Genomic DNA, 922746 nt, shown 5'->3' on the forward strand with positions numbered 1-922746 from the left:
ATGAATTTCGATATCAAAATCTTCGGCTTCTGGCATAACCGCAACCGTTGAAGTTGACGTATGAATACGTCCGCCCGATTCAGTTGTAGGGATACGCTGCACACGGTGTGCGCCGCTTTCGTATTTCATTTTGCTGTAAGCACCACGTCCGTTGATCAGGAAAACAACCTCTTTGAATCCACCGAGATCATTCGTGTTAACGTCCATCAGCTCTACACGCCAGCCTTGTGCATCTGCATAACGTGTGTACATCCGATATAGATCTGCTGCAAACAACGCTGCTTCATCTCCACCAGCTGCCCCGCGAATCTCAACAATAACGTTCTTGTCGTCATTCGGATCTTTTGGCAGCATGAGTACACGAATCAATTCGTCCAGTTCCTTCTGGCGAGTACTCAGTTCTTCAATTTCCATTTTGACCATTTCACGCATCTCATCATCCAGTTTCTCACCCTGCATTTCCTTTGCAGCTTCGAGATCCTGACTTACCTGTTTGTATTCCGTGTACGCTTCATAAGTCGGTTGCAGATCGGATTGTTCTTTCGAGTATTCCCGCAGCTTTTTGTTGTCACTTGCCACATCCGGGTCACACAAAAGCTCGCTCAATTTGTCATAACGGTCTGCTAACGCCTGTAATTTATCCAACATGTATAGTCACCTCACGCATTATTTTGTCCAAGCACATTACATTTTCAATAATGATTTCAATTCAACATTAATTACATTTATAATCTATATTCCACAACGCACAGGATTCTCAATGAATCCCCTGACCGCAGCATGTATTCATATTCATGTATGATCGACGTATAACATCGCTACAACGTCATCAAATCCTTTACTTTTAAAGTGATATCAAGAAATCGTGTACCCTGTATGAAACTCGCTTCGACTCATCGGTTACAGTGCGAATTTTAACGTGGTATACGACTCTTAATTATAGCATATTCTTATGGTTCTGAATAGTAACTGTTCCGCAAGCGGATGAACTATTTTTTGGTGCTGCAAGATACAAAATGAAATTGTTGTTCGATGTGGTTCCGAAATGATCCTACTGTGGTATAATACAAGTATAGCAAGTGTAAAATAAACAAAAGCCACGATGCGCTAACATCGTGACTTCTCCAACAAAGGCCGGTGGGCGACCACGGCGAATTTCAATCAAACGAATGAAAAACCACCGGATTGCAAGGCGACCAACCTAATCCCGGTGGTTTTTCTTGTTCCGCGCTGCTTTCCACGCACTGCATACGGCTATTAACCCCACTGCAATACTAATTAGCTTGTCGCTAATTTCTAGGAAATGCTGCACTACTGCAAGAAATGACACGGCGTCACCCCCTTTCGGGTAAGCATCACCGTATCGATTATCCACCGGTTACTTTGTCTCCTCTATTATACCATAATATGCCTATTTACATCTCTATCTCAGCAGTTGATTTTGATTATGAAAACAAAGAACCCGTTTCTCTTGGAAGACTATTCTCCGTTGCATCCTCATCTTCAGAGCTCTAAGTTAAAGACCCCACGAACTTCACGAAGAAGGTCGTAGGGTCATAATTTTAAGTCTACATATAAATGTGTAACAACTTAAACGTTGAAACGGAAGTGCATAACGTCGCCGTCATTTACAACGTACTCTTTACCTTCAAGACGAAGTTGTCCACGCTCTTTGGCACCGTTCATGGAACCTGCTGCCACCAGATCGTCATAAGAAACAACCTCGGCACGGATGAATCCGCGTTCGAAGTCCGTGTGGATAACACCCGCTGCGCCTGGCGCTTTGGTACCTTTACGGATTGTCCATGCACGAACTTCCTGTACACCTGCTGTGAAGTATGTGTACAGACCGAGCAATTTGTAAGCCGCTTTGATCAACAGGTTCAGACCGGAATCCTCGATACCGAGTTCTTCCAGGAACATTTGTTTATCTTCGCCTTCCAGCTCGGAGATCTCTTCTTCAACCTTCGCACTGATTGGCACCACTTCTGCGTTTTCAGCAGCTGCGAATTCTCTTACTTTTTGCACGTAAGCATTGTTCGCCACGTCGCCAATTTCATCCTCAGCTACATTGGCTGCGTACAAAACAGGCTTTAGAGTGAGCAAGTGCAGATCACGGATGATCAGAAGCTCGTCATCTGTAAGTTCCATGCTGCGTGCCGGCTTGTCATCGTACAGAACAGCCTTCACTCTCTCCAACACTTCTACTTCTTGAGAGGCAGTCTTGTTGCCGCCCTTCATGTTTTTCTTGGAGCGGTCGATTTTCTTCTCAACACTCTCGATATCAGCCAGGATCAGCTCCAGATTGATGGTCTGGATGTCGCTTACCGGGTCGATTTTACCATCGACGTGTGTGATGTTCTCATCTACAAAGCAACGTACCACGTGTACAATTGCGTCTACTTCACGAATGTGGGCAAGGAACTTGTTACCCAGACCTTCGCCTTTGCTCGCACCGCGAACCAGACCCGCGATATCTACAAACTCAAACGCCGTTGGTACTGTTTTCTTAGGTACAACGAGTTCTGTCAGTTTGTCCAAACGCTCATCGGGTACTTCAACGATCCCCACGTTAGGGTCAATTGTACAGAACGGATAGTTTGCCGATTCGGCACCTGCTTGTGTAATTGCATTAAACAATGTAGATTTACCAACGTTAGGCAAACCCACGATTCCAGCTTTCAAAGCCATGTATATGACAACTCCTCATTGATTACTTGTTCGGTATGGATAATCCTATACATTATATATGACAAACCTCAAGGCATCAAGGAACTTCGCCAATTCGACCAGCGTCCCATCCGCTATCGGTTTACCCTTTGATTTCCTTGTACATCGTTAGATCCGTTACTTCATATCCCATCTTGCGATAAAGGCTACTCGCTCGCACATTATGTCCAAACACATGCAATCCGATGCGATCCACGCCAAGACTCAAGGCCGTCTGTTCAAGCGCCTCCATCGTCTCTGTTCCATACCCTTTACCGCGGTGTGCTTCTTCAACCACAATGTCCAGTAAAAATGCATCTTTACCACGACGATTATCCGTGATATTAAACCAGATATACCCCACATTTCCGTCCACAGGATGCACTAGATTGTAGAGATATGCTCCGGGTGTATTCAAACCTTCTGGCAGATAACGTTCATAAGATTCCTCGGCCAGTTGCTGCGCCTCTTCCTCCGCCCAAGTGCCTGCTTCTACTTTTTCCTGTGCAAAATCCTTAATCGATCGAATGCAAAAACTCGCATAATCTTCCTGATTCATTGGAGAAAGTTCCATTTATTCCCTCCTTATTTTGAGTGATCTTCATTATGTAGGATCCCTGTGCAGTCCTTATTACACTGCTAGTATCTTATTGTATCCTGTTCTCCCGCTTGGCGCATGAAGTAATTCTGACGATTTGAACTCCAATTTCATATGTATCCATTTTATCTATAACTTTTGATCTCCTCCCATCGTTTATACCTCATAGGAAAGGAGTGCATTATCTTGTACACACATCGCCGATTCTCCAAAAAGAAAATCATTATCTTGTCCGCCATCGTACTCGTCATAGGTATCGTCGCCTTTAAGAGCTTGCTGAATGCAGTCGATCCCTTTCGCCACTTGAGAATCACAATCCACAATCAGTCTGACTATAACCTCACCAATATTCAGACTAACTTAGCCCAAGGCGACTCGTATAATACCAACGAGAGTGGCTCCACCTACGTATTCAAAAAGGATATTCCCAGCGGAGCAAAAGTGAAATTCGCCCCACAGCTGAAACTTTCCGGAGAGGGTACTGTCTCTTTAGAGTTTACAGACAGCCGCGGTAAAACCTATAACAAAATGGTTTGCGGTTATACGGAATACTTGTCCGGCAATTCATACGTTACTGTAACCAATGAGAATGTCACTGTGAAAGAGGAATGTATGTAAAGGGTATATCAGTCATTCATCAAAAAAACATGCAATCTCCCTCTTGAGAAGATTGCATGTTAGGGTATTATTTTATTTCAACATCGTTTACCACAGTTATAAGTTTGTAAAAAAAACTTTAACGGGCATTTACTTCTTGCTATGCAATAGGTTATAGATTATCATTGCAGCCTCCTGTCGGGTTAGCTGCTTTTTAGGCATAAACTTCCGATCGGGATATCCTTTCATAACAGATTCTTGAGATACAAGACCGATACTATTTCTAGCCCAATTGGAGATCATGTGATTATCATCGTAAAGTGTGAATGATGATAATACATAACCTTGTTTCTTCATTACGTTCTCAATCATACTTGATGCTTCTTCTCTTGTAACATGCACATTCGGTCTAAGCGTACCATCATTGAATCCTTTAAGTATACCTTGTTGTAATGCGGGAGTTATCTCCGAATAGTACCACGAGTTAGATTGAACATCGTTAAATTCGTTAATATAAGAAACTACAGAATTATATCCAAGGGTACGTTGTAAGAAGATTGCAAATTCCGCTCTCGTCACTTTTTGATGTCCACCAAACGAACCATCGGAATAGCCTTTGACAATTCCTTTCTGCGCCAAGTATATAATAGCTTCCTTCGCATAACTCTTTTCTATATCTTTAAAAGTAACATTGGTTGGATTTTTCACTTCTCCCTTGGAACCCACAACTTGAGTATCAATCGTAATGCTGCCATTCCCGACCCCCGTATTTATACCAGAATCCGGGATATTATTTACATTTTGATAGCCAGGATTAGGATAATTATATCCATATACCGTCGCACCACTTCCATCTGCGGGAGTTGTTACAGCAACCGTTTGCCTGCCAATGACTTCTTCTGATCCATCAGGTCTGACACGAACAGCGATGATATTATACTCATAATATTTACTCCGTTCAACGCCCGTTTCGCTAAATTGTAACTTACCATTCACAGCAGTCACGATACCCTCATCACGCATTTCTCCAGTAGCCGTATTAACATACGTCTTACGGTAAACACCGTTTCCTAGAGGTTCGTACTTCGTTTGTGGATTACGTTCAACGTAATGAACCGCTCCTTCAATAGGTTGATATTCAAAGGCAATCGTTGCGTTCGAGGCATTCATTGGAGCGACATTCATCGATTGAGGTATGCCCGCCGTCTGCACTTCGATTGTACTAGATTCAACCTTCCCGTATTTGTTACTCGCTACAACCCGGTAGGTATATGTTCTTCCCGGCTGGAGGGTGTACGCAATCATCGTATTCGAACGACCTGACCAGACTTTATTAACTTGATCCTGGTAGATCTCATACTGGGTTGCGCCCTCCACCAGATTCCATTGCAGGTCCACTCTATTATCGTACACTCGATTGACTCTTATGTTAATTTGGCCTTTCGGTGCCTCGTTCTCAGTCACGTTAGGAATTTTCACACTTTTAACTGCAGCTGAACCTTCGTTGTCTCCATCCCTGCCAAACACTTTATAGATGTATGTGGTGTCAGGTGTTACATTTACATCCTCGTATAAAGTTGACTTGGTAACCGCCAAAGGCTGATCATTACGGGTGATCACATACTCTACTGCATAGTCTACCTTACTCCACGTAAGTCTAACCTTGGTGGAATCCAGTGCTTCAGCTCGGAAATCTGGTGGATATGATATAAAATTTCTAATTCCGATTGTAAATTTCGCTTCTTCACTGTAAACATCGCCTTTGCGAGCTACTAATGTATACTTAGTGATCGAATTAAAATTCACACCTTCATGCACATATTCTAAAAGCGGACCCTCATATAGAACTTCAGAACCACGCTTGAGAATATATTGTTCTGCACCTTCCACTGCATGCCACTGCAACCGAATCGCATTATTACCCACAGCACTCGACTGCGAGTATCTAGGACTATCTAGTTTCGTGATCACAGGTTCCCCATCAGCTAGAGTCGGAATAACGTAAGGATCTTCAGGGGTTCCCTGTCCTTTAAATTCACCATTATATTTTAAGAAGGCTTTGTATTTGAAATTCTGTACCGAGCTGCCTGCTGGAACAAAGTTTATATGATTATTTGGGAATGCATCAGATCCAGTAGCTATCTCCGTAAATACAGGCCCCTTATTTCCAGATTTCGCATTTTCATAAGTATAAGGGTTAGCCAAAGCCAGACTGGATATCATCTGGTTCGGACGTTTAAGATCACTTAGAACAATCCCTCTATATTTCTCTAGATCCTCCTTGGTAACGATCCCTACAGGAGATGAATAACCATTAACGTACTCCCCAGTATCAAACGTATTGACATACCACCATTGCGATTGGAAAGGAGATTGCTTGTCTTCTTTTATTTTGTTTAATTCATAGCCCACACTATCTGCGAACTTGGAGGACATGTCTACTCTCCATCTAGCACTATCACCTTGTGTATCAATATATTTCGAAACGGTATTTTGAGAGATTATGGTTTGATTGTCCACAAGATACCACTTACCGTATTGCTTAAGATCAACGACGGCGCCAAATCCTGCCTTGGAATCTCCTAAAGTATAAGCATCCTGTACAGGAGGCGTGATTATAAACTCTAATGAACGTTGAGTGGAGTCTGTCGGATTCGTCCAAGCTAACCTAATTACATTTTTCTCACCTTGTGTCAAACCATTAATAAGAGCACTTGAACTGGATTGGCTCTTCAGATCAGTATTTTTCACATCATTGACGTACACCTCTGCCTGTATGACTGCATCTAGCTTGTAAAACAGACTGATCGCATTGCCATTCACAAGCCCCCAGTTCACATAAGCGAAGCCACCATTAACAATCTCTAATTCACCTGAAATTTTCCCCGTAAAATCAATTCTACCCGCATCATCGTAGATTGGCGCAGGTCCCTTCAATCTAACGAAGAGTAACTCTTGTTCTCCATATTTTTCCCCGTCATATGCGAGAACTCCGATCCTGTATGTTTCATCTGGTGAAACTCTTGTTATTGTGTACGTTCTTATATTTTTATCCATAGCAACTTCTCGATTGACAGTAACAGCATATTTAGTTGCTCCGGGAACTTCATCCCAAGACACCGTTATGGAGTTTTCCGTTGTGGTTACCGTTACGTTAGGTTTCGGCAAATATGACGTAGTATTGGTATCACTTATTGTTTCAATTGATGCAGACATACTAGTAGTCTTGGAATTATACGAGTCTATGAAGTTATCATTCGACTTGGAAGACTCCTTAGTTATTCTATCTATACGAGGCTCATAATTCGCATGAGCTACGTCTGTCCCTCCTCCTGAAATTAGTATATTAACTAACAATAAGTTAATAACTAGCATGAAAATTAATATCCTTTTGAACTTCATGTTATGTATCACCTCTTAGAATTTGTCGTGAATCAATCCATCCTTCCCTTAATTATAAGTGAGTCTTTTTACCTAAAAAAGTCATTAAAAACCATTCCTTAAGACTCATCAATCATAATGTGTAATGTATTAACAAACAATAAAAAATTTTACTCTGAATTAAATCTTCATCTTGTTATGCATGACAAAAAAGCATGTCGTTAATTATCGTCGACATGCTCAAAGTAATACACCAATATTAATTAATTGACTTACCGCAGTTAAAAGCTGAAGGGCCCAATCCGATCCATAAACCGTTCCACGTTTCCCTCACAGTCTAACGAACATGAGAGACACTATTCAGCCCTTTTCATACGTTTTGAAAATCTAACGAACCCTAGACTCGTTATTTACTCTTTCTTTGGCATCATCCGCTGTAAATCACTGTTTTCTGGCCTCTTAGCGTGTGTGAGATTCGTTAGATTCCCAACTAACGCCTGAATCGCCAAATAAGGTGTTACAGGTTCGTTAGCGAACGTTGCTCCATCAGACCCAGTGAATACGCCGCTTACAAGTCAGACTGTTCAGCAAGACGCCATGTCTAGTTTTATTCTAACGACGTTCCACCAGCCGCTCCGTCTGTTTCAAATCCTCAATCCGCCCTGCGCCAATGCCAAACATCACGGTACGCAGCTCGAATTCAACCTGTTCCAACCGCTCATTCAGCGCATCATCGGAAGCGACCGCGGATTCGAGCAGAGATCGCCCAAAACCTGCCAGGTCTGCACCGAGCGCGAGGGCTTTGGCCGCATCTACCCCCGTGTAAAGTCCGCCACTGCCAATCAGAGCACCCGCCGGATTCAGCGCTCGCACTTCCTGAATACACTCCGCTGTCGGAATGCCCCAGTCGGCAAAAGCTTCCGCAGCCGCCCGGCGTACCGGGTTGTTGTTACGGTATTTCTCTACCTGCACCCAGCTTGTACCACCAGCACCAGCTACATCGATAAACGCCACACCTGCTTCATATAAGCGTTGAGCCGTCACGCCATCGATGCCAAAACCGACTTCTTTTACGCCAACAGGCACGTCTAACTCACGACACAAGTTCTCAATCCGGTGAAATAATCCGCTGAAGTTCGTATTACCTTCCGGCTGGAAAACTTCCTGCAACGTGTTCAGATGAAGCACGAGCATGTCCGCACCCGCAATATCTACAGCACGCTGGAAGTCAGCCGTGGTGAAGCCATAGTTCAGCTGCACCGCGCCCAGGTTGGCAATGACCGGGATGTCCGGTGCCCAGCGACGCACATCGAAGGTACTTGCCAGTTCTGGCTGTTCCACGGCAGCCCGGATCGAACCTACGCCGAGCGCCCAGCCTCTGGCGTTCGCTACTCGGGCGAGGCGCTCATTGATGGCGCCCGTTGTTTTGCTTCCACCCGTCATCGAACTGATGAGCAAGGGTGTACGTACTTTTTTGCCAATAAACGAAGTCTCCAGATGCACCTCTTCAAAATCCAGCTCCGGCAGTGGGTGATGACGAAACGCATACCGCTCCATACCGCTGGTTACCCCTTCTCCTGCCACATTCTCCTCAAGACAGAGGCGCACGTGTTCCAGCTTCCGTTCTCCCGTAGCCACTTCGGGAAGCAGCCGTTCGCCGGCTCGCTCTTGTTCATTCATGATGAGACCTCCTATGTGAGAATCGTGCGGATCGACAGGATAACCTGCCCGTTCCTTGCTTCTATGTATAGATGTCCTATGCAAAAGACAAAAACATTCATCTAAATAAACATTGCAGCATAACTCTATCCAGTATAACGTTCCAATCCAGCTATGGAAAGGATGCTCCGAAACCAAATGTCTCACATAAATCTCGGAGCACCACTATCTTTTATGCCTTCTTATCTCAAGATTTCCGATGCCAACTGCTCACCAACAAGCTGCCCGGATAAGGTCACAATCGGGGTTCCGCCGCCTGGATGTGTTGTACCGCCGACGTACCAGAGTCCTTGGACATCTTTGCTTCGGTTACCTGGTCGCATGAAGGTCTGCTTCACCGAGTTGGACGAAATGCCATAGATCGAGCCTTGATGCGCCAACGTATCCCGTTCGATATCTCGCGGCGTGTATCGGATCAACACATCGGATTGGTTCAACCCGGTAATTCCCCGCGCTGCCAATTGTTCCAGTACAAACGCTCCGTAACGTTCCGTCTGCTGCTCCCAATTCCATGAATCTGACAAGTAGGGGGCATTAACCAGAATGAACAGATTACTGGCTCCCGCTGGGGCCATGCCCGCTTCGGAATAACCGGAATAACAGATGTAGATCGTGGGATCTTCGGGCATTTTACGGTCACGGAAAATATGGTTGAACTCCGGTTCATACCGTTCCGGGAAAAAGACGGTATGGTGCAGCAGTGCATCATATTGCTTTTGCACACCTGCCAGCGTCACAAATCCCGAGATGGATGGCTCATACTTCCGTATGCGGGCATCACTCATCTCTTTTCGGTGTTCCGGTGCGAGCAGTAGTCGATTCACGCTAAGCACATCTCCATTGGCAACAACCTGATCGGCTTCACGGAAGCCTTGATTCGTATCCACACCTGCCACTGCGCCATTCCGAACAACAATCTGCCGGACCTCTATGCCCGTAATGATCTGCACGCCTTTTTCCTGTGCCAGCCGAGTCATGCCCTCGATCAGTTGATAGGTTCCTCCTTTGACCCCGTAGATGCCCACCTCTGCTTCCACATGACCCATCATGGCAAAGATCGAAGGAGACTGATACGGCGATGATCCCACATAGGTTGCGTACCGCCCGAACATAGCGAGTGTATGTGGATGCCGGAAATACGAACGCAGCAGCTTATCCAGCTTCACCGTTGGCCTCACGCGGAGCAGGCTGCGCAGCATCTGAAGATTGTATTTGTCAGAAGGAGACAGCAACAACTTACCCAGAAAATGACGATTGGCTTCCGCATACAGCGCGGCAGACTCATCCATAAACGCATCATAACGAGCCGCATCCTCCGGACTGTACGCTGCGATCTGCTCTTTCATCCACCCGCGATTGCCTGACAAATCTACTACCGTGCCATCTGCAAATACATTACGCGTACGCGGCTCCAACTCATATAGCTGTACGTAATCTTCCATTGTTACACCTGCATGATCGAAGACGGAACGAAAGGTGGATGGCATCGTGATCGTGCTCGGTCCCCGATCAAAATGATAACCGTCTCGCTCAATCTGCTGCAGCTTACCACCTACATGATCCTGCCGTTCCAGAATGGTCACCTGCACACCTTGTGAAGCAAGTCGGATCGCACACGATAGACCTCCGAATCCTGCACCGATAATGATGACGTTACCTCTCATGTGACCCTTCAATTGTACCGCCTACCTTTCCATACATACCCCTTGCCGGAGCGACCCGCCTGCCAGGAAGCAAATCCAATGGCAATGACACATGCCATGCTAACTGGTTGCAAAAGTGCAAGCCACCAAGGTTGTCCGCCAGCACGATCCGCTACTCTTTTCACAGCCATCCCCAGTAATGTTCCTAACAATCCATACAGAATGGACATCGAACTACCTGTCATGAGTCCAAAAATCAATCCTAGCGGAGGCACAATATACATCAGCGTATACATCAACATCGTGCCAAGCAGCAGTACGTCTTTACGGCCCATACCTTCGTACATGTTTTTCTTGTATCCGTTCCATACTTCTGCACCATTCTGATACATGCGGGTATTCGTTACGTCATGCACGTCTGTCAGCATCACCGGATGACCTGCACGCTTGACCGCTTTGGCTAGACTCATGTCATCTACCAGATGGGCCTGAATGGCAGCATGACCACCGGATGCTTCGTAACTGGAGCGATGAATCAGCAAAAAAGCCCCCGTAGCGGCCACAAACATCGGACTGGATGATCTGCGGATCATGAAAATGGGCAGATGACTGATGATGGTGAAGACCATCATCGGTACAACAAGCTTTTCCATCCAAGTCTTCGTTACCTGATAAGGAAAACCGGTTACCAGACCACCGCTCTGCTCACACCCTGCCGCAAGAGTCTGCCGAATGGCACTTGGCTCCAGACGCACATCCGCATCCACGAACATATACCACTCTCCCTCGGCCTCCTGAACCAACCTGTGACACGCATGGGATTTCCCCATCCAGCCCTCGGGTAAATCGACACCATGCAGCAGACGCACACGCGCATCACGATCCGCAATCGCCTGAACCATGGCCGCTGTCTCATCTTCGGAGCGATCATCCAGCACCAGCACTTCCATTCGGAATCCCGACGTATCACTCGCGAGCACACTTTCCAGACATCCTTCGATATGTAGTCTTTCATTTCTGGCCGGAATCAGCACCGAGACCAGCAGGTCCGGTGGTTGTATCTTGTCTGACCGGAATGAACGTACTTTGGGCAGACAGGAGACGTTCCATAGAGCGAACAACAGTTGTATTCCCATTATGCTTGTCAGCACAATCCAGAAGGTTTCAGATGCACTCATTCTAACGGTTCACCCGCTTTCGCGCAGCGTCGTATTTTTCACTGGTCGAACGTACATGACGAATCAGCGGAAGCGCATCTGGCAAGCTCCCCTGTCCCATTCGTACAAGCGCTGATCTGTGATCGTCTAACTGCTGTTCCAACACAAGACCGAGTCTGGAGGCAATCTCTTCACTCTTGAGCGTCTTCCAGTCTTCCATCACAGGAGGGCCCGCCTGCATCGATATCTCCGGTAAATCGTGCTGGACCATCCCGTGGCACAAGGTTACCGGTACTGCGATGGCATTCGGAGAGCGGCGAAGCAGCAATCCGATGCCTGGACGAAACAGAATCGGTCTGGCCTCCTGATGCAGAATTTCTCCTTGGGGGAAAATCCATACCCTTTTGCCCGAATCCAATAGTTCACTGGTGTACTGTAGAGAGGTCCGAATACCGGACGCACTCTCTTTATTGATTGAATATGCACCCAGTTTACGAAAAAAGGCATATTGCTGAAGTTGCTGTTCCTCCATCATCACATAATGATCTCCCCGTGATGTCTGCCTGGCCGCATGATAGAGCAGCAGACCATCCCACCAGGAGCTGTGGTTCATGAAGTAGATCACCGGGCGATTGGAATCAATCCGGGAGTCGTCCCTGGTATCCACCTGCGGGTCCAGTGACCCCGATAGCGTAAATGAACGGAAGCGCCGACGCAGCAGATAATAGTGATTGTATAAGGCAAAAATATGGTTAAACGGTTTTGATTTTACGGCGCGAATCATAGAGCCAGCTCCCTTCGGCAAGAAGCACTCCTGCAATAGCGATGATAAAACTGCCTGTAATTCCTTCCTTGAGGGCGAGTAAGCCGAATAAAAGAATAAAGAGCTGATACAACCATTTTGCACGCAGCAATGAGCTACGGTCACCAGGCATGGCCGGAAGGAACAGGGACAGGAATGCGCCCATGATAAACCAGCTTATGTAATTGGTCCACGGGACCCCGTAGAATCCACCTGGAGCCTGCCACTCCCAGAATCCTCTTGCATGCGCGACAGGATCGAGTACCAGATCAAGAACCACCGCCCAGAACCCGGTCTTCACGGCTCGAAGCAGCTTGCCAGCCCAGGTTGAACCCCCGCCACTTAACAGCGCCGAGTTACCCACCACTGCGATCCAGGCGAAACCCAGCGTAACAGGCACACTGAACAGATGAATCCCGAAAAAGTCAGAGTAAGCATACTCACCAAAGGGCCAATGCGTATGCACCCCTACCCACTCCACGCCCATACCACCCAACCAGATGATCACGGAAGCGATCCACAGCCCGGGTTTCAACCAGATGACTGACTGGTCGGACAGACCTGTCCGATTGCGCCCCTGGTAGATCAGATCCAGCACATACAACGCATAGAAGATTAAGAATAAACCATTGGAAAAGGACAACACGTCCGGTACGCCGATCGTCAACATCAAGGTTGCTCCAATGACATACCAAGCCCAGTAAAGCCACTGAATCATCAGGATACCGCCGTTCGGGAGGCTTGATAGGCCAGCATCGGGTAACGTTTCACAATCGCACCCAGCATCTCCAGTTTCAATTCATCACTAACATATGCCCGTTTGGTATATACGTCATAGTCGTTACGCTCAACCGCGTGTAGAATGGTGGAGTAAAAGGCTGCTGCCAGCTCAATCGAAAACGCACTTTCCGTCGGATAAGTATCCAATCGATCCATGCCAATACGGAACCAGTTCAATGCTGCTGCTTTTAACTCATGAATAATGGCAATAAAGCGTTCGTCCACGATCCCGTCTTCAAAGTCCTGCTCCGAGTAACCATGCTTCTCCATGATCTCCAGCGGAACATACCGGCGCACTCTGGCCCGATCTTCACCTACATCACGAATAATGTTAACGATCTGCATTCCTTTACCCAAAGCAATCCCGTTTACGGCTACTTCCGCGCCATTATCATCCCGCAATACAGGCAACAACATCTCGCCTACGGTTCCAGCCACCAGATAACAATAATGCTCCAGTTCCTGCATCGTTGCATAATGCGTTACTTTAAGATCGGTGAGTTGCCCTTCCATCTGGCGGAAGAATGGCCCCTTATCCAGATGAGGGAAACTGCTAAACAACCATCTCAGTGCTGGCCAGATAAAGTGTCCTTCCGCTTCGTCCAGTCGATCAAACAAATCATGGATCTCATGAATCGTATAGGCCGATTGTTCCGGTTCATCCACACTGTCATCGATCATGCGGCAGAAGGCATAAATGACATATACCGCTTCCCGACGCGGACTTGGCAGCCCTCTAAAGGCCTGATAAAAAGAGGAAGAACCCTTTTGCATCAACTCTTCACACCTGCTCAAAATCGCTTCATTCATGTTCCCATCTCCTTCGTGAGTTGATTGACGGCCATACGTGCACTCTGCATCACAATCGGCACTCCGCCTCCAGGATGTACAGATGCCCCTGCGGCATATAATCCTTTGATATTCGGGAATGGTTTGGGTTGCGGTCGGTATACACCGGACTGGAACAACACTGGCGCAATACCGAAGCTTCCGCCCCCATAGAGCCCGTCTCGCTCTGCGTCAGCGGGTGTGCGCACCTTTTTCCACTTGATTGATGCACGAAGTCCCGTGAATCCACGTTGCTCCGCTTCTTCCAGTACACGTTCTGCCAACGCCTCGCTCTCCTGCTCCCAGTCGACACCTTCGGCATCGGGTACGGGAATGAGGAAATACAATACACTCTGTCCTGAAGGCGCTGCCGTCTCATCCAATGCGACCGGATTAAATACGTAAAATGAGGACTTTGCCGGAATGCGTCGCTGATTGAACACTTCCTGTAAACTGCCTTCAAGACTTGGTGGCAGGAAGAACTGGTGCGTCGTTGTATCTTCCCAGGTTTTGTCCACGCCCACATAGAGCAATACACATCCGGAAGAGGGACGATACGGCTTTCTTTTACGCGCTACCTCTGATGATTGACCAAGCAAACCCGAAAGATGGGGGAAATCGCCATTGTAGATAACTGCATCCACATTTTCTGCGCCTGCTGCCGTTTCTATACCTTCACATACACCATTTTTAATCGTGAGCCCTGTAACTTCCGCATTCAGTACAACACGTCCACCACGTGAGATCAGTTCCTGTTCCAGAATAGCCGGTAATGCTGCATACCCGCCCTTCACCATCCAGATTCCATATTCATGCTCTGCATAGGGAAGCAGGGAGTAGATGCCTGGCGTCCCGAACGGCGATCCACCGATGTATAGACTTTGTAGCGAGTAAGCATCTAGCAATTCCTCATGCTGAAAATAATCACCCACCGCTTTCCGGACACTTTTGTGTGCACGTAATCTGCCCATAAGTGACATGAGAGATGGTGTAAAGAAATCCCTTTTACGCGGAAAAGCCCGTTCCAGAAACGCTGCCCGGCCTGCCGGAAACAACGTGTCCATGTCTTTCATAAACCGTGTGAACCCTCGGCTCTCTCCCGGGAACAAACGCTCAATCTCCGCCGTCTGCTCCTCACGTGACGTCATCTTGGTCATGACACGACCACTGTGATAATGCACTCTATATAGCGGATCACAGCGAAGCAGCTCAATCTTCGAACGATCTACGCCGGCTTCCTCCAGTATGCCAAGTAACATCTCCGGCAGAAGCACGATGGTCGGCCCCTGATCAATCCGGTACTCTCCTTCCTGCTCATAACCAATGCGTCCGCCAACGCGCGATCCCCGTTCATACACGGTGACATCCCATCCCTGACGGTTCAACAACAACGCAGAAGTAAGTCCGCCAATCCCTGCCCCTACAATGGCGGCCCGCTTCATGAATGCCCTCCGGCTTCTGCCGTCTTCACATAAGAGGATGGCTTGGAGCGCGTGCGCGCGTCCTCTTCCTGGATCAGCCTCACACTGATTCGAGCCGATTCAAAGATCGTTGGCAAACCGCTGCCAGGATGTGTTCCTCCGCCTACCAACCATACACTTTTCAACTCTTCAAACTGGTTATGGGGACGCAGGTACATCATCTGACCCAGATTATGCGCCATGTTGAACGTTGCTCCGCGGTACACATCCAGTTCATTCTCCCAATCGAGTGGCGTGAACAGCATACATTCTTCAATCCTGCTGCGAATGTCTGCCAGCTCAGGAATGCCTTCCATGCGCTTCATCATGGCCTCCTGCACATTCTCACGTTCTGCTTCCCAATCGATGTCTGCGGTAAGGTTAGGCGTAGGCATCAGAACATATAAAGCAGATTTTCCTTCCGGTGCCAGTGTCGAATCGAGTCCGGAAGGGTTATGAATATATAGAGATGGATCGGCTGACAACATTTTGTGCTTCGTAATCTCATCAACGTTCAACCGGTAGTCCTCTGGAAAATAGATCGAGTGATGCGGCAGGTCCACTTCACCATCCACACCCAGATACAGCATCGCTGTAGAGCAGGAGTACTTTTTGCGTTTCATTTTCTCCGGGGTATATTTCTTAAGTACGCCCGGTTCGAACAAATGGTTCACCGCATGTGCAAAGTCGGCGTTCACGACCACATGGTCCGCTTCGATGCGTTCACCGTTCTCAAGCAACACACCTTCGGCACGACCCTTGCGAACGATGACCTGTTTCACCGGGGTGGAAGTATGTATCCGTCCTCCGTATTCTTCCACGACATCAGCCATGGCCTGGAAGATCCGATTCACACCGCCAATCGGGTGGAACAATCCGTAGTGATGCTCGATGAACGATAGTATGGTAAAGGTACCCGGACAATCCCAGGCAGACATGCCAAGGTATTTGGATTGGAATGTGAATGCCCAGCGTAGACGCTCGTCTGTAAAATAGCGGGACAAGATTCCATAGACTGTATTGTGGACATCAAGCTTGGGTAGAGCTGACACCGCATCTTTACGCAAATAGTCCGTCAGTTTGCCAAAAGGCCGGCGGAGCAAAGGCATGACTTTGCCAAACTTCACTTCTTCTTCTTGCATGAACCGAAGGTAATGGTCTTCATTGCCCGGGAACAATTCCTTAATCTGCGCAGCTGTATCTTCCCGATTACGAGAAGGTGTGAACACCTTGTCACCAAAGTTCAGTGCGTACAGTGGGGTTAACTCTTTCATATGCACATAATCGGATAACTTGCGACCCACCACGTCGAACATCTCTTCAATCAGCTGAGGCATCATCAAAAATGTAGCGCCCCGGTCGAATCGATATTCACCCAGTTCCAATCTGGCAGAACGCCCCCCGATGACTGGCTGTTTCTCATATACATCTACTTCGTACCCCTGACCGGACAATAGCATCGCTGCTGCGAGTCCACCCGGACCCGCGCCAATCACAGCTGCACGTTTGCGTTGTTGATTCAGTATCATGCCACTCACCTCTCTATGTAGGGAATTCCTATAGTTCTCTAGCCCCTAGCCTATTATTAAACCGCCCAAGAACACTTTAAGCGGTAACCAGCAAAAACATTATACAAATATAATACAAATATTATACGACCTTGTAAACCAAAAAATGACCCATCGGTCAAATTACGAGAATACTCCAATCAAAAAAGCAAAAAACACCCCTTGATCACTTTCGTCAAAGGATGTCCTGTATACACTAGCTTATTCATTGTCATTTAAGATCATACTTAATTATTTGCCTGTCCAAACCTCGCACCAGGTGGTTGCTCTGTGAGATACTCACGTTCTATCCATGACTGCCAATCTGCTGAATCCTCTGGCATGATCCATTGCGGGTAACGAGCATGTTCTGCACGCTCATAGCCTTTCCCACCAAGTACGAAGCGAATATGTGGAAATTCATTTTTAATCCGCTCTATAAGTTGATCGCACCGTTCAAGCAGCCCCGGACTTGTGATCGAAAGGCAGACCAACTTGATCTTTTGCTCCCGGATAATCGGGAAAATGCCTTCTTCCGGCGTGTTCGCACCGAGATACAGTACTTCTGCTCCATTTTTACGCATAAAGAGAGAGAACAGCAGCAACCCAACCTGATGATGCTCCCCTTCCGGACACAACGCCAGAACTTTGGGCAGATGCGGATAGATCGGGAACAGATGGAAAAACTGATAAAACCGCTGTGAAATCAGCTGAGTCATGAAGTGTTCCTGAGCGACCGAAGCCCTGCCTTGCTCCCATGCATCTCCAACCCGAACCAGTATGGGAACCAGCACATGATAGAACATCGAATCGTACCCGTACATGGTGAAACCAAAATCAATCAAACCATTGGCACGTTCACCCTGAAAGTTGTAGAGCGAGTCATAGATCTGATCTGCCATCCGTTCGTATGCTTCTTCCATTGAAGGCACCGGAGCCATGATCGGAATAGGCGCAGCTGCCTCGGGTGGGTTTAATTTGTTTACTTTCAACATCCGTACCGCTTCCGAGATATTAGTCTGATGCAGCTCTACCTGTTCTTTCAACCAGCGCAGATCCTCAACATTCTCTTCGGTATACATTCGATAACCCGATTCCGTCCGCTCAGGGGTGACCGCATTATACCGATTCTCCCAAGCCCGGATTGTTACCGCCCTGATATCGAGCATGGCTGCGACTTGTTTGATGGAATACACCTTATTACCCACTTTCTTTCCTAATTGTCCAGATTTCACAGGTTATATCCTTGGTTCCCCGTCCTTGTCAGGCATATGAAAACCCTAACATTCTACAAAAATAATACACTCATTATACACAACGCTCAGACACCTGTCGATTGCATCCTGCCAATTTGCTATATGTACTATACGCCTACATTCGTTATTCTACCGGGTTATCCTGCGTCAACGTTATCATCCGTGTGGTAATAGAACTCAGCACGTACAGAAAGGGGAGTCCACCGTTGGTCTCATTGCGCCGCCATACATCAGACCGCAAGTCTTCACGCGGCAAATTTCCATACATACGAACAGGGATCGCCCTATTGGTCCTATGGCTCATCGCCGTCATGCTCTATCAGACCTATAAACCATTGCCACCGGGCATTTCCTACGAAAGTCCGGAGTATCGTGTGGATCAAGTCGAATTCCTGCATGACCTGACCTATCCTTCCTCCGACGGACAGATGCAGCATGAACAGCAGATCTTTCAGCGCATGATGCAGATTGTGGAGGAAGCAGAGCAGTTTGTCCTGGTCGATATGTTCCTGTTCAATAATTATCAACACAAGGGACAGAACTTTCCTCCCGTAAGTACTGAATTTACCGAAGCTCTGGTCGCCAAAAAAAATCAGCATCCTGATATGGACATTTGGTTTATTACAGATGAAGTAAATACCAACTATAACTCAGCACCGAATCCGTTGCTGGAACAAATGAAACAAGCAGGCATTCATGTAGTCATTACGGATGTGGACCCTTTGCGTGATTCAACTCCGGTATACTCTGCGGTCTGGCGAACCTTCTTCCAGTGGTTTGGCCAATCCGGGGATGGCTGGATCAAGAACCTGATGGCCACAGATGGTCCGGATGTCACTGTGCGTTCCTATCTCAAGCTGCTCAATGTGAAGGCGAATCACCGCAAAGTTGTTGTTAGTGAAAAGACGGCGATTGTCTCTTCCGGCAATATCCATGATGCGAGTGCTTACCACTCGAACATTGCATTTGAAGTAACAGGTCCAGTCATAGGGGATATTCTGCAATCAGAGCAAGCTGTACTTGATATCTCGGGCGGAGGCCAGGTTCCTGCCTACACAGCTCCTTCGAAGGATTCAAACACGGGAGATTTACGAATACGCTATTTAACTGAGGGCAAAGTGAATGACGCTGTTCTCCATGAAATCAATCAGGCTGGCAAAGGTGATACTATATGGATGGGCATGTTCTATGTGGCCTCTCCGAAAGTATTGGAAGCCCTGCTCGAAGCCGAAAAACGAGGAACCGACATCCGGCTTGTACTTGATCCTAATGAGAATGCGTTTGGTCAGGAAAAAATCGGCATTCCTAATCGCCCTGTTGCCGCCGAATTGCATGATAAATCCAACGGTAAAATACAGATCCGCTGGTATAACACCACTAAGGAACAGTACCACACCAAGATGATCTATATTGCCAAGGCAAGCGGAGATCATATCGTGCTCGGCGGTTCAACCAACTTCACACCCCGAAACATGAATGACTACAATCTGGAGAATGATCTATGGGTTGCTGCACCTCCAGACAATAAGTTCACGCGCGATATCGCGAATTATTTTGAGCGTATTTGGAATAATGATGATGCCGAGTTCACGTTGGACCTGGATGAGTTTCAGGAGAAGACCACGTTCTTGAAAGGTATCCTTTATAAGTTACAGCTGATTTTGGGTCTTACGACCTTTTAGACAAGCACCATATTCATACCTGTATCCGCCTGTACTCTCGTGTGCAGGCGGATATTTTCATCTTGACAGGTGATGTGAAGTGTGAAAATATAATTACCTAACGACCGTTAGGAAGGTGATCTAATGACTGCACAATCCATTCGGGATGCAGCCCTGTTCCATTTTGCCAGAGATGGCTATGAGGGGGCTTCACTACGAGCTATAGCTGATGAAGTCGGGATTAAAAAACCGTCCATATATGCACATTTCAGCTGCAAGGATGACTTGTTTTTGCACACCCTGGCGTTTGCTTTTCACGAAGTAACACGGCACACACTCGAATATTTCCGTGATCATGAGGATCTGCCATTGGAGCAGAGGCTGAAGGGTTTGCTGATCTGGTTCGAACAAGAATACAATGCACACGCCTCTGCTCGCTTGATGCTGCGCAATTGTTTCTACCCACCACTTTCCCTTTATAGCGAAGTGATGGATCTGGTGTATCCGTTTATCGATGGTATGGAACGTGCGCTAACTCGTTTGCTTCAACGGGCAATACGTCATGGGGATATTTCACCCATTCCCGCGGAGCAGGCCGCCATTGCATTCATGACGTTTCTCGACGGGATTACCGTTGAGATCATCTATGGAAGTTCCCGTCGGTACAAGAGGCGGTTGGAAGCATCCTGGCCTGTCTTCTGGCATGGCATTCATCATCTGAACGAAGAGGCACGAAGTGTTGTGCCGGAAGGAGATTCAACATCATGAACCGCAACTGGTTATATGTATTTGTCGGTGGCATTATTGAGATTGTCTGGGTAAGCGGGCTGAAACATGCCTCGAATGCCTGGGAGTGGACTTTGACGGGGATTGCCATCGTGATCAGCTTTGGACTGATTATTGCTGCTTCCAAAAGACTGCCTGTCGGTACGGTGTATGCCGTCTTTACGGGAATTGGTACGGCAGGTACCGTCCTTACGGAAATGGTCTTATTCGGCGAACCGTTCCGCTTGGCCAAAGTATTGCTCATTGGATTGTTGCTCTGCGGCGTAATCGGACTGAAACTGGTTACGGATCAGCAAGAAGCCAAAGGAGGTGCAGTATAATGGCTTGGATGGCAATTGTGGGTGCAGGGATATGTGAAATTTTCGGCGTGATCGGTATTAATGGTGCTTCTACTCGCAAAGGCTGGCCTTATATCGTACTGATGCTGGTATCGTTTGTGTTTAGCTTCTCGCTGTTATCTTACGCCATGACGTCCATTCCCATGGGCACAGCGTATGCGGTGTGGACCGGGATCGGAACGGTAGGCAGCACGTTAACAGGCATGTTCCTGTTCGGTGAACGGAAAGAAGCGAAGCGTATCCTGTTTATCGCGATGATTTTGGTTGCAGCGGTTGGTTTGAAACTGATCACGTAACGGAACAACTGAATTACACTTTATAACTCCGATTGCAATACCACTTTCCGACCGCTGTTATCCCCAGATTTCTTTGATTTCCGTTGAAGAGTGATAAATCCGGTGATAGCATATGCTTCCGAAGAAGCTTTCTTACAGAAAGCTTTAAGGCGAACATTCCGTTTCTTCAAGTTGGTTCTGCAATCTCCGTTATCGTGTACTTCTTAGCTTCCATTAGGATATCTATTAAATTCTGTAAAATAAAAAAGACGACTTCGATCAGGAAGTCGTCTTTTTTCGGATATGATAGAAATAGGGAACCTCCTTATACACTGCTACGTAAGAAAGGAGGGTGTAATGTTGAAAAAATTATTGGCACCCTTTGGCTCTTATACTGGGTATGCCCTGCTGATCGGCATGGCTATCTTCTATCTCATCTTGCTAGTCGCCATTATTATACTCGCCTTGTACGCCTTCACTGGAGGAGCCTAACTTAAACGTTCTTGATAGCAACACCCATCGTACATACAGGTTACACCTTGTTACATGTTGTTCTTTTTCCCTTTGATCATCCTCTTTCCTCCATATTAATTTTCCAATTTACTCCCATTTGAATTCCTTTAACCAGATCGTTTATACTTGGTTTGACCTTAAAGTCAATTCAAGAACTCACAAGTTCCCTGATGAGGTGAATGTATCGTTAATGAACCCTATACATGAGATGAATGAGAAGAAAAAACTCATCATTACTACAGCACTCAAGCTATTCTCATCCAAAGGCAGTGCTGCAACATCCATGCAAGAGATTGCTGAACTATGCGGGATGTCCAAAGGCAGCCTTTATATCATGTTCAAATCCAAAGAGGAACTGGAAGCCAGTACGCTGGAGTACTGCATGTACACGCTGATGGACGAGATGACGCAGATTGAGCATGAAACCAGCCTCTCCCCGCGAGAACGCCTGCACAAGCAGATTGAAACTCTGCTCATTCATGTAGCCGAATTCAAGGAATTTTTGCGGGTACAATTGCGAAGCATGATGATGGATGATGAACAGCAACGCAAGGAACAGTGCCCTCCACAGCAAAGAGATCTGGAGATCCGTACCTTACATTGGTTCAAGGATAAGCTGGAAGAGCAGTATGGACCGGAGATTGAACCATATACGATTGATCTTATTTTGTTGACACACGGACTGTTCCTCTCCTACGTCAAAATCTGGTTTACAGAGATGCCTTCTCTCACCGTTACCAAAATGGCAACAAACTTGCTGCAAATGATGGATTATGCCGCACATGGATTCCTTAACCAGCGACCTGAGCCTTTGATTCCGTTGGAGGAATGGCCTGCCTGGATTACCGAGGCCCATCCAGATTCAACGGTGATGCGACATCCTATCCATATCATCAAACAAATGCAGGATGTCGCCGCCTCCGATTTGCCCGCAGGGCAACCGAAGAATGATGTACTTGAAACCATTTCCATTCTCAGACAGGAGATGATGGAATTCACGCCGCGACGCGCCATTATTCTGGGCATGATGCACAATCTGGAGAACGTAACTGCCATTCAACCCTTGCATTCCGAGCTTCAGCATATTTTGGATGCCATGTATAGCCGGTTCATCCCTGCTGACTCGTCACACACATAAACAGGAGAAACAGAGAGGAGAAGAAACCATCGTATGAAAGGTATTATTAATTTTTCACTGAACAACAAGTTTGCGATCTGGATTCTGACAATCATCATCTCATTCGCAGGTTTGTACAGCGGATTGACGATGAAGCAAGAGACCATTCCGAACATCAACGTACCGTTTCTGAATGTCACTGCCATTGATCCGGGGGCTGCACCGGAGGGAATTGTTGAAGATGTCACGAAGCCGCTGGAAGTAAAGCTGCGGAATGTTGATGGCGTTAAGACGGTTACCTCCACGTCCATGGAGAATGCAGCATCCATCACACTCGAATTCGATTATGGAACAGATCTGACCAATGCAACGGCAACCGTTCGTGAGGCACTGAATGAAGTACAACTGCCTGACAGCGTACAGAAGCCGACCATTTCCAAGTTCAGCATTAACTCGTTCCCAGTTGTATCTCTAAGCCTGTCCGACAAGGACGGTGGTGACCTGGAACAATTGACACGACTGGTTGAATCGGATATTCAGCCTGCACTCGAAGACATTGAAGGTGTAGCTCAGGTTCAGGTGTCAGGTCAATATGTAAAAGAAGTTCAATTGAAGTTCGATCAAGCCAAAATGGCCGAGCTGGGCCTAACGGAAGACACGGTAAACGGCATCGTTCAAGGTTCATCCATTCGTGTGCCCCTGGGACTGTTCGAACTGGATAAATCCCAGAAAGCCGTTGTCGTAGATGGCAACATCGTCGACATCGATGATCTGAAAAACCTTGCCATTCCAGTCGTACCCGGCGGTGCCGGCGCTTCTGCAGGCAACGGCTCAAACGCAGCTCCACAAGGCTCTGGAGCACCAACAGGTGAAGGCTCCGCGGCTGGTGATGCAGCCCAAGGTACAGCTCCTGGCTCTGCACAAGGAACAGACCCTGCCGCAGGCCAAGCTGCTGGCGGTAACGCCAGTGTAGGTAGTCCTTCTGGTGCTGCCAATGCGCCTGGCATTCCAACTGTAAAACTAAGTGAAATTGCCAAGATCGAAGTCATCGGTCAAGCGGAATCCATTTCCCGGACAGACGGCAAGGAATCCATCGGTATTTCTGTTGTAAAATCCAACGATGCCAACACGGTTGATGTCGTGAATGCAGTCAAAGACAAAGCGGAAGAATTGCAGAAGCAGTTCAAAAACGCAGACCTGACTGTACTTCTCGACCAAGGTAAACCGATCCAGGACTCGGTGAACACGATGCTGGGCAAAGCTGTTTTCGGTGCTTTGTTTGCCATCCTGATCATCTTGCTGTTCCTGCGTAATATTCGTTCAACCATTATCTCCATTATCTCGATCCCGCTCTCCTTGCTCATGGCATTGACTGCGCTCAATATCATGGATATTACCTTGAACATGATGACACTGGGTGCCATGACGGTTGCCATCGGACGGGTTGTCGATGACTCCATCGTTGTTATCGAGAACATCTACCGCAGATTAACACTCAAAGGAGAGAGACTGAAAGGCCGTGAACTGGTCCGCGAAGCAACGCGCGAGATGTTCATTCCCATTCTTTCTTCCACGATCGTAACGATTGCGGTATTCCTGCCACTGGCATTGGTAAGTGGTATGGTTGGTGAGCTATTCCTGCCATTTGCATTGACCATGGTATTCGCCTTGCTGGCATCCCTGATCGTTGCCATTACCATCGTGCCGATGCTTGCGCATTCCCTGTTCCGTAAAGGGCTGAAGAACAAGCAGAATCACGAAGAAAAACCAGGCAAAATGGCGGAAGGTTACAAACGCCTGCTGAACTGGACCCTGTCACACAAACTCATTACGGTCAGTATTGCAGTGATCCTGCTGGTCGGCAGTTTGTTCCTGTACCCATTCATCGGTGCAAGCTTCTTGCCGGAACAACAGGATAAATATGTGACAATTACGTACAACCCGCAAACCGGAGCTTTGCGTGAAGATGTAGAAAAAGAAGCACTTGTTGCCGAGAAGTGGTTGCTGAAACAACCGGGTCTGGAGAAAATGCAATATTCCATCGGTGGAAGCAATCCACTGAGCAGTATGGGTGGCGGTGGCGGAAACTCAGCGCTATTCTATATTGAATATAACGAAGATACGAAGAACTTTACTCAAGTGAAGGAACAGCTTGTCGAAGGTTTGAAAAAAGAAGTTACCGTAGGAACCTGGAGTGAGCTCGACATGTCCGGCGGTCTGGGTGGCAGTGGTCTGAGCCTATCCATCTATGGCGATAATGTAGAGCAACTCAAACCTGTATCGGACGAAATTCTGAAACTGGTTGAAGCGGATACGGATAATTTTGAAAAAGCAGACACAACACTAGCTGACACCTACGGGCAGTATACGCTCGTGGCAGATCAGGAGAAATTAAGTTCCCTGGGCTTGACTGCAGGCCAACTGGCTATGGCATTGAGCCCGGCACGCGAACGTCCTGTGCTCACGGAAGTTGATATTGATAACAAAACGTATAAAGTATATGTAGAAACCGACGATAAAACATTCAGCAGCATTAATGAGATTGAGGATGAAACCGTCACTTCACCGCTTGGCATCGAAGTACCGATCAAAGATGTTGCCAAAGTGGAAGAAGGTACATCCCCGAACTCCATCATGCAAATTGACGGTAAGGTTGTTGTACAAGTGACAGCCAACATCCTGGCTTCGGATGTAACGAAGGCTTCAAATAACTTACAGGCTGAGATCGACAAGTTGGATCTTCCTGACGGCGTTGAAGTGAAGTTCGGCGGTACAACCGAACAGATTAATGATACCTTTACTCAGCTTGGTCTCGCCATGCTGGCAGCTATCGCCATTGTATACTTCGTGCTTGTTGTAACATTCGGCGGCGGTTTGGCACCATTCGCCATCCTGTTCTCCCTGCCATTTACGGTGATTGGTATTATGGTAGGTCTGTTCATCGCTGGGGGTACGCTTGATGTCTCCGCCATGATGGGTGGATTGATGCTCATCGGGATCGTGGTCACCAACGCCATCGTGTTGATCGACCGAGTTATTCACAAGGAAAAAGAGGGTATGCCTACCCGTGAAGCTTTGCTGGAAGCCGGTGCAACTCGTCTGCGTCCAATTCTGATGACCGCTCTCGCAACGATTGGTGCCCTGTTGCCATTGGTTACGGGCCTCGAAGAAAGTGCAGGGATCATCTCGAAAGGACTCGGAATTACCGTAATCGGCGGTCTGATCAGCTCCACGCTGCTTACGCTGGTTATCGTACCGATTGTGTATGAGTTCCTGATGAAATTCAAAAAGAAAAGAATTGAAGATTAATAAGTAGAGAGTTGTTCTCATATAACGGTTCGAGTACAACTTCGATACAGACTATACGTTCTAACCTCTTGCCCCTTAGCGCATATTGGAATGATTGAATTCCGATGTAATGCTAAGGGGCTTTTTTATGTAAATTCAAACGAGATATTGACCTTCAGAAACATAGACCTCGCTCTCATTGGAGTAGAGAACGCGTCACATTGAATGACATAGAAACATATCTTTTTAATCAAAATTACAAAAAGAAGAGACCTATTTGTCATTTAAAACAAATGAACGTGAGATTTCAGCCCATCTCCTGTAAATCGACTTATAATATGGATTAATTATGCAAGTTAACGGATTCCAGCTCCAGATAGATCACATGTATTGGGGAAGGACGGTGGTTGTGTGGGGGAGACAACGCTTCATATTCAAGTCAGAGACATGTTAAAACGTCCCGTGTTTCGCAAGGCAGAGGTTCTGGCCAGTGATCGTGCGCTGGAGCGGTATGTTCGTTGGGTTCATATTATGGAAGTACCTGAGGTAGGGGACTTGCTCAATGGCGGGGAATTGGTGCTGACGACAGGCATTGGCTGGCAGGAAGGTGAGCAGCAAGGTCTGTCTTTCCTGCGTCAGTTAATTGCACGCGGGGCTGCCGGACTCTGCATGGAACTGGGGGATCACACCAAGTCGCAGCTCGGTGCCATGAAGGAAATTGCAGTGGCAGCGGATTTCCCGTTGATCTGGTTCCACGAACAAGTCCGTTATATTGATATTACACAAGACCTGCATTTCACCCTGATTCGCAGTCATCAGCGGATGATCGCCGAACTCGATAATCTCACCACCTCGTTTAACCAACTTCTTCTGAATGGAGATGGCGTACAACCCTTACTTCGATTGCTATCACGAACAACCGGATGTGCCGTGGCGTTATACCCACTTGAAGGGGAAGCAAGTAGCGTTCCCTATTGCTCGCCAGAGCAGCTGGAGACTCGGCGGCAGGATTGGTTTTTGCAGCGAGGACGATCGAATCAAGTAGATATTTCGAAGGAAGCCCCACTAACCAGGAACGCTTGCCATCTATTCTATCTGCCTGTTCAGGCGTTGGACTACACCTTTGCCGACCTTGTGCTGATGCACCAAAAACTGCCGGAGCACGATTCAAATATACCTGTCAATCCCTCGGATGAATTCGTCATCCAGGCACTGGAACGTTGTGCAGCAGCGATTGCCCAAGACTGGATGCGAACCAAATACATGGAAGAGAAACGTCGCTACAAAGAAGATATGTGGGTCATTGACTGGCTTAACGGACATCACTCCACGAAGGAAATCCATGAATATGTCTCCACGGTCAATCCCCTTCTTGCAACGAGCAAAGCGAACATCATCCTATTCGACAGTAACCCCTCATACACAGACAGTCTCAGACTCCAGAAGATATTAATCCAACGCAACATCGTCGCCCGTTCCGTGTTCGCCCGGGAGAACTTCACCCTCTACAGCACCGTTCTGAACCACCAGATCATTCTTATCATTCTCGACCCACTACCTGGATCTCAGCGCAAAAGCAGTCTCTGGCGCTGCATTGAACAATTGCAGCAGCACGAGCAGGAACAGACCCATCGTCTCTTCTCAGGTCTGTTCGCTATCGGTCATAGCTGCGCGAATCTCTCCCGTCTAAAGGAAAGCCTGGAATCCGCAAAAGAGACACTGCGGATTCAGAAGGATATCGGCGAGATGCAGCAGCCCTTTTACAGTAATCTTCATTGTTATCGCATCATTGCCAACATGAAGCAGAGCGGTAATCTGGAAGATTTTATTGAAGAATATCTGGGTCCTCTTATCCGTTACGATATGGAGAAAGGAGGCCAATTACTGCGCACACTCAAGCAATATTTCGTATTATGCTGTTCCAAGCAAGAGACGGCTACCGCTCTTTATATTGTCAGACAGACACTCTATCACCGTTTGGACAAAATCGAAGCGCTTCTGGGAGAAGATTATATCCTCCCCGAGAAACGAGTTGCGATTGAGCTCGCGATCTATGCTTATGAGTATGTTCATGGCCCCTTAGGTTGATCTGTTCTAAGCAATTCCAGCTCCCCGCTGCTCCTGAAGCTGGCGAATCAGGATATGACTGAACCACTTTCGTCCAGATGCTGTACCCACGTATTGCTCTTGTTTCTCCTCGGGAAGATCCGGGTGCCCCCATATCACGTGAGCACCCTCCAGATGTTCCCGTACCGCATAGATCCGATACCCCTGCGCAACCATTCGCTCGATGGCGATCCTCTCGGCCTCAAACACATCATGATCCGACATCAGCTTATCCCTCCATTCACTGCCGCCACAGGCTGTTTCAATGGTATGGATACACCTGCATCATATTTGTTGCGCTTCACATATTGCCCTGCTCCCGCTGTCCCGGCATACTGCCGATCTCGAATGACATACTCCCCACGGCACAACACCGTCACCGGACACCCCTGTACCTGCATGCCTTCAAATGCACTGTAATCAACATTCATATGATGCGTATCTGCCGAGATCACCCTGTTTACAGAGGGGTCAAAAATAACGATATCCGCATCTGTCCCTACAGCCAGAGTCCCTTTCTGCGGAAACAATCCAAATAACTTACTTGCTCTTGTCGAACATAGATCAACCCATTGATTGAGCGTAATCCGCCCTTTGACTACACCTTCCGAATACAGAATGCTGAGTCGATCTTCAATGACAGGCCCCCCGTTCGGAATTTTGCTGAAATCATCCTTGCCCAGGTCCTTCTGCCCTTTGAAATTAAACGAGCAATGATCAGAGCCAATCGTCTGCAACTGACCGCTTTTCAATGCGTTCCATAGTACTTCCTGATGCGCTGCTTCCCGCAGCGGCGGTGACCAGACATACTTTGCACCCTCGAAGTCTGGCTGATCCATGATCGACTGATCCAACGTCAAATACTGAGGACAGGTCTCCCCCCAGATTCGGTAACCCATTTCACGCATACGCGCGATCTGCTCCACAGCCTCCGCACAGGTCACATGCACCACATACAACTGTGAATCCGCAAGTGCAGCCAGTCGTGCTGCTCGGCCTGTCGCTTCTCCCTCCAGCATGGATGGACGAGTCAGTGCATGATGAATTGGTTCCGTGCGCCCTTCGGCGAGTGCTTGTCGAACCAGCAGGTCGATAACATCCCCGTTCTCGGCATGCACCATGACGAGTGCGCCATACTCTTTTGCCTTTTGCAACGTCTGGAAGAGAATCCCGTCATCGGCTTGAAACTGGTTTTTATACGCCATGAACACCTTAAAGGATGACACACCCTCTTCTTCAATGATCTGCGGCAACTCCTCCAGCACCTGATCATTCATCTCCCCAATCATCAGATGGAAACCATAGTCGATGGCGGCTTTACCCTCGGCTTTGGCATGCCATTCCTGGAGGGATTCGATTAATGGACGGCCTTTTTGTGTCAGGCAGAAATCAATAATCGTCGTTGTACCGCCAAAGGCTGCCGCTGTTGTTCCCGTTGCAAAATCATCCGCCGTTACTGTTCCACCGAATGGCATATCCAGATGTGTATGCGGGTCGATACCGCCCGGAATAACGTAACAGCCGGCTGCATCCACCATTTCCGTTCGTTCGTCAGGCACCAGTCCGATGCCAATCTGTGTGATTTTACCCTTATCAATCAAAATATCTGCTTCAAAGGTATCTGACGCTGTCACCAACACACCGTTACGAATCAATTTGCGGGTACTCATGATATCGCCTCCTTGGTTGATTGATCTCTGACCGATTGCAGCATGGCAATCGCAGACTGACGTTCATTCCAGGTTACAGGTTCCTGCTCTGGCACAAGTTCAATCATCTCAATCGCCCCATCCACCGGGCACACGATCGAACACAGATTACAGCCTACACAATCCTCCTCCACCACTTCCAGATAGGAACCGGACGGGTCGGTCAACATGTCAATACACTGGTGCGAGGTGTCCTCACATGCAATATGGCATTTGTTGCAATTAATGCAGACATCGCGGTTAATACGAGCGACCACTTTGTAGTTCAGATCGAGATTGCCCCAATCCGAATATCGCGGAACCGTCTGGCCTACCAACTCTGCTACGCTGCTCAGACCCTTCTCATCCAAATAATCGTTCAGGCCATCAATCATGTCCTCCACTATGCGGAATCCATGATGCATCGCTGCGGTACATACCTGCACCCCTGTAGCGCCCATGAGCAAAAACTCTGCCGTATCCCGCCAGTCGGATATGCCACCAATACCCGAGATTGGCACACCCACCTCCGGATTACGTGCGCACTCGGCAACCATGTTCAGTGCAATGGGCTTCACGGCTGGGCCACAGTATCCACCATGAGCTCCTTTGCCGCCCACATGTGGTACGGTATTCCACGAATCCAGATCCACACCTGCCAGGGAGTTAATCGTATTGATCAGGGAGATCGCATCTGCGCCGCCGCGGACAGCTGCCCGGGCGGTTGCCGTAATATCCGTGATATTCGGCGTGAGCTTCACAATCACCGGTGTGGTCGCCACTTCCTTCACCCACATCGTCTGTAGTTCGACCAAGTCAGGTTGCTGACCAGAGGCGGCTCCCATACCACGTTCAGCCATGCCATGCGGGCAGCCAAAGTTCAGTTCCAGACCGTCGACGCCGACGGCTTCCACCTTTTTCACAATCTCATGCCACTTCTCCCGCGTAGGCTCCACCATCAGCGAAGCGACAACCGCGCGATCTGGGAAGCGTTTCTTGGTCTCGGCAATCTCCCGCAGATTCACTTCCAGCGGACGATCGGATATCAATTCAATATTGTTAAACCCCGCCACCCGCTGTCCGCCGAAATGAACCGCCGCAAAACGCGAGGATGTATTGATAATGGGCTCACCCAGTGTCTTCCACACCGCGCCACCCCAGCCCGCTTCGAACGCACGCTGAACCTGATACCCCGTATTGGTCGGTGGTGCAGAAGCCAACCAGAATGGATTGGGTGATCGAATACCTGCCAGATTAATGGATAAGTCAGCCATAACGATCCCTCCTTGGTGTTTGACCTTATTAGTTACACTGAACAATCCGATGACAGAACAACCTACCGATCGCTGTTATTCCCAGATTTTTTTGATTCCTTTTCTAAAGGGAAAATCCGGGAATAAAGGCGAGCACTTCGTTTCTTCAGGTCCTTTCTGTCCTCTCCGTTTCGTGTAAATGTTTAGTACAATGTATACCGTTGTATTGGATATTTGGTCGTGCTCAGGATCTCTGCGTAGTAACGGTGTTGCTGGATAGCACTTGTAATCTAACGAACCGTACACCTCTTATTCGACTCATTTGCGGCACTTTCAAAATCTAACGAATCGTAGAAAGCTTATATTGCTGTAACAGCTCATTTCGGCTTTATTTCGACGGTTTTTTGTCAACATAAGACGTGTGAGATTCGTTAGATTTTTCAAGCCTCCATAATTGCCACTATAAGGTGTGCAGGGTTCGTTAGCGCGTCAGGGATGCGAGAATGCGAGGGTTCGATGCATACCAGACATCTTGCTCAGATCTACACCTCATCTCTCTAGCCATCCCTAGCGTCCTCCCACCCGTACTCTTTCCTCTCACCCTTTCATTGACACTTTCCGTGCTCTTTATTTCCCTTTTCTTCCTCACCACTTACGCCGTCTCTTCCACCTGCCCAGGCAATGCCTTCATGACTGCGGCGGCGGCCAACTTACCCTGCTGGGCAGCCGAGACAACCATCGCCTCACCCTGGCCCTGACCAAAAATAACATCTCCTGCCGCATAGATCTGAGGATTCGAGGTACGATACGTATGCGGCTCAATCTCGACAACGCCCCAGTGATGACGCAGTCCAAACGCTTCGATTAATGGTAATAAACGATGCTGTCCAATCGCCCGAATGACCGTATCACATTCAATCATGAACTCCGATCCCTCCACGGGCACAGGCAATGCACGCCCACCTCCAGGCGGAGTAATCAGTTCCATTTTCACACATTCTACAGCCTGAACCCGACCGTTCTCGTCTCCGATAATACGCTGCGGCATTGTAAACCAGCGGAACTCCACACCTTCCTGCTTGGCAAACGTATATTCAAACGCATACGCCGTCATCTGGCTTTCCCCGCGCCGATATAACATCTGCACCCGCTCGGCACCCAGACGCACCGAACAGGTCGCTGCATCTACCGCCGTATTGCCCGCGCCAATCACGGCGACCTTCAGACCATTCAGTGCCGGCGGAACACCCTGCTTCGTAGACTCCACCAGTTCAATCGCATCATAGACACCTTCCAGTGTCTCTCCTTCAATGCCCAGCATGGGCACCGATCCCATGCCGCAAGCCAGAATGACCGCTTCATGCTGCTCCAGCAACTGCGTAGCAGGAATATCTACACCAATGCACACCCCGTAACGGATCTGCACACCCAGTGCTTCCACCTGCTCCACTTCCCATAACGCAACCGATTCGGGCAGACGGAAGGATACGATGCCGTACGTGTTTAGCCCACCGCCTTTGGGTTTGGCTTCATAGATCGTCACCTCATACCCTGCGCGCCCCAGTTCACTTGCCGCCGACAGTCCAGCTGGCCCCGCTCCCACAACAGCGACGGTTCTCCCATTGGCAGGTGCCGCCTGGAATAACGGCTCATTCTTCGCCCGCGCCCAGTCGGTGGCGTAACGCTGCAAATCACCAATGCGAATCGGCTTCGACGATTCATGTAGCACACATGCGCCTTCACACAGTTCCTCTGTGGGACAGACACGTGCGCAACTGGCTCCAACCGGATTCGCATCCATGATGGTGCGGGCCGATCCTTTCAGGTGCCCTGTTGATATTTTGCTAATAAAAGACGGGATATTAATGTCGGTTGGACAAGCCTTGATACAAGGTGCATCGTAACAGTACAGACAGCGGTTCGATTCCTCCATCGCTTCCTTACCTGTCATGGCGGGTTTCATCTCGGCAAAACGACTCTCCCACCCATAATCGGATAACGTTGTTCCTGAGCTGTTCATCAATGTCGTGCACCTCCTGGAGAATGATCTACGCTATCTCAAACTCAAACAAACTTGCGTGCATTATACGTTCCACCCCGCTGACAGAATCACTTACCGATCACGTGTTGCCGCTTCCTACAGACTAACCAGATGTTCGTACGTTTCCGGCCTGCGATCACGGTAGAACTGCCATACATTACGTACCTCACGAATCATCTCCGTATCCATCTCGCCAATGACGACCTCATCCTGATCCCTGCTGCCGATGGCAACCATCCTGCCTCGTGGATCGACCAAGTACGACTGCCCATAAAATTCACCCATATTCCACGGCGCTTCCACGCCGACCCGGTTGATGGCTGCCACATAATAACCGTTAGCTACTGCGTGAGCGGGTTGTTCCAGTTTCCACAGATATTCCGATGTACCTGCAACCGTAGCAGATGGATTGAACACAATCTCCGCCCCTGCCAGCCCGAGCAATCGTGCCCCTTCCGGAAAATGACGATCATAACAGATGTACACGCCAACTCTGGCGTAAGCTGTATCAAATACCGGAAACCCGAGGTTGCCTGGTTTAAAGTAATACTTTTCCCAGAACCCATTCGTACCCTCACCTGCTTCCACATGCGGGATATGATGTTTGCGGTATTTGCCCAGATACGTACCATCTGCATCAATAACGGCTGCCGTATTGTAATACGATGCAATGCCCTCCACCTCGTACACCGGCAAAATAATCACCACCGCAAGCTCCTTCGCCAGCTCCTGAAAAAGCTTGGTCGTAGGTCCTTCCGGCACGGGTTCAGCGGATGCATACCATTTGGGATTTTGCTCTGTACAAAAGTACGGCCCATAAAATACTTCCTGCAATCCAATGATCTTGGCCCCTCTTGCAGCCGCTTCACGGACCAACCTAATGTGCTTCTGGATTGCAGCCTCTTTGTGAACTTCAACGGGAGCCGAACCTTCAATCTCATGTGATGCCTGGATTAATCCGATGCTGATTTTTCCCATATCGTCACAACGCCTCCTCAGGTAAAATGGTTGGTTGGTTCACTCCACCACACATCCTTCGAATGGTTCGATACAGCACTTCCGTGCCGAGTCCAATATCCTCCGGAGAGGAATATTCGTTGGGATGATGACTGATGCCGTCCTTGCTGCGGACAAAGATCATGCCATAATCACACACACGTGAAAGGGCCAACGCATCATGGAACGGACCACTCATCAGTTCTGGCAAATTAACCCCGACCTCTTCCGCAGATGAACGAATCACCGATTGGATTGACTCTGCACAATACCTAGGCTCACTGTTCGTATCCTCGGTCAGCGAATACGTTAGACCATATCGGGAACTCACGTCATCCAAAATGTTCATCAATCGGGCTTCCAGCCGGTTCCTGCGTTCCATCTCCATGTCTCGTAAATCAACCGTGAAGCTGACTTCCTCCGGGATGATATTACGCGAATCCGGAAACACCCTCAGACTTCCTACCGTACCTACTGTTGGAGCTTCCGGGTCTTCTCTCACCATATCGTCAAAAGCGGAAATAACTCTGGCGCTGCCTGCCAGAGCATCATGCCGCATGCCCATCGGAACAGAGCCGGCATGACCCGCCATACCTTTCATCGTAACCGTAAGCCACAGCGGACCCGAGATGCCGGTCACCAGACCTATCGGAGCATTCAGCGATTCCAGCACTGGCCCCTGCTCAATGTGCAGCTCCAGATAACTGCCTATGGAATCTGGCGGATAGATCGCTTCTTCAAAATCCGAAGGAGAACAGCCGAAGGCTTCCAGCGCCTCCCGGCGAGTCACACCGTTTTTATCCTGCCGCTCCAGTTCGCCTTCTTCCAACTGACCGGTTATACCACGTGAACCGAACAGGCCTTTGTTAAAACGGGAACCCTCTTCATCGCAAAAAGCAATCACCTCAATCGGCATACGGGGCTGAATGCCATTTTCGATCAGGCATTGCACTGCTTCGAGTGCGCCGAGCACACCAATCGCTCCATCATATCGACCGCCATACGGCTGAGAGTCGATATGGGAACCAATCATGAGGATCGGCAATGCCTCATCCGCACCTTCCAGACGACCAATCAGATTGCCGAAGGGGTCAAGTCGCGTCGTCAGACCGGCCTTTTCCATCCACAGGCGAGCCTGTATGATGCCGTCCATATCTTCTGGGGTCAGGGCAAGTCGACAGACGCCCGTCTCTGCGATTCGCCCAATCTGTGATAACTGCTCAATTCGCTCATTCAACCGAAGCTGATTGATGAGTTTGCCTGTTGTGGTCTGCATCGTCCCTCACCTCCTTGTGCATTGTTATCACATCATGTGTTGAAACACTTTATTTTGCTTAATTTTGCTTGCCAACACTTCTGTCGTACTTGTCGTACATGTGTGTTCTCATCCATATCCAGTTACTAACTCGCATCCAGACTTCGCAACGCAACGAACAAACTTCCAGCGATCAGATCCAGTTCTTCCTCCGTGGTGACAAACGGCGGGGAGATCGTCAAAATATTCGCAAACCCTGGCACGGTATCTCCGTTCTTGCCGATCAGAATGCCATCACGCTTACAACTGGCGAGCACCTTCATTACTTTATCCGCTTCCGCAGGAGACCCGTCTGCTTCAATCAATTCCACCCCACAGGCGAATCCGAATGAACGGATATCCCCCACAATGGACAGCTCCAGCAATGGTTCCAGCTTCTCACGAAGCAGGTATCCCAGTTCCTCCGCCCGGCTGACCAGATTCTCTCGTTCCAGAATTTCCAGATTCGCCAGCGCTACCCGACAGGACACCGGATTCCCACCAAATGTATTCACATGACGAAAATGCGCATCTGTTCCGGGTTCCCGGAACGTGTCATACAGATCGGCTCGCACCGCCGTTGCGGATAGCGGTGAATACGCACTGGTCATGCCTTTTGCCATCGTCACCATATCTGGCTGTATACCATAGTTCTGATGACCAAACTTCTGCCCCGAGCGGCCAAAACCACAGATGACCTCATCGACAATGAGTAGCACGCCATAGCGCTGACAGATCTCTTGCACGGTGCGCATATAATCCGGCGGAGGAACAATCATGCCACCTCCAGTGATCACCGGCTCCATAATCACTGCGGCAACCGTCTCAGGACCTTCCCAACGAATCACCTCTTCATAGATGGTTGCACACTCGAGTCCGCATCCATCCTTGTTTCGCCCAAACGGGCAGCGGTAACAATACGGTGGTGGAACATGAGAGAAACCTACGCCGAGCGGTTCATATTTGATCTTGCGGGCGGCTTGCCCGGTGGCGCCCAGTGCCCCCATGGAGTTACCGTGATAGGCACGGTGACGGGAGATGAATTTGTGCCGAGTAGGCTCACCATTCTGATGGTGATACTGACGGGCTATTTTGAAAGCCACCTCATTCGCATCTGAACCCGAGTTGGAGAAGAAGATTCGATACTCCCCCTCCAACCAGTCATTCAGCTTCTCTGCCAGCAAAATCGCCGGTTCGTGACTCTGCGTCATCGGTACATAAGCGAGGGATTTCATCTGTTCGTAGGCACTTCTCGCAATTTCCTCACGGCCATGCCCTACATTCACACACCATAGTCCAGACATCGCATCCAGATAACGTGTACCATCCTGATCGGTGATCCAGCTGCCCTCCCCACTTACCGCAATCATCGGATGATCGTTATGAGGTGAGATGTGATGCCATACGTATTTACGATCCTTCTCCAGCCATTCTTCCTTCGTACCGCCAAGCGGCTGAGGCTGCTGATTCACAGAACTCATTCGTCATCCTCCTCCACACGTTTATTTCACCGCTTCTTCATAGATGCTTTTCTCCAGCGCTTCATCCAGGTTGGCGGCTTTTTTGATCAGGCCATAATTCAGCGCAATATCCGCAGTTCGGGTAAATGATTCGTCTACAAAACTGCCGACTTGCTGCTCCGTAAATCCTTCCGGCCGAATCAGCTTTGCAATCTCTTCCAGCATCGTGACCTGATGCTCACGAGTGGTACTGCCCTCCGTCACATTACTCATCACAATATCCACTGTCTCATTCTGATTGTCGATGGCATAATTCCAGCCTTTCAGAATGGCACGGGTCACTTTGACCGCAAGCTCACGATTGCTGTCTACCCAATCTTTCTTGGCAATCAGCGTATCCTCCAGCATGCCAACACCGGCATCTTCAATGTTAAACACATCCAGATCGGATTCTTTTGTTCCACTTTCCAACACCACGTGGTATTCGTTATAGATCGTTGCTGTCGCCACATCTACCTGGTCATTAAAAAACTGATCCATCGTGAAGCCCTGCTTCACCAGTTCAATGTCTTTCTTCGGGTCCAGGCCATTCTTCTCCATGAATGCGAGCACCTGAAACTGCTGACTGCCGAACCAGGTACTGACCTTCTTGCCTTTCATCTGAGCGGGATCGGTAATACCTAGCGACTTCTTGGCGATCAAGCGATAACTGCTCTTCTGTGAGATCTGGGCGAGTGAGACGAGTGGCAGACCGTTATCCCGGCTGACCAGCAGACTGTCCACTCCGGTGATCCCTACATCGGCGGCGCCATTGACCACCTGCTGCTCAATCACGATATCCGGCCCACCCGGAATAATCTCGGCATCAATGCCTTCATCTGCAAAAAAACCTTTTTCCTTCGCTGCATAGATTCCGGCAAACTGCGCCTGAGGCACCCATTTCAGTTGAATTTTCACTTTGGTTAAGGGTTGATCTGCTTCGCCCGCCCCTCCTGAACTTGCAGCAACAGGCTCAGCGGCCGGCTCGGACTGCGTAGAACATGCACTCAGCATCGTAACAACCAACAGGACCAATACCAGCAAACCCGGCTTCAACGTTTTGTACATGGACAGAACAACCCCCTGTGTATATACGATTTATCAATCATCAGTCCGTGTTCAAAAAAGTCTGGTTTTCAGTACCGTGGACTTATTGAACAACCTCAATCACGTATTACGATCTATGGTTGATACCCTGATGTATGTTAGTGATCTTTGCGTGCACGATTCCACGGAATGAGCCGCTTTTCTGCCAGGACAACCGCTTCATACAACACAATACCGAGCGCGGCGGCGATGACAATGCAGGACCAGGCCAAGGGCATGTTCGCCAATCGAATCTGATCCGAGAGCAAGTACCCCAGCCCCTGGGAGGCGATGAAAAACTCACCCACAATGGCCCCGATAATACTGGTCGACATGTTGATCTTCAGACCCGCAAAGAGGGAAGGTATGGCATGAGGCAGTCTCAGCTTCCAAAAAAACTGCATCCTGCTTGCGGCGAGGCCACTCAGCAGATCACTATACTGCGGCTGAATGGAGGTCAGTCCCTTAAACAGGCTGACCGCCATAGCCGCCATCGTAATGACGGTGATGACTGCAATACGCGACCAGATCCCGTCACCGAACCAATTGTTCATAATCGGGGCAAGAGCCACGATCGGAACAGCGTTCAGTGCCGACAGAACCGTAACCGCCGCCCTGCCGCTTGTGGGAAAGAACGATGCACCCGCCGCTGCCAGAGCGCCCAACAGGGAACCGAGCAGGAATCCCCCCAGCATTTCGGTTCCGCTGTACATCGCATATCGAAAGAGCATATTGGCATTCTCCTGTATCGATGCCGCAATCGCAGAAGGCACAGGCAGTTGGTAACTTTCCAGCGAGAATATCCAATGAAACAACCTGAGCTGCCAGAGGGAGAGAAACAATACACCCGCACCCCAAGGAAGCATGCTCAGTGCAATCGATCGCCTGCGAACGCCGATGCCCAATCTTGCCTTTTCGGCTTGTCCCGGTTGTCCATGGATTTCCGATCCGGGAGCAGATGTCATCTGTGAACCAGGGAGGGGCGTAGCAGTTCCCGTTACAGCAGCAATTGCCACACCTTCATCACGTTTCCGCTGCATTACCCTACCTTCACTCATGTGGCATCGCCTCCTTTGGCCCTGAATTCAGGCTGCCAGGGGGTTAGCCAACGTTCGGCCAGACTGATGACCAGATACGAGATCAGGCCAATGCCAATGCTAAGCATGATGGTTGCCCAGAACATGCCCACTTGGGCATGGCCGTAATATAACGAACTAACCATCAGGACACCGAGTCCGTCAGGGGCACCCATCAATTCCACAACGATAGAGGAGGTCACCGCCAGCGGAGCAGCTATTTTCATACCTGAAAATAATCCCGGCAGTGCTGAGGGCAACAGACATTTGATATATCGTGCAGTCAATGAAGCTCCACAGGAACGCATCAGTTCCAGATGCTCTGGCGCTGCACTTTTTAATCCTTTCAACGTATGGATGATGATCGGGAAGAAAGTTACGTACGCCGCCATAACCATTCGGGCCCATTCCGCGTTGTGAATGATGCCGTACACAATTGGTGCGAGACCAATCACCGGAACCATCTGTGAGGAGACTATATATGGCGATAACGTGCGCTCCAGCCATACAGCTCCGCTCATGAGCAGAGCCAGACCCAGGCCCAGCAGCGTTCCCCCTGCAAAACCAATGGCCGCATTGCCAAACGTGACCGCCCCCTGCTCTGCCAGCGTACCCGAGTAACGAAACAAGGCTGCAAGCACATCATGCAGATAAGGAAGGCGAGACGCCGCCTGCTGGGGTGACAGGAATAGTTGGAGCATCCAGGCGATTCCCTCCCACAGCACCAATACGGCCATAATCCAGATGACGACCCAGGATCGATATCCCGGTTTAAAGAACCGCAGGGACATGAGATTCATCACGCTCCTCGTAGAAGCAATTGCGAATGGTTGTGATCATGTGGTAGAAAGCATCCGTTTCTCTCAGTTCACTATGGCGTTCAGAAGGCAGGTCGACGGAATGAATGGAATGTACTTGCCCCGGATGCGCCGAGAGTACGATGATCCGGTCGGACAGAAATACCGCTTCGGGGATACTGTGTGTGACAAAGAGGAAGGTCTTGCCTGTTGAGCGCTTGATCTCAAGCAGCTCCAATTGAAGCTTTTCTTTGGTGAATTCGTCCAGTGCCGAGAAGGGTTCATCCATGAGCAGCAATGGTGGATCAAGCGCAAGGGCACGCGCAATGGATACTCGTTGCTGCATGCCTCCACTGAGCTGCCATGGATAATGGTCGGCGAAGCGGGTTAGTCCTACCATTTCAAGCAGCTCACTGCTAATGCGGCGGCACTCCTTCCGGCGGGTACCGAGCAGCTCCAGTGGCAATTCCACATTGTGACGAACGGTGCGCCAATCGAACAAGGCGGGTGTCTGGAAGACAATACCGAACTGTCGCTGTAGTCGAGCCCGCTCTGGCTCCTGACCGGCAATGCGAACGGTGCCTGAGGTGGGCTGAAGCAGATCACCCACTAACCGGAGCAAGGTCGACTTGCCACAGCCGGAAGGGCCCAGCAGAGAGACAAACTCATTGGACTCGATCTGGAATGTAACATCCGACAAAGCAGTGACTTGTTGTGTACCTGTGCCAAAGACAACGGACACATGATCTACATCAATATGGCAGGCTCCAGGGACTGTAGCTGAGGGTGCGGAGGACATGGGCATTCTCCTTTGTGGAAGTTATTTTCATGGCACACAAGGCTGAATGGGAGGTTTATATACACGAACGTAACAGGTTTGCTTGTTAGATAATACTATATCGCTTTGGGCGGGGATTACATTATACAGTGTGTTTTGAGTATGGGCCTGTTCATGTTACACAATGTAAAATGAGATGTATTCTCAGATATATCCATGTGAGTTTTCCTCGTATTTAGCTAACATACATTTCACTTAACAACAAACGCACAATCATTTGTATTTATTGAATAAATATTCGGAAAATATGACATATGCCCTCGTATTCTTGTCCATTTTCTTGTATAAAGATTGAATAGACGTACAAGGGCTCCACCTCCACGTGTCAAGACTCCTGAATGATGAAGGCGGTATCACTATTCCGGATCAATCACCACGCAGGCTGGCTTCCTTTGTCATATATCACTTTGAAAACCACATATGTAGGTCTATCCAAAGATCAGTAGAACGAAGCTTTCAAATCCAGAAATCGGGGTGGTCATGATGTTTGATTGGCTGGGATGGAGAAAAGGATTGCCGCTGTGGCGATCGTATCGGTTGAACGCACATATGAAGGAAGATGTGGAACAGATTTTTGAGGGAATTGCCGAAACGAGACGGCAGATTATGATGGACTGGGCAGATGAACAGTGGAACCACCTGGACCGTTTGCTTCAACAGATACAGTCGCTTCAATTACAGGATGTATTACAAGGTACACCGCAAGGAAGCAAACTAGAAGCATGGTTTCAAGCCAGTTATATTCGAGCTGTTGATAGTACGGAGCTATTCATGCTGAACGAACAGAATCAGGTGGTATTCTCTACATATAAGAAACATATTGGACAGATCTATGAGGATCACGAAGCTTTGATAGGACCAGGATTGAAGTACTCCAGAGCAGGTCAGCAGGAAAAAAAATGCTTGTTTGGTCCTTACTCTGATCCCCTGACGCTGGATATTGGTCCACGCTCGTCCGCTTTTCACGATGATGTCACCTTGCTGTTTATCTCCCCAATTCTGCAGGAAGGTCGCTATGTCGGTTCGTTATGCAGCCGTGTCCCCGGGGATGTACTGGGTGACCTGATTCAACGAGAGTCCGGTCATATCTATCCTGATTCCGGTGACAATTACCTCTTTATGGCCGAGTCGATATTACGGCCTCATCTGCAACCCGGCACTGCCTTATCCCGAAGCCGCTTCGAAGACCGTACCTTTACGCATGGGGAAAACCTTAAAGATGGCGTCACCACCGAATGGGGCATCGTTTCCGTTAAAGAGCATACCGAGCTGGAACTGATGTTCACCGATCCATCGACCGGAGAACTGCACCCCGGAGTAGCAAACACCATTCAGAATGGTTCCAATCTGTTCGTAGCCTTTCCCGGCTACTCGGATTACCGGCATATTTCTGTAATCGGCAAAGGCATCACCTTCCAGCTGCCACACTGTCCTGATCGCTGGGGCATGATGTGTGAAGGTGATTTAGAGGAAGTGTATCGGATACGAAACATCGGCTGGCGCCAGTTCAAGCAGCATAGTCTCTTCACGCTTTTGTCAGGCGTTGCAGGAGCCGCCCTTGTCTATGCCTTCACCGGAAGTGGATGGAGCGCAGCAGCAATAGCAGCATTTAACGTGTTATTCGGATTCTTCACTGCATTGCAGCTGCATCGTAGCCAATATCGGCGGGTTCATGAAGACTTGCGGCGCATCAGCCGTTTTATTCGAATTAATGCGGAAGGCAGGGGGGATCTGACCCAGCGCCTGGACACGTCTTCTTTTGCCCAAGACGAATCGGGTGAACTGGCGAAATGGATCAACAACATGATTGACTCTCTGGAGGGCATTATGCTGAAGGTACAACTTGCCACCGTAGACGTTATGGACAACCAGGTTCAGATGCGAACTTCAACAGAGACAACCCAGGGCACGACTGAGCGTGTGAACCACAAGCTTGGTTCGATGATTCAGGCCATTCGCACCCAACTGGAAGATCTGGATCAGGCCAGAATTGCTGCCGATCACATGCGCATAACGCTGCAACAACTGGAGACTTCTGCAACCGAACAGATCGGCGTGGCCCAGCAGGAAGTGGAACGAATCGGCGATAAAATGACCCAAATCTCGGGAGCGGTATCCGATACCAATCGTACCATCCTGTCCTTTATGGATACGATGAAAGAGATTTACCGCGCACTGGCTGTCATTGACGAAATTTCAGCTCAGACCAATCTGCTGGCTCTGAATGCTACCATTGAAGCTGCACGCGTGGGCGAACATGGCCAGGGCTTCTCGGTCGTGGCAGGGGAAATTCGTAAGCTGGCTGATTTATCCCGTTCTTCTACTGAAAATATTCATCAGATTCTGGACCGAATCTCAACAGCAGCAGGAGCTGCTTCCCAATTAATCACAGAGGGTGATCAGGTACTTGCTGAAGGAACGACACTGGTTCAGGCCGCTTCGCAACTTCTGAAAAATGCTACCGCTGAAGAACCTGAGCGCACACAAGTCGTAGATCAAGTGGTCATGCTGATGGAAAATATCGCTGCAATCAGCCATCAAAATCGGGCGACTTCCGCTGAGGTAGAAGCCGAGATGATGGAGCTGATTCGTGATATGTTACAGGTTCAGTATTCTTCGCATAATGTGGAAGCCATTACAGTCTTTCTGCAACAACTCGTGGGACAATTCCACCTGAACCACCCCGCCAAAAATGCTGTCATCTGACGTTATCGTTGACGCGGATTGGAGAAATAGCTAAAATTTGATGCAACTGTTCCTTTTGAAATTGTCGTATCATTTATAATAGAAGATTTCCAATCTGAACCGATGAAAGGGTGGTCTGCATGGAATTGCTTCAGGATTCATTTGGCCGAATACATGACTACATTCGTATTTCTGTTACGGACCGCTGTAATTTACGCTGTGTGTATTGCATGCCTGCAGAGGGCATGGAGTTTGCTCCACATGATGAGATTATGAGCTACGAAGAGATCGCACAGGTACTGAAGGTGCTCGCTCCGATGGGCATGCGTAAAGTTCGGCTCACCGGGGGCGAACCACTGGTGCGCAAGGATCTGCATAAGCTCGTCGGCATGATCTCAGCGATTGAAGGTATTGACGATATTGCACTAACGACCAACGCTCTTCTACTGGATAAGCAAGCTCAAGCATTGAAGGACGCTGGATTGAACCGGATTAACATCAGTCTGGATTCCCTGCGCGCTGATCGCTTCTCCATGATTACCCGGGGCGGAGATGTGAACAAGGTACTGAAAGGCATTGAAGCTGCAACAGCCGCTGGCCTTGCTCCGATTAAGCTGAATGTCGTGCTAATGAAGGGTATCAACGATGATGAGATCAAGGATTTCATTGCCATGACGATGGATCAACCTCTTCATGTGCGTTTTATTGAATATATGCCGATTGGACACGCTTCGGATTCATGGCGCAAATCTTATTTGCCGCTGGAAGCCGTGACAGATGTATGCGCTGAAGCAGGCTGGACGGTAGAAAATACAACAGGCCCTGCGGGCAATGGCCCATCACGCAATATGAAAATTGTGGGCTCCGAAGGCACATTCGGATTGATTCATCCCGTGAGCGATCACTTCTGTGATAATTGCAACCGACTTCGGTTGACCGCTGACGGACATATCAAAGCCTGTCTGTACTGGTCGGATGAGTATAATGTTCGCCGTTTCGTGGATGATCCGGATGCCATGGCGGCACTCTTCCTCAAAGCGCTGGGTACGAAACCGAAGAATCATGAGATGGCCCTCGCCCTGGAACAAAAAATGCAATCTCATACGCCGACTGTACGGCGCATGTCCCAGATTGGCGGATAATAAAGCAGACGAGAACTTGATTGTTCTCGCCTGCTTTTTTGTCATGTTTTCATAAATTTCTGAAAATAATCCATTCTCCTGTTTCATTTATTAAAATTTTAATTAATATATGTTATTGCCCTTGTTGGGTCTTCAAGATTCCGCTAATTCTGACGATGTATATACAATACATCTAGATGATATGCACACATACACTATAGGAGCTGAACCTTATTGAACATTGTTGAAGCACTCGTTGCAGCGAGTCCGTATTTTAAAATTATGCTCAAAGAACACGATATCATGATTGCAGTAACCGATACGGAGAAGTTCTGGTATTATGTTCCCAGCAACGAGCTCGATCTGGGGATCAAGGCCGGAGATCCCGTTTCCCTCGATGACCCTACACTCCGCCGGGCACTTATACACGGAGAGACTTCAGCAAACCGAATTGATGCAAAATTCTATGGCACATCAATCAATTCGGCGGCCACCCCACTTCGGGATGAGCAAGGAAATATTGTGGGCACACTTGCCATTGGTTTCTCTCTTCAGAATGAGGAGAAACTGGAGTATTTCACTGAATTAATCGGCGGGATCAGCGGCAGATTGACGGATATGGTACAAACGGTAGCCGCTCAATCCGAACAATTGACAGCCTCATCTACACAGATTTTGGACAATACGCGTATGGCAGTGCAGAACTCAGGCGAGGTTAACAAAGTCGCCGCATTCATCCGTGAAATCTCAGAACAGACCAATCTACTCGGTCTGAACGCGGCTATCGAAGCAGCCCGGGCTGGCGAAGCCGGTGCCGGATTCAGCGTCGTTGCATCTGAAGTGCGCAAACTTTCTACAGGTACCAAAGAAGCCACGGTAAATATCGAACGTTCCTTGAAGGATGTCCAGCATTCCATCCAGCAGATGGAGCAGGAGATCACTTCCATCTCACAGTCTAGCAACCAACAGGCTGTGATGGTAACCGAGTTCAGCGAGGTCATTGATCAGTTGAATAGCGTAAGCCGTGACCTGAAAGTGTTTATTGAATCCATGCTGCTGAAGGCAGAATAAATTCGAAACGATGACCCTTACTTAAATGATTAACCATATATAAAAGACGCAACACCGAAGCGTTATCAAGCACTACATGTTTCATATCAATAACCAGGTCAGCAGGCATCTATTGATAACCAAATTCAGCACCTACATAAAACTCCCCATGTGATTAACGTCACGGGGAGTTTTCTAATTCTAAACAAAATAAGCCACATCACGTCCTTCTATGCATAGATGAGTTTCCACAGCATCATAACGGCCAGCCCGACCATGACCACAGCGGACAATCGATTAAACACCAGACTGATGCGTCCAGTTCGATCCGTTCTCCCAATCACCCTACCCGCACCTGCAAGTCCCAGAAACCATATCCAAGATACAACTGCGGCTGTCAGGGCAAAATACATACGCTCCACGCCCACATACTGAAGTGAACTGGTGCCAATCACGGCAACCGTATCCAGCAGCACATGGGGATTGAGTAGAGATACGGATGTAGCGAACGCAATCTGTCGTCCCGCTGACATTACCGTCTGCGAACCTTGCACAGATTCGGACGACCTCCAGATACTCCATGCCATATACAGCAAAAACAAACTTCCTGCTGCATATAACACATTCGCCAGCACTGGCCATTGCAGCAGAATAAGCGACACTCCTCCAACGGCTGCCCCGATCAACAACGTATCACTGACCCCTGCGGTTATTACAGCAGGCAGCGCATGTATATAACGTCTCTGGCTCATGCCCTGGTTAAAAATAAATACATTCTGCACACCCAGTGGAAAAATCAGCCCAAACGCCAGAATCACTGCGTGAATAACAACCTCCATCGTTCTACCCCCTTATCTCTGATTCCATCGTAGGGCAGATAATGGCTGACGTAACCAACCACTTGGATGGCATCAGACCCAACCAAATGTTATAGTTAAAAATAAAAATTTACACGTTAACGGAGAAGGCAGAAATAACCTGAAGAAGCGAAGCTAAAAGCTTTCTGAAAGAAAGCTGCATCGGAAGCATACGCCTCGCCTTTATCCCCAGATTTTCACCTTTATAAGAGCAATTTTAAAATCTGGGGATAACAGCGATCGGAAGGTTGTTCCGCCATCGAAGTACCAAGTGTAAATTTAAACAGAGGTGATTCTGCCTGTCATGGAACGTTCTGATTCCCGACTACACATGAGCTGGAAGCCGAATCCTTCTCTCGACTTGCCCTTATATCGCCAGATTGAAGCCTATATCCGCCAGAAGATCACAACAGGTGAATGGTCCGCAGGATACCGTCTCCCCTCACAGCGAATATGGGCTGAGTCCATGGGGGTAAACCGCAGTACATTGGTTACTGCCCTTGATAATCTGGCCGCCGCGGGTCTGCTTGAAGGCAGACATGGTGGGGGAACTTATATTTCCGGCTCCGGTTGGCACGGCATGGCTCACGGAGCAATGCCCAACTGGAATGAAGCCATTGAAGAGGGTTGGTACTATCCCAACCTGCCTGAGATCCAGCAGATTAATCAGGCAGAATTCCGACCTGGCATCATACGTCTTGGTACAGGGGAGCTTGCCCCGGAACTGATGCCTCAGGATGCTTTTAACGACATCCTGTATGACCTGTCCCAACGTTCTCGCACACTGAACTACCTGGAACCTCAGGGAAGTCTGGAGCTTCGTGAGGCTTTATCCATTCATTTGCAGACAACTGGCATTCAAGCCTCTCCAGATTCCATACTGATTGTATCCGGCTCTCTTCAGGCACTGCACTTGATATCAGTCGGACTGCTCCCTCGCGGATCAGCAGTTCTGCTGGAGAAACCATCGTACCTGTATTCCATTCACGCCTTTCAATCGGCAGGGTTGAAAATGAGCGGGATCCCGATGGACGATGATGGACTGCACATTGCACGCCTGGAAGATGCCTCGCAGCATGTCAAAGCTCAAGACCACATCTCGCTGCTCTATACGATACCGAGCTTTCACAACCCCACGGGCTCTGTGATGAGTGATCCCCGCCGGGATGAACTGATGGCCACCGCTCGAACATTAGGCATCTCCATTCTGGAGGATTCGGCCTACAGCGATCTGTGGCTGGACACCCCACCTCCGCCATCGCTGAAGGCGCGTGACCAGGAAGGACGGGTGCTGCATATGGGCACCTTGTCGAAGGCAGTCAGTCCCGGCTTACGCCTCGGATGGCTGGTAGGGCCAGAACCGGTCATACGCCGGCTCGCAGATATCAAGATGCAGACCGACTATGGTACCAGTTCACTCGCGCAGGAAGCCGCTGCCTTGTGGTTTGCCGAAGGGCATCATGCAGAGCATATGGAACGCCTTCGCCCTGAGCTACGCAGACGCAGAGACTTCATGCTGGATCTATTGCAACGTCATTTTGACGGCATGGCGAAATGGAACATACCCGCTGGCGGCTTTTACATCTGGCTGCAATTCACTGTGTCCCCTCTCTCTATCCGCCAATTGTTCCATACCTGTCTGGAACAAGATGTGCTTATCCATCCGGGCTACCTATATGACCGGCTGGATGCGAGTCATATTCGGTTGTCTTACGCCTATGCTTCCCCTGATGAGATGGAGCACGGGTTACAATGCCTTGCAGAAGCTATACACAGGCTCATGAATTCTGGCTCATGACTTCAAATGCTCGGTCCTGATTTCACAACCAAAAAAAGCCCTGATCAGAAAGGACAATGTCCTTCAGATCAAGGCTTTTTGCGTTAGTTTTGTAAGTTTGATCGAATACCAAAAGCGGGTCGATACCAGTAGCGCTCCGGGATTCCATCGTATCATTCTGCTATTCGCTTACCCTTTGACCGCACCCTCTGCAATGCCCTCCATGATGAACTTCTGGAAGAAAGCATAGATCAGAATAACCGGGATCGCAGTCAGTACCAAGGATGACAGAATCAAAGGCCATTCCTTGTTATATTCCCCAAATAACATGTTTGTGGACAGAATCAGTGTATACCGATTCACATCGGTAAGCATGAGCAGTGGCAACAAGAAGTCATTCCAGATCCACAGAAAGTCCAGAATCGCGATGGTGACTGTGATTGGAAGCAAGAGCGGGAAGATAATCTGGAAAAAAGTCTGAAACTCATTGCACCCGTCAATCTGAGCCGATTCCTCCAATTCCCGCGGGATAGACTTCACAAACCCGTGATAGAGGAAGATGGCCATATTTACACCAAGCCCGATATAGATCAGGGCCAATCCGTACGTGCTTCCTTGAACGCCCATGCCTTTGGCTACCCGAGTCAACGGAATCATGATGGAGTGGAAAGGCACCAGCATGGATGCAACAAACAGGAAGAAGATCAGGTTACTCAAGCGGCCAGAGGTACGTGAGAGTTTGTATCCCGCAAGTGAGGCACAGAAGACGATTCCTCCGATCCCCAGAAAGGATACAATGGCCGAGTTCATCGAACTGCCCAGCAGATTGATTTTGTTAAATGCGTCCGAATAATTCTCCCAGTGAAGCGTCGTCGGCAGCGCGATAAAGGATTGGAACATCTCACCTTGTGTTTTAAAAGAGTTCACTACCGCCATGTAGATCGGCAGCATGGCCACAAGAGAACCCAAGATCAGCAGCAGGCGAATCAGATAGCTGTTCAGTCGTTGCATCCTCATGCTTCCACCTCTTTCTTCTTCATGACGGTGATCTGGATGAGTGTGAAGATGAGTACGATGATGAACAGCACAACCGATTTGGCACTCGCATAGCCGTACCTGAAATTGTTGGAGAATGCTTCTTCATAGATATTCATTGTGATAACCTGTGTGGCCCGGCCCGGTCCACCACCCGTCAGTCCATAGACCACTTCGAACACCTTGAAGGCTCCGTTCAGTGTCAGGAAGAAACAGATGGTCACGGCATGAGTAATCATCGGCAATACCACATTGCGCAGCACCTGGAATGCGTTGGCCCCATCAATAACAGCCGCTTCCTTGAGACTTTTCGGTACACCCTGGAGAGCGGCCAAATAGATGATCATCATATACCCCACACCGTTCCAGAGCGACACGATCAGAATGGAGTAAAATGAAAACTTCGGATCTCCCAGCCATTGCTGGTCCAAGAATGAAATGGCCAGTTTCTGTGCGAGCTGTGGCAGCACCTGAGAGAAGATGAATGTCCACATGAAGGCACTAATGATTGTACTGATCATGTTAGGCATGAAGAACAAGGTCCGGAATAGCCCTTTGCTGCGCGTCCGTGATTCGATCAACACGGCGAGCAGCAAGGCAATTCCATTTTGCAGAATGAGCATAAATATTACATATTTCATCGTGAACCACAGGGCGTTCAGAAAGTCCGGATCTTCTTTGAACAATTCCACGAAGTTGCCCAGACCGATAAAGCTGTAATCCCGATTAAGTCCGTTCCAATCCGTCAGACTATAGAACATGCCACTAAACGTAGGGTACAGCAGGAAAATCGCATAGATGACAAAGGCAGGCGCAGTGAACGCGAGCAATGACAGATACTTCTTGAACACATTCGTAGCCATAGGTTCTCCCCCTTTTCACTCGAAGCGGATAATCGATTGTAAACGGGGGAACGAAGAACGTTCTGCCAGCCGTTTCATCTGCTTGGGCCTCGCAGCTCCTTACTTGTTGACTTTGTTGTAGGATTTCCACGCTTTGTCGAGCGCATCGATAACCTGCTGTTGATTTAATTGCCCGGAGTAGTAGCCTTGTAACGCTTTGCCTGATTCATCTTTAACTGCTTGAGGGATAGAAGGGTCCTGATAGGCTTTGCCTTCGTTCACATATTTCAGGGCATCGTCTACCCATGGGAAGCTCTTGAAGTCATGGATCTTGGCAACCGGATTGAATTTGAGTGCTTCATAGAAGGCACTTGAATCCTTGTCATCGAGAATGTAGTTCACGAAATCGAGTGCCACTTCTTTATTCTTGCTGGATGACGACACTGCCAGTGAAGTGGACGTACTCAGATTGATTTTAGTATCATCCGGGTTATCATTGATCGGCATCGGTGCCACACCAAAGTTCAGGTCCGGGTTGGATTTCAGAATCGTCTCGGCAAACCATGGTCCCTGAATCCACATCGCTGCGCTTCCTGAAGCGAAGGCTGCTGAACCATCATCTCCGCCGACTTCCAGCGCTTTCTCTGTACCATTCGCATTGACCAGATCGAAGACATCGAACAACGCTTTCATATCCGAGAAGGAGCCTTGATCCTGATTCATCTTGTCGATGAAGTCTTTGTGCTCCGACTGTGTTAAAGCCCCCACAGTGAGCGGCAGGAATAATTGCGGAATCCAGGATTCTTTGTAGGACAGTTCAAACGGTGTGATGTTGGCTGCTTTCAGTTTCTCCACGACCGCCTTCATTTCTGTTAACGTTGTTGGTACTTCCAGCCCTTGCTCTTCGAAGATATCCTTGTTGTACAGATAGCCCCATGATAACGTTTCCAATGGAACAGCTACGACTTTGCCCTCCGCATTGGTTACGGAAGGTTTCACCGAATCCAGTAATTTGTCGACAAAAGGTTGATCCGACAGATCTTCCAGATAACCCGCTTTGCTGAACGGTGGAATCTCATTGACTGCATGCAGGGCGAACACATCCGGTGCATCATTGGAGGCGAGACGTGTCTTCAGAATCTGAGGTGCATTGTCTGCTGGCGGCATCTCCAGTTGCACGTTCACCTCAATGTTTTTCTCTGCTTTCTCCTTGGCTTTGAACTGTTCTATATATTTATCGTAGTGTTCTTTCAGCCGAGGTTGTGCAACGAATACTTTGAGGGACACCGTGCTGCCTGATGCCGATTCTTCCTGCCCATTGTCCGTTCCTGCATTGGAACCGCAACCTGCGAGCAGAACACTGACCAGTACCGCACTTGCTACGCTTTTCCATACTTTCATCTCTTATGACCTCCCGGTGTGTGACTGGTTTGTCTTTCATAGGCTCATTATATATCAGAAAATGAAAGCGCTTCATTGGACAAAATTAGACTTGTGTATTGGATTATTTTAAACCTTAATCCAGCCCAAAGGGCTTTCTTGAACGGCTCATTGCGTGCCACTGCTTGAATTGCCTGGCATACGCGATAGTCCCTTGCGCATCTCCCCCGGTGAAACTCCGAAATGTTTCTTGAATACCCGATAGAAGTAGGACACATCCTCATACCCCGCCAGCTCGGCAATATGTTTGAATGGAATCTGATCATCCATCACCCATTCCTTCGCTCGTGTCATGCGTAACTGGACGACATAATCGGTCACATTCACCTCATACTCTTTCTTGAATACCTTGCTGAGATATTCCTTGCTGACAAAAAAGATCTGGGCGAGCTGCTCCAGCGTAATCATCTCCATACAGTGCTGCTCCATGTATTGCTTCACTTCCTCCAGGTTCAGCTTGTTCTTGAATTTGCGCTGCGCAATGAGTTGCTCGAGAGCCTGGTAATATGGGGCGGATATCCAGGCAATTGTGGATTCTATGGAAGCCAGCGCTGTTGAAGGGGGTAACACCGTTGCTTCGCCCCGCTCGTACAATCCATTGGAGACACAGAGTTCATCCAGCAAAGCCTGTAGTTCATAGGCCACTCGTCCAAGCTGCCGGGGTCTGTTAATCTCGCTGCGTTCCAGCTTCTGCTGCAGTTGCTGGAACCATTCCCGCAGACTTTGAATGTTCAGGTCATTAAACCGCAAACGAGCCTGCTGTTGAAACAAAGAAAAATCACCAGCAAAGGAAGGCGGATACGCTTCCCATGATTCCGGCGCAGATTGAACCTTTTCCAATTCTTTGGCACATTTGGCTAGTACACCATTCAGTTCATCCGGATTCACCGGTTTGAGCAGATAATCCGCAGCCCGATGGCGGATCGCATGTTTGGCATAATTGAAGTCATCATACCCGCTCACCACGATCACCTTGATCTGTGGGTACTGTCCGCTCAGCGTCTGTAGCAGCTCCACACCGTCTGTGCCGGGCATGCGCATGTCCGTAATGATAATGTGAGGCTGATGCTGCTTGACCAGTTGTATGGCCTGCTCACCATCCTCTGCTTCACCTGCAACCGTCATTCCGAGTTCACTCCAATTCCCCAGGTTGCGCAAAATATCCCGGTTCCACGGTTCATCATCCACCAGCAGTACTCTGTACAGTTCCTTGTTCACAAGGCTTCGCCTCCTGTATTGCAGGGAATTCGTACTGTAACACTCGTCCCCTGTCCGTATTCACTTTCCATGCTCATCCCGTATTCAGGTCCAAAATGCATTACCATTCGTGAGGCTGCATTAACCAGTCCAATACTCGTCCCTGAACTCCATACCCGATCAGCCTCCCAGGTAAGTCGCTCCAGCCTGGACTGCATCTCCGCTAGTTTCTCAGCATCCATACCCACACCGTTATCACGAATTCGAATCGTTACCTCTTTAGGTTCACAGACGACCTCAATGCCCAGCTTCCACTCCCCCGGTTTCTTCTCCAGACCATGCAAAAATGCATTCTCCACAATGGGTTGCAAAGACAACTTGGGAATATAACACGCTCGAAGTTCTCCGGTAATCTCCAGTGTGTATTCAAGCTTGCCGCCAAAACGCTGCTTCTGAATGAGCATATAATGTTCCAACTGATCGAGTTCAGACTGTAAAGGGACAAGTCCATCCGGCGCTCGCACAATATAACGAAACATTTCGCTCAAGGCTCGAATGACTTTATAACTGTCTGCCGGTTTTTGCGAGTAGACCATGCCGCCAATCATCTGCAACGTATTTTGCAGGAAATGCGGATGGATCTGGGATTGCAGAGCTTTGAGCTCCGCCGTCTGCTTCTCCAGATTCATCAGGTAGTTGTCCCGAATGTGTTCCCGTATACGGCTTGACATGCCATGCAGATTTTTCTCCAACAGACCAATTTCATCCACCCGGCCGCTTCGTACCACTTCTCTGTCCTTAATCAACTGAATACCCTTCATGGAATTGGCCAGTCTGACAATGGGCTTCGAGGTACTCCAGGCCACGAGCGCAGCTATTCCCACAGAAATGACGGTTGCCAGGCCACCTACAACCAGTCCGTATTTCATCGTTTCCAAGGCACTCTCGTTAATCACATGGGCAGGTACAATCTTGATCACACGCAGTCCTGACGGGTCAATGGAATGATAGAATACGTATTCCTTGGCTGTACGGATGAAACCGGATCTTTCTTTGGCGCCTGCCAATTGTGCCAATGCTTCAGCGGACGGCTGGATGTTTTGATTCGGCTGATAGACCGGGTTGCCCGCACTGTCGGCGATGTATACTGCATAAGCCCCCCTGCTATCCAGCAGCTCGAGGGTCTGATTGAACTCAGCCCACTTGACCTCCAGACTGATGGCGCCGATCTGTGCCTGATCCTCGAAGCGATTCATGCTGCGAGTCATGTGAAACTTTTGCGGATCGTCCGGATCATTGATAATTGTAAAATCTTTATGTTGTGCAAAAAGCTCATGATACCCTTCTGGGATTTCCGATACCGTTTTGATGCGAGAATCCATGGAGTTGAAGGTGAACAAGGTGTCCAGTTCCTTCAGATACAGTTCAACGCCAAACACATAATTGCCAGCGGAATAATATACACTGTTCAGCATATTGAACATGGCCTTCTGTTCGTCAAATCGGCTGGCTGCTGGCGCTTCCTGATTCAACGCCAGATACTGATGCAATTCGTCACTGATCTGAATCGAATAGATAATATTGTTCATGCGAGCGAACTGTTCGCCCAGATAGATGGAGGCCCAGTTCATATTGGCACGGTTGGTCTCCATAATCTCCTCTTCCATGGAAGAGCGGGTATTCTCAGCTGCCATAGCGGTCATGGCAATGACGGGTAGAACAGCCAGCAGCGTCATGGTAAGAATCAATTTATTACGAATGCTGCGTTTGAAAGGATCTGTCAGCTTCCGATAACATTCAGTAAACACAGCGCATCCACTCCTGAGCTAAAATAGACAAACGCCCCAGCATGGAAGCCGAGGGCGCTTTGGTCTTGATATTCATTTTGGTAATTATTATTTCCTATTATTGTTCGATAATCCGTACGCCCCATGGTTCCAGTTCGATCTTCTCTCCCGCAGCAATCGGAATTCCTTCCAGAAGTTCGGTCCCTTCCCCATAGGCATTCACGAAGGATGTTGCCTCATCCGCATAATTGAAATAGTAGCGAATCGTACTTCCCTGATCGTTCACACCTGTCTTCACAATGATTGGAAAAGCCAGTTCCGGCTCAGCTCCCCATACACCCGCTTCCTTCATGACACGCTCCAGTACCTTACGGATCACCGCAGAACTGGTGTAACAGCCGACATAGGTTGCTTTGCCTTTTCCATAGGCATTCTGGGTAATTGCCGCATATTCACCCCAATGTGGATGATCATACCAAGCAAGTACTTCAGCCGTTGTCGGTGTAATTAATTCCATCCAGGTGTGGATCTGATTCTGCTCTTCACCAACCCCAAATGGATCATCCCGCAGCGAAACATGTTTTGGCTCTACAAAAAGGTTATAGCTGATTCCGCATGCCTCACTGATTAGGCCAGGCTGGCGGCTAGAGCGTACCTTGATATGCTCATTTGCAAAGCCGCTCTTGAACGAGTAGACGATATGTCCGCCATCCTGTACGAATTGATTCAATTTTTCCAGCAACGCATCCGATGCAGCATACAGAGCAGGTACAACGAGCACGTCATACGCCGCATAATTCTCAACAGACGGGTCGATCAGGTCACAGCCAATATTCATTTTATATAATTCATCGTACATCCAGCGAACCACATCATTATAATTCTTGTCACTGGTGAAGTTAAACCCAAACCACTTGATTGATGTCAGCGCCTCATTGCTGAACAGCACAGCCACCCGATTCTTTTTCTTCAAATTCACGAGCTTTGGACTCAGACGGGCAAAATCCCTGCCAATGGTCTTCGCTTCGTTGTACACCGGATTCGGTTCAAAGTCATGACTGAGCAATCCTTTCCAATACGTCTCGAACGAATTATGCAACGAATGCCAGTGCCAGTAGGCGACCATGTTCGCTCCGGATGCCAGATGACTGAATGCCTGCAACCGAAGTTGTCCCGGATAGGGAACCCAATGCCAGAATGCCTGCGCTTCGGTCTCCAGTACCAGATAATTGGATTGTTTGGTGGAACGAGCCACATCCCCGCCGAATGAAATCTCAATGCCTGTCAGATCATCCTGGGAAGGATGGTAGATATCCACACTGGTGATGTCAAAAGGTTTCGATGCGGCAAAATGATCCACATCCCCTTGAATGCCGTAGGAATATCCACGCCAGTCAAAGTCAAAGTTCTGGGTAACAAACTGTCCTTCCTGTTTGTATTCATTCACGATCCCCACTTGCCAAGCCAAAAAGTTGGTTACCAGCTGACGCTGGAACTTGGCAAACTCAGCACCCAGACTGCCGTTAATCGTTCCTACAACAGACGGGAAGTCTTCCCAGCTATTGATCCGATTGCTCCAGTAATCGAGACCAAATTCCTTGTTAAGCTCATCCAGAGAGCTGAACTTGTTCCGCATATATTTGACGAATTGCAATTGTACATTATCTCCGGCCGTATTGTAATGTTTCGTCTCGTTATCCGTCTGATAACCGATGACCGCTGGATGTGTGCTTACCCGAGAGATCAGCTTGCGGATGATCCGCTCGGCATAGAATAGATAGGTTGGATGTGTAATATCCATGATCTGTCTTGCACCATATTTACCAGGTCCCTGTGAGGTAGTAGCCAGCACGTCCGGATGTTCCTTAACCATCCACGTTGGAACAGCATACGTTGGTGTTCCTACGATGACCTGAATCCCCGCTTCATGCATGGCGTCCAGCACACGGTCTACCGAAGAGAAGTCAAATACGCCATTCTGCGGTTCATGAGTACTCCAGGTTGATTCTGCAATGCGGACCACGTTGATCCCGGCATCCTTCATCATCTGAATGTCCTTGTCCAATCTTTCATAAGGCATATATTCATCATAGTAGGCCACACCATATAATAATTTGTCCATGATTTAATCTCCTTTTTAAGTGGAAAATATAATGATCTTGACGTGTGCAAGAGTTGACATATTCCAAGCCTTAATGGTAGCGTTTACACTATTATCGGTTGAAGAACTTGGATTGTTCAGTAACCTCTTCAAACGCTGATATGTTCCACGGATTATCCATGCTCGCGTTAAACTGATTATAATGAAGTATACTAAGGGTGCCGATTGTATAAGGCGAGTTGTTTTTACCCTTTTCCGAGGTGAATGTTATGGATATCCGATCACAGCTCCGAGAAATGCCTCACCATACGCTGGCCCACTGGCTGCCTATTATCGACTCCAACATCAAATTCTATGGTGCGCACAGCCAACAAGTACCCCATGGATGGGCGATGCCGGAGGAATCACATCCGGGTTTTGAGATTATGTTGATTATCCAAGGTACTCAGGAGAGTGTGATTCACGGTTATACCTATACCGTGGAGGAAGGTTCCATTCTTCTCATTCCTCCCGGGTTCAAACATACGAATCAATGTGTATCGACGGAAGGCATGACTTATTTTAGCGCTCACTTTAATGTGGATGATCCGGTCTTTACCCTGAAGCTAATGTCACAGCATAGCCAAATCTACGCAGCAGGTACGGCCGTTAATCGGAAGATGCGCGTTGTGCTGGAGAGTTGGATGAGCATGATTAATGTATCCGAAGCCTACACATCCACGGACAAAATGATCATGCAGGCACGCATGTTTGAACTGTTCGCCCTGTTGTCCCAGGCCGCTGACAATGAACCGGAATCCACAACTTCCGTTGCTGCTTCACATGCACCAGCTCCAACAGCCATGCATTATGCGGGAGCTATAGCGGAGGCAATCAAGCAGGCATTCCATGCCCAGCTTCGAACCAAGGAAAGCAGTGTATCCACGGTCAAAGTAGAGCAGATTATATCCTCGTTTGGCATCAGCCCGGGATATGGTCTACAGGTCTTTCGCAAGGTGTACGGGCGATCACCCAGGGCTTACCTGTCCAGCTTGAAATTGCAGGAGGCCAAGGTACTGATCGAACAGCCTGAGCTGTCGCTCGGGGAAATTGCGTGGAAGCTCGGCTACACCCATCTGTCCCATTTCAGCAGACAATTCAAACGTTGGACAGGCCAGAGCCCGCTGCAATACCGCAACCATCATGCAGATGAATCAGGTGATCCTGTATCCTATAGATCTGAAGCAAGTCCGGAATCTTGATTGCGTATACGCTCATACTCTTCCGGCGTGTTCATATTACTCATTTGCATCGCTACTTGATGGACACCTGCGCTCTCAAGCTCTTCCACTTCCACATAGCGGCAACCGATCTCTTCAAGCCATCGCATGACTCGAAGATGATCCTGGTTCAGACGCTGCTCCAGATCAGGGAGCACTCGCTTGTGGTAGGCCCCTGCAAGAGGGTGGACATGTCCATCCACGCGTGGAACGATAGCAGAATATGAGTTATGCGATTCGACCAGCTTTTTTATTCCATCGAAAAAAGACGTTTGCAGGAGCGGCATGTCGCAAGCGCATACCAGATTCCAGTCTGTATCGGAAGCTTCCAGCGCCGCGTGAAGACCGGCGAGTGGCCCCTTCCCCGGATAGTGATCCTGAACGCAGTCGTAGTCCATTGCACTGTAGGCTGTCACATGGGGTCCGGCAGCCACGATGATACGCGATACTGCGGGTCTCATGGCCTTTGTGACATGTTGCAGTACAGCAGAACCGTTCAGTTGCAGCATGGCCTTGTTGGTTCCCATGCGGCTGGATAAACCTCCTGCCAATATGATGCCTGTCCATTCCCTTGAGTTCATGATGGCTTGTTTCCTCCTGGTAACGATATGAGCTTGTTATATCAATGGATCAACATTTTCTATAGATTGAATCCCCTTTCAACAAATGATACATTGAACAATATGCATTTGAAAGGAATGGCTTAATTGGACAGACCTATACCTTCAAAAGGTAATCCCTCATTGGGATCTCTGAAACTATATAACTTTTTCATATATGGCGCCATCTCCATCTTTGCCGGATTCCTGCAGTTATATCTGCAAGAGATTGGCATGACCAAACTGGAGATTGGCAGTCTGATGGCGATTGGACCTTTTGTCTCCTTGTTCGCCAACCCGTTCTGGGGTTTCTGGAGCGATAAATCCCGCAATATTCGCATCATTCTGATGATTATGATGGGAGGCACATTTGTGCTCGCCCAGGGTGTATTCTATGCGCCCAGTTATACATGGATCTATGTAGCCATGATCTTTTTTTATTTTTTTCAAAGCCCATTATTCGCTCAAACCAATAGCCTGATTCTCGGATATATCGATGGCACAACCCAGAAGTTTGGATCATTCCGGCTCTGGGGTTCACTCGGTTGGGCACTGACTGCCGTTGCAGCTGGCCCGCTCATTGACCGTTTTGGTATCGGCAGTGTATCGATTATCTTTGCGTGCATGATTACTGTCGCCTTCGTGTTATCCGTGTTCCTGCCCAGACAGCCTATTGCTTCCGATACACCCGTGGTGACTTTTCGGCGGTTTGGCAAAGTCATGTTCAATCCGTATTTTATGACATTTATCGGTCTTGGTGTACTGGTCTCGGTACCCAATGCCATGAACAGTACATTTATGTCCTTATATATTGTAGAGATGGGTGGCGACAAACAGATGGTCGGCTGGGCCATCTTCACCTCATCCATTCTCGAAGTCGGTGTATTCCTGCTGCTCGACCGCTTGCTCAAACGCAAAATGAGCATGCTTCTGGCCTCTCTCATCCTGATCAGTCTGCTGTTTGCACTGCGCTGGCAGCTTATGGCACTGGCCAGCAACCCGATGGAGATTGTATTCATTCAGCTGATGCATTCCATCACGTTCGGCGGGTACTTCTATGTAGGCACACAACTGACCATGCTGTTCATTCCAAGACCCTATCGTTCCTCCGGTCAAGCGGTCTATACGATGGCCTGGGGCGGTCTCTCAGGGGTTATTGCGGGTCTGTTCGGCGGCTGGCTGTTCCAGAACTTCGGGGCGGAAGTCATGTATAGTATTGGCGTATTCTTCTCGCTCATCGGTGCTGTTGGATTCAGCATCATGTGGTTGTCGAACCGCCGTAACGGCTATCAGCCGGTTGTGTTGACGGAGATGGGCAATATGGATGAGGAGAGATAATCTTTTGTTAGAAAAATTGAAAGATTGATTTACACAAGAGCACTACGATGACAGAAGAATCTTTCGATCGCCGTTATCCCCGGATTTTTTTGATTCCCTTTTTTCAAGGTTAAAATCCAGGGATAAATGCGACCGCTCCGCTTCTTCAGGTTATTTCTGTCCTCTCCGTTATCGTGTAAATTAACGTTCAAACATTCAAACAAAAGATTATGGATAGTAGTATTAAAGAGAAAGGAGTCTAAGGTTTGTGCTCCTAACGAACCTTAGACTCCTTATCTGCAGCAATTTCACGATATGCTAAAGCTAAGGAATCTCAGCCACCTTATTTCGCATAAAAGTCACAAAAAACTTCGAAAAGACAGGATAAATGAGGAAATAAGGTGTCTACGATTCGTTACGTTGCTGGAATGCCGAAATACACTTAAATAGCATGTCCTCGGTTCGTTAGATTCTTGCCTCACACGCACATCCACCACTTCAGCACATGTTCATGTTCATGCCATATTATATACTCGGTCTAAAACTAACCTAACTATATGTTGAAAAACAAAAGGGCATCCTTCGCCATGACCATGACGAAGGATGCCCTTGCTTTAACATATCATTTGTCTGCTTGCCAGCACTCCGATGAACAGAGCTTAAGCTGATTCATCGAGCTTATGCCTTCGGCAGTTGGAATGAGCTTTTCAGAGATACGACCCGGTTAAATACCGGACGTCCTGGCTCGGAATGTTTCGGATCTACGCTGAAATAACCGTGACGGAAGAATTGGAACTTGTCCTGAGCGTTCGCTTCCTTCATCTCTTGTTCCACATACCCGTGAACAACCTCAAGAGAGTTCGGGTTCAATTGATCCAGGAACGTTTTCTCCGGTTGCTCTTCCACAACCTCCGTTTCAGCCCCAGCTACAGCCACTTCAACCTCAGCTTCTGGTGCTTCATCCAGGATCAAAGGCTCATACAGACGGAATTCAGCAGGTACCGCTTGAGTCGCTTCTACCCAGTGAATCGTACCTTTAACTTTACGGCCAGTGAAGCCACTGCCGCTCTTCGTCTCCACATCATAGGTACAATGAATCTCGATCACATTGCCTTCTGCATCCTTGATTACATCGTTACATTTGATAAAGTATGCATGTTTCAGACGAACTTCGTTGCCAGGGAACAAACGGAAGTATTTATTCGGCGGATTTTCCATGAAATCGTCTTGTTCGATATAAATCTCACGAGAGAACGGAATTTGGCGATTCCCCATCTCCGGGTTCTCCACATTGTTCTCTGCTTCGAGCCATTCCACTTGCCCTTCCGGGTAGTTGGTAATAACCACTTTAAGCGGGTGCAGGACAGCCATCGTGCGTGGAGCTTTCAGTTTCAGGTCTTCACGTACAAAGTGCTCCAGCGTTTGCAGGTCGATGACCCCTTGGCTCTTGGAAATGCCTGTTTCGAATACAAAATCACGAATAGCTTCCGGCGTATATCCCCGGCGGCGCAGACCCGAAATGGTCGGCATACGCGGATCATCCCAACCATCCACATGGCCTTCGTCCACGAGCAGCTTCAGCTTCCGCTTGCTGGTCACCATCTGGGACAGGTTCAGGCGGCCAAATTCGTATTGACGAGGTTGGCTCTCCATCTCACATTCTGCAATAACCCAATCATAGAACGGGCGTTGATCCTCAAACTCAAGGGAGCAGAGGGAGTGTGTTACACCTTCAATGGCATCTTCGAGCGGATGAGCGAAAGCGTACATCGGATAGATGCACCATTTGTCGCCCGTGTTATGATGATGTGCATGTGAAATCCGGTAAATCACCGGATCGCGCAGGTTGATATTCGGTGCAGACATATCGATCTTGGCACGCAGCACTTTCTCCCCGTTCTGGAATTCGCCTGCACGCATACGAGTGAACAGGTCGAGATTCTCTTCCACCGAACGATCACGGTACGGGCTGTTCTTGCCCGGCTCCGTCAGCGTTCCGCGCATTTGACGAATTTCGTCGGCGCTTTGGTCGTCGATATAGGCTTTACCTTTTTTAATTAACAAGACCGCACGGTTGTACATCTCATCAAAATAATCCGAGGCAAAACGTTTCTCGTTCCACTCGTATCCGAGCCATTTCACATCTTCCTGAATCGATTGAACGTACTCTACATCTTCCTTGACCGGGTTCGTGTCATCAAAGCGCAAGTTCGTTTTGCCGCCAAATTCGCCGCCCAGCGTAAAGTTAATCCAGATCGCCTTGGCATGGCCGATATGCAGATAACCGTTCGGTTCCGGAGGAAAACGGGTAATAACTTCCTGGACTTTCCCTGACCGGAGATCTTCGGTAATAATATTTTTGATAAAGTTAGGTGGGGTTGTACGATTGTCCACAGGTATCAAACCTTTCATGAATTGATTGGAACTTTCAGTAATTGCAACGCGTTTCATTTAAATATACCTTTAACGGGGGAGGAGTTCAATAAAGAAGGCACCAAAGTCAGGTACAGCCGTGCATAAATAGGCCCAAAACCATTTTGACGGGTTCGCTCGAATCATGTAGCATGATAGTAAAATAAAATTAAAGGGAGGGTTTCCCATCACATCAAATTCGCTTAAACTGACCAAAGAACAGCAGGATGAAGCCATTCGTACCATCCAGTCGTATTTCGAAGAGGAACGTGGCGAAGAACTGGGTGATCTGGCCGCTTGGGGTGTCCTCGACCTGTTCATGATACAGCTCGCTCCCTACATATATAATCAGGCACTCCGTGACGCGCGCACAACGGTCAATCAACGCATGGCATCGATGGAAGAAGACCTGTTTGCACTGGAACAAAAGTTACCCAAGACTTCCCGTTAATTCACTAATTTATAAAGAAAGAAGGTTGCATTCATGTTTACCTATTCATTGGATGAATATACCGAACTCCGGCCGCTGGCCATGGAACATACCAAACCGCTGTTCGAACTCACGGATCGTTCACGGGATCAACTGAGACATTGGTTACCGTGGGTTGATCATGTGACAGAAGTGGAACACACCTCAAACTTCATTACTAATGCATTAAAACAAGGTGCTGAAAATGGCGGCTTCACCGCCGGTGTGTGGTTAAAAGGTGATCTTGCCGGCATCATCGGATTCCACGAGATTAACTGGACCAACCGCTCGGTGAGCATCGGATATTGGCTTGGGAAAGGTTTTGAGGGTCAGGGCTTGATGACAAGTGCTTGTCGCGTTCTGGTTGATTATGCACTGGTCACACTGGATCTGAATCGCGTTGAGATTCGCTCGGCAACGAACAACAAACGCAGTCGCGCTATCCCGGAAAGACTCGGATTCGTTCTAGAGGGTGTCATTCGTCAGGCAGAGAAGCTGCCTAAAGGTTACGTGAACCATGCAGTATACGGCATGCTGCAGCATGAATGGGAACTTTTACGCTAATTTGTTTACATAATTGAGTTAAAATCTAACTAAGACCAACCGTATGCCCCTTTCCTGTGTACATTTTAAACACGGGTGAGGGGCATTCTTGGTTATTGATCCATTTTTTACTAACAATTAAGGTTCCTCTCAGCCTCCCTTCATTCTTGCTCTCTAATATAACGTTGTGGGTGAACACCCATACACCCATACCAACCTACAGAAGAAAGAAGGATGATCCAAGATGAAGAGAGCCAAAACATCAAGAACAGTAGTGGTTACCAGCGCAATGGCTATGACGATTGCACTCGGTGGAGGCATGTTTGCACATTCAGTAGCTAATGCAGATCCGGCAGCAAACCCTTCAGGCCAGACGGACAACGCTCCTACAATAAATTCACATAAAATAAAACCAGAAGACCGGGTTAGAGGTTTGGGGCCCGGGCTGGAGCGCTATTCGGACGAACTTACCTCCGTGCTTGGCGTGTCTGCCGATGAGCTGAAAGAAGCGCGCAGGTCAGGCAGCACCATTGCCCAGATTGCAGCAACCCAAAATGTAGATGTACAGACCGTCATTGATCAACTGGTCGCAGCGGAGAAAACAGAACTCCAGCAGCAGTTGACCGATGGCAAAATCACACAAACCCAATACGATGAGCGTGCAGCTACAATTACACAACGTGTGACTGACCTGGTAAATGGTAATAAGAAGGACGTTGGAGCAGGTGGGCGTGGTCGGGGTGGATTTGGTGGACCAGGAGCAGAACGTTATACCAAGGAACTGACCTCCATCCTCGGGGTTACAACGGAAGAACTGAAGGAAGCCCGTGAAGCAGGCAGCACTATTGCCGAGATTGCCGCCACCAAGAACGTGGACGTGCAGACGGTTATTGATACACTCGTTACTGCCCAGAAAGCAGAACTGCAACAACAGTTAACCGACGGCAAGATCACACAAAGCCAATTCGATGAGCGCGAGGCAGACATTACTCAACGAGTTACTGACCTCGTCAATGGTAAACAGCCAGAAGGTCCAGCAGGTCACATCCATGATCATGGAGCAAGACCAGACGGCGAGGCCAAGACAGTGCCGAATCCGAATTCCAGCAAAGTCGACAAGTCACCTAATGACAGCATCAAAGACTTATCTTAACAAAGGATTAGGCCCAGAACGTTAGACAAGCACAGGCTTCTTTATACACCCGGTTTAATGCATGAATCAAGATAAAGCCCCTCCTTCTCCACAACAAGTGGACATTAAGGAGGGGCTCTGTCTTGATATCGCAATCCGTTTCCATATCACTTTAAATCTGTCGATCAAACTTCTTCCTTAGAGGGCTCGGACCATACCACCATCCACGATCAATGAGGTTCCGGTGATGTACGTATTGGCCCCGGATAACAGGAACACCACCGCTTTGGCAAACTCCTCTGGTTGACCATAACGGCCGAGTGGAATCTCCTTGCGGAACTGTTCCGAGACTTCATCCTCACTGACTCCGTTCTGCTCTGCCCGTGCAGCGTCCAGCTCACGAATGCGGTCTGTGGCAATACGTCCTGGCGCCACCGTGTTGATTAAAATTCCGTATGGAGCCAGCTCTTGGGATAACGTCTTCGCCAATCCAAAAACGCCGGTACGGAACGTGTTGGACAGCACCAGACCCGGAATGGGTTGCTTCACGGAAGTTGAAGCGATATTCACAATGTGTCCTCCGCTTTCTTTCATATAAGGAAGAGCACCGCGAATCAGCCTTACATAACTGAGTACATTTAAATCAAATGCACGCTCCCAATCTTCATCCGTCAGTGACTCAAATGAACCCGAGGGTGGCCCACCCGAATTGTTCACCAGAATATCAATCTGCCCGAACAGCTCTGCTGTCTTGTGAATCAGCGCCTCAATATCTTCCTTACGTGTCACATCGGTTGCATGATATTCCACACGTCCACCACCAAGCGCCAGAAGCTCCTGCTTCACGGCTGCGAGCTTTTCTTCGCTCCGGCTGGCGAGCATGACGTCAGCACCTTCTGCTGCCAATTGAGCGGCTACCGCTTTGCCCAGCCCGCGGCTGGAAGCCAGCACCAGTGCTTTTTTACCTTGAAGTCCCATGTCCATCGTTGTTCCTCCTCCTCAGCTACGTTTCTATTTGGTTTGGATAAAATAACCCATAAGAATGTCGTCCACATCCTTGCCGCCGATATAAAACTCGGACACCAACCTGCCTTCCGTCACAAATCCACACTGGGTATAAAACGTAATCGCTCCCGGATTGCTAGAGAGCACGCGCAGCCTGAGCTTACGAACGCCTTGTTGGGCCGCATGCTGCTTGATAGCATCCATCAAAGCAGTAGCGATACCACAACGCCGATCATGAGGATGAACTGCAATATGAATCTCGTAAACGTGACGGTTGACGGGCATACCTGTCGCTGGCTGAAAGCCCACATAACCACATACCCGCTCTCCCTGCACCGCAATCAATTGGCTGCCTGGCGGACAATACTGCAGGTATTGCTGTCTGGAGCGCCATTGCATCGGTGCAGGAGAGGTGTATTTGTCCCATACCAGGGTGTCCAACTCCATGAGCTGTGCTGCATCTTTAATCTCGGATGGACGAATCGTAAATGTATGGCTGGTAAGCATAATGATTCAACCTTTCGTGCTATAGTCGACAACGCTGTACGTTACAACGCCGGAAGTTAAGCGAGTGATGAGTTAGAAGTTAGGAAACCATGATTCGTTAGCGACACTGTCTAACTGGCTTTGTTCTATATATTGTAGCATAGCCTCAACGTTGACTAAAATTCCAACCGGATTTGAACCTTTTCGCATAATGAAATGAAATAAACGTTTAACCTTGCCGTAACGTCATGGTTTATACTGGTTCGATAAGGAGGGGACGCATGATGAATATCAAAGAGGCAGCAAGCAGGCTCGGGATATCGGCGAGAGCCATTCGTTTTTATGAGGAAAAAGGATTAATTCTACCCGCCAAACAGACCACTAACGGGTATCGCACCTACACAGAAAATGATATTTGGCGGCTTCAAACCATTGCTGCGCTACGTGAGATTGGCATGTCCCTGCAGGATATTACACACGCGCTCGGAGAGATCGATCAGGGGAATCAGCAGCGGCTAGAAGAATATCTGGAGCTGCAACAGGCCGTCATGTATGCCCAATGGATTGAACTGAAACGTATGATGGATACAACCCAGCGTATGATTGATCTGAATCGCCAGGACGGACCGCTGGATGTCAGCCATCTGCACGATCTTGCGGACAGTGCGCGGCGTCTGCGTGAAGCACGGCAGAACTGGCATGATCGGTGGAATTATGACACACAAGCAGCCGTCCATGATCAGCGAGTGCAGGGTGGACACAGGGACAGTGCGAGGCAATCCTTTTCAGAGGACAGTCATCGTTCAGACAACGTCTCGCCTATAAACGATCAGCATGAGATTTCACATCCATATCATAATACAGATGAGTCCACATCGAGTGATTCAAATGATACGGTGCAGTCTTCCTTTTACCTGTATCACAACTATGATGAGGGACTGGAACAGACAGCTCAATGGATCTCGCCCGCCCCAGGCGAGAAAGGACTCGATATCGGTACAGGCACGGGTAATCTCGCAGGAAAACTACTACGTTGCGGCGCAGACATGACTGCAATCGACCAGTCCCGGGAGATGCTGCGCAGATGCCGTACCAAATATCCTGACATGCATGTGAAGCTAGGTAATTTCCTGGCGCTGCCTTTTACCGATCATTCCTTCGACTTTGTCGTATCCAGCTTCGCCTTCCATCATCTGAGTCCAGATCAGCAACTACTGGCCTTACAGGAGATGCAGCGAGTTCTAACCTCGCGCGGACGTATCGGTCTAACCGATCTGATGTTTGTTGATGCCACTCACCGCGAGGCGTATGTCCGTGAAGCTGAATTATCCGGACACGAAGAACAGTTGCGCGCCTTGCGTGACCGTCACTTCCCTCTGCTGGGTGAGCTATGCGGATGGCTGGAGCAACAGGGGTACGTCACCAAGCATGTGCAGCATAATGAGCTGTTGCACACGTTGCTGGCAGTGCCTTTGCGGTGAACATCGAAACACCAAGAGCGTACAAATGAAATAAATAGATTTACATTAGGACAATGTGTTCTCTCTCACAAAACGCTTCAAAGTACGTCTCCTTCTTATGTATAAAAAAAGACTCCACCATGATGAAAATAGTGGAGTTTTTTTGAGTTTTCCCGCGGTGTCTTCCGTGATTTTTATGCTGAAATAAATATCGTGGAAACCTTTCTATGAATACATAGTGTGTTTCTAAAGCATTGTTATCCTGTAATCACGTAATACTTACCTTTTAATAGATATTCATTGGTTTAAGCAGAATTTGAATGTAAAACCCGAGTAAAAGATCCATGTATTAACATCAAATAATCATAATACCATTTTTAAAAATCGTAAGATATATACAATCACATAGAAGTTTTTCTGAACGCGACTGTATAATAATGGAAATAATAGCGAATTTGTAAAACCTACGTTAATTCGTAAATATTTATTCCTAAATTTATAAGCAAAGGTGGTGCGCTCCTTTAATGACCGAAAATCATCGGAGAATTAAGTTTGAGAAACAGCTGTTATTGAATTTTATAAGAGATGTTAAAAAACAATTTCCTAAAAAAGCATATGGCTACTTTTTATCAACAGAGCCAGATGGTGGACCTTCTGAGTACATAATTATGCAAGAAGATGTACGAGGTTCTTTCTTAGACTATTTCTCATCCTATGGAAATTACTACAAAGACCATGATGATGCCGGATTTTTAACTTCTCCAGAAGAAACTATTAAGATTGAAAAGTATATTCGACAGAATAAGTTGTTCAAAGTGGGGGTATTCCACAGTCATCAACGACACCCCGCTATATTAGCAAGGGTAGATGTCGATCTACATCCCTCATCGAGTGTTTGGCATCTTCTAATCTCTTTACGGACATTAGAATATCCCCAAATTAGAGTTTTTGAAGTAAGCCCTGATAAACAAGTAAAAGAAATTAAAATTGAGTTGGCAGAACTGGAGGATCAAAATGAAGCAAGCTATACATTTTACTGAGATGAGTAAATCTTATAATGAAGATGAGCTTGTCCAATTCCTTAAAACAATCTTCTCTGTTAATCGATTTGGAAAACCAGTAGTAACAAATAATCATGTTCTTTATGAAGCTTTCCAATTGCTTAGTGACATACCTTTACACATTAAAGAAGAAATTCTATATACAAGATTTTATAAGGATAATGAAAAACGCTATAAAGAGTTGATAGCTAGATGGATGATTGAATTACCTGGGGGCACATTTAATATGGGGAATCACAAAGAGGCTAAATACTTATATTGTGGAGAAGAGCCTTTACATGAGGTATACCTCTCACCCTATAAAATAATGTCAATTCCAGTTTCAACTAGTTTGTATAAAGAGTTTGATCCTGATTATCAAAGCGCCCCACAAAATTATCCTGCAACTAGTATAACTTGGTACGACAGTTTTATGTTTGCAATTTGGTGTAATACTGATCTACCAACCGAAGCAGAGTGGGAGTATGCAGCAAAAGGAGGGAAAAATCATCACTATCCAATTGACGAACATTCTCTAATTGATTACGCATGGTTTAGTGATAATTCTGGAGGTAAATTGCACGTAATCGGACAAAAGAAGCAGAACAATTATGGCTTATATGATATTAACGGTAATGTATGGGAATGGTGTTTGGACACTTATAACTCTAATTATTATTCAAAAACTGCCTCTCATAACCCCGTAAATATAAATGATGGAGAAAACAGAGTCTGCCGAGGAGGAAGTTTTCATTCGTTCATAGATATGTGCAGAAATAATTTCAGGCATCATGAACCTGCATCATTTCATGCTTATGATCTTGGTTTTAGGTTAGTTAAACATGAAGGAGGACAAATTCAATGATTACAGTAATCTTGCCCCAATTCTTAACATCTTTAGCTAGAAATCAACAAGAAATACAAGTAGAAGTAACTGATTTGGCAGAACTCAAAAATTATTTGGCATCTAGCTTTCCAGCATTAAAGGAAAAGTTATGGGAATCAAATGGCACTACTAAAAGAAATGTATTGTTTGTTTTAAACGATAATTTAATTAAATTTGAAGATTACAAAGTAATTCAGTTTAAGCAAGATGATGAATTAAATATCATTTTACAGTTTGCTGGTGGTTAATATGAGCAATTCAAAAATATTAAATTCGAGAGTTCTTCCTCAAGAATATGTTGAAGAAGCTCTAGGCTATGTATGTTATGAGCGAACGTATCACTATCTATTTACACAAGTATATCAATTAGAGAGCTACCCACTTCTTTATTTGGATAGGTTTGTAGGGTGGACTTTTAATACTTCAGGCGAGCCGTTTTTGCCTTTGGTTAATGGGCTAGAGGAGTTTCTAAACAAGTATATTAGACAAGTACATTTAGTAGAAGTAACGGAAGTAATAGAACTTCTCTATAAACTATTCGCTCAGAATAACTTTGTATCATTGACTATGGAAATGAAACATCTGGATAATTCCACTTACTATACCACCGTATTCATCGAAGATATTCATGATGAACAAATTGTTTATACTCATATCAACGAAGCTAATCAAACTGCTAGGAAATGTATGAATTTAGAAACTTTCAAAACAAAGCTTTATATTGATAACAACCTAGTAGAACTATCAGCATATGAGTATTCTGAAGTACTGAATAGATTGAAAAATAATAATTTAATTGAGAATATAAAGTTTATCTTTCTCAATCTTTATGGGTTGAAGATTAATGAGGAGGGTATAGAAAAAAACTCAATAAGGATTCCATGCTCGCAATCTGGACTACATGATCTAAAAAAATTCATTGAAGAACACACTTCTCGGTTTCTAACTGCATCTATCACAAAAATTGACCAACAAATTTTGAGTAAGCAGATAAAAAGTAAAATTCATCCTCTTTTACAACTAGTCAAGTATATAATACACTCAAAAATTCATATAACAACAGAAATAAGTAGTGTTTTTGAATTTCAAGTTTACAATATCAATGATTGTCTTAATAAACTTCAATTTTTTTCAAGTGTAGTTGTACAAAAGCCCGGCCAAAAATCGCTTGATTTGTACCTTAAGTCCCTAGATAAATTAATTTTGAATATTAGTCATTTACAAGAATCGTTATTAGTGGTCTTAAGAGCATTGATAGAGGGAGATAATTATGAAAAATAATGTGATGAACCTTCTTCACGGGCTTATTCCAGAGGATGTACTGAAAGAAGTTGAGAATAATTTCGAACAGTATATATGTACTCCTCTAAATCAGTTGGGGTTTGATTCTATGTCCACAATATCACTTGTAATGAAACTTGAGGAGCAACTACAAATTGAGTTTGATTACGAGCAATTCGACCCTGCTTCAATTAGTAGTATAGAAGGTCTTTTAAAATTACTAAGAGAGAATGAAAGTAATTTTGTTGGATTTTATGAAATATAATAAACGCCGAAGGGGCCTAGATTTAAATGACAACAATTAACTCACTAACAGAAAAAGAGAAACTGCGTTATAGAAGACAATTAATTTTGCCGGAAATTGGAGAAGAAGGCCAAAAAATTCTTAAACAATCAAAAGTATTAGTCATTGGAGCAGGAGGTATTGGTTCTCCCTTACTCCTGTACTTGGCAGCCGCAGGTATTGGTCACATTAAAGTTTATGATAATGACAATGTTGAACTAACTAATTTGAATAGACAAGTCCTTCATGGGTACACAAATATCAATCAAAACAAGGCGGAATCAGCTAAACAAACGTTGAGCGAACTTAACCCAAATATTTCAATCGATATCTCAAGAGATAGACTTGTAAGAGAAAATGCTCTCCATATTGTCTCAGAATTCGATATTGTCGTTAACGCTGTAGATAATTTAGAAACTAGATATATGTTAAATGATATATGCGTAGAGCTTGGGACACCATTAATTGAAGGAAGTATCTTTCATTTCGAAGGACAGATCATGCTCATTGAACCTGGAAAAGGACCTTGTTATCGATGCCTATATCCTGAATTACCCGTTGACGTAAAAAAACAAGAGTTTGGTGTTATTGGCATGACTCCAGGTTTGGTCGGAGTTCTTCAAGCCACAGAAACAATTAAGTATCTACTGAAAATTGGTGAACCTCTTACTAACAAATTGATCTATTTCGATCTATTGTCTACAACAATAAGAAAAATTGATATTAAAAAGAATCCCGATTGTCCTATATGTTCTCATAAATAATACATCAAAGAGAGGAAACTATATGTGAAAGAAATTCATACCCTAGCTGCTTCCAATGTTAATCTTTTGTTTCAGGAAATATCAAAAAATAATTCAAGTAAATTGGCAATTAAAGATGAAAATAATTTCTTAACTTATAATGATCTTGATAGAACTGTGAATAACCTGGCACATTGGCTAAAAACAAAACATCATTTTGAAAAGAATGAAGTGATCGCCATTATTCATGAGCGCTCTATAGAAACTGTTACTGCAATGCTGGCTATTCTCAGAATTGGTGGGGTCTTTTTACCGATCGACCCTTCTCTTCCAATTGCAAGAATCGAATATATGCTTAAAGACAGTGAAGCAGTGCATATTTTAACATCCCGAAAATTAGAGGTTAATTATAAGAATAGAACAAATAGTTTGATTGTTATTGATGATATATTAAAACTCCCCCAATATAGTGATTTATCTTTAGTGGATATCAAAAAATCTGATCCCGCTTATATTATCTATACTTCTGGTTCAACAGGAAAACCTAAGGGGGTAGTAACAAAACATGAAGGTTTAAGTAATTTAACATCTGTATTTACAAATGATTTAGATATAAAGCAGCATGATAGAGTACTGCAATTTGCGAGTATATCTTTTGATGCTTCAATCTGGGAGATATTTATGGCTTTTTTTACAGGAGCTAGTCTGCACATTGTCCCACAAAATATTATTATGAATCCTAGACATTTTGAAAATTATCTGAATATCAACAAAATATCCATATTAACCCTTGGACCAGCTTATCTCGCATACCTTAATCCTTCTAACATAGAACATATAAAAACGGTAATTACGGCTGGTTCGCAAATTTCTTCAGACCTAGTAAAAAAATGGTCTAAATTTGAGTACGTGAATGCTTATGGACCTACAGAAACCACGATATGTGCTACTTTATGGAAGAGAACTAATATGGAAGAAATCGAATCCATACCTATCGGCAAGGCTATACAAAACTGTGAAGCTTATGTCATGGATGCAAACCTGAACGAGTTACCAGCTGGGCAGACTGGTGAATTATGTATTGCTGGAATTAACTTAGCAATCGGATACTTAAATAACGACGAAATGACCAATAAAAAGTTTATATTCTGCGAAGCTTTAGGTAAACGTTTGTATAGAACAGGCGATCAGGCCAAGCTAACTAACAACAATGATTTAATCTATTTAGGTAGAATTGATGATCAGATAAAAATTAGAGGTTATCGTATTGAAATAGGTGAAATTGAGTATTATCTAAAAACATATCCTGAAATATTAGATGCGTGTGTAAAAGTAGTTAAGGACTCTCAAAATCAAGATCATCTATGCGCTTATTACTTGTCTGATGAAGCCATTAATAATATTCATGTAAAGGAATTTCTAAGCTCATACCTGCCCGGTTATATGGTTCCCAATCATCTAATCAGACTTTATAAATTCCCATTAAATTTCAGTGGGAAAGTTGATAAATCCAAATTACACTCACCCTTTTAAAAGGAATCCTTCTGCCTAAACAACCACACTATAGTTCCCTACAAATGCGAACACATTAACATAAAAAGTTTACTAAAAAGGTGGAACGACTTGATGAATTCTATTAAGAAAAGCTTGCTTGATTTAAGAGGATTCCACCCTATGATCTATATACTCTTGATTGGTACAGCACTTGCTAGAGCAGCTAATGCTATGAGTATCCCATTTTTAGCTATTTATCTAAGTAAAGAAACCGATTTAAACCCAATTTTGATTGGTCTCATTGTTGGTGCAGGAGCATTATCAAGTGCTTTTGGTGGCTTTTTTGGTGGTGTATTGTCTGATCAGTTTGGACGTAAAAGGATCATGTTACTGGCTCTTTATATATGGGGACTTGTCTTTATTGGTTTTTTCTACACGCATGCTACTTTAATTTTCTTAATCCTAAATATTCTTAATGGACTATGTCGCACTTTTTTTGAGCCGGTGGCTCAAGCGTTGATGTCTGATCTTGCGCCCAGTGAAAAAAGAATTCGTATTTTTTCTATGAGGTATCTCGCTATAAATGTAGGGGTAACAATTGGACCATTATTGGGAGCTTACATCGCTCTTGAGGAAAGTTCAGTAGCGTTCTTATTTACTGGATTGTTTTATATTCTGTATGCCGTTTCATTATCTCTCCTATTACGCTTATTTAATATAAGTGAGATCAATAAGACGAAGAAAGAAATTGTTACGATTGTATCAGCTGCGAAAGTTATAATGAGAGATTCGTATTTTCGCAGATTGTTGATCGGTGGTATTATTGTGACTATTGCTTACTCTCAATTAGATTCAACTCTTCCACAATACTTAAATCAAAGTTTCGTGAATGGTATTGAGTTTTATGCAATCATGCTGAGCCTTAATGCACTATTAGTAGTAATTTTCCAAATACCTTTAACTTCATGGATTGAAAGTAAAGGTTCTCTGTTTGCGATTATTTTAGGTAATATATTCATATCAATCGGATATATTGGCTTTTGCTTTTCCCCTAATTTGGTATTTCTTCTTATATCTATATTTGTATTCACAGTAGGAGAAATTCTATATTTCCCTGCTGCCAGTGCTATGGTAGACAGAATAGCACCAGATCATCTAAGAGGTACATACTACGGTGCTCAATCATTCTTGTATTTCGGAAAATTCATAGGACCAATTCTAGGTGGTTTTTTATTGAATCAGCTTGGTGGATCGGGGCTTTTCGTTACCATGGTTTTTTTAACTTTGATCGGTACTGTATTTTATCGTATTAAATTCGAAAGAAATACAACCAAAATCGAGCACAATAATTCTTTTTGATTACTTTAAAAGGATGGCACTGTATTATAATGCCATCCTTTTAGCTATTATTTTTCATGTGATAGCCACATCTTAAATTATTTCTTGAGAGTACTAATATATCTTAAGCTAATCCACGTGCTACTCTGATGTGTATAAAAAAGTTGCTCTTTGAGATGGCCAGTCTCCAAAATGGTAAAGTGTTTGAAGTGCTCCATTAAATCATCCTCCGTAAAAAAATGAGCATACTTCCCTTTTTTATATTCATATGTACAGGGTTCAATCTGATTTCCTTTTCCATTGTTGCTATCCTCGTCTGAAAATACAGAAAAAAAGCTTACTCCATTGTCATTAAGAAGTTCAATACATTTGTTTATGATTAAATCTCGTTCGTTCTGCTTGAATAAATGAAGAAGATTGTAACAGAATATAGCGTCATATCTCTCTTCTAATTCAATATCAAATATGGAAGCATGAATAAAGTTAGATTTAGTATCAAATTCCCGTGCAAGTTTGATGGCAGTTGACGAAATTTCAATTCCATCTACATCAAAAAAGTTAGATAGTTCCTTGGTATTCCGCCCATATCCCGCTCCTAAAACGAGTACTTTTTTTATATTAAACTGCTTATAAAGTGATATTGCCTTAAATGCCATTTCACTAGGTAAATCTCCCCAAATTCTTCCTTCCATTTCAAATCTATCTTCCCAATAAGACCCCATTAACGATCCCCCCTTGTGATGGAATTTTACAACCATGAACTAAACTGCAATAGATTAATACTAAAATATAATTCTACAAAAAAGAATTGTTTACCTTTGTTATCTAATACAAAAAATATAAAAAGCACCCCCAGTATCTCATTGGATAAAGAAGAATCCAATGAGCATTCTAAAGGATGCATTTTAAGATAGATCGTATAGGGATAGATCACCTTTACAACTTACATAGTATTACATATAAATATCAACGATTGTGCGCTCAGTCGCACTGCGTGCCTGTCTGAACTCATCAAGCGAGATGCAAACCCCGCCCTGACGGTAACGGTTCGCTGTACGCTCGGTACGAATGTCCTTGCCATTCACCGCTACACGACTCACAGCACCTTCGTTCAAGTGATAGATAAACGTCACTGGCTCACCTGCATACTCGAATTCGAATTGCATGCCGTTCAGCTCAGCTGGCAATACCGGGTCAATGACCAGATCGCCGCCCTCTTGACGAATGCCAAGCGCGTTGGAGATCAGCTGGTTCATGTAGATTCCAGGGCCGCTGGAGTAGATTCTCCATCCGCCTTTCACTTGTACAGTCCCTTTACGAAGCTGGTCAAAATGCTCCTGTGCCTCGTAACGCGTATTGAACTTGCCGTCGGAACTACTGAAGTACGAGTTCGCTTGACGAATCTCCGCGTTAGGCACAACCTCTCCGATGCCAACCGGGTTGATCATCGCAAGACCATTCCACACCTGATCTGTCTTGCCGAGCTTCGCCATCGCTTCCACGTAACGGATATGGGCGTGTACATATTGCAAACCAATCTCACGTCCGAAGTTGGATGCTTGCTCTGCACGTTTGAAGTGTGTGCTTACACCGCCAGCATATTGAGCTGGACGATTCATCAGACGCACGCCATCCGGGCACAGGAACTGTTCACGGATCAATGCGTAATGTGATTCTGCTTGCTCCGCATTCAGCAATTCACCGATCATGCTGCGCGTCATTGGCAACAGGCGATATTGAATGCCTGTCTCTGTGTCCGTTGGATGAAGCATCAGCTTCGCTTGGTCGGCTTCTTCCATGTATACAAAGCCTGGAATCACATCTGTGCCCAGCATGTAACGGTTAAAGTCCTCACGAATGCCTTGAGCCAGCACGTCAAGCTCCTGTGCAAAGTCTGCATCCTTGAATTTCAGCGCTTGCGAGAGTACATTCACGGACTGATACGTCAATGCCACAGTCCAACTGCTCACCATGTATTGCTTCAGCTGTGCATTGGCTGGTTGGAGCGTATCATCCCAGTCGCCATCTCCGTAGGAAGACAGGAACGTATCGTGCAGGAAGTGCGAACGGATATATTCGATCTCTTTTTTCGCGTGATCCAGTACCGTTGCCGTCTCTTCCGTGAAGCCGAAGCTATGTTTAACGGTATATGGTACTTTCTCATCCAGGATTGCATAATCGCGAGTTGCTGTCAGATAATCCGCCAGCACTTTCAGCGGCCATACGATGATATCGCCATGACTTTCTTCCTGTTGAATCGCAAAGTATTTATCAAACATGAACCATTGCGGCCAGTTGCCATCATCTTCGTATTGGTGAGTATAGACCATTTTGATGATATCGCGAACTTGCTCATATTTTTGCGTTGCCATAAAGTACTCCACCGGACCTTGGCACACATCCCGTGTACCCCAAGCCGCACCGCCGTATTGCTCCAAACCGTGAGGTACGGAGTAGTGAACCAGCATGTTGTGAGTGTACCACCAAGCCAGCGCATTCACTTTGAACAGATCCTCTGCACTCTGACCTTCTCCACGGGACAAACGGAACCCGTTCATCACACCTGCGAAGAACTCGCGATATGCCTGCACTTCCTCTTCAAAAGTCAGACTTGAGCTTGCTGCCACTCCGCTGTTCGGTTGGCCTTCCAGTACCCCTTGTACCTTCAGCGTCCATTCAGTACTCGATTCCAGACTAAGTGTAACCAGCGATGCGGAACCAGTGCGGATACCACTTGCCAGCAACGTCTCGTCACCTACATTGACAGCTGCGCCATCCACCGACATACGGTATTGCAGATCCGGATACGTTTCGGCACTAATCGCTTGTGGGTCAGCTTTGAAGATCAACGTATCGCCATCCTGCGTCATATGCAGCGGATACTCGTATTCATTCACATTCATCGTAATCTGGTTCGTTACCAGGTAACGGTATGCCGTACCACTTGTGGAGCGTACGTTCATGCTTACTTCCGTCGAATGTGCACCTGTGTAATTGGTCACGATGATCGTGTCGGATTCGGTTTTGTAGATCCAGCGTGCATAGTTGAAGCCAATCTCGAACAGGGATGGCATTGTCAGCAGGCGATATTGTCCGTCCATTTCCACATAGATGCGTTGTCCTGCCGTCTTCGGCACGTTCAAGGCATTACGGGCATTACTGATCATTTTATTAAAATTGGTGTTCCCAATAACGAGCTGTGAGTTGAAAATACCGTACATATACGATGTCGTTGTAATAACCTGTGCCCCAAGTTGCACGTTGCCACCACTCATCAGAATGTGACCGTGCGGACGCTCCACAAGTAATTCTTTTGCTTTCAGTACGATATGCTCATAGCTGCCTGTGAAGAAGGATAACAATTCCTCACCGTTGTGCTCTTCCTGATGACGATCAGGGAACAGATCATGAATCTCATCTTGCGTCAGATCAAGCGTTACCAGAGGTTCACCCAGGAAGGAGGACAGTTTCACCTGTTCCAACACGTCGCCATTTTCCACAGTGAGAGCCTGTACTTCATTCCAAGCTGCTGTAACTTCATCCCCGAATTCCAGTGCAGAGATTCCTTCGGCATGATTAGGCTTCGCCAGTCCATAGAAGACCACCTGAGCCTCTCCGTTCAGATTCATTAGTTCCGATTGCAATGCGGTATAGGCAAATTCATACTGATATGTCTCATTCGCCAGCGTTGGGCGATTCAAGCTCTCTGGTTGATTCGTTTCCTTGTACGACAGACCAAAGAATTGGAATCCATCTGTGGAATAACCGATTGCTTTCGTCAGGGAACCTTGTTGCATATACGGAAATGCACCGCCCTGAGGCTGGTTTTGACGGGAACATACCACATACCCTTTCGCTTCATCTTGGAACACCGTATGGTCAATGTATTGTGACAGATAAGCTTCATTGCTGCGTACCGCCCCTGGATCAGCAAGACCCACATCCTGTCCATATACCACATCTACGTTCTGTTGTTGTCCTGTGAGCTTCACATCCCAGAACCAAACACCTTGTGGTGTAGCCGTAAATACGACCTGATAGCCGATACCCTGTTCACTGCCTTTCGGCTGGACTGTGCCCTTCCAGATCAACTGGTTGTTGGACTGTGCTTTGCTTGTAATTACTTTGCTATTCGAACGTACACCGAGCAACGGGAACGAGCTGATGTTCTCTCCCTCGTGTACACGCAGGTACAGGTTGTTCAGCGATCCATCAATCTGGTTGCTGAGCAACTGGTTCAACATCGTTGTACCAGATGTCGCCTGGTATAGGTCGCCACTGTTCAAAAAGGTAAAGGATAACTCCCCGGCATTCAACCGGATCGGTTCATTAATCATCGTTGTCATAGGGTTCACTCCTTGAATTAGTATAAAATCGAAACGTTTCGATAAATCTGAAAAAGAATAGGGGCCTCTTCAAACCGGCCTTTTACAGCCCGTCCGGACGATAACCCCATCATTGAACTTTCACTTCAGCATGCAGGCATTTCCTTGGTTGTCAGACTCGGCCTAAACCGAACGTACAGAGCTGCGCTCGATCAGATTAATCGTTAACGTATATGAAGGGTCAACCGCTTCGCCATTGAGCATCTGGAATAACAGATGTCCGGCGAGCGACCCGGCTTCATGCTTCGGCTGGCGTATCGTTGTCAGCGGTGGACGAACATATTCCGACAACTGAATATCATCAAAACCGATCACGGAAATGTCATCCGGCACTGATATGCCACGCTCTTCCAATGCTTTCAGGCCGCCAATGGCCATCTCATCGTTACCGTAAAATACCGCTGAGGGAAGATCGCCCTGCATCATCATCATTTTGGTAGCACTGTATCCACCCTCACGCACAAAGTTGCCATTCAGACGCCATTTGGACTTTTCTTCAAGTCCCGCTTCCCGCATCGCTCGCAGATACCCTTGGTAACGGAGTGCGTTGTCATACGAGTTGGATGGGCCACTGATATAAGCAATCTTCTGATGTCCAGACTGGATCAGATGGTGCGTGGCAAGATAACCGCCTTGCTCTCCATCCACCAGCACGTTGACCAAATGGTCACTCGACAGTTGACGATCCATCACAATGATCGGAAAGCGCTGTCCGGCAGATTCCACCAGAATATCATCATGGATGTTATGCGCCAGGATGATGGCTCCGTCTACTCTTTTTTCACGCAAAAATCTCACTGCCGTTGAATCCCGTCCACCCATGGAGCTGCACGCAATCAGGTCATACCCATTCGTGAGGGCTACATCCTGTACACTACGGATCAACTCCGAGTAATACGGGCCCGACAGATCGGTCAGGATCAAAGCGATCGTGTTCGTCCGGCTCCGCTTCAGGTCCATGGCAAAGCCGTTCTTGCGGTAATTCAGTTCTCGTGCTGCCTCAAGCACCTTAGCCTTGGTCTTGGCACTAACCTTGCTATCCCCGCTCAGCGCATAGGAAGCAGTCGAGAGTGCTACACCTGCCAGCTTTGCCACATCCTTAATCGTTGCCATTCCACGTTCGCTCCTTCTAAACTAGAACAAATTCTAAGGTTATCTACATTTTATACGATACATGGTTGGAACAACCACTTCATCCTGTATTATCGTTTATTAATCTTTATACATATCATAGCTATGGATGTCAATCGAAACGTTTCGAGGTGTTCTCAAAAAAAATCCTTGTCTCCATCCTTACGGCACCATGGTTGAATGTGTCCCGTTCCAGTCCGTACCATTGTCCACACCATTCGTGATGGTTATGACACGTCTTTCAATCTGACGCGCTCTGGACAGTTTATGCCTAACGCAATGAAACTGGCAGTAAACGCCAGATTGAAACGTTTCGACATTTTCATTATAGTCGGTGTTGATAGCGATTTCAACCACTTTGTCCATTTTTCACAGAAAAAGTTGAATTGTCCAATCTGTCCATCCACGTCACTTCATTTATAGTATATACTGCATAATAGTCGAGATCCGAGAATTACGCCAGTATACAAAGGGCATGAATCGAATTATGCCCCTGCTGACATATGTAAGGAGACAGTTATCTAATGAATATTTCCAAGCCCACGTATCATCAAAAATCGCTGTCCCGCTCCATTTCCTTGCAGAAGATTCAGTCTGTACCGGTTGCCCTGTTCAAGCTGTGTCATCTGGTGCAGCTTCACGACCGCGAGGCATTCTCCCGCATAGATGAAATGTGGAACACACTTCATGTACTATACGTTGTTACCGCTGGTCAGGCCAGGATAATTAGTGCAGAGGGAAAACTCACATTAAATGCAGGATCCGCAGTCGTTCGGCAAGCCGGAAACCTGCTTCAGCACGAGAACAAGCGCGGCTCTCTGTCGCCCATACAGGGCATTGCGATTGCATTTGATTCCACTGAAAATGATCATCTGTCCTGGCCTTTCGGGTTACCAGCCCCCATTGTGAGCCGCAATCTCGCTGACAAGGCAGTAGAACTGGTCCAAGCCTGTTCGAAAGGCCAGGATTCCAGTCCTTTCAGGCCACACATGTTGTTCTATGAGTTACTGGACATCTTGCAAGATCATGTGACCCACTCTGCTCCTGAAGATCACTCCTGGCTCGATAACGTGCTCAGACATATCCATCAGATGTATACACATTCGCTGACCCGCGAACAATTGGCACGAGATGCCAATGTGAGTCCCGAGCATTTCTCGAGGGAGTTCAAGAAACATACTGGTCTTACTTTTGTTGAATATGTGACTCGTCTCAGAATCAGGATGGCCCAAGAGCATCTGTTGATCGCGAATCCTACGCTACAGGAAATTGCACAATTGACAGGCTACAGGGACACGTTCTATCTAAGCCGAAAATTCAAACAGATGGTTGGCTCAGCACCAACTCACTATCGGAAAATGCCCAAGAAGATTGTATCGTTGACTTACAACTATACAGCCTCACTTCTGGCACTGGGCCACACTCCTCACATGGGAGCGGTAGCAAGCTGGATGGAAGATAAATGTGGTGAACCTGGTCATGAGGGTCATGAAACATTTGAGCAGCATTCCGAATATGAGCTGGTTAAACATCCAGAGCTGATTGTAAATGCTCATCCTGATGTCATTATCGGATATGCACCACATCCCGGTTCAGATGAACTACGTGTAATCGCCCCAACCATTCTGATGCCCTTTGAGGAACTCGATTGGCAGGAGCAGCTTCTTCATCTGGGACGAGTTACCGGGCTTGAATCCAATGCACGGGGGTTATTAGATCGTTATCATCAACTTGAGCAAGAAGCCAATCATACGTTGGATCAATGGATGGAAGGAACACGCGGGTCCGCCGTTTGCATATTTATGATCGGAGAGGACGGCGCTTATATCTATGGTCATGGCTGGGGCAGAGCTTCCCATGTGCTGTATCAATCCCTTGGTTTCACCCCACCCTCACAGATGGTGCAGGATGGGCAGTTACTGACAGGGTACGTTCATGTTCCGTTATCCGAGATTCACTTGTATGCAGCAGATCACATGTTTGTTGCCTACCCTGAGGAACCCTCCGAGCGAGAAAAGCTGGATAACCTGCTGAGTCAGGAATTCTGGGGTACCCTCTCCGCCGTTCGGGAAGGACGTGTATACGAGATCGATGCCGACACGTTCTACGGATTTGATCCTTTGTCCGTTATGAAGCAATTGCAGCATATCATGCATCACCTAACATCATAATTGTCCATGCGATAGTGATCATAGTTGTCCATGTACAAAACTCACGTCTTCCTCTATGTTATTAATGAGAATAATAATCATTATTGATTATACATAGGGGGAACAAGGTTATGTTTGCTGCAAAAAAACGATTTTCCGGCTTGCTGCTTATGCTCGCCATCATTATGATTCTGGCTGCTTGTAGCAGCGGAACAGGTTCGACTGCCACTGAACAGACATCGGCAGCAGGAACCGAAACGCCAACCGCCTCTTCCGAGACGAACACAGAGACGTCGTCCGGTGCGGATAATTCAAATGCTACGCGAATCTACAAGTCATTAAGTGGGGATGTTGAAATTCCGGCTGAACCGAAACGAATCGTGACCGATATGTACGTAAGTGATTTGCTTGCACTGGGTGTGAAACCTGTTGGTGCTGTTCAATATTATTTGGAAAACCCGTTCTATGCAGATCAGGTAGAGGGCATTGAAAGCATCGGTGATCGGGCAGCGGTATCGATGGAGAAGGTCATTGCCATGAACCCGGATCTGATCATTACCTACTCTGACCAAGCCAGTGAGATTGAGAGCTATCAAAAGATCGCACCTACCATAGTAATTCCTTATGGTACATTCACCAATGTACATGACGAAATTCGGGGATTCGGAGAGCTGATGAACAAATCCGAAGCAGCCGAAGCTTGGCTGAAAACGTACGATGAACGGATTGAAGCCGCTCGTGCCAAGGTGAAAACTGTCATCAAACCGGAGGAAACCTTCTCCATCCTTGAAGTATCCGACAAGAGTTATTATGGATATGGAGACAATTTTGGTCGAGGAGGACAAGCGGTCTACAGTGCTTTGCAACTTGCCCCACTCGAGATCACCAAAAAAGAACTGATGGGTGATACCCAGTGGAAAGAGATTTCGCGTGAAGTTGTTGGTGATTATGCAGGGGATCATATCTTCTTGACCGTTGGGGAGAACAATAAAAATTATCAAGGTGACTCCATCTGGCAATCCCTGCCGGCTGTGAAAAACAATCAGGTGTACGAATTGCTGGAAGACCGTTATTGGTACTTCGACCCGATTGCAATTCAAGGTCAGGCTGAAGAATTCGCCGATATGATCGTAGAACGTGCCGAGCAAAATCGTAAATAACATAAGCATGAATACAGGTGTCCGGACAGGCTGATCAGCCTGCTCGGGCATTTGTGTCATATCAAGGAGGACTTACATATGCTTCGCCGTTTCATGTCTTATTATCGTCCTTACAAAAGGCTCTTTATATTAGACTTCTCCTGTGCCATCGCCGCCGCGCTGCTCGAGCTGGCCTTTCCACTTGCCGTTAACCGGGTAGTCGATCAACTGCTTCCGGCTGGCAATTGGTCCATGATCTTGTCGGCATGTGCCTTTTTGCTCGGCATCTACCTGCTCAGTTCCTTTTTCCATTATGCCGTCACCTATTGGGGCCATAAGCTCGGTATTAACATCGAATCCGATATGCGTAGAGAACTGTTCACACGTGTACAGAAGCAGTCCTTCCGCTTCTTCGACAACAATAAGACCGGGCATCTGGTCTCCCGTATGACCAACGATCTGATGGATATTGGTGAGATCGCGCATCACGGACCTGAGGACTTATTCATTGCCTTCATGACACTCGCCGGGGCTTTCGGTATTATGCTGGGGATCAACTGGCAGCTCGCTGTGATGACGTTTATCATTGTGCCGCTGATGATCTACCTGTCACTGTATTTCAGTCGCAAAATGTCCAAAGCATTCAAACGCATGTTTGCAGATATCGCCGATTATAATGCACGGGTAGAGAACAATGTGAGCGGCATCCGTGTGGTTCAGGCTTTTGCCAATGAAAAGCATGAAGTAGGCCGTTTCGTTGAGAACAACGAACGTTTCAGACTGACAAAACTAATCACCTACCGCATTATGGCCTGGAACTCTTCACTTAGCTTCATTCTGATGAAATTTGTATCCCTGTTTGTACTGGTATGTGGAACCTGGTTTGTCATCCAAGGAAGTATGACTTACGGGGAGTTCATCGCTTTTGTAATGTTATCCAATGTATTCCTTGGACCAATCGAGAAGATTAACTCCGTCATTGAGACGTATCCCAAAGGCATCGCCGGTTTCAGACGTTATCTGGAGCTGCTTGAAGCTGTACCGGATGTAGAAGATACACCTCAGGTACAACCGATTTCGGATGTGAAAGGCGATATTGCCTTCTATAACGTCACCTTTTCTTATGGAGAACATAAACCCACGTTGTCTGAGGTCAACCTTAATGTTCAGGCAGGCCAGACGGTTGCTCTGGTTGGACCCTCAGGAGGAGGCAAAACGACGCTATGCAGTCTGATCCCACGTTTCTACGATGTGGATGCTGGACATATCTCCATTGATGGCATTCCCGTGAAGGACATGACGCTGGAATCACTGCGCTCCCATATCGGGATTGTGCAGCAGGATATTTTCCTGTTTGACGGAACGATTCGTGAAAATATTGCATACGGCAAGCTGAATGCTTCCGATGACGAAATCTGGCAAGCCATTCGTCGGGCCCAACTGGAAGAACTGGTACAATCCCAGCCAGACGGACTAGACACCATGATTGGTGAACGTGGCGTAAAACTCTCCGGCGGACAGAAGCAACGTCTATCCATCGCAAGAATGATCCTGAAGAACCCGCCTATCCTCATTCTGGATGAAGCCACCTCCGCACTCGACACCGAGACGGAAGCCGCCATTCAACTGGCCTTGTCCGAGCTGGCTCAGGGACGTACAACTTTGGTGATTGCCCATCGACTAGCGACTATTAGACACGCGGATCGCATCGTGGTAGTGGAGAACGGCAGCGTTGCTGAACAAGGAAGTCATGAAGAGCTGCTCGCACGTAAAGGCTCGTACAGCCGACTGCATCAAGCCCAGTTTGGTTAAGTAGCATGCCCTAACAATAGCAACCATCGAAAAAACCAAATAAAGAGTAAAACAACCTTCCCTCTGCAAACGAGGTGAAGGTTGTTTTATTCATTTCAGATATCCTTTTGATTTCCAGAATCGCTTCGCAAATGATTCAGCAGCGTACGGTGGCTCCCCATTCAGTAGATCCTCATTCGCTTGAATGAGCACTTTGCGTCCACGTTCCAGCAATTGAACGGCATGCAGTAACTGAGAGCCGCCAATATAATGAATTTCAAGCAACAACGGTTCTTCTTCCTCATCCTCGTTATTCTGAGCCGAGTATTCGATCAACACACTTTCCGAGCCGTCCGCATGTTGGTGCAGGGTATAATAGTATTTCTCCACCTGCGTCTCCCCTTGAGCATCCACATACTCTCTTCCAATACGTAGCAAGGCTGGCTGGGGAACACCATTAGACATCTGACCTGCTTGTCGAAATGCAAAATATAACTCTCCAATCCACAGTCCGTGCCGATCATCATCATAATAATCGTCATATGGCTCCACGACAGGCAGTGCTAATAAATCATGGATCAGTTGGTGCGAAATTAAGGAACGGGCATACTGAACATTCGATACAGACTGCAACAAGGTATTCCATCCTTGCTCGTTTAACTGCTGAATATCAGCAGGTGAGTTCTCCGAGAATACATTCCATTCCGAATTCTCATTGTGCAGATAACGATATGCCCCTGAGATCATCCAGACAGGTTTACCCTGCTGTACGATATGTTTATCAGGAGAGTTGGAACCTTGATCTGATGGCTCCATCTTAAGCAACAATGCACAATTGTGGTCATCCTGAAAATACAGACTGCGGAAATACCCCTCCGTATGCTCATCTCCATAGACCGATACTCGGCAAAATTGCTCGTCCAACCAAAATTCATAGCTGTTCAGTAACTCATCCTCCTCTCTTACAGGCAACAAAGATGGATGAGTAAGACGCTCTATGTTCTCAGCGGTAACCCGATGATCTTCGAACCAATCCGGCACATCTGGCTCTGATTGTTCAGCATGAATGTACTTTCGGTTGATTACAGGTTGTCCTTGCTGCAGCCTCCTTAACATTTCTTCTCGCCAAGGAAACGGCTCTGTATCTTCATCAATCACACATTCAGGAACCAATAACGTCAACATGTCAGAGCCCCGCCATGGTCCGAGATCCTCCCATTCTTCTAGCTGACGCTTCACATTACGCTGTCCTTGAACCTGAATCTTATATTGCTCGGTACTTACCAGCAATCCACCTTCTACATTCCCTCTCACTGTCAATTCTCCATGATTATAATCCCCCCAGAACATATCCTCCACATAGAGATTACCTGTAATATATATTTCCTGCCCACCCACGATCATATAGGGTGTTATGAGATTCCCAAGTACAACCAGATTGGAACTGGCCGCTTCGGAACTTGTATTTCCAATATAACGATCCACTGTCAGATTTCCGTCAACCAAGATCAAGAAAGGTCCTTCATCCAACAACAGTTCACTGATATGAAGATCACCAGAATGTAACCATACTTCCTCGGCTTCAAATTCACCGTTGTGCGCTTCATTATGAGTGTACATCCAACTTCCCTGAGGCAACTTCGTTTGTATATCTGCAAAAGACACCTTGTGACCTATCTGATGTATGGACATGTCCTGACACTCCTCATCCATTAATATATGGATAGAATCTATCTAATCTACAGATAGGACCACTACCCATTTTTATTATACTAGAGGAAATATACACCATTCCATAACAAAAACCCTCACCCGAGTAGAATGAAGGTTGAGCTTGTGAACAACAACAGCTCCAAGCCTATTAAATACATATATAATCTAGTCCATTCTTATCACTTTCCACCCAGAATTGCGTTTGCCCGCTCACGGAAAATTTTCGCCGCCTGCTCAGGTGTAATTTTGCCAAACAACAGCAGATCATACAACTCCCGCAGCACCGCAGTGACCTCGGGTGCACCTACAGGATCAGGCGGGTCCATCTGACTGCTGTGATCGGCAACCCAATCAATATAATCAAACACCTGCGCCAGCTCTGGTTCAACCACCAGCTTCATCCGCTCTTTAACACGGGATGAGACAGGCACACCCCGCTCTCCTTTCAGCAACAGATTGGCATCCAAATCATTTACGAAGAAGCTGATGAACTTGGCCGCCTCCTCCTTATGTCTGGAATTGCCCGCGATGGAGAAAAACATGCCTGGCTTCAAAAACAACCCATCCTGGCTGTTTGGCCCAGGCATCGGGGATATCGTTAAGGGTTTGCCATAACGCTGAGTGGTGCTGATAAATTGGTTGGAATACCCCCAGCTAAACAAAGCCTCTCCCAGATAAAACGGGTCGTTGTCGGGTTGGCCAATGTCGGATGTCCAGATATCCGGTGCAAAAATAAGTTTCTTCTCCGCGAGCTGCTGCATCCTGCCAAAGTAATCAATAAACAATCCATCATCCTCATAACCCAACCTCTTGCCATCCTCGGCGTATAGCTTGGAACCATACTGTCTCAAGTAATACGCAAAAAACTGTTCCGGCGTGAAATAAGTTCCCAGATAAATGCCTTTCCCCAGCAATTGCTCGCCCATACGGTCAAAATCCGCCCATGTCCACGTATCCGTCGGCAATTCAATATCATTGGCCTTCAACACTTCCGGATCATAGATACTGAGCATGGCGTTAACCCCCAAACTGAGACCATAGGTTTTGCCATTCAGGCTACCACTCTCCAGCTGTTCCTTCTCAATATCTGTCGTGTCAATCAGTCCGTTCTGCATGTACGGCGTTATATCCTCCAACAGTTGCAACGAGCTGTACTGGGACAGATAGGAGATGTCCATCTGGATAATGTCGGGCAACGCATTGCCTGCTGCATGTGGGGCAAGTTTTCTCCAGTACTCGTTGAAGCTGCTATATTCGTATTCAATGTTTACATGTGGGTTCAACTTCTCATACAGATCGATAACGGCGATTGTTGCATTGTTGCGAAACTCCCCACCCCACCAAGCGATTCGCAGCGTTATCGGCTCTTCGTCAACGATCATGCCTGGCCTTTGATCCAGTTGGCTCACGCAGCCAGGAAGAGTCAGCAGAAGACAGATCATGCCTATGGATCGCAATAATCTTCTCATGGCCTATCCTCCTTACCTGGTGATGGGGGTGGCAGCAGCACCGTTACTCTCGTTCCAAGCCCTGGCCTGCTCTCCAGCAGAACATCATATTCTTCGCCAAAAGCCAGACGTACCCGCTCCCTGATATTCAGCAAACCAATACCTGTTCCTCTGGTCTTCACTTCACCACGCAGCACTTGTTCCACATATTCGGGTTCCATACCGGGACCGTGATCCTCCACGATCAGGGCCAGCTTGCCACCTGAAATCTCGGCACACACTCGAATCAGACATGATCCAACCTGTGGTTCCAATCCGTATTGAATGGCATTCTCCAGTAATGGCTGTAGGGTTAACTTGGGAATGGCACATTCCAGATAAGGAGCGGGCACATCCAAGCGAAAATCCAGCCGCTGCCGGAAACGGTAGGTCTGAATGGTGATATAATGGCTGACGATCTCCAGCTCTTCGGCAAGGGTGATGATATTTTGCCTGAAGCTGATGGAGGAGCGTAGTAAATACCCGAGTGACAGCACCATACTGGAGATTTGCTCCTGCCTGTTCTTTTTGGCGAGCCAATGGATTGAATCCAGCGCATTATACAGAAAGTGTGGATTGATCTGCGCCTGAAGCGCCTTAAACTCCGTTTCTTTAATGACCAGCTGGCTTGCATAATTTTCTTTGATCAATGTATTGATATGTGTAATCATCATTCGATACGTACGCTGTAATAACCCCAATTCATCCATGTGCTGGTGTGTTGGAATGGACAGATTGGCATCCATATTCTCCAGATCCCCATACTGAACCTCCTTCATCTGACTGATGAGCTGCCTAATCGGCCTTGTCAGACTGCGTGCGAACACCATACCAAGCGCGAGGACAACCAGAATGGCGATAAGATATACGACAATCAGACTATTTTTCAACCATATGATACGTTCAAAAATCTCATCATAAGAGGCCATATTATAATAAACCCAGCCGGTATAGGCGGATTTTTTCTGGGAAAGGAATATCTCCCTCCCATCCAGATTTTTGACCTCATATCCTCCACTGCCTGGAAGAGGATTCAGTCCTGCGGAAACCGCATCTGGAAGCTGGCGATAAGGATAGACCACCTCAGTGCCTGCTTTTAAAATAATGTCACTGTCCCGGCTGTCCATGCCCGCATACTCTTCAACGAGTCGCTCAATATTAATACGCAGAAACAGTATGCCTACCGGTTCCAGGGTCATCGGTTCGTAGGCTCGCACCTGACGCACCATAACCAGCATCGGGTCATCGTCATCCGGGTACAGCCAGCGTACTGCACCATTAGCCTGCTCCGCCGCCTCAATCATCCGATCATATTTTTCAGGGGATACGGTTAGTGTTTCGCCATATTTATTCACTCTTCCTCTGGAATCAATCAGATGAACGGACTGCACATATCGTGCAGCCCCACTAATATGCTCCCATAGCCGATCTGTGATCTTCTTCCGTTCAATAAAGCTTGAATATGCGCTATCATCATCCAGCAAAGACTTCAAGGCCCTTTGAATCTGTGTATCAGAGATCATGTTCAGTGATAACGCTTCCAACTTTTGAAGTTCAACATCCACTGTAGACGAGGAAAGGTTCAGAAGACGAGACGACTTATCAAACAGCTGTTTGTCATACACCGAATACGTATAGTACAAGGAACCAAACGCCAGGATGATGATAAACGCCATCATGACCATGATCATCAGAAACATTTTCATTTTGATGCTGAGTTTGCGGTAGGCTGTCATGACCAAAGCGCTCCTTTGAACCACGTGATACTACTAGGTATATCACATACAGGAAGGTTTTCCCAAAGTTTTAGCGCTCGATGTCTCACGGTTTATTTGGACTGATATCGGTCATAAGCCGCCTGATGAACCTCAATCGCCCGCTCAATGTCCATGCTCTTGATGGTGTCGGTCATCTTGTCAAATTCAGTGATTGGTTTCTGTCCGCTAATGATGGCTGTCATCGTCTCATTCAAATACGTATTCACCTGGCTCATGATGGACGTACTTGTGGTTACCTCTTCTGTGGACAAGCGAATTGGTGGGAGTGTTAAGGCCGAGCTTGCTTTCATCCATTCCGCATTCGCTGCACGCTGTCCGTCGTCAAATAATAAGGCATCCAGGTAACGGCTATCCTGATTGATTGGACCGTCCATAATGGACAAAGCATAGGAAGCCAATGCCTGATCATACGTCAGACCGTTTGCATTATCAATGATGGTATCTGTGAATTTCACACCGTCTCCGTCCCGAACATAACTGTCATTCTCGATACCAAAGTTGAATAGATCACTACCCTCTTCGCTATAGTTGTAGTCCATCCACTGCACAATATATTTCAATTTATCTTCGTCTGCAGAAGCCGTAATAGCCTCACCATAACTTAGGACCTTATTCTCCAGATTAAAGGTAGCATACGAAGTTCCATCCGCAGATACGGGCCACGGTACACCGGTTAGGTTAAAGTTCGGATCGGTATCTCTCATCAGATTAAAGTATTTCCCCATACCACTGAATACACCGCCCTGATATGCGCCTGCCAGATTGCTGGTGACCTTATAGTCGAACGCTTTGCCGTCATTGGTCATGATCTCGGGATCAATCAGCCCTTCCTTGTACCACTTGGCCATGGTCTCCAGGAAATCACGGTAGCCCGGCTGAATTGGTCCGAACTCCACCTTGTCTCCATTCAACTGGAAGCCACCAATGACACCAAAAGCCGCCGCAAAATCATGGAGCTTGGTCAGGTTGCCCGGTCCCCAGTTTCCGGTGAATGGCAGTTCATCTGGCTTGCCATTGCCGTTAGGGTCCTGTTCCTTGAATGCCTTGAGTACCGTATACCACTCATCGATGTTGGTAGGTACCTTGAGATTCAGTTTATCGAGCCAGTCCTGGCGCATAATCAAACCGGAAGTGGCATTCAGTTTCAACGCATCCAGCTTCAGCAGTGGGAACATATAGATCGTTCCATCGTCGAGTGCAATCTGCTTCTTCACATCCGGATCGGATTCAATGATCCGCTTCAAGTTCGGTGCATAACTGTCGATCAATTCATTCAATCGGATGATCCGGCCGTCCTTGATCATTTTTTCCGGTCCGCCAACCGCATCGGCCCAGTTATAATATATAACGTCCGGCAGCTCTTTTGTGGAGATCAACAGATTGAATTGGTCACGCTGTTGTCCAAGCGGAGGATGTGTGAACTTCACTTGGATGCCCGTCAACTTCTCTTTTTCCTTGTAAGCGGCCATATCGCCAAAGTTGTTCAAGGAAGCCGTTAGTTTGGCGTCATTGGCGCGCCAGTAGTCAATGGTAAATGGCTCACTTGTAATCGGCAGCGGTATCTCGGTCAACGCCTGAACCGCAGGTTCTGTTCCTTCTGCTGGCTCTGCGTTACCTGGTTCATTATCCCCCGTACAGCCCGCCAGCAAAGACATGGTAAGTAATGATGACAACAGGATGGACCCCATTCTTTTTTTCACGTAATTCGCCTCCATAGGATACATTTTTTATTGTTTCACAGCACCGATTAAAGCGCCCTGAACAAAATAACGTTGGATGAACGGATATACCAGCATAATCGGCAGTGTGGAGATAATAATGGTCGCATATTTGATGTTCTCCCCAATGGCGAAGCCGGTATCGGCGCCAGCACCCATGGCCTCCGTACTGCTGCTGATCAGAATATCACGCATAATAATCTGAATCGGATATAACTCCTGACTGCGTAGATAGAGCATTGGCCCGACGTAATCATTCCAATGGTCAACTGCATAATACAGCATCATGACCGCCAGGATTGGCTTTGACAGAGGCAGTACGATTCGGAACAAAATCAGAAAGTCATTGGCACCATCAAGCTTCGCCGATTCGATCAGACTGATCGGAATGCCCTCAAAGTTTGTTTTCATAATAAGGAAATAGAATGTGCTGATGGCACCCGGAATAATAAGCGCAAAACGGGTATCCACCATGCCCAGATTCTGAATCAGCAGAAAAGTTGGAATCATACCCCCGCCAAAAAACATCGTGAACGTAATTAATTTCATCAACGTTTTTCTGCCCATCAGATCACTGCGTGATAACCCGTAGGCTGCCAGCGAAGTCATGAGCAGATTGATGGCTGTACCCACCACAACATAGAACAAGGTGTTCATATATCCCGTATAGATGCGAGTATCCTGAAATACCGACTTGTACGCTCCCAGCTGGAAACCTTCAGGAATGAGCATCAATGACCGGGAACGCAGCATCTGATCCGGATCACTGATGGAAGAATTGAACACGTACAGCATCGGGTAAAAGCATAAAATCATGATGACCAAGAGCAGCAGTGTATTGAATACATCAAAAACTCGTTCCCCTATAGACTGTTTCATCGCTTCACCTTCCAATTACCAGAGACTGGTTGAGTTAAGCTTTCTGCTGATCGCATTTGCGATGATGAGCAGCGCGAAATTAATGACACCGTTGAATAGCCCGATGGCGGTTGAATACGTATAGTTCCCCTCCAAAATTCCGGATCGATAAACAAAGGTGGAGATGACATCGGATGTCTCATAGGTCGGTGCCGTTTGCATCAGCAATATTTTCTGAAAATCAGCATTCATGACCGCCCCCATGCGCAGAATTAACATGATCACAATCGTTGGCATGATGCCCGGCAGTGTAATATGTAACAGCTGTCTCCAGCGGCCTGCACCGTCAATTTTGGAAGCCTCATACAACTGTGGATCAATGCCACTAAGTGCTGCCAAAAAGATAATTGAGGCCCATCCTGCCCCCTGCCATATGTTGGACAGAATGTACATCGGACGGAACATATCCTTCTCCGCCAAGAACATGATTGGCTGCAGATCGAAAAAGTCACGAATGACATTGAACAGTCCGCCATCCAGAGATGAGAACGTTTTCAACATTCCAACCACAACGACAACCGAGATGAAGTGCGGCATGTAACTGATCGTCTGCACCGTGCTTCTGAACCACTTTTTACGAACTTCGTTCAGTAACAGGGCCAGGATAATCGGAGCTGGAAAACCAAACACAATGCTGTAAAAACTCAAAATCAGCGTGTTCTTAATCAGTCGCCAGAAATAATAACTTTCGAAAAACATCGTGAAATTGTCAAATCCGACCCATTCGCCTGCCAAGATTCCTTTGATCGGGCTGTAGGATTCCTGAAATGCCATCAGCAGCCCGTACATCGGTCCATAGCTGAAAATCAGATAATAGGCTACAACAGGAACGAGCATCAGATATACGTATCTGTTGCGTACAAGCTCCTTTTTCACCGAACTCCATTTGCCTGCTGGCTTCAAACGCCCAGGTTCAATCCCCCGGCTTCGATTCAGCTCCATCCACTCAACCTCCACTCTCGATGTTCATTCATTCACTTGACACTTCTAATGATAGAATCGAGCGGCTTTTCTTCCCATGCTCATTTCCGTTAAATGCATGTTCAAAACCGAGTTCCGTCCGACAAAAAAAGACCCTGCTGCCGTTGACTGGCACACAGGGCGTGATCATAAATCAGATGTGAGTCGTATGTGGGTTCGGATATACAGGACGCTATGTAGAAGCGACAACAGCGCTGTCTAGGGTACTTTTTTATACTCGGAAGGGGAGAATCCCGTGTATTTCTTGAACATTTTGCTAAAATAAGGCCAGTTGGCACCAAAGCCCGTCTGTTCGGCAAGCGAGGATACCGTGCAGGTCCCGTCCTGCTCCAGAAGCTCCAACGCTTTGCGAATGCGGTAGCCTAACACATAGTTCGTAAATTTCTCACCGGTTTCTTTTTTGAACATTTTGCCAATGTAGTCTGGATTCATGAATATTTCTCCGGCGATGGATTGGAGCGTCAGAGTTTCGTCCCTGTAACGCTTCTCCACTATCTGCTTCACACTGCCCACCATCTGTGATTGTCTGGAGCGGTGTTGTTCGTAGCGGCGCAGCGTGATCTCCTTGGCAACGGCAAGCAGAAACTGTTGAAAAGAGTGCAGGGTGCTGGATTCAATCATGCCCGGCAGCTGATCCATATACCTTTTCATCTCGGCAGAGCCGCTGAGTCGAATCATTTCCATAAATATTTGAATAAGATAGGACTTCGTTTGAGAAATATCGTATCGCAAGCTGGCAAGCATCTGAAACATCCGGTTCAGCTCTGTTCCGACTTCCTGCCAGTGTCCAGCCTTCATCGCAGTAGCCATCCGCTCTGGATCATATTCGAATTCGGGAAGAGTACGCTCCCCGGGGGAGTAGACATCCCGCTCCATAATAAGACTGCCCTCACCAAGGTAGAAACGGTAATTGAGGTAAACCAGCGTCTGCATGTACAATTGCCGCGCCTGTGGAAGATCTCCTGGTTCGCTCAGGGCAATCGTAAGATCATCATGATAATATCGGGTAAATGTGGTGCGAATCTCATCGATATTACGGAACAACTGTGTTTCAGACAACTTGTCCTCCATCATCAATAACACATGACCTCCAACCGTGGTACTTAAGATCGGATTGTGAAAAATATCCTCGGCAATGTTCTTGACCGCGAACAAGTGCAAGTACTCATGATCCCCCTCAATCTCTACCAGCAGCAACCGCACACGCTGATCCTGAAACTGTACATCGAATAATTCCTCGAAATACTTCCATTCCTTGACCCCATAGGTTCTGTTGGTCACCAGTTCTTTCAGGAAATATTCCTTGGCATGCGGCAGTACACGCTCCAGATTATATTGGATCGATTGTACAAAACGCTCCTGATCAGTTAACTCCCGCTTCTCACTGACCAATTCACTGATAGCCTCGACGAGGTGTTCTTCACTACAGGGCTTGAGCAAATAATGCTTCACCCCATACTGCATGGCGGTCTTCGCATATTCAAACTCCGTAAAACCCGTGAGCATGATAAATGAAATATGCTGATACTTCTCTGCCACAGCTTCAACCAGCTGTAACCCATCCATTCCCGGCATGCGAATGTCCGAGATGATGATATCCGGGCGCTGTCGATCGATTATAGCAAGCGCTTCCAATCCATCTTGAGCAATGCCGATCAGCTCTGTTCCTAATCGCGACCAGTTCACAACACTAGCGATCCCGTCCGAGATCATAAATTCATCATCGACCAACAAAACCTTGTACATCGTATGCAGCCTCCTGCCTTTAACCAGATCCATTCTATTATATGAGCATTATGCACAAATAGAGGGGAGCACATGGAATGACATGGAATTGAACGATAACAAGTCTGATTTCTGAACAGTCCTTTCTCATCTCATCGTGAAAATCATTCACTAGCCGGCAATTGAAGCTGGTCTCTCTAAAGACAAAACAACCCTCACCCCGCTATAGGGTGAAGGTTAGCATCTACTATGCAAATACGGGCTATATTGGTGACCATACTTGCCGGATCGATTTATTTTTTTACTGCGTGAATGAAATGTATCGTTTCAAATGCACTTAGATGATCAATTCGATCTTGGAAAAACTGTTCCTGAATCGCCTCCGGAGTGAGATGCTCATAAATAAGCAGCCCTGCTTCTTCAAGCATGGCCTCCATCTCCACATATGCGTAGCCGGATTGCATGGGCTCACCGCCCATTGCAGCCAATTTAACCATATTTTCAACCCGATTAAATCTCCCTTTTTCCTCAAAAAGGTGTTCATCTGCATAATCCAGAACTATAGAGCTTCCAGATGGCAGGTTCGCAAACACATGACGAATCACGTTAAATAGATCATTTTTGGGCAAATAATACGAAACCCCCAAGAGACTGGCCAACGTCTTACGTTTCTCCAAACCTTCAAGAGTCAAGCTGTCATTTGAAAGCTCTCGCGTAAAATCCATGGGTACAAAGTGAAGATTATCCGGAACAGTCAGCCTCGCCTGCTTCAGCCGCTCCTTCTTGAATTGCTGTGTAGCCGGATAGTCCACTTCAATGATATCCAGCGTGTCCTCCAATTCCGGATGCCTCCAAGCAAACGTATCCATTCCGGCGCCAAGAATGACTACCTGCTTCAATCCCAACGTCACTTCATGCAAAAGTACATGCTCACAGTAAGCGGCTCGAGCCAGAGTTATTGGAGATAATTGTATCTGGGTTATCCATTTTAGAACCTTTTCCGGGTCGTCCTTGAGCTGGTGGGCCATATCCGGGTTGAAAAAATGAATGCCTTTAACCATGTTATTGCTGATATCTGAAAACTCTTGAGGAGTGATAAGGGCACTAGCGATAAAATCATTGAAAATAAGAGGTGTATCATGTTGGCAATGATAGGCTCGGCCAAAGGTCGAAATCAATGATGTGATACTGGATTCATTTTGCTTCATACTTATTCCTCCCGTACAAACAAAAATAAGATTCTCCCTGGCCAGGAGAATCTTATTATATACGGAATAATTTTATATGTAAATTATAGCATAAAAACATTTTTTTGTCAACCATAGTTTACGGATGAGGAGACAGATTAAAGTGGATTTACCGTCCACTTCAACCCGTTCTTCCACATCCTGTTCAACCCGATTGGATCTGTTACGTATCCATCCCATACTCCTTCACTTCACGATTACGGTTCAACACCGCATGCAGCACAAAACCCATTACCGCAATTGCCGCTGTGCCCGTTGCCAGCCACGCGACAGGTATAAGTCCTTGCTTGTCATACATGACCCCCATCGCATATGGGCCGATAACCCGTCCAACCGCACCGATTCCACCCGATATCCCGATGTAAAAAGGGGCCGCCCTGCCCGCGTGCTCCGAGATAAATGCAGGGGTTGCAGGGGAAATCAGCATCTCTCCAAATGTGGCAAGTACCATGGCGAGCACCATGCCCGGATAGCTGTACATGGTAATCATGACAATGTAGGCCATGCCATAGAACACCGCACTTGCGGTCATCTGGGCCGTTGAGGTACGGGCCATGGTCCGTTTCACCCAACTGGTGAAAGGTTGGCCTACAAAGATCAGCACCCCGTTCAGGGTCCAGAGCAGACCGTACATTCTTTTTTCCATACCCTCAGAGATGATGTACGGTGACACACCTGTGTTCCAGATGGAATTGCCGAATAACAGGAACAGCACGCCCAAGCTCATAAACAGATATAACCGGGTATTGCCCAGCAATGCCCAGACGCCCGGCCCATCGGGGACGGTTTTGCGTTTCGTCAGATGTACTTCCCCCTGATCCGGTTCAACCCGCGACAGATAATACCAGAAGAACAGCGCAAATCCGGCTGAAGTCACTCCGTTCAGTACAAAGCTGAGGTGATAGGAAAAGTCAGCGAGAAAACCACTCAGTGCCGTACCAATCGCCACTCCGATATTGTTCGCTACATAGATAATATTGAATAATTCACCGCGTCGCTCCGCAAACCGGAAGCCGATAAAAGCCTGAATCGCTGGTAGCGACAATGAACTGAACAGACCGATCCAGCCCATGGCACATATAAATATAACCCAGTACGCGCTAATCCAGGGCAACGCAAACAAACCTAACGCATTCAGCGCCAGTGATCCAATAATCAGCTTCTTCACGCCCACCCGATGGTACAGTGACCCTCCAAGCAATTGTCCGAAGATGCCACCTAGGGATTGAATAAGGATTACAAAACCCGCGTTAGCCATCGTTCGTCCTAGCTCATCAAACACATACATGGTGGTCAGCGGCCACATCAAGGCACTACCGGTTGCGTTAACCAGACTTGCCAGCAAAAAAACTCTCACTTCTTTTGGATAGGTATCCAGCCATCTCATCATCTCTAGTTCATTCTCCTTAATACGCTACAAAACGTGTTCCCATACCAAAAAAACCTTTGCCCTGACGGCATAACCAGCCAGAGCGAAGGCCTTTGGAAGTGTTACATGTATTGCTCTTTATATCCTGCTACATTCTGTTCTTTGTTCATCTTACCTCAAAAAAATCACGCTGCAAGCACACTCATTGACGCTTCACTTCGACAGTGGCCGAGAAGAATGTAGCCCCGTTACCCATGTCCGACAATCGATTGGACGTCAGCGAATTCGCCCGTTGCTTCTTGCCTTCACCATCCCACCATAAGCCTTGGCTGATGACGGTTCCTGGCAGCATGGCTTCACTTACTTTGGCGGTAAGTTCGATACGCCCACGATCATTCCATACGATCACTGCATCTCCATCCTCCACGTTTCTGCGGTTAGCATCCTCAGGGTGCATTTGCAATAGAGGCATCTTTTCCAAACGCTGGTGTTTGGCTGAATTGCCAAAGGTGGAGTTCAGGAAATTATGGTTCGGCGGCGAGAGGAACATCAGCGGATACGTATCGGCAGGTCCAGCCGGATTCTCCCCATCATATCCTTCAATCAGAGCGCTATAGGTAGGGAGCGGCGGAAACCCTCGCTGTTCCATCGTCTCTGAGTACAATTCAATTTTGCCTGAAGGCGTGGGCAGCTGATCCAGAAATGCAGCATGTGGCGTCATATCCAGCTTCATGAATCGATGTTCCTTCAGTCCCTCCAACGTGACTCCATTCATGTAGGGGTTGCCTGTGCCCTGAAGTGCGTCCTCAATCATCTGTTCCGGCGTTTCTCCGAAGATTGCGGGATCGTACCCCATGGCCTGCCCAAGCAGAGAAAACAGTTCCACATTGCTCTTGCTCTCTCCAATCGGTGCAATCACCGGCTCTTGCAGATGAACATACTGATGCCAATAGGAGGCATACAGATCCGTCGCTTCAAATGAAGAGGTGGCCGGCAACAAGATATCTGCATATTTTGCCGTATCCGTCATGAACAGATCATGCACAACCGTGAACAGATCTTCCCTTGCAAAACCTCGTTCCACTCGTTCCGTATCCGGTGCCACCACCAGTGGGTTGCTGCAGTAGACCATCATGGCCCGGATCGGCTGCTCCGCTTCCAGCAGCGCTTCACCAATCCGGTTCATGTTCACCACTCGCGGCTCCGGATTCTGCCGCAGTTCCGGACGTTCCAGCGCGTCGCTATTCGTGCTCGCGTAGCTGTTGGTACGCACGGCACCGCCGCCTTGCTTCAGCCATTGCCCTGTAATGGCAGGCAGACAAGCTACGCTACGCACATTCATACCCCCATTATCATGGTGCTGGAGGCCATTGCCGATGTGAATATGGGCTGCCTGTGCGTTACCATACATTTCGGCCAGCTTCACAATGGTCTCCTCCGGCACACCAGTAATGCGCGCAACGCGTTCAGGTGTGTAGCTGCGGACATGAGCACGCAGTGCCTCATGTCCCACTGTATACTTTTGCATAAATGCTTCATCCGTCAGTCCTCGTTCGAACAACACATGCATCAGGCCCAGCGCCAGTGCACTGTCCGTGCCCGGGTACAGCGGAATAAACCAGTCGCCCCATTGAGCGGTACGATTGCGATGAACGTCGATTACGACGATCTGGGCGCCCTTCTTGCGGGCTTTCTCCGCCAAAACGACCTGGTGCATATTTGTACTGACGATATTGCCGCCCCACACCAGAATAAGATCCGCATGCTCCGTATCTTCCGGGACCGTTCCATGGTTAGCGCCCATCGTATATTTCCAGCCCGTATTTCCGGCCGCATTACAGATCGTCTGCTCTAGCACACTTGCACCTAGTGCATTGAAGAACCGTCGATCCATGCCGTCTACGCCGAGAATGCCCATGTTACCGTAGAAGCTGTAGGGCAGGATGCTTTCCGATCCGTAGGTCTCGGACAATGCAGTGAACTTGGTCGTAATCTCCCTGATTGCTTCATCCCAACTGATTCGTTCGAACTTGCCTTCACCCTTGGCTCCAACACGTCTCATCGGATATTGCAGACGCTCGGGGTGATATACCCGCTCCGTCATATTTCTAACTTTATTACAAATGGCACCCTTGGTTATCGGATGGTCCGGATTGCCTGCCACCTTCACAATTTTACCGTTCTCTTTATGTAGTAACAGACCACAAGTGTCTGGACAATCGAGCGGGCATACCGCTGCAAATACCCCATTCTCCTGATCGATCATCGTATGGCTCCCCCTCTTCAAAAGCTATCCCTATATCATATCTTCTTCGAGGTTATCACGTAAAGAGAGCAGTATTTTTTTGCTTCATATTCACCGCTATAGCGGCTTCAAAATATTTTAAAAAAAATGTTATGCCAATTGATTCAACTTCAGAATTCAGGGGTAAATTAAAAACAAGGCATTAGGCTAGTGTTTCCCCACTTTCTCCTCATGCCATATCATGGACCACTCCCGAAATTCGCCATGAACAGGTTTCGTTCCCCCGAACCTTTTCATGGCGAATTTATTTTGCGTTAAAATCGAACAAAAACACCACAAAAAAGACTCCGACCTGCTCCTTCACAGCATCTTCGCCATGAAACGGAGCAAGATCAGAATCCTCTTCACTTCTAAGTGATATGAAGCACAAGTTTCGGGTCGTGCATTGTAATGTTATTCCGCTACGCCTGCTTGCTCAACATCACTCTAGCCTCCGTCTCCACAGGTTCAATTGACGTCGCTACCTCTGGTTTCACTTTAGGCTCAGCTTGGCGCAGGTACACCACCCAATAGGCTGCAGCTACAAACAGAGCACCTCCAGTCAGATTCCCAAGCCATACCGGAATGAAATTCATTACATATTGGCCCCACGAATAATGCCCTTCAAAGATTGCCGCAGGGATAAGGAACATATTAGCCACAACGTGCTGGAATCCAATGGCCACAAACGCCATCGTTGGAAACCAAATGCCCAGTACCTTGCCACTCATCGTATCCGATGCATAAGATAGCCACACAGCCAACGCGACCAGCCAGTTACAGCCAATGCCGGAGATAAAAGCCTGCAGGAATCCGTCATGCAACTTGTGACCAGCCATATCCACCACTTTAGCCAGATATACACCCTCTCCAGTCAGACCAAGCACATGTCCAAACGCGTACGCGACAAACAAAGCTCCAACAAAGTTACCAATCGTCACTAATGTTAGATTTTTCAACATGCTACCTACGGATAACTTTCGAGCAATCGTCGCGAGCGGAACAGCCATCATGTTACCTGTCAGCAGCTCTCCACCACCTATGAGTACTAGCATCAATCCAACCGGGAACACCGCCGCACCGATCAGATTAACCAAGCTTCCCCACTCTGCCGGCGCAGATGCAATCACCCGAATATCCAGTAGAAAACCCAGCGCAATAAAAGCACCTGCCAGAAAACTAAGCACCAGTACAGAAGACACCGGATTTTGAGCCTTCTTCATGCCTGTTTGCGCCGTATATTGTGCAACCTCAAGAGGTGTTTTTGCTGCCATATCATTCATCCTCTCCTTCATTGTTCTTCGTGGAATAAAACACCTGAACTTCTTTGTTGATACGTTGAATGCCATATCTCAATTGTATATGGGTCTAGCACGAAACTTTGTGCAAATTATCACAATGTAATTTAAAAATATGCTTTTAAGATCGTCTTCGAAGTTATGACAGCAAGAGTATATTAAGGTCTATTTTTTAAAAAAATCACAAAAAAGACTGACGATATACTCGCCAGTCTTCCTTTTCCTTTATGATCGTCTGCCTTGCTTCGTAAGCTCGGCAGTTATTGTACATGTCGCATTTTCGGACAACCCTGACTTATCCTCGTATGTCGTCTGTCATGCTCACTGCTTAGCATGGATTCTGCTTCCTTACACCATTGCTGGTGCTTTTACTTCTACCGGTGGCAGTGCTTGCAGACCCGCCGTGTTCAGGAAGTTCCACGGTTTGTTGTAGTGTGGCTGGAAGAAGAAGTCGATGAAGGCCAGCTCATCTACGGTCATATTGTTTTGGATGCAGACCGAGATCGTATTAATCGATTGGGTCAGATCAACCTGGGACATCACCTGTGCTCCAACGATCCGACGAGTAGCCTGCTCATATACCACTTTGAGCAACAGTTTCTCCGCCGTTGGCATGAACTCCGGACGATAGCTGTCTTCCAGTACTACCGACTCCACAATCAGACCTTCGTCAGCAGCAGACGTTTCCGTCATCCCCGTACCAGCAATATTTTGCTCATATATTTTGATACCCGATGTTCCTTGTGTACCCATATACGGTGTCGTAGGACGAACCAGGTTACGAGCTACAAGTGTACCCATCCGCACGGCGTTGGTTGCCAGTGGAATGTAAGATGCTTTGCCTGTCGGGTTGTAATGAATAGCACAGCTGTCACCCGCAGCGAAGACGTCTTTTTGACTCGTTTGCATATATTTATCCACGATGATTGCGCCGTTTGGCAGCATATCCACTTGGCCTTTGAGCAGCTCGGTATTTGGACGGAAACCAATGCAGAGAATAACCAGATCGGTTTCGAACTCTCCTTTGGACGTAATCACCTTGGTCACTTTGCCATTCTCTCCAGTAAACTTCTGTACCGTTTGACCAAGAGCGAGCTTGATGCCACGCCCAGTCAGCGTATCTTCAATTGCATCTGTGAACTCAGGATCCAGGTATTTGTTCAAAATCCGGTCCACACTGTCGATCAGGGTAACTTCCTTGCCATTCATCTGGAAAGCTTCCACCAATTCAACGCCGATATATCCGGCACCTACAACGGTAACACGTTTGGCATCTTTGGCTTTTTCAATAATTGTGTTGGAATGATTGTAGTTTTTGCAAAGTAAAATGTTGTCCATCTCAATGCCTTCAAGCTTCGGAACGACAGGCCATGAACCAGTGGTCACGATCAGTTTGTCAAACGTATCTTCAAATTCTTCCCCGGTTTGCAGGTTTTTAGCCTGAAGGGTATGGCCTTTGGCATCAACTGCTGTAACTTCATGAAGCATCTTGGTTTCAACACCAAGCTCTGCCAACTGATTAGGCGAAGAATAAAACAAGCCGTCAGGATCTTTCACAACCCCACCTACGTAGAGCGCAATGCCACAAGATAGGAAGGAGATGTTGTCATTGCGCTCATACACGGTGATGGTAGCATCCGGGTACAATTTGGCGGTATTTACGATGGCTGCGGTCCCTGCATGTGTACATCCGATAACTGCGATTTTCATTAAAAGTTCCTCCTCGAAATATATAAATGAGTTTGAATATAACGTTATTATGGTTGTGAAATATTTCACTTCCTGTTCGAGACTGTGTATGTGATTTATTTCACTTTATACACTTATTATAATGTGATCTTTTTCACATTGCAATAGGTTAAACAAAAAAATTGTCGAAGGAGGTCACTCGCTGTATTTTAAGCCTTTCTTCCCTTCATTGTATTGATTTCATTGTCCCCGAATTTAGGTCGGTTTATGCTATGCAAATGGCTACCGCAACTCCTTGTCGTTCAATGTTTGTCGTACTCTGCCTGGTTCCTGTCTCGCTTGAAGTCCCCCTGATGAGAGCTGCAGGAAATATCCCCTATGCTGCTCTGCTGCTCCTGCCCATTCTCCACACCCGATATGATTAAAACAGATGTTTCTCCTCTCTAACAAGCCACGTATATAAAATAATCAAAGAAGCCTGTCCTTGCACATGCAAGGACAGGCTTCTCAAACAATCATGGTTTAACCGAGCAATTTCTCAATATCTGCGATCATTGTCTCCGGAGATTCTTTCGGTTCAACACGACCGACCACTTCACCTTCACGGTTAACAAGGAACTTGGTAAAGTTCCATTGGATGTCGCTCGTTTCACCTGCGCCAGGTTGTTGCTCCTTGAGGTATTGGAACAGGGGATGTGTATCCTCACCATTCACATCTACCTTGGCAAACACCGGGAAATTCACACCATAGTTAATCTGGCAAAATGACTCGGCTTCCTCACTTGTACCTGGCTCCTGCCCTCCAAACTGGTTACAAGGGAAACCCAGTACAACGAGACCCTGATCGCGATAACGATCATAGAGTTTTTGCAATTCACCGTATTGCGGAGTAAGTCCGCACTTGCTAGCTGTATTGGCAATGACCAATACCTTACCTTGATACAGATCCAGTGAGACTTCCTGGTTCGCGGTGGTTACCGCCTGATATGAATATACGGACATGACTGATTCCTCCCATGACAAGTGTTGGTTTGGGCTGCTCCGAGCACGTTAATATAACCAATGAACATACAGCCTGTCTTATTATTATAAACCTGATCCGATGTGATTACCAAATTCCGGGTCTGCACGTTCCCCTTCGCTCCCATGCGTTGCAAATTCCCCATGAACTCAAAAGAGCCGCCTGCGATAGCGCATAGCGGCTTCATTCTATAATGTAAGGACCACATATGGCCCATTTGTTAACTTCCTAACGCTTGAACGCGCTGTTCTGTCCGTCCTCCAGCATGAACCATTGCACTGTTCATAACCATCTGCTCCGGCTGTTTCGGTTGCTGGCGTTCGCCTGCAAGTGCGTAGGGCAAGCAGAGTGGTACACCGGAACGCGGATCAATCACGATATCTGCTTCAATGTTGAACACTTCACGAAGCACATCCGAGTTCATGACTTCCACAGGTGAACCCTGAGCAATGGCTTTACCTTTTTTGATACCAATCATGTGATGTGCATAACGGGAAGCATGATTCAAGTCATGTACAACCATAACAATGGTACGGTTAGCTGTGGCATTCAGCTGCTCAAGCAGTTGCAGTACTTCAAGCTGGTGAGCCATATCCAGGAACGTTGTTGGCTCGTCCAGGAACAGGATATCCGTCTCTTGAGCAAGTGCCATGGCAATCCAGGCACGCTGGCGCTGTCCACCGGACAGTTGATCAATCGGACGATCGTGGAATTCTGTCATACCTGTCACTTCAATCGCCCATTCAATCATGCGTTTGTCTTCCGCCCGCATGGAGCCAAATCCTTTTTGATAAGGAAATCGACCATACGATACCAGTTCAGTAACGGTAAGTCCTTCAGGAGCGGTTGGATTCTGTGGCAAAATCGCAAGTTGCTTGGCAACTTCACGCGTGGATTGTTTATGGATGGACTTCCCGTCGAGTAATACATTACCTGCTTTTGGTGACATAATACGTGCCATCGTTTTCAGGATGGTTGACTTCCCTGATCCATTGGCTCCAACAAGTGCTGTAATTTTTCCTTGGGGAATCTGAATATTCAGATCCTCTACAATTAGTCTTTCCTCATAAGCGATATCCAGCTTGGTCGTCTCCAGACGAAACATGCGATCATCCCTCTCTCATTTATCCCGATTATGTAATCCGGCTATGACAACGAAAACGAAATTATAATTCTGTGTATTTCCGACGCAAATATCTTCTACACTAAAGATACTGATAATCATTATCATTTGTCAACATGAAATTGCAAATCTTCTGCTTGTTCCAAGCTTAATTTGGACCTTTTTTAGCAAATTGGAGTGGTACGTTACGTTTACATGTGAGAGCTTTTCTCATTCATCACGCGCATTTCATCACTTCTGCTTATCTCCCAGGCACTTGAATCATTAATTTTGTGTCCGAATTGTGAATGTATCAATTTTTTGTCGTGCGATTGCTACATCTGGGGTGTGGATCAAAAAAAGATGACCTTGAAATCTAAAGTTCAAGGTCATCCCATATACACGTTTAATGAGATATGAAGTCAGCATATTTCAATATTTGATCAAAAGGTACTCAATGAATCTATGCAACAGGGCCAAATAAAATAACTTACAGCTTCGGCTGCGGCATCAATTGGATGACGGTCATCCCGCCCAGCGTACTCTGCACACTGGCAATACTCTCAGCATCAAGATCTGCTGGAAGATCAATCTGCAATCCATACGGATAGAGACGATCTGCATCTCCAATAGACATCTGTGCAGGATTGGTCGCATTCTCTTCATTGGATACGGATGTGTCAGGCGATGTCAAACCTGTATTAACTTGATCTACATCGGTGCCTTGATCCGTGCCTCCACTCGCAGCATTAGACGATGCATTCGTCCCTGTATCCGTTGTTGTATCATTAGCAGGATCTGAAGTGTTATCACCCGATGTTGATGGGTCCGCCTGCTGATCGCCATCCTCCGCCTGCTCGTTGTTCCCCGCGGTTCCCGCTAACGACCCATCCGTGCTTCCTTCGGAAGTACTTCCTGAACTACCATCAGAAGGCTCTTGGTTATCCGGCTCTTCATTCCGATTAAAGCTCTCCCACTTGCCTGTGGTATCCAGCTCCTGGGTACTGCCATCTTTCATTGTCAATTGGAGTTTGCCTTGCTCAAACTCAGTGCTTTCCGTATCGTTTCTGAAACGGATCACCAGTTGAGCAGGTGATTGGGTACCCTCCTGTTCACTGGGAGGAATTATATAAGCAATCTGCTCCGCGAGCTGTACCTCGGGTTCAGGTGGTATGGCAGGCTCCTGGGTAGATGGAGGAGATGCCGCTGGCGGCTCTACAGAATCTTTCATCCATGCATATGTACCGCCAGCAATACCCAGAACCAGGATCAAGAGGAGCAATCCAAACAGATTCTTCCTTTTGCCTGTTAGCATCCTCATCAATGTGGATGACAATTCTGTCTTGGCACGGTCATAGACCGGCTTCATTGCCTTGTTCGCTCTCGCATAATACGGTTTGAAAGCCGACTTCGACTTGAAAGCTTCACGGTCATGGGCCTTGAAATAGGCCACAAGGGCATCCGCATATCCTTTATGCGTATTGGAACCCCGAACAAACATACGTTGATCTCCTGACCATTCGAAAAATGGATACAGCCCTTCAACCCGACTTGCATTGGTGCGGACGAACTCAATCAGGCCAGGATAATCCAGTCGGTTGCTACCGCTTCCGCCCCGATAAAAAGCCATCGGCAACGCTTCATAGGCCGCGATCCCCGGATGCGCCTGGAGCTCCACAGCAAGCCAGCGACGTGTCCAACGTTGAAGATCATTGCGTTCCGGGAGGGAAAGTGCCTCCAATGCCTCATCTTCATTTCCCTTGCCACTAAGCCACGCTCTCGCAGCCAGCATCATGTTCGTTCGAGCAGATACATCAGCGCCCTGACGTGCTGCCCAAGCCCGAACCTCATTGCCATGTTGCAATATATCGATGCTGAGTAGCTGCTCACGGTTAACCCGTTCCAGATCCAGATCCTGAATCATAAACAGGTTAATGACATAAGCAAGCTTGTCTGCCAGGCGGGTTAACTCCTCCTGATATGCCGGATCTTGACTGACAGACAGAGGTGCTCCTTTTCGATTAGGGCGGGCTGTAGATTCAGACTGACCAATCCGTGCCGTAATACCTTTATCATACATACCTTCAGCTGGTACCTGATCCAGTATGCTAACGCGCTGGAGTGCTTCATTCGCGGATTGCACCGGACTCGGTGCAGAACATAACCGTTCACGCAGCTCACTGGTTGTCCGCTCCAGCAAGTAGCTGTAATGAATCGCAGATGGATGAGCTGTAACCCATCTTCGGATCACTTCCACGACATTCCCTGCCGATTCGGTACGTTTCAGCTGATTGTCCAGATAAGGATCGAACAATAACTTGGTGAGCGATTCATTGGCCAGCACTTTATCAAAGAAAGCCCGATTCAGCTGGGTATCCCGATCCAACACAGCATACAATTCCTGCACCGCACGCATACGCTTCTGGGCCCGGGCATTATTGACACCGTATATGAAATAGTCCACTATCCAGGATTGCACCACAGGCGCGGCAACACGGAAGTATTCTCCAATGCGAGCAGCAACCGCTTCTTCGGGTACGTTCTCACGCTTCACGCTGTCTAGTTCCCGGCTGAGCAAGGTCAGGAACAGCTCGTTCAGACGGGAACGCTGCCGTGTTCCACCTTCCGGCTTCAGATAGGTCAACAAACCACTCAGAACATGACTTTTGTTATCCAAGTACAGATCTTCCCTGCCTTGTTCAAGACCATAGAACACCGCGAGTTCGCCATAGGCTTCGATGGAAAGCTCCCGTCCAGGTTCCATGCCAGACAACATCTCGTCTGCAAATGTATAGAACGCATCCGCAGCACCCGGTTCCTGCAATAAGGCCCAGGCGAATTCCGCATAAGGTAACTTCGCCACAGATGCATCCGCATGCGTCACTCTGCCGGATACCATATCAAAGGTGAAGTCCTTCTCCGTATTTCGGTCTTTCGGACGTAACGTCCCCCGCTCTACAAATTGGATATGGATGCCCTTCTTGGCCTGCGGCTCCTTGGCAAACGTCATGAATCCCAACTGCCGCCGGAATGCGTATGGTAACGCTGTGTACAGCAAACGCAGCAATCCTTTGGCCCCTGCGGTGACTTCTTCTGCGGGAAGGTCCAGTGCAATGTATACTTTTCTGCGTGTCGCTACAGACTGCATTACCGCGTAAAGCAGTCGCTTGAACAGCACTTCGTTCATCTTCAAGGCGTTCAGCATCTGGTTTGGCGATGAATCTGCACTCAGACTGGCACCAGGCTGAGCCCATCCTTCTTGTCCAGCAGCTGCATCTCTTGCCGCGCCCTGTCCACTTCCAAGTGATGTAGGCAATTCAGCAAGCGTAGGCAGTACTGTACCTTGTTCGATGTCATAGGACGTGGCGAACATGGCATCCAGCCAGCCGCCTTGCTTCATCTGCTCTTCCGAGCGCTCGGGAGATAAGACGTAGTTATGAGCAAAAAAGGCACTGCGCAGCCCCGTGAAATCCGCAGACTGGTATACATTTTGTCCAAGGATCGTCTCTCCACTCTCCAGATGAAGCAGGTGAATGGAAGCCGGAAACTTTGTCTCGTCCTTCTCGCTACGGCCAGTTAGCTCCGCCGGAGCGTCATAGACACAGTAGGGGTGAAGCACTTTTTTGATAAAAGAAGGGTCCAGTCCCGGCGATGCCGCAACCGTATCAAACCCCTCTGTTGTGCGGAACACCCCGCGCCGCTCTCGGGTATACAACTGTTGTTCAATGGGCGGGGTTACGGAAGAACGCATCATCCCACTCTCCCCTCAATGTACTTCAGCTTGTACAACAGCCACAGGAAGGGTTCATCCACGCGGATCGGGCTAACCACACCCTGCAATTTCATATCCACCGGATTGCTGCCCAGCGCAGATACGGCGAAATAGGCTGTATCCTTGAAGTACACATCCATCGTGCCCTTGAACGGACGATCCACCTTCTCGATAAAACGGCGGATCTCTCCGTCGATATTCTCGAACTCAGTTAAGTCGAAATAATCGCGGTGCACCATGTTGCGAAAGACGTTACTGTTAGATTTGATATAATCCCCCTCTTCATCCTTGAGGGAATGCAGCATGTCGCTTTTCGTGAGCACCACGGCTGTTGGAATATTCGTCTTGGCTTTGTCCTGATACGCGATAAAATCTCCAAACATCGTGAGCACCACGTCGCGCGGCTCATCGTATCGCGGTGTCCACTCGCCCGGCTCGTTGCCGAGGTTAATACGGATTTTGTCCCGAATCGAACGAATCTGAAGCGGGTCCACCATGAACAGGATACCTGCCGAGTTCTTGATGTGCTGCCCGTGAAGTCCGAGATAATCCTGCTCCACCATACCTTCACCCGCAACGTCAAAGAACACCAGTGTTAGCGGCGCTTTATCTTCGTCCTTGAACACAAACTGGAAGATAAACGGCTCCTGCAGCTTTTCCTTCTGTGTGGAATCCAGCAAATCGCCCCGTTCGAACAACGGTTCTTCATAATCCGCACGGAACCGGCGGCTGATCTCCGCATTCAGAGGCATGCAAGCCGCGTCAAAATGATCCGCTGTATAATGCTGCAATGTATGAATTAATGAAGTCATGTAGACGGATTTGCCCACTTGGGATGCACCGATAATGGAAATGATATTGCTGGGTGCTTTACCTGCCGTAACAGGTAGCTCGTTATGACATTGCGGGCACAAACGGCGACGTGTAACGACCCCGTACCGATCGTTCAGACCCATCACGATATTATCGGAATAAATCCGATGTTCCTCCGGTACATCATGCGGTGCCAATACCGCCTCCATATCAAATACCGTATCGAGTCCGAATCGTTCGCGATACCGATTCAACTTTGCATCTTCCCCGAGTGCGTAGTCCTCATCATCATCGCGGTGATGGGCGGCGCGGAACACTACCTCTTCCGGTGAAAACTTGCTGAAACAATAAGGACAGACAATATCGTAAAACAGCGGGCGTTCCTCCGGCTGTTGTCTCTTCAAAAACCGACTAAAAAAGCCCATAGCCACTCCCCTCCCTAATCAGTCAGACTAAGATGATTTACACTCCCACTACGATGACAGATTAACCTTCCAATCGCTAGTCCAACGATCTAGTCTGATATAAGCCGATAGGCGGCTCCATATTTCGGTCCGTCCGTGAAGAATAATCGCACATAATCATCCTTGGCGACTTCAACGGGCGGCATCTCATTTCTTCCGGGAGCAAAATCACTCACAAAAGGATACACCGTACCATCTTCCTTATTCAGCGGCACCCCGCCCTGCTTGCGAACATAACAGAGGGCTTCCTTCGGAACAGGCACCTCCGCTGTGACGGTGATCAATACACTTTTTCGCTTCTGAAAAAAACCGCTCTTGTAGCGAATGGAGAAGCGGATGTCCGCCTTCCCAGCGCTTGCAATCACCATATTGTCTTCATCTCGTTGACGGATCAGCACAGGCCCGTCTTCCTGCATCTGACACACATACACCGTGTACTTAATGGCACCAAAACCCGTGATCCGATCCGTGTAACCGTTGCTCGCCTTATATTCCTCTCTTGTGTACAGCTTCAGCTTGCCCTGTGCAGACTCTTCCCCGGTACGATCATCGCTCATCATATCCAGCTCCAGCCGTTCCACATACACAGCTTCAACCCGTTCCGGCCAGAGCCAGCGAAGTGTACAACGCCCTTCGTCCACCGCAAGTGTCAGTTTTCGAATCAAGGGTGTCGAAAGGTCAGCATCCGTAAATCGCATTTCCATTGACCTCCCGACGTTAGAATCCTTTGCTACGTGAATCTCTTGCTCTCTGACCGAATCCTTCAGCTGAAGAAGTTCCTCCGCCAGCTTCACGGCGTCCCCTACTCTTCCGCGGCGTGTTCTCCTTGATCGGAACAATCCAGGAGAAGAGGGTCAATACGCCAGATAAGATGAGCATCGCACCAAGTCGTACGAAGGTATCCCCCACGTTCGAACCGTCGAGGCCCCATTCCAGCAGAAGCCCTGCCAGTAGACCCGACACCGCACCACCAATACCAAAGCTGAGCGCGAGATGACGGTTATCGAATACGAGTCCAAGGGATACACCCAATGCTACTCCAATCAGTAACACTGCTGCTACACGGAAAATCGCCAGATAAACGCTATGCTCCATCATACCAGTGCGCTCCGTCACCAGCGTCCGTTCATCAATCGTATCGTAGATCTGCTGGAATGCCAGATTCAGACCGCCGGAATCCGGTACATCATAGTACATGCCACCCGTTTGCTGGGCAATATTACGCAGCAGATCCGTACCCGATGGGTCCACCAGGCTTAGGCCGACTGTATTAATAGAAATCTGTTCATTGGTATACTGGGACAAAATATCGGCCGTATCCGCTTCACTGAAGCCATCGGATAACAAGATGACAACCGTACCGCGTTTCGGGTCCTGTTTGCCCTGAATCTGTTCCATGCCTTCCCGCAGCACGGCATCAAAATTGGTGCCGCCTGAAGTCGTGACAATGCCATCAATTTTGCCATAAACCTCGTTCTTGGCCGCTTCACTATCCAGCGCAATAAACGGCTGTAACAACTGTGGCTGGTCATCAAACGTAATGACAGCTACCTGTTTGTCACTCTCCATTTGACTGATCAGTGTCTTGGCTGCTTCAAAGCGTCCGTTATCCGGATCTGTCTCGCTCATGCTGCCCGAGTTATCGATCATCAGTACGATGTCCTTCACTTGCTTCACACCGCCCGGATTGATCTGGTACAGCAATTGCAGCGCGAGTCCAACAACAAACAAGAGAGCGAGTGTTGCCGGAACAAGCAATTTCCACGACAGTCCCAGATATCGGAGCTTCCATGAAGCACCATTCAGCTTGGGTGAGATCATCTCTGCGATCAAACAGAACAATCCAACGCTCAGCGCCAGTACGCCAAAGTATAAGCCCATCAGCAACAGACGTGGCATCTCCCCAAGCCATTGACGCAGCATGATTTCTCCTGCCGCAAAGCCCACTGCTCCGCCAATCAGGCTGAACAGGACCAGGAGCAGATTGATTTTTCGCTGCATGTCCACATGCATCCTTTCCATACCAGCCTTAAGCAGGCTGAGTTAATACAAGATTGTAGCAGGGTGTCATGACACAGCCAGACGCCTTAACGAATGGGTGACAACTTTTCCAACAGACCTGCGGGGTGAAGTTCATAGCCATTCTCCGTGTACGAGTCATAATATACCTTGCCGTTCCGATACACCATGAGATCCTCCAGATGGAAACCTCCCATCAGATTCAGCTTCTCCACACCACTGCTGCGTTCTTCGTACACCACACCCAGCTTGTAGATGCGTGACGTCTCTTCGGCATGTGCCGCGTAGTCCATAAAAGCACTATGATGGTCACCAAAGAAATACTTCTCTTCATACCGATGTTCCTGCGTATAATCGAATACCCGTACCCGAACAACCGCCTGATCCTCCAGCGTGTGGTACAACCTGCGGAACAGATCATCCCGGGTTAATACGTCTTTATCTCCGTAAGCAATCGTAACATTGGCCCGCTGCAACAGCTCTTCTTCAAATGGTAACCGCAACGGCTCGGCTGTAAGCAGCAACGAGTGACATACCTCCATCAGACGTTTGAGCAGACGGTCATCGCCTTCTGTCGCAAGCCGGTTCATATCTCCCATGTAACGATCCTCGAACCATACATCCCGTCCGCGCTTGGCTTCCAGGTCGATGATTAGCTCTTCCGTCACTTTGCCGTAGTACTCCATTACGTTCTGACCGATGTATTCATCCGCAGCGGCGATACTTTGGGCAGCTGTCTCTCGCAGTGTGCGTTCCAGCGCTTCAAGTGCCGCTGTAACGTGGCGACTGAATTGGTGAAGCTCTTCCATCTCCGTATCGTAGATGCGGAGCAGTTGTAATTCATTTTCCAGTCGCAGCAATTCTACCTTCGGTACGTACACTCGTTCCAGCATACAGTCAATCAGATTGCGTACATTCTGTTTATCACGGAACAACGCTCGTTTGAACGACTGATCTTCCACCCGCTCTTGCTGACGTTGCTCTAACAGTGCACGTGCCGATTCAAGCTGCATCGATTTATCCCGAATCAGTCCGAGCAGCGCTTCACGTACACTGCCAGGCTCATTATCACTCCAGGCTGCCCACTGGAAGTACCCAACCTCTGGATGCTCCGCGCGGCATTGTTCGGCCTGACGGCGAAGAAAGCCGCCAGAACTGCGCTCGCGCACACGCTCTTCAACAAGTCGGACGACGTTATCACGGAAGTACGCTTCAGCGCCTTGTCCGAACAGCGCTCTCTCCGCTTCACGAAGCGAGAGCGGCTTCAGATCGGAGAAACTGACGTTATGCGTCATGATGCCACTCATGCCACTAACCAGATCTTCACCCGGCAACAGACCTTCAACTTTGCGTTCCACCGAGGCCGCGTCCAGTCCGAAGAAAGCAAGCTTGTCCTTGATGCTCCAATCCGGCTCCTGCCGCATGCGTGCGAGCAGGTACCGATACATGTGATATAAAACCGCCAGTGCTATCGGCTTGTTTGGCCGCCTGATCTCGGCAAAACCCGCACTTGCATAACCATGCTGATCAGAGGTGGTGCGAATATTGTTTTTGAAGGATGTATTGTTGTACGTGTTCGCTCCCGTGCTCGAAACGGTACCCGAGTGATTCGCATCCTGCTTCCTGTTCTTCAACAGGCAGATCCGGCAGATGATCTCGGCATTTTCAATCCAGCCACCGGGAACGCCGGTTCCACGCTCATTTTTGTCGGACAACAGATATACGAGATCATACAACGGTGACGCGTGATGTGTAACCGGAATGGAGATTCCATCCTCCGTCACCAGCAGATTACCGCTGAACGTGTAGTCCAAAGACTGCATATAATCCAGTTCACGCAGAAAAGCAAGACCTGCTGCGCTGGCATACCCGAAGGAATCCACCTGTTCCATCTCGCTGACCAATACATGCAGATCTGTCTGCACCGACTTGAAGGCTTGGGACAAAATGATCTCCGTCAGCTTGGTGAGCTCTGGCAACAATACATTCAATGGATCATCGGTTCTGGTTACCACCGTAACGTAAATCCGATCAAATGACGAGTACAGCCGTCCATATTCGGCAATGCGGTTACTGACCCGCCGAAGCGTACGATTCAGGTCATAGAGCGCCTGATCCGATTCGTGGAAACTGCGATGTACATCCTTACGCCGCGTTTTAGACGGCCGCTCCGTCTGCCCAGCGGACAGAGGCAAACGGTGACGAGTCACCTGGCCATCATCGGACGAGCCACCATTCCTCGTTTCACCCGAACCCGTTTCCTGATCGTCTGTCCCGATCTGAATGTAGACCACACCGTCTCCGTTATCCCATTTCAGCCGATTGATCTCCTGCACAGCAGATACGGCAGGTGCAACCAGATCACCCACGAAAAGGAACAAAGCCGGGTAATGGATACTGCTGCGTCCATCACCCAGGCTGCCTTGACGCTCCTGCTCCATTGCATACTGCGCTGCATACTTCTCCAGATCACGCTTCAGGGTATTGTTCGAATTGAACTCCATCCCGGCCGCCACCCTTACTTCAGCCTTCTGCGAATGTCGTTCAGCTTGGACGACATCGTTCTGTAGAACTGATAGATGTCTTCTCCGTTAGCCAGTTCTACCCGCTCATATTCGAGACGATCACGTGATTCCATGAACAGCGCAGCCAGATCATCCAGCTTTGTCAGCAATGGAGTGATATCTTCTGAAGCCGTCAGATCATTATCGCGGCGGGAGGCTTTGCGCAGCAATGTACTGCGATCCTTCTCCGCCAGACCGCGGAAGTTGCCAAACACTTCATACTCGGCAAAGTTACGGCTCTTCATCAGGTTCGCGAATGGTTCCCATGCGTCTTCTTCCGGGTCACGGTCATAGACGTAGAGCGCACCTTTTTTGACGATGGTGTCTGTATAGAGTGCTTCGATAAAGCGGTCGTACCACTGCTCTTCGTCCTGGTACTGGACAAGAATGCCTTCGAGTTCGGCAACTTTGGCAGAGATGGCATTCATCTTCGCCAGTTCCTCACGAACGCGTGCGATCAGCTGCGGAGAGCGTACCAGGTTTTCTTTGGCCATATCTTCGTTAATACTGCCGAAAATATCCTTAACTCCTACACGTGGCAACCCTTCGGATTGCAGACGTTTCAGCTCCATCACGGCCCGCTTCACTTCGCCGAGGTTCGGCGTGGTGGATGTCAGACGCATGTCGTAGGCTGCCAGTTTGGCGGACAAGTCAAATGCTTCTGATGTCACAATCGCATATCGGTTGCTTGTATTCTCATCAATGGATTTGGCTGTCACGATGTTGTATCCGAGCGCCTGCTCGAATTCGTTACGCACACGGGCATTATACTGTTTCACGCGGGCGTTCTCGTACACATCTCCCCATGATTTCTCCGGAATCGGAGACGGCAGATAGGTCCAGTTGTTTTTCTCCGTTTGCACCAAGTGACGACCGATGCCTTCTTTGTCCAAAATGGTACGTTCATAACTTTCCTCATATACCTTAAGCGGTGTATACACAAAGAGTGGTACCCCGTTGCGGGTGTTCAGCCAGAATATCCGGTTACGCACTTCACTTTCCTTAACGGTAAAATGAGATTTGCCTACCGCATTGTTCTGATAATTGCGAATCCCTTTCAGAATACCTGGCGCCTGTGCCGGTACGGATACAAATCCCCATGAAGGGAAATGCAGACTGCCTGTACTGTTGCTCAGATTGAACACCGGAACGGCCTCATCATCCAGCTTGCCGGCAATGAAACGTTCCACGAATTTCTCAACCGACTCATCCTGACCGTATTTGATCACCAGGAAATCTTCCATGGAACGGGTAATCAGATCACCGAATTTTTCACTCAGGAAGTCGGAGATGGAGCTGACGATATCAATCTCGTTCTCTTTCACCCACTGGCTGGAGTTTTCCAGCAATTCACGGGAGAAGTCGCGGATCAGATCATCTGTATCACGCTTATCCAACAGCCCGTCCACCACACTGACGATATCCGGTACACTTACGACGTTCCAGTAGTATGTCTTGTTGCCTTTGTGATCAGATTGTTCCTCGCCGCGTGTCAGCAGATCGCCGTTCTTCGCGAATATCGAGCTAAGGGCGTTCAGCGTCTCGGTAAATACGTTATAAATGCGGCTGTTTTCCTGGTTCAGCAACTCATACAGATCTTCATAGAACTCGATCATCTGATCGTTGCGTTCCACGTCGGCGTGCAGCCAGTACTCATGAATTTTTGCTTCAATATAAGCATTCTTTTTCTTCTCTTTGGAGACAAACGCACTCTTCGCATCGCCCAGCTTCTCTTCAGACTGCTCCTGAGCCGCTTCAATATCACGCGGAATGCGGAAGGCATTCTCACGCAGGGTTTCGATATACGACTGAATCATCTTCAGTACACAGAACCCTTTTTCCGTATAAATGAGACGAGATACATAGAACGGACCTTGTTCAGGATGCAAAAACATACGCCGGATCTGTTCGGTAAACTGACCAGCAATCTCACCCGGCAGTTGTTTCTTCGCCTTGATATATTCTTCACGGGCACGTGCCAGAAAGTTCTGTTCCAGTTCGGTGTCCATATTCACAACCTGTGATTTCACCACGTTGCCATAGGATAAGCGCTCGCTGTTTTGGTAACCAGGCAGCGGCTCTGGCACGCGGGCTTCAAAGGACTTGACCACACTTTCGAGATCAATGCCCAGCTTGCGGGCAAACTTCTCGGTATCCTCCTGGTTCGGTGCTTTGGAGAACATGGTGTTCATTTTGTCGAACATGCGATACGCCAGATACGTGGTCATCTCCTCAATCGGCAGTACAGCCGAAGAGGCACCAATGATGTTGTAATCATAGTTGGCCGGGTACACCTTGTTCATCTGTGCAATGTTGGTTCGAATGTTGCTGATATAGTCATGGATCGCGAACTCCTCACCCGACTGCTTCTCCTCACTTGCCATGAAGTTGGTAATGTTCTCGGCCGTGACGTTCATGCAGTAATCGTAGGCGTTCTCCAGCAGTTTGCCTTCGGTATTCGTCGCAGAGATCAGATGACACAGGTTAAATGGAGGCAGTGGTGAGTTGACGGTTAAAATATTGCCGTACTTCTGTGTAAACCGCTCACCGCGGCTGTCCACGTTCATCCAATAATCCAGCTCTTTGAGTGCCGCATATCCGTTCTTGCGAATGTATTCGCGTGTGTGTTCGCTCAAGCTTTTGTTGGACAGGTTCACGTCTGGCGTGAACAGGTAGCCCAGCGTATTCACGCGGTCAATCCCCGCAGAGCCGTGATCCCGTTCGATAATGCCTCGCACGATATAGGAAATATCGAGGAAACAGCCGCTGCCTGTACCGCCAGACAGACCTGTCAGGAGGAACACCATCAGTTTTTTGTTGGTGCCTACAGATAAGGTTTTGATCTTTTTGTCGATGGCCTGCACGACCTGATTAATCTTGGTGAACAAGAGCAAACGTCCAGCCTGACGCACACCTGCGGCGCCGTTCATGCCGTCCGTGATGCTCAGTTCGGGAGACAGCCAGTCCGTAATGTACGGTTCCAGCACGCTGCGGTTCTGAAGAAGCCCGCCAATCTCGGCATTGGACAGCAAGACGAATTCATTGATCGGATCAAGTCCGATTCCTTTATACTTTTTGGCGCGATCCTGTTCGTTTGTTTCAAAAGCCAGAAATTCCACATTGTCCGGCTTGTCCATTTTTTTCTTGGATACCGGGTCCTGCGGCAGCTTGAAACGACGGTTGATCTGATATTTCAGTCGCAACAGTGCGTCAATTCCCGTTCCCCCCAGACCAATAATCAGAATGGGGTTATCAATCGTATCGACCCGGATTTTCTCACTGACAATCCCTCCGCCAAGTGATACATCCAGTTGCTGAATATGTTCTCTAACAATCGGTTTCATTCCATGTCCTCCCTTTAGTTAGAACAGTTGGGCACAAACTCATTACACTTGCCACTCCGATGACAGAGTAACCTTCCGATCGCTGTTATCCTCAGATTTTTTTGGTTCCCTTTTCTAAGGGGAAAAATCTGAGGATAAGCGTATGCTTCCGATGCAGCTTTCTTTCAGAAAGCTTTTAGGCGAACGCTTCGCTTCTTCAGGTTTTCTCTGTCCTCTCCGTTCTCGTGTAAACAATTATATCCAACTTAAATTTGCATTCCTTTTAAACCAAACAATTAACTTACACCAGATACTCAATTAAAATGGTCTTGTCCGCCTGTTGCAGCGGGATGCTCAGTCGGTCACCGTTCTTCAGTTCAACGCCTGAGCTTGCATCGACTGCACGACCGGATTTCTCCAACGTACCGCCTGCGGTGTTACGAATGATAATTCGATCGCCATTGCTGGGCGTAAATACATATTTTTCGGTTTCCTTCAGCTCAGGGTCCAGTTGCAACAATTGATGCAGATGGAATCGGCCCCGGAAGGATACCAGCTTTTTATATTGTGGATATGACTTGTCGCCCGTGTTCTCATCACGAATCTCAACGATCATCTGACCGACAAAGCCCCGGTTTTTGCGTTTCAGCCAACCCATCAGGAACCAAACCCCCACACCGACCACAATCAGGGCTACAACACCCAGGATGACAGGTAACCAAGGGAACGGCTTGTCCTGTTCACCGCCTGGCGTGGTCGGTTGAGCAACGCTTCCGGTTGCTCCGCCTGCGTTAATCGTGATTGGCGTACTTTCACGGTAGAAGCTGTCTTCTTCCGCACGGATGACCAATTCATAGTTATGATTGTCCGGAACTTCAAATGTTCCGGCAAAACCAGATCCTGTGTTTTCCAGCGGTTGTTCTTCACTTTTGCCAGTATCGACATCTTTCACAACCAGCGTGGCCTTCATATCTGCATACAGATCATTATCCTGAAGTGGCTGACCGCCATTCTCCAGTTTGGCAGCAAGATCAACCTTGTCCCCTTTGGTATAGGACTTGGTCTTAATCGGGTCCACAACGAGCTGAAGATCATAGTTGAACAGCAGATTGATATCGATGCTGTCTTTCGGAGCCCCTTTTACCCGAAGTTTCCAGTCTCCCTCTTGGGGTTTCAACAGCTTCACGAGCGAATAACTCTTCGATGTCGAGAGCTTGGCTGCATCCGAGTTCAGGTCCACGGCTTGTCCGGAAGGGTCCATCAATTGCACTTCCACCGGCTTCGAGGACATAATCGAGATGTTTGCTTCCAGCACACTGTCATTTGGCACGTTCACGGTAACTTCCTGATAACTGCCGTTTCCTGTCACAGAGGGCAGCTTCACCACATTGAGTTTGGCATGATCGGCGAAGATCTCACTCAGAATCTGTGGCAGATCATCCGGCGTATCGGTAATGAATGACTTGCCTCCGGTCTGCTTCGCGAGGTCTGCGAGTGCATCCTTGTTCAACTTGCCATCCGCGTTCAGTCCTATTGTATACACCGGGATACCTTGATCCTGTGCTTCCTTCACGGATTTCGCCAGATCAGCGTCGGATTGTGCCTGTGTACGGCCTTTGGTTTTGTTAAAGTCATTGTTGCCATCCGCCAGCAGCACGATCATTGGCGAGTGAGATGGGTCTGCACCATGATTCAGTATGTTCATGGCTTCGGCGACACCAACTGAGACATCGGTGTATGGCCCCCGGCCGAGCTGATCAATAAAGTCCTTCAGGCTGCTCTTGTCCGCATCGGACTGAATCGTAAGCATTGCCTTTTCCCGCTCCACCTGATCGGTATAAGCGACAATCCCTACCTTGTCCCCTTGGACGGGCAGCATATCAATAAACATTTTCATGGCTTCATTACTGATCTTGTCACGGTCACTTGTATTCATTGAATTACTTACATCGGCTACAAGTACCGCATCGATTCCGCTCGTCTGTGCCTGAGCCGCTGCAGCGTGTGGCAGCAACGCCTGAGGTAGCAGTAGCGTTAGAATGGCCAGCAGAACCATCGTTCCGCTCAGCCAGCGTATTTTGCGTGTCCGCAGCATTGGGTGTACTCCTTCACGTTTGAGATTAAAATGGGAATAGTTTATTATAGGCGTCAAGCCTTAAGGAAATCTTAACAGTCTACTAATAAATTCTGAAAAGCACCCCTATCTTGAGTTACAGTTTTGTAATGACTGACAAAAATCGACGATTTCATGCCTTGAACTGGCACAAAAGTACCAACTATGGAAATATGATATAGTTATTGCCAGCAAACTGCAATATAACAGCGCTTGTTTACCAAGCCATAGAAGGGAACGGATTATGGTTACATACGGATGCCTCGCCATATTGTTTCTTTTTGTCATTATAAAGGTAATTGCACTCCAGCTTCATCGGCGGAAACCGGTCTCCCGCGAAGACACGGATCGTACCCTCTACACTATTCTGAATGGTGAGCGTGATTGAGCATGAGTACTAAACTAGTCGTATCCATAAGACCATTTCATCGAACGACCTATGCCTATGAAAAGTTGCAAGTCTGCACACGTTGCGGACAGTATACCTGCCTATGGGAAGATGAGTGCACAGCCTGTGGCAGGGGTACCCTGATTTCCGTTCAGGCGAAAGCGACTTCCCGTGTGAAACGTCGAATTGCACGCGACCTGTTCATTACCCTATTGTTCGGTGCAGCGGCCACCTATTTTGGTGAAACCATAGATCAGACCATGGCGGCAGCCAGCGTTTCCCTGTTGCTTCTGGCATTGCTGATCTTCATGCAGAATCGTTCGTTCGAGGTAGAGCAGCAGCGCGAGTTGAAGCGCATGTTGCAACAGGATGAGGAACTCATCCGTCAGGGCATCAACCGCAACTGGGCACTGGTCGCCGAAGCCCGCAAGCAGGATGAAGCACTGGCCTATGAGATGCTTCGCGAGATCGGCTCACTCGTCTACAATGACCGGATTCGACTGCAACAGGTTGCGCTATTACAATCCTTTGTCCTGCGCAGTGATATGGACTTGCAGCTCAAACCCTTGCTGCTACGCAGCTTCGAGCGGCTGCTGGCTGAATATATCGGTGAGATTGCACGGCTTAAGCCGGAATTGATCCGGGAAGACGCGATTCGTTATATCGCAACCTATGAAGTGAACATTTTACAGCTCCACAATGGAATTCAGATTCTTACAGCCGTAGCTGCTGCTGCCGTGCGCAAGAGTAAATATATTGAGTTATTCCCTAGTCTTATTACCCGCTACGCTCGCTTTATGCCCAAAGATCGATTCATGAGACTTTATCACACGATTGAACGCTATCCGAGCAAAGCACGCGGAGGACTGGCGGAGTCGGTGGGCCGAGTGTATAACGAGAAATATCGGGATCAGTACGCAGATATTCACATGTAGGGATGACATACTGGAACTGAAAAAACGTAGTTTAGTGCAAACTCACTCCGTGTATATAGACGATTGCAATTTCATCCATCCCTGCATGCCCATCAACACCACGAATCAAAGGTTATGCTTCTAATGATATAAGAATTCAGCCAAAAACACCCCATCCTTAGGTCTAGGATGAGGTGTTTTGAATTTTATGGAAGTTTGCCGAGTGTTGTCCGCAGTACACGGTCAAAAGAAAAACTAGATGGCCAATATCTAAATGGCATCTTCCATGGATCAAGCAGGCGTGCCAACAGGCACTCGCAGATGACAAAAAGAATAAGCGGAAAGAATCATCTGTCCTGTTGAAAAAGGGCCGCGACGTGGTTCCGCCCGCGACCCTTGATCTGAGGGGTTCGGTACATCTGTACCCGAACCCTCTCATATGTGCCATGACAAACGCTGCGGCATGGCATAGTGCCTGCGCAGGTGCGGCTATATCGCCGCTTGCGCCAAGGCTTTACCGTCCGCGACGAGAATCGCGACGGTCGCCCTTCGCCGGTCCGCGTCCTGCGGATTCCGGACGGCGAGAGCCTTCGCTGCTGCGCCCGGAGGTGCGCTTGTCAGCACTACGGCCAGCCCAGCCGCTGCTGCGCTCATCGCCACTGCGACCTGCACTGCGTCCGCCTTGGCTCGCACCGCGGCTACTGCTGCGGCCACCTTGGCTTGCTGCGCCTCGACTGCTGTCGCTGCTACGCGCAGAGCCACGGCCTGCACTGCGCTCGTCGCCACTGCGGCCACCGCTACGACCACCACTGCGTCCACCTTCGCCACCGCGGGAACCACGACCCCCACGTCCGCCATCTCTGCGATCGTTACGGCCTGCACCGCGACGTGCGCTGCCTGTTCCGGAAGAGCGTCCGCCTCGTTCGTCATCCCCCTGACTGTTGATGGAACGTCTAGCTGCTCCTGTTGATGCAATTGGACCTTCGCTCGTCCACTGAATACGGGACAGCTTCTGGTCGATCCCTTGTTCAATACGTGCAAGTTCAGGTCTGTCGTGCTCTGTTGCAAACGTTACAGCAAGACCTGTACCGCCTGCACGGCCCGTACGACCAATCCGGTGGATATAACTTTCCGCATCATGCGGCATATCGTAGTTAAAGACATGCGTTACACCTTCAACATCAAGTCCACGTGCAGCTACGTCTGTAGCAACCAGCACTTGCAGTTTGGCATCGCGGAACGCTTTCATGACGTTCTCACGCTTGGATTGGGACAGATCTCCATGAAGTTCATCACTTGCATAACCTGCTTCACGCAGATCTTGGTTCAGCTTGGATGCACGACGCTTGGTCCGGCAGAAAATAATCGCCAAGTATGGGCGATACGTATCAATCATGCCGCGAAGTGCTTCAAGCTTGCCGCGATCCGTACATTCCAGCACCTGCTGGCGAATTTGTTTGATCGGGATTACCGATTGCGAGGATACTTTTACATCTTCCGGATCTTTCATATAGGTCTTCGCAAGGTGGCGAATCCCCTTCGGCATCGTTGCGGAGAACAGCATCGTTTGGCGTTTGTGTGGCAGCTCGCTAAGAATCGTCTCCACATCGTCCAGGAAGCCCATGTGTAGCATTTGGTCGGCTTCATCCAGGACCAGTTTTTTGACATTATTCAGCTTCAACGTGCCCCGGCGCAGGTGATCCAGGAGACGACCCGGTGTACCGATAACGATCTGGGTGCCGTTCTGCAATTTACGCAGTTGCTTGTCCACATCCTGCCCGCCGTATACGGCAAGCACGTGCAGTTTATCGTCGTTTGCCGTGAGCTTCTTCGCTTCTTCCGTAATTTGCAGCGCAAGCTCACGCGTAGGCGCGATAATCAACGCTTGCGGCGAACGGTCAGATACATTAATTTTCTGAATAATCGGCAGCAAAAAAGCCAGCGTTTTCCCTGTACCTGTCTGTGCCTCGGCGATAATATCGCGTCCACCCAGCAGTACAGGAATCGAACGCTCCTGTACCGGAGTCGGCACGGCGATGCCCTGATGTTTCAGGATCTCGCACCATTCCGGGCGAATGCCCAGTTGTTCAAAGTTTGCCAATCGTTACACCTCTGTATATTCATTTAGATAAGTCCATTTCATAATGACTTCAGTATCAGTATCTGCCATTAAGACTAGTTTTCCTTCGTTCAATCATGATTATGAAATGAATTTTTTAAAAAGCAATCCACTCGTTGCTCTTCTTCTCCATACCCTGTAGTTTACACGTTAGTCAAGCAAAACAAAAGGGGATACAGCGTTACACCCCCAAGTTGTAGCACAAAACCCCAAGATCAGCTTAACTTGTATCGACCAAGTGAGTTTGAGTCGGGTAGTAAGAGACTCTAAGTCTGCCTTCAGGTTGCTGATCTGTGGATATAACCGACCTATCATGCCTCAGGCTCAAAAAAAACAGCGATGCCCTCTCCCCGATTTCCGGAAAAAGTGCGCCGCTGATTATAAATCATCTTTTTGTGTTATCTATTCGCTGTTTACTTCGTTCCAACCAAGTTATGAACCATGCCCGCCAGCTGTGGCAAATCCACTCCGTTCAAGAATTCGAGTGCTCTCTTCATTCAACCCACGCAGGTGCACGGTTTTGCCCAGCTTCGCGTATTTAAACTTCACTTTGCCAATGGCCACAACCGCGGTATTATCCCAGATATGTGACCCTCCGAAATCAATCGTGATCTCCTTCGGATCAGCTTCTGCATCGAATTCATCCACGAAGCGGGACGAAGATCCAAAGAAGAACGGTCCGTGAACCCGGTACACCATCTGCCCTTGTTCCTGGCTCGCCTGTACGCGAATTTTGGTCTGTTTCCAGCCAAAATGCAGCACACTTAGCACAACGCCGACCATGACCCCAATCGACAGATCGTGGGTATAGACCACAATCGCCACGGTCACGATCATGACAAAGGCTTCCGCGCGTGGCACGCGAGCAATATTTTTGATGGAACTCCAGTCGAATGTTCCGATACACACCATAAACATTACACCGACGAGCGCACCCATCGGTACCTGCTTCACCACACCGCTGAACAGCAGCAACAGGATCGCGAGAAACGCACCCGCAGTAAACGTGGATAATCTTCCACGTCCACCAGACTTCACATTAATGACCGACTGCCCAATCATCGCACAGCCGCCCATGCCGCCGAACAAACCGTTCACAAAGTTCGCAATACCCTGACCACGCACCTCACGGTTCTTGCTGCTCTTGGTCTCGGTCATCTCATCCACGATGGTTGCGGTCAGCAGGGATTCCAGCAGCCCAACCAGTGCCATGGTAAATGAATAAGGCAGCAGAATCATCAGCGTATCCCAAGTCCATGCAATATTCGGCAAGTGGAACATCGGCAGGGTACTTGTGAGATTTCCCATGTCCCCTACTTTACTTACATCCAGATGAAATACCACCGTAATAATCGTCATCACGATGATTGCAATCAATGGAGATGGAGCAGCTTTGAAAAAACGTGGCAAAATATAAATGATCGCCAGCGTGCCCGCCACCATCGCATACATAATCCAGTTCGCTCCCGTGAAGTGAGTTAACTGCGCCATAAAGATCAGGATCGCCAGTGCGTTCACGAATCCGGTCAGTACCGAATGAGGGACAAACGTAATAAATCGCCCAACCTTAAATATGCCTAGTAGAAACTGGATAACACCCGTCAGTATCGTAGCTGCAAAAAGATATTCCACACCATAATCCTTGACGAGTCCAACCATCAGTACCGCCATTGCACCCGTTGCAGCCGAGATCATACCGGGTCTTCCACCTGCAATCGAGATCACAATCGCAATGGTAATCGAAGCGTACAGCCCGACCATGGGATCGACTCCTGCAATGATGGAGAAAGCAATGGCTTCCGGAATGAGCGCCAGCGCTACCGTAATGCCTGCCAGCACATCTCCGCGAATGTTGCCAAACCATTGTTGTTTTAAAGTATTCATATGTTCTCTACCGTTCCTCCTACATGTCATTACTCAAATTGGAAGATGACCCTGAAGCGTAACGGAAGCATTCATCACTGATCAATACACTCAGCAATTAATAACAGTGTGTGAGACAGCACAAAATAGCGGAATCTTCTCCGCACAATTGCCTATGCATCTAAGTTACATGCTCATTCACCACCCCTATCGTATGGATAGTTGGGTGAATCATCATGTCTGTTTTCCGTTCCAGTGTTTTGCTTCTGTTCCGTTACAACGATCAGTTATCTTCTTTGTGTGACATCCTGGTCTGCTCCAGATGCCCATGGGTTTCCCTCTCTCAGAAAAACCGGGTCCGTTATTCTACTGACCTATTATTATAGTCACTGGGATGAATATGTACTAATACAGTTAAGCCCTAAAAATAAAACCTTATCTCCTATTATCTTAATATTTCTGTGATATACTCATCCATCCTCTATTCACGAAAAATAACCCGCAAAGATCCTTTGAAGAAGGTCTCTTTACGGGTATTCTCGCGATACTATGTTAGAATCTTCCTGATTTGAATATCGAATAGAGCAGGAAAGCCACCATCAGAATCGCCACCAGGAAACCAATCTCAATGACCGGAATATCCCATAGCATCGTGGACTGATGACTGATCGACGAACCGATAATCAAGCCGACCATAATGATACAGAAGGCAAGTAACACGATACTAAAGGACAGCCGATTACTAATCTGGTCCATTCTGCGCATGAGTGCATCCAGTTCAGGGACACTTATCTCCAGCCTCAGCTTGCCTTTGCTAATAATGGATGATAACTGTCTTAACTGCCCTGGCAGACCAATGACGCTCTCAGCCATATCAGCCGCACTGCGGAACAACCGATTCTTGATTCTTCCGGCGCTAAAACGTTCCTTGATCAGCTTCCGCCCAAAGGGCTCGGCCATATCCACAATGCTCAGGGAAGGATCGAGATGTTCGATCACACCTTCCATCGTCAGCAACGATTTACCAAGCAGGAGAATATCGGCAGGCATGACCACCCGGTGCCTCTGGGCTACGCCGAACAGATCATTCAACGCCTGACCCACACTAATCTTGGAAAAGGGAATATCGTAATATTTGGTACGCAACTTGTCCAAATCCACATGAAGCCCACGCAGATCCATGTCATCCGGCATCATGCCGAGCTTCTCAATGGCCCGGATCATGCTGTCCGTATCTTTGCGCATTAACCCAATAATAAGGGAAGCAAGCTGCTGTTTCATCTCATCGCTAAGGCTTCCAACCATACCGAAGTCTATAAAGGCAAGACGTCCATCCTTCAATACCATCAGGTTGCCCGGATGTGGGTCAGCGTGGAAGAATCCATGAATAAAGATCTGATTCAATAATGAGTCCACCAACCGCTCAGCAATATTGTTCAGATCATGGCCGCGTCTGACCAATTCATCACGATCATTGAGCTTGATTCCTTCAATATACTCCATAGTCAGCACACGTGAAGACGTCTGATCCCAGTAAATTGTCGGGATTTTCACCTTGTTGTCCTGTTGGTATTGCTGTGCAATCTTTTCCGTATTTCGGCCTTCAACCGTATAATCCAGCTCGGCCATCAATGCCTGAGCGTATTCTTCTACCATCTGCGGAATCTGATATTGCTTCACCCAATCCCAGCGCTTCTCGGCCATGGCTGTCAGCTCACGCAAAATATCCAAGTCACGCTGCACAATACGCGATATACCCGGCCGCTGAATCTTGATGGCTACCGATTCACCGCTTCGAAGTTTGCCCAGATGCACCTGTCCTATGCTGGCCGCAGCTACAGGGGTATCCTCGAACCGGGAAAAGATCTCCTCCAGCGGTGTATCCAATTCCTGTTCCAAAATACCCCGTGCCGTCTCGGAAGAGAACGGCGGGACCTGATCCTGCAACTTCACCAGCTCACGAATGACAGACTCAGGCAATAGATCTGCCCTTGTGCTTGCGAGTTGCCCCAGCTTGACGAAAGCCGGCCCCAGCTCCTGCAGCACAAGCCTGATGCGTTCACTTAGCGTTTTGGTGGTATGTGCTTCACGCGACATCCACCGTCTGGGCAGAGCCAGCAACTGGAACAACCCCAGCTCCTCGACCATATAACCGAAGCCATGACGCACCAGCGCCATGGCAATTTCACGGTATCTGCCGACATGTTTGATTCGCACGGCCATCTACTCGATCTCGTTTCCTTTGAGAGGAGGAGGAACTTCAAGTGGAGCCGGGGATTCATCAGGTTGAAGCTGTGGTGAGTGGCCCAGTTCGGCAAGTTTTTTCTCAAGAACGGCAACACGCTGTTCCAGACTGGTTACATCGCTTTCGGATGCCACACCCGCTTCCTGAAGCACGCGCTTGACCTGTTCCTGAATCACTCTCTTGAACTGGCCTTGTTCTTCATCGCCCCGTTCCATCAGGCGTTCAACCAAAGCTTTGGATTCACCGGGCGCGAGTTCCCCGCGCTTGACCAAATCATCCACGGTTTTCTCAATTTTTTCTTTGCTTACGACAGTAAGTCCAAGCCCTAACGAGATCGCCTTTTTGAACAAATCGCTCATTTTTGTCATCCTCCTCTTCGTTGATCTCTATATTATACTCCTTCTACTCCGCATGCAAAAATGTCCATCCGATCAGACGTAACGCGCAGCCCATTTGCCTGCTTGCAGAAGTAATTTACGGTACGTTTCGTGTGCAAAAGACGGTACATGGTGACCTGGCATAAGATAAACAATACGTCCAACACCATATCGATGAGCCCAAACCGCAGGCTTCGGTCCATCTTCGGATTGATATTCCAGCAATATTTTCGTTTCGGCAAAAGAACCAAACTCGAACTGATACGGCTCTTCTTCCATTGTGAAATTAGAGATACCCTCCGTCACGGGATGGCTTTCTCCCGTTACAGTGAATTCAAGTGGTGCATAAGCCGGATGATGCAGGAACTTGGCACCGATCATCTGTTTGAGTTCATAACGATTTTGGAGCGAAATGCCGTTATGTATAATGACCAGTCCACCCCCATTACTCACATAGGACAACAAACCTGCTGTCTGCTGTGGAGAGACTTTACCCTTCCAATCGTCCATGTAGGAGATACACACATCAAATCCGGTTATATTTTCTTGCAACAACATATTTCGATTCTCACTGCATTGTACAGTCATCGTATCATGGAAAATCCGGCTGATCTCCGCATCCACACCCTGAAGCGGGTGCCAGTCCGGATGTGTATAATCGCCTAGTAGCAATGCTTTTTTACGTTGATCCATTCAATCAATCTCCTTTCTTGTTCACCTCACTGTATAAAAACCAACTACCAGGGGAGTTTCTCTCCCTTGTAGTCCACATATGCGGGCTGATCTCCTTTAAATTGTTCATGGCGGTCGATAAGTACAGCGATATGCTGTGCAGATTGCTCGGGCGTGAGATCCGCAGAAGCATCCAGTTCACCCCGCATATAACTCTGTACCCAACCAGGATGTACAAGCATCACTTGTCCGCCTTCATCCTTCAGACCATTGTGCACAAGACGGGCCTGCATGTTCAAAGCAGCTTTGGACATGCAATAGGCAAACCACCCATCCCGACTGCATTGCTCTATGCTTCCAGCCTCGGAAGAGATATCAACAATCAGTTTGACCTGTCCTTGAAGAAGGAGGGGTAACAGGGAATGAGTCACGCGCAGTGTACCTAAGGTATTCACATTAAATACTTCAGCCATCTCCGCCATATTCATCGGCCCGCGGATATGATCCGTAATACTTCCTAGTATAGCCGCATTGTTGATCAGCATATCCAAATGATTCGTATCCAGCTTCAATGTCTCCGTGAACAGAGCCACCGACAGGTCGTCCGCAATATCTAATTCGATGGCGCGCAGATGGTCAGGATATCCTTCTGCAAGCATGCGAATTCCCTCGGAATCTTCCACGTCCAGACCGGCCGCATACACGAGATATCCTCTCTTCAGCATCTGTGCCGTCAAAGCGAGCCCCAATCCCCGAGCAGCTCCGGTTACACATACAGTTCTCATCCTGATGTCCCTCCCTCGCATAATGATTCTGTCTTTAACTCATTCCACATATTCATCTGAAAACCTTTAATTCGGAAATGGGATCGCCAACTTCACGACCAAAGACTCATGAGATAAAAATCAGATTAGAGCCATTTTGCTTATTGAACTCAGCCATCGTTTTGAACTGTCTAACCGTTGCTTTCACTCCTGAATATATCGCTCCTTCCGATAAGCCTGACAATGCTCCACCCATCTTCGTGCGGCTGCCGGGTAAGAGCCCAGATGAACGTGCGTATACCCCGCCACGATGTTGCCTGCCGCATATCCTTCTTGCTTCAAGCCACGTAACCCTTTGGTCTCATACGCATAAGGGATCGTCTCTTCGTCACGATAGCTCATCGTGGAATAATGAAATTCATGACCCCGAAGTACCTCACCCTTTTTCAGCAAAAAGGAATCCTGAACGCTGCTCACTTCACGGTATCCAAGCGCAGCTCGCTTCTTCTGCATCTGCACCTGTGCGGGGATAATGCCCGCCATGTGGAAGGTGGCACCCTCACGGTTGGTCAACGTTTCCCCAAGCACCATGTAGCCCCCACACTCGGCAAATAAAGGCATGTTGGACTGTGCCGCCTGTCGGAGTCCATCCAGGAACCCTTGGTTACCAGCAATCTCTGCTGCAAATTCCTCAGGAAATCCACCACCCAAATAGATACCGTCCACATCCGTTGGAATACCTTCACCAGCGAGTGGACTGAAGTATTGCAATCGAACCCCGGCTGCTTCGAGCAATTCCAGATTGTCGGGATAATAGAAATTAAATGCCGCATCACGCGCAACGGCAATAACAGGCTGTAGTGCATATGATACTTGTCGATTATTAACGTTGGTCATTGAATCGGAATGTGAATCGTAATTTGAGATTGATTCAGCATGATCTGAATCCGTGTGGACAGCGGTTGAAGGGCTCATGTCTTCTGCATTGAGCGGTGGAGCACTTGCCGCCAGTTCAAGCAGAAGATCCAGATCAGTGCCATCCATCAGCACATCGGCAGCCCTCTGGAATAATGGCTCCAGTTCACCGCGTTCAATGGCAGGCACCAGTCCCAGATGTCTCTCCGGGATGGACATGCCCGCGTCCCGCTTCAGCCAGCCAACCACCGGAATGCCGCACATCTGCTCAATGGCTTTTTTCACAATCGTATAATGCCCCGCACTTCCACACCGGTTGACGATCACGCCGGCAATATTTAATGCAGGTTCCAACTGTTGAAAACCCAGTACAATCGCGGCCGCACTGCGAGCCATGCTGCGTACGTCCACAACCAGGATTACAGGGGTCTGCGTGACCATAGCAATCTCTGCCGTCGAGCCTGTATTGCTGAGCGGATCTTTGCCATCATAGAGGCCCATAACGCCTTCTATAATGGAGATATCATGTCCTGCCGATGCCTTCTCAAACGTATCTCTCACATACGTTGGCGATGTCATCCATGCATCCAGATTACGTGACGGTCTGCCCGTAACGGCGGTATGATATGTCGGATCAATATAATCTGGGCCGCATTTGAACCCCTGTACACTCAAACCACGCTGGGCGAGTGCTCTCATCAGCCCCAAAGTTACTGTCGTTTTCCCTGCACCACTTCCGGTGCCTGCGATGATCAGTCGGGGCCTGGCGTTACGATCTGCAATGGTCATTTTCAATTCCACCTTTTCTTGCGATATCGAATATCGAATCCTTCAGCTCCGCTGAGAACGTATAAATTCTATAATCCAAACAAAACCGCATCACATAGCGATGCGGTCAAGATTATTGCACTCTCTTTATTCATGAAATGAATGTTACACAATAATGGAGAGGACAGAAATAACCTGAAGAAGCGACGTTAGAAGTTTTCTGAAAGAAAGCTGCTTCGTAACATACAACTCACCTGTATCACCGGATTTTATCCTTTGAAAAAGGAATCAAAACATCCGTAGATAACAGCGATTGAAATGGTATTCTGTCATCGCAGTGCTATTGTGTAAAGTAGATTCATTTCATGCATATCTCTACTAAAATAAAACGCGTGCAACGGAGATCGTCAGATTGCCACTCTTTTTCTTCTCCAACAGCCAATGATCCGCTCCGGAGGAAAGCAACGCCGCAGGTTCACTTACGCCATATGCTCCCGTATATTTGAATACCGTCTCGGATGGATTCGCAAGCTTCACTGTATTCAGTTCCTCAGGGGTGTAGGTTACGAGTTCCCAGCCATATTTGGCGCAGAGGGCCAACAGGCCTTCTTCATCTTTTTTCAGATCAATTGTGGCAATGTTGCGCACACTCTTCACGGAAAGGGATAACTCTTCCAAGGTAGCAAGGACTTCCTGCTCCAATTCCTCGACAGATGTGCCGCGATTACAGCCCATGCCGAGCACGAGGCTTTTCGGACGATACAATACACCATTGGTAAGAAAACGTTGCTCTTCTTCTGCCGAAAGCAGACGGTCACTAACGACCAGGGCAGCATTGAACGGGAAGGATTCCGTTTCCTCCAGACTGCTGAAGACACGGATATGATCCGGCACGGGTTTGTTATATCTCCACCAGTTCCGCTCCCCCGTCTCCTGAATGAGAGCGACAGGTTCTTCATTCACAACAGCCGCACTGACAGGGGTTGCCTTGTCGAAGCTGTCTACGATCCAGCCCAACTCCCGCCCAAACATGTCCACCGGAATGGTGCCTTGCACGTCTGAAGCTGTCGTGATAACAGCACGTGCGCCGAGCACCTCCGCAACCTGACGAGTTAACTCATTTGCACCGCCAAGGTGACCAGACAGCACGCTGATGACATTTTCGCCGCGGTCATCAATGACCAGGACGGCAGGATCAACTTTTTTGTCCACCAGAATTGGAGCGATCATCCGCACAACTGCCCCCAGGGAGATAAACAGAATGATGCCATTATATCGCTTGAACAAATCAGGCAAAATCAGCTTCACCGAGCCTTCGAACAACTCATAACCCAACTGTTCTTCATCTCCACGAGCAAACTTGCTCATATAATACACGTCTGTACCCTGGAACTGTCCTGCCAGATTACGCACCATCTCCACACCATGCTTCGTGATGGCAACAGCTGCAAACGGATTACTCACCGGACTTCACTCCCTTACGGTAGCCATGGGTGAAGGATTTATCATACAGCTTGGAACGGTGGGCATCGCGGTTCACGAGATCCGGGTCAAGCGCCCAGCCTGCCAAGATCATCGCATGCATTGTAATGCCCGCGGCACGCAGGTCCGCTGCCAGATTGGCAAGCGTGGTCCGTACAATCTTCTGATCAGGCCATGTTGCCCGCTGCACGACTGCCACAGGAGTATCTTCACTCCAGCCTGCGGCGAGGAATTCAACCACGACTTTTTTCGCCAAAGTTGCACTCAGGAAGAGCGCCACCGTACAGTGATGGGATGCCAGATCACGCAGCTTCTCCCGTTCAGGCACAGGGGTACGGCCTTCTGCACGTGTCAGAATAACGGTCTGCGTCAGTTCTGGTACGGTCAATTCCGCCCCTAGCGCAGCTGCCGAAGCAAAGACCGAACTCACACCCGGAATGATCTCATATTCCACGCCCTGTTGTTTCAGCAGTACCATTTGTTCCAGAATTGCGCCGTACATCGCCGGATCACCCGTATGCACACGGGCCACACTTCTGCCCGCGCGAGTGGCTTCACACATCAGTTCGACCTGACGTTCCAGATCCATGCCAGAGCTTTGCAGCACTTCTGCTTCGGGCTTCGCCGTTGCAATCAGTTCATCGTTCACGAGGGAATCCGTATACAGCACCAGATCTGCACTTCTCAAAATGTTGGAACCTTTCACCGTGATCAGTTCCGGATCACCCGGGCCTGCGCCTACGATATAGACTTTCGCTTCCAATGTCTTCATTTGCTCACCACCATCAGGCTTAGATATTCCAGCTCCTGCCCCTTCAGTTCACGGGCATCGCGCCAGACGAGTTCATATGGAGAAGTGACTTTGGTAACGACCGAAGCTTTGCCGCCGAGTCCCATCTCGTCCAGCAATTCAAGCATCGGGTCAAGCACCTTCGCCACTTTGATAAATACAATCGTATCGTGATGCTCAATTGCCTGCCGCATCGCTTCTTTATCTGCCGTAGCCGGAATAATGCCCACCTGTTCGTCTCCGTCTGCCAGATGAATATCCAGCGCTGCCGCTGCACCCAACACGGATGAGATACCCGGGATCGAACTAATCGGTACTTCAGGATGCAACTCTCGCATCAGCCGGGCCAGATGAATAAATGTGCTGTAGAGGTTCGGGTCACCCTCGGTTACAAAAGCAACATCCTTGCCTTCCTTGAGCGCCCCCCAGCATGCTTCAACCGTCTTGCCCCACTCGCGTTCAAGCACAACCGGGTCCTTGGTCATCGGAAAGATCAGGCCAAGCATCTCTTTTTCTTCCGGGTTCACATACAGCTCCACAATCTCGTGGGCGTAGGATTTACCGCCTTTACGTTTCTTGGGATATGCAACCACCGGACATTCGCGAATCATCCGGTATGCTTTTACGGTGATCAGTTCCGGGTCTCCCGGCCCGACACCGACGCCATACAGTGTACCGATGGCTTTGTGATCCGACGATTTATGTTCCACTGGTTCTGCGGAAGTGCTTCCCCACGCTGTATTTCCTGTTGTGCTTGCAGTTGTTGTGCTAATGCTGCTCTCCCCCTTGTTCATTCATTGAAAAATCACTCTGCTCCGTCTGCGGATTCCGTTTCTTCGGTTACTGTGTGTTGTCCTGTGATCACGTAAATCGGATTCAATCCGTCAAAACGGGTCATGTTCAGGATCGGCTTGCTGCGCGCCGTCTGCAACAAGGTCACGGAGGCGTCCATGCCTGCTTCGCGCATCGCCTTCATGCTGTCATGCAGCGTCTCGATGGTCGCTGCATTCACTACGAGGCGTCCCTCCGGGCGCAGCCGGGACGCACACAGGGCGATCAGCTGGCCGAGTTCGCCGCCGCTGCCGCCAATGAACACCGCATCCGGATTCGGTAGTTCGTCCAGCCCTGCTGGTGCTTTGGCATGAAGGACGGTGAAATCGGTCCGGAATTTGATCCGGTTGGCCTCGATGTTCACAAGGTCACCTTCGTTCTTTTCGATGGCGAAGACCTGACCCCGCGGCGCCAGCCGCGTGCACTCCACCGCCACCGAGCCTGAACCTGCGCCGATATCCCACACGATGCTGTCCTCGCCCAGTTTCAGCTCAGACAAGCTGAACGCGCGGACTTCACGCTTGGTGATGAGGCCTTTCTCCGGTTTGCGCTGATGGAATTCCTCATCTGCAAACCCGAAGCCTTTGCGCGGCGCTGGTGCATCCTTGCGGCGCAGCAAAATCACGACGTTCAGCGGGCTGCATTCTGCTGCCGCCAGCTCGTCGAGGGTGTAATGGCGGGCACGTTCATCTGCCCCGCCCAGGTTCTCTGCAACGTAGGCATCATACTCGGTCATGCCGAACTGTTGCAGATACGCCCCGATCGCAGCGGGGCTGTTGTGCTCATCCGTGAGCAGCGCAATTTTGGCTTTGCCATCGATGCGCTGGGCGAGGCCTTTGAGCGGGCGACCGTGCACGCTTTCGAGCACGGCATCATGCCAGCTCTCGCCAAGCTGGGCAAATGCCAGCTGCAGCGAACTGAGATTAGGCCGGATCTCCAGTTGATCCGGGCCGATTTGGCGCGCTAAATACCCGGCGATGCCGTAGAACAGCGGGTCACCCGAGGCAAGCACAACGACGTTGTGTGTGGCCTGCAACGCTTTTATTTTCACAACGAGATCGCTTAAACCGCTCTTAATCGCTAACCGCTCACCTGCAAATGCAGGGAAATACTCCAGCTGGCGCTCTCCGCCAACGAGTACATCTGCCTCCTGAATGAGATTCAGGCTATCCGTTGTTAATGTTGCCGCGCCTTCTTCACCCACACCGATAATGCGGATTTTACGATTCTTTGCTCCAGTTGCTGTCTTCGAGTTCACTAATTTCCGCCCTCCCCAGTTCCATTCCTTTCATTGTTACCAATACCACTTCCACCGTTACGCCGCCCCCGGCATGTTCCAGACAGTGCCGACAGGCGTATGTACATAACTTTTCAAAATAGGGCAAGTGCCCGGCTTCGGTCATCATATCTGCCACCTGAGTCGCCGTGTTGGCTTCCTCGATCGCTTGCGCCAGTTCATCCCCCGCTCCGGTCTCGCGGGCCACGGACGCAAGAAATCCAAAATCCACCGGCGCACTCTTGGAGTGCACCATCATGACACCTTGGGCCACTTTGGCAAATTTGCCTGGCATCCCGACCAGCGTGATGCGTTTCATGCCCAAACGTTTACCGTGTTTGATCGCAAAGCCAACAAAGTCGCCCATCTGGATAAAAGCTTCCTCCGGCAGTTCGGGCATCATCTTCATGGCATATTTCTCACTGCTGCCACCCGTTGTCAGCACAATATGTTCACAGCCGGATGCCTGAGCAACTGAGATGGCCTGCACCACACTGGCTCTGTAAGCAGAGGTGGAGAACGGAACGACCACGCCGCGTGTACCTAGAATCGAGATGCCGCCCAAAATGCCCAGACGGGAATTCAGTGTCTTCTTCGCCATCTCTTCGCCGTCCGGCACGCTGATCACAACCCGCACGCCTCTGGCTGTGCCGTGTTCGGCGAGCACCTGAGTGACGGCTTCGGTAATCATGCGGCGCGGAACGGGATTGATTGCCGCTTCGCCTACAGGCACGGGCAGTCCAGGCTTCGTGACCCGGCCTACGCCGATGCCCCCATCCAGCTCCATGCCTGGCTCGTCCCGCCAGGACACATGTGCGATGATCTTCGCCCGATGCGTGGCGTCCGGGTCATCTCCGGCATCTTTGATCGTGGCACAGGTCGCTACGCCATCGGACAGTTCCTGCTCGATCAGTTCGAACGAGTGGTCAAAGCCCGCGGGCAATGAAACCACGGCCTGCGCAGGGACATGGCCCGTTAACAGGAGCTGCGTCGCTCCTTTGGCAACGGCTGTGGCACACGCACCTGTGGTGAAGCCGGAACGCATGGGTTTGTCGGGATCTGGTGTATTGCCGCCTATCATGGGTTTTGAACCTCCCGTCCTTTAATTAGCTAGGTGGCATTACACTCTGTGCTTGCGTGGTGGATTTTGGCGCTTGGTGACCGCTACGGGTACGGATCGTTCTTATGATCGCTGTTGTCTCCAGATTTCCTTGATTCCCTTTTGTAAAGGGAGAAATCCAGAGACAAAGGCGACCGCTCCGCTTCTTCAGAATCGATTCCGTCCCCTTCGCTGCTATCTGCTTCTGCATCCACCTGGCACAGTGCATAATACCACCTCTTGGGCTAAACAATGCCCTGAGGTTTTTTTGGGTAACTAATCATCCCATGCCCGTAGGACTTGGCATGGAATGTAGTTACTTGGTTTGTGTTTGAGCGTGTGCTGTTCTTTTTGCTAGTTGGTGATACTTGAGGATTGATCACCTTATGACGGTGAACAACATACCCGTGCAATCCCTTTCAGTCATGCGAGTATGAGTGGATAACTTTTTATGACATCTACATTTCTAACGAATCGAGGAGACGTTATTTGGGCCAAATTCCACAAACAAAAATTGTAACGAATCGTAGTGACGTTATTTCATTAAACAGACGTTGTTTTCACCACTTTTTGGCGTGTTTCACCGGAATAGCGTTACTCAGATTCGTTAGAATATGAAACGGATGATAATCCGCAATATAAGGCCTGTGAGGTTCGTTAGAGCTTATTAAGTTTGCGAGAATTCCTTAAAGTCCTTTAAGGTTCGTGGTACGTTAAAGCTCGCTAAGGATCATTAAAGCTCATTACGTTCGCTAGAATTCGTTGAAGTTTGTAACGCTCGTTTGTTTGGATCGCGATTGCCTCTATTCACCTGTGGTCGTTACTTAAAATTACTTAAAATGACTACGCCTTCACGGCCATCAGAGAGATGGCATTCAGGGCGGCTACGACGATGGTACTTCCGCCTTTGCGACCGATGTTGGTGATAAACGGGATGTCGAGCTTGCGCAGCTCGTCTTTGGATTCTGCTGCGGATACAAAGCCAACCGGCATACCGATGATCAGGCCAGGTTTGGCTTCGCCTTCTTTGACCAGACGGATCAGTTCCAGCAATGCTGTTGGGGCGTTACCAATGGCGTAGATTCCGCCTTCGTATAATTGATTCGCTTTACGTGTCGAGATGATGGCCCGAGTGGTGTTCAAGCGTTTGGCTTCCTCCATCACATCGGGATCGGAAATATGTACATGCACATCTCCGCCAAAACCGCGAATGCGATCCTTGCTTACGCCAGCCTGAATCATCTGTACGTCAGCGATGACGGATTGGCCGGCACGAAGCGCTGCAATCCCTGCTTGAATGGCATCCGGGTGGAACACCATGCTGCGGCCCAGTTCGAAGTCAGCCGAGGCGTGAATGACACGCTGTACCACTGGATATTGCTCAGCCGTGAAAGGATGCTCACCCAGTTCCTCCGTGATCATCTCAAAGCTTTTCCCCTCAATCTCCTGTGGCTGTACGGTCAACGGTTTAAATTCCGTTTTGAAATCCATGTGCATTCCACTCCTTCTACTCGTTGTGTCATTCAAAAATTCATTATTCAAATTAAAACTATTGGGGTGCTCTACTGCACCAATACACGCTCCAACTCATCCAGTACACCTTCAAAATGATCAAACACCGTTCCAAATTCAGCTTCAGGGCGTGAAATCAACACGACATGAATGCCCAGCTCCAGTGCAGATTGAATTTTCTCATCCACCGCTCCGGTCTTGCCGCTCTCCTTGGTAACCATTACCGTCGTCGCATAGTGCTTGTACAAAGCTTCATTCATTTCACGGGAAAAAGGTCCCTGCATCGCAATAATATTGCGCTGTTCAACGCCAAGCTCACCGCATTTCTCCATATTATCGAGACGTGGAAGCATGCGGGCAACGAGACGAATGTCCGGATCACCGAGCAGGTGCTTGGTGAAAATCTGTAACGTTTTGCTACCTGTCGTCAGCATGACCGAGCCCTTCAATTCTTTGGCCTTGAGTGCCGCTTCATCGTAGGAAGACACGACATGCAGCAACGCATGATCATCGTACGCGAGACCCGTGCGCTCGTAACGAATGTATGGAATGCCCGCCTGTTTGGCCGCTTCCATCGCATTGGCATGTGCTTCTTCGGCAAATGGATGACTTGCATCCACGATGGCACGGCTACCTTTTTCACGCACAAGTTCCACCATCGCTTCCACGGTCAAACGGCCTGTCCGAACAGGTAATCCGGCCTCTGTCAGGCTATGGGCAGCACTGTCGGTTACGACAGAAGTCAGCACTTCTGTACCTTGCTGCTGGATCTGTAGAGCGAGTTCCCTGGCATCACTCGTACCACACAACATGAAGATCATGGACGATTCACCTGCTCCGAAGTTGCTGCAACCTGTGACTGATCGGGAGAAGCCGCTTCTTGTACGATTCCTTCTGCGTCACCCTGGTTGTTCCGATTATCTTCGTGCTCGTGATGCGTATGATGCAACTCTTCATCGTGATCATGATGATAATCGAGTGACGTTTGACGATCGCCGGCAGTATTCGCGTGATCATGACTGTGGTCATGTTTATGTGTATGGTCATCGTGTGCATGTACATGCTGGTGGTCATGCTCATCATGAAGATGAGAGTGATCATGGTCCGAATGATCGTGGTTGTGCGCATGATTGTGCTCATGATGGTGGTCGTGACTGTGCTCATGTCCATGATCGTGATGATGGTCGTGGTCGTGATCATGGTGGTGATCGTGGTCATGCCCATGGTCGTGATCATGATGATGGTGGTGGTGTTTGGCTGCTTCAAGTCTGAATTGACAGTTATCACAGTTAGCTGTTACACGTCCGTATAACCCCTCATGGGCCCGCTCCAGTACCAGTTCAACCAGCTTCGGGTGGAAGCCAAAATATCCGCCAACCTCAACCTGAATGTCTGGATGGGCCGCTGCAAATTCTGCGGTCATTTCATCAATACGCTTGATCAGTACACCTGTGAACAGGAAATAAGGCATGATGATGATTTTCTTCGCGCCCAGCAAGAGACAGCGTTCTAATCCATCCGGGAAAGAGGGTTGAGTCACGCCGATGAAGCTGCTTTCCGTCCACTTGTAGGGCAGTTTCTCCCATAACATCCGGGTCATTTTGAAAAAGTCACTGTTGGCATCCGGGTCACTGCTTCCCCGTCCAAGCACCAGTACGGCAGTCTCTTCATCCGTCACCGGAGCAGGTGGAGCCGCTACCGCTGTACCGCCTTGGGATGCGACAAGTACAGGTTGTGCTTCTTGCAGACGGGTCTGCATGATTTGGACAACTTTCTCGTGAACACCGATTGGACGACCGTATACGAACTGCACCTGCGGATAACGTGCCTTGGCGCGGTCAATGGCGTTAGGAATATCAATCTTGGCATGCCCGGCAGCAAACAGAATGATCGGCACCAACACAACACGTGTTGCACCTCGGTCCACACAAGCGGTAACACCATCAGCAATACTTGGTCTCGTTAATTCCAGAAAACAGGTCTCCACCAACGTATTCTCAGGTGCCTTCGCTGCTACCTCATGTGCAAACTCCTTCAGTTCCCGGTTCCCCTCGGGATCACGGCTCCCGTGTCCCACCAACAATATTGCATCCATCTTTGTTATTCCTCCCCCGTCTGACCCGCAGATCAGACTTTTCATATTCATTCAGCACTCCAGTTCATCCGGCTAAAACTGCGCCAAACCAGTCATTCCATCCATTCACTGCATTACTTGTAAAAATCAATCCATCTATGTCAGCTGAAATCCAGCGAATATTGCAAAATATTAGATAGGTCCTGACAAGCTGCACCCTCATGTCTCCATGAAAGAAGTCGTGCAGGCAGGGGCTTAATTAATGATTACTTAAGACTTATTTATAAAAAATTTAGTAAGGAATTAAGTATGGAATTAGTCACCACATATCGGGTTTACTTCCACAGTGACCGGTGCATCGACATGGCGGAAGCCCTGAATTACACCAACTCGTTTGAAGAACTTGTGGAATCGCTCATTCGGATGGCCCTTTTCCTTGTAATCCGCCACAATACGTTCCACAATGCCACCGATCTGATCACCCGGAATTCCCTCCGCTACGGGCTGGGCAGGGTGAGCATTGCGGCCGAATTTCTTGCCGCCGAGGAACAGGTCATATGCACCTTTGCGATACACGATGCCGATATCCTCCAATACTGCCCCGTAACATGCCATACCGCAGCCATTCAGCGCCACACTCGTTTCTTTGGGTGCACCCAGTCCGCCAATCACGGCCTGCAAATGGTTAGCCATCGGGACAGCATCGTCCTTCTCCATATTGCAGAAGTCACAGGCCTTCACCTTGATGACATCACCAATCGGTACAACGATAAAATTCGCTGCACGCAGCTCTTCAACCAGCGAGTCCGGTTCAAATGTCGGCACTCTCAGAATAATCTGGTGCTCCGGCGTGTACTCCAGTTCGCCATCTTCACTTGCACACTGCGCCAGCAGCGCCATCTGGGCTGCGGTGAATTTTTTGTTGCCCACGCCGGGCGACACGCCGACTTCGAACAGCGGCGCCTTACGCCCAGGCTCGGGCGCGGTGCGTACCGCCGTTGCGGTCGCGGCCTGCGATGCACTTGCTTCTCGGCTCGGCGCTGCTGTATTCAGCCAGCGGCTCGCCGATTCGCCCGCGAGCGCGCCGCCTGCCGCGAGCCGTGTCAGCGCCTCCGCGGCCAGCGCAGCTGCGCTGGCGCGTGGCGCTTCTGCGACTCGGCCCGGAGCGGCCTCTGCCGCAACGGGCGCAGGTCGCTCGCCGGCAAGCACGGCGGTGCCAGCGCCGCTCGCCGAGCTTGCCGCAGGCGTAGTGGCAGCTGCCACCGCGCCAGCGGGCGGCTGCCCTTGCGGAGCCGTGCCCGCTCCGGCGCTCGCGCCGCGCAGGGCTGGCTTCGCCTGTGGCTGCGCGGCCGATGCAGCGCTGGCCGCGCTCTCGCCCGCTGCCTCGCCGGAGGCGGCAGCGCGGGCTTCCCTTGCGCCGAGCGACCATGGCTCGGCTTCCGTGCGTAGTCGCTCATGAGGTCTGAGCGACTGTTCCGCGGTATTCAGCGTATATTTCCGCTGATACCCGCGGGGGGTGACCATGAGTCCTTCGTACATCATGGTCGAGGAGTTGCCGATAATCACGGTCGTCAGCATGCCGATATCATGATTCAGCATATCCTCCAGTGTGGTCATGACAACGTCCTGACGCTCACGGTATGCACTTTTCACCAGACCTACGGGGGTCTGTGGGTCACGATAACGCAGGATCATTTCCTGTGTCTCCACGATCTGGCGTGTGCGCCGTCCACTGCGCGGATTGTACAGGGCAATGACAAAATCAGCAGAAGCTGCGGCTTCAACCCGGCGAATAATGGTCTCCCACGGCGTAAGGTGATCACTAAGGCTGATTGTACATGCATCATGCATGACAGGGGCACCCAGCAGTGATGCACAGGACTGAATGGCCGATACGCCCGGAATAACCTCGACGGCAACACCCGTATCCGGCTTCCAACCTTGCTCCATCAGCACCTCGTACACCAGTCCAGCCATACCATACACACCTGCGTCACCGCTGGAAATTACGGCAACAATTTTGCCCATCTCCGCCTGTCGAACCGCTTCTTGTGCACGGCTTACTTCCTCCGTCATGCCTGTACGTACAATCGCTTGCCCGTTCAACAGAGGGCGAATAAGATCCACATACGTGTTGTATCCGATAATTACCTCACTCTCCTGAAGTGCTTCGAGTGCCCGCTTGGTGATATGTTCCATTGCTCCCGGGCCGAACCCGATAATCAGCAGCTTGCCTTGATCTTGCATGATTTCTCCTCCTTCATCACACTTGTCGTACTGATCTAAACAGTGAAGAAGGGCGGCTATGCCGACCTTCTCCCCCGCTGTACTGCATGTTCAACTCGTCAGCTCTGTTTACTCAGACTATCGAACAAGGCTCTTACATCAACCGTTATGATCCAACTAATCTATTCCTCTACCTGCAATTTCCCGACACAGGGTAGGTATCGCAAGGATGTGCATTTATCTAAAAAAACAAAAAAATCCCATCCTTGTAACGGATGGGATACGCATGTACGTACACTCAAGAACACAGCCCCAGACTCCCGAAGGGTAGTCCTGTGACTATGTGGCCTGGAGGGGCCAGCCGGGCGAACCGATTGTTCGCCCAATTCCTGATTCTTCGTACACCACTCCTTTCCGCGAAGGGTTTGGTGACACATGCAAGGTAGGTCTCCTGGCTTTGGATCATCAGCTTCCTTTTCTGTCTTCCCCGGCTTTCCGAGTGACTTGGATCAAAAAGGGCTTCACCATTACAGTGGCGGGACCGCTCGGGACTTTCACCCGATTCCCTGTTACCTCTTGCTGCACGCAAGAGCACCTTGCTTGTTTTCATTCAATATTGTTTTCATAATAACACCGTGCAGGAAATAATGTCCATGCTTATGATACTTATCCATTCTTCTATTTTCAGACAAAACAGAAAAAAGTCCTGATCCAAAAATCGGATCAGAACCCGGAATAACCTATGCATATCCCATTCGTTATAACCATCCAACAACAACCCTTGCATTGAGTTCGTTTCTGTTAACGACTCAACCTTTATTGCTGACCGCCAACCTTGTCTGCACGCCCTGCGGAAAAGTAACGTCCAAGTTCAACGATGAGTGCACCCATCTTCTCTTCCTCCGGAATGACCAGCGCCTCAATGCCTTCTTCACGCATGGAGTTTGCTGTAACTTTACCTACGGATGCAGGAATTACGCCTTGTCTGAAAGCGGCAAGCAACGGCTCAAGCTTGTCCTTGGAGGCCGCATATTGCGTTAGAAATCTGACCTGGGGTCCACTTGTGAACGCAACAGCATCTATCTCGAACTTTAGAATTTCATTCAACAGCTGTTCAAGCTCTGCATCTTCCGGCGGTACATGGCGGTAAGGGAGCACTTGTCTGACGATTGCACCTTGTTCTTCCAACCATGCAACGAGTTTGGGAGCTGTCTCCCCATGAAGCTGTAATATGACCTTTTTCCCTGCGAGATCATGGGGGGCGAATTCTCGAATGAGCCCGTCCGTGCTACCGTCATCATCCCGTACCAGGGGCGTTAATCTGCGCTTCTTGAGCGCATTCACCGTCTTGTATCCCCTCGCTGCAATGGAGGAATCCGATAATACATCCAAAAATTGTCCCGCGATTTCCATATCCTCAGCCATTTCAAACAATGCATCCAATCCCATACCCGTCGTTAACACCGCCCAGTCTGGCGGGTCTGAGATCCAGGATACCAGCCCATCTCTGATACTCCGATCATCCAGGAATACCGTCCCCTGTGCCGGTCGCACAAGCGGGATTCCCCCCATTTTTTCAACCAGTATGGACATCTCTTTCGATTTTCGTGGTCCTGTCAATGCTACACGCACACCTGCCAAATGTTGAGCCATTCATGTTCCCCCCGTTAGTCCAGCCGAATGTTCATCAGTCTGACTACAGTATACAGGGTACTTCTGTGAAGCGAAACTGTGCTTACCCTATTTTTGCCCGTTCATCTATAAGGATTTTTGATGGAATGTATCAGGAAGGTTGGAGTTCTCCCCCATGACGATCCTGCCTTCTTTTCTCCCCGTTCTTCTCCGAATCAGTGGATTCTTGTCCCTGTTCATGCTTCTCTTTCTTGGACTGCTCTCCCGATTTCTGGTGGGCAGATTCTTTTTTATCCTTTTTGCGAGGACGAAGGAAAAGAAACAGCACAATCGGGAACAGTACTTCAAAAACAATGGCAATCCATGTCCATTCCCGAGTAAACCGATACAGCTGAATTGCGTTCTTGAAGAACCAAAAGGCACATACGAATCCTAACAGCGCCACAGGGCCAGTCATGACCTTTCCCGATACGTTCGGAATCATTCGCTTCAGTCCCCAACAGACAAAGTACAGATCAAATGCAATTTTGGTAATCATGGTAGGCAGGGTCGCCGCTGCCAGCGCCAGATCAAACCGATCCAGGAAATCACTTATTTGCAACTGTCTTGCCAGCTCATAAGAAGGGTATACCAGCCTGGACGCAATAGGCACACCTATCGATGTAATGGTTTCCACAAGAATCAGTATCATCAGCAATCCCGAGATGATAATGCCCCATAACACAGACTTGAAGCGAAAGTCACTGCCCTTAACGACAAAAGGCAGTGCGATCATCTCTCCGTAAAAAGAAAATATGTACCAACTCCCCTTACCTACTCCTGCAACATCCACATGAAAATAAGGCATCAGATTCTCCATATTGATCTGCTGGATAAGCATGAAAGGCACAATGAGAGAGTTCAACAGGAACAGGGTAACATAGAGTTCCGACATTCCAATCAACGAACCAAGCCCACCTCGGACGATAAATACCGCCATAATCATAAGTGACAATACAACGATGGAAATCGGTGTCGTCTCTAATAAAGTTATACTTACATAATCACCAATCAATCGGATATCTCTTGCGAATATGAAGAAAAAAAACAAAACGTACATTACACCTGCGAGCCTTCCCATAAAGGGGAATCGGTCAGCAAGGGCCTCAAATAGATCCTGATTCGGAAACCTCCGCTGGACTCGGCTTACCATCCACATGGATATAATCATCACGAGAACAACTGGTACATACGAGAGATAAGCATGCTGTTCCGCATAAAAAATGGCCTGTGCATGGGGTTGAATCAACGTGCCTGTAATACTGAGCAACAGCACGAGTAGTACAATCTGTCGAGAAGTCACACTTTGATTCATATAATACCTCCTTTCCATCATTCATTCTGTACTTCGCACCACCCCCAGTCCCCATCTACGGTAACGGTAAAAAGCGCTGGATGACATGGCTAATCCATACCGCCACAAAAAAGGTTTTGCTTAAATGGGTTACATAGAGCCAAAGGCCAGTTCCTATTCCAATCAGACCGTAGGATAACCATCGATTAACAGCTGCGGCCTGCTTCAGGTGTCTGAAGTCCATGACAATGACAATAATGACCATCCCCAGATAGGTGAACAATAGTGGTTTAATCATGTACAATATCCTCCTCCATGACACCAATCGGCTTGTTAACTATCCCCACATTTTCAATGATGACATGAGGGATAACGTTTACCTCAACATCAGGATAGATATCATTCCATCGATCCTTCATTTTGTCCCACTCTTTAGGCATGTGTTGATGGATCGACCGACCAATCCCGAGAATATCGGCATGGTATTTTTCCTGTATTAACCGAACTCCTTCAACGATATCCTCTTTTATTTTTTGGTGGATCGCGTCATTTAATTTCAAAATCTCTTTTTCACTCAGATCACCGTAATTTGATTCGTTATCTACTACCACGCCTTTGGCGTACAATTGAACGGTTACACTAACCTTGCCATTCTTGACACTGGGGTGCAGTGAAGAGTTGTTCTCGTTCAGCTTGATGAATATATCTCCTTCTCCGCGTGGAGCCTTGACCATAACTTCTGGTTCATTGGCTTCTCCCATAGCGAGAATCAAAGCATCTGCGGGAGCTTTGTCAATCATGCCTACCAACTTGTCTTTTTTAAAAATGGCCAGTCCATCCAGCTTGATATTTGTTTTGGCATCCTTCCAATTCTTCGGAACATTGTCCACTTTCGAAGCAACCGGCAGGAATGGGTCTACTCCTTCACTCAGGATCGCATCAGTGAACGTTTTAAGGGAACGTGGATTACGCATATTTAGAAAGCACAACTCTCTCACCATCTCAGATGGAAACTTCTCTATGGGTGCATCCGTATCCATGACTTTATATGCCGCGCCTTTCGTCACCACTGGTAATGCAGAGAATCGGTTGAGCGGGTAGCGCGTAAACAAATCAAGCATCGGAGCCACGCCATCCCGGGCAAGATCCTCTCCAATAAGCATGGTACGGCGGTGTGCATAATAAATCTTTCGTGAGAGTGATTTTTGGCCTTCAAGTGTAGTCCCTCTCAGTGTCTTCGCGGTATTGGACAACATGAACCACGATTTATCCCCGCTTGTCCCCCCGCCACCTCCAGAGCTTCCGGTAGAACCGGATTGTCCAGGCAGAGCAATCTGGAGACTGGATCTGTAATTGTCCTGCTCCTTATCAACGGCTATGCCAATCACAAAGGCAATATCATTAATTTCCTTACGATCCCAACAGCCTGCTATGAAAATGGTACATAGCAGTAACATCAACACAGTGCGGAATTTACGAATAAGAAACATGTGTTCACCATCCTTCCTCAGCTTCAGGCGAACCATTGATCTTCTCTTTCATCCGTTTCTGATCCCGATGAACCGTAGAAGGACGATTGATCATTTTCCACCATGGCACACGAATAAGAATATCTTTGGTATCTGTTTTACTATACGGGCTAAGACCTGACAGATAAGGTACACCAAACGAAGTCATCTGTGTCAGATGCACCGAGATCAGAACCAAGCCAATGACAATGCCATACAATCCGAGCATACCCGCCAGTAACATGATCGGAAATCGCAATAGGCGTACGGTGATCGCGAAGTTAAACCGCGGAATTGTAAAGGAGGCTATACCTGTCATGGATACGATAATAACCATCGGTGCGGACACTATCCCGGCCTGGACTGCCGCCTGCCCGATCACAAGTGCGCCGAGAATACTGACGGCTTGCCCCACTGTTTTGGGTAACCTGACCCCGGCTTCCCGAAGAGCTTCAAATGACAGCTCCATGATGAGGGCTTCCACCAAAGCCGGAAAAGGGATGGCTTCCCGTGCACCAGCAATACTCAGAATTAGCGTGGTTGGCAGCATATCCTGATGAAATGTCGTGATTGAGATATACAACGCTGGTAGAAACAGAGCAATGGCCACGAATAAAAAGCGAATCCAGCGTACCAGATTACTAATGAAGAATCGTTCATAGTAATCCTCACTAGCCTGAAGCATCTGCCACATCGTGACTGGCGCAATTAATGCGAAGGGGGTGCCGTCCACCAGAATGGCAAAACGCCCTTCCAACAGGTTGCCTGCTACCGTATCCGGGCGCTCGGAATAGTGCATCTGCGGGAAAGGAGAATACGGGTGGTCTTCGATCAGTTCCTCAATATAACCCGTCTCCAGAATGCCATCGATCTTTATTTTTTCCAGACGTTTCTTCACGTCGCGGATCAACTTCGGATCAGCAACATTGTCCAGATAGGTCAGAACGATATCGGTCTTGGTCTCGGTGCCCAGTGTCATACTCACCATCTTGAGCGAGGGAGTTTTCAGCTTAAACCGCAGCAAAGCCGTATTCACGCGCAGTGTTTCGGTAAACCCCTCCCGCGGTCCCCGAATCACGGATTCTGTCTGCGGTTCCTCCACACCACGTCTGACGCCACCTTTGACATTGAACATCCAGGCTTCGCGACTTCCACCGACCACCAGAAGGGCAGAGGATGCCAGCACACCTTCTGCCGCAGCAGCCCAAGTTTCGACCCGTTTCACCTGCGTCAGCTCAACGGTTGTATCATCCAGTGGAACATCGGGCTCATCTGTGCACTGCTGCACCAGCCCTCGAATAATTGGACGCAGCATATGCTCCTGGATATCAGCCGAGTTAACAATGCCTTCAATATAGACCAGAAGCCCTTTCACTTCCGGTGTAATCATGACATTGCGAAAAACCACATCCGAGCAATCGGAGAAGATCTCCTTTACCGCTTGAATCTGAGTTTCATGTACTGCACTAATCGGCTGCCGTAGAAAAGGCGGGGATGGCAGTCCCAAAGGGATATGTTTTTTCTCTTCTGAAGCTCGTCCCGGTTGTCGGGACTTGTCTTTCCCAGATGTTTTGTCCGCCATATGCCGCCCCTCCGTTCTTGTTTTTTTATACAAGGTAGCTTGTGCCAGACAGTCGTGAATTATGTGGTCTTTTTTGCAAAATTACGAAGAATTTTCTCTATCCGGACAGCAAAAAGGCCTCTGTATTTAACAGAGACCTTCTTATCTATTCCAGATCCTAATCAAGCTATTTTAAAGTTAATCCGCAAAATAATCTTCAGGCACATAACGAATCTCCGATTTCGCATAGATGCTTAGTGTGTGGCTCTCCCTGTCGTACACAACTCGCTCACCTTCTACGTAGTACCAGTGCTTCAAAAGGGGTTGCTCCTTGCGCTGCACGAAACGAAATACGTTCAGTTCCTGTCTAAGCTCCATAATCTGTTCCACAATCTGCTCGTCCAGACCCGTCACGGTAAATAAGAAGCCTGTACCCTCCTGTTGGAATCGATAGGACAGTGAATCTGTTTTGCTATTCGCCAGTCCTCGCCCGGTTACCGCATGTTTGACCATAAACCATTCCTGTTGCGCCATACGTATATATCCTCCTTCATCTTGGAGTTCATTTCATCAGCCATCTACGGCAAATCAATAATCATATAGAACGTATCTTCGTTTCCTTGCAATTCTATTGAATTTCGCTGTTCCACACGAGCTGTATCGCCTTCGTTCAACAGGTACTCTCCATCCAATCCCAGCTTGCCTTCGATGGAGAAAAGGTACATCCGACGGCCCGAATCCTGGTTGAAGGTTAACGTCTCGTCTTTGGCCAATCGGCCAAGATAGATCGTCATATCCTGATGAATAGTCGCGACTCTTGGTCCTCCATCCGGGGATACAATCGGCATGAGTGCTCCTGCCAGTGCCGCTGGATCAAAAGATGTGGTCTCATATGAAGGCTGCAACCCTTTCGTATGCGGCATGAACCAGAGCTGAAGCAGACGTACTTCTTCGGTATCGGATGCATTATGCTCGGTATGAATCATGCCACTGCCTGCTGACATTCGCTGAATACCGCCAAAACCTGTAACGGCGACATTGCCCAGATTATCTTCATGTCGTAGCTTGCCTCTGAGTACAATGGACACAATCTCCATATCACTATGTGGGTGAGCTCCAAAGCCGCGACCAGGTGCAATTACATCATCGTTCGCTACCCGCATCGGTCCAAATGCCATATTTTCCGGGTCTTGGTATTCTCCGAAAGAAAAGCTGTGACTGCCACGGAGCCAGCCTCGATCAAAGCTGGAGCGGGCATCGGATGGAATGACGTTAATCATAAAATGCATCCTCCTTATTTTTTCTTAGTAGCATACTTATTCTCATTGTAACAAACCACAGGCATGTCGTCCAAACTAAAAAAGTTCTCTACCGATCAGCCCGGTTCGCAAATACAATTTCCGAACCGGCCTGGCCAATAAAGAACCTCGTTACAGGACTAATCCTGCACTTCATTATTTATTTAACAATCGTTAGCCGCGTCAAGCACTCACATTCTGACGAGCGTTACCCTGTCTGGAGAAAAGATAATCCACAGCCAGAAAGCGGCTTCCTGTGAAGAGCAGTGTCAGGGAACCCGCCAACAACAGGTAATCGAACTCGGTACCACTCATGAATGGCTGACCCACTTTGGCTGTAAGCAGAACGCCACCCATAACGATAACAAATAGGGCAGCAAACACACGTGTTCCAAGACCCAGAATCATCGCTGCACCACCTACCAACTCAATGATTGCTACAACGGAGGCAAGAAATCCGGGAATACCAATACTTTCGAAAAATCCTACCGTACCGCTAATTCCACCTTCGAATTTACTCCAACCGTGCAATACAAAGATCAACCCGATCATAATCCTGGAGAAAAGCAGTCCAATCTCTACACTTTTATTATTCATGTTCATCTTCCTTCCTCGTTATATTCGAAATATTTGACCTCACATTTAGCCAAATTAATCTATCCGATGGACCAGACAAACAAGACAGACAGCAATAGGAAAACAGTAACCGACATCAGAACAGCATAACGTGGCAATCTCAGTGTCACATCCTGTTCCGGGTTAAGCAGACGTGAAATTCGGACATTCACCGACGTATCCGCAAATGAGGATTGAACGGTCAGTTCTTTGGCCCCCCAAGGTTCAGGACAAGCACGGAGCAGCTTGAGCAGTGCACTGCCAATGCCTGCCACATTTCCTGTACGCTCAATGGCTTCATTGTCTGCGAGAATTTCTCTAACGATATGGTATTGCTTTGAAGTGTGCTTTAAAACAGGAATATACGGCATCATGATTGCAAATACCGACAGTAACGTCGTCTTCAGAGGATCACGGTGCCACAGATGGTGTACTTCATGATAGACAACCGCTACTTCCTCTTCCGCATCAAGCATGTCCAGTAGCCCAGTGGAAAGTACAATATAGGGCCTCCATAGACCAATGGTAAATGCGACGGGTGAACGCTTGTCCACCACAATGAAACTTGGCTGCCCTAGGTCATGATATGTGGACTCCAACTCACGGGATAACGCCCGAATCTCCATGGAGCGGAGCTTGTGGATTGCTGCCCGTGTTTTCATCATACGTACCGTTAGCAACCAGCCTGTTCCTGCAAAGGTCAACAAGACCAGTGCCAGCAGGAAATGTCCAACGGATAACCAACCCAGTCGACTCATCCAATGATTGCAGAGCCAGAGCAGATTAAACGGGATATCCCAGCCAAAGATTTTGTACATCGCGTACATGAACATCTGCATGAACACGAGTAGCGGAATGCCAAACCCGACGGTAAACAAAAGTTTCGAGCGGGTCTTCCACATCTTAATCGCTATCCTTTTTCCATTGCTTGATCTTCTGTTCCAGGCGTTCAATCAGACCTTCATCTGCTTCGTCCAGTGCATCCAACATATGATTCAATGCCAATGCTCCGAATTCATCCACCAACTCATGCGACAGTTCCTTGGATTGGTCGTTCATAAACTCCTCCTTACTCTGTACCGGTTGGTACAAAGATGTTCTGCCCTTTTGTGACTTTCCGAGAAGTCCCTTGTCCACGAGCCGGTTCATCACTGTCATGACTGTATTAAAATTGACGTCTTTGTCTTGTTCAAGTGCGGTCTGCACTTCACGGATGCTGCTGCCTGGACGAGCCCATAAAATGTCCATGATCTTGGCCTCCAGCGGACCGAAAAATCGGTTGAGCCCACGCTCACCCACTTTAAAATTGTGTATTCTCATGTTCTGACACCCCTCACACTACCCATTGTAGTGCCATCAAATGAGAAGTCAACCTCTATGTCAGCTATTTTATGTAAATGATTTGTAAATTTGTTTTCCATTTCAGTAAAAAAGGCCAAAGACCGGGAAATTCCGCACGTTTCGCGGTTTTCCCGGTCTTCACCGAATATCAGTCCATATGATGTTGTGAGAATATGATTTTACTGCGCTTTATTTTCCATTCTGTGACGGCATATGTGCAGATATATCCACACCAAGTCCATGAGCCAGACGTCCGCCTAGCTGTCCATCCGCACGGAAGAAGTGGCATAACGCACGCATTTGAATATCGACTGACACTCCCTTAAGATCATTGATCAGATTATCCAACAAGTGCTGCTGCTCTACAGGAGTAAATGAACGGAAAAGCTCTCCTGCTTGCGTGTAATCATCCGTTTTCTCAATTTTCTCGCGTGTAACATGCCCTTGTAATGGAACCTGACTGTCCCGGTATGCCGGATCTTCCTGCGGGCTGTTTCCGGAACTGTTCGGTTCATAGTTCACCGGAGATGGGTCCTGATTCACATTCATGAGTCCATCACGCTGATGATTACGAACGGGTGCGTACGGGCAATTCACCGGAATTTGCAAATAGTTCGTTCCAAGCCGGTGCCGCTGTGTATCCGGATAGGAGAATAGGCGCCCTTGCAGCAATTTATCTTCGGAAGGTTCAATTCCAGGGACAAGCGAACTAGGAGAAAAGGCTGCCTGTTCCACTTCAGCGAAGAAGTTTTGCGGATTCCGATTCAGTGTCATGGTCCCTACCGTATGGAATGGCAGTACATCTTCAGGCCATGTTTTGGTTGGGTCGAGTGGATCAAAAGCAAAATCATCCATTTGCTCCGGCTTTAAGAGCTGAACCTGTAACTTCCACTGCGGGTATTGCCCGTTCTTGATATGTTCATGCAGGTCACGGGTAGCATGATTAAAGTCCTGTCCTTGTACCTCGGCAGCTTCCTGACGAGAGAATCCCCGAACCCCTTGTGCAGACTCCCATTTGTATTTCACATAATGGACCTGCCCCTGTGCATTAATCCATTTGAAAGCATGTACGCCGAAACCATCCATCTCCCGATAACTGGCCGGTGTGCCTAGATCTGAGAACAACCAGGTCATCATATGCGTTGATTCAGGTGAGAGGGTCATAAAGTCCCAATATCGGGCGGGGTCCTGAATGTTCGTATCCGGAGCCGGCTTCAGAGAGTGAACCATATCGGGAAACTTCATCGCATCACGAATGAAGAACACAGGCAGATGGTTACCGACGATATCATAGTTGCCTTCCCGGGTGTAGAATTTAACGGCAAATCCACGTGGATCTCGTGCAGTCTCTGGTGATCCTGTACCGTGAATAACGGTCGAAAAACGAACCAGCACATCCGTCTCCGTACCCGGATCTTGCAGGAAATCCGCTGTTGTATAAGCCTTCATACTCTGCTCCAGCGTGAATACACCATGAGCCCCGGCACCTCTTGCATGTACGACTCTTTCAGGAATACGTTCACGGTCAAAGTGGGCAATTTTCTCAATGAGATGATAGTCTTCAAGCAATGTCGGCCCTCTTCTTCCTGCTGTGCGGGAATTCTGGTTATCACCTACAGGTGCTCCCTGATTCGTTGTCATACGTTCTGTCATCCTGTCGTCCTCCTCTAATGGATCTCACGGCTGCTATATATCTACTACTAAAATCATATTCGGCTTCGATATAAATATACATTTAGACTTGATCTAACTGTTAAATTGATTCTAACATGTCCTACGCTGCTCTTGCATGAGGTTCACATGAGATTAAGATGAGGTTCCTCAACACTTCATGAATGAACCATGAACATGTTTTAAAAAAGCATGATCTAAACGATAATCATGGCAATAAAAAAAAGCGGACTAATCCGCCAGGCGGTAGCCCACTCCTCTTACCGTTACGATATATTGCGGCGAAGACGCGTTATCGCCCAATTTTTTGCGCAAGCTTTTGATATGAACATCAACCACATTACTTCCACCTGTAAAGTCTGTTTCCCAGATATCGCTGAGCATCTCCTCACGGGAAATGACTGCACCTTTGGCATCAATCAGCTTGAGTAACAGATCATATTCGGTCTTGGTTAGATGGATCCGGTTATTATCACGCTGCACACTCATCCGTTCACGATCAAGCCACAGATCTTTGAAGCCGACACGCTGTCCTTCCTCAGGCAAAAATCCACGTTTGGGTAGAGCTGGACTGTTGCCAATCATACGCTGCACCCGGTAAAGGGCTTCCTGCGGGCGTGCAGGCCACACCAGCAATTCCTCCTGAAGCATCGGTCCACTCGCGCTGCCGATCATCTTCTCACCGACCAGATAGAGACAAGGGGTTGTATGCTCAGCCTCACGATTCAATCGACTGCTAATGCCGGCAAATGCATCGATCGTTCCGGCAACAGATAGATCATAGATCAACAGATCGAAGACAAGACGCTCATGCAGATCCGGTTCCCATCGATGAAAGACCAGTACATCGAAACAGCTATCCGTTAAGGCCTTTACCAGTTCATGAACTTGCCCTGGCATCGGGCTTATCAGAATAACCCGTCGTGTAACAGGACAATTGTCCACAAGAGGTGCTGCATCGGACAAGGCAGGTTTAACCCTAAGTGGTAAGCGGCGGCCAGGAACTTTTATTTTTACTTGATCCGTTTGTTTCTGCATTCCCCGCAGACACCTCCAAAGACCACATGAGCATGATCGATTGCATATCCGGTTTCTTCAGCTACCTGTTTCATCCATTGTGGAGGAACCTCTGTCATCACCTCGTCCACTTTGCCGCACACTTCACACATGATGTGCTGATGATCGTCCATCCGGGCATCGTAACGGCTTGCTGTCTCTCCGAGTTTAAGCTCTCGTATCAATTCTTTGTCCGTCAGATAACGTAGAGAATTATACACCGTACCATAGGCCAGATTATAACCTTGTTCCACTAGTCGATTCATAACATCAGCAGCTGTCGGGTGATCCTCCGAATGGCGCACCACATCATATACCGCTTGCCGTTGTATCGTCAGATTTAAAGTTCTCACAACCATTTCTCCTTTATATTGATGCATTTTATATGAAATCAGACACTGATCTTCTACTTAGGATGGTTTTCCCAAAAAACTAAGATTACATTTTGATTTAGATTAAGTATAAATCTTATTGTATATCGAAGTCAATATGCACGCCAACATCCTGGCAATGCAAATAAAACACCTTTCCCAGCAATCCCCTCATATATTTGGGATAATATGGTTCGCTACGACACCGCTTTTCAGATAAAATGTAGGGATGTGCGTAAAAAGGGGGAATGTCGGTTGTTTAGCACTTTTTTCATTAATATTTGTGTCATGATTACGTTTATGTATGTATCCGGGATCATTGCAAAGTTCTATAGTATCCGATTGCCTTTTCCCTCGTTACGTGTTCAGTTGATCGGCGGCTTATTATTCGGCATATATGGCACAGTACTCATGAACTATTCCTTCCCTCTGAACGAGAGTACGATTGTAGATCTACGGCATCTGGCGATCGTTACCGCAGCGGTATATCTGGGAGGACTGGCTTCGGTCGTTACGGGACTTGTGCTCTCGATCCTTCGTATTCTGATGTTTGGCTTGTCATCCTCTGCCATAGATGCAGGATTTGTCATGACTCTAATCGGGTTGTCCGGTGTATACTTCGCTTATGCTTCCTGGTCCAGACTGACCAAAATTATTACGATGAATCTGCTCGGCATAACGTTAATCTTTATCATCCTTATGTTGAATACAGACAGCATGAATTCATTAATGAAAGTATATCCGTTACAAATGACCATTTCCTTCATCGGTGGAATATTCATCTATTTCATCGCAGAATTCATCAATAAATCCAATGAAATGTTATTTCTATTGGAGAGAAGAGCATCTACCGATCATCTTACCAACCTTAGCAATCGACGACAGTTCGAAAAGTCACTTCTATCGGAACTTCAACATGCGCGGGATTACCAACAAAAGCTGTCCTTGCTTGCCATGGATATTGACCGATTCAAAAAGGTAAACGATACCTTTGGTCATTCCGCTGGCGATGCCGTTCTGAAGCAACTCGGACAACTTCTTGTTGAACACGCACGTTCTGCGGATATCGTGTCTAGAAACGGTGGTGAAGAATTCGCTATACTCTTGCTCGACTGTGGACAACGGCAGGCAATGGCTACCGCCGAATCTATCCGGCAGGCAGTAGAGAAATATCATTTTGCCCTGCCTGACGGGCACACCACACGTCTAACCATCTCCATTGGCGTAGCCGTGTATCCGGATCATTGTGTGGAGCAAGACGATGACGACTTCTTCGAACAGGCAGACCGTGCACTATACGAAGCCAAAAATACAGGACGTAACCGTGTATGTGTCTTACCTTTAAGGTCCTTGCCTCTTACACTGGAAAGCTGACGGCTCCAATTGAAAAAGGGATGTCCCGCACGCCCAATCAGGCGTACAGAACATCCCTTGCTTTATATCTCACTACATATCATCCCAGCCGAATATCTGACTGGAATCAGGAAAGTATCCCTTCAATTTCCTCAATAATGGTAGCATCCAGCTTCACGCCAGAAGCAGCCGCATTTTCTTTTACCTGCTCGGGACGACTCGCCCCTACAAGTGCACTGGAAACATTGTTCTGGCGCAGAATCCAGGCCAAGGCCAGTTGCCCAACCTTCAGGTCCAGCTTGTCCGCCACTTCAATCAATTGGCGAACTTTTCCGATGCGATCCGCGTTGATCTTGCCTTCGTCCCATCCAAGCTTAGCCGCACGACTGTTCTCGGGGATATCTGATACGGAAGTATATTTCCCGGTCAATAGACCTTGAGCAAGCGGGGAGTATACGACTTGTCCGATACCCTTACGCTCACCTAGCGGAATAATTTCATTTTCAATATAACGATCAAACATATTGTACACGGGCTGGTTCACCACGATATGATCCAAGAGCAAGCGATCTGCTGTACCCAAGGCAGCTTCCATCTGAGCCGCAGTCCACTGACTTACACCAACATACAGCACCTTGCCCTGACGTACCAGATCATCAAGTGCGCGGAGTGTTTCTTCAATTGGTGTCTCGGTATGATAGCGATGGCAGTAATAGATATCCACATATTCAACGCCTAGGCGCTTCAAGCTGGCCTCACATTGTTCCTTAATATGTTTACGAGACAGCCCCTGGTCATTCGGACCATCCCCCATTTTGCCAAATACTTTTGTTGCAAGCACGTAGGAGTCACGAGAATACGCTTTGAGCGTCTGTCCCAGCAGTTCTTCTGCTGCACCCCGTTCGTATACATTGGCTGTATCAAAAAAGTTAATGCCTTCATCGAATGCAGTTTCAATTGATTTCACCGCATTTTCACGTTCCACATACCCTCCGTACGTCAGCCAGCTTCCAAGGCTGATCTCGCTTACTTTCAGTCCGCTTCCACCCAATCTGCGATAATCCATTGATTGCATATCCTCCTCTATTGGTTATAAAGATGAAGTACACATTCTATTGTAACGTAACCAGCTCGGATGAAAAGGGCTTTGGCGCAGAAATTGGATAAATGCAAAGGGAAAAACAAAGAAGCGCACCTGTAGCAGGTGCGCCAACTGAGATAACTTTCCATTCGGCTGCCCGTTTAGGGCAACGTAATACTCAATGCATTCAACAAATCAGCTTGTCTGACCGGTTTCGTCAGAACAGCATCAAAGGTTTCCGCTTCGTGCGGGTCAATGTGCATACCATATGGAACCAGAACAATGACGGGCAGATTCTCCAGCCGCTGTTTCATTTCATGTACGAAATCAACTGCGCCGCCCTCTTGAAGTCCCATATCCACAACGGCTACATCCGGCTTGAAGCCCTCCTTGATCCACTCATGTGCTACACTCGAACCCGAGGTCATATGCACATCCATCTCCCATCTGCGCATCAGGGAAGAAACGCCTTGCAATATATCCGGGTCCTTGGCGAGCAACACCTTTTTCCCTTTTAACCGCTGCTGAATACTTGCAAGTTGAGGTAACTCCCAGTATCTGCGTAAGGGAAGGGCAATATGGAATTCCGTCTCATTCTCTCCCGCACTACTCACCTGAATACGCCCATGCATGAGAATGGCAAGATTTTGGCTTACTGCCAAACCCAGATTGCTTCCGATCAGTTTTTGGATATCCAAATTTTCATCTTGGCCGTTCAAATTACGCAACTTCTTATCGGATACCATCTGACCCGTGTACTTCACCTTGAGCGCAAGTGTACCCATATCCTCTGTCTCTTCGCCGTTCACCATGGCCGTGATCAGAACTGAGCCTTCACGCGTTGAATCGAGAGCATATTGAATGACATGTGCAAGCAGCTGTCCAATCTTGATCTCATCACCAACAAATACTTGCGATACATTCAAATCAAGATTCAATCCCAGATCAATATTCTTGCCCGATGCCATTCCGGCATAGAGATAGACGGTATTTTCAATGGTACCGACCAGATCAAACGGATCATCATGAATAACCGTTTTGCCTGCCTCATTAATATTGAAGCTCATCATATTATTCAGGAGCGAGAGTAGTATGTTGCCACTCGTCTCGATCATATTCACATATTCTGATTGCTCTTCAGACATATCCGGAGTACGCATTAGATCCGTCAACCCCAGAATGCCGTTCAACGGATTGCGAATCTCGTGACTCATCAGTTTGAGCATCTGTGCTTTGGTCATGGCCTCCGATTCGGCTCGTTCTTTCTCTGCCTGGAGCTGCTCTTGCAATCGTTCCGAATCACTCAACTTTCGCTCCTGAACATGCAGCGTGCTCTCCAGATCCACAACATATCCCAGAAAGACAGCCATCGCGTTCAGCGTCTTCATGTCCGTTTCACTGATCACATAACCAGCATTGTCCATTAGACATATCGTTCCAAATGTTTCGCCAGATCTTCGTATGATAGGTACACCCACGAAGAAACGGCTCCCAAGCCCATTCGTAACGTCCATGGAGCTTGTCATTGGGTGTTCACATGTATTCTGAATGGTAAGAACGCTACCTTTGTCTCTTAACACCAGACTGCAATATGATTCGTTAAATGAAAGCTCACTGCCTTTAACAATCAACTCTTCCGTACGGTTAAAGGCCTCCAAAATGACATTCGTCACCCCATCATTCGTGGCAACGAAGATGGTATTGACCTTCAATATCCCGCTTAATACGTCCACGATATGGGCCGCAGCTTCCTTTATGTCTTCATAGAAGCCTCTCGTAATGCCTTCTGCCGTCCCCATGATTCACCCCTCTTGTCTTAGCTGCACTTTCAAATCTGTACATCAGAATGTTTAATCATGTACAAGGGTTCATCAAGAATCCGAATATCTGTCACAATCTATACTTATATGATTAACACCGTAGAAGTAAAAGAGAATCATACTCCCTGCCAATCGCCCCTTTTAGGACAAAAGCAGGTCTTGAACTAATGACGTAACAAGCGTAAATATACTGCAAATTGCCTTTTCAAATGGCTCAAAGTTCATCTTGTCCAACTTCGGATATTTTACATGCAGAATAACTAGAAATTATACGCTTCTACTCAGACTTTGGGAACCTTTATCCGCAGTAATTAAAGGAAAGTCCATTTTGTCCATTAAGTTGTGTGACCATTATCACACCCAAAAAACCACATATAGTTTATAAATGGATAATACAAATCTACATATAGTATTTAACGCAATTTAAATGATCAATACATCATTTTAGGAGGAACCTTACATGAACTTGCTTGAGTATGCCACTCCACCGGCATCCGATCTATTATCCGACTTGGGAAGACGAATTATTGGCGCTGAAGATGCCGATACGCTGAGGGAAAATGCGAATCTGAACGGGGACTCCTTCAGCGGCAAGATGAGCAGGCTCGGTTCGGAGACCGCCAAGTGGCATGCTCTGCGTCATGTGTTGCCGGAAGAGCTTGCTCAAGCTGTGGAGAACGGGGATCTGTATGTACACGATCTGGATCAGTATGCACTTGGCACGACCAACTGCATCTTTATCCCGTTTGACCGTCTTCTTGCTGCGGGTTTCAATACAGGCAACGGATCGGTTCGCACACCTCAGACGATCATGTCTGCAATGGCTCTGGTTGCAATCATCTTCCAATCCCAGCAGAACAGTCAGTATGGTGGCGTATCGGCCAATAAGATTGATTGGGATCTGGCTCCCTATGTGCAGCGATCATTTCGCAAACATTATCGCAAAGGACAACGACTTTTTGGTGAGAATGCCCTGATTGAAGATGAACAACTTCATCTGGACAGTATGGAAGCGAAGATTCAGTGCCCACGCGCATATGACTTCGCCTATGAAGAGACTGAACTGGAGACGGGACAAGCTGCCGAATCGCTGATCCATAACCTGAATACGATGAGCAGTCGGGCTGGTGGACAGATTCCATTCACATCACTGAATTATGGATTATGTACTTCTGCGGAAGGACGGTTGGTATCACGTTCATTGCTCGAAGCAACGATTCGCGGCCTGGGCAACGGGGAAACTCCCGTGTTCCCTCAACATATTTTCCAATGTAAACAAGGGATCAATCAGGCTCATGGCGAGCCAAACTATGATCTGTTCCGCCTTGCGGTCACCTGTTCATCCCGGCGGATGTATCCTAACTTTGTCAATGTGGATGCCTCGTTCAATCTGCCTTTCTATCATCCGGAAGATCCGGATACGATCATTGCAACCATGGGATGCCGCACACGTACTCTGGCTGACCGGTTTGGTCGTAATCGTCAAAGTGGTAAAGGTAATCTGTCTTTTAATACCATCAACCTGGTCAAGCTCGGCATCCGGTTTGGCATCTGCCAGGGCAACAGAGCGGTTGCCGATCGGGCGGGATTCTACACTGCACTGGAATCCGTGATGCAAAATGCTGCGCATGGTCTGTTGCATCGGTACCGTATCCAGACTGTTCAACCTGCTAAGGCGTCAGATTTCATGATGCGGGAGGGTGTATGGGAAGGCGGGGAGCAACTTGCTCCGAATGAACCCGTTGGGGATCTGCTCAAACATGGTACGTTATCCCTGGGTTTTATCGGTCTGGCAGAATGTATGACAGCTCTCTATGGACGCCATCATGGACAGGACCCTCATGTGCATCGTGAAGCGCTGAATATTATTCGCACCATGAGAGAGTTCTGTGATCAGATGAGCGAGCAACATAACTTGAATATCACCCTGTTTGCTACACCTGCTGAAGGGTTATCCGGCAAATTCACGAAGATCGACAGAGCGCGATATGGGCTTATTCCTAGAGTTAATGATCGGGAGTATTATACGAATTCATTCCATATCCCCGTATACCATACTCTTCCAGCTTATCGGAAGATTGAACTGGAGGCCCCATTCCATACGTTATGTAATGCGGGAGCGATCTCGTATGTGGAGCTGGACGGGAACGTTCGAGCCAACACCGCAGCTTTCCTTCGAATCGTGCAATATGCACTGGCGCAGGATATCGGGTATTTTTCCATTAATCATCCGATTGATCGCTGCCCTGCATGCGGTTATGAAGGTGTTATCGGGGATGTATGCCCAGGCTGCGAAGCCCATGACAACCATGTACACTTCCAGCGGTTACGCCGTGTAACCGGCTATCTGACCGGAGATTACAAAGTGCGATTTAATGCTGCGAAGCAAGCCGAAGTAAGGGATCGGGTGAAACACCGATGAATCTATATGGATACATCCCGGAATCGGTGAATGAGGGGACCGGCCTGCGTGCGGTGTTGTTCATCAGCGGTTGCCGCCACGCCTGTCCGGGCTGCTTCAGTCCGGATTCGTGGAGCTTTCGGGCGGGTGAGCCTTTTACAGAGGAGCGGCAGCAGCAGATTCTGCATGAAGTGACGAACCATCCGTTGCTCGATGGCGTGACGTTGTGTGGTGGTGATCCCTTTTTCTCGGCAGCAGAATGTGCGAACTGGATTCAGCAGCTCCGCACTGCACGTCCTGATATGACAGTATGGGCCTATACCGGATTCGCATATGAAGAGCTTGTTACTGACCCTGCGAGAGCGCAGCTTGCCCGACTATGCGACGTTATTATCGATGGGCGATATATTCAAGCTGAGCGTGACGTCTCTCTACCCTTTCGCGGCAGTCGGAATCAACGCTTGATTGATGTGCCTGGTACTATGGCAAGCCACACCGTTGTGCCTTACCAACTGGGTCTGCATTAGTATGTTCTAACCCGATATATTGTTGATATTACCCAAACCACGGCGAAGCGAGTACAACCACTGTAATGAATAACAATTGAAGCAGCAGGCGGGGAAAAACTGACCACACAGGCTTACCGCCTATGGTCAACTTCTCACGGGCCGCATGAACATTAGCCGGGAACATGACAATCAGCATGAGCAACAACCCTGCAGCGGCAATCCATGCAACACCAGGAATAAGCAAACCAACTGCGCCTGCGATCTCCAGAACTCCAGTCCACGTAACCATTTTCTCCTTGTGCACTATTGCACGAGGAACCATTTTGACCAAGTCGGATCTGCGTTTGCCCCAATGTGCAGTTGCGGTCAACAAAAACATAACGACAACTGCACCTTGCAACGCAGGATGCCAATGATTAAACATCGGAACTCCAAGCCAGCCGATTCCCCGTAGTATAACAAAAGTTGTACATAATGCGATAAGTGGTGCCATTTTCTTGTCCCCCTTCATCATATTACTTGGAACATTCGTATCAGTCTTATTGCTTAAGCAAGGTAGACATGAAATTAGCTATATCGGCAGAGTCCAAGTGTGTCCGTCCACTTGTATGCATTGAAGTGCGTACCCGCAATCCCATGGATAACAGTACAAAAAGTTCCCCCATCTGCTCTGCATTAATCGAGCGATTTATCACGCCATGTTTTATTCCCAACTCGATCCACTGCATCGAATAGCTGACCGACCTATCGTGAAATTGCTGAAGTGCTTCGGACACTCGAGGCTCGTCCTCTTTGCCCAGTAAATAGAGTAAGACCTTGTTGGTTATTGAACCCTGCTCCTCCAGACCGACTAAATTCGAAGCAATCATCTGCATCGGACCTTCAAATGTCTTGATATCAGCTTCATCAATGGTAGACAATACGGCGGAGTGCACCGCCTCCAGATGCTCCATAAGAACCCAGATGAAAATTTCGTCCTTAGTCCTCACATAATGAAAAATTGCCCCTTTGGACAATCCTGAGCGCTCCATAATCTCTTTCAAGGTAACTGCATGGCAGGCTTTCTCGCGTAATAGTTCCTTGGTAGCTGACAATAACTGAGCCGTTGTATGTTTCCGTCTGTCTTCATTCTTCAAGTACGTTTCCTCCCTTGATCGTTCCGCTACTCTTTAATCGAATTTTACAAACCGACTATCGGTTTGTAAATAAAAAAATAATATATAATCCCTAATGGGCTCCCGAACGCTTCCCCCATAATGAAAGCATTCGTAGAGATCTGCCTTAAAGAAATAGGATTTATCCATTCTCTCTATTTTCTTCTCTATTGCATGACGATATATTATATAGGTAGTTATTAATTTAGCATTTAAAATTTAACCGTTTACATAAGGTAATCAGGGAGGAATCATCTTTTATATGGATATTGTTCAAGCTTTAATTACATGTATGCCTTTCTTTCGAGATACGATTCGTCAGGATGTAACCCTCTCCGTTATTGATCATGAAAAATTCTTATATTTCTCAGCAGGAGAATCATTAAAGCAACTGAATTATCAACCCGGCGACCCTCTATTAGATGTAAATCGAAATTTTGCTGATCTCAACGGCGGTACAGTCAAACGATTCGATCACTATCCTAAAGATTTGTTTGGTGTTCCTTTTGATGTAGCTTTTATTCCCATTAAAAATGAACAAGGTGAAGTCATCGCCCTGTTTAATCTGCTCTACAGTATGGATGACCAGGACCAGCTGCAACAACTCATGGGTGTTACCGAAAATCTGACCAACCAGTTAATTGACAGTGTACAGCATGTAGCTGCACACTCCGAGGAACTCAGTGCCACAACCGAAGAGATCCGGAACAACTCCAAACAAGCCGTACAGAAATCAGGAAATGTAACTCAGGTTGCCAGTTTCATTCGTGAAATCTCCGAACAGACCAATCTGCTCGGCTTAAATGCGGCCATTGAAGCGGCTCGTGTAGGTGAAGCAGGTGCAGGTTTTGGCGTTGTTGCCAAAGAAATTCGCAAACTGTCTGTGGACACCAAGGAAGCGACGGCCCGTATTGAAGATTCTCTTCTATCCGTTCGACAATCCATTCAGGGCATGGAGAATGAACTGGGTGAGATCACAGCAAGCTCTCAAGAGCAGGCTGAACTCGTAAACAATTTCATGAGCACAATTGAGCAGCTGAACGAAACCAACAAACAATTGAAGCAATTTGTGCAAAAAATGATTACGTTTGACGGAAAATAAAAAGGCGTACAGACGAACAAAAGCCTCCGAATGCATTCGGAGGCTTTTCCATGAGCTATTTACTTTAACGAATCTCGAAGTGGCTGATACGTACACCTGCCGACAGCACAATGTATACATCCTGCGCGCCTGATGCACCTGTGAGTTCTGCCTTCACGGTAGACCACTGCTGGGCTTCACCTTGCACCAGTTCCACACGTCCTGCAAGTGTACCATCCGGTGAGCCGAGTCGCACTTCCAACACAGCGCCAGCTTGTTCTGCGGAGACACGTGCTTCCATTGCTGCTGCCCCACTACCCAGATCGGCATCTTTGAAGGCAATCCATCCTTGCTCTCCAACTACACGGACAGCACTTCCACCCTCTTTGCTCTCATCCAGATCAACACCCAGGTAAGCATCATAATTCTCGGCGCGGGTAGCCACGCCTAGATTACGAGCTGGGATCGTCTCTCCTTCTACCGCGAGGTCTGCAACCAGTTGAACATCGGAGGATGACTTGGCCACCATAATAGAGTAAGTTCCACTTTCCACGACATAGCGATCACGAGTCACATCCCAGATAGCCAGTTCCTGAACAGGCAAGGTAAAGCTGACTTTAGCTGTAGCTCCCGCTTCGATAGGAAGACGACGGAATCCTTTTAACGTTTTGAGTGGACGTTTCACCCGGGATTTGCCTGCACGAACGTACAACTGTACAACCTCGTCACTGGCGATTGAACTGGTATTGGTCACATCGACGGTTACCGTTACGTTGCCCGCTGTATCAACTTGAGCTGGGTTAAGTTCCAAATTGCTGTATTTAAACGTTGCATACGTCAGACCATGTCCAAACGGATATAGTACATTGCCTTCAAAATATTGATACGTCCGACCGGATTGAATGATATCGTAATCCTTGATGTCGGTCAGTTGATCTGCGGATTGTACCCATGTCATGTTCAGACGGCCTGCTGGCGCATAGTCGCCATACAATACGTCAGCCACTGCGTTACCCAGCTCCTGTCCTGCGTGTGAAGTGTACAATACCGCCGGGATGTTCTCCTGAACCCAATTGGACGTGAACGGATAACTACCAACAATGACGACAACCGTGTTCGGGTTCGCGGCATAGACCGCCTCAACCAGACGTTGCTGCGATTCGGCGAGATCCAGACTTGGACGGTCAATCTCTTCTTTCCCGTTTACAAGCGGATTATTACCAACAAAGACAATCGCCGTTTCCGCAGCCTTGGCAGCTGCTACCGCTTCCTCAATTCCGTTCACAACCACATCCTGCTTGAATGTTTCTGTGGCACCGAAAGTCTTCAGTTCTTCTGACACTGCGAATGCATCGTTTCCACCATTAGGTGCAGTCACCGTTTTGCCATTCCATGTAGTCAGACCTATACTACCATCCTGTTGTGGCAACAGGTGGAATACTTCCTTCACGAACCAGCCATACACTTCATCAGCGGAAGCCGTTACGGTCTCTTCATCAGTCGTTAGATATTTGCCGTTACTTTCGGCCTGCAAAGTATAACTTCCGAAGCCCCAGTCGGACACCATGAACGTCTCCGCTTCTCCCGATGCAATAACAGGTGATTTCTCACCATCCGCCAGTCCAATCTTCTTCCCATTGGCTACGGAAGTTAACGTAATGCGATCATTTCCATCCTTGTACGCCACGTTATCGCTGCCTACTTTGCCACGGATTGCTTCAAGCGGGGTTACATTATACGGCATGGTGCCTGCATACCAGTCACGATAGACGGTTCCGCCCAATTGACCAATCACAGCCACTTTACCTGCCTTCGTTTTGTCCAGCGGCAGTGTGCCTTTGTCGTTTTTGAGCAATACCACTTGTTCTCTCGCAGCTCGAAGCGACAGTTCTTTTGCTTTCTCCGTCATCATGGACTCTTCACCAATAGCCGCGTATGGATTACCTTCTTCCGGATCGAACTCGCCCAGACGGAAACGCACACGGAACGTATTAAACAACGCCTTGTCGATGTCATCCATCGTGAGTGTGCCTTGTTCCAACCCTTCACGCAGTGCCTGTTTGGACAGCTCAGCATCATCGGTGATGCTATCAATTCCTGCCTTTACGGACTCTACCGTACCCGGTGTGTGGGAATCATAGTACTGATGATCGTTCTTGATGCCCATTACGTCGCCTGCATCACTGACAATGAAACCATCCATACCCCATTCGCCTTTGACAATCTCGTTTACAAAAGGATGCAACAATGCTGGCGTACCATTAATGGAGTTGTACGCAGTCATCATGGACTGTGCGCCACCTTCTTTGAACGGCTTCTCAAATGCTTTCAGATAATATTCACGCATGTTGCGCGGATCAATGCTAGATGAACCACTTCCACGATCCACTTCGTTATTATTCGCAAGAAAATGCTTCAACGTAGCTACCGCTTTGTAGTACTTTGGATGGTCGCCCTGAATTCCTTTGACCAATGCTGTCGTCAGCTCCGCTGTCAGTTCCGGATCTTCCCCATACGCCTCTTCATTCCGTCCCCAGCGCGGGTCACGTTCCATATCCACAGTAGGTGCCCACAGCGTAAGACCGTTCACTGCCGGATTGCGTTTATAAAACACACGCGCCTCATCTCCGAGAACGGAGCCAATCTCCTTCATCAGATCCGTATCCCATGTGCATGCCAGCCCCACCGGTTGTGGGAAGGATGTTGCTTCGCCAAGCCAGGCCAAGCCATGTGCCGCTTCTGTTCCGTGTTTGTAAGCAGGCACACCCAAGCGATCTACTGCTGGCTGATATTGCAGCATGGATTCAATTTTTTCATCTTCAGTCAAGCGGGATACAAGATCTTTCACGCGGGAATCCAAGTCTAGTGCTGTATCTTGAAACGGATATTTCGTTTGGTTGGTGGTCATAGTGAATCTCCTTTGGTTATCGGTAGTTAGGACGTTTCTCAAAACTCGCTAAATTCAAAATGATAGCGAATACATACATGAATAAAAAACGAGGGTAAATTTGGATAAATTCGTTCTTTCAATGGATAGATTAACCCTTTTATAATCAACGTTTCCGGGTATATAATTCTATCTCCTTCCAAAAACTAAAACGATTTCGGTAATCCTATCATATAGCATGTTTAACAAAAAAAACAGAGGTCCTGCGCAGGAAATTGTGAACATCTCCTATGCAAAATCTGAACCGCACCGTTTTTTCCTGGCATAGTCTGGCAATCATGATTAAGAGTACAACGATGTGCACTGAACGATATGCGAATCAACCGAATGAAGATAAATAAGGAGGAAGACTAATGAGCGACAATCAGCATCCCAAGACGGGTCTGCCGCCCGTCCCCGAATCACTGTGGCGTGCTACGCATAAATTCAATGCCTATCCGAAACTGACCGAAGATATCACCGCCGATGTAGCGATTATCGGTGCCGGTATTGCAGGGATTACTACCGCTTATCTGTTGGCCCAGACGGGTATGCGTGTGGTCGTACTGGAGGCTGGAAAAGTGTTGGATGGCACGACCGGTCATACCACTGCCAAGGTATCTGCGCAGCACGGCGTCATATTTGATGAGATTATGCATCACTTCGGGCAAGAACAGGCCCGGATGTATTACGAAGGCAATGCCGAAGCCGCCAAATGGATGCGCAATCTGGTGAAGGAAAAACAGATTGATTGCCAATGGGCAGAGGAAGATGCCTACGTCTATATTCAATCAGAGGAAAACATCAAAAAACTGGAGATCGAGCTGACCGCCTATGGCAAACTCAATATCCCTGGTGAGTGGGTAGACCCGCTCCCTATTCCAGTTCCCGCCAGGGCAGGTATTCGCATGCCGGGTCAGGCACGCTTTGATCCGTTGGCCTATCTGCACTACTTGCTCGATTCCGCTGTGAAACAAGGGGTACAGATCTATGAGCATACGACGGTTACTGATGTAGAGGAAGATGCTTCACTGCATGTCAGAACTTATGGAGATGGCCCATCTGTTACGGCTGAACATGTCGTCGTAGCTTCTCATTTTCCTGTCTATGATCCAGGATTTTATTTCACACGATTACACGCAGAACGATCCTACGCCGTATTAGTCGAACCGGAGAAACCCTATGCTGGCGGCATGTACATCTCGGACGATACCCCATACCGATCTCTGCGTACTGTCCTTCATGATGGAAAAGAACTCATTCTCTTCGGGGGAGAAAATCACAAAACCGGACAAGGCATCTGTACCTTCGGTCATTATGAACGCCTCGAGCAGTTCGCGGCGGAGACATTTGGCATTCGCAACATTCCATATCGCTGGTCAGCCCAGGATCTGATCTCCATTGACAAGGTGCCTTACATCGGACCGATTACGGGAAGACATGAACGTGTCTACGTGGCGACCGGTTTTGCCAAATGGGGAATGACGACGGGTACAATGGCCGGGCATCTTCTCGCAGATCGCATCACCGGACGTGACAATCCTCATGCCGCTGTATTCGATCCGGCAAGATTCAAAGCTGACCCTGGCATGAAGCACTTTATTGTGGAAAATATGAATGTCGCCAAGGAATTGATCTCTGGCAAAGTGGGTATTGTGCACAAAAGCGTTAGCGATATTGGCGAAGATGAAGGAGCTGTCGTTCGTCATAATGGTAAACGGGCTGGCGCCTACAAGGACACCAGTGGCAAGCTGTTCCTGGTGGATACCACCTGCACTCACTTGGGGTGCGAAGTCGAATGGAACAAAGGCGAGCGTTCATGGGATTGCCCATGCCATGGTTCCCGCTTCAATTATGCAGGTCATGTAATTGAGGGCCCTGCTGTGGAAGATCTTAAAGTTCTGGACGCACAGGATTAACGTGTAGAGATTAACGATAAGTCACAGATACAAAAGTTCATCTCTCAGACCGGATCGGAATCCGCCTTCAGGCGGAAGCAACCGATCCGGTTTTTGCTTATGCTGAATGATAGCTAAACAAGCAGCTTCGGCTTGAGCATCAACATCCTACGAACAAATCAACGATATTTCAGGATACGGAACTATTTTGAAATCACTACCTTGCATTAAACAGTACTGAATGCTATGATGAATTCACCACTACTGAATAATAAACACTAGCGATAAATGAGGCTATTAAGGAGGAACCTGTGTGAATGTGAACATCCAGTTCAAAAAGGGAGTATTAGAGCTGTGCGTCCTGGTATTAATCAACCGCCAGGATCGGTATGGCTACGAACTGGCTCAGGCGGTCTCCAAACATATCGAAGTTGCTGAAGGTGCGCTGTATCCTTTGCTTCGCCGGCTTGTGAGTGACGGTTACTGCACCACCTACCTGCAAGAATCAAGTGAAGGTCCGCCGCGCAAGTATTACCGACTGTCCGATACAGGTCGCGACTACATGACGGCACTGACGACGGAGTGGAATGAATTTGTGCGCAATGTCGCAAATCTGATTGAGGAAGGAACTCACAATGAATAGACAACAATTTATGCAAGCCATGGAGATTCATCTACGGCCAATGGAACCGCAGGAACGAGCCGAATTGCTCGCAGATTATGATCAACATTTCGAGCTTGGACTCAGAGAAGGCAGACTGGAAGAAGAGATCGCTCGGGAACTGGGGCAGCCGGAAGAAATCGCCAAGGAAGCACTCGGTGATCGTTATGACATTCATACGCCAGGAACAGATGCATTCTATGCACCGACGTATCGCGAAATGCGGTCCCCCAGAAACAATACCAGAGCTACTCGCAACTTCTTCACCGCCGTTGGCCTGTTATTCCTGAATCTGATGCTAGGTATTCCACTTGGTCTTACTCTATGGTCAGTATGGCTTACGGTTGCCAGCCTATCCTTGCTGGTATTGGCTCCAGTGGCAGCAGTTGTGGACTTCGTATTCCTTGGCCAACTCGATAAAGCAGAGATTTTCGTTGCGATTGGCGCATTCGGTGTCGGCATTTGTTTTGCCATAGCATCGAAGTACGTTTTTAGAGCCTTCAAAAATATCACACTACAATACATTCAATGGAATAAAAACACGATGAAAGGAGATGTTGCCGCATGAGCACCAAAAAATGGCTTGCGCTCGCCGTGATCTGTATCGGAATAGGTTTGCTTGGAACATCCATCTATGGCGTTCAATTCGGGGATAAACGAGAACAGTATTCCAAACGATGGGATTTCAAAGCAGATGAATTGCAGAACATGATCATGAATGCTAATTTCAGTGCAGATATTGAATTTGTCGTAAGCCCGGATTCGAACGGATATATTGAAGTGGATGGCAAATGGGACCCTGCCGTAGTCAGAAGCTTCGAACAAGCCACTATATCCAAAGGCACCTTCCAACTGTCTCAGACAGAACGTGAACGATTGCAATTTTTCACCCTGTATTGGAATGATCAAGACTCCACAATAACGGTTGCCTTGCCTGAAGGACACCAATTAAATGAGGTTAAGCTGGACTCCTCTTCAAGTGACTGGGATCTGACCGGTCTAAATGCCAATCAGCTTGAGCTGAATAATACCTCAGGTTCCATACGTCTGGAAAACATCAGCGCACCCAAGATTGAACTTTCTCTAACTTCGGGCAACATTAACGCTTCCATGATTGATGGAGACATGACTGTAAAACAGACATCCGGAAGCTTCAAGGCAGATCAGATTGTGGGTCATGTAGACAGCAAAATTAAATCAGGAGATATTAAAATCACCGAATTAAACGGTGCAGCCGATGTTCAATTCACTTCAGGTAGTATTCATATTGAACAATCCCATTCCGCACCGATTAGTGCATCTGGAACATCAGGCGATATTTTCATTCAGGCTGCACCTGATTTTGAAGGAATCTATGATGCTAAGGCTACTTCCGGAGATGTAGATGTACCTGAATCGCCAATGGTGAGCCGGGAAGTGATTAAAGCCCGTACCTCTTCTGGCAGCATTGAGATTACCAAATAGTGATGAAGCAAATTTCCGAACTGTGGGTAATATAGTATAATCAAATGCCAGTCCAATTCTAAGGAGGAATTATCCACATGGAACTTAAAAATAAAACAGCTATCATCACAGGTGCCGGTAAAGGCATCGGTCGTGCCATCGCTGAAGCACTTGCCAAAGAAGGAGTGCACCTCGGCCTTATCGCTCGCACCGCTTCCGATCTTCAGGCTCTGCAGCAGTCTCTTAGTCAAGAATACGGTGTGAAAGTAACCAGTGCTGTGGCAGATATCTCAGACCGCACACAGGCGGAAGCCGCTGTGGCAGCCATCGAGATGGAACTCGGAGCGGTGGACATCCTGATTAATAATGCAGGCATCGGAAGCTTCGGTACATTGCTGGAAATGGACCCCGAAGAGTGGGAACGCATTCTGCATGTGAACGTTATGGGTACATATTACGTCACTCGTTCCGTGCTTCCAAGCATGATCAAGGAAAGTAGCGGCAGTATCATCAATATTGCTTCCACTGCAGGTGAGCGTGGGTTCGCTACAGGTTCGGCATACTGTGCATCCAAGTTTGCTCTACTCGGCATGACCGAATCTCTGATGCAGGAAGTGCGCAAGTCCAACATTCGTGTAACCGCATTGACACCAAGCACAGTTAATACGGAGCTTGCATCCAATGCCGGACTGAAAATTGGCGACGAAGACCGCATGATGCAAGCGGAAGATGTAGCTGAACTTGCACTCGCAACGCTCAAGCTGTCCGACCGTGTCTTCGTTAAAGCCGCAGGCATCTGGACAACGAATCCGCAATAAACAGAGGCTCTCTGACCTTTCTAAGGGATCTCTCGCACCTTATTGTGCTCTTTTGCAGGAAATGAGAAACGTAACGAATCTTAGCGACGTTATTTCGCCAGAAGTATGTGGAATGCAGTCAAATTACACACACAAGAGTGAAATAAAGCGTCTGAGATTCGTTACATCTCGATATCTGCTTAAAATCATCTAATAGGGCTCGCTCAGTTCGTTAGAAATATGAAAAAGGACGCCTCCCATTGTACATGTATGCATGTTCGCATGTTCATGACTAGGGAGTCGTCCTTTTTGCATTCTACAAATGATCCAAACCTAATTCCTTGGACACCGCAATGAGCACCACGGCGGGCTCCTCACCGATATTGGTTACTTCATGGGGCACGATCGCATTCCAGGTGAACGAATCACCCACTTCAAGAACTTCCACATCTTCGCATTGCTCCGCCCGAATCTTGCCCTGCAACACCAGATGGCTTTCTTCCCCCGCATGTTTGCTAACCCCTGTCGATGCGCCTGGCGGCAATTCTACAATGGACATGCGCATGGCGCCTTTGGCGGTAAGGTGCTGCACTTTGATCTGTCCACTACCGGCCGTCGTTTCCTTGCGTTCGTTTTTGCGTACCACGTTCATCCGTTGCTCCGGTGTCAACAGCAAGTAGGGAAGTGGCACTTCCAGATAATCCGCAATACTTTCAAGCGTAGCAATGGAAGGTGACGTTTTGTTATTTTCTACGTTGCTGATAAAACCTTTGGACAACCCCGTGCCCTCGCACATCTGCATGATCGTAATCTGTTTCTGTTTGCGGATTGTTCGAATAGCCAAGCCAATATCCATATTGCGTCCCTCCCCTTCTAATGATCTTCTTCAGGTTATTTATTCGGCGTGTGACTCAACAAATATAATTCGGTTGCCACACGGATCAGTCACGGTCATTTCTCTTGAATTCCAAGGTGTCTCCTCAATACCGGGTCTGGAATATGTGTACTCTTGCAAAATAAGCTTATCCCGTAATGCATCCACATTGTCTGTCTCCACGCGCAAGGCAGCACCAGGTGTGCAATCTCCATGATGTTCGGACAGATGAATCACGATGGAATCGAGCGAAACCTGCATGTACAAGGGCATATTCGGTTCGAATCGATGTTCCCAATCCAATTGGAAACCCAGGTATTCAAGGTAGAATAGGCACGATACTCTTCAACATCCGGATCACGTCCTCGGGAATAAATTATGACCATACGCAGCGACACTTCTTTTAGAGCTATTCAAGGTTTCTTATAAACAACATATATTCATCATACAAAAAAAGTATTGACCCTACAATCAAACCATGATAGATTTTGTTCATAAATAAGAATATTTATTTCATATTGGTGAACTTAATCATGCAGCATCAGAATAATATATGTAACTCAATCCTCATCAGGTGGTGTTTTCAATGAATTCTCCTTATATACATGAAGTCCGATTACCGTCTCATTACAATCCAGATCAACGTTATCCTGTGATTTTCGCCTTACATGGCATGGGATCAGATGAGCAAGATATGCTTCGTTTGATGGAGCCTATGCAGTCTGATTTTATTATCGTCGCCATCCGTGGGCCAATCGTTCAGGGTAGTGGTTATGCTTATTTTCAGATCAAAAGCATCGGCAATCCCATCCGTGAATTGTATGATGCCTCCGTGCTGGGACTGCAACAGTTGATTGTTGATCTGTCCGGCAAATATGCGATTGATCCCAAGCGGCGTTATATCGCCGGATTCAGTCAGGGTGCCATTATGGCAATGACCCTATCACTGATCATGGGAGATGCCATTAAAGGCATTGTAGCCATGAGTGGGTACATCCCGCAATTTGTGAAAGACGAGTACAAGCTGCAACCCGATTCGGAACTGTCTGTGTTTATCTCGCATGGGGATCAGGATCATCTATTCCCGCTGCAACTGGGCGAAGACAACGCCAATTTCTTCCGTCAACATACCCATCACGTCACGTATGTACCTTACAACGGTGGGCATCAAGTGACACCCGATCTATATCAACAATTCCAACAATGGCTCCGGATAGATGCAAATGTGACTACCGAAGACCCGAAAGGACTGAATTCATAATGATGCCATCCCTGTTTATTGCTCACGGTGCCCCATCACTGGCACTGGAGGAGAATGCGTACACCGAATTTTTACAGAAACTCGGACAGGAACTGCCAAAACCCAAAGCAATCGTATTGTTCTCTGCTCACTGGGAATCCACAACTCAGCTTGTATCCTCGGTAGCCAATTACGAAACCATCTATGATTTTGGCGGTTTCCAGCCCGAGCTGTACCAGATCAAATATCCGGCTCAAGGAAAGGCAGAAACCACTGCCGATGTAGAGCTGTTATTGCAAGAAGCCGGGATTCCAGTACAGACGGATGATGTCCGTGGCCTAGATCATGGCGCTTGGGTCGTTCTGCGCCTGCTCTACCCGGATGCGGATATTCCCGTAATTGCCTTGTCTGTGAATCGCTATCTGACAGGTGAGCAGCAATATCAGGTCGGACAGGCGCTCGCTTCCTTGCGTGAGCAAGACATTCTTGTCATTGGCAGCGGCGGAACCGTTCATAACCTGCGTCGATTGAACTGGGAAAGTAACGGCGTTGACCCGTGGGCATCCGAATTCGACAACTGGCTGCATGACAAGCTGGTGAGTTGGGATACGGAGTCTCTCTTCTCCTATGATAAATTGGCACCTTCAGCTCAAGCGGCCGTACCTACGCCGGAGCATTTTGTACCACTACTGCTCGCCATGGGTGCAGGTCATCAAAATAAGCGGGCATCGCTCCTGTTCAAAGCCTATCAGTATGGCAACCTGAGCTTGTCCTGTTGGAAATTTGATTAAAGAGGACGATGTGAAAAGCTAGTTTCATTTATATAGTTGATAAAAGTAAGCGTGGTTTACAGGGGATTGCCCCTGTAAACCATGCTTATTTGTTGTTAGGAGCGACTTTCATGAAAGCTGTACATCATTGATTGGGATGGAGCCAGGTGTGCTAATTACGCAACAACCACCTTAGAATAATGAGACCATTGTAGTATGTAAGCAAGGACTCCGGTTTCTTGTGTGCTTTTGCGGCTTATAACTATAATATGAGGTGAAATCAGGCAGAGTTTGCTCGCATAACACTCGCCATATTATTTGAATAGCTCATACGGAGGGGAAATGCATGCCAGAACAGCGTATATATGAATTGATGGATGAACTGGATATGTTGCTGGAGGAGAAGGTACAAGATGAGGAAAACCGGGAGCTCTTGGAGGCATATCGCCAGTTTGAAGGCGTGACGGATGAGCAGCTTGATGCGTTTGAGCTTGAACAAGGTATTCGATTGCCTGCTGATTTTCGTGCGTTTTATAAACGTAAAAATGGGAGCGGTTATGGCTTTCACGTCTTGTACCCAAGCCTTGAGAATGGACAGGAATCCGAGCCATTCTACCTGTTATCCCTGGAAAAGATTCAAAAGGAGCATTCCACACTGGTGGAGAACCGCATGGATGATTATTTTACCGAAGAAGAGATCCGTGAGCTCGATCCCCGAATCAAACCCTACCTTTTTCAGAAAAAATGGGTTACGTTTGGCATGCTCGGAGGTGGATCACTGTATCTGATGTTCGACTTTGATCCGACAGAAGAAGGTTCGTACGGGCAGATTATTATGTACATACATGATCCGGATTTTGTATATTACGTGGCTGGGACATTTACGGAATTGTTGGAACAGTCCAATCGGAATCTACGTGCCTTGGATGCCATTGAGTATTGACGGAGTGTAATTTACTTCAGCTGTAATCTTCACTTCCTATGGATTATATAAATCCATGATGATATGACCTTTTTTGCATAATGCTGGGATATGTCAAAGCGGTTATAATAACATTTAGTGGAAATGCACAACCTATGTAGATGAGAACTACCTTTTCTACACATTACATTGATCTGGGAGGAACATACGAAGTGGCTGAACAACCAAAGTCTGAGAGCTTTATGTCTCTCGTCAAAAAGGGGAACACCTCCTCCGCCGTCGCGATGGCAGGTAATGCTGTACTTGCTGTGTGCAAAGGGGGAGCTTTCCTATTCAGTGGCAGTGGCGCCATGTTCGCTTCGGCGATGCATTCACTCGCTGATGCCATTAACCAAGGGTTTGTCTTTGTCGGAAGTGTGTTATCCGAGAAAAAACCTACACGCCGCTTCCCAACCGGATTCGGACGGGTCATTAACATTTTTTGTATGATCGCTGTTATTGTTGTGACGATTATGGCCTATGAGACCATTCATGAAGGGATTCACTTGCTACAGCATCCTGCCGGTCATTCCGGGGGACTCTGGATTAATATCGGTGTGCTCGTCTTGAACATTCTGATTGATGGGGCCATTCTGATCAAAGCCATGAAGGAAATCTTAAAAGAAGCACGGGCACCCAAAGCCGCCGGATTGGCCCTGGTCCCTGCTGCCATCAAAAATGTTGGCCGTGCTGCGCCACCAACCCGTCTCGTATTCTACGAAGATGTTGTCGCTGTACTGGGTGCCACGCTCGCGTTAATCTCTGTCGTGGTCATTGCCTTAACCAATTTTGCATTGCTTGATGGCATTGTAACCACGATTATTGGATGCTTGATGATCGCTGTAGCCTTCCGTGTCGGTTACGATAATATGATCGGATTAATTGGTGTTGCGGCTCCGCAGGATATTGAGGACAAAGTATCCCAGACCATTCTGGCAGATACGCATGTTGCCGATATTCAGATGATGCGTATCATTCAGGAAGGCCGTTATTATCATGTGGAAGGTCTGATTGAGTTAACCAAAGGACTCAGCCTGGCGGATGCGGATGACATCAAATTCCGTATTCAGGAGAAACTGATGACGAACCCCGACATCGCCGACGCAGCCATCTCCATTATTGAAGATGACGGCGTGAACAGCTGGGGCAAGAAACATTCGGATGTGGTGAAATAACGAGCTTCGCTTTTGATAAAAAGAAAAACAGAACCCACTCTTCAACAGAGTGGGTTTTTAGCATGTTCAACTACACACTCACCTAGGGAGTATAGTTCCCCAAATTTACGTACCTAGACTTTGGTCTAGGTTCACTTTAACTCCAAAGACGGAGGATAGACATTTCCACTTCATGGTATGCTGTGAGTAACGAAAGTAATTGATCTACATACGACTGTTCGGAAATTGATCTTGTATTGAGAAGGGGAGATATTATGGCTAAACGTACGATCCTTGCGCCTGTTCTCATTTTGCTGGGCGTGTACCTGATTCTGAACCAGGGAGGTTCACTCGGTCCGGGTACGATCTTTGCGACCTTCTGGCCCACGTTATTCGTGATTCCACTAGGACTGTTCTTCCACTGGCTCTACTTCTCCATGATTGGCAGAGGGGTTGGACTGCTGGTTCCCGGTGGATTGTTGCTCACTGTGGGTATTGTCTGTCAGATCGCCATGCTGTTTAACAACTGGGGTACGATGTGGCCGGGCTTCATTCTGGCTGTAGCTGTGGGTTTGTTTGAACTCTACTGGTTCGGTGGCCGGAACAAATGGTTGCTGATCCCCATCAACATTCTGACGGTTATCTCGCTGCTGTTCTTCGCTGTGATGTCGATTGGCACGATGCTGAGCAGTTTGAGCTTTATCCAGCCTTTTGTAGCGATTGTACTGATTATGGGTGGGGCTTGGATCATGGTGGGTCGCAAAAAGCGCATGTAACCCTTTATTCGTTTCCACTTGATCACTGCGGTGACAGAACAACTTCGGATCGCTGCTATCCCCGGATTTTCCCCTTTACAATGGGAAAATCCGGGGATAAAGGCGAGCGCTTCGCTTCTTCAGTTTTTTCTGTCCCCTCCGTTAACGTGTGCACGAAAAAACATAACCTACGCTTTTGCTCTGAAGTAGGTAATATAAAAAGGGTAGCTGCTCGTCATTCAAGTGAAATGACGAGCAGCTACCCTTTTTGTCTTTTTTGAGGATCTAACGAACTGTGTACACGCTATTGGCGGTTATTTACTATGCATTTTAAACTCCAGGAACAGGTCATTATAATGCGAGAGCATTTTTTTACCCAGATTATCGTAGACCTCCAGCTTGCCTGTCAGTGTCTCGTCTGGATAGAAGCGCTCATCTTCGGAGATGTCCTCTGGCAGTAACTTCAGCGCCTCAGCGTTTGGCGTAGAGTACCCGACATACTCGGCATTGCGAGCGGCATGGTCGGGGTCCAACATGAAGTTGATAAACTGGTGTGCCCCTTCAATATTCGTCGCCGTCTTCGGAATAACCATGTTATCAAACCAGAGGTTCGAGCCTTCTTCCGGCACCATGTAATCAAGCTTGTCGTTCTCATCCATAATCTCCGACGCATCCCCGGACCATACAAGTCCAACTGCCGCTTCCTCGTTCGCAAGCAGCATCTTGATCTCGTCTCCCACAATTGCTCTGACGTTCGGCGTCAATGTAGACAGCTTCTTCAGTGCTTCTTGCAGATGGTCTTCGTTGGTATCGTTCAGGGAATACCCGAGACTGTTCAATCCCATACCAATGACTTCGCGTGCGCCATCAAGGAGCAGGATTTGATTTTTCAAACGTGGGTCCCACAAGTCATTCCAGCTATCAAACGTCAACCCGTCCACCAATTCAGGATTGTATACAATCCCCACCGTGCCCCAGAAATACGGGATGGAGTACTTGTTGCCTTCATCAAAGGACAAGTCCATGAATCGCGGATCAATGTTGTCCAGGTTGGTTAATTTGCTATGATCGAGTGGCACGAGCAGGTCTTCTTCTTTCATTTTGCTAATCGCATATTCAGAAGGAATCGCCACATCAAACGTAGTACCTCCCTGCTCAATCTTAGTCAGCATCGCTTCATTGGAGTCAAACGTCTGATAGATGACTTTAATGCCTGTCTCGTCCTCAAACTCCTTGAGCAGATCAGGATCGATATAATCGCCCCAGTTATAGATGGTCAGTGTGTTGCCGCCAGAATACCCCTGACTCTTGTTCAGATACGAAGCCAGGATCATAAGAGCAAAGGCGGCCGCAAAAACAAGCGCAAATGTCCGTACCAGTTGCTTCATGGTCGCAGCCCCTTTCCTCCAGGTGGTATCCGTGTTGCACGGCGGTTAATGAAGTAATATCCAACCACCAGCAGCACCGTGAGCAGGAATAACAGGGTAGATAACGCATTGATGGACAACGAAACGCCCTGCCTTGCTCTGGAGTATATCTCTACCGAGAGCGTGGAGTATCCATTACCCGTGACAAAGAATGTGACTGCAAAATCATCGAGCGAGTACGTCAAGGCCATGAAAAATCCGGCAAAAATACCTGGTTTCACGTATGGCAGCACCACACGCGTCAGAATCTGCCATGATCCAGCGCCCAGATCGCGCGCCGCATCCATCAGTGTTGGGCTCATCTCCTGCAGCTTCGGCAGTACCATGATGACGACAATCGGCACACTGAATGCGATATGAGACAGTAGGACCGAAGTGAAGCCCAGTTTGATGCCAATCATGGTGAACAGGATCAGGAATGAAGCACCAATGATGACATCCGGACTAACGATGAGCACGTTATTGAGTGACAGCAACGTATTCTTCGTCCGTTTGCGACGCACATGGTAGATCGCCAGTGCACCTGCTACACCAAGGATCGTTGAGATTGCTGATGACAGGAGCGCAATGATAAATGTATTCAGCACAATGATGAGCAGCCGTGTATCGGCGAACACCTCTCTGTACCATTCAAGCGTGAATCCTTCGAAGCTGCGCATATGACCGCCGCTGTTGAAGGAATAGAAGATCAGATACGCAATTGGTGCGTACAGAATGGCGAATACAACGGCCAGATAGACGTTAGACAGCTTTCCGTTTCTTCCCATTACGCACCTCCTTCTTGCCTGATCCGGTCAGGAACATAATAATCGCCATCGCAATAATCAAAAAGACGGCAATCGTTGACCCCATCCCCCAGTCCTGGGTGACGAGAAAATGCTGTTCAATCGCTGTTCCCAGCGTAATTACACGGTTTCCCGCAATCAGGCGGGTAATCATGAACAGAGACAGCGCAGGAATAAATACAGCCTGACAGCCTGATTTCACTCCGCTAATCGTCAGCGGAAAGATCACCCGGCGGAATGTCAGCCACGATGAGGCACCCAGATCACGCGCCGCGTAGATCAACGATGGATTCATCTCTTCCAGCGCATTGAAGATCGGCAGAATCATGAATGGAATGAAGATGTACACCGAGACAAAGATGAAACTGAAGTCGGTGAATAAAATCTGCTGTGTGCCAATTCCCACTACTTCAAGCAGAGAGTTGGTCAGACCATACGTTCCAAACAGGCCGATAAAGGCGTACGCTTTTAACAAAAGATTGATCCAGCTTGGCAGAATGATCAGCAACAACCACAGCTGCTTGTGCTTCGTCCGGGTTAGCATATACGCCGTTGGATACGAGATCAGCAGCGAGAACGCCGTAATCAGAAATGCATACCAGAACGAACTGAGCGTCATCTGCAAGTACACCGGCGTGAAGAACCGGGCGTAGTTGCCAAACGTGAAGTTACCCTCCACATCGAAGAACGAATAATAGATGACCAGCAGAACCGGCGCCACAACGAACAACACCATCCATAATACATATGGAATCAGATACGCATTGCGTGTGCTGGCCTTAGTCTGCATGAGCGGCCTCTTGATAAGCTTCGAGCCGTTTGTCGAACTCTTCTTCAGTCTCGTTAAAGCGCATGACGTGCACCGCTTCCGGGTCAAAATAGAGTCCAATCCGCGCGCCAACAACGGCTTTCTTCGTTGAATGAACAAGCCACTCATTGCCCGCATCGTCGTATGTGGATATTTCGTAATGCACCCCGCGGAATAACTGGGAGTCCACATTGACCTTGAGCTTGCCCTGTTCTTCGGTTGTAATCTCCAGATCCTCTGGGCGAATGACAATCTCTACCGGCTCGTCCGGCTGGAGACCCTGATCGACACACTCGTGCTGTGCACCAGCGAATTCCACCACAAAGTCCTGCTTCATTCTGCCCGATGCAATGTTCGATTCCCCAATAAAGTCCGCTACAAAACGGTTAATCGGCTCATCATAGATATCGTTCGGTGTACCGCTCTGTTGAATCACGCCGCCATTCAGGACAAAGATCTCATCCGACATCGCCAAGGCCTCTTCCTGATCATGCGTAACAAAGATAAACGTAATACCCAGTCGCTGTTGCAGCTCCCGCAATTCATACTGCATCTCGGTCCGCAGCTTCAGATCGAGTGCAGACAAAGGCTCGTCCAATAACAGGATTTCAGGCTCGTTCACAATTGCGCGTGCGATCGCAACACGCTGCCGTTGTCCGCCAGACATTTCGCCAATTTCACGGTTTTCATAACCGGACAGATTGACGAACTTGAGGGCTTCCAACACTTTGCTGCGAATTTCAGCCGTTTTCATCTTTTTGATTCGCAAACCAAAAGCTACGTTCTCAAATACATTCAGATGAGGAAATAACGCGTAATCCTGAAATACGGTGTTCACCTGCCGCTGGTGAGCAGGCACCCGGTTAATGAGCGCACCATTAAAATAAATACTGCCCTGAGTCGGCTCCGCAAAACCGGCAATCAGCCTCAATATCGTTGTTTTTCCGCAGCCCGATGGGCCAAGAAGCGTATAAAATTTACCCCGCTCAATCTCAAAGCTGACTGCCTTCAATACGGCTTCATCCTGATCGTATTGCTGAGTCACCGCTTCGAAGCGGATAATCGGTTGTTGTTCTGACATGCTTCACATCGCCCCCTTATACTTGAGGTACCTCTTTAATTCTGTACACTTTCGTTCATGCATCCTTATAGATAACCCATCTATTATATATGATTCAGGTATAACCGCAATGGTTTTGATGTAAACGCCGCGTGTCATTTTCTTCTTATTCTCAAAAATCCTGCATACATTACGGGTATATGTCGATATCTACGCATTCCTTTGGGATATGAAGCACGTTTGGGATTCCATTTTATATGTGAAAGGAGTCTTGGCTCTTGGATATTCGTCGTAATCTGCCTTTGCTGATAACGATTTGTTTCCTTAGTCAGATGGGCGGGTTCATGATCCTGCCCCTGTTTCCTTTGTTTATTGAGGAATTTGGCCTGTCTGGCTGGATGATGGGGGTTATTTTTGCGCTTTTCTATGTGGGGAAAGTGATTGGTGGCATTCCTGCTGCGGCAATTTATAAGAAACTCGGGGGTAAACGTGCTCTCATCCTCATGCTGTTACTGCTCGCTGTCTGCATGGGTGGCTTTGCGGTGTCTACTGCTGCAGTGTTGTTCGGCCTGCTCCGACTGCTGCAAGGGCTGGCTTCCACCGGGCTTACCGTGGTCGTGCGTTCCATCATCGGAGATGGGGGCAATGCAGACAACCGCGGACTGTATAATGGATATATCAGCAGCAGTGAGGGTGGCGGAATGGTGCTCGGTCCGGTTATTAGTGGCTGGCTCGCGCTGCACTGGCCTCTGTCAGTTCCTTTCCTGCTTGTTACGTTATGTTGTCTGATGGCTGTGGTCGCTGCGATGGGAATGAAGACAACAACGGCACCTCCTTTACCTTCAACAACATCCGATGCACTGCATACGCAAGGTACGGGTATCTCCCAATCCAATCAAGCTTCCGGCTCAATAACGATTAGCCCAACTACAGAGCTTACCCAGCGTCAGCAGCTTCTCGGCTATGGTACAGTACATTTTCTGGAGATGAGCGCCTATGCGGTGTTTCTCACCTACTTCGCATTGTATGCAGCTCACATCATGCATTGGGACCCCTTTGCAACCAGTCTCGCCTTCACTGTATCCGGGATTTCTACGCTTGCCGCTGCACCCTTTGTTGGTTATCTCTCTGACCGGATGGGGGATCGTCTGTTGCTATGTATGCTCGGCATGTTCCTGATTGGCATCGAAGTTGCTGTATTTCTAAGCACGTCATCCCATCTATGGGTCTACGTTGGCATGCTGATTGGCGGGGTTGGCGGGGCATGTTACATGGACTCGTTCTTTGCCCATGTCGGTGATCATATCCCCGATGAGAGTCGAAGCTCTGTCATAGGCAAAATTGTCTCTGCGGCTGAGATCGGCTCCATCGTATCCCCACTGGTTGCAGCGCTGCTGATGGAGGTTGGTTCGCTGTACTCCGTGTTTGTGTTCAATCTGGTACTGATTGCGGTAGCCATTGCCGTTCAGGGTATGATGCGCAGTCGGTACCGATTGAAAGAGGGGTAGCCCTGCCTTTGAAAAAAGGATCACAAAAAATAACCCGTCTGCACAATTAATGTGCAAACGGGCATTTCATTGGTGCATCCCCGGCCAGTGGCTGGGGATGCTCTACCTGTGCATTCTGCTGCTCACTGCTTCGCAGTTCTGCGGCAGATGCCACGCCATCTTTCAGCGTATACACCTGCTTCTGATGGAAAAAGTTCGGCTTCACAATCTCATTGCGATACGAACTGTGGAAAATATGCGTCGTCGCCGGGGAGACTGGCGGGATCAGCCACACCCAATCCCCGGTCAGCTCACGTCCAGCCTTCTCTTCCCGCTGTTCAAACATCGCAAATTGCGCTGCTGCCGTGTGGTGATCCACAATGCTCACGCCTGCTTTTTTGAATGAATGCAGCACAGCGACATTCAGTTCCACCAAAGCCCTGTCCTTCCATAATGTCGTTTCACTTGATGTATTCAACCCAAACGCTGCCGCCACCGCAGGCAGCTTGTTATAACGGAACGTGTCCGCCAGATTACGGGCGCCAATCTCCGTACCCATATACCAACCATTAAACGGCGCTGCCGGGTAGGATATACCGCCAATCTCCAAACGCATATCGGCGATCATCGGCACACCATACCAACGCATACCCAGCTCAGCAATCTCCTTCTGCTCCGGGTGCTCAATCATCACTTCCACAATCTCTTCTTCGGGTATAACATACCACTCTGGCGCTTGTCCTTGTGCCTGAATGATGAGCGGTAACACATCATAAGAGCCACCTGTTCCTTGCCAGCCAAGTGACATGGCTACCTTGGTCAGCCCCACGGAAGCAGGATCGCCAATAATGCCTTGCTCTGTCTCATATCCTGCATAACGAATGAGCTGATGATTCCAGACACGTACCGGGGCTCCATTCGGACCATCCGGAGGAAGAATTGTAATCATCGGAATGACCTTGCCTCCGTTGGATGCCACATGAATATGATTCAACACAGCATCCGCTGCCGTTCCTGCCGTATCGGCATGACGGGCATCCACAATCCGCAATTTATCCCAGAACAGCCGCCCGATGCATCGGTTGCTGTTCCGCCAGGCCATTTTGCAACCCTGTTCCAATTCTTCTGTGGTATGCACATAGGTACCCGTTACTTTGATCTCCTCCATAACAGCAACAAGCCGGGCCTGCGCATCTTCACGCGAATGGCCCAGCTCTTCATAACATGTATATATAAACCGTTCAGCTTCTTCCTGCAATTGTTCCAGGTCTGACCGCATCATTCATTCCACCATTCTGTACATCTTGGATGCCATCATTATACGGCAAGCGCACTGGATTTGTAAGCGAACGGGCACTTTGTTCACGGACTCTACATATCGTTGTCAGGATGAAGGGTAACTTTGCTTATTTGCCCAGAAATGCGTTTAACATCCAGACCTCTTTATCCAGCGCAGCGGTGAATCCAATTAACATATCTTCCGTTGCGTTATCTTCTGCTTCTCCCGCTTCGTGAATGCCTTGATGAATCACTTCTACCATGGTACGCAGATCAGCAACCACCGACTCTACCATACGCTCAGCAGACAATTGGCCTTGTACCTCTTCAATTGGAGACAGACGCAGCTGTTCAGCCATTGTAGCCACCGGACGTCCACCAATAGCCAGCAAACGCTCTGCAACTTCGTCCATATTCGCCGTAGCCAAGTTGTACAACTCTTCGAATTTGGCATGTAGTGTGAAGAAATGAGGTCCTTGGACATACCAGTGGAAGTTATGCAGTTTCGTGTACAATACGGACCAACCTGCGATCTGACGGTTCAGGACATCTTGAAGTGCTGTGGCATTGTTAGCAAAAGTGTTGTTTCTAGTTTGGATTGTGCTCATGGAATTTATCCCCTCTCGAATATAAAAATAGAATGTAAATGATTGTTATGGCGTTACTTTGATTCATCGTTTTAATTTAGACTTAATCTAAATCTTGTTTTAATTATAACACTGCATTTATAGTTTGGGAAGGCTTTTGCACTGTCTTGTGAATGAAGATTCCATGAAGTACAACTTCATAGAATCAACGGCACAGGCGTTAACGAAATGAGATTTGTAAACAAACTATTCCTCAACGATTGGAGCTATGATAGACTCATCTGATTGGGTTTCCATATTATTTTGGATTAGGATGATACCATCATAAGGAACGTTGCCCTTGTAGGAAGTTAACTTAGTCACGATTGCGGAGGTAAACATGAGGATATTTCAATTTAAAGAAGAGTCAGGGAAAAAGATTACCCAATTTGATTCTAATTTCGTCATGTCACGTATTACGCAGACCGACAAAACAGCTCATATCGGATGTATGCACTTGCCACAGGGTGGAGTAGTCGGTTATCACCAAGCTGTGGTTCCTCAACTGCTTTTGATCGTAAGTGGAGAAGGTTGGGTTAGAGGCGAAGCAAATGAATACATTAAAGTGCATTGTGGGGAAGCCGTACTCTGGGATACACATGAATGGCACGAAACCAAAACAGAAGCTGGACTCATGGCCATTGTAATTGAAAGCGAAGAGTTAGACATCTCATTATTAATGCCTTTATAGAAGGTATAACGTAAGAAATGAAGTCTTTCTTTAAACACTAAAAAGCAGACCTGCACCTAAAACGGTAACAGGACTGCTCCTTTCAACAAATATCTCCTTAAACTCGGACAACCTCAAAAGTCAGAATACGACTGATCTCTTCATAGCTCGATGCTACAAAATGAGGCTGATGATCGGATTCCGGCAACGCCTCCCGATGATTGAACCAGATAACCTTCCAGCCTGCATCCACTGCACCTACTACATCATTACGCCACGAGTCTCCGATGTAATAGCTGGAACGGGCATCTGTCCCGGACTGCTTACTCACATATTCAAACAATCTGCGATCCGGTTTCGCATAACCAGTCGTACCAGAGATGAAGATCAGATGCTCGTCCACGAGACTGAGCACATCCAGTGCTTCAAGCTTGCGGCGCTGATGCTCTCCTTCTCCATTGGTGATTAGTCCAACGGTATGGCCCTCTGCCTGAAGCCTTCTAATTAGCTCATAGGCTCCTTCAAAAGGCACAATCTCAAACTGTCTGCTCAGATACCGAGCTTGCAGTTCTTCAGCCTGACCTGGTTGTAGGGAGAGTCCAAACTCCTCCATCGTCAGCTCAAACCTCCGACGGCGCATTCGCTCCACCGCATCCGGCTCCGGTACAGCAGACAGATCTTCTTGTGCAGATAGCCAGTCACTGTAATAACGAAAACGGTGATATGCCTCAGCATATAGGAAATCATTCGGCAAGCCGAGAACGTCCTGCAACGCGCCACGAAGCGGCTGTAAGTGATCATATAAGGTATCATCCACGTCAAAAAATATGGTTTTAGCATGATTTATTTCATTCATAATCGTTTTCTATCCTCCTGCTATGAGTCCAAACATTCTCTTCTTACTATATATGTAATCCTATGCCTCGTCCAAAATGGATTTGGTAAACGTGGACAATCAATAATTGCTACATCCCAGTTACTGGAATATAATTTATTAAGGATCACATCCAAAATGATTAAAAGGTGGAATGAACATATGAGTACTACAGTAGAGAAATGCACCGATTGTGGAAGCACATCTTTCGTACAGGCATCCGACTTCATCAATCTTCGTCCATTGGATAAGAAATTGTCGATTGGTTCAGAAAGAGTATATACCGTTTGTTTGGATTGCGGAGAAGTGGTCTCCATTAAGGTGAAGAATCCAGAGAAATTAATATAAACAGGGTTTGTATTAACTATAATTACAAGAACATAATAATACGTATATGAATTTGCCAAAAAGAAGCCCCGGTTCACTTGAATGAACCGGGACTTCTTTTTCTTATAGAACACACCAACGATATAACAACGAATAATCTAATCAATCATCGGAAGAAGACCACCAGATGTGTCTATCCCACTTATACAATCAACGATACAACCTTACCTGCATTCACATCAATCAGGCCATGGTCCGTGATCTTCAGCGCCGGACTTACCGCGAGAGAATGAGTGCTGATCGACATGATCGGGTTGTAATGCACGTAACCAAGAGACAACATGGCTGCACGCAGTTCCTTCACTTGATGGGATACCACTGCGAGTGGTTCTTCCGTCAGAATGCCACCTACGGGAAGTTCCAGATGGGACAGCACCTTGCCGTCTTCCACCACGCAGAAGCCACCTTGGCTCGAAATTACGTTGTTAGCTGCCAATATCATATCTTCACGATTACGTCCTACAACCAGCAGGTTATGATTGTCATGTGAATATGTCGTTGCAATGGCGCCGCGTTTGATGGTGTCTCCACCGATCAGGCCATGTGCTCGATTGCCGTTCACACCATAACGTTCAAAGGTCGCGATCTGCGCATATCCGCTTTCTTCCCATAACAATTCGCCATTCGAAGACTGAACCGGTGCAATATGTTCTTCCACAAAAGTAGAACCATCCTTCACCATCATGACACGGCATTGGTACTCACCTTCACCAGCGAGATCAACACCTGATCCACTGACTTTCGGGTCGGACAACTGAATAGCAAAATCTGCTGCGCCCAGTTTCTCTAACTGCACACTCTTATAGAAGTGAGGTGGGAATTGCCCGATGATCCGTTCCTGCTTATACGGTTCGTAATCGTCATAAGCTTTGCGGCCATTTTTGTACACCTGATCAATGGAGAGATCATGCAAGTTGGACACCAACACATAATCGGCCACTTTGCCAGGGGCAATGCTGCCGCGATCGGTCATTTTCATACGGGAAGCAGGGGTAGACGTTGCTGCGTAGATCGCATCTTCCGGACGCATCCCCATCTGAATTGCCTTGCGTACGATATGATCCAGATGACCACGCTCCACCAGTGAATCCGGCATCACATCATCTGTGACGAAGCAGAAGTGCTGTGCCACATCATGTTGAATCAGATACTCCATGACTTCAGGCGTCATCGATTTCTCCTGGATTTCAATAAACATACCTGCTGCAATCCGTGCCTGTAATCCCTCAATGCTCTGATGGGTATGATCGGAATCAATACCTGCGTAGATCAGTCGATGCAGATCGAGTCCAAGCAGTTTCGGTGTATGACCTTCGATCACGAGATCAGGATAGTTTTTGCGGATATGCTGTAAAATCTGGTTCGTCTTGCACTCCGGATCACGGATGACATCGACATAGTTCATGATCTCACCCAGACAGATAATCTCGCCAGTGGCGAGCAGCACGTCCATATCTTCGATTTCAATCGAACCACCTGTCGTCTCCATCGGGGTTGCCGGAACGGAGCTTGGGATCGCATAGAACATGTCCACCGTCGTCTCCCGACTTGCAGCCATCATCTCCTGAACTCCTTCAAGCCCAAACACATTCGCCATTTCATGCGGTTCTGCAACAATGGACGTTACCCCGCAGCCAATCAAGCCATGGGAAAAGGTTTCCGGTGTCACCATCGTACTTTCAATATGCAGATGGATATCGATCAAACCAGGAATCATGTATCTTCCTCGTGCATCAATGACTTCGTCTGCCTGAATCATCTCCGGTCCACCGGGTCCAACATATAGGAATCTGCCGTCCAACACAGCAGCGACGTTGTTCATTTCAAATCGTTTATAATAACTGTTATACACATGTACATTCACAATCAGTTGATCTGCACGCATGGGGCATAATCTCCTTCTTCACAAGCATTTCACTGCGATCCGAACCGGACAATGAACCTGCACTTTAATCTGCTGTGCTGCACATGACTGCGCACCACCGCCATCATCCGGAATCATCGCATGAGTTGCCTTCTTTGCTGCTCTTATTTCTTCAAGCTATTCCATACATTCATCGCTACTCTACCAGTACAAGCTTGTCCTGTGGGAAGATCAGGCTAACACGCTGCCCGCTAAGGTACGGTGTTTCCATCTCCTGATTGGCTGTAAAGTCACCCAGTTCCGTCTCAACTACATACTGATAGCTGCGTCCCAGATACGTGCTGACTTTGATAATGCCCGGCAAAGCGTTCACCACATCCGCAGAGGTATCACCACTTACGATCAGATCATCCGGGCGAATCGCGCCTTTGCGTGCACCGGGACGTGCTGTTCCGGGATGTGCTGTTGCTGTAAATGTGCGTCCACCCGCATGTAATGTGATGACTTCACCTGCATCGCTGCGATCCGCGAATTCAATAAAGTTATGGAATCCAATGAATCGTGCGACAAACTCCGTTGCCGGATATTTGAAAATCGTTTCCGGGCGGTCGAGCTGCTCGACCACACCTTTGTTCATGATGGCTACCTGATCCGAGATCGAGAAACACTCTTCCTGGTCATGAGAGACATACAACGTTGTAATGCCCAGCTCTTGCTGAATCCGGCGAATCTCGACCCGCATGTTCAGGCGCAGATTGGCATCCAGGTTACTGAGCGGTTCGTCGAACAAGAGCAGGTCAGGCTCAATGACCAAGGCACGAGCAATGGCCACACGCTGACGCTGTCCACCCGACAGTTCTTGTGGAAAACGTTTCTCAAATCCATTCAGGTTAACCACCTCAAGGATTCGCATTACACGGGAAGAGATATCCTTGTCTTTCACCTTGCGCATCCGCAGGCCAAAGGCCACGTTGTCATAGACAGACAGATGCGGGAATAATGCATAACTCTGAAATACAAATCCGAAGTTGCGCTTGTTCGCCGGAACTTTCGTATAATCCTTGCCGCCGAACATAAACTTACCCTGTGATGCTTCCAGAAATCCGGCGATGAGGCGCAGCGTAGTTGTTTTGCCGCAACCGCTCGGTCCGAGCAGGGAGAGCAGTTTACCTTTTTCCAGCTCCAACTGAAAATCCTTCAGGATTGTCTGCTTATCGTATGCCACGGATACGTGGTCTAATGTCAGCAATGCCATAGCGTTCTGCGCCTCCAATTAACGTTTAGTAAAGTATGAAAATCCGCCCATGATCCGTTCGATCACGAACATTAAAAGTCCGGTTAGTACCATCAATAGCATGGAAATCGCTGCAATCGTTGGGTCAAAGTAATTCTCCACATACGTCAGCATCTGAATTGGCAATGTACTTACCCCTGGTCCGGTCATGAATACCGAGATGTCCACGTTGTTGAACGATTCCAGGAAGGCAATCAACACTGCAGCGATAATGCCTGAGCGGATGTTGGGAAGCACGATTGTGAAGAACGTTCTCACCCGTCCCGCCCCAAGACTCAGCGCAGCTTCTTCCACGGCGAAGTCAAAGCTCGACAGACTCGACGCGATAACCCGAATGATGAATGGAAGCATGATAATCGTATGACCAATCAATAGTCCAAGGTACATCGGCAGATGGTAGATTACGATCAGATATTTCATCAATGTAAAACCAAGCACGATTCCCGGGATCAGTACCGGAGACAGGAACAGTGCGTTCAGCACGGACTTGCCTTTGAAATCGTAACGACTAAGTGCATACGCAGCCGGAACTCCAAGCACCAGTGCCAACAGGTTCCCCAGCAAGGAAATGATGATGGACGTCTGGAACGTGCGGAGGAAACCGCCTGTGTTGAAAATATTCTCATACCAGCGGAAGGAGAACCCTTCCGGCGGAAATTTGAGTACCGTTCCCGGTTCAAACGAAGTGATCGATATGATCAGAAGCGGGCCCAGCAGAAAGATAAAGACCAGCAGACTGAACAGGCCCAGCCCGATATGTTTCTCCCGCATATGTCTACCCCTTCGGATTTAAAGTTTTGGCCATTTTGTTCATGACACCGACCACGACAAATGTAATCACAATCATAATCGCGGCAACAACCGAGGCCAGATACCAGTCGTTGAGAGTCATGGCGTTCTGATACAGGAACGTAGCAATCACGCGCTGCTTGCCTCCAAGGAGGGCAGGTGTGGTATACGCCGTCAGGCTTCCGACAAAGACAAGCACAGCTCCGATCACAAGTCCTGGCACAGCCAGCGGGAATACAACCCGGCGGAATGCCGTAATGCGCGATGCGCCGAGACTTTGCGCTGCCTTGAGCAGGTCACCGTCAATGTTCTCCAGCACGCCCACCAGAGAGATAATCATCAATGGCAGGAATAGATGCGTCAGACCGATCATCATCGCTGCTGGCGTGTACAGAATGTCCAATGGTTTGTCCACGATCCCCAGACCAACAAGGGTGTTGTTGATCAGCCCTTTGCGTCCAAGGATGATCATCCAGCTAAACGAACGCACGACCGGGCTGGTCAGCAGTGGGAAGATCGCCAGTGCCAGCAAAATGCCTTTGCGACGCGGCGCTTTCTGCGAAATATAATAAGCTGTCGGGAATCCGAGCACCACACAGACGATGGTGGTGACCACGCTGACTTGCAGCGTCGTAAGCAGTATTTTCAAAAAGTATGGGTCTCTGAAAAAATGCATGTATCCTTCAAACGTGAAGGAGTTTTCTTGGAAAAACGTCGATCCGATCGTCAGGACAATCGGAATGATCATAAATGCCGCCAAAAACACGAATCCCGGCAGCAATAGCCAGTAGATTACTGATTTTTTCATCGCCATACTCCTGACTTGTAAATTTAATTCGAGATTGATACTTGAGTACTCCGATTGCAGTACCGTCCTTCGATCCCTGTTATCCCCCGATTTAATGATTTATTTTCATAGGTAAAAATCGGGGGATAAAGGGGAACGCTTCGCTTCTCCAGATCGGTTCTGCACTCTCCGCAATCGTATAAATATCTAATTGGGGCAGAGCAACTACGCGTTTAACGCGTTGATAAACAGTTCAAGGAAGCTTTCTGCGTCTACGGTTTCGCAAACGAGGGTGTTGGGCTGCTCGCCCAAACGGTTTTGGAAGTCGCATACCATCTGGCCATCGCACAAGCGGCTGGCGGTTTCGACATCGACGTAATACGATTTGCGTCCAACGAGTTCGGGGGCAAGGGCTACGCCCACGGCCAGTGGATCATGCAACGCGCAAGCGCGAACACCGTTCATTTGTTCATACCGGTTGATGTAGATCTCCGTGCTCTGAGCCACGTACGCGCGCAGTGCAGGATCGGTGAGACGCTCAATCGTTGCTTCATTCAACAGCGTTTGACGCGTCACATCCAGTCCGACTTGTGTAAGTTTCTCGATGCCTGCGTGCAATACGATGCGTGCCGCCTCTGGATCAGCGTATGTGTTGTACTCGGCTGTCGGCGTAATGTTGCCATGTCCGCGAACCACGCCACCCATGAAGATAACTTCCTTCAATAAAGAAGGCAATTCAGGACACTTCATCAGCGCGAGTGCCAGATTGGTTAATGGAGCAGTCATGATCAATGTCAGTTCGCCTGGATACAACTTGGCTTGCTCCACGATAAAGTCCGGCGCAAAACCTTCCTCGGCTTGCTTGGACACCGCCGGATCAGGCAGCGCACCGCCCAATCCGTCCTGTCCATGTACCCGGTGTTCATAATGCGACTTGCGAGTAAGGGGTCCTGCCGCTCCAGCAATCACCGGAATTTCAGGTGCACCCGCAAGTTCAAGGATTTTGCACGTATTCTCTGTTGCCTGCTGGAGTGATACGTTCCCACAGACTGTGGTGATACCGAGAATGTCCAGCTTCCGGCTTTTGACCGCCAGCAAAATTGCCAGTGCATCGTCAATCCCCGTGTCCACATCCATAATGATGCGATTCAGCGATTCACTCATCCGTTCTCAACTCCTATACGGTGATTGGTTGCTTGCTGCAAATGATAAGTTGAACATGTTGATCCAAGAAAACTTTTAAGTCAGTCGGTTACTTGTTTTTATTGTGCAATCTCGCGGTTCCAACGATCTGTCCAGCCTTTAACCTGTTGATTGACGAATTCCATATCCAGCTTGTTCAGTTTCTCAACAACGTCAGCACCGTAGGTTACGCCTTCTGCTTCTTCAGCAGTCAGTTCAACCTTGGTATTAACCGGAGAGTCAACTTTAGCTTTAGCAGATTTTGCTTGTACATCTTGGCTAAGCTGCCAGTTAATGAATTCTTCAGCCAGTTCTTTATTTTTGCTGCCCTTCACGACATTGATCGTGTTCATCACGGCATATGCACCTTCGCTCGGTGTAACAAACTTCGCATTAGGTACGGCTGCTTTCAGGTCTTTGAAATACATTTCCATGATCGGTCCGCCTGCAATCTCCTCCTGGGAGAACATGTTCACGAACTCGGACGTTTGGCTATAGAATTTCACCACATTGCCGCTCAGTTTTTTCAGTTCAGCAAATGCCGCATCTTCATTAAACGTATCATTACCAGCTACACGAGAGGCTGCATCCACAACCATCGGGCCTGCTGTTGCCGTAATATTCGGGATAGTCAGATTACCCTCAAACGCCGGGTCCCACAGGTCACTCCATGAAGTCACTTCTTTGGAAACGAGGTCCGGGTTATAAGCAATTCCAAGCTGTCCAACCGTGTAAGCCGGGCCATAATCTTCACCAAGCGGGGCTTTGGCAATATCATAAATGTCATTTACATTTGGAATTTTGGAGCGGTCGATTTTTTCAAACAAACCTTCATCAATACCTTGTTGTGCATAGTAGTCAGACAGGTAGATCACATCGACATTGGATGTACCCTGACGAATTTTGTTCAGACGTTCAGCGTTATTGCCGACTTCCAGTACGATGTCTACATTATGTTCCTTTTCAAAAGGACCAAATACCGATTCATTGAAGAAATCTTCGGAGAAGCCCCAAGTGGAGATAACCAATTTGGTAGCTGCTGTTCCCCCACTACCTGATCCACCTGCTGCATCCTCTGTGCTGCTGCCACAACCTGCAAGTAATACCGATGTCATTGCCACTGCTGCCAAACCGCTAATCCACTTTTTCATCATGATCCTGATTCCCCCTGATATATGTGATGTGTAAAAAAAACAAAAAGAAAAGCATTCTTGTATAAACAAGAACACTTTTCTTCGTAAACAAAGGAAAGCGACACCCGCTGCCGGTACATCATCGGTTTCTGCTTCAGAATCAATCCGAAGACAGACGCCATCATATGAAATTGTACGGAACCTGATCATGAATCCGGGCCATAACCTCCATATGCTTCAACAAGAATTATTCCTGCCGATCCATCCTAGGCCTGTTCCAGAATCACATTCGTAATTGCCCACTGGGTGGACGCATCATAATCCCGCAATATAGCTTCAATTGGCAAACCCATGTGTTGCTCGAGCTTCTCCCGGAATTTCTTCTTATATAAGACAGACATGCGGAAGTCCACTTCCAGCTTTAAGCCGGGGGCCTCCCCTTCCAGGGCGTCAGAGCGCGGTGAACGTCGGTGCTTCGCGTAGAAGGTCACAATGTTCTGGTCAATGGTCACTCTCAGGAGAGTGGTGCCAAATCCGAACAGTTCCTTCGAGATTTCGTTATAATACTGGCACATCTTCTTCTTGCTCTCATTGCTGTCCAGTAGTTCCATGAACTCACCCACATCTCTTACTACCGTACATTCGACGTGTTAACACGATTGATTATACATAAATCTTCTGAAATGAGCAACCCAAAAGATATACTTAACATGTAAATCACACACAGAAGCGAACGATAAGATATTTGCCTCCAAGAAAAATTCGTCTTAAACCGCAGTAAATTTACATTAATATGCCTGCATGTAAGTCCTATACTATTGTTACTTCTAAACTACGTTTTAATACACCGTGTTCGAGTCTTCGTTTCAACTTTCCTTAAAAGGGTATTAATTCCTGCGAAACATAGACAAACTTCGTCAACAACCGTTAAAATGAGACACAATGTTAACATGCTTTTATTTTCTAGAAATTGGAGGCTTATACCATGCAATGTCCAGTATGTAACCACGAAAATGGAGATGCCCAGTTTTGCGAGAGGTGCGGATCTAATCTAACGCAAACTAACTCTTCACCCTCTCTTGTAAAGAACCCGGAATCTGCTGCTGCTTCAGAACCTGAATATACTCGCTGGTCCAGTACGCAGAACACATCTTCCGAGGCACCCGTTCGACCGAACACAACATCCGTCTCTACTCAGAAACAACAGACAACAGAATCAACAGGCACCAATGATCATGATTCTGCAGGAGACAACAACTCCAATCAGTGGAATAATATCGTGCAGAATGAGAAAGTTCAGCAAGCCAAAGAAGTAAGCAAACAGTATCTATCCTATTTCCTCAGTGTATTAGCTCGTCCTTATCAGACGATGAAAACCGTTGGCGACCAGCATTCACTAAACGGATGGCTAACGATGGCGCTGATTGCAGTCCTATCTTCTACATACTTCTTAATTACCTTTAGTCGCATAGGCATGGACGGCTTGTTCATTGGTGGATTTGTAAGGCCGCTATTGTTCACCGTCATTATCCTGATTGCCTCAATTGCACTGATGTACGCTATTCTGAAAATTGAAAAAATAACCTTTCGTCCCAAAACATTGGTTGCCCAGTTCGGTACATTGCTTGTTCCTGCTGTCGTATCCCTTGTTCTGGCGAATCTGTTTATTATCATCTCGTATTCCATCGCGATCGCCTTGCTTGTGATCTCGTACATCATCATATTTGTCGCTCTGAACTCGGTGCTATTCCACTATCCACTGAATCGTACCAAAGCGGCCATCGACAGTATGTACAGCGTACTCATCGCCAATGTGGTCGTCTTCTTTATTCTGTATCGATTGTTGGGTGAGGTTATTATGGGACTGATCGGATTGATGCTGTCGCCGTTTGGTCGTCTGTAAACATTATCCCCTTTATCCGTAAAATTGTATTGAGGCGCTCCCTGCTCACGTGGGGAGCGCCTTTTTTTGTTTTCCAAGGCAGCATTGCACTATGCATGTATCATACACTATAATGTGTAGTGCAACAGGTATGTTCTTATTGACGTAATAAACCAATCCAGCAACTCCCCGTTACGTAATTAAAGGATTCATCGTTGTTATGAACACTACATTGTGTAGTGTTATATTCACTCATTTTACAAAGAAAGCAGAGGAACTCTCTATGGACATGACCAATATGAATCATATGCAAATGGAGCATGAGGCAGGTACATCCTACCTGTGGCTCATCGTTGGTGTAATTGTGTTACTGTTCTCCATCGCCGCCTATATCTGGGCATCACGTACACAGGGCAAAATTCTGGGCCACATGAAAAAGAAAGAACGGGCGGACATTCAGAAAAAAAGTCGATCCCTTCGGCTGGCTGCACATGTAATGATGGCTGTGTCGATTATTACGTTTGGCCTGTTCTTCATGCAAGGAGCAGGTAAAACATATAATGTAGCCGATCTGGAATCCAACGCGACAATCGACGTGACAGACGATAAATATTATGGGGCTGACCATACGGAGGACCCTATCCAGTATGAGATGACAATTCCAACATCCGGGCCGCATAATCCGCATGATATCAAGTTTGGATTTTACACCGACTTCCCGGGCTATAATTACCTGGTACACAATCTGGAACACGGGGATATCATCATCTATTATCGTGAGAACGCAAGCGAGGATTTGAAGGAACATCTGAAATACCTCGCTAAATTCCGCGAAGCCGGAGCAGGTATTCTGGCTGTACCCAACAAGGATATTCCCGAAGGCAGTGAAGTCGTGGTGACCGCATGGACCAAAACGATGAAACTCGACCAATTCGACGATGCCAAGGTAGGTACTTTTATCAATAAATATATTAATCAGGGACCGGAAAAAATTCCTGCCTCTGTTCGCCAGGGCGGCGGAACAATGTAATGGCGTAATCACTTAGTCATGTGAAGGCATCAAGTCGTAACCATGAAGCTTGTACCAATAATGTACATGGTCAATATAATATTAAAACGTAATTAGCTCCCGGATCAAAATTGACTTGGGGGCTAATTCTTTATCGCCCGGATGCCGATATTTCAAGTAGAAAAATGTATATTTGATATACAATACATACGAACCAAAGAAGCGACAAACACCATCTAAAGAGACAAAGAGACGATTCATCCAACAGATCAAGGGGGAACACTTTTACCAATGAACAGTTTGTTTATGAGGATCTTTTTATTTTTTTCCTGTCTGATGCTGGCCGCGGGTGCGGTTCTTGGCATTACCATGTACCGTTCATCGGCGCAACTGGTCGAACAATCCATGGGGATGCAGGCACAGGCTGTGGCTGAACGGGCAGCTACATTAATTGATACTTCTCTGTATGCACCACTCAGTACCGGACAGAACAAGACAGCGTATTATGGCACATTGCGTGAGCAGCTCAGTCAACTGCGCGAGGCCAATGGGCTCAAGTATCTGTATACACTGGGTACACGAGAAGAAAATGGAATTAATACATATTTCTATGTTGTGGATGGGGCCGCTGCCGATGTGGCAGAGGACGACTTCTCCCCTTACGGTTCCGCAGAAGAGACCCCTTACGCGGGTATGTTACAGGCTTTTGAGCAGAATGAACCTATTCGAGGCGAACTCACCCAGGATGACTATGGAGCTACCATTACAGCGTATGTGCCCATCCATGGGGCTGACGGAAAAGTGTTGGGGTTAGTCGGTGCGGATCTGGATTCCACTGCAGTCTATGAACTGATGTCTCGCAACCGTATGACCATGATCTGGACAGCGCTCGTTATTGTGCTGCTCAGTGTCTTGTTGGTGTATGGATTCGCACACTACTTGACCCGCCCGTTGGTGAAGCTGAAGAAGTTGATTACCGAAGTGGGAAAAGGCGACCTGACCGTCAACGTCGAACTTGGACGAAAGGACGAAGTCGGACAGCTGGCTTCCGAATTCAAACATCTGGTCACAGGTACCCGTGATGTTATGACGGGCATCCGTCAAAGTTCCGATTCTCTGCTGCAAGCCGCAGAAGGTGTATCGAAACACTCGCAGGCTACTGCCGAAGCGAGTCAGCGTATTGCCGAACATACCCATCATACAGCCAGTGGAGCTGCCGAACAGGTGGCACGAGCAGGCGAAGTCACCGTTGCCATGGAAGAGATCACGCGCAGCATGCAGCATATTGCGAACTCTTCTTCTATGGTCGCGGATGTCTCACAGGAAACGACCAATAATGCGGTGCAAGGTCAAGCCAACATCAATACGGCAATAGACAGCATGGACAAAATTCATCAAGCGAATGTGCAGATGGTGGCCTCCACCTCTCAGCTAGAGCAGTACTCTGATAAAATTGAGTCTGTTGCACATCTAATGAAGGGTATCGCTTCACAGACCAATCTGCTCGCCCTTAATGCGAGTATTGAAGCGGCTCGTGCAGGAGAGTATGGCAGCGGGTTTGCAGTGGTTGCCTCAGAGGTTCGCAAGCTTGCGGGGGAATCAGAGCAATCGTCCCAGCATGTCACCGAACTGATCGCCGAGATGACACGTCAGACTTCCCTGTTGTCAGAACATATGTCAGCAAGCACATCTGCCGTACAGTCCGGTCTCGCTGTTGTACAGGAAGCAGGTCGTTCGTTCACATCCATTCATACCGGAATTGAGACGATGAATGAACGTCTGCACGAAGTATCCGCAGCATCCGAGCAGCTGTCTGCCAGCGCAGAGGAAGTGTCCGCTTCCGTGGAGGATATGGAGCATATCTCGCGCGAATCCTCTTCCAGTATCCAACAGGTGTCACACGCTACCGGAAGCCAGCTGCAATCCATGGATGAGATGAGTGCATCCGCTGAATCCCTCCGGGTACTTTCCAGTGAACTGAACGGGCTAATTAGTCGATTTAAAATATAGCGGGCAGCTTAGATTGTTAGATGTCAGCCCACAACAAAAAAGCCGCACGGCAGGGACGGGATTATGGGGTCAACCCCATTTCCAGACACTGCCTGCGGCTTTATTTTTGTAACTTTAAGGATGGCGAGCCCTAAGGCTGCCTGAATTAGTAGCGCTGCGGAGCAGCTTTTTTACCCAAATCCGTCATGTACGTAAAGAACGCTTCCGGATCGGTATCATACACCAGTTGTACTGGGCGTCCGTCTGCTTGCTCCACTGTGCGGCCTTGGCTAGGACCATCCGGGATGACAATACAGTTGACCGTTTTCTTCTTCACGATGTCCTCGCGTCCAACGGAAGCCGTTGTCAGCACATCCCACAGATAATATGTGGAATTTGTCTCACTGTACACCAGTGGCGGACAACCTGCGTAACAGTTCCCCAGGAAATCTACACCTTCGAAGCGACGCTCTGCTGCCCAACGGTTACGAACGGCTGGAGTCAGAGGTACTTTGTTGGTGCTTTCGAGTGCAACCAGATCGATCTGGATGCCGCTCTGCCATACACGGTAAGCCGCTTCCGGGTCCCAGAATACGTTCCATTCCGCTGTGCCGTCATGCTCGGGCTCTTCTACGTTACCACGCTCGAATGTGCCGCCCATCCATACGAGCTTGTCGATTTTCTCTTCAATGTCTGGTGCTTCGTCCAGTGCACGCGCAAGGTCTGTCAGTGGTCCTGTGAACAGGAGCAATGTTTTGCCTTCGGTGTTACGCACTTTCTCGATCAGATGCTGGTGTGCCGGAATAGCAGAGAGTGGTGCTTCCATTTTGCCGGACTCGTTCAGTACAGGAAGTGCATCTACATAGAAGGAATGCAGTCTCCACGCCGCAGGAAATGGATTTTTTCCTCTGGAGTTGGATTTGGATACCTCTACGGAATATGTACCGAAACGATCGATAATTTTACGGCTGGCATCTGTTGCTGGCTCCAGATATCCGTCTGCCGGAATAACCGATACACCGGTTACATGTACATTGTCCATTTGCAGAAGCATGAACAGCGATACGAGGTCATCCACGCCGCCGTCATGGTTAAAATACACATTAAGTTGGTTCGTCATGCTTGCTTTCATCCTTCCCCTGGTTGTCCCATTGATGTTGATTCATCCGTCTGCCCTAAGCCGACGCTTCCTCTATTATGTCCCATAACCCTTGTCTACGTAAACCTTCCCTACGCAAAGAAAACAAGGATCACGCCTCATCCTGCGGATATTTTACAGTTCCACCATTCCATCTCAGGAGCAGACCCGTTCAACTAATTCCATGCCATTGTTATGCAAAAAGAAATGGACAGCCGGCTCGAAGCCCCGCTGCCCATCTCACCCCATCCATGCATTACATGGACTGGTTTTGTTTCTGCTTCTGTTTCTTCTCATTCTTCTCAGCAATCGGTACATACTTACCTGGCCAGAAAGCCCATTTGCCTAGCAATGTAGTAATTGCCGGCACCATGAACGGGCGAACCAGGAATGTATCCAACAGCACACCAACGGCTGTAATAATACCAAACTGCACCAATACTTGAATCGGCAGCGTCGCAAGTACCGCAAAGGTTCCTGCCAAGATCAGGCCGGCAGAGGTAATAACGGAGCTCGTCTCACCGACGCCTTCCTTAATGGCTTGACGAAGCGGCATCGTTTTGCGTTTCTGCCAGATGCTGGAGATCATGAAGATGTTGTAGTCTTCACCCAATGCCACCAGGAATACGAAGGAATACAGCGGAATCGCGCCTTGGATAGCATCTGCGCCAAGGCCATAGTGAATGATGATCCAACCCAGACCCAGTGCAGAGAAATACGACAGAACAACCGTTGCAATCAGATACGCCGTAGCTACAACAGAACGCAAGTATAATAGCAGCAATAGTGTAATCATGCCGATGACCACCGGAATAATGATCTTAGCATCCCGTTCTCCAGCCACTTCAATGTCATACTGCTCTGCTGTCTGACCATCAATCCAGACCTGACTGTCCGCATTGGTTACACCGGCATCTTGAAGCGCCTGTTCCGCAGTAGCCCGCAGATCCGGAATATGCTGCATCGCCTCCATGGAGTATGGATTCAGATCGAATTCCACATCAAAGGCGGTAATGTTGGCGTTCTCGGCACCCTGTTGGGCATCGCCTACTTTGCTAATGTAGTCCAGTGATTCGAGACGCTGCTTCAGATCGGTTTCTTTGCCACCTGAATCTACAATCACTTTTACCGGAGCCAGCTCGCCTTGGGAGAACTGTTCACCAATGACCGTGAAACCTTCGCGGGAAGGTACATCCTCCGGGAACGAAGACAACAGATCATATGTGAATTTAACCTGAGTTGAGAATGCTGCCAGTCCTCCCAGCAGTACCATGGTAATTGCAAGCACTGCCCAAGGTTTAGTGACCACCGTACGGCCAATCCAGCTTTCCTTCACTTTGCGTTGAGCAGGAGCCGGCTTGCCTTTTTTCTTGGCACGTTCCACTTCCATCTCATGAGTACGCGGTACGAACGGGTAGAATGAACCCCGGCCGAAGATCGCGAGAAGTGCCGGAACCAGTGTCAGACTTGCTATAAACATAATAAAGATGGACAGACTGAATGGTACGGCAAAACGATGATATGCCCCATATTCAGCCAGCAATAGCACCAGCAGTGCTGCAACGACCGTGAATCCACTCATGGCAATAGCGCCGGAAGATCCGGTAATGGCCTGGAAAATGGCTTTCTTTTTGTCCGGCTCATGATAGAGAATCTGGCGGTATCTGGAGATCATAAACAGGCAGTAATCCGTTCCTGCTCCAAATAACAATACAGTCATGATCGAGATGGACTGTGCGTCCACCGTAATCCAGCCTTGATCCGCCATGAATCCGAGTATCGGACTGGTCACCATATACGCGAATCCAACCGCAATAATTGGGATAATCGCGAGTACCGGCGAGCGATAGATCAATAGCAGCAACACCAATACCAGTACAACCGTAGCGATCAACAAGGATACATCGGCGGAGGAAAACAGTCCGCTCGCATCAATGGATATTCCTACGGGCCCTGTCACACGAGCAATTAGTGTATTAGTATCATCTATAGCCACATCGAACGGGTTTGCCCCGAAGATGTCTTGTGTTTTTTGCTCAAGTGCTTCAATGCCTTGCTCTAATTGTTCTGCATCGGCACCTTCATTGAAGAAAAGCGGCATAACCAGGGTGCTTCCGTCTTCCGAAAGCTGGCCTTTCAACGCCTGTGGCGGCAATTGATAGAGTGGCACAACGGACTGCTGCTGTTCTACCGGATCTTGATCCAGTCGTTCCGTTAATGCCTGAATGTTCTCAATCTGCTCATCCGTCAAACCGCCGGCTTGACGCCATACGATCAGCGCGGGCAATCCTTCACCACCAGGGAATTCCTTCTCGGCAAGTGCAGCTGCCTGAACCGATGGTTTGGACTCACTCAGATCCTGCGCGTTATTAGTTTCACGATCACCTACAGCAGGCCATACCATGCCAAGCACAACGGCAATAATGATCCATACCAACAGTGTAATCCATTTGCTTCGTTTGCCAGCAACCCAGCGACCATAACCCGAACCTTCCTGCATTGTCTCTTCATCTCCCTATTCTGTTTCTATGAAGCCCTATTTATGTGATGATGTAGTAATGAACCACGGGTCATAGTATAATCGACTTAATTATATATACCGGAAGGTTAATTTTGCAATGCCTAATTTGTGAACTTGCTAAACTAGCAATTAAATACGTAAAGAGGTCAGTGATTATGAGCAAAAAAACAAACATTCCCCGGTCTCCGGGCAGACCCAAAACGGGTGCCGATCAAGCATCTGTACAAACCAACATATTGATGACAGCTTCACGTCTGTTTATGGAATATGGGTATGAACCCGTCTCTCTTCAACAGATTGCTTCATTATGTAATGTAACCAAAGCATCGATCTATTATCACTTCACCAGCAAAGCCGATCTGTTCACCGTTGCCATTACACGCATGATGGCAATGAGTATGCAGCAGACTTCACTCCGCTTGGATGAACCTGGCACACTACAAGAGCGGCTAATCAAGGTTGCAGAAGCGAAGATGCAACACTCCCATATTGAAACCGAGACCATGATGCGAGAAGCCGAGAAGCATCTGAATACGGAGCAGCTCAGCCAGATTCGAGAAGCCGAGGTTCGTATCTTTGAAGTGCTTGCGACCCACTTCCAGCAGGAGATGGATAACGGCTATTTGCGGGTCGCCAATCCCATGTTGCTTGCTCATGCATTTACGTCACTGCTCATGCTCGCGAACCGCGAAGATGTGCGCAACATGAATGGCGGCAGCATTAAGGAACTCGCACGGGAACTTGTTGCCCTGTTTCTGGATGGAGCGGTTAAGCAGGACTAAAGATCATGATAGGAGGAACAACTTATGTCACCACCAAAACCATCCCCACGCATCCCCCGTCTGCTGGAAACAAAGCGCATATATCTGCGTCCTTTCGAGATTACAGATGTGGATGCTTACTTCCCCGGTCTGTTTGACACTGAGATGCGCAGGCTGACAGGAACACAGAATAGTTTCACACGCGCTCAGATTGAACGTTATGTTGAAAACGCAGCACAGGATGACTCCAGACTCATGCTACTTATTGCTTTACAGGAAAATGACCAGATCATCGGAGATGTCGTCCTGATGGACATGCATGCCAAGAATCGCAGTGCACATATTCGTGTGGCCATCGATCAGGCGGAGCATCAAGGAAAAGGCTACGGCAGCGAGGCGTTACTGCTTATGCTGGACTACGGCTTCGGTATCTGTAACCTGCATCGAATCGAGCTTGAAGTGTACGCCTTCAACGAGAGAGCTATCCGCACGTATGAGAAACTCGGATTCCAGCACGAAGGTGTGAAGCGGGATGTCTTGTTCTATAATCACCAATATCATGATGCCATTCAGATGAGCATGCTGGAGGATGAGTTCAGGCAACGTCATATGAAAGATCAGGCAGGTAATAATTAAGTTTCCGTTCGTCCAAAATTAAACCAAAAAACCAGGGAGTTAGTACACCTCCCCGGTTAGAAACTTCAGATGACCCGTGAGCACCGACAGCTCGGCGGGTGTCTTCATATACAATTCGCCATCCGTGTCAGCTGACATCGGCGTATCTGTGTTCACTTTTAGCGTAGATGCCTTGAAGTATGAAATGCTCTCACTCTGGGGTTGCCAATCTCCCTCGGGCTTATGTGACAGGATCTCTCGCAGCAGCGGGATGCCTGTCTCATGAATAATGAGTACGTCCAGCTCCCCATCCTGCAATGCATCCGGTGCAAAAGGCAGGGCATTCGTTCCCAGAAAACGGCCGTTGGCTGCGTAGATCATTACCGCTTCGCCTTCCATTTCTTTCCCATCTGCCTCCAATTGATAACGAAACGGCTCCGTGTGACTAATTGTCTGCAACGTGCTGATGAAATAACTGAGCTTACCCAGCGTGCCTTTCAGATTCTCGTTAATATTCTGCGATGCATCACTGATCAAGCCAATACCAAAAAAGTTCGTGAACACCCGATCATTGGCTCGTCCAACATCAATAGATACTACCCGACCTGCGAGCATTTCTTGTGCAGCAGTCTCTGCATCGGGTGAAATGCCGAGCGAACGCGCAAAGTCATTACAGGTGCCTCCAGGCAATATGCCAATTAACGGAGGATGCTGCAGATCAGCCAGTCCATTCACGCATTCATGCACCGTGCCATCCCCACCCAGAATAAACACCACATCGAATTGTTCACCGCGTTCACGACACAACTTCTCTCCTTCGCCCGGCTCATCGGTACGCACAATGACGAGTTCATGGACAGCGGGGGCCAGCACACCAACCACGAGACCCACTGTATTCTCACGATTGGCCTTGCCTGAATGATGATGATGAATTAACAATGCTTTGTTAAACTCCATCCTTCTCTTCCTCCATTCTAATGCTTGTTAACCTTTACCCAAGAAGGTTGAATCCATAAACAATCCCTGCGCTAAGCACTCATCATTCCAAATAGGTTCCCCAATCAGATATGCATCCTAATCCTCATTTATTCGTAAAAGCTATATAAGATCAACTATTTAGATAAATCGTTGATCTTACAAACCACTTCCTTTTTTAACCAGATGTATGCATGGAAAAAAGGGTTTCTCCGCACCTTAATGTCATAAGGCTGCAAATTTTGCTGGTGAAAACCCATTCAAAACGATTCAAAACGGTTATATCTATACCATATACGAATGGAGGGATTCCCTATGATTCCGGCAACGTTGGAACAATTGGAGCAAGTTCGCAAGGAATGCCGTACCATGGTTCGCAAAAGAGCTACCGCATCTGCCGGTACAACACTCGTTCCGCTGCCCGGTACAGACGTACTGGCTGATGTGGGGATGCTGATGCAGCTGTTGCCTGCCATTAACAATAAATTCGGATTATCCCAAAAACAGTTGGACGGCATGGACCCCGAGACCAAATCCATGATCTATGGATTCGTCATGTCCATCGGAAGCAAAGTCATCGGACGTATGGTGACGAAAGAACTGGTTGTCCAGGTTTTGAAAAGAGTTGGCGTACGCGTAGCTACTAAGTCCGTTGCCAAATTTGTCCCATTTGCTGGACAGGGACTGGCTGCTGCACTCAGCTTCACAGCTATGCGATATGTGGGTAACAAACATGTCGATGACTGTTATGAAGTCGTCAAACGCATGATTGAGCAGCGCGAATTGATCCCGGGTGAACCCGCTCCGTCTGCACTGGAGGAAGCTAAAAGTGATGAAAAGGAGTTGGACGTAAAATCGTCTACCCGTAACGATCCAGATGGTGCAGATGAACCTGCAAAGGAGTCGTCTGACAGTCGCTAAGTGGACTCGCTTGGCCCGCGGGTAGATTTCTATATTTCTTTATCAGGTGAGTACTCGGGCCTCGGATTAGGTAGCGTAAGGGTAAGGTTCAGCTTCCGTATATTGAAACGAAAAGGGACATTGCAGCTCAAATCTACTGGAGCAAGGCATGATGTATACCAATGTGTCATGATATATACCGATGTGTGCCAATGAATGAATACCTTTCAACTTAACAGATGACATGAAATCTAACGAAGCGAGCACACGCTATTTGGTTATTTTCAGCCCTTCCGTCGTTCTAACGAATCGTAGACACTTTATTTCCTCAATCTGCAGTTTATTTTACCGTTTTGTGCTGCTTATACGAGAAATAACATGTCTCAAGTTCGTTAGAATTGGGAGTGCTTAATAATCCTCCATATAAGGTGTCAACGATTCGTTAGCCTGGACTATGGATAACGAATCCAATCAGCCCCACATTAGAATCCATTCGTCTGGATATACGACAAATAGCCGGGAACCCCTACTAGGAGGCTCCCGGCTATTCTTGTTATTTACATTGTAATCAGATCGCCTGCGGTTGCTGCTCTGCAAACTGACTATTGTACAGATCCGCGTAGAAACCTTGACTCGCCATTAATTCCTCATGATTTCCCTGTTCAATCACGTTACCATGATCCATCACCAGGATCAGATCGGCGCCGCGAATGGTGGACAAACGGTGTGCAATGACAAAGCTCGTGCGATCCTTCATCAGATCATTCATGGCTTTCTGAATGAATACTTCAGTCCGTGTATCCACGCTACTCGTCGCTTCATCCAGAATGAGAATAGCCGGGTTCGCCAGAATCGCTCTTGCAATGGTCAGCAACTGTTTCTGCCCTTGAGAGATGTTCGACGCCTCTTCATTCAGCACCGTGTCGTATCCATCAGGCAGTGTACGAATAAAGTGATCCGCATGTGCCGCAACGGCTGCCTTGATGACATCCTCTTCCGTAGAACCTTCTCGACCATAGGCGATGTTGTCCCGAATCGTTCCGTTGAACAACCAGGTATCCTGAAGCACCATGCCGAACAGACTGCGCAGCTTGCCACGCTCCATGTCCTTAATGTCGGCACCGTCAATCGTAATCCGACCATCCTGAATTTCGTAGAAACGCATTAACAGGTTGATCAGGGTCGTTTTACCGGCTCCCGTTGGTCCAACAATGGCTACGGTCTGTCCCGGTTTTACATCAATGTTCATGTTATGAATGAGCAGTTCATTTTCTTTATATCCAAAATTAACACCTTGGAATGTAACCGCACCTTTAGGTTGCTGTAGTTGCACGGGTTGTTTGGACTCCGGAACTTCTTCCTCTTCATCCAGCAACTCAAATACCCGTTCTGCCGATGCAATCGTCGATTGAATGATATTAGAGATATTAGCAATCTGGTTAATCGGTTGTGTGAATTGACGGGAGTACTGTGTAAAGGCCAGAATATCCCCGATCGAGATAGATCCGCGAGTAACGAAGATCCCACCGACCACACAGATCAGTACATAACCCAGGTTACCGACAAAACTCATGAGCGGCATAATAATACCCGAGATAAACTGGGCTTTCCAGCCGGATTCATACAACTCTTCATTGACCTTCTCGAATTGCTGTACCGATTGTTCTTCGCGTCCAAATGCTTTGACAACCTTGTGTCCCGTGTACATCTCTTCGACATGACCATTCAGTTCCCCGAGGGACTTCTGTTGGCCTGCAAAGTGTTTTTGCGAACGGGAAGCGACCAGCATAACAACAACGACACTGAGTGGCAGTGTCAAAATCGTGATCAAGGTCATCCATGGACTAATCGTCAGCATCATGATAATTACGCCGACAATCGTGACGATGGACGTAATGAACTGTGCCAAACTTTGCTGAAGGGTATTACTGATATTGTCCACGTCATTCGTGGCACGGCTCAGTGTCTCCCCAGTCGTGCGGGAGTCGAAATATTTCAAAGGAAGGCGTCCAACCTTCGCACTGATCTGCTCACGCATGTCATAGACAACACGTTGGGCTACACCAGCCATCAGGTATTGCTGAATATACATGAATGCAGCACTGAACAGATAGAGCCCGCCAAGCAGGTATAATACTTTCATCAATGCAGGAAAATCAATCCCGGCTCCCTGCACACCCTGAAGGATGGCAATGGCGCCTTCACTAAGAATATCCGTACCTTGGGCCATGATCTTAGGACTGATGATACTGAATACGGTACTCAGAATGGCAGCAACCAGCACCCCAAGTAGACGAGAGCTGTGGGGCTGGAGATAACGAATCAAACGCCGCAGTGTGCCTTTGAAATCTTTTGCTTTCTCAGCGGGAGGTCGCATGCCCATACCCGGACCGGGTCCCGGTCCGCGAGAGGCACGGGGTGCTTTATGTTTTTCTGTATGATCACTCATGCGATCTCCTCCTCAGTCAGCTGGGAGGATACAATTTCGCGATATACTTCATTGTGCTCCAGCAGCTCTTTATGTGTTCCTGAACCGACAATTCGTCCCTCATCCATAACCAGAATACGATCGGCATCCATTACTGTACTTACACGCTGGGCAACAATCAGCACAGCCGCTTCTGTCGTTTCGGACTTCAGCGCAGCACGAAGTTTAGCATCCGTTTTGAAATCGAGGGCAGAGAAACTGTCATCAAAGATATAGACTTCCGGACGGCGAACAAGTGCGCGAGCGATGGACAAACGTTGTTTTTGTCCACCAGACACGTTGTTACCCCCTTGTGCAATTAGGCTGTCATATCCATCTTTCATCTCGGTAATGAAGTTCTCTGCCTGAGCCGTACGAGCCGCATGAACAACTTCATCCATTGTGGCATCGTCTTTCCCGTGACGGATATTCTCCGTAATTGTACCCGTGAAGAGGACTGCCTTTTGTGGCACAAAGCCAATTTTGGCCCGCAAATCTTCCTGCCGAAGTTCCCGCACATCCGTACCATTGACCCGAACGCTGCCTTCAGTCACATCATAGAATCGTGGAATAAGACTGAGCAATGTCGATTTCCCGGAACCCGTACCCCCAATAATGGCTGTTGTCTCACCTGAACGAGCTGTGAAGGATATATCGGACAACGCTGGATTCTCTGCGCCCGGATAACGGAAAGTTACATGGTCAAACTCAATCATCCCCTGCATGGATTTCATGCCACGAGGCTGCTCGGGGTTGCTAAGATCCGGCTGCATATCAAGTACTTCGTTAATCCGTTCTGCCGATGCTGAAGCTCTTGGAATCATGACAAAGATCATGGAAACCATAATCAGTGAGAACATGATTTGCATGGCATATTGAATGAAGGCAATCAATGCACCGATGTTCATATTGCCGCTGTCAATCCGCATTCCACCAAAATAAAGAATGGCAATCATCGAAAAGTTCATAACCAGCATCATAACAGGCATGATGGTCGCCATGAGCACATTAACTTTAATAGAAGAATCTCTCAGTTCCGTGTTGGCCCCGTTAAAGCGCACGCGCTCATGCTCACCACGGTTAAAGGAACGCACGACACGAATCCCTGTTAACTGCTCACGCAGCACCAGGTTGAGGCGGTCCAGCTTTTTCTGAATGGTTTTGAACAAAGGTAAACCCTTGGAACCAATCAGCGCAATGGCTCCGCCCAGTACAGGCAGCACGACCAGGAAGATCGTAGATAATTTGGCGTCCTGCGAGACCGCCATGAAGATACCACCGATACACATCAATGGAGCCATAATCATCATGCGCAGCATCATCGTAAGTACGTTCTGTACCTGCGTGATATCATTCGTCGTACGCGTAATCAGGGAAGCCGTACCCATCTTATCGAACTCCTGGAGCGAGAAGTTCTCCACATGGCGGAATACTCTGCTGCGAAGTTGTTTGGCAAATCCACCCGCAGTGCGGGAGGAGAGGTAACTGGCGATCACTGAACACGCTGTTCCGCCAATCGCAATGACCAACATCCATCCACCAATCTGCCAAATATAAGGGACATCTCCCTTAATGATGCCAAAATTCACGATATCCGCCATTAACGTAGGCAGGTACAATTCGGCAAGCGACTGAAACAGTACCAATACCAGAATGAAGATAATCGGTATTCGATAAGGCTTCAGCATGCGAAACAGTTTCATCATGGCGTATCATCTCCTTGTGTGGACGTCTCCGTCTGTTGGAAAACCACTGTATCAAAAAAGGTATAAACCTTGGTCAACAACTCCGTCAATTGAATGCTTTCTTCCTCACCCAAATGCTCGACGAGCTGGTTGAACGTTTGCATGCGCTCCTCATGTGCCGCCCGAATAATGTTCCGCCCTGCCTCTGTAATGGTGATACGCACAGCACGGCGATCCGTCGGGTCCATGGTCCGTTCGACAAGCCCTTCATCCTCAAGCCCACGAATAACCGGGGTTATTGTTGGTGATTTCACCCGCAGTAACGCACTGATTTCCGATACTTTAAGTCCTGGGCGACTCTCATTCAGTTCTCTCTCAAAATCTGGCGGATTATCCCGCCAGTCCAGACGTTCTCCTGGATGGGTACCATGCAGCAAACAAGCAAGCACCATAATTTCATTATGATTGCGCCCATGAGGTTTATTTTGCCTCCACTTGCCTTTATTAAACTGCATGATGGAGTATAAAAGCTTCTGAGCGACCGGATCTATACCAGTCATATTGGATTCCTCCCTCTTTCTTTATTAATGCATAGATATCCAATATCATAGGACACCTATTAAATAGCATCGCAATTAAATAGATATGCAATTAATTAGGTGTACTAAGTATATTATCGCAGGAAGCGAAAGTCAAACAACTAAAAATAACCAAGAGTAACCCATACTAAACGCTTATAACCGCTTCGTTATTGGCTTTGTCATTTTGCCGTCATTGGAGCTGGCTATAGTTATTGTGCGCAATATCAGGAAGGAAACTCAAAAAAGCTCCCATCCAATACTCCGGTAGATGAATACCCGGTGTACTTAATGGGAGCATTGTTATACATATGGAATGAAGAAACAAGGTAGCCTCTCTTATTGCAAAATTAGATGAACTTGTTGAGCATCACGCATCACCTATCATGACTTTGAAGCAGAGACCGTTTGAGGCACTGAGGCAAACGGGAAATATTCTTTTGCATTGTTGTAGGCAATGCCCTGTACGATCTGACCAAGCAGCTCCATATCCTGCGGTGCTTCGCCCTGTTCAGCCCATTCACCAATGAGATTGCAGACCAGGCGGCGGAAATACTCATGCCGTGTGTACGACAGGAAGCTGCGTGAATCAGTCAGCATACCGACAAATCGGCTGAGCAGACCCACATTCGCAAGTGCCTTCATCTGGGCGAGCATGCCGTCCTTCGTATCATTGAACCACCATGCTGCACCAAGCTGGATTTTGCCCGGAATACCACCGCCCTGGAAACTGCCGATGATCGCTGCAAGAACTTCATTATCCCTTGGATTTAAGGAATACAGAATCGTTTTGGGTAACGCCTGCTGCTGTTCTAACGCATCGAGCAATCCAATCATTGCTGATGACAGTGGTGTATCATTCACGGCGTCATAACCGGTATCCGGCCCAAGCTTGGCAAACATCCGTGTATTGTTGTTACGGGCTGCATTAATGTGGAACTGCATCACCCAACCGCGCTCTGCATACAGTTTGCCGAGGAACGTCAATGTGACCGTCTTATACTTGTCCTCTTCCTCACGAGTTACCTTCTGACCTGCAAGTGCCTTCGCAAAAATCTCACCCGCTTCTTCTCGCGTAGCCACACCGTAAGGAACATAATCAAGTGCATGGTCAGAGACTCTGCCACCGACGGAATGGAAGAATTCCACCCGGGACTCCAGCGCAGTAAGGAAGGATTCATAATCTGAAATGGCAGTGCCAGATGCCTGCGACAGCTTGCCCACCCATTCGGTGAATGTATCCCGGTTCAATTCCAGTCCTTTATCTGGGCGGAAAGAAGGCAATACCGCCGTATCAAAGCCTTCAATCTCCTGAATCTTTAGATGATACTCCAGAGAATCGGTAGGATCATCGGTTGTGCATACAACAGTGACATTGGATTTGGTAATCAGATCACGTGCACCGAATCCGTCGCTGTTCAATTTGGCATTTACTTTATCCCATATAGCTGGTGCGCTAGTCTCGTTCAATACTTCGTAAACGCCGAAATATCGCTGTAATTCCAAGTGAGACCAGGCATACAGCGGATTACCAATCATCATAGGCACTGTTTTCGCATAAGCCAGGAAACGATCGTAATCGGTCACGCCTTCGCCGCCAGTTACATATTGCTCTTCAATTCCGTTAGCGCGCATAAGCCGCCACTTATAGTGATCACCGTATAACCAGGCCTCCGTAAGATTGCCAAAGGTTTTGTTCTCGTAGATCTCCTGAGGACTGAGGTGGCAATGATAGTCAATAATCGGCATGTCTTTGGCATAATCCTCATATAACTTGACCGCCGTTTCATTATGCAGCAAAAATTGTTCATCCAGAAAAGATTTCATTCGCCTCGCACGCTCCCTTTAGGTGAGTTTACGTTCATATGGGTTCACTTCCCATCTTTACGCTACACTGTTTGCCATCAAAGTTCAATATAAAATGATAGCGTTATCAAAAAAGGTTGATTTAGGCATATATTCGGGAACAAGGTATACTGGATTTAACGCAAGGATGCTGATCTGAAGATTACACAAGGAGATGAATTTGAATGAAAATTACTTTTCTCGGCACAGGAGATATGTTCAGCGTGGAACAGCACCACAATAGTATGTTGGCTGAATTCGAAGACACGCATCTAGTCATTGATTTTCCGGAATCAAATGCCAAAGCACTCAAGGAATATGGGTTCCCCATGACCGATATCCACAATGTTTTCATTTCACATCTACACGAAGATCATATTAATGGTGTACAGATGCTGGGTTATTACGCACAGATCGTGGGCGATCGCAAACCCCGTCTGTTCATCCATGAACAATTGGTAGATCCGCTCTGGAACATACTATCCCCCGGCATGCGCTACACAACGGATGGTGAACGTACCATGAGTGATTACTACGATGTTGTTCCCCTGCCAGATGGAGGCACATTCGAACTGGGCGGTGTGACGTTTGAGACATTTCGGACGCAGCATGTTCCCGGTATGGTCAGCAATGGGTTAATCGCCAAGCCTTACTTCTATTACAGTGCAGACAGTACACTCAACCAGGAACGGGTGGAGCAAGTTGCCGCTGATGTGCAGCTGATTTTCCATGAATGTCATATGCATGATCTGGTGATCAAATCTCATACCTCATTGAAGGAACTGGAGCAACTGCCAGCCGAAGTGAGACAGAAAACCGTGTTGATGCATTATCATGACGAGTACGCGGATGCGGACAAACGGGAACAATTCAACCGCGATCATGATCTGCGAATGGTTGGCACGCTGGAATCATTTGAACTGGAGTAGGTAAACGTAGATCCAACACATAGGCAGCGTTTACTCAGGTTCCTTTGATTCGTACGCCTATGGAGAGCGTTAACCCACGTTTAGCTAACGAATCTTAGAAGCCTTAATTATTCAAAATCTGAGGTTATCAGTATTCTAACGAATCTCAAACGCGTTAATCTGATGATGTTGCTCCAATTGGCGCTATTAAAATCACTTTTGGCAGTAATAAGGTTACTGAGATTCGTTAGGAGTTCAATAAGGCTAATTTGGTGTAAATAAGGCGGGCTGAGTTTGTTAGGCGTTCTGTTGAGTTGGAGTTTTGGCCATCCATAGAAAAATGCAAAAACCACCTGAACATAGGAGTGCCTGCTCCCCTGTTCAGGTGGATTATCGATCGATCTATACACCATTATTCATATCATCCATCGGTGCATCTTTTCTTATATATTGCCTGATATACGCCGTTACTCAGCGTCAGCGCAGTCCTCATTCTGTTCAGGCAGGGCCCATACGGAGACGCCTCCACCGCACACATGGAAGGTGGCCCAGCCGTCTTCCTCGATGGTGATCTGATCCTCACAACTGTTCGTCAGATCCACCCAGACTTCACCAGCACGATGCTCTCCGATGAACATTCTTTTCTCACCGTCATCCCCGTTGGAGATAACGACTGCACAACCGGAACCTTCGATTTCCTCTAAGCCACGACGCACCCAGCCAATCGTATTGGCGTGATCGAAGTAGTCTTCCTGCTCCCCATATGCCTTGTTGCAGCGCGCAGACAGCAGAATGTCCAGAATTTCTTTTTTGCCATCCATAGGTTCAGGACCACCAATACCATAATAATCCCCGTAAAATACAACCGGATATCCATCACGTCGTAATAGTGTCAACGCATAGGCACTCGGCTTAAACCAGTCTCCAATCCAGGATTCCAATGCTTCATGGGGTTGGGAGTCATGGTTATCTACAAAGGTTACCGCATGGGTAGGATGGGTCTGGACCAAGGTGTCATCAAAAATTTTGGAGAGATCAAAGTCTCTGCCTGCAAGCGAAGCCTCATGCAATTTGTAGTGAAGTGACACATCGAACAGGTCGATCTGGTAGTCAACCGTATCAAGGAATTCACGACATGCATCCAGATTCGAGTTCCAGAACTCACCTACGATGTAGAAATCCTGACCGCGCTTGCGGATCATCTCTGCTGCGAACTCCTTGATGAATTCGTGGTTGATATGCTTAATGGCATCCAGCCGGAACCCACCGCACTGGAGGGTGTCAATCAGCCATTTCCCCCAATCGATCATCTCGCGTCGCACATCCGGATGGTTATAATCTATGTTGGCGAACATCAGATAATCGTAGTTGCCAAACTCATCATCGACATTCTGATTCCAGTTCTTGTTCTCACCTGCGATGCGGAATACACCGCTCCGTTCTCCCTTGGCATCATAGTCCGTACCGTTGAAGTGTTCGGAGCTCCACTTAAAGGAGGAGTATTGATCGCCGCGACCTGGAAATGTGAATTTGGTCCAGCCTTCAATCTCGAACGGCTCAGAAATTTCCTTCGTCCGATCATTGGGATCAACCTCAATCACTTTAAAGACTTCCGTCTCATCTGCTCCGGCCTTGTGATTCATGACCAGATCCACATAGACGGCAATTCCGTTCTTCTGACACTCGGCAATGGCCTCCACCAGTTCCTGCTTGGTGCCATATTTGGTCCGCACGGTACCCTTTTGATCAAATTCGCCCAGATCGTACAGATCATATACACCATAACCTGTATCTTCTGCTGACACTGCCTTGGTTACGGGTGGTACCCATACCGAGTCAATACCTTTGGCTTTCAGTTCCGGGGCCATTTCAGCCAGTCGCTTCCAATGATCTCCGTCTGCAGCCAGGTGCCACTCAAAAAACTGCATCATGGTATGATTTCTCTTCATTATAACCGACCTCCTTGATTGCTTTCGAAGCGGACCGCGGAACGGATAGGGTAATCGCCGTTGTTCGTTCGTTGCTAACCAAGTTATAACCCTTTCACCCTACCCTTCAATCATGTAAGGGAAGAAATTTGAAAAAAAATGTTAAACTCCTTGGTTCCGCATTTGCCTGATTCCATTGGAACTGCTCTGAAGGTGCAATATCAGATTCGTTTATAGTCCCGCCACTCCTCGGGCAGCAGGGAACGGTACGGTTCTTGGATAAAACGATCGTCGACCAGCACCAACACGCCCTTGTCTTCTTCCGTTCGAATCAGCCGTCCACCCGCCTGCAGCACCTTGTTCATTCCCGGGAAAATATAAGCGTAATTAAATCCGTTGCGTCCTGTCCGATCATAATAATCACGTAATACGTTGTTCTCCAAACCAATCTGCGGCAGCCCCGCACCTACCACCACAACGCCATTCAAGCGGTCTCCCGGCAGATCGACACCCTCCGAGAATACACCACCCATAACGGCAAACACCAGTCGTGTTCGTTCAGGATTCGGCTGGAATCCATCCAGAAACTGCTCCCGTTCCAGTTCGTTCATGCCCTGCTTCTGTATGACCGTATCCGCTTCACTTGGAAGCTGTGCATAGGTGTCATAGATCTCGCGCATATAAGGATACGACGGGAAGAACACCATCAGATTACTGCGCGGCCATTCACTTACCAGCTGTTGCAGCATCTCCGCAATGGGGCGCCGGGATTGTTCCCGGTCTTTATAACGAACAGATAAGGGCATGAGTCTCACATCTAGCTGTTCACGCTGAAAGGGTGAGGGAATCTGCAACGTATAATCTTCTTCCTCTGCACCCAGCATATCCCGATAATAGCGAAGAGGTGACAAGGTTGCCGAGAAATGAATGAGGGAGCGGAAGCCTTTGGCCGTCTGACGAAGCAACACCGAAGGATCGAGACAGAATAACTTCACTCGCACTTCACTTCGTACACACTCTGCATACGTAATAAAACGTTCATCATACAGCTTGGCAATACGCAGAAAATTCTGTGCCGTGAAGTAGGCATCGAGCAGCAACTGATCCGTCTCGGCATTCCCCGAGCCACCTTCAACAAGACATTGCTCCGCAACCATGACAAAAGGCTCCAGCCGTTCAATTAGTTCCTCCGGTGCCTCCTGTTGAATGATTTTCCCCTCATCTCCACCATTTTGGCGAAGGGTAATCAGATACTTATCAATGGCCCCGGTGTAGTCAACAATGGCTTTGGCAGCAGGCACACTGCTGTCCAGCGACTGGAACTCCCTTTTCACATCCAGGAACACTGCCTTCTCCAGCTCCGCGGAAAACATCGTTCGCCCACGATCGACCAGATTATGTGCCTCGTCCACCAGTAATACCGTCTTGCGTTTCTGCTCTTCCAACATTCTTTTCAGAGAAATCCGCGGATCAAAAATATAGTTATAATCGCAGATCACCGCATCGGCTGCATATGCCGCATCCAGTGAAAACTCAAACGGACACACCCGATGTTTGCGCGCATACTGCTCAATAACCGGGCGTGTCATTAACGTCTCATGTTCCAGCATGTCCAGCACGGCCCCATTAATACGGTCATAATATCCTTCGCACATGCCACACTGCCCCGTATCACAAGCTTCCTCTTCCTTAAAACATATCTTGTCTTTCGCGGTCAGACTTATGACATGCATCTTCAATCCTTCCGATTGCATCCGGGCAAAAGCTTCTTCTGCCGCCACCCGTGTCGTCGTCCTCGCGGTCAGATAGAACAATCGATTCGCTTCGCCTTCGCCAATGGCTTTGACCGTGGGGAACAGCACGGACATGGTTTTGCCAATACCTGTTGGTGCTTTGGCCATCAATCCCTGACCCTCACGGATCGTTTTGTACACGGCTCCAGCCAACTTCCGCTGCCCCTCCCGGTATTTACGAAAAGGAAACGGCAACTCTCGCACACTGATATCCCGCTTTTCTTCATATGCAGCAATCATCTCTGCATATGGCGCATAACCGGCAATCACTTCTGCTGCAAACTGCTCCAGCTCCTGCCGTTCTGCCATTCGGCGAAACCGTCTTTCTTCATGGGTTACCGAATGCACATACGTCAACTGCACTTGCATACGTGGTTCATCATGCTGAACAGCGTACATGTAGGCATACATCATGGCCTGCGCCCAGTGTACCGGCAATCCTTCTCCCAGATCATCCAGATTGCCCGCAGTCGATTTGATCTCATCCACCGTTAACTGACCTTCCAAGCGGATCAGGCCATCACAGCGCCCTTCCACCACATAGGTCAGATCCCCGTGTTGGATCTCAGTTTCGAGCACGATCTCTTTCAGATCCTCTTCGGTATACTCCTTCTGTACCCGTTGGTGGATTCGAGTCCCCTCCTGCATCGAGGCATTGGTCCGGAACCCTGGACGTATGCTGCCACTGCGGTACACATACTCCACCAAAGGTCTTACCGATATCCGAATTGTTGTTGTCATACGATCACCCGTTCTGTTTGTAGTGATTATACTTTATCATGAAATATGCTTTTGGACACAGCACCACCTCTAAGAAGTGAAAATATTATAAAGAGAGATTGACATTTCACCCTCCCATAAGTAAAGTTAACTTTACGTAAAGCAAACTTTACTTATGGGAGGATATACTTGCAAAATCTAATCAGAGACAAACGAATACATATGCACATCACACAGGAAGAACTGTCTCAACGGCTTAAGGTTTCCAGGCAGACCATCATATCGTTGGAATCCGGAAAGTACAAACCTTCTCTTGTTCTTGCTCACAAGCTTGCCCAATTATTTAGCTGTCAGATCGAGGAATTATTTATTTTTGAAGGAGATGAGAATATTGAGTTCTGAATCACTGAATCGGATGATCGGGATCGGTGGAATTTTAGCTGGTTTGTTATTTGCAATACTCATTATTTTTTTCACAAGGTTGATTGCAAAAAAGCACAACGGACTGGATGAGCGGTACCTCTATTGTATCACGAGAGCAAAAGCCTTCTCCTGGAATGCGACCACTATCAGTCTTGCTCTGGCTTGGATCCTCGTAGTTATGCTAGACGGGATATCGCTCTCCTTTTTCATTATTACTGCAGTGTTTGTCATTCATTGTTTATCTTCTATTGCGGCAAACCTATACTACTCAGCTCGGAATTAGCCCACCTGTCCGATACATGTAACCGATTGGACTCGCACAATCCCATATGCTATCTTGAGTTATATAAGTTGAACTAGTTGATGTTACACTTGCCACTCCGATGACAGAACAACCTTCCGAGCACTGTTATCCCCAGATTTTTTTGATCCCCATTAATGGGAAAATCCAGTGATAGCGTATGCTTCCGATGTAGCTTTCTTACAGAAAGCTTTCAGGTGCACGCTTCGCTTCTTCAGGTTATTTCTGTCCTCTGCGTTCTCGTGTAAACGTATAGTTTAACTTACATGGATTGTATGTATTTATATAAGGAGGCAGCTTCTATGTATATCTATTTGGTTCCTTCACCGATTCCGGATGCACTTGCTGCGTACCCGCATCTCACTTTGCGAAGCGAAGAGCATGTGCGTCTGGCGATTGAATCCGCAGAACGCCTGATGAATATTGAGTCTGATGATAAAGTAGCCGCATATGAAGCTTTCGATGCCGCAGGCTCCTGGACTGGCGGAGGTTACGCTGTTCTCAACAATATCCCTGTCACAGAGGATGGCCGTAATGATTTCGAAGAACGGTTCAAGAACCGTGCCCGCAAGGTAGAAGACGAGCCTGGTTTTGTCGGTATTCGTGTGCTTCGTCCTCTCAAGGATGATACGTATGTCGTACTTACACTGTGGCAGTCCGAGGAACATTTCAAAGGCTGGCAGGAATCCCAATCCTATAGCCACGCTCACCGAAACCGCAGTACAAGCGAAGGGCTGACTGCACAGAAGCCCACCATGTTCCCCAGACCTTCTTATGTCACAACGTACACGATCGAATAACGAATGGGTCGCATCTGGCTTTTATCGCGGTAACCCACGTTTTTTTTCACACCTCTTCCTGCTTGGAAGAGGTTTTTTGCCGTCCATTGTTGAAGGCTTTCATTTTTGACACAGCCATGCTGAGATAGGATAATACTTGTTAAATGAAACTTCGGAAGGGAAGGCGGTACCTTGTCACGCAGTTCACTCACCCGATTTCTAAGCGGACCTTTTATATTCTTTACCATCATCATGATGATCAAAAGCTCACTGGCCTGGATCGTTATCTTCGATGACATCCCTGTCTGGAAACCTCTGCTGACCGAATTGCCGCTCATCTGGATCGGCTTCTGTCTAATTGAGTGGTTTGCTGCCAAGCGGCGGATGTGGATGTACCTTGCCATGGATTTGCTGCTCTCAGGCATTTTCTTTGCAGCCATCATGTACTACAAATATTACGGTGTAATCGTTAACTATCACGCGCTGGCACAGGTGAATCAGGTGACTTCGGTCAAGAGCTGCATGTTCTCTTTGCTTGACCCCTATTATTTGTTTATTTTTGCAGACGTTCTGATCATTGGGGGCATACTCGTTCGTCGTCGGATCAAGCTCGGGAGTACAGAACGCCCGAATCGCATTCCGCTTGAACGACGTGCCAGAAGACAGGTTGCTTCGGTCATTCTGACCCTCTCCTTGATCCTGTGCATGCTCAACATCTACCCCAATCGGGCCAGTATGAGTGAACTTACACAAGCAGAACAGATGGGCATCCTCGGTTACGAGGCGTATACCATCCTGGATCGATCTGATGAACTTGTGCCCGTTGCTCACATTGATCAGGCTGCCATCGACCAACTGAAGCAAACGACTCCACTTCCTGCGATTGTGGAGCAGGGTGCAGCGAGCGGACGCAACGTGATCATGCTGCAGATGGAATCGTTTCAGAACTTTCTGATTGGATTAGAGGTGGATGGACAGGAGATCACGCCTAACCTGAATCAATTGGCTAGACAGAGCCTGTACTTTCCGAACTTTTATCAGCAAGTGGGACAGGGAAATACATCCGATGCCGAATTCGTTGTGAATACTTCGTTCTACACCCCACCGAACGGGGCAGCAACGACTGTATATGCAGATAAAGCGCTGCCGAGTCTACCCAAGCTAATGGCGGCCAACGGATATCAGACAGCCACATTCCATACAAATGATGTCCGATTCTGGAATCGGGATCAGTTATACAAGGCACTTGGATTCGACCAGTATTATGATATTGATTATTTCGGCACACAGGATTCTATCGCCTTCTCGGCCTCGGATGAAGTACTGTATTCCAAAACACTGGATAAGCTAGAGTCCATGCAGTCTTCCGGTGATCCCTTCTATGCCCATATCATCTCCATGTCAGCCCACCACCCGTACACTTTGCCCGAAAATAAGGTGAAGCTGACGCTGCCTGAGCGTTACAAGGATACGTTGCCCGGCGATTATCTGATATCGCAGCACTATGCCGATCAGGCGATTGGACAGTTGATTGCTGGACTGAAGGAACGGGGATTATGGGAAAATAGCGTGTTCGTCTTGTACGGGGATCACCTGGGGCTTCCCATCTACTCACTGGATCGGGATGACAAAGTCCTTATGAAAGAGTTGTATGGCCGGGAGTACACATCAGCAGATATGATTAATATTCCGCTCATAATCTCCGCCCCTGGCGTAACCGCGGGTGTGCAGCTGGAACAGATCGGAGGTCAGGTGGACATTCTGCCAACGATTGCGGGACTCACCGGCGTATCATTGGAGGACCAATTACACTTCGGACAGGATTTGCTGCGTGAAGGCGGGAATCTTCTACCCGAACGATATTACCTTCCTTCCGGGTCGGTTCTAAACGATGCTTCTCTCTTCATACCCGCAAAAGGATACGGGGACGGAACGCATTATTCCCTAGCTGATGCGGGCAGACAGGATACCGGGCAAGAGCAGAAGGCTGTTCCTTCGGAAGAGACGCCTCAGATTTCGGCGGGCAAGGTACCTCCAGCAATCGTTACATCCAGTAACAATGAGGTTTCTTCTTCACGGTTTATAACCAAGGAACAGTATGATCGAGCATTGGATCTTGCACACTTGTCCAACAGTTATTTGAGCCAGCTTCCGGATCGAAAGACTACACAATAATTATTTTTCAATCGAACTCATCATGCGGCGACCTTCCTCTCTTACATAGACGGAATGGTCGCTATTTATCTGTACGGTGCCAGACTGGTTGCCTATCCATTCGTGAGCAGACCATCAAAGAGCCAGTTGCCTTCCTCGGAACGAATGAAATAGAGATCCAATGCACCGTTTCCATCAGACCATACAGTAGCCATATGTAAAATGACCCGATCTGAATCCAGCGGATTAAATCCGCGATACTCCAGATTATTCAGGCTAACGTTTTGCAGAAAAGGTACTTCGTAATCTACCTGATCCCGTTTCGAAATAATGATATTGCTCTGCTGCGATATTTCTATGTTCGGAGAAGACACCGATTCAAGATATGCATAGTCTTTAGATTGCATCGCTGCCATCAGTTTAAACGCAATATTCAGCGTTTCTCTTAAACTTTCTACTTCTTCCCGCTCTTTTGCTTTTTTTTCATCTTTTTCCTTCTGGTTGTTCCGCACCTGCTCCTTCAGCAGTTCGTTTTCCTTCTGAACTTGTTCGATATCTATGGCATCCTTGCGTTCCCTCTGCTGTACATCTGGTAGTGAAGCATCGTCACTTGGAGTGCAGGTTGTTAAAAACAAAGCGAACATCGATATGAACAAAATTCTGCTTTTTCTCATCTAATCCCCTCCTTAAATAAAAATGAAAATAAACATATATCTTCCATATTAATGGTAACATATCCCACACAAATAAAAAGAGGATCTCCTTCGTTCTGAAAAATAAACCAAAAAGACCCGAACCCTGTTAGTCCAGGCTCGGGTCTTTCAACGGATTACAATGGCAACAGCGCAACCGACTTACGAGCAGTCAATTGCTCTACCATGGCAAGCCACTCCTGTGGTTTGTTCGGTAGCACCGCATAATATCGATTCAGGAAATCAGCCACCAGACTGGCTGGCAATTCACTGAGTGACTCATCGCCTGGCATGAAGCACAGATCCAAGCCGCCAACCGCTTCCCCATCCCCTTGCCAGGATGGATGAACGTACGGGAAATCCAGACGCTGGTATCCCAGATGCGACAATACTTCGCGGCGTACATACGGGTCCATCGGCTTGATCCCGCCAAATTCGTGATCCTGACTCAGATATGGGTTATAGATTTCGGCAAACATGCCGAACAATTCCTTCCCGTTGGCTGCCGCGAGCTTCTGCAGATCACGCTTGCGGTGATTGGCCAGGAAACTGCCGATACCCAGACCTTCACGCCCAATAATCGTAAAGTCCGTCATGGCCACATTCCAATCCTCGTAGTAACGGTACTCTGTCGCGCCAACGACTTGTCCCTCGTGCACAGCCACGAATACCCGAATACCTGGATCTTCCAATGGCTCTGCCCAGAGCGGGAAGTCCAGCACTTCTTCCCTTGGGAAGATCTCCTGCATCAGCTTGTGCATTTGGGCAAACAATGGATCGTTAATGGATGTAATACGCGTGAATTCCATGGATAAATGCCTCCTTGATATGAATGTATATTTTAATCATTCGTGTACATAACTCGTTCAAAATTGGGTTTGATCTGTAATGGTGAGCAAATCTTATCGAAATGGATTTCGCCACTCCATCAGGGCAGCATAATTGCAGGACTCCTCGTCATCCAGATAGTCTGCGGTCACGCCAACTGGCATGCGGCCACAACGCAGCAGGAACGATATCACCGGGTCATGCTTCTCTCCCGCGGCCACCTGATCCAGATATTCCTGTGCAGACAGTTGGTCTGCAACCAGATGATAACCTGGCATTCTGCCTGCACCCAGTAACCGATCTATACCCTGTGCAATCACCAGGTGGTACATCGCCTGCATCATCAACTGAGCCAGTCCCCACTTGCGGTACTTCGGACGAACGCAGAGATCAACTATATACAGCGTGTTGCCATCCGGTTGATGGTTACGAATATAGCCGTCATCTGTGACTTCGGACCAGGTATGGCTCGCTGGATGTGCAGGGTCCCACTGCATCCGCAGCGAGGTCATCGATCCGGCCAATTCTCCATCCACTTCAATGCAGATGACCCCTTCCGGGTAATGCTGCACGTGACTGTTGAGCTGCTCGTGACTCCAGAGCAGCTCTTCCGGATAAGGAGGAGGGAAACTCTCCGCCTGAATGCGAACAAGTTCCTCAAAGTCGGCTGCAATGTAATTGCGGACGACTGCTTTTACCCTTTTACCCTTCCGCTCCGGGTCGGTGATCAGCATTTCTTTCCTATACATGTTGCCGGATCGCCCCTTTCCACTGACAAATGAATTCTGATACATGTTCCGATGTCTTGTTCATTAATAAATGGAATTGTCTATTCCCAATCGGTATACAGATCAGTACGGCGGTCACGCCAGGTCGTTACCGATCCACGTTCCCGCACTTCATATAACAAGTCCAGATCCAGATCAGCGGTCACAATCATATCGTTGTTAATCTCACCCTCCGCCAGAATGCCACGTGGCGGGAATGGGATATCATTCGGCGTAATTATTGCGGCTTGTCCATAGTTGGCACGCATGAAGTCAACCGTCGGCAAGTTACCCACCGTTCCGGTTAACACCACATATACCTGATTCTCCACCGCGCGGGCATGACTCGTATAACGCACACGGTAGAATCCATGACGATCGTCCGTACAGGAAGGACAGAAAATCACGTCAGCACCTTTGGCTTTGGCCATGCGTACAATTTCCGGGAACTCAATATCGTAACAGGTCAGCATGGCAATACGACCTTTATTGGTGTCGAACACCTCAAGTCCATCTCCGGGAGCCATATTCCATTCCTGCACTTCAGTTGGCGTTATGTGAATCTTGTCCTGGCGTGCGATGCGACCATCCGGGTAGAACAGGTGAGCTGTATTATACAGCTTTCCCTCACGGCGAATGACGTGGGTTCCCCCGATAACATGCATACCGTACTTGGCAGCAAGTGACGTGAACAGTTGTTCATATTGCTCCGTAAAGTTCGGCAGATCCTCAATGGTCAATGCATTACCTTGTTCGTCTCCAATGGACATTAGTTGCGTTGTGAAAAATTCCGGGAACAGCACAAATTCGGTTCCGTATTCACTCGCTGTCCGTATATAATGCTCCGCCTGTGCGGCGAACTGCTCAAACGAGCTAATTGTGTGCAATTGGTATTGTACAGCGGATACCCGCAGTTTCATGTTCGTACACCTCCACCATCATTATGCTTCCATTGTAACAACGATCCTGATTCAACAAAAGAGTATTTACACTGGGTACTACAACGACAGAATACCTTCCAATCGCTTCCCTCACTCACCCAGCATCGACTGTGTGAATCCGATCCATTCTCTCGTGGCAAAAGACAGATAACGGTCCTTCCGCCAGATCATGCCGAGCTGCCATGGAATCACCGGTTCCACCACGGGTATAATGCGCACGCGCATGTGGTCCACCTCACGACAGATCGTTTCCGGCAGTAAAGCTACACCCAGATTGGCGGCAACCATTGCGCTGAGCAGATCCCACTGAGAGCTCTCATACACCACCCTGGGCTGGAACCCCGCATGCTGGCAGGCCACAATAATCCGGTCATGCAACGCAAAATCCTCCCGAAACAACACAAAGGCGTCGTTTTCGAGTTCATGCAGCGCAACCGAATCTTTACCCGCAAGTGGATGTGAAGGATGCACAAGCAGATTCAATTTCTCTTTCACAAAGACAAAATGATCCAACAGTTCGTCCACGGTTGGCAGAACGGCAACGCCAATATCCAGTGCACCGCTAATCACATCGGCCTCCACTTTTTTGGCACCATCCTCAAATAGCTGAATGGTCACCTGCGGGTAGGCTTTGTGGAATTCACCAATGATCATGGGGAAAAAGCTGGACCCCACCATCGGCGGCAGGCCAATCCGCAGGTGACCTTTCTTCAGATTCATCAAGTCGTCCAGTTCGGATGACAGATTGCGGAATGATTTTTCAATCTCAAGCGCCTGTCGGAAAAACACATGGCCTGCATCGGTTAATTCCACCTTTTTGCCATAACGGTCCAGTAGCGTGATCCCCAACTCCTCTTCAAGACTCTTGACCGTCTTGCTGATGGTAGGCTGGGTGATATACAGCACTTCAGCTGCTTTGGTGAAGCTTTGTTGTCGGGCAACTTCCAGAAAATATTGCAAATGGCGGATATCCATCTGTTGATCTCCACCTCTCATAGACAAATGGAATAGTAAACATTCTTAATATGCATTTTACTCATGAAAGAATGCCATGTAAAATTTATGATATCAAATGAAACATTTTCAAAAAAAATTAAACGATTACGTTGATGATACAAGGAGGGATTGAAGTGAAAAAATGGGGCCTTGGTATTGCACAGGTTGCGCTCTTAATGGTTTTTTCACTGCTTATGGACCTGCTGGCCCGTACTCTCCATCTTCCTGTACCGGGTTCGATTCTCGGTATGGTCGTGCTATTCATTCTGCTTCAGACTCGTGTCGTAAAGCTGCGCTGGATTGAAGTTGGAGCTGCATGGCTGCTCGGAGAACTACTATTATTTTTCATCCCGTCAGCCGTTGGCATCATGAACTATATGCCCATGTTGGAGCATGACGGATTGCAGATTTTATTCATCGTACTACTTAGCACTTTCCTGGTCATGTCCTGCACAGGACTCGTTGCTACACGAATTGCGAAACGAAAGGAGCGTCACACTGGATGATTGGATTCCTCTGCCTGTTGTTAACCGTCGGGATCTATGCGGTAGCCAAACGAATGTATCGCAACCTGCCAAAAGTGTATCTGTCTCCGTTGCTCATTACGCCGCTTCTTGTCGTTGGCGTATTGCTCGCAACCGGAACGGATTATACCACGTATAGCAGTGGTGGCAAATGGCTGAGTCTGTTGCTTCAACCGGCCACCGTGGCTTTTGCTGTGCCGCTTTATACTTTTTTCCATGTACTCAAAAAACATATCTCCGAGATTGTCTTCAGTGTCATGACCGGATCGGTGGTTGCCGTGCTGTCTTCTGCCCTGCTTGCCAAATGGCTGCAACTGGATTCAGGACTGATCCATAGCTTGATCCCACGTTCTATCACCACCCCAATTGCCATGAACGTCTCCGCTACAATCGGCGGTATTCCTGCGGTGACAGCTGTTTTCGTTATTATGACCGGCCTGCTCGGGGTGATTATGGGACCTTCTATCGTCAAGATGCTGCGCATCGATGGGGAAATTGCACGAGGCACACTGTTTGGAACCGGTGCCCATGGCACAGGAACATCCAAAGCGTTTGAACTGAGTTCCCTGACAGGTACCATCTCCAGCATCTCCATGGTGCTCGCCGCATTATTCACTTTAGCCGTTGCACCGATCCTTTCCAAACTTATTTTCCCATAATAGATGGAATTATCCCACTTTTTTGAAATATTATTGTTGTATTAAAGCCCTTTCTTCCTTACAATAAGGACAGGTTTTAATTGTGAATATTGCGGGGGAGATGCGATGAAAAGAACCGGAATGAAGAGATCTCTGGACCGTCTTGGACGAATTGTCCTTCCCAAAGAAATGCGGGATACGATGGAAATCCATATCGGCGATCCGCTTGAGTTTTTCATTGAAGGGAAAGAGTTGATTTTGAGAAAGTACAAATCAACATTATGTATTTTTTGCGGTGATGTAGATACGGAAATGTATTTCAAAGAACAATTCATCTGCCGGACTTGTGCAATTCAATTAAAACACCCGGATGACTCTCCCGACTGGTTCGTACCTCAGAACAAACAGGCTCCTGCACCCGTGGAGCGTCCTGCTTCCAAATCCGCCCCTGTCTCATCTCCCGCTAGGGAAGAAGGGACCACAGCTGACAACCAAGAATATCCGGATTTGCGGCCGAAAACGGCACGCATGCTGCAACAAATGAAAGAAATTGTTGAACAGAATCCAGGTTTGGCTCAACAGCAAATTGCGGAAAAGCTTGGCATCAGCCAAGGACGCGTCTCTCAATTAAAAAAGTTACTATAATTAAAATGGCATTCGATCATTTATAGTCAGAAGACCTTCCGATGCCGGAAGTCCCGCTGCAAGAGAACCCGTTGTTTTTCGTGGGTTCTTCTTTTTTTATTTTCATAATGTTATGGGAAGGAATGCTATGGATAAAATTCTGTATTTATCACAATTCGACCTGCTGTCCTCCTTGTCCGAGGCCGACCTGATTGAAATGGATGAGATGACTTCTATCACAACCTTACCTAAAGACAGTCAGATCCAGACACCGGATACATTTACGGAAGGTTTCTATTTTGTAAAACGGGGAAAGGTTCGTTTATATACATTGAACCCGGAGGGCAAGCAGTTCACGCTTGATATGTTGACGGAAGGTAACGTGTTTGGAGAGATGAATGGAATCTCACTCGGAACACGTGCCGTTTATATCGAAACGATGGAGGAATGTGATATTTGCCTGATGAACAAACCGCGTTTTGAACAGTTTCTGATTGGGCATCCGGAATTTATGATGAGAATGATGAACATACTAAGTGAGCGGATCAAGCGAATGAGCGAGTTGACACAGACGCTTGCACTCGGTACCCTGCACGAAAAGGTGATACATAATCTCTTCCGGCTGGCTGAACAGATGGGATGCATCGAAGAAGAGGAGTTCTGCAAGATTCAACTGGCACTTACGCATCAGGAGATTGCTTGGATGGCGGGAGCCACGCGGGAATCGGTCACCGTTGCTATGCAAGAGTTAGCAAGAGCAGGCCGTATTCGTACCGGATTCAAATCAGTCTCCCTTCATCGTGACGAAATCGCTACCCTTCGAAAAATCACTGCACAGTTGTAAGATGCCTTACATCCCTGTTCTCCGGCAAGTTGTATTGTATAACGCATGAGTCTATACAACCAAGGAGGAGTATACCGTTGGATGCTAAGTCAGATCTGTTTATCCCTGAAGACATTCTTCTTCGCAAAGGCGCCCGTAAAGCTGCGGAAATCCCGGAGCATATCCGCAATGGGCTACAAGCAGGACATATTGAGTCGGTCAATCTGACCGAATGGCTGGCAGTAGATCATATTTCTCTTTTTGAGAGGGTTACCCATGAATGGGGAATGGATGCCGAAACCGGAGCAATTACTGCACAGTTAAGACAGATGAATGAACAGCGAATTATGAAAATCATCCCGGCCATAGCTATGCAATGGCTTAATCTGTTGAATTGTCTAACCATGAATGAACATCCCAATCTCTTGCGTTCCATTGCAGAACATCGTTCAGACAGTATTCGCTGCTGGGCGGCTTATATCATTGGGTTGGATTCCCGGCTCAACCTGACTGAAAAGTTGGAGCGTATTCGCCCCTTTGCAGCAGATCATCACTTTGGTGTAAGGGAAATTGCCTGGATGGCGGTACGGGAGCCCATCTCTGCCGATTTATCCTCCGCTTTGCACGATTTGATCCCATGGAGCGTTGACCCTGATCCACTGATCCGTCGGTTTGCCATAGAATGCATCAGACCTCGTGGCGTATGGGCCAAACATATTCCGGAGTTAAAAGAAAACCCGGCTATGGCCCTTCCCTTGCTTGACGCGGTGAAATCGGATGCTCATAAGTATGTACAGGATTCGGTAAGCAACTGGCTGAACGATGCCGGCAAAACAAATCCCGAGTGGGTCCGGCAGGTCTGTGACACTTGGATTCAGCAGTCCGATACCAAACATACACTGCGAATTATCACACGTGCCAAACGAAGTCTTACATAAGAAGATGACCACCGCTTATTGGCAGTGGTCATCTTCTTGCTGTCTCTCAATTATGCCTGAATCGCATCCATCCGGCCTTCTTCTTCCGCTTCCAATCTGCGCATGCCCACAATCAGGACAATAATGTTAGCTACCAACAACACAGCCGGGAATGGAACCGCAGCATATTGTGCATAGATCAGATGGCTTCCCACGGCTCCAATCAGAATGAATGTCAGTATGCCTGAAGCCAGGATACGAGTCCGTGGAATCAGCAGTCCGACTGCGCTAAGCAACTCGGCAGCGCCAAGCAGATACATGGTCCATGTTGGATAAGAGAAACTCTCGAATGTCTGAACCATCATGTCTGCTCCAGTAATTTTATTAAACCCCGTCATGACGAACACACCCGCAAGAATAACCAGAAAAATATAACCCAAAATTTTGTTCATATGTAGATCCTCCTGTGACAAATTATATGTTCCTACTATGTAATGAATATTTTTGCTGTACATTGTAAAAAAAATCTATGTAAAAGTTCCCAAAGGGTCACTCTGTTTTCAAGCGTTTAGCCCAGTTCCATTTTCAAAATAGTACGTGTTCATATTATACGTATTATTTATCACCAACTTACTTTTATGAAGTTAGTATATATTAATAATATAATTTCTTCAAGTAATTTCTCACCATATGATGTATAATACATACAAAAGGTATGTTACAGTATATTTTGTAGTAACCCTCATTTACTTGAATGTTCTACCATTCCAAAAGTGGCAGAAACCATGTCCTTTCATATACAACTGTGAAGAAAATGATCATGAAGCGAGGTGAATAAGTTGAAACTGAGAAAAGTAAAAGCACCAAGTCCCTGTATGATTACTCAGGCGATAGACATTATAGGCAAGAAATGGGTACTGTTGATCATGTACCAACTGTTGTCCGGACCCAAACGGTTCACGGAGCTTGAAGCAGAGATGGCGATCAGTGGACGACTTTTATCGGAGAGATTGAAGGAAATGGAGACGGAAGGCATTGTAACCCGGCACATGTTTCCGGAGATTCCTCCTCGTGTAGAGTATGAATTAACACCCAAAGGCAGAGCGATTGAACCTGTCATTGATCAGATCTACAGCTGGTCTTCCGACTGGTTGAAACAGCAGAAATCCGAGTAATTTGAATGCCGATCCATTCATGTCCGCTCGACACAAATACGCCTGAATCAGGCTGATCTACCGATCAGTTTCTGATTCAGGCGTATTTATATTACGTTCAACCTTGATTAATGAGAGAGATGCTTTGAGGGCTGAAGCTTGACAGGCAGACCGGAATCAGCCGATGCCAACGCCGCCGTCGTAATCTCCTGTGTACGGCAGGCATCCGCATAATCGGACAGGATTCGTGAACGGTCCCCGGTACGCAGGGCATGAATGAACGCTTCATTCTCACGCTCGTATGGATTAGGTCCTGCCGAAATCTCCAGTCCTGCCATCGCATGTGTTGCGGCACTTGGCAGAAGCAAACGTTCCGGTGTCCAGTCCCACACACCTGCATCCGTGTAGAATTGGAGTCCTGCGCCGCCCTCTCCGTCTGGCAACAGACAGGTATTGGCGATGCTTGCAATCGCTCCACTTTCCAGCTTGAGCGTCACATTCGCCACATCAGCAACGCTGACATTTTCATGTTTCTCATGCATGCTTCGCTGAGCTGCTACAGCATATACCTCTGTAACTTCTCCTGCCCAATACCGAAGCAAGTCTACAATATGTGTAGTCTGCTCTACGAATTGTCCTCCAGAACCATCCTGACGCCGCCACCAGGCAACCCCTGGCATTCCGCCCATCCAGCGGCCAAGAGCCATGCCAACAGTCTGTTCTTTCATCGCTTGTTGCATTACTTGAGCAGCCTCCTGATAACGGAAATGGTATCCGACAGAGGTTAACAATCCGCTCTTCTGCACCTGATCCAACACCTGACGTGGCACGTCCATTCCGGTGCTCAATGGTTTCTCCACCAGGAATGGAATACCCCGGCGGATTAATTCGGACTCTATCGATCCGTGAGACATCGGAGGCACACAGATATATACCGCATCCAACTTCTCACCATCCAGCATATGTTCAAGTTCCCCGTAACCAACAGCATCATATACGGAGGCCATGGCCTCTGCCTTTTCCAACGTTGTTCCACAGACACTCGCGACACGAACACCTTCCATTCGTGCGAGAATATCCGCGTGCACCTTACTGAACCAGCCTGTTCCAATGATTCCGATCTGTAATGTCATGGATGTAATCCCCTCTCTATGTTACACGCTTACATGTTCCATTCGACTCTCGGCCTTGAAATCCTGCCTTAGATTTTGCCGGATGCTTCCAGCAACAGCTGATTCAGTTCCTGTGTGTGCTTGAACGTTTGCTCTTCCGACCAGTTCAAACAATCGGCCATATACGAGATAACCGCTGTTTTATAGCGACGTACTTCATCAATGCGGAAGAATAAATGACCTGTTCTTCGTACCAAAAAGTCAGACGGGGTTACAGCCATCTCTTCATCAATCGCGTAACGCAGCATCAACAGTAGCTCCTGTGGCATGCCATGGAGCTCAGCCTTGGTGCGGGGATCAGGCATTCGCTCATACAGTGCTTTTACATTGGAACCATACGTGCGAACCAGCCGCTCTGCGGCAGGCCGAGTAAGCCCCAAAGCGACACCATCCTTGATCTTGCGCTCCGCATACGATACAAATCCAGCCGAACCGCCTACGTCACCGCCGGAGATGGGCATCTTCTTCGTTACGCATGGGCCTATGTTATGTCCACTCTCCTGCTCCATCTGGCGTGCGACCAGATCAACGACCATCTCGGCCATTTTACGGTATCCGGTCAATTTGCCCCCGGCAATCGTAATCAGATTGGAATCAGAGACCCAGACTTCATCTTTACGTGAGATTTCGGAGGGATTCTTGCCTTCCTCATGAATAAGTGGACGCACACCCGCCCATCCGGATTCCACGTCTTCGATACCAATGTGTACATCTGGAAACATGCCATTGATTGCATCAATTACATAATCTCGATCCGATTCGGAGATTTGCGGGTGTGCAGGATCGTCCTGATATACGGTGTCGGTTGTTCCGACATAGGTTTTGCCATCACGTGGGACAGCAAACACCATTCGACCATCTGGTGTATCAAAATAGACTGCCTGCCTCAATGGGAATCGTTCACCATCAAAGACCAGATGAATGCCTTTGGTCATCTGCAGCGTTTTCCCCTGGCGCGAGCCATCCAATTCCCGCAGACCGTCCACCCATGGACCGGAAGCGTTGATCACCTTGCTTGCTTTCAGCGTATAATTCTGCCCATTGATCTGATCGATGGCCTGAATACCTGTAATTTGGCCATCCTCCTTCAGAAAACCCGTCGCCTTGACATAGTTCACTGCCTGTGCCCCGCGTTTGACAGCTTCTTTCAACACTTCAATGGTGAGGCGGGCATCGTCAGTCCGGTACTCCACATAGAGTCCACCACCCAATAACCCCTGTTTGCGCAATAAAGGTTCACAATCTGACACCGCTCCAGCATTCAACATTTGGCGTCGTTCACTGCGCTTCACCCCGGCGAGCCGATCATACACCATCAGTCCAATGGATGTGCTGAATCGGCCGAACGTACCTGCCGTGTAGATCGGTAACAACATCGGTTCCGGTGTTGTCACATGTGGCCCATTTTCATAAACGATAGCCCGCTCCCGTCCTACCTCAGCAACCATCTTCACTTCATATTGTTTCAAATATCGCAATCCGCCATGGACCAGTTTGGTCGAACGACTGGATGTACCCGCTGCAAAATCCTGCATTTCTACAAGTGCTGTCTTCAATCCGCGTGAAACTGCATCCAATGCAATCCCTGCGCCTGTAATCCCACCGCCAATAATCAATATGTCAAAATGTGCATTCGCCATGCCTCGCAAATATTCGGTCCGGTGTGCTGAAGAGAACGTTTCTGTCATTCCTGAACCTCCCATTGATTTCCTTAATGTTTCCGTAAAAAAACAAAAAAAGGACCACGTCATTCGCTCAGCAATTGCTGAGCGGCACGTGGTCCCTCCCGATCTCCAGACATCATTTTTTAACTTGTGCCTTTATCCTATCACAGATTTTTCACGGCGTGAAGTCCTGAAATGACACATTATTCAAAAAATATTCAAAAACCTGTTCTACCAAAGGATGGAATTTCAAATGAATCCACTAACCTCGATTTTTTCCTTATAGTGGGTTTACGTTTCGGCATCTCCAGGAAGAATAACCCTGTAAATCATGCATCATTTTCCACCAGTAAATATCATTTATAACATATGTTTAGTTAAAAAGTACAAATACCCACAATGAGATATATTTTATTTCTTTTTATTTAAAAGCCATCGCCGCTTTCACTGCTCGCTTCCAGCCTGCATACAGTTCTGTCCGCTGATGCTCCGCCATAACAGGCTGGAAGACACGCTCCGTATTTTCATGATCGGTCAATTCATCCGCACTCGTCCAATATCCAACCGCCAATCCTGCCAGATAAGCCGCACCCAATGCCGTCGTTTCATTCACCGTTGGGCGTTCGACAGGAATGCCTAGAATATCACTTTGGAATTGCATGAGAAAATCATTCGCTGCCGCTCCCCCATCCACACGCAGAGCATGCACGGGGATACCCGAGTCGGATTCCATGGCCTCCAGTACATCTTTGGTCTGGTATGCCAACGCTTCAAGCGTAGCACGGATGAAGTGTTCCTTCGTCGTGCCTCGGGTCAGGCCAAACACCGCACCCTTAACCTCGCTATCCCAATACGGACTGCCCAGCCCCACAAAAGCAGGTACCATATATACGCCGTCCGTTGAAGGCACGCGCGAGGCGTAGTCCTCACTGTCTTTGGAGGATCGAAGCATCCTTAATCCGTCACGCAGCCACTGAACCGCTGAACCAGCAACAAAAATACTGCCTTCAAGCGCATATTCAACCTTGCCATTCATCCCCCAGGCAATGGTTGTAATCAGTCCGTGATCGGATTGTACCGGGTTCTCTCCCGTATTCATGAGCATGAAACATCCGGTACCATATGTATTTTTCATACTGCCCTTGGTGTAACATCCCTGACCAAACATCGCTGCCTGCTGATCTCCTGCCGCTCCAGCAATCGGAACCCGATGACCGAAGAAATGATAGTCTGTCGTGTGTGCATATACCTCGGATGAACCTCGCACTTCTGGCAGCATGGCCTTAGGAATGTCGAGGATCTCCAACAATTCGTCATCCCATTGCAGATCATAGATGTTGTACATCAGAGTACGTGAGGCATTGGATATATCCGTGACATGTGTCCCCCCGCTTAGTTTCCAGATCAGCCAGCTATCAATCGTGCCAAACAGTAATTCCCCCTTCTCTGCCCGCTCCCGGGCGCCAGGAACATGATCCAGGATCCATTTGACCTTCGTTCCCGAGAAATAGGGATCGATCAGTAATCCTGTTTTGCTGCGGAAAAGGTCCCCCAGACCTTGCATCTTCAATTCTTCACAGATATCTGCAGTCTGTCTGGACTGCCATACCACTGCATTATAGATCGGTCTGCCTGTTACTTTGTCCCATACCACCACAGTCTCCCGCTGATTGGTAATTCCAATTCCCGCAATCTGGATCGGTTTGATGCCGCTCTCTGCCAGACATGAAGCCATCACGGCAAGAATGGAACTCCAGATTTCGTTGGCATTCTGCTCCACCCAGCCCGGCTTGGGGAAATACTGAGGGAATTCCTGCTGTGCAATGTGCACGATCTCTCCTCCACGGTTAAACAGAATAGCTCGGGAGCTTGTCGTTCCCTGATCCAGAGCCAATATATACTTTTCCATACAGATAACCTCCTGTTGTGGGTTCTTTTTAGGGTGTAAGCGATTTCTCAAAGTGTCGGATCAAATCTGCATTGGATGTGGTCACTGCCGTAGCCCCGACACCAAGCGCAAGTTCAACCTCTTCCGGTGATCGAATCAATCCCCCTGCAATAATAGGGATACCGGTACGCACAGACACTTCCGCAATAATATGCGGAATGACACCAGGTAATACTTCAATATAATCCGGTTGAGTTTTGGCCAGTAACAGATAACTTTTCTCCAGGGCGTGGGTGTCCAGCAGAAAAATACGCTGAATAGCTGTAATCCCTTTCTGCTTCGCTTTCTGAATGACACTTGCACGTGTAGAGATCAGTCCTGCCGGACGAATGTGCTGACACAGATACTCTGCCGCATACTCATCATTCTTCAATCCCTGTACCAAATCTGCATGCAAAAGTATTTTCTTGTCGTACCGCTTCGCCTCGTCCATCACACTCTGAAGCTGAGCAATATGGGTTTCCAGCATCACCCCATAGGTATAAGGGCCTTCAATCATCGCTTCAAACTGCTTCATGCTCTTCGCAGCTGGCAATATACGTTGTCCCTCAAATGGCACCTTCGTTCCTCCCGCATTCATCAGATGCCTATATTGTATAATCCGTCCAGTGAGAACGGCAAGCCATTCCGTAAATCAGGAAATCTGGTTGCTTGCCGGCTATCAAGATCGCACCAAAAAGCCGTTGCTGTATTTCTCCTTAATGGAGAGTACAACAACGGCTCCCAGTTAATCGTGCCCTTTAATGAATTATCATTAAGCCTGTGCATGCGGAAGCAGCGTATCTGCCCCAGCCCAGCCATCATTTTCTGCCAAGTGACCGGAACGGTTCACTTTGGTCTGCAGATATTTCTCGTTGAACGCAGAGCGATCGCCCCACAGTGGGACACGTCCGCCCACATTCAATCCCGCTTCCTGCAAGGCAGCCAGCTTCCGTGGATTGTTGGTGATCAATGTAACGGGTGCGGAACGAAGCGCACGTAACACAGCAATCGCATCGTCATAATTACGAGCGTCGTCCGTGAATCCAAGCTGCAAGTTCGCATCTACCGTATCCAGACCCTCCTCTTGCAAAATGTACGCCATCGCTTTGCTGAACAGACCGATACCACGGCCTTCATGGTTCGCAAGATAGAACAGGGCACCTGCTCCGTGAGCGGCGATCATCTTCATGGATTGCTCCAACTGAAAACCGCAATCACAGCGTTTGCTGCCAAAGATATCGCCTGTATGACAGATGCTGTGCATCCGAATTAATGCTTCTTGCGCTTCGGCAAAATCACCATACACCAGAACACTGGATTGTTGGCGCTCTGCCAGTTCAGCAGCAGCGAGAGATTCAATTAACTCGCCGCTCTCCATCGCTTTGTCCGATTTCATCCAGCTATACCACTGAAATGTCTTGGTCTCCCCATCCAGGTTAACCGGAAGCTTGATCGGTCCCACCAGGTATATAAACTCTTTTCCACTCGGAAAAGTCTGAATTTTGGGGGCAAGCAGTTGAATAATATGTGAATTGATCATTGTCGTTCCTCCTGTTTAGGCCACTGTCTGTTGATTGATTCGCATCTAGAGCGAAAATGGATCACTCAGATGTTATATAGTAGGTATCTATATTATTCTCATCATCATTAGTTACTTTATGTAAGTTAGTTTAGAATAAAAATTATATTGTGTCAAGTAACTTTTATTTTTAAAGTAACTACCCAATTTATGTTACGCAATGGACACAAATATGTGTTTCATTTCAGGAATATTGGGTATGACTTAATAAACTGCTCATACACTAATGTTGTAGTACAAAGCACTTCATGCCTCGAACTTAACGATGAGGGGGTAATACACATGATCCGCCGGAAAAGAACATGCTGGACAGCCATACTGATGGTCTGCGTCCTGCTCATAAGCGGATGCTCCATCTGGCCCGGACAGGACGATTCAGCGAACAACAAAAAGGTAACGCTTACATTATGGTACTGGAACCGTTCCATTGATGATAAGTTGATTGCCAGGGCTAAAGAAAAGTTCCCCAATATCGAACTGACAGCTCAGAAAATCGGCGGTGATTTCAAAGCAAAGCTCAAAACAACACTCGCTGCACGCTCAGGTGAGCCAGACATTGTTGCACTGAACGACTGGATCATGGAGCTATTCCCCAGTGAGGACCGTTTCTATAATCTGTATGATCTTGGTGCAGGAGATATTGAAGACCAATATCTGCCGTGGAAGTGGAAGCAAGGCGTGACGCCAAATGGACAGATGATCGGTTTCCCCATGGATACGGGACCGACAGCCCTCTTCTACCGGGAAGATCTGTTTAAGGAGGCCGGATTGCCGTCTGATCCTGAAGACGTTACACGTCAGATCAACAGCTGGGAAGCTTATGCTGCTGCCGGAGAGAAGATCAAGGAAAAATTCGGAGGCAAGGTATTTCTGACCGACAATATTGCAACCGTTTACAATCAAGTCTTATCACAGGCTGCCGAACGTTATTTCCGCCCGGATGGGTCCTTTATCGGTATGGATTCCCCTACTGTGCGCAAGAGCTGGGATACGGCCGTTGCATTTAAAGAGAAAGGCTTGCTTGCCAATGCAGATGGCTGGACTCCGGGCTGGAACGCAGCGATGAATAACGGTGAAGTCGCCTCGTTCGTGGGTGCTGTCTGGATGAAGCAAGTACTTCAGGAAGCTGCACCGGATACATCCGGAAAGTGGCGAGTAGCTCGGGCTCCGGGAGGGGATGGCAACAACGGAGGATCATTCCTGTCTATCCTGAAGTCGAGTGAACATCCTCAGGAAGCCTTTGAACTGGTTCGCTGGCTGCAAAGTCCCGAGAATCAGTTGGAGCAATATCAGACATTGAACCTGTTCCCTTCTGCACCAGGTGTATTTGACGACTCTGCCATGACAGAGAAGGAACCCTTCTTCGGTGGGCAAGCGACCGGCCCTGTATTTGCCGACTCGGCACAGCAAGTACCGGATGCTTTTTTTGGTGAAAGATACCCCTCTGTACACAACATTATTACGCGAAGGCTGAATGATATCGCGAAGCAAAATGCCAATCCACAGCAGGTTTGGACGGATACGGTACACCGCGTTGAGCGGGAATTGCAGCGGTGAGTATAAAATACAGCGTTATCCTGATTACTGGTCCTGGTTTTATGTGGTCTTGTTATCCGCAAAGGAGGAATTCATATGGCTGTAACTGAACCTCGTCTTACGCCCGATCCTGGCAATACCAGACCTGATCTGGATCGGCAGAAGTCACTCTGGTCCAGAATGTGGGAGCATCGTGCACTTTATGTTGCGATATCGCCTTTTTATATTCTGTTTGCCGTATTTGGCCTATTCCCGATCGGGTTCTCCCTCTATCTGGCTTTTCATAAATGGGATGGCATCGGGATCATGACGTACAACGGGTTTAACAATTTCAAATACATGCTGACCGATGCCGAATTCTGGCAAGCCGTGGGCAACACCTTCATGATCTGGATCTATTCGACGATTCCGATGCTCTTCTTCGCATTGATTATTGCCTTTCTGCTGCATGCACCATTTGTGAAGTTCCGTACATTATTTCGGGTCGGTTATTTCCTGCCAAACGTCACGTCCATTGTGGCGGTAGCCATTATCTTCGGTGCCTTATTTGCCAACAATTATGGTTTTCTCAATTATCTGCTGCAATCGGTCGGGCTACCGGTTGTGGAGTGGCTAAATGCACCATGGGGCATCAAAGTTGCGATCTCCTCCATGGTGGTCTGGCGCTGGACCGGATATAACGCCGTTATCTATCTGGCCGGGCTACAGAGTATTCCCCAGACGTTATACGAAGCAGCCAAGATTGACGGGGCATCCGCGATACAGTCCTTTTTCCGGATCACAATCCCGATGTTGCGTCCAGTCATCCTGTTCACAGTCATTACATCAACCATCGGCGGGATGCAGCTGTTCACCGAGCCGCAAGTATTGGTAGGCAATGATGGTGGCGCGGGTGCAGCAGGCATGACGATTGTACTGTACCTCTACCGTGAATCCTTCATTAACAATTACTTCGGATACGGCGCTGCTGTTGGCTGGGGTATGTTCCTCATTATCGCCCTGTTCTCGATTGTGAACTGGAAGCTTGTTCAAGGCAAATCATCCTGATGTGATAAGGGGGAGCGCACATGGCGACCAAACACCTCAAATCGCTGGTGTTGTATACCGGTCTTATCGGGGGCATGCTCATATCCATGTTCCCGTTCTATTGGCTGATTGTAATGTCCACCCGGACAACGTCCGATATCTACAAGTTTCCACCGCAGCTCTGGTTCGGGGGCGAATTGTGGAATAATATTACGCGAGTGTTACAGCAGATTGATTTTTGGGGCGCCTTTCTGAATACGTTGTTTGTGTCGGGCCTCGTGACCATTCTGGTACTGTTTTTTGACTCACTGGCGGGGTTTGCGTTTGCGAAGTTTGAATTTCCCGGCAAAAAGTGGCTTTTCATCTTGCTGCTCGCGACCATGATGGTACCTTCCCAGCTGTCACTGGTGCCCTCCTTCGTGCTGATGGCCACGTTCGGCTGGGTCGGTTCCTTCAAAGCCCTTATTATTCCAGGCATGGTCAATGCCTTCGGGATCTTCTGGATTCGCCAATATGCCACGGAGTCGATTCCGAATGATCTGCTCGATGCAGGACGCATCGACGGCTGTAATTTCTTCCGGCTCTATTGGAACGTGGCGCTGCCGATTCTGCGACCTGCCTTTGCTTTCCTCGGCGCGTTTACCTTTATCGGCGTATGGAACGATTATCTGTGGCCTTTGATCGTCCTGACGGATGAACGCAAATACACGTTGCAGATTGCGTTGTCTCAATTAAACGGACTGTATAACACAGACTATGCGATGGTCATCGCAGGTACATTGCTTGCCGTCATTCCGCTCATCGTGATGTTCCTGTTCATCAGCCGTCAGTTTATCTCGGATATTGCCGCAGGTGCGGTGAAGGATTAAGGCTGGTGTAATCGAGATCGACGTAATCTGTTCCAATTTTGATCCATCCCTCAAGTCTGATATTCTTATCTATAGATGAAATAACAGATGCCATATAAGTTGGATGATTAGCGTCACGTGCGCGAAGGGGACAGAAAGGGCCTGAAGAAATGGAATTAAAAGCTTTCCAGAGGAAAGCTACTTCGAAAGCATATGCTTCGCATTTAGGCGATCGGAAGGCTTTCTGTACCCGAAGTGTTAACGTGTAACAGCATTCTTTCACTTATATATTTAAGAAAGAGGGATGACAAAATGGCTTCTTCACCCTATATGATCGGCGTAGATATCGGCACAACCTCCACCAAGGCCGTCTTGTTCGAGCAGAACGGCACCATTGTGGCTCAAGGCAGTGCCGATTATCCGCTGCACACCCCCACACCTGCGATTGCGGAGCAGGATGCGGAAGATATTTTCAAAGCAGTCATCGAATCGGTCAAACAGGCGACCACCAAAGCAGGAGTTAAGCCAGACGAGATCCTATTTGTCTCGTTCAGCTCAGCCATGCACAGCATTCTGCCAGTCGATCAACACGGCACACCGCTGATGCGGGCCATGACATGGGCAGATAATCGCAGTGCTGAGTGGACCGAAGTACTCAAATCGGAGATGAATGGTCACGAAATCTATCTGAGAACAGGTACGCCGATTCATCCGATGTCCCCACTCACCAAGATCATGTGGCTCACCCGGGATCAACCAGAACTGTTCCAGCAGACGCACAAATTCATATCCATGAAAGAATATGTGTTCTATAAATTATTTTCTGAATACGTCATAGATCACTCCATGGCCTCCGCGACCGGACTCATGAATCTGGAGAAACTCGATTGGGATGCAGAAGCACTCCATGTGGCGGGCATCACACCGGAACACCTATCCCGATTGGTACCGACCACCCATGTGCTGAAACATGGATTGCACCCGGAGTACGCCAAGGAGATGGGCATTGCGTTCACCACACCGTTTGTCATCGGGGCCAGTGATGGCGTGCTCTCCAATCTGGGCGTTAACGCCATCGATCCAGGCGTTGTGGCCGTGACCATTGGTACCAGTGGAGCAATTCGTACCGTCGTGGATAAACCGGTGACCGATCCGAAAGGACGCTTCTTCTGTTATGCGCTCACGGAGGATGCCTGGGTGATTGGCGGCCCCGTGAACAACGGCGGTGTTATTTTTCGCTGGATTCGGGACGAGTTTGCGGCTTCCGAGGTGGAGACTGCGAAAAGACTTGGCATCGATCCGTATGAGGTGCTCACTCGTGTTGCCGAAAATGTACCTCCGGGTTCAGAAGGTCTCTTGTTCCATCCGTACATGACAGGTGAGCGAGCTCCGCTCTGGAATCCCAATGCACGCGGTTCGTTCTTTGGCCTGACGCTGCATCATAAGAAAGAACATATGATTCGCGCTGCGCTCGAAGGTGTATTGTTCAACCTGTACACGGTTATGTTAGCAATTGAAGAAAAGATCGGTCGTCCGAAAAAGATTCAGGCGACAGGCGGCTTCGCCCGCTCCGAGTTGTGGCGCCAGATGATGGCGGATATTTTCGATCAGGATGTCATCATCCCCGAAAGTATTGAAAGCTCCTGTCTCGGCGCAGCCGTACTGGGCTTGTACGCCCTTGGCCGCATTGATTCCCTGAGCGCCGTCTCCGGCATGATCGGATCAACGCACAGACACCAGCCGGACCCGGACAGTGTCCGTGTCTACCGGGAACTGCTGCCGATCTTCATCCGCATCTCCCGCAAATTCGAAGAAGAGTATGCGGATATCGCTGCTTTTCAGAACAAGACGATGCAGGGATAGGCAATGCGGGAAGATGACCGGAGAATTGGGCGGTTTAAGTTTCGAGGGTTGGGGTTTGGTTGTTGGGTTTGGTTATTGGGTTTGGTTATTGGGTTAGGTCTGGGGGTTGGGATTGGAGATTTGGAGCGTTTGAGGCTTAGAGCGGGGTTAAAAGGCTCAATGTTACACGTTGGAGAGTCAAAACGTTGAACATGGAGCAGCTAACGAATCGTAGACGTCTTATTTGCAGCTTTTAGCGTGTTTTAAAAATCTAACGAATCTGAGACGCCTTATATCAGCTTACATGGGCGCAAAACTGCGCTAGAACCTAATATGTTGATCATTAACGTGTCTGTGATTCGTTAGAATTTTGATTTTGCGAAATATCCTCCAATAGCGCGTCTCAGGTTCGTTACATTGAAAGAGCATCGTTTCCATGCTGCACGTCTCAGGTTCGTTAGAATTGCCGGACCCTCGCCACCACGCAGCGAATCACCATCTCCTTCGCTACATCCGGCTCAAATTACATTCGACTATTACATTTGACTCTAACGAGTACGTTTACGCACATTCATGAGGACCGTCTCGCCATGCTTACGACATGCGGGACGGTCTTTTTCATGCACAGTTTTTCAGGTACGTATTTTCATTACAGTGTTTTGGTGCATCCATTTCCCAGTAGGAACTGTGCGATCAGAGTGATGAAGCTCTCGTTCTCAGTGCCTTCTAATTAACTAAAAGCGCTACAGAAAAAAGCCCACAGCATGAAAAACTGTGGACCTTAAGTGTGGCTATCTTTTTAGTAATTCAAATTTCTGGATTTTCATTTATCAAACTAAAATCGCTAGATTTTATTTACTGATTATACTTGCTGAATGCATTCTGATCGGCCTGTACATTCTCCAGATACACAATCTGCCCCGCATCATTCACACGCGCGATATCAATGCCTGCTTTGGCATATACCGTTCCGTCTGCCGCTTGTCCGCATACCGCCCAGTTGGTTTGGTAACTGCCGTCAGGCTGCTGCACCCACGCGTCCCACATATGTTTTACGTCCTTATTGTACTCGTAGAAAGCTTTCATAAAACCATCGAACCCTGTGCGACTGGTACCATTAAGTACAATTTCTGCGTCCGGTGTAAACAGGGACAACAGATCTTCCATGGCGCGCTCGTCTGTACGTGAAGCATCAAATAAACGGAAGTAGTTGTTCAACATTGTAGTGGTATTTGTAGTACTCATATATATTCCTCCTAGAATAAAAAGCCGATTTCCAATCTTTCAGTTCGAATAATTTCGAACTAACTGAAAAGAAATGTAACACACTTCCTATACTGCCCGCAAGAGATAGTTCGAAATTTTTCAAACATTGAAAGAAAAAGCCGAATATGCTAACGTCATAGATATGAGAACTCCAACGATACCTATGGCTTCGGAACTGAAGCTGACTACGGTCTGCAATGCACTCGGTGATCCAATCCGTATGAAAATTGCACACTGTCTGGCCAGTTCTGGCGAGAAAAACTGTTCCGCCTTCGAAGTAGACCATATTTCCAAATCCACGTTGTCCCATCACATCAAAATTTTACGTGAAGCTGGCGTGATCCAGCCACGCATTGAAGGTAAACAGCACTTTTATTCCCTGCGAAAGGAAGAACTAAACTCACGTTTTCCAGGTCTCGTCGAGATGATTCTGAATACAACCGAGGAATATGCACATTAAAGTAAGCAAGTCTGGGATCGATTGAAGAACCACATTTATCATGATGGTATATCCATAAAGGAGGCTAACTATATGGACAAAAAAGCGGCAAAGATACTGCTGAGCACATTCTGGGGAGGTGGCGGCTGGAAAACAGCTTCTATCCCGTTCTCCGGGGATGAATTTGAGTATGCCAAAAGCAAAGGCGTTATGTTCGACCCACTCACGATTACGCATGACGAGATTGTTCAGCATCTATACGACATGCATCAGGATGACTCGTTCAAGGAGCGGGTAATATCGGCCTTTCTACATAGTCTGTCCACCAAAAAAGTTTACCTGCGCAGCGCATTATCCAGCTGGGCTTTAACATCGAACATGCCTCTGCATACCTATGCGGAACGCCCTGCCCTTCACCCTAACACCAGTGCCTGCGGGGATTGTAATTACCTGCGTTTGCAGTCAGACAAGGAATATTCCAACGTCGATTTAAACGTCTTGAACTTTGAACGGATCAAGTGGGGCGGCGTGCGTCATGGCTGGCTTCTCTATTGCCTTATGGATTTGGAATTACTGCGTAAGGACAACGATACAAGCTATGAAGTAACCCCTGAAGACCAAGCTATCCTGGTAAAGCTGCTTGAAGCAGCTCAGACGGAAGACCCTAAGGACAGTGCACGCTCACTGGAGAAAAAGTGGAAAGATATCTTGCCTTCCAGCAAACAGGAGCGGGATGCCCTGCTGGAAATCTGGGCGGCAGCTGGAATATTGGTTCCTGGAGATAACCCGCGAAAAGGCAAGGGTGGTTCCGGTGATTTCATCTTTGCAGCAACCTGGCAAGGTGATGATGGATATCATGCAGAAACCGTAAAACAATATTTCGGCTCCTATCTTCCTCAAATGCGATAAAATCTGAACTTTGGCTCACCTTTTTTCGTACGTCTGGTTACAATAATGACATCGACAGATTTCCTGTTTAACTCGTATAATAAGGAGAAATTGGTAGATGGGAGTGAAACAAGCGAGTTTATGGTATACATACTGGCTTTTATAGTGTCTTTTGCTGTCGTGGTTCTGCTTATTCCGCCGCTTGGTCGACTAGCTCACCGGCTCGATTTTGTGGACAAGCCTCGGGAGGATGTGGAGCGTAAGCTGCACAGGCAACCGATCCCGCTCACGGCGAGTTACGCGATATTTACTGGATTTTTCCTGACATACATTGCTCTGACCAAAGAAATCACATGGGAAACGGCGGCTCTGGTCGCTGGTGGTATGCTTCTGCTAACGATTGGTACCGTCGATGACTGGTACAAAACAAAAGGCAAAGATTTTCCTGCCCTGCCCAAGATGCTCGTACAAGTCTCTGCGGCAGTGCTCGTATTCGCTTCTGGCATTGCGTTCACCGGATTCGTGAATCCCTTCAACGCGGAATATGTTATGCTCCCGATCTGGCTGCAATTTATTCTCACGATCCTCTGGATCTTTGGGGTGACAACCGTCATCAACTTCTCGGACGGCATGGACGGACTGGCTGGTGGATTATCGGCCATTTCGGCGATTACCTTGTTCATCGTGGCCCTGGCCAAAGGACAAAGTGACTCCGCACTCATGTCGATCACTCTGGTTGGTGTGACAATAGGTTATCTGAAGTACAACAAAGCTCCTGCCAAAGTGTTTATGGGTGATGCAGGTGCTACGTTCCTCGGCTTCATTCTGGCAGTTATCGCTCTGGATGGTGCATTCAAACAAGCGACCATGTTGTCCATCTTCATTCCAATTTTGGCGCTCGGTGTACCAATCTTCGATAACATCTTTGTCGTGATCAAACGCTTCATTCAAGGTAAAGCAATCTACCAGGCCGATGCGAGTCAAGCCCATTATCGACTGCTGCGTGCCGGATTGAATCACAAACAGGTGGTTGCTGTGCTCTATCTCGTCAGCACTTGTCTGTGCCTTTCCTCCATCATATTGATGTTGGTAGAGATGTAAGTCTCCGCAACAACGCGGTCATATCATTGAAAAAGAGACGAGTCCAAGATTTCTTGGCTCGTCTCTTTGTTATGTTTATCTGATTCGCGCTCACTGGCTCACACTTATCTCGAAGCCGCCGGCGGCAACGGTTGTTCATGTTGCTGCCGCCCTGTCCATCCCGGCCGATCAAGTTCTATGAGACGGCGGTATCGCTCTTCCCCAGCCAGCAGTTGTTCGTGAGAACCCTGCATGGCAATCTGTCCATTTTCCATAAAAATAAGTTCGTCCATCTGTTCCGCACCAATCAGGTGATGGGTGACCCAGATCATCGTTTTGCCTTGCAAGCTGTCCAGAATGGTGCGCATCAGTTCACGTTCCGTCACGGGATCAAGCCCCACGGTTGGTTCATCGAATATCACAACAGGTGTCTCCCGGAGCAGTACCCGGGCAAGTGCAATTCGTTGTCTTTCCCCACCTGAGAAACGCAGACCCGTCTCCAGCATCGGTGTATCATATCCCTGCGGCAAGGATTCAATCAGACCGGATAAACCGACTTGGGCAGCCACCTGACGAATCTCCTCATCCGTTGCATGTGGACGACCAATCCGTAAATTATTGGCTACCGTGGTATCGAACAGGTGTGGGCTCTGATTCAGCACTGCGATGACATCAGGCACACTCTCATCCAGCGTCTGCACAGGTGCATTATTGATCAGAATGTTCCCCGCAGACGGAAGCAAGGCACCCTGAATGAGCTTCAACAAGGTCGACTTGCCGCCACCGCTTCGCCCAAGGATAGCTAATCGTTTGCCTTGCGGCAAATGAAGGGAGATATCCTGCACAGCGTAAGGATCATCCGGTGCATAGCGATAACTAACGCGATTGATCTCGATGTCTGCTCTTAGTTTGGGCGGAATGCGCAGACGAATTCGTCTGTGTTGAGTATCATCTGTAGCGGGTAAGGATTCTGATGGTTGTCTAGCCGCCGGGTTGCTGTTTTTTACTGCAGAGATCGACTCGCCTTTTCCGCCAACATCACCCACTCCCGTCTGCCCCGGAAGATCCGGATTCCCTTCCAACTGTTTTAAGCGGTCCAGTGATTCCTGGTACTGTGGAAGATGCTCCACAGCATCCCCTACAGGCAGAAGTGTTTCCGTGAGCGGAAATAACACCAACACAAAAGCAGCAATCATCACGACAGGTAATTGTCCGACAGAAGCGGCATTTCCGGCCCATACTGTAACTGATACGACCATCAAGCCAATGACACACTGGGCCATCAGATCACGCCAGCGTATCCAGCGCCGCAACTTGCGGCGAACCATGTCGAGCTGTTCTTCCGCCTCTTCCTGCTGCTGAACAAATTCGGTTGCTCGTCCACTTGCAAGCCAATCTCCCAGTCCAAGCACACCGTCAGTCAGACGGGTATACAACCTGCTGTTTTCCTTTTTCAGCCGCACACGCCATTTCCACGTCACTTTCAGGGAAATCGCAGGTAGCGCGGCAACAAGGAATAACATATACAAGCCCATCCACACCGCAAATCCCAGATCCACATTGCCAAAAGCAATCACAGCCCCGCCGTACATTACAAGCGCAGTTACAGCGGGAAAGACGGTACGTAGATAAATATCCTGCAACCGCTCCACATCATCGGCGAGTGCTCCAAGTACATCTCCGGTCTGCATGCGAGAACGCAAGAACAGGGCCTGTGGCTCCAGAATGCGATATAATTTCACCCGTTGATCGGCCAATACCCGCAGTACGGCATCATGTCCTGCCAAGCGCTCGATATATCGAAACACCGCGCGGAATATTCCAAATGCACGTACACCTACGATGGGGACATATACCATCAGAATATTTTCAGGACGCAGCGCAGACTTGGAGATCAGAAATCCGGAGGTAAACAGCAGCAGTACCGCACACAGTGCAGCACAAGTGCCTAACGCAATGACTGCGATGAATCTCCAGCGGTACTGTGCCACATACGGAGCAATCCAGCTATTTTTTTCTTTGCCGTTACGGACGGTCTCCATATGTTCATATCCGGACTTCATGTTATATCGCCTCCATCTGGGCCTGAATCATCTGATAATATACACCTTGCCTTGCTAGCAGTTCCTGATGTGTTCCTGTCTCTGCCACCGTGCCGCCATCCATAACAATAATCCGATCCATATGCGGCATCCAGTGCAGACGATGGGTAGCCAAAAATACAAGTTTGCCTTCGAACAGCGGCAGCATCGTCTGTTTCAGTTCATACTCTGTTTCCACATCCAGATGTGCTGTCGGTTCATCGAGCAGCAGAATGTTTCGTTTGCTCAGCAGGGCTCTTGCCATTGCCACCCGTTGCTCCTGCCCACCACTGAGCTGTCTGCCGCCAGCCCCAATAGGCTCATGCAGCCCACCGGATAATGAGGACAGTAACTTGGTTAATCCGGCAGCGCTAACTGCTTTGGCCACCTCCGCATCCGAAGCCTCCGGCATGTAGAAACGAACGTTATCGGCCAGGCTTCCACTAAAGATATACGGATGCTGCGGGATCGCTGCCGTCTGTCTTCGCCAGGATTCGAGCATATCCGATGTAACCGGCTGTCCGTTAGCCAGTACTTGACCCGAATTAGGTAACTGGAAACCAGCCAATACATCAATTAATGTGGACTTGCCTGCTCCGCTGGCGCCAATAATACCGATTTTGCCGAGACCTGTGATCTGAAATGTGACATCCTTTAGCGAATATGGACCTTCATCCTCATGCCGTACCTGTACATCCGTAAGTGCGAGTCTACTATTCTCATTCCAAGAGGATCTGGAGGAAAAGGAAGAATCCAACTCAGGAATAGCATCGGGATCAAGATCAGGGTGCACCGCAGCCATGTTGTCACTCAACACGACACGTATGGTCGAGATGCCGACTTTCCTTTTACCCGAAGTTAATGATGGTGTAGATCCTGCTTCGTCCTCTGCCGTAACCGCATGCGGAACAACATTAGCATAGACTTCCTTCTGTTTCTGTTCAGCGGCTCTACCCCGTTCGATCACCTGATTAATGGCCGCTCCGGCTTCCTTACCGTCCAATGTGGCGTGATAATCAGCGCCGAGCATACGTACAGGCAGGAAATATTCGGGTGCGAGAATCAGTACCGTCAGCGCAGGGCCGAGCAACATATGTCCTTCCGTCAGACGTAATCCCAGACTAACCGCCACGGAAGCAACGGACAGCATGGTGAAGAAGTCGAGTGCAAATGAAGAAAGAAAGGCCATACGCAGGGTAGACATCGTCGCTTTCCGATACCGCTGACTGACCCGCCGAATGGAGCCTTCATGTGTTTTGCTCTGTCCCAATGTTTTTAGCGTCTCCAGCCCACGTAAGGTATCGACAAAATGGTTAGCGAGCGCTTTGTAGGATCTGAATTGTCCGTCTATCTTACGCTGAGCTGCGAGGCCAATCAGAATCATGAACACGATTAGGATCGGGAGTGTCAGCATCAGAATAACCCCGGACATCATATCCAGCTTGAACACATACAGCAAAATGACGATAGGTGTGAATCCTATGCCCAGCATACGAGGAATGAACAGTTCGAGATACGTCTTGTATTGAGCGGTGCCCTCACGTGCCAGTGTAACCAGATGGCCTGTGCCCTCGGTCTTGGCATAACGCGGCCCAAGTCTGAACCACTGCTCCACCATCTGTCTGCGCAGATCAGTCCCTGTCCTCTCCGCATATCGTGATGTCACGAGTTGTAACCAGAAGGATAGAGCGTATCGGGCGGCAAAAGCAGCCAGGAACAGCAGCAGTACCGGGTACTGCTCCGTTACGGATGAACCTTCAAACAATGCCGTGATGGCTTGTGCCAACCATTTGGCTTGCATAATGATCGTCATCGCCTGTAGCAGTACCAGCGCTGATGCCAGCGCGAGTACTGGCCGGATGCCCGGCAGCTTCAGCAGCCCCCGTCCCATATCAGTACTCCAGGTGGTGCTGCTCGTTCAGGCGTTTGCGGAAGATATAATAACTCCAGATCTGATACCCAAGAACAAATGGCAGCAGTGTACAAGCTACAATGGTCATGACTTTCAAGGAATACGCACCAGATGCCGCATTGTATACGGTCAGGTCATATGCCGCTCCAAAGGAACTCACCATCACTCTTGGGAACAGTCCGATAAATACCGAAGCAAAGGCAATCGCAATCACAGCACCTGTCATACCAAAAGCCCAGCCTTCACGCTTCTGACGAACGAAATATGCCGCAAGCGCAAGTGAAACTGCACCAAGTACAACCATGATCCACAGTGCCCAGCCGCGAACGGCGAACACATCGGTCATAAAATACGTCAATATCGCATACACGGCAAGCAGTACAGCCAGCGGCAGCATCAATTTTTGCGCTGTATTCAAGGCACGCTCTCGGAGTTCCCCGACTGTTCGTAGGGAGGCAAACAGCAATCCATGAACCAGACACAGCAGGGTTACGCTCAAACCACCAATTACAGTGTACGGATTAACGATATCCAAGAATCCTGCGCGCAACTGCATCTCCCCATCAATGGGCAGACCCTTCATGAACGTGGCAAAGACTACGCCGAACAGGAAAGGCAGGAGCGCGCTGGATACCACAATGATGATATCCCATGTTTTGCGCCAACGCTGCTGTTTCATTTTACTGCGGAATTCGAAGGCAACCCCGCGACCAATCAAGGCGAGTAATACGACCACAAGCGGCAGGTAGAAGCCACTGAACATCGTGGCATACCAGTGCGGGAAGGCAGCAAACATGGCACCCCCTGCTGTAATCAGCCATACTTCGTTACCATCCCAGAAGGGACCAATCGAGTTGATCAGGGTCCGGCGTTCACGGTCCGTTTTGGCAATAATGCCTGTAGACATCCCCACTCCAAAATCAAAACCTTCCAAAAAGAAGAAACCGACAAACAATACGGCAATCAGCAAAAACCACAACTCACTTAGTGACAACGGAATAACCTCCATCCACGCCGAACGGATCGGCCGATTCATCGTGATCTTCCGGCTTCTCGACCGCAAACGGTCCTGCCTTGATCTCACGTACGAACAGGTATACCATCACGATACCGAGAACCGTATACGCAGCGGTAAAAGCAATGGTAGAGAACAGGATCATTCCTGCGGATACGTTCGGTGAGACACCGGCTTCGGTCGTCATATAGCCAAACACCGTCCACGGTTGCCTGCCAACCTCGGTCATGATCCAACCAGATGTATTAGCGATAAATGGCAGAGAAATAGCAATTACCATCAGACGCATGAACCACTTTCCTGCAATCTCCAGCTTCTTGCGCATGGCCAGAAACGTACCATATAGGGATAACAAAATCATTAAGCCACCTGCTGCGATCATAATGCGGAAACTCCAGAACGTTGTTCGTACCGGCGGGATGTAATTCCCCGGTCCATACGTCTGCTCATACTCGGCTTGAAGCTCCTTCATGCCTGTGACACTGCCGGAGAACTTGCTGTAGGACAGGTAACTGAGCAATCCAGGGATTTTGATCTCACCGGTATTCTCCTGTTTGTCTGGATCGATAAAAGCAACTACCGTCCATGGTGCCGGATCTTCTGTCGTCGTCCATGTGCCTTCACTGGCTGCCATCTTCATCGGCTGTGTCTCCACCAGATATTGCGCCTGGAAATGCCCGGAGAAAGCTACACCCAATGAAGAAACGAGTCCAATGATGATCGCAATATTAAACGATTTGCGGAAGATCTCCACATCCTGCTTCTTCATCAATTTGTAAGCACTGATCCCGGTGACAACGAAGGCACCTGTCATCAATGCCCCAAAAATCGTATGTGGGAACTCAACGAGAAGCTGACCATTCGTGATCAGTGCCAGGAAATCATTCATCTCGGCTCGGCCGTTGTTGATCTCAAACCCGACGGGATGCTGCATAAATGAATTGGCTGCCAGAATCCACAGCGCGGACAGGAATGTGCCGACAAACACCAGCCAGATGCAGGCCAGATGCACTTTTTTGGACAAACGATCCCATCCGAATATCCACAGCCCAATAAATGTAGACTCCATGAAAAACGCGAGTAACGCTTCAACAGCCAGTGGCGCACCAAACACGTCCCCCACGAACCGGGAGTACTCGGACCAGTTCATGCCGAACTGGAATTCTTGCAGAATACCTGTGACAACCCCGACGGCAAAGTTAATCAGGAACAGCTTGCCCCAGAACTTGGCCATCGTTTTGTAGATTTCCTTCCCCTTAACAACGTACAACGTCTCCATGATTGCAACCAACAGCACAAGACCGATGGATAGCGGGACAAAGAAGAAATGGAAAATCGTTGTAAGTGCATATTGGATACGCGATAACATAATCGGATCCATACCGTTACCCCTTCTTTCTGTTCACTTCGCAGTATGCGTATTTGGCATTGAAGCTGCACCTTCGCTGTCTGTCCGCCAAATACGTTGATGAACGTATTGTGCCAGATTCCCTATTTTATACATGTGAGAATTATCACAATCTCCGTGTTTAGAGCAAAAAAAAGTGATCCTGGTCACACAAAAGATAAAAATCAGCCTTTTGTAGTGCGAATTCAAATACCTTTTTTACAGTATCGAGAAGGTGTAGTGAAGCCGAAATTAGAGGATTGGTGCTTAGGGAAGCTCTATAATGGCTTGCCTACTTCATCTATTCATGGAAGATACTCATGTTTGGGACGGAATGCCCATATGTTAGTCTCAGGCATATCATGCGAAGTGCCGTGAGGGCTTTACATATGAAGTGGAAGCATGAAGCACATGCATAGTGAAGGACGCTCCTTATTACAGTCAAGGTGAGGTGAACGATTCATGGAAAAACCTGCGCCGTTACCAAGTGAAGACTCCGAAGCCAGTTCGGATAAGGCCCGTGCAGCTGTCGCAGAACAGCCCCCTGTCCGTTATGTTCTCTTCCCTCGCAAAGGAGGCTGGTCATCCTTTCCCTATCCCGATATTGCTGCACTGCTATCGATTGAGGGCGAGGTCTACTATGTCAGCAGTCTGACGCAACCAGAGGATGTACCTGCGGTGATCACTGTAATCTCCTTACCTGAAGCCGAGCAGCTATTGATGGAGCCACGTACCGTGGCAGTGGTCACTCATCCCTACTGGCTCATGGCTGCAGCTTCGCTGGAACCAGAGCTATGTATTGTCCTGCTCCCTGAGCCTGTCGGAGACGAAGCCTCTTCTCCCCTGTGGGAAAGCAGTATTTCCAAACTGGTGGGTATCGCTGATCTGGTAGGTACATCCTCCGAAACACGATATATGAAGCTATTATTCCAAGGCGTACGCGCCATCTGGCTGGGAGGCGAAGATCCTTCACAAGCAGGTACGGTGCAAAAGGATAATCTCGAAGTCCCTCTCCGGGACTACGAACTGTTCTTCCTGCATGCGCTGCGGCAGATCCTGTCAGGCACTCCGGATAGCGTTACCCTGCTTCAATGCAGTGTACGTGCTGATTTCTATCGCCAGCTTCGAGCCAAAGCAGGGGCGCATGAGACCATATCCTTTTTGCTCGCAGCCTATGAGTACTTGCTTGAAGATTCTCGGGCCATCCAATCATTACAAGAGGCATTCACCCAAGCGGTCCTGAATGGTCGAAGTGATTGTGTGATCTCCCACTATCGCTTCCTGTCTGCCATCCATGCCCGGGCCGGACAATTGGAGGACGCCCTGCTGGTGTACGGGATTAGTGCATCCGACGAACAGGAACGACATCATTATGAACAGTTATGTCGCTGGTTGGAGGCAGGAGAAGATCAACTTGTACGAGCGGAATTACTACGTATGAACGATGATTATGGAACCGCGCTGCGCACCCTGGACGAACTTGGCGGAGAAACCGCGAGACATTGGAAATTCCGCATTTATCAGGAGACAGGTCGCGTGGAAGAGGCACTGGCGCTGGTTCATGCAGTCGATATTCAGGATGATGCCAGTCGCCGGGATTATCAGCAATTATCTGGAAGTGTGCTAGCCCTGCGAGGCGACAGACACGGGGCAGTCAGACATTTTCTCGAAACGGCACTGGAGGATGAAGATGCGCTCGCCCGGATTGTCGAGCTGGAGTTGTTGGATCATGCCGTACAGCAATTGCTTGGGGAGGTGCCATGATGCTGGACCCGAAGAAACGCAGGCAACAGTTGAATGGGCCGATGGTGCACAGGGATATCCGAACCGAAACCACTTACACGCCAACGGTAACAGTGGATCTGACACATACAGACGCATCGGGAGAAGGCGATCAGCCGCCGAATCATGCACAGCCAGCGCAGAACATCCGAAGCCAGGTGCATCACTGGGGCGGTGAACAAGTTCAGGGTGAACAGGATGCTGCTGTATCACAAGAGGAAACGAGTGCATTCAAAGAACCCTTCTCCATCCGTCGAGTTCGCAAAAGCAAAGGCAACAAGCTGACCGCCATGCTCCAGGTTCGCAATGAACGCGGCCGATACCTTGAAGAAGTATTGCATGATCTGAGTGAGTTCGTGGATGAGATCGTGATTGTAGACGATGCCAGCACAGACGGAACCCCGGAGCTATGCAAAGCTTATCCGAAGGTGGTCCGCCTGGAGGTATTGGAGAAACCGCTGTTCGCCGAGGAATGGCGACTTCGCAACACCTTATGGCAAGCGGCGGCGGGAACACGTCCCGACTGGTTGCTATCGGTTGATGCGGATGAGCTCTACAGCACAGAGGCCAAGAAAGCCATACGCACGCTGATTAATCAGGAATATGCAGACTGGTTTGCCTTCCGTTTCTATGATATGTGGGGTGGCCGAACCCATTATCGGGAAGATGATCTCTGGTGTCTGCACAAGCGGCATACCGCTTCACTTGTACGTTATATGCCTGGATATCCTTATTTTTATCCACAACAGAATCATCATGTTCCCCGTCTTCCCTTGTCCTGCACCGTATTGCCCGGAGTCAGCACGGAACTGAAGGTTCAACATCTCGGCTGGGCAGGCAGTCTGGAGGACCGGGTCCGTAAATATTTGCGTTACAAGCGCATTGATCCCAGCGGTGAGTGGGGCAATCTTGCACATTACGAGTCGATTCTCGATCCGGAACCTCGGCTGATTCCCTGGAAGGAGGGACCGTGAGATGGGCGTGGTGAGTATTCTGACACATAGCTTCACCGACGGGTATAACCGGGAATTTGGTCGGGTATTCGGTGGTGGGCTGGAGCGGTATATCCTGGATCTGTGCAGTGTCATCCGCGGACTCGGACATATTCCCGAGGTTCATCAACTGTCCTATTTTGAAGCATTCCAGACTCGGACGGAGCAGATTGACGTATTCGGTTATTCGTACGACATGGATAATGTACCGGAAGCCTTTGATCGAATGGCAGCCGCGGCACGCGGCCCAGTGATCTATGCAAGCTGTCTGTGGCAGCCCATCACCTACAAACCGGGCAGTCTTGGCATCTGTCACGGCATTAACTGGGATCGTCCCGGACTGCCACTGGAGACCAAACAACAAGTGGCGGAACATATTCAACTCGCTCTGGATGGACTCGTGCGCATTGTATCCGTGGATTCCCATTTCCAGACCTTTTGCCGGGCTGCGTGCACCTATACCGATCCAAGGCAGGTTGTCCTGATTCCCAATGCAGTGGATACGTCCTATTTCACACCTGCCCCGCCAACACGGACCTTCGAGCAGGAACAGGAAGACGAATGGCTTGCCGCATGGAAGACCGATCTGGCGAGTCATGAGGAGAATGCCGGTGCAGTTATATCCGGGATGAAAGCTGTGGAAAGCAAGGTTGGACCGAGTGGTGATGGAGCATACAGTGGGAAGGCTAACGGAGATGGAGGTGGGGATACAGATAGCGATCAAGAACGAGATGAGAAGGGAGCGGTAGGTCACCATTTGGAGTTATCAAAGCTGGAAAAAGCCGAGGTAGTCGGCGGATCGTCTACGGTTGCTCGTCACCACCTGAATTCAACGGATTGGGCTACGGATATTGTAATATCAGCAGATGCTGAATATCAGGTTAATGTTCCGATTCAGGAACAGGTTGAACAGAAAACTATGGATGTCCGCTTGACCTCTCCCCGCCCAATTCGCATTATATATCCGCGTCGCATCAGCATGGAACGGGGCATTATTCCCATGATGCTGGCAGCAGATAAGCTGCTGGGGGCTTTTCCGGATCTGGAGATTGAATTTGCCGGGGAACTGGTTGAAGGCAGTACGGTCGGGAGAGCCTTTCGTTATTGGCATCGTACTCATCCACATGCGGAGCGGATTACCCAGCGTACGTATGATTTCCGGGACATTCGGGAGGCCTACCATCAGGCAGATATTGCCGTAATTCCAACCGTGTTCTCGGAAGGTACCTCCTATGCCTGTCTGGAAGCGATGAGCTGTGGACTTCCGGTGATTGCCTCCAATGTCGGCGGATTGAATGATCTGATTCAGGATGGTTTTAACGGGCTTTTGGTACCTCCTGGCGAGCAGGAATTAACCGCCGCCCTGGTACGTCTAGTACAGGATCGGGCCGAGCGGGAACGACTGGGAATCTATGCGCGCGAGACTGCACTGTCCTATGATCTCGCCAAGTGGCGGAGCCGGTGGAGCACGGTGTTGGAATCTTTTTTGGCAGAGACAGGATTAAAGGAGGGAATTCGGGGATGATGGATACGCCCAAGGCAACGGAATTCATGGAATCAAGATACATTAGGCAAAGTGACCCTAAAACGGACACATTGGTCTTCCCCCTGCATCCGGCATGGTGGAGCCGTCCCTACGAATATGAATGGGCCCGGCGGTTTGCACGTCCAGACGATGTGGTCCTTGATGCAGCCTGCGGCATCTCCCATCCGTTCAAATTCTGGCTTGCCGAACACTGCCGCGAGGTTCACGCCTGTGATTGGGATGAACGCATTTTGTCTGAAGAGGCGATACGACTGGATATCGCTTCTGATTTTGGCGAGCTGGCCGCTCAGGATCTGCCGGAATCCACGCTCGTCCGATTGCACCGTGCAAAGGCCAATCTGGCCCAGCTTCCGTACGAGTCGGGTAAATTTGATCGGGTGTTCTGTATCTCTGTCCTGGAGCATCTGGATACGGGCACAATGCTGCGAGCGTTTCGTGAGTTCGCCCGCGTGCTGAAGCCAAACGGACAGCTGATCGCTACCTTCGATGTACCCGAAATGCGCCCTGATCTGCTGGAAACAATCATGGCCGTTACCGGACTAAACATTAAGGATAAGCTGAATGTGGAAGAGCCGGACGATGCGATCTGGTCTGACATGTACGGCGCGCCGATTCGCTGTTTTCGAGCGGTGATATGCAAAGGTTAAGGCACCGATCTATTGGCAACGGAACCATGCACGGTTCGGGGAATGCTCCCAAGACCGGTAGCTCCGTTGCTTTTGCACTTTCAATTGGAGATGGATTGAGAAACAGATCGTGGTTACACATTGGGGAATGGGACTGGGATTTAGGGACTATGGATTAGAAATTAAAATTAGAAGTTAGATGCTTAGAGATAAGAGATAAAGATAAAGATAAAGATAAGAGATGAGAGATGAGAGATGAGAGATAAGTGATAAGTGATAAGTGATAAGTGATAAGTGATAAGTGATAAGTGAAATTATAGGTGTACCAGTAACATGTTGCACTGGTTGGTATACGCATCGGCAGAGGCTGCGCCGGGTGCTGTCAGGCGCAGCAGGATGTGCAGGCCCGGCGGAATGGTCGTCGCCGGGCGACCTGTGGCGGCAGATTGCCGCGCAGTGAGTTGGGCCGATTCGGCCCATTCACGTGCCAGGTTCTGCCGCCCGGCGAGCAGCGCGAGCGTGCCCGCAAGGAGTGCGTGAGCGACGCGCTCCGGGGTGGGCACCGCGTCCGCGCGGGGCTGCTGCGCGCCGTCAGGCGTGCCGCATAGCGCAAGCAGCCCTTCGCGGACGCCCGCGGGTGCGCGCAGCAACCCGCAGCGTGCCGCAGGCGGAAGCGCTGCGAGCAACGCCAGCGCGCCGCGGGGCGGCAGGGCTTGCAGCAGGCGCAGCCATGCGGCCCAGGCGCCCACGCCGGCGAGCGCTTGCGCCGCTGCGAGCACGCCAGCCGCAGGCGCGGCAGAGCCGCCGGGCGTTGCATCGCCGGGCGGGCTAGACGCCATGCCGCAGCTGCGAGCCCTGGCCCCGCGCTGCAGCAGCGCCTCGGCGGCGTGGGCCGCTGCGGGCAGCGCAGCCCGCTGGCGAGCCGCCGCTCGGGCGTTGCGCCTGCCGGGCTGCTTGTGGCCTAGCGCCCACAGCGCCAGGGCCGCCTCTGGCCCGTGCTGCGCATGCACCGCCCAGGGCTGCAAAGCCGCCCGAGCGGCAGCGTCCTCGCCCAGCTGGGCGAGCGCAAGCACGGCGGCCAGCGGCTGTGCCCGCAGCGGGCCCGCAAGCGCCGCCGCATGGCGCAGCAGCCACTCCGGCCGATGCGCAGCCAGCGCGGCCGCGATCAGTGCTTGCCATGCCGCAGGCGGCAAGCTTACCCGGGCGGCTACGCCTGCGATTGCGTGTGGCCGCCCAGTGGCAGCGGCCAGCAACAACAGCCGCTGCCATGCAGGCAAGCTGCCGGGTTGCACGTCCAGCGCCGCCGTGTATGCGGTTTCTGCCTCTGCCCAGCGGCCAGCCCGCTCATGTGCCATGCCTTCCAGCGTCAGGCTGCGGTAGGTTCCAGCACCAGAGACAGATGTATACCTGTTGGCTGTGGAAGCAGCCATTTTAGCCTGTTTTAACCAGTCCAGGGCCAAGTCCTCTCTCCCTTGATCCAGTTCAAGTACAGCACCAAGTTCCAACAAATCCGGAAAATCCTCATACACCGGCGTCCACGCTTCCACCACAGCAAACGCCCGTTCCGGGCTGCCAATCTCTCGCCAGGCGTAAGCCGTTTTCAGCACCAGATCCGAGTGATATCCACAATCCGGCATAAGCTGCGCCAATAAGGGCTGTAACAACCGGAGTGCTTCATCATACTTCGCTTGCTGAAACCATTCGGCAGCCAGAGCATATAACAGCTCCGGTTGATTTCCCTCCTGATTCAACGCGGAACGGATCAACTGCATGTTGCGTGCACCTTTATTTTTGGCATTGATCACCTGCTCCAGATATCCGTAATGCATGACCTCAAGTCCAGAATGAAGTACGCCTTGCGGAGCGAGTGCCATGATCGAAAAAGCAATCTCTTCGTGAATTTTGCCCTGAAAAGCAATTCGGGAATCATTACGGAACAATCGACATACCGCATCCGTCACGCGCTCTTCACCGGACACACCCAGCAGACTCGTGACCTGTATCCAATATCCCCATACGTCGTCTCTGCTTGCTGCTAACAACTGCACGAGTTCTGCCTTCATCTGCTTGGTCTGTACCCATACCTCATCTGCATCAAGCACCAGAATCCACGGTTTCGTAGCTGCGGCCAGCGACAGATTACGGGCTTTACTGAAGTCACCCTTCCATTCCGAGTGGATGACAACGGCACCATGGAGACGTGCAATTTCAGGTGTATCATCTACCGAGCCTGTGTCCACAACGATGATCTCATCCACAACATCCCTGACTGCATTCAAGCACCGCTGGAGTGACCTCGCTTCATCCTTCACGATCATGCACAAGCTAATCTCCGACCCCACATTCTCCACCACCCCTCACCTACCTGATCCCTTCAGCTCTCAAACCCGTCCGCTCCCGGTAACTCCAGCCGAATATGCTGAACGACAGGCCAACAACGATGCCGCTGTCCATCTGCAGGCTGTGCGAATACCTCCAGATGATGATCCGCAGCGCTGACCAATCCTTTCACCAGCCAACTGGTTCCCATCAGCGTATCCAAAGATCCAGGGAATGGCCCCTTTTCTTCCCCTTTTCCTCTACCCATCTCCTTCTCGCTCCTCTTCCTTTCCTCTTTCTCCTTCTCTCCTACACGAGCGCTCTCTTCTGACGATACCCCTTCTCCGGACAATTGCTGTTGGCACATCTGAATCAGGCTATGCAGCTCTTTCCATCGTCCTGACTGTACACACCCTTCCATCATCAGTCCAAGGGCCTGCCAGCCATCATACTCTGCTCCTGCAACTGTTCCGTCCATGCTGGAGTCCACGTCCTTCTTCGTTGTCGCTCTCAGACCCAAGGTTCGCCCTGTCTGTACAGCAATTTCTTCATTGTTAGTTACTGCTTCACCCATATGCGAACTACGCTTCAACCATAACGTTAATGGATCATCTCCGCTAACTTCCTTCCCCTCGATCCACTCCAAACGTTCGAGCCATCGGGCAGATGAGGCGGCAAGCAACCCTTTTTTGCGCCTCACAGGTTCCAGTTTCAGACGCGCCTTGTTCCATCTGCCTTGCTGGATTTGGAGCATCGCCTCCGCTACGGATAAACGCTCCCTCATTTCTCCGTTGGATTGTGAAGACACACCAGGTAATAATTGCAGGGCCGCATCATAACAACGGGATTGCTCCAAAATGCCCAATACTTTGTGTATAGCCTCTTCTGAACTGAGTGCAAAACGCTCCCTCACCAGCTCTGGAATCTGATGTTCCTGACCAGAAACTCGCATAATACGGAATATCCGATAGAGTGGCGGCAGCAGACTGGATTTGGCGCGCACCGCTTCCACGTAAGCATCCACTGCACCCTCCAGATCGGCCCTTCCTTCCAGTAATCGCCCTAACGTATACCACGTCTGATAGGTTCCGATGCCTTCTTCCGTATGGTATATGGGGGGAGGCGGACCCATGCGAATAGCTTCACGTAGCGCATACTCTGCCCGATCTCTATCCCCCAATGCGTCTGCACATACCCCGCGATGGTGCATGAGATCCGTGTACTCTGGGAAGAGTTCAAGCGCAGCATCAATGCGATCCAAGGCTTCCTGCCAGCGATTCAGATGCTGGAGACAACGAACTTCATATTTGAACAGCAGATGCGCGTAACTGGTCACCGCAGGATCAATCCCCATCCGAGCCACACCAAACGTCTCCAATGCCCGCTCCGCTTCCCCTACACGCAGATACTCGACCCCCAGATTATAGTGATGGAACGGCTGATCCGGTTCTTCTTCCACTGCCTGTTCCAGCAGGCGAACATTGCGGTTCACCTTATCTTTGCGCTCCACAATTGCCGTCTGATACCCATAATGATGGATGATCATGTCCGTTACATGAAATGCAGCTTCAGGGTTAACCCGACAGATCGCCGCCGCAATCTGCTCATGAATTCGACCTTCAAACCGATGACCCGGAGCATTGCGGAAGAGACGCAGCACCGGATTCACAGTAGCCCCCTGCTGACCTGTACCTGTATAGTTATGAATGTTTAAAAACAATCCGTCACATCCGCTGACCGCCGTCCAGCTTCTGATCTGCTCCCGCGCAGCACTATCGAGCGCCTCGTCCGCATCAAGGAAAAGAATCCAGTCGCCGGAAGCCTGCTCCAGGCCAGCATTCCGTGCTGCGGCAAAGTCATCGCACCACTCAAATGGCACCACCATCGCGCCATACTGACGCGCAATCTCTGCGCTACGATCCGACGAACCGGTGTCCACTACGATCACTTCATCCACCGCTCCCTGGACACTGGCAAGACAATGAGGCAGTAACTCTTCCTCATCCTTCACGATCATGCATAAGGAAATTCGTTCCGCTCGCAAGCTGATTCCTCCTTTCCTTTGCATGGAAAATCGTACGCCAGGGAATGCCCTCGGCCGTACGTAATCTTTGTTCCAACGCAGTATGCTGTGCAATGAGCATCTCGGCAGACGGGGAACGAACCAACTCCTGCCGAATCGCCTTCAAGGCCAAACGCATGTAACATACAGCTGCTCCAGCCCGGGCTTGTCGGTGAGCAGGTTCCCGCTCCAGTGCCTGTTCGAACAGAGACAACGCCTGTTCATCGTATCCTTTGGCATACAGCGTTTCACCCAGCCAGAATAATCCTTCGGCATCGAGTTCATTCTCGGTCATACACTGAATCAGGATGTTCGCGGCTGCTATGGTATACCCCTGACGATATAACAGACTTGCAAACTCCCTCCGTAAAGTTACAGCAGTTCCCCAATGCTCCCTCACCATCATTGCCCGCAGCTTATGCAGTTGCTCGGCAAGCGTAAGCTGTCCCGTATATAACGCCTGCTCTACAACCTTCTCTGCGATTATCTCTGCCTGCGAACCCCATTGCATAAGCTTCTGTTCTTGTGGCACTGGTACAACGCTTCGCGGCTCTTTGGACAGCTGAGTTAATACTCGATCCATGACCTTCCAAATGTTTTTTTCCTGTGGAGGCGAGGTTGCGAGGAATGTATCGCTTAATCGTAATCCATTAGCCCAACAAGCCAGTGCCCAATCCATTCTGTGCTCAGCCGGCATGTTGAATTCACTCACACATTCCGTGCCCCAGTGCTCTTCCGCCAATTGCAGTGCTTCGGATATCTTATTCGCACACAACATCCAATGTATACGTTCCGCTATATGGATACGAGCAGTACGCGCATCTGTATCCAGCATTTTCAATGCCTGCTCATATGCTCCGCAGCCTGCCAGAACATAAATCACTTGCACCAGATGATCCTCATGCATCACTGCATATGAATGAGGCATCTCACCACCAATCGATTTGCCTTGACTCGGCTCCTCAATTCCCATGCATCTGGCGAGTAATGTTTCTGTTATGCTCTCATCTGTTTCTCCGGATTGCTGCAATACATTTGCCAACCCAGCCCACGCCGGGGCATACGCAAACATGCTGTCCAATGCCAATTCATACAGATGTGCAGACTCCTTTAGAAATCCTCGTTTCTGTGCAAGTCTTGCCATTGCGGAATAAGCTCTGTAGCTGTCGGAACCTGCTTCCGTTACATATGGCGAGTCTAATGCGCCGCCTCCATTACTCTGTTCATTACCTTGCAGTCCCTCCCGACATTCGGTTGCTCGGACGTAGGATTGGTATGCACGTTCCTCCAAACCTTGGTGCTCCAACGTCTCCCCATACAACAGGTGCAGATCGGCATAGGCTGGATAACGCTGTCTTTCCACAGCCAGAATTGCATGTGCCTCATCATAACGTTCCGTTCCTACAAGGGTCTTAGCATAATCTTTAACCAGTGTAGGGCGATATGGCGCAAGTAGCTCTGTGAGACGTAATGATTCACGGAACGCTTCAATTGCCTGTTTGATCTGACCAAGCTGGCAATACGTTACTCCCAGATTGTACAGGTGAAAAGGCTGTGCAGGCTCATCTGCGAGTTCCCGTTCAATCAGCTTTAAATTACGTCTTGGTTTATGTTCCTTCGCAATTTTGGAGGCCAGATATCCATCATGAATCAGACATAACGGCGCAAGTGGTTCCGACTCCATCAATAAATGTTCTTCATCCTGTGTAGCGATCTTGCTGTCATTCATATCAGCGGCCCCATCCTGGCCAAATCTGCATGAGCTACTGCGTACCAACTGCTCATGGACGCGTCCGACATATTGATACCCCTGATGAGCACGGAATAGTCTCACTGGTTGGCAGATTACCCGCTCTTCCGCCCCATCACCGTATCGATTCTCTATGGTAATTCGTAATCTTGAAATGCTTCTATGGACTTTGGGCAAATATTTCAGCAGTTCTTCCAATCCCTGGCTGACGTACTCATCGGCATCCAGACACAGAACCCATTCTGTACCTGCCAGAGGCAGACTGATATTTCGTGCTTGGGCAAAGTCATCTTGCCAGTCGGCGTGCAACACCGTTGCTCCGTACGTTTTGCCGATTTCGGGTGTGCGATCAGAGGAACCCGTATCCGTGATAAAACATTCCATGCCGAAAGGCTTCAAACTGTCGAGACAGCGGGGCAGGTGATGTTCTTCATTTTGAACAATCATATGGATTCCAAGCAAACGGTTCTTCAAATGCGACCACCTCCAATACAAAAAAAGTACATGAAGTCCACCAAAGGAACTCCATGTACCTATATGAAATATAAATGGGTTATGTGCCTTGTCCATTGAAGAACACATCAATCGTGCTTGGTGCACCAATGAGGCTGGAGCGGTAGGAAAGACGTGTGTATTTGAGAAAACGCTGTGGTACGAGTACATCTACTGATCCGGACAAAATGCCAGTCACAGTGGTCACATCCGTGTACCAGTTCGTTCCGTTGGCACTGATCTCAACCAGAGCATCCACCCGGTTTACACCCGGCCCCCGGTTATATACAAAGAAAGAATACGTGCCAAATACACTGGTCGTAACCGCTGGAAGCGCGGTGAAGGTGTTTGCTGTAGGTGTGCTTATGATCTGTGACTCCTGAAAACTCTTTTGTGAAATGGACGTCACACTGCTGAGCGTCCCTGCCGTAATCGTAGCACCGAGCACGCTCGTAATCGTACCATTTAGCAAGTTCGTCAACGTACCTGCTGTTACGGTTGCACCAAGGACACTTGTAATGGTTCCATTCAATAAGTTCGTAAGCGTTCCTGCCGTGATCGTTGCTCCAAGCACACTCGTAATCGTACCATTCAACAAGTTCGTTAATGTTCCCGCTGTTACCGTTGCTCCGAGTACACTCGTGATCGTTCCGTTCAATAAGTTCGTTAGTGTTCCTGCGGTGATCGTTGCTCCCAGTATACCTGTAATGGTCCCCGCCGTAATCGTCGCTCCAAGCACGCTCGTGATTGTTCCAGCCGTGATCGTTGCTCCCAGTACACTTGTGATTGTACCATTCAGCAAGTTGGTGAGTGTCCCTGCTGTTACGGTTGCCCCAAGCACGCTGGTAATGGTTCCGGCCGTAATCGTTGCTCCTAGTACACTTGTGATTGTACCATTTAGCAGGTTCGTCAATGTTCCGGCGGTTAGAGTCGCTCCGAGCACACTCGTGATTGTCCCGGCCGTAATCGTCGCTCCCAGTACACTTGTGATTGTACCATTCAGCAAGTTTGTCAGCGTTCCCGCTGTCACCGTGGCTCCGAGCACACTGGTAAGTGTACCATCAAGCAAGTTGGTGAGTGTCCCTGCAGTTACAGTCGCTCCGAGCACACTCGTAATCGTTCCTGCCGTAATCGTTGCTCCCAGTACACTTGTGATTGTACCATTTAGCAGGTTCGTCAATGTTCCCGCAGTTACAGTCGCTCCAAGCACACTCGTAATCGTTCCGGCCGTGATCGTCGCTCCCAATACACTTGTGATTGTACCATTGAGCAAATTCGTTAATGTACCTGCGGTTACGGTGGCTCCCAGCACACTGTTGATCGTACCTGCCGTGATCGTCGCTCCAAGTACACTCGTAATGGTTCCGTTCAGAATGTTGGTGATGGTTCCTGCGTTAATTGTAACGGTAGTCAGACCTGAGATGTTACTAATGGTCCCGTCCAAAATAATGCCAACCACATTCCCGCTTGTATCGGTTCTGACAGGCTGGGCTGTGCCTGTACTATCCTGGCCGAAAATCAATGTCCTCAGATTATCCGGATTCGTATTAAACGTCGTAAAGTTAGGCATGTGCCTCGTCCTCCTCCCTGGTCAAATCTGTGTAATCCTACTCCCTTACGGCATACGCTGCGCCTGAAAGTAAACATCAAGCCGGGTCGGTTGATCCGGTTCAACGGATCGAATTGCAAGCCGGGTATAATGCAAAAATCGCAAAGGTACCAGCGCTTTGGTCTGTCCTCCCTCGACCACCTCCTGGCTGTCCACAGCATAGTCCAAGGCATTGGGGCTGATCTGGATCTGTACCAGAGCCGGATGTTTTCCGCGATTCACAACGCCATAGGTGTACATGCTGAGTGATGAGGTGTCTTGTGCCGGGAGGGAATTCATGCTGCTGCTGGTTTCGGCTCCGACATACGTATGCTCTGTAAAACAATGAATAGCACCAGGGAGTTTCGTACGTGAGGAAGTACCCTGCTTGAACCGGGGACGAGTAATCCGGGAACAAGGGGGTTTCAGCAATTTAGCGCGGCAGGAATGACGTGAGCGGCGACGGCTTGCATATTTGGTTGGTTGCTTCGTTCTCTTCTTGCTTCGCTTCGCTGTTCGACTCATCTCGATTTCCCCTTAAAAAATGTGCTTACGCATCGTATGCCCGGATTGGATATACGGGCACGGCATCTGCCGTTATTTTGGAATTAGCAGTCCGTTCCCAAACGCTTTCTCTTGTTGATACATACAATGCAAGTAATGAGGACATGCGAAACAAATCGTATCGCGAGACCAGTTTCATCTATTCAGAGGGGGGGACAAGATGACAAACTCTAATGTATTCAACCAGTCTAATGGGCCCCTGTTCACTCAACTGACCAACACTTATGCAGCCCCGGGTATTGAGGCTTCAGCAGATGCCGGTGCGGCTGCGGCAGGCAGTTTTTTTGCCCTGACGACCAATAATACATCGATCCCTTCCAGCCAAAACCTCCTTCTTCAAATCCTGAATGCAAGTGGAAGTGGCAGAACAGTACGAATTGCCAGCCTTTCGGGAGGTACAACGGCTGCAGCCACACTGGCCGTATATTCCGGGGGCACGGTGACGGCAGGAAGTACACCTACACCCGTCAATACATTGCTTGGCAACGCCAATTCCAGCATCGTTACTACAAGGCAAAATACCGGCACGCTTGGGGGGACTTTCACAAGTTTGCTCAGCATACCTCTCACTGCGGGAATGTATTTCTTGGATTTAAACGGTTCCATTCTTGTTCCACCGGGACAATCACTATCCATTAGTTTAGGAACTGGCAGTCAGACTGCAGCCATTAATCTCTTCTGGTGGGAATTCTAAACATGATGCTTATAAAAGGAGGTGCACACTGTGCCGAACAATAATGTATTTAATCCATTAAATCTGCCTGTCTATACGTCCAATACGAACACGTATATCTCTCCCGGCATTGTTGCTCCTCCGGAGAATAGTGCTGGCAGTACCGGCAATCTATACAATGCAGGTTCCACCAACTCCACAACACTGGGGTTACTGGGAGGAACGGTGATTGCCACCGTTCAATTAGCCAATCCAGCTGGGAGCGGGAGAACCCTGTATGTGTCACGGCTCTCTGGTGGAATCACAGTGGCACTGAATCTGTTGTCATCCTTCAGCGGTTCCATGAGTCTGACCGCGAACGGAACGCTAAGCTCTCCCAGTACACTCACGGCGGTCAACAGCAATCTTTCCAGCAGCAATACCAGTGCAGCCATCGTACGATTCTCTTCTTCTGCGCCTTCAGGAGCCACCACATTGATGGCGATGCCCCTTCAAGCGGGGCCTTTCCAATCCAATGAATTTGGCCGTTATGTGGTTCCTCCAGGTCAAGCCATGAACCTCTCTGTCAGCGGATCACTTTCGGTTGGTGGACTGTTGGCCTCTACTGCTTATTTCACTTGGTGGGAAGTCTGATTGGTTCAACGATGCACAACAAGTACAACGTGCAAACAACCGCCTTCGGAAGAATACGGGAGCGGTTGTTCGTTTTATTGTAGATACAATGAATGTTTAACATGTTGACCCGAGAAAGCAGTCAGACCGATTCCTGCGGAATGGTCTCTTTCGCTTCCGATAGGAGCGGCGGCTTCGCCTCCCATAGGATGCGCTGTAGGAGTATTCCGGCAAGGCCAATCACCAGCGTAGCGAGACCGATATATTGGAAGGTGGGGCTCGGCCCTGCGACTCGAATGAGCGCTCCACCTGCAAGTGGGGCTACAACAAGTACAACACTGAATAGTGAATTTTGAATGCCGAAGACACGTCCTACATAGGCAGGAGGGGTTTCCTTTTGCAACAAATAATTCAGTGTTACCATAAAGAGCCCATTGCCTACCCCAATGCATAACCCCCACATTAAGACCCTAATTTCAGGTGTTTGTGGGCCAATCCACCCTAATGCAGCAATTCCAGCCCCGATGAACAGATATCCTCCACCTAGCCCCCACCCATACCCAATTCTCGGCAAACGATTTAACAGCAAAATGATGACTATGGCTCCGGCACCTCCCGATGAACCCAACCAACCTAACAGCGATTCATTCCCCGGCTTGATCTCCCGAAACAGAGTCGTAAATTGATAATCGATCATCAGGATAGCCATGAGTCCAAAACAGCCGAACAGCATCGTGCTCAGTACGGGGCGACTGCTCTGTATAAAACGCCAGCCTTGCTGCCACTGGGTAAACAACGATTCGGGGATATCCCTTGTATCAGCCGTACTTCCGTCTGGTTCAACAGGCTCCGGCTTCTCCATCAACCGTCGCAAGGGCCATAACACTGCGCCCGACAGCAGGCGGGTACAAGCATTGATTAATATACAGATCTGTGGTGAAAAGAAGGCCAAAATGACTGCACCCAGTAGCGGTCCCGCCACTTTCGAGCACTGGTTCACAAAACCATTTAGGGACGATGCCTGAAACAGATGCTCCTCTGCCACCACCTGGCGGGTTAGCGCCTGCTGGGCGGGAACATGGAACACTCCCATCATGGCCCGCAGGGCAAGCAGTGGAAGCAACCACAGCGGACTTGGTGCAAATAAAATTGCAATGGTTAATCCCACCGTGATTACATCACACAGGAGCATGATTTTCACTTTGTGCAGCCGATCAGCCAGTGCACCTGCAACGGAGCCCAGCAGTATGCCCGGTACGGCCATACATACAGGAATAAGGGCGATAATGAGCGGATCGGCACCCCATCGGTAGGCCACCATCACCTGGATGGCGAGTGCATCAAACCAGTCTCCAAACGTAGCCAGCGAATAGGCAATAAACATGCGGACAAACCGGAGATTGGTCCATAAACTTCTGGAGGGTTCGGTGGATTCATTGGATGTGGGTTCATTTGAAATGACGGTCATACGTGTACTTCCTCCCTTGATTACAGCCGTGTGTGGTCTGTGTGTTACTTGACTGTAATCATAAGAGAGTTATATCAGAGGAAGATCAGAGGATGGGGAGATAGGGGATAAAAATTTCCGTATTTCATCTACAATTCGTTGTTTATAGGTGGGAACACCATAATTTTTACCAATCTCTGCGTACACTTGACGATATTTCCTGCGCAGTCTGCCTTCAATTCGATGTTGTTCCATGAACAGGAGGATCTGATATGCAGCATTCAGATATAGCGGCACATTCAGCGACATTTTCAACACGTCCAGTCCGTCATCCATCCTAAGTTCCGCTTCACGCACTCGCCCTTGCCGAAGTAACCATAAACCTTCCATCACCTGAAAACGTCCGATCTCCCGCAGATAGGGGGCATCCTTCAATCCTGCTCGCAGCACTGCCATTTGATCCTCAACAGCTTCACCGCTACCACCCCACAGTTCCACGTATAACGCTGCAAGGGTTACCGGCAGTCTGAAATTCTTGAGCTCGTCTGTCTCTATCAGACGATACGTCTCCTCCAGTTGCATCCGAGCACGCTCGTATTGACCTACCTCTGCATAGAGTTCAATGATGTTCAAAATGCGGAGTTCTCGAAGCAATTCCGCAGATAATGCCGATGAATTCAATGCTTGCTCATATAAGGGTAAGCTTTCTGATGGTTCAATTAGCGAATGAACAAAAATAAGTAACCAGTATAAACGCTCTTCAAAAGAAATTTCCTTTGTTGTAATTAGCCACTCCAGATCGCCCTGTATAAAATGGATATACAACTGATAGTACGGCTCAATCTGAATGCCTAGCGCTTCCTGCTGTTGAACCAGAGTCTGTATGGCATTTCCCTGCCCAAACAAGTGATATTTACGAAGTAATCCGTGAATGACTTCCTGCATTTCCGGGTCCTGAGCAGAAGGACTGGCGGGCAGAACGGACTTGTTTTCTTGCACCGTAAGCCGATATCCGTATCCCCGTACCGTATCCAGACTAATCTCATCCCAACGTTTTAATTTCTTGCGCAGGCGGTAGATATGATCATCCACCGTGCGTTCAACCGGATACTCCAGCGGCCATACCCGGTCCAACAGTTGACTGCGCGTGAAGACTTTATCCTTGTTCTCATATAAAAAATGAAAAAGTGCAAATTCCTTCGCCAGCAGGCGAATGGAATCCATACGCCGGGTTACGGTGTGTGTCCCTTCATCCAATTGTAAAGACATGCCTGGTTCCTCCTATGTATTCTTCTCATCGTATTTTCAACATACCACAAAAACCCTTTGCGAGAACGCAAAAGGTTTCTGTAATAAAGAGCTTGTTATAGTACGAAATAGTTATTTGGGGACAAGTTATTTCCTTGTTTTAACCGAGTACGACCCGGTCATCCGCCATTTTTTTGCCGCTAATCCGCTCGAATTCACCAAGCAACTCTGGCACGGTCAACGTACGCTTGCGCTCTTCGCTGACATCCAGAATTATGCGGCCTTTATCCATCATGATTAAACGATTGCCCAGACGGATGGCCTGTTCCATATTGTGCGTCACCATCAGTGTGGTAAGTCTCATCTCACGCACAAGTGTCTCCGTCAGTTCCGTGATCAGTTCGGCACGCGAGGGGTCAAGGGCTGCTGTATGCTCATCAAGTAGAAGAATCTGCGGCTGGGTAAACGTAGCCATCAACAGGCTGAGTGCCTGCCGCTCCCCGCCTGACAAGAGACCTACCTTCGCGTTAGGCCGCTTCTCCAGTCCGATTCCCAGCTTCTCCAGTTGCGTGTTAAAAATCTCACGTCTGGCACGGGTAACGCCGAAGCCCAATCCACGTCCTTTGCCACGCTTGTATGCCATCGCCATATTTTCTTCAATGGACATATGTGGTGCTGTTCCTGCCATCGGGTCCTGAAACACCCGGCCAATCCAGCTGCTGCGTTTATGCTCCGGCAGGTTTTTGATGGAACGATCATTGATTAGCACATCACCCATATCCGGCTTCATCACACCCGAAATGATGTTCATCAACGTCGATTTACCTGCTCCGTTACTGCCAATGACCGTCACAAAATCTCCCGGATTCATCGTCAGATTCACACCAACGAGCGCAGTCTTCTCGTCCGTTGTGCCTGGATTGAACAGCTTGGTTACTTGCGTAATCTCCAGCATGCTCACATACCTCCCTTCGCCTGTTGACCCCCGGATCGCATCAACTCTTCTGTTCGTTTGCGAGCCAGACTCCGCTGCTTCATGGAACGCTGCATCGTTGGGAATACAAGGGCAATGATGACGATCACCGCGGTAATCAACTTCAGATCAGATGTATCAAACCATTCGACCTGTAGGGCAAGTGCAACCACAATCCGGTAAATAACTGAACCAACGATTGCTGCAAGTGTAGCCCAAAACACCGTTCTTGCACCAAGGATGGCTTCACCAATGATGACGGAAGCCAGTCCAATGACGATCATACCAATACCCATTGTGATGTCCGCAAAACCGGATTGCTGGGCAATAAATGCCCCAGACAGAGCTACCAATCCATTGGATAAGCTGACACCTACAATCGTCGTTACATCCGTATTTGCACCAAAGCTGCGAATCATGCGTTTGTTATCCCCTGTGGCACGGAGCGCCAGGCCAACATCTGTTTTCATGAACAGATCGAGCATGATTTTGAACACGAGTACCACGATAATAATAAGCACCATGACATGCTCACCTGAGAATGGATTATCCATACCCATAATGGATTTATTCGGTGCGCCAAGAATACGCATATTAATGGAGTAGAGCGCGATCATCATCAAGATCCCGGATAACAACCCGTTAATCTTGCCTTTGGTATGAAGCAGACCTGTACAAGCCCCGGCCACCATGCCGCCAGCCATTGCCGCAAGACAGGCAAGCCAAGGAGAGAAGTCATTGGAGATCATCACCGCCGCGATTGCGCCTCCTGTTGTAAAACTTCCGTCTACGGTAAGGTCAGGAAAATCGAGTATGCGGAACGTAATATACACACCAAGAGCCATCAGTGCATATAAAAGTCCCAGCTCGATTGCTCCTTCAATTGAATTCCAGCTTATACTCACGTTACTTCCTCCCTGTCTATCGAAAAGAATGAGGCGAACCCGTTGCACGTTCGCCTCGCATCCATACTGCCGGATGATGATCCGATCAGATTATTGAATCAATCTCATAACTCATTAAATTATTGTTTCTGTAACTAGATATAGACAAATTGAATCGTTTTGATCTATATCTACCCTTGATTGAAGTAGCTAAAGGTATTATGAATTGATTCTATTGAATAATGTTGTTTTCTTGGTCTTTTACTTCCGCCTTCATCTCATCCGTAACCGTGATGCCTTGGGCTTCCGCTGCTTTCAGGTTCAGGATCAGATCCAGTTTGTCTGGAACGGTGACTTTCATATCACCAGGATTCGTACCATTCTTCAGAATGTCCGCAGCCATCTCACCCACCTGATATCCATGGTCATAATATTTGAAGCCTACCGTTGCGAAAGCTCCTTTTTCAACCGTATCCCGATCACTGGAGAAGAACGGAATTTTGTTACTGTTCGCCGTTTGGATGATCGTATCCACCGCACTTACGACAGAGTTATCAAGCGTAATGTAGAAGGCATCTACTTTGCCAACCAGAGAATCCGTTGCCTGTTTAACTTCAGATGTATTCGTGACCGGTGCTTTCACCAGCTTGATATTATGGGTTGCGAGCGCTTTTTCTGCGTTATCTGCCATAACCACTGCATTCGGTTCACCTTCGTTAATGACCAAGCCTACCGTTTTTACATCCGGCAGATTTTTGGCGATAAAGTCAGCCAATTGTACGATAGCCTCCGGGTTCGTGTCGGATGCACCTGTAACATTGCCGCCCGGCTTGTCCATATCAGTTACCAGTTTGGCACCCAGTGGGTCTGTTACCGCCGCGAACAGCAATGGCTTGTCCTTCACTTGCTGAGCCAGAGCCAGCGCCGATGGTGTTGCGATTCCGAGTACGAGATCATTTTTGGAGTCACCCGAGATTTTCTGTGCAATGGACAGGTTGTTCGTCGAATCACCTTGCGCGTTATTGTAATCGATTTTGAGGTTCTTGTTCTCTTCAATACCCGCATCCTTCAGGGCTGCGATGAAACCTTCGCGTGTAGCATCCAGGGATGGATGTTCAACAATCTGGGAGATGGCAATCTGGTATGATTTTTCCTCGCTGCCTCCACCTGTTGTACTCCCCGATCCTTCGGATTCCGAGCCTGTACCGCTGTTATTTCCGCAACCTGCCGCAACGATCATTGAAGCAACCATCATCAGTGACATCCAAAATTTCTTTTTCATGTGTGAGAACCCCTCTCCATCTTATAAAATGTGGTTACCCTTATCGAGATTCCATTGACACGATAGGGTGGGACAAAACAAACGCTTCAACGCATTGTTGCTTTGATCGACAAAAGCAGACAAATATAGACTTTTGTCATGCGACTGAAGTCCATAAATCGTGTTAGTGTTTTATTGTTCCCCTAATATTAAGGGGCGTCCCGATATACGTCAATGGTTGAACCGCTTCCAATTTACTCTCATCGGTTGATTGTGATAGGAAATATTACATAAGATCAAAAAAGGCAACCCACATGTTATGCGAGCAGCCTCATATAGATAGCTTATTTTTCTTCTTGAATTGCTTTTAGCTCAGCAGAGGTTAGTCCCGTCGCTTTGACAATGGTCTCTTGATCAAGACCCAAGGTGAGCATATTCAATGCAATTTTCCGCTTGCTTCAGCTTCACCTTCTTCGATTCCTTTTTGAATTCCTTCCTCCATGCCTTTCTTGAGACCCTCTTCTCGTGCGCCCTCAATCATGGATATCTGATCCCGTAAAAACTTTTGACGTGCTTCATACTGTTCGCGGAACTCTTCATCCTCGCTCAGTTCCTTCAATAGATTCATGGCCTTTTTCAAAGCCGGTTCGGGTTCATGCATCATTAACGCCTCCCATCTAACATAGAGTTATGTATAAGAATCTGGTGTTATCTCAGATTATATCACGTATCTCACTGCAAAAATAACGTTTTTACGTCATTATTATCCAAAAAAAGAGACTATTTCGACGAATCGAAACAATCTCTTGTGTATAAACCGTTAATTCCCTGACGCTTCGCGAATCTCATACTTGCACCTTTTGCCGCCATCGGCGTAACACTCGGTACGCTCCACCTCCGCTTGAAGCAGCGAGCGGAACAATTCCAGTTCACAGCGACAAGCCTGCTTGTATACACTCGCAACTTGCACAATCGGGCAGTTCATTTCCGTAATGACGTAGGTTCCATCTTCTTCTCTGGACGCATCCGCCATATATCCGTTGGCATTCTGAATTCGCGCGAGTTCCTCCACTCGTCCGGCCAAATCCTGGCCCTCCATCTGTGGCAATCCGCTGCGGAGCAGCTTGTCCCGGCGACTCTCGAACAATGCATCCACCACACCGCTCCCGGCTGATTCAGACAATTCTTCAAGCAGTTCCAGCGTAAGGGACGAATATGATTTTGGAAAAAAGCTGTCCCCGCGTACCGTCAATTGGTACACCGAGGATGGACGTCCAGCCGTAGCCCGGGCCTCCCGAACCTCGATCCAGCCGTCCTGCTCCAGTGCTGTCAGATGACGACGGATGGCCATGCCGGTCAGACCCAGATCAGCTGTCATTTCCCTCGCGGTCAATGTACCTTGCTGCTTCAGCATGAACAAAATCCGTTCACGCGTAGTTCGTTCCTCTTCGCGCTTCACGATCAGCACCTGCTCTCCTGCTTATGCGTGTACCGGTGCTGCCTCCCGGCAGGCATCCGAACAAAAGCGGTTATGCGTCTCTTCGCAATCCTCGCAGCTTACGTGCTGCAGGTTGCAGGTTGGACAATTAATATATCGGTCATGTGTGGTTCCACAGTGATAACAGCTGGCAATGACAATATCCTCTTCTGTCCGGTTAATCGGTACAGAGATCCGCTCGTCAAACACGTAACATTTACCATCGAATAGATGGCCTTGAACTTCTGGATCTTTACCATACGTGACAATACCGCCGTCTAATTGAGCCACGTCCTGGAATCCTTCATTAATCATGAATCCGGTCAGCTTCTCGCAGCGAATACCACCCGTGCAGTAGGTAATAATCGTTTTATCTTTCATGTCACCCAGGTTCTCGCGAATCCACTCCGGGAACTCACGGAACGACTCAACATCTGGACGGATGGCGCCGCGGAAATGGCCGATTTCGTATTCATAATCATTGCGACCATCGATAACGATGACATCATCCCGTTGCAGATGCTCATGGAACTCTTTCGGTGAGAGGCGTTTGCCACTAATCACATTTGGATCCAGATCTTCGTCTACGCGGAACGTAACCAACTCTGCTTTGTGACGAACAAAGATTTTTTTGAATGCATGTTCTTCCACATCATCAATCTTGAACACCATATCGCTGAACAGCGGGTTCGCATGCATGTCTTTCATATACTGTTCCGTCTGTTCCGGCGTACCGGATACCGTGCCGTTAATGCCTTCGGATGCGATCAGGATACGTCCTTTCACACCGAGGTCCTTGCAGTATTGCAAATGCTCTTGTGTAAACGTCTCGGGGTCTTCAATCTTCACGAACTTATAATATAAAAGCACGCGATACGCGCTGTTACACATGTATATCACCTGTTCCTATTCCATGTTGTTATGAGCCGGATCATCCGGCAAGACGACTACGTTGCACCCTTACTTGTAAAAAGAAAAGAAACAGCCGCCCGAAACTTCGTCTCGAACTGCTGTCTGACATTCGACTTATATTCCTGCATTCTAGTTTATCGGAAGCGGAATAGCTTAGTCAATATAAATGTATAGAAAGGGATGAAAGATATGGAACATTTCAACCATAAATGATTTGTCTCTGGAAAATCCAAAAAATATATTTCGAATTTGAACTATAATCGTATTCATTTTTGCTCTCATATCCATTAAACTATGCTCATCATTATATGGCTTACCACTATGAATTAGGAAAGTACAGTGGACAGGAATAACCATAACGTAACATATTTAAATGGAAAATGGGGAATGAGTCATGCGTATAACACTATTAAAAAAAGTAAGCTTCCTATGGTTAGTATTCCTGATTGGACTAAGCGGTCTATGGAATAATCCTAACATTATACAGCGAGTCCATGCCGCGGCTGCAGATCCCTATCTTGGTGAGATCAGATCATTCCCTTACAGTGCGGTCCCTACAGGATGGATGCCCGCCAGAGGACAGACGCTCTCTTTAACCCAAAATACAGCCCTCTACTCGTTGCTTGGCAATAATTATGGCGGCGACGGAAAAACAACATTTGCCTTACCTAACCTTACTAATGCTGCACCAGAAGGGTTGGGCTATTACATAGCTATGAATGGTATATTCCCTTCCCGAGACCCCGATGTTTTATACACCCGAAATGCTGTGTTAGGCGAGGTTCGCCTATTTCCATATTCCTTCTCTCCCACGGGTTGGCTAACTGCTGAAGGGCAGAACGTTAATACCTCCGTATATTCGGATCTATATGAAATGATTGGTACAACCTACGGATCAGACACACCGAATGAATTCAAGTTGCCTAACTTCCCAGAGATTAATGGTGTACATTACGCTATATTTACAAACCAAGCTAACCATGCCGAGAATGGTACAGGTAGCGAGTACATTGGTGAGATCATTCCCATGTTAGTCAGTCTTTCGACAAAAAACTGGATATTGGCGAATGGTTCCACTCTTGGCACTAACGATAACCAGCCCCTGTTTAGTCTGTTGAGCACCAGGTTTGGGGGCGATGGTCAGGTGAATTTTAAAGTACCTAATTTAAACAGCAGCCAATCCAACTTGGTTTATTATATTGCTAACGCAGGAACGTTCCCCAACTTGGACGGTGGACGGCTTCCGGAAGCAATCGAAGACACCTATACCACGAACCAAAACTCCACTTTGGCTGAGTCTGCACCAGGCGTACTTTCCAATGATAGCGACGGTTCTACCGCTATTCTGAAAAGCGGGCCGATGAACGGAACATTGGTAATGAATGCTAACGGGGCATTTACTTATACTCCGAACGCCAATTATGTTGGAAGTGACAGCTTTACCTATAGTGCCGGCAATCCATATGGTACAAGTATTCCAGTGTCAGTGACCATAACAATTGAGCAAACCACTCCTCCTATAGTCAACGGCATATCTGACGGTGGAATATATAATCAAACGGTAACACCTGCATTTAATAGTGGTACCGCATTTTTGAATGGTAATGCATTCGCAAATGGTACTACAGTTACGGCTGACGGGGTTTATACATTGGTGGTAACCAACAATATTGGCAGTACAACGTTGTATTTTTCCATTGATACAGCAGCTCCTGTTGTATTGGGTGTCACTGATAATGGAAAATACAACGAAAGCCCAACAATTACTTTTAATGAAGGAACAGCCACTCTGAACGGTTCACCCTTCAACAACGGAGAAACGGTTCAATCTGAAGGAGAATATGCACTGATTGTTACCGATAGTGCGGGCAATACCACAACCCTGCATTTCAGCTTTTATACGCCTCGAACGATCAACTTTAACAGTAACGGCGGTTCTGAAGTAAACGAACAAACAGTATCCTACGGTGACAAGGTTATTGTTCCAGCAGTTCCAACTAAAGCAGGATACACCTTTGCTGGATGGTATACCGATTCAGGTCTGAGTCAGGCTTTTGATTTCGGCAATACCACCGTTACCGCTAATATCACGCTGTATGCGAAATGGACGGTCAACTCCTATACCGTTCACTTCGAAACTAATGGTGGGTCAGTCGTTCCTGATCAGACGGTCCCATATGGTGAGTTGGTGACAGCTCCTGACATTCCAATCCAAGCAGGACACACTTTCGCTGGCTGGTATACTGAGCCTGAATGGAGTACGCCATTTGACCTGAATACTAGATCGATTGTCCAGGAGACCACATTGTATGCAAAATGGGCACCAAACACATATAAGGTAACGTTCAATACACTCGGAGGATCAGCAGTATCCGATGCAGCTGTTGAATACGAAAAGAAACTTTCAGCACCTGCTTCGCCAACCCGTTCCGGCTATATGTTTGCAGGCTGGTACGCAGACCCCGAGTTGAAGACTCCATTCAACTTTGCTCAAACAGAGATTACAGCCGATCTGATCTTATATGCCAAATGGAGTGTTAATTCCACGCCACCAGCAGGTGGTAATGATGGTAACAGCGGCGGAGGCTCTGGTAACCAGAATAACAACGGGTCGAGCATTACCCCTTCGCCGCCTAATACCATAACCCATTCGACCACGAATGGACGTTTAACACTTGCTGCGGGGCAGGCTGGGCAAGTGAGTTTGGGTGATGGCATCACTGTAACCATCCCGGCTGGAGCAACTAATCAAGAAATGAAGATCACGATTGACCAGATTACAGATTCTTCGGAATTGCTAACTAATCAGACTAAATTAATCAGCCCGGTATATGAGTTACTTAAGAATGTTCAACAGAACTTCAATAAATACGTAACCTTGAATCTGACTTTTGATACATCAAGCTTGCCAACCAATCACCAGGCTGGACTATTCTACTTTGATGAACAAAACAAGTTGTGGATCTCTGCGGGAGAAGCTTCAATTCATGACAATCAAGTCAACGTAGACGTAGACCATTTCACCAAATTTGCTGTTTTTGCGGTTGAACAACCCAAGGCGCCAGCAGAGATTGGATTTAGCGATGTCAACGGGCACTGGGCGGAAGATTTCATTCAGGAAGCCGTCCGTGAAGGTATCGTAAGTGGATTCTCCGATGGGTCATTCAAGCCTAATGCATCCGTTACGCGTGCTGAATTTACGGTGATGCTAATGAATGCACTGCAAACAGAATACACAGAAACCGCAATATCTTTTACCGATCATGCAAAAATAGGAGCTTGGGCACAGTCTGCTGTAGCTCGTGCAGTGAAAGCAGGATTTATTCAGGGGGACACTGAGGGGGCTTTCCGCCCCAATGACGCTGTAACCCGTGCCGAGATGGCTGTCATGGTAGCCGGTGCGTTTCAATTAAAAGCGATAACTGGCACCAGCTCAACCTTTGCAGATGATGCACAGATTCCACTTTGGGCCAAAGCAGCTGTCGCTGGCATGCAAAAAGCCGGGATGTTAAACGGTAAAGGGCTGAATACCTTTGCTCCAAGTGATAAAACTACGCGTGCAGAAGCGGTCAAATTACTGTTGAAAACAAAGAATTAGTGCATATCTAAAAGCCTGTTCCTTCCCGGGAACAGGCTTTCTGAACTGTTTTATTCCGAGATCGTAATGACCGAGGTCACAAAGTGATACGACTCATTCTCCAATACCGCCTGCGATAACAGGATCTTATTGCCTTCCGGACTCCAGGCAAGCGGGTCAGAGGCGTTGTCCATATCCGCCGAGATCTGGAACTGTTCTGCCGACTCCGTGTTGGAGACGAACAGCCCTTTCTCATTATCATTCTCGGAATTGATCGTATACGCAATCTTGGAATCATCACCCGACCAGCTGGTGCCGAAGATCTGCGTGCCTCTGGCGAGTGTGGCCTTCTCGTTACCTTCCAGATCGGTGAGCACCAGCGCCCGTTTGGTATCCGCCGTTCTTTTCACAATCGCAAGCCTTGTTCCATCATTGGAAGGAATGACCCATTCCACACTTTTCAGCACCTGTTTCACGTCACCCGTCTTCACGTCGTATGCATTCAACTGGCCGTCTTCGCCCGTAATATAATAGAGCATATTGCCTGACACTTTGATACTCCGTACATTGAAATTGCCTGTCTCCACCAGCACCTTCGTTGTTCCATCCACACTTGCCGAGATCAGATCACCCTTCATATTGGGAAAAACGACATGTTCATTATCCAGCCATGCACCCTCTTGGACGAAGCCATCCTCCTTACCGGCAGGGGTTGTCTCCCCGTTATGCAGATTCAGAATGTAACCTTTACCCGTACTTTCCTCCGGCTCCCGATAGAACAGGTACTGAGCATCCGGTGACACCAGCGGTGCACCCAGGCTAACTTCACTTTCCTTGAGCGGCGTGTCTGTACCTTTGGTTAGATCATACATATATAAGTTATGCGGGTATCTTTCCTCACCTTCAACAGTAACGGGTTTCAAGGACTTATTCTCCTTGTCGGATACAATCCAGTCGTCACTTAGCCATGCAATTCCGCGCATATTGGGCAATTTATCAATTTTCTCCAACTTGAAGCTCTGGTACACAGACGTGTTGGTATTATCTTTCACCGTAATATCGGTGCCTGTTTTTCCGCCTTGTGCATTGCTCCCCGGCTCTGTTGTTCCCCCGCATGCTGCTGTCGTTAACAGGGCAATGGCCCCGAACGTACCCAAAGCTGCTTTTTTCCAATTCATCATGGTCCCCCCTGGTTCCTCTTGCTATTAGACCAAGCATACACACGGCATACTTCCAAAGTTATTCAGACTTGTTTCGAACTTGTAAACTTGCATCAGCCAAAGGAAATACGAGTTGGAATGTCACGCCTTCCCCATTCTGAGAATCGCTCGTACTGCTTGGAAGTAAGGTGATTGTACCGCCTTGCTTTTCAACAAATTGCTTCACGAGAGATAATCCGAGCCCGGTTCCGCCGGTTTTTCTGGCCCTGTCTTTGTTCACCGTGTAAAAGGGTTCAAAAATCTTCTCCCGCGCCTCTGCCGGAATCGGCGTACCCGAGTTATAGATGCGAATGACCGCTTGACGCTCCTGCATCTGTAATTCGCTCTTCACCCGGATCACACCATCCGGAACGTTATATTTGATGGCATTATCTAGCATGTTGATGAAAATATGCATAAGACTCTCCCGGTCACTGCGGATCACCGCCGGTTCAAGATCCAGTTCCATGTTCAGCGCAAACTTCTCCGCTTTCCCACGCATCCGGCCACAGGCATCCTCCAGCAGAGCACTGACCTCTACATCTTCGGCCTGGTTCTCGAAGTCATACTTCTCCAGAGCAGATAAATGCAGTACTTTCTCCACCATCTCGTACAGCCGCTCCGTTTCTTTGCCAATGTTACTCGTCGCATCATCAAGCAGTTGCGGATCATCCTTATACATGTCGAGCAGCTCCACATAAGCTTTGATCGACGTTAGCGGTGTCTTAAACTCATGGCTGATGTTACCGATATATTGTTTCTGCTGCTGTTCCAGCGCCTGAAGCTTCTCTATCGCCAGTTGCAGCTTCTGCTGCTCCGCATGCATGGCTGTGATATTTTGCTGAATGGATGTACTCATATAATAGATGCCTTGCCCCAGCTCTCCCAATTCATCCTTACGCCTTACAGGAGACTCCGTAATGTAGTTCCCTTCCCGAATGGAATCTGCGGACCTCTTCAGCCGGGTAATCGCAACGGCAAACCGATTGTAGAACAGATAACCTAATATGAAGCTCAGCGCAACCACGGTAATTCCTGCCCATATGAACAGTTGAAGGATGCGAGTATAGAACTCATGGTAACTCTGGACAGGATATTGTATCCATACAGCGCCCATCTGTCCATCCGGGCCATCCAGTGGTGCGGCATAGAGCAGGGTCTCGCCCTGCTCATGATAAGCTATTTTATTTTGCAGCGCATAGTCCAACGTTTCCTGTACGAGTTCACTCTCGCCGGAGGCGAAGGATGCTCCCACCTGCTGGCCTGTCATGTTATAGAGTGCAATTGGCAATCCGGTAGAGTTGGCCAGCTCCTGTGCCAGCCTACGGCCATTTCGCTGTAAAAAAACGTCCTGATCGAGATGAACCGACTCGGTGTAGTAGGACTGTCGTACATTCAGGTTCACCAGCCGTGTCTGCTGCGATAGAATACCTTCAATCTGTGACTGCTGATTGCGTTCAATACCGCGCAGTACCAGTGAACTAAGCACAACCACGGTCAGGATTAGCAAGGCTGCCAGAAAAACACTGAACTTCAGCTTGATGCTGACTCTCATATGGCCCCGCCTGGTTCAGGTGCAGATGCTTTGTAGCCAATCCCGTATACGGTCTGCAATTTTTGCTGATCCGTATCTCCGATTTTTTTGCGCAAACGCTGGATATGAATGTCCACGGTCCGTGTCCCACCCGCATATTCCATGCCCCATACCCGATCCAGCAGATCGTCTCGTGTGTACACCCGCTCAGGATTGGACATGAGAATGGTCAGCAGATCAAACTCTTTCGGTGTCAGATCCAGCTTCTCCTCATTCACAGTCACCGTGCGGTGAGCAACATGAATACGCAGTGTGCCATTCACGATGGCCTGATTCTTCGAATCGTCAGGTGGTGGACTGCTTTTCTCGACACGACGCATGAGCGCTTTCACCCTTGCCAGCAATTCTCGGATCTCGAATGGTTTGGTCATGTAATCATCGGCGCCCATTTCCAGGCCAACGATCTTATCCACGATATCATTTTTGACGGTCAGCAAAATAATGCCTATATCCTCCCGGTCCTCCAGCCTGCGGCATACGCCGTATCCATCGAGCCTGGGCATCATGACGTCCAGAATCATGACTTGCGGGTGAAACGATGCGACCTTAACCAAGGCCTCTTCGCCGTCACTCGCAGTCTCAACTTCATATCCTTCGCGCCGCAGCGCGTAAGCAATGGCACTGACGATGCTTGATTCGTCATCTACCACGAGCACTTTTTTATTCATGGAATCCATCCTCTTTATCTATGTCATGGGTTAGTTTATGGGTCTATGTTAGCAAGGTCTATGTTAATTGGCTATGGATGAGTTGCAATTTGTATGACAGGTGCATATCCTCTCAGCTTAGTCTTGGCTTTACTTTCTTTATACCCCAAAGGCAACAAAAAGAGCCAACCCGCGATTGGATCAGCCCTGGATCTATAGATTCCCAATTCATGTTACTGATTTTAGGCAACAACTTCTTGATCACCTCAGCATTTACTCCTCAAATGACAGATTGAGCGGCTCGTCCGACATCTCATACTCTGTCTCCATATGTGTCAGCGGCGTGTTCAGATCAACCTCTTCGAAGCGGAAACTGTCGACCCACACTTTTCCTTTACCGTTCAAAATCACCCCGAACGAAATGACCGCGCTGCCCTCCGGCACATCAAGCACAATACTGTACTGGTTCCATGGCTGCGTACCCGTAATTGGCCGATCATGCATGTTATCAAATTGGAGCACATCATGAACGTTATTATCCACACGCATCCATAATCCGCAGAACGCCTCCACACGCTCGGTCCTCACGAATCCCGATAATTTCATCCGCTTGCCTACATACTTGTCCGCTCTGAACTGCTGCATCATCGTTGCGAATTCATTAGGCTCCATCGGTGTAACTGCCTTCAAATAACCTGAAGCTTTCCCCTGATGCACTTCGGCAGGATCAATGCCCATCTCATAATTTTGCGGATGACTTCCGGTTAACATCCAGCCTGTAATCGTTGACGTCTGACTCATCTGTACTTCTCCTCCTCTGGTTCTTCCTTCGAATAATTTCAGATCGAACAATTTGCGGAAACGTCCTGGTGGCATGCCATAACATTTGCGAAATGCGCGAGTGAAGGCTTCCTGACTTTCAAATCCACATGCCAGGGAAATGTCCAGAATGCCTGCATCCGTGGATCGCAGGGCTGTGGACGCCAGACTCATCCGGCGATTACGAATATAGTCCACCACAGTCATACTCACCTCATTACGGAAAATCCGGTGGTAGTGATACGGCGACAACAACGCCTCGGATGCCACTTCTTCCAGCCCGATCTCTTCATGCAGATGGGTTTCAATATAGAACAAACTTTGCTGAATCATTGCACGGTAACGGCTCAACTGTGGTAAATCCCCCTTCCATATCCTTACTATACGTGAATGATGTATGTATCGTTTTGACCATTTTTGCTAACTTCACTTCGGTAGTCCTCTGCCGAGAACGCAAAAAAGAGCCAACCACGGATTGAATCTTTTCCGTCATTGACTCTCCTTTTATTTATCCGCACATCATATTCTTCGTCAGACAGCCGGTACCGGCTGTGCGCCAACCTCTTCGTCATCATGCTCCACCAGTTCATGTTTCTCCCAAGCTCTGCTCTTCCAGCGGAAGAACATAATGACTGCACGGGTCCACTCATCCGCCGCAATGGCAAGCCATACACCAGCAAGCCCCAGATGAAGCTGGAATATGAGCAGGTACCCCAGTGGCAGACTCATGCAGACCATGGAGATCAGACCCATATATACCGGGAACTTCGCATCCCCTGCCGCACGCAGGGAACCAATGATAACAATGTTGCAGGTACGTCCGGTTTCGAGTAAAAGACTGAGCAGAATCACTTGAGCACCCAGCTTGATAATTTCCGGATTATCCGTAAATATGCTCATCAGCGGCACACGGAAAAAAATGATAATTACATCAATGATAACCGTGGCCAGAAGCGCCCATTTTACACTGTCAAAAACACGTTTGTACGCATCGTCTTTGCGGCGCGCACCGACAAGCCGGCCTACAATGATTGATGTCCCCATACCAATCGCCATGCTGAACAGGTAGATATAGCTGGAGATATTGCCCGCATACTGCTTGGTTGCCATGGCTTCTGCGCCCAGATAGGTCACATACAGTGTGAACACGAGCTGGCAGGAGTGATATACCATCGATTCCATCGCAGACGGAATGCCGATCCGCAGAATTTTGCCAATAAAATGTTTGGACAATTTAATGTAGTATTCGAAATCCACCCGCACCTCACTCACACGATACAACAACCAGAAGAAGATCAGCAGGCAGATAAACCGACTTCCTACTGTGGAGATGGCTGCCCCTTCCACCCCAAGCTTCGGCAGGCCGAAGTGACCAAAGATCAATGCATAGTTACCAACAACGTGAATCACGTTCATGAATACAGCGACGTACATCGTTTCTTTGGTGTAACCATGTGTACGGATCGTCGCAGCCAGCGCATTAATGAGTGCCTGGAGGAAGATCCCGCCACCGACGATATTTATATACGAACGGGCAAAATCATAAATTTCGCCTTGAATATTCAAGAGTGATAACAAATGTCCTCCGAACAGAAGGAAGATTCCGCTCAGGACCAGACCCACAATAAGGTTCAGTGTAATGGCATTACCTGTAACCTGTGCTGCTTCACTTAGCTTTTTTGATCCGATATATTGTGCCACTACAATTGCAGCACCATGTCCAATGACTTCCAGTACAAGGATAGCGATAGATATAATCTGATTGGCTGCTCCAACGCCGGAGACCGCATTATCGGATACCGAGCTGAGCATGAGCGTATCCACGCTCCCCATCAACATAAATAAGAAGAGTTCCAGGAAAATAGGCCATGTTAGTCGAATCAGATTCAGATCCTTGGCATCAGAACGAAGGGACTCTTTGGTTGAGGATATTGCTGTCATTTTCTCACCTTTCCCATGTGGGCTTTAATTCTTAGGGTATGTTAGCACAGGTAGTTTGAAAATGCAGTAGTTTTGCGAAAATAGTTGAAAGTTTTTTGTAATTCCATAAATAGGTATTTTCAGCGTTTTCATCTAGTCCTTTTTCCGTACGATGATCCAAGGTTTTAGAAGACAAAAAAGCCCCCTCCCCACTCGCTTTTAAGCAAGTGATGAAAGGACCTTCGACGTTCAGCCTTTTAACCTTTAACTGAACCCGCAGCAATTCCCTCTACAATTCGATTACTCAGGATGAGAAAAGCAATCAGGATCGGCATAATGCTAATCATCAGCGTGGCACCAATGGCTCCCCAATCCGTTGTATATTGACCGATAAAGTTCTGTACCCCCACGGTCAAGGTCTTGTATGAATCCGTACTGATGAACGTATTAACAAAGATGAACTCATTCCAGTTATAGATCATGTTGATGATTGCCGTTGTGGAGATAACCGAAGCTGTCATCGGCAAGATAATCCGAAAGAAAATCCGATGCACGGAGCAACCATCCATCACTGCGGCCTCTTCCACTTCCCGAGGAAGTGCGTAGTAGAATCCGAGCAGAATCATAATGGTGATTGGCATATTAAAGGCAATGTAAGACAAGATAACTGACATTGGATGATCTGTGAGATGCAGCTTCAGGAACAAGCTGAACAGCGGAATCAACGTGGAGTGCACAGGGATCATGAGACCCACCATGAATAACCCCAATACCAGCGAACGACCCTTCCAGCGCATACGTGTAATGGCAAAGGTAACCAGACTGGCAAACAGCACGGTGAACACCACTGAGACTACCGTAATCCATACACTGTTGAAGAAGTATAAGCTGATATTTCCCTCTGTCCATACCTTGACATAGTTTTCCCAACGTGGGGTAGCAGGAAGGGAAAAAGGCGCCATGTCGAATACTTCCTGATTATTTTTAAGCGAGAATAACATTAGCCAGACCAAGGGCAAAATTTGCAGCAAAGCGACCAGGGACAAGAGGAAATATAGTAGAACATAGCCGAATCTTCTCAACCATGCCGAACCTCGGTCTGTCCCCGGGTAAGTTGGCAATCTAACGGCCGTTTCCGTCTTCACCGGGATGGACCTCCTTTCATTTGACATGCGTCAGGAATACTGGATCGTATCTTTGGATGCCGTCGCTTTGCGAAGCAGCCAGGTAACAAACAGACAGATCAAGAGCAGGAAGAAACCTACAGCACTGCCGTAACCAAAGTCGAAGCTACGGAACGCCTGACGATACATATAGGAGGCCATCACTTCGCTGGAGCCATTCGGTCCGCCATCAGTCATCACGTAGATAAGATCGAAATACTTGAGTGAGCCTACCACAGCCAGTACTACGGTCACCTTGATGACTTCAGTAATAAGCGGCAGCTTGATTCGAAAAGCGATCTGCCAAGGACTTGCCCCATCAATCCGGGCTGCTTCCACCAGAGATTCCGGAATGTTTTTGAGGGCCGCATAATAGATCAAAATATAGAAGCCTGCATACTGCCACAGAATCGGTACGAACAGTGCATACAGCACCAGGGATGGCTCCGCCAGCCAGGCTGGCGGATTGCTGAAGCCGATCGCTTCCAGAAAGGTGTTCAGCACACCGTTGCTGGGATGATAGATCTTCAGCCATAACTGGGCGATCGCGACCGAAGACAGCAGCATCGGGATCAAATATATTTTGCGGAACAGGTTGGCACCCTTAATCTTGCCTGACAGCACCAAAGCAATCATCAGATAACCGATCAGACTCAGCGCGGAGAACAAAGCAAGCAAAAAAGTATGATTCGCACTCTGCCAGAATGTTCCGTCCTGAAGCAGTCTGGCGTAATTATCCAATCCGATAAAGGTCATTGCACCGATCCCGTCCCATTGCATCAACCCATAATACCCGGTGAGCACAATCGGGATGTAAACCAAGATCAGCAGCAGAAGCAGTGCAGGTAGCACGTACAACGCAGCAACGAGACGGTTGGACATGACTTTGTCCATCACATTATCCTCCCTTCAAGCGTTCAAGCACGTGTACGTCAATTGCCTTTATCAATCGCAGCCTGATGATTCTTCACAAAGTCCTCAGGTGTCACCGCTTTGCCAAACAACGCCTGAATCATGTCCAGATGTGCCTGAGCGGCTGCCGGTTTCATCTGCACGTCTGCAAAGAGTGTGAGACTGCTGGCCTGATTCAATTCGTTCAGCAGGTCGATGTAGAGCTGTGGCAGCTGTACTGTCGCCGTATCCACTTTGGTTGCCGGGATAACACCTGCTTCAGTCACCGAACTCTCACCCCATTTTTCCACAAAGTATTGCACGAACTTCTGTGCTTCTTCCTTCACTTTGGAGTTCTGGGCCACGAACAATCCTACGCCTGGGCCACCTACCCAGCTGTTAATATCGCTCTTGCCATCTTCCATCGTTGGGAATTTGAAAAATCCGATCTTGTCCTTGAACTCCTGTGGAATATCCGGGTTGGTCGTGAAGTTCGGCAGCTCCCAGGTGCCCATCAGATACATGGCAGCCTTTTCGTTCATGAATTCGGATTTGCCCTCATCGTTGGACAACCCGTTGAAGCCTTTGTTGAAGGCATTCATATCCACCAGCTTTTGTACCTCGGCAGCAGCTTGAGTGAGAGCAGGATCGTCAAACTTGCCGGAGCCATTGATCGCCTTTTCCAGTGCATCTCCACCTAACCGATTCGCCAGATACATATACCAGAGTGAGCCGGTCCAGCGGTCTTTATTGCCCAATGCGATCGGAACCTCACCGTTCTCGGTCAGTGTCTTCAGCACACTCAGGAATTCATCGTACGTTGCTGGCGGCTGCAAGTTATATTTCGCAAAAATGGCTTTGTTATAATAAATGGGGGAGATATTTAACTCGATAGGCAGGGCATATGTTTTGCCGTCAATCGCATAGGCTTCTGTTGTTCCGGCTATGAACTTGTCGCTAAGCGAGCCGCTAAGCACATCATCCAACGGCGCAAACAGATTGCCCTTTACATAAGGCTCCAGAAACCCGGCAGCCCAAGTTACACCCACATCGGGAAGTTCATTGGATGCAGACAGAATTTTTAATTTATTCTTGTATTGTTCATTCTCCAGCACTTCCTGCTTGATGGTCACATTCGGATGATCCGTCTGATACTGCTTGATGATATCGTTGACCAATTTATTTTGCTGTGCAGAACTGCCTGCCGGCCAGAGGTGCATGAATTTGAGGGTTACTTTCCCGTCTGTGCCGTTACTGCCCGCTTCACCCTCTTGATCCGAACCTGAACTGTTACATCCGGATAAAATTACGGCGAGAACCAGCGTCCATGACAGAAGCATGGCCATCGTCTTTTTGCTCATTATCCCAACCCCCTTGGTTTTTTTCGGTTAATGTAACCGCTTTAACCAAATTGTAGCATGGGTCTATCGCCCCCATAAGACCAGAGTAATTTGGAAAAACTCCACTTTTTTGAGGTTATTTGTTATTTTATTCAGATAGGGAATGCCGATATTTGCTTGGACTAAGCCCCTCCAGACTTTTAAATACCGTGATAAAATACTTATCCGTCTGATACCCCACCTGTTCGGCAATTTCCGAGATCGGCAGGGTCGTCTGCACAAGTAGCTCCTTTGCCCGCTGAATGCGTTTCCGGGTGAGATATTCACTAAAATTGATGCCGATCTGTTCCTTAAACAATACGCTGAAGTAACTGGAGTTGAGATGGAGTAAATCAGCAATTTCACGCATGGTCACATGTTCCCCCAGATGCGTATCCACATAGGCCAATGCTTCACTGATCTGGCTATTGAGTCTCTGTTCCCCACGCTCCTTAACATCCAGCAGCTTGGGGTCCACCAGTTCCTGCATCGTTTGAATACGTCGCTGTTGTTCGCTAAACTTCAAGGCCTTTTCGACGGTCTGCAGCAGCTGTTCCTTATCAATCGGTTTTAACATGTACTCCACGACACCCAGCTTAATGGCCTGCTGAGCGTATTGAAAATCGGCATGTCCCGACATAATCAGGACGACAGGTTTGTTTGCAAAATGCTGAATGGCTTCAATGAGGGATAAGCCGGAGAATTCTGGCATGCGAATGTCCGTGATTAATAGATCTGCTGGCTGTTTCCTGAGACACTCCACGGCCTGGGTGCCACTCTCCGCGGTCAGGATGTGATTTCGTCCTGCCGACCATCCTTCCAGTGTCTTGCGAATACCCTCTCTTGTACGCGGTTCATCATCGACGATAAGAATCGTTTTGTCATGAATCATATTCACCCTCCGCCCCTTTGGGAATCTCAAAGCAAATGACGGTCCCTTCCCCAACCTGACTAGTTATGGAGAGCTTGCAACGTTCACCAAGTTGGCCGCCAAAGTAAAGCTTCAGTCGCTGATGTACGTTGATTAGCCCTACACCTGTCCCTTTCTTGGATACAGCGGGGCCACCATCTAAAGCATGAATGACAGATTGAAGACGTGATTCATCCATTCCTGGGCCATCATCCCTAACCTCAATACGAACCAGGTTTCTCTCGGTCGAAGCATCCACATGGATGCTTATCTTTCCCGGTCCCAGTTTACTTTCAATGCCATGGAGAATCGCATTTTCCACCAAGGGCTGTATAAGCAGTTTGGGAATGGGGACCTTACGCACCGCATCGCTGAGCTCAATCTCCCATTGCATTCGATCTCCCAACCGCATCTGCATAATTCGAAGATACCGCTCTGCGTGTTCCAGCTCGTCGGCAATCGTAACCCATTCATCCTGCTGCGAACTGGAGATCGTGTAGCGGAATAATCGGGACATCGCCACAACCATACGTGCCATCTCCTCGTCTCCCTTTTCCTCAAGGGACCAATAAAATGCCTCCAGCGTGTTGAATAGAAAATGGGGATTAATCTGAGACTGCAACGCCTTCAGCTCAGCCCGGGACTGCATGACTTCCTTCTCATGAACCACACGGGTCAATTCGTTCTGCCTGTAGACCATCTGGTTATATACGTTGTTGAGTTCGTTGATCTCCATCGTAGCGCTGACCATTAGATTAGGCCTCATGGCTCCCGGTTGTGCACTGCGCATGGCCCGCATCAGGCGTATGAGCGGACGTGTAATCATCGTGGACAGAAAGAAGGACATGATCAGGAACAGAGCGACACCAATGATTCCCGAAACGAGAAGCGCCGTCCTCAGGATGGATACCCCTTCCGTTGTCTCCCGCAGCGGAGTTAGCACAGCAAGTGTCCATCCCGTTAATTCAGACTTTTGTCGAACGACGATATAGGATTCCTCCCCGTTTTGCACGACGGATTCGCTGTCCAATATGGCTTTTGGATCGAGATTAATCTCCAGATTCGAAGTCACCACTTCGCCTGCCCCATCCAAGAGCATGATCGAGTCCTGCGAACCATCTGCCCCATTGGAATCATTGAGTTGAAAAAAACTGCGTTGCATCCGCACCACAATATAGCCTCCATGTTCGAAAGAATGATCCAGCAGATTAATGCGTCGAATAGCCAGCAGCACTCCCGGGTCTTCAGGATCATCACCTGCCCATACCAGTCTGCCTTTTCCTTCATCCGCCTTGGTTATCCAGCTGCGTTCTACTCTAAGATCGAGGGATCGGTCATCCATAGGGAAGATGCGATGGTAACCGGTTGTGTATATCTCCATACTTTGTGCACCATTGATGAAAGACTGATAACTGCCTGCAATCTGCAAGAGAGCTTGACGCTGATTGAAGGTGGCCGGGTTGCCTTGCTTCTCATCGCTGAGCAGACGCTGCACATAAGAATCATCCGCCACCTGGGCGGTCAGCGAGTTCACTTGTGCAATGAGTGCATCCAATCTGCCACTGGCTTGGACGGCGGTTTGATGAATATGTTTCTCCGCATTGCTTGTCAGCAGAGCAGCTACCCGATCATAAGCCGATATGCCTGCGAGCAATAGAACAACAAGCATCACCAGAACGAAACCAATGAAGATCTGATTGCGGAGGGAGTTAAAATGTCCTTTTTTCCTATGCAACTTCCCCATTCTCCTCTCTTTTCTGCACGTAAAAGAACCCACCACTTTACGCCCGTGCTCTTGAAGACTGGGTACTAACGATGCCGGATTTATCTACGTATTCAGTTCTTCTCATTAAAGCGCTTGCAAAAAAAAATAAACCTGAATTCCCTCTTCTCTCCGTCTTTGTTTATTGATTAAACTAACGACTAAAAAATAGCATAGATTTACAGGTTAATCAATCCTTCTGACAGTTCCCAAACGTCAAATGACAAGGATCAAAAAAAGAGAGGGGACTCTTAGAGTCCACCTCTCTTGGTTCATATCCCATTCACACCTATTCTTTTCTTTAGCACATCTTCGGTTATTTTACAGACCCCTGTGTAACCCCGTTGATAATCCACTTCTGTGCAAACAGGTAGATGATAATCATTGGCAGCAACGCGAGCAGGTAGGATGCAAACGCAAGGTTAAACTCGGTATTAAACTGTCCTTGGAATACATACTGTACAAGCGGCAACGTGTACTGTCCCGGATCACTGATAATAATGAGTGGCAGCAGGAAGTCATTGTACGTGGACAGGCAGGTCAGAATACCAACCGTGGCACTGATGGGTGCCATGAGCGGGAAAATAATTTTCCAGAACGTGCCCCAAGTTGTTGCACCATCCACAAAAGCCGCTTCCTCCAGCGCTACCGGAATGGACCGGATATATCCAACGTACACAAATACGTTGAATGCCAGACCATAGACCGTGTGCAGCAGGATCAGACCTACCAGATTTGTCATCTCCAGCGATGCCGTCAGCTTAACAATCGGCAGCATGATGATCGGGAACGGAATGAACATCGCACTGACGAAGTAATAATAGAGTCCTTTGAAAAACTTGCGTTTCTCCATATTCCGCGCGATGGCATAGGCCACCATGGAGTTACTGAGCAACGTCAAAAGCACGGTGGAGGCGGTAACGATTGCACTGTTACGGAACGATTGGAAGAAGTTCGTCATGTCGATGGCTCTTGCGAAATTCTCCCAGTGAAGCGTTGTCGGAAGGGCAAAGACCGATTGGGCCATCTGCTCCGGATTTTTCAAAGCAATCGTAACGGTCATATACAATGGAAACAGGATAAACAGGGTACCCAGTACAACGAGCAGCATAACGAGCCAATTGATTCTTGTACGGCTTCTCATTACAGATCCATCTCCCTTCTTTGCAGGAACCGGATTTGCAGAATTGAAATCACCGCAATAACGATGAAGTAAATAACCGAGTTCGCAGATTGATATGCATATTCGCCGCCTTCAAATCCTCCGGTGTAGATCAGATGGGAGATGGACTGCGTCGCCCGTCCGGGACCACCGTTGGTCAAGGCTACGATTTGGTCGAAGACCATCAGCGAGTTTTTCATCGCCAGCACCATATTAATGGTGAAGAATGGGGCAATGAGCGGGAATGTAATGCTCCAGAATTCACGCCATTTGCCTGCACCGTCGAGGTTGGATGCCTCGTACAGTGTTGTTGGTATCGTTTGCAGACCAGCCAAATACAGGATCGTATTCAGGGCCACGGATTGCCATACGGCAACAATGACGATACCGATCCAAGCCAGACTCTCGCTACCAAGTATGTTCGTGGAGAGCGCATTGATGCTCAGATTTTGTCCCCAAATCGGGAATACGTTGGAGAACAGGTAGTTAAATATGTAACCTACGATCAGTACACTCAGAATATTGGGCAGGAAGTAGATGCCACGGAAAAAGTTACGGAACTTGATTTTGGCATTCAGCCCGAGTGCAATGAGCAGGCTCAGGATATTGGTCAGGATCGTCACCACGATCGCGAATTTGAACGTAAACCAGTAGGCGTTACCTACATTGTCGTCCTGGAACAAATTGAAATAGTTTTTGAAGCCAACAAAATCATACTCTTTCCCAAATCCGTTATAATTCGTAAATGAATAATAGATACCCTGGAGGGCCGGCAGTGTCATAAATACAAAGAACAATACTACCGCCGGAACCGTCATCCAGTAATAAGGTGCGATACGCTTGTTCATACTCCATCCTCCTTCAGACAAGGCTTAGCGCCGATTGGCAACCTTGTCCCATTCTTTGTCGAGTGTATCTAGATAGTTATCGATGTTTTGGTTCTGCAAAAAGGACTGTACGATGGAATTCAGCTGCACCGCAGCCGGAATATAGTGATCGGGGAAGTCAATAACCTTGCCCTGCTCGATATAAGGCATCAGTTCCTGCACGGCAGGATCATCCTGCTTCACATCTTCGACCGCAGAGAACAGCGTCTGTTCGTCAATATATCTTCCGATATTTTCAGGCTTTAACAGAAACGCAATAAACGTCTCTGCCTGTTCGCGATTAGGCGTGTCTGCCGCAATGGTAAACAGGGAGTCGATCCCGTTCACCAGCTTAATCTTGCTTGCATCGTTGCCCGTTGGGAATGGGAAGAAACCGATGTCTACATTCGGGTTCGCTTTGCGGATCTCCGAGATGGCCCAGGTTCCCTGGATGTACATGAAAGCTTCACCATTTGCGAAGGCACGGTTACCATCTGAATAGGCCTTACCAAAGTTATCGCCGTGGCCGTACTTCATAAGCTCCAGCTGCTTCTCAGCAACCTCGCGGTATGACTCCTTAAACGTCACTTTGTTATCCCGACGCTCCTGATAGAAATCAATGCCGACCAGGTTGGAGGCAAGTGCATTGAACGGCAGGCTTGTCTGCCAGTCATCCTTGTATGTGAAGTAAAATGGAATTTCGCCCGCATCCTTAATCTTTTGGGCAGTCGCGATAAGTTCATCCCACGTTTTGGGTACGTCCAATCCCATTTCCTTAAACAGCGTCTTGTTGTACATGATGCCGTTTGCATTCGTCGCATAAGGAATACCCGTCACTTCGTCCATACCTGTGAGATCCTTAAGCATTTGTATGTAGTTTGGATCAATCGTCTGGAGTAATGAGCTGTCCGTCAGATCGGTGAAAATATCACTCTGGGCCAGAATGGAATAGGTGTCGGTTGCCCCCATGGCCATAATGTCCGGGATATCATTTTTGACAACACGTGTCTTCAATACGGTCTCCGCATCTGGCGGATTCACCTGTGTCACCTGAATATCGTCATGCTCCGCGTTGAACGACTTGATCAATTCGTCAAAGGTTGTTTTGGCTTCAGGCTTGTTCTGGAAAAATTCAATCTGCACTTTGCCATTTGCACTATCCCCACTGGTACAGGAAGATAGAAGTACAGCCATCATTCCGCATAGCAACATTGTCCCGAGAGCCTTGGTAAGCGTTGTTCTCATGTTGTACCTCCCTCAGCTTTATATACGTAAAGATTTACCCATTCAGGTGGTGAAATAACCAATTGGTTAATCCTTCCACACACTCATACTATGAGCGTTGGCTATACAAGCCTTTATTATTCCTAAAACGGTTTCGATAAAAATGAATCAAGGCATTTCTTCCCACGACCCGAATTGGGCATAAGAAAAGGGACACTGGATGATATCCAATGTCCCTTATTTATTAAGCTATATTCACCCACTATACAGCTTTTATCCGTGTGTCACGAACGCTCAGCTTTTGGCAAAGCATTGCGTAAACGCTTGGCTCGATAACTCTGATATGCACGAATCAACATGCCGATGATGATCATAACCACACCGATGTTAATTGCGACATCAGCCAGATTCAAAATGCCGCGTCCTGACGGAAACACGAGGAAATCCGTTACCCGCGCATAGATAAATCGATCGATTGCATTTCCTAAAGCCCCGCCAACCATAAAACCCGCGCCAGCTTGCATCCAGAAACCACGAATCTCACCTTTACTCCGGTAATACAGCATGCCCGCTATGAACAGAACAGCAATCACACCAAACAGACGTGCATTTCCCTGAAACATGCTGCCTGCCATTCCACTGTTCTCATAATGCTGTAACTGCATGCCCGAGTCACCCAGTCTCATGACATCGCCAACTTCCATATACATCCTCACTGCAATCTTGGTTCCCTGATCCACCAAAGTCACCAGCAGTGCTACCAAATAAAACAGCATCGTGCTTCTCCTCCTGCCTACTGAGCGCTAACTTATTTTAACTTTAAGAGTTTTGTATATTAGGTTACCTTCACTTTAACACAGCTGATGTACGGTCTCCAAATGAGCCAGCTCCAGCCACATATATAGCGTCCAGTAACATGGTCCAGTCGCACTTGGAAGGTACTGTCCCCATTCATGTCGAATGTAGACATCAACCATATATGTAAAGGGGATGCCTGTAATTTGAACCTCACCATGATCGAAAAATTAAAGGAAATGGCACAGGAAGAAATAGAATTGGTATTTGGCACATTTGCTTCTGAAACGGCGCTTAACCTTGGCCTGCATCTGGTTGAAGAAGCGAAGCGTCGTTCCCAGGCCGTGACCATCGACATTACCCTGAAGGGACATCGTCTCTTTTTGCATGCGATGGAAGGCACTCATCCCGACAACGAGGACTGGATTCGACGTAAAAACAACGTGGTGAATCATTTTTCATCCAGTTCTTGGCATACCGCCCTGCGTTTGAGAAACGAGAACCAGACCCTTGAGCACAACTTCAATCTGCCTTCATCGGACTATGTACTGGCTGGTGGCGCTTTCCCGCTGATTCTGGAAAATGAGGGACAGGTCGGCACCATTACAGTATCGGGTCTGCCTGATGAGGAAGACCATGATCTGGTCACGACAGGAATTCGCTCGTTTTTGTTGCAGCAAGGGTAGATTAAACGTGTAAAAAGCCCACGTGATCTATATAGTAGATCACGTGGGCTTTACTATCCAAAGCAACATGCTCAGGACGGATTTTTGCTTTTCATAATATGGTACACATTGCTAAAGCTGCCGGAGAGAATACCGGTAATCGGAAATATGGCCCAATTGATATCCCACCGTTGATATACAAAACCTGTGAACAAGAAGATGGCTGTCGCCAGCGGCCATACAATCGCTTCCACGGCTCTCACAACCTTGACCTCCTGCTTCTTCTCTACCGTCAACTGGTGCTTCTCCAGCAAGTTTGTGTAAGCCCCCTGAATATTACCGTAATATACAAACAGGAATACTCCTACCCCAGCCATGACCATAAAGGCAGATACACCATAAGAGGCGTAGTTATCATTGATAGAAGAGGCTCCGAAAATAAACACCGGAGACAGAATGCACAGGCAGACACCCGTAATGATGGCTATACGATAAGTCAGAGCGAAGCTTTCCCGACTATGCTGAATACTCATTTTGAGTGTATAAGGAAGCTGGAAGCCCTTCTCCATATAATTGAAGCGTTCCAACTTCATACCGCTGTATATGAACATGCTTACCGCAATGGCAATCAATACGAACATGCCGATCAGGCCTAGTACAGCGCCCGTTTCCACCGAACGGTTTGCAGCTGAAATGGCATAGTTCTCAAATAAGGCATCCATGAAAATCAGAAATGCCACACCTGACGCGCACAATAAAACACCCAGTCCAATCCAAAATCCGGCATTTCTCTTCGCAGTGGTATATGCGTAAATCTCTTCTTCCGTTAACACAGGTACTGTCTCTTCCGGGCTCACTGGCTGAATACCGAGTTCGGCTGTTAATTCCTCGATGTTACCAAATTCCGAGATCACAATGCCGATGGCTTCATTCTCCGACTTGCCTTCTCGCTTCAATTCCAGGTACTTATCTTCCATCCCCGAAAGGAGCTCCTGCTTCAGATGTTCCACCTCGGATGTCTTCGGCAGACCAACAAACATGTTCTCCAGATACACCATAATTGTCTCCATGTTCCGTCACAACTCCCTGATAAATAGATTAACAACCTCCTGCGTAACCTTCCATTCCTCACACTTTTCTCTGTAATAGTCGAGGCCGGACGGCGTAATCCGGTAATAGGTACGACGCTTCCCCATACTATTCTCATCCAGGTAAAACGATTGAATATAACCGTTCTTCTCCAATCGGGTGAAGGCCGAGTATAATGTCGTTTCCTTCATGACGTACTTTTCCTCTGTCAGCTGTCTGATGTTCTTGGAAATCTCGTAGCCGTACGACTCCCCTTCGAGCAGCATGTAGAGGATCAGCGTATCATTGTAGCCACGTATAACGTCACTGCTGATCACAAAAGATACTCCTCCTCGTTACTTCATCTGTCGTAGTAGTTGAAGTATAGCACAACTTACTACGACAGGTGAAGTAGTTATTCCAAAAATGGGCAATAAAAAATCCGTACCTGGGAAAGGTACGGATTTTTTTTGTTTTTCCTGCAGATTAATTCCTGCGTTTATTGGATCGTTGAGAGCACATCGAGCAACATGGATTTGAACTTCGGCCGATCAATGGCTTCACAGACACGTACATTCGGCTCTTTGCCAAAACGTCCGTTAATATCAACCACACTGTATCCGCGTGTCAGCTCTCCTGCCGCTTCGACATCCACATAATACTGACCCGACTTGGTCATGACGGATTCATCTGCTGCAACAGCCATCAGCAACGTATCGGGATGAGTAGTACCATTCAGCTTATGTACCGACTTGTTGAACTGCATAACCACTTTGTTAATTGCGGTGAAGAAATCAGCACCCGATGTCCCCAAAGCCGCAATCTCTACATGATCGTCATCGTCCATCACCGAATATTGCGTACACATCTCCCAACCAACCATTGTGATCGGAATGCCCGCATGCAGTACAATTTTCGCAGCTTCCGGGTCTACGTAGAAGTTATACTCCGCTGCCGGGGTGATATTGCCCAGTGCATTATTCGTTCCGCCCATGATGTACAGGTGAGCAATCTCCGGAATAATCGTAGGGTCTTTCTGAATCGCCATGGCAATATTGGTCAGCGGGGCAATTGCCAGCAGTTCAATTTCACCTGGATGTGCATGCACCTTCTCAATGATAAAATCAACCGCATGCCCGCTCTCAGGACGCTGCTCCGCCTTCGGGAAATGCGCGCCGCCCATGCCGTCATCGCCATGCACGTCTTCCACTGTACGGTGCTGAGCTTTACCGTAAGCCATTAGCGGTCGCTCGCATCCTTTATACACAGGCACCTTGCCGCCATGTCCAGCAACCTGTACCGTGTACAGGGCATTTTCAACCTCTTGGTCGAATTGTACGTTACCGCCCGTAATGGTGATGCCTTCCACCTGAAAGTGATGCAATGCCGTCAGGATCGCAATCGTATCGTCTCCTGCTGTATCTGTATCGATGATGACTCTTCTCATGATGCCGCGCCCCTTCTTCCGTTTATATAGTACATTCTATAAAACACTATGTCTTATTTTACATCAAAAATGTACCGATGACGATGGAAACGCCGATGATAATCGAACGCAGCAGCTGCGCTACCGCCATATTCCCTCGTGCAATTTCGTCGCAAACTCGCATTTTGGGCGTGAGGAAGTCAAATATAATATAGACCAGGCACAGCACAATAATTCCAAACGCCGACCACAGCAGCATATCCAACCACGAATGTGTCGAGAAAGATACCATGCCCACAATAATACACAGTCCTAGCAATTTGCTGCCCATGTACATGCCTGCCGCTTCGTTTCCTTTCGCAATCTCCTCACTATCGTTATACCGGGTCAATTTACTAAAAGCGAAATACCCACATACCAATACCACCAGCAAAATGCCTATACCCACCGCAACATTCAGCAAGTTCAATCCTAAGTTCTCCATTCCTTCTCCTCCTCATCATTCATCCGTTCACGAACCGCAGCCGCGCAATAATAGGCCATATCACCGGTTACTTTCTCCCCGACCCTGGGTAACAACCCAGCCAAACGCCCACCGATCACAAATACCCCTGTAAGCAGATAACCGCTGTACGCGCCATCTTCTGTCTCGATCACGACCTGCTCCATCGGGACCAGTTTCTGATAGATTTTGGGCTGGTTATTGTAGTAGGCCGCAATTTCTTCATCCTCGTCTTCTTGGAGTGAATCTGCCGCTCTCAAGGTTAGAGGAGAAGCCGACTTTTCCTCCAGCTCCGTAAGCCTCTGATGATCCAACTTCTGCTGTACTGCATTCCCATCCAGCAAAAGAGTTCCTCTGCCTTCGCGCCCCCAATAGCTTTTGGCTACATATGGCATGGCGTTCAGCTCGAAGGGTTCAGCCGAAAAAAAGGTTGGCAGCAGATATCGGGAAATGACGTCCATCTCTGTATCATCAAAGAGGGTAAACCCGCAATATTCCGGGGTTTGCTCATTACGCTCGTAGAGCGACCAGATCGCCGCCATGAAACCTTTGCTCTGCATCAGCACATGCTGAACGGGGTTCATCAGGCCCAATCGTCCCTCTCGTACCAGATCAAGTAGCGCAGCGCCAATGTCCACCCCTGTTGTCTCATCCCGATCATCAACTAGATATTCCAGTGGATAGAGACGGTAGAGCAGATTAATCTCCCGACCTTTATGGTAAAGCGCCTCTCCCGGAACAATCTCCAGTTCCTCCAGCGGGGCATAACAGGCTTCGTATCCCGCTTCCCGGCAACGCTTCATCAGGTACTCGGTATTCGTTCGATCTTCAACATGTTCCCCAAAAGAAGTGAACGTCACGGGTCCCTGTAACCCCTGCGCTGCATAGAACTCCAGCCATATCCTGAAACATTCTCGAATACGTTCATCCATCTCGGCAGATGGCGCTGCTAGCGTAGCATCCTCGGCAAGACCGACCAGGATATTTTCCAGAGCAGCAGCTTCCGGTATCCCCGTAGGGGTGTCTGTATTATTTTCAATACACTTTGGCCCCGCTTCTCCAATAATCCAGTCCTGGCGGGTAATGCCTCCAGTCACCATCTCCATACGTGCCGCCGGAATAAGCCCAGGATGAATACCTAACTGATGCTCCAAGAAAGAATCCGGCATATATTGTTGGATAAATCGCATCACTTTACAGTAAATGCCGTCTACCGCCTCTGCTGCAGTACGCAGCTCTTCTACCTCCGAGGGAGAATAGACTGTTAATGCAGGCACACAATATTGCTTTCCATACATTCGATGATATGGAACCTGTTGTGCCGTTTCTCCCTGAAATACCTCTTCGTGACTTAATGGCAGTTGGATCACGTGCCTCATCCGGTTATCCTCCCGAACTGTGGAAGAAACTGCCGAAGCCGCTTGATTTGGACTTGGATTTGCTATAGGAGCTGTTGCTGTCCTTATTGCTTCGATACGACGACCCGCCATAGTAATAGTGCCCGCTGCTGGAATCATATTCACATCCGGTATCATACTCCGGGTCACATTCATCATTGTTGCTGCCGCAACCGGATAACACGGCAGGAACTGCCAGCATCAGGGAGAAAGCAACCAGCTTCGCTTTTGATCCGGGTTTCGATGCTTGCCCCCGCTCTTGCTCACTCATCACAGATCCACCTCTTTCATATAAAACAACACTTTCTTGCGATCCGCATCCAGCACGGAATACAGGAATTCATACGTCTTGCCATCCCGAACCATATAATGGTCAAGCAGCTGCTCGGCAAGCTCCATCGTATAGGTAGATGAAGCTGTGAGTTCCAACTCCTGAAATGAACTTCCATTCCACAACATATACTCTGCGCTGTACATGGAAGACATTTTGCACATCGCCAGCGCAGCATCCGCAATGGCTGCACCGTACTCGTCCGGCATCTGTTGGTCATACGCAGTTACATATACCGCATGTTCCCGCCCATCCTGGCATTCATTGGACAGATGCGCCCAGAGTTTATTTTTCACCAAGGTGGCATCCACCAGTTTGCGCATGAACAGTTCATCCCGTGTGACTGAAGTCTGTTCCAGCACCCCCGTCTCCGCCTGTCGATCATCTGACCAACTCCGATACGTCAATGAATAATAGATACCGATAACCTCCCTTTCTGTAAGCTCTTAGGTGAGCCGTTTCCATTCATACAAACGTATTTAACGCATGTGGAGGAAAAAAGTTACACTATTCACCATGACATGTAAAAATGAGAACAGGTTGTCGCCACGTTCTTGGATCAATAAAGCTTGAGAAAACTAGCAGATTCCGCGTTTGGTATGTTTTAACCCCGCTCCAAAAAGGCCGGAGAAGATTCCCCGACCTCGTTTGTTCAACCTTATGCTCATGCCATTCGGACCTATAACTCAGCCCACTGAGCCAATACATCATTATATTCAGCGGACAATTGCTCACGATCATGCCAGATTTGTTCCAGTTCAAGCGGATTGTTCTGCACGGTTTCCAGCTGTTGATCCAACACCTGAATCTGTGCCTCAAGACGAGCCAACGTCTGTTCAAGCTTCTCCGCAGACGGTTGGTTGCCATTGCCACTTCTATCGTTCAATGCAGTTGCTACCGAGGTAGCTTCTGGCTTCTTCCCTGATCGAACAGTCCTGCTCGACGCTGTGGTCATACCTGACTTCATCTCTGAATTGCCTTTTCCGCCGGATGGTACGGCGGCTCTCCCGGCTGTACTCTGACCTGTCGCCGCCGCACGAGCTTGCAATTCAAGCTTCTTCTCGCGATACGCCTCATAGTCTCCCAGATAAGCGGTCATCTGTCCGTCCTCCAGTTCCCAGACACGGGACGCCAGGCGATTGACGAAGTACCGGTCATGCGAGATGGCAAGTACAGTTCCTTCAAAATCAACCAACGACTCTTCCAGCGCTTCCCTGGATGCGATATCCAGATGGTTGGTCGGCTCATCGAGCAGCAGTACATTGGGTTTGCGTTGCACCAGTAGAGCCAGCCGCAGGCGCGTCCATTCCCCGCCGGATAACTGCCCCACTGAGCGGAATACATCCGCGCCATAGAATAGGTATCGTGCCAGAATCCCGCGTGCTTCGCCTTCCTCCACGCCTGCTTCAAGTCTGAAGTATTCGAGTACATTCAGCTTCGGATTCGCAGGTTCCTCCTGTTGAGCCAGATACCCTACATCCACACGAGCCCCCCACTCCAGCTTGCCCGTATTGGGTTGCTCTTCACCAAGCAACAGCTTGAACAGGGTCGTCTTACCGGAGCCGTTCCGACCAATAAGAGCAATTTTGTCACCATATTCCAGCAGACCCGAAATCCCGCGTAGAATCGCTCGCTCGCCATAACTCTTCTCCACTTGTTCCAGGACCACGACCCGTTTACCTGTTCGATCCGTAGGACGCACATCGAAATCGGCATTGCGCCGCTCCAATATGGGACGCTTCACCTGTTCCATCCGCTCCAGTGCTTTGCGCATGGAAGCGGCCCGCCGGAAGAACTTTTCATTGCCACCAACTCGGCCCCACTCCTCCAGCTGGCGGATCGTTTCCTTCATTTTTTTGATTACCTTCTGCTGCTCCTTGAACTCCTCGAATTGCTGCAACAGCCGCTGTTCTTTCACGGCCATATATTCCGTATAGCCCCCCGCTGCCGTTAACGCCTCACCATCCTCCAGCTCCAGCGTTCGATTCACCACCCGATCCAGAAAATAGCGATCATGCGAGATCAGGACAATGGTACCGGAGTATTCTCGTAAAAATCCTTCCAGCCACTCCACCCGCTCCAGATCAAGATGGTTCGTCGGCTCATCCAGCAATAACAGATCGGGTTTTACGATCAGCTGCGAGGCCAGCACCACCCGGGTCTGTTCCCCACCGGACAGTGAACCGAAGCGCCATTCATAATGCGTCTTGGCAATATCCAGACCGTCCGCAACCTGATCGATTCGGGCATCCATTTCGTATCCACCCTCACGCTCAAACTGTTCTTGCAGTGCCGCGTATCGTTTGAGCAGACGCTCCAATTGATTAGGGTCTGCTGCACATGCCGGATCGGACATCTGCTGCTCCATTTCCTTCATTTGCGTGCGACATATCATAAGCTCCTTGAATCCAAGGCTCAGCACATCCAGTACGGTGTGGTCATCCAGCCCTTCCGGAACTTGCGCCACGTAACCGATCCGTGTATCTTTTTTGATCATCAATTGCCCTTCATCCGGCTTGTTCATTCTTGCCATCAGTCGCATAAGTGTGGTCTTGCCGCTTCCGTTGCGGCCGATTAAGGCAACCTTGTCACCTTCCATAATCTCAAATGTAATGCCGTCCAGCACCAGATGTGCTCCATGATATTGAGTCAGTTGTTGCGCGCTAATCATCATCATAATAAGGTTCCTCCTATAGTTGGAAGATCCTGACCGCAACACAAAAAGAGCCGCAGGAGGTTAGCTCCGCGGCCCTTCAGAATTCAAGCAATATCGCTTATCGTCCGAATGAGGTCAAGGCAGGCATCTTCTCGCACATGTTAACTTCCGTATATTCATAATTGGACAGACTTCTCCCGTTGGTCAGAAAAGTATGAACAATGCCAGCCATAGCAATCGGCAGCTGGCTAATACGGTTGTTAAGCATCTCGTGATTCACCTGTCTTCACCTCCCTTGTCATAATTAATGTCAATATATCACAGACGAATGCATTCCTGCAACCATCCCATCGCGCAATTCATCCTAACTGCACAGCAGCTTTACTGCTGAATCTAGTTCCCGCCCCGTCGCCGAAGCATCACATCCCTGATCGCCACCGTAATAAGTGTTAACATTCCCGCAGTACCGAGTGATACACCGAGCAACGCATATCCGATGCCATTCCAGCCGCCAATATGAATGCTGATCATAATTACAACGGCACCACCGAGCAAGGCCACACATGGCAATATATACTGAACCCACGTCATTCGCCGCCCTTGTAAACGGTAGATCAACCATTCAATCAGCAATAATGCGACCCAAACAAGGAGTGTCAATATAATAAGACCTTTCACTCATGTTCCCCTCCCTCACACATTCTCCCAATACATATTGACGCTGAGCATTCTGATACGTGTAGATTTTATCACATAATGAAGCCCACTATTCACGATAAATGAAATTCGTGAATAGTGGGCTTCAAGGAGGCTCCGAGAGATGAAATGAGAATCGTTTTTCGGGTGATTTACCCCGCCAGCAGGCTTAGTAAAGGCTCACACTTTCAGCCTGACGTTGCTCGTAACGTAACCCTTTATACAAGTCTGCTTTGCCCACGGAATTGAACAGATTCATTTTATAACGAATGACGTTCTGAGCCTCAGTAATGCAGTCTGGATAAATGGCATTAGGGTCCCATAATTCCGTAGTGCTTAGAATTTCACGAGCTTTATTGAAGTATGCATGTTTCATATCGCTGGATATATTGATTTTACAAATACCTAATCGAACGGAGTCGGAGACCTCCTGATCAGGGTTTGCAGACCCCCCGTGCAGAACGAGAGGGATGTCTACCAATTGATTGATTTCTCTTAGGATTTCCATTTGCAACTCTGGTTTAATATGTTTGGGATAGATGCCATGGGCTGTACCGATGGCTACGGCTAACGTGTCGATCCCCGTACGTGTCACAAAATCTTCTGCCTGATCCGGGTCCGTGTAAGTTACCACCGATACGCCGCCTTCAATAGAGTTACCGGTCTGCCCAATCGTTCCCAATTCCCCTTCAACAGAGACGCCGACAGCGTGTGCAATTTCCACCGCCTGTTTTGTAATAGCCACATTGTCTTCATAAGGGAGCAGGGAACCGTCAATCATGACAGAGGTGAATCCACACTTGATCGCCCGGATGATATCTGCAATGGACCCACCATGATCCAGATGGATCACCAGTGGAACATGACTGGCATGTGCACGCTGGCGGGCATATGCGAAAAACTCATCCGTCAAAAATTCAAGTTCCGTGGGGTGGATGGCGATGATCGCTGGAGAATTGGAATGTTCGGCCTCCTCAATCACAGCTCTCAAAAATGTACTATCTGCCACGTTAAATGCTCCCACCGCGAATTGGCGTTCCTTGGCTACTTTAAGCAATTCCTTCATCGTAATCAACATGAGATACATCTCCTTTGGATAATTAATTTGTAAGCGTTGTCTATATGAAGGGTGCTACTCCACTTTGAACACAATGTCATCGAAGGTTACGCTCTCGTCTTCGGTATCGTCAAATTCTTCATCCATCGCCGTAACGGGCTTCTTTAATAAAGATAGGGTTGCACCGCAGATTCCGGTTCCTATGAGAAGAGATAACATAAACAGCCATGGATGGGTGAAGAGGGGTACAACGAATAGTCCACCGTGTGGCACTGGAGCCTCAACGCCCCAGATCATAATCAATCCACCAGCTACCGCTGAGCCGATGACACAGGAAGTCACCACCCGAATCAGATCCCTTGCCGCAATCGGAATGACACCCTCCGTGACCATGCATATTCCCATCGGAAATGCGGCCTTTAACGATTCTTTTTCTGCTGCCGTATATTTGTTTCTCGTCAGGAAATACGATAGGGTAATCCCCAGTGGTGGAATGATGGAGCCGACAAACTTGACAGCCTCAGGTCCATAGATACCTTGGACTAACATCCCATCAGCAAATAGTGACATCGTTTTATTCACAGGCCCCCCGAAGTCAAAGGTGGCCATCAAGCCCAGAATGGCACCTAGAACAAATTTGGATCCTCCCTGCATCGATTCAAGAACATGGGTAAGACTGTCCTGTAACCAGACAATCGGTTGACCAATGACCAGAAAGATACCCAAACCAGAGATCAGTGTGGCTAGAAACGGAATAACAAGAACAGGCATTAATCCTTGCATGGACTTTGGCAGCTTCACATATTTACGGATACCGAGTACGACATAACCCACCAGAAATCCGCCCAGCATGCCACCAATGAACCCCGCTTGAATCTGACTACATATAAAACCAACAATTAATCCTGGAGCAATTCCGGGACGGTCCGAGATTGAATAAGCAATCGCTGCGCAAATTAAAGGGACCACTAGCCCCATGCCCCAACCGCCGATCTGATTAATCATGTACGGAATGGTACCCTCCGCCTTGCCCACATCGGCTCCGCCCAGAATTTGACCCAGCGCGATACACAACCCTGAAGCAACGATCAGAGGAATCATGTAGGAAATGCCTGTTAACAGATGACCTTTGATGACTGAACCTGCGTGATTGGATTTTGCGCTCATCGCCGTGCCTCCCTTGTTATGAGGATACCCCTAGAGACTGCTCCACCTTTTCAATGAATTTAATCGGGGCTTTAATGACCGTCTCGGTTTTGACTCGAATGATCCGTTTGCCTTTGAACCTTTCTTCTCCACCGATTTTGATATCGGCAGCCACAATGACAACATCAGCTGCCCCGATCTCTTCCCTGGAAAGCTCGTTTTCTGTTCCTATGGTGCCTTGGGTCTCTACTTTGATCTCATGACCACGCGCTTTTGCACCTTTAATCAATTTTTCCTTGGCAATATAGGTGTGGGCAATACCAGCAGTGCATGCGGCTACGGCTACAATCTTCATCAGAATCCCTCCAAATGATGTAATGTGTTCTATATTAAAATCATAAATGGCTATGTTCTACGATACGCTCTCCCTGCTAGCAAACAGCTCCATAATCTGGACCGGGTCCGGCTCATGCATCAAACGCTCCAAAACCTCTTCATCAGCGAGCATACTGGCAACCTGGACCAACAGCTTCATGTGGGTTGTATTCCGATCTACAAGCCGTACAGCAAATAGAATAACGACATGGACAGGTTTTCCATCCAGGGTCTCCCATTCAAGTGGGTGCTCTGTTCGCCCGATGGTGAGGGAGGTCTTGAGGACCGCCGCCGATTTGCCATGAGGGATCGCTACGTGGTTCTCCAGGCCAGTCTGTCCCTCTTCCTCTCTTAAATAGACATCCTTGATAAACTCTTCTTTGGAGGAAATGGCTCCTTCCTTTGCCAGCAAATCCACTAATTCCTCGATGGCTTCAGCTTTGGTTCGTGCTTTTAGATCCAGCTTAATCAACCGTTCGTTGATAATCTTGGTTATATCCATAATCTTTCTCCTCCTGATCGTGCGTGGACTGTAATATCTCGAAAAGCTGCTGTGGTGTAGTTATTCTCATGATCTGTTCATACATGCGCCTGCACATCAACAAACTCTGTATTTCTATCAATAGCTCAGTTAGTGGCTCGTCATTAAAGAAAGCGATTACAATTTCTAGTTTACATTTGGCCGTTTCACCTTGAATGACGTTAAAACCGACGATCGGATTAACATTCACCTCACCGCGAATCAGGAAAACGGACAAATGCTTATTCAACTTGGCCTCGGCAAATGTCCGATTTTCCGGATTAGCATCTACGTGTTGGAGTATGGACGCACACAGCTTCAGACTGGATGTTGTACCTTCTGCATATTGTTCCTTCGTATTCGTTTCAATCTGAACATAAGATGGGTGGAAGTACGCCCTGAGCAGCGGAAACGAAAACACCCTGTTTTGATGTTGATTCAACCTCTCCTCGTTAAACTTCGCCTTGATCAGGCTGACATCCGTATCATTTAAAAGCGCCGAGACATACACAACTGGCAAGTCATGATGTTCCAGTTTCACGGTTGAAATAATCAGATCAATATCCGTCCAATCCTCCATCCGCTTGAACCAGCTTGTCGAAATGACATCAACAACTTCCCATTCGGGAAATGAACGATTAATCCGGCTTTTCAACAAATGCGATGTCCCTATTCCAGTGGAACAGACCAGAATAACTCTTTTCTTTTTACTGCTTTTCTCAATGGATGCCTGAAAATAAAGGACCAGGTAACTTATTTCATCATCACTAAACGAATTCAACCCGCAGGCTTGGGTCAGGGGCAGCATCCCCAAACGGACCAGAGAGAAAATCTCGGCATACGCCTCACGTATATCCTCCAGCAGAGGATTATTAATGGAAATGTTGTATTTAAGACGATTCAGCATCGGTTTGAAATGAATGATCAGACCCTTATACAATTGTTCGTCTGTTGTGAGATCACGCCGGATCATCCCCGATACAGTCTGAATTAATTCCTTGACCATCACTTTAGACTCTGGACAAACCTTGTCCATCAGACCTGACAACTCAAGATTAAGGGACGGAACACTCATGCCTGATGAGATCAGATATTGATAGATGAAATAGACCTCTTCACTTGGTAATTCCAATTCCCATAGCTCACTGATTCGCTCGGCCATGGCTTTTGCGATGGAATACACATGAGGGTCAGTTACGGGATGATCAGGAATGCCATCAACCAATCGAATGACCTTGCCACTCTTCAGTCTGCGGATACAAATCAGCAGGTGAGTCAGCAGGTTGATGTAATAGGGATCACCTATGGTATATCCTAATTGCTGCTCGGTTTCTTCCAAAATACGTTGAATCCCCTCAACTGAATCGCAACCAAAATGTTCTATCAATTCAACTCGTGTATTGCCATCAATCCGGAATTCATGCTCTTGTTCTTCCGCCCGTTCTTCACTCACAAGTTCATGAATGAGAGAGGCCATGGCTTTGCGAATGTTAATCTCTGAACCGATCAAACGGGTGCCGAGTTGGCTTTTCTCCAGTCGGAGCTCAAAGGGTTCAATTCGTTCTTCAATAGCCTTGAGATCATTCACAATTGATGCCTTGCCGATAAAGAATTCTTCTGACAGTTTGTTAATCGAGGTTTCCTCAGGAGAATCATATAATAAATTTGTCAATATTTTGATTCTTCTTGCCTCTACGGAAAGGGTTGAGACTACCCTTTTCCCCGAATACCATTGCGTTCTCCTTAGCTCCATCGTCTGTTCCTGAGTTAAAGCCAGCGCAATACCTCTTCCTGGCTTCCGTTCGAGGCGAATCCCGCGAATGTGCAAATTGTGTTCCAAGGCGTTTAGTTCCCTGTAAATCGTTTTTTCCGACCAGTTCATCTGACCGGCTATTTCTTTGACCGGAACGAAATCCCTACGCTCCAATAGAAAATGCAAAATCTGATATTCCCTCGCAGATAGCGCTTTCAATGGGGATCACTCCTTCCTTACGCTCACAGCATAACACTCGTTTTTTTATTGTTAAATACTAAAATATGTCCATTTCATTCAGGTCAAATTAATATACCCCTCTGTTGATCGCTATCAGGACCCCGTTGATTCAGGTGTAACAAAAAGGCTCCTGACCGGATTGTTTACCCGATTAGAAGCCTCTTAGCCATGTTTTCAATTCATAGACCAAATATGTTATCGTTGCGCGTCCTGCTCTTGTTGCTCAAGTTGATTTAACGTGACCTCAAGCAAGTTTATAGCAGGATAAATATGAATTATTTCAACCAATCGGAGAAAAAATTCCGGTATCCTTCTTTCATCTTCGTGCGCGAAAAAGCACCAAAAGCATACTCCCGATTGTCTTCCGACACACTGCGCGGTGCTGCGGCAGCCATGTTCACGAGTTCAAACCAGTTGTCCTCGTTGCCTGCAAAGGCATGCGTGGATCGAATGTGACCGTAGCAAGCGTGCTCCGGCTTCACAACCATTTTGCCCATCGCCATTGCTTCGGTCAGCGGCATTGCAAACGTATCAAAGGCGGAACAGTTCCAATAGACCTTAGCGGAATTCATCAACGTAAATATCTCATCCTGTGTGAGTGCGAACTTCAGCTTCACGTTGGCAGGAATGTCGTACTTCTTCATGGTTTCCTTATAGCGAACACCGCCGAACACCATGTACACTTCCTTATCCGGGTTCTGCCGCGCATATTCCAGCACCAGATCCGGACGACGGTTTGCTTCATCCCGACCGATCCAGAGCACCCGATTATGCACGACCTGGCTCGGGTCATAGTGCCGATTCGCCAGCTCTTCGCTAAAGCCAATCGGGATGACGTTCACGTCATGTACGCCGAAATTGCGGCCCAGTTCTGTTTTCAAAAACTCGGTCTGCACAATTGCTTTGTCCACCATCGTATAAAATGGCTTCATCATCTCATATCCCGTTAGCGCGGGATCAGGGAAACTGTGCGGGAACAATACACTCTTGGGTAAGAACATCTTCAAAAACGTAAACCCGGATACCGTGTAGATGACATGCTCTATATTTTGGCTATAAATCTGGTCCAGCACGATATCGTAGTTCACCAGGTCACCTTTCTCATGCTCATACCCCGGCAACCAGTCGTATCCGCTGACATGACGCTCCGGCGAGATGAACACAATCTCCACGCCCAGCTCCAGACCAATCTGCTTCAGTCGATCCGCAAATACGCGCGGCCCCTGTGCTTCTGTGAATTGAATTTTACGCATAACAAGTCCGACTTTACGCAAGCTTCTCACCCCTCATTTCTATTCCTCACGCATCTGCTTCATGCACTGTTCCAGCGTCGCTGTCGTCTCAAGCCACTGGTTATTCAGCTGTTCCTTCGGCCATACACATTCTTCACTTCTCAGGTCACCATCAATCAAACGCAGCATCCAAAGTGAGAATACAATAGCATAGGCGTTGTACCATGCTGCCAAAGAATCACGTTCAATTTGTACGCCCAAGCTCTCTAGTTTGTCCAAATAAATGTCTATGACCCGATCTCGCAAAGCAGGCGTAACCGTTCTGGGAAACAACGGATGCGAGAGATCAACTAGATGGTACATGTCCCACAGCGGCGTATTCAGATGGGCATGCTCCCAGTCCAAGACGACCAGCCTACCGTCAACTTCCGCCAGGTTCCCGGGATGCAGGTCTCCGTGACACAGAACGGTAGGAAGTTCTTCCTCTGCTGTGAGAATCAACGCGGCAATCATGTCCCAATCCGATGAAGACAACCGCATATCCAGCATAGACAACAGGTCATCCACAGATTGTATGTGCATCTGCAACTCATCCAACATGGTGCGAATAGACGGTTTCTGGCCCACGCGAGGCAACTCGCTCCATTCCGTAACAGGCAACGCATGCCACATTGCCATATGCACCGCTGTGTTCAGCATTGTCACTTCTTGCGAATCATGTACCAGCTGCCCCAGATCCTCATAGATCATCCAGCTCTGTGCCGGCGCAGTGGTAGGGTCCGAGGTTGCAACAAGCTGCGGATAGATCGGGGGTAGACCAGACATCACACGCTCGTACATCCATCGTTCTCGTCCGTGCTGTGCAGGATTCGTCAGCGGTTTAAAAATATAACTTCCACCGGTAGGAACAGTAAATCGCTCCACATATCGTCCGTTCATTCCTTTATACAACTGTTCGCGGCTTGTTATATAGTGATCATTCAGTATTCCTTCAGGTGTCACCCAGCTGTATGCATCCATCTCATCTTTCACGCAATCCACCATCCGTTTCGTTCTTCCTGCTGCTCCGATATTGATTTCTATTCATCATACGTTGCCTCTCTCAAGCCTGCAAGCTTTGTTCGTAAGCGCTTATTCCGTGTCTCCATTTAGAGTTTCAAAATTGCTTGTTGCATTTTGGTTAGTAATCACTTACTATACGATTATGAAGAACAAACCTCATGTGGATAGTAAAAAGAAAGATATTTTACAAGCGGCGATGCGCTTGTTTGCAACCAAAGGCGTTGACGGCATATCCGTCAAAGAGATCGGTGACGCCGCCGGAGTAACCGATGCGGCGATCTACAAACATTTTAAAAACAAAGATGCCGTTGCCCTGGAAGCCTTCACCCAATACTGCGCGGACTATACTTCACTGATTGACGGGTATGTTCGACAGGAAGGTCCCGTGTTGGAACGCTTCAAGCAACTGATTACCGAGGTTCTTCACCTACACGATGAAGATCCCTATGGACTGCTGTTGATTTCACAGAATCATGAAATATTCATTGAAGCCGGCAGCAGTGAGGACTACCGTCAGCCATTGGATGCGTTAATGGATCTGATCGATCAGGGAATGATGCGGGGCGAACTGCCTCAGCAGGATTCACGGCTCACAGCCGTTCTGGTGATCGGTGCGATTACACGTATGGCGGTCTCGAGTATGCAAGGTGAATTGCCAGAGTTGTTGGTACCCTACACCGGGGAAACCGTTCACCGACTCTCATTGATGTTGGGGCAAGTAACTCAGGAGTAGAATTGGAGAGGGGCAACCATTCTGACCTCGCCGAACACCAAAAAAGGTTCAGAGCTGCACGATATAAAAACAGAGTCTGTCTTCAACATACCATCAGGATATACCGATGGATTACCGGGTCATACGTGACCTTTTCTTTTTGCACATGAGGTTAGTGTTCATTAACTAAAATAGTCAGGACGTGTCGTCATCATGAAGAAAATATTAATCATCCAAGGCAATCCCGTTTCCCCAAGTTACAATGGCGCAATTGCCGAAGCTTACCGTAAAGGTGCGGTGCAGGCTGGTGCCGAGGTTCGCATGATCACCCTGAACGAACTGGCGTTCAATATGAATCTGGAGGGAGGATATCGTAATAAACTTCCACTCGAACCGGACTTGTTAGAAGCACAAGAGGCGATTAAATGGGCCGAGCATCTCGTATGGGTATTCCCGATTTGGTGGGGAGGACCGCCTGCCCTGCTGAAAGGTTTCGTCGACCGGATCTTTATGCCAGGTTATGCCTTCAAGTATCAAAAAGGAAAACCTTTCCCGGATCAACTGCTCAAAGGCCGCACCGCTCGCATGATCACCACGATGGATGGCCCGAGCTGGTACTTCAAATGGTTCCAAGGTGAGCCCGCACACAAAATGATGAAAATCTCCACCTTTGCGCTGACAGGCATCAAACCTGTGCGGATAACAACTGTAGATCAAGTTGGTAAGAAGTCAGATGAACAGAGAAAGAATTGGCTAGATAAGATTGAGCTACTTGGGCGGAAGATGGGGTAAAAGATTTTTGCAAGGAATCCTCATCGGAAGTATAGGTTTCTTTCCAGATGTTCATCTTGTAAGTTAAATCAAAAATCTGGGGATACGTGTAATTTAAAGGTAGTCCTGTACTCCGAGTGGCGGAAGTGTAATTGTAGTTTAACTTGTATCAGAAAGCAGGAAATGTGCCTATTCCCAGGTATAAAAAAGGGTTGTCCCCTACGTCTTGTTCAAGGCGTAGGGGACAACCCTTTTAGCATTCATTTTCATTATGGTCTAACGAATCTTACACACGTTAATAGCTCCATTTCCGACAAGTCTGCGGTTTAACGAATCGTAGAAGCGTTATACTCCCCATCTGTATGTGCTTTCGCAGGTTTGCACTCAAACAACCACTACCCAAACGAAATACGACCAGACGGATGCTCAGGCAAAATGGACGATACCAACTGCTGCACAGCCGGATGATCCGACTGCATGACCGAATTCCCGGCATCACCGCTATAGACAATCCTACCCTGATCCATCACGGCAATGCGGTCACAGATGGTCATGGCGGCCCGGATATCATGCGTGATAAAGAGATACGACAACCCATAAGATGCTCTGAGCTCTGCCAGCAAAGATAGGATTTGTGTCTGGTGCACCATATCCAGGCTGCTGATCGATTCGTCCAGTACGATTAACTTTGGCTTGAGCGCGATGGCTCGTGCGATGTTGACCCGCTGTAATTGGCCACCGCTGAACTGGTGCGGAAGCTTGCTCCCATCCTCTGGTGTAAGTCCGACCTGCTCAAGCAGTTGTCCAACCACACGAAGTTGTTCTTTTGCCGACAAACGCTCGTAATTATCCAGCGGCTCACCGATGATCTGCGCGGCAGTCATGAGCGGATTCACAGCCGAATAACAGTCCTGGAACACGACTTGCAGATCACGTCGTAATCCCTTAAGCACGGGTTTGCTGGATCGATAGATATCCTGACCTTGAAATAAGACCTGACCCTGGCTGGGTTTCTCCAGACCAAGAATGATTTTGCCCAAGGTGCTTTTACCTGCCCCGCTCGTACCCAACAGTCCCAGACATACACCTTTCTCAATCGTAAGCGAGATGTCTGCCAGCACAGGAGGACGCGCTCCCGAACGATCCAGCCAATTGCGTTTGCCATAGCTATGGCTCACTTCACGTACCTGAAGCATCAGGTCATCCTCCTCTCTTGTACTTGGCAGAAGCAATCTCCGAAGAAGACGAAATTACACATCACCATGTCCATTCCACCCCTACACTACCCACTCAAAATACAGTTCATACCCGCTCGCTCCACACATACACTCACTGAACGATTCAACTCACCTGTAATCACTATCGTCCCAAAGACATACTAGGTCTAGCATTTAACAACATCCGGGTATACTCATGCTGCGGCTGATCGAACAGTTGATACACATCGGCCTGCTCTACAATTCGTCCCTTCTGCATGACCGCGACTTCATCTGCCATTTGCGAGATCACGCCCAGATCGTGGGAGATGAGTAAGATGGATGTGCCATATTCGGTACGTAGTCGATCCAATTCCTGAAGCACCTTCAACTGATTCACAACATCCAGTGCCGTCGTTGGTTCGTCAGCAATAACCAGGGCGGGGCGCAGGCACATCGATATGGCGATCATCACCCGCTGCAACATGCCGCCACTCAGTTGGAAGGGATATCGCTTCATCAGCTTGGCCGGCTCGGGCAGGTTCATATCTGCCAAGGCAGCAATGGCCCGCTCTCGGGCCACGGCTTTGGACATTCCCGTATGCGTACGCAAAGTTTCAATGAATTGAGATCCAATCGTATATACGGGTGTAAAAGCATTCATCGGATTCTGCATAATAAATCCGATGTCCTTGCCACGGATGCGCCGCATCTCCTCGCCAGACAACGAGCCCAGCTCCCGTCCATTCAGACGGATGCTGCCCGATACCTCCATCCTGCGCGGATTAAGCAGGTGGAGCAATGCGTTACATGTAACCGTCTTGCCGCTGCCACTCTCGCCGACCAGACCGAAGACACGACCTTTTTTTAATTCGAAATCAATGGGCGCAAGTAACGGGACGGAACCCTCCGCTGTTCTAAGATTCACTTGCAGACCTCGAACTTCGAGTACTTTCGTTGCATCATCCACCGTTACGTTCACCTCCGTGTGAGTTTGGTTCCGAATCAACTACCGTTTTGCAATGCCATAACGCTCGGATAATGCTTCACCCAAGATGTTGAACGTAATGACGACCAGCAGAATCAATGCACCCGGGTAGATCATTAACTCCGGATGACTGCGAATATAACCCGTTCCTTCATGAATCATGGCGCCCCACTCTGCATTGGGTGGTTGAATGCCAAGCCCCAGGAAGGATAGTGCGGATATATCCATAATCGCCCAACCCATCTCTAACGTGCCCATGACAACAATAGGACGCTGCACATTGGGGATGATATGTTTGCGAATAGTCGTCCACGAAGAAGAGCCGCTAATCCGTGCCGCTGCGATGAAGTTCCGTTCCTTCAGACTCACGACCATATTCCGGCAGATGCGTGCATAATGCACCCACTGTACCATCATGAGTGCTAGGAGCACCTGCATCAGACCTGGACCAGAAATCCCCACAATACCGAGTACTAGCACCAGATTCGGAAATGCCATAATGCCTTCACACAAGCGCATTAGCAGACTGTCCACCCAGCCACCAAGATAACCGGAGATCGAACCCACAATGACGCCAATGAGCAATGAAGACAGAAAGATCAGGGTAGCAAAGCCGAGCGACACCCGCGCTCCATATATCAGTCTGGTGAGATTGTCGCGTCCCAGATGATCCGTTCCGAGCCAATGCTCAAGCGATGGACTCGACAGCTTCTGCAACAGGTTCACCTTCACCGGGTCATGAGGGGCAATCCATGGAGCAAGTATAGCAATCCCGAAGAAAAGCAATATGATCACCGAGCAGATCTGGATGGCTCTCTGTCCTTTAAATACCGCACGCCATTTGTTTATCAATGTTCTGCCCGTCCTTTCGCCGAAATCCGTGGGTCCATATAGAGCTGCACCAGATCAACGAGCAGATTGCATACGATGAACAGGCATGCCGCGAGGAAGACATAACATTGAATCACGGGAATATCCCGGTTAAATATCGCATCAACAAAATATCTTCCGAACCCAGGCCAGGAGAACACCTGCTCTACAATAATCGTGCCTGTGAGCAGCTTGCCCATACTCATCCCCATCCCCGTAATGAGGGGGGATATAGCGATCTTCAGGACATGCTTGAGCATAATGACTCGTTCGCGAATTCCACGTGTTCTCGCGTACTGTACATACGTTTCCTGCAATTGCTCCAGTACACTGGAACGCAACAATCGGGTGTAGACCGCAATAAGAATCAAGGAGAGTGTAATCGTAGGCAGAACCAGATTCTCCCACGATCCACGCCCCTCCACAGGCAGCCAGTCCAGCTTCACCGAGAAAAAGAAAATCAGCAGGTAACCGAGCCAGAATTGCGGAATAGATGCTCCAATATAGGAAATGGCCCGGCTGACCATATCAATCCAGCTATTCTTATATATCGCTGCTAGGACTCCCAAAGGAATACTCACCAAGGCCGATAACAATATACTCCAAAAGGCCAGTTCAGCCGTAGCCGGAAGCCTTAATTTCACTTCATCCCATACGGGTTTATTGGTGAGGTACGAAGTGCCGAAGTCGAGCTTGGCAATCTTCTGAATCGTATGCGCATATTGGGTTAACAAGGGCTGATCCAGACCGAATTCATGTCGCTTTTGCGCAAGCAGCTCCGGTGTTGGATAGATATGAGCTGCTGTCAGATAAGCCTCGGCCGGATCAACTGGTGAGATATGAATAAGTGCAAAGGTAACAAGTGTAGCGATAAAAACGATAGGAATGATCGCGATCATTCGTCTACCAATATAGCCGATCACCAAACGTTCCTCCCTTTCATCAAGCTACATGGCCTTACCAAGGACCATCCACTTCCCTAATTAAAGTATTTACTATTTATTGATTGCCCAGTTCAATGCCGACAAACGGATTCTCATCACGGTTCGCCGGGAAAATAAAGTTGGAGATTTTCTTCTGATATACAGCCGTTTTCTTAATGTAAGAGATCGGTACGATCGCCGATTGCTCCTGAAGAGTTTTCAGGATGGAGCCATATAACTCCTGGCGTTTCGTCTCGTCTGTAGATGAAAGGGCTGCATGCACCTGATCGTCCAGTTCCTTTTTCATCGGCAACGCACTCAGGGTCTCGGAAATCCCGAATCCAGGGCTCGCTACAACGTTAATGAAAGAATGGGGATCATACGGCGCGCCATAGTTATACCAGAAATACAGGTCGAAGTCATTGGCTTTCAGACGTTTGATCTGAACCGTCAGTTCCAGTCCAGTGAGGTTTACTTTAACCCCCAGCTCGCTCCACTCAGCCTGAATGGTCTCCGCCATCGCTTTCTGAATCGGGTCCGTTTTGTCAAAAATCATTTCGAAATCAAGCTGCTGTCCGTCTTTCTCACGAACCGTACCACCAGCCGGCAGCTTCCAGCCCGCTTCATCCAGTAATGCTTTGGATTTCTCCACGTCATACGTGATCGGTTCCAGGTCTACATTGGTGTACGGATAGTTTTTGGACAATACGGTGTCGGCTGGTTCTTCCAAACCGGAAGTGACCCCCTCAACCATCGCCTGTTTGTTAAACCCTTGCTGGAGCGCCATCCGCACTCTGACATCGGACAGCTTGGGATTGGAAGAGTTCAGCAGCAGACTGCGTGTGCCCACCGGATCAGACAATTGCGTCACATATTCATCGTTGTCACGAAGCTGTTGGAATGCATCCAGACTGATCACACCTTCCCCGTAGATCAGGTCGAGATCGCCTTTTTCAAATGCAAGGACACGGGTTTCACCGTCAGGAATGATTTTGACCGTAATCTGATCTACCTTCGGTGCTGTTCCCCAATAATTCGGGTTGCGTTTGAACACAGCATATTCGTCCTGCTTGTAATCAGCCAGCATCCACGGGCCCGTTCCAACTGGCTCTTTAATGCCTTGGGAAGTATCTCCGTTATCCGGGAATCCAGCTTCACCCAGGAAACGTAAAGGACGAACCACCGACAAATCCTGAAGAACAGGATAATACGGCTCTGTAAGTGTCAGTCGGAAAGTCTGGTCGTCCACAACCTCCGTCTTGTCGAGCACGCCTACAATGCCCAGCCAGCTATGTGTATCTTTATTTTTCATTACAGCATCAAAGTTCTTTTTCACAATCTCAGCATTAAATGGCGTACCATCTGAGAATTTCACACCTTGGCGAAGCTTGAATGTATATACTTTGCCGTCATCGGAGATGGTCCATGATTCTGCCAGCGCAGGTTCCAGTTTTCCGTCCTTCTGGTAACTGATCAATGGCTCATAGAGCATGGATTGGGCAAATAATTGCGAAGGATTGTACGTATGCGGATTCATTGTACCGATATCACGTGGCCATGACATCGTAATCGACTTCGTAGATGTTTGATCCGAAGCAGCAGATGAGGATTCATCTCCACTTCCTGTATTGCTGCAGCCCACGATAACCAATAGCAACAACAGCATCGTTGCCAGCGTGAGAGCCGAAGATTTGCGATGTTGTACAGACATGGATGTTGAACCCCTTTTCTCTATTTTATGATAATGATTATCATATTCATCCATTAAGAATAGGCAGGAGTCCTTCTTTTGTCAACAAAATTCGACATTATATGTATCCCTATTAAATATGCCAAAAAAGCCCTTCCTGTGGGAGGAAGAGCCACTTGACCTGAATATGCCCTCATATATAGGAATAAGCTTGCCTTTACGAGTTATTCCTTGCTCACAGCACGAATATCATCGAAGATAACGTGCCCGAATCCACCGCATAGTATAGATGGAGAACTCCTGAATGATGATCTACATCTAAAGCTCCAAAAACGCCTGTAACGTTCGATCAGACAAACCCGGAATGTACTCGTGCCCGTACTCGTGATAGACCACCAACTCTTTTTCCGAACGAATCCGGTTGTATGTTGCAAACTGGGTGGATGGCGGGCAGATGGTGTCTGCAAGTCCGGTAACAAACAAAACCTTGGCCTGAATTCGTTCAGCCAGATTGGAGATATCGATGTATCCCAGCTTGTTGAAAATTAGCATCCTCCCGCTCATGATTTGGATCAAATAACCGGAAGTAATACAACAGTTCCTCATAGGCAGAGGTTGAGGCACCCAGTTCCCAGGCTTGTCTGTAATCTGATAAAAAAGGATATACCGGCACCGCCAGCTTCACGCGTGGTTCAAGTGAAGCACACGCCGTGGCTAACGCCCCACCCTGTGAACAGCCGTAGACACCCACCCGCTCCGCATCAACATGTGGCATTGACATCAGAATGCGCACGGTCTGCACCGTATCGAGGAAGACGTTACGGAAATATAACTTATTGGGGTCAGGGTCATCGATGCCCCGAATGATATGTCCTCGAATGGTTGTTCCTTGTACATGCAGGTTATCCTCGGAGAGCCCACCTTGTCCTCGGCAATCCAAAGCCAGCACGGTGATGCCATGAGCTGCATATGTAATCTTGTCGAACCAGTCGCCGCTATCACCGGAATATCCATGAAACATGGCCATTGCTTGGCCCTTGTCATCAATAGATGCTGCTATAGGCCGAACCAGCTTACCATGTATACGTGCGCCTCCCACACCCGTGAAATAAAGATGGAAGCATTCTGCAAGCGGCGATGTGAAAGCCGCTGGAATCAATTCATATTCAAGCGATTGCGCATCAAGCTCCGCGAGGGCCAGGCTCCAATAAGCATCGAAATCTTCCGGTTTCGGACTGCTTCCGCTGTATTTTTTCAACTGTTCCAATGGCATGTCGCCCATGGGATTCACTCCTGTCTGCATGCACACAACACGTCTCTTCGTGAGTCATGTTCATCTCGTATTTTAAATTGATACCAAAAGAGACGCATATGAGGATATCACTAAAGGTTCATCTTCACATACGCCTTCTTGCTTCTCGTTTAAACTTCTACAATGATGCCCTCATAGAACCGACGAATAACCTTCTCCGCTGGCTTACCAAATACTCCATATCCGTCATCCATCAGCGCATCCTTCTCTGCGTACAACTGTGCGCTCCAGTCCCATAGGCCGAATCCGCGCACCCAGTCACGCTGACCAACATGCCGGAACATGGCTTCATAGAAACGTTCCTGTTCCTCCGCGCTCACTTCGCCTTCCAGTCCCCAATCGTTCGGTACATGAGCTGATCCGTTGCGGCTAGGACAACCGGCTTCCGCAAAGAAAAAGGGTTTGCCATACGGAGCAATCGCCTGCTCGATTCGATTCAGCTGTGCCTCCCAATCTCCGATGGGGTAATAACCGCTGGATGAGATTACATCCACAGCATCCCACCACTTCACATGGGCTTCCTGATATTTGTCCGTGTTGTATGACACCAGTCCAGTGTACACTTCACGCACGCCAGCGATCACCTCGCGCCACTCCTGATCCCGACGCTCGGATTGCACCATCTCACAGCCCACGATAAACATCTCACACTTTTCCTGCTCTGCAATGGCTGCATAATGCTTCTGAAATGCCGTGTAGCTGCGGAACCAATCCTTCCACTTCGGTTCACAAGGCACATCGATATCAAAAAAGTTAATATGTGCACGCCATGTGCCATCGGTGCAGTTGACGGTTGGTTTCAGAATGACACGCAGCCCGAGTGCCCGGGCATAACGCATCATATCGACCAGTTCATCATCATCCACCAGATGGTCACCCCGATATTTGACCTCTACCGCCTGCGGATGATCCTGATGTGCCGCCAGTGCAAAAATAACATGCGAACTGCCTGTACGTTCAGCCATCAGGCGCAAGGACTCCTTCGCTTCCGGCTTGCGGAAGTCTCCCCTGCCACTCATCCAGCCAAATGTAAATCCTTTGATGTATTCCATGTGCAATACTCCCCTGTGTCCCATTCACTTCATTTAAAAAACAGTCGAATATATTCACTTCCACTACGATTGCAGTACCATCTTCCGATCGCCGTTATCCCCAGATTTCTGTAAATCCCTTTTATACAAGGGAGAAATCCGGGGATAAATGCGACCACTTCGCTTCTTCAGATTGGTTCTGCACTTTCACTTCAATTACAACTTGCCTTCCTCGTGATCTCCTGCAATGACTTCGTCCGTCTCGATCACATAGTTCACGATTTCTTCGATGGTCGTATAAGCCACACCGACATAGGTGTCGGCAGCACCGTAATAGATGGCGATACGCCCGGTATCGGCATCATGCAGTGTTGCACACGGGAAGATGACGTTATCCACGAAGCCTTGCTCTTCATACCATTTTTCCGGGGTCAGCACAAAGTTGGAGGAACGATATTTCACTTTGGACGGCTCATCCAGATCCAGGATAACCGCCCCCATGCTATAGACGAAACCGTTGCACGTTCCAGTTACGCCATGGTAGAACATCAGCCAGCCTTCGGACGTTTCGATCGGAGCAGGCCCGCCGCCAATTTTTACCGATTGCCACCAGCCTTGACCGCCTTTGCTCATGACATGACGATGTTTGCCCCAGTACACGAGATCCGGGCTTTCGCTCAGGAAGATATCCCCGAATGGCGTATGTCCACTGTCACTTGGTCTGGACAACATCACATAGTTATCGTTGATTTTGCGCGGGAACAACACACCATTCCGGTTGAACGGCAGCATCGGATTTTCAAGACGGACAAACGTTTTGAAGTCATCCGTCTTCGCCAGTCCTAATGCAGCGCCGTAGAAGTCCGTACACCAGATGATGTAATATGTATCCTCCACTTTGACCAGACGTGGGTCGTAAGCATAGTTCGGCATAAACGGATCGCCATTTTCATCGACAAAGGCAATGCGTTCCTCTTCAATCGTCCACTCCAGACCGTCCTCACTCGCTCCCATGTGGAGGTGCGGACGTCCATTAACCGTTTCAGCACGGAATACCCCGATGAATTTCCCTTCATACGGAACAACGGCGCTGTTGAAAATACGGGCAACGCCCTTCACCGGGTTACGCGGAACTACCGGATTCGCGGAATGTCTCCATACTGGGCCTTCTGTCCCCTCCGGTTTCGCCTCCCACGGCATATTCGGTAAGGCATCCCCCACAATGTGTACGTTTTTCGTTTCAGCAACTGACATTTTCATTTCTCCCTTCGGTTAGGCTTTTATGAAATGAACATTTTAAATTTACACAAGGCCACTTTGATGACAGAACAACCTTCCGATCGCCATTATCCCCAGATTTTTTGATCCCTTATGAAAGGGGAAAATCCGGTTATAGCGTATGCTTACGAAGTGAGCTTTCTTTCAGAAATCTTTTAGCGAACACTCCGTTTTTCCTGCTTTTTTCTGTCCTCTTCGTTCCTGTGCATTCTCATTGCATTTCATAAAACCTTTCGTCGTTTCATTCATTTAACAGAGCCTTGTGCGAAGCCGTTATAGATGTACTTCTGTAACAGCAGGAAGATGATCATCGTTGGTATAATGGCGATCATGATGCCGGCACTGATGACCTCCCACTGCGATCCGAACGGTCCCTTGAATTTGAACAAGGCAGTGGATATGACCTGTAGATCGGTCTTCGGCATGTACAGAAACGGTGTGTAGAAGTCGTTATAGATGTTCACGCCCTTCACGATAATGACCGTTACAATGGCCGGTTTCAGCAATGGCAAGATGATTTTCCAGTAGATCGTGAAGTACGAAGCACCGTCCAGCATGGCGGATTCATCCAATGCACTGGAGATGGAGCCCAGAAATTGCAGGAAGATATACACCGCGATGATATCTGTACCCAAGTACATCACGATGGCTGCCCAGCGTGTGTTGAACAGGTCGAGCGCGTTGATGATCTGGAATGTGGCAACCTGCGTTGTCACACTGGGGATCAGGGTAGCGAGCAGGAATGCGGCGACCATGATCTTTTTGCCTTTGAATTTGAACCGATCCAACACATACGCAATCATGGAACCCGTTAAGGTTGCACCGATAATGGAAATGACCAGGATAATAATTGTATTTTTGAAACCGACCAGCATGTTGCCGTCCACAAATGCCTTCGCATAGTTCGCAAAGTTCAGCCAGTTGGCCGGTGGGGCAAGCGGGCTGCTGGTGGCGTATTCCGCATTGGTTTTGAGGGATGCAAACAGGATCACCACGATAGGTAACAGTGCAATAAACGCCGCAATAATCAAGGAAGCATATTTAACTACGCTCGCAAGGGTGTATTTGAATTGTGTCACGTTCATTCCTCCCCTTTCATGGTGACGCGCTGCACGAGCGTAACGAGAATAACGATTAAGAGCAGCACGACTGCCATGGCAGATGCCAGTCCTAGCTTGCCATATTTAAACGCCAAGTGAACCGTTTGGATGACAAATGTCATACTGCCGTTGGAACCATCGGTCATGATATATGGAATATCGAACGCACTAATTGCGCCGCTAATGGCCAAGATCAGGTTAAGCTGCAGGATGCGCGTAATACTCGGCAGAATGATATGGCGGAATTGCTGCCAGCGATTGGCGCCGTCAATATCCGAAGCTTCATATACATCCTTCGGGATGGAGGAGATTGCACCCAGAAAGATAATAAAGTTGAAGCCCATGTATCTCCATACCGATGCGCCTGCAAGGGACACATTGATGATATTCGGATTACCGAGCCAAAGCTGCGTGTATTGTCCAAGCCCTACAGCATGCATGAGCATATCGAGTGTGCCGTCCGGTTTGAAGAAAAAGAGGAAGATAAAACCGATAGCTACCCCATTCAGCAAATAAGGGAAGAACAATATGCCTTTGAAGAAGTTTTTGCCTCGGACTTTGAAACTCAGAATTGTGGCAAAGTAAAGCGCCAAGCCCATCTGCACAAACGTAGCTGCGAAGTAGTACAAACTGACAATAAATACTTTGAAGTATTCCGGATCACTGAAGATGCGTGTATAGTTCTCAAACCCAACATAATCGAATCTTTTGCTGTATCCATTCCAATCGGTGAAACTGTATTTGAACATGTTGATGACCGGTAAGTATGCAAACGTGAACAGCAACGCCAGCGGAATAATTGAGAAGGCACAGATGATAAATATGCGTTGCGCTGAGTAACCCCAATTCGAAACCTTTAAGTACTTCATGCTCTCCACACCTCCAAGCGGTTGACCCGCCTATATATCGAAAGACTCCCGTTCAGGAGAATTGGGCTGAACAACTGCCGGGGAAGGCATCCGGCACCATAACTTCAGACACCATTTGCCCCCATACAACATGGATTTTCACCCATGCTCCCGTAGTCTGTTCACCACCTGACCACTTACGTTAATCCCATTATTTTGTGAGTTCTGCTCGTGCTTTTACCCACTTGTCATTCAGGTCCTTCATGATGTCGTCATAGGATTCCTTGCGGTTACCAATACCTGCTTCGATAATGCGTTTCTTAAAGTCAGGCTGCCAGAGGCCGATTTCGCCTTCGTTATCAATCTTGTCAACGAGACCTTCCTGACCTTCTTTGGCAGGGGTGAGCGTGGAGAATTTCACATCTTTATATTGATCCAAAATCGGTGGCAATTCCGCGTTTTTGTCTGCATCCATACCGCCGCCCTGTTCAACTGCATAGTTTGACTTCGCCAAGAACCAGTCAATCCAGGCTTTAGCAGCAGGTTTGTTCTCGCTGTTCACGTTCATCCCGATGTTATAGTCTGCGGAGAGTGGTACCACAACATCACTTGCATTGGTTGGGAAAGGAAGAAATCCAATGTCGTCCGGCGTATCTGTCATCCCTTGAATCTGTGTGATGGCCCAAGAGCCAAGTGCCATTGTGGCAATTTTGCCTTTGGCCAGATCCGCTTTGGAACTTTCCCAGTCGGTTGTCGTTGGATCTTTCTCAATCAGACCATTTTTGGCTGCATCATAGAGCACTTTGTACAGTTCATAGTGCGGCTGACCAGGCACAAAGTTATCATCTGTGTTCGGTTGGTCCACGTTCACATAATCTACGCTACCCGCAACGGTTGGCAGATCCGCTTCCCATTGAGTAAGCGCCCAGCCGGATGCATAGTTGGTATACAAAGGAATTGCATCGGTGTTATCTTTCACCAATTGAAGCGCTGCCTGGAATTGCTCAGGCGTCTTAGGCACTTCATTGATACCGGCATCCTTGAATACCTGTTTGTTATAGATGATTCCTGAGAACGTAATAACGGTTGGTACACCATACACTTGACCGTCTACCATACGTTCTTCAATGGCCGTGTATTTGTCTTTCAATTCATCATAAGTGCCGAGCGGCTCGAAGAAGTCCGGAATATCCGCGATCGGAACGCTGGTTGGGATCATCAATACGTCACCATAATCCTTGGTGCTCATACGGATCTTCACTTGTCCTTCATAGTCAGCCAGCGCTTGGAAGTTTACTTTGACATCCGGGTATTCCTTATTGAACTCGGCCGCGTAGTCTTTGAACACGGTATCCACAATATCTGTCCGTTGTGTAAGGACGGTAATTTCACCTTTAATATCTGCCGGATCTGTACTGATCTCCTCCCCTGTCTGCGAAGATCCACCTCCGGATGAACATGCAGCAAGTAGTGAAGTGATGAGCAGCATCGTCAGCAACATCATCCAACCTTTGTTTTTTCTCAATTGTTTCGACCCCTCTCTTAATTTAATTAAGTTATCGTTAAGGTTACAAAATGAATTCTATTATGGTAACGCTTACCTGTCAATTCATTTATTTAGAACCTAACAAGAAAAATTGCGAGGCAATTCGTTGACATCTGTTTTTCAGAGCACTAATATTGTTTTATAAAGTTACCGTTAACTTAATAAATTGGATTGATGCACTATTTTGAAGGAGCGCTCACTTATGAATACAAAAACATCCCAACTCCAATCTGAGATCAAGGAGCATTGGGAAAAGCAGATTTTACCCTTCTGGTCCAACCTAAAAGATACAACCCACGGTGGGTTCTACGGTTGGGTGGGCAATGATCTTCAGATGAATCAACAGGCCCCCAAAGGCGGGATCGCCACGGCACGTCAACTCTGGTCTTTCGCAGCGGCGTATCGGGTTACCGGAAACGAAAGATGGCGCGAGCACGCGGAACACGCCTACCGTTTTCTCGCCGATCATGTGATGGATACCGAACATGGCGGTATGTACTGGATGGTAGATTATCGAGGGGAAGCGCTGGACACGAGCAAACATGTGTATACGCAATCCTTCGGTGTGTATTCCCTCAGTGAGTACTATCGTGCAACCGGGGATGCTTCTGCATTGGAACTTGCGAAAACGCTTTTTGCTCTCATTGAGGACAAAGGTCTGGATGCCGAACTGCCTGCGTACAAGGAACAATTTGATCGTACATGGAAGGAACAGCCCAATGAAATGCTGAGCGAAAACGGGGTGATTGCGGATTACACCATGAATACGCATATCCATGTGTTAGAGGCCTACACCACACTCTATCGCGTGTGGCCAGATCAGCAAGTGAAGGCGGCGCTGGAACGCCTGCTCGGCATTCTATATGAACGGGTGTATGACCAAGACACCACGTTTCTCGGGGTATTTTTCAACAAACAGTGGGAGTCCATCATTGATCTGCACTCGTTCGGACATGACATTGAAGCCAGCTGGCTGATTGACGAAGCACTGAAAGTTCTGGGGATGGAACAACATCCCGAGTATGCGGCGATGGTAACGGATATTGCCTATAACATCTCCAATGTGGCCGTGAATGCCGATGGTTCCCTACTCAATGAACAAGAAGGTGAACATGTCGATGAGAAGCGAATCTGGTGGGTTCAGGCGGAGGCCATGGTCGGCTTCTATAACGCGTATCAGCGCACAGGTGATCCACTGTTTCTGGAGAGAGTGGATCACCTGTGGACCTACACGAAGGAAAATATTATTGATCAGCGCGCTGGCGGAGAATGGTACTGGTCAGTTGACGGGAACGGAACACCGGATCAGAGCGAAATTGCCGGACCGTGGAAATGCCCGTATCACAACAGCAGATTCTGTATTGAACTAATCGAGAGGATGGGATCAGAATGATACACCCGAAATACAAGGAGTTACTGGAGGAACAGGAGCAGTTGCTTGCCCGCCCCAATGAGATCAACTCTTCCTTCTACAATGGCGTATATGATCGGTATCAATATCCGGTCATCACTCGCCATCATGTACCGCTGCATTGGAGATTCGATCTGGATGAGACGACGAACCCGCATTTTATGGAACGCCTGGGCATTAACGCAACGCTGAATCCGGGAGCCATCTATTTCAATGGCAAATACATCATGGTCATTCGTACGGAAGGATTGGATCGTAAATCGATCTTTGCGCTTGCGGAGAGTGACAATGGAATTGACGGGTTCCGTTTCACGGGTAAACCACTGGTCTGGGATGATATCGATGCCGATGAAACGAATCAGTATGATATGCGCCTCGTTCAACATGAAGATGGCTGGATCTACGGCATCTATTGTTCGGAACGCAAAGATCCGGAGGCTCCTGCATTTGATACATCCAGCGCAGTGGCACAGGCAGGACTGGTTCGGACACGAGATCTCACAAGCTGGGAACGGTTGCCCAACATCACAACGAATTCCCCTCAACAGCGCAATGTCGTACTGCACCCGGAATTCGTGGATGGAAAGTATGCCTTCTACACCCGTCCACAGGACGGATTCATCTCGACTGGCAGCGGCGGCGGTATCGCCTTTGGTCTATGTGAGGATATCTTGAACCCGGTCATTCATGAAGAGACGGTTATTGATGAACGGCAGTATCATACGGTTTACGAAGTCAAAAACGGCCAAGGCCCTGCTCCGCTCAAGACGGATCGTGGCTGGATTCACATTGCTCACGGGGTTCGGAACACCGCAGCAGGACTGCGCTATGTGTTATACACTTTCGCAACGGATCTGAATGATCCGACGCGTATGATTGCCAAGCCGGGCGGCCACTTCATTGCCCCTTATGACAACGAACGTGTAGGCGATGTGTCCAATGTTATTTTCTGCAACGGTGCCGTAGTCAATGAGAAGCAAGAAGTCTTTATCTATTACGCATCCAGTGATACCCGCTGTCATGTGGCAACTACCACTCTGGAGAAACTGGTTGATTATACGTTCAACACACCGGCCGATCCATATCGTTCCCTGGACTGTGCCAGCCAGCGGGGTCAGCTGATTGAACAGAATGAGAAGCTTTTACAGAAACAATTAACGTAACATCGGTAGAGCGTCCTCTCAGGGAAACCTGCAATGTGCTGAAAAATAGCGAAGCAACAGCCAGAATGGCTTTATTCCAAGTGGGTAACGATGTATACTGATATGGATTGTTATTATGTTGGAGGAAAGCACTCATCATAGTGACAGCACATTGTGCCTATACCGGCTTGAAGGAGGCGACCATACTGAAGAACAATATCACCATGCGGGATATCGCCGACAGGCTCGGGGTCAGCAGTGTGACCGTCTCGAAAGCGTTGAATGATAAAGATGGCGTGAGTGGCGAATTAAAAGAAAAAATTAAAGTGCTTGCTGTTGAAATGGGCTATCGGTATAATGCCGCTGCCCGTTCGATGAAGGAAGGCTTAACCCATAATATTGGCGTAATTATCCCGGAGCGTTTTACCGGACCTACGCAGTCGTTCTATGTACGCGTGTTCCAGCGCATCACCAAACATCTGGAGGAACAGGGCTACTACGGCATTCTGCACATTCTGAATGTGGAGGATGAAGAAGAATTAACGCTGCCCAAGCTGTACAGCGACAACAAGGTCGATGGCTTTATCGTGCTCGGGCAGATCAGCAAAGAGTATATTGAACTGGTGCGATCAATGGAAGTTCCCAAAATGTTTCTCGACTTCTATGATGAACATTCGGACATTGATTCCGTCGTTACCGATAACTTCTACGCTGCCTATGAGCTGACGAACTATTTGGTTCAGCAGGGCCACCGTAACATTGCTTATGTAGGGAACCTGTATTCCACGAGCAGCATCCAGGACCGATTCCTCGGGTATTACAAATCCTTGCTGGAACATCGGTTGCCGATGAATCCAAATCTAATTCTGAATGATCGGGATGAACGCGGTACGTTTATTGAGATCGATCTGCCCGAGCAGCTGCCAACGGCCTTTGTATGCAACTGTGATCAGGTCGCCCATCTGCTGGTTCAAAAACTGAATTCGATGGATATTCAGGTGCCTGGCCAATGCTCTGTTGTTGGTTTTGATAATGATATCTATGCCATGCTCTCCGATCCCAAGCTGACAACTGTCGAAGTGGATGTGGAACAGATGGCGCGCACGGCAGTCCAGTCGATGCTCAAAAAGGTCGACAACCCGAACCGCAGTTTCGGCCGTGTTCATGTGAAAGGTAATATCATCTATCGCGACTCGGTGAGTGCTGCGTCTGCCTCATCAGATACCATCGATAGCTGAATAATAGAATTTAAAAAACGAACACAGATGACTGGCCTCTATCTTATTGGCCAGTCTTTTCTGATGCTCCGGGGCTTAATAACGACGACGATCGGTTGAATCCATCAAAAATGTAGTCGTTCTCCAAATCGAGAGAATGAGAATCAGCTCATACACATTGGTTAAAGCCCCACTCTTCACGGGCAGGGAGATTAGCTGCCCTGCAAACAATAAAGCAGTCCCAATAAACAGCCATACCCATTTATGTTTGAAAAGCACAATCAAGCTAACAAACAAGAGTACAATGCCCACGATGATAACCATCATCGGCGGACCTCCATGACCTTCTGCCATATATCGCAGTACTCCATACTCTTCTATAGCAGTGAGATTTTTAACCTCGGATAAAGTAAAGCCTGCAATCTGGTAGATAACCAGACCCAGTGTAAGCAGCCAGGCGATCACTTTCGTTATACTACTATCTGCAAACTTCGCACCCGAGCTGCGCAAGATATGGTAGCCAACAAGAATAAGGGTTGGCGTAGCGAAGGCATGTAGCCAAAATCGAAGGCTACTAAGAACGGTTAACAATTCCCCTTCTCCTAACAGGTTGCCTACAGCAATAATTCCATTATCATATGCCAGGCTAAACGCTACGAATAGCTGAAAACTGGAATATGTGAGCCATTGCTTTCTCTGGGTTAAAACGACGGCCATCCGAATAACAAGTATTAAATAAACAAGAGTCAGTGCGGAGTATAGCCATACATCCAAGCTGTTTCACCATCCTTATATCCAAACTCATATTCACTTGCTCATTTTTGTTTATAATTAACTAGTTATCATTTCCATTCATTTATTATATTTACCAGTAAGTATAATTACAAGACGAACTTGTATTAATAACTGTTTATAGAGCTAATTTATACAATAAAGAGTACTCCCGGCTATCTCGCAGCTGCAGGAGTACTCTTTTCTTGTTTGAAGAATGAACCAGCAACAGGATACCCCGATACCCCTCGCTTTGTTCTCAGACTTACATCACATCATCGCCTAATAACTCGTCTTCAACCAATTGTCCTTGGACCAAGTCAGTTTACCCGAACCCGCCCCATTGGATGCTGTGAGGCGTGCATTCAGCGTAGATGGATCATCCGTCGTATAGCTGTAAGGAAGTGTCGAGAAGCCATTCCAGGAGAATGATTTTACCACGGCCGGGACTGGTGCCAGTGGACTGCCAGATGTATCACTGCTGCCCCGGAAGGAGCTTCCATCCAAAGAATACATCGTATCGGTCACTCTGATTTTGCCGGTATAGGTCGGATCTGCCGGATCGGTCTGATTGTTACGAACAGGATACAGCATGTCCTTGATGACTGATTTCTCCACCAATACAGCTCCGCTTTCCGTAGAGATAGCGCCATTGCCAATAATATCGAACTTATAACCTTTGGACGCAATCGCTGTTGCCATTGCCGTTGTAATTTTGGCTTTAGCGGCACGTGCCCCTGTTGCATCCATCACGATGTTATACGCATGTGCGTTGCCTCCACGCAGGCGTGGCATCCGGTCCTGAATGTCTTTGTAGAGATTATGGTGCAGCGTCATGGACAGATTGGCATTAGCCGACTCCAGGCTGGTGGAACCGACCAGATGTCCTTTCTTTTGCGGTCCAGAGATGGCAATAATATCGGCTTTGCTGAGACCTACAGCACTGCTGCGCAGGTAGTTGTACATCGGATAGGAAGCCTTATTCGCTTCCAACTCGTTAATCTGCTGGGTAACCCAGCTGTTCGAGCTGCCGTCATCCCCTTTGAAGAGGGACCAGGAGATGGTCACGCCGCTGGTTCCTTTTTTCGAATCGATGAGTCCGTCATAAGCTTTATTGAATGTACAGTGATCAATCCATACGTTGCTGTTCTCTTCCAGGGTGATATAATCCCAATCGTTCTTGTCGTAATCGCCTTTGGTCGATTCATCCCATTCCCATAACTCATCGAATTCCAGGTTGCGGATGATCACGTTGGAGCTTCGCTTCACGCTAATCGCAGCGTGTTTGATTTTGGAACCATTGGCGGAGAAAATGGTGAGTCCATTGAAACCGTCCACTGTAATTTTACTTACACCTGTCTGTTTCAATACAGGATGCGTCAACGCATCATTATGCTTGGCAAACGGCGAAGTCTGCGCTGCACTCGGAATCTCATTCCATCCCAGATTCAGATCGTTCATGATCTCAACGACTTTGACACCGGAGTTCTTTTTCAGAGCCAGTGCCAGATCAGTCGCATTATACACTTTCTTATACGTAGCTGTGTTGGATTCGCTGACGATGCCGCCGCCCGCGTTGCCTTGGGAGAAACCTGTAAGATTGTAGTCCGCGTTGCCCGCTGCCTGCACACTTGCCGGTCCGGACAATAATGTTAGCCCCAAGGTTAGAGCCAAGGCTGCGCTGCACCAGCTTCGAATTGTAGTTTTCATAGAATTCATTCCTCCCGAAATATGATGATTACATTCGTCCATCGCTGCCAAGCCATGTTACGAAGGACATGCCCTCAATGTAAGTGTTGAGAGCGATTACAACAATAATCCCTGTCTCACATGTAGGAGGAACTGCCGATGTGGCAAGGATCTGTACTGTAAGCAACCTTGAATCGTACAGAGTTAACTTGAGGAGTAAGATTTCCGGGATACTTTGAGACAGTAAGATGATGTCGGATAGATTGAAAACAAAAAAGCAGGACTGCATCTGCTGCAGACCTGCTCGATTTTACTTTTTGATGGAACGTGTCCAGAAGCCGCCATGGAACTGTTTGGGCTCTACGGTAATGACAAATGCTTTGGGGTCCAGATCGAGAATCGTCTGATAGAGCAGTTTCTGGTTTTTGCGTTTCGCCAGAATCTCCATGACGAGTCGATCCCCGTCACGTCCGCTACCCACCCATGCAGTAACGCCGTACCCTTTATCTCGAAGTGCATTCGCGACGTTGCCCCCCATCTGGTTACAGATGACTTTAACGGTAACGTAACCGAGTGCAATCTTTTCTTCAATCCAGGCTCCGAGCAACACACCAAGTCCGTATCCCACCGCATACACGATTAAGGCAGAAGGTTGGGTCAGATATTTAAGCACCAGATTCAGGCCGAGCACATAGATCACAATCTCACCCATGCTGATCAGTGCGGCGATATATTTCTGTCCTTTGAGCGTCAGAATCATCCGGAGTGTATAAGCCGATACGTACACAATCTGGATCAAAAAGATAAATACCAATATTTTAAACAATCGTAATCCCTCTTTCCTGGCCTTCACAAGTGAATCGGCCCTTTGCTGCATCTACTCGACGATTTCGTTTTATCCAAACTCCTGTACGTTCGCTCTATCTCCATCATTGGACGTTATACCCTTATTCTAAACGGTTGAATGTCAATTCGTAGGCATTTTCTGCTCTTCGTCATGCCGGAACTGCCATTATAGAACCGTTTATACCGATTATCAACCCGGGCGAAGGTCCCAGGGGCGAAAACTGGTGACTGTGAATATGCTATATCATCATAAAATCGAGCATAATTGCACAGGATGGATGAGGCAAAACAAAAAGGAGGTACCGGCATGCAGCTATGGCAGGAGATGGAACGGGAAGGCATGGAGGAACTCATTTTTTGCCATGATCCAGTTAGTGGGTTGAGGGCAGTCATTGCGATTCATAGTACAGCCCTTGGTCCTGCACTGGGTGGATGCCGCTACTGGACGTATGCATCCGAGGAAGAGGCTGTTCGGGACGCCGTGAAGCTTGCCAAAGGCATGACGTACAAAAATGCAATCTCTGGACTGCCCTATGGCGGCGGGAAGGTGGTCATATGGGATGGTCCTTTTGCAAGGAATGCAAAACCGGATGAGGTTAGTTGTGAATCTCAAAGCGTTGAGCATGTCGCTGGAGATCTGAAGATAGAGCAACGAAAGGCCGCCGGCGGGGAACGGGAAGTTGTTGCTGAGGAAGTGTCGCATCCTATAGATGGGAGCCCGGATACAGGCGTATCCAGGCGGGCGCAGCGCTTTCGCGCACTGGGTCGTTGTCTGGAGCGGCTGAACGGGCGCTACGTGACCGGCCTTGATCTGGGTACCACGGCGACAGACATGGACCAGATCCGAATGGAGACCGCACATGTGACGGACAACACTGGTTCGCTTGGGGCGCAGGATGACTTCACTGCCGAGATGACCGCCTACGGCGTACACATCGGCATTGTGACCTCGCTGCGCCAGCAAGGCATTGCATCTTTGCAGGGCATTCCCGTTGCCGTCCAGGGACTGGGCAAGGTCGGGCATGCCCTGTGCCGTTACCTGCATGCAGCCGGGGCACGGCTCATTGTGGCAGACGTTGTACTGGAGCGTGTACAACGTGCCCATGTGCAGTTCAGCGGCGCCATTTCGGCCGATCCGGCCCATATCCATGCCGCTGACTGCAAAGTCTTCGCCCCCTGTGCCCTGGGGGGCGTACTGACCCCGGCAACGGTGGAGGAGCTGCGCTGCTCCATCGTTGCCGGGGCGGCCAACAACCAGCTGAGTGAACGACAGTTGGTTGTTGGCCGCATGCAGGCGCGCGGCATCCTGTACGCGCCTGATTACGTGCTCAACGCAGGCGGAATCATCTCCACCGCCTACGAGCTGGAAGGCGCCGGGCCTGACCTGATCCGCCAAAAGGTGGCGGGGATTGCAGGCACGCTGAGCAAGGTATACGCAGAAGCTGCGCAATCTGCGATCTCTACAGCCGATGCAGCCGATCGGCTAGCGGAATCCATCCTTCAATCAGGCCGCAAGAGATAGGGCGCCCCCTCCTGGAGAACCTCCACTGCTTTACTTCATTCTAAAGAACCTGATACACGCTATTTGGTCCTTTTAGCATGGATCTAATATCTAACGAATCTCAGACACGTTATTGTGCCTAGTTTGGTCATTTTTCAAGCTAAATAACTACTTTTCCGAAGGATAGCGTTCCTGAGGTTCGTTAGAATTTATATTTCATGTTTTTTCCCCGAATAGGTTGTCTCAGGTTCGTTAGCGCTGAGGCCGAAGATTTCTTTGGGGTAGTATCACCTATCAAAAAGAGCTAACCCCCGACATCCGTGTTCAGGTTAGCTCTTATACCCTCTCTTATTGTTTAGCCCTCTTACTCTCTTTCTCTACTACTCTATTCTTAAACGGCAACCGGCCTCTTATCCGCTGTCTTCTTCTCCCGAAACAGCAGCGTCCACAGCAACACATTCGCCACGATCAGTAGTACTCCATAGATCCAGATGCCCCCCGACATGGATCGGAAAAAGACATGGACTCCCCATAACATGGCAAGCACAGGGAGGGCGGCAAATACATACCAGCCATCACTTTGTTGCGCCATACTGAAGGATTGGGAGAACGGCGGCTTCCGCAGCAACAACTTGCCTGCCAGCGGAACAAGCGCAGTCGCCGTTAACAAGATGATCGCAATATCCGGCAGTATCCGTAATCCAAATGTCCAGGTGAACAGAATGGCATTTGCCAGAAATATAGGCAGGAACATGTTGCACAGGAATGCCTTCAGAGCGCCTTTATACAATGCACTATCATTCGCCATCGGTGCAGCGCGAAAGGTCCAGAACGCCTTGTATTGTCCCGAAAATTTCAGCATGACTACCACCGTTACAACCAGCATCAGCACGATGTAAAACGTATATACGAACGAACTTTGCCTGAACTCCGCCCAGGTGGAGGATTGCAATTGGGTAAACCAAAATATATAAGGCAAAACAAAGGATAAGCCAAGCGATGGATACACCTTCAGCTTAAATTCCCGTTCATTACGCATCATGCTGGCGGACAGACGGAAGCAAGCCTGCTCCTCTCTGGAACGACTGACCACCTTGGAGATTAACCGATCCCAGGTTCCGCGTCTGCGTCCAGAAGACTCACCCGAGTGTGCCATTTTCTCCAAATACAACTCAAAGGAAGGCATTAGCTTCACATATACGATCAGACTCACCAAAGGAACCAAGACTGCGAGTGCTGTAAAGGTATACATCCATACATTCCCGCCCCCTGCAAATAACCATTCATAGGCAGCCGCATACCATAACGGAGGCAACAACAATTGCCACCAAGCGGGGGTAAATACCATACCAAAATCAAACATGTCGAACGAGCGGATGACCAGCTGATAACCAATTGCAATTCCCACGGACAGCAGAATCTGCACCATATTGATCATATCCTTCAGCTTCTCGCCATCCAGAAACTTCATCATGAGAAGATAAACCAAGGACGTGGTCACTAGAATCAGCATGTTGATCAGAATTAATTCCACAAGGAAGATCAGAAAGAATCCGATGCCATGCGTAATTAATGCGGCAATTAGCGGTACACCTGTTAACGAACCCGTCAGCAGGAACAGATAGACACCTGCATGAATGGCTCGGGCCATACCTACCGTTCGCCCATTAACAGGCTTCGTCATGATAATATTACGGTCCCGGATGTCCAGCAGTACGGAGGAGAAATCCGAAATCATGGACGTCATGATCATAAACATTAAGATGCCGAACACCAGACCCATCTGAAGCATGAAATGCCCTGTATCCCACACAATAAAGGGAACCATCATCAGTCCCATTAATCCATACAACCACAGGGATCGATGAAACTGATTACCTTCCTTGCGCTCTTTTTTCCCTGAATTGTTGGACAAAATAGTAGGAACTCTGCGTTGATCCATCTGGAATTTCACCCGCAAAATCAGGCGCAGTGCATCATAATCTGCTCCTGTTCTGGCGATGATTGGACGAAAGCGATCCAGAATCTTCAGCGTGCGGAAGTCGGAGGTTTCCTCCATATCAGTACACCTCCTGCACAATCGATACGAATCGCTCAGCAATGGCTTTGTGCTCATTGAAACCCGTCAATTGATTAAATACTTCCTCGAGCGTGCCTTCCATGGATTGTTGTTGGAGCTGCTTAAACGTACCGTCTGCCACGACGCGTCCTTCAGCGATCAGTACAATCCGACTGCTGATCTTCTCCACCACATCCATGATGTGGGACGAATAAAAGATGGTTGTACCTTTGGCTGACAACTGCGATAAAATCTCTTTCACCACCATCACACTATTGGCATCCAGTCCGCTGAGAGGTTCATCCAGGAACAACAGATCCGGGTCATGCAGCAGTGCAGAGATTAACAACACCTTCTGCCGCATACCTTTGGAAAAGGAGGCAATACGGGAATGATATGATTTTTCGAGTCCAAAACAATCCATCAATAGCTTGGCTTTATAATCCGCATCTTCATAGGACATGCCGTATAACTCTCCCGTAAACGTCAGGTACTCCGCAGGAGTTAATTGTTCGTATAATTCCGCGACCTCCGGAACATAGCCTATTTTGCGTTTATACTCCACATCCCCATCCGCAATATCTTTACCAAAGATTCGCACCGTGCCCACATACCCTTCAACCAGTCCGAGTAAAATCTTAACCGTCGTACTCTTGCCGGCTCCGTTGGGACCAATATATCCAATCATCTCACCGCGATTCACTTCCAGATCGATGCCATTCAACACATAACGCCCGTTGTATCTCATACGCAAGCCTTCAATGGATAGCACATGTTGTTCACTCACTTCGTTATCCACTCCTGTCTCTACTTTTTCTACAATTCTACTAGTTTACCACAGTTTGGTATGATGTTGATCGGAATTAAATCATGATATGACCCAACATCTGCATATTCCATGGAGTAAGAGCATCACATAACAAGCGTGAACACATCACAAAGCCCCTGTCTCATCTTAAGGGAAGAGACAAGGGCTTTATCTGTAGCTTTATCTACAATTGGAATCTTATTTCTAATATCTAACCGTCTTACTGCATTTTAACAATCTGAAAATGCTGATTCGTACCGCCATTATCCGTCCACTGGATGGCCGCAGCACCATCTGCCAACGATTGACCGGAGATGTCCAAAACCTTGCCTGTACTGCGGTTCTTCAGTTTATAATAACCACCACCTACATGGACGAGCTGCCATTGCTGGCTAGCCCAACCCCCGTCATTCCACTGTTCAATAACAGCCCCATCGGCCGTGGAACCATTCTCCACACCGATCAGCTTGCCGCTGGAACGGTTGATGATTTTGACATAACCGCCACCTGCATCGGTAATCTGCCACTGTTGACTCGTTGTTCCCCCATCTGTTCGCTGCTCCACATCCGCACCGTTGGCAGAAGAACCCCCGATGACATTTAGCAACTTGTTACTCTTACGGCTAATCAGCTGATATGAAGCATTCGGGTCCCAGACATCCGGTGTATTCACTCCGGTCACGGTACCTGTTGCTGTATCAATCGTGATGCTACTGGCCCAGTTCATCGCCAGACTGGTTGCGCTTGGGAACGAGAGTGGCAGCCAGACATACTTGGAATCCTGCACAGGCCCGCTCCACGCTCCAGCCCAGCGATCGCCCATGTAGAGATAGGATGTGGTCTGAGAACCTTCTACCGGAACGACATAGGTGGATTGGGAACCATACGTTGTGCTGTCTCCGAAGTTGCTAAGGCCGCTCCATGTGCCTGTAATACTGGAGGCTGTTGCATATTTGGCCTGATTTGGATTCCAGCCGGTTGCACCCGAGGTGATCAGGAAGTAAACGCCGTCTTTTTTGAATAAAGCAGGTGCTTCACGATATTGTCCGGGCCACAGTGTTGTGACAAGGGATTCCACACCCAGGAAATCCGGGGTCAGTTTATATATATTCAGATCGGCATTCACTCGGGTCGCGGAGATCAGATAAGCGGTTCCGTTATCGTTGTAAACCGTCATATCTCTGGAATCATATCCAAGTGGACGATAACTTCCCACATACGTGTAGTTGCCATCAACCGTATTCGAAGTAGCTACAGCTACTCTGGCCTCGCCATAATCCAGACCATTCTCCTTGTGCATCCAAAGCACATATTTGCCAGTCGTACTATTGTAGATAACCTTCGGGCGTTCAATGTTGGAGATATTCAGCTCGGTCGCTGAGCTGCTGGTGAGCACATCATTACGGTACTCCCAGTTCTTCAGATCCGATGAACGATACACGGACACGGCCTTGAACGTTCCATTCGCATTTCGGTTCTCCCCAAACCAATAATAGTACCCATTCGCCTTGATCATCCCGCCCCCATGAGCATGAACGATGTTGCCATTGGTGTCTTTGAACTGTATCCCGTTCGTTACACTGAGCGGAGCAGCTGAAGCATTTGGTCCGGGTGCGAGCAGCATGCCTAATGATTGCAACGCTAGCACCAAAATAAGCAGATAACTCAAGCGCTGAGTAAAGCGAAAGCGGCGTGAGTGTGTATTCTTTTTCAACCATCCATCGTTCATAGCCATATCGTAATGCACCTCCATGTTTTTTATGAAGCGCTTACATAAAATAAAGTCGATATGTCACATCTGCCTCCGATCGATGATGCATTTTAACATTAGAATTCCTGGCAAGGTTGATTGGCTCAGCTTCACCTCCTTGTTTCCGATTGTAGCTGCCATGTCCCTGCTCGAATAGTGAACAATCCGGCGGAACATGTACAATTCCATACTCCCCGCTCTCCAAAGAAAGCAAAAAGACGCTTCCTCCGAAGCGTCCTCTGCTATACCTGATCTGCCCCTTCATGATGTAACAATCTCTAGCTGTGTAGGCTGTTCATAGGCAGGTTTTAAATATGTTGTTTTATCAGCGTATACTCGCCCTTACTGCTTAGTCTTGGTCGTCAAAATCCTGGTCGAACGATAACACTTTACCCGTGTTGGCATCGATATCTACATCTGCTTCACCTTGAGCGGTTCTCAGTTCGATCTCATACACATAGCGTCCATCATCATGATCCAGCTCGACTTTGGTTACTTTACCACCCGTAACTTGTTTCAACGCAATGTTTGAAGCTTGGGATGCCGTCAATTTGACCTGCTTGGAGGCAGAGCTGTTGGATGTATTGCCTGTAACCGAGCCTTGATAGTCATCGTCATCATCGTAGTCTTCATCATCCACGACCGCCAGGATCTTGCCGGTATAAGCATCCAGACGAACGACAACATCATTTTTGCCTTTTCTGTCGATCTCAACTTCATAGAACGTTTGGCCGTTTCTGCGCTCCAGATCCACGTCATCCACTTTCCCATCGGCTGCTTTTAGCGCCAACGCTTTTGCTTGGGATGCATTCAGCATTTTGCCTGTGCTGTTCTGATTCTGTGTTACGGATTGTGTCGTTGATGTTGGTGTAGTTTGCACCGATTGTCCGTTCACATTCCCGCTAGCCGCTACTGCCGATCCTCCGAGCAACACCGCTGCTGACAAGCTGCCAATCCAAAGTTTATGTTTGTTCATCATCATCATTCATCTCCTCGTATGTTGTTTCGTTCTCGTCTACATTCATAGAATAACCTGCAGGAATGAGAGATCAGCGAGAGTTAGATTAGAATTTGATGAGAAAATGAGGAGATTGCTCATTTAACCGGTGTTCATGATGTATGTATTCAAAAACATGTATTTAAAAGCAAATGAAAAAGATGACTCCACATTAGGAATCATCTGTCCATCGAATTAACGCTATATTCAATTGGTCTTTTGCAAAGGTTAATCCTCGTCCTCATCCCATGTCACCGAACGGATGGCTCCCGAGATCGCGTTCACTTGCACAATGGCCTCCCGGCCATCCTCCAGATCAATCTCGACCAAATAATACGGATTCCCGCTGTTGGTTCCTCGCAGTTCGATGTCGTCCACTTCCCCCGGGACCTCCGCAAGTGCCTTCTGCTTGGCTTGTTTCTCGCTCAGAAACTGAGGTTTGGGATCATCCTTTGTTGGTTCAGTTGTCGGGGCTGCTATTGTTTTGGAAGATATCGTCTCTCCCGTATATGGATCAATCGTGAGTTCTTCACGGCTGTTATCCTTCGCCTTCACTATCGCAGTGTATACCGGACTGCCTTGTTGCTCCACAAGTTCGAGTGAGACCAATTGGTTATCTGTTTGTTGTTTTAACAACGCCGTCTTGATCTGCTCGCGGCTCCATAACGTCTTCTCTTCCGCTTGTGGGTTCGACTCCAGCCGTTTGATGGAATTCACGGTAGCCGTAACGGCATCCACCTGAACGTCATATAATCCGGTCTCCGAACGGAGCTGCATGATATACGTCCCGTCCTTCAACGTGGAATTCACAATCTCGCCCGGATATTGATCCAGTACGGATTGGGCTGCCGCATCTGCCGTAAGTACCGCTCCAGTCGATTGCCAAGGCTTCCACCAAGCAACTGCTGCCACAATCAGCACAATGAGAAGCCCTGAACCCCACCAGAGTGATTTGCGCGATTTCGCCCATCCACTGTTCCCCTGTTCATGCCGCTTCATTTCCGGTGGCCGCTGCTCATGCTCTGTCATCACGTATCCCCCCTTATAGCTCTCCCCATAGCCCAAGTTCAAATGCTATATATTCGGTCTGAGTTTAGTTTCCAATGGCTACTACATAAAATGAACTATTCTTTTACACAGCGCGGAGAGGACAGAAAAAACCTGAAAAAGCGAAGCGTTCGCCTTTATCCCCGGATTTTCCCCTTTGAGCAAAAGAGAATCCAAAAAATCTGGGATAACAGCGATTTGAAGGTTGTTCTGTCATCGTAGTGTCAGTGTGAACAATCTTTAGTTCAGTTTATATAGTATATAAGAGAAGAATGAGAATTTCATGAGAGCGGCCCGTTCTGAACCGATAAAGGCAAAATAATTGAAGCCTCGGTGCCTTCACCCTCGGTGCTGGTCAATTCAATCCGGGCTCCCACTGCACCTGCCAGTTCTTTGGCTAGCGATAATCCCAGACCCGAACCGCTTGCACCCAGGCTGCGTGTTCTGGCCGGATCAACCCGGTAGAATCGGTCAAATACCTTCTCCAGCTCGTCCTCCCGCATACCAATCCCGGTATCCACGATTCGAATTTGGCACTCCTGCCCCTTGGCTTCAAGCCTGACTTCAATGGAATCTTCACTATACTTCCGGGCATTATCCAGCAAAATAAACAACAGTTGCTTCAGCTTGCTCTCATCGCTGATTGCCCAGATTGGACCTGGATCGACACAACGGACTTCCCGGTGGTAGGCTTCGCGAAAAGCTCGTGTAGAATCCATCGCAAGTCTCGTGATATCCACTCGCTCCAACTGTACATTCCACTGCTCCGGCTGCTTCGCAAGCAGTAACAGTTGCTCGGTCATCTCCCGCATGCGAACCGATTCGGACAGGATCGCTTCTACAGCTTCATCGAACACCTCAGGTCGCTCTTTTCCTCGCCGCTGAAGCAGACTGGCATAGCTCTCAATAATGGTCAGCGGCGTTTTGAGTTCATGAGATGCATCCGATACGAATCGCTCCTGCCGCTCAAAGTTGGATTCGAGCAGGTCCATCATCCGGTTGAACGTCTGTCCCATCGTTTTCAATTCATCCTTCGATCCTTCCTCCAGAGGAAGACGTTTGAATTGTCCGCTGGACTGAATGTCACTCATCGTACGTGTCATCTGCTGAATCGGTCTGGTCATCCGGTTCGCGAGAATTCGGCTGGAGATAATGGCCGGAATCAGGGCAATAATCGTCACTGCCACCAGCACGGTACGCAGTACAGACAGACGATTCTCCGTCTCTGCAATGCTCTCGGTGACCTGTACATTCACCACCTCACCATCAGGCCAGATGACCGGAACGGAAACCCACACATAACCAACCTGTTCCACTTGCGTATACTCCGATTTCTTCTCACTTTCATACTTATAGGGCAGCTTGCTCAGCTGCTCGGAAGCTGATGTTGTCGTCACCGGAGAACTGGTGCCGTCTTCATTAACGATCCGAAGCATGCCGTTCACAGGCGCGTAGGCCCGCAGCAAGTCGTCCGGCGGAATGGAGCCGGCAGACTGACGCACTCCTTTGACAATAGACTCTGCTTCCGCTTCCACCCGATTAACCTCGTTATCAATCGACATTCGTTCAAACACGATATAGACCGACAGGTTCACCGCGATTAACAGCACAGCAAATAATACAGACGAATATCCGTAGATTTTACTGCGCAGGCTCATGACTGTTCCTTCAGGACGTAACCTACGCCCCGTACCGTATGTATTAAGGGCGGTGTGAATCCGTTATCCACCTTTTTGCGCACATAACGGATGTACACATCCACCACATTGGTGTCTCCATAATAATCGTATCCCCACACGGCCTGCACAATCTGATCACGACTGAGCACCTGACGTTGATTCTGCAGCAGATACACCAGCAGGTCGAACTCACGTGGCGTAAGTTCAATGGCTACGCCATCTCGCGATACCTCTCGCGTTCCTTCATTCAGTTTCAACCCGGCAGCCGTCAACCAGCCTGCATCAGCTTCAAGCTTATGTCCAGGCCAGTCATTGCCTGTATCAGCAGGTGTAGATGAAGAAGCGGAAGAAACAACCGATGCCACTGCACCAAGACGCAATGCGGCCCGAACTCGGGCAAGCAGCTCTTCAATCTGGAACGGCTTGGTGATGTAGTCATTGGCTCCGAGATCCAGGCCAGATACCTTATCTTCCACGGAATCTTTGGCGGTGAGCATAATGATCGGAACTGTAGCATCTTTGGCCCGAATTCTGCGCAACACTTCAATTCCACTCAGGCCAGGCAGCATCACATCAAGCAGAATCAGATCCCACTGACCTTCCCCATACTTCTCCAGTCCTTCTGTTCCACTCCCCGCCTTGCCTACCTGATATCCCTCATACTGTAATTCCAGTTCAAGCAGACGTGCTATTTTGGGCTCATCTTCTATGACCAGCACGGCTTCGTTCATGCAGCGCTCCCCCTCATTCCCATCATTTCATTCTCCCGTTATCTTACAATACCTTTTACAGTTTGCCCAAGGCATCATCAATCTGATGCTCCCCAGCAATTAGATCAAAGGCCATCCGGTATGTCTTCTCTTCCTGCAAAGAAGCCACGATGACGCGAGCTACATCTTCACGCGGAATACTCCCGGGTTCCAGATCAGTCCCTACCGCAATCTTGCCTGTGCCTGGTTCATTCTTCAGACTACCCGGGCGGATAATGGTGTAATTCAGATCACTTGCAAACAAGGCACGATCCGCATAATGTTTCGCCACGTAATACGGCTTGATGGACTCTGACCATTTCTCCCGTTGATCCGCACCATACGCACTGACCAGAATATATCTGGAGATGCCTTGCTGCTCTGCCGCTTCCATCGTTTTCACTGCTCCATCGAGATCTATCAACAGAGTTTTGTCCTGACCCGTAGATCCGCCAGAGCCTGCTGTAAACACTATGGCATTATGATCCTTCATGGCTTCAGCCAAGTCCTCCACACTGCCCTCCAGATTCCCGATCACCACATCGGCACCGAGTTCCTTCAATGCATTCGCCTGCTCCGGTTTGCGGATCATGGCCGTTACCTTATGTTTGCCTTCCTGTGCCAGCTGCTCTACCACAAACTTACCGATTTGCCCATTTGCTCCTATAACTAAAACGTTCATACGTCATTTCTCCTCTCGGTTGAACGGACCACTTGTTGCAACTATCCGTTCGTTATAAATATATAGATACCCATCTATAATTTAAACGAAAGCCGGCGCTTCTAAGCGCCGGCTTCCAGGTTCATATTCGTTAAGTACATCTCTGAAATGTGAATTTTTCCGTTGTCCCATTAATATGCCATATCCCATATGTGGTTTATACGCGATCTCACATTGACCATCCACTGACAACCAAAAAGGACGCCCAAAAGGGCGCCCTTGAATAGCATTTAAGATTAGTAAGCCAGTGCGAACAAACCGTGAATATGAGCCAGGTAACGGATGTTACTTGCTTCTTTCATCATGGTTGCAGGCAGACCTTTCAGACGAGTCTGGTTGCCACCGATCATGCCGACAGCATCTTTACGACCCAGACTTCCCAGCGTACCGGAGAATACTGGTGTGAAGGATTCCATTGAGCCACCTTTGAACATAACGCCCAAGTTGTGACCAATAGTCTCACCCATTTGCCAAGCCAATTGTGCTGTTGGAGGATAAGGGCGAGCGCCTTCGCTTGGGAAGACCACTGCGCTGTCACCAGCAACAAACACGTCTTTGTGAGAAGTGGATTGCAGAACTTCCGTAACTTTCGCACGGCCACGATCCACTTCAATTCCGCTGTTAGCAACAACAGCGTTGCCTTGTACGCCACCTGTCCATACGAGTGTATTCGTAGGGATGGAGCTGCCGTCTTTCAGCAGAACTTCATTTTCTTTCATCTCGGTAATCGCTACGCCAACGATGAAGTTAACGCCACGTTTCTCAAGACTTGATTTCGCACGCTCAACCAGCTCTGGCGGGAAACCTGCCAGGATGGAAGGACCTGCTTCAACCGTGTACAGGGATACTTCTTTGAAATCGATCCCTTTTTCTTGACATACTGCAGGGAGCAGGTCAGCGAATTCGCCAACAAGCTCAATACCTGTCAAGCCGCCGCCACCAATAACAAACGTAGCGTCTGCTTTGTTGCCGGACTGTTTGTAAGCATCAAGACGAGCTTCAACGTGTGCACGAATACGGTTTGCATCGCTAACCGATTTGAGCGTGAAGCTGTACTCTTGCAATCCCGGAATTCCGAAGAATGCCGTTTCGCTGCCCAGAGCAACGACAAGTGCATCGTAAGAGTATGTGGAGCCGCTAGTCATCAGAACTTTCTTTTCGTCCGGCTTAATTGTATCCACCGTATCGATTTTCAAGTTCACGTTTTTGCCACGCAGCAATTTTTCAAGTGGAAGAGCAACAGCTTGTTCAGCAATGCTTCCTGCTGCAAGACGGTGCAGTTCCGTGATAATTTGGTGTGTAGGGTAACGGTTAACGACAGTAATTGTCGCTTCTTCCGGAGACAAGTATTGACGTGCAGTCAATGCAGTCAACAGACCGCCGTATCCTCCACCCAAGATCAAAATTTGCTTCGACATATCCATCCTCCGTTCTTCTAAGTCTTAACGTTTCGGTTGTTGACGCTCGTTCAGGATGCTCAGGAAAGATTGAGCAAAACGAAGCGATTGTTGTACGTTTGGATCTTTGAGCATTTTCAGCATAGCGAACAAGCCAACTGAAGTTTGCTCTGTTTGCGCACGGTCATTGGCTTCGATGGCAGCAGAAGCTACACCTTTAGCTTTGTCTACAACAGGCTTAGCGAACTCGCCCATTGCGCTCATTGTGTCGCTGATCAGAACTTTGTCTGTTGCTACACTTTGTGCAAAGTCATAAGCTTTCGTCATAGCAGTAACCATTTCAGCCAATTTAGGCAGGTTCTCCACCAGAACGGTTAAAGACTCCTGTACCTCAGGCTTCATCAGTTGATCCAGAACGTCCAAGGACTGGCGCTCGGAAACGTTGGCACCTTCTGTAACTGGCACCTCTTGTTGAGTAGGCGATTGTGACATAAGAGAAAGTCCTCCTTTACTTTGGGATAGAAGTCCGCGACTTTCATGATGCCTGTCAAGCAGAGCCGAACCACAAAATACATCGAATACATCTAAATGTACCAAATTTCACACAATAGGATGAGCGTAGCTCACGGCTACTTCCACATCATGCATTGTATCTTGGATCTATTGCGGACAACATGTGTTGACGCACAAAACGACAAGCAGGCCGAAACCGAACTCTATACCCTTATATTACACCTCTTACACATGAACATGAAAAAGAAATTTTTTACACTTGTGAAGATATTGTGAACATTGTAACAAAATCGATTTTTTTGTCAACCCGTGCAAGCAGGATAAGTCCGCCAATTCCTCTGTCCAAAATCCGTATACCTACCATATGTGGTATGAAGACAAGATCACATATGACCAGATGTACGATATGTACACAAGAAAGGGTGTATTCATCAAAAATCACAGGAATTGTTTTCCAAATCCAAGAATCTTGTGCAACGAAATTGGTCACTCTCGTTATTATGCAGCGTTAGGCTCAGCCTTATTCCATCATTGAGACATCTTTTCTATTTCAAGTATGAACCTCTTGCACCGCGATTGCAAAAATTGAATTAAACTGCCTGCGTTTAGAATGCTGGCATCCCGGTTAATAAGGACTACACCAGACAACGAAGGAGATGTTCGATATGAGTAATTCAACTGGCGATAAAATCAAAGCAGGCGTAAACAAGGCCAAAGGCGAAGTGAAGGATCAGATCGGTAATGCAACCAATAACAGATCCCTTCAGGCTGAGGGTAAAAAAGACAAAGCCAAAGGTGCTGTACAGGATAAAATTGCCGACATTAAAAAAGATCACTAGATCCTTTTGATGTGAGGTCAAGAAGCACGAAGATTTCGTGCAATAGATCGAAGTAAAATAGCCTAACCGTCCCTTTTCGGAGAAAACGGAAGATGAGACGGAGGCGCAAAAAAGCCAAGGAAGGTGTTACTCAATACACCCTTCCCTGGCTTTTTTTGTGCATTTTATACGGCTGGAACTGTGTATCTTGCCATATCAATAATGAAACTGCGCGTTTCCCTTGTTGTATGATATTCACGGCTGAATTGTCTGACCCATTCAGGATGTTCCTGATACCAGCGGAAGGTTTTTTCCAATCCCTTTTCCAATGTGGTTTGAGGTAACCAGCCCAATTCCGCCCGTAATCTACCTGAATGCACGACCAGACTGGAACCTCTGGACTGGGTTGGCTCTTGCTCCCGAATCTCTACAGCAGCTACGGATCGATCCATCGGTTTCAATATATCCCCGATCTCCTGCATGGTTGTTCCAAGCCCTGTTGATATATTATATACCTGTCCGTCTTTGCCTTTTAGCATGATCTGTTCAATGGCCCGGAGGGCATCATCTACATACAAAAAATCACGCACTGCCGATCCCTGAATATCCAGAGGAAGTCCGTCCAGCATCCGACCGAAGTTGCGAGGAATAATACGGTCTGGCAATTGCCACGGACCATAGAGGTTGGTCAAACGAAAGAGTTTGACTGGAAGCTGGTAACATTGAGCGTAGGAATGAGCAAGCATTTCACAGGCGACTTTGGACGCAGAATAAGGAGAGACCGGCGCATACGGATCTGATTCATGATAGACCCTGCCCCAATCTCCGCCATACACTTCAACAGATGATGCCAGCAAGACAGGGATGTGATGTTCGGTAGCATACTGTAAAATAGCCTGGGTGCTGAGCGTATTATTGCGGAAGACTTCCCCGGGTTGATGATACGAATAATCCACGTGAGGCATGGCTGCCAGATGAATAATGTAATCTGTTCCAGAAGGCAGATGAATCCGGTCCGATGCAAGGTCACAACAGATGAACGGCATCTCGTGCAGAGGAGAGACGTGAACGAGCCTCTGACAATAATCATCCCGATCCAGAAGGGTAATTCGATGTCCCTTTTGCGCCAAATACTGTGACAGATTGAATCCTACAAATCCAGAAGCCCCTGTAATCACAATGTTCACACACGATTCCCCCTTGCGATTTATACAACGAGTGCATTGAAGAGAGTCTATGTACTGAGTATAACCTTAAAATGATACATTTTGTATCATTTTACAATTGTTTTTTGTTCGTCCTTGCGGATATCGGGTAATTTAACATGAGGTGATATGAGATGAGTGATTGGAAAAAGAATATAGAGACGTTATATTTTCAGGATAACGGTGTGATTCCCAATCATCCGACCCTGCCTGTGCTTTTGTATAAAAACGTATGGGCTGAAGAGGCTCTTCATGCAGAATCGTTGCTGAACCGTCATGGATGGGGAAATAGCTGGTTGAATGGTGTGTTCAATTATCATCATTATCATAGTAATGCTCATGAAGCTCTTGCGGTGGTGAGTGGATTCGTGAAACTGATTCTAGGCGGAGAACATGGGCAGAAAGTTTATCTTCAAACAGGTGACGTTGTTGTGCTTCCTGCCGGGACAGGACATAAACGACTGGAGGCCAGCGCCGACTTTCGTATTGCGGGTGCCTACCCAGGCGGTATGAGTTACAACACACGTACAGGTGATGAAAACGATCGCGCCAAGGCTCTTCAGGAAATCCGAGAGGTTCCGATTCCGGATACCGATCCGGTCTATGGGCAGGATGGTCCTCTAATGGAAATTTGGAGTGGGAAGAAGCCATAATACGAATGAAGATCATAAAAATGAATGGTATTGGAAAGGTATTGGACAATGTTCAGACGATGCTGGTTCAGCACTTCACGAAAAACAAATAGACTGTTCCCCGGACATGTAAGAGTTGCTCACCGGAGAACAGTCTATTTAAGTGGGAATTCTAAAAAGCTGGAATTCGAGATACTTTGTGATTATCTTCTTGTATGAGGAAGGAAACGCTCAGGTCTTCGTCTTATTTCAACCTTTTCGATCACGTAGCTTGTTTTCTATCTGTCAGTTTCAGCCTTAGGCCCTTTCAGCGTTCGGCAAGCCGAACACTGTAATACCTCATTGCAAGTGGCTTTCCATCCATCTCAAGCTGGCCTTGCAGCACCAGTTGTCGTAGACGGTACTCCACGAACGCATCACCTATATGCTGGCTGCTCGTCCCAATCACTTCGCCCACAATACGAGCTGCTCGGATATACTTGCCTGGCTCCCAATTCGGTGTCAGTTCCCTTACCTTCTGCATAATGTACTCGTCCAACGCATCTTCAGGCAGACTTCGAATCTCGCCATTCTCCATCATACGCAATAGTCCGGGCTGTACCGAGAGTTCCAACCAATCCTGCTCCAGTTGCAGGCGTTCTTGCTTGGACAGCGGCTCTTGCTCAGAGCAGACCTGCCACATCGCCAGAAGCTTCTCAGGAAGAATCTCGCCTGTGTGGAGCACATCATATTGAACGTCAGGTGTATTAAATAATTGCTGATATAAGCCGCTCGTTTCGATCAGATATATAGGACTCTTACTGTCGCGTAATAAATGCATCGCATAGAGTAGTCCCGTCTTCTCACGTGCATTATTCGAATACCAGATGATGATTGACGTCTTGGAATCAAGAGACTGCATTGTGGAGTTAAGCTCAATTAATGATTCAAGTTCATGCATGGCATAAGCCTCGCGGTCACTGAGACACATTCGTTCGGTCAGCCAGAGATGCCTGCGCTGCAGTTCTGCACGATGAGTCAGATCACCTAACGGGCCCACAGCATAATCATCATCCATAGAGAAAAAGCTCCGCTTTTCCTGATTAGGTAAAGTGCTCATTCCCATTTTCAGACTACTCAGAGGTGATTCTCCAAACGTAATATGGATTTCATTTAGCTTGTCGGTCTCAGCCAGAGCTTGTTGTTCCAGCAATTCCAGATCAAAAGGGGGTTCCATATTCCGAAACAGAGACTGTACCGCATCCGCAAAATCCACCTTTTCACCTTGCTCCTCCTGCTGCTTGACCACCTGTGCTGATTTCATATAAAGCACACGCAGAGCTGAACGAAGTTCATTCTCATTCATGCGATTCAACATTCGACTGAAAGCAAAGATATCATCAATCATGCTGATCCTCCTTCAAGCTAACGTCAATATTGACAGAGATTAAATATCTGAACACTAATATTCCTTTTGTTTATGAGGAGATTGATTTTCCAGTTGATTGATTCAGATCATTCAACTCTTCACCATCTGACGATGACCGGGTAAAGTGTCGCTCCAGTTTGCGGCTTGCCCACAAGGAAACCGCAATGAACAACAATACGCCCACCCAGCGTGCAGGGTGCTCCAGAAATTGTTCCACATTGGAACCGATATACGTCACAGAGAAGATCATGATCGCTTTACCACAGCCCACCGCAAGCAGGAAGGATAATAACCGCATTCGCGCGATCCCTGCCGCCACATTAATAATGACGAACGGACCCACCGGGAAGATACTGAGCAGAAAGACATACCCGAACGCGTTCCTCCGAATCCACACCATGCTGCGTTGCACACGAGGTTTGCGTGCCCACCGTTCCACAAAGGCAGATTTCCCGATCTCCCGTACGATCAGAAATGTCACGGTGCAACCGAGAATCATGCCAATCCATGAATATAAGAACCCTGCCCACAGACCGTATACCGCACCGTTCACGCCCACAATCAACAACGTTGGAAGTGGCGGCACAAATGATTTCATAAACGTAAGCAATATTCCCGGTAACGGGCCGAAAGAGCGAAACTTCTCCAGCCAGAAACGAATATTTTCTTCCGTAATATATGACATAATATCCAATGCTGCCGGGGTCATTAGCATCCATCCAATCTATACAATCTACATTCTTAGGTTTGATGCTCACTATACCTTTCATCATTCAAGTGAATGATGAAGCTTCTTTCACAACTCACTCCAAGTATAACGTACATCTTCCATGAACAACGTTGTCAATTTGAAGAAATTATCGCACAGTGAACTGACGTCCCACCGAAATCAAAATGAAATCCAAAAAGCACACCTCGACCCTCTAGTGGTCTTGGTGTGCTCTTCATATTAAAACCCGATGTTATCTTCGGGAGTATATCATCCTTCTTCCAGCTGTGCTTCCTGCATTGCGAGTTCAATCAACTCTGCCTGATGGGCAGCATTCCATTCAGGAATCCCGGAACGCATGAACTCTTCAGCATCCATTGCCGCTTTGGACTGGTTGCAGAGATTGCAAGCGCAGACACAGTTAAGCGGGGTGGTATGTCCACCTTTGGCACGCGGCAGCAGATGGTCGATTGTATCCCCGTACGATCCACAGAAGTAACAGGTATAGTGATCCCGCGTCAGAATATACCGCTTGAAATCCTTGTTGCTGAACAATCGGCGAATCGTGTACCGATTGACCACCACAGCAGCTTTTTCCTTGACCAGGGTGACCGCAAGTTCCATGTCCACTTCCTGATGCCAGCGACGTCCCTTGTCCGTTTTGCCGCGCATCCGTACCATGCCTTGCCGGTTGGTCCGGAGCGAAGCCGGATCTTCCGGATCGATGGCTGCCGGAGCCGACGGGGTCTGGCGGCGAGGACGGCCGTCCGTGCCAGCGCCGTGACTACGGCTGGCATGCGCGGGTCGCTGCCCGGATGTACCGCGGGCAGCGTCTTCGCCGTTCGCCTTAGGCGCACGCTCCTTGCGCGCCTGGCGCGGCTTGGTCCCTGGCGAGCCAGGCTGGCGCACGGGCGCAGGAGGCCCTGCCTCCGCAGCAGCCCCCGGCGCTTGCCCAGGCTCGCGCCCGGTGGCGGCAGGCTGTGCCTCCGCCGCCGTCGGTGCGGCGACCGTGGTTGCATCGCCACGGTCGCTCAGTGCCGGCGCATGGGCCTCAGCAGCGATGCTGCGGGCCTGCCCTGCGCCGGGCGCGAGCGCGCCAGCACGCTTGCGGCGGCGCTTGCGCTTGCGTTTGGCTGCGGTCGGTTGATCCGCAGCCATGGGCTCTGCTGCCGGGCCTTGCGGCTCAGCAGGCAGCAGAGCTTGGTGGGCCGCCGCAGTCTGTTCGGCGGCCTGCACTGCAGCGGCTGCTCGCGCGCCAGCCCGCTGTGCAGTGCCCTTTGCATTCGCAGCAGCAGGGTCCTGCGACTGCATTTCCCCACGCCAGCGATCGCCTGGCTGTGGCTTAGCCAGATCGGTTGCTGCCTCACCCGCCAAACCATCATGCTCCAGACTAGCCTCTTTCTGCGTATTACCTTGCATTCCGTCTGGCTTGCTCTTCCTCCGTCTTCTCCGCTTCTTCCGAATTCCTGAAGAAGGGGGGGAGGAAATCACCAAGTCAGCGTGTTCATCGTCATCCGAAGATGTCGAATCCAATGTGGGCTCAGGCACACGACTTCGATCTGGCTCAGTTGCCATAACAGATCCCCGCTCCATACCATGAGCGATCTGACCTGCCTCATTTTTCGCAGAGACAGATGATCTGTCCGTAACCGCAGCTCGGGCGACCATGCCATCCCGTTGACGCTCTATCTGTTCACCTGTATGCCCGATTGAACGAGTACCACGTTCAGCCTGTCCACCGAGCTGACGACAGCTGCGGCAGGCCCCTCGCCTGGCTCCGGGACCTGCCCGCTTTCCGGTTCTGCGCCGGAATTCGGACATCGCCCGCTGTTGTCCGCAATACATACACGTTTTGCTCAGTCGCGCTTCTTGTTCCGTCTTTCGTTGCCGGAAAGGGGCTGGACCCGTCTCCATGTTGTCACCTCGGTTCCGTATGAATCCGGTTTCTTTCTATTGTATCACATCTGCTCGTGAACACCCTCATGGCCATAGGCCTGATAATCTTTCGAGTTGTACTCCTGTGCCTGTTCATTACATTCGTGAAGAATGTGTTCCACATATTCCAATATATCCTGCATCGGTCTCCCGCATTTTTCGCATGTTGTCATGTTATTCACCTTAACCCTGTTATCTATAATGTATTAACGTTCCGCCATATGATTACCCCTCAACCATGAAAAAGAAACACTCGTTCCCCATAATCCAGATTATCGTATAGATAAAAAAAACCGCTCCTTGTTCTCCCCTAAGGTCGACCAAGAAACGGTTTATTATTCCTGTGTTGGAAATACATCTTAACGAACGTCCAGTTGGCCCGAGTTCTGTTGAGGTACCAGTCGCGGTTTCGGTTTCGGTAGATTGCCAAAGATGACCCACGCATAGGGAACGAACCTTGCCGTCAATCCAACGACAATCCACGAAGCGATCAGCGCTACCCCGAATCCTCCGGCATACCACAGATGCACTAACCAGGAGACTCCTGTTTGCGGTGGAAATTCACGATACACCAGCAGGAAGAAGGGATGAATCAGATAGATCCCAAACGACAGAGCTCCAAGCCGGTTTAGCGGCTTCACGATCAGTGATGGCCCTTTGCGATAGAGCAGATAAGCGACCTGGATCAGGACCAGGGCACAGGCGAAAGTATGAACATTCCAGAAGAATTCATACCATAGTGTGTTATACGTTGCGATCTTCAGACGCAGCAGATAATAGATATACACATGGCCAAGTCCGGCAATGATCCACACCGCCCAGAGCAGAATCCATGAAGCTACGCGCCCTTTGGTTGCATTGGCCCGACTGATGACGAACCATTGCTTGATTTTAGGGAAATACACCCCGATAAAAGCACCCAGCATGAAATAGGAAAAATACGAGAACGCCCAGCTTCCCTTGTTGGGTACCTGGAATCCATATTTGTTACTTACGATGAATGCCCATTGAATCAATAGACCAATTGGTACAGACCATTTCACCACAGAAGGATACTTCTTGAGCAGCCATAACACCAATGGGAATAACAGATAAAATTGCATGTTAATGAATACAAAGTACAGATGCGTATATGCTTTCCCCGTAAACAATTTCGTTATGAAGCTTACAGCCGTTTCGCCGAACGGTCGACCCTGATAGTGCGTGAAGTGCAGAATAACAAAATACATCAATGAGAACAGGAAATACGGAAGCAATATATACACGAATCTTTTCTTGTAAAAATTACTTACGAGTTTCTTGTCCAGCGGACGGGAATAATAGTTGTAGAACAGTACGAAACTGCTCATAAAAATAAAGGTTGGCGTACCATATTTCATAAAAATATTAATAAAGTTGTACAGCCAGTAGTAGCCTGAGCCCGTCATGTCCACCGTTGCATAAGACGTGGAATGCACGCATAGTACGCCGATAATTGCCATGGCACGTACCAGATTCAGCTCTGGAATTCGCTCTCTTTTCAGTGTTTCACTCATGTTCACGTTTCTCCTTCATATGTTCGTCAATATGTCAGATATGACTTAATACATTAAAGCTCTCTATCTATTAAAAGCCATATTGCTTAAGAAGGGTAGTCCAATTTCTTAATAATCCCTAAATTTTCATCACATTTCACACTATTTTCATGTCTATATATGTAAAAAAGACCGCGAGTACGCGGTCTTTCGAACATCCTGCTTTCAACCAAATTATTGTTGGTTCGTCCGGATGAGAATGGTAAATCTGGTTAGACACTAAACTCGCCCTGCCCGAGTCTACTTCCCACGACTCGCCAAAATCTGTTTGTACACCTCAATTGCTGCCTGTCTCGATGCCTTGAGATCCACAATGGCATCCTTGCGCGGCTGATGGATGTCTTTGCTGTGCAAGTCTTTCAATTCAGGCAACCACTTACGAATATAATCGCCTTGCGGATCATATTTCTCGGATTGCGTTACCGGGTTGTTCACCCGAAAATACGGAGCCGCATTCTCCCCAAGCGAGGCACACCATAGCCAGTTACCCCGGTTCTGAATGTTGTCATAGTCACTCAGCTTGCGCCTGAAATAGGCTTCACCCAAGGTAAACGGACATTGCAGGTTTTTGGTGAGAAACATCGCCGTGAGAATCCGCAACCGATTTGGCATATGCCCGGTTTTATTCAGTTCCGTCATGGCTGCATCAATAATTGGAATGCCCGTCTCTGCCCTGCACCACCGTTCAAAATGATTATCATGGAGTGACGAGAGATCATACACCTTTTCATATGTAAAATAGTGACTCTCATAGACCGCCCGATACAGGTAAAAGTCGCGGAAGCACAGCTGTCTGATCCACTCTCCAGCTTCCGCCGTGCGATTCGCGGCATCGTACATTTTGCGGATCGACACGGCTCCAACCGCTACATACGAACTGAGATGACTCGGCTCGTAAGCCTCATATTCATCCCGATGATCCCCATATTCAGCAATTCGATCCGATAAGAATTGATCCAGCAGGAGATGCGGGTCCTCGTCATTCGAACCACTGCCCTCCAGCAACTCTGAAGGAACCATCATCGCATCCGGCCATTCAATCGGACGATCGCTCACCTTCAACTCGGCAACCGTTGTTGCCGAAGGAGGATTGGGATGTTCATTCATGAATTCCACCCACCGCCGATGAAAAGCCGCAAATACCTTATAAGGCTCCGACTTGCCCGTGAAATTCGCGAATCCATTCAGATCCATCAGCAGATGATCCGTCAGTTGCGTAAAGGGAACCTCGTATGCCTCACTGACTTTGCGTATGGCCCTATCCCGCTCAATTGCATATGGCGTCATGTCCCGATGGACGACAATCTCATCGATCTCGCCTTTGAATTCGTTCAGGATAAAATCAACCACTTCAGCCGGTTTGCCATAAGCAACATGCAGTTTTCGTTTGGCTTCAAGATACTGCCTGCCTAATGCCGCTGCATGCTGTCTAAAATTCACGCCGCTGTGTTCCTTCTCTCGGCCTTGCCGCAGGAGAAATGGATCATAGATGAGAACATGCACACTCTCTTCTTCGTGTTCCCGCAAATAATCAAATGCCGCCAGATCATCCGTACGCAGATCTTTGCGGTGTATGAATAGCTTCATGCCTCACCCTCCTGTCTGAACTTATGTTTATTTGTCCGTCAAATTCTGATATAACCGGCTTGTCTCCGGCTCCGGCTGATGCCCCAGATCCTCACTTAATGTCAATGTGAATGAATGATATAAACGAAGTATGCCTTGCTGATCATCCATAGATGCATACACTTCCATCATGAGTCGGCAGATTTCTTCCAAATAAGGCTCCCGTTCCTGCAATAACGTTAATTGCTCAATTGCTTCCTTGCCACGACCATGCTCCATATCCCATCTCGCGATGTCCATAACCAGCCCTGTATACTTGCGTCTGAGTTCCCTTGCTTTGGCCTGTGCCCAACGATAATCATGCTCTTCCAGATAATCGGCACGATAGAGTGGAATCATATGTCTCAGATCATCGATATTGTCTGATGTGATGGCGTTGTAGACCATGGCTTTCTCAAATTGATCCACATCACTTACCAGGTTGCCTGATAACAGACGATAGCGGTTCATATTGTACTCCAGCTTGCCTGTCATATTCCATTCCTTAAAAAGCTTTCGAATCTGGTACACGGAGGTATGTAGATGAGTTAGACCTTTTTCCTGGGAAACATCACCCCATAGCTGATCAAGCAGAATCTCCTTGCTTACCCACTCTTCCCTGTGATGAAACAAAAAAGCAAATAGCTCCTGCGCTTTGGTTGTGCGCCACTTATGTTTCTCCGCACCCTGTTCAAGGCTTTTATAGATGTCCAGATGTTTAAACGTTAGCAGCCCCGGAACCTCGGTATCCAGCTCCACAGAGACAGGTTCCGATGCCTGTACCTCGGCACTAGCCGCAACCTGGGAATGATACGACATTATGCCCGCGATCCGATCAATGGTTTTGGCCAATCGTGCGGAGCTTACCGGCTTAAGCACATAATCCAGTGCATGCAGCTCAAATGCCTCAACCGCATGATCCGCATAAGCCGTCACAAAGATGATCCGAATACTCTGATCCAATTGCTGTATATATTCAGCCGCTTCCAGGCCATTCATTTCCGGCATTCCAATGTCCAAGAACACAACATCTACACGTTCCTTTGCCAGAAAATGAAGACCATCACGAGCTGTTGAAAAACATTGCACGGATGTAATCCGTCCGTCTGTCCGTAGTAAGCGCTCCAGATGGAGCTGCGCTGGCTTCTCATCATCGATCACAATGGCTCTCACCGTTCTTTCAGCCTCCTGCCATGAAAGATTCAATTAGAATGCCGATTCTATCGGCATCCGCTTATTAGGTCGTGTCTCAAAACTCGCTGAAGTGCATCTTTTACCGCCTTTTCGCCCCCTGCTGCGTCACTTTCCCTTGACGTGCCCCGGCACGCCTGCGTAAAACTTCCTAGCTTGGAACGAAAATTCGGCAAAATCTGCTTCCTTCGGAGTTTTCAGCCCCTCCCTAGTCTGTTAACCATAAATGCTTAACTCGGCACACTATTTGGTATAATCCACCTTTTGCACAGGGATGCGGAACCGGATCTGTGTGCCTTTACCCACATGGCTATGAATCTCCAGTCCCTGACCATAGAGAGACATCAGGCGGCGGTTTATATTTTGCAGCCCGACACCTCCAGGACCTTCGGTTTTCCCAGACTTGACCTGAGCCATACGCTCGGGAGGGATACCCACACCATCATCCTGGACCTGCACGACCACATGCTCACTCTCTTTGAAAATCCTAAGATGAACTGTCCCGCCGGCTGCCCGCTCCATCACGCCGTGTCGAATAGCATTCTCCACAAGTGGCTGGATGCTGAGAGGTGGCAGATAGAGCTGCACATCCGGCTCCACCTCATATTCAACCACCAGTCTTTCCTCGAATCTGGCCTGTTCCAGATGCACATACGATTCCACCAATTCCAGCTCTTTGGTCAAAGGAACAAGCTGCTCCCTGTTCTGGAAGTCAAAGCTTCCACGCAGGTAATGACTGAGTTCAATCAGCAGATCGGTTGCTTTGTCCGGATTCACTGCACAGGTCGCGATAATGACATTGAGTGCATTATATAGAAAGTGAGGCTTGATCTGGGCCTGCAAAAAGGCCATTTCGGTCCGGATAGCTTCCTGCACCGAACTCCGCATTTCAATTAACGTCCGAACTCTGGCTCGCAATTCACCGGCATCCACCGGTTTGCTCAGAAAGTCATTGGCTCCCGCCTGAAATCCGTGTTTGATATCTTCAGGCAACCCTCGGGCGGTCAGCATCAGAATCGGCAACTCAGACAAGGAACTGTGCTCGCGCAGCTTGCGACATAACTCAAGCCCGGACATTTTGGGCATCATCCAGTCCGTAATAACCAGATCAATGGACGGAAATTCATCACGGAGTTTCAATGCAGTGGACCCGCTGTCCGCTGCAATCACACGATACCGCTCCGTCGATAACAGGTTAAGCAAGACCTGTCGATTGACGGGATCATCGTCTACAATCAGAATGGTATGCTCTCCTTCCACAAGATCTTCCGGCTCATCTGACTCTCTCGTCACAATCTCCTTCGCCCCCACCCCTTGTGCAGCAACATATCGTGCGGCAGCGGGTTTCGTATGAGATTGCAGCAGCGGCAATTTCATAACAGGCAGGGTGAAATGAAAGGTCGAACCTTGTCCCGGCTCCGATTCAACCCAGATCTCACCTCCGCCAAGCTCGACAAGTTTCCGTGTAATACTCAGACCGAGTCCGGTTCCATTATTCACCCGTTCCACGGTTCCGTTACTCTGCTCATACGCCCGGAAAATATCTTCTTGTTTGTCCAGGGCGATGCCTACCCCCGTATCGGCAACGGATACCTTCACCCAATCCCTTTCAACACTGGCATACAACCGAATCTCACCCTGCTCAGTATATTTATAGGCGTTGCCCAGCAGGTTATACAAAACCTGCCGGAGACGGTCTTCGTCTGCCTCAACAAGCGGCAACGACTGGGGCCATTGCTGAATCAATATAACTGGCTTGTCCTCAAACGTGAACCCCGAGACTTCAACTACAGTACGAGCAACGGATTCCAGATCGACAGCTACCCGTTTCAACTCAATCTCACTATTTTTTAATTTGGAAAAATCCAAAATGTCGTTAACCAACAGTGAAAGTCGCTTGCCGGTTGAAGTAATCATGGACAGATTTTTGGCTTGCTTGGGTGTGACTGCTCCGGCCGCACCTTCCAGCATCGATTGTGCAATATTAATGATGCCATGCAGGGGAGTTCGCAGCTCATGAGACGTATTTGCCATGAACTCGTCCTTGAGGCTGTCGATGGCGAGCAACCGCTCCGACAGGGCTTCCACGTCGCGGAATGATTGGGCGAAGCGGATGGCGGTCACAATCATCTGGGCAAATACAAATAATAAAAGTTCAATCAGCGCTAGGAACGCTGTGTCTAGGGTAGTGAATGCTCCAATTGTATGCAACACAACAACCATGAGTATGCTCATCATGCTCACCAGTGCAAAGTGGCTATCATTCGGCCGTCCTTTTAACCAATAGAACATGGCTCGCAGCGTGTAGAGCATGACAACAAGCGAGATCAGCAACATGGGAAGCTCAAGCATCGAGAATAGAGCTGGAGGGAGCGTAAGACCGACAATGGTCTGCGTAACGAGTAGCACGACAGCCAGACGTACAAACCACTGATGAACTGCTCCTGGCACCCGGGCATCCATATACCGAAGCAAAAAGTAATAGGCAAAGGCTGAACTAAGGAGTTGAATTCGAAGCATCTCATTGTTAGTCAGAAACGGTACAAACGTCCCAAGTAACTTCTCCCCATGGGTCAGAGCGTATAACGCACCGGAAAGGCTGAATAATCCGAGGAAACGAAGTTCCTTCTCCGTACGCCGTAATCTGAACAGAAGTAGAAAAAAGGCGGCTGGCAAGATAAAACCGAATAAGGTCATCAGATCCTTGAGCCAATCCTGCTGCTGGCTTTTCAGAATACTATGCTCGTCTCCAAACAAGATGGGCGCTACAATGCCCCCGGAAGAATAACTATAGTTTGATACCTGAATGATAATGTCAGCCGTGTTTCCTTCAATGGAGGTGAACCCTGTAAAGGGCAGGTTTAATTGTACATCTGTCGCCGGGGTCTTTCCTGGCAGTCCATTCCCGCCAATCTCTTTGCCATCAATAAATACCCGGTGGGCCATACGTATATTCTTCGTGCGTATGCCATAATCGTTTTTGGTCGTTCGGGGTGTAAGCTGTACTTGCACATGATAGGTTCCATACCCATGTGCTTGTCCGAGAGATTTGTTCCATCGGGCCGGAACCTGAGTGCCAGACGAAGCCGGCAATGGCTTGCGTCCAGATACACTCGCTTCAATATCTGCCGGGCTCAGTAACTGCCCAGGGTAGAAATCCCAAACTCCCTTTAAAGGCGCTGCACCCTTGCGATCAAAGTCCCATTGGGTCAGATCAATTTTCCCATCCATAGCCTGGGGGTTACCCCGCTCGCTAATTATCGTCTGGGCAATCCAACCCAGCGGAAAAATGACAATGCATATGAAACTTAGGGTCAGCATAATCCAGTGTTTTCTCATCTATATATTCCTTCCATCCACAAGGGCGAGAGACGTCTAATTTTGTCGTTTTATTCCTATTCATCATTTTAAACGTTTCTAGTGCTCACTGAAATAGTTTCCGTATCATAATCGGTAACTTCCTTATAATTTGAAGGTCTCCTGTCTCTTTCCGCCGAATCTTGGTTTGGTACAGCAACGAACCCCAGGCCGCTGTTCACCCGAATGAACGAGCTAGAGGTCCTGGGGTTGATGGAATGAATTAACTTAGATGATGATCTTTTATAAATCTGAATCGAATCTCACTGATTATTTAACCACTTGGGCAAGCTTCTGAACGATTCCGGCCCATCCCTGTTCCATACGTTCCCGCACCATTGCATGTGCCTGTCCAAACTCAGTTAGTTTATCCGCATCCCAACCGCTGTGAATCAGTGTGAAATCCGTACCTTCTGGCTGTTCATTCAGTTGGAACGTCAACGTCCAGTCCTTACCCCAGCGAAAAGACAGCTTGTGCAGCGGCAGAACCTCCGTTACCTGACATGGTGACTGACCGAAAGGGCCTGCTTCCAATATAAATTCATGCCCTTCCACAGGTTCCAGATTGCCCGGCATGAACCAAGCCTCCAGTCCTTGCGCGGTTGAGACCATCTCCCACACCTTCTCTACAGGTGCATGAAGCACAAGCTCCTGCCGGATATCCGGTAATGCACTTGATGATGATTCCACTCGTATCGCCTCCTTGGATATATTAATTCATTGTTTGAGATTTTAAGATTCATGTCAAATGGATTCATATAACGGCCAAGAAAAGTATTGACCTCTATTCTGCTCTCACCCCATAATTGGAATATACTACATATAAGGTGCGTGATTCCTATGATAGTCTGCTCTGAAAAATCCAATTCCAACCGTTGCCGGAAGGGATAATTCCATTCCATCCCTTCTACAGTCTCGATATTATATATTGAAATGTGGGGGATACCTATACCATGTCATTCAGTTATTACGGTCCATTATGTACCACCGTTTATGATCTAACCAAGCCAGTGGGACACTCCTTGGGAGGAGATATTGAATTTTATCGCCACTATCTTCAAGGCTGCAAAGGACGAATTCTTGAAGCCATGTCTGGTTCAGGCCGGATGCTCATTCCTTTGCTTGAAGCAGGCTTGAAGGTGGATGGACTTGATTATTCAACCGATATGATTGACTCTTGTCGTTCTCGTTGCACCGAGCGTGCACTACCTATGCCCGAGCTGTTTGTTGCCGATCTGGAGAAGCTAGACCTTCCCTATCGATACGAAACCATTATCATCCCTGGAGGTTCCCCCTGCTCCTCATTCAAGACAGAGAGGCTTCGATTAACGCATTGCGTAGTCTATTTCAACATTTGGAACCTGGCGGCAGACTTGTGTTTGATCTGTTTCTACCCGATGTAACACAGCCCTCTTCAATTGAAACTTCAACCGTTCCATTACCCGATGGGGATACGATCACAGTAGAAGTCACAACCATTGAAGTAAACCTTCTACACCAATATAAACGAAGTCTGATTCGCTACGAACAATGGCATCAGGGTCAACTTGTCGCTACAGAGATGCAACAACTCACTCTGCGTTGGTACGGCGTAGAAGAGTTACGCCTGATTCTTGAACTTATTGGTTTCTCTGATATTAAAGTATACGCTGACTTTAACCCGGATCAGCCACCTACACAGTCGAATCAAAAATTCGTCTACGAAGCAACTCGAAGAGCGTAGTAATCAGTAAATTAGTCTACATGAATCTCACTATAGAAAATTAGGCCACAGCATAAGGTTTAACCATGCTGTGGCCTTTTTTTATTTACTATAAAAAATTTGCACTAACATTTACACGAAAACGAAGAGGACAGAAATAACTTGAAGAAGCAACACGTTCGCCTTTATCCTCAGTTTTTCACCTTTGTAAAAGTAAATCAAAAAATCTGAGGATAACAGCGCTCGGAAAGTTATTCTGTCATGGGGGTGGCAAGTGTAAATATAAATTTAGTGCAAATTAGTATCCACGAGAATATTGCTCTGCAATGGCAGCTTGATCCTTGCTGACACCCAGTTCCAGAGCGGCATGGTTCGCCCAATACGGATCACGCAACATGCCTCTTCCTACGGCAACCAGGTCCGCATCGCCGTTTCCAATCACTGCCTGAGCCAATGCTGCATCCTCCAGCATACCCACTGCGATGACAGGAACGTTCAATTCTTCACGGAAGCGACGGGCAAAGGGTACCTGATACCCCGGATAGTTCCCCGGTTTTCGCTGTCCCGAAGGTCCTTCGCCACCTGAACTGATATGGAACATGTCCACGCCTGCATCCTGGTAGGCACGGGCGATGTTGATCGTATGGTCGATGTCGTATCCACCATCCGCGTATTCTACAGCCGAAATCCGCATAATCAGCGGCATATCTGCGGGCATTTCTTTTTTCACTGCCCGAATGACCTCAACGCCGAAACGGGAGAGATCCTGCCCATATACATCCTCACGATGATTCATCAGCGGGGAATGGAATTGGTGGATCAGGTATCCGTGTGCACCGTGAAGCTCTATGGTATCCACTCCAGCCTGTACTGCGCGGCGAACACCATCTGCGAACTTCTGCACCATGGCTTCTACCTCTTCCGTACTTAACGCACGTGGCTCCTTGTAGTTTTCTCCCGGGAATGTAACTACCGATGGGGCAACCGGCTGCGGTGCATCCTCTGCTTTTCGTCCCGCATGTGCGATCTGAATGGCGACTTTGGAGCCGTAGGCATGGATTCCCTCTACCAGTTTGGTGAAGGCAGGTACATGCTCATCTGACCATATACCCAAGTCATTATCGGTAATACGTCCATCCGGATCGACATCGGTCATCTCAATCACGATGAGTCCAGTACCGCCAACCGCACGGCTTACATAGTGGACCTGGTGCCAATCGTTTGGAATGCCATCCTTCGCAGTGACAGAATATTGGCACATCGGTGCCATAACGACACGGTTATTCAATTGCAAGCTTTTGAATTGATAAGGCGAAAATAATTGCTCAGTCATTGTTGCTGCATCTCCTGTTCCTTGATCAAGATATATATGAAGCCTTACTTATTGTCCAAATCCGAAAAAAGTTTACCATTCTTGCCGTAATTGTCCTTCTCCAAATCCTCAATGAAGATAAAGACTTTGCTCGGATCAACATCCAGTGTCTCACAAGCCACCTGAGTCATACGTTCAATCAACTGACGTTTTTGCTCAACCGACTTGCCTTCCAGTACCTTAACCGTGATAAATGGCATGTCTAGAACCCATCCTTTCTTCATCATTCATTATGAACCTCAGTTATAGAAATACAAGTACGTACATTTTTGTGACCTAGTACCCTTTTTGATACCTAGTTATCCTCATATATCGCTCTGTCCCATTCTGGAAATGCCTGCAAAACGTGATATGATAACCTTAGAGAGCCACAATAATTAATATACCCAATTTACATAAGTTGCGACGAACGGCTACATGATAAACAGCGATCACAAGGTTATTCTGGACTCGTAGTGGATCAGTGTAAAACAAAGTAGCTCAACTTATACACTACTCAAGCTAGGGAGAGAAAATAGATGAAAGATATATTAATTCAAAGACTGAGTACTTATGTTCAGATGGATACCCAATCCGATGAAAATAGTGAGACATGCCCTTCCACACCCGGCCAACTGGCCTTGGGCAAACTGCTCGTTGAAGAGTGCACCTCCATTGGTCTGCAAGATGTAACGATGGATGAGAACGGTTATGTCATGGCTACCCTGCCATCCAATACCGACAAGGATGTTCCCGTCATTGGTTTCCTGGCTCACCTCGACACAGCGACCGACTTTACTGGCAAAAATGTCAAACCACAGGTTATCGATAACTATGACGGTGCTGATATTGTGCTGAACTCGGAACTGGATGTCGTGCTGTCCAACAAGGATTTCCCGGAACTGCACGAATATAAAGGCCACACCCTGATCACAACCGACGGTACAACGTTACTTGGTGCAGACAATAAGGCAGGCATTGCCGAGATTATGACCGCGATGGCCTATCTGATTGAGCACCCGGAAGTGAAACACGGTAAGATTCGGGTTGCTTTTACCCCGGATGAAGAGATTGGCCGTGGACCGCACAAATTCGATGTAGCTGCTTTTGGAGCCAAATATGCGTACACAGTTGATGGCGGACCACTTGGCGAGCTCGAATACGAGAGCTTTAATGCAGCAGCAGCCAAAATTACCGTACGAGGCACCAATGTACATCCCGGAACAGCGAAGGATAAGATGGTGAATTCTTTGAAAATTGCGATGGAATTGAATCGACGCCTGCCTGTGGAGGAAGCTCCTGAATTCACGGACGGTTATGATGGTTTCTACCATCTGTTGTCTCTGGAGGGTGACGTTGAACTGACTAAGATGAGTTACATCATCCGTGATTTCAACCGGGAGAAGTTTGAAGAGCGCAAAACAAATCTGCTCCAGATCGCGAACGAACTGAAGACCAAGTATGGAGAGAAAAGCATTACGGTTGAGTTGAGTGACCAGTACTATAACATGCGCGAGAAAATTGAACCCGTACGCCAGATCGTCGACATTGCTCATGAAGCCATGACCCGACTGGATATCGAACCTGTTATTCGTCCCATCCGGGGAGGAACAGATGGTTCCCAGCTATCCTATATGGGCATGCCAACACCAAATATCTTCACTGGCGGCGAGAACTACCATGGCAAATTCGAATATGTATCGGTAGACAATATGGTGAAGGCAACCCATGTTATTGTAGAGATCGCTCAATTGTTCGAGCAGCGCGGAGATATCTAATCCACTTGACGTGCAGTGCACAAAGAGCACAAAGAGTACCCCTTCGTATATTCGGGAGGGTGCTCTTTGTTATGCCATATTGTATTTTGTTGTACCGCGTCATGTCGTACATATATGCTGGCTTGATCTTTATTTTAGATGCCATCACTCATATATATTGCCCCCCGCGATGGCACGCAACTGTTCCAGATCACAGATCAGAAGCTTACGCTGCACCTTGCGAATAATATTTCGATTACACAGATCTTGAACGACTCTATTAAGATGTCTATAGCTGGTACCCAGCATATCGGCGAGTTCGGTGAGCTTGGAGGTCTGGATTTCTTCCGAAGAGGAATCGTCCTGGCCCATTGTGGACAGCAGATAACTGGCAAAGCGACTCTCGACCGGGTATAACATATTCAGACTCGACAGGTTAGAAAAGGTATACAATTTGTGTGTAACTTGACTCAGCATGAAGTGGAGAAATTTAGGGTTCTCTGCATACGTATTCTGGAGAGAACGATAGCTGATACCCAGCAACAGGCTTTTACTCACAGACTCTACCGTATTCATAGCCTCCTTGCCATTCACCAGTTCCAAATCTCCCACGAGCGCAAGTGGTGTACTGAAACGAAGCAACAGAGACTTTCCGTTAGGCAGGGTAGTATAGATCTTGAGCTTGCCCTGCACGAGAAAATACAATCGCTCGGGTCGCTCACCTTTGGAACAGATCATCTCGCCCTTTGCAGCCTCAAGTAGTCGCAACTCAACGAGTGCAGACTCGTCCAGCACCTGATCCAACCCATTCTCACGGGCGAGTTGTCGCACAAGTCCAAAGTCCATGATTTCTTTCATTCCGACGTCCCCTCCGTTGTCGTATATAACGTACACAAAGGGACATATGTCCCATAATTGATATACACTCGTACAAATATCTTGATATAAAAATAGTTACAACTAACACTTATATCCAGTAAATCATTTCAAATGGTAAATATTTAAAAATTTAATCATAAAATGTTCATTCATTCGTGCAAAATGCCGTTCACGAAACGCACTTTCTGTCCGATGAAAGATAGAGCATTCCATAGATCGTTAAATATATTACATTCAAATATTGAAAGGATGGTCCTCTTCCATGAACGTTGTAGATGCCCTGCTTAAAGTAATGCCTTATATCAGCAAGATCCTTAGAGAACCAGCCAGTTTAACTGTATATGATCACGAAAAGGTATTGGAGGTTATAACCACCGACAAGTTTGACCTTGGTTTTGAAAAAGGAATGGCGCTCTTGGACTCATTCCAGAACTTCGCCGTCTTGAAAAACGGAAGAGAAGCCAGTCTTTCCACGATTCCCAAAGAGGTTTTTGGTATTGAACTTGATACCCTGAATATTCCGATCTTTGATGATAACCAAAATGTTGTTGCTGTTTTCTGTGTATCTTACGACCAATCCAATCAGAACCAGCTTGAAGACATTATACAAGAAAATCAAACCATCAATGGAAACCTCGTTGATATGGTGCAGCATGTCGCCGCCCATGCCGAAGAATTGCAAGCAACCAGTGAACAGATCTTGCAGAACACAAGACTTGCTGTTCAGAACTCTTCCCAAATCAACAAGGTAGCGGGATTCATTCGTGAAATCTCTGAACAAACCAATTTGCTTGGTCTAAATGCCGCTATTGAAGCTGCTCGTGTTGGTGAAGCTGGTGCCGGCTTCGGCGTGGTGGCTTCGGAAGTACGCAAACTCTCTGTGGATGCCAAACAGGCTACAAGTGATATCGATACCAGCCTGAGAGATGTACAACAGGTTATCAAACAGATGGAAGTTGAAGTCTCCCAGATTGCTGCCTCTTCACAGGAACAAGCAACGCTTGTATCATCCTTCACGGATGTGATTGAGCAGCTTAATGAAACAGGTGCACGAATGAAAGCTCTGTCCGAGCAACTGATCAGCTATTCGGTTAATAAATAAATTATATGTATATCCAGATGAACTTCAACTCGTGTGAAGATACATCTTATATGCAACAAACAGGACTCGGGTTGCCCATGATGGATAATCCAAGTCCTGTTTTTTGTTATGTCCATTTGTATATGACCAACGATATTCAGATGAAATCTTAATTGGCTACATGTATTGATTTATCTCCAATAACTTCTTCTTCCGACTGCCAGCACTCCACTTCACCCGGAATATGAATCCGGTCACGCGTAAAGACGGGGTCACGTCCTTCAGCCTTCTGCTTCTTGTAGTCCTTCAATGCTTCAAAGGTGACCTTGGACAGCATCAGGATGGCAATCAGGTTCACCACCACCATCAGCCCCATGAACAGGTCAGCCAAATCCCACACTAGCTGAACTTTGGCAACTGCGCCAAACACCACCATCGCGATGACGCAAATGCGGTATACCCACAGCCAAACTTTGTTGGATTTGATAAACTCAATGTTGGTTTCCCCGTAGTAATAATTTCCGATGAGTGTACTGAAGGCAAACAGGAACACCATAACCGCCAGGAATCCCGATGCCCATGAACCAATATGAACACTTAATGCAGCCTGAGTTAACTCAATGCCACCCAGACTGGAGCCCTTGTACACTCCTGATAGCAAAATAATCATGGCGGTACTTGTACATATTACCAACGTATCTGTCAGTACGCCAAACGCCTGAATGAGTCCCTGTTTCACCGGATGTGTTGTATCCGCTGTTGCAGCCGCATTCGGGGCACTACCCATGCCCGCCTCATTGGAGAACAATCCGCGTTTCACACCGTTCATCAGTGCAGCGCCCAACGTTCCGCCAGCCACCTGTTCGATGCCGAAGGCACTTTTCACAATTAATGCAATCATGGCCGGAAGCTGGGTAATGTTCGCCAGCACCACAAAAGCCGCCACCCCAATGTACAAAACAGCAAGCACAACGACGATGTATTCCGAGGCCTTTGCAATCCGTTTGACACCGCCCATAATAATCCCAGCAAATATCACAGCCATAATGATCCCTACCGTTAACCGATCCGTACCAAATGAGTTTTGTAATGCTACGGTAATGGTGTTGGACTGCACCGCATTAAAGACCAAACCGAATGAAAGCGTAATGAGAATGGCGAATAAAATCCCCATCCAGCGTTTGCCCAGCCCACGCTCCATATAATACGCCGGACCCCCACGGAATCCACCCTTATCCTTCACTTTATAGATCTGAGCGAGCGTACTCTCCACAAAACTGGAGGCTGATCCGATAATTGCAATGATCCACATCCAGAATATAGCACCAGGTCCCCCCAATGCGATAGCCAATGCTATACCGGTAATATTCCCTGTACCTACACGGGCCGCCATACTGATACAGAACGCCTGAAAAGGGGAAATTTTGCCTGGCTCCTTGCTTTTCCGCTCTAGAAGCACCTTCACCATATCTCCAAGCATGCGGAATTGCATGAATCGGGTCTTGGTGGTGAAGTATATACCACATACTACCAATAATATAATTAACACTTTGGACCATAGAAAATCATTGAAAATGCCGACAATATCTTGTATTGTTTGCTCCATCGGTATGCCCCTTTTATGGTGTATTTCAATTACAGAGATGGTTCACGTGAAAAGTTTGTACCATTCTGCACAATACTTGCCCCGGACTTGGGGATGTTACTTATACTACAAGGGCATCTACGAAAATCGACAAATACCTACATGCAATTTCAATATTTAAATTTAAAAATGTTCTTTGATCGCCCAATCATTGTCATTTAACCTGACATGTCAGGTTCTATACAAGAGGGAACGGAACGATTACACTGGAACGAGAGTTCATGGCGGAGTTAACCGCCTTTACCATAGATTTATCAATCACACCATTCGCAGAGAAAGGGAATGACTGACATGCGTTATTTTATCGTGGATGATGATCCTGGCGTTCGTTCCATGCTGATGGATATTATTGAGGATGAAGGCCTTGGCGATATTGCCGGGGAAGCTGAGGACGGAGCACATATTCACGCGGAACTGATGGAACTGCATAAAGTGGATGTCCTGCTGATTGATCTGCTGATGCCACAACGAGACGGGATTCAGACCGTGCGGGCGCTCGAAGGAAGGTTCGAGGGCAAGATCGTCATGATCTCCCAGATCGAATCGAAAAATATGATCGGCGAAGCTTATTCGCTAGGCATTGAATATTATATTACAAAGCCCATTAACCGATTGGAGATCCTATCTGTTCTGCGGTTGGTCAGCGAAAGGGTTCGAATGCAGCAATCCATCGCAGATATTCAGCGGACGTTGCAGGGATTGTCCGGTTTGCATCTGAATGAGCGTACTACCGCTCCGGTTCCGGACAAAACCATTACAACAGCAGGACACTTCCTGCTGTCCGAGATGGGCATGATCGGCGAAGCGGGCAGCAGGGATCTGCTGGACATGCTGGAATATCTGGAGCAGGTAGAGACCGATGAGCATAAGCTGTCCCCCTATATGTTCCCGTCTCTCAAAGACATCTTTCATAACGTAGCGATCCGCAAGTTGGGAGAGAACGCTTCAATCGCAGAGATTAACAAGGAGATTAAGGCATCGGAACAACGGGTTCGCAGAGCCATCTTCCAGACACTGAGCCATGTGGTGTCTCTTGGATTAACCGATTATACACATCCCAAGTTTGAGAACTATGCATCCAAATTTTTTGATTTCACCGAAATTCGCAAGAAAATGCTGGAGCTGCAAAACAACGTGGAACCTTCCCTGTCCCAGACACGCATCAATACGAAAAAATTCGTACAGGTTCTATATTTGGAAGCCAAACGAATGCTGCATTAGACAGATAGATATTGACTGTGGCAACAAAAACAAACGGACATGAATATGACGCCGGTAGGATACCGCCTCTTCAACTGAGGCTGTCCATACCGGCTATATTCATGCCCGTCTGTACGATCAAGTGTCACTTATCTATGTGATTCGTTCTGTATATAAAATTAAAATCCCTTCGGGTTCAGGCCCGTGAATGGTTTCGGCTAATTCGGTTATACTCATTAATCAATTCGTCCAATGCCATAGACTGCCGAATCACATCGGGATGTCCAAGACCACCCTTGTTATGCTCTACCAGCATATAAAGGTTATGTCTGGCCTTTTCTATTTTATTTTTCAAATCCAAACTCATAACCATAACCCCTGATACCTCCTTATTCTGTGAACCATTTTAGTTTTTCCTGTCAATCTATAGTGGGATTAACATATGGCATAGGAGACAAGGATGTTTTGTATTCTTCTCCATTTTTTGATAAAGAATATTTTATCATACAAGTGCTTATCCGAAAATGGCTGATATGACGCAATTTTAGCGTAATCACGAGGGCTTTATTCTTATATCCGACCTCATCATTCACGGCCAGAATGGATTGTGTCGTAAATGTGTATATTAGAAAAACAAAAAGTCTATTGGTTCAAAAGGTAATAAAATCCCTTTCCATAATGGGGTCATTCAGGTACAATAGGGCGATGTGTGTGTCCGGACCCGGCGGATACAAATGATGTAATTTAGAGGACGGCCAACGACGGCCATTAATCCTGATTTGATATTATTGGAGGCTTATCATCAACATGCAGACCGATTCACAGACTAAAGTCAAAATTGTTAACGCCGATCCCAGCGCAATGGGATTATTTGGGTTGGCTATCGTAACCCTGGTCGCTTCTTCCCAAAAGCTTGGCATCACAGATGGACTTAGCTACGCTATTCCTTGGGCAATCTTCCTGGGCGCCTTTGCCCAGTTATTTGCATGCATTCAAGATTCCAAACGCAACAATACCTTTGGCACAACCGCTTTTGGTGCGTACGCATTCTTCTGGTTCGCCATGGCGGCCAATTGGATGATCAAAATGGGCGTATTTGGCTCCACGCTTGCGGAACAGGCCGATGGTAAGCAGCTCGGATTTGCTTTTGCCGGATACCTTGTATTCACCCTGTTCATGACCATCGGTGCGATTGAAGCGAATAAAGTATTGCTGATCATCTTCATTCTGATTGACTTCCTGTTCCTTGGCTTGACCTTTGACGCTTTCGGCGTAGCTCCTCACATTTTCCACACCATTGCAGCATACGCTGAAATGGCGATCGGAATTGTGTCCCTGTATGGTACAGGTGCTTCGGTACTGAACGCTCACTTCGGCTATGCGTTCTTGCCAATCGGCAAACCGTCCGGCATTTTCAAGCCCAAGGCTTAATATACAGCAGTAAACCGCCAGCGCGCCGGTCCGCGCCTGGCGGTTTTTTTGTAGTCCAACTTCATTTGAATATGGTTCTGACCGACACCTATACTAGGGATAACAGATCAAAAAAGACCCTGCAACACCTCAAATGAAATGTCACAGCAGCCATACTGTAAGGAGGAACAAGCATGAGAGAAATACCGAAACCTACGGAGATGGATCAGGTGGAGAAAAAGTATGTACGCGAAACGCGTTGTTTTAAGACGGCACGGGTGTTCCCAACCGATGTCAACAATCACAACACCCTGTTCGGCGGGAAGCTGATGTCCTACATCGATGATATCGCATCCATTGCCGCTTCCAAGCTATGCCGGGTCAATACCGTTACCGCATCAACCGACTCAGTAGACTTCCTGTACCCGATTAACCCAACAGATTCCGTTACGCTGGAGTCGTTCGCGTCGTGGACCGGGCGCAGTTCCATGGAGATTTTTGTGAAAGTGATTCGTGAGGATCTGAAGACCGGAGAGAAAAAAATCGCGGCGACTGCCTTTCTGACCTTTGTGGCCCTGGACGAAAATAATCGCAAACTGATCGTACCCCGCATTATCCCAGAGACGGAAGAAGAGAAGAAACTATACGAGACCGCTCCGGATCGGGCGGCCATGCGGAAAAGGCGGCGGGAAGAGAGCAAGAAATTCGCTGACTTCCTGACCGTTACTTATCCTTGGGAATAAAAATACGCTAAACAAGCACAAGCTTGAACCAAGGGTTACCTGGACGATGCCGGATAAATGGATACCGCCCTGTTATCCGGCAGTTCGCCACCCATGGAGACACACCACTGTTGATAAATACGATATGCCGCACCACTCTCCAGCAATCCCTGACAAGTGTATATGCCCTCTTCGATGGAATTGACACGCCCCGCTGCGTACAAGCGGAATCCTCCATTTAACAGAACCTGATTCACAAAAGCAATATGACCGTCACCGCTTAATACACTTTCCGCCACTTCCAGCTGCTTCGCAGCCGTCCAGACCAGTTCCGGTACGGGCATATCCAATTCATAGGCTGCAGGATCAACCAATTCCAGCTTCATATCACCATCTTCCACGGCGTATACGCGGGTTGGCCGATCAATATACAGATCCTCAGAACCTTCCATTCCCTGCACCACATAAGCACGACGATAATTAAACCGGGTAAGCAGCTTCGCAATCCGATCCAGAAAGGTATTATGAAACACACCAAACACCAGATACGGTGAATGGTTATAATCAATGAGTTTCTCTGCTGTGTTAAACACCGTGCGGAATTCCAGCTCTTCCCGTAACGGACGAAGCTTGCGAAGAGGCTCACACCACTCCTCGGAGGATACATACATGACACCTGAATGGAGCGCAGCGCCTTGGGCATCTGCCCGATCCATCTTACCCGTATCTATTCCTGCTTCCTTCAACAGTACCGACAGCGTAACGCCCCACTTGGGCGGTAAAGGATCACTCCCGTGCAAAGTCACAGGCAACCCGGCTGCCGCGAGTACAAATGCAACCGGAAACGTGGCCATGAACGACTTCGTCCGCCCGTCATAGGGACCAGCACAGTCCAATCCGTCCTGAAAAACGGAGAAACGTTCCGCACTGTTACGACATGCATGAACAAAGGCTTCCAGTTCCTCGACGTTTTCCATTTTCATTCGTTCAGCCATGAGAAAGGCAGCCGTCTGGGCAGGGGAAACCTCCTGTTTCAGGATTTTCTCTGCAACGGTCAGTGCCTCTGTATAATTCAGATCACGCGAGCCTCGTTTCCCACGTCCAACCTCTCGGAGTATCTGAGACATATCCATGGAGAATCCTCCTTCCAATTAAGACTGGAGCAGTTGATGCGCCTTCACAATGGCTGTGGCTACATCGACCATCCGTTTGCGTTCATCCATCGCTTTCTTGCGTAACAGGTCATAGGCTTCAGCCTCGGAAATCTGCTTCAGATCACTAAGGATGGCCTTCGCCATATCAATCCACTTCCGATCTTCCAGCCTGGATTGCAACTGCTTCCGTTCCTGTTCCCACTGCTTGCGTTCCATATAGCGCCGGGCTGCAAAGTGAAGCGTCCAATGGATCTCCGACCCGGTCATGGAAGGGGTAAGTATTCCATCAAATGAAGTTTCGATCTCGCAGGAGTCTGCGGAGGAAGAGGCTGTGTCTGGCGCGCACCACCAGAGCAGCGGGGAATCCGACTTTCCCTTTCCCAGGCAGTTCACCCAGTACTCCACGTCAGCCAGCGACAGATGCAAGATGGATGCTTCCGCCGCACGAGCCAGCTTCACCGCTTCCGCCTCACTGCCTGCCACCTGTACATGGTACCCGTTCGCTCCCAGCAGCCTCTCCGGTGTCAGAGGGATTGCATCGGACGAATCAGCTATCGTTGATTGTATACGGATGACCAATAAAGATCGCATGATGGAGCAATCCCTCCCTGATTACGTATAATTAGAATCGTGTTATTTAAGACATTAACACATGAAAGCGCTATATATGTTATATTACCTGACAAAAGCGCAAATCAATCTGATTTTATAAATGATTCCGAAGTAATAAATACAACAATCATGAAGGATCGTCCTAGTGGCCCAAAAGAATGAAACACTAATCATGACACGTTTTCTATGCTTTTTGTTGTTACTGCCACACTATTTTTCACTAAAACATTCATTTTCATGAATATATATCCTTAAAACCTCTTCGATCATTCGTGTTCCAATAAACTCATGTAAACATAATTAACTTTAAATTTCAAATACTTTTTTGTGTCAACTATATTGACATGGTTAGATCGATCTTTTATAGTTAAGCCATAACAACTCCATATTTGAATCAATCACAGTTACAACGGCGTAGCTGGTTGAAACGGCAATGAAGCCTGTTTTGCAATCTCGGAGCAAGGGATGCGTATGTATATGCGCAGTCCTCCGAGGCATAACAGGCTTTTTCGATTTTAGAGACAAGATTTCGAGGCAGTTCGCACAATGGACCTAAGGGGGCTAATCATAATGAGTACAACGAAAAAGCTGGTATTGGTCGGTAATGGCATGGCGGGAATTCGTACAATCGAACATATCCTTAAGCTCGCTCCGCACGCTTATGAAATTACAGTCTTCGGCGCAGAGCCGCATCCCAACTACAACCGCATCATGCTCTCCTCTGTATTGGCTGGCGGAACATCCATCGAAGATATCGTCATCAACGAGTGGAGCTGGTACGAAGATAACGGCATTCAGGTATACCCGGGAGACCCGGTTGTTCAGATCGATACCGAGCGCAAGGAAGTTGTATCTCAGAACGGTGTACGCGCAGCCTATGATGAGCTGATTATGGCAACCGGATCACAAGCGTTCATCCTGCCACTTCCCGGTGCCAACAAGGAAGGCGTGATCGGTTTCCGCGATATTAAAGATTGCGAGACCATGATGGCAGCCTCACAAAAATATCGCAAAGCTGCCGTCATTGGAGGCGGATTGCTAGGACTTGAAGCAGCGCGTGGGCTGCTCAATCTGGGCATGGACGTCACGGTCATCCACATTAACGGTCATCTGATGGACCGGAATCTGGATCTGCCAGCAGGGCTGATGCTCCAGCGGGAGCTTGAAGAGCAGGGCATGAAGTTCCTTTTGAATAAACATACCGAAGAAATCACAGGCAAGCATCGAGTGAAAGCCATTCGTTTCACGGATCAGACCGTACTTGAAGCTGACCTGGTTGTCATGGCTGTCGGGATTCGTCCTCAGATCGAACTGGCTCGGAATGCCGGCCTGGATGTCAATCGTGGTGTCATCGTAGATGATTATATGCATACCAGCATTCCTGGGATCTCTGCCGTCGGCGAATGTGCAGAACACCGCGGTATTGCCTACGGACTGGTTGCTCCATTATATGAACAAGGTATGGTGCTCGCGAAACGCTTGGCTGGTGCCGCCACTGAAGGATATGCAGGCTCAGTAACTTCCACCAAACTGAAAGTATCCGGAGTCGACGTATTCTCTGCCGGACAATTCAAAGACGCTGCAGATACGCGCAGCATTCGCATTCAGGATGATGTTGATGGTGTGTACAAAAAGATGGTAATCAAGGATGGGCAGCTGATTGGGGCCGTACTGTTCGGGGATACCACAGATGGCGCATCGCTGTTTTCCCTCATTAAAAGTGGCGAGAACATTAGCGGCCGTGAGAAAGAAATTTTGCTCGGCGTACCTTCCGGCGCTTCAGGCTCTGGTCCATCTGTCGCAGAACGTATGGCCAGTATGCCAGATGACGAAATCGTCTGTGGTTGTAACGGTGTTACCAAAGCTTCCATCGGAGATGCCGTTCTGAATAAAGGCTGTAATACGCTCGGTGCCATCAAGTCCTGCACCAAAGCTTCCGCTTCTTGTGGTGGATGCAAACCGATTATCGAAAACCTGCTCACGTATTATGCCGGTGATAATGTAGGCGAACAGACCAAAGAAGGCATCTGTGGCTGCACCTCCTATGATCGGGATGAGATTGTTGCACAAATCAAGGAAATGGGACTCAAAAGCGTGAAGGAAGTGATGAACGTTCTCGGTTGGAATGAACCGGAAGGTTGCTCCAAGTGTCGTCCGTCCCTGAATTATTATCTCGGTATGATCTGGCCGGCTGAATACAGGGATGAGCGTGTATCCAAATTCACCAATGAACGTTATCACGCCAACATTCAGAAGGACGGTACCTATTCCGTTATTCCACGGATCTATGGTGGTGTTACTTCCCCGGCTGAATTGATCAAGATTGCAACTGTCGCAGAGAAATACGATGTTCCGATGGTGAAGTTCACGGGTGGACAACGGCTCGATCTGCTCGGAGTACAGAAAGAGAACCTGCCGAAGATCTGGGAAGAGCTCGATATGCCTTCCGGTTTCGGTTATGGTAAGGCACTTCGTACCGTGAAGACGTGTGTTGGCAATACATTCTGTCGATTCGGTACACAGGACTCCATCGAGATGGGCATTCGTCTGGAGAAAAAACTCGATAAAATGGTTGCTCCAGCAAAAGTGAAACTTGCTGTATCTGGATGTCCGCGGAACTGTGCGGAAGCGACCATCAAGGATCTGGGTGTTGTCGCCATCGATGGTGCATGGGAGATTCATGTTGGTGGTAACGCCGGAGTTAAAGTTCGCACAGCCGAGCTGCTCTGCACAGTGAAGACCGATGCGGAAGTGGAAGAGTGGACCTACTCTTACCTGCAATATTATAGAGAGAACGCAAAATGGAATGAGAGAACAGCGGCATGGATTGAACGGGTAGGTCTGGAACATGTGAAGGAAGCATTGGCGGATCGGGATGTACGTCTCGCTCTGGTCGAACGTCTGGAAGTTACGCTGGGTCACACGGTTGATCCTTGGAAAGAAATCATTGAAGACGAGAAATTGCGTAAAAACTTCACCCCACTGTCCGGTGCCGAGCCGGTAACTCACTAGAAGAGGAGGAACAGCGATGAACAAATTCCGGATTGGACACTTGGCGGATATTGATGAAAAGGGTGCACGGACTTTCCTGATACAGGATACCGAAATTGCAGTCTTCAAACTGAGCGACGGGAGTCTGCACGCCGTCGAGAATCGCTGCCCTCACAAGGGCGGCAAGCTGTCGGAAGGCATGGTATGCGGGACAGCGGTTCATTGTCCTTTGCATGATTGGAAGATTGATCTGCGTAACGGTAAGGTACATGAGCCGGATGAGGGCTGTCTGAACACCTACAAAACAGAAGTAGACGGCAACAGTGGAGAAATTTATATCACAATTGCGGGTTAAATGCTAAAGATACTCTGACATCAAGGAGGCGTGCGCTATGGATTTTGTTAAACCTGCAGAAGTGCTGCAATCGATGCTCGAAGCTGGTGAGAGCAAAGCCAGAATGAATCGGGTACAGATGCTAATCCGCGGTTTTCTGGCAGGGGCTATCCTTGCTTTTGCAACCACATTGGCATATACCGCTGTAACTCAAACTTCAGTTGGTTTGGCAGGTGCACTGATATTCCCCGCGGGATTCGTCATTATTGTTCTGCTGGGCCTTGAATTGGTGACAGGAAACTTTGCGATGCTCCCACTCGCACTGATGAAACGCAGAATTACATGGATGGATATGCTCCGAAATTATTTTTGGGTGATCACAGGTCATCTGCTTGGATGTGCATTCTATGCTCTTTTATACGGACTGACCATTACCAAGATGGGTACGGATATGAGCAACCCACTCATTCAAACGCTGATTCAGACCAGTGAAGCTAAAACATTAGGATATCAGCATTTGGGCGGAGCAGGCATTGTTCTGGTGATCATCAAGGCCATTCTATGTAACTGGATGGTCACACTCGGGGCCGTGATGGCGATGACATCCACATCAACCCTAGGTAAAATCGTAGCGATGTGGCTGCCTATTACGATATTTTTCGCCCAAGGTTTTGAGCACGCTGTGGTGAATATGTTTGTTATTCCGGCAGGCATGATGCTCGGTGCACAGGTCAGTGTCGCTGACTGGTGGCTGTGGAATCAGATCCCGGTGTTGGTGGGTAACCTCATTGGCGGAGCTGCATTTACAGGCCTCGGCCTTTATGCTGCCCATCACTGGGGGAAACCAGTGAAGCTATCAACCAAACTGGCAACCATTCAGGGTGGTCGTTCCGGATTGGCAAGTTCCGATGCGGCACCGAAATTGGGGACACGATCATGAGCCGGGGCTTGGTTAGTATCGTTGGCGCTGGCCCTGGAGATCCGGATCTGATTACGGTAAAAGCCCTGAAACGTATTCAGTCCGCAGATGTCATTATGTATGATCGGCTTGTGAATGATCAATTGCTCGCTGAGGCTCGCGTCGGAGCACTCCGCATCTACTGCGGCAAAGCCCCAGGGCTTCACTCCATGAGTCAGGAGATGATTGGACGGATGCTTGCTGCACATGCAGCTGAAGGCAAACAAGTCGTACGACTCAAGGGTGGCGATCCGTTCATCTTTGGCCGTGGTGGTGAAGAAGCGCTTGTGCTGGCAGAAGCAGGGATTGCATTCGAGATCATTCCCGGCATCACTTCAGCTGTAGGTACATCCGCTTCCTCCCTTATTCCGTTAACCCATCGCGGGATTGCTTCATCGTTTGCATGTGTCACGGGAACCGGCAGTGACGGAAGTGTATCTTCCGTTCGCTGGGACCTGCTCGCCCATAGCGTGGATACACTGGTCATCTATATGGGCATTAGCCAACTCCCCCAGATCCAACATGAATTGCTTCACCATGGGAAAAGTGGACACACCCCTGCGGCTTTAATCGAAAGGGGAACCACTTCGGAGGAACGCATTATTACCGGCACACTTGCCGAACTTCATTCCCTAGCCCTGTCACATCAAGTGAATAATCCGGCATTGATCATGATCGGAGAGTCGGTCCTGATTCGCGAACAGCTGCTTCAGATGCAACAGGCCGCTAATGCCTCCATGACCGGATAATCGAATTGGATTCCTTCATCTATATCAATTAAACTAAACATTTACACAAAACGGAGAGGACAGAAAGGACCTGAAGAAGCGGAGCATTCGCCTACAAGCTTTCTGTAAGAAAGCTACATCGGAAGCATACGCTATCCCCGGATTTAATCTTTATAAAAGAAATCAAAAAAATCTGGGGATAACAGCGATCGGAAGGTTGTTCTGTCATCGAAGTGTGCAGTGTAAATATTCTTTAGTTCAATTTATATAGAACAAAACTTCTATTCGACCCTTAATCCAACAGCATACGCTCGTGAATCGTCCGACCCTTCTGCCCTGGTTCAATCAGCAGACGGGTCGGTTTGATGTTGATCAGTGCCGTAAGCTGCTCTCCCATATAATGCGCAGAATATTTGAACCCAATCTCCGCCCAGTGCATAATCACGCCCACCGTAGCAGATACCAGATAACTTAACATGATGTCGTAATTAATCGTGTGTTCGCTATCTTCGGTCACCAGTACAAAATCCTCTGTTAAATACGTTCTAAACATATTGCACAGCCGGGAACCCATATCGGAATGCATCGTCATTAATGCGCGGAAAATATCCTGATGAGCTTCAATATATTCAAATACCGGCATCGTGGATGGCAGCAATGCAGTCATATCCACTTCTTTGAGCTGTGCATATGGTGCTGCATAAGCCTGTCCTACCCCCTGCATGAAATCATCCAGAATGAACTGCAACAACTCCGGTTTGCCGGGAAAATGTAAATAGAAGGTTCCACGGTTGTAATCCGCCCGCTCCGTAATATCCCGGATGGTGAGGGCATCCGCTCCCTTCTCCAATATCAAAGAAACCGCCGCAGCGATGATGGCATCCTGCGTTCTTCGTGCTCTCCGGTCCTGAGGATGTTCAATAATCAACATTTTCGCCTCCTTTGTTCATTATTGTAAACTAAATGAACACCGCTTACATCTCTGTCCGATAGCTGACATATGCGCTGTCAATGATTATTGTCACATGGCTATGTATATCTTAACATTGAGACAGGAAAGATAGACGACAGGTTGAAACTTTTTTTAAAATACCTGCCAATAATGAATAAGGAGCGAATCATTCATGAGTACATCGTATACACATACAGCCGTTATTACAGGAGCAGCCGGAGGCATTGGTAAAGAATTGGCACGCCGTCTCGCAGAGCGCAAAATCAATCTGGTACTGGTTGACCTGAATGAAGAAGCCATCCAGCAGACGATCACCGATCTGAACCTCGACAAGGAACACGTCATCGCTGTAAAAGCGAACGTATCCCAGGAAGCAGACGTGAAAAACTATGTGCAAAAAGCACTGGATGCGTTTGGACGAATCGATTATTTTGCCAATAATGCCGGCATTGAAGGCCCAACAGGACTGATCGAAGACCTGAGTGTTGAAGCACTCGACACCGTGTATAACGTCAACATTCGTGGCGTATTCCTGGGTCTGCAAAATGTCATTCCTGTTATGAAAAAACAAAAATCCGGTGCGATTCTAAATACCTCTTCCCTTGCGGGTCTGATGGGCGCACCTGCCGTATCTCCATATATTATGTCCAAACATGCCGTAGTTGGCCTCACACGTACCGCTGCCAATGAACTGGCACCTTACAATATCCGGGTTAACGCTGTATTGCCAGGCACAATCAATACCCGCATGATGCGCCAGATCGAAGCTAATTCCGGCAACGTGGAAGATTATCAATCTGCTACGGTATCTGCCATTCCAATGGGCCGTTACGGTGAACCGGAAGAAGTCGCTGCGGTAATGAACTTCCTATTGTCCGAAGAAGCATCCTATGTAACAGCTTCCCTCTACACCGTAGATGGCGGTATGATGGGTCAATAAGAAGCTGTAAACTGTAGGAGTTATACCGACAAGTATCCCCCAAGGGATGCCTTGTCACTACAATCTAAAAAAAGGCCTCAACACCACAGTAACGTGGAGTTGAGGTCTTTTTTACAGTACGATACTTAGACTTAAACTTAGCATGTTTAAGGCTGCGCATGTGAAATGTTACTTTTGGAACAGCCATTTAACGCCTCGCCGTTGCCCTTGTGATCACTCACGCTAACGAACCCAGAACAGAACACCTTATTTCGGCTAAAAGTGCTTATTCCCCGAACTAACGAATCTCAGACACGCAAGTTCCGCACAAATACTGCAATTGCACCGAAAAGCCCTAGAATCCAGAGAATAACGTATCTGAGATTCGTTAGATTTCCAATCGAGCGAGAAATACCTGAATAAGGCGTGTCAGGTTCGTTAAACTTTGCCTACGCTGAACTTAATCGACGTACCCCGCGTGACCCTTGTCCATCAAGTAGTCCATCTCAGCATCCAAAATGCTTTCTACGGTCAACTCATCCAGCTTCACATCTTTGCGACTAAGGATGTAGTCAGCCAGATCATCGCCGTCAATATCCACATCGTTACCTTTGGCATTTTCATGCGCCTTGTTGATGTACGCTTGCTCATGCTTCAGTACAAGGGCGATGTTCGCCTGGCTTGCCTTCGTTTTATCTGCAATATACTGCATCATTTCTTGTTCATTAATTGCGTTTGCTTCTGCCACGTTCAGTTCATCTCCTTGATTCATACATACTGTTGCCATTGTAGCATAGGTTAACCCATTACAGGCAGAACTTATGCCTAACGAATGATTATAGAGCGGCAGCGAGGGTTAGTGTGGGAAACCGCAACGCAGGTAAAATACTCTATTCTCATCTAGGTGAAAATAAGACGTTGATGCATCGTAGTGAGTTGAGAGTTCAACTCTACGCCAGCGCCTCACTCCATCCCTACGACAACCGTACGTAAAATGTAGCGCCCTCTCCGACCACACTTCGGGCGTATAGTTCTCCTTTGTGCTGATCCACAATGGAACGAGCAATCGCGAGACCCAAACCATGCCCACCATGTTTGCGTGCTCTTGACGAATCCGTACGATAGAATCGATCGAAGATCCGATCCAGATGTTCGGGTGCAATGCCTTCACCTGTATTGGACACGGCCAGCATGACATCATTATTCTGTTTCTGTAGCGTAACGTTTACGGACCCTCTGGGCCCGGAATACTTCACCGCATTATCGAGCAGGATCAGAATGACCTGTTTGATCTGCTCAATGTTCCCATGAACCGTAAGATTCGGCTCAATGTTGTAATCAAGGGAGATATTTTTCTCAAAAATAACGGCTTCCATTGGCAAAATAATACTCTCTACCGCATCGCTCATATTAAACTTCGCATGAATCATCGTCGAGCGCGAGTCGTCCATCTGTGTCAGATAGAGCAGATCATTCGTAAGTCCGGTCATGCGCTCGGTTTCCGACTTGATATAGTGAAGCCACTTCGCCTGGTTCGCTATGGTATCCTCCTGATTTGCAAGCAGCACGTCAGCATTGGTATTGATGATCGCCAGAGGGGTTTTCAGCTCATGTGAAGCATCGCCGATGAATTGTTTTTGTTTCTCAAATGCTTCTCTAACCGGCGCAATGGAGCGATTCGCAAAATAACGACTCAGGAAGTATATTCCAATCAACATGATTAATCCAACAACAGCAAATGTATAGATCAGATTGGTCAGAATACCCTGTTGTGCCGTCACATCAATGAATACGATCATATGGCCATCACCGCTCGGATCAACTACATAGGCCCAGTCCGTTCCATCCAATGCAAATTGTCCAGTCTGCCGTTCCGAATTACCAACTTTATTCTGGTCAACCTTTTGCAACGCCTCGGTGTAGAACGTATCTTCCATATCAAATCGGGATTGCGTATCCGTAATCTTCCACTGGTCATCCGTTTTGATCATGAATGAAATGGAACGCGCCGGAGGTGCATTGGGGTCTCCACCGGGTCCTTCATTGTTACCACTCATGGCATTGGAAGGTAGCGAATCTGAACCGGAAGCACCTGTACTAGCGCCTGATCCAGACCCCGTCCCCATCCCCCCACCTTCCCCGCGCGGCATCTTGGATGAATTATAAGGACTATGATAGAAATCAGAAACCTTGTACAACTCCATATTTGTCTCCCGTTGCACATTCTGATATGTAATCGTATAGATCGTCGCAAATGCCACCAGCATCATAATCGATATGGACACCAGATTCACGATCAGGAATCGATTTCGGAGTTTATTGAACATCAGGACGTCACCTCAAGCACATACCCCACACCCCGAATCGTGTTAATGCGGACAGCCGAGTTCAGGAACGTTAATTTTTTGCGTAAAAACGAGATGTACACCTCCACATTGTTATACTCCACTTCCGAATCGAATCCCCACAACTTCTCAATAATCTGCTCTTTGGAGGTAATCGCCTGTTTGCGCGTAATCAACAGCTCCAGCAGTTCATTCTCCTTCAGATTCAGCTTGATCTCCTTCCCCTGAACGCTCAGCTTCAATTGAGTTGTGTTCAGCTCCATGTCGCCGAATTTCAGTCCGTCCTCCGGAACCACTTCGCCCTTCCGTCTTAAGGCTGCACGAATTCGGGCCAGCAATTCCTCTGTGGCGAAGGGCTTGGCGATATAATCATCGGCACCATAATCGAGGCCTGTGACCTTGTCCGATAATTCACCTTTGGCCGTAAGCAGAATGACAGGCGTATGATTGCCTTCGCTGCGAAGTTTCTTCAGGACGGTGATTCCGTCCATCTCTGGCATCATGATGTCGAGCAGTAACAGGTCATAAATACCGCTCTGCGCATAATCAAATCCTGATCTGCCGTCGTGGACCATGTCCACGGAGTAGTTGTTTTTTTTCAAAATCTGAGATACTGCCTCTGCCAAATGAACCTCATCTTCCGCAATTAATATTCTCATCATCTATTCATTCCTCTGCTTGAATTATTCGTCTTCATGAACGCTGTATGATATCTCCCATTCTATCAATTAAACCTTGAATCAATCTTAATTCATTTTGCGGATGCGAACTATTATAGGAAGGTAAAAAAATGTTAACGCAATGTAAAACCATTTAAGATTCATTCAAGGTTGGCCCTCTAAGATACAGACATGGAAGCAATACACGATGGAACAAAACATACAACCCACCAACGAAAGGACTGAACCCCACATGGCAATTGAAGTATTCAACCGATATGAGAGCAAATACCTTCTGACGGATGAACAGTACGCCCATTTCTACAACGACCTGCTGAAATACATGGAGCTGGATGCCTACAACAAGAAACATGAATACTACTCCATCAGTAACCTGTACTTCGACACTCCACAGGATTCCCTAATTCGCGCCAGTCTCTCCAAACCAAAATACAAGGAGAAGCTGAGACTGCGGGCATATGGAATACCTGAAGAGAATGCCAAAGTGTATCTGGAGATCAAAAAGAAAGTCTTTGGCCTGGTGAACAAGCGCAGAACCGCCTTGAAGCTGGATGAAGCGTACGAATTCGTTCGTTCAGGACAGGCACCGGAGCTGGCAGACTATATGAACAAACAGGTTGTGGAAGAGATCAAATACTTCCTTCGCCTCTACGATCTTGAACCGAAAGTGTATCTGGCGTATGAACGCAAAGCACTCTTTGACAAGAACAGCCGGGATCTCCGCATTACCTTTGACACCAACATTCGCAGCCGCAGATACGATCTGAAGCTGGAACAAGGAGATTACGGTGAACCGCTCGTGAAGGACGGAAGGTGGCTGATGGAAGTGAAAGCCGAGAAAACCGTTCCGCTGTGGCTGTCGCAACTGCTCTGTGAGCATGGTCTCTACCGCACTGGATTCTCCAAATACGGCAACGAGTTCAGACATCTGGTGAGAACAACCAACCTGAATTACCAGTCGGAGCGCATTCTTGTACCAGGCACCGATTTCAACCCATCCATAGAACAAGAACAAGATAAAACGATTATAGAAAGAGAGCGTGTCCTATATGCTTGATTCACTATTCAGTTCCGCCCTTACCGATACCAACCTGACGTTTAACAACGCAGTCATCACCATTGGTCTTGCCATCATTCTGGGATTAATCATCAGCCTCACGTACATGAAGACCAACCAAGCCACATACTCCCAGAGCTTCACCCTAACGATGGTGGTCCTGCCCGTCATTGTCGCCATCATCATCCTGCTCATCGGCAGCAACATTGCTCGAGCATTCAGCTTGGCAGGTGCATTCTCGATCATTCGTTTCCGCAGTGCCCCTGGTGATCCAAAGGATATTGCTTATGTATTGTTCACGATGGCTTCCGGTCTTGCCTGCGGTGTAGGTGCTTTTGGATACGCAGTGCTGTTCACGATTATCCTGTGTGTGCTGATGTTTGTCCTGAGTCGCTTCAACTTCGGCGGCAAGAAGAGTCAGCTGAAAACGCTGAAAGTCACCATTCCTGAGAATTTGAGCTATGAAGAAGCGCTTAATGAAGTGTTCCATACATTTAATGTACCTTTTGACCTGAAAAAGATCAGAACGACCGAGCTCGGCAGTCTGTATGAGCTGGTCTACAGTGTAACTATTCACGAAAGTGTTAGCCAAAAGGAATTCCTTGATGCCATCCGCACACGGAACGGCAACCTGGATATCTCGTTAACCATGAGTCCAACAACGGAATATTAATTCTTAATTCGAAGGGAACGATCTATATGAAGAAAAACGTGATAACAGGCAGCAAACTTTGGTCCATCGCCATGATTACCAGCCTACTCGCCGCATGCAGTTCACCAGCAACCACAAGCACAACCGCCAATGCCGCAACGTCAACGACAGGAACAACCAAAACGGTATCGGTCAGCGAGCAAACCTCTGTGAAATATGCAGATCTGGTCTCTCTGGATGCTGACGATACCAACATTAGCTGGAGCGAGGCAGATTCCACAGCGATTAAGTTGAACGGCACAACGGCAACGGTAACCGGTTCGGGCGCCAAAGCAGCCAATGGCTCAGTAACAATTACGGAAGCAGGTACTTATGTACTTAGCGGTGAGCTAACCGACGGTCAGATCGTGGTCAACGTTGCCGATAAGGGCACCGTACATCTCGTATTAAACGGAGCTACGATCCATGATAATGACAGTGCAGCGATCTATATTCAGAAGGCCGGTAAAGCGGTGATTACACTCGAAAAAGGAACCAAAAATACCGTATCGGATGGTAAAACGTATGTGTACGCTGACGCTACAACAGACGAGCCGGATGCTGCAATCTTCAGCAAAGCGGATCTTACGTTCAACGGTGCAGGTCAATTGACCGTCACAGGTAACTATAATGAAGGGATTACGAGCAAGGATGATCTGAAGATCATTAGCGGTAACATCAGCGTCAAAGCAGCCGATGACGGCATCAAAGGTAAAGACATGGTCGCCATTCAAGCGGGTACGATTACCATTGAAGCCGAAGGCGACGGTATTAAATCCACCAATGACACGGATACCACCAAAGGTTTCGTTGCCATCGCAGGAGGTACCTTCGATATTCAAAGTGGTAACGACGGTATTCAAGCCGAAACCGCACTTGTTACGGATGGCGGCACATACAACATTGTGACTGCTGGCGGTAGCGCCAATGCTCCAGCCAAAGTCGAAGAAGGTCCATTTGGTGGCGGTGGCGGCGGATGGGGTGGCGGAACACCTCCAACCGATATGGGCACACCACCGGATGGCGAGCCTCCTGCAGATATGCCGGAGATGCCTAATAACAGCGGCAATGCAGGTACTAATACAAACGGTGCAGCAGCATCCAGCTCTGCCAACACAACAGCAACAACCGATAGCGATGCCGATGCGGACACTGCAACAACAGCAACCGAGTCCACAAGTGCCAAAGCACTGAAAGCAGGTACAGACCTTACGGTGAATGGCGGTACGTATACCATTGATTCCATGGATGATTCCCTGCACAGCAACAATAACGTGACAGTCAACGACGGAACATTCAACATTGAATCCGGTGATGATGGCATTCATGCCGATCAGGAACTGACGATTAACGGTGGCACCATCACCATTGCGAAGAGCTATGAAGGACTTGAAGGAGCAATCATCACCCTGAACGATGGGGATGTGGATGTAACGGCATCCGATGATGGCGTCAATGCTGCAGGTGGCGAGACGGAAACAGCTGCAAATACAGCGGCAAGTACAGATAGCGCTACTACAGCAACCGATGCAACAACGACATCGAACATTTCTGTAACCGAAACGACAGGCACAACATCGACTACCGATCAGACATCCCAAGGTACAGATGCTACTCAGCAAGGACGTGGACCGGGCGGAATGGGAGCAGCGAGTAATAACGAGTTCCACATTAACGGCGGTACACTTACCGTGAACGCAGGTGGTGACGGACTGGATTCCAATGGTTCCATTAATATGACTGGTGGTACGGTTATTGTGAACGGACCAACGGATAACGGTAACGGAGCATTGGATTATGACGGTACATTTGTAATCAGCGGTGGATACCTCGTAGCTGCCGGAAGCTCTGGTATGGCACAAGGAACATCCGATGCGTCCACGCAAAATACCATTGTAATGACGTTCCCTGCAACGCAAAAAGCTGGAACACTTGTACATGTACAAGATAGCGAAGGCAATAACATCCTGACCTTTGCTCCGGCAAAAGATTATCAAACTGTGGTTGTCAGCTCACCGGATCTTGCAAAAGATGGTTCATACGTGATTTACTCCGGTGGTACGTCTACAGGTAAAGCGGTGGATGGACTCTACACAGACGGTACTTACAGTGGCGGAACACAAGTGGTTGCATTCCAATCGACCAGTAATGTGACTTGGGTGAATGAATCTGGTGTGACCACAGCCAATACAGGTATGGGGGGTCCTGGCGGAGGCGGTCGACAAGGCGGCTTCGGAGGCGGCAGAAACAGAGCCCAATCCGGTACAACATCCGATAGCACAGGCACTACCGATTCTGCAAAATAATCATGATGTCCTGAGCCATAGAACATAACTTGCTTCTCAGGCACAGGCGAAACAAAAAAAGGCTCCGAATTCACTTCATAAGTGAGTTCGGAGCCTTTTTCGTTATTCTTCTAGAACCGGAATCACAGTATATAACAGCGCTCTGCTCAAGGTGCAGCGAAGGTACTCCTTTTCTCAGAACGAGTAGACATACACCTTGGTACGCAAGGCATCCCGGCATGTAATCGTACGTAGTGGTTCTTTACCCGGCAGTGCAAAACAGACACTAATCACCTTGGCGCCCGTCGGAAGCTCCCGACTGAACTTGTCCAGAAGCCGGGTCATGGCTCCCGGGTACAGATAACAGATCACGCAGTCCGCATGTTCATAGGAACTGGTGTAAATATCCCCGCGCATGAAGCGTAGCCTGCCCTTGAGAGAGGGCTTATTTCCCTTGGCTCGACGTAAGCGAACACGGAGATAGGCAATCATTTGTGACGACCATAAGGGAATGACTGAATTCTCAATCCCGGTCAGCCTTTTGCCAGGACAATGCCTTACAACATCCAGTCCCAGTGTGCCCCATCCGGAACCAGCTTCAATCACATCCCCGTACCCCGGAATACGGTTCACCTCTTGAATGACCACCTGCCTGACGCGGCCGGATGTGGGCATCGGGGAAATCCCGTTTTTCCAACTGACCAGTACGATGGATATGACACCTATCAATGTCACCACGGCAACCAGCCATGGAATCAGGTAAATGATGAACATGAACTCATCCCTTTGTTATGACTCATTCAATCCGGCACATGAGACTTCATATATACACCCTTTTTATAAACAGACTTGATGGTAAAGTGTACACCCAGCTTGCGATTCGTCCGATAGATGAGCGAGTTAATCTCATCAATCCCTACCGCTTCACTCTCCAGCATGCTCCGCTCCGGCCACACCTGAGCCACAATCTGTTCCCTTGTCACAAAGTGGTCAAGTTCGCTGTACAACAGCTTGAACAGCTGATATTCCTTCTTGGATAATGGAATTTCCACCTCTCCAATCTGCACCGTTTGCAGGTGATCCTGCAAGCGTACACCCTCACCCAACAGATCCGACACCCGATATTCCCTTGTCTCTCCAAGATCCCCTTCAGCGCGAAGCTGGATCAAACCGTTGACGAGCGTCAGGCTGTCTCCTTCGCCAAATGGATATTTCTCATAGGGAACGAGACGCTGCCCATTCAGTTCGGTTCCATTTTTGCTATCCAGATCCTCAATCCATAACTGTTGCTGTACATCATAATGAATGCGGCAATGCCGCTTCGATATCATCTGATTATAAACAGACAAGTCCAATTCACTACCGCCTGTATAACGTCCCACCGTAATGGAGCGACCCTGGCTTACATAAGCGAACGAGCCGTCACTTTCCTGCCCTGGCGTACGAATGACGATTTTTGCCGTCTCCCGCATATTATTCTCCCACCTTCAACGATCACTCGATCTCTATAAACATATCTTCAACAATAATGATAAATTCATCAGATTTGTTCCATTGTTTACACCGCTATAGTTCAATATAGTGGTATACAGGAACGAATGAAGTTTGGTTCTACTCACTCTACTATACCAGACGTTGTGCTTTTTTTCTCATGACGGCCGGATATCTACTATAGCTCATTCAACAAGAGAGGTACCTTCCTATGAACAAAAAAAACATTTTCATATACGTATTGCTCGCCTTCGCCTTGTCCATGACATTAACCGTGCTCTCCCGTATGAATGATGATGGCGGAGAATCACTGAAAGGCACCTCGGCTGCCGAAACCTCATGGTTACAGATGAAGATCCAACCCTGAGTCTACTCTATATTATAACGTGATCTCCGCGCAAAACGTTTCACGAATGTCATAATAGGCTATGGCATCGAATCCATATTAAAACTGATCAATAAGGCCCCCGATTGCTGGTCACAGCAGCCCGGAGCCTCATTTTGAATTGTAAAATAATACCTAAAGTTATAGATGATTGCTTGACTACAATCATAAACTGCCCGGCACGCAGATGGATTTTAGCAACACTGAATTAAAACACTCTGAAATCCACAAAAATAACCCGCTTAAAAATGAAGAACACAAAAACAAGAATGCCCACTTTGAATCAGTACGGCCATTCTTATTTTTTGTACACACTAAATGAATCCAGATTGCGCCGGAGCTTACAATTTGTGCACATATATGAGATACTGCACATTTCAGGTTAGGCTATTGTATAGTTTCATACCTCATCCCAATTAAATACTTCTCTCAAAATATTAAATGCTTTTCCTTTGCTCTTTTTCGCTTCATTTATAGTAATATTGCATGGATTACCAACATATCCTCGCTGTATTTTTTCCTAATGCTTTGCTGACCAATTTGAAACAATTATTAAGTTCATTTGTTGACAATGCGTAGAAAAATCTGGATACGTTACTCACTTCATTTCTTGAAATAATTATTATTAAATGATTAGACTTAACTATAATGTTGTGAATATACAGCAGTTAATTACAATATACAACAAAAAACACCTTCAGGAGATTGTACTGTGAGAGTACCTACTCTGAAGGTGTTTTGTAGAAAAATAGAAAAATTTCTTAATCTTTTTTATTCCTGATAAACATCCACTTTTACATCAGGTTTATGATCTGATGGCATACTAGCTGTAAAAACAACATTATGCCCTATATTAGATACATCCCATCCAATAATAGCTTGCCCGAATGCAGATCTAATTCTATCAGCTACTTCGTCTAGTGTTACTGTTCCTGATAAATTCACATGTTTCACAACTTCATGTATACCATCTTGAAAAACAATTTTTATGATTCCTGAAGGGATTGTACCAGAATCAATTTTTAGGGTTACAACTTGTTTAACACCTGCATAAAACTCAGAACCTGGGGTAGTAATTGAGCTTGAGATCAAGCCTACCCCAGCAGTGGATTCCTCTATTGTAACGGATAAATTAGGATTGTTATTTGAAGCCACTTTAGCTATGAACTTTACAATGTTATCTATGCTCGAAACGTACCAATCAGTTAAAGTCATATCAAATACATTTGCTATCTTTGAGGCTACTTCCTCAGCAGACTCCGTCCCTACTAAACTGACATCCTTCAAAATTGTCACGGCACCGTCTGTATATTTAACCTTAACTTCCCCTATAGCAGTTGCCCCTGAATCAATGACTAAAGTGACCACTTGTTGAACACCTTCAGGACGTACAGCTCCTACTGTAGTAATTTTACTATCCGCCATACCGATTCCTGTGTTTAAACCAGAAAGTCTCGCCAGCGCTTTGCTATTGTTCTCTGTAGGAAGTTTAGCTGTAAAAATCACCTTTGTGCCATTAGCAGATACATTCCAATCGGGAATGGTTGATCCAAATGCTGTTGCTATCTTGTCAGCAAGCTCACTTCCACTTTCAGGGCTTCCCAACATATTCACATGCACTGTCCATGCAGATACTCCATCTGTGAACTTAACTCCTATTGGTCCACCGTCACTCTCCGAATTAGGCAAGCTCAATGTCACGATCTGGGACGTATTCGTATTAGCGTTTCCAGGAGCCGTAAGTTCACTTGAGGGCGCACCAACCCCTGATGCCTCCAGTGTATATACCCGAATATTTTCATTATTCGTACCTGGCTGTTGAGATGTAAAATGCACCTTTTCTCCATCAGATGCCACACTCCATCCTGCAATGGATGTCCCAAATGCTTCCGCTATATTTGATGCTACTTCGACCGCACTTTCTGTGCCTGTAATATAGATGCTTCTGGAAATAGGGGCTCCGCCATCTGTAAAAAAGATATAGTGTGAACCCGGTGCCGTCGCTCCATTTTCTATTACTAAGGTTACTACTTGTGCTGTGCCGGTATTGTTCTCAACGCTTCCTGGGACAGTGATTGTACTTCCTCTTGAAACCACACCTGTCATTATGCTCTCCACCGTTGCTTTAACATTATCGTTATTATTGGAAGGGTTTGCTGCCGTGAAAAGTATACTTGCATTCTGTGTATCCACGTTCCAGGATAATAATTTATTTTCAAAAGCTCTGGCCACTTTAGAAGCTATCTCAACTTTTGATTCATTTCCGTCCAGTTCGACATATACAGCTACTGGATTAACTCCATCTGTAAAAGTTGCACGTAGAAAACCTGGTGTAATTACATCTTTCGTTATTGTCAAAGTAATTACTTGCTCTCTTCCTTGAATTGCTTTGGCTCCTTTAGTAGTAATTATTGCGGACGTCCTTAATCCTGTACCAGGCGAATAGGAGCCAGACCCACCAGGATAACTGGCTGAACTAAAATTACTAGTAGAAGATGTCGGAGGCAATGAAATGACTGGATGATTATCATCCTGAACCTCTATTTTTTGATTCTGAATTGAAGAAAATGCCTTATCCAGTATTACAATAGCCTCAGCTCTTGTAATTGGTGATGCTGGTTTGAATGTCCCATTGGGGTAGCCCGTAATGATATTCTTGGAGAATACAGCACCTATGGCTCCCTTACTCCAGAATAAAAACTCTGACGAATCTTTAAACGATATAACTGCTTTTTCATTACTAGGTAATTTGAGCAAACTAGCTACTATGACTGCTACTTCTTGACGTGTTATTAGATTAGAACTACGAATCGTTTGGTCTTTATAACCTTGTATGTACCCTGCTTTTACTGCTTTTTGTGCTTCTATATACGTCCATTCTGAGGCAGACAAATCAGTAAAATTTACTTCCGCTAGTTGCTTAAATTGAAATTGACGATTAACTAACGCCATAAATTCTCCACGACTAATTACATTATTAGGCCTGAACAAACCGTCGGAGTAGCCTTTGATTAATCCTTTTGAATGCCAATTAATAATGGTAGATTGAGCCCAATGCCCCTCAATATCTGAAGACATATCCTGACCATAGGCAACTTCAACTGACACGAATAACATACTCATAACTAAGATGATTATGTTTATTTTTAGAGTTATTCTTTTAAACATATCCTTCCTCCTATTTTTAATAGATACCACTCAATAATTTATTTTATTATACAAACCTACCTTCACGTCCTTTCTCTTAACGGTGAATATAGAACGAAGACTTACTTGAAATGATCGTTCTAGCCCATTCTTATAAATGTAGTATAACATTTTATAGGAGATATCATTATCATTAATGTAAAGCGAACCCTTTTTAAAGGACATTTCGAAAAAAAACTAGCAACTTGTTGAAGCTGCTGTCTGTATTTTACAGGCGGCAGATTTTTCAAATTCCACTGCCCTCTGATAGTGAATGTATTACGTCATATAACTCCTAATTCTTCGTTTTATTTCTTCTAATTTAGTTCCCATGTTCTTCACTACGGATTGAGATTGGGAGCTCGTATAGTGAAAACCTTGATCGGAATCAATTAAGGCATCTTTTTTTAATGGCGATGCTCTGTAACTTACGAAGCGTTTTTAGTGCAATTTCTATACTTATAAAAGAAGAAACTTCATTCGCTAAAATTTCTTTGTCTGTATGTCTTGAATCGTCGATAAATACGCCCGTTTATTGCCTTTGTACTTTAATGTAATATCTGTTAATAAAACCTTTCCCGCCTCGCTTGCCTGGCTTAAAATAGCGCTATAATACGTTTGGACATGTGCGATCTCTTTCGATGCTTATGCCATTTTACGAGCTGGATTAGTTTTTCGAATGGGACAGATGATTTCAAAATTCTTCATAATACAGGCGGTTAAGCTTTAAGTTGTCGTCATCATGTTTGATTCTCCAGTGTCATTTTGATTTGACATGCTCTTTTTTTCGTCCAAGAAAATGATAAGCCTTTAAAATAATACCCTTTACAATCTCATCTATTTTGGCTTTAGCTACACGCTTTTGCACTGATTTTTCAGAGAAATAATTGTAGGCTCCAGAACGTGATACTTCAATAACGTCACATAAATAGCGAGCCAACCGCTTCAATTTGTACGTTTTAATTGTAAGATGAATGAATTCAAACTTCAGTTCTTCACGATACGAAGCACGCCAACGTTTTCCAGAAGAACGAACACGCTCCAAAAGAGAGGATATATCGTTGCACAGCCCGTAAAGAATGATCCGGAGACAATTGCAGTAACTATAACCCCTGACGGGATAGACTACTATGAGCAAGGATATCTTCATGGAAAAGCAAACGGCTTTCAAGTCGTCAAAGAGATTAAGAACACGAAGTAAAGAATTGTGGAAGGCCTCTGGATATGAAACACTCCCAGATGCCTTCCATTTAGTTCAATTAAAAACATTCACCAGCAATAACGCAGTCCAAACCTCCCCAACACATCATGGGCTGGAAGTATAATTATATATCAATCTTGTTCATCCTCCGGCATAGTGGGTTCGTCGTCAGGCTTCGCTGTCTCTCTGGACTGTATTTCCTCAATCCGGCTCGACACCTTCTGATACAGGTAAGAGATGCCAAGCAGCAGAACACCGAAGCTGAAATAGGCAAAGATTTTGCTGCCCGAGGTAAGCATACCCACATCGTAGAACACCATTTTACCTGTAGCGAATAATGTTAGGCCAAGACCCAGACGCCGAATCATGACATATTTTCTACGGAATCCATAGGCAATATAGAGAATCGCGAGCAGCAGATAGATCAGGCTGAACATCAGCCCCACATCACCCCACTGGAACTGGATCGTCAGGAATACGGTGATGACCCCTAGCAGATATACCCCTGCGATAACCGGGTACCATTCAATGCTCTTGAACTGCCTGCGGATGCCTGCAATCAGCAGATCCCTTCCTGCAAAGAACACCCCTACGTTAAAGATGATTAGCACCAGCAAACCCACAATCTCTGCCGCTGTATGCTGCTGAACTTCCGGCTGAAGCGCTGGCATGGTTAAGGTGACAGCCAGTGCAATACAGCAACCAATGGCATGCAGGAAAGTCGTATACATCTGTACGTATGGATCACGCAACAACTTCACTTTGCTCAATCCATAGGCCAATGCAATGGTCAGCGCTGCAAACATGAGCAGCTTGTAGAACATGTATAACAGGAACGTCCCATCCACAGCTCTGGTATACAATTCATTCGATTCATACAGCACGTATATCCACAGATTGGCGAGTGTTACATACTTGAATCCGTTCAGAAAGCCCAGCTCCAGCGGGCTGTAGTTGAATCTCTCCCTGGCAGATGAGCTGCTGTGAACTGCCCAGGCATAATACAGGGTAATCAGCAGGGTTCCCAGCGTGATGCTGGAGTATTTTAACATGAAGTAAGAACGTTCCCCGATGAAGAATAGCGCCAGCAGGTCATAGTACACGAAAGTGATTAGACATAGCAGCACAATACCCCATCCGGCTCGCTCCACCGACTTGAACCGTTTCAGATGTCCAAGCGTAACCAGCAGAACCCCTTCAATTAACCAGCCCATCGATAACCACTTGGCCCCGAACTGGAACGGAATAATCAGAATGGCAAAGGTCAGGGAAGTGATATAGAAGAGCAGAATGGTCTGTTTCTCCTGAGCCATATTGCGCTGAACGAATCGTGCGAGACCCAGATATACCACGCAGAAGATTAATGCCAACAAGCCCTGAGCATCATTCCAATCTGCCACATCAAATAACACGTATAACATCAGGCAACTAATGGTCGTATTCATAGCAAGCAGAGCGAAATCCCACCAGGTTAACTTCATCCGATGTTTGAACGGATATGCCAGTGTAATGCCCAGATATAATGCAAACGTCACAATGGAATACAACATGCCAATCTTCTCACTTGGCGACAGCCACAAGAGGATAAGCATGGATGGTGTGTTGAACAGGAAACTGATATAGTGCACTACCGGCCATCGTTTGCCGAATGATATGAACACAATAATGCCGTTTAAGAGCAGCAGATAGATCATGGCTACATAGACAGCAGTACCCTCAAGCCCGAACGAGAACATATAGGAGAATAGCGGGAGATATCCGCCCACCAGACCGAGTGAACAGATGGTCTTCGACTGATACCTTAGGGACAACAATACGGAGATTGCCGATACCAATACAGACAGGGCAAGTCCCGTATATAACCCGATAATATGCAGTAAAAAGTAGCTATAGAAGATGGACCCGAATAACACGGAGATCCCGCCCCCTAGCAGCCCCATTGCAAACGTCTGCTTTTTGCGGCGGAACAGCCACTCTCCTCCAGCGAGCATTAGAGCACCCAGCAGGAAAAAGGCTCCGCTCTTCATCTCGTCATTAAACCAGGTCGAGTACGAGTATTGGAACGCTGCTCCAACCCCCAGAATGAGGAGCAGGATGGCTACTTTGTTGATCCAGCTAAGTCCAATCTTCATCTCCATGCGATTCTGCTTGATCCGGCGCTGAATGGTCTCTTCGCTCAATCCCTCCTCCGCCATCTGCTCATATCCATGTTCCATATGCCCACGTAGAGCCTCTTCTCGTTCCCATACGGCTCGCTTGTGTGATTCAATGCGCTCCTTCACCTCTGCCGCCAGGTAAGCAATCCTCTCCTTCATTTGTTGGGAATCCTCTTGTAACTCCTGTGCTGCCTGGTTGTACAGCGCGTTCAGGTTGGACTTGGTTCGATGTTCATGGAAGGCAACTCGATCATTATGTACCGCCGTTTTTCCTTGAAAATACGTTTCCATCTTCTCCCGCGATACCCGGATCAGATTAAGCTTCTCATCCAACATCTGTTCAGATAACGCCATGCGAAGACGTGCATTCTCTTCTTCCATCTTGCGCGAGCGAAGTTCAAGCTGGTGCAGCTTGAGCTTCTGGGCTTCATACTGTTCTTGTAACTGTTCATTCTTAACGATCAGGTCATCGGACTGGTATTCCTGGAGCAAGGCGTGATACTCCTTCGCCAGCTGTTTCTGCTGCTCCTGAACCTGTTCAAGCCGATCCTTAAAATCCTTCATGTACTTCCTCCATTGGTTGATGTTTAATCTTTTCCCTGTATTTTACTATATGTATGCCATAAAAAGAGCTTTTATTTTCCAGTTACTAATCATTCGCTACAGCTAGGCAACAAAAATAAAAACATCAGCATTCCCGGTTTTTGCAATCAAAAACTCAAGGATTTACTGATGTTTTCTAGAATAGAAGTTATCTTTTCATTTAAGGAAATTAGTGAATTGCTTTCGGAATTGGTTTCTTCAGGAATACACCGTAAGAGACAGCGCCCATGAGAAGCAGACCTGCTCCCAGCAAGAATACATTGTTGAAGCTGCCCGTCGTATCCAGAATGTATCCGGTTACAATTGGAGCAAGCGCTGCGCCGAGAAATCCGCCAAAGTTCTGGATGGCCCCAAGTGAGGCTACCTGTTCACCCGGTGCAATATCTGCTGCCAGAGTCCAGATAACACCTGATGGCAGTTGGGATGCGAAGTAACCTACAGACAGAAGCACAATGCTCACAACAGTACTGTCAATAAACGGAATGGGTGCTACCGAAGCAGCTGCCAGAACAGCCCCACCTACGATGGGAACTTTCCGCGAAGTGACCACATTGACTCCTTTTCGAATGAAAAAGTCTGAGATAAATCCGCCTAACAGTACACCGATAATACCGGCTACGAACGGAATAGAGGCAATCCAGCCTGTCTCTTTCAACGTAAAGCCCTGCTCCTTCTCCAGATAACTCGGCAGCCAAGTGAGGTATACCCAGATCGTAAACATGATGCCGAAATTGCCGATAATCATAAACCAAGTGCTTTTGTGCTTGAACAGCGATCCCCAGTTTGCTTTGGGTGCGTCTGCTGCCGCACTTGCATTCGCGTTCTCGCTCTGATCGGCAACCGCATCCGGGCCTTTGATCAATTGCTTCTCCGCAAAAGTCGGATCTCGGTACACCTTGATCCAGATGAGCATGATGATCAGACCAATGACGCCGACAAAAATGAACATGCCTCTCCACGTCATTGTTAACATCAGAACGGTCAATAGCGGCGGTGCAATCGCGTTGGCAATCTGTGAGCCGGTATTGATAATCGAGGTTGGTAATCCGCGCTCACTTTTGGCAAACCAGCGCTCTGTCACCTTCAAGCCGGAGGTGAAGAACGGCGACTCGGATACACCAAGCAGCATCCGCATGGCGTATAACAGTGAATAAGAATTGGTAAATGCACTGAGTATGGTAGCAATGGACCACAGTCCTGAAGCCCATCCAAACATCTTTTTGGGGCCAAACTTGTCAACCAGCCATCCGGCTGGCAAATTCGCTAACGCGTAAGGCCATAGGAAGGCAGACAACAGCAATCCCATCTGTGTGGAGGACAGCCCAAATTCGGCTGCAATGGTTGTATTCGCGATACTCAGATTGGATCGGTCCAAATAGTTAACCACTGCACCCAGCAATAGTAACAGGATAATTCCCCACCTTAATCCCACTTTTGGGGCTTGAGGTACTGAAGCAGGGGACGGTGATGTCTTTAAGGTTGCCATGTAAACTCACTCTCCTCAACACATATAAATATACTAAAATTAAATATTATAGATAAATATGGTAATTAAAGGGCGTAGATAAGAAGCACTGCCTTGTAATCTCAGACAGAAGCTTTTCAAGTATGCGTTTTCATAAGGCAGTATCCGATCCCTTATTTTTAAGGACGTAACCGATCTGCACCATGGGCTCACAACGATAGCTAGTATTTCTTCCCTCTATCGCTGTGAACTTCATTTGCACAGCCAACTAACTTAATCTGATTAAGATAAATTAACGTGCCACGGCTACTGCCTGCAAAAATTCCTCAGCGGCCTTGGTTACTAACCCATAATCGCCAGTCTCTTTGGCTGCTTTGGTGATGTAACTGCCGACGCCAACGCCTACACAACCGGCATCCAGCCATTCATGTACGTTTTGGGGCGTCACTCCGCCAGTAGGAGCAATGGCTGCCTGTGGCAGAGGGGCAGAGATCGCTTTGACATATTGCGGACCTACAGATTCCGCCGGGAACAGTTTCACAATATCTGCTCCCGCTTCAAGACTCTCCACAATTTCCTTAGCTGTGAACGCACCACTGACAGTAACCGCCTGATAGCGATTAGCTACCTTAATCATATCTGGGTTGAGCTGAGGACTAACCAACATCTCGGCCCCCGCCAATATCGCTGCACGTGCCGTCTCACCATCCAATATTGTGCCCGCCCCAATCAGAATGCCTTGGGATGCATATTTGCGAGACAACACCTTGATTACATCCAAAGCTCCCGGAACACTCATCGTAATTTCAAGCGCCCGAATACCTCCTGCAATCGCCGCTTCTGCAACGGATAATGCTTCTTCTTCACTGTCCGAACGGATAATCAATACGATTCCGGTTTCAGCGATGATTTTCATGTTTTCCAGCTTTCTCCACATCCAAATAACCTCCTGATTCCTGTTGTGCCTATTAATGGGGTTTAATTCAATTCAATTCAATTTACTCTTCTGTCTTGGGATACAGTCGATCACCGCTATAACCCAGTTGGCCCGAAAGCTTCCAAGCAGCTTCCTTGACCAGTCGTACAATGTTCTCCTCACGTTCAGGAGTCATATTGGAATACATGCTGGCAACGCTGATTGCCGCGACAGGCTCATTCCACTGATCATAGACAGCAGAGCCGATGCAATACATCTCCAGATGGTCCTCCCGGTCATCAATCGAGTAGCCACGCTCCCGAATCTCCTGCATATCTTGCAAAATATCAGGAATGGTTACTTTAGAGAAGGATGTACGCGAAGGGAGTTCACCGCTACCTACAATCTCCAGCACCTTGCCGATGGGGAGCGCTGCCAGCAAAGCTTTGCCTAGCCCAGTTGTATGCATATATCTGCGGGAACCGAGTTTCGCTGTTGGTCGCATAACCGAATAGCTCTCGGCCTTGTCGAGATATACAATCCGCCCCTTATCCTCAATCCCGAGAAATGCAGTGCTTCCCGTTTGGCGATTTAGTTCTTGAAGCAAGGGTCTTGCCATATGAGGAATACCCATATTAGACAAGTACGCCATACCTGTCTCAAACACGGCAATGCCCAGCCGGTAGGTTTTGAGACGAACATCATCCATTTCGATAAACCCTTTATGCAGCAAGGTCTGTACCAGTTCAAACCCGCTGCTCTTAGGCATGCTCATTTGTTTGCAGATCTCATTCAGTGTTAATGGAGCACCACTTTTGGCAAATAGAACGAGTAGATCCGCGACTCGTTCAGCAGATTTATTCATGCGAATATTGTCCATATTGTCTCCTTAAAAATCTTCGACGTCGAAGTTCGCATATGTGAACTTAATTCACATCACCGAACGATGCCCTCATTATAGATCAGCCGTACAGAAAATATCAACCGCTTTCTTAAAACTTTTTTTGTCCACTATTTCATCAAAAAGGATTGTATTTCTGTAGAAAACGGTATACTCTAATAGAAATTGTTCACTGATGTGAATATAGTTCACATATACGAACCAAGAACGTAAGCATTCATTGCAAATCCATATCATCTGGATCTACTTTAGAGGGGGTACATCTAATCTATGAAACCTATCCTTATTTTTTTGATCGGCCCCGCCGGATCGGGCAAGTCTACCATAGGCAAAAAACTGGCTGCTGGGCATCCATTTTGTTATCTGGACAAAGATGTTGTATGTAACACTTTTACGGGGAAGCTTTTGGAAGCACATGGCTATTCGCCTCATGAACGTGATGGTAACACCTATTACCGCGATACCGTTATGGACCTCGAATATGAGACATTGTTAAACGTGGCGAATGACAATCTGCAATTAGGTAGATCTGTCATCTTGGATGCACCATTTGTCGGTTACTTTAGCGAAAGCGATTACATTAATCTTTTGACTGCCAAATATGAGTGGGAATCTGTCATACCTGTGGTGTTGAGGGTGGAGGTAGATGTGAATGTTCTTCAACAACGGCTTCAGAGCCGTGGTCTGGAACGGGACCGATGGAAGCTGGATCACTGGGATACCTTTGTCCAGGGAATGCAAGCTAACACATGTATGTGGGAGAATATCGAAGTCATTTCTGTAGACAACAGCTCAGATGAATTTGATCTTAGCGATCTGACTGCTCTATTACCTAAGTCAGCCGCCATGTCGTCTTGAAGTCCATAGAACGGTAATGACTGAGGAGACTGAAGTCAAAGCTCGTCAACGTAGCACCGTTATGCCATAAAAAAAGCACACGGGAGAGCATACTCTCTTCCGTGTACTTTGCTATATCTTAATGGCACAAAAACCAATCTATTTTTTTCTACTCTAACCGCCACTACTGTACTACTACTACTACTACTACTACTACTACTACTACTACTATTACTATTACTATTACTATTACTATTACTATTACTACGGGGTATCGCTATTCCTGCAAAAAATTCTTCTGCTGCTTCTGTACTAGGTTTTATCCGCCGCACCGTTCTCGTCGGTTGTCTCCGGTTCAATAATCTCGGTCGCATCCGGGTCCAGCCAACTGGCGATCATGCCACGCACATATTGCAGATCGTCCTCTGACAGGTCATAGTACCATGTACCACTGCGCATCGCGCCATCACCCTTCAGCATATAGTTGCTGATCGTGGGTGCATTGTCTTTCATATATAAGGACTCGGCAAACTTCACGATGAAGTCCGAAGTCATGTTGGTTGTAAAATTCGATCCGGCAATCTGGATGACGTCCGGGATCTTGGTCAGATTTTTGACCTCCAGCGCACGATTCATGAAGGCACTTAGGAAAATCCGGTGACGCATCGTCCGATTGAAATCGGAATCTTCCCGGTAACGCACATAACCAAGCGCTTCTTCGCCGCTATAGATCGGTTTGTTGGCTTCAACGAACAGTTTCTCATGCGCTTTTGATTTGTTCTCGATGTTTTTCTTGATCGGCAGTTCAACACCACCCACCGCATCAACAATATCCTTGAGCCCATTAAAATTAATCGCGGCATAGAAATCCACTTTGTTCCCGAGCAAATTCTCCACCGTATCCATCGCCATCTTGGCTTCACCGTGGGCGTACGCTGAGTTAATCTTCGACTTCACATCCCGCCCGACAATCTCGGTATAGGAATCACGTGGAATGGACAGCAGCAGCACTTTATTGTCTTCTGGACGCACGACGGAATAGATGATCGTATCCGAACGGCTTGGTTCGTTATCGCGTTGATCAATACCGAGCAACAACAGCGAGAATGGGTCCGTATGTTCCACGACAGGGGCATCCTTATCGCCAGCTGGTTTAAAGGAGTCATCCAAGGCTTCCTTCACCGTACCGGAGGCGAACATATTAAAGGCAAACACGACGAGTTGCTTTTGATAAATAAATCCGAGTCCTCCGAGCACAAGCAGCACACTTAGGGTGATGATTAATGGCTTCTTCCATTTCTTCTTCGGTTTCTTCGGCTTCCGTCTTGTTAAATGTGCAGCACTGTTTTCCATCATATCTCCTTTAATAACGGGTTCTTAGAATCATTTAACTATATTAATAACACGTTGACAATAGATTACGTTATAATCTGCATTACATAAATGAACATAAAGGGAGCGATGAATGATGGAATATCGACGTTTGGGCAATAGTGGTTTACGGGTATCGGCACTGGGGCTCGGCACCAATGCATTTGGCAAACGCGCGGATGAAGCAGCTTCTACCCGCATTATTCATGCAGCGATGGATCAGGGCATCAACTTTATCGATACCGCCAATATCTACGCAGGTACCGAATCAGAACGCATCATTGGACAGGCACTCACAGGTCGTCGGGAAAACGCGGTGCTTGCGACCAAAGCCGGACTTCCCCGGCATGACGGTCCCCATGGGCGCGGTTCCTCCCGCTACCATCTGCAACAAGAGCTGGAACATAGCCTGCAGCGTCTGCAAACCGATTATGTGGATCTGTATCAGATCCACACCTTTGATCCGCATACACCGCTGGATGAGACACTCCGCACGCTGGACGATATGGTCACTTCCGGCAAAGTTCGGTACATCGGCGCCTCCAATTACGCAGCCTGGGAGCTGATGAAAGCTCTCGGGATCAGTGAACAGAAAGGTTATGTGCGCTACATCTCTACCCAAACCAGCTACTCCCTGGCAGACCGTACGCCTGAACTGGAATTGGTACCGATGTGTCTGGATCAGGGTGTAGGCATTATCCCGTATTTCCCGCTCGCAGGCGGTATTCTGACGGGTAAATATAACGGACAGGCCAGCGTGCCTTCCGGCTCCAGAGCCGACACCGACCCGACCTTCAATCGTTTTCTGCTGGAGCATAATCTTCAACTGAGTGAACAAGTGAGTGCCAAAGCTGCTTCATACGGGTGTTCCCCGAGTGTGCTGTCTCTCGCATGGCTACTGACACGTCCGGCTGTATCCACAGTCATTGTTGGCGCTACAGGCACCGAACAGCTGGAGCATAATCTGGCTAGTCTGGATATGTCACTGCCCGATGAGCTGTTGACCGATCTGGATCAGATCAGTGACTCTTTCCGTCGCCGCGAGCCATTTGCGTCCTACCGAATCGATTAAAGTAAATGAAATGAACCTCCCGACGGATAAAGTCAGGAGGTTCATTTTGATTTTTGTATAGACATTATAATCATAAGTATTCAGAAAATTCCCAATTCCACTACAATCTGTAGTTTAATAAATTAAAAAAAATCTTATTATGGATTAGCCCTCTGTTTTTTGGCGAAGAAACTCCTGCATGATCTGCATATACTCTTCCTTACGATCATCCAAAGTTTCGAAAAAAGCCTTGTCCGACTCCTCAACCAAGTGGATTCCTTCAATGGCCAATCGGGTCCCTTCTTCCGTTGTGGTAATTATATTGGCACGTGTATCCGTCTGATGACGAGCACGCGTAATCAAGCCTCTCTTTTCAAGAGCACGCAGAACCTGAGAAGTCACATTAACATCTACTTTGGCAAATTGTGCAATCTGAACCTGAGTGACTCCCTTGCCTTCCTCATCACGTTCATTGAGCCACAGACAGGCATGCAACAATACAAATTGGGGCTGTGTCAGTTCGAGTGGCTCCAGCACCCTGCGTACTTCCTTTTGCCACATCGCTGTAACCTGCCATAACAGATATCCCGGGCTTTCTTGTGCGTTTTTATACCGTGAGCTTTTCATCTCATACCTCCATGATGTGCGACCTTATGCAACAGATTATGTACCCACCAGTCAATGAAGTAAATCCATTATTCATATAACGATGATGGAGATACATCCGTTGCAACCCTGTGTGTTCTTTTGAATAAAATTAGCGCGTTGGGATGAACTGCTTCACCCATTGTCCGAATCCTTGCGGATTACGGCTCTGTATAAGAATGGTCCCTTCTCCACGGAACCGGCATACCAATCCTTCTCCACTTGTAACACTGGATAACCAGCCCTGTGAAGCCTTCTCTATACGGTAATCTACATAATGAGGCCATGCCACCAGATGAGCGTTATCCACGATCATTTCTTCACCTGCTGCCAGATTAATCGCATGGATTGCTCCGTAGGAAGACAGAAATACAGTTCCACGTCCACTGATCTCAATAATGAAGAAACCTTCTCCCGAAAAGAGACCTTTCTTCAGGTTTTGCATTTTGGTATTCACCTGTATGCCCTCGGTCCCCGCTAGAAATCCGTCTTTCTGCACATAGAGTGAATAGGAACCGTCCAATTCGACAGCTTCTACATCGCCCATGCTTGAAGGTGAGAGCAGAATCTCTGCCGGCCCGCCCGCAGCCGTTAGTTCCTGAAAGAAGAACTTCTCTCCGCTCAGCATTCGACCGAACCCGGCAAACATTCCACCTTCTGCTGAACCCTTCAGTTCAACCGTTGGCGTCATGGATACCATCGCACCGCTTTCGGCCTTGAAACGCTCTCCCCGCTGCAAATGTACCTTAAGCATCGCAAAAGCACCATCATATAGAATCTCATAGTTCACGGCTGCACCAGCTCCCTATTGTCAGAGTTAAAATCATTGAGCCCATTGTCTTCCAGAACTGCTGATTTGTCTCCGTATTCCTTCACAATATGTTGATCTCCCCAATTACAGAGCGCATTGAGAATCGGTTCAAGACTCCGCCCGTAATCACTTAATTCGTATTCTACTTTGGGAGGGACCTGATTGTATACGATTCGGTTAACGATCCCGTCGTTTTCAAGCTCTCTCAGTTGTTGTGTTAACATTTTCTGTGTAATTGCGGGCATAATACGCTTGAGATCACTGGTTCGTCTTTTCCCATGTGTCAGATGACAGAGAATGACGCATTTCCATTTGCCACCGATCACCTCCAGAGTAGCTTCAACCGAGATGTTATATTTCTTTCTGACCATAACTTGTTACCTCCCTGATGAATTGGATTACATCCGTCGCATGCTGTATAGGCACCAAAAAGTACGTAGGGTACTAAAAAGTACGTACTATTCAATCTATACTGAATAACTCATAATAGCATTTGCCGGTACGTAAATCTACATTCGGGGGAGTTGAGCAAGAAATGTTACAAGATTCAAAACGCAGCACATGGGCGCTGCTGGCACTGGCCATTAGTGCGTTCGCCATCGGTACCACAGAATTTATCAGCGTTGGGCTCCTGCCCCTCATTGCAGATGACCTGGGCATTTCCGTAACTACAGCGGGACTGACCGTTACTTTATATGCATTGGGCGTTACTTTTGGGGCTCCTGTTCTGACCTCACTGACGTCTACCATATCACGCAAAACGCTATTGCTTGCCATCATGATTGTATTCATCGCAGGTAACACGATGGCTGCGCTATCGACAGGCATTACCATGTTACTCATAGCACGAGTGATATCCGCGCTGGCACATGGCGTATTCATGTCCATCGGCTCCACCATCGCAGCGGATCTGGTACCTGCCAACCGTAGGGCGAGTGCCATTGCCATCATGTTCTCCGGTCTGACCATTGCCACAGTAACCGGTGTACCTCTTGGTACACTTATCGGTCAACATATGGGATGGCGCGCTGCATTTATCCTGATTGTTGGGGTTGGCATCATTGCGATGATTGGAAACCTCATACTCGTGCCATCCACGTTGAAGCGAGGAACACGAACGGCATTTCGGGATCAGCTGAAGCTGGTTACAGGTGGGCGCTTGCTGCTTGCTTTTGCCATTACTGCTGTTGGGTACGGAGGAACATTTGTTGTCTTCACGTATCTGTCCCCATTGTTGCATGATATCAGTGGATATTCCGAGAAAACAGTCGCGTTCATTCTGTTGTTGTACGGAATTGCCATTGCTGTCGGCAACATCATCGGCGGCAGAGCAGCCAATCGTAACCCGCTCAAGGCGCTCTTCTACATGTTCATCATTCAGACCATCATTCTAGGTGTCATGTACTTCACCGTTCCGTTTAAGCTGGCAGCACTGCTCACCATTATGGGGATGGGGCTACTTGCCTTCATGAATGTGCCTGGTCTTCAGATGTACGCTGTAACTTTGGCTGAACGATATGCACCACAGGCCAAAGATGTAGCCTCAGCCTTTAACATCGCCGCATTTAATGCCGGGATTGCTATAGGTGCCTATTTGGGTGGCGTGATCAATGACTCCATTGGTCTGATTCACACGACATGGGTCGGAGCCTTGATGGTTCTTGTAGCTGTAATCCTGACCGCATGGGCTAAAATGCTGGAAAGCAAGGATCAACATGGGTCCGTCAACATGGAGAAAGCTTCATTCTAATTTCCATTCCGATTTTGGGTCTCACTCTGATATATTTCCATGCCAGTCTTCAAGGGGAACCGGTTTCATATCGTATTTTATTATACTATATACGTTGAACCCAATTTGATCTACTATGATTTAATTTTGTATGATAAAAAATGATAACTCAGCTTGAAATCACTGATTTTTACACACTTTAAGGAGGAAATCTCATGACAACAGCTCAAACCGCACAACATTTACAATCCACAGTAAGTCTGCATAACGGTGTTTCTATGCCTTGGTTCGGATTAGGTGTATTTAAGGTAGAAGAAGGGACTGAATTGGTTGATGCTGTGAAAAATGCAATTAAACATGGCTACCGCAGTATCGATACTGCTGCAATATACGGTAATGAATCCGGTGTTGGACAAGCGATTGCAGAAGCTTTGCAAGAAAACAACCTGAAACGCGAAGAACTGTTTGTTACATCTAAAGTATGGAATGCAGACCTCGGATATGAAGAGACACTTGCTGCTTTTGATACCACATTGAACAAACTGGGATTGGAATACCTGGATCTGTATCTGATTCATTGGCCTAAAGCAGGCAAATACAAAGCAGCCTGGAAAGCCATGGAGGAGCTGTACGCAGCCGGCCGCATTAAGGCCATCGGTGTGAGTAACTTCCAGATTCATCACCTCGAAGACCTGATGCAGGATGTCAAAGTGAAACCGATGATCAATCAGGTGGAATACCACCCTCGCCTGACTCAGGTAGAACTCAAGGCTTTCTGCGAAAAGCATGGTATCCAGCTCGAAGCATGGTCACCTCTGATGCAAGGTCAGCTGTTGGACAATCCAGTACTCACGGCTATTGCTTCAGCCAAAGGCAAATCCGTTGCACAAGTCATCCTGCGTTGGGATCTGCAAAATGGAGTCATTACCATTCCGAAGTCCACCAAGGAACACCGGATTATTGAGAATTCCTCCATCTTCGACTTTGAACTTTCCAATGAAGAGATGGATCAGATCAGTGCTCTGAACGAAGATGTACGCGTTGGACCTGATCCGGACAACTTCGATTTTTAATGAATAACCTTTTGCGAGCCTGCGTTGTTTGACATAACATAACGAAAAACCACCGGATCAGGAGCCGGTGGTTTTTCGTTATATTCTCTTCCCTATAGCCAAACCTCGCTAACACTGCAATAATTCAATTCAAAATGAGGTATTGCATATTTTAACTATTGAACCTGCCACAATGCAGGAACATTGGAAGGTTCCCACCCAGGCAAGGAAGTGTGGGACTGCAAACATTTATACGTCTTGCCGCTATACGTGACCAGCTGTCCTACAGTATAGGCTGTATTCGCCTGCCAGGCGGAAACGCCCGGGTTCGTCGTCCCTGCTGCCGTTTTCACAGTCAACGCATTGCTCGCAACAGAACTATTCCCCGCCGCATCCTTTGCTTTTACCGTAAATGTATACGAGGTATCCGCAGCGAGCCCACTGATCGTTGCTGTCGTTCCGGTGACAGATGTCGCCAAAGCCGTTCCATTGTACACATCATAACCCGTTACACCCACGTTATCCGTAGATGCCGCCCAGCTCAGCGTTATGCTGGATGCCGTTTGCGCTGTCGATGCCAGGTTCATCGGTGCAGTTGGCGCTTGCGTATCACCTCCAGGCTGAGTCGTGGTGCTTACAGTTACAGCATTACTGGCTGCAGACAGATTACCTGCCGCATCTTTTGCTTTAATCGTAAAGGTATAGGAAGTACCCGCGGACAGACCGCTGATTGTTGCGGTCGTTCCGTTGACGGAGGCAGCAAGATTGGCACCATTGTAGACGTTATACCCGGTAACCCCGACATTATCCGTTGAAGCATTCCAAGCGAGCGTCACCGAGTTGACCGTCACACCTGTCGAGCGGGCATTTCCCGGTACGCTTGGCGCCGTCGTATCTGCTGGAGGTACTGTACCTCCGGTAGGCAGATCAGCTTTCAGTTTATTTTGGAGTGTTTTGTTACGGTCACCGCTAAGCTCCCAGAACATCGCACCGCCGAGCCCCTTGCTCTTGATATAAGCGGTTTTATATCCAATCGACTCCGCATCATCATAGCTAATAAAACGCTTGTTGGATGCATTATAGAGATATGGCACTTTGGCCGTATCATTCCAGTAACGCGTGTACCCGTTTTTGTTAATGTAGTTGGTCTCCAGATCATAGAAGTCAAAGGAACCTGCTTCCCATGTTCCAACGGATGAACCTCCCGTGCAGGTCTGATACTGGCCATTGCCCGCCTGTGCGCATCCATCCCAGCCGCGGCCATAGAATGGAACACCAAGCACAAGTTTGGCGGCTGGTACTCCGGCATTCAGATGCCCTTGTGCTCCGGTAGCCACATTAAATGTATTGGCATCCGGCACCCCGGCAGCCGAAGCCGCAGGGTCATAGTTTAACGGCGCGTTATGCGCGCTGACTTTTTGCCAGGCCCCGTTAAAATCGTATGTCATAATGTTAATCCAATCGACGATGGAAGCTATGTTGGCAAGCTCAGTATTTGCAGCATAGGTCGTCGACGCTCCGCTTGCAATCGTAAGCAGATACTTCTTGCCGTCCACAGCTCCAGCGGCATCCAGCTTCTCACGGATTTTGCTCAGAAGCAGCGTGTAATTTTGCTTATCCTCCGGACGTTTGCTGTTACCATCCAGCCCGCCTGATACCGGGTACTCCCAGTCCAAATCTACCCCGTCAAAATTGTATTTTCGCAGGAAGTCGACGGCAGAGTTCGCAAATACCTCCCGTGTTGCAGCAGTCGCAGCCACATCAGAGAAGCGGTTGGACCATGTCCATCCTCCGACAGAGATGATCGCCTTCAGATTAGGATTGATCTGTTTCAGCTTGTTCAGCTGATTGATATTGCCTGCAATGGGCTGATCCCACGTATCCCCTGCAAATGTCTTGCCGGTATCAATCCATGGATCGCCAAGTACGATTGTTCCATTCGGTACATTGATTGTCTGGCTCTTTTCATTCTGGCATGTCCAGGTCACCGGATTAGGGCCCGAAGGGTCCGGATTCCCATGAACACCGTTCCAGCAGATATCGGCAAAAGCATAGTTGATATGCGTAACCTTGGTTGGGTCGATATCCGTTACGTTATAGTTTCTCCCGTACGCAGCCCAAGACGGGTAGTAACCGACAATTTTATAAGAATCGGCTGCTGACGCCGTAGCGGGTTGGAGCACAAAAGAAGGAACAATGATGGATAAGAGCAGGGATAGACCCAGTAAAAACGTTGCAGTCTTCTTGAAAGCAGTGTGTTTATTGAAAGGTATCATCTAATACACAACCTCCTTTGTCGTTTGCGTACTCAGCCCATTCAGGAACGGACGATGTGCGCTCGAAAACTGGTTATTCGTATATGCGTCCCAATTGATTGACCAGGTCATAATCCCTTTTATCCCCGCATAACCCGCAGGCTGGCGCAAAGTATAGGAACCGCCGTACGACACACCTTTGATTAGGTAATTCAGCGCCTTCTGCAGTTCGGTTGGCGTGGTATACCCGCCCCCGGCAGCCTGTTGGGAGGCCGGTACGCCGATCGCAATCTGGTCCGGTCGCAGGGCACTAAAGAACGGGCCTGAGCTGCTGCCTACATGGAAGCCTTGAAGCAGCATCTCCGCCATGGCCACATGGAAATCAGCTGTTCCTTGCGCGTAAGAGCGTCCATCCAACCCCACCATGGAGCCCGTGTTATAGTGCTGCACATGAAGCAAGGTCAGGTCATCACGCAAGGCATGGATGACTGGCAAGTAAGCTCCCCAAGGGCCGCCGTAGCTCAGATATCCACCCTGTACATAGGCCGTCTCCGGCGCAGCCGTCAGGATGAAATTGGCGCCGAAGTGTGACTTAACCGCTTTCACGCCTTGGATGAGGTTAATAATTTTCGGTGTAGTTGGACTACGGAAATCGGTATCCCCTGCATTCAGAGAGAGGGAACTTCCTTCCAGATCGATATCAAGACCATTGAAACCATACGTAGAAATGATTGATTTTAACGAATCTTCGAATTGTTGTCTCTTGGTCGCGTCGGTAAGCTCAATGGTACCGTTGGCTCCCCCCATGGAAAGCAGTACTTTTTTCCCCTGGCTTTGCAGGTAGGCAATATCAGATTTGAATTCGGATACCGTTGCATTGTATGGAGTAAAAGCAAGCGTTCCGCTGCCATGTGAAATTGGTTCGGCAAAGGAGACATTAATGACGTCATAGGCTGTTGATACGTTACGAAGTCTGATATTCGTTGAACCATTATCGAAGTTGTGCCAGTAGCCGATCAGCCATTTGCTGCCGGTTGGCCCAGGATTGGAAGACCCGTTGGAAGTCGTTACACTGAGGGAGGTGCTCGCAGCGGATATATTGCCTGCGGCATCTTTGGCTTTTACCGTAAAAGCATAGGTCGTGCTAGCTGTCAGTCCCGTGACTACAGCTGTTGTAGTTGAAGTACTTGTCACAAGAACGCCGTTCCGGTACACCTCATATGCCACTACACCCACATTATCCGTGGATGCATTCCAGGCAAGGCTAACGGAGGTGTTCGTTATGGCGGATGAAGTCAGACCCGCAGGAACAGAAGGCGGTGCCGTATCTGGCGTTGGCGTTTCCCCTCCCGAACCTTCCCCGACGTATTTCCACAACGCGGGTACAACAGAGGGCTCCCATCCGGTCAATGCCGTGTGGGCCTGAATACACTCATAATCTTTATTTTGATAAGTGACGAGGTCTCCTTTCTTGTATGCGGTGCCTGCCTGCCACTGGGCGGCGGCATCGGCTCTCGGTGCAAACCACAAAAGAAGTAGAAGAAATGCCAAAGCAAATGTAATAACCGGGCGGAATCGAACAGCTTGATTCAAGCAAAATCCCTCCTGTACTAATGATACGTTCACCTTGCAAACAAAGATATCCATCGTCCACCTGCATCTGATCTGTGATCGATTAGAGCCAGCCTCATTCAGCCATCTGATGTTGCGTGTCGCTTCACTCCCTTCCCTTATCAAAATGGACCTTCCCTCTCGTTTTCTCTTTCAGCAGACATCACCAAATTTTACAGGGAATTTACAGATCCTCACCCTGTATTTAATCAGTAAAATGCCTGGGAGATAAGGGATAAAATAGTTCTATTGGGGGCGAAAAATGTAATATGGCACGCCGAAAAGGCTTTCCGCCAAGTCCTCAGGAGACTTGAAAGAAAGCCTGTGTTATATATTGTGTAGAGAATAGGGCGAATCTTACCGCTGCTCCCCTTCCCCTTCAAAAGGCTGCCAACCATCCATGCCGGATAGAATCAGAGGTATAGCGTACTCCGCCGCTTCCTGTTCGGTCAGCATTTTGGCCCAGGGCACACGATCAGCAGCACGTCCGGCACCAGGCCCGGCACTGTTATATTCCGCATACTGAACGGTCTGCTCCGCATCTGTCTTGTTCCAGTTATGCCATCCCTCCTGCTTCACATGAGCGCCGATCCAGCAGTTCAGAAAACAGACTTTGGCATGATGACGCCACGGCCTGCCCAGATACACCGACTGCGGCGGAGCATTGCTGGTCAGATCACAGTCCAGAAACACATAGCCGTATCGTACATCCTCCGGCGTAGACGCTGCGGTAATCCAGCCGTTCACTTGTCCATCCGCAGCCTCCGCTTCGGTCAGGCGATTCTTCGTAAAAATCTCGCAGCCCTTAAATACCACCGTAGCCGAGCCAAAGATAAAATCGATATCGCCTTCAATGTAACAGTCTTCGAAATACTGCCGCAGTTTGCGCCGCTCGGCACCATCACGTGGCCCGCCAAAGTAACTTCGATCCATGGGTTGCTCCGGCAATGGGCCGGTGAAGATCGTATCCTGGTGGCCGATCAGACGACAGCGGCGAAAGACCGCCCGGTCTCCATCTACGTAAACGGCCAGCGCCTGACCAACCTCCTTGCCCGGCCCGGCAGCATTTACGAAGGAAATGCCCTCTGCCGTAAAATCATCGGCACCGATAAAAGCGGTATAGGAATGAAACGTATGATATGGCGACCCGTCCGGGAACTTCTTAAGTGCATAATCATCATACGTAATGATCGTCTGCTCCGCCCCGTCACCAATCAGATGGATGCCCGGCTTCTCCATATGCAGCTTCTCATAATAGACGCCAGCTTTTACTCGAATCGGAACGTTTCCGATGCTATTCTCCGGCAGCGCATCAACTGCAGCCTGAATCGTCACATAATCCCCCGTCCCATCTGAAGCAACAGTCAGACAGGGAGTCGATGGTTCCAATGCTGTATTCGGCAATTTCTGCTGTGTCATGGCAATCGCTCCATTTCCAGCGCTGCCAGCAGGAGCGGAGCCACCCCCATAAAGGAATCGCTTACAACCGCTTCGCTCACATAGTAGCTGTACGAGCCATCCCGGTCCAGACTTAGTCCTGCGCCATGACAGATCCCGTTTAACCGAACGCCATCAGCCGTCTCCTCCACCAATCTGGAGTAAAGCCCCTGCCATCCTTTCTCCGCCGCAGCTCTGAAATGCGGCTCCAGATACTTCAGCCGCACACCCTTGGCAAGTGCATATACAAACATGCTTGACCCGGATGCTTCCAGATAGTTGCCTTTGCGGAAGCCCTGATCCAGCACCTGAAACCATAACCCGCTCTCCTGCTCCTGCACGCGCACCAAAGCATGGCACATCCGTTCGAAGATACCGATGATGGTGCCGCGTTTTGCATGATTCACGGGGAAATGCTCCACGCTGTCCACAATCGCCATAGCATACCAGCCCATCGCCCGGCTCCAGAAGTGTGGCGAGCACCCTGTCGATGAATCGGCCCAGACCTGTTCCTTCGATTCATCCCAGCCATGATAGAGCAGTCCGGTCAGGGGATCACGGGTCTGGCGTTCGATCAGCAGAATCTGGTGCGCTACTTCATCCCATAACTCGGGGTGATCAAATGTCTTCGCATACTCGGATAGAAAGGGAGAGGACATATACAGGCCGTCCAGCCACATCTGGAATGGATAGATTTTTTTGTGCCAGAAGCCGCCCTCCGACGTTCGAGGTTGCCCTGCGAGCTGTGCGGCCAAGAGATGTGCCGCTTCTGCGTAACGCTGATCTTCAGCACCCTCCAGTAATGCAAACAGGTTTTTCCCCTGATTAATCTGATCCAGATTATATTCTTCCAAAGTATACGTGCCAATAGAACCATCTGGCTGGATATACAAGTCCATATGTTTTTTCATAAAATCAACATACTCTTGCTTGCCATAATATCGCCCAGTTCGAGCCATCGCCATCAATGTCATGCCTTCCACGTATGCCCATCGTCCCGAAGGGAACGCATGATAACCGTCCCCGTCACATTGCTGGATGATCGTTGCTGCAATTCGCTCAGACCAGGATAACTGCGTCTGTACCTGCATAAGCAATTCCTCCTTGAATGTTGTACTTAACTAATACATGTATGACTAACGGATAACCGCTTCACTCTTGCTTATTGTCGGCACATTGCCGTTGAATTGCGAAGGTTCAGCTTGGGCTGAATGACTACCGGAACATCGACCTGTTCATCACGAATCAACGATACAATCAGCTCCGCTGCCTGCACGGCCAGTTCATCCAGAGACGGGCCAATTGTCGTCAAGGCCACTTCGGCATACTGCATATCCGGCAGATCATCATACCCGATCAACGAGATATCGCGCGGAACGCTGTAACCTGCCTCAAGCAAAGCCCGAAGTGCACCTCGGGTGACCAGGTTGTTCAGCCCAATAAAAGCTGTCGGCGACTCCGGCCCAAACGCATGATTACGTATGGCAAAATACCCGTCTTCCCAGGAGGAATACGCTGGCAGCACATGGTCTTCATTAAAAGCCAGACCCGTACGCTGCAACGCTTCCCGGTATCCCTCCAGTTTAATGTTCTGCGAGTTGCCGATGAACCCGATTCGGCTGTGCCCCAGCGATTTCAGATGCTCCACTGCTTTGAACAATCCTTCTTTGCGATCAATCTTAATGTAAGGAGAGTTCGGCGCTTCATCTGTACCCAGCACAAAACATGGCATGTTGAGTGTCGCGAACTTTTTCCAGAACATCTCCCGATTGTCCAGTGCATAGTCCCACAGAATACATCCGTCCACACGCAGCTGGCTGAAGACATCCACACCATCATCCGCTACAACCAGGATCATCTGATACCCCCGCTTCTTCAGCTCGGTGTGCAGACGGCCGGAGATGTTCGAGAATAACGGATTGCTCAGTTCATCCAGCACAAAGCCGATGATATTGCTTCTGCCGGTGGAGAGTTGCCGGGCCAGCATATTTTTTCGATATTGATGTTTCTCCGCGACCGCAAGCACCTTTTGCTTCGTAGCCGGTTTGATTCGGGGATCATCATTCAGCGCCTTGGATACTGTGCTATAGCTCACCCCCGCCAGTTTGGCAATGTCTTTAATGGTTATCAAAATCAATCAACACCTCTCATACGCCTGAAACCCTATTTCCTATTTCTGTGCAGCCTTATAACGATCATATTGTGCCTGTCTGCCCGCAATAACCTGCTCTATATTCATCTTCTTCAACGTCTCAATATAACTGTCAAACTGATCCAGACTAGCATCACCGCTAATAAACTTGAAGTTCATCTCTTCCACATATGTGGTAATGTCAGGCATCGCCATGCTCTCCACGCTCGCTTCATCCGGCAGGGCATAGACAAACGGGAACGGTTCACGGACATACGGCTCCAGTTCCTTATCCATCTTCGCATGCCAAGGGGCCACAACGGAATCGGCAGAATCGGTCGATTGAATGTTCGGCAGATTCACCGGTCCGATGCCGAGCTTCTGAATGTATTCATTGTCCTTGCCTTTGTCCGTAAATGTCTTCACGCCATTCTCTTCCGTATACGTGTCATCCTTGATGCCCCACGTATAATATGTCTGTGCCTCTTCACTTACCGCATAATCCAGGAAGCGGAAAGCCAGCTCTGGATTTTTGCTATCCCGCGTGATACCGAAGATGCCGCTAACCGGGGTACGTCCTACGTAAAACTGATCGCCATGCGGTCCTTTCAGTGGCAGAATGCCTTTGATGATTGGCTCTTCCGGATTGTAATCCTTGAACAGCGGGCTGTAGACCATCGACATGTACCAGCTGAAATTAAACGTTGCGCCGGTCACATCCTGAGAGATCCGCGATGTGACCTGATCACTCGTGGTACTCGCATAATCTACCCCAAGCAGACCTTCCTTGTACAGTCCATTCAGATAGGTCAGGTACTCCTTGTATGCCGGCTCATAATAGCTGAAATGCACCTTGCCCTGATCGTCTGCATAAAACTGATTGGACAGATCAAGTCCAAATGCAGGGCCAAAGGCCATGGACACAAATTTCGCTTCCATGGACAGTGGAATCTCATCGGCTTTTCCGTTGCCGTTCGGGTCGTCTGTCTTGAACTTGCGCAGCATCGCCGTAAACTCATCCAACGTGGTCGGCTCGCTTAATCCAAGCTTATCAAGCCAGCGAACATTGACCATAAATACCGGCATGTAGTTGCGGGTTAGCGTCTGCTGCGGGACATAATACATTTTACCATCTGGCGTCGTTAAACTGGCTTTGACCGAAGGCGACTTTTCATATATTTTTTTCAGATTCACGCCGTATTTCTCCACCAGATCATTAATCGGAATGAATAGACCGCTGTTGATGTACTTCATCAGTTGATCCTGATCCGGCAGGTACACAATATCGGGCAAGCCGGTACCGGCAGCCAGCCTCGGATTTACGGCATCCGCATAGTTCTGCGGTGGTATGAGATCCCAATCGACCGTAACACCGGCGTTACTCTCAATTTTCTTAACGATAGCTGCGGTGGAGAGATCCACGTTGGTCGTCCAGGCGTTAGTGCCGAGAATGGACAGCTTGGCATCCGGTTGATCCGTTACCGGCCCTGCCCCGGTATAATTGAAAGCCGGTTCCGAACTGGACGGGGTGCTCCCCTCCTCGGTTCCTGCCCCTGTTCCACCACTACATCCCGCCAGGCTGATTGCCAGTATCGCTGCCATTACACTTTTTCTTCCTGCCCCTTTAAATCTCATCCATCATTCCTCCTTAGGTATGAACCATTTTGAACTCCCTTGAATGACATGACACTTAATAATAAAAGCTATCCTTTCACGGCTCCGAGGGTGATGCCCTTAACGAAGTACCGTTGGATAAACGGGTAGATCGTAACAATAGGTAGAATGCTAACTACAATGGATACATAACGTACTTGCAGGGTCGATACCGCCAGCGCCCCGGATGTCATCGTGCCGCCCATCTTCTGCATCACTTCCGGCGATGCCATGATCAGCACCCTTCGCAGGAACATCTGTAAGGGCTGCATATCCTGTTTGCCCAGATATAATAGGGCCGAGAAAAAGTTGTTCCAGTGGAATACGGCATAGTACAGCGTGAGCACAGCCAGTGTTGGCTTGATGATGGGAACCGCCAGACGATACAGCATTGTCATCTCATTGGCCCCGTCTATACTGGCACTTTCAAAAATCTCATTCGGGATGCCTTCAAAGGCCGAACGGCAGATCATGACGTTAAACGTAATCACCAGCACAGGCAGCACCATGACCCAGCGGGTATTGTACAGCCCAAGCGAGGTAATCAGCATGTAGACCGGAATGAGTCCACCCGAGAAATACATGGTGAAAGCGATGAAAAAGTTCAGCTTGCGACGCAAGAAAAACTGCTGTCTGGATAACGGAAAAGCGGCAAGACATGTTGCCACAATATTCAACAGTGTGCCTACCACGGTGTACCAGAGGGTGTTGTAGAACGACACCCATAACTCCTTGTATTGTAGTACCATTTGGTAACCTGACAGGGTAAAGCCAACGGGCCACAATACGACTTTTTGTTTGTCGATGGCATCCACCGAGCTGAATGAAATGCTGATAACGTACAGAAAGGGATACAACGTGACAACAACCGCCAATATGGTCAGCAGGTAGACACATCCGTAGAACAAACGGTCACTTCTTGATTTTTGCATACAGGTCTCCTTTGGTCCGGGTTATAGTCTTACCAGAGTGACATCTTGGTCAGGCGGCGGGTCATGGAATTGGCAGCAAACACAAGCACAAAAGTGATAATGGAGTTAAACAGGCCGACTGCTGTGGCGAAGCCGTAATTCTGGCCTTCAATCCCCATCCGGTATACATAGGTGGACAGGACATCCGCCGTTTCGTAGGTGGCTCCGTTGTAGAGCAGATATACTTTCTCGAAGCCTACGCTCATAATGCCGCCAAGCGACAGAAGCAGAAGAATGACAATGGTTGGTTTGATACTGGGAAGGGTCAGGTGCCATAGCTCCTGGAATTTGTTGACGCCGTCGATTTTGCCGGAATCATACATCTCGGGGTCGATCCCCATAATGGCTGCAATGTAGATGATGGAGCTGAAGCCAAAGCTCTGCCAGATGTCGGAACTTGTGAAGATGGTACGGAACCAGCTGGCATCCATCATGAAGTTCACTTTTTCCATGCCCAGACTCGCGATGAGGGTATTCACAATACCGTCTGTTGGTGACAGGAAGTTAATGATCATGCCGGCTACAACGACAGTGGAGATGAAATGAGGAAGGTAGGTAACCGTCTGGGCAAATCGTTTGAATGTTCGGTTCTTGATCTCCACAATGCAGACCGCGAACAGAATGGGGATCGAGAAGCCAAACAGGAGTGGCAGAAATGCAAGCAAGAACGTGTTGCACAGCAGTCGCCAGAAGTAAATGGAATTCACGAACTGTTCGAACCAGCGCAGTCCCACCCATTCCCCGCTGAGCATGCCCTGACCCGGCAGGAAATTACGAAATGCCAACAACACGCCAGGCATCGGAAGGTACATGAAGATGAGGTAATACAGGAAGATAGGTGAAAACATCAGCAGTAAATACTTATCTCGTCTGATCAGGCTGAACAGCGTAGACATGCGTTTTTTCAACGTGAAACACTCCCCTTCGCCACATAATTACAACGTTTGAATTTTTGAATAAAAGTGAACTGCCATTTCACTGACGTATTTGTTATTCATCCCATCCACTTTTGGTAACAACCTATAATATTCTGCGTAAAAAGAGATTCTTGATCGAAATAGTCCTCCTTACATTGTAGTTCTTTCTTTTGAATCAATTGTTAAAACCATAATTACAACGTTGTAATTTTAAATTAAATGTATACGCTTACATAAACTTTTTCCCATCTTAGCAAAGTCTCCATTGTTTGGCAACAACAAAAATCAGTGACATGCTGCAACGCACTAAATACAGCCTCGCATACGCGAGACTGTATTTATAATCTACACTTGATTCCGATACTCCATCGGTGTCATAACATATACTCGCTGAAAAGCTCTGTAAAACTGACTAACGCTGGAAAATCCCAGTTCATAACTGATGGTGGTTACCGAATCCGTCGTAAGGCGGAGCCTTCTGGAGGCTTCTTCTACACGCAAATTTAATAAATATTGATACGGTGTCTTTCCCGTAAGAGTCTTGAAAGAGCGCATGAAATGATATCGGCTCTGATGCGCGACCATCGCCATTGAATCAATATCCATTGGACCCGTATAGGCACTGTGAATGTAATCCAGCACGCGGCGGAAATGAGGGTCCATAGATGGACCATTATCTGCAATCGTTTTTCCATTTTCCTGCCCCATCAACATGCGTCTTAGATACATCTCGACCGCCATTTCTGTTTCCTGTACTTGGAGCGAATCCGGCATGTCATCTAACAAAATGGAGTTCCAGCCTCGGAACAGACTACTGATCTCAGCGGGATCAAAAGTCTGGATAGGTCGAAACTCAGCTCGCCCCCCACTTAACTCCGCACCTTCTACACTACCTAATGGCGGTTTACGGAACTTGATCACGATGACAGCCGAATCCGACCCTATCTCAAAATAATGCTCAGTCTGAGGATGAGCAATAATCCCCTTGCCTGCGTTCAGAGGGTATGCGTGCCGTTCCTGTACCAGATGACATTGGCCTCTGACCGGCAACGTTAGCTGATACCAGTCATCATGCACATGAGGTTCATTCGCGAACCCTCCGGTAGCTTTCCATAATTCCAACCCATTTAACGTCATGTTTAATTCCATCGTTTCCTCACCTGCTGACATTATAGCAAATCGTGCTCACTTTCCAAGCACTTTTCACAAAGACAATGCCTGACCGTATCTTTTATCATAGAAAAAAATAATTCGAGGTGATCTCCCATGGCTCAGGCCACTTTAAGCAAAATGCAAATCAACTCTTCCGCCAATTGGGCACTCGCCGGAGTCAGCTTCGCCCATTTGCTGAATGATGCGATGCAGACCGTGGTTCCATCTGCTTTTCCGCTGTTTCAGCAAACCATGCAGCTCAGTTTCGCCCAGATGGGTTGGATTGCCTTCACCCTGAATATTACTGCATCCGTCCTTCAGCCCCTGGTCGGTTATATGTCAGATCGCAGACCCATGCCGATTCTGCTTCCCGGAGGCATGTTATTCTCCCTGATCGGTGTGCTCGGCTTAGCCTTGTCTTCCGAGTTATGGATGCTGCTTGTTTCTGCAGCATTGATTGGCATAGGCTCATCCATCCTCCACCCCGAGTCCTCACGCGTGGCTCATATGGCAGCCGGCCGTGGACGTGGAATGGCGCAGTCGATCTTCCAGGTGGGAGGCAATACGGGACAGGCCATTGCTCCATTACTGGTTGCTTTCATTCTGCTGCCACATGGGCAGCGTAGTTTTCTATGGCTAATGGGCTTTGCCCTGATCGGCATCTTTATTCAGTCTTATGTCAGTCGTTGGTACAGAGACAAACTTGCCGAGACTCGCATTCGTCAGCAACAACCTTTAAAATCAAGCGGCGCAGAACCAATCGCTCAACCTGTGAGCAGGGGATTCATCGCTTTTACAATGGGAATTCTTATCCTGCTGTTATTCTCCAAATTCGTATATATTGCTGGCATGACCGGATATTATGCCTTCTATTACGCGGATGCATATGACTTGCCGCTCTCCCAGGCACAGATCTGTCTGTTTATTCTGCAATTCGCAGGCATGGTCGGAACTTTGCTCGGCGGCCCGCTCGCTGATCGCTATGGACGCAAACCGATGATCTGGTTCTCCATTGCAGGCACTGCACCGTTCTCCCTGTTGCTGCCTTATGCAGGACCCGTCTTGTCCATGGTATTGTGCGGAATGATTGGACTAATCCTGATGTCCGGCTTCAGCGTCATCATTGTCTATGCACAGGAGCTGCTTCCTCGTCATATTGGAACGGTATCCGGGTTATTTTTTGGCTTGTCATTCGGAATGGCTGGACTTGGCTCGGTGGTGCTGGGTTCCTTAATTGATGTGACCAGCGTTGCATTTGTTATCAAGTTATGTTCGTTTTTGCCACTGCTTGGTGTGTGTGCCATATTTCTGCGCAAGGACCAACCAAGAACAGCGGGATAACCGTTGAAACCTCACTGATGTTGTGACTACAATACACCTAGGACAATCGAGGATAACAGAAGGAGGGAATAACGCATGATTATTGATGTACAGCATGTCACTTGGAAAAGGGGACCTCTTACCCTGCTGAACGATGTAAGCTGGCAGGTTAATGACGGAGAACACTGGGCGTTGCTTGGCCTGAATGGCTCGGGCAAAACAACACTCCTGAACATGATCACCGGGTATCTCTGGCCGACGGAAGGCAAGATATCCGTGCTGGGCCATGAATATGGCGATGTCGATCTGAGACAGCTCCGCAAATCCATCGGCTGGGTCAGTTCATCTCTGCAAGAGAAATTGTACGGCACGGATCGCACACAATATGTCGTAATCAGCGGCAAACATGCCACCATTGGCTTGTATGACAAGCTATCGGATGATGATCTGGAACAGGCACAGGAATTGATGCGAACGCTGGGCTGTCAGCACCTGTGGGATCGCGAATATCGTACCTGTTCTCAAGGTGAGAAACAGAAACTCCTTATTGCCCGAGCACTCATGGCCAATCCGCGCGTACTCATTCTGGACGAGCCTTGCAATGGACTGGATCTGTTCTCAAGAGAGCGATTGCTGGATAGCATCTGTGAATTATCACAGCGTCCAGACACCCCTTCACTCATCTATGTCACCCATCATACCGAGGAAATATTGCCCGTGTTCGGTCATAGTCTCCTGCTTCGTAGGGGTGAAATCGTGAATAGCGGACCAACGAGCGAGCTGATGAACACCGAAGTGCTGAGCAACTTCTTCGAGGCCCCTGTGGAAGTTGATCGGCACGGGGAACGTGTCTATGTCAGAGCTGCGGCGGATTCATAATTACGTGGTTATACACAGCACACGCAACATAGGTACAGAAACTTAACAGTAAAAGCCCAATATCTTATCCACATGTGGATAGATTTTGGGCTTTTCAATGCTATATCTAGTGTTATCCACTGTTTTCTGTGTAGAACTTTCTACTTTTTGAGTATAACTCAGCTATTCCATCTGTTTCTTCACCGCGATCTATTTCCGGGCAGCCAGGAACAGAAACAATGGAATACGCTGCCTGCGCAGATAGGTTTCCTCGTTTATGAAATGGGCACGTTGTGGTGCTGACTCCCGTAAATGTTCTACACGGAACCCCGCCCGCTGCAATGCCATATAGTAGGATTCAATGGACCGATGCATCTTTTTCACAGAACCGCCCAGCCACTGCTGCTCACGGAATCCTTCCACAAAATACTGATCAACCACCCAATCCGTTCGTGTCCCGGAGGGTTGCAGTGTCGACGTGATCACAGGATGTTCTACCGAGAATACAAATGTCCCGTTCTCTTTCAACGTATCGTATATATTGCGGAACAGGCCCTCCACATCCTCAATATAGTGGACAGCCAGTCTCGATATCACCAGATCATACGCCCCGACCGGGTAGGTCCAGTCCTCCATGAACGCTTGTTCAATCCGGGCATTCAATCCTTTTACGGATTCATTAGCTGCCTGAATCATATTCATCGAACCCTCAATCCCCGTATACGTCGCACCTTCACGCTCCCTGCCCAGCAATTCTGCGGCGAACCTTGCATCCCCGCAACCAAGGTCCAATATATTCTTGCCGGTTACATCTCCGATCAACTCCAGCATCACCGGCTTCTCCAATGTATCATTGGCGTTCTCCTGCCACTTGCGACGTTCCATATACTTCTCGAAATTCGCCTCATCATCGTAAAAGTCTGATCCTCTGTCCTTCATTCCGTGACCCTCCGTTTCGGATAAGCATGATCCTCTTTACAGCCTGTATGAGTATACAGAATGCCAACCAATCTTTCCATAGTAAAAAAGACTGCCTTCTGAACGAATCCAGAAAACAGCCCTTCATTTATAAGTTGATGTTTCTCAGCCAAAACGCTGTGTTTTGTACCATTTGGTTTCTCTCCGGAATAGCTTATCTCCAATAAGCGAGATAAATGCTTTGACGGATATGACCAGAAATAACTGGGCATATGTGAAATAGGAGAGGCAGGCCACAATAAAATTCTGCGTATTGCTTTGCCCAATATCTGCTGAGAGTGCGAGATTAATTTGTAGTACATAAATGTAGTACATTAATGCCCATGCTATTACGAGATACACGTAAACATCCCCTGAGAACTGGAAGGGAGAAATGACATTCGGATTAAATAATGCAATAACCTGATACACTAGATTCGAGACAAAAATAATATCCGATACAATAATAGCGATCATAAACCAGAAATAACTTGCAGCATAGTACAGAACATGCAGTTTAATTCTCCAGCTAGTACGGTCAAATAAATGCTTCACATTGTCGATAACAACCTGGTAATTTCCCTTGGACCAGCGCTCGCGCTGTTTCATATATACCGATAATTGCTCAGGTTCCTGCTGGTAAGCCTCTGCTTGTGGCGCTAATGCAATAAGCTGACCCCGAGTAAGAATATCAAACGACACGGCCGTATCTTCCGTGATCGCATCAGGGTCCCATCCACCAATCTCACGGATCAGTGCTGCCTTGATAATATAGTTCGTACCAGGAATCGTGCCCAGTTTGAATAACTCCCATAGCCCCGTATGGTGAACACGTTGGACCGTTACAAGTTCCAGATTAATGCAACGGGAGAGAAAATTCTGACCCCGATTACGAGCTTTGTTTCGACCAAATACAGCACCATACTTCTCCGGGTTTTCCAATGCTTTTTGTGTCAAAAACATCAATGCATTCCGCTCAGGCGCCGCATCTGCGTCATAGATACATATCCATTCTCCCCACGCCAGTTCAAGACCATCATTCAAAGCTCCCGACTTCCCACCTGTACCGGTACGCTCCAGAATGGTAAAGTCACGATCTGCATAACTCGTCTTGGCCTTGAGTTCCTTCAGGTGCTCTGCTGTACTATCTGTACAATTATCTGCAATAACAATAACTTGAACTTTATGCTCAGGGTAGTTCAGACGCAATATATGCTCAACGGTAGACACAATAACTACCCCTTCATTATGCGCAGGCACCATGACAGTCACAGTGGGGTAATCATCCATATTTTCAGGAATTTGAATTCCCTTTTTTTCTTGTTTGTTAATGAAACGAATAGCTCCAGCCATAATGACAATCGACTCGGTGACGGATATCCAAATACTGAGGATGGACATCAACAGCAGGAAATCAGCCATTCAATTTCCTCCGATCATATTTCCTGTTAATTTTCCCTCGAAAACGAAGAGTCGCAAAGGTTAAGATAAGAATCGTAATGGCAAAGAAACTGCTAACTACAATACATAATGGAACAAACCATGTTAAATAATTCACAGAAATACTCCTCCCCCCATAGCATCTAGATGTATTCACCAATGAGATCTGTCTCTGTGTTCCGTTCCAGTGCCGCAATAACAGCATCGATATCCTCATACTTACTGAATTGTTCCTTCTGGAATACCAGCGCACCCGATCGAATAACCGTCTGCAACTCATTTCCCTTTTTATCGATGATTTGCAGATCCATCATGGCTTTTTTGATCCGTTGTGTCAGGATGGGCAAGTACTCCACATTGGTCATTGGACAGATAATCACAAAACGTCCTCGATCCACAAAAAACTTATAATCCTCAAACCGAATCTGCTTCTGTATGGTAGTGGATAGTTCAAGAAGGAACTGTGCATAACGTACGGAACCGAGTGATTCCAGTACCAACGGCAAAAACTCGATCTTGAACATCGCCATGCTGAATCCATATTGCTCCGAATAACGTCTGGCTAGATTACTTTGCTTAACAAGCGTATCCGCAAGTGCATCCTTATTGCCCAGGGAGGTATCCAGATCAATCTCCGGATTACGCTCCTGAAGCTCCTGCAGACGCTCCATGACACGCGCATTGCGCACAAGACTTGCCTTGATAAAAGCAGCCACAGCCACATTGGCTGGAATGAGCAGCCACCAAGAGAACGTAAGTACACTTACATCCGCGTAGGTAACAAGCCACACAAAATAAGAGACCAAATAGATAAATCCGGCGACGACAGATACCCCGACAGGTATCACAAAACCCAGGATCAGCGCTCCAAGCGACACAATGCTAAACACCACATCCAGTGTAGTATAACTCTGATTCATATAAATCTTAAGATAGACAATGAGCTGCTGGATTACGGCTAATCCAATCAAACTCGCATATCCCCATGCAATACGAAGGATGGGTGCTTTATTCCTCATAGGTTTCTTCTCTCCAGTAGATTGGTTAGTGATATTTCGAGTAAACAATATATGACATGAATAGACAAACATTATGTTAACACATTGTTGAATATATTAAACGACATTTTTATTACTTTTTAAGTAACTTCTGTAATTCAGTTTCCCCAAGCAAAGGAAACAGGTTATCAAACATATGTGTGTTTCCACTAAATACATATCCGCCTGGATAACTGGCGTCCAGACTACGCATGCTGATCATATGCTTATACAGCTGTTTCGCCCATTTTGGATCACCTGACTGAACCGCAAGCAACATCGCGAGTCCATATACGGATGGAGATTGGTAAGATACCGCAGGTGTGCGAGTACTACGCTTATATTGTCCCGGCAGCTGATGACGGGTATTGAATTCTTTTTTTAAAAAAGCAATGAGCTTGTCCGGTTTACGGCTGGTCGCAGTTAGATGGTTCGCTACGATCAACTGATCAATCAGATTCACTGTCTCATCATATGTATACTCTTTCGTCCCCACATTGAATGTTTTCGGATAAAATATCCCGTCATCCGGCATACTCTTCAACATGGATTCGTACTTGGCATATGTGCCCGGCTCCAGCATTTCATGCTTCTCCATTAATTGGAGAGACGGTAGATCCACATAAACCAGGCTTAACATATCCGCGGAGTAACCATTGCCAAAATCGTGAAAATCAACATAATATCCTTTATTCTGAACCGACTGCGTCAGTGTACGGGAAATATCCGAGGCCGTTGCCAGTTTGGCTTCTCTTCCCTGTTGCCATTGATCTGCTGCCTTTAATAAGGCACCGACAATTCGGAAATCATCACCGAGTGCGTTGGTGGTCACGTGAGATTTTCCCTCAGCATCCAGCTTCCAGGCAATATATTTTTGCGGCATGAGGAAATAGGTCGTCAGCAGCTCATAGCTTTGCTCAAATAACGCCTGATCGTTCTTCGCTACAGCATATTGCATCCAAAGACCAAGTGATTCAGATAAAACCTCTCTGCCTGCTACGATATCCGCTTTTTCGGATGTGGCATCTTGCAAATAGGACGCAAGTAAACCATTGGGATTGGTCATATGCTCTTGGACAAAGGATACTGTAGGGGATAATTCATTCATCACGAACCGCTCCTTCATGAAAATAATGAACGCTGCTGCAATACTGACCACCATTATGACCAACCACGTTACTGTTTTCCGGTTCATTCTCTTCATGATTCCCTCCTGTACTTTTGCTATTGTGAGATAATGACTCTGCTCCTTGAGATCGGTTCGGCTAGGGTCTGGGATGTAGGGGGCAAGGATAGAGGTATTGTTCATTCTGAGATATTCATGTAGGACCGCCGTCCGCCCTTTTTGACAAATTTCCAGTCTACCTCGATGTTGTGGCGCATTCGGCGGAGAAGTTTAACCGCCGTATCTATCTCTTCATCCGTAAAGCCGTCCAGCGTCACCTGGTCGGAATGCTCTCCCTCTTTACGAATGAATTCCCATGCTTTCAGGCCAGCTTCTGTCGGATATAACAACTTGTTCTTCTTATTGTCTATTGCCGACTGTTTGACAATAAATCCATCGGATTCGAGTTTGCTAATCGCTCTGGCAGCAGTCGTGCGATCCACTTTGATCAGTTCAGCGAGCTGATTCGGGATGATTCCCGGATTCTCACAGATGCGATACAGGTAGAGATATTGTCCACGGGACAGGTTCAGATGCTGAAATTCGACATTGCTGATCGAATCCAGACAGCGGGCAATCATGCCAATTTCACGCAACACTTCTTTTTTATCAGTCAATGCGCTCACGCCCTTTTATAAAATTGTTGCATTCACAACATAAATAGTGATATAACTACAGTTAAATTGGATTAAATTTTAACCATGATACTCACAAGGAACGGCTGCAATGATTATGCCATATACCAGTTTATCATGCCCGGATATGATTACTATCGTCCAAAGGAGAAACATTCATGAATACAACGATTGTTGAAGTTAATAATCAGGAATTGCTCGATGCCTGCTTCGCCATCCGTACCGCTATTTTTGTCGAAGAACAAGGCGTATCCGCAGCGGATGAATTCGACGCTTATGATACATTAGAAGCAGAGGCGCGCCACATTCTGCTCTACGTAGACGGTGTACCTGCTGCCTCCTCCAGACTGCGCGTTGTTGAGCAGGTCGCCAAATTGGAACGGATCTGTGTCATGCTCGATTACCGCAAACATGGCCTGGGCCGTGTGCTGATCGACAAGCTGGAGCAGATGGCCATTGCCGACGGACTCGAGAAAGCCAAATTGCACGCCCAGGTACAAGCCTCCGGGTTCTATGAACGTCTCGGATATGCACCTGCATCGGACGTATTTATGGAAGATGGCATTCCCCATCTGTTGATGACCAAAAAACTGAAATAATGTATTCCAAAAACGCCTCCGTTATCACTTCTCAGTGATGTACAGAGGCGTTTTGTATTCAGGCAACACATTCATTCGCAACCCAACAACGGTATATGGTAAGTACAGACTCTGAATATAACAACTAGGTATCCTAACTTACTTGCCAGCTACGCGTTGTGTCTTAGCCCAGTGCCAGACGGTCTGGCTCTGATTCGGCAGTGTTGTTCTTCATTTGTTTACTGCGCAACTGTCCGCAAGCAGCATCGATATCCGTACCATGTTCCATACGGACAGTGGAGTTAATGTTGTTCTTTTTGAGCGTATCATAGAAGCCCAGAATCGACTCCTCTGTACTCCGTTGATACTGACTGTGCTCATCCACCGGGTTGTATGGGATCAGATTCACACTGACCATACTTCTGCGACTGGACAACAGTTCAGCAAGCTCCGCGGCATGCTCACGTTGATCGTTAACATCACGCAAGAGGATATATTCAAACATAATGCGTTTGTTCGTCGTAGCCAGATAATAATCCACTGCATCCATCAATTGCTCAATCGGGAAAGCCCGATTAATCTTCATGATGTGCGTACGCAGTTCATTATTAGGCGCATGCAGGGAGATCGCCAGATTGACCTGGAGACTGCTGTCTGCAAATTCCTTGATTTTGTCCGGGAGGCCACTCGTGGACACCGTTATGCGTTTGGCGGCAAGTGCCAGTCCTTTGCGATCCTTGATGACTTCGATGAAATCACTCATGTGCTGGAAGTTGTCGAATGGTTCACCAATACCCATCACAACCACGTTGGTTACCCGTTCGTCTTGTCCCGCTGCATCCAGATGTCGCTGCACATGCATAATCTGTTCGACAATCTCTCCAGCAGTCAAGTCACGGCTCTTCTTGATCAGACCGCTCGCACAGAAGCTACAGCCAATATTACAGCCGACTTGTGTGGTCACACAGACAGTCAGTCCGTATTTTTGCCGCATCAATACCGTCTCAATCAGGTTGCCGTCCTGCATTCGAAGCAGAAATTTCACGGTACCATCTGCCGATTCCTGTTTCACATGTTCGCTCAGCGAGTTCATGGTGAAATGCTCGGAAAGAACGTCCAGACATTCCTGACGAACGTCGGACATCGCCGGGAAATCATGCACACGCTCTTGGTATAACCATTCCCAAATCCGGGATGCACGGGATTTTTTCTGTCCATGCTCCGGCAGCCAGGAACGTAATTGCTCTAATGTTAATCCATATATGGATGATTTGTTCATTGTATAATCCTCTTTTCGCAAAAAAGCATATGGCTTATCGGTCCTACCCAAAAAACCTCTACTCCGTATTGTCCCAAAATTGTCGAGGGAAAACAAGGGCTTTTGCATTTCTTCCAAGAGGTTTTATCCATGGTAAATCTGCACAACAGACCATATTTAACCCTATCGGGCCTTCACATTTAGAAGTGAATGATACCGGATGTGTGCAGTAGAACCAGCAGAACCAGGATCGGAGCCACGTAACGCAGCATGAACAGCCACACACGGAACCATCCGGAACGCAGACCGGAAGCTTCAGCAGCCGTTTTCCAGAAGTATCCGGCAAAGATCGTCACAAGCAGTCCACCTACAGGCAACAGGATGTTGGATGCGACAAAGTCCATCCAGTCGAACACACTCTTCGATCCAATCGTCCATTCAGGCAGCAAACCGAGCGATAGTACCGAAGGAAGCCCCACGATAAAGACCCCTAGCGAGATAATCCATACCGCACGACTACGGCTCCATGACAGACGTTCCATGAAATACTTCACCGGGACTTCCAGCAAGGACACGGCTGACGTCAAAGCCGCTATAGCCAGCAGGATGAAGAACAATCCGCCAAACAGGAATCCAAGCGGCATAGCTGAGAAGGCTGCCGGAAGAGCCACAAAGATGAGTGACGGCCCTTGGTCCGGTGCAATACCGAACGAGAATGTCGTTGGGAAGATGATCAGACCAGCAATGAATGCATAGATGAGGTCACCGGCACCAACAGCGACGGTCGCTGCACCGAGAGATTGATTTTTATCCACATACGAACCGTAAGTCACCAGTATACCCATCCCGAGTGACAGGGAGAAGAAGGCATGTCCAAGCGCCACCAGTGCAGATTCCGTTGTCAGCTGCGAGAAATCCGGATTCAGGAAGAAGGAAACCCCGGCCCCTGCACCTGGCAACGTAACAGCACGAATCATTAGGATAATAAGCAAAACTAACATTGCCGGAATCAGTACCTTGTTGAACTTCTCGATTCCGTTCGAAACGCCTTTGGCAACAATCCAGCCTGTAATCAGAACTGCAACCAGCTGCCAAACGATCGGCAAATACCCGCTTACAAAGGAGCCGAATTGTCCAGCATAATCCGGATTATTAAACAATGTTCCACTGAAGGAAGTCACTGCATATTGCAATGTCCAGCCCGCGATAATGACATAAAAGGACAGGATGATAAATGGCGTTAATACTTGCAGCAATCCGGCTGCGAGCCAACCCTTATGTCCACCTGCTTTGATAAAAGCAGTAGCAGCACTACCTCGTCCACTGCGACCAATCGCAAGTTCAGCCAGGAGCACTGGCAGACCGATGAGCAGCAAACAGACGATGAAGAGCAGGAAAAACGCAGCTCCTCCGTTCTCACCCGTAATGTACGGGAATTTCCACATGTTGCCCAGACCAACCGAACTACCAATGGCTGCCAGGATAAATCCAGCTTGGGAGAAACGTTCTCCTTTGCCAGCGTTGTCTTGATTTCGATTAGGCTTACTAAAATTCATTGTATCTACTCCATCACTTTAAAGTTTTCCCGTAATTATATACTACTGGCCTTGTCAGGTCATTCGAAATTCGAAATTTGTCGAAATGTTATTTTTTTACATATAAAAGCGCTCGATCATCTTCATTCTCATAAGTTCCCTAAACACAGTATGTGATAAATTCTGTCAGGCCAACCGTATGGAGTTATAACATAACCATATCTCCAACCTTTCAAAACCCATTAGAGCGAAAAAGAGGTGTCCCTCAGCCACTTTGATGACTGGGGAACACCTCTCTTTTAAAATTAAACTCTTATTTCAAGCAACTCATATTTGATAACACCCATCGGAGCATTAACATGAATGACGCTGCCCACTTCTTTGCCCATCAGTTCTTTGCCCAGTGGACTCTCATAGGAAATTTTATTATCTGCTACATCGGCCTCAGCAGGACCAACCAATTTATATTCAATCTTCTCAGCGAATTCGATATCATTGAGCAATACAGTGGAACCTACACCCACTTTGGTAGCATCCATATTCTCGGATGTGATGACTTTGGCGTTTTTCAGCATCTTCTCCACGATCAGAATCCGGGTCTCCATAAAGGCCTGATCATCTTTGGCTGAATGATACTCACTATTTTCCTTCAGGTCACCGTAACTGATCGCGAGTTTCAGACGCTCAGCCAGTTCCTTACGCTTCACTGTCTTCAATTCCCTCAGTTCGTCCTCCAGCTTTTCCAAGCCTTCCTGTGTCAAAATCACTTCTTCATTAGCCATTTTTCCATCTCCTAATCCTGCTATCTATCTATATTCTAACCTATATCCACTCCAAAGGGTTAGCATACCCCAGAAAAAGAAATAGCTCATCCATATATTGTATTTCACTACCATCAAAACCATGATTACCTCTTGAAATGATTTTCAGAGCTGTCCTACTAATTGTACCGTTACAATTAGCTTAATTGACGATGTTGCTTTCACCCGTTGACTCTTACAATGAACTCAGGGCAGCAGAAGTTTATAACCATTGCTTGCAGCCCAATATATATCCTGAGGTGATCTGAATGAACGTTATATTAAATCCATCTGAAATACAGGCCTATCTGAAACGGATTGGCATGAATGATATAAAGAAACCTACGCTGGAATACTTAATTGAACTCCAACGTGCACATGTGCAATATCTTTCGTGGCAAACGGTCGATATTTTTGCAGGTCGTCCTGTAGGAATCAGTCTTCAAGAGTCAATTCAGCTCATATTACAGGGACGCAGCGGCTACTGCTTTCATCTAAACGGTGCATTTAGTGTTCTTCTCCGCTCGCTGGGTTATACGGTTGATTGGCATCGTGGCGGAGTACAGCCTCATGGGGAACAACCCCGTGTGAATTCATTCCATCTCGGTCTGTCTGTCCTTCTGCCGGATGCCGACCCAACAGTTGAACGCTGGATTGTGGATGTAGGTCTGGGCGGAATGCCCTTTGAACCTCTGCCACTTCGTTATGGAACCCATGGTTCCGCTCCGTTCACATACCAACTGATGCCATCATCTGTTGCTGCTGGGGGATGGCGGCTTGAGTACGAACCGAATGGGCCAAGTGAAGGCGTCGACTATGCTCCTGAAGCAGTTCACGATCTGGGGGAGTTCATACCGAAACATGAATTCTACAGTCGGGCGGCCGAATCCCCTTGGCATAATGTATTTTTGCTTCGTCAGCGGAATGAGAACCGCAGTCATGAACTACGAGGATGTATGCTCCGAACCCATGATATCGAAGGAATTCGGAAAACGGAAATTCAGAGTTATACCGAATGGCGTAACGTATTAACTGAAATATTCCATGAACCCTTGGTGAATTACAGCGAACTGGAATGCCAGGACATGTGGGAACGAGTGCAGGCTGCGCATACGGAATGGAAACAAGCGCAAGAAGCATAATGAGGAAGATGCAGAACCTGAGGCCTTAACACGATATGGAAAACAGGATAATTATCTTGATTAAGCATCCGTATAGGGAGCACTTAAATAGAAATCACATAAGGGATTGTTCCATATAAAGGAAAGCTACTGATCCACGCCGAATACGTCCTTAGGTGATAAATGATGATAACGATTCGTGTACTCCAAGTTCCAGAAGTAATGCCTGAGGCATACTGGAATCATTTTCTGTCCCAAGTCTCGGCAGAGCGTCGCACCCAGGCTTCACGTTTTGTTCGTCAGGCTGATGCGTATCGCTCCGTGTTGGGAGAAATATTGACTCGTGTGACTTTGAGCAGGTTAACTGGCCTAAGGCCAGCTGAGCTTTCTTTTACCCGTAATCCCTACGGCAAACCTTCCCTCAGCCAGCATTCGGATGTACAATTCAACGTCTCCCATTCTGGTGACTGGATTGCTCTTATCTCCGGCGGTACCGATGAACTGGGTGTGGACGTCGAGAAAATAGCCCCCATTGACATGCAGATTGCAGAACGTTTCTTCTCTCCAACGGAGAGCCAGTTCTTGTCCGCCACGCCTGACGATCGTCGGCTGAATACCTTCTACCGTCTATGGACGCTGAAGGAAAGTTATATCAAGGCAGTGGGTATGGGGTTGTCCATACCGCTGGACTCCTTCGCCATCCTGCCGGATGAGGGCGGAGTTTGGTATTGCGAGCAAGCCGGGGCATATCGCTTTCTCAGTCAGCGACTGGACGATGGGCATATGCTTGCGGCATGTTCGGCTGGGGGAGAGTTGCCAAGCCAGCCCAAGATTGTAACCTTGGAGGGTCTATATACGGAGTTGATGTAGTGTTCGGCTAGTTGCGGCTTATTAGGGGATCGTGAAGTATAATTTGGATTTGGTTTTCAGGCTTGGGGTTTAGGGCCGGGTTTTGGGGGTCGGGGTTAAGATTGGGTTCATGCCCTAACGAACCTGACACGCCTTATGGGCTTCAATTACACAGGTCTGGCATTCTAAGGAACCCTACGCACCCTATATGCTCTAATATGTCCTTTTTCACGTTGATATTGCCGAATTCTGCACCAATAAGGTGTCTGAGGTTCGTTAGTTTTCCCAAAACACTAAAAATCCTTTATTAAGAGGTGTGAGATTCGTTAGAATTGCACATATGATGAAGGAGCGGTCATTGACTCTCCTTTATTTTTACTTTTTATCAAAAAGAGAATATATCTCATAGGAAACCATAATTTTCAAAAAGGGATTACCGTCCTACATACTTGCTAACCAGACTTAACCTTCAATTGCACTGAGGATTCCTGCACCAATGATGGTAATTTCTTTGTCTTTGATCTTTTGCGAGATATGCAGCTCTGGGTACAGTCTTCAGAGGTAGGAAGATCTCCAGTACGGGGGAGATGTTAAAAGCAATCATGGTCACGGACAGCCACCCGTCCTATGGACCGCCCAACAGTCTTATCTTCATATACCAAAAAAGCCAACGACGTGAGTAACACGCGTTAGCTTTTTGACTTTAAATTCAAACTCCGTTTACTTCTCGAACATGATTGAAGCAGGACTAGTCCCGGCTACGCAATTTGCCAAGCAGACGGATGATCTCAATGTACAGCCATACCAGCGTTACCATCAATCCAAATGCACCGTACCATTCCATATACTTGGGCGCACCACGCTCAGCGCCACCTTCGATGAAGTCAAAATCAAGGACCAGATTGAGAGCAGCCACAATAACAATAACGACCGAAATACCGATGCCGATCAAGCTGTTGTCATGCAAATAAGGAATCGAAATACCGAAGAAACCAAGTACAAAGCTCAGCAGATACATGATCATGATACCGCCGGTTGCAGCGACGACCCCAAGCTTAAAATTCTCTGTAGCTTTAATCAATTTCGTTTTGTAAGCCATCAGCAGCGCGATGAATACAGCCATCGTCAACAGAGCGGCCTGCAAGGTAATTCCGTTATACAGGGATTCATAGGTTGCGGAGAGCGCTCCCAGGAACAGGCCTTCTGCCACGGCATAGACGGGTACGAGATATGGTGCTGTAATTGGTTTGAACGAAATCACAAGTGCCAGAATGAAACCAACGATCAATCCGCCATACGCGAGCGGCATTACTTCTTGTCCGTTAAAGAACATCATCCAGGTTGCAAACGCACTAGCCAACAGGATCACCAGCGTAATAAACGCTTTGTTCACCGTGCCGTTAATCGTCATATAATTCTGATACCGATCTTCTCCATATCCTCTGTTCTCAAACGTGCTGTCTTTAAGGGTAGGGTTACCGCTACGACCGATCAACACAATCACCTCTTCATATGTATTTGGTATATCTGTGATACTGGGTTTGGGCGTTCTACGTTTCAAATTCTATAAGCTATTCCCTTGAAAGAGCGGGATGGCACCACAAAGGATCGGATGCAACCCTTCGATTACATCCTTACCTCGCGGTGCAACACTTAGGACATATGTCCTAGGTGTTGCATGTTAATTCAGATTTTATGCGTCTTATTTGTACAATACTTTGTCTACATTGTATTTCGCACGCATCGTGTTGATGATATACGTCTCGTAAATTTCACGATCTACCGGATCTTCAATCACGCACACTTCAATCTTTGTTACTTCCTCACGGTGGTTCTTGATTGGAGATACAGTATCTTCAAAATGCTTTTTGATACGTGGTCTTAATTTTCGTGCTTTCCCGACAAATAACAGCTCTCCAGCGGCATTGTAAAACATGAAAATCCCGCCTAGTTCCCGGGTTATCAGGTGAAAATCCGTAAATCCATAAATGTGGCTAAGCTGTGGATCAACCTGCTTCGTAATGGTTACATCCGGTGTTGGCACAGTAATATTAATCAATAGGCTCACTTCCTCATTATCTATAGGTTTACATCCTATCACATATTATAAAGGGACACCATTTCAATCTATAAGAAGTACAATTCACGCAATTTTCGCTATTACGACAAATATTTCAAAAAAAAGGTTAACTTCCCTGATTCAAAGTGTTACTATAGGGGTATGAGGAAGAAATTGGGCACTGAGACACATGTCTTTATATCTACCTCCGTCTATTGTACCCTATGATTGAAACTCTTTTTCATGCTGAATTCTGTTACGTGATCACGACAAGAGTACAGTTAGCAAGAACCTTAGCTTATAGATTGTAGATTCATCATCTAATCGACCCTTGCAGCAAGCAAACGTAGAAAGACCTAGATTCTTGATTCACTGTAGATTTTAAGTATCACCTAGAAAGCCTGCAATTATAGTCGTACTGAGTTAATAGACACACGTAGAAGGTCAGATAGCTATCGATCCTAGAGAGACTAGTCATGCAATGCAACTGTAGAATTATAGCAGCAGTACTATAGAAAATGGATCAAGTCTCACCACAGGCCCCGGCATATTGCTTGGGCTTTTTCGCGTTTACGCGAATAACCGACCACCTCCTCAGGGAAACAGAGGTATCGTGGTTCTTTCTGTCGGGTTTATAATATGACAAGATACCAGTAGAGGAGTGATGGGATGTATTCCGATCTGCAACTGACGGAGGACCGCCCTGTATATATACAAGTCAAAGATTATATGAAGCGATTGATGCTCAAAGGTGGCCTGCAAGCCAAACAAAAACTGCCCTCCACCCGTGAACTTAGTACACTCATGAAGGTTAGTCGTAGCACGGTTCTGCTCGCTTATGCCGAGCTTGAAGATGAAGGTCTGATCTACGCGGTCAAAGGCAAAGGCAATTACGTTAGTGCTTCCATTGAGGCTCCTGAGGCCACAGCGAGCTGGCAACTGGACTGGAAGACAGAGGTAAGTGAGTATGCCATTCAGGCAGAACAGTACGATCTGATGAAGCATGGCTCCGGAGCAGAGCGCGGCGAGATATCGTTTACCAGCATAGCACCGGATGAAAAGCTATTTGATCTGCAGAACGTGAAACGGGCTTTTCTGGATCGCATGTCACTTGAAGGCGAAGTACTGCTGAATTACGGATATGCGCAAGGATACAGACCGCTGATGAACTATTTACTACGATATATGGAGAACAAAGGTGTTGACCTCCGTGGCAAGGACATCCTGATCACCAACGGATTCACGGAAGGTTTCGATCTGGTGCTTGGAGCGTTGCGCAAAAAAAGCGGAAAAGCGCTCTGCGAGAATCCGACACACCACACGGCAATCAAAAACCTGAAGCTGCACCAGTTCCACCTAACCGGTGTCAATATGGAGCCGGATGGCCTGGACTTGAAGCAGCTGGAACATGAACTTGAGGAAAGTCCATATGATCTGGCGTATCTCGTGCCCTCCTACCATAATCCAACCGGGATTGTGACGTCTCCTGCGAAACGGGTAGAGATCATCCGGTTGATGAACAAGTATCAGGTTCCCATCATTGAGGATGGATTCAACGAAGAATTGCGCTATTCCGGTTCCCACGTATCTCCCTTGATCGCCAGCATGGGCAAGGGCAATGGACTGGTTTATCTGGGCAGCTTCTCCAAAGTCCTGTTCCCAGGTCTGCGGGTGGGTTGGGTTATTGCTGATGCGGCGCTGATTGATTATCTGGAGAGTATGAAACGGGCACGCAGCATCCATACCTCCACACTGGACCAATCGTTATTGTATCAATATCTGAGCAACGGCAATTTCGAGAAATATTTGAAGCGAGCCCGCACGGAGTATAAGCGAAAATATGAATTGGTTGTGCGTTGCCTGAAGCAACATCTGCCAATGTGCCGGATTTCCGGTGCGGGTGGTCTGCATCTGTTCGTGCAGTTCCCGTCCGAATACAGAACCCGTGAACTGCTAGAGGCTTGTAAAGTGAAAGGTGTAACGTTCACACCAGGGGATACCTTTTATCTGGAGCCCGGTCAAGGTGTGAACACGATGCGTCTGGGTTTCTCCAGAGTGAGCGATGAGCATATACGTAAAGGCATTCGCATCATTGGCGAGACAGCAGCTCAAATGAGATAAGGAGGATTTCACATGAAAGTTGGCGTAATTATGGGCGGTACATCTTCAGAGCGGGATATTTCACTGCTCACCGGACAGGAGATGATTGCCAATCTGAATAGAGACAAATACGAGGTTGTGCCCATTGAACTGAATTCCAAGCGCGATCTGATCGACAAGTCAGCGGGAATCGATGTGGCACTGCTTGCCCTGCATGGCAAATACGGCGAAGACGGTACGGTTCAAGGCACACTGGAATCCCTGGGTATTCCCTACACAGGCTGTGGTGTGCTTGCAAGCAGTGTATGCATGGATAAAGACATGTCCAAACAGCTCATGCAGCATGCAGGTGTGCTTACCGGAGAATGGTTGCGAGTGAGTCATATGGATGAGCTGGCCTCTATTGCTGTTCAACAATTAACGTACCCCGTGGTGGTCAAACCGAATTCAGGCGGTTCCAGCATTGGTACCCAAGTGGTGAAGGAAGCTTCCGCCCTGCCCGCCGCTGTAGAGGCTGCCCTCGCCTGGGATGATACGGTGATGATTGAACAGTATATCGAGGGTGAGGAAATCACCTGTGCCATTCTGGATGGTAAGATGCTGCCGGTGATCTCCATTCGTTCGAACGCTGCGTTTTTCGACTATGCTTCCAAATACGATGACAATGGGGCCGATGAGCAGGTTGTGCAATTGCCTGTGGACCTTCACCATCGCGTCGAAGCCGCGGCCCTGGCCTGTTATCAGGTGCTGAAATGCAGCGTCTACGCTCGCGTGGATATGATGATTCGAGAAGGCTTGCCTTATGTGCTTGAAGTGAACACGCTGCCGGGACTTACTCGTAACAGTCTGCTGCCCAAAAGCGCAGCTGCTGCAGGCATTTCTTTTGCAGAACTACTGGATACCATTATTGAACTTTCATTGAAGGAAAGACCCAAGGAGGATACAACATTATGAGCCTGGATGTGACGATTAGACACAGCTCCCCTACCGATCTGCAAGATATGGTCATTCTGATGGACCAACTCGGTTACCCCACCACTTACGCCGAGATGGAAGAGCGTTATACCCATATCTCTGCGGACGCAAACTTTACGACACTGGTAGCTGAGGTACGCGGACGCATAGTTGGACTGATCGGATTACAGACGTCTTATCTGTATGAAAAGAACGGAAGACACTGCCGTATCTTGGCCTTGGTTGTACATGACCAGTTCAGAGGTTCTGGCATCGGCCGTCAGCTCATTCTTGAAGCTGAGCAATGGGCAGCCAGGCATAACGTGGACTCCCTGTCTCTGAACAGTGCCAATCGCCCGGAACGTGAAGCTGCACATCAATTCTATCGTCAGATGGGCTTTACAGCCGGAAGCACCGGGTTTAGCAAGAAGCCTCAGACCTTACAACACACTTAACCTGCGGATATACGCTATCTGGATGACACGAAAAAGAACGCCCCATTCAGCACATTGGCCAGTTAAGGGCGTTCTTTCGTATCCGAGGTACATGGTGGAAGGAATGATTCTCCAGGTAATCTATTGGTTATTCTATGTTGAATTTTCAGGTCGAATCAGTACCGTAACATATCTGGGATCAATATTTGGCTGACTGTGCACCATCGATTGGTATAATGGCTCCGTTAATAAACGGTGCTTCGCCGGACAGCAGGAAGGCAACGAGGCGTCCCACTTCTTTCGGTTCACCCAAGCGCTTCGCCGGATTGTCCTTCACGAACTCTCTGGATGCAGACTGCCAGTCATTCGGATTGATCTGTTTGAACGAACCGATGACCATATCTGTCAGAATGGCTCCAGGTGCTACCGCATTGATACTGATTCCGTGCTCAGCGTATTCAATCGCCGCATCTTTGGTCATGCCAGCAACGGCATGTTTACTCGCCCCGTAGGCGATCTGGTTTGGTACAGCACGAATGCCACCGACAGAGGACGTGTTCACAATGTAGCCTTCACCCTGTTTTTTCATTACAGGCAAGACGTGCTTTAACCCGTAAAATACACCTTTCAGGTTGATGTCGATGACTTTATTGAACATCTCTGTCTCGTAGTTCTCGATCAGGTTTTGCTTGCCTTCAATGCCTGCATTGTTGAAAAATGCATCGATACGTCCAAACGCATTTACCGTATCACTAACATACTTCTTCACTGCTTCTTCGTCGGCTACGTCACCTTCAATAAGCAGGAACTCGGCATGCTTTACCTCTTCTGATATCACACGCTTGGTCTCTTCCAGCGCCTTCATGTTCACATCCACCAGGGCAAGTTTTGCCCCTTCACGCGCGACTTCCACCGCAGCTGATCGGCCAAGACCCGAACCACCACCTGTAATCAGGACTACTTTACCTGCAAATCGTTCAGACATCATCCATAGACCTCCCTTTGCTGTTTTTGACATCTTCAACACATAATTACCCATTTCATCATTTGCTCTAATCAAACGGGGATCTCTTACAACCAAAAATTCAACCGGATTAGTATGCTTCTATACCCATCCAGTCATTCATTTTAAGGACTTCATAGCCTCATAGGCTGCAAGTAGTTCCTCTACTTCTACTCCGTTGATCTTCATCCCAGCTACTTGACACTGTTCCAACTGAACCCCAGATAGATCGCAATCAATAAAACGACTCCCCCCAAGATCACAATGCGCCCACTGCATGGGCACCCGGTCAGATCCAAGATGTGTGTCCTGGAATTGAACGCCATCCAGAGCACAGAACTCAATCTTGCTATCGGTTAGGCGTAAATCAGCTAGCAAGATATTGGTCATATTTAAATTGGTAAGTTTGCTTCCACTCAGGTTGCAATCAGTGATCCGACTATTGGCCAGATTACTGGTACTGTAACGAACCCCATCTAGATTAGTCTGAACAAATTCAACCACTGATTCACCCGAATCCGTGGCTAATGTCTCATCACATGTTGGATCATAAGAAGCCGCTGATACGTCCTTCTCATATCCAAACTCATCCTCAGATGCATAGATTCGAACATATCCCATTTTTTCGTAAAAATGATGATTATCCAGCCGCCGACTGGAGGTCTCCAGCTTCCAGATATCAATCTGTGGAAATTCAGCCTCAATAAGCCTCATGACTTGAGAGCCCACGCCACGTCCCTGGCATACAGGATCAATATAGATCTTATCGATCCTGGCATGTTTTCGTCCGAGCACGTTTACACTCACTCCGCCGATAGCACATCCATCTGATTCTACAACATAATAATCCCATTCACGGATTACGTAACGGTGCATTCGAACTGACGAATAATCAGGTGGACATAGATTCCTATCGATATCCTTCTCACACTCTGACCAGACCTTAATGGCTTGATCAAAAGCACGAGTGCACATCTCTGTAAGTACAACAGCATCTTCTTGCTGCGCTCGTCGCAAGCGAATTTCAGAATGTACCTGTTTCAATTGACTTTTTTTCATATACAACACCTCTGGGGATTTATTTAAGATGACACGACAAAGAGGAGCACCTCCAACAGAGGCACTCCCCGGTCCGTTTCATCATTTCAGAAACGCCGAAGCTCCTCGTAATGGGTCAAAAGGACACACGTATCCCGTTCATGGTCTAACGGAATTTTTTCGGTGTTCTTTTCACGATCATTACGAGAAATCTGGCATACTCTGAAATCCCCTCTCATGCTAAGGACTAATTCAACGTCTCAGTTAAGGACGGTCAATGTAAATCCAGCCTGTTTCTTGTTCCTTATCTACAGTAGCTCCAAGGGATTCAGCCATAAAGCGCAGCGGCACATATGTCTTGCCATCCTTGCCTACATATGCGGATTCCACCATGGTTACTTCTTTACCAGCAACGGTTGCCTTCTTGGAACCTACAGTCAGAACAATCTCATCACCCGTGATGTCGTCAATGACAACAATTCGGTTCGAACCTTTGGTCCATTTCACTTCAGCATCCAATTCTTCAGATACGTAGCGAAGCGGAACAAATGTTGTATTCTTAACGGTGATCGCCCCGGCGTATTCATCATCCGGGAAGAGTACTACACTTTTATTCGTGATCCCAGCTTCATCTTTGAGCAATTGATATGCAAGTGAATTGGAATCAAAATTGCGCAGCATCTGTCCAGGTGTAATATCATCCTTCATCAGATCCATAACGCCGCCCGATACATCCACTTCATCCACTGCAACCGTTCCACCGATATTCCACTGTTCACTGTTTCCGCTCACGGTTACAGCGTTCACTGGCAGATCTTCGGAGGCCGGTAGCGCTACCTTCAGTTCAAAGTTTTGCTTGCGGATATCCAGCTTGCTGTCGAGATAGAAGTCCAATTTCAGTTTGGTTTCTGTACCAAATACCGTTTTGAATTCTGGAGTCTCATTCAACAGGTTGTTCAGCTCCTGATCATAATTGACCAGCATGCTGTCCAGTCCTACTTTGATCATGGCATATAGTGAAGCAACGGCTTCATCTTTCGATTCAGGAACGATCGAATTCAGCGTTTCATCTCCCCCGCCTTCAACCTCATTCACAGCTTCAAATACAGGGTAGAACACATCGTACAGATCTCCAATCAGGTCTTTCAGCCCTTGCTCATCCTTCGAGACACTCGTCAGGAACGGTTTAACCATGGCAAGCATCTCTTCACCACTGATCTCCAGGTGCAGCTTGGAGAGGCTAAGTGTTTCGCCATTTACCGATTCCTGTACCGGTGTTACGGAGATGTTCTTCGGATTGGACAGATGTTTCAGGACAAAAGAGAACAGTTTCGGCGAAATTTCCTCGAGTTGTTTCTCCAGAGCCTTCGTATCCACCATTGGAAGAGCTTGTGCATCCTGGAACGTATCCAGAGATATGTACAGCGGTTTCTGGGCTCCATCCAGATCAATCACCACTTGGGACTCATTCATGGACAGGTGGAAAGGTAACTTCGTTCCCTCCATGCTCAGTGTACCTTTGATCGATGCTGTCTTCGCATCTTTCATTTTGGCTTGATCAATATCCAGAGATATGGAATTAATACGTTCGATCATTTCAAGGTCTTTCTCTGTCGCAAATTCCTTAGCCGGTTCTATGTTTATATTCATGGATTGTCTGGATTCACCGGACTTGATACTCGCACCATTGGCCATTGCTTTGCCAACGTCTACTCCACCCACAGCCTGACATCCTGTAAGAACAACCATTAATAATACCAGTGGCACTGCCATCCATTGGACTAACTTCCGATTCGTAATAAGATCCCCTCCTTAGAAAAATATGGTTCATTCCCATTATGAAGGTATAGGTAATTGTTGTAAACGGATACGCAAAAAATAAACCAAAAGGCCGGAACATGTCCGACCTCTGGTCTATCTATATTTCAACATATCGTATGTTTCGATAAAAGATCCTGCTTCATTATGCAATACTGGAAGTTATTCTTGATCCTGATCTTCTGCGAGTTTCTCATCCGTTTCTTCATCTTCCACAGTTGCGGGAGTCTCGAATTGATCGGGCTCGTCCTCTTGAATCGCTTTATTCTCTTCGTTCTGATCCTGTGTCATATCGCATTCCCTCTCTTCTACCAGATTGTCATGTCAGCAAGGCATGAGCCTTGTGTCTATCAATAACCCGAATAGGCACAGTTCAAACCTGTCTCCGCGACGGACAACCATTTCCCATCATTTCAGTGCCCGTTTAGAAAACATAAAACACGATTCCGTTTCCACTTGCAGCCGTTGCCTGAAACAAGGCCTGGATATCATCCACCGTCTGGACAATCTCCTGAAATGTCTCTTCCGCATCCCAATCTTCCATGACTGGATAGACGCCCTCAGTGATCATCTGTTCCAGACTATACCGCTGCTTTAATTCATCCGGTGTGAGCTGCTCCAACGCCATGTAAGCCTCCAGCACCTGCTCATTACTGAGTAAGAACAGATCCATATCCGAATAGTTTCCCAAGTATTGCTCACCTGCGAGAGGCACTACATAGCCCAGGGGTGGCTTCCCATCTACCAGATTGCCGTTCAGCGTGAATTGGATCATCTGCCAGGTTTTATCGATATCCAGATCAACTGCACAATCATGGACACTGATCTCCCCTGACTTGATGGATTTAACTAGCTCTTTCGTTACCACAAGATATCTTCCGGACATTCCCATACCGTTATCCCTCCTGTGTAATTGATTCTAATGTTCCCCATTAACCGTGCTTGTTGGTTCAGAATCGGGGTAATTCCTATCAAGGAGGTCGTATACATGAAAAAATTTGACTACAGTCTCGATTATGATGAGTTGGATCTGCGCAAACATCCTGAGCTATACACCGTAGGCCGGGGAGAGCAGGGTGTTCTCATGGTTGAGCCATACAAGGGCGAGATTCTTCCACACTGGCGATTCAAAACACCCGAGATTGCGACAGAGTCATCGGAGAAAATCTATGAGCTATTTTTGGAGTATAAGAAAAAGGGGGATTTCGTGGGTATGGATATGGCTCGCAAATTTCTCCAGATGGGCTATACACGGGCCAGACGGTATACGAATCACAAAGGCGGACGCAAATATTCGAAGGAGGATGGCTCAATCTTGCCCTATCAGAATGATAAGGTGAAGGCAGAAGCCGCAGCCATATTCAAAGCCCAATGGGAGATTGCGAAAACGGACCCAGACTATGTGAAGATGAAGAAGGAGCATCGGGAAAAGTATGAGTCTGATGAGGCGTAGAAAAACGGGGGAACCGTAATATAGTCTCACTGATTGGATCTGTCATCTGCTCGTTGACTTATGGAAACATATGTATCAAAATCTAACTTGTTACTATGTAGTACCATTAATGAGTTTGAAGAAAAGAGGCAATCGGAATATGACAGATCCCATCATTCATTTGAGCACCGGCCAAAATACCACGATTCATGAGTCAGGCCAGATTCACGTAACGATTCAAAGTGCTTCAGCACCTTCTGCTCTCGATGCAAGCTGTTTTATGGTCAACGACAGGGGACAAGTTCCCTCGGACGATTATTTTGTATTTTATAACCAGAATGTTGATCCCCACCGCAGCGTTGTTCTCCAACATGCCGAGGATCTCAAGTCATCCTTTGTGCTGGATACCCGTAAATTACGACAGGCTCCTGTAGAAAAATGCGTCTTCACCGCTACGATTGACTCCGTAGGTACGTTTGCAGATGTTCAGAAATGCCAAGCCATTGTAAGAGCAGGTTCACAACAAATTACATACGAGATTACGCAAGCTACTTCAGAAACAGCACTTATTTTCATTGAAATTTATAAGCATCAGGACGGATTCAAGGTTCGCGCCATCGGACGCGGTTTCTTTGGAGGTTTGCAGCCTCTTGCCGAGTCGTTTGGTGTTGAAATTGAGAGTCCGAGCGAAGTCAAGTCTGAAGTTGCCGCTTCCCAAGAGTCACAGGTACCAATGGCCGAGCCGGTGAAACCTCCTAGTCCTGCAAAAAAGAAAAAAACTAAACCACTGAAATTGACGAAAATAGATCTGCTTGAACGTAAAGTTACCTTATCTCTGGAAAAGAAAAAAGTTGATCCTTTGCAGGCACGTGTAGCCGTCGTTTTCGATGCATCCGGCTCCATGTTCGATCTATACCGCAAAGGCATTGTGCAAGAAGCCTTTGAACGTATACTCGCCGTTGCGGCAGCGTTTGACGACAATGGCGAGTTGGATGTCTGGTTCTTTGCGGATGATTTTATGCGTGCGCCAAGTGTAACAGCCAAGGATTACAAGGATTACATTGTTCGCACGTATGTTCTCGGACGTAGGGGCTTCGGAAACAATGAACCCAAGGTAATGGAAGATGTTATTCGTAAGTATACGGTGGAAGAGCCTAATGCACATATCCCAACCTACATTATCTTTTTCAGCGATGGAGGTGTGGACAAAGAAAGCAAAATCACACAGCTTATTACCGAAAGCTCACACAAAAACCTGTTCTGGCAGTTTGTTGGCCTGGGACGGTCCTATTATGGAGTATTGGAAAAATTGGATGACATGCCTGGACGCTTCATAGATAACGCCGACTTTTTTGCCTTGGACGATTTCTCCAAGATCAGTGATGAAGAGCTATATGATCGGCTTCTGAATGAATTTCCAGGCTGGATCAAAGAAGCTCGGGCCAAAGGGATTCTGACATAAACTTCCGATCACATCATCCACGATATTAAGATGAACGAACTCCAATTCATGAAAAACGTTGCCAGTGAATACCTCGCTGACAGCGTTTTTCTTTTTACTTTACCACTTTCGAACTACTCACCACTTATCATTCTCAGGCTTTCGCTTTTTCTGGTTTACCACCCTTGGAACGCGGACGAAGCATACCTCCCACAATTCGCAACATCAACTTGCGTGGCACGAGACGAGTGAACTGCGCTGTCCAATAATTACCGGACCCCGGCACAGCGTAGGGTTTGCCTGATTCCAGTGCCCTCATGGCCACGGCTACGACATGCTCAGGTGTATCACGTTTGCCCACAGAAGCTTCTTCCGCACCCACGATATCAAAGAACGAAGTCTCGGTTGAGCCCGGACATAGCGCTAAGAACTGAACGCCACGCTTCCTGTTTTCTTCGTATAATGCCTCGGTAAAAGAAAGTACAAATGCCTTTGTCGCTCCATACACAGCCATATACGGATCAGGTTGAAAGGCAGCCGTCGACGAGACATTAATGACAGCACCCTTTTGCTTCTGCAACATGCCTGGTAAGAAAAGATGTGTCATATTGGTCACGGCCAACACGTTTAACATAATCTCGTCCTGTTGCCTTGAACCATCCACCTGTTCAAAACATCCATGGGTAGCGAATCCAGCATTGTTAATCAATATATCGATGTGTATGCCCCGATTCTGGCATTCCTCATATACATTCTGAGGTGCATGGACTTGCGACAAATCCGATACGATCACCTCAGCCTTTACTTGATATGTACGCTCTATTCGTTCTGCCAATTGAATCAGTTTGGTCTCTGTTCTGGCCACGAGCACAATATTTCTACCCTTGGAAGCCATTTCAAGTGCAAAAACTTCCCCAATACCTGATGATGCGCCTGTAATAAGTGTCCATTGTTGTTGATCCTTTAACATCTCTCATCCACCCTCTACACATGATTGAAACATTTGTTTTCATATGGAAACAACGTTTCCCATTAGAATCATCGTAATCGAAATTCATGAAACTGTCAAATACATTTGTTAAACTTGGATCTTGAGCGGTGTGCGAGCGGTGTGCCTCCTTACTGGATTCGGATTAAATTGACGTTATCCGACGTAAAACAGTAGAATGACCATAAGAAAAAAATATATCGACGTACTTTCATAGAAAACACACCGCATTTAAGCTGAAGTTTTTCTATACAAAAACAACAACAATACGGTTATGAGGATGAAAATCAATGAAGGATCTTAATTCGGGTTCCACGGAATCTGCACATACGGTAACAACTTTTCAGGAAGCCAGACTCCAGCACTCGGATAATTTGCGGCAAAATATTGTGCATGCTGCTGCTGCTTTACTGCAAGAGCATGGACCGGAAGCCGTCACGGTACGCCGTGTAGCTGAACGCATGGAGTGCTCCACCAAAATCATATATAACCTTTTTGGCAAAAAAGAAGGGTTAGCCAAGCATTTATATTTAGAGGGTTGCTCTCTCATGGCCCAGCGGTTTGAAGCTATGCCTCGGCATGAATCGTTCGAACAATATTTCCGGGATCTGGCCAACGTCTACTGGGACTTCGGCATTTCACAATCCAGCTTCTATCAGCTGATGTTTGGAGGGTCTTTTTCCGAATTCAAACCGGATGGAGAGACTTTGCAGGGAACAGCGACTGCACTGAAGCAAGTATCTGCCTTGGTTGAGGTCGCCATTGAACAGGGAATGCTTCAGGTGCAAGATCCCATGCTTGCGGTACGAATGATCTGGGCTCCCTTACACGGTGTTATTCATCTGTACCTGGGAGGCCATATTGAGAGCGAGGAAGCTGCCAAAACCCTCTATGATCATACGGTGTCCATGGTAATCCACTCCCTTGTCAGCACATCTGCGAGTGAATAAGCATGTGATCTGTACTTTATAGAGAGTTTCGGCAAACAAATGAAAAAGGAGCAGGTCCAATGGCTTAATCCGCCTAGGACGTGCTCCTTTATTTGGTTCACTCAGTCTATAACTGTATCAACTTTCAGTCGATGAACGTGTTTACTGGTTCTCCGCTTCCCAACGTGCAATTTCCTTGCGCACAATTGGAGCGACTTCTTTACCGAGCAATTCGATCGCTCTCATCACCTCGTTATGCGGCATGGTGCCGAGAGGGGTGTGCAACATGAAGCGGGTAATTCCGACTTCTTTACGTAGATAGATAATCTTCTGAGCTACCGTATCCACATCACCTACATACAATGCACCTTCAAGGCTGCGCGCCGCATCAAATGTCGCACGGCTGTAATGTCCCCAGCCACGTTCACGGCCCAACATGTTCATGACCGCTTGAGCTGGCGGGAAGAATTTCTCCACCGCTTCGTCTGTTGTATCGGCAATGAAGCCGTGAGAGTGAGAAGCGACTGTCAGCTTGGAAGCATCATGTCCCGCGTGAGCAGCTGCTTTTTTGTACAGCTCCACCAGTGGTGCGAATTGCACCGGACGGCCACCAATAATGGCAAGCACCAGTGGCAAACCAAGCAGTCCTGCACGAACAACCGATTCCTGATTACCACCACTGCCGATCCATACCGGAAGTTTTTCCTGTACCGGGCGCGGGTAGATGCCCAGATTGTTAAAGGAAGGACGGTGTTTGCCTTCCCAGGTTACTTTTTCCGAATCACGCAGCTTGAGCAGCAAATCCAGTTTCTCGTCGAATAGTTCATCATAATCATTCAAATCATAGCCGAACAGTGGGAACGATTCGATAAATGATCCCCGCCCTGCCATAATCTCTGCACGACCGTTCGAAATGCCATCCAGTGTCGCAAAATCCTGATATACCCGTACCGGATCATGCGATGACAGCACCGTTACGGCACTCGTCAGGCGAATATTCTTGGTCTGTGAAGCTGCCGCCGCCAGAATGACAGCTGGTGATGAAGCCGCATAGTCAACACGATGATGTTCTCCCACGCCGTATACATCCAGACCCACCTCATCTGCCAAAACAATCTCCTCAACGACATCGCGAATACGCTGCGCATGACTGATTAGCTCTCCTGTTTTTACATCCGGATTCGTCTCCACAAATGTACTAATTCCGATTTCCATTGTCTGTTCCTCCTTGGTATGAAGCGATCCGTCGTTCATCTAACCTATTGTAAGTAGATCACCTTTTGTTATGTATCTTAATATTGAACTATTTTGATAAAAAACACAAGTACCCCTTGTTTCCGGGGGGTACTTTTATGCTTATTTTCTATAATTATGGCTTGTCTATACTAAGTTCCTCCTACGCCTCTAATAATATCAACGAGATCATCCTCTTCAGGAACCATCCCTACTTCTCGAACTGTATCTGCATTTAACAACGTACTTGCTGACCCGGTATCCAAAAGGACCCTTTCTAAATGAAGTACTTCTCCTCTAAACTCAAGTTCTATGTTTATAAAGGGTAGACCGTAAATCTCTGAAATTTTCATCGGAGGCCTCTTATGCCAATATATCGTTCTCTTGCAATAACCTTTGGACGTGAAGTGTGAAAAAAGCAGTATTCCCGTCTAGGATCTTCCTGATGTAATTCACCATAACGTTTTAATGCCTCTGTAGAATCATCAAATGAATCAATCACTGCCATCTCTTCAATGTAACGCTGGCCTTCACTAGAGTACGCCTTGGTTGCCTCAAAAACGACCCATTCATTAGGGAATCGCTCCTGAACTTCCTTCCATTGCATAGTGACACCTCCAGAACATTAGATACAAATATTATATCATGTGCAAACAGCATTCCACGGGATGACATTCTAAATTAGATACTTTTTTAGATCATTTCTGGTAAATCCATTATTTCTTCCTTCCAATGTACAACAGGTGAGACGAGATACCCAAAATGGAAGGGTCTTTGGCGGCTTCAATCATATATTGAATAAGTTCATCATACTCGCCACGTTCTTTCCAGTGTTGTTGCTGCTCGTCCGTAAGCATGGCTCTAAGGCTGGATGAACCAATGAAATCAACGGTTTCAAATCCTTGTTGCTCCATGAAGGGCATAACGTCCTGAATATTAAAATAATATGCCCCCGTAAATCGTCCTTGATCCTGATGATCGAATATACCCTTTTCCACAAAAGAACGAATTGCTGCCATGTTTTCATTCGGTTTCCAATGCTGCGGGGATTGCAGCGAATTGTTACTCATGCGCATACGGCTTTGCATCGCTACAAATACCACGCCTCCTCGCTTGGTTACCCGATACAACTCCCGTACAGCGGCCGTTCGCTCCTCCTCTGTCTGCAGATGATATAACGGCCCCAGCATAAGGGAAGCATCATACGTCTCGTCAGCCATACCGGAGAGCGAAGTGGCATCAAGAACATGGAATCCATCGAATTGCTGTGTCAAACCGAACTCCTGAGCCTTTTGCCGTGCAGTATCCACGGAGGACGGTGTCAGATCCGATAAAGTGACCTGGTACCCATGTCTCGCCAGTTCCATGGCATATTTTCCCGGTCCAGCGCCATTATCCAGAATACAACCCGTAGCGGGGAGATGTTCCCTGATGTAATGCATGTTAATTATGAATTCAATTGGTTCCCTCTCCAGTCTGCCCCACTCATCAAACCTCGAATAATATTCAATAATGTGATCTCTCTTCATCGCTCTGACACCTGCCTTTTTATATGTAGAGCACTCAACCATATTCAAAAATTAAATTCCAACCAGTATATATCTGCTAAATATTTCCTGTCAACCAAAAAACGTTCAATTCCCAATGTATGCAGAACTGAACGTTTCTCAATCTTATATCTTTTTCACAAACTCGGACTTCAACTTCATCGCACCGAAGCTGTCGATCTTGCAATCAATATCATGGTCCCCATCAATGAGGCGGATATTCTTCACCTTCGTGCCCTGCTTGACTACAAGCGAGCTACCTTTAACCTTCAGATCTTTAATAACCGTAACAGTATCACCATCATTCAGCACATTTCCGTTGGCATCACGGATGACTTTCGCATCCTCTGCGTTCTCATTGTCTGCTTCCAAAGACCATTCATGTGCACATTCCGGGCATACCAGCAGGTTACCATCCTCGTACGTGTACTCCGAATTACATTTCGGGCAGTTAGGCAAATTAGACATATGTATTACTCTCCATTCTACGATTGGCTATCCAGCAAGTATACGGGATTTCGGCGGTATGTTCCATATGGTTGATCACTGCATGAATGAATTTAAACCAAATTTAAGGTTCATACATCCCTCACTTTAAGGGTAACAACTTATGATGTAACTATCAGATATTCGCTACACATACTTAAATCCTATCTATTTCTCTATGAGAGTTACTATATTTGATACCACATACCAAAGGAGTGCCTACTCATGTCTCCCTATGTTTTTCCGGTGCAAACGGCTTTTTTTATCTTTGTTGTTGCGGCCATGTTCTTGCTGGTGCCGTGGCTGATCTATGGTTATCGCAAAGACGGCTTCTTCAGCTGGTCGCGGTTTGGCATCAGCTTTTCCTTTATCTTTTATATTCTGGCCGCCTATTGCCTCGTTATTCTCCCGTTCCCCACTACGCGAGATACCTGTGCGCAGCAAGCCGCTGACACGATCTACTACAATTTGGTTCCATTCACTTTTGTCAAAGACATCATGAAAGAAACACCCATTGTATGGTCTCAGCCATCCAGCTATATGGGTATGATTCAGGGCAGAGCCTTTTTGCAAGTTCTATTTAACGTCCTGCTCCTTATGCCGCTGGGTGTATATATCCGTTATTTTTTTCAAAAGAGATCGTTCTGGACGTATGCCCTGCTTGGTGGCTTCGGGCTTTCCTTATTTTTCGAGATCACCCAGATCACCGGATTCTACGGGTATTATAATTGCCCTTACCGTCTCTTCGATGTAGATGATCTGTTATTGAATACTTCAGGAACGGTCATTGGATTCTTCACAGCGCCCATCCTGCTTGCTTTATTCCCATCCCGTGCAAGCATTCAGGCGAAGAGCGAACAAATTGTGGAGCAAAATCGCGTGTATCCCGTACCACAACTGCTTGCATTGCTTATCGATGGTGCGGTAGTCGTGCTGATTAGCAATGTGTTGTCCATCTTCACCCCGTCCGATGTAATTCAAGGAGCATTGAACACATCCATTGCAATGGTCATTGTGCTGTTCTTCATTCCATGGGTACGAAACGGAATAACACCAGGCTCAGCTATTCTGCGCTTCCGTTATGTGAATCGCCAGAGTGGTTCACCGACCATGGAATCATTATTTAAAAGACTGCTCGCACTTTACACGCCTTGGTTCGTGATTACAATCATCCGCTGGGTCAACGATTATGCCTTCACCAGTAATGAGGATGTCATGCTCCGGCCTTATCAAATATGGCTTTCCCTCGGAACAGTCGGTGTCTATATGTTGGTCTACGCGGTGCTCTTTGTTCATGTCTTGATCGTGCTCTTCTCCCGTGGGAAACGTTCCTTCTACTTCGATGAGGTGTCCCACACGCAAGCCTCTCGTAAATAATGTTTGGAATATAACCATGCATGATTTTCCTTGAATCTCTTCTCACGTTCTGCTTCTTCAGCCGAATTAATTAATAAAAGAGGACGTTCATTCTGAGAATGAACGTCCTCTTTGGTCTGAATTATAAACCCAACAGCTCTCGCTTGGCTGCATCCGGATCATGCACAACTTCAATCTCATGGTTAAAGATTAGTGTCGCACGATCCTGCTCGTATTCAGGCCAGCTTACACCAGCAACTTCAGGTTTGCCGTTCTTGGAAAAGGAAATCCAGGCATCCTGTACCTTGAGGGCAAGTGCCGCCGCAGCTTCATCCGGCTCCGCATTCATGAATTTGAGGACATGCAGTGTATTAAACACAAAGAACATTTCTATGCTGTGAATCGCTCTTTTTAACAAGGGATGTTCCGGCATGACCCAATCAAATCGATACATCCACACCGGGGCATACTTCTGCTGTGCACCAGCATACTGTAGCGCTGAACGCCAGAAGAACATATCGGTCATGACCTGAGCTTGTCCATCAGCTGTTTTGGGATAACTGTCCGCGATGGCTGCCCGGTTCTCCAGATCTGGCGTCATAAAGTCTACGCCCTGCACCATATCGATCTCTTTTGAATACGGCACATGCGGCTGGATGAACAGTGCACCCTCGTGCAATGTCGTACCAATCAGCACAGGAATGTCCTGTGCCGAGCCTTCGCTCACCGCCTGTAGTGGCACTTGCGGAAGAGTCTCCCCGTCCAAAACAGGTTGGAACAATAAGGCCAGACCTGCCCCACTCTGCTGTTTGACCTTTTCACCGGCTGCAATAATCTGCTCTACAGGGATTGTACTTAGCTTCTGCAGATGATCCGGGTCCACGCCAAGAATCTTCAGCATGCCTTCCCTCAACGCTGAGGCTTGCTCTGCCGGCATGAACTGGGAAGCACCACTCTCCATAATGGCACGTTGGAATAGTCCTTTGGCCGATGGCATCGCCATCAGTGCCGCAATACTCATGCTGCCTGCCGATTCGCCGAACACCGTTACTTGATCCGGGTTACCACCAAAAGCAGAGATATTATCCTTCACCCACTGTAATGCCGCCACCTGATCCAGCAGACCTGCATTGGATACATATGAATCACCGAATGGAGCCATATGGAGGAAACCCAAAGGTCCCAGTCGGTAATTGATCGTGACAACGATGACGTCGCCCCGTACCGCTAACTGTGTACCATCATACATGGGTTGACTGCCCGAACCGGATACGAAGGAACCGCCGTGAATCCAGACCATTACCGGCAATGGTAGTTCTGCCTTTTCCCCAGGAGCCCATATATTCAGATATAAACTATCTTCTGACTCATTCGGTAGTTCTGTCAGGCCTTCAGGTTGATGATTCCGAGGTTGTATATTCTCAGGCCCAAATTGCGTAGCCTGTCTGATTCCATCCCATGACTCGGGTTGTACCGGAGCCTTGAACCGTAACTCACCTACCGGGGGTTTCGCATAAGGGATGCCCTTCCATACACTTGCTCCGTGCAAAAGCTCGCCTTGAACTGTACCATATTTCGTTTGAACCTGAAGTTCTCTCATGCCGCTTCTACTTCCTCTCCGTGAATAGGTTGGACTATTGCTGAATACGTTATGTGTACTTATTTGAGTATAGTTTGTACACCCACCCATTTACAACTTTACCCAACTCTATACATTCCTACTACGTTTCACGTGGAACTTTAGGGGAGTGACCCTCCCCTTTGATCCCCCAACCCAATTAACTACCCTTCTCGTGGATAAAGAACCGTAAACTCAGCACCCTCGATCCATTCGCCAGCGACAAAATCCCGTCCTTTCACAACAACTCGATCCTTATAAATCTCCACATGAAGTCCTTCACTGCCCTCCAGATGCTCATCCTCATCCGTCCAGAGATAACCTACAGACGAAGCGTTAAACATGGTTGGCATACGGCCCGCACCATCGTACATCGTATGCTGCGCCTCCAACTGCCAATGGGTATGTCCTGAGAAGAGAATTGCTTGCGGGTATTTAGCCAGAACCGCTTTAAGTTCCGCATCCTGATTCACACCATACCAGCCTTGCTCTTTCATTGATCCTGCTACCGTATCCATCAGCGGCTGATGCAAAAACAGGAAGATGGGATGATCTGGTATTGCATGTTCAGACAATTTTGCATCCAGCCACTCCAACTGTTCAACTGACATATCGCAATCCTTCGGGTGAGGTTGCTCAGTGCCCAGGAATATATAATGATACCCATCAATCCAGTGATCGTGGTAAGAGCCCTTCATGCCGGTTGTCCCTTCAAAATCACTCCATCGACGCTGCCATAACCCTGCAACCGTAATGAGATCACCTCCTGAAGAGATCGGTCGCCCATCCTGACCCTCCTGCCCCGAAGGTGCAGCAGACAACGTATAAGTCCCGCCGGATAGTTGCTCAATCAGTGCAGCTGATTCAGCAGCAGTTTGTGTTGTGATCCGTTCCATATCTGCTTCTTGCTCCAACAGCTCGGCTACTTCGTCCTCTTTCATCTCAAGCAAAACGATCGGCGGATCTTGCCATATCACAGCTCCAATATCATGATTCCCTACCGTGTACCGGATGTCCGGCAAGCTCTCCGCATGTTGCTTCCATATACGCTGCAACTCACGATATTCGCTCGGCAGCCCCCGATCCGTCACATCACCCACATGCATAATTCCGCTGCTCCCCTGACTGAATGTAGCTATGTCGGTGAATGCTTGGTCCAGATGCCGGTTATGAATATGGTCTGCCTCATCTCGCACATGTGTGTCCGTAATGACCTGGAAGCTGGCCATAGGTTGCTCCGGTGTATGTTCATTTTTCATCAAGAATCACTCCATTTCAGTCCAATAATGCCAATCAGAATAAAACCGATCCATACTATCGAATTGAGCCGCAGACGTTCACCAAAAAAATAATGCCCCACAACGCCAATAAGCGTAATGCCCACGCCAGACCAGATCGCATAGGCCACAGCCAGCGGCATATACTTCACTGCATAATTAAGAAACGTAAAACTTGCGCCATAACAGACAAACATCAACACCGAAGGCCAGAACCGTGAGAACCCATCCGATACTTTTAGCAAAATGGTAGCGCTCAGCTCCAGACCAATGGCCAGCGCCAACAGTACCCAGCCCAAGTAGGCGTGACTGTTCGTCATCGATTCAGCCCGCCATTCAGCAATTCATGGAATGATTGAATCGTTCTGTCCGCCAAGCGGATTCTCCCCTTTTCTCCAATCCCAATCCTGTATCCTGCACCAGCACTTCGTGCCATCTCCATATCTCCGTCCGTATCTCCAATAACCACAGTATGCTGTACAGGTATTCCCAACCGTTCACATGCAAGCAGAAGCATATCGGGGAAAGGTTTTCCCCGCTCCACCAGATCCGTACCAATCACTACGTCAAAAAAGGATTCCAGCCCCATCCACTGCAAGTGCTTGACTGCACTAGGTGTATCATCCGCCGTCACGACACCCATAACCACGCCTTCGCTACGGCACTGTTCAAGGAATTCTCGAACTCCTGGTAATGGACGTGCCGGGCGATGCTTCTCCATCTCTTCCTCTGCTTGCGCCAAACACTCCCGAACCATCATCTTGGCTTCCGCCCAGCTGAGACCCGCACGATATCCGTGCCATGTTAACACAGCGTACACCTCATCCATGGTTCCCATCGCAAGCGGCCCGCGCACGTCATAGCCATTCATTCGGCCTTGGTCATCGTGGAATGTACCCCATATCCGTGGAAGTTCCTCTGTATTGATACGCAGTCCCCGGGTAGCTAACTGATCTCTGAAGCGATCCAACACACAATCGGTCCAGAACCCCCACATGCGCGTAAAATCAAGTAATGTTCCGTCCTTGTCGAACAACACGGCTTCAATCGGAATTGTTAATCCTTCCACATACGTTTCATCTTGCATCGGTTAAACTCCTTGTCTGCGATCTTGTATGAACGGAAAGGACGGTACAGCATGTACCGCCCTTTTCGCATGAGTTACTTATAGCAATACGTTTTGCTTGTTAGTCGAGCAGCTTCACGACCGAAGCACGTGGAAACCATTCATCGATATCATTATTTCGTTACACGATCCAGCTCTTTCTGGGCTTTTTCTTTCGCTTCCTTCAGCGCTTGTTCGGCTGGCATATTATTGATCTGCACCTGATCAGCTGCATCTTTTAATGCATCATTGATTTTGCCACCTGTTGGATCCTGGAATGGAGCCGAGGCGTGAGCTGCCTGTTGCAATGGTACAGTGATCTGTGGATTCTCCTCACTGAACTTCATGAATTCTGGATCTTGTTGTGCCGATTGACGCACTGCAATATATCCCGTGTTCATGGACCATGAAGCTGTGTTCGAAGTTTCGGAGAAATACGTAAGCCATTTGTAGGCTGCCTGTTGTTGCTCTGGACTTGCCGCTGACGGAATACCTGCTGATATGGCACTTGCTACCGGTTTTCCTTCACCCATACCTTCCCAGCCTGGTTGTTGCATTGCAGCGACTACGCTGAAGTCCAAGTCACCTTGGTCCCCACTGGATCCGGTGTAACCTGCTGCTTTATTTTTCATCACATCATCAATCGTTTTGTACCAATACTCCCAGCCCTGACCACCATAATGAATGCCCATAATCTTGTCTTCGTTGATCCATTTACGGAACAGGTCCCATGTCTCGATCCATTCCGGGGAGTCAATCATGACGGTTTTGCCATCGTCGCTAATAATCTGTCCGCCCTTACCCAGCACGGCATCAATCATATTGTCGCTACCCCACATCGGTTCCCAGCCGTAGAAGGTGGTCTTGCCATTCTCTTGCTTACTCATCTTCGCAGCTGCTTCAGCCAGCTTCTCCCATGTCGTCAAACTTGCTGGGTCGATCCCATTCTCCTTCAACGTATCCATGCGGTAATACATGATCTGGGTTGTACCGTACATTGGTAAAAAGTATTGCTTACCATCCACCTGTCCCTGGTTCAGGAATGTCTGAATGAAGTCGTCTTTCCTAAAATTCGGATCAGCAGCAATCATCTCATCCATGGGTGCATAATATCCTTTACGTGCCCAGTCTATATTGGAGCTAAGTACCGCGGCGGGAACATTCTTGGAAGCAATCGCTGCTTGCAGCTTCTGTTCCGTCTCCGTGTAATCTGCCTGTACAATTCCCTTCACAACGACTTCGTTCTGTGAGGCGTTGAACGCATCAATCGTCTTTTTCATGTTATCGCCCAGATTACCACCCAGACCATACCAGAACTCGATCTCAACCGGATCCTTGGCCTGAACTTCGGTTCCACTGGCAGCAGCCGTCGTGCCCGATTCTGCGGGTGCTTGTGTTCCACAAGCGGTCAGTAGAGCAAAGCTGGTCGCGAGTACCAGCGACATGCCACCCTTCCAGTTCAACCTCAATCTCTTTTTCCATGTCATGCTTGCTTGACTCCAGTTCATTGTCGTTCCTCCCGTTTTAGGTGAAATGGTAGTTTGCATAAATTGAACTAAAGAATATTTACACTAGCCACTCCAATGACAGAACAACCCTCCGATCGCTGTTATCCCCAGATTTTTTTGATTCCTTTTTATAAAGGTAAAATCCGGGGATAAGCGTATGCTTCCGATGTAGCTTTCTTGCAGAAAGCTTTTAGGCGAGCGCTTCGCTTCTTCAGATTATTTCTGTCCTCTCCGTTTTGTGTAAATGTTTATTTCAATTTATATAGTAAGGTAGTTAATATCAGTTCTTGTTCACACCTGCCGTGATATTCACGCTCTGCATGATGGTCTTCTGGGTGAACAGGAAGAGAATAAGTAGGGGTGCAATCGTGAAGGCACTCGCAGCCATAATCTGTGGCCAAGCAAGTCCGTATGCCCCGCCTTCTACAAAGAAACTGCGCAAACCCGCCGATACCAGCTGCAAGTCAGGGTCTTTGGTGATGAGCATAGGCCAGAAATAGTTGTTGTACTGTTCAATAAACGTAATCAGTACCATCACGGCGAAGCTTGAGCGAACAAGCGGCGTGATAATTGTCCAGAGAATCCGGAAGTGGGATGCACCGTCGAGCTGTCCAGCTTCCACCAATTCGTGAGATACCTGCATGAACGCCTGCCGGATCAGGAAGATCGAGAACACGCTGACACAGTTGGATACAATCAAGCCCGTGTAGGAATCTAGCAGATTAAGTTCGCTAAGCACCAGGTAACTAGGCAGATACACGGCTGTACTTGGTATCATATAACCCACCAGAATCAGGGATGTCAGTACACCTTTGAGACGGAATTTCATATGTGTCAGGGCGTACGCCATCATACTAGAGTTGACGATCTGAAATAGACATATGGCTAAGGCTACCCCGGTACTGTTCAGGATGTAACGGGCAAAGGGTGCCGCATTCCAGGCGTCCACATAATTGCCCCATAGGAACGTTTCCGGCCAGAAGGTCGGCGGGAACTGCCAGATCTCATCATTGGTTTTGAATCCGCTAATGACCATCCAATAGAAGGGAAAGGCTGTACCCAGCGCGATAACGACCAACAGCAGATAGCGGATCATTTTACTTATTTTAAAATTCGGTTGTGACACGTTCTGCAACTCCTTGCGCTTCATCCGTTTAGACTTTTTGTTAGGCAATGTCATTGTCATTAGTAGTGCACCAGACGTCTGCCAAGCAGGAAGGATACACCCGACAGCAACACGCAGATCAGAATAATCACAACGGCGATGGACGAAGCTTCACCCACATTAAAAGATTCGAATGCTGACTGGTAATACATGTACAGCAACGTTCTCGTTGATCCTGCCGGTCCACCCTGCGTCATGACATTAATCTGGTCATAGGCTTGCAGGGACTGGATGGTAAGAATAATGGAGAGAAAAAATGTTGTTGGTGAGATCAGCGGTAACGTGATACTTCTGAACTTATCCCAACCGTTGGCCCCATCGATTGAAGCTGCTTCGAGCAGATCAGAGGGTAGATTGCGTAGTGCAACCAGATAAAATACCATCGCCCACCCAATCGATTTCCAGAGCGTAACGATCAGGACGGCAACCAGTGCCCAGTCCGCGTCACGCAACCAGCCGATCGGAGATACACCGGCCCAGCCCAGCATGAGATTGGCCAGTCCCACTTCGGGCTCGAAGATCCAGGACCACGCAATGGACACCGCAACTGTCGGGGTAACCCATGGTGAGAAGAGTAATGTTCGGAAGATGCCTGATGATTTGATCTTGCTATTCATGAGCATCGCAAGCGCCAATCCGCCCACAATGGTTGGGATTACACTTCCCAGTCCGAATAACAGGGTGACTTTCAGGGATCGATAGAATTCAGAGTTCGTCAGCAGATAACTGTAATTGTCCAACCCAATAAACAACTTGTCCGGGCTCATGAAGTCCCAATCGGTGAAACTGAGATACACGATATATCCCAGAGGTCCCAGCCAGAAGATCAGCAACGGGATTAGAGCTGGTAGCGTGAATAGAACCGCCTCAGACTCCCTCCATAGTTTTAAACGCAAATCCCCCACTCCTTACTGTCCAATTTTTCTTTAATGATTGGGAATTTTTGAGTATAATCAGCTTTATATTTCTTCTGTACAAAATTGATTGTACACTCGTATTGAAAATTCTAATTCCGGCTTATGTTAAAATTGGAGCAAGTCATGTAAAATATGAGGCAGCTAGTGGGAACGTTATCATAAACCAGAGGTGACATTGTGGGAAAAGAAACTGACGGGAAACCGAATCATCCTTCGTTACCTGATCGGCATGCGCTGAGGGAGAGAGTCATTGAGGCCATCGCCAATACGATGGATCTGTATGGGGTGAATCATACGTTTGGCAAATTATACGGCATTATGTATTTCGAAGATCGACCGATGACACTTGAAGAGATGAAGACCTCGATGAATATGAGTAAGAGCAACATGAGCTATGCGGTTAGGTCACTTACGGAGTCACAGATGATCTATAAACTGGAGGAGAAGAAAGAACGTCAGGATCAGTATGTGGCTGAGACCGACTTTTATCGTACATTTCAGAATTTCTTCGGATCCAAGCTCCAACGGGAAGTGGATGTGATGTTAGAAGGCATTCGTGAGGTCATTCCGGACCTGTCGGCAATGATTCTTTCGGAGCATACCTCTTCTGAAGATCGAGATGATGCCCTGCGTGATCTGCACAAACTCCAACACGCAGAGCAATATTACGTCTGGTTACAAGGATTCGTGGATCAGCTGCGGGACGGTAAGTTTTACTAGAGTTCTCCTCGGAAAAACGACTAGTATGCAGTAATCGCATTAAATGAGAGACGATTAAAGACAAGATAGGAATAAGAAGTCATTCCAAAACGGTATGGGCACTAGCCCTATGCCGTTTTTTTGATACAAGCAATGTTAAAACAACGGACTAACGATTACATCACCAACTATATTGGGGCAATCGGTAACACAAAATGGGCTAATGCATAGACTGGGACTAAATAAAAACCAGATTCTTATGTATTGGAGATGTGAACATTGAGTAATCCAAAAAATAAGGTTAAGACCCAGCAAATTCCCATGAAAAAACTTTCTCCCGTAAGCATTATATCTGAACTCCCACCTGTCCGCGGTAACGCAAGGACTTCCTCCTCGAATCCCAACCCCACCCATAATGAAAAGGACACATCCTCGGCTATTAATGAATGCGTAGATCGCGCTTTTCGTATTCCGATTTTTTTGAGTACAACCAACACGGTAAATGACCTGCAAGGACAATTTCTGAACCGTCTTATTGCAGAAATTGAAGATGCATTACTCTTCCCACGCACATTGCCCGTAAGTGAACAATATCCGGAAAATATACTGACAAATATCCGACGCTTGGTTTTTTCAAGCTATGGCTTGCTCGCAATCAACTTCCAACGATTTTTTGTTCAAATTCTTCAATCCAATGTGGGTGGTCCACCAACGAGCACGCCATTCTGGGAAGGTTCTACTTTTTCTCAAATCGAACCTGCCATGGCTTTTCAATTCGGAATTCCCATCTTATTAGTTAGAGAGACGGGAACGGACGTCAGTAATGGAATCTGGGCTGGGGGCATCACACCACTCAACATATTTGTTGATTGGGACTCCGAGAATCAATCCGTTGAGGAATTCTTTAACAGTGTTCAATGGAGAGAGGTCTTTGCATATTGGGCTGCTGAAGTTAGGGGTAACTATTTGCTCCGAACAGAACCCATGTTCAATAATTAACATCACTCAATAAGTATGGGAGGGGCTGCTGAAGGTTTGCTCTCTCTCTTAACCTCATAGATACCAAAAAAAGAGCAGGTTATCTTATCGATAACCTGCTCTTCCCCTTCATTCTGGGCTCTATGCTTGTGTAACAGAAATTACTTTTGAGCGGCAGTTTCAATATCTGCATATGCCCAGTGTGTTGCTGGTACATCGCTGAACGTTGATGTAACTACACCAGTGAGTGGTGTACGGTTGAACAATACATTCAGCACTTTCACGGCTTCTGCACGCGTCAGCTTACTTTCTGGTTTGAATGTACCATCGTTGTAGCCAACCATCAGGCCAGCCGATTGCACGTATGCAATCGCATCTGCTGCCCACAGGTCTGCGGGTACATCTGTGAAGGAGACTACTGTACCTGTCGTCGTTGCTGTGTTTACTTGCTGTTGCTGCATCCAACGATACGCAATGGTCGCCATCTGTGCACGGGTAATCGAACCTTCCGGTGCGAATTGAGTGTGGCTCATGCCGTTCATGATGCCAACAGATTGAGCCTTTTGAATCTCACTTGTTGCCCAGTGCGTAGCAGATACATCCGTGTAGCTTACACTAGTAGTGGAACCTGTTGCTGCTTCTTTAGTTGGAAGATTGCGAGCCAGCATGGCTGCCATCTGTGCACGGGTTACGAATGCATCCGGACGGAAATCTGCACCAAAACCTTGGATATACGGTTGATGTGTACTTTGTGAAGCTTTTAGCCCATCCACCACAACGAGGGTAAATGTACTGAATTTTGTCACGGTAAACTCAATGCCTTCGCTGTTATCCGCGAGTTGCACCAGTTTCCCTTGCATCAGTTCTTTGGTGCCGTCACTGTGTTCAATGTAGATCGCCAGGTTGTCCAATGCTTGCTGACGAGCAGCCGGATCAGTCGGCAGACTATCACGCAGTGGCAACGTAAGTGTTACTTCGCGGCTCTGCATATTGGTTTCAATTTCAACTGGACGAGCCAGTACGCGTACATTCGCATTCGGAGCGACCTGTTGAATCAGCTGCTCTTTCTTCGCACGCTCTTCAACTTCTTTGCGCTCCGATTCTTTCTTCAGCGGAACCACACGGAAGTACAGGTCCTGATCGAATCCGGCGATGGAACTCGTCGGAACGGAGATCACTACGTTCTCTGTAGAAATTTCAAGTTTCAGCGAACCATCATTCAGTTCTTTCACGGCTGCCTTAGGCAGTTCAATCCGTGTCTCGGACACGGCATCTTTGGTGTCTGGAATGACAATGCGTGCGGTGTTCATGTTCAATTGCTTCGCTTTTTCCACGGATTCCTTCGCAATCGCTTCGGTCATTTTCACCAAATCTTTAATGGTGCCGTTGGTTTCCGTTGTACGGGTAATCGGTGTTTTGGTCAAGTTGGTACCGTTCGTCCCATTGACGTCAACCACGATCTGTTCCTGTTTCGTTGTTGGTGCAGGTGTAGATGTTACAGGTACAGACGTAGAACCGCCCCCACTACTTCCACCTGGGTTAGGTGTTGAGCCATTATCAGTGTTGCTATCTCCGTTCTGTGTAAAGACAAACTTCACGGCGCGGCCTGGCAGTTCATCGCTGATTGCTTTGTAACGAACCCATACCGTTTTATTACCGCTAAGATCAAGTTTCTGAATATTAGCCAGATCCAACCAGTGCAACTTGTTGTCAAAGGAAATCTCCATCGTGTCGTCCAAGCCCGTTAGGGTGTTATTGATGTCATTCCCTTTCACATTAGGAGCTGTAAAGAAACGATCAAATACATACTGTAGATTCTCAACAGTCTCGTAGCTTTCTTGTTCAGTGAGTAACCATTCTGCCAATTCCTTTTGGTCTTCAGGACTCAGCTCTGCTCTTTTGGATAAATCAAGGGCACCTGTACGATCAAACTTGTATTTGTTGAAGAATGCTTCACCTGTAATGTAATCATTCATAGCTGAATCAAGCCATTGATCCATTCGATCAACCTTGGTAGCCTTGTCGATAGACTGGTATGGCGTAGTCAAAAGCCCTAACACAACCATAGGTTCCACGATAACCCCTTGGTAATTCCCTTCTAACCTCTCGTAGGCTATTGAATACAAATATCTGTAAGCAAACACACTTTTGTCTACTTCGTTCGTACGTTTCAAGTATTCTTGACCAATACTACGATATTCTTCGCTTTGTTGATCATTAAAGGATGCCGGCAAATTGGCCAACTTCTGCGCAAGTGCATCCAGCTTGTTTTTAAGAGTAACAAATTCCTTTTGCTCCCAAACCGATTGTGCGAGGACACCCAGTTCAATCATGTATTGAACCTGTTCTTTATTTTTGAACTCTTTACTTACATATTGAATCAGGAATCCTGCAATGAAATTTCTAACCTGCGGGGTTAAAGCGCCGTAGCCATCCGGCAGAGTAATACCCAGATCCGGGTTTTCCATCGCAACACGCATAGCATCTCTATCAAAGTTGCTTTTTGCAATATTTAAGGCAGTCAGTGGATCAGTTCCGTTGTCATCAGGGAAAAATTTATTAAAGGCAGTCTGAATTGCTTCGAAACTTGCATATCCACCAAGTGGTCTCTCACTAAGCATATGATCTGCCAGTTGTTGCTTGTACTCGTTTGTTAAGTTATCCATTTCGGCAAAGTCCAGAGGGAAAACATCCAACGGACTTTCTGGGTAATCGGAGTTATATTTCTCAACATCTTTCTGAATAGATCTGAAGTGCTCCAGGGAACCCAACACTTCTGCTTCCGTTAAGGCCTGGTTTAGATAAGGTGTTCTTTCCACAGCAGTGTCGGTGAATTTGACAACTTGGGAGATGGACTCTTTCCCTTTCAGCCTAATTGCATATCGATACTTAGTCATCCATTTGTCCATTTCGGAGGATGTGAGGTAAGTATTAATAAGTCGATAGTATTCCCCTGCTGGGTCGGGCTCGTTGAAATGATTTACTCGCTCTGCTTGCTTGTTATAGAACTCATCAAGTGCAGTTATTGCGTTTGGTCCATCAATCTCGCGAATGACTTCAAGTGCCTTCAAGGCTACTTGCACCAAAAATTGAACATCTTCTTTTTTCTCATATCCAGCATTTGTTGGCGGATCTATATCCAGTAAGTATATTGCGATATCCTCCTGATCTTTGACAGAAAGCATCTTGAAGTCAGGCTCGGTAATGAATTGTTCATCGCGTAGTAATACAATAATGTCTTGGATAAAATCGTTGCTGTTACCCCGATCCGCTTCTTTCTTCAGTTCGTTATACTTGGTCAGCGTTGTATCCTTATTGAAGAACGCATCAAACGCAGTTTGAACCTGGGATACTGTTTCATAACCGTTTTGCGGTTTATGATCAATCATCCATTGAGCCAGTTCGGATTTTTGGGTTGTATCGTTCTGGATGGTCGACATCTTTCCCATATCAAAAACAAAAGGTTGAATGTTAGGGTTTGGATTAAAAATGACATGCATTTGAATGAAGTCATACATACCATAAAGATTATCCAATGATGCTTCCATGCTGGAAAGGTCAAGTGCTCCATTCAGTTCTTTATATTCGGATATCTTAGTAACCATAAATTCCAACTGACTATTAAAATGCGTAGGATCGCTAGAATTCATGAAAATAATATTAAAGAACATAAGATTACTCGTAAACATTGATAAGTCTGCACCCATTAAACTCATATAATCATTGCCAGCCTGTGTCCAGTCAGGTTTTCCAACATTCGGGAAATAAGTGGACCATTCTGCCAGCAGGCTATAAACGAGATTGATGCTGTACTGCAACGTGCTCGACTCAGTCTGCTTAGGAAATGAGATAAGATGATACACCAAATCAAATACGTAATTGGCCTGATTGTTGTTCTCGTATGAGAACTCCAGTGGAAGCAGCAAGACCATGCCTCTGGCAATTTCATATTTTTGATTATCGTCCAATGCTTCATAATCTTCAGGTAGTGTGATTAAATCTTGTTGTTCAAGTAAATTTTGAACATGCGTCACCGTCGTACTCTCATCCGACTCAATATACATCTCTCTCTCCATATTAAGTTGGTCCAACGGTGTGACCGGGTCGGCACTTGCAACCCCACCCACACTAACCACCTGTAATAACAAAACCGCAATTAAAAGGCAGCTTATCAGCTTTCTGTAATTCATGTACTTGATCCTCCCTGTCTCATGTTTTTTCATATAAACTCAATCCCTCTGATACGTAAGGCCTATTGTAGTGCACTGCAATAAACAGAATCTAAACAAAAAATGATAATAAAAGGAAAAAGATCCACCCTGTAGTGCAAAACCAGGGTAGAACTCAACTTTTTTCGCCATATTTCATCATTTTATTTTTAAAATCATATTCTTTTGGACCTATATAACTCAGACTCTTAAATCAAAGTGTACCCGCCATCCACATACAATGTGCTGTCGGTCATGATGTTTTGGTTTTTAACTATGTAACGGTATGAGTAATCTCTTCATTGTAGCCACTTCGCTTGTGTAAGCCTTACCATTCCTCTATAATTTCGTTCAGATGCACAATATGGATATCGGGCGGAATTCTCATCAGAGAAGAGGTACATTTTGCACGATAAGATGGAAGGGGTGGAACTTCGTTGTTGCAGCTATCGGAGAGACAGGCACAGGATATCGTAGATAAAATGATGCAGGACATTCCATACAACATCAACATCATGAATGAGCACGGCATTATTATTGGAAGTGGTCAGAAGGAACGTGTGGGCACCGTTCATCAGGGCGCTGTCCGCGCGTTGACGACAGGAAGCATGGTTGAGGTCTGGGAAGATGGCATACTTGAGAAAATGGGGACCAATGAACCGATTCTATTCAATCAGCAGCATGTCGGAGTCATTGGCATATCCGGTCATCCGGATGAAGTTCGGCCTTTCTGCAACATCGTGCGTACCACCGTATCTCTCCTGATCGAACAGCGTAATCAGTTGGAAAGCATGGCCCATGAAGCTTCACGTAAAAAAGCCTTTATCGAACGACTGCTGAACCAATCCGGTTCCTACTCACAGAAGGTCAAAAAGGAAGCCCTGCAATACCGCATTGATTTGCAATTACCGACCGTTCTTCTATATATCCGTTTCCCCAGTAAATCCATGGCTGCGGACACTGAGATCAACCGAATATTGCTCCAAGTTCCTTCATTCTCTGTTGAAGGTAATGGCGACACACAGATCATTATGATCCAGAATGAAGCAGATGTTGATCCTACAATCCAGACTTTGAGTCAGATTTCACCCGAAGCATTCATCGCCGTTAGTCAAAAAGAAGCGAACATCGCCACCGGTTATGAACAGGCCCGGTCTGTGATGAACATCCTGTTGGCACTTCAACCAGACACACCGATCATTCGGTATGAGGATGTGCCCTTTCTGGTACGATTCAGCGCAGCTGAACTAACCCCTCATGCCAATATTATCAGCAAACTTGAGGATACAGCCGATCTGCTGGACACGCTCCGCAGTTTTATCCACTATAACGGCAGTATGAGCACAACAGCGGACCATCTCAATATTCACCGCAATACGCTTCAATATCGGCTCAAACGCATACAGACCCTGACGGGCAAAGACCCCCGTAATCTGCTGGAACTCATTGAACTGACCCACGGACTACTCGCGTTCTACCAATAACGTCCTAACAGCTTACAGAACAGCAAAAGACGAGACACAGACCGCCTGATTTCAGGCATATCCGTATCCCGTCTTTTTTACATCGCATTCCATACGATTGCGTAACTCCCCGTACAATCCCGATCGTCACTGTTCTAAGAGAGTAGACCCAGTTTCAGCACCCTGGCAATGTTCTCGGTTGTACGCTCTACATTTTCCGGGCCTTCTCGCAATAGTTGCTCCAGATCTGCTGCCCCAGGCACAATACCAAATATGGCATCAATGCCTTCCGCGTACAGGGTGTCGATCCCTTCACCTACATAGCCTGCAAGGGCAATCACAGGTTTACCCGCTTCCTTGGCTGCCCGAGCAACACCATAGGGCGTTTTACCAAATTTCGTTTGGAAGTCAATACCGCCCTCGCCCGTAAATACCACATCCGCAGCAACCAATTTTTCACGCAACTCCGTATATTCAATGACAATTTCAATCCCTTTACGTAGCACTGCCTGTGTAAAAATCAAAAGTCCCGCACCCAATCCGCCAGCCGCTCCGGCACCTGGTATATCACGGATATCTTTGTACAGTTGCTGTTTCACTACATCTGCATAATGGGACAGGTTCGCATCCAGCTGCTCAACCATCTCTGGGGTAGCCCCCTTTTGTGGCCCAAACACCCTTGATGCCCCATGCTCCCCGCAGAGCGGATTGGTCACATCACAGGCGACAATGAATTCCACTTCCTTCAAACGCTCATCCAGACCGGATACATCAATCTGAGCAAGTTGATTCAAAGCCCCACCACCCCGCGCAAGCGGTTGACCCTGTGCATCCAGAAACTTGGCACCAAGCGCTTCAGCCATACCAGCACCACCATCATTCGTCGCACTGCCACCAATGCCGATAATCATTCTACGAATACCCAGATCCAGACATGCCCGAATTAACTCTCCTGTTCCATACGTTGTCGTCCGTAGCGGGTCTCGGGCTTCCTTGGTAACCAGATGTATGCCACTGGCCGATGCCATCTCTATGGCCGCCGTTGTTCCGTCACCCAGAATGCCATACTGGGCAGTCACGGTCTGACCTAAGGGTCCACTCACCTTTTGCTGGTGAAGGGAACCGCCAGAAGCATCCACAAGGGACTGGACCGTGCCTTCCCCACCATCCGCCATGGGGACATGAATATATCCTGCGGTCGGATATATTTTACGCAATCCTTTTTCCATCGCGATACATACTTCTTTCGCAGTCATGCTTTCTTTAAACGAATCTGGTGCCAGAACAAACGTCATGCCTCTATTTTCTACCGTATCTCTCATCTCTCTCACTCCATCCGTTAAATTCAAGAATTAAAGGATAAATCCGTACAATATCGTTGCAACGATCGCCATCGTGCCACCTACAATTGCTTCATATGGAATAACGCCCATCCGCTGACGAATTGTCATCTTCATGCTGTCAGCCGACACGTGGAAGTAATTGCCCTGTGGTAGGGAATCGATAACGGTAGCCCCGGTGTGCACCATAACAGCGGCCGCGAGTGGTGCTGTGCCCATGTTCAGGATGGCATCACCGAAGGAACCTGTTGCCAAGATAACCCCCGTCGATGTCGAAGCCGTTGCTGCCGCCATCAGAATGCCCGCGATTGGTGCGAGGAAGGTGCCGGATATTCCGGATGCTTCGATCAGACCAACGACCTGACCCGACAGATCTGAAGCAGAGATAAGTCCTGCGATTCCGCCTGCACCTACTAGAATGAGCACAGTTGCTGTCATCTTGTTTAATCCTGAGGTTGTATATTTCACGATGTTTCTGCCTTGCCCCATCGCCAGCATACCGATGATGCCTGCAATCGGCAGGATGTACATCGCATCCACTTTGAAAGTAGACAATACATCAATGCCCGTAATAGAGCCGATGGGATTGATCATCAACAAAATGATCGCTACCAACGGAGCAACAATGGCTTTGCTCAGTGGAGGATACTTCGATGTATCTATATCGCCCTGTTCGGCTTCCTGGTCAGAAACCATAACCCCCTTGTTCTTGAGCATTGAAGCTACAATTACAGTTACAATCAAGCCGCAGATGGCGGGAATTACGCCTGCCAGCATAACGTTGCTCAGATCAAGATCGAATCCTCGTGCTGCTGCAATGGTATTGGGGTTCGGAGAGATAATGTTGCCCGCCTTACCTCCACCCGATAAAGCCAGCAGTAGGGCCAATTTGGATATGCCCATTTTATTACCTACAGACAATGCAATTGGTGCCACGATCAGCACGGCTACGGGTATAAATACCCCAACCGCGGTAATGATCATCGTAGCCAGTGCCAAGGCGAGAATCGCTTTGCTTCCGCCAAATTTACGTACGATCGCCTGAGCTATCGTCTCCGCCGCTCCCGATTCCATCATGACCCCTGCAAGCACCCCGGCGGCTAATACACGGAGTACCGTTCCCATAACACTTTGCGTGCCATTTACCAGTATATTTACGGTCTCATCCAGGTTCGCTCCGCCAATTAAAGCGCCTACAATTGCACCCAGAAATAAAGAATAGACCGGATTCAGCTTCCTCAAAATTAAAATGATGGCTATAGCCAGTCCTGCCAGCGCGCCAATCCAGCTAATTGTTAAAGGTTCCATTAGTAATTGCCCCCCATGCACTTGTTGAACACGCTTTCATTATAGTTGCTGGAGGCGAGAATAAATATTGATGAAAGGACGAAATTCATTGTGCATATGCATAATGAATTTCGTCCCTTCAAATGATATACTGCACTTGGACGGCCGCGAATCGAATCCTTCCTCTAACCCACGGGGTTGGGGCAAAAGCTGAGCTGAACCGGATCGCTAAAGAATCTGAGGCGTCTTATTGAGCGGTTTGAAGCGCCCACAGAAATCTAATGAACCTGAGACACGCTATACCTGAATAAATAACCGTTTGCAGCGTATTTATCAAGTGATTGCGGGAAATAACGTGTCTCGTGTTCCTTACATTTTCAAAAGAGGGCCGAGAGGCCAAATAAGACGTCCTGTGTTCCTTAGAAATCGGCTCTCACCATTATCTATATGAAATACACAAACAGCCTGTTGCCTCGTCATCTCGTGGCAGCAGGCTGGTTTATGGTTGAATTCCTTGGCAAGCATCAGCACACGCACCTACCCTATTCCTGCTCTGTATTCCCCAACGTATACTCACTCAATTTCCCTTCATAGACCATTTGCAATCGTTCACTCTGGCGAAAATCATCCGGTGTCACGAGCGCCGGCAACTTGTTCCATAACTTGATGCCTGAACGCTGTAGAATCTCGGCTACAAATTGGGAACAGAAGTAGGAGTTGCTGAACTCCACCGGCTCCTTGAGCGTAATGCCAATCACACCGAGCAGATTGTACATATATTTCTGGCGACTGCGGATGAAGATGTGCAGCACACGTTTCATCTTTTCCACTTCACGATCCGTGACCTGAAGCTCATATATGACACATGTGGTATTGGGATACTTGCTGTATGTACCTGTCTGAATATCTTCCTTCACAAACCCGCCGTTCAGCGGATTACTCGGATGCTTGCGACCGAAGCTGTACAGTTCGGATAATTCCTTGTCAAATGCGATTGATGCGTGATTATATGGCGCTCGGGTATAGCTCTGAATAACCTTGGTAAACAACGTTCCTGTATTCGTAAGCAAAATATAGATGGAGCGTTCATCTGTCATAGCAAAATTTCCCCTTATCAAGTTGGCACTATTCCTTCATAATAACATAGGTGCCCTATAATGGAATCTTACTTTGAATAAGCAGGTGATCGGTACGTGAGCAGCTCAATCTTTACTCTAACGTTAATCTTCACAGCTTTACTTGTGATACATATCGTCTACAAAGTGATTGCGAAGCTTCAACCAAGCAAAGACTATTCAGGCATCGGCCAAAAAATCAAAACCTGGTGGGGCATGTTCGTGATCTTCTGCCTCGCTACCCTTTTCAACCCCATCGTGTCCCTGATCTCCCTCATGGTATTGGCATTCTTCTCACTCAAAGAATACTTCTCCATGATTCGCAGTACACGCAAAGCCGACCGCAGGCTGTTCCTATGGGCGTATCTGGCGATTCCAGTCCAGTTCTATTGGATCTACATTGGATGGTATGGCATGTTTATCGTGTTTATTCCACTATATGTGTTCCTGGTGCTTCCCTTGCCGCGCCTGATCAACAAAGGTACGGTCGGATTCCTGCGCAGTGTCAGCTCCACACAATGGGGATTGATGCTGATGGTCTTTGGGCTGAGCCACCTGGCCTATTTCCCGTTCGCCACACCGGAGTATGGGGCCAAGCTGGTACTGTTCCTGGTCGTGTTAACACAGCTTAACGATGTGGTGCATTATCTGGTCTCTCTCTATCTGGGCAAACGAAAAGTGGTACCTACCGCCAATCCGTTTGTCACCTGGGAGGGGTTCGCATGTGCGTTCATTGTAACGACAGCTACGTCTTATTTCATCCATCCCTACCTGACACCATTCGATTGGAAATTCTCGCTGTTCATCGGGGTGCTGATCAGTTTGGCCGGATTCTTCGGCAGTCTGACCGTGTCTGTACTGAAGCGCGATCTGTTAATCGGGGATGACAACAAGTTTGATTCGCTCAAAAAAAGCTACCTGAGCCGGGTCGACAGCCTGACCTACACCTCTCCGGTAATGTTCCACGTGGTCCGTTATTTCTTTGACTTTATGTAGCAACTATATAAAATGAACTAAAAAGTAATTTTTACACTTGCCACTCCGATGACAGAACAACCTTCAGATCGCTGTTATCCCCCGATTTTTTAATTCTTTTTATAAAGGTGAAAATCATGGGATAAAGGCGAAGTTTATGCTTCCGAAGCAGCTTTCCTTTAGAAAGCTTTTAGCTCCGCTTCTTCTGGTTATTTCTGTCCTCTACGTTCTTGTGTAAATCTTTAGTTCATTCTTTACAGATATAGCAACAGACAGATCGGTGACATACATGTCAAAAAAAGCAGCCGAATGGGCTGCTTTTCCTGTTCAACAAGCTCCAGACTGAGCCTGCATGATGTATGTGCTATTTCAACGTAATTTCCTTCTCGGCCATGATTTCGTTCCCCTCATCATTGGTGAAGACAAATGTGGCTTTGCCACGCTCGCCCTTCATCTCATCCGAGTAGATAAATCCGGAGAATTGTCCATTTCCGCTAAAGTAAAACCCCTCTTCGCCATTTCCACCATGTTCGATGGCTTCCTGTAGCGAATTCACAATGGTCACCGTGTTAGACGTCCATCGCATCTCCGTTAGTGTATAGCCCTTCGGAACTTGTTTAATGCCAAAATCAAAGCTGTTGCCCTCGATCGGTTTCTCCGATTGGTCAATGACGATATCAATCTGCTCAGACGGTTCAGTGGATTCCGATTGAGCCGCAGGCTTGCCCTCATCACCACTCGCACTTCCTTGATCACTGTTATTCTTCGCATCCGCATTTGGCACAGAGCTCTCTCCAGCTTCCTCTATGGGTTGCTTCGATTGCGGATAGGCGTGTTCCTGAACGGATTCGTTATTATTTTTGGCACCACAGGCACTAACGACTAGCGAAATACAGAGCACAGACATGCAAAGTACAGATTTCTTTATATTCATGGTCATCATCTCATTCTCCCTTCATTCATCTACAGCACATACATCTATATCAGTTGAATTAATCATTTACACGATAACGGAGAGGACAGAAACAATCTGAAAAAGCGAAGCTACAAGCTTTCTGCAAGAAAGCTACTTCGAAAGCATACACTTCGCCTAAAAGCTTTCTGAAAGAAAGCTGCTTCGAAAGCATACGCTATCCCCGGATTTTCCCCTTTGGAAAAGGGAATCGAAAAAATCTGGAGATAACAGCGATTGGAAGGTTATTCTGTCATCGTTAGTGTCAGTGTAAATACTCTTTAGTTCAACTTATATAGCACACCACTTATTAATCACTACACCATATCGTCCCTCATGAAGCTCCATTATATGTAAATGATTCATAAATTCAGTATGTGACAGCATTTCAATGAATAAAAAAGAGCTTTGTTCATGAAATCATGCACAGATGATTCTATCGATCAAACCCCGGCAAAACTAACACTTCTCCAATCCGGATGGCGTTATGCTCAAGTTTGTTCACTTTCTTAATGGCTTCTACATACACACGCGTGTCCATCTGCTGAGGTTTATGTGCCACAGAGATGCCCCACAGCGTATCTCCCGGAGATACAACGATCCGGTCCCCCGATAACACTTGCTCATCTCCGGCAAACACGGTGAATACAGCACTGCACCCTATGATTATAATTAGAGTTATGGTGGCGATCTTCAATAGCCGGGTTGGTGTCTTCACACGCTGCAAGAATTGCTCTTTAAAATGCAAGGTGCGAGAATCAGACGTTTTGGTATAAACGGATTCATATATGCTTTTGTACGTAGAATATTTCATTCTAGTCGACCTCCAAAATTTCATTCCGTTAATCTTTAATTTCATGTTTACCTATGTGTTTTTCCTATAACAATGAACAAGATACAATTCTGTTTTTCGACACCTAGGTATCTTTGCCTAAGTCGATTCACGATGATAGGTCTATACTACCAGTTCACTCTAAACAAATTCTGAACAACCAAATTTCATCGGGATATTCAATGCAATCTTTCCAATATTCATGCCTGATTTTCGGCGATGCATGCTGTAACGTTTTTCTATAATAGGTTATAGATAAAGATTCTAATGAGGTAAGGACGTGCCCCCATGATTTCTGCTGATCTGAAGGAACAATATTACGAGGCGCTTGTGGCCAAGGATTCGGAATACGAGGGTTTATTCTATGTAGGGGTCCGAACCACAGGTGTGTTCTGTCGTCCCACATGCCCTGCACGAAAACCAAAATTCGAAAACTGCGAATTCTATGAGACGGCTCAGCAGGCACTTCTGGCCTCTTATCGCCCTTGCCAGCGCTGCCGCCCGCTCTCTCATCCCAACCAAGTCTCCGATGTGGTTCGCCTATTAGTCGAAGCTGTGGAGAGAAATCCGGAGAAACGCTGGAAAGGACAGGACTTCAAGGCACTCTCCATCGATGAATCTACGGCTCGCCGACAGTTCAAGAAGCGGTTCGGCATGACCTTTGTCGAATATGCCCGCGCCCGACGCATGGGGCTTGCCCTGAAGAATATTCGTTCTGGACGCACCGTGATTGATAGTCAATTATCTACCGGGTACGAGTCAAGCAGCGGCTTCCGCGATGCCTTTTCACGGATCATGGGTGCTGCTCCCACTCAAGTTCATGAAGGGCAAGTTCTAAAAGCGTCCTGGATTGACACCCGCCTTGGTCCGATGATGGCTATTGCAGATGATGAGGCCCTATATTTACTGGAATTTGTGGATCGTAGAGGCCTGGAACGCGAAGTTGAGCGCCTGCGCAAACGGACCAAATCAGCTATCGTACCTGGTACTACGGCTCCCATACAGTCCATTGAGCGTGAACTAAACGAGTACTTTCAAGGAAAAAGGACAGCATTCGACACAACGTTGTTCTGTTTAGGAACACTATTTCAAAAACAGGTGTGGGAACAGCTAATGGCCATTCCGGCAGGTGAAACGAGGTCATATCAGGAAATTGCCAATGCACTCGGTAAACCGACTGCTTGCCGAGCCGTAGCACAGGCGAATGGGGCTAATCAGCTTGCCATTGTGATCCCATGTCACCGTGTAATCAATGCCAGTGGTGAACTAGGCGGATACGGCGGGGGATTAACTCGCAAGAACTGGCTTTTGACGCATGAGAAACAACAGGAACAGGGTAGCTGCGAATAACGAAAATGAAGCAATAAAGTACGCATCAAATACTAAAGGAATACATGATATAACAAAGGAGAGTCATCCTAATATGAGGATCTTAGAAGAGAAGGCAGCGTTGTTCCAACAATACCATGTGAAAGGAAAACCACTAGTTCTGGTCAATGTGTGGGATGCCGGAAGTGCACAAGCCATTCAATCCGCTGGCGCAACGGCCATTGCGACCGGAAGCTGGTCCGTTGCTGCGGCCCATGGTGGGCAAGATGGCCATGCCATGCCATTCCATCTGGTACTTGCCAATCTCGCACGGATTACAGCGAGCGTGGATCTGCCTGTAACGATTGATATAGAGGGAGGGTATGGGAGGTTGGTGTCAGAAGTGAAGCAAAATGTCCTGCAAGTCATCGATCATGGTGCTGTAGGAATTAACATTGAAGATCAACTTCCCGCTGGGTTGGGATTGTACACTGTGGAGGAGCAATGCCCGAGACTGTCCGCCGCCCGGGAAGCTGCCGAGCAGGCAGGCATACCTTTGTTCATTAACGCCCGCACAGATATTTTTCTGCAACATGCACCGGAACACCATAACCATTCCCTGCTGGAGGAAACACTCATGCGTTCGAACCGTTATGCAGATGCAGGGGCCAGCGGTCTGTTCGTACCCGGCTTACAGGATCACCAGTTGATTCAAGAATTGTGTGAGCGTTCACCGCTGCCAATTAACATCATGGTTACGTCTCCTGAGCCTTCACCCAAACAACTTGCCGCATTGGGTGTAGCACGCGTAAGCTATGGGCCTTATCCTTACCTGCAAGCTATGGAACATCTGAAAGAACTGGGGCGAAGTATTTTGCTGAGTAGTTCCGAATCGTCATAAGCGATCACCTATGGTATAATCACCCCTACCCAACATTAACTAGGAGGCAATTATGCTTAACGTGGAACAAAAGCTTGAAGTGTTACAATCGTATCCCCAACTGCAACGCAAAGACGTTTCTCTCGGTCGTGTGAATTTCCACTACGAGGAAAGTGCGTATGATAAAAAAATTGTTGCTCTCCACATTCACCCTAACGGTAACGGTTATATCTATGCAGGTCTACTGCCTGACTATGAGACCGATGCTAAAGGATTCGTCAATATTCGCGATTACTCCGAAGCAGATCTGCGCACCTTGTTAGATGAAACGATCCAAGCGATGTCTCACAATCCCAATGCAGTTGAATTCAAAGAGCCAGAACAAATAAAAGCTGCTCCTTCATTGGCTCCAACTTCTACGGGTGGCGGAACATGGGTCGATGAAGATGGACATACGCTGACTTTAAAATATGAAGATGACATGTGGTATGTGTATTCCGGCGATAATCTGGATATGGCCTTTGAAACACGTAGCGAAGCTGGCGAGTATCTCCAAGACGAAGGATTCAAACCACAAGCTCAGGCTTAACACATACACATTCCTTGAATTGAATTGAACAGCGATTGATGAATAGTATAATCAGTAGTCAGCAAGCTAAGATGATACCAAAAACACGAGGCGTGTTCGCACTCGTGTCTTTGGTATTCGAGGAATTTTCGCATACTTTCATTAGCCCCGGTTGCTTCATATAACAATATGCTGTCAGTCTCTTTTGGATTTCATGGTAAGCGGCGCATTCTTCATCATCGGGTACGTAGAGAGAAGTAGCGCACCACCTATGAACCCAAGAACGGTAAACAATGTCATGCGATTAATCCCAGCAATCCACAACATAAACTCACCAAGATCACCCAATGTAATAATCAGCGTAATGACCAAGCCTACCCCAAAGAACATAATGAAGAAGTTACGCAACCCCAATCGCATCCAACATACCGTTGGGAAGACAGAGAATCCCAATACGAGAAAGCCACACATCAGATCGATCCATAGGTAGGCTAAGAAATGATATTCGTTTGAATACAACATGCCTGGTTGATAGAGGGTAACGTCAACCATACCACTTTCCTGAAGCAGGTGTATGAGGAAATACACCACATGTAAAATGGCCATGGTACCTGCAACCATCCATACCGAGTTCATATAGAAAGATTTCATAAATTGAATTCGTGTACTGCCCATACCAATCGCAACCGGGAACAGAGTAATGATTCCCCCGATCGCGAACGTGCATATCCCTCCGTACATGGGGCCAAACAACTGCGTGGTATACGAGACATCAAATATGAAACCAATGGCCAGATATACAACAGTGAGCATTAGAGCGATGGATGTAAATATGATCAAATACAAACGCATATCATCCTGAATTAAACGATTGGTGCCTTTTACTGCATTCATGGTTTAACCCCCTCTTGTTTACGGGTCCTGTTAACCAAATAATCCTGTAATGTCGCTTTCTCAATGGAAATCCCCTGTGCATGAGCGATATCCTTCCACATTTTCGAGTAGGGCTCATCAATCATCACTTTCACAGTCGATCCCATCTGGGAAGATTCGATAACTTTAACATCTGCTGTCACCCGACTAACATCTTCTATTCTCCCTGTTAGAAGAACTCCTTTTTCGCGCATTTCTTCCATAGGCTGATTTAATATCACCTCTCCGGCTTGCAAAACGATAAGGGACTCACATAAAGGCTGAATCTCCTCAATATGATGACTGGATATCAGGATCAGACGCGGGTCATCTTCGTAACTTTCCAGTAGCGTATTATAGAAAAATTTACGCTTCTCGGCATCGAGCCCATTGGTCGGTTCATCCAGAATAGTTATCTTTGCATGACTGGCAAGACCTAATATAATCTGAGTGGCCGTCTTCATGCCTTTCGAAAATTTATTGATCTTCTTCTTCGCTGGTAATTCGAACACATCGATTAACCGCTCCGCCAATTCCTGATTCCACTGTGGATGAAAATATTGCCCCATTTGAACCATATCACTAACCGTCCAGTTTTTCCCCAAGGGATGATTCTCCTGGATGTAACATAGATGCTCTTGAGCAGCCAGATTATTATAGGGATCTTGACCCATGATCTGAACGGTTCCACTGTCCGGGCGGTTATGCCCTGCGAGTATACTCATCAGGGTTGTTTTGCCCGCCCCATTTCTTCCCCAGATTGCACTAATGATTGGCTCACTCTCATGCAGCGTAACCTGGTTCAGAACGGGTGTCTTCTGATAACTGTAGTTGACTTGCTCCATATGAATCATAACTCACTCTCCTTATCTTGCTTGCCGCGAATCAGATCAATAATCATGTCTTCATTCATGTGAATACGTCTGGCTTCTTCAAGTAAAGGCTTAATGTATTCTTCATAAAAATCCTGCTTTCGTTCAATGAGCAAGGCTTCTCTTGCTCCCTTCGCAACAAACATCCCAACACCTCGCTGTTTGTATATTATCCCCTTGTCCACGAGTTCCTGGAGTCCTTTGCGGGCTGTAGCGGGATTGATGTTGTAGAAGCGTGACAGCTCATTGGTTGAGGGAACTTGTTCTTCCACCTTCAATCTGCCCTCCACAATATCGTCCATAATCATCGTGGCAATCTGATGAAAAATAGGCTGGGATTCATCCAAAGTCGATTTCATGTGCCTCCAACTTTCATACGTATTCATTAGTTAGTTAGTCGGTTAGTTACTCATGTAACTAACTATAGTATACAAAAACGCAAATGTAAATAGGCGAACTTAATTCATCGTCTTTTCTACCTTGGTTCTATTGTATTGATTAATTAGACCGTCCAGGACTACGGATTGCTGGATCACTTCAGGGTGAAGCAGACTGTCGTACTCCATATGCATGCGATATAACAACTGTCTGGCATCTTCGATCCGTGACATCAAATCCAGGTGATCCATAATACCCCTCCCTTTTGTCATATTTTAGTGTATTATGCCAATCAAAAGCGCATATGAGATAAGACATACTTATTCTTCCACTTGAATACACACAAAAAGAACGCTTCTGAAATAAATCAGAAGCGTTTCTCTTAACATTTTATTAAGTTCCAAATCCATGATCAGCAGGTCTCATAATTTCGGGGTTCGGGATGTTAATGTCTGGGACAGGTTCCGTAGCAGGAGCTACGGTGAATACAACGATACTACAGGTAGCTATCAGCAAAGCCAACTTTCTCTTCATTGAGTTTCTGCACCTCACTAATTATCATTTTGTATTGCTGTTTCGCCGTCTCAGATGCAAATTCCCGGTATTGCTCAAACAGTCCGACACCTCTAAGCATACCTCGCCCACTGCTAATTTCAATAGAAAATCTCAAACTATCCAGAACAAATTCTATTCCTAAATGAAACTCGTCCTTCTTTAAATAGTATGCGCCCAAATCTGCTAAAAGTCGTAAATATCGATCATCCGTAACCTGTCTGCTCACTTTACCAATCCGGTTACTCTGTTCCTGATAAGTGAAGTAGGATTCATACTGTTTAAGTACATGATCAATATCCTTATCATAACGATTAGCCGCCGTTACAATATCACAAAGCGCTGGAAATATCTCATTTTCCTTTGTTGAAATATACGCCAGATAATCAGGTAACACCTCAAACTGACCACCCATTAAATGATATATATAACGATTAGCTTCAGCCCATTCCTGAAACTGATTCATAACGACCATTTCATCTTGATCCGGGTTCCTCACCCAGCGGTTATCCGAATATAAAGAAACATAGTTAAGTGCCCCAGTGTAGTCCTTCAAATGATAACAGGCACTTCCTGCAGCTAGATAAGAGTAAAGAATATAGAAGACAATGGGTCTTTTCGTCTCTTCTTGTTTCCGTCGTCCATTCATCTCATAATGAATGGACGCTTTTACTTTCAATTTTTCAGATAACTCCTGAACCTTGTTCCATCTATGCAATGCTCCAAACGCATTAATGAGTTCGTTAAGCGCATCCAACTGATAACGTTCATCCAATCGATCCACATAGTATTCAAACCGAGCTGCAATAATCAGATTCCGCTGCTGATCATTGGTTAGCCCCAACCTGAACAGCCGATACTGACAGAGTGCAAGCCGCTCGGAATGCTGCATTTTCTCGCTTTCAGCGATGTTCTCATATAGAAGGATGGCCGGCTTGAATTTACCGGCTTGGTAGAATTCTTCAGCCACATCAAATAACAAAGGAATATAGGACAGATTATCCATCATCAGACGAATAACCTCTTCAATACAGTCCAGCTTGTCCAACTCGGCGCAGCGATGAAGGAACGGTCCCAACCTTCGCCAGTCCGGGGTTGCATGTACAAAACACTCATCTATGTATAACTCATAGAAGTAACCTTCTTCCAGTCTCATGGCGGAAGTAATGCGATCCAACTGCTGCATGGCAATAGGCCGATTTTTATTCAAAATATTGCTCAGCGTACCCGAATTAATCCCTGACGTTTCCGAAAAATGACTAATGGACATCTGTTCACGCTTCAAATAACTTTCTAAATGATCGCGTATCGTGGTTGTCGGCTCCAAACGAACACCACCCTCCAAAATAAAAAACATATACAGGATTATCGGTATGCAAAAGTAATTATATGTAATTAAAAAGTATCGGTCAATATAATAATTTCAACTAATTTGTATTAATTACATTTTAATCCTTTAATTAAAATACAGACCCCTATCCTTATTTTATATCGGAAACGTACTCGGCATCAAACCTGAAAATAGACAAAAAACACGAGCCATCTATCGGCTCGTGCTCTCAACTGACTCATTAGTCAGTTTGCTCACTATAACTTGCATTTAAGGCAGTATATTACCTGCCGAACGATAAATTTCATACCACTCTGGACGAGTGAGATGAACATCTCCTGCTTTTACACAATCTTGCAGACGTTCAATATTCATCGTGCCTGTCACAGGCTGCATCTGCGCAGGGTGACGAAGCAACCAAGCGATTGCAATCGTTGTATTGCTCACGTCATACTTCGCAGCAATCTCGTCGATCTTAGCATTCAATTCCGGGAACTTGTCGCTACCCAGGAATACGCCTTCGAAGAATCCGTACTGGAACGGGGACCACGGCTGAATGGTGATATCATGGAGACGACAATAATCAAGAATGCCGCCATCACGGTTAACCGCAGCATCGTTCTCCATGTTCACGTTGATTCCGCTGTCAATCATCGTTGTGTTGGTAATACTCATCTGCAACTGGTTGGCAACCAGTGGCTGTTTCACGTATTTTTTCAACAGTTCGATCTGGTTCGGATTCTGGTTGGACACCCCGAAGTGACGCACTTTACCTTCGCGCTCCAGTTGATCAAAGGCTTCAGCCACTTCTTCCGGCTCAACCAAAGCATCCGGACGGTGCAGCAGCAGAACGTCAAGGTATTCCGTTTTCAGACGCTGAAGAATACCATCCACCGAATTCAGAATATGCTCTTTGGAGAAATCAAACATTCCTTTGCGAATACCGCATTTGGATTGAAGAATCATATTTTCACGAACTTGGGGATTCATCTGTACTGCTTCGGCGAAGATCTCCTCACATGTTCCTGTACCATATATGTCAGCATGGTCAAAGAAATTCGCTCCAACTTCCATTGCAGAACGAACAAAATGTTCAGCTTCCTTACCGTCTAGTGAATTAATCCGCATGCAACCCACAGCGACTACAGGTACTTCAAGTGTGCTGCTGCCCAATTTAATGGTTCTCAAGATGTTTTCCCTCCATATTCGAATATTATCGTGTATCTTCTTTTGATTGTGACACACATCTGCAATCGGTTTCAATAGATTTATCCTACATTCATATGGAGAAATGATAGGTTCTTGATTCCTGCCTATACTTATCAAAAGAAGAAGTTATACTTCTTCCGGCACGATAACCTCAATATGCCTTGGTAGGACAGTGATATGAATAGGCAAGTCAGGACCTTCCTCACCGTCTACATTCGTGCGAATGGCTTCGTCTGAGCGAACATGAACTTCTTTGGCTGTAAAATAATCCACATCCTTATGCTCCTTCAGATTGCCAAAAAACAGGGAAGTACCTAGGGTCAGGCTGTTGAACACACTAATATTGCGAACAACAAAACAATGGATCAAACCATCGTCCACCTCAGCATCAGGTGACAACTTCTGGAATCCTCCAACCGAATTGGTCAGCGCCGCCAGAAAAAGAGGAGATTCTCCCTCCCAGATCTGACCGTCATATTCAATGGTCAGTTGATTGGCTGGTGTATTCACCAAGTCTTTCAAGCCTTCCTTGAGATACGCGAATGAACCTAGCTTCGACTTCTCTTCCGAGGATACAGAGAATAGAGCTTCTGCCAAAGAACCTGCTGCTACCACGTTGGCAAACAGACGATCATTAATTTTCCCGATATCCACGATATGGGTCTGATCCGAACGTAACTGCCGAATGGCCTCCTCCGGGTCAAGCGAGATATTCAGCGCACGTGCAAAATCATTCACCGTACCTAAAGGTACGATGCCCAATCGGGGACGATGGTTCTGATCCATCATGCCATTAATCGTCTCATGCAGTGTTCCATCGCCTCCGATGGAAATGACCAGATCACAGCCATCCTTGCAGGCGTTCAGGCAATAGCCCACCGCATCACCTTCCCCGGCCGTCTCGTTAATAACTACCTCATACTGCTGCGACTCCAGAATTTCTCTGACTTGAGACACATACTGATCGGCCTCTTCCTTACCTGACGACGGATTGCTAATGATCATGGCTTGGCGCATACTCACATCTTCCCCTCCAAATTGGCATCTTTACTCCATCTTTACCCGTTTCAAGGGTGGGTTGAATAGGGCCAGCAAGGGATGCTTTATTTTTTTTGATAAACATGTCTCTGAAGAGTGCAGAGCAGGACTTGTTTCATATAGAATAGAAGTAAGAGAATACCCCTTATGAAATTTCGTGTTCCTTTTTCCTGTTGACGGGTTAATAACTATAGATGTGTTTTTAGCCGAGTCTGCATACATTAAATTGTTCAATCTACACGCAACACTCCGTAGGCATAACAACCTTCTGTTATGGTGGAAATGCGATACTTATCTAACTCAATCGTTCGGATTATTTTATAATTCTAAAAATCGGAGGAAATACATGCAATGAGAAGAGTGACTCTATTATTTCTAGTATTCATCCTAAGTCTCGGGGCATCGGGGCAAGCCATGGCTTACACAACTACAGACTCGGGTGAGGGAATCATTGAGGATCCCTTACTTGAAGACGGATTGAAGCTAATACTGAATAAACCTCTCGATGTTCCACTGACTTCATCTGATCTGGAGCAGCTTGAAGTGGTGGACCTGAGCAATGCAGGTATTCAGAGCCTGTCCGGTCTGGAATATGCGACCAACCTGACTCACCTCCGATTATATGGGAATGAGATTGAGGATCTCACACCGCTGGAGCACCTAACCCAGCTTCGCGAGATCGATGTTCGCAACAATTACATTACATCCATAGACGCACTTGCTGAATTGAAAGACTTGGGACGGCTGTATATCAGCAACAATTCCATTTCATCCATAGAGGTTGTACGTGGGTTCAACCGATTACATACGTTCCACGCCAGCGGTAACCAGATTGCCAGTCTTGCAGCCCTCTCGGATACGGATGCACTGAAATGGCTTGAGATTTCAAACAATTCCATTAGTGATCTGACGCCGCTCATGGGTAAGAAACGGCTCCAACAACTCAATGTTGCAAACAACCAGATTCAGACACTGGAACTACTGGCTGAATTGCCAAATACCCTGCGGAATCTGAATGTAGCAGGCAATCACATTACGGACCTGACACCACTGGAGCACCTGACACGGCTTCGGACACTTGATATCTCTGGTAACCAAGTACAACACCTCAAGGGGCTTGAGGGACTGACTGGTCTGAAGGAACTGAATGCAGAATCCAATCAGATCTATGATCTGGAACCTCTTCGGCAACTATCAAGTTTGGACGTATTAAAATTATCCAACAACCGGGTGTGGGACCTGACACCGATTGCAGGTTTTACGTTTACCCGTGATCAGTCTGCGACGAACGCCATTCAGGATATCTCAGCGTCCACCTTATTATCCTCAGGTATTCAGACATCTGTCTCAGAGGTTGAGCCTGCGGGGCTTACCGTGCAGAACAATTATCTGGATGTCACAAGTGGCAGTCAGACGATGCAGATTCTGAACCGGATGAATGTGCGGGAGCAGAAACGGACGCCGCAAGGCGGCTTCCAGCGTCTAATGGAAGGGTCTACCACTGCCTATGTAGGAGATCGTGCTTATGCACTGGATGCTGCACCTTTTATCGATGAAGGGCGGACCTATGTGCCTCTGCGCTTTGTCTCGGAGCAATTAAACGCCAGTGTGAACTGGAACAGCGGTACGCGCGAAGCCGTGATCACACAGAATGACAAAACGATACGATGGAGCGTGGGCAACAAGCAGGTTATCGTGGACGATACACTTGCGATCAATGATGCTCCTCTAATGATGAGAAATGGCAAAGCTTTTGTTCCGGTTCGCTTCATTTCAGAGCAATTCAATGCCTCTGTTGGTTACATCGGTAGCAGTAAAACGATTCTGATTTTTGAAAATAAACAGCTCGGTGATCGTGTACAGCCTTAAGTCGTATCTCACGTTCAATTTCAGCCATAAGAGAATATGAGAAACATAGCAAAGTCCCCGCCTTGAACGATCAGCGGGGATTTTTCATGTGTTATGACAATAGTGCTACGACATTGGATAGTGGTATATGGATAGAATCAATCATAAGTAAATGCACCGTACCAACTGTTTATACGAGCATGAACTTGTAACATTCTATCTCGGATTAGGGCAAATTTTACACGGTTTAGCATATCTTCTTTTGCCGCGAGAGTTGTTATACTGAACGTAATATAGATGACAGCTGGAGTCCACGCGAGGAGGAAAATCATATGACATTTACGTTCACTGGTTATTCAACAACCCAAGATAGTCCATGGAAAGAGTTATCTTTTGCGTCAACAAATGAAAGCGCTAACTTAAAACTCACGGGTGAGCAGCATCAGCTTGTGGAAGGATTCGGCGGATGTTTCAACGAGCTTGGTTATATGGCTCTGTCTCACTTGAGCGAGGAGCAGCGCCATGAGGTATTTCATTCCCTCTTCCATCCGGAGGGTGAGCACAAGTTTAACATCTGCCGCTTGCCCATCGGCGCAAGTGATTATGCGGAGCAGTGGTACAGCCACAACGAGGTGGACGGCGACGTGGCCATGGAACATTTTTCGATCGAACGTGATTTCAAATATCTCATTCCCTACATCAAGGAAGCTCTGCGTTATAACCCGAACCTGCAATTCTTCGCCTCCCCTTGGAGCCCGCCAACATGGATGAAGTCGCCCAAAGCCTATAACTACGGCACACTTCGTTGGGAGAAAGATATTCTGGATGCTTACGCCCTGTATTTCGTAAAATTCGTACAGGCTTACCGTGAAGCAGGCATTACGATTCATCAGGTGCATGTGCAGAACGAAGTCATTGCAGATCAGAAATTCCCTTCTTGCATGTGGACAGGCGAGCAGCTTCGTGAGTTTATCGCCGATTATCTGGGGCCGGCTTTTGACAAACACGGTCTGGATACGGAGATCTGGCTGGGCACGATCAACGCCCCTGATCCATGGGAAGAATTGATCAAGAAAAAAACAAACGACTTCGACGAGTACGCCGGACTTGTCCTGAGTGATCCAAAGGCCTATTCCTATATCAAAGGTGTTGGGTATCAATGGGCTGGCAAAAATGCCATTCAACGTACCTCGGCAAGTTATCCGGAGCTACGTTATATGCAGACCGAGAACGAATGCGGCGATGGCAACAACTCATGGAACTACGCCAAATACGTATATAACCTCTACCAGCATTACTTCAGCAACGGCGTGAACGCGTACATCTACTGGAACATGGTTCTGGAACCGAAAGGCCGCAGCACATGGGGCTGGGAGCAGAACTCCATGATGACCGTAGATCCGGACAATAAGGAGGTTACTCGAAACCCGGAGTATTATGTGATGAAACACTTCGCTCATCATGTGGTCCCTGGTGCTCGAAGAGTCGGCCTGTCTGGGGCCTGGAGCGGTAAATCTGTGGCTTTCCGCAACCCGGATAACAGTCTCGTCATTGTCATCAACAATCCATTTCAGGATCGTCGCGACTTGTATCTGGCATATGAAGGACACACCCTTCGTCTGGAGTTGGAAGCTGATTCCTTCAACAGCATGGTTATTCAACCGAAGTAACAAACCTCAGTTGAAACAAAGCATACTCACACCAATAGCGCCATATTCCCATGCTTAACATGTGGAACAGGCGCTATTTGGTGTTATATAATAACGAATTTCACAAGGGAAACTCAGACTCGTCAAAATGCACGCTTAAGGGTTGTTCGCCAGATAATTTCTCAACCATTGCAGCGCTGGACGTTCTGTACCGTTGCTATTAACCAGATGCGAACCGTTTACCCATGTTTGGTTCTGGTTGTAGCCCCACAGTGTTACGCCTTTAACAGCAGCATGCTTCCACAGTACAGGGAATTTCTGCTGATAGCGCTGCAACTGCGTATTATCATCGCCCGTCATATCCAGTTCGGATACATAGACCGGCAGACCTGTCGCAGCCAGCTTATTCAGTACTGTGTTCATCGTACTCACAGAGACGTTGTCCATATTAAAGTAATGTGCTTGGATACCAATACCATCCACTAGACCTCTGTTTTTCAGAAGGTTGATAATCTGGATATATTGGTCCGCTTTAGCCGGATCACCGATAATTCCGTATTCATTGATCAACAATTTGGCGTTAGGGAAGGCTTGTCTCGCCTGCTGGAATGACCAGATGACCCAATCCCAGCCAGTGGCCCCATCTCCACCAATCGCGTTGCGATAAGAAGGCTTGGCATGAAGCGGCTCATTGACGACATCCACATATGCTGCCTTCGGATACCGCTGGCCTGCGGCGTTAATCCATTGTGTAACTTCAGCCTTCTGATCTGCGGCAGAGAGACTGTTAATCCAGTTTGGCTGCTGATTTCCCCATACGAGCGTATGGAATTTGAACGGAAAATTGTTGTTGACCGCATAGTTGTAGGCCATATCTGCCTGACCCCAGTTCATCACGTTGCGTGTACCTTCCACAGCATCCCACTTGGTGGAGTTCTCTGGAGTTACCTGGTTCCAATAAGGGCTAAAATTCGAAGGAACCTGGCTAGCGATAATATTGCCTAAAAATTTGCTACCTTTTGCCAAACCAGCGCTCACACTACCAACTGCAACCGAAGCAGCGAGAACGCCTACCAATGCTAGTGAACCAACCGTCTTGAACCACTTGGACTTGAACAATGAAATTCCTCCTTAATCATTATTTAGAATTATTAAGCGCTTACAAAAACCATTTTACTGGATAATTTTGGTCTTTAACACCTGCAAATTATACTATTTTCAAAAATCGCAAATTAATAGTTAGCTATATTTATAGATTTCTCTCTTAAATCCAACATAACGCTTACATTGGAGTTTACATTTACCACATGTTTATCTAGTATAAAATGACACATATCTTTACATACACTAGATAACAAGGGAGATTACAACATGCGCAAAATTTCAACAAAACGTTTCGCCGGATGGCCTTTATCGTTCCTTTTATGTGCCTCCATTTTGTTCGCCCCTTTTGCTTCTACTCCAGCTCAGGCTGCTGAGGCAGACAAGGAAACCAAGATCACGTTGCTGGGTACATCGGATATTCATGGCCGATTTATGCCGTGGGACTATGCTCTGGACGGTCCAAACCCAACCGGCAGCATGACGCAGCTCTATACCATTGTGAAAAAAGTGCGTGCCGAGAATCCCAATACGATTCTGCTGGATGCAGGGGACATGATTCAGGATAACTCTGCTGAGTTATTCAATGATCAACCTCAATCTCCCATGATGGTTGCGATGAATGAAATGAAATATGACGCATGGGTTATGGGTAACCATGAGTTTAACTTTGGACTGGACGTACTGGAGAAGATCTCTTCCCAATTCAATGGACAGCCTCTCGTAGGTAACATTTTCAAAGAAAACGGCGACCGCTACATGCCTGCCTATACGATTATTGAGAAAGACGGCATCAAAGTGGGTGTCATCGGAATGAACACACCGATGATTACCGAGTTCGAGAAAGGTACGGATCACCTGGACGGTATCATCGTCAAAGATCCTGTAGAAGAGACCAAGAAGGCCATTGCCGAACTGAAAGGCAAAGTCGATGTCATGGTTGGACTTATGCATATGGGATTGGATAACGAGAACGGAAATCCGGGAACCGGAGTGACGGATATCGCCAACGCCAACCCGGAGCTGGCTGCTATTTTTGCCGGACACATGCATACTCTGATTGAATCCCAAACGGTTAACGGTGTATTGATCTCCGAACCGAATAAATATGGCTCACATATTTCGCGAATTGACCTGACATTTGCCAAAGACGGCGACAAAGTTGTGCTGAAAAGCAAAGAGGCTCGAGCACTCGCTGTAAAAGCAGCCGACGGAACATACGAAGTCTCCGATCCTGCGCTGGAAGAGACCTTGCACCCGTTCCACGAGTTCGCTCGTGCCGATGCCAACATTGAAGTGGCTGAACTGAAAGGCACGAACCTGGTGCCTGCCGATGAGATTAAGGGTATCCCTGCTGTGCAGATTCAGGAAACACCTTTGTCTGACTTTTTCACCGAAGTGATGTTGCATTACAGTGATGCCGATGTGGTCGCGCACCAGATTGATAACGACAAGGCCAAGCTGGATGTAGGCCCGATCAAGAAAAAGGATATTGCGTTCAACTACCAATATACCTTTGGTGAAGTAACTGTGTATGAAGTAACCGGACGGGATCTGATGGATTATATGGAGTGGTCTGCAGGGTACTTCAACTCTACACGTCCGGGTGACGTGACTGTAAGCTTTGATCCGAAACGGCGTGCTTCCAAATACAGCACCGATGATTTCTTCGGCGGCGTAACGTATGAGATTGACCTGACCAAGCCATACGGCAGTCGGATTACGAATCTCAAGTACAGCAACGGTGTAGCCGTCAAAGAAGACGATACGTTGAAGCTGGGCATGAATGCCTACCGAATGGAAGCCCTGATTGCCAAAGGCGGCGCCATGGAAGGACGTAAGTTCAAGCAGCTCTGGTCCTCCAAGGATGCTTCTGCATTTGGTGAGATCCAAGGTACGATTCGCAACCTGTCCATTGCTTATTTGAAAGATGTCATGAAAGGTGTCTACGAACCGAAGATTCAGCACAATTGGAAAATCACCGGCGTAGACCTGACTGCACCAGAACGTGCAGATGTGGTGGAGTTAATTAACGATGGCATCATGTCTGTGCCAACAACGGAAGATGGCAAGTACACCAACATTGCCTCCATTAACATTTTGGATGCGGTGACGCAAGAAGAGATTGATGCACTATCCGCCAAAGCAGGTGTGAGTGCAGCGCAATTCGCAGGTGTGAAAACCAAGGGAGCATTCTATCAACAGCTGAACAAAGCTCGCAAAACGGCAACAGGTGGCGATAGTGGTACGACAACACCTACACCTGAGAAACCGACAACACCAACCGTACCTAAACCAACACCGACTCCAGGCACGTCGAAACCTGGTAAACCTTCAACACCAAACACGGGTAAACCGGGTAGCATCACCAAAGGTAAACAAGCCAAGGTTACAGCGGCTTACCTGAACGTACGCGCTGGCGCTTCATCCAAAGCCAAAGTTATTGCTGCCGTACCGCAAGGCACCCTGCTTGAGGTAATTAGTACAGACAAATATGGCTGGGTCAAAGTGAAAATCGATGGACGTGTAGCATTCGTATACGGGAAATATGTGAGCATTTTGAAATAGCAATCGTTACGCACCACGCTTAACGAAAAAAGGGCGATTCTCCCATGGAAATCATGGTCAGGATCGCCCTTTGCTATGTCAACCAATGTTTATGCGTATTGCCTCTCCTCTACTGCTCTGTGGGAATGAAGACATTTAGCCTGATGGCAAGTTCTTAATTTTATCCATGAAAGAGTCCAGCTGTATGCCATTTGTTTTTTCCGTAAAATCACGTAATTCCTCCGACTCCCCCTCGTAGGCGGCAAGTACGTAGTCACCATCGACAATATAATACGTGCCGTAGCGGGTGAACGAATATCCATCCACCTGTTTCCCGGTCGTCCCCTTTTTGACTACAGCGATAATCTCCATACCTGGTTTAAGTTCAGGCTCCACACCTGCGAAGTCAGCGTTGTAAAATAAAAAAGTATCCTTCGGTACATCAGCTCCTGTTACTACTTCATGTACCTTCACTTCATAGGAAATGAATTTAGGTTGGTATGGTGTCATTCCATTAGCTTTATCCTTATCAGCCATCATTCTTTCAGGTGTGCCCGGTTCAGTACTCAGCTCCACACTAAAGCTTGGCAAAATTTTCATTACCTCTGCCACAACAACGCTATCCCCATATGTCATGACCTCTCTAAAGCTTACTTCTCTCATGGATATCGTCGCGGGGGTGTTCGTAGATAGTGGATATTCCTCACGTAGTTCCTTCATTCGCTCTTGGGAGAGCACGTTCTCCGCACGATCACTTGAATTGACAAACAGAGTTGTACATCCCATTAGACTAACCAGCAATGCAATACTTGTTAGCCAACATATCATTCGGAATCGTGCCATACATCCACCCCTTACCTGATATGGTTGATATATACCTTCAAGCTCAGCCCCTCTTCACATCCCAGTTTGCGAGCATGCCTCTCGCCATCTCCATGTCCGACTCCTTGCCTGTAATTAGTGCAAACTTGGCAACAATCGCAGGATAGGCTGCCCATTGCTCTCGAATATGCTCCAGCATCCGGGGCCATGTTCTTCCTCCTGCCTTCTCATAACGTCTCAACAGGTCACGCAGTCCTTCCTCCTGAAAGAGTGCATAGTAAATGACGAAATCCTTACCCGGGTCAGCAATCTCCGCTTCCGTCCAGTCAATAAGTCCAGTTACGCGTTGTTCCTTATCGACAATAATATGCGGCGGATGCAGATCACCATGGATGAACGCTGAGTGCTGCGGCCAATAGCTACTTACAGACAGCCATATCGTCCAACGTTCAACCAGTTCGGTTGGCACCGTAAAATTCTGCTTAACCTCTTCTATATTGGCTGCAAATTCCTTGCGAGCTTCCATAGGTGTTTTGATCCGTACTCCACCTTTCTTCGCCTCGTGTGGATCGATGTTATGCAGCGCGACGAGGTTCACAGCCAAGGAATCGAGAAACGTATCAGATAAACTTTCCTGGGGGAATTGCCAGACATAACCTCCCCCTGCAGGATCGACAACTGCAATCGGATCACCATCTAGTAAAGGATAAGCGATCAACTCTGGCGTACAGATCCGCCAATCGGGTACTTGTGCGGGTATACTGCCTCGGACTACATCCAGCACCCTGCGCTCATTCTCGGCTCGCTCCCATACGTCTTCACGTCGCGGCTGGCGCAGAACCCATCTGCGGTCTTCTTCATCCGTGGCGAATGCTACACGAAAATCCATACCCGACTCGTTAATCTCCAAGGACTCCTTATCCATAATTAGCCCGTTCTGTTCGGCTAAAGATATTAGTTCATTTTGAATTGCCAAATGTTCATTTGATTTCGATTTTGTCATATCAGGCACTCCCCTTTTCCTGGATAAACTAAAAAACACAGACATGTTCGCCTGTGCAGTTCATTTTGGATATTGGCATACCCGAATGCTCACAAAAAAATAGTAGTACATCAAAGAACCCCTTCACAGAGTGATTCTTTCATGACTAGCGGCATACGTGTACAATGGCAAACCAATCCCGATGAGCTCCACACAGGCAGAAAACAGCAAGCGAAACAAACATCTCGCCAAACTATCTCAATCGGGAAAAATTTAGCACACGTATCCCTCCGTTCAATAAGTTACCCATATGCTAACATATTCCATATCCCAGTTCCAGACCGAATGGAATATTTTTGGTTCTTTTTATTGATATACAGGAACTTGTGCGTCTCAGGTAACGTCCATAGTTTATAGATCTAATCAGAAAGGATGAGAGGTGAACAACTCGATGTCCATTGTACGAAGGTTGTCCTTATTGCCAGTTATCTTACTTCTGCTAACGCTCGGATGCGCAGAGAAATCCGAGGAACAGGGGGAAGATAAGCCACATGTGCGAGGAATGATTACGGATTTTGAGGAAGAAAGAGGTCAGGTACTCATCGAGAATAAAGAAGATGGAGGTGTTGAATCAGGACCGATTTTCATCTCGCTCAACACGGATGCTGAACTCATCATCGAAGGAGAGACTGTCACCGTCTCTTTGGATGAGACACTCGTTGGTCGAAGTGCAGACGTATGGATTGGTGGAATAATCGCTCAATCTTACCCTCCCCAAACCCAGGCTGTAAAAATGGTAATTCATTAACAAACAGCAAAATCCACCGATACATTTCGTTTCACGTGGAACGTTATGATACACCTACGAACAGCAACCCCTTTACTCCTCATATCGGAATGGATGAAAACAATTTAATCACTTGATGCATTTACTCCGTTAGCCTGCCTGCATATAGAGTATAATGAAAAGGTATACGATAAATGTACGGTGCAATAATTGTACAAAAACTAACGCAAAAGAGGTAAACGATGAGCGAGCAACAATTTAAAGATTATGGACTTGGTGAAGAGATCGTAAAAGCACTGGACAGTCTGGGCTATGAGACACCAACCGAGGTGCAAACTAAAGTTATTCCGGTAGCACTGGAGAATCAGGATCTTGTGGTGAAATCACAGACGGGTAGCGGTAAAACAGCTGCCTACGGCATTCCGCTCTGCGAGCTGGTAGATTGGAATGAAAATAAGCCACAGGCTTTGATTCTTACACCAACCCGGGAACTGGCTTTGCAGGTTAACGAAGATATTACAAATATCGGCCGCTTTAAGCGTATTAAAGCAACCGCACTATACGGACAGTCCCCTTTTCATATCCAAAAAGCCGAGTTAAAACAAAGAACACATGTCGCTGTAGGTACGCCAGGTCGGGTACTGGATCATATCGAACGCGGCACGCTGCCACTCGATCGGATCGCCTATCTCGTCATTGACGAGGCCGATGAGATGTTAAATATGGGCTTCATTGAGACGGTACAAGCGATTATTCAGAAACTGCCGCAGGAGCGAGTGACGATGTTGTTCTCCGCTACGTTCCCTGAAGATGTAGCCAAGCTGTCACGAAAATACATGAACAAGCCAGTGGAAATCGAGATCAAAGCAAGTGGACTGACAACAGCCACCATCGAACATGCTGTGATTCACGTGCCAGAGGTGAACAAAACCGCGCTGCTTCAGGACTTGTTCATTGTGGAAAATCCGGATAGCTGCATCGTGTTCTGCCGTACGCAGGAGAATGTAGATAAACTGTTCCGGGTCATGGCTGACTTGGATTATCCAGCAGATCGTATCCATGGTGGCATGGAGCAGGATGAGCGGATCGAAGTCATGAATGCCTTCAGACGCGGACAATTCCGTTATCTGATCGCAACGGATGTAGCTGCACGCGGTATTGATATCACCAATATTACTCATGTCATCAACTACGATATTCCTTTGGAAAAAGAGGGATATGTTCACCGCACAGGCCGTACGGGACGCGCAGGCAAAACAGGTAAAGCCATTACGTTGATTACACCGAAAGATGGCCGACGTCTGGCCGAGATTGAATCCTATATCGGCTTCGAAATCCCTGTTGTGAAAGCTCCTTCCGAGGAAGCTGTGGATCGCCGCAGAGAAGATTTTGAGAAGCGATTGAAGATCGTGCCTGAACGTAAAAAGGACAAGCGCGAACAGTTAAACCAACAGATCATGAAGCTGAACTTCAACGGAGGCAAGAAAAAGAAACTTCGTGCAGTAGACTTTGTAGGTACCATCGCCAAGCTTGAAGGAGTTGCTGCAGACGATATCGGTATCATTACCATTCAAGACAATGTAACAGATGTGGAGATTCTGAATGGCAAAGGACCACTCGTACTGGAGCTTATGCAGAATACAACGATCAAAAAGATGCAGCTCAAGGTTCGTAAAGGTCATAAGTAGGTTGGTGAATGTTGCCAAATAAATAGGAATTCAAACAGGGATAGTGGACTCTTTTCTAAGTCTGCCATCCCTTTTTTTCTCTTTTCGATATATGACTCTGCTGTTCTAGAACTCTCTAACCGCTCAATTCACCTCTTCTTTTTCCGTACTGCACCGCCTTCTACCACATAACGAAATAGTGCATCTTCTGCACCACCGATCACATCTGTAACCTGAAACGTCGCTGCATCTCCCGACTTATATACACTCCCCGTCACAAAGCTGAACACCACACGATCATCTTTGCCCCAATATGGATTCAGCATCACAAATGTACTGCCGTTCACACCCTTTACCGCGCGGTTTCCATTGGCATTGTATAGGCTTTTCTGATCCATAGCCCAGCTCTGGGGATAGGCATCGAATAGATGTGTAAAGCTCGCACGATCGATATGTTTATTGGGTTTACCCCATAGATACACCCGATTGGCATCCACCGCCCAGCTTCCGGAAGGGGTTATTAACTCAAATGTTGATGCATCTGCCCCCTTGATTATCTGAAGCATATCATCTGGATGACCGAAAGGCTGGCTTGTCCGCACAACCTCGGCGCGATACACATGTTGCTGATCCTTGGAAAGTCCAAGATGCTCCGTCCCGGCAAACACTTCAAACTGTCGGGCATCTGCCTCGTCGACAGGGTATCCGTTGTAATACACATGATTGTCATCACGACCGAAGGGTCCGCCTAGTGGCTGGAAAGTATCTGGATCTGCTCCTTTTACAGTGCGCCACTGAAAGTATACACGTTCCCGGTCCCGTGCAAACTGCTCATCCAACGGTTCAAAGGTAGACCTATGCACATCCCGAACGAGATTATACACTTCCTTCGCCTCCCGATGAGCCGTACCGCCCCATTCTGTTTTATAAAAAATGGACGACGCAGTCTCAAACCAATTGCCTGTGATCTGCACAGCTCCGTCAGCACTGTGGTCATAATCAGGTTGCCACCAGCCAGGTACGTCGGGATGATGTTCACGCAACCATTCTCTTACCTCATCCTTTTCACCATTCGCATAGCGAAGAGAACTGGACAGATGGAACAGATGATCCTTGTCGGTACAATAGTTGTGATGAGCAATCACAGCATTCGTATCAATATCCTCAAATAGATGAAAATGCGTGCTGCTCTTCACATAGAGATAACGTTGGTCCTGAGCAAAGTAGGGCGTGTTCGGCAACAGACGAAAGCTGTTTGGATCGGAGTCAGGCACAGCCTGATCTTCCAGATAGACGTATTCGGAATCGCAGCAGTAATCTTCATCAATCACACGAAAAGCTTCCGTATCCCGGCTGAATAAACTCGCCTTGTTTTTGCGGGCATTGAACCACCATATTCCTTGACGATCACGGAGATACGCGAATGTCAGCCATCCCTTTGCATACGTAGAGATGACTTCAAAATCCCGAGTGGTAATGCCTCCTGTTATCGTCGTTCTCTCTCCATTATCATTCACATGTACGATCACCTGAAGGTCTTCATCCGCAATTAATGTGTCCATAACGTATTCACTCCCAACCATATAGGATCATATTCATCATAGGTTACCTGAACGTTGCAACGCACGCAAAATCTGATCCTGATGGGCCACTTTAATCGTGAACGCCGGCGTGTAAAGCTGCTGGATTAATTCATGGGGCAGCTCATCACCCGGTGTAGGCAGCAGCTGAAACAGCTGATAGAAATATAAACCACCTTCTTCATCAGATCCCTCATATTTGTAAGGTACCTGACAGGTAAGATAGGGAAGCTGCTCCAGATGGAGCTCTGCATTATGATCCATGCCAATCAACAGACTATCCCTGTTCAGGCGGGCATCTGTTGGAGCGGAGACCATTCCCGTGATGTCCTTCGTATCTTCTTGAGCAAACCCGTACACAACCCCCTCTTCTTCCTGCCTATGTTGATCCGATCGGGAAATACACGCATAATACAGGGCACGTAACGGAGAACGCGTTAACTCCAGCAAGTTGGTAGGCAACCCTTCATGATGGCACCATGCCAGCGTGTATTCACGTTCCCAAGCTCCTGCATCACTCGCCCGATCGTGAATATAGCCGTTCACGGTCTCTTCGTAATAAGCAGGATTATCCCGCAACAATCGGGCGAACCGGGGACGTAACAAGGATGAACTTAACGAGGGATACCTGCGATTCTCTCCACGAAAATAATACTGCCCCTCCGTAAGCTGTAGCTCCTCCATAAGGAATAGATACTCATCTAGTGATTGAACCTCATAGCACATCGTATTACGCACGGTCTTCAACTCCTCTGGCATCTCTTTTCTACTTTAACGATCCGCTCTCTTCACCGCTCTCACCGCTAGAACAGGTAAAAAAACCTCTTAGTTCAGCAATGCATGGATTGTTCACTTGTCAAAGAGTGTAGCCGAACTAGAATATATATGAAAGCGTTATATTCTGTTTTTATCTTCTGGGAGGTGCATGCTATGGGTAACAGGAAAGCGGTCTGGTTACTGATTTTTGCACTCACGTTCACCCTGTTTGGACTTCATCCTGAACGAACAAGCGCAGCAAGTGTCACGATAACCAACGGTACCGATTGGCTCGACACCGCAGGCAATCCCATCCATGCGAACAGCGGCAACATTCTACAGGTAGGTTCGATGTATTATCTGTACGGTGAACATGCGGTGGGCGGCAGATTCGACAGCGTGAACGTCTACACCTCCACCGATCTGAAGAACTGGACTTTCAGCAACGCCATCCTGACGAAAGATTCCGCAACCGAGCTGGCCTCCAGCAAGATTGAACGCCCCAAAGTCATCTATAATGCATCAACCAACCAGTATGTGCTCTGGGCACACTATGAGAATGGCACAGACTACAACCTCGGGCGTGTAGCGGTGGCAACGAGCAATACCCCAAATGGCAAATTCACCTATGAGGGCAGCTTCCGCCCACTCAATTATGAATCCCGTGACATGAACGTCTTTGTTGATACAGATGGCACAGGTTATCTGGTTACTGCTTCACGCAAAAATGGCGGTGCCAATGATTCGATGGCTATTTTCAAAATGAATGCAAGTTACACCGGAATACAATCCTTCGAAGGCTGGCTGTTCGAGAATGCCTACCGCGAAGCGCCTGCCGTTGTGAAAAAAGGAAACCGTTACTACCTCTTCACCTCCCAAGCCGCTGGCTGGTATCCGAATCAGGGGGCATATGCTACAGCAACTTCCATGGCGGGCCCGTGGACTGCACTTACACCATATGGCAATCCATCTGCCTTCGGTTCGCAGATTCATGATATTGCCACGATTACAGGCAGCAGCACCACATCCTACATCTACATGGCAGACCGCTGGAACCCCATGAGTATTGGAGAGCACAAACATATCTGGCTACCGCTAACCTTGAATGATTCGAATGGAACAGCATCACTAGAGTGGTATACAACGTGGAATATCGATGCAGCGACAGGCATCTTAACCCCACCTGTTCTCGTCAACCATGCACAAGGCAAAACAGCTACCGCCATCTCCACAGCCTCCGGCTCATCCGCATCCAACGTCAATGACGGGAACTACCAGACGTCTTGGGTAGCTTCCTCCAATAGCTGGCCTGCATGGTGGCAGGTGGACTTCGGCGCACCGAAGACGATCACGGAGATCGATACGTCCTGGTTTATGTATAAAGGTTCCGAGGGGTACTACAAATATAAAATCGAAATTAGCAACGATGGTATCAATTACTCCACATTGGATCGCACCAACAATCTGACCTATGGTTTCACCACGGACGCTGTGCATTTCACCGCACGTTATGTCCGAATTAATATGGTGAACGCCGTCTTGTGGAATAATCCAGGGAACTGGTACACCCCAACCCTGCACGAGGTCAAAATGTTGGGTCCAGCCACACCGGAAGCCACAGGGTACAGCCGCTTCAGTTCACACAACGTTCCGGATCGATACATCCGTCATGCCAACTACATCGCACGGATTGACGCTAATGTCTCTCCTGCGCTGGACTCCCAGTTCCGTGTCGTACCGGGTCTAGCGAGTTCCACGGGAATTTCACTAGAATCCATCAACTTCCCCGGCTACTTTCTGAAGCGCAACGCCAGCAACAAAATTGTACTTGAAGCCTACGCCGACACCACTGCCTACAAGGGAGATGCCACGTTTTTAAGCAGCCCTGGTTGGGCTGACAGCACCAAAGTTTCCCTTCAATCATACAGTCAGCCAGGATATTACATCCGGCATTATGATTATGTACTGCAGTTGGATGCTGTCAATGCAACTAGCAGCGCAACAGTGAAGGGTGATGCCACGTTTGGGCGGACTAATTTCTAAGAAAATGAATTGGAGATGAAAATTTAGGCTTAGCCAGGTTTGGTGGGTTGCGCGAAGCAATGGGAGGCATAACGTGCCGGAGACACAAACGCTGCATGAATTACAATAAATTATAGAATATATGCAAAAAAGCCTACTCCGATGGGAGTAGGCTCTTCTGCCAGTCTGATCTATCAAGGTTATTTGAAATTAGGATCAAACTTCATCATGTTCATTTTACCTTGTTCCTTATAACTCACATAGATGTTATCGGTGCTGTCTATGGTGATGTCTAGCTGAAGAGCATCACCAGTGGAGAACCCGGCAGATCCTACGGGTCTCCAGTCCATATTCTCATATTTCAACACAGTCACCCTGTTGCCGTTTGCTGCATCTCGATAAGCAACGTAAGGTGTTCCTTCGCTGTCAAAGGCCATATCCATGCTTACTTCTTGAGATGAACCCACCGAGAATCCGGGAGTGCTCACCTTTTCCCATGCTGTATCTTCTGATGGAGTGGAGTGCGGATATTTCCACATTTCAACACCATTGGAACTGCTCAGATAGATCATATAAGGTACGCCAGATGGATCCAGCGCGGATGCAGCATCCATATTCGGAGTTATTTGGTATGGATATAATTTAGGGTCTAATTGTTTCCATGACCCATCTGCCAGACTATATCCTGTTGCCACAGGGGTACTAGATGACCTGAATGGAGCAAATAAATACATGCCGTTGTTTGGTAATGGTGCGAGGAAGGCTCTTAGACCTGCGAATGCCTGTATTCTCGCTTCTTGTATCCGTCCCCTATCGCTATAATATCTCCATGACATGAGCATTGACGGTTCCGCAGCATTACCGACCAAAACACCTCTAAACATCAGAAAAGGATTATCATCCTTATCAAAGGTAATGAAGAAGCTATCATTAACTTTATCCACTTTTCTGCTCGCCTTTCCATCATTCCAACTAAAATCAGAGATAGTAGATACTGGTCTCCACCACTTATGTTCATCATTATAATTCTTAAAACTTACTTGACCTGAGCCATTCTTATAAGCAACATAAAGCTTGTCCTTACTGTCTATTCCAAGCGATATAGCTGAGCTCCCCAATCCTCCCGCTTTTTCAAGATCGCTTTGATTACCCAAGGGCTGCCACGTGCCTCCCTTATATTGCATTACAAATACTTCGTAATTGTCCTTTATATAAGCCACGTAAGGAGTCCCTTGACTGTCGAAGATGACATTGGACTTACTATTCAATTCCAACAAGTCACCTACTTGCAGCCATGATGTCATGGTCCACTTCGCGTACAAGGTGATGTTTGACGTCACCGGCGTCCCGAAGTCGTAGACGATCTCCAGATCGGGATCGCTGTACCATCCTTCAAATCGATACCCTGCCCACTTCAGCGCAGCAGGTGCCACAGCTTTGTCGCCAGTAACCACCGTCTGACTACTTACTGCTGCCCCACCGTTACTGTCAAAGTCCACCGTGCGGCTGTTGAATGTCCACTTCGCGTACAGCGCGAGGTTACCCGTCACCGATGTCGTGAAACTGTAGGCTTCATTCAGTCCAGCGTCGCTGTACCAACCGTTGAACGTGTAACCATCCCTTGTCGGTACGGCAGGCTCCGTAGCATTACCGCCGGTTTGCATATTCTGGTCAGCCACCAGTGATCCGCCGTTACTGTTGAAGGTGACCGTGTAAATAGCCGTCCATTTCGCGTACAAGGTGAGGTTGTTCATCACAGGTGTCGTGAAGCTGTAAGATTCATTCAGACCAGCATCGCTATACCAGCCTTCAAATACATGCCCTGGACGTGTCGGCGCTTCAGGAATCGTTGCCGTTTCACCCTCACTTACAGACTGATTACTCACTGACGTTCCACTGTTACTGTTGAAGCTCACTGTGTAGCTATTCTTCGTCCACTTCGCGTACAGCATTACATTCGCCGTTACACCTTCCGTGAAACCATAAGACCTCGTCATTTCGCTGTCGCTGTACCAGCCGCTAAATACATAGCCTTCCAGTGTCGGAGCACCCGGAGCAGTAGCCACGGCACCTTCGTTCACCGTCTGTTCTGTGACTACCGATCCGCCATTACTCTCGAAAGTTACAGTATAAGTATTCGGTACATAAACCGTCCACTTCGCGTACAACGTGAGGTCTCCCGTTACCACCATAGTCGTAAAATCATAGGCGTTCGTTAGCTCGCTATCGCTGTACCAGCCGCTAAATACATAGCCTTCCAGCGTCGGAGCAGTAGGGACCACCACCTTGGCGCCTTCGTTCACTGTCTGGGCTGCGACTTCCGACCCTTCATTGCTCTCAAAGCTTATCGTGTAAGGGATCAGCCACTTCGCATACAGTGTGAGATCCGCCGTCACTGCTGCAGCGAAGTCGTAAGCATTCGTCAACGTGTTATCACTGTACCAACCGCCGAATACATAACCATCTTTCGTCGGTTCAGTCGGCGTACTAATCGTAGCGCCAAACCCTACAGTCTGAGCCGGCACTTCTTCGGACCCACCATTACTGTCGAAATTTACGGTGTAGTCGTTCATTGCCCACTGAGCGGTAAAATGGACATCTTCGGCAGGCATCGTGGTCGGCGGCGTTGGCGACCAACCCGTAAAGCTATATCCCTGCCATGTCGGAGTGCCCAGACGCAACAGCATCGTTGCTCCGAAAGGAACATTATCCGTTTTATTTGCTGCTCCAGAACCGTTATAATCCACCGTCATTTGGTATACATCACGCTTATAATATACCTTTAGCGTCGTTTTGCCGTTGCTCGTGATTAGATCCGTCAGTACCGAAATACTGTCGTCCCGCACGAAGCCATCATAGGATCTCGGCTTGACGTCCGTCATATTCGCCTCGGTACCCGTAACTCCACGATACGATTCCGTATCTGCAACCGTATAGGTGTCACTTCCGATATTTTGCAGCAAGTATACGACCTGATAAGGCGTACCCTCTCTCCCCGTCCACTTCGCTGTATACGTAGTATCCTCAATCGGCATCGCACTTGGAACTTCTGGCGACCAACCGGCAAACGTATATCCCTGCCTTGTCGGCACAGGTATACGAGTAGCGATGTTCTTGCCAACGGCTTCTGTTACCGAGATTTGGGGCGCGCCGGCATAACCTCCAACGAAAGTCATTTTACGATTCGCCGGAGAGTAATTCACTCTGACGACCGTTGTGCCGTCACCCTTGATCAATACGCCGCTTACCATACCTGTCGAATATCCTTGCTCCTTAAACCTGTCGGAGCTGATGCGAATCTCCGTGTCCGTTGTTCCGGTCAAATTCTCCGTATCCACAGGCGGAGCCAATGTTCTGCTGTTCGGGTCTAGCACATAATGCTCAACGGTATACGGCGTATTCTTGTTCGCAATCCAGTGCGCATACAGTTTCCGATCCTCCGCAGCCATTCGGCTCGGAATCGTGATCTTCGTGCCGCCGGAAGCGGCCGTATACCAGCCGTCAAATGTGTATCCTGGATATACTGGGGTGACTACGTTAATAGGCGCGTTATACGGAGCCGCCACAACCTGGGTCACTCCGCCGTTCTGAGGATCCAGCTGAAGGATGTAGTCACCTACTCTGGCAAGCCAGCTTAACTGAATCGTACGCTTGAGCGGATCGGACGTGAACGACCCCGGCGATCCCTTCCAGGTGATAACCAGATTGCCATCACTCACCTGAATGTTCTTGTCCACCACTTCAATCATCCCGTTTGCTGCGTCATACTTGAAGTTTGGATTGTCCACCTGAATATCGAAATTCGAGCGATCATACGCTTTTTCATCCGTATCGCCTGTCTTCAAATCAAAGGTATTCATCGTGACCCACAACTCCGGTACAGCGATGGATGACGCAGAACCCGCCATGTTCACCTTGAGCGACTTATCCTGAGGATAGGCGAAGTCGTAGACGTTCTGTTCTTCTCCAATTGTATACAGTGGCCACTCTTCATCGACCAGCTCCACGCCGCCAGAGAGTGCGCCATCTCCTAATTGAGCACCGAGTTCAACCTCCAAATAGATGCCAATCTCAACGAAGAGGGCGCCTAGAGACTTCGTACTCTCCACCCCGCTAATATTTTTCAATTGATAATAGAAGTAGCCCCACAGATTCACATACACACCAGGTTCTACAGCAAGCCCGATACTATTCAACTTGACGCTTCCAATCCCCGCTTTGACCTCCATATGAATACCAGCTCGTAAACCGATCGTCCCCATCACATAGAAGGTAAATTGGTAATCTCCGTCTCCCGGCAAGCTGACCGTATTGCTCGAACCACTGAAACTCAATACGCGCAAGCTAACCGAGTAACGCTTGGCCATCTTATAGTAGAAATCTGCCCCCACCGTCAGGTTCACCTGGGCGCTGACCACAAACTCCGCTTCAAATTTGACTTCCACAATACCTAAAGCCACGCGTACGCTCTTTTCAAAGAGCTCCTTCTTGATTAACGGAACCCATTCCGTGTCTTGCTCCAACATCTCTTGATACTTTTCCTTCAACGATTCCGCATCTACGGCAGTATCCTGCACACCCGCCATTACCGCTTTAATCTGTGTCGCAATGTCCTGGACCTTTCCCAACCTGCCAGCGTTCTTCTCGCCCACCCAGTCATTCAGTGCATCATTTAACTTATCGCGTTCAACGAGAGCTATCTCTGCCGTGATATTCATTCCGGTATAGCTATAAGCATCCAGATTCGCCGTAATTACATAATCATCAATGCTGTACCAGTAAGGAATTCCCCACTTTTTCAGCCAATGCCCTTGCATATCCCCATTAATACCGAGATCCAGGCTCATCTCCTGGACGAAAGTACCCGTCATATGGATGACAAGTTCGCTGTCTTCATTGATATTGACAACAATATCGGCGCCCACTTGTAATGTAGCGCTTACGCCTGAGGTTCTGCCGTCAATATTTTTCAGCCTCGTGCCGAGTGAAGCAACAACGGTCAGGTTCTCCACACTTACCCGGCTCCCTTTACCGGCCGCTAGGGAGGACTGAGCCTTGATCTCCTGAATTTCCTTCGTCTCCATGGCGATATCAGACAGATAATCCGCGGCTTCATTGACGAATCCGCTGTCTCTCGCTTGCTGCTCAATTTGCTCTTCAAGCTCCGCGATCTGCTCTACCGATAACAGATCATCGCCGTCAATCGCTTGCTGCTGATAGATGTTGAAGACATTCTCAATATCCCCAATCGTGGCATCAGTATATTCGATGACGTCCATCTCAGCTTCAGGCGTAATCGAAGTGATACGTCCATAACCGACAATTCGAGAACCATCTTCAGCAAAGTTGCCTTCATAAAAGCCGATAAAGTCACCCACATCCACCGTGGTTAACTCATCCAAGCCGAAAGGCTCATACAGGCTGTCGCTGTAGTTCATCTGGGTATGCTCAACTGTGATGGAATTGTTGTTCCGATCTCCATCTGTGTCCGCTTCCACACTCACCGGCAGAACATCCGGCTTGAGCAATACTTGTTTGATATCCGCATGATCGTAGGTATAAGTGCTTCCGTCTACCGCTGTAATCTGGACATAGGCCACATCGCCGTCGTCAGCGCCGGTGGTTTCTAACGTGCGTCGATCGGGACGAACCCCTTGATATATGGCGACAGTATTGCCGACTTGAATCACGGTGCTGCCGGAATACACGAACGTTCCACTGCTCGCATTCGCCTCGGCAAGCGCATTTTCGCTACCGCCCACCGTCGTGGCAACTACCGAAATCTCAGGTGAACCCACAGCTTCGCCATTCAATATCATATCCGTGACATCCGTAAATGGAAGGTAGATCATGTTAGGGTTCAGCGGAATGTCCAGAACCTCTTGCTTAGCAACACTAAAAACGTAAATACTCGTCGTCGCATCCTGACCTTGGAAGGACAGGTTATCGCTATTCAACTTCAGTTGATACGTATTGCCTTCAACGAATCTTCCGTCTTCAGCTGCGGACGCTACCGTGAAAGCCCCGTTCCCGCCAGTGACGGTAATTCCAGCAAAGTCGGGATTCGCCGTGTCTGAGAAGGTCATATTCGCTTGAACCTCGGATACTGTCAGGTTGCCTGATGCATCGTTTACTGCAATCGTGAAGTCCGGTGCCACATCCAATACCGAATAGCTTGGTGTGCTCTGTACGGCATTATCTATGCTATCTGTATACTTCGCATACAACTTCATATCCTCAGTTAGCGTACTACCCTCTGCAAAGATGAGCGAGAAATCACTATCTGTAAACCACCCTTGGAATATATATCCCTCTTTTGTTGGAGCCGGCAGGTTATTTAGCACCTGGCCTTTTCGCACCTTCTGCGCAGCAATCGCCGTGCCTCCGTTGCTCTCAAACGTGAGCGTATACGCAGTGGAACCCGTACCTGGGTTACCTCCGTTATCTCCAGGCGTTCCGCCACCGTTATTACCGCCCGGTGACGGCGTTGGCGTTGATGTCACTGGTGATGTCGGTGTTGGTGTCACCGTCGGCGTTGGTTCAGGTGTTGGCGTCACTGGCGTTGAATTCTGCTGTTTCCACGCCTCTACAACTGCATTGTTGCGCATGAAAAGAACCGCAGCTTCCGAGCGAGTTGCTTGCGCACGCGGATGGAAGTTGCCCTTGGCGTCTCCGGTGAACACACCGGCTTGCCACAGCTTGACGACCGCGTCAGCCGCCCAAGGCGATACATTCGCGAGATCACCCGGCTCTGTCGTGACCAGATTCTCGGTCTGATATGGAATCTGTTCGCTTTCAAAATACCGCAACGTCATCGTTGCCATCTGCTCACGGGATACGGTGGCATTCGGCGAGTATTTATCTCCACCCGTACCGTCAGTAATCCCTTGCTTAACTGCCCATTCGACATACGGCGCATACCAACTGCCCACCTGTATATCAGCAAAGCTTGAAGTAGAATACGTCCCTGTATCTATCCCAGCCATCCGTCCGAGTGCCGTCACATACATGGCACGCGTCATTGTCCCTTTAGGTGAGAAGGTACTTGCAGCGGTCCCGCTAAGTATGCCCTTCTCCTGCACATGAACGACTGCATCGTAGAACCAATCCGTCGGACTCACATCCTGGAACCCGCTGGATGTGGTAACTTTGGTCTGTTGCATCGGCAGTTCAGCCGCTGCTGCCGATTGCGCTTGTAATATGGGCACGGCAGACACGATTAAGCTGATCACCAGCATCCACATCAGGACCTGACGGCTCACCTTCCATCCCTGTCTTACTTTTTTCACGTTCATTCATCCCTTCTATGTATAGATCAAACTAAAAAAATACCGTCCAAAATCTGTTGCTAACCAAGCTAATCAATAAAGCCAGACTAATAGCGGAAACCATTGACCCAGATGGGGATCATTGGTTTCCTCCGAGTCAGTTCGCCCGGCACGTGGAGATCAAGCGGGGAAATAAACTTTACATACAGACATGGCATTGTCCTAGCTGCGTTCAGCACGTTCGGAACATCAAAGTCAGCTAAACATCCGACTGGAGAGATCTGACTGCTTCTGGCTACGATGCTACCAACTTCACAGAATGAAGTCGTTCACCGATCTTTCTTATCAGTCGCAGTCGAATTATGACCGACACAGGCAAAACATGTCGTTTTTTCTTCCGTATTTTATCATGCGAGATAGGGACACTTGTGAATTATAAAGAAAACTTTAAGTAAGCAACTAATCGCAAACGAGAACATTATAGACATCAAAAATAGCGGCTAGGGAAGGTAACTCCCACACCACTAATTTTCATAAATTCTTTTAGCTAGTCTGTAGACCATCCAGATGATCCGTATCTAAACGATCCATATACCAGAATCAAATATATCAACTGCTCTTCCCCCAGAGCAGTCTTTGAGAAAGCAAAAAAATACTTCTATGCTTCTTGGAATTTAATGAAATAAAATTCTTCTGCTGATTCTTCGCCACATTGTGGGCGATGTGCCGGAAGCGCTGCCCACTTTCAAACTCGGGATCAAGTGCAATCGGGATGCCTTTATGTACGGAACGTATAACTTCTACATCGCTATGAATCACGCCTATCACACCGATATTGAGAATATCGATGATATCCTCCATCTTTACCGTTGCCGAACGAGCTTCCTGCCTGTCGGCCATATTAATGATGAGCTGCGGAGGAGCCTGAAATATATTTTCTAACAATCCGATTACGCGATCAGCGTCCTGAAGCGACGTTCGATGAGGGGTAGTGACGACAATAGCCTCATCTGCAGCTAAAGCTGTATTCCAGAATCCATTTTCAATGCCTGCCGCCGAATCAATCAGCACATAATCATAATCTTGGGCTATTTGCTGCACGACCTCGCGAAAAACTTGCGGATCATCGTGATGCATCACGTCGTTACTACAGGAGATGAAGAACAAGGTGCTAATTCGCTTGTCTTTGACAATCACTTGATGTAAAGCACATCGACCGGTCAGAAAATCGGAAATATGATAGTTTACCCTATTGCTCAAACCAAGCGGAATATCCAGATTTCTCAATCCAAAATCAGCGTCGATCAGGCAAACCCTGTTCCCCGATAAGGCAAGGGCAGTCCCCAGATTAGCCGTCACCGTTGTCTTGCCAACTCCACCTTTCCCTGATGTGATACATATAACTCGTGCCATTGGAGCCACTTCCTTCTTCAAGTACTAATGCGAGACAGCAAGACAACCATTTCTTCACGTGTTATCGTTTGATCCGGCTTGAATGTACCGCCCTCGTAGCATTAATCAGTTGCCATTTGATGAAATATGTCGTTATATCGACCATAGTGATTTTATCATGATGGATTAACCTACTTGAGAAACCTAAAGAAAACTTTAAATCCGTTCGTATTGGATCGTTAAATTCTTCGGAGAGATGGCACATCATTTTGACGAAGATGGAAAAGCGCGGAACTTCTGTTGAGGGATTTGATACCTTGAGTCAACTACGAAGCTAGAGGAATGAATAAAAAATGGGAAAATAGCGTCAAGTACTGCCCCAACGCGATTTTCCCATTTAGAAAAAACTATCCCAAACCCGGTTCGGGCAAATTACCCCTAATATTTTACGAATATCTCGCCCTATTTATGGTAGGCTACCATCCTTACCGCTGTATTCATGCTTGTGACACACTGGTAGCAACCAGCATATATCCACTCCCTCGAATCGTGATGATTCGTTCGGGATCAGCGGGGTCAGTCTCAATTTTTTTACGTAAATTACTGATATGTACAGCAACTGTCCTCGTATCTTCCAGACTTTCCATCCCCCAGATGAGTTGAAACAATGTGTCGACACTGACGACACGATCCACGTTTTGCGCCATATAGGACAACAGACTGAACTCTTTTTTGGATAAAAAGATAGGTTTACTCCCCATGTTGACGGACTGCGTGTAGAAATCCAGTGTCAAACCCGGTAACTCCAGCAGTTGTTCCCTTCTACCCGTTGATACTCTGCGAAGATGAGCCTTGATCTTGGCCATGAGAACTCCCGGACTAAACGGCTTGGTCACATAATCGTCGCCACCATAGGATAATGCGCTAATTTTCACTTCATCTTCTTCCTGGCTGCTCAGAAACATGATCGGCGCGCTGGTCAAGTTACGCGCATTTCTACACCAATCAATACCGTTTTCATTAGCCAGCAATACATCCAATACAATCAAATCGGGCTTGAACGTTGTAAGCAGCTCCATCGCTTCTGTCCCGCTATGACTGTATGTGGAGTTAAACCCTTCTCTGTCGCAATACACCTGAACAATCTCGCATATATGGGGATCATCATCGACGATCATAATTCTGTGATTTTGCATTCCATCATCCCTTTCCTTCGCTCCCGATACAAGGAAGCATCACATAGAATGTCGCCCCCATCTTACCGTCACTCTCCGCTCGAACCGTTCCTCCATGCGCAAGTACAATTTCCCTACAGATCGCTAGCCCTAGCCCACTGCCGTCTATTCCATTCCCCAAGCCCGGACGATCGTATCTGTAATTACGTTCAAAAATCTGCTCAAGCTGATCCGGAGGAATACCCATTCCAGAATCCTGTATGCTAATGTTCGCATGACGAGTATGATTCACCTCGACCACAGCTAACGCAATACGTATCAGCCCTCCCCTAGAGGTGAACTTCATGGCATTCGACAAGAGATTAAATAAAGCCTGCTCTACTCTTTTGGCATCCATCTCGACAACTGGCAAGTTAGATCGTGGATCCTCTGCTTTTTCAATATCCAAAATGAAATCCAATCCTGCATCACGTACAACAAGCTCATATTGTTCAAATAAATCATGCAAGAAGGGAATAATCTGAACCGGCTCCATTCGGTACGAGACTTGTCCGGTCTCCAAATGCGACAAAAAGGACAACTCCTCGATCATGCGGTTAATCCTTATCGTGTTATCTCGGATATACTTCAAATATTGTTCATTACGTTCCGGCTTGACTCTGTCCTGTATGGCTTCTACATACCCAAGCATGCTGGACAACGGCATACGCAGATCATGCGTAATATAGGCAAGAAGCTTCTTCCTTCCTTGCTCAGAGTGAAGCAACCGGTCATACGAAGTGCGGAGATTCTCATGGGCTGTAGATAAGGCCTGAGTTCGCTCCTGCACGGTCCGTTCCAGATTCATATTCATTTCGATCAGCTTGTCGTTAGCATACTGCAACTCACGTGAGATTCTCTCCTCATTGGATGCCGTCCTCGTAAATCTCGAAGAAAGCAGAATCATCTGTGCGATCGTAAATATCAATAAACCAAGCGGTGATGTATTTCCGATCAGCGACCATCCGTTGTAATATAAGAAATCGTTGACAACAGTGATCAAAGAAACCACCGACACCAACAGGAAGATCAACGCTCCCTCCATACGTCGCACAGCCATTCGAACCAGCCCGACCATCAGATACACCATATGTAGAACTACCATTACACCAATTACCAGCAAAAACGGAGTATAGATCAGCGCAGGGGTTACCACAACAAAGATACAAAATGCCCCCGTTGCGATCCGGGTGACAAAATGAAACCAGCGTGATACATAATTCGGAAAAATGCAATCAAAATACATCGTGATGATAAATCCACTGACACAAAGTGTCAGATACTCGATCTTGAACTGCAATTCCCAAGGGAATTGTGGCAGCCATTGTGTAAGGACAAGCTCACCGTTGAGTAAGGATCGGACACCGAGCAGTACAGCGAATAGGCCAAAATATAATGGTGCTCTGTCCTTGCGTCGCAGAATGAACAACAGCAGATTATACAAGCCAATCACCAGCAGACTTGACGTGATGAACATGTCGGCGGCAAGATTCAAATTGGTGTTGGTCGTTAGTACATCACTGCCGCCCAGCTCGATGTACTTGGTAATACCACCCCGATTATGTTGGAAGTTAGATACTTGCATCACCAACTCTAACGTATCGTTTTCAGGCTGAACAAATAACAGCTTCGTTGCCAGATGCGGGATCATACTGTTCTTGTCCTGACCAACCCTACCAACTTGTGCCAGGAGCTCGCCATTCACCCATAATTTATAAGCGTGAAAAATGCTGGGTAGCCGCAGAGCAAGACGCTCTTTTTGATCCTGCTCGCTTAGTTGAATAATCAGTCGATAGGTTGCATAGCCTGTCCCACCCAGCTTCTCTCCCTCTAACCGGTAGCCTGACCAAGAGCTAGGGATATTGATCCAGTGGGTCTGGTGTCCCTCCCTTGGTGAACGAACCCGTATATCCTCAGGCGACAACAGCTCTTGCCAGTAGAAAGCCCACTCCCCTGTTAACTTTTGGGGATTCGTACGGAGCTGAACCTGTGTTAGATCCAGAACACCTTCTTCACTTTGGAAGTTAGATGAATCCGGTGTAGAGAGAACGACATAGCCGGCAACCAAGCCAACAACAATGGCAGCAACGATATAAAACCAGATTTTACTATAACCGACTCGAAGAATCCCCCTCATGATGAACCCAACCCCATTCTACAAAAGCGCAATAAGTAAGCTGATTACCCAAATAATATCATCAATGCGGAAGAATGTACTCTGCAAATTTCTAGGAATAGCTTAGAGCAAACCTCAAGATCACGCCCCTTTGACAACCCTCGCTTAGCTGGCACGACACCACAAAAAAAGTATGCACTTTGTAGTGCATACTTCATGAACTATAGAGAACTATTAATGATGTCTGCGAATGCATCCCTATTGTACGTATCATCCTGTATGCGCCATTCTCCCTTATCCTGCAAAAAGGTGATATCGCCCGATAGCGGAATAGAATTGATCTCCTTTCCGTTCTCGTCTGTGAATTTCAGATCGAGCGTGTACTCCACCAGAATCCAGTCGCTCTTGCTGTCTTTGATCTTGGTTTCAATATTTTCAGGATGCAAGTTCGCTTGTTCGATGTGTGCAACCTGAAGAGGTAAGACAATATATCGATTAGCCATGTAAGCCTCATAATTTCTGGAGGTTAGGAATGGCTTCATAGTCTCTCCTTTGGCCAATAACCCTTCCATCTCTAACGTATCCTCATAGTCCTTGCCATCCACGGTGAGTTCTGTTGTCTTATACTCCAGCGACATTTCGAGCGCTTGTTGCTGCTCCTCCGCCATCGCCTTCTGATCACTCATATCACTCGGTTGTTCCGTTGTTGGTGGAGTGACAGGTTCAGTGGTTTCTGCTGGTTCAGATGGTGTACACCCCATTAACATGGCGGCGGAAAGAAATAATGTACCCATCACATAAACGAACTTACGCATGGTTAACCCCCTCCCTTTCTCGTCTGTATTACTCTCAATTATCCCTTTAATAGGATATAATGTCCAGTTATTGGACACATCCAAACAAACACATGCCCCTTTCGTAATAGATTATGTTATAGTCATCGAGAAGTGATTTGGAGGCGATAATGATGATGATGATTAAAATTACAAATGGACCAACTCTCGAAGGATAGCGCCTGCGGGTCCAATAACTGCGTGTTTCCTTCAACAATGAAGGTGTGAAAGCTATGTCAATTTATCAAGTCGTACCCATGGTCTATGACTCCAAGGAACAGATTGATGCTATTATTTTGCTCGAACAACAATGTAAACAGCTCGATTCCGTGCATCTCAAGGCAGACCTTGATCATATTAGCAAAAAAGACGGAGACCACGCGCTCCTCTGTTATCGTGACGGTGATTTGGCAGGACTCCTCAGTTGGTATAATTCTGACGGCGTAACCGGGAATATTAATGCCATCGTACATCCGCATTATCGTCGCCAAGGTGTGTTCACCAGCCTACTGAAACAAGCCATCCTGGACATGAAACCACAGGGGATTAATCAACTCAGTTATCGCGTTCCTCAGGGCTTATCCTCGGGTGTTCTTACTGCCCAGTCCCTTGGAGCCATTTATGATCGTGCGGAGTATTCGATGCAACTTGTGAATCAAGTCGTTGGGGTTGTGGAATCGCCTGAACTAACGTTGTCCGTGGCAGAAGCCAAGGATATGGAGTTTATGGTCACTTGCACATCCCAGGCTTTTGGAGATTCGGAGGACTGGACACGCAATTACTTTATGCAAACGAATGAACCCACCCGAGTTACCTATATTGCATGGCAGGATCAACAGCCTGTTGGACTGGTACGGGTCAACTCCATTAATGCAACAACTGCATTTATTCATAACTTCTGTATTTTACCCGCTTATCAGGGTCGAAAAATAGGACGCACTGCGCTTCATATTCTGGTGAATCTCCTAAGGAAACAACACTATACAGATATTCGCCTATCCGTTGTTACCGAGAACGAACGCGCTTTGAATCTGTACCGTAGTGTAGGTTTTGAGGTGAATTCAGAGTATCACTATTTCAGCGGTAAACTATAGGAGGAAGTACAGAGAGGGAGAGACGTTCCCGCAAGGAGGACGTTCTCTCTCTTTTCTTTTATTAGACCAGTAAATTTAGTTCAGAGATGATTGGAGAATTGGAAAATTAATTTATAGCCATCAAACGTATGTCCGTACATTTCCCGATAGTGACCTTCGGTATAATTAGCCACTGTTTTCCGCCAGAAAGACTGGCCGATCTTATTGTTCTCCGATGGATTGGTGAACAACTCCCATCTTCCTCTAAACCTTCCGAAGATTGTCGAAGCTGCGTGTTCAGCCACGCCTACCCCTCGAAACGGCTGCATCAGAAAGAAATCATGTACGAAGAAGTCTATTCCTTGTGAGCAATATGGCGGCGTGGCTATGAATGCGAACCCTGCTGGAACGCCATCCACAATCATCAGAAACGGATACAGACATTCCGGTTGCTCCCACCAGATGTTCTGTACATCATACTGATCCTGTAACGTTTTATAATCAGGACTCGGTTCGAAAATGCCGTGTTCATTCGGGGTATGCTCTCCACCTAGACCGTAATGACCGGATAGATCATGAAGATATAGCGGGTACATATTTTTAATCACATACGCCTCGTCTTTATTCGTTAATTTCACTTCTATATTCATATTCACCAACCCTGTCAGATAATTTGAAAACGTATTTCAAGAACTCCCTCTCGCATCCTTGCACCGTCATATGAATTGTACGCAATATCACCAGCCCCGAATATATAAAGAATCCTTCATAACCATTCTTTATTCTTCTTTACAGGAAAAAAGCCACATTCGATGGCTCGAACGTAGCTTCTATAGTTTCATCCCTTTTTGCAATATACAATTTTTTTGATGCTATCCACGGATAAACAGAATTGCACTGCAAGCTGATCAATGGTCGATCCCGCAGCAAAAAGCTGGCGGATTTCAACATTCCGTTCCTTAATAATCCTTCTGCCGCCCGAGTTCTCGCCCCACTTCTTGTGGGCACCCTTGGGCCGCGGAATATAGATTAAGCCACCAGGGATATGACGCTGTATTTCTCTAAGTAATTCTTCCGGGAAGATGGTATCCGCATTAATATATTTCATGTTGCTCCACTCCTTAAAAGTTAAAATCTTTAAGGCAGCAGAGTCTTACGATGAACACATTGAATATGCACTACAATGGTATGGCGGAAATGAATTCCAGGCTCTATGCAAACAACCGCCGTTGTTCATCACATGGACTCTGCATAGAGCGGGTCGTGAAACTTCTTATGAATCGAATCATGGTAGCCCCCCATTCATATTCGTGCTGAAGAACTTCAACTATCTATACCATAATAAGGAATAATTATCTTAATGGCAAAATCTACACGTCAAATCGGTAATAAACCCCTGTTAATTCTTCTGAAACGCTCCATAGCTTGTTTGAAATGTCGGCATTATATAATTTTTCGATAACCTTGGCGGTCTTGGGATAGCCCTTAGTACCACCAATACCGCCAGGAGCAATATACTCTCCTCCCGTAATCGTTGGATTTGTTGCAGCGTACAAAGTAGGTAATGCCCCCATGTGTGCAGGTTGACTAATGATTTTCAGAAGACTCCGCATGAATATATTCGCCGGTTTCCCCGAACCGAAGGAGAACAGATTGGTATTCGAAATTCCTGGATGAACGGCGATACTCATAGAATCCATATGGGCGGAATTAAACTTATTCTGCAGTTCTCTTGCAAACATCAGATTGGCCAGCTTGCTTTGACTGTAGAACTTCATGGGAGCATATCCTTTGGAGCCATCCAAATTATTAAAATCAATTGCGCCATTACCCGCTGCCAAACTGCTTAGAGTAACCACTCTCGATTTTGGAGTAGAAATCAATCGGGGCAATAGCAGGCCCGTAAGCGCGAAATGCCCTAGATGATTGCTACCAAACTGCAACTCAAAGCCATCCTTCGTCAACTGGAATGGAGGATTCATAATGCCTGCATTATTAACGAGAATGGACAAGGAATCGTATTGCTCAAGAAACGCGGCTGCGAACTTACGGATACTGGCTAAATCACTAAGGTCAAGGTGCATAACGATGACCTCTCCAGCTACACGTACAGACGACTTTATCTGGTTAGCTGCCTTTTCACCTTTTTCCACATTACGAACAGCAAGGATAACTTTCGCACCTTTTTCAGCTAACGCTAATGCCGTTTCATACCCCAACCCACCGTTCGAACCTGTCACAATCACCACTTTATTGGATACAGTCGGGATGATGTCTTTAGTCCACACTGTGCTCATATCTCTACACACCTCTCTTATCTTTTTCTTACTACCCAAATATCGAGCGTATATAGCTTTTTATCCCCTGCCATACTGACTTATGCTCCGTTCGAGTAACTCTCTAACCTGTTGTTTCAATTCAGGGGGCGAGATCACTTTCACTTCCGGGCCATAGGAGAGTAACTTTCGTGCTGTAAAAGAAAACTCCTCGGGCGGAACCATTCCACGCCACTCGTTGCCTTCAACCGACTTGAACAACACATCTGAAGCGGCCATCCTTGCTCCAAATTCCGTGAATTGCAGCACCGCTTCTACGCTTGCTCTGTCTTCTTTGGCATCTAGCCACGCCTTCAGGCTTGGAACAGATTCATCAACCGATTCCATTACGACCAACTGCTGCATGCGATCCACCCGATACAACAACACGCGATCCTTATTTCGTGCTGGCATGTACCAATACCCCTGCCCATAGTAGATGCCATAGGGAAAGACCCGGACTTTTTTATGACCATTGCGGGCATGATACATAAACTGGATTTCTCTCTTTTCCACCGCTGCACCCAATATCTCGGTTGTTAAAGGTTCGGCATGCTCACCGGGATGCTGGACAAAAGTGATATGCTCTCTCATCCGCATAATGAGGTCCTGTACATCCTGAGGCAAAGTGGAGAAATACTGTTCAGCCAGATGTTCACGCATGGAACCGTACGGAAAATCCGGGACTTGCTGTAGATACTCCAGCATCATAAATAGTCCTAATGCCTCCTGCTGTGTCAGTTGAAGAGGTGGCAAGATCCGATTGGGCAACACCCGATATCCCCCGTTAACACCAACTTCGGTGTACAAAGGAAAACCCAGTGCCTGCAATGCATCCAGATCTCGCTGGATCGTACGTACAGATACGTCAAATCGTTCTGCCAGTTCCCGGGCTGTAAACTTCTGTCTGGAATCCATCAGTCTCATGATGGCCAGTTTCCGATTATTCATATATTCAACTTCCTAACTACGTCAACTTTTGTCATAGTTAAAGTGTAACATACATTGTAGAAGGGAGCGATTACTATGAACAACAACAAAACCATTTTGTACATTGCTATGAGTTTGGATGGATATATCGCAAGACCGGACGGTTCGGTAGATTGGTTATTTGATGTGGAGGGTGATGGTGGAGACAACGGGTATGCGGCGTTTTATCAAACGATCGGTAGCGTTGTTATGGGACGTTATACGTATGAAGAGGTGCTTACACTTTCTGAAGATTTTCTCTATGCGGATCGCCCAACGTATGTGCTTTCCCGCTCGGAACAACCTCCCGCTCCGCATGTACAGTTTACAACCGAGACGGTAGATACGCTCATTCCCCGATTAAAGCAGGATTCTGACGGAGACGTATGGATTGTGGGTGGCGGAATACTGGTTGAAGCTGTGTTAGCCCAAAAATTACTGGATGAGATTGAGGTCGCCATTATTCCCAAAGTTCTTGGTGATGGCATCCCTTTATTCCCGACAGGCACTGTGCCAAGTCAATTCAAAATGATCCGAACTCAGACGCTCGGACAGATCATCTCGATTCGTTATGAGGTACAGAACAGCGATGCAGTGGACACGCCCTCAAATGTCTAGATAAGAAGAAAAGAAAAAGACCATTCTTATGATGAAGGAACCCCATGAAGCGAGACACATCTAACCCTTGGGGTACAATTCATGAAAGAGTGGTCTTTTCATTCCCATGTTTCAAGCTATCCTAACATGCCTCGCACATATTCTGCTAATACCTCTGCCGTCCTACGATGAGATAACTCGCCTGGATGGGTGCGCGCGCCTACCGTCTCTTCGGTTGTATCGGGAAGCTGGATAATCGTAACCTTGCGATCTCCTGTCTTTTTCGTATACGCATTAACCGCACGGTAGATGGCAGGCATCATCGGGAAACCAAGCATGCCATAAGCCCATACGAGATGTGCCGCCGGATTGTTTTTCCGAAGCTTGAACAAGAACTTTTCTACCGCTTTCTCAAAAGCAGCCAGATCTTCTTCATGATACGTACCGTCTTCGTTTAGCCGCTGCTTGTACACCTTGCCGGTGCCAGGGTCTTCCCACTCAGGTGACTGAAACGCACCTCCATCATTGCTACCCAGGTTCACAACCACCACATCCGGCTGCCACGAACCAAAATCATGAGGATCTCCTGCGCCCAACACTTCGTTACGTTCACCAGTAAGCAGGCCACAGACCTGATCGTAAACATCGGGGATGTTCCCCTTCGGATTGTTATCCCAACTTGTCAGCACACCCCAGCCACTTTGCGAGATGACCCGATATTCTGCATTCAATGCCTCTGCTGTCATATACGTATAGTTATGTATGGCACTAAACCACATCGGAATCCAATCTTCCTCCGCTTTAGCCCCAATCGCACCTTCGCCAGATGTAATGCTGTCACCGATAAATTCGATCTTGTATGGTTTTTCCTGCACAGGCAGGAACGCTCCATCGGATTTCACCGCATGAATCTGCAAGGAACACCCCGGATCACCACTCATCGCTTGAACATCTTTAACGATCCGAACATTCTTCACCACATTCGCGTTCATGCCCCGGAATACACAGACCCAGTACCTTCCCGCCGTTAACATCTGTCTGCTCACCGGAACACCGTTGATTACAATGCTGATCCATGATTCATACATGTCGTATTCGGACTCTACCTCAACCCATAGTTCGGAGCCCTGTACATTAAGTTCAACCGCACTTCCCGTCCAAAATAAAGTCAGCGGCGACAACTCTCTGTTTGTTCTGCCATGCACCTTGAGATTTCCGATCTCAGGCAGAGCAGTTACCTTCACATTCTCATTAGATATCACTATGCAAACCTCCTACGTTTGACCCAGATTATAAGCAGGTTCTTGCTGTTATACCCTTCGAAATCTCCCACAATAGCAAGCTTAACATGATCGTTCACGTATTTCTGCACAATCTCGCAGTTCTATAATAAGCAAGAATTATAGACTGTAATTTCTATGATACAATGGGGGTATTTCCTAACCAAACTAACTCTCGTGACATGCGAAGAAAAGAGGAGTCCATGGACACAAAGTGGCTGGAATGGGCCAAACAGATTCAAGCTATCTCACAAACAGGTTTAACCTATGCCAAGGATGTTTATGATATTGAGCGTTATGAGGAATTGAAACGTATTAGTATTGATATCTTAAGCAACTATACCTCTGTTAGCAAAGAGAAAATCTCACTTACATTTGCTAGTGATTCAGGTTACGCAACCCCTAAAGTCGATATACGCGGTGTTGTTTTCAGGGAAGGCAAAGTACTTTTGGTTCAAGAGAAAATAGATGGGGCCTGGGCATTACCCGGGGGATGGAGTGACATCGGCTTATCACCATCAGAAGTAGCTGTGAAAGAAATTAAGGAAGAAGCCGGTTTTGATGTTGTACCGATGCGGTTGTTAGCCGTATTGGACAAAAAATTCCACGGACACCCACCTGAGCCATATCACGTATATAAAATGTTTATCCGATGTGACATTATAGGAGGGCATGCGGAAACAGGGGTAGAAACCAGCGCAGTTGATTTTTTTGCTATCGACGCTTTACCTGAATTATCATTGGAACGAAATACGCTGGAACAAATTAAAATCATGTTTGAATTTCTTGAACAACCAGATAAAGAAGTAATTCTGGATTAAAATAATAACCCCTTCAGCTTCCCGACCTTAGTCCATCAATTCCTGATGTCTATAGTACATGGTCTGCCATAAGGGGTTATCACTTTGACTTTGATAGACTATAAAACCTTACCCAGAAACGCCTTGGTCCGCTCATGTTGGGTATTCTGAAAAAGCTCTACAGGCGTGCCTTCTTCTACAATATATCCGCCATCCATAAAGATCACTCGGTCCGCCACCTCGCGGGCGAAGCCCATCTCATGCGTAACAACAATCATCGTAATCCCCTCGTGAGCGAGGTCTTTCATCACTTGCAGTACTTCTCCAACCATCTCCGGGTCCAGTGCAGACGTAGGTTCATCGAACAACATCACACTTGGGTTCATGGCGAGTGCACGCGCGATGGCTACACGCTGTTGTTGTCCACCAGACAACTGCTCGGGGTAAGCATCCCTCTTCTGAGATAGTCCGACCTTGCTGAGCAGTTCCATTGATTTTTTCTCATTCTCGGCCTTATTCAGTTTCTTGATATGCTTCGGCGCGAGCATGATATTCTCCAGTACGGTCAGATGTGGGAAGAGGTTGAACTGTTGAAACACCATGCCCACATTGGTTCGCAACTGATCGATATCCGTCTTGGGTGAAGTGACCTCGACACCGCCGATTGTCACTTTGCCAGACGTCACACCCTCCAGCAGATTGAGACAGCGTAAGAACGTACTTTTACCAGACCCGGAAGGCCCGATGACACATACGACTTCTTTCTCCTGAATCGTTGTCGAGATATCCTTCAATACCTCATTGGCACCAAACTGCTTTTTCAGATTCTCTACGGTGATCATCGGATTGCATACCTCCTCTCAATGAACCGGGAAGCCCGGGACAATAACACAATAATGATCAGATAGAATATGCCTACCACACCCCAAATTTCGAATGCCCGGAAGTTGGAGGAAATAATAATCTCCCCGCTCTGCGTTAATTCTGCGATACCGATCGCCGACAACAGCGATGTATCCTTAATCGTAATAATGAACTGGTTCACAAAGGTAGGAATCATGCGCCGGGTTGCTTGAGGCAACACGACCAGTCGCATCGTCTGAAAACGAGTTAAACCCAGGGATCGCGCTGCTTCATGCTGCCCATTGCTAATCGAATTGATCCCCGCTCGGAAAATCTCCGAGATGTACGCTCCGGCATTCAGACTAATCGCAATAATACCCGCGGTCATCGCCGGAATGCGCATATCCAGGAATACAGGCAGCCCGAAGTAGATGAAATATACTTGCACCAGAAGGGGTGTACCACGGATGATATCCACGTAAAGTGTAGCTACCAACCGCAACAATCGATTCAAGGAAGTACTCATCAGACCTGAGATCAATCCAATTACCATCGCAATGATGAGCGAGATCACGACCAGTTTCAACGTAACAACTGTACCCTCTAACAGAAGAGGTAGAGCGTCTATGATGACTTGCAAGGAGGAGCCCATCCGTACCACATTCCCTTCTATTTAGCCGCTGTTCCCAGGTACTTGCCAACAATCTCGTCGTACTTTCCGTTTTCCTGCAATTTCTTCAATCCGTCATTAATCTTCTTCTGCAACTCTGTGTCACCTTTGGCAACAGCAATGCCGTAGAAGTCACCGTTCAATCGATCTCCAACGATTTTGAGCTTGGCGTTCGGGTCAATGGCAATCTTATAGGAAATGACCGGGAAATCCTCCAGTGTAGCATCTGCGTTTTTGTTCGCGACCTCCTGATACATCGATGGGCTGTCATCAAAATATTTCACGGTTGCCCCATAGGTTTTTGCATATTCATCTGCAAGATTGGCACCTGAGGTTCCTTTTTTAATTGCAATAATCTTTCCCTTTAAATCTTGAGGACTTTGGATGTCCGCGTTATCTTCATGTACGATTAAGGACAGACCAGCCTGATAATACGGGTCCGAGAAGTCCACCACTTTTTTACGTTCGTCGGTAATGCTAATGCCAGCAATGGCTCCGTCCAGTTGATTCGCCGTAATCGCTGGAATAATGCCTTTGAAGTCCATCGGTTTGATCTCTACCTCAAAGCCCTCTTCTTCCGCAATCGCGTTCATGAGGTCAATATCGATTCCTACATATTTGCCGTCCTTCTGGAACTCAAAAGGGGGATACGTTGCATCGGTACCAAATGTGTATTTCTCAACAGCTGAACCACTTGCCGACTGGGCACTATTCTCTTCACCCGATTTCGCTGCACCGCAGGCACTAAGTGTTAGAGTAAGAACGGACGCCATTACAATGGATGCTACCTTTTTCATAGAAAAACCCCTTTTCCGAATTAGATTGGGATCGACCGAATCGACCATTTGTATTTATGTACGTATTGTAATTTGCTCCCTACGCGAACTTACATGATCCTACATAAAATAATTACAACTTATGAAAATTAAATTAACATAGAGTGTTTTTTTGATAGTTAAACGCGAAAAAGTGCTAATAAAAGATCTTATTTCAGCATTTTATGTAAGGTTATATAACGATAATGAGCGTTAAAAATACAAAAACCGAACATCCGTGAAGTGTTACCTCCGGGATTTCGGCTTTTGGATATGAGATATCATATCTCAGTTATTCAGTTATTCATCTTTTCAATCGTCTCCATATAGAACACATGCAGGAACTTTTTGATATTCACCTTGCCTTTGTCGGCTGCCTGATCTTCTTCCATGGCTCTCATCTTCACTCGAACATCCTGAAAGTCAAAGTAGAGGGGCGCATAATGCTCAAACTTGTGGTTGCTATAGTCGGTGAGTCCAATCGAGGCCATGTTCGTTAACGCGGCAATTACCGTTCTGCGAATACGTTGTTCCATCGCCTTACTCTCTTTCTCCACATCTTTGGGCGTAGACTTGTACGTCTGGGCCACTGCTTCGTATGACTCCTTCAGCGGCGGCCACTCCCCGGCGCGCTTCTGATCAATTACATATTCCATAAGGGCCACTATATCCTTGCTGCCACTTTCTCCGATGATCCCCAGATCCATCAGAATGCTCCTAGCCGCATCTCGCACCGAACGACCTTGGGCAGGGGCTGGCACCTCCACCAGATTTAATCGGGCCATTGACTGCTTGATCTCCAGGACGTAGCGTTCATACTTCCACTGTTCATTCACTTTGCTGAGCACATGCTCCACTTCTACCCGATTAATCGGTTTATGAATGAAGAATTCAATTCCGTTCTGGTAGGCAGCACCTACCATCTCCTTGTTCTCCACCTGAGAGATCATAATGAATTTGCCGGTATACCCGCTGTGCTTCAGTTTCGCAACCGTCTCAATTCCGTCCTGATCCGGCATCAACAGATCAATCAGCACCACATCGGGACGCAGATCCATGATCATCCGCGCTCCTTCTATGCCGCCCTCTGCCATACCTGCAAGCTCGCCGATTCCACAGGATTCAATGATATCATGCAGCATGCTTCGGCTGACCACATCATCATCCACGATCATGATAGAAAGTGTCATCGACATCGCCCCCCTTGATTAGATTCATTTTGGGAATAGCTATAGCAAATGTAGTCCCTTTCCCTTCCGGAAGTCCCGAGTCTACCTTAATGTATCCCTCCAATGACTGAACGATATCACGTACATGGGACAAGCCAATGCCTGTTGCGGCAATGCCGACTTCATTGAACTTCGTTGTATAGCCCGGTTCAAAGATCACATCCCGTTTGGCTTCAGGTACGCCTTTTCCAGTATCCATCACGACCAAATGCACGTCATCTCCCTGCTCATACACATGAATTCGGACCTTCCCATCGTACTCAATCGCCTCTACCGCATTGGCAATCAGGTTGTTCATGACCGTTAGAAGAGGAATGTAATACGGAGACTCACAATCATACTGTTGCTCGATGTCGATCTCCACCTGCTTATGCAGCATCTCACTATATTTTCGGTTTGCTTTGCTGGCAAAGTTCAGCACTTCGGACAAGCTCATGTTGACCGCTTTTTCGTTATCATACAATTTCAGCAGACCCGCGAGAATCCGTTGTGAGTCCTTCTTCACTTCATGAATCTGCTGAGCAATGCCCAGCGTACGCTGACTGTATTGGTTCATCTCATGCTCTCGAAGATCTCGATATAGATCATAGCTGTCTGCCGTAATGCCTTCGATCGTATTCATTGCTTTTTTCAAGTAAAATACCTCGCCATACAGACCTGAGTTTACACTCAGCATCTGCTCCATCCGTTTCTCCTGCTCTGCATGCAAAAGCCGCATCTGTCTCACCGCAAAGCTGTTGTACAGCCCAATTATAAAATAACTTCGCAGACCGCCCACCACAAGCAGATACAACCATTCCTTCATATAAAAGATATTGGTCCCACTTAACATGCCGCGAAGCAGCAGCTCAACAAGGTTAGAGGAAAAGTCGATACAGGTAATCAGGCCGCCGAGCAGAAGAGGCTGCATTTCATGGAATCGATGCCTGAGCTTGCTAAGACCATAAGCAAAGACTACATAATACACGCCTGCCCCCAGATTGTCCCGCATGCTTTCCAGAATGGATACGGTCTGTACATGATTGATGAGATCTGCCGACTGAAACAGAAAACTTGCCATACCTGTCAGGATTCCTGTCTTCACATAAGACAAATGTGGCATAATCATCAGCAGAAATAAAAGGATGCTAACCCCCAGGCCGATTCGGAAGTAATCTTCCCGGAACGGATTTATCTTGAATTGCGCCCCTACCGCTGTGGCAAAGGCAATGGCCGTCATCTGCACATTCTCGTTTTTGACCCAATTGCGCATCGATCTCTTCACCCACTATAACAACGTTTAGCGCCCAATGCCGGATTCCGCGCTTCTAATGTTAAATATACTAACATATGAATGATGCATTAGAAATAATTAAAATTAGGGAATGAATAAGAGCGCAACACAAAAAGGCCGGAAGTTTTCACTTCTACGGCCTTTTCCTTATACTTCGTCCGGAATATCAAAGGATACCATCGTCCCCTCACCCGGCTCACTCACGATCGATAATCCCTGACCATACCGTTGCAACAATCTGCGGTTCGTATTCACAATGCCTATTCCGCCTTTTCCACCTGGCGTAGCATGTAGCAGCTCTGCAACCTTCTCCGGTTCCATGCCTTTGCCATTATCCTTCACCTCAATACGGGTATAACCCTCATGGCGAGTAATGGATAGGCATACTGTCCCACCCACATTTCGGCTTAATAACCCGTGTCTTACGGCATTTTCAATCAAGGGCTGAATCGACAGCGGCGGGAGAAGTAGAGGAAGATCCGGCTCTACGTTTAGTACCACCGACAATCGATCTTCAAATCGCGTTTTCTCAATAAAAAGATAGGCTTCCACGAGTTCCAGCTCGTATGATAATTTCACCAGTTCCCCTGTATTGAGATAGTTGAAGCTAATTCGTAAATAGGATGAAAAAGCTTCACCAAGCTTCCGCATATGCTCTGTATCAATATCACTTAGGACCATAAGTGAATTCAGCGTATTGAACAGGAAATGCGGCTGGATCTGAGCCTGCAAATAAGCAGCCTCCATGCGTAAGCGCTCCTGGATGGACTGATTTAACATGGTCAATGCACGTATCCGATATTTTAGCTCCAGCGCATCTACAGGCTTCGTGACATAATCATTGGCTCCCGATGCAAAACCGGTATATATATCCGGTGGCTGGCTTCTTGCAGTTAACAACAACACCGGAAGCTCTGACATGGAGAATTGTTCCCGCACCTTCTGGGTTAATTCATATCCGGACATATGGGGCATCATCACATCCGTTATGAGCAGATCCCACTGGCGTGTGCCCAGCAGTTCCATCGCTTCCTGGCCCGACCGGGCTGTAGTTATCGTGTAGGGTTCATTTGAAAGAATGCTGACCAGCACATCCAGATTCACCGGATCATCATCTACAGCCAGAATGGTGGCTTTCCCCTCTTTTAACAACGGAGCCATTTCTGCTGTCGCCATGACTTCTTCGTCCCCCATACCTGAGCGGGGTAACAGGAATCCGCTAGGTGCATCTTGCATCATCTCCGCGGCCTGTTCCCATATCGGAGGAAGCTGTGACTGAGTCTGATGGGTGGTTTCATTCGCGAGCGACAGGTCAAAGCTGAATATCGAACCCTTTCCGAGTTCCGAGTGAACCGTTAGTGCCCCGCCGTGCAATTCAACGAGCTCTTTACAAATGTTCAGTCCAAGCCCGATGCCTTGTCCATCGCTTATTCCATATGACCCTTGTTCATACGGAAGGAAAATACGCATCCGCGTGTCCTCATCCATGCCAATGCCGGTATCCGTCACATGAATCAGAGCCTGTCCTTCACGAATTTCGGCACTCACCGATATCGTTCCTTCCTCGGTATGTTTAAGCGCGTTATGCAGCAGATTATACAAAATCTGAACGAGCCTTTCTTCATCAGCCATGACCGGCGGGAACGATTCCGGAATCTTCATATGAAGGTGGACCGGTTTGCGTTCTGCCATGAATTGAAGCATGGCGATAATACCTGGCACAACCGACTGTATGGAAAGAGGGGCCTGACGTAACACAATACGATGTTCCTTCAGCCGGACTACATCCAGTAGATCACCGAGGAGATGGGACATTCGCCGACCGATCGTAATCAGCAGTTCCATATCCTCCAGGCTCCGTCCATCCAACTTGTCCTTCTCTCGGGTGACTACATTGTGAGCGATGTTAATGATCCCGTGCAGCGGAGTCCTCAGTTCATGTGATGTATTCGCCAAGAACTGATCTTTAATTTTGTCACCCTTCTGCAGTTCTTTATTCAGCTTGATGTTCTCCTTGGCATTTCTGAAGTATTTCTTGAACCAATAGGCGGAGAAGCCGGTAATGGCAAAGATGATGTCAATGGGATAATAGACTGTTGTCACATCTTTCGATGTCTCACTTGTACTCCACAACATATTGGATATGATGCCTCCGGCTGTCAGGAGTAGAAAGACCATATCCCGATCAGCCTGTTTCCTAAAGAGCATGACACCTACAATGTACAGGAACCAGAGAGAAGAGACGAGAAAGAATAAGTCGATAAAAGCGTAATGAACCATGGCATAGACAACGTGAATGGGCACAGCCAAAATAACAGCAATATAAGCCAATGTCGTGACAATGCCTAATTGAAGGATCTTTGTTGAGATATGTACCACGGTCAATCTCTGGAACAACAGCAGAATACAGGCATTTTGCAGCAGCAGACCAATCAGACGAAGCTTGATCCCCCACGTATAGTTAATAGGAAGCCATAACATCAGAATGTTATCATGACCAGCCATAACCACGATGCCAACAGCTAAGGTTAATATAGCTGCAACAAGTAAGGCCCGCTCCTGGGGATTGAACACAAATAGAATACAGGCATACATGCCATGAAGGAGTAGAACGAGAAAAATGGCCAGTTGAAAACCAATGGAATACCAACGTGCGTAATCAACCGCCGCCTGGGAACCGAAGCGAACGGGTTTACCGATCCCTCCTATGTACGGGCTATCATAATTGGCTACACGAATGAGTAATTCGATCTCGGTGGTTCCATCATGTTCATAGGTCGCCGTATACGAGTTACTTCTCGGTACATATGTATCTGCATCCTCCGATATCCTCCCCATTCCACCTGTGATATCCCCATTGAGTTCAATCTCGGATGAACTTCGAATGTTTTTGAACCAGAAGGCCACAGGTGTTTGGAGGGGATCCGTCAAAATGCGTAATCGGTATGTGGCATAGCCAATTGCACTCTCCAGACCCCGATTATTCTCGGCATTCTCCCAATTGCCCGGAACTTGAACTACGCCTGCCGCAGCTCCTCCCCTACCTGAAATATCCTTACTGGTAAGTAATTCATTCGAATATAGTTCCCATTCTCCATTCAGATACATGATCGGCGTGCGCTCCAGATCAACACCTCGTAAGTCAAGTACACCATTCACAGCGTGATGCTCATCCAAGGCAGGGAAGAACTGCGACCAGACCCAACGCATGCCAACCAATGCCACTAAAATAATCGACAGGATCAGAACATATTTGAAACGACTTGCGGACTTTGGTTGTCGTAACTTCATTGGATACGCTGTCCTGACTTGATCAGTCCCAGCTTCCAGTCCCTGTACCATTCGCGGACCTCTTCACTAATCGGTATCTCCAAATCTTGCTCCATTCTGGTAGTTAAGAGACGATACTGCTCCTCCACACCGAGATCGTTGTGCATTTCATCATATAACTTCATTAGAATAAAATAACTTTCTTCTTCATCCGGAAGCATATGCTGGATACGTCGTGTACTCTCAATCACTTTATCCGTCAGTCCATGCTGCTGGTAATACAGACTTAGTTGTCTCATATGATACAGCCACAGATAGCGTAATCTTTCCCGCTCAGGTTCAGCCCACATGTATTCATAATTACCAAGATAGGTACCCTTATATAGATGAAGCGCTTGCTCATAGGCATGAACGGTACTTGCGTCTACGGCCTTCCATTGCCTGATTTCCCGTTCCCACTGCTCACTATCCAACTGAGCCTCACCCAATTCAAGTCGATAACCTGCCTCCAGGTGTCCACTTTGAATCTTAATCATATCCATATTGCAAGTTTTCAGGGTTTGGCGGACATGGTACATCGTAGTGTAGAGTTGGTGTGCCGTCTTCTCCTCTTCCATTCCCGGCCACAGAAGCTCCAGCAGAACACTGCGATGAATAACCTGGTTCCGATGGTGAAGCAGGTATGCAAACAGCTCCTGCGCCTTGCTTGTGCGCCATTTGGCAACCTGAATATCCTTGCCTGGAAGCTTAAACTGAATCTGATTAAAACAGCAAATCAAAGGTACGTTTGTATCCTTTGAACGTTGCTCGCGTTTTACACTCAGTTTCTCTCTTACACGACTCACCGTCTGCTTCAATCGATCTTTTTGGATAGGCTTCATGACATAGTCCAAGGCCTGAAGTTCGAAAGCATGTACCGCATATTGATCGTAACTGGTTACAAATATAATCTCGGTGCCGGATGATACCGCCTGAATCTGTCTACCCAGATCCATCCCATCCATCTCTGGCATATGGATATCCAGAAATACAACATCAGGTCTGTGCTCCACAATGCCTGCGATAGCCTCTGTTGGATTCATATATGTAGCAATAATTTCGATGTCGCTTACTTCTTTTTCTAGTGATTTTTGAAGGCCTATCAACGCTAGACGTTCGTCGTCAACCAATATCACTTTCACAGGAGCTTCCTCCTCGACCCTGAGGTCTTGAGATTTATTTTCACTATTATATCATAGGCATTTTAAGTATTATGGTTCTCATTTCCCAATTTCAATTTCTAGCAATTTAATTGTATAATATTAAATAGAAGACAGGTTAACAATCCGGTCTGGAAGAAAGGAAGGTTTCATATGTCAGATGCGAATCAAAGCTTCGGGCAAGCCCTTGTTAAATCATTAGTGGGGGAACGCGGTCATATCCGCATCGCCCGTGCTCTACCCGATATCGATGTCACACTTGCTGCTCGAACGCACGAAGCCATGCCATATACGATCTATCAGTTGGTGAAACATATGCATTATTGGCAGCAATTCATGCTCGAACACTTGGAAGGACGCAAGCCACAGCCCCCTGCTAACGCGAGTGAGAGCTGGCCTGAGGAGAAAGGCCCTCAGGACGAAGCAACCTGGAAGGCAGATATTCAGGCATTCCTGGATGGGGTTGATCAAGCGGTAACCATTGCAGAAACAGCACAATTAGATGAGCCACTACTTTATTTCCCGGGGGAAACCAAAGCAGGACTTCTGCGCAATATCGCCTCCCATAACTCGTACCATCTAGGGGAGATTGTTCTGCTACGTCGCTTCTACGGTGCGTGGCCGCCTCCAGGTGGCGGATATCCGGCGTAAACCATAATTGCATCAGATCTAGTGAACGAATATACAGACACATCTAAGCTGTGAAAGGAGCGATTGTTCCTTTTACAGCTTCTTGTCGTTAGAGGCAAGTTACAAGTAACACCCATTGAACGTACAGGTTATAACGCTCGTATCCTGCTCCAGGCTCATATATTACTTCAAAGTACGTATATGACTTTGAGGTGCGTACTTCTCACCCTTCTTTTTCTGGCCCACAATATGAACAGAAGAAGAGAGGAGCATGTCCATTGCAAACCGAACCATCTGTTATCCGCTACACTGCCCTTGTTATCGGTGCTGGAGGCGTCATTGGAAGAAACCTTATTGATTATCTGATGACACTTCCCGAGTGGAATGTCATTGGTGTATCTCGCCGCGGAGGGGAAGATGCCCCCAGATTACGTTATATATCAGCTGATTTACTGAATGAAGCAGACACACAAGACAAACTAAGTCATTTAACGACCGTTACGCATATTTTCTACGCCGCGTATCAGGATCGCCCAACCTGGGCCGAATTGGTACAGCCCAACTTGGCCATGCTCGTCAATGTGGTGAATACGATTGAACCGATCGCTCCAAATCTGCAACATATTAGCCTAATGCAAGGTTATAAAGTATACGGTGCGCATCTGGGCCCATTCAAAACACCTGCCAAAGAAACGGATGCACATCATATGCCCCCCGAATTCAACGTCAATCAGCAGCAGTTTCTCGAGGAACGGCAACCCGGAAACAGCTGGACCTGGTCAGCCCTTCGCCCGTCTGTGGTGTGTGGATTTGCCCTGGGTAATCCAATGAATCTTGCCATGGTTATTGGCGTATATGCGGCTATCTCCAAGGAACTTGGCTTGCCACTTCGATTCCCTGGAAAACCAGGAGCGTATCATTCGCTGCTTGAAATGACGGATGCCACATTGCTCGCTCATGCAACCGTATGGGCAGCAACCGATCCGCGATGTGCCAATCAGGCATTTAATATCACCAATGGCGATCTGTTTCGCTGGAATGAGCTTTGGCCCCGAATCGCTGCTTTTTTTGAAATGGAAACCGCACCTCCACTCACCCTCTCACTTGCAACTGTGATGGCAGATAAAGAAGATCTATGGAAGTCCATGATTGAAAAGTATGGTTTGGTGAACACCCCTTATGATGATGTCTCTTCCTGGGCATTTGGTGACTTTGTCTTCTCGTGGGATTACGATTTCTTCGCAGATGGTTCCAAGGCTCGCCGCTTCGGATTTCATGATTTCATTGACACTGAGGCTATGTTTATGGATATTTTCAGAAATCTACGTGATCGCAAGATCCTTCCGTAACGTAAATAAAATGCAGAATAAGCCGATTCCTGAATTCCAGAATCGGCTTATAGCAGTCACTCAACCCTCCGTAGTCGTTGGTGGCTTAAACAGAATTTTTCCTCGATCACCATAAACATTCTCCACGTGTATATCGCCCCACCTACACATCAGATGAAGAATCTCTTTAAGAGTCCACCCATACGCTGTTAACTCATACTCCACTTTAGGCGGGACCTGGTGATGAGAAATTCGGACAATGACCCCCGCCTCCGTTAATTCACCAAGTTGCTGAGTCAACACTTTCTGGGTGATCGAAGGGATCAGTTTCATCAGTTCACCATTACGTTTCTTGCCAAAGGTAAGATGGAATAGAATAACGGGCTTCCACTTTCCCCCGATCACTTCAAGAAAAGCTTCAACTGCGGTGTTATATACTTTGAGCGGTTCCTCCATATCACCTTCGGTCTCCCTTCGAGTCTATTGCTTAATCTTCCCGATTCATCTTCTCAAAAATACGGACTAGTTGCGCTCGATCCTCTTCGTTTAATTTCTGGAATAAATTCTTACGCAGCTGCTGGCCCTCCAAGATTGCTCTTCCGAGGACTTCGGTCCCTTTATCCGTAATGTTCAAATAAATAATGCGACGGTCCGCTTCATCAACCATTCTAACGACTAGTTCCTTGGCTACCATCTTGTCCGATAAATAACTGAGTGTAGGCGGCGTGAATCCTAATTTTTTTGCAATATCCGAAGGTCGGCTTTTTCCATTCTGATGGAGATGACTGAGTACAAGCACATGAGAGACACCAAGGTCCTCATTAAATGCTTTGTTCCATTGTATAATCAACTTGTTGGTGAAATTATCCATATTGTGTATAAGCTCAAAAATGTTCTGTTCTTCCATTAGATCCTCCTTGAAAAATAAAACAACAGCCCTCATTTAACTTAAGGGCTGTCATCATTTTACACGCTATTGGGCTGAGTAGCCACCATCGATCACCAGTTCAGATCCTGTAATGTACGAAGAATCATCCGACGCCAGGAACAACGCGGCTTTGGCAATATCGATAGCCTGGCCCAGACGCTGCAAAGGCGTTGCCTGAATTAACCGTTCAAGCAGTTCTTTCGATGTGTTCAAGGATTGGGTCATTGGTGTCTCAATGATCCCAGGAAAAAGTGCATTCACCCGAATGCCTTGACGACCAAAGGTGGTCGCAGCGGCTTTGGATAATGCACGTACCGCGCCTTTGGATGCCGAGTAATGGTTAAAGCCTTGTCCAATCATGGCCGTGTATGATGAGATATTGACGATGGAACCTTTTTTCTGGGCTGCCATATAGGGAGTGACATGTTTCATGCCAGCGAATGGGCCGTAACCGTTAATGGAGAGCATTTTCTCCCAATCCTGTGCATTGATTTCCTCAAAAGGCTTCTCTGAAGAAATGCCTGCATTGTTGACCAGAATGTCAATTTTCCCAAATCGTTCATTCACTACTTTCGCCAGTGCCTGCCAATCTTCATCCGAAGATACATTCAACTTCATTCCGTACACATTCTCTTTTTGGCTTACTCTCTCCAGTGCTTCCTCATTAATATCTGCTGCAATGACGATGGCGCCTTCCTGCGCAAAAAGATCTACCATGCCCTCTCCGATTCCCGAGGCACCGCCAGTAATAATAGCTACTTTATGATCTAATTTTCCCATGTGGATCACTCCTAACGTATTGTCATTCATGCTTACGATGATGTTTAAGCTCCTTATGTGAAGAAACCAAGCTATTTAGACTTATTATATTTAGATGTCTAAATATTTTATGTCTAAATATTATCAGAGTCACTTCCTTTATGCAACGAGCATACCCGTATATCCTTATTTTGGATTTGTATAACAGATCTCATTCATCTATTTTCATTCTTTGACATATGGATAGCTCGGCAACATCGCCGTGTATACCACCAACCTGACAGCAAAAAGACTGCTCCCTTCGCTAGGGTGCAGCCTTTTCAATTTCAACGATTTGTATAAAGAGGAACTCCAGCTCTTCCTTACAGTACACCTTGAAGGTTTGCAGGGTGATTTTCTTCATTCACCAGACCTTGAATAAAGGTCTCAAAATTGGGCGCAAGCCAAGTGATCTTGTAGTTTTCATTTTTATCCACATGAACAACCTCGGGCTCACCAGCATTGCCGGATTCACGATAATCCAGCATCACGATCTCCGAATCGGAAGGGCACTCACATAACACAACACCAATCTCGGGGTACCCTCCCTGCTCGATGATGTACCGGCTACCCGATTGACCACCTAACGAATGTGCTTTCTCACGTCCAATACCCAGTATTCCCTTGACCTCAACGCGAATTTTCTTGGCAGCCTCTGCTTGGCTAACAGGATAATACCGATAGTGGGGAACACCACCATTATGTAATTTCATCATGTTTATATAGGATGTTGGCAGCTTGAACACCAACTGCTCCTCCATTGACTCGATCTGTCCATCGGTAGGTGGGGCCAACACATATTGATCCACGGCTTCAGCACTGTCATTCCAAAAACCTGTTGGTTCCAGATGGCTAACACTAACAGGTTCATATGAGATTTCAGTAACAGATGGGACGGTATCCACCAATTCATCTACGGATTCCTCTAAGAGTTCCTCTGAGGGCTCCTCCTCCATTTTGCTTCGAATCCATTCCAGAAACTCCAGCGTATCTTCATCCTCAGGCTCCAATTCATCCGCTCTTTCGAACGCCTGCTGTGCATGCGCATACTGCTCCAGATAGTAATAAGCAAGTCCAATGCGGTAATGCCAGAGTGGGTCACCTGTGCCCTCTTCAGCAACCGTCAGGAATTGTTCAACCGCTTCATCGTACCGTTCCAGGTTATTCAGCGCTCGGCCCAGATGGTTAACCAGCTCATAATCCCTTTCTTCCACAGGAATCGCTTGAATTGCATCTACAATTTCCTGAAATTCATCTTCTTCATGCCACTCTTGCAATTGAACCAACAGATCGTCTCTCATTCCTTTGGCCTCCCCGTTCATTCACTCATGATTACGTATTGAAAATTATACCACTATTCAGATCACCTTCTCCAGCCAAGCCAGATCCTTGAGCCTGTCACGAATCAATTTCTACTCATTCGCAGTGCAAAGAATAAAAAGGTAACCTGGACCCAGTTAAGAAAACCAGGCAGGCTACCTCCTATATTCCGCTCCATTACATTGAATTCTTAACTCAATTCAGCAACTCCACACAATCGTAAACCCATCCTGCACTTAACCAGTTCCCCAAATCACTGGAACCACTGATCGGTGTAATGGTGATCGTATTGGAACCATTCACGAAGTAAGATGCTGGGACATTCCAGCTAAACGTTGTGTTGTTGCCACGGTAGGTACCAATCGTGAAGCTACGAGAATTGGGCTGTGAAGACGCGGCAGGGTTGGTTAATGCATGTCCATTAACCGTTACGCTAGGTCTGCCATTATTGTAGGCTGCGGTAATCCCGATGTTGAGCATATGGGAAGATGCCGCTTGAGATGCATTCAAGTTAAACGTTATTGTGGTTGGTGAATTCTGACCACGGAATTGGATGGCCGGGAATCGATTGGTCGCGCTGCCCGTAGCATAGGTGACAGGCCCCCAGCTTGGATTACGACTATCGGACGGGTGACGGATCGGAATGGTCTGTCCATTCAAGAACTCCCGTGGTGTACCATCCCAGTTACCGATTCGCCAGATGCTGGAGGCTTGACTCGGATCATTGTTGATCGTACGGGTATTCAGCGTCGTCGTTTGGCCTGCCGTGACATTAACCGTTTCTGTATATACCGCCAGTTCTCCCTTATAGGCTGTCATGGTGTATGTCCCTGGAATCATGCTATATTTGGCGGCTGCCCCACTTGAAGAGGTACCCACCCAATACTGAGCATTGCTATTGGCGAACCCAATCGTGTACGCGTACCCCGTATCCATCCCGGAGAGACCATTAAGCACCACGTTCCCCCGACTGGATACCCAGCCCTGCAGATTCAGACCAGACATCCAACTGAAATCAGGTACACTTGGCGTCCCCCCTGTGGTGAAGATCAGAGCGTATGGTCCGTGCAGACCCAGGCGCCAATTTTCCGTTTGTGCATGGCCCGAGTTCATATAATTATAGACTTCCGTCTCCGTTCCACTTTGGAACTGGATGTCACGGAAGAATGGGCCGCCAGAGCTTTTTTCCCGATTGCCGTAGGCCATAAATACACCAACGCCATTACCCGTCACTCCACGAACGGATAAGTCTTTGGCCTGATCATTACCATAATATTTGGAGGCAGACTGTCCATTGGCAAACCCGAACACATCCTGACTTTCAATTGCTCCAGTGTTACCCCTATTGTTAGAATTCGCCGGAACACCTGTCAACACACTCCCATTACCGCGGAAAATGTACCGTAACTCTCCAATCGAAGGTTGAGCCGTGATATGCGTTGCCATGTATATGATGTTCTCGCCACCACGCGAAGCATAATAGTGAGTCAATGTGTTGGTGGAAACGGTAATTAACACCGTTGAACCCGAAGGTGACTTATTCCACGTTACATTTGCTGAAGATCCCAACCCCGAGCCAATATGTGATCCCCTATTGCTGTTCAGCTCCGTGCCGTTCATTTTGGCCGATATGATATCACCATTCGTTTTGTTCACTACATAGACTAATCCCGAACCGGTGTTCACTTCAATTCTGGAGCCGTTGTCTGTGACTTGGATGGTGGCTGCATGGCTGGTGGAGGCAGGGAAAACCAGAATCGTGGAAAACATGACGATGAGTAAAAGCATACCTATTCCCTTTTTAATGAAACGTTGAGTCACGCAAATACTCCTCCTGTCAGATCAATTTGTGAAGCGCTTACAATATGGTGTATAACAACTTAATTCCGTCTCATATCGATATGTCTGCATATGTGGGCATGTCCATAATCCATGGAATGTTATATCCGCTTGCGTATAGGTCACCACTTCATTTCAATTTAAGCTCGCCCCCTTCTTAAAACACATTGCTGAATAAAAGAAATCTTACAATTTCAATAAAATAATACCATTATATTACATATAATCGCAATGAAAACGACGAATTGATCCGTTAGTAATTCTGAAAACGAAAAACGCAGCTTCAAAAGCTGCGTTCGCGGATACCCATCTAGAGAAGATATCATCTCTTCCGAACAGGTATCCAAATCTCGCTTTTATATTGCTCAACAGTAACATCCTTGTGCTCATTCCATAACATTTCAGGACCCTCACTCAGCTCATAGTCCGATGAAGGAAACCACTCTGCGTAGATCCGGCCCCAGACCTCCTGAAGCGTGTCAGGGAAAGGACCCACGACCGTAAATACGGCCCACGTCGAAGCAGGAACCTCAAGCTGTGTCAGACCTTCAGGCGTTTCTTTGGTCGTAGCTGCGCCAATGTAATGATCCAGTTCTCCCTGTTCCGTCATACGCCCCTCACTGAAATGGGCAGAAGCACTAATTAAGCCCAGAGGCTGGACGTTCGATGCCCCCTTAATTGTATCAATTAAATCCGGTGTAAGCTGCTGGTACATCGCAGCGATCTCCGGATTCACCCCATTGAATACGATCGGCACCCTTTTACGAATACCCACGATTCGAAAAGCCTCTTTGTCTTCAATACGGTAGTTCATTTCGTTTCCTCCTTGAATGGTCAGTTGAAATGTCATCCGCGGGAAGGCTTTAAGAGATGGGCCATGGTTCCGCGCTTCGGAGGGCGTAGTGCCATGCAAGCTTTGAAATGCCCTAGTGAAAGAATCGGGCGATGTATACCCGTATTTCAGCGCAATATCAATAATTTTGCTGTCACTTTGACTTAGCTCCATGGCCGCTAGCGTCAAGCGGCGACGTCGAATATATTCCGAGAGCGTTACACCACTTAGAAAAGAGAACATACGTTTAAAATGATACTCCGAGCAGCAGGCAATTCGGGAAATCTCCTTCATATTCAGGGCGTCCGTCAGATGTTCTTCCATGTAATTCAAGGCTTCATTTAACCGCCTCAGCGTATCCATATCATCCCTCCCACGTTAATTCAAGCTTAACAAAGTCTTTCTCTTTGCATCCGACATTACCTGCACCTTTCTGTAGGCTCTGTGCACACATACCAGAAAAAAAGAGCAGCATAAGCTACTCTTTTTTAATGTTGATACACACATATCGCGGTTTCAAGTCAAACAGGTCAGGCAAGATACTCCGCCATAATCTGCTCAATATCATACGGCGTCACGCCCTCATCGACCGCATAGATGGTATCGGCCTGATCCTTCGTGTCCACCAGTTCCCCTCTCGCTTTGGCGTGCAGCATGAACAAGTCATACAGGTCGGGTTTGCGTAATGTGGTCATCGCCTTACCCATCAGCACGATACCTTTCTGATTCCCCTCGACGTTATTGTAGTAATCGGGATATCTGGTCAGCGCCAGATCCGTCCAGATGATTGTTCGCTCAACTAGATCGAGAATAACAGGAATGGCAATCTGGGTGTCGGCAGTGATATCAATTTTGTTCTGGACGGTAGCTGGTTCATAGATTTCGCCTGAACCGGGCTTCTTGCGCATCATCCAGCCTGCAAAACATTCCGGCAAGTTACAGTACGGATGGCTGGTGAAGGAATGTAGTGTTGTCACCACATAACGTCCGCCATAATTCACGATGGAGGGGATATGCAGATCAATAAATTCACTTGCACCATAAGGTGCAGTCACAATATCCCCACTATGAGCCGCTTTGTATTTGACTGATCGCAGATTGGTATAGGAGATATGTTCAACGTAATTCCATTTCTCGTCATACATGACCGCCGACAAGTCAATATCTACACGCCCCGTAGGTGTGCCGTCCACTTCGCCCTCTTTCCACCAGCTGAAGAAACGTATCGTGTCACCTTCACCCATCGGGATGCGGCTTCCACGCACAATGGTTCGCAGAGCTTTGCTCGCGGATCGTTGTGAAAAAGGAACCAGATAATGCTGGAGACGTTCATCTATATACGTTTTTCCGAGTGATGGGAAGTCAGAGAACCGTGTAATCAAGGCCTGCTCGCACAATTCCACGACTTCCTGACAGACCGCCTCGTCAAGCTCCGGCAGCTCATTCGGGATACCAAAAGCCTTTGCTACATTGCCTTTCGGAAAAAAGACCCGCAAATCCGAGGCTTCATTCCGCTGTGCGAAATGCTGTCTCACCTGCAATAACACGGGTGTGGATACCTGTGCAGCCACTTCACCAAAGGCCAACAGTACATACGCTTCATCTTCAGTTATCCGCAGCATGTGATCCAGTTTTCTCGCAAATTCACCTGGACGCTGCGACAACAGATCGATTAGACTCCATACATTCCGATATTGGAAGGCAAGCTCCACACTTCCGTTGAAGGTCGAATAAGGCTTATTATTACGCAAAATATCAAAGGCTTCATCGCATCGTGGATACCGAAGCTTATATTCCGAAGGATGCAGAATTTCGCCAAGGCGAATCCAGCGATCCTTATAACGCAGCATATCCTCCGTGATGGAGCCACATTGCTCCAATAATCCGAGCAAAAGGCGTCTCTCACGGCGTTTGAATTTTCGGAAGGGAGAAGCCGCAGCGAGACTGACATCACCATTCGACCAGGCAACAGCCAGACGCAGGACATCACTTGCCGTTTTGAAATACATGCCGATTCGGTCGATGTTCGCCTTTTCATGCTTCAACAGCGAGGAGACCACGAAGCCTACATTTTCTTTGAACGGAATCTCGGCGGGCAGAATCGCATCCACTTCACTTGGATCTGCATGCTCCAACACGGTATCGATATCTTTCTTGTCTGTTTCCGAGATGGAACCTTTCGCTTCAATGATCTGACGAATGAGTGTCTGGAAGGCTTGTTTGTTTCCCAAACCAATGACTTTCAAGTCCGTCTTCTCCAGCAAAGGCATTCTCTCCACAGATGGTTGATCCGGGTAGACCACAGTCAGATTGGTCAGATAATGAATAATCGCATTGAGATATAACTCCGCTTCATCCGCTTGCATCACCTGCATCGGGAATCCTGCATACATCGGTGTGTACTTCACATGTGCGCCGACCATGACTCTCAGATCAGCCACAAGTTGAATATATACGGTTTCAAATTGTTCCTTGGACAGCTGCCGCATCGCCTGCATTAACTCATCCGAGAAGGTGTATCCGAGCGTTTCAATATTCTTGAGGGCAGTCGCCAGGTGTGTCTTCGGCAACTGTTGCTTCCCTTCGTTGAGTTCAATGATGAGTTTGTTCGCTCTGCGCAAATAGATCGTATTGTTCATGATAAAAGAGTCCAGGAAAGCCACATCCCTATATAACATGAAAGGTTAGGGTTAGAAGGAAGGAATGTGATAGCCTGGACGCCTCCTCTCTGATAATGAAATCTTCAGGAGAGCTGCGACCCTATGATCTCCAATGATTGTAGAAGGAAGGATCGCAATAGCCTGAAGGCCAGCGATTCGAAGTTCGTCACCCGAATCTCTGGTGAACCCATCATCTCAGATTCCACGATATGCCAACAGGGTGAAAGTATTACGACACACCATTGAAATTCTTTTTTATATCCACCAAAAGATATATGTGGTTTATGATCTTTCCCAAATCCAGGGGGAGTGCTCAAAATTGTGTCGAATATAACAAAGAAGAACCCTAGAGAATGATGCAGAAACGAGGTTAGGACGATGGAACTTCAAAAATTATATTCTGATTATATACGGCTCAAATTCAATTGTGGAGTTAAGCCTGAGCCTTCGTGCACAGATTATATGGAGTATGGTTTGTATGAGGATAATAGTGCCGAACTGTTTATGGTATCCCACCCAGATGAGACATTTACAAACTGGATGTCGAGACTGCGTCCGAAAGATCCCTATTATGGATCAAGGCCAGACTGGAAGCCGACTCTCTCAGAACCATTTGAACAGCTCGATGTTTATGACGAAATGATTATGTATTATCTGTTATTTACCATCAACACCACGCTGTCGATCAACACGTATAACACCTACAGTGCCATGAATGAATTTATGAAAAGCTATAGCTTCTTCCAATTGTCTCAGCTAAGCGAAATTCCCCAATTCAGCGAGGAACAAAAGCATCTGTTACGTGACTTTTTCTTCTTTTTTTACCTCTATGCACACCCGGTTAATGAAGATACATTATATGCCTGCTCATTCAGCGAACAACACCTTGTACATACGAAGACCGACATTTCATTGGAGGATTATTTTTCGGCATACCATGATCACTACACCTTACTTCGAAATGAATACAGGGAACAAATCGTAATCACTGCTGAAGAGATCCAAGCCTGCAAACGCCTGACGCTGGAACTGCTATATACCATTGAAGGCCGATCTCCCAAGTTAAACATGCCTTCAGAGGAAGGTTTGGAACCAATCATCATGTTAATCAACAACGTGAGTCAGATGTTACAGTTGTATACAGAGGAACCGGAGGCATTATTCCAGATCATGCGGGATTTCCTTATTCAAGCTGAAGGTCACTCCAGTACATACGCTAACCACTGTTTCAAGACACTGCTTCAGAACTATGCTTCATATATCCTGTTTTTCCGATTTGATGAGGTTCAATTGCTGGTAGATGCTTTCAGGCATACCCCGGCTTGGTGCGAAATAATTGTTAGTAAACTGTTCAACGACTCCATCTTCCTTGAAAAGATCATGAGACTACAGCAGGTCAATCTTGACGCTTATCCAGACGTCTCTATGTTCTTTAATGAAGAGGCACGAAAGATGATTTTGTAGCAACGATCTGGCCCTACAAAAAAATGCCTAAAAAAGCCTTTGCCGACCCCCAATGTCAGCAAAGGCTTTTCATTTTAAATTGTTTATTGATCAATCAAGTTGGTTACTTTCAACATTCTTGCAATCAATGCAGTGACCTCAGCACGGGTCATTGTGGTCTTCGGACTCAGAACTTCCGGTCCGTTCCCTTGGATGATTCCCGCTGCAATCAACTGGGCTACATCTTCTTTCGCCCAATTCGATACATCCGCTGCATCACTGTAACGTTCCAGTTCAGAGTTCATCTGATTCGGGCTGATTGCCGCATCCGGTTCAATCAGACGATAAGCACGAGCCACCATGGCAAATCCCTGCTCACGTGTGATTTCCTGATTACCGTAGAAGTTTCCATTATCGTAACCGCGAACGATACCGAATTCATTCGCAAGGGCTACCGCATTGCGGAACCATGCCGAATTGTTAACGTCAGGGAATAGATTCTGTGGTGCATCCTGACGCATTAAGCCCAGTCCAAGTACTACAATCTCGGCAAACTCAGAACGAGTAACCTGACGGTTCGGGGAGAACGTGTTATCTCCGTTACCTTTCAGATCTAATCTCGCAGCGATGTTGTTCACATCAATTTTGCCCCAATGGGATCTGGCATCTTCAAAATCCTGCGGATTCCAGATGACCGAGTAACTTCCGCTGCTGCGCAAGTCATTAATAAGCGCGTAGTAACGGCTATCGACTTTAGTAACAACCGTTGGTACATGGAAGATGCTACCGTCCGGGTTGATGATCACGCCTGTTGTAATCCGGTTCGGATCGATCCCTTCCGGCAGTGCAATATACTTCGGCGCATAGCCGTTCAGTTGCCCGGAACGAACCGTTTGTCCATCTTTTGAGAAGGTGAGATCCAGATCAACCGGTGTGACAAGTAGCTCGTATCCTTGGGATGCGGCTCTCGTTTCGGCGCTGTCAATCAACGTATCCGATGAACGTGTGATATCGATATGGACATCAATATCATTCAATGCTGCATTACCAAGCTGTCCAGATACACCATTCAAGTCCATTTTACCGCCAGGTACCGGATAGATTGCCAGCGGATTACTAATGTTTAGTTTGGAACCTTGATCTACTAATTGTTTCAGTGTTTCAAGGGTTAATCCGTCCACCTTCATATCCCCATCATTCGGCGAATGAATGGCGAATTGCTGACCTGTGCCTTGTGACATGGCATCTTTCAGCTTGGCTGGATCAACTTGAACCAATGTTTCTTTGTTGTCAGATGGTTTGGATGTAGCAAATGGTTGATGACTGCCATCCCGGGTTGTTTCCAGATTATCCTTCACGGGTGCCGGAGTTGGCGTTGGTACTGGCGCAGGTGTAGGTGCTGGCGTACTTCCACTGTTGCCGCCCGTATTACCACCACCGCCATTATTGCCTCCACCATTGTTACCATTGTCACTGGATGCTCTGTTTACGTTGATTTTGTACTCCGTAACATGGCCAAGTGAATCTGTGACTTTAACAACAATGGTATTTCCGCCAACTTGAAGCGGTAAATTCTCACTGGCACTACCACTTGTAACCTCGTTCCATTCTCCATCTCCAACCGCTATTTCAATCTTCGCAAGTGGATCAAGTGCCGTTGGCGTTAACTGGAATTGATATACGCTATTCGGCACAGAGATGGTGTACGTGTCTTTAGCCGGATCAAAGGCAGGAGACAAGCTTCCTGTGGATGGGATCAACGTTTGCAGCGTTGATGTGTCATTACCAATCACTTTGGTCAGACCCTCCTGGGCATCTACCAAATCCTGATACGCTTCTTCCACTTGTTCCGATGTTGCATTCTCGTCATCGAACACGGATTGAGCAACTTCTAACGCCGTTTGCAGCGTTTGCCATGTTTCTGGCGTGTACTCCTCTGTGTCCAGTTCGCCTGTTTCGATCTTACCGTTAATCTCATCGATTTTGGCTTTCAACTTCGCCTTGTCAATAATAACAACATAACTTTTCCCATTTGATGCTTCTGAGTCTGCATATGCTGGATTGTTCGTCTTCGCTGTGACTGTCACCGTGTAGGCGCCAGCTTTCAGCGGTGGTTCCAATTGCGACAGGTTCAGTACCGTTCCAGGCACCTCCTCTGTACGCTTCGTACCATTTTCCATTTCGATCGTTACTTCATATTTATCTGCATGCTCAACGGTCTCCCATTTCAATTCATCATCGGTCAGTGTGACGTCTGGTGCTGTCAGAGAAGTCACAGCAGTTGCAATGGTAAAGTACGAATCCGGCCCAAAATTCGAGGTATTAAGCGTTACTTGGCCGTTCTGAATTAAATGTAACGAGTTTGGATTACCAAATTGAGCATCATCGCTGATCACAAGATACTGAGGCAACGCTGAAATACCTTCGGTATCGTCTAACTGAAGAGTAATCTGTGATTCAGTCCAGTTTGCTTTCTGTACTTTGTAGATCCGCTCCATTCCAAGCAGTTTTACTTGATCCTTCGTCATCGGTGTTTTGAATTCAGTACTTGCTCCATTATCACCAAACGTAAAGAAAGAAGAGTCGTTTGAAAAACTATTTTGATTCGCAGAATTGGTATCCTCGATACTGTTGCCCAATGCCATCGTTAACATGGACCCCAATTCCTGCGCCTTGGCTTGTTTCTGCAGCAAGTTGCTCTGGTCATCTCGACCGATGCTTGTAACGCGATGGGTATAGGCTGCATTCACATTTGAATCCCAGATCGTAGCTATGTTTGAATCGACATATGAATTGGCTGTCGTCTGATCCAGCGTATAGCCGTATTTGATCGCTAGATATGTGCTCACTTTCTGGCGTTCCTCGTCCGTCAGCGCATGATCGTATACGATAATTTCTTCAATCGTTCCCTGCCAATGTTCAACACTCGCAGTTGCTGGAACAAGCTTACCGATTACTGCTCCGCCAGAGTTACCCGTATCCCATAACTTAGGAACATCCTGTCCGTAACCACCTAGTTCCTGTACCTGCTTCATTTTACTGTACAATCTAGCTATGTTAGATTCAGTATTTCCACCTGTCCAAGTAACAAATTGCTCGTTCGGGAACGTCGTTCCTAGGAACCCCTCAGGAGTGTATAATGTCTGACTCATGGTACTGTTAAATGTGGTCAAGCCGCCTCTTGTACCATTTTGGAGCATCCCTATACCAGTATAACCACTCGTTTGGGCTCCCCAGGAAATGATATACTTGATGCCTCCAGTTTTACTGGTTTTGCTAACCGTAATAATTGATCTGGCAGTCTTCCCTTGGGGAAGCTTACTTACATCCAGATTCATAAAAGTTTTCGTTCCGTCATATTCCAATACCGGATTAAAATTAATATTATGATTCTTGTCATCCCAATAAGTCGGTTGGTTATCGACCTCATCTTGTGTTGCGTTATTTGCTTTACTGCCTTGATCTTCCCAAGTACTCACCTTCTGGCCGCTGGTAACTTCCATGCCCAGATCAGATCGAAGCCATAGTGAAGGAGAACCCACTCCACCTGGACCCGCTGTACTTCCACCATTCACCAGGGTAAGCCCTGTCCGTGCATTTGTTATTTCCTGAAGCGCGTTGTTGATTTGCTCTTGTGTTACATTCGGTTCACTTAGCACCTGTTCTGCTGTGATCAGCGCATCATGAAGTGCAGTCCAACTGTCTGATGTATATTTTGATTCTTCCAGGTTCTCACCTGTAATTTCGTCATATTTGCCTTGTAGAACTGACTTGTCTACTACAGTAATATCCCTGCGTACAGGTTCAGCAGAGATTCCATTATTCGTTGCTGTAACCTTCAATGTATATTCTCCAGGCGACAATACAGAAGAAGGTGTGAATTCCCATGTTCCGTCCGGGTTCACAGTAGCTTCACCAACAACGTTCTTAGCTGGGTCGGATTTGTTTACCATTGTAATGGTTACCACGGCCCCAGATGTAACGGAACCTTTCAAGGTAGGTTTGGCACTCACCGTAGAAAGATCCAAAGGAGTATCCAGTGCCAGATTGACTGGCAATCGGTACGTCAGAATAACCTTATTCGCTTGATTATCATATGCAACTGCTGCCGTCGTATTGATATCAGATACGAAATAGGATTGATCCGCTGTTTGTGCAAGGTAACCTCCCCCACCAATCGCAATATCAACGACTGGATTCGTTACATCATCAGGCATAATATTAGCGTATACACCAACCTTCGCACCGGTCTGCAAAGGGTTAACCAATGTCAGATATGCACTGCCGGTGGCCGACGTGTTTTTCAAGTAAACGTTACGCTGTTCACCCTTGGTATTCAAGTTATCATATACATAGGCTGTTCCTCCGAAATCGAAACGGGCATCGGCGGCACTTCCCCGCATATACACAGCAACATTCCCAATCGTTTGTCCATCAGCATCTATTCCATTACCGGACAGAATATTACCCGTAATCTGCCCACCTGTCATAATAAACCTGGGCTTGCCAGATAACCCAATCCCAACTATGACACCATTACCATCTGCAGAAATTTCATTTTCAGTAATGATTCCGTCTTGAATCTCTACAACTCCCCCACTACCTGCACCAAGGAGAGAAGGAGGGTTATTTGCCAGCTTTCCCGTGATCCGGTTGTGGTGGATCCGTGTGCCATCCTGAATGACTACCGTTCCTCCAAGTGCTGCAATAACGCTTGCCGTACTTGAGCCTCCAGTTGTGACATAGTGATTCCGGACCTCAACATTTTTAAGCATCACCTTACCGCCCGTTACTTGCATCCCATAGATCGCTTGGTTGGTGGCAACATGATTACCGTCTATATCCACATTCTCAAATGTAATGTTTCCATTCGGGACCCGAATCAGATCTCTGTTCTTAAATTCCTCACCTCGAAGAATAGAGTATCTGTTACCTTCCTCAGATGTGATCGTAACTGTTTTTCCTGAAGCAGCAACAGTCCACACGTCATTCAGTGAAAGATTGCTTAATAAAACAATCTCCCCTGAACCTGTAATTTCAGTTAGAGCTCTATTCATTGTTAAAAAGGGGGCTTCCTCTGTTCCCTCGTTTTCGTCATTGCCGATTGATGATACATAGAATATACTGTCCGCCGCCATGGCAATAGGCATTGGTGTGAACGCAGATGTGGTCACAATTACAAGTGACAATATCGACATTAGCATTACTTTAATTATTCTCAACGCTGTACTTCCTCCTTTTGTTCACTATCATTTTATAATTCGAATCAATTGCACTTAAAAATCGAACTCGTCCTGCTGAAATGTCCCCTTTTTTTGCTTAATGAACATGCCTCCCTTATTCGAAAATGTTCATCGCTCCTAAATGATCTGTGCTCCGTTGTGGAATCTCACCACATCGCACTTATTTTACACAAAGCCTCTTACCAAACTCTTACCAAACCTTTCTCTAACAAACACAACCAAAAAACAGCCCTGCACATGAAGCTGCAAGGCTGTTGATATTCAATTACATATTTGATTGTTTCCATTGCTGGTACCACAACTCCACTTCCAACCCAGGACGGAGGCCCGCCTCTTGTTCTAATGCAGTAACCAACTGATTGTATTGTGCGATCACGGGATCTTTATTACCTAATTGATCATAAGTCTTCATTAACGCCAGTCCAACTTGTTCCAATGATGGCTCGAATTGCTGTACCCGATGATATAACGTGAGTGCTTCCGTGTGCTGTCCAAGCTCAATATAGTATTGTGCAAGCTGCATGGCGTGGTTACGCCAAAGTGCATGCAGCCGCTGACGCTCCAGCTCGGCCCATACGTAATCGTCCTCGCCATAATATTTGCCTTCATACTGATCTGAGGTCTGCCGATGTTCGACTACTGTGGAAGAAGATAATAAAGGCAATAGGTGCAGCCGATTCTCCCATTCTTCCGCGTCAATTCTGAATTCTCCCGTCTCCAGAAGATAACCAAACTGCTGATAGCGAATAAAAATTTTGTCTTCTCCCATGAATTCGTTCATCATGCTGCGTAAGCGATGGATGCCACTATGCAGATTGGATATGCCTCTCCGCTCATCCAACTCGGGCCACAATAGCTCAAGTAGCGTATCCCGTTTAATCGGTTTGTTTCGATGGTGGAGTAAATAGGCAAATAACTCTCTGATCTTGGTTGTTCTGAACTTCATAAGTTTGGGCGGCTCGTTCGGGTGCAGTTGGACCTGAAGCATTCCCAGACAGCGGATGACCATGGATGGCCCTTCTGCTGTATTCAGAGTTGCAGGCACCATTCGGCGTTGATACATCTTCATCGTTTTTTCCAAACGGTCACGCGTTACAGGCTTCATGATATAGTCCAGCACTTCAAGCCCGTAGGCCGTCAATGCATGTTCGTTATAAGCTGTTGTAAAAATAACCTCTGTTCCAGGAGAAACCTCATGAATCCGTTCGGTCGCCTCAATCCCGTTCATCCCCGGCATCTGTACGTCCATGAAGACGATTTCCGGCAGATGAATTCCGATCTGATCGATAGCTTCTTGTGCCGTCAGAAAAGAGCCGATCACTTCGCAATCCTCTCTCTCTTTCAACAGTTTGTTCAACCTGCTCAGAGCGAGATATTCATCATCTACCAAAATCACTCTCATATGCACAACTCCTCTGGCTCACTGATCATCCTTTAATCTATAATTTTACCATAAATCCTGATGTGGTACCGCTATCATTTGAATATAGAATCTATGTTCTGTATTCAAAAAAATGTTCTTCAATACCAAAGGGCATGCAGGATTTTGAAGTAAACTGTCGAAAACTAAAGTCTGCCATGAAACTTATAACCTATAAAAAGATACCCCGATATGTATTGCTGTCGATTCTATTTCTCACTATTTTGCTTGGCTTTCGCTGGATATGGTCCGAGTCTTTCGCTATACCCGAACATCCTGAACCCACCAAAGGCGTATTGGACCTCCGAGGCTGGGACATCGCCAACGCTTCACCCATATCCCTCGATGGAGAATGGGAATTTTACCCCCATGCGTTAATCTCTAATCGTGATATTAAAGTAGCAGACTACTCATCCGCACCCATACAAGTTCCCGGTGACTGGCGGAATGTGTTACCCCAATCCTCATCATCATTTGGATATGGAACATACCGTCTTCGCATACTTGTAGATCCATCCGTGAAGGAAGTCTCTCTCTGGGCTCAGAAAATCCAGACTTCATCCATTATCGAGATGAACGGGACCGTTGTTGCCGAATTTGGTCAACCCGCCACCCATGCCGAAGCCTACCGACCAGAAAGGACTGCATTTGCGACTTCCTATGCGCTTGACGGTTCTTCCGAAATCAATCTCCTGGTGCAGACAGCTAACTTTGATGACCCATATAGCGGAGGGATCACGCGCTCTCTCTATTTTGGCTCTCCAGAAGCCATTGGAAGTGAACGGGGATTATCTATCGATCTGCAAAAGATTACATTCGCCATACTGATCTTGCATAGCTTATACGCTTTTATTATGTTTCTGTTTATCCGCAAGGAACGAGCTCTGCTGACGTTCTCGATGCTAACACTGGTTGCTGCCCTAACGGTCACCTCTGACCATGACAATCTGTTACTGAGTTGGATTCCACTCAACTTCACATGGATCGTTAAGGCCAAAGCGTTCTCCTATCCATTGTTCGCATTCTTTCTTTTACAGATGGCTCGAAGTTTCTCCCATAGTCTACAAGGCCGTAAACTATTTCGTATCTACGCCAGCGTGCTTGGTGTGTACTGTGTATTTTTGCTAATTGCACCGGTGACCTTGATCTACCATGTCCTTAAAATTGGACTATCTGATTTCCTGTACCTGTTTGCCATTGGCTGGTCTGTGTACCTGTTCTTCCGCATGGCAGCGGAGAAGCGAAGTGACGCAAGCTTTCTGCTCTTCGCGGCAACCAGCAGCTTATCCAGCGTATTGTGGGGAATCGTGAATTCGCGTAATGAAATTACCAACGTGTATTACCCCATTGATGTGATTGCAGCCATATTCGGCTTCTCTGCCTATTGGTTCCGAAAGTACTTCCGTAATTCAAGCGAAATCGAGAAGTTGTACGAACAGCTCAAAGAGGAGGATCGACAGAAAGATCAGTTCCTTGTGAATACAGCTCATGAACTGCGTACACCGCTGCATGGCATCATCAATATTGCGGAAAGCATCGCGGTCCGTGAACGGCGTAAATCAGGCGGACAGCAAGCAGAAGACATGAAGCTGTTGGTTACCATTGGCCGACGCATGTCCCAACTGGTTGATGATCTCCTTGACGTGATTCGCCTGAAGGAGAAGCGGATTACGCTTCAGAAGAAACCTTTGTCTCTTGCATCTGTCATTCCAGGCGTAATCGGCATGTTCCGATTCATGGCAGAGGGCAAGCCTGTCCATATGGAGGTGGACATTCCAGATACACTGCCACTTATTCAGGCCGATGAGAGAAGACTTGTTCAGGTGCTCTACAATTTGTTGCATAATGCACTCAAATTCACCGATCAAGGTACGATTACCGTATCTGTCCGGGAACATGGAGATAGCATTGTAATTCAAGTCCTGGATACAGGTGTGGGCATAAGTGAGGAGATACAACAGCGAATATTCGAGGCCTATGAACAGGGAACCCCGGAGGCTCGCTTAAGTGGAGGAATCGGCCTCGGTCTTAATATCAGCAGACAGCTCATCGAACTCCATGGGGGCCAGCTCACCGTGCAATCTGTACCTGGACAAGGTTCGAGCTTCCAAATCTCGCTTCCACGGGAAGATACCACATCGCAAACGGATCAGACTGAACAGCGATGGGAGGCTCACAGCTTTGACGAAATCGCGATTGCAGAGCCGCAGCAGCAGAACTTGTCCCATTCTCATGACAAGACTGTCGCCCGCATTCTTGCCGTTGATGATGATCCTGTAAACCTGCGAGTGCTAATCTCCATGCTGGCGAATGAACCCTATCATATTCAACCTGCGGCCTCGGCGCTTGAAGCACTTCAATTGCTGGATCAGGAGCCGTGGGACTTACTGATTGCCGATGTCATGATGCCTCATATGTCCGGTTATGAACTGACAGAGAACGTACGCAAACGTTATTCGGTATCAGAGCTACCCATCCTGTTGTTGACGGCTCGTAACGAACCAGCGGATGTTTACGCCGGATTCATGGCTGGTGCAACGGACTATGTTACCAAACCCGTGGATGCCGTTGAGTTAAGGCATCGCATCGGATCACTAATCGTGCTGAAACAATCTATCGATGAGCGACTGCGTATGGAAGCTGCCTACTTACAGGCACAGATTCAGCCCCATTTTCTTTTTAATACGCTCAATTCCATCATGGTGCTTAGTGAGATAGACACGGAGCGAATGCAGAAACTGGGTGATACGTTTATCGAATATCTTCAGACCAGCTTTCATTTTGTCAATTCGGAGAAAATGGTTGAGGTCACGCACGAGTTGGATCTCTCCCGTGCCTATCTCTACATTGAGAAAGAACGTTTCATGGATCGGCTGAATGTCATCTGGGATATTCCAGATGATCTTGATCTTTCGCTGCCGCCACTCACCATTCAACCGCTCATTGAAAATGCAGTACGACATGGCGTTCTAAGCAAAGTTGAGGGTGGGACCGTGCATATCCGGATTATCAACCAAACAGCGTCCACCCTCATTGAGATTGAGGATGATGGTGTGGGGATGCAGCCCGAGCAGATTGAACGGGCACTTGCGTGGCCTAAGAGAGGATCTGGGGGAACTGGAGGGATCGGATTAACCAATACACATCGCCGGTTGACTCAGATGTACGGACAGGGCTTAAGCATCGTCAGCTCACCAGGCCAAGGTACGAAAGTATCCTTTGTCATCCCTTTGGACCGCAGCACAGGAGTCTGAATGATAAGATAGTTCTGTAACGCTACAACAGGCATTCTGCACAGTCCGTATCCGTATGCTTCATGTAATGTCTAAGGTGAACGCGATAGTGAAGGACATATTCATGTTCTGGTTCAACTCCAAATTCAGTCATATCAAATAAAACGAAAAAAGAGCTAAGCACGGGCTTCATCCCGGTTTAGCTCTTCTTTCGCTTGATTATTATCTAACTCGATAAGCTAGATGTTATACATGCAGGGCTTGTTTTTCATCCGATAATCCCAGTGCCTTGGCAGTTGAAGAATGAACCTCTTTGAGAAGATCCAGATTCTCCACAAGGGAGATGCCATAGGATGGAATCATTTCCTTTATCTTCGGCTCCCATGCCTCCATATGCTGCGGGAAGCAACGCTGAAGAATCTCAAGCATGACCTGAACCGCAGTGGATGCACCCGGTGATGCACCCAGCAAAGCCGCGATTGTTCCATCTGCAGATGTAACTACTTCTGTACCGAATTGGAGCGTACCCTTGCCACCTTGAACGGTATCCTTGATGACCTGCACACGCTGCCCTGCCAGAACCATATCCCAATCCTCACTCTTCGCACCCGGAACAAAGTCACGCAATTCTGCCATGCGTTGTTCTTTCGATAACATCAGTTGTTGAATGAGATATTTGGTCAAAGAGATTTCTTTGACACCTGCTGCGAGCATCGTAAGCAGATTGTGCATCTTAACCGACGTGATTAAATCGGCATTGGAACCCGTCTTCAGGAACTTCGGCGAGAACCCGGCAAACGGTCCGAATAACAGCGACTTCTTATTGTCGATAAATCGGGTATCCAGATGCGGAACGGACATCGGCGGAGCCCCTACCGAAGCCTTGCCATATACCTTGGCGTGATGCTGTTCCACGACTTTTGGATTTTTGCACACCATAAAGATACCACTGACCGGGAATCCGCCGATATGCTTACCTTCCGGAATGCCCGTCTTCTGGAGCAGATGCAGACTTCCGCCGCCTGCGCCAATAAAAACGAATTTTGCCTTATGGCGTTCGACTGCACCGCTCTTCAGATTTTTCACAGTTAATTCCCATTGTCCATCGTTGGTACGTTTCATATTCTTCACGCTATGTTGGTAGTGGATCGCCACGTTTTGTTCCTTCAGGTGTCCGATTAACATACGCGTTAAAGCACCAAAGTTAACGTCCGTACCGGAGTCAATTTTGGTCGCCGCAACAGGTTCATTACTTGTACGATCTTTCATCATCAGCGGCATCCATTTCGCCAGCTCTTTCTTGTCATCCGAGAATTCCATGCCTGCGAACAGCGGGTGATTCGATAAGGAGTCATAACGTCTTTTTAGAAACTGGACGTTGCTCTCTCCGTGTACATAACTCAAATGAGGAATCGGCATAATGAAGTCCCGCGGATTACGAATCAGACGGCTATTGACGAGATAGGACCAAAATTGCTTTGAGATCTGAAATTGTTCATTCACTTTAATCGCTTTGCTAATATCTACGGTTCCGTCTGGTCGTTCAACGGTATAGTTAAGTTCGCACAATGCAGCATGCCCGGTTCCGGCATTATTCCATTCGTTGGAGCTTTCCTCTCCTGCAGTGGCTAGCTTTTCGAAAACCTTAATATTCCAGTCTGGTGCCAATTCTTTTAGCAAAGTTCCCAAAGTTGCACTCATAATTCCGGCACCAATCAAGATAACATCTGTACTCGTTTGTCCCTGGCTCATGTCTACCGTCCTTATATCCTATATTTGCCAAAAGGATGTAAGCGTTATCGATTTGGCATTTGCAGCAAGCCCATTCTTGAACGGGGTCGCACCTTCTCTGAATGATTATAACCTTGATCTAGTGTATCAATAATATAGAGCAATTTAAATATGCAATTTCAAGATATTTGCTATTCCATCAGTATACGCTAGTTTACATCGGAACGTTAGCCCGGTTATAGGCCTGAAAGATATATTTGTTCAAAACAAAGGAAGGAGCCCGGTTTTAGTGGGACTTGGCATATCAAATGTTGTATAGCCTTACTTAACTCGTGAAAAGGGATGCACCAAAAGCCGCTTACGAATCGCTTCGCATGGCGGCTTTATATTAAAGATTACCCCTTACCACCCCCGGCGTTTCCGGGAGTACTCAGAAAATCGAAATCAGTTCCTTTGTATACGGATGGCGTTCTTCAGCGAACAACGCATCTGCGCCAAAGCGGTCAACGATCTGGCCTTCCCGCATGACGATGATATGTTGGCTCATCCGATGTACCGCGGCCAAATCATGCGAGATGAACACGTATGACAGACCAAGCGATGTCCGCAGGTCGGTGAGCAACTGCAAAACGGCACCTTGAGAGATCACGTCCAGGCTGGCCGTCGGTTCATCCAGAACGACAACGTCCGGCTCAATGCCAATGGCACGTGCGATCGTGACCCGCTGACGCTGTCCACCACTTAGCTCGTGCGGATAACGTCCAGCTACATCGCGAGGAAGCTCGACCGCTTCAAGCAGCTTTTGCACGTAAGCCCCCTTCGATGTGTAGGTAAAGTGGGACAGTTCTGCATCCCGTCCAAGCTGTTCGTAAGGATCGATTAGCGAGTCGGATATCTTGAGCTTTGGATTCAGTGCAGCCATTGGGTTCTGAAATACAATCTGAATCTTTCGCCGATGAGGTCGCAACCGTCGGCCGCTCAGCCGCGCGATATCCTGTCCGCCCAGTGTAATCGAGCCTGTATCTGCTTCTTCGATCCGAAGCAGACAGCGGGCGAGCGTACTCTTGCCACAGCCGCTCTCACCAACTAGGCCAAGACACTCGCCACGGTTCAGGGTGAAGGAAATATCATGCACAGCTGGTCGGTCTGCACCTGCATACGTTCGGCTGAGATGTTCCACCTGAAGCACGGGATGATTTAGGATGCTGGGAGAGGAAGTAGTCTTTGCAACGGCGTTATCTATAACGGTATCTGTATCCGCATGATCTGAATCTGTAGCATTTATGACTGCCTGATCTGTATCTATAGTATCTATGACCACATGGTCTGTAACTGCATTGTCTATCTCTGTATGGTTTGCGCCTTTAGCACGGTCATGAACTCGCACATTGGATTCGTTAGACTGCACAAACCCTTGGCGTTCTTCATTTGAAGTCGTCTTCATTCTGTTCCCGCCTCCTTCAATCCCGACTTCAGTGAGCGGCTCAGAACGGGAGCTGCTTCGATTAACTGGCGTGTATATTCATGCTGAGGATGGTCAAGAATGCGATGCTTGCCGCCCGATTCGACGATCTGCCCTTCCTTCATAACAGCCAAGCGGCTGGCATAGCGACGTACATGGCGCCAGTCGTGCGTGATAAACAGAATCGCACAGCCCGTCTCCGCTTGTTTGCGTGCCAGCAGTTCCAATACGCGGTGCCCGGATACACTGTCCAGTGCCGTTGTCGCTTCGTCAGCGATCAGCAGACGAGGGGAGAGCATCAGCGATGTGGCAATAGAAGCCCGCTGAAGCTGTCCACCGCTCAACTGGAACGGATAGCGGCGCAGCAATTCAGCACCAAGGCCAACCGATTCCAATGCTTCCTCCGCCCGCTTCTTGCGGATGGCAGAAGACTTCTCCCCATGTACCTTCTGGTATTCATCAAAGTGCCCACCAATACTGCGAAATGGCGTAAACGCTCCCTGATAGTCTTGAAAAATATATGAGATGCGGCTTCCCCGCAGGGCTCGCATCTCCTTAGGCTTCCGTTCGAGCAGGTTGCTGCCCTCGAACATGACTCGCCCCGACGCATGCAGGTTGGGCGGCAGCAGACGACCAATGGCTTGCGAGAGCAAGCTTTTGCCACTACCGCTCTGTCCAACGAGTGCCATGAATTCACCTTCGCGAACAGCCAGAGAGACTCGATCTACAATAGTCCGATCCCGGCTAGAGATGCTCAGTTCCTCAATGGAGAGAATCATGGCTGCACCTCCTTCTTCACATCAAAGCGGTCTCGCAGATAGTCGCCCAGCATGTTGGCGAGCAGGACTACCGAGACAATGGCAAGACCCGGGTAGATCATCAGCTCCGGCCGAGACTGGAAGTAAGGCCGTGAGTCATTCAGCATCGCTCCCCATTCAGGTGTTGGCGGTTGTGCACCAAGGCCGATGTAGGACAGTGATGAGATGAGCAGGATGATTTTGCCCAGATCAAGACTGGCCAGCACGAGCACATGCCCTGCGATATGTGGAAGCAGATGTTTTCTCATGATACGACCGTCCGAAAGTCCATTGGTGCGGGCGATGCGAATGTAATCCTTTTGGGACTCCGATAAAACCGTACTCCGAACGAGACGTGCATAACTAACCCACTTCACGATCACAATCGCCAACACCAGATTGCCGATTCCGGCCCCTAGCAGACCACTAAGCACAATAGCAACAATGGTATCGGGAAAAGCAAGAAAAGCATCCGCAATCCGCATGAACAGCTTATCGACCCAGCCACGTTTGTAACCCGCGATCAAGCCAAACGGAATACCGATCAGTAGTGCAGCACCGAGTGCCAGCAGGCTATAACCCAACGTTTGACCGCCGCCAAGCAACAGACGTGTCATAACATCACGTCCCAGATGGTCGGTGCCGAACGGATGGAGAGCACTTGAACCCTGCAATCGTCCACGCAGATCGGTTAACGTATGGTCATGTTTTAAGTATAAAAAGGCATATAAGGAGGCCCCGATGACCAGCAGTGCAAATAACAGACCGATGATCGCCTGCCAGCTATGTTTTTTAGATTTTGTAGTTGGAATGGGCAGGGGTATGGTTTTCATCAGTGGGCCTCCTTTTCCTTGAGTTTCATTTCAGGATTCAAATAACGATAAGATAGATCAACCGCCGTATTCACGAGGAATACCACGATAGCCATGATCAGGATGTAACCCTGAATCAGAGGATAATCACGCTGGCGGATGGCATCAACGACAAGCTTGCCGATACCCGGATAAGCGAACAACACTTCAATCACGACAACTCCGCCAATCAGGCTGCCGAGACTTACGCCAAATACCGTAATGACAGGCGGAAGACTATGCCGAAACGCGTGTAGCATGAAGATCCGGCCTTCGGATAACCCTCTTGCCCGGGCGGATCGAACGAACTCCTGGCTAAGAGAATCCAACAAGCTGGAACGCAAAAGACGCACATAAACGCTGGAGATGGCAAGTCCCAGCGTCAGAGATGGCAGAATAAGTGAGGTGAATCCATCCCGGCCCATGGTCGGCAGATTGCCAAAGCGTACGCCGAACATGTCGATCAGGATCAGACCCAGCCAGAAGCTTGGCACCGCCGCACCCACAATGGAGAGCATGCGGCTGCCGCGGTCAATCCAACTTCCACGATGAAGCGCTGATAGCGAGCCGAGCGGGATCGCAATGACGAGCATGACCAACAGCGCGCCAATCGTCAGTTCAGCCGTGGCTGGCAGTGCACGCATAAGGGTCTGCATGACGGGCTGGCCAGTCGAATACGATACGCCGAAGTCGAGCCGAACGAAATCGAGCAACCAGTTGCCAAACTGGACAGGAAGCGAATCGTTGAAGCCCATTTCCTCGCGTACAGCTTCGACCTGCTCCTGACTAACGGACAGTTCGTCCACATTCAGGATCGTCAGTACGGGATCACCGGGAGCCAGACGAATGAACAGGAAACTCACAAACATAATGAACAACAGAAAGATTAATACCTCAAGGAACTTGCGAAGCAAAATGCGAAACATTACATCACATCCAGCTTATTGGTAATCATGTAATACTCACTGCGAGTGGTAACCCAGTTCTTAATCTTCTTGCCGTTATAGGCAACGATCGTACCCGGATGCAGCACGAAGGAATTCAGCACGTTATCATGCACGTAGTTGGCTGCCTTCTCGGCAAGCTCTGCGCGCTTCTCCGGTGCAACCGTGAGATTCAGTTCGTCGATAATCTTGGTCAGTTCCGGGTCTTCCGATCCGCTGAAGTTAAGAGCACCCTTGGGATGGTACGTAGCATTCAGATAATAACCAGCATCCCCACGAGGAGCGGTCAAATTACTGTACGTTGCAATATCCCAGTCGCGGTTGGACGCCATGTAATCTTCCGGCGTGTCGATCTGGCGAATCTGTACATCGATACCAATTTTCTTCGCATCCGACTGGAACACTTGGGCGATCAGCGGCAGATCGGCACGAGACGAATACGTCAGCAAGGTTAGCTGCAACGGTTTACCGTCCTTTGTCATCACGCCGTTTTGCAGTGTATATCCCGCTTCGCCAAGAAATTTTACAGCGACATCAGCTCCGGATTCCGTTGTGGTATCCGTATAGGTTGGCGCGAACGGCAACGATGGCAGGAACGGTCCGATGGCTCCTTCGCCGTAGCCGAGCAGGATCGTGTCGACGATACCCTGGCGGTCAATCAGCGCGTCTAGCGCACGACGGACATTGAGGTCCTTCATGCTCTCCCGCTGCATGTTCATCGTTAGCTGATGCACGCGGAACGTCGATGTAGACTCAACCGTCATGCCGTCTATCGCTTTGAGCGATTCGAGACTCTCGACCTCTGGACGGTATACGATATCTACCTGCCCAGATTTGAGCGCTAGTGTGCGAGCGTTGGCATCTTCATTGAATGAGAACGTGATGGAATCAAGCGGGGATGCTCCGTCCCAATATTCATCATAGCGATTCAGTTCCAACTTGCTGCCTGGGGTAAAAGAAGTCAGCTTGAACGGGCCCGTACCAATCGGCTTGTTCACAACGTCCGGCTCACTTACGTCGATGATCGCCGTGTTGGGGTTCACCAGTTCCGAAGCGAACTCCGGGAACGGCTGCGTTGTGGTGATCTCCAGCTTATCGCCCTCGGCTTCAATTGTATCGATCTTCAGCGCGTTCTGGATGGCTACATTCTCTTCCAGTGCACGTTCAAGGGATGCCTTAACGGATTCACCCGTCATTGGCTTGCCGTTCTGGAAGGTCACATCATCTCGCAAGTCGATCGTCCAGTGCTGTCCGTCTTCGCTCTCCCAGCTCTCAGCGAGCCATGGAGCCACCGTCAGATTCTCCTCATCGAGACGCACCAAAGTCTCTGTAATGCCCGCACGCAGCGGCACATAGCTGGAATCCACATGTGGATCTAGTGAACTGGTGGAGAAGTTATATAGGAAGTGAACATTTTTATTATCCGTGGATGGTTGCGCAGCGGGACTGGATTCAGATGATCCGCAGGCGCTCAACAGTCCAGCGCTCAAGGCCAAGGAGACCAGCGCTAACAGTGGCGTCTTTTTATTCAAGGTAATGCCCCTCTCTCTTAATCGTAATCATTATCATTTGAACAATGAGTATTATCATATCGTAATGATTACGTTTTGACAAGAGTTATATTGGTGGTGAAACGAGAAAAAATCCGACTCTCGGATGAGAGCGGATTCTTCATGTTTTTTGTTACATATGAGGGCTATCAACTATAAATTTTGGTTGCCTATACTTCAATGTGGTATGAACTATTTGTACAGATTATCCTTCATAATCATCCTCTAGTGTTGGTATGAATGGGGAAAGAAACGGATCATCATTCTCTGTTACTTTACCTCGAATTAGTGTGTAGACCTTAAACTGATTGGAGGATTCCGCATCATCACTATCTCTTACATAAAGGACTCCATAAGAACCTTGAGCTATCTCACCTATCTTTTTCATTACTTCGGCGGGATCATACTTTGATAAAGGTTTGTGATTATCTAGGCCCGCTATCCATAGTTGAAAGTCACCATTAACTGCTCTCAAGTCCAAAACACCTGTAGGCCAATTTAGCTCCTTTACATATTCCCGCAGATGTTGAATAACTAAACCATATTTATACTCATCTTCTTCAAGCGACGCACACTCTCTAATAGTTGCCCAGCCATGATATTCGTACATTACCTTTCACAGCTCCTTTATCCGTAAACTATGTAGACAGTGCTTCAAAACTATTTATCTTCTGTTAGTCGCGTGGAATGGAGCATGATCGATTTTAACATTTTTCAGTAAAGTCGTTCTCTATGAAGTCAATCGCTTTACATCGTTTAACTTTTCCTGAAGTATTTGAATACTCGTACTCTGCAGTATGTCAGGATTCAATTCAGTAACAAAATCCAGAAACTGATGTGCACTTTTCATAATTTCTTCTGTAAAGGATGCCGAACTTACATTAACACCATTCCAATTTGAGTATCTAAATTCCTCATTTGGTTCAGTAATAAATAAGTCCAGAATAACTTCCCGATCAATATCTTCTACTAAACTAACTTGTAGTTCCACTCCCTGCCGTTTAAACTCCAGCCACAAATTAGCACTATCAGGAATTCGATAAGCAACATATTGATGTATTCTAATCTTCTGGACTATAGTCAGTAAGTCCACAAACCATCTAATAAGTCTTTCATTACCAAATGGGCAATCGTCAAAGAACATACCGTACTTACTTCCGTTAAAGTCCAATTCAATAATTCCCTCGATATCTTGTTTCGTTAGATCAAACTGCTTTGCAGACATTTGTTTGATTTCATCAAAGTTATCAATTGCTTTAAATGAAATAGTGAACATATTTGAACCCCCCTAATCTATTAAATCTCTAATTTTATATATATGTGTACCATAAACAGAATCAACATTATCATTTCTAATGAAAACTTTAATCTGTTCATCAAATACAGTAACAGTATGCAATCCATCCTTTATTCCCTGTTGTTTCAACTGATTAACGGCCTCGGTAGACGCATCAGTTATTTTACTATCAGACCACTCTTTATTAAAGAAAGACTTTCTACTTAGCATTTCATTGATTTGTTCATCGGACATTTTCTTTTGGAGATATGGAAGTTGTTGCTTCGTACTATTAACAGAATGCCTATTAATAACATGGTCAATCAGATTTTGGCTTAACTGAGATCTCTGCACTGTGGCTTTTGAAGTTCCCTCTAGTACATTTTTTTCTATACTCCCATTCTTAGCCTTAGCAGCCTCAATATGCTGCTTAATCTTCACCACAGCAGGATTAGAAGCAGGCAATCGAAACGGACCTTTACCACCTGGCATACTCCCACGAACCATCTGAATCGCCATGAATATCTGACTAAACTTCAGGGAGGCCACCATCATCTGAGCATACTTATCCGATACAGGCTCTCCTGTAGTAGGATGAATCCCCATCTCAAACGCCTTGATCTGTAACGCAAAAATATCTTCCCCAGGCGGTTCAACGTTCACTGCTTGCATGCGATTAAAGTCCAGATGTCCCTGATCCCTCTCATAAGCCTGAAGGGCAGCCTGATCCGTAACACCTTTCTCGTTCACAGGCATCATTTTACCAAGCATCGCGTTATACGCCATCCGATAGCCCTTGTCACCCGAACCGGAATCACCTGTTGATTTGGTCATCATAGCTGCGGCACCGACTGCTCCAAACGCACCACCCAGACTTCCCTTCTGAGCATCTGCATCTTGGAATCGCGTGGCGATATCCTTCAATTCCTTCGATGTATTGACCATACTCTCCAACGCTTTATCCAGTATAGGTCGTGACTGCTCGAACTCATAGTAAAATCGCTCCTGCGTCGCACCCATCCACATCGCCTGAACGAACATGATCTGTCTCGTCAGATCACTTCGTATACTCTCCAACTGTTGTCTGGCTTGATCCACCTGATTCGATACGTGATGTAGTTGTTCAGGGGTAACTTTGATTGTACTCATAACGTTTCTCCGCTCATTCGAAATAGGATTATCCTATGTTAGCAGAAGTGTAATATGTAAACTATCCGGCTAACATCCTGATTTCACCATGGTAAAAACACAATCTGTGCTCCTCATCGGTGCTATGGTCCTATATGCATATACCCATTTTAAGGAATATCCTACCACTTTCAGTAAGTACCTCTCCTACTTCATTTCCTCCAAAATCACCCGATACCGCCCAATCTGCTCCGCTGTCGCTTCTTCCCGCAATGATTCCAACAATGCCGTGCACCTTATAAAATACCGATCCAACCCAAGCTTATCCGCTAACCGAATGGCCTGCAAAATAAACTCCACGGCCTCCTGCGGTCTTCCCATCCATTGTTCGTACAAAGCCCGCTGATAACAGTAATGATACATATCGTCGTTGTTTGAAGAATCCATTTCTCTGCCATTGCCCTGTATCTGATCCTCGAACACATGTAAAAGCCGATCAATCTGCCACCTATGCCGCACTGTTGCTTCCGTAATGACTTTCAGACCCACCAACCATTCCTCCGGATGCTCAAGCAAAAAGTTCACAAACTCCTCCAACAGTTCCACCTGCCCGGCTTCAATCTCAAGAGCATACCGATTCACCTGTGCCTTATGCCTGAACTCCTGCACCACCTGCATGCCTACCTCATCCAGATCCTCCGTTGATCCCAGTTCTGCATATTGATCGATACATGCCCTCGCCTGATCTACCTGTCCCATCTTCTGGTGAGCCATACCCCGCATTAGGTGACTGAACCCATAATAGTAGACCAAGGGCCGCTCAATGTGTATATGTGGTACAGGCATTCCCTTTAATTGATACTCCTGCCGCTCTTCATGGATGGACTGCACACATTGATATAACATGTCCGCCCTCTCCATCACCTTGTTCCAATTTTCAAAAGCCACAGCCATGTCCAACATCTCAACAATGATGTCCGGTTTGAGTGATTTTAGGATAGATTTCCGCAAAGATAATCCTCCTTAATTATCGATTTTCTTATAATTGTATAGATAAATCAAAAGAAGATCAATATAAACTGTACTTATAAGTACTTTTATTCAAGAGAACAGTTTGTACATATTAGTCTGTAAGGATTCTATAACCTCTTCTAACCTTAAGTGGAGGTGATCAAATGAGTTTACCAGAGGACGTAGGAAATCGAATACGTGAGTTAAGGAAGGCAAAAGGCTGGACTCAGGAACAACTAGCTGAAGCAGCAGGTCTTCATTACAGCTATATTGGTGGAGTTGAACGGGGAGATCGTAACATTTCTTTGGAGACTCTTGAGAAAATAATGAATGGATTGCAGGTCACTGCTGAAGAAATCTTTAAATTCAAAGAAGACTCTGAGTACAAAAGAGCCTTGGATGAACATATAACTTTAATAAGCGGCAAAAGTACAGATACAATCATATCATTGACCAAAATTAGCAAAGAAGTTTTATATGCTATCGACAAATCACATAAAAATTCCGAATAAATATCTCTACATCAAAATCATACGCTAACACCAAAAAGAGTGGAGTACGTCTCCACTCTTCTCTTATCTCTCTTTTCAAATAACTTCCCGCTCAAACTCCGCAAACTCCACTCTGTTCCGCCCATTCTGCTTCGCCTGATACAACGCCTTATCCACCGCAGCAAATAGCTGCGTCAAATACCCCTCCGGATTGTCCGGTACATGCTCCACTTCAAAGTCCTCAAAAGACAGAATTCCAATACTAATCGTAATGGATACCTGCATAATCTCGTGATCCACCGTAATGTGGTTGGACTCCACAGCTAATCTCACGCGCTCCGCGATTTGGTTCGCCAAGTCATGCTCCGTGTGCGGAAGGTAGATCATGAACTCTTCTCCGCCATAACGCGTCAGAATATCGGTGCTGCGAATGGATTGTTTGACCGCCTCTGCCGTGTGGACGAGCACTTCATCACCGATGACATGTCCATAGCGATCATTGATCGCTTTGAAGTAGTCGATATCGAGCAGCAGGAGTGAAAATGGTGTTTTGTATTGAATATTGGTAATGACCTCATGATTCAGGTGTTGCGTCAGATAACGACGGTTGTAACAGTTGGTTAAACTGTCCGTCAGCGCGAGTTCCTCCAGTTTGCGATTGGCCTCGGATAACTCCTGACGGATCAAGTCCAGCGCCTGATTACGCTCCTGAAGCGTCTCGTTCTGACGATTCATCTCTTTCACATAGAAACGCTCCTGCGAGACATCCTGGAACGTAAGAATATGACCGATCGGCACAAGCGCCGAATCCACAATCGGAGACGATTGCAGAATATAGTGCCGAATGTTGTTACCCCGCTCCACGATCACTTCAATATGAGAGAGGGTATTTTCTTTTTTCTTATAATGATTCACGAACTCCCGACAGCTGCCCACAACTTGAACAGACTCCAGAAATACCTCCATATCAAAAGAATCCCCCACATGCAGATCCATAAAGGATCGTGAGGCTTTGTTCGCTTCAACTATGACTTCATTCTCATCCAGTACCAGGATGCCATATGGAATCGTATTGATCACGTCCTCATGCGCGATGGAGACCAGATCGAACACATTGTATCTTTTGATCACATAGACGAAGAACAGGTCCGACAGAAAGATCCCCAGCGAAGTCATGCCAGGAATAATGGGCAACCAGCGGGCTAGAACGACATTCAGAATCGCATCAATCGTTGCAAACACAGCCAAGACCAAGATGCCCCATAGGGTGATCCGCACCTGTTTTTTGATCATGGCAGACGTCTGCGATGAATACACCGCCCGGAACAGAACGACGAGAGACGTCAAGAAATAGCTCACCAGAATAACCATCACAACCCAGAACCAAGGGCCGTAAGCACGCTCGATGTACCCGCCCTCCAGTGGAATGACGAATTCGTTCCATGGGTTGGCGACCACACCTATAGCCCCGATTACCGCAGGGACAAATAGCATAAAGGTTCCTTTTGCACTCAAACGTTCCGCGTAACCGGTAATAAAGATCGTCAGTAGAAGCCACCCGCTCCCAAGCAGAGAGACTGCAACGAAAGACAACGTAACATAGAACAACTGTAAGCCGGAATCATCCGTGAGCGTACTGGCAAATTGACAGAAAGGCCAGAGCATCATCAACCCGTGAAACAAAAAGTATACCTTATGTAAGTTCGTAATTCTAACCGTAGCAAACACATATACACCTACACCGAACAATAGGACGAATAAAAAGAGATCATACCATACTAATGGGTTCACGAATCTTCTCCTTCTTAGATGCTACAATGACAACGTGATTGCTCATAATTCTATGTGATACCTATATAAAACTTCAATAAACACCTATACAATACCGCTACGTCAAACATTGGTTAATTTAACCATATCTTATCACACCGCCATAAGGGTGAGTAGCCCATACACTGGAAGTCTGACCAACCTCTGATCGAAATCCTGATCTATTTTGCGTTTTTGTGAAGGAATCTGACTGTTCCACAAAAAAAACCGCCCATATCCAAACGAGCGGCCGGCCAGCAATTGGTTTGATTCAAATGACCCATATCTTTAGCGGAGTTCATCTCTCCGGCAGTAGTACTTCACCTTCTGATCAGGAACATCTACTCTTCCCGTATCTTGGCTATGGCTTGTTCATGATCAGTCAACGTTCGCCTTCAACGATCTGCTTCTCAGCGATCAACAGCTCCAATTGTTGCTTATAACGTGCCTCGTTTCTGAGATATGCTTCATGACTCATTCCGACCAGATCAGCTTCATATTTAGGGGAATAAAAGGGTTCATTGTCTGAGAATAAGTCTGGATTTTCCTTCAGCAACTCCGTAATTACCTCTGACGTCTTAACCGCATCGCACACTCTAACAACGGCATCCCCAAGTTGTCCTTTACGCATCGCGCCTTCGCGAACCAGCACATCGTCTACTTTCCAGAAATGCTCCGACCATGGCAACCCACTATGTCTGCGGGACGGTACTGAAATCTGGCTTCCATCCGGTAAAACCGTATAAAGCATCTCATGCTCGTCCGTCATTCTGCCAGGGATGTCCACCCACTCTTCGACCCCATGGATAAATGTATTCCGCTTCAAGTCAACGCCCACTAACAAGATTGTCGCTTTCCGATCCAGCAGTTTCCCCCATGCTGAACCTCTCGCACACGGTGTATCGAAGAGATGATCATCCTTCGTAAACACCTCTGCATCTCTTCCGAGTGCCGCTACCGAGTGCGTAGGATGCCACGAACGAACCACGCCCGGACGTTTACGGAAAAGCTCAGGCAGAATGCCTACGCAACATACAGAATTTTCCACGTGGAACATTGGGTTATCCGCATTAATGGTAGACCACGTATGAGTGGGAAGCACCAACAATCCGTCTTCCATGTAATCGCTAACGGCATCCAACACCGTATCTGCTCCACCTTCAACCTCGCCCAAACTCTTCATTGAAGAGTGCATAAGCAACGTACCTTGGCGATCCAAACCAAGCTGCTCCAGTTGCTGCATCAAGCTTTCTTTTGTGTACATATCCTTTCCTTACCTCCTTCATTTTTTATCCCTTTTCGATGGAAAATTAAACCCATGCTCAGCTCATTATCATGCTTCTCAGCATAACAAACAAAGGGCCGAGGGTTAACCCCCGGCCACAGAGAAAAAATTGTATACGTTCAGGGCAGTAGCTGCCAATCCACTTTTACTTAATAATAACGTACTCCAGATTCACCAGCTTCGCATATGTCACGATCTGATCTGTCGTCAGGTTCAAGGATACAACCGTATGGTGACCTCCACCATTTTCGATCCATGCTCTAACGCCATCCTGGAAGTTCGGCTTCACGCTCCACAATACACGCGCTACCGGCAGGTTAGGTGCTGGGACGGTAGGCTCGAATGCAGATACTTCATTGATCAGCAGTTTGTAGTGGGTACCGAAGTCTGCCATGGATACCACGACCCCTTCGCCTGCTTTGCCGTCGAATACAAGACGCGCCGGATCTTCGCGATCGCCAATGCCCAGTGGGGACACGATAATTCTTGGTTTCGTGCTAGCCAGTGTCGGATCTACTTCAAGCATGTGGGATTGCAGGATTGCTTCCTGTCCAGCAGCCATCTCGTAGGTGTAATCTTCCATGAAGCCCGTGTTCTCGTTATGGGCCATGATTTTCAGCAAACGATCCAGTGCAGCTGTTTTCCAGTCACCCTCACCGGCAAATCCATACCCTTGCGCCATCAGGCGTTGCACAGCCAGACCCGGAAGTTGTTTCATGCCATGCAGATCTTCGAAGTTCGTCGTGAAGGCACTGTAACCACCTTCGTCCAGGAAACGTTTGATCGCAATCTCATAGCTTGCTTGCACACGTACACTGGCTTCCCAAGCTTCCTTGCTGTTCGTACCATAATCGAATTCATAGAGGTCTTTATACTGAGCAATCAGATCATCGATTTCCTGCTCCGTTACGGCGTTCACGTATTGCACGAGGTCGCCAATGCCGAAGTAATCAACCGTCCATCCGAATTGGATCTGTGCTTCCACTTTATCGCCTTCGGTCACGCCAACGTTGCGCATGTTATCTCCGAAGCGAGCGACTTTGAGGTTGAAACCTTCGTTAAAGGCAACCGCTACGTCCATCCAGTCTGCAACCTGTTGTTGCACTTCCGGGCGCTCCCAGTAGCCAACAACGATTTTGTTTTGTTTTTTCAAACGAGCATTAATAAAGCCATATTCGCGGTCACCATGTGCCGCTTGGTTCAAGTTCATGAAATCCATATCGATGGTTGCCCACGGAATGCTTTCGTTGAATTGAGTCGCCAAGTGCAGCAAAGGTTTTTGCAGCAATTTTGTACCACGAATCCACATTTTCGCCGGGGAGAAGGTATGCATCCATGTGATGACACCTGCTACTTCGTCGCGATAGTTGACTTCTTTCATGATGCTCGTGATTTTATCTGCGGTTACCGCCAGATCCTGCAATACAAGCGGGTACGGCAGTACGCCGCTGGCATTAAGGGCATCCGTAATTTTCTGTGCGTTAGCTTTTACTTCGCCCAGCGCTTCTTCTCCGTACAAGTGCTGTGAACCGACGACAAACCAGAATTCTTTTGCTGCTGACATATCATCATCCTCATTTCATTATTTTATAGTTGAACAATATGGGTTTACACTAGAACACTGCGAAGCCAGAATAATCTTCCGATCACTGTTATCCCCAGATTTTTTGATTCCCTTTTCTAAAGGGAAAATCCGGGGATAAAGGTGAACGCTCCGCTTCTCCAGCTTTCTTCTGTCTTCTCCGTTATTGTGTAAAAAGTATAGTTGAACAAGTCATTCGCACAACTAAACCTCTTGGAAGCCAGAGCATGCTTCCAGTCACTTATAACCGACTACTTCTGTCCGTAATACGCGTCTTTGCCGTGTTTGCGCAGATAGTGTTTATCCAGGATGCCTTGCGGCAGTTCCTTCGCGAAGTTATTCAACTGCCGCGCGTACAGATTCATTTTGCACACTTCCTCCAGTACAACGCTGTTCACCACCGCTGACTTGGCATCTTTCCCCCACGTAAATGGTGCGTGACCATGGAGCAACACTGCCGGAACCGCCATCACATCAATTCCACGTTGTTCGAACGTTTCAATAATGACACGTCCTGTCTCCGCTTCGTATCCGCGATCCACCTCGTCCTGGTTCAGGAAACGTGCACAAGGCACCGCTCCATAGAACGTGTCCGCATGTGTGGTTCCCATTACAGGAACATCAAGTCCAGCTTGCGCCCAGATGGTCGCCCACGTGGAGTGTGTATGCACAATGCCACCAATCTCCGAGTAATGCTTATATAGTACGGCATGTGTTGCAGTGTCCGAGGAAGGTCTCATCTCACCCTCCACCACGTTACCGTCCAGATCAACCACAACCATGTCGCTTGCTTTCATCACATCGTAGCTAACGCCACTTGGTTTAATGACGAACAGACCGCTTTCCCGATCGATTGCGCTAACGTTACCCCAAGTGAATTTTACAAGTCCATGCTTGGGCAGTTCCAGATTCGCCTGGAATACCTCTTCTTTCAGTTGTTCTAACATGTTATTCCCTCCCGTTCTCTAATAGTTCGTGTTCAAAAAGTCGGTTTTCAGTACCGAGAAGATGGGATGAAGCTAGAAATGGAGTAGCGGAGCGTAGATTGAGCTACGTGAGCAACGGACATTTCGGCTGAATTCCATATTCGACGTTGATGATGCCACTAGGCATCCTTCGTAATCAAAAGCGGTCTTTTTGAACAACCTCTACCAGATGATCTACAGCTGATTGCTCAATCGCGAGCCCATTCCGGTAGCGTTCGATAAATGCTTCAAACCCTTTCACATCCGATGCATCTGGCGCCACTTCGACTCCCTCAACATCGTTGAAGACCTTCTGCTCCAGGAACACATCCAGGCTCTCCTCTTGATCCTTGTTAATCATGTACGAAGCCAGAAGTGCCATGCCCCATGCGCCGCCTTCACCAGCGGTAGACATTACCGAGACCGGTACGTTCATCGCAGCAGCTACAATCCGTTGTCCGACGACAGGGGTCTTGAACAGACCACCGTGAGCCAAAATACTATCAATGGCTACATTCTCTTCCTCTGTCAAAATGTCCATACCTAGCTTGAGTGCACCGAATGCACTGAACAGATGTGTCCGCATGAAGTTCGCCAGATTGAAGTTGCTTTCCGGCGAGCGGACGAATAATGGACGGCCTTTCTCAAGTCCCGTAATGTTCTCACCGGAGTAGTAACCGTAGCTGAGCAAGCCACCACCATCTGGGTCTGCCTCCAAGGCTTTGTTAAACAACACGCTGAACAACTTGCCGTTATCCACTTCGTATCCCATCGCTTGAGAAAACTCACGGAACAGTCCCACCCAGGCGTTGATATCACTGGAACAGTTGTTGGCATGTACCATCCCTACTGGACTGCCATCCGGCGTGGTGACCATATCGATCTCCGGATACACTTTGGATAGTTCCTTCTCCAGTACGATCATGGCAAATACCGAGGTGCCGACCGAGATGTTCCCCGTGCGTTTCTTCACGCTATTCGTTGCCACCATACCCGTTCCGGCATCGCCCTCTGGCGGGCAGAGCAGAATGCCTGCTTGCAGATCTTGCGAAGGGTCAAGCAACTTGGCTCCCGCTTCTGTCAATGCACCTGCATTCTCACCAGCGAGATATACCTTCGGAAGCAGGTCCTCGACCTTCCACGGATAACCTTTGCCTGCGATCCGTTCATCGAACTGTTGGATCATGGATGGGTGGTAATTATGTGTAGCCTCGTCAATTGGGAAAATGCCTGAAGCATCGCCGATGCCAATCGCCTTATTGCCTGTCAGCAACCAATGGATGTACCCAGCCAAAGTAGTCAGATGATCGATCTGAGGTACGTGTACCTCTTCGTTTAAGATGGCTTGGTACAAGTGGGCAATGCTCCAGCGTTCAGGAATATTGAATTGCAGAAGTTCCGTCAGCTCCCTAGCAGCTGCTCCCGTCGTTGCGTTACGCCAGGTGCGGAAAGGTACCAGCAGTTCGCCCGCGCTATCCAATGCCACATATCCGTGCATCATGGCCGAGAACCCGATCGAACCGACCGTTCGCAGCGTAATTCCATATTTCTGTTCCACATCTTGCTTCATCTCACGATAAGCCGTCTGCAGACCTGTGATGATATCTTCCTGGTTGTACGTCCAATATCCGTCTTTCAGAAGGTTCTCCCATTCATAACTGCCTGACGCGATGGTCTCAAAACGCTCGTCAATCAACACCGCCTTAATCCGCGTGGATCCAAATTCAATTCCGAGCGAAGTAGCGCCATTAGTAATGGCTTCTTTCAAGTCCAATTGACTCATAATCACGTGTATCCCCTCTCCGGTTGTGATTTCACATCCCTAAGGATGCATATATAAGGTGAAGCTTCTACTTATGCAGTAACTACTCATGAATTTTGTATAAGAGGTTGTTCAAAAATCTGTGTTTTCAAAGAATGCGCTTTCCTTTTCTGACAGCCTTAGTATATTTTTTGTACGTACATTTGTCAATAATATATAATAGTTATACTTACAAAGGACACATATTGTACTCTAACTGACCATTCAAAGGTCTTATACAGCTATAAAGTGGCTATGCTGTAAGGTACACCTCTTTGCAAAAAGGCCGGATATGTATGGTTTATTTCGAAAAATATGCTGTTTTATATGCATTCAAAGTGAATCATGCTAAAATATGTACGTACAACTATTTGAACAACAACGTTGATATAGATGAGTAACGATGAAAGAAGTGGACTACGTGAAGCCAAAATACCAGGTCATCATTGATGATATAAAGAGTCATATCCTCTCGGGGGCATATAGCATAGGCGAACAGATTCCAACCGAGTTGGCATTACAGGAAAGCTACAATGTAAGTCGTCAGACGGTGCGGAAAGCCATTTTGGAGTTATCGAATGAAGGATTTTTACGAAGCGAAAAGGGTTCAGGAACCTACGTTAGCAATCAGTATCGATCACGATCAGGCGGTAATACGTCAAAGAAAACCATTGGCGTAATCACAACATACATCTCGGATTACATCTTTCCTTCCATTATCCGCGGTATTGAGAGTCGTCTGAATGAGGACAACTACTCGCTACTGCTCGCCAGCACCAATAATGATGTGTCACAAGAGAAAAAAGCACTCGAAATGATGCTCTCCTACGGTGTGGATGGCCTGATCGTCGAACCGACCAAAAGTAATCTGTATAATCCCAATATTGCATACTACCTGTCATTCAAGGAGCAGGATGTACCGTTTACGATGATTAATGCCTTTTATGAAGAGCTGGAGGTCCCTTTCTTCTGTCTAGATGACGTGCAATCCAGTTATCTCGCCACACGTGAATTGATCGCCAAAGGCCATACCCAGATCGGCATTATTGCGAAAATGGATGATTTGCAAGGTAAGTATAGGATGAAGGGGTATATCAAGGCACTTGGTGAAGCCAAGTTACGGTTCCATCCTGATCAAGTGCTTTCCTTTGATACCGCATCGAAACCGGAGTTATCCTCTAATGTGGCAGCGTATCTGGACGAAAACAGGGATTCGCTGACCGCAATCGTCTGTTACAACGATGAAGTAGGACTTGAAGTTGTGCACGCCTGTAGGCAACTAGGTATCTCGATCCCGGATGAGTTATCCATCATTGGACAGGACAATTCGTATATCGCCAAGAACGCCAACATCCGGCTCACCACACTAACTCATCCGCAAGAGCAGATGGGCCGTGATGCTGCCGACTGGGTAATCAAGAATCTGCAAGGCAAAAAGGATCTGCGAACGAACACCTACTATCAGCCGGTGCTGGTTGAGGGGGAGACGGTGAAGGAGATCGAAGTGGAGTAATATTGGTGGGCAAACGGAAAAGCGAGAAAGTTATTACCGAGCGTTCCTGTCCAACATACCGAAAGAAGGCCGTCAGAATGATCTGCGGCCTTCTTTGTTCTTGTTCCATATAATGAGGGATTAACCTTTTCCGATATAAATAATTTAATCTGCTTTAGCCGAAACAGACACCACTTACTTGGCTCGATCCGTATCATCGCTTACCAAACTTACAACGACGCCTTTCTTCTCCAGTTTCTCTACTACCTGCTCAGCCCGATCATTTAACGGATTGTTCGCCAGATACACCTCTGTCAGATGCGGGATGGTATCGAGCACTGCAATATCCTTAATGAGGTTATCTTCTACATATAGATACTCCAAGGTCGGATGATTTTTTAAAGGTGTCAGATCCTGAATTTTATTATCATTCATAATGACCCATTCCAGCTTTAATTTCTGAAGAGGACTCAGATCGGTCACCTGATTACCGCTGGCAAGTAGACTTCTCAGTTTAGGCATATTTTTTAATGGAGCCAGGCTTTTGATTTTATTATCATCCATAACCAGATTTTGCAGATTGGTCAGACCTGATAGTGGCGAGATATCTGTAATCTGATTGCCCTCAACCGCTAAGAACGTTAATTTCTTTAACTTGTTGAGAGGTTTGATATTTTTTATATTTTGGCCAGGCAAGAATAGCTCTTTCATATTAACGGCATGTTCAAGACCTTGCAGGTTAGAAATCTTGCTTTTCGTTTCCATAGCATATATGGATTTTAATTTCTTCAAATCGCCGGCCTTTATTTCCTTCTTAGCCGATAGCTTCAAATCTGCTCGAATAACTTTGGCCAGGACTGGGTCCTTAATAAGCGACGACGAAGCCAGCGCACTCGTTGTTGGTAATAGCACAAAAACCATACATAAAACGATAAACCTTTTGATGAATTGATTATGCATATAGAATCTCCCTACATTATTTAATACTAGAAATATACCATGATCTGGGATGAAATGAATGGATACTGCCTTTATCCCGGGCAGGATTCCAAAACCTAGGATCTCAAGTACGTGTAAGAACGATCTGATCCCCGGAACGGGTTATTTTTACGTTGAATCTTCATGAAAGTTGTAAAGTATGCACTGACTTTCCGCTCCAATTTAGACGAATGACAGCTTATATGGATGATTTATATACATTAGAATAAGTATAGACCCTTAAAAAGGCAGTGATTTCGATGTTATTTCAACGAGACAAATGGCTGCAGTATCGCACACTCCACAGTGTGCCCTTACTTGCCGAGCGGTTACCCGAGACACAGCTTCTTGAGAAGGAATCGTTAACACATATGCTGCAACACTACCCAAGCTTGGTTCTGAAACCTTGCAATGGAAGCTATGGAAGGGATATCGTGTTCATTAAACGTCAGCGTTCTAATACCTATCGAATTCAGAATGAGAATCATACCATTACCCTGTTGAATACAGATCAGCTGCTCGAATGGCTCGACAAATCCTATAAAGATCGCACCTACATTGTCCAGCAACGCCTGCAATTGGCCCGAATTCGCAACAAACCGTTTGATCTTCGGATCATGGTTCAACGCAAAAGGGAAGCGCCCTCGAAGTGGAAAGTAACTGGCGCTTATGCCAAGGTCGCATCGCGAGGATATCTAGTCACGAATGTGACCAGCCGTACCTTGCCTGCGCTCAAGGCACTGCAACTTGCAGGTGTCGGAGGCCGGACTTTGCTGGTCCAGGCAGAACGAACTGCACTCCTCGCTGCCAAACAATTGGCAGAACACAACCCTGATCTTAGACAAGTCGGCTTTGACATTGGAATCGATCAGAAAGCTCGGATTTGGATTATTGAAGGGAATTATCAACCCGACTTGCGCCCTTTTCGGCGCTTGAAAGATTCCTCCATGTATCGCCGCATATTATGGTATCAGAAGCATTGATTTGCCACTTCATGATAAGGAAACGACTCGCCCTTAGTAGACTGGGCGAGTCGTTGCTTTGGGTTGAATGGGAGCTACTGCTCAGATTACGTTCATATCCTGAATTCTTATTTCCGGCAACCTCGTCTCGGTGTACTTACTACACGTGTAACCTGGAAACGGTTTGGTCCTACCTGTATGATGGCAAACTGGCTGTAAGACGTGCCCGAGGACGTATATGGTTCAGCTTCGATGTTGCCACTCGGTGTTCTAACCGTTGCCGTAATTCTTGTCACCAAGCACACCCCACGTGAAGAAGCCTGCCAAGTCTCATCACGCTGTACAACATAGTTGTCATCGCTGCAAAAGAGAGATGCATACTCTACTTTTCCTGAAGCATTAAATGATGTGGAATTGTATATTCGAACCAGGGGATAACTCCGTACTCTTCTATTTCCCATTCTCAAAACCTCCTTTAATTTGATAGTTTAGTAAATGCAATAGATTGAGATTTGGTCAGGGATAGAAGTGGACAAGGTTGAAAAAGTGTGTTTGTCCGATGGTTAAGAGGGGAATTTTCGCTTGACTATTTGCCCTGGATCACAAGTCCATATTTACTGAATATCCACGATTGGCTCAAATCATGCATCGCATCATGGCTTATACGTACAGAGGGCTTCTGCACCTTCATCGCATCTGTGTCCTGTGCCGAGAAGCGAAGCGGCTTTGTTATTCTTTGGATAGAGTCTCTAATCTCATCGAAAAACGCATAGGTCAGCGGCATATGATCCCGGATATCCTCATATATATAGTATTTTCCTTTTTCGTCTTCCAAATTAACCTGAACGCCTTTCGGAAATGAAAGCATGATGTACGGCAGTTCATCCTCTGCCCATTGTGCGTGATATGGGAAAGAAACACCTTCATTTCTCACAAAAAATCCTGAACTTTCCTGATCGGACGCAACAGAAATGGAATATATAAAGAAGGGACGAACATCATTTCTCTGTTCTCCTGCCACATAATACTGATAGAACGTCTGATACGCCTCATACACCTGACTATAATCATGCTCTGTCCGGGCAGCGTTGGTATGACGGAATTGCACCTGTCTCTGCTCGAAAATCTGTAATAGACCTTTCAACTCTTCAGGAGTGATGAAAAACTTCAGTTTATAGAATCCACCATTCTTTAATTTGTCCATTTCTTTTCGCTCACCGTCCTATATATGTATCTTATTTCCATTATAGTGATGCACAAATTAGCCGTACAGATTATTATCCGTACGGCTAATTTCGAGTTGTTCGGCTCTGCGAATTTGGGATTTTTAAGGTTTAACTACAGAGAGAAGAGACTCATTTCCCTCAGAGATCACCGTCACATCTGGTGCAAACGTTGCATCACTGACATGTAGTGTTTCTCCAAGCTCCATCGTGCTAATGTCAAATTCAATCGACGTTGGCAAGTGTCTCGGCAATGCCTCCACTTCAATAGAAGCTAATTGAACTTGCACAACTCCGCCCTGTTTTGTGCCAATCGGTGTGCCGTTGAACTTGACAGGAATTTTAGTGCGCATGATCTCATGGGTCTGCACCTGTTGAAAATCCACATGAATCAAATCTCGTGTAACCGAGTCACGTTGGAGGTCTTCCAATAATACGGTCACTGAGTCTTTACCTTCAAACTGCAACTCAATAAAACCAGTTGCCCCTTGCTTCAACCATTTTTGAAAATCTATTGTTGGAATATGAACCATCTCATTCTCCGTATTTCTGCCAAAAACAATGCCTGGCAAACGCCCGGATTTACGTAGATCCCTAAGTCGGGAAGAATTTAATGGAATGCGTTTTTCCGCTTGAAAAGTAGTAGTCATGCTATGTTCGCTCCTCTTTATTAAATGATATTTTTACATTTTTCATACACATCCAACCATCCCCTGTTGGGGCTAAAGAGAGAAACATAGCATCACCACCTCCAAATACCATCCATTTGATTTTAAAATACATTTAATGTAAGCTCCCATGATATACATGAAGGCACTCTACTCGGAGGAGTAGAATGCCTTTGGGATGCCTCAACCCTATCATAGAAACACTTTTTTGTCGATCAACCTGAAGTATATGATAGAGTATCGTCTACCTCATCCCGACGCCATAGGGAAAAAGGAAAAGGGGCTCTTCCTTTACCAGGAAGAACCCCTTTGATTATAAGGTTTAAATAAGTTCTACATTATGAAGCTTTAGCTGCAACTGTTTTTTCAATTAATGCTTTAGCATCATTAGTAGTAAGGCCTTGTTTTGGTTGAAGTGATTTTTGATCTGTTCCACCAAGAATACCTTTATTAATCAGTTTTACCATAGGTTTCATTGCATAGGTAGACACGGACTTACCATCTTCGAAACTAGCAATAATCGTGGCAGTCTCTTTATCGGTCGCTTGACCTTTTACCAATTTAGCAAGAATTGTAGCAGCTTCCTCGCGTGTGATATCCCGATCAGGATAGAAGTTTCCACCGTAGCCCTGGATGAATCCAGCATGCGTAGCTTCAGCAATCGCATCTGCATAGGTCGCATCAGCCGCTACATCCTTGAATGCAGGTGCTGTAGTTACTTCATTTAATTTCAACATATCCACCAGCGCACTTACAAATTCAGCACGAGAAATGACTTCTGTAGTCGCAGGTGTTTCTGTTGGCTCAGTAGATGCAGCAACGTTAGTGATACGTCCTTCATTTTTGGCTTCAATGTTACCGCCTTTAAATGTTTTGACAATGTAATCGTAGAATACATCCAGATCGATCGGACCTGCCAAGGATGATTTGGCATCCATCAGCACTTTATAGTTGTCTCCGCCTGCAGCCATGAAGTTGTTAACGACAGCCGTATATGTTTTTGCAGGATCAATGGCTGTGCCGTCTTCCAGACTAAGACCCGTAATGCGCTCTGCAACAGGCTTGTTGAAATCTGCAGCGTATTTCAAACCCGAGATTTGTAGTGTCTTGGTGTTTGGTGTGCCGTCAGCATTGGTACCCCATTGCTGTTGCAACAAGGTTTTAACCTGTTCGCCAGTCAGCTCCAGTTTCACTAATGTATTACCGAATGGTTGAATTTTCGCAAGATCAGCAAAGGTTACATCGCCTTTTGGCAGATCGGCACGAATACCACCTGGATTCATAAATGCGAAGTCAGCAGCGCTTGCTTTATCCCCAAAGTCAGCATCACGCATTGCATCTGCAATCAGGTTGCCTAGAGGCGCTTCATTATTGTAGGCATCTGTACGCAAAACAGAACCATCTGTTGTGCCCACTGGCTTCGTCAGTTCAGGGTGCTTGTCCAATGATTTCTTGATAATTGCCAATGTTTCAGGGTCTTCTTTTACACCCTCTTGGAGAGTCGTAGTAACCGTAGCTGATTTTTCAGTTACATCCCCCGTCGCAGGATCAATCATCAGCTTGATATCTTCAAAAGCCGTACCATAAGAATACGCTTGAACGATCAGCTTTCCGTTCACTTCACCGTTAGCCAAAGCATGATTGTCACCTGCAACGATCACGTCAACAGGGGAATCTGCTGGTAAAGCTTTTGCCAGATCAGCTGCTTCTCCAGTCGTTACGCCTTCTTTGGTGGTTGCTGGATCATGTGCCAACACGATGATCGTTTCTACACCTTGATCTTGCAATTCTTTTGCATATTTATTAACGGCTTCAACTTCTTCTTCCGGACTTAAGAAACGCACACCAGCTGTACCCGATGGGGATACTTTGCCAGGTGTTGATTTGGTCACTAGTCCGATGAATCCAATTTTGACTCCGCCTACTTCTTTGATTACATAAGGCTTGATCAGTGTTTTTCCGGTAGCGGTTTCAATGACGTTTGCATTAACGTAATCAAATTTTGCACCAGCATGTGTTACCTTACCTTCTTTTGGATCCAGGCCACCAAAGATCTGTGCCTTCAAAGCAGCAACACCTTGGTCAAATTCATGATTCCCCAGAGACCCTACATCAAATCCCATCATATTCATCCATTCCATGGTAGGCTCGTCGCGATCCATAGATGAGACCGGAGCCGATGCACCAACAGAATCTCCATTATGGAAGAGTAGGGAGTTTTCATATTTGGCTTGAGCTTCTTTCAGGTAGGTTGCTAGAATTGGAGCCGATCCTGCCTTTTTATCACCAACGATCGATGTGGTATCTAACTGACCGTGAAAATCATTGATTCCAATCAAGTGTACTTCTACATCATTGCCTGCGGCAGAGACTGAACCTGCTGCCCCCAGTAGTTGTGTGAGTAATAGTGCAGTAGTAGCGATACGAATTGTGCTTTTGCCCAGAACGTTTTTCCAAGACATGAATTACATAACCCCTCTCCAATTATCGATCCTGAGATATTTTACCATAGTTCAATTCAGAAAAGTCATAGAAAATATCAAATGGTTGTAAAAATATTTGGGAGAATGATAGAGAAGAGGTGTGTTTACTACTGGCTAAACATAAAGGCACCCCGCAGGGTGCCCTTATTACCTTCATATAACGGCTCATAAAAAATAGAGATCGAGATATTGCTCGGTTAACTATAATTCTTTATGCTCTAACATGTTCATTAATAGAACAACGGCCTCTGCTCTAGTGGTTGGTGATTTAGGTATGAAATTATTGTTTCCCATTCCTTCGACAAGGCCAAGTTCCTTCAGCGCGGCCACAGAGGTTTTTGCCCACACAGGAATAGATTTATCATCTGAAAAAAATGTTGCAGCATTGCCTGTAGTGGGTACCTTAAGCGCATTCGCAACCATCATGGCCATCTCGACACGTGTGATATTGGCATTCGGCCGGAACGTGTCGTCGGGATAACCGCTAAGAATGCCCTCCTGCACTGCTTGCGAGACTGCCCATTTGGCCCAAGATCCGATTTCCGTTGTATCTGAGAATACCAGTTCTGCCCCAGCTTTTTGTGAATTCAACGCGTTCATCAGCATGACTGAGAACTCAGCACGTGTAACGTTCTTCCCCGGACTAAACGTTCCATCGGGATATCCGGTGATTATACCGCTGCTTAACGCTTGTTGAATTCTTGCTTCAGCCCAATGTCCCGAGATGTCGCTAAAGTCCAATCCCGTCGCCGGTTCAACTGGAGTATTCAAGATGGGCTTTCCACTAGTTTGATCAACAACAAGGACAGCATACTTCGTGAAGTGATTGACCTCGACTGTGATTTGATTCCCTTGAATAATACCTCCATCTACTTTCTCCCATGTCTTGTTCACTTCATCAAAATAAAAAACAGCTGCCGAATGATGACGCTCAAGACCTGTTGAATCAAATGTAGACGTCAGTTTTATCGGTATGAGGAAGTTCTCCGTAAAATTCTTCATAAGTTCAAATACCGGGCTGGCCAGAATTTCTTTATGTGTTAGCAAAGGTTCCGTATTGGAAACTTTATCAATGGATAAAGTCAGCTCACGAGATGATGCCCCTGCTGGAATTGAGATTTCAATCTCTTTGCCCAGGCTAACCAACCCTGACTTACCAATCGGAACGGTTATTTTACCTGTTGTTGATTTGACTATATTGTCTATCGGGGCGATTGGTAAAGAAGGACTGCTCGGACTTGTTGTTTGTACTGGCTGTACAGTAAAAACAGAGTACGGATTCGACTCCGTTATTCCCTGTCCTGCGTTACCTGCACCATTGGACACTCCCGTATTTTGAAGGGTGATGACATTGACCGATTTGTTCACATTCGCATGCGGGGTTAACGTTGCTGTCCACGTCACTCCCCCATCGGTTGAACGGACAGTAGTCAGTGTACCGCTTGCAATCGTCAGATCTGTGTTATCAAAACCTGACACTGCCTCAGAGAATGTGATTGTTACCAAGGATGTTTTGCCAAGAGTCAGCGTTCCATCAGCTACAACAATCGTTGCCGTTGGTCGGGAGGTATAGACTGCGTAATTATTCGAAGTAGTCGTTCCTGTGCCTGCGTTGCCTGCCATATCGCTAATGCCCGAATTATCAAGCGTGATGACATTGGTTCCATCATCAATTCCTACAGTTGGTATCAATGTCGCAGTCCATGTAATCCCCTCATCAGATGTATGCACAGTACTCAGCGTACCATTTGCAACGGTCAGGTCCTCATTAGTAAATCCTGTAATTGCTTCCGAAAATGTAAAGGTGACCTCTGATGTCTTGTCGGCAGTCAGAATCATATCGGCGACGTTAATGGTTGCTGTCGGTCTGACCGTATCAATGGCGAAGGTATTGGAATCCGTTGTACCTGTACCTGATATGCCGCCCTGATTCACTACACCCGTATTATGGAGTGTAATCTTGTTCGTTCCCGCAGTGATGCCGGCGGTAGGAGTAAATTTTGCTGTATACGTAATCTTGTCATTCGTAGCCAGATTGGTAATAGTTCCATTCGTCACCACAAGGTCGGCTAGCGTAAAACCGGTCACTGCTTCAGAGAAGGTGAAGGTCACATCAGACATCTTGCCAATATTCAACGTTGTCTCGGCTACGACAATCGTTGCCGTTGGCCGGGCGGTATAGATCTCATAATTATTCGAAGGCGTTGTCCCCGTACCCGTATTGCCCGCAATATCACGAATACCGGTATTATCAAGCGTGATAATGTTGGTCGCATCGGTGATACCAATATCTGGCGTTAATGTCGCGGTCCATGTTATACCTCCATCGGAGGAACTAAGGCCTCTCACCGTACCATTCTCTACTAATAGGTCGGCAACGTTAAAGCCGGTCACTGTTTCGGAAAATGCGATGGTGATCAGTGATGTCTTCCCAGCGGTTAGAGCCGTATCGGCTACAACAATGGTTGCTGTCGGTCTTAATGTATCAATAGTATAATTACTCGAAGTGGACGTGCCCACACCTACAATACCGTCTAGATTCATCACACCTTCGTTGTTCAGGGTTATGACGTTGGTCGCATCTGTAATATCTGGTTTAGGTGTGAGAGTTGCCGTCCACGTATAACCTCCATCCGAAGAGACCGGTGCAGTCAGTGTGCCGCTTTCCGGAACCGTTAAGTCTCCATTGTCCAACCCTTGTACCGGTTCTGAGAACGTAAAGAATACCTTTGCGGTGCTGCCAATTCCCAGCAGCGCATATTCCATCGAAATTGTTGATGTTGGAGCCGCAGCATACACCTTATCTTTTGCTTTGAGACACAACAATCCTGCCATTAGGGATACCACCAGAACAATAATTCCAATCTTCTTCCTTAAATACATATGCTCCTCCTCTTAACGCTCTCTGGACTACTCAATAAAATCAATTCCCTCTTAAATACTTCAAATTTAATCTAATCAATTCGACACATACGTTCGAATTCCTATACCCACAAATAAAAATATATCATTTCCCAAGCAGATGTCTTCCTCTATTGAATAGATAGATTTTCATAGAAAATAATGTATTTTATCTTTTTAGTTGCTATAATGGAATAAAAAGTAATATATTTGAAGCAATCACCTACATAGTCAGCTGAATAACAAGTTTCCATTGAGCTCTCAACCCCTCCACTCCAGGCAACACATCCATTTACATATAGTGCATTCAAGCCACTAATTTTGTCTATTAAAGGAGGTGAACCGGAGAGCGCTGTATATCTGATTTCCCTTTAATTATCATTGGGGGATGTGTTGATTGCTCTTTCACCACTCCTAACCGAACACTGCGTCGCCATATGCATGATCTGTAAGAGTTTATGGTATTACGTATGAAGTCTCAACCATTCTAAGGAATATAGGAGTGTGTCCAATGAATCATTTATTTTTCCCCAAATCTTTTCGAGTTTTTTTGGCTTGCTTGTTGATTCTTGCATTTGCCGTACCAGCGACCGCTTCTGCCGGCTATCTTGGAGATAAGCTCACGATCGGCCAAAGTATGGCTAAGGGAGACTATCTCACTTCGCAGGATGGCAGATTTTCAGCCATTTGGCAGAATGACGGGAATTTTGTCATCTATCAGAATGGTTCTTCTCTTTGGAGTAGCGGTACCAGTAACAGTGGGGCTCTTTCGTTCAAGTTTGAACCACAATACGGAAAACCTGTCATGTATAAATATGGCATGAAATATCAAGATGTGTACCAATATGGTTATCGTTATGGTTTCAACCCGGCTACAGGTAAATACGAATATTACACTGGTTGGGGATGGGATAAAGTTTTGGTGATTGATACTTCTGTACAGGTAGCTGCTTGGTCTCCCAACACCACCTCATGGATTCCAGGTCATCATGGGGGCAGCTTACCATCTAACACAACAGGTGACACACTAGTCATGCAAAGTGATGGTAATCTAGTTCTCTATAACACAACTCTGACCAATGACTATTATCCAAATAGTTGGATTCCTGTCTGGGCTTCGAATACGGGCGGTCGCTAAAAGGTAAATGGATGGGCACGGAATAACTATAGTACAATGAGCCGCATACTTTGCGGCTCTTTTCTGGTATCTAACGTTTTCCGATCCACTCACCAACTTGTATGCACCTCACCGGATAGTAAAAAAATCTGAGGAATCTATTCGATTCCTCAGATTAGCTCAAGATAGCGTGCACATTCTATTAAGTTCAAGTATGTTCACGATGCAAGATTACCACAGATCTTCGGGGATGTACTTCAGCATCGTTTCGGAGCCATCTTCATTGATCTTAAACGTATGGGTTCTCGTTGCTTCCTCAACATGTCCAAATGACCATTTGTCCAAACGGTTGTCTGGATATGAAGGTTCCGCTCCAGTCAGAGGACCTCTATACAGCATTCCGTTAATCATCTTAACGGCTTCCTCTCGGGTAATCTGACTTCCAGGTTGGAAGGAAGCATCTTTATACCCTGATACGATACCGAAACGAAAAACTTCATCGATGGACTGCTCCGCCCAGTTCCCCTCAATATCTGTAAACGAACTGATTCTCAAGATATGGTCCATCTTCAGCTCTTTGGCAACACCAAGATAACGCGCAATGGCTGTTGCCAGCTCTGCTCTTGTAATGGGCTGATCCGGTCTGAATGTATGATCCGCATAGCCTTTAAATATTCCTTTATTTGCAACAGCTTCGATATAATCGGCACCCCAGTAATCTGTAGCAACATCACTGTACAGCTCGACGTGTCGAACCTCATCTTGCAAATGAAGCGTCCGGGCAAAAATAGCTGCAATCTCTGCACGAGTGATGAGCTTTTCCGGTTTCACCTTACCGTCTGGGTACCCCATAATATAACGGTCATGTTTGTGCTCATAACGATTAGAGTACAACATCACTTTAATCAAGGACGTATCGTCTTGTGTATTTATAAGCGTAAGCTTATGATCTGAGCCGACCTCTGCGGTAACAGAAGCATAGATCTCGCCTTCTGTCATTTCGTTAACCTTTAATTTAAACGTCAGTTGGCCACGCGTGTCTCCCGCCAGCTTACCAACATTCCATTTTATTTCTTGGCCGGTAACAACGCCGCCGTTGGCATCAACTACACTCATTCCCGCCGGGATCGTAGATTTAACATACAATCCATCAGCCTCAGTTAACGTTTTATTGGCGTAAATCACCGTAAAGGTTAGAATATCGTCTTCTCTGCCCTTCATTTTGTCCACAAGAATGGCTGTGGCAAAGTCGATTGGCTTGGTCGTTATGGTTGTCGGAGGCTCGGTCGTTGTGACTGGCGGCCTGACGGAATCAGTCGTTACAACTGGAGAACCCCCTCCGTTGGATGTCGGCAGTGGCGTCATGCTAAAGTCGTACAGCACAATCTCCGTACCTACATGAATTAGCGGCTGGTTCGTATCGACAACTCTGCTATCAAAGTCCTTATATCCTGCTTTGGTGGCGGTTAAGTAGTAATCTGTATGCGGAAATACCATGAACGCATACTGCCCAGTCGCATCGCTCGTCTGTGGGTTCGCGTTATCCGCTGGTGGGAAATTGACCACAGGTGGCAAGTTGACCACCGTTCCGTTGCTGTAATGAAGCGTAACGATTGCACCGGATATTGGACGACCGGTTACGGAATCGGTAATTGTACCGTATGGGTCAATGAGTACCTCACTAATACTGATTTGTCCGTCTGAACTGATTTCAATATCAGCATGGCCGACAACAATAGGTTGTGTTCCACCGCCCGGAAGCGGAATGTTATAGATGACATTAGCAGTGTAGCTGCCCTTAAGCACACTGTCGATATTGAATATTCCATCAGAGTCAACTTGGCCTGTATGAGCCCCATTGCCGTCATTGATTATAACCGTATAACCGCCGCCCACCGTTCCGTTGAGTGCCAGGGATCCACCCTGTGATGTTTCCACCAAGACAACACCAGAGACTGTTTTATTCCCCTCAAAGGATCGGCCATCCACACTGGCATTTACTGGAACACTCTGATTAAACGTGACGGATTTTTTCTGTCCGCCAATATCTACTTGCTTCGTAATGGATACATCGTACGTCACATTACCCTGCGGTACAGCCAGGGTGTATACTCCATCATCCGCTGTAACTGCAACAGCATGAAAATCAGCAATGCCGTCACCGTCAAAATCTTTGCTTACTTTGATTAAAGCCCCTTTTACAGGGTGACCTACCTGGTCTGTGACGACGCCCGTAATAACACCAGGGGTAATGGTAATATAGATGGTGTCACTCACATGGAGACCTCTAGGTTTATCGTCAACCGTTGCTGTCAGCGGTATGGACGCAGACCCCGTACCACCAAGAACTGCCGCGGTGAAGGTTGTAGTTGCGATGCCATCGGTATCCGTTAAGACACTTACTGTGTTGGAGTTTCCAACAAAATGACCATAAGTTGTATCTGGCACATCAAATACGACTTCAATCCCTGCCTGAGGACGACCTTCTTTATCAGTCACTACCGACTTAAAGATGGATGTAGATGTGCCGTTACCAAGTATCGACGATGGGTTGGCTGTCAACGTTATTTCGAACTCCACAAGCTCGAAGTCCTGAATAACAACCCCGTTCCCATTGCCGTTGACCGTAGATACGGAAACTTCTCTATGAGCGTGGCTATACTTGTCGCTAATCACTTCTAACATATATTTATTGATCACAACATCTTCAAAGGTGTACTTGCCATCTGAATCCGATGTGACCCGTCCCTTCTCTTTACCTGCAAGGTCACGTAGAATTACTGTTGCGCCTAAGATCGGATTCCCGGTTTCTTTATCCATGACCGTTCCGGCAATGCTCGGGTTGGTCATTGTGATTGTCACCGTGGCTATATTGGACTGACCTGTTCCGTCAGAGGCTTGATAGGTGAACGTTACACTGCCGGAAGCTTCTTCTTTTGCCTCGAACGTGAAGGAGCCGTCGGAACTGGCAGTCAGCGTACCTTTGCTTGCGTCGCTAATTGAACTGATATTCACTGCAATGAGGGTATCATTCCCTGCGCTAGTATCGTTGGATAAGATTCCGTTTTCTACCGGGACAGTCAACGTATTTCCTCTGACAACCTGATAGCTGTCATTCTTGGCAACAGGTACCGCTCTGAATTTTGCATAATAGTCTCCAGCTGCATGAACAGTAAAGGTATACGCCGCAGCTGTACTTACTGGACTGCCTGTACCTTCTTCATTGTCATACCAACCTGTGAATGAATAGCCTACAGCCGGATTAGCCGTAATTATAGCTGTTTCGCCTAATCCATAAGTATCATCACCCGAAGTCGTGCCGCCATCATTCCCAATGACATGCGTAGTGATTGGCATCGTAATTGTGATCGTCACCGTCGCTACACTCGAATGAACAGTTCCGTCAAAGGCTTGGTACGTAAACGTCACCTTACCGAATGTGTTCTCCTCCGCACTGAACGTGAACGATCCGTCTGGGTCCACATTCAGCGTGCCCATACTTGGATCGCTGATGGAGCTGATATTCATTACGGTGAGCGGATGATCCTCATCATCCTTATCATTCGAGAGCAAACCTGTCTCGACTGGAACGGTGAGTGTATCCCCACTCTTTATGCGATAATTATCATTTTCTGCCACAGGCTCATGTGTAGAAACGGGTAGCGTAATCGTGATTGTCACCGTAGCTTCATTCGAAAGGGCAATTCCATTATCAGCTTGGTAGGTGAACGTCACAGTACCAGACGCTTCGCTATCCGCCACGAACGTAAATGAGCCATCTGAATTCACATTAAGATCGCCTTTGCTCGGATCACTGATTGAGCCGATATTCACCGCCGTAAGTGGACGATTACCCGCATCTGTATCGTTCAGTAAGATACCCTCTGCCACCGGAACGGTGAGCGTATCTCCCCGCAAGACACTATAAGTGTCATTTTCAGCGAAAGGCAGTGTATCAAATTTAGCATAATAGTCTTCATCCGTCTGAACGGTAAACGTATAGGCTGAATCCATACTTACTGGAGTACCTGTGCCTGCTGTGTTGTCATACCATCCCACGAATATATAGCCTTGATCCGGGCTAGCTGTAAGTGTCGCTGAATCACCGATATTATAGGTGTTATCCCCTGCAGTCGTCCCACCAACAGTTCCGATGACATGTGTAGTGATTACTGCTGTTGTTACATCCGTTACATTGGTAGTTACTGTATTGGAACCCAGGTTCAATCCCGTTATTACAGCATTATCGCTGACTAATGTCTGCTGCGTGCTTGGTGCCGTTATAGTAAACGTGAGCACTTTGCTTCCGTTCGCGGGAACATCAATTCCCGTTTGAGTTTGACCGTCACTGGTGACGCTGAGTCCTGTTTTTGCCGTATTGGTATAGTTATAAATGGTGACTGTATAGTCCATAGAACCGTTCGTTTGAACTGTAGCTGGACCTTTCTTGTCGATTCCTATCATCAGATCAAGTCTACCATTGTTTCCAAGTTTCATCGTCGCCTTGCCCTGGTTCAGCGACTCCTCGGTTACGTACGATGCACCGATTCCATCTGTTTTGGAGATCGTCTGCTTATTCGTTAAAGCAAGATAATAAGGGCTGTCCGTAGGCGGGAAGAAATAAGCTGCTGTCTTGGCCCCATCGATAGCATTACCCGAGTTGAGATAGCGGGATATTTCCCCGACTTGATTTGGTGATACCTGAAAAGTCGGTTTTACTTTATAGCTGAGCTTAAAAGAACCTTCTGTTGGTGGACTATACTCCCCAGACTGTGGGTTGGTCCGGTTTTTGAACCGGTAAATATGCTTCTGCATATCTTCAGCGTCAATATACCAGGTCAGACTGCTCACGCCTGCTACCGTCTTGATGACAGCCCTGCTCCCGTAGCCAGCAAACTGGTAGGCTGTTCCTCCGGTTATGGTCGTAGTTGTATCCACCGCTGCAACAGCATCCCCGATTCTCAAGGTGGACAGATCCACGCTAAAGTCCTCGCTGATTTCGTCTGTGACCACGATGGCACTGGCTATATCAGCCGTCTCTGAGCCAAGATCGGTAGTCTCCGGTATATTCAGAAGTGGAAGTATGGTTGTAGTAGCTTCTACATCATTGGCCAATCCAGCAAAAGCTGAGCTGACGATGTCATAGGTCGGAGCAAATGTATAATAATTGCTGTAGACAAAGGAATCTGCGTAGTTAAAACCATTTGGCCCTTGGGCCGCATACGTTTTCAACCTTTCATACGTGTTCTTTGCCGTACCATAGTTATAATCACTATCTTCTTTATGATCGTTAACTCTTTTCGGGTCAAGACCCGCCCATGCGTAGACTGGCTGGCTACCACTATATGGTCCATTAATTGCCGTAGTGGAACCCAGTCCAACCGTATACACTTTGGCCTGAGTGGATTCTCCTCCATTATAGGCAGTGTACTGACTATCCAGGAGACCCTTCATATAAGCGCCGGTGAGTATAGTCAGCGCTGCGATCTCCGGATCGCCTGTATTGGCCAGACTGGTACCGGCAGCAGCTGGCACATATTTGGTACCATCAGTGCCACTCTGATTATAGTTTGTGATCGTTGTAGCTTCGGTTAATGCATTGTTATAATCCGTTTCAAATGATTTGCCTTTTGGCGAAGAATACCATGCCTTCTTGGCATGAATCGCCGCCCCGTCCGATAGAAGGAACAAATACGGCTGGCGCTTAGGTCCCGCACCCTTGGTTCCCACATTTCTCATCGTCTTCGAAACGCCATACATGATGCCATCCTGTGTTGGTGTTCCTGCCCCCAACGAAACTGCCGATTGTGTTCCAACAGCACCGCCATCCTTGGTCAGATTACTGTTCACCGTGATGGTTTGGTTCGTTGCATATTTCAAATAATCTTCCGCTCCATGTCCTGAACTAAAATTGTAATGTCCTAGTTCCATAAACGTGCCGAGGTGGTTGGCGTTAGCCGATCCTCCAAACCAATAAACGGCAACGCGGTTATTGGGATTGGCATCCATGACTGTGCGGATTGCATCATTGGCAGCCTTGGCCATCGCCTCGACACGATAGTATACACCGGGTCCACCTGCTGTTTCCGCTATTTCTCTGCCATTCATATTGCCCATAGACGAACTCATGTCCAATATGAAGGTTACATCTGCCGCAGGACCGTCAGCACTGCCGCTCCCTCCGACACCTGGATTGGTCGAATTTGCCGTCATATATTCTTGTGCTAGCGCTGACAATTTCACATTGAAACTGCCATCACCCTCTGCTGTGACGCTCTTGTCCGTCCAGATACGCCCGTCTGATGCAGCTGAACCAAAACCGCTAGGCGGCGTATCCGTCACCGGGTCAGCAGTTAACTTGACCTGGTATTGACCGTAATTCGTCTCCGCCATAGTTGGCGCGATTGCCGCATTGGCCACTGAGCCGTCCAAAGGGGCCAAACCACTAACCCCAAACATTAGACACACCGTAAGCAGAATTGAAATACATTTTTTAATACCGTTGTTCATCCTTATTTCCTCCGTACAAAAATGAAATGTAAAATATACTGCATCCTAATACAGCAAAGTCCTTGTGCTTCTTCGTCTACAACCCACACTGTTCAAAAACGATCTATTGCAACGTTTATTACCTTCTTCCCGTCTCCAGATTTATTGCGATTTTTAGTATAATCATTTACTCTAAACAAAAACTGAACAAGAACGTGATGACAGTTGTTTTTACCTGATGGAATTACAAAAATTGAAGTGGTAATAGTAGAATTGGAAGAATAGAGGATGTATGATTGCGAGAATTTATTCTTACATAGCATGAAGAGGAATTAATTAGTGAATTGAAAATATAAAACGCCATAGCTCTGCTTTCTTAAAATTTAAAATTGTACAACATGACGAAAACGCAAACGGGACAAAGCAGGATGAATCTCTGCTTTGTCCCGTTTGAACGTATCGGTGTTCATTCTTTTCACCGATGTATATTTTTAAGGGCTTTTGAGACAGCCCCGCGATTATATAAAATTTCAAGGAGGAAATGTAGAATTAGCTTAATGCTTTTACCAAAGATTCTCCAAATTCTTTAGCACCATCTGGACCATCACCAGTGATAATATCATCATGAGCAACAACATGTTTTTCAACATATGTTACTTTATTCGCTTTTAATTGATCTTTTTGTACATCTACTGGATAACAAGTAGCCTCTCTTCCGGTAAGTAAACCGGTTTTAGCTACAGTAACCGCACCTGCACAGATTCCTGTTACAAGAACTTTATCCGTGTACGCTTGTTTCAAGTAATCTTGTAATTCTTGATTCCCCCATAGATGATCGTTCGTGCCGGATCCACCAATAACGGATACAACATCATAATCAGAAGCAATAACGTCTGAGAAAATGACCTCAGCAGTTGCTTTACCTTCATAATCCCCTATGATTTCACCTGTTTTTGTACTTGCAATGGTCACATCAATTCCGTTGCTTTCCAATTCGGCTTTTGGTTGAAATAATTCGTCCTCATTGAAACGTTCTGGTGGTATAATAAAGAGTGCTTTTTTACTCATTTGTAGTTCCTCCTAGGTAGTGAAAAAGATTTGCCGGTAAGACGACTATTTCATTCTACTGCTTGTTTTCTTCACTGTGAAGAATGCACTTTTGTGTAAGAAGGTTACCTACAGGTTACAATTGATAGGAATAAGGGGGTACGAGCCTATGCCAGATACTTTTAGAGATGAAGTTAAAGAAAAGATCATAAATGGTGATTATAATTGTGAAAAAGAACTTACCTTATCCATTCTAAGTGGTAAATGGAAAATTGTTATTTTATGGCATTTAGGTGTAGAAGGACCCTATCGGTTTAGTGATCTGCAAAGGCTTTTTCCAAAAATATCTCATAAAATTTTAACGAATCAATTAAGAGAACTGATGGAAGATGGAATAGTTCATCGCGAGGTTTATCCAGAAGTTCCACCCAAAGTGGAATATTCCATGACTGAATTGGGAATGACTCTACTTCCTATCGTTGAAATGATGTATGAATGGGGAAAAAATCGGATAGCAGAAATCATAAAAGAAATAGATATTCCGGAATCAAACAATTAAGCCTCCACTCATCGTTCCTTCCTTTATATGATCTCCCTGGCGTTACTTTTCAAATCAATTCGTTTAATTGGCCTTCACCTCTGTATTCAACTAAAATTCATTTATGCTTAAGACCTTAAGGCTAGTGATCATTTCAATATAGTACTAATAAAGGGCATACTAATAAGGAAAGGATGTGGTTCATCATGACTACAATGAAGGCGGTAGGATTAACTCGTTACCTTCCAATTGACGATCCCCAAAGCCTGGTGGACATAGTTGTAGAAAAACCAAAAGCAACAGGTCGTGACATTTTGGTCAAAGTTGCGGCCATATCGGTCAATCCTGTAGATACAAAGGTACGAGCTCCTAAGGAAAGAGTGGAGGAAAACCCTAAAATTCTAGGTTGGGATGTAGCAGGGGTCGTGGAAGAGACAGGACCGGACTGTTCATTGTTTCGTCCCGGAGATGAAGTTTTTTATGCTGGCAGTATTGCACGACAAGGCGGAAACAGTGAATACCATCTGGTCGATGAACGAATCGTCGGGCGCAAACCTGTTTCCTTAAGTTTTGTGGAAGCCGCCGCTCTTCCCCTAACCTCCATTACAGCTTGGGAAGCATTATTCACCCGAATGTCTATTTCCCAAGATCCGGGCCTCAATAAAGGAAAGACTCTGCTGATCATTGGTGCAGCCGGGGGTGTAGGTTCCATTGCCACTCAGCTTGCAAAACAAGCGGGGCTTACTGTAGTCGGAACTGCTTCCCGATCGGAAACGGTTAACTGGGTTAAATCGATGGGCGCGGACTATACCATTAATCACCATGAACCGCTCCTTCCACAACTTCAAGCAATTGGATTTACAAACGTTCCGTATATTTTTTGCCTGAATGCGTTGGAAAAACACTGGGCCGGTATTAGCGAAGCTATCTCTCCGCAAGGCGTTGTAAGCGCAATTGATGATCCAACCTCTCCACTGGACCTCAAATTGCTTAAGCAAAAAAGCGTCACCTTCGTATGGGAGTTTATGTTTACTCGCGCTATTTACGAAACAGATGACATGATTGAGCAGCATTTATTGCTTAATCGTATTGCTGATGCTGTGGACCATCAAAAATTAAAGACAACACTGACCGAGGTTCTTGGACCCATCTCAGCAGAGAATCTCCGTCAAGCCCACAAATTTTTGGAGAGCAATAGGACGATCGGTAAAATTGTATTAGAAGGTTTTATTTGAAAACCTGTTTGCAGAGAGTATTAAAAAATGAGGTTTCTCAATAAATCTGTGATTCGATAATTGCAATTAGAGATAAATATTAAGGCCATCCCTTTGTGGGATGGCCGTTTCTTTTCTGGTTTTTGCTAAAGTAACGTACCCGAAGCGTCTGGCTTGCCTTAACTAATAAATATTGATCTCTGGACACAACCCCACGAAATAGGGATTTCATATAATAATGGAGTAGCAATATCAGAAAAAACACGAATGCTCACTCTCCAATTCCATAATAGATCCATTCGTGCAGAATTCAAAGCATGTTATTACAGGAGGGCGATTATGAAGGCTGTAACATTCGGTGGAATGAAGAACATGCAAGTGAAGCAGGTCCCGGATCCAACGATTCAGAAAAACGACGGGATTATCGTCAGGGTCACCTCGACCGCCATATGCGGTTCCGATCTTCATATATACCAGGGGGCGATTCAAGCGCAACCCGGATACGTGGTTGGACATGAACCGATGGGCATTGTCGAAGAAGTGGGCCCCGAGGTGACAAAAGTCAAAAAAGGGGACCGGGTTGTGCTCCCGTTCAATATCTCGTGTGGGAGCTGTCATTACTGCCAGCATGAAATGGAGAGCCAATGCGACAACTCCAACCCCAATCCCCAAGTGGATACGGGAGCTTACTTTGGATTTACCGAACGTTACGGGAATTATTCGGGCGGACAAGCCGAATTGCTATACGTGCCGTACGGCAATTTTATGCCCTTCGTTATTCCGGAGTCATGCGAATTGGAGGATGAGAATCTCCTCTTCCTATCCGACGTACTGCCGACAGCCTATTGGAGCGTGGACAATGGCGGCGTGAAGAAGGGAGATACGGTGGTGGTACTCGGCTGTGGCCCTGTGGGCTTGATGGCACAAAAATTCGCCTGGATGAAAGGAGCTAAACGGGTCATTGCGGTCGACAATCTTCCGTACCGACTGAACCATGCCAAAAAAATGAATAATGTCGAAATCTTCAACTTTGAAGATTTCGAAGACATGGGGCTGCATATAAAAGAAATAACGAGCGGGGGTGCGGATGTCGTCATCGATTGCGTTGGAATGGACGGCAAGAAGACCCCCTTGGAGGAGGAAGAGCAGAAGGCCAAGCTGGTTGGCGGAACGCTCAGCCCGATCAACATCGCGATGAATGCGGTACGGAAATTCGGCACGATTCAGATTACGGGGGTATACGGTTCTAAATACAACCAGTTTATGTTCGGAAACATTTGGGAACGAAACGTAAAGTTGACCATGGGACAGGCGCCCGTGATTCATTACATGCCGATGCTGTATCAAAAAATTGTGGCAGGCGAGTTCGATCCCACGGAGATCATCACGCATAAAGTGCCGCTCGATCAGGCGCATAATGCGTATAACACTTTCTATAACCATGCGGATGAGTGCATTAAATTCATCCTGAAGCCTTAGATGATGGCATGAAAAGAGGGGCTGTTCCACGGGGCATTGTACCCTGATGGACAGCTCTCCATGTTAACTTGTACTCATAACGGGTATGTACCTTTCTTTATTGCTTGCCAAGAACGGCTCTTTGGAGACCGTTCTTTTTTTCTGTCTCTAGATATCGCTGGACAACAACAATAGCATGTTCGTTTTTTTTAATTTAAGAAGATCGTAAACTGCTTTATACGCCATCAAACCTGAAACGTAATGCGGTTTGAAATGCAAATTAACGGTTGTATAATTTTTCCGATTACAGAGCAAGATAACACGACATGATTTTGATTACTTTAAGGAAGGAGAAACAGACTATGGCGGAAGAATATGATCCTCAAATGAAAAATCATTACATGTCCACATGGCTTGATGAATTAAAAGAGAAATTAAACCATATGGATGATGCCGAAGTTGTTGAGCACAGCATGGGTCCCAGTGCTTCAGTCCATCTTTTGTACATAAATACGTTAATCAATCAAGAACGTTTAAACGAGGTGATTATTCAGCCACTTCATCGATCTGACGGCAATTCGCTTTCTTCCTGCTTAACCAACTCCAAACTTTCAGAAGTTATATCGATCGAAGATGCAGAGCAAAAAATAATGCAAGGATTCATTCTTCTATATGATTCAGTCAACAATCAATGGTTAAGTGTGCAACTGGAAAACCCTCTTGGTCGTGCAGTAGAACCTTCCGAAACGGAAACGGTTATATATGGAGCGAAAGACAGCTTCAGTGAACAAATCGATAAAAACATTACCATGTTGCGCAGGCGTTTACCTATAACGACATTAAAAACGGAAAGCTTCACTATCGGTTCATTAAGTAAAACGAAGGTCGTGTTAATGTACATAGACGGATTAACTAATCCAGAATTTGTTTCCCTCGCAAGAGATAAAATTAATAGTGTGGATTTTGATCAATTTTTAGACTCCTCTCAGCTTGCAGCTTTTATTGAAGATCATAATCATACGGTCTTTCCACAGTTTCTACAAACGGATCGGCCGGATGCATGCGCCTACGCATTAGGTGAGGGAAAGTTGACAATATTAGTCTCCAATTCACCGTTTGCCCTAGTGTGTCCTATTACTTTATTTCATCTATTCCAATCACCAGAAGACTACTTTCTTCGTTGGCCGATAGCCAGTTTTTTACGTTTAATCCGGTATGGGAGTTTTATTGTTTCTTTGACGATGATTCCTTTTTATGTTGCGTTAACGACATTTCATTACCAAATGGTTCCACTTCCGATTCTTTTCGTATTATTGGAATCGAGAAGCAAATTGCCCTTTACTCCGTTTGTGGAAGGATTATTCATGATCGTAACGCTGGAAATCATCAAAGAAGCGAGCTTGCGAATGCCCACCAAAACCAGTCAAACGCTAGGGGTTATCGGTGGTATCGTCATTGGACAAGCGGCTGTCGAAGCAGGCTTTGCAAGTAAGGTGTTAATTGTATTGATGGGTATATCTGCTATTGCTTTCTTTTTAGTTCCCAATTATCAAATGACAAAATCCATGGTGCTGTTGCAAGTTGTTCTTCTTATCCTTGCTTCGTTTCTTGGGTTGCCGGGAATCGTAATCGGGCTGATTGGGATTCTTGCACATCTCCATGGATTAACGTCATTAGGTCAACCTTATTTAGCCCCGATTTCTCCTTTTCATGGGAAGGATTGGATCGATCTCTTTATCCGCGGCCCTTTAATTTGGATGAAAACACGTCCGAAATATCTAAAACCACTGCGGAAATCGCGGAAGGAGATGAAGAAGTGAGAAGTTTATTCTTATACAATCGAACTTCCCCTATTGGTGGAATTTATTTTCTTTTTTTGGTCAATCGCATGCAAATGCATTATTTTATTTTAATCATGCCCGTTTATTTGGTCCATTCGTATATGGTTTGGGGAATTATCGTGATGGGACTGCTGTCCCAACTTAACTTGATGATGATGTCCAAATGGTTTAATTCCAGTTATGCAGCGAAGGGCTATCAAGGATTTTTGCAGCTTTTTGGCAAACGGGCAGTTCAGGTTTTCGCGATACTTGGTTTTTTGATCATATTGTTCAAAATTTCAATCATCACACTGGGATACGTTGAAATGCTCCATAGTTTTATATATCCATCGATGAATAAAAAATGGCTGATCCTAATGATTCTTTTGATCAGTTTATTTGTGGCTTCACATGGAGTGGAAAAAACATTGCGTTTTGTCATCATCGCCTTTCTTTGCGGGGCTTGGATCGTAATCATGTTTATTCCTTTTTTCTTTCCTCCGATTGCAAATTACCGCGATTTGTATCCTCTCATCCCCACTGAATGGTCGGGACAATCATGGCAGGGTTTGCTGTTTATTTGGTCGGCCTTTTCCGGTCCAGTATATCTGGTCTTTATGGTTCCATGGTTAAGCTCCAATAAAAAAATATCGAAATATCTGGTGATTGGAAACATGCTGACGATCATAGAATTTTCATTATTGTTCATTGCTTCGGTATTGTTTTACGGTTCCAACTTCTTAAGCAAGATCAATTTTCCAATAGGATATATGGGAAGTTACATTCAAACGAGCGGTTTAGAACGAATCGATCACATCCTTATCTCCTTCCATATGTTTAATTATGTGTTTGACATTTCAATTCTTCTGTTGTGTTTATATGGAGCCGGAAGAGTCTTTATGAGAAAAATGAACAAAGGCGCGACTCGGATCGGATTTTTGTCGAGTTGGTTCATCATTTTGATAAGCATCATCTTAATGGATCAATGGTTATGGGAAACGATTCCGGGTCAAAAGATGTTACTGAACATTCAAATCTGGCTCGGCGCATTCATTTATTTACTTGTTCCTGCGATCCTTTTCACTGCAGTTAAACGAAAGGAGAGTATGTAGCTATGCTACCGTACAAGCACTATGGTTTATTAGCGAGTGTATGTCTTATGTGGATGGCGGGCTGTTCTTCTCCTTATGTCGAGAACAACTTAATAGAGGAGATCGCTCCGGTGGTGTTCTGGTCGATTGGCGAGGGAACAGAAGGAAAGTTGAAAATCAGCACTTTAGTTCCACCACTCATTCAAGAAAAAAAGCGTCTTCTCTCCAAGGAAGTTGATCTGTTAAAGCAGGGAGGCAGGGAATTTAATTTAATTTATTATCAGGAATTGAAGCAGGGGCAGCTACGAATGTTATTAATCAATGAGGAGCTGGCAAAAAAGGGAGGCATTGAAAAGATGATCAATACGATATTGGTTGATCCCGATATTTCAACGCGTGTCTACTTGTTGATTGTCAGAGGCGATTTTGATGAATACATAAAAAATCAATTGACGAAGCAAGAAAACCAAGATTATTTTCTTTATCGGATGTTAAAACATTACGAGAAACATAACCAAGGTGAAATGAGCATCGTCGATATTCATCAATTTATGAAGATGTTATACTCCCCTCTTAAGGATCCGATCCTGCCCGTTTTTCATTCCGATAAGAACAATTTCGATTACCTAGGAACAGCCTTATTCCAAAACGATAAAGAAGTCATGGTCATTCAAGACTTGGACGACAACATTTTTCAACTTCTGGATAATGATCATTTCCTAAAAGTCTTGGCCATTCCAAAGTTATCTATCAGTTTAGGACGTGTTCGATCCAATGTTCGCATGAAATTATCAGAGGACTATTCAACCTTGTCCTTGCATGTGGGATTGCAAGGAAGAATGGAGGAATATCAGGGAGAATTGGATATTCAAAGTGAGAAACAATTGGAACAGTTAATTCATGAAGTTAAGGTCTACCTTGAGGAACAAACGTCAGATTTAATAAAAAGAATGCAACGGTGGAAAGTGGATCCCTTAGAAGTCGGAACCCATTCGCTTAAGCCATTTTCTAAAGAAATAACGGAAGAGCAATGGTTGAAGTATTGGGAAAATATGAAAATTAATGTTGACTACGAAATCAAAGTACATCCTTTAATTAATGGATCGGTTCAAGTGAGGTAGCGGCCGATGCTACTAACCTTCTCCCCGTTACTTCGCAGTGTCTGGGAGGAAAGAAGCTTCCACTGCTACACGGAATCTTAACCGCTACAAAGACTGCATTCTTCTGGAATGCAGTCAACACCTCCTGGTGCTCTATTCGTCAAACACTGATTATAAGGATGAGGCGCTTAGAGTCTTATTTTTACGCAATAGGAGTACCATTAGGTATTGTTGCCTCCTCCACTAAAGTCTTTAACCGCTCACGAAAATATCTGTCACGCTTTCCAGACAGAACTTAATAAGTTCCGTGCGGTGTTGCATTTTACTGCGCTGGGCGGAACGGTTGCAGGAGTCGAATTCCTTGCTCAATGGATCCCTCCATCAGCTCTAAGAGCTGAGGCACCAGTTCCTGCATCCGGGGGGCGCTTAGGTGCCGATCGAGGGCATCCCGGTTTATCCAGCGCTCGTAGATGATGAATGTGCCAGGCTGACCTTCTACCTCGTGAGCCTCATAGTCAATGTTGCCCAGGTCGTTGCGCGACGGAGTGACAGCAGCAGTCATGAATGCCTTCATCTCGGCTTCTCTCCCTGCCTTGGCTCTCGCCTCCCAGAGTACAGTAACGTAACGGTTCTTTGTATCGTTCATGCTAATTCCTCCTAATGTATAAACACTTCGTATAGCTTTTTGTCCAAGAGAATATGTGAAAATGCCCATTACTGCAGTTTCATCTGGCTGCGGAGCATCCGGTCGAGAAGTTTGTCTGGGAGAATACGGACCAATCGAGTCAGCAGTGCCGAATCGGAACCGACCGTATAGCGGGTGCGGGGCTTTCTTTCGTGGATTGCGCGTGAAATCACTGCTGCCACTTTCTCAGGGCGAATACCGTCCTTTGCCCACGTTTCAGCCTGAGCCTTCACGGCGTCAAAGAGACGATCATGGCGACGGTGCTGGTCTGGTGTCATCAACTTGGCCAGCCGGTCCGCTGTCGTAATCCCTTGCTCCGACAGGCCAGTGCTAACACCACCCGGAGTGATCATAATCACCTTGAGACCAAAAGAGGACATCTCCCTGCGAAGACTGTCATTGATCGCTTCCATAGCATACTTTGCAGCCGAATAAATTCCGAAACCAGGCATGGAGATTTTGCCTCCAACCGAACCAATATTGACCACGCGACCGCCGCTGTTCAGCAAGGCCGGGGTAAGTGCCTGTATAACCGCCACCTGTCCGATCACACTGACTTCAAACTGGCGGCGAAATTCATCAAGCGGAACCATTTCAAGAGGTGCATTAACGGCGATGCCGGCATTGTTGACCACTGCCCGCAAAGGGCGACCAAGCGGATCTTGCTCCACCCGTTCAGCCAGCGCCTTTAGTGAGTCGATATTGGTAACATCGACAATCACCGGCTCGATATTTTTGCGTTTGATTTTGTCGGCGTCTTCCTGACGACGAACCCCCGCCAAAACGTGAAATCCTTCAGCGGCCAGCTGCTCCGCGGTAGCCCTACCGATGCCGCTGGACGTACCTGTGACCATGACCAGTTCTTGCGTTTTGAATGACATAATAACCCTCCTAGGTTTGATAAGATATGGATCATGGTATAGCGGTGCTATACGAACATTATAGCGGCGCTATATAAAATTGTCTATAGCAGTGCTATATTTTTTTTGAAGTGTTGTCCTGCTGCCCAAACATCGTTTTGACGGGCTTGGCGTGATGCACTCGAAGCTCACAAAGTACTATGGCGGGAGGGGTTGAGATTTATCGTTGCGTTGAAATGGGGGTGCGTTTAATGTCGCATCATCCAAACATAAAAAAGATCGCCATCCTCCTGGAAGTCCAGGTTGGATAAGCGATCTTTCTTTTACTTCTTCTAAATTAGGGCTTTGCCTGAAGTCCCCAGGCTCTGTCATCGAATCCCTCATTTTGAATCGGCGTCCGGCCTTTGGATCAATATGATCTGCATTACGCTTTCCCGAATGAGATCAACGACATCGGGTTGGGGTGGGGATGCCTTACGAATCTGGGCCGTCACATACAGCCAAGAGGCCGTATTGGCGGAAGCCCAGACCAGATCTGCCGCAGCCTGGGCTGAAACAGCCAGTTTGCCTTCAACGGCGACTCTCTGAACATTGTGCACTAGTGCTTGGTACGAGTGATCTGCCGCCTCAATATGGGCGCCCTCGAGCAACCTCCCCATCATCGCCGCATAAATCCGAGGACGGGTTGCCGCGAATCGCACATAGTCATCCCATCCTTGACGAAGAGCCATCTCTGGAATGGGGGACTCCACTGCGGCAATCTTGCTATCAAATAACTGTTTGAACGCTTCCACTATAGCTGCACTCAGGAGACCATCGGCATTGCCGAAATGGTGGTAGAGTGTAGGAGCCGTAACCTGAGCGATTGCAGTTACGGCTCGCGTCGTAAATTGGGCTCCGCCATCCTCCTCGAGTACCTTAAGAGCTGCTGCCAATATTTTGTCATATGTGTTCATATGTCCATTATAGCAGTGCTATACTCGTATGTCCATGACGAAGGTTGTACACCTGTGACCAAAGTCTTCGGGTGTTATCAGGCTTAATAAGATAAGCTTATGTTCATACTTCGAAAAATAAATGTGATAGACTACTAGAAGGAGAATTGCCGTTTTATACTAAAGAAACGCTACATAACTGAATGCAGGCAGGTCTTACGATAAACATAGTCAGAAAGGAAATCCCATGAATAGTTCCTTGAAGCAACTCATAAAATCACCCGCATTTCCCGGTGGAATCATAACCATTCTGATATTTTCTCTGGATCACTTTCAATTCGAACTTGTTGATAAATTTCTGCTTTTTGCGGCTTTAGTCATTGTGCCTCTTGTGATTTTACTTTTGAACCATGACGCAAAGAATACATATCAACGAGTGATTTATGCTGCTATGAAATGGCTTCAATTTCCCGCTGCGCTTCTTACTCTAGCTTCGATAATGAGTAGTAAGATATGGGGGCTAGAAAGTACCACAATCCCAGGGATTCTGTCCCTTGGGTGGCTACTGTTCACCCTGCTGCTTGGCATCTATGGCTTGACCACGATTGTGATCTCTAAAGGAAAAGCGGCGGAAGTAGCGATTGGCGCGGGGCTCGTTTATTTTTTTATCGGGGGCATTTGGTTTACCTTATATCAATATCAATTGGACCTCTTCCAAGCTAATCCGGCAACGCACGCGTTAAGCTCGGTTCACTTTCATTTTTCATCTGCAATCGTTCCCATTTTTATTGGTGCACTGGGACGCATCATGACGAAGAAAAGCTGGTATCCCTGGGTCGTTGCCATTGATATCATCGGACCAGTCTTGATTGCTACGGGTATGATTTTCTCCAAGCCGATTGAATACATTGGTGTCGCTTTGTTCGCCTGCAATATTGTGGTTTACACCGCTTATCTCCTTGCTTACTTGAGGAAAAATGCTTTGGATATTAAGGCAGCCTTCTTCTTAGGCCTTTCTTGCCTAGCCTTTTACACGGTTGTTGTCATTTCCATCTTCTATCCGTTACTGAAAAATATGTACTCCTTAACCATACTCGATTTTATTCCTATCTATGGATCTCTGCATGCGTTTGGTTTTGTCTTATGTGGACTAATTGGTTGGGTGTTTATGGTAGACTCCATTAAGGAAAAGGCTAACCAATCGGCTTCATAGGAGTAGTTTAGTCAGGTTCGTGCTATAATAGTGATCACATAAATAACATTCATCATTCTGCCGAGATGGCGATGATTAAGGAGATTGAATTTTGACGAACAACCATGATATTGGAGCAGTGAACGAATTACCGGAGAACTTTGAAGAGCTCAAACGAGCGGCTAATCGGACTTCAAGCTGGAGAGACAGACTGAATGCGGTGAATGAATTGGGAAACTGGGATACAGCCCCTACCATTAAGTTGCTTCAGCATGTTTTGAAAAATGATCAAGTGTTCCAGGTGCGCGAAGCCGCATATCTTAAGCTGAAACAGTTGGATGAAGATGTACAGATGCCTGCCAAAAACAAAGGCGAGCTGTTTAAAGGGACTAACAAAATTTTGCTCCGGATTAAAAAAAGCCTTCCTGAAGGTCACACATTTGAGGAATTTAAGGAAAAACTGCAAAAGACACGTCTGGATCTCTATGATACTTACGAGGGCGACAAAGATGCTGAGTTCGACGCCTGGCTCCATGGCATTTGGGAGACACTAGGTAGAAGATAGCCGCTGTTCACCGTATAATAGCTGAGCACGTACAAAGGGGCTGTCTCAAAAGCCCTTAAAAAGCGTATTGGCAAAAAGAAATAACACTCATACGTTCAAAAAAAGGACCAGCAGAGGTTTATCCTGCTCTGTCCTTTTTTTGTTTTTCCGTCATTGCGGCTTTTTTAAGCAGATTGTGGGCAAGGCAAAGCCACCCGACCTCCATGCTTACTTTTTTCATTTATAAAAATACTGACTTCAATCACTCGATCTATGCGATCTATCCATAATCTCTCCGCACCGCACACTTACCCGCGCAGTTTTAGAAATACCTGATAGCTGCGTTCAGCACAGGAAGAGATCGACACCGGATCAAACCCAACCAGATCCGCATACAGCGTATCGTTCAAAGGAGCTGTCCAGGACGCAGGTAACTGTGCTGCACCAAGGCGCGCCCCCATGATTGACCCAACCGTAGCTCCATTACAATCGGTGTCGAGCCCACCATAGACAGACGTGACAACCGCCTTCTCAAAATCATTGCCTGCAAACACCAGCGATGCTGCGACCAGTGCAGCATTGTTGTTCGTGTGTACCGCATCATAATGACTAAACGTATCCCAGATCCGACTGACCAATTCCCGCTCATTCCGAGCCGAGAGACCAATCTCCACACCTTGAAGCACATCTGTGGTCAGACGGCTTGTCTGTGGAATTTCACTGAGTCCGATCTCCACAATACGCTCGCTGCTATTCTCCACAAACGCCGCAGCAATCATCGCCGCATTCAGCATCTCACCATAAATACCATTCTTGACATGAGAAAAGGAGGCATCTCGCCAGCCGAGTTCGGCTGCCAGTTCAGGTCGTCCGGCAACACCATATGCCAATCCGTCAGCGCGGATTGCAGCTCCGATCCACTCCCGGTATGGATTGAGATGCATACGCACTCGCTCCTGGCGCTGCGCCCAATCGGCAGGTTTATCCGATTTCAGATGCGAGGTCTCCTGGGCGAAATTCATATATGCTTGTGTCTCCGCTGTACATACCTGGCTGTATGTGAGACGTTGATGCCACAGTTTCCCGATATCCCAGGAATCCCAGTCCAGTCCCTTTTTCTCCAGTAACAGCAAGCCCAGAATGGTGTAGCGAATGTCATCATCGCTTTCCATAAAGCTAATTTTCTCCCGAACACTCAAAGGGCCCAGCTCTGTCAAACTCAGCCCGTACTCCTGCTCCGCACGGGAATGTTCTGGAGTATATCCTCGAATAGGCCAGGCATCCGCACCTTTGAACCAAAGCTCAATATTTTCCCAGCCTGGGCGTCCAGCCTTACCATACAGATAATCCGGATGCTCCAATGGCTTCCCAAGGGCACATCCAACGCTCCGCCCAAGCCAAGCTCCATAGAATTTATCTCTCCATACGTCCTCACTCCAGTCGGCTTGAAGCTCGCGAGGTCCCTCTGGGCGCAAAGCACGAATGTCCTCCAGACTCGAGGGTTCTGCAAAAGGAAACTCAGCCGATACCTGAAGTTCCATCAGTTCCTGGTAGAGTTGCAGCAGCTTGCTCTCCTGATCAGCGGCATCCTCCCATTTTTGCATAAATCCCTGAGTGTCACAGCCTTCCTCACGACGTTGAAGAAGTTCAAGTCGCACCGTCTCTCGCAGATCAGTCCAGCCTGCCATATTAAGAATCCCCTTGTGGCAATTGCTGTACACGAGCGTCCAATATAGCAAGTGCATCATAGATAAGACGAATGAAGGCATCACGATTAACATCCAGCAGTACGTTCACATTAGGCTCGCGATCTGTCTTGGTGCGTAAGTCACCCACGGTCATCCCGCGTGTATACGTTCCCTGAGTTTCAATCGTCACATCCAGCATTTTGCTTTCGAATAGATCAGGCTGCAGCAGCCAAGCAATGGCACAAGGATCATGCAGCGCATTGCCGTGGTAACCCATCTTTTTGCCGTAAATGGAGTAGAAGTCGAGCAACTCTCCAACCATCACCGAAACGGGGCCACGTGTTTTCAGCGCCTCAATTTCCTCGTCAAAGATAGCCGCTTTATCCGTCACATCCAGTCCACTCATTGTAATAGGAATTCCCGATTCAAATACAATATGGGCTGCTTCCGGATCAACGTAGATGTTAAACTCTGCTGTACGTGTCACATTCCCATAGGCAATGCCTCCACCCATCATCGAGATGCCAGCAATCCGTGATTTCAGTTCAGGATACGCACGAATCAGGGTAGCAATATTGGTTAACGGACCAATAGGCACGAGAGTTATCGGCTCATCCGAGGACAGCAACAGATCTCGTATAAATTCTACAGCGCCTACCTCGATTGCCCGAAAGCGACTTGGCGGAAGTACTGGGCCATCCATTCCCGATTCGCCGTGAGCCTCCTCTCCGGTTACCAATGCACCCAGCAACGGTCCTTTAGCACCTTTTGCTACGGGGATGTCTGATCCGACAAAACTGAGAATTTTGAGCGCATTATTCGTAATCTTCTCCAGGGTCTGGTTTCCACCCACTGTTGTAATACCCTTGATTTCCAGCTGCTTAGGGTGAGCCAGCGCCAGCAAAATAGCAATTGCGTCGTCGTGTCCAGGGTCGCAGTCAATAATAATAGGTATCGTCATCGTTTTCTCCTCAGTTCGTTTTTTGTGCGAGCTTGCGTCTCTTCTTGCGTGTCTCAGCAATCGCATAAACAATTAGTCCGATCACGGTAGCCACATAAGGCAAAGTACCGATTAACTCGGCCGGTATCTTGAGCACTTGCAGTGCATTGGCCAGTGCCTCCGCTCCACCAAAGAGCAGTGAAGTCAAGGCCGTACCTACCGTTGTACTGCGTCCCATGGACTCCGCCGCGATGGCAATCCAGCCCCGGCCAGCAATCATATCTCTGGTGAACAAAGACAAATATCCCATCGACATGTAGGCCCCGCCCAAGCTGGCGAAGAATCCACTCAGCAGTAAAGCCATATATTGAATTTTCACGACACTGATGCCGACCGATTGTGCCGCATGCGGATTCTCACCGACCGAGCGAATTTGCAGACCAAGTGGTGTCCGTTTTAATAAATAATAGACAGCAATAACGGCTAGAATGGAAGCATACGTCAGAATGTGGTGCCCTGACAGTATTGGGCCAAGCACCGGAATCTGTTGCAACAGTGGGATGTCTATACTAGGCAGCACCTTGCTTGGTAAAGACGTAGATGAACCTTTGTCGCCACTAAGCAAGTATAGTAAGAACACCGTCCCTCCTGATGCAAACATATTGATCGCAACGCCGCCGAGAATAATATGTGTCTTGAATTTAAGGGTGAAAAAAGCAAGCATTCCGGCAATTGCCGTTCCCGACAGCACTGCACCAAGTAATCCGATCCAGGCACTGGCCGTGTAGGAACTGACCACAACTCCAGCCAGCGCAGATACCAGCATAATGCCTTCCATACCGATGTTGATAATCCCCGCTCGATTAGAGATCAGGGCACCTAAAGCTGCGAACAGGATCGGCGTTGTAACCCGTAGTACAGAGAAGGCAAAGTCCGTTGTGAGAATGACGTTCAGCAGGCTATTCATGCAGCTTGGCCTCCTTCAGCAGCATCCGATTCTTCCAGAATTTCAAGAACTGCTCCGCAGAAATCAGCAAAATAATGACCGCTTGAATAATAGAGATCATCTCGGAAGGCACATCAGACAAACGAGCCATCAAATCCGCACCGATACGAATATAGGCCAGAAAGAGCGCAGCGCCGATGACGGACAGAGGATTGTTCTTTGCCAGCATGGCCACAAGTGCACCATCCAGTCCATATCCCGGCAATGCCGTCCATTGGAAGCGATTATACATCCCAAGCACCTCGACTGATCCACCCATACCAGCGATAAAACCGGCAATTAAATGCACCAGAATGATGACTTTTGCTGTCTTCATACCGGAGTATCCGGCAAATTCGCGGTTGGCTCCTGTCATGCGCAGCTCATATCCCCATTTCGTGCGATACATGAAATAGTGAGCAAGAACAATCAACGCCAGCACAATAATCAGCCCGGTATGCAGCCGTGTGCCTGGCAATATTTTGTCCAACTGTGCGGTCTCCGCAAATTTATAAGATACATTCGAGAATGCTTTGGCATCCCGCAAATGATAGTTCAACAGATACAAGCCAATTCCAAAGAAGATGCTATTAAACATCAGGGAAGTCACAAGTTCATTGGCATTCCATTTGGCCTTGAGATAACCAGGAATAGCCGAGAGCAGTGCGCCTACAATTGAACCTGCTCCAATCGCCACAATCGGGTGCATTATTCCGTTCATGCTTAGATGAATAGCCAGAATAGCTGCAACAATGCCTGAGATATAAAAGATACCTTCCGCGCCCAGATTGAACATGTTTGTTTTAAACAGAAGTGACACCGACAGCCCTGTGAACATGAGCGGGATTGCCATTTCCACAACATTGCCCATGCGGCTTAAGGTGGATAGCGGCTCAAACAGGAAGATACGAATAGTCTCTACAGGCTGGCTGCTCACCAGAGAGATAATAATAAATGCAATGGCTAACGCTATGAGAATCACTGCTGCCGTGCGGTATACTTCAAAATATTTTAATCGGATCATGGGGAAGCCTCCTCCTCATACTGCTCTTGCTGCTCACGAATCCCAAGCATGTAGAGACCCAGCTCCTCTTCGCTGACGCTTGACGGCGAATCTAGCCGTGCGGCAATCTTGCCGTCATATAACACAAGCAGTGTATCGCTCATTTCCAGAATTTCATTCAAATCAGCCGACACGAGCACAATGGCACAACCTGCATCCCGCAGCTCCAGCAATTTCTGATGAATAAACTGTGCCGCTCCAATGTCCACACCGCGCGTAGGCTGCTCTGCAATGAGCAGATCCGGGTCGGTTGAGCATTCACGGGCAACGACCACCTTCTGCATATTGCCCCCGGACAACATACCAATGGGTTGAGACGGGCCGGAGCAACGAACCTTGAATTCCTCGACCAGAGAACTTGCCAGCTTCTGAATGGATGACATGCGGAGAAGCGGACCTTGATTCAGGGATTTCGAACGATACCGGGTAGAGATCAGGTTGTCTGCAATACTTGCCTCACCGGCCGATCCCTGGCGCATCCGATCTTCCGGAATGTAGGAGACACCTAGCCCACGAATCTCGCCGATACGGAGTGAACGAATGTCCCTTCCCTTCATTTCAACTTTGCCGCCTGCATAACGGTTAGCCAAACTTCCCGTCAGTGCTTCAACGAGCTGACTTTGTCCATTACCTTCCACACCGGCAATACCGACGATCTCTCCTGCGCGAACATGAAAGCTGATATCCGACAGCAGCGCCTTGCCTTCCGGATCAACTGCCCCTAAATTTTGCACAGACAGTACAGGCTCGCCATAACTCTTCTGCGTTTTGTCATACTTGAGCACAACATCTCGTCCAACCATCAGCCGTGATATCTCCTGCTCCGTGACATCGGCAATGTTAAACACGCCTTCGGTACGCCCACCACGTAAAATGGTAATTCTATCGCAAATCGCTTTCACTTCTTTCAGCTTGTGCGAGATGAATACAATCGTATGTCCCTTCTCCTTCAGCAGCTTCAACTCCCGGAACAATTCCTCTGTTTCCTGCGGTGTTAACACCGCTGTAGGTTCATCCAGAATGAGTATTTCTGCACCGCGCAGCAGCGCCTTCAAAATCTCTACCTTTTGCTTCATGCCTACGCTCAAATCCTCAACTTTGGCCCGAGGATTCACGGACAAGTTATACTTGCGAGCCGTTTCCTCCGTCATGCGGACAGCTTCCGCATAATGAATGCCAACACCACGTCTGGGTTCCATGCCAAGCACCATATTCTCTGCAACGGTGAAGGAAGGAACGAGCATGAAATGCTGATGCACCATACCGATTCCGAGCGCAATGGCATCCTGTGGATTGCCCAGCTTGATCTGTTTTCCTTTTAACAGAATCTCGCCTTCACTCGGCTCCTCCATGCCAAACATCATCTTCATCAATGTAGACTTGCCCGCTCCGTTCTCCCCGGCGATGGCATGAATCTCTCCCTCCTGCAAGGAGAACTGAACATTCTTGTTAGCGACTACCCCATTGGGGTAAACTTTAGATATATTTCGCATTTCCAACAGTGCGCCGGACATGTAGGTTGCTCCTCTCTACGGGCAGTTTGCACAAAAAATGTACAGCCGAAAATGCATCCATTTGCATGACTACATCTCCAGCTGTACAACAATAAACACGGTTATTTCTCTATGATGATGCTTTAGAAAAGGAAAGCTTATGGCTTCACGCTATTACGGATCACTTCGATCTCTGATGTCTCCATGCCCATTGCATTGGATACGGTAATTTCTTTGTTTTCGAGTTTCTTCTTGATCTCTTCTACCTTCGCTTGCAGATCAGCAGGGAATACACTTGTATAAACATCATTCTCGGCAATGCCAACACCGTTCTCTACAAAGCCCATCACCTGACGTTTTCCTGTCTCCAGCTTGCCGTCTTTCGCCTGGGTCACTGCTTCCAATATCGCTGTATCAATTTTTTTGATCGCAGAGGTAATGATAAGGTTAGCCTTGGCGGGGTCTGTCTCTTGCAGTAATGCGGCCTGATCAGAGTCGACGCCGATGGCATACCTGGATTTTTCCTTGGCTGCATCAAAGATGCCCAGCCCTGTACCGCCCGCGACGTTGAAAATCACATCAACCCCCGAGTTATATTGAATAAGGGAGAGCTCTTTTCCTTTGGCCGGATTGACGAAATCGCCAGCATAAGATACAGCGACCTTAATATTCGGGTCTACGTACTTAGCTCCCTCAATGTAACCGACGAGGAAAGCATTGATACCGGGAATGTCCATACCGCCCAGGAAACCGATCAGGTTGTCCTTGTTGGCATTCGGCATGTCCGACTTGGTTGTGAGCGCCGCAACCGCTCCCGCCAGGAAGGATACTTCATTTGTAGAATAGGACATATTATAAACATTTGCCGGGGCATCCTCGATGTCTGTATCGTAGTTGATGAACGTTTTATCCGAATGCTGCTCCGCAGCCGCATTAAACATTTCTGTAATTTCAGAACCACCTGAAATCACGATGTCCCAATCCTCAGCAGAAATATCGTTAAACGTTGGCTCCCACTTCGTTTTGTCTGTACCCATCTCAATGACCTTGGTACGAGCGCCCAGTTCGGACTTAACTAACTCCAGACCATGGTTAGCAGCGTCGAAGAAAGATTTGTCTCCCAGTGTGCCTGGAATCAGCAATACCACTTTCAGTTGATCGGCCTGCTCGCCACCGTTGTCCGTTCCTGCTGAACCCGTTTCACCAGTTGTACCCTTCGTACCTCCACAAGCGGACAGAAGCAACAACAACGCTACCATACAAATTACCAACGCATTCTTCTTCATGTTCTTTACTCACACCCCTGTTTGTTGTTAAAATCATGGATAATCTGTAGTGCTTACAGCCCAGATTTATAAATCAGGTAATTCACAACCCAATTCTGAAATGTAATGCGTTTTCTTTACTGCTATAACCGAACGTATAAACAATTACTTTCGTTTAACATTCGTTTATGAGTATGATCATAACAAAATCAAGCCATTATATTTATATGATTTCGGTCGCTTTTTTGTACGATTCGGCTAATTGTCGAAATTAGGGGGAAACAATAATGGATCAAGTTCTATATGTTGTCAGAGCCGAACATGCCCGGTTCACACACATCATCCCTCATCACCATGAATGTTATGAGTTGATTTATTATTTTAAAGGAAATGGGACATCCATGATTGGAGAGCATAGCTACCATTTTCAGGCTGGAACCTATGCACTCATTGCGCCACATCAACAGCATGATGAGGATCACCGGGGGGACGCCGAGGTGCTTTTCGTTGGATTCCAAACGGATTTGTCTGAAATTGCCGAGCTGCAAGGCATGCATCAGGATGACCGGGAGCGTAGCATCCATAACTACATGCTACAGTTGAACACGGAATATACACGGCGGGGTGAAGGAGCTCAGGGCTACTTGAACGACCGTCTGCACCACATGTTACTGCACTTGCTTCATCGTGGAGGTAACAGTATGTATCCTCTGTTCTCCGGAGATCGACTCCAGCATGTGCTTGCTTATATGAATGAACATTTCACACAACGTCTCTCCATCGAGATGTTAGCTGATATGTCCGGCTACAGCTATGATCGCTTCCGGCATTTGTTCAAAGAGAAATACGGAGCCTCCCCTTCTCGATATATGCTGATCAAACGCCTGGATTACGCCAAGCATCTGCTTGCCAGCACACAGATGTCCATCTCGGATGTCTCCGCCGAGGCTGGATTCGTAAATGATGCTCAGTTCTGCAACATGTTCAAAAGAGAGAGCGGCATAACGCCGCGCTCCTATCGCAAAAATTTGCAGATCAAGAACATCTAACGCCCTCGATTTTTGCTCTGTGAGAGAGTGAGGGTGCCAGATACTTTTTTGGGGTTAGATGTTGGATAAGCACCTCTCCAAATCCTTAATTTCTGTGCACTGTGCAAGCCTGTTCGGTTTAAGATCAACCTTCTTGAAAAACCGGCACGTTATAGTACTCCCCAAATCCCCTCTCGTCAAGAAATAATGTGCGAATGAGCGATATAACGAGCGAGCCCCCCTTATGCTTTCTATACAGTAATTCGATGATGAAGACCGCGATAATTTTTACTCCCTGTTAGAAAGTGATGGCGTGGGATAAACTTTACAATATTCGCCTAACATCTCGTGGCCAACCAGTAAACTCTTCCATGTTTAATTGATCGGCGATACATCCATTCGGCGCATTATATTTACGTTTTCGAACTTTACATAGCCCTGTAAAAATTCTCGCTACTTGTAGTATGTTTTACCATGTTGATTGTAACGAAAAGTCAGAAGGCCATCCTCTAAAGGATGGCCTTCTATACATGTTCACATCCGACATTTCATGCACGGATTTGTGGGGCAGTTAACTTGAACGAACCATTCTACTTATAGTTATTCATCGGCCCTTTATCCATGATCACTTCTACCATTTTGGAAGATCCCATCTTGAGCTTAGGCCTGAATTCTGAATTCGGTTTACTGTATAGCTCCAATGGACTGATTATTACGCCGTCTGGCGTGTTATAGAGTATTCCTGGAACACAGGTATAAATCTTATCATTATTATTGGCATTCTTGGACGAGATCGTAACAGAGGTCCCCTCATGATTATCTATACTCATCGACACCTTATATCTGTAAAATGATCCGGTCCCATTGGATTGAGCTGAGTAAACGACAGGAACAACCGCGAGAATATCATCTTTTAATCTTAATTTGATAACCTCTGTCTTCATGGCTTGGTTGCTTCTCCCCACATCTGTCTTCATGGCTTGGTTGCTTCTCCCCACATCGCCCATATGTTCTACGGCCCCGTTACCCAAGCTTTGAAGAGGCGGTACACCCTTCGCACCAAACATCGCCACATCAATCTGCTTTCCATCCTTATTGTAGACCAAAGCGTAGATATCATAATCTGTCCCGGTCTCCCATGATACCGTAGCCGTAATCTCTGGTGTCTTATCAATGAGTACTGACTTTTGCCCTTTCTCGAGGTTAATCTTACCCGTTACTTTTTGAAGGTTTAATGAGGACTTGGATGGTTGATTATTTTTTTGATCTGCGGTAGCGGTTGCTACAGTCGAATCAGGTCCTTTTGATGCTTCATTTGGAGTAATTTGAGGTGGGGAAGACTTCTGTGGCTCATCTGCTTCAACCTCAACACCATAGTTTTTACATAAGCCTTCAAGTCCGGAATTAAATCCACGCCAGATCGATTTCGCCTTTGTTTGCCCATTCCTTAGGTATAATTCGAGAACTACGATTCCATTTTCGCTCGTGAAACTGGATGGTGATAACTGAATAATCGTATTGTCCGTACATATTTCGGCTGTCAGATTTTTCACATTCGAAAATCCTGTGTTATGATCCTCTGTCAGTGTTATTGCTATTTTGCTTATCCCATCAGGGACTTTATCCATATCGAAATGTATTCTATGTACTTTGGTATTGCCCACTTGCTCAGATGGTATAAGCGTGGCTACACCTGTCGAACTTGTTGGTTGATTGTAAAAGATGATCCCGCTATCTCCTTGTACCTTGTCCGAATCGGTTAAAAGGAAGGCTGTTAATGAAACATCGATGGAATTTGACATCTCGTGGCTAATCTTGATACTCCCTTTTGCCGAACTTAACGTTGTATTTGCTCCCATCTGAAGAAACTGACTCACTTCAATTCACTCCCTATTCATTGATGTCTCGTATTCATGTTAATCTTTTCATTCCCAAAATTCAGAATATGTACTTACTCACTTATATTACCACATGAGGTGAATACTTAGGTGATACATACAGTGTGTTCCAAAGGCATTGAAAATTTTAATAATATAGCTTAACAAAAAAAGCGCCCTGTCTACTGATTTTACAGATCAGTAACAAAGCGCAAGTGTAGAGCTTAAATTAAGTTTTCATTTCACATCATATTCATTCCTGTACGATGCATGTTTGTGTGCTATAAGATTAATACCTATTATTCTGGTATATAAGGAAGATCCAGTGTATTGGGAACATTTATCACATGCTTTTCCGTATACGTGCGGATACCCTCCGCGCCGTATTCACGTCCAATACCCGATTGCTTGAATCCACCGAAAGGGAACCGAACATCGAGCCCCTGCACTGCAGCTGTATTAATCATGGTCGTTCCAGCTTCAAGTTGACGTGCGACGGAGATGGCATCATCTTCTGTGCCCCACACCGAACTCGTCAATCCATATATGCTCTCATTGTGCAGTTGAATAACCTGCTCTTCATCGTCAAATGGCAGAATCGGAACCGTAGGACCAAACTGTTCCTCCACGACAATCGGATCATGAACATCGCAATCCAAAACAAGCGTAGGTTGTAAGAAGTAACCTTGGTCAAACAGCTTCTGATCCAAAATTTTCCCGAGAGGGATGACCTTAGCTCCGCGCTTTTGCGCATCTTCAACCAAACCAAGCACGACATCTCTCTGCTTCAGGTTATTAACCGGACCTACCGTCGTATTTGAATCCAATGGATCACCAATTCGAATCCAACGATTCGCCGCCTCTATATATTTTTCCACAAATTCATCATAAATGGAACGGTGTACATACACACGTTTGGCGATCATACAGATCTGTCCTGTTGTTAAGAAATTAGAAATGACAATCCGGCGCATGGCTCGTTCATCATGAACATCAAAACTTTCCAAGAAGATCGCCGCATCATTACCACCAAGCTCAAGTGTCATATCCTTAATCGTTTCCGAAGCAGCTTTGATAATATGCTTAGCTGTTTCCGTTCCACCTGTAAAGGCGATCTTCGTAACATGAGGATTCGTAGTCAGTTCAACGCCCACATCCGCATCACCATGAACGACATTGATTACACCAGCCGGGAACTCACTCGCAATAATCTCTGCCACCTTCGCAGCCGCCAGCGGCGCAAATGGACTGGGTTTAAGTACAATCGTGTTGCCCGCAAGTAAGGCAGGAGCAATCTTAATCGTAGATAAAGCAATGGGATAGTTCCACGGACTAATCGCTGCCACCACACCAATGGGATCATAGGAAAGAATCGTTTTACCATTCTCATGCTCTTTGATCTCTTCCTGTAGAGCCGATGTAACTTCATTACAAGCAAACTCCATCCACATTAACGAAACATAAATTTCACCGTGCGCATCATACAGGGGCTTGCCATGCTCTCTGGACAGCAAATGTACAATTTCATTCTCAGCAGCTCTAATCTTCTCGATCGCCTTACGCATCATGATAATGCGTTCATCAATAGAGGTCTGCTTCCATGTTTTAAAAGCCCCTGCCGCCGCTTCAATCGCTTCAACGGCTTGTTCTTTCGTAGTGACAGGGAAATAGCCTACAATCTCGGATGGGTTTGTCGGATTCTCTTTTGCTAACTGCGAAAGGGATTTTACATTTTGACCATTAATGAACGCTTCAACTATAATTTTCTCTTGGTCTGCTTGTGTCGTCATTTTAGATCCCCTCCGTTATTTAGATGGATTATTTCCAAACTTCTTCTGCAATTTCCTTCACATAACGAAGTTTACGCCATTGTTGTTCTTCCGTTAGAATGTTGCCTTCTTCTGTAGATGAGAAACCACATTGTGGGCTCAAACAAAGTTGCTCAAGGGGTACATAGGTTGCCGCCTCAGCAATTCGGGCTTTAATCTGTTCTTTATCCTCTAACTCGCCTGTTTTCGATGTGAGTAAACCAAGCACGATTTTCAAATCTTTTCGATTCACATATTGTAATGGCTCAAAACCACCTGAGCGCTCATCATCAAATTCCAGGAACAATCCATCTACGTTTAAGCCTCCAAAGATAACTTCAGAAGCGTACTCGTAACCACCCGTTGAGAAATAATTTGATTTATAGTTACCGCGACAAATATGCATCGTCACAACTAAATCTGCCGGTTTATGAGCCAAAGTCTCGTTAATCATTCGCTGCATCGTTTTCAACTCTTCCGCCGGTTCCAGACCTTTGGCACGCAGCTTATCATGACCAGCTTCTGAGAATAGATCTGCCCAAGCAGTATCATCTAATTGCAGGTATCGACATCCCGCATCATAGAAGGCTTGAATGGCTTTTTGATACGCCGCAATCGTATCCTGAAGGAATTGCTCCCAGTCCGTATAAATATTGGCGCCATTCTCCAACCGGTATAGAAGCATGTTGGGACTTGGAATGGTCTGTTTCGCGACAGCGTCACCTGCATGCTTTTTCAAAAATTCAAAATCCTTAACAAAAGGATGGCTAGAGAAATCCACCTTACCTACAACTCGAATCCCGCCCTTGCGAGTCTGCATGTTATGGAATTGAGGTCCATCAATCTCCTCATACAGCTCTACGCCATCTAAGCCGCCCAGAAAATCAAAATGCCACCAGCTTCTACGGAATTCGCCATCCGTAACGGCCAATACGCCATTTTCCTTCTGCTTTTCAATGATTCGAATAATCTCTTGATCTTCCACAGCTCTTAATTCTTCATATGTGATGTTGCCTGATTTATATTGTTCACGTGCCTGACTTAAGCTTGCAGGACGTAGAAAGCTACCTACATGATCATTACGAAATGGTATCATAGTTATTTCTCCTTCTAACTTTTTGGTTCACTGAGTATAGCATGATTGGAAAGATAGTATGTTATATGAAAATAACATGGCTGGTTATAGCTTTTAACAATAGCTAAAGTCTCAAAAGGCAAAAAAAAAACACAACCTCCTAGGGTAGTAGATGTGGTTTACCTTACATTAAAATCAATTTGGTCTAGCATCTGATTTCCTATCTCTCCCATTACATTTATTTTCTAGTATAATAACGGGATACAACAAACATTTTCGAATAGAAGGAGAGTTGTTATGGAATATCATGTATCCAACCATGGGAATGATCAAGGAAAAGGAACAGCAGATCAACCCCTTCGTACCATATCACGCGCTGCGGCTCATGCCATGGCTGGTGATACCGTTATTGTTCATGCGGGAGTATACAGGGAATGGGTTAACCCGGCGAATGGAGGAACAGCGGAGCATCGAATCGTATATCGATCCGCGGGAGATGGGGAAGTCGTGATAACAGGAGCTGAGCGGATTACTAGTTGGCAATCTGAAGGAGACCATGTTTGGAGCACAGAAGTGCTCAATTCCATCTTTTCCGTCCGTAATCCCTTTGAGGTTGAGCTCAGTGGAGACTGGTTGTTTGACGGGCCTTTCCCAGTTCATCTCGGGGATGTCTATCTGGATGGAAAATCATTGTATGAGTGCAATAGTGTTGAAAGCGTTCACAATCCTGAAATTTGGCCCGAAGCAAAATATCCCAAGGATTCACTGTTGAAATGGTATGCGGAAGTGGGATCTACGACAACCAAAATCTGGGCCAACTTTGGCGGAAAAGATCCTCGTACGGAAAATGTAGAAATTAATGTACGTCCTTATTGCTTCTGGCCTGAACAACCGGGACTGAACTACATAACCGTAAGTGGTTTCACACTTCGCCAAGCTTCTCCTCAATGGGCACCACCTACAGACTACCAGGAAGGTTTGATTGGACCCCACTGGAGCAAGGGTTGGATTATTGAGAACAATATCATCAGTGAATCCAAGTGCGTTGGGATTAGCCTAGGTACCGAAATCGGCACAGGTCACAGCAGGTCTATAGAGAAGCGTAGTAAAGGCGGTACTCAACGGGAGCAGGAGGTTATTTTACGAGCATTACGCTCCGGCTGGCATAAAGATCGCGTCGGTAGTCACATCGTTCGAGGTAATGTGATTCATGATTGTGAACAGGCCGGTATTGTGGGCCATATGGGAGCAGCCTTCAGCCGCATTTACCAGAACCGTATCTATAATATTCACCACAAACGACTCAGACATGGTGCCGAAGTCGCGGGAATTAAACTGCATGCTGCACTGGATACTCAGATGAATGAGAATATCATCTATAGCTGTTACCGTGCGCTTTGGCTGGACTGGCAGGCACAGGGGACTCGCATCAGCCGTAATGTATTTTTTGACAACATTTCAGAAGATCTCTTCGTTGAGGTGTGCCATGGTCCATATATGATCGATCACAATCTATTCCTCTCGCCTATGAATTTCAGAAATATGGCCCAAGGCGGCGCATTTGCCCATAATTTATTTGCAGGCCGATTTGTCGTTCGTTCCGAAATTACACGTATCACGCCATATCACTTCCCTCACGAGACGGCCATGGCTGGATACTCCAATATCACGGGAGGCGATGACAGGTACTACAACAATATCTTCTTGGGTGATAACGATGGGAATAAAGAACCTGTTCCGATTACCTTCTTTGAGCATCTTCCCCTTAAACCAAGGGATGAAGTTGGAGAGGACGGAAAGACGGTTATGGACGGGGTTCCGGACAATTCCATATGTTATCTGCATGCTGTGGGACTTGGTGGCTACGATCAACATCCTGATGTGAAAGATAAGAGATGGTGGGAATACACCAAAGAGGAGCTTATGGAACTTGGCGATGCGGCGAAAGATTTCTTTATAGGCAATGCCGTTCTTCCGGTGGCTATGGGTGGAAATGTATTTCTTAACGATGCGGTTCCAAGCACTCATGAATCAGATGCGAAGATCTATGCTCAGAAAGGCATAAACGTTGAGATTGATCCTGCGTTAGGTAAGGTGCATATTCAGATTCATGAGCCCGAATTGCTTCGGGGAACCACTGCAATGTTAGTTACCACAGATCTGCTTGGAAAGACGTATCACGCCGATATGAAGTATGAGGAACCAGACAGCAGTCCATATCATTTTGACTCCGACTTTTTCGGAACAAAGAGACCCGATGCAGATGTCACACCAGGTCCTTTTGAGTTAAGCGGAAATGGTAGTGTTGAGTTTGAGATTTAGTTTATGATTGAGGGTCCAGTTATTTTAGATGATTGGATCAAAATATAAAAATAAAGCCACTCCTTATATGGAGTGGTTTCTTTGCTTATCATAGGACTACTCTAATATAGAATATCGAATAATGGATACCAGTAAGATTGTCTTATAGCCCACACTCGTTCCATATCTTTTCTCAAATGGCTAGAAACCTCAACTGGAATGATTACTTTGGGCAAAAGGGCATCGAGGATATTATATTACTATTTGACGCTTTCCTTAACGATGCGTCTGTGCTTACTTATGGTACGGTTCATCGTAATATCTATAGAGCGAAATCAAGAGAATTGCCAAAAACCTGCTACAGGGTGTCGTATCTCGGTGGCTTTTATCACGGCAAAGACATATAGTGATCCAAAACCAAAAGGATAATTGTAGTCGTGTTGAACCAACGTTTCGGGGTAACCATCTTCATCTACTTGAAATAAAAAAGAAAATGAATCCTCCATCAAATTCGTAAAATAATAGTCTTCATTTTGAATAAGTCTCGGATTTCCCCCTACTTTGATCAAAAAAGACTGGTCCATTGATTTCTGGTCATTGCTCAGTGTCCCGTCTGAGATGGTGTGTTTTTTAAGGCCTGGGTTAGTAAACATCTCTTTGATACTTTCAGTTGAAATGGGGTGCTCAATTACCTTGATCGAGCAATTAGGATACATATTATTTTTCAAATACTCCTCATAGTCTTCAGGGATAAAAATCGAAATCATGCTCTCCGGTTTAAAAGGATGGACGAGGCTCAAGTAAAACAGATATTTTTGGTTACCTTCATGGATGAGGTCATCTTGATCATCAAAAAATTGAGGTGCATTTCCGCCGATCCAGCCTGACCCCTGATCTTTCAATAGGTCAGATTCGGCATAATAGAGAATACTCTCCGTTCGCTCAACCAAAACCTTCATTTGATTGTCCAATGGCATTCTATCAACTCTCCCTCATACAAATCTTGTCCAAAAATAGACCTAAGTACTTCATTTCGACATCGATCTTATTTCTCTTCTATTGATTCAGATTCCTCAGCGAATACCTCTGAACTGATCAATTAATTCTCATTGTACAGAAGGAGCGTGTTTAACGTTCCTTCTGTAGCTGGCAGTTGTAAATCATTGCTGCTGCCGCAACCTCATTCTGGAAATCACAGCTTCTATGACGAGCAGATTAGGAATCCAACAAACCCAAGCGACAACCCGAAACGCCGCCTCGAAATCGCCAAGCAGAAGATTCAGCGGCGCTAACCAGATTCGAAGCGTGACCGCTGCAAAAGTAAGCGCATAACTGCGAAGCATCCATGCTTTATGAGCTTGGATGTCTTTCGCCATAATTTTTCTCGTTGCAATAAGCGTCGTCGCAACCCACAATACATCGAGCGACATGAACCCAAGCCCAGCAATCCAACCTCCCGTGGCAAAAAGGGATAAATACACACTAACGACCCCACTAACTGTAATCGAAAGAACATATCCATACCCCAATAGACGATGCCAACGTTTCCTATCATTCGTTGGCTTCATAAATAGTTGAAAGGGTCCTATAATCAAGGCAAATATAGCAGTAACAATATGGATGTATAGTACATATATCCATGGTTTGAGTTCAAAATCCGGCTTTTGCAATTTGAAAGAGACAAGTCCTGCATCACTAGCTTTAAGCACGCCATACTGAACAATCGCGTATCCGGCAATAGAAAATGCAAGAATGAGAACGAGTGCCCGAACCATCTTATTTCCCATTTGTATTATCCCCTCCGTCGATGCACCGTGAAGCTGTTGTCCCTTTAAACCCTATAGTGTCGCTGTAGAGTCAATACCGATCTTCTCGATTAAGGCATCGGCTAAGTTAGAAATAATACCCCTTCCGAATATCATCTAAAAGGGTAGGATATACTGGTTTCCATCCTAAACGCTCCTGCGTCAACGCACTGGACGCCGGATTATCCGTTTTCGTGAAAGGTGCAAGCCATCCGAAATGTTTACCTGATTCTTCAACCCCAATACCTTGGACCGGCAAGTTCAAATGGAGGCCCAAAGCCGTGGCGATCTCTTGAAATGGAATGCCCTCTTCGCTCACTGCATGAAACCGGGACCCTGCCGGAGCTTGTTCTAAGGCGAGTCTAAAAAGGCGCGCCGCATCCAGTAGATGCACGGATGGCCAACGGTTGTTACCGGAGCCTGTATAGGCGGAGAACCCCTTCTTGCGAGCGATGTTCACCAGATTTGGGAACAAGCCCGTCTTATCGCCTTCACCGTGTACGATCGGTGGGAGGCGTACAATCGAGGAACGTATCCCCCGATTCGCCAAGTCCAGGGTGGTATGTTCTGAAATGATGCGTAAACCACCTTGCGATTGAGGATCCCCAGCACTGTCCTCCGTTCCGAGACGGCCGGGAGTAAGCGTCATCGTAGGCATCGCGACGACAAGCGCCCGGTCACCGACGGGTAAAGAGGTGCCGAGTTTCTCGATGGCTCGCCTGTCGGTCTCAATTGCAGTCTTCATAAATCTCATCACTAAATGACGAGGATTCCCGCCGAATAAAACCCTAAGCCGAGTTGGAAGGCCCGCATGCGAGAACTTGTGGAAGAAGGCCAAATGAATGACCCCGTCTACTGCAGTAGCCACTTTGCGCAAGCCTGCTAAATCCTCAATCGAACCGACTTGAACCTGGGCCCCCAGTGCCGTAAGCCGTTTGCTGGCTTTTTCAGAACGGGCAAGACCAACCACTTGATGGCCGGCATCCAGCAGTTCGCGAACGACCGCCTCTCCGATGAAGCCTGTCGCCCCTGTAACCAATACACGCATATTCAGAAATCCCCTTCCCTATCGATAGGATGTTTACTCTTAGTATAGGGGATGGACTGCTGCGATCTTTGCCTTTTCCGTCGGAGTTTTTGCCTGATTCAACAGATTGCGCCGCTTAAAAAGGAAAAATCCGCTAGGCTCTATGCCCGCGGAAATTTAAAAAGCCGTTTACATATGCGTTTCACTTCAACTTTTGCTGGTCCTGACGCCACCTTGTGATATCTCTAGTAGGAGGACACCCAAAAAATCGGCTGTAATCGCGGCTAAATTGGGAATCGCTCAAATAGCCTACACGCCGGCTCGCCGTAGTTGCGTCAATGGAACTGGATAACATTAGACGCCTCGCCTCTTGCAGGCGCAGCACCTTTTGATATTGCAGAGGGCTCATTGCAGTAGCCGATCTGAAATACTCGCGAAACGACGATTCGCTCATATGGACCAACTCCGCCAAATCCGCTACTTTCAACGGCTGAGAAAAGTTATTTTGGAGCCAATCAATCGCTTTTGCAACCTGCTGCATACCCGATTCCGCCAGAACAGTCTCGGCAACATAAACACCGATTGGGCTACGGAGGATGCGGATATAAATCTCGTCTTTCACCAATGGAGCCAGCATTTGAGCATCATCGGGAGAGGACAGGCAAGCCACCAATCTTGTAGCGGCGTTCATCATGGCCAAGTCTGCTTCGATGACATAACACGCACTGCGATTGCGAACCTCCGGTAAACCATCAGGAAATACCATCGGCAGCAACGTAGCAATCCTTTGCGGATTGAGGTATAGACCTATCCCCAAGAACGGTATTTGGGGGCTGGCCTGCATGACTTTCATCGCAACAGGCAAGGCAACGGGGGCAATATACATTCGCGAAGCACCATACTCATAAGCATCCTTGCCTACTGTAATTCGCTTTTTCCCTTGAGCTGCAATGCAGATTACCGGCGAGAATATAGTGTGAACATCATCCGCCACTTCTACTTGCGAATATCGGTTCACATACAGACCATGGATCGGTGAAGCATAGGTCCCATCCTGCGAAGTATGCGTGTAAATCAAACTTGCCAACCGAGCTGCTTCACGATCTAGCGCTGAATTGGTATCATCTAATATAGATACATCCTCATATTTATAGTGATTGTCCATGTTCACAAGCAACTTCTTCCCCCTCAGATGTAACAGGATGATAGGCATGTTCATGATACCACAGGCGCATCCAGAAAGCTTAAGCATTAAAGTTATATTAGCATGGATAACTCAAGTCTATCCTTCTGCAAGTCCGAGGGGATTCCCTGCTAGCACGAGGCGGACAGCATTTCTCGCTATCGCCTCCCAATGTGCTTTACTTGTGATACGGTTCCCCCCGATTGATCTTCACAGCGCGATAAATCTGCTCCACCAATACCAGCCGCATAAGCTGATGCGGCAGGGTCATGCGCCCGAAGCTCAAGCGCTGCTTCGCGCGGCGCAACACCTCATCGGAGAGCCCATGGCTTCCTCCGATGACAAACACGACATGGCTCGTCCCATACGTGCCGAGCTTGTCGATCTCCAATGCCAGCTCCTCGGAACTCCAGAGCTGGCCATCCAATGCGAGCGCGACAACATGCGCCTCGCTCTTCACATGCGCGAGGATGCGTTCGCCCTCGCGCTCTTTCACCGCCCGAACCTCAGCTTCGCTCAGGGTATCGGGCGCCTTTTCGTCTGCGACCTCGATCATCTGGAACTTGATGTACGGAGCGAGCCGCTTGGCATATTCCTGAATGCCCAGCGTCAGATATTTTTCCTTCAATTTGCCTACGCCAATAATCTGAATAAACATAAAATCCATTCCTCCTAAATTATCTTGCTTGCGCAATATTCTATAAGTAAGATGCATCATAGCATCGTTCGTTCCAACGGTATTATACCTATCCTACACATTTCTCCAAATTCTAACGAACTCCACACACCTTAATTAGCCTCATTTTAGCTCCTTTAAAATCTAACGAATCCAAAACACGCTATTTAGCACCAAACGAGCACTCCCCACCACTTTCAAGGCCATTTCATCAATATAACGTGTCTACGATTCGTTAGATTTCAACCAGGCGGTATTTGCCACGAATAAGGTCCGTCAGGTTCTTTAGAGTTACTCCGCCCAACCCAGCCACGCCACCGGCCCTACCGACATCGCTATCACCCAATTTCTACTATCCCCATGCCCAGACTTCCCTTCTATTACCTACACACCTCGCACGTTTGCTATAACCTGCTCACCCCAACTCAGAACTTGGCGCCTACCCACCATAATCTTTCTCCCACTCTCCCTACTCCACCGTCAACTCCTACAACCCTCGCTCAACTCCAAGCTGTCAACCAACAACCCCACCAATTCCCCCACAAACACAAAAAGAGCGCTCATCACGCTCTCCTTGGCTTCTTGCTGTGATGTTCATACCGGATGGAAAGTCAGCCCGAAGCGACACCTTAAGTCGCGCCTCCAGCTGTCTAATCCTACAGTACGCTAAACGACGAGGAATTCCGCGTGCTGTTCGCACTCGGCGCACTTCGCAGGCGGGTCCCAATCGGCAAATTCCGTCTCCTTCAGATCAACGATATCTGGAGCGTCCTCATACTCATCGACAAACATGTCGATGGCAATGTCCACGTGTTCTTTGCATACAACGTACATCCGTTTAGCATCCTTTCTGTAACCAGCTATGTTCCCGATTCACAACCGCGTATCCTATTACAGGATAGCCACTTCTCAGTTCTATCACACCTGCCACCGAAAAGAAACCCCCAGCCCTAATTTATCGTGCCCAACCTCCTCCAAACCTCTCCATTCACCGTAAAAGAACACAAAAAGCATCCTTCTCGATACCTCCAAGGTACCTCGAAAAGAATGCTCTTGTAACTGTAACCTAACTCAACATAGCGAATGAATCCTGCTCCACAATCGTTTACTTCAATCCCGATTGCGCCTTCGTCAACAACTTGCCACTTTGAAAAGCAATAACTGCATTGGCACCATTGCCGGCGGTGCCTTTGTAGTTGTACACCACCATATTCTCAGCTTCACTCAGCGCTTCGCCTTCGCCGCCAAGGATCTCAATTACATCTTCCACCGTCATGCCAACCTCAAGCTTCTCGTACTGGGCAAACGTAATCAGCACCCCGTCGCCTTTCCCGGCCGATCCGTTGTTTCCAGATGTTGTAGGCGTTTGACCACTAGCCCCACCTACCGCAATCACATTTGTACTCAGCTCATTCAACTTGGTCTCAAGTGCTGCAATCTTTTGCTCCTGCTCAACGCTCTTGGCTCCCTGCTCCAACAGTTTCTTCTCAAGCCCGGCAATCTTCTCTTGCAGAGCGCTTGTATCCACCGGAGATCCTGTCGTGGCTACCTCAGATCCACAGGCAGACAACATCAACAGGGACAGCATCAAGCTTGTTCCCCCAAGCATCTTTTTCCTCAATCGTTTCATTAGAAAAACCCCTTCCATTTTGAAATAAAGCGAGATCGACAAAGAGATGTTATTTGCATCAGCGACCGTTCGAACATATAGACAACAGTTTACCACAGCCCAAGTCTGATGTATCTGCTACTTTGGCTCCGGGTCTAACTGATCATGGGAACACATAAATGGTTCATCTACTCATTTACTGTCGAACGAACACGTCCACTCATAATAACTAAAAAAGAGTGGTCAGTTGATCTGATCACTCTTCTAGCCTTACCTTAATTTAAGCCACGTAACGGTATACACCACGGCTGAACTTCCTTTACTCCGGTTTATCTGTCAGCTTCACCGAGACTTTCTCCGCTTTTCCATCCCGGTAGAAGGTCACTTCAATCGTATCCCCAATCTTCTTCTGATCGTACAGATACTTCCGTAGATCTAGCGTGGAGGTAATTTTTTGCCCGTCAAATTCCGTAATGACATCATTCAGCTTCATGCCCGCATCAGATGCCGGACCCGATGCCTCCAGTACAACCACACCGCTATCCACGTGAGATGGCAGCTTCAGATCCTTGCGCTGCTCATCATCCAGTGGTGCATATGGGTTGCTCAGATCGACCGTGTATACGCCCAGGTATGGACGAGATACTTTGCCGTTCACCAGCAGAGAATCTACGGTTTTCATCACTTCGTTCATCGGAATCGCGAAGCCGAGACCTTCCACACCCGTATCCGAGATTTTCATCGTGTTGATGCCGACCACTTTACCGTTCAGATCGACGAGTGCACCGCCACTATTACCCTCATTAATAGCCGCATCCGTCTGGATCACGTTTTGCTCCCAGTCGTACACGCCGTCCTGATTAATCGACACAGGCAGAATACGATCCGTATAACTGACAATACCAGATGTCAGCGTACCGCCCAGACCGAGCGGATTCCCGATCGCCAGCACCGTTTGACCGCGCTGAAGTTTACTGGAATCACCAATTTCCGCTACTGCACCCAACCCTTTATCTTCTGCGGATAATACAGCAATGTCGCTCACACGGTCCTTACCGACCAGCTTCGCTTTATGTGTCTCCCCGTCCACAGTCACGATCTCCAGGTCACTCGCACCTTCCACGACGTGGTGGTTGGTCATAATGTAGGCCTTGCCATCTTCCTTCTTGAAAATGACCCCTGATCCCAACGCAGAATCTTCCATCGACAGGCTGCTGCCCGTTTTATGGTTCACGATGCTCACCACGGAAGGACGTACCTTCGCCGCTGCCTGGATAATCCGGTCGTATGGATCAGCTACCTGTGCTGTCTGTGCACCGCCTCCACCACCATTACCTGTAGCATTCGCCAGCGGTAACGATGAGGGCTGTGTGATGAAGCTAAACAGCATGACGGTCACGATGGAGCTGATCACCGAACTAATCACAGCTACTTTCACTGTGGAGCTGATTCCCGTACGTGATCTGCGCGGATTACTCCAGCGGTCACGTCCACGTGCTCTGCCTCCAGGGCGAATGATCTGAAGTTTGCCTTTCTGTTCAGGTTCGGCGCGTCTTGATACTTTGGTTGAATAAAAATCGTCTCCAAACAATCCCATCGTGATCCTCTCCCCTTCGTTGTCACGCATCAAGACCCTGACTGCCGCCTAAGTTGTCGCATGGATCAACGATGATGGTGTCCTTACGTTCCCCCACTCCAGCCACAGCCGAGCTTTCGATCGCTGTTACTCACAAATTTTTTTATTCCATTTTCCTCGGTAAAATTTGTTCATAAAGGCGAACGCTACGCTTCTCCAGCCTCGTTCTGTGTCTTCCGTTACGTGCGTACCGTAAATAACCTCTCGCTTTCCCATGCTTTTTTGCATTTTATAAAATGGTCTTGCATATCGCCGCATCCCGGCATCAAATCAAGATACAGCGTCTATGTACAACAGAACGGACACGCCATTCTGTCAGTGACTCTATCAATCATGCTCTCGCATTCTATGACATGCCATTTCACACGCAAAACAGCCAAAATCACAATGCTCCTCATATACTAAACACGTCAAATCCAAAAAAGTTGCATATTAACGAAAATTACCGCACATTTCTGCTATAACGCGCTTAACAATAAAGGTCCATAGTATCTATCACCACAAAATTCGGTTCGCTAAGCGCCGTTTTGGCCATTTTGAAGAACTTTTTCATCCTTGTATAGTCACAGGTTCAGCATACACGCCTTATCACTGAAATGTTAGCGGCAAAAAGAGGAATGTTTTCCATCAAGCTTGACTACAATAATAGTAAAAGACAATTCGAAGCTTCATAGAGGAGGAAGTATACATGGATCGCACGCGTACACTCACAGCCATGGACGAAGTTCATATGGCGGCCAAGCTGGCCGATCTCAAGGAAGAACACTATCGCAATACCCTTGCACTGAGTACCATCATCGAACTGCTTATTGATAAAGGCATCCTAACCCGCGAGGAAGTCGAGCGCAAAGCCGCCGAACTGGACAGCTTTATGGCTCACCCACCCTATCCCATGGCGTAGGCCGGTCGTAATACGTATCACAGAGTTTGAACTCATGATCCCGATAAAAGCATCCACGGCTCTCCATCGCGTCACGCACCGACATTTTCGCCAAGTCCATCATATTATGATCACGGCTAAGATGTGCCAGATACGTGCGCTTGATGCGTCCGTTCATCAGTTCACTAAGCGCTGCCCCTGCTGCTTCGTTCGACAAATGCCCAATGTCGCTCAAAATCCGGCGCTTGGTGTTCCACGGATAACGCCCCATACGCAGCAATTCGACATCATGATTCGCCTCCAGCACCAGCACGTCGGAATCGGAGATCGCATCGCGAACCTTGTCGCTCATGTACCCGAGATCTGTTGCAACAGACAGCTTCTCACTGCCGTCATCGAACGTATACCCTACTGGCTCAGCCGCATCATGTGAGATGCCGAAGGATTCCACGCGCAGTGACCCAAAATCATGCTTTTCACCCGTCTCAAAAATCCTCCGGTTTTCCTCTGGAATCGCCCCAACCGACTTCTCCAGCGCCGCCCACGTATTCAGATTCGCATAGATTGGTAAATTATATTTCCGAGACATCGCGCCTAGTCCTTTAATGTGATCGGAATGTTCATGTGTAACCAGAATCCCGTCCAGTTCTGCCCCATAAATCTCCCTTTCCTGAAACAGTGCATCCAATCGCTTCGCACTAAGACCCGCATCAATCATGAGAGAGGTCCCCCCATGCTGTATGACCGTGGCATTACCTGTCGAACCGCTGGATAACACCGTAAAATATATCCCCATAACGCATTACTCCCCTGGTTTATCTGACTTGGGACTGAATACATCCCCACTGATGCCCTGCACGTACAACACTTCGCCACTTTCCAGCACGAACCGCCATGCCGGCATCGCTACCTGTATATCTGAATTGAACAACTGGCCGTAATAGCCCAGCTGAATATCTTTGACAATCGCATCATTTGGCAAAAAGTTCTCGATCAGCGTTCCCAGCGCCTTCGACGCCGGAAGTACCTGCTGATCGCTCTCCTCTGCGGTTGTAATTCGCACCGGAGTCTGACGATAACCCTTTATTTTCTGGTCGCTGTAGAACAGCTCCAGACTCACATTGAAGAGCGGCCATTTGCCATCCACCAGTGGGTGAAGCACAAAAGCCCCATCCTCGGCCATCAGCTGATCCAGCCGATATGTCCCGATCTGTGGAATCTCACGCTGTAATGCATCTTCCAGCTCACTCTGTGAGAAAATCAACTTGCTATCTACCGGCTGTTCCAGCTCCATATCAACACCAGCCTTGTCCTCTTCAATGAACTCATAGGACAACTTCGGCAACTTCGGCGTTTCATTCGGAATCGGAGCCAGCACCTGAATGCCCTTCTCTTCCATCGCCTGCTGTGTATTGTCTGCCAGTGAGGTGAAGTCCAGATTGGCTCCGGCCGTCTCCCGCGCATCCATCCAGATCTGGTAACCCAGCACCAGATTGAGCAGCAGAAAGGCATAGATCAACACATTTTTCGCCCGTCCCCAATCCATAACATCCACCTCCGTCCATTTGATAAAAGCAGCTAGTATCACACTGGCCCACTCCGCGGTCAGAACAACCTTCCGATCGCTGTTATCCCCAGATTTCCTGATTCCCTTTTCCTAAGGGAGAAATCCGGCGATAAAGGCGAATGCTTCGCTTCTCCAGCTTTTTTCTGCCCTCTCCGTTATCGTGTGACCTTACACCTCGCTCTTATATCGAATGACTCCATTACCCTACAACCCATCAAGATACGGTAGTCTCTTCACCGTTTCCAAAGCGAATAACCCATACCGGAATCAGCCTTAGTCCATCCTCAATTGTAGAAGGACGATACGCTGGATATACATCCACAACCTGGCGATTCTCACCTGCGACCTTTTTAATCAGAGCCTTCAGCTTGTCTCCGCCAGGCAATTTGACCGATTTCTTGGTCTCTGCACCTTCGTTCAGGTACTCCAGTGATCGTTCATAACTGGATACCGTCTCCTGCTGCATCTCCATGCTAATCGTGCCGAAGCGGAACTGCATAGAATCCATAATCGGATAACTGCCGTAATACTGCTGGAATTCAAGCCGTGTTTTGCTGTCCGTGGTCCCCAGCATCATGCGCGACCGGCCTTTCCAGCCCCCATGCTGATTTACAAAATCAACCGCAGACAACGCATCCTTCGCAGGATCAATCTGTCCCGCAGGTGGTGCCGCCGGATCGGTGTAACTGATCCAGCGCTGTTCCTGTTTTACCTGCAGACTACGTTTACTGTCCGTGTAAATCTCAGACCCGTCTTTTTCCCGGATGTTCCGGGTCATGCTTGGGTCGAAGAACAGACTGCGCTGCATCTGCTCAACCGTGAACTGACCTGTCGGCACATCCGCCTCAATTGTCTCCAGAGGTTCCGCCGGGATATAATAACCGCCATCCATTAAGGTATATGGCGTCCAGTTCGCACCGAAGTCAACATGCTGCTGCACGTCTTGTACGGTCAGGTCCGCCTGCGTTGCTTCATATACCACGTCTCCCTTGGCGCTGAAGAACAGCGCATGGGCCTTCGTTTCATTTTTAGCCGTATAGATCGAGATTCGGTTAATCGTCTCCCCCTGGAATAAGGAATCCGTCCCGAGCCTCATCACCCGCTGCAACAATGCTACCGGAATCCCTTCTTTGAACGATAGCTCAAACCCGGGGTTCTCCTTGCGAATCTGATCCCAGTTCACCGATTGCACGCTGCGGCGCTGAAAATCATCGAACGTCCGCCCCTGTAACCTTGAATAGATCAACTGATAGAACGTATTGCCAGGGTAAAACACCGTATGTTTATCTTCACCCAGATGAATAATCATCTGATCAGGGAAGATCAATTCTTCAATATTGCGTTCCTGACCCATATTTTCCGTCTTCACATAGTTCGTCTCTGAAGTCACAATGGAATCCCCGCCTCCGGGCAGACGGTAGATCAGAAAATAACTCTGAACCAGACTGGCTACAACAAGGGTAGCAAGCACCAAGGATTTAATCCGTTCCTTCACGGTGCTCACCCCCTTCCTCACGCATCGGCAGTGTGAACGTTACTGTCGTGCCTACGTCCACTTCAGACTCCAGAGAGATGCTGCCATCATGCGCCTTCACAATTTCCCGGGCAATGGACAGTCCTAATCCTGTGCCTCCCATACTGCGGGAACGAGCCTTGTCCACCCGATAAAATCGCTCAAAAATGCGATCCAGATCGCGCTGTGGAATACCCATTCCGGTATCTGATACCGAGATGGCAAGGGCGTGTCCATCACTGCGTCTAGCCGCAATCGTAATGGTGCCGCCTTCCAAAGTATATTTCAGCGCATTGGATACGACATTATCCAGCACCTGATCAATCTGGTCTCGATCCAGTGGAACAGCCGGAATATCATTCTCCACAGACAGCACTGGCTGAATATCCTTCTGATGCATCTGGAATGAGAAGCGATCGGTCACTTCCTCCAGCATTTCCAGAATGTCGGTTGGTTGTTTCCTCAGCAAAGCCTCTTTGGAATCCAGCCGCGACAGGTGCAGCAGATCCGTAACCAGCCTGATCATTCGCTCCGTCTCGTTCTGAATAACACCAACAAAACGACCGGCAAGCTGCGGGTCTTCCAGTGCACCATCATCCAGCGCTTCCGCGTAACTCTTGATCGTAGTCAGTGGTGTACGCAGTTCATGGGATACATTCGCCACGAATTCACGCCGGGATGCCTCAAGCTCTTCCTGTTCGGTAACATCCTGAAGTACGGCAATTGTTCCCGTGATCCCCCGTTCACGCCGATGAACCGGTGTGAACGTCATCCGAATGACCACAGGCTCTTCTTGTCCTGCGGGTGCAATTTGCAGCAGCGTAGAACCTGTGAACCCACTCGCGAGAGCTTCCGCATCCTCCGGATCAATGCCGAGTAATATGGCAAAATGTCTTCCTTCAATATCCGCAGGATGCATACCCAGTATGCTGCTGGCACGACGGTTTACGAGAATGACTTTCCCGTACTCATCCGTAGCTACCACACCATCACTCATATTGGTCAGAATGGAGGTCAACTTCTCCTTCTCCTCTTCATTCTGCGAGAGTGCATCCCGAAGCCTGCTGGTCATATAGTTAAAAGCCCGACTGAGCTGACCAATCTCATCCGTGCCGAATACAGGTGTCTGCTGATCAAAGTTACCTTCTGCGACCGCTGTCGCCCTCCGAGTCACTTCCTTAATCGGCTGCGTAATCGTATGGGACAGGATCACGCCAAGCACTGCCGTTAACACTAAGGCAATCAGGATACCGGAGATGAAGATTTTGTTGATTCCCTCCATCGTGGAATACAGCTCGTTCATGGATGCTGCGATGTAGACCGCACCAATGATTTTGCCGCCGGACAGCACAGGCTTGGCGACGACTTTTTTGCGAACATTATCCTCGTCCACGATATATTCCTCATTATCCCGAATGCCTTGCAGCGCACGGCTGACGACGGTCTGGGTGTTTTTGCGCCCCACATAGTCTGAATGTGAACTTAGCGAGGTCGTCAGTACTTTTCCACTGGCATCCAGCACCTGAATCTCGGCACCGTTAATGTTGAACAGGTTGTTTACCAGCACACGCAGATTTTCCGTTTTGTCCTCGCCAGCCTCTGCTTCTCCACCCGCCATCGTCTCCCCCACGAGAACCGACAGCATCTCCGCACGGGCCTGCAAGTCTTCCGTAAAGTTGCTCGTTAGCGAGTTCTTCATCGCGCTCACAAAATAAACGCCGATCAATTGCATTGCAATCAGAATCAGCAGTACATAGATAATAATCAATTTCGCCTGAATCGTTCGAAAGAACGAGAATCGCGCGAATCGGCCCATTATATCCCCACGCTTTTGGCACTGCGCACGAGATAACCGAGCCCGCGGCGTGTCAGAATCGTTTCCGGTTTGCTCGGATTCTCCTCAATCTTCTCACGCAGACGACGGATCGTGACATCCACAGTACGTACATCGCCGAAATATTCATATCCCCATACCGCTTGCAGCAGATGTTCCCGAGTCATAACCTTGCCGGAGTGCTTCGCCATATAATAGAGAAGTTCGTACTCACGGTGGGTCAGATCGAGCGGCTCCCCGCCTTTGTAAGCCGTATACATGTCCATATCAAATGCCAGATCAAATAGCCGCATGACCTGCTTTTCCTCATCTTCCGGCGCTTCTGCCGTAATCGCGAGCTTTTGCCGTCTGCGCATCTGTGCCTTCACCCGTGCAAGCAACTCACGCGTACTGAAAGGCTTCGTCACGTAATCATCCGCACCCAATTCCAACCCGAGTACCTTGTCGATCTCGCCATCCTTGGCGGTAAGCATAATGATCGGCATCTCCAGATGAGCGCGCACCTCACGACATACATCCATACCGTCCTTACCCGGCAGCATCAGATCCAGCAGCATCAGATCCGGTTTTTCGGATAACGCCAGTTCAACCGCACGAATGCCATCAAATGCACAGATGACCTCGTACCCCTCTTTTTCCAAATTAAACTTCAGAATGTCTGCGATGGGCTGTTCATCGTCCACCACCAAAATCTTCCCCTGCATCGGCTGAATTCACCCCTATATCCTGCTTAATCCGCATTAGCGTCTATATCTATCTTCTATGTTCAGCTTGTACCAAAGCCTCGTTGATTGTTGTATATACTCTATAGTTTAACATACCTGAAGCACCGTCACATCCCGATCAGAGGCTTGAAAGGTCTTTCATTTGAAAATTTTTTACAGCAGCAAAAAACAAGGCCGGCATCATTGCCAACCTTGCTCTCCTTAAGCTCTGTATTAGTTCAGATACGTTAACGGATTTTCTACCGTCCCATTCTTAATAATCTCAAAATGCAGATGTGTTCCGGTCGAACGACCCGTGTTGCCCATAACACCAATACTCTCGCCTTTTTCAACCACTTGTCCAACCTTAACGCCAATGCTGTTCAGATGTCCATACAGTGTTTCGTATCCGTTACGGTGGTTAATAATGATGACATTACCATAACCGCTTTTCTGTCCAGCAAAAGTAATTACACCCTCGTCAGACGCTTTCACATCGCGGTTACCTACCAGATCGACACCTTTGTGCTGGCGCCCCCACCGTTGTCCGAAGCTGCTGCTCATCGTTGCATTGGATACCGGCCAAGCAAACTCACCTGTGCCCTCGCCAACGACTTTGGTTCCGCTAAGGACCACTTCAGTTACAGCTGCTTTAATCACTTCCTGACCAAGCCACTCTTCCTGAACAACTTCACCATTTTCTTTGGTTATACGGTACTGCATGCTTTTCAATCCGCTTTGTCCTGGACGCACGACTTTTGTGGTACCTGCTTTCAACTCAGCACTTTTGCGTACTTCCACTTGCGGTTTAATCTCAATCTGCTCAACAACCTGCTCCACCGATTTAACGGTTATCGCCGGTTTCGGAACGGTCAGGGTCAGTTCGTCTCCAATTTGAAGCGACGTTTCCTTGATGCCCGGATTATGCTGGCGAATCTCACTTTGTGTAATTTCATACTTGGCAGCGATCGACGAGATTGTATCTCCTTCATGAACCACATAAGTTACAGGCGCGTCTTTACCGACGGTTAATGCTTTAACCGCCTCGGACACATCCCATATTTTGTTTGGGTCAGCCTTCACCACATCCGTCGCTACATCTTCCTTGATGCCTACCGACTTCAGGGTTGTACTTGGTCCCTCGTTTTTCTTCGAGGAATTAGCCGATACCGACTTCGTCTTCAGCGAACTTCGCACAGTAGATGCCGATATGTATTTGCTCTGCACCTGTTCCAGGATTGCATCCGCTGTAGCCTGATCTTTCACAATACCAATGACTTCACCGTCGACCTTGAGCTCCACGCCTTTGGCATAGGCTGTTAGCATGTCACCCAGTTTGTCCAGCGTCTCGTCACTGTTCACTTCAGGTTTGTACGCTCTTACCGTTTCGGTTGTAATGCCATCCGTGTTCAGCACCATCTCTGCATCCGGATATTTATGTTGATATTCCTCGGTTTTGTCTGTAAATAGTTGTTGTAATTGTGCTTCATCTGCAATGGTACCAATCTCGCTACCTTTAACCATTACTTTATAATACGGCACCGTGTTTGCAGTAACATATTGTTTGCCTGCGAACCCGAGCGATGCTGCGATGAATACACCACAAGCTGCTGTAATGATCCATTTGCGCGAGGCCAGAACGCGCTTCTTATTCACACTGAAGGTGGACATGCTCATGTTGTTTTTGTCTTCGGCCGTCCGGTGTTCCCCGGATTGTTCGTGTACCCGGTCTTTGCCCGGTTGGCGTATGCCTCTGAAACCTTTCATGATTCTCTCCTTTTCAGCACTTCTCAGTTCGCATTTCTGTCAAGACATCACCCATCGTGTCTGTCCCATGCTCGTTGATACTTGTATTGGGTGTCCGCAAAATCAGGACTTTAGCTGCGCTCATAAAAGTGTCAAAATTTTAACCTTTTATCACACCCGTATACTTTAACACAGGTTTTACACTTATTTCAACTCTACACATCACACCGCAAAGCCACGCCACGCTTGGTTTTCCTGAATTATCCATAAGTTTTTATGACCGATCCATCACCCATTATGCCTCAACATCCGCTGTACTATGTACTTTTACTCACAATTTAAGACTAGGTTCTAAGACCCAGTGGGATATGCTTTATTTTTCATAAAAATACAAATAAAAATCCCTCACCAGATCAACTCTGATAAGGGATAAGGTAAACAACCTGTTTGTAGGTTTCTCTTAAATTGGATTTCATTTCATGGCAATTTCGAATTTAATTTGTATGTCTTTACTCTTTCGCTGCAAGAATTACAAATCGCTTCTGCTGCACTTCCCAAAATCCATGTTGCTCCATCTCCATATGAATCTCCATTAATTGCTCACGGAAATGTTGTACCTTAAAATCAGGTACTTGCCACGGGATGGTCTTCAGATAATAGACCAGTGCGCCTATATCATAGAAACGCTGCGCGGGAGCTGCTTCACGTGCCTCTAGAATCCGGAATCCACACTGCTCCAACTGAACAACAGCACGCTCCAGCTCCCATCCAGCATAATCCGCTGGCATAGGAATGCCGAGCCGATCATTAATCTCCCTGCAATCTGACCAACCTACCTGTTGAGTTAGGAACAGTCCCCCTGCCGATAGAATCCGCCTAACTTCCTGCTCTTCATACGACTCATGCCGGTTAAGAATTAGATCGAATTCCTCGTCTTCGAAAGGAAGTTGCGAATCATCAGTCACCGGAAGCACCTTCACACCTAACGGCTGTAAACATTCCTCTGCAATCGGTATATTCGGGAGATAGCCTTCGGTAGCACACGTGTATGGAGGAAGTGGAAGGAGTCTGGACAGCATTTCTCCCCCACCAGTCCCCATGTCGAGCATTCGTTCAGTCTGATTCAATAATCGGCGCGCCATCGTTCCGTAGGACCAAGGCAGCATCCCACTCTGGAGTCGACTACTCCCTGTTACATAGCTAAAATCCCAGCCACTAAAAGGCTGATCTGCCTCTTGTAGTCCTTGCTCAAATACCTCTTTCGTCGCCTCTTTAAACTTTTCTACTGACATTTCTGAATGAGTATGATAAAAGTTCATCTTCAATAAAACCTCCAATTCGTGTATTCATAAACACAAGTCCATCTTATCTCTTGAATATGAAAGGAGGTCCACGAATTGGACTGAAGGTTTCTGTAATGTTGCAAAACCGTTTTTATATGTCGTGCTCTTTACCTTTATATTTCATACAATCTTCCCTCCTACATAGGCTAATAAAATTAACGTAAGCACCATTTGCTTTAAAACTAGCATGCTTGAATATCTAATTCTCTTTATATAATTTCCAGTATTTATTTAATTAAATTATATTCAATCGCCATCAACAAGTCCATTACAATCTGAATCAGGCGATGCCCAACTAGAGCACGCCTGCTTATTTTATTCTGTTTGCAGGACTTCCATCAGGTTGTCGTACTCTTCACTGGTCAGGTACTTCGAGATCACCTGTTCAATCTCACGTAATTCCTGTTCGGTTAGGCCACCTTCCATGGCGCCTGAGATCTGCTGCATTTCTTTCTGTGGCAGCTTATTCATGAGCAAGCTGAAGATTTTTTCTTTCTCCTCTGCGGGCAGCTTGTCCTTCGCTCCTGTGATGTCATCCGGTGATACAACAATCGCATCATTTCCTGAGGAAGCACCACCGCTAGCCGCTCCGGTTCCGTTCCCCGAAGCTGAACCGCTTCCCTGGGCTGTTCCTGATTCACTACCTGTGCCTGTATCCGTCCCATTGTTACTTGCGCCTGAGTTTGAGCCTACGGTCGTATCTGTACCTGAACCTTCACCTGCGCCCTCGCCTGAGCCATTCCCTTGAGACGCCTCGCTGCTTGTATCTACGCCAGATTGACCGCTCTCCGTACCATTTCCCATAACTGAAACAGCATCTTCCGGAACCCGCTCTTCGTCCGCTCCGGTCGGCTGATCTGTCGTCCCATTTCCCGATTTATTCCCCTCACTGGTTTTACCACCCAAGGCACCCTGGAACATGGCGGTTAAGCCCATGGGTTGACCTTCCCACTGAATATTGAAACTTGCGAGTAGCGACTTCGCATATGACTGTACAATTAATCCGGTCGTAAGCAGGGTCAGTGAACTGACCAGCAACACGGTTAGCACGATTTTGACAAACCAGACAAGCAACTTCATTCCGTTCTCTCCCTCCGATTATCCCACCCGTTCTAGCATGCGCATGTCGGGATCTGTGACTCTACTGTTAACCAGTATTGACGGAAATCTCGGGATTATATCCGATAAACATACAAAAAACCTCCAGTCATCGCTATCAAAGCAACAACTGGAGGCTTTACTGCCGGAGTCGGCATAGTAATCTATTTGATTAATTCAATAAATAATCTCTCTATTTCTTCGATTACTCGTAGATTGGAAGAACTTGATTCGTTTGCTCACGGTTACGACCAACGGAGAAGATCGCAATTGGAATGCCCGTCAGTTCGGAAACACGTTTTACATAATTCTGTGTGTTCACTGGCAGGTCTTCAAGTTTCTTCGCTCCAGTGATATCTTCGCTCCAGCCTGGCATCTCTTCGTATACCGCTTCACATTCAGCCAGCATTTTGAGGCTTGCCGGATAGTGTGTGATAACCTCGCCGCGGAATTTGTATCCTGTGCAGATTTTTACGGTTTCCAGACCCGTCATTACGTCCAGAGAGTTCAGGGACAGACCTGTAATACCACTAACACGACGCGCATGGCGAACAACAACACTATCGAACCAACCCACACGACGTGGACGTCCAGTTACCGTACCATACTCATGTCCCGTCTCACGGATTTGGTCGCCGATCGCATCATGCAATTCCGTAGGGAATGGGCCATCTCCTACACGAGTTGTGTAGGCTTTGGCTACGCCAATAACTTGCTGAATACGAGCTGGGCCTACGCCAGACCCGATACATACGCCACCTGCGGACGGATTGGATGATGTAACAAATGGATAAGTTCCTTGGTCAAGGTCCAACATCACGCCTTGTGCGCCTTCGAACAATACTTTTTTGTTCTCATCAATATATTCGTTCAGAACAACGGATGTATCACGTACATAAGGACGCAGAATTTCTGCGTATTCGAGGTAATCTCGCAGAATCTCTTCCACATCAACAGGCTGACCGCCATAGACTTGCTCAATGACGCGGTTTTTTTCTTTGACCAGGTGACGCAGTTTCAGTTCGAAATCTTCAGCATCCAGCAGGTCAACCATTCGAATACCGATACGAGCTGATTTGTCCATGTAACATGGGCCAATTCCTTTGCCAGTCGTACCAATTTTGTTCGGGCCTTTGCTCTCTTCTTCCAGTGCATCCAGTACCATGTGATATGGCAGGATGATATGTGCACGCTCACTGATGGACAGGTTCTTCGTTGTAAAATCATTGTCATGAATATAATTAATTTCTTCGATGAGTGCCTTCGGGTTGATAACCATTCCGTTACCAATAACACACGCTTTATCCGTGTAGAAAATCCCTGATGGAATCATCGTCAGTTTATATTTTTTGTTATCAATCAGAATTGTATGACCCGCGTTGTTACCACCTTGATAACGAGCCACCACATCAGCGCTCTCCGCCAAATAATCCGTGATTTTACCTTTTCCTTCGTCTCCCCATTGCGTTCCCACTACAACTACCGTTGACATAGTTAACATTCCTCCGTGGGTGCCTTGCGCACCTTTGTATTGGTCTGTCCGTCCTCTATCCCGGCAGGCATGTTACGCAATAAACCGACTGAGAAGCGTGCTAACGGACAGTAAAAATGTCCTTCCGTTACATTCAAGGGAAGGTTTGCGCTGCTTTAACGCAGCAGTATTAGTGTACCAGTACCTTTTTTCAAAGTCAAATCAAATGGCGAACAATTAGATATAGTACAACCGTAATGTTCGGGATTTACCCATAATTTCGACACAAAAAACCGGAGACCTCAGTCCAATCTTGCTTGACTGCTATCACCGGTTCAAGGATATCTATTTCAATGTGAATCTATATCTGGTATTTATAACACATGTTTGAGTTCAGTTGTTCTAATAGTTGATCTTCGGGACAGACGAGTTTGCTTCCTGATCGAAGCCGTCAGCACCTGCCCGTTACATCGCGAAGGCGTCATTGTGCGCCCTCTCGTAGTTGACGAATTTATTAAAGTTTTTCAGGAAGACCAGTTCTACTGTACCTACCGGACCGTTACGCTGTTTGGCGATAATGATCTCGATAATATTTTTCTTTTCGGTATCCTGATTATAATAGTCATCCCGGTAGAGGAACGCTACGATGTCGGCATCTTGCTCAATCGAACCCGATTCCCGCAAGTCACTCATCATCGGACGTTTATCCTGACGCTGCTCTACACCCCGGCTCAGCTGAGACAAGGCAATAACTGGAACTTCCAGTTCCCGGCCAATCTGCTTCAGTGTACGTGAGATCTCGGATACCTCTTGTTGACGGTTCTCCCCGGCTTTGCCGCGTCCACTAATCAATTGAAGATAGTCAATCAGGATCATACCCAGACCCTTCTCCTTCTTCAGACGACGGCATTTGGCACGAATATCGGCTACCGTGATACCAGGTGTATCATCGATATAGATATTAGCTTCGTTGAGAGCTGCGATACCCATCGTCAGCTTCTGCCAATCTTCATCCCCTTTGAATTCCCCTGTACGAAGAACTCCCGCGTCCAGGTTGGCTTCCGCACAGATCATACGTTGTACGAGCTGTGCAGCCGACATCTCGAGACTGAAGATGGCTACCGTTTCTTGCGCCCGGATGCCTACATTCTGAGCGATATTCAAGGCGAAAGCCGTCTTACCTACGGATGGACGTGCCGCTACAATGATCAAGTCACTGCGCTGGAAGCCGGCAGTCATCTTGTCCAAATCGATGAAGCCGGAAGGGATGCCAGTTGTCGTTCCCCGGTTCTGATGCAGCGTTTCGACTTTATCGAATACTTCCATCAATACGTCCTGAATGGCTATAAAACCACTACTGGAGCGACGATTGGAAATCTCCAGAATACGACGTTCAGCTTCTCCAAGCATGGCTGCAACATCTTCGCCGCCTGTATATCCTTCGCTTACGATCTGTGTTGCCGTACGAATCAGACGACGCAGCATCGATTTCTCTTCGATAATCTGAGCGTAATAGTCTACGTTCGCGGCTGTAGGTACACCATGTGCCAGCTTAGCCAGATAACTAACGCCGCCAATGTCCTCCAGCTCACCTTTATCCTTCAGAAGCGAAGTCAGTGTCACGAGGTCAATCGGTTGATTTCCCTCACCCAGCTGAATCATCGCTTCAAAGATTAATTGATGGGGTTTATCATAGAAATCCTCGGTTTGCACCCGTTCCATCGCTGTAATCAGGGCTTCACCCTGCAACAGGATTGCACCCAGCACGGCCTGTTCGGCTTCCAGGTTCTGCGGGGGAATCCGGTCGAATAACATTTCGCCGCCCATCTTACTCTTCCGTTACCTGTACCTTCAAGGTTGCCTTCACTTCAGGGTGAACCTTGACAGTTACTTGTGTTACGCCGAGTGTACGAATAGGCTCGTCCAGCTCAATTTTGCGTTTGTCTACTTTCAAACCCTTTTTAGACAAAGCTTCTGCGATCTGTTTGCTGGTAATGGCGCCGAACAGACGACCACCTTCGCCGGACTTGGCTTTTAGTTCAGTCACTTCTGCTTCCAGCTTCTTCGCGAGTGCTTCCGCTTCTGCTTTCTCTTCCTGTTTGAGTCGTTCCTCAGCTGCCTTCTGGTTGTCGAGTGTCTTCATGTTGCCGTCCGTTGCCAGACGAGCAATTCCCCGTGGCAGTAGGAAGTTCTGTGCGTAGCCCTCAGATACTTCCTTCACTTGCCCTTTCTTGCCTTGACCCTTCATATCTTTTATAAAAATGACTTTCATTCGAACAGCCCCTCTTCCTTTTCGATTTCAGCCAGTACGTTCGTCAGCCGTTTTTCTGCCTCTCCAAGCGTTCCTTCGAGCTGAACGGCAGCATTCGTCAAATGTCCGCCACCGCCCAGTCGTTCCATGACAACTTGAACATTCATGCGCCCCAGCGATCTCGCGCTGATGCCAATCAGTCCATCCGGACGCTCACTAATTACAAATGAAGCGACCACGTCAGTCATGTTTAGCAATGTGTCCGCCACCTGGGCGATCATCATCTGTGAAATCTTGCTGCCAGGGTCCGTGACCGCCAGCGCAATGTTCCCGTATACCATTTTAGCATGCTTTATGATTTCTGCCTTAGCAATATATTCTGACAGATCTTCTTTCATCAACCGTTGGACCATAATGGTGTCCGCACCACTACGTCGCAGGAAGCCTGCGGCCTCGAACGTTCTAGACCCGGTGTGCAATGCAAAATGCTTCGTATCCATCGTGATTCCGGCAAGCAGAGCCGTAGCTTCAAGTGGAGTAAATTGTACTTTGTCATGAATATATTGCAAAAGCTCCGTTACCAGTTCCGCAGCCGAAGAAGCGTAAGGCTCCAGATAGATCAACACAGCATCATTGATGAACTCCTCACCCCGACGATGGTGATCCACAACAACAACTCGGGTTGCAGACTGCACTAGTTTCGGCTCCATGGTCATAGAGGCCTTGTGTGTATCCACCACGACCAGCAGCGTGTGCTCTGTCATCATCTGGGTTGCTTGTTCCGGTGATACAAATGCTTTGGACAACTTCTCGTCCTTGTTCACTTGCTCCATCATCCGTTCAATCGCTGGATTGATTCCATCCAGAACAATGCGTGCTTCCACATTGTACAGACTCGCCGCTTTCCATACCCCGATGGACGCACCGATTGCGTCCATATCCGGAATTTTGTGCCCCATGATGAGCACTCGATCGCTCTCCTGCATGAGGTCACGCAGCGCATGCGCAATAACTCGTGCTCTCACCCGTGTTCGTTTCTCCACGGCGTTGGACTTGCCCCCATAGAAAGACAGACGTTGCCCCGATTTCACAGCCGCCTGGTCGCCGCCGCGTCCAAGTGCCATGTCCAGACTGGACTGTGCCAATTCTCCCATCTCGCTGATGCTATCCGAACCAAACGCGAGTCCGACACTGAGTGTCATGGGCACTTTGAGGTCAGCGGTCATCTCCCGAACTTCATCCAAAATGACAAATCGGCTCTGCTCCAGTTCTTGCAATGACTTATGATTCAGCATCAACAGATAACGATCCGAAGACAGCCGGCGCAGGTACACTTCATACTGTTTGGCCCATGATGTAATCTCACTGGTCACACGAGCAATCAGCGCGGTACGCTGCTGGTCGTCCATGCCTTGGGCAGCCTCGTCCAGATTATCGAGAACGAGAATACCCAAAGCAAGGCGTTCATTTTCATATTTATCACGAAGAATGGCTAGCTCCGTAATCTCGTATACATATACATACCGCTCCTGCGGGTTATGAATAACTCCATAATGCCGATCATCCAACTGGAATTCGTCATGGAATTCCCTGGATGCATGTTCCTTCGTCCCATCCTTCTTCTCTTTAGGCTGAGGAAGTTTGGGAAACAAATTAAGCAGCGGATTACCCACCATTGTCTTCTCCTGGAACATCTCCGCAACAAAGCGATTATGCCACTCTACCGTACGATCTTCGCTGTACAGCACAATTCCGAATGGAAGCATGCTGACCGCTTCCCCCTCCATCCGTTTGATCCGGATAGACAGGCCATTAATATAGTCGTTAAGCTCACGGCGGAACGCGAGCTCCGCCTTAATCATGACGATTCCCAGCGCCGAAGCCAGTATCAGACTAATCAAACCAAGCGTCCAGTTATAAATGGTAACGAACATAACGAGCAATAGAAGCAGTATGAACGCCCATACGGTATAGTAGCCGTGCCAGCGTTTCTTCAGAAATTTAGGCAAGACTCATCACCCTATCGTTTTGATTTCGATATTGCCTCACGAAGCGGGAACGCCAGATCGATAATTCCGATAATCCGAAGCGGACCAATGAAGAAGACCGCAGCCGCCAGGAAATATGGTATAACCGGATTCCATTTCTTTGTATGTGAGAGAAAGAAGAAGAAGCCGATCGCTTGAATCATGAAGCCCAGATTGATTAATGGCGACAGGTTCATGGCAATCATCGTCCAATATGTTCCATCGCTTTGTCTCGAGATCACTTCGATCAACAGTGCAAGGAAATAATACCAGATCAATGCACGCGGCATACGCCACTCTCTCGCTGGTGGAAGCTTTGATACCACCACACCCATCACATTCAAAATCGGGCGCGCAATGGCGTGCGTAATAAAGGCCATTACCATCGATGTAACAACGAGAGCAAACGGGATCATAAGCTGCGTTTGCTTGGCGACATCCTCGGTCATCTCAGGAGTCCATGCAAACCCGTTAATCATCTGATTCGATGAATTCGTTAACGGTTCAATGGTCAATTTGACTACATCTTCAATATAACTGGACAGGTCGAATTGGAAAATGACACTGCCAACCAAGAGCAACAACAAGTATTCTGCCAACATCATGCCACTTCCCGCCATCAGTGCAAACAGCGCCGATTTGCGTGTTTTATACGCGTGACCCATAACGATCGCTGGCAGGGTAAAGATAAGCAATAGTAACAGATAGATGGGGTGGAATACGACCAAAATAACAGCTACAGGCACGAGATGCCATATAAAAGATTTTAAAGATAATGAAGCATACAAAATAACTCCCGGTATCATCATAAAAAATATGGCAAGTACCGATAAAGGAGTTAACAGCGAAAGTAGCAAGAGCAGATAAACTGCGCTCCAAACAGCTGATTTAAAGCTAAATTTCAACAAATTCACCTCTTACGCATATGATCTTCTAGTGCGGAAATATCCTGGTACCAGTCTTCAAGCTGGTGACCTTCCTGTTTATGCTTCCTCAACTTCTCAACTAGCAGAGCATCCAGATCCTTGAAAGGAATACCGAGCCTGCGGCCCAATATGTAACTACTCATAATCAAACTGGCAAGACTGTCCCCGATTCGAGTTGTACTGCCTTCCCATAACGCCTTGAATAATCGGGATACCTGATCAAGCACTTCGGTTTTCAGCCATTCAATCACTTTAGCACGTTTGGCTACATCCAGTTCTTTAGGCATATTGGCGAAAGTCACTCTCCCCCGAAAAAGCTTTATTCTCCATTATAGCATAAAAAGAGGGCCCGCAAAATTACCCCAAAAAGCGGAGAAGTTCTCCGAAACTGATGTCAGGTACTTATGCGGAGTCCTCCGTACATCCTATCGACCTATATATTTGTCAAAAGCTTCGAATGCGCCCTTGGTTCAGCACTTCTTAAGTTTAACATGATACTGGATGGCTGTGATTATCCCTCATGACACCATAATATTTAAATTCGGTACAGCTTTACTTAGCCTTGATTGATTCTTTGGCTACAATGCCCTCGCAGTACTCTATAATTTGACTCCGTCTGACAATACCAATGAATCGATCCATATCGTCGACCACAGGAACAAAGTTCTGAACTTTAGCCAGATTAATCAGGTCTTCCATGTTGGCGTCAATGGATACGGGTTTAATATCCAAGCGGAGTGGAACGTCTTTGAGTAAAAATTTTGAAGCGTTTTCAAATGAAATCTTTCCCTCGGCATTCTTCATATACCACAGTAAGTCGCCTTCGGTAACCGTACCAATATATTTGCCCTCTTTATTCAAAATGGGAACCGCCGTAAAACGATGATATTCCATCCGTTCCAACGTTTGCCGCAGCGTAGAATCCGACGTCACACACGTAACCTCTTGTTTGGGTAGCAAAAAGAATGCGATGTTCATACCCTTGTGTATCCTCCTTATGAATTTCTTCGTTCAACTTATCTCGCTCAACTTATATTATACGGATTAGAACGCAGGATGTTCCAAAAGGATCACAGTTCTCACTGCAAAGAAAAAAAACAGCAGCCCGCGAATAAACGTACTGCTGATTGTGGTCTACAACACATCATCGGTATGGAATTGGTTATTCAATCTTTTGCCGGTCAGGGATCATTACTTCGCCGGCTGGAGTCGATTGATCCATCCAGTTGTTAATCAGCTCTTTGGCATATTGGACATCTTTCTCGTCAGCCTGGCCATAATAGATACCATCCTTTTTCATCCCCTCACCAAGAATGGTGAAGCTCGAAATCTGAGGTTTCTCCTGAGTAAGCACCTGTTTAGCCAGATCAATAATAAACGAAGCTCGCATATCCGTCTGGAAGCTGTCTCCCATAATCTGAATCAATTCGGGAATTTTGGCGATTTGATTCAAATTGAGCATCTCATTCGCCATCGCGTTCAGGAAAATCTGCTGCCGTTTGGTACGATTAAAATCACTATCCTCACGGTATCTTACATAATACAATGCTTCCTGCCCGTCATAGATCGGCTTACCGCCTTCAATCGTGAATTGCACATGATCCGGGTTCTTGTTCACAATGTCCTCATCAATTGGCAGTTTTACACCACCAAGCGCATCAACTACTTTTTTGATCCCGTCAAAGTTGATCGTTGCATAGTAACCTACATCAGCATCAAGGAATTTCTCCACCGTATTGATGGACATATTCTCCCCACCAAAAGCATAGGCATGCGCCAGCTTATCATAATCATCTACGCCGTCTTTGTTTGCATCCCGTCCAACAATCTGCACATACGTATCACGTGGAATGGATACCAGAAGCACACGAGATTCCTTGGGGCGTACTACAGCATAGATAACGGTGTCTGAACGTCCGCGCGTCTTCTCATAGGCACGTTTATCCGAACCCAGCAGTAACACGGAGAAAGGTTCCTTACGGTATACTGTTGGATCAGGCGTATTGTTGCCTTCTTGTGGTACATAAGAGCGGGATAGTTGATCTTCTACCGAGCCGGCGAGAAACAGATCAAATGCCGCCACAGCCAGCTGTTGACGGAACAAGTAACCTCCGATTAACAAAACAACAAGTGAAACGAGCGTTATATATAGGCCTTTTCTTCTTTTCTTCTTCTTATCTTTAGTTCTGCTTTTCATCCATTGATTCCTTCTTCACTATGAAAATGATACTGCCTGGCTATATAAGTTTCAGCTAATATTTACACAAATAACGGAGAGGTCAGAGAAAACCTCAAGAAGCGTAGCGCTCGCCTTTATTACCGGATTTTAACCTTTGGAAAGGAAATCAAAAAATCTGGGGATAACAGCGATCGGAAGGTTACTCTGAACTCGCAGTGATGCAGTGTAACGATTCGTTGAACTTATATAATACCAATTAAACGTCTGAGATACCTTGTGACTCGGTGTTCTTCAAAGTTTTCTCTCTCTGGAATCAAGACACCGCTTACGCTCGTTCTATTGTAATCATTGCGGGAGGAGGAAAAGTTACAATCCGGTTAAATTGAAAAGAACAGTGACTCCTTTTTCGTTTCAAAAGGTACACTGTTCTCTTCATTTTCACACATGGTTTTATCCGTTCGTCGATACACTTTCCACATGAGGATTCTTCTCTTTATGACGCAGACGTCCCGTTATAAGCGCAGCCACCAGCGTAAGCACACTGAATATAACCGCGGACCAGAAAAGTCCACTGTAACCCTCCCCTGTCGTTTGATGCAGTGCCTGAAGCAACACATCACGGATACCTTCATCAGGGATCTGGGACAGGCCCTGGGTCAGACTGGAGACATCACTACCTGATGCCCCGCCTGACGCATATTGTTGCAGCATTTCAGGTGGCACCTGAATTCCTTTATCAGCGAATCCTGCCTGAATGTTGGACCCCAGATTAGTGAAAGAACGTGCCAGGAATCCGGCGAAAATGGTAGGTGCAATAGCCATTGCCATCTGCCGGAATAACGAGCTGGTCGCTACCGCGATACCTTTGTTATTCTCCCCCGCCTGTTCGGTGACAAGTACGTTAACTGGCGCACCAAGCATCATGCCGAAGCCGATCCCTACGAGAGTACTCGCGATGACAAATTGCCAGATATGCTCCACCCACAGCGGGAACAGCAGGAACCCAATGGCAGATAATAACCCCGCAACCGATAACGTCCAGATTGGCCCTTTGCGGTCAACAAGGTAGCCACCTCCGCCCGCCCCAATACCGGATGCCAGCGCGAGTGGAGTAAACCAATACCCGGAAGCCGTATTGGATACGCCAAGATACTGTTCAACGAAACCGGGAATAAAGATCACCGAGGCCAGAATGGCTCCCGAGAAAAAGGCAATCAACAGCGTCCAACGAAAGGATGCAATGCCCAGAAGCTGTGTTGATACAACAGGTTCACGTTCAGATCCTTCCAGTCTTTTTTCCATGAAGTAAAAGAGCACCAGAATGATTACACCTGCCAAGAAAAAGCCGAAGAACATTGGTGACCCCAGGCTTTGAATCATGTTCACACCATCCAGATTGCTGAAGCTATACATTAGACTGAGTACACCCAGCGTCAGGACAGCAATACCGCTCCAGTCCACTGCTGCACGATTAAGCTCCTGCTCTTCATGAATAAATCGGATACCTGCAATGAATAGCAGGATGGCAATAGGTACGTTGATCAGGAATAACCAATGCCAGTTGCCCGTAATGTCCAGTATAAAAGCACCGATATTCGGCCCCAAAATGGCCGCAACACCATTCATACCCCCTAGCAGACCCAAGGCTGTACCTTGACGCTCCGCCGGGAACTTACTTAGCACGTAGGAGCTGGCAATGATAAATATCCCCCCACCGCCCAGAGCTTGAATGACACGAGCGATCAGGAAGAACGTAAATGATGTGCTTAGCGCAACCAGCAGGGACCCGATCCCAAACAGCGCCACTTCTATCAAAAACAGTTTCTTGCGACCATAACGGTCAGACAGTTTGCCTGCAATCGGAACACTCACCGCAAGCCCAAGCGTGTAGAGTGTAATCGTCCATGCTCCCCACGTTGGTGACACACCAAATGATGCATTTAAGGTGGTCAATGAAGAGGTGATGATTCCGTTATCCAGTGCAGCCATAAATACCCCTATGGCAAATAGGACCAGCGGCCATTTCATTTGTTTTTGCATCACATGTTACCTCCCGATCAGATCTTGATTTAAGTATCGTACAGTGGGTCTGGTACATATATATTAAACCGAATTGAATATTAATGACTCGCTGGTCATTTTAAAACAAAAGAAATCCATATGTCAATTTAATAATAAGGTTACATGGTTCATTTTACCTCTGCTCCGATAAAAAAAGCTGCCCACAGGTTTGATAAAACCTGCGGGACAGCCCTCATGTTTAACGTATTATGGCTGCATCAGGTGACGATTCAGGAATTTCTCAATCGCACGGTACAGATCAAGCTGATTCTCCACATTTGCGAAGCCATGACCTTCATTGGTCTTTAACATATAGGGTACGTCAACTCCACGCTTGCGTAATGCTTCAACAATCTGGTCTGACTCGGCTTGTTTGACACGTGGATCATTAGCGCCCTGAACCACGAATAATGGAGCCTTCATCTGATCGATGTGGAAGAGAGGTGAAATCGCTGTTAACAGCTCCTTGTCTTTCACGGGATCTCCTACACGTTCATAGAACATACTACGCTCAGACTCCCAATAAGGTGGAAGTGAGTCAAGAAGGGTGAAGATGTTGGAAGGTCCCACATAGCTGATGCCAGCAGCATAGACATCCGGTGTGAAAGCCAGTCCTGCCAGAGCGGCATATCCACCGTAAGAGCCTCCATATATGGCTACTCGTTTTGGATCAACCGTCCCCTCTTCAACCAGCCAATTCACACCGTCTGTGAGGTCGTTCTGCATCGCTTTGCCCCACTCTTTATTACCTGCATCCAGAAATTCTTTGCCGTATCCCGTGGAACCACGGAAATTGACCTGAAGAACAGCATAACCACGGCTTGCAAGGAATTGAGTCTCAGGATTGAAGCCCCATGAATCACGCGCCCAAGGACCACCATGTGGAACAACCACCAAAGGCAGGTTAGAAGTCTCAGCTCCTTGAGGCAATGTTAGATAACCATGAAGGGTCAGACCATCACGTGACTTATACGTAATAGGCTTCATATCTGCCATTTGACTCTCATCAATCCAAGGTGCAGCATCAGCCAGTTTATCGAGTTTGCCTGTTTTGGAATCATAGAAATAATACGTTCCCATTGCTTTGTCACTATACGCTACGAACAATACTTGGCCTTCCTTACTTATGCTACCGATACTAACTTCCTTGCCTGGCACTTTCGCTTTGATATCCTGCATTAATGTTTTGAACTCTTGATCAAAGAATTCATAGTTCACTTTATCTGTCTCATATATAGCAGCAAGAATAGTACCCTTTTCTTTGGAAGGTACGAAGTTGCTTACATCCACATCTTTATTTTCATAGATGGTTTTGGTTACCTTTTTGCTGCTTGGGCTGTACTCGACAATCGCCGTTTTGTCTCGCTCCAAGTTGGATATCGCATAGATATTTTTGTTATCATACGTGAACATGACTGGCGCAAAAGTCTCTCCAAGCTTCGTTGTCAGAAGCGGCTCAAATTCTTTGTCCTCCGATTCACGATACAGTAACGAAGACACATTGCCATCACTGGACACGGCAACACGAATTTTACCTTCGTGATCCGTCAGCCAGCCCGTAATATTACCCGGGTTCTCTGCAGCAAGTACAGCCTCCCCTGTCTTGATGTTAATCCGATACACATCGAAAATGCGCGGATCACGCTTGTTCATGCCTACCAAGATTTCATCCGGAATATTCTCAAGCGGATCTACCAGGATGGCTCTTGTGTTAGGATATGGCGTCAGATCCTTGCTGTTTTTACCATCGATATCCGTGACATATATATGGTAATTCTCATCGCCTGCCTTATCTTGTACATAGAGCAGCTTTTCATTGGTTGCCCAAGCAAATCCTGCAATATTACGTTCTGTTTCGCTCGTAATCCGTGCAGGCTTATCCTGGCCATTTGCAGTAACTACGATATTCATGCGGTTGTTCCACGGCTCCAGGTAAGCAAGATGCTTACCGTCCGGGGACATCTGGAACCCTGCCTGAGCAGGCTGTTTGAAGAAGTCTTCCAGAGGAGTAAGACCATCCGATTTCACATCGAGTCCAAGCGCCAGATATAGTGCATCAGCGAATTCCCCATGGGTGACTGACTGTTTGGCGTTAAATGCGCTACCTTCGATAATAAAATGCTGTTTCACGCGCGCAGCGTCATCCGCATGCACAGCTGGGATCTGATCGGCATCACTGTACACGACTTGGATTCCGTTATCCTTCAGTTCAAATGCACGTGTGAACAACGATGCCATCTGGGCGCGTGTAAGTGGAGCATCCGGGGCATATCCTTTGGCCTTCCCTTGAATAAATCCGCCTTGTTTTAATGCGTAGATGGCAGGCGCAGCTTCATTCTCTGGCAAAACATCTGCAAAACCCTTGAGTGATGCAGGCGCATCCAGTTGAAGTACCCGTTGCAAAATGATTGCTGCCTCCGCGCGAGTGATTGGAGTCGTTAATTGGGCCATGCCATCTGTCGTACCATCTATGTATCCGAGTTGTTGCAGTGTTTGTGTTGCCTTGGAAGCAATTGCCTCCGAGACAGAGGCTGTAGGTTTAACGGCTTCGGCCGCCTGGACAGCCGGTTGAATCAGTGCGATGGACATAGCCATGGTAAGCGTGAGAGCGTATACCTTTTTACTAATTGCGTTCAAACAATCTCCCCCTTTAAAGTTAATTACATAATAATATGGAATTATACGTAAGTCATTTTACCATGATTAACCATAAGTTAACAGCGAGATGTCTCTCTGAGCAAGCCCATGTCCACTCTTTATTTTGAGCCCGAAAATCCATAGTTGAACAACTTCCGTGTTTCCACAAAACGCCCTTCACGGGTATCGGTCCCAAAAACAACTGAAATCAGTCTTTTGCCATCACGTTCAGCTGTCCCCACAAAGTGATATCCCGATTCTTCATCATATCCGGTTTTCAATCCGTCATTCCCATCATAAGCATAAGGCCCACCAATGGAGGACAACATCCAATTCGTGTTGCTCATGTACATCCCTTTTTGATGCATGGAGACTTGCATTTTACTGGAGATTCTTAAAATCTCGGGATGGTTATTCAGCAGATATCGCGCAAGTTTGCATGCATCTATAGCCGTCATTAAGGTTTGCCCTTGTATTTCCATCGGACGGTTAGGACCAAGCAGCTTTTCACTGAGGCCCGTTGAATTCGTGAATTGTGTATTTTCAGACAACCCGATCTTAGAAGCTTTCTGATTCATCTGCTGCACAAACTTCTGCTCTGAACCACTGATATGTTCTGCCAGAGCGACAGTTGCATCATTGGCTGAATAGACAGCCACGATCTCGAATAATTCCTGAACGGTGAATTGCTCTCCCTGCTTCAGGGTCAGTTGACTGCCACCCACGGAACTGGCATACAGACTCACATTAACTAGATCGTCCCATCTTATATCTCCTTTAATCACGGCTTCCATCACAAGCAGTTCTGTCATCAACTTACTAACGCCTGCAGGAGCAATCTCTTCGGAGCCGTTAAAATCCATTAGGATCTGTTCGGAGTTCATATCCATTAATACCGCGGATTCAGCTTTAATTCCCGGTTTGCCTACCAGCATGTCCGGTTTTACACCCAAATATATAATGAGCAGTAGAGCCAGCAGCATACCTGCCCGTTTCCACCATTTTTTCATAAGATGATCACCTCTTACCTATATAGACGAAGTGAAGAGGCATTTTGTCTGCACTTTTTTGAAAAAAAGTTAAATTTTTTTTATTTTTTGGTTACAAAAAAAACATGAACCCCATACACCCATGCCAGAGTGTACAGAATCCATGTTTGTAAAGACACTTTAGTTCAATTTCCCAGGAGAATTCTTCATCATAATCTAGCAACCGACTTCTTAAAGGACCCCAATCCTTACAGTTACTACTGGAAGAAAGGATTACTCAGCTACAACTGCTTTTTCTGCATTCACTTGCAAGTCGCTCAGGTAAACACCTGTTCCATCGCCAATCGCGTAGTTCATTACACGTTTGTTAACTGGTGCTACAACTGCGCGATACAGTGTAGGGAATACAGGAACTTCATCTACCATGTATTGCTGCCATTGATTGTAGATCTCTTTACGCTTGTCTACATCGAATGCTTCAGCAGAGATACCTTGTGCCAGCAATTTGTCATTCTCTTCGCTGGAGAATCTGGAGAAGTTGTAGAGTGCATCACGGCCGTACAGGCCAGATGGATCTACGTCAATACCAACACCCCATGCGGCTTGATACACATCAATGTTCGGATCATCTTTACCTGTGTTACCTACACGGTCATAGAAGCTGTTGAATTCAACCATTTCCAGGTTTACTTTCAAACCAATAGCTGCCCATGATTGAACATAATAACGTGCCAATGGTTCAGCTGTGTCCCCACCAGTCATAGATACAAAGTTGATTTCGAGTGGTGTTCCATCCGGATTGGTACGGAATTCACCATCCAGTTTGTAACCAGCTTCATCAAGCAAAGCTTTCGCTGCTTCTGGATCATACGTTACACCTGGATTGCTGGCATCATGGAATTCTGGGTGAGACGGTGGAATCAGGGTTGTTGCATTCCAACGCAGGCCATTATAGAAACGTTTACCAACTTGATCGTTATCTACAGCCATCCACATTGCTTTACGCAAGTTTTTGTCGCCCATTTTTGCTTCAGCATTGCTTTTAACTTTTCCATTCTCTTCATCCCACGTTCCCAGTTTGAAACCGATGTACGTATAAGCACGATCGATTGCGCCCAGGAATTCTACGTTGGACAGGTTAGCATTGTCTTTATATTGATCTGTCGGGAAGGCATCCACGAGGTCTACCCCGCCAGATTTCAGTTCTTGAACAACCGTTGTCGGGTTGATAACTTTCAGAGTTACACTATCCAGTTTTGGAGCTCCACGCCAGTAGTCATCGTTTTTAACAAAAGTTACAGACTCACCTGGAGTGATAACATCCACTTTAAATGGACCAAAACCAATTGGTTTTTCACGTACTTCTTTGGAAGAAGACATTTTTGCTACATCCATATCTCCGAAGATATGTTTAGCGAGTGGGTACGTCCACACGCCACCTGTCAGCAGGGACGGAGTAGATTCTTTATACGTAATGCTGATTTGTTTGTCGCTCAGCACCTTAATACCAGAGATTGTTTTTGCTTTTCCAGCATGATACTCATCCATACCCACTACACTAGTGAAGTTGGAGTCGTAACGTGGACCATCATACGCTTTGTTACCGATAACTTCATAAGCAAACTGCAGATCTTCAGCCGTTACCGGCTTACCATCATGCCAGTTTACATTGTCGCGAATAGTCAGTGTGAACGTTTTACCATCTTCGGAAGTCTCATATGTTGCAGCACCATCATTGGTGTACACATAGTCTTTATCCCAAGTCAGCAAACCTTCATCGAACCATTGAAGAACCTGTGCATCAGGGTTACCGGAATAAAAGTTGAAATTCAGTGTACCTTCAAAAGCAGTATCCGATACAAGTCCGAATGTAATTGATCCACCTTCGATCGCAGTACCTTCATTCGTTTTGACATTGTTGAAGTCTTCAATGGAGTAAACGCCCTCTTCATTAGCAGGTTTTTCCTCCGTTTTTCCCTCTTCTGTGTTGTTGGTAGCAGGAGCTGGAGTAGCTGCTTCTTTTTCAGAGCACGCTGCGAGCACCAATACAAAGACCAACATCATCGTGAAAAATAGTCCCCGTGAAAATAATCCCTTTTTCATGAACCTTTCCTCCCTTTTTTTAACCTCTTCTTTGTCTTGCATCAGTCGCACGCTTTAGGGCTTGACCGACATTATTTATACTCAACATCAATACCAGGATCAGTACTGATGCGGGTAGCCATATCCACCATCTGGATTCCAGGGTTTGCGGATTACGTGCATAACTTACGAGTGTTCCAAGACTAGGCGTACTTTCGGGAAAACCAAACCCGAGGAAAGACAGCCCTGATTCGAGGCCAATGTTGGCAGCGAGATTCAATGTCATCGTTACGATGATAATGGAGCTCAGATTCGGAAGAACCTGTGAGAGCATAATCTTCAGATGAGAAGAGCCCAATGTTTTTGAAGCTTTTACATAGTCCAGCTCCCGTTCCTGTAATGCTTTAGAACGAATCAATCTGGCGATACCCATCCAGAGAAACGCCGTCATGATTAGAGAGAACGAGATGATATTGTATTTCGGTACTGCCGTAACAAACGCGATAACAATCATCAACATCGGAAGGATCATGAAGAAGTCAACAACACGCATAAACAGGTTGTCTATCATTCCACCGAAGTAACCGGATAAAAGGCCAATTAAGATACCTATGAAGCCAGTCATTAACGTTACAATAATTCCAATAGTCAGCGAGTTACGTGTACCAATGACCAGTTGGCCAAATACATCACGACCCCCATAGTCTGTTCCAAGCCAATATTGTGCAGAAGGTGGTTCATATAAGGCAAACAGATCCACGCGTACGATATCATCCTGATTCAGAATGAGAGACGTGCCATACACCAGCAACATGACCAAGCCCAAGAAAATGAGCGAGATTAGTGCCACCTTATCTCTGACAAGCTCCCTCCATAAAATACTCAAACTGGAGGGGCTTTTATCAACTTTTTGTGAAGTTACAACTACCTCGTTGGCCTTGCTCATCTTGTTTTCACCCCGAAATCTTCAAGTTCTTACTTGATCCGTATACGTGGATCTACAATTCCCAGAATTATGTCAGACAGCAATGCCCCGAGAATGGAAGCTACGCCATATAACAATACGAGTGCAGTCACAACGCTGAAGTCACGCAATGAGATGGAATTCAGGAACAACTGTCCCATACCTGGATAACTGAATATGCTTTCGATAAATACAGTACCACCGATAAGCCCCGTAATCTCATATCCGAAGAATGCGGCGATAGGTAGTAGCGAGTTTCTCAAAATATGTCTGTTATAGATCCTGGATTCTGAAGCCCCTTTGGCTCTCGCAGTAATAACGAATTCCTTATGCTTGATATCAATGATTTCACTACGCAAATATTGAACGGTAGATACCGTTGTAATCAGTGCCATGGATAATGCCGGCAATAATAGATGATAGAACTTACTCATTACGTAGCTGAATGTGCCTGGTGTAAGTCCTGGCGCAACGCTTCCTCCCGTCGGGAACCAGCCGAAATGGAATCCGAAGATCCATACCATCACCAGTGCGAAGATAAACAATGGAGCGGCGAAGCCCAAGTAGGTGTAACCAGTGATCAACCGATCAGACCAGGTATCGTTGTAACGACCACTGATGATACCCAGTGGAATAGCAATCAGGTAAGTCAGTACAAGTGTCGCCAGTGCGAGCCAGAACGTGTTTGCTACACGTTGACCGATCAGGTCCGTAACGGGCATTTTGAAACGGAAGGATTGTCCAAAATCACCTTGGATGGCGTTTTTGATCCAGTCCCAATATTGCACGTACCAAGGATTATTCAATCCCAGTCTCTCTCGCTGGGCTTCCAACGCTTTGGGATCAACGCTTGGATCAAGCAATCCGGTTAGCGCATCACCCGGCATGGCCTTGGCCATCAGAAAGACCAAAAGACTTAGTAAAAAGATCTGAGGGATCATTATGATAATTCTGCGTACTATCGTTTTCCACATATGGCCTTCAACCTTTCTGAGGTAGAGCTACTCGGTGAGTATCGGAAATGGATTGGAGCGAGTATGCAAGCCCTTCCTCATCAAAGAAATTTCGGTATGAATGTTCATACTCGGACTTGACCTGTTGACGGAAGGCTACCATTTCCTCTCGTTTGGTTGGGTCCATATCCGGAATGGCAGCAATCAGACGTTTGGTATAGATGTGTTGCGGATTCTCAAAAATATCATTCGTTGTACCTTGTTCCACATATCTACCTTTATACATAATTCCGATCTGATCACACATATGGCGGATGATGCCCAGATCGTGACTGATGAACAGATACGTCAGATTTAATTCTTTTTGAATCTCCTGCATAAAGTTAAGTACCTGAGCCTGTACTGATACATCCAGTGCAGAGACAGGTTCATCCGCGATAATCAGCTTCGGCTTCAGTGCAATAGCCCGTGCAATGCCGATCCGTTGCCGCTGCCCCCCTGAGAATTCATGCGGATACTTGTAGATGGACTCCGGACTCAGACCAACTTTTTCAAGTAATTCTCTTACTTGTCTTTTCTCCTCGGTCGCTGTCAGACGCTCATAGTTACGAAACGGCTCAGCGATGATATCGATAACCCGCTTCTTTGGATTCAGTGATGAATATGGGTCTTGGAAAATCATTTGTACATCCCGCTGAAGCTGCCTGTTTTTACGTCGCTCCGTAGCCAGATTTTTACCGTTAAACAGAATTTTTCCGTCAGTGACATGGTTCAGCCCAATAATGGCTCTACCTGTTGTCGTCTTGCCTGAACCTGATTCGCCAACCAGTCCATAAGTCTGTCCTTGTTCAATGGAGAAGCTCACATCATCAACAGCCTTTACACTGCCGATTTCCCGTTTAAGCAACCCCCCGCGAATCGGAAAGTGTATCTTGAGCCCTTCTACTTCGAGTAATGCCATTATGTTATTCCTCCTCCGCTTTGGTCAGGGAAATGAAAGTGCTGGTAACAGGTACACCGTACAAAGTGACCTGGTGCAATTTCATGCATCTGCGGGTTCTCTTCATGAGCCGATTCACTAATCCATGGAATTCTGGCTTTGAATCTGCACCCTTTGCGAGGAAGATTTTTGAGTGATGGTACGATGCCTTGGATAACATGTAATTTGGATCTTTCTTCAGACAGGGTGGGAATAGAATTCAACAATGAGCGGGTATATGGATGCTTCGCATCGTTCATCAATGTGAAGATATCTGCGATTTCAACAATTTCGCCTGCGTACATAACGGCAACGCGATCAGCCATCTCAGCCACAACACCCAAATCATGTGTAATCAGAATAATGCCTGCGTTAATTTCATTCTTCAGATCTCGGATTAGCTCCAGAATCTGTAGTTGAATGGTAACGTCAAGCGCCGTCGTTGGTTCATCGGCTATGAGTAGTTCTGGTTTGTTAGCAATCGCAATGGCGATGACAATTCTCTGTCTCATACCACCAGATAATTCGTGGGGATACTGCTTGTATATTTGTTCGGGACGTGGAATCCCTACCTGATTCAATAAGTGAATAACCTTCTCTCTCTTCTCTCTGGAAGACAGCTTAGACTGATGAAGTGTAAGGATCTCTTCAATCTGTTCACCAATAATCATTAGAGGGTTTAACGCAGACAATGGATCCTGAAAAATCATAGCCATTTCTTTACCGCGTAGCTTGTTCAACTTGTTTGGAGAGATGTTGGCAATATCTTGTCCTTTATAGAGAATCTGGCCTTCGATTTTTGCTTTGTTATGCAAGCCCATAAGAGAGAATGCAAAAGCACTTTTACCTGACCCGGATTCACCTACAATCGCCAACACTTCATTTTTTTTCACCTTAAGGTTAACGTGATCCACTGCTGCATAATAGTCATCTTCAATTCTGAATGATGTCGTTAGATTTCTGACTTCCAATAGCTCTGTATTCAAATCAATCACCCTAACCCCATAATTTCCGTAGATTGTATTCGTGTGTAGAGGAATGCATCCACTGTATATTTCCAAGTTCTTGAAGATAACGAACAATAGCTTATACAAAATACCAAATCATTAGGAGAAACTAGTTTAAGAGACTTATATTTAGACCATTGGTCAATTAATGTTGATAATTCCTAGTGGAATTATACAGCAAATAATTAATGTAATCATACGTGTAATTTTAGCTAACGTCAATGCTTATTTTGAGATTTTTGGTATAAATGTTTTTTATACTACAGATTTGGATATTAGTAATATTATAAAGGCATATAGCAAGGATTTGGGGAGTTATTTTCATGTTTTTAGATGTGAGGTGCACATAGGCAATTGGTCAATTTAACATATACATAACATAATAGTTACATCAGTTGTATGTGTATCTCTTAATTAGGGTAGAGTTTCTTAAATTAACGTGAGGTAAATGTTACATTTAGTAGTGTTGATTATATCTCGAACTATAGCTGAAATTTATTCAATTGGAGCTACCATGCTTATATTTGAAATAATATGTGCGATCAAAGTAAAAAATCTAGTTATTATAGTATAGTTTTATTTATTTGCTTATGTAAAGACCAAATTGTCATCTTTTATCATTTATTTTACAAAAGAAAGAAAAAAGCCCTGCAAAATGCAGTGCTTAGTTAATATTTATTCATTTCATTGTATATAAACAATTGTTTTAGGAAGTTTCAGGAGGCCTTTTACCACGTTTTAACTCATTGATACTCAAGCCAAAATCCATCTGTAAGTGAGGATAGTCCGGAAAGTTAGCCCAGTCTCCACCCCAAGTGAAACCTAACTCTTTGGCGAGATCTACAACTTCCATCCAGTCTGCCTTGCCATTCCCGTTATCATCTCGCTCCATATCCCACACCACATCACCCTCAGGCGTCCTCAATGCAAAATCAATAGCTAATCCATAGTTATGATATGACTCACCACCACGCGCATTCGTAACGATATTACCTGCACTTGAGCGTCCTTGGTTGAATAGTGCGTCTTGCTCCTCAGAACTTCGGTAGCCGTGGGTAATAACCATCTCTATTCCTCGTCTCGCTGCCTTCCGTACCAATAATTTCTCATTCTCTGCTACCACAGGATGAAGGCCTGTGATCGGTACAACCTCTTGAATCGTTGTCCCGGGCCACATGCTATCTATATCACCTTTTTGCTGTAACCATACATATATAATGGAAAGTAAAAGAGTTGCTAGAATCCAGGTTTTCAGACTTCTCTTTTTTCTCTGTTTGCCTCTACGCTTTGATGTATTCATATCCACTCCTGGTGATTATTCTGAAATATAGCTATTTCTGCGAACTGAGCCTTTTCAGTAGATTAGACTCTATTATAATTCATTTGAGCCTTAAATGCTTCTATCACCATAGTTTTGGAATCTCAGATTAGCCAGAGTGAGCATGTTATTTTATTGTATAAATACAAAAAAGCAGCCGGCTATGAGCCGACTGCTTCGTATGCAAGCTGAGTATATACTACTCAGTTGTGTATGGCAATAATGCGATTTGACGGGAGCGTTTGATTGCAATCGTCAGCATGCGTTGATATTTAGCGCTAGTACCTGTTACACGGCGTGGCAAAATTTTTCCACGTTCGCTGATAAATTTACGAAGCAAGTCCGTATCTTTATAATCGATGTGAGTAATTTTGTTAGCTGTGAAGAAGCACACTTTACGACGTTTATTACGGCCGCCACGACGTGCCGGTCTTTTATCGTTGTCTCCGCCTTCTCTTTGCTTGAAGCCCATGCTTTTCAGTCCTTTCCTATCATGTAACCCATATCTCCGAAGAGTATCAGCTCATGTTAAAATGGCAAATCATCATCCGATATATCAATCGGTTTTCCGTCATCAGAAAAAGGATCCTGATTGTTGCTACGCGAATTATTGTTATTGTTCGCGCGTCCGCCGCCTCCATAAGAAGGCTCTTCACGCATTGGTTGCCCACCGCCGCCACCGCTATTATCACGGTTAGCTGACTCCAAGAAACGAACATTATCAGCAATAACTTCGGTCACGTATACACGTTTTCCTTCGTTATTCTCGTAGTTCCGTACTTGAATGCGTCCTTCGACTGCAGCCAGGCGTCCTTTGCGCAAATAGTTTGCACAGGTCTCGGCAAGCTGTCTCCAGGTTACGACCGGAATGAAATCGGCTTCCCTTTCTCCTCCTTGGCTTGTAAACGGTCTGTCCACTGCCAAAGTAAATTGCGTAACTGCTACTCCTGCTGGAGTGTAACGCAACTCAGGATCCCGGGTTAACCGTCCGATCAGAATGACACGGTTCAACAATGTAATCCCCTCCTTCAGAGCGTATTGGTGCGTTAATCACGAGTTGTCTTAAGCAGACTTAACGTCGTTGGTAATGAGATAACGAATTACTTCGTCAGAAATCTTCATGAGACGCTCAAGTTCAGTTACAACTGCTGGTTCAGCAGTGAAATGTACCAGAACATAAAAACCATCACGGAATTTCTTGATCTCATACGCAAGACGGCGTTTACCCATAACGTCGTGAGCTGTAACTTCACCACCGCCGTTGGAGATGATGCCTTGGAATTTATCGACTGTAGCTTGAACAACTTCTTGCTCAATGTCAGGACGAATAATGTACATCACTTCATATTTGCGCATAATTTTCACCTCCTTATGGACTCTGGCCCTCAATCCAGGTTGAGAGCAAGGAACGAGCACAAACTCGAACTATATTAATATAACAAATACCGAGTCAAAGTGCAAGCAAACGTTCCCTGTACATATTGGCACATGATCAGCCCGGCTATGGAGCACACTACAAAAGCAACAAAGTAACATAATCTGCAGAGGAGGTTTTATCATGGGTGAAAAAACCGAGTTTGAACCAGGAGACAAAGCCCCAAACGATGGAGAGTACACGGAAGTTGGGGAAAAAAGCTTTGTCACGGAAATTCAGAATCCAAAGCGGGTTACACTGCAAAAAGGTGAAGCATTTCCCGAAACAAGCAATCAAAATCGTAAGTGGAAGAAGCTGACCAAAGCCCGCGTCCATTAATCGCAATACTTTTTTCACAATCCATGTATACAATACGGAATAAAGCACATAATACAATTAGGCGGTGCACGAGAGAGGTGTGGTTCCGTTGGACAACGAAGCCGATCATTCGCTGTTGGAGATTCATCACGTAATTTAAGAAGCAAGTGGTTATGTGTTGTAAGGCCCTTCGTCTGAAGCACGCGTATTGCTACGTGCAGTACACCAAGTTTCTGATTGTTACGACCGATTGTTTCCTAACAAACAAATGCACCGCCGGATAAAGAGCCCTTCGGGGCTCTTTATTTTTCGACTTTAATCATTGTTGATGTATCTGATATGGATACGTGTTCAATACATATTCGATAAAACGTTATACCAAAAAAGACTTCCCTAATGGGAAGTCTTATTAACGATCTTTTTTATAAAACTCAATGTGTATTGAGTAAATTGTAAATGAAGTGGCGGAAAGGGTGGGATTCGAACCCACGCACGCTGTGACACGCCTAACTGATTTCGAGTCAGCCCCCTTGGGCCTCTTGGGTACCTTTCCGCAGCAATATTGATTATAGCATGATCATTTACAGAACGCAACACTCATGCGGGGCCTGCATGTAAACGTTATTTTGAGCACCCTGCCCCTATTATTTTCAAGGTCATGATTCAGTGGACTCTTCGGCTGAGCGCAGTACTTTCTTCATGTTTTTCTCGAATTTTGCTCTTGGAATCAATACGCTATGTTTGCAACCGACACACTTGATCCGAATATCCATACCCATACGAATGATCTCCATTTCATTACTGCCACAGGGATGCTGCTTCTTCATCTGCACGATATCCCCAAGCTGGAAACTTTTACGCTCCACCTGTGCCATCCCCCTCATCTTTATCCAAAGCTGCTGCCTGTTCCAATGCTGCTTGATGACTCATCTCACGATACTCCAGCGTTTTTTTCACATCGCCCTGAATCTGACGTTCCACAGAAGCACGAGAGTTAGGCATACATTCAGCCACAATTCGCACCACATACTCTGATGTGGACATCGACTGTATACCGAGCACATCCGGCACCTTCACAATATTTAGGTCACGCTCTTCGATTCCGACCAAAGATTTCTTTACCAGATGTACCGACTCATCGAGAGTTAAGTCCGCCTTCATCGGAATATCCACTACAGCCAGCGAATTCGACATGGAGTAGTTCGTTACACTTGCAATCGTCCCGTTCGGGATAATGTGAACCTCACCTTGCCAGCTGACCAGTTTGGTTGTTCTAAGTCCGATCACCTCAACCGTTCCCTTGTAGGTTCCCGTCTGTATAACATCCCCCACAGCGAACTGGTCCTCCAATATAATGAAGAAACCCGTAATCACATCCTTGACCAGACCCTGTGCACCGAAACCAATGGCAAGCCCCAGCACACCTGCACTCGCGAGTAGCGGTCCAACTTGGATATTGATCTCAGATAACAGTAGCAGAATCATAATAAAATTACATGTTATGGAGGTCGCATTTTTCAACAGTTCCCCTACAGTTACGAATCTGCGCGGATTTACGCGAATCTTGCCTTCCTGCTTGCGTTCCATAGAACGATCTATAATGCGATATACCACCCTAATGACAATACGGGTGATGATAAAAATAATGATGATCCGAATGGAGCTGAACATAATGTTAAGCCACATATCGGGATCTGCAATTCTGTTCCAGACTTTATCCGTCCAACGAAGGGCTTCACTCAAAGCACCAGTGGTGCCACTATTGTCCTCTTGAGCAAATTGAAATGGCAACATCCAGCATGCCTCCTCTACATCGGTATGTTATCATAGCTGTCTTCTGTTTTGAAATAGAGGCCCCGGATCTCTACGAACTCGTTACGAATGATCTTTTGCACTCGCTCCAGATCCTCTTTTGGAAACTGGATACACAGCGCGCACCCTGCTGTAATTTCTTTTGGCGTAGGGAACAAATCAATCTCTATCTCCGCAAACTCCAGCAGCATTTCAGCACGCAGGGCCTGCTGGGTTGAATCAAATGCAATCAGCATCCAGTCGTTAATCCATTCGTCCATGTCTGGCTCCTTTCGCCATACGTTTAACCTTGGAGAAAAAGCTTGTCCTCGTGAAGTATAAAACGCTCTACCTTTCCATATACTGTTACTACTATTCCAAGGGAAAGGATAGATCCTATGAATCCTACTTCGCGTTCCTTTTCATCACAAGACATGACCAGTTTAAAAATCCCCCATACCGATCCAGGCATTCACTCCGCCATTACCCATCGGTTGATGTTCCATCTCTATAAAGCCCATTCTCTGCAAAATGTAGTGATCGTCTGCATCGGCACTGATCGCTCAACAGGCGACTGCCTTGGTCCTCTGGTCGGATCAGCCCTTTCCAAGTGGGACAGCCCTTTATTCCATCTCTATGGTACCTTGGATGAACCCGTCCATGCGATGAACCTGCAGGATACACTTCACAATATACAAAAAACACACCATAACCCTTATGTGATTGGCATTGATGCCTGTCTAGGACAATCATCCAGTGTAGGATGCATTCAAGTCGTCAATGGCCCACTCAAACCAGGTGCGGGAGTAAATAAAGAATTACCGCCGGTCGGCGATATCCATCTGACAGGTATCGTTAACGTCGGCGGCTTTATGGAATACTTTGTTCTACAGAACACACGGCTCAGTCTCGTTATGCGCATGTCCGAGATTATATCCAGCAGTCTGTATTCGGCCATCCGGGAATGGCATACACGTTCTACTCTGCTTGCTGTGCCAGAGTAATAGCTTCCTTTTCCTCTGGGGACAGAGTATACGCGGACTCTCCCCCTTTAAGAGGTTTTGCATATACATAAGAACCGTCACGGTTATATATCCCCGTAAGGATCATGCCATCCTGACTGTCGTTAATCATAGCCATGGAGAAGCTCAGATCACTGCCATGCTCTCCATAGGCATTGTATCTTTTCACGCCAACTTTACCTTGAATGCGGGTCAGCTTTTGCATGACAACTTGCAGCTGATTCGTTTGCAGTTTGTGTTCATCCTCAATGCTGTCCATCTGAATTTTCAGATTAATCAGCAATGACTCCAGGTCCTCTACTCCACTGCCAGCCATCATGGCTTCATATTTACGTTTAAACTTTCGTAACTTTGCTCCTTGAGCAATACTCACAATCAGCAAGATCACCGTAAGTAATGCCATTCCGCCAATAATCCATAACAGCTGTTCCAGAATCAGCTCGTTTAATTCAGCCATGTAAGTGCAACTACCCCTCTATATTTTTGATCAGATTAACGTCTGTCTGTAATATTATCATTTATTATAAATCAACCCGATATCCCTAAGCTTAATCACACAGCAGCACACTACCAAATGAGTTCAACATTTCAACTATAATCTAGTCTGCCCCCGTCAATTCCAACACTGCCTTAACGAGCGCATCCACATCTTCTCGAGTTGAATTGTATCCCACACTTGCCCTTACTGCTCCGGTAGCGGTTGTACCAGCAGATTCATGTGCAAGCGGTGTGCAATGAAAACCGGAGCGAACCGCAATCCCGTAATTCCGATCTAATCGGAAGGCGAGTTGTGCTGAATCATACCCATCCATAGTAAAAGATACCAATCCAGTACGTGGCTGTCCAATCTCTGGACCAAGCATGCGAATACCCTTAACCGATGACAAACCGTCCATCATATGTTGGGTCAGTTCCCACTCATGCTGGTAGATAAACGTTGGTGTCATTTCCAGTACGTGCTTCACGCCCGCATTCAACCCTGCGATCCCGACTGTATTGGGTGTCCCCGCTTCATACCGATCAGGACGCACTTTGGGCTGCTCCAGAGCTTCTGATTGACTTCCTGTGCCCCCATGAAGCAAAGGCTCTATATCGAGCTCAGGAGCAATGTATAAGCCTCCTGTACCCTGAGGACCAAGCAGTCCCTTATGCCCTGGAAAAGCCAACATATCAATGCCCAGTTGTTGTACATTCACAGGCATAACCCCAGCACTCTGCGCCGCATCTACCAATAAAATCGCCCGATGTTTACGACACAGAAGCGAAATTTCTCCAATAGGAAGAATACTGCCAAGCAGATTCGAACTATGTGTACATACCACCAATCTAGTATTAGAACGAAACATACGTTCCATTTGCATCAGATCAATGGCTCCTGAAGCATCAACAGGTACATAATCAATCTCCACATTTCGGAGTCTGCGCATGTACTCCAGTGGACGTCTAACTGAGTTATGTTCAGCCATGGTGGCAATCACATGATCGCCTTCCTGGAGCGAACCTTGAATAGCCAGATTCAAGGCTTCTGTCGTATTTGATCCGAAGGCAATATCATTCGCATTTTTGATTCCAAAAATATCAGATACGGATTTTCTCGCCTCGAACAGTACACGACTTGCTTGAACAGCCATTCGGTGGCTTCCTCTGCCCGGATTAGCCCCTGCAATCTCCATGGCATTCAGCATCGAATCACCGACAGCAGGTGGTTTGGGCCAAGATGTTGCTGCATGATCCAGATAGATAATTCCTTCCACCTCACAACCACCTCTGTCCCTAAAATTAATAATTCGCCTACACGTACTACGTATATGACCCTGTAAACAAAGAATGACATATCGTTTCTCCATGGTACAGAGGCGATATGTCATGACATGAGTAAGCCCCGCATGTTGTTAATGAATCTTGGACCGACTGTTATTGTAACAATTCCAATAGCCGTTCCAGATCCTGTTGACTGTAGTAGTTGAGCTCAATTTTACCTTTATCTTTATTGTGCTTGATTTTCACTGTTGTTTTGAAACGTTCACGCAGAGATTCTTCCAACGTATCAATAAATGGATCTTTCTTTTTCAACTTCGACTTGGCTTTAGCCTCACCTGTTTTGGAACGATCCAGTTGTTGAACAGCTTCCTCCAACTCACGTACACTCCATTGCTGATCAATGGTTTGTTTGGCAAGTTGCTTCACTACAACCTCATCTTTAATACCCACGATGGCACGTGCATGTCCCATGGATAATGTTCCACGTGAAACATGGTCCTTCACTTCTTCCGGCAAGGATAACAGACGCAAGAAGTTAGCGATGTGAGAACGTGATTTACCTACTTTTACAGATAACTCTTCCTGAGTCAACGCGAATTGATCCATCAACCCCTGATAAGCAACTGCAACTTCCATCGCATTCAGATTCTCCCGTTGCAGGTTCTCGATCAAAGCAATCTCCATTACCTGCTGGTCACTGAAGTTGCGGACTACGGCCGGTACAGTGGCATTACCACAATATTGTGATGCTCTGAACCGTCGCTCTCCAGCAATAATCTCATAACCTCTTAATACAGGACGAACTATAATAGGTTGTATGACACCATGCTGACGAATGGACTCCGCCAGTTCATGGATTGCGCCCTCATCAAATACTTTACGTGGTTGATAGGGGTTAGCCCGCAGTTGACTAATCGGGATTTCTACGACTTTATCATCGTCATTAATTGAAAGCGAAGGAATGAGGGCATCAAGACCTTTTCCAAGCCGCTTACTCATAAGAAATCACTTCCTTTGCGAGCTCTAGATACACTTCCGCCCCTCTGGAACGAGGATCATACGTAATAATGGATTGACCATGAGATGGCGCTTCACTAAGCCGTACGTTACGCGGAATAATCGTTTGATATACTTTTTGTTGAAAATACTTTTTCACTTCTTCAATAACCTGTATCCCCAGATTGGTCCGTGCATCAAACATCGTTAGCAATACCCCTTCAATCTGCAGGGATGTATTCAGATGTTTTTGTACCAAACGAACCGTATTAAGCAATTGACTTAATCCTTCAAGTGCATAGTACTCACACTGGATCGGAATGATCACCGAATCGGAAGCGGTTAACGAATTGATCGTTAACATGCCAAGGGATGGTGGACAATCGATCAGTATGTAATCATAGTTTTTTTTCACCATGGCGAGTGATTTTTTCAGGCGAACTTCCCGTGATATCGTGGACACCAATTCAATCTCGGCTCCGGCAAGCTGAATCGTTGCAGGTATGATATGAAGACCTTCAATCTGAGTCTCCACAATCGCTTCTTGAGGAGGGACCTCATTAATGATGACATCATATATACAATTAGCCACATCTGCTTTATTGATTCCAACTCCGCTGGTTGTATTCCCCTGAGGGTCAATATCGACAAGCAATACTCTTTTCCCGAGTGAAGCCAGTCCTGCACCCAAGTTAACAGATGTCGTCGTTTTCCCCACACCGCCCTTTTGATTTGCTACGGCCATAATCTTAGACAATTACTTCACCTCAAATAAAATAGGAGTCTTTTCTTGTAGGTTGTGAGATATTGTTAACAAAAAGCAGGTGGCTATCGTCCACACAAACAACAACTACCGTTCCATCACTATACCGACCTTTAAAATGTCAGACCTGGCTTGCTTTATAGACATAAAAAGCGGCCCATTGCCGCCATAAGCTTCAATTATTTACGTTTGGGAATATGGATAACGATCTCATAATGATCCTCATGGTCTGCTTCTTTTGTTTTGATATCCAGACCAGAGCCAGTTACCATATCAATGGATTGGCGAATCGTATTCAGTGCAAGTCTAACGTCCTTGGTAAAGGAAATACGTTTGGATTTTTTGATCTTGGAAGATTCCTTATAAAAGGCAACACGTGCCTCTGTCTGTTTCACGTTCAATTCTTTCTCAATAATCTCACCGAGCAACTTCATCTGCAGTTCTTCCGTATCGAGAGAAAGTAATGCTCTTGCATGACGTTCAGAAATTTTGCGTTCCATCAATGCAGCCTTAATGCCATCCGGTAGCTGTAACAACCGGATTTTGTTGGCAATGGTTGACTGGCTTTTGCCGAGTCGTTGCGCAAGACTTTCCTGTGTCAGCTGATGCAAGTCGATCAGCTTCTGATAAGCGACGGCTTCTTCAATTGAAGTCAATCCTTCACGTTGCAGGTTCTCAATCAGTGCAATGGATGCGGCCTGAGAATCGTTGAATTCACGCACAATAGCAGGAATCGTATCCAAACCCAGTTTTCGAACTGCACGCCAGCGACGTTCCCCGGCAATAATCTCATATGATCCATTTCGCACGCGAACGACAATAGGCTGAATGACGCCATGTGTTTTGATCGTCTGCAACAACTCATCAATTTTATCATCATCAAAAATAGTACGGGGTTGATATGGGCTGCTCACAATTTCATTAACCGGAATCTGTTTGATCTCATCTCCGTTATTGCGCTCCGCCAAACCAAACAACTTCGAAAATTGTTCTTTCATTCCGCAGATTACCACCTAGTTTCGTAATAGCTCCCACAGTCTTTGCAGGTGCTTCTTATTCAATAAGCGACCCTTCAATTGCATCGTTCTTGGAATAAGTTTTGCCTTTCATAATGCTTTCTGTCATGCAACATCGGACGCATATCCATCTATCTATACATATAATCTATGATCACTGTGACCCAGGATCGGATACTTCTATTCTATCATCTTTTCTATCATAATCCTATGCTTACCTATTCTTTAAACTCTGCTAATTTTCCTGCTTTTTCTTTGTGAATATTGGAAATATGACCACTGGCACATATTCAATTAGCGAAAATGTTTATGAGCTAATTTACACGAAGTTTATCATGAGAGGTTCTTTTGGAAATATGTAAAATGCCTTGTCTGTGATGTTAACTAAACCTTTCCTTTTAAAAACAAAAAAAGAAGATGTTTCACGTGAAACATCCTCTTAATACGTGTTTACAATCTATTTAGTTATGACTGATTACACAGCCATCACAATACTATACCAGTGGCGTCTTCATTGGAGTGCCTGGTTTGCGTGGATACTTATATGGTGTCTTATCAAATTTCTGAATCAGGATGATATGACGCTCTGATTCTTCAACCGGTAGCTGAAATGGATGAACAGCCTTAACCCGTCCTTTCAGCTGATTGAAGCTGAATTCCGCCTCTTTCATTTCCTCACGCGGGTCTCCGCCCTTCATTGCAGCGAATATTCCACTTTTACGAACAAAAGGAAGACAGAATTCATTCAGCACAGCCAGCTTGGCTACCGCACGCGCCGTAACGAGATCGTAGCTGTCACGATATCCTTCTTTGCGTCCAATCTCTTCAGCACGTCCATGAACCAACTCCACGTCTGTCAGGCCAAGGATATCTACCACATGCTGTAGAAAGCCAATCCGTTTATTCAACGAATCAATGATCGTAAGCTTAATGTGCGGGAAACAGATTTTCAGTGGCAATCCAGGAAAACCTGCTCCAGAACCAATGTCAGCCAGCTTATTCACTTTGGTCATGTCAGTATAAAAAGCCAGTGATACTGAATCATAGAAATGCTTGGTATACACTTGCTCACGATCCGTGATTCCAGTCAGATTCATCTTTTCATTCCAGGATACCAATTCCTGATAATACAACTCGAATTGCTCCAACTGGAGTTCTCCCAGCTCTAATCCATGTTTCTTTAAGCGCCGCTGCAGTTGCTGTTGAATATCGTCCATTATTGTCCCCTTGCTGCGGTTACACGGTTATAATGCTCCAGGTAGACCAGCAGAATGGAGATGTCGGCAGGAGTAACTCCAGCAATACGAGAAGCCTGACCAATCGAGATTGGACGAATCATAGCGAGCTTCTGCTTGGCTTCCATAGCAAGACCATGAATCTCATCATATACGATGGTGTCCGGAATTTTCTTTTTCTCCATCTTTTGCAAACGTTCCACGTGGATCAATTGTTTCTCAATATAACCCGCATATTTAATTTGTATTTCGACTTGTTCTTTCATATCTGCTGTCAGTTCTACCTCAGATGGTGAGAGTTGTTCAATCAGTTCATACCCCAGTTCCGGGCGACGTAGCAAGGTAAGCAACGTACTGCCATCCTGAATAGGTGTAGATCCGTACTCTTCTAACTTCGCGTTCACTTCAACCGGGCGAGCTTTAGCCACTTTCAGACGTGCGACTTCCTGCTCGACTTTCGCCTTTTTATCCAGGAATTTCGCATAACGATCATCTGGGATCAGACCAATGTCATGTCCAATTTCCGTCAAGCGCATATCTGCATTATCATGACGAAGCAGCAGACGATATTCAGCACGCGAAGTCAACAGACGATACGGTTCATTCGTACCCTTCGTTACCAGATCATCAATCAGCACGCCAATATATCCTTGGGAGCGATCAAGCACAATCGGCTCTTTATCTTGTACTTTGCGTGCTGCATTAATGCCAGCCATAACGCCTTGTCCAGCCGCTTCTTCATAACCGGATGTACCATTAATCTGACCTGCTGTGAACAGACCTGGCAGACGTTTGGTTTCAAGTGATGGCCACAATTGTGTAGGTACCATCGCATCATATTCAATCGCATAACCGTTACGCATCATTTCCACTTTTTCCATACCTGGAATGGAGCGCAGAACCGCAAGTTGAACATCTTCCGGCAGACTTGTAGATAGTCCCTGCACATAATACTCGGATGTATTTTTGCCTTCCGGCTCGAGGAAAATCTGATGTTTAGGCTTGTCACTAAACCGAACAATTTTATCCTCAATGGATGGACAATAACGCGGTCCAGTCCCTTCAATTACCCCCGAAAACATCGGTGCGCGATGCAGATTATCATTAATAATCTGATGTGTTTCCACAGATGTATACGTCAACCAGCAAGGCAGCTGCTCATTATCGGAAGATTCTGTTTCATAGGAAAAGAACTTCGGCTCATCATCGCCAGGCTGAATTTCGGTTTTGCTAAAATCAATCGTATCCTTATGCACACGTGGTGGTGTACCTGTTTTGAAACGAACCAGATCAAAGCCCAGTTCACGCAGATGCTCTGACAATTTAAGAGATGGTTGTTGATTGTTCGGTCCACTCTCATACATCAGCTCACCCATGATCACTTTGCCGCGCAAGTATGTGCCTGTCGTCAGAACGACTGCTTTGGCCCGATACTCTGTTCCCGTCTGGGTCACGACGCCTACACATTTTCCGTCTTCAACGATCAGGCGATCAACCATACCTTGACGCATCGTCAGATTACGTTCATTCTCCATTGTTTCCTTCATTTTATGTTGGTAGGAGAATTTATCTGCCTGAGCACGAAGCGCGTGAACAGCAGGCCCTTTACCTGTGTTAAGCATCCGCATCTGAATAAAGGTCTTATCAATATTTCGTCCCATTTCTCCACCAAGAGCATCAATCTCACGAACGACATGTCCTTTCGCCGGTCCCCCAATGGATGGGTTACAAGGCATAAAGGCCACCATATCCAGATTGATCGTAATCATTAGTGTTTTGGACCCCATACGAGCTGCGGCCAGTGCGGATTCCACACCAGCATGCCCTGCACCAACGACGATTACATCATAACTGCCGCCATCAAAAGCCATTCCCGTTTACCCCCTTATAATGAAAACAAAATACTTCTAACCGTTCATCGGAACTTGCATTCCTATCTATATGAAACCAACACGTAATGGCTACAACATCATTCCATCCTTTGACAACAGGCAGAAATTGTACCTTTCCATCATACACTACGATTCAAGTCAATCTGCAGTATATTTTTTTTACTTTCCTAGACAGAACTGGGAGAAAATCTGATCAATTAATGCATCATGTGCTGTATCTCCAACAATCTCGCCCAAATGCTCCCACGCCAAACGAACGTCAATCTGAATCATATCAATCGGAACGAACTGATCTGCTGCTTCATAGGCATCAACCAGGGACTGCTTTGCTTTTTTGAGCAACGCAATATGACGCACATTGCTGACATAGGTCAGGTCTGCGGACTCCAGTTTACCACTGAAAAATAGTGTAGAGATGGCATCTTCCAGTCGATCCACACCCAGATCATCTTTCACTGACATCGGTACAAGCCTTTCTTCCGGAATGTAACGAAGCAGCACGTCACGTTCTACCTGTGGCGTTAAGTCCATTTTATTCATAATGATTATCGATTGTCTACCGCGGATTTGTTCCAATAATTCAATCTCATCCGGATGAAGTGGCTCCGCAGCATTCACGACCATTAAGATTAGATCGGCTTCACTTACCGCGGAACGTGAACGTTCTACCCCGATCTTCTCAACAACGTCCATCGTTTCCCGAATTCCTGCCGTATCAAGCAACTTCAGCGGGATATTATTAATCGTAATAAACTCCTCGATTACATCACGAGTTGTTCCTGGAATGTCCGTGACGATAGCTCGATTATCTTGCGCAAGTGTATTCATCAATGAGGATTTACCTACGTTAGGTCGTCCAACGATCGCCGTCGTGATCCCTTCCCGCAGGATCTTTCCTTGTTCTGCTGTAGTCAACAATTTATCAATTTCAGTCATAACCTGACTGGACTTTTCTTTAATAAAATCAGACGTTAACGATTCCACATCATGCTCTGGATAATCAATATTCACTTCAATATGAGCCAATGTTTCCACCAAAGTATAGCGTAGATCACGCAGTTTGGAGGACAGTTTACCTTCAACCTGTTTCAATGCAACCGAGAAAGCCCGGTCCGATTTGGAACGAATAAGATCCATGACACCTTCAGCCTGAGACAGGTCAATCCGCCCATTCAGGAAAGCACGCTTCGTGAACTCACCGGGTTCAGCCAGACGAATATCAAGCTGCAATAGCAGATCCATGACCCGTTTTACCGACACCACGCCGCCATGCGCACTAATCTCCACGACATCTTCGGTTGTGAACGACCGAGGTGCTCGCATGACTGTAACCAGCACTTCCTCGATCTTCTCGCCGCTCGCCGGATCTATAATATGACCATAATGGACCGTATGGGATGCTGCCTGAGTTAAAGGGGTTTTGCTGCGGAAAATCTTTTCCGTCTCCGACACTGCTTCCGGGCCGCTGACCCGGATCACGGCGATACCCGCCTCTCCGACAGCCGTTGATATCGCTGTGATCGTATCACTGATCATGGTTATCTCTCCTTGCTCTATTTTAAAATTGCCGTCCCTCGGGGAACGCCATATCCATTTTCAAATCTATTAATGATATAACATATGACATGTCACTTATCGTATTAAGTTCACTCTTTGCTTGTTTCTACACACCTTACCAAATTGCTTCTGTACGAAAAAAGCAATGGCTTCTGCACCGGGCAGGAAGCCATTGCGTCTTCAATTTCGTGTTATTTCGTCGTAATAACCACACGCCGATTAGGCTCCTCACCCTTACTTAATGTCTTAATCTGCGGGTGGTTTTGCAGTTTAGCATGAATGACTTTTCGTTCGAGCGGAGGCATTGGCTCCAGTACAACTTCCTTGCCGGTACGGATGGCTTGTCCAGCCAACCGTTCAGCCAGATCCTCCAGCGTCTTCCGCCGACGTTGACGGAAATTCTCCGCGTCGAGCACAATTCGAACAAAGCTTTCCGAGTATCGGTTCGCTACAATGTTCGTTAGATACTGAAGCGCATCCAACGTCTGTCCACGTCTGCCAATAATCATGCCCAGATCTTCGCCGGCAATATTGAAGATATGTCCATCCCGCTGTTTTTTGATATGCACTTCAACATCCAGTCCCATACCTGCTGCGACCTCTTTCAAGAAAGCAGCCGCTTCTTCATAGGGATTTTTAGCTGCGATATCCTCAAGTAATGCATCTACTTCAGGTTGGTATGCAGCTGGCTTGATCGGCTGTGGGACAACTTCAGGTACAGGCAACAATTTCACTTCTACTTTGGCCGCCCTCACCCCGAACAAACCCAGGAATCCTTTTGACGGCTGCTCTAACACTTGTATCTCGACCTTGTCCCGACTTACGCCAAGCTCAGTCAATCCTTGGTTTACAGCATCTTCAACGGTTTTTCCTGACGTAATGACTTTGGTCATTTCGATTTTTTGGCCCCTTTCGACCCTTTTCCAGAGACGGTCGCTTTGCCACCGTTTTTGCGTTTAGCTCCATTTTTGGAAGAGCTATTCTGCTTCACGTTGACCTCAGCCACGATTTTATCATTATTCCGGTAAAGGAAATAGTTTTGCACGATCGTGTAGATGTTACTGTAGAACCAGTACAGCGGAAGTGCTGAAGGGAACTGGTAAGACATCACGAAGATCAAAATTGGGTATACCCACAGCATGAACTGCATCGGTCCCACTTGCTGTGCAGGGTTCATACGCATCATCATCCATGTTTGAATGAATGTTGTGATCGCAGCCAGCACTGGCAAAATAAACAGGTGATCCGGTTCTCCGAGCTGGAGCCACAAGAAATCATGGGTTCTCAGACTGGAGTTTCCATAAATTGAGTTATAAAGTGCGATGTAAATCGGCATCTGAATGATAAGCGGCAGACAACCGGCCATCGGATTAACTTTGTTCTCTTGAAACAACTTCATTGTTTCTTGCTGAACTTTCTCAGGTGTATCTTTATACTTCGCTTGAATCTCCTTCAGTTGCGGCTGAATTGCCTGCATGGCTTTGGAGCTACGGACCTGTTTCATTGTTAATGGTAAAATCAATGTCCGAACAATAAGCACCATTACGAGGACAGCCAGTCCATATTCACCGTTAAACCAGTTGGCGAATGTATCGAGCGCTAGTGAAAACCAATATACAACATTACTTTGCCAGAATGAGCCACTGTTCTTCAGATCTTCCGTAGTAACCCCGGCTCCTTGTGGAGTACATCCGGCGAGTACGGTGACCATTGCAATGACTGCAATGAGGAGAATCCACTTCCCCTTTGATGTCTTCAATCGCGACACTTCATAACCCCTCTCTTAACCATTCCATTCCACCGTAAATCATACCATAATTAGGAGGACAAATAAACCGAAGCTTACCGCTTACTTGACTTCAAAAGTGAGCCCTTGCGCATCGCATGGAGCAGGCTTTTTTCCATTTCCTTATAGGGCATGTCCAGCGCACCTTTTCTGACGATAAAAATCAGATCCATCTGCGTAACGATCTCATGTTCATGATGACGAACAATTTCCTTAATCATGCGTCTCATCCGGTTGCGTACGACAGCGTTTCCGATTTTCTTGCTGCAGGATACACCAACCCGGAATTGTTCCGTATCTTTACGGCGGCAGCCATACACCACGAATTGATGATTGGCAAACGATTTTCCATACCGGTATACGCGGCTAAAGTCCGCCCGGTTTCGTAGACGCAGTCTTTTATACACGGCGCTTCTCCTTGCTGTTCTCCATCATTGTTATTGACGGAGGCCTCATTACTGATTTAGTATAGGCTTTCTTGAATGACGGTAAACCGTCTTGGCGACAACTTCATTTGGACTGATTGTTGATCGACTAATTGAACCGCATAAACATTCATCCGGGATAATTGCTAATCGGCCAAAGGAAACGAACCAACATTCATCCTTATATAAAGGTAAGTTTTCGTAAAATGGAAAACTCACTCCACATACATCGTGTGTGTTCAGCACTTTTTCGCAGACCTTTCAGACCTGATCTGTACCAGCATCCAGTCTAAATTGAGCTCATTAAGAAAAAAAAGACCACCTCGGTGGTCTTCAATGCATTAAGCACTCAGGTTTTTACGGCCTTTAAGGCGACGTGCGGCCAAAATTTTACGGCCGTTGCTCGTGCTCATTCTTTTCCGGAAACCATGAACTTTTTTACGTTTGCTAACGTTCGGTTTGAATGTAGGTCTCAATGTATTGCACCTCCTCACAAGGAAATACTTATGTGATGAATCACTTTCATCTTCACAGAAAACACCTTTATATATTTAACCATGTCCACCTGCAAAAGTCAACTGCAAGACGCACAGCTTCTCCCTCTTTTATATATCCTCTCCAGCTCTCCCAAAGTAATGACCACAGTCCGTTCACTTGAATCCCATTACCAAGCCACGAAGAGAGTCCTGAAAGTTATCCCCAGACCTTGATCAGATCAGCATATTTCAGCATTTATAGTTATCCACACCCTCCAATACCCACTATCTCCTTTATTCCATTCTGTTTGAAGTTATTCACATGTGGATAATGATTATAGGCTATTGATATTGTCGAATTCCAATAATGTTGTATCCGCTTCAATTATGGTTTACAAGCTTTTAAGAAAGGTGTAGGATAAAAATCACATCTTGTATACAAGTATATGGATGGAGCTGATTACTTACCTGCCTTTAGTAGTCCTTTGAAAAAAACATTAGCCGTTAGCTTGTAGCTGCAAACTATGGATTGAACTGAAATGTCCAGTCCGCAAAATAGTTATGTTATGATCAGTAATGAACTGATTATTATTAATAGGAGCGTTAGCCATATGCTATTTCCTTCTTCCTGGCTTCAAGGGGCTTCCCGTGGTGAAGCCATTGCCTGCGAATTAAGGTTACGGATCATCAGTGGTACCCTTCGACCTGGAGAGATTTTGTCGGAAAATCGAATTGCGGCTGATTTTGACAGCAGTCGTTCACCTGTTCGTGAAGCGTTACGAACATTGTCCAATGAAGGCCTTATTCGGCTTGAACGGATGGGTGTCGTTGTCATTGGACTACGAATCAAGGATGTCGAAGAATTGTATGATGTCCGTTTCCTGATTGAAAGTTTTGTGCAGCAGCGACTCGCAGGTGATGTTCCAGCGTCATTAATCACCCAGTTGCGTAACGTAATCGACAAAATGCAACTCGCTGGACGACATCAGGACGCTGTCGAATTCGCCTACCAGGACCTCGTTTTCCACGAAACGATTATTGAAGCCGCCCAGCATTCCCGTATTTCACATCTATGGAAGAGTATTCGATACGTTGTGATGACCGTTATGCTGCTCACGACGCGCAGAGTATTTGTTCAAGGCGAGCAGAAAGTAAGCGCTGTAATTGAGAAACACCGTTTGCTCGTTGAAGCACTTGAATCCGGTGACAAAATGCTCATCCAGGCTGGAGTCCGCACATACTTCCAGGATTCCGGTAAAACCCTGCACGAAAGCTTTGATTCCTAAAAAGAGCAAGGCGTTTGCAATCATATCCGCTGTGAGTGATTGCGGCTTAACTTGTCGACAAGTATACAAAATGCGATTTTGTTTCACTTTGGGCATGATAAAACTAGATTTCTTGCCAATACCTTTTTTCCAGTACCGGCACGAATCAATTGTTGACGTAAATTTCACTTGTAAGCGTTCTATATCAGAAATAAAGGAGAACATAACATCATGAGCACTCTTTTTGGACTATCCCACAATGCAACATTATTGGTTTGGACGTTAATTGCGATCGTTTTTCTGATCGTCTTGATTTCCAAGTATAAATGGAATCCCTTCATTACCCTGCTGTTGTCCGCATTAATGCTCGGTTTGCTTACAGGCATGAAACCTGCCGATGTGATCTCTTCCATTACCGGGGGACTTGGCGGCACACTTGGAACCATTGCAATTGTTATTGCTCTCGGTACGATGCTTGGTAAGATGATGGCCGAATCTGGCGGTGCCGAGCGCATTGCAACTACCTTGGTCGATCGGTTCGGTGTGAAACGTGTACACTGGGCCATGATGATTGTTGGATTTATCGTTGGTATTCCCGTTTTCTTCGAAGTCGGCGTAATTTTGATGATTCCCATCATTTTCACCGTTGCACGTAAAACCAATATGTCTCTCCTGCAGATCGGTATTCCCATTTTGGCCGGTCTGTCGACTGTACACGGTCTGGTTCCACCCCACCCAGCGCCAATGATAGCGATTGAAGCCTACAGCGCGGATCTGGGTAAAACCATTTTGTACTCTCTAATTGTTGGTATTCCTACAGCGATTATTGCAGGTCCTTTGTTTGGTAAATTTATTGGAAAAAGAATACACACCGAACCGCCAGCTGAACTGGCTGAACAATTCGCAACCAAAACAAACAGCAACATGCCTGGGTTTGGTATTACCCTGTTTACCATATTGCTGCCGGTTATTTTGATGCTGATTGGTTCCATAGCAAGCATCATTGACCCAAACGCCACGAGCGGCTTCACTGTTTTCAGTGAATTTATCGGTCATGAGATCATTGCTCTGCTCATTTCAGTTGTATTTGCCCTCTTTTCACTCGGCTTTGCACGTGGATTCAACAAACATGATATCTCTCGCTTCACCAGTGAATGTCTGGCACCTACGGCGACCATCATTCTCATTATTGGTGGAGGCGGTGCCTTCAAACAGGTATTGATCAATAGTGGTGTAGGCAGCGCCATTGCTGATGTCGCTACCCATGCTAACATCAACATCATCCTGTTTGCCTGGCTTGTCGCTGCGCTCATTCGTGTAGCTACCGGTTCAGCAACCGTAGCCATGACAACTGCTGCTGGTATTGTCGCTCCAGTGCTTGCACTCACCCCAGGTGTCAATATTGAGCTGGTTGTACTCGCTACAGGTGCAGGGTCACTCATCTTGTCCCATGTGAATGATGCGGGATTCTGGATGATCAAAGAATTCTTTAATATGAGCGTTTCCCAGACATTGAAAACGTGGACCGTTATGGAAACACTATTATCCGTGGTTGGACTGATCTTTATTTTGCTCCTGAGTACAGTGGTATAAATGGGGTCTCTATAGTAGAAAGAAATTTAAATCTCATCGCTTTCTGGAGAAAGAAGGATTAAATACATGAACAACTATATGATTGGGATCGATATTGGTACAACCAGTACCAAATCCGTGTTATTTACCGAGCAAGGCTCCGTCATCAGTACCTCAACGCAGGAATATCCTTTGTATACCCCTGCACCCGATGTTGCCGAACAGGACCCTGAAGAGATTGTACAAGCGGCCCTCCGCTCTGTCCGTGGAGTCATGGATCAGAGCGGTGTTGCTGCCGAGCAGATCCTGTTTGTATCCTGCAGCTCAGCTATGCATAGTGTCATTGCCATGGGACAGGATAACACCCCCTTAACCCGATGCATCACCTGGGCGGATAATCGAAGTGCAGCATGGTCTGCCCAGCTGCAAGAGAATGGATTGGGGCATCGCATCTATCTGCGCACAGGTACGCCCATCCATCCCATGTCACCGCTGACCAAATTAATGTGGCTGCGCCACGATGAACCTGAACTTTTCGAGCGCACAGCCAAATTTATTTCTATTAAAGAATATCTATTCTTCCGTCTATTCGGACAATATGTCGTCGACCATTCCATCGCTTCCTGCACAGGCTTGCTCAATCTGGAACAACTGGACTGGGATGCGGAAGCCCTTGAGATTGCAGGCATTACACCAGACCATCTCTCGAAGCTCGTGCCCACAACACATATATTAGAAGGAATGAATCACGAATCGGCTGAAAAAATGGCTCTCTCCCCCTCCACGCCCTTTGTTATTGGCGCAAGTGACGGGGTTTTATCCAATCTCGGCGTTAACGCCATTGAACCTGGTGTTGTCGCAGCAACCATCGGAACCAGCGGTGCCATTCGTACAGTCGTGAACCGTCCAGTTACCGACCCCAAAGGTCGAACGTTCTGTTACGCCCTTACAGAGAATCTTTGGGTTATTGGTGGGCCTGTGAATAACGGTGGCATGCTGTTTCGCTGGGTGCGGGATGAATTCGCCGCGTCTGAAGTGGAGACAGCGAAGCGACTTGGCATCAATTCCTATGATGTGCTGACCAAAATTGCCGAGCGTGTCCGGCCAGGATCGGAAGGACTTCTGTTTCATCCGTACCTCTCGGGCGAACGTGCCCCGTTGTGGAATCCGGATGCCCGTGGTTCCTTTTTTGGCTTAACACTCCATCATCAGAAAGAGCATATGATCCGTGCTGTCCTGGAAGGGGTTATTTTCAACCTATACACAGTACTGCTCGCCATGGAAGAACAGATTGGGCAGCCTACCTCCATTCAAGCCACTGGTGGGTTTGCACGCTCTCCGCTCTGGCGCCAGATGATGTCTGATATCTTCAATCAGGAAGTCGTTGTTCCCGAGAGTTTCGAAAGTTCCTGTCTGGGTGCTGTCGTACTTGGTTTGTACGCTACAGGACGGGTCGATTCGCTTCATGCCGTTTCTTCCATGGTGGGTACAACGCATCGACACACCCCTGTCAAAGAGAATGCTGCCATCTACCGAGAGCTGCTGCCCATCTTTATTCGGATCTCTCGCAAACTGGAAGAGGAATACGCAGATATCGCTGAATTCCAGCGTAAGATGTCCCTCCCCCGTCTCTAAGTCATTCCTCCATACATCGACTCTTCACAATAAAAGAGGTTGTCCGCCAAAACCAGTAATCGGTTTTGGCGGACAACCTCTTTTGCTATACACGTATAATCTATCCTTCGGAATCATATGATACATTCATAGCATTCTATCTCCATATTTGAGCATCCACCTACCTCTTCATTCCGGATAACTCACATTCCAGATGTCTCAAAATGAAGTCCTCTTGGTCCATAATTCTTCTACATCGCCGATTACAGAATTACCATCTTTTCAGAAAATACACCACTACTCCTGTTCTATGAATTGCATGAGTTTACCGCCCTCTTCGTCACTACCTTGACATTGAATTCGTAGCTTTCACCATCGCCCCATTGCCAAGAAAAAACGAGGTTGAGAGGTAACTCTTTTTCCGATCTCGATCATGCTCCATTTTCACTTCACGGTTATCCACAGACAGGTTATTCACAAACAAAGAATACTTTTACACACAATTTGGCATCATTTGACGGATAACCTGTGTATAAAACATTTTTGGTTTTTGGGTCTTTCTGTCGAAAATTAAACAGTTTATAAACAATATATTGTGTTGTGACTAAAAATTATACACAAGTTATTGAATTTGTGGATAAAATCACGCGATACGTTGAAATGCGGGGTTTCTTTTGCTATGATTGTATTACTTTTGGATGTGAATATGTGATCTGACCCATAATATTATCAACAGCCTGTGGATAAAGTTGTGAACAATTTTCCGTTGTTCATACTTTTTTTGTTTTCGACCTGCGGGGGTTTGGGGATAAATTCAACAATATATCTCGTATTTCGACACTGCATCATGGCTTAAGCCACACTTGGAACATGTAAAAGGAGTGACAGTCTGTGGACAGCCATACTTCTGATTTATGGCAGCAAATTTTATCAATCATACAAAACAAACTCAGCAAACCCAGTTTTGATACCTGGTTTAAAGCAACCAAGGCTACTAAACTGAATGACCGCTCCATCGTCATTTCCGCACCAACTACGTTTGCCGTCGAATGGCTGGAGAGCCGTTACACCAAATTGGTTGGATCGACGGTATACGAACTGCTTGGCAAACAAGTCGATGTGAAATTTGTCATTGAAGAGAACAAGCCTGCTGAACCGGACCCGCAACTGCCGGCACCAACGCCTACAGTTGTACAGGAAGAAGCGGTACTCAGCATGCTGAATCCGAAATATACGTTCGATACATTTGTCATCGGGCCGGGCAACCGTTTTGCCCATGCCGCATCGCTGGCGGTCGCTGAAGCGCCCGCCAAAGCTTATAACCCTCTCTTTCTGTATGGAGGGGTAGGTCTGGGTAAAACTCACTTGATGCATGCGATCGGACATTACGTTCTGGAGCATGATCCGGGCAGCAAAGTCGTTTATTTGTCGTCTGAGAAATTCACGAACGAATTCATTAACTCGATCCGTGACAACCGCGGGGAGAGCTTCCGTAACAAATACCGGAGCGTCGACATTTTGCTCATTGATGATATTCAGTTCTTGGCGGGAAAAGAATCAACACAAGAGGAATTTTTCCATACGTTTAATGCGCTGCATGAGGAACGGAAGCAGATCATCATCTCCAGCGACAGACCACCAAAGGAAATTCCGACACTGGAAGAACGACTTCGTTCTCGATTTGAATGGGGGTTAATTACGGATATCCAGCCTCCAGATTTGGAGACAAGGATCGCAATCTTGCGGAAAAAGGCACGTGCGGAAAACTTGGATATTCCGAATGAAGCGATGATGTACATTGCCAACCAGATTGACACCAACATCCGTGAACTGGAAGGCGCCCTGATTCGGGTCGTTGCTTATTCTTCACTGACTAATCAAGATGTAACCACTCATCTGGCAGCTGAAGCACTGAAGGATATTATTCCTTCCAGTCGTCCCAAAATGATCACTATTCATGACATCCAACAAAAGGTCGGCGAGTACTATAGCCTTAAGCTTGAAGATTTCAAAGCACGGAAACGGACCAAGGCAGTTGCTTTCCCAAGACAGATTGCCATGTATCTCTCTCGTGAACTGACAGACTTTTCTCTGCCCAAAATCGGGGAAGCATTCGGAGGACGAGATCACACCACTGTCATACATGCTCACGAAAAAATCTCCCAAGCGATTAAAAACGATCAGGATCTCTATAAAGTTATCAACAACTTAACCGAAAAAATTAAGAATCCAACCTGAACAAGTCCCAAGCCTATGCACAACGTATACACATGTGGATAGGCTTGGGTGTACGGGTTTATACCCACTTATCCACATATTCAGTGCCCCTATTACTATTATTACTAAAAAGATCTTAAAGATATCATCTCCAAAATAGCCATTTCGGAGCTTAGCCTTCGGCCTTTGAAAAACACCTTTGAACACCCCAACACCCAAAAAATCAGCTAGGAGTGAAACCATGAAAATCAGCATAATGAAAAACTACTTAAACGATTCCATACAGCAAGTATCCAAAGCGATCTCGAGCCGTACAACGATTCCGATTCTGAGCGGTATCAAATTCGACGTGAATCATCAAGGTGTAACGTTGACAGCAAGCGACACCGATATATCCATTCAATCCTTCATCCCGCTTGAAGATGGAGATAAAAGCGTAGTTCAGGTAGATCAACCGGGCAGTGTAGTTCTGCCAGCCAAGTTTTTCGTGGAGATCATCAAGAAGCTGCCATCCCAAGAAGTGCACATGGAAGTCAAAGAAAACTTCAACACCTTTATCTCCGCAGGTGCTACCGAGATTCAACTGGTAGGTCTTGATCCGGAAGAATTCCCAGTACTGCCAAGCATCGAAGAAAACCAAACGGTCTCCATTCCAGGAGATTTACTGAAAAATATGATCAAACAAACCGTCTTCTCCATTTCCACACATGAGACAACTCCAATCCTGACAGGTGTACTCTGGAGTTTGGGTGACAACGAATTGAAATTTGTGGCAACAGACCGCCACCGTCTTGCTACTCGTTCAGCAATGCTGGATAATGCAGAAGGTATCCGCTTCAACAACGTGGTTATTTCCGGTAAAACGCTGAACGAGCTCAGCAAAATTGTTCCGGATCAAAATACGCTTGTGGATATCGTTGTTGCAGACAATCAGGTTCTGTTCAAAATCGATCGTGTATTGTTCTACTCCCGTATTCTGGACGGAACATATCCCGATACTTCTAGAATTATTCCAACGTCATACAAAACAGAACTTGTTTTAGATACAAAAAAATTAAGTGAATCCATCGACCGGGCTTATTTGCTGTCGCGTGAAGAGAAAACAAACATCGTGCGTATGCAAACGATGGATTCAGGATCCGTTGAAATTTCTTCAAGCTCTTCCGAGCTAGGTAAAGTAAGAGAAGAAATCGAACCTGCCGAGTTTACAGGAGATCCGTTAAAAATCTCGTTCAACTCCAAATACATGCTGGATGTGCTGAAAGTCGTTGAAAGTGAGCAGCTGATGATCGCTTTTACAGGAGTCATGAGTCCAATCATCTTGAAACCGCTGGATGACAGTCATAGCCTTTATGTGATATTGCCATACCGGACGACCAACTAACGAAAGGAAGATCACAGTGAACCAAGTTACGATTCGAACGGAATATATTAAGCTTGATCAATTTTTGAAACTGGCTGATTGCATCCCAACTGGAGGTATGGCCAAAGCTCTGCTTCAAGAAGGACTTGTACGTGTGAATAAAGAGCCTGAAGAACGCCGGGGACGTAAGTTATACCCTGGGGATATCGTTGAAGTGGACGGAGAAGGCACATTCGAAGTTGCTGCAGAATAAGAAGACCAGTTCGATCCTGCTGCCTCCTGACGGACGGGATAAAAGGGAGGTTACCGCGTGTTTGTGAACAGCATTGATCTGCAGAATTTCCGCAATTATGAACATCTGAGACTGGACTCTTTTGGTCCGGTAAACTTGTTGATCGGGCAAAATGCCCAAGGCAAGACCAATCTTGCAGAGGCGATTTTTGTACTTGCACTCACCAAGAGCCACCGCACATCCCGAGACAAGGAGCTGATTCGTTTCGGTGAGGAACGTGCCAGACTTGCAGCAGAGGTCGACAAAAAGTACGGATCGGTCAAGCTTGAGCTATCTTTGTCGCAACAAGGCAAAAAAGCAAAGATTAACGGCCTGGAGCAGCGCAAGTTAAGTGATTTTGTCGGAGCGCTCAATGTCGTGATGTTTGCTCCGGAGGATCTGGAGATTGTAAAAGGCACACCGGGGGTCCGCCGCCGGTTTCTTGACATGGAGATCGGACAGGTTGCACCAGGTTACCTGTATCACCTGCAGCAATACCAAAAAGTGCTCGTCCAACGGAACAATTTGCTTAAGCAGCTTTGGGGACAAGGGGCATCAGCCCAGACCATGCTTGAGGTATGGAACGAACAACTGGTTGAGCATGGTGTTAAGATCGTCAAAAAAAGGAAACAATTCATAAAGAAACTGCAAAAGTGGGCAGAAACGATTCATCAGGGGATCACCGGAGGCGGGGAAGTCTTGCGCCTAGCCTACCTTCCGTCCTTCAGCGAAGCCGCTGAGGAAGATGAAGCTGTCTTAATGGACCAATTTATGATAAAATTATCACAAATGAAAGAGCAGGAGATTCGCCGAGGCACAACCCTTAGTGGGCCGCATCGGGATGACCTGTCCTTTTTCATTAACGATCGGGAAGTACAAACATATGGCTCGCAGGGGCAGCAGCGCACAACGGCGTTGTCCCTTAAACTTGCGGAAATCGAACTGATTCACGAAGAAATCGGAGAATATCCGGTCCTGCTGCTGGATGATGTTCTGTCAGAGCTGGACCCTTTTCGCCAGACGCAGCTGATCGAAACGTTCCAGAGCAAGGTGCAAACCTTTATTACAGCTACGGGGATCGAGAGCCTCAACGTTGACAAGCTCAAAGATGCCAGTATTTATCACGTTCATGCCGGACAGGTTGAACGCTAAGGAGTGAGGGCTTATGTACATTCATCTGGGCGGTGAGAAGATCATCCGTTCTTCCGAATTGGTCGCTATTTTTGATATATCAATTGAAAAATCCTCAAAGATCTCCAAGCAATATGTCACGCATGCCGAGCAGGAAAAAACCGTGGAACACATCGGTGAGGAGGAAGCCAAGTCCATTGTGGTGACCAAAAACATTGTGTACTACTCGCCAATTTCCTCAGCCACGCTGAAGAAGAGGGCTCACATTTTTCCTGATCTCTAGTAGTTCATTGGCATAAAGGTGTGTATTTTGCTGCTTGTCTTTATGTGGACAACTGGCGCTGAAATGAAGGACGTTGCCTATTTCAGCAAACATTATTAGTTAACGCATATTTACGATATTGAATCTATAGAAGTAGGTGAAAGCATGTCTATGAATCAACCGTCATATGGTGCAGATGAAATTCAGGTTCTTGAAGGACTGGAAGCCGTACGGAAACGTCCGGGGATGTATATCGGTTCCACCAGTTCCAAAGGTCTGCATCATCTGGTCTGGGAAGTAGTGGACAACAGTATCGATGAAGCGCTCGCAGGTTACTGTGACCATATCGAGGTTACTATCCATGAAGACAACAGTGTCACTGTTGTCGATAACGGACGTGGGATTCCTGTCGGTGAACATGCCAAAATGAAACGTCCTGCGCTTGAGGTCGTTATGACCGTCCTCCATGCAGGAGGTAAATTTGGTGGCGGCGGGTACAAAGTATCCGGTGGTTTGCACGGTGTAGGTGTATCCGTAGTTAATGCACTATCTGAAAAAGTTGTTGTCACAGTTAAGGTTGACGGGCATGTCTATCAACAGGAGTACCGTCGTGGAGCTCCACAATATGACCTGAAAGTAATTGGAACAACGGAAGAAACGGGAACAACGGTTAGATTCCACCCAGACCCTGAAATTTTCACGGAAACGAGAGTTTATGATTATGACATCTTGCTTGCCCGTATTCGTGAGCTGGCATTCCTGAACAAGGGAATTGGTCTTACACTGACGGATGAGCGTACAGGTGCAACCAACTCGTTCCTGTACGAAGGTGGCATTATCGAATACGTCTCCTTCCTCAACCAGAAGCGAGAAGTACTGCATGAAACTCCAATTTACGTTGAAGGTTCCAGAGATAATATCCAGGTGGAAGTTGCCCTGCAATACAATGACAACTACACCGAGAATATCTATTCCTTCGCGAACAATATCAACACGCATGAGGGCGGAACCCATGAATCAGGTTTCAAGAGTGCCCTTACACGGATTATCAATGACTACGCCCGTAAAGCGGGGGTAATCAAGGACAGTACGGGTAACCTTTCTGGGGACGATGTGCGTGAAGGCTTGACCGCTATTATTTCGGTCAAGATTCCGGAACCGCAATTTGAAGGACAGACAAAGACCAAGCTGGGTAACAGCGAAGTTCGTGGGATTGTCGAATCCTTGTTTGCCGAGAAACTGCAGGAGTTCCTGGAAGAGAATCCTTCCGTATCCCGCCGCATTTTGGAAAAAGGACTGCAAGCAGCCCGTGCGCGTGAAGCAGCCCGTAAAGCCCGGGAGCTGACACGTCGTAAAGGTGCACTCGAAGTAAGCTCACTTCCGGGTAAATTGGCAGACTGTTCGTCCAAGGATGCTTCAATCAGCGAATTGTACATCGTCGAAGGTGACTCTGCCGGCGGATCAGCGAAGCAAGGACGTGATCGTCATTTCCAAGCGATTTTGCCGCTGCGTGGTAAGATTCTGAACGTGGAAAAAGCTCGTCTCGACCGTATCTTGGGTAATGCGGAGATCAGGGCTATTATTACGGCGATGGGTACAGGTATTGGTGATGACTTCGATATTGCCAAAGCCCGATATCACAAAATCATTTTGATGACGGATGCCGATGTCGATGGTGCTCATATCCGAACACTGTTGCTGACATTCCTGTATCGGTACATGCGTAAAATCATTGAGGCAGGTTACGTATATATTGCACAACCGCCATTGTTCAAGATTGAGCGTAACAAAGTGATTCGTTATGCCGGTTCCGAGCAAGAGCGCGATGAAATTATTGCCACGTTCGGAGAAAATGCGAAATTTAACGTTCAGCGTTACAAAGGTCTTGGCGAGATGAATGCCGGACAATTGTGGGAAACGACGATGGATCCGGAGAGCCGGACTATGATGCAAGTATCGATCAATGATGCCATACTTGCTGATGCAATGTTTGATACCCTGATGGGGGATAACGTTGAACCGCGTCGTGACTTTATCCAGGAAAATGCGAAATACGTGAAAAACCTCGACATTTAACGATATTCGAAGAGGCGCCTGTGAGGGCGCCTTTTTATATTATTTGAATCACGGAATAGGAGGCAGAGGACTTCCGTAACCCGTGGTTAGCGACGTACACGTTTTTTGGCAGACGAGGCCTGTGCTTTGGGGGATGGACGAGAAGTCTTACTCTTTTTGGCGGGCAAACGGCCGTACGCAATTGCATAGCGTTTGATCTTCCGGTATGCCCCCTTGTCCGGGAGTAAACCAAAAGCATAAATGCCCGGCAATGTGTTGACTTCAAGAATCCAGGGACGTCCTTCTTCGTCTAGTGCAATATCAATACCAATCTCTTTGAGCCTTGGAAATGATGTCTGCAATTGTACAGCGGTATGGATACCTAGACGGTATAGCTCATTGCGGAGTTTTTTGAATCTATCCTGTTGAAGATGGGGCTGTACGAGTTCTTCAAACGTGGCCAATTGTCCACCACCATGGATGTTCGTGATAATTTTGCCCGGTGCAGCAACACGTCCCAGAATACCTGTTGTTTCCCAGTTATGTTGCAGATTTTTTTGAGTCAACACACGCAAGTCAAAAGGCAAATCTCCATGCTTCATCAGCGAGATTCCCTGTTGAATGATATAACCCCGTTCCTGAATGCGATCATTCAGTGCTCGTTCGAGTTCATCCAGGGAATGAAAGGATCTCTCCTCTGTACCGTATTGGAGATGATATGTTGTTATGAGCTGGGTAGCTCTGGAGGTAACAGCACTTGCTTCGAGTTCATCCGTAGGTGGGTTCCGATCATTGGTTTCTTCAGGAACATCTGCTTCTGTGGCGTAATCGTCGGAATTAACAACTGGTTCGTATAAACGGGTTGTTTTCACCCGCATGACCCCATTACCGTAAGTACCACGGTCCGGTTTGATATAGTTGGACTCGAATAATTCAGTCATTCGTTCCAAAGTTTGACGGCTATATTTTCGGGTCACTGGAATATATTCATTCACCATGCGACTGCGTTGTAACACAGCTGTTTTGGCCCATTTGCTGGAGACGCGTTGGATACCCAAGATCCATCAGTCCTTTCATGTTTTGTTCATTTCCAAAGAGGGAAAGACACGGAGAAATCAAAGGACAAGAGACGATTTCAGTGGTATAATAGAGAAATATGGCGTTTTGTGCGATGAGCTGCACAATTTGCAGTTTGATCGTAGGACGGGAATGGCTTTAGCCTCGATGGGCACAGTACATATGCCGTATTTCTAGCATTGTATGTGCAATTGAGGAGGAAGGCAGGGCGTATCCCCAGAGACGCAAAAGTTCCCGGAAGAAAGGCTATTGCCCAGCGGACGTTTAATTGTGTAACTTTTGTGAAAGTAATATAATAAAGAGTAGCGTTCTTGCGCGGTTTTAGCCTTGTTAGGCTTTTCACATATAATCAATTTTCTTGCATGACGGAATGGAACGTTTGTTGAAGGACAAGAAGGAGGTCCAGCATGGCGGAAGAAATGAACTCTCAGATTACAGATCGGGATATAGGCGTGGAGATGCGTGAATCGTTTATGGATTATGCGATGAGCATCATTGTTAGCCGTGCCTTACCTGACGTACGTGATGGATTGAAGCCGGTTCACCGGCGTATTCTGTACGCAATGTCAGAGCTCGGCATGACCCCCGATAAACCACATAAAAAATCAGCCAGAATCGTCGGCGAAGTTATCGGTAAGTATCACCCACACGGTGACTCTGCTGTATACGAGACGATGGTACGGATGGCACAGGATTTCTCCCTGCGCTATATGCATGTAGATGGACATGGTAACTTTGGATCGGTCGATGGCGACATGGCAGCAGCGATGCGTTATACGGAAGCTCGCTTGTCCAAGATTGCTATGGAAATGCTTAGAGATATCAACAAGGATACGATTGATTTCCAGGCTAACTATGACGGTGAAGAACATGAACCAATCGTTTTGCCTGCTCGTTTTCCTAACTTGCTTGTCAATGGGGTTGGCGGGATCGCGGTAGGTATGGCCACCAATATTCCTCCTCATAATCTGGGTGAGGTCATTGATGGTGTACAGGCCATGATTCAAAATCCGGACATTACATCCATGGAACTCATGGATTACATTCAAGGACCAGACTTCCCTACATCCGGCTACATTTTGGGCCGCTCAGGCATTCGCCAGGCGTATCAGACCGGACGTGGCTCAGTAACGATGCGGGCCAAAACCAACATCGAAGAGAATAACAACAAAGCGCGAATTATCGTTACAGAGCTGCCTTATCAGGTGAACAAGGCGAGACTCGTTGAGAAAATCGCCGAGTTGGTACGTGATAAAAAGATTGATGGCATTACCGACCTTCGTGATGAGTCTGACCGTAATGGTATGCGGATTGTAATTGAGCTTCGTAGAGACGTGAATCCGGGTGTTGTTCTGAACAACCTATACAAACACACATCGATGCAATCCACTTTCGGAATTAACATGCTTGCCATTGTGAATAAAGAACCTAAAATCCTGAACCTGCGTGAAGTGTTGTATCACTACCTGCAGCATCAGATTGAGGTTATTCGCAGACGTACGCAGTTTGAACTGAAGAAGGCTGAAGCTCGTGCACATATTCTAGAAGGCTTGCGCATAGCGTTGGATCATATCGACGAGATTATTACATTGATTCGTTCTTCCAGTAATGCAGATGCAGCCAGAGAAGGTTTGATTGAGCGTTTTTCACTCAGTCATGATCAGGCTCAAGCGATTCTCGATATGCGTTTGCAACGCCTCACAGGTCTGGAACGCGAACGTATTGAGAATGAATACAACGAACTGATGGTCAAAATCAGAGAGTATCGCGAAATTCTGGCCAATGAACATTTGGTGCTTGAAATTATCAGCACAGAGCTGCAAGAGATTCGCGACCGCTTTAGTGATGATCGTCGTACAGAGATCACTGTAGGTGAAGAGAGTATTCTGGATGAGGACCTGATTCCACGTGAAGAGGTTATCATTACGATTACCCATACAGGCTACGTGAAACGTCTGCCAGTATCCACATACCGCAGCCAGAAACGTGGTGGACGTGGGGTTGTGGGTATGGATACGAAAGATACCGACTTTGTTGAGCATCTGTTCGTAACCAACTCTCACAACTACCTCATGTTCTTCACCGACAAAGGTAAGGTGTATCGTCTCAAAGCGTACGAGATTCCAGAGCTTGGACGTACCGCACGGGGAACACCGATTATCAACCTGATCCAGATTGAGCAGGGTGAATCGGTTAATGCCGTGATTCCGGTTCAAGAATTTGAAAGTGACAGATTCTTGTTCTTTGCTACCCGTCAAGGGGTCGTGAAGAAAACGCCACTTGAGGATTACACCAATATCCGCAAAGGCGGCTTGATCGGTATTTCCTTGCGTGATGATGACATTCTAATTGATGTTAAGCTGACCGATGGACAGCAAGAGATCATTATGGGTACAGCTCACGGAATGTCTATTCGATTCTCCGAAAGTAATGTACGTTCCATGGGACGTAGTGCAACCGGGGTTAAAGGGATCACGTTGGATGAACAGGATGCCGTTATTGGCATGGATGTAGTCGATAAAGATCTCGATGTTCTGATCGTTACAGCCAAAGGATACGGTAAACGTACACCTGTGAGTGACTATCGAATGCAGACTCGTGGCGGTAAAGGGATTAAGACGATTAATGTCACAGAGAAGAACGGCGCAGTAGTCAGCCTCAAGATGGTTAAAACCGAAGAGGATCTGATGATTATTACGTCTAGCGGTACGTTGATCCGGATGAGCATGGAAGGCATATCCACGATGGGTCGATACACGCAGGGTGTGAAGCTGATTCATATTCGTGACGAAGATTCAGTAGCTACAGTCAGCCGGATTGACAAAAATGAAGAAGAACCAGACGATGAGTCACTTGAAGGCATGGAAGGCGGGGAAACCCAAGCTCCGGCAGTAAGCCTGGAAGAAGGAACCCTTTCTGACGCGGATGCAGATGCTGAAGTTGAGGACGACGATTCCGGTTCGGAAGCATAAACCTAGAATGTTATATAAACCGATCTCTTGGAGATTGGAAAAAGATTGCGAGGGCTCCCAGTGGGAGCCCTTTTGTTGTATAAAGGGAACTCTTCTTCTATTCTTTCGAATCTAGGATGTACAGCCTCATTTCTGAGTAATATAATGGGAAATATCATGAAAAACCGGGACTATGGTCTTGTTTGTTTTTAACATAGAAGAACGATGAGTGAGGGGAATATACATGGGACTTATCACCCTGTCAGAAGTCAAACCAGGATTCAAACTTGGGAGTGATGTGCAAACGCTTCGTGGCAACGTTTTGCTTCAGAAGGGCAAAGTCATTTTACCCAAGGATATGGAAGTGCTCAAAGCCTTTATGATTCACCAGGTGGATATTGAGCAAGAGAGAATGGGATCAAGTAATACAGGAACCAAGGGTGCATCTGCGTCCGCAGGAAGTACAGCAAACGAGAAGAATGGTGAACGGACAGCGAAGACAGGGAATGTCAGTACAGCCCCTGTAACAACGTCTCTACAGGATGAGTATGAAAAGATGGTAGGACTGACCAAAAATGCGTTCTTGTCCTCTCTGGCGGCTGAATTGCCTGTATATGAGCTGCGTACACAGTTAGAGGCTGTGTTTGCACATCTCAAACAATATAATGTGCTTACCTTCAGTCCACGAGTAATGCAAGAACATGACTATGTGTATCACCATGCTGTACTGAGTGCAATCACATCCTACCAACTGGCCCAGTGGATAGATCTTCCCTCCAAGGATTGGATGCAAGTTGCGTTTGCAGGCTTGTTCCATGATATTGGTAATAACAAAGTAGATCCGCAAATTCTCCATAAGCCTTCTACGTTAACCGTTACAGAGCAGAATGAGATCCGGCAGCACACCAAATATGGTTACCAGATTCTTAAACAGGCAAAGGCTATTAATGAGGGCGCCAGACTTGCTGCTTTGCAGCATCATGAAAAAGTTGACGGATCAGGTTATCCGTTGCAGCTTAGTGGGACGCAGATTCATATTTACGCTAAAATCGTAGCTATCGCTGATATTTTCCACGCCATGACGCTGGAGAAGATTTACCGTAAGGCACAATCACCGTATCTAGTTCTAGAACAAATCCAGAGTGAGGCATTTGGAAAATTGGATCCTGCAATTGTACGTGTATTTGTTCAACGATCAACCCAGATCCATAACGGCATCCGAGTAAAACTCAGCAATAACCAGATTGGAGAGATCGTATTCTCTGATCGAGATCATCCTACACGGCCTATGGTGTCAGTAGAAGGAACGATCATTAACTTAATGCAGCAAAGGCAGCTTCACATCCAAGAGGTTATCGGTTAACTATAGATATTAGGGCAACTTGAGGAGAGGGTCTTTCTTTTATAGAGAGGCCTTTTCGTTTGAGATATATATGAAATGTAGATATACAGGAAAAGATTATTAGGAGGATGTATAATTTAATCAAAAAAAGACTTGCAATCAAAATCTGTACATGGTATATTCTAATTCCGGCCAAGAAAACACGGTTTACACGGTGCGGCAAGCAAATCAAATAAGCTTCGAAAGAAACTTAAAAAAAGAGCTTGCAAAGTTGGTTCGGATGTGGTAAGATATAAAAGTTGCTGAAGAGAACAACATTCGGTAACAAAACAAGTTTGATCTTTGAAAACTGAACAACGAGTGAGTAAACATTCTGCTTGCAGAATGAACGCGAAAGTTTGAGACGAGCCTTGGCTTGAATCGACTGGAGCACAATTGAGATTTTAATCTCGTCAGATTCAAAATGAGCTTATCGCTCTTTTCAATACTTTATTGGAGAGTTTGATCCTGGCTCAGGACGAACGCTGGCGGCATGCCTAATACATGCAAGTCGAGCGGAGTTGATAGAAAGCTTGCTTTCTTGATGCTTAGCGGCGGACGGGTGAGTAACACGTAGGCAACCTGCCCCCAAGTTTGGGACAACTACCGGAAACGGTAGCTAATACCGAATAGTTGTTTCCTTCGCCTGAAGGAAACTGGAAAGACGGAGCAATCTGTCACTTGGGGATGGGCCTGCGGCGCATTAGCTAGTTGGTGGGGTAACGGCTCACCAAGGCGACGATGCGTAGCCGACCTGAGAGGGTGATCGGCCACACTGGGACTGAGACACGGCCCAGACTCCTACGGGAGGCAGCAGTAGGGAATCTTCCGCAATGGGCGAAAGCCTGACGGAGCAATGCCGCGTGAGTGATGAAGGTTTTCGGATCGTAAAGCTCTGTTGCCAGGGAAGAACGCTTGGGAGAGTAACTGCTCTCAAGGTGACGGTACCTGAGAAGAAAGCCCCGGCTAACTACGTGCCAGCAGCCGCGGTAATACGTAGGGGGCAAGCGTTGTCCGGAATTATTGGGCGTAAAGCGCGCGCAGGCGGTCATTTAAGTCTGGTGTTTAATCCCGGGGCTCAACCCCGGATCGCACTGGAAACTGGGTGACTTGAGTGCAGAAGAGGAGAGTGGAATTCCACGTGTAGCGGTGAAATGCGTAGATATGTGGAGGAACACCAGTGGCGAAGGCGACTCTCTGGGCTGTAACTGACGCTGAGGCGCGAAAGCGTGGGGAGCAAACAGGATTAGATACCCTGGTAGTCCACGCCGTAAACGATGAGTGCTAGGTGTTAGGGGTTTCGATACCCTTGGTGCCGAAGTTAACACATTAAGCACTCCGCCTGGGGAGTACGGTCGCAAGACTGAAACTCAAAGGAATTGACGGGGACCCGCACAAGCAGTGGAGTATGTGGTTTAATTCGAAGCAACGCGAAGAACCTTACCAGGTCTTGACATCAGCATGACCGGGCTAGAGATAGTCCTTTCCTTCGGGACATGCTAGACAGGTGGTGCATGGTTGTCGTCAGCTCGTGTCGTGAGATGTTGGGTTAAGTCCCGCAACGAGCGCAACCCTTGATCTTAGTTGCCAGCATTTCGGGTGGGCACTCTAAGGTGACTGCCGGTGACAAACCGGAGGAAGGTGGGGATGACGTCAAATCATCATGCCCCTTATGACCTGGGCTACACACGTACTACAATGGCCGGTACAACGGGCTGTGAAGCCGCGAGGTGGAACGAATCCTAAAAAGCCGGTCTCAGTTCGGATTGCAGGCTGCAACTCGCCTGCATGAAGTCGGAATTGCTAGTAATCGCGGATCAGCATGCCGCGGTGAATACGTTCCCGGGTCTTGTACACACCGCCCGTCACACCACGAGAGTTTATAACACCCGAAGTCGGTGGGGTAACCGCAAGGAGCCAGCCGCCGAAGGTGGGATAGATGATTGGGGTGAAGTCGTAACAAGGTAGCCGTATCGGAAGGTGCGGCTGGATCACCTCCTTTCTATGGAGAATCGTTTCCTGTAACGGAAACATTCAAATATGCAGCTTAGCTGCAAACTACTCACTCGTTGCTCAGTTTTGAGAGCTCAAACTCTCAAACAGCTTGCTTTTGCATGGAGCTTGTTCTTTGAAAACTAGATATCGAAACGAAAGTAAATGCGAATTAGAACATTCCTTTTTAGCTGAACTTGTGTATAACAAGTTTCAATAAAAACGGTAGTTAATTGCTGTTGCGATGGTATCGAGTGGGAGCGACTTTTGGCTTTGGACGCAGTCCAAAACAAGGGAAGCGAGCGATCGAAACCGGAGCAATTTGGTTAAGCTACTAAGAGCACACGGAGGATGCCTAGGCGCTAGGAGCCGATGAAGGACGTGGCGAACAACGAAACTGCCTCGGGGAGCTGTAAGCAAGCTTTGATCCGGGGGTGTCCGAATGGGGAAACCCAGCTGGGGTAATTTCCAGTTACTCACAACTGAATACATAGGTTGTGTAGAGGCATACCAGGGGAACTGAAACATCTAAGTACCCTGAGGAAGAGAAAACAATAGTGATTCCGTCAGTAGCGGCGAGCGAACGCGGAGAAGCCCAAACCAAGGAGCTTGCTCTTTGGGGTTGTGGGACGTCTCACATGGAGTTACAAAGGAACCGGTTAAGCGAAGAGGTCTGGAAAGGCCCGCCAAAGAAGGTAAAAGCCCTGTAATTGAAAGTCTGTTCCCTCCGAGACGGATCCCGAGTAGTGCGGGGCACGTGAAACCCCGTATGAATCCGGCAGGACCATCTGCCAAGGCTAAATACTTCCTAGCGACCGATAGTGAAGCAGTACCGTGAGGGAAAGGTGAAAAGCACCCCGGAAGGGGAGTGAAATAGAACCTGAAACCGTGTGCTTACAAAAAGTCAGAGCCCGTTTTAGGGGTGATGGCGTGCCTTTTGTAGAATGAACCGGCGAGTTACGTTCCCGTGCAAGGTTAAGGTGAAGAGCCGGAGCCGCAGCGAAAGCGAGTCTGAATAGGGCGACATAGTACGTGGACGTAGACCCGAAACCGGGTGATCTACCCCTGTCCAGGGTGAAGGTGCGGTAACACGCACTGGAGGCCCGAACCCACGCACGTTGAAAAGTGCGGGGATGAGGTGGGGGTAGCGGAGAAATTCCAATCGAACTCGGAGATAGCTGGTTCTCCCCGAAATAGCTTTAGGGCTAGCCTCGGAAAACAGAGTCGTGGAGGTAGAGCACTGATTGGGTGCGGGGCCCGCAAGGGTTACCAAGCTCAGTCAAACTCCGAATGCCATAGACTTACTTCCGGGAGTCAGACAGTGAGTGCTAAGATCCATTGTCAAAAGGGAAACAGCCCAGACCATCAGCTAAGGTCCCCAAGTGTGTGTTAAGTGGGAAAGGATGTGGAGTTGCACAGACAACCAGGATGTTGGCTTAGAAGCAGCCACCATTGAAAGAGTGCGTAATAGCTCACTGGTCGAGTGACTCTGCGCCGAAAATGTAACGGGGCTAAACACACCACCGAAGCTATGGCTTGATGCTTTGCATCAGGGGTAGGGGAGCGTTGTATAAGGGTTGAAGGTGTACCGTAAGGAGCGCTGGACATTATACAAGTGAGAATGCCGGTATGAGTAACGAAAAGATCAGTGAGAATCTGATCCGCCGAAAGCCTAAGGGTTCCTGAGGAAGGCTCGTCCGCTCAGGGTAAGTCGGGACCTAAGGCGAGGCCGAAAGGCGTAGTCGAAGGACAACAGGTCGAAATTCCTGTACCACCGTAAGCCGTTATGAGCAATGGGGGGACGCAGTAGGGTAGTGACGCGGACTGATGGATGTCCGTCTAAGCAGTGAGGCTGATGTGTAGGCAAATCCGCACATCATAAGGCTGAGCTGTGATGGGGAGCGAAAATTGTAGTAGCGAAGGTCATGATCTCACACTGCCAAGAAAAGCCTCTAGCCAGGTGAAGGTGCCCGTACCGCAAACCGACACAGGTAGGCGAGAAGAGTATTCTAAGGCGCGCGGAAGAACTCTCGTTAAGGAACTCGGCAAAATGACCCCGTAACTTCGGGAGAAGGGGTGCCCCGGTAGTGTGAATAGCACGAGGGGGCCGCAGTGAAAAGGCCCAAGCGACTGTTTAGCAAAAACACAGGTCTGTGCGAAGCCGTAAGGCGAAGTATACGGGCTGACGCCTGCCCGGTGCTGGAAGGTTAAGGGGAGTGGTTAGGAGCAATCCGAAGCTGTGAACCGAAGCCCCAGTAAACGGCGGCCGTAACTATAACGGTCCTAAGGTAGCGAAATTCCTTGTCAGGTAAATTCTGACCCGCACGAATGGCGTAACGACTTGGGCGCTGTCTCAACGAGAGATCCGGTGAAATTTTAATACCTGTGAAGATGCAGGTTACCCGCGACAAGACGGAAAGACCCCATGGAGCTTTACTGCAGCTTGATATTGAATTTGGGTACGATCTGTACAGGATAGGTGGGAGCCTTTGAAGCGTGAGCGCCAGCTTGCGTGGAGGCAACGTTGGGATACCACCCTGATCGTATCTAGGTTCTAACCTGGTACCGTAATCCGGTGCGGGGACAGTGTCAGGTGGGCAGTTTGACTGGGGCGGTCGCCTCCTAAAGAGTAACGGAGGCGCCCAAAGGTTCCCTCAGAATGGTTGGAAATCATTCGAAGAGTGCAAAGGCATAAGGGAGCTTGACTGCGAGACCTACAAGTCGAGCAGGGACGAAAGTCGGGCTTAGTGATCCGGTGGTACCGCATGGAAGGGCCATCGCTCAACGGATAAAAGCTACCCTGGGGATAACAGGCTTATCTCCCCCAAGAGTCCACATCGACGGGGAGGTTTGGCACCTCGATGTCGGCTCATCGCATCCTGGGGCTGAAGTAGGTCCCAAGGGTTGGGCTGTTCGCCCATTAAAGCGGTACGCGAGCTGGGTTCAGAACGTCGTGAGACAGTTCGGTCCCTATCTGTCGTGGGCGTAGGAAATTTGAGAGGAGCTGTCCTTAGTACGAGAGGACCGGGATGGACGTACCGCTGGTGTACCAGTTGTTCCGCCAGGAGCACCGCTGGGTAGCTATGTACGGACGGGATAAACGCTGAAAGCATCTAAGCGTGAAGCCCCCCTCAAGATGAGATTTCCCAGTATGTAAGACCCCTTGAAGACGACGAGGTAGATAGGCTGGGGGTGGAAGTGCAGCAATGCATGGAGCTGACCAGTACTAATCGGTCGAGGGCTTATCCAATAGCAAGTGATAGTTCGCATGTTTCGTTTCGAATCTAGTTTTCAGAGAACAACAACTCTGAAATGTAAGCACCGCGTTTGGTGGCGATGGCGGAGGGGTTCCACACGTACCCATCCCGAACACGACCGTTAAGCCCTCTAGCGCCGATGGTACTTGGACCGCAGGGTCCTGGGAGAGTAGGACGCCGCCAAGCAAAGAACCACTGCCGATGTTATTCGGTGGTGGTTTTTATTTGTTTATAAGGATTAGAGATGATGAGCGGAAGCTCTAACATGATCGTCAAATGAAGGTAACATTTTTGTTACGGATAACAGCGGCAAAACCAGTATAATAGGACTATGTTAAATATGCTAAAAGTACCTGACCACAGAGCTGGAATGTGCAGCTGTGAAAAGGAGGGTGTGTGTGTTAAGTTGGCGGAGACTTGGACTACAATCAATTCTGTTGCTTTGTTTGACCGTTGTTCTGGCAGGATGCGGTGAAGCTTCAGGATCTGTATGGACTTCATATGAAGGTGCGGTGAACGAGAAGAGTTTTCCGGTGCCTAAAGTAGCGAATAAATCTGACCAGTCCGAGAACAATTCGGATATGGACTATGTTCGATATACGCTGTCTGGTATTAGTGAGAGCACTAGCTTGCCTGAGGTATATCTAGACGAGATTAAAAGCTGGGGTTGGACAGAGAGGCAAGCCAAGGGTACATCCAATGAATCCAGTACCTTGCGAGTATTTGCAAAGGAAGGACATACTGTGCATTTAGCAGTACATGATGGATCCTTTACACTAATGGTTCCTAGAAATGATGCTACTCAAACGACAGTTAAATCATTGGCTGAAGACGATTGAGCTGCTACGTGTAAGATTGGATATGAAAATTAACGCTGTGATGTTCCTTATATAGTAAAGCTCCCGTGTACATGATAGGGGGCTTTTTGTTATTTTACGAAGTAGGCTGCAATCGTGATCGGAGTACCTAGTGTGTAATGCAAGAGAAGCCATAAAGGTAAAGAGGATTAGGAGTAGATATTGTGGTACAGAAAGGCGAGTATATGCGCTTGAACTATTATAGGGGTGTGCTGAGCTTTTAAAGGTAGAGGACGAGAGATGTAGTTATATAAAGGTATGGGGTAGATTGAATGGTTAATGGAAGGCTAGGCTAGAAGGGAGATAGAGGATCGCTCATAGGAGTAAAGTATACGAGATATCTGGAGTTAAAGGATATGGAACAGCAGATGAAAAAGTGGAGAAGAATGGAGTCTGTCATGGGGATAACTAATTTAGCCATACCCAGACTGTGGATAAGGGACAGGAAGGGAACAAAACATAAAGGTTATCCACTGTGGATAACCTTTGTTTGATCATGTGAGGCTGAGCCAGCTGGACGATACGAGCTCTTTTTTAACAAATATCCGAGGGGCTCAGGCCATTATGTATTACAGGTGAATGAGATACTGCACTATTGGATGAACGAAGGGTATTATTGCAGATAATATGAGACATCTTGTTCATTTAATTTGATGAGTCCATCTTTGCGCTCGCGGGAGAGTACCATGACAACATATAAGCGAGGACCCAGCAACCACAAATGCCAGAAGATCAGCGAGAGGGTGAAGGACAATGGGGACCATATCAAACATACTGTAATGATACATAGTCCAATCCAGCTCATGTTAAGGTGTACCCGGACAAACATACGGAAGCTGAAATGCTGATCAGGGATATAACCTAACCAAGGCATACGCAGATTCCAGCGCCACCGTTTAGCGTAAGAGCTACGTACCAAAAGTAATATTGTTCTGGCAATGACATAATGAATCCAAATGGTGATTGGGCCTGCCAGTACAAAAAAGAAGAGGCCAGTCCAAGAGAATGCAAGTAGATTGAATAAAAGCATGATGACTGGCAAACAAAGATAACTATAGATGACACTGCGGGCGATAGCCTTTTTTTTCAGAAGCCGGTATTGATAAAATGTTGCTTTATTCTCCGGTTCGGCGATCATACGTTTATATATCCTCCTTCAAATTCACGTTTGTGTGGAATAGGTATTTGTTTTCTTATACGTGTAAAAGGGAATGCATTATGTATGTATATATGAACCTTGTCTATCACGCCATGACGATTGTACAAGATATTGAGATTCGAATGAGCTTATCTCAGTATACTCTCGAATGCATGGGCTGTCAGGCTTTGATATCGTTATCATGTATTATATATCGGCTGAGATTCCAAGTTTTTTTAAGTAATTTGAATATAAGTTTTGAGCCAGACTAAGGGATACGTGATTTTGAGGGAAACGCGATGGATGCAGGATAACAGTGTAGACATGAGAAGATGAATGATCTTGATCAGAAGACGAATGTATTTTTCGGTACAGACACCCCGGAGGGGGTGGGCGAATATATATATTTTATAGAAAGAAAGCACTATGAAAATGTATAAAATAATAGAAACTGTGCAATACTGATAGTAAACGTAAAACAAGGTGGGATGGTTCATGGAAGAACATGCCGAACACACATGTATTATCTGCGAGCAAAGAAAAAGAGAAGGCATTTTTATTGTATCTGAATTCATATGTGACACTTGTGAAGCAGAAATGGTTCATACCGATGCGCAGGATGCCAAGTACAATTATTTTATTCATCAAATGAAGCAAATTTGGGTACAAAAAAACGCATAATGCATATTGCTAATAGAAGTAGAAGCGAAACATCACGCTGTAAAGATGCTGATGTGTATAGAGGCCCATTGGGCCTTTTTCTGTTTTTAGGAGAGAGAGTCTTGTCTGCCATTTAAGGAAGGCGTATGCTGATATAATGATATCGAAAATTTGCAGCAGCGCGTGTGGAGATGGGGAAGAATGGCGTTCCTTGGATTAAGAAGCATGTGGGAGCGCATCGGGCGCACATTATATATGTACAGGATGGTTATTTCATGGAACATAAAAACAAATCAAGTAGAGCCCCTTTATATGAAGCGTTGCTTGCGTATCGTGATTCGAAGCAGCGTTCTTTTCATGTGCCTGGGCATAAGAATGGACAAGCTTACCGACATTTGCTGAAACAAGCAGAAGCAGGACAATCTCCCGTTAAGGATATTGTTAATGAGGAACTCCGGCATAACGGAGATATTCAGAGCGAAGCGGGAAGAAATGTAAATAGAAGGATAGAGCAACTTAGTTTAGTGGAGAACGATGGGGATGCCATAGGGAATGGGGAACGACTCAGCGATGAAGCGACTCATTCGGAGACAGGATTAGTACCGGATCGTTCATTCCTGGAGATGATGGAGATGGATGTTACAGAGATTACGGGCACCGACGATTTGCATCATGCGGAAGGTGTGATCCAGGAAGCACAGGAGCTTGCGGCAGATTGTTTTGGTGCAGAGGAGAGTTTCTTCCTTGTGGGGGGAAGTACGGCTGGTAATCTGTCTTTACTTCTTACTGTGTGTGATGAGCCGAATAGTATTGTGCTAGTGCAGCGGAATGTACATAAATCCGTTATTCACGGGTTAATGCTGGCCGGCGCAAGAGCTGTATTTCTGGAGCCGTGGGTCGATCCAGCGTCTGGACTTGCGGTCATGCCGTCGGTTGAGACGGTTCAGGCTGCTGTCCAGTCCTATCCTGAGGCAAAGGGCGTACTTGTCACTTTGCCCAATTACTACGGCATGGGCGCTGATCTGACGCCCATTGCCGAGGTATGCCACGTTGCTGGCATGCCATTGCTCGTAGATGAAGCGCATGGCGCGCATTATGGGCAGCATCCGGAGCTGCCTGTTTCTGCACTGTCATGCGGAGCAGACGGTGTCGTGCAGTCGACACATAAGATGCTGTCGGCCTTCACCATGGGTGCGATGCTGCACATCCAGGGACCACGGTTAAACCGGTCCCTGTTAAGGCAGCGCCTGTCCATGGTGCAAAGCTCAAGCCCATCATACCCGGTGATGGCTTCGCTCGATCTGGCGCGCCGGCTCCTGCACGTGCAGGGCGCGAACACGTTCACGGCGGGGCTCGCCGCCGTGAACGCCTTTAAGCGCGGCCTCGCGGAGCTGCCGCGCTTCCAGTTGCTGCAGCCTGCACAGCCGCTGCAGCCAGAACCGCCAGCCGGAACAGCGAAGCCGGCTGGTATGCCCGTGTCCGCTGCGCAGCAGACACGGGAGGGCCTGCCCGCGGCGGCGATGCCATCTGCCGCGGGGTATACCGCTCAGGACCCATTCAAGGCCGTCATCTATGACGGCGCAGGGGTACTGAGCGGTTATGGGCTACAGCAGCAGCTGGAAGCATGCGGCTGTGTGCCCGAGATGAGCGACGAACGGTACGTCGTCTTGCTCTTCAGCCTGGGCTCAACGGTGCAAGATGCTCAGCACCTGTTGCAGGCTTTACACCATATCAGCTCTGCCAATGGGCATGAGCAGGTCCAATCTAATGCAGAGACATCACATCAGCTCGTGAAAGATTCCGCGCATTATATTTCCACGTGGAACAATTTACAAGAAAACACTGGTTATTCCGAACCGATCTCCTTCACACTGCAACCAATTGTGGAGACGGATACGATCTATGTCCCGATAGAAGAAAGTGCAGGCTGTCGATCAGCCGAGATGGTTACTCCATACCCTCCAGGGATTCCGCTTGTCTATCCAGGTGAACGTCTAAGTCCAACGATGGTGGAGCGTATACAACTCCTGCGTAATGAAGGAGCGAAGTTTCACGGGGTATCAGATGCATCACTACAGGTATTAAAGGTCATGAAGGATTGATAAATACACATATGAAGTCTGAATTACATTTACCAACGGTAGTCTGTATGACCAATACGGTTAGTGATACCGGACCCTACACATGTGAGGGTCTCTTGGTCATTAATCTAGTTGCTATCTTCCAACTCAGGCATGCAATACGTTGAAGGATGTCAGGGTCCAACATTTTAAAGTCAAGGATTGCTGATCCTGGCGAATTGTCCAGACGATATTCTAAGGAACCGAGTACATCTTATTTAGCCTTCGAGTTCTCCTTTTATTTTGTAAGGAACCTGAGACTTGTTATTAACCCAAATCACCTAATAAACACGCCTTAAACGACTGGTTATTCCAATATAGCGTCTTTCAGATTCCTTAGATTGCTGCGGTGCGGGCGCTTCAAATCGCTGAATAAGACGCCCCAGGGTCGTTAGCGCTCCCACTCCGTGTTCTGCTCCAGACACGTTCAGTTACGTTCCGGCTTTCGGCAGGTAAGGAGACACGCTCTAGTTCAGCTTATACAGATAGACATAAGAAAGAAGGGAACACTTTGGGTATTCCGCTAAAAAAATATACAGGAATAGTCCTGCAAGTTTTGTTAATGTACGGTTTTTACTGGATTGGCAACCTCATTCAAACTCTATTACATCTGCCGTTAACAGGAAGTATTGTGGGTATGCTGGTTTTGTTCATTGCCATCCAACTGGGATGGGTCAAAATGAGCTGGGGAGAAGAAGCGTCAACGTGGCTTCAATCCCATTTGCAATTATTGTTCATTCCACCTACTGTGGGCATCATTAATCATTTTGATTTTTTTAGAGCTAACACATTATTATTAGTCCTTGGTTTGATCGTTAGCACATTAATCACATGTCTGATATCTGCCAAATTAAGTGAGTGGCTCATGATATGGAGATCGTCTCATACAGGTAAAAAGGAGGCGATCACTTGTCAGCATTCATCCTCGGAATTGGAATGATCGCGCTAACTATCGCTGTATATATTCCAGCCACTCGTCTATATAAAAGGCTGAAATGGCCGATACTTATGCCTGTACTCACAACGACTGCCATCCTGATCCTGATCTTGGTGATTTCCGGTATCAAGCTGGAAACGTATATGCTAGGTGGCAAATGGATACAGGAACTCTTGGGCCCAGCAGTTGTATCTCTCGCGTTTCCCTTGTCCAGACATCTGCATGTGCTGAAGCAAAATATCATTCCAATTGTGGGTGGGACGATTGGAGGCAGTATTACAGGTGTGTCCACAGGTGCTTTAATCGCCATTCTTCTGGGGTATCCTCAAGAGATGGTCATTGCTTTATTGCCAAAATCCGTGACGACTCCTGTTGCTATTCAACTTGCTAATCAGGTTGGAGGGAATGCCTCATTTACATCGCTGTTTGTGATGATCGCAGGATTCTCAGGGATATTACTGGGGCCGATGCTCCTGAAATGGGCCAAAGTCCGCAGTAAACATGCCTACGGAATTGGATTGGGTTCAGCATCTCATGCCCTCGGCATGGCAAGGTCTGTTGAATATGGAGAGAATGCTGTAGCCCTCAGTTCAGTATCCATGATTGTAAGTGCCATTGCCGGATCAATGATGCTTCCATTATGGGTATGGATCATCTACGGTTGACGCTTTACTTTGTTGTTCATGTTGGAGTAACTGCTGACCTATAGTATTATAGAAAGAAACAAGCTTGTATGATCTTGGTGTTATTAATACGTAACGATATAGCTGTAGCTATACACCTCTGGGCGGGGGATATCATATCCTGTAGCAAGAGGGTCAAAGCATTTTCAATTACAGCAGCAATAGATGCAATTATCGACATAGAAAGCAGGGAAGCATATGCAGGGCAGAGGTAAATTCATTACGCTGGAAGGGGGAGAGGGTTCCGGTAAAACAACGATGATTGGTAGAATAGGTTCTTATTTTGAAGAACGGGGTATACCTTACGTAGTTACGCGAGAGCCTGGCGGAATTGAGATTGCGGAGAAAATACGTTCAATTATCCTGGACCCTCTTCATACGGCAATGGATGCTCGAACCGAAGCGCTATTGTATGCAGCTGCACGCAGCCAGCATCTGGCGGAGAAGGTAGAGCCTGCGCTGAAAGCTGGAAAAGCAGTCATCTGTGACCGATTTGTCGATAGCAGTCTGGTCTATCAAGGATATGCCCGGGGACTCGGGATAGAGAATGTATGGGCTATTAATCGCTTTGCGATCGGTGATCTTATGCCGGATGTGACCTTATATCTGGACATCGAGCCTGAATTGGGGCTTGCACGGATCGACGCTCATGATGGCCGCGAAGTGAACCGTCTGGATCTGGAGAATCTGGAGTTTCACCATAAAGTGCGAGAGGGTTATTTCCTATTAAAAGAGCAGTTCCCGGAAAGAATCAGAGTTATTGATGCTTCCATGAAGCAGGAGGATGTCTTGGCAGCGATGATTTTGTCGCTGGAGACAGGGATTTTGAAGGATTTTGACGAGTAATTGTCTAATATATAGACAGGGCATTTAATAAAGATGCTTATTCTGAAGGAGGTTATGCAGGATGAAACTGATTGTTGCGATTATACAGGATAAAGACAGCAACCGATTATCCAGCGCATTGGTCAAAGCAAACTTTCGGGCAACGAAGTTGGCCAGTACGGGTGGATTTTTGAAGGCAGGCAACACGACGTTTATGATCGGTGTCGATGATGGTCAAGTCGAGTCCGTAATGAACGTCATTCGCAGCAGCTGTAAGGTTCGTGAACAGCTCGTGACTCCGGTCACACCGATGAGTGGAACAACCGACTCTTACCTGCCGCTACCTGTTGAAGTTCAAGTAGGTGGAGCTACTGTATTTGTTCTCCCGGTAGATCGCTTCGAACACTTCTAAACTTTTTGCATGAATCATCCCATGAGGGTCTTTCATGATCAATAGCATGTTGGAAACGATCGATGCAAGCAGATTTAAAAGAAGTTCGTGTGTGCCACTTATGGAACCGCCTTTTTTGATCAGAAGAATTGGCACACTCTTTCCGAATGAACATTTTCTAGCTGGGGAATGCTCATTCGGAAAGAGGTTGACTACAAACAACAAGTCCTTAATGGTGATGTATATCTACCATTTATATAGAGTGTGATCAGCATATATAGAAGCCTCATCCTCACGCACAGGCGCAACGCGCACTGTGCTGATGGGCGATTAGCTAACTTTGATAGAAAGCGGGCGTATCCATGAAAATCAATCCTGGATTCAGACCGATTCAGAGCGGGATCAGTTCTACTGATTCAGGCTCCAAACCGGTTCAATCCAAAAATTTCTCTGATATGATGAACCACCAGGGGGAACGGGCCTCACAAGCTGAACTGAATCGCCGGTTTAGTGAAATCCAGCTTCAAGGTGATCGCCTGGCGCGTTCCATGACGATTCGTGAACTGAAGGCGTATAAGCAACTTGTTAAAAGGTTCCTGGAAGAGACCGTTCGTCGCGGTGTATCCATGAAAGAGACAAGGGGTTGGGATCGTCGTGGCAGAGGCAAGCGTTATAAGCTGATTGATGAAATTGACTCCGCTCTGTTATCCATGGCAGATGAATTGCTGGATACAGAAGAAGGAAAAATCTCTCTATTGCAACAAGTAGGCGAAATTCGGGGGATGCTTATTAATTTAAGCTTCTGAGGAGGAAGTATGTCCTTTCAACAGATTATGGGTCAACAAGCGGCCAAGCAAATGTTACAAAGCAGTTTGAGACGTCAGGCAATAAGCCATGCGTATTTATTTAGCGGTCCAGCGGGAAGCGGGCAACGGAAGACGGCAATTACCTTTGCCAAGGCAATATTCTGTACAGAGCTGGAAGATGACGCGTGCGGACAATGTCTTGAATGTCGTAAGGTGGAACATGGTAATCACCCGGATCTAACCATGCTTGCACCAGATGGAAACAATATTAAAATAGATCAAATTCGGGATCTGCAGCGTATCTTTTCATACCGATCAGAGGCAGGTCATCCCAAAGTATATATTATAGAACAAGCCGAGAAAATGACGGTGCAGGCAGCAAACAGTCTGTTGAAATTTCTGGAGGAACCGCAGGTACCGGCAGTTGGCATCCTGATTACAGATAATGGACAGGCCATGTTGCCTACGATTCGTTCTCGCTCCCAATTGGTGCCGTTCAGTGCACTGAATCCGGAAGAGATGCTGCAATCACTAATTGAGGAAGGGCACCCTGCCAATCTGGCTCGCTCTGCCGTCCATTTAGCGTCAGGATTGGAAGCATGTAGAGAAATTCTCCAGCAGAATTGGTTTGCAGAAATTAGAAACGTAATGTTACAATTAGGGAAGGAGTCCCTGGGTAGAGGAAGTACATCATTGATCTCTGCACAGCAGAAGCTTTTTAAAACCGGACTCTCTGAACACCTGGACATGTTACTCAGTTTGTTCCATCTATGGTTTAGGGACATGCTGTATGTTCAGTACGGTAGGCATGAACATATCGTTTTTATAGATCAGTTAGACATGCTATCTCAGTTGGCACATACCCGCAGCACAGAACAGTGGGTTTCCTATATGGATCTGGCCGCAGCATGCAGAAAAAAATTGCGTTTTAACGTCAATGGCCAGCTTTGTCTGGAGCAATTTTTGATCGGTTTGGCATAAGACTGGGAGAGGGATAAGTTAGTTCCAATCATATGCAAACGGTTATAACTTCGGCCGGTTCCCTAAGAAGACGGGGCTTCAGACGAAGTGGGGTTGGCTTACAAGGGGGTTAATTTTTTGTACAGTGTAGTGGGTGTCCGTTTCAAAAAAGCGGGCAAAATTTATTACTTCGATCCCCTGGACCTTCCCATTGAGAAAGAAAACTGCGTTATCGTGGAGACAGCGCGGGGGGTAGAGTACGGTAAGGTTGTCGTTGGTAAGAAGGAAGTGGGCGAGTCCGATGTGGTGTTGCCGCTGAAGAAAGTCATCCGCGTTGCGGGCGAGACTGATGCCCGTGTGGTTGATGAAAATAAGCGTGCAGCGAAGGAAGCATTCGGTACTTGTTTAAATAAAATCAAAGACCATGGCCTCAAAATGAAGCTGGTCGATGTGGAATTTACGTTTGATCGCAATAAAATCATATTTTATTTTACAGCTGAAGGAAGAGTCGATTTCCGGGAGCTGGTCAAGGATCTGGCAAGCATATTCCGGACACGAATCGAGCTGAGACAGATTGGTGTACGTGATGAAGCGAAGATGCTTGGCGGTATCGGACCTTGCGGCCGTGTATTGTGTTGTTCTTCCTGGCTGGGAGACTTTGAGCCGGTATCAATCAAGATGGCTAAAGATCAGAGCCTGTCACTGAATCCGACGAAAATTTCAGGGTTGTGCGGAAGACTCATGTGCTGTCTGAAATTTGAGCATGATAACTATGAAAGTGTGAGAGAAGAACTGCCAGCTGTAGGCAAATTGGTCGTCACCTCATTGGGTGAAGGAAAAGTTGTCGGAATTAATGCCGGTAGCCGCACAGTCCATGTTCAACTGTTCGACATCAGTAAAGTCAAAGAACTTCCGCTGGATGACGTCGTTATCAAGTAAACCATAAAGGTTGCTTCGGGGTGGAAACTTGGAAAAGAAAAATCTGTTTACGCACATTCATGAAATGGAAACCCAACTGGGTCAGTTGCACGGTGATTTAGGAGAGTTAAAAATGATTGTGAAGGAGCTGCTTGAGGATAATCAGCGGCTTACCATCGAGAATGAGCAATTACGCAAATTGCTCAAACGTGAGGCTCCGGCAGATCTGCCAATCTCCTCAGCACTCGCTCCCGTAGCAAGACCAGCAGGTCCGGCTACAGGTGAAGACGTTGTGGGTGAAGGGTATGATAACCTAGCTCGGTTGTATCACGAAGGCTTCCATATCTGCAATGTCTATTATGGACATCTGCGGACGGAAGGCGATTGTCTGTTCTGCCTGTCTTTTTTGAATAAATGAAGTGACCGTAGGGATCCCCTACGGTTTTTTTTCAAGGTTACAAACCTAAACTTAACAAGCATGAGATATAGAGTACCGGAGGATGAGCGTACCATATGAAAGCAAATGAAGTCGTGTTGCATGAGTCAGAGCGGATTGATGATCTGCTCTCTCATGATTTAAGAATCATTCAAAGTGATGAAGTGTTCAGTTTTTCGATGGATGCGGTATTGTTAGCCCGATTTGCTTCCGTACCTAAACGCGGTCGTGTACTTGATTTGTGTACAGGTAACGGGGTAGTTCCCATTTTGCTTACAACGCGTACACAGGCTAGTCTGGAGGGAATCGAAATTCAGCCTCGTTTGGCGGATATGGCTCGTCGCAGCGTTCAATTAAATGCACTGGACGAATCGATTATGATTCGTGAAGGTGATTTGCGAGAATTGGTGAAAGAAACGGGACATGCTGTATATGATGCAATAACGGTAAACCCCCCTTATATGCCCCTGAATGGCAGTGACCTCAAAATGAACACACATCAGGCAATGGCACGTCATGAGATCGGGTGTACCTTGGAAGAAGTGATCCAGGCTTGCAGTCGACTTGTACGTAATGGCGGCAAAGTATCGATGGTTCATCGTCCACAGCGACTTGCAGAGATTATCTCGCTCATGCGTGAGTATAAGCTGGAGCCGAAACGAATTCGGATGGTACATCCCCGTGCTCATCTGGAAGCCAACATGGTATTAATTGAAGGCATGAAAGATGGTAAACCGGAAGTAAGGATGCTTCCTCCACTCATTGTCTACAATGAAGAGGGGAAATACTGCGAAGAGATTATGGATATTTACTATGGCCAGCAACATGCTGAGCGTACTACGAAAGGAGGACTATAGATGACTTTGCATATTCAGAAAAGCTATGCGGAGCAGCTTGAAGGATCAGGCAAGCTGTATCTGGTTGGAACACCCATTGGTAATCTGGAGGATATGACCTTCCGAGCCATCAAGACATTGCAGAGTTGTGACATCATTGCAGCAGAAGACACACGACAGACCCGGAAGCTACTCACTCATTTTGAAATTACACCTTCGATGCTGTTTAGTTATCATGAGCATAACAAGGGGGCAAGTGGACCTGAACTGATACGCTATATAATAGAAGGAAAAAATTTGGCACTCGTCAGTGATGCTGGTCTGCCAGCCATTTCAGACCCGGGATCCGACCTTGTACAGCTTGCACTGGAAGCCGGAATAACGGTCATTCCCATCCCTGGACCCAATGCTGCATTGTCTGCTCTGATCGTGTCCGGATTACCGACGGAGCGTTTTACATTCGGCGGTTTTTTGCCGCGGGAGAAAAAGGACATGCGAAAAGTGCTGGAGGCTTTTGACGAATCCAACGGGACTTTGTTATTTTATGAATCACCTCACCGTATTCGGAAAACATTAGTCCACCTCGAAGAAATTCTGGGTGATCGCTCCATTGTCCTGGCTCGTGAACTAACCAAGCGTCATGAGGAATTCGCAAGGGGTACTGTGAAGGAATGCATAGACTGGCTTGAAGAGCATCCACCTCTTGGCGAGTACTGTTTGCTGGTGGAAGGTATTAAGGAAGAGGAGCGTAAGGCTGAGCGCGAAGCATGGTGGCAGCTGATGTCACTTGCGGATCATGTCAGCCATTATGAGGGTGAAGGATATAACCGCAAAGATGCGATGAAAAAAACGGCAACGGATCGTGGTCTGACGAAGCGGGATGTATATAATGCGTTAATCGAGTAGCCAATCTAACTCAATATCTTCTGTTATGGGGAACATAACCTGAAAAGGACCTTATATTCAACATTCATGTAGTTTTTGGGTAATAGAACCCATAACAGGGCAAAAAAATACCTTCCGCGGTGGGGTTCACACCGGGAAGGCTATTAAGGAATATTAAAAAGGTTAGAAATAACAATTTAGATAAGTCCAGTATACCTGGTTTTTCTTATTTTGTCACAGGTGCAGGGATTTCGGAAATACATTCGTTACAAACAATTTTACCTTTGAAGTAAGTAACGTTCTCTGCATTACCACAGAAGATACAAGCAGGCTCATATTTTTTCAACATGATGCGCTCGCCGTCAACATAGATTTCCAGAGCATCTTTTTCACCAATACCGAGCGTACGGCGCAATTCGATTGGAATAACTACCCGTCCCAGTTCGTCCACTTTTCTTACAATACCTGTTGATTTCATCATTATAATCAGTGCTCCTCTCAGCTAACTATCATTGTCATTATTCGACATTATTTTATGTTTTATGATACTCATCATACCAACGATTCCCAAAACAGTCAACCTTAAAATTAGCTTAAAATTAAGGCTGTTTTTCACAAGGTTACTGGTGGTAAGGGATTGGCAGCCTTTTTTCGCATTTAAACAACAATGCCAAGTTTGTCGATTTGGAAAACGACAAAACTACCTTATTCGACAAAGTTCGTCATAACGTGTCGAATCTTAGGTGAATCGTGGAGCTCAAAGCGTTAATATAAAAGAAATTAAAGGAGTGAATCGACATGGAACAACGACTAACGGAAGAGAAAGTATTCAAAGATCCGGTACATAATTATATCCACGTGCAAGATCCGGTTATATGGCAGTTAATTAACACCCCGGAATTTCAGCGTTTACGCCGGATTCGCCAACTCGGTACTTCTTACCTTACTTTTCACGGAGCAGAGCATAGCCGGTTCTCACATTCACTAGGTGTTTATGAAATTACACGCAAGATCATTTCTCAATTTGAAAGAAGTCATTATTCAGATTGGCCGAAAGAAGAAAAGATTGTAGCTCTGTGTGCAGCTCTGCTTCATGATCTCGGGCATGGTCCATTCTCTCACTCCATCGAGGAAGCTTTTGACATGAATCACGAAGATTGGACTTGTCGCATTATTACAGGTGATACCGAAGTAGGGGCGATCTTAAGACGGTATGCTCCTGATTTTCCTGAGAAAGTGGCATCTGTCATTCAAAAAACGTACGAAAAGCCGATTGTGGTGAACTTGGTGACCAGCCCGCTTGATGCAGACCGAATGGACTATTTGCTTAGGGATGCTTATTTTACAGGTGTAAATTACGGCACGATTGACCTTGATCGCATCCTTCGAATGCTGCGTCCCTATCATGGACGAATTGTAGTCAAGGAGTCAGGCATGCATGCTGTGGAGGATTACCTCATGTCTAGGTATCAGATGTATTGGCAGATTTACTTCCATCCGGTAACTCGTAGTTCTGAAATTCTATTGCGGCAAATATTCAAGCGAGCAAAAACACTCATACAGCATGATTTTCAATTTCGCTTCATGATTGATCCACTCCCTCAATTATTTGCAGGAGAATTATCCGTAGATGAATATTTGCAGTTGGATGAAGCATTAATTCAGACGGCATTTACACAGTGGCGAAAGGAGGACGATACTGTTCTGAGTGAGTTATGCGAACGTTTTATGGATCGCAAGTTATATAAGTATGTAGAGCTTGAACAGGTCGACTTGACAATAATAGAAGAGATTCGGGAAGCTTTTGTACAGGCAGGCCTTGATCCCGAATATGATCTTGAAATTGATTTTCCTTCCGATAATCCGTATGATGTTTTTCGTCCGGATGAATCCACGGATAAGCAGATTCTTCTTCTGGATCGACAGGACAATTTACGTGAGTTGTCAGAAGTATCTGACATTGTCCGTTCCATCAGCGGGCTTCACCGGGGGAAACATCATTTGTATTACCCGCAAAACAAGGTGGATGCGATTATTCATGAATTACCGTCACATATACGCCCCTATTTCTTGTAATCGTGTGGGTATAATCCAATGAAGAATTTAGATATCAAAAGACTTTCAAAAAGAGCTATTTTTCATGATACAGTAATCTGCTTTAATGGGGAGTATATGTAGATCGACATAATTTTGTAAATGAAAGTAGGCAAAGTTAGCACAATCAGCAATATGTAGATCAGAATATCCTTATATCTTCTATATATTGTAGTTGTGAAGAAACAAACGTAATGATGTAATATACAGATTGCCCAAAATGTTTTATGTATGAGTCATTGAAAAATTTGAATTTCACCAATTAAATTTTTAAAAGAAGATAGTCGTTATTTCGACATGAAGGGAGATACAGACATGATGCTGTTCGACACACATACACATCTGGATGCACCACAATTCGACGAGGACCGCGAGGAGATGATTCAGCGTGCTGTGGATGCAGGAGTTGGTCGCATGATCAACATTGGCTTTAACCGGGAGACAATTCCAACGACAATGAAACTCGCTGAAACGTATGACTTTATATATGCAGCTGTAGGTTGGCATCCCGTAGATGCGATCACAATGCAGGAAGGGGATTTGGAGTGGATTGCATCTTTATGTAAGCATGAAAAAGTGGTGGCAATCGGTGAGATTGGATTGGATTATCACTGGGATACTTCACCGAAGGAAATACAGCATCGCGTATTACGACAACAAATTGCCTTGGCGCGTGAAGTGAACATGCCGATTGTCATCCATAATCGGGATGCACATGAGGATATCATAAGAATTTTGCGTGAAGAGAAGGCGAGTGAAGTTGGTGGTGTGATGCATTCGTTCTCGGGCAGCTGGGAAACAGCAAAAAGTTGTCTCGATATGGGTTTCCATCTCTCCTTCGGAGGACCGATTACATTCAAAAACGCAAAGCAACCCAAAGAGGTGCTGGCGAAGGTTCCGATGGACCGATTTTTCATTGAAACCGATGCTCCGTATTTGACACCTCACCCTTATCGCGGGAAACGAAATGAGACAGCGCATGTACGTCTGGTTGCAGAGGCAGCTGCGGAAATTAAAGGCATTTCGGTGGAGGAAATTGCTGCAATAACCACCAAAAATGCCATGGAACGATTTGGAATTCGTTAAAAAAACGAGCAAATGAGGTGAAAAAGGCAGGTAAGCGGAGTTAATTTGCCCTTTGATCCAAATAAATCAAGAATATTACAATATTTTAACCAAATATTCAGAAAAACGTACTTGATCAACGCTTTACAACATGCATCAAAACAGGATATCATCTTTTCAGTGAATTGTTGTGCGGAAAATTGGACAGATGTTCGGGGGATGAACAAAGGGACACTTTCCGATGAAACAACATTACTTTCATGAATCAGTCTCGCTGAGTCTCCGTTAACGGAGAGCGGGGGAACCAATAGGGCTTAAACATCGGTGTATTTGGCCGATGCGCAACGTTCGCTGACCCAAAAGCAGCGAAGGGAACTGCGAAGCCGTATTTGATTTCTTCTTTGGGTCTCGGGGTGAATTCAAGGGCGTCCGCCATGAGCGGGGGACCCAAGATAGGGCGGCTCTCTTTCGCCCGAACCCGACAGCTAACCTCGCAAGCGGAAAAAGAGAGGCAACCTCGTGCATGAATTTCCGATATTCAAAATCATTCGGAAGCCACGAAAGAGTTCCTCTTACACTCTTTCTTTGGCTTTTTTGTTTTTGAATAAAAGAAATGTTGTCATCATACGGTAGGTATTCAGGAGGATGACATCATGTTGCGAAGATTGATTCATGGTGCAGAACCGATCAGTTGGTCCGATCTGTGTTCTGTAGAAAATTTGGTATAGTCACGTCAAAGACATCATGCGTTACTTTAGACGGCGAGGCTATGAAGGAGGACGGAGAAGTGGGCACATTCCAACCAGAAGAGACCCATGAGTCACGATCATCCAGTAAGTCTTTCGCGTTGCGGTGGAAGCATGAGAACATGCGTCAAATGGCATTGATCGCGATTTTCTCAATTGCGCTTACAATCATGATCTTGTTAGTCGTTTACGGTCAGGCCGGGAAACAAATTTCACTGGTTATTGATGGCAAAGCTCAGGTGGTAGAGACTCGTACAGGAATGCTTCAGGAAATGCTGGAGGAGCAGTCGATCACAGTCAGCCCTCACGACAAGGTATCCATGTCCATGAACGGGGCGATTACAGATGGAGACCGAATCGTTATTGAGCGGGCCGTTCCAGTTAACATTACGGCAGACGGAGACACCAAGACTCTGTATACAACGGATTCATCCGTAGAAGATGCAATTCAAAAATCAGGTATTCAAGTTGAAAGTAATGATAAGGTGTATCCAGCGCTTGGAACTGCGATCAAAGCAGATATGAAGATCCGTGTAGTGCGCGTAACAAAGCGTACAGTGGATGTAGAACAACCAATCGCTTACAAAGTAATTAAAACGGCTGACCCTAGCTTGTACAAAGGGGATAACCGTGTCGTTGTGAACGGCAAAGAAGGCACACTTGTACAGCACATCGAAAAGGTATTTCAGGATGGAGAATTGGTCTCCAAAAAAATGGTCGGCAAATCTGTCGCGAATAATCGTGTAGATAAAGTGATTGCTGTCGGCACCAAAGCAAAACCTGTTGTGAAAAAACCAGAGATTCAGACCGTATCAGCTCAAACTTCAACAACGAAGAAGGCTACAACAACGAACTCGAAGAAAACATCTGCCTCGGGCAGCAAAGTGATTACCGTATCCGGGACTTCTTTTAAATACTCCAAAGTACTTAAGAATGTATCCATGACTGCCTACTCTTCCGAAGAGCCTGGCATTGGAACCAAAACAGCTTCCGGTACTCGTGTAACGGAAGGGCGCACCATCGCGGTTGATCCCAAAGTCATTCCAATTGGCTGGTGGGTATATATCGAAGGTCTGGGATTCCGTCGTGCGGAAGATACAGGCGGTGCCATTAAAGGCAACAAAATTGACGTATATTATGACAGTGTGAAGCATGCCCTGAATTTTGGACGCAAGAAAGGCAAGACGGTCTACGTGATCGGTCCGGTGAAGCCGGAAGCGAACTAAAATCGTTTTACTTTGAAATGGGAATGCTATAAAATAGTTGCATGAATAATTCATGCGGAATATGCGGCGGAGGGGTCTGAATTCAGTCTCCCCCGCCGTTTGGCAGAGAAGAGGATATTCCTCTTCTTTTTGCGTTAGAAAGGAAGAAATGGAACATGATAAAAGAAGTCATTGTGGTGGAAGGCCGTGATGATACGGTAGCCATCCGTCGGGCCGTGGAAGCCGATACCATAGAAACAGGTGGATCAGCCATTAACCAACGCATTCTGAAGCGGATTGCGCTTGCTCAGGAGAGACGGGGAGTCATTGTACTGACAGATCCGGATCATGCTGGCGAACGCATTCGTAAAATCATTGCGAATAAGGTGCCTGGTTGCAAACATGCTTTCATTCCGGAAGCCGATGCCACACGCAAAGGGGATATTGGGGTGGAGAATGCCTCACCGGAGGCGATCCGTCATGCTCTGGCACGCGTACATACTTCATACGAAGGCGCTCCTAGCCTGATCGATTGGGAGGACCTGATCGCGGCAGGACTTATTGTGCATCCGCAGGCTGCTGCACGTCGCATGGAGATGGGCAATCTGCTGGGTATCGGATATTGTAACGGTAAGCAGTTCCACAAACGTCTCGGTGTATTTCAGATTACACGGGAAGAGTTCTCTACAGCATTAGCGCAAATTGAACGTGAAGGATTGTGAGAATATGAAGGATATGGAAGAGACGATAGAAATTGCAACGCCCAAGCGAACCAAAGAAATTATTCAAAGACACGGATTCTCATTTAAGAAAAGTCTAGGTCAGAACTTTTTGATCGATCAAAATATACTGAACAAAATTGTTAATGCAGCCGATTTGGACGAGTCCAAGGGCGCTTTAGAGATCGGACCGGGTATTGGAGCCCTTACGGAACGATTGGCCCGGGTAGCGGGTCCTGTCACAGCCGTAGAGATTGATCAGCGCTTGATTCCCATTCTGGGAGAAGTGATGCAGCCTTATCCGAATGTACGTGTGCATCATGGTGATGTGCTGAAGCTTGATCTGGCTGAACTGTTCCAAAGCGATTTTGCATCGGTGGACAAAGTCAGTGTTGTGGCTAACCTGCCTTATTATGTAACGACTCCAATTATGATGAAACTGTTGGAAGAGAAGCTGCCAGTGGACAGCATTGTTGTCATGATCCAAAAAGAAGTGGCTGAACGCATGGCTGCTGCACCAGGATCGAAAGACTACGGCAGTCTGAGCATCGCAGTTCAGTACTACAGTATTCCTGAGCTTGTGTGTATTGTGCCACCGACGGTCTTCATTCCCCAACCTAATGTGGAATCAGCTGTCATTAAGCTGAAGGTTCGTGAGCAACCACCAGTTGAGATTCCCGATGAAGCACACTACTTCGAAGTGGTACAGGCTTCTTTTGCCCAACGGAGAAAAACAATCTCGAACAACCTGAAGGCACGTTTCTTCACAAAGGAGAACCGGGAACAGGCAGACATTCTGCTGGAGCAGGCAGGTATCCAACCATCCCGACGCGGAGAGACGTTAAGTCTGCAGGAGTATGCTACACTCAGCACCGTAATGTGGGAAGCAGGGGTACGCGCAGCATTATAAAATTCGAATGAACCAAACCGGGTCTCTGCCCATACGATGGGGTAGAGGTGATTACGTTGATGAATATCGGAGACTTGGTCGTTCGGAAGTCATACGGCGGCGATGTGACTTTTCGGGTGGAAGGCCTTCAGTTGGATGCTGCGGTCATTAAAGGGACTGAGTTCCGGCTGCTTGCCGATTCCCCAGTGGACGATTTGATACAGGTTCCTTACGAACCGCAAAGCGCCAAGACCAGACAGGCGCATATTAAAGCACATCAGACCCTTTCCCGCCTGCAACAGATTCGTATGGAACAGGCTGAGCGGAATCGTGAAGGTCTGGTACAGGACTGGTCTGCTCAACAGGAGCCGGCTTATTTTGAAATGCCGGGAAAGGTGCTTCATCTGGATGGTGATCCGAACTATTTGAAAAAAAGTATGGATCTCTATGAGCAACTTCGTGTTCCCGCAGAGGGACAATACGTTCATGAATCGGCAATGGCAGATACCTTATACCGTTTATTACCCAAAGTACGTCCAGATATCGTGGTCATTACGGGTCATGACGGGGTGTTAAAGACACGTCAGCCCTATGACTTATATAGTCTTGGTAGTTATAAGAACTCGCAAAATTTTGTGGCGGCCATTCAGGTGGCCAGACAATATGAACGCCATCTGGATGCACTCACTATTGTGGCAGGGGCCTGTCAGTCCCATTTTGAGGCACTGCTGCGCGCTGGAGCGAACTTTGCCAGTTCTCCAGGCAGAATCCTCATTCATGCACTTGACCCGGTCTACGTGGCAGCCAAGGCTTCCTTCACATCGGTACGGGAAACGGTCAACATGAATGATGTGCTGCACAATACGATCAGTGGTAGCCAAGGTGTGGGTGGTGTAGAGACACGGGGGAGCTACCGGGTAGGCCTGCCGGGGCTGAATGATTTATCTACGCTAAAAGTGAACCCGTCGGCAGTCTGATGTAGGCCATTTAAAGTCCCAATTTGGGGCTTTTTTTGTTTGCAAAAAAATTCATTGACAACAACTTTTTGATGCTGATATAATAATTAGTTTTGATTTGACAATGACTGTAAAATCCGGTATAATGGACAAGAAAAGAGGTGGTCGTCGACAATGGCTAAAAACACGCTGTTGGATATCAAACGCAATCTCGATGCACATATTGGTCAGAAGATTATGCTGCGGGCTAATGGTGGCCGCCGTAAGACCATTGAGCGTACGGGTGTATTGGAAGAAACGTACCCTTCTGTTTTTATTGTTAAGCTTGATGAAGAGCAAGAAACCTTCAAGCGAGTATCTTATAGTTATGCGGATATACTTACGGAATCGGTGGAAGTCATGGTTTTTGACCCGGGCAGCCAGACGCATAGCTCCTATATGGAGACGTAAGTATCGTTGTACAGGCGATTCGCCCCTTGGGTGGATCGCTTTTTTATGTCTACAAAATCACCCATTTATCTTCTAAGGTAACCCATACATACGCAGGAATGAGTGAGGGGTGGTCGCGGCATACTATATGGACAGGTGAAGGGCAGTTTCTTAAGCAATGAAGGAAACTTCAATTGGCCTGATGCAAGATGTCCAAAACGTGAACGAACTCATTACATTATGATGGATACTTTGGAGGAGGATGGTTCATGAGTCGCAGAAGAAGAAGTGTCATGTCCGAGGATCTGAAGAATGAGCTCGCGAAAGACCTGGGCTTCTATGATACGGTCCAACAGGAAGGTTGGGGTGGAATCAAAGCCAAGGATGCAGGAAACATGGTGAAAAGAGCCATTCAACTTGCTGAGCAGGCTGCCCGCAAATCTTAATCCGGTTCAAGCAGATTGAAAAGTGGGGAAATCCGTCAGGGACAACCCCGCTTTTTCCCCTTAGATGCGGAATAGAAATGACTTGACAGCCCCATTTTGATATAATATGTTAAGTTGTCTTAGGGAAAAGGTGAGGACGGGTGAACGCCTTGAAAATTTACGAAAAAGCGCCTGCTAAAATTAATTTGATGCTGGACGTTTTACATAAAAGAAGCGATGGATTCCATGAAGTTGAAATGATCATGACCATGGTCGATCTTGCTGATCGGCTGGAAATGTCGGAGCTGCCGCGAGATACCATTTTCATCTCTAGTCAGGCGGGTTATATCCCGCTGGACGAGAAGAATCTGGCTTTCCAGGCAGCCAGACTGATTAAGGAGCGCTATAACGTACGTACGGGCGTCCATATTCATCTGGATAAAAAGATTCCAGTTGCAGCCGGCCTTGCCGGAGGCAGCAGCGATGCAGCAGCAGCTCTGCGTGGATTGAACCGTCTGTGGAGATTGAATATACCGGATCACGAACTGCAGGAGCTTGGAGCTGAACTCGGTTCGGATGTTCCATTCTGTATCACAGGAGGGACTGCACTCGCTACAGGCCGTGGTGAGAAGTTGACTCCCATTCCTAATCCGCCGCAATGTTGGGTAATTCTGGCCAAGCCTCCAATCAATGTGTCTACAGCCGATGTATACGGACGGTTCCGCAGTGACAAGATTGTTCGTCATCCGAGTGCGGCTAAAATGGAACAGGCGATTCGCAACCAATCCTTTACGGAAGTCTGTGACCAGATGGGCAATGTGCTTGAAGATGTAACGTTGAAGCTGTATCCGGAAGTTCAGCATCTGAAGGATGCCATGATTCGGTTGGGCGCAGACGGTGTGTTGATGTCTGGTAGTGGTCCAACGGTATTTGGACTGGTCTCCAAAGAATCCAAGGTTGCCCGGATATACAATGGCCTGCGTGGTTTCTGTAAAGAAGTGTACGCTGTACGTATGTTGACATGAAATTCGCTTTTATAATGTACAAACACGTATAAAGGTGGTATATTTTTAAATAATTATTCGGATTTAGATGTTTCCGTGATCGTGAGGATGGATCTCTGTGAAGAAGTTAAAACGAAGCGCAAGGCTGGTTGAAATGACGCAATACTTATTGTCCAGACCGCATACGGTTATTCCGCTCACCACATTTGCCGAACGTTATGGTGCCGCAAAGTCTTCAATTAGTGAAGATTTGGCGATTATCAAGGAAGTGTTCGAAGAAGGTGGCTCAGGAGAACTGCATACACTGGCTGGAGCAGCCGGGGGAGTAAGGTGGATTCCGAAGGTATCCCGAGAACTGGCACTTGCATTTGCGGAACGGCTCTCGACCCAGCTCGCGCAACCTGATCGGATCTTGCCTGGAGAATACCTGTACATGTCCGACTTGCTTGGTCAGCCCGCATTGATGAATGAAGCCGGCAAGATCTTTGCAACGGCCTTTGGCAATATGAATATTGATGTGGTTATGACGGTAGAAACCAAAGGAATTCCACTGGCTTATGCGACCGGAGCCCAGCTTAACCTGCCTGTCGTGCTCGTACGCAGGGACCATCAGGCTACAGAAGGATCGGCCGTAAGTATCAATTATGTATCCGGGTCCCATAAAAGTCTGCATACCATGTCCCTGTCTCGTAGGGCGATGCGTGAGCATTCCAGAGTACTTATTGTAGATGACTTCATGAAGGCTGGGGGTACGGTGCAAGGAATGATCGATCTTTTGGCCGAGTTTAATGCTACAGTTGCCGGGGTAGGGGTACTGGTGGAATCTGGTTCTGTAGATTCAGAAGAACGGCTGTTAACCGATTACGTATCTCTCGCGAAGCTGACAGCGGTTGATGCCAAGAGCAGACAGATTTCCGTCAAGCCTGGCAACTATTTTGACCTGTAGAAAGATGACGAATGTTATGTCGTTAAAGGGTCTTTTCCATCGACCTGGCACTAACGTTGTCGAATTGTGTATTAAATAAAAAAATTCCTGAAATTAGGAAATTTTTATGGTTATAAAAAGAAGGAGTTCGTATATGCCGTGTGGAATTATACACCAAGTTCTGATGGAAAAAGGTGGTGAACACACACATGCAAATTACGGATGTCAGACTCCGCCGTGTTAACTCGGAGGGGAGAATGAAGGCTATCGCATCCATTACCATCGATAACGAATTCGTCGTTCATGACATTCGTGTCATTGATGGTAACAACGGAATGTTTGTTGCTATGCCGAGCAAGCGCACTCCTGATGGAGAGTTCCGTGATATCGCCCACCCGATCTCTTCCGGTACGCGTGAGAAGATTCAGGCAGCAGTTCTGACTGAATACGATCGTGCTGCAACTGAGGAAGAAGTCATTGAAGAAGGTGCCTGAGAACATTATTGGGGTTCGAAGGAAAAGAGAGCCATGTCTTATGGCTCTCTTTTCTTTTTGATCGGAATAAGATATATTCAGTATTGAGTTTATTAGCAGAGAATAAAAAGCGCATCGTGCGCTTGGTGGCAGGGCGGCATCTTAGGAATCATTGGGATTCGGTTAAGCTCGCAGGTACACGGCGTATACATATAGGTCACATTTCGTTGGTGTCCGCGTTGTTACGTGTGATTACAGAGACAGCAGGCGATGAACAAGACCGGCGTGAAGCCGGCTGAACGGTACTCATTGGATATAGATAAGCAATGCATTTCAATGGGTTTTTCAGAACAGGAGGTCGTTAACTTTGAAACGAATGGCAATCGTTCTTGCCGCAGGGCAAGGCAAACGAATGAAGTCAAAATTGTACAAAGTACTGCATCCCGTATGCGGTAAACCTATGGTTGGACATGTGCTGGATGCAGCACTCAGCGCAGGCGTTGAACGCAGTGTGGTAGTTGTCGGCCATGGTGCCGAAGCGGTGCAGTCATTTTTAGGTTCCAAGGCGGAGTATGCACTCCAGGCGGAACAACTGGGCACAGGACATGCAGTACAGCAAGTTAAATCCTTGCTTGGCGGCGAAGCAGGATCCACAATTGTGGTCTGTGGGGATACACCGCTCGTGACTCGTGAGACATTGGAAGGTCTGATGAATCACAATGAGAGTCGCGGGGCGGCAGCTACAGTACTTACGGCTCAGTTGGACAATCCCAAAGGCTACGGCCGAGTAATACGTGGAGAAGATGGTTCCGTACAGCGGATCGTAGAACAAAAGGATTGCAACGAACAGGAAGATGCTGTGAATGAGATTAACACAGGCACATACTGCTTCGATAATACAAAATTGTTCGCTGCGCTGGATAAAGTAACGAACCAGAATGCTCAGGGAGAATATTATCTCACAGACGTAATCGGCATTTTGCGTAATGATGGAGATGTGGTTGAGGCTTACATGTCGGATGACATCGCGGAATCCATCGGGGTTAACGATCGATTGGCACTTTCGCAAGCAGAAGCCTTCATGCGTGAACGTCTCGCTGTACGTCATATGTTGAACGGTGTTACAATCATTGATCCGTCATCGACATATATCGGAGCGGATGTTACGATTGGAGCAGATACAGTATTGTATCCGGGGACAATTCTCAAAGGCACAACTTCGATCGGCGAAGCATGTCATATTGGTCCTCAGGCAGATGTGGAAGACAGCGTTATTCAGGACGGAGTTACAATCAAACATTCGGTGTTATCCAATGCCGAAGTGGGTTCTGATGCAACGGTTGGTCCATTTGCTAATTTGCGTCCAGGAACTAAACTGGGTCGCAACGTAAAAATTGGTGACTTTGTTGAAGTGAAAAATGCTACAATTGACGAAGGTTCCAAAGTATCTCATCTCAGCTATATTGGGGATGCCAAAGTAGGGAAAAACGTAAATGTTGGATGCGGGGCAATAACTGTCAATTATGATGGTTATAATAAGGCTGTAACGACGATTGAAGATGATGCTTTCGTAGGTAGCAACGTCAATCTGATTGCACCAATTACGGTAGGAAAAGGCGCTTATGTCGTTGCTGGCTCTACCGTTACCCATTCCGTTCCCGAGAATGATCTGGCCATTGCTCGTCCACGTCAGGAGAATAAACCTGGTTATGCGGAGAAGATTCGCGGACGTGCCAAAGCCAAGAAACAAAATGCCAAACCCCAATAAGGGGTTTTGATAACAAGATTGCCTCCCGAAGATCCGGGAGGTGCCGACATGTCGCAGACGCTTATAGATTCCAATGAACCAGCACGGAGGGTTTTTATTTTATGACTTATTTTGATTCGAAATTAAAAATATTTACTTGCAATTCTAACCCCAAGCTTGCCCATCAAATTGCTGATTATATCGGGATCCCTATGGGGGAATCCCACACGACCAGCTTTAGTGATGGCGAGATTCAAGTGAAACTCTCCGAGAGTGTTCGGGGCTGTCACGTTTACATCGTGCAGTCCACTTGCTTGCCGGTTAATGATAACCTGATGGAAATGCTCGTGATGATTGATGCACTCAAACGGGCATCTGCCAAGACGATTAACGTTGTTATACCTTACTACGGCTATGCAAGACAGGATCGCAAGGCACGTTCGCGTGACCCAATTACAGCGAAACTGGTTGCTAACCTGATTGAAAAAGCGGGTGCAACGCGTGTCATCGCGATGGACTTGCATGCAATGCAGATTCAGGGATTCTTCGACATTCCGGTTGACCATTTGCTCGGCGTGCCGATTCTGGCTCAATATTTCCGGTCGAAACAGATCGAAAATCCGGTTGTTGTGTCGCCTGACCACGGTGGCGTAGTGCGTGCACGTAAACTGGCTGATTTCCTGAATGCACCCCTGGCCATTATCGATAAACGTCGTCCTGAGCCAAATGTGAGCGAAGTGATGAACATTATTGGTAATATCGAGGGCAAAACAGCCATTCTGATCGATGACATTATTGACACGGCGGGAACGATTGTACTGGGAGCGAATGCTCTGATGGAAGGCGGCGTAAAAGAAGTATACGCGTGCTGTACTCACCCGGTATTGTCCGGACCTGCGATGGAACGTTTGGAGAATGCACCATTGAAGGAAGTCATCGTAACGGATACCATTCCAATTACGCATGCTAATCCGACAAGCAAACTCAAAGTGTTGTCTGTAGCGCCTTTGCTCGGAGAAGCCATTATCCGGGTTCATGAGGAATTGTCAATCAGCAAGCTGTTTGAAATTGAATAAGGACGTCTGCATAAAGTAGTAGAGGGGTTACGTTTTCCGGTTCAATGGAAAATGTAACCCCTGTCGGCGTGCCGTTTTATTAAAAGTGAAAATAGACCCTGGTCAATCCATATAAGTTGAACTACTCATTTACAACGCAAGATGTTTCTGCACACGCAATGATCCAGTGTAAAATGGTTCGTTCATCTTAATATGGTTAATACCCGGGGCGGGAGATAAATCGGAAACGCCGCCGATGAAAAAGTGTTTCGGCAATTTCGACAAATTGATTATCAAAACGGGTGATGAGTCCAATCTCAATATGGGTGTCGCGGTCGTATACCTGTACAGGTACGTGATATTCGAGATGATAGATAAAATCGCTATGTTGAGTCAGTTGTCCGTTGTCTTCGCGCAAAACCCGCTCACCTTCCTGGGTTGATAAAATATTAACTGTGAATACTACAGTAAATCGTAACTTTACTTTCCTGATATTATATGAAATATAACATTCGAAGTCTATGCCTCACCTCAGGCTAATCCGAAGGAGGGAACAAGATGAAGTGGATTGTCGGACTTGGAAATCCAGGCTCGAACTATGCCAAAACCCGTCATAATATCGGTTTTATGGCACTCGACCGGTTGGCTGATCGTCATAGTATCTCCATTACACAGAGTAAATGTAAGGCGCTGATTGGAGAAGGCCATATTGGCGGTGTGAAAACCGTGCTGATTAAACCAATGACTTATATGAACCTATCTGGTGAATCAGTTCGGGCGTATATGGATTTTTATAAAGTTAGTCTTGAAGATCTGATTGTTGTATACGACGACATGGATACTGAGATTGGCAAAGTCAGATTGCGTTATCAAGGGAGTGCTGGCGGGCATAATGGGATCAAGTCCATCATTCAGCATACCGGTACACAGCAGTTTAACCGGGTACGTATGGGAATATCCCGTCCTGAACCAGGACATGCCATTGTCGATTATGTACTGTCGACATTCATGAAGAAAGAAAAGGAAGCCCTGGATCAGACCATTGAGCAAACATGTGATGCTCTGGAGCATAGCTTGACTCATACGTTTGAACAAACAATGGCGAAGTTTAACGGATAATGTTGTAAAACAACCTGGTAAAATGATCAAAAAGACGGGTTCGATTCAGCCATACTGGACATACTGGACGTATAAACCATGTTCAGGAGGCATAAACATGTCAGTGAATTACGTATGTAGGCATTGCCGTACCTTTATCGGACGAATCGATTCTGCCCGGATAACGGAAGCAGAGCTCGGCTTTCATTTCTTGACCCCCGACGAGCGGAGGGATATAATAGCGTATAATTCCGGTGGTGACATTACCGTTCGGATTACATGTGATTACTGTAAGGAAGCCCTGGAGCACAATCCGGAGCTTAGCCTGCTCGCGAGTCCGCTTCAGTAGACATCGCCCGTACAGGATCGAATGACAGTTGAGGGCGGTTGCGTAATAACGCTCCACCTTTTATAGCCTTGGCAGCCTGCTGAGGCTTCTTTTCAGTTGGCATGAAATACACTGCTATCTCCACACTAGGTCCCGCCACATCAACAGATGTGGCAATGTTGCGAGTAATCCTTTATGATGAAACAGGACAAAAAGGAATTTGTATCCATTTTATTAGTGATACTACGCGTATGCGTGAGATAATCAAGTAAGTTATAAGAGAGGTGCCCCTTTTGTTACAAGCACTTATACAGGCTTTTTCCAAAGATCCGGACTTCGGGTCCATTACAGCCGGAATCAAGTCCGGCATGAAGGAACAATTGGTTTCGGGTCTATCCGGCTCGGCGCGTCAGATTATGCTGGCAGCTCTGCATCAGGAAATGAACCGACCATTGCTCGTAGTAACGCACAATATGTTTTCAGCTCAAAAAATTGCAGAAGATTTACAGGAAGCGCTTTCACCTGATCAGGTGTTAATCTATCCTGCCAACGAACTTGTCGCTGCTGAAGCTGCTGTTTCCAGCCCGGAAACATTGGGTCAGCGTATTGATGTGTTGGTCCGCTGCGCCCAGGGATTCAGGGGCGTTGTTGTTATTCCTTTTTCCGGGGTAAGACGTTATGTTCCGCTTCCGGAAGTGATGGCCAATGCTCGAATTTTAATTAAACAAGGTAACACACTCCAACTGGACTCCTTCCTGCTGGAGATGGTAAAGCTCGGATATGAGCGTGTGGAGCGCGTGGAATCTCGTGGTGAGATGAGTGTACGCGGAGGTATTATCGATTTCTATCCGGTTACTTCATCGATTGCATATCGAGTGGAGTTATTTGATGACGAAATCGATTCCATTCGGACATTTGATCCAGCCGATCAGCGTTCGATTGAACGAATTGAAGAGATTACGGTTTTGCCATGCAAGGAGTTAATTGCAGATCGTGAACGGATGGAAAAGGCTGCCGATGCGGCTGCTCTTTTGCTGGAGCAACAGCTGGAGAAAATGACGGACCGGCAGGCGAAGCTGCGCCTTCGTGAAGAAATTCACCGGGAGATCGAGCTTTTGCGGGAGCACGTGTATTTCTCCGAAATGTATAAATATATTTCTCCGCTCTATCCGGAGAACAAAACGATTTACGACTATATGCCAGAAGATACCCTGCTGGTCCTTGATGAGCCTGCCAGACTATCAGAGACATCAAAACAGCTGGACCGTGATGAATCGGAGTGGAACCTGCATTTGATGCAAAACGGAAAAACACTTCCGGATCTTCCATTATCCGCAGACGGTGATGAACTCTTGTATGAGCGTCCATTCCAGACGCTGTTTATGTCGATCTTTTTGCGCCAAGTTCCACACACCCAACCACAGAACATTCTGAACTTCATCAGTCGTGGCATGCAGGATTTCCATGGACAGATGAACGTACTGAAGGCAGAGATGGAGCGCTGGCATAAGGCCGGAGTTCAAGTGCTCATGCTGGCGAACGGTGAGGAACGACTCGACCGAATGCGCCGGGTATTGATGGACTATGATATTCCAGAGCCAGAGATGATGATCGGTAACTTGCAAACGGGATTTGAAATGCCGTCCATTCATTTGGCTGTCGTGACCGAGGGCGAGATGTTCTCGCAAAAACAGCGTAAAGTACGCAAACCGATTCGGAATGTAGACAACGCGGAACGAATCAAATCCTATAGCGAGCTAAAAGTGGGCGATTATGTCGTTCACCAGAACCACGGGATTGGTAAGTACCTTGGGATCGGCACCCTCGAGGTTGGCGGTATTCATAAGGACTACATGCATATTCTCTATGCCGGTGGAGACAAACTGTCTGTACCTATTGAGCAGATCGATCTGATTCAGAAATATGTGGGTTCCGAAGAAAAAGAACCGAAAATATACAAGCTGGGCGGCAATGAGTGGACACGGGTTAAAAATAAAGTCCGCACATCCGTGCAGGATATTGCTGATGATCTGATCAAGCTGTATGCAGAGCGTCAGACCTCCAAAGGATTTGGATTCGACAAGGATTCTGCAGAACAGCAGGAGTTTGAGGACATGTTCCCTTACGATGAGACACGTGATCAGGTGCGTGCGATCGAAGAAATCAAGAAGGACATGGAACAAAACCGTCCAATGGACCGTTTATTGTGTGGGGATGTGGGTTACGGAAAAACCGAGGTGGCTATTCGGGCTGCATTCAAAGCAGCTATTGAAGGCAAACAGGTGGCTGTACTCGTTCCGACAACGATTCTGGCACAGCAGCATTTTGAGACGTTCCGTGAGCGGTTCTCCGGTTATCCGTTCAACATTCATGTGCTTAGCCGGTTCCGCTCCCGTAAAGAGCAGAATGAAACTGCCAAAGGCATCAAAGCAGGCACAGTAGATATTGTCATCGGAACGCATCGATTGCTGTCGCAGGATCTGGTGTTCAAGGACCTGGGACTGCTCATTGTTGATGAAGAACAGCGCTTCGGAGTAACCCATAAGGAGAAACTGAAGAAGCTGAAAACCAATGTGGACGTGCTGACGCTAACGGCAACGCCGATTCCGCGTACGCTTCATATGTCCATGCTGGGTGTGCGTGATCTGTCCGTTATTGAGACTCCGCCAGAGAATCGTTTCCCGGTACAGACCTATGTGGTTGAACACAGCCAGGCGCTTGTTCGTGAAGCCATTGAACGTGAGCTTGCTCGTGGCGGGCAAGTGTATTACCTCTACAACCGTGTTCAGGGAATCCAGGAGATGGCTGCCGAAATTTCTGAACTTGTGCCTGAAGCCAAGGTTGGTGTGGGACATGGTCAGATGTCGGAAACAGAGCTGGAGAAAACGATTCTGGACTTCCTAGATGGTGAATATGACGTGCTTGTGAGCACAAGTATCATCGAGACCGGGGTAGATATTCCGAACGTAAATACACTAATCGTACATGATGCGGATAAAATGGGGCTCTCCCAGCTGTATCAGCTGCGCGGACGTGTGGGGCGTTCCAACCGTATTGCGTATGCCTATTTTACGTACCAACGGGATAAAGTGCTTACAGAAGTTGCTGAGAAGCGTCTGCAATCCATCAAAGAATTTACCGAACTGGGTTCAGGATTCAAAATTGCCATGCGTGACTTGTCGATCCGTGGTGCAGGAAATCTGCTAGGCGCAGAGCAACATGGATTCATCGCTTCCGTCGGGTTCGATCTGTATTCTCAGATGCTTGCAGAGGAGATCAACAAACGCAAAGTTACGATGCTTGGCGAAGAGCCGGTACCTTCCGACCAGTGGAACACAACGCTGGATCTCAGTATCGATGCCTACTTGCCGTCCGATTATATTTATGACAGTATTCAGAAGATTGAGATCTACAAAAAAGTGGCGGTCATTGCATCCTTTGACGATGCGATGGAGTTGGAAGACGAATTGGTTGACCGGTTCGGTGATCTTCCGGAAGCCGTCATTAACTTGCTGGCTGTTGCGCGGATGAAAGTATACGGCAAAATTTACGGTATTGAGTCCATTTCCCAACGTGGTGAGGACATTACCGTGAAGTTTTATGAAGGGCGTGAACATGCCTTTGAACTCTCGAAAATCGCGCACATTGGAAATCAGTTCGAAAGACGTGTACAATTTGAACAAGGACCCCATATGCTGATTCACGCTAAAGGCAAGGGGCTTGGGGATAAGCAACTGATGGAGCTGGTAGAGAAAATTCTGGAGTCCATGAAGACGGCTTTTAAATCAAAGGGGGAACTAAAAGATGTTACCAAAGTATAAAAAAGTAGGAAAAGTACTGTCTGTGAGCATGGTCGCAGTACTATCCTTATCACTGCTTGCTGCATGTGGCAAGAAGGAAGAAGCAAAAACACCTGAATCGACGGATACGAGTGCTGTAGTCGCTACGTATGATGGTGGTACCATTACAGCCAATGAATTCGACATGGAGCAACGTGTCATGAAATTCCTCTATCCGGAGTATGCACAAATGATGGATATGGACGATTTCAAAGAGTATTTGGTGAAACAGGAAGTTGCTTATGAATATCTGAGTGGCAAAGCAAGTGAGGAAGCCAAAACAGCAGGTTCCAAAGCGGCAACCGAGCAATTCGATAAAATGAAAGCTTCTGTACAGGCAGATCAATGGACTGAGATGCTGAAAGCTCAGAACCTGACAGACGATAACATTAAAAACTACATGACTCGCATCATGACAGTTATTAAAGACAAAGAAACAGGCGTTACGGAAGATGCAGTTAAGGCTGAGTTTGAGAAAAACAAAGATCAGTTCACAACAGCTTCTGTTCGCCACGTGTTGATTAACTTCACAGATCCAAAAACGCAAAAAGAGCGTAAAAAAGAAGATGCATTGAAAATTGCAAAAGAAGTAAAAACGAAATTGGATGGCGGAGCTGATTTTGCTAAAATTGCAAAAGAATATTCCGAAGATCCAGGTTCTGCTGAAAAAGGTGGATTGTACGAAGAAACACCTGTAGGCAGCTGGGTAGAGGCATTCAAGGAAGCTGCAAAAACATTGCCACTGAACAAAATCAGTGATCCGGTTGAAACGGAGTATGGTTACCACATCATGAAAGTGGAAGCTCGTACGGAAGCGGACTTCACCAAATTGACAGCTGAGCAAAAAGAAAGTCTGAAGAGCCAATTGGCAGCTGCTGAGATTGATACGTTCATGCAAAATGAATTGGACAAAATCGTAAAAGAAGTTAAATTGCCAAAAACAGAAAAAGCTGAAGAAGGCACGACTGAAGGTACAACTGAGGGTACAACGGGTACAGGAACTGAAGGAGAGAAAACAACCGAACCAAAAACGGATGACTCCAAAGGTACAGATACCAAGACGGACCAAGGTACGACTGGAACAGACAAAGATGCAACTACAGATGAAGGTACAAGCAGTAAGTAATGCTGTGTTAGCACACGTTCAGGGTTAATTCTGCCCGAATATTTCTTGTACTACGTAAATATGGACAACCATACAGAGAAGCAAGGGGAGGACTTAGGACCTCCTTCTTGCTTCTTCTTGTATATATTCAGGCTGTATGGGTACATGGTCGTCTTCTTCGAAAGTTACACAACTATATTCTCCGAAGCATGTATAAGGAAATGGGAACAGATGAATACTATGGTCAAGATATCACACTAAACGTTCTGGGACTTTCCTCTACCCATTAAGGAACAGTAGTTGAAAAATCTTCTCGAGAAAGTGGGGCAACATGTGAAATGAAAGCTACTGGTATTGTCCGCCGTATAGATGACCTTGGTCGTGTGGTCATTCCAAAAGAAATTCGCCGTACGTTACGTATTCGTGAAGGTGATCCATTGGAAATTTTCGTGGATCGTGATGGAGAAGTTATCCTTAAAAAATATTCGCCAATTGGCGAACTTGGTGATTTTGCCAAAGAATATGCAGAATCCCTGTATGAGAGTACGGGTCATGTAACGATGATTTCCGACCGGGATACGATCATCACGGTGGCAGGTGGTTCCAAAAAAGAGTATTTGGACAAGCAGGTAGGTCAACTGTTAGAGGGCTGTATGGAAAACAGAAAGACCATTTTGGAAACAAACAACGGTTCCTATGAGCTTAGCAAAGATCATGACGAGACGTTATCATCATTTGTTATTGCGCCGATTATTTCAGGTGGTGACCCCATCGGAACGGTTATCCTGTTCAATAAGGATGAATCGGTGAAGATGTCTCAGATGGAAGTGAAGATGTCCGAGACAGCTGCTGGTTTCCTTGGCAAGCAAATGGAACAATAGATAGCAAATCAACTCCTGGTGCCCTGACATGGGCATGCGGGAGTTTTTGCATTTTAAGGGGAAGGCATTGATTAAGACAAGTGTCATGATGCAGAGTTAGTCTGTATGCCCTCAGGCAGGTATAATAACAAGGTATGCTTAAAAGGATTATGCAGGAGGGACTTATGAAACAGCCGTCTACAGGCTCAAGGCTGCTACAGGGTGCATTTGTTCTTGGGCTTGCCGCCATTATCTCCAAAATCATTGGTGCTTTTCAAAAGATTCCGTTGCAGAATCTGGGGGGAGACGGTGTTTTTGGCATTTACAATACGGTGTATCCGTTATATATGCTCATTGTTACGCTTGCTGCTGCCGGGCTGCCTCTGGCCGTATCCAAATTCGTAGCAGAGCAGAATGCACTGGGGAGACCGGACGAGAGCAGGAGGATTATCCGGTTATCTTCCGTGCTGCTCGGGGGAATAGGACTTGTTATGGCGCTCTTGATGTATGCAGGTGCGCCGCTAATCGCTGACATGATTGGCAATCGACATGTGGTTCCATCGATTCGTGCAGCTTCATGGGCGTTGTTGTTCGTTCCGGTGATGACGGGACTGCGTGGATATTTCCAGGGGTTACAGCAGATGGTCCCAACAGCGGTATCGCAAGTGGTGGAGCAGACGATACGTGTCACCGTCATGATTGTTCTGCTTGTATGGTTGATGAGACGAGACGCTTCGCTTGAGACGATTGCCGCTGGAGCCATGATGGGCTCCGTTGCTGGCGGAATGGTCGGGCTGTTAACGATGTTAGGGTACATGGTCCGTCATCGGCGGAAACGTAGGGAAGAGGGAACCGGACCATTGGATTTGGGAAGAAGCAGTAACGGCAGAGAGGTTGGATCAGATTCTCATGAGCATCAGGAGAATAGATCGGTTACGCCACAGATGAAAACGGTGAGTTCCATTAACCCCGCTCTGGCAGACCAATCTCGATCCAATGCTGAATGGATCAGGATGCTGCTCATGTACGCCATTCCGGTCTGTCTCGGGTCGCTTGCCGTACCACTGATGAATCTGGTGGACACCTTCACCGTGCCACGGCTTCTGCGGGGAGAAGGATTGGATGAACTCGAATCGATGGTTTCCTTCGGCATTTACAACCGCGGATTGCCGCTGGTTCAACTGGTGACGATGTTGGCTACGTCACTGTCTGTGCTGTTTATTCCGGCGATGGCGGAAGCCCGGTTAAAGGGCGGGCCAGAAGCCGTTCGGCAGCAAGCAGGCCTCGCGCTGCGCTGGTTTTGGTTGATCGGCTTGGCGGCATCCGCGGGTCTCGCGGTGCTGGCCGAGCCGATTAACCGCATGCTGTACGGAGATGCCGCAGGCACCGAAGCACTGCGGTACATGGCGCTGACGGCTGCGGGCAGCACCGTCAGCATTATTGCGGCGGCGCTGCTGCAAGGCCTCGGCGCCGTGCGCGCACCCGCGTTCAGCATGCTGGCCGCCGCAGGCGTCAAGGCGCTGCTGAACGTTATGCTTGTGCCGGCGCTGGGCATCAGCGGCGCGGCTCTGGCAGGCGCAGTCGCCTACATGCTGGCGGCTGGCCTGAATGTGGCGCTGCTGGCGCGACTTGTCGCCCTGCGCCCTGCCCCTGGCGCCGTCCTGGCGAAGCCGGCGCTGGTGATCGCCGCCATGAGTCTGGCGGCGGTAGGCATGGCCTTGGCCGCCGAAGCGGTACTCGGCGGCATGGGTATCGCGGCTTACCGCAGGCTGGCCGCAATGGGCGTGAGCCTGCTGGGCATTGCCGCAGGCTCGGCCGTGTTCTTGCTGGCGGCGGCCCGGACAGGGCTACTGACCGCAGCGGAGCTGGCGGCTGTGCCCAAGCTGGGGCCTCGCCTGGCCAAGCTGCTGCGCAGACTGCGTGTGCTGCGCTAGCTTCATGCTCACGGTGCTTCTGCATTCAGCACAGCCAATATGCAATTATAGGATATCGAATGATTCTGGTATAATACGTGTAATTAGTCCTGATCAGGCACGCTGAATGAGTGAGCCTGGGCAGGATAGTCCGGATGGAGGTTTACGTAATGAGTGCAGCTTTAACCGTAGTGGGTCTTGGATCAGGAGATGCAGACCAACTGACCGTAGGTATTATCAAAAAAATGAAACATGCAGCTACGCTGTATGTACGTACCCTGGATCATCCTGTATTGAATGATCTGAAGCAAGAGGGGCTGGAGATGACCTCGTTTGATGCGATCTATGAGGCGAAGTCCTCCTTCCCCGAGGTGTATGATGAGATCGCGAACCAATTGATCGAGGCTGCTCGCAAGGGTGAGGCTGGAACGGAGATTGTGTATGCCGTACCCGGTCATCCCATGGTGGCAGAAGCCAGTGTGCGACTGCTCAAAGAACGCTGTCCGCAAATGGGCATTTCACTACGTGTAATGGGTGGAGAAAGCTTTCTGGACGAAGCCTTTATACGGCTTGGATTTGATCCTATTGAAGGCTTTCAACTCCTGGATGCCAGCAGCTTGAATACAGAACTGGTACAACCACAGCTACATACGTTGATCGGACAAGTCTATGATGTGTTCACTGCTTCGGACGTGAAGCTGTGCCTGATGGAAGTTTACCCGGATGACTATCCCGTATTTGTCGGTCATGCACTGGGTGTACAGGGCCAGGAGATCATTCACAAAATTCCGCTACACGAACTGGACCGGATCGAAGGGTACGGCAATCTGTCACTGATCTATGTACCGAAGAACACCGATGATGCCCTGCGTCGCCGATCCTTCGCACGTTTGCATGAGATCGTGAATATTCTTCGCAGCCCGGGTGGCTGTCCATGGGATCAGGAGCAGACGCATCAGTCCATTCGCAAAAACCTGATTGAAGAGACCTATGAAGTCATTGAGACAATCGATGAGGATGACCCTGATCATATGAAAGAAGAGCTGGGTGACCTGCTGCTGCAGATTTTATTGCATTCCCAGATGGAAGAAGAAGTGGGCGCATTTAATGTCTATGATGTCATCGAAGGGTTGAATGATAAGCTAATCTTCCGTCATCCCCATGTTTTTGGAGAACATCAGGCAGAAGATGCGAATGAAGCTCTTCAGAACTGGGAACAGATGAAAGCAGAGGAGAAGAAGCGCAAAGGTCAGGACCAGCAGAAGGTTTCCGTGCTGGATGGTATACCGCGTGACTTGCCTGCACTGATGAAGGGATACAAGCTACAGAAGAAAGCAGCCAAAGTTGGCTTTGACTGGGATGATGTTGACGGTGTGTTTGCCAAGATCGAGGAAGAACTCGCAGAGTTGAAAGAAGCGGTGCAACAAGGCCAGTCTGCGGAAGAACGGAAGCTCGAACTGGGTGATTTATTATTCGCAGCCGCGAACGTTGCAAGATTCATCGATACGGACCCGGAAGAGGCACTTGCTGCGACGAACCGCAAATTCATTGGGCGTTTCCAATATATTGAGGAGCGTCTTCATGAACAGGGAAGAACACCAGCAGATAGCAATGTGGAAGAGATGGAGCAATTCTGGCAGGAAGCGAAGAAGGCAGGATTATAACGGGTTCAATTTTCTGGAAAATACCTATTAGCCTTATTCCATCATGCTATGCAGTATGTTATGATAATACGAACATGTGTTCAACTGTAATGACTGGATTGATGTTTAGTCATGGATAGTTTCGGGTACTGGTCTTAGACTGTTCCCTGCCGACCATCGACAAAAAAGCTAAAAAAGTCGCGGACCAAGGCAGGATTTCAGATGCCAAGCCAGAATACATGTGTAGTGACCTAACGCGAATCAGCGGCAATCAATGTATTGTCAGGGATTCGCAGATACTTTTTTTTCAATTTGGGAGGCTTTTAAAAATGAACAAAACAGATCTGATTAACAACATTTCAACCAAAAGTGGTTTGACTAAAAAAGACGTTGAGTCCGTATTGAACGGCTTTTTGGGAGAAATTACAGATGCACTTGCCAGCGGAGACAAAGTACAATTGATCGGCTTTGGCACTTTTGAGACCCGCAAACGTTCCGGTCGTACCGGACGTAACCCACAAACAGGGAATGAAATCGTGATTCCTGAGTCCACTGTTCCTGCATTCAAAGCAGGCAACAAACTTAAAGAAGCCGTAAAATAATGCGTCTTGATAAATTCCTGAAGGTCTCCCGGCTAATCAAACGCCGCACTGTGGCCAAGGACGTCTCTGAACAGGGACGTGTTCTGGTGAACGGACGTGAAGCAAAGCCCAGCGCCAATGTCAAAGTGGGCGATGAGCTGACGGTTCAGTTCGGTCAGAAACTGGTCACCGTGAAGGTGGAACGAATTGCCGAGAGTACCAAGAAGGATGAGGCGAGCAGCCTCTACACCTTGGTGAAGGAAGAGCCGATCGCCAAGGATAACGGGATGAACTGGTAACAGTACATCTGGTATGAATATGCATTCAATGCAAGTTGAATCGAAACGTCCTCCTGTCACAGGGAAGGGCGTTTTTGTTTTTACTGGAAGACGGGTTATTTGTTCAACAACGCTGGTTCTATTCCGACCTCCACATCCATAAGCTAGGTGTAAGAAGGAGGGGTACATGCCATGGTTGAGCACGGTAAGGCCAAACAGCATCATCTGAGCATGCAGAATCGGAAACTGCTGGATCTGACGGGTGTCTCCAACGTGGAGAGCTTCGACAGTGAGGAATTTTTGCTGCAGACTGAACTTGGGCATCTGACCATCCGAGGGCACAATTTACATATCAAAAACCTGAGCCTGGAGGAAGGTCTCTTATCCATTGAAGGCACAGTTAGCTCTCTGCAATATCTGGACCCCGGTTCCCAGAACAAGAATAGTAAAGGCCTGTTCGGCAAGATGTTCCGATGAGTCCGGATACTCAATGGATCACATTGATGTGGATGCTTACTTCGGGGGTCGTGATGGGAATGGCCTACGACAGTTACCGGGTACTGTCCGGACAGCTGCGGTTTCCGAGATGGAGTATTCACACGCTCGATCTGTTGTATTGGGTTGCTTCCGCGCTGTTCGTTTTTCGGATGCTATACGCCGGAAACCACGGACAGTTGCGGTTTTATGTCTTTTTGGGGCTGATTATAGGGGTTTGTTTCTATTTTTGGCTTTTAAGTGTTACAACCCAGCGTTTTGTGGTAATGTTAATTAAACTCGCAAGAACGCTGATTCATTGGTGTGGACATATCCTTAACATCCTGATCGTTATGCCGGCTAAAGGAATTTATAAGTTAATTCGCGTATTATTCGGTTTTGTAATTGCGATACTATTATTCCTGGGCAGGCTGGTACTGCAATGTTTGGTACCTTTCGGCAAGTTGTTCCGCTGGATGTTTAGGCCGCTCCTGAAATATTGGGTAACGCCACGCTTCATGATCCGTGTGGGTACAAGAATTGCAGCGATATGGAAACGCTGGTTTTAAGGAGGTCCGTAATGGGTAAAACACCTGTGGGCAGATCAAAGGCTCCAACTAACCAAGGAAAATCTGCCGGTGCAAAAAGGCGCCTCATGCTTTGGATGACGTTTATGATTGTATTTGTAATATGGGCAGGATATACATTCCTTGTGCAGAATGCACAAATTTCGGACAAGAGTTCTCAGCTGGCTACTCAGCAAGCTTCAAAGGCAGATACATTGAAGAAGCTGGAACAGTTGAAGTACGAAGTCAGCCGGTTGAATGACCCTGAATACATAGGACAGCTGGCACGGAAAAAAGGATATTATCTTCCTGAGGAAACGCCAATCCAGGTTGAAGAGTCAGGGAACTGATGGAATTCGGTCCATTACCGAGCTAGGTTTGTTATCCGTGTGTCTGAAGCCGTTAAACCGGAAAAAATAGGCTCTCTGATGGGGTAGTGTTCAGTTGACCTTGGTTTACGGCATAAGGTATAATTACATTAGCGCAGCATTGATTTTGGCATTCAAAAAATCGGGTTGTATATTTTTAAGGGAGGATCATTTTATTCTATGGCAATTGAAGTGGGCACCAAGTTAGAGGGCAAGGTGACAGGAATCACGCATTTTGGAGCATTTGTGGATCTGTCAGGAGGTGTCACGGGTCTCGTTCACATCTCGGAAATCGCCGACAATTACGTCAAAGATGTCAACGACCACCTGAAGCTGAATGACCTCGTTACAGTGAAGGTTATCAACGTTGACAAGGATGGCAAGATCGGACTTTCCATTAAGCAAGCTGTTGACAAACCGGTTGAGCAACAAACACAATCCAGACCCCCGAGAGCTCCTAGACCGGAACGCAGTGGAGGAGATCGCGAACGATTCAGCGGCGGAGGTCCAAGTGGTGGCCAAGGTCGTGGTGGCGGCGGCGGTGGATTTAACCGTGGTGACCGCGGAGGCCGTTCTTTCAAGCCCGCAGCAGGCAAACCTTCATTTGAGGATAAAATGTCACGCTTCCTGAAAGATAGTGAAGAGCGGATCTCTTCGCTTAAGAAGAACACAGAAGGCAAACGTGGAGGCCGCGGAGCCAAGCGTGTGTAATCTGTCACAACCTGATCTAAACATATAAGTAAAACCGTTAGCCCTTGGGCTAACGGTTTTTTTGCATTTCTTTCACAGATGACTTTCACAGATAAGAGCGGAATAGCTTTTTTTGTAAAGTGAATCTCCATATCCCCAGTTTTTCTGCACGACAAAATGGAACCATAAGAACATTTGTCGTCTACCATTTTTTACCGACAGGTTTCCGTGGCATTCCACAGCTATCCTGCTCAAATGATGGCGAGACCAAAGCACCTCCAGTTCAAAATCAGACATTGCCTTTGTCGGAATGAAGTAAGGGAAGGACAGAAACCACAATAAGGCCGGGGGTTTTGCTCCACCGCGCCAGGTTCGTTTCTTTTGTCGTAAACTTTTTGGACCCTGCCCACCTAATCTGACAAACTACGTCTTCTATTCTATCTATAATCAGAACCATCGAGAACGAAACACGAAAATTCAAATTAATCGAATGGGGTGCCTTGAGGATGATGGAAAAGTGGAATGTCATTCAATTTCCGGGAATGAAAGCAGGTAAAGGTGGTACGGAAGCTCGGGAGGAGTTGTCTGTACGTCTGAAACATTGGCTTGGCTCCCGCAAGGCTGTCCAAATGGTGGCTTCCCGCAAATGGGTACTGCTGCTTACGTTTATGGGATTTCTACTCGGAAAGGCGATGATCCTGAATGAGTTATCTCCTTTTGCCATTGCGTACTTCGCCGTAATTGCTTTCATGCGCAGGGATTACATCATTCCGGTAGGCGCCGCTCTACTCGCAGGTAGTCTCTTTGCACCGTTTCCCGTACCACTCATTGTTGCATCAGAGATCGCCATCTTTTATCTGCTCTTCCGCGGTCTGGAGTCATATGATCGTGCTGAATTATCTTATGCGCCGACGATGGTGTTTACCACTACATTTATGGTCAAATTATTCGCGGTTGTGATCGGGCCATCCTTCAGCTGGTACGCTATGCTGATGCTCACGATGGATTCGGTACTAAGCTTTGTGCTTACCCTTGTTTTCATACAAGCCATACCGATCTTCACCTACCGCAAAAAAAAGTTCAGCCTAAAGAACGAGGAGATCCTCTGCCTGATTATATTGCTCGCTTCCGTTATGACGGGAGCCGTGGGGTGGACCATTCAATCCTTATCCGTCGAGCATATGCTCTCCCGTTATCTCATATTAATCTTTGCGCTGGTGGGCGGAGCCCCCCTCGGAGCCTCAGTTGGGGTCATTACCGGCTTGATTCTGAGTCTGGCTGACATGTCAGCGGTGTATCAGATGAGCCTGCTTGCTTTTGCCGGGATGCTGGCAGGGATGCTTCGAGAGGGTAAACGTGCGGGGGTTGCACTGGGCATGCTGCTGGGTTCGTCCATTCTATCCATCTACTTGGGTGGGCCAGGTGATGTGATGAATTCATTATGGGAGACATGTGCGGCTATCGTTCTGTTTATGTTGACACCTAAGAGCTTGATGACGGCGATATCGAAATATGTACCAGGTACGCAGGACCATACCAAATCCCAGCATGAGTATGCCAAGCGGATTAGGGATATCACAGCAGAACGGGTCACTCGCTTCTCGCAGGTATTCCGTCAATTGTCACGCAGCTTTGATCAGATGTCCGGTGCGGGAGAGCCAGTACAGAAAGAAGGTGGAATGGATCATTTCATGAATGCGGTTGCCGAGGGCACATGTGCAAGCTGCTTCAAGCGTACGCAATGTTGGGATGCCAAGTTTATTCAGACCTACAAATACATGACCGATGTGATGAGTACCATTGAAGGGAACCCGGAGATTTCAGGTAAGCAAATTCCAGTCGAATGGAACAGGGTATGTTCCAAGCCGGAAGAGGTACTTGAAGTCATGCGTGCCCAATACGGGCTGCATCAGCATAACATGCAGTGGAAACGCCAGATTATTGATAGCCGGCAGCTGGTTGCAGAGCAATTGTCCGGTGTATCTCAGGTCATGGAGGACCTGGCCAAAGAAATTCAGCGGGAAAGTGAGGAGATGGTGCAACAGGAGGAACAGATTCGGGATGCACTGGAGTCACTGGGCCTGTCCATTCACTCGATTGAGATCATCAATCTGGAAGCGGGCAATGTGGAAATTGAGATAGTACATGCATATACACGGGGATTCGACGAGTGCCGGAAAATGATCGCTCCGCTGATCTCGGATGTACTGGACGAACATATCGCCGTCTTGCATGAGACGATGACCGACCCTCGTCAGGGACTGGCGACTGTTACGTTTGGTTCAGCCAAAACGTTCGAGGTAACCACGGGTGTTGCTGCTGCTGCCAAAGGGGGAGATGTGATGTCAGGCGACAGCTTTAGCACAGTTGAGTTAGGAAACGGTACATTCGCGGTTGCGCTCAGTGATGGAATGGGCAATGGGGAACGGGCTCGCATGGAGAGCAGCGCGGCACTGAACATACTGGAGCAGTTGCTACAGTCCGGCATGGACGAGAAACTGGCGATCAAATCCGTGAATTCCGTTCTGATGCTGCGCTCCCCTGAAGAGATGTATGCCACAGTGGATATGGCACTGATTGATGAGTATACGGCAGAGACAACGTTTATGAAAATCGGATCAACGCCAAGCTTTATCAAACGTGGACAGGAGGTTATTCAGGTTTCAGCCAGCAATTTGCCAATCGGTATTATTAAAGATATTGAAGTGGATTTGGTGACGGTACAGCTACAACCAGGTGATATCCTCATTATGATGACGGATGGCATCTATGATGCACCGGGGTATGCTGTGAACAAAGAGCTATGGATGAAACGGCTCATTCAAGAGATTGATACAGACGATCCACAAGATTTGGCCGATTGCCTGCTTGAAAGTGTCATAAGATATCAGCAGCATGAAATTCTGGATGATATGACCGTCGTTGTTGGAAAAGTAGAGCATTTCCGTCCTGAATGGGCCACACTGCGTGTGCCCGGCATTAATCGGATGGAGCGACCACGGACCGTCAGCTAATTGCATATTCTTCTGTTTGAAGTCTCTTCAATCTGGCAATGCTAGTCATAGAGTTGGAGAGTAACGAATAACGGAGGGATATCGGATGAAGCAAATCTTATTGATCACCGACGGTTGTTCCAATGTAGGACCAAGTCCGGTGCTGGCAGCGGCCGAAGCACAGGAAGAGGGCATTACGGTTAATGTAGTTGGCGTGATTGATTATGGAACCATTGGTGAGTTGGGCAGTCGGGAGATTGAGGATATTGCCAGAGCCGGAGGTGGTATCAGCCAAATCGTAGGTACACGGCAGCTTGCCCATACCATGCAGATGATGACAAGGAAAACGGTGGTTCAGACTATTCAGCAGGCGGTTAATAGAGAGTTAACACAAATTTTGGGGGAGAAGGAGCCCAAAACGGTAACCGATCTGGAGCCTGCACAACGCGCCCGGGTCGTGGAAGTGATGGATGACATGGCTGAAACTACAGCCTTACAGGTGATATTGCTAATAGACGTCAGTGCCAGCATGAAGCCCAAACTGGCAGCGGTTGAAGAGGGCATTCGCGATTTAATGTTGAGTTTGCAGGCGCGTGTAGGTCAGAGCAAGCTTTCCGTATTTCATTTCCCGGGACGACACAGTGGAGAAGATGCGGTAATGGATATTGACTGGACAACGGATCCAGGCCGTGTTCGGTCCCTGTATGGAAGGTTGCAGATGAAGGGCGCAACACCGACAGGTCCTGCAATTCAGAAGGTGATTGATTTTTACCGTTATGGTACACTGGAGGAACAGCAGGAAATAGAAGGGAACTATCGCATTGAAAGAGAAGGGATGCTCGGTGACAACGTTGTCTGACGCCTCTTTCCCGCCAGGAACAGTGGTTACAGGGAAATGGAATCGCAGTCGTTACACGATTCGGAAGCTACTGGGCAAAGGAGCCAATGGCATCGTTTTTCTTGTCCAACGGGGTGAAAATGGCAAACACTACGCGCTAAAAATGGGATTTGATCCGGTAGATCTACAATCGGAAGTCAATGTGCTCAAATCTTTTCAACTACAGCGTAATCATGAAGCCCTTCGGCAGAGCGGCATTCCCTCCTATCTTAAAGATGTGGATGATTATGCCGTTCGTGGCCGGGATATTCCCTTTTATGTGATGCGTTACGTTAGAGGTGAGGCTCTTCATCACTTCATTCGGCGTCAGGGGACAGACTGGACACTTCTGGTGGGACTTAGGCTCTTGCAGAAGCTGGCACAATTGCATCAGGCAGGATGGGTGTTTGGTGATCTCAAACCTCAGAATGTGCTGGTATCCGATTATGGGCAGGTAGAACTGATCGACTACGGCGGAGTTACGTCTATTGGTCGAAGCGTCAAGCAGTTCACCGAATGGTATGATCGGGGCTTCTGGAATGCAGGCAGCCGTACAGCCGATGGTACCTATGATGTGTTTGCATTTGCATTATTGTTGATTCATGTACTTGAAGCAGACGCGCTCAAGGCACTGGCAGCAGAAGGATTACCACAACTGCGAAGTGTGAATCAGCTCGTAGCGCTGGTGGAGCGCAGTGAACGACTGGGTCCTTTTCGCAATTGGACGATTCAGGCACTACGAGGTCAGTTTCGTGATGCAGGTCATGCGGCACAAGCGTGGAAGGAAATGATGGCTCGTCCCACGCCTCTACGCCGTCGTTCCAAAAGTACAACACCGCGCTGGCTTAAGAACGCATTCGCTGTATCTGTGATATTACTTATTGGAGTGCTCATCTATGCACTGCGTTTCTGATCTGTGAGAGTGCATATACATAACGCAAGGAATGAGGAACAGGTATGGAGGCTTTACGCTGGAACATGCTGGTGAAGAACGTGCTGGATGCAGCGGAAGAGCATCAGTTATGGGTTCCCGGGGATCGGATTGTCGTCGCAGTATCGGGCGGGCCGGACTCGGTGGCTTTTTTGCATATCATGCACGAGATCAGCAAGCGGCATGTCCCGCTTGAATTGATCTGTGCGCATGTGCATCATGGTTTCCGTCCCGAATCGGATGATGAAGCCGACAAAATGATGGAACTGGCACAGCAGCTTGGCATTGCATTTGAATGGACCAAGGCCGATGTTCCTTCATATATGGAGCTGACGGGTCAAGGACCACAGGAGGCTGCTCGCAACAAGCGGTATGCTTTTCTACATGAAGTAGCTACCAAGTATAATGCCGCAAGCATCGCTTTGGCACATCATGCGGATGATCAGGCGGAGACAGTCATGCTTCATTTGCTTCGTGGAACCGGCTTGTCGGGACTCTCAGGAATGAAGTTTAAAAGGCGAGAAAAAAATGTGGAACTTATTCGTCCATGCCTTCGTATAAACAAGACAGACCTTGTAGAAGCTTGTAATACCCAGGGTTTTATGTATTTTAATGATGAAAGCAACACCCTGCGTAAATATCGGCGTAATGCCATTCGCTTGGATGTGCTTCCTTTTTTGGGGCAGTATAATGGACAACTCACGCCGTCATTGAATCGGCTTGCCGAAATTGTGGGTGATGAAGACGATTTCATGGAGCAGAGTGCATATGACACATACAGGTGTCTAGTGCAGGTGAACGGCGGAAGGCAAACCTTTGAGGTGCCTTCCTTCTTGAAGTTACATGTCGCTTTACAACGAAGGTTGATTAAACTAATATTGAATTATCTGCCTTTGGACAGTGATTTTGTCGACTTTACCCGTATAGAAACCATTCGACACAAGGTCATGGAGACCCATGTGACGACCTGGAGCCTGGATATAGGACAGACACTCGCCTGCACTCGGGAGTATAATCTGATTTCTTTCGGCATACGGACGGACGTACAGGATCAATCTTACGAGTATCGTCTTGCGCAATGGAGTGGAACTTATGAGCTTTCACTCACCCCAATTAATCGATATATTCGGTTGATGACGGTGAGTCCCGAGGACTATCATGTACCGGAATCGGCGGATCAAGCCGCGTTTGATGCGGATCAACTGCTTATGCCGCTGGTTGTGCGTTCACGGTTACCTGGAGATACCATGAAAGTAATGGGATTAAACGGAAGCAAAAAGGTGAAAAATATTTTCATCGATGAGAAAATCCCCCCATCTGTCCGTCCACGTATTCCTGTGGTATGTGATGGAGCAGGTCATATCATCTGGTTACCGGGTGTTCGACGGTCCAGTGTGGCTCCTGTCAGGGAGGGCACTTCCGCAATCCTGTACATGACTGTAGGCGATTCAGCGATTCAGGGGTAGTGGTTATGGTTCAGGTAAGGCTTTCATAGTATAACTTAGGAGGTTCGCACAGTTGCAGAACGACATTCAAGAAGTATTGATCAGTGAAGAAGAAATTCAGAGTAAAGTCAAGGAATTAGGTGCAACACTAAGTGCCGAATATGCAAACCGCAATCCTTTGGTCATTTGTGTGCTCAAGGGTGCGTTTATATTTATGGCTGATTTGGTTAAAAACATAACGGTACCTGTTGAAATGGATTTTATGGCGGTATCCAGTTACGGCGCTTCCACCAAGTCATCAGGTGTTGTCAAAATCATTAAGGATCTGGATGTGTCCGTTGAAGGACGGGAAGTTCTGATTGTCGAAGATATTATCGACAGCGGACTTACACTCAGCTATCTGATTGAACTGTTAGAAAACCGCGGTGCCGAATCGGTGCGTGTGGTTACGCTGTTCGACAAGCCTTCAGGCCGTAAAGTTGAGTTGGAAGCTCATTACACAGGCTTTGACATTCCTGACGCGTTCATCGTTGGTTACGGTTTGGATTTTGCGGAGAAGTACCGGAACCTGCCCTATATCGGGATTTTGAAGCCGGAAGTCTATAGTAGCTAATATCCTGCCCGACCCAAGCCTTGAGCTGTTCTTGGCTTCTGTTGAGAAGCCATGTCGGGCTATGTTAAAATAATTAAAGTGTCTCGAGAGGAGGTAGGGGATGAATCGGTTCATCCGGAATTCTGGTTTTTATTTGATTCTTTTTTTAGTTGTGGTGGGGATAGTCCAGTTCGTCAGCAATGGCGGCGAAGCCACCGATAATCCTAGATATGATCAGTTGCGTGCAGCGATCAAAGCCAACAATGTCTCTGAATTGACGGTTCAATTCAACGGTCAAACGTATCTCGTGACCGGTCAATACAAGAAGGCACCAGATGGCGCCAAATCAGAAAATTTCTCAACGTATATTCCTCCTACGGATGAGGCAATTAGTGAGCTTGTAGCTGCAAGTGAAACTAACAATTTCCAATATCATCAGGAGCCAATGAAAGGTGACAGCATCTGGTTGACGTTGCTGACTTCCTTTATCCCTTTGATCATTATGTTCCTGCTGTTCTTCTTCCTGTTTAATCAGGCTCAAGGCGGCGGCGGTAAAGTAATGAACTTTGGTAAAAGCCGTGCTCGTCTCTATAACGAAGAGAAGAAGCGGGTTACATTTGAAGATGTTGCGGGTGCTGACGAAGAGAAACAGGAACTTGTTGAGGTTGTAGACTTCCTCAAGGACCCTCGTAAATTCGCAGCAGTAGGTGCACGGATTCCTAAGGGCGTATTGCTCGTAGGTCCTCCAGGTACAGGTAAAACGTTGCTCGCTCGTGCGGTAGCCGGTGAAGCGGGTGTACCATTCTTCAGTATTTCAGGTTCCGACTTCGTGGAAATGTTTGTCGGTGTCGGTGCATCACGTGTACGTGATTTGTTTGAAAATGCAAAGAAAAATGCGCCATGTATCATCTTTATCGATGAGATTGATGCTGTAGGACGTCAGCGTGGTGCTGGTCTTGGTGGTGGTCACGATGAGCGTGAGCAAACACTTAACCAGTTGCTCGTTGAAATGGACGGTTTCGGAGCTAACGAAGGTATTATCATCGTAGCTGCAACGAACCGTGCAGATATTTTGGACCCTGCCTTGCTGCGTCCAGGACGTTTTGACCGTCAAATTACGGTTGACCGCCCTGATGTAAAAGGTCGTGAAGCTGTCCTGAAAGTACATTCCCGTAATAAACCACTGACTAAAGACGTGAAGATGGATATTATCGCGAAACGTACAACAGGTTTCTCTGGTGCAGATTTGGAGAATCTCTTGAACGAAGCGGCATTGCTAGCAGCACGTCGTAATCGTAAAGATATTTCCATGAAAGAAGTTGACGAAGCGATTGACCGTGTCATCGTTGGTACGGAGAAGAAAAGCCGTGTCATCAGTGATCGTGAGAAACGAATCGTTGCTTATCACGAAGCAGGCCATACCATTGTAGGATACTTCCTGGAACATGCTGATATGGTACATAAAGTGACCATTATCCCGCGCGGACGTGCGGGTGGATATGTAATCATGTTGCCAAAAGAAGACCGTATGCTGGTTACCAAGCAGGAACTGTTGGATAAAGTAACCGGACTTCTCGGAGGTCGTGTAGCTGAAGAATTGTTCATCGGAGAGATTGGTACTGGTGCATACAGTGACTTCCAGCAAGCGACAGGTATTGTTCGCAGCATGGTTATGGAATACGGAATGAGTGAGAAATTGGGACCTATGCAATTCGGAAGTTCACAAGGACAGGTATTCCTTGGTCGGGATATCGGTCATGAACAGAATTACTCGGATTCCATTGCGTATGAGATTGATCAGGAAATGCAACGCTTTATCAATGAATGTTATGAGAAATGTAAGGACTTGCTTGTTAAACATTCAAAAGAGATGCATCTGATCGCTCAAACTTTGCTTGAGGTAGAGACTTTGGAAATGGATCAGATCAAGCAATTGATCGAAACAGGTTCCTTAACTCCAAAAGCAGAGAACGACAATGATGGTGAAGGCACACCAACTGAAGGCGGAGAGCCAATCATCGACAACATCGGTGATGTGCGTGTCCGTATTCAAGGTAAAGATGAAACGCCTGAGCCACCAGCAGGAGATATTCCAAACGAGTCTCCGAATCTGGAAAAAGGTAATAACAATAACCCGGATGATGGCGGAACGAAGCCAACGTCTTAATGAATAATACATCTGGCTACGCCAGCAGGTGAAATCAGGAGAGCCCTTGGGCTCTCTTTTTTTGTCCATTATTTTAAAAGGGGATAGATACAGATAAACGGGAGTTAGATGGCGAACCAGTTAGCAAACAGGTGGTTAAGGTGCTGTACCGGGCCTTTTTCATTTATTGACAGAGTCGTGAACGTTGTGTAGATTAGTTGTTAAACCGCTTGTGATTCGTTTCTCAAGCGACATTAACGACTTAGGATGGCCCTACGAAACAGCGTATGACGCTGTCCCGATAAAGGAGAGGATCACAGGTGGAAGCTCTGGCTTTAGAGCGCAAGGCTGAGATGAACCGCGAGCTGCGTGAGCGGCTGATGGAATTGAAGAAGGAACGGAATGCCATTATTCTTGCCCATTATTATCAACGTGACGAGGTACAGGAGGTTGCTGACTTCCGTGGAGATTCGTTTTTGTTAGCCCAGAAGGCAGCACAAACCGATGCCGATGTAATTGTTTTCTGTGGTGTTCATTTTATGGGTGAAAGCGCTAAAATTCTGGCGCCGAACAAAACAGTTATTATTCCGGATGAACGTGCGGGCTGCCCGATGGCAGATATGGTGAACGTGGATGGACTACGCAAATTGAAAGCACAACACCCTAACGCCAAGGTGGTTACTTATATCAATTCCTCGGCTGAGATTAAGGCTGAGACTGACATCTGTTGTACTTCAGCGAATGCAGTTCGGGTTATTCAATCGGTGGATTCCGACGAGATTATCTGGGTACCTGATAAAAACCTGGGACATTACGTGCAGCAGCATACAGACAAAAAAATGATTATCTGGGAAGGTTACTGCAACACGCATGATATGCTCACAGTCAAGGATGTGGTGGAGATGAGAGCTAAGCATCCAAATGCAGAGTTTGTTGTTCATCCAGAGTGTCGCCCTGAAGTTGTGGAAATGGGTGATTTTGTGGGCAGCACAACAGCTATTCTGGAGTATTGCAAAAATTCATCAGCGAAGGAATTTATCGTAGGTACCGAAGATGGCACAGGATATCAGCTTCGTCTGGACAGTCCGGATAAACAGTTCCACTTTGCTACCAAGTTCCTCGTATGTCCCAATATGAAGGTGAACAACTTGAAGAAACTGGTGAAATGCCTGGAAACGATGAAGCCGCAGATCTACGTGCCACCGGCTGTTGCCGACAAAGCCAGAGAATCACTAGAGCGCATGTTGTTGGTAAAATAGGATGCGCTACTCTTGCTCCAAGACAGGTGAATAACATGATACCGCAATATTTAGTTGATTTTGATCTGTCTGCGCTACCCATGGTAGAGACGGATGTACTCGTTATAGGCTCAGGGATTGCTGGCTTGTTTACTGCTATTAAGGCCAGTGAACAACAACGTGTATTAATGATCACGAAGAAGTCATTACTTGAAAGTAACACCAGATATGCGCAGGGAGGAATCGCTGCGGTTATTGCTGAGGATGATTCACCTGCTTACCACTTGCAGGACACACTTGTTGCAGGAGCGGGTTTATGCCGCTCCGAGGCGGTAGAGGTATTGGTGAATGAGGGTCCGGACGGAGTGAAGGAACTGATTCGTCTGGGTACTTTGTTTGATCTGGAGAACGGCGAGTTGGCATTGACGCAGGAAGGTGCGCATAGCCACCGCCGTATTTTGCATGCCAACGGGGATGCCACGGGATATGAGATTGTACGTGCACTTGCTGTCGAAGTGAATGAGCATCCCGGGATTGAAGTATGGGATGAGCATTTTGTTGTTGACCTGATTACAGAGCGAGGGGAATGCATTGGCGCACTGGTTCAAAAGGATGACGGATCGCAAGTGTTCGTGAAAGCACAGGCAACCGTTCTTTGCTCTGGCGGGGCAGGGCAACTATACCGATACACAACGAACCCGGATGTAGCTACTGCCGATGGTGTAGCAATGGCCTACCGGGCTGGGGCTATCGTGCGTGACATGGAATTTATCCAATTCCACCCCACCTCTCTTTGTTACCCGGGGGCCCCGCGTTTCCTTGTGTCAGAAGCCGTACGCGGTGAAGGAGCATATTTGCGCAATGTGAAGGGCGAACGCTTCATGGATCGTTATCATGTCCAGCTTGAACTGGCCCCACGCGATATCGTGGCACGAGCGATTGTTAGTGAGATGGAGTCCACCAACAGTACGTTCGTGTATTTGGACATTACGCATGAACAGCCAGAGATGATCAAGCACCGGTTTCCTACCATATATGAGACTTGTATGCGTTATGGATTGGACATGACAACCGACTGGATTCCCGTTGCACCTGCTGCCCATTACATGATGGGTGGCGTGAAAACGGATTTAAGTGGAGAAAGCAGTATCTCCCGATTATTTGCTTGTGGCGAGGTATCTTCTACAGGAGTGCATGGAGCTAACCGACTGGCAAGCAACTCCTTATCAGAAGCGATTGTATTTGGTCGGAGAATTGTTGAGCGTATTCAATCTCTTCCTCCGCTTGGTTCATTACAAGGAAGAGCGGGTGCGCCTTCATCTGCGGGCATGAATAGCAAGATCAACAAGATCATGGAAGAGCAAAAGCCGGTATCCGAAAGACGCTTACGATTACAGAAAATGATGGTTCGTCAGGTAGGCTTGCGCCGAAAAGGTGAGGACCTGCGGAAGGCCATGGAGAAGCTGCAACAGGAATTGCAGTTTTTTGATCAGACACTTACTCATAAGGAAGAGTTGGAGTATGCCAATCTTCTGACCTGTGCCTGGTTAGTTACCGGTGGCGCATTACACCGCGAGGAGAGTCGGGGGGCTCACTATCGTGAGGATTTCCCGGTACGTGATGATATGGTGTGGCAGAAGCATAGTCTGCAGCAGCGAGAACAAGCGATTGTGGAGGAATTGATGTCATGATACTGAACGGATATAATGAAGGGCTTATCGAATCAATCAAAAACTGGCTTCGTGAAGATGTCGGTGCAGGTGACGTTACAACGAGTGTGACGATCCCAGCAGGCAACCAATCCAAGGCTATTATACACGCCAAAGACAATGGTATTATTGCAGGCATGACTGTGGCTGAACTTGTATTTCAGATCGTTGATCCTGATCTTGTTTTTACACCGAAGGTAACAGACGGAGACAAGGTTACCCACGGCACAATTTTAGCTGAGGTAGAGGGAAGTACACACTCGCTGCTTACGGGGGAACGACTGGCACTCAACTTGCTGCAACGTATGTCCGGGATTGCTACGCGTACGCGTGCTTACGTTGATCTGCTGGATGGACTTGAGACCAGACTTGTGGATACACGTAAGACAACGCCGGGTCACCGATTACTTGAGAAATACGCAGTGCGCGTGGGTGGCGGAGCGAATCATCGATTTGGACTGTACGATGCCGTTATGATTAAGGATAACCACATCAAGGGTGCAGGCGGAATCACCGAGGCGGTACAGCGTGCGCGAACCGTTATTCCACATACGATGACGATTGAAGTGGAGACTGAAAATCTGGAGCAGGTGAGAGAAGCCTTGCAAGCCGGGGCAGATATCATTATGCTGGATAACATGCATCCAGAGCGGATGCGTGAAGCGGTTGAGCTTATTCGTGAACAGGCTCCTCATGTGAAGGTTGAAGCATCCGGTAACGTATCCCTCCAGACCATTCGTGGTATTGCTGAGAGTGGTGTGGATGTAATCTCGGTTGGCAGGTTAACCTATTCTTTTGAGAGCCTGGATATCAGCCTGGATTTAAATGAAAAGAAAGAGGGGTGAACCTCTTTGATTCTAGTTGTAGACGTGGGGAACAGCAATATGGTGCTCGGCGTATATCAAGGCCGGGAATTGCTGCACCACTTTCGTCTGAGTACATCCCGTCAGTCAACAGTGGATGAATACGGCGTATTGATTTATAATTTATTTCATATGTCGGGTATCAGGGCAAGTGACATCGAAGGTGTCATCATCTCATCTGTGGTTCCGCCACTGGTGAATGTCATCGAAGCGATGTGTGAGAAATATGTAGGCAAAAAAGCTTTACTCGTCGGGCCCGGCATTAAAACCGGCTTGAACTTGCGATATGAGAACCCTCGTGAAGTGGGTGCAGATCGTATTGTGAATGCAGTGGCAGCCGTTGAGAAATATGGCGGCCCTCTCGTCGTGGTCGATTTCGGTACCGCAACGACCTTTGACTGTATTGACGAGAAAGGTCACTACCTGGGTGGAGCTATTGTACCTGGCATTCAGATCGCCACGGAAGCCCTCTATGAGCGGGCATCCAAGCTGCCTCGTATAGAGCTGGAGAAACCTAAAAAGGTCATTGGCCGTAATACTATTCATGCCATGCAAGCAGGTATTATATTTGGCTATGCAGGGCAGGTAGACGGTATTGTAGAACGCATTCGCGAAGAGATGGGTGCGAAACCTAGAGTTATCGCGACAGGTGGTCTCGCTACACTTATCGCAGAAGAAACCCGTAGTATAGAGGAAGTTGATCCGCTGCTTACGCTTGAAGGGCTGCGTATTATATATGAGCGGAACCGGGAAAGGTGAGCATAGAGACGGCATACAGCGGGCTGAGATTACAGCTTAAGTGTTGTGCCGTTTTTTCTGTGTTACGACTATTATGGCGATACGCCAAAGGAGGCTGAATGACTTGGAAAACAACAACAAGCATGACCGGTTAATTCGTGGTACAGCAATGAATGGAAAGGTAAGAGCCTTTGCTATCCAGACTACGGAACTGGTTGAGGAACTACGCAGAAGACATGATACGTTTCCCACGGCTACAGCTGCCATGGGGCGTACGGTTACAACTGCAGCCATTATGGGTGCAATGCTCAAAGGTGAAGAGAAGTTAACGGTACAAGTCAACGGCGATGGTCCAATTGGACAGATTGTAGCCGATGCCAATGCCAAAGGCGAAGTACGAGGATATGTTTCTAATCCACATGTACATCTGCCAAGCAACAGTGTGGGGAAACTGGACGTTGCCGGTGCGGTTGGAACGGAAGGTTTCATTAACATAACGAAAGACCTGGGATTAAAAGAGCCATATCGTGGCAGTGTACCTATTATTTCAGGAGAACTGGGTGAAGACTTCACGTACTATTTTGCTCAATCGGAGCAAACACCTTCTGCTGTAGGCGTTGGCGTGCTCGTTGATACGGATAATTCCGTTATTGTCGCAGGCGGATTCATTATGCAGCTGTTGCCGGGATTGACAGATCAAGAGATCACGGCGATCGAAAATGCTATTAGTGCATTGCCGCCAGTCACGACTTTAATGGAGCAGGGGCTTGAATTGGAAGAGTTGCTTCGCCGATTGTTGCCAGATGTACAAGTAATGGAAGGATTGGATATTCATTTTAGCTGTGAGTGTTCACGTGAGCGGGTAGAGAAGACGCTAATCAGCCTGGGCCAAACGGAGATGGAACAATTAATTGAAGAAGAGGGCCAAGCTGAAGTAGTTTGCCAATTCTGTAATGAAGCTTATGACTTTAATAAAGAACAACTTGAGACCATCCTAGAGCAAGCCAAGAACTGATCTATGCGGGGACGGGATGCGGAATGACAAGACAGGAAAAAGGGTTGTGGACGGCTGTCATTGTCTTGACGCTGGGCATGCTGGTCATGGGTACGGTGATGGCTATGCATGGTCTCAGACAGGGCAAAGACGAGGCAGATGCATCCCATGATGCCAATACGGAAGAAGGAAGCACCGTAGCGACGATCAACGGAGAAGTTATCACGGATAAAGAGTGGACCGATGCGCTGAAAAGACGTTACGGCAGTGAGTTATTACTCCAGATGTTAAACCGTAAAGCGGTATATGCCGAAGCAATTGAACGCAAGCTGATCGTCACACCCCAAGAGATTGCAAGGGAGCTCGCGGCCGCGATGGATGGGTACGATTCGGAGAAAGCGTATTATGACGAAATGAAGTCTCAATTGGGCCTGTCGAAACAGGAGCTTGAATTGGAAGCCGGCTACAGGCTGCTGTTGGAGAAAATCGCAACGATCGGCATACAGATCAAGGATGCAGATATTGAGCATTACTGGACTGAACACCGTGAGGACTACGTTTCCCCCGAGAAATATGACTTGTCCATTATCGTAGTGAAGGAAGAAGAGGAAGCCGATTCCTTACTGGATGTGTTGGAGAAGGGGGAAGACTTTGAAGAAGCTGCCCGCAGGCAATCGACAGACAGCTTCTCTCGTGATGCTGGTGGCAGGCTGGGCTGGATTGAGCGGAATGATCCATTCCAGTCTGAAGAAATTCTTCAACTCGCTGCCGGACTGGATATAGGTAATATTGGTGGTCCAGTTCAAGTGGAAGAGGGCTATGCGATTATCAGACTCAATGATAAAGAAGAACAACAGGTGCAATCGGCCGAAGAGGTCCGTGAGGAGATTCGAATGCAGCTGGCTCTGAGTCAGGCGGATCCCTTGCCACAGGTCGAACAAATGCTGCGTAACAAGTATGAAGCCGTAATCCTGTCCGAGATTCCTGCCTCCTGAAATTTTATGGGAATATGGTCTCGCTCTGCAGCATCTTGATAAAAATACTCTGTCTGCGGTCTTAGGGCCGAAGGCAGAGTATTTTTTTGAGTACTCATATTGACAATGAGGGTTAACGTTGATAAGATGAAAATAATAAATACCTACTCGTTTACTCGGATATAAAAGCTTTACTTTTGAACAAAGAAACTTACGGAAACCTTCACCCTGTCTTGAAATATTAGCAGTAAGGGATGGGAGCAGCAGGATTTCCGCAGTTCTTCTATAACATCCCAGAGGCTATCGGCCGCACAGTATAGTTAACAGGACTCAAGTTTTATTCATCCCTAAGGAGGGCATTCATATGGCTAAAGTAGTTAATAACGTAACAGAACTCATCGGAGGTACTCCGCTTGTTCGTCTGAACCGTATCGTACCTGAAGGCAGTGCTGAAGTATTCGTGAAGCTGGAGTATCAGAATCCAGGTTCAAGCGTGAAAGACCGTATCGCAATTAGCATTGTGGAAGAAGCGGAAAAAGAAGGCAAGTTGAAACCAGGTGATACCATTATCGAAGCAACAAGTGGTAACACGGGAATTGGACTCGCGATGGTGGCTGCAGCCAAAGGCTACAAGTCCGTTATTGTAATGCCTGAGACCATGAGCTTGGAGCGTCGCAACTTGCTTCGTGCGTACGGTGCTGAGCTTGTGCTTACACCTGGAGCTGAAGGTATGAACGGTGCTGTTAAAAAAGCCGAAGAACTGCTGAAAGAAAACCCATCCTATTTCATGGCTGAGCAATTTAAAAATAAAGCCAACGTGAAGATTCACCGTGAAACGACTGGCCCTGAAATTGTTGATGCAATCCAGTCTGTGGGCGGTACGTTGGATGCGTTCATTGCCGGAATTGGTACAGGCGGAACAATTACAGGTACAGGCGAAGTGCTGAAAGAAGCTTTCCCTGGTATTAAAATTGTTGCAGTTGAGCCAGCAGCTTCGCCAATTCTCGCAGGCGGCAAACCAGGACCTCATAAGATCCAAGGAATTGGTGCCAACTTTATTCCTGAGATCCTCGACCAAGAAATTTATGATGAGATCATTCACATTGAGAATGATGATGCATTCGAGACGGCTCGTCAGGTAGCGAAGGAAGAGGGCATCCTGTCCGGTATTTCTTCCGGTGCAGCGATCCGTGCAGGTCTCCAGGTTGCCAAACAGCTGGGTGCAGGCAAACGCGTTGTTGTAATCGTGCCAAGTAACGGTGAACGTTACCTCAGCACACCGCTTTACAACTTCGAAGGCTAAACCTACAAATGACAAAACCAATCCTCCTTGCCCGCTGACGGGTATGGAGGATTTTTGGTGTAATGCTTTTAAAAGGAGCGGCGCTTTAGTATACTATCAGACAATAGAACTAGCGACAGATGGAGGGCGGCAAACCGCAATGACACACCTGATGACAACATACGCCGACTGGATGGAGTGGGCTGAGCAAGGCTGGACCATGATGCCCTATATCACCAAGTCGGATGAGGGGCCGTATCATGGCGGTTTACCGTTATCTTGGGAGGCAGCCTGGGAACAGGCGTCACCCTACGCAATGGTGTTGGAGAATGGCAAAGGCGGAAGATATACATTTCTGGGACTAGACCCCGTATCCGTTATTTCCGGGAAGGGTCAGGAAGCGGTTATTCGTGATGTACCGGAAGGAACCACCTCGACGGACAGCGGCAAGCCGCTTGATGTATTGAAGAGATGGACAGCCCCTTATCGTGCGCCTAAGGTTACTGGGGCTCCAGACTTTGGGGGTGGATACGCAGGTTATCTCAGCTATGATGTAGCGAGATCGTTGGAGAAGCTTCCAGCCTTGGCTGAAGATAACCCGGCTCTGCCGGATTATTGGTGGATGCGTTTTGAAGAAATATGGGCGTATGACCATCAGCAACAGGCACTTTTCTGCATGGTTCATCTGGCTGTAGAGCCTAATCCGAACGAAACCGATGTGCGTGGTCTATATGCAGTAGCCGAAGCGCGGGCGATAGCGATGCAGCAACGATGGCTTCATATAATGGGGGTTGCACAGGCCGAGGAACAAATGCAGGCACTGGAACACCGCAACAAGCAGGTCAATCGTACACCGCAGCCTGAAGATGCGAACAGGGAATCCGAAGGGTGGGCAACCTCCTTCCCACAGGAGGAATTTGAACAGGCTGTACGCACAGTACAGGAATATATCAGACAGGGCGATGTGTTCCAGGTGAATCTGTCCTTGAGACAGGAAAAACGGCTTCATTCGAGCGCTGAGCATATTTATGAATGGTTGCGCCTCGTGAATCCATCACCGTATATGGGTATGCTTCGTAGTCCAGACTTTCAACTGGTAAGCGGATCTCCCGAGTTGCTGGTCAAAGTGGAGAACGGGAAAGTCAGTGCACGTCCCATCGCAGGAACCCGAAGAAGGGGCCGTGATGAGGCAGAGGATAAGGCTATGGCGGATGAACTGCTGGGCAGTGAGAAGGAACGGGCGGAGCATATTATGCTCGTCGATCTGGAACGTAATGATATCGGACGGATTGCAGCCTACGGTTCGGTTCATGTGCCTGAATTGATGACCATCGAGAAGTATTCCCATGTCATGCATCTCGTTTCCCAGGTGGAGGGCAGACTGGCAGAAGGGTTATCCGTATTTGATGTGGTTGCTGCGACATTCCCGGGTGGAACGATTACCGGAGCGCCCAAAGTCCGCACCATGGAGATTATCGAGGAGCTTGAGCCTGTGCGTCGTGGACCTTATACGGGTTCCATCGGGTGGATGGATTACAGTGGAAATATGGAATTGAACATCGTCATTCGTACACTTGCCATTAAGGATGGTATTGGTTATGTACAGGCCGGTGCTGGGATTGTCATTGATTCCGATCCATATCGGGAATACAAGGAATGTCGCAACAAGGCAAGAGCGATGATGAGAGCTGTGAATTACAGCGAAGAGGCAGAAGCAAGTAGAGCTATGGAACAGGAACAAGTAGAGCGAGCCGAAGCCATTAAAAAATAAAACGAAGCAACCGTCACTTGATTGACGGAAGATGAGGAGGAGCAGGCATATGATACTGGTTATCGATAATTACGATTCCTTCACGTACAACCTGGTTCAATATCTGGGTGAACTGGGCGAGACGGTGGAAGTTCGCCGCAACGACGAGATTGATTTGGCAGGCATAGAGACACTGGCACCTGATCATATTCTGATCTCTCCGGGTCCTTGTACACCGAATGAAGCAGGTATTAGCCTGGCAGTCATTGAGCATTTCAAGGGAAGCATTCCGATCTTTGGTGTATGTTTGGGGCATCAGTCCATTGGACAAGCGTTTGGGGGCAATGTCATTCGTGCAGAGCGCATGATGCACGGCAAAACATCCGAGATGCACCATAATGGAACATCCGTATTTGCCGGATTGCCATCCCCGTTTACAGCTACCCGTTATCACTCCCTCATTGTAGAGCGCAGCAGTCTGCCGGACTGCCTGGAGATTACAGCGGAGACAGCTGAAGGTGAAATTATGGGTTTGCGTCACAAAGAATATGCGATTGAAGGGGTTCAATTCCACCCGGAATCCATTATTACAGACCATGGGCATCAGATGCTTCGCAACTTCCTGTCCCAACAGGTGAAGGTATAATATGCAATATGCCGCGATAAACGGAGAGTTGGTCAATATGGCGGCAGCCGTGGTTCCTGTAACGGATCACGGCTTTTTGTACGGACTTGGATTGTTCGAGACGTTTCGGACCTATCGAGGCATCCCTTTTCTGCTGGAAAGGCATCTGGAGCGGATGGCTTCGGGGTGTGAAGAACTGGGCATTCCTTTTACAACGACCGCGGCAGAGATGACAGATTGGATTCAACGTTTGATGCAGGCGAACGGACTTCAGGATGCATACGTCCGATACACGGTATCCGCAGGTGAAGCGCCGCTAGGTTTACCTTCTGGTGATTATTCAAAACCAAATCATATTTTAATGGCAAAAGCATTACCTGAGCCCACTCCCTCTTTATATGAAAGTGGCAAAATGCTTCAAAGGTTGTTTACACCACGCAACACGCCCGAAGGTGAAGTCCGATTCAAGTCACTGCATTATATGAACAGCATTCTGGCGAAACGGGAGCTGAATGCGTATGGGCAGGATGCACAGGGTGCAGAAGGTCTACAATTAACCCGTGACGGGCATGTCGCTGAGGGTATTGTCAGCAATATATTTTGGATACGGGAAAATGTGCTCTACACGCCAGCACTCTCAACCGGCATTCTGCCTGGCATCACAAGAGCCGTGGTGCTTGAGATCGCCACGGAGCAAGGCATTCCTTGCATAGAAACGTTAGCTGCCTGGCAGGATCTCCTGCAAGCAGATGAAATGTTTCTAACAGGCTCGGTTGCCGAACTGGTTCCGGTTACGACTCTGCGGGATCAGGACGGAGTCGTAACGATAATCAGCAACGGACATATAGGCCCGGTTACAACAGTCCTTTTGGGTATGTACCGGCAGAAAGCGGGGTATACTTCATGACACTTACACCTGTCATCTATGAACGGAACTATGCATGGGGGCCAGCTGAGTTGAAGCTGGGTGCAAGAACACAGATTATGGGCATTCTTAACGTCACACCTGACTCATTCTCGGATGGTGGTCGGTATACCAACGTGGAGCGGGCGGTTGCTCATGCCATGCAGATGATGGAGGACGGGGCGGACCTTATTGATATCGGCGGGGAGTCCACACGGCCAGGTTCAAATGTAGTGGGCGCCGATGAAGAGCTGAGCCGGATCATTCCGGTTATCGAAGCATTGCATCAGCAAGCCCCGCACATTCCAATATCGGTAGACACGTATAAGGCCGATGTTGCGCGTCAAGCTATTCTAGCCGGTGCCCATATCATTAATGATGTGTGGGGGGCCAAGGCAGATCCAGATATGGCACGCACGGCAGCAGCACTGGAGTGTCCCGTTATTCTGATGCATAATCGACAGGAACGAAACTATACCGATTATTTGAGTGATGTCGTCAGCGATTTGCAGGAGAGCATACAGATTGCGCTGGGATCCGGTGTAAAAGCAGATCAGATTATCCTGGACCCGGGCATTGGTTTTGTGAAGGATCTCGCAGAAAATCTGAAGCTCATGTCATCGCTCGGTTTACTCAATGAAATGGGTTATCCGGTTCTGCTAGCCACCTCACGCAAAAGATTCATCCAGAACACCCTGGATGTTGGTGCCGATGATGCGCTGGAAGGAACGGCTGCGACCGTTGCCTTCGGCATCGCCCAAGGCTGCCAGATGGTTCGGGTTCATGATGTGAAGTCGATTCGGCGGACGGCAGATATGTGTGATGCCATGTTATACGCTTCTCCAGGTATACGGAGGAAATAATTCTGGCGGGTCAGAGTGACCCGTCCAGTGGAAGCGCAGCGTTTTTATAAGGCGAAGCTAAGGAATAACTTCAAATAGATTAGAATTTCAATATATATAGAGGGCAGGCGGATCGTATGGATAGAATGGTTATGCATCGCATGGAGTATTACGGATATCACGGTGTATTTGCCGAGGAGCGGAAGCTAGGGGCACGTTACTATATTGATCTGGAGATTGACATGGACCTGAGTGAGGCTGGACGTAATGATGATCTGACCAAAACGATCAATTATGCGGAGATCCATGAGCTAGTCAAACAGATTGTAGAGAATAAATCATTCCAGTTAATTGAAGCTTTGGGCGAACATATTGCATCTTCTTTACTAGACACTTATACTATTATCAATGCATTGACAGTCAAGGTGACGAAGCCACATCCGCCATTCGATATTCATTTTGAGGGCGTAACGGTAGAGCTTCGCCGCACAAGAAAGTGAGAACCGATCATGATTGCACATTCGACCTCTGAATCTTCAGAGGCTTATATTGCTTTAGGGGCCAATTTGGGTGACCGGGAAGAGACGTTGCTTGAGGCGTTGTCTTTGCTCGATGAACACCCTCATATATTCGTTCTGCGTTGTTCTTCGCTATATGAGACGGAACCTGTAGGATATGTAGATCAGCCTGCGTTTCTGAATATGGCAGTCGCCGTACAGGTGATGCTGACACCGGAGCAGTTGCTTACGGAATTACTGGATATCGAGAACCGGCTTGGACGTGTTCGTGATATTCGCTGGGGACCGCGCACCGTTGATCTGGATCTGCTCTGGATGCAGGGTGAGACGCGAGATACCGAATTGCTCCAATTGCCTCATCCCCGTATGGGCGAACGGGCTTTTGTACTGGTGCCACTGTCGGATATCGTACCCGAGGACGAGGTTTCAGGTTTGTATACCTTTGTACACGCATCGTTGTCTGTACTGGATGGAAAGGATGGAATACAGCTTTGGAAAACATGCAATTGGCCAATCGAATCCGGGCATTCCGGAAGCTGAAAGGTTTAACACAACATGAACTTGCTGCCGAGACCGGCATCTCGCTGGCCATTCTGGGAACCATTGAGCGGGGGAACCGTAAGGTATCACAGCAAGAACTGGATCGAATTGCTGGTGTGCTGGCAATCAGTATCGAGGAGTTGCAGGGTAACTAGGACCGTTTCGGTTTTGTCATGCTATAACAATAGAGATATCGATCGAACCATAATCGTTGATTTATATAGAATTGTAAAAGGAGTGAAACGACTACCGTGCTTAACATTGGTGGCATTGAAATGAAAAATCAGGTCGTACTTGCGCCGATGGCTGGCGTATGTAATCCGGCTTTTCGATTAATCGCAAAAGAATTCGGAACAGGCCTCGTATGTGCGGAGATGGTGAGTGGCAAAGCCATTGTCCATGGCAACCAGCGTACACGGGAGATGTTGTTTGTAGATGAGCGTGAGAAACCGCTGAGCCTTCAGATTTTTGGAGGAGATCGTGATTCCCTCATAGAAGCAGCCAAGATTGTGGACAAGGAAACGAATGCAGACATCATCGACATTAATATGGGATGCCCTGTGCCTAAGGTAACAAAATGTGATGCAGGTGCACGTTGGTTGCTTGATCCGAACAAGATCTATGAGATGGTATCCGCTGTAGTAGATGCGGTTGAGAAGCCGGTAACGGTCAAGATGCGTATTGGCTGGGATAACGAGCATATCTTCGCGGTTGAGAATGCGCTCGCGGTTGAACGTGCAGGCGGACAGGCGGTAAGTGTACACGGCCGAACACGAGAGCAACTCTATACAGGCACTGCTGACTGGTCACACATCAAAGATGTTAAAGAGGCTGTCTCTATTCCGGTGATCGGCAACGGTGATGTCCATACACCAGAGGACGCACGCCGTATGCTGGATGAAACGGGCTGTGACGGGGTTATGATTGGTCGTGCCGCGCTGGGAAACCCATGGATGCTGTATCGTACCATTCAATACTTAAGCACGGGGGAATTGCTTCCTGACCCGAATGGCGAAGAGAAGATCCGTGTTGCCATCCTGCATATGGATCGTCTGATTGCATTGAAGAATGAGACAGTTGCCGTACGCGAGATGCGTAAACATCTGGCTTGGTATCTGAAAGGCTTGAAAGGATCTGCCCGTATCAAGGATGTTATTATGGAAGGCACCAAGCGGGATGAGATGGTACAGATTCTGGAGAACTTTGTGAGTCAGCTGAAAAGTGAAGGTAATTTGGAGTCAGAACCGGTAATTGCCGGAAGTGCATCGTAATTAAGTCTGTAAAACGTTTACAGCTACAGATGACGTAACATTGACTTTTCGAGATCGTTCCCCTATACTTTCACAGTATAAATTCGCCATGTGCGTTAATTAAAGGCTAGTCATCAGGAGGAATATTCTATTTCTCTGGAGAACTTCATATAGTTTTGAAGATGTATGCGGGCGGAGCTATGTAATTACCACTGATTCCGTTGCCGTACAATCAAATTATTCCCATGACAGGAGAATCGGTTGAGATGAGCGACAAGGAAGTTATCCTTACACCAGAGGGACTTAAGAAGCTGGAAGAAGAACTGGAAACATTGAAATCAGTGAAGCGCCGCGAAGTGGCTGAACGGATTAAGGTAGCCATCGGGTATGGAGATATCAGTGAGAACTCTGAATACGAAGATGCCAAGAACGAACAGGCTTTCATTGAAGGTCGTATTATTACTTTGGAGAAAATGCTTCGGAACGCACGCATTATTAACAGTGATGAGATTGACACCGATGTCGTGAGTGTAGGTGCAACAGTCACTGTGGAAGATTTGGAATTCGGCGACATCACAGAATATACAATTGTAGGTTCTGCTGAATCAAACCCGCTTCAGAACAAGATTTCCAACGAAAGCCCTGTCGGTAAAGCGATCTTGGGCAAGAAAAATGGTACAGTTGTTGATGTAAGTGTGCCTGCTGGCGTAATTCAATATAAAATTGTAGATATTAAAAAGCTATAGTAACGAAGCAGTTGGGCATGGTAAACAAAAGCTTCCTTAGGGAAGCTTTTTCAACATTTGAGGAAGAGTGTCCTCACGCGATGCCTGCAATGTAAATAAGGAGATGAATATAGATCATGACGGATGAAGTCTTGAATCAGGAAACCGAACTTAGCGAGCTTTTACAAATTCGCCGTGACAAATTGGACGAGCTCCGCAAATTGGGAATCGATCCTTTTGGCCAAAAATACGTACGTAACGAAGAAGCCGGCTCCATTCTGAAAAAGTATGAAGAACTGACCAAGGAAGAGCTGGAAGAGAAGCACATCGAAGTCAGTATTGCCGGACGGATTATGGCGAAGCGGGGAATGGGTAAAGCAAGCTTTGCACATATTCAGGACCTGAGCGGCAGAATCCAGATCTATGTTCGTCAGGATACCGTGCCTGAGGACAAGTATGCGGCATTCAGCCTGCTGGACCTTGGCGATATCGTTGGGGTAACTGGCGTAATCTTTAAGACCAAAACAGGTGAAACTTCTGTCAAAGTTAAAGACCTTGAAGTGCTGTCCAAATCGCTCTATCCGCTTCCGGACAAATTCCATGGTCTCACTGACGTGGAGCTTCGTTATCGCCAGCGTTATGTTGACTTGATTATGAGCCCGGACGTACAACAGACCTTTATCGCACGTTCCAAAATCATTCAATCAATGCGTCGTTACCTGGATTCCCTTGGATATCTGGAAGTGGAAACACCTACGTTGCATACCATCGCAGGAGGAGCTGCAGCACGTCCGTTCATCACACATCACAATGCGCTGGATATGGAATTGTACATGCGGATTGCGATTGAGCTTCACCTGAAACGTCTGATTGTTGGCGGACTGGAGAAGGTGTATGAGATCGGCCGTGTATATCGGAATGAAGGTATGTCCACGCGTCACAATCCGGAATTCACAATGATTGAATTGTATGAGGCATATGCCGACTACAAGGATATTATGCAATTGACGGAGAACCTGGTAGCTCATATTGCACAGGAAGTGCTGGGTACGCAAGTGATCCAGTATGGAGACCATGAAGTAGATCTTACGCCGCAGTGGCGTCGTGTTACGATGGTGGATGCAGTTAAGGAAGTTGTGGGCGTAGACTTCTCCGTACATATGACGGATGAGGAAGCACATAACTTGGCGAAGGAACATAAGGTTCCGGTTGAAAAACATATGACATTCGGTCATATTCTGAACGCGTTCTTTGAAGAATTTGTGGAAGAGACGTTGATTCAACCGACATTCATCACGGGACATCCTCTTGAAATCTCACCACTGGCGAAGAAAAACGATGTAGACCCGCGCTTCACGGATCGCTTCGAATTGTTCATCGTTGGACGCGAGCATGCCAATGCCTTCACAGAGCTGAATGATCCAATTGATCAACGTCAACGCTTTGAAGCACAGATGCTGGAGAAAGAACATGGGAACGACGAAGCTCATGAGATGGATGATGACTTCATCCGTGCGCTTGAATATGGTATGCCACCGACAGGCGGATTGGGAATCGGGGTTGATCGTCTGATCATGCTGCTGACCAACTCCCCTTCGATTCGTGACGTACTGCTCTTCCCGCACATGCGTCCTCGTACGCAAGATTAAATAAGGAACGTACCATACGTTCATAATAGAAGAGGAACCTGCGTTCAGTATGATGCTGAGGCAAGTTCCTCTTTAGGTTTACATAGGCGCTTAAAATAATGTTCATCAGAACGTTCTGTTCAAAGCACAACAACAATATGGTGGAACTGCGTCGTGGATTCAAGTTAGACTAACTTGTTCGTATTTTGTTAAAAGAGGTGCCCTTCATGAAGTTCAGGCTTCACTTTGCCAAATTTTTATCTCCCCCGTTAATCCTGGTCGGTGGTTTTCTGCTTATCATTGCGATTGGAACAGTGCTTCTCATGTTGCCAATCTCTAACCAAAGTGGTGAGCATTTGGCGTTTATTGACGCGCTCTTTACATCAACCTCTGCCGCATGTGTGACAGGACTTGTCGTCGTGGATGTAGGGACGACCTTTAATCTGTTTGGTCAGCTCGTCATTATGGTATTAATGCAACTTGGTGGACTCGGTTTCATGACCATAGCTACCCTTTTTGCACTTGTATTGGGCAGACGAATCTCACTCAAGGACAGGCTACTGCTCAAAGAAGCCATTAATGCAGACAGTATGGAAGGGATTGTACGCATTATCCGCAAGGTGTTGATCTTCTCTTTTACCATTGAAGGGGTGGCAGCTGTCATACTGGCGATGCGCTGGGCAACAGAGATGCCATTGGTTCAGGCTATATACTATGGAATATTTCATTCCGTTTCATTGTTTAATAATGGGGGATTTGATCTGTTAGGCAACAGCTTTCAATATTACACTGGAGACTGGATATTCAACCTGATTGCATCCGTGCTCGTTATCTCTGGTGGACTAGGTTTTGTGGTATTAAATGATCTGTTTGAGTATCGCAAACGCCGTCGTCTATCCCTACAGTCGAAACTGGTGCTGTCTGTGTCGGGAGCGCTGATTGGTATAGGAGCAATTGTGTTGTTTGTTTTCGAATTTACCAATGGACATACACTGGCTTCACTCACCTGGAGCGAGAAGATCTATGCATCCTTCTTTCAGTCGGTCTCTACACGTTCGTCGGGAACAAGTACAATCGATATCACGGAGATGAGGCAGGCTACCCAATTTTTCTTCATTCTGCTGATGTTTATCGGGGCTTCCCCGGGATCGACCGGGGGCGGGATCAAGACAACTACATTCCTGATTATGATTGGTGCAGTGTATGCCATGATTCGGGGAGACAAGGATATTGTGTTTTTTCGCCAGCGTGTGCCGAAGGAATTACTGATGAGGGCGCTGACCATTATTATGGTTTCACTGATCATATTCATGATCGTGGTGATGCTTCTGCTTACGACAGAGGATGCGCCATTCCTTTCACTGATGTTTGAAGCTGCATCGGCTATTGGTACCGTGGGTCTTTCTGTCGGAGTGACGGATGAGTTGACCAATTGGGGAAAAATCATTATTACCGTTACCATGTTTGTAGGTCGTATTGGGCCATTAACCATCGCGTATGCTCTTCGTCCGCGCAAAGAGAAGAAACTGTATCGTCATCCGGAGGGCCGGATCATTATCGGATAAAAAGAAAAACCGCCAGACATTCAGAACTAACTCCCGTTATCGTAACAGGGCTTGGTCATAACGAATGTGCTGCGGTTTTTTTTGGTTTAACGGCATAAGGAGGCAAGATGCACACCAAGGATATCATCCATGAGTTTGGCATTCATCTGATCGGGTCTAAGCACCGTATGGATACCCAAGCCATCCACGAGTGCATACAATCTCTCGATCTCAAGTTTAATATCAAGATCTGGTCTCGTGAGATCATGTTCGATCAGGTGAGTGATAACATAGCCTACAGCTTGTCTGAGTGCATCATACACTGTATCGGCAAGTTCTTTGAGCGTAGCATCGGTTTTGGATCTGGCTGTAAAAGCGTACCACACCTCCATTTCGGCCAGTTTTTCATCTGTGTTTGGTAATAACTCGAGTAATAAACATTTCATATTATCCTTGGGAGATCCGGTGAAGGACATGTGTTGGATTCGATTGGATACCCGCTCGGATACCAGATTCATGGCATATAGTAATAGTTCTGACTGTGTAGAAAAGTAGTGACGCATCGAACCAACCGAAATTCCTGCTTCTTCAGCGATATTCCGAACAGAGGCTTGTTCCATACCATCTCTTCGTATAATACGCCAAGCTGCTTCGGCCACGAGCACACGCTGTTTATCATGATCAACAATTTTAGGCATATGAACATTATATCATTGTTGATTATTATGATACAAATGTGCTAAATTATATTTAATACAATCGTATTATAAAAAAAGGGGGCTAACAGATGATTGGTTATTTCATTATAGGATGTGAGATTGCCTTTTGGGTGTTTGTGTTTGCGGGTCTAAGTGTCAGGTATCTTCTTGGCATGAAAAGGTTAGGCATTGGTTTGTTGATGGCTACACCAATAGTGGATCTGTTGTTGCTGGTGGCCACTGTGATAGATCTTCAGCGTGGAGCTACAGCGAGCATGATTCATGGTATTGCTGCGGTGTATATCGGAGTAAGTATCGCCTATGGTCATCAGATGATCGCTTGGGCGGATCGATATTTCCTGTATTGGTTCAAAGGCGGAGAGAATCCTCGTAGCAACAAGTTATATGGAAGGGAGCATGCACGTCATGAGCGTAATGGATGGTTTAGACATCTTTTGGCTTGGGCAATAGGTAGTGCATTTCTATTCGCCATGATATGGTGGATTGGGGATGCTGAACGTACAGCCGTCTTCTATAATCTGATTAAAATGTGGGGAATCATAATCGGAATCGATTTTATAATAAGCTTTAGCTATAGTTTATGGCCAAGAAAAGTTCCTGCTAGGAATGTTAAACAATAAAATCAAGTGGAACGCGCATAAGAATCTGCTACATTGGGAGGGCACTCTATATTCGTTTAGGACGTATCATTTCGGTAACTATAAAATTTGAAAAAAAGACTTGCAATCAAAATCTGTACATGTTATATTCTAATTCCGGCCAAGAAAACACGGTTTACACGGTTCGGCAAGCAAATCAAATAAGCTTCGAAAGAAACTTAAAAAAAGAGCTTGCAAAGTTGGTTCGGATGTGATAAGATATAAAAGTTGCTGAAGAGAACGACATTCGGTAACGGAACAAGTTTGATCTTTGAAAACTGAACAACGAGTGAGTAAACATTCTGCTTGCAGAATGAACGCGAAAGTTGAAACAAGCCTTGGCTTGGATCGACTGGAGCACAATTGAGATTTTTAATCTCGTCAGATTCAAAATGAGCTTATCGCTCTTTTCAATACTTTATTGGAGAGTTTGATCCTGGCTCAGGACGAACGCTGGCGGCATGCCTAATACATGCAAGTCGAGCGGAGTTGATAAGAAGCTTGCTTCTTTGATGCTTAGCGGCGGACGGGTGAGTAACACGTAGGCAACCTGCCCTCAAGTTTGGGACAACTACCGGAAACGGTAGCTAATACCGAATAGTTGTTTTCTTCGCCTGAAGGAAACTGGAAAGACGGAGCAATCTGTCACTTGGGGATGGGCCTGCGGCGCATTAGCTAGTTGGTGGGGTAACGGCTCACCAAGGCGACGATGCGTAGCCGACCTGAGAGGGTGATCGGCCACACTGGGACTGAGACACGGCCCAGACTCCTACGGGAGGCAGCAGTAGGGAATCTTCCGCAATGGGCGAAAGCCTGACGGAGCAATGCCGCGTGAGTGATGAAGGTTTTCGGATCGTAAAGCTCTGTTGCCAGGGAAGAACGCTTGGGAGAGTAACTGCTCTCAAGGTGACGGTACCTGAGAAGAAAGCCCCGGCTAACTACGTGCCAGCAGCCGCGGTAATACGTAGGGGGCAAGCGTTGTCCGGAATTATTGGGCGTAAAGCGCGCGCAGGCGGTCATTTAAGTCTGGTGTTTAATCCCGGGGCTCAACCCCGGATCGCACTGGAAACTGGGTGACTTGAGTGCAGAAGAGGAGAGTGGAATTCCACGTGTAGCGGTGAAATGCGTAGATATGTGGAGGAACACCAGTGGCGAAGGCGACTCTCTGGGCTGTAACTGACGCTGAGGCGCGAAAGCGTGGGGAGCAAACAGGATTAGATACCCTGGTAGTCCACGCCGTAAACGATGAGTGCTAGGTGTTAGGGGTTTCGATACCCTTGGTGCCGAAGTTAACACATTAAGCACTCCGCCTGGGGAGTACGGTCGCAAGACTGAAACTCAAAGGAATTGACGGGGACCCGCACAAGCAGTGGAGTATGTGGTTTAATTCGAAGCAACGCGAAGAACCTTACCAGGTCTTGACATCCCTCTGATCGATGCAGAGATGTATCTTTCCTTCGGGACAGAGGAGACAGGTGGTGCATGGTTGTCGTCAGCTCGTGTCGTGAGATGTTGGGTTAAGTCCCGCAACGAGCGCAACCCTTGATCTTAGTTGCCAGCACTTCGGGTGGGCACTCTAAGGTGACTGCCGGTGACAAACCGGAGGAAGGTGGGGATGACGTCAAATCATCATGCCCCTTATGACCTGGGCTACACACGTACTACAATGGCCGGTACAACGGGCTGTGAAGCCGCGAGGTGGAACGAATCCTAAAAAGCCGGTCTCAGTTCGGATTGCAGGCTGCAACTCGCCTGCATGAAGTCGGAATTGCTAGTAATCGCGGATCAGCATGCCGCGGTGAATACGTTCCCGGGTCTTGTACACACCGCCCGTCACACCACGAGAGTTTATAACACCCGAAGTCGGTGGGGTAACCGCAAGGAGCCAGCCGCCGAAGGTGGGATAGATGATTGGGGTGAAGTCGTAACAAGGTAGCCGTATCGGAAGGTGCGGCTGGATCACCTCCTTTCTATGGAGAATCGTTTCCCGAGTGGAAACATTCAAATACGCAGCTTAGCTGCAAACTACTCACTCGTTGCTCAGTTTTGAGAGCTCAAACTCTCAAACAGCTTGCTTTTGCATGGAGCTTGTTCTTTGAAAACTAGATATCGAAACGAAAGTAAATGCGAATTAGAACATTCCTTTTTAGCTGAACTTGTGTAAACAAGTTTCAATAAAAACGGTAGATTGCTGGAGCGAGTGATCGAAATGGAGCGACTTTTGGATTTGCGCAAGCAAACCAAGCGGAGCGACAGCTCGAACACGAGCGCAATGGTTAAGCTACTAAGAGCACACGGAGGATGCCTAGGCGCTAGGAGCCGATGAAGGACGTGGCGAACAACGAAACTGCCTCGGGGAGCTGTAAGCAAGCTTTGATCCGGGGGTGTCCGAATGGGGAAACCCAGCTGGGGTAATTTCCAGTTACTCATAACTGAATACATAGGTTATGTAGAGGCATACCAGGGGAACTGAAACATCTAAGTACCCTGAGGAAGAGAAAACAATAGTGATTCCGTCAGTAGCGGCGAGCGAACGCGGAGAAGCCCAAACCAGAGAGCTTGCTCTTTGGGGTTGTGGGACGTCTCACATGGAGTTACAAAGGAACCGGTTAAGCGAAGAGGTCTGGAAAGGCCCGCCAAAGAAGGTAAAAGCCCTGTAATTGAAAGTCTGTTCCCTCCGAGACGGATCCCGAGTAGTGCGGGGCACGTGAAACCCCGTATGAATCCGGCAGGACCATCTGCCAAGGCTAAATACTTCCTAGCGACCGATAGTGAAGCAGTACCGTGAGGGAAAGGTGAAAAGCACCCCGGAAGGGGAGTGAAATAGAACCTGAAACCGTGTGCTTACAAAAAGTCAGAGCCCGTTTTAGGGGTGATGGCGTGCCTTTTGTAGAATGAACCGGCGAGTTACGTTCCCGTGCAAGGTTAAGGTGAAGAGCCGGAGCCGCAGCGAAAGCGAGTCTGAATAGGGCGACATAGTACGTGGACGTAGACCCGAAACCGGGTGATCTACCCCTGTCCAGGGTGAAGGTGCGGTAACACGCACTGGAGGCCCGAACCCACGCACGTTGAAAAGTGCGGGGATGAGGTGGGGGTAGCGGAGAAATTCCAATCGAACTCGGAGATAGCTGGTTCTCCCCGAAATAGCTTTAGGGCTAGCCTCGGAAAACAGAGTCGTGGAGGTAGAGCACTGATTGGGTGCGGGGCCCGCAAGGGTTACCAAGCTCAGTCAAACTCCGAATGCCATAGACTTACTTCCGGGAGTCAGACAGTGAGTGCTAAGATCCATTGTCAAAAGGGAAACAGCCCAGACCATCAGCTAAGGTCCCCAAGTGTGTGTTAAGTGGGAAAGGATGTGGAGTTGCACAGACAACCAGGATGTTGGCTTAGAAGCAGCCACCATTGAAAGAGTGCGTAATAGCTCACTGGTCGAGTGACTCTGCGCCGAAAATGTAACGGGGCTAAACACACCACCGAAGCTATGGCTTGATGCTTTGCATCAGGGGTAGGGGAGCGTTGTATAAGGGTTGAAGGTGTACCGTAAGGAGCGCTGGACATTATACAAGTGAGAATGCCGGTATGAGTAACGAAAAGATCAGTGAGAATCTGATCCGCCGAAAGCCTAAGGGTTCCTGAGGAAGGCTCGTCCGCTCAGGGTAAGTCGGGACCTAAGGCGAGGCCGAAAGGCGTAGTCGAAGGACAACAGGTCGAAATTCCTGTACCACCGTAAGCCGTTATGAGCAATGGGGGGACGCAGTAGGGTAGTGACGCGGACTGATGGATGTCCGTCTAAGCAGTGAGGCTGATGTGTAGGCAAATCCGCACATCATTAAGGCTGAGCTGTGATGGGGAGCGAAAATTGTAGTAGCGAAGGTCATGATCTCACACTGCCAAGAAAAGCCTCTAGCCAGGTGAAGGTGCCCGTACCGCAAACCGACACAGGTAGGCGAGAAGAGTATTCTAAGGCGCGCGGAAGAACTCTCGTTAAGGAACTCGGCAAAATGACCCCGTAACTTCGGGAGAAGGGGTGCCCCGGTAGTGTGAATAGCACGAGGGGGCCGCAGTGAAAAGGCCCAAGCGACTGTTTAGCAAAAACACAGGTCTGTGCGAAGCCGTAAGGCGAAGTATACGGGCTGACGCCTGCCCGGTGCTGGAAGGTTAAGGGGAGTGGTTAGGAGTAATCCGAAGCTGTGAACCGAAGCCCCAGTAAACGGCGGCCGTAACTATAACGGTCCTAAGGTAGCGAAATTCCTTGTCAGGTAAATTCTGACCCGCACGAATGGCGTAACGACTTGGGCGCTGTCTCAACGAGAGATCCGGTGAAATTTTAATACCTGTGAAGATGCAGGTTACCCGCGACAAGACGGAAAGACCCCATGGAGCTTTACTGCAGCTTGATATTGAATTTGGGTACGATCTGTACAGGATAGGTGGGAGCCTTTGAAGCGTGAGCGCCAGCTTGCGTGGAGGCAACGTTGGGATACCACCCTGATCGTATCTAGGTTCTAACCTGGTACCGTAATCCGGTGCGGGGACAGTGTCAGGTGGGCAGTTTGACTGGGGCGGTCGCCTCCTAAAGAGTAACGGAGGCGCCCAAAGGTTCCCTCAGAATGGTTGGAAATCATTCGAAGAGTGCAAAGGCATAAGGGAGCTTGACTGCGAGACCTACAAGTCGAGCAGGGACGAAAGTCGGGCTTAGTGATCCGGTGGTACCGCATGGAAGGGCCATCGCTCAACGGATAAAAGCTACCCTGGGGATAACAGGCTTATCTCCCCCAAGAGTCCACATCGACGGGGAGGTTTGGCACCTCGATGTCGGCTCATCGCATCCTGGGGCTGAAGTAGGTCCCAAGGGTTGGGCTGTTCGCCCATTAAAGCGGTACGCGAGCTGGGTTCAGAACGTCGTGAGACAGTTCGGTCCCTATCTGTCGTGGGCGTAGGAAATTTGAGAGGAGCTGTCCTTAGTACGAGAGGACCGGGATGGACGTACCGCTGGTGTACCAGTTGTTCCGCCAGGAGCACCGCTGGGTAGCTATGTACGGACGGGATAAACGCTGAAAGCATCTAAGCGTGAAGCCCCCCTCAAGATGAGATTTCCCAGTATGTAAGACCCCTTGAAGACGACGAGGTAGATAGGCTGGGGGTGGAAGTGCAGCAATGCATGGAGCTGACCAGTACTAATCGGTCGAGGGCTTATCCAATAGCAAGTGATAGTTCGCATGTTTCGTTTCGAATCTAGTTTTCAGAGAACAACAACTCTGAAATGTAAGCACCGCGTTTGGTGGCGATGGCGGAGGGGTTCCACACGTACCCATCCCGAACACGACCGTTAAGCCCTCTAGCGCCGATGGTACTTGGACCGCAGGGTCCTGGGAGAGTAGGACGCCGCCAAGCAAAGAACCACTGCCGATGTTATTCGGTGGTGGTTTTTATTTATATACAAATGAGTACTTGAGGTATAAAAAAAGCCTGAAAACGGAAACTTTGTATCCTAAATGGCTCAATAGAAATAAACGTCGGTTGATTTGTGCAGACATTTATAGGTTATATTTTTTTAACTTGTCCGCACGAGAAAAACAGTTGTATTCATCAGGCAATACACCTAATATAACCAAGTACTTTTCCTTGACAGTCTAAATATCGCTTTGCTAAGATGGCAATAATAAATTTTTCAGAAAACGTATTTTCGGCGTAAAATACAGCCTGGAATCTTCGGGTTTTGGACCGTAAAGCTGAGCAACCATAAGGAGGAACACTTGCGTGTGGGAAGATAAATTTGGTAAGGAAGGCCTCACCTTTGATGATGTATTGCTAGTGCCACGGAAATCCGAGACACTGCCTAAAGAAGTAGATGTATCTATTCGTTTAAGCGACACTGTGAAGTTAAATATTCCTTTGATTAGTGCAGGAATGGATACGGTAACTGAAGCGACTTTGGCTATTGCCATTGCACGTGAAGGCGGTATCGGTATCATTCATAAAAATATGTCTGTTGAACAACAGGCTGAAGAAGTAGATCGGGTTAAACGTTCAGAGAGTGGTGTAATTACGAATCCATTCTCACTCACAGCAGATCATCTGGTATCTGATGCTGAAGAAGTTATGGCGAAATATCGGATCTCCGGCGTACCCATTATTGAAGGAGATCAGAAGCTGGTTGGTATTTTGACCAACCGTGATTTGCGTTTTATCCATGATTACGGTATCAAAATCAGCGAAGTTATGACTCGTGAGAATCTGGTTACCGCTCCTGTAGGTACTACATTGCAAGAAGCTGAAGGTATCCTTCAGAAACATAAGATTGAGAAACTTCCATTAGTTGATGAGACGAACACGTTGAAAGGTCTTATCACTATTAAAGATATTGAGAAAGCCATTCAATTCCCTCATGCAGCCAAAGATGCTCAAGGTCGTCTGTTGGTTGGTGCAGCGATTGGTATCTCCAAGGACACCTTTGAACGTGCGGATGCTTTGGTACAAGCTGGTGTCGACTTGATTACGGTAGACTCGGCTCACGGACACCACATTAATATCATTGAAGCAGTACGTCAGCTTCGCGAACGCTTCCCTACCCTGACCATCGTTGCAGGTAACGTGGCTACTGGTGAAGCTACTCGTGACCTGATTGAAGCAGGGGCTTCGGTAGTCAAAGTGGGTATTGGTCCAGGGTCGATTTGTACAACACGTGTAATTGCTGGTATTGGTGTACCTCAAGTAACGGCAGTGTACGATTGTGCAACAGTGGCACGTGAATATGGAGTTCCGATTATTGCGGACGGCGGAATTAAATATTCTGGTGAAATTACGAAGGCACTGGCTGCAGGTGCACACGCGGTTATGTTGGGAAGTTTGTTTGCCGGTACAGCGGAAAGCCCGGGGGAAACTGAAATTTTCCAAGGACGTAGCTACAAAGTTTATCGCGGTATGGGTTCAATGGCTGCGATGAAACAAGGTAGTAAAGATCGTTATTTCCAAGATGATGACAAGAAACTGGTTCCAGAAGGAATTGAGGGTCGCGTCGCTTACAAAGGTCCATTGTCTGATACGATTCACCAACTGATTGGTGGTCTGCGTTCCGGTATGGGTTACTGCGGTACAAGCAACCTGGAGCAGCTTCGGAACGATACTGGTTTTATTCGTATTACAGGTGCAGGCCTGCGTGAAAGTCATCCACATGATGTACAGATTACAAAAGAAGCACCTAACTACTCGTTGTAATCGGAAGAGAGTTAATCATTTCCAGGACAGGCTCGGTGATTTTCACCGGGTCTGTCTTTTTTTGCAGATACCCCTGTGATAGAATAGAACAAGCGGTGACGATCCATGGATGGATTAAGGCGTTGCGGCGGCTATTTGACGTGAATCTATGAATATGGTTTCGAAAAGCAAATGCAGTGCAAGAAAAGGCTGCCAGCCAAACAGAAGCGCGGACGTCCTTTTACATAAGCATTCGCAAAATGCGGACTAAGTGACAATCGATAACGAACTTTAGGAGCAATAATATTGCTCGTTCGATACAGCGCATATAGCACACATCTCACACATCAAACATGCAGGTTAGGGAACAAGAAAATCGCAGCATAAGCTGCACTGAAGCAATTAACAATGCTTTGGATCGAAGGGAGTATTCATCATTGAAAGCCAAACACATGAATAAGAAGAAACGCCAAATGCTCAAAAAGAGCGTAGCCTCGGTAATGCTAATTAACATGCTTTGCATGTCTGCAGTAATGCCAGTCATGGCTGCTGCGAACGACTCCGGGCAGGTCCTGACTGCTGCAGCAACAACAACGAAGACGGAGAAAGCTGTACAGGTACCTGGGGTAGACTCATTGGGGCTTGAGGTTAGGTCAGCCGTTCTCATGGAGGCATCAACGGGTCAGATTTTGCTCAATGTCGATGCGGATAAAGCTATGCCACCTGCCAGCATGACCAAAATGATGACAGAGTACATTGTCGCTGAACAAGTTAAACAAGGTAAACTCGGCTGGGACGATATTGTAACTGTTAAAAAGAATGCTGCACAAAGTGTCGGATCACGTATTTTCCTTGCTGAAGGGGACCAACACACAGTTAAGGATCTCTATATTGCTATGGCTGTTGGGTCTGCTAATGATGCTACGGTCGCTTTGGCTGAACATGTTGCAGGTTCGGAAGAAGCTTTCGTGAAAATGATGAATGATGAAGCGAAGCGTATGGGCATGAAGGATACGTTCTTCATCAACTCATCCGGTCTCGATCGAGCAGATATGCCTGCCGATTTCCGCCCAGCTGAAGACAAGGAAACAGTCATGTCCGCACTGGATGCTGCAATTCTATGCAGATATATCATCATGGATCACCCAGACTACAAAGATTTTACAACCATTCAATCCTATAAGTTCCGTCCCAATGATAAAGCCCCAATTATCAATTATAACTGGATGCTGGAAGCGAATAAAAATATAACCAATTTCAAAAGCTATGCCTATGAAGGTCTGGATGGAATGAAAACAGGCCATACCACGAACGCAGGTAATAACTTTACAGGTACAGCCGAACGTAACGGTATGCGTCTAATTAGTGTTGTTATGGGCACAGATTCGGAATCCGCACGTTTCAGAGAAACTAAAAAGGTATTGGACTTTGGATTTAACAACTTTGAAGTGAAGCAGGCTGTCGCAGGCAAAACCAAAGTGACGGGCTGGGAAGCTGTACCTTTGAAAAAAGGTAAAGAAACAACTGTTCCTGTCGTAACAGATAATGCGGTAAGTTTCGTTGTACCCAAAGGTACTCAGAACCTGGATGTGACGTTCAAAGCCAACGTAACTGAGGCTGACAAGCTGGTAGCACCAATCAAGGCAGGTACGAAGGTTGGTACAGTAACGTATACGTACAAAGCAGATGGAATTGAGCCTCAGGAAAAAACAGTGAACTTGATCACAGCGGAAGAGGCTGATAAAGGCGGATGGTTCCGTTTGTTCTTCCGAGCTGTTAAAGATTTCTTCGTCGATCTCTTTGACGGGATCAAAAACCTGTTCTAGTTTATAGGATACTTCTTGTAAAAGAGTATGATCGTGAATTGGATGATATGTGGTTATATCATTGCCAAAATACAAGTTATTCGACCGGATGGATTGTATATTTACAATTTTTCCGGTAAAATATCAAGTTAGAATTCACGTATAATGAGGCGGAAAATTCCAAGGTTTTTTTACCTGGTGGAGTGGGTTAACTGCTCTATATAAGGTAATGAACGACACATACATTACGGGCCGAAGTGTCCAAGTATCTTGGAGCACCAATGAAGGGCATAGAGATATCCAAACTTGCACCTTCCGAGCGTATGCAAGATCGCGGCTGGTATGAGAAGGGGAATGTGCAAATGAAGATCGGCGTATTAGCGCTTCAAGGGGCTGTCACAGAGCATATACGGAGTATTGAACGCGCTGGAGCAGAAGGTGTTGCTATCAAACAGGTTCAGCAATTGCATGATCTGGATGGTCTTATCCTTCCTGGCGGGGAAAGTACAACGATTGGCAAACTGATGCGTAAATATGGGTTTATGGATGCCATTCGAGCGTTTGCTGCTGACGGTAAACCGGTATTTGGTACCTGTGCAGGCTTAATCGTTATGGCTAAGCACATCACGGGACAGGAAGAGGCCCATTTGGAGTTAATGGATATGACTGTATCCCGAAATGCATTTGGACGGCAGAGAGAAAGTTTTGAAACAGACTTGCCGGTCAAAGGCATCGAGGAAACGGTGAGAGCTGTGTTTATCCGGGCTCCCTTGATTGAGCGTGTTGGAGAGCAGGTAGAGGTACTCTCTACTTACAATGATGAGATTGTTACAGCTCGTCAGGGACATTTGCTGGCTTGCTCGTATCATCCGGAGTTAACGGATGACTATCGTCTGCATGCTTATTTTGTAGACATGGCCAAGTCCTACAAACACGCGGTAGACCCTAAATAGTGTATGATGTACAACCTATGATCTCCCGGTCATCGGATCACTTCCCCAGCAGCCTTGTAAGGCCGCTGATTGGCAGTTGCATCTGAACGGATGCCTGATGTTGCCTGTATCTGCTTCATAGCGGGAATCGCAGCGGAGGGTCGCACCGGGAGCATAGGTTGTTTTTGTGGTTACAGATTCCGATAAGTATATAGTAAGGTATACACAGTAGATTTTTGAGAATCGATTTAACATAAGGCTTCACTTCGTGGGGTTATTTAGGAGGGGTATATCGTGCTTGATGTGAAAATATTGCGGAATGAGTATGCACGTGTAGAGGAAGCATTGACTAAACGTGGCAAATCGTTGGATCTTATCGCTGGATTTACCGAGATGGATACCAAACGGCGGGAATTGCTTCAAGAGAGTGAGACGCTCAAGAGCCGTCGGAATACGGTCTCTGCGGAAGTTGCTAGACTGAAGAAGAATCGTGAAAATGCAGATGATCTGATTGTGGAGATGCGCGAAGTCTCTGATCGAATCAAAGCCATGGACGAAGAAGTTCGGGAACTGGAAGTGAAGATCAATGATCTCACCATGGCGATTCCGAATATTCCTAACGAAAGTGTACCTGTTGGAGCTTCTGAAGACGACAATGTTGAGATTCGTCGTTGGGAAGAGCCAAAATCATTTACTTTTGCGCCAAAAGCCCACTGGGAAATTGCTCAAGATCTCGATATCCTTGATTTTGAAGCAGCTGCCAAAGTAACAGGATCTCGGTTTACCTTTTATAAAGGGCTGGGTGCCCGTCTGGAACGTGCATTGATTAACTTTATGATGGATCTGCACAGCGATCAACATGGATATGAAGAGATTCTGCCTCCATACATCGTTAATCGGGATAGCTTGTTTGGAACAGGTCAACTGCCTAAGTTTGAAGAAGATCTGTTCAAGTTGAAAGATACCGAATATTATCTGATCCCTACTGCTGAAGTTCCGGTAACGAACTATCATCGCGAAGAGATTCTGAATGTAGATCAATTGCCGAAGCACTTTGTGGCATACAGCTCATGTTTCCGTTCTGAAGCCGGTTCGGCAGGACGGGATACACGCGGATTAATTCGTCAGCATCAGTTTAACAAAGTAGAGCTGCTCAAGCTCTCTACACCGGAGACTTCGTATGAAGAGTTGGAGCAAATGACTCAAAATGCGGAGCGTGTGCTTCAATTATTGGGATTGCCGTATCGCGTTCTGACACTGTGTACCGCAGATATGGGCTTCACTTCAGCTAAAACGTATGATATTGAAGTATGGTTACCTGAGAGCAACACCTATCGTGAGATTTCCTCCTGCTCCAACTGTGAGGACTTCCAGGCACGCCGTGCCAATATCCGTTTCCGCAGAGAGCCAAAAGCCAAACCGGAATTTGTGCATACATTGAACGGGTCAGGATTGGCCGTTGGACGGACGGTTGCCGCTATCCTGGAGAACTATCAACAGGAAGATGGTACGGTTGTTATTCCTGAAGCATTGCGTCCCTATATGGGCGGCACAAGTGTGATTGTACGTCGCTCTTAAGCGAAAGTTAACCATCCTTATCAAGAGGAATACAACTTCAATCCGTCATTTTGAATGACGGGTTGGAGTGTTTTGTATTAAAAGGGCATTTGTCTGATATGAATCATAAATTTTAATATAAAAAAGGTTGCATTATGTTGTCGAGATATGGTATGATACTTTTCGTGGCAAGTTTATAAAAGTTAATTCCCTGGAGAGGTACCGAAGCGGTCATAACGGGGCGGTCTTGAAAACCGTTAGGGGGCAACTCCACGTGGGTTCGAATCCCACCCTCTCCGCCATACTACACTTATAACAAGGATTCGAGCGATCTCGCTCGGGTCCTTTTTTGCGTTATGCGATTGTTTAACGGAGTGATGGTACGGGGTGGTGACCCCTGTATACGTCGCTCAGTACAAAATTATATTTTGAGTACGTCTGATATGTATAAAAACATCTTCATCGCCGCACTTTATAGGAGTGGAGGTGGTAAGATGAATCGCGAGTTAAACATCGATCAGACAGAGCTTGTAGGGGCTTGGCAAGAGCGTTTGCCTCAAGTCTTGAATGTGGGTGATCAGGCTCAAGTAATGGCGGATGAGGCCGATCAGCAGGCCATTCGGATACACATTGCGACAGCAGGTCATGAGATGTATTCTTTTGATTTCAAATGTGAGTATGTGGATTCCCGTGAAGTCAGTGTCCAACTGATTGATGTGGAACGGGATGGACGAACGACAGATGAGCGTACAGAGCCAATTCAGGAACTGGCCCACGATTATACAAGGCACATTCACGAATGTGCTCAGTCGTTACAATCCCAGACGCGACAATAGTTTGAAACCTCAAGGAGTGAACACATTTGACTAAAGCCAAAGCGGGAGTAGACAAAAACCTGCAAAATGTAGTTGATGATCTGGAGCAGCCAGCCGTAAACAGTCACCATGCCCAGCAAATTCAGCAAGATATCAATGATCGCCGTCATCAGGATGCACTAAATCATGATAAAACGGAAGATAGGGACCCATCCCATTCCTAACATTGATGAGGGGGTAACATTATGAGCAAACCGAAAACAATTCCTGTACCGGAAGCGCAAGCTGCCGAACAGCATCATCATTCATCCAAACGTTCTTCCATGCAGGAGCCATTATCCGGTTCCAAAAAAGTAAAAAATCAAAATCATGTGGATCATTTGAATCCCCAAGGTTAACTTAAAAGAAGATTTACTCAAAAGTCCCTTGTTACCTAACAGGGGGCTTTTGCGTATTCATACATATACAAAGACAGGCACATGGTTATTTCCAAACCTCACGTAGGTCTTTGTAGCCATTTTAAAGAGGAAAGATCACATTTTTCCCAAATTAGGTTTCAGTATCTGGTGATATGGTATATCATTGATATTGAATTACTTTTTTTGGGGTTATCACGAGAGGAGAGAAACAAATGACTAAACGTATGGGGGCGCTTCTTCTTACGTTGCTGTTGACCGTATCCATGGCCTTGACAGCATGTAGCAGCAAGCAGGAACCAAAAGAGGCATTGAAGACGGCTGCGGCCAATGCTTCCAAATTAACTTCGTATGAAATGAGTTCCAACTTCACTATTAATGAATTGAGCTATAAACCTGGGGATGCATCTCAAACGGATCCGAGCATGACTCAGTTTATGAGCATGTTGAAGGATGCTCAGTTGAATGTAACAGGTGTATACCAAAGTGAGCCAATGCAGACAGAGATGACTCTTGGCATTGAACTTAAAGGCGATATGGGTATGACCTTTACCATTCCAATGGTGATGACGGCTGAGAAGCTCTATGTGAAAGTGCCGAATATTCCTTTCTTCCCGATTCCGGAGAACGTTGTTGGCAAATTCCTGGAACTTGATCTGAAAGAACTGGCTGAGCAAGAGGGTACGGAGTGGAACCCGGATGCTATGGACGCAGCCAAAACTCAAAAGCTGAGCAACGAAGTCATGGACGCAGTGCTGAGCGAATACGATCAAGCTAAATTCTTCAAAAACCTGGACACCAAAGATGCACAACTTCCTGAAGGTGTAGATGCGAAGCAAGTTGTACAATTCTCGGTGAATAATGACAATGTTAAAGAAGCCGTTACTGTACTGGTAACAAAAGCTATGCCTAAAGTGTTGGATATTCTGTCCAAAGAGGAATATCGTGAAATGCTGCAAATGGATCAGGCTGATATCGACAAAGCTAAAGAAGATTTGAAAATCACTGAAGCAGATCAGGCTGAAATGGCTAAAGACTTGGATAAATTGAAAGATGTTCTGACAATTAACCAATTCAACATCGATTTCGCATTGGACAAAAACGACTTCCCTGTATATCAGAAGATGGTCGCTGATGTGTTGATCAAGCCAGAAGATACGAAAGACGAAGTGAAACTGGCATTTACCGGTTCCAATACGTACACCAAGATTAACGAAAAAGCAGCATTCAAAATCAACATCCCTACGGGCGATGACGTAATTACTATGCAAGAGTTCGAAGAACTGATGAACGCTTCATACGGATACTAATCTCGCTGAGTTCAAACCGTCTGTGATTCAAGTGAAGGATCATCTCCTTCCGCTTGGATACAGGCGGTTTTTTATGTTACATAGCGTTAAGAGGGGATATCCTCCGAATGATTGATCTTGTATTTTTGAATGGTGGCTAAGGTTACATACCAATAAAACCGCACTCTCTCCTACATAAATAGGGTAGCACGGTTTTAAAGATTGAATGTGCATCATGTTGAATTGGGGATGCAGACAGCTATGTGGTGGAGCTTCTATATTAGTTAATCCGCAAGTTCATCCAAGTCTTCAGCAAGTACAGCATAGATCTGATGATCCTGATATTTGCCGTTGATCTTGAGGTATTTGCGAGCCGTACCTTCAAACTGGAACCCGTTCTTCTCCAATACGCGCTGCGAACCTTTGTTGGTAGGCAATACCGCAGCCTGGACCCGATTTAACTTCAGCGCACGGAAGCCATAGGCTACGGCCAGTTTAACCGCTGCTGTCATTCGTCCGCCGCCCTGATAATCCGGATGGATAAAGTAACCCATATCAGCATAATTGGCAACGCCTAATACGACATTGTTAAGACTTACTTGTCCAATCAACAGGCTGTCTTTAATGGTGTAGATTCCAAATTGGTAACCTGTACCTTCTTCTGCTGCATTGACCCGATCCTCGATTCGTCGAGTCTGAGCATCCAATGTATAGAAATCATCTTCTCGCAAGGGTTCTACGGACTGGTATGGGATTCGTGTGATCTGAATCAGATCCAGATAGGATTGTGTATCTTGGGGTGTGAGCAACCGAAGGCTTATGCCATTGGCTGTATCATAGAGGGTTAACGCCATTACAGCACACTTCCTTTCCAATTGGGATGTTTGTAGTCGGTAATTATTTTAACTTTTGACGCAGACTTCTGAAAAATTGAGTTAGCATCGTGGAGCATTCGGGCTGAAGAATATCCGGGATCACTTCGGTTCGATGGTTAAATCGAGGCTCCTGTAGCAGGTTCATCAGTGTACCTGCACAGCCTGCCTTGGGATCAGCCGTACCAAAGATTACGCGGGGAACCCTGGATTGTACAATGGCGCCTGCACACATGGGACAAGGTTCCAGTGTGACGTACAGAGAACAATCCAACAAGCGCCAAGCTCCGATGGTCTCGCTTGCCTGACGAATAGCCACCATCTCTGCATGGGCGGTAGAATCCAGTGTCGTTTCTCGCAAATTGTACCCTCGGCCAACAATTTGGTTATTTTGTACAATTACAGCTCCAATCGGCACTTCCCCAAGGGCCTCGGCTTTGTATGCCTCAGCAATGGCCTCCCGCATCCAATGCTCATGTTGAGCTTCCTCGGATAATTGTGAAAGGTCGGGCTGGAGAGAATGGTCATTCATTACAATATAACTCCTTCCAAAAAGCATTTATTCAGCGAACAGGCATTCGGGTTGTTAACATGTTGTGTATAGAAATGTGGATAACCGTATAGTTGCTCACATAGTTATAAACAAACTATCCACAAGCCTGTGGGTATGTGGACAAATACAGTGATTAATTTCATTGTAGAGTTCAAAAATGCAAAAAACAACGAATTTCGAGCTTTTCCGTCATTCGGTAACTTTTGGTCACAGGTCAATTATCCTTTTCAAAAAGACATACAAGCGTTATGATGGAGATAGGTTTTGCCATATATCGCCAGAGGGTACAAGCCGAGAGGTGAACAAAAAAACTTGTCTATTAAAACGAAATTATCCATGATTATGTCCTGCTCAGTGCTCGTTATTTTAGTGTTGAATATCGCACTGAGTTATTATACTACAGAAGAGAATCTGAGGCAGGACAGTGAAACCAAGATGGTACTCACTGCAAAGCAGATTGCAATTGCTGTCGAACAGAATCAATACAGTTCAGATTATGTAAAAAGGCAGATTGGAAACAATCTGTGGCTTGCTGCTGTCATGGCAGCGGAAGAGTTGGACCCGGATATTAATAATATCACAAATGAAGAACTTGTTCGCTTGAGTCAAAAGGTCGGCGTTTCGCATATTTCATTGATGGAACAGACGGATGATGATATTGTGGTTAGCCGTTCATCAGATCCAAGAGAGATCGGGCTGTCCACCAAATCCATGACCTATTGGTATCAGGCGTTTAAACAATTATTTGAAAAACAACAGGTAACGATTCCTCAAGGGCAGAAGCTGGAGCATTTCTGGTCCGATGGTTTCGAGTATTCGACATCCAGTCCCTCGGATATTGATATCTGGGGTTACTACCATGATGGAAAGAGAAACTACATAATCAATCCCTTCTATAATAATACGGAAGTTGATGACTATGTGAAAATCTCTAGTCCGGATGAGATTTTGAATAAAATCCGTGAGGTCAATCCCTCCATTCTGGAGATTACAGGCATCAATCCATTGACTTTTGGCAGCCCGAACATGGGTGATGACGGAAGAGATTCGAATTTTAGCAAGTTGAATAACAGACCTATTCGGTTTGGCACGTATCAGTATGGATCTACTGATGAAGATCATCGTGCTGTTGTCCGCGCCATTCGGACAGGGCAGAATGTATCTTTTGTCAGTGAAACGCACGAACAGAAGGTGCTGAAGAGTTTTATCCCTATTTTCACACCTAATCAGTCTTCATATGTCATCAGTATTGTCATGGACTATAAGCAAATATCCTCCATGGTGTCTGAGCAACTGGTGAGCCATGCCTCAATATCGTTGGTGTTGCTGGAGATCGTGATCTTTGGTAGCTATCTGCTCGCAGGTTATATTACGCGTCCGATCCAATCCATACTGGGCAAAGTGAATGATGTAGCGGATGGACACTTTGACTTCCGTCTGAAAGTACGGAGGAAGGATGAACTCGGCCAACTGGCCAATCGGATTAATGCCATGATTCGTAATCTGGGCCATTATACGAGTCGTCTGAAACAGATGTATGAAGAAAATCGCGCGGTAAAAGAGCATCTGGAGTCCATTATCAATCAGACAGCCGATGCCATTCATATTACGGATCTTGAAGGGAAAGTGCTGCGGGTTAACCGGGCATTTGAACAATTATATGGCTTTCGAAGTCGCGAGGTGGAAGGTCGTAATCTGAAAATCATCCCGCCAGAGGCAGAGGAAGAAATGAAACGTCAGCATGCCCAACTCGTTGAGGGAATGTCTATTACGTCCAATGAAACCACCTGGATGAAGAAAGATGGGACTCGTGTAGAAGTCAGTGTCAGTACGGCTCCAGTACGAGATGAAGCTGGGGAGATTACCGCACTCATTAGTGTCTCCAGAGACATTACGAGCCGTAATCGGATGGAAGAGCTGCTCAGACGCTCTGAGAAGCTAACAACCGTGGGCCAGCTTGCGGCAGGTGTCGCGCATGAAATACGTAATCCACTCACCACGCTGCGCGGATTCCTACAGTTACAGCAAGAGAGCAACAAGCTGAATCATCGTCATCTGGATCTGATGTTATCGGAGCTGGATCGCATCAACCTGATTGTTGGTGAATTCCTGATTTTGGCCAAACCGCAGGCGGTTCATTTTCAGAATCGGGATATTCGTTTTATTCTCGGCGATGTCATCTCTTTACTGGATAGTCAGGCGCACCTGCATGGTGTAGAATTTGTACTGCGTGCCTCATCCGATTCGGCTATGGTACACTGTGAAGAGAACCAGTTGAAGCAGGTATTCATCAATTTGCTGAAAAACGGTATGGAGGCCATGCCAAATGGAGGAAACATCCACATCAAGCTCAAACATGACGAGCAGTCAAAACGCGTCAGAATTGAGATCAGGGATGAAGGCATTGGTATCCCGGAAGAGATGATGCCCAAGCTTGGGGAGCCTTTCTTTACGAATAAGGAGTCCGGGACAGGGCTTGGTCTGATGGTCAGTCAGCGAATTATTCAATCACATAAGGGCATGATGGATATTAAAAGCGTCATGAACAAGGGAACAACGGTTATTATTGAACTGCCTGCATCCGAGCAACAACCGGAGGTTATTGAGGCAGATCAGGTAACGGATGAACCAATTACAGATGAAGAGAAATAGATGAGGTGAGATTACCTTTTGCGTATTAATAAATTTATTAGTGAAACAGGTTATTGCTCGCGGCGTGAAGCTGACAAGTTGGTGGATCGTGGGCTGGTAACCATTAATGGAGTTAAGGCTGAGCTGGGCAGTCAGGCAGAAGAAGGCGACGATGTACGAATTAATGGCAAACCGATCAATGAAAAGAGAAAACATGTATATATTGCGCTGAATAAACCGATTGGAATCACAAGTACTACTGAGCAGCATATTCAGGGGAACATTGTTGATTTTGTCGGACACGATGAACGTATCTTTCCAATTGGACGTCTGGATAAAGACTCGGAAGGTTTGATTCTGATGACCAATGACGGAGATATCGTTAACCGGATTCTTAGAGCAGAAGGACGCCATGAGAAAGAGTATATCGTCACTGTTGATCGAACGGTCACGCCGAGTTTCCTTAGAGGTATGAGCACCGGAGTTAAGATTTTGGGTGAAATGACACTGCCTTGTACCGTGACCCGGATGACGGATCGGGTATTCCGTATTATCCTGACCGAAGGAAAGAACCGTCAAATTCGGCGGATGTGTAGTGCCTTTGGCTACGAGGTTCGTAAGCTGAAGCGGATTCGGATCATGAACATCCATCTTGGAGAAATGGCAACCGGTTCTTGGAGAGAGCTCACCGCTGCTGAAAAAGCGGAGCTGGGCGGTCTGCTGGACTATTCACTGGAATAGTCGATTCGACTTTCTTCGACCCAATAAGAGCAATAATTATTGAAGAAAATATAAAAGCAAAAGACCGCTCCCTATCGTTAGATGGAGAACGGTCTTTTTGGTCATTGGCGGCCTAGTGGCTTTTAATTTCCTCCGCCAACGGCTTTTACATTGGTATTGTTACTTTGATACTTCCGAATGATAGAAACCTCCACACGGCGATTCTGTGCCCGTCCGGCATTGGTGTCATTACTGGCAACCGGGTGATACTCTCCATAACCACTTGGTGTGAATTTGGAAGGGTCCAATTGTGTGTTCAGCAACAGGATTTTCAGGAAGTTAAGCGCACGGTCTGCACTCAGATCCCAGTTATCCTTATATTGGTTGTTCGAAATGGGAATATTATCGGTATGACCGGATACAACCACTTCGTATTCAGGAAATTCTTGCAGCATGCTTGAAATGGCTTTGGCCAGGGATCGTGATTCAGGCTTCACATCTGCTCGGCCTGAGGAGAACAGGGCGTTATCACTGATGGTGATTTTCAATTCAGACTGATTCAGCTTGGTGTTCAGCTGGTCCGAAAGGCCGTTCTTCGAGATATACTGGTCAAGCCGTTTCTTGAGCTTCTCCAGATCTTCCTGCTCTTTTTGAGCCATTTGTGCATCCGTAATCTGAGCTGGTGTTTTTTTAGTGATTTCTGTAGGTTCCTGTTTGTTCTTACCCAAGTCAACACCTGGCGTATCCGGATTCATGGACGTATGATCCAGAATACCAGAGCCTCCATTCAATGCACTACTTAGTGCGGAAGCCATCTGCTCGAACTTGGCCGCATCGAGTGAACTCATGGAGAACAACGTGATAAACAGGGCAAGCAACAAGGTCATCAAGTCAGAATAGGGAAGCAACCAGCTCTCGTCTATATGTTCTTCATGTGGTTCGTGCTTTTTAGCCTTTTTCACCTGATGATCCCTCCTTCTCTTCCAGTTGTTTGCGTTCGGAAGGTGTCAGGAATACGGATAACTTTTGATTGATGGCAATGGTGGATACACCAGATTGTATGGATAACAACCCTTCAACCATCATCAGCTTGATCTCCATTTCTTGCTTGGACATCCGCTTCAGTTTGTTAGACATCGGGTGCCATAACACGTAACCACTAAATATACCAAGGAGTGTTGCGATAAATGCTGCCGCAATCGCATGGGAGAGTTTCTCCATGTCACTGAGATCGGCAAGTGCTGCGATGAGGCCTACAACGGCCCCGAGAACCCCGAGCGTTGGCGCGTACATCCCCGCCTGGGCGAAGATCAAGGCACCGCCGCGGTGGCGCTCCTCTGTAGCATGAATATCTTCCATCAGTACATCACTTACAAATTCCTGATCGTTGCCGTCGATAATCATACGCATACCGCCACGAAGGAACTGATCGTCAATCTCTTCTACTTTTGATTCCAGTGCAAGCAAACCTTCACGACGGGTAGTGGAAGCCCAATCCATAAACGTGCCGATCAGAGACACTCGATCAATAAGTACTTGATTTTTGAAAATAATCGCGAAAAGCTTAGGGATTTTCTTAACTTCTGACATAGGAAATGCAATAAAAATGGTTCCTGCCGTACCAACAAAGATAATAACGTAGGCTGCCGGATTGTTAACCAGGTTGATTAAGGGCGCACCCTTCAGGAACATACCGAGTACAAGGGAGACCAGCCCAAAAACTAGTCCAATAATCGTTGAAATGTTCATCATACACCTCATCCATGAGATAAAATTGAATCCTTTCAAGCGGCTGTATTCGGGCTTCCGGACGAATTTTTGGCCGCAATCCGTTCAATGTTAGGCATTCCTTGCGGTTGCTAAAACAGTTCAAACGGTCATATATAGTATTTATCGACCAGAAGGCCTTTTTTTTTAAGGGCTATTTTCAGGTATAATAAGATCAAATCCGCTCCTTAGGGGCCGAATAGGAGTGAAAAGCCAATGGGCGTAAAGCATGGACGGGATTATGAAGGAATTTTGACAGATCTGACAACGGCAATTGGACGCATACCGGATCGGTATGTTTTCTTTGAAATGGACGCGGAAGAGTGGGAGAGACTTGCTGCACCTGAGCAACTTGAAGTGGATGAGGCGTTGGCGGAAGATTTGTTCTATGCACTGGGCGAAGAGTCTGTGATTCCGGTTGGAAGTGGCGTGGTCATCCATGATAAGGAACAGCACCGCATTCATATTCTGATCGGGGAAGAAGAGTTAACATTTGTACCTTTAATCTAGTGTATATACATGCATTTTAAGGTGTATGAATGGAACTGGAATTTTCCATAAATCCTTATGGTTAGTGGTTCTACGCCATATAAGTTGATTGGATTTTGAAGCTTGTCCGTGGTAAGATGTTACTCGTGAAATGGGCTGATCACATGGCGATGAGCCTGGCCTTTGAGGTTGCTGACGATAGCGCCGAAGGTGTTGGTGGTTATACGGACGCACGTCTGTAATGTACCATCCTATGGGGAGGAAGATAACGCATGGTTTTTTCGCAAGAGGAAGTCGAAGCTCATCTGGGAAGGCTGGAAGGCTGGGAACTGGAAGAGGGACGGTGGATTGTACGCAAATTTGTGTTCTCCAACTACATGAAAGGGATTGCATTTGTGGATGAGGTCGCTGCGATCTCGGAAGCGTTCAATCATCATCCTTTTATTACGATTGACTATACAACGGTTACGCTGCGTCTCACGTCATGGGATGCGGGCGGTATTACATCTGTAGATATTAAGGAAGCAGGGCAGTACAACGAAGCTTATGACAAAATGAGGTCGGAATAACGAAGTTGGTTATTATCGCGCGGTCGGAAGTGAGTGAACCCATACATGTCAGACTATAATCAGGAACAACCTCTTATTGCTGTCGTAGGCAGTCTCAATATGGATCTCGTGGTGAAGACAGATACGATTCCGGAAGAGGGAGAGACAGTGAGCGGTGAGGAACTCCACTATCTCGCTGGCGGCAAAGGCGCAAATCAAGCTGTCGCTGCTGCGCGTCTGGGTGGACAGACCACAATGATTGGTGCGGTGGGATCGGATAGTTTTGGCGAACGTCTGCTGCACAGTCTGACGGAAAGTGGTGCAGATGTCTCGCAGGTTCGCAGATTGGAAGACACGGTTACAGGGACAGCTTCCATCTGGCTCTCTCGGGGAGACAACCGGATTATCGTTATTCCTGGTGCGAACGGGCAAGTAGTGCCTGAGATGCTGGAAGAAGCGGATACGGTAAAAAGCCTGACTGCAGCCGCAGCGGTGCTGCTACAGCTGGAGATCCCGCTGCCAGCGGTTACCCGCGCCGCCCAACTGGCGGCTGAAGGCAGCGCACTGGTAGTGCTCAACCCGGCTCCCGCGGTGCCGGGTCTGCCCCAGGAGCTCCTGCGGTGCGTGGACGTTGTCACGCCGAACCGCAGTGAGCTTGCCGTGCTGACCGGCCGGGATCATCTCCGGCCGGAAGACCTGGATGCGGCGGTCGCAGAGCTCGCCGCATCCCTCGGGGCCGCTGTCGTCACGACGCTCGGCCCCGAGGGGGCTGTGTACGCGGCGGCGCCTGGTGGCCGCGTACAGGCAGGGCGTGCCGGCGCATGCCGTGCGCCCGGCTACGCCGTAAGCGCCGTCGATACGACCGGCGCTGGCGATTGCTTCAACGGCGCGTTGGCGGTAGCCCTCGCGCGCGGTGAGACGTTGGACGCGGCCGTAGGCTTTGCCATGGGTGCGGCCGCGTTATCCGTGACGAAGCTCGGCGCCCAGTCCGGGATGCCGTCCGCACGTGAAGTGGAGGCCTTTCTGGCCGAGCATGCGGCAGATGCCTAATCAATAGCATAACAAAGAGGCTCTTATTCTCCCAAAAGGGGATTAAGGGCCTCTTTGTTATGTGTGTGCAGAGATTACTTCTTCTCTGACAGCCACATGGCGATATTAGCAATCTCTTCATCCTGCAGTTTGCCCTTGAAGGAAGGCATACCGCCACCTTTACCTTTGACAATCGTAGTGTAGATCTTCTCCAGATCATCCTGGCTGCCGATGTTTGCTAGAGCAGGTCCTACGCCACCCTGAAGCTGATCCCCGTGACAGGAGATACAATTGGCTTTGACCAGTGCTTCAGCCTGTCCGGCATCCAATGTGACTTCCGGCATGGTAGGCTTGGCTTCTTCAGCCACTTCTTCTTTCCCTGGAAGCGTAAACATTAAAACAATAGCTAAAGCGCATGCTGCAAAAAATACTCCGCTCATGATCCATTTGTGCATCCCTTATGTCCCCTCCAGAATGAAAGATCATCTAACCTGAAACTATCCATATCATTATAACGGAACCTGTACTGACATCATAGCATTTTGTGGGAAATTTTTGAACTAATCACATAACAAGGCGCAAATTTGGTTGTTTTGCAATGGATTTTAATCACGAGGCCCTTCATAAACCATACAGTGAAAGGGCTTCAAGCCGCTTGGGGTCTGTCGTTCGTATGTATCCTGGGTGACAAATCCACTCTTTAGATAGACTTGAATGGCACGAGCATTCCAAGTGAGCACTTCCAGATCGATCTCATTCATCGGATTTCGGCGAATGGCTTCCTGTACAATGGCCGTGACAAAAGCTGTCCCTTGCCCCTGACCACACAGCTCTGGATGCATGCCGAGGCCAATCCGGGTTACCCCTTGAAGTGGGAAGTATTGAGCAAATCCACATATACGATCGTTCTGATCCAGGACAATCGCATATTGCTCCTGCCGCAGCTGTGCATCTCCGAATTCCACTTCCAGCGCTTTCATCTGCTCCCAGGGGAGCCAGCTGTAGATATTGTAAGGCGGATCATACTGCCAACTGCAGATGAGCTCCGCATGTTCTTCTCGCATGGGTACAACGTGAAACGTTACGGGGGCTTCCTTCATACACCTGCATGCTCCTTTCCTTGAAACAGAACTCTCTGTCCACTCTACAAAAGAGATATTCATTTAGCAAGTCTCTCTTACCAGAAAAAAATATGAAACAAAAGTTCCGGTAATTCCGTTTATATTATAACAGGATGGGTAAAAACATCATAAGGGCACGGACGAACGAGCACAAAATGAGCCTGTTGATGTTGCAGGATAGCCCCGAGCGTAACTTGCAATATGAATCAGGATGGAAGCACAAAAAAACCGCCGGATACATTCCTGCGGAGAATGTACCGGGCGGTTCTGTTATGCTTCTTGCTTCGTTACAGTATGGTTCATGGTTACAGTATCATGTTGCTCAGCTTGTCCCTAGTCAAGGGCCAGTGATTCATACGCGTCCGTGCTCATAATCCGTTTAGCGCCAACATAACGATTGGCCCAATAGCTTTCACTCAATGCACTGATCGTAACACCTTTGGAAGAAGAAGAGTGTGCGAACTTTCCATCCCCTACAAAGATTCCTACATGGGATACGCCTTTACCTGTAGTATTAAAGAATACCAGATCGCCAGCTCTCATTTCCATGCGGGATACGGAATCGCCCATGTCGAATTGGGAACTGGATTGGCGTGCCAAATCAATACCCAATTTGTCGAATACATACCGTGTAAATCCGGAGCAGTCAAAGCCGTTAAGCGTTGTTCCCCCACTTTTGTATGTAGTTCCCATTGCTGAATCAATTACTTTATCCATTTTTGAATCTGCGAATGCGCTACCTGCACCAAGCGATAATGCGAATGTGATGCTAAGTACAGCTGCGGTTAATTTCTTCTTGAACAAGAGATATTCCCCTTCCAACGCCTGCGAGGTTAGCTTAAGGATTCGGTTGAAGGTCCCCTATGATCCCTCTGTAGCAAGATCAATTCACCCATAACTGGTTCCCCCGCTTCCCAGGTGCCAGGAATTTGGCTATGCTAGTTATGCACCTGCGAAATCAAGAAATGACGATTTAATTTTAAGTAGTTACAAATATGAATGTAAAGATTACAAAGTTGTTACTAAAAACTCACTGCGATTATTGTAACAGAGGAGTACGTCTTTGGCAACGTTTAGCAACAAAATTAGCAAAAAAAACCTCGACCTTTGACGGGGAAAGGTTGAGGTTTGCCTATTTATAAGTACATAGCAGGCCATGAGTTTAACATGTGATGGTAACAATTTTTAAACTAAATGCTCTCACCTTTGGATACTTTGGACTGCCACAATCGGAAATGGCTGCATATTTTCCACAGACTCAATAGACATCTGGCAAGTGGATACGTCTGCTGTAGTATAAGTCCGGTAAGTCCCGTTAATAACCATGAGGCTGAAGTGAATGCCCCAAAGACGAGTAAGTGGACTCCGCCCAGCAGGAGAGCAATGCCGATAACGGCGATGAGATGACGCAGTGCAATCCAGAGTGCTTTGAGGGTGCCGTGAGCCCCGCCTTCTCCTTCTGGTGCCGACACACCGAACTGCATGTAGAGCATGACATGGTGGATGACCCATCCATATACAATCCAGGCAGCAACATAAGGTATACCAGGCAAAAGTAATTGAAGGGAATGAAATCCGTCCATGAGGATCGAGTAGAGCTTCGGTATGAGCCAGTAGGCGGGCAGAAGTATCAATAATGTACGTATGGTGTGCAGCAGCAGCATCGGTTTCCACAGTTTTTTGATTCCACGGACGAATGGGATGCGCTCTTCTGTAGAATTAAAGTGCTGAAGTGAGTAGAGCAGTCCTGCCTGAATAAGGGGGCTGATCAACATGCGAACCAGCAGCATGCCCCCCAGAATCCATAGATAACGATGAACCTCCGGATGGGTAGATAGGTTAAGTTGGCTTTCCATTTTGAACAAAAGTGTACTCAGTTCCCCGGCATCAGAATCTGGATAGCGCAGGAGGAGTGGGATGACTGCCGATTGTACCATTCGATAGAAGAAATATCCCCAAATGAGTTGATAAAGAAATAAGAGTGCCGCAATGAACATATGCTGACGGACGAGAAACCAGCCTTCACGTATTTTCGCTTTCACCGTATCCACCTCACCATGACAGACCTCCGAATATGGCTTCTATTAGTTTGGTTACACTCATGCTCCAGCGGGACTTCGTCTGCTCATCCAGTCCGGATTTTAGGAAATTGTTCATATGGCGGTTCTCCAGCACGATCGTGTACAGGGGATCGGTCATGGCCCAGGCTACGGGGGATGTGTGCGTTAATTTATAGGTAATTCGATCTTCTATGCCATCCCATTGCTTGGTGAGGGTATGTCCGTCTTCAAAAGCAATGCGAACAGGAACGGCGTTGTAATCACTGCCTTTTTTGACGATCGTCACGGATGACTCGTACCATGTTTGACCGTCTTTCTGTACAGGCGTAACACGAATCTTCTCTACAGCAAAGTCAGCCATTCCATTACCGTAGACGTATTGGTCAAAATAATCAGACCAGGACGTGCGGGTCACTTGTTCCACAACGTTCTGAAAATCTGCCGAAGTGGGATGTTTGAAGCGGTACTTCTTCACATAGGTAGAGAGAATGCGTTCCATCTTTTTTGTGCCGACTTGATGTTCAATACCAAGCAATACAAGCTTGCCACGTGTGTAGACATTGGCTGCATACTCATTCTGTGAATCGAACTTCCAGGATTCTTGTGTTAAGGATGAAGGAGACGTAATCAGGCCCGATTGTACCGGCAGATTCGGAATCAATCCGTATTCCTGCTCCATCAATTTGTCTTCTGCATAAGAGGTGAACCCCTCATCCAGCCAGGCTTCCTCGAATTCGTTGCTGGCAACCATGCCGTAGAAGTACTGGTGTCCGATCTCGTGGACTACGGTACGTTCCAGGTCATAACCTGGAGTAGTGTCATCGGCTCCAAAGGCCGTTACCAGCGTAGGGTATTCCATACCTCCAGCACCGTTCCCCGCTTTGGGTGGAACAACGATGGATAAGGTAGCATAAGGATACGGGCCAAACCATTTGCTATAATTGGATAGAGCGGCCTTCGCGGCGTAGAAATAACGTTCCTTCAGATCCTGATGAGCAGGATCCAAATATAATTTGATTCGTACACCAGGCACATTGGGTGCAGAGAAGGGTTCCTCGGCGTAGACAAAATCCGGTGAAGCTGCCCAGGCGAAATCATGCACATCATCGGCATAGAATTGATAGACTTTTTCTCCGTTCTTCACCACGGCTTGTTGTGTCGGAAATCCGGTAGCGGCAACTTTGTATGTTTCAGGCACCCGAATACGCACACTATATATACCGAAGTCGGCGTAAAACTCTGAATTGCCATGGTATTGGTGCAGATTCCAACCTTCCGTTGTCCGTCCGCGCCTGCCCACAGGTTCATAGGCACTTAATTTGGGAAACCATTGACCTGCCATGACAAAATCATCAGCAGTTCCCATCCGGGCAAAAATCTTTGGCAGATTCACTTGGAAGCGGGTGTGGAGTGTAATGCTTTCTCCGCCTTTGACGGGTTTGGGTAAGCGTACTTTAATGAGGGTGGTGTCCTTGATATTTCCGTCATCTGGTTGCACATACTGCATCCGGTGCAGCAGAGAGAGCCCGTCCTCCGTTTTCATTTCGGTAATATTCATGGAGCCATAACCGTTGGTAGGCATGACATCACCCCGAAGCTTTCCGCCGGATTCCTTCATAAAGGTGGTGTCAGCAGAAGAGAAGGCGTTGGGATACATATGAAAGTAAAGCTCGTTGACGGTTTTTTTACCTGGATGTGTCCAAGTAATCGTCTGAGTCCCTTCCAGTACGTTCCCTTCGACCAGTTTTACATCCATGTGATATTCCACAACACGGTTGCTGTACACTTCGGCAGTAGGGGTCTGTACACTTTCTGGAGGTGCTGGGGTTGGGGCTTTTGCCTTAGGCTTGCCCGATTCCGGGGCAAGTGTTGGCAATTCGGAATGAGTTGAGTGAGTATAACCCAGAGTGATCCATATCCCTCCGGCCAGCACACACAGGGCCAGGGATGCGGTGAGCCAGCTCTTGGCGCGTCGTGGAATCATCGATAAATACCTCCCGTTGACAAGCATCTACAGCATGTATATGTTTGCAATGGGCCGATTATTAGTTAAAATATTTGTATCAACCCTTGGAGGCTATAAACATGGACCAAAACGAGCAAAACGGCAAAAAGCAGATTGCCTTGAATATCGTTAGTGCAAAGAGCAAGCATAAAGGCTTCGGTGCAGGCTCCATTGATCTGAATAACCTATCTCCGGTCATTATTGACAATGGCGAAGCCAAAATTGATATTGGTGCGATGCATGCGAAGAGTAAAGTGGAGCGCAATATCAAGTTCTCGACGAATCGTGAAGATGTGCCCAACGGACGCCAAGTATGGCTGGTGTGGGTAGCTGTGGATCGGACGGAAGAGGGGCAGCTGTATGGTGGAGCAACAGCATGTGAGATGTGGATCGATACAGAAGCGAGACGTGGATGGAAACTGCTGGCAGAACATGTGAATCGCATGGATTATGCCATGAAGCGCCGTTTCATGCTGGATGAGCTGGGGCCGGATGATCGGGCTGCACTCAAGAAGCTGTTGATCTCACACAACGAAGAATGGTGGAATGCCTCTCCGGAAGAATTGAAAGAGGCACTCGCTTAAGGCAAATCATTCAACACCGTATAAAATCAAAAAAAGCAAAAGGACCCTTGACCGTAAAGTTCGGTTTGGGGTCTTTTGCTTGTGTATGATCTGTATTCATCGAACTGAATAATTATGAGTTTTCATCCGAAGTTAATTTCCAAATGCATAATATAACGAGAGGTTACGGGTGACGCAACTAAGTCATCGTGCATTTGCGTCATTCTACCCACCAACGTTTGAAATCTCCCCACCAGGAATGTTTCTCTTCCTGTATGCCTTGTTGATTCTGTACCTCACGGGTCTTCTCATCTTCTCCAGGATCCGAATCATCCGTCGTACCGTGGCAGACCTCTGTGGGTTCAGTGCCATCAATAAAAACTTCCAGTCGTTTCTCTTCGCAACCGTTGCCTGCCAGCTTGCCGGATTCCGGGTCAATATAGACACTTACGACGTGATCAGGAACAGTGAAAATTTTGGGTGGTACGCTCGCAAGCGCCTGCTCTGTGAATTGGGCAAAGATTGGTGCCGCGCGGCGGCCGTCCGAAGTCGATATGGCTTTGCCTTGGTCATATCCAACCCATACGGCGGTAGAAAGCTCTGGTGTGAATCCAACGAGCCAGGCATCCGTGTTGGTTGTGCCTGTCTTTCCGGCTACCGGACGTTTAATTGTGGCAGATACCCGGTTACCGGTTCCTCCATTTTCGAATACACTTTCCATTAATCGAGTTAGTACATAAGCTGCCGCAGGTTCCACAACGGTCTCAGCCTTGGTTTGAGGCGATTCATAGAGTACACGTCCTGCTGCATCCGTCACTTGCAGAATGGCGACAGGCGGCGTCCGTTGTCCACCAGCAGCAATGACGGAAAAGGCCGACGCCATCTCCAGCGGGCTGACAGGTGACGTTCCAAGTGCGAGAGAAGGTACGGCGCTCAGGTTGCTAGTAATACCGAGGTTTTTCGCCATACTCACAACCTGCTCAGGACCGATCTGCATAATGGTGTTCACCGCATAGATATTGTCTGAAGCGGCGATCGCTTGTCTAAGGTCAATCTCACCCAGATACTTGTCTCCGAAGTTGCCGGGTTTATAGGTCTTACGGTCATTGTCGTAGTGAAATAGGGTAGGTTCACTATTAAATATGGATGCACTGGTGAGTTGCTTGGACTCCAGGGCAGCCAGATACATAATAGGTTTAAACGCCGAACCTGGCTGGCGCGTTGTCGCCAGTACATGGTTAATCTGATTGGTGCGGTAATTCTTGCCGCCCACCATGGCTTTAATGTAGCCCGTGCGAGGGTCGATGGACACCAGAGCCGTCTCCAGCTCACTTTTGGCATCCATACCTTTCGCTATGGCGTCTTCCGCTGCTTTTTGTACACGCAGATCCAGTGTGGTGTAGATGTTCAATCCTCCGTGATCCAGCATCGCTTCACTGATTCCCAGCTCTTTGATGGCCAGATTCCGGATATAGTCACGGAAATACGGGGCGCTTTCCACCGTTTTACGCTCACTTTCCGGTTTGAACACCAGCATTTGCTCATAAGCTTTATCCGCTTCAGCTTGGGTGATCTTGCCGATATCAGCCATGGCATTCAGCACGATCTTCTGCCGGTCTTTGGCGTTTTTCATATGGTTATAGGGTGAATAGTAGGTCGGTCCTTTCGGGATGCCTGCCAGCATGGCGCTCTCTGCGAGATCCAGCTGTTTGGCGGATTTGCCAAAATACATTCGCGAAGCTGCTTCGATTCCGTATGCACCATGCCCATAATAGATTTCATTCAGATACATCTGTAGGACTTCATCCTTGCTGTATTTCATCTCCAATTGCGCCGTATACATGGCTTCTTTTGCTTTGCGAGTCCATGTTTTCTCATGAGATAGATATAGATTGCGCGCCAGTTGCTGGGTCAATGTACTCGCGCCTTGCGACATCTGCATATGTTCGAGGTTAACGAGCACGGCCCGTCCCATTCCTTGAACGTCAAAACCGTAGTGATTATAGAACTTGCGATCCTCTACAGCCAGAGTGGCGTTGACGAGATTCGGAGCGATATCCTCCAGTTGAACCGGAACTGAGTCTTTGCCACCGGCGGAGAAGGTAGCGATCACTTCCCCTTGACTGTCCAGCAATCGGGAATTCCGATCAGAGTCTGCGAGGGGCAGGCTGGTTGCGTATAGGTAGACCAATCCTGCAGCGGTAGCAAGCATGGCGAGCACGGCGAGCAGAAACAGGTTTTTAATGAATTTACGTACACGGAACCCGCGTTTGCGGGTCTTTTGACTTGGCTTGGTCATGGAACGGGCTCCTCTCTTTTCTTCCAGTATGGGACTTCATTGGCAGGGATATTCAATCAGGTACATAAGCAGACAAAATGTAGCGTTTTCGCCGGAAAAACCGTTTTGCAGTATAAACGTCAATCGCGTATAATGCAAAAGGGTAATGAAAAGGTAAGATTCGGCACAAGATACTAAAGCGCGTAAGGACGAACAGACGAATGGTCATTGATTCATTGATTAGTCAGACGCTCTGCACGCTCTGGTCAATTTAATCTATATAATGAAGTGAACCGCGGACTTTTCCCGCAGGCCAGCAATCATAACGTGATATGGCGCCGAACGCTGGACGTGCTTGGGCGAACCGATTATAGTGCATCGCACTTGATCGGGTATGGCTGATCATTAACTTTACGGAAAGAAGGTAGAGATTATGGAATTGTGGTTTACGGAGAAACAGACCCCGGTATTCGGGATCACCGCGAAGATTAAGCAGACCTATGTCACAGAGAAAACCGATTTTCAAGATTTGGCCATGGTAGAAACCGAGGAATTCGGTAACATGTTGCTTCTTGATGGCATGGTGATGACGACCGTAAAAGACGAATTCGTATATCACGAAATGGCGGCACATCCTGCGCTGAACACTCACCCGAATCCGAAAAAAGTTCTGGTTGTCGGTGGCGGCGATGGCGGGGTCATTCGTGAAGTGATCAAGCATGCTGCTGTAGAAAAAGCAGTTCTCGTCGAGATCGACGGAAAAGTCATTGAATACTCCAAAAAATATTTGCCTGAGATCGCCGGCAAGTTGGACGAGCCTAATGTTGAAGTGCTTGTCAACGACGGCTACATGCATATTATTGAACATAAAAATGAATACGATGTGATCATCGTAGACTCTACAGAGCCTGTAGGTCCGGCTGCTCCATTGTTTGAGCGCGGTTTCTACCAAGGTATCTATGAAGCGTTAAAAGAAGACGGAATCTTCGTTGCCCAAACGGACAACCCGTGGTTCAAGGCGGATCTGATCCAGAAGGTGAACAAAGACGTCAAAGAAATCTTCCCGATCGTACATGTGTACGGCTGTAATATTCCAACCTATCCAAGTGGTTTGTGGACATTCACGATGGGTAGCAAGAAACATGACCCGCTCGAAGTGGATGAGACCCAAATCCCGGAGATGGATACCAAGTATTACTCTCCGCGTCTGCATAAAGCAGCATTTGTACTTCCTAAATTCGTGGAAGATTTAACGAAATAAAGGGGAAATCATTAATGAAACTGGATCAAGCTTATTCAGGAAACGTATTTATTTGCAGCTCTGAGGATTATGAGAACTCGAAAGCAGTTATCTATGGTATGCCCATGGATTATACTGTCAGCTTCCGTCCGGGTTCCCGTTTTGGCCCATCTCATATCCGTCAAGCATCGGTTGGACTCGAAGAGTACAGCCCATATCTCGACAAAAGCATCGTAGACATGACGTACTTTGACGCTGGAGACTTGCTACTGCCTTTCGGTAACGCGGGACGTAGCCTTGATGTAATTCATGAATACATCGGCAGTCTGCTTGCTGATGACAAGTTCCCAGTTGGTCTCGGTGGCGAGCATCTGGTTACTTGGCCAGTCATCCAACAAATGTACAAGAAATACCCGGATCTTATCCTGATTCATATTGATGCACACGCAGACCTTCGTGAAAATTATGAAGGCGAGCCATTGTCTCACTCCACGCCAGTGCGTAAAGCAGCTGAGTTGATGGGTGGCCAAAACATCTATCAGTTCGGTATCCGTTCTGGTTCCCGTGAGGAGTTCCAGTATGGTCGCGAGAACATCAACTTCTACCCATTTGAAGTGGCAGCTCCGATGAAGGAAGCTCTTCCGAAGATGGGCAACCGTCCAGTATATGTGACCATTGACATCGATGTGCTTGATCCGTCAGCAGCTCCAGGAACAGGTACAGCAGAAGCGGGCGGCATTACGTCCAAAGAACTGCTGGAAGCCATCCATATGATCGCCGGATCTGATGTAAATGTAGTTGGTTGTGACCTGGTTGAAGTAGCACCAATCTATGATCCCACACAACAGACACAGATTGTAGCTGCGAAGCTGATTCGCGAAATGCTGCTTGGATTCGTGAAATAACACAGAATAATTGATAAAGATAACGCTCTCTGTCTGCGCTGTTTCAAATTAGCGCAGGGAGGGCGTTTTTTTGTTCACGTTTATCCCTGTGTCCTCAACTATTCTAGCCTAAGGAACGGAATTGATTGTTGGACCAAAAGTATTCTGGCAAACCAAATAACGAAGTTAAATTAAGTTAACTTAACTTAATTTAACTTTTGGAAAGAGCTATGCTATACTGACTACATAAGTATTCAGTAGTATATTAATTGATATATTACATTCGTGAAGTATATGGTGATCGGGTTCGACCATATACTAAAAAAGAGTCTTCACCGCGCCAACGGCAAAGACTCTTAGGACCCGAAAGGCTGTGGATTGCCACGGCGCGCATGAACTAAATAATGCTATTCAAGCGAAACCCACCGTCAGGCTTCCGACCTTATGAGGTGGGTTTTCGCTTGCTACGAAACTTTTTGCGTAACCAACGGTAAAGCTTTCGTCCACTCAGTACAATACTGAGGATCGCAGCAATCCATCGGATCACATCAAGCAACGCCACAAGTTTGACCATCGACGTCACCCCCTCTCGGGAAGCTGCGCCGTGATCTGGAAAACATCCACCGTTATTCAAGAGTCCATAATATAGATTATAGCACGTATGTTCCTATGCCTCTACCATTTATTACTTGTCTTAGTATAGGCTTTCATATGCAGATATCCTGCCTTGGCATGACTCCATCTTAATATTTATGCCTTTTCTTATGTATCAGTTTTGTTATCCTTTCTGTGGGGACGTATCCCATTTAACTTAGAGTACATAACGTTTGTTGATGCACCATCCTTGCCTACATGATCCAATCATGGGTAAAGGTGGTTTTTTTCTTGCGAAATTGTCATCGAAGTGAACCAGATTGTTACGTTATCATCACCCGATTTGGGTAAAACCATAGAAGGAGGTGTTACGATGACAACTAAGAGTACAGTGACATGGAAACGGATTGGTGCACTCGCATTATCGTTAACGCTGGCTTGGGGGATGGGACCGGTACATATGCTTTCAGGCGCAAACGCTGCATCCTCGCAGGATTGTGGAAAGGGAGATCACGGACTAGCTACTACACTGAAAAAGGGTAGCGGCGTGGAAGAGCAGCACCTGCAATTTACAGACATTGATTTTCTTAATGATACGACTGGACGAGCTGGGGGTGAAGGCTTCCTGATCGGAACCTCAAATGCAGGATGTACGTGGCAGTCCATATATACCGGGCAGTGGCAATTCACACAGCTTGATTTTCCGAATAATGTGAATGGATATGCGTTGGCACAAGTGAAAAATTCACCTGCAACCTATCTGATCCGTACCCATGATGGGGGATCGCACTGGACGCGGCTCGATACGCCGGGCATTCAATTCAAGCGAATCGATTTTCGCAATAAAGATGTAGGTTATGGTTACACCTATAATGGTGCATATCAGACGAAGGATGGCGGGGTAACCTGGAGCAAAATGAATACACCTGCCAACACGCGTGCAGTTGCCTTTATCACAGAAAAGCAAGGATATGCCGTGGTGGTTGTACCCGGATCGGGATATCATTTGAAGCAAACGAGTGATGGCGGCAAGAACTGGACAACCTCTCTTCGAGTTGTCTCAGACACATGGAGTGGAGCGGATCTCTATGCACATGGTCAGCAAGTGTGGGCCCTTCTGTATGGTGATGCAGGCATGTCCCAACAATCGTACTCCCTCTATGCGAGCGGCGATCAAGGTAAGAACTGGACCCAAGTATTTGCGCAATCCACAGCAGGAGGAGGTCCTGCGCCAGGTACAAACAGTACGGGTAAAGGAACCGGACCTGCCAATCCAGGTGGTCATCCAGGTAACATGGCGTTGATTGGTAATCAGACAGCTTATCTGTCTGCAGGTTCACCAGCAGCTGGTAAAGTGGGTATCGGACGTTCTTATAATACAGGTTCCACGTGGAAAAACGTTGACTTGAAAGATCCGGGGTACAGTTCCCGTATCTCTTTCCCATCGGCCAAGACGGGTTGGCTCGTCGTAACAAGTGATAACTCCCCTGCGATCTATCAGACTACAGATGGCGGAACAACGTGGACACAAAAAATGTTGTTGCCTTCAGAGCAGGATTAAATAGCCTGTTAATCTGAAATAACAACAGAGCAAATCCAAATTAGAAATGAATGAAGATCAATCTAGTATGTCTCTGCATGGATATCTATAATGAATAAGCCTCTTCCTGGCTAATGATGTGGGAAGGGGCTTGTTTGTGTAGAAATAAAAACGGTTGAAACCTGCTTTAAAACAAGTTATTGTAAGCGATAACAATACATTATATGGAGGTTGAAATCATGGTTGATGTTATTCTAAAGGCAGATTCAGACCAAGGATTAATAAATCGCAATATATATGGTCACTTTTCCGAACACTTGGGACGTTGTATTTATGAGGGGCTGTGGGTAGGAGAAGATTCACCTATTCCGAATACGGATGGAATTCGAAATGATGTATTGACGGCCTTGCAGAAGCTTAATGTTCCAGTTCTTCGTTGGCCGGGCGGTTGTTTTGCCGATGAATATCACTGGAAAGACGGTGTGGGTCCGAAGAGTGAGCGTGCTCGTATGATCAATACGCACTGGGGTGGTGTGGAAGAGAACAATCACTTTGGTACGCATGAATTCTTGAGATTATGTGAGTTGCTCGGCACCGAGCCATATATCAGTGGCAACCTGGGTAGCGGAACCGTGCAGGAAATGCAGGAATGGGTGGAATACATTACGTTTGATGGCGAGTCTCCTATGGCGAACTGGCGGAAACAGAATGGCCGGGAAGAACCGTGGAAGCTGAAGTATTTTGGCGTGGGAAATGAGAACTGGGGATGCGGCGGGAATATGCGTCCTGAATATTATGCGGATGAATATCGTCGGTATGCTACATATGTACGTAATTATTCCGGGAACGAGATTTATAAAATCGCTTGTGGCCCGAACGATAGTAACTATGAATGGATGGAAGTGTTGATGCGGGAAGCTGCCCGTTTCATGGATGGCATCAGTCTTCATTATTATACAATTCCGACAGGTGTGTGGGAAGACAAAGGGAACGCTACCGGTTTTGGAGAGGCTGAATGGTTTACCACGTTAAAGAAAACGCTGTTTATGGATGAATTGCTTGTGAAGCACTCCGAAATTATGGATAAATATGATCCAGATGGCCGGGTGGGTATCATTGTAGACGAGTGGGGAACGTGGTATAACGTTGAGCCGGGAACCAATCCGGGCTTCCTCTACCAGCAAAATACGATGCGGGATGCAGTTCTTGCAGCGGTGAACCTTAACATTTTCAATCAGCATAATAAACGGGTACAGATGGCGAATCTTGCACAGATCGTCAATGTGCTTCAATCGCTTGTGCTCACGGAAGGGGACAAAATGCTCCTGACACCTACGTATCATGTATTTGATATGTATCAGGTTCATATGGATGCGCAGCGGCTGGATTTGAATTATGATAGCCCTGGTTATACCTTCGGAGAAGACACCATTCCTCAGCTCAGCTTATCAGCATCCCGCAACAAGGATGGGGTCATTCATGTGACAGCTTGTAATCTGAGCCACATCGATGAGTTGGAAGTCGTCTGTCAGCTGGACGCAGCTCAAGCGGCTAAAGTATCCGGGCAGATTCTGCACCATACTGATTTTGGCGCATTCAATACCTTTGAACAGCCGAATCATGTTCAGCCAGTGGCGTGGGAGGGACTCACACTGGAGAATAACACCTTGCGTTTTGTTCTTCCTCCAGCATCGGTTGGGGTCATCGCTATAGAGGGATAATGATGAAAAGGCAGGAACCTTGCAAGGGTTGCAATGATCAGTATGATGTGAAGATTAGCGATGCCAAAATGGCCAGACTTGTTGAGATTGCTTCACGCTCGCGTCCGACGGTACAGGATGAGGAATACGAGCGGCGGCTATCCATCTGCTCTGCCTGTCCGGGATTGCAATATGGCACGACTTGTCGGCACTGTGGCTGTCTTGTACAGGTGCGAGCGAAGCTGAGCGAGTCGACATGTCCTTTTCCTTATGAATCACAATGGGCCTGATCGGATGAATGAATATTACTATAATGAAGCAAAAGGGAGCTGCACTTTACAGGTGTAGCTCTTCTTTTTTGGCTTGATGAGGAAAAAACTCTGAATTTGGATTTGAATTGAGCGAGGGAACTGGATATAGTTATACAGTAGAGTGTAGGATAGCGAGCTATCCGGGAATATGAGCGCGTATAGCGACACAACAATACGGGAAGGGCTGTTCTCACCGGCCGTGCCTGATTTTGCGTCGCCTCGAATATAATGGAGGTTAACATTCATGTCGAACATGCGACCGGTACACATCCGGCTGCACAGCCGTTATGAAGGTGAAGATGTGCTGCAGGAAATGCAGGGTGAAGCCGTGTTGAAAGGGTCTGTTCTTTATGTTCGTTATGAAGAACCGGAGGTTGGACCCGAGGGAGGCACAACTCGTACCACATTGAAGCTGGGTGGACAATCCATCAAGATTATACGTCATGGTGAAGTGGAATCGGAGCAGACTTTTGAATTAAATCGGAAGCTTCCTGGTTTCTACCGATCACCATACATGTCGTTTGCCCTGTCCACGCATACACAGAAGCTGGAACTTTCCATTCAGGGATTGAGCGCACGCGCAGCGTGGAGCTACGACTTTTACCGCTTTGATGAAGAATCCGGACATTTCGCGATTAGTTTGCATATACAGGAGGAACCAATTTCATGACACGTAATCCACTAGATACGATTAACGAACGGGTAAGCACGGCCATCGGCAACGCCATTGTGGCGGCCGGAATTGTTACACAGGAAGAATTGCCAGCCATTACATTGGAAGTACCGCGTGAGAAGACACACGGGGACCTGGCTACCAATGCTGCCATGCAGCTGACCAAGATTGCCAAGCGCAATCCGCGCCAGATTGCTGAAGAGATCATTGCCAATCTGAATCTGGCTGAAGCAGGAATCGAGAAGGCTGAGATTGCCGGTCCAGGATTCATTAACTTTAAGTTGGACAAGAGTTACCTTTATCCAGTACTTGCGCTTGTGCAGGAGCAGGGCAAAGACTACGGAAGAATTAGCATCGGAGAAGGGCGCAAAGTCGAGATGGAGTTCGTCAGTGCCAACCCAACAGGCAGTCTGCATCTGGGTCATGCCCGTGGAGCAGCTGTAGGTGATGCTCTATGTAACATCCTTGACTACGCTGGATATGAAGTAACCCGTGAATACTACATTAATGATGCAGGTAATCAGGTGTTTAATCTGGCGCGTTCCATTGAAGCTCGTTATCTGCAAGAGCTGGGTCAGGATGCTGAGATGCCTGAAGATGGTTATCACGGTGAAGATATTAAAGGATTTGCCAAGCAACTCGTTGCTGAAAAGGGTGATGAATTGCTGTCCATGCACCCGGGTGACCGTGCAGCTTATTTCCGTGACTTTGGACTGGAGAAGGAACTGGACAAGATCAAACGTGACTTGAATCGCTTCCGTGTTAACTTTGACATCTGGTTCAGCGAGACCTCCCTGTATGACAACGGAGAAGTTCTGCGAGTGCTTGATGAATTGCGTGACCGCAATGAGATCTATGAGCAAGATGGAGCAACTTGGCTGAAAACGATGCAATACGGTGATGACAAAGAACGTGTGTTGATCAAGAACGATGGCACGTATACTTACCTGACACCAGACATTGCTTATCACCGCGACAAATATGCGCGTGGATACGACACGATGATCAACATCTGGGGTGCGGATCACCATGGTTATATCCCCCGGATGAAAGCTGCGATGCAAGCACTGGGCAATGACCCTGAGAAACTGGTCGTTTTGATTGCACAGATGGTGAGCTTGTTCCAGAACGGCGAGAAAGTGAAAATGTCCAAACGTACAGGTAAAGCTGTAACGATGGAAGATCTGATGGATGAAGTGGGTATTGATGCCATCCGTTATTTCTTCACGATGCGGAGCATGGACTCCCACCTGGACTTTGACATGGACCTTGCAATTTCGACATCCAATGAAAATCCGGTATTTTATGTACAATATGCGCATGCACGTGTATGTAGCGTATACCGTCAGGCTGAAGAACAAGGTATTGAACTGCTGCCACTGGCACAGATCGACCTGTCCAAGCTGACAACAGAGCACGAGTATGACCTTCTTCGCAAAATGGGAGAACTGCCTGAAGAAATCTCGGCAGCGGCAACAGGATATGCGCCTCATCGTATCATCCGTTATGTATACGAGCTGGCATCCCTGTTCCACAGCTACTACCGTGCAGAACGTGTCATTACGGAAGATGCGCAGCAAACTCAGGCACGTCTTGCACTGATCGGTGCTGTGCGTACCGTTATTGCAACGGCGCTTCGTCTGGTAGGCGTAAGCGCACCAGATAAAATGTAAATTCCAGGATTGCGGCCTGCCGCCGCTCCGCCTCAAGCAAAAAGTCTCCATGTCCGCGTTGTGTCTTCAACGTGGTACATGGAGACTTTTTTTTGTTTTGTACCCGGAGCTGAAGAAAACGAATTTCCCTATCTAAGGTACGCTAGCCTCCCCAGACATCACAGCGGGTGCCACTTGAGGATTCAGCCGCAAGCAAGATCCCTTCGCACATTCAAGTCGGGGGTGGGTTACTGTGATTCGCCAAACATCAATCAAACGAGTTCTGCTAATGGTTAGCATAGCCTACTCACTCTTCGCCCTCCTGCATTAGCTTCAGGGCGTCAATCTCACCGCCACGTATTTTGGTTTTCGCTGTGGTAGTCTTGCGGGCTCGCAGTGGGATCGTAGCACGTTTGACGAGGGTCTTGATTTCACTGGGGGATAATCCCGGATGCTTGGCAAGCAGCAAGGCGATAGCACCGCTCACATGCGAGGTTGCCATGGAAGTGCCGCTCATCTCGTGATGCTTGCCTTGCACCCATGAGGAGACAATCTTATCACCAGGTGCATAGACATCCACATATGCGCCACGATTGCTGAAGGAAGCAATACGTCTGTTTTTGTCAGTTGCTCCGACGGATATGGTCTGCGGATAACGTGCTGGATAATCAATGCTGCGTCGTTTGCCATCGTTTCCTGACGAAGCAACAATGACAATTCCGGCATGGTACGCACGATTGACAACATCAAGCAGTGCCTTGCTGCGTGTTTTCATGCCAAAGCTCATGTTGATGATATCGACCCTGTTACGCACACACCAATCGATGCCAAGCACAATGTCGGATACATAAGCCGATCCGTTGTGGTCGAATGCCTTCACGGGATAGATCAGGGACCGTGGAGCTACACCAATCATGCCTGCGGTGCTGTTGGCTGCGGCGATGGTCCCCGCAATGTGGGTGCCGTGTCCATTATCATCATGAGGAAGCAGGCTGCGGTTTAACAGATTGATTCCGCGTGCCAGGGAATATCGAAGATCAGGATGGTGATAATCAGCACCTGTATCAATTACACCGATTTTGATCCGGTGCCCGGTAGATACAGACCATACTTTGGGTGCCCGAATCTGCTTCACTCCCCAGGGTATGCCTTGGGCATTGCTCGGTTTGCTGTGGAGTGCGGTGGCGTGAAGGGAGATGGGGATGTCTTCTTCAATCGTAATCTCATCCCCATAGCGGTATAAATCCTCCGGGCGTTGTACTGTAGCGATAATGGAACGAGCTAGTCGCGAGGAGCGGACGGCCCCAAGGTCGGTAAATTCATTCCGCATTCGGGATAATTCCACGAGGCAGGCCTCGTACTGCTGCGGTTTGGCAAATCGGATCAAATATCGCCCTCCTTGTTCTGGTTCAGGGCGTCTCATTCCGTCAATTAATTGATGCAATAAACCAGTATAGTCCATAATGGGCAGCCCCCTTCGGGATGAACATGCTGAGGTATTCTATGAATGCGCTCATCTCGCCGCATGGGGAACTTGCCCTTTTTTTATAAAAACACATTCACTTCGTGTCAAAACGGGCGCAGGGACATATGATGGATGGAGAGCTAGAGGGCTCTTGCGGGGAACCTGGTGAGGAGCAATCCTTCAAGGGTATACAGTCAAAAGGCGGAGGGGACTCCGTCTTTTTTATTATGGAGTTGTCTCTTTTGCAATGAAGGACACGTATGTTTAATGTCGTATCGCGTTGAATATATTGGACAGATTGGAGCTGCTCTCCGTATTTGCGTCACATCCGTACATAAAAACTTGCTTTTTAACGCTAAATAGGTTTTACTTAGGTTTGTTAATGGATATGTTATACGTAACAGTCCAGTTCGTAGGGGTTAAAAAGTGAATTTTGTGTGAGAGGAAGTGTCTGCAGTGAGTACCTCGCTCAATTTGAAAATTGATAAAGAAAAGGTAAAAGAGATCCCTTTGGTGGACCTTGCCTTTATGGTGCTGAAAGCGGCTAATACGCCGTATTACTATCGTGACTTGATGAATGAGGTAGCGAAGCAGCGCGGAATGACTGATGAAGAAATCAACGAGTTTATCGCCCAGCTATATACCGAGATTAATATCGATGGCCGTTTTGCTTGTGTCGGTACAAGTCTGTGGGGCTTGAAGCGCTGGTATCCGGTAGCTGGAACAGAAGATTCCATGACGGGTGCGAAGCGTCCGCGTATCATCAACGATGAAGATGATGATCTGGAAGATGAAGACTTCGGTGAAGAAGAAGATAGCTATAACAGCGATGAAGACTTCGACAGCACGGATAAAGACGAAGATGAAGACGAAGAAGATGAAGACGAAGATGACATCTTTGATGAAGAAGACAGCGAAGAAGAAGTGCTGGTCGAAGATGACGATCTGGAAGATGAAGACCTCGAAGAAGACGAAGAAGAGTCTGAAAACGAGGATGAATTTGACGACGATTCTGATAATCGGTAGTCATTTTTGACGTCTATAATTTACCCGTTTCCCCGGAATAGTCAGCCTTGACAGCAGACGGGGTAACGGGTAAACTATTGCATGGGCTTATGAATGAGCGACAATATATTTATGTTTTTTATAGAAGGTGCCCCGTCCTGCGGGAGTACTTTTTTTTGTATTTTTAGAGGCATAATTTTGCAAAATAATTTCCTTTCCGTATGCTCCCGGCCAACATTTCGTGGCCCGTTTTTGTATATCAAAAACACCAAATGAAATGAAGGCTACCGGAATATTTGCACCATTTTTTGCTGTAAAACAACGTGTATTTAAACCGTCTTCGCAGAAAGAGCAGTTCGCAGATGCAGGGAATTTCTGCCATTGCTCTTTTTAACGATGATTACCTGGGAAACAGGTTACGATAACACCATATATCGCCTGAATTTCTGTACTTATATTAGGAGGGTAATAACAGTGACAAAGTATATTTTCGTGACGGGCGGAGTTGTGTCCTCCCTGGGCAAAGGGATTACAGCTGCTTCGCTGGGCAGATTGCTGAAAAACAGAGGGCTTAAAGTAACCATCCAGAAATTTGATCCGTATATCAACATTGACCCGGGGACTATGAGCCCTTATCAGCACGGCGAGGTTTTTGTAACGGATGATGGCGCGGAAACGGATCTGGACCTTGGCCACTATGAACGTTTTATTGATATCAATCTCTCCAAAAACAGCAACGTCACGACTGGTAAAGTATACTCTTCCGTCATCAGCAAAGAGCGACGCGGGGAATATCTGGGCGGAACGGTACAAGTTATTCCACACATTACGAACGAGATCAAAGAGCGTGTATTCCGCGCTGGACGTGAAGCTGGTTCAGATGTGGTTATTACGGAAATTGGCGGAACAGTGGGCGACATTGAGAGTTTGCCTTTCCTGGAAGCCATTCGTCAGATCAAGAGTGATGTAGGTCGCGACAATGTGATGTACATTCACGTAACACTTATTCCTTATATCAAAGCAGCGGGTGAAGTGAAAACAAAACCAACACAGCATAGTGTTAAGGAACTGCGCAGCATCGGTATTCAACCGAATGTGATTGTCTGCCGTACGGAGTATGAATTGTCTGACGACATGAAAGCCAAGATCGCTCTCTTCTGCGACATTGATGAGAATGCCGTGGTTGAATGTCGCGATGCAGACACCTTGTATCAAGTGCCTTTGAACCTGCGTGAAGAAGGCTTGGATGAGATTGTGGTAAATCACCTGAAACTGACTACTCCTGCACCGGATATGAGCGAGTGGGAAGGGTTGGTTGACCGGATCAACAAGTTGGAGCATACGGTTGAGATCGCTATTGTTGGTAAGTATGTAGCGTTGCATGATGCATACCTGAGTGTTGTTGAGTCGTTGTCTCATGCTGGATTCGCATCGAATGCGGATGTGAAAATTCGCTGGGTTCCTTCTGAAGATATTACGGATGAGAATGTAGGCGACCTGTTACATGGTATTGGCGGTATCCTTGTTCCTGGCGGATTCGGAGATCGTGGTATTGAAGGTAAAGTATCGGCAATCCGTTATGCTCGTGAGAAACAAATTCCGTTCTTCGGTATTTGCCTGGGTATGCAGGTTTCCGTTATTGAATATGCACGTTCCATTGTTGGTTTGAATGGTGCGAACAGCTCCGAGATTAATCCGGCTACCGAATTCCCTGTAATCGATCTGTTGCCTGAGCAAAAAGATATCGAAAATCTGGGCGGTACGATGCGTCTGGGTCTGTATCCTTGTAAGCTTCAAGAAGGTTCTTTGGCGATGGCTTGTTATGATGACGAGCTGGTGTATGAGAGACACCGTCACCGGTATGAGTTCAACAACGAATACCGTGAAGCGATCGAAAAAGCAGGACTGGTTATCTCGGGTACATCCCCGGATGGACGTCTGGTTGAGATCGTGGAACTTCCAGGACACCCATGGTTCCTGGCGGTACAATTCCATCCGGAATTCACTTCCCGTCCGAACCGTCCGCAACCATTGTTCCGTGAATTCGTGAAAGCTTCATTGGAGAATGCAAAGAAATAATCATGTTTTAGCGTTGACGTAATAGATATTGGAGGATGTTCATGGCAACCGCAGAGGTTGCTGTGAACATCCCTTTTTTTTTGCGTAAAAAGCAGGCTGAAATGCTTTTTGTCATTTTGTGAAAGTAGCAGGATTTTAATGGAAGAGGTAGAATATCTATCATGACGACTATGGGATAGTTATCCAGATTCAAAGACGTATATGCTTTCCTAATTCTAGGGGGTTACAGAGTGGAAGATAAAAAAGTTTTGATTGTTGATGACCAGAACGGAATCCGAATCCTATTAATGGAAGTGTTCAGCAGTGAAGGGTATAACACCTTTCAAGCACCCAACGGCAAGGTTGCTCTGGAGATTGTAAATAATGACAAGCCTGACCTGGTATTGCTCGATATGAAGATTCCCGGGATGGACGGTCTGGAAATCCTGAAGCATATTAAAGAAATTGATCCGGGGATCAAAGTGATCATGATGACCGCTTATGGTGAACTGGACATGATTAAGGAAGCTACGGATCTCGGAGCGCTCATGCACTTCACGAAACCGTTTGATATCGACGAGATGCGAGTGGCTGTGAATATGCAGCTTCGCAATGGTACTGTCAATAAATGCAGTTGAATCCTGTTGATACAGGATTTTTTTGTATGCGGACAATATAGATGGTACTTGGTGGGGAGAATGGGGTATTTCACCGCTTTATCCGGGGAATATTGGAAATGGGAAAGTTATAAAGCGGTGTCTATGAAAACTGTGCTGCAAAGCACAGCATTTTTGCAAATGCTTGTTTAGTATTTGACATGGGATGTGGTATAATAAGGCCGTATGTGATTTCGGCTAAAAACCATAGACACAACCCAAACCCCTAGGAGGATTGAAACCATGCCATTAGTATCTATGACAGACATGTTGAACAAAGCACTTGAAGGAAAATATGCAGTTGGTCAATACAACATCAATAACCTTGAGTGGACTCAAGCGATTCTTGGTGCAGCTGAAGAAGAAAAATCCCCAGTAATCCTGGGTGTATCCGAAGGCGCAGCACGTCACATGGGCGGCTTCTACACTGTAGTTAAAATGGTAGAAGGACTCATTCACGACATGAAAATCTCCGTACCAGTTGCGATCCACTTGGACCACGGTTCAAGCTTCGACAAGTGTAAAGAAGCGATCGATGCTGGATTTACATCCGTTATGATCGACGGTTCCCACCACTCTATCGATGAAAATATCGAAATGACTAAAAAAGTTGTTGAATATGCACACGCTAAAGGCGTTTCTGTAGAAGCTGAAGTAGGTACTGTAGGCGGACAAGAAGACGACGTTATCGGCGGAATCATGTACGCTGACCTGAACGAGTGTATCCGTATCGTTAAAGAAACAGGTATCGACACATTGGCACCGGCTCTTGGTTCCGTACACGGTCCTTACCATGGCGAGCCTAACCTGGGCTTCAAAGAGATGGAAGAAGTTCGTGACGCGGTACAAGTTCCACTCGTATTGCACGGTGGTACAGGTATTCCTAAACACGACATCGACAAAGCCATTTCCCTGGGTACATCCAAAATTAACGTAAACACAGAGAACCAAATTGCTTTCTCGAAAGTGGTTCGTGAAGTGCTTGCAGCTAAACCAGATGCTTACGATCCACGTACATTCATCGTACCAGGCCGTGATGCAATCAAAGAAACCGTTAAAGGTAAAATTCGCGAGTTTGGTTCCAACAACAAAGCGTAATTTATCTTTGCCAGTTCCATACTGTGAAATGGAAGAACACCGCCTAGCCGGTGTCTTTCCATTTTCACACCTTATTTCTACATCGGAAGCCAACAGCACGTATTGCCGTTCATCGGCTGCAAAACACGTAGGGGGACATTAAGCTTTATGGAAAAATTGATGATTAGTGGCGGACGTCCGTTACAGGGAACTGTAACTATAAGCGGCGCCAAGAACAGCGCCATTGCGCTTATTCCTGCAGCATTGCTTGCCGAGTCAGAAGTCGTGTTGGACAACCTGCCGCTTTTGAGTGATGTGGCGGTTTATGCAGAAATTTTGGAGGAACTCGGAGCACGTGTAACTTGGGAAGGCAGTCAGATGAAAATTGACCCTTCTGAGATCAAATCCATTCCTATGCCGAATGGTCCCGTGAAGAAGCTTCGCGCTTCGTATTATATGATGGGTGCATTACTGGGACGTTTCAAAGAAGCAACGATAGGTTTACCAGGGGGCTGTAATTTTGAGCCTCGTCCAATTGATCAACATATCAAAGGTTTTGAAGCGCTTGGCGCAACCGTAACGAACGAACATGGCTCCATTCATTTGCATGCCAAAGAGCTTCGCGGCGCAAAAATTTATCTTGATGTAAGCAGTGTGGGCGCAACCATTAATATTATGCTGGCGGCTACTCGTGCCAAAGGCTCTACAATTATCGAAAACGCGGCTAAAGAGCCTGAGATTATAGATGTAGCAACACTTCTGAATTCCATGGGTGCCAGCATCAAGGGTGCAGGTACCGAAACGATCCGTATTGAAGGGGTCTCGGAGCTGAAAGGCTGCCGTCATTCCATCATTCCGGACCGTATACAAGCGGGAACGTATATGATCGCTGCAGCGGCGACGCGTGGAGATGTTCTGATTGACAATGTGATTCCCAAACATCTGGAAGCTTTAACGGCAAAGCTGTTGGAGATGGGTGTTGGCATTGAGGAATTGGATGAAAGTATACGTGTTATTGGCAAACCGAACTATAATCATGTTGACGTGAAGGCGCTGGTTTATCCTGGTTTTCCGACGGATCTTCAGTCACCAATGACCAGTGTATTAACACAGGCAACCGGTGTAAGTGTCCTGAGCGACTTTGTATACAGCAATCGGTTCAAGCATGTGCCTGAGTTGGTACGGATGGGCGCAAAGATTCGAGTAGAAGGACGGTCAGCGATTATTGAAGGCAGTGCATTAAACGCGGCCAAAGTAAAAGCATCCGATCTTCGCGCTGGTGCAGCGCTGGTGATTGCAGGTCTCACCGTCAGTGAAGGTGTGACTGAAGTAACTGGGGTTGAATATATTGACCGTGGTTATGATCATCTGGTGACTAATCTTCGTTTGCTCGGTGCAGATGTATGGCGGGAAACGGATTAATTAATAGGAAGCATGATGCATGATTCAGTCCTACACATGTTTATTTTAACTGAACTGCATATCTTTTCGGTGATTAGGTAAACCTGTTTTAATAGAGTTCTCAGTCTCTCCGGCATAAGACGAAATGTTACTGTTTCCTTTACCGGAGGGTCTTTTTTTGAATTAAACTTCATATGGCTGTAAGAACATCATTTCTCATCCCCAACCCCCGGTTTTGTTTGAACTGCGCTCCATAGCCGGTCTATCCGGATTGATCGCCTCAATGCATCGTTCACTCAATAGCGGATCATGCCGAATGTTGGCCATCCCACCCGGAAACTTACACTCAAAGACAAGTATTTGCATTATAACGGTTACATTCCGTACAATGGACAGAAGAGATTGTGGCAGATGCTGCGCTCTATAGCCGGAACATCTAGCGAAACTATCCATTTCACACGGACTTATTAATTGAATAGGTGGTTATTATATGGATCTACAAATTTCCGATTTGGAAGAAATGAAACTAACGGACCTCTACAAACTGGCCAAAAAATATCAGATACCTTACTATGGTACGTTAAAAAAGAAAGAATTAATCTTTGCTATACTGCGCGCACAAGCCGAACAGAGCGGTCTGATGTTCATGCAAGGCGTACTCGAGATTTTACCTGAAGGTTACGGATTTCTTCGGCCGATTAACTACTTGCCAAGTACGGAAGACATCTACATCTCAGCTTCTCAGATTCGCAAGTTTGACCTAAGAACAGGTGACCTCGTATCAGGTAAATGTAGAACGCCTAAGGAAAACGAGAGATACTTCGGTTTGTTGCAAGTCAACGCTGTAAATGGTGAGAATCCATCGGCGGCTGCAGAGCGACTTCACTTCCCGGCACTAACCCCACTGTATCCGCAGAAAAAACTGGTTCTCGAAACATCCCCCAACCATTTGTCCACACGAATTATGGATGTGCTCGCCCCGGTAGGATTGGGACAGCGCGGATTGATCGTAGCACCTCCCAAAGCGGGTAAAACGCTTCTCCTCAAAGAAATTGCCAACAGCATCTCAACTAACAATCCTGAAATTGAACTGTTTGTCCTGTTGATTGATGAACGTCCAGAGGAAGTAACGGATATGTCGCGTTCGGTAAAAGGGGAAGTTGTGGCTTCGACATTTGATGAACTGCCTGAGAATCATATTAAAGTGGCGGAATTGGTACTTGAGCGTGCGCTTCGTCTCGTCGAGGCCAAAAAGGATGTTGTTATCCTGCTGGATAGCATTACGCGTCTTGCCCGTGCATATAACCTGGTTATTCCACCATCCGGTCGTACACTTAGTGGTGGTATTGATCCGGCTGCATTTCATCGTCCGAAACGTTTCTTCGGTTCTGCCCGGAATGTGGAAGAAGGCGGAAGCTTGACCATCCTGGCAACTGCATTGATTGATACCGGATCGCGTATGGATGACGTCATTTATGAAGAATTTAAGGGTACAGGTAATATGGAGCTTCATCTGGACCGTCGTCTGGCAGAGCGCCGCATATTCCCGGCAATCGACATTCGTCGTTCAGGCACACGTCGTGAAGAAGTATTGCTTAGCAAGGAAGAGTTGGATACAATCTGGGCGATTCGTAAAAACATGAATGATTCCCATGACTTTGTCGAAGGATTCCTGAAGAAACTTCGTAACAGCAAGACAAATGCAGAGTTTTTGGCGGCATTTGATTCGGCTGGTAATAGCCCGACAAGCAATTCCGGGACAACAACTACCCGTCGCTCATCTAGACAGACAGCTACGTCAGGTACATCGACGTAAGTGTCGTTCGACTAATCATTTTCTTTTTGCAGCACTGCTGTGAATGTTACAATATACCCGTCGTTAGGTTTAACCCATTAGATGTGAGGAGAACATCATGTATTTAGTATACGCAGATGAAAAAGGTAATGTATTTGATCATCCTTCCCTGTACGGGCTTGCCCGCAGTGGAGATATGATCGTGGAGATTATGGAAGACGAACTTATCCCTTTGCCAGAGGGTGCGACGTTGGTTGGACTCCCGAGCACCCGGCCCATTGGTATGGATCCGGACACTGGTGAGATGCTGCCAATGCCAACGGACACACAGGCTGTAGGTGCTTTGCTTCCGCAAGGATTTACTCGTTTGTGTCTCCCTGGATATGTGAAGACGGATAAGGAGTATAAGTTGCCGTTGTTTGGTTATTCCGCAGTAGTCTGGAAAGATGGCGGTTTTTATGTCACCGCTTCGAAGTCGGATAGTCCTGACAAGTGGAATCCGCTCAACTGTGACCGTGACGATGTGCGTTCTGGCGTTAAACGATTGACAGAGCAATACCCCGAGAACCGTCTCTACACCCATCTATCCAACTGTGCGCTTGGATATGAATGTCTGACTTCATCGAACACGTTCCTGAATCGTTGGGAAGGTGGAGTGCCAGTATCCTATTCTTGCAATGCAGGTTGTTTCGGGTGTATCTCCGAGCAACCGGATGATAGCGGCTTTGTTTCCCCGCAGACACGTATGAACTTCCGACCACGTGTGGATGAGATTGTGGAGGTTATGCTGGAACACCTGAAGACGCCAGAGTCCATCATTAGCTTTGGACAAGGTTGTGAAGGGGAGCCTTCCACGCAGGCCAAGTTGATTATTGAAGCGATTCGCGAAGTGCGTTCTGTAACGGACATGGGGTATATCAACATTAATACCAATGCCGGTCTGAACGATCATATTAGAGGTATTGTGGATGCTGGATTGGATCTGATGCGCGTAAGTACAATCAGCGCACTGGATGACCATTATAACGCCTACTATAAACCACGTGGTTATACCTTAGCCAATGTTGAAAAGTCGATGAAATATGCGGCGCAGCAGGGTGTATACACCTCGATTAACTATTTGATCTTCCCGGGTGTAACGGATCGTGAAGAAGAGATTGAGGCGATGATTGAGTTTGCGAGAAGAACCGATCTACGCTTGATTCAGATGCGTAACCTCAATATTGATCCGGAGAGTTATCTGGAATTAATCCCTCCTGCTCAAGGAGATATCTTGGGCATGAAGCAGATGATTGAGATCTTTGAAGACGAGTTGCCTGATGTTGTGATCGGATCGTATACCCATGTTCCACCAGCTGGAATGGCACGTCCCAAACGGTTGATTACCTCTTAACAATAATGGATTGCAACAGGCACAAGGCCGTGTTATAATCTCAGAGTTGTGCCATTTACTCTGGGTCCGCTTGAGGCTCAGGGCGGAAAGAGGTGAAAGGTAATGAAAGAAGCAATTCATCCTAAATACACGATTGGTCAAGTATCTTGCGCTTGCGGGAATACTTTTGAGACAGGTTCGGTTAAAGACGGACTTCGTGTAGAGATTTGCTCCGCGTGCCACCCGTTCTTCACAGGTAAACAGAAGTTTATCGATGCTGGCGGCCGTGTTGATCGTTTCAAGAAGAAATACGGAATCTAATAGGACAATTCTTGGAGTTGTCTGCTAATTGCATCCAACACACCCCTGCTGATCTGGCAGGGGTTTTTATATGTTATATGTAAGCATAGTTGCTTCTGCTTTCCTTTCCTCTAGTTGCAATTTGGATGACCTTACGTTATACTATTTCTTACCGTGCTAGATGGGGAGGTAGCGGTGCCCTGTAACTCGCAATCCGCTATAGCGAGGTTGAATTCCTGCTAGAGGTTTTGCCGATGTGAGGTTTGGTCCCTAAACGTGGTGTTGACGGTTGGGTCCTCCGCAATGAGTACTCATGAACCTGGTCAGGTCCGGAAGGAAGCAGCCATAAGTGAGATCACTCTTGTGCCGGAGGGTTGCCTAGCCCGAGCTATTGTTCAGGGGTGCCACTTGGATCGCAAATATCGATAGCAGGTGCACGGCTTACCATTTAAATGTAGAGACCTTTGCAGTTGTATGTATGCAGGGGTCTTTTTGATATGTCTTAAAAAACCACGCATGAATGAGTCAGATAAAGTTTGGATTCACCCTGGAATATAGTATAATGGGGGAACGACAAAGGACTCGAATGCGAAGTGGAAGGAAGGTAACGCATCATGGAGCATATCGCGTTATACCGGGCTTGGCGTCCCCAGTCGTTTCAAGATATGGTGGGGCAACAGCATATTATTCAGACCTTGCAGAACGCGATTCGTGAACAGCGGACTTCCCATGCCTACTTATTTAGCGGGCCCAGAGGAACGGGGAAGACAAGTGCCGCCAAGATTTTGGCCAAAGCTGTGAACTGCGAACGTGGGCCTGCGCCTGAACCTTGTAACGAGTGTGAAGCTTGCCGCAGGATTACGACTGGCGCTGTGATGGATGTGCAGGAGATTGATGCTGCATCCAATCGGGGCGTTGAAGAAATCCGTGATCTTCGGGAAAAGGTTAAATATGCGCCAACCGAAGTCCGGCAGAAAGTCTATATTATTGATGAAGTGCACATGCTGACGACGGAGGCATTCAATGCTTTGCTCAAAACATTGGAAGAGCCACCGCCACATGTGATGTTTATTTTGGCAACAACAGAACCACACCGCCTTCCGGCAACAATTATATCGCGCTGTCAGCGATTTGATTTTCGTCGGGTTTCCCTGGAAGAGCAGACAGCAAGACTTACCTTGATCTGTGAACAGGAAGGTATGGAAGCGGACCAGGATGCGCTCCAATACATTGCCCGTTTATCAGACGGTGGAATGAGGGATGCACTCAGTGTGCTGGATCAGATCTCTTCATTTACAGATGGGCGAGTAACGTACCAGCAGGTCATGGACATGACGGGTGGAATTGCTTCAGAACAATTTGCCAAACTGGCTGCTTCGCTACTCAAGGGTGATGTTGGTCATATTCTGCAGATGATTGAAGGTTTCATGCATGAAGGAAAGAGCGCAGACAAGTGCATGGAGAATTTGCTGTATTATTTCCGCGATTTGCTTATGATTAAGATGGTACCTGATGCAGATAAACTGACGGACCGGGTACTTAATCCGGAATCTTTCCGTGATATGGCAGAGTCATTTACCAGGGAACAACTGTTCCACATGATTGATACTCTTAATCGGTACCAGAGTGAAATGAAGTATGCAGTACAACCACAGACATTATTTGAAGTTGCATTGCTTAAACTGTGTAGTATTCCAGCTCAAGGCGAGGTTTCTGTTCAGGTGGGAGCTTCAGCTCATGCAGCACCTGCTGATGGGGGAGAGATCAATCGCTTGAAGCAGCAGCTTGCTGAGTTGGAGAAGAAGTTGGATCGTGCACTAAAGAGTGGGTTGTCTGGTGGAGAAGTTGCATCGAGCGCTCCGTCGCGTCCGGCAACAAGAGCTCCTGTATCGAGAGGGAACTCGCCTGCGAAGCTTCCTGCACAGTTGGATCAGTATGTTGCGCGCAAGGGAGCCCCTGAGTTCGCAGAGATCAGCAAAAAATGGAGTCAGATCCTGCAAAGGGTGAAGGAAGAGAGGGTTACCGTTCACGCCTGGTTCGTGGATGGTGAGCCGGTATCATTGCTTGAGGACAATGTGTTGGTTGCTTTTAAAAACAACATTCACCGTGAAACAACGGAGAAGCAGGCTAACCGTGAAGTCATTGAGCGGGTGTTGTCCGAGCAGCTTGGGCGTCCTGCGCGATTGGTGACGATGATGCTCAAAGATTGGACCGGAGCAACGGAGGGAGCTTCTGAAACGCCAAAGGAGGACTTTAAGCTTGAACCCGAGCATGAAGACGGTGGTTCAAGCAGTAAACAGCCTTGGATAGATGAAGCCATTCAACTCTTTGGTGAGGACCTTGTAGTGATCAAAGAATAATGCGCATAGCGCGATAACCATAACAAAGGAGATGAACAATTATGAACAACATGAACCAAATGATGAAACAAGTGAAGAAAATGCAGGAGCAAATGCTGAAAGCACAAGAGGAATTGGCGGACAAAACAGTCCAAGGTACATCCGGTGGCGGTGTAGTGACGGCTGAAGTTAACGGACACAAGAAATTGCTTGCTATCACGATCAAACCTGAAGCGGTAGATCCGGAAGATGTTGAAATGTTGCAGGATCTCGTTATGACAGCTGTTAATGATGCAATGGCCAAAGCTGATGAAATTGCCAACAAGGATATGGGCAAGTTCACTGGCGGCATGAATATTCCGGGATTATTTTAATTAAAAATTGATCCTGTCAAAGGAGACACAATCGATTGTATTATCCCGAACCAATAGCCAAGCTGATTGATGCCTTCACTCGATTGCCGGGTGTTGGCCCCAAGACGGCAGCTCGTTTAGCTTTTCATGTGCTTAACATGAAGGAAGATGACGTTATTGATTTTGCCAAAGCACTCGTAAGTGTGAAGCGTAATCTTCATTACTGTTCTGTGTGTTGTAATATTACCGATACCGACCCGTGTCGCATCTGTCAGGATAAGTCCAGGGATGTCTCTGTAATCTGTGTAGTTCAGGATTCGAAAGATCTGGTGGCCATGGAGCGCACCAAGGAATTCGATGGATACTATCATGTGTTACAGGGTGCGATCTCACCTATGGAGGGAATTGGACCAGATGATATTCGTTTGAAGGAACTCCTGATTCGATTAAGTGATGAACGTATTAAAGAGATCATCTTGGCGACAAACCCCAATATTGAGGGTGAGGCTACAGCGATGTACATCTCCCGTTTAGTACGTCCGTTTGAGATCAGTGTGACCCGGATTGCGCATGGATTGCCTGTAGGTGGCGATCTTGAATATGCGGATGAAGTGACCCTTTCCAAGGCGTTAGAAGGGCGCAGAGAGATGCGTTAGTGTTTTCAGGTTGAATTAAACAATGAACTTCCTTGGAAACTTCGGAAGCTAAATAAGTTTCGATGAGCAAAGAGAGCCCTAGGGCTCTCTTTTTTTGTGGAGAAAATAAATGCTCAAGTTCTAAGTTTGTCCTTTCCTTGATAAGTATGAGAATATGCTGTGCTGATCAGGAGGAGGAGAGTTTATGTTTTTGTGGCGAAATACACGGAACTCAATAGAGAAACAGAACAGAATGTTGAAGGAGCTTGAGGAGGATCAGATCTATGCAGATGTACAGACGGCTAAGCAGGAGTGGGAACGGGCTATGAGACAGTTTGAAGATGCGCAGGGGCAGGATGAGATTGATTATGCCATCTATGTATTGGAGGCAGCTGAGCGAAAGTACCAGATTCATTTGAGAAGAGCAAAGCGAGCCAGAGCTAATGATGATGTTGCATCACAGCGAGGATTGAGTATATAGAGCTGAGATTACATTAAACATGGAGGTGTACCATATGAAGAGTATTATACTGGGGAGCGTACTAGTTGTATCTTTACTGGGACTTATTGTGGTTTTATTCAGAAAGCGGATAGGGTTGTCGGTATTTACGTCATTTGGAATCCATCTGGTGCTTGCTGCAGTAGGGATATACATCGTGAATTATTCCGGCTGGATTATAGGAACCTACATCCCGTTGAACCCTGCAACGATAGGGACAGTGACTGTTTTGGGATTGCCGGGTGTGGGCCTATTATTAGGGTTGAAATTTTCTTTGTTTGGATAGTTGACTCCCAGGATATTTATATGGTACATTATATCTCGTTGCTTTGCTTGCTTGGTTACATGCTTTCGATGAAATGAAGAAGTTCATTACGAGCTTCGAAAAAGAATTTCAAAAAAACACTTGACCAAAACGAACGAAGTATGATATATTATAAAAGTCGCCGCTGAGAGAAAATGGTGACAAAAAAACAAGTTTGATCTTTGAAAACTGAACAACGAGTGAGTAAACATTCTGCTTGCAGAATGAACGCGAAAGTTTGAAACAAGCCTTGGCTTGAATCGACTAGAGCACAAATGAGATTTTTAATCTCGTCAGATTCAAAATGAGCTTATCGCTCTTTTCAATACTTTATTGGAGAGTTTGATCCTGGCTCAGGACGAACGCTGGCGGCATGCCTAATACATGCAAGTCGAGCGGAGTTGATAAGAAGCTTGCTTCTTTGATACTTAGCGGCGGACGGGTGAGTAACACGTAGGCAACCTGCCCTCAAGTTTGGGACAACTACCGGAAACGGTAGCTAATACCGAATAGTTGTTTCCTTCGCCTGAAGGAAACTGGAAAGACGGAGCAATCTGTCACTTGGGGATGGGCCTGCGGCGCATTAGCTAGTTGGTGGGGTAACGGCTCACCAAGGCGACGATGCGTAGCCGACCTGAGAGGGTGATCGGCCACACTGGGACTGAGACACGGCCCAGACTCCTACGGGAGGCAGCAGTAGGGAATCTTCCGCAATGGGCGAAAGCCTGACGGAGCAATGCCGCGTGAGTGATGAAGGTTTTCGGATCGTAAAGCTCTGTTGCCAGGGAAGAACGCTTGGGAGAGTAACTGCTCTCAAGGTGACGGTACCTGAGAAGAAAGCCCCGGCTAACTACGTGCCAGCAGCCGCGGTAATACGTAGGGGGCAAGCGTTGTCCGGAATTATTGGGCGTAAAGCGCGCGCAGGCGGTCATTTAAGTCTGGTGTTTAATCCCGGGGCTCAACCCCGGATCGCACTGGAAACTGGGTGACTTGAGTGCAGAAGAGGAGAGTGGAATTCCACGTGTAGCGGTGAAATGCGTAGATATGTGGAGGAACACCAGTGGCGAAGGCGACTCTCTGGGCTGTAACTGACGCTGAGGCGCGAAAGCGTGGGGAGCAAACAGGATTAGATACCCTGGTAGTCCACGCCGTAAACGATGAGTGCTAGGTGTTAGGGGTTTCGATACCCTTGGTGCCGAAGTTAACACATTAAGCACTCCGCCTGGGGAGTACGGTCGCAAGACTGAAACTCAAAGGAATTGACGGGGACCCGCACAAGCAGTGGAGTATGTGGTTTAATTCGAAGCAACGCGAAGAACCTTACCAGGTCTTGACATCAGCATGACCGGGCTAGAGATAGTCCTTTCCTTCGGGACATGCTAGACAGGTGGTGCATGGTTGTCGTCAGCTCGTGTCGTGAGATGTTGGGTTAAGTCCCGCAACGAGCGCAACCCTTGATCTTAGTTGCCAGCATTTCGGATGGGCACTCTAAGGTGACTGCCGGTGACAAACCGGAGGAAGGTGGGGATGACGTCAAATCATCATGCCCCTTATGACCTGGGCTACACACGTACTACAATGGCCGGTACAACGGGCTGTGAAGCCGCGAGGTGGAACGAATCCTAAAAAGCCGGTCTCAGTTCGGATTGCAGGCTGCAACTCGCCTGCATGAAGTCGGAATTGCTAGTAATCGCGGATCAGCATGCCGCGGTGAATACGTTCCCGGGTCTTGTACACACCGCCCGTCACACCACGAGAGTTTATAACACCCGAAGTCGGTGGGGTAACCGCAAGGAGCCAGCCGCCGAAGGTGGGATAGATGATTGGGGTGAAGTCGTAACAAGGTAGCCGTATCGGAAGGTGCGGCTGGATCACCTCCTTTCTATGGAGAATCGTTTCCCGTAGCGGAAACATTCAAATACAAAATCTAGCCAGGTCGGCTAGTTACTCACTCGTTGCTCAGTTTTGAGAGCTCAAACTCTCAAACGTTTGGTGGCGATAGCGAAGGGGTTCCACACGTTCCCATCCCGAACACGACCGTTAAGCCCTTCAGCGTCAATGGTACTTGGACCGCAGGGTCCTGGGAGAGTAGAACGCCGCCAAGCGTAACCCATTCTGGGTTCAAAAAAAGTATATATAATGTGGGCCCTTAGCTCAGTTGGTTAGAGCGCACCTCTGATAAGGGTGAGGCCGGTGGTTCGAGTCCACCAGGGCCCACCATCTATACCTTTAAAACTTTATATGGGGCCATAGCTCAGCTGGGAGAGCGCCTGCCTTGCAAGCAGGAGGTCAGCGGTTCGATCCCGCTTGGCTCCACCAAAAATGTTTTACAAGTTTGTTCTTTGAAAACTAGATATCGAAACGAAAGTGAATGCGAATTAGAACATTCCTTTTTAGCTGAACTTGTGTATAACAAGTTTCAATAAAAACGGTAGATTGCACGTACGATGGTTTTGGGTGGGAGCGACTTTTGGCTTTGCGTAAGCAAAACAAGGGAAGCGAGCAGCCAATACCGGAGCACGAGGTTAAGCTACTAAGAGCACACGGAGGATGCCTAGGCGCTAGGAGCCGATGAAGGACGTGGCGAACAACGAAACTGCCTCGGGGAGCTGTAAGCAAGCTTTGATCCGGGGGTGTCCGAATGGGGAAACCCAGCTGGGGTAATTTCCAGTTACTCATAACTGAATACATAGGTTATGTAGAGGCATACCAGGGGAACTGAAACATCTAAGTACCCTGAGGAAGAGAAAACAATAGTGATTCCGTCAGTAGCGGCGAGCGAACGCGGAGAAGCCCAAACCAGAGAGCTTGCTCTTTGGGGTTGTGGGACGTCTCACATGGAGTTACAAAGGAGTCAGTTAAACGAAGAGGTCTGGAAAGGCCCGCCAAAGAAGGTAAAAGCCCTGTAATTGAAAGTTGATTCTCTCCGAGACGGATCCCGAGTAGTGCGGGGCACGTGAAACCCCGTATGAATCCGGCAGGACCATCTGCCAAGGCTAAATACTTCCTAGCGACCGATAGTGAAGCAGTACCGTGAGGGAAAGGTGAAAAGCACCCCGGAAGGGGAGTGAAATAGAACCTGAAACCGTGTGCTTACAAAAAGTCAGAGCCCGTTTTAGGGGTGATGGCGTGCCTTTTGTAGAATGAACCGGCGAGTTACGTTCCCGTGCAAGGTTAAGGTGAAGAGCCGGAGCCGCAGCGAAAGCGAGTCTGAATAGGGCGACATAGTACGTGGACGTAGACCCGAAACCGGGTGATCTACCCCTGTCCAGGGTGAAGGTGCGGTAACACGCACTGGAGGCCCGAACCCACGCACGTTGAAAAGTGCGGGGATGAGGTGGGGGTAGCGGAGAAATTCCAATCGAACTCGGAGATAGCTGGTTCTCCCCGAAATAGCTTTAGGGCTAGCCTCGGAAAACAGAGTCGTGGAGGTAGAGCACTGATTGGGTGCGGGGCCCGCAAGGGTTACCAAGCTCAGTCAAACTCCGAATGCCATAGACTTACTTCCGGGAGTCAGACAGTGAGTGCTAAGATCCATTGTCAAAAGGGAAACAGCCCAGACCATCAGCTAAGGTCCCCAAGTGTGTGTTAAGTGGGAAAGGATGTGGAGTTGCACAGACAACCAGGATGTTGGCTTAGAAGCAGCCACCATTGAAAGAGTGCGTAATAGCTCACTGGTCGAGTGACTCTGCGCCGAAAATGTAACGGGGCTAAACACACCACCGAAGCTATGGCTTGATGCTTTGCATCAGGGGTAGGGGAGCGTTGTATAAGGGTTGAAGGTGTACCGTAAGGAGCGCTGGACATTATACAAGTGAGAATGCCGGTATGAGTAACGAAAAGATCAGTGAGAATCTGATCCGCCGAAAGCCTAAGGGTTCCTGAGGAAGGCTCGTCCGCTCAGGGTAAGTCGGGACCTAAGGCGAGGCCGAAAGGCGTAGTCGAAGGACAACAGGTCGAAATTCCTGTACCACCGTAAGCCGTTATGAGCAATGGGGGGACGCAGTAGGGTAGTGACGCGGACTGATGGATGTCCGTCTAAGCAGTGAGGCTGATGTGTAGGCAAATCCGCACATCATTAAGGCTGAGCTGTGATGGGGAGCGAAAATTGTAGTAGCGAAGGTCATGATCTCACACTGCCAAGAAAAGCCTCTAGCCAGGTGAAGGTGCCCGTACCGCAAACCGACACAGGTAGGCGAGAAGAGTATTCTAAGGCGCGCGGAAGAACTCTCGTTAAGGAACTCGGCAAAATGACCCCGTAACTTCGGGAGAAGGGGTGCCCCGGTAGTGTGAATAGCACGAGGGGGCCGCAGTGAAAAGGCCCAAGCGACTGTTTAGCAAAAACACAGGTCTGTGCGAAGCCGTAAGGCGAAGTATACGGGCTGACGCCTGCCCGGTGCTGGAAGGTTAAGGGGAGTGGTTAGGAGCAATCCGAAGCTGTGAACCGAAGCCCCAGTAAACGGCGGCCGTAACTATAACGGTCCTAAGGTAGCGAAATTCCTTGTCAGGTAAATTCTGACCCGCACGAATGGCGTAACGACTTGGGCGCTGTCTCAACGAGAGATCCGGTGAAATTTTAATACCTGTGAAGATGCAGGTTACCCGCGACAAGACGGAAAGACCCCATGGAGCTTTACTGCAGCTTGATATTGAATTTGGGTACGATCTGTACAGGATAGGTGGGAGCCTTTGAAACGTGAGCGCCAGCTTGCGTGGAGGCAACGTTGGGATACCACCCTGATCGTATCTAGGTTCTAACCTGGTACCGTAATCCGGTGCGGGGACAGTGTCAGGTGGGCAGTTTGACTGGGGCGGTCGCCTCCTAAAGAGTAACGGAGGCGCCCAAAGGTTCCCTCAGAATGGTTGGAAATCATTCGAAGAGTGCAAAGGCATAAGGGAGCTTGACTGCGAGACCTACAAGTCGAGCAGGGACGAAAGTCGGGCTTAGTGATCCGGTGGTACCGCATGGAAGGGCCATCGCTCAACGGATAAAAGCTACCCTGGGGATAACAGGCTTATCTCCCCCAAGAGTCCACATCGACGGGGAGGTTTGGCACCTCGATGTCGGCTCATCGCATCCTGGGGCTGAAGTAGGTCCCAAGGGTTGGGCTGTTCGCCCATTAAAGCGGTACGCGAGCTGGGTTCAGAACGTCGTGAGACAGTTCGGTCCCTATCTGTCGTGGGCGTAGGAAATTTGAGAGGAGCTGTCCTTAGTACGAGAGGACCGGGATGGACGTACCGCTGGTGTACCAGTTGTTCCGCCAGGAGCACCGCTGGGTAGCTATGTACGGACGGGATAAACGCTGAAAGCATCTAAGCGTGAAGCCCCCCTCAAGATGAGATTTCCCAGTATGTAAGACCCCTTGAAGACGACGAGGTAGATAGGCTGGGGGTGGAAGTGCAGCAATGCATGGAGCTGACCAGTACTAATCGGTCGAGGGCTTATCCAAATATGCAAGTTGTAATTCGCATGTTTCGTTTCGAATCTAGTTTTCAGGGAGCAATCCTTGAATGATGTTGAAGATTGTTATTTGGAGAGATACCCAAGTGGCTATAAGGGGACCCTCTGCTAAGGGGTTAGACTGCGTAAGCGGTGCGAGGGTTCGAATCCCTCTCTCTCCGCCATCTTTACCTTAAGATGGACAAGCAATCAAGACACAACTAATATGGCGGTGTAGCTCAGCTGGCTAGAGCGTACGGTTCATACCCGTAAGGTCGGGGGTTCGATCCCCTCCGCCGCTACCATATTACCCAGGAGGCTTAGCTCAGCTGGGAGAGCATCTGCCTTACAAGCAGAGGGTCGGGGGTTCGATCCCCTCAGCCTCCACCATATACGCCGGTGTAGCTCAACTGGTAGAGCAACTGACTTGTAATCAGTAGGTTGGGGGTTCAAGTCCTCTCGCCGGCACCATTAATGCCTGGAACCGTGGTGTAGTTGGCCTAACATGCCTGCCTGTCACGCAGGAGATCGCGGGTTCGAATCCCGTCGGTTCCGCCATTAATCCTAAAAATTAAATATGGCTCGGTAGCTCAGTCGGTAGAGCAGAGGACTGAAAATCCTCGTGTCGGCGGTTCGATTCCGTCCCGAGCCACCTTTAATCCCTGGAGGATTAGCGAAGTGGCCAAACGCATCAGACTGTAAATCTGCTCCCGTACGGGTTCGGTGGTTCGAATCCATCATCCTCCACCAGTTTTATGAGTCATTAGCTCAGTTGGTAGAGCACCTGACTTTTAATCAGGGTGTCGAAGGTTCGAGCCCTTCATGACTCATCTTTAAAAAAAGAGTGATTAATCATTAATTTGATTAGTCGCTCTTTTTTGTTATGTACTTTTAACGGATTATGGATATTTATTAATGCTTTGCAAGATATGATAAACTAATAGAAAACATGCAGAGTGGTGACGTTCATTATATGAAGTTCATACCTGATCTAAAACAGCAAATTGAAGTCATTATAGGCACAACTTTGGACGAATATGAAATTACAATAGAGGAATGGACGCAATCCGTTACGAATCTGGTGGGTCTTCATGAAAATTCAGAGACCTATGGTGATAAAGGTGAAAGTCTGGAGCTATCTGAACAAACTACATCTCCAAGCTCATCCGATGTGATCAGTCTGAATACGGGAGAGCGCATATTTTTTAAGGTTCGGATGAATGAGAAAGAAGAGACCGTGGTATGTTGGGGATGCGCTGCAAGATCCATCACTGTGGAGAGACGGAGATTTATTGAGCTTTTGATCCGTTCCAACACAGAATTACCCGATGAGACACAGCCTGTTGTATATGAGAATGATAGGGAGCAGTATTTGACTGAATTGGGTCTCTGGCTTAGAGAGCAGATCGAAGAACCAACCAAGCAGGAATCTGAAACGGTTCCTGATCGCTTTGTGGTACCTGCAGATTTGAATACTGAGAAAATTCTGTTCTTGCTGCAAGGAGACACGCCGGATGCACATCGTTTACGATCCAAGGAACTCAACAAGCTGCTTGAGAGTTATTTTGGCGAGGAGATTGTATTGATTCCTTTGGGGGAGCAAGAGTGGGTTTTCATGGGTGATAAAGAAATTGTTACAGAAGAAGCCGAGGAAGATACACCGGATGCCCAAAAGGATTCACTGAACGCTTTTTGCCTTGGGTTACATGAACTGGTTGCCAGTGAGTGGGCTGGAGTGTTCCATCTGTCTGCATCCCTGCCGTGCATACCCGCAGAACAATTAGTATCAGTTACAGCGCTTCTTAAAGAAAGTGTGCAATTGGGGAGAGCATTCCATGTTACGCAGCATATTCATCTCCCATGGGATCTGCATCTCGAACGGTTGGTAGCGAGTATTCCAGATGAACAACGGATACGATTTATACAGGAAACAGGCAAGGACACGGTAATCTTAAATGATAGTGAGACTCTTGCTACGTTAGAAACCTTTTTTAGCCTGGACTGTAATGTGAGCGAGACAGCCAAACGGCTTTTCATTCATCGTAATACGTTGGTTTATCGTCTGGACAAGATCAAACAGGAGATTGGATACGATGTGAGGCACTTCGAAAGTGCTGTTCTAGTGCAGTTTTTGCTGCTTATGTACAAAGTGACGAAAAAGCATTGATATTTTTGTGCAGTTTGCGAATAGTCAAACCTCATACAGATAGGGTAATATAAAAATACAAATTGTATTCGATTACAAAATGATCTCTGAGGAGGCAACAATCATGGCTGGAGTACGTTTAGAGCATATTTTCAAAAAATACCCGGGTTCTGATAAAGCAACTGTAGTTGACATTAACCTGGACATTAAAGATAAAGAATTTCTGGTATTGGTAGGTCCGTCCGGTTGTGGTAAATCAACAACACTGCGTATGATCGCAGGCCTTGAGGAAATTTCTGAAGGTAAACTCTATATCGGTGACCGTGTCGTTAATGATGTTGCACCTAAAGACCGCGATATCGCGATGGTATTCCAATCCTATGCCTTGTATCCGCATATGAGCGTATATCAAAACATGGCGTTTGGTTTGAAATTGCGTAAGGTTAAAAAAGACGAGATCGACAAACGTGTACGTGAAGCAGCTAAAATCCTGGATATCGAGCATTTGCTTGAGCGTAAACCTAAGGCATTGTCCGGTGGTCAACGTCAGCGTGTCGCTCTAGGACGTGCGATTGTCCGTGATCCACAAGTCTTCTTGATGGATGAGCCTCTCTCCAACTTGGATGCTAAACTCCGTGGTCAGATGCGTGCGGAAATCACTAAACTGGCTAAACGTTTGGAAACAACAGTTATCTACGTAACGCATGACCAGATCGAAGCAATGACGATGGGTGACCGGATCGTAGTTATGAAGGATGGTATCATCCAACAAGCAGCTTCTCCGGAAGAGTTGTATAACCTGCCGGCTAACCTGTTCGTAGCTGGTTTCATCGGTTCCCCGACAATGAACTTTATCTCGGGTAAACTGGCTGAGCAAGGTGCTAACCTGCACTTCGTAGCTCCAGGCGTGGACGTTGAAATCCCGCAAGGTAAAGCACAAGTGTTGAAATCTAGAGGATACATTGGCAAAGAAGTCATTCTGGGTGTTCGTCCAGAAGACATTCACGAAGAGCCAGTATTCCTGGAAGCATCCCCGAACTCTGTATTCTCTACTCACGTAGATGTAACAGAGAACCTGGGTCACGAAATGCTCCTCTACTTGAGCGGTGTAGGTAACGATACTACAATCGCACGTGTAGATGGACGTTCTAACACTCGTGATGGTTCCACAGTTAAAATGGCCATCGACATGAACAAAGTTCATATCTTTGACAAAGAGACTGAAGTGAACGTACTTCTTCAAGACTAATATTACTGGGATTCATCGGTGACGATGGAATCTGACAGTTAACGCAATTATACATTGTAATGAGAGCCCCTTCCGTTATTGCTGGAAGGGGCTTTTTTTAAAAAATTAATGAATTCTATAATATTCAGCGGGGCAAGGATTAACAATTACCTGATAAACAACCGCTAAACCATCCATGTAGTATCCCCAATGGGTACTTGATCAGAAGGTTTTTTCTTACTAATGGTTGTCGGAGGCTACGATTGCATTCATCCCGGAATTCATTTAAGATTATTTGAAGGTCTGTCTTCATATATCTGAGAGAACCGACTGTTGGAAGGGTATGCATTCTGTACCCCATGTTGTGAATGCGCTAATAATGGAAAGAACTGATACACGATCTGAATTACATAGAGGTACAGCGAATGCTGAAAGGAAGAGACAAATGGCGAAAAAAGTGAAAGTATCCGAATTGGTACAGCAGTTTCAGTTGGAGGTTGTTTCTGGATCTCACGGATTGAAAAGAGTCATTACGGTAGATGATCTGAACCGTCCTGGTCTGGAAATGGCCGGTTATTTTGAATACCATCCTCAAGAACGGGTACAGCTACTTGGAAGAACGGAGTTAGCTTTCTTTGCAATGTTACCCGAGCAAGAGCGGCGTGATCGTATGCAACGTCTTTGTACGGAAGAGACGCCTTGTATCGTTGTAACGCGCGGACTTGAAGTCCCGCAAGAGCTGATTGATATCAGTGAAGAACGGGATCTGGCTGTATTGCGCAGTAATATGGCAACAACAATTCTGTCCAGCCGGATTACCGGATTTTTGGAAGGCAAATTAGCACCTACTGCCACGATTCATGGTGTACTGTGTGATGTATACGGGGTTGGGATGTTGATTACAGGTAGTAGCGGTATTGGTAAGAGTGAAACAGCACTTGAACTGGTTAAACGTGGACACCGACTGATTGCCGATGATGCGGTAGAGATCCGCCAAACGTCAGATTTTCAGCTTCACGGTACTGCACCTGAATTGATCCGCCACTTGCTCGAAATTCGAGGTGTCGGTATTATCAACGTCATGACATTATTCGGAGCCGGTGCAGTTCGGAATAACAAGCGGATTACCCTGGTTGTACGTCTGGAAGCATGGCAGCAGGATAAACAATACGATCGTCTGGGTCTGGACGAAGAGACTACACGTATCATTGATACCGATGTGCCTCTCGTTACGATTCCTGTTCGTCCGGGACGGAACTTGGCGGTTATTATTGAAGTAGCCGGAATGAACTATCGTCTGAAACAGATGGGTCTTAATGCTGCACTGCAATTCACGAACAAGCTGACAGCAACCATCTCGGAAGATATGGAAGACATGGATTAAGAAACATTTTATACAAGGACATGAAGATAAATGGTTGACGTGTACTGCTTCTCTGGAGGCGCAGGGCATGCCAACCATTCGTCATGCGTGTGATTGATCGAATAAATAGGAGTGTGAATGAATGGATACATTATTACTGTTGAACCCGATTGCGTTCTCTATTGGAGCGTTAAAGGTTCACTGGTACGGGCTTATTCTTGGTGCCGCGGCACTTATAGGACTGCTGCTCGTGATCCGGGAGGGCAAACGCTACAATATCCCACAGGAAGTGTTCATGGACATGGTCCTGCTGGGTGTGCCTTCTGCCATCATTGGTGCCCGCATCTACTATGTCGCATTTAAGTGGGAAGATTACAAGGATAATTTCTGGGATGTCTTTAAAATATGGAATGGCGGTATCGCCATCTATGGTGCCCTTATTGGTGCAATCATCTGTGCAGTTATTTTCTTCCGTCGTAAAGGCTATAACTTCTGGCGTATGGCCGATATCTGTGCGCCTGGACTGATTGTTGGACAGATGATCGGACGTTGGGGGAACTTTGTGAATCAGGAAGCCTATGGCGGTCCTGTGGAAGAATCATTTTTGAGAGACAAGCTTCATCTGCCAGACTTTATTGTGAATCAAATGAACGTAGAAGGCGTATTCCATCATCCTGCGTTTTTGTATGAATCAGTATGGAGTCTTGCTGGTCTAATCTTGCTGCTGATTCTGCGTCGTCAGAAATTCCTGCGTTCAGGTGAACTGTTCATGTCCTATTTCATCTGGTACTCTATCGGTCGTTTCTTCATTGAAGCTTTGCGTACGGACAGTCTGGGCTTCCAGGCTCCGCAATGGGTCGCTTCATTAGTGAACGGGCTGTGGTCTCCAATGACTGTGATGGGCTTCGAACAAGGATATCTTGATCCTGCTTATGGCAACGTAAGAATCTCGCAACTGCTCGCTATTGGTATCATTATTGTTGCTGTTGTATTCATAGTGGTGAGAAGAGTGACAGGTAAAGCCGATGTTCGTTACAGTGATCCGATTGTATCGTCCAAAGTTACCTCTGATGATATGGAACATACGGGAACAGTTGTTGGCAAAGAGAGTAAGTTAACACCTCCAGCCAAAGATGACCCGAAGCAAGTTGATGATAAAAAGGAGTAATGCAACATGATTGACACGGTATTGTTCGATCTGGATGGAACCATTATTGATACCAATGAGCTGATTATCAGCTCATTCCAGCATGTCATGGGGGGATGGGAGCATTCAGCTCCATGGACACGAGAACAGATCATTCCGCATATGGGTGGCACACTGGAGCAGCAAATGCGTACCTTTTCTGGACAAGAGGAAGTCTCTGAGTACGTGAAAGGTTATCGTGCCTATAATGATATCCATCATGAAGCGATGGTTAGACCTTTTCCACATGTCATTGAGGTAGTAGAGGCGTTGCATCAGGCTGGCATTGTGATGGGTGTGGTCACAACCAAAATTCGTCCATCTACATTAAAGGTGCTGGAACGTTTTGACCTACTGAAATATATGAAGACGATTGTGACCGTGACTGATGTGACGAATCCGAAGCCACATGCTGAGCCTGTGTTGAAAGCAATGACGGAACTGGGTGCAGATCCTGCTAAAACGTTGATGGTTGGTGATAGTCCGGTGGATATCCAATCGGCTCAAAATGCGGGTGCACTCTCGGCGGGGGTTGCATGGTCTCTTAAAGGAGAAACAATCCTGAACGGATATGGCCCCGATCACATGTTGCACGACATGAGAGACTTGTTAGAACTCATCCGTATTGAAACGGGTCGTTCATGAGAAAAGTAACCCGCTATCCGGTAGAGGACCAGAATGCACTTTGGCATATCTACAAGACAGTGAGTCCGTGGAAGGGCATTCGTAATTTTATCTGGATCCAGTTGTCACGTTACTGTCCGATCCTATCGGTGAAGAACTGGATTTATCGCCGAATGCTGGGGATGAAGGTGGGAAAACACACGGCCTTTGGCCTGATGGTGATGGTGGACGTGTTTTTTCCGGAGAAAATAACGGTCGGCGAAAACTCGGTCATCGGTTACAACACAACAATTCTCGCTCATGAGTATCTCATTAAGGAGTACAGGCTCGGTGAGGTGATTATCGGGGAAAATGTACTGATTGGTGCCAATACAACGATTCTGCCTGGGGTAACCATAGGGGATGGAGCGGTTGTAGCTGCTGGAGCTGTCGTACATAAGGATGTTGCACCAGGAGCTTTTGTTGGAGGTAATCCACTACGTGACTTATCCCGTGCGGCAGCTTCTACGGAAGAGACTGTCTTTAACACGGATGATTCTTCTCAGGGTAGTGTACATTAAATCCACAACGTAATGAAAGAAGATGGGTTGAAGTAAAAAGCTGCTTATGGCAGCTTTTTTCGTATATAAATACCGATGGGTGAGGGTAACGGTGCGAATATAAAACGAGATGCCGATCCAAGGGCAATCAAGCTTCGGTATTGTTGACGGTAGTGCGGATTTCATGTTATCATATCCCATATCCTTTAGTTTGTTAGCACTTTACCATGTGAAAGTATTGTTGGAGAAATTAAACGTGATAAAGGTTGAACTAAACCAATAGTTAAAAGCTTGTGCAGCAATACGTTGATTCAGGGTTACAAGATAGAATGGGGATTTGCACTACATAAATCCTGTTGAAATAGAATGAGCACCACTCTTAAATTACTGACTCGGGGTGAATAATACCAATGTCCAAACCAAAAGGATTTGAAAAACCGACCGGATTTCGCGACTATACACCACATGTAGTATCCAAGCTGCGTACGATTGAGCGGAATGTACTAGAATGTATGGAACGCTGGGGTTACCGTCAGATCATCACACCAACGATTGAATATTACGACACGGTAGGTGTAGCCAGCTCTACATCGGATCGCAAATTGTTTAAATTATTGAACAGCCGGGGAACCACCCTGGTGCTCCGATCGGATCTAACGGCTCCGATTGCACGTGTCGTTTCGTCCATGCTCAAAGATGAGCAATTGCCACTGCGTCTGTCCTATCATGCGAACGTATTTCGTTCGATTGAAGAGGAAGCTGGACGCGAGGCGGAGTTCTTCCAGACAGGGGTGGAGCTGGTTGGAGATGACTCACCTGAGGCGGATGCAGAAGTTGTTGCGCTTGCGATTGCCTCTTTGCAGGCAGCGGGCGTATCTTCTTTTAAAATAGCGATGGGTCATATGGGATTCCTGAACGGATTACTGGAGGAAGTGATTCCAGGCCAGACAACGGAGCAGGAGCAATTGAAGGAAGGGCTGCTCGGACGTGATTATGTCGGCTATCGCCAGTCCATCGAAGCATTGAACCTGGAACCCAAGTTGAAAGAACAGCTTGAAGCGATTCTGCGTCTGCGCGGTGGCAAGGAAGTCTGCACACATGCGGTAGAGCTAAGTTCAAGCGCTGAAGCAGCACAGTCGATTGCGCATCTGTGTGCAGTATTCGAAGTGTTGGAAGCGTACGGTGTATCCGAACATGTACTGATTGATCTGACGATGATCGGGGATTTCTCCTATTATACGGGCATGACGTTTGAAGGATATGCAGCAGAACTGGGATCTCCGGTATGCAGCGGCGGGCGGTATGACAATCTGTTACAACAATTCGGGCGTTCGTTGCCAGCTACAGGGTTTGCACTGAAAACCAACCGGATTATTGATGGCGTTCACGGTATTACCATTGAAGAGAAGAAACCGATACTTATCCAATATAGCCCGAAACGTCGGGCCGAGGCACTGACAGAAGCGGCAAGATTACGCAGTCTGGGACAAAATGTAGTGACACTCCTTCTTCCTGAAGACGGGGCTGGAGCAAGTGCTGTATCTACTGGAGCAACAACCGTTCAGGCTGAGCAGGTTATTACTTACGGATCTGAAGAAGGAGGACGCTGAGATGTCGGATATTCTGAAGGTGGCCATGCCGAAGGGCCGAATCTATAAAAAAGCCTCCAAATTGTTCCGTGAAGCGGGGCTGGATATTCCAGAAGACGTGGATGATACACGCAGATTGGTCATTGAAGTACCGGAAGCGGGAATGGAATTCATCATGGCGAAGCCAGTAGATGTTCCAACGTACGTGGAGTACGGTGTTGCTGATATCGGAATTGTTGGTAAAGACGTGCTGCTGGAGGAAAATAGGGATGTGTACGAACTGTTGAATCTGGGAATCGCCCAGTGCCGTATGTCTGTAATTGGACTTCCCGACTGGAAGCCAGGCATTCAGCAACGTGTTGCAACGAAGTATCCGAGGATCGCTTCACAGTATTTTCGGGAGCAGGGGCAGCAGGTTGAGGTGATCAAGCTGAATGGTTCCATTGAGCTTGCGCCCTTAATTGGTCTGGCAGACCGGATCGTCGATCTGGTGGAGACTGGTCAGACGCTGCGCGAGAACGGATTGGTGGAGATGACAGGTATTCTGGACATCACCAGCCGTCTTATCGCCAACCGGGTAAGTTATCGAATGAAAAACGCACGAATCCAGGCTTTGTGTGATGCACTTCAGCAGGTTATTCCGGCATCGAATGAGATATCGGCGGGAAGCCTTCGGGGATAAATTACCGATAAGCAAGGACTGCAAGGCAGCAAGGAACGGGAAATATACAAACGGAATAACCAAAGAATGAAACGATAGAAGTAAGGAACGAGGAAAACGAGAAACAAATCGGCCATATAAGGTAGGTATTACAGGGGATGAGGAGGTTGTACGTATGAAAATTGTACCTGCACGTGAGTTTGATCTGAAGCGTGAAGTGGAGTATGGCACGCCAGAGCAAAATGAAACGGTACGGCGTATTGTCAGCGACATTCGCCGTGAGGGTGATGCGGCACTGCTGCGTTACACGGAGCAGCTGGACCGCACGAAGCTGACGGCCGCGGAATTGCGCGTGCCGCAGGAAGAGCTGCAGGCGGCTTATGCAGCCGTGGAGCCATCCTTTGTGACGGCGATTCGGCAAGCCGCCACCAACATTCGTGCGTTTCACGAGAAACAGAAACGAAACTCGTGGATGGATTGGCAGCCGGACGGCAGCCTGCTGGGCCAGGTCATCCGACCGCTGAAGCGGGTCGGGGTCTATGTACCTGGCGGCAAAGCAGCGTATCCATCGTCTGTGCTGATGAATGTGATTCCGGCACAGGTGGCAGGCGTGCCGGAGATTGTTCTCGTGACGCCGCCGTCTACCAACGGTGGCGAAGGCATTAACCCGTACATTCTCGTGGCTGCCGCGGAAGCAGGCGTGAGCGAGATGTACCGGGTTGGCGGCGCTCAAGCCATCGCCGCCCTCGCTTACGGCACGGAGAGCATTGCCCCGGTCGACAAGATCTGTGGACCGGGCAATATTTACGTGGCGCTCGCGAAGCGCGAGGTGTACGGTGCGGTCGATATCGATAGCATCGCCGGGCCGAGTGAGATTGTGGTGCTCGCCGATGATACGGCGAATCCGGTGTATGTCGCCGCCGACCTGTTGTCGCAGGCGGAACATGACGAGATGGCATCGGCCATTCTCGTCACGAATTCGGCCGCGCTGGCGGAAGCCGTGCAGGGCGAAGTGCAGCGGCAGCTTGAAGTGCTGCCGCGGCGTGATATCGCTGCTGCTTCGGTAGAGCAGTATGGCGCGATTATTGTGGTCGATTCCATCGATGAGGGAATCGATGTGGTGAACCGGCTCGCACCGGAGCATCTGGAGATCATGGTGCAGGAGCCGATGGCTTACGCTGGCCGGATTGAGAATGCCGGTGCGATCTTCCTCGGCCCGTACAGCTCGGAGCCGGTAGGGGATTATTTTGCCGGACCGAATCATATTATTCCGACCAATGGAACGGCGCGATTCAGTTCGCCAGTGGACGTGGACGATTTTATCAAGAAATCCAGTCTGATCTATTATAGTAAAGAAGCGCTGCTGCAGAACGGAGCGGCTATTATAGAGTTGGCCCGGCATGAGGGTCTTGAAGGGCATGCCCGTGCAATCGCTGTACGGTTAGAAGAGGAAGGAAAGGCGGAATCGGACAATGGATAAGCAAAATAACGGTGTGGAACTTGAAAACAAAGGTGCAGTGCGCCAAGCAGAGGTTGACCGCAAAACGAACGAGACCAATATTCAATTGGCCTTTAATGTAGATGGAACAGGACAATCCACGATTGAAACGGATGTACCTTTTCTGAACCATATGCTGGATCTGTTCACGAAGCACGGACAATTCGACCTGAATGTACAGGCCCGTGGAGATATTGACATTGACGATCATCACACGGTTGAAGACATCGGCATCTGTCTCGGACAGACGTTGCGAGAAGCATTGGGTGACAAACGCGGTATTAAGCGTTATGCCAGTGTTTTTGTACCGATGGACGAGGCACTCGCTCAGGTTATTATTGATGTGAGCAACCGACCTCACTTTGAATACCGTGCAGAATACCCTTCCCAACAGGTAGGCAGTTTCTCCACGGAGCTGGTACATGAATTCCTGTGGAAATTGGCGCTGGAAGCTCGGATTACGTTGCATGTCATTGTGCACTATGGTCAGAACACCCACCACATGATTGAAGCGATCTTTAAGGCATTGGGACGTGCACTGGATGAAGCAACGATGATTGATCCGCGTGTAACGGGCGTGCCTTCCACGAAGGGAGTGCTGTAGACGATGGCGATTGCAATTGTCGATTACGGTATGGGTAACCTGCACAGCGTCGGCAAAGCGGTCGAACGTCTTGGCTACGAAGCGCTGGTCACGGGTGACCGGGAAGAGATTCTTGGCGCAGATGGTGTCATTCTGCCAGGCGTAGGTGCTTTTGGTGATGCGATGGTTCATTTGCGGGAGAGTGGACTGGATACGGTGGTGAAAGAAGCCGCTGCAGGGTCCAAGCCACTGCTCGGTATCTGTCTGGGGATGCAGTTGTTGTTCAGCTCAAGTGAGGAGCATGGCGAACATGAGGGACTGGATATATTGCCAGGTAAAGTGGTGCGTTTTGCACCCGGAGAACTGAAGGTTCCTCATATGGGATGGAACCGTCTGGAATTCCTGCACGCGGAAAATCCGCTATTTACGGGGCTTGAGGCAGGTCACGTCTATTTCGTGCATTCCTATCATGCGCTTACGGACAACAGGGACGATCTGCTGGCGGTAACGGATTACGGACATCCGGTGACAGCCATTGTAGGCAGAGGATCCAACTTCGGCATGCAATTCCACCCGGAGAAAAGCGGAGAGCTTGGCATGAAGCTGCTCGGCAACTTTTTGGCTCTGACAGGAGCGCCTGTACAACGGTAAAACAATCATCTCTTCTTAACTATAGAAAGCGTACAAATCTAATTCATATTCAGGAGGCCTTGTATGTCATCTTTTATCCTATATCCGGCGATTGATATCCGGGACGGCAAATGTGTAAGACTGGTGCAGGGAGATTATAATCAGGAGACCGTGTACAACGATGACCCGGTTCAAGTGGCTCTATCCTGGGAGAAGCAAGGCGGTACATATGTGCATCTGGTGGATCTGGATGGTGCCAAAGCAGGTCATCCTGTTAACGATGAGCTGATCGGTCGCATTGCCTCGGCTGTGAACGTACCTGTTCAGGTAGGCGGCGGACTTCGTACAGTAGCGGATGTAGAGCGATTGCTGGGTCTGGGTGTTAGCCGGCTGATCATTGGAACAGCGGCCATTGAGGATCGTGCTTTTACAGAGGAAGTACTGGGACGTTACGGCGACAAAGTGGCAATTGGCATCGACGCTCGTAATGGTTACGTGGCAACCCGTGGATGGCTTGAAACATCGGAAGTACAGGCAGAGGTACTCGCGAAGGAATTGGCGGCGTATGGGGCAGAAACGTTTATCTTTACGGATATTTCCCGTGATGGTATGATGCAGGGTCCTAATGTGGAAGCGATTGTGTCTCTAGCCAAGGCAAGCGGACGGACCGTTATTGCTTCCGGTGGTGTGAGTGTAATGGATGATCTGCTTCGTCTGAGCCGTCACGCCGATGATGGTGTTGGTGGAGCGATCGTGGGTAAAGCACTGTATACGGGAAGCATCGATCTGTCTGAAGCGGTACGTGCAGTAAATAAGTAAGGGATACTCGGATAGAGAGGAAGAGGTAGCATGCTGGCAAAAAGAATCATCCCCTGTCTGGACGTGAAGGACGGCCGGGTCGTCAAAGGCGTCAACTTCGTCAATCTCCGCGATGCGGGTGATCCGGTAGAGCTGGCGGCGCTATATGACCGCGAAGGCGCGGACGAATTGGTATTTCTCGATATCTCGGCTTCGGTAGAAGGTCGCGAAACGATGGAAGAAGTCGTGCGGCAGACGGCTGGCGAGATTGCTATTCCCTTTACGGTAGGTGGAGGCATCTCCAAGGTGGAGGATATGAAGCGGATTCTCCGGGCAGGAGCGGACAAAATTGCAGTGAATACAGCCGCGGTACTTAATCCGCAGTTGATTGCCGATGGTGCACGTCGCTTTGGCTCGCAGTGTATCGTGGTAGCGATCGATGCCAAGTATAACGAAGCTTGGGGCGAGTGGGAGGTCTATACACATGGTGGACGTAAACCCTCCGGCATCAAGGCGTTGGAATGGGTTAAACAGGCTGAGAGCTTGGGCGCGGGAGAGATTCTGCTAACCAGTATGGACGCGGACGGAACAAAAGACGGTTTCGATCTGAAGCTGACGGCAGCGGTATCCGAATCTGTGCGTATACCAGTCATCGCATCGGGCGGTGCGGGCAAGGAATCTCATTTCTATGATGTATTCACCACGGGCAAAGCGGATGCAGGTCTGGCCGCAACGATTTTCCATTACAAAGAAATCGCCGTACCGGCGTTAAAACAACATTTGAGAGAACAAGGGGTGGAGATCCGTGACTAAAGTGAGCGATGAAATCAAGGAACAGTTGTCCTTGGAACAGGTTGTGGAACACATTCGTTGGAGTGATGGTTTGGTTCCTGCCATTGTGCAGGATGTGGATACTCGAGAAGTTTTAATGATGGCTTATATGAATCGCGAATCACTGAAGTTGTCGCTTGAATCCGGTGAAACCTGGTTCTGGTCACGCTCGCGTCAAGAGCTGTGGCATAAAGGGGCAACATCTGGCAACGTGCAGACCATTACTTCCCTGAAATATGATTGTGATGGTGATACTTTGTTGGTTGAGGTCAAACCGAACGGTCCTGCCTGCCATACAGGTGCGGTAACATGTTTCCATAATGAGATCATTGGTTTGCCAGAGAAATCGACAGACAAGGCTCCGGATAAAGCCGGTGAGGCATCTGCTTCTGCGAATTCGGATTCCGAAAGTCGCTTTGAGGTATTGGCTGAACTGGAATCCGTTATTGCAGAGCGTGAACGTGAACGCCCTGAGGGTGCATATACAACCTATTTGTTTGATAAAGGTGTAGATAAAATATTGAAAAAAATCGGTGAAGAAGCGTCCGAGACGATTATCGCCGCCAAAAATAAAGATAATGACGAGCTTCGCCTGGAAGTCAGTGACCTGATGTATCACCTGCTCGTCCTGTTACAAGAGCGCAAGCTGCCACTGGACGACATTATGTCAGAGCTGAGCCGCCGTCATGAACGGCCTCGCCGCGATTAGGAGGCGAGTTTCGTGCGTATAGACTACCATACACACCATGAGCGGTGTGGACATGCCGTTGGCAAACTGGAAGAGTATGTACAGCGTGGTGTGGAGATTGGACTATCCCAGATTGGATTGTCCGATCACATGCCATTGCTGCATGTCGATCCAGCTCAATATTATCCGGAAATGGCGATGCCTATGGATGAACTGCCGCGTTATGTAGAGGAGTGTTTCTCCCTGAAAGAACGTTACCGTGGGCAGATTGACGTACGTGTTGGTCTGGAAGGTGACTATATTGAAGGCTGGGAAACAGAGATTCGTGCAATCATTGAGCGTTATCCTTGGGACTATGTGATTGGCTCCGTTCATTTCCTCGGGGAATGGGACATTACGGATTTTCGCCAGACCCATCACTGGGAGGGCAAAGACATCCTTGAAGTATATCGTCAGTACTATGATGCCGTGAGTAAAGCAGCTGCGACGGGTCTGTACGACATTATGGGCCATACGGATGTCATTAAACGGTTCGGCTATGTTCCTTCAGAGGAGCAAACAGAAGAACGTATCTCACTGGAGAACGCAGCGCTGCAGGCTATTGCAACAAGTGGCTGCGCCATGGAGCTGAATGCTTCCGGGTTATCGAAGCCTTGCGCCGAGATGTTCCCTAGTCGCAGAATGCTGACGGAGGCCATTCGATTGGGCATTCCATTAACCATGGGTTCTGATGCGCACGATCCACTGAAGCTGGGGGATTATTTGCCTGAAGCTGAAGCACTTTTACATGAGTTGGGCTGTACGGAAGTCGCTGTTTTTGAAGGCCGTCATCGCTCGTTCATTCCTTTAAATGTAGAAGCCAGTGGAGTATAATGAGGGTAGGAAATAACCTTTTAAAGGTAGTTCAAAAAGTCCGCTTTTGATTACGAATGATGCCTAAAGGCATCATTAGCATCGAATATGGAATTCAGCCGAAATAGGTGGATGCTTACGAAGTATGTTTCCTCTGGAAACATTGTGGTTGCTCACGTAGTTTTCTCCTACGCTCCGCTACTCCATTTCTAGCTTTATCCCATCTTCTCGGTACTGAAAACCGGTCTTTTTGAACACTCACTTTTAGATAAGGGATTATATAGGGGCTTCAACCCTCGGGAGGGCATTATGCAGCATTCGTTACGTATTTTTTCCGGTTCATCGAACCCTAAGCTGGCAGAACAGGTATGTGACAAGCTGGGTGTACAACTGGGCAAGATCAAGCTGTCCAGGTTCAAGAGCGGAGAAATATACGTTCATTATGAAGAAACGATCCGTAATTGTGATGTGTTTCTGGTACAGTCGTTGTCTCATCCGATCAATGAGCTGTTTGTCGAGCTGTTGGTGATGATTGATGCCGCAAAGAGGGCTTCAGCACGCACTGTGAACATCATTGTTCCATATTATGGTTATGCGCGTCAAGAGCGCAAATCTGCTCCACGGGAGCCGATCTCGGCCAAGATGGTAGCCGATGTATTAACTACGGCTGGCGCCAATCGCGTGGTAACGATCGACCTGCACGCAGCGGCCATTCAGGGATTCTTCAACATTCCAGTTGATCACATGACATCGCTGGATCTGATTAGTGATTATCTGTTGAGCAAAGGTATTGAGAACCCTGTCGTTGTGTCCCCTGATGCGGGACGAGCATCAATGGCAGAGAAGCTGGCCAATCGTCTGGATTCCCCGTTTGCCATTATGATCAAGAAACGTCCAAGCCATAATGAATCCGTGATTACCCATGTCATTGGTGATGTAGAAGGACGGACACCGATTATTATTGAGGATCTGATCGACACCGGAACAACCATTCTGAATGTGGTGGAAGGGTTGAAGGAACGCGGGTCCAAAAACGTATATGTATGTGCAACTCACGGATTGTTCTCCGATGGAGCAGTAAGTAAGTTGAATCACCCGTCAATTGAAGAGGTGGTAGTTACGGATTCGATCGCACTGCCAGATGACCACCCCGAATGCTTCAAAGTGTTACCTGTTGCGCCAATGCTGGCTCGCGCCGTACGCATTATTGTGGATGGTGGCTCCATGGCCACATTGTTTAAGGATTCTGGCATTTAGTGCATCGAGGATATAACGGTTTGCTGCCAGATGAAGTGTTCCGTGTCTGAGTTGTTGTCTGCTCAGCACGGTTTTTTTGTTTTGGCTCTTGGAATTCAATTCTTGCATTGCTGCTCCGAGGCATGTGCTATAATAACATAAAATCAGTTATGATAGCGTTATCATTATAGTATTCAGCTCAAGGTGAGATGGATGCTGAACAGTAGAACCACGGCTGAGAACATTGGCATCGTGGAGTGAGGAGTGGGGTCTATTGTCTCGTAATTGGTACTACCGGTTACTGTTCTCTTATTTCCCAATTTTTTTTCTTACGGTGACCATACTCATTTTCATCGCGTTTGTTTTCATCAATGACATCTCTAAAGAGGAAACAAAAAAAGCAGACCGGATCTCCTCCAGTTATATGATAGACACGGTGGATCGTACAATCAGGGGGATTGAACTATCCATTTTGGAAACGGTACAGAGTCAGCAGGCATACAGACTCTATTTTAGTAACAGAAACCAGAACAGCTCGGACACAGTGTATGCAATTGCACAGAGTTTACGGGAGCTAACGAATTCGTCCTCATGGATTCAATCCATCTATCTATATGACAAGCGAAATAAACATGTTCTGACCGTAAGTGGCTCCAGAGAAGCGGAAGGTTTCTCGGATAAGGCATGGATTGACCAGATGGGTACCGGTTCTATCGGTTCAGGGTGGCAACCTGTCCGGGAATTCGATACGGACTCTTCTCAACGTACCCCGATTCGCGTATTAACCGTGAACAAGGACATGCCTTTGCCTTTTGGCTCTCAGGGCACATTGGTCATTAATATCAAGATGAGCAGTATTGAACAGAGCGTAGATAGTATGGTTAATGGTCAGCTCTCATTCCTGACGATTACTGATCGGGAAGGTAAGGTTGTGTATAATGCACACTCGGACCAAGAGGGCTCGATAGATGGTCAGGAACTGAACAGGCTATCATTAGAAAGACTGGGATGGACCATATCCAGTGGAATCAAGGCCGGTAACTTATTTGGCTGGGTATCTGTCGTGTCTTATGTATGGGTAATCATTGCGATTGTGACGGTTATCTGTGCAATTGTGTATATCGTGTATATTACTCGTCGTAACTATAAACCCATTCAGATCATCATGAACCGAATTGAGTCTCATCAGATTCGAGCGTTTGAACACTCGGGGGCTCGTACGGATGAGATGAAGATGATTGACGGTGTACTTGAGAATCTGATTAATCACATGATGGATTATGACAAGAAAAGCAGGGAAAATATACTCATGCAGCGCAGTAAGTTGTTCAATGCCCTATTGCACGGTGAACACATCGAAAATGCAGAAGAGCAATTAACAGAGCTCTCTCCACTGAATGACGTGCATGAATCGTCACGCTTTATCGTTGTTGTTGGAGAGATTAATCGTTATGAGAAGGGGTTCCAGGAGAGGTATACGAGAGGTGAACAAAATACGCTGAAGTTTGCCTTGATGAATGTTTTGCAAGAGCTGTCACGTAATACCGGAGTACAATGCTGGACGGAATGGATTAGTGTAGATCAAATTGCAATCCTTTTTGTGTTCAAAGAACAGAGTAATAACAACTTGGACATGTCTGGTCAGATTCGGGTTGTAGCTGAGGAATGCAAATCTTGGGTGGAACAAAATCTACGCATTTCCTTAAGCTTTGGCATTGGACCTATTGCTCAGGGAATCGGTGCAATACGAAGTTCTTATGCGGCAGCAGAAGCTGTAATGCAACGTAAACTTTTGATGAACGGAGATGTCGGCCAAGCCGACTGCGGTGAACCACAGCATCCTTTGCTGGATACCTATACTTATCTGCAGATGATTGCGGACTTTGTTAAGCGGTTCCGGATGTCGAGTGGACAGTGGCGGGAACAGTTGGAGGAGATCTTTACCGCATTTGAACAGAACAAATTGCCGGATGACGAGATTCGTTCTCTGATTCAAGCCATGTTACAGATGCTCAGCCGAGAGGTGGCTATGATGTCGGAAGGGCTTCAGGAAGAGCTGTCTGAAGAAAACATCAACAGATGGTTAAGCGCTGTGGAAGAGGCAGAGACGCTTACGGATGTGAAAAGTCTTTTGTTCGATGGTCTGACGGACTTGTTCCGAACGTATGTAGCGGTAACGGAAACCAAGAGTTACAAAGCCATGGTCAACGAAATGAAAAATTATATTGAAGAACAGTTTGCGAATCCTGATCTTTCCTTGAAACATCTGAGCGACCGATTCCAGATTACGGGCAAACATGCGAGTTATTTGTTCAAGACAGAATTCAACATGAAGTTTGTTGATTTTGTTACAGAGCTTCGCATGAAGGAGACGGAGCAGCTTCTGCTCAATACCGATTACTCTTTGCAGGATATTGCCCTGAAGGTTGGGTATGCGAATGGAATTACATTAGGACGTGTATTTAAACGGGTAACGGGTATCACACCAGGAGATTATCGTCGTTTGAAACGAGAACATCGAGAACCCGAAGAGTAACGCAATGATGATCTTATTCTGAGATCTATAGATCAGGATAGCACAGGGTGAATTTCATGCAGTCACTTTCCACCAGGAGAGCAGGCTTGCAGAGGTTCGCCCTGTTTTCGTTGAACAGCTCTCTGCTGGGAGAAATTGATGCAACTGTTTTCGCAGGATAACAAGCTAATATTCCTGATTATCCCCCGTTTACGAATATAGGCAGTGTGTGAAAATGGTTTATCCGAATGGGGACAGGCAGTTCTGAGTCGTAAGGTGTTGAGAGCCATCAAAGCCTAGAGCAGCATAGCTTTGGGAAAATAATCAGTCTGCGAAAATAGGCGTAGCATATAAACCATAATCCGTTTGTAAGCGCTTCCGAAACTGGTTTATTGCTAGAGTCCGCGAAGATGTGGAATACTCGGAGCAAGCCTTAAACATTCACGCAAAGTAAAAGGGGATGACAAAATGATTGGAAAAGCAACCAAGGGGAGTAAGAAGAAATGGATGGGTCTGGCACTTACAATGGTAATGGGAGTGTCCTTACTTGCGGGGTGCTCGTCTGCATCAGACAAAGAATCAGCAGAAGGCGGGGCAACAACGAATGGTGAGCGTGTTACTTTGAAAGTGGAGGTTTTCGATCGTGGTAACAGTCCTTCTCCACATACGATCACTAACAACTATTTAACTAAATTTGTTCAAGAGAAATTCGGCGATCCGAATAACATTGATGTGCAATTCGTACCTGTTCAACGTTCAGAAGAAACAACGAAGCTCAACGTGTTAATGGCCAGCCCCAGCGACGTTCCAGATATTGTGTTTGTATACGACTCCAGTGTGTTCTACCGTTATGCTCAGCAAGGTGGTCTAACTGAAGTGGGTGAACTTCTTAATGAACATGCGCCTAACTTAAAAGAATATCTTGGCGAAGACCTATTGAAATTTGGTCAGCTTGAAGGTCAGCAATTCGCTATTCCGGGTAAACGTGCCATTACTTCCCGCTACAATTCCTATATCCGTCAGGATTGGCTCGACAAGGTTGGAATGAAGGCTCCAACAACAACAGATGAGCTTTATGAAACGCTGAAAGCGTTTAAAGAGAAAGATCCGGGTAATCTGGGCAGCAAAAACATCCCAATGGGTATGGCACTTGCCCCAGCCCAGTATGAAACATTGATTTACTCATTTATTAAACCCGTACAAGATGGACTTACGTACAGTCAGCGTTACGAGCTACCATTGCATGATGGGTTCAAAGATGCGATGCAGTTCCTTAACAAGCTTTACAATGAAGGTCTGATCAGCAAAGACTTCAGTCTTGATGAAGAAAAAACGCAATTGGTCAAAGATTTCCAGAACGGTAATATCGGCTACATGTCTGAGGACGTAGGTCAGATTCTGTATGCAGATGGTATGCTTGATAATTTGTCCAAAAATGTACCGGATAGCAAAGTTGTAGCAGTTGACGCTTACACCAATCCGAATGTGGACAATAAACACATCAAATCACGCTATGGTAGCAACGGTATGTACATCATGATTCCAAAAAGCAGCAAACGTTCGGTTGAAGCAGTGAAATACCTGGACTGGATGGCTTCTGGAACGAACTTGCTAGAGATAAACACAGGTGTTGAAGGTGAAAATTTCGATATGGTTGATGGTGTTCCAGTTGTTAAAGATGATGCACCACAGGATGTCAAAGATCGTGTCTACAACGGTGGTGACATGGCCATTATTGCTAACGGTAAAGTTGTGGGAGATCAGGCAGCCAATGAAGCCGCATGGATTGCAGGCTTCCCAGAACGTAACCAAGAGCTGATGAGACAGTCCATTGATATTGCTAATACGGATACGATCGGCCCGGTTATCTTCAGCAAACCAATCGAAGCAGAATCTAAATATGGTACAGCGCTAAATGATAAGTTGAAAGTGCTTATTGTGAAAACTGCGATGGCTAAACCGGCAGACTTCGAAGCGGTATATGAAAAAGAAATGAATGATTTCATGTCACTGGGTGGCACAGAACTGAAGAAAGAGCTTGAAGCAGCACTTCAGTAAGCGCTATTAAATAAACAGATTCATCTTCTAATTACTAAATAAATATGTAATTCACTGCATAACTTTGGAAGGAACGTGTGCCGCCAGTATGGGCGGCACAGCCGTTTCTTGTTGATAGGAGGAAACCGATTTGACCATCACATACTTGAAAAGGTATTGGCAATTATATGCGCTCATTTCACTGCCCCTGATCTACTTCTTGATCTTTCGTTACGGCCCAATGTACGGGGTTCAGATCGCTTTTAAGGATTTCAACTTGTTTCAGGGCATTAACGGGAGTGAGTGGATCGGTTTCGATGCTTTCCGTGAAGTATTTGGAATGCGGGACTTCTACACCACATTACGAAATACCTTCATGTTAAATTTCCTCGACTTGCTTGTTTCGTTCCCTGCTCCAATTTTATTGGCCATCATGCTCTATGAAGTTCGTTTTAAATGGTTTAAAAAACTATCGCAAACGATTCTATACATTCCTCACTTTATCTCCTGGGTTATCATTGGGGGAATTGTATACCAATTGTTCGGCAATCAATCCGGTATGGTTAACGGTGTATTGGAGAGTATGGGTTTAAATTCAATACCATTTTTGACAGAAAAAAATCCATGGCTTGTGACATACCTGTTCACAGGTGTCTGGCAGAGTGCAGGATGGGGTACCATTCTATATTTGGCGGCATTAACTGGCGTGAACAAGGAATTGTTTGAGGCTGCAGAGATTGACGGAGCTTCAAGACTGAAGAGAATCTGGCATATTACGTTGCCAAGTATTAAACCAACCATTGTGACCTTGCTCATTCTTAATCTCGGACATATGGTCAGCATCGGTTTTGATCGGCCTTATATCATTGGTAATACGGCCGTGCGAGAATATTCCGATGTACTCAGTACCTTTGTATACAGAGTTGGTCTTGAATCAGGACAATACACGCTGGCAACTGTCGTTGGACTGTTCCAGGCAGTGGTAGGACTCATATTCGTGCTAGGATCTAACTATATTTCAAAGAAAGCAACGGGTGAAGGTATTTTGTAGGTTGTAGATAAACGGAAGAGACGCCAATCGGCTTGTATGTATAGACCATCAGTAAAGGAGCTGTGCGCATATGAGTGAACGCACCTCAAATCGGATTTTTGATATCGTTAATATCTCCTTTATCACTTTGTTTGTTATATTCTGTCTAGCTCCATTTTTGCATACCATTGCGATATCTCTAAGTTCTAACCGGGCTATTACTTCGGGAGAAGTGACCATTTTTCCTAAAGAATTTAACTGGGATGCGTATATTCAAGTATTCTCTGATCAATCCATGCTATATTCACTGGGTTTTACGACTATTCTGACAGTGGTAACCACAGTGTTGTGCATGTTATTCACACTTGCTGCTGCATATCCGTTAACCAAGAAAAAATTGAAAGGGCGCAAGCTCTTCATGTATGTCATCATCATTACGATGTTCTTCAGTGGCGGGATGATTCCCGAGTATTTGCTCATTCGTGATCTCAATATGCTTAATTCAGTGTGGGCACTGATTCTGCCTGGACTGGTCAGTCCTTTTAACCTGATTATCCTGATCTCATTCTTCAGAGGTATTCCAGAAAGTCTGGAAGAATCAGCAGAAATTGACGGTAGCTCACATGTACACACGCTATTCAAAATCATACTCCCATTATCCATGCCTGTACTGGCCACATTAGCTCTATTCTATGCGGTTGGTCGCTGGAATGGATTCCAGGATTCCCTGTTGTATATTAATGATCCCAAGTTGTATCCGTTACAACTGAAGCTCTTCCAAATGGTTCAAAACAACATGGTGAGTGAGCTTACATTAATGGAAGGCGCTAACCGCACACCACTGACTCCGGAAAGTCTCAAGGCAGCTACAGTTGTTTTTGCAACGGTACCCATTCTGCTTGTTTATCCGTGGCTGCAAAAGTATTTTGTCAGCGGTGCGATGCTTGGCGCGGTAAAAGGTTGAGTTAAGGCTGGTGTAAAAGTTTAGCCAGAGGGAGGAGAAGGAAAACAGATGCAGCACATAGATAAGGGAATATATTCGTTCTCCACATGCTGGAATATCCGAAAACATGATGTCGGAGAAAATATGATTCGGGAGATTGCAGATCTCGGCTTTCGCCGGGTGGAGCTAAATTATAATGTAACGAAAGAGATGCTCACGACGATTGAGCCCATGATTGAGCGTGGAGAGATCGGAATTTCTAGTGTCCACAATACCTTTCCACATGACCCTGATCCCGATTATGGTACGGATTCCATCCTGCTCGGCTTCGAAGATGAAGTGAAACGTAAGCGGGCGATCGAATTGCTGGTAGAGTCGGCTGAATATGCCCAGCGTTATGGGGGAGAAGCTGTTGTTGTACACCCCGGAGAGGTACCTTTCCCTGAGGATATCAGCAAAGATCTTGGAAAAATCTATAACGAGGAAGGTCCGGATTCACCGAAGTATCGCAGCAAGTGGGCTGAATTGATGGAGCGGCGGGAAGCCCTCAGTTCGAGGTATGTGGAGAAAATTATCGCCAGTCTGGATGAAGTGTGCAATCGGGCGGCAGCCAAAGGTCTGGATGTCCGTTTTGGCATCGAGACGAGATCCAGACCACAACAGATTCCTACCCTTGCTGAAGCCAAGACCATCATTACGGCCCTCAAAGGGGCCCCGGTTGGCATCTGGTACGATACAGGTCATGCCATCATGATGGATCGAATGGGCCTATATGACAGTGTGGGAGAAATGCAGGGGCTGATGGATGATATCGTAGGTGTGCATATTCATGAGACTCTTGGTCTCTCTGATCACTGGTGCCCGTATGTACACAGTAAGGATATGAATTTCTATGATGCCTATCTGCCGATGATCCGCCGTGCACAAGTGAAGGTGTATGAGTTGAAGTCTGCCTGTACGGCAGAAGAGATTCACGAGAGTCATGACTTGCTTATGAAGAAGCTTGGGGTGACAGAATAAGCGCGGTAATGTGGGAAACAGTGGGTGTGTTCACAGCGTGTGTTCAACGACTTTTTCCTCAGTGACAAAGACCCGTAAATATGAAGTAAAACAAGCACGTATTTTCTAGCGACTTTAATCGGTATATGGTATATACTGACGAGAAAAAATGAACTCACCTACGGGCGGTATGAGTATGCTTCCGTTCTGAATTGAAGGCGCTGAAGCAACATACTCCGCACATCGGGAGAATGCATTGGTATGGAGGGACTGCACATGTATAAACAGCTGGTGGAGAGTAATGACAGAGCGGTAGAAAGAGGCATATCCCGGCAGATGCTTGACCCTGAAAGCCGTTATTATGGAGGCACCATCGATCCCTATACAGGTGTTGCCTGGGTCAACCACACAACTGGAACGCCGACGGATATGTGTTACTGGGGGGCTGCGATCTCCAATCCGTACTCCATCTATTATCGGGATGAGGCGTTGTTAGATCGACTGCTGATAGCTACGGAATATGTACTCCGCTTCCAGCATGAAGATGGTTCAATATCTCCGGGCTGGACTAATTACCACTCCCCTCCAGACACTGCATTTGTCGTTGTGGGATATTCACAGTTGTATCAGTTACTTCAGCAACAGGAATGGGAGCCATTGCAACCTGTACTGACCAACATGAGGCTGTTTCTGGAACGCACGATTCCAACGATGCTTACAGGTGGTTGTCATACTCCGAATCATCGCTGGGTGCTATGCGCGGCGCTCGGTTTCTTGCATCAAATCTTTGGTCTGGAGGAAGCTGTGCAGCGCGCAGAGCAGTGGCTGGCAGAAGGCATGGATATTACACCCGATGGGGAGTGGACCGAACGAAGCAATGGGATATACAGCGCAGTTAGCGACATCATGTTAATTCATGCCGCACGCCTGCTCAATCGTCCTGAACTGCTGGAACCGGTGAGACTTAATCTCCGCATGATGGTGTACCTGGTGCATCCTACAGGTGAGATTGTTACAGATTATTCAGGGCGACAGGATCTGGGCAGTGTTCATGATCTGTCACCCTATTACCTACCGTATGCCATTCTGGCGCGGCTGGATGGTGATCCACTCTTTGCGGGGATGGCAGCCTGGGCGGGAGATACATTGACTGATCCGGGAGTGTGCTCGGTGAATACACTCATTCGGTTAATGCTTGAGCCTGAGCTTCAGCATCCGGATGAGGAACGTGATGCATTACCGAAGCAATACAAAGTTATGCTGAATGAACATTTTGTACGGGGAGACTATCTGGGACAGATGGATTCAGCAGGGCATCACGGACGGATCTCTCACAGTCGGATGCATACGGATTTTGGTGCTCCGGTAGCCCGAATTCGGGATGGTGCTACTAGCGTGACCGTGATGACAGAAGTTCCTTCTTTCTTCGCGCTTCGTCATGGTGAGGTGCGTCTGCTGGCTGTGCAACTGGCTTCATACTTTAATCCGGGTTATGTCCCTATGCAGCACATGACCAGATTATCCGCAGGGTACCGTTTGACTGGTGAGCAGAAGAAAGGCTACTATGGTCCAGTTCCTGCGAATCTGTTACCGGAATCTGCTGCATCAGATATAAGTCCATGGTATTTGCTACCTCATCAGAATCGTCAGCTTACTCATGAGCAGACATTCCGTGTAGGCGCAGAAGTGCAACCAACGGAAAATGGATGGACCATGCATCTATCCGGGCAAGAACCGGAGGACATTATGATGCAGTTGTCCTTTGTATTCGGAAGCGAAGGTGAGTTGACCTGTGAGGACGCGATGGAAACGAGTGAGGGTCACTATTTGTGGAAAGGCGGTACGTTACGCTATACCTGCGGAGAAGACTGGCTGGAGATTACAGGGGGCGAACTTGGGCATCTGGCGGCAACGGTTCGTGAGGCAAAACTGCCGGACAAGTGCAAGGTTGTGCTGGTCAATTTCATGACACCGTTTGATAAAACCATTCATATTTCACTCTCGCCTTCGATGGCGTGAGTATGGAGTTATAACTTTAGAAGACCGAGCCTGCGGGCTTGGTCTTCTTTTTTTACGAATGATTACGGCGAACCGTTCGTTACATGCCCAATGATGTGCTCAATCCATGGAACTTCATGAATTTTGATATTTCAGGATACGTCTCATACTGTAAACTTGAACTATCATTGCAGTTGCTCCAGCGCAGTGTCGATGGATTTGGTGAATAGAGGATTATCTTTGGTATTGCTCCAGTAGACGATAAGGGCATTTCCTTTCTCATATAGAAAAGGGAATGTTGTGAAATGGGCATTTTCCATGTGCTTATTGAATTCTTTGGTCCCGTTAATGCGATCCTTCTCTGAATTGAAAATATAGAAATGTAAAAATTCAGGGCTATAAGGCTCTTCTTCTACCGGCACTTCAACGGAGTACACCTCAGGCATAACATCATTTAATTTCAAAGGATACCCGGTTATACCAAAGGACACTAAATTCAAGTTTTGAGACTCAAGCGCTGTTACTACTTCAACAAGTGTAATATGATTATCATCATTTTTTATCTCTTCCGAACATCCATTCAAAGCAAACAAGCAGATTAAGATGAATATAAGTGGTTTAATTTTCGAGATCATCAATATAACATCTCCTAAAAAAATAATGATGTACCTTTATTTTTATAATTACACACGACATCCCGTGACCGACGGGATTGGACTAATGCAATACTGCAAAGAGATCTTGTGGCAAGTGAGTGATGGAGTCTCTAGGCAAAAAAGGTATCCTTTTAATAAACAACGCTCCAAGGTGATATGTTTCCTGCAAAATGGAATATCACTTTTCTTTTGCATTTTTTTCATAAACGACATGAAACTACATATTGAGAAGTGGGCCTTAAGATGTGGTATACTGGAGAGTATGAATGAAATGCAAAGAGGAGGTGCCTTGGAAGATGAAGGGCAAGCTAGTGCGGGCTGAGGGACACCTTGCCAATATTATACCGATTCACTTGGATGCTTCTTTCTTTTTTGAAAGAGCTGTCCGCTCGCTGGACCGTAATCATGTTGACAAGGCATTAAAATATTTTCGCAAAGCTGTTGAATACGAACCGGAAAATCCGGTAAATCATTGTAATATGGCGGGTATATTATCGGAGAAGGGGGATTACGAAGCCTCCAATGCCATTCTGGCTAACGTGCTGGAAGTGGTAGATCCGTCGATGACGGAATGTTATTTCTATATGGCGAACAATTATGCAAATATGGATCGGTTTGAGGAAGCCGAGCAAGCACTTGTTACCTATCTGGAGGAGGACACCCAGGGTCAGTTCATGACGGAGGCCGAAGAGATGATGGAGCTTCTGTACTATGAGCTGGATCGTCCGACCAAACTGAATCGAATCAAATCACGCAAAGGTGTAGTGGAGCACGACCAGGCACGGGAACTGTTGGAAGAAGGGAAATTTGCACAGGCTGCTGAATTGCTCGAAGGCATGTCTTCTGATTATCCTGATTACTTGGCTGCCCGTAACAATCTGGCACTCGCCTACTATTATATGGGTCTGTTTTCCAAAGCAAAAGAGACCATTGCCGAAGTGCTTGAACAGGAACCAGGTAATCTGCATGCACTCTGTAATCTGGCCATTTTCCATCAGAACGAGAACCGGGCCGATCAAGTGCTGCTTCTGATCAAAAAATTGCGGGTCATCGTGCCATTCCAGCACGAACAAGTCTACAAACTCGCGACAACGATGGGAATTCTGGGCCAACACGATACGGCTTATGTTCACTTCCGGCGTTTGCTCAAGGATGAAGAGACAGCTGCTGATCCGGCACTTGCTCATTATGCAGCAGTGGCGGCTTATAATACAGAACGTTATGATGCTGCTGAGCGTCTATGGCATCATGTGTCCAAGCTTGATCCGGGTTCCGAAGTATCCCGGTATTATCTGTCAGGTCTTGAAGCTGTAAAACAAGGCGAGCAAGAGCCAGAGAAGCTAAGTTATCACTATCATCTGCCATTCGATGAACAGTTCAGACAGTGGGAGAACTATGGTAACGGCATTCCTGAAGAAATGAAGAATGATCCACTGATTCGTTCATCGTTCTTCTGGGCATTGCGGCATGGTGATCGGGCAACGAAGTTGCAGGTTATTCATGCGCTCGGAATGATCGGTGATTATGAGGTGCAGCAGGCTCTGCAATCCTTCATTGAAGAGCCGGGAGAAGAACAGGATCTGCTTGAGGCAGCACAAACTGTACTGAACGGATTGAAATCGGCTGAACATGAGGATGGGAATACTCAGGTGGTTCGTCCCTTTTCTCCTGTTGCCTTGAAGTCCATTGGGAAGGTTCAATCCACATCAGAACCATCGGACACTAGCTCGACCTCTCATTGGCAGGCTGTTGTTGATCGTGCATTACAGATGTCTGAAGCGAAGGCTGAGTTGCAGCAAGAGATGGAACGGCTCTGGACAGATTATGTATCCCGGGTACATCCAGAGGTTCCGGGCACAAAGCAGATTGAGGGTTGGGCTGCGGGACTTGAATATTTGGCAGCGAAGAATCATAGTCGTCCCGTTACCTATCAAAGCATTGCTGAGCGGTATGGGATATCGGCATCAACGGTTAGCAAGTATGCGAAACAGATTCATGCGGTGTGTAACAGCAATCCACCACTTGTATAGAAAGTTGGCCCTCACTCGTTTTCAGAAAGACATCATGAGGTGAAGGATACAACAACCGGGAAAACGGGTAAACTTAACGAATGGGCCTCGTAAATGCCTGTAGGATATCATCTTGGCAAGTTCATCGCTAGTACAACACATTCTCACCTTAATTAAGGAGGCTGTATCTATATGTCTAAATACAGAACGATTGTGATCGGAACGGGACCTGCGGGTCTGACAGCAGCGATATATCTGGCTCGTGCTAATCTGAAACCACTGGTTATCGAAGGTCTTCAGCCGGGTGGTCAATTGACGACGACAACGGAAGTTGAGAATTTCCCCGGTTTCCCGCAAGGTATCATGGGTCCGGAACTGATGGACAACATGCGTAAGCAAGCTGAGCGTTTTGGAGCCGAATTCAAAAATGGTTGGGTGGAAGAAGTGGATTTCAGCAAACCGCCTTTCAAGGTCAAAGTTGGAGGAATCGGTGAACTGGAAGCTGAATCGATCATTATCTCCACAGGTGCATCCGCTCGTTATCTCGGTATTCCGGGTGAGCAGGAAAATGTGGGACGTGGTGTAAGTACATGCGCGACATGTGACGGTTTCTTCTTCCGGGGCAAAAAAATCGTGGTTGTGGGCGGTGGTGACTCCGCCATGGAGGAAGCGAGCTTTCTGACTCGTTTTGCAACAGACGTCACATTGGTTCACCGTCGGGATGAGTTGCGTGCATCCAAGATTATGCAGGATCGGGCTCGTAGCAATGAGAAGGTGAAGTGGGCGCTGAACCGTACTCCACTCGAAGTCGTACCGGAAGCTATGGGTGTCAAAGGACTGAAGGTGCGCAACAACGAGACGGGGCAGGAAGAGTTGCTCGAAGCAGATGGCGTATTCGTTGCCATTGGTCACACGCCAAATACCGGATTTCTGGGTAATGCGATCACACTGGACGAACATGGCTATGTTGTGGTTAAACCAGGAACGACGGAGACCAATATACCGGGTGTATTCGCCTGTGGTGATGTTCAGGATACGAAATATCGTCAAGCCATTACGGCTGCAGGATCCGGATGTATGGCCGCGATGGATTGTGAGAAGTTCCTTGAAGGAAGCATTATCCATGATTGGAGCGAAACGTTGGATAAATAAGCATGACATGCGTGAGGTTGGGCATATGCTAGGAATAAGAGACAACGGGAAGTCTCATGTAATGAGAGAAGCCGGAAGGCTTCTCTTTTTTTGAAACTACAGTGGGCATGAGTTCGTATACATATGGGGCATATTAGCTGTGAGGTGAAGATTTTGGGGGAAATGATAAAAGATTGGCTACAGAATGCGACAGTGAGACGATTTTTGATCCTGCTCTTGTTCTGTTTGGTTTTGTTCAGTATGGGGAGTATGCTGCACATGATTCTGCTGTTGTTCCTGGTGACGTATGTCATGAACAGATTACAGCATTTCATTACAGGTGGTTTGAATCGGTTGTTTCCGATCAATTATAAAGTTGTGGTCATTCTGCTCTATATGATTGTTATCGCAGTAATTGTGCTCGGTATCTCCAGATATTCACCACGGATCGTGGATCAGGTCGTTCAGTTAACGAACGAGATTATGAAATTTTTGGATAGTGCAGATGGAGATAATTTTGCTTCCAAGATTGCGGGTTACCTTCAGTCCTTCGATATCAAAAATTACACCAATGATGCATTGAAATATATTTTCGCTTTGAGCAAATGGTTGGAGTTTATTCTGCTCGTTATCATTCTGAGTCTGTTCTTCTTGTTGCAGAAGCAGGAGATATCCAAGTTCACGTCTAAGTTCAAAACAAGTAAAATTGGATGGTTCTATAATGAAGTAGCTTATCTGGGAGACAAGTTCGTCTCTTCTTTTGGTAAAGTCATTGAGGCACAGCTTCTGATTGCGGTGTTCAATACAGTGCTGACCATTCTGGGCTTATGGATTCTGGGTTTCCCATATCTGTTCGCGCTGACCATTCTGGTGTTCCTGCTCAGTCTGGTGCCCGTTGCGGGGGTTATCATCTCGCTGGTACCGCTCTGTCTGATTGGGTATCAGATGGGTGGACTTAAATTAAGCATTATTGTGATCATCATGATTATTGTAATTCATGCTTTGGAGACGTACTTCCTGAATCCAAAATTGATGGCGCACAAGACCAAATTGCCAATGTTCTACACCTTTATCGTACTGATTCTGTCGCAACACTTCCTGGGAATCTGGGGACTGATCATTGGTATTCCGATCTTTGTCTTCCTGCTCGATATTCTGGATGTGAACAAGATGGAGAAGACAGAAGAGCCGGTACGTGTGGAGTCGAAGTTGTGACGTATAGCTGAAGAACGGCTGAGTGCAATCCAATTGAAAAACATTGATTTTATAAAAGTAAGGCGCCTTCCATCTGTATCTGTGGAAGGCGCTTTTGTGTTGGCTGTGACGTCATTCAATGGTCCTCTGCGTGAGAATGACTGGTGGTTAGTGGAGTGAAATGGGACACCGCGTTGAGGGGACGATGATCATCTTTTATGAATGGAACGAGGGGAGATGCAATATCATGAGTTGAGGCTTCCTCTGCTATCGAGGAAGGAACAAAGCGTGCGTTCATAAATGAAGGTGATGAGATTGTATACGTATTCATAAATGCTATGTGATGTGGTTCACAACCCTGTCAAAGCAAGATGTATCCGAGGTCTTATCGTCTTGACCCAGGCGTATCCTTCAATTATAGTTGGTACGTAGGACTTAAACTATTTTAGATAGATAAAGGTGGCTTGCAGCATGTCTGAGAAAATCTACGTTGGGGTCGATCTCGGCGGAACAGCAATCAAGGTCGGTATATGCGATGAACAAGGTCAGCTAATGCATACGTATGAAGGACCGACTGAAGTGGATAAGGGCGTAGACACGGTCATCGCCAACATCGAGAAGTATGTCCGACATATCGTAGCCGAATCACCATACAGTTGGGAACAGCTTGAGGGTGTGGGTGCTGGAGTGGCCGGTTTCACGAATGTACGCGAGGGAATTATCGTTCATGCCCCTAACATCGGATTTCGGAATGTGGCCATTCGTTCGATTCTGGAAGAACGTCTGGGCAAGCCAATCAAAATAGATAACGATGCAAACGTGGCAGCACTGGGTGAAGTATGGGCAGGAGCCGGTAAAGGCGTAGACAATTGTGTATGTTATACACTCGGTACAGGCGTCGGCGGAGGCTTGATCTTGAATGGTAACATCTATCAAGGCTTCTCGGGTATGGCGGGAGAGCTGGGTCATATCAGTGTAGTACCTGATCTGGAGGCCATCAAGTGCGGCTGTGGTAAAATGGGATGTGTAGAAACGGTATCGTCTGCAACGGGTATTATCCGTATGGCGAAGGATGCCGTAGAACGTGGTGATCATACGTCACTGGCACTCGTCGACAAGATTGCAGCCAAGGAAGTATTCGATGCTGCTAAGGCAGGCGATGAAGTAGCACAGCGTATTGTAAACCGTGCAGCATTCTACTTGGGCAAGTCCATGGCGACTGTAGCGGCTGTCATTAACCCGGAGATGTTCATCATTGGTGGCGGTGTGTCCAAAGCGGGCAATTTCTTGTTCGATGAAATACGTACCGTATTTGCTAAGCTGACACCGGAACCGTTGCAAGATGGGGTTCAGATTCTGGAAGCTACACTTGGGAATAATGCAGGTATTGTGGGTGCGGCAGGTCTTCTCTTGCGTTCCTAGTAACCTCGTAACAATATATGAAGACAGCAATATGATAAGGAGGGGACATTTATGCTTGAAGGTGAAGGCTCACCAGGCACAGGCGCCACGCTCATTATCATTACGGGCATGTCCGGGGCAGGTAAAACCATTGCAGTACAAAGCCTGGAGGATCTGGGTTTCTTCTGTGTGGATAATCTGCCACCGGTATTGATTCCAAAATTTGCGGAACTAATTGAACAGTCAAACGGCAAGATTGGTAAGGTTGCATTGGTTATCGATCTGCGCGGGCGTGAATTCTTTACGGCTCTGTCCGAGTCTTTGAACTATATTAAAGATCATTTTACCATTCATTGCGAAATTTTATTCCTGGATGCTACAGATTCTGTGCTTGTTCAGCGTTATAAAGAAAGCAGGCGCAGACATCCTCTGGCTCCTGAGGGCATGCCGCTGGACGGCATCCGACTGGAACGCAAGATGTTGGAGGAACTCAAAAACTCCGCTACTCAGGTACTGAATACAAGTACAATGAAGCCTGCCCAACTGAAAGAACGCATCATATCCCGCTTTTCTCATCTGGAAAGCCAAATGCTGTCAGTAAATATTACGTCGTTCGGATTCAAATATGGCATTCCAATTGATGCTGATCTGGTATTTGATGTACGTTTTTTACCGAATCCGCATTATATTGATCATTTACGACCGAATACGGGACAGAATAGTGATGTGTACGAATATGTTATGAAGTGGCCAGAGACACAGGCGTTTCTGACCAAGCTGCTGGATATGCTGCATTTCCTGATTCCGCAATACCGGAAGGAAGGCAAAAGCCAGGTTATTATTGGAATCGGCTGTACCGGAGGCAAGCATCGTTCGGTAGCGATATCGGAATATTTGGGCAAGATGTTGGGAAGCAGCGAGACAGAAGCTGTCACCGTAAGCCATCGCGACGCCGACCGGGACCGTCATTGAAGAGGGTGAAGGGATGAAAGAGGCCGGACCACGAAGAGAACGTCCGAGAATAGTTGTAATGGGCGGCGGAACCGGATTATCCGTGATGTTACGCGGTTTGAAAGAAAAGCCGCTGGATATCACGGCCATCGTCACAGTAGCAGATGACGGTGGAAGTTCAGGCATCCTGCGCAATGAGCTACAGATGCCGCCTCCGGGCGACATTCGCAACGTGCTTACGGCACTGGCTGATGTAGAACCATTGCTTTCAGATATGTTGAAGTACCGTTTCAATACAGGCGCGGGGCTTGCAGGCCACAGCTTGGGAAATTTGATTTTGGCTGCAATGACGGATATTTCGGGCGACTTTGTGACCGCAGTGCGGGAGCTTAGCCGCGTGTTTGCCGTTCGAGGTGAGGTATTGCCAGCAGCCGGGCAGGCCGTTGTGTTGCATGCCGAGATGGAAGATGGCACAATTATTACAGGTGAGTCCAAAATCCCTGAGGCAGGCGGACGCATCAAACGTGTTTTCCTTGAACCGGATCACGTGGAGCCGTTGCCAGAGGCAGTAGAGGCTATTCGTCAAGCTGACGCCATTCTGATCGGGCCAGGCAGCCTATATACAAGCATCCTTCCCAATCTGCTTGTACCTAAGCTTGCAGAAGCTGTGGTAGAGGCTGATGCGGTGAAGATGTTTATCTGTAATGTTATGACACAGCCGGGAGAAACGGATAACTATACGGTAAGCGACCACCTTAAGGCGGTACACGAGCATATAGGTCATCAGCTCTTCGACTACGTTATCGTAAATAATGGTGATATTCCGCTGCAAGTGCAGAATAAGTATGCGGAAAAAGGAGCAAAACCGGTTGTACTGGATATGAATGTACTCGAAAGTGCCGGCTATCAGGTGGTTGCAGATACCCTTGTTCTGTTCAAGACTTATCTGCGTCATGATGCCGACAAGTTAAGTCATCACATCTACCAGCTGGTACAAAATTGGATGTTACGGAAGAGGTGAAGTCCCATGTCGTTTGCAGCACAGACCAAAAAAGAGTTAACCATGATCGAGAGCGAACCGTGCTGCGAAAAGGCGGAACTTTCAGCCCTCATCCGTATGCTTGGTGCAGTGCAGTTATCGAATAAAAAAGTGATCTTGGATATTTCGACGGAGAATGCCGCCATTGCAAGACGGGCATACTCTCTGCTTAAAAAGCATTTTCAAGTGCATACGGAATTACTGGTCCGCAAAAAAATGCGGCTGAAAAAGAACAATGTATATATTGTTCGTATTCCAACTATGGTACAGGAGATTCTCAAGAGTCTTCATATTGTATCGGAAGGTTTTCTGTTTACACCAGGGATTAATACGGAGTTGTTTCAGCAGAACTGTTGTAAACGGGCCTATCTTCGCGGTGCATTTCTGGCCGGTGGATCGGTTAATAATCCGGAAGGCTCCTCGTACCATCTGGAGATTGCGTCCATGTATGAGGAGCACTGTCAGGCACTCGTTGATCTCGCCAATGAATTTCATCTGAATGCCCGGTGTATAGAACGGAAAAAAGGATTCATCCTATACATTAAGGAAGGCGAGAAAATCATTGAGCTGCTCAGCATCATTGGTGCTCATCAGGCCTTGTTCAAGTTTGAAGATGTACGGATTATGCGAGACATGCGTAACTCCGTTAACCGGATTGTCAATTGTGAAACTGCCAACCTGAATAAAACCATTGGAGCGGCTGTAAGACAAATCGATAATATCCGTTTGTTGCAAAAAGAAGTTGGTCTGGAGTCACTGCCTGAGAAACTTCGCGAGGTGGCTGAGGTTCGACTGGCTCATCCAGATATCAATTTGAAGGAAGTGGGCGAACTCCTTAAAGGTACAGTTAGCAAGTCTGGAGTAAACCATCGGCTTCGTAAAATTGATGAGCTGGCTGAGAAAGTGCGCACAGAACGTTATGGTTAAGACGTCGCAGGGTAGGTAACAAGGTCGGCTGTTTCTACTGAACTGAAACGGTCGGGAAGGTCAGCCGTTAAGGATCTGGGAGAACTCACTTAGGTCATTGGATGCGCTCTGCAAAAGATGAAATAGGGCAAGATAATGTCCTACAAAAGACCCTTAGTTTTTTCTTCTAGTGTCCTGCACGGGTTAATGGTATAATGTTGTATAAATATAATTGTGTATTTAATGTCCAGATTTCATAATAGGGGGTAAGTTTCCATGACAAAGCACCCGGTAGTTGTCCGTTTGAAAACGGGTCTCCATGCCAGACCTGCGGCACTGTTCGTTCAAGAAGCGAATAAGTACTCGTCTGAAGTGTTCGTCGAGAAGGACGACAAAAAAGTTAATGCAAAAAGTATTATGGGGATCATGAGCCTTGCGATTAGCACAGGTACGGAAATCCAGATTAGTGCAGAAGGCGCGGATGCCGAACAGGCTGTAAACGCTTTAGTTAGTCTGGTAAGCAAGGAAGAGCTCGAAAACCAATAAGATATGATCAATCCAATGAAGAAGTCCCGAAAGGGGCTTTTTTGCGTTATTGAGGTATTTGCTATCGTCAAGTGCAACATTATGGAATTTGTCCCGTCTGTTAAGGTATCAAATCGATTAAAGTTTGAGATGTTAACACATAAGGAGGCTATCGTGATGGGTAAACAATGGATGAAACCGTTTGGTGCAGTGCTGGTGGCAAGTACGTTGCTTGTAGGAGGAACCGCTTGGGTTGCGCCAGGGAGCTATGCTTATGCTGCAGAGGTTCAAGGCGTACAACAGAATGTGATTAATGTCGTGGGTAAAGGTGAGATTCAGGTGAAGCCTGATATTGCTTATCTGTCCATTGGTGTGAACAGTACTGCAGAGACAGCTGCATCTGCTCAAAAAGCGAATGCTGCCAAAGTTCAAAAAGTATCCAACTTGCTGAAGAATACGTGGAAGATCAGTGCAGACGACATTCAAACCAGTCAGTTCTCTGTACAACCCAACTATACGTATAGCGAAAAAGACGGACAACAAATTAAAGGATACACAGCGCATCATACACTGACAGTCACGTATCGTCAGATGGACAAGATCGGCGAACTGCTTGATGCTGCTTCAGGTGCGGGTGCGAACAATATTGAGAACGTGCGCTTTACTGTAGAAAATCCGGAAACTTATGAGTCCCAAGTGATTGAGAAAGCTGTTGCCAATGCAGATGTGAAAGCTGGCGCCATTGCAAAAGCGGTTAAACGTCAACTGGGTGCTGTTCTTTCCGTAAGCCAAGGCGATGCGAATGTACCTGTGTTCTATGCAAGTGAGTCATTGATGTCCAAAGCAGCAGATACAGCAGGTGGCACTGAGATTGAAACAGGCCAGGTTAAAGTAAGCACAATCCTGAATATCACGTATGAAATGAAATAAACAAGATTGAACCGGGCTATAAGCTCAAGTAACCTTTACAAGTTTCACTTGATGGGTACAACGAAATGATGACAAAGACTTTGTCCTGAGGACAGAGTCTTTTTTTGTTGGAAAAGCAAACTTTGATGAAGTTTGATAGAAGTGTACCTTTCTCAAGCAACGTGAAATGTTGTTTGTTGGTATCTTTTTTGTATAGTTGTTCGTGACAAAAAGGTCATATCCCCTTATATTTTCCGCCTGATATTCATCAACATTGTAACTCGAGCTGTAAACCTTTCCGAAATTGGGTTAATTATAATAGAGAGGTGAGCGTATGAGATATGCGATCAGGTCAGGATTACATACGCAATGATACCTAATTGTGAATTCAGAGAGGAGTTTTATATATGACATCATGGAAAAAATGGACAAGTGCGTTGCTTGCAGCAGGAATTATTGTAGGTAGTGGTTCGGTATGGCAGGAGAGTTCGGTACAGGCGGCTTCTGTATCCTCGAAAGTGACAACCCCAGCTGAGGTAACGCTGAAATCGGGTGGGAAAACACTGACTCAAAAAGGACTTCTTCAAGGTGGATCGACTTGGGTCTCGCTGACAGCAGTCAAAGATGTAGCGGGTGGAACGTTGAAATATGATGCTAAAACGAAGTCATATACGGTAACAGCAGCCAACAATGCGATGACCGTTAGCCTGATGGATGGACAACCAAACGTCTATATTAACGGGTATTACCCTCAGGTGGAAGCAAAATTGATTCAGGGTCGATTATATATTCCATTCTCGGCAATGCGAGATTATCTGGGTGTACAGGGAAATTGGGATGGCAAAACCAAAACGTTGACACTCAGCAAAGTGAAGCAAAATAATGTGCAGGTAAAATCGACAAAAGTAAACGTGACTGTGAAGAATGCGGAGGTGGATGTACAATATCCGCAGGTGAGTGGACTTGCCAGCAAAGAAGCTGAAGCGGCCATCAACAAAGTGCTCAAAGATGAAGTGGATACGGCTGTTGCTGCTTTCAAAAAACAAACCACTGAATTCGGCGGGGCAACCGCAAAACGTCCATATGCATTTGAAACTTCGTATGTCGTGACCTACAATGAGAACGGCGTGCTAGGTTTGATCACTCAACGTTATGAGGACTATGCAGGAGCACACGGCATGACAACCCGTACGGGACACACCTTTGCACTGGACACAGGCAAGGAGCTTACGTTAGATGATGTGCTGCAAAATAACAAAACCATGCGCGAGACGTTGGGTAAAAAAGTGGGCGAGCAACTGAAAGCCCGCGGTGGATACCTGGAAGGCTACAAAGGGTTAAATAAAGACCAGGATTTCTATGTGACACCAACGGGCGTAGTTGTGTTCTTCCAGTTGTATGAATATACAGCGTACGCGGAAGGTTTCCCTGAAATGAAGTTCACTTACAAGGAAGTTCTGCCTAAGGGCACAGAGCCGTTTAGCAACGTAACATCAGACAAGTAAGTTCGCGTAGGGTAACTTTTAAGCAAAAGCACTTATATCACATTCTTCTCATGAAAAATAATAACAAGAATCCCCCGTCATCCTGCTTTGACGGGGGATTCTTGTTTATCCAGGCAACGCACTCCACTAACGGGTGTGATATTTGCCTGTTTAGTTGGAAATAGCACAGGGCGGGCTCACCTATATATCGGTGAAGCCCGCCCTGTGAAGTTACCGCTAGTCTCCAGGCAGCATATTAGATGCCTTGAGAACCCACGTTTTCAATAACTTTATCAATGATACCGTAATCGGCAGCTTCAGCAGCACTCATGAAGTAGTCACGATCTGTATCTTTCTCGATCCGCTCCAGTGGTTGACCTGAACGCTCAGAGATGATGCGGTTCAAGGTATCACGCATTTTCAGGATGCGGCGAGCACGGATTTCGATGTCCGAAGCTTGACCTTGAGCACCACCAAGCGGTTGGTGAATCATGATTTCACTGTTAGGCAACGCAAAACGTTTCCCTTTTGCACCAGCATTCAGCAAGAATGCACCCATGGAAGCCGCCATACCTACACAGATGGTAGATACATCCGGTTTGATGAATTGCATTGTATCGTAAATGGCCATACCGGCTGTAATCGATCCGCCTGGGCTGTTGATGTATAAGTGAATGTCTTTCTCCGGATCTTCCGCAGCCAGGAACAACATCTGTGCCATAATGGCATTAGCCACTACATCATTAACATCGCTACCAAGGAAAATAATACGATCCTTCAGCAATCTGGAGTAGATGTCATAGGCGCGCTCACCCCGGTTGCTCTGTTCAACGACCATTGGAATAAAACTCACGTGAAAAACCTCCTCGGAATGTAAATGTTATTGGTGCTTATATTTAAACTGTTACCGTATTACCCACATAATAAACAATTCCAAACAAAAAGTCAAAGAAAGTCAAACTAACTTGCAAAAAAAAGAAACCTTTCCGGTTTCATTGGTTAAAAGGGTTATGAGCTGTTAAATAAAAGTGGCGCGCCCGCCAAGAATCGAACTTGGATCTCAGGCTTCGGAGGCCTACGTCATATCCATTGGACCACGGGCGCACATTATGTGACAGCAATAATGATTATAGCTCATGAAATATTTAATTGCAAGCAATTCGTGATGTGTATTGGTTTGGATTAACCTAAAAATGATCATGATGAAGAAGAGTGGATAAAGAGTGCATTTAAGTAAATGCTATTAGAGGTTTTGGACATGCCCGATGAAATGTATTCTGAGCGATATGTAGATGGAATTCATTTGTTTCTTCTATATATGGTATGCGTGAGCTAGTCCTTGATCATGGAAGTCTAGGATTGTGAAAATAGGCGCGTACAATCGCTGAATGTGTGTCGAAATAACACGTTGAAACACTTGCATGTCACGTCAGTTTTAGGTAGAATAGACGTGGGACTTAAAAAGTTAACCCGGGACGTTTTAGGGCCACGAAAGAGAGCTTGGAACGAGAACTTGCGGGAGTGGAAAGCATGCGAACGATTTTAGAAGTACAAAAGCAGCTTCTGCCTGATCTCATGGATGTCTTGAAAAAGAGGTATACGATTCTGCAGCAGATCATGTTATCGGATGTGATCGGACGGAGAACGTTAGCTAATTCCATGCAGATGACCGAGCGGGTTCTGAGGGCTGAGACCGATCTGTTAAAGGCTCAGGGACTTATTGAAATTGACAGTGCAGGAATGAAGATCAGCGAGGCAGGGTATGATTTGCTGCAGCAGTTAGAGCCCGTAGCCAAAGAGTTGTTCGGATTATCCGAGCTGGAAGAGCGCATCAAGCAAGCCTACGGTCTGCAAAAGGTAGTTGTGGTTCCTGGTGATTCGGACGTATCTCCATTTGCCAAAAGGGAACTGGGCAGAGCCGGAGCGAAGGCTCTCGGCAATATCATGAGTGACAACGACGTTGTCGCCGTTACTGGCGGATCAACAACGGCCGAAGTCGCAGAGCAACTGACTCCGCCAACATCGCTCAAAGGTGTCTGGTTCGTACCGGCACGCGGCGGACTTGGAGAAAGCCTTGAAATTCAGGCAAATACGATTGCATCCACGATGGCAAAACGGGTAGGAGCGCAATATAAACTCCTGCATGTACCGGATTTGCTTAGTGATCATGCCTATGAATCATTAATCCAGGACCCCAGTGTTCAGGAGATTCTGCAGCTGATTCGAAAATCGCGGATTGTTATTCATGGAATTGGTGATGCCGTGGAGATGGCGACAAGACGTAAACTTGCGACGGAGATCATAGATGAACTTCAGGAGCAGGGAGCGGTATCTGAATCTTTCGGTTATTACTTTAACGATCAGGGTAAGGTGGTACATACCATGCTTACACTTGGGATGCGACTACAGGATATTGAACGAACCGATGTTGTGATTGGAATCGCAGGTGGCAAAAGCAAAGCTGCTGCTATACATTCCGTGTTGCGATTTGGTCAGGAAGATATTCTGATTATTGATGAGGCAGCTGCCGAAGTCATCGTTGCTGAAATGGAATAAGGTTTTACTCTGCAACACAACTATTGTTGTCTTGACGGACTTCACCGTCTGTCTTGAATATATAAGTTTCATAAAAAATTAATCAAAACTTGGGAGGAACTTACTCATGATTAAAGTAGGTATTAACGGTTTTGGACGTATTGGACGCTTGGCATTCCGCCGTATTCAAAATGTAGAGGGCATTGAAGTAGTAGCAATCAACGACTTGACTGACGCTAAAATGCTGGCTCATTTGCTCAAATATGATACAACTCAAGGTCGCTTCGATGGCGATGTTGAAGTACACGATGGCTTCTTCAAAGTGAACGGCAAAGAAGTTAAAGTATTGGCTAACCGTAACCCGGAAGAACTTCCTTGGGGCGACCTGGGCGTAGATATCGTTCTGGAATGTACTGGTTTCTTCACAACGAAAGAAGCAGCTGAGAAACACTTGAAAGGTGGAGCTAAGAAAGTTGTTATCTCCGCACCAGCTACTGGCGACATGAAAACCATCGTTTACAACGTAAACCATGAAATCCTCGACGGTACTGAAACTGTAATCTCCGGCGCATCTTGCACAACGAATTGCCTGGCACCTATGGCAAAAACACTGCAAGACAAATTCGGAATCGTTCAAGGTTTGATGACTACAATTCACGCTTACACTGGCGACCAAAACACATTGGATGCTCCACACCCTAAAGGTGACTTCCGTCGTGCTCGCGCAGCAGCTGAAAACATCATCCCTAACACAACGGGTGCTGCTAAAGCAATCGGTCTGGTAATTCCAGAACTGCAAGGCAAATTGGATGGTGCAGCTCAACGTGTACCAGTAGCTACTGGTTCCCTGACTGAGCTCGTAACTGTTCTGGGTAAAAAAGTTACTGCTGAAGAAGTTAACGCAGTAATGAAAGAAGCTTCCGACCCACAAACTTTCGGATACACTGAAGACGAAATCGTATCTTCCGACATCCAAGGTATCACTTTCGGTTCCCTGTTTGATGCAACTCAAACTAAAGTTCTGACTGTTGGCGACCAACAATTGGTTAAAACTGTAGCTTGGTATGACAATGAAATGTCCTACACTGCACAATTGGTTCGCACTTTGGAGCACTTTGCAAAAATGATTAAGTAATATCTGCAATAACATAGAGCGGAAACAGATGCTATATTGTTTCCGCTCTTTATATATCAATATTTTGCAAATTTCTCAAAAACACCAGGATTGACAAGGGATTTCAGCCCTTGATCGGTCCACCAAATACATGGGTGCGGAGGAAATACAGATGAACAAAAAAAGTGTACGCGATATCGAATTGACAGGAAAACGGGCTTTTGTCCGTGTAGATTTCAATGTGCCGCTCGAAGATGGTAAAATTACAGATGACAAACGTATTCGTGCAACGCTTCCTACAATCAACTTCTTGATTGAAAAAGGCGCTAAAGTCATTTTGGCAAGCCACATGGGTCGTCCTAAAGGCGAAGTGGTTGAGTCTTTGCGTTTGACTCCAGCAGCTGAGCGTTTGTCCGAATTGTTGGGTAAAACAGTTGTTAAAACTGACGATTCTGTTGGTGACGCTGTTAAAGCTCAAATTGCTGAACTGAACAATGGCGACGTATTGTTGCTTGAAAACGTTCGTTTCCACGCAGGCGAAGAGAAAAATGATCCGGAACTGGCAAAACAATTTGCTGAACTGGCTGACGTTTTCGTTAACGATGCGTTTGGCGCGGCTCACAGAGCACACGCTTCGACTGAAGGAATTGCTCACTTGCTTCCAGCGGTGTCCGGTTTGTTGATGGAAAAAGAACTTGAAGTGTTGGGTAAAGCCATTTCCAACCCTGAGCGTCCTTTCACAGCCATCATTGGCGGATCCAAAGTTAAAGACAAAATCGATGTAATCGACAACCTGCTGAACATTGCAGACAACGTGATCATCGGTGGCGGTCTGACTTACACGTTCCTCAAAGCACAAGGACATGAAATTGGACAGTCCTTGCTGGATGACTCCAAACTTGATGTTGCGCTCGGTTTCATCGAAAAAGCGAAAAAATTGGGCAAAAACTTCTACCTGCCGGTAGATATCGTAGTGTCTGACGATTTCAGCGCAAAAGCAAACACACAAATCGTTGATATCGATGGCATCCCAGCAGATTGGGAAGGAATCGACATCGGTCCTAAAACACGTGAGATCTATGCTGACGTAATCAAAAACTCCAAATTGGTTGTATGGAACGGACCAATGGGCGTATTTGAAATCGAGCCATTCTCCCACGGTACTCGTGCAGTAGCAGAAGCTTGCGCTGAGACAGAAGCTTACACTGTAATTGGTGGCGGTGACTCCGCAGCAGCAGCTGAGAAATTCAAATTGGCTGACAAGATGAACCACATCTCTACAGGTGGCGGTGCATCGCTCGAGTTCATGGAAGGTAAAGTACTTCCAGGCGTAGTGGCACTGAACGACAAGTAAGTTTTAGTAGTCTATAGCATGAAGGAGTTGAAACCCATGAGAACACCGATTATCGCAGGTAACTGGAAAATGTTCAAAACGGTTTCCGAATCCAATGACTTCATTCAGGAAGTTAAAGGAAAAGCGGAAGTTGAAGGCGTGGAAACTGTAATCTGCGCACCGTTTACGAATCTGCCATCCCTGGTAGAAGCCGTTAAAGGCACAAACATCAAAATTGGTGCACAAAATCTTCATTTTGAAGACAATGGTGCATTCACAGGTGAAATCAGCGGTGTAATGCTGAAAGACCTGGGTGTGGATTATGTCATCGTTGGTCACTCGGAGCGCCGTCAATATTTTGCGGAAACCGATGAGACTGTTAATAAAAAGTTACATGCAGCATTCCGTCACGGATTGACTCCAATCTTCTGCCTTGGTGAAACGCTTGAAGAGCGTGAAGCGAACCAAACAAAAGACGTATGCAAAGTGCAAACAGAAGCTGCTTTGGCAGGTCTGTCTGCAGAGCAAGCGGCACAGGTTGTTATCGCTTATGAGCCAATCTGGGCGATTGGTACAGGCAAATCCTCCACTTCCCAAGATGCGAATGAAGTTATTGCTTACATCCGTACATTGGTGAAGGATCTGTACAACGAGACGGTTGCGAGTGCAGTTCGTATTCAATACGGCGGCAGTGTTAAACCGGAGAACGTAACAGAATACCTCGGACAAAGCGACATCGACGGCGCGCTTGTTGGCGGTGCCAGCTTGCAGCCGGCTTCGTTCATCGCGCTTGTTGAGGGGGCGAAGTAAGATGACAGCTCCAAAACCTGTAGCACTGATCATCATGGACGGCTTTGGTCTGCGTAACACGGTGGAAGGCAACGCGGTAGCGCAAGCCAAGAAACCGAACTACGACCGTTTTATGAGCCAATTCCCACATACAACGCTCACTGCTTGCGGTGAAGCTGTAGGTTTGCCAGAAGGGCAAATGGGAAATTCCGAGGTAGGTCACCTGAACATCGGTGCCGGCCGGATCGTATACCAGGATTTGACCCGTATCTCCAAATCCATTCGTGACGGCGAGTTCTACGACAATGAAACACTTGTCAAAGCGGTGCGCGAAGCGAAACAAAACGGTAAAAAGCTTCATCTCTACGGTTTGTTGTCCGATGGCGGCGTACATAGTCACATCGACCACCTGTTCGCTATGCTGGATCTGGCCAAAAAAGAAGAAATGAACGATGTATATATTCATGCCTTCATGGATGGCCGTGATGTTATGCCCGACAGTGGTAAAGACTTCATGCAGAAGCTGATCGCCAAGATTGAAGAAGTTGGTGTGGGACAAATCGCTACGGTACAAGGTCGCTATTACGCGATGGACCGTGACAAACGTTGGGAACGGGTGGAGAAATCATACCGCGCCATCGTTTATGGAGATGGACCGAAATACACTGACCCACTCAAAGCGGTTGAAGAATCGTATGAGAAATCCGTATTTGATGAATTCGTTGAACCAACGGTTATCGTCAAAGCGGATGGTGAGCCGGTAGGTTTGGTAGAAAGCGGCGATTCCGTTATCTTCCTTAACTTCCGTCCTGACCGTGCAATCCAGTTGTCGCAAGTATTCACGAACCAGGACTTCCGCGGTTTCGATCGTGGTCCGAAGTTCCCAGTGGGCTTGCACTTTGTATGTTTGACTTTGTTCAGTGAGACGGTTGAAGGTTATGTGGCTTACTCGCCGAAGAACCTCGACAACACCCTGGGTGAAGTTCTGGTACAGAACAATAAAAAACAACTGCGTATTGCAGAAACCGAGAAATACCCGCACGTTACCTTCTTCTTCAGCGGCGGTCGTGATGTGGAGCTTCCGGGCGAAACTCGTGTACTGATCAACTCACCAAAAGTTGCAACGTATGACCTGCAACCAGAGATGAGCGCGTATGAAGTGGCTGACGCATGTGTTCGCGAGATCGAAGCAGACAAACATGACGCCATCATTCTGAACTTCGCTAACCCTGACATGGTTGGACACTCCGGCATGCTGGAGCCTACCATCAAAGCGGTAGAAGTAACAGATGAGTGCATGGGCCGTGTTGTGGATGCAGTACTTGCCAAAGGCGGCGTTGTACTGATCACTGCGGATCATGGTAACGCGGATATGGTGTTCGATGAGCAAGGACGTCCGTTCACAGCTCATACAACGAACCCGGTTCCATTCATCGTTACAGATGCTAACGTTACCTTGCGTGAAGGCGGAATCCTGGCAGATATTGCGCCAACGATCCTTGACCTGATGCAGTTGCCTAAACCGGAAGAAATGACAGGTACATCTGTCATCGCTACCCGCAAATAAGTTACACAGCCAACATATATGAAATTGGGAAGTTTGGCGTTTACCTCTGAACGGAGGCAGCAGAAATGGTCTGAAGAAGCGAAGCGTTCGCCTTTATCACAGGATTCCAACTTATGAGAATAAGTTCAAAGGAATCCGGGGATAACAGCGATCGGAAGACGATTCTGCTGACGAAGTGGATAAGGGGAAACACAAGGAGTCCTAATTTTCAATAAATTCAAATTTAAAGGAGATTATCACAAATGACTATTATTTCTGACGTGTACGCTCGCGAAGTCCTCGACTCCCGCGGTAACCCTACAGTAGAAGTTGAAGTATACCTGGAGTCCGGCGCAATCGGACGCGCAATCGTTCCATCCGGTGCATCCACTGGTGCCCACGAAGCAGTTGAGCTTCGCGATGGCGACAAATCCCGTTACCTCGGTAAAGGCGTTCTGCAAGCTGTTAAAAACGTAAACGAAACAATCGCTCCAGAAGTTATCGGTATGGATGCATTGGATCAATTGGGTATCGACAAATTGATGATCACTTTGGATGGTACGCCAAACAAAGGTAAACTGGGTGCTAACGCAATCCTGGCTGTATCCATGGCAGTAGCTCGCGCAGCTGCTGACGCTCTGGACCTGCCATTGTACGTTTACCTGGGCGGATTCAACGCTAAAGCATTGCCAGTTCCAATGATGAACATCATCAACGGTGGTGAGCATGCAGACAACAACATTGACGTTCAAGAGTTCATGGTTCTTCCAGTTGGAGCACCAAGCTTCAAAGAAGCTCTTCGCGTAGGTGCGGAAATCTTCCACAACCTGAAATCCGTATTGAGCTCCAAAGGCTTGAACACAGCTGTAGGTGACGAAGGTGGTTTCGCACCGAACCTTGGTTCGAACGAAGAAGCAATCACTACAATCATCGAAGCGATTGAAAAAGCGGGTTACAAACCAGGTGTTGACGTATTCCTGGGTATGGACGTAGCTTCCACTGAGTTCTACAAAGATGGTAAGTACACTCTTGCTGGCGAAGGTAAATCTTACACTTCCGCTGAGTATGTTGACCTCTTGGCTTCATGGGTTGAGAAATACCCAATCATCACAATCGAAGACGGTATGTCTGAAGATGACTGGGATGGTTGGAAATTGCTCACTGAGAAATTGGGAGACAAAGTACAACTCGTTGGTGACGACTTGTTCGTAACGAACACTGAGCGTCTTGGCAGAGGTATTGAAGAAGGTATCGGTAACTCCATCCTGATCAAAGTTAACCAAATCGGTACATTGACTGAAACATTCGATGCAATCGAAATGGCTAAACGTGCAGGATACACAGCTGTAATCTCCCACCGTTCCGGTGAGTCCGAAGACAGCACAATCGCTGATATCGCTGTTGCAACAAACGCTGGTCAAATCAAAACGGGTGCTCCTTCCCGTACAGACCGTATCGCGAAGTACAACCAATTGCTCCGCATTGAGGATCAACTGGGTGAACTGGCTCAATACAATGGTCTTAAAGGATTCTACAACCTTAAAAAATAAGCTGGATATCCAGCTTTTACGGGCAAGCCGGGTAACCGGCTTGTCTTTTTTATTGATGCGGATTAATCGTATAATGTATGGAGTATGTAGATGGTCAAATTTAGGGTATTGTATAAACTGCACTACTTGTATCACAACAATAGCTATGTTACAATTAAAGTAACTGTTTTTATGGTGAGATGTTATGCCCACATGGGTAGGAGGTGGAAAGAATGGATATTGCTTTGAAATTGCTGCTCGTTGTCTTCTCGATCGGTCTAATCACTGTAGTATTGCTGCAGCACGGGAAAAGCGCTGGTTTGGCGGGTGCCATCTCCGGTGGTGCGGAACATCTTTTCGGTAAAACGAAAGCGCGCGGATTGGATCTCTTCCTGCAACGTGCAACGGTGGTACTGGGTGCAGGATTTATGATTTTGTCTATTATTGTTACGGTGTTTTCCAAGTAAAATTGGAACTGCTGGGCAATGAATAGCTTAAGCTAATGGCTTAATTGATGAACCTTCGTTTCGTGGAGAAACGGGGGTTTTTTAATAAATTTTTACGCGTCCAAACTTTACCAACAATAATCTAATCTATAGACTCCATGATTTCGGTCTTCTTCTCACTTCTGTTCGGTTTTCCTTCCTTAACATGCAACACAACCCCTATCATGTATGGATATGTCCCTCGCTTATTCGTTACGCGCGAACGCACTCCCTATAATGAATGTCATGTGTACAGAAAATTTTCGGATGTAGTCCTTTGGCAGATGCGTACAGCATGGGTATCGCATAAAATGTCTGTAGAGATACGTGAAAGCGTGATTTTAGAGGAGCGCCCGGCAACTGTGGTTTTTTTACGAGGTACGGATGGGCTGGATTGAATTCGTGTATACTAGGGTATGAGATAGTATGGGTGCGCGACTATACTCTTCCCGACAGTGATTGCATGAAAATGGTAAGAATTCCGATACATAAACAGATGAGATCCGATTACACTTTTATGTTTCCCGAGGTGAATATATTAATGATAACAGAACAACAATTGCTCGACTTCATGCGGGAGACCGCTTATAAACCGATGACTTATCAGGAGTTGGAACAGCACTTCGAGATCGAAGACGCAGCTGATTTCAAAGCCTTTTTGATTATGCTGAATACGCTGGAGGAATCCGGAAAAGTTCTGCTGACCCGCAACAATCGTTATGGCATGCCAGAGCGCATGGATTTGGTTCGCGGACGTCTACAGGCTCATGCCAAAGGATTTGCTTTCCTTATTCCTGAGGATCGAGAGCACCCGGATGTGTACATTCACGCCAATGACATGAAGAGTGCGATGAATGGTGACACGGTATTGGTTAAAGTCACGTCCCAAGGCCCTTCTGGCGGTCGCCTGGAGGGTGAGATCGTCCGTATTGTTACTCGTGCGGTGACACAAGTTGTAGGGGTGTTCCAAAGCCATGAGGTTTACGGCTTCGTAATTCCGGATGACAAACGGATTAATCGCGATATTTTCATCCCGCGTACCAATTTTGCTGGGGCGGTTGACGGACAGAAGGTTGTAGCAAAGATCGTCAGCTATCCGGAGGGCCGTGCGGCAGCCGAGGGTGAAGTGATCGAGATTCTCGGTCATAAGGATGAGCCGGGTATTGATATTTTGTCCGTTATTCGCAAGCATCAGCTGCCTGAAGCTTTCCCCGATGAAGTGGTAGAAGAGGCGGAAAAAGCACCAGACTCTATTACCGATGAAGAAATCGTTCAACAAGGTCGCCGTGATCTGCGTGGACTGAACATTGTCACGATTGATGGCGAAGATGCCAAGGATCTGGACGATGCAGTAAATGTAGAGAAACTGCCTAATGGTAATTACCGTTTGGGAGTTCACATTGCCGACGTCGGCTACTATGTACAGGAGAATTCCAAGCTGGATCAGGAAGCCTACAACCGTGGATGCAGTGTATATCTGGTGGACCGGGTTATTCCGATGTTGCCTCAGCGCCTATCCAACGGAATCTGTAGTTTGAACCCGCAAGTAGATCGCTTGACCCTGTCTTGTGAGATGGAATTCAACGATCAGATGAAAGTTGTGAAACATGACATTTTCACGAGTGTAATCAAAACCAAAGAGCGGATGACGTATTCCAACGTTCGTAAAATCCTTGAAGGTGAAGAGCCGGAATTGCTCGAGCGTTATAAGGATCTGGTAGATGATTTTCATCTGATGAAAGAAATTGCCTTGAAGCTGCGAGCGATGCGTATGCGTCGTGGAGCGGTTGACTTTGATTTTGAAGAATCCAAAATTATTGTGGATGCAGAATGCAAACCGATCGATATCGTGAAACGGGAGCGTTCGATTGCAGAGCAAATCATTGAGGAATTCATGTTGGCAGCGAACGAAACAGTGGCAGAGCATTTCCACTGGTTGAAGGTGCCGTTTATCTATCGTGTGCATGAAGATCCAGATCAGGAAAAACTGCAAAATTTCCTCGCCTTTGCGGCGAATTTCGGACACCAGGTCAAAGGGCGTGGCAATGCAATTCATCCACGGGCCCTTCAATCGTTGCTTGAGGATATCAAGGAAACCAAAGAACAAACCGTGATCAGTACGATGATGCTTCGTTCCATGAAACAGGCGAAGTATGATTCTGAAATGTCAGGTCACTTTGGCCTCGCGGCAGAATTCTATAGTCACTTTACGTCTCCAATTCGTCGTTATCCCGATCTCGTCATTCACCGGGTGATTCGCGAAGTCATTGAAAATAATGGGGCTTTGCCGGAGAACCGTCAGGAGTATTTGGCAGCACGTATGGCCGATATTGCCCAGCAGTCTTCTGAACGTGAACGTGTGGCGGTAGAAGCTGAGCGGGATACGGAGAAAATGAAAAAAGCCGAGTACATGCTCGATAAAGTAGGCGAAGAGTTCGAAGGCATGATCAGCAGTGTGACCAGCTTCGGTATGTTCATTGAACTGGAGAACACGGTTGAAGGTCTGATTCGTCTGAGTGCGCTTACGGACGACTATTACCATTTTGACGATCAGCATATGGCTCTGATTGGTGAACGGACTTCAAAAGTCTTCCGTATCGGGGATGAAGTGAAGATCCGTGTGGCACGTGTCAGCATGGAAGAGTATACGATTGATTTTGAAATGGTGGATATGAAACCTCGCGCTGAACGTCCTGGCGGCTTCGGTGGCGGACGTGGCGGCAAAGGTGGACGTCCAGGTAGCGGAGGCGGACGCGGCGGTGCCAAGGGTGGACCGGGTGGATTCAGCGGATCGCGTGGCGGCAAAGGCAGCTCAGCCAGTGCTGGAGGCAACCGTGGTGGCAGATCACCGGAAGAGAGCAGCAAAGGTGGACGTGGCGGTCGCGGCGGAGCAGCGAGTGCAGGTGCGGGAGCAGGCTCATCCGGTGGATACGGAGGTAAAGGCGGCGGCAAACCGAAAGGTGAGCGTCGTGCTGGTGATGCTGGCGGATCGACTGGTCGGGGTAAAGGCGCGGTGAGCTTTGGTTTTGGCTCAGGTAAAGGCGGTTATAGCTCTACATCGGGTGGTTCGGATAGTAATTCAACTGGTGGACAAGGAAGTGGACTGAACAGCGGCAACGGTCGCGGTGAAGGAAGCTTTAAGTCCGGCAAGGGCGGCGGTAAAGGTGGCAAAGGCGGAAGTGGACGTAAAAACACTTCGCCGAGCGGCGTATTTATCGGAGAAAACGCAACTCCTGGGGGTGCTCAGGAAGGCGGAGCACCACGTCGCAAGCGGAAGAAGAGCAAAGGCGCAGCTGGTAACGGCACGGCAGCTTTTGTGCGGAAAAAGAAAAAATAAAGCTAACGTTACCTGAAGATATGGATAACCATTCGTTCCTCTAGGTTAAGCGTTGGAGAGATAGTCACTTTCTGCGGTGTGTTGTTTCGCACTGTCTGGAAGTGGTGTAATGAGGAGGGGCGGCAGAGGTCGCCTCTTTCTTGATTTTAACAGCCGTACTTGCTACAATTAAGGTCTGGCACGTGGTACCTTGGTGCAACAATGGGTGCGCTGCTACAGAGCATGGTACCGACTTATTTTACGGAGAAGGAGTGAGGACATGGGCAAGAATGATGGACAGAGTAAAGTGCTCGCACAGAATAAAAAGGCTTCCCATGACTACTTCATTGAAGATACGTATGAAGCGGGCATGGTGCTTACCGGAACGGAGATCAAATCTCTTCGTAACGGCCGTGCGAATATTGGTGATGCATTTGCCACGATTCGGAACGGTGAGATTCATATTCATAATATGCATATTAGTCCTTTTGAACAAGGGAACCGAAATAATCCGCTCGATCCGACACGTACGCGCAAGTTGCTGATGCATAAAGTACAGATTCACAAGTTGCTCGGGCTGTCGAAACAGGATGGGTACAGCATTGTGCCACTGAAGATCTATATCCGCAACGGTTACGCTAAGCTGTTGCTTGGACTGGGTAAAGGTAAGAAGCAGTTTGATAAGCGTGAGACTGCAGCCAAGCGGGATGCACAACGTGATATTCAACGCGCAATGCGCGAGAAGCAGAAGGTTGCACGTTAAGTGGAGCGCTGGGTGTGAAAGTTTTACTTTAGGTGCATAAGTTAGGTTTTCGTGATGGAGTTAGGAAGGTTGATGTTCGAGTTAAGGAGTCTCAAGGTTGTCCTGCAATGGGCAAGGTTGAGGCTTTTTTATTTGTACTAGCGAAAGTAATTAGATGAGGTTGTTGAAGTGTGCTGTGAACTGAATTTTTGTGATATGTGTAGAAGAAGTAAGTAGGAGCATGGAATATGGCGTAGTGATGAATCAAAATTACTCGCTCTTGCGTAGTTTGCCTGATTTGTGGGTAAAATACTTAGGTACCGATGTTCGTGATCCGATCTGGGTAAACTTTACTTCCGAATGGTGACGCGGTATAATATGTAGACGATTGAGCCTGTTGTATTGGATAACTTTGTACACTTGCTCAGCCTGTTGGAACGTTTTCCAACAATCTATACTATATCGGCTTGCTGCTCTATGTTATGATTACTCATGTAGCAGACAGGAATGCCGAGTTTGAAAGAAGCATCTTTTTACCTTGGAGGAAAAAGATGTGCAGCACCTTTGCTCCGTATTCACGGATTAATCCTGGAGCCCTTCTTATATGAGGGGGCGTTTATGGATTCGACGGGGATAGTTCGAGCATGGGTAGCGGGTAGTGGGGACGCGTCCGCTTCATCAACGCTAAAGCCTATTAAACGGCAAACAACAAACAAACTACGCTTTCGCAGCCTAAGAAACTGTGTGCGTGCTTCTAACCTGCATCGCCCATGTGACAGGATTAGGGGCTAACAAGTAGTGGGATACGCTGTCACATCTCCGCCTGGGGTGTGCTGAAGAAGACAATCAGGCTGACCCAACGTATAGCCGGTTACGGGGCGATACTCGGGTGACATCAAAACTGTGACTACACCCGTAGAAGCTTATGTGTCGTTATCTTCGGACAGGGGTTCGACTCCCCTCGCCTCCATTAGAGTCAAGAAACCATCAACCAGTAATCTGGTTGGTGGTTTTTTAGTTTATGATATAATAACCTAAATTATATAAATAGAGGAAATTGAGGTATATGTAGGTCGGGAGTAACTCCCGGAAAGTATATCAGGTACATTTAGGCTCTGAAACGTATATAGGTATCTATAGCCTGCTTTAGCTAGAGCAAATTATGATAATAGAAAATACATACGGATCATCCATTGTTATGGGGATTTTAATAGCTTGTGGATCCCACTTGTGTGGAGACTATGCTGACTTGGTACGCGAATTTAGATCTAAGAGAGTAGAGTGGATACATCCAAACGGAGACTACTCCCCGCAGACCTTTGGAAGAGGTCCGACTCTCAGGGTCTTTTATATGAAAAACAAATTTTTAACATTAAATATCATATTTTTTGATGCTAACAGAGTAAAGGAGTAGTTATTTTGGATCCATACTTATATTTGTTTTTTCATGTTCTATCACATGCTCTTCTAGGGGCGGTAATTGCATACTGCTTTTTGCCAAGGGATACATGGAAAAATCTTATGATATGTCTATGTTCGGGTGCACTGTGTGGAATAATTCCTGATATTTTTGGGGATAGAAGTGTAGCTCCTTGGTCGCATTCTATATTGTTTACACCCCTTTTAGCTTTTGGAATAGCATATTTGACAAAACTGTTCTATAAAAAGACAAGTTTCAAATTAATCTGGGGATCCTCTATTTTGTCTGTCTTGTTTGGGCACTTATTTTTAGACTATATGGGACATGATTTACCAGCATTCTATCCCCTTAGCGATAAATCATATATTATGGGAGCCATTACATTGGGAGATCCTTGGATATGGTTCCCGTTAATTATTGGTCTTGGATTAAGTGTTTTTTTGAGGAACAAGCCTAGATTACCTGTAATTACTTCGATACTATTCATATTGGTATATTTAGTTTTTCGAATAATATCAAAAGAAATAATTGAGCACAAAATTCAAGTTCAACACCCAGTTCCTGAAAAGTCATATATTATAGTGGAGCCCGATAGTCATTATGAATTTCCTCTAGATCCCAGAAAATGGTTGGAGTTTAGATTTCGAGTCATCAGTCCTCATTTCTCTAAAGGTGGTGATGCGGGTATACTGGGAGAGAAGTCAGACAAACTATTCTGGTACGATTTTTATCCAGTAGCCTTTGAGATTAATTTATCAAGAGGGAAATACGTTTTAATAAATTCACAAAATTCTAAAGTTGTTCTAACTGTTACTAAGGAATGGAAAGAAGCCGGTTCTAACTTTATTGAGGGAAAGTATAATGGAAACCCTCTTACCTACAAAGAAACCACCAATGGTCAGTGGGAAGAAGTTATACCGCAATAGTTTTCTACAGTTACAGTTTCTATCCACCATCAACCAGCGGTCTGGTTGGTGTTTTTTCTGTTTATGATATAATCTTTGTAAAATAAGCTGATGCAGGCCCGATATACTCTGTAATCTCCCAAAGGAGGCAAATAGAATGAGCCAAACGCAGCAACAGATCCGTGAGTTTGTTGCAGGGATACAAGCATATGTCTCGCCCGTAAATGTGATTAATCCTTGGAGAGATTATGTGAAGGGCTATGATATCGGCCCAGAAGCGGTAAAGATTCGGTCGGAACATTTGGTCAGGTATTTTGAACCAAGAATGTGCAAGGCTCGGTACATTTTTATTGCGGAAGCGGTGGGATATCAAGGGGCTAGGTTCTCCGGCGTACCCTTGACGTCTGAGCGAATGGTTACCGGGAATCACTCGCTGGTGGATCACCAGATGATTTTTGCAGGCAAGCCGGGTGTCAGAACAAGCCTGCCCAATATTGCCAAACCTAATCGGAGTCAGGCAATGTATGGATTCGCAGAACCGACAGCATCCATTATATGGGGCGAAGTGTTATCCAGTTCAAGGTGGAAACCAACGGACTTTATATTTTGGAACATCTATCCCTTTCATCCTTATCAATCTTCTGAAAACAAGATGACGAATCGTACGCCGACTTTGGTAGAGTTGGAGGATGGTGTGTTATTTGCCAGACAGCTAATGCAACTGAATCCTGATGCCCAGATCGTGGCGATTGGCAGAAAGTCAGCAGACACGTTAAGCTCACATCTCATTAAACATCACCATGTTCCCCACCCTGCAAACGGGAGGGCAGTACAATTCCAAAAAGCAGTAAGGTCCATTATCTAGCTCATTTTGAACTGGAGGAATGTAAGGCTAACATGTGCATTTCTTATTGTTCAAGTGTCCGCACATAACGTAATGCCTATCCTATAAAGATTGGTTGGTGAAGTTAAATGATTGAAAAATACTGGCTTGTGGTGCAATATCCGCTGAAGAGCGCGCAGGGCAGCAAACGAGATCATTGGTTGAAGGAAAAGGTAATGGAATATCTGGAAACTGTTCTGACCCAGGCGGAGTTGGGAGGGGTGGATGGATGTGATATGGGTAGCCGTGTGGCTGATCCGAAGGAATATGTAATGAACATTTTCTGTGTGGTAACGGATGAAGATCGGAGCATAGCGCTAATTAAAAAAGTGCTGAGGGAGAGCCGCCTGGATTACACCCGCATCCAAATCGCTACGACGCCATATGGCACAGAAGGAAGCTACACGCTGAAATATGCCTCCAAAAAAGGCGTTACCGAATTCTCGCTTTGATCACGATTCGCTGTGGTTGTTTACCATAACGAACTCTGTACTTGTCCTGCCCGAGGGCGTTTTGCCTCCTAAAATTTATACGAGAAAATGATGATTGGACTCCCCAAACTTAACCACTCGATCAACACACGCCCCATAGTAAGATTTGTGCATGCTCGTACATATCGTAATTCTGCTCAAAAGTATGCACATTTCAAGGTAGATATTCATCAGCGTCTCTTAATATTCAGATCTTCCGCGTCCCCCGCATCACTCTCCATCCAGCACAAACCACAACTTATTATCTGTACCTCCAAAGGTTTATAAAGCAGTGCTCCTTGGGTTTCAAGTCAGGGCCCCCCATGCCCGAAGTATTCACAACCATCTGCTCCCCTAATCCTCATTCTACTTCACGCAGTCATACCATCCCCAAGCGATAAAAAGAATTGAGCCTCCTCCATACACCGTCCTATAATATACAATTGTATACAATCCAAGAGAGTGGTGGATAACACAACCGGTCATCCGATCCAAACCGTTAAACCCATCACACTTCGGAACCAAAGGAGGGTCAGAGTGAAAAACAGAGCAAAGGATGCAACAACAGATGCAGGAGCAACAACAGAAGGTGATGCAACAATTGAAGCGAAAGTAACAGCAACAGCATCAGATGTCGAGACCAATGCAGAAGCAAACGAAAATACGAAAGCAAACACAAGAGCAAACACAAGAGCAAACCCCAGTGCAATGAAGAAGAAGTGGACTCCCCGTTTCAAAGAGTTCATTCAACGCATGCCCAAGACGTTGGCTTTTAAAATCCCGTTTGCCTACTTTGTCATTATTCTGCTAACGGTGGCGTTCAGTGCGTTGGTGTTGAATCGAATCTCGGAAAATGACGCACAGCGAAAGATTAATGAAGCATCACTGCAGACAATCACATCCATTGAGACCAATGTTAATCTGATGATCGGGAACGTGAACAATTATTCGAAGATGATTTTCTCTGATCCCAACTTGCAGAACCTGCTGCGGCAGGGCAATGTGTACTCCAATTTACAGACACAGTCCAAGGTCAGCGCGTATTTGACCAATCTCATGCAAGCGGTTCCAATTATTGATTCAGTCTATATTTATGATAATTCGGGTCACCGATTCTCTGTCGGTACACAGGAGTGGCCCACGTTTATGGAAGCGAATGTGAAGGAAGCGCCGTGGTACGAACAGGCTTTGAAGCACAACGGACGATATCTTCTCAGGCTGAATGGTGGCAACAACGATAGCGGAGTCTCGGCGACGGGGGAGAATAATGGGCAAGAGGTAGTCTCATTTATTCGCCTCATTCGCGATTTGGATGATACGTCTCCACTTGGCTTTCTGGTCATGAACATCAAGGGGGCATCCATCGCGCAAGCCTACGCCAACCTGTCTGCACCGGATTCATTTCAGGTGGCCATTCTGGATGAGCATCAGCGGGTGATCGCAACCAACGCAACCGATGGGAAGAAGGGCGTGCCTGCGGTATCCGACGCATTCATGTCTGCGGCTTCTGGACAGGAAGGCATGCACGAGATGTTAGAGGCCAATCAGGCCAAGTTAAAACAAACATTTCAAGAGCAGCCCTCCGGCTTCATCACCTTGCAATCGGGTGGTCAGGAATATGCGGTGACCTATCGTTCGGCTGGTGATGATCAATGGAAATTCATCAGCATGAGTCCATACCGGGCTACCGATACCCGTAATAAATCCATGGTGCTGCTCGCATTGATCCTACTGGCGGTGAATGGAACTGTCTTTTTTGTAAGTTCATTCATCATCTCGCGCAGTGTCATCAAGCCGATTCACAAGCTGCTCCGTGCCATGCAGAAAGCGCCCAGTGGCAACTTCCGTAAAGTGACGGTTGAGCTGAACAGCTACGAGTTCGAACAGCTATATGGAGGATACAACCAGATGATTGAGCAGATTGACCAGATGCTGAAACGAATCATTCAGGAGCAGCAGACGATCCGCCGTGCAGAGCTGAATACACTTCAGGCGCAGATCAAGCCGCATTTTTTATATAACACACTGGATTCCATCACCTCCCTGGCCATGTCGGGCATGAACGATAAGGTATGTGAGCTGTTAGAAGCGCTCGGAAGTTACTATCGACTGAGTGTCAGCAAAGGCCGTGAACTGATTACACTGCACGAGGAGGTTGAGATTGTACGCAATTATCTGACGATCCAGCAGGTACGCTACCCCGGTGTATTTGAGGTGCAGTACGATATCGATTCAGACTGTGAGCGGGTGATGATTCCCAAGCTCGTGCTTCAACCTTTGGTAGAAAATTCGCTATATCATGGCATTCGTCCCAAAGGCGGCCCAGGCACGATACGCATTCAAGCACATCGATCCAAGGAAGGGGTAATTCTAACGATCACTGACGACGGAGTCGGCATGTCCGAGGAAGAGATACAGCAGGTTCAACGCAAAGAAATCAATCGTTCTAACCGTTTTGACTCAACGAACTCAACGAACTCAACGAACTCAATTAACTCACAGAACTCAATTAGCTCAACGAACTCATCTATCTCCTCTAGTTCATCTAATCCTTCTAATCCTACCTATAACTCTAAACAAAATCCAAGCTTTGGCTTATGGGGCACGATGGAGCGACTTCGTATTTTCTACGAAAGAGAGGATGGACTCAAGCTGGAGAGCGAGGTTGGAAAAGGAACCACCATTATGATAACGATCCCGAAGGGAGCCGATGAATCGTGGAATTAACTATGAAACCATTCAAGGTATTGATTGTGGACGACGAATATCTCATCCGAAATCTGCTGCGTATGCGTATCGATTGGGAGCAGCAAGGCATGGTCATCGTTGGCGAGGCCTCCGATGCCGCGGAGGCTTTGGATCAGGTGGAGCTGTTGCGTCCAGACATCGTATTCACGGACATATACATGCCAAAGATGGACGGCATTGAACTGAGCCGTATCCTCATGGAGCGTTACCCGAGCCTGAAAATCGTGGTTGTGACGGGACATGATGAATTTGAGTATGCTCGTCAGAGTGTGAAGCTGGGCATATTCGATTTTATTTTGAAACCCATTCGTGCTTCGGAGTTATTACAGGTTACGACGAAGCTGCGAGCGACGATTGAGCAGGAGATCGGACGTGAGTGGGAGCTGATAAAGCTGCGGGAGGAAATGAAGCAGAGCTTGCCTTATCTCAGGGAGAGGTTTGTGAATCAATGGTTAAGTCATGTGGTACCTGAGGATGAACTACACGAGAAGGCGCGATTCTTCGGCATTCCTATCTCGTCTAGTGAACCGGGATTACGCATCGCAGTAATGGAGGTTGAGGTTGCTGTACCGCAAGCGAAGATAGATGCACCAGAGGTATATCGACATCTGCCCGAGACATCTCATCAAGTTCATGAAGCTCATCAAGCCCGTCAACCGCACCAACTCAGCCAAGTTCAACAAGAGCCTCAACACGATCAAACCCATATAAGCCGACATCAGACAGAAGCCCATCCACAACCCGCTGAGGAAATACATATTCTGCTGCGAATGGTAGGCATGAAGCAGGTACAGGCTTTTTATGCGCAGGATTCACAAACCATTATTGTCATGGACCCGCATAACCGAATCGTTGTGCTCTCGCTTGGTGCGGATACGGAATTTGCCAATCAGGTACAGCAGCTTCAGGAAGAACTTCAACATACACTTAAGCTCGAAGGGTGCGAAGTGGATGTGACTGTAGGGATTGGGCAATGGCAATCAAGATGGGAAAAGGCCTGTGTGGGATACCGGGAAGCCTGTCGTGCACTCGATTATCAGGCGTTTGTGGGGAAAAATCAGGTCATTTGCTTCGAGGATCTGGTCATTGAAAGCGGGAATAGGCCCTACCACTCGGATACTCAGCTGCTCCAACAACTGCAATTTAACGTCAGTGTTGGGGCGGGAGAAGAAGCGGTATTATTGCTGGAGCGTATACTGTCTGTGCCGTTCTCGGACGTTTCACAGTTTCGGATGGCAGCCTTGGATGTGGTTACAGAGTGCCAACGTGCTGCCATAGAGCAGCAGATTGAGGTAGAGCACGCATTGAACAAAGAGGGCGTTGCGGCCATTTTTACAGCAAATCATCTGCCTGAACTAAAAAGCATGCTGAAGCAGCATGTCCGCACCATATCGGATGTCATACAAGCCAAGCGACAGGCCAAGGAAGGCAACCTGATCGACCGGGTGAAGGCTTATCTTGAAGAGAACATGGGCAATGCGGAAGTGGGGCTTTCCAGCACGGCGGCTGCTTTTTACGTAAGCTCGGGCCATCTGGGGCGGCTGATGAAAAAAGAAACCGGGCAGACATTTGTGGAATATCTCACCCAACTCCGCATGAAGAAGGCTGAACTGCTGCTGAAACAGACGGATCTGAAAGGATATGAGATTGGGGAGCTGGTAGGCATCCCGGACCCACACTACTTCAGCGTCTTGTTCAAAAAACATATCGGCCGATCCATGAATGAATATCGAAATGTAAAAACCTGAAAAATGAGAATGTAGTCGGGCGTGTTGGGGAGTGTGGGGAGTGCGGCGAAGGTCTGAGTGTAAACCCGCTTCGGTTGTAATTCCACATATGTTCGAAAATTACAAATCGATGCCTGTTTTCTAAATGGAGAACAACGCACAGTTTGCCTAAAATATGGGCTAGAACCAACGAAAACACATAGGGAGGTCTGTAGATATGAAAGCGCTATTAAAAAAATCAGCAAGTCTAATTCTGACGTTGGGCATTGTAAGTAGTCTGGCGGCATGTTCATCTGGCTCGTCCGGCGGCGCACAGGGGGAAAGTAATGGCAAGATCAAGCTGACGCTATGGGATCAATCGGTCGGCAATACCGATCCTTCGGCCAAGCTGCTGCCCGAGATTGTGGAGAAATGGAACAGCGAGCATCCAGACATTCAGGTTGAACGTACGGGCACGACAGGAGAACAGTACAAAACCAAAGTCAAAACATCGATTGCAGCTGGTGAAGCGCCGGACCTGTTCTATGGCATGGGAGGCGGCAGCTTCATGCAGCCGTACATCAAATCCGGTAATGTGCTGGAAATCTCAAGTTACCTGACGGACGATATTAAAGAACGGATGGGCCCGGGTATGGCTGAGGCAATCAATATGGACGGCAAAATCTACACGTTGCCCGTGTACACACATATCGCCAACCTTTACGTGAACACGGAATTGTTCGAGCAGGCGGGTGCCAAGATTCCCACCACCTATAACGAACTGCTGGATGCAATCGAGAAGCTGAAAGCGGCAGGAATTACTCCGGCTGTGATTGGGGAAAAAGACCGCTGGCCGGGCATGTACTGGTACGACATTATTGCGATGCGCCAAGCAGGCAATGCTGCGGTGATGGAAGCCTTTAAAGATCCGTCAAAGTGGGATTCGCCCGACTTTGTTGCCGCCGCGACTAAGATGCAGCAGCTTGCGCAAGCAGGAGCTTTCAACAGCAGCATGTTCAGCATGAGCTATGACGAGATGCTTGGGGCATTCAATGCAGGCAACGGGGCGATGATGTTCCAGGCCAACTGGGTGAATGCAGGAATTGAGGATCCGTCCTCCGCAGTCAAAGGCAAAGTGAAAGTGATTCCGTTCCCGGTGTTTGAGGATGGAAAAGGCACAAATACCGAAATCTTCGGCGGAGCTGTCGATGGTTTCTACATCAACCAGAATACCAAATATCCGAAGGAAGCTGTAGAATTCCTCATGTATCTGAGCGAAGAGCTCGGTACGCAAGGTTTCCTGGCCGGAGCCGGTCTGCCAAGCTGGAAAACAGATGCACTCGACACGTCCAGTCTGTCCTCCCTGGATCTGTCTGCGGCAGACATTATGAAAACGGCGACCTCATTCATCGCGTGGTGGGATAACATTCTGCCAGCGGAGTCTGCCGAAGCGCACAAAAACCTGATTGCCCAGCTGCTTGCCGGCGATATAACACCTGAGGAGTTCTGCAAACAAATGGCACAGCTCAAACCAACAGAGCTAAGTCTGTAGGTTAAACAGTTAAAACCCAAACAAGGCGTGGTCCGGTATATCCCGGTCACGCCTTTGAGAGGAGAACAACAATGAACTCTGTATTTTCCAATAAAGGCACCATAGCTGTCTTCGTACTGCCCACACTGATTCTGTTCTGCGGAATTGTGCTTATTCCAATCTTTGTCTCCAGTTATTACAGTCTGTTGGACTGGAATGGCGTAGGCAGGGGGACATTTATCGGTCTGGACAACTATGTGGAGATGTTTAAGGATACGCGTGTACTGAATTCGATCAAAAACTCCCTGTTATTCGCGGGAGCTTCGGTGTTCATTCAACTGCCGATCTCGCTCGTGCTCGCGCTGATTCTGGCGTCCAACGTCAAGGGGGAAGGGTTCTACCGGACCGTGTATTTCATCCCGGTATTGATCTCAACGGTGGTTATTGCCCAGTTGTGGTCAAAAATCTACAATGCCGATTACGGTCTGCTGAACGTGCTGCTGCAAAATATCGGCTTAGCCCATTGGGCGCAAGATTGGCTGGGTCAGAAGCACACGGCACTTGCGGCTTCTTTTATCCCAACCCTATGGCAGTACGTAGGGTATCACATGCTGCTGATGTACGCAGGAGCGAAATCCGTCTCGCAGGATGTGCTTGAAGCAGCAAGAATGGATGGTGCTTCACGTCTTCGCACGGCTTGGTCCATTATGATTCCTTTAATGAAGCCGATCCTGAAGGTAAGCCTTGTATTTTCGGTTATTGGCGCATTCAAGGTGTTTGACCTGATCTATGTGCTGACGGGCGGCGGGCCGTTCTATACCACTGAAGTGCCGAGCACGCTGATGTACGCCACCATTTTTGATACGTTCCGGTACGGATATGGCAGTGCAATCTCGGTATTTATCATTGTGGAGTGTCTGGTATGTACGATCCTCATTAATTCATTGTTCAAAACGGAATAGAAGGAGGCATGAGGCATGAGTACCGTAGAAGTCATGTTGCAAAAAAAGCCCAAGCCAAGGTCCATCTCCGGACCAATCGGGAAAGTGTTCCTGCAAGCGTTTCTGATCCTCGTCGCAATTGTGCAGATCTACCCGCTCATCTGGCTGGCGCTGTTTTCCCTGAAGGATAACAGTGAAATATTCAGCGGCGATGTTGCCGGATTACCAAAGGCGTTTCTGTGGAGCAACTATACCAAAGCCATGTCCGACGGCCATGTGCTGACCTATTTTATGAATAGCGTGCTGGTCACAGCTGCCTCCATTGTCTTGGTACTGATCCTGTCTTCGATGACGGGATACGCAATCACAAGAATGAACTGGAAGCTCAGCGGGCTCACGATGACGATTATTTTGCTGGGCATGATGGTGCCGATTCATGCGGCGCTGCTGCCATTGTTTATTATTTTGAAGAATCTGAGCCTGCTCAACAGTTATTGGTCACTGATCATTCCCTATGTGGCGTTTGGCATTCCGATGGCGGTATTCATTCTGGGCAGCTTTTTCAAAGGTATCCCGCGAGAGATGGAGGAGTCGGCGGTGATCGACGGCTGCGGTATCTACCGGACGTTTTTCTCTATCATTCTGCCTCTGGTAACCCCGGCTATATCAACGGTAGCCATCTTCACGTTTTTGTCGTGCTGGAATGAGCTGATGTTTGCGGTCACGTTTATTAATAACACGGCTTATCAGACATTGACGGTGGGCATGATGTCGATGGTGGGAACGTACATTACGCAATGGGGCATCATTGGTGCGGGACTGATGATTACGACGGTGCCAACGGTGATCATCTATCTGCTGTTGAATAAACAGGTGCAGAAGAGCATGATCGCAGGTGCGATCAAAGGTTAGTTGGAGACTGGACTAGACCGCGGTCTATGAACATGGAATAATAAGAGGTATGTAGCCAGTCAGTTGCAGAGAGGGGTCATTATTTATGGTCAATATCGCGATGGTAGAGCAAGAGTCTGTTCGGGAAAAGGTTGTGGCGTTTACGTTTGATGATGGGCCGCATCCGGTGTATACACCTCAAGTTCTTGAGATATTCCGTCGTGCCGGTGGGCAGGCGACGTTTTTCATGATTGGCCAAGAGATAGAGGCTCATTCGGAGATTGCGGCGGAGGTACACCGTGAAGGGCATGAGATCGCAAACCATACATACACGCATCCGGACCTGACCAAGCTGACGCTGGAGGAAGCCGGGGAAGAGTTGCAACGCGCAGAACATCTTGTTCAAGAAGTTACGGGGCAACCTGCCCGCAGCTTCCGACCGCCGTATTTTGGCGTAAACGATGATATATTGTCTCTGGCAGCGGAACGCGGATATCGCACGATTGGTGCGGTCAACGGTGATGCGAAAGATTGGGATAATCCTGGCGTTGAGCATATCGTGGAGCATACCCGGTCTGCGGTGAAACCCGGCAGTGTGCTGATATTCCATGACGGGTACGGAGACCGTTCCCAGACGGTGGAGGCGGTACGTGTTCTGGTGGAGGAACTGGTCACAGAAGGGTATCGATTGGTGACGGTGAGTGAGCTGCTGGACATTTCTCGTGAGCAGGATGAAAAGATAACATAATCAAGTGGACCCATCATTCTTTGAATGACTGGGTCCTTTTTTATATATAATTTGTATAGGAAGAACGGAGCATAGGTATAAACTTTGCTTGCCCTCTCAAACTACTTTATAATAATAGGCTAAACTAGATTATGTCAGGAGGAAACAATGGACTTTATCAAAAATCAACTAGAAGAACTCGGCATGAGTGGACCCTCCATTGGTTATCTTTCAAACATCATTATGATTATTTTTATCGCACTAATCTCGATATTGGCGAATGTGATTGCCAAGCGAGTGGTACTGAAGACGGTGCATCGTATTGTAAGTAATAACCGTTTCAAGTGGGGCCACATCGTGGTTCAGAAAAATTTATTTCAGAAGCTGTCGCATCTTGTGCCGGCTATTATTATCTATTATTCGGCTTATATTTTCCCGTCTTATCAGACCATAATTGAAAAAGCAGCAATGACCTACATGATTGTCATCATGATCACGGTAATGAATGCATTGCTTAATGTATTCGATGATATCTATCGTACCTATGAGGTGTCGAAGATTCGCCCAATCAAGAGCTACATTCAGGTAGCCAAGATCGTTCTGTTCATTATCGGGGGCATTATCGTCATCTCCAGCCTGATTGGACAAAATCCGCTCATTATCCTCAGCGGACTTGGTGCATTATCGGCGGTATTGATGCTCGTATTCAAAGACTCGATCCTTGGTCTCGTGGCTGGTGTACAGCTATCGTCGAACGATATGGTGCGTGTTGGTGACTGGATCGAGATGCCAAAGTATAATGCAGACGGGGACGTTATCGACATTACATTGAACACAGTGAAAGTGATGAATTTTGATAAAACGATTACGATGATTCCAAGCTATGCCCTCATATCGGACTCGTTCCGGAACTGGAGAGGCATGCAGGTGTCTGGTGGCAGAAGAATTAAGCGGAGCATCTATATCGATATCAGCAGTATTCGTTTTTGTACGGAAGAGATGGTGGCTGAATTTGAGAAGATTCATTACCTGACGGATTATGTCACTTCCAAACTTAAAGAAATTCAAGCGTACAACATGGAGCATCAGGTGAATACTGAAAGCAACGTGAACGGCAGACAGCTCACAAATATCGGTGTATTCCGGGAATATATCCATCAATATTTGAGGAACCATCCGAAGATCAATAAAGATATGACGATGATTGTGCGACAATTAGCACCGGAAGATCGCGGGCTGCCTCTGGAAATCTATGCATTCAGCAATGATATCAACTGGGGTGTATATGAGAACGTTCAGGCGGATATCTTTGACCATATCTTCGCGGTGGCGTCAACTTTTGGACTGCGGGCCTTCCAGAATCCAACTGGACATGACATTGTGCAACTGAAAGAGGATAAACAATTGGTGCGAGAGTACTAGGGGCTCATAACAGCTCTATCCTTTTCCAATATACTATTCATTCATAAGCCATTAACTCATCGGGGTTGATGGCTTTTTGTCTGTGATATAATAGGCATATTTTAAGAACGAAGAAGTAGGGGGAACGTGTATGGATTGGGAAGCTCATATCGAACAGTGGAGCCGAACGGCCGTTAGATTACTGGATATTCGGTATTATCGTGCGGAGCATGGAACGGTTCCTGATCACGATGTGGCGCATAACAGCTTCTTCTTAATCACTACTCATGGAGAGGCTAGGATAAGGATATCAGGCGAGGTCTACCAGACTCATTCAGCATACATATTACACGGGGGGGCAGATGCTGGGCTAAGTATTACACCGTTGGAACAGGACTTTGCCTGTTATCTGATTTTATATACAGCCGAGTGTGCATCGCCGGAAGATCGAAAGGGTTTCCAGATGACGTATGGGTTTGCACCGTATGCATTACTCCCTGTCCAGGAAAAGTGTGAAGCCATGAACCGTCTGTGGCAAGAACCCGCCTCCATAGACAAGCTACAGGCACAGTCGGTTTTTCTTCCGTTGGTGTACGAGATCATGCGGCAACAGATTCAGACATGGGCTAAAAAGGAAAGCAGCAAACCCAATATCGTCACTGACGCAATCCACTATATTCACGATCACTATAGCGAGCTGATTACAGCCGAGGAACTAGCCAAGAGATACCATTGCAGCGCCAGCTATTTATCCCGTTTGTTCAAAAACCAGATTGGACTAGGACCGATTGAATATCTTATTCATGTGCGGGTTCACAGATCGAAGCAGTACCTTCTAAGATCCGAAGCCCGTATCCAGGAAATAGCAAGCAACGTAGGTTATGCGGATATGTATTATTTCAGTCGCTTGTTCAAAAAGCATACCGGCTTATCGCCAATACAATTTCGTACACAATATCGGAAACAGGTTCAGTATAATCCATTACGTGGGTTAGAATCGTCTATTGTAACCCCTAACTCCGGTTCTCATAATGAGAATGAGACTTATTATCAACGGATTGGGGAAGGGGACACATCCATGTTTAGATTTTCAAGACCAGCCTTTGGGGCGATGATGTTATTATGCACATCCTTGCTTCTAAGTGCTTGCCAGACCAGCAGTACTCCAGGAGCAACGGCTTCCCAGCCAGCTTCATCAGATACGAATACTGCTGTAGCTACGGACAGCGCAGCTGTGGAAACGCGGATATATAAACATCTGAAAGGCGCAACCGAGATTCCTGTGAACCCACAGCGAGTCGTCAGCTTCTATCACTTGGGCGAATTGATGGCGCTGGGGGTGAAGCCGGTTGGCACAACGACATATATTTTGGATAACCCACTTATAGATGATACTTCCGGTATTTCAGATGTGGGCGTGCCGCCAGATGCCGAGAAAATCCTGTCACTGGAGCCAGATCTGATTGTGACAACGGCAGCATTCGCAGAAGCTGTGGAAGGCGGGTATGATGCACTGAGCCAGATCGCTCCGACCATTGTTGTCGAGCAGTATAATGACCCGATTAAAGATGTGGAGATGTTTGGGGATATTCTCGGGAAACAAGAGGAAGCACGGTTATGGAATGAGCAATTCAAAGCCAAAATCGCAGCGTACAAAACGAAAATTAGCCCTTATGTTCGTGCGGATGAAACGTATTCTATATTAAACGTGCGTCCAGATGCTCTTTTTGTATACGGAGATACCAATATGGGGGGCAACATTATTTATAAATATCTTGGGTTGAAGCCAGCGGCCAAGGTAGAGTCGGACGTCATTCATGGAGAAACGTGGGAGATTTCCACCGAGGTCATTCCCGAATTTATCGGTGACCGTCTGTTCCTGGCCGTCAATGAGGGAGCTGAGGACAAGCTCAAGGATGTGCAAAAGTTGATTGATGCCTCACCAGCCGGGAAAGCGGGTCACGTATACTCCATTAACTTTGATCAGTTCCTTCCGAGTGACCCTATTGCAGTAGAGAAACAGTTAGACATCATCACAGATATAATTGTAGGAGATGACAAATAAATGTATATGTCTGTGATAGGTCAGCCGAGTTGAAGTGTTATTGGATGGCTTAGATGTAGAGGAGTTCGCATTGATTCAAGCCGGCGTGAAGGGGTAGAATAACGAGAGGACGTTTATTTTCTAACAATCTAATCTCGGAACGAAAATCTAACCTTTTGGCAAAGGAGAGTTCACACATGAACCATCAGATTCCGGAATATACATTGAACGATGGCTTGAAAGTACCTGCAATTGGATTTGGTACCTACAGTCTGAAAGGTGAAGAAGGCGTTAAATCGATCGCGTCTGCCATGGATGCGGGTTATCGATTAATTGATACGGCGTATAACTATGAGAATGAGGCAACCGTGGGCAGAGCAATTAAGCAAAGCTCCATCGCCAGAGAAGACCTGCTGATTTCCTCGAAGCTGCCGGGGCGTTATCACGCTCAGGATAAAGCACTCGTGGCGATTCAGGAATCATTGTACAGAGCGGATCTGGACTATTATGACCTGTATCTGATCCACTGGCCCAATCCGAAGAAGGACATGTATGTCGAGGCATGGCAAGCACTGATCGAAGCCAAAAAGCGTGGATATATCCGATCCATCGGCGTCAGCAATTTCCTGCCTGAGCACAATGAACGCCTGATTAAGGAGACGGGGGTAGCACCGAGCCTGAATCAGATTGAGCTACATCCGTTCTTTGACCAAGCTGGTCAGCGGGAACAGGATACGAAGCATGGCATCGTGAACGAATCCTGGAGTCCGATCGGACGTGGCAATGATGCTGTACAGGATATTCTGAAGGATGAGAACATTCTTCGGATCGCGGAAACGCATGGCAAAACACCGACCCAGATCATTCTGCGCTGGCATGTTCAGCTGGGCTCCATTCCAATTCCGAAAGCGGGCTCCTTGCAGCATCAGCAGGAAAATATCAATATATTTGATTTTGAGTTGAGCACAGAAGAGATGCAGGTCATTTCTGCATTTAATCGTCCGGATGGACGGTTGTGGGATCAGGACCCAAGTGAGTACGAAGAATTTTAAAGAAGGACAAGCAATATCTGCCCAACTTTACGAAGCAATATGAAAAACTTTTCGCGTCACTTGCTGCCAAGTATGGATCAATATGAAATTAAATGTGTTCCAGACTGTAAGTACGATGTGATTAAACGCCATTATAACCTGCGCACCTTTTGGAATAATTATTGGTCCCCCTGGGTTACCAGTGAAATTCCAAAGGGTGTTTTTTAATTGAATTGTATCTAGGCATAGCCTGCCTTATCGGGCTATATTAATAACGATAAGAGCATACATCTGTGGAATTCTGGATGGCAAGCAGCATAGCTATGGGGTCATAAGCAGGTTGTTCAGGGGAGGGCGATGTTTAGTGGTGGCTAACTGGTGGTTCGCACTGATTATTATGGTTGTGGTGAATGGGATTGTAGCCTGGAGTTTATGGACGGGGGAACAAACAAGTAGAAGGGCGAAAAAGTGGTTTTTTATTGTGGCTAATCTTATCGGGGTAGGGCTTGCCATCTCTCAATTTTTCTGGATGGACTTCAACTAGGATGCAGTGGTGGTATGAGAATATAACGTGTAATACATAGAAAATAAGGAAGGACTGCTCCCATGTCAGATATGACAGGAGGCAGCCTTTCATTATTGGAGCATTTTAAGGGTTGTTGCAGTTTTCCGCGTTGCGTAAGTTCTGCTAGTGTCTCGCAGGAATACGGAAAGTTAGAATCTCATACGGTTTAATATCAAAAGAAATCCGACCATTTTCCACGGCGCATTCCGCTTCGTTATTCTCAAGCAAATCACACGCGTACGCCGTGGCACCTGCTCCTTCAGGCAATTGCAGGGAAGCACGGCTGCGGCGGCCATGTGCTTCATAGAGACGGATGATCATATCATCGTTGTTCTCGGCTTTTTTGATAACCTCCAGCACGACATTATCCTGATCAACCGATGCGAGTGACCACAGCCCAGGTAACGTGCCGGTTTGCGATGCAATCTCACGAGCAACCAGCGGACGGTTGAGATCATAAGCAGCCTGGATGACACGTCCTTCACGGAAGTCGCCCTGATGCGGATAGAGCGCGTAGGTGAATACGTGCTGCTCTTTGTCGGCATTTTCATTCGGGTACGTCGCGCTCTTGATCAGCGACAGTCGCATCACCGAGTTATGAATATCATATCCATATTTGCAGTCGTTCAGCAGAGCAGCGCCATAACCGTTCTCCGCCAGATCGGCCCACTTCTGTCCGCATACTTCAAACCGGGCTTGATCCCAGCTCGTATTACGGTGGGTAGCACGCTCAACGTTGCCGTACTGAATTTCGTATACTGCTTTCTCACTCCAGATGTCCAGCGGGAAGGCGGATTTCAGCAGCAAATGCTCCTGTTTCCAACCCACTAACGTACGGAAATCAATCCGGCGTGTATGCGCGTAGAAGATAATCGTTTGTTCAACGACAGAGTCCAGGAACTGTCGCTTCACTTGCAACACGGAACGCACGGGCCCGCTTTCAACCCACTCCAGTGACTGCAGGTCGTTAATCTCCCACATATGCTGTTCATAATAGTCGTCAATGTTCCATGCCTCGTATTCCGCAGGTCGGTCCTCGAACACTTGCAGCACATTACCACGCTTGCCAGACTGAAGCAGCTCACGCCCCTCCAGCTTGTCCCATACGGATATGAACTCGGCACTTTCATTCAGTTGAATTTCGTACCAAGGTGTATGGATGTGGCGCTGATTGGCTTCCCACTGTGCAACTGATACGCTCGCGACAAGTTCGTCTGTCAGATCCGTTGTGATTCGGAAGGATTTATACCCGGATGCCGGCACGTTCTCTGCAAGGAACACAAGTCCGCCTTCAGGAGTACGCTGGCTTGGTACAGGGCGATCTCCATCATGGACGGTCACTTTTCTCGCAAAAGCAGGCAGTTCAACCACGTCTGTTCGTACGAATCCAGTGGTGTTGAATACGACAATGGCTTCGCCATCAGATGTAATTTGGCTTGCAATGCCGTTCAGTGCGTTGTCTTTCAGCTCATCCGTGACACGCAGCACTTCTTCATATTGCTCTTTGGAATCCACATATACCTGCTCAATGGAGCTGCCCGGCAGAATATCATGGAACTGGTTCAGCATCGTCAGCTTCCATGCGTGCTCCAGTGCATCGGTTGGATAGGCTGCCTGGGCATTCGCCTGACGATGAATCATGGCATACAGCTCGGCATCAGCCAACGCAAATTCGCTATGACGGTTGTACCGTTTGTTGCGGGCCATGGAAGTGTAGGTACCGCGGTGATACTCCAGATACAGCTCACCCGACCAGCGGGGAACGGAAGGCACATCCACCAGATTTTGCTCCAACTTCTCGAAAAACTCGCGTACAAAGGTACGTTTCACCGCAGGCACACCCGGCAATCCAACATCAAGTCGTCTGCCATGCTCCAGCATCTCTTCGGTTGGTCCGCCGCCGCCATCCCCGAATCCGAAACATTGCAGAACATCTGCATTAATGTTTTTGTTCTGGTATCGCTGCCACGTGCCTTTGACTTGGGAGGCGTTGAATCGTCCATTATAAGTCGTTTCGAAGCGGCGTTGTCTGAAATCGGGATGCTTGTCATAGTCTGTCGCTGTGATGAAATGAGTTAGAACTTCAGAGCCGTCAATACCTCTCCAGTACATCGTGTCGTTCGGAATTTGGTTCGTATCATTCCAGGCAATTTTGGTGGTCATAAAATAATCAATGCCACTCTTGCGCATAATCTGCGGCATCGCTGCACTATAACCAAATACATCCGGCAGCCAGAGCACACGGTTCTCTACGCCGAACTCTTCCTTGAAGAAACGTTTGCCGTATATAATCTGACGGATCATGGATTCGCCGGAGATCAGGTTACAATCGGCTTCCAGCCACATCGAACCTTCGGCTTCCCAGCGGCCTTCAGCTACCTTTTCCTTGATTTTTTCATAGAGAGACGGGTAGTCTGCTTTCAGGTACGCATATAATTGGGGTTGCGAGGACATGAACGTGTATTCTGGAAACTTGTCCATCAGATACAATACACTCGCGAAGCTGCGAATGACCTTCTCCCGGGTCTGATCCAATGTCCATAGCCATGCCACATCGATATGCGTGTGTCCGATACAGTGAACGGTTGGGATGTGATCACCCGCAGGGCGGACATCACCATAGACATGATCTTGCAAATATTGGCGCGCTTCCGGTACCGACGCATGGAATTCTGCGCTGTTCTCCTGACGCAAATCCAGCAGATTCACGGCTTTATTCAGATGTTCGACCAAATTCAGCCGCTCCAGATCATCCTCACGCAGCAGATCCGCCGCATCGAGCGCAGCCTTAAGATCGTAATATAGATCGGTTACAGGCTGATGATGCTCAGCTACATAGACATTGAGAAAGACATCGGCTGCCGAAGTACTACAGTACGCATATAAAGCCAGTTCGAATTCTTCGCCTTTTGCCGCAGCAGGTGTCAGGTCAATTTCCGTATGGTTCACATCCAGACCACAGATCAATTTCCCATTCAGGAAAGCCAGAAATTGTGGATTATCATAGTTCCAGATATCATCCGCACCGGTGACGATGGTACATACGACTTTTTTTCCTTCCATATGATCCGGGATGCGAATCCGGGTTTTGAAACAGCTGTGTACATCTTTACCGCCCCAGCCATCCCCTTTACGAAATACGTTCCAGGAGGAAGGGTCTTCATGCACTAGTTCCCAGGAGTGGTAACCACTTTCTTTATGATAAAGCTCCGGTATATATGTCTTTGAGGTCAGTCGTGCACGTTCCAAGTGTTTAACTATGGTATGGATCCGAGTATACAAGGAATTCATTTTCATGTTGGTTTCCCACCTTGGTTTGTAGTAAGTACAGGCTGTAGTCGTCGTTGAAGCAAGTATACTGCAAGCGCTAACATATCAACTCTATCATAACAAAGGGGAAAGGGAGCAAACTACGTAATGTATGCTGAAAAAGACGTATTTTTATTGCATTTCATGCTAAAATAAAATCATTAGTATCGGGATAGGAGGCATGTCCATGACAACATCCGTTTTGACATACGAGCAGGGATATGTAATCCATGTCAATCAGCCTGGAGACGAACTCTTTTATCATTTGGACTACGACGAACGCTCCCATGACTTGAATATGGAGTTTCAGCACTTTCATGATTTCTATGAAGTCTGTATTCTTCTGGATCGTACGGCTGCGCATATTATTGAAGGCAGTTTATATGAGATTCAGCCATTGGATATCGTGCTGCTGCGACCTTCTTTGCTGCATAAGACGCAGTATCCGAAAGGTACACCGCCAAAACGGTTGATGATTAATTTTGCGATGCCTCGCCATATGCCCGGACTTGAGAACGGTTACAATGAACTATTCTCCATTTTTGATGAGGAGGTTCCGATTTTCCGCTTCCCGGAAGAACGGCGCAAAGAAATCCTCGCGCCCATCAATGACATTTTTGCCATATCCCAGCAGCGATCTACACTTCAACCGGTTGTGATCCATCATAAATTTGTAGAATTTCTATGTGCCATTCATCGTTACGCGGCAGAGAACGGGTATGTGCGAGAAGAGACAGGATCATCGATGTCCCGGCGCATGTATGCCATTGCATCCTATATTCACAGCCATTATCAGCAGGATTTATCTTTGGAAGAGGTATCCAGGCGGTTTTATGTAAGTGCCCACCACTTGTCCCGCCAATTCAACAGGGTCACTGGTTTTACCTTCACGGAGTATGTACAGATGACCCGTATTCGAAATGCCCAGCAATTGCTGCTGAATTCGAGTGAAAAAATTACGGACATTGCTGCACAGTGTGGGTTCGCCAGCTTTTCCCAGTTCAATCGCATCTTCAACAAACAGAGCGGTATGTCACCAAGTGCCTATCGACGGAGCAGACCATCGCAGAGCAAACATGAAATGATGCTTGTGGGTGAAAGACACGAGTGACGATGGCGCCTAGCGTGAGATAACAAGCGGAGTGATGGACAGGCTTAAATTGCTAGTTAACGGGCTATTTTTCTGGACAGAAGATTTTTATGAAAATAATAGTTAACGACACGGATAGGATTCAGTCCATATATTTATGATTTGGCTAGGGACAGACCGCCATCATACATCCGATAGACCTTGTCACAATATTCAAGCATACGCTCATCATGGGTAACCATAATGGCCGCTTTTTGGCGTGATTTCACTTCTTGCGCGATTAGACTAACCACTTCATGGGCTCGTTTGGTGTCCAAACTGGCGGTTGGTTCATCGGCCAAGATGATGTTGGGATTATTCATTAACGAACGCGCAATGGCTGTCCGTTGTTTCTCACCACCGGATAACTCTTCGGGAAAACTTTTCAACTTCAAACCCAGCCCCAGTTCTTCCAGCAGTTTGGTGGCAAATGCCTTATCCTCTTTTTTGACCGTTCCCGCCATTCTTTTTACAACTAACAGTTGATCGAGAACATTTAGATAGGGAACTAGATTGGAAGATTGCATAATAAATCCAACTTCTTGCAGCCGTATATTAGATAGCTCTTTCTCCGTAAGCTTCGAAATATGATTTCCGTTTAGTTGAATATCTCCTTCGGAGGCTTTCAGCATGGCCCCAGCAATAGACAAGAATGTACTTTTACCAGAACCAGAAGGTCCAACGACAGCAACAAATTCCCCCGGTTCCACGGATATGGATACATGATCGAGCGCGGTGATCCGATTGTTTCCTTCGGCATAATACATGGTGACTTCCCGCATGTGCAATCCCTTACTCATTATTCAACCCTCCCGAGCGCCTTAAGCGGATCAATCTTCGTTATTTTGCGAACAGATACCAGTGAACTTAACATAGCGATAACCAGCAGGATAATAGAATAATTGAAGACAAGACTGGTCTCCAGCTTAAATGGCATTCCTTTTGGCATAATTGCTGCTGTCCAATAAGTCAGCAAGATTCCAACAACAATGCTAGTCAGGGAAAGGACAAACACTTGCGAGATAATGGCTTTTCCCAAGAAACGGTTGCTGGCACCGATCGCTTTCATAATGCCAAACTGGTTGGTCTTTTGCATCGTAATGACATAGAAGAATACCCCGAGTACAAATGCAGAGATCGCGAGCAGAAAGGCAAGCATCATCAGAATCGTTCCGTTCTCTTCTTTGTATCCTGGCATGCCTTGCACAGCTTCCGACCGGGTAACGGTATCCGTACTGGATAACTCTTTATTTATAGCTTCTGGATCAATATTCTCGCCTTGTAACATGATCGCATTAACCGGTCCGGCAATTCCTTTATCTGAACCTGGAGCCGCAAAGGCAATCTTCCGCCATTCAGCCATTGGCGTAAATACGGATGCAACGTGGTTATAAGTCTGATTCTCCACAAATCCGATAATGGTCAATGATTCCGTCGTGCCATCCAGTTGAAATGTGTCCCCAATATTATAGCCCTCATCTTTTAGTGTCGAATTCACAACTACCCCGGTGGGATTATCGGAAGACAGGCTGTCACCTTCTACAATAGCTGGTTCCAGGAAGCTTCCTGGGTTAATTCCTATAATCGCTATATCGACTTTATCTTCATTCTTGGTACTCGTCTCTTTCATTGCTGTTGCCATCGTACTTCCCATAGGGGATGCGGCATCCACATTAGGAAGTTGTTCCGCCTTCGCCACCAGTTGATCTGACAGCAGTGACTTGCTCATGGAAGACTGAGCCCCTTCTTCAAAGATGACATAATCAGCCTTCATGGTCTTGAATGTTGATGCGGCTAGTGTAGACAATCCATTTCCCAGACCGGATAAAATAAATACCAACCATGCCATGAGTACGAAGATAATGATAATCATCAAAAACTTCATTTTACTATGCATTAGCTCCTTCATCGCTAAAAACATGATCTGTTCAACTCCTTCTCTCTTTTTTTTGACACATGTGTCAAATTAGATGCGCGGCCACGCGGTCTTCATCATTAAACGATATAAATGACACTTGTGTCAAATTAAATCCAAGAACAAAGTTAGCTCTTGGCTCCTCCGATCCACATTTGGAACAGCAGCTTTCCCCAATCAGGCGTAGGGATATTCATCATGTTAGGCGTATTAATCAAGTTGAAGAATACACCAACAAGTACAGGTAGAGGGATATCTTGCCGAAGGGCCTGATCCTGCTGTGCGCGTTCAAATAAGCGTGATAATTGAATTTTGAGGGTCTTATGTGCTTCCTCAATGAATTCAAGATCTCTCGCTGCCGCAGCAGAATTAGTCGTATTAATTTTGCTGGCATCTCCCAGAAGTTGATGGAGCGTCGATTCTTCTGCGTAGATCAGAAGCAGTTGCTCAAGAGCATCCATGGGATCAGTCTCATCAACGGCCAATGAATTCTCCAACACGGTTGCTATTACACGCTTCATACAAGCAGCAACAATCTCTTCTTTATTAGCGTAATATTGATATATCGTGCTTCGGGCTCCGGAGAGATGCTGTGAGAGCAGCTTGAGGTGAAAACCGTCGTAGCCATGCTCCAGAATTAATTTCTTGGTCGTATCCAGTAGCTCTGTTTCGGTAAAAGATTGTTTTCTTCCCATTGAATCTCTTCCTTTTTCTCATCTATAAAATCTGTATTGTATTCATAATACCTTATATATGTGATGCTTTGGATTTCGCTGATATATATTCAGTTTAGCATAACATAACATAAGCTCCTATGTGAGCTGTTGAACATAGATTCACCCCTGTCCCTGTCAGGGTAAAAATAATCACTTCCCATAATGCTTGTAACTTGTAACAAAGGAGTGAAGATAAATCGTTTATAAAGCAGCACCTTATCTACTTATGTTAGGTATTTTTATCGTCATTTTGGATGGGTTGTGGATCGTGGATGTAGCTGACTCTTATGATCTCTATCCTGGATCAGCATGGGCCCTTTTGGCAATCGGACTATGCTTGATGATATTCGCTTATATCATGATTCAGCATAAACGGAAGCAAGAGGCTCCAATGAAGGATGAAGTTCAAGAAATACATGCTGAGAGGGTGCCAGCACAGCAATTCGTGAATCGAATGTGGAAAGACCGAGAGGCTGTAGGCGGCAGACTGATTTTGTTTCTCCTAATCATCCATGCAGTTATCGCTGTCTTTCACCTCGGTCTGGCTTTACGTATGGTACAGATCACCATATTCGTGGGCATCATTTGCTTCTCGTTTTTCTACATTATGAATGATGACAGGGGAGACCTGAAGGAGCAAGAGGAGGATTTAAAGCCTGAAAGTCATTTTATGCAAACCTTTATGCGTCTGATTGATTACAGGCAACATCCTTTTAGTCTAGGACTTCTTGTGTTTCTACTCATTGTGCTTACATTCCTGATTTCAAAATGGTTCGGGTGGGAGATCAGCTTTGATACAGGCGGGAATCCGCTCTATGTCATGAGTCTACCGACTTCTGCCGTTATATTATCAGGTCTAGCCTTTGCTTGCGGACTGATCTATATCAATCAGCATTGTGATTTCTTCGGGCTTCGCCAAACAGATCAGGGTGCGTACAGGCTGTTTCAGATTCATTTCTATGAAATTATTGCTTGCGGGGCTTCCTTTTTCATCTGGCTGGGAATTATTATTCTAAGTTGGTTTTTTGCCTAGATGGTTGGGGTTGGATACGGTGGGTGATAAAAATAAGCGTATGTTGTTCCCTTGAGATAGGTTGGCGTGGATGACACATACAAAAAGGCAAACCCATGAACTAATAAAGGGTTTGCCTTTTTCTTCCTATTTATCGAATACCAACGATATACCGATACATCTGCAATTGATCTTACGATCACGATCAGACTCACGCATGTACCGGATGAATCTTGGTGTTATCCCTGATCCTTCGGTGCCAGCTCGATGGCGGAGCGAATGGCTGCCAGCATGCTTTTGTCATCGGCGATGTTCTTGCCAGCGATATCGAAGGCTGTACCGTGGTCAACCGACGTACGAATGATTCCGCCCTTCAGACCAACGGTGATATTCACGCCTTCCTCGATGCCCATTACCTTAATTGGCGCATGGCCTTGGTCGTGATAGCAAGCTACAACGATATCGAAGTCGCCGCGGCCAGCGCGGAAGAAGAGTGTGTCCGCCGGGAGTGGACCAACAACGTTAATGCCTTCCTGCTGCGCACGCTCAATGCCGGGCTGCAGTTTCTCTTCTTCCTCTCCGTTGCCGAACAGTCCGTTCTCTCCGGCATGAGGATTGATTCCGCATACGGCTACGCGCGGATTCTCAAAGCCTGCTTTTTTCAACGTATCATGGGCAAGCTTCACAACGGTGTAGGTTCTTTCCGGGTTAATACTCGCGATGGCATCAATCAGACCCATGTGTGTCGTCAGGTGAATGACTCTCAGATTAGGCGTCGTCAGCATCATCGAGAAGTCCTGCGTATCCGTCAGGTCCGCCAGAATTTCGGTGTGGCCTGGATATAGGTGCCCTCCTTGATGCAGGGCTTCCTTGTTCAAAGGTGCTGTGCAGATGGAGTGAATCTGGTGTTTTTTGGCCAGATCAATGGCTTTGGCGAGAAACTGGAATGCTGCATCCCCAGCCACGGCAGATACTTTGCCGTATTCCAAGTCCGCAGGGACAAGGTTCAAATCAATCACATCTACAGTACCGAATTCATACTTGGCTTCGGAAGGCTCTTGAATCGCGTTAACGTTCAGACTTGAGCCGATGATCGGCAGTACGCGCTCCAGAATCTTCGCATCACCAATCACGAGTGGATTGCACTGATCATACATCTCTTGATGACCCAGTGCTTTCATAATAATCTCCGGTCCAATACCTGCTGCGTCGCCCATCGTAATTCCGATTGTAGGTTTCATACGAGAATACCTCCTTTTAATTTTTGAATCGCATGGATAAAGACATCTGGTTTGCCGAATCCGCCTGCTTTGGTAATCACATGCAGATCATCAATGCCTATAAACTTGGAGATCGGCACGCCGATTTCAAGCTCATCCAGCAGCTCGAAGCCGCTAATATTCCATTTCAGACAGATTTGTTTTGCCGTATCGCCACCAGTCATGGAGACACCCTTGAACAGTCCCTCTTCCAATAGTCTGGCACAGATCTCACCCATCGCGAGTACAATTTCATTGCTAACTTCGGTGTGATTAAGTCCCCGAACTTCGCCCGTGGCACGAGCCAATTCAATATCAATCTGTTCAGCGGTGGAGTAAAGGACGACATCTTGTCCTTCCAGCGCTTTGTCGCGGACCTCGTTATAGACACGTTCCATCTCTTCTGCACGGTCTGCGGTCGCGGATACCGCTTTGAAGGAGTGGAAGGAGACAGAAGCCACGCGGGATTTGCGCAGCAAGCGACTCAACTGCTCGCGCGAATTTTTGTTTACACTGCCCACCACCGTCAGGATTGGACCCGGATTCTCGGGTATGGTTAGCGCGGTAGACTTGGATTCAAGTGCAAAGTGAGCAGGGAGGTAGTTGGCAATACCCGCTGAGCCTGCCCAGGCAAAGGTATAATCCAACTCGCGAGTCATCTGTAGTACCAGCTCCAGATGGCTTTCCTCGGTGGAGTCCACCAGGACGTAAGGAGTATTGTTTTCCTTCAACTGTTTCAGCTTGGCACAAAGATGATGCTGGCCGGCTTCCAGATCGGCGACGGTGATCTCGCCAACTTCGTACTTGGTTTGAAGTTTCAATAAGTCCGGAAGGTAGGAAATCGTTACAGGTGTCTTCGGATCATGGGCAATTTCAGTATCTGCCAGTGGAACGCCATTCAGGTAATGAATTCCGTCCAGAATAGTCCGGTTATTTTTCGGATATCCTGGAGCAATCATCATAAAATCAGGCTTAACTACATCATACACAGCATCAATCTCGATGCCGATATTGCCGCGCATGGTGGAGTCCATCTTTTTGAAAATCGTCTCAAATCCATTATTCGTTAGCAACTCAGCAGCCCGATATACACGTTCATACGCTTCCTGCGGAGATATGGAACGACTATCTGTATCAAAGACGACAGCATCGTATTGTGTAAGAGGTTCTTCATTCATATTAAAAAGAACACTGGTTTTCAAGCCATGGCGGGCAAGCTGCACCCCGCTGTCATTGGCACCGGTCAAATCATCTGCAATAATGGCTAATTTCATGCAGTCATCCCTCCTTATAAGCACAATTTTATAAAAAGTCCGTTCGTATTAGATTGTCAATTAAATTCATCAGATCAGATCAAAATCATTTATGTGGTTGGTCGTTGATTGTATTTCTCGACGCCACCTGATTTCTCCAGTCGTTTGGAGAGGAACCCGATGAAGATCGGTAACAGGATAGCTGTCGTTACAACGCTCGCCGCAATTTGCACCGTAGCAATCTCCGCAATCGGGCCAAATGAAGCATTAGCAGCCACGATGGCAGCAGGTGTACCTACCGCATTGCCGGCTGTTGAACCTTCGGAAGCACCAACAATCGGGTTCCAGCCAATGGCTTTGAACAAGAAGTATCCGATTCCGCCTGTGAGAAGCACGGTTAGAACACCAAGCAGAATGCCACCTAGACCACCTTGGATGATGGAGGAGAAGTTGATTCCCATACCCAGGGAGAATGCAAAGAACGGAACAAGTTTGTCACTGCCTTTGTAAAGCCAATCCCCCAGATTACGGTCCAGATTACCAATAATGACACCAACGATGAGTGGAAGCAATACAGCAACGAATGCCATCGGGGAGAACATGCCGTTCGCAAAGCCCATTGCACCAAAGATCGAGAGCGCTACCATGGTCAGGAATGGACCATCACTGAGCGCGAGGAAAGGGTAAGCTGCCTTGTCATCTTCTTTACCGTATTGACCAGCGAGTGCGATGTAAAGACCACCGTTAGAGTTGGTCATCGCAGCGATAATGGCAAGTGGGGCCAGACCCAGGAATAAACCGCTTGAATCCGCAAACAAAATAGCGATAAAACCAAGGCCTGCACCAATCACCCATTTGAACGTAAGCAAGGTCAAACCTTTGCCGACAGATGAACCTGCCGTTTTGAACGTAATCTGTGTACCGGCAATTAAGAGGAACAGCGCAATCAGCGTACTGGCACTATTAACGAAGAGAGCTTCCGTGAATCCACCAATGCGCAGAGCATTCGGGAAGAATGTATTGATCGTTGCACCAAGCAGCAGGGGGACAACCATCATACCGCCAGGGATGCGATCTAAAGTTGCTTTAATGTTCATAGTAGTTAGCTCCTTATGAAGTAATCGTTTTTATGAAGCGCTTGCAGGGATTATATTATCCCATATCGTTTAATATAGCAACAATAAATTATTGTAAATTTTAAATAAGTATTATAGTGTTTAAAAATGCAACACAACAAGGCGATAAAAAAGACGCAAACTTAAAGTTAATCTTTAAGTTTACGCCATAATGTGGCCCGGTTAATCCCCAGACGCTCCGCAGCCTTCGATTGATTGTTGTTTTCCTCCTGAAGCACAATCTGAATCACTTCTTTTTCGATCTCCTTCAGCGTACCGTTCAACTTCATTGGACTTGAAGAAGGTTGCTGATCCAGCAAGCGGGATAAGGTAGCGGTGGAGATGACATACTCCTGCTCATTGAGTGCAGCCTGCTTGATCAGATGTTTCAGTTGGTTGACATTCATATGTGTGATCTGTTCTTGGATCAGCTGCAGTGCATCTTCTTTTATTCTAACCGCAGTAGTTCCGTACTTCTGGTAATATCCCGTAAGAAAATGCTGCATCAGTGGAGCCAGATCTTCTGGTCTATCCGCAAGATTTGGCATCATGATCGTATTAAGCTCCAGATCGAGTGACCAATGTGGGTTCAATGCCTGCTCCCCGAGTATAAACACCCCAATCCGGTTATGAAGGCAGCTCTGGATAAAGGAGAGCAACTCCGGATCTTCCATACGTGTCTCCATGTGGTTAATCTCTACATTTCGAACCTTGGCGAGTGGTATCTTGTGCAAATGACCGGAAGGCACTTGTGAGAGATCGATCTGTAATAACAGTCCGCCGGCAGAGTACATCTGATGAATATGTTTGACTAGAAAAGATTTACCTGAATCCGCTTCACCTAGCAGATAGATCGGTTCATGATTCTCGTAAAGTGCCCGAATGTTCTTTAATACCGCCTGCATGGCAGGGGATTCGGCAACGATAGGCTCCATCGATGCGTCCGTGAACGTTGTTATGCCGAATTGTGCAAAGGCATAGGGTTGTCCTTTTTCCAGCATGTATACCTTGTAGTTCTTGTTGTCCAGGGTCGTTTCATAGGCGTTAACCGTGAGCTGATAATCGTCCACCATGAACACATTTTGGACCTGGGATTGGTGGAATTCCAGACTCGTGTTGGTCAGATACATGTGATTTTCGGTCAGCGGATTGTTCTCAAAGTCGGTCAGGTTCTCGAATACGACTTCATTCCGTTCATTTAAAATAAGCAAATTCGGATGTTCCCGTGTAACCAGGTCATTCAGTATGATCGATATCGCATGATTTTTGCTCAAATAACGGTAGACCAACTGCGCATCTGCCATCGCTCTAAGGATGGATTCCTGACCGGATTGGATTAACAATCCCTCCAGACCATAGGTCTTCGCGGTGTTGACGGTGATCACATCCCCGACAATCTGGCGGTACCCGGAAGCTTTCAACTCCAGGAGCAATCGTGCCACATCTTCCGAGCTATGTATGGTATAGACCTTGAGAGGCAGATCCATCAGATCAATAATCGATTGTGCACCAGAGGTGATGTTGGAGAAACCAACGATCGCTGTCTGACCGTTAAACTGGCTTGCCAGGGTAAGTGAACGAATCATATCATAACCCGATAACTGCACATCAATGACGGGAATAGTTACTGCTTTTTTAATCAATTGGGCGGTACCGCCGCGGCTAATGATAATCTCTGCCCCATTTTTCTCAGCTTGGATTGCTAGCTCCACGCCTTTCGCCAAGTCGCCCACGTCTGTCTGAATGGTTAACTGGGGAAAACGGGGAATGCACTCTTGTATAATAGGAATCATCGATTCGTAGGGAGCAATAAAGTGAACTCGTGTACGCATAATTTTCCTGCCTTTATCGAAAACTTTGATCCCCCTATTATAGCCAACTTGCGAAGGAATGGCACCTATGGGGGGGAATCAACACGGCTACATCCGAAAAATGGATATGGATATGGCTTAACTCACCAAGTGAAATGTGATGAAGTGCACTGAATCGAATCCTTAACTATTTCAAAATTAATGGATCATTGCACACGCTAAGTATAGAGAAATGAGGAGTTTTATATGGGAGACATTCATAAAGTAGCTGAGCCAGATCACATCATTAAGGATGTTGTCGCAAAGTTCCCGTGCTGAGTCCTGTGGAGTGAAGGCCGTCCATGTCTGGAGTATCAGCGGGAAGAAGAGTTAGCCCAGATCGAAGAATACATTCGTACAGTGTACAATGTTGAGCTGTTGGATGTGTTTTTCACCGCGGTGGAGAGCCTTCCGGTTGAGCTATAGGCTAGTTCTGAAGTTAGGGGGTGAGACGACACTATAGGTGCTCGTCTTTTCTTATTTTGCGCTATGATCGTGTGAATTTGGATCGTATGGACTCCACTTGCCATCGTGAAATATGAAACGTATGTGGGCGTATTCATGTATTATAGTATACATATGAACTTTTCGGAGGAGGAACACGTAATGGGAATCTTATCGAGGTTTAGAGACGTGATGAAAGCGAATGTGAACAACATGCTGTCTCGGGCAGAAGATCCGGAGAAGAGTGTGAATGAGTATATGCGCAACCTGAGCAGTGATCTGGGGCAGGTGAAGGCCGAGACGACGGCGGTGTTGTCGGATGAGAGCCGGGCGAAGCGAGCACTGGATGAGTGCAGCGCCGAGGTCAAGAAGTTACAGCGGTACGCAGAGAAATCGGCGGAGTCCGGAGATGAAGAGAAGGCACGTAATTTTCTGGAGAAGAAAGTGAAGCTGGCTGACAAATTGAACGAATTACAGGCTGCCTATGAACGTGCTTCCGCCAAAGCCAAGATGATGAAGCATATGAACGATAAACTGGTTGCCGATCTGGGGCAACTGGAAGCGCGGCATGCCGAACTGAAGGGTCGCATGGCAGATGCGAGGGCGCAGCAACAGACCAATGAACGGAATGCATCTGCGGGCAAGGCTGATGCCGCATTGAAGGCCATGGAAGACAAGGCCAACCAGGCATTGAACGAAGCAGAAGCGTTGGCAGAACTGCGTGCTGGAGCACAGGAAGATGATCTGGACGAATTAATCGCCCAGCTCGAGAGGGACATGAACGCAGATGCGGGTAATAATGAACATGCTTCGCCAAGTGCGGATGAAGAACTCGCAGCGATTCAGGAGAAGCTGAAGAATAAATAATACGTTACACCATTTCGTTAACATTGAGGTGAGCAGATGCCGGTTATTGAATATAAATGTCCCAACTGCGGCAGTGGTATGATCTTTGACAGTGTGTCAGGTGCACTATCCTGTCCCAGCTGCGGCCGCCAGGACAACATAGAGCAGATCCCCGATCCATTGAAGAGACAGGTATTCACCGAAGATGAGGTCAAGGAATACCACTGTAACAGCTGCGGAGCTGACATTGTGACAGAGCCGGAGACGAGTGCGACGACATGCAGTTTCTGCGGTGCAGCGGTTGTACTCAGTGATCGGCTGACGGGCAATCTTGCCCCTGCGATGGTGATTCCCTTTTCGATCAACAAGGATCAAGCCAAACAGGCTTTCAAAAAGTGGTGCAAAAACGGCTTGTTAACGCCAACTGGCTTTATGTCCGCCGATCGAATTCAGAGCATTACCGGCATGTACGTACCGTTCTGGTTGTATGAGTTACATAACAAGATCGAAGTGCATGGCCGTGGCACCAAGGTCAGATCCTACACCCAGGGCGACTACCATTACACGGAAACACAGCATTTCGATATATATCGCAGAATTCGGCTGAATTACGTGAATCTGCCCATCGATGCATCGGAGAAAATGAAGGATGAACTGATGGATAAGCTGGAGCCTTTTCCATATAATCAGCTGAAATCGTTCAAGACCCCGTATCTGGCGGGGTATATTGCGGAAAAGTATAGCTATACGGACGAGGAACTTTTTCCACGGGCCAAGGATAAGACGAAATCTTACATTGATTCTTATATTGCCTCAACCGTATCTGGTTATAGCAGCGTGAGCTATACAGATAAACAGATTGATACCACGCTCAAACATGCGGACTATGTGCTGCTCCCGGTGTGGATGGTCAACTATGACTACAATCGGGCACAGTATACCTTTGCCATGAATGGACAGACAGGTAAAGTGGTCGGTAAACCGCCGATCAGCAAAGCCAAAGTGGCCGGATGGTTCGCAGGAGTATCTGCCGTCTCGTTGCTGTCACTGAAGCTGGTTTCCTGGATGATGGGAGGTGGATTCTTATGAGAAAAAGAACCCCTCTGGTTGTCGTGATGGCTACACTCATTTTACTAATGGTAACGCTTGTTGCTCCGTTGATTCCCATGTCATCGGCATCCGCAGCGGAGAGCAAAAATCTCATCTACGATGAGGCCAACCTGCTAAGTGAACAGGATAAGGTTGAGCTGAATGCACTTGCGAATCAGTATGGCGCGGAACGGCAGACGGACTTTGTTATATATACCTCCAATAACGAGGAGCATAAAAGTGAAATACTGCTTACCGAGGATTTTTATGACGATCAAGGATTTGGTTACGATAAAAAGCATGGAAACGCAGTTATTCTTACAATAGACATGTACAATCGGAAGATGTATCTGGCTGGTTTTTACAAAGGGGAAGAGTATATCGACAATGGTAGAGCCGATAAAATTACGGCCAAAATTGCCCCAGATGTATCGGACGGAAATTATAGATTGGCTTTTGAAAAATATTTGGAGCTCTCCTACGAATATATGGATCTTAAACCCGGGGTCAATCCGGATAATATCCTCTTCAATACGTGGTTTCAACTTGCTGTATCCGTGGCAATCGGAGGAATTGTAGTTGGTGTAATGACCGATCGTTCTGGTGGGCGGGTCACAGTCAATCGTGCAACGTATGAGGATTCCAGTAATTCCAGTGTAATTGATCGTCAGGATCGGTACATTCGTACAACAGTCACCAAACGCAAGATTGAGAAAAACAATAACAACGGTGGCGGTGGAGGGGGCGGAGGCACAACCCGGGGTGGTCATTCCCATAGCGGTAGCAGCCGATCTTTCTAGCATCACGGACATTCGCAATAACTTAATGCAGGCATGTTGGGTACACAATGCTTTCTAATAGAAGGGATGGGAACAAGTATGGGATTTTTCAGAAATCAGTTTTCGAATGTGGTGGAATGGGAAGAGTTTAGAGATGACATGATATTTTGGAAGTGGAGCAACCGGGAGATCAAGAAGGGGAGTAAACTTATCATCCGTTCTGGTCAGGACGCCATTTTCCTGAATAACGGTAAAGTGGAAGGGATTTTTGAGGACGAAGGATCATTTAATATCGATTCCGAGATCATTCCGTTTCTTTCTACCTTAAAAGGGTTCAAGTTCGGATTCAACAGCGGTATGCGGGTGGAGGTATTGTTTGTAAATACCAAAGAGTTTACCGTGCGCTGGGGCACGCAAAGTCCGGTATTAATTCCGACACCACAACTCCCGGGTGGAATGCCGATTCGGGCCAATGGTACGTTTAACTTCAAAGTGAGTGACTATGTGACCTTGATCGATAAGATTGCAGGCATCAAGCAGAGTTATCTGGTGGAGGATGTCAAAATCCGAATTACTTCCGTGCTGGATCAGCTTCTAATGAAGTGGATTAGCCGTGAAGGGAAGGATATGTTTAACCTGCAGGCCAATGCATCGGATATTGCCAAAGGGATTCAGGAAGATCTGGATATGCAGATGATGGACATCGGCATTGGGATTACCGGATTCCAGGTAATGAGCTTCAATTATCCAAAAGAGATTCAGGATATGATTACGAAGACCGCTTCCCATGAGATGATTGGTAATCTGCAAAAGTATCAGCAGGTCAGCATGACAGACGGTATCTCATCCGGTAAAGTACAGGGCGGCGGCGCGGCCTCGGATATGGCAGGCATGATGATGGGTATGAACATGGCCAATGAAATGATGAAGAACATGAACCAGAACCAAAACCAAAACAACAACAATGCCAATTCGTCTCAGAATCAGAACGCGGACCAGAAGCCAGCGGGCAATAGCAACGGTGATGCAGGTAACTCTCCATCTACAGAGGGCAACAAGAAGCCTAACTTCTGTCCGAACTGTGGAGCCAAAAATGAAGGAGCCAATTTCTGTCCAAACTGTGGTCAAAAGCTGGGTTAATAAAATAAACACAGGTAGGGGTTAGGTTCGCAGGAAGTGAAATTACTGCGGAGCTAGCCCTTTTTTTTTGGATGCATAGTTATTACAACAGGGTGATGAGCGGCAAGCCAATTCATTTATTGTAGTTTAGATAAAACAGTTGACAACTAATCACAAATCATATATCTTTAAATTAAGATATTTAATTTGAATATAAAACCCAACACAAACAAATATCTTTAATCCATTACATGAGGAGAGATCAAGATGATGATCCCAACATTGACCAGAATTAATGAACTTGCAAGAAAAGCCAAAGAGGGCGGATTGACGGAGATGGAGAAAGAGGAACAGGTTAATCTTCGCCAGGAATATCTGCAAACTTTTCGCGGTTCGGTCAACGACATTCTCTTGAATGCAACCATCTATGATCCGAACGGCGATGACGTGACTCCTGATAAATTGAAACAAGAACAGGCCAATCAAAATAACAAATAGAAATCATTCACCAGACCATATATCTTAATTTAAAGATAATACAAACTTACTATAAATGAATCAACGATTTAAACTATCTCATTTATCAAATGATCTCTAACACCTAGCAGATTCCAAACATGCTTACCAAACCAAGGAGGAATTAATCATGACTATTCAAACAGCAGGTATTCACCATATTACAGCTTTCGCAGGGGATCCACAGGCCAACGTTGACTTTTATGCCGGAGTTCTGGGACTGCGTCTCGTGAAAAAAACAATCAATTTCGATGCACCTGATGTATACCACCTGTATTTTGGAGACGAACATGGAAGCCCAGGTACCATCATTACCTTCTTCCCATCCGCTGGATCACCACGAGGCAAAATTGGCGGAGGACAGGTCGGTATCACTTCCTATGTCATTCCTCCTGGGTCGATTGGCTTCTGGCAGAACCGGCTGGAACAGTATAACATTGAGGTAACTCAGACAACTCGCTTCAATGAAGAGCTGCTTCAATTCGAAGATAGTGAAGGACTGCGGCTTGAGCTTGTTGAACGGGAAGAGGGTGCGACCAGCACTTGGGCACACGAAGGAATTCCAACAGATAAAGCCATCAAAGGCTTTGGCGGTGCTGTCCTGTTCAGTGTAAACCCGCAGAGAACGATGGATGCGCTTGAGAAAATTTTGGGATTTGTCAAAGTGGGTGAAAATGAAGAGTATGCCCGTTTCCGGTCGAGTGGAGACATCGGTAATATTGTGGATGTTCCGGTGACCCGTATACCTCTGGGCATGGGTGGAGCTGGAACGGTGCATCATATTGCATGGCGCGCCACTGATGACGTGGAACATGCACAGTGGAGTGAAGCTGTACGTGATTACGGGTATCAACCGACGCCAGTTCGGGATCGTCAGTACTTTAACGCGATCTACTTCAGAGAAGCTGGCGGTATCCTGTTCGAGATTGCTACCGATCCTCCGGGCTTTGCCAAAGATGAACCTGCGGATTCGCTCGGACAAAAATTGATGCTGCCAGAGTGGTTCGAGAAATACCGCGCTCAAATCGAGGACAATCTGCAACCAATCGTGGTAAGAACACTCGAACCTGCTACAACTGCGAAATAAGAAGAGTTCTATTACTATAAAATCTAAGGAGCAACGAAGGATGATGGAGAAAAAGGTTACATGGCTGGAGCTGTTTTACGATCTGCTCTTCGTAGCTGCGGTCTCCAAGGCGGGTCATGTCTTGTTACATGCCGAACACGGAGTAATTACGTTTGAATACTTAATGAAGTTTGTGCTTATTTTCATCCCTGTTTGGTGGGCATGGGTTGGTCAGACCTTGTTTATTAACCGCTATGGTCAAGACATCCTGATTCATAGAATATTTCTCATCCTTCAACTCCTGTCCGTGATGGTCATGACGGCGAGCCTGTCTACCCATTTTGACCAATACTACCTGTCCTTCTTCGTGGGTTATATCGGTTCACGGGCATTTACGGCCATTCAATATCTGACGGTTCACAAGTCGAAAAGTGAGCATCAACAGCAAGCGGCTCGTTACTTGGGCACCTGTTTCCTCATTGGTATATTGATCTCATCAGGTTCACTATTCTTCGATTCCTGGCTGCGCTACTTAATTTTGTATGCAGGAATTGCAGTGGACATTGTGCTTCCGTTGATCGGACGTAAAAATCTGGTGAAAGTACCGGTTCAGACTCATCATTTGTTGGAACGTTTTGCGTTATTTACACTCATCCTGCTGGGTGAATCGGTGGTAAGCATTATCGCTGTGCTGCAAGCCGACCATTGGGATATGAAATCCATCCTGTTTGCCGCATTTACGTCCATCTTTGTCATTGCGATGTGGTGGCAGTACTTCGACAACGTGGAGAAAAAGGTTAGCAAAGAGATTCAGACTGCCGGTCAAGCGATCATATACGGCCATCTGTTCATCTACATCTCTATGAGTATGATCGCTGCTTCAATTCAGCTGTTATATCAGAACCAGTTAAACTATGTGTTCATGCTAGGGTTTGTGTTTGGATCGGCGCTACTGTATTTCTTGTCGACCTCACTTGTGTTCCATCGTTACAGACACGCACATCTGCGACTGGGTCCACGCCATCTGGCGTTCATGGTAGGGTTACTGGTGGCATTTGTCCTTGTGGATCTGGTCTACCGGGTTCCGGGTTATGTCATCATGGGCGAAGACATGTTATTCTTCCTGGTGTATGCGAAACTTACGACTTGATATAGTGTTCCAAAAAGAAGAAAAGTCACGGACAGCAGGTGTCCGTGGCTTTTTGTTATGCCGTTCATCGTGGGCAAGCCTTAATAATATAAATTAAGCACAAATCTAGTTTAATTTCTGCGATAGAATCTGTTAATATGAGACTATGTACAAGTGAATCTACCAGATCATATGGAATGGTCTTATTCGTTCGTAGATATGGGGATGACAATCAGGAGGGAAATCATTGAGCACACATCAAATCGGAGTTCCATTGGAAGGGTTTGCAGAGTTTAGTCGTACGGTTGCTGCTGAAGGAGCCGTTTTACTCAAAAATGAAGGGCAAGTGCTTCCACTTGGTGAAAACGAAAACGTTTCAGTTTTTGGACGGATTCAAGTGAATTATTATCGCAGCGGCACGGGTTCAGGCGGTAGTGTCCATGTAGCCTACACAACCAATCTGCTCGATGGTCTGCGCAGCAAAAAGAATATAACGGTGAACGAAGAACTGGCAGCTGTCTATGAGAAGTGGATTGAAGAGAATCCATTTGATGATGGCGGAAAAGTATGGGCGGCCGAGCCATGGAATCAGAAAGAAATGCCTTTGACGGATGAACTGGTTGCACAGGCCAGAAGCAAATCCAGCAAAGCCATTATCGTGATTGGACGTACAGCAGGAGAAGATCAGGATAATGCGGATGCGCCAGGAAGTTACCAACTGACAGAAGATGAAAAAGAGATGCTGAAGCAAGTCACTGCGCAGTTTGAACACACAATCGTAGTGCTGAATGTCTCGAATATCATCGACATGAGCTGGTTAAACGAAACGTATCTACATCCAATTCAAGGTGTAATTTACTCCTGGCATGGCGGTATGGAGGGTGGCAACGCGATTGCTGATGTGCTGGCGGGAGACGTTACACCAAGTGGCAAACTGACAGATACGATCGCATATTCCATCGAGGATTATCCTTCGACTAGCAACTACGGCAATGAGTTCAAGAACCTGTATCAGGAAGATATTTATGTAGGTTATCGTTATTTCGAAACGTTTCGACCCGAGCGTGTTCAGTTTGAATTCGGTTACGGCCTGTCTTATACGACGTTTTTGGCTCAGCATGAAGAAGCGAAATCTGTGTCCAAAGACGGCGAAACCTACATTGAAGTTCGTGTCAATGTGACCAACTCGGGTACAACATATGCGGGCAAAGAGGTTGTACAAGTCTATTATGAAGCCCCGCAAGGCAAACTGGGACAACCGGTGAAGGCTTTGGTTGCTTTTGGCAAGACGGGATTGTTGCAGCCGGGCGAGTCAGAAATTCTGACGATCAGCTTCCCGATCCATGACATGGCATCCTACGATGATGCGGGTGTTACAGGTCATGCTTCCGCATACGTTCTGGAAGAAGGCACATATCGACTGCATGTAGGAACCAGTGTGAAACAAGTGCAGCACGTTAGCATCGATGGTCAGGATGGATATGTGATTGAATCCCTTCAATTGGTGGAGCAACTGCAAGAAGCGATGGCCCCAACGGAAGATTTTACACGGATGAAACCAGGTGCGCGCAAGGAAGATGGATCATATGAACTGACTTATGCAGAAGTACCGAAACGTAAGATATCCATGGCGAACCGGATTGAGCAGAATCTCCCGCAAACGCTGGAGCAGACGGGGAACCAGGGCCACAAGCTGAGTGACGTTAAAGCTGGTAAAGTGAGTCTGGAAGCCTTCATTGCTCAACTGAGTGATCAGGATCTGGCAGCGATTGTCCGCGGCGAAGGCATGAGCAGTCCACTCGTTACTTCGGGAACGGCATCTGCATTTGGGGGTGTCAGCGACAGCTTGTTCAACTACGGTATTCCGGTAGCATGTACGGCAGATGGCCCGTCGGGTATTCGTATGGACAGTGGAGAGAAAGCAACCCAGGTATCCATTGGTACGTTACTTGCGGCGACATGGAACAAGGAGCTTGTTGAAGAGTTGTATGTGATGGAAGGACAGGAACTGCTCAGAAATCAGGTAGATACCCTGCTCGGACCTGGCCTGAATATCCGCCGGAGCCCGCTTAATGGCCGGAACTTTGAGTACTTCTCTGAAGATCCACTGATCTCGGGTGTATTTGCCGCAGCGTGTACAAAAGGCATTATGAAGGGTGGTTCTAATGCCACACTGAAACACTTTGCCTGCAACAACCAGGAGAAACACCGTAGTAAAGTGGATGCTGTTGTCTCTGAACGTGCTCTGCGTGAAATTTACCTTAAAGGGTTCGAAATCGCTGTAAAAGAAGGCGGAGCGAACTCCATTATGACCTCCTACAACCCGATTAACGGACACTGGGCGGCATCGAACTACGACCTGAATACCACAATTTTGCGCGGCGAGTGGAATTTTGAGGGTATCGTCATGACCGACTGGTGGGCCATTATGAACGATGTGACCGAAGGTGGAGAAGCGGATCGCAAATACACGAACTGGATGATTCGTGCGCAGAATGATCTCTACATGGTTGTACCGAACTACGGCGCAGAGATCAACGGCTGGGACGATAACACGATTGAATCCTTGGAAAATGGAACATTGACTCGCGGAGAACTGCAACGCTCGGCAATCAACATCTGCAGATTCATCATGAATGCACCGGTGTCCGATAGAAAACACGAGATCGTGGAGAACGTAGCTTCGTTCCAAGCGAATGCCTCCCTATCGGCTGCACAGGCCCAGGTTCTGGTTGAGAATGCACAGGTGAAACCTGCGGTAGCTGAACCGGTTTATATGAAAGTGGACGAGCCTGGCCATTATCGGATTATTGTACAGATCATGTCCCCTGAGCCGGAACTGGCTCAAAGTGCATGTAACCTGCTCCTGAATGACCAGTTGGTAACCACCATTCAAACGAATGGTACGGAAGGCAAATGGATCAGACAGAAGCTTGTCAAAGTAGACCTTGAAGCAGGACTGTATGAATTGAAACTGGACTTCACCAAACCAGGTCTCCAGATTGATTGGATCGAATTCAAGCAGGTGTAGAGATAATCAGAAATATCTTGTGATAGCAGCAATCATAAGATTGTTCTTCATCCAAAGCAGAATACGTGGGTACATGACAAAGGACACTGCTCGCGGTGTCCTTTGTTGTAACACGGAATAGCTGCTGTTATGATAGTGTTATGGGATTTTGGAGTTCTGAACAATGGGGTCAGGGGTGTTGCGAAGAATGAGAAATTATAATTTTATGAGTCCGATCCTGTTAGTTGTGGTGGCGCTGATTGTAAGAGGTCTGGTGACTAACCTGGGCGTTCTTTTTGGCTTATCACAAGAAGTGGCAAGTAATATTGCCATGATTGCCATGATTATAGCGGCACTGATTATGTTTAATCGAATGACGAAGGCTCGGCGTAAAAAATAGAAAAGCTCGGATAATCTTAAGTTTATCCGAGACATGAAGACACCCTAAGGGTGTCTTTTTTTTGTATTGACGTTCTGAACCTAACGTTTTAGACTATTGCTAATCAATAATAACATTGTAAATAACAAAAATAACAAAATAATTCAACGAAGCACTTAAAATACGTTGCACTCTCTATTTGCTAACCTATTCCGGTCCCCCAAAGGAGAATCCATTCATGAAGATCATTGCCGACAAACAATTTATCTTTCAGGAAGGTCAGCCTTTTCAAAGCAGTCATGCGTCCACGGTTGCTGTGTTACCAGATGGTGATCTGCTGGTTGCTTGGTTTGCAGGTCAGCATGAGAAGGCGAGTGATGTAGCGATTTGGCTCGCAAGGCAGAGTGATAACGGAGCGTGGTCTGTTCCATGCAAAGTTGCAGATGAGGAAGGTATAGCTCACTGGAACCCGGTGCTATATGCACAGAATGATTCACTGATGCTCTTTTATAAAGTAGGGCATGAAATTACGGACTGGCATACCCGCTTCATTCAATCAGTAGACGGTGGGTACACGTGGACAGCTTCTCGGGAGCTGGTGTCCGGAGATATTGGTGGCCGTGGGCCGGTTCGGAACAAACCTATTCAATTGGCGGATGGAACAATACTGGCTCCTGCATCGATTGAACGATTGGACCCTGAGGTATCAGGCAAGCAGATCTGGGAGTCATTTGTCGATATCTCTACAGATCACGGGGGAACATGGACGAAGAGTGCGCATGTGCCGATGGATCTGTCCACCTATGTTGGGTCTGAGCATTGGTTTGCCAAGGGGCTGATCCAGCCTGCATTATGGTCTTCTGGTGGAGAGCGCGTTCACATGCTTCTGCGCAGTACGGAAGGGTTTATTTATCGCAGTGATTCGCTAGATGGTGGACGCACATGGTGCGAAGCTTACGCTACAGAACTACCCAATAACAATAGTGGGATTGATGCCATACGCATGGAGTATGGCTTGCTTGCGCTTGTCTACAATCCAATCCGTGGATACACAACGGAGAGTCCTCGAACCCCGCTGGTGATTACTTTTTCAAGGGACAATGGTCAGACCTGGAGTGATGAATATGTGCTGGAGAATGAACCGGGGGAATACTCGTATCCGGCAATCGTATCCAAGGGGAAGGTTCTATATGTCACCTATACATGGAAAAGGGATCGGATTGCATGTTGGAAGCTGACCGTCACTCATAACGATGAAGAAGGGCCGCAGGAGCGCTGATGATGCACTTTGTCGGTCCTATATGTCATGGAGAGATGCCATGTACCCGTACAATAATGTTCATGAATGGTGGAACGGTCAGATGAGAAAGAGGGCTAACCATTTCCAATGTGCGCATGTCCTACGAATACGTATCATCCCTACATTTTATATGAAAGAAGGGAGTGAACTTTATGAACAGACAGCCTGTATTGGAAGTCATTGCTGTGGATGTGGAAGATGCCAAGGCAGCTGAGGAGGGAGGCGCCGATCGGATTGAGCTGGTGTCTGCGATGTCTGAAGGGGGACTTACCCCCAGTTATGGCGTCATGGCGCATGTGTTGTCCCAGGTATCCATTCCGGTGTATGTCATGATCCGTCCCCATAGCCGCTCGTTCCGCTATAGCGCAGATGACATGCACGCCATGGCCCGCGATGTTCGGGTGGCGAAGGAACTGGGAGCCGCTGGCATCGTAATTGGAGCCCTCACGGGAGAGGGTGAAGTAGATCTCCTCAGCTTGCAATCATGTATGGCTGAAGCTGAGGGTTTGGGCGTTACGTTTCATCGTGCAATTGATGTGAGCGCAAGTCTGACTGGGGCGCTCAAGGCCATTAACACATTGGGCAATGTGGAGCGTGTGCTTACATCGGGAGGGAAACGGACAGCACCTGAAGCCATACTGGAGCTGAAACAGCTTCAGAATTTGGGGCAAACCTTGAACATCGCTGTCATGGCAGGGTCGGGAGTTACTTTAGAGGGAATTGAAACGTTAGTGAGTCAGACGGGCATCACGGAGATCCATATGGGATCAGGTGTACGCCGTGAAGGAAGCTTTGACCATCCCGCAGATTCGAAGCTTATCGCTCAAGCCAAGCAGCAGTTATTACAGGCATCACTGCCATTTATGGACAGTAATGCGTAATGCAATCCGTAACGGTCCAAAAAGCAAGGGTGGTCCAGTGACATAGAAATCCACGAAATAAAAGGAGGGATAACACCATGAACCAGGATATGCAAGCAGCCGAATGGATCAAGTTCGCAGCAGAGGTCAGCCCATCCGAACGCCAGTTGAAATGGCAGGAGATGGAGTTTTACGCGTTTATTCATTTTACGGTAAATACATTCACGGATCGGGAATGGGGCACTGGGGAGGAAGAACCGTTGATCTTCAATCCTTCTGAACTAAGCGCAGCGCAATGGGTGCAGGTGTGCAAGGCTGCCGGGATGAAGGGGCTGATTTTGACGTGTAAGCATCATGATGGATTTTGTTTGTGGCCAAGCCAGTATACAGCGCATACGGTCGCGGCCAGTCCATGGAGGAACGGTGCGGGGGATTTGGTTCGGGAAGTCGCCGATGCCTGCCGTGAGGGTGGATTGAAGTTCGGCGTGTACCTGTCTCCTTGGGATCGGCATGAAGCCACTTATGGAGATTCCGAGAGGTATAACGAGTTTTTCCTCCATCAGTTACGTGAGCTGCTTACGAATTATGGCGATATCTTCTGTGTATGGTTCGATGGCGCGTGTGGTGAGGGTCCGAATGGCAAAAGGCAGGTCTATGACTGGGACGCCTATTATGCGCTTATTCGTGAACTTCAGCCCGATGCTGTCATCTCGGTATGTGGACCGGATGTTCGTTGGTGCGGCAATGAGGCGGGGCATACGCGGGAATCGGAATGGAGCGTTGTGCCTGCGCATATGCAGGATAATGAGAAGATTCAGGAGCAATCGCAGCAGGTGGATGATGGCGAGTTTGCCACAAGGATCAATACACAGGACCGTGATTTGGGAAGCCGAGGGGTCATTCGTTCCCAAGGTGAGCAATTGATCTGGTACCCTGCTGAGGTGAATACTTCGATTCGCCCGGGATGGTTCTATCATGCCAGTGAAGATGATCAGGTCAAAACATTGGAAGAACTGCTCGCCGTCTATTACGGCGCAGTGGGAGGCAATGCCACCTTTTTGCTCAATCTGCCACCGGATACGCGTGGTCTCATTCATGAACGGGATGTAGAGCGACTACAGGAACTGGGTGATTCGCTACGTACCATTTTTCAGGAAAATTTGGCCTTGCAGGCGCTGGTAAAAGCATCGGAGACGATGGATGAACAACATGTCGTATCAGAGGTGTTGACGGAACGACGGGATACGTATTGGTGTCCTCATGAAGGAACGGAGCAGGCTTGGATCGAGCTGGATTTGCAGGAGGAAACGACGTTTGACCGGGTGGTGCTGATGGAACATATCGAGACAGGCCAACGGATTGAGCGTTTTACACTGGAGTCACAGAGGGCAGATGGGGGTTGGGAGGCGTTCTACACGGGGACGGTGGTGGGGTATAAACGAATTTGCTGTTTCCCCCAGGTCACATTGAGAAGGATGCGATTAACCATTCATGAATCCAGATGGTATCCTACGTTGTCCGGGTTAGGCATATATCTGAGCGAGCAGGGAGGGATGCCAAATGCCGCTGCTAACGTATAAAGGTTCACAATTCATGTATGATGGCGAGCCCATTCGGATTTTGTCGGGTGCCATTCATTATTTTAGAGTGGTCCCCGAATATTGGGAGGATCGGCTACTCAAGTTGAAAGCCTGCGGCTTCAACACAGTAGAAACGTATGTGCCGTGGAATGTTCATGAGCCGCAGCCGGGGCAGTATTGTTTTGAAGGCATGGCTGATCTGGAACGTTTTATTCGTATTGCGGGAGATGTGGGTCTGCATGTGATTGTACGCCCAAGTCCTTATATATGTGCGGAGTGGGAGTTTGGCGGATTGCCTTCCTGGCTGCTTGCAGCTGATGATGTCCGTCTTCGGTGTAATGATGCAACATTTCTGGCAAATGTGGATCGTTATTATGATGTGCTTTTGCCCAAATTGAAACCCCTTCTTAGCACGCATGGTGGGCCGATCATCGCGATGCAAATTGAAAATGAGTACGGCAGTTTCGGCAATGACGCGAGTTATCTGCAATATTTACGGGATGGCATGGTAGAGCGGGGGATGGATGTGTTGTTATTTACCTCCGACGGACCGACAGACCCTATGTTGCAAGCGGGATCGGTGCCAGGGTATCTGGCTACAGTTAATTTTGGATCAGGGACGCAAGGAGCGTTCGCCAAGCTGCGTGAATATCAGGCAGAAGAACCTTTGATGTGCATGGAGTATTGGAACGGCTGGTTCGATCATTGGGGTGAGTCGCATCATACCCGGGAAGCCGCAGATGTAGCAGATGTATTTGAAGAGATGCTTCGGGCAGGTGCTTCGGTTAATTTTTATATGTTCCACGGGGGAACGAACTTTGGATTTTATAACGGAGCGAACTGTCAGCAGAAAGATCAATATGAACCCACCATTACAAGTTACGATTACGATTCACTGCTCAGTGAATCTGGGGAGCCAACAGCAAAATTTCATGCCGTACGTGATCTTATTGCTCGGTATAACGATGAAGATCTGGATGAGCTCGTGTTGCCTGAATCGAAGGGGGCATTCGCATATGGACGAGTGGAGTTGAACCAGCAGGCGTCATTACTGCCACAGTTGAACCGGATATCAGTCCCGGTGCAACGCACGAATCCGGAATCGATGGAGAAACTGGGTCAGGATTATGGATTTATTTGTTATCAAACCCGAATATCCGGGCCTAGGGAGCGACAGGAATTGGCGGTTCAGGAGGTGCGTGACCGTGCGCTTGTGTTTGTTGATGGGCAATTTCAGGGCGTGCTGGAACGGGGGAATACAGCAGTATCGATTTCGTTTGAAGTGCCGCCAGAGGGCGCAGATCTATTGATCCTTGTTGAAAATATGGGGCGAATCAACTATGGCCCGTATTTGAGAGATCCAAAGGGGATTACGGAGGGAGTGCGGCATGGCTTTCAATTTTTATTCGATTGGACAATTCATTGTCTGCCATTAGCCGACCTGTCGGGTTTGCAATTTAGCGAGAAATTTTCGGCAGGTGATGAAAAAGGAGAGAGAGCGGGGGGAGGGCCAGCCTTTTACCGGGGAAGTTTTCAAGTAACGGGTGCAAGAGATACTTTTCTGCGTCTGGATAACTGGACCAAAGGTGTTGTCTTTGTAAACGGATTCAATCTGGGTCGCTACTGGAATAAAGGACCGCAAAAAACATTATACGTACCTGCCCCACTCCTTCGCGAAGGTGAGAATGAAATTACTATATTTGAACTCCACGAGACGGCTGATCTGGCCGTTACATTCGTGGATACACCGGATTTGGACTAGGAAAAGGAAAATAGGTGAGCCATACGATTATTGGCAATTGTCGTGTCTGCCGGAAAAAGGTATACGTTGGGTATGGACAGCAACTACAGGAGAGGATGAGGAAAAATGAAAGTTGGACTCAGCACCTACAGTCTGCAACAAGCACTGGATCGTAAAGAATTAACCGTACCGGATGCCATTCGCTGGATCGCCGATCAGGGAGGGGAACATGTGGAGATTGTTCCGATGGGATTCAGTCTGATCGAACATCCGGAGTTGATTGATGAGATTAAAGCTGTCGCAAAAGAGGTAGGAATCGATATTTCCAATTATGCCATCGGCGCTAACTTTGCTGTACAGGAGGACGCCGAAGCGTTGGAGCAAGAGATCCAGAATGTGATGCGACATGTGGATGTGGCTGCTGCATTGGGTGTAAAACTGATGCGGCATGACGTGGCTTTCCGTCCCTCACCGGAAGGAACCGTAGCACAGTTCGAGATCGACCTGCCTGTACTGGTGAAGGCTTGTCAGCGGATAGCCGATTATGCAGCGGATTTTGGGATTACAACAAGTGTGGAGAACCATGGGTACTATGTGCAGTCGAGTGAGCGAATTCAACGTTTGCTCCACGAAACGGCGCGGAATAACTTCAAAACCACCCTGGATGTCGGGAATTTCCTTTGTGTGGATGAAGATCCGGTGAGTGCGGTGAAAAATAATATTCCGTACGCGTCGATTGTGCATGCCAAAGACTTCTATTGGAGACCTTCCTACCGGAACCCCGGTGAAGGCTGGTTCCAAACCTCGCATGGCAATTACCTGCGCGGTGCCATTGTGGGCCATGGCGATATCAACATGCCTGAAGTTATGCGTGTGTTAAAACAATCCGGGTATGACGGATATATCTCGGTCGAATTTGAAGGCATGGAGGATTGCAAAACTGCCTCACGCATTGCCATGGATAACGTCCGCCGCCTATGGGAAGAGGCATAGGGCTGAGTACTTGTTTTAAATGAAATATGACTTGTTATTTAGGGCTCAAAAAGAAAGTTAATTCATTCAGAAAAAGTAGTGAAGGGGGCGAAATCGATTCTGAAGAAGCGAAGCGTGCGCCTTTATCCCCGGATTTCCCCTTTGCAAAAAGGTGAGTGAAGAAATCTGGGGATAAGAGCGATCGGAAGAACGATTCGCAACCGAAACGTCTACTCTGCAGAACTTTAATTATTTTATTTATGGAGGAATCAACACTATGTCCAAATTGAAAGTCGCCGTCATCGGTGCCGGATCCATATCCGATTGCCATTTGCAAGCCTACGCCAGTAACCCGGACGTTGAAATATACGCCATCTGCGACCTGAATGCAGAACGTGCCGCAGAAGTCGCGAAGCAATATAATGCACCTCATGTGTTTACCGATTATAAGGAACTGCTCGCACTGCCCGAGATTCATTCCGTTAGCATCTGTACATGGAACGACTCCCATGCCGAGATTAGCATTGCTGCGCTGGACGCAGGCAAAAACGTGTTATGTGAGAAACCACTCTGCCAAACGGTGGAGGATGCCCTTGAGGTAGAGAAGGCCGTTCATCGCAGCGGAAAACTGCTGCAAGTTGGTTTTGTTCGCCGCTATAGTGACAATGCACAGATTCTGAAGAGGTTCATCGACGAGGGTGAACTGGGCGAGATCTATTATGCCAAAGCCTCCAGTCTGCGCCGTTTGGGTAATCCGGGTGGCTGGTTCTCCGATATCAACCGCTCCGGCGGCGGCCCGCTGATTGATATCGGGGTGCATGTGATCGACATTTGCTGGTATCTAATGGGCAGACCGAAGGTGAAATCCGTCTCCGCTAACGTGTCCAATCGATTGGGGAATCGCTCGAACATTAACAATCTGTCGTTCTACAAAGCGGCAGACTATGACGCGCAGCAGAATACTGTTGAGGATATGGCAAATGCCCTGATTCGTTTCGAGAATGGTGCGAGCCTGCTCGTGGATGTCAGCTTCACGCTCCATGCCAAAGCAGATGAGACCTCAGTCAAG

At 47.3% G+C, this 922746-nt stretch carries 768 protein-coding genes, 13 tRNA genes, 9 rRNA genes, 2 other RNA genes, 3 pseudogenes and 3 riboswitches (2 of these 798 running past the window's edge); of the genes and pseudogenes, 359 read left to right on the plus strand and 436 right to left on the minus strand.

What is annotated here, in order from left to right:
- The 4 genes from prfA to NLBNIHML_RS14600 form a co-directional block, all read right to left on the minus strand.
- Positions 1-648, minus strand: the 5' portion of a protein-coding gene (gene prfA / locus NLBNIHML_RS14585) for a peptide chain release factor 1 (RefSeq protein WP_339238213.1). Its footprint begins 420 nt before the window's first position; only the first 648 of its 1068 coding nucleotides appear in the window; its start codon is at positions 646-648; its stop codon lies beyond the left edge, outside the window.
- A 553-nt stretch (positions 649-1201) separates the two neighbouring features.
- Positions 1202-1375 carry a hypothetical protein gene (locus tag NLBNIHML_RS14590; protein WP_339238215.1) on the minus strand — a complete coding sequence of 58 codons (174 nt, stop codon included), beginning with the start codon at positions 1373-1375 and terminating at the stop codon, positions 1202-1204.
- A gap of 215 nt (positions 1376-1590) precedes the next feature.
- Positions 1591-2691: a redox-regulated ATPase YchF gene (ychF, locus tag NLBNIHML_RS14595; protein ID WP_062836948.1), complete on the minus strand. Its 1101-nt coding sequence runs from the start codon at positions 2689-2691 to the stop codon at positions 1591-1593.
- A 121-nt stretch (positions 2692-2812) separates the two neighbouring features.
- Complete coding sequence (locus tag NLBNIHML_RS14600) at positions 2813-3283, minus strand: GNAT family N-acetyltransferase (protein WP_339257698.1); 471 nt, start codon at positions 3281-3283, stop codon at positions 2813-2815.
- Between the two features lie 210 nt (positions 3284-3493).
- Between NLBNIHML_RS14600 and NLBNIHML_RS14605 the strand changes: the two genes are divergently transcribed.
- A complete protein-coding gene (locus NLBNIHML_RS14605) occupies positions 3494-3925 on the plus strand; it encodes a hypothetical protein (protein WP_494354607.1) in 432 nt (143 codons plus the stop codon).
- Positions 3926-4054: 129 nt separating this feature from the next.
- Here the strand turns inward: NLBNIHML_RS14605 and NLBNIHML_RS14610 are convergent, their stop codons facing one another.
- The 10 genes from NLBNIHML_RS14610 to NLBNIHML_RS14655 form a co-directional block, all read right to left on the minus strand.
- A complete protein-coding gene (locus tag NLBNIHML_RS14610) occupies positions 4055-7120 on the minus strand; it encodes an S-layer homology domain-containing protein (protein ID WP_494354608.1) in 3066 nt (1021 codons plus the stop codon).
- A 777-nt stretch (positions 7121-7897) separates the two neighbouring features.
- A complete protein-coding gene (gene fni, locus NLBNIHML_RS14615; RefSeq protein ID WP_494354609.1) occupies positions 7898-8965 on the minus strand; it encodes a type 2 isopentenyl-diphosphate Delta-isomerase in 1068 nt (355 codons plus the stop codon).
- 221 nt (positions 8966-9186) lie between these two features.
- Positions 9187-10668: a phytoene desaturase family protein gene (locus NLBNIHML_RS14620; RefSeq protein WP_339257705.1), complete on the minus strand. Its 1482-nt coding sequence runs from the start codon at positions 10666-10668 to the stop codon at positions 9187-9189.
- 8 nt (positions 10669-10676) lie between these two features.
- Entirely contained in the window at positions 10677-11825 is a 1149-nt protein-coding gene (locus NLBNIHML_RS14625) for a glycosyltransferase family 2 protein (protein ID WP_494354610.1), read from the minus strand.
- Between the two features lies 1 nt (position 11826).
- Positions 11827-12588, minus strand: a complete 762-nt coding sequence (locus tag NLBNIHML_RS14630; protein WP_494354611.1) for a lysophospholipid acyltransferase family protein — start codon at positions 12586-12588, stop codon at positions 11827-11829.
- Entirely contained in the window at positions 12557-13324 is a 768-nt protein-coding gene (locus tag NLBNIHML_RS14635; protein WP_494354612.1) for a carotenoid biosynthesis protein, read from the minus strand. Before NLBNIHML_RS14635 ends, NLBNIHML_RS14630 begins: the two co-directional genes overlap by 32 nt.
- The gene (locus NLBNIHML_RS14640) at positions 13324-14196 is read right to left on the minus strand and encodes a phytoene/squalene synthase family protein (protein WP_339238232.1); all 873 of its coding nucleotides are present in this window, start codon (positions 14194-14196) and stop codon (positions 13324-13326) included. The genes NLBNIHML_RS14635 and NLBNIHML_RS14640 overlap by 1 nt, the downstream gene beginning before the upstream one ends.
- A complete protein-coding gene (locus NLBNIHML_RS14645) occupies positions 14193-15656 on the minus strand; it encodes a phytoene desaturase family protein (RefSeq protein WP_494354613.1) in 1464 nt (487 codons plus the stop codon). The genes NLBNIHML_RS14640 and NLBNIHML_RS14645 overlap by 4 nt, the downstream gene beginning before the upstream one ends.
- On the minus strand, positions 15653-17203 hold the full coding sequence (locus tag NLBNIHML_RS14650; protein WP_494354614.1) for a phytoene desaturase family protein: 1551 nt from the start codon (positions 17201-17203) through the stop codon (positions 15653-15655). The genes NLBNIHML_RS14645 and NLBNIHML_RS14650 overlap by 4 nt, the downstream gene beginning before the upstream one ends.
- A 266-nt stretch (positions 17204-17469) precedes the next feature.
- Positions 17470-18456 carry a MerR family transcriptional regulator gene (locus NLBNIHML_RS14655; protein ID WP_339257711.1) on the minus strand — a complete coding sequence of 329 codons (987 nt, stop codon included), beginning with the start codon at positions 18454-18456 and terminating at the stop codon, positions 17470-17472.
- A gap of 227 nt (positions 18457-18683) precedes the next feature.
- Here NLBNIHML_RS14655 and NLBNIHML_RS14660 point away from each other — a divergent pair, with 227 nt between their 5' ends.
- The 8 genes from NLBNIHML_RS14660 to NLBNIHML_RS14695 all read left to right on the plus strand — a co-directional run bounded on the left by NLBNIHML_RS14660 (position 18684) and on the right by NLBNIHML_RS14695 (position 28543).
- Positions 18684-20159: a phospholipase D family protein gene (locus NLBNIHML_RS14660; RefSeq protein WP_494354615.1), complete on the plus strand. Its 1476-nt coding sequence runs from the start codon at positions 18684-18686 to the stop codon at positions 20157-20159.
- A 123-nt stretch (positions 20160-20282) separates the two neighbouring features.
- Positions 20283-20906: a TetR/AcrR family transcriptional regulator gene (locus tag NLBNIHML_RS14665; protein WP_339238242.1), complete on the plus strand. Its 624-nt coding sequence runs from the start codon at positions 20283-20285 to the stop codon at positions 20904-20906.
- Positions 20903-21244, plus strand: coding sequence for a DMT family transporter (locus NLBNIHML_RS14670; protein WP_339238244.1), 342 nt, complete (start codon positions 20903-20905; stop codon positions 21242-21244). The genes NLBNIHML_RS14665 and NLBNIHML_RS14670 overlap by 4 nt, the downstream gene beginning before the upstream one ends.
- The gene (locus NLBNIHML_RS14675; protein WP_062836933.1) at positions 21244-21558 is read left to right on the plus strand and encodes a DMT family transporter; all 315 of its coding nucleotides are present in this window, start codon (positions 21244-21246) and stop codon (positions 21556-21558) included. Before NLBNIHML_RS14670 ends, NLBNIHML_RS14675 begins: the two co-directional genes overlap by 1 nt.
- Positions 21559-21894: 336 nt before the next feature.
- Positions 21895-22029, plus strand: a complete 135-nt coding sequence (locus NLBNIHML_RS14680; protein WP_494354616.1) for a hypothetical protein — start codon at positions 21895-21897, stop codon at positions 22027-22029.
- 211 nt (positions 22030-22240) lie between these two features.
- Positions 22241-23188 (plus strand): TetR/AcrR family transcriptional regulator, encoded by a 948-nt coding sequence (locus NLBNIHML_RS14685; protein WP_494354617.1) that lies wholly within the window; start codon positions 22241-22243, stop codon positions 23186-23188.
- 33 nt (positions 23189-23221) lie between these two features.
- Entirely contained in the window at positions 23222-26476 is a 3255-nt protein-coding gene (locus NLBNIHML_RS14690; RefSeq protein ID WP_494354618.1) for an efflux RND transporter permease subunit, read from the plus strand.
- A 390-nt stretch (positions 26477-26866) separates the two neighbouring features.
- A complete protein-coding gene (locus tag NLBNIHML_RS14695; protein ID WP_494354619.1) occupies positions 26867-28543 on the plus strand; it encodes a PucR family transcriptional regulator in 1677 nt (558 codons plus the stop codon).
- Between the two features lie 6 nt (positions 28544-28549).
- Here the strand turns inward: NLBNIHML_RS14695 and NLBNIHML_RS14700 are convergent, their stop codons facing one another.
- From NLBNIHML_RS14700 to NLBNIHML_RS14750, 11 genes are all read right to left on the minus strand, one after another.
- Complete coding sequence (locus tag NLBNIHML_RS14700; protein WP_421894170.1) at positions 28550-28786, minus strand: hypothetical protein; 237 nt, start codon at positions 28784-28786, stop codon at positions 28550-28552.
- A complete protein-coding gene (gene hydA, locus NLBNIHML_RS14705; protein WP_494354620.1) occupies positions 28786-30231 on the minus strand; it encodes a dihydropyrimidinase in 1446 nt (481 codons plus the stop codon). Before hydA ends, NLBNIHML_RS14700 begins: the two co-directional genes overlap by 1 nt.
- Positions 30228-31523 (minus strand): NAD-dependent dihydropyrimidine dehydrogenase subunit PreA, encoded by a 1296-nt coding sequence (preA, locus tag NLBNIHML_RS14710; RefSeq protein WP_421894164.1) that lies wholly within the window; start codon positions 31521-31523, stop codon positions 30228-30230. Before preA ends, hydA begins: the two co-directional genes overlap by 4 nt.
- 631 nt (positions 31524-32154) lie before the next feature.
- Positions 32155-33522 (minus strand): NAD(P)-dependent oxidoreductase, encoded by a 1368-nt coding sequence (locus tag NLBNIHML_RS14715; RefSeq protein ID WP_494354711.1) that lies wholly within the window; start codon positions 33520-33522, stop codon positions 32155-32157.
- A 117-nt stretch (positions 33523-33639) separates the two neighbouring features.
- Positions 33640-34521: a nitrilase-related carbon-nitrogen hydrolase gene (locus tag NLBNIHML_RS14720; protein WP_339238258.1), complete on the minus strand. Its 882-nt coding sequence runs from the start codon at positions 34519-34521 to the stop codon at positions 33640-33642.
- A gap of 4 nt (positions 34522-34525) precedes the next feature.
- Positions 34526-35815 (minus strand): M20 family metallo-hydrolase, encoded by a 1290-nt coding sequence (locus NLBNIHML_RS14725; RefSeq protein ID WP_494354621.1) that lies wholly within the window; start codon positions 35813-35815, stop codon positions 34526-34528.
- A gap of 125 nt (positions 35816-35940) precedes the next feature.
- A complete protein-coding gene (locus NLBNIHML_RS14730) occupies positions 35941-37314 on the minus strand; it encodes an aspartate aminotransferase family protein (protein ID WP_494354622.1) in 1374 nt (457 codons plus the stop codon).
- Between the two features lie 21 nt (positions 37315-37335).
- On the minus strand, positions 37336-38400 hold the full coding sequence (locus NLBNIHML_RS14735; protein ID WP_494354623.1) for an ABC transporter substrate-binding protein: 1065 nt from the start codon (positions 38398-38400) through the stop codon (positions 37336-37338).
- A 137-nt stretch (positions 38401-38537) separates the two neighbouring features.
- Positions 38538-39476, minus strand: a complete 939-nt coding sequence (locus NLBNIHML_RS14740; RefSeq protein WP_494354624.1) for an ABC transporter permease — start codon at positions 39474-39476, stop codon at positions 38538-38540.
- Positions 39473-40294, minus strand: coding sequence for an ABC transporter permease (locus NLBNIHML_RS14745; RefSeq protein WP_339238268.1), 822 nt, complete (start codon positions 40292-40294; stop codon positions 39473-39475). The genes NLBNIHML_RS14740 and NLBNIHML_RS14745 overlap by 4 nt, the downstream gene beginning before the upstream one ends.
- Complete coding sequence (locus tag NLBNIHML_RS14750) at positions 40266-41090, minus strand: ABC transporter ATP-binding protein (RefSeq protein WP_472475986.1); 825 nt, start codon at positions 41088-41090, stop codon at positions 40266-40268. Before NLBNIHML_RS14750 ends, NLBNIHML_RS14745 begins: the two co-directional genes overlap by 29 nt.
- A 519-nt stretch (positions 41091-41609) precedes the next feature.
- On the opposite strand from NLBNIHML_RS14750, the gene NLBNIHML_RS14755 reads away from it, so the two are divergent.
- The 3 genes from NLBNIHML_RS14755 to NLBNIHML_RS14765 all read left to right on the plus strand — a co-directional run bounded on the left by NLBNIHML_RS14755 (position 41610) and on the right by NLBNIHML_RS14765 (position 46006).
- The gene (locus NLBNIHML_RS14755; protein WP_494354625.1) at positions 41610-43835 is read left to right on the plus strand and encodes a methyl-accepting chemotaxis protein; all 2226 of its coding nucleotides are present in this window, start codon (positions 41610-41612) and stop codon (positions 43833-43835) included.
- Between the two features lie 119 nt (positions 43836-43954).
- Positions 43955-44956, plus strand: a complete 1002-nt coding sequence (gene moaA / locus NLBNIHML_RS14760) for a GTP 3',8-cyclase MoaA (protein WP_339238273.1) — start codon at positions 43955-43957, stop codon at positions 44954-44956.
- Positions 44957-45169: 213 nt separating this feature from the next.
- Positions 45170-46006 (plus strand): methyl-accepting chemotaxis protein, encoded by an 837-nt coding sequence (locus NLBNIHML_RS14765; protein WP_301290204.1) that lies wholly within the window; start codon positions 45170-45172, stop codon positions 46004-46006.
- A 209-nt stretch (positions 46007-46215) separates the two neighbouring features.
- Here the strand turns inward: NLBNIHML_RS14765 and NLBNIHML_RS14770 are convergent, their stop codons facing one another.
- On the minus strand, positions 46216-46824 hold the full coding sequence (locus tag NLBNIHML_RS14770) for a LysE/ArgO family amino acid transporter (RefSeq protein ID WP_494354626.1): 609 nt from the start codon (positions 46822-46824) through the stop codon (positions 46216-46218).
- Between the two features lie 322 nt (positions 46825-47146).
- On the opposite strand from NLBNIHML_RS14770, the gene NLBNIHML_RS14775 reads away from it, so the two are divergent.
- Complete coding sequence (locus tag NLBNIHML_RS14775) at positions 47147-48640, plus strand: aminotransferase-like domain-containing protein (RefSeq protein ID WP_494354627.1); 1494 nt, start codon at positions 47147-47149, stop codon at positions 48638-48640.
- Positions 48641-48808: 168 nt separating this feature from the next.
- Here the strand turns inward: NLBNIHML_RS14775 and NLBNIHML_RS14780 are convergent, their stop codons facing one another.
- From NLBNIHML_RS14780 to NLBNIHML_RS14805, 6 genes are all read right to left on the minus strand, one after another.
- Positions 48809-49636: a carbohydrate ABC transporter permease gene (locus NLBNIHML_RS14780; RefSeq protein WP_062836914.1), complete on the minus strand. Its 828-nt coding sequence runs from the start codon at positions 49634-49636 to the stop codon at positions 48809-48811.
- Complete coding sequence (locus NLBNIHML_RS14785) at positions 49633-50517, minus strand: carbohydrate ABC transporter permease (protein WP_494354628.1); 885 nt, start codon at positions 50515-50517, stop codon at positions 49633-49635. Before NLBNIHML_RS14785 ends, NLBNIHML_RS14780 begins: the two co-directional genes overlap by 4 nt.
- A gap of 99 nt (positions 50518-50616) precedes the next feature.
- Positions 50617-51897 (minus strand): ABC transporter substrate-binding protein, encoded by a 1281-nt coding sequence (locus NLBNIHML_RS14790; protein ID WP_339238285.1) that lies wholly within the window; start codon positions 51895-51897, stop codon positions 50617-50619.
- A gap of 147 nt (positions 51898-52044) precedes the next feature.
- Positions 52045-53154 (minus strand): response regulator, encoded by a 1110-nt coding sequence (locus NLBNIHML_RS14795; RefSeq protein ID WP_494354629.1) that lies wholly within the window; start codon positions 53152-53154, stop codon positions 52045-52047.
- On the minus strand, positions 53151-54941 hold the full coding sequence (locus NLBNIHML_RS14800) for a sensor histidine kinase (protein WP_494354630.1): 1791 nt from the start codon (positions 54939-54941) through the stop codon (positions 53151-53153). The genes NLBNIHML_RS14795 and NLBNIHML_RS14800 overlap by 4 nt, the downstream gene beginning before the upstream one ends.
- A gap of 97 nt (positions 54942-55038) precedes the next feature.
- Complete coding sequence (locus NLBNIHML_RS14805) at positions 55039-57042, minus strand: beta-galactosidase (RefSeq protein WP_494354631.1); 2004 nt, start codon at positions 57040-57042, stop codon at positions 55039-55041.
- A gap of 248 nt (positions 57043-57290) precedes the next feature.
- On the opposite strand from NLBNIHML_RS14805, the gene NLBNIHML_RS14810 reads away from it, so the two are divergent.
- The gene (locus NLBNIHML_RS14810) at positions 57291-58262 is read left to right on the plus strand and encodes a helix-turn-helix domain-containing protein (protein WP_339257730.1); all 972 of its coding nucleotides are present in this window, start codon (positions 57291-57293) and stop codon (positions 58260-58262) included.
- Here NLBNIHML_RS14810 and mobA read toward each other — a convergent pair.
- Positions 58232-58861, minus strand: a complete 630-nt coding sequence (gene mobA, locus NLBNIHML_RS14815; RefSeq protein ID WP_494354632.1) for a molybdenum cofactor guanylyltransferase — start codon at positions 58859-58861, stop codon at positions 58232-58234. The genes NLBNIHML_RS14810 and mobA overlap by 31 nt on opposite strands.
- Positions 58862-58987: 126 nt before the next feature.
- Here mobA and NLBNIHML_RS14820 point away from each other — a divergent pair, with 126 nt between their 5' ends.
- A complete protein-coding gene (locus NLBNIHML_RS14820; protein ID WP_339238297.1) occupies positions 58988-60217 on the plus strand; it encodes an MFS transporter in 1230 nt (409 codons plus the stop codon).
- 657 nt (positions 60218-60874) lie between these two features.
- Here NLBNIHML_RS14820 and NLBNIHML_RS14825 read toward each other — a convergent pair.
- Positions 60875-62608 (minus strand): glutamine--tRNA ligase/YqeY domain fusion protein, encoded by a 1734-nt coding sequence (locus NLBNIHML_RS14825; protein WP_494354712.1) that lies wholly within the window; start codon positions 62606-62608, stop codon positions 60875-60877.
- Positions 62609-62852: 244 nt separating this feature from the next.
- Here NLBNIHML_RS14825 and NLBNIHML_RS14830 point away from each other — a divergent pair, with 244 nt between their 5' ends.
- From NLBNIHML_RS14830 to NLBNIHML_RS14840, 3 genes are all read left to right on the plus strand, one after another.
- The gene (locus NLBNIHML_RS14830; RefSeq protein WP_494354713.1) at positions 62853-63059 is read left to right on the plus strand and encodes a DUF2164 domain-containing protein; all 207 of its coding nucleotides are present in this window, start codon (positions 62853-62855) and stop codon (positions 63057-63059) included.
- A 33-nt stretch (positions 63060-63092) separates the two neighbouring features.
- Positions 63093-63641 (plus strand): GNAT family N-acetyltransferase, encoded by a 549-nt coding sequence (locus tag NLBNIHML_RS14835; protein ID WP_253441402.1) that lies wholly within the window; start codon positions 63093-63095, stop codon positions 63639-63641.
- 223 nt (positions 63642-63864) lie between these two features.
- Positions 63865-64773 (plus strand): gas vesicle protein GvpG, encoded by a 909-nt coding sequence (locus NLBNIHML_RS14840; RefSeq protein ID WP_494354633.1) that lies wholly within the window; start codon positions 63865-63867, stop codon positions 64771-64773.
- Between the two features lie 177 nt (positions 64774-64950).
- Here the strand turns inward: NLBNIHML_RS14840 and NLBNIHML_RS14845 are convergent, their stop codons facing one another.
- The gene (locus NLBNIHML_RS14845; protein ID WP_494354634.1) at positions 64951-65736 is read right to left on the minus strand and encodes an SDR family oxidoreductase; all 786 of its coding nucleotides are present in this window, start codon (positions 65734-65736) and stop codon (positions 64951-64953) included.
- Positions 65737-65763: 27 nt separating this feature from the next.
- Complete coding sequence (locus NLBNIHML_RS14850; protein ID WP_342571244.1) at positions 65764-66264, minus strand: GNAT family N-acetyltransferase; 501 nt, start codon at positions 66262-66264, stop codon at positions 65764-65766.
- A 260-nt stretch (positions 66265-66524) separates the two neighbouring features.
- Between NLBNIHML_RS14850 and NLBNIHML_RS14855 the strand changes: the two genes are divergently transcribed.
- The 9 genes from NLBNIHML_RS14855 to NLBNIHML_RS14895 all read left to right on the plus strand — a co-directional run bounded on the left by NLBNIHML_RS14855 (position 66525) and on the right by NLBNIHML_RS14895 (position 74789).
- Positions 66525-67724 (plus strand): methyltransferase domain-containing protein, encoded by a 1200-nt coding sequence (locus tag NLBNIHML_RS14855; RefSeq protein WP_494354635.1) that lies wholly within the window; start codon positions 66525-66527, stop codon positions 67722-67724.
- Positions 67725-68227: 503 nt separating this feature from the next.
- Positions 68228-68743, plus strand: a complete 516-nt coding sequence (locus NLBNIHML_RS14860) for an MPN domain-containing protein (RefSeq protein WP_342571246.1) — start codon at positions 68228-68230, stop codon at positions 68741-68743.
- Positions 68718-69608, plus strand: coding sequence for a formylglycine-generating enzyme family protein (locus NLBNIHML_RS14865; RefSeq protein WP_494354636.1), 891 nt, complete (start codon positions 68718-68720; stop codon positions 69606-69608). The genes NLBNIHML_RS14860 and NLBNIHML_RS14865 overlap by 26 nt, the downstream gene beginning before the upstream one ends.
- Positions 69605-69877: a ubiquitin family protein gene (locus tag NLBNIHML_RS14870; RefSeq protein ID WP_278297870.1), complete on the plus strand. Its 273-nt coding sequence runs from the start codon at positions 69605-69607 to the stop codon at positions 69875-69877. Before NLBNIHML_RS14865 ends, NLBNIHML_RS14870 begins: the two co-directional genes overlap by 4 nt.
- Position 69878: 1 nt before the next feature.
- A complete protein-coding gene (locus NLBNIHML_RS14875; protein ID WP_494354637.1) occupies positions 69879-70910 on the plus strand; it encodes a hypothetical protein in 1032 nt (343 codons plus the stop codon).
- On the plus strand, positions 70900-71175 hold the full coding sequence (locus NLBNIHML_RS14880) for an acyl carrier protein (RefSeq protein WP_076332498.1): 276 nt from the start codon (positions 70900-70902) through the stop codon (positions 71173-71175). The genes NLBNIHML_RS14875 and NLBNIHML_RS14880 overlap by 11 nt, the downstream gene beginning before the upstream one ends.
- A 26-nt stretch (positions 71176-71201) precedes the next feature.
- Positions 71202-71957 carry a HesA/MoeB/ThiF family protein gene (locus tag NLBNIHML_RS14885; protein ID WP_342571248.1) on the plus strand — a complete coding sequence of 252 codons (756 nt, stop codon included), beginning with the start codon at positions 71202-71204 and terminating at the stop codon, positions 71955-71957.
- Positions 71958-71981: 24 nt separating this feature from the next.
- Positions 71982-73469: an amino acid adenylation domain-containing protein gene (locus tag NLBNIHML_RS14890; RefSeq protein ID WP_494354638.1), complete on the plus strand. Its 1488-nt coding sequence runs from the start codon at positions 71982-71984 to the stop codon at positions 73467-73469.
- Positions 73470-73562: 93 nt separating this feature from the next.
- Entirely contained in the window at positions 73563-74789 is a 1227-nt protein-coding gene (locus NLBNIHML_RS14895; RefSeq protein WP_342571250.1) for an MDR family MFS transporter, read from the plus strand.
- Positions 74790-74866: 77 nt separating this feature from the next.
- Here NLBNIHML_RS14895 and NLBNIHML_RS14900 read toward each other — a convergent pair whose 3' ends face one another.
- The 3 genes from NLBNIHML_RS14900 to NLBNIHML_RS14910 all read right to left on the minus strand — a co-directional run bounded on the left by NLBNIHML_RS14900 (position 74867) and on the right by NLBNIHML_RS14910 (position 80266).
- On the minus strand, positions 74867-75490 hold the full coding sequence (locus NLBNIHML_RS14900) for a class I SAM-dependent methyltransferase (protein WP_472475954.1): 624 nt from the start codon (positions 75488-75490) through the stop codon (positions 74867-74869).
- A gap of 231 nt (positions 75491-75721) precedes the next feature.
- The gene (locus NLBNIHML_RS14905; RefSeq protein ID WP_494354639.1) at positions 75722-79114 is read right to left on the minus strand and encodes a GH36-type glycosyl hydrolase domain-containing protein; all 3393 of its coding nucleotides are present in this window, start codon (positions 79112-79114) and stop codon (positions 75722-75724) included.
- Positions 79115-79276: 162 nt separating this feature from the next.
- Positions 79277-80266, minus strand: coding sequence for a LacI family DNA-binding transcriptional regulator (locus tag NLBNIHML_RS14910; RefSeq protein WP_342571253.1), 990 nt, complete (start codon positions 80264-80266; stop codon positions 79277-79279).
- A gap of 542 nt (positions 80267-80808) precedes the next feature.
- On the opposite strand from NLBNIHML_RS14910, the gene NLBNIHML_RS14915 reads away from it, so the two are divergent.
- The 3 genes from NLBNIHML_RS14915 (at position 80809) to NLBNIHML_RS14925 (ending at position 85385) form a co-directional block, all read left to right on the plus strand.
- A complete protein-coding gene (locus NLBNIHML_RS14915; RefSeq protein ID WP_494354640.1) occupies positions 80809-82455 on the plus strand; it encodes an ABC transporter substrate-binding protein in 1647 nt (548 codons plus the stop codon).
- A 110-nt stretch (positions 82456-82565) separates the two neighbouring features.
- Positions 82566-83594: an ABC transporter substrate-binding protein gene (locus NLBNIHML_RS14920; protein WP_494354641.1), complete on the plus strand. Its 1029-nt coding sequence runs from the start codon at positions 82566-82568 to the stop codon at positions 83592-83594.
- A 78-nt stretch (positions 83595-83672) separates the two neighbouring features.
- Positions 83673-85385 (plus strand): ABC transporter ATP-binding protein, encoded by a 1713-nt coding sequence (locus NLBNIHML_RS14925; RefSeq protein ID WP_494354642.1) that lies wholly within the window; start codon positions 83673-83675, stop codon positions 85383-85385.
- Between the two features lie 90 nt (positions 85386-85475).
- On the opposite strand, the gene NLBNIHML_RS14930 is transcribed toward NLBNIHML_RS14925, so the two are convergent.
- The 21 genes from NLBNIHML_RS14930 to NLBNIHML_RS15030 all read right to left on the minus strand — a co-directional run bounded on the left by NLBNIHML_RS14930 (position 85476) and on the right by NLBNIHML_RS15030 (position 120744).
- A complete protein-coding gene (locus NLBNIHML_RS14930) occupies positions 85476-87056 on the minus strand; it encodes a hypothetical protein (protein ID WP_494354643.1) in 1581 nt (526 codons plus the stop codon).
- 200 nt (positions 87057-87256) lie between these two features.
- Positions 87257-88546 (minus strand): ABC transporter substrate-binding protein, encoded by a 1290-nt coding sequence (locus NLBNIHML_RS14935; protein ID WP_494354644.1) that lies wholly within the window; start codon positions 88544-88546, stop codon positions 87257-87259.
- Positions 88543-90300, minus strand: coding sequence for a sensor histidine kinase (locus NLBNIHML_RS14940; RefSeq protein ID WP_339257743.1), 1758 nt, complete (start codon positions 90298-90300; stop codon positions 88543-88545). The genes NLBNIHML_RS14935 and NLBNIHML_RS14940 overlap by 4 nt, the downstream gene beginning before the upstream one ends.
- A 92-nt stretch (positions 90301-90392) precedes the next feature.
- Complete coding sequence (locus NLBNIHML_RS14945; RefSeq protein WP_339257744.1) at positions 90393-92042, minus strand: type 2 periplasmic-binding domain-containing protein; 1650 nt, start codon at positions 92040-92042, stop codon at positions 90393-90395.
- 27 nt (positions 92043-92069) lie between these two features.
- Positions 92070-92939: a carbohydrate ABC transporter permease gene (locus NLBNIHML_RS14950; protein ID WP_105600198.1), complete on the minus strand. Its 870-nt coding sequence runs from the start codon at positions 92937-92939 to the stop codon at positions 92070-92072.
- A 15-nt stretch (positions 92940-92954) separates the two neighbouring features.
- Positions 92955-93920, minus strand: coding sequence for an ABC transporter permease (locus NLBNIHML_RS14955; protein WP_339238325.1), 966 nt, complete (start codon positions 93918-93920; stop codon positions 92955-92957).
- 237 nt (positions 93921-94157) lie between these two features.
- A complete protein-coding gene (locus NLBNIHML_RS14960; protein WP_494352183.1) occupies positions 94158-95705 on the minus strand; it encodes a response regulator in 1548 nt (515 codons plus the stop codon).
- A 272-nt stretch (positions 95706-95977) separates the two neighbouring features.
- Positions 95978-96892: a class I SAM-dependent methyltransferase gene (locus NLBNIHML_RS14965; protein WP_339257745.1), complete on the minus strand. Its 915-nt coding sequence runs from the start codon at positions 96890-96892 to the stop codon at positions 95978-95980.
- A gap of 202 nt (positions 96893-97094) precedes the next feature.
- On the minus strand, positions 97095-98318 hold the full coding sequence (locus NLBNIHML_RS14970; RefSeq protein ID WP_339308453.1) for an MFS transporter: 1224 nt from the start codon (positions 98316-98318) through the stop codon (positions 97095-97097).
- 184 nt (positions 98319-98502) lie between these two features.
- Positions 98503-100566: a molybdopterin-containing oxidoreductase family protein gene (locus NLBNIHML_RS14975; RefSeq protein WP_494352184.1), complete on the minus strand. Its 2064-nt coding sequence runs from the start codon at positions 100564-100566 to the stop codon at positions 98503-98505.
- A 440-nt stretch (positions 100567-101006) separates the two neighbouring features.
- Positions 101007-101858, minus strand: coding sequence for a formate/nitrite transporter family protein (locus NLBNIHML_RS14980; RefSeq protein ID WP_339238333.1), 852 nt, complete (start codon positions 101856-101858; stop codon positions 101007-101009).
- A 372-nt stretch (positions 101859-102230) separates the two neighbouring features.
- On the minus strand, positions 102231-103592 hold the full coding sequence (locus NLBNIHML_RS14985) for an FAD-dependent oxidoreductase (protein ID WP_339257747.1): 1362 nt from the start codon (positions 103590-103592) through the stop codon (positions 102231-102233).
- A gap of 501 nt (positions 103593-104093) precedes the next feature.
- On the minus strand, positions 104094-104573 hold the full coding sequence (locus NLBNIHML_RS14990; protein WP_339305213.1) for a glutathione peroxidase: 480 nt from the start codon (positions 104571-104573) through the stop codon (positions 104094-104096).
- 239 nt (positions 104574-104812) lie between these two features.
- Positions 104813-105697: an ABC transporter ATP-binding protein gene (locus NLBNIHML_RS14995; protein ID WP_339238337.1), complete on the minus strand. Its 885-nt coding sequence runs from the start codon at positions 105695-105697 to the stop codon at positions 104813-104815.
- Between the two features lie 487 nt (positions 105698-106184).
- A complete protein-coding gene (locus NLBNIHML_RS15000; protein WP_494352185.1) occupies positions 106185-109448 on the minus strand; it encodes a GAP1-N2 domain-containing protein in 3264 nt (1087 codons plus the stop codon).
- Positions 109445-110704 carry a TRAFAC clade GTPase domain-containing protein gene (locus tag NLBNIHML_RS15005; protein WP_494352186.1) on the minus strand — a complete coding sequence of 420 codons (1260 nt, stop codon included), beginning with the start codon at positions 110702-110704 and terminating at the stop codon, positions 109445-109447. The genes NLBNIHML_RS15000 and NLBNIHML_RS15005 overlap by 4 nt, the downstream gene beginning before the upstream one ends.
- Before the next feature lie 89 nt (positions 110705-110793).
- Entirely contained in the window at positions 110794-111441 is a 648-nt protein-coding gene (locus NLBNIHML_RS15010; RefSeq protein WP_494352187.1) for a beta-mannanase, read from the minus strand.
- 19 nt (positions 111442-111460) lie between these two features.
- On the minus strand, positions 111461-112744 hold the full coding sequence (locus NLBNIHML_RS15015) for a vWA domain-containing protein (RefSeq protein WP_339238345.1): 1284 nt from the start codon (positions 112742-112744) through the stop codon (positions 111461-111463).
- An 86-nt stretch (positions 112745-112830) separates the two neighbouring features.
- Positions 112831-115266: a transcription initiation factor TFIID gene (locus NLBNIHML_RS15020; protein ID WP_494352188.1), complete on the minus strand. Its 2436-nt coding sequence runs from the start codon at positions 115264-115266 to the stop codon at positions 112831-112833.
- Positions 115267-115280: 14 nt separating this feature from the next.
- A complete protein-coding gene (locus NLBNIHML_RS15025) occupies positions 115281-118670 on the minus strand; it encodes a tubulin-like doman-containing protein (protein WP_494352189.1) in 3390 nt (1129 codons plus the stop codon).
- A 280-nt stretch (positions 118671-118950) separates the two neighbouring features.
- Positions 118951-120744 (minus strand): vWA domain-containing protein, encoded by a 1794-nt coding sequence (locus NLBNIHML_RS15030; protein ID WP_494352190.1) that lies wholly within the window; start codon positions 120742-120744, stop codon positions 118951-118953.
- 262 nt (positions 120745-121006) lie between these two features.
- On the opposite strand from NLBNIHML_RS15030, the gene NLBNIHML_RS15035 reads away from it, so the two are divergent.
- A complete protein-coding gene (locus tag NLBNIHML_RS15035) occupies positions 121007-121150 on the plus strand; it encodes a hypothetical protein (RefSeq protein ID WP_165980303.1) in 144 nt (47 codons plus the stop codon).
- A gap of 2 nt (positions 121151-121152) precedes the next feature.
- On the plus strand, positions 121153-122085 hold the full coding sequence (locus NLBNIHML_RS15040; RefSeq protein ID WP_494352191.1) for a hypothetical protein: 933 nt from the start codon (positions 121153-121155) through the stop codon (positions 122083-122085).
- A 493-nt stretch (positions 122086-122578) separates the two neighbouring features.
- On the opposite strand, the gene NLBNIHML_RS15045 is transcribed toward NLBNIHML_RS15040, so the two are convergent.
- The 30 genes from NLBNIHML_RS15045 to NLBNIHML_RS15190 all read right to left on the minus strand — a co-directional run bounded on the left by NLBNIHML_RS15045 (position 122579) and on the right by NLBNIHML_RS15190 (position 155445).
- Positions 122579-124165, minus strand: coding sequence for a DEAD/DEAH box helicase (locus tag NLBNIHML_RS15045; RefSeq protein WP_339238357.1), 1587 nt, complete (start codon positions 124163-124165; stop codon positions 122579-122581).
- Between the two features lie 450 nt (positions 124166-124615).
- Entirely contained in the window at positions 124616-126067 is a 1452-nt protein-coding gene (locus NLBNIHML_RS15050; protein WP_494352192.1) for a SulP family inorganic anion transporter, read from the minus strand.
- A gap of 531 nt (positions 126068-126598) precedes the next feature.
- On the minus strand, positions 126599-128269 hold the full coding sequence (locus NLBNIHML_RS15055) for an ABC1 kinase family protein (protein WP_339238360.1): 1671 nt from the start codon (positions 128267-128269) through the stop codon (positions 126599-126601).
- Positions 128270-128650 (minus strand): phasin family protein, encoded by a 381-nt coding sequence (locus tag NLBNIHML_RS15060; RefSeq protein ID WP_253441470.1) that lies wholly within the window; start codon positions 128648-128650, stop codon positions 128270-128272.
- Between the two features lie 72 nt (positions 128651-128722).
- The gene (locus NLBNIHML_RS15065) at positions 128723-129361 is read right to left on the minus strand and encodes a ThuA domain-containing protein (protein WP_339238365.1); all 639 of its coding nucleotides are present in this window, start codon (positions 129359-129361) and stop codon (positions 128723-128725) included.
- A 44-nt stretch (positions 129362-129405) separates the two neighbouring features.
- On the minus strand, positions 129406-130125 hold the full coding sequence (locus tag NLBNIHML_RS15070) for an SDR family oxidoreductase (protein ID WP_339238367.1): 720 nt from the start codon (positions 130123-130125) through the stop codon (positions 129406-129408).
- Between the two features lie 183 nt (positions 130126-130308).
- Positions 130309-131808 (minus strand): cobyrinic acid a,c-diamide synthase CobB, encoded by a 1500-nt coding sequence (locus NLBNIHML_RS15075; RefSeq protein WP_494352193.1) that lies wholly within the window; start codon positions 131806-131808, stop codon positions 130309-130311.
- A gap of 357 nt (positions 131809-132165) precedes the next feature.
- Positions 132166-133251, minus strand: coding sequence for a cobalt-precorrin 5A hydrolase (locus NLBNIHML_RS15080; RefSeq protein WP_494352194.1), 1086 nt, complete (start codon positions 133249-133251; stop codon positions 132166-132168).
- Positions 133244-134041, minus strand: a complete 798-nt coding sequence (gene cobM / locus NLBNIHML_RS15085) for a precorrin-4 C(11)-methyltransferase (RefSeq protein WP_076332461.1) — start codon at positions 134039-134041, stop codon at positions 133244-133246. The genes NLBNIHML_RS15080 and cobM overlap by 8 nt, the downstream gene beginning before the upstream one ends.
- Positions 134038-134853, minus strand: coding sequence for a precorrin-2 C(20)-methyltransferase (gene cobI, locus NLBNIHML_RS15090; RefSeq protein WP_494352195.1), 816 nt, complete (start codon positions 134851-134853; stop codon positions 134038-134040). Before cobI ends, cobM begins: the two co-directional genes overlap by 4 nt.
- A gap of 11 nt (positions 134854-134864) precedes the next feature.
- Complete coding sequence (gene cbiE, locus NLBNIHML_RS15095; RefSeq protein WP_494352196.1) at positions 134865-136148, minus strand: precorrin-6y C5,15-methyltransferase (decarboxylating) subunit CbiE; 1284 nt, start codon at positions 136146-136148, stop codon at positions 134865-134867.
- Entirely contained in the window at positions 136111-137247 is a 1137-nt protein-coding gene (locus tag NLBNIHML_RS15100) for a cobalt-precorrin-5B (C(1))-methyltransferase (RefSeq protein ID WP_494352197.1), read from the minus strand. The genes cbiE and NLBNIHML_RS15100 overlap by 38 nt, the downstream gene beginning before the upstream one ends.
- A 25-nt stretch (positions 137248-137272) precedes the next feature.
- Entirely contained in the window at positions 137273-137494 is a 222-nt protein-coding gene (locus tag NLBNIHML_RS15105) for a hypothetical protein (RefSeq protein WP_494352198.1), read from the minus strand.
- A gap of 614 nt (positions 137495-138108) precedes the next feature.
- Positions 138109-138756 (minus strand): precorrin-8X methylmutase, encoded by a 648-nt coding sequence (locus tag NLBNIHML_RS15110; RefSeq protein ID WP_278297837.1) that lies wholly within the window; start codon positions 138754-138756, stop codon positions 138109-138111.
- 71 nt (positions 138757-138827) lie between these two features.
- Positions 138828-139598, minus strand: coding sequence for a precorrin-6A reductase (gene cobK / locus NLBNIHML_RS15115; protein WP_339257764.1), 771 nt, complete (start codon positions 139596-139598; stop codon positions 138828-138830).
- The gene (locus NLBNIHML_RS15120; RefSeq protein ID WP_494352199.1) at positions 139595-140872 is read right to left on the minus strand and encodes a sirohydrochlorin chelatase; all 1278 of its coding nucleotides are present in this window, start codon (positions 140870-140872) and stop codon (positions 139595-139597) included. Before NLBNIHML_RS15120 ends, cobK begins: the two co-directional genes overlap by 4 nt.
- Positions 140873-141166: 294 nt before the next feature.
- Positions 141167-143098, minus strand: coding sequence for a precorrin-3B C(17)-methyltransferase (cobJ, locus tag NLBNIHML_RS15125; RefSeq protein ID WP_494352200.1), 1932 nt, complete (start codon positions 143096-143098; stop codon positions 141167-141169).
- Positions 143099-143501: 403 nt separating this feature from the next.
- Positions 143502-143691, minus strand: a riboswitch (cobalamin riboswitch).
- 202 nt (positions 143692-143893) lie between these two features.
- Positions 143894-144730, minus strand: coding sequence for a uroporphyrinogen-III synthase (locus NLBNIHML_RS15130; protein WP_494352201.1), 837 nt, complete (start codon positions 144728-144730; stop codon positions 143894-143896).
- Between the two features lie 130 nt (positions 144731-144860).
- On the minus strand, positions 144861-146063 hold the full coding sequence (locus NLBNIHML_RS15135) for a GerAB/ArcD/ProY family transporter (protein WP_494352202.1): 1203 nt from the start codon (positions 146061-146063) through the stop codon (positions 144861-144863).
- Positions 146064-146118: 55 nt separating this feature from the next.
- Positions 146119-146340 (minus strand): hypothetical protein, encoded by a 222-nt coding sequence (locus NLBNIHML_RS15140; protein WP_472475902.1) that lies wholly within the window; start codon positions 146338-146340, stop codon positions 146119-146121.
- Positions 146333-147532, minus strand: a complete 1200-nt coding sequence (locus NLBNIHML_RS15145; protein WP_494352203.1) for a Ger(x)C family spore germination protein — start codon at positions 147530-147532, stop codon at positions 146333-146335. Before NLBNIHML_RS15145 ends, NLBNIHML_RS15140 begins: the two co-directional genes overlap by 8 nt.
- Before the next feature lie 4 nt (positions 147533-147536).
- A complete protein-coding gene (locus NLBNIHML_RS15150) occupies positions 147537-149132 on the minus strand; it encodes a spore germination protein (RefSeq protein ID WP_494352204.1) in 1596 nt (531 codons plus the stop codon).
- Between the two features lie 177 nt (positions 149133-149309).
- On the minus strand, positions 149310-149645 hold the full coding sequence (locus NLBNIHML_RS15155; RefSeq protein ID WP_339238395.1) for a hypothetical protein: 336 nt from the start codon (positions 149643-149645) through the stop codon (positions 149310-149312).
- A gap of 44 nt (positions 149646-149689) precedes the next feature.
- On the minus strand, positions 149690-150391 hold the full coding sequence (locus tag NLBNIHML_RS15160; protein WP_494352205.1) for a pirin family protein: 702 nt from the start codon (positions 150389-150391) through the stop codon (positions 149690-149692).
- Between the two features lie 201 nt (positions 150392-150592).
- Positions 150593-151006 carry a DoxX family protein gene (locus NLBNIHML_RS15165; protein ID WP_253441511.1) on the minus strand — a complete coding sequence of 138 codons (414 nt, stop codon included), beginning with the start codon at positions 151004-151006 and terminating at the stop codon, positions 150593-150595.
- Positions 151007-151065: 59 nt separating this feature from the next.
- Complete coding sequence (locus NLBNIHML_RS15170; RefSeq protein ID WP_494352206.1) at positions 151066-151926, minus strand: M56 family metallopeptidase; 861 nt, start codon at positions 151924-151926, stop codon at positions 151066-151068.
- Between the two features lies 1 nt (position 151927).
- Positions 151928-152344, minus strand: a complete 417-nt coding sequence (locus tag NLBNIHML_RS15175) for a BlaI/MecI/CopY family transcriptional regulator (RefSeq protein ID WP_339238401.1) — start codon at positions 152342-152344, stop codon at positions 151928-151930.
- Positions 152345-152554: 210 nt separating this feature from the next.
- Positions 152555-154018, minus strand: a complete 1464-nt coding sequence (locus NLBNIHML_RS15180) for a catalase (RefSeq protein WP_339257773.1) — start codon at positions 154016-154018, stop codon at positions 152555-152557.
- Between the two features lie 249 nt (positions 154019-154267).
- The gene (locus NLBNIHML_RS15185) at positions 154268-155074 is read right to left on the minus strand and encodes a winged helix-turn-helix transcriptional regulator (RefSeq protein ID WP_253441518.1); all 807 of its coding nucleotides are present in this window, start codon (positions 155072-155074) and stop codon (positions 154268-154270) included.
- Positions 155050-155445, minus strand: coding sequence for a Fur family transcriptional regulator (locus tag NLBNIHML_RS15190; RefSeq protein WP_036612807.1), 396 nt, complete (start codon positions 155443-155445; stop codon positions 155050-155052). The genes NLBNIHML_RS15185 and NLBNIHML_RS15190 overlap by 25 nt, the downstream gene beginning before the upstream one ends.
- Before the next feature lie 273 nt (positions 155446-155718).
- Between NLBNIHML_RS15190 and NLBNIHML_RS15195 the strand changes: the two genes are divergently transcribed.
- The gene (locus NLBNIHML_RS15195; RefSeq protein ID WP_342571276.1) at positions 155719-156837 is read left to right on the plus strand and encodes a GGDEF domain-containing protein; all 1119 of its coding nucleotides are present in this window, start codon (positions 155719-155721) and stop codon (positions 156835-156837) included.
- Positions 156838-156943: 106 nt separating this feature from the next.
- Here NLBNIHML_RS15195 and NLBNIHML_RS15200 read toward each other — a convergent pair whose 3' ends face one another.
- Together NLBNIHML_RS15200 and NLBNIHML_RS15205 are read right to left on the minus strand one after the other, a co-directional pair.
- A complete protein-coding gene (locus tag NLBNIHML_RS15200) occupies positions 156944-157882 on the minus strand; it encodes an aldo/keto reductase family protein (protein WP_339238407.1) in 939 nt (312 codons plus the stop codon).
- Positions 157883-158058: 176 nt separating this feature from the next.
- Positions 158059-159696: a hybrid sensor histidine kinase/response regulator gene (locus NLBNIHML_RS15205; RefSeq protein ID WP_342571278.1), complete on the minus strand. Its 1638-nt coding sequence runs from the start codon at positions 159694-159696 to the stop codon at positions 158059-158061.
- 481 nt (positions 159697-160177) lie between these two features.
- On the opposite strand from NLBNIHML_RS15205, the gene NLBNIHML_RS15210 reads away from it, so the two are divergent.
- Together NLBNIHML_RS15210 and nrdG are read left to right on the plus strand one after the other, a co-directional pair.
- Positions 160178-162139: an anaerobic ribonucleoside triphosphate reductase gene (locus NLBNIHML_RS15210; RefSeq protein WP_494352207.1), complete on the plus strand. Its 1962-nt coding sequence runs from the start codon at positions 160178-160180 to the stop codon at positions 162137-162139.
- Entirely contained in the window at positions 162136-162645 is a 510-nt protein-coding gene (nrdG, locus tag NLBNIHML_RS15215) for an anaerobic ribonucleoside-triphosphate reductase activating protein (RefSeq protein WP_339257776.1), read from the plus strand. Before NLBNIHML_RS15210 ends, nrdG begins: the two co-directional genes overlap by 4 nt.
- Positions 162646-162673: 28 nt before the next feature.
- Here the strand turns inward: nrdG and NLBNIHML_RS15220 are convergent, their stop codons facing one another.
- Both NLBNIHML_RS15220 and NLBNIHML_RS15225 read right to left on the minus strand, forming a co-directional pair.
- Positions 162674-163120: a DoxX family protein gene (locus NLBNIHML_RS15220; RefSeq protein WP_339257777.1), complete on the minus strand. Its 447-nt coding sequence runs from the start codon at positions 163118-163120 to the stop codon at positions 162674-162676.
- Positions 163121-163166: 46 nt separating this feature from the next.
- The gene (locus NLBNIHML_RS15225) at positions 163167-163763 is read right to left on the minus strand and encodes a TetR/AcrR family transcriptional regulator (protein WP_494352208.1); all 597 of its coding nucleotides are present in this window, start codon (positions 163761-163763) and stop codon (positions 163167-163169) included.
- A 280-nt stretch (positions 163764-164043) separates the two neighbouring features.
- On the opposite strand from NLBNIHML_RS15225, the gene NLBNIHML_RS15230 reads away from it, so the two are divergent.
- Positions 164044-164883: a methyl-accepting chemotaxis protein gene (locus NLBNIHML_RS15230; RefSeq protein WP_494352209.1), complete on the plus strand. Its 840-nt coding sequence runs from the start codon at positions 164044-164046 to the stop codon at positions 164881-164883.
- Positions 164884-164947: 64 nt separating this feature from the next.
- Here NLBNIHML_RS15230 and NLBNIHML_RS15235 read toward each other — a convergent pair whose 3' ends face one another.
- Positions 164948-167770, minus strand: a complete 2823-nt coding sequence (locus tag NLBNIHML_RS15235) for a glycoside hydrolase family 3 C-terminal domain-containing protein (RefSeq protein WP_494352210.1) — start codon at positions 167768-167770, stop codon at positions 164948-164950.
- 392 nt (positions 167771-168162) lie between these two features.
- On the opposite strand from NLBNIHML_RS15235, the gene NLBNIHML_RS15240 reads away from it, so the two are divergent.
- From NLBNIHML_RS15240 to NLBNIHML_RS15260, 5 genes are all read left to right on the plus strand, one after another.
- Entirely contained in the window at positions 168163-169707 is a 1545-nt protein-coding gene (locus NLBNIHML_RS15240; protein ID WP_494352211.1) for an FAD-dependent oxidoreductase, read from the plus strand.
- Positions 169708-169999: 292 nt separating this feature from the next.
- Entirely contained in the window at positions 170000-170329 is a 330-nt protein-coding gene (locus NLBNIHML_RS15245; protein ID WP_339257782.1) for a PadR family transcriptional regulator, read from the plus strand.
- A complete protein-coding gene (locus NLBNIHML_RS15250) occupies positions 170322-170915 on the plus strand; it encodes a DUF1700 domain-containing protein (protein WP_494352212.1) in 594 nt (197 codons plus the stop codon). The genes NLBNIHML_RS15245 and NLBNIHML_RS15250 overlap by 8 nt, the downstream gene beginning before the upstream one ends.
- Positions 170912-171811 carry a DUF4097 family beta strand repeat-containing protein gene (locus tag NLBNIHML_RS15255; RefSeq protein WP_494352213.1) on the plus strand — a complete coding sequence of 300 codons (900 nt, stop codon included), beginning with the start codon at positions 170912-170914 and terminating at the stop codon, positions 171809-171811. The genes NLBNIHML_RS15250 and NLBNIHML_RS15255 overlap by 4 nt, the downstream gene beginning before the upstream one ends.
- A gap of 77 nt (positions 171812-171888) precedes the next feature.
- Positions 171889-172608: a 3-ketoacyl-ACP reductase gene (locus tag NLBNIHML_RS15260; protein WP_339238429.1), complete on the plus strand. Its 720-nt coding sequence runs from the start codon at positions 171889-171891 to the stop codon at positions 172606-172608.
- Positions 172609-172903: 295 nt separating this feature from the next.
- On the opposite strand, the gene NLBNIHML_RS15265 is transcribed toward NLBNIHML_RS15260, so the two are convergent.
- Together NLBNIHML_RS15265 and NLBNIHML_RS15270 are read right to left on the minus strand one after the other, a co-directional pair.
- Positions 172904-173443 carry a helix-turn-helix domain-containing protein gene (locus NLBNIHML_RS15265; RefSeq protein WP_339243225.1) on the minus strand — a complete coding sequence of 180 codons (540 nt, stop codon included), beginning with the start codon at positions 173441-173443 and terminating at the stop codon, positions 172904-172906.
- A 39-nt stretch (positions 173444-173482) separates the two neighbouring features.
- Positions 173483-173764 carry a glyoxalase superfamily protein gene (locus NLBNIHML_RS15270; RefSeq protein ID WP_494352214.1) on the minus strand — a complete coding sequence of 94 codons (282 nt, stop codon included), beginning with the start codon at positions 173762-173764 and terminating at the stop codon, positions 173483-173485.
- A 283-nt stretch (positions 173765-174047) separates the two neighbouring features.
- Between NLBNIHML_RS15270 and NLBNIHML_RS15275 the strand changes: the two genes are divergently transcribed.
- The 5 genes from NLBNIHML_RS15275 (at position 174048) to NLBNIHML_RS15295 (ending at position 178362) form a co-directional block, all read left to right on the plus strand.
- The gene (locus NLBNIHML_RS15275) at positions 174048-174722 is read left to right on the plus strand and encodes an alpha/beta hydrolase (RefSeq protein WP_342571286.1); all 675 of its coding nucleotides are present in this window, start codon (positions 174048-174050) and stop codon (positions 174720-174722) included.
- Positions 174722-175492: a DODA-type extradiol aromatic ring-opening family dioxygenase gene (locus NLBNIHML_RS15280; protein WP_339238433.1), complete on the plus strand. Its 771-nt coding sequence runs from the start codon at positions 174722-174724 to the stop codon at positions 175490-175492. The genes NLBNIHML_RS15275 and NLBNIHML_RS15280 overlap by 1 nt, the downstream gene beginning before the upstream one ends.
- Positions 175493-175817: 325 nt before the next feature.
- On the plus strand, positions 175818-176414 hold the full coding sequence (locus NLBNIHML_RS15285) for an SMI1/KNR4 family protein (RefSeq protein ID WP_494352215.1): 597 nt from the start codon (positions 175818-175820) through the stop codon (positions 176412-176414).
- Positions 176415-176605: 191 nt separating this feature from the next.
- On the plus strand, positions 176606-177607 hold the full coding sequence (locus NLBNIHML_RS15290) for a cation diffusion facilitator family transporter (RefSeq protein WP_339238437.1): 1002 nt from the start codon (positions 176606-176608) through the stop codon (positions 177605-177607).
- 254 nt (positions 177608-177861) lie between these two features.
- On the plus strand, positions 177862-178362 hold the full coding sequence (locus tag NLBNIHML_RS15295) for a hypothetical protein (RefSeq protein ID WP_017691802.1): 501 nt from the start codon (positions 177862-177864) through the stop codon (positions 178360-178362).
- Between the two features lie 293 nt (positions 178363-178655).
- Here NLBNIHML_RS15295 and NLBNIHML_RS15300 read toward each other — a convergent pair whose 3' ends face one another.
- The 4 genes from NLBNIHML_RS15300 to NLBNIHML_RS15315 are packed head-to-tail and all read right to left on the minus strand — an operon-like array spanning position 178656 to position 182442.
- Complete coding sequence (locus NLBNIHML_RS15300; RefSeq protein ID WP_494352216.1) at positions 178656-179729, minus strand: ABC transporter substrate-binding protein; 1074 nt, start codon at positions 179727-179729, stop codon at positions 178656-178658.
- Positions 179726-180535, minus strand: coding sequence for an ABC transporter permease (locus NLBNIHML_RS15305; RefSeq protein WP_062836831.1), 810 nt, complete (start codon positions 180533-180535; stop codon positions 179726-179728). Before NLBNIHML_RS15305 ends, NLBNIHML_RS15300 begins: the two co-directional genes overlap by 4 nt.
- A complete protein-coding gene (locus tag NLBNIHML_RS15310; RefSeq protein ID WP_017691799.1) occupies positions 180510-181343 on the minus strand; it encodes an ABC transporter permease in 834 nt (277 codons plus the stop codon). The genes NLBNIHML_RS15305 and NLBNIHML_RS15310 overlap by 26 nt, the downstream gene beginning before the upstream one ends.
- Positions 181333-182442 (minus strand): ABC transporter ATP-binding protein, encoded by a 1110-nt coding sequence (locus NLBNIHML_RS15315; RefSeq protein WP_494352217.1) that lies wholly within the window; start codon positions 182440-182442, stop codon positions 181333-181335. The genes NLBNIHML_RS15310 and NLBNIHML_RS15315 overlap by 11 nt, the downstream gene beginning before the upstream one ends.
- A gap of 257 nt (positions 182443-182699) precedes the next feature.
- Between NLBNIHML_RS15315 and NLBNIHML_RS15320 the strand changes: the two genes are divergently transcribed.
- Positions 182700-183929, plus strand: coding sequence for an MFS transporter (locus NLBNIHML_RS15320; RefSeq protein ID WP_494352218.1), 1230 nt, complete (start codon positions 182700-182702; stop codon positions 183927-183929).
- 46 nt (positions 183930-183975) lie between these two features.
- Here the strand turns inward: NLBNIHML_RS15320 and NLBNIHML_RS15325 are convergent, their stop codons facing one another.
- Entirely contained in the window at positions 183976-185187 is a 1212-nt protein-coding gene (locus NLBNIHML_RS15325; RefSeq protein ID WP_494354714.1) for a nitric oxide synthase oxygenase, read from the minus strand.
- Positions 185188-185314: 127 nt separating this feature from the next.
- Positions 185315-185794 carry a Dps family protein gene (locus tag NLBNIHML_RS15330; protein WP_339238446.1) on the minus strand — a complete coding sequence of 160 codons (480 nt, stop codon included), beginning with the start codon at positions 185792-185794 and terminating at the stop codon, positions 185315-185317.
- Between the two features lie 358 nt (positions 185795-186152).
- On the opposite strand from NLBNIHML_RS15330, the gene NLBNIHML_RS15335 reads away from it, so the two are divergent.
- Complete coding sequence (locus NLBNIHML_RS15335; RefSeq protein ID WP_342571291.1) at positions 186153-186503, plus strand: cupin; 351 nt, start codon at positions 186153-186155, stop codon at positions 186501-186503.
- A 97-nt stretch (positions 186504-186600) separates the two neighbouring features.
- On the opposite strand, the gene NLBNIHML_RS15340 is transcribed toward NLBNIHML_RS15335, so the two are convergent.
- On the minus strand, positions 186601-187338 hold the full coding sequence (locus NLBNIHML_RS15340; protein WP_494352219.1) for an HAD family hydrolase: 738 nt from the start codon (positions 187336-187338) through the stop codon (positions 186601-186603).
- Positions 187339-187518: 180 nt separating this feature from the next.
- Between NLBNIHML_RS15340 and NLBNIHML_RS15345 the strand changes: the two genes are divergently transcribed.
- The gene (locus NLBNIHML_RS15345) at positions 187519-187704 is read left to right on the plus strand and encodes a hypothetical protein (protein ID WP_494352220.1); all 186 of its coding nucleotides are present in this window, start codon (positions 187519-187521) and stop codon (positions 187702-187704) included.
- A gap of 181 nt (positions 187705-187885) precedes the next feature.
- On the opposite strand, the gene NLBNIHML_RS15350 is transcribed toward NLBNIHML_RS15345, so the two are convergent.
- From NLBNIHML_RS15350 to NLBNIHML_RS15380, 7 genes are all read right to left on the minus strand, one after another.
- Positions 187886-189628 carry an adenine deaminase C-terminal domain-containing protein gene (locus tag NLBNIHML_RS15350; RefSeq protein ID WP_342571294.1) on the minus strand — a complete coding sequence of 581 codons (1743 nt, stop codon included), beginning with the start codon at positions 189626-189628 and terminating at the stop codon, positions 187886-187888.
- Between the two features lie 175 nt (positions 189629-189803).
- Positions 189804-190862 carry an ABC transporter ATP-binding protein gene (locus NLBNIHML_RS15355; protein ID WP_339238458.1) on the minus strand — a complete coding sequence of 353 codons (1059 nt, stop codon included), beginning with the start codon at positions 190860-190862 and terminating at the stop codon, positions 189804-189806.
- Between the two features lie 18 nt (positions 190863-190880).
- Positions 190881-191672 (minus strand): ABC transporter permease, encoded by a 792-nt coding sequence (locus NLBNIHML_RS15360; RefSeq protein WP_124116640.1) that lies wholly within the window; start codon positions 191670-191672, stop codon positions 190881-190883.
- A 4-nt stretch (positions 191673-191676) separates the two neighbouring features.
- Positions 191677-192498 (minus strand): ABC transporter permease, encoded by an 822-nt coding sequence (locus NLBNIHML_RS15365; RefSeq protein WP_036612869.1) that lies wholly within the window; start codon positions 192496-192498, stop codon positions 191677-191679.
- A gap of 204 nt (positions 192499-192702) precedes the next feature.
- Positions 192703-193629, minus strand: coding sequence for a nucleoside hydrolase (locus NLBNIHML_RS15370; RefSeq protein ID WP_339243227.1), 927 nt, complete (start codon positions 193627-193629; stop codon positions 192703-192705).
- Between the two features lie 110 nt (positions 193630-193739).
- Complete coding sequence (locus NLBNIHML_RS15375) at positions 193740-194810, minus strand: ABC transporter substrate-binding protein (protein ID WP_339243229.1); 1071 nt, start codon at positions 194808-194810, stop codon at positions 193740-193742.
- Between the two features lie 248 nt (positions 194811-195058).
- A complete protein-coding gene (locus tag NLBNIHML_RS15380; RefSeq protein WP_017691786.1) occupies positions 195059-195403 on the minus strand; it encodes a Na-translocating system protein MpsC family protein in 345 nt (114 codons plus the stop codon).
- A gap of 374 nt (positions 195404-195777) precedes the next feature.
- Between NLBNIHML_RS15380 and NLBNIHML_RS15385 the strand changes: the two genes are divergently transcribed.
- The 3 genes from NLBNIHML_RS15385 to NLBNIHML_RS15395 all read left to right on the plus strand — a co-directional run bounded on the left by NLBNIHML_RS15385 (position 195778) and on the right by NLBNIHML_RS15395 (position 199693).
- Positions 195778-196695 (plus strand): hypothetical protein, encoded by a 918-nt coding sequence (locus NLBNIHML_RS15385; protein ID WP_494352221.1) that lies wholly within the window; start codon positions 195778-195780, stop codon positions 196693-196695.
- Between the two features lie 262 nt (positions 196696-196957).
- Positions 196958-197704 (plus strand): DUF3105 domain-containing protein, encoded by a 747-nt coding sequence (locus NLBNIHML_RS15390; protein ID WP_342571296.1) that lies wholly within the window; start codon positions 196958-196960, stop codon positions 197702-197704.
- A gap of 270 nt (positions 197705-197974) precedes the next feature.
- Positions 197975-199693, plus strand: coding sequence for a methyl-accepting chemotaxis protein (locus NLBNIHML_RS15395; RefSeq protein WP_494352222.1), 1719 nt, complete (start codon positions 197975-197977; stop codon positions 199691-199693).
- A 145-nt stretch (positions 199694-199838) separates the two neighbouring features.
- Here the strand turns inward: NLBNIHML_RS15395 and NLBNIHML_RS15400 are convergent, their stop codons facing one another.
- Together NLBNIHML_RS15400 and NLBNIHML_RS15405 are read right to left on the minus strand one after the other, a co-directional pair.
- Positions 199839-200792: a nucleoside hydrolase gene (locus NLBNIHML_RS15400; protein ID WP_127548851.1), complete on the minus strand. Its 954-nt coding sequence runs from the start codon at positions 200790-200792 to the stop codon at positions 199839-199841.
- Positions 200793-201066: 274 nt separating this feature from the next.
- Positions 201067-203310 (minus strand): MMPL family transporter, encoded by a 2244-nt coding sequence (locus NLBNIHML_RS15405; protein ID WP_494352223.1) that lies wholly within the window; start codon positions 203308-203310, stop codon positions 201067-201069.
- Positions 203311-203486: 176 nt separating this feature from the next.
- Here NLBNIHML_RS15405 and NLBNIHML_RS15410 point away from each other — a divergent pair, with 176 nt between their 5' ends.
- Positions 203487-204113, plus strand: a complete 627-nt coding sequence (locus NLBNIHML_RS15410; RefSeq protein WP_339238468.1) for a TetR/AcrR family transcriptional regulator — start codon at positions 203487-203489, stop codon at positions 204111-204113.
- A 24-nt stretch (positions 204114-204137) separates the two neighbouring features.
- A complete protein-coding gene (locus NLBNIHML_RS15415) occupies positions 204138-204728 on the plus strand; it encodes a GNAT family N-acetyltransferase (protein WP_494352224.1) in 591 nt (196 codons plus the stop codon).
- 39 nt (positions 204729-204767) lie between these two features.
- On the opposite strand, the gene NLBNIHML_RS15420 is transcribed toward NLBNIHML_RS15415, so the two are convergent.
- Entirely contained in the window at positions 204768-205664 is an 897-nt protein-coding gene (locus NLBNIHML_RS15420; RefSeq protein WP_339257802.1) for a diacylglycerol/lipid kinase family protein, read from the minus strand.
- A 333-nt stretch (positions 205665-205997) separates the two neighbouring features.
- On the opposite strand from NLBNIHML_RS15420, the gene NLBNIHML_RS15425 reads away from it, so the two are divergent.
- Positions 205998-206603, plus strand: coding sequence for a hypothetical protein (locus NLBNIHML_RS15425; RefSeq protein ID WP_494352225.1), 606 nt, complete (start codon positions 205998-206000; stop codon positions 206601-206603).
- Between the two features lie 547 nt (positions 206604-207150).
- Here NLBNIHML_RS15425 and NLBNIHML_RS15430 read toward each other — a convergent pair.
- The 4 genes from NLBNIHML_RS15430 to uxaC form a co-directional block, all read right to left on the minus strand.
- Positions 207151-209031 (minus strand): ABC transporter ATP-binding protein, encoded by a 1881-nt coding sequence (locus NLBNIHML_RS15430; protein WP_494352226.1) that lies wholly within the window; start codon positions 209029-209031, stop codon positions 207151-207153.
- Positions 209028-210755, minus strand: a complete 1728-nt coding sequence (locus NLBNIHML_RS15435; RefSeq protein WP_339257805.1) for an ABC transporter ATP-binding protein — start codon at positions 210753-210755, stop codon at positions 209028-209030. The genes NLBNIHML_RS15430 and NLBNIHML_RS15435 overlap by 4 nt, the downstream gene beginning before the upstream one ends.
- Complete coding sequence (locus tag NLBNIHML_RS15440) at positions 210752-211294, minus strand: MarR family winged helix-turn-helix transcriptional regulator (protein ID WP_339238482.1); 543 nt, start codon at positions 211292-211294, stop codon at positions 210752-210754. The genes NLBNIHML_RS15435 and NLBNIHML_RS15440 overlap by 4 nt, the downstream gene beginning before the upstream one ends.
- A 402-nt stretch (positions 211295-211696) precedes the next feature.
- Positions 211697-213139: a glucuronate isomerase gene (gene uxaC, locus NLBNIHML_RS15445; RefSeq protein WP_494352227.1), complete on the minus strand. Its 1443-nt coding sequence runs from the start codon at positions 213137-213139 to the stop codon at positions 211697-211699.
- Between the two features lie 203 nt (positions 213140-213342).
- On the opposite strand from uxaC, the gene NLBNIHML_RS15450 reads away from it, so the two are divergent.
- Positions 213343-214086, plus strand: coding sequence for an MBL fold metallo-hydrolase (locus tag NLBNIHML_RS15450; RefSeq protein ID WP_472475854.1), 744 nt, complete (start codon positions 213343-213345; stop codon positions 214084-214086).
- Between the two features lie 446 nt (positions 214087-214532).
- Here the strand turns inward: NLBNIHML_RS15450 and NLBNIHML_RS15455 are convergent, their stop codons facing one another.
- Positions 214533-216014, minus strand: a complete 1482-nt coding sequence (locus NLBNIHML_RS15455) for an alpha-amylase (RefSeq protein WP_494352228.1) — start codon at positions 216012-216014, stop codon at positions 214533-214535.
- A gap of 200 nt (positions 216015-216214) precedes the next feature.
- A complete protein-coding gene (locus tag NLBNIHML_RS15460; protein ID WP_494352229.1) occupies positions 216215-218527 on the minus strand; it encodes an ATP-dependent DNA helicase in 2313 nt (770 codons plus the stop codon).
- Positions 218528-218728: 201 nt separating this feature from the next.
- Here NLBNIHML_RS15460 and NLBNIHML_RS15465 point away from each other — a divergent pair, with 201 nt between their 5' ends.
- From NLBNIHML_RS15465 to NLBNIHML_RS15475, 3 genes are all read left to right on the plus strand, one after another.
- Entirely contained in the window at positions 218729-218908 is a 180-nt protein-coding gene (locus NLBNIHML_RS15465) for a helix-turn-helix transcriptional regulator (RefSeq protein WP_494354715.1), read from the plus strand.
- A gap of 624 nt (positions 218909-219532) precedes the next feature.
- Positions 219533-220030, plus strand: a complete 498-nt coding sequence (locus NLBNIHML_RS15470) for an antibiotic biosynthesis monooxygenase family protein (protein WP_494352230.1) — start codon at positions 219533-219535, stop codon at positions 220028-220030.
- Positions 220031-220201: 171 nt separating this feature from the next.
- Complete coding sequence (locus NLBNIHML_RS15475; RefSeq protein WP_494352231.1) at positions 220202-222184, plus strand: LTA synthase family protein; 1983 nt, start codon at positions 220202-220204, stop codon at positions 222182-222184.
- A gap of 92 nt (positions 222185-222276) precedes the next feature.
- Here NLBNIHML_RS15475 and NLBNIHML_RS15480 read toward each other — a convergent pair whose 3' ends face one another.
- The 5 genes from NLBNIHML_RS15480 to cidR all read right to left on the minus strand — a co-directional run bounded on the left by NLBNIHML_RS15480 (position 222277) and on the right by cidR (position 226366).
- A complete protein-coding gene (locus NLBNIHML_RS15480; RefSeq protein ID WP_494352232.1) occupies positions 222277-222837 on the minus strand; it encodes a hypothetical protein in 561 nt (186 codons plus the stop codon).
- Between the two features lie 155 nt (positions 222838-222992).
- Positions 222993-223664, minus strand: a complete 672-nt coding sequence (locus NLBNIHML_RS15485; protein ID WP_339257813.1) for a GNAT family N-acetyltransferase — start codon at positions 223662-223664, stop codon at positions 222993-222995.
- Positions 223665-223757: 93 nt separating this feature from the next.
- Positions 223758-224432, minus strand: a complete 675-nt coding sequence (locus NLBNIHML_RS15490) for a GNAT family N-acetyltransferase (RefSeq protein ID WP_494352233.1) — start codon at positions 224430-224432, stop codon at positions 223758-223760.
- An 80-nt stretch (positions 224433-224512) separates the two neighbouring features.
- Positions 224513-225370, minus strand: a complete 858-nt coding sequence (locus tag NLBNIHML_RS15495) for a carbon-nitrogen hydrolase family protein (protein ID WP_494352234.1) — start codon at positions 225368-225370, stop codon at positions 224513-224515.
- A gap of 111 nt (positions 225371-225481) precedes the next feature.
- Positions 225482-226366 carry a cidABC operon transcriptional activator CidR gene (cidR, locus tag NLBNIHML_RS15500; RefSeq protein ID WP_339238506.1) on the minus strand — a complete coding sequence of 295 codons (885 nt, stop codon included), beginning with the start codon at positions 226364-226366 and terminating at the stop codon, positions 225482-225484.
- Between the two features lie 155 nt (positions 226367-226521).
- On the opposite strand from cidR, the gene NLBNIHML_RS15505 reads away from it, so the two are divergent.
- The 5 genes from NLBNIHML_RS15505 (at position 226522) to NLBNIHML_RS15525 (ending at position 229934) form a co-directional block, all read left to right on the plus strand.
- Entirely contained in the window at positions 226522-226893 is a 372-nt protein-coding gene (locus NLBNIHML_RS15505; protein ID WP_017691758.1) for a CidA/LrgA family protein, read from the plus strand.
- Positions 226890-227570: an LrgB family protein gene (locus NLBNIHML_RS15510; protein ID WP_339238508.1), complete on the plus strand. Its 681-nt coding sequence runs from the start codon at positions 226890-226892 to the stop codon at positions 227568-227570. The genes NLBNIHML_RS15505 and NLBNIHML_RS15510 overlap by 4 nt, the downstream gene beginning before the upstream one ends.
- A 105-nt stretch (positions 227571-227675) precedes the next feature.
- Positions 227676-228194: an AbrB/MazE/SpoVT family DNA-binding domain-containing protein gene (locus tag NLBNIHML_RS15515; RefSeq protein ID WP_047840820.1), complete on the plus strand. Its 519-nt coding sequence runs from the start codon at positions 227676-227678 to the stop codon at positions 228192-228194.
- A gap of 127 nt (positions 228195-228321) precedes the next feature.
- A complete protein-coding gene (locus NLBNIHML_RS15520; protein ID WP_494352235.1) occupies positions 228322-229017 on the plus strand; it encodes a Crp/Fnr family transcriptional regulator in 696 nt (231 codons plus the stop codon).
- Between the two features lie 77 nt (positions 229018-229094).
- Positions 229095-229934, plus strand: coding sequence for a DNA alkylation repair protein (locus tag NLBNIHML_RS15525; RefSeq protein WP_494352236.1), 840 nt, complete (start codon positions 229095-229097; stop codon positions 229932-229934).
- 50 nt (positions 229935-229984) lie between these two features.
- Here the strand turns inward: NLBNIHML_RS15525 and NLBNIHML_RS15530 are convergent, their stop codons facing one another.
- A complete protein-coding gene (locus tag NLBNIHML_RS15530) occupies positions 229985-230365 on the minus strand; it encodes a DoxX family protein (RefSeq protein WP_494352237.1) in 381 nt (126 codons plus the stop codon).
- Between the two features lie 423 nt (positions 230366-230788).
- Here NLBNIHML_RS15530 and NLBNIHML_RS15535 point away from each other — a divergent pair, with 423 nt between their 5' ends.
- Entirely contained in the window at positions 230789-231088 is a 300-nt protein-coding gene (locus NLBNIHML_RS15535) for a winged helix-turn-helix transcriptional regulator (protein ID WP_026081419.1), read from the plus strand.
- 107 nt (positions 231089-231195) lie between these two features.
- Here NLBNIHML_RS15535 and NLBNIHML_RS15540 read toward each other — a convergent pair whose 3' ends face one another.
- The 5 genes from NLBNIHML_RS15540 to NLBNIHML_RS15560 form a co-directional block, all read right to left on the minus strand.
- Positions 231196-232200, minus strand: a complete 1005-nt coding sequence (locus NLBNIHML_RS15540) for a Gfo/Idh/MocA family protein (protein WP_494352238.1) — start codon at positions 232198-232200, stop codon at positions 231196-231198.
- Positions 232201-232268: 68 nt separating this feature from the next.
- The gene (locus NLBNIHML_RS15545) at positions 232269-233927 is read right to left on the minus strand and encodes a glycerol-3-phosphate dehydrogenase/oxidase (protein WP_445252763.1); all 1659 of its coding nucleotides are present in this window, start codon (positions 233925-233927) and stop codon (positions 232269-232271) included.
- 397 nt (positions 233928-234324) lie between these two features.
- A complete protein-coding gene (glpK, locus tag NLBNIHML_RS15550) occupies positions 234325-235812 on the minus strand; it encodes a glycerol kinase GlpK (RefSeq protein ID WP_494352239.1) in 1488 nt (495 codons plus the stop codon).
- Positions 235813-235840: 28 nt separating this feature from the next.
- Positions 235841-236410 (minus strand): glycerol-3-phosphate responsive antiterminator, encoded by a 570-nt coding sequence (locus tag NLBNIHML_RS15555; protein WP_339257819.1) that lies wholly within the window; start codon positions 236408-236410, stop codon positions 235841-235843.
- 195 nt (positions 236411-236605) lie between these two features.
- Positions 236606-237373 carry a GTP cyclohydrolase II gene (locus NLBNIHML_RS15560; RefSeq protein ID WP_339257820.1) on the minus strand — a complete coding sequence of 256 codons (768 nt, stop codon included), beginning with the start codon at positions 237371-237373 and terminating at the stop codon, positions 236606-236608.
- Positions 237374-237694: 321 nt separating this feature from the next.
- Here NLBNIHML_RS15560 and NLBNIHML_RS15565 point away from each other — a divergent pair, with 321 nt between their 5' ends.
- The 4 genes from NLBNIHML_RS15565 (at position 237695) to gntK (NLBNIHML_RS15580) (ending at position 242685) form a co-directional block, all read left to right on the plus strand.
- Positions 237695-238969 (plus strand): ABC transporter substrate-binding protein, encoded by a 1275-nt coding sequence (locus NLBNIHML_RS15565; protein ID WP_494352240.1) that lies wholly within the window; start codon positions 237695-237697, stop codon positions 238967-238969.
- A gap of 159 nt (positions 238970-239128) precedes the next feature.
- Positions 239129-239995 (plus strand): carbohydrate ABC transporter permease, encoded by an 867-nt coding sequence (locus tag NLBNIHML_RS15570; RefSeq protein ID WP_339243235.1) that lies wholly within the window; start codon positions 239129-239131, stop codon positions 239993-239995.
- A gap of 20 nt (positions 239996-240015) precedes the next feature.
- Positions 240016-240843: a carbohydrate ABC transporter permease gene (locus NLBNIHML_RS15575; RefSeq protein WP_036612996.1), complete on the plus strand. Its 828-nt coding sequence runs from the start codon at positions 240016-240018 to the stop codon at positions 240841-240843.
- 291 nt (positions 240844-241134) lie between these two features.
- Positions 241135-242685, plus strand: coding sequence for a gluconokinase (gene gntK / locus NLBNIHML_RS15580; protein ID WP_494352241.1), 1551 nt, complete (start codon positions 241135-241137; stop codon positions 242683-242685).
- Between the two features lie 834 nt (positions 242686-243519).
- Here gntK (NLBNIHML_RS15580) and NLBNIHML_RS15585 read toward each other — a convergent pair.
- The gene (locus NLBNIHML_RS15585; RefSeq protein WP_237177210.1) at positions 243520-243909 is read right to left on the minus strand and encodes a nuclear transport factor 2 family protein; all 390 of its coding nucleotides are present in this window, start codon (positions 243907-243909) and stop codon (positions 243520-243522) included.
- A 184-nt stretch (positions 243910-244093) separates the two neighbouring features.
- On the opposite strand from NLBNIHML_RS15585, the gene NLBNIHML_RS15590 reads away from it, so the two are divergent.
- The 3 genes from NLBNIHML_RS15590 (at position 244094) to NLBNIHML_RS15600 (ending at position 246358) form a co-directional block, all read left to right on the plus strand.
- Entirely contained in the window at positions 244094-244390 is a 297-nt protein-coding gene (locus NLBNIHML_RS15590; RefSeq protein WP_339238528.1) for an ArsR/SmtB family transcription factor, read from the plus strand.
- 72 nt (positions 244391-244462) lie between these two features.
- On the plus strand, positions 244463-245278 hold the full coding sequence (locus NLBNIHML_RS15595; RefSeq protein ID WP_494352242.1) for a hypothetical protein: 816 nt from the start codon (positions 244463-244465) through the stop codon (positions 245276-245278).
- A gap of 120 nt (positions 245279-245398) precedes the next feature.
- Complete coding sequence (locus NLBNIHML_RS15600) at positions 245399-246358, plus strand: MraY family glycosyltransferase (RefSeq protein ID WP_339308800.1); 960 nt, start codon at positions 245399-245401, stop codon at positions 246356-246358.
- 104 nt (positions 246359-246462) lie between these two features.
- Here the strand turns inward: NLBNIHML_RS15600 and cydC are convergent, their stop codons facing one another.
- The 4 genes from cydC to NLBNIHML_RS15620 are packed head-to-tail and all read right to left on the minus strand — an operon-like array spanning position 246463 to position 252726.
- Complete coding sequence (gene cydC / locus NLBNIHML_RS15605; protein ID WP_494352243.1) at positions 246463-248400, minus strand: thiol reductant ABC exporter subunit CydC; 1938 nt, start codon at positions 248398-248400, stop codon at positions 246463-246465.
- Position 248401: 1 nt separating this feature from the next.
- On the minus strand, positions 248402-250309 hold the full coding sequence (gene cydD, locus NLBNIHML_RS15610) for a thiol reductant ABC exporter subunit CydD (protein WP_494352244.1): 1908 nt from the start codon (positions 250307-250309) through the stop codon (positions 248402-248404).
- Position 250310: 1 nt separating this feature from the next.
- Entirely contained in the window at positions 250311-251366 is a 1056-nt protein-coding gene (cydB, locus tag NLBNIHML_RS15615) for a cytochrome d ubiquinol oxidase subunit II (protein ID WP_494352245.1), read from the minus strand.
- Complete coding sequence (locus tag NLBNIHML_RS15620; protein WP_339238538.1) at positions 251311-252726, minus strand: cytochrome ubiquinol oxidase subunit I; 1416 nt, start codon at positions 252724-252726, stop codon at positions 251311-251313. Before NLBNIHML_RS15620 ends, cydB begins: the two co-directional genes overlap by 56 nt.
- 468 nt (positions 252727-253194) lie before the next feature.
- On the opposite strand from NLBNIHML_RS15620, the gene NLBNIHML_RS15625 reads away from it, so the two are divergent.
- Genes NLBNIHML_RS15625 through NLBNIHML_RS15640 form a run of 4 tightly spaced genes read left to right on the plus strand, consistent with a single transcriptional unit; the run spans position 253195 to position 257699 of the window.
- Positions 253195-254496 carry a tetratricopeptide repeat protein gene (locus NLBNIHML_RS15625; RefSeq protein ID WP_494352246.1) on the plus strand — a complete coding sequence of 434 codons (1302 nt, stop codon included), beginning with the start codon at positions 253195-253197 and terminating at the stop codon, positions 254494-254496.
- The gene (locus NLBNIHML_RS15630) at positions 254493-255488 is read left to right on the plus strand and encodes a glycosyltransferase (RefSeq protein WP_494352247.1); all 996 of its coding nucleotides are present in this window, start codon (positions 254493-254495) and stop codon (positions 255486-255488) included. Before NLBNIHML_RS15625 ends, NLBNIHML_RS15630 begins: the two co-directional genes overlap by 4 nt.
- Before the next feature lies 1 nt (position 255489).
- Positions 255490-257031 (plus strand): glycosyltransferase family 4 protein, encoded by a 1542-nt coding sequence (locus NLBNIHML_RS15635; protein ID WP_494352248.1) that lies wholly within the window; start codon positions 255490-255492, stop codon positions 257029-257031.
- Positions 257028-257699, plus strand: a complete 672-nt coding sequence (locus tag NLBNIHML_RS15640) for a class I SAM-dependent methyltransferase (RefSeq protein ID WP_339238546.1) — start codon at positions 257028-257030, stop codon at positions 257697-257699. The genes NLBNIHML_RS15635 and NLBNIHML_RS15640 overlap by 4 nt, the downstream gene beginning before the upstream one ends.
- Positions 257700-257992: 293 nt before the next feature.
- On the opposite strand, the gene NLBNIHML_RS15645 is transcribed toward NLBNIHML_RS15640, so the two are convergent.
- The 5 genes from NLBNIHML_RS15645 to NLBNIHML_RS15665 all read right to left on the minus strand — a co-directional run bounded on the left by NLBNIHML_RS15645 (position 257993) and on the right by NLBNIHML_RS15665 (position 266414).
- Positions 257993-259996, minus strand: a complete 2004-nt coding sequence (locus NLBNIHML_RS15645) for a glycosyltransferase (RefSeq protein ID WP_494352249.1) — start codon at positions 259994-259996, stop codon at positions 257993-257995.
- A gap of 56 nt (positions 259997-260052) precedes the next feature.
- Positions 260053-262041: a glycosyltransferase gene (locus NLBNIHML_RS15650; protein WP_494352250.1), complete on the minus strand. Its 1989-nt coding sequence runs from the start codon at positions 262039-262041 to the stop codon at positions 260053-260055.
- Positions 261998-264283, minus strand: coding sequence for a glycosyltransferase (locus NLBNIHML_RS15655; RefSeq protein ID WP_494352251.1), 2286 nt, complete (start codon positions 264281-264283; stop codon positions 261998-262000). The genes NLBNIHML_RS15650 and NLBNIHML_RS15655 overlap by 44 nt, the downstream gene beginning before the upstream one ends.
- A 79-nt stretch (positions 264284-264362) precedes the next feature.
- Positions 264363-265871, minus strand: a complete 1509-nt coding sequence (locus NLBNIHML_RS15660) for a DUF6385 domain-containing protein (protein ID WP_494352252.1) — start codon at positions 265869-265871, stop codon at positions 264363-264365.
- 45 nt (positions 265872-265916) lie between these two features.
- On the minus strand, positions 265917-266414 hold the full coding sequence (locus NLBNIHML_RS15665) for a DUF6385 domain-containing protein (protein ID WP_339238556.1): 498 nt from the start codon (positions 266412-266414) through the stop codon (positions 265917-265919).
- Between the two features lie 199 nt (positions 266415-266613).
- On the opposite strand from NLBNIHML_RS15665, the gene NLBNIHML_RS15670 reads away from it, so the two are divergent.
- Positions 266614-267147, plus strand: a complete 534-nt coding sequence (locus tag NLBNIHML_RS15670) for a hypothetical protein (RefSeq protein WP_339238558.1) — start codon at positions 266614-266616, stop codon at positions 267145-267147.
- A 30-nt stretch (positions 267148-267177) separates the two neighbouring features.
- Positions 267178-267759, plus strand: coding sequence for a hypothetical protein (locus NLBNIHML_RS15675; RefSeq protein ID WP_494352253.1), 582 nt, complete (start codon positions 267178-267180; stop codon positions 267757-267759).
- A 121-nt stretch (positions 267760-267880) separates the two neighbouring features.
- On the opposite strand, the gene NLBNIHML_RS15680 is transcribed toward NLBNIHML_RS15675, so the two are convergent.
- The 9 genes from NLBNIHML_RS15680 to trhO form a co-directional block, all read right to left on the minus strand.
- The gene (locus NLBNIHML_RS15680) at positions 267881-269206 is read right to left on the minus strand and encodes an MFS transporter (RefSeq protein WP_494352254.1); all 1326 of its coding nucleotides are present in this window, start codon (positions 269204-269206) and stop codon (positions 267881-267883) included.
- A gap of 69 nt (positions 269207-269275) precedes the next feature.
- Positions 269276-270454, minus strand: coding sequence for a winged helix-turn-helix domain-containing protein (locus tag NLBNIHML_RS15685; protein ID WP_494352255.1), 1179 nt, complete (start codon positions 270452-270454; stop codon positions 269276-269278).
- A gap of 139 nt (positions 270455-270593) precedes the next feature.
- A complete protein-coding gene (locus tag NLBNIHML_RS15690) occupies positions 270594-271388 on the minus strand; it encodes an ABC transporter ATP-binding protein (RefSeq protein ID WP_036606660.1) in 795 nt (264 codons plus the stop codon).
- A gap of 2 nt (positions 271389-271390) precedes the next feature.
- A complete protein-coding gene (locus NLBNIHML_RS15695; RefSeq protein WP_445252667.1) occupies positions 271391-272251 on the minus strand; it encodes an ABC transporter permease in 861 nt (286 codons plus the stop codon).
- Between the two features lie 271 nt (positions 272252-272522).
- Positions 272523-273572: an ABC transporter substrate-binding protein gene (locus NLBNIHML_RS15700; RefSeq protein WP_315938603.1), complete on the minus strand. Its 1050-nt coding sequence runs from the start codon at positions 273570-273572 to the stop codon at positions 272523-272525.
- Positions 273573-273895: 323 nt separating this feature from the next.
- Complete coding sequence (locus tag NLBNIHML_RS15705; protein ID WP_494352256.1) at positions 273896-273985, minus strand: Rpn/YhgA-type helix-turn-helix domain-containing protein; 90 nt, start codon at positions 273983-273985, stop codon at positions 273896-273898.
- Between the two features lie 2 nt (positions 273986-273987).
- Positions 273988-274215, minus strand: a complete 228-nt coding sequence (locus NLBNIHML_RS15710; RefSeq protein ID WP_494352257.1) for a hypothetical protein — start codon at positions 274213-274215, stop codon at positions 273988-273990.
- A 156-nt stretch (positions 274216-274371) separates the two neighbouring features.
- Complete coding sequence (locus NLBNIHML_RS15715) at positions 274372-275019, minus strand: helix-turn-helix transcriptional regulator (protein ID WP_339238573.1); 648 nt, start codon at positions 275017-275019, stop codon at positions 274372-274374.
- A gap of 12 nt (positions 275020-275031) precedes the next feature.
- Positions 275032-275919 carry an oxygen-dependent tRNA uridine(34) hydroxylase TrhO gene (trhO, locus tag NLBNIHML_RS15720; RefSeq protein WP_124116691.1) on the minus strand — a complete coding sequence of 296 codons (888 nt, stop codon included), beginning with the start codon at positions 275917-275919 and terminating at the stop codon, positions 275032-275034.
- Between the two features lie 415 nt (positions 275920-276334).
- Between trhO and NLBNIHML_RS15725 the strand changes: the two genes are divergently transcribed.
- Positions 276335-279538 (plus strand): InlB B-repeat-containing protein, encoded by a 3204-nt coding sequence (locus NLBNIHML_RS15725; RefSeq protein ID WP_494352258.1) that lies wholly within the window; start codon positions 276335-276337, stop codon positions 279536-279538.
- Positions 279539-279588: 50 nt separating this feature from the next.
- Here the strand turns inward: NLBNIHML_RS15725 and NLBNIHML_RS15730 are convergent, their stop codons facing one another.
- From NLBNIHML_RS15730 to lspA, 14 genes are all read right to left on the minus strand, one after another.
- On the minus strand, positions 279589-280698 hold the full coding sequence (locus NLBNIHML_RS15730; protein ID WP_339238576.1) for a hypothetical protein: 1110 nt from the start codon (positions 280696-280698) through the stop codon (positions 279589-279591).
- 58 nt (positions 280699-280756) lie between these two features.
- Positions 280757-282271 (minus strand): sensor histidine kinase, encoded by a 1515-nt coding sequence (locus NLBNIHML_RS15735; protein ID WP_339238578.1) that lies wholly within the window; start codon positions 282269-282271, stop codon positions 280757-280759.
- Entirely contained in the window at positions 282268-282978 is a 711-nt protein-coding gene (locus tag NLBNIHML_RS15740; RefSeq protein WP_339238580.1) for a response regulator transcription factor, read from the minus strand. The genes NLBNIHML_RS15735 and NLBNIHML_RS15740 overlap by 4 nt, the downstream gene beginning before the upstream one ends.
- Positions 282979-283230: 252 nt before the next feature.
- Positions 283231-284127 (minus strand): helix-turn-helix transcriptional regulator, encoded by an 897-nt coding sequence (locus tag NLBNIHML_RS15745; RefSeq protein WP_342571343.1) that lies wholly within the window; start codon positions 284125-284127, stop codon positions 283231-283233.
- Between the two features lie 180 nt (positions 284128-284307).
- Positions 284308-285717 carry an MATE family efflux transporter gene (locus NLBNIHML_RS15750; RefSeq protein WP_339238586.1) on the minus strand — a complete coding sequence of 470 codons (1410 nt, stop codon included), beginning with the start codon at positions 285715-285717 and terminating at the stop codon, positions 284308-284310.
- Positions 285718-285953: 236 nt separating this feature from the next.
- The gene (locus NLBNIHML_RS15755) at positions 285954-286817 is read right to left on the minus strand and encodes a carbohydrate ABC transporter permease (protein ID WP_342573498.1); all 864 of its coding nucleotides are present in this window, start codon (positions 286815-286817) and stop codon (positions 285954-285956) included.
- A gap of 54 nt (positions 286818-286871) precedes the next feature.
- Entirely contained in the window at positions 286872-287753 is an 882-nt protein-coding gene (locus NLBNIHML_RS15760) for a carbohydrate ABC transporter permease (protein ID WP_339238588.1), read from the minus strand.
- Between the two features lie 38 nt (positions 287754-287791).
- Positions 287792-289111, minus strand: a complete 1320-nt coding sequence (locus NLBNIHML_RS15765) for an extracellular solute-binding protein (RefSeq protein WP_494352259.1) — start codon at positions 289109-289111, stop codon at positions 287792-287794.
- 127 nt (positions 289112-289238) lie between these two features.
- Positions 289239-290021, minus strand: a complete 783-nt coding sequence (locus NLBNIHML_RS15770; RefSeq protein ID WP_339305036.1) for a response regulator transcription factor — start codon at positions 290019-290021, stop codon at positions 289239-289241.
- Positions 290011-291774, minus strand: a complete 1764-nt coding sequence (locus NLBNIHML_RS15775; protein WP_494352260.1) for a cache domain-containing sensor histidine kinase — start codon at positions 291772-291774, stop codon at positions 290011-290013. Before NLBNIHML_RS15775 ends, NLBNIHML_RS15770 begins: the two co-directional genes overlap by 11 nt.
- 343 nt (positions 291775-292117) lie before the next feature.
- Entirely contained in the window at positions 292118-292945 is an 828-nt protein-coding gene (locus NLBNIHML_RS15780) for a carbohydrate ABC transporter permease (RefSeq protein WP_105600348.1), read from the minus strand.
- Positions 292945-293811, minus strand: a complete 867-nt coding sequence (locus NLBNIHML_RS15785; protein ID WP_339238595.1) for a carbohydrate ABC transporter permease — start codon at positions 293809-293811, stop codon at positions 292945-292947. Before NLBNIHML_RS15785 ends, NLBNIHML_RS15780 begins: the two co-directional genes overlap by 1 nt.
- Before the next feature lie 24 nt (positions 293812-293835).
- Positions 293836-295026: an ABC transporter substrate-binding protein gene (locus NLBNIHML_RS15790; protein WP_494354716.1), complete on the minus strand. Its 1191-nt coding sequence runs from the start codon at positions 295024-295026 to the stop codon at positions 293836-293838.
- A gap of 311 nt (positions 295027-295337) precedes the next feature.
- The gene (gene lspA / locus NLBNIHML_RS15795) at positions 295338-295829 is read right to left on the minus strand and encodes a signal peptidase II (protein WP_339238599.1); all 492 of its coding nucleotides are present in this window, start codon (positions 295827-295829) and stop codon (positions 295338-295340) included.
- 225 nt (positions 295830-296054) lie between these two features.
- Here lspA and NLBNIHML_RS15800 point away from each other — a divergent pair, with 225 nt between their 5' ends.
- A complete protein-coding gene (locus NLBNIHML_RS15800; RefSeq protein ID WP_339238601.1) occupies positions 296055-296534 on the plus strand; it encodes a heme-degrading domain-containing protein in 480 nt (159 codons plus the stop codon).
- A 71-nt stretch (positions 296535-296605) separates the two neighbouring features.
- Here the strand turns inward: NLBNIHML_RS15800 and NLBNIHML_RS15805 are convergent, their stop codons facing one another.
- The 17 genes from NLBNIHML_RS15805 to NLBNIHML_RS15885 all read right to left on the minus strand — a co-directional run bounded on the left by NLBNIHML_RS15805 (position 296606) and on the right by NLBNIHML_RS15885 (position 311956).
- Complete coding sequence (locus NLBNIHML_RS15805) at positions 296606-297583, minus strand: permease prefix domain 1-containing protein (protein ID WP_339238603.1); 978 nt, start codon at positions 297581-297583, stop codon at positions 296606-296608.
- A 6-nt stretch (positions 297584-297589) separates the two neighbouring features.
- Complete coding sequence (locus NLBNIHML_RS15810; RefSeq protein ID WP_342571348.1) at positions 297590-297919, minus strand: PadR family transcriptional regulator; 330 nt, start codon at positions 297917-297919, stop codon at positions 297590-297592.
- Positions 297920-298080: 161 nt separating this feature from the next.
- Entirely contained in the window at positions 298081-299028 is a 948-nt protein-coding gene (locus NLBNIHML_RS15815) for a nucleoside hydrolase (RefSeq protein ID WP_494352261.1), read from the minus strand.
- 58 nt (positions 299029-299086) lie between these two features.
- On the minus strand, positions 299087-299491 hold the full coding sequence (locus tag NLBNIHML_RS15820) for a DUF350 domain-containing protein (protein ID WP_339238609.1): 405 nt from the start codon (positions 299489-299491) through the stop codon (positions 299087-299089).
- Entirely contained in the window at positions 299479-300888 is a 1410-nt protein-coding gene (locus NLBNIHML_RS15825; RefSeq protein WP_494352262.1) for a glutathionylspermidine synthase family protein, read from the minus strand. The genes NLBNIHML_RS15820 and NLBNIHML_RS15825 overlap by 13 nt, the downstream gene beginning before the upstream one ends.
- Before the next feature lie 4 nt (positions 300889-300892).
- Positions 300893-301177: a hypothetical protein gene (locus NLBNIHML_RS15830; protein WP_494352263.1), complete on the minus strand. Its 285-nt coding sequence runs from the start codon at positions 301175-301177 to the stop codon at positions 300893-300895.
- Positions 301177-301599 (minus strand): hypothetical protein, encoded by a 423-nt coding sequence (locus NLBNIHML_RS15835; protein WP_339238614.1) that lies wholly within the window; start codon positions 301597-301599, stop codon positions 301177-301179. Before NLBNIHML_RS15835 ends, NLBNIHML_RS15830 begins: the two co-directional genes overlap by 1 nt.
- 317 nt (positions 301600-301916) lie before the next feature.
- Positions 301917-303914 (minus strand): ribosomal protection-like ABC-F family protein, encoded by a 1998-nt coding sequence (abc-f, locus tag NLBNIHML_RS15840; RefSeq protein WP_494352264.1) that lies wholly within the window; start codon positions 303912-303914, stop codon positions 301917-301919.
- Between the two features lie 97 nt (positions 303915-304011).
- Positions 304012-304173, minus strand: coding sequence for a hypothetical protein (locus NLBNIHML_RS15845; protein WP_339238616.1), 162 nt, complete (start codon positions 304171-304173; stop codon positions 304012-304014).
- A 113-nt stretch (positions 304174-304286) separates the two neighbouring features.
- Positions 304287-304571, minus strand: coding sequence for a YesK family protein (locus tag NLBNIHML_RS15850; protein WP_494352265.1), 285 nt, complete (start codon positions 304569-304571; stop codon positions 304287-304289).
- Positions 304572-304758: 187 nt separating this feature from the next.
- Positions 304759-305667 (minus strand): ketose-bisphosphate aldolase, encoded by a 909-nt coding sequence (locus tag NLBNIHML_RS15855; RefSeq protein ID WP_494352266.1) that lies wholly within the window; start codon positions 305665-305667, stop codon positions 304759-304761.
- A gap of 54 nt (positions 305668-305721) precedes the next feature.
- The gene (locus NLBNIHML_RS15860; protein WP_442033010.1) at positions 305722-306813 is read right to left on the minus strand and encodes a PTS fructose transporter subunit IIC; all 1092 of its coding nucleotides are present in this window, start codon (positions 306811-306813) and stop codon (positions 305722-305724) included.
- A 16-nt stretch (positions 306814-306829) separates the two neighbouring features.
- Positions 306830-307147 carry a PTS fructose transporter subunit IIB gene (locus tag NLBNIHML_RS15865; RefSeq protein WP_253441734.1) on the minus strand — a complete coding sequence of 106 codons (318 nt, stop codon included), beginning with the start codon at positions 307145-307147 and terminating at the stop codon, positions 306830-306832.
- 57 nt (positions 307148-307204) lie between these two features.
- The gene (locus tag NLBNIHML_RS15870; RefSeq protein ID WP_472475762.1) at positions 307205-307669 is read right to left on the minus strand and encodes a PTS sugar transporter subunit IIA; all 465 of its coding nucleotides are present in this window, start codon (positions 307667-307669) and stop codon (positions 307205-307207) included.
- A complete protein-coding gene (locus NLBNIHML_RS15875; protein ID WP_494352267.1) occupies positions 307632-309659 on the minus strand; it encodes a BglG family transcription antiterminator in 2028 nt (675 codons plus the stop codon). Before NLBNIHML_RS15875 ends, NLBNIHML_RS15870 begins: the two co-directional genes overlap by 38 nt.
- A gap of 296 nt (positions 309660-309955) precedes the next feature.
- Positions 309956-310954 carry a glycosyltransferase gene (locus tag NLBNIHML_RS15880; protein ID WP_339238617.1) on the minus strand — a complete coding sequence of 333 codons (999 nt, stop codon included), beginning with the start codon at positions 310952-310954 and terminating at the stop codon, positions 309956-309958.
- An 18-nt stretch (positions 310955-310972) separates the two neighbouring features.
- Entirely contained in the window at positions 310973-311956 is a 984-nt protein-coding gene (locus NLBNIHML_RS15885) for a phosphotransferase family protein (RefSeq protein WP_494352268.1), read from the minus strand.
- Between the two features lie 160 nt (positions 311957-312116).
- Between NLBNIHML_RS15885 and NLBNIHML_RS15890 the strand changes: the two genes are divergently transcribed.
- The gene (locus NLBNIHML_RS15890) at positions 312117-312707 is read left to right on the plus strand and encodes a TetR/AcrR family transcriptional regulator (RefSeq protein WP_494354717.1); all 591 of its coding nucleotides are present in this window, start codon (positions 312117-312119) and stop codon (positions 312705-312707) included.
- A 189-nt stretch (positions 312708-312896) separates the two neighbouring features.
- Positions 312897-313478: an NAD(P)H-dependent oxidoreductase gene (locus NLBNIHML_RS15895; protein WP_494354718.1), complete on the plus strand. Its 582-nt coding sequence runs from the start codon at positions 312897-312899 to the stop codon at positions 313476-313478.
- 374 nt (positions 313479-313852) lie between these two features.
- Here the strand turns inward: NLBNIHML_RS15895 and nikE are convergent, their stop codons facing one another.
- The 11 genes and pseudogenes from nikE to NLBNIHML_RS15950 form a co-directional block, all read right to left on the minus strand.
- The gene (gene nikE / locus NLBNIHML_RS15900) at positions 313853-314653 is read right to left on the minus strand and encodes a nickel import ATP-binding protein NikE (RefSeq protein WP_494352269.1); all 801 of its coding nucleotides are present in this window, start codon (positions 314651-314653) and stop codon (positions 313853-313855) included.
- A gap of 163 nt (positions 314654-314816) precedes the next feature.
- The gene (locus NLBNIHML_RS15905; protein ID WP_339257873.1) at positions 314817-315623 is read right to left on the minus strand and encodes an ABC transporter ATP-binding protein; all 807 of its coding nucleotides are present in this window, start codon (positions 315621-315623) and stop codon (positions 314817-314819) included.
- 39 nt (positions 315624-315662) lie between these two features.
- A complete protein-coding gene (gene nikC / locus NLBNIHML_RS15910) occupies positions 315663-316493 on the minus strand; it encodes a nickel ABC transporter permease subunit NikC (RefSeq protein ID WP_494352270.1) in 831 nt (276 codons plus the stop codon).
- Complete coding sequence (nikB, locus tag NLBNIHML_RS15915; protein ID WP_494352271.1) at positions 316490-317434, minus strand: nickel ABC transporter permease subunit NikB; 945 nt, start codon at positions 317432-317434, stop codon at positions 316490-316492. Before nikB (NLBNIHML_RS15915) ends, nikC (NLBNIHML_RS15910) begins: the two co-directional genes overlap by 4 nt.
- A gap of 76 nt (positions 317435-317510) precedes the next feature.
- On the minus strand, positions 317511-319145 hold the full coding sequence (gene nikA / locus NLBNIHML_RS15920; protein ID WP_494352272.1) for a nickel ABC transporter substrate-binding protein: 1635 nt from the start codon (positions 319143-319145) through the stop codon (positions 317511-317513).
- 297 nt (positions 319146-319442) lie between these two features.
- Positions 319443-320406 (minus strand): annotated as a pseudogene (locus tag NLBNIHML_RS15925) (acetylxylan esterase).
- Between the two features lie 140 nt (positions 320407-320546).
- Positions 320547-321488, minus strand: a complete 942-nt coding sequence (locus NLBNIHML_RS15930) for a glycoside hydrolase family 113 (RefSeq protein ID WP_494352273.1) — start codon at positions 321486-321488, stop codon at positions 320547-320549.
- Positions 321489-321683: 195 nt separating this feature from the next.
- On the minus strand, positions 321684-322721 hold the full coding sequence (locus NLBNIHML_RS15935; RefSeq protein WP_340965100.1) for a glycoside hydrolase family 130 protein: 1038 nt from the start codon (positions 322719-322721) through the stop codon (positions 321684-321686).
- 269 nt (positions 322722-322990) lie between these two features.
- On the minus strand, positions 322991-323830 hold the full coding sequence (locus tag NLBNIHML_RS15940; RefSeq protein WP_339238628.1) for a carbohydrate ABC transporter permease: 840 nt from the start codon (positions 323828-323830) through the stop codon (positions 322991-322993).
- On the minus strand, positions 323827-324714 hold the full coding sequence (locus NLBNIHML_RS15945) for a carbohydrate ABC transporter permease (RefSeq protein WP_339238629.1): 888 nt from the start codon (positions 324712-324714) through the stop codon (positions 323827-323829). Before NLBNIHML_RS15945 ends, NLBNIHML_RS15940 begins: the two co-directional genes overlap by 4 nt.
- 190 nt (positions 324715-324904) lie before the next feature.
- Complete coding sequence (locus NLBNIHML_RS15950; protein ID WP_494352274.1) at positions 324905-326218, minus strand: ABC transporter substrate-binding protein; 1314 nt, start codon at positions 326216-326218, stop codon at positions 324905-324907.
- 223 nt (positions 326219-326441) lie between these two features.
- Here NLBNIHML_RS15950 and NLBNIHML_RS15955 point away from each other — a divergent pair, with 223 nt between their 5' ends.
- The 3 genes from NLBNIHML_RS15955 (at position 326442) to NLBNIHML_RS15965 (ending at position 330030) form a co-directional block, all read left to right on the plus strand.
- Complete coding sequence (locus tag NLBNIHML_RS15955; protein WP_494352275.1) at positions 326442-327632, plus strand: AGE family epimerase/isomerase; 1191 nt, start codon at positions 326442-326444, stop codon at positions 327630-327632.
- Complete coding sequence (locus tag NLBNIHML_RS15960; protein WP_494352276.1) at positions 327629-328813, plus strand: glycoside hydrolase family 130 protein; 1185 nt, start codon at positions 327629-327631, stop codon at positions 328811-328813. Before NLBNIHML_RS15955 ends, NLBNIHML_RS15960 begins: the two co-directional genes overlap by 4 nt.
- Before the next feature lie 140 nt (positions 328814-328953).
- Positions 328954-330030 carry a substrate-binding domain-containing protein gene (locus tag NLBNIHML_RS15965; RefSeq protein ID WP_339238633.1) on the plus strand — a complete coding sequence of 359 codons (1077 nt, stop codon included), beginning with the start codon at positions 328954-328956 and terminating at the stop codon, positions 330028-330030.
- A 75-nt stretch (positions 330031-330105) separates the two neighbouring features.
- Here NLBNIHML_RS15965 and NLBNIHML_RS15970 read toward each other — a convergent pair whose 3' ends face one another.
- From NLBNIHML_RS15970 to NLBNIHML_RS15980, 3 genes are all read right to left on the minus strand, one after another.
- Positions 330106-330783 (minus strand): hypothetical protein, encoded by a 678-nt coding sequence (locus NLBNIHML_RS15970; protein WP_494352277.1) that lies wholly within the window; start codon positions 330781-330783, stop codon positions 330106-330108.
- A 279-nt stretch (positions 330784-331062) separates the two neighbouring features.
- Positions 331063-332490, minus strand: coding sequence for a pectate lyase family protein (locus NLBNIHML_RS15975; RefSeq protein ID WP_494352278.1), 1428 nt, complete (start codon positions 332488-332490; stop codon positions 331063-331065).
- Positions 332491-332779: 289 nt separating this feature from the next.
- Positions 332780-333295: a DUF2179 domain-containing protein gene (locus NLBNIHML_RS15980; RefSeq protein WP_062836740.1), complete on the minus strand. Its 516-nt coding sequence runs from the start codon at positions 333293-333295 to the stop codon at positions 332780-332782.
- A gap of 327 nt (positions 333296-333622) precedes the next feature.
- On the opposite strand from NLBNIHML_RS15980, the gene NLBNIHML_RS15985 reads away from it, so the two are divergent.
- Positions 333623-334837, plus strand: coding sequence for a Leu/Phe/Val dehydrogenase (locus NLBNIHML_RS15985; RefSeq protein WP_494352279.1), 1215 nt, complete (start codon positions 333623-333625; stop codon positions 334835-334837).
- Between the two features lie 370 nt (positions 334838-335207).
- Here NLBNIHML_RS15985 and NLBNIHML_RS15990 read toward each other — a convergent pair whose 3' ends face one another.
- The 10 genes from NLBNIHML_RS15990 to NLBNIHML_RS16035 all read right to left on the minus strand — a co-directional run bounded on the left by NLBNIHML_RS15990 (position 335208) and on the right by NLBNIHML_RS16035 (position 346515).
- Positions 335208-336875, minus strand: coding sequence for a hypothetical protein (locus tag NLBNIHML_RS15990; RefSeq protein ID WP_494352280.1), 1668 nt, complete (start codon positions 336873-336875; stop codon positions 335208-335210).
- A 1-nt stretch (position 336876) separates the two neighbouring features.
- Positions 336877-337662: an ABC transporter ATP-binding protein gene (locus NLBNIHML_RS15995; RefSeq protein WP_339238638.1), complete on the minus strand. Its 786-nt coding sequence runs from the start codon at positions 337660-337662 to the stop codon at positions 336877-336879.
- Between the two features lie 241 nt (positions 337663-337903).
- A complete protein-coding gene (locus NLBNIHML_RS16000; protein ID WP_494354719.1) occupies positions 337904-339307 on the minus strand; it encodes an RICIN domain-containing protein in 1404 nt (467 codons plus the stop codon).
- Positions 339308-339782: 475 nt separating this feature from the next.
- A complete protein-coding gene (locus NLBNIHML_RS16005; RefSeq protein WP_494352281.1) occupies positions 339783-340418 on the minus strand; it encodes a PepSY domain-containing protein in 636 nt (211 codons plus the stop codon).
- A gap of 240 nt (positions 340419-340658) precedes the next feature.
- On the minus strand, positions 340659-341459 hold the full coding sequence (locus tag NLBNIHML_RS16010) for a PepSY domain-containing protein (protein ID WP_494352282.1): 801 nt from the start codon (positions 341457-341459) through the stop codon (positions 340659-340661).
- A 299-nt stretch (positions 341460-341758) separates the two neighbouring features.
- Positions 341759-343135, minus strand: a complete 1377-nt coding sequence (locus NLBNIHML_RS16015) for a sensor histidine kinase (RefSeq protein WP_494352283.1) — start codon at positions 343133-343135, stop codon at positions 341759-341761.
- Positions 343132-343887, minus strand: coding sequence for a response regulator transcription factor (locus tag NLBNIHML_RS16020; RefSeq protein WP_494352284.1), 756 nt, complete (start codon positions 343885-343887; stop codon positions 343132-343134). Before NLBNIHML_RS16020 ends, NLBNIHML_RS16015 begins: the two co-directional genes overlap by 4 nt.
- 55 nt (positions 343888-343942) lie before the next feature.
- On the minus strand, positions 343943-344587 hold the full coding sequence (locus NLBNIHML_RS16025) for an SDR family oxidoreductase (RefSeq protein ID WP_494352285.1): 645 nt from the start codon (positions 344585-344587) through the stop codon (positions 343943-343945).
- Positions 344588-344862: 275 nt separating this feature from the next.
- Positions 344863-346044, minus strand: a complete 1182-nt coding sequence (locus tag NLBNIHML_RS16030; RefSeq protein ID WP_494352286.1) for an NAD(P)/FAD-dependent oxidoreductase — start codon at positions 346042-346044, stop codon at positions 344863-344865.
- Between the two features lie 24 nt (positions 346045-346068).
- The gene (locus tag NLBNIHML_RS16035) at positions 346069-346515 is read right to left on the minus strand and encodes a DUF1641 domain-containing protein (protein ID WP_017691658.1); all 447 of its coding nucleotides are present in this window, start codon (positions 346513-346515) and stop codon (positions 346069-346071) included.
- 686 nt (positions 346516-347201) lie between these two features.
- Between NLBNIHML_RS16035 and NLBNIHML_RS16040 the strand changes: the two genes are divergently transcribed.
- The gene (locus NLBNIHML_RS16040; protein ID WP_091012520.1) at positions 347202-347375 is read left to right on the plus strand and encodes a CsbD family protein; all 174 of its coding nucleotides are present in this window, start codon (positions 347202-347204) and stop codon (positions 347373-347375) included.
- Positions 347376-347539: 164 nt separating this feature from the next.
- Here NLBNIHML_RS16040 and NLBNIHML_RS16045 read toward each other — a convergent pair whose 3' ends face one another.
- Positions 347540-348541, minus strand: coding sequence for an NAD-dependent epimerase/dehydratase family protein (locus tag NLBNIHML_RS16045; protein WP_339238645.1), 1002 nt, complete (start codon positions 348539-348541; stop codon positions 347540-347542).
- A gap of 152 nt (positions 348542-348693) precedes the next feature.
- On the opposite strand from NLBNIHML_RS16045, the gene NLBNIHML_RS16050 reads away from it, so the two are divergent.
- Positions 348694-349212: a cupin domain-containing protein gene (locus NLBNIHML_RS16050; RefSeq protein WP_494352287.1), complete on the plus strand. Its 519-nt coding sequence runs from the start codon at positions 348694-348696 to the stop codon at positions 349210-349212.
- Between the two features lie 286 nt (positions 349213-349498).
- On the opposite strand, the gene NLBNIHML_RS16055 is transcribed toward NLBNIHML_RS16050, so the two are convergent.
- From NLBNIHML_RS16055 to NLBNIHML_RS16090, 8 genes are all read right to left on the minus strand, one after another.
- Entirely contained in the window at positions 349499-350578 is a 1080-nt protein-coding gene (locus tag NLBNIHML_RS16055; protein WP_494352288.1) for a DUF1835 domain-containing protein, read from the minus strand.
- Positions 350579-350648: 70 nt separating this feature from the next.
- On the minus strand, positions 350649-351308 hold the full coding sequence (locus NLBNIHML_RS16060) for a TVP38/TMEM64 family protein (RefSeq protein WP_494352289.1): 660 nt from the start codon (positions 351306-351308) through the stop codon (positions 350649-350651).
- Between the two features lie 270 nt (positions 351309-351578).
- Positions 351579-353222 (minus strand): HNH endonuclease, encoded by a 1644-nt coding sequence (locus NLBNIHML_RS16065; protein WP_494352290.1) that lies wholly within the window; start codon positions 353220-353222, stop codon positions 351579-351581.
- Between the two features lie 380 nt (positions 353223-353602).
- Positions 353603-354778: an acyltransferase gene (locus tag NLBNIHML_RS16070; RefSeq protein ID WP_339238651.1), complete on the minus strand. Its 1176-nt coding sequence runs from the start codon at positions 354776-354778 to the stop codon at positions 353603-353605.
- Between the two features lie 279 nt (positions 354779-355057).
- Positions 355058-356404, minus strand: coding sequence for a cryptochrome/photolyase family protein (locus NLBNIHML_RS16075; protein ID WP_494352291.1), 1347 nt, complete (start codon positions 356402-356404; stop codon positions 355058-355060).
- 27 nt (positions 356405-356431) lie between these two features.
- The gene (locus tag NLBNIHML_RS16080; protein ID WP_494352292.1) at positions 356432-357595 is read right to left on the minus strand and encodes a response regulator; all 1164 of its coding nucleotides are present in this window, start codon (positions 357593-357595) and stop codon (positions 356432-356434) included.
- 261 nt (positions 357596-357856) lie between these two features.
- The gene (locus tag NLBNIHML_RS16085; RefSeq protein WP_494352293.1) at positions 357857-360952 is read right to left on the minus strand and encodes an ATP-binding protein; all 3096 of its coding nucleotides are present in this window, start codon (positions 360950-360952) and stop codon (positions 357857-357859) included.
- Positions 360953-361240: 288 nt separating this feature from the next.
- The gene (locus NLBNIHML_RS16090; RefSeq protein ID WP_442032975.1) at positions 361241-361660 is read right to left on the minus strand and encodes an SRPBCC family protein; all 420 of its coding nucleotides are present in this window, start codon (positions 361658-361660) and stop codon (positions 361241-361243) included.
- A 263-nt stretch (positions 361661-361923) separates the two neighbouring features.
- On the opposite strand from NLBNIHML_RS16090, the pseudogene NLBNIHML_RS16095 reads away from it, so the two are divergent.
- A pseudogene (locus NLBNIHML_RS16095) lies at positions 361924-362693 on the plus strand (class I SAM-dependent methyltransferase).
- Positions 362694-362970: 277 nt separating this feature from the next.
- On the opposite strand, the gene NLBNIHML_RS16100 reads toward NLBNIHML_RS16095, so the two are convergent.
- Together NLBNIHML_RS16100 and NLBNIHML_RS16105 are read right to left on the minus strand one after the other, a co-directional pair.
- On the minus strand, positions 362971-364005 hold the full coding sequence (locus NLBNIHML_RS16100; protein WP_339238656.1) for an NADH:flavin oxidoreductase/NADH oxidase: 1035 nt from the start codon (positions 364003-364005) through the stop codon (positions 362971-362973).
- 44 nt (positions 364006-364049) lie between these two features.
- Complete coding sequence (locus NLBNIHML_RS16105) at positions 364050-364244, minus strand: tautomerase family protein (RefSeq protein ID WP_253441854.1); 195 nt, start codon at positions 364242-364244, stop codon at positions 364050-364052.
- A gap of 318 nt (positions 364245-364562) precedes the next feature.
- On the opposite strand from NLBNIHML_RS16105, the gene pepT reads away from it, so the two are divergent.
- The gene (gene pepT, locus NLBNIHML_RS16110) at positions 364563-365801 is read left to right on the plus strand and encodes a peptidase T (RefSeq protein WP_339238658.1); all 1239 of its coding nucleotides are present in this window, start codon (positions 364563-364565) and stop codon (positions 365799-365801) included.
- Positions 365802-365945: 144 nt separating this feature from the next.
- Here the strand turns inward: pepT and NLBNIHML_RS16115 are convergent, their stop codons facing one another.
- Positions 365946-366638, minus strand: a complete 693-nt coding sequence (locus NLBNIHML_RS16115; RefSeq protein WP_494352294.1) for a Crp/Fnr family transcriptional regulator — start codon at positions 366636-366638, stop codon at positions 365946-365948.
- Between the two features lie 664 nt (positions 366639-367302).
- Between NLBNIHML_RS16115 and NLBNIHML_RS16120 the strand changes: the two genes are divergently transcribed.
- A complete protein-coding gene (locus NLBNIHML_RS16120; RefSeq protein WP_445252854.1) occupies positions 367303-367761 on the plus strand; it encodes a methyl-accepting chemotaxis protein in 459 nt (152 codons plus the stop codon).
- A 148-nt stretch (positions 367762-367909) separates the two neighbouring features.
- Here the strand turns inward: NLBNIHML_RS16120 and NLBNIHML_RS16125 are convergent, their stop codons facing one another.
- Positions 367910-369346 (minus strand): alanine/glycine:cation symporter family protein, encoded by a 1437-nt coding sequence (locus tag NLBNIHML_RS16125; RefSeq protein ID WP_494352295.1) that lies wholly within the window; start codon positions 369344-369346, stop codon positions 367910-367912.
- 330 nt (positions 369347-369676) lie between these two features.
- On the opposite strand from NLBNIHML_RS16125, the gene NLBNIHML_RS16130 reads away from it, so the two are divergent.
- Positions 369677-370606, plus strand: a complete 930-nt coding sequence (locus NLBNIHML_RS16130) for a response regulator (protein ID WP_339257904.1) — start codon at positions 369677-369679, stop codon at positions 370604-370606.
- 175 nt (positions 370607-370781) lie between these two features.
- On the opposite strand, the gene NLBNIHML_RS16135 is transcribed toward NLBNIHML_RS16130, so the two are convergent.
- Positions 370782-370958, minus strand: a complete 177-nt coding sequence (locus NLBNIHML_RS16135; RefSeq protein WP_339238663.1) for an aspartyl-phosphate phosphatase Spo0E family protein — start codon at positions 370956-370958, stop codon at positions 370782-370784.
- Positions 370959-371392: 434 nt separating this feature from the next.
- Here NLBNIHML_RS16135 and NLBNIHML_RS16140 point away from each other — a divergent pair, with 434 nt between their 5' ends.
- The gene (locus NLBNIHML_RS16140; RefSeq protein ID WP_091012490.1) at positions 371393-372016 is read left to right on the plus strand and encodes an acetate uptake transporter; all 624 of its coding nucleotides are present in this window, start codon (positions 371393-371395) and stop codon (positions 372014-372016) included.
- Positions 372017-372225: 209 nt separating this feature from the next.
- Positions 372226-372738 (plus strand): acyl-CoA thioesterase, encoded by a 513-nt coding sequence (locus NLBNIHML_RS16145; protein ID WP_124116913.1) that lies wholly within the window; start codon positions 372226-372228, stop codon positions 372736-372738.
- A 35-nt stretch (positions 372739-372773) separates the two neighbouring features.
- Here NLBNIHML_RS16145 and NLBNIHML_RS16150 read toward each other — a convergent pair whose 3' ends face one another.
- Positions 372774-373850 (minus strand): anthranilate phosphoribosyltransferase, encoded by a 1077-nt coding sequence (locus tag NLBNIHML_RS16150; RefSeq protein WP_494352296.1) that lies wholly within the window; start codon positions 373848-373850, stop codon positions 372774-372776.
- A gap of 18 nt (positions 373851-373868) precedes the next feature.
- The gene (locus tag NLBNIHML_RS16155; RefSeq protein WP_339238665.1) at positions 373869-374462 is read right to left on the minus strand and encodes an ANTAR domain-containing response regulator; all 594 of its coding nucleotides are present in this window, start codon (positions 374460-374462) and stop codon (positions 373869-373871) included.
- A gap of 591 nt (positions 374463-375053) precedes the next feature.
- Here NLBNIHML_RS16155 and nirB point away from each other — a divergent pair.
- From nirB to cobA, 4 genes are read left to right on the plus strand one after another with little or no spacing between them, the layout of a single operon-like run.
- A complete protein-coding gene (nirB, locus tag NLBNIHML_RS16160) occupies positions 375054-377495 on the plus strand; it encodes a nitrite reductase large subunit NirB (protein ID WP_494352297.1) in 2442 nt (813 codons plus the stop codon).
- A 16-nt stretch (positions 377496-377511) separates the two neighbouring features.
- Entirely contained in the window at positions 377512-377829 is a 318-nt protein-coding gene (gene nirD, locus NLBNIHML_RS16165) for a nitrite reductase small subunit NirD (protein WP_074092734.1), read from the plus strand.
- 37 nt (positions 377830-377866) lie between these two features.
- Positions 377867-378748, plus strand: a complete 882-nt coding sequence (locus NLBNIHML_RS16170; protein WP_494352298.1) for a formate/nitrite transporter family protein — start codon at positions 377867-377869, stop codon at positions 378746-378748.
- Positions 378745-379515, plus strand: coding sequence for a uroporphyrinogen-III C-methyltransferase (gene cobA / locus NLBNIHML_RS16175; protein ID WP_494352299.1), 771 nt, complete (start codon positions 378745-378747; stop codon positions 379513-379515). The genes NLBNIHML_RS16170 and cobA overlap by 4 nt, the downstream gene beginning before the upstream one ends.
- Before the next feature lie 271 nt (positions 379516-379786).
- On the opposite strand, the gene NLBNIHML_RS16180 is transcribed toward cobA, so the two are convergent.
- A complete protein-coding gene (locus tag NLBNIHML_RS16180; RefSeq protein ID WP_339238669.1) occupies positions 379787-380425 on the minus strand; it encodes a TetR/AcrR family transcriptional regulator in 639 nt (212 codons plus the stop codon).
- Positions 380426-380618: 193 nt separating this feature from the next.
- On the opposite strand from NLBNIHML_RS16180, the gene NLBNIHML_RS16185 reads away from it, so the two are divergent.
- Positions 380619-381386, plus strand: a complete 768-nt coding sequence (locus tag NLBNIHML_RS16185) for an SDR family NAD(P)-dependent oxidoreductase (RefSeq protein ID WP_076332059.1) — start codon at positions 380619-380621, stop codon at positions 381384-381386.
- A 439-nt stretch (positions 381387-381825) separates the two neighbouring features.
- Here NLBNIHML_RS16185 and NLBNIHML_RS16190 read toward each other — a convergent pair whose 3' ends face one another.
- From NLBNIHML_RS16190 to NLBNIHML_RS16200, 3 genes are all read right to left on the minus strand, one after another.
- On the minus strand, positions 381826-382080 hold the full coding sequence (locus tag NLBNIHML_RS16190; protein ID WP_124116914.1) for a hypothetical protein: 255 nt from the start codon (positions 382078-382080) through the stop codon (positions 381826-381828).
- 259 nt (positions 382081-382339) lie between these two features.
- Positions 382340-383692 (minus strand): sensor histidine kinase, encoded by a 1353-nt coding sequence (locus tag NLBNIHML_RS16195; RefSeq protein ID WP_494352300.1) that lies wholly within the window; start codon positions 383690-383692, stop codon positions 382340-382342.
- Positions 383692-384369 (minus strand): response regulator transcription factor, encoded by a 678-nt coding sequence (locus NLBNIHML_RS16200; protein WP_339243244.1) that lies wholly within the window; start codon positions 384367-384369, stop codon positions 383692-383694. The genes NLBNIHML_RS16195 and NLBNIHML_RS16200 overlap by 1 nt, the downstream gene beginning before the upstream one ends.
- 253 nt (positions 384370-384622) lie before the next feature.
- Between NLBNIHML_RS16200 and NLBNIHML_RS16205 the strand changes: the two genes are divergently transcribed.
- The 3 genes from NLBNIHML_RS16205 to NLBNIHML_RS16215 are packed head-to-tail and all read left to right on the plus strand — an operon-like array spanning position 384623 to position 388444.
- Entirely contained in the window at positions 384623-385447 is an 825-nt protein-coding gene (locus NLBNIHML_RS16205; RefSeq protein ID WP_091013215.1) for a polyphosphate polymerase domain-containing protein, read from the plus strand.
- Positions 385440-386120 carry a DUF4956 domain-containing protein gene (locus NLBNIHML_RS16210; protein WP_091012463.1) on the plus strand — a complete coding sequence of 227 codons (681 nt, stop codon included), beginning with the start codon at positions 385440-385442 and terminating at the stop codon, positions 386118-386120. The genes NLBNIHML_RS16205 and NLBNIHML_RS16210 overlap by 8 nt, the downstream gene beginning before the upstream one ends.
- Before the next feature lie 26 nt (positions 386121-386146).
- A complete protein-coding gene (locus NLBNIHML_RS16215; RefSeq protein ID WP_494352301.1) occupies positions 386147-388444 on the plus strand; it encodes a carbohydrate-binding domain-containing protein in 2298 nt (765 codons plus the stop codon).
- A gap of 174 nt (positions 388445-388618) precedes the next feature.
- Here the strand turns inward: NLBNIHML_RS16215 and NLBNIHML_RS16220 are convergent, their stop codons facing one another.
- Entirely contained in the window at positions 388619-389197 is a 579-nt protein-coding gene (locus NLBNIHML_RS16220) for a class I SAM-dependent methyltransferase (RefSeq protein ID WP_494352302.1), read from the minus strand.
- 26 nt (positions 389198-389223) lie between these two features.
- Positions 389224-389895 carry an FHA domain-containing protein gene (locus NLBNIHML_RS16225; RefSeq protein ID WP_339238674.1) on the minus strand — a complete coding sequence of 224 codons (672 nt, stop codon included), beginning with the start codon at positions 389893-389895 and terminating at the stop codon, positions 389224-389226.
- A gap of 230 nt (positions 389896-390125) precedes the next feature.
- Here NLBNIHML_RS16225 and NLBNIHML_RS16230 point away from each other — a divergent pair, with 230 nt between their 5' ends.
- Positions 390126-390281 (plus strand): hypothetical protein, encoded by a 156-nt coding sequence (locus tag NLBNIHML_RS16230; protein ID WP_017691624.1) that lies wholly within the window; start codon positions 390126-390128, stop codon positions 390279-390281.
- A 789-nt stretch (positions 390282-391070) separates the two neighbouring features.
- Here NLBNIHML_RS16230 and NLBNIHML_RS16235 read toward each other — a convergent pair.
- From NLBNIHML_RS16235 to NLBNIHML_RS16260, 6 genes are all read right to left on the minus strand, one after another.
- Positions 391071-393467 (minus strand): S-layer homology domain-containing protein, encoded by a 2397-nt coding sequence (locus NLBNIHML_RS16235; RefSeq protein WP_494352303.1) that lies wholly within the window; start codon positions 393465-393467, stop codon positions 391071-391073.
- A 778-nt stretch (positions 393468-394245) separates the two neighbouring features.
- Entirely contained in the window at positions 394246-394530 is a 285-nt protein-coding gene (locus NLBNIHML_RS16240; protein ID WP_494352304.1) for a hypothetical protein, read from the minus strand.
- Between the two features lie 287 nt (positions 394531-394817).
- The gene (locus tag NLBNIHML_RS16245) at positions 394818-397406 is read right to left on the minus strand and encodes a DUF2339 domain-containing protein (RefSeq protein WP_494352305.1); all 2589 of its coding nucleotides are present in this window, start codon (positions 397404-397406) and stop codon (positions 394818-394820) included.
- Positions 397407-397614: 208 nt separating this feature from the next.
- Positions 397615-398931, minus strand: coding sequence for an MFS transporter (locus NLBNIHML_RS16250; RefSeq protein WP_342571398.1), 1317 nt, complete (start codon positions 398929-398931; stop codon positions 397615-397617).
- 271 nt (positions 398932-399202) lie between these two features.
- Positions 399203-399847 carry a bifunctional 2-keto-4-hydroxyglutarate aldolase/2-keto-3-deoxy-6-phosphogluconate aldolase gene (locus NLBNIHML_RS16255; RefSeq protein ID WP_342571399.1) on the minus strand — a complete coding sequence of 215 codons (645 nt, stop codon included), beginning with the start codon at positions 399845-399847 and terminating at the stop codon, positions 399203-399205.
- A gap of 61 nt (positions 399848-399908) precedes the next feature.
- A complete protein-coding gene (locus tag NLBNIHML_RS16260; protein ID WP_494352306.1) occupies positions 399909-400706 on the minus strand; it encodes an IclR family transcriptional regulator in 798 nt (265 codons plus the stop codon).
- Positions 400707-400997: 291 nt separating this feature from the next.
- Here NLBNIHML_RS16260 and NLBNIHML_RS16265 point away from each other — a divergent pair, with 291 nt between their 5' ends.
- On the plus strand, positions 400998-401585 hold the full coding sequence (locus NLBNIHML_RS16265) for a P-loop nucleotide/nucleoside kinase family protein (RefSeq protein ID WP_494352307.1): 588 nt from the start codon (positions 400998-401000) through the stop codon (positions 401583-401585).
- 291 nt (positions 401586-401876) lie between these two features.
- On the opposite strand, the gene NLBNIHML_RS16270 is transcribed toward NLBNIHML_RS16265, so the two are convergent.
- Positions 401877-402920 carry an LCP family protein gene (locus tag NLBNIHML_RS16270; protein WP_342571402.1) on the minus strand — a complete coding sequence of 348 codons (1044 nt, stop codon included), beginning with the start codon at positions 402918-402920 and terminating at the stop codon, positions 401877-401879.
- Between the two features lie 112 nt (positions 402921-403032).
- On the opposite strand from NLBNIHML_RS16270, the gene NLBNIHML_RS16275 reads away from it, so the two are divergent.
- Positions 403033-404007 (plus strand): aldo/keto reductase, encoded by a 975-nt coding sequence (locus NLBNIHML_RS16275; protein WP_494354720.1) that lies wholly within the window; start codon positions 403033-403035, stop codon positions 404005-404007.
- Between the two features lie 144 nt (positions 404008-404151).
- Here NLBNIHML_RS16275 and NLBNIHML_RS16280 read toward each other — a convergent pair whose 3' ends face one another.
- From NLBNIHML_RS16280 to NLBNIHML_RS16290, 3 genes are all read right to left on the minus strand, one after another.
- Positions 404152-404613 (minus strand): MarR family winged helix-turn-helix transcriptional regulator, encoded by a 462-nt coding sequence (locus NLBNIHML_RS16280; RefSeq protein WP_339238681.1) that lies wholly within the window; start codon positions 404611-404613, stop codon positions 404152-404154.
- A 130-nt stretch (positions 404614-404743) separates the two neighbouring features.
- Entirely contained in the window at positions 404744-405421 is a 678-nt protein-coding gene (locus NLBNIHML_RS16285) for a TIGR00266 family protein (RefSeq protein ID WP_339238682.1), read from the minus strand.
- Complete coding sequence (locus NLBNIHML_RS16290) at positions 405418-405813, minus strand: winged helix-turn-helix transcriptional regulator (RefSeq protein WP_017691613.1); 396 nt, start codon at positions 405811-405813, stop codon at positions 405418-405420. Before NLBNIHML_RS16290 ends, NLBNIHML_RS16285 begins: the two co-directional genes overlap by 4 nt.
- A gap of 164 nt (positions 405814-405977) precedes the next feature.
- Between NLBNIHML_RS16290 and NLBNIHML_RS16295 the strand changes: the two genes are divergently transcribed.
- Both NLBNIHML_RS16295 and NLBNIHML_RS16300 read left to right on the plus strand, forming a co-directional pair.
- Complete coding sequence (locus NLBNIHML_RS16295) at positions 405978-407192, plus strand: MFS transporter (protein ID WP_494352308.1); 1215 nt, start codon at positions 405978-405980, stop codon at positions 407190-407192.
- A 194-nt stretch (positions 407193-407386) separates the two neighbouring features.
- Positions 407387-408244: an aldo/keto reductase gene (locus NLBNIHML_RS16300; protein ID WP_494352309.1), complete on the plus strand. Its 858-nt coding sequence runs from the start codon at positions 407387-407389 to the stop codon at positions 408242-408244.
- Between the two features lie 155 nt (positions 408245-408399).
- On the opposite strand, the gene NLBNIHML_RS16305 is transcribed toward NLBNIHML_RS16300, so the two are convergent.
- The 9 genes from NLBNIHML_RS16305 to NLBNIHML_RS16345 form a co-directional block, all read right to left on the minus strand.
- The gene (locus NLBNIHML_RS16305) at positions 408400-410499 is read right to left on the minus strand and encodes a glycosyl hydrolase family 18 protein (RefSeq protein WP_494352310.1); all 2100 of its coding nucleotides are present in this window, start codon (positions 410497-410499) and stop codon (positions 408400-408402) included.
- Positions 410500-412071, minus strand: coding sequence for a chitinase (locus NLBNIHML_RS16310; protein ID WP_494352311.1), 1572 nt, complete (start codon positions 412069-412071; stop codon positions 410500-410502).
- Between the two features lie 375 nt (positions 412072-412446).
- Entirely contained in the window at positions 412447-413508 is a 1062-nt protein-coding gene (locus NLBNIHML_RS16315; protein WP_494352312.1) for a pectinesterase family protein, read from the minus strand.
- Positions 413505-414617, minus strand: a complete 1113-nt coding sequence (locus tag NLBNIHML_RS16320) for a glycoside hydrolase family 88/105 protein (RefSeq protein WP_342571408.1) — start codon at positions 414615-414617, stop codon at positions 413505-413507. Before NLBNIHML_RS16320 ends, NLBNIHML_RS16315 begins: the two co-directional genes overlap by 4 nt.
- Positions 414618-414688: 71 nt before the next feature.
- On the minus strand, positions 414689-415657 hold the full coding sequence (locus NLBNIHML_RS16325) for a LacI family DNA-binding transcriptional regulator (protein ID WP_167483728.1): 969 nt from the start codon (positions 415655-415657) through the stop codon (positions 414689-414691).
- A gap of 39 nt (positions 415658-415696) precedes the next feature.
- Complete coding sequence (locus NLBNIHML_RS16330) at positions 415697-417292, minus strand: extracellular solute-binding protein (protein WP_494352313.1); 1596 nt, start codon at positions 417290-417292, stop codon at positions 415697-415699.
- Positions 417293-417360: 68 nt separating this feature from the next.
- Positions 417361-418242: a carbohydrate ABC transporter permease gene (locus tag NLBNIHML_RS16335; RefSeq protein ID WP_124116782.1), complete on the minus strand. Its 882-nt coding sequence runs from the start codon at positions 418240-418242 to the stop codon at positions 417361-417363.
- Positions 418243-418271: 29 nt separating this feature from the next.
- Entirely contained in the window at positions 418272-419189 is a 918-nt protein-coding gene (locus NLBNIHML_RS16340; protein WP_494352314.1) for an ABC transporter permease, read from the minus strand.
- Between the two features lie 354 nt (positions 419190-419543).
- The gene (locus NLBNIHML_RS16345; protein WP_494352315.1) at positions 419544-420347 is read right to left on the minus strand and encodes a helix-turn-helix domain-containing protein; all 804 of its coding nucleotides are present in this window, start codon (positions 420345-420347) and stop codon (positions 419544-419546) included.
- A gap of 117 nt (positions 420348-420464) precedes the next feature.
- Here NLBNIHML_RS16345 and NLBNIHML_RS16350 point away from each other — a divergent pair, with 117 nt between their 5' ends.
- A complete protein-coding gene (locus NLBNIHML_RS16350; protein WP_494352316.1) occupies positions 420465-421691 on the plus strand; it encodes an MFS transporter in 1227 nt (408 codons plus the stop codon).
- A 75-nt stretch (positions 421692-421766) separates the two neighbouring features.
- Entirely contained in the window at positions 421767-422549 is a 783-nt protein-coding gene (locus NLBNIHML_RS16355) for an ABC transporter ATP-binding protein (RefSeq protein ID WP_494352317.1), read from the plus strand.
- 189 nt (positions 422550-422738) lie between these two features.
- Here the strand turns inward: NLBNIHML_RS16355 and NLBNIHML_RS16360 are convergent, their stop codons facing one another.
- The 5 genes from NLBNIHML_RS16360 to NLBNIHML_RS16380 all read right to left on the minus strand — a co-directional run bounded on the left by NLBNIHML_RS16360 (position 422739) and on the right by NLBNIHML_RS16380 (position 427708).
- Positions 422739-423467 (minus strand): class I SAM-dependent methyltransferase, encoded by a 729-nt coding sequence (locus tag NLBNIHML_RS16360; RefSeq protein WP_494352318.1) that lies wholly within the window; start codon positions 423465-423467, stop codon positions 422739-422741.
- A 144-nt stretch (positions 423468-423611) separates the two neighbouring features.
- Complete coding sequence (locus NLBNIHML_RS16365; protein ID WP_494352319.1) at positions 423612-424907, minus strand: glycosyltransferase family 2 protein; 1296 nt, start codon at positions 424905-424907, stop codon at positions 423612-423614.
- Between the two features lie 161 nt (positions 424908-425068).
- A complete protein-coding gene (locus NLBNIHML_RS16370) occupies positions 425069-425944 on the minus strand; it encodes a diguanylate cyclase domain-containing protein (protein ID WP_339238700.1) in 876 nt (291 codons plus the stop codon).
- A 112-nt stretch (positions 425945-426056) separates the two neighbouring features.
- Entirely contained in the window at positions 426057-427166 is a 1110-nt protein-coding gene (locus tag NLBNIHML_RS16375; protein WP_494352320.1) for a glycosyl hydrolase family 8, read from the minus strand.
- 101 nt (positions 427167-427267) lie between these two features.
- The gene (locus NLBNIHML_RS16380) at positions 427268-427708 is read right to left on the minus strand and encodes a MarR family winged helix-turn-helix transcriptional regulator (RefSeq protein WP_339243248.1); all 441 of its coding nucleotides are present in this window, start codon (positions 427706-427708) and stop codon (positions 427268-427270) included.
- A gap of 212 nt (positions 427709-427920) precedes the next feature.
- Between NLBNIHML_RS16380 and NLBNIHML_RS16385 the strand changes: the two genes are divergently transcribed.
- Positions 427921-428361 (plus strand): GNAT family N-acetyltransferase, encoded by a 441-nt coding sequence (locus tag NLBNIHML_RS16385; protein WP_494352321.1) that lies wholly within the window; start codon positions 427921-427923, stop codon positions 428359-428361.
- A 163-nt stretch (positions 428362-428524) separates the two neighbouring features.
- Here the strand turns inward: NLBNIHML_RS16385 and rlmN are convergent, their stop codons facing one another.
- The 3 genes from rlmN to greA (NLBNIHML_RS16400) form a co-directional block, all read right to left on the minus strand.
- A complete protein-coding gene (rlmN, locus tag NLBNIHML_RS16390; protein ID WP_339238704.1) occupies positions 428525-429619 on the minus strand; it encodes a dual-specificity RNA methyltransferase RlmN in 1095 nt (364 codons plus the stop codon).
- A 179-nt stretch (positions 429620-429798) separates the two neighbouring features.
- A complete protein-coding gene (locus tag NLBNIHML_RS16395; RefSeq protein WP_339238705.1) occupies positions 429799-431154 on the minus strand; it encodes a sodium-dependent transporter in 1356 nt (451 codons plus the stop codon).
- Positions 431155-431438: 284 nt separating this feature from the next.
- Positions 431439-431915 carry a transcription elongation factor GreA gene (gene greA, locus NLBNIHML_RS16400; protein WP_339238706.1) on the minus strand — a complete coding sequence of 159 codons (477 nt, stop codon included), beginning with the start codon at positions 431913-431915 and terminating at the stop codon, positions 431439-431441.
- Positions 431916-432202: 287 nt separating this feature from the next.
- On the opposite strand from greA (NLBNIHML_RS16400), the gene NLBNIHML_RS16405 reads away from it, so the two are divergent.
- The gene (locus tag NLBNIHML_RS16405; protein WP_342571416.1) at positions 432203-433075 is read left to right on the plus strand and encodes an arylamine N-acetyltransferase family protein; all 873 of its coding nucleotides are present in this window, start codon (positions 432203-432205) and stop codon (positions 433073-433075) included.
- Positions 433076-433237: 162 nt separating this feature from the next.
- Entirely contained in the window at positions 433238-433924 is a 687-nt protein-coding gene (locus tag NLBNIHML_RS16410; protein ID WP_339238709.1) for a 4'-phosphopantetheinyl transferase family protein, read from the plus strand.
- A 727-nt stretch (positions 433925-434651) separates the two neighbouring features.
- Here NLBNIHML_RS16410 and NLBNIHML_RS16415 read toward each other — a convergent pair.
- Both NLBNIHML_RS16415 and NLBNIHML_RS16420 read right to left on the minus strand, forming a co-directional pair.
- Complete coding sequence (locus tag NLBNIHML_RS16415; protein WP_494352322.1) at positions 434652-435398, minus strand: Bax inhibitor-1/YccA family protein; 747 nt, start codon at positions 435396-435398, stop codon at positions 434652-434654.
- 207 nt (positions 435399-435605) lie between these two features.
- Positions 435606-435962: a nucleotide excision repair endonuclease gene (locus tag NLBNIHML_RS16420; RefSeq protein WP_278297627.1), complete on the minus strand. Its 357-nt coding sequence runs from the start codon at positions 435960-435962 to the stop codon at positions 435606-435608.
- A 669-nt stretch (positions 435963-436631) separates the two neighbouring features.
- Between NLBNIHML_RS16420 and pdxR the strand changes: the two genes are divergently transcribed.
- Genes pdxR through NLBNIHML_RS16435 form a run of 3 tightly spaced genes read left to right on the plus strand, consistent with a single transcriptional unit; the run spans position 436632 to position 439471 of the window.
- Positions 436632-438083 (plus strand): MocR-like pyridoxine biosynthesis transcription factor PdxR, encoded by a 1452-nt coding sequence (pdxR, locus tag NLBNIHML_RS16425; protein WP_494352323.1) that lies wholly within the window; start codon positions 436632-436634, stop codon positions 438081-438083.
- Positions 438084-438095: 12 nt separating this feature from the next.
- Positions 438096-439016 carry a D-alanine--D-alanine ligase gene (locus NLBNIHML_RS16430; protein ID WP_494352324.1) on the plus strand — a complete coding sequence of 307 codons (921 nt, stop codon included), beginning with the start codon at positions 438096-438098 and terminating at the stop codon, positions 439014-439016.
- Complete coding sequence (locus NLBNIHML_RS16435) at positions 439013-439471, plus strand: GNAT family N-acetyltransferase (RefSeq protein ID WP_494352325.1); 459 nt, start codon at positions 439013-439015, stop codon at positions 439469-439471. Before NLBNIHML_RS16430 ends, NLBNIHML_RS16435 begins: the two co-directional genes overlap by 4 nt.
- 178 nt (positions 439472-439649) lie before the next feature.
- Here the strand turns inward: NLBNIHML_RS16435 and NLBNIHML_RS16440 are convergent, their stop codons facing one another.
- From NLBNIHML_RS16440 to NLBNIHML_RS16460, 5 genes are all read right to left on the minus strand, one after another.
- Positions 439650-440438, minus strand: a complete 789-nt coding sequence (locus NLBNIHML_RS16440; RefSeq protein ID WP_339238724.1) for a glucose 1-dehydrogenase — start codon at positions 440436-440438, stop codon at positions 439650-439652.
- Between the two features lie 135 nt (positions 440439-440573).
- Positions 440574-441512, minus strand: coding sequence for a GNAT family N-acetyltransferase (locus NLBNIHML_RS16445; RefSeq protein WP_494352326.1), 939 nt, complete (start codon positions 441510-441512; stop codon positions 440574-440576).
- A 243-nt stretch (positions 441513-441755) separates the two neighbouring features.
- A complete protein-coding gene (locus NLBNIHML_RS16450; RefSeq protein ID WP_494352327.1) occupies positions 441756-443264 on the minus strand; it encodes a copper amine oxidase N-terminal domain-containing protein in 1509 nt (502 codons plus the stop codon).
- Positions 443265-443471: 207 nt separating this feature from the next.
- On the minus strand, positions 443472-443600 hold the full coding sequence (locus tag NLBNIHML_RS16455) for a hypothetical protein (RefSeq protein ID WP_494352328.1): 129 nt from the start codon (positions 443598-443600) through the stop codon (positions 443472-443474).
- Positions 443601-443733: 133 nt separating this feature from the next.
- Entirely contained in the window at positions 443734-444201 is a 468-nt protein-coding gene (locus tag NLBNIHML_RS16460) for a YfbM family protein (protein ID WP_494352329.1), read from the minus strand.
- Between the two features lie 96 nt (positions 444202-444297).
- Here NLBNIHML_RS16460 and NLBNIHML_RS16465 point away from each other — a divergent pair, with 96 nt between their 5' ends.
- Positions 444298-444762, plus strand: coding sequence for a DUF4385 domain-containing protein (locus NLBNIHML_RS16465; RefSeq protein WP_494352330.1), 465 nt, complete (start codon positions 444298-444300; stop codon positions 444760-444762).
- 139 nt (positions 444763-444901) lie between these two features.
- The gene (locus tag NLBNIHML_RS16470) at positions 444902-446203 is read left to right on the plus strand and encodes a VWA domain-containing protein (protein ID WP_494352331.1); all 1302 of its coding nucleotides are present in this window, start codon (positions 444902-444904) and stop codon (positions 446201-446203) included.
- Positions 446204-446336: 133 nt separating this feature from the next.
- Here NLBNIHML_RS16470 and NLBNIHML_RS16475 read toward each other — a convergent pair whose 3' ends face one another.
- Positions 446337-447152 (minus strand): SDR family NAD(P)-dependent oxidoreductase, encoded by an 816-nt coding sequence (locus NLBNIHML_RS16475; protein WP_494352332.1) that lies wholly within the window; start codon positions 447150-447152, stop codon positions 446337-446339.
- Between the two features lie 308 nt (positions 447153-447460).
- On the opposite strand from NLBNIHML_RS16475, the gene NLBNIHML_RS16480 reads away from it, so the two are divergent.
- Complete coding sequence (locus NLBNIHML_RS16480; RefSeq protein ID WP_494352333.1) at positions 447461-448120, plus strand: TetR/AcrR family transcriptional regulator; 660 nt, start codon at positions 447461-447463, stop codon at positions 448118-448120.
- Positions 448121-448261: 141 nt separating this feature from the next.
- On the opposite strand, the gene NLBNIHML_RS16485 is transcribed toward NLBNIHML_RS16480, so the two are convergent.
- From NLBNIHML_RS16485 to NLBNIHML_RS16505, 5 genes are all read right to left on the minus strand, one after another.
- Positions 448262-449314, minus strand: a complete 1053-nt coding sequence (locus NLBNIHML_RS16485) for an LLM class flavin-dependent oxidoreductase (RefSeq protein WP_339257950.1) — start codon at positions 449312-449314, stop codon at positions 448262-448264.
- 170 nt (positions 449315-449484) lie between these two features.
- Positions 449485-449685, minus strand: coding sequence for a hypothetical protein (locus tag NLBNIHML_RS16490; RefSeq protein ID WP_494352334.1), 201 nt, complete (start codon positions 449683-449685; stop codon positions 449485-449487).
- The gene (locus tag NLBNIHML_RS16495; RefSeq protein ID WP_339238737.1) at positions 449682-449939 is read right to left on the minus strand and encodes a hypothetical protein; all 258 of its coding nucleotides are present in this window, start codon (positions 449937-449939) and stop codon (positions 449682-449684) included. Before NLBNIHML_RS16495 ends, NLBNIHML_RS16490 begins: the two co-directional genes overlap by 4 nt.
- A 109-nt stretch (positions 449940-450048) precedes the next feature.
- The gene (locus NLBNIHML_RS16500) at positions 450049-450861 is read right to left on the minus strand and encodes a class I SAM-dependent methyltransferase (protein WP_494352335.1); all 813 of its coding nucleotides are present in this window, start codon (positions 450859-450861) and stop codon (positions 450049-450051) included.
- Between the two features lie 144 nt (positions 450862-451005).
- Complete coding sequence (locus tag NLBNIHML_RS16505) at positions 451006-451347, minus strand: zinc ribbon domain-containing protein YjdM (protein WP_339238739.1); 342 nt, start codon at positions 451345-451347, stop codon at positions 451006-451008.
- A 243-nt stretch (positions 451348-451590) separates the two neighbouring features.
- Between NLBNIHML_RS16505 and NLBNIHML_RS16510 the strand changes: the two genes are divergently transcribed.
- Positions 451591-452742, plus strand: a complete 1152-nt coding sequence (locus tag NLBNIHML_RS16510) for a VanZ family protein (RefSeq protein WP_494352336.1) — start codon at positions 451591-451593, stop codon at positions 452740-452742.
- Positions 452743-452863: 121 nt separating this feature from the next.
- Here the strand turns inward: NLBNIHML_RS16510 and NLBNIHML_RS16515 are convergent, their stop codons facing one another.
- The 7 genes from NLBNIHML_RS16515 to NLBNIHML_RS16545 all read right to left on the minus strand — a co-directional run bounded on the left by NLBNIHML_RS16515 (position 452864) and on the right by NLBNIHML_RS16545 (position 460290).
- Positions 452864-454321 carry a carboxylesterase/lipase family protein gene (locus NLBNIHML_RS16515; protein WP_494352337.1) on the minus strand — a complete coding sequence of 486 codons (1458 nt, stop codon included), beginning with the start codon at positions 454319-454321 and terminating at the stop codon, positions 452864-452866.
- Positions 454322-454503: 182 nt separating this feature from the next.
- Positions 454504-455598, minus strand: coding sequence for a metallophosphoesterase family protein (locus NLBNIHML_RS16520; protein WP_494352338.1), 1095 nt, complete (start codon positions 455596-455598; stop codon positions 454504-454506).
- The gene (locus tag NLBNIHML_RS16525) at positions 455598-455936 is read right to left on the minus strand and encodes a DMT family transporter (RefSeq protein ID WP_339257955.1); all 339 of its coding nucleotides are present in this window, start codon (positions 455934-455936) and stop codon (positions 455598-455600) included. The genes NLBNIHML_RS16520 and NLBNIHML_RS16525 overlap by 1 nt, the downstream gene beginning before the upstream one ends.
- On the minus strand, positions 455933-456703 hold the full coding sequence (locus NLBNIHML_RS16530; protein WP_494352339.1) for an HAD family hydrolase: 771 nt from the start codon (positions 456701-456703) through the stop codon (positions 455933-455935). Before NLBNIHML_RS16530 ends, NLBNIHML_RS16525 begins: the two co-directional genes overlap by 4 nt.
- 152 nt (positions 456704-456855) lie before the next feature.
- The gene (locus NLBNIHML_RS16535) at positions 456856-458229 is read right to left on the minus strand and encodes an ABC transporter substrate-binding protein (protein ID WP_494352340.1); all 1374 of its coding nucleotides are present in this window, start codon (positions 458227-458229) and stop codon (positions 456856-456858) included.
- Positions 458230-458509: 280 nt separating this feature from the next.
- Positions 458510-459325, minus strand: coding sequence for a carbohydrate ABC transporter permease (locus NLBNIHML_RS16540; protein ID WP_494354721.1), 816 nt, complete (start codon positions 459323-459325; stop codon positions 458510-458512).
- Between the two features lie 89 nt (positions 459326-459414).
- Positions 459415-460290, minus strand: a complete 876-nt coding sequence (locus NLBNIHML_RS16545; RefSeq protein WP_339238747.1) for a carbohydrate ABC transporter permease — start codon at positions 460288-460290, stop codon at positions 459415-459417.
- 198 nt (positions 460291-460488) lie between these two features.
- On the opposite strand from NLBNIHML_RS16545, the gene NLBNIHML_RS16550 reads away from it, so the two are divergent.
- Entirely contained in the window at positions 460489-461031 is a 543-nt protein-coding gene (locus NLBNIHML_RS16550) for a GbsR/MarR family transcriptional regulator (protein WP_339238748.1), read from the plus strand.
- Positions 461032-461289: 258 nt separating this feature from the next.
- A complete protein-coding gene (locus NLBNIHML_RS16555) occupies positions 461290-462009 on the plus strand; it encodes a hypothetical protein (protein ID WP_339238749.1) in 720 nt (239 codons plus the stop codon).
- 140 nt (positions 462010-462149) lie between these two features.
- On the opposite strand, the gene NLBNIHML_RS16560 is transcribed toward NLBNIHML_RS16555, so the two are convergent.
- Entirely contained in the window at positions 462150-466178 is a 4029-nt protein-coding gene (locus NLBNIHML_RS16560) for an S-layer homology domain-containing protein (protein WP_494352341.1), read from the minus strand.
- 455 nt (positions 466179-466633) lie between these two features.
- On the opposite strand from NLBNIHML_RS16560, the gene NLBNIHML_RS16565 reads away from it, so the two are divergent.
- Positions 466634-467680 (plus strand): CdaR family transcriptional regulator, encoded by a 1047-nt coding sequence (locus tag NLBNIHML_RS16565; RefSeq protein WP_494352342.1) that lies wholly within the window; start codon positions 466634-466636, stop codon positions 467678-467680.
- Between the two features lie 134 nt (positions 467681-467814).
- On the opposite strand, the gene NLBNIHML_RS16570 is transcribed toward NLBNIHML_RS16565, so the two are convergent.
- From NLBNIHML_RS16570 to NLBNIHML_RS16580, 3 genes are all read right to left on the minus strand, one after another.
- Positions 467815-468981: a glycerate kinase gene (locus tag NLBNIHML_RS16570; RefSeq protein ID WP_494352343.1), complete on the minus strand. Its 1167-nt coding sequence runs from the start codon at positions 468979-468981 to the stop codon at positions 467815-467817.
- A 30-nt stretch (positions 468982-469011) separates the two neighbouring features.
- Positions 469012-470307 carry a GntP family permease gene (locus tag NLBNIHML_RS16575; RefSeq protein ID WP_339238755.1) on the minus strand — a complete coding sequence of 432 codons (1296 nt, stop codon included), beginning with the start codon at positions 470305-470307 and terminating at the stop codon, positions 469012-469014.
- A 521-nt stretch (positions 470308-470828) separates the two neighbouring features.
- Entirely contained in the window at positions 470829-471383 is a 555-nt protein-coding gene (locus tag NLBNIHML_RS16580; RefSeq protein WP_494352344.1) for a hypothetical protein, read from the minus strand.
- Between the two features lie 96 nt (positions 471384-471479).
- On the opposite strand from NLBNIHML_RS16580, the gene NLBNIHML_RS16585 reads away from it, so the two are divergent.
- Complete coding sequence (locus NLBNIHML_RS16585) at positions 471480-472397, plus strand: phosphatidate cytidylyltransferase (protein WP_494352345.1); 918 nt, start codon at positions 471480-471482, stop codon at positions 472395-472397.
- Positions 472398-472740: 343 nt separating this feature from the next.
- Here the strand turns inward: NLBNIHML_RS16585 and NLBNIHML_RS16590 are convergent, their stop codons facing one another.
- Positions 472741-473310, minus strand: a complete 570-nt coding sequence (locus tag NLBNIHML_RS16590; protein WP_494352346.1) for a hypothetical protein — start codon at positions 473308-473310, stop codon at positions 472741-472743.
- 454 nt (positions 473311-473764) lie between these two features.
- Positions 473765-474142 carry a LysM peptidoglycan-binding domain-containing protein gene (locus tag NLBNIHML_RS16595; RefSeq protein ID WP_342571437.1) on the minus strand — a complete coding sequence of 126 codons (378 nt, stop codon included), beginning with the start codon at positions 474140-474142 and terminating at the stop codon, positions 473765-473767.
- Positions 474143-474448: 306 nt separating this feature from the next.
- Here NLBNIHML_RS16595 and NLBNIHML_RS16600 point away from each other — a divergent pair, with 306 nt between their 5' ends.
- The 3 genes from NLBNIHML_RS16600 to NLBNIHML_RS16610 all read left to right on the plus strand — a co-directional run bounded on the left by NLBNIHML_RS16600 (position 474449) and on the right by NLBNIHML_RS16610 (position 476937).
- Positions 474449-475510: a bifunctional transcriptional activator/DNA repair enzyme AdaA gene (locus NLBNIHML_RS16600; protein WP_494352347.1), complete on the plus strand. Its 1062-nt coding sequence runs from the start codon at positions 474449-474451 to the stop codon at positions 475508-475510.
- Positions 475511-475583: 73 nt separating this feature from the next.
- Positions 475584-476369, plus strand: coding sequence for an isocitrate lyase/PEP mutase family protein (locus NLBNIHML_RS16605; RefSeq protein WP_494352348.1), 786 nt, complete (start codon positions 475584-475586; stop codon positions 476367-476369).
- Between the two features lie 52 nt (positions 476370-476421).
- On the plus strand, positions 476422-476937 hold the full coding sequence (locus tag NLBNIHML_RS16610; RefSeq protein ID WP_494352349.1) for a hypothetical protein: 516 nt from the start codon (positions 476422-476424) through the stop codon (positions 476935-476937).
- A gap of 174 nt (positions 476938-477111) precedes the next feature.
- Here NLBNIHML_RS16610 and NLBNIHML_RS16615 read toward each other — a convergent pair whose 3' ends face one another.
- The 7 genes from NLBNIHML_RS16615 to NLBNIHML_RS16645 form a co-directional block, all read right to left on the minus strand.
- Complete coding sequence (locus tag NLBNIHML_RS16615) at positions 477112-477810, minus strand: hypothetical protein (protein WP_339238763.1); 699 nt, start codon at positions 477808-477810, stop codon at positions 477112-477114.
- Entirely contained in the window at positions 477807-478682 is an 876-nt protein-coding gene (locus tag NLBNIHML_RS16620; protein WP_494352350.1) for an ATP-binding cassette domain-containing protein, read from the minus strand. The genes NLBNIHML_RS16615 and NLBNIHML_RS16620 overlap by 4 nt, the downstream gene beginning before the upstream one ends.
- Positions 478679-479059 (minus strand): GntR family transcriptional regulator, encoded by a 381-nt coding sequence (locus NLBNIHML_RS16625; RefSeq protein ID WP_339238765.1) that lies wholly within the window; start codon positions 479057-479059, stop codon positions 478679-478681. Before NLBNIHML_RS16625 ends, NLBNIHML_RS16620 begins: the two co-directional genes overlap by 4 nt.
- A 99-nt stretch (positions 479060-479158) precedes the next feature.
- Complete coding sequence (locus tag NLBNIHML_RS16630) at positions 479159-479329, minus strand: aspartyl-phosphate phosphatase Spo0E family protein (protein ID WP_494352351.1); 171 nt, start codon at positions 479327-479329, stop codon at positions 479159-479161.
- Between the two features lie 245 nt (positions 479330-479574).
- On the minus strand, positions 479575-480957 hold the full coding sequence (locus NLBNIHML_RS16635) for a transcriptional regulator (protein ID WP_339238767.1): 1383 nt from the start codon (positions 480955-480957) through the stop codon (positions 479575-479577).
- 273 nt (positions 480958-481230) lie between these two features.
- On the minus strand, positions 481231-482148 hold the full coding sequence (locus NLBNIHML_RS16640) for an aldo/keto reductase (RefSeq protein ID WP_494352352.1): 918 nt from the start codon (positions 482146-482148) through the stop codon (positions 481231-481233).
- 147 nt (positions 482149-482295) lie between these two features.
- Positions 482296-483186: a diacylglycerol/lipid kinase family protein gene (locus NLBNIHML_RS16645; protein WP_339243251.1), complete on the minus strand. Its 891-nt coding sequence runs from the start codon at positions 483184-483186 to the stop codon at positions 482296-482298.
- 372 nt (positions 483187-483558) lie between these two features.
- Here NLBNIHML_RS16645 and NLBNIHML_RS16650 point away from each other — a divergent pair, with 372 nt between their 5' ends.
- The gene (locus NLBNIHML_RS16650; RefSeq protein ID WP_494352353.1) at positions 483559-485076 is read left to right on the plus strand and encodes a leucine-rich repeat domain-containing protein; all 1518 of its coding nucleotides are present in this window, start codon (positions 483559-483561) and stop codon (positions 485074-485076) included.
- 311 nt (positions 485077-485387) lie between these two features.
- Positions 485388-486725 (plus strand): glycoside hydrolase family 30 protein, encoded by a 1338-nt coding sequence (locus tag NLBNIHML_RS16655; protein WP_494352354.1) that lies wholly within the window; start codon positions 485388-485390, stop codon positions 486723-486725.
- Between the two features lie 135 nt (positions 486726-486860).
- Here NLBNIHML_RS16655 and NLBNIHML_RS16660 read toward each other — a convergent pair whose 3' ends face one another.
- Positions 486861-487823, minus strand: a complete 963-nt coding sequence (locus tag NLBNIHML_RS16660) for an endo-1,4-beta-xylanase (protein ID WP_339238770.1) — start codon at positions 487821-487823, stop codon at positions 486861-486863.
- A gap of 252 nt (positions 487824-488075) precedes the next feature.
- Here NLBNIHML_RS16660 and NLBNIHML_RS16665 point away from each other — a divergent pair, with 252 nt between their 5' ends.
- Entirely contained in the window at positions 488076-490373 is a 2298-nt protein-coding gene (locus NLBNIHML_RS16665) for a 5'-nucleotidase C-terminal domain-containing protein (protein WP_494352355.1), read from the plus strand.
- 135 nt (positions 490374-490508) lie between these two features.
- On the opposite strand, the gene NLBNIHML_RS16670 is transcribed toward NLBNIHML_RS16665, so the two are convergent.
- Both NLBNIHML_RS16670 and NLBNIHML_RS16675 read right to left on the minus strand, forming a co-directional pair.
- On the minus strand, positions 490509-491195 hold the full coding sequence (locus tag NLBNIHML_RS16670; RefSeq protein ID WP_339238772.1) for a hypothetical protein: 687 nt from the start codon (positions 491193-491195) through the stop codon (positions 490509-490511).
- A 43-nt stretch (positions 491196-491238) separates the two neighbouring features.
- Positions 491239-492177, minus strand: coding sequence for a macrolide 2'-phosphotransferase (locus tag NLBNIHML_RS16675; protein WP_494352356.1), 939 nt, complete (start codon positions 492175-492177; stop codon positions 491239-491241).
- Positions 492178-492607: 430 nt separating this feature from the next.
- On the opposite strand from NLBNIHML_RS16675, the gene NLBNIHML_RS16680 reads away from it, so the two are divergent.
- Together NLBNIHML_RS16680 and NLBNIHML_RS16685 are read left to right on the plus strand one after the other, a co-directional pair.
- Positions 492608-492964 carry a hypothetical protein gene (locus NLBNIHML_RS16680; protein WP_494352357.1) on the plus strand — a complete coding sequence of 119 codons (357 nt, stop codon included), beginning with the start codon at positions 492608-492610 and terminating at the stop codon, positions 492962-492964.
- Positions 492965-493185: 221 nt separating this feature from the next.
- Entirely contained in the window at positions 493186-494631 is a 1446-nt protein-coding gene (locus tag NLBNIHML_RS16685) for a DEAD/DEAH box helicase (RefSeq protein WP_339238776.1), read from the plus strand.
- Positions 494632-494759: 128 nt separating this feature from the next.
- Here NLBNIHML_RS16685 and NLBNIHML_RS16690 read toward each other — a convergent pair whose 3' ends face one another.
- Entirely contained in the window at positions 494760-496172 is a 1413-nt protein-coding gene (locus NLBNIHML_RS16690; RefSeq protein ID WP_494352358.1) for a DKNYY domain-containing protein, read from the minus strand.
- 36 nt (positions 496173-496208) lie between these two features.
- Positions 496209-496928 carry an FRG domain-containing protein gene (locus NLBNIHML_RS16695; RefSeq protein WP_494352359.1) on the minus strand — a complete coding sequence of 240 codons (720 nt, stop codon included), beginning with the start codon at positions 496926-496928 and terminating at the stop codon, positions 496209-496211.
- A gap of 192 nt (positions 496929-497120) precedes the next feature.
- On the opposite strand from NLBNIHML_RS16695, the gene NLBNIHML_RS16700 reads away from it, so the two are divergent.
- Complete coding sequence (locus NLBNIHML_RS16700) at positions 497121-498989, plus strand: AbfB domain-containing protein (RefSeq protein WP_494352360.1); 1869 nt, start codon at positions 497121-497123, stop codon at positions 498987-498989.
- Between the two features lie 179 nt (positions 498990-499168).
- Here NLBNIHML_RS16700 and NLBNIHML_RS16705 read toward each other — a convergent pair whose 3' ends face one another.
- The 6 genes and pseudogenes from NLBNIHML_RS16705 to NLBNIHML_RS16730 all read right to left on the minus strand — a co-directional run bounded on the left by NLBNIHML_RS16705 (position 499169) and on the right by NLBNIHML_RS16730 (position 511773).
- A complete protein-coding gene (locus NLBNIHML_RS16705) occupies positions 499169-506257 on the minus strand; it encodes an InlB B-repeat-containing protein (protein WP_494352361.1) in 7089 nt (2362 codons plus the stop codon).
- 588 nt (positions 506258-506845) lie between these two features.
- Positions 506846-507649: a septum site-determining protein MinD gene (gene minD, locus NLBNIHML_RS16710; protein ID WP_339257988.1), complete on the minus strand. Its 804-nt coding sequence runs from the start codon at positions 507647-507649 to the stop codon at positions 506846-506848.
- Between the two features lie 17 nt (positions 507650-507666).
- Positions 507667-507726: pseudogene (locus NLBNIHML_RS16715) on the minus strand (hypothetical protein); the annotation flags it as partial.
- A 399-nt stretch (positions 507727-508125) separates the two neighbouring features.
- Complete coding sequence (locus tag NLBNIHML_RS16720; RefSeq protein WP_339238782.1) at positions 508126-508824, minus strand: response regulator transcription factor; 699 nt, start codon at positions 508822-508824, stop codon at positions 508126-508128.
- 4 nt (positions 508825-508828) lie between these two features.
- The gene (locus NLBNIHML_RS16725) at positions 508829-510979 is read right to left on the minus strand and encodes a sensor histidine kinase (protein ID WP_494352362.1); all 2151 of its coding nucleotides are present in this window, start codon (positions 510977-510979) and stop codon (positions 508829-508831) included.
- 200 nt (positions 510980-511179) lie between these two features.
- Positions 511180-511773: a hypothetical protein gene (locus tag NLBNIHML_RS16730; RefSeq protein WP_494352363.1), complete on the minus strand. Its 594-nt coding sequence runs from the start codon at positions 511771-511773 to the stop codon at positions 511180-511182.
- 251 nt (positions 511774-512024) lie between these two features.
- Here NLBNIHML_RS16730 and NLBNIHML_RS16735 point away from each other — a divergent pair, with 251 nt between their 5' ends.
- Positions 512025-512885 (plus strand): GNAT family N-acetyltransferase, encoded by an 861-nt coding sequence (locus NLBNIHML_RS16735; protein ID WP_494352364.1) that lies wholly within the window; start codon positions 512025-512027, stop codon positions 512883-512885.
- An 80-nt stretch (positions 512886-512965) separates the two neighbouring features.
- Here NLBNIHML_RS16735 and NLBNIHML_RS16740 read toward each other — a convergent pair whose 3' ends face one another.
- The 4 genes from NLBNIHML_RS16740 to NLBNIHML_RS16755 form a co-directional block, all read right to left on the minus strand.
- Positions 512966-513514, minus strand: a complete 549-nt coding sequence (locus NLBNIHML_RS16740) for a hypothetical protein (RefSeq protein WP_494352365.1) — start codon at positions 513512-513514, stop codon at positions 512966-512968.
- Positions 513515-513702: 188 nt separating this feature from the next.
- Positions 513703-513972 (minus strand): CD3324 family protein, encoded by a 270-nt coding sequence (locus NLBNIHML_RS16745; RefSeq protein WP_494352366.1) that lies wholly within the window; start codon positions 513970-513972, stop codon positions 513703-513705.
- Between the two features lie 262 nt (positions 513973-514234).
- The gene (locus tag NLBNIHML_RS16750) at positions 514235-515161 is read right to left on the minus strand and encodes an oxidoreductase (protein WP_494352367.1); all 927 of its coding nucleotides are present in this window, start codon (positions 515159-515161) and stop codon (positions 514235-514237) included.
- Positions 515162-515221: 60 nt separating this feature from the next.
- The gene (locus NLBNIHML_RS16755) at positions 515222-516130 is read right to left on the minus strand and encodes a helix-turn-helix transcriptional regulator (protein ID WP_339257996.1); all 909 of its coding nucleotides are present in this window, start codon (positions 516128-516130) and stop codon (positions 515222-515224) included.
- A 75-nt stretch (positions 516131-516205) separates the two neighbouring features.
- On the opposite strand from NLBNIHML_RS16755, the gene NLBNIHML_RS16760 reads away from it, so the two are divergent.
- Positions 516206-516766 (plus strand): dihydrofolate reductase family protein, encoded by a 561-nt coding sequence (locus tag NLBNIHML_RS16760; protein ID WP_339238790.1) that lies wholly within the window; start codon positions 516206-516208, stop codon positions 516764-516766.
- Between the two features lie 116 nt (positions 516767-516882).
- Here NLBNIHML_RS16760 and NLBNIHML_RS16765 read toward each other — a convergent pair whose 3' ends face one another.
- Complete coding sequence (locus NLBNIHML_RS16765; RefSeq protein WP_494352368.1) at positions 516883-518007, minus strand: SGNH/GDSL hydrolase family protein; 1125 nt, start codon at positions 518005-518007, stop codon at positions 516883-516885.
- Positions 518007-518117 (minus strand): hypothetical protein, encoded by a 111-nt coding sequence (locus NLBNIHML_RS16770; RefSeq protein ID WP_494352369.1) that lies wholly within the window; start codon positions 518115-518117, stop codon positions 518007-518009. Before NLBNIHML_RS16770 ends, NLBNIHML_RS16765 begins: the two co-directional genes overlap by 1 nt.
- A gap of 111 nt (positions 518118-518228) precedes the next feature.
- Here NLBNIHML_RS16770 and NLBNIHML_RS16775 point away from each other — a divergent pair, with 111 nt between their 5' ends.
- Positions 518229-518846, plus strand: a complete 618-nt coding sequence (locus NLBNIHML_RS16775) for an NUDIX hydrolase (protein ID WP_494352370.1) — start codon at positions 518229-518231, stop codon at positions 518844-518846.
- Between the two features lie 98 nt (positions 518847-518944).
- Here NLBNIHML_RS16775 and NLBNIHML_RS16780 read toward each other — a convergent pair whose 3' ends face one another.
- From NLBNIHML_RS16780 to NLBNIHML_RS16810, 7 genes are all read right to left on the minus strand, one after another.
- The gene (locus NLBNIHML_RS16780) at positions 518945-519667 is read right to left on the minus strand and encodes an amino acid ABC transporter ATP-binding protein (protein ID WP_339238791.1); all 723 of its coding nucleotides are present in this window, start codon (positions 519665-519667) and stop codon (positions 518945-518947) included.
- The gene (locus NLBNIHML_RS16785) at positions 519664-520320 is read right to left on the minus strand and encodes an amino acid ABC transporter permease (RefSeq protein WP_494352371.1); all 657 of its coding nucleotides are present in this window, start codon (positions 520318-520320) and stop codon (positions 519664-519666) included. Before NLBNIHML_RS16785 ends, NLBNIHML_RS16780 begins: the two co-directional genes overlap by 4 nt.
- Positions 520321-520337: 17 nt before the next feature.
- Positions 520338-521135: a transporter substrate-binding domain-containing protein gene (locus NLBNIHML_RS16790; protein WP_494352372.1), complete on the minus strand. Its 798-nt coding sequence runs from the start codon at positions 521133-521135 to the stop codon at positions 520338-520340.
- A gap of 314 nt (positions 521136-521449) precedes the next feature.
- Positions 521450-522343, minus strand: coding sequence for a response regulator (locus NLBNIHML_RS16795; RefSeq protein WP_494352373.1), 894 nt, complete (start codon positions 522341-522343; stop codon positions 521450-521452).
- On the minus strand, positions 522315-523634 hold the full coding sequence (locus tag NLBNIHML_RS16800; protein ID WP_494352374.1) for an ATP-binding protein: 1320 nt from the start codon (positions 523632-523634) through the stop codon (positions 522315-522317). The genes NLBNIHML_RS16795 and NLBNIHML_RS16800 overlap by 29 nt, the downstream gene beginning before the upstream one ends.
- Before the next feature lie 168 nt (positions 523635-523802).
- On the minus strand, positions 523803-526946 hold the full coding sequence (locus tag NLBNIHML_RS16805; protein WP_494352375.1) for a hybrid sensor histidine kinase/response regulator: 3144 nt from the start codon (positions 526944-526946) through the stop codon (positions 523803-523805).
- Positions 526943-528106: a response regulator gene (locus tag NLBNIHML_RS16810; RefSeq protein WP_339238796.1), complete on the minus strand. Its 1164-nt coding sequence runs from the start codon at positions 528104-528106 to the stop codon at positions 526943-526945. The genes NLBNIHML_RS16805 and NLBNIHML_RS16810 overlap by 4 nt, the downstream gene beginning before the upstream one ends.
- A 171-nt stretch (positions 528107-528277) precedes the next feature.
- On the opposite strand from NLBNIHML_RS16810, the gene NLBNIHML_RS16815 reads away from it, so the two are divergent.
- Together NLBNIHML_RS16815 and NLBNIHML_RS16820 are read left to right on the plus strand one after the other, a co-directional pair.
- A complete protein-coding gene (locus tag NLBNIHML_RS16815) occupies positions 528278-528775 on the plus strand; it encodes a DinB family protein (RefSeq protein WP_494352376.1) in 498 nt (165 codons plus the stop codon).
- 257 nt (positions 528776-529032) lie between these two features.
- A complete protein-coding gene (locus NLBNIHML_RS16820) occupies positions 529033-530103 on the plus strand; it encodes an SDR family oxidoreductase (protein ID WP_494352377.1) in 1071 nt (356 codons plus the stop codon).
- Between the two features lie 60 nt (positions 530104-530163).
- Here NLBNIHML_RS16820 and NLBNIHML_RS16825 read toward each other — a convergent pair whose 3' ends face one another.
- The 7 genes from NLBNIHML_RS16825 to NLBNIHML_RS16855 form a co-directional block, all read right to left on the minus strand.
- The gene (locus tag NLBNIHML_RS16825) at positions 530164-530538 is read right to left on the minus strand and encodes a winged helix-turn-helix transcriptional regulator (RefSeq protein ID WP_494352378.1); all 375 of its coding nucleotides are present in this window, start codon (positions 530536-530538) and stop codon (positions 530164-530166) included.
- Between the two features lie 31 nt (positions 530539-530569).
- The gene (locus NLBNIHML_RS16830) at positions 530570-530989 is read right to left on the minus strand and encodes a MarR family winged helix-turn-helix transcriptional regulator (RefSeq protein WP_339238800.1); all 420 of its coding nucleotides are present in this window, start codon (positions 530987-530989) and stop codon (positions 530570-530572) included.
- Positions 530990-531055: 66 nt separating this feature from the next.
- Positions 531056-531790: an SDR family NAD(P)-dependent oxidoreductase gene (locus tag NLBNIHML_RS16835; protein ID WP_339238801.1), complete on the minus strand. Its 735-nt coding sequence runs from the start codon at positions 531788-531790 to the stop codon at positions 531056-531058.
- Between the two features lie 341 nt (positions 531791-532131).
- On the minus strand, positions 532132-533109 hold the full coding sequence (locus tag NLBNIHML_RS16840) for an SMI1/KNR4 family protein (RefSeq protein WP_494352379.1): 978 nt from the start codon (positions 533107-533109) through the stop codon (positions 532132-532134).
- A 214-nt stretch (positions 533110-533323) separates the two neighbouring features.
- Positions 533324-534949 (minus strand): rhamnogalacturonan lyase B N-terminal domain-containing protein, encoded by a 1626-nt coding sequence (locus NLBNIHML_RS16845; protein WP_494352380.1) that lies wholly within the window; start codon positions 534947-534949, stop codon positions 533324-533326.
- Between the two features lie 340 nt (positions 534950-535289).
- Positions 535290-536162 (minus strand): AraC family transcriptional regulator, encoded by an 873-nt coding sequence (locus NLBNIHML_RS16850; protein ID WP_494352381.1) that lies wholly within the window; start codon positions 536160-536162, stop codon positions 535290-535292.
- 167 nt (positions 536163-536329) lie between these two features.
- Positions 536330-538438 (minus strand): TerD family protein, encoded by a 2109-nt coding sequence (locus NLBNIHML_RS16855; RefSeq protein ID WP_494352382.1) that lies wholly within the window; start codon positions 538436-538438, stop codon positions 536330-536332.
- Positions 538439-538837: 399 nt separating this feature from the next.
- On the opposite strand from NLBNIHML_RS16855, the gene NLBNIHML_RS16860 reads away from it, so the two are divergent.
- Complete coding sequence (locus NLBNIHML_RS16860; protein ID WP_494352383.1) at positions 538838-539923, plus strand: hypothetical protein; 1086 nt, start codon at positions 538838-538840, stop codon at positions 539921-539923.
- An 83-nt stretch (positions 539924-540006) separates the two neighbouring features.
- On the opposite strand, the gene NLBNIHML_RS16865 is transcribed toward NLBNIHML_RS16860, so the two are convergent.
- Positions 540007-545124: a DUF8202 domain-containing protein gene (locus NLBNIHML_RS16865; protein ID WP_494352384.1), complete on the minus strand. Its 5118-nt coding sequence runs from the start codon at positions 545122-545124 to the stop codon at positions 540007-540009.
- 286 nt (positions 545125-545410) lie between these two features.
- Positions 545411-546547, minus strand: a complete 1137-nt coding sequence (locus tag NLBNIHML_RS16870; protein WP_472475521.1) for a response regulator — start codon at positions 546545-546547, stop codon at positions 545411-545413.
- Between the two features lie 176 nt (positions 546548-546723).
- Here NLBNIHML_RS16870 and NLBNIHML_RS16875 point away from each other — a divergent pair, with 176 nt between their 5' ends.
- Positions 546724-549819, plus strand: a complete 3096-nt coding sequence (locus NLBNIHML_RS16875; RefSeq protein WP_494352385.1) for a hybrid sensor histidine kinase/response regulator — start codon at positions 546724-546726, stop codon at positions 549817-549819.
- A 225-nt stretch (positions 549820-550044) separates the two neighbouring features.
- Here the strand turns inward: NLBNIHML_RS16875 and NLBNIHML_RS16880 are convergent, their stop codons facing one another.
- The 10 genes from NLBNIHML_RS16880 to NLBNIHML_RS16925 form a co-directional block, all read right to left on the minus strand.
- Positions 550045-551550 carry a malate:quinone oxidoreductase gene (locus NLBNIHML_RS16880; protein ID WP_339258024.1) on the minus strand — a complete coding sequence of 502 codons (1506 nt, stop codon included), beginning with the start codon at positions 551548-551550 and terminating at the stop codon, positions 550045-550047.
- Between the two features lie 409 nt (positions 551551-551959).
- Positions 551960-552973, minus strand: coding sequence for an ABC transporter ATP-binding protein (locus NLBNIHML_RS16885; protein ID WP_494352386.1), 1014 nt, complete (start codon positions 552971-552973; stop codon positions 551960-551962).
- Positions 552970-553770, minus strand: a complete 801-nt coding sequence (locus tag NLBNIHML_RS16890) for an ABC transporter ATP-binding protein (RefSeq protein WP_339238817.1) — start codon at positions 553768-553770, stop codon at positions 552970-552972. Before NLBNIHML_RS16890 ends, NLBNIHML_RS16885 begins: the two co-directional genes overlap by 4 nt.
- A complete protein-coding gene (nikC, locus tag NLBNIHML_RS16895) occupies positions 553767-554621 on the minus strand; it encodes a nickel transporter permease (RefSeq protein WP_494352387.1) in 855 nt (284 codons plus the stop codon). Before nikC (NLBNIHML_RS16895) ends, NLBNIHML_RS16890 begins: the two co-directional genes overlap by 4 nt.
- Complete coding sequence (gene nikB / locus NLBNIHML_RS16900) at positions 554621-555565, minus strand: nickel ABC transporter permease (RefSeq protein WP_494352388.1); 945 nt, start codon at positions 555563-555565, stop codon at positions 554621-554623. The genes nikC (NLBNIHML_RS16895) and nikB (NLBNIHML_RS16900) overlap by 1 nt, the downstream gene beginning before the upstream one ends.
- Positions 555565-557115, minus strand: a complete 1551-nt coding sequence (gene nikA, locus NLBNIHML_RS16905; protein WP_494352389.1) for a nickel ABC transporter substrate-binding protein — start codon at positions 557113-557115, stop codon at positions 555565-555567. Before nikA (NLBNIHML_RS16905) ends, nikB (NLBNIHML_RS16900) begins: the two co-directional genes overlap by 1 nt.
- A gap of 223 nt (positions 557116-557338) precedes the next feature.
- Entirely contained in the window at positions 557339-557743 is a 405-nt protein-coding gene (locus NLBNIHML_RS16910) for an Imm7 family immunity protein (protein WP_339238822.1), read from the minus strand.
- 120 nt (positions 557744-557863) lie between these two features.
- A complete protein-coding gene (locus tag NLBNIHML_RS16915) occupies positions 557864-558409 on the minus strand; it encodes a hypothetical protein (protein ID WP_339238823.1) in 546 nt (181 codons plus the stop codon).
- A 12-nt stretch (positions 558410-558421) separates the two neighbouring features.
- On the minus strand, positions 558422-559558 hold the full coding sequence (locus tag NLBNIHML_RS16920) for a WXG100 family type VII secretion target (protein WP_494352390.1): 1137 nt from the start codon (positions 559556-559558) through the stop codon (positions 558422-558424).
- A gap of 186 nt (positions 559559-559744) precedes the next feature.
- Positions 559745-560548: a DNA-binding protein gene (locus NLBNIHML_RS16925; protein ID WP_494352391.1), complete on the minus strand. Its 804-nt coding sequence runs from the start codon at positions 560546-560548 to the stop codon at positions 559745-559747.
- A 164-nt stretch (positions 560549-560712) separates the two neighbouring features.
- On the opposite strand from NLBNIHML_RS16925, the gene NLBNIHML_RS16930 reads away from it, so the two are divergent.
- Positions 560713-561060: a helix-turn-helix domain-containing protein gene (locus tag NLBNIHML_RS16930; protein ID WP_494352392.1), complete on the plus strand. Its 348-nt coding sequence runs from the start codon at positions 560713-560715 to the stop codon at positions 561058-561060.
- Positions 561061-561135: 75 nt separating this feature from the next.
- Here NLBNIHML_RS16930 and NLBNIHML_RS16935 read toward each other — a convergent pair whose 3' ends face one another.
- The 5 genes from NLBNIHML_RS16935 to NLBNIHML_RS16955 form a co-directional block, all read right to left on the minus strand.
- Positions 561136-562830, minus strand: a complete 1695-nt coding sequence (locus NLBNIHML_RS16935) for a histidine kinase N-terminal 7TM domain-containing diguanylate cyclase (protein WP_494352393.1) — start codon at positions 562828-562830, stop codon at positions 561136-561138.
- 400 nt (positions 562831-563230) lie between these two features.
- A complete protein-coding gene (locus NLBNIHML_RS16940) occupies positions 563231-564112 on the minus strand; it encodes an AAC(3) family N-acetyltransferase (RefSeq protein WP_494352394.1) in 882 nt (293 codons plus the stop codon).
- 166 nt (positions 564113-564278) lie between these two features.
- Positions 564279-565697: an L-arabinose isomerase gene (gene araA, locus NLBNIHML_RS16945; RefSeq protein ID WP_339238829.1), complete on the minus strand. Its 1419-nt coding sequence runs from the start codon at positions 565695-565697 to the stop codon at positions 564279-564281.
- A gap of 269 nt (positions 565698-565966) precedes the next feature.
- Entirely contained in the window at positions 565967-566662 is a 696-nt protein-coding gene (locus NLBNIHML_RS16950; protein WP_047840995.1) for an L-ribulose-5-phosphate 4-epimerase, read from the minus strand.
- 175 nt (positions 566663-566837) lie between these two features.
- Positions 566838-568463: a xylulokinase gene (locus tag NLBNIHML_RS16955; protein ID WP_494352395.1), complete on the minus strand. Its 1626-nt coding sequence runs from the start codon at positions 568461-568463 to the stop codon at positions 566838-566840.
- 439 nt (positions 568464-568902) lie between these two features.
- Between NLBNIHML_RS16955 and NLBNIHML_RS16960 the strand changes: the two genes are divergently transcribed.
- On the plus strand, positions 568903-569994 hold the full coding sequence (locus NLBNIHML_RS16960) for a GntR family transcriptional regulator (RefSeq protein WP_494354722.1): 1092 nt from the start codon (positions 568903-568905) through the stop codon (positions 569992-569994).
- Positions 569995-570168: 174 nt separating this feature from the next.
- Here NLBNIHML_RS16960 and NLBNIHML_RS16965 read toward each other — a convergent pair whose 3' ends face one another.
- Positions 570169-570933: a leucine-rich repeat domain-containing protein gene (locus NLBNIHML_RS16965; protein ID WP_494352396.1), complete on the minus strand. Its 765-nt coding sequence runs from the start codon at positions 570931-570933 to the stop codon at positions 570169-570171.
- Positions 570934-571211: 278 nt separating this feature from the next.
- Here NLBNIHML_RS16965 and NLBNIHML_RS16970 point away from each other — a divergent pair, with 278 nt between their 5' ends.
- Complete coding sequence (locus NLBNIHML_RS16970; protein WP_342571484.1) at positions 571212-571934, plus strand: YheC/YheD family protein; 723 nt, start codon at positions 571212-571214, stop codon at positions 571932-571934.
- A gap of 107 nt (positions 571935-572041) precedes the next feature.
- Here NLBNIHML_RS16970 and NLBNIHML_RS16975 read toward each other — a convergent pair whose 3' ends face one another.
- From NLBNIHML_RS16975 to NLBNIHML_RS17000, 6 genes are all read right to left on the minus strand, one after another.
- Positions 572042-572374, minus strand: a complete 333-nt coding sequence (locus NLBNIHML_RS16975; RefSeq protein WP_339238833.1) for a hypothetical protein — start codon at positions 572372-572374, stop codon at positions 572042-572044.
- 125 nt (positions 572375-572499) lie between these two features.
- Positions 572500-573117 (minus strand): hypothetical protein, encoded by a 618-nt coding sequence (locus NLBNIHML_RS16980; RefSeq protein WP_342571486.1) that lies wholly within the window; start codon positions 573115-573117, stop codon positions 572500-572502.
- 123 nt (positions 573118-573240) lie between these two features.
- On the minus strand, positions 573241-573786 hold the full coding sequence (locus tag NLBNIHML_RS16985) for a 50S ribosomal protein L25 (protein ID WP_339238835.1): 546 nt from the start codon (positions 573784-573786) through the stop codon (positions 573241-573243).
- Position 573787: 1 nt separating this feature from the next.
- The gene (locus NLBNIHML_RS16990) at positions 573788-573919 is read right to left on the minus strand and encodes a hypothetical protein (RefSeq protein ID WP_339258074.1); all 132 of its coding nucleotides are present in this window, start codon (positions 573917-573919) and stop codon (positions 573788-573790) included.
- Positions 573920-574142: 223 nt separating this feature from the next.
- On the minus strand, positions 574143-576266 hold the full coding sequence (locus tag NLBNIHML_RS16995; protein WP_494352397.1) for a 5'-nucleotidase C-terminal domain-containing protein: 2124 nt from the start codon (positions 576264-576266) through the stop codon (positions 574143-574145).
- Positions 576267-576488: 222 nt separating this feature from the next.
- Complete coding sequence (locus tag NLBNIHML_RS17000) at positions 576489-579170, minus strand: Ig-like domain-containing protein (RefSeq protein WP_494352398.1); 2682 nt, start codon at positions 579168-579170, stop codon at positions 576489-576491.
- Positions 579171-579699: 529 nt separating this feature from the next.
- Here NLBNIHML_RS17000 and NLBNIHML_RS17005 point away from each other — a divergent pair.
- Positions 579700-580326, plus strand: a complete 627-nt coding sequence (locus tag NLBNIHML_RS17005) for a hypothetical protein (protein WP_253442194.1) — start codon at positions 579700-579702, stop codon at positions 580324-580326.
- A gap of 210 nt (positions 580327-580536) precedes the next feature.
- Here the strand turns inward: NLBNIHML_RS17005 and NLBNIHML_RS17010 are convergent, their stop codons facing one another.
- Together NLBNIHML_RS17010 and NLBNIHML_RS17015 are read right to left on the minus strand one after the other, a co-directional pair.
- A complete protein-coding gene (locus NLBNIHML_RS17010; protein WP_494352399.1) occupies positions 580537-586815 on the minus strand; it encodes a cadherin-like domain-containing protein in 6279 nt (2092 codons plus the stop codon).
- A gap of 528 nt (positions 586816-587343) precedes the next feature.
- A complete protein-coding gene (locus NLBNIHML_RS17015) occupies positions 587344-587862 on the minus strand; it encodes a DJ-1/PfpI family protein (protein WP_339238842.1) in 519 nt (172 codons plus the stop codon).
- A gap of 148 nt (positions 587863-588010) precedes the next feature.
- Between NLBNIHML_RS17015 and NLBNIHML_RS17020 the strand changes: the two genes are divergently transcribed.
- From NLBNIHML_RS17020 to NLBNIHML_RS17045, 6 genes are all read left to right on the plus strand, one after another.
- Positions 588011-588400 carry a winged helix-turn-helix transcriptional regulator gene (locus NLBNIHML_RS17020; protein ID WP_253442200.1) on the plus strand — a complete coding sequence of 130 codons (390 nt, stop codon included), beginning with the start codon at positions 588011-588013 and terminating at the stop codon, positions 588398-588400.
- A 185-nt stretch (positions 588401-588585) separates the two neighbouring features.
- Positions 588586-589614: a zinc-binding alcohol dehydrogenase family protein gene (locus tag NLBNIHML_RS17025; protein WP_339238844.1), complete on the plus strand. Its 1029-nt coding sequence runs from the start codon at positions 588586-588588 to the stop codon at positions 589612-589614.
- 318 nt (positions 589615-589932) lie between these two features.
- Complete coding sequence (locus NLBNIHML_RS17030; protein ID WP_253442204.1) at positions 589933-591072, plus strand: zinc-dependent alcohol dehydrogenase; 1140 nt, start codon at positions 589933-589935, stop codon at positions 591070-591072.
- Between the two features lie 341 nt (positions 591073-591413).
- Positions 591414-592871: a spore germination protein gene (locus NLBNIHML_RS17035; RefSeq protein WP_339238845.1), complete on the plus strand. Its 1458-nt coding sequence runs from the start codon at positions 591414-591416 to the stop codon at positions 592869-592871.
- Positions 592805-593983: a GerAB/ArcD/ProY family transporter gene (locus NLBNIHML_RS17040; RefSeq protein WP_494352400.1), complete on the plus strand. Its 1179-nt coding sequence runs from the start codon at positions 592805-592807 to the stop codon at positions 593981-593983. The genes NLBNIHML_RS17035 and NLBNIHML_RS17040 overlap by 67 nt, the downstream gene beginning before the upstream one ends.
- A gap of 2 nt (positions 593984-593985) precedes the next feature.
- Positions 593986-595083 (plus strand): Ger(x)C family spore germination protein, encoded by a 1098-nt coding sequence (locus tag NLBNIHML_RS17045; RefSeq protein WP_339238848.1) that lies wholly within the window; start codon positions 593986-593988, stop codon positions 595081-595083.
- Between the two features lie 301 nt (positions 595084-595384).
- Here NLBNIHML_RS17045 and NLBNIHML_RS17050 read toward each other — a convergent pair whose 3' ends face one another.
- From NLBNIHML_RS17050 to NLBNIHML_RS17060, 3 genes are all read right to left on the minus strand, one after another.
- On the minus strand, positions 595385-595708 hold the full coding sequence (locus NLBNIHML_RS17050; RefSeq protein WP_494352401.1) for a putative quinol monooxygenase: 324 nt from the start codon (positions 595706-595708) through the stop codon (positions 595385-595387).
- A gap of 68 nt (positions 595709-595776) precedes the next feature.
- Positions 595777-596628: an SDR family oxidoreductase gene (locus NLBNIHML_RS17055; protein ID WP_494352402.1), complete on the minus strand. Its 852-nt coding sequence runs from the start codon at positions 596626-596628 to the stop codon at positions 595777-595779.
- A gap of 359 nt (positions 596629-596987) precedes the next feature.
- The gene (locus tag NLBNIHML_RS17060) at positions 596988-597563 is read right to left on the minus strand and encodes a TetR/AcrR family transcriptional regulator (protein WP_339258092.1); all 576 of its coding nucleotides are present in this window, start codon (positions 597561-597563) and stop codon (positions 596988-596990) included.
- Between the two features lie 226 nt (positions 597564-597789).
- Here NLBNIHML_RS17060 and NLBNIHML_RS17065 point away from each other — a divergent pair, with 226 nt between their 5' ends.
- On the plus strand, positions 597790-598755 hold the full coding sequence (locus NLBNIHML_RS17065) for a YndJ family transporter (protein ID WP_494352403.1): 966 nt from the start codon (positions 597790-597792) through the stop codon (positions 598753-598755).
- Positions 598756-598846: 91 nt separating this feature from the next.
- On the plus strand, positions 598847-599299 hold the full coding sequence (locus tag NLBNIHML_RS17070; RefSeq protein ID WP_494352404.1) for a HEAT repeat domain-containing protein: 453 nt from the start codon (positions 598847-598849) through the stop codon (positions 599297-599299).
- Between the two features lie 287 nt (positions 599300-599586).
- Here NLBNIHML_RS17070 and NLBNIHML_RS17075 read toward each other — a convergent pair whose 3' ends face one another.
- The 6 genes from NLBNIHML_RS17075 to NLBNIHML_RS17100 all read right to left on the minus strand — a co-directional run bounded on the left by NLBNIHML_RS17075 (position 599587) and on the right by NLBNIHML_RS17100 (position 606733).
- On the minus strand, positions 599587-600966 hold the full coding sequence (locus tag NLBNIHML_RS17075) for an ADP-ribosylglycohydrolase family protein (protein WP_494352405.1): 1380 nt from the start codon (positions 600964-600966) through the stop codon (positions 599587-599589).
- Between the two features lies 1 nt (position 600967).
- Positions 600968-601927: a nucleoside hydrolase gene (locus NLBNIHML_RS17080; protein ID WP_494352406.1), complete on the minus strand. Its 960-nt coding sequence runs from the start codon at positions 601925-601927 to the stop codon at positions 600968-600970.
- 10 nt (positions 601928-601937) lie between these two features.
- A complete protein-coding gene (locus tag NLBNIHML_RS17085) occupies positions 601938-602873 on the minus strand; it encodes an ABC transporter permease (protein ID WP_342571494.1) in 936 nt (311 codons plus the stop codon).
- Entirely contained in the window at positions 602866-603915 is a 1050-nt protein-coding gene (locus NLBNIHML_RS17090) for an ABC transporter permease (RefSeq protein WP_494352407.1), read from the minus strand. Before NLBNIHML_RS17090 ends, NLBNIHML_RS17085 begins: the two co-directional genes overlap by 8 nt.
- A complete protein-coding gene (locus tag NLBNIHML_RS17095) occupies positions 603912-605468 on the minus strand; it encodes an ABC transporter ATP-binding protein (RefSeq protein WP_342571496.1) in 1557 nt (518 codons plus the stop codon). The genes NLBNIHML_RS17090 and NLBNIHML_RS17095 overlap by 4 nt, the downstream gene beginning before the upstream one ends.
- A 137-nt stretch (positions 605469-605605) precedes the next feature.
- The gene (locus tag NLBNIHML_RS17100; RefSeq protein ID WP_494352408.1) at positions 605606-606733 is read right to left on the minus strand and encodes a BMP family ABC transporter substrate-binding protein; all 1128 of its coding nucleotides are present in this window, start codon (positions 606731-606733) and stop codon (positions 605606-605608) included.
- Positions 606734-606999: 266 nt separating this feature from the next.
- Between NLBNIHML_RS17100 and NLBNIHML_RS17105 the strand changes: the two genes are divergently transcribed.
- Positions 607000-607761 (plus strand): AraC family transcriptional regulator, encoded by a 762-nt coding sequence (locus NLBNIHML_RS17105; protein ID WP_342571498.1) that lies wholly within the window; start codon positions 607000-607002, stop codon positions 607759-607761.
- Positions 607762-608330: 569 nt separating this feature from the next.
- On the opposite strand, the gene NLBNIHML_RS17110 is transcribed toward NLBNIHML_RS17105, so the two are convergent.
- The 3 genes from NLBNIHML_RS17110 to NLBNIHML_RS17120 form a co-directional block, all read right to left on the minus strand.
- Positions 608331-609617 (minus strand): TerD family protein, encoded by a 1287-nt coding sequence (locus tag NLBNIHML_RS17110; protein WP_494352409.1) that lies wholly within the window; start codon positions 609615-609617, stop codon positions 608331-608333.
- 299 nt (positions 609618-609916) lie between these two features.
- The gene (locus tag NLBNIHML_RS17115; RefSeq protein ID WP_494352410.1) at positions 609917-611407 is read right to left on the minus strand and encodes an aldehyde dehydrogenase family protein; all 1491 of its coding nucleotides are present in this window, start codon (positions 611405-611407) and stop codon (positions 609917-609919) included.
- A 28-nt stretch (positions 611408-611435) separates the two neighbouring features.
- Positions 611436-612521: a 5-methyltetrahydropteroyltriglutamate--homocysteine S-methyltransferase gene (locus tag NLBNIHML_RS17120; RefSeq protein WP_494352411.1), complete on the minus strand. Its 1086-nt coding sequence runs from the start codon at positions 612519-612521 to the stop codon at positions 611436-611438.
- Positions 612522-612797: 276 nt separating this feature from the next.
- Here NLBNIHML_RS17120 and NLBNIHML_RS17125 point away from each other — a divergent pair, with 276 nt between their 5' ends.
- Positions 612798-614822 carry a right-handed parallel beta-helix repeat-containing protein gene (locus NLBNIHML_RS17125; RefSeq protein WP_494352412.1) on the plus strand — a complete coding sequence of 675 codons (2025 nt, stop codon included), beginning with the start codon at positions 612798-612800 and terminating at the stop codon, positions 614820-614822.
- A gap of 314 nt (positions 614823-615136) precedes the next feature.
- Here the strand turns inward: NLBNIHML_RS17125 and NLBNIHML_RS17130 are convergent, their stop codons facing one another.
- The 8 genes from NLBNIHML_RS17130 to NLBNIHML_RS17165 all read right to left on the minus strand — a co-directional run bounded on the left by NLBNIHML_RS17130 (position 615137) and on the right by NLBNIHML_RS17165 (position 622698).
- Complete coding sequence (locus NLBNIHML_RS17130; protein ID WP_494352413.1) at positions 615137-615778, minus strand: hypothetical protein; 642 nt, start codon at positions 615776-615778, stop codon at positions 615137-615139.
- Positions 615779-615961: 183 nt separating this feature from the next.
- Entirely contained in the window at positions 615962-616588 is a 627-nt protein-coding gene (locus NLBNIHML_RS17135) for a DUF2306 domain-containing protein (RefSeq protein WP_494352414.1), read from the minus strand.
- A 106-nt stretch (positions 616589-616694) separates the two neighbouring features.
- A complete protein-coding gene (locus NLBNIHML_RS17140) occupies positions 616695-617654 on the minus strand; it encodes an SDR family oxidoreductase (protein ID WP_494352415.1) in 960 nt (319 codons plus the stop codon).
- Between the two features lie 181 nt (positions 617655-617835).
- Positions 617836-618798: an AraC family transcriptional regulator gene (locus NLBNIHML_RS17145; protein ID WP_494354723.1), complete on the minus strand. Its 963-nt coding sequence runs from the start codon at positions 618796-618798 to the stop codon at positions 617836-617838.
- Positions 618799-618994: 196 nt separating this feature from the next.
- Positions 618995-619474 carry a 23S rRNA (pseudouridine(1915)-N(3))-methyltransferase RlmH gene (gene rlmH / locus NLBNIHML_RS17150; protein ID WP_017691463.1) on the minus strand — a complete coding sequence of 160 codons (480 nt, stop codon included), beginning with the start codon at positions 619472-619474 and terminating at the stop codon, positions 618995-618997.
- A 684-nt stretch (positions 619475-620158) separates the two neighbouring features.
- The gene (locus NLBNIHML_RS17155) at positions 620159-620326 is read right to left on the minus strand and encodes a CxxH/CxxC protein (protein WP_017691462.1); all 168 of its coding nucleotides are present in this window, start codon (positions 620324-620326) and stop codon (positions 620159-620161) included.
- 271 nt (positions 620327-620597) lie between these two features.
- Positions 620598-621122: a hypothetical protein gene (locus NLBNIHML_RS17160; protein ID WP_494352416.1), complete on the minus strand. Its 525-nt coding sequence runs from the start codon at positions 621120-621122 to the stop codon at positions 620598-620600.
- 298 nt (positions 621123-621420) lie between these two features.
- Positions 621421-622698, minus strand: a complete 1278-nt coding sequence (locus NLBNIHML_RS17165; RefSeq protein WP_494352417.1) for a S1C family serine protease — start codon at positions 622696-622698, stop codon at positions 621421-621423.
- Between the two features lie 727 nt (positions 622699-623425).
- Between NLBNIHML_RS17165 and NLBNIHML_RS17170 the strand changes: the two genes are divergently transcribed.
- The gene (locus NLBNIHML_RS17170; RefSeq protein ID WP_036611899.1) at positions 623426-623638 is read left to right on the plus strand and encodes a hypothetical protein; all 213 of its coding nucleotides are present in this window, start codon (positions 623426-623428) and stop codon (positions 623636-623638) included.
- On the opposite strand, the gene NLBNIHML_RS17175 is transcribed toward NLBNIHML_RS17170, so the two are convergent.
- The 28 genes from NLBNIHML_RS17175 to rpsF form a co-directional block, all read right to left on the minus strand.
- Positions 623607-624413 carry an MBL fold metallo-hydrolase gene (locus NLBNIHML_RS17175; protein ID WP_494352418.1) on the minus strand — a complete coding sequence of 269 codons (807 nt, stop codon included), beginning with the start codon at positions 624411-624413 and terminating at the stop codon, positions 623607-623609. The two genes, NLBNIHML_RS17170 and NLBNIHML_RS17175, sit on opposite strands and share 32 nt — an antisense overlap.
- Positions 624414-624419: 6 nt before the next feature.
- Positions 624420-625163: a two-component system regulatory protein YycI gene (gene yycI / locus NLBNIHML_RS17180; protein ID WP_494352419.1), complete on the minus strand. Its 744-nt coding sequence runs from the start codon at positions 625161-625163 to the stop codon at positions 624420-624422.
- Between the two features lie 235 nt (positions 625164-625398).
- Complete coding sequence (locus tag NLBNIHML_RS17185) at positions 625399-626679, minus strand: YycH family regulatory protein (RefSeq protein ID WP_494352420.1); 1281 nt, start codon at positions 626677-626679, stop codon at positions 625399-625401.
- The gene (walK, locus tag NLBNIHML_RS17190) at positions 626663-628513 is read right to left on the minus strand and encodes a cell wall metabolism sensor histidine kinase WalK (RefSeq protein WP_342571510.1); all 1851 of its coding nucleotides are present in this window, start codon (positions 628511-628513) and stop codon (positions 626663-626665) included. Before walK ends, NLBNIHML_RS17185 begins: the two co-directional genes overlap by 17 nt.
- Complete coding sequence (yycF, locus tag NLBNIHML_RS17195; RefSeq protein WP_074092884.1) at positions 628513-629235, minus strand: response regulator YycF; 723 nt, start codon at positions 629233-629235, stop codon at positions 628513-628515. Before yycF ends, walK begins: the two co-directional genes overlap by 1 nt.
- 234 nt (positions 629236-629469) lie before the next feature.
- Positions 629470-631002 carry a peptidoglycan DD-metalloendopeptidase family protein gene (locus NLBNIHML_RS17200; protein ID WP_339238876.1) on the minus strand — a complete coding sequence of 511 codons (1533 nt, stop codon included), beginning with the start codon at positions 631000-631002 and terminating at the stop codon, positions 629470-629472.
- A gap of 488 nt (positions 631003-631490) precedes the next feature.
- Positions 631491-632273 (minus strand): class I SAM-dependent methyltransferase, encoded by a 783-nt coding sequence (locus NLBNIHML_RS17205; protein WP_339261570.1) that lies wholly within the window; start codon positions 632271-632273, stop codon positions 631491-631493.
- Positions 632274-632639: 366 nt separating this feature from the next.
- Positions 632640-633404: a hypothetical protein gene (locus tag NLBNIHML_RS17210; RefSeq protein ID WP_339258127.1), complete on the minus strand. Its 765-nt coding sequence runs from the start codon at positions 633402-633404 to the stop codon at positions 632640-632642.
- 223 nt (positions 633405-633627) lie between these two features.
- Complete coding sequence (locus tag NLBNIHML_RS17215) at positions 633628-634914, minus strand: adenylosuccinate synthase (protein WP_339238880.1); 1287 nt, start codon at positions 634912-634914, stop codon at positions 633628-633630.
- A 444-nt stretch (positions 634915-635358) separates the two neighbouring features.
- Positions 635359-636720 carry a replicative DNA helicase gene (gene dnaB / locus NLBNIHML_RS17220; protein ID WP_253442260.1) on the minus strand — a complete coding sequence of 454 codons (1362 nt, stop codon included), beginning with the start codon at positions 636718-636720 and terminating at the stop codon, positions 635359-635361.
- Position 636721: 1 nt separating this feature from the next.
- On the minus strand, positions 636722-637165 hold the full coding sequence (gene rplI, locus NLBNIHML_RS17225; RefSeq protein WP_036611925.1) for a 50S ribosomal protein L9: 444 nt from the start codon (positions 637163-637165) through the stop codon (positions 636722-636724).
- Positions 637162-639153, minus strand: coding sequence for a DHH family phosphoesterase (locus NLBNIHML_RS17230; protein WP_339238881.1), 1992 nt, complete (start codon positions 639151-639153; stop codon positions 637162-637164). The genes rplI and NLBNIHML_RS17230 overlap by 4 nt, the downstream gene beginning before the upstream one ends.
- Before the next feature lie 11 nt (positions 639154-639164).
- Positions 639165-640076, minus strand: a complete 912-nt coding sequence (locus NLBNIHML_RS17235) for a DUF2232 domain-containing protein (protein ID WP_017691446.1) — start codon at positions 640074-640076, stop codon at positions 639165-639167.
- A gap of 5 nt (positions 640077-640081) precedes the next feature.
- The gene (locus NLBNIHML_RS17240; protein ID WP_253442948.1) at positions 640082-640384 is read right to left on the minus strand and encodes a MazG-like family protein; all 303 of its coding nucleotides are present in this window, start codon (positions 640382-640384) and stop codon (positions 640082-640084) included.
- 265 nt (positions 640385-640649) lie between these two features.
- Positions 640650-641075, minus strand: coding sequence for a CBS domain-containing protein (locus tag NLBNIHML_RS17245; protein WP_091035263.1), 426 nt, complete (start codon positions 641073-641075; stop codon positions 640650-640652).
- Positions 641076-641259: 184 nt separating this feature from the next.
- Positions 641260-642294, minus strand: coding sequence for an LCP family protein (locus NLBNIHML_RS17250; protein ID WP_091035261.1), 1035 nt, complete (start codon positions 642292-642294; stop codon positions 641260-641262).
- Positions 642295-642726: 432 nt separating this feature from the next.
- On the minus strand, positions 642727-644316 hold the full coding sequence (locus NLBNIHML_RS17255) for an MFS transporter (protein WP_339258129.1): 1590 nt from the start codon (positions 644314-644316) through the stop codon (positions 642727-642729).
- Between the two features lie 228 nt (positions 644317-644544).
- Positions 644545-646974, minus strand: coding sequence for a S9 family peptidase (locus tag NLBNIHML_RS17260; RefSeq protein ID WP_494352421.1), 2430 nt, complete (start codon positions 646972-646974; stop codon positions 644545-644547).
- A 119-nt stretch (positions 646975-647093) separates the two neighbouring features.
- The gene (locus NLBNIHML_RS17265) at positions 647094-647984 is read right to left on the minus strand and encodes a D-alanyl-D-alanine carboxypeptidase family protein (protein ID WP_494352422.1); all 891 of its coding nucleotides are present in this window, start codon (positions 647982-647984) and stop codon (positions 647094-647096) included.
- 252 nt (positions 647985-648236) lie between these two features.
- Positions 648237-650066, minus strand: coding sequence for an oligopeptide ABC transporter substrate-binding protein (locus NLBNIHML_RS17270; RefSeq protein WP_339238887.1), 1830 nt, complete (start codon positions 650064-650066; stop codon positions 648237-648239).
- 19 nt (positions 650067-650085) lie between these two features.
- Positions 650086-650991: an ABC transporter permease gene (locus tag NLBNIHML_RS17275; protein WP_253442274.1), complete on the minus strand. Its 906-nt coding sequence runs from the start codon at positions 650989-650991 to the stop codon at positions 650086-650088.
- A gap of 29 nt (positions 650992-651020) precedes the next feature.
- Complete coding sequence (gene opp4B, locus NLBNIHML_RS17280) at positions 651021-651983, minus strand: oligopeptide ABC transporter permease (RefSeq protein WP_253442276.1); 963 nt, start codon at positions 651981-651983, stop codon at positions 651021-651023.
- A 7-nt stretch (positions 651984-651990) separates the two neighbouring features.
- The gene (locus NLBNIHML_RS17285) at positions 651991-652923 is read right to left on the minus strand and encodes an ABC transporter ATP-binding protein (RefSeq protein WP_339238889.1); all 933 of its coding nucleotides are present in this window, start codon (positions 652921-652923) and stop codon (positions 651991-651993) included.
- The gene (locus tag NLBNIHML_RS17290; RefSeq protein ID WP_339258133.1) at positions 652923-653927 is read right to left on the minus strand and encodes an ABC transporter ATP-binding protein; all 1005 of its coding nucleotides are present in this window, start codon (positions 653925-653927) and stop codon (positions 652923-652925) included. Before NLBNIHML_RS17290 ends, NLBNIHML_RS17285 begins: the two co-directional genes overlap by 1 nt.
- A 727-nt stretch (positions 653928-654654) precedes the next feature.
- The gene (locus NLBNIHML_RS17295) at positions 654655-655248 is read right to left on the minus strand and encodes a M15 family metallopeptidase (protein ID WP_494352423.1); all 594 of its coding nucleotides are present in this window, start codon (positions 655246-655248) and stop codon (positions 654655-654657) included.
- Positions 655249-655465: 217 nt separating this feature from the next.
- On the minus strand, positions 655466-655738 hold the full coding sequence (gene rpsR / locus NLBNIHML_RS17300) for a 30S ribosomal protein S18 (RefSeq protein ID WP_017691433.1): 273 nt from the start codon (positions 655736-655738) through the stop codon (positions 655466-655468).
- A 56-nt stretch (positions 655739-655794) separates the two neighbouring features.
- A complete protein-coding gene (gene ssb / locus NLBNIHML_RS17305) occupies positions 655795-656280 on the minus strand; it encodes a single-stranded DNA-binding protein (RefSeq protein ID WP_307218987.1) in 486 nt (161 codons plus the stop codon).
- Between the two features lie 48 nt (positions 656281-656328).
- Complete coding sequence (rpsF, locus tag NLBNIHML_RS17310; protein ID WP_036611944.1) at positions 656329-656622, minus strand: 30S ribosomal protein S6; 294 nt, start codon at positions 656620-656622, stop codon at positions 656329-656331.
- 202 nt (positions 656623-656824) lie between these two features.
- Between rpsF and NLBNIHML_RS17315 the strand changes: the two genes are divergently transcribed.
- Complete coding sequence (locus NLBNIHML_RS17315; RefSeq protein ID WP_036611947.1) at positions 656825-657019, plus strand: YjzC family protein; 195 nt, start codon at positions 656825-656827, stop codon at positions 657017-657019.
- A gap of 441 nt (positions 657020-657460) precedes the next feature.
- Here the strand turns inward: NLBNIHML_RS17315 and NLBNIHML_RS17320 are convergent.
- The 4 genes from NLBNIHML_RS17320 to NLBNIHML_RS17335 all read right to left on the minus strand — a co-directional run bounded on the left by NLBNIHML_RS17320 (position 657461) and on the right by NLBNIHML_RS17335 (position 659070).
- Positions 657461-657551: transfer RNA gene (locus NLBNIHML_RS17320), tRNA-Ser, on the minus strand.
- A 103-nt stretch (positions 657552-657654) separates the two neighbouring features.
- Entirely contained in the window at positions 657655-657864 is a 210-nt protein-coding gene (locus NLBNIHML_RS17325; protein ID WP_339238893.1) for a DUF951 domain-containing protein, read from the minus strand.
- Complete coding sequence (locus NLBNIHML_RS17330; RefSeq protein WP_472475402.1) at positions 657854-658792, minus strand: mechanosensitive ion channel family protein; 939 nt, start codon at positions 658790-658792, stop codon at positions 657854-657856. The genes NLBNIHML_RS17325 and NLBNIHML_RS17330 overlap by 11 nt, the downstream gene beginning before the upstream one ends.
- 14 nt (positions 658793-658806) lie before the next feature.
- The gene (locus NLBNIHML_RS17335; RefSeq protein ID WP_017691427.1) at positions 658807-659070 is read right to left on the minus strand and encodes a putative Se/S carrier protein; all 264 of its coding nucleotides are present in this window, start codon (positions 659068-659070) and stop codon (positions 658807-658809) included.
- A 117-nt stretch (positions 659071-659187) separates the two neighbouring features.
- On the opposite strand from NLBNIHML_RS17335, the gene yyaC reads away from it, so the two are divergent.
- Positions 659188-659793 carry a spore protease YyaC gene (gene yyaC / locus NLBNIHML_RS17340; protein WP_036611957.1) on the plus strand — a complete coding sequence of 202 codons (606 nt, stop codon included), beginning with the start codon at positions 659188-659190 and terminating at the stop codon, positions 659791-659793.
- On the opposite strand, the gene NLBNIHML_RS17345 is transcribed toward yyaC, so the two are convergent.
- The 12 genes from NLBNIHML_RS17345 to rpmH all read right to left on the minus strand — a co-directional run bounded on the left by NLBNIHML_RS17345 (position 659768) and on the right by rpmH (position 671718).
- Entirely contained in the window at positions 659768-660268 is a 501-nt protein-coding gene (locus NLBNIHML_RS17345; protein ID WP_062836527.1) for a DUF4446 family protein, read from the minus strand. The genes yyaC and NLBNIHML_RS17345 overlap by 26 nt on opposite strands.
- A 142-nt stretch (positions 660269-660410) precedes the next feature.
- Positions 660411-661565, minus strand: coding sequence for an aminotransferase class V-fold PLP-dependent enzyme (locus NLBNIHML_RS17350; protein WP_494352424.1), 1155 nt, complete (start codon positions 661563-661565; stop codon positions 660411-660413).
- A gap of 160 nt (positions 661566-661725) precedes the next feature.
- Complete coding sequence (locus NLBNIHML_RS17355) at positions 661726-662571, minus strand: ParB/RepB/Spo0J family partition protein (protein ID WP_339238899.1); 846 nt, start codon at positions 662569-662571, stop codon at positions 661726-661728.
- Positions 662564-663325: a ParA family protein gene (locus NLBNIHML_RS17360; protein WP_024629525.1), complete on the minus strand. Its 762-nt coding sequence runs from the start codon at positions 663323-663325 to the stop codon at positions 662564-662566. The genes NLBNIHML_RS17355 and NLBNIHML_RS17360 overlap by 8 nt, the downstream gene beginning before the upstream one ends.
- Before the next feature lie 185 nt (positions 663326-663510).
- Positions 663511-664329, minus strand: coding sequence for a nucleoid occlusion protein (noc, locus tag NLBNIHML_RS17365; protein ID WP_253442288.1), 819 nt, complete (start codon positions 664327-664329; stop codon positions 663511-663513).
- 512 nt (positions 664330-664841) lie between these two features.
- Positions 664842-665564, minus strand: coding sequence for a 16S rRNA (guanine(527)-N(7))-methyltransferase RsmG (rsmG, locus tag NLBNIHML_RS17370; protein WP_062836523.1), 723 nt, complete (start codon positions 665562-665564; stop codon positions 664842-664844).
- Positions 665564-667453, minus strand: coding sequence for a tRNA uridine-5-carboxymethylaminomethyl(34) synthesis enzyme MnmG (mnmG, locus tag NLBNIHML_RS17375; RefSeq protein WP_339258141.1), 1890 nt, complete (start codon positions 667451-667453; stop codon positions 665564-665566). The genes rsmG and mnmG overlap by 1 nt, the downstream gene beginning before the upstream one ends.
- Before the next feature lie 180 nt (positions 667454-667633).
- The gene (mnmE, locus tag NLBNIHML_RS17380; protein WP_339238901.1) at positions 667634-669010 is read right to left on the minus strand and encodes a tRNA uridine-5-carboxymethylaminomethyl(34) synthesis GTPase MnmE; all 1377 of its coding nucleotides are present in this window, start codon (positions 669008-669010) and stop codon (positions 667634-667636) included.
- Positions 669011-669222: 212 nt separating this feature from the next.
- The gene (gene jag / locus NLBNIHML_RS17385; RefSeq protein WP_339258143.1) at positions 669223-669924 is read right to left on the minus strand and encodes an RNA-binding cell elongation regulator Jag/EloR; all 702 of its coding nucleotides are present in this window, start codon (positions 669922-669924) and stop codon (positions 669223-669225) included.
- Positions 669921-670799 carry a YidC/Oxa1 family membrane protein insertase gene (locus NLBNIHML_RS17390; protein ID WP_124118701.1) on the minus strand — a complete coding sequence of 293 codons (879 nt, stop codon included), beginning with the start codon at positions 670797-670799 and terminating at the stop codon, positions 669921-669923. The genes jag and NLBNIHML_RS17390 overlap by 4 nt, the downstream gene beginning before the upstream one ends.
- A gap of 74 nt (positions 670800-670873) precedes the next feature.
- Positions 670874-671224 carry a ribonuclease P protein component gene (gene rnpA, locus NLBNIHML_RS17395; RefSeq protein ID WP_036611981.1) on the minus strand — a complete coding sequence of 117 codons (351 nt, stop codon included), beginning with the start codon at positions 671222-671224 and terminating at the stop codon, positions 670874-670876.
- Positions 671225-671583: 359 nt separating this feature from the next.
- Positions 671584-671718, minus strand: coding sequence for a 50S ribosomal protein L34 (gene rpmH, locus NLBNIHML_RS17400; protein WP_017691413.1), 135 nt, complete (start codon positions 671716-671718; stop codon positions 671584-671586).
- Positions 671719-672329: 611 nt separating this feature from the next.
- Between rpmH and NLBNIHML_RS17405 the strand changes: the two genes are divergently transcribed.
- The 9 genes from NLBNIHML_RS17405 (at position 672330) to gyrB (ending at position 683489) form a co-directional block, all read left to right on the plus strand.
- A complete protein-coding gene (locus NLBNIHML_RS17405; protein ID WP_339238903.1) occupies positions 672330-673004 on the plus strand; it encodes a GntR family transcriptional regulator in 675 nt (224 codons plus the stop codon).
- 210 nt (positions 673005-673214) lie between these two features.
- Positions 673215-674576, plus strand: a complete 1362-nt coding sequence (locus tag NLBNIHML_RS17410; RefSeq protein WP_494352425.1) for a GntT/GntP/DsdX family permease — start codon at positions 673215-673217, stop codon at positions 674574-674576.
- Positions 674577-674642: 66 nt separating this feature from the next.
- Positions 674643-676190 (plus strand): gluconokinase, encoded by a 1548-nt coding sequence (gene gntK, locus NLBNIHML_RS17415; RefSeq protein ID WP_494352426.1) that lies wholly within the window; start codon positions 674643-674645, stop codon positions 676188-676190.
- Between the two features lie 870 nt (positions 676191-677060).
- Positions 677061-678407, plus strand: coding sequence for a chromosomal replication initiator protein DnaA (dnaA, locus tag NLBNIHML_RS17420; RefSeq protein WP_036611990.1), 1347 nt, complete (start codon positions 677061-677063; stop codon positions 678405-678407).
- Positions 678408-678627: 220 nt separating this feature from the next.
- Positions 678628-679770, plus strand: coding sequence for a DNA polymerase III subunit beta (gene dnaN / locus NLBNIHML_RS17425; RefSeq protein ID WP_017691408.1), 1143 nt, complete (start codon positions 678628-678630; stop codon positions 679768-679770).
- 16 nt (positions 679771-679786) lie between these two features.
- Positions 679787-680002: a S4 domain-containing protein YaaA gene (yaaA, locus tag NLBNIHML_RS17430; protein ID WP_036611994.1), complete on the plus strand. Its 216-nt coding sequence runs from the start codon at positions 679787-679789 to the stop codon at positions 680000-680002.
- 57 nt (positions 680003-680059) lie between these two features.
- Positions 680060-681172 carry a DNA replication/repair protein RecF gene (gene recF / locus NLBNIHML_RS17435; RefSeq protein ID WP_076216624.1) on the plus strand — a complete coding sequence of 371 codons (1113 nt, stop codon included), beginning with the start codon at positions 680060-680062 and terminating at the stop codon, positions 681170-681172.
- A 13-nt stretch (positions 681173-681185) separates the two neighbouring features.
- Positions 681186-681434: an extracellular matrix regulator RemB gene (remB, locus tag NLBNIHML_RS17440; protein ID WP_017691405.1), complete on the plus strand. Its 249-nt coding sequence runs from the start codon at positions 681186-681188 to the stop codon at positions 681432-681434.
- A 144-nt stretch (positions 681435-681578) separates the two neighbouring features.
- Complete coding sequence (gyrB, locus tag NLBNIHML_RS17445; RefSeq protein WP_339238908.1) at positions 681579-683489, plus strand: DNA topoisomerase (ATP-hydrolyzing) subunit B; 1911 nt, start codon at positions 681579-681581, stop codon at positions 683487-683489.
- A gap of 86 nt (positions 683490-683575) precedes the next feature.
- Here gyrB and NLBNIHML_RS17450 read toward each other — a convergent pair whose 3' ends face one another.
- Positions 683576-684526: a YheC/YheD family protein gene (locus tag NLBNIHML_RS17450; protein ID WP_494352427.1), complete on the minus strand. Its 951-nt coding sequence runs from the start codon at positions 684524-684526 to the stop codon at positions 683576-683578.
- Positions 684527-684952: 426 nt separating this feature from the next.
- Between NLBNIHML_RS17450 and gyrA the strand changes: the two genes are divergently transcribed.
- From gyrA to NLBNIHML_RS17480, 6 genes are all read left to right on the plus strand, one after another.
- On the plus strand, positions 684953-687517 hold the full coding sequence (gyrA, locus tag NLBNIHML_RS17455; RefSeq protein WP_339238911.1) for a DNA gyrase subunit A: 2565 nt from the start codon (positions 684953-684955) through the stop codon (positions 687515-687517).
- Positions 687518-687740: 223 nt separating this feature from the next.
- Positions 687741-688859, plus strand: coding sequence for an HD-GYP domain-containing protein (locus NLBNIHML_RS17460; RefSeq protein WP_494352428.1), 1119 nt, complete (start codon positions 687741-687743; stop codon positions 688857-688859).
- Between the two features lie 468 nt (positions 688860-689327).
- Positions 689328-690879 (plus strand): 16S ribosomal RNA (locus tag NLBNIHML_RS17465).
- 314 nt (positions 690880-691193) lie between these two features.
- A 23S ribosomal RNA gene (locus NLBNIHML_RS17470) occupies positions 691194-694119 on the plus strand.
- A 76-nt stretch (positions 694120-694195) separates the two neighbouring features.
- Positions 694196-694312, plus strand: a 5S ribosomal RNA gene (gene rrf / locus NLBNIHML_RS17475).
- Together the 16S, 23S and 5S rRNA genes form the textbook arrangement of a ribosomal RNA operon.
- Before the next feature lie 212 nt (positions 694313-694524).
- On the plus strand, positions 694525-694965 hold the full coding sequence (locus tag NLBNIHML_RS17480; protein ID WP_253428854.1) for a hypothetical protein: 441 nt from the start codon (positions 694525-694527) through the stop codon (positions 694963-694965).
- A gap of 631 nt (positions 694966-695596) precedes the next feature.
- Here NLBNIHML_RS17480 and NLBNIHML_RS17485 read toward each other — a convergent pair.
- Positions 695597-696121, minus strand: a complete 525-nt coding sequence (locus NLBNIHML_RS17485; RefSeq protein WP_494352429.1) for a hypothetical protein — start codon at positions 696119-696121, stop codon at positions 695597-695599.
- Positions 696122-696616: 495 nt separating this feature from the next.
- Between NLBNIHML_RS17485 and NLBNIHML_RS17490 the strand changes: the two genes are divergently transcribed.
- The 12 genes from NLBNIHML_RS17490 (at position 696617) to rsmI (ending at position 706599) form a co-directional block, all read left to right on the plus strand.
- Positions 696617-696802, plus strand: coding sequence for a sigma factor G inhibitor Gin (locus NLBNIHML_RS17490; protein ID WP_017691396.1), 186 nt, complete (start codon positions 696617-696619; stop codon positions 696800-696802).
- Positions 696803-697056: 254 nt separating this feature from the next.
- Positions 697057-698883, plus strand: coding sequence for an aminotransferase class I/II-fold pyridoxal phosphate-dependent enzyme (locus NLBNIHML_RS17495; protein ID WP_494352430.1), 1827 nt, complete (start codon positions 697057-697059; stop codon positions 698881-698883).
- A gap of 529 nt (positions 698884-699412) precedes the next feature.
- Positions 699413-699841 (plus strand): CidA/LrgA family protein, encoded by a 429-nt coding sequence (locus tag NLBNIHML_RS17500; protein WP_494352431.1) that lies wholly within the window; start codon positions 699413-699415, stop codon positions 699839-699841.
- Entirely contained in the window at positions 699811-700503 is a 693-nt protein-coding gene (locus tag NLBNIHML_RS17505) for an LrgB family protein (RefSeq protein WP_339258157.1), read from the plus strand. The genes NLBNIHML_RS17500 and NLBNIHML_RS17505 overlap by 31 nt, the downstream gene beginning before the upstream one ends.
- 216 nt (positions 700504-700719) lie before the next feature.
- A complete protein-coding gene (gene tmk / locus NLBNIHML_RS17510) occupies positions 700720-701367 on the plus strand; it encodes a dTMP kinase (protein ID WP_494352432.1) in 648 nt (215 codons plus the stop codon).
- Between the two features lie 61 nt (positions 701368-701428).
- Complete coding sequence (darA, locus tag NLBNIHML_RS17515) at positions 701429-701758, plus strand: cyclic di-AMP receptor DarA (protein WP_017691391.1); 330 nt, start codon at positions 701429-701431, stop codon at positions 701756-701758.
- 341 nt (positions 701759-702099) lie between these two features.
- The gene (locus NLBNIHML_RS17520; protein WP_017691389.1) at positions 702100-702543 is read left to right on the plus strand and encodes a YaaR family protein; all 444 of its coding nucleotides are present in this window, start codon (positions 702100-702102) and stop codon (positions 702541-702543) included.
- A gap of 9 nt (positions 702544-702552) precedes the next feature.
- On the plus strand, positions 702553-703524 hold the full coding sequence (gene holB / locus NLBNIHML_RS17525) for a DNA polymerase III subunit delta' (RefSeq protein WP_339258161.1): 972 nt from the start codon (positions 702553-702555) through the stop codon (positions 703522-703524).
- A 117-nt stretch (positions 703525-703641) separates the two neighbouring features.
- Positions 703642-704442, plus strand: coding sequence for a PSP1 domain-containing protein (locus NLBNIHML_RS17530; protein ID WP_053778939.1), 801 nt, complete (start codon positions 703642-703644; stop codon positions 704440-704442).
- Positions 704443-704470: 28 nt separating this feature from the next.
- Positions 704471-704839: a DNA replication initiation control protein YabA gene (yabA, locus tag NLBNIHML_RS17535; RefSeq protein WP_017691386.1), complete on the plus strand. Its 369-nt coding sequence runs from the start codon at positions 704471-704473 to the stop codon at positions 704837-704839.
- Between the two features lie 95 nt (positions 704840-704934).
- Positions 704935-705714: a tRNA1(Val) (adenine(37)-N6)-methyltransferase gene (locus NLBNIHML_RS17540; RefSeq protein WP_074092913.1), complete on the plus strand. Its 780-nt coding sequence runs from the start codon at positions 704935-704937 to the stop codon at positions 705712-705714.
- Positions 705715-706599 (plus strand): 16S rRNA (cytidine(1402)-2'-O)-methyltransferase, encoded by an 885-nt coding sequence (rsmI, locus tag NLBNIHML_RS17545; protein WP_253428872.1) that lies wholly within the window; start codon positions 705715-705717, stop codon positions 706597-706599.
- A gap of 205 nt (positions 706600-706804) precedes the next feature.
- Here the strand turns inward: rsmI and NLBNIHML_RS17550 are convergent, their stop codons facing one another.
- Positions 706805-707059: an AbrB/MazE/SpoVT family DNA-binding domain-containing protein gene (locus tag NLBNIHML_RS17550; protein WP_024633700.1), complete on the minus strand. Its 255-nt coding sequence runs from the start codon at positions 707057-707059 to the stop codon at positions 706805-706807.
- 317 nt (positions 707060-707376) lie between these two features.
- Between NLBNIHML_RS17550 and NLBNIHML_RS17555 the strand changes: the two genes are divergently transcribed.
- The 13 genes from NLBNIHML_RS17555 to NLBNIHML_RS17615 all read left to right on the plus strand — a co-directional run bounded on the left by NLBNIHML_RS17555 (position 707377) and on the right by NLBNIHML_RS17615 (position 720331).
- Positions 707377-708654 (plus strand): HD domain-containing protein, encoded by a 1278-nt coding sequence (locus tag NLBNIHML_RS17555; RefSeq protein WP_339238919.1) that lies wholly within the window; start codon positions 707377-707379, stop codon positions 708652-708654.
- Positions 708655-708987: 333 nt separating this feature from the next.
- Complete coding sequence (locus NLBNIHML_RS17560; protein ID WP_494352433.1) at positions 708988-709758, plus strand: TatD family hydrolase; 771 nt, start codon at positions 708988-708990, stop codon at positions 709756-709758.
- 241 nt (positions 709759-709999) lie between these two features.
- Positions 710000-710253, plus strand: a riboswitch (cyclic di-AMP (ydaO/yuaA leader).
- 271 nt (positions 710254-710524) lie between these two features.
- Entirely contained in the window at positions 710525-711709 is a 1185-nt protein-coding gene (locus tag NLBNIHML_RS17565) for a resuscitation-promoting factor (RefSeq protein ID WP_339258163.1), read from the plus strand.
- A 155-nt stretch (positions 711710-711864) separates the two neighbouring features.
- Positions 711865-712410, plus strand: coding sequence for a ribonuclease M5 (gene rnmV / locus NLBNIHML_RS17570; RefSeq protein ID WP_150364162.1), 546 nt, complete (start codon positions 711865-711867; stop codon positions 712408-712410).
- Between the two features lie 4 nt (positions 712411-712414).
- Complete coding sequence (gene rsmA / locus NLBNIHML_RS17575; RefSeq protein ID WP_339238924.1) at positions 712415-713317, plus strand: 16S rRNA (adenine(1518)-N(6)/adenine(1519)-N(6))-dimethyltransferase RsmA; 903 nt, start codon at positions 712415-712417, stop codon at positions 713315-713317.
- Between the two features lie 59 nt (positions 713318-713376).
- Complete coding sequence (yabG, locus tag NLBNIHML_RS17580; protein WP_339238925.1) at positions 713377-714273, plus strand: sporulation peptidase YabG; 897 nt, start codon at positions 713377-713379, stop codon at positions 714271-714273.
- Positions 714274-714426: 153 nt separating this feature from the next.
- On the plus strand, positions 714427-714702 hold the full coding sequence (gene veg, locus NLBNIHML_RS17585; protein ID WP_053778931.1) for a biofilm formation stimulator Veg: 276 nt from the start codon (positions 714427-714429) through the stop codon (positions 714700-714702).
- 248 nt (positions 714703-714950) lie between these two features.
- Positions 714951-715127: a small, acid-soluble spore protein, alpha/beta type gene (locus tag NLBNIHML_RS17590; protein ID WP_017691375.1), complete on the plus strand. Its 177-nt coding sequence runs from the start codon at positions 714951-714953 to the stop codon at positions 715125-715127.
- A 149-nt stretch (positions 715128-715276) separates the two neighbouring features.
- Positions 715277-716131, plus strand: coding sequence for a 4-(cytidine 5'-diphospho)-2-C-methyl-D-erythritol kinase (gene ispE / locus NLBNIHML_RS17595; RefSeq protein WP_026081373.1), 855 nt, complete (start codon positions 715277-715279; stop codon positions 716129-716131).
- 97 nt (positions 716132-716228) lie between these two features.
- Positions 716229-717056, plus strand: coding sequence for a pur operon repressor (purR, locus tag NLBNIHML_RS17600; protein ID WP_017691373.1), 828 nt, complete (start codon positions 716229-716231; stop codon positions 717054-717056).
- A gap of 188 nt (positions 717057-717244) precedes the next feature.
- Positions 717245-717529 (plus strand): septation regulator SpoVG, encoded by a 285-nt coding sequence (gene spoVG / locus NLBNIHML_RS17605; protein WP_017691372.1) that lies wholly within the window; start codon positions 717245-717247, stop codon positions 717527-717529.
- Between the two features lie 355 nt (positions 717530-717884).
- Positions 717885-719276, plus strand: a complete 1392-nt coding sequence (gene glmU / locus NLBNIHML_RS17610) for a bifunctional UDP-N-acetylglucosamine diphosphorylase/glucosamine-1-phosphate N-acetyltransferase GlmU (protein WP_446723770.1) — start codon at positions 717885-717887, stop codon at positions 719274-719276.
- A gap of 101 nt (positions 719277-719377) precedes the next feature.
- The gene (locus tag NLBNIHML_RS17615; protein ID WP_017691370.1) at positions 719378-720331 is read left to right on the plus strand and encodes a ribose-phosphate diphosphokinase; all 954 of its coding nucleotides are present in this window, start codon (positions 719378-719380) and stop codon (positions 720329-720331) included.
- Positions 720332-720527: 196 nt separating this feature from the next.
- Here the strand turns inward: NLBNIHML_RS17615 and NLBNIHML_RS17620 are convergent, their stop codons facing one another.
- On the minus strand, positions 720528-720728 hold the full coding sequence (locus NLBNIHML_RS17620; protein ID WP_494352434.1) for a hypothetical protein: 201 nt from the start codon (positions 720726-720728) through the stop codon (positions 720528-720530).
- A 140-nt stretch (positions 720729-720868) separates the two neighbouring features.
- Between NLBNIHML_RS17620 and pth the strand changes: the two genes are divergently transcribed.
- The 37 genes from pth (at position 720869) to NLBNIHML_RS17805 (ending at position 761182) form a co-directional block, all read left to right on the plus strand.
- Complete coding sequence (gene pth / locus NLBNIHML_RS17625) at positions 720869-721429, plus strand: aminoacyl-tRNA hydrolase (RefSeq protein ID WP_253428882.1); 561 nt, start codon at positions 720869-720871, stop codon at positions 721427-721429.
- A 97-nt stretch (positions 721430-721526) separates the two neighbouring features.
- The gene (gene fin, locus NLBNIHML_RS17630; protein WP_253428884.1) at positions 721527-721757 is read left to right on the plus strand and encodes an anti-sigma-F factor Fin; all 231 of its coding nucleotides are present in this window, start codon (positions 721527-721529) and stop codon (positions 721755-721757) included.
- A 272-nt stretch (positions 721758-722029) separates the two neighbouring features.
- Positions 722030-725557 carry a transcription-repair coupling factor gene (gene mfd / locus NLBNIHML_RS17635; protein WP_339304979.1) on the plus strand — a complete coding sequence of 1176 codons (3528 nt, stop codon included), beginning with the start codon at positions 722030-722032 and terminating at the stop codon, positions 725555-725557.
- Positions 725541-726701 carry a peptidylprolyl isomerase gene (locus tag NLBNIHML_RS17640; protein ID WP_253428888.1) on the plus strand — a complete coding sequence of 387 codons (1161 nt, stop codon included), beginning with the start codon at positions 725541-725543 and terminating at the stop codon, positions 726699-726701. Before mfd ends, NLBNIHML_RS17640 begins: the two co-directional genes overlap by 17 nt.
- Before the next feature lie 317 nt (positions 726702-727018).
- Positions 727019-727561 (plus strand): stage V sporulation protein T, encoded by a 543-nt coding sequence (spoVT, locus tag NLBNIHML_RS17645; RefSeq protein ID WP_036606123.1) that lies wholly within the window; start codon positions 727019-727021, stop codon positions 727559-727561.
- A 164-nt stretch (positions 727562-727725) separates the two neighbouring features.
- Positions 727726-729474, plus strand: a complete 1749-nt coding sequence (locus NLBNIHML_RS17650) for a putative polysaccharide biosynthesis protein (protein WP_494352435.1) — start codon at positions 727726-727728, stop codon at positions 729472-729474.
- Positions 729475-729623: 149 nt separating this feature from the next.
- Positions 729624-731117 (plus strand): bifunctional methyltransferase/pyrophosphohydrolase YabN, encoded by a 1494-nt coding sequence (yabN, locus tag NLBNIHML_RS17655; protein WP_472475345.1) that lies wholly within the window; start codon positions 729624-729626, stop codon positions 731115-731117.
- Between the two features lie 308 nt (positions 731118-731425).
- Positions 731426-731698: an HU family DNA-binding protein gene (locus NLBNIHML_RS17660; protein ID WP_017691362.1), complete on the plus strand. Its 273-nt coding sequence runs from the start codon at positions 731426-731428 to the stop codon at positions 731696-731698.
- Positions 731698-731976 carry an RNA-binding S4 domain-containing protein gene (locus NLBNIHML_RS17665; RefSeq protein WP_124118808.1) on the plus strand — a complete coding sequence of 93 codons (279 nt, stop codon included), beginning with the start codon at positions 731698-731700 and terminating at the stop codon, positions 731974-731976. The genes NLBNIHML_RS17660 and NLBNIHML_RS17665 overlap by 1 nt, the downstream gene beginning before the upstream one ends.
- Before the next feature lie 171 nt (positions 731977-732147).
- The gene (gene yabP / locus NLBNIHML_RS17670) at positions 732148-732432 is read left to right on the plus strand and encodes a sporulation protein YabP (protein WP_105602444.1); all 285 of its coding nucleotides are present in this window, start codon (positions 732148-732150) and stop codon (positions 732430-732432) included.
- Complete coding sequence (gene yabQ / locus NLBNIHML_RS17675) at positions 732429-732998, plus strand: spore cortex biosynthesis protein YabQ (protein WP_105602442.1); 570 nt, start codon at positions 732429-732431, stop codon at positions 732996-732998. Before yabP ends, yabQ begins: the two co-directional genes overlap by 4 nt.
- Before the next feature lie 11 nt (positions 732999-733009).
- A complete protein-coding gene (locus NLBNIHML_RS17680) occupies positions 733010-733345 on the plus strand; it encodes an FtsB family cell division protein (protein WP_339238935.1) in 336 nt (111 codons plus the stop codon).
- 198 nt (positions 733346-733543) lie between these two features.
- The gene (locus NLBNIHML_RS17685) at positions 733544-734074 is read left to right on the plus strand and encodes a S1 domain-containing RNA-binding protein (protein ID WP_017691357.1); all 531 of its coding nucleotides are present in this window, start codon (positions 733544-733546) and stop codon (positions 734072-734074) included.
- Between the two features lie 485 nt (positions 734075-734559).
- Positions 734560-737067, plus strand: coding sequence for a stage II sporulation protein E (gene spoIIE / locus NLBNIHML_RS17690; protein WP_339238936.1), 2508 nt, complete (start codon positions 734560-734562; stop codon positions 737065-737067).
- 85 nt (positions 737068-737152) lie between these two features.
- Positions 737153-737905, plus strand: a complete 753-nt coding sequence (locus NLBNIHML_RS17695; protein WP_494352436.1) for a VWA domain-containing protein — start codon at positions 737153-737155, stop codon at positions 737903-737905.
- Positions 737889-738836: a serine/threonine protein kinase gene (locus NLBNIHML_RS17700; protein ID WP_253428901.1), complete on the plus strand. Its 948-nt coding sequence runs from the start codon at positions 737889-737891 to the stop codon at positions 738834-738836. Before NLBNIHML_RS17695 ends, NLBNIHML_RS17700 begins: the two co-directional genes overlap by 17 nt.
- 44 nt (positions 738837-738880) lie before the next feature.
- Positions 738881-740320 (plus strand): tRNA lysidine(34) synthetase TilS, encoded by a 1440-nt coding sequence (gene tilS / locus NLBNIHML_RS17705; RefSeq protein WP_494352437.1) that lies wholly within the window; start codon positions 738881-738883, stop codon positions 740318-740320.
- 52 nt (positions 740321-740372) lie between these two features.
- Positions 740373-740912, plus strand: coding sequence for a hypoxanthine phosphoribosyltransferase (gene hpt, locus NLBNIHML_RS17710; RefSeq protein WP_017691352.1), 540 nt, complete (start codon positions 740373-740375; stop codon positions 740910-740912).
- Positions 740913-741012: 100 nt separating this feature from the next.
- Positions 741013-743058, plus strand: coding sequence for an ATP-dependent zinc metalloprotease FtsH (gene ftsH / locus NLBNIHML_RS17715; protein ID WP_339238940.1), 2046 nt, complete (start codon positions 741013-741015; stop codon positions 743056-743058).
- A 299-nt stretch (positions 743059-743357) separates the two neighbouring features.
- Complete coding sequence (nadA, locus tag NLBNIHML_RS17720) at positions 743358-744296, plus strand: quinolinate synthase NadA (RefSeq protein WP_017691350.1); 939 nt, start codon at positions 743358-743360, stop codon at positions 744294-744296.
- A 35-nt stretch (positions 744297-744331) separates the two neighbouring features.
- Positions 744332-745966 (plus strand): L-aspartate oxidase, encoded by a 1635-nt coding sequence (nadB, locus tag NLBNIHML_RS17725; protein ID WP_494352438.1) that lies wholly within the window; start codon positions 744332-744334, stop codon positions 745964-745966.
- Positions 745963-746829, plus strand: coding sequence for a carboxylating nicotinate-nucleotide diphosphorylase (nadC, locus tag NLBNIHML_RS17730; RefSeq protein ID WP_339238942.1), 867 nt, complete (start codon positions 745963-745965; stop codon positions 746827-746829). The genes nadB and nadC overlap by 4 nt, the downstream gene beginning before the upstream one ends.
- A 6-nt stretch (positions 746830-746835) precedes the next feature.
- Positions 746836-747606 (plus strand): type III pantothenate kinase, encoded by a 771-nt coding sequence (locus NLBNIHML_RS17735; protein WP_026081372.1) that lies wholly within the window; start codon positions 746836-746838, stop codon positions 747604-747606.
- Between the two features lie 73 nt (positions 747607-747679).
- Positions 747680-748600 carry an Hsp33 family molecular chaperone HslO gene (gene hslO, locus NLBNIHML_RS17740; protein ID WP_494352439.1) on the plus strand — a complete coding sequence of 307 codons (921 nt, stop codon included), beginning with the start codon at positions 747680-747682 and terminating at the stop codon, positions 748598-748600.
- Positions 748601-748623: 23 nt separating this feature from the next.
- Entirely contained in the window at positions 748624-749574 is a 951-nt protein-coding gene (locus tag NLBNIHML_RS17745) for a peptidyl-prolyl cis-trans isomerase (protein WP_494352440.1), read from the plus strand.
- Between the two features lie 343 nt (positions 749575-749917).
- Positions 749918-750856, plus strand: coding sequence for a cysteine synthase A (cysK, locus tag NLBNIHML_RS17750; RefSeq protein ID WP_339238945.1), 939 nt, complete (start codon positions 749918-749920; stop codon positions 750854-750856).
- A gap of 139 nt (positions 750857-750995) precedes the next feature.
- Positions 750996-752606: an anthranilate synthase component I family protein gene (locus NLBNIHML_RS17755; protein WP_494352441.1), complete on the plus strand. Its 1611-nt coding sequence runs from the start codon at positions 750996-750998 to the stop codon at positions 752604-752606.
- A gap of 49 nt (positions 752607-752655) precedes the next feature.
- The gene (pabA, locus tag NLBNIHML_RS17760; protein WP_339238947.1) at positions 752656-753231 is read left to right on the plus strand and encodes an aminodeoxychorismate/anthranilate synthase component II; all 576 of its coding nucleotides are present in this window, start codon (positions 752656-752658) and stop codon (positions 753229-753231) included.
- 1 nt (position 753232) lies between these two features.
- Positions 753233-754117, plus strand: a complete 885-nt coding sequence (locus NLBNIHML_RS17765) for an aminotransferase class IV (protein WP_494352442.1) — start codon at positions 753233-753235, stop codon at positions 754115-754117.
- Entirely contained in the window at positions 754114-754977 is an 864-nt protein-coding gene (gene folP / locus NLBNIHML_RS17770) for a dihydropteroate synthase (RefSeq protein ID WP_339258182.1), read from the plus strand. The genes NLBNIHML_RS17765 and folP overlap by 4 nt, the downstream gene beginning before the upstream one ends.
- Positions 754978-755093: 116 nt before the next feature.
- Positions 755094-755456, plus strand: coding sequence for a dihydroneopterin aldolase (gene folB, locus NLBNIHML_RS17775; RefSeq protein ID WP_339238951.1), 363 nt, complete (start codon positions 755094-755096; stop codon positions 755454-755456).
- A gap of 9 nt (positions 755457-755465) precedes the next feature.
- Positions 755466-756014, plus strand: a complete 549-nt coding sequence (folK, locus tag NLBNIHML_RS17780; protein ID WP_339258184.1) for a 2-amino-4-hydroxy-6-hydroxymethyldihydropteridine diphosphokinase — start codon at positions 755466-755468, stop codon at positions 756012-756014.
- Positions 755975-756169 (plus strand): helix-turn-helix domain-containing protein, encoded by a 195-nt coding sequence (locus NLBNIHML_RS17785; protein ID WP_339242857.1) that lies wholly within the window; start codon positions 755975-755977, stop codon positions 756167-756169. The genes folK and NLBNIHML_RS17785 overlap by 40 nt, the downstream gene beginning before the upstream one ends.
- Before the next feature lie 96 nt (positions 756170-756265).
- The gene (dusB, locus tag NLBNIHML_RS17790; protein WP_339238953.1) at positions 756266-757285 is read left to right on the plus strand and encodes a tRNA dihydrouridine synthase DusB; all 1020 of its coding nucleotides are present in this window, start codon (positions 756266-756268) and stop codon (positions 757283-757285) included.
- A 245-nt stretch (positions 757286-757530) separates the two neighbouring features.
- Positions 757531-758010 carry a transcription elongation factor GreA gene (gene greA / locus NLBNIHML_RS17795; RefSeq protein WP_076216743.1) on the plus strand — a complete coding sequence of 160 codons (480 nt, stop codon included), beginning with the start codon at positions 757531-757533 and terminating at the stop codon, positions 758008-758010.
- Positions 758011-758126: 116 nt separating this feature from the next.
- Positions 758127-759638 (plus strand): lysine--tRNA ligase, encoded by a 1512-nt coding sequence (gene lysS / locus NLBNIHML_RS17800; protein WP_339238954.1) that lies wholly within the window; start codon positions 758127-758129, stop codon positions 759636-759638.
- Between the two features lie 206 nt (positions 759639-759844).
- Positions 759845-761182, plus strand: coding sequence for a TrkH family potassium uptake protein (locus NLBNIHML_RS17805; protein ID WP_339258186.1), 1338 nt, complete (start codon positions 759845-759847; stop codon positions 761180-761182).
- 86 nt (positions 761183-761268) lie between these two features.
- Here NLBNIHML_RS17805 and NLBNIHML_RS17810 read toward each other — a convergent pair whose 3' ends face one another.
- Positions 761269-761859, minus strand: a complete 591-nt coding sequence (locus NLBNIHML_RS17810; protein WP_494352443.1) for a TetR/AcrR family transcriptional regulator — start codon at positions 761857-761859, stop codon at positions 761269-761271.
- Positions 761860-761948: 89 nt separating this feature from the next.
- Here NLBNIHML_RS17810 and NLBNIHML_RS17815 point away from each other — a divergent pair, with 89 nt between their 5' ends.
- From NLBNIHML_RS17815 to NLBNIHML_RS17875, 13 genes are all read left to right on the plus strand, one after another.
- Positions 761949-762500, plus strand: a complete 552-nt coding sequence (locus NLBNIHML_RS17815) for a hypothetical protein (RefSeq protein ID WP_342571541.1) — start codon at positions 761949-761951, stop codon at positions 762498-762500.
- Between the two features lie 436 nt (positions 762501-762936).
- Positions 762937-764488, plus strand: a 16S ribosomal RNA gene (locus tag NLBNIHML_RS17820).
- Positions 764489-764792: 304 nt separating this feature from the next.
- Positions 764793-767719, plus strand: a 23S ribosomal RNA gene (locus tag NLBNIHML_RS17825).
- Between the two features lie 76 nt (positions 767720-767795).
- Positions 767796-767912: ribosomal RNA gene (rrf, locus tag NLBNIHML_RS17830) — 5S ribosomal RNA — on the plus strand.
- Between the two features lie 366 nt (positions 767913-768278).
- Positions 768279-769736 carry an IMP dehydrogenase gene (gene guaB, locus NLBNIHML_RS17835; RefSeq protein ID WP_339304942.1) on the plus strand — a complete coding sequence of 486 codons (1458 nt, stop codon included), beginning with the start codon at positions 768279-768281 and terminating at the stop codon, positions 769734-769736.
- Between the two features lie 416 nt (positions 769737-770152).
- The gene (locus tag NLBNIHML_RS17840) at positions 770153-771541 is read left to right on the plus strand and encodes a D-alanyl-D-alanine carboxypeptidase family protein (protein WP_339238959.1); all 1389 of its coding nucleotides are present in this window, start codon (positions 770153-770155) and stop codon (positions 771539-771541) included.
- A gap of 341 nt (positions 771542-771882) precedes the next feature.
- The gene (gene pdxT / locus NLBNIHML_RS17845) at positions 771883-772473 is read left to right on the plus strand and encodes a pyridoxal 5'-phosphate synthase glutaminase subunit PdxT (RefSeq protein WP_494354724.1); all 591 of its coding nucleotides are present in this window, start codon (positions 771883-771885) and stop codon (positions 772471-772473) included.
- Between the two features lie 273 nt (positions 772474-772746).
- Positions 772747-774030 (plus strand): serine--tRNA ligase, encoded by a 1284-nt coding sequence (gene serS, locus NLBNIHML_RS17850; RefSeq protein WP_494352444.1) that lies wholly within the window; start codon positions 772747-772749, stop codon positions 774028-774030.
- Between the two features lie 192 nt (positions 774031-774222).
- Positions 774223-774311: transfer RNA gene (locus tag NLBNIHML_RS17855), tRNA-Ser, on the plus strand.
- Positions 774312-774503: 192 nt separating this feature from the next.
- Complete coding sequence (locus tag NLBNIHML_RS17860; protein ID WP_253428947.1) at positions 774504-774845, plus strand: hypothetical protein; 342 nt, start codon at positions 774504-774506, stop codon at positions 774843-774845.
- A 26-nt stretch (positions 774846-774871) separates the two neighbouring features.
- Positions 774872-775048, plus strand: a complete 177-nt coding sequence (locus tag NLBNIHML_RS17865) for a hypothetical protein (RefSeq protein ID WP_017691325.1) — start codon at positions 774872-774874, stop codon at positions 775046-775048.
- Positions 775049-775069: 21 nt separating this feature from the next.
- Positions 775070-775222: a small acid-soluble spore protein P gene (locus NLBNIHML_RS17870; RefSeq protein WP_253428949.1), complete on the plus strand. Its 153-nt coding sequence runs from the start codon at positions 775070-775072 to the stop codon at positions 775220-775222.
- A 233-nt stretch (positions 775223-775455) separates the two neighbouring features.
- On the plus strand, positions 775456-776550 hold the full coding sequence (locus NLBNIHML_RS17875) for a hypothetical protein (RefSeq protein WP_339258194.1): 1095 nt from the start codon (positions 775456-775458) through the stop codon (positions 776548-776550).
- A 263-nt stretch (positions 776551-776813) separates the two neighbouring features.
- On the opposite strand, the gene NLBNIHML_RS17880 is transcribed toward NLBNIHML_RS17875, so the two are convergent.
- Together NLBNIHML_RS17880 and tadA are read right to left on the minus strand one after the other, a co-directional pair.
- Positions 776814-777383: a GNAT family N-acetyltransferase gene (locus NLBNIHML_RS17880; protein WP_339258196.1), complete on the minus strand. Its 570-nt coding sequence runs from the start codon at positions 777381-777383 to the stop codon at positions 776814-776816.
- Between the two features lie 43 nt (positions 777384-777426).
- A complete protein-coding gene (gene tadA, locus NLBNIHML_RS17885; RefSeq protein ID WP_339238963.1) occupies positions 777427-777933 on the minus strand; it encodes a tRNA adenosine(34) deaminase TadA in 507 nt (168 codons plus the stop codon).
- A gap of 333 nt (positions 777934-778266) precedes the next feature.
- On the opposite strand from tadA, the gene NLBNIHML_RS17890 reads away from it, so the two are divergent.
- Together NLBNIHML_RS17890 and NLBNIHML_RS17895 are read left to right on the plus strand one after the other, a co-directional pair.
- Positions 778267-780606 (plus strand): ATP-binding protein, encoded by a 2340-nt coding sequence (locus NLBNIHML_RS17890; protein WP_339258198.1) that lies wholly within the window; start codon positions 778267-778269, stop codon positions 780604-780606.
- Positions 780607-780624: 18 nt separating this feature from the next.
- The gene (locus NLBNIHML_RS17895) at positions 780625-781326 is read left to right on the plus strand and encodes a pseudouridine synthase (protein WP_339238966.1); all 702 of its coding nucleotides are present in this window, start codon (positions 780625-780627) and stop codon (positions 781324-781326) included.
- A 122-nt stretch (positions 781327-781448) separates the two neighbouring features.
- Here NLBNIHML_RS17895 and motB read toward each other — a convergent pair whose 3' ends face one another.
- Entirely contained in the window at positions 781449-782267 is an 819-nt protein-coding gene (motB, locus tag NLBNIHML_RS17900; protein ID WP_339238967.1) for a flagellar motor protein MotB, read from the minus strand.
- The gene (gene motA, locus NLBNIHML_RS17905) at positions 782254-783054 is read right to left on the minus strand and encodes a flagellar motor stator protein MotA (protein WP_339242860.1); all 801 of its coding nucleotides are present in this window, start codon (positions 783052-783054) and stop codon (positions 782254-782256) included. Before motA ends, motB begins: the two co-directional genes overlap by 14 nt.
- Before the next feature lie 234 nt (positions 783055-783288).
- Here motA and NLBNIHML_RS17910 point away from each other — a divergent pair, with 234 nt between their 5' ends.
- From NLBNIHML_RS17910 to rbsK, 4 genes are all read left to right on the plus strand, one after another.
- The gene (locus NLBNIHML_RS17910) at positions 783289-783582 is read left to right on the plus strand and encodes a hypothetical protein (RefSeq protein ID WP_253428962.1); all 294 of its coding nucleotides are present in this window, start codon (positions 783289-783291) and stop codon (positions 783580-783582) included.
- A gap of 95 nt (positions 783583-783677) precedes the next feature.
- The gene (locus NLBNIHML_RS17915) at positions 783678-783803 is read left to right on the plus strand and encodes a hypothetical protein (RefSeq protein WP_494352445.1); all 126 of its coding nucleotides are present in this window, start codon (positions 783678-783680) and stop codon (positions 783801-783803) included.
- Positions 783804-783833: 30 nt separating this feature from the next.
- The gene (locus tag NLBNIHML_RS17920; protein WP_062838136.1) at positions 783834-784130 is read left to right on the plus strand and encodes a 4a-hydroxytetrahydrobiopterin dehydratase; all 297 of its coding nucleotides are present in this window, start codon (positions 783834-783836) and stop codon (positions 784128-784130) included.
- A 45-nt stretch (positions 784131-784175) separates the two neighbouring features.
- The gene (gene rbsK, locus NLBNIHML_RS17925) at positions 784176-785159 is read left to right on the plus strand and encodes a ribokinase (RefSeq protein WP_339238971.1); all 984 of its coding nucleotides are present in this window, start codon (positions 784176-784178) and stop codon (positions 785157-785159) included.
- Between the two features lie 74 nt (positions 785160-785233).
- Here rbsK and NLBNIHML_RS17930 read toward each other — a convergent pair whose 3' ends face one another.
- The 5 genes from NLBNIHML_RS17930 to NLBNIHML_RS17950 all read right to left on the minus strand — a co-directional run bounded on the left by NLBNIHML_RS17930 (position 785234) and on the right by NLBNIHML_RS17950 (position 790303).
- The gene (locus tag NLBNIHML_RS17930; protein ID WP_278297432.1) at positions 785234-785593 is read right to left on the minus strand and encodes a c-type cytochrome; all 360 of its coding nucleotides are present in this window, start codon (positions 785591-785593) and stop codon (positions 785234-785236) included.
- A gap of 150 nt (positions 785594-785743) precedes the next feature.
- Positions 785744-786238, minus strand: coding sequence for a GNAT family N-acetyltransferase (locus NLBNIHML_RS17935; protein WP_339258202.1), 495 nt, complete (start codon positions 786236-786238; stop codon positions 785744-785746).
- Between the two features lie 354 nt (positions 786239-786592).
- Positions 786593-787063 carry a C40 family peptidase gene (locus NLBNIHML_RS17940; protein ID WP_440392513.1) on the minus strand — a complete coding sequence of 157 codons (471 nt, stop codon included), beginning with the start codon at positions 787061-787063 and terminating at the stop codon, positions 786593-786595.
- 3 nt (positions 787064-787066) lie between these two features.
- Positions 787067-787204: riboswitch (cyclic di-AMP (ydaO/yuaA leader) on the minus strand.
- Between the two features lie 245 nt (positions 787205-787449).
- On the minus strand, positions 787450-788301 hold the full coding sequence (locus NLBNIHML_RS17945) for a hypothetical protein (protein ID WP_339238973.1): 852 nt from the start codon (positions 788299-788301) through the stop codon (positions 787450-787452).
- A gap of 10 nt (positions 788302-788311) precedes the next feature.
- Positions 788312-790303, minus strand: a complete 1992-nt coding sequence (locus NLBNIHML_RS17950; RefSeq protein ID WP_494352446.1) for a M1 family metallopeptidase — start codon at positions 790301-790303, stop codon at positions 788312-788314.
- 101 nt (positions 790304-790404) lie between these two features.
- On the opposite strand from NLBNIHML_RS17950, the gene NLBNIHML_RS17955 reads away from it, so the two are divergent.
- On the plus strand, positions 790405-790908 hold the full coding sequence (locus tag NLBNIHML_RS17955; protein WP_494352447.1) for a YwhD family protein: 504 nt from the start codon (positions 790405-790407) through the stop codon (positions 790906-790908).
- 199 nt (positions 790909-791107) lie between these two features.
- Here the strand turns inward: NLBNIHML_RS17955 and NLBNIHML_RS17960 are convergent, their stop codons facing one another.
- The gene (locus NLBNIHML_RS17960) at positions 791108-793186 is read right to left on the minus strand and encodes a transglycosylase domain-containing protein (protein WP_494352448.1); all 2079 of its coding nucleotides are present in this window, start codon (positions 793184-793186) and stop codon (positions 791108-791110) included.
- 412 nt (positions 793187-793598) lie between these two features.
- On the opposite strand from NLBNIHML_RS17960, the gene speE reads away from it, so the two are divergent.
- Both speE and speB read left to right on the plus strand, forming a co-directional pair.
- Positions 793599-794426, plus strand: a complete 828-nt coding sequence (speE, locus tag NLBNIHML_RS17965; protein WP_017691306.1) for a polyamine aminopropyltransferase — start codon at positions 793599-793601, stop codon at positions 794424-794426.
- Positions 794427-794440: 14 nt separating this feature from the next.
- Positions 794441-795310 carry an agmatinase gene (speB, locus tag NLBNIHML_RS17970; protein ID WP_278297424.1) on the plus strand — a complete coding sequence of 290 codons (870 nt, stop codon included), beginning with the start codon at positions 794441-794443 and terminating at the stop codon, positions 795308-795310.
- Between the two features lie 421 nt (positions 795311-795731).
- On the opposite strand, the gene NLBNIHML_RS17975 is transcribed toward speB, so the two are convergent.
- Positions 795732-795863 (minus strand): hypothetical protein, encoded by a 132-nt coding sequence (locus tag NLBNIHML_RS17975; RefSeq protein WP_017691304.1) that lies wholly within the window; start codon positions 795861-795863, stop codon positions 795732-795734.
- A gap of 393 nt (positions 795864-796256) precedes the next feature.
- On the opposite strand from NLBNIHML_RS17975, the gene NLBNIHML_RS17980 reads away from it, so the two are divergent.
- The 5 genes from NLBNIHML_RS17980 (at position 796257) to argS (ending at position 801780) form a co-directional block, all read left to right on the plus strand.
- Positions 796257-797444, plus strand: a complete 1188-nt coding sequence (locus tag NLBNIHML_RS17980; protein WP_494352449.1) for a WD40/YVTN/BNR-like repeat-containing protein — start codon at positions 796257-796259, stop codon at positions 797442-797444.
- Between the two features lie 218 nt (positions 797445-797662).
- Positions 797663-799144, plus strand: coding sequence for an alpha-N-arabinofuranosidase (locus NLBNIHML_RS17985; protein WP_339238979.1), 1482 nt, complete (start codon positions 797663-797665; stop codon positions 799142-799144).
- Complete coding sequence (locus NLBNIHML_RS17990; RefSeq protein WP_237178610.1) at positions 799144-799413, plus strand: DUF6171 family protein; 270 nt, start codon at positions 799144-799146, stop codon at positions 799411-799413. Before NLBNIHML_RS17985 ends, NLBNIHML_RS17990 begins: the two co-directional genes overlap by 1 nt.
- A 265-nt stretch (positions 799414-799678) precedes the next feature.
- On the plus strand, positions 799679-800104 hold the full coding sequence (locus NLBNIHML_RS17995) for a YwiB family protein (protein ID WP_339238980.1): 426 nt from the start codon (positions 799679-799681) through the stop codon (positions 800102-800104).
- Entirely contained in the window at positions 800101-801780 is a 1680-nt protein-coding gene (argS, locus tag NLBNIHML_RS18000; RefSeq protein WP_339238982.1) for an arginine--tRNA ligase, read from the plus strand. The genes NLBNIHML_RS17995 and argS overlap by 4 nt, the downstream gene beginning before the upstream one ends.
- Positions 801781-802066: 286 nt before the next feature.
- On the opposite strand, the gene NLBNIHML_RS18005 is transcribed toward argS, so the two are convergent.
- Positions 802067-803221 (minus strand): S8 family peptidase, encoded by a 1155-nt coding sequence (locus NLBNIHML_RS18005; RefSeq protein WP_339258214.1) that lies wholly within the window; start codon positions 803219-803221, stop codon positions 802067-802069.
- 459 nt (positions 803222-803680) lie between these two features.
- On the opposite strand from NLBNIHML_RS18005, the gene rpoE reads away from it, so the two are divergent.
- From rpoE to NLBNIHML_RS18250, 49 genes are all read left to right on the plus strand, one after another.
- A complete protein-coding gene (rpoE, locus tag NLBNIHML_RS18010; RefSeq protein ID WP_062838121.1) occupies positions 803681-804250 on the plus strand; it encodes a DNA-directed RNA polymerase subunit delta in 570 nt (189 codons plus the stop codon).
- 453 nt (positions 804251-804703) lie between these two features.
- Complete coding sequence (gene pyrG / locus NLBNIHML_RS18015) at positions 804704-806308, plus strand: CTP synthase (protein ID WP_339238984.1); 1605 nt, start codon at positions 804704-804706, stop codon at positions 806306-806308.
- Positions 806309-806538: 230 nt separating this feature from the next.
- Complete coding sequence (locus NLBNIHML_RS18020; RefSeq protein ID WP_339238986.1) at positions 806539-806925, plus strand: response regulator; 387 nt, start codon at positions 806539-806541, stop codon at positions 806923-806925.
- Positions 806926-807186: 261 nt separating this feature from the next.
- The gene (gene fba / locus NLBNIHML_RS18025; RefSeq protein WP_091039193.1) at positions 807187-808041 is read left to right on the plus strand and encodes a class II fructose-1,6-bisphosphate aldolase; all 855 of its coding nucleotides are present in this window, start codon (positions 807187-807189) and stop codon (positions 808039-808041) included.
- Positions 808042-808188: 147 nt separating this feature from the next.
- Positions 808189-809442, plus strand: coding sequence for a UDP-N-acetylglucosamine 1-carboxyvinyltransferase (gene murA, locus NLBNIHML_RS18030; protein ID WP_339238987.1), 1254 nt, complete (start codon positions 808189-808191; stop codon positions 809440-809442).
- A 469-nt stretch (positions 809443-809911) separates the two neighbouring features.
- A complete protein-coding gene (gene rho / locus NLBNIHML_RS18035) occupies positions 809912-811237 on the plus strand; it encodes a transcription termination factor Rho (RefSeq protein WP_472475288.1) in 1326 nt (441 codons plus the stop codon).
- 97 nt (positions 811238-811334) lie between these two features.
- Positions 811335-812609: a radical SAM family protein gene (locus NLBNIHML_RS18040; RefSeq protein ID WP_339238988.1), complete on the plus strand. Its 1275-nt coding sequence runs from the start codon at positions 811335-811337 to the stop codon at positions 812607-812609.
- A gap of 102 nt (positions 812610-812711) precedes the next feature.
- Positions 812712-812909 carry a 50S ribosomal protein L31 gene (rpmE, locus tag NLBNIHML_RS18045; RefSeq protein WP_056698168.1) on the plus strand — a complete coding sequence of 66 codons (198 nt, stop codon included), beginning with the start codon at positions 812712-812714 and terminating at the stop codon, positions 812907-812909.
- A gap of 151 nt (positions 812910-813060) precedes the next feature.
- Positions 813061-813328: signal recognition particle sRNA large type (gene ffs / locus NLBNIHML_RS18050), an RNA gene on the plus strand.
- Positions 813329-813502: 174 nt separating this feature from the next.
- A complete protein-coding gene (gene dnaX, locus NLBNIHML_RS18055) occupies positions 813503-815248 on the plus strand; it encodes a DNA polymerase III subunit gamma/tau (RefSeq protein ID WP_472475285.1) in 1746 nt (581 codons plus the stop codon).
- Positions 815249-815289: 41 nt separating this feature from the next.
- The gene (locus NLBNIHML_RS18060) at positions 815290-815601 is read left to right on the plus strand and encodes a YbaB/EbfC family nucleoid-associated protein (protein WP_036607248.1); all 312 of its coding nucleotides are present in this window, start codon (positions 815290-815292) and stop codon (positions 815599-815601) included.
- 35 nt (positions 815602-815636) lie between these two features.
- Entirely contained in the window at positions 815637-816236 is a 600-nt protein-coding gene (recR, locus tag NLBNIHML_RS18065; protein WP_062838113.1) for a recombination mediator RecR, read from the plus strand.
- A 184-nt stretch (positions 816237-816420) separates the two neighbouring features.
- Positions 816421-816696, plus strand: coding sequence for a DUF2508 family protein (locus tag NLBNIHML_RS18070; RefSeq protein WP_472475282.1), 276 nt, complete (start codon positions 816421-816423; stop codon positions 816694-816696).
- A 34-nt stretch (positions 816697-816730) separates the two neighbouring features.
- Positions 816731-817000 carry a pro-sigmaK processing inhibitor BofA family protein gene (locus NLBNIHML_RS18075; protein ID WP_339238991.1) on the plus strand — a complete coding sequence of 90 codons (270 nt, stop codon included), beginning with the start codon at positions 816731-816733 and terminating at the stop codon, positions 816998-817000.
- 348 nt (positions 817001-817348) lie between these two features.
- Positions 817349-818900: ribosomal RNA gene (locus NLBNIHML_RS18080) — 16S ribosomal RNA — on the plus strand.
- Between the two features lie 106 nt (positions 818901-819006).
- Positions 819007-819123: ribosomal RNA gene (rrf, locus tag NLBNIHML_RS18085) — 5S ribosomal RNA — on the plus strand.
- A 38-nt stretch (positions 819124-819161) separates the two neighbouring features.
- A tRNA-Ile gene (locus NLBNIHML_RS18090) sits at positions 819162-819238 on the plus strand.
- Between the two features lie 23 nt (positions 819239-819261).
- A tRNA-Ala gene (locus tag NLBNIHML_RS18095) sits at positions 819262-819337 on the plus strand.
- A 204-nt stretch (positions 819338-819541) separates the two neighbouring features.
- Positions 819542-822468 (plus strand): 23S ribosomal RNA (locus NLBNIHML_RS18100).
- Between the two features lie 83 nt (positions 822469-822551).
- A tRNA-Ser gene (locus NLBNIHML_RS18105) sits at positions 822552-822643 on the plus strand.
- A 43-nt stretch (positions 822644-822686) separates the two neighbouring features.
- A tRNA-Met gene (locus NLBNIHML_RS18110) sits at positions 822687-822763 on the plus strand.
- Positions 822764-822772: 9 nt separating this feature from the next.
- Positions 822773-822848 (plus strand) — tRNA-Val (locus NLBNIHML_RS18115).
- 5 nt (positions 822849-822853) lie between these two features.
- Positions 822854-822929: transfer RNA gene (locus tag NLBNIHML_RS18120), tRNA-Thr, on the plus strand.
- 9 nt (positions 822930-822938) lie between these two features.
- A tRNA-Asp gene (locus NLBNIHML_RS18125) sits at positions 822939-823016 on the plus strand.
- A 21-nt stretch (positions 823017-823037) separates the two neighbouring features.
- Positions 823038-823110, plus strand: a tRNA-Phe gene (locus tag NLBNIHML_RS18130).
- A 12-nt stretch (positions 823111-823122) separates the two neighbouring features.
- Positions 823123-823208: transfer RNA gene (locus tag NLBNIHML_RS18135), tRNA-Tyr, on the plus strand.
- Between the two features lie 7 nt (positions 823209-823215).
- Positions 823216-823288, plus strand: a tRNA-Lys gene (locus NLBNIHML_RS18140).
- Between the two features lie 143 nt (positions 823289-823431).
- Positions 823432-824625: a PucR family transcriptional regulator gene (locus tag NLBNIHML_RS18145; RefSeq protein ID WP_339258221.1), complete on the plus strand. Its 1194-nt coding sequence runs from the start codon at positions 823432-823434 to the stop codon at positions 824623-824625.
- A gap of 103 nt (positions 824626-824728) precedes the next feature.
- On the plus strand, positions 824729-825853 hold the full coding sequence (locus NLBNIHML_RS18150; protein ID WP_062837775.1) for an ABC transporter ATP-binding protein: 1125 nt from the start codon (positions 824729-824731) through the stop codon (positions 825851-825853).
- Between the two features lie 424 nt (positions 825854-826277).
- Positions 826278-827216 carry an HPr(Ser) kinase/phosphatase gene (hprK, locus tag NLBNIHML_RS18155; RefSeq protein ID WP_091011999.1) on the plus strand — a complete coding sequence of 313 codons (939 nt, stop codon included), beginning with the start codon at positions 826278-826280 and terminating at the stop codon, positions 827214-827216.
- A 121-nt stretch (positions 827217-827337) separates the two neighbouring features.
- Entirely contained in the window at positions 827338-828363 is a 1026-nt protein-coding gene (lgt, locus tag NLBNIHML_RS18160; RefSeq protein ID WP_339258223.1) for a prolipoprotein diacylglyceryl transferase, read from the plus strand.
- A 6-nt stretch (positions 828364-828369) separates the two neighbouring features.
- The gene (gene ppaX, locus NLBNIHML_RS18165) at positions 828370-829026 is read left to right on the plus strand and encodes a pyrophosphatase PpaX (RefSeq protein ID WP_339238995.1); all 657 of its coding nucleotides are present in this window, start codon (positions 828370-828372) and stop codon (positions 829024-829026) included.
- Complete coding sequence (locus NLBNIHML_RS18170) at positions 829023-829565, plus strand: acyltransferase (protein WP_339258225.1); 543 nt, start codon at positions 829023-829025, stop codon at positions 829563-829565. The genes ppaX and NLBNIHML_RS18170 overlap by 4 nt, the downstream gene beginning before the upstream one ends.
- Before the next feature lie 389 nt (positions 829566-829954).
- Positions 829955-831154: an ATP phosphoribosyltransferase regulatory subunit gene (locus NLBNIHML_RS18175; protein WP_339258226.1), complete on the plus strand. Its 1200-nt coding sequence runs from the start codon at positions 829955-829957 to the stop codon at positions 831152-831154.
- Between the two features lies 1 nt (position 831155).
- The gene (hisG, locus tag NLBNIHML_RS18180) at positions 831156-831815 is read left to right on the plus strand and encodes an ATP phosphoribosyltransferase (protein ID WP_062837770.1); all 660 of its coding nucleotides are present in this window, start codon (positions 831156-831158) and stop codon (positions 831813-831815) included.
- 154 nt (positions 831816-831969) lie between these two features.
- Positions 831970-833274 (plus strand): histidinol dehydrogenase, encoded by a 1305-nt coding sequence (gene hisD / locus NLBNIHML_RS18185; protein ID WP_339258228.1) that lies wholly within the window; start codon positions 831970-831972, stop codon positions 833272-833274.
- The gene (hisB, locus tag NLBNIHML_RS18190) at positions 833267-833896 is read left to right on the plus strand and encodes an imidazoleglycerol-phosphate dehydratase HisB (protein WP_036674766.1); all 630 of its coding nucleotides are present in this window, start codon (positions 833267-833269) and stop codon (positions 833894-833896) included. The genes hisD and hisB overlap by 8 nt, the downstream gene beginning before the upstream one ends.
- Before the next feature lie 3 nt (positions 833897-833899).
- On the plus strand, positions 833900-834526 hold the full coding sequence (hisH, locus tag NLBNIHML_RS18195; protein ID WP_339258229.1) for an imidazole glycerol phosphate synthase subunit HisH: 627 nt from the start codon (positions 833900-833902) through the stop codon (positions 834524-834526).
- A gap of 63 nt (positions 834527-834589) precedes the next feature.
- Positions 834590-835324 (plus strand): 1-(5-phosphoribosyl)-5-[(5-phosphoribosylamino)methylideneamino]imidazole-4-carboxamide isomerase, encoded by a 735-nt coding sequence (gene hisA, locus NLBNIHML_RS18200; protein WP_047841450.1) that lies wholly within the window; start codon positions 834590-834592, stop codon positions 835322-835324.
- A gap of 30 nt (positions 835325-835354) precedes the next feature.
- A complete protein-coding gene (hisF, locus tag NLBNIHML_RS18205; protein WP_017691268.1) occupies positions 835355-836116 on the plus strand; it encodes an imidazole glycerol phosphate synthase subunit HisF in 762 nt (253 codons plus the stop codon).
- Positions 836109-836843, plus strand: a complete 735-nt coding sequence (gene hisIE / locus NLBNIHML_RS18210; RefSeq protein ID WP_445252929.1) for a bifunctional phosphoribosyl-AMP cyclohydrolase/phosphoribosyl-ATP diphosphatase HisIE — start codon at positions 836109-836111, stop codon at positions 836841-836843. The genes hisF and hisIE overlap by 8 nt, the downstream gene beginning before the upstream one ends.
- Before the next feature lie 12 nt (positions 836844-836855).
- The gene (hisJ, locus tag NLBNIHML_RS18215) at positions 836856-837695 is read left to right on the plus strand and encodes a histidinol-phosphatase HisJ (RefSeq protein WP_494352450.1); all 840 of its coding nucleotides are present in this window, start codon (positions 836856-836858) and stop codon (positions 837693-837695) included.
- Between the two features lie 288 nt (positions 837696-837983).
- Positions 837984-838931, plus strand: a complete 948-nt coding sequence (locus NLBNIHML_RS18220; protein WP_036616184.1) for a ribose-phosphate diphosphokinase — start codon at positions 837984-837986, stop codon at positions 838929-838931.
- 253 nt (positions 838932-839184) lie between these two features.
- A complete protein-coding gene (locus NLBNIHML_RS18225; RefSeq protein WP_339239006.1) occupies positions 839185-841446 on the plus strand; it encodes a helix-turn-helix domain-containing protein in 2262 nt (753 codons plus the stop codon).
- Between the two features lie 447 nt (positions 841447-841893).
- Positions 841894-843483: an extracellular solute-binding protein gene (locus NLBNIHML_RS18230; RefSeq protein WP_339239007.1), complete on the plus strand. Its 1590-nt coding sequence runs from the start codon at positions 841894-841896 to the stop codon at positions 843481-843483.
- A 130-nt stretch (positions 843484-843613) separates the two neighbouring features.
- Positions 843614-844513 carry an ABC transporter permease gene (locus tag NLBNIHML_RS18235; RefSeq protein WP_494352451.1) on the plus strand — a complete coding sequence of 300 codons (900 nt, stop codon included), beginning with the start codon at positions 843614-843616 and terminating at the stop codon, positions 844511-844513.
- A gap of 70 nt (positions 844514-844583) precedes the next feature.
- On the plus strand, positions 844584-845456 hold the full coding sequence (locus NLBNIHML_RS18240; protein WP_494352452.1) for a carbohydrate ABC transporter permease: 873 nt from the start codon (positions 844584-844586) through the stop codon (positions 845454-845456).
- Between the two features lie 48 nt (positions 845457-845504).
- On the plus strand, positions 845505-846455 hold the full coding sequence (locus NLBNIHML_RS18245; RefSeq protein WP_339258233.1) for a sugar phosphate isomerase/epimerase family protein: 951 nt from the start codon (positions 845505-845507) through the stop codon (positions 846453-846455).
- Between the two features lie 255 nt (positions 846456-846710).
- Positions 846711-848453 (plus strand): hypothetical protein, encoded by a 1743-nt coding sequence (locus NLBNIHML_RS18250; RefSeq protein WP_494352453.1) that lies wholly within the window; start codon positions 846711-846713, stop codon positions 848451-848453.
- A 164-nt stretch (positions 848454-848617) separates the two neighbouring features.
- Here the strand turns inward: NLBNIHML_RS18250 and NLBNIHML_RS18255 are convergent, their stop codons facing one another.
- Positions 848618-849067, minus strand: a complete 450-nt coding sequence (locus tag NLBNIHML_RS18255) for a hypothetical protein (protein ID WP_494352454.1) — start codon at positions 849065-849067, stop codon at positions 848618-848620.
- Between the two features lie 317 nt (positions 849068-849384).
- Between NLBNIHML_RS18255 and NLBNIHML_RS18260 the strand changes: the two genes are divergently transcribed.
- The 10 genes from NLBNIHML_RS18260 to NLBNIHML_RS18305 all read left to right on the plus strand — a co-directional run bounded on the left by NLBNIHML_RS18260 (position 849385) and on the right by NLBNIHML_RS18305 (position 860658).
- Positions 849385-851118 (plus strand): tetratricopeptide repeat protein, encoded by a 1734-nt coding sequence (locus NLBNIHML_RS18260; protein ID WP_494352455.1) that lies wholly within the window; start codon positions 849385-849387, stop codon positions 851116-851118.
- Positions 851119-851289: 171 nt separating this feature from the next.
- Positions 851290-852249, plus strand: a complete 960-nt coding sequence (trxB, locus tag NLBNIHML_RS18265; protein ID WP_339239014.1) for a thioredoxin-disulfide reductase — start codon at positions 851290-851292, stop codon at positions 852247-852249.
- Positions 852250-852507: 258 nt separating this feature from the next.
- Positions 852508-853443 (plus strand): AI-2E family transporter, encoded by a 936-nt coding sequence (locus tag NLBNIHML_RS18270; RefSeq protein WP_240662315.1) that lies wholly within the window; start codon positions 852508-852510, stop codon positions 853441-853443.
- 450 nt (positions 853444-853893) lie between these two features.
- Entirely contained in the window at positions 853894-854844 is a 951-nt protein-coding gene (locus NLBNIHML_RS18275; RefSeq protein WP_017691252.1) for an ROK family glucokinase, read from the plus strand.
- Between the two features lie 51 nt (positions 854845-854895).
- Complete coding sequence (gene rapZ / locus NLBNIHML_RS18280; protein WP_017691251.1) at positions 854896-855795, plus strand: RNase adapter RapZ; 900 nt, start codon at positions 854896-854898, stop codon at positions 855793-855795.
- A gap of 13 nt (positions 855796-855808) precedes the next feature.
- Positions 855809-856795 (plus strand): gluconeogenesis factor YvcK family protein, encoded by a 987-nt coding sequence (locus tag NLBNIHML_RS18285; RefSeq protein WP_017691250.1) that lies wholly within the window; start codon positions 855809-855811, stop codon positions 856793-856795.
- A gap of 6 nt (positions 856796-856801) precedes the next feature.
- Positions 856802-857740, plus strand: a complete 939-nt coding sequence (gene whiA, locus NLBNIHML_RS18290) for a DNA-binding protein WhiA (protein ID WP_253429043.1) — start codon at positions 856802-856804, stop codon at positions 857738-857740.
- 255 nt (positions 857741-857995) lie between these two features.
- Complete coding sequence (locus NLBNIHML_RS18295) at positions 857996-858265, plus strand: HPr family phosphocarrier protein (protein WP_017691248.1); 270 nt, start codon at positions 857996-857998, stop codon at positions 858263-858265.
- Positions 858266-858421: 156 nt separating this feature from the next.
- Entirely contained in the window at positions 858422-859174 is a 753-nt protein-coding gene (locus tag NLBNIHML_RS18300) for an SIMPL domain-containing protein (RefSeq protein WP_339258241.1), read from the plus strand.
- Between the two features lie 386 nt (positions 859175-859560).
- Entirely contained in the window at positions 859561-860658 is a 1098-nt protein-coding gene (locus NLBNIHML_RS18305; protein WP_494352456.1) for a stalk domain-containing protein, read from the plus strand.
- A 235-nt stretch (positions 860659-860893) separates the two neighbouring features.
- Here the strand turns inward: NLBNIHML_RS18305 and clpP are convergent, their stop codons facing one another.
- Entirely contained in the window at positions 860894-861490 is a 597-nt protein-coding gene (clpP, locus tag NLBNIHML_RS18310; protein WP_017691245.1) for an ATP-dependent Clp endopeptidase proteolytic subunit ClpP, read from the minus strand.
- 176 nt (positions 861491-861666) lie between these two features.
- Positions 861667-861741, minus strand: a tRNA-Arg gene (locus NLBNIHML_RS18315).
- 426 nt (positions 861742-862167) lie between these two features.
- Between NLBNIHML_RS18315 and NLBNIHML_RS18320 the strand changes: the two genes are divergently transcribed.
- The 23 genes from NLBNIHML_RS18320 to NLBNIHML_RS18430 all read left to right on the plus strand — a co-directional run bounded on the left by NLBNIHML_RS18320 (position 862168) and on the right by NLBNIHML_RS18430 (position 891268).
- The gene (locus NLBNIHML_RS18320) at positions 862168-863193 is read left to right on the plus strand and encodes a sugar-binding transcriptional regulator (RefSeq protein ID WP_124118313.1); all 1026 of its coding nucleotides are present in this window, start codon (positions 862168-862170) and stop codon (positions 863191-863193) included.
- Between the two features lie 106 nt (positions 863194-863299).
- Entirely contained in the window at positions 863300-864307 is a 1008-nt protein-coding gene (gene gap / locus NLBNIHML_RS18325) for a type I glyceraldehyde-3-phosphate dehydrogenase (protein ID WP_056695277.1), read from the plus strand.
- 151 nt (positions 864308-864458) lie between these two features.
- Positions 864459-865640, plus strand: coding sequence for a phosphoglycerate kinase (locus NLBNIHML_RS18330; protein ID WP_494352457.1), 1182 nt, complete (start codon positions 864459-864461; stop codon positions 865638-865640).
- Between the two features lie 36 nt (positions 865641-865676).
- Positions 865677-866429, plus strand: coding sequence for a triose-phosphate isomerase (gene tpiA / locus NLBNIHML_RS18335; protein WP_253429049.1), 753 nt, complete (start codon positions 865677-865679; stop codon positions 866427-866429).
- A 1-nt stretch (position 866430) separates the two neighbouring features.
- Entirely contained in the window at positions 866431-867975 is a 1545-nt protein-coding gene (gene gpmI, locus NLBNIHML_RS18340; RefSeq protein WP_339239021.1) for a 2,3-bisphosphoglycerate-independent phosphoglycerate mutase, read from the plus strand.
- Between the two features lie 242 nt (positions 867976-868217).
- Positions 868218-869504 (plus strand): phosphopyruvate hydratase, encoded by a 1287-nt coding sequence (eno, locus tag NLBNIHML_RS18345; protein WP_076291983.1) that lies wholly within the window; start codon positions 868218-868220, stop codon positions 869502-869504.
- A 212-nt stretch (positions 869505-869716) separates the two neighbouring features.
- Positions 869717-869950: a preprotein translocase subunit SecG gene (secG, locus tag NLBNIHML_RS18350; protein ID WP_339239022.1), complete on the plus strand. Its 234-nt coding sequence runs from the start codon at positions 869717-869719 to the stop codon at positions 869948-869950.
- Between the two features lie 559 nt (positions 869951-870509).
- A complete protein-coding gene (rnr, locus tag NLBNIHML_RS18355) occupies positions 870510-873305 on the plus strand; it encodes a ribonuclease R (RefSeq protein ID WP_494352458.1) in 2796 nt (931 codons plus the stop codon).
- A 259-nt stretch (positions 873306-873564) separates the two neighbouring features.
- On the plus strand, positions 873565-874047 hold the full coding sequence (gene smpB / locus NLBNIHML_RS18360) for an SsrA-binding protein SmpB (RefSeq protein WP_062837738.1): 483 nt from the start codon (positions 873565-873567) through the stop codon (positions 874045-874047).
- 587 nt (positions 874048-874634) lie between these two features.
- Positions 874635-874999: a transfer-messenger RNA gene (gene ssrA / locus NLBNIHML_RS18365) on the plus strand.
- Positions 875000-875445: 446 nt separating this feature from the next.
- Positions 875446-876372 (plus strand): metal-dependent hydrolase, encoded by a 927-nt coding sequence (locus NLBNIHML_RS18370; protein WP_494352459.1) that lies wholly within the window; start codon positions 875446-875448, stop codon positions 876370-876372.
- Between the two features lie 136 nt (positions 876373-876508).
- Positions 876509-877216: a uracil-DNA glycosylase gene (locus NLBNIHML_RS18375; protein WP_494352460.1), complete on the plus strand. Its 708-nt coding sequence runs from the start codon at positions 876509-876511 to the stop codon at positions 877214-877216.
- A gap of 107 nt (positions 877217-877323) precedes the next feature.
- Positions 877324-877686 carry a hypothetical protein gene (locus NLBNIHML_RS18380; protein WP_494352461.1) on the plus strand — a complete coding sequence of 121 codons (363 nt, stop codon included), beginning with the start codon at positions 877324-877326 and terminating at the stop codon, positions 877684-877686.
- Positions 877687-878241: 555 nt separating this feature from the next.
- Complete coding sequence (locus tag NLBNIHML_RS18385) at positions 878242-880431, plus strand: cache domain-containing sensor histidine kinase (protein ID WP_494352462.1); 2190 nt, start codon at positions 878242-878244, stop codon at positions 880429-880431.
- Complete coding sequence (locus tag NLBNIHML_RS18390) at positions 880422-882200, plus strand: response regulator (RefSeq protein ID WP_494352463.1); 1779 nt, start codon at positions 880422-880424, stop codon at positions 882198-882200. The genes NLBNIHML_RS18385 and NLBNIHML_RS18390 overlap by 10 nt, the downstream gene beginning before the upstream one ends.
- 196 nt (positions 882201-882396) lie before the next feature.
- Entirely contained in the window at positions 882397-883710 is a 1314-nt protein-coding gene (locus tag NLBNIHML_RS18395) for an extracellular solute-binding protein (RefSeq protein ID WP_494352464.1), read from the plus strand.
- Positions 883711-883781: 71 nt separating this feature from the next.
- Positions 883782-884651: a carbohydrate ABC transporter permease gene (locus NLBNIHML_RS18400; protein ID WP_339304843.1), complete on the plus strand. Its 870-nt coding sequence runs from the start codon at positions 883782-883784 to the stop codon at positions 884649-884651.
- A 15-nt stretch (positions 884652-884666) separates the two neighbouring features.
- On the plus strand, positions 884667-885542 hold the full coding sequence (locus NLBNIHML_RS18405) for a carbohydrate ABC transporter permease (protein ID WP_192136213.1): 876 nt from the start codon (positions 884667-884669) through the stop codon (positions 885540-885542).
- Positions 885543-885627: 85 nt separating this feature from the next.
- Positions 885628-886269 (plus strand): polysaccharide deacetylase family protein, encoded by a 642-nt coding sequence (locus NLBNIHML_RS18410; protein ID WP_494352465.1) that lies wholly within the window; start codon positions 885628-885630, stop codon positions 886267-886269.
- A 147-nt stretch (positions 886270-886416) separates the two neighbouring features.
- On the plus strand, positions 886417-887670 hold the full coding sequence (locus NLBNIHML_RS18415; protein ID WP_339239039.1) for a mechanosensitive ion channel family protein: 1254 nt from the start codon (positions 886417-886419) through the stop codon (positions 887668-887670).
- Between the two features lie 130 nt (positions 887671-887800).
- The gene (locus NLBNIHML_RS18420) at positions 887801-889714 is read left to right on the plus strand and encodes an AraC family transcriptional regulator (protein WP_494352466.1); all 1914 of its coding nucleotides are present in this window, start codon (positions 887801-887803) and stop codon (positions 889712-889714) included.
- A 176-nt stretch (positions 889715-889890) separates the two neighbouring features.
- Positions 889891-890745 carry an aldo/keto reductase gene (locus tag NLBNIHML_RS18425; RefSeq protein ID WP_494352467.1) on the plus strand — a complete coding sequence of 285 codons (855 nt, stop codon included), beginning with the start codon at positions 889891-889893 and terminating at the stop codon, positions 890743-890745.
- Between the two features lie 346 nt (positions 890746-891091).
- A complete protein-coding gene (locus tag NLBNIHML_RS18430; protein WP_339239042.1) occupies positions 891092-891268 on the plus strand; it encodes a hypothetical protein in 177 nt (58 codons plus the stop codon).
- Positions 891269-891412: 144 nt separating this feature from the next.
- Here NLBNIHML_RS18430 and NLBNIHML_RS18435 read toward each other — a convergent pair whose 3' ends face one another.
- Positions 891413-894586, minus strand: coding sequence for an alpha-mannosidase (locus NLBNIHML_RS18435; RefSeq protein ID WP_494352468.1), 3174 nt, complete (start codon positions 894584-894586; stop codon positions 891413-891415).
- Between the two features lie 199 nt (positions 894587-894785).
- Between NLBNIHML_RS18435 and NLBNIHML_RS18440 the strand changes: the two genes are divergently transcribed.
- Positions 894786-895709, plus strand: coding sequence for a helix-turn-helix transcriptional regulator (locus NLBNIHML_RS18440; protein WP_339258275.1), 924 nt, complete (start codon positions 894786-894788; stop codon positions 895707-895709).
- Positions 895710-895843: 134 nt separating this feature from the next.
- On the opposite strand, the gene NLBNIHML_RS18445 is transcribed toward NLBNIHML_RS18440, so the two are convergent.
- From NLBNIHML_RS18445 to NLBNIHML_RS18455, 3 genes are all read right to left on the minus strand, one after another.
- Positions 895844-896527 (minus strand): ABC transporter ATP-binding protein, encoded by a 684-nt coding sequence (locus tag NLBNIHML_RS18445; RefSeq protein WP_124118298.1) that lies wholly within the window; start codon positions 896525-896527, stop codon positions 895844-895846.
- Positions 896527-897648, minus strand: coding sequence for an ABC transporter permease (locus tag NLBNIHML_RS18450; RefSeq protein ID WP_494352469.1), 1122 nt, complete (start codon positions 897646-897648; stop codon positions 896527-896529). Before NLBNIHML_RS18450 ends, NLBNIHML_RS18445 begins: the two co-directional genes overlap by 1 nt.
- 122 nt (positions 897649-897770) lie before the next feature.
- Entirely contained in the window at positions 897771-898337 is a 567-nt protein-coding gene (locus NLBNIHML_RS18455; protein WP_124118296.1) for a TetR/AcrR family transcriptional regulator, read from the minus strand.
- A gap of 247 nt (positions 898338-898584) precedes the next feature.
- On the opposite strand from NLBNIHML_RS18455, the gene NLBNIHML_RS18460 reads away from it, so the two are divergent.
- Complete coding sequence (locus tag NLBNIHML_RS18460) at positions 898585-899391, plus strand: hypothetical protein (protein ID WP_494352470.1); 807 nt, start codon at positions 898585-898587, stop codon at positions 899389-899391.
- A gap of 218 nt (positions 899392-899609) precedes the next feature.
- On the opposite strand, the gene pdxA is transcribed toward NLBNIHML_RS18460, so the two are convergent.
- The 4 genes from pdxA to NLBNIHML_RS18480 form a co-directional block, all read right to left on the minus strand.
- On the minus strand, positions 899610-900611 hold the full coding sequence (gene pdxA / locus NLBNIHML_RS18465) for a 4-hydroxythreonine-4-phosphate dehydrogenase PdxA (RefSeq protein ID WP_192136204.1): 1002 nt from the start codon (positions 900609-900611) through the stop codon (positions 899610-899612).
- The gene (locus tag NLBNIHML_RS18470) at positions 900608-901903 is read right to left on the minus strand and encodes a four-carbon acid sugar kinase family protein (RefSeq protein ID WP_339239050.1); all 1296 of its coding nucleotides are present in this window, start codon (positions 901901-901903) and stop codon (positions 900608-900610) included. The genes pdxA and NLBNIHML_RS18470 overlap by 4 nt, the downstream gene beginning before the upstream one ends.
- Before the next feature lie 89 nt (positions 901904-901992).
- A complete protein-coding gene (locus NLBNIHML_RS18475; RefSeq protein ID WP_339239051.1) occupies positions 901993-902979 on the minus strand; it encodes a 2-keto-3-deoxygluconate permease in 987 nt (328 codons plus the stop codon).
- Positions 902980-903146: 167 nt separating this feature from the next.
- Entirely contained in the window at positions 903147-904829 is a 1683-nt protein-coding gene (locus NLBNIHML_RS18480) for a sigma-54-dependent transcriptional regulator (protein WP_494352471.1), read from the minus strand.
- A 624-nt stretch (positions 904830-905453) separates the two neighbouring features.
- Here NLBNIHML_RS18480 and NLBNIHML_RS18485 point away from each other — a divergent pair.
- The 15 genes from NLBNIHML_RS18485 to NLBNIHML_RS18555 form a co-directional block, all read left to right on the plus strand.
- On the plus strand, positions 905454-906158 hold the full coding sequence (locus NLBNIHML_RS18485; RefSeq protein WP_494352472.1) for a PspA/IM30 family protein: 705 nt from the start codon (positions 905454-905456) through the stop codon (positions 906156-906158).
- A 36-nt stretch (positions 906159-906194) separates the two neighbouring features.
- Positions 906195-907226, plus strand: coding sequence for a TFIIB-type zinc ribbon-containing protein (locus tag NLBNIHML_RS18490; RefSeq protein ID WP_494352473.1), 1032 nt, complete (start codon positions 906195-906197; stop codon positions 907224-907226).
- On the plus strand, positions 907223-908026 hold the full coding sequence (locus tag NLBNIHML_RS18495) for a TPM domain-containing protein (RefSeq protein WP_494352474.1): 804 nt from the start codon (positions 907223-907225) through the stop codon (positions 908024-908026). Before NLBNIHML_RS18490 ends, NLBNIHML_RS18495 begins: the two co-directional genes overlap by 4 nt.
- Positions 908027-908104: 78 nt before the next feature.
- Complete coding sequence (locus NLBNIHML_RS18500; RefSeq protein ID WP_339258291.1) at positions 908105-909145, plus strand: SPFH domain-containing protein; 1041 nt, start codon at positions 908105-908107, stop codon at positions 909143-909145.
- 249 nt (positions 909146-909394) lie between these two features.
- The gene (locus NLBNIHML_RS18505) at positions 909395-909622 is read left to right on the plus strand and encodes a DUF896 domain-containing protein (protein WP_339242865.1); all 228 of its coding nucleotides are present in this window, start codon (positions 909395-909397) and stop codon (positions 909620-909622) included.
- Between the two features lie 148 nt (positions 909623-909770).
- Positions 909771-910727 (plus strand): ring-cleaving dioxygenase, encoded by a 957-nt coding sequence (locus tag NLBNIHML_RS18510; protein ID WP_494352475.1) that lies wholly within the window; start codon positions 909771-909773, stop codon positions 910725-910727.
- A gap of 40 nt (positions 910728-910767) precedes the next feature.
- Positions 910768-911856, plus strand: a complete 1089-nt coding sequence (locus NLBNIHML_RS18515) for a low temperature requirement protein A (protein WP_339258292.1) — start codon at positions 910768-910770, stop codon at positions 911854-911856.
- Between the two features lie 226 nt (positions 911857-912082).
- On the plus strand, positions 912083-914866 hold the full coding sequence (locus tag NLBNIHML_RS18520) for a glycoside hydrolase family 3 C-terminal domain-containing protein (RefSeq protein WP_494352476.1): 2784 nt from the start codon (positions 912083-912085) through the stop codon (positions 914864-914866).
- Positions 914867-915053: 187 nt separating this feature from the next.
- The gene (locus NLBNIHML_RS18525; RefSeq protein ID WP_339239064.1) at positions 915054-915245 is read left to right on the plus strand and encodes a hypothetical protein; all 192 of its coding nucleotides are present in this window, start codon (positions 915054-915056) and stop codon (positions 915243-915245) included.
- A gap of 217 nt (positions 915246-915462) precedes the next feature.
- The gene (locus NLBNIHML_RS18530) at positions 915463-916503 is read left to right on the plus strand and encodes a sialidase family protein (protein ID WP_494352477.1); all 1041 of its coding nucleotides are present in this window, start codon (positions 915463-915465) and stop codon (positions 916501-916503) included.
- Between the two features lie 173 nt (positions 916504-916676).
- On the plus strand, positions 916677-917405 hold the full coding sequence (locus tag NLBNIHML_RS18535; protein ID WP_494352478.1) for a copper homeostasis protein CutC: 729 nt from the start codon (positions 916677-916679) through the stop codon (positions 917403-917405).
- Positions 917406-917482: 77 nt separating this feature from the next.
- Positions 917483-918964: an alpha-L-fucosidase gene (locus tag NLBNIHML_RS18540; RefSeq protein ID WP_494352479.1), complete on the plus strand. Its 1482-nt coding sequence runs from the start codon at positions 917483-917485 to the stop codon at positions 918962-918964.
- Positions 918945-920726, plus strand: coding sequence for a glycoside hydrolase family 35 protein (locus tag NLBNIHML_RS18545; protein ID WP_494352480.1), 1782 nt, complete (start codon positions 918945-918947; stop codon positions 920724-920726). The genes NLBNIHML_RS18540 and NLBNIHML_RS18545 overlap by 20 nt, the downstream gene beginning before the upstream one ends.
- A gap of 105 nt (positions 920727-920831) precedes the next feature.
- Entirely contained in the window at positions 920832-921698 is an 867-nt protein-coding gene (locus tag NLBNIHML_RS18550) for a sugar phosphate isomerase/epimerase family protein (protein WP_339239071.1), read from the plus strand.
- A gap of 256 nt (positions 921699-921954) precedes the next feature.
- Positions 921955-922746: the 5' portion of a Gfo/Idh/MocA family protein gene (locus NLBNIHML_RS18555; RefSeq protein WP_494352481.1), read on the plus strand. It continues 267 nt past the right edge of the window; the window shows 792 of its 1059 coding nt (coding positions 1-792); the start codon lies at positions 921955-921957; its stop codon lies beyond the right edge, outside the window.

This window comes from Paenibacillus sp. JNU01, assembly GCF_059130585.1.

Excerpts from the sequence above, each read along its gene's own strand:
- ychF (WP_062836948.1), bottom strand. The coding sequence starts at position 2,691 with ATGGCTTTGAAAGCTGGAATCGTGGGTTTGCCTAACGTTGGTAAATCT.
- NLBNIHML_RS14600 (WP_339257698.1), bottom strand. The coding sequence starts at position 3,283 with ATGGAACTTTCTCCAATGAATCAGGAAGATTATGCGAGTTTTTGCATT.
- NLBNIHML_RS14610 (WP_494354608.1), bottom strand. The coding sequence starts at position 7,120 with ATGTCTGCATCAATTGAAACAATAAGTGATACCAATACTACGTCATAT.
- fni (WP_494354609.1), bottom strand. The coding sequence starts at position 8,965 with ATGAATGAACAAGAGCGAGCCGGCGAACGGCTGCTTCCCGAAGTGGCT.
- NLBNIHML_RS14620 (WP_339257705.1), bottom strand. The coding sequence starts at position 10,668 with ATGAGAGGTAACGTCATCATTATCGGTGCAGGATTCGGAGGTCTATCG.
- NLBNIHML_RS14625 (WP_494354610.1), bottom strand. The coding sequence starts at position 11,825 with ATGAGTGCATCTGAAACCTTCTGGATTGTGCTGACAAGCATAATGGGA.
- NLBNIHML_RS14630 (WP_494354611.1), bottom strand. The coding sequence starts at position 12,588 with ATGATTCGCGCCGTAAAATCAAAACCGTTTAACCATATTTTTGCCTTA.
- NLBNIHML_RS14635 (WP_494354612.1), bottom strand. The coding sequence starts at position 13,324 with ATGATTCAGTGGCTTTACTGGGCTTGGTATGTCATTGGAGCAACCTTG.
- NLBNIHML_RS14640 (WP_339238232.1), bottom strand. The coding sequence starts at position 14,196 with ATGAATGAAGCGATTTTGAGCAGGTGTGAAGAGTTGATGCAAAAGGGT.
- NLBNIHML_RS14645 (WP_494354613.1), bottom strand. The coding sequence starts at position 15,656 with ATGAAGCGGGCCGCCATTGTAGGGGCAGGGATTGGCGGACTTACTTCT.
- NLBNIHML_RS14650 (WP_494354614.1), bottom strand. The coding sequence starts at position 17,203 with ATGATACTGAATCAACAACGCAAACGTGCAGCTGTGATTGGCGCGGGT.
- NLBNIHML_RS14665 (WP_339238242.1), top strand. The coding sequence starts at position 20,283 with ATGACTGCACAATCCATTCGGGATGCAGCCCTGTTCCATTTTGCCAGA.
- NLBNIHML_RS14670 (WP_339238244.1), top strand. The coding sequence starts at position 20,903 with ATGAACCGCAACTGGTTATATGTATTTGTCGGTGGCATTATTGAGATT.
- NLBNIHML_RS14675 (WP_062836933.1), top strand. The coding sequence starts at position 21,244 with ATGGCTTGGATGGCAATTGTGGGTGCAGGGATATGTGAAATTTTCGGC.
- NLBNIHML_RS14680 (WP_494354616.1), top strand. The coding sequence starts at position 21,895 with ATGTTGAAAAAATTATTGGCACCCTTTGGCTCTTATACTGGGTATGCC.
- NLBNIHML_RS14685 (WP_494354617.1), top strand. The coding sequence starts at position 22,241 with ATGAACCCTATACATGAGATGAATGAGAAGAAAAAACTCATCATTACT.
- NLBNIHML_RS14690 (WP_494354618.1), top strand. The coding sequence starts at position 23,222 with ATGAAAGGTATTATTAATTTTTCACTGAACAACAAGTTTGCGATCTGG.
- NLBNIHML_RS14700 (WP_421894170.1), bottom strand. The coding sequence starts at position 28,786 with ATGTCGGATCATGATGTGTTTGAGGCCGAGAGGATCGCCATCGAGCGA.
- hydA (WP_494354620.1), bottom strand. The coding sequence starts at position 30,231 with ATGAGTACCCGCAAATTGATTCGTAACGGTGTGTTGGTGACAGCGTCA.
- preA (WP_421894164.1), bottom strand. The coding sequence starts at position 31,523 with ATGGCTGACTTATCCATTAATCTGGCAGGTATTCGATCACCCAATCCA.
- NLBNIHML_RS14715 (WP_494354711.1), bottom strand. The coding sequence starts at position 33,522 with ATGAACAGCTCAGGAACAACGTTATCCGATTATGGGTGGGAGAGTCGT.
- NLBNIHML_RS14720 (WP_339238258.1), bottom strand. The coding sequence starts at position 34,521 with ATGGGAAAAATCAGCATCGGATTAATCCAGGCATCACATGAGATTGAA.
- NLBNIHML_RS14725 (WP_494354621.1), bottom strand. The coding sequence starts at position 35,815 with ATGCAGACCACAACAGGCAAACTCATCAATCAGCTTCGGTTGAATGAG.
- NLBNIHML_RS14730 (WP_494354622.1), bottom strand. The coding sequence starts at position 37,314 with ATGAGTTCTGTGAATCAGCAGCCTCAGCCGCTTGGCGGTACGAAGGAA.
- NLBNIHML_RS14735 (WP_494354623.1), bottom strand. The coding sequence starts at position 38,400 with ATGTACAAAACGTTGAAGCCGGGTTTGCTGGTATTGGTCCTGTTGGTT.
- NLBNIHML_RS14740 (WP_494354624.1), bottom strand. The coding sequence starts at position 39,476 with ATGAGTGAAGGTAGGGTAATGCAGCGGAAACGTGATGAAGGTGTGGCA.
- NLBNIHML_RS14745 (WP_339238268.1), bottom strand. The coding sequence starts at position 40,294 with ATGAATCTCATGTCCCTGCGGTTCTTTAAACCGGGATATCGATCCTGG.
- NLBNIHML_RS14750 (WP_472475986.1), bottom strand. The coding sequence starts at position 41,090 with ATGTCCTCCGCACCCTCAGCTACAGTCCCTGGAGCCTGCCATATTGAT.
- NLBNIHML_RS14755 (WP_494354625.1), top strand. The coding sequence starts at position 41,610 with ATGATGTTTGATTGGCTGGGATGGAGAAAAGGATTGCCGCTGTGGCGA.
- moaA (WP_339238273.1), top strand. The coding sequence starts at position 43,955 with ATGGAATTGCTTCAGGATTCATTTGGCCGAATACATGACTACATTCGT.
- NLBNIHML_RS14770 (WP_494354626.1), bottom strand. The coding sequence starts at position 46,824 with ATGGAGGTTGTTATTCACGCAGTGATTCTGGCGTTTGGGCTGATTTTT.
- NLBNIHML_RS14775 (WP_494354627.1), top strand. The coding sequence starts at position 47,147 with ATGGAACGTTCTGATTCCCGACTACACATGAGCTGGAAGCCGAATCCT.
- NLBNIHML_RS14780 (WP_062836914.1), bottom strand. The coding sequence starts at position 49,636 with ATGAGGATGCAACGACTGAACAGCTATCTGATTCGCCTGCTGCTGATC.
- NLBNIHML_RS14785 (WP_494354628.1), bottom strand. The coding sequence starts at position 50,517 with ATGGCTACGAATGTGTTCAAGAAGTATCTGTCATTGCTCGCGTTCACT.
- NLBNIHML_RS14790 (WP_339238285.1), bottom strand. The coding sequence starts at position 51,897 with ATGAAAGTATGGAAAAGCGTAGCAAGTGCGGTACTGGTCAGTGTTCTG.
- NLBNIHML_RS14805 (WP_494354631.1), bottom strand. The coding sequence starts at position 57,042 with ATGGACAAATTATTATATGGTGTGGCCTACTATGATGAATATATGCCT.
- NLBNIHML_RS14810 (WP_339257730.1), top strand. The coding sequence starts at position 57,291 with ATGGATATCCGATCACAGCTCCGAGAAATGCCTCACCATACGCTGGCC.
- mobA (WP_494354632.1), bottom strand. The coding sequence starts at position 58,861 with ATGAACTCAAGGGAATGGACAGGCATCATATTGGCAGGAGGTTTATCC.
- NLBNIHML_RS14825 (WP_494354712.1), bottom strand. The coding sequence starts at position 62,608 with ATGAAAGGTTTGATACCTGTGGACAATCGTACAACCCCACCTAACTTT.
- NLBNIHML_RS14835 (WP_253441402.1), top strand. The coding sequence starts at position 63,093 with ATGTTTACCTATTCATTGGATGAATATACCGAACTCCGGCCGCTGGCC.
- NLBNIHML_RS14840 (WP_494354633.1), top strand. The coding sequence starts at position 63,865 with ATGAAGAGAGCCAAAACATCAAGAACAGTAGTGGTTACCAGCGCAATG.
- NLBNIHML_RS14845 (WP_494354634.1), bottom strand. The coding sequence starts at position 65,736 with ATGGACATGGGACTTCAAGGTAAAAAAGCACTGGTGCTGGCTTCCAGC.
- NLBNIHML_RS14850 (WP_342571244.1), bottom strand. The coding sequence starts at position 66,264 with ATGCTTACCAGCCATACATTTACGATTCGTCCATCCGAGATTAAAGAT.
- NLBNIHML_RS14855 (WP_494354635.1), top strand. The coding sequence starts at position 66,525 with ATGATGAATATCAAAGAGGCAGCAAGCAGGCTCGGGATATCGGCGAGA.
- NLBNIHML_RS14860 (WP_342571246.1), top strand. The coding sequence starts at position 68,228 with ATGACCGAAAATCATCGGAGAATTAAGTTTGAGAAACAGCTGTTATTG.
- NLBNIHML_RS14865 (WP_494354636.1), top strand. The coding sequence starts at position 68,718 with ATGAAGCAAGCTATACATTTTACTGAGATGAGTAAATCTTATAATGAA.
- NLBNIHML_RS14870 (WP_278297870.1), top strand. The coding sequence starts at position 69,605 with ATGATTACAGTAATCTTGCCCCAATTCTTAACATCTTTAGCTAGAAAT.
- NLBNIHML_RS14875 (WP_494354637.1), top strand. The coding sequence starts at position 69,879 with ATGAGCAATTCAAAAATATTAAATTCGAGAGTTCTTCCTCAAGAATAT.
- NLBNIHML_RS14880 (WP_076332498.1), top strand. The coding sequence starts at position 70,900 with ATGAAAAATAATGTGATGAACCTTCTTCACGGGCTTATTCCAGAGGAT.
- NLBNIHML_RS14885 (WP_342571248.1), top strand. The coding sequence starts at position 71,202 with ATGACAACAATTAACTCACTAACAGAAAAAGAGAAACTGCGTTATAGA.
- NLBNIHML_RS14895 (WP_342571250.1), top strand. The coding sequence starts at position 73,563 with ATGAATTCTATTAAGAAAAGCTTGCTTGATTTAAGAGGATTCCACCCT.
- NLBNIHML_RS14900 (WP_472475954.1), bottom strand. The coding sequence starts at position 75,490 with ATGGGGTCTTATTGGGAAGATAGATTTGAAATGGAAGGAAGAATTTGG.
- NLBNIHML_RS14905 (WP_494354639.1), bottom strand. The coding sequence starts at position 79,114 with ATGACAACGATGATTAATGAACCGATCCGGTTGAATGCCGGGGAGTTA.
- NLBNIHML_RS14910 (WP_342571253.1), bottom strand. The coding sequence starts at position 80,266 with ATGGCAACGATTAAGGATGTGGCAAAGCTGGCAGGTGTAGCACTCTCG.
- NLBNIHML_RS14915 (WP_494354640.1), top strand. The coding sequence starts at position 80,809 with ATGAATATTTCCAAGCCCACGTATCATCAAAAATCGCTGTCCCGCTCC.
- NLBNIHML_RS14920 (WP_494354641.1), top strand. The coding sequence starts at position 82,566 with ATGTTTGCTGCAAAAAAACGATTTTCCGGCTTGCTGCTTATGCTCGCC.
- NLBNIHML_RS14925 (WP_494354642.1), top strand. The coding sequence starts at position 83,673 with ATGCTTCGCCGTTTCATGTCTTATTATCGTCCTTACAAAAGGCTCTTT.
- NLBNIHML_RS14930 (WP_494354643.1), bottom strand. The coding sequence starts at position 87,056 with ATGTCCATACATCAGATAGGTCACAAGGTGTCTTTTGCAGATATACAA.
- NLBNIHML_RS14935 (WP_494354644.1), bottom strand. The coding sequence starts at position 88,546 with ATGAGAAGATTATTGCGATCCATAGGCATGATCTGTCTTCTGCTGACT.
- NLBNIHML_RS14940 (WP_339257743.1), bottom strand. The coding sequence starts at position 90,300 with ATGACAGCCTACCGCAAACTCAGCATCAAAATGAAAATGTTTCTGATG.
- NLBNIHML_RS14950 (WP_105600198.1), bottom strand. The coding sequence starts at position 92,939 with ATGAAACAGTCTATAGGGGAACGAGTTTTTGATGTATTCAATACACTG.
- NLBNIHML_RS14955 (WP_339238325.1), bottom strand. The coding sequence starts at position 93,920 with ATGGAGCTGAATCGAAGCCGGGGGATTGAACCTGGGCGTTTGAAGCCA.
- NLBNIHML_RS14960 (WP_494352183.1), bottom strand. The coding sequence starts at position 95,705 with ATGTACAAGGTTTTGTTGGTCGATGATGAATTTATGATCTCGGACGGG.
- NLBNIHML_RS14965 (WP_339257745.1), bottom strand. The coding sequence starts at position 96,892 with ATGAAGCAAAATGAATCCAGTATCACATCATTGATTTCGACCTTTGGC.
- NLBNIHML_RS14970 (WP_339308453.1), bottom strand. The coding sequence starts at position 98,318 with ATGAGATGGCTGGATACCTATCCAAAAGAAGTGAGAGTTTTTTTGCTG.
- NLBNIHML_RS14975 (WP_494352184.1), bottom strand. The coding sequence starts at position 100,566 with ATGATCGATCAGGAGAATGGGGTATTTGCAGCGGTATGCCCGCTCGAT.
- NLBNIHML_RS14980 (WP_339238333.1), bottom strand. The coding sequence starts at position 101,858 with ATGGCAGCAAAAACACCTCTTGAGGTTGCACAATATACGGCGCAAACA.
- NLBNIHML_RS14985 (WP_339257747.1), bottom strand. The coding sequence starts at position 103,592 with ATGAAAATCGCAGTTATCGGATGTACACATGCAGGGACCGCAGCCATC.
- NLBNIHML_RS14990 (WP_339305213.1), bottom strand. The coding sequence starts at position 104,573 with ATGTCCGTATATTCATATCAGGCGGTAACCACCGCGAACCAGGAAGTC.
- NLBNIHML_RS14995 (WP_339238337.1), bottom strand. The coding sequence starts at position 105,697 with ATGTTTCGTCTGGAGACGACCAAGCTGGATATCGCTTATGAGGAAAGA.
- NLBNIHML_RS15000 (WP_494352185.1), bottom strand. The coding sequence starts at position 109,448 with ATGATGCGTTCTTCCGTAACCCCGCCCATTGAACAACAGTTGTATACC.
- NLBNIHML_RS15005 (WP_494352186.1), bottom strand. The coding sequence starts at position 110,704 with ATGGGCTTTTTTAGTCGGTTTTTGAAGAGACAACAGCCGGAGGAACGC.
- NLBNIHML_RS15010 (WP_494352187.1), bottom strand. The coding sequence starts at position 111,441 with ATGCGATTTACGGATGCTGACCTTTCGACACCCTTGATTCGAAAACTG.
- NLBNIHML_RS15015 (WP_339238345.1), bottom strand. The coding sequence starts at position 112,744 with ATGCAGCGAAAAATCAATCTGCTCCTGGTCCTGTTCAGCCTGATTGGC.
- NLBNIHML_RS15020 (WP_494352188.1), bottom strand. The coding sequence starts at position 115,266 with ATGGAGTTCAATTCGAACAATACCCTGAAGCGTGATCTGGAGAAGTAT.
- NLBNIHML_RS15025 (WP_494352189.1), bottom strand. The coding sequence starts at position 118,670 with ATGAAACCGATTGTTAGAGAACATATTCAGCAACTGGATGTATCACTT.
- NLBNIHML_RS15030 (WP_494352190.1), bottom strand. The coding sequence starts at position 120,744 with ATGCTGCGGACACGCAAAATACGCTGGCTGAGCGGAACGATGGTTCTG.
- NLBNIHML_RS15035 (WP_165980303.1), top strand. The coding sequence starts at position 121,007 with ATGGTTACATACGGATGCCTCGCCATATTGTTTCTTTTTGTCATTATA.
- NLBNIHML_RS15040 (WP_494352191.1), top strand. The coding sequence starts at position 121,153 with ATGAGTACTAAACTAGTCGTATCCATAAGACCATTTCATCGAACGACC.
- NLBNIHML_RS15050 (WP_494352192.1), bottom strand. The coding sequence starts at position 126,067 with ATGAATACTTTAAAACAACAATGGTTTGGCAACATTCGCGGAGATGTG.
- NLBNIHML_RS15055 (WP_339238360.1), bottom strand. The coding sequence starts at position 128,269 with ATGGCCGTGCGAATCAAACATGTCGGCAGATACCGTGAAATTGCCATG.
- NLBNIHML_RS15060 (WP_253441470.1), bottom strand. The coding sequence starts at position 128,650 with ATGAGCGATTTGTTCAAAAAGGCGATCTCGTTAGGGCTTGGACTTACT.
- NLBNIHML_RS15065 (WP_339238365.1), bottom strand. The coding sequence starts at position 129,361 with ATGGATCAACGTAAAAAAGCATTGCTACTAGGCGATTATACACATCCG.
- NLBNIHML_RS15070 (WP_339238367.1), bottom strand. The coding sequence starts at position 130,125 with ATGAGAACTGTATGTGTAACCGGAGCTGCTCGGGGATTGGGGCTCGCT.
- NLBNIHML_RS15075 (WP_494352193.1), bottom strand. The coding sequence starts at position 131,808 with ATGACCATTGCAGATCGTAACGCCAGGCCCCGACTGATCATCGCAGGC.
- cobM (WP_076332461.1), bottom strand. The coding sequence starts at position 134,041 with ATGAAGACATTGGAAGCGAAAGTCTATATCGTAGGCGCAGGCCCGGGT.
- cobI (WP_494352195.1), bottom strand. The coding sequence starts at position 134,853 with ATGAACAAGGGGGAGAGCAGCATTAGCACAACAACTGCAAGCACAACA.
- NLBNIHML_RS15100 (WP_494352197.1), bottom strand. The coding sequence starts at position 137,247 with ATGATAGGCGGCAATACACCAGATCCCGACAAACCCATGCGTTCCGGC.
- NLBNIHML_RS15105 (WP_494352198.1), bottom strand. The coding sequence starts at position 137,494 with ATGCACTGTGCCAGGTGGATGCAGAAGCAGATAGCAGCGAAGGGGACG.
- NLBNIHML_RS15110 (WP_278297837.1), bottom strand. The coding sequence starts at position 138,756 with ATGGATTTCAAAACGGAATTTAAACCGTTGACCGTACAGCCACAGGAG.
- cobK (WP_339257764.1), bottom strand. The coding sequence starts at position 139,598 with ATGATCTTCATGTTGTGTGGTACGAGTGATGCCAGGGAACTCGCTCTA.
- NLBNIHML_RS15120 (WP_494352199.1), bottom strand. The coding sequence starts at position 140,872 with ATGGATGCAATATTGTTGGTGGGACACGGGAGCCGTGATCCCGAGGGG.
- cobJ (WP_494352200.1), bottom strand. The coding sequence starts at position 143,098 with ATGCAAGATCAAGGCAAGCTGCTGATTATCGGGTTCGGCCCGGGAGCA.
- NLBNIHML_RS15130 (WP_494352201.1), bottom strand. The coding sequence starts at position 144,730 with ATGGCTCAACATTTGGCAGGTGTGCGTGTAGCATTGACAGGACCACGA.
- NLBNIHML_RS15135 (WP_494352202.1), bottom strand. The coding sequence starts at position 146,063 with ATGAATCAAAGTGTGACTTCTCGACAGATTGTACTACTCGTGCTGTTG.
- NLBNIHML_RS15140 (WP_472475902.1), bottom strand. The coding sequence starts at position 146,340 with ATGATTAAACCACTATTGTTCACCTATCTGGGGATGGTCATTATTGTC.
- NLBNIHML_RS15145 (WP_494352203.1), bottom strand. The coding sequence starts at position 147,532 with ATGTTTCTTATTCGTAAATTCCGCACTGTGTTGATGTTACTGCTATGT.
- NLBNIHML_RS15150 (WP_494352204.1), bottom strand. The coding sequence starts at position 149,132 with ATGGCGGACAAAACATCTGGGAAAGACAAGTCCCGACAACCGGGACGA.
- NLBNIHML_RS15155 (WP_339238395.1), bottom strand. The coding sequence starts at position 149,645 with ATGGCGCAACAGGAATGGTTTATGGTCAAACATGCGGTAACCGGGCGA.
- NLBNIHML_RS15160 (WP_494352205.1), bottom strand. The coding sequence starts at position 150,391 with ATGATTAACGTCATTCCATCCGATGCCCGCTCCAGCTTTGATCGAGGC.
- NLBNIHML_RS15165 (WP_253441511.1), bottom strand. The coding sequence starts at position 151,006 with ATGAATAATAAAAGTGTAGAGATTGGACTGCTTTTCTCCAGGATTATG.
- NLBNIHML_RS15170 (WP_494352206.1), bottom strand. The coding sequence starts at position 151,926 with ATGTGGAAGACCCGCTCGAAACTTTTGTTTACCGTCGGGTTTGGCATT.
- NLBNIHML_RS15175 (WP_339238401.1), bottom strand. The coding sequence starts at position 152,344 with ATGAGAATACACAATTTTAAAGTGGGTGAGCGTGGGCTCAACCGATTT.
- NLBNIHML_RS15180 (WP_339257773.1), bottom strand. The coding sequence starts at position 154,018 with ATGACAGAACGTATGACAACGAATCAGGGAGCACCTGTAGGTGATAAC.
- NLBNIHML_RS15185 (WP_253441518.1), bottom strand. The coding sequence starts at position 155,074 with ATGCAGAAACAAACGGATCAAGTAAAAATAAAAGTTCCTGGCCGCCGC.
- NLBNIHML_RS15200 (WP_339238407.1), bottom strand. The coding sequence starts at position 157,882 with ATGGATTATCGCAGATTGGGTGGAAGCGGACTGAAAGTAAGCGAGATC.
- NLBNIHML_RS15205 (WP_342571278.1), bottom strand. The coding sequence starts at position 159,696 with ATGGGGACGGCAGAAGGCATTACGAGAGGCTTCTATGAAGACATAAAG.
- NLBNIHML_RS15210 (WP_494352207.1), top strand. The coding sequence starts at position 160,178 with ATGAACTTGCTTGAGTATGCCACTCCACCGGCATCCGATCTATTATCC.
- nrdG (WP_339257776.1), top strand. The coding sequence starts at position 162,136 with ATGAATCTATATGGATACATCCCGGAATCGGTGAATGAGGGGACCGGC.
- NLBNIHML_RS15220 (WP_339257777.1), bottom strand. The coding sequence starts at position 163,120 with ATGGCACCACTTATCGCATTATGTACAACTTTTGTTATACTACGGGGA.
- NLBNIHML_RS15230 (WP_494352209.1), top strand. The coding sequence starts at position 164,044 with ATGGATATTGTTCAAGCTTTAATTACATGTATGCCTTTCTTTCGAGAT.
- NLBNIHML_RS15235 (WP_494352210.1), bottom strand. The coding sequence starts at position 167,770 with ATGACCACCAACCAAACGAAATATCCGTTTCAAGATACAGCACTAGAC.
- NLBNIHML_RS15240 (WP_494352211.1), top strand. The coding sequence starts at position 168,163 with ATGAGCGACAATCAGCATCCCAAGACGGGTCTGCCGCCCGTCCCCGAA.
- NLBNIHML_RS15250 (WP_494352212.1), top strand. The coding sequence starts at position 170,322 with ATGAATAGACAACAATTTATGCAAGCCATGGAGATTCATCTACGGCCA.
- NLBNIHML_RS15255 (WP_494352213.1), top strand. The coding sequence starts at position 170,912 with ATGAGCACCAAAAAATGGCTTGCGCTCGCCGTGATCTGTATCGGAATA.
- NLBNIHML_RS15260 (WP_339238429.1), top strand. The coding sequence starts at position 171,889 with ATGGAACTTAAAAATAAAACAGCTATCATCACAGGTGCCGGTAAAGGC.
- NLBNIHML_RS15265 (WP_339243225.1), bottom strand. The coding sequence starts at position 173,443 with ATGGATATTGGCTTGGCTATTCGAACAATCCGCAAACAGAAACAGATT.
- NLBNIHML_RS15275 (WP_342571286.1), top strand. The coding sequence starts at position 174,048 with ATGAATTCTCCTTATATACATGAAGTCCGATTACCGTCTCATTACAAT.
- NLBNIHML_RS15280 (WP_339238433.1), top strand. The coding sequence starts at position 174,722 with ATGATGCCATCCCTGTTTATTGCTCACGGTGCCCCATCACTGGCACTG.
- NLBNIHML_RS15285 (WP_494352215.1), top strand. The coding sequence starts at position 175,818 with ATGCCAGAACAGCGTATATATGAATTGATGGATGAACTGGATATGTTG.
- NLBNIHML_RS15295 (WP_017691802.1), top strand. The coding sequence starts at position 177,862 with ATGGCTAAACGTACGATCCTTGCGCCTGTTCTCATTTTGCTGGGCGTG.
- NLBNIHML_RS15300 (WP_494352216.1), bottom strand. The coding sequence starts at position 179,729 with ATGAAGCAACTGGTACGGACATTTGCGCTTGTTTTTGCGGCCGCCTTT.
- NLBNIHML_RS15305 (WP_062836831.1), bottom strand. The coding sequence starts at position 180,535 with ATGGGAAGAAACGGAAAGCTGTCTAACGTCTATCTGGCCGTTGTATTC.
- NLBNIHML_RS15310 (WP_017691799.1), bottom strand. The coding sequence starts at position 181,343 with ATGCAGACTAAGGCCAGCACACGCAATGCGTATCTGATTCCATATGTA.
- NLBNIHML_RS15315 (WP_494352217.1), bottom strand. The coding sequence starts at position 182,442 with ATGTCAGAACAACAACCGATTATCCGCTTCGAAGCGGTGACTCAGCAA.
- NLBNIHML_RS15325 (WP_494354714.1), bottom strand. The coding sequence starts at position 185,187 with ATGCGGTCAGACCTGGAACAATTGCAGGAAGAAGCTGAACGGTTTATA.
- NLBNIHML_RS15330 (WP_339238446.1), bottom strand. The coding sequence starts at position 185,794 with ATGAGCACAATCCAAACTAGAAACAACACTTTTGCTAACAATGCCACA.
- NLBNIHML_RS15335 (WP_342571291.1), top strand. The coding sequence starts at position 186,153 with ATGAGGATATTTCAATTTAAAGAAGAGTCAGGGAAAAAGATTACCCAA.
- NLBNIHML_RS15340 (WP_494352219.1), bottom strand. The coding sequence starts at position 187,338 with ATGAATGAAATAAATCATGCTAAAACCATATTTTTTGACGTGGATGAT.
- NLBNIHML_RS15345 (WP_494352220.1), top strand. The coding sequence starts at position 187,519 with ATGAGTACTACAGTAGAGAAATGCACCGATTGTGGAAGCACATCTTTC.
- NLBNIHML_RS15350 (WP_342571294.1), bottom strand. The coding sequence starts at position 189,628 with ATGCGTGCAGATCAACTGATTGTGAATGTACATGTGTATAACAGTTAT.
- NLBNIHML_RS15355 (WP_339238458.1), bottom strand. The coding sequence starts at position 190,862 with ATGGCATTGCTGACATTAGACCACGTATCCGTGGCATACGATAAGCAG.
- NLBNIHML_RS15360 (WP_124116640.1), bottom strand. The coding sequence starts at position 191,672 with ATGCGGGAGAAACATATCGGGCTGGGCCTGTTCAGTCTGCTGGTCTTT.
- NLBNIHML_RS15365 (WP_036612869.1), bottom strand. The coding sequence starts at position 192,498 with ATGAAAAAATCAGTAATCTACTGGCTATTGCTGCCGGGATTCGTGTTT.
- NLBNIHML_RS15375 (WP_339243229.1), bottom strand. The coding sequence starts at position 194,810 with ATGAAAAAGTGGATTAGCGGTTTGGCAGCAGTGGCAATGACATCGGTA.
- NLBNIHML_RS15380 (WP_017691786.1), bottom strand. The coding sequence starts at position 195,403 with ATGGAACTACTGGACAGCAATGAGAGCAAGAAGAAGATGTGCCAGTAT.
- NLBNIHML_RS15385 (WP_494352221.1), top strand. The coding sequence starts at position 195,778 with ATGCAATGTCCAGTATGTAACCACGAAAATGGAGATGCCCAGTTTTGC.
- NLBNIHML_RS15390 (WP_342571296.1), top strand. The coding sequence starts at position 196,958 with ATGGACATGACCAATATGAATCATATGCAAATGGAGCATGAGGCAGGT.
- NLBNIHML_RS15395 (WP_494352222.1), top strand. The coding sequence starts at position 197,975 with ATGAACAGTTTGTTTATGAGGATCTTTTTATTTTTTTCCTGTCTGATG.
- NLBNIHML_RS15400 (WP_127548851.1), bottom strand. The coding sequence starts at position 200,792 with ATGACGAACCAACTTAATGTGTATTTTAACCATGACGGCGGCGTGGAT.
- NLBNIHML_RS15405 (WP_494352223.1), bottom strand. The coding sequence starts at position 203,310 with ATGCAGGAAGGTTCGGGTTATGGTCGCTGGGTTGCTGGCAAACGAAGC.
- NLBNIHML_RS15410 (WP_339238468.1), top strand. The coding sequence starts at position 203,487 with ATGAGCAAAAAAACAAACATTCCCCGGTCTCCGGGCAGACCCAAAACG.
- NLBNIHML_RS15415 (WP_494352224.1), top strand. The coding sequence starts at position 204,138 with ATGTCACCACCAAAACCATCCCCACGCATCCCCCGTCTGCTGGAAACA.
- NLBNIHML_RS15420 (WP_339257802.1), bottom strand. The coding sequence starts at position 205,664 with ATGGAGTTTAACAAAGCATTGTTAATTCATCATCATCATTCAGGCAAG.
- NLBNIHML_RS15425 (WP_494352225.1), top strand. The coding sequence starts at position 205,998 with ATGATTCCGGCAACGTTGGAACAATTGGAGCAAGTTCGCAAGGAATGC.
- NLBNIHML_RS15430 (WP_494352226.1), bottom strand. The coding sequence starts at position 209,031 with ATGAGTGATCATACAGAAAAACATAAAGCACCCCGTGCCTCTCGCGGA.
- NLBNIHML_RS15435 (WP_339257805.1), bottom strand. The coding sequence starts at position 210,755 with ATGATGAAACTGTTTCGCATGCTGAAGCCTTATCGAATACCGATTATC.
- NLBNIHML_RS15440 (WP_339238482.1), bottom strand. The coding sequence starts at position 211,294 with ATGACTGGTATAGATCCGGTCGCTCAGAAGCTTTTATACTCCATCATG.
- uxaC (WP_494352227.1), bottom strand. The coding sequence starts at position 213,139 with ATGAAATCTTTTCTGGATGAACAATTTTTGCTGCATAATGAAACGGCG.
- NLBNIHML_RS15450 (WP_472475854.1), top strand. The coding sequence starts at position 213,343 with ATGAAAATTACTTTTCTCGGCACAGGAGATATGTTCAGCGTGGAACAG.
- NLBNIHML_RS15455 (WP_494352228.1), bottom strand. The coding sequence starts at position 216,014 with ATGAAGAGAAATCATACCATGATGCAGTTTTTTGAGTGGCACCTGGCT.
- NLBNIHML_RS15460 (WP_494352229.1), bottom strand. The coding sequence starts at position 218,527 with ATGACAACAACAATTCGGATATCGGTAAGACCTTTGGTGGAGTATGTG.
- NLBNIHML_RS15465 (WP_494354715.1), top strand. The coding sequence starts at position 218,729 with ATGCACATCACACAGGAAGAACTGTCTCAACGGCTTAAGGTTTCCAGG.
- NLBNIHML_RS15470 (WP_494352230.1), top strand. The coding sequence starts at position 219,533 with ATGTATATCTATTTGGTTCCTTCACCGATTCCGGATGCACTTGCTGCG.
- NLBNIHML_RS15480 (WP_494352232.1), bottom strand. The coding sequence starts at position 222,837 with ATGAGAAAAAGCAGAATTTTGTTCATATCGATGTTCGCTTTGTTTTTA.
- NLBNIHML_RS15485 (WP_339257813.1), bottom strand. The coding sequence starts at position 223,664 with ATGGAATTCACGCGTATTACATCCATTAACGATCCATTGTTTGCCCAA.
- NLBNIHML_RS15490 (WP_494352233.1), bottom strand. The coding sequence starts at position 224,432 with ATGTATAGGAAAGAAATGCTGATCACCGACCCGGAGCGGAAGGGTAAA.
- NLBNIHML_RS15495 (WP_494352234.1), bottom strand. The coding sequence starts at position 225,370 with ATGAAACTGCGGGTATCCGCTGTACAATACCAATTGCACACAATTAGC.
- cidR (WP_339238506.1), bottom strand. The coding sequence starts at position 226,366 with ATGGATATCCGCCATTTGCAATATTTTCTGGAAGTTGCCCGACAACAA.
- NLBNIHML_RS15510 (WP_339238508.1), top strand. The coding sequence starts at position 226,890 with ATGATTGGATTCCTCTGCCTGTTGTTAACCGTCGGGATCTATGCGGTA.
- NLBNIHML_RS15515 (WP_047840820.1), top strand. The coding sequence starts at position 227,676 with ATGAAAAGAACCGGAATGAAGAGATCTCTGGACCGTCTTGGACGAATT.
- NLBNIHML_RS15520 (WP_494352235.1), top strand. The coding sequence starts at position 228,322 with ATGGATAAAATTCTGTATTTATCACAATTCGACCTGCTGTCCTCCTTG.
- NLBNIHML_RS15530 (WP_494352237.1), bottom strand. The coding sequence starts at position 230,365 with ATGAACAAAATTTTGGGTTATATTTTTCTGGTTATTCTTGCGGGTGTG.
- NLBNIHML_RS15535 (WP_026081419.1), top strand. The coding sequence starts at position 230,789 with ATGATTACTCAGGCGATAGACATTATAGGCAAGAAATGGGTACTGTTG.
- NLBNIHML_RS15540 (WP_494352238.1), bottom strand. The coding sequence starts at position 232,200 with ATGACATTACAGATCGGAATCATTGGAACAGGCTGGTTCAGTAAGGTG.
- NLBNIHML_RS15545 (WP_445252763.1), bottom strand. The coding sequence starts at position 233,927 with ATGACAGAAACGTTCTCTTCAGCACACCGGACCGAATATTTGCGAGGC.
- glpK (WP_494352239.1), bottom strand. The coding sequence starts at position 235,812 with ATGGAAAAGTATATATTGGCTCTGGATCAGGGAACGACAAGCTCCCGA.
- NLBNIHML_RS15560 (WP_339257820.1), bottom strand. The coding sequence starts at position 237,373 with ATGATCAATTCACATATTATTCAACTGCTTGCCCCCAAAATTCAGACT.
- NLBNIHML_RS15565 (WP_494352240.1), top strand. The coding sequence starts at position 237,695 with ATGATCCGCCGGAAAAGAACATGCTGGACAGCCATACTGATGGTCTGC.
- NLBNIHML_RS15570 (WP_339243235.1), top strand. The coding sequence starts at position 239,129 with ATGTGGGAGCATCGTGCACTTTATGTTGCGATATCGCCTTTTTATATT.
- NLBNIHML_RS15575 (WP_036612996.1), top strand. The coding sequence starts at position 240,016 with ATGGCGACCAAACACCTCAAATCGCTGGTGTTGTATACCGGTCTTATC.
- gntK (WP_494352241.1), top strand. The coding sequence starts at position 241,135 with ATGGCTTCTTCACCCTATATGATCGGCGTAGATATCGGCACAACCTCC.
- NLBNIHML_RS15585 (WP_237177210.1), bottom strand. The coding sequence starts at position 243,909 with ATGAGTACTACAAATACCACTACAATGTTGAACAACTACTTCCGTTTA.
- NLBNIHML_RS15590 (WP_339238528.1), top strand. The coding sequence starts at position 244,094 with ATGGCTTCGGAACTGAAGCTGACTACGGTCTGCAATGCACTCGGTGAT.
- NLBNIHML_RS15595 (WP_494352242.1), top strand. The coding sequence starts at position 244,463 with ATGGACAAAAAAGCGGCAAAGATACTGCTGAGCACATTCTGGGGAGGT.
- NLBNIHML_RS15600 (WP_339308800.1), top strand. The coding sequence starts at position 245,399 with ATGGTATACATACTGGCTTTTATAGTGTCTTTTGCTGTCGTGGTTCTG.
- cydC (WP_494352243.1), bottom strand. The coding sequence starts at position 248,400 with ATGAAGTCCGGATATGAACATATGGAGACCGTCCGTAACGGCAAAGAA.
- cydD (WP_494352244.1), bottom strand. The coding sequence starts at position 250,309 with ATGGGACGGGGGCTGCTGAAGCTGCCGGGCATCCGGCCAGTACTCGCG.
- cydB (WP_494352245.1), bottom strand. The coding sequence starts at position 251,366 with ATGAATCGGCCGATCCGTTCGGCGTGGATGGAGGTTATTCCGTTGTCA.
- NLBNIHML_RS15620 (WP_339238538.1), bottom strand. The coding sequence starts at position 252,726 with ATGGATCCGATTATGTTATCGCGTATCCAATATGCACTTACAACGATT.
- NLBNIHML_RS15625 (WP_494352246.1), top strand. The coding sequence starts at position 253,195 with ATGGAAAAACCTGCGCCGTTACCAAGTGAAGACTCCGAAGCCAGTTCG.
- NLBNIHML_RS15630 (WP_494352247.1), top strand. The coding sequence starts at position 254,493 with ATGATGCTGGACCCGAAGAAACGCAGGCAACAGTTGAATGGGCCGATG.
- NLBNIHML_RS15635 (WP_494352248.1), top strand. The coding sequence starts at position 255,490 with ATGGGCGTGGTGAGTATTCTGACACATAGCTTCACCGACGGGTATAAC.
- NLBNIHML_RS15640 (WP_339238546.1), top strand. The coding sequence starts at position 257,028 with ATGATGGATACGCCCAAGGCAACGGAATTCATGGAATCAAGATACATT.
- NLBNIHML_RS15645 (WP_494352249.1), bottom strand. The coding sequence starts at position 259,996 with ATGATCGTGAAGGATGAAGCGAGGTCACTCCAGCGGTGCTTGAATGCA.
- NLBNIHML_RS15660 (WP_494352252.1), bottom strand. The coding sequence starts at position 265,871 with ATGCCTAACTTTACGACGTTTAATACGAATCCGGATAATCTGAGGACA.
- NLBNIHML_RS15665 (WP_339238556.1), bottom strand. The coding sequence starts at position 266,414 with ATGAGTCGAACAGCGAAGCGAAGCAAGAAGAGAACGAAGCAACCAACC.
- NLBNIHML_RS15670 (WP_339238558.1), top strand. The coding sequence starts at position 266,614 with ATGACAAACTCTAATGTATTCAACCAGTCTAATGGGCCCCTGTTCACT.
- NLBNIHML_RS15680 (WP_494352254.1), bottom strand. The coding sequence starts at position 269,206 with ATGACCGTCATTTCAAATGAACCCACATCCAATGAATCCACCGAACCC.
- NLBNIHML_RS15685 (WP_494352255.1), bottom strand. The coding sequence starts at position 270,454 with ATGTCTTTACAATTGGATGAAGGGACACACACCGTAACCCGGCGTATG.
- NLBNIHML_RS15690 (WP_036606660.1), bottom strand. The coding sequence starts at position 271,388 with ATGCTGGAGATTACGCAAGTAACCAAGCTGTTCAATCCAGGCACAACG.
- NLBNIHML_RS15695 (WP_445252667.1), bottom strand. The coding sequence starts at position 272,251 with ATGGCTCTTGGTGTGTATATTACGTTCCGCATACTCGATTTTCCTGAC.
- NLBNIHML_RS15700 (WP_315938603.1), bottom strand. The coding sequence starts at position 273,572 with ATGAAAAAGAAATTTTGGATGTCACTGATGATGGTTGCTTCAATGATC.
- NLBNIHML_RS15705 (WP_494352256.1), bottom strand. The coding sequence starts at position 273,985 with ATGCTCACCTTGGGTCTTGATCAAGAGACCATTGTCAAAGCGACGGGA.
- NLBNIHML_RS15710 (WP_494352257.1), bottom strand. The coding sequence starts at position 274,215 with ATGATGCATGAACCCGAACCGGCTTTGAAAAAGGCCATGAATCTATTG.
- trhO (WP_124116691.1), bottom strand. The coding sequence starts at position 275,919 with ATGTGTAACAGCGCGTATCGCGTGCTTTTATATTATAAGTTCGTGAAG.
- NLBNIHML_RS15725 (WP_494352258.1), top strand. The coding sequence starts at position 276,335 with ATGCGTATAACACTATTAAAAAAAGTAAGCTTCCTATGGTTAGTATTC.
- NLBNIHML_RS15730 (WP_339238576.1), bottom strand. The coding sequence starts at position 280,698 with ATGATGAATTGGAAAAAAGCAGCTTTGGGTACGTTCGGGGCCATTGCC.
- NLBNIHML_RS15735 (WP_339238578.1), bottom strand. The coding sequence starts at position 282,271 with ATGAGAGTCAGCATCAAGCTGAAGTTCAGTGTTTTTCTGGCAGCCTTG.
- NLBNIHML_RS15740 (WP_339238580.1), bottom strand. The coding sequence starts at position 282,978 with ATGAATAAAAAAGTGCTCGTGGTAGATGACGAATCAAGCATCGTCAGT.
- NLBNIHML_RS15750 (WP_339238586.1), bottom strand. The coding sequence starts at position 285,717 with ATGACAGCAATATCCTCAACCAAAGAGTCCCTTCGTTCTGATGCCAAG.
- NLBNIHML_RS15760 (WP_339238588.1), bottom strand. The coding sequence starts at position 287,753 with ATGGACAAAGTCATGTCCAACCGTCTCGTTGCTGCGTTGTACGTGCTA.
- NLBNIHML_RS15765 (WP_494352259.1), bottom strand. The coding sequence starts at position 289,111 with ATGAGCAAAAAGACGATGGCCATGCTTCTGTCATGGACGCTGGTTCTC.
- NLBNIHML_RS15770 (WP_339305036.1), bottom strand. The coding sequence starts at position 290,021 with ATGATTCATGACAAAACGATTCTTATCGTCGATGATGAACCGCGTACA.
- NLBNIHML_RS15780 (WP_105600348.1), bottom strand. The coding sequence starts at position 292,945 with ATGAGAAGCCGTACAAGAATCAATTGGCTCGTTATGCTGCTCGTTGTA.
- NLBNIHML_RS15785 (WP_339238595.1), bottom strand. The coding sequence starts at position 293,811 with ATGAACAAGCGTATCGCACCTTATTACTGGATGACGGTTCCGGCGGTA.
- NLBNIHML_RS15790 (WP_494354716.1), bottom strand. The coding sequence starts at position 295,026 with ATGATGGCTGTACTTCTATCTTCCTGTACCAGTGGGGATAGTGCAAAT.
- lspA (WP_339238599.1), bottom strand. The coding sequence starts at position 295,829 with ATGCTGTTTTATTTGGTAGCACTGCTGGTGACTTTGGTGGATCAGGGA.
- NLBNIHML_RS15805 (WP_339238603.1), bottom strand. The coding sequence starts at position 297,583 with ATGGAGACAATTATGGTGTATCTGGAGAACATGTTTGTTGGTCTGCCG.
- NLBNIHML_RS15815 (WP_494352261.1), bottom strand. The coding sequence starts at position 299,028 with ATGAGAAGAGTCATCATCGATACAGATACAGCAGGAGACGATACGATT.
- NLBNIHML_RS15820 (WP_339238609.1), bottom strand. The coding sequence starts at position 299,491 with ATGGAGAACTTAGGATTGAACTTGCTGAATGTTGCGGTGGGTATAGGC.
- NLBNIHML_RS15825 (WP_494352262.1), bottom strand. The coding sequence starts at position 300,888 with ATGAGGCACGTGATCCAACTGCCATTAAGTCACGAAGAGGTATTTCAG.
- NLBNIHML_RS15830 (WP_494352263.1), bottom strand. The coding sequence starts at position 301,177 with ATGAGTGAGCAAGAGCGGGGGCAAGCATCGAAACCCGGATCAAAAGCG.
- abc-f (WP_494352264.1), bottom strand. The coding sequence starts at position 303,914 with ATGATGATGATTAGCGCGCAACAACTGACTCAATATCATGGAGCACAT.
- NLBNIHML_RS15855 (WP_494352266.1), bottom strand. The coding sequence starts at position 305,667 with ATGTTGATTACGATGAAGGAATTGCTTAAAGTAGCCAAGGAACGCCAA.
- NLBNIHML_RS15860 (WP_442033010.1), bottom strand. The coding sequence starts at position 306,813 with ATGAGCGCAAAATCCAATCACGCAGGTTCAGTCATCAAAGGTCATCTG.
- NLBNIHML_RS15865 (WP_253441734.1), bottom strand. The coding sequence starts at position 307,147 with ATGAAGATTGTAGCCGTAGCCGCATGCACTGCTGGTATTGCCCACACC.
- NLBNIHML_RS15870 (WP_472475762.1), bottom strand. The coding sequence starts at position 307,669 with ATGGATATAACCAAGATTATCAACGAACGGTTGATTAAGCTGGATCTA.
- NLBNIHML_RS15885 (WP_494352268.1), bottom strand. The coding sequence starts at position 311,956 with ATGGTGGATTGCGTGAAAGATGAGATGGATGCATACAGCTGGGTGACA.
- NLBNIHML_RS15890 (WP_494354717.1), top strand. The coding sequence starts at position 312,117 with ATGAAGAACAAACCTCATGTGGATAGTAAAAAGAAAGATATTTTACAA.
- nikE (WP_494352269.1), bottom strand. The coding sequence starts at position 314,653 with ATGCTTCAGGTACGTGAAGTGAGCCATAGCTATGGCAAACGCAATTGG.
- nikA (WP_494352272.1), bottom strand. The coding sequence starts at position 319,145 with ATGTCTGTACAACATCGCAAATCTTCGGCTCTCACGCTGGCAACGATG.
- NLBNIHML_RS15930 (WP_494352273.1), bottom strand. The coding sequence starts at position 321,488 with ATGGAATACATCAAAGGATTTACATTTGGCTGGATGAGTGGCAGGGGA.
- NLBNIHML_RS15935 (WP_340965100.1), bottom strand. The coding sequence starts at position 322,721 with ATGTCAGTTGCTGAAACGAAAAACGTACACATTGTGGGGGATGCCTTA.
- NLBNIHML_RS15940 (WP_339238628.1), bottom strand. The coding sequence starts at position 323,830 with ATGAACGTGACACAATTCAAATACACCCTTGCGAGCGTAGTTAAATAT.
- NLBNIHML_RS15945 (WP_339238629.1), bottom strand. The coding sequence starts at position 324,714 with ATGAAGTACTTAAAGGTTTCGAATTGGGGTTACTCAGCGCAACGCATA.
- NLBNIHML_RS15955 (WP_494352275.1), top strand. The coding sequence starts at position 326,442 with ATGAATACAAAAACATCCCAACTCCAATCTGAGATCAAGGAGCATTGG.
- NLBNIHML_RS15960 (WP_494352276.1), top strand. The coding sequence starts at position 327,629 with ATGATACACCCGAAATACAAGGAGTTACTGGAGGAACAGGAGCAGTTG.
- NLBNIHML_RS15975 (WP_494352278.1), bottom strand. The coding sequence starts at position 332,490 with ATGAAAACTACAATTCGAAGCTGGTGCAGCGCAGCCTTGGCTCTAACC.
- NLBNIHML_RS15985 (WP_494352279.1), top strand. The coding sequence starts at position 333,623 with ATGCAGCTATGGCAGGAGATGGAACGGGAAGGCATGGAGGAACTCATT.
- NLBNIHML_RS15990 (WP_494352280.1), bottom strand. The coding sequence starts at position 336,875 with ATGGAGGAAACCTCCGACTTCCGCACGCTGAAGATTCTGGATCGCTTT.
- NLBNIHML_RS16000 (WP_494354719.1), bottom strand. The coding sequence starts at position 339,307 with ATGCTGCTCGCACCCGGACCAAATGCTTCAGCTGCTCCGCTCAGTGTA.
- NLBNIHML_RS16005 (WP_494352281.1), bottom strand. The coding sequence starts at position 340,418 with ATGATGATGATGAACAAACATAAACTTTGGATTGGCAGCTTGTCAGCA.
- NLBNIHML_RS16010 (WP_494352282.1), bottom strand. The coding sequence starts at position 341,459 with ATGACAGAGCATGAGCAGCGGCCACCGGAAATGAAGCGGCATGAACAG.
- NLBNIHML_RS16015 (WP_494352283.1), bottom strand. The coding sequence starts at position 343,135 with ATGAGCCTGCGCAGTAAAATCTACGGATATTCGTCTGTATTATTTGCT.
- NLBNIHML_RS16020 (WP_494352284.1), bottom strand. The coding sequence starts at position 343,887 with ATGAACGAAGCCGTGCTGGTCATAGAAGATGAGCCCAAAATAGCACGT.
- NLBNIHML_RS16025 (WP_494352285.1), bottom strand. The coding sequence starts at position 344,587 with ATGAACGTTTTAGTTATAGGAGCAAATGGGCAAATCGGTAAGTTTGTG.
- NLBNIHML_RS16030 (WP_494352286.1), bottom strand. The coding sequence starts at position 346,044 with ATGTCGAAGCAAATTTTGATCTTGGGTGGAGGATACGGCGGTCTGTTG.
- NLBNIHML_RS16035 (WP_017691658.1), bottom strand. The coding sequence starts at position 346,515 with ATGTCACAATCGCCTACTCAACAAGAGGTGCCAGTTACAGAAGGTGCC.
- NLBNIHML_RS16040 (WP_091012520.1), top strand. The coding sequence starts at position 347,202 with ATGAGTAATTCAACTGGCGATAAAATCAAAGCAGGCGTAAACAAGGCC.
- NLBNIHML_RS16050 (WP_494352287.1), top strand. The coding sequence starts at position 348,694 with ATGAGTGATTGGAAAAAGAATATAGAGACGTTATATTTTCAGGATAAC.
- NLBNIHML_RS16055 (WP_494352288.1), bottom strand. The coding sequence starts at position 350,578 with ATGATTGATGATATCTTTGCTTTCAGTCGAATGTTGAATCGCATGAAT.
- NLBNIHML_RS16060 (WP_494352289.1), bottom strand. The coding sequence starts at position 351,308 with ATGACCCCGGCAGCATTGGATATTATGTCATATATTACGGAAGAAAAT.
- NLBNIHML_RS16065 (WP_494352290.1), bottom strand. The coding sequence starts at position 353,222 with ATGGAGACGGGTCCAGCCCCTTTCCGGCAACGAAAGACGGAACAAGAA.
- NLBNIHML_RS16070 (WP_339238651.1), bottom strand. The coding sequence starts at position 354,778 with ATGAGTGAAACACTGAAAAGAGAGCGAATTCCAGAGCTGAATCTGGTA.
- NLBNIHML_RS16075 (WP_494352291.1), bottom strand. The coding sequence starts at position 356,404 with ATGAAGCTATTCATACACCGCAAAGATCTGCGTACGGATGATCTGGCG.
- NLBNIHML_RS16085 (WP_494352293.1), bottom strand. The coding sequence starts at position 360,952 with ATGAGAAAACACTGGATTATGCTGACCCTAAGTTTCATATGCATTGTC.
- NLBNIHML_RS16100 (WP_339238656.1), bottom strand. The coding sequence starts at position 364,005 with ATGACTGAGCAATTATTTTCGCCTTATCAATTCAAAAGCTTGCAATTG.
- NLBNIHML_RS16105 (WP_253441854.1), bottom strand. The coding sequence starts at position 364,244 with ATGCCATTTATCACGGTTAAGGTACTGGAAGGCAAGTCGGTTGAGCAA.
- pepT (WP_339238658.1), top strand. The coding sequence starts at position 364,563 with ATGAAAGATATATTAATTCAAAGACTGAGTACTTATGTTCAGATGGAT.
- NLBNIHML_RS16115 (WP_494352294.1), bottom strand. The coding sequence starts at position 366,638 with ATGAAAGAAATCATGGACTTTGGACTTGTGCGACAACTCGCCCGTGAG.
- NLBNIHML_RS16120 (WP_445252854.1), top strand. The coding sequence starts at position 367,303 with ATGGTGCAGCATGTCGCCGCCCATGCCGAAGAATTGCAAGCAACCAGT.
- NLBNIHML_RS16125 (WP_494352295.1), bottom strand. The coding sequence starts at position 369,346 with ATGGAGCAAACAATACAAGATATTGTCGGCATTTTCAATGATTTTCTA.
- NLBNIHML_RS16130 (WP_339257904.1), top strand. The coding sequence starts at position 369,677 with ATGCGTTATTTTATCGTGGATGATGATCCTGGCGTTCGTTCCATGCTG.
- NLBNIHML_RS16135 (WP_339238663.1), bottom strand. The coding sequence starts at position 370,958 with ATGGTTATGAGTTTGGATTTGAAAAATAAAATAGAAAAGGCCAGACAT.
- NLBNIHML_RS16140 (WP_091012490.1), top strand. The coding sequence starts at position 371,393 with ATGCAGACCGATTCACAGACTAAAGTCAAAATTGTTAACGCCGATCCC.
- NLBNIHML_RS16150 (WP_494352296.1), bottom strand. The coding sequence starts at position 373,850 with ATGGATATGTCTCAGATACTCCGAGAGGTTGGACGTGGGAAACGAGGC.
- NLBNIHML_RS16155 (WP_339238665.1), bottom strand. The coding sequence starts at position 374,462 with ATGCGATCTTTATTGGTCATCCGTATACAATCAACGATAGCTGATTCG.
- nirB (WP_494352297.1), top strand. The coding sequence starts at position 375,054 with ATGAGTACAACGAAAAAGCTGGTATTGGTCGGTAATGGCATGGCGGGA.
- nirD (WP_074092734.1), top strand. The coding sequence starts at position 377,512 with ATGAACAAATTCCGGATTGGACACTTGGCGGATATTGATGAAAAGGGT.
- NLBNIHML_RS16170 (WP_494352298.1), top strand. The coding sequence starts at position 377,867 with ATGGATTTTGTTAAACCTGCAGAAGTGCTGCAATCGATGCTCGAAGCT.
- cobA (WP_494352299.1), top strand. The coding sequence starts at position 378,745 with ATGAGCCGGGGCTTGGTTAGTATCGTTGGCGCTGGCCCTGGAGATCCG.
- NLBNIHML_RS16180 (WP_339238669.1), bottom strand. The coding sequence starts at position 380,425 with ATGTTGATTATTGAACATCCTCAGGACCGGAGAGCACGAAGAACGCAG.
- NLBNIHML_RS16185 (WP_076332059.1), top strand. The coding sequence starts at position 380,619 with ATGAGTACATCGTATACACATACAGCCGTTATTACAGGAGCAGCCGGA.
- NLBNIHML_RS16190 (WP_124116914.1), bottom strand. The coding sequence starts at position 382,080 with ATGATGCAGTATATTGCAGATAAAACGAAGGCAAGCCAGGCGAACATC.
- NLBNIHML_RS16195 (WP_494352300.1), bottom strand. The coding sequence starts at position 383,692 with ATGTTCAATAAACTCCGAAATCGATTCCTGATCGTGAATCTGGTGTCC.
- NLBNIHML_RS16200 (WP_339243244.1), bottom strand. The coding sequence starts at position 384,369 with ATGAGAATATTAATTGCGGAAGATGAGGTTCATTTGGCAGAGGCAGTA.
- NLBNIHML_RS16205 (WP_091013215.1), top strand. The coding sequence starts at position 384,623 with ATGGCAATTGAAGTATTCAACCGATATGAGAGCAAATACCTTCTGACG.
- NLBNIHML_RS16210 (WP_091012463.1), top strand. The coding sequence starts at position 385,440 with ATGCTTGATTCACTATTCAGTTCCGCCCTTACCGATACCAACCTGACG.
- NLBNIHML_RS16215 (WP_494352301.1), top strand. The coding sequence starts at position 386,147 with ATGAAGAAAAACGTGATAACAGGCAGCAAACTTTGGTCCATCGCCATG.
- NLBNIHML_RS16220 (WP_494352302.1), bottom strand. The coding sequence starts at position 389,197 with ATGTTCATCATTTACCTGATTCCATGGCTGGTTGCCGTGGTGACATTG.
- NLBNIHML_RS16225 (WP_339238674.1), bottom strand. The coding sequence starts at position 389,895 with ATGCGGGAGACGGCAAAAATCGTCATTCGTACGCCAGGGCAGGAAAGT.
- NLBNIHML_RS16230 (WP_017691624.1), top strand. The coding sequence starts at position 390,126 with ATGAACAAAAAAAACATTTTCATATACGTATTGCTCGCCTTCGCCTTG.
- NLBNIHML_RS16235 (WP_494352303.1), bottom strand. The coding sequence starts at position 393,467 with ATGTTTAAAAGAATAACTCTAAAAATAAACATAATCATCTTAGTTATG.
- NLBNIHML_RS16245 (WP_494352305.1), bottom strand. The coding sequence starts at position 397,406 with ATGAAGGATTTTAAGGATCGGCTTGAACAGGTTCAGGAGCAGCAGAAA.
- NLBNIHML_RS16250 (WP_342571398.1), bottom strand. The coding sequence starts at position 398,931 with ATGGCAACCTTAAAGACATCACCGTCCCCTGCTTCAGTACCTCAAGCC.
- NLBNIHML_RS16255 (WP_342571399.1), bottom strand. The coding sequence starts at position 399,847 with ATGTGGAGAAAGCTGGAAAACATGAAAATCATCGCTGAAACCGGAATC.
- NLBNIHML_RS16260 (WP_494352306.1), bottom strand. The coding sequence starts at position 400,706 with ATGGACAATATTCGCATGAATAAATCTGCTGAACGAGTCGCGGATCTA.
- NLBNIHML_RS16265 (WP_494352307.1), top strand. The coding sequence starts at position 400,998 with ATGAAACCTATCCTTATTTTTTTGATCGGCCCCGCCGGATCGGGCAAG.
- NLBNIHML_RS16270 (WP_342571402.1), bottom strand. The coding sequence starts at position 402,920 with ATGATGGAAAACAGTGCTGCACATTTAACAAGACGGAAGCCGAAGAAA.
- NLBNIHML_RS16275 (WP_494354720.1), top strand. The coding sequence starts at position 403,033 with ATGGAATATCGACGTTTGGGCAATAGTGGTTTACGGGTATCGGCACTG.
- NLBNIHML_RS16280 (WP_339238681.1), bottom strand. The coding sequence starts at position 404,613 with ATGAAAAGCTCACGGTATAAAAACGCACAAGAAAGCCCGGGATATCTG.
- NLBNIHML_RS16290 (WP_017691613.1), bottom strand. The coding sequence starts at position 405,813 with ATGGTCAGAAAGAAATATAACATCTCGGTTGAAGCTACTCTGGAGGTG.
- NLBNIHML_RS16295 (WP_494352308.1), top strand. The coding sequence starts at position 405,978 with ATGTTACAAGATTCAAAACGCAGCACATGGGCGCTGCTGGCACTGGCC.
- NLBNIHML_RS16300 (WP_494352309.1), top strand. The coding sequence starts at position 407,387 with ATGACAACAGCTCAAACCGCACAACATTTACAATCCACAGTAAGTCTG.
- NLBNIHML_RS16305 (WP_494352310.1), bottom strand. The coding sequence starts at position 410,499 with ATGATACCTTTCAATAAACACACTGCTTTCAAGAAGACTGCAACGTTT.
- NLBNIHML_RS16315 (WP_494352312.1), bottom strand. The coding sequence starts at position 413,508 with ATGACACAGCAGAAATTGCCGAATACAGCATTGGAACCATCGACTCCC.
- NLBNIHML_RS16320 (WP_342571408.1), bottom strand. The coding sequence starts at position 414,617 with ATGCAGGTACAGACGCAGTTATCCTGGTCTGAGCGAATTGCAGCAACG.
- NLBNIHML_RS16330 (WP_494352313.1), bottom strand. The coding sequence starts at position 417,292 with ATGAGATTTAAAGGGGCAGGAAGAAAAAGTGTAATGGCAGCGATACTG.
- NLBNIHML_RS16335 (WP_124116782.1), bottom strand. The coding sequence starts at position 418,242 with ATGCAAAAATCAAGAAGTGACCGTTTGTTCTACGGATGTGTCTACCTG.
- NLBNIHML_RS16345 (WP_494352315.1), bottom strand. The coding sequence starts at position 420,347 with ATGGAATTAAACATGACGTTAAATGGGTTGGAATTATGGAAAGCTACC.
- NLBNIHML_RS16350 (WP_494352316.1), top strand. The coding sequence starts at position 420,465 with ATGGCTCAGGCCACTTTAAGCAAAATGCAAATCAACTCTTCCGCCAAT.
- NLBNIHML_RS16355 (WP_494352317.1), top strand. The coding sequence starts at position 421,767 with ATGATTATTGATGTACAGCATGTCACTTGGAAAAGGGGACCTCTTACC.
- NLBNIHML_RS16360 (WP_494352318.1), bottom strand. The coding sequence starts at position 423,467 with ATGAAGGACAGAGGATCAGACTTTTACGATGATGAGGCGAATTTCGAG.
- NLBNIHML_RS16365 (WP_494352319.1), bottom strand. The coding sequence starts at position 424,907 with ATGGCTGATTTCCTGCTGTTGATGTCCATCCTCAGTATTTGGATATCC.
- NLBNIHML_RS16370 (WP_339238700.1), bottom strand. The coding sequence starts at position 425,944 with ATGAGGAATAAAGCACCCATCCTTCGTATTGCATGGGGATATGCGAGT.
- NLBNIHML_RS16375 (WP_494352320.1), bottom strand. The coding sequence starts at position 427,166 with ATGAAGAGAATGAACCGGAAAACAGTAACGTGGTTGGTCATAATGGTG.
- NLBNIHML_RS16380 (WP_339243248.1), bottom strand. The coding sequence starts at position 427,708 with ATGATTGCCCGCTGTCTGGATTCGATCAGCAATGTCGAATTTCAGCAT.
- NLBNIHML_RS16385 (WP_494352321.1), top strand. The coding sequence starts at position 427,921 with ATGAATACAACGATTGTTGAAGTTAATAATCAGGAATTGCTCGATGCC.
- rlmN (WP_339238704.1), bottom strand. The coding sequence starts at position 429,619 with ATGAACAAATCATCCATATATGGATTAACATTAGAGCAATTACGTTCC.
- NLBNIHML_RS16395 (WP_339238705.1), bottom strand. The coding sequence starts at position 431,154 with ATGAATTTTAGTAAGCCTAATCGAAATCAAGACAACGCTGGCAAAGGA.
- greA (WP_339238706.1), bottom strand. The coding sequence starts at position 431,915 with ATGGCTAATGAAGAAGTGATTTTGACACAGGAAGGCTTGGAAAAGCTG.
- NLBNIHML_RS16405 (WP_342571416.1), top strand. The coding sequence starts at position 432,203 with ATGAACGTTATATTAAATCCATCTGAAATACAGGCCTATCTGAAACGG.
- NLBNIHML_RS16410 (WP_339238709.1), top strand. The coding sequence starts at position 433,238 with ATGATGATAACGATTCGTGTACTCCAAGTTCCAGAAGTAATGCCTGAG.
- pdxR (WP_494352323.1), top strand. The coding sequence starts at position 436,632 with ATGTATTCCGATCTGCAACTGACGGAGGACCGCCCTGTATATATACAA.
- NLBNIHML_RS16430 (WP_494352324.1), top strand. The coding sequence starts at position 438,096 with ATGAAAGTTGGCGTAATTATGGGCGGTACATCTTCAGAGCGGGATATT.
- NLBNIHML_RS16435 (WP_494352325.1), top strand. The coding sequence starts at position 439,013 with ATGAGCCTGGATGTGACGATTAGACACAGCTCCCCTACCGATCTGCAA.
- NLBNIHML_RS16440 (WP_339238724.1), bottom strand. The coding sequence starts at position 440,438 with ATGATGTCTGAACGATTTGCAGGTAAAGTAGTCCTGATTACAGGTGGT.
- NLBNIHML_RS16445 (WP_494352326.1), bottom strand. The coding sequence starts at position 441,512 with ATGAAAAAAAGTCAATTGAAACAGGTACATTCTGAAATTCGCTTGCGA.
- NLBNIHML_RS16450 (WP_494352327.1), bottom strand. The coding sequence starts at position 443,264 with ATGGCAGTGCCACTGGTATTATTAATGGTTGTTCTTACAGGATGTCAG.
- NLBNIHML_RS16455 (WP_494352328.1), bottom strand. The coding sequence starts at position 443,600 with ATGACACAGGATCAGAACGAAGAGAATAAAGCGATTCAAGAGGACGAG.
- NLBNIHML_RS16460 (WP_494352329.1), bottom strand. The coding sequence starts at position 444,201 with ATGGGAATGTCCGGAAGATATCTTGTGGTAACGAAAGAGCTAGTTAAA.
- NLBNIHML_RS16465 (WP_494352330.1), top strand. The coding sequence starts at position 444,298 with ATGAAAAAATTTGACTACAGTCTCGATTATGATGAGTTGGATCTGCGC.
- NLBNIHML_RS16470 (WP_494352331.1), top strand. The coding sequence starts at position 444,902 with ATGACAGATCCCATCATTCATTTGAGCACCGGCCAAAATACCACGATT.
- NLBNIHML_RS16475 (WP_494352332.1), bottom strand. The coding sequence starts at position 447,152 with ATGTTAAAGGATCAACAACAATGGACACTTATTACAGGCGCATCATCA.
- NLBNIHML_RS16480 (WP_494352333.1), top strand. The coding sequence starts at position 447,461 with ATGAAGGATCTTAATTCGGGTTCCACGGAATCTGCACATACGGTAACA.
- NLBNIHML_RS16485 (WP_339257950.1), bottom strand. The coding sequence starts at position 449,314 with ATGGAAATCGGAATTAGTACATTTGTGGAGACGAATCCGGATGTAAAA.
- NLBNIHML_RS16490 (WP_494352334.1), bottom strand. The coding sequence starts at position 449,685 with ATGAAAATTTCAGAGATTTACGGTCTACCCTTTATAAACATAGAACTT.
- NLBNIHML_RS16495 (WP_339238737.1), bottom strand. The coding sequence starts at position 449,939 with ATGCAATGGAAGGAAGTTCAGGAGCGATTCCCTAATGAATGGGTCGTT.
- NLBNIHML_RS16500 (WP_494352335.1), bottom strand. The coding sequence starts at position 450,861 with ATGAAGAGAGATCACATTATTGAATATTATTCGAGGTTTGATGAGTGG.
- NLBNIHML_RS16505 (WP_339238739.1), bottom strand. The coding sequence starts at position 451,347 with ATGTCTAATTTGCCTAACTGCCCGAAATGTAATTCGGAGTACACGTAC.
- NLBNIHML_RS16510 (WP_494352336.1), top strand. The coding sequence starts at position 451,591 with ATGTCTCCCTATGTTTTTCCGGTGCAAACGGCTTTTTTTATCTTTGTT.
- NLBNIHML_RS16515 (WP_494352337.1), bottom strand. The coding sequence starts at position 454,321 with ATGAGAGAACTTCAGGTTCAAACGAAATATGGTACAGTTCAAGGCGAG.
- NLBNIHML_RS16520 (WP_494352338.1), bottom strand. The coding sequence starts at position 455,598 with ATGAAAAATGAACATACACCGGAGCAACCTATGGCCAGCTTCCAGGTC.
- NLBNIHML_RS16525 (WP_339257955.1), bottom strand. The coding sequence starts at position 455,936 with ATGACGAACAGTCACGCCTACTTGGGCTGGGTACTGTTGGCGCTGGCC.
- NLBNIHML_RS16530 (WP_494352339.1), bottom strand. The coding sequence starts at position 456,703 with ATGCAAGATGAAACGTATGTGGAAGGATTAACAATTCCGATTGAAGCC.
- NLBNIHML_RS16535 (WP_494352340.1), bottom strand. The coding sequence starts at position 458,229 with ATGAACTGGAGTCAAGCAAGCATGACATGGAAAAAGAGATTGAGGTTG.
- NLBNIHML_RS16540 (WP_494354721.1), bottom strand. The coding sequence starts at position 459,325 with ATGATCCGCTATCTGCTGTTGGTCGTTATCGCGCTGGGTACAGCCTTT.
- NLBNIHML_RS16560 (WP_494352341.1), bottom strand. The coding sequence starts at position 466,178 with ATGAATTACAGAAAGCTGATAAGCTGCCTTTTAATTGCGGTTTTGTTA.
- NLBNIHML_RS16570 (WP_494352343.1), bottom strand. The coding sequence starts at position 468,981 with ATGAGAGATACGGTAGAAAATAGAGGCATGACGTTTGTTCTGGCACCA.
- NLBNIHML_RS16575 (WP_339238755.1), bottom strand. The coding sequence starts at position 470,307 with ATGGAACCTTTAACAATTAGCTGGATTGGCGCGCTGGCAGGACTGGCT.
- NLBNIHML_RS16580 (WP_494352344.1), bottom strand. The coding sequence starts at position 471,383 with ATGACAGATGAACGCTCCATCTATATTTTGCTTACGAATACAGGAACG.
- NLBNIHML_RS16590 (WP_494352346.1), bottom strand. The coding sequence starts at position 473,310 with ATGAATATAAAGAAATCTGTACTTTGCATGTCTGTGCTCTGTATTTCG.
- NLBNIHML_RS16595 (WP_342571437.1), bottom strand. The coding sequence starts at position 474,142 with ATGAAATATTCTACGTACAAAAGCATATATGAATCCGTTTATACCAAA.
- NLBNIHML_RS16600 (WP_494352347.1), top strand. The coding sequence starts at position 474,449 with ATGATTTCTGCTGATCTGAAGGAACAATATTACGAGGCGCTTGTGGCC.
- NLBNIHML_RS16605 (WP_494352348.1), top strand. The coding sequence starts at position 475,584 with ATGAGGATCTTAGAAGAGAAGGCAGCGTTGTTCCAACAATACCATGTG.
- NLBNIHML_RS16610 (WP_494352349.1), top strand. The coding sequence starts at position 476,422 with ATGCTTAACGTGGAACAAAAGCTTGAAGTGTTACAATCGTATCCCCAA.
- NLBNIHML_RS16615 (WP_339238763.1), bottom strand. The coding sequence starts at position 477,810 with ATGAATGCAGTAAAAGGCACCAATCGTTTAATTCAGGATGATATGCGT.
- NLBNIHML_RS16620 (WP_494352350.1), bottom strand. The coding sequence starts at position 478,682 with ATGATTCATATGGAGCAAGTCAACTACAGTTATCAGAAGACACCCGTT.
- NLBNIHML_RS16625 (WP_339238765.1), bottom strand. The coding sequence starts at position 479,059 with ATGAAATCGACTTTGGATGAATCCCAGCCTATTTTTCATCAGATTGCC.
- NLBNIHML_RS16630 (WP_494352351.1), bottom strand. The coding sequence starts at position 479,329 with ATGGATCACCTGGATTTGATGTCACGGATCGAAGATGCCAGACAGTTG.
- NLBNIHML_RS16645 (WP_339243251.1), bottom strand. The coding sequence starts at position 483,186 with ATGCGCCAAGCCATGATCATTAGCAATCCGTCGTCAGGTAAGGAAGAG.
- NLBNIHML_RS16650 (WP_494352353.1), top strand. The coding sequence starts at position 483,559 with ATGAGAAGAGTGACTCTATTATTTCTAGTATTCATCCTAAGTCTCGGG.
- NLBNIHML_RS16655 (WP_494352354.1), top strand. The coding sequence starts at position 485,388 with ATGACATTTACGTTCACTGGTTATTCAACAACCCAAGATAGTCCATGG.
- NLBNIHML_RS16665 (WP_494352355.1), top strand. The coding sequence starts at position 488,076 with ATGCGCAAAATTTCAACAAAACGTTTCGCCGGATGGCCTTTATCGTTC.
- NLBNIHML_RS16670 (WP_339238772.1), bottom strand. The coding sequence starts at position 491,195 with ATGGCACGATTCCGAATGATATGTTGGCTAACAAGTATTGCATTGCTG.
- NLBNIHML_RS16675 (WP_494352356.1), bottom strand. The coding sequence starts at position 492,177 with ATGACAAAATCGAAATCAAATGAACATTTGGCAATTCAAAATGAACTA.
- NLBNIHML_RS16680 (WP_494352357.1), top strand. The coding sequence starts at position 492,608 with ATGTCCATTGTACGAAGGTTGTCCTTATTGCCAGTTATCTTACTTCTG.
- NLBNIHML_RS16685 (WP_339238776.1), top strand. The coding sequence starts at position 493,186 with ATGAGCGAGCAACAATTTAAAGATTATGGACTTGGTGAAGAGATCGTA.
- NLBNIHML_RS16690 (WP_494352358.1), bottom strand. The coding sequence starts at position 496,172 with ATGGACACATTAATTGCGGATGAAGACCTTCAGGTGATCGTACATGTG.
- NLBNIHML_RS16700 (WP_494352360.1), top strand. The coding sequence starts at position 497,121 with ATGGGTAACAGGAAAGCGGTCTGGTTACTGATTTTTGCACTCACGTTC.
- minD (WP_339257988.1), bottom strand. The coding sequence starts at position 507,649 with ATGGCACGAGTTATATGTATCACATCAGGGAAAGGTGGAGTTGGCAAG.
- NLBNIHML_RS16720 (WP_339238782.1), bottom strand. The coding sequence starts at position 508,824 with ATGCAAAATCACAGAATTATGATCGTCGATGATGATCCCCATATATGC.
- NLBNIHML_RS16725 (WP_494352362.1), bottom strand. The coding sequence starts at position 510,979 with ATGAGGGGGATTCTTCGAGTCGGTTATAGTAAAATCTGGTTTTATATC.
- NLBNIHML_RS16730 (WP_494352363.1), bottom strand. The coding sequence starts at position 511,773 with ATGCGTAAGTTCGTTTATGTGATGGGTACATTATTTCTTTCCGCCGCC.
- NLBNIHML_RS16735 (WP_494352364.1), top strand. The coding sequence starts at position 512,025 with ATGTCAATTTATCAAGTCGTACCCATGGTCTATGACTCCAAGGAACAG.
- NLBNIHML_RS16740 (WP_494352365.1), bottom strand. The coding sequence starts at position 513,514 with ATGAATATAGAAGTGAAATTAACGAATAAAGACGAGGCGTATGTGATT.
- NLBNIHML_RS16745 (WP_494352366.1), bottom strand. The coding sequence starts at position 513,972 with ATGAAATATATTAATGCGGATACCATCTTCCCGGAAGAATTACTTAGA.
- NLBNIHML_RS16750 (WP_494352367.1), bottom strand. The coding sequence starts at position 515,161 with ATGAGCACAGTGTGGACTAAAGACATCATCCCGACTGTATCCAATAAA.
- NLBNIHML_RS16755 (WP_339257996.1), bottom strand. The coding sequence starts at position 516,130 with ATGAATAATCGGAAACTGGCCATCATGAGACTGATGGATTCCAGACAG.
- NLBNIHML_RS16760 (WP_339238790.1), top strand. The coding sequence starts at position 516,206 with ATGAACAACAACAAAACCATTTTGTACATTGCTATGAGTTTGGATGGA.
- NLBNIHML_RS16775 (WP_494352370.1), top strand. The coding sequence starts at position 518,229 with ATGGACACAAAGTGGCTGGAATGGGCCAAACAGATTCAAGCTATCTCA.
- NLBNIHML_RS16780 (WP_339238791.1), bottom strand. The coding sequence starts at position 519,667 with ATGATCACCGTAGAGAATCTGAAAAAGCAGTTTGGTGCCAATGAGGTA.
- NLBNIHML_RS16785 (WP_494352371.1), bottom strand. The coding sequence starts at position 520,320 with ATGGGCTCCTCCTTGCAAGTCATCATAGACGCTCTACCTCTTCTGTTA.
- NLBNIHML_RS16790 (WP_494352372.1), bottom strand. The coding sequence starts at position 521,135 with ATGAAAAAGGTAGCATCCATTGTAATGGCGTCCGTTCTTACTCTAACA.
- NLBNIHML_RS16795 (WP_494352373.1), bottom strand. The coding sequence starts at position 522,343 with ATGACACTTTCTATCATGATCGTGGATGATGATGTGGTCAGCCGAAGC.
- NLBNIHML_RS16800 (WP_494352374.1), bottom strand. The coding sequence starts at position 523,634 with ATGCGCAATTGGGTCAAAAACGAGAATGTGCAGATGACGGCCATTGCC.
- NLBNIHML_RS16805 (WP_494352375.1), bottom strand. The coding sequence starts at position 526,946 with ATGAAGTTACGACAACCAAAGTCCGCAAGTCGTTTCAAATATGTTCTG.
- NLBNIHML_RS16815 (WP_494352376.1), top strand. The coding sequence starts at position 528,278 with ATGTCAGATGCGAATCAAAGCTTCGGGCAAGCCCTTGTTAAATCATTA.
- NLBNIHML_RS16825 (WP_494352378.1), bottom strand. The coding sequence starts at position 530,538 with ATGGAGGAACCGCTCAAAGTATATAACACCGCAGTTGAAGCTTTTCTT.
- NLBNIHML_RS16830 (WP_339238800.1), bottom strand. The coding sequence starts at position 530,989 with ATGGAAGAACAGAACATTTTTGAGCTTATACACAATATGGATAATTTC.
- NLBNIHML_RS16835 (WP_339238801.1), bottom strand. The coding sequence starts at position 531,790 with ATGGGAAAATTAGATCATAAAGTAGCTATTATTACTGGCGGTGCCTCG.
- NLBNIHML_RS16840 (WP_494352379.1), bottom strand. The coding sequence starts at position 533,109 with ATGAGAGACGATCTGTTGGTTCAATTGCAAGAGTGGCATGAAGAAGAT.
- NLBNIHML_RS16850 (WP_494352381.1), bottom strand. The coding sequence starts at position 536,162 with ATGGATACGCTGAGGCGGTTAAATGAAGCCTTGAATTACATGGAAGAA.
- NLBNIHML_RS16855 (WP_494352382.1), bottom strand. The coding sequence starts at position 538,438 with ATGAACAATACGATCTATTTGCGCAGAGCGAACAAACTCATCATTGAA.
- NLBNIHML_RS16860 (WP_494352383.1), top strand. The coding sequence starts at position 538,838 with ATGGAACTTCAAAAATTATATTCTGATTATATACGGCTCAAATTCAAT.
- NLBNIHML_RS16870 (WP_472475521.1), bottom strand. The coding sequence starts at position 546,547 with ATGAGAGTGATTTTGGTAGATGATGAATATCTCGCTCTGAGCAGGTTG.
- NLBNIHML_RS16875 (WP_494352385.1), top strand. The coding sequence starts at position 546,724 with ATGAAACTTATAACCTATAAAAAGATACCCCGATATGTATTGCTGTCG.
- NLBNIHML_RS16880 (WP_339258024.1), bottom strand. The coding sequence starts at position 551,550 with ATGAGCCAGGGACAAACGAGTACAGATGTTATCTTGATTGGTGCCGGA.
- NLBNIHML_RS16885 (WP_494352386.1), bottom strand. The coding sequence starts at position 552,973 with ATGAAGACGACTTCAAATGAAGAACGCCAAGGGTTTGTGCAGTCTAAC.
- NLBNIHML_RS16890 (WP_339238817.1), bottom strand. The coding sequence starts at position 553,770 with ATGATTCTCTCCATTGAGGAACTGAGCATCTCTAGCCGGGATCGGACT.
- nikC (WP_494352387.1), bottom strand. The coding sequence starts at position 554,621 with ATGAAAACCATACCCCTGCCCATTCCAACTACAAAATCTAAAAAACAT.
- nikB (WP_494352388.1), bottom strand. The coding sequence starts at position 555,565 with ATGTTTCGCATTTTGCTTCGCAAGTTCCTTGAGGTATTAATCTTTCTG.
- NLBNIHML_RS16910 (WP_339238822.1), bottom strand. The coding sequence starts at position 557,743 with ATGTACGAATATCATGGCTGGGCAACTATTAGAGAGTGTGCGTCGCTT.
- NLBNIHML_RS16915 (WP_339238823.1), bottom strand. The coding sequence starts at position 558,409 with ATGTTCACTATTTCATTTAAAGCAATTGATAACTTTGATGAAATCAAA.
- NLBNIHML_RS16920 (WP_494352390.1), bottom strand. The coding sequence starts at position 559,558 with ATGAGTACAATCAAAGTTACCCCTGAACAACTACATCACGTATCGAAT.
- NLBNIHML_RS16930 (WP_494352392.1), top strand. The coding sequence starts at position 560,713 with ATGAGTTTACCAGAGGACGTAGGAAATCGAATACGTGAGTTAAGGAAG.
- NLBNIHML_RS16940 (WP_494352394.1), bottom strand. The coding sequence starts at position 564,112 with ATGTACACAAAAGAAAGCTTGATGCAGCAACTGGAGCAGCTTGGTTTG.
- araA (WP_339238829.1), bottom strand. The coding sequence starts at position 565,697 with ATGTCAGCAGCAAAAGAATTCTGGTTTGTCGTCGGTTCACAGCACTTG.
- NLBNIHML_RS16950 (WP_047840995.1), bottom strand. The coding sequence starts at position 566,662 with ATGTTAGAACAACTGAAAGAAGAGGTATTCCAGGCGAATCTGGAACTG.
- NLBNIHML_RS16955 (WP_494352395.1), bottom strand. The coding sequence starts at position 568,463 with ATGAGTCAATTGGACTTGAAAGAAGCCATTACTAATGGCGCTACTTCG.
- NLBNIHML_RS16965 (WP_494352396.1), bottom strand. The coding sequence starts at position 570,933 with ATGCATAATCAATTCATCAAAAGGTTTATCGTTTTATGTATGGTTTTT.
- NLBNIHML_RS16970 (WP_342571484.1), top strand. The coding sequence starts at position 571,212 with ATGTTATTTCAACGAGACAAATGGCTGCAGTATCGCACACTCCACAGT.
- NLBNIHML_RS16975 (WP_339238833.1), bottom strand. The coding sequence starts at position 572,374 with ATGGGAAATAGAAGAGTACGGAGTTATCCCCTGGTTCGAATATACAAT.
- NLBNIHML_RS16980 (WP_342571486.1), bottom strand. The coding sequence starts at position 573,117 with ATGGACAAATTAAAGAATGGTGGATTCTATAAACTGAAGTTTTTCATC.
- NLBNIHML_RS16985 (WP_339238835.1), bottom strand. The coding sequence starts at position 573,786 with ATGACTACTACTTTTCAAGCGGAAAAACGCATTCCATTAAATTCTTCC.
- NLBNIHML_RS16990 (WP_339258074.1), bottom strand. The coding sequence starts at position 573,919 with ATGTATTTTAAAATCAAATGGATGGTATTTGGAGGTGGTGATGCTATG.
- NLBNIHML_RS16995 (WP_494352397.1), bottom strand. The coding sequence starts at position 576,266 with ATGTCTTGGAAAAACGTTCTGGGCAAAAGCACAATTCGTATCGCTACT.
- NLBNIHML_RS17000 (WP_494352398.1), bottom strand. The coding sequence starts at position 579,170 with ATGTATTTAAGGAAGAAGATTGGAATTATTGTTCTGGTGGTATCCCTA.
- NLBNIHML_RS17005 (WP_253442194.1), top strand. The coding sequence starts at position 579,700 with ATGAATCATTTATTTTTCCCCAAATCTTTTCGAGTTTTTTTGGCTTGC.
- NLBNIHML_RS17010 (WP_494352399.1), bottom strand. The coding sequence starts at position 586,815 with ATGAACAACGGTATTAAAAAATGTATTTCAATTCTGCTTACGGTGTGT.
- NLBNIHML_RS17015 (WP_339238842.1), bottom strand. The coding sequence starts at position 587,862 with ATGAGTAAAAAAGCACTCTTTATTATACCACCAGAACGTTTCAATGAG.
- NLBNIHML_RS17020 (WP_253442200.1), top strand. The coding sequence starts at position 588,011 with ATGCCAGATACTTTTAGAGATGAAGTTAAAGAAAAGATCATAAATGGT.
- NLBNIHML_RS17025 (WP_339238844.1), top strand. The coding sequence starts at position 588,586 with ATGACTACAATGAAGGCGGTAGGATTAACTCGTTACCTTCCAATTGAC.
- NLBNIHML_RS17030 (WP_253442204.1), top strand. The coding sequence starts at position 589,933 with ATGAAGGCTGTAACATTCGGTGGAATGAAGAACATGCAAGTGAAGCAG.
- NLBNIHML_RS17035 (WP_339238845.1), top strand. The coding sequence starts at position 591,414 with ATGGCGGAAGAATATGATCCTCAAATGAAAAATCATTACATGTCCACA.
- NLBNIHML_RS17045 (WP_339238848.1), top strand. The coding sequence starts at position 593,986 with ATGCTACCGTACAAGCACTATGGTTTATTAGCGAGTGTATGTCTTATG.
- NLBNIHML_RS17050 (WP_494352401.1), bottom strand. The coding sequence starts at position 595,708 with ATGAACGATACAAAGAACCGTTACGTTACTGTACTCTGGGAGGCGAGA.
- NLBNIHML_RS17055 (WP_494352402.1), bottom strand. The coding sequence starts at position 596,628 with ATGTCATTCAAAACGCAAGAACTGGTCATGGTCACAGGTACGTCCAGC.
- NLBNIHML_RS17060 (WP_339258092.1), bottom strand. The coding sequence starts at position 597,563 with ATGAACACATATGACAAAATATTGGCAGCAGCTCTTAAGGTACTCGAG.
- NLBNIHML_RS17065 (WP_494352403.1), top strand. The coding sequence starts at position 597,790 with ATGAATAGTTCCTTGAAGCAACTCATAAAATCACCCGCATTTCCCGGT.
- NLBNIHML_RS17075 (WP_494352405.1), bottom strand. The coding sequence starts at position 600,966 with ATGGCAGGCTGGACTGATCTGCGAGAGACGGTGCGACTTGAACTTCTT.
- NLBNIHML_RS17080 (WP_494352406.1), bottom strand. The coding sequence starts at position 601,927 with ATGACGATACCTATTATTATTGACTGCGACCCTGGACACGACGACGCA.
- NLBNIHML_RS17085 (WP_342571494.1), bottom strand. The coding sequence starts at position 602,873 with ATGAATAGCCTGCTGAACGTCATTCTCACAACGGACTTTGCCTTCTCT.
- NLBNIHML_RS17090 (WP_494352407.1), bottom strand. The coding sequence starts at position 603,915 with ATGATCCGATTAAAATATTTTGAAGTATACCGCACGGCAGCAGTGATT.
- NLBNIHML_RS17095 (WP_342571496.1), bottom strand. The coding sequence starts at position 605,468 with ATGTCCGGCGCACTGTTGGAAATGCGAAATATATCTAAAGTTTACCCC.
- NLBNIHML_RS17100 (WP_494352408.1), bottom strand. The coding sequence starts at position 606,733 with ATGAAGAAGAATGCGTTGGTAATTTGTATGGTAGCGTTGTTGTTGCTT.
- NLBNIHML_RS17105 (WP_342571498.1), top strand. The coding sequence starts at position 607,000 with ATGGATCAAGTTCTATATGTTGTCAGAGCCGAACATGCCCGGTTCACA.
- NLBNIHML_RS17115 (WP_494352410.1), bottom strand. The coding sequence starts at position 611,407 with ATGACGACACAAGCAGACCAAGAGAAAATTATAGTTGAAGCGTTCATT.
- NLBNIHML_RS17120 (WP_494352411.1), bottom strand. The coding sequence starts at position 612,521 with ATGATACCATTTCGTAATGATCATGTAGGTAGCTTTCTACGTCCTGCA.
- NLBNIHML_RS17125 (WP_494352412.1), top strand. The coding sequence starts at position 612,798 with ATGGAATATCATGTATCCAACCATGGGAATGATCAAGGAAAAGGAACA.
- NLBNIHML_RS17130 (WP_494352413.1), bottom strand. The coding sequence starts at position 615,778 with ATGCCATTGGACAATCAAATGAAGGTTTTGGTTGAGCGAACGGAGAGT.
- NLBNIHML_RS17135 (WP_494352414.1), bottom strand. The coding sequence starts at position 616,588 with ATGGGAAATAAGATGGTTCGGGCACTCGTTCTCATTCTTGCATTTTCT.
- NLBNIHML_RS17140 (WP_494352415.1), bottom strand. The coding sequence starts at position 617,654 with ATGCGTGTATTGGTTACAGGGGCGACAGGCTTCATCGGAGAGGCGGTC.
- NLBNIHML_RS17145 (WP_494354723.1), bottom strand. The coding sequence starts at position 618,798 with ATGGACAATCACTATAAATATGAGGATGTATCTATATTAGATGATACC.
- rlmH (WP_017691463.1), bottom strand. The coding sequence starts at position 619,474 with ATGTTTATTCAGATTATTGGCGTAGGCAAATTGAAGGAAAAATATCTG.
- NLBNIHML_RS17155 (WP_017691462.1), bottom strand. The coding sequence starts at position 620,326 with ATGTACGTTGTATGCAAAGAACACGTGGACATTGCCATCGACATGTTT.
- NLBNIHML_RS17160 (WP_494352416.1), bottom strand. The coding sequence starts at position 621,122 with ATGAAACGATTGAGGAAAAAGATGCTTGGGGGAACAAGCTTGATGCTG.
- NLBNIHML_RS17165 (WP_494352417.1), bottom strand. The coding sequence starts at position 622,698 with ATGGGATTGTTTGGAGACGATTTTTATTCAACCAAAGTATCAAGACGC.
- NLBNIHML_RS17170 (WP_036611899.1), top strand. The coding sequence starts at position 623,426 with ATGGATCGCACGCGTACACTCACAGCCATGGACGAAGTTCATATGGCG.
- NLBNIHML_RS17175 (WP_494352418.1), bottom strand. The coding sequence starts at position 624,413 with ATGGGGATATATTTTACGGTGTTATCCAGCGGTTCGACAGGTAATGCC.
- yycI (WP_494352419.1), bottom strand. The coding sequence starts at position 625,163 with ATGGATTGGGGACGGGCGAAAAATGTGTTGATCTATGCCTTTCTGCTG.
- walK (WP_342571510.1), bottom strand. The coding sequence starts at position 628,513 with ATGGGCCGATTCGCGCGATTCTCGTTCTTTCGAACGATTCAGGCGAAA.
- yycF (WP_074092884.1), bottom strand. The coding sequence starts at position 629,235 with ATGCAGGGGAAGATTTTGGTGGTGGACGATGAACAGCCCATCGCAGAC.
- NLBNIHML_RS17200 (WP_339238876.1), bottom strand. The coding sequence starts at position 631,002 with ATGAAAGGTTTCAGAGGCATACGCCAACCGGGCAAAGACCGGGTACAC.
- NLBNIHML_RS17205 (WP_339261570.1), bottom strand. The coding sequence starts at position 632,273 with ATGTCAGTAGAAAAGTTTAAAGAGGCGACGAAAGAGGTATTTGAGCAA.
- NLBNIHML_RS17210 (WP_339258127.1), bottom strand. The coding sequence starts at position 633,404 with ATGAAGTTGCTTGTCTGGTTTGTCAAAATCGTGCTAACCGTGTTGCTG.
- NLBNIHML_RS17215 (WP_339238880.1), bottom strand. The coding sequence starts at position 634,914 with ATGTCAACGGTAGTTGTAGTGGGAACGCAATGGGGAGACGAAGGAAAA.
- dnaB (WP_253442260.1), bottom strand. The coding sequence starts at position 636,720 with ATGGGCGGCGAAATGTTATTCGACCGGATTCCCCCGCAGAACCTGGAA.
- rplI (WP_036611925.1), bottom strand. The coding sequence starts at position 637,165 with ATGAAAGTCATTTTTATAAAAGATATGAAGGGTCAAGGCAAGAAAGGG.
- NLBNIHML_RS17240 (WP_253442948.1), bottom strand. The coding sequence starts at position 640,384 with ATGCCTAAAGAACTGGATGTAGCCAAACGTGCTAAAGTGATTGAATGG.
- NLBNIHML_RS17245 (WP_091035263.1), bottom strand. The coding sequence starts at position 641,075 with ATGAACATCGCATTCTTTTTGCTACCCAAACAAGAGGTTACGTGTGTG.
- NLBNIHML_RS17250 (WP_091035261.1), bottom strand. The coding sequence starts at position 642,294 with ATGAAAAGCAGAACTAAAGATAAGAAGAAGAAAAGAAGAAAAGGCCTA.
- NLBNIHML_RS17255 (WP_339258129.1), bottom strand. The coding sequence starts at position 644,316 with ATGCAAAAACAAATGAAATGGCCGCTGGTCCTATTTGCCATAGGGGTA.
- NLBNIHML_RS17265 (WP_494352422.1), bottom strand. The coding sequence starts at position 647,984 with ATGAAAAAATGGTGGAAACGGGCAGGTATGCTGCTGGCTCTACTGCTC.
- NLBNIHML_RS17270 (WP_339238887.1), bottom strand. The coding sequence starts at position 650,066 with ATGAAAAAGGGATTATTTTCACGGGGACTATTTTTCACGATGATGTTG.
- NLBNIHML_RS17275 (WP_253442274.1), bottom strand. The coding sequence starts at position 650,991 with ATGAGCAAGGCCAACGAGGTAGTTGTAACTTCACAAAAAGTTGATAAA.
- opp4B (WP_253442276.1), bottom strand. The coding sequence starts at position 651,983 with ATGTGGAAAACGATAGTACGCAGAATTATCATAATGATCCCTCAGATC.
- NLBNIHML_RS17285 (WP_339238889.1), bottom strand. The coding sequence starts at position 652,923 with ATGGCATTACTCGAAGTAGAAGGGCTCAAGATACACTTTCCGATTCGC.
- NLBNIHML_RS17295 (WP_494352423.1), bottom strand. The coding sequence starts at position 655,248 with ATGAATACATCAAAGCGTAGAGGCAAACAGAGAAAAAAGAGAAGTCTG.
- rpsR (WP_017691433.1), bottom strand. The coding sequence starts at position 655,738 with ATGGGCTTCAAGCAAAGAGAAGGCGGAGACAACGATAAAAGACCGGCA.
- rpsF (WP_036611944.1), bottom strand. The coding sequence starts at position 656,622 with ATGCGCAAATATGAAGTGATGTACATTATTCGTCCTGACATTGAGCAA.
- NLBNIHML_RS17315 (WP_036611947.1), top strand. The coding sequence starts at position 656,825 with ATGGGTGAAAAAACCGAGTTTGAACCAGGAGACAAAGCCCCAAACGAT.
- NLBNIHML_RS17330 (WP_472475402.1), bottom strand. The coding sequence starts at position 658,792 with ATGTTGCCATTTCAATTTGCTCAAGAGGACAATAGTGGCACCACTGGT.
- NLBNIHML_RS17335 (WP_017691427.1), bottom strand. The coding sequence starts at position 659,070 with ATGGACGAATGGATTAACGACTGGATGCTGATTGCATTTGATTCAACC.
- yyaC (WP_036611957.1), top strand. The coding sequence starts at position 659,188 with ATGAATCCTACTTCGCGTTCCTTTTCATCACAAGACATGACCAGTTTA.
- NLBNIHML_RS17345 (WP_062836527.1), bottom strand. The coding sequence starts at position 660,268 with ATGGCTGAATTAAACGAGCTGATTCTGGAACAGCTGTTATGGATTATT.
- NLBNIHML_RS17355 (WP_339238899.1), bottom strand. The coding sequence starts at position 662,571 with ATGAGTAAGCGGCTTGGAAAAGGTCTTGATGCCCTCATTCCTTCGCTT.
- noc (WP_253442288.1), bottom strand. The coding sequence starts at position 664,329 with ATGAAAGAACAATTTTCGAAGTTGTTTGGTTTGGCGGAGCGCAATAAC.
- rsmG (WP_062836523.1), bottom strand. The coding sequence starts at position 665,564 with ATGGACGATATTCAACAGCAACTGCAGCGGCGCTTAAAGAAACATGGA.
- mnmG (WP_339258141.1), bottom strand. The coding sequence starts at position 667,453 with ATGGCTTTTGATGGCGGCAGTTATGATGTAATCGTCGTTGGTGCAGGG.
- mnmE (WP_339238901.1), bottom strand. The coding sequence starts at position 669,010 with ATGATCAGTGATACGATCACAGCGATATCAACGGCTGTCGGAGAGGCG.
- jag (WP_339258143.1), bottom strand. The coding sequence starts at position 669,924 with ATGACCAAAGTCATTACGTCAGGAAAAACCGTTGAAGATGCTGTAAAC.
- NLBNIHML_RS17405 (WP_339238903.1), top strand. The coding sequence starts at position 672,330 with ATGCTATTTCCTTCTTCCTGGCTTCAAGGGGCTTCCCGTGGTGAAGCC.
- NLBNIHML_RS17410 (WP_494352425.1), top strand. The coding sequence starts at position 673,215 with ATGAGCACTCTTTTTGGACTATCCCACAATGCAACATTATTGGTTTGG.
- gntK (WP_494352426.1), top strand. The coding sequence starts at position 674,643 with ATGAACAACTATATGATTGGGATCGATATTGGTACAACCAGTACCAAA.
- dnaN (WP_017691408.1), top strand. The coding sequence starts at position 678,628 with ATGAAAATCAGCATAATGAAAAACTACTTAAACGATTCCATACAGCAA.
- remB (WP_017691405.1), top strand. The coding sequence starts at position 681,186 with ATGTACATTCATCTGGGCGGTGAGAAGATCATCCGTTCTTCCGAATTG.
- gyrB (WP_339238908.1), top strand. The coding sequence starts at position 681,579 with ATGTCTATGAATCAACCGTCATATGGTGCAGATGAAATTCAGGTTCTT.
- gyrA (WP_339238911.1), top strand. The coding sequence starts at position 684,953 with ATGGCGGAAGAAATGAACTCTCAGATTACAGATCGGGATATAGGCGTG.
- NLBNIHML_RS17460 (WP_494352428.1), top strand. The coding sequence starts at position 687,741 with ATGGGACTTATCACCCTGTCAGAAGTCAAACCAGGATTCAAACTTGGG.
- NLBNIHML_RS17485 (WP_494352429.1), bottom strand. The coding sequence starts at position 696,121 with ATGATCGCCGAACCGGAGAATAAAGCAACATTTTATCAATACCGGCTT.
- NLBNIHML_RS17490 (WP_017691396.1), top strand. The coding sequence starts at position 696,617 with ATGGAAGAACATGCCGAACACACATGTATTATCTGCGAGCAAAGAAAA.
- NLBNIHML_RS17495 (WP_494352430.1), top strand. The coding sequence starts at position 697,057 with ATGGAACATAAAAACAAATCAAGTAGAGCCCCTTTATATGAAGCGTTG.
- tmk (WP_494352432.1), top strand. The coding sequence starts at position 700,720 with ATGCAGGGCAGAGGTAAATTCATTACGCTGGAAGGGGGAGAGGGTTCC.
- darA (WP_017691391.1), top strand. The coding sequence starts at position 701,429 with ATGAAACTGATTGTTGCGATTATACAGGATAAAGACAGCAACCGATTA.
- NLBNIHML_RS17520 (WP_017691389.1), top strand. The coding sequence starts at position 702,100 with ATGAAAATCAATCCTGGATTCAGACCGATTCAGAGCGGGATCAGTTCT.
- holB (WP_339258161.1), top strand. The coding sequence starts at position 702,553 with ATGTCCTTTCAACAGATTATGGGTCAACAAGCGGCCAAGCAAATGTTA.
- NLBNIHML_RS17540 (WP_074092913.1), top strand. The coding sequence starts at position 704,935 with ATGAAAGCAAATGAAGTCGTGTTGCATGAGTCAGAGCGGATTGATGAT.
- rsmI (WP_253428872.1), top strand. The coding sequence starts at position 705,715 with ATGACTTTGCATATTCAGAAAAGCTATGCGGAGCAGCTTGAAGGATCA.
- NLBNIHML_RS17550 (WP_024633700.1), bottom strand. The coding sequence starts at position 707,059 with ATGATGAAATCAACAGGTATTGTAAGAAAAGTGGACGAACTGGGACGG.
- NLBNIHML_RS17555 (WP_339238919.1), top strand. The coding sequence starts at position 707,377 with ATGGAACAACGACTAACGGAAGAGAAAGTATTCAAAGATCCGGTACAT.
- NLBNIHML_RS17560 (WP_494352433.1), top strand. The coding sequence starts at position 708,988 with ATGATGCTGTTCGACACACATACACATCTGGATGCACCACAATTCGAC.
- rnmV (WP_150364162.1), top strand. The coding sequence starts at position 711,865 with ATGATAAAAGAAGTCATTGTGGTGGAAGGCCGTGATGATACGGTAGCC.
- rsmA (WP_339238924.1), top strand. The coding sequence starts at position 712,415 with ATGAAGGATATGGAAGAGACGATAGAAATTGCAACGCCCAAGCGAACC.
- yabG (WP_339238925.1), top strand. The coding sequence starts at position 713,377 with ATGAATATCGGAGACTTGGTCGTTCGGAAGTCATACGGCGGCGATGTG.
- veg (WP_053778931.1), top strand. The coding sequence starts at position 714,427 with ATGGCTAAAAACACGCTGTTGGATATCAAACGCAATCTCGATGCACAT.
- NLBNIHML_RS17590 (WP_017691375.1), top strand. The coding sequence starts at position 714,951 with ATGAGTCGCAGAAGAAGAAGTGTCATGTCCGAGGATCTGAAGAATGAG.
- spoVG (WP_017691372.1), top strand. The coding sequence starts at position 717,245 with ATGCAAATTACGGATGTCAGACTCCGCCGTGTTAACTCGGAGGGGAGA.
- glmU (WP_446723770.1), top strand. The coding sequence starts at position 717,885 with ATGGCAATCGTTCTTGCCGCAGGGCAAGGCAAACGAATGAAGTCAAAA.
- NLBNIHML_RS17615 (WP_017691370.1), top strand. The coding sequence starts at position 719,378 with ATGACTTATTTTGATTCGAAATTAAAAATATTTACTTGCAATTCTAAC.
- pth (WP_253428882.1), top strand. The coding sequence starts at position 720,869 with ATGAAGTGGATTGTCGGACTTGGAAATCCAGGCTCGAACTATGCCAAA.
- fin (WP_253428884.1), top strand. The coding sequence starts at position 721,527 with ATGTCAGTGAATTACGTATGTAGGCATTGCCGTACCTTTATCGGACGA.
- NLBNIHML_RS17640 (WP_253428888.1), top strand. The coding sequence starts at position 725,541 with ATGTTACCAAAGTATAAAAAAGTAGGAAAAGTACTGTCTGTGAGCATG.
- spoVT (WP_036606123.1), top strand. The coding sequence starts at position 727,019 with ATGAAAGCTACTGGTATTGTCCGCCGTATAGATGACCTTGGTCGTGTG.
- NLBNIHML_RS17650 (WP_494352435.1), top strand. The coding sequence starts at position 727,726 with ATGAAACAGCCGTCTACAGGCTCAAGGCTGCTACAGGGTGCATTTGTT.
- yabN (WP_472475345.1), top strand. The coding sequence starts at position 729,624 with ATGAGTGCAGCTTTAACCGTAGTGGGTCTTGGATCAGGAGATGCAGAC.
- NLBNIHML_RS17660 (WP_017691362.1), top strand. The coding sequence starts at position 731,426 with ATGAACAAAACAGATCTGATTAACAACATTTCAACCAAAAGTGGTTTG.
- NLBNIHML_RS17665 (WP_124118808.1), top strand. The coding sequence starts at position 731,698 with ATGCGTCTTGATAAATTCCTGAAGGTCTCCCGGCTAATCAAACGCCGC.
- yabP (WP_105602444.1), top strand. The coding sequence starts at position 732,148 with ATGGTTGAGCACGGTAAGGCCAAACAGCATCATCTGAGCATGCAGAAT.
- yabQ (WP_105602442.1), top strand. The coding sequence starts at position 732,429 with ATGAGTCCGGATACTCAATGGATCACATTGATGTGGATGCTTACTTCG.
- NLBNIHML_RS17680 (WP_339238935.1), top strand. The coding sequence starts at position 733,010 with ATGGGTAAAACACCTGTGGGCAGATCAAAGGCTCCAACTAACCAAGGA.
- NLBNIHML_RS17685 (WP_017691357.1), top strand. The coding sequence starts at position 733,544 with ATGGCAATTGAAGTGGGCACCAAGTTAGAGGGCAAGGTGACAGGAATC.
- spoIIE (WP_339238936.1), top strand. The coding sequence starts at position 734,560 with ATGATGGAAAAGTGGAATGTCATTCAATTTCCGGGAATGAAAGCAGGT.
- NLBNIHML_RS17695 (WP_494352436.1), top strand. The coding sequence starts at position 737,153 with ATGAAGCAAATCTTATTGATCACCGACGGTTGTTCCAATGTAGGACCA.
- tilS (WP_494352437.1), top strand. The coding sequence starts at position 738,881 with ATGGAGGCTTTACGCTGGAACATGCTGGTGAAGAACGTGCTGGATGCA.
- ftsH (WP_339238940.1), top strand. The coding sequence starts at position 741,013 with ATGAATCGGTTCATCCGGAATTCTGGTTTTTATTTGATTCTTTTTTTA.
- nadB (WP_494352438.1), top strand. The coding sequence starts at position 744,332 with ATGATACCGCAATATTTAGTTGATTTTGATCTGTCTGCGCTACCCATG.
- nadC (WP_339238942.1), top strand. The coding sequence starts at position 745,963 with ATGATACTGAACGGATATAATGAAGGGCTTATCGAATCAATCAAAAAC.
- hslO (WP_494352439.1), top strand. The coding sequence starts at position 747,680 with ATGGCGATACGCCAAAGGAGGCTGAATGACTTGGAAAACAACAACAAG.
- NLBNIHML_RS17745 (WP_494352440.1), top strand. The coding sequence starts at position 748,624 with ATGACAAGACAGGAAAAAGGGTTGTGGACGGCTGTCATTGTCTTGACG.
- cysK (WP_339238945.1), top strand. The coding sequence starts at position 749,918 with ATGGCTAAAGTAGTTAATAACGTAACAGAACTCATCGGAGGTACTCCG.
- NLBNIHML_RS17755 (WP_494352441.1), top strand. The coding sequence starts at position 750,996 with ATGACACACCTGATGACAACATACGCCGACTGGATGGAGTGGGCTGAG.
- pabA (WP_339238947.1), top strand. The coding sequence starts at position 752,656 with ATGATACTGGTTATCGATAATTACGATTCCTTCACGTACAACCTGGTT.
- NLBNIHML_RS17765 (WP_494352442.1), top strand. The coding sequence starts at position 753,233 with ATGCAATATGCCGCGATAAACGGAGAGTTGGTCAATATGGCGGCAGCC.
- folP (WP_339258182.1), top strand. The coding sequence starts at position 754,114 with ATGACACTTACACCTGTCATCTATGAACGGAACTATGCATGGGGGCCA.
- folB (WP_339238951.1), top strand. The coding sequence starts at position 755,094 with ATGGATAGAATGGTTATGCATCGCATGGAGTATTACGGATATCACGGT.
- folK (WP_339258184.1), top strand. The coding sequence starts at position 755,466 with ATGATTGCACATTCGACCTCTGAATCTTCAGAGGCTTATATTGCTTTA.
- NLBNIHML_RS17785 (WP_339242857.1), top strand. The coding sequence starts at position 755,975 with ATGCAATTGGCCAATCGAATCCGGGCATTCCGGAAGCTGAAAGGTTTA.
- greA (WP_076216743.1), top strand. The coding sequence starts at position 757,531 with ATGAGCGACAAGGAAGTTATCCTTACACCAGAGGGACTTAAGAAGCTG.
- lysS (WP_339238954.1), top strand. The coding sequence starts at position 758,127 with ATGACGGATGAAGTCTTGAATCAGGAAACCGAACTTAGCGAGCTTTTA.
- NLBNIHML_RS17805 (WP_339258186.1), top strand. The coding sequence starts at position 759,845 with ATGAAGTTCAGGCTTCACTTTGCCAAATTTTTATCTCCCCCGTTAATC.
- NLBNIHML_RS17810 (WP_494352443.1), bottom strand. The coding sequence starts at position 761,859 with ATGCCTAAAATTGTTGATCATGATAAACAGCGTGTGCTCGTGGCCGAA.
- NLBNIHML_RS17815 (WP_342571541.1), top strand. The coding sequence starts at position 761,949 with ATGATTGGTTATTTCATTATAGGATGTGAGATTGCCTTTTGGGTGTTT.
- pdxT (WP_494354724.1), top strand. The coding sequence starts at position 771,883 with ATGAAGATCGGCGTATTAGCGCTTCAAGGGGCTGTCACAGAGCATATA.
- NLBNIHML_RS17860 (WP_253428947.1), top strand. The coding sequence starts at position 774,504 with ATGAATCGCGAGTTAAACATCGATCAGACAGAGCTTGTAGGGGCTTGG.
- NLBNIHML_RS17870 (WP_253428949.1), top strand. The coding sequence starts at position 775,070 with ATGAGCAAACCGAAAACAATTCCTGTACCGGAAGCGCAAGCTGCCGAA.
- NLBNIHML_RS17875 (WP_339258194.1), top strand. The coding sequence starts at position 775,456 with ATGACTAAACGTATGGGGGCGCTTCTTCTTACGTTGCTGTTGACCGTA.
- NLBNIHML_RS17880 (WP_339258196.1), bottom strand. The coding sequence starts at position 777,383 with ATGGCGTTAACCCTCTATGATACAGCCAATGGCATAAGCCTTCGGTTG.
- tadA (WP_339238963.1), bottom strand. The coding sequence starts at position 777,933 with ATGAATGACCATTCTCTCCAGCCCGACCTTTCACAATTATCCGAGGAA.
- motA (WP_339242860.1), bottom strand. The coding sequence starts at position 783,054 with ATGAACATTTCAACGATTATTGGACTAGTTTTTGGGCTGGTCTCCCTT.
- NLBNIHML_RS17910 (WP_253428962.1), top strand. The coding sequence starts at position 783,289 with ATGGGCGTAAAGCATGGACGGGATTATGAAGGAATTTTGACAGATCTG.
- NLBNIHML_RS17920 (WP_062838136.1), top strand. The coding sequence starts at position 783,834 with ATGGTTTTTTCGCAAGAGGAAGTCGAAGCTCATCTGGGAAGGCTGGAA.
- rbsK (WP_339238971.1), top strand. The coding sequence starts at position 784,176 with ATGTCAGACTATAATCAGGAACAACCTCTTATTGCTGTCGTAGGCAGT.
- NLBNIHML_RS17930 (WP_278297432.1), bottom strand. The coding sequence starts at position 785,593 with ATGCACAAATGGATCATGAGCGGAGTATTTTTTGCAGCATGCGCTTTA.
- NLBNIHML_RS17935 (WP_339258202.1), bottom strand. The coding sequence starts at position 786,238 with ATGAAGGAAGCCCCCGTAACGTTTCACGTTGTACCCATGCGAGAAGAA.
- NLBNIHML_RS17950 (WP_494352446.1), bottom strand. The coding sequence starts at position 790,303 with ATGATTCCACGACGCGCCAAGAGCTGGCTCACCGCATCCCTGGCCCTG.
- NLBNIHML_RS17955 (WP_494352447.1), top strand. The coding sequence starts at position 790,405 with ATGGACCAAAACGAGCAAAACGGCAAAAAGCAGATTGCCTTGAATATC.
- NLBNIHML_RS17960 (WP_494352448.1), bottom strand. The coding sequence starts at position 793,186 with ATGACCAAGCCAAGTCAAAAGACCCGCAAACGCGGGTTCCGTGTACGT.
- speE (WP_017691306.1), top strand. The coding sequence starts at position 793,599 with ATGGAATTGTGGTTTACGGAGAAACAGACCCCGGTATTCGGGATCACC.
- speB (WP_278297424.1), top strand. The coding sequence starts at position 794,441 with ATGAAACTGGATCAAGCTTATTCAGGAAACGTATTTATTTGCAGCTCT.
- NLBNIHML_RS17975 (WP_017691304.1), bottom strand. The coding sequence starts at position 795,863 with ATGGTCAAACTTGTGGCGTTGCTTGATGTGATCCGATGGATTGCTGCG.
- NLBNIHML_RS17980 (WP_494352449.1), top strand. The coding sequence starts at position 796,257 with ATGACAACTAAGAGTACAGTGACATGGAAACGGATTGGTGCACTCGCA.
- NLBNIHML_RS17985 (WP_339238979.1), top strand. The coding sequence starts at position 797,663 with ATGGTTGATGTTATTCTAAAGGCAGATTCAGACCAAGGATTAATAAAT.
- NLBNIHML_RS17990 (WP_237178610.1), top strand. The coding sequence starts at position 799,144 with ATGATGAAAAGGCAGGAACCTTGCAAGGGTTGCAATGATCAGTATGAT.
- NLBNIHML_RS17995 (WP_339238980.1), top strand. The coding sequence starts at position 799,679 with ATGTCGAACATGCGACCGGTACACATCCGGCTGCACAGCCGTTATGAA.
- argS (WP_339238982.1), top strand. The coding sequence starts at position 800,101 with ATGACACGTAATCCACTAGATACGATTAACGAACGGGTAAGCACGGCC.
- NLBNIHML_RS18005 (WP_339258214.1), bottom strand. The coding sequence starts at position 803,221 with ATGGACTATACTGGTTTATTGCATCAATTAATTGACGGAATGAGACGC.
- fba (WP_091039193.1), top strand. The coding sequence starts at position 807,187 with ATGCCATTAGTATCTATGACAGACATGTTGAACAAAGCACTTGAAGGA.
- murA (WP_339238987.1), top strand. The coding sequence starts at position 808,189 with ATGGAAAAATTGATGATTAGTGGCGGACGTCCGTTACAGGGAACTGTA.
- rho (WP_472475288.1), top strand. The coding sequence starts at position 809,912 with ATGGATCTACAAATTTCCGATTTGGAAGAAATGAAACTAACGGACCTC.
- NLBNIHML_RS18040 (WP_339238988.1), top strand. The coding sequence starts at position 811,335 with ATGTATTTAGTATACGCAGATGAAAAAGGTAATGTATTTGATCATCCT.
- rpmE (WP_056698168.1), top strand. The coding sequence starts at position 812,712 with ATGAAAGAAGCAATTCATCCTAAATACACGATTGGTCAAGTATCTTGC.
- dnaX (WP_472475285.1), top strand. The coding sequence starts at position 813,503 with ATGGAGCATATCGCGTTATACCGGGCTTGGCGTCCCCAGTCGTTTCAA.
- NLBNIHML_RS18060 (WP_036607248.1), top strand. The coding sequence starts at position 815,290 with ATGAACAACATGAACCAAATGATGAAACAAGTGAAGAAAATGCAGGAG.
- NLBNIHML_RS18070 (WP_472475282.1), top strand. The coding sequence starts at position 816,421 with ATGTTTTTGTGGCGAAATACACGGAACTCAATAGAGAAACAGAACAGA.
- NLBNIHML_RS18075 (WP_339238991.1), top strand. The coding sequence starts at position 816,731 with ATGAAGAGTATTATACTGGGGAGCGTACTAGTTGTATCTTTACTGGGA.
- NLBNIHML_RS18145 (WP_339258221.1), top strand. The coding sequence starts at position 823,432 with ATGAAGTTCATACCTGATCTAAAACAGCAAATTGAAGTCATTATAGGC.
- NLBNIHML_RS18150 (WP_062837775.1), top strand. The coding sequence starts at position 824,729 with ATGGCTGGAGTACGTTTAGAGCATATTTTCAAAAAATACCCGGGTTCT.
- hprK (WP_091011999.1), top strand. The coding sequence starts at position 826,278 with ATGGCGAAAAAAGTGAAAGTATCCGAATTGGTACAGCAGTTTCAGTTG.
- lgt (WP_339258223.1), top strand. The coding sequence starts at position 827,338 with ATGGATACATTATTACTGTTGAACCCGATTGCGTTCTCTATTGGAGCG.
- ppaX (WP_339238995.1), top strand. The coding sequence starts at position 828,370 with ATGATTGACACGGTATTGTTCGATCTGGATGGAACCATTATTGATACC.
- NLBNIHML_RS18170 (WP_339258225.1), top strand. The coding sequence starts at position 829,023 with ATGAGAAAAGTAACCCGCTATCCGGTAGAGGACCAGAATGCACTTTGG.
- NLBNIHML_RS18175 (WP_339258226.1), top strand. The coding sequence starts at position 829,955 with ATGTCCAAACCAAAAGGATTTGAAAAACCGACCGGATTTCGCGACTAT.
- hisG (WP_062837770.1), top strand. The coding sequence starts at position 831,156 with ATGTCGGATATTCTGAAGGTGGCCATGCCGAAGGGCCGAATCTATAAA.
- hisD (WP_339258228.1), top strand. The coding sequence starts at position 831,970 with ATGAAAATTGTACCTGCACGTGAGTTTGATCTGAAGCGTGAAGTGGAG.
- hisB (WP_036674766.1), top strand. The coding sequence starts at position 833,267 with ATGGATAAGCAAAATAACGGTGTGGAACTTGAAAACAAAGGTGCAGTG.
- hisH (WP_339258229.1), top strand. The coding sequence starts at position 833,900 with ATGGCGATTGCAATTGTCGATTACGGTATGGGTAACCTGCACAGCGTC.
- hisA (WP_047841450.1), top strand. The coding sequence starts at position 834,590 with ATGTCATCTTTTATCCTATATCCGGCGATTGATATCCGGGACGGCAAA.
- hisF (WP_017691268.1), top strand. The coding sequence starts at position 835,355 with ATGCTGGCAAAAAGAATCATCCCCTGTCTGGACGTGAAGGACGGCCGG.
- NLBNIHML_RS18220 (WP_036616184.1), top strand. The coding sequence starts at position 837,984 with ATGCAGCATTCGTTACGTATTTTTTCCGGTTCATCGAACCCTAAGCTG.
- NLBNIHML_RS18230 (WP_339239007.1), top strand. The coding sequence starts at position 841,894 with ATGATTGGAAAAGCAACCAAGGGGAGTAAGAAGAAATGGATGGGTCTG.
- NLBNIHML_RS18240 (WP_494352452.1), top strand. The coding sequence starts at position 844,584 with ATGAGTGAACGCACCTCAAATCGGATTTTTGATATCGTTAATATCTCC.
- NLBNIHML_RS18245 (WP_339258233.1), top strand. The coding sequence starts at position 845,505 with ATGCAGCACATAGATAAGGGAATATATTCGTTCTCCACATGCTGGAAT.
- NLBNIHML_RS18250 (WP_494352453.1), top strand. The coding sequence starts at position 846,711 with ATGTATAAACAGCTGGTGGAGAGTAATGACAGAGCGGTAGAAAGAGGC.
- NLBNIHML_RS18255 (WP_494352454.1), bottom strand. The coding sequence starts at position 849,067 with ATGATCTCGAAAATTAAACCACTTATATTCATCTTAATCTGCTTGTTT.
- NLBNIHML_RS18260 (WP_494352455.1), top strand. The coding sequence starts at position 849,385 with ATGAAGGGCAAGCTAGTGCGGGCTGAGGGACACCTTGCCAATATTATA.
- trxB (WP_339239014.1), top strand. The coding sequence starts at position 851,290 with ATGTCTAAATACAGAACGATTGTGATCGGAACGGGACCTGCGGGTCTG.
- NLBNIHML_RS18270 (WP_240662315.1), top strand. The coding sequence starts at position 852,508 with ATGATTCTGCTGTTGTTCCTGGTGACGTATGTCATGAACAGATTACAG.
- NLBNIHML_RS18275 (WP_017691252.1), top strand. The coding sequence starts at position 853,894 with ATGTCTGAGAAAATCTACGTTGGGGTCGATCTCGGCGGAACAGCAATC.
- rapZ (WP_017691251.1), top strand. The coding sequence starts at position 854,896 with ATGCTTGAAGGTGAAGGCTCACCAGGCACAGGCGCCACGCTCATTATC.
- NLBNIHML_RS18285 (WP_017691250.1), top strand. The coding sequence starts at position 855,809 with ATGAAAGAGGCCGGACCACGAAGAGAACGTCCGAGAATAGTTGTAATG.
- whiA (WP_253429043.1), top strand. The coding sequence starts at position 856,802 with ATGTCGTTTGCAGCACAGACCAAAAAAGAGTTAACCATGATCGAGAGC.
- NLBNIHML_RS18295 (WP_017691248.1), top strand. The coding sequence starts at position 857,996 with ATGACAAAGCACCCGGTAGTTGTCCGTTTGAAAACGGGTCTCCATGCC.
- NLBNIHML_RS18300 (WP_339258241.1), top strand. The coding sequence starts at position 858,422 with ATGGGTAAACAATGGATGAAACCGTTTGGTGCAGTGCTGGTGGCAAGT.
- NLBNIHML_RS18305 (WP_494352456.1), top strand. The coding sequence starts at position 859,561 with ATGACATCATGGAAAAAATGGACAAGTGCGTTGCTTGCAGCAGGAATT.
- NLBNIHML_RS18320 (WP_124118313.1), top strand. The coding sequence starts at position 862,168 with ATGCGAACGATTTTAGAAGTACAAAAGCAGCTTCTGCCTGATCTCATG.
- gap (WP_056695277.1), top strand. The coding sequence starts at position 863,300 with ATGATTAAAGTAGGTATTAACGGTTTTGGACGTATTGGACGCTTGGCA.
- NLBNIHML_RS18330 (WP_494352457.1), top strand. The coding sequence starts at position 864,459 with ATGAACAAAAAAAGTGTACGCGATATCGAATTGACAGGAAAACGGGCT.
- tpiA (WP_253429049.1), top strand. The coding sequence starts at position 865,677 with ATGAGAACACCGATTATCGCAGGTAACTGGAAAATGTTCAAAACGGTT.
- gpmI (WP_339239021.1), top strand. The coding sequence starts at position 866,431 with ATGACAGCTCCAAAACCTGTAGCACTGATCATCATGGACGGCTTTGGT.
- eno (WP_076291983.1), top strand. The coding sequence starts at position 868,218 with ATGACTATTATTTCTGACGTGTACGCTCGCGAAGTCCTCGACTCCCGC.
- secG (WP_339239022.1), top strand. The coding sequence starts at position 869,717 with ATGGATATTGCTTTGAAATTGCTGCTCGTTGTCTTCTCGATCGGTCTA.
- rnr (WP_494352458.1), top strand. The coding sequence starts at position 870,510 with ATGATAACAGAACAACAATTGCTCGACTTCATGCGGGAGACCGCTTAT.
- smpB (WP_062837738.1), top strand. The coding sequence starts at position 873,565 with ATGGGCAAGAATGATGGACAGAGTAAAGTGCTCGCACAGAATAAAAAG.
- NLBNIHML_RS18375 (WP_494352460.1), top strand. The coding sequence starts at position 876,509 with ATGAGCCAAACGCAGCAACAGATCCGTGAGTTTGTTGCAGGGATACAA.
- NLBNIHML_RS18380 (WP_494352461.1), top strand. The coding sequence starts at position 877,324 with ATGATTGAAAAATACTGGCTTGTGGTGCAATATCCGCTGAAGAGCGCG.
- NLBNIHML_RS18395 (WP_494352464.1), top strand. The coding sequence starts at position 882,397 with ATGAAAGCGCTATTAAAAAAATCAGCAAGTCTAATTCTGACGTTGGGC.
- NLBNIHML_RS18400 (WP_339304843.1), top strand. The coding sequence starts at position 883,782 with ATGAACTCTGTATTTTCCAATAAAGGCACCATAGCTGTCTTCGTACTG.
- NLBNIHML_RS18405 (WP_192136213.1), top strand. The coding sequence starts at position 884,667 with ATGAGTACCGTAGAAGTCATGTTGCAAAAAAAGCCCAAGCCAAGGTCC.
- NLBNIHML_RS18410 (WP_494352465.1), top strand. The coding sequence starts at position 885,628 with ATGGTCAATATCGCGATGGTAGAGCAAGAGTCTGTTCGGGAAAAGGTT.
- NLBNIHML_RS18415 (WP_339239039.1), top strand. The coding sequence starts at position 886,417 with ATGGACTTTATCAAAAATCAACTAGAAGAACTCGGCATGAGTGGACCC.
- NLBNIHML_RS18420 (WP_494352466.1), top strand. The coding sequence starts at position 887,801 with ATGGATTGGGAAGCTCATATCGAACAGTGGAGCCGAACGGCCGTTAGA.
- NLBNIHML_RS18425 (WP_494352467.1), top strand. The coding sequence starts at position 889,891 with ATGAACCATCAGATTCCGGAATATACATTGAACGATGGCTTGAAAGTA.
- NLBNIHML_RS18435 (WP_494352468.1), bottom strand. The coding sequence starts at position 894,586 with ATGAAAATGAATTCCTTGTATACTCGGATCCATACCATAGTTAAACAC.
- NLBNIHML_RS18440 (WP_339258275.1), top strand. The coding sequence starts at position 894,786 with ATGACAACATCCGTTTTGACATACGAGCAGGGATATGTAATCCATGTC.
- NLBNIHML_RS18445 (WP_124118298.1), bottom strand. The coding sequence starts at position 896,527 with ATGAGTAAGGGATTGCACATGCGGGAAGTCACCATGTATTATGCCGAA.
- NLBNIHML_RS18450 (WP_494352469.1), bottom strand. The coding sequence starts at position 897,648 with ATGTTTTTAGCGATGAAGGAGCTAATGCATAGTAAAATGAAGTTTTTG.
- NLBNIHML_RS18455 (WP_124118296.1), bottom strand. The coding sequence starts at position 898,337 with ATGGGAAGAAAACAATCTTTTACCGAAACAGAGCTACTGGATACGACC.
- NLBNIHML_RS18460 (WP_494352470.1), top strand. The coding sequence starts at position 898,585 with ATGTTAGGTATTTTTATCGTCATTTTGGATGGGTTGTGGATCGTGGAT.
- pdxA (WP_192136204.1), bottom strand. The coding sequence starts at position 900,611 with ATGAAACCTACAATCGGAATTACGATGGGCGACGCAGCAGGTATTGGA.
- NLBNIHML_RS18470 (WP_339239050.1), bottom strand. The coding sequence starts at position 901,903 with ATGAAATTAGCCATTATTGCAGATGATTTGACCGGTGCCAATGACAGC.
- NLBNIHML_RS18475 (WP_339239051.1), bottom strand. The coding sequence starts at position 902,979 with ATGAACATTAAAGCAACTTTAGATCGCATCCCTGGCGGTATGATGGTT.
- NLBNIHML_RS18480 (WP_494352471.1), bottom strand. The coding sequence starts at position 904,829 with ATGCGTACACGAGTTCACTTTATTGCTCCCTACGAATCGATGATTCCT.
- NLBNIHML_RS18485 (WP_494352472.1), top strand. The coding sequence starts at position 905,454 with ATGGGAATCTTATCGAGGTTTAGAGACGTGATGAAAGCGAATGTGAAC.
- NLBNIHML_RS18490 (WP_494352473.1), top strand. The coding sequence starts at position 906,195 with ATGCCGGTTATTGAATATAAATGTCCCAACTGCGGCAGTGGTATGATC.
- NLBNIHML_RS18495 (WP_494352474.1), top strand. The coding sequence starts at position 907,223 with ATGAGAAAAAGAACCCCTCTGGTTGTCGTGATGGCTACACTCATTTTA.
- NLBNIHML_RS18500 (WP_339258291.1), top strand. The coding sequence starts at position 908,105 with ATGGGATTTTTCAGAAATCAGTTTTCGAATGTGGTGGAATGGGAAGAG.
- NLBNIHML_RS18505 (WP_339242865.1), top strand. The coding sequence starts at position 909,395 with ATGATCCCAACATTGACCAGAATTAATGAACTTGCAAGAAAAGCCAAA.
- NLBNIHML_RS18510 (WP_494352475.1), top strand. The coding sequence starts at position 909,771 with ATGACTATTCAAACAGCAGGTATTCACCATATTACAGCTTTCGCAGGG.
- NLBNIHML_RS18515 (WP_339258292.1), top strand. The coding sequence starts at position 910,768 with ATGATGGAGAAAAAGGTTACATGGCTGGAGCTGTTTTACGATCTGCTC.
- NLBNIHML_RS18525 (WP_339239064.1), top strand. The coding sequence starts at position 915,054 with ATGAGAAATTATAATTTTATGAGTCCGATCCTGTTAGTTGTGGTGGCG.
- NLBNIHML_RS18530 (WP_494352477.1), top strand. The coding sequence starts at position 915,463 with ATGAAGATCATTGCCGACAAACAATTTATCTTTCAGGAAGGTCAGCCT.
- NLBNIHML_RS18535 (WP_494352478.1), top strand. The coding sequence starts at position 916,677 with ATGAACAGACAGCCTGTATTGGAAGTCATTGCTGTGGATGTGGAAGAT.
- NLBNIHML_RS18540 (WP_494352479.1), top strand. The coding sequence starts at position 917,483 with ATGAACCAGGATATGCAAGCAGCCGAATGGATCAAGTTCGCAGCAGAG.
- NLBNIHML_RS18545 (WP_494352480.1), top strand. The coding sequence starts at position 918,945 with ATGCCGCTGCTAACGTATAAAGGTTCACAATTCATGTATGATGGCGAG.
- NLBNIHML_RS18550 (WP_339239071.1), top strand. The coding sequence starts at position 920,832 with ATGAAAGTTGGACTCAGCACCTACAGTCTGCAACAAGCACTGGATCGT.